Here is a 903,723-nt window from a genome sequence, read left to right as displayed (position 1 = left end):
CCCACGCTGCAGGCCGGCAAGCCGGCGATCCTGCGCCGCGCGCTCGGCAGCAAGGCGATCCGCATGGTGTATTCGGACGTCCCCGGCGAGCGGGTCAAGGTCGAGGACACCCCGGCCGCGCTGCGCAACACCTTCTCCATCAGCGACGAAGACGTGCACGAGCTGGCCCGGCAGGCACTGACCATCGAGAAGCACTATGGCCGCCCGATGGACATCGAGTGGGCCAAGGACGGGGTCAGCGGCAAGCTGTTCATCGTCCAGGCACGCCCGGAAACGGTGAAATCGCGCAGCCACGCCACCCAGATCGAGCGCTTCGCGCTGACCGAGAAAGGCGGCAAGGTACTGGCCGAAGGCCGTGCGGTCGGCGCCAAGATCGGTGCCGGCGTGGCGCGCGTGGTCAAGACCCTGGACGACATGAACCGCGTGCAGCCGGGCGACGTGCTGATCGCCGACATGACCGACCCCGACTGGGAGCCGGTGATGAAGCGCGCCTCGGCCATCGTCACCAACCGCGGTGGCCGCACCTGCCACGCGGCGATCATCGCCCGCGAGCTGGGCGTGCCGGCCGTGGTCGGCTCGGGCAACGCCACCCAGGTGATCGAGGACGGCCAGCTGATCACCGTCAGCTGCGCCGAGGGCGATACCGGCTTCATCTACGAGGGCAAGCTGGGCTTCGAGCGCGCGACCACCGACCTGGGCAACATGCCGCCGGCGCCGCTGAAGATCATGATGAACGTGGCCAACCCGGAACGCGCCTTCGATTTCGGCCAGCTGCCGAACGCCGGCATCGGCCTGGCCCGCCTGGAAATGATCATCGCCAGCCACATCGGTGTGCACCCGAACGCGCTGCTGGAATACGACCGCCAGGACGCGGCAACGAAGAACAAGATCGACGAGAAGATCGCCGGCTACAAGGACCCGGTGAGCTTCTACGTGGACCGCCTGGCCGAGGGCATCGCCACCCTCACCGCCTCGGTCGCGCCGAACCCGGTGATCGTGCGCCTGTCGGACTTCAAGTCCAACGAGTACGCCAACCTGATCGGCGGCAGCAACTACGAGCCGCATGAAGAGAACCCGATGATCGGCTTCCGCGGCGCCAGCCGCTATGTCGACCCGAGCTTTTCGGCCGCGTTCGCCCTGGAGTGCCAGGCCGTGCTGCGCGTGCGCAACGAAATGGGCCTGGACAACCTGTGGGTGATGATCCCGTTCGTGCGTACCCTGGAGGAAGGCCGCAAGGTGGTCGAGGTCCTGGCGCAGAACGGCCTGAAGCAGGGCGAGAACGGGCTGAAGATCATCATGATGTGCGAGGTGCCGTCCAACGCGCTGCTCGCCGATGAGTTCCTGGAGATCTTCGACGGCTTCTCGATCGGCTCGAACGACCTGACCCAGCTGTCGCTCGGCCTGGACCGCGATTCCTCCATCGTCGCCCACCTGTTCGACGAGCGGAACCCGGCGGTCAAGAAGCTGCTGTCGATGGCGATCAAGGCCGCGCGTGCCAAGGGCAAGTATGTCGGCATCTGCGGCCAGGGCCCGTCCGACCATCCGGACCTGGCCGAATGGCTGATGCAGGAAGGCATCGAGTCGGTGTCGCTGAACCCGGACACCGTGGTCGATACCTGGCTGCGGCTGGCCAAGAGCAAGGCCGCCTCCTGAGCCGCGCCCGCCGGGCGACCGCCTGATCCATGACAGGCCCCGGGAAACCGGGGCCTGTTTTTTTACGGCTTCTCGCCGCCCCGCCGTGCTCTGCGCCGCCGCTCTTGCCGCCGCCGAATTGCCGCCGCGGATGGCAGATGAAAACAGCGCCCCGATGCGGGGCGCTGCCTGAAGCGTACGGTTGTGGGAAGCGGACGCCTTCCCGCGGGGAACTCAGCGGCGGGCGGCCGCGGCATCCACCGCGGCGGTCTGCGTCACCACCTGGCCGTCGATCACCGGCAGGCGGTCGCTGGCCGGCTTGTCATCCATCCGCACCTTCTTTTCCTGGCCGTTGAAACGGTAGGTGACGTCATAGCCGACGGTGCGGCTGGCATTGCCCAGGGCGATGCGGCTGCCCGGCTGCTTGTCCATGCGCATGCTGCCGGTGCTGCCGTCGGCCTTGCGGTAGGTGACGTTGTAGCCGGTGACCCGCGACGATTCCGACGCGGTCTGCTCGGTATGGCACTGGCGCTCGGTACGCTGCACCACGCGGCCGCCGACATGGCGCTTGTCGATCTGGTTGCCGATCACGCCACCGGCCACGGCGCCGGCCGCGGTCGCCGCCTTGCGCCCGTCGCCCTTGCCCACCTGGTTGCCCAGCAGGCCGCCGATGACCGCGCCGGCCACGGTGCCGCCGACGTTGCCATCGCGCTCGGGCAGGCGCTCCTGCACCACCACGTCCTCGCACACCTCGCGCGGCACCGTGGTGGTGGAGGTTTCGCGGACCGGCTCGCTGCCGATGACCGTGGCGTAGGCCGGTTCGCTGCGGGTCACCGGCTCGACCTTGAGCACGTCGGCGTACTCCAGCATGCCCTGCTGCGGCGCCAGCGCGTTGCCGGCCGCGGCGTCGTCGGCCAGCGGCGTGTTGTCCAGTACCGGCGCCTGGCCCGGCGCCAGCGGTACGGCCTTGTCACGGGTGCTCATGAACGCCGCCGTGGCGATGCCTCCCACCAGCAGGGCACCGGCAGCCACCAGAACAGTAGTCGTGTTGCTCTTCATCGTCTGCTCCCAGCGGGTCGTCCGCCTGTTGACCTGCGCGCAATTCCAGCACGATAAACCTGAACGAAGGCATCGCACGGACCCGCCCGCTCGTGAAATGCCGGCCGGCTGTCGCAATATTGCACCTGCCGTCCCCGCCCCGCCGCCAAGGATCCCCCCATGTCCAGTCCCCTGCTGCTGCCCTTCATGGAATGGGCGCGCAAGTTGCGCTACCCGACGCTGTTCAAGATCACGGCCGGCCTGTTCGTGCTGAGCCTGCTGCTGCCTGACCCGGTGCCCTTCATCGACGAGATCCTGTTCGGCCTGGGCACTCTGCTGCTGGCCAACTGGAAGCGGCGCAAGAACCCGGTTGCCGCCGTCGAGCCGCCCGCGCTGCCGCGCAAGCGCTGAACCATGCAGTTGGTGGACAGCCATTGCCACCTAGACGCCCCGGCGTTCGATGGCGACCGTGACGCGGTGCTGGCGCGCGCCGGTGCCGCCGGCGTGGCGGCGATGGTGGTGCCGGCGGTCACCGCGGCGGGCTGGCCCGGGTTGCGCCAGGCCTGCGCCGCCAACCCCGCACTGCATCCGGCCTACGGCCTGCACCCGATGTTCCTGGCCGAGCATCGCCCGCCGCATCTGGATGCGCTGCGCGCCTGGGTGGAGCGCGAGGCACCCTGTGCCATCGGCGAGTGCGGACTCGACTTCTTCGTCGAAGGCCTGGACCCCGACACCCAGCGCCAGTACTTCCACGCGCAGCTGCAGCTGGCGCGGGAGGCCGGGCTGCCGGTGATCGTGCATGCCCGCCGTGCCACCGAGGAAGTGATCCACACCCTGCGCCGCGTGGGCAGCCTGCGCGGGGTCGTCCACAGTTTCTCGGGCAGCCCGGAACAGGCGCGGCAACTGTGGGATCTGGGCTTCCTGATCGGCCTGGGTGGGCCGCTCACCTACCCGCGCGCCAACCGCCTGCGCACGCTGGTGGCGACCATGCCGCTGGAGTTCCTGCTGCTGGAAACCGACGCGCCCGACCAGCCCGATGCCGCCATCCGCGGCCAGCGCAACGAACCGGCGCGGTTGCCCGCCGTGGCCGCGGCCGTCGCCGGCCTGCGCGGGCAAACGGTGGAGGAGATCGCCGCGCGCACCAGCGAGAACGCGCGGCGCCTGTTCAAGCTGCCGCCTGCATGATCCGCGGCGCCGGCGACCGTGAAAGCGGCGCGGGCCGATGACGGTTGCCGTGCCACGGCGTGATCAGGCCTTCGGCTTGAGCAGCATTTCCAGGGCCTTGCCGACCGCGGCGAAAGCGAACGCGCCGGTGATGTGGGTCGCCGCGCCAAGGCCGGCACCGCAATCGAGCTTCAGCGCCGCGTCGGCGCCCAGGTTGGGGCGCAGCCCGCAGACGCTGCCATCGGCCTGCGGGTATTTCACGTTCTCCAGCGAGTACACCGCCGGTACGCCGAAATAACGCTGCGGGTTCTTGGGGAAGTTGAATTCGCCGCGCAGCTTCTTGCGGATCAGCGCCAGCATCGCGTCGTGCTCGGTGCGCGACACGTCGCGCACCCGTACCAGGGTCGGGTCGGTGCGGCCGCCCGCCGCGCCCACCGTGATCAACGGCAGCTTGCGGCGCCGGCACCAGGCGATGGCCTCCACCTTCACCCGGAAGCTGTCACAGGCGTCGATGACCAGGTCGAAACCGCGATCCAGCAGCTCGGCCATGTTGGCTGCGGTCAGGAACGCCTCCACCGGTTCGATGCTGGCATCGGGGTTGATCGCACGGCAGCGCTCGGCCATCGCCACCGCCTTGTTGCGCCCGTACTGGCCGGCCATCGCCGGCAGCTGCCGGTTGGTGTTGGACACGCAGATGTCGTCTGCGTCGATCAGGGTCAGGTGGCCGACCGCCGAACGCACCAGCGCCTCCACCACCCAGGACCCGACGCCGCCCATGCCGATCACCGCCACCCGGCTGGCGGACAGCCGTTCGATGGCGCCGGCGCCATACAGCCGGTCGATGCCGGCGAAACGTTCGCGCAGTTGTGCTTTCATCCGCGCATTCTAAACGTGGCCGCAAACGTGCCGTGCGTCGTACCATCGGTGCATTCCCCAAGGAGCCCGGGCCCATGACCGAACCCAGCCGCACCCAGTCCAACGCATCCCGCTACCTGTTCGTGCTGATCGCCGGCCTGCTGATCGGCGGGGTCGCCACCGTGATGGCGATGCGGGCCATCCAGGCGCGGCAGGATCCGTTCCCGCACAGCCTGATGAATGTCATGGCACGCCAGTCCCAGCTGCTGGGCGACAGCCGCAAGCAGAACCGCTGCACGATCAACGACTCGACCCCGCGCCTGCAGACCCTGCGCCTGCTGACCAACGACCTGGACCTGGCCTTCCCCGGCCTGCGCGACGATGCGCGCTTCCAGCAGCATGCAAGCCGCTTCCGCGCGACCTTGAACGACGCCCTGGCCGCGCCCCCGGCCGACTGCACCGCACTGGCCGCGGTCACTGAACAGCTTGGAAACGACTGCAAGGCCTGCCACCAGGATTTCAGGTGATTCGACCCGGGTTTCACGCGTGGTTGGCTCGCCATTCACGCGTGAAAAGGGAGGATTCACCGTGCCGGGTATGGCCATACCCGCTACCCATCTGGCAAGGAGAATCACCATGAAGATCCAGTTGATCGCTGCGGGCGCCATCGCCAGCTTGGCCCTGGCCGGCTGCGCGACCTCCCCGGGCTATGGCGGCAGCTATGGCGGTGGCTACAACAATGGCGGCTACAACAACGGCGGTTACAACACCACCCGCTGCGCCGATTGCGGCATCGTCACCCGCATCGACACGGTGGCCTCGGGCCGCACCGCACCCTCGGCCACCGGCGCCATCCTCGGCGGCATCGTCGGCGCCGTGGCCGGCCATGAAATCTCCAGCCACACCGGCGGCAGCAAGGGCAACCAGAACATCTCCGCGGCGGCCGGCGCGGCGGCCGGTGCGCTGGCCGGCAACAAGATCCAGCAGAACGTCACCGGCAATTCCTACGACATCCAGGTGCGGATGGACGACGGCCGGGTGATCGTGGTCAACCAGAAGGACCTGGGCGGCATCCGCGAGAACACCTACGTGCGCGTGGTCAACGGCCGCGTGGTGCTGCGCTGAGCCCGGCCCACCCGCATGGAGCGCACGGAAAAGGCCCGCATCCGCGGGCCTTTTCCTTTCTGCGGTACCGCGTGTGGTATCAGACCGGCTGCACGGCGTCAGCCTGCAGGCCCTTCTGCCCCTGCACCACGGTGAAGGTGACCTTCTGGCCTTCCTTCAGGCTCTTGAAGCCCTGGGTCTGGATGGCGCGGAAGTGCACAAACACGTCTTCGCCATTCTCGCGGCTGATGAAGCCGAAGCCCTTGGCGTCATTGAACCACTTGACAATGCCGGTTTCGCGATCGGACATCTCGACTGACTCCCTGTTGCTCTCTCGTTTGATGGATACGCCCCGGAAGGCGGCTGACTGCAAGGAGGAAGCGAGGTGCAACGATGCAGCAAATCATGCGATCTACCCATCAGGCCACGATTCACGGTGACCTTGCCAAGCTCAGCGGCTGAAACTTAACCCGACCATAACCAAAAATCAATCGGGGAAAGACAATCTTGTCAACCCCTTTTGGTCCTCCCCCGGAACCCGCATGGACTATTCATTCATATTGTATCTGCTAGCGGCCGTGCTCGTGCTCGTCGGCCTGGCCGGCGTGATCCTGCCCGCACTGCCCGGGCTGCCGCTGGTTTTCGCCGGCCTGCTGGTGGCGGCCTGGGCCGACGGATTTGCCCACGTCGGCTGGCTGCCGCTGGTGGTGCTGGGCGCCCTGACCGCACTGTCCATCGTGATCGACGTACTCGCCACCACCCTGGGGGCGCAACGGCTCGGCGCCAGCCGGCTGGCGCTGGCCGGGTCGGTGCTGGGCACCATCGTCGGGCTGTTTTTCATGCCGGTCGGGCTGTTCGCCGGCCCCTTCGTGGGCGCCCTGCTCGGCGAATACCTGCATGGCCGCCGGCTGGGCCAGGCTGCCCGGGTGGGCCTGGGCACCTGGCTGGGCATCGTGCTGGGCGTCGCGCTCAAGCTCGGGCTGGCGGTGGCCATGCTCGGGGTATTCGCCGTCGCCTGGTTCGTCTGAACCGCGGGTACGGCACCCGTGACTCCCGCTGCACACGGGGATGACCGACAATCCCCCTGGATCACGCCCTGGCCGCAGGGCGCCTGCCCTTTGTACCGATGGACCGTTCCCGCATGCACATCTCCCGCGCCCGCCCCGCCCTGCTGCTGGCCCTGTCGGGCTGCTCCGCCGCTGTCCTGGCGCAGGAGTCGATCACCACGCCCGCTTCGCCGCAGGCCTGCTTCGCCCTGGATTCGGACGCTGCCCGCCTGAGCTGCTACGACAGCGCGCTCGGCCGCACCCCGGCCGATACCCGTGCCGCGGACGCCGCGGCCAGCGCCGCGCAGCAGACGCTCAAGGAGGCCAAGGCCAGCGCCCGCGAGGCCGAGCAGCCGCTGCCACGACGCAACGAGCTGTTCGCCCATGACGACCTGGCCTCGGCCGTGGCCAACGCCGGCCGGGGGTCGATGCTGGACAGCCGCTGGGAGCTGGCGAAGGACTCCAAGCTCGGCCTGTTCCAGCTGCGCGCCTACAAGCCGGTGTACCTGCTGCCCGCGTTCTGGAGCAGCAAGCCGAACCGGTTGCCGCACTCGCCCAACCCGGCCAACACCGCGACCGAGGCCGAGGACCTGGACGCCACCGAACTGAAGTTCCAGCTCAGCTTCAAGACCAAGGTCGCCGAGAACCTGTTCGGCGACAACGGCGACATCTGGGTCGGCTATACCCAGAGTTCGCGCTGGCAGGCCTACAACAGCGAGATCTCGCGCCCGTTCCGCGAGACCAACTACGAGCCCGAGGCCATGCTGGTGTTCCGCAACGGCTATTCGCTGTTCGGCTGGAACGGGCGCATGACCGGCATCAGCCTCAACCACCAGTCCAATGGCCGCAGCGACCCGCTGTCGCGCAGCTGGAACCGGGTGATCCTGAACGTCGGCCTGGACCGTGACAACTGGGCGATCATGCTGCGGCCGTGGTATCGCATCCCGGAGAACGGCCGCGACGACAACAATCCGGACATCGAGGATTACATCGGCCGCGGCGACGCCACCGTGGTCTACAACCGCAACGGCCACGAGTTCTCGGTGACCGCGCGCCATTCGCTGCGCGGCGGCGACCGCTCGCACGGTTCGGTGCAGCTGGACTACGGATTCCCGCTCAGCCGGCTGCTGCGCGGCCACGTCCAGGTGTTCGACGGCTATGGCGAAAGCATGATCGACTACAACCACCGCGCCACCTATGTCGGCGTCGGCGTCTCGCTGTTGGAATGGTTTTGAAGGCAATGAAAGCAACGATCTGGCACAACAACCGCTGTTCGAATTCGCGCGGCGCGCTGGCCCTGCTGCAGCAGGCCGGCGCCGACATCGAGGTCATCGACTACCTGGCCACGCCGCCCGACCCGGCCACCCTGCGCCAACTGCTCGATGAGATGGGCATCCCCGCGCGCGCGCTGCTGCGCAGCAAGGAGCCCGCCTATGCCGAACTGGGGCTGGCCGACCGGCTCGACGACGAGGCGGCGCTGGTCGAGGCGATGGCGATGCACCCGGCGCTGATCAACCGGCCGATCGTGCGCACGCCCAAGGGCACCGCGCTGTGCCGCCCGCCGGAGACGGTGCGCACGCTGCTGTAGTCCTCGCGGGCACGCGCCGGCACCGGCGCAGGCCTCCGCGGCGGCGGGCAATGTCGCCGCCGCCGGCCGCCAGCGCGCGCCCTGCACCCGGCAGGGCCGGACTTGTGGCCCTTCGCCGGGTACAGGCAGAATCGCGCGGCCCCTCGACAGGAAGTCCGCGCATGGCCCGACCGCACCGCTCCTTCTTCGCCCACGCGTCCGCGCTGCTGGGGCTGCTGAGCCTGATGGCGGTGGCCTGCTTCCACTTTCCCGAACTGCTGACCAGCCGCGAGTTCCGCGCTGTCTACAACGAACAGTTCGCCCGCCATCTGCTGCTGGTCGGCCTGGCCGCCGCGTTCGTGCTGGGCACGCTGGCCATCCTGCGCGACCGCAACAAGCGCATCGCCACGATCGGCGTCGGCAGCGCGACCCTCGCGGTGCTGCTGGGCGGCACCAACGTGCAGTTCGACGCGATCGGACAGACCCCTTATTCGCTGGGACTGGACTGGTTCGTGCTGTCGCTGTTCTTCTCGGCGCTGGTGTTCGTGCCGTTGGAGCGTTACCTGGGCAAGCGCATGCTGTCGCCGCTGCGCCCGGGCTGGCGCACCGACGTGGCCTATTTCTTCATGAGCCACGTGCTGGTGCAGTTCATCCTGATCCTGGTCACCGCCTCCACCTCCACCCTCGCCGGGCTGGCCGCGTTCCCGGCGCTGAAGGCGGCGATCCAGTCGCTGCCGGTCTGGGCACAGTTCCTGATCGCGGTGTTCGTGGCCGACATGGCGCAGGCGCTGCTGCACCGCGCGTACCACAACATCCCGTGGCTATGGCGCTTCCACGCCGTGCACCATTCCAGCCGGCACATGGACTGGCTGGCCGGCTCGCGCATCCATATCGTCGAGATCGTGATGACCCGCAGCGCGGTGCTGCTGCCACTGCTGGTGCTGGGCTTCTCGACCCCGGCGGTGAACGCCTACGTGATCCTGGTCGGGCTGCAGGCGGTGCTGGCCCATGCCAACCTCGGGCTCCGCTTCGGCTGGCTGGAATATCTGGTGGTGCTGCCGCGCTATCACCACTGGCACCACGCCCGGCAGCGGGAGTACGTGGACGTGAACTACGCCATCCACCTGCCGCTGGTGGACATGCTGATGGGCACCTTCAAGCTGCCGCGCGACCCGGCGCAGTGGCCGCAGGAGTACGGCGTGATGAAACTGGAAACGGTGCCCAAGGGCATCGTGCGCCAGCACCTGATGCCATTCCAGGGCGGTCGCAAATTCGACGATTACGTGGATTGAGCCGCTCCCGGGCAGGCCCGTGCCCGGGAGCGCGCCCGCATGGGCGGGCAACGGCCGCGGCGCGGGTTCAGGTCCAGTCGCTGATGCCCTCGCGGCGGTAGACCTCGGCCAGCGCGGGGCGGTCCTTCATCCGCCGCGCATGCGCGGCCAGCACCGGCCAGGCGTCGCTCGGGCACGGCATGTTGCGCGACCAGCGCATCAGCATGGTCATCATGAAGTCCACCACCGAAAGCTGCGCGCCGAGCATGTACGGCCCCTCGTCCTGCAGGTGATCGGCCACCTGCTGCCAGGCCGCCTCCAGCTGCACCCGGGCACGCCCCTTCACCGCGTCGATGTTGCCCTCGCCGGCCGGTTCATGCGGATAGAACCACGCCCGGTAGGCCGGCATCAGGGTGTAGACGCAGAAGCACATCCAGCGGTAGTACGCGCCGCGCGCCGCGGTGCCGGGAGCCGGCGCCAGGCCCGCCTGCGGGTGCAGGTCGGCCAGGTGCATGGCGATGGCGGCCGACTCGGTCAGCACCTGGCCATCGATCAGCAGCGTCGGCACCCGGCCGGCCGGATTGATCGCCAGGTAACCGGGCGACTTCTGCTCGCGCCGCTCGAAATCGAGCTGGTGCAGCTCGTGCTCGATGCCCAGTTCGATCAACAACCAGTGCACCACCAGCGAAGCGGTACTTTGCGATCCATACAGGACGACGGACATGCGGCTCTCCCTGGCAGTGGTGCGCCATCTTAGCGTCGCCGCGGCCGCCGCGCCGCGACTGCCTCCCGCCCGCCCAGGCCCGCCGTGGCGGGGTGGCCGCTCAGTTGCAGCCAGCCATGCAGCTGTTCAGCCGCTCGCCGCAGACCGCGGCCGCCGAGCGGTTCTGGCAGAACGCCTGCGAGGTCTGGCAGGCGCCACGCAGTTCGGGGTTGGTGATCGTGTCGCACTGGTTGTCGCGGCTGGCCTGGCCGCAATCGCCGTAGCCGCGTGGATTGGCGTTGCAGCGCTGATAGGCGCTCTGGCAGTGGTTCACGCATGCGGCCGGGTCGTCGCGCGGTGGATCGCGCCACCCGCCGTCACTGGAGCACCCCGCCATCAGCAGGGTGACGCCCATCCGCACCGCCCACAGCCCTTTACGCATGTCTGCACGCCTCAAAGAGAAACGGCCCGAGCATACGCCCGGGCCGCTTCGAAGACACCGCCGGGGCGGCCGCGCCTTACTCCACAACCACCGGGATCTTGCCGATGCGGGCCTGCCATTCGCGCGGGCCGGTGGTGTGCACCGACTCGCCGGTGGAATCGACCGCCACCGTCACCGGCATGTCCTGCACGGTGAACTCGTAGATCGCCTCCATGCCCAGGTCGGCGAACCCGACCACCTTCGAGGCCTTGATCGCCTTGGACACCAGGTAGGCCGAGCCGCCGACCGCCATCAGGTACGCCGACTTGTTGTCACGGATCGCGTCGATCGCGGCCGGGCCGCGCTCGGCCTTGCCGACCATGCCCAGCAGGCCGGTCTGCTCCAGGATCTGGCGGGTGAACTTGTCCATGCGGGTCGCCGTGGTCGGGCCGGCCGGGCCCACCACCTCGTCGCGCACCGGATCGACCGGGCCGACGTAGTAGATGAAGCGGCCCTTCAGGTCCACCGGCAGCGGCTCGCCCCTGTTGAGCATGTCGACCATGCGCTTGTGCGCGGCGTCGCGGCCGGTCAGCAGCTTGCCGTTGAGCAGCAGGGTCTGGCCCGGCTTCCAGCTGGCCACTTCTTCCGGGGTGATGGTGTCCAGGTCGACGCGGGTGCCCTTGGAGGCGTCGTAGGTGATCTGCGGCCAGTCTTCCAGCGACGGCGGATCCAGCATCACCGGGCCGCTGCCGTCCAGGGTGAAGTGCGCGTGGCGGGTGGCGGCGCAGTTGGGGATCATCGCCACCGGCAGGTTGGCGGCGTGGGTCGGGTAGTCCTTGACCTTGATGTCCAGCACCGTGGTCAGGCCGCCCAGGCCCTGCGCGCCAATGCCCAGCGCGTTGACCTTGTCGTACAGCTCCAGGCGCAGCTCCTCGGCACGGTTGGACGGGCCGCGGGCCTTGAGCTCGTTGATGTCGATCGGCTCCATCAGCGCCTCCTTGGCCAGCAGCATCGCCTTCTCGGCGGTGCCGCCGATGCCGATGCCGAGCATGCCCGGCGGACACCAGCCCGCGCCCATGGTCGGCACGGTCTTGAGCACCCAGTCGACGATGGAATCGGACGGGTTGAGCATGGCGAACTTGCTCTTGGCCTCCGAACCGCCGCCCTTGGCCGCGACGATCACCTCCACGGTGTCACCGGGCACGACCTTGACGTTGACCACGCCCGGGGTGTTGTCCTTCGTATTGGTGCGCTTGCCGGCCGGGTCGGCCAGCACCGAGGCGCGCAGCTTGTTGTCCGGGTAGGCGTAGGCGCGGCGGATGCCCTCGTTGGCCATGTCCTCCACACCCATGGTGGCGTCGTCCCAGCGCACGTTCATGCCGATTTCCAGGAACACGGTGACGATGCCGGTGTCCTGGCAGATCGGGCGGTGGCCCTCGGCGCACATGCGCGAGTTGATCAGGATCTGCGCCATCGCCTCCTTCGCCGCCGGCGACTCCTCGCGCTCGTAGGCCGCGGCAAGGTTCTTGATGTAGTCGACCGGGTGGTAGTACGAGATGTACTGCAGCGCGTCGGCGATGGACTGGATGAGGTCTTCCTGCTTGATCGATGTCACGGCTTGCTCGAGGCTGGCGGGGGGAGTTAGCCACGCATTTTACCCCCTGCCATCCATGGCGGGCGCCCTGCGGGCCATGGCGGCTCTGCAACGCACCGTCCGCGGCTGCCTGCCGGCCGGTGAGGCACAGTAGCCGCTCCCGCTGTCACGCCGGCGCGCGCTGCCGCGTCCTTCCCGCATGGACATGACCGACACCTTCCAGCACCACCGCCCGCGCCTGCTGGCGCTGGCCTACCGCCTGCTCGGCAGCCGCGCCGACGCCGAGGACGTGGTCCAGGACGCCTGGCTGCGCTGGGCCGGGGCCGATACCACCGCCATCGCTGATCCGCAGGCCTGGCTGGTCACCGCCACCACCCGGCTCGGCCTGGACCGGCTGCGCGCGGCCACGCGCCAGCGCCTGGACTACGTGGGGCCCTGGCTTCCCGAACCGCTGCACATCGCCGCCGACCTTCCACCCGCACCCGATCCCGTCCAGGTCCACGCCCTGGCCGAGGACGTGTCGCTGGCCTTCCTGGCCCTGCTCGAGCAGCTCGGCCCGGAGGAGCGCGCTGCCTTTCTGCTCAAGGAGGCGTTCGACCACGACTATGCGGTCATCGCCGGCCTGCTCGGCCACAGCGAAGCCAACTGCCGCCAGTTGGTGCACCGCGCGCGCAGGCGCCTGCAGGAAGGGCGGCCGCGCTTCTGCGCCGATGCCGGCCAGCACCGGCGGCTGCTGGCGCGGTTCATGGAGGCCTCGCAGCAGGGCGACAACGCCGCCATCCAGGCCCTGCTGCACGCCAACGCGCAGCTGATCTCCGACGGCGGCGGGGTGGTCACCGCGGCGATCCGGCCGCTGCTCGGCGCCGAGCGCATCGGCCAGCTGTTCTGGGCCATCGCACGCCGCGGCGGCACCCATCCGGCGCGGCTGGGCAGCGTCAACGGCGAGCCGGCGATCCTGCGTTTCGAGGGCGACCACCTGCATTCGGTCACCACCATCGTGGTCGATGGCGACCGCATCGCGCGCATCTACAGCGTGCTCAACCCGCACAAACTGCGCGCCCTTGTCACGGCCGGCGACGCTGACGCGTCCTTGCAATGAAGGCGGCCACTGCCGGCTGCCAACTGGAACCCCTCACGATGAGCAGCACTTCCCCCCGCGTTCCCTACACCCGCCTGGCCGCCGATGCGTTCAAAGCCCTGCTGGCGACCAGCCAGGCCGTGCACTCGGCGTCGCTGGAGCACGACCTGCTGGAACTGGTGTTCCTGCGCGTCTCGCAGATCAACGGCTGCGGCTACTGCATGGACATGCACGCCACCTCGCTGCGCAAGGCCGGGATCGAGCCGCGCAAGCTGGACACCCTGCCGGCCTGGCACGAAAGCCGCTTCTTCGACGAACGCGAGCGCGCCGCGCTGGGCTGGGCCGAAGCCCTGACCCGCCTGCCCGACGGCGCACCGTCGCAGGCCGCGTTCGACGCGCTGGCGCCGCATTTCGACGCCAAGGGCATCAGCGACCTGAGCATGGCCGTGGCCGTCATCAATGCCTGGAACCGTCTCGGCGCCGGCCTGCTGCCGCCGCTGCCCTGACCGGCCCCGGCCGCTTCCCGCGGAGGGGCGGCGCTTCCGTCCGCGCCCCTGCCGATGGCCGCCGCCGGCGGCAGGCCGCACAATACCGCCGCATGGGAACCCTGGTACTGATCCTCGACCTCATCGGCACCTTCGTCTTCGCCCTGTCCGGGGCGACGATGGGGGTACGCCGGCGGCTGGACATCTTCGGCGTGCTGGTGCTGTCATTCGCTGCTGCATTGGCCGGTGGCATCACCCGTGACCTGCTGATCGGCGCCACCCCGGTGGCGGCGATCAGCGACTGGCGCTACCCGGCCATCACCCTGGCCGCTGGCATCGTGACCTTTTTCTGGGCGCCGCTGATCGAACGCCTGCAGTACCCGGTGCGCATGTTCGACGCGATGGGCCTGGCGCTGTTCGCGGTGGCCGGCACGCAGAAGGCGCTGGCCTTCGGCATCGCCCCGCCGATGGCCGCGGCGCTGGGCATGCTCACCGGCATCGGCGGCGGCATCGCCCGCGACGTGCTGCTGGCGCAGGTGCCGCTGGTGCTGCAGGCCGAGCTGTACGCCGTGGCCGCGCTGGCCGGCGCCGCGGTGGTGGCGCTCGGCTACTGGCTCGGGCTGGCGCCGCTGCCGTGCGCGCTGGCCGGCGCCGGGCTGTGCTTCGGGCTGCGGATGATGGCCATGCACTATGGCTGGCACCTGCCGGTGGCGCTGCAGTCCTCCGACCCGCCGCCACCGGAAGGCCCGCGCCGCTGAGGTGACGGGGCACTCACGCCGCCTGCGCCATGGTGGAACCCCCTTCCCGCAGGAGACGGCCATGGCCGCGGAACGTTCCGATACGCTGATCGGTGACGAAGTAGTGCGCACGCTGGGCGCCGAGGGCCGTTTCTCGCAGGTGCTGGTACAGGTCAGCGAGGGCCACGTCACGCTCTCCGGCGACGTGCCCGACGCGGCGACCAGGCGCCAGGTGGAAGCCACGGTGGCGGCGATCGACGGCGTCCGCGGCGTGCGCAGCCACCTCAACATCGACAGCGGCAGCCATTCCTTCGGCCCGCGCGGCCGTGCGGTGCGCGACGACCCGGGCGGCGATGGTGCCGCGCACGGCGGCGCCACCGGCCAGGACGGGAACGGCTGAACCCCGGCGGCAACGGTTAACCTGAGCCGGCCCCCTCGCACGAGCCCCGCATGCCGCACGCGCCGTCCGTTTCCGCCACCGGCAAACGCCCCAGCTTCCGCGAGCGCATGAACGCCATGCGCAACCTGCCGCCGTTCCTGCGGCAGGTATGGCAGACCAGCCCGGGGTTGACCCTGGTCAGCCTGTGCCTGCGCCTGCTGCGCGCGCTGCTGCCGGTGGCGATGCTGTACGTGGGCAAGCTGATCATCGACGAGGCGGTACGCCTGGCAGGCGCCGGTGCCATGCCGCCACTGGGCGAGGCGCTGGCCAGCGGCCACCTGGACACGCTGCTGGAGCTGCTGGCACTGGAGCTGGGCATCGCCATCGCCTCGGACCTGCTGGGGCGGGTGGTCAGCTATGCCGACACCCTGCTGTCGGAGCTGTTCACCAACGCCACCAGCGTGCGCCTGATGGAGCACGCCGCCGAACTGGACCTGGAGGATTTCGAGGACCCGGAGCTGCAGGACAAGCTCGACCGCGCCCGGCGCCAGACCATGGGCCGCATGAACCTGATGAGCCAGTTGCTCGGGCAGGCGCAGGACATGGTCACCGTGATCAGCTTCGCCGCCGGCCTGGTCGCCTATGCGCCGTGGCTGATCGCCCTGCTGGCGCTGGCGCTGGTGCCGGCGTTCCTGGGCGAGTCGCACTTCAACACGCTGGGCTATTCGCTCAACTACAGCTGGACCCCGGAGCGGCGCCAGCTCGACTACCTGCGCCAGGTCGGCGCCAGCGTGGAAACCGCCAAGGAGGTGAAGATCTTCAACCTCCACCGGTTCCTGATCGACCGCTACAAACTGCTGGCCGGGCGCTTCTACCAGGCCAACCGCAGGCTGGCGCGCAAGCGTGCGCTCTGGGGCACGGTGCTGGCGGCGCTGGGCACGCTGGGCTACTACGCCGCCTATGCCTACATCGCCTGGCGCACGATCCGCGGCGATTTCAGCATCGGCGACCTGACCTTCCTGTCCGGCAGTTTCCTGCGCCTGCGGCAGCTGCTGGAAGGCCTGTTGACCGGCTTTTCGCAGGTCGCCGGGCAGGCGCTGTACCTGGACGACCTGTTCTCGTTCTTCGCCATCGAGCCGGAGATCCGCTCGCGCCCGGATGCGCTGCCGGTGCCGCGCCCGATCCGCCAGGGATTCGTATTCGAGAACGTGGGCTTCCGCTATCCCGATGCCGAGCGCTGGGCGGTGCGGCATCTCGATTTCCAGCTCAGGGCCGGCGAGGTGATCGCGCTGGTCGGCGAGAACGGCGCCGGCAAGACCACCCTGGTCAAGCTGCTGGCACGGCTCTACGACCCGGACGAAGGCCGCATCCTGCTCGACGGGCGCGACCTGCGCGACTACGACCTGGACGACCTGCGCGCCAACATGGGGGTGATATTCCAGGATTTCGTGCGCTACCACCTGACGGCTGGCGAGAACATCGGCGTCGGCCAGGTCGATGCGATGCCGGACACGGCGCGCATCCGCGACGCCGCGCAGCGGGCGCTGGCCGACGAGGTGATCGATGCCCTGCCCGAAGGGTATGGGCAGCTGATCGGCCGCCGCTTCAAGAACGGCGTAGACCTGTCCGGCGGCCAATGGCAGAAGATCGCCATCGCCCGCGCCTACATGCGCGACGCGCAGGTGATGATCCTGGACGAACCCACCGCGGCACTGGACGCGCGTGCCGAGTTCGAGGTGTTCCAGCGCTTCAAGGAACTGTCCGAACAGCGCACCGCGGTGCTGATCTCGCACCGTTTTTCCTCCGTGCGCATGGCCGACCGGATCCTGGTGCTGGCCGACGGCCGCATCGAGGCCAGCGGCACCCATGCCGAACTGATGGCCCAGGGCGGGCGCTACGCCGAACTGTTCGAGCTGCAGGCCGCCGGTTACCGCTGAGCGCGCGCAGCGCGCCGGCGCCCCGGCCTTGCCGGCAGCAGCGGCCCCGCCGGTAGGGGCGACAAACGGTCGCATTACGGCCGCCCGGAGGCGGTTTGCTAGAATGCGCAGGTTTACATCCCCCCGAAGAATCCCGGCATGTCTTCCGCTTACGGCACCGAAACGGTGCTTGAAGTCCGTCATTGGACGGACGCCTACTTCAGCTTTTCCACCACCCGTGACAATGGCTTCCGCTTCGAGAACGGCCAGTTCGTGATGATCGGCCTGGAAAACGAGGGCGGCCGGCCGTTGATGCGCGCCTACTCCATCGCCAGCGCCAACTGGGAAGAGCAGCTGCACTTCTTCAGCATCAAGGTGCAGGACGGCCCGCTCACCTCGCGGCTGCAGCACCTCAAGCCCGGCGACACCATCCTGGTTGGCAAGAAGCCCACCGGCACCCTGCTGATCTCCGACCTGCACCCCGGCAAGCACCTGTACCTGCTGGGTACCGGCACCGGCCTGGCGCCGTGGCTGAGCATCGTCAAGGACCCGGAGACCTACGAGCGCTTCGAGAAGGTCATCGTCTGCCACGGCGTGCGTTACGAGCGCGACCTGGCCTACCGCGAGTACTTCGAGAAGGCGTTGTTCGAGGACGAGATCCTCGGCGACATCGTCCGCGACAAACTGCTGTACTACCCGGCGGTCACGCGCGAGCCGTTCCGCAACCAGGGCCGCCTGACCACGCTGATCGAAACCGGCGAGATGCCGCGCACGCTGGGCCTGCCGGCGTTCGACCCGGCCAATGACCGCTTCATGATCTGCGGCAGCCCGCAGATGCTGGCCGACCTGCGCACGGTGCTGGACGCACGCGGCTTCGAGGTCTCGCCGCGGATCGGTTCGCCGGGGCACTACGTGTTCGAGCGCGCGTTCGTCGAAAAGTGAGGCTGTGGGGAATTCACCGACAGCCGGCGCCTGGCCGGCGCCTTAGCGGCGTGTCGGTGGTTCAACGTAGCGGGCGGATCACGCGGATCCGCCCGTTCCTGTTACAGGACACCCGGCAGGTAACAGCCGCCGGCGACGCGACCCCGGCCTGAGCGGCCGGCGGCTCAGCCCAGCGCCGCCCGGATATCGCCTTCCAGCGACTCCGGGCGCGCGGTGGGCGCATAGCGGGCGATCACCCGGCCGTCGCGCCCGACCAGGAACTTGCTGAAATTCCACTTGATCGCGGCGATTCCCAGCGCGCCGCGCTTCTCGCGCTGCAGCCAGCGCCACAGCGGGTGCGCGCCGGCGCCGTTGACCTGCAGTTTGGCCGACATCGGGAAGCTGACCCCGTAATCGAGACTGCAGAACGCCTGGATCGCGGCCGCGTCGCCCGGCTCCTGGTGGCCGAACTGGTCGCAGGGGCAGCCCAGCACCACCAGCCCCTGCGCCGCGTACTGGCGCCACAGCCGCTCCAGCCCCGCGTACTGCGGGGTGAAGCCGCAGCGCGAGGCGGTATTGACCACCAGCAGCACCTTGCCGGCGTAGGCCGACAGCGGCAACGGCGTGCCGTCCAGGGCGGTGAGTTCGAAATCGGTGGCAACGGTCACGGCAGGCTCCAGGCGGAGCTCCAGCGTACGCCATTCGCCGGCATGGCTTTGCAGCAGCAGGCGTTCCGCCGCAACCCTGCCATTCGACACACCCGCCGGCGGGGCCGCCGGGTTACCCTGAAGGTTCAGCATTTTCCGGAGTTTCCGACCTTGAACACCCGTCTTGCCCTCGCCCTGGCCGTGTCCCTGGGCGTCGCCGTGCCGGCCTACAGCCTGGCCGCGAACGCCGCCACCGGGCAAACCGCCCAGCAGGCCAACCCGTTCTTCGCCGAGAGTCCGCTGCCCCTGCACTACCCGCAGTTCGACAAGATCAAGGACGCCGATTTCGCCCCCGCCTTCGACGCCGGCATGAAGCAGCAGCTCGAGGAAGTGGAGGCCATCGCCAACAACCCGGCGCCGCCGACCTTCGACAACACCCTGATCGCGCTGGAAAAGAGCGGCGCCATCCTCGACCGCGCCACCACCGTGTTCTTCTCGCTGATCGGCGCCGACACCAATGACGCGCGCAAGCAGCTGCAGGCCGACTACTCGGCCCGCTTCGCCGCCCACAGCGACGCGATCAACCTCAACGGCAAGCTGTTCGCACGCATCGAAACCCTCTACAACAACCGCGCCAAGCTGGGCCTGGACGCCGAAGGCCTGCGCCTGGTCGAGAAGTACCACGACAACTTCGTGCGTGCCGGCGCCAAGCTGTCCGACGCGGACAAGGCCAAGCTCAAGGACATGAACGCCGAGCTGGCGCGGCTGGGCACCAAGTTCAGCCAGAACGTGCTGGCCGAGGTCAACGCCTCCTACATCGTGGTCGACGATGCCAGTCAGCTCGATGGCCTGTCGGCCGAGCAGATCGCCGCCGCCGCCGAAGCCGCCAAGGCGCGCAAGCTCGACGGCAAGTACGTCATCGCCCTGCTCAACACCACCGGGCAGCCGGCGCTGACCAACCTGACCAACCGCGACCTGCGCCGCCGCATCTACGAGGCGTCGGTGTCGCGCGGCAGCAAGGGCGGCGAATACGACAACACCGCGCTGGTCTCGCGGATCATGACCCTGCGCGCGCAGAAGGCCGCGCTGATGGGCTTCGCCAACTACGCCGCCTATGGCCTGGGCAACCAGACCGCCAAGACCCCGGAGGCGGTCAACGCCATGCTCGGCCAGCTGGCCCCGGCCGCCGTGGCCAACGCCAAGCGCGAAGCCGCCGACCTGCAGGCGATGATCGACGCCGAGCAGAAGGCCGCCGGCAAGCCGGGCTTCGAGCTGCAGCCGTGGGACTGGGCTTTCTACAGCGAGAAGGTGCGCCAGGCCAAGTACAACTTCGACGAATCCCAGCTCAAGCCCTATTTCGAGCTGAAGAACGTGCTGGAGAACGGCGTGTTCTTCGCCGCCGGCAAGGAGTTCGGGCTGAGCTTCAAGCAGCGCACCGACCTGCCGGTGTACCACGACGACGTCACCGTCTATGACGTGTTCGACGCCGACGGCAGCCAGCTGGCGATCTTCATCTTCGATCCGTACGCGCGCGAGTCCAAGCGCGGCGGTGCGTGGATGAACGCCTACGTGTCGCAGTCGGGCCTGACCGGCAACAAGCCGGTGGTGGCCAACCACCTGAACATCCCCAAGCCGCCGGCCGGCAAGCCCACGCTGCTGACCTGGGACGAGGTGACCACCACGTTCCATGAGTTCGGCCACGCCCTGCACGGCATGTTCTCCAACGTGAAGTACCCCTACTTCTCGGGCACCGCGGTGCCGCGCGACTTCGTCGAGTTCCCGTCGCAGGTGAACGAGATGTGGGCCGACGAACCGACCATCCTGGCCAACTACGCCAAGCACTACCAGAACGGCTCGGCGATGCCGCAGGCGCTGCTGGACAAGGTGATCGCCGCGTCCAAGTTCAACCAGGGCTTCGCCACCACCGAGTACCTCGGCGCGGCCATGCTGGACCAGAGCTGGCACCAGATCGGCGTCGACCAGGTCCCGGCCCCGCAGGACGTGGTCAAGTTCGAGCACGAGGCGCTGGTCAAGGACGGCATCTACTACGCGCCGGTGCCGCCGCGCTACCGCACCACGTACTTCAGCCACATCATGGGCGGCTATTCGGCCGGCTACTACGCCTACATCTGGTCCGAGGTGCTCGACGCCAACACCCAGAAGTGGTTCCGCGACAACGGCGGCCTGTCGCGCGCCAACGGCGACCATTTCCGCAAGACCCTGCTGTCGCGCGGTGGCAGCGTCGATGCGATGGAACTGTTCCGCAACTTCGCCGGCCACGAGCCGCAGATCGGGCCGCTGCTGGAGAAGCGTGGCCTGACCGGCGCCGAAGGCAAGTAAGCCCTCCGGCCGCGGTCCGCGCAAAGCCGCCCGGTTCGCCGGGCGGCTTTGTTTTTGCCGCGCCGCTGGCACGCCGATGACCGCGGCGGCGGGGTATGCGCCGGGGGCGGCTAGCGCGGGGCGACGTACCCGCCCGCCACCCCGCGCGGCGACAGCACCAGCTGCCACAGCTGCGCATGGCGGGTCCGGAAGCTCGCCATCGAGGCCGCCAGGTAGAAGCGCCACATGCGCCGGAAACGCTCGTCATAGCGCGGATCGAGCTGCTCCCACGCCGCCTCCACGTTGTCCCGCCATGCCTGCAGCGTGCGGTCGTAGTCGGTGCCGAAGTTGTGCCAGTCCTCGAGCACGAACAGCCCTTCCATCGCCGCGGTGATCTGCGCGGCCGAGGGCAGCATCGAGTTGGGAAAGATGTAGCGCGCGATCCACGGGTCGGTGCGCTCGCGGCTGACATTGCTGCCGATGCTGTGCAGCAGGAACAGCCCGTCCTCGCGCAGGCAGCGCCGCGCCACCTCGAAGTAGCCGCGGTAGTTCTTGACCCCGACATGCTCGAACATGCCCACCGACAGGATCGCGTCGAACGGTTCGTCCAGCTCGTGGTAGTCCTGCAGGCGGATCTCCAGCGGCAGGCCGGCGCACAGTCCGCGGGCGAACTCGGCCTGTTCCCGGGAGATGGTGATGCCCACGCCTTCCACGCCATGGTGCTGCGCAGCGTACTTCAGCGCTTCGCCCCAGCCGCAGCCGATGTCAAGCACGCGCATCCCGGGGCGCAGGCCGAGCTTGCGGCAGATCAGGTCGAGCTTGGCCGCCTGCGCGTCATCGAGGTTGCCGGCGTCGCGCCAGTAGCCGCAGCTGTAGACCAGGCGCTTGCCGAGCATGGCCCGGTACAGGTCGTTGCCGAGGTCGTAGTGGCGCTTGCCGACCTCATAGCTGCCCTGCCCGGCCTGCAGGTTGAACAGCCGTGCCTTGAGCGCGTCCCAGACCTCGCCGCCACCATGCACGCGCTCGTCCAGCCGCGCCTCCAGCAGGTGGGCCAGGAACGCGTCGAGCGAACGCGCCTGCCACCAGCCGTCCATGTAGCTCTCGCCCAGGCCCAGCGAGCCGTCGGCCAGCACCCGCGCGTGGAAGCGCGGGTCGAGGATGTCGATGTCCTGCGGGCGTCCCCCGCCGGGGGTGATGCCCGCCTCGTGCAGCAGTGCCTCGACGCGTCGTTGCAGCCCTGCATCCATCGCTGGCCTCCACGGTTCAGGGGTGTGCGAACAGCTCCCGGTAACCGGCGGCCACGTGCGGCAACAGCACGGACGCCGGAACGTCCACGGTCTGGGTGCCGTCCGAGTATGGACCGACCTGGTAGGGAGGGAACACGAAGCGCAGCGCGGCGATGCGCCCGGCGGCGTCCATCACCGGTTCGAACTGCGCGAAGTTGGCGGCATCGGCGGTGGTGCCCTGGTCGATCATCTTGGACAGGTTGCGAACCTGCGCCTGCTGCTCTTCCGGGGTCATGTCCTCGCCCTGGGCGCGGACCATCGCCTGCTCCAGCAGCTTGTCGCGGGTGTAGTCGCTGACCGCCTGCCAGCCCCTGGGCGAATCGACCAGCGCCTGCGCGGTCAGCAGTTCCTGCCGTTCCGGCAGCCAGACGAAGCGCGCCACCAGCGGCTGCCCGTGCGCGCCGCCGGTATAGCTGCTGCCTTCGGCCGACACCGCCACCACCTTCGGGGTGTTCACGGCCATGTCGAAGGCCAGCGACAGTTCGTAAGGCGCGGTAGGGGTGTCGTTGCCAAGCTCGTCCACCGCCTTGAGCAGCTCGGACCGGGCATGTTCGGCATAGTCGGACAGGGCCTTGGCAAGACCGGGGTAGGCGTTGGCGGCAGGCGGGTAGCTGATGCCCAGCACGTAGCGGGCATTGGTGTCGATCACGTCATGCAGCTCCACCGCCACCGGCGCGGCATCGGCAGGTGCCTCCGCCACCGGCGCCGCGTCCGGCGCGGCCACCGGTGCCTGCGCCTCGTGTTTCCCGCATCCTGCCATCGCCAGTGCGATCAATGCCGCCGCACAGGCTCCCTGTCCCGACCTTTTCATGTCCTTTCCCTTGTGGATGGATCGCGCGGCTCCACCCGGAGCCGCGTCCGCCGCGGATTATCCCAGCAGGTCCGCATATTCTCCATGACGCTGCATGAAGGCCACCGCATAGCTGCACTCGGGGATCACCTTGAGGCCGGCCGCGCGCGCATGCGCCAGTGCCGCCCGGGTCAACCACGCGGCGATGCCGCGGCCGCCGATGGCGCCGGGCACGCCGGTATGGGTGATCACCATCGCGTCGCCGCGCCGCAGGTAATCGAGCACCGCCGGGTGGCCGTCCACGACCACGCTGAAGCGGTGCGCGGCGGCATCGTGCGCCACCGGTGGAAGCGCGGTGTCATCATGGCTCATGGCAGGGCTCGCCGGACGGGGTAGCCCATTGTGCCGCGGTCACGCGCCGGTGTGACGTGAAAAGCGCGGCGCACCGCCGCGGGACGTCACTTTTCGACCGGCCACCGGGCGCCCAGCGGCCGGTCGCCCTTCGCCACGGCGGGCGGAGCGGCTGGCACGCGGTTTGCTGCGGGACATGGACGTTTTTCCGCTCGCCGTCCCATGCCCGTACCGTTCGACGCTTCGCACCCGCTGCCCCCCGACGACCCCGATGCACTGCTGCTTGAAGGCCTGTTCCAACTGGCTTTCAACGGCGAGACCCAGGGCTGGGAGTTCAAGAAGATCGACGAGGAAGTGCACGCCCGCCTGCTGGCGGCCTACGCCACCTAGTACGGCCGGCCGCGACCGGTGCTGGCCACGGCCCCGCCTGGGCCCTGTCCCGGTGACGGCGCGCCGCACCGTCCCGGGCCGGTGGCGTGCGTCAGCGCCCGAAGCGCGGGTTCATCAGCTGCTCCAGGAACACCTGCAGCACCTGCGGTTCCATGAACAGCATGAACATCACCCCGAACGCGGCACCGGCCAGGTGCGCGCTGTGGTTGACGTTGTCGTTGCCGCGCTTGTCCATCCAGATGCTGTAACCGACGTAGAACACCCCGTAGAGGATCGCCGGCGCCGGAATGAAGAACACGAAGATCAGCGACCACGGGGAAATCAGGATGAAGGCGAACAGCACCGCCGACACCGCGCCGGACGCGCCCAGGCTCAGGTAGTTCGGGTTCTTCTGGTTCTTCAGGTAGCTGGGCAGGATCGAGACCACCAGCGCCGCCACGTAGAACAGCGGGTAGGTCCACCAGTTGCCGGTGACGCGCAGCATGATCTGTTCGATCAGCCGCCCGAAGAAGAACAGCGTGACCATGTTGAACAGCAGGTGGGCGAAATCGGCATGGATGAAGCCGTAGGTCACCAGCCGGTCGTACTGGCGATGGCGGTCCACCGCCGGCGGCCACAGGATCAGCCGGTCGGCGAGCTTGCGGTTGCTGAAGGCCAGCCACGAGACCAGGCTGGTGACGGCGATCAGCAACAGGGTTATCGGTCCTTGCATGGTCAGGCTGCCCGGTAGTTGTCGACCATCCTGTAGCGGCGCGCGTACAGGCCGAACGCCAGGGCCGCGACGAACGCGAAGCCGGCGAAGAAGAACATCAGGAACGCCGCCTCGCTCAACCCGGTGCCGGCGATGCGCGCGGTCACCGTGTCGTTGCGCACCGCCGCGTTGGACAGCAGCACCCACAGGTTGCCGATGGTGGTGGTCAGGTTCCAGAAGCTCATGACCACGCCCTTCATCGACGCCGGGGCCTGGCTGTAGGCGAACTCCAGGCCGGTGGCCGACACCAGCACCTCGCCGAAGGTCAGCAGCGCATAGGGCAGGATCTGCCAGAAGATGGACAACGCGTCGCCGCCGTCCATCGCCACCTGCAGGCCGCCCACCACCACCCAGGCCAGGCCGCTGAAGGCGATGCCGGCGGTCATGCGCCGCAGCGCGGTCGGCTCGAAGCCGAAGCGGCGCAGCATCGGGTACAGCACCAGGTTGTTGAACGGAATCAGGATCATCACCAGCAGCGGGTTGATCGCCTGCATCTGCGAGGCGGTGAACCAAGCCGGCATGGTCATCTGCTGGCCCTGCAGCACCCAGGTCGAGGCCTTCTGGTCGAACAGCGAGAAGAACGGCGTGGTCAGGGCGAAGATCACCAGCACCTTGAGCACCGAGCGCACGCCTTCCACCGCGCTGTCCGGATGCGCGCCGCGGGCGCGGTCCAGCTGCAGCATGGTGCCGCCGCCGATGCCGGCCAGCAGTGCCACCAGCGCCAGGCACAGGTAGATCACCACGCCCAGCCCGCCTTCATGCAGCCCGCCCAGGGTCAGCGCCGCCAGCACCAGCGCCCACAGTGCCAGCGCGATGCCGGCCAGCGCCACCAGCAGCCCGGCATTGCCCTGCCCCGGTGCGCGCGCCAGCAGCGCGGTACGCACCACGTTGGCGAACGAATGCGGGTCCTTCGGCGGCAACGGCACCAGCACGTAGCGCCTGCGCCCCAGCCAGAACACGAACGTGGCGATGAACATCAGGATGCCGGGGATGCCGAACGCCCACTGCGGCCCCAGGTTCTTCAGCGCCAGCGGGATCAGCAGCGAGGCGAACAGCGAACCGAAGTTGATGATCCAGTAGAAGGCATCGAAGACGATCTTGGCCAGGTGCTTGTTGCCCTGGTCGAACTGGTCGCCCATGAACGAGGCCACCAGCGGCTTGATGCCACCGGCACCGAACGCGATCAGGCCCAGGCCGAGGAAAAAGCCCTCGCGGCTGTTCTCGAACAGCGCCAGGCACAGGTGGCCGGCGCAGTAGACCAGGCTGAACCAGAGGATGGTGCGGTACTTGCCGAAGAAGCGGTCGGCCAGCCAGCCACCGAGCAGCGGGAAGAAATACACGCCGATCATGAAGCTGTGCATGATGTCCTTGGCCTCGCCGGCACGGCCGTCGGCGGTCAACTCCTGCAGCAGCAGCGAGGTGATCAGGAACTGCACCAGGATGTTGCGCATCCCGTAGAAGCTGAAGCGCTCGCAGGCTTCATTGCCGATGATGTAGGGAATCTGGCGGGGCATGCCGGCCTTGCCGGCGGGGGCTGCTGCCACGTCGTTGCTCGTCATCTGTAAGGCGATCCTGCGAATGCAAAGGGAGCAAGGGTAACGCAAGCGGCCGCCCGCGCGCCCGCGGCAGCGCACGACGACGCGCCTGCACGGGCCCTCGACAGCGCCGCGCGCTAGCATGGCCGCCAGTCCGTACTGGTCGTCGCAATGAAGCACTGGGGCTGTCTGGCGCTGCTCGCCTTGTCTTTCGCCGTGGCCGCCGAGCCCGCCCCGCCGGTGCTGCGGATCGCCAGCCTGCGGCTGCCCCAGGACAGCGCGCAGTGGGAGCGCCAGCGCGGGCGGATCCTGGACCTGCTGGCGGACCTGCGCGCGGACGTGATCGCGGTGCAGGACGTGCGGCAGTCGCCGGGCGCACCCAACGCCGCCTGCTGGCTGGCCACCCGGCTCAGCTACAGCTGCGACTTCATCACCGCCGACCCGCCCAGCCATGCGCAGCGCCGCGGCAGCGCGCTGCTGGCCGGACTGGACGTGATCGAGGACGGGCTGACCCTGCTGCATGGCCCGGGGCAGCTGACCGCCGCTGGCATGCAGCGTGCGCGGCTGCAGCGGCAGGCGGTCAATATCTACGTCGCGCGCATCGCCCCGGAGGGCAACGACCCGGAGGTGCGGGCACGGCAGGCGGCGGACCTGCTCGCCTGGATCGGCGCGACCGACGCGGACCAGCCATCGCTGGTCGTGGGCGAGTTTTCGGCGCCCACCGACGAACTGGTCCGGCAACTGCCGGGCTTCCAGCCGGCACGGCGGAACCCCTCGGCGCGGCAGCCGGCCGCCGCCGGCACGTCCGGGGGCCGCCCGCATGGCCTGGACGTGCTCTACCAGGTGCGCAGCTTCGCCGACGTGGCCCAGCAGGCAGTGGCGCTGGCACCCACCGGCGAGGAACCGGCGCCGCTGGTGCTGGGGGTGATGACCACCCTGCGCCTGATCGGCGAAACGCCGGCCGATCCACCGGCGCCGTGAACGGCGAAGCCGGACGTTTCCGCCCGGCTTCGTTCGTCACCCATGCGCGGGACGGGGACCTGCCCCGCCCGCGTCGATCACCGCGACCGGTCAGGCCACGGCTTCCTCGTAGCGGCGTTCCACTTCCTTCCAGTTGATCAGGCTGTAGAAGGTCTCGATGAACTCGGCGCGGCGGTTCTGGAACTTCAGGTAGTAGGCGTGTTCCCACACGTCGATGGTCAGCACCGGGGTACGGCCCTCCATCAGCGGGCTTTCCTGGTTACCGGTCTTCTCCACCACCAGCTTCTTGTCGGCGGTCACGCTCAGCCACGCCCAACCCGAACCGAACTGGGTCAGCGCGGCCTTGGTGAAGGCCTCCTTGAACTTGTCGAAACCGCCGAGCTGCTCGTCGATCGCCTTGCCCAGCGCGCCACCCGGGGTGCCACCGGCGTTCGGGCCGATCACGTCCCAGAACAGCGAGTGGTTGCCGTGGCCGCCGCCCTGGTTGCGGACGCCCTGCTGCAGGTTCTCCGGCAGGGTCTTGACCTTGCGCAGCAGGTCGTCGATGGGCAGGTCGGCGTACTCGGTGCCCTCGACCAGCGCATTGAGGTTGTTGACGTAGGTCTGGTGGTGCTTGGAGTAGTGGATCTCCACCGTGGCCGCATCCATGTACGGTTCCAGCGCGTCGTAAGCGTAGGGCAGCTTGGGCAGGGTGTAGGCCATGAGGATTCTCCTTGGGTGTGATGCCTGGGTTCGGGGGCCCGGCGCATGCCGGGCAGTGCACCGGCAATGGTAGGCAGGAAGCGGCAACTTACCAAGGTCGATGTAAAGGAAACTTCGTCCTGCCGTGGGTACAAACCTCACGCGCGCCGCGAAATCCGCGTGTTCCACGCGCCGGCACGGCACAGCGCCCGCCATCGCCGGCCGATGGCCCGCGTTCAAGAAAAACCGCGCGCAGGCGCGATAATCGCCCTTTGCTCGCGACACAGGCCCCGCTCCATGCGCAAACCGTTGCTTCTGCTCACCGCCGTGGTCGTGCTGGTGGCCGGCCTGTGGGCCATGCGCACGCTGCAGCAGCCACCGCACCCGCAGTTCGCGCCGGCGCTGGGCCAGGCCGTTGCGCCGGAGCGCGCTGGCGAGCCGCGCCGGTCCGGCGCGGGCGACGCGCTGCCGGTCTTCCTGCCACCGGAGGCACACGACACCATCGCGCTGATCCTGCGCGGCGGCCCGTTCCCGCACCGCCAGGACGGCAGCGTGTTCGGCAACCGCGAACGGCGCCTGCCGCAGCGCCCGCGCGGCTACTACCGCGAGTACACCGTGCGCACGCCCGACCTCGGCCACCGCGGCGCGCGGCGGATCGTCACCGGCGGCGATCCGCCCGACGTCTGGTACTACACCGACGACCACTACGAGACCTTCCGTGATTTCCAGGTCCCGGCCAACGGAGGCGCGCAATGAGCGACAGCGGATTCGACATGGGCCTGGAGGACGTGGGCCAGGCCGGGGTCTATGGCGTGGCCCACGGCGATCTCGGCGGGCTGGCGGCGGCCGCGCGCGATGCCGGGCTCAAGGTGCTGCGCGTGGACCTGGAATCATGCACCGACAAGCGCACCCTGCTGCTGCGCATCGGCACCCAGCTGGATTTCCCGGCGGGCCGCGGCCGCAACTGGGATGCGCTGTCCGATGCGCTGCGCGACCTGTCCTGGCTGCCGGCCAGGGGCTATGCGCTGTTGTTCGGCGATGCCGGCGACCTGCGCGACGCCAGCCCGGCGGATTTCGACACGCTGCTGGATGTCCTCTCCGAAGCCGCGGCCAGCTGGGCCGCGGACAACGTGCCGTTCTGGGCGTTCTTCGAGTTGCCGCACGGTGGCGAAGCCGCGGCAACGGACGACCTCTGAGCCGGCGCCGTCAGCCCGGCGGCCGCGCGGGGCCCTTGAGCTCGATCACGTTGCCGTCCGGATCACTGAAATACAGCGACAGTCCGTCGCCCTCGGCGCCGAAGTTGACCTCCGCCGCGGCCGGCACGGCGACCCCATGGCGCCCCAGGTGGGCGACGATGCCCGCCTCGTCGAAGGGTTCGACCCGCAGGCACAGGTGATCCACGTTGCGCGCGCCCTGCCCCGGCGCGGCACCGCCACGGGCGCCCAGGGCGCCGTCCACGCTGACCAGGTCGATCATCGACGCGCCGGCGCGCAGGTGTACCAGGCCCAGGTGCGCGCGCCGCCTGACCACCTCGCAGCCGAGCACGGCCTGGTAGAAGGCGATGCTGCGCGACAGGTCGCGCACGCGGAACACCACATGGTCGATGCGCTGCACCGAAAACGGCATTTACATCGCATGCTCCATGCAGAAACCCGGGAAGCGGGGTCGATGACCGGCGCCTGTGCGCGGCGATTGTCACACGGCCGCACCCGCGGTTGGCGCGGCGCTGGAGGAACGCCGCGGTGGTGCGCCCACCCGTGCGCACCGCCGGCCGGGCGGCAGCCAGGCTCAGCCGTCGAGTTCTTCCCAGCGCGCGTAGGCCGCGTCCAGTTCCGCCTGCACCCGGGCCAACTGCTGGGTGTGCGCGCTGACCTCGGTGCTGGAACGGGTGTAGAACGCCGGGTCGTTCATCGCGCCGGTCAGGCCTTCCACGTCGCGCTCCAGCTGTTCGATCTTCGCCGGCAGCTGTTCCAGTTCGCGCGCGTCCTTGAAACTGAGCTTGCGCCTGGCCGGCGCCGGCTCGGCAGCGGCCGCAGGCGTGGTCGCCGGCTTCGCGGCCGGTACCGCCGTGGCCGAGGCCCTGGCCACGGCCATGCCGCTCTGCGCCGGCGCCGGGCGCTGGCGCAGCGAGTCGGTATAGCCGCCGACGTAATCGCCGACCCTGCCCTCGCCTTCCAGCACCAGGGTGGAGGTGACCACGTTGTCAAGGAAATCGCGGTCGTGGCTGACCAGCAGCAGGGTGCCGGTGTAATCGCCCAGCAGCTCCTCCAGCAGCTCCAGGGTCTCCACGTCCAGGTCGTTGGTCGGTTCGTCCATCACCAGCAGGTTGGACGGCTGCGCGAACAGCTTGGCCAGCAGCAGGCGGTTGCGCTCGCCGCCGGACAGGCGGGTGATCGGCGCCCGCGCTCGCTCGGGGGTAAACAGGAAGTCCTGCAGGTAGGCGTGCACGTGCTTGCGCTTGCCGTTGAGGTCGATGAAGTCCGCGCCCTCGGCCACGTTCTCGATCGCGCTCCAGTCCTCGCGCAGGGTGGCGCGGTACTGGTCGAAATAGGCGATCTGCAGGTTGGTGCCCTGGCGCACCTCGCCGGCGTCCGGCTGCAGTTCGCCCAGCAGCAGCTTGAGCAGGGTGGTCTTGCCGCTGCCGTTGGGGCCGATCAGGCCGATGCGGTCGCCGCGCAGGATCGTGGTCGAGAAATCCCTGATCATCACCCGCTCGCCGAACGCGAAGCTGACGTCCCTGACGTCGATGACCTTCTTGCCGGAATTCTCGCCCGAGGCCGCTTCCAGGCGGACATTGCCGCCCAGCTCGCGGCGCTGGCTGCGTTCCACGCGCATGGCCTTGAGCCGGCGCACGCGGCCTTCGTCACGGGTGCGGCGCGCCTTGATGCCCTGCCGGATCCACACTTCCTCCTGCGCCAGCAGCTTGTCGAAGCGTGCGTTCTCCTGCGCCTGCGCGTTGAGCCGTTCCTCGCGGCGGCGCGCGTAGTTGTCCCAGTCGCCCGGCCAGCTGGTCACCTGGCCGCGGTCGATCTCGACGATGCGGGTTGCCAGCGCACGCAGGAAGCGGCGGTCATGGGTGACGAACACCACGCAGCCGTTCCAGCCCTTGAGGAAGCCTTCCAGCCAGTCGATGGCCTCGATGTCCAGGTGGTTGGTCGGCTCGTCCAGCAGCAGTACGTCGGGCCCGGCGACCAGCGCGCGCGCCAGCAGCACGCGGCGTTTCATGCCGCCGGACAGGCGCCCGAACTCGGCATCGCCGTCCAGCTCCAGCTTGGTCAGGGTTTCGGACACGCGCTGGTCCAGCGCCCAGCCATCGGCGGCGTCGATCCTGGCCTGCACCTTGCCCATGGCATCGCCATCGAACACATCGGCATGGCTCAGCCGGTGGAACTCGGCCAGCCAGTGGCCGAGTTCACCCAGGCCATCGGCGACCACGTCGAACACGCTGCCGGCGGCGCCATGCGGTACCTCCTGCTCCAGGCGGGTGACGCGCACGCCCTGCTGGACGCGCACTTCGCCGTCGTCCGGCTTCAGTTCGCCGGCCATCAGCTTCATCAAGGTGGATTTGCCGGCGCCGTTGCGGCCGATCAGGGCGATGCGCTCGCCACTTTCGATCGACAGTTCGGCTTTCTCCAGCAACAACGGGCCGCCGACGCTGTAGTCGACGTTCTGCAGGGTGATCAAAGGCATGCGCGCATTGTACGGGAGCCGCGCTCAGGCGTCGGCGAACGTGCCCGGATCCAGCGCCAGCAGCCGCCGCAGGCTGGCCGCCACCGGCCTGCCCGGGTGCCGCAGCACCCACAGCTGCCGCCGCAGCGGCGGTAACGGCGTGGCCAGCACGTGCAGCCGGCCCAGCGCGATCAGATCGGCCACCGCGTGCCGCGACAGGCAGGCCAGGCCCAGCCCGGCGACGGCGCCCTGCTTGATCGCCTCGGTACCGCCGAGCTGCAGTACCTCGGCGAACCGGTGCAGGTGCGGCAGCAGCGCCTGCTCGGCCGCCTCGCGGGTGCCCGAGCCCGGCTCGCGCAGCAACCAGCAGGCGCCGCGCAGCCGCGCCATGTCCGCACCGGCCCGCAGTGCCGCCGCCTGCGGGTGGCGATCGCCGAACACGATTACCAGTTCGTCCTCGCGCCAGGGCGCCACGTCCAGCCCCGGCTCGTGGCACGGGCCCTCGATCAGGCCGATGTCCACCTCCAGGCGCTGCACCGCAGCGGCGACTTCGCGGGTATTGCCGATCACCAGGTCGACCCGGGCCTGGTCGTTGCGCTCGCGCAGGTCGGCGATGCGCGACGGCATCAGGTAGTTGCCGATGGTAGTGCTGGCGCCGACCCGCCAGCGCACCGGCGCGGCGGCCTCCCCGGCCCGGCCGTAGCGGCGCTCGATATCGTCCACGGCCGCCAGCAGCGCCCGTGCCTCGGGCAGCAGCGCACGGCCGTGGCCGTTGAGCACCAGCCGGCGTCCGACGCGGTCGAACACGGCCAGCCCGAGCAGGCTCTCCAGCTCGCCCAGGGCCGCACTCACCGCCGACTGTGACAGGCCGATGGCCTCGCCCGCAGCAGCGGTGGTGCCGGTTTCGGCGACGGCGGAGAAAATCTGCAGCTGGCGCAGGGAGAGATGCATTAACTACCCAAAATATCGTTTATCCATACGAATATTATCTGTTTTACAGATTATTAGCGTGGCGGCAGGATGGGCCATCTCCTCATAACCGTCCGTCATGAACACCGCCCTCCAGGGCCACGCCCCGGCCCGCCCACGTCGCCTCCCCGGCCTGCTGTTGACCGCCGCCATCGCCATGCTTTCCCTGTGGCTGGGTACCCTGCCGTGGCTGCAGGCCCATGGCATCAGTGCGCTGACGCTGGCGATCCTGCTCGGTATCGCCCTGGGCAACACCGCCTACGGCAGGCTGGCGCCGCGCACGGCGGCAGGCGTGGGCTTCTCCAAGGCGACCCTGCTGCGCGCCGGCATCGTCCTCTACGGCCTGCGCCTGACCGTGCAGGACATCGGCCAGGTCGGCGTCGCCGGGGTGCTGATCGACGCGCTGGTGTTGTGCTCCACCTTCGCCCTGGCGTGGTGGCTGGGCACCCGCGTGCTCGGGCTGGAGCGCAACACCGCGCTGCTGATCGGCGCCGGCAGCTCCATCTGCGGCGCCGCGGCGGTGATGGCCGCCGAGCCGGTGGTCAAGGGCCGCGCCGAGCAGGTTGCCATCGCCGTGGCCACGGTGGTCGTGTTCGGCACCCTGGCGATGTTCCTGTACCCGCTGCTGTACCAGTGGGGCCTGCATGCCGGCTGGATGCCGCTGGACGAGACCGGCTACGGCGTATTCACCGGCTCCACCGTGCATGAGGTGGCCCAGGTGGTCGCCGCCGGCCGCGCGGTCAGCCAGCCGGCCGCCGACGCGGCGGTCATCGCCAAGATGGTGCGGGTGATGATGCTGGCGCCGTTCCTGGTGGGCCTGTCGGCACTGCTGGCGCGCGGCCGCCGCGACCGCCAGGGCCCGCGCTCCAGGATCGCCGTGCCCTGGTTCGCGTTCGGCTTCATCGCCATGGTCGGCTTCAACTCGCTGCAGCTGCTGCCCGCCGGGCTGGTCGCCGCCCTGGTCGAGCTGGACACCGCGCTGCTGGCGATGGCGATGGCCGCGCTGGGCCTGACCACCCATGTCTCGGCCCTGCGCCAGGCCGGTCCGCGGCCGATGCTGCTGGCCGCGCTGCTGGCCGCCTGGCTGCTCGGCGGCGGCCTGCTGATCAACCTCGCGGTACGTGCGCTGTCCTGAATCGGGCGCGCCGCGGCGGCCGCCGGGGCGGCACGGCCCGCCGGCATCTGCGAAAATACGGCATGACCGATTTCTCCTCGTTGCCGCTGATCCCGGCCCTCGCACCCGGCATCGACGCGCTGGGCTATACCGCCATGACCCCGGTGCAGGCACAGAGCCTACCGCCCATCCTGGACGGGCGCGACGTGATCGCCCAGGCTCCCACCGGCAGCGGCAAGACCGCCGCCTTCGGCCTGGGCCTGCTGAACCGGCTCGACCCGGCCACCCTGCGTACCCAGGCGCTGGTGCTGTGCCCTACCCGCGAACTGGCCGACCAGGTCGGCCGGCAGCTGCGCAAACTGGCCACCGGCATCCCCAACCTCAAGCTGCTGGTACTGACCGGCGGCGTGCCGCTGGGCCCGCAGCTGACGTCGCTGGAGGCGCACGACCCGCAGGTGGTGGTGGGCACGCCCGGCCGCGTGCAGGAACTGGCGCGCAAGCGCGCGCTCAACCTCGGCCAGGTGCGCACGTTCGTGCTCGACGAAGCCGACCGCATGCTCGACATGGGCTTCGAGGAGCCCATCCGCGAGATCGCCGGGCGCACCCACAAGGAGCGGCAGAGCCTGCTGTTCTCGGCCACGTTCCCCGACGCCATCCGCGAACTGGCGCGCGCCCTGCTCGATGACCCGGTGGAAGTCACCATCGACGGCCAGCAGGAAGCCCCGGCGATCCAGCACCTGTTCTTCGAGGTCGAGCCGACGCACCGGCAGAAGGCGCTGGCCGGGCTGCTGCTCAGGTACACGCCCGAATCGGCGGTGGTGTTCTGCAACACCCGCAAGGACGTGGACGAGGTGGCCAATTCACTGCGCCAGTTCGGCTTCTCGGCGCTGGCCCTGCATGGCGACATGGAACAGCGCGACCGCGACGAGGTCCTGCTGCAGTTCGCCAACCGCAGCTGCAACGTGCTGGTCGCCAGCGACGTGGCCGCGCGCGGCCTGGACGTGGAAGAGCTGGCCGCGGTGGTCAACTACGAAATGCCCAGCGACCTGGACACCTACCGCCACCGCGTCGGCCGCACCGCCCGCGCCGGCCGCCGCGGCCTGGCGCTGAGCCTGGTCGCCGGCCGCGAGCGCCACCGCGCCGAAGCACTGGAAGCCGACCAGGGCAGCGCGCTGGACTGGCAGAAGACCCCGCTGGCCACCGCGCGCCCGGCACAGCTGCCGCAGGCGGCGATGACCACGCTGCGGATCGATGGCGGCAAGACCGACAAGCTGCGCGCCGGGGACATCCTCGGCGCGCTCACCGGCGATGCCGGGCTGTCGGCCAAGGCCATCGGCAAGATCGACATCTTCCCCACCCGCTCCTACGTGGCCATCGCCCGCGAGCAGGCCGGCAAGGCGGTGGCACGGCTGGAAGCGGGCAAGATCAAGGGCAGGCGCTTCCGCGTGCGCAAGCTGTAAGCCAGAACACGATCCTGCCCCTCCAGCGGACCCGGCTGGCATGAGGCCGCAGGTGCGGGGCTTGCCCCGCACGGAACCTGCCGGTGGAGCCTCGGTGCGGGGCAAGCCCCGCACCTGCCGACGCCTCACCACGAAGCCGCGTTCAATACACCAGCGTGGCCTGCAGCGGCAGCCCTGCCGGCCAGCGCGGGCGGCCGCCCAGCCCGTCCAGTTCCACCAGCACCGCCGCCCCCAGCACCTCGGCCTCCAGCCGCCGCGCCAGCAGCAGCGCCGCGGCCAGCGTACCGCCTGTGGCGAGCACGTCGTCGATCAGCAGCACCCGGGTGCCGGGGGCGATGGCACCGGCGCAGACCTCGATGCGGTCGCTGCCGTACTCCAGCGCGTACTCCTGGGCCAGGGTGGCGCCGGGCAGCTTGCCCGGCTTGCGCACCGGCACGAAGCCGGCGCCCAGTTCCAGCGCCAGCGCGGCGCCGAGGATGAAGCCGCGCGCCTCCACCCCCAGCACCGCCTGCACGCCGGCCGCGCGCCAGGGCTCGGCCATCGCCGCGATCGCCGCGCGGAAGCCATCGGCATCGGCCAGCAGCGGGGTGATGTCCTTGAAGCGGATACCGGGCCGCGGGAAGTCGGCCACGTCGCGGATCGTGCTGGACCAGTCGGGATAGGGGTTCGTCATCGGGTCATTCGGAAGGGAAGGAATCAGGAACTGCACGACAGCATGGCGCAGCCGGCGCGCGTACGCGCCCAGTCCGGACGCCGCCGGGCGAACGCTTCGCGGCCGGGCTGTTCGTCGCCGGGACGCTGCATCACCTCCAGCAGTTCGTCGATGCCGCCGCTGTCGCCCTGCTCGGCGCGGTCGATGGCCTGCTGCACCAGCCAGTTGCGCGGTACGTATTTTGGATTGGCCACCTGCATGACCCGGCGCCGCGCGGCGGCATCCAGCCCGGCCTCGCGCACGCGCGCGGCGTGGCACTGCAGCCAGTCCAGCAGGTCCGGCATCACTCGCTCGCGGCGCGCGGGCGAATAGAACGCACCCTCCAGCGCCGCCACGTCCGGTCGCTGCGGGTCGACGTCGAGCAGCGCCCGGAACGCCAGGGTCATGTCCATCTCGCCGGCGTGCAGCAGTGCCTGGAACCGGGCCATCAGCGCCTCGTCGCCCTCGCGGTAGTCACCCAGGCCGAGCTTGGCGACCAGATGGCCGCGGGCTTCGGCCGCGTAGCGCGCCTGGAACGCATCCAGCCCCGCCTGCAGCGGCGCCGCCTCCGCGAACAGCGGCGACAGCGCCTGCGCCAGCCGCACCAGGTTCCAGTACGCCACCTGCATCTGCGCGCCGAAACGGTAGCGGCGGCCCTGCGCGTCGGTGGTGTTCGGCGTCCAGTCCGGGTCGTAATCCTCGATCCAGCCATACGGGCCGTAGTCCAGGGTCAGGCCCAGCACCGACATGTTGTCGGTGTTCATCACCCCGTGCACGAAGCCCACCCGCATCCACTGCGCCACCAGCACTGCGGTGCGCGTGCAGATCCCGGCGAACCAGTCGGCATGGCGCGAGGGGCCGGGCGGCAACTGCGGAAAGTCGCGGTCGATGCAGAAATCCACCAGCTGCCGCAGCAGCGCCCGGTCGCCGCGTGCCGCCGGCAGCTCGAAGCTGCCGAAGCGCAGGAACGAAGGCGCCACCCGGCACACCACCGCGCCCGGCTCGCCGCGCGGATGGCCGTCGTAGAACATGTCGCGGACCACCGTCTCGCCGGTGGCGACCAGACTCAGCGCACGCGTGGTCGGCACGCCCAGGTGGTGCATGGCCTCCGAACACAGGAATTCTCGGATCGACGAGCGCAGCACCGCGCGGCCGTCCGCGCCGCGCGAATAGGGCGTTGGCCCGGCCCCCTTCAGCTGCAGCTCCCAGCGCCGGCCATCGGCCAGCAGCTCGCCGAGCGAAATGGCGCGGCCATCGCCCAGTTGCCCGGCCCAGTGCCCGAACTGGTGGCCGCCGTAATTCGCCGCCCATGGCTGCATGCCGGGGTACAACGCATTGCCGGCGAACACCGCGGCGAACTCCGGCGCCTGCACGGCCGCGCGGTCGAAACCCAGCATCGCCGGCACCTCCGGCGCATGCGCCAGCAGGCGCGGCGCCGCCACCGGAGTGGGCATGACCTGCGACCAGGCCGCGCCCGGCACCTCGCGCCGGCGCGATCCGGTTTCGGCGTCGCCGGGCAGTTCGCGCAGGAAACGGTTGTCGAAATGCAGCACCGGGGTAGTCATCGGTAGCAGATGGGGGCTGGGCCCGAGGTCACAAGCACGGCGGCGATGGCAGCCCGGTTTCCGGCACCCCGGCCGAAGGCCCCGGAGAGGCCGCCGTGCAGGGCGGGCGCAAAAACCGGCGGGAGCGCTGGCGCCATAAACAAAAACGCCGGAAGCTTTCGCTTCCGGCGTCGTGGCGACCTTGCGGTTGCGGGGGCTGGATTACAGCGCCTGCACCTGGTCAGCCTGCATGCCCTTCTGGCCCTGCACGGCGACGAAGGTCACCTTCTGGCCTTCCTGCAGCGACTTGAAGCCGGTGCCCTGGATGGCACGGAAGTGCACGAACAGGTCGGGGCCGCTTTCCGGGGTGATGAAACCAAAACCCTTGGCATCGTTGAACCACTTCACCGTGCCGGTCTGACGCTCAGACATTACAAACTCCTGGAACTATTGATTGGAAATCGCAGCCACCGGGGATCGGGGCCGAGACTGAGTTGCAGGCGTTGGTAAAACGGAACGATGAGCGGATCGGTGAGATCAGCTGCATCAGGCCACGATTCACGGTGACCCTTGCAAGCACAGTGGGGCGAAAGATACGCGGCTTTCCAGCAAAAAGCGACAAATACCGCATTCATCCGCACCGAAACCCCACCTCCCGGCAACAATCCCGCTAAATTCATTGGCTTGGCGCCCCGCATCGGGCGGCACCGGCCCGCCCCGGGCCCGCGCAGCGGCTAGACTGCGCGCCATGGAATCCACCCTTGCCGCCCCCTCCCCCCGCATCTGGGTGGACGCCGACGCCTGCCCGGCGGTCATCCGCGACATCCTGTACCGCGCCGCCGAGCGCACCCGGATCGAGGTGATCCTGGTCGCCAACCGCTGGCTGCAGACGCCCTCCTCGCGTTTCATCCGCGCCATGCAGGTCGCCGGTGGCCCGGACGTGGCTGACGACGCCATCGCCGAACGCGTGGCCGCCGGCGACCTGGTCGTCACCCAGGACATTCCGCTGGCCGCACGGGTGCTGGCCAGGGGCGCGGCCGCCGTGGACCCGCGCGGCGTGCCGTTCAGCCCCGACAGCATCGCCCAGCGCCTGTCGATACGCGATTTCATGGCCGAACTGCGCGGCGCGGGCGTGCAGACCGGCGGCCCGCCCAGCCTGCACGCGCGCGACCGCCAGGCCTTCGCCGCGCGCCTGGACCAGTGGCTGGCGCGGCAGCGCTGAAGCGCGGCCCGCCGCGGCTGCGCCCGCGCAGTAGAATGGCGGTCTTTGCCCCGTGATCCCATGGCCCTTACCGCCACCATCCGCAAGGCCGAGCTGCAGATCAGCGACATGGACCGCGGCTACTACGCGACCCACCACCTGACCCTGGCCCAGCACCCCTCCGAGACCGACGAGCGCCTGATGGTGCGCCTGCTCGCCTTCGCGCTGAACGCCGATGACCGCCTGGAGTTCGGCCGCGGACTTAGCACCGACGACGAACCGGACCTGTGGCAGCACGACTACACCGGCGACATCCTGCAGTGGATCGACCTGGGCCACCCCGACGAGTCGCGGGTGCGCAAGGCGTGCAACCGCAGCCGCCAGGTGCAGGTGATCAACTACGGCGGCAACGCCTCGGACATCTGGTGGCAGAAGCAGGGCAAGGGCCTGGCCCGCTTCGGCAACCTCTCGGTGGTGGACCTGGACGCCGGCTTCGTCGAGCGCTGGGGCCAGCAGATCCAGCGGGCGATGCGCTGGAGCGTGCTGATCCAGGACGGCGAGCTGCAGATCCTCAACGACCAGGTCCAGCTCGACGTCACCCCCGCCTGGCGCAAGCGCGCGGCGGCTTGAGTGGCGCGCTTGCGATGAGCCAGGGCATGGCTGCCCAGCACTGCGACGTGCTGGTGATCGGCGCCGGCGCGGCCGGCCTGATGTGCGCGCTTACCGCCGGCCAGCGCGGCCGCGTGGTGCAGGTGATCGACCACGCCAACAAGCCGGGCAAGAAGATCCTGATGTCCGGCGGTGGGCGCTGCAATTTCACCAACACCGGCACCACCGCCGCCAACTTCATTTCGGCCAACCCGCATTTCTGCAAATCGGCGCTGGCCCGCTACACCCCGGCCGATTTCATCGCCATGGTCGAGCGCCACCGCATCGCCTGGCACGAAAAGGAGCTGGGGCAGCTGTTCTGCGACATCTCCTCCAAGCTGATCGTGCGCATGCTGCTGGACGAATGCCAGCAGGCCGCGGTGCGGATCCGCACCGACTGCGCGGTGGAGGGCATCGAGCGTGGCGCCGACGGCTTCCGCGTGCGCACCGGCCACGGCCTGTTCCACTGCGCGTCGCTGGTGATCGCCAGCGGCGGCCTGTCCATTCCCAGCATGGGCGCCAGTGGCTTCGGCTACGAGGTCGCGCGCCAGTTCGGCCACGCGGTGCTGCCCACCCGCGCCGGGCTGGTGCCGCTGACCCTCAGCGGCAGGCACCAGGAACGGCTGGCCGACCTCAGCGGCGTGGCGCTGCCGGTGGAGGCGCGCTGCAACGGGCAGGCGTTCCGCAACTTCATGCTGCTCACCCACCGCGGGGTCAGCGGCCCGGCGATCCTGCAGATTTCCTCCTACTGGCAGCCCGGTGACGACCTGCGCCTGGACCTGCTGCCGGGCCATGACGCACTGCAATGGCTGCGCGGCATGAAACGCGAGCGCGGCGCCTCCGAACTGCGCACGGTACTGGCCGAGGTCATGCCCAAGCGGATGGCGCAGCGCCTGTGCGAGCACTGGCTGCCGGACCGGCCGGTGCGCCAGCTCGACGAGCCGCAGTTGAAACAGGCGGCGGCATTGCTGGCCGATTTCCCGCTGGTGGCCAGCGGCACCGAGGGCTACCGCACCGCGGAAGTGACCCTGGGCGGCGTGGACACGCGCCAGGTGTCGTCCTCCACCCTCGAATCGCGGCAGGTGCCGGGGCTGTATTTCGTCGGCGAGGTGCTGGACGTGACCGGGTGGCTGGGGGGCTACAACTTCCAGTGGGCCTGGGCCTCCGGGCACGCGGCCGGCCAGGCGGCCTGAGCCCGGCACAGGAACCGCGTCACAGGCAAGCGATCAGCGCATGGACGGCACCGCGGCCATGTTGTATTAAACCCGGTCAGAGGGGAGTCCTGAATGCAGAACGGCAAAGAATCAACCCTGCGCCTGCTGATCGTCGATGACAGCGCCGAGAACGCAGAGGCGATCGTCAGCACCTTGCGCAACAGCGGCATCGCCGTCCGCCCATACCGGCCGCAGGCACCGGCGGAACTGGCGGACATCGTGTCCAGCCAGGCCATCGACCTGGTGCTGTGCGCGCCGTCGCAGGTGATCCCGCAGCTGCTGCTCAGCCAGCAGATCGCCGCCAGCGGCAAGGACATCCCGGTGATCGCGCTGGCCGAGCAGGTGGACGAGCAGACGCTGGTGGAATCGGGTGCCAATGGCATCCGCGCCATTGCCCTGCGCCACCGGCCCGAGCACCTGCTGGCCGTGGTGCGCGACGAATGGACCGACCTGCAGGCCCGCCGCGGCCTGCGCCGCATCGAGGCGCAGATGCGCGAGACCGAGCGCCGCTGCGACGCGCTGATCGCCTCTTCGCGCGACCCCATCGCCTACATCCACGAAGGCATGCACATCCGCGCCAACGAGGCGTACCTGGAGATGTTCGGCTACGACGCGTTCGAGGACGTGGAAGGCATTTCGCTGCTGGACATGGTCGCGCCGCAGCATGTGGAGGATTTCAAGCAGCTGCTCAAGGCGCTGGGCAAGGGCGAGCCGCCGCCGCCGCAGTACGAGGTGCACGCGCGCAACCAGGATGGCGAGAGCTTCCCGGCGACGATGGAGTTCACCGCCGCCACCTACGAGGGCGAGTCGTGCTTCCAGGTGGTGTTCCGCCGCCGCGAGGAGTTCGACCCCGAACTGGCGCGCGAGGTCGAGGCGCTGCGCCAGCGCGACCAGGTCACCGGCCTGCTCAACCGCCCGACCTTCATGGTGCACCTGGAAAACGCCGTGGCCCAGGTCAGCCGCAGCGACGGCCAGTACGGCTTCCTGCTGGTGGAGCCGGACCACTACGCGCGGCTGCTGCCCGACATCGGGCTGGACTCGGCCGACGCACTGGTTGCCGCGCTCGGCCAGCATCTGGCCGCAACGCTCGGCGACGGCCTGTCGCTGGCGCGTTTCGGCGAGCACAGCTTCGCCATCCTCGCCCAGGGCGACTACGCGCACACCATGGGGCTGGCCGAACGCGTGCGCAGCGCCTTCGCCTCGCATGTGTTCAGCATCGGCGCACGCTCGGCGACGGTCACCGTCAGCATCGGCGGCGTGCAGGTCGGCGAAAAGATCGCCAGCGTCGGCCAGGTGCTGGCCCGCGCCAGCGACTGCACCCGCACCGCGACCGAACTGGGCGGCAACACGGTCAAGGTGTTCGACCCGGGGGCCGCCGACCGCGTCGAGGAAGAACGCATCCAGCGCTGGGTGGAGCTGATGCGCGGCGCGCTCGAGGGCGAGGGCTTCCAGCTGCGCTTCCGCCCGGTCATCAACCTCATGGGCGAGGCGATCCAGCTGTACGACACCTCGCTGCAGTTGCGCAACAACAACGAGATGGTGGGGCCTTCGACCTTCCTGCCGATCGCCGAGGACCAGGGCCTGCTGGCGCCGATCAACCGCTGGGTGGTCGGCCAGGCGATCCGTGCGCTGGGCGAGCGCCAGCGCGCCGGCCATCGCACCTGCATGATGGTGCGGATCACGCCCGAATCGTTCTCCGATCCGCAGCTGCTGGCGGTGATCCGCGACGGCCTGCAGGCCGAGGGCGTGTCCGGCGACCAGCTGTGGCTGCAGGTCCCCGAGGCCAAGGTGTTCACCCACCTGCGCAATGCCCAGCAGTTCCTGGCCGCGGCCTCGGCGCTGGGCTGCAAGGTCGGGCTGGAGCAGTTCGGTTCCGGGCTCGATTCGTTCCAGTTGCTGGCCCACTTCCAGCCGGGTTTCCTCAAGCTGGACAGCAGCTTCACCGCGGACCCGGCACTGGCCCGCGAGCAACTGCCCAAGATCCAGGAAATCACCACGCGCGCGCAGTCGCAGGACATCCGCACCATCGCCGAGTTCGTCTCCGATGCGGCGACGATGAGCCTGCTGTTCACCTCCGGCGTGGATTACGTGCAGGGCGACTTCGTCGGCCCCGCCGGCCCGGAGATGAACTTCGAGTTCAACGCGTAAGACCGTGCCGGCCAGCGCCGGCCCGCGTCACATGCGAATGCGAAAAGGCCGGCGTGGACGCCGGCCTTTTGCGTATCAGGTCAGGTCGACCAGATTCTCGATCTTCACGTCCGGGTTGACGTCGGCGTCATAGTCCACGCCGTCGATGCCGAAACCGAACAGGCGCAGGAAGTCGGCCTTGTAGCCGGCCAGGTCGCTGATCTCGTACAGGTTCTCGTTGGTCACCTGCGGCCACAGTTCGACCACCCTGCCCTGCACCTCCGGCGCCATTTCCTTGTAGTCGGCGCGCAGGCGGCCCTCCTCGTCCACCAGCGCGACGCTGCGGCCCTTGCCGTCGACCAGGTCGCGGCGGATGTGGTCGACGGCGTTGGCGCCGCCCTGCGGCCCGTTGTAGAGAATGTCGTACAGGGTGTCGAGCTGCTCGATGCAGCCTTCGTGGGTGCCCTCGTCCTTCATCACCTTGAACAGCAGCGACAGGTACAGCGGCATGGTCGGGATCGCCGAGCTGGCCTGGGTGACCACCGCCTTGAGCACCGACACGCGGGCGTCGCCACCGATGCCCTGCAGGCGGGCGCGGATGTCCTTGACCTTGGCGTCCAGGTCCTTCTTGGCGGCGCCGATGGAGCCGTTCCAGTAGATCGCCTGGGTGATTTCCTCGCCGACGTAGGTGAACGCGGTGGTGGTCGCGCCCGGTGCCAGCACCCCGGCTTCCAGCAGCGCGTCGATCCACATCTGCCAGTCTTCGCCGCCCATCACCTGCACGGTGCCGGCGATTTCCTCGGCGCTGGCCGGCTGCAGGGTGGTCTCGGTCAGCACTTCCTTGTCGGTATCCAGGCCGCGCAGCGTGATCGGCGCGCCGATCGGCTTGAGCGTGGAGCTGATCACCTCGCCGGTCTTCGGGTGCTTGCGGCGCGGCGATGCCAGGCTGTAGACCACCTGGTCGACCTGGCCCAGGTCGGCCTTGATGATCTCGATGACCTTGGCCTTGACCTCGTCGGAGAATGCATCGCCGTTGACGCTGCGCGCGTAAAGGCCGGCCTGGTGCGCGTACTTCTCGAACGCGGCCGAGTTGTACCACCCCGCCGTGCCCGGCTTGCTTTCGCTGCCCGGACGCTCGAAGAACACGCCCAGCGTGGCGGCGCCGCTGCCGAAGGCGGCCTTGATGCGCGCGGCCAGGCCGTAGCCGGTGGACGCACCGATCACCAGCACCTTCTTCGGGCCATGGGCGAGCCTGGGCTGCGCCTTGATGTAGTCGATCTGTTCCTTGACCGCCGCGTCGCAGCCGGCCGGATGGGTGGTGACGCAGATGAAGCCGCGCACACGCGGTTTGATGACCATGGAAACCTCGGTTGGATACGGGAAAACAGCGCCGCGGCACACGCCGGGCAGGCGCCGAACCGCGAGGATCGTAGTGTGCGCCCGCAGCGAAAACAACCGACGCCACCGCATGGAACCGGCACCTCGGCGGCGTCATCGCGGGCAGGCCGCAAACGGAAAGAGCCGCGCGGTGCGCGGCTCTTTCGCGGTCGGGAGGTGGCGGGCCTTACGGGCGGCGCGCCAGTTCCTCGACGTCCTTGGCCTTGGGCAGCAGGTCCTGCTTGGAGACCTTGAACGGCCCGATGCTGAGCAGCGGGACGGCCACGATGACCGACGACACCACCACGATCACCGCGCCGACCATGTGGGTCTCGGCCAGGCCTTCCATCGACTCGCCACCGTACAGGTACAGCGCCAGCGCCGACAGGAAGAACAGCACCGCGGTGATCACCGTGCGCGACAGCGTCTGGTTGATCGAGCGGTTCAGCACTTCCAGCGGCTCCACGCGCAGGCTGCGGAAGTTCTCGCGCACGCGGTCGAACACCACGATGATGTCGTTGATGGCAAAGCCCATCACCGACAGCATGCCGGCCAGCACGGTCAGGTCGAACTCGCGGCCGAGCAGCGACATGTAGGCCACGGTCAGGATCAGGTCGAAGAACGCGGTGATGCTGGCCACCATCGCGAACTTCCACTCGAAGCGCGCGGCGATGTAGATCAGGAAGCCGATCACCATGAACAGCGTCGCGTAGATGCCGTTCATCACCAGGTCCTTGCCGACCTGCGGGCCGACGAACTCGCCCGGCTGCGCGGTAGCGGCGTTGCCGGGCAGGCTGATCGCGGCGCGGACCTTCTCGGCGACCTTCTGCGCGGCGTCGGCGGCGTTGTTGTGCTCGCCATCGGGCGGCAGGCGGATCATCAGGTCGTTGCCGCCGCCCACGCTCTGCACCTGGGCGTTCTCGAAGCCGGCCGCGGCCAGGCGCTCGCGCACCGCTTCGGCGTCGACGCTCTTCTCGAAGTGGGTACGCACCACCGTGCCGCCGGTGAACTCCAGCGCGTAGTTGAAGCCCTTGAAGCCGATGATCGCCAGCGACACCAGCAGCAGCACCACCATCAACGCGAGCACCGGCCTGCGGTGGCGCATGAAGTCGATGTTGGTGTCGTTCGGGACGATGTGGAGCGGGAATAGTTTCATGCAGGGATTTTCCTTAAAAAACCCGCACACGCATGTGCGGGCTTTCGCGAAGGGATTCGCGTCAGATCGCCACGGACTGGAGCTTGTTGCGACGGCCGTAGATCAGCACCGCCAGCGCACGCGACACGGTGATCGCGGTGAACATCGAGGCGAAGATGCCGATGATCATGGTCAGCGCGAAGCCCTTCAGCGGACCGGTGCCGAACGCATACAGCGCCACGCCCACGATCAGGCCGGTGAGGTTGGCGTCGAGGATGGTGCCCGAGGCCTTCTCGTAACCGGCGGCGATGGCGGCCTTGCCCGGCATGCCCAGCCGCAGTTCCTCGCGGATGCGCTCGTTGATCAGCACGTTGGCGTCCACCGACAGGCCGACCGACAGCGCCAGGCCGGCGAAGCCCGGCAGGGTCATGGTCGCGCCGAACAGCGACATCACCGCCACCACGATCAGCAGGTTGAACAGCAGCGCCACCGAGGTGATCGCGCCGAACATGCGGTAGTAGATGGTGAAGAACACCAGGGTGAACACGAACGAGAACACCACCGCCTTGACGCCGCGGGCCACGTTCTCCGCGCCCAGGCTGGGGCCGATCACGTATTCCTCGACGAAGTCCATCGGCGCGGCCAGCGAACCGGCGCGCAGCAGCTTGGCCAGGCTGTCGGCCTCGGTCTTCTCCAGGCCGGTGGTGATGAAGTTCTTGCCCAGCGGGCTGTTGATGTTGGCCACGGAAATGACTTCTTCCTTGACCCGGAAGCTGCGCACTTCCTTGCCATCGACCATGGTCACCTGCGGAATGCGCTCGGTGTAGACCACGGCCATCGGCTTGTTCACGTTGACGCTGGTGACGTCGAACATGCGCTGGCCGCCGACGCTGTTGAGCGTGACCGCGACCGCCGGCAGGCCGTTCTGGTCGGTGGAGACCTCGGCCTTGACCATCTGGTCACCGGTGACGATGGTGCGCTTGTTCAGCAGCACCGGCATGCCACGGCGGTCGCGGTACAGGCGCGCTTCCGGCGGGATGCGGCCGCTGGTCATGGCGTCCTGCGCGTTGCCGTCCACCACCAGGCGATACTCCAGGGTGGCGGTGGCGCCGATCATGCGCTTGGCTTCTGCGGTGTCCTGCACGCCCGGCAGCTCGACCACGATGCGGTCGTCGCCCTGGCGCTGGATGATCGGCTCGGCCACGCCCAGCTCGTTGACGCGGTTGCGCAGGGTGGTCAGGTTCTGCTCGATGGCGCCGGAGGCGATCTGCAGCATCTCGGCCTGCGGCACGGTCACGGTGATGCGCTCGCCGCTGCCGGAGTAGGTCAGGGTCGGCTGCGCCTTGACCAGCGCGGCACGGGCCTTGTCGGCGTCGGCGGCATTGGCCAGTGTCACCTGGATGTCGCTCTCGCCGCGGCGCTCGACCGCGCGGTAGCCCACGCGGCTGTCGCGCAGCGTGGTGCGGATGTCCTCGGCGAACGCGTCGAAGCGCTTGTCCACCGCGGCCTTCTTGTCCACCTGCAGGGCGAAGTGCACGCCACCGACCAGGTCCAGGCCCAGCACCATCGGCTTGCCGCCGAGCCCGGCCAGCCAGTCCGGCACGGTCGAGGCCAGGTTCAGGGCGACGGTGTAGTTCTCGCCGGCCGTCTCGCGCAGCACGTCGTTGGCGCGGGTCTGGGCATCGAGCGAACCGAGGCGGACGATCAGGCTCTCGCCTTCCTTCTCCACCGACTTGGGCGTGACCCCGGCCTCGCCCAGCGCCGCGCTGACGCGCTGCTTGAGGGCATCGTCGATCTGCCCGCCGCGGTTGGCGGTGATCTGCACGGACGGGTCCTTCTGGTACACGTTGGGCAGCGCATACAGCGCGCTGACCGCCAGGACGACCAGGATCAGGAAGTACTTCCAGCGTGGGAATTCAAGCATTGCGGGTTCCTGCGCGACGCCGGTCCCGGCGCCGCGTCATGACGGAAGGGAAACTCGGGCTCAGGCCGCGGACTTCAGCGTGCCCTTGGGCAGCACGTTGCCGATGGCGCCCTTCTGCACGCGGATGCGGACGTTGTCGGCCACTTCGACGGTGATGAAGTTGTCGCCGATGTCGGTCACCACGCCGGCGATGCCGCCGTTGGTCAGCACCTCGTCGCCCCTGGCGATCTTCTCCAGCATCGCCTTGTGTTCCTTCTGGCGCTTCATCTGCGGGCGGATCATCAGGAAGTACATGACCGCGATCAGGGCGATCGGCAGCAGGAAAGTGCCCATGCCCGGGGCGGCCGGGGCGGCCTGGGCGACGGGAAGCAGGATAGCCATCGGGTTCATCGTGTGTCCTTAACTGTCGGGCGGTGCCTGCCGGGGCCGGCGCCGCGGAACGGATTCAAGCGTGGAAGTATGCCATAGAGGCGGGCCGGTCCAATTGCAAGGCGGGGCCTGCCGCTGACTGCCGCACGGCCCTACTCCCGGGCGCCCGTGTCGTGCCTGTCCGCCCGCCCTGCCCCTGCCTACCGCCTGCCGGCGCGGCCCGGCCCGGCGGCCACCCTGCTGTGGGGGCAGGAAAAACGCTACAGCGCCGGCGCGAGCGCCCCGCGCGCCGCATAGAAGGACTCGCGGAAGGCCAGGAAGGTTCCCGCCTCGATGGCCGCGCGCATGTCGGCCATCAGCTTCTCGTAGTAATAGAGGTTGTGCAGGGTACCGAGCATCGGCGCCAGCATCTCGTTGCAGCGGTCCAGGTGGCGCAGGTAGGCGCGGGTGTAGCCGCTGCTGCAGGCATGGCAGCCGCAGCCCGGCTCGATGGTGTCCATGTCGCGCTCGTAGCGGGCGTTGCGGATGCGCACCGTGCCGGTCGAGGTGAAGTAATGGCCGTTGCGCGCGTTGCGGGTCGGCATCACGCAGTCGAACATGTCCACGCCGCGGGCCACGCCCTCGACCAGGTCTTCGGGGCGGCCCACGCCCATCAGGTAGCGCGGGCGGTCGGCCGGCAGGATCGGGTGCATGTGCTCGAGCATGGCGTTGCGCTCGTGCTCGGGCTCGCCCACCGCCAGCCCGCCGATGGCATAGCCGTCGAAGCCGATCTGCTGCAGGCCTTCGGCCGAGCGGCTGCGCAGGTCGGGGTGCACGCCGCCCTGGACGATGCCGAACAGCGCCGCGTCGTTGCCCAGCGCGTCATGCGCATCGCGCGAGCGCCGCGCCCAGCGCAGGCTCAGTTCCATCGAGCGCCGCGCCACGTCCTCGGTGGCCGGGTACGGGGTGCATTCGTCGAAGATCATCACCACGTCCGAATCGAGCACCTTCTGGATCTTCATGCTCTCCTCCGGCCCCAGGAACACGCGGGCGCCATCGGTCGGCGAGGCGAAAGTGACGCCCTGCTCGGTGATCTTGCGGCGGTGCGCCAGCGAGAACACCTGGAAGCCGCCCGAGTCGGTCAGGATCGGTCCGTTCCAGCGGCAGAAGCCGTGCAGGCCGCCATGGTCGCCGATCACCTCCAGGCCCGGGCGCAGGTACAGGTGGAAGGTGTTGCCGAGGATGATCTCGGCGCCGAGCGCGCGGATCTGCTCGGGCAGCACGCCCTTCACCGAGCCGTAGGTGCCCACCGGCATGAACGCCGGGGTCTGCACGGTGCCGCGCGGGAAGCAAAGCTGGCCGCGGCGCGCGTTGCCGTCGGTGGCCTGGAGCGTGAACTGCAGTCTGGACATGGGTGTGCTTCGGTCGGTCTGCCGTCCATTGTCGCGGATCGGCGACGCTGGCGCAGGAAAGGCGGGATCAGGCATCGGGCTGCGGGAACAGCAGCATCGCGTCGCCGTAGCTGAAGAACCGGTAACGGCTGGCGATGGCGTGGGCGTAGGCGTCGAACACCCGCTGCCTGCCGGCGAACGCCGAGATCATCATCAACAGGGTGCTTTCGGGCAGGTGGAAGTTGGTGACCATCGCGTCCACGCTGCGGATGCGGTAGCCCGGGGTGATGAAGATCTGGGTTTCGCCGGCGAACGGCTGCAGCTCGCCCTCGCGCATCGCACTCTCCAGCGCCCGCACCACGGTGGTGCCGACCCCGATCACGCGACCGCCGGCGGCGCGGGTCCGCCGCACCTGCTGCACCAGCCCGGCACCGACATTGAGCCATTCGCGATGCATCACGTGTTGCGACAGGTCGTCCACCCGCACCGGCTGGAAGGTGCCGGCGCCCACGTGCAGGGTGATATGGCCGAACGCCACGCCGCGCGCACGCAGCCGCTGCAGCAGGGCGTCGTCGAAATGCAGGCCGGCGGTGGGCGCCGCCACCGCGCCAACCTCGCGCGCGAACACGGTCTGGTAGCGCTCGCGGTCGTCGGCGCCCGGCTCGCGCTGGATGTACGGCGGCAGCGGCAGCCGGCCGGCGTGCGCCAGCCAGGCTTCGAGCGGCTCGGGCAGGTCGAAGCGCAGCAGGTAGAACTCGCCGTCGCGGCCGAGCACCTCGGCCTCGCCACCGGCGTCGAGCTGGATGCGGCTGCCGGGCTTGGGCGACTTGCTGGCGCCGACCTGGGCACGGGCCTGCTGGCCACCGAGCAGGCGCTCGATCAGTATCTCCACCCGGCCACCGCTGGCCTTGTGTCCGAACAGCCGCGCCGGGATCACCCGGGTATCGTTGAACACCAGCAGGTCGCCGGGCTGCAGCAGCTCGGGCAGGTCGCGCACGTGGCGGTCGTCGTAGGCGGCCGGCGCCGGCGGCACCACCAGCAGGCGGCTGGCGGAGCGCTCGGCCAGCGGCGCCTGGGCGATCAGTTCCTCGGGCAGGTCGTAGTGGAAATCGGACTTCTTCAAGGCCGGAACATCGAACGGGGGAGCCGGCCATTGTACCGGGCGCGCGCCGCATACCCGCAGGTGCGGGGCTTGCCCCGCACCTGCGTGGACGCCCCGACTGCGTCAGCGCTCGAACTTGGTCGACAGGATGATGGCGCTGGTGGTGCGCTCGACCCCGTCGATCACGCCGATGGCGTCGGTGACCACGTCCATCTCGCCGACCCCGCCCACCACCACCATCGCCACCAGGTCATGGGCACCGCTGACCGAATGCAGGCTGCGCACCTCGGCGATCTCGCGCAGCGCCTTGACCACCGCCGGCATCTTGCGCGGCGACACGGTGATCAGCACGTGCGCGCGTACCTGGCCCTGCTCGTAATCCTCGTGGGTACGCACCGTGTAGCCGGCGATCACCCCCTGCTGCTCGAGCCGGTCGATGCGGCTCTGCACGGTGGTGCGCGACAGCCCGAGCCGGCGCGCGATCTGCGCGGTGGATGCGCGCGCGTCCTCGCGCAGCACGGACAACAGGCGTTCGTCGGCGGGGGAAATCTTCACATCGCGGCCCGGTTTCGTCGATTCGACGAAATTAACCCGATTTTCGACGGAATGACAGCTGCCATATGACCAGAATCTCCAGATAATGGCTATACAAGACCTTTCTGGAGATGAGCATGACCGTACTCGGCCCCCTCGCCGCGCTCCGCGCGCACGCCGGCGCCCGCCTGACCACGGGGCTGGACGATGCCGCCGTCGAACGCCTGGCCGCCGCCCATCCCGACCTGGTCGCGGCGATCGCCGCGGCTGCCAGCGAATACGCCCGCATCAAGGACGAGGCGGCCGACCTGCTGGACCTGGACGAGAAGGACCAGATCGCCGCGATGCAGTCCGGGTTCGTCAATTTCTACGCCGATGACGCGGTGGTGCCGTACATCGCGCTGGCCGCCTGCGGCCCGTGGGTGGTCTCGCTCAAGGGCGCGGTGCTGTACGACGCCGGCGGCTACGGCATGCTCGGCTTCGGCCACACCCCGCCCGAGGTGCTGGCCGCCGCGGCCAAGCCGCAGGTGATGGCCAACATCATGACCCCGAGCCTGTCCCAGCGCCGCTTCGTGCAGGCGCTGCGCAAGGAGATCGGCCACACCCGCGGCGGCTGCCCGTTCTCGCACTTCATGTGCCTGAACTCCGGCTCCGAGGCGGTCGGCCTGGCCGCGCGCATCGCCGACATCAATGCCAAGCTGCAGACCGACCCGGGCGCGCCGCACGCCGGCGCCACGATCAAGCGCGTGGTCATCAAGGGCAGCTTCCACGGCCGCACCGACCGCCCGGCGCTGTATTCGGACTCGACCCGCAAGACCTACGACCGCTTCCTGGCCAGCTACCGCGGCGAGGACAGCGTGATCGCGATCGCCCCGTACGACGAGGCGGCGCTGCGCAAGGTGTTCGACGACGCCAAGGCCCACAACTGGTTCATCGAAGCGGTGTTCCTGGAGCCGGTGATGGGTGAAGGCGACCCGGGCCGCGCGGTGCCGGTGAGCTTCTACAAGCTGGCCCGCGAACTGACCCGCGCCCACGGCAGCCTGTTGCTGATCGACTCGATCCAGGCCGCGCTGCGTGCCCACGGCACCCTGTCCTTCGTCGATTACCCGGGTTACGAGACCCTGGACCCGCCGGACATGGAGACCTACTCCAAGGCCCTGAACGGCGCGCAGTTCCCGCTGTCGGTGCTGGCCGTCACCGAACACGCCGCGCACCTGTACCGCAAGGGCGTGTATGGCAACACCATGACCACCAACCCGCGCGCGCTGGACGTGGCCTGCGCCACCCTGGCCCGGCTGACCCCGGAGGTACGCCGCAACATCCGCGAACGCGGCGAACAGGCGGTGCGCAAGCTCGAGGCGCTCAAGGCCAGGCTGGGCGGGCTGATCACCAAGGTCCAGGGCACCGGGCTGCTGTTCTCCTGCGAACTGGCCCCGCAGTTCAAGTGCTATGGCGCCAACTCCACCGAGGAATGGCTGCGCATGCACGGCGTCAACGTGATCCATGGCGGCGAGAACTCGCTGCGCTTCACCCCGCATTTCGGCATGGACGAAGCCGAGCTGGACCTGTTGGTGGACATGGTCGGCCGCGCCCTGGCCGAAGGCCCGCGCCGCGAGCAGGCCGACGCGGCCTGATTGCCGCAAGGGATGGAGAACGGAAAGAGGCGGCCACCTGGCCGCCTTTTTCCATATGGGGAAGGCCCATGCGGGGCGAGCCCCGCATCTACGGAAGCGCGAAGGCTGCAAGAGCCCACCCGTAGGTGCCGGGCTTGCCCGGCACGGCGCTCGGCCGACAAGACCTGCACGCCCCAGGCAGATGACAGACGGAAAGCGGAAAGAGGCGGCCACCTGGCCGCCTCTTTCCATATGGGGAAGGCCCATGCGGGGCGAGCCCCGCATCTACGAAAACGCGAAGGCTGCTGGAACCCACCCGTAGGTGCCGGGCTTGCCCGGCACGGCGCTCGGCCGGCAAGGCTTCATGCAGGCAAGCCGCGCATTTGCCGGGCGAGTCAACGCGCTTCGACCACCGCGACCGACGGTGCGGTGGCCGAGGCCTGGCCCCAGCCGCCGAGCGCCTTGTACACCGCCACCACGCTGACGTTGACCCCGGCCTCGGCGTCGGCCAGCGCATCGTCGGCCGCCAACTGGCTGCGCTGCGCGTCGAGCAGCGCCAGGAAATCGGCCGAGCCCTCGCGGTAACGGACCTGCGCCAGCGCCTGCGCGCGACGCGCGGCCTGGGCCTGTTCGGCCACGATCAGCAGTCGCGCCTGCTGCCTGGCGTAGCGTGCCAGCGCGTTCTCGGCATCCTCCAGCGCCAGCAGCACGGTCTTCTCGTACTCGGCCGCCGCGCCGTCGGCCTGGGCGCGGCTGGCGCGCAGCCGCGCGCGCACGCTGCCGACGTCGAACGCGCTCCAGCGCAGCGATGGCGCCAGCGACCAGGCCTTGTTGGCGCCATTGACCAGGCCGCCGGCATCGCCGCCGAGGAAACCAACGAAGCCGGTCAGCGACAGCCGCGGAAACAGGTCGGCGGTGGCCACGCCGACCCGCGCGGTGGCCGCGGCCAGGCGGCGCTCGGCGGCGCGCACGTCGGCGCGCCGCTGCAGCAGCACGGTGGTATCGCCCAGCGGCAGCGGGCGGGCGAACGCCTGGACCGGGCGCGGCTGCAACAGCGTATCCAGGGTGCCGGGGCGCTGCCCCAGCAGCACCGCCAGCCGGTGCCGTGACTGGGTCTGCGCCAGTTCCAGCAGTGGGATGTCGGCCTCGATCGCCTTCAGCCGCGCACGGCTGCTCTGCACGTCGAGTTCGCTGCCCGCGCCCAGGGTCCAGCGGGTCTCGGTCAGCGCCTGAGTGTCGCGCAGGTTGACCAGGGTCTGTTCGGCCACCGCGATGCGCCTCTGCGTACCGCGCAGCTCGAAGTAATTGCGCGCGACCTCGGCGGCCACCAGCACCTGTGCGTCGACCAGGTTGGCCCACTCCGCGTCCAGGTCGGCCCGCGCCGCTTCGGCGGCGCGGCGCTGACGTCCGAACAGGTCAAGCTCCCAGCCGGCATCGAAACCAAGCTGGTACTGCTCGCCGGACACGCGTGCGCCGCCCTGCGCCGGATCCGGTTGCCGATGGCGTTCCTGGCTGGCGGCCGCGGTGACGTGCGGCGCCTGGTCGAGCCGGCGCTCGACGAACACCGCCCGCGCCTGCTGCACGCGCGCCAGTGCCAGCGTGAGGTCGAGGTTGTCGGACAACGCCGCATGCATCAGCTGGGCGAGCACCGGATCATCGAACTGCGCCCACCAGCCCGCCACCGGCGACTGCGCGCTGTATACCGGTGCAGCGGCGCCGCGCAGCACCACCGGCGGCTGCGCCGGGGCGTGGTAATCCTGGCCGACACTGACGCAGCCGGCCAGCAGCAGGCCGGACAGCGCCGCGGCCAGTGCCGCCCTCACCATGGCAGCACCTGCCCGAGATGGGTGAAGCTGCCGCTCGGCCCGTCCGCGCCGAGCAGCGCCATCTGCACGCTGGAGCGCGCGCCGTCGGCGACGTCGATCTCGCCCTCGCCCGCGTTCATGTCGGTCCGCACGTAGCCCGGGTGCACGGTGTTGACCTTGATCGGCGTGCCGCGCAGCTCGTACGCCAGCGACAGGGTCCAGTTGTTCACCGCCGCCTTGGACGCGTTGTAGGCCGGCACCTTGAAGTCGTAGATGGGCGAGCCGGGATCGGCATGCAGCGCCTGCGAGCCGAGGATGCTCGACACGTTGACGATGCGCCCGGCCGTCGAGCGCCGCAGCAGCGGCAGGAACGCCTGGGTGACGGCCACCAGCGCATGCACGTTGGTGTCGAAGGTCCGGCGCCAGGTATCGAGCGGCTGCGCCGACGGTGGCAGCGACGGGTCTTCCAGCAGCACGCCGGCGTTGTTGACCAGGATGTCGAGCCGGCCGTGGTGCCGTTCGACCTCGCGCACCGCCGCGTCGATGCTGGCGGCATCGGTGACGTCCAGCTGCAGCGCCTCCACCGGCAGCCCTTCGGCCTGCAGTTGCAGTGCCAGCGCCTGCGCGGTGTCGCGCTGGCGGCCGGCGAGCAGCGTATGCACGCCGGCGCGGGCCAGCTGGCGCACCGTTTCCAGGCCGATGCCGCGGGTGGCGCCGGTGACCAGCGCGATCTTGTTGTGTTGGGTAGTCATGGATGCATGTCTCGGTTGGATGGGCCGTCGCCCGAGGATGTCAGGCGACGGCCGAAGGTCGGGTCAGTGGTGCAGGGTCGGTTCGCCATGCCGCACCAGCTGGCCGCCGCCGTTGCGGGTGACGAAGGTGCGCAGCGCGACGTAGAACACCGGGGTCAGGAACAGGCCGAACAGGGTCACCCCCAGCATGCCGGCGAACACGGTGATGCCGGTGACCGAGCGCACCTCGGCGCCCGCGCCATGCGACAGCACCAGCGGCACGGTGCCGGCGATGAAGGCGATGGAGGTCATCACGATCGGGCGCAGGCGCAGGCGGCACGCCTCCAGCGCGGCGTCGACGATGCGCTTGCCGCCCATTTCCAGCTCGCGGGCGAATTCGACGATCAGGATCGCGTTCTTGCACGCCAGGCCCATCAGCACCACCAGCCCGACCTGCACGAACACGTTGTTGTCGCCACCGCTCAGCCATACCCCGAACAGTGCCGACAGCAGCGTCATCGGCACGATCAGGATCACCGCCAGCGGCAGCGACCAGCTCTCGTACAGCGCGGCCAGCACCAGGAATGCGAGCAGGATCGCCACCGGGAACACGATGAAGGCGGCCTTGCCCTGGGTGGCCTGCTGGTAGCTCAGGTCGGTCCATTCGGTGGTCATGCCCACCGGCAGCACCTTGCCGGCGATCTCGGTCAGTCGGTTCATCGCCTCGGCCGAGGACAGCACGCGCGGGTCGGCCTCGCCGGCCAGGTCGGCGGCCGGGTAGCCGTTGAAGCGCAGCACCGGATCGGGGCCGTAGGTTTCCTTGATGGTCACCATCGAACCGATCGGCACCATCTCGCCACGGTCGTTGCGGGTACGCAGCCGGGCGATATCCTCCACGCTCTCGCGGAACGGGCCGTCGGCCTGGGCGATCACCTGCCAGGTGCGGCCGAACTGGTTGAAGTCGTTGACGTAGGCCGAGCCCAGGTAGGTCTGCAGGGTGTCGAACAGTTCGGTCAGCTGCACGCCCTGCGCCTTGGCCTTGACCCGGTCCACCTCCGCGTCCAGCTGCGGCACGTTGGCCTGGTAGCTGGTGATCGGGAAGGCCATGCCCGGGGTCTGCGCCACCGCGCCCTGCATCGCCTGCACCGCGTTCTGCAGCGCGCCGTAGCCCAGGTTGCCGCGGTCCTCGATGAACATCTGGTAGCCGTTGCCATTGCCCAGGCCCAGGATCGGCGGCGGCATCATCGAAAACGCGAAGCCTTCCTGCAGGCCGGCGATCTTCTGATTGATCTCGGCATTGATCTGCGCGGCGCTGCGGCCGTTGCGTTCGTTGAACGGCTTGAGCGGGATGAAGGCCACGCCGGTATTGGGGGTATTGGTGAACTGCAGCGCGTTCAGGCCCGGGAACGAGATGGTGTGGGCCACGCCGTCGGTTTCCTGGGCGACCTTCGCCACCTTGCGCAGCATGGCATCGGTACGCGCGATCGACGCGCCTTCCGGCAGCTTCACCCCGGCGATCAGGTACAGCTTGTCCTGGGTCGGGATGAAGCCCGGCGGCACCAGCTTGAAGATCACGCCGGTACCGACCAGCAGGATCGCGTAGACCACGAACACCGCGCCACGGCGGCCGAGGATGCGGGCCACGCCCCGCTCGTATTTCTCCGAGCTGGACCTGAAGAAGCGGTTGAACGGGCGGAACACCCAGCCGAACAGGCGTTCGATCAACCGGCTCGGGCCATCCTTCGGCGCGCCGTGGGGCTTGAGCAGCCGCGCGGCCAGGGCCGGCGACAGGGTCAGCGAATTGATCGCCGAGATCACCGTGGAAATGGCGATGGTCACCGCGAACTGCTTGTAGAACTGGCCGGTGACGCCGGACAGGAACGCCATCGGCACGAATACCGCGCACAGCACCAGGGCGATGGCGATGATCGGCCCGGACACTTCCTTCATCGCCTGGTGCGCGGCGGCGGTGGGCGACAGGCCCTCCTCGATGTTGCGCTCGACGTTCTCCACCACCACGATCGCGTCGTCGACCACGATGCCGATCGCCAGCACCAGGCCGAACAGGCTCAGCGTGTTGATCGAGAAGCCCAGCAGGTACAGCGCAGCGAACGTGCCCACTACCGACACCGGCACCGCGATCAGCGGGATGATCGAAGCGCGCCAGGTCTGCAGGAACAGGATCACCACCAGCACCACCAGCGCGATCGCCTCCAGCAGCGTGGACACCACCGCCTTGATCGAATCGCGCACGAAAATGGTGGTGTCGTACACCGCCTCGTACTTCACGTCGGCCGGAAAGGTCTTCTGCATGGCGTCCATGCTGGCGATGACCTGGTCGCGGATCTCCAGTGCGTTGGCGCCGGGCGCCTGGAAGATGCCGATGCCCACCGCGTTCTTGCCGTCCAGCTGCGAACGCAGGGTGTAGTCGCCGGCGCCCAGCTCCAGGCGGGCGACGTCGGACAGGCGCACGATCTCGCCGTCGCCGCCGCTCTTGAGCACGATGTCGCCGAACTCCTGCTCGCTCTTCAGCCGGCCCTGGGCGTTGATCAGGGTCAGGAAGCGGCTGTCCGGCAGCGGTTCGGCGCCGAGCTGGCCGGCCGAAACCTGCACGTTCTGTTCGCGCATCGCGCGCACCACGTCACTGGCGGTCAGGCCGCGCGAGGCCACCTTGCCCGGGTCCAGCCAGGCGCGCATGGCGTAGTCGCCGCCGCCGAAGACCTGCGCGTCGCCCACGCCGGGGATGCGCGCCAGCGCGTCCTTGACGTGCAGGCGCGCGTAGTTGCGCAGGTACAGGGTGTCGTACTTGCCGCCCGGCGAGGTCAGGTGCACCACCATCAGGAAGGTCGGCGACTGCTTCTGCGTGGTCACGCCCTGCCGGCGCACGTCCTCGGGCAGGCGCGCCTGCGCCTGCGCCACGCGGTTCTGCACCTTCACCGCGGCCGCATCCGGGTCGGTGCCCGGGCGGAAGGTGACGGTCATCTGCAGCACGCCATCCGAGCCGGCCACCGACTTCAGGTACATCATGCCCTCGACGCCGTTGATCGCCTCCTCCAGCGGGGTAGCGACGGTCTCGGCGATGACCTTGGGGTTGGCGCCCGGGTAGACCGTGCGCACCACCACCGACGGCGGCACCACTTCCGGGTATTCGCCGACCGGCAGGATCGGGATCGCGATCAGGCCGGCGGCGAAGATCACGATCGACAGCACCGCCGCGAAGATCGGCCTGTCGATGAAGAAACGGGAAAAATCCATCTGCGGAATCCTTGCAATGGCCGGGCGCCGGCATGCAGCCCGCCTGCCCCCGCCCATGCGGGCGAAGGCCAGGCGGCCGGCCGCCGGGCCGGCGTCAGGTTGAAACGGGGGTCAGTTCAGCGCGGTGGCGTCATGGCCCACGCCGGGCGCCGGCGTGGGCTGCATCGCCACTGCCCTGGCCTGCACCGGCATGCCTGGCATGAACACCTTCTGCACGCCATCGACGATCACCTTGTCGCCCGGCGCCAGCCCGGCCTCGACGATGCGCAGGCCCTCCGCGCTGCGCCCCAGCTGGACATCGCGGCGCTGCGCCTTGCCCTCCTTGTCGACCACGTACACGTACTTGCGGTCCTGGTCGGTCAGCACCGCCCGGTCGTCGATCAGCATGGCCTCGAACGCACCGCTGCCGAGCAGCCGCACGCGCGCGAACAAGCCCGGGGTGAACTGGCGGTCGCGGTTGTCCAGCAGCGCGCGCACGCGGATGGTGCCGGTGCTGCGGGTGACCTGGTTGTCGAGGAAATCCACCTTGCCCGCATGCGGGAAGCCCGCCTCGCCGCTCAGCGCCACCTTCACCGGCAGCGCCTGGTCGCGCTCGCTCGGACGCTCGCCACTGCGCGCCATCCGCGCGTAGCGCAGGAACGTGCCCTCGTCGGCGTCGAAGTACACGTGCACGGTGTCCAGCGACACCAGGGTGGTCAGCACGCTGGCGCTGTCGCCGGCGGTGACCAGGTTGCCGACGGTGACCATGGCGCGGCCGGCGCGGCCATCGATCGGCGCGCGCACCTTGGTGAACTCCAGGTTGAGGCGCGCCGCGTCCACCGCGGCCTGCGCCGCCTGCACCGCGGCGCCGGCCTGCTCGGCGGCGGCACGGCGTTGCTCGGCGGTCTCCGCGGCAATGGCCTGCTGCTCGGCCAGGCGGCGCGCGCGCTCGGACTCGCTGCGCGCCAACGCGGCCTGGGTGCGGGCGCGGGCGAGCTCGGCGCGGGCGCGGTCGTACTCGGCCTGGTAGCTGCGCGCGTCGATGGTGAACAGCACGTCGCCCTTCTTCACTTCCTGGCCTTCGGTGTAGTTGACCCTGTCGATGTAGCCGGACACGCGCGGGCGCAGTTCCACGCTCTGCACCGCTTCCACGCGGCCGCTGAATTCATCCCACTGGCTGACCTGCCTGACCAGCACCGGCGCCGCGCTGACTTCCGGCGCCGGCGGCGCACCGGCTTGCTGGGCGTGGCCGCCGCTGCACGCGGCGAGAACGGCGATGGCCAGCGCCGTCATGCCCGCCAGGGCAATGCGTCGCGGGGTCCGGGAGGGGCTGGAGATACCTTTCATGTCATGCATCCTGGAGGGGGAAGAGGGGCCGCTGGGTGGCAGGGAACGGGGCCGTTGCCGGGTGCGCGGGACAGTGTGCGCAGGCGCTGCTGACAGCGGCTGTCAGCAGCCGCCGATGGCGGCGCGGGAAACCCGGGGTGGCACGCGGCCTGCGCGCACGCACCCGGTTGCCGCCCATGCCGCCGCTCGTCAGCGGCATTTCCACTGTCCCGCTCACGGAAATTTTTCTCCCACTGGCGGGACAAACAGCCTTGCCAGGCGCCTGGCCAGCCGTCGCCGCAGCGGGTGCGGCGGTGCGACGGACGCCGCCGCGGGCACCGCGCGCAGCGCAGCGAAGTGCAGTGGATTCGAGCCGTTGTGCCGCCGCGGGCGGCGGTCGGCGGCGGCGAACGCCGGTACGCGGCGCGTTGGCCGGAAAGGAGAAAGGTGGCGCAGGCGCATGGCTGCCGGTCCGTTCGATGCGGAGGCGGCCACGTTACGCCCCTAATCCATACTTGATTAGTACGGATTGAAGGGAATAATCGTCCCGTCGCCGGCACAATCCCGTTGCCGCAGGAGCCCACCCCATGGCCCACGATCTCAACGACACCCTGATCTTCGTCAAGGTGGTCGAACAGGGCAGCTTCACCGCCGCCGCGCGCCTGTTGGGGCAACCCAAGACCACCGTCAGCCGCAAGGTGCAGGAGCTGGAAGAGCGGCTCGGCGCGCGCCTGCTGCACCGGACCACGCGCCGCCTCGGCCTGACCGAGGCCGGCACGGTCTACTACGAACACTGCCAGCGCATCGCGCGCGAGCTGGAACAGGCGCAGAGCGCGGTCAGCCAGTTGCAGTCCGGGCCGCGCGGCTGGCTGCGCTTCACCGTGCCGTACGCGGTCGGGGTCAACTGGATCGCCCCCCTGCTCGGCCAGTTCCAGGCGCAGTACCCGGAAATCCGCGTGGACATGCACCTGGGCAACGAGATGCTCGACCTGATCTCCGGCGAGACCGACCTGGCGCTGCGCGTCGGCCCGCTGCCCGACTCCAACCTGATCGCGCGCAAGCTCGGCAGCCTGCGCACCCAGGTATTCGCCAGCCCCGCCTACCTCCGGCGCCACGGCGAACCGCGGCATCCGGACGAACTGCAGCATCACCGCACGCTGGCGCTGCGCAAGCACCAGCAGGGCCAGAACAACCGTTTCGTCTGGTCGTTGGCCGAAGATGGCGGGCAGATGCGCGAGTTCCCGGTCAATCCGCTGATGGTGGCCAACGACACCGCCGCGTTGAATTCGATGCTGGTCGGTGGCGAAGGGCTGATGCTCAGCAGCGACGTGATGGCCAAGCCATTCATCGAGTCGGGCATGCTGCGCCGGGTACTGGCCGGGTGGACCGGCCCGGACTACGACTTCAGCGCGGTGTTCGCCGGCGGCGGCATGGTCTCGCCCAAGGTGCGCGCCTTCGTCGACTTCCTGGTGGAAAAGCTCAACCTCGACGCCAACTACATGCTGCTGCAGTGCCCCAACGCCAAGCACCTGGTCGAGCGCGAGCCGGCGTACTGCCAGCGCGGCCTGGAAGTGCCCGAGCTGCGTGTGCTGGAGGCGCTCAGCGCCTGAGCCGCGCACGCGTCGCGGGACGGAAACGGAAACGGCGGCCGATGGCCGCCGTTGTTGCCTGCGCCAATTGGCATCAGTTGCCGCGGCCGTAGGGCCACAGCGGCACCACCTGCACTTCCCTGCAGCCGTCGTAGCGGCTGCAGCTGCCGAAGTAACCGGGGCCGGAGTAGCGCTGGCGCGCATCGCGGTTGTACGGGCTGTTGTAGAAATCCGGGCGGTACAGATGGCCGGCGCCGTGGTAACGCAGCGGTGTCCGCGGCGCCGCGAACGGCTGCACGGCGGCGCTCGCCACGGCCGCGCCGTCGCCACCGGTCACATAGCCTTCCTGCGGGTCGTAGCGGACCATGCGGTAGTAAATGGTCTCCCCGTCCTGCCGGCGCGTGCGCAGCGCCTGCATCGCGCCGTCGGCGTACACGTACGGGCGGCCGTTCTCGAACACGACCTCGGAAGGATTGACCTGCTCCTCCTCCAGCGGTGGCTGCTGCGCCAGCGCGCTCCCCGCCATGGCCGCCAGCAGCAGCGCTGTCCCTGTCACGATCCTGATCCTGCCTGCGCGCATGTCGTTCCTCCCTGGTGGTTGCGCCGCGCCACTGCGGTGTGGGCGGGCCGGGCCAAGTATAGGCAGCGCGGGCGGCAGCCACACCCGCCCGAACACGGAAAGCCGACGCCGTTCGCCGCGCGGCCGTGCGCCCGTTCCCGACCCGCGCAGGCCCCAGCCAACCCGGCGAAGCCCCCCCGGCAGCCAGCGCGAAATAAATGACGCAAACGGCGCCGGTTCCGTGATTGCTCCCGTATGGGCGATGCATCCGCCCCTTTCCCCCGAACCGGAGTCCAGCGTGAACCACGATCCCTATGCCGCCCCCGCTGCCCCCGCCGCCCCCATCGCCGTCGCCGTCGCCAGCACCAGCGCCGTCGACATCGACACACTGGAAGTATCCGAGCGCTGGAAGCGCTATTTCGCGGGCATCCAGCGGTGTCCGGCAAGGCGGACGGGCCGGCCAGCCGCGCCTGCGGGGTCTATCTGCCGTAACGCTGCATCGCCTCGCTGATCAGCACCCGGGCGTCGGCGGCGTTGCCCCAGCCGTTGAGCTGCACCGGGTTGCGACCGGTCGGCAGGTCCTTGTAGACCCGGAAGAACGCCTCGATGCGCTGGCGCTCGACCTCCGGCAGATCCGCCAGGTCGCGGATGCTGGCGTAGGTCGGGTCGACCTTGTCGGTTGGCACGCCGATGATCTTCTCGTCGTGCTCGCCGCCATCAATCATCTTCAGGTAACCGATCGGCCGGAAGCGCACGATCACGCCGGGATGCAGCGGCTCGCGGGTCAGCACCAGCGCATCTAGCGGATCGTTGTCACCGGCCAGCGTGCGCGGCATCGAGCCGTAGTTGGCCGGATAGGCCACCGGCATCGACTGGAAGCGATCCACGTGGACCAGGCCGTCTTCCTTGATCTCGTACTTGGTGAAGCTGCCGGCCGGGATCTCCACCGCCAGGTTGGCCTCCTGCGGGGCCTGCGCCGGCTGTGCGGCCAGGAACGGATGCAGCACGGCATCGGTGGCGGCCGCTGCGCTGGCCAGCAGCAGGGACGCGCCGATGGCGGCCAGCGGAACGATGCGGCGGTGTCTGGTCATCGGTGCGTCCTCATTCCCAGCAGCGGTCGGCGCGGCCCTTGGCGGTCTGCGCGCGCGGGCAGTCGCGGGGGGCGATGCGCCCTTCGACAAGCTCCCGGAGTTCCTTGCGCCCCTCGGCATCGCGGCGCAGCTCGAAAGCGTCGTACAGGCGCCCGGTCACGGTGCGCGCTTCGTAGCGGAGGCGCCGGGGGTCGATGTCCAGCACCTGGAACAGCTGGGTGTCCTCGGCCACCGGGGCCATGGTCCTGCGCGCTTCGTCGGAGAGCCGGTACTGCTTCGGCCCGGTCACGGACACCACGTACTGCGGCGTTGCCGCCTGCCCTTCGCCACGGCGGCCATAGGTGTGGTCATGGCCCTGCAGCACCAGGTCCACCTTGTGGCGATGCACCACCGGCAACAGCACCTCGCGAAGCGCGGTGTTCTCGCGCCCCTCGCGCGGCGAGTAGAACGGCTGGTGCAGCAGCACGATGGTCCACGGCTGCGGGTTGCCGGCCAGCACCTGGTCCAGCCACTGCGCCTGCGCCGTGGCCGTGCCGAGGTCGAGTGCCGAGGTACCATCGACCACGGCCACGCGCGCGCCCTGTGCATCGAACCAGTAGCTGGTCTGCCGTGCGGCGGTGGCGCCATTGCCCGGCAGCGCGAAGGTCACTGGCCAGTGCCGGCCCAGCACGCGCCGCTCCTGCGGGGTGTCCTCGAATTCCTCGAAGTACTCATGGTTGCCGATCGCCGGGGCCACCAGCGTTTCCTGCGCCAACCAGCCGGTGGCGGCAAACCACTCGCCCCATTCGCTGTCGTCCATGTTGTCGCCGCCGCTGACCAGATCACCGGCGAACAGGCTCATGCGCGCCTGCGGCGCAGCCTTCTGCGCGGCACGCACCACGCGGCTGACATGGCTGACGTTCTTGTTCTGGGTATCACCGAAGTACAGCAGGGTCAGCGGCTGGTCGGCGCCGGCCAGCGTGCGCAGCTGGTTCCAGGCGCTCCAGCTGCCATTGCCCTGCACGCGGTAGACGTACAGGGTGTCCGGCTGCAGGCCACCGATGTCGGCACGATGGTGGTGCGACAGCCCGTTCTCGGTCTGTAGTGCGCGCGTCGTCGCACGCACCTGGCGGATGCCCTCGATGGCCGGCGAATCTGCGGCCAGCGCGATCTCCAGCAGTGGCGCCTGCACGCTGCCATCGGTACGCCAGGCCACCGCAAAACCGTGACTGGGATCCGCCGAGGGCGAGGCGACGATACGGTCCGGCACCGATGTCGCTGCATAGTGGCGGCTACCCTCCGGCACCTGGGTATTCGGTTCGGCCGCCGCGAACGACAGCGACGGCAGCGCCAGCAGCAGGCCCAGCGCCACCGTACGCATCACACACTGCCCGCTCATGCGCCACACTCCAGCGGCAGCGCGAGCTGCCTGGCGATGCTCTCCCAGTCGAAGGCCACCACGCCCTGGTCGTCATGCACCGCATACAACGCACCGTGCGGGAAGCGCGCGCTGGGCTGCTGCATCATCCAGATGCCATCGGTGTTGGCCACGGTGTTGCCCTGGAACGCGCCGACCGGCTTCAGCGTGTGCCGGTCGAACAAGTGGAACACGCTGCGTTGCTTGCCCTGCTCGGTGGTGATCCACCAGCCGTCCTTGCCGCAGGTGCGCAGGGTCACGCCTTCGGCCTGGGCCTTGAACACGTCGCGGCCGAAGGTGGTGCCGGTGAAGCGTCCGGCCAGGGTGTAGACCTTGAACTCGCTGGCGTAGCTCTCGTCCTCTTCGGCAATCAGCAGGCGGTCGTTCCCGGGGTCGCCCCAGATCGACTCGACCACGCGCAGCGCTCCCGCCTCGGTGGTATCGCCGATACTGGCCACCAGCTTCGCGTCGACCTTCTCACCATTGCGGGTCACCTGATACTGGCGCACGCGCTTGTCCAGCTCAGCCAGCGGCGGCAGGATGTCACGCCCCTGCGCATCCTCGCCGTTGTCCCAGGAGTCGGTGACGTAGACGCTGTAGCCATCGGCGCGGCGGTCCACCCACAGCCCGTACGGCTTGCGCAGGTCGTCCGCAGCGAACGTCGCCAGCGGCGTGAAGTCCGGCAGGCCCAGCACCTGCACGCGGTGATTGTCGCGCTCCACGATCCACAGCAGGTCGTCGGTCACCGCGATGCCGTTTGGGCGGTCGAACTGCCCCGGTGCGGTGCCGCTGCTGCCGACGTCACGCAGGTGCTGCCCGGTGCTGCCGTCGTAGACCACCAGCTTGTCGGTGGCCTTGGCGGTAGCGATCAGCCACAGCCGGCCATCCGGCGCGCGCCAGGCCGCGGGCGAATCGATGTTGTCGGCCGGCGTCATCGGTGACAGGAAGGCTTCGGCGATGGTGGTCACCACGCGCTCGCCGCTGGCGGCCGGCGCGACCGCTCCCGCGACCGGATCGTTGCCGGTGGCCGGCGTACAGCCGGCGACCAGCGTGGCCGCCAGCGCGGCGGCCAGGACAATGACGCTACGCCCCATCACAGTGCCACCTTCAGGCCCAGCGCATAGGTACGGCCGTACTCTTCCATCTGCAGCGTGCGCGAACGCGCGCCCTGGTACAGCTCCAGCGGCTTGTCCAGCAGGTTCTGCGCTTCGAAGTACATGCTCACCCGCGGGCTGAACCGGTAGTCCAGCGAGAAGTCGAGCTGGGTATGCGGCGCCACGTAGATATCGAAGGCACCGCCCTTGCCGATGCTGTCCAGGTATTGGCTGCGGTACACCGCCGCCAGGCGCGTGCTTACACCGTATTTTTCATAGCCGATGTGCGCGCTGTAGACATGCTTGGAGGCGCGCGGCAGGGTGAAGTCCTCGCCCTCGCGATCCTTGATGCCGGCATCGAATTTGGTGTCCAGCCAGGTGCCACTGGCACCGACCAGCAGGCCATCCAGGCCTGCCGGCAGGAACGCCAGTTGCTGCTGCCAGTTGAACTCAGCGCCCCGCACGGTGGCTTTGTCGCCGTTGATCGGCTGGGTCACGTCGAAGCCGCCATGGGCCGGATCGTTGCTGCGCACGGTTTCCACGATGTAGCCATCGATCGACTTGTGGAACAGGCCGAGCGAAACGATGCCGGTGCTGCCGATGTATTTCTCCACCGACAGGTCGATGTTGTTCGACTCGTACGGATCCAGTTCCGGGTTGCCCAGGCGCACTTCCTCGTCGCCGCGGCTGTAACCCACGCGCGGGGAAATGTCGCCGAAGGACGGGCGCGAGACGGTCTTGTTGGCCGAGGCGCGCAGCACCCAGTCATCGGCCGCGTCGTAGCGCAGGTGCAGGCCCGGCAGCACGTTGGTGTAGCTGCTGCTGGCCACGCGCGGGGTGACGGTGAAGCTGCGGCCGTTGGCCGCCACGTCGACCTGGTTGCCGACCGCCCTGAAGCGGGTGTTCTCCACGCGCACGCCGCCGATGATGCGCAGCGCGCCCATGTCCCAGGTACCCATGGCGTAGCTGGCGAAGATGTCCTCGCTGGCCACGTAGTCCTCTTCCAGCGAGGTCATCGCGTTGTCGCCCACATCCTGCGGGCGGGCGCCGTACTGGCCGCCGTTGGCCGCCCAGTAGTCGCGCATCGCATCCGAATCCATGCCATCGCCCATGTTGCTGTGGCGGTGGTCGGGCGAGCCGGTGGTCCAGTCCGACAGCGCCACCTTTGGGCCGACGCGCAGCTCGCGCTCATCGACATTCACATCGCGGTCGCGCCAGCGGCCCAGCAGGCCGAATTTGATGGCGCTGCTGTCGCCATCGAAGCGCACGTTGACCTGTGCGCTGTGCTCCTTGTCGTTGACCTGCTTGGGCGAGATCACGAAACGATCGAAGGCGTAGTTGCCGTTGTCCAGCCACTGCGGGTTGTCGAAGCTGTAGGCCGGCAGGCGGCCGCGCTGGTCCAGCGTGCCGTTGAAATCGGCGCCATCCAGCTTGAAACGCACCTCCATTTCATCGTTCACCCGCTCTTCGGTACGGGTATAGCCGACCTTGTAATCGACCACCGCGTTGGTCAGCCGGTTCTCGCCACCCAGGCTGGCCGCGAAGGTGTTCTCCTTCTTGGTGCGGTAGCGCATGCGCTTGTCGATGGCATCGCCCGGCATGTCGTCCAGGCGGTACTGGTCGGCACCGGTGCTGACCATGTCCGCGTCGTCGAAGTTGAAGATCACGCGCTGCCGGGTCTCGGCATCGTCGAACTGGCTGTACAGCGTGCGCAGGTAGTACCTGTTGTCCTCGTCCGGGCGCCAGTCGAGGTTGAGGTTGGCACCGATGCGCTTGCGCTCGATCTCGTACTTGCGGTGCTGCAGGTTGATCGCAGTCACGTCACCGGGGGCGGCATCGTCCTCGCCGTCGTACTCCACTTCGGTGTTGTCCGACTCGAACTTCCGCTTCTGGTAGTTCACGCCCAGTGCCACGCCGAAGGTATCGTTGAACACCTCGCTGTAGTTGAAGGCGGCCTTGGGACTGGTCTGGCCGGACAGCTGCTGGTGGCTGCCCTCGATCTTGCCGCGCAGGCTGCGACCGTCACGGTCGAAGGCCGACGCCGATTCCACCAGCACGGCGCCACCGATGGCATCACCGGGCATGTCCGGGGTCGGCGACTTGACCACGCGCAGGCGCTCGGTGGAGTCGGAGGGAATCACGTCCAGCGGCGCCGCGCGGCTGGAATCTTCCGGGGTACCCACGGCGATGCCATCCACGCTGACGCTGTTGAGGTTGGCATCCAGGCCACGGATGACCACGAATCGGCCCTCGCCCTGGTCGCGGGTCACGCTGACGCCGGGCAGGCGCTGCAGCGATTCGGCCACGTTCTTGTCCGGGTACTGGCCCAGGGCATCGGAGGACACCGCGTCCTCGATGGCATCGCTGCTGCGCTTGAGATCGACCGCGCGGACCTGCGATTCGAGCTGGGCGCGCACTTCGACGCGGTCCAGGTCGATCGCGTCGGCCGTCGCGGTGCCGGCAGCGGCGAGCGCCGGCTGTGCGGCCGCCTGCCGGGGTGCCGTGGCGCCCATCGCCAGGGTCAGGGTGATGGCAACGGCCAACGGAGTCTTGATATGCACTGGTGAGCCCCATTCCTGTTAAGAATGGGTCTGCACGGTATGTCCGTAAAATTGCATGGCCGTGACACGCGTGCGGTTTCCCCGGCCCGGCTTGGGGTTCGGCCCGGCGATCCGGCAGAATGATGGCCTCCCTCTTTGCACGCCCGACCATGAAGATCGTCGAAGTACGCCACCCGCTGGTCCAGCACAAGATCGGCCTGATGCGCCAGGCCTCGCTCAGCACCAAGGAGTTCCGCGAGCTGACCGACGAGCTGGGCAGCCTGCTCGCCTACGAGGCCACCGCCGACCTGGAAACCGAGCCCTGCACGATGGACGGCTGGGCCGGCCCGGTCACGGTGCAGCGCATCGCCGGCGCCAAGATCACCCTGGTGCCGATCCTGCGCGCCGGGCTGGGCATGCTCAACGGCGTGCTGTCACTGATCCCGGCCGCGCGCGTCAGCGTGGTCGGCCTGCAGCGCGACGAGGAAACCCTGCAGCCGGTGCCCTACTTCGAGCGCCTCACCGGGCGCCTGGAGGAACGCGACGCGCTGATTCTGGACCCGATGCTGGCCACCGGCGGCACCCTCATCGCCACCATCGACATGCTCAAGCGCGCCGGCGCCCGCCGCATCAAGGGCATTTTCCTGGTGGCCGCGCCCGAAGGCCTGCGCGCGGTCGAAGCGGCCCACCCGGACGTGGAGATCTACACCGCGGCCATCGACGAGCGGCTCAACGACAAGGGCTACATCCTGCCCGGCCTGGGCGATGCGGGCGACCGCATTTTCGGCACCCGGGTGCATTAAAAAAACTACATCGCGGCTTCACGACGGCTTGCTCCCCGGCGGGCGGATGCTTGCGCCCGTCACCCACCCCGGAGCCGCGCCATGTACCGTCCCGCCCTGCTTGCCTGCCTGCTGTTGGCCACCGCCGTGCCGTTCGTGGCCGGCGCCGGCACGCCCACCCCGCAACAACAGCGCATGGCCGAATGCGCGGCCAAGAACAAGGGCCTCAAGGGCGATGCCTACAAGGATGCCCAGCGCACCTGCCTCAGCGGCCATCCCGCCGCCGCCACGGCGGCGGTGACCCCGCAGCAGCGCATGACCCGGTGCAATGCCGATGCCTCGGCCAAACACCTGAGCGGGGATGCCCGCAAGACCTTCATGAGCGACTGCCTGCGCAGCCACTGACGACGGATGGGGGTCGGCGGATCGTCGCCCGTCGTCGACGCCCCGGCACCGGCGCGCGTCAGCGACGTATCCGCTGTTCGCCCGCCGCGGCCGGCGCCTCGAGCAGTTGCCGCGCCCGCGGGTCGCCCAGCAGTTCGGCCTGCAGGAAGGCGGTACCCAGTTGCCGGGCGCGCTCGAACAGCGCTTCCGGCTCGCCGCCGATGAGGTTGTGCCCGCCGCCGGCCAGTACCACCGCCTGCCTGTCGCCGGCCGGCACGGTCTGCACCGGGTACAGGTGGTCGGCCGGGTCGGTGACGAAACCCGGCACGAGGTCCTCGTCACCGGTTACCAGCAGCAGCGGAACCGCCAGCGTCGCATAGGCATCGGGCCCGATCAGCCCCGGGATCCGGCCCGGCGAGGAGTAGCCCAGCACCGCCACCACTCCGGGATCGCGCAGCGGCCCGAGCCCGGCCAGGGCCCCGCCCTGCACCGCCGAGATCAGCGTGCCAAGACTGTGCCCGGCCGCCGCCACCGGCAGGCCCGGCCAACGCGCACGCGCATAGGCGCTGGTCGCGCGCATGTCGGCCAGGCGCTCGCCGAAGCCCTGCTGCAGCGAGAACTTTTCCCGTTCCGGATACCGGACCGAATCCACGTGCAGCGGCGCCAGCACCACGAAGCCGGCATCGGCCCAGGTCTGCAGCAGGCGCTCGTAGCGCTCCGGCCAGGCGCCATGCCCGCTGGAGAACAACACCACGCCGCGCGCCTGCGCCGGTTCCCAGATGGCCAGCGTGGTGGCGCGTCCGGGCGACACCTGCAGCGGCACCTTGGCGCTGGGCGCGGCGAAGGCGTGCTGGGCAAGGGCCAGCGACGCCAGCGCCAGGGCGAACACCCTCCGCAGGAAAGAGCGCCTGTGCATGGCGCACGGCGAGCCCTTTCGGGAAGTTCCGCTCTGGAAAACCGTCGTCTCGTTGTTCTTCATGCCAGATCCCGCGTTGGAAGACGGGACCAGTGTCCGCGATGCGCCCGCGGCCGGCAGGAGCCGGCAGTCACCCGTGCGGGGTGCCGGAAGTCACTTCTTCATGCGGCCAGCGAACGCGCGCGCAGTTCGGCGACTTCGTGGGCGACGCCGAACCGGCCCTTCTCGTCGCGCGTCACCTGCGCCATCGCGCACTGCGGGTCGTGGGTGAAGAACAGGTGCACGTTGCGGGCGAGCTTGTCCTCGAGGAAGGCGCGCTTCTCGTCGATCAGCAGTTCCGCGTTGCGGTCGTAGCCCATGGTGATCGGCACGTGCACCCAGGAGCGGCCCGGGATCAGGTCCGCACAGAACACCAGGCCGCCATGCGGCTGGCCGTCGATGCGCTCGGGGCCGACGATTTCGGCCAGCATCAGCCCCGGCGTATGCCCGTCGCTGAAGCTGAAACGCACCGACTCGCCCAGCGCCTGCGAATGTGCGCCGGAGACGATCTCCAGGCGTCCGCTGGCTTCCAGCAGCCCCGGCAGTTCCGGGATGAAACTGGCACGGTCGCGCGGATGCGGGTACCGCGCCCGCTCCCAATGGGTGGCACCGACCACGAAGGTCGCGTTGGGGAACAGCAGTTCCGGCGCGCGGCCTTCCGACCAGGGCGCCAGCAGGCCACCGGCGTGGTCGAAATGCAGGTGGCTGAGCACCACCACGTCGATGTCCTCGTGCTCGAAGCCGGCTTCGCGCAGCGAGTCGATCAGGACATGCCGCGGTTCCTGCACGCCATAGCGTTCGCGCAGCTTCGGCTCGAAGAACGCGCCGATGCCGGTTTCGAACAGCACCGTCTTGCCCCCCAGCGGGCTGGCCAGCAACGCGCGGCAGGCCAGCTCGATGCGGTTCAGGTCATCGGCCGGCGACCATTTTTCCCACACGGCCTTGGGCGCGTTGCCGAACATCGCGCCACCGTCCAGCTTCTGGCTGTTGCCACGGATCGACCATAGTTTCATATGAAAAATTCTACCGCCGCCGCGTTAAATATTCGCAAGGCGGGGCGCGCCCGCGCGCCACCCGCGGAGGCCGCTTCCCGGGGCCCCCGCGGGCGGCTCAGCGATACACCGGGTGCGCCCGGCACAAGGCCACCACCTGCTCGCGGACGCGCGCGCCGACCCGGGCCTGCGTGCCCTCGCCCAGCGCGTCGAGCACGTCGCACAGCCAGCCGGCCAGCTGCGTGCATTCGGCCACGCCGAAGCCGCGCGTGGTCAGCGCCGGGGTGCCGATGCGCAGGCCCGATGTGACCGACGGCGGGCGCGGATCGCCCGGCACCGTGTTCTTGTTGGCGGTGATGCCGGCCGCGTCCAGTGCCGCGTCGGCGTCCTTGCCGGTATAGCGGCGGTCGCGCAGGTCGATCAGCATCAGGTGGTTGTCGGTACCACCGGACACGATCCGGTAGCCGCGCTGCTGGATCGCCGCCGCCATCGCCCGCGCGTTGGCCAGTACCTGCCGCTGGTAGGCCCTGAACTCCGGCCGCAGGGCCTCCTTGAAGGCCACCGCCTTGGCCGCGATCACGTGCATCAGCGGGCCGCCCTGCACCCCGGGAAACACCGCCGAGTCGAGCTTGCGGTAGAAATCGGCACCCTGCCCATGGGCCAGGATCAGGCCGCCACGCGGGCCGCGCAGGGTCTTGTGCGTGGTGCTGGTGACCACGTGCGCATGCGGCAGCGGGTCCGGATACTCGCCCGCCGCGACCAGCCCGGCCACGTGCGCCATGTCCACCCAGAACAAGGCGCCGACGCGGTCGGCGATGGCCCGCATGCGCGCCCAGTCCTTGTGCCGCGAGTAGGCCGAGAAGCCACCGATCAGCAGCCGCGGCCGCGTCTCCAGCGCGATGCGCTCCATCGCGTCGTAGTCGACCAGCCCGGTCTGCGGATCCACCCCGTACGCCACGATGCGGTAATGCCGGCCGGAGAAGTTGGACGGATTGCCATGGGTCAGGTGCCCGCCCTGCGCCAGGTTCATGCCCATCACCGTATCGCCCGGGCTGGCCAGGGCCAGGAACACCGCGGCGTTGGCCTGCGCCCCGGCATGCGGCTGCACGTTGGCGTAGTCGCAGCCGAACAGCTGCCGCGCGCGTTCGATCGCCAGGCGCTCGGCCACATCCACGTTGCCGCAGCCGCTGTAGTAGCGGCGCCCGGGATAGCCCTCGGCGTACTTGTTGGTGAACACCGAATCCTGCACCGCGCGCACCCGCGGGCTGGCGTAGTTCTCCGAGGCGATCAGTTCGACATGGTCCTCCTGCCGGCATTCCTCGGCGTGGATGGCCGCGGCCAGTTCGGGATCGAAATCGGCAAGGCGCGACGATGGGTCATGCATGGGGGCGACTCCTGGGTGTGGATCGGGGCCGGGCCGGTAGGCCCGGCGGGGATTGGCAAACGTGTGGCTCACGGGCCGGCGGCCGGCCAGTAATGGTTGTCGGGCGTATCGCGCGCGCCGAAGATGGCCTGGCCGACGCGCACCACCGTGGCGCCTTCCTCGATGGCGATCTCGAAGTCGCCGGACATGCCCATCGACAGCTCGTCCAGGCCGATGCCGTCCGGCGCCTGCGGGCGCAGGCGGTCGCGCAGTTCGCGCAGGCGCACGAAGCACGCGCGCACCCGCGCCGCGTCCTCGGAGAACAGCGCCAGGGTCATCAGCCCGCGCACGCGCAGATGCGTGAAGCGCGGCAATGCGGCGATGAAACCAGCCACGTCGGCCGGCGCCAGCCCGTACTTGCTGTCCTCGCCGGAGGTGTTGACCTGCACGAACACGTCCAGCCGGCGGCCTTCCACCTGCAGGCGGTGGTCCAGGGTCTGCGCCAGGCGCAGGCTGTCCAGTGCCTGGAACTCGCTGGCGAAACGCGCGACCAGCTTGGCCTTGTTGGTCTGCAGGTGGCCGATCACCGACCAGCGCAGGTCGCCCAGGTCCTGCATCGCCTCCCACTTGTGGTGCGCCTCCTGCACCTTGTTCTCGCCCAGCAGGCGGCAGCCCGCGGCGTAGGCCAGGCGCAGGCTCGCCTCTGGCTTGGTCTTGCTCACCGGCAGCAGGCGCACGCTGGCCGGGTCGCGGCCGGCACGCTGGCAGGCGGCGGCGATGCGCGCCTGCACCGCGGCCAGGTTGCGGCGGACATCATCGACCGTGAGCGCCTGCGGGTAGCGGCCATGGCGGTCGTGCGAAGTCGGGGTGGCCGGGTTCATGGACGGGTTGCTCCGGCGTCGGTGACCGATGCCGGGCGCCCGTCCGACAGCCGGCCGTTGAGCAGCAGGTGCGCCAGCAAGCCGATCACCAGCCCCCAGAATGCGCCGCCGATACCGAACACGGTGATGTTGGCGGCCGCCGCCAGGAAGGTGATCAGCGCCGCTTCGCGGGTGCGCGCATCGGCTACCGCCGTGGCCAGGCTGCCGCCCAGGGTGCCCAGCAGGGCCAGCCCCGCCAGTGTGGTGATGAAGGTCGCCGGCAGCGCCAGGAACACCGCCGCCAGGGTTACCCCGAACACACCGACGAGGATGTAGAACACACCGGCGGCGATGCCGGCGATCCAGCGCCGGGACGGATCCTCGTGCGCCTCGGGTCCGGTGCAGATCGCCGCCGTGATCGCGGCGATGTTGAAGGCATGGGAACCGAACGGCGCCATCAGCAGCGAGCCGAGCCCGGTCGCGGTGACGATGGGATCGGCGGGTGTGCGGAAGCCGTCGTTGCGCAGCACCAGCATGCCCGGCATGTACTGCCCGGTCAGGGTGATCAGGAACAGCGGCAGCGCCACGCCCAGCAGCGCATTGACCGTGAACACCGGCATCGTGAATACCGGCGCGGCCAGGCGCAGCTCCAGCCCGTGCAGGTCGAGGCGCCCCTGCACCAGCAGCAGGCCCAGCCCCGCCAGCAGGATGCCGACCACCGCATAGCGCGCGCTCACCCGCCGGAGCACCACGTAGGCCAGGATCAGCGCCCCGGCCAACAGCGGGTCGACGTCCAGCCCCGCGAACGCCTTGATCCCGAACTGCAGCAGGATGCCCGCCAGCAGGCCGGCGGCCACGCCCGGCGGCACCCGCCGGATCACCCGTTCAAACCGCCCGGACAGGCCGAGCACGACGAAACCCGCCGCCGACAGCACGAACGCCCCGACCGCTTCGGCCCACGGCGTGGTCGCCAGCGCGGTAACCAGGAACGCGGCGGCCGGCGTCGACCACGCGGTGATGACCGGCGCACGGTAGCGCCAGCTCAGCAGCAGCCCGGTCAGGCCCACGCCGATGGACACCGACCAGACCCATGAGGCGGTCAGCTGCGGCCCGAGGCCGGCCACCTTGGCCGCCTGGAACACCAGAATGAAGGTGCCGCCGTAATTGACGATGACCGACACCAGCCCGGCCAGGACCGGGTGCGGCAGGTCGCGCAGGCGCAGCGCGGGAACAGGGACCGATGGCATGGGCGGATGCGGGCTCCAGACAGTTGACGGGGCGATCCCGGGGCTGTTTTATAGCCGCGCAATGGACTGATTTACCCATCCACTTTTATCGCTTGATACCTGCCAATTGTTCCGTCATGCCCAGCTCGAATCGGTAAAGGCCTGGCTGGTCGACCCGGCGCATGCCGGCCTGCCGCTGCACGCACGCATCCAGCGTGCCCTGCGCCAGCTGATCCTCGAGGGCGCGATCGACGTGGGCCGGCCATTGCCGGCGTCGCGCGCGCTGGCCCACTCGCTCGGGGTTTCCCGCGACACGGTGGAGGCCGCCTATGGCCAGTTGCATGCCGAGGGTTTCATCGAACGCCGCGTGGGCAGCGGCAGCTTCGTGTCAGAGCGCATGCGGCGGCGGCGCAGCGCGGCGCGCCGGGCCGGCCCGGCACCGCTGGCCGCCGCGCTGAGCCGGCGTGGCGCGGCGTTGTTCCGCGACGGCGGGGTGCGCGACTTCCTTGCCCCGCGCGCGTTCGCGCCCGGCCTGCCCGAGACCCGCCATTTCCCGCTGCAGACCTGGGAGCGGCTGCAACGGCAGGTGCTCAGGCAACACGGCAGCGCCGCCCTGCTGCACAGTCCGCCGCAGGGCATGGAAGCGTTGCGCCAGGCCATCGCCGACTACGTCAACCTCGAACGCGGCGCCCGCGCCACGCCCGGGCGCGTGCTGGTGCTGACCAGCTCGCAACAGGCGCTGGCGCTGTGCGCCAGCGTGCTGCTCGACGCCGGCGACCGCATGTTCATCGAGGACCCGGCCTACCATGGCGCGCGGCGCGCGTTCGAGGCCGCCGGCCTGGACTGCGTGCCGGTGCCGGTGGACGCCGACGGCATGCGCGTGGAACGGCTGCACGACGCGGCGCCGGCGCGGGCGGTGTTCCTGACCCCCTCGCACCAGTTCCCGACCGGCGCCACGCTGGCGCTGGACCGGCGCCTGGCCGTGATCGAGTGGGCGCGGCGGCACGGCGCCTGGATCATCGAGGACGACTACGACAGCGAGTTCCACTACGCCGGCAAACCCACCGCCTGCGTGCAGGGACTGGACCCGCACGAGCGCACGATCTACATCGGCACCTTCACCAAGTCGCTGTTCCCGGGCCTGCGCATCGGCTACATGCTGCTGCCGCCGGCGCTGGTGGAACCGATGACCGTGGCGCGCACGCTGCTGGACGGGCACAGCGCACCGGTTCCGCAGCTGACCCTGGCGCGCTTCATCGAAGGCGGCCATTTCGGCGCCCACGTGCGCGCCATGCGCCAGCTCTACGGCGAGCGGCGCGACCTGCTGGCGCGGCTGGTACGGCGCCATCTGGGCGGTTACCTGCAGCCACGGGTGCCGGCCGGCGGCATGCAGATGCCCTGCCTGCTCACCCGCGACATCGCCGAGGCCCGCGCCGTGGACGCCGCACGGCGTGCGGGCATCGACCTGCTGGGGCTGGGCGGGCTTTACGCAGGGGAAGCGGACCAGGCCGGCTTCCTGATGGGTTTCGCCGCGCATGCGCCGGACGAACTGGAAGCGGCGGTACGCGGGCTGGCCAGCGTGCTGCGCAACCTCGAGCGCTGAGCGCGCGGCGGCCCCGAAAACGCGGAACCCCGCCATGCGGCGGGGTTCGGTGTGGCATCCGGATGCGTGGGCGGCTCAGTCGCCCTTGCCCATCCTGCGCACCTCGGCGCTGCCGACCGGGTTGCGCGGGTCGCTGCCACCGCTGAGGGTGTTGCTGCGGCGGTTCCATTCCACCGTCTGCAGGTTGCCCCACACGTGGCTGGAACCACGCCCGCCGTCGGCGCTGTCGCCGGGCAGGTCGACCTTGTGGCCCATGGCCTGCAGCTGCCGCGCCACGTCCGGGGTGAACGCGCCGCTCTCGGCCGAGATCTCGTCCGGCAGCCACTGGTGGTGGTAGCGCGGCAGCGCGGCGACCTGCTGCGCGTCCAGCCCGGCGTCGTAGCCGAGGATGCCCAGCAGCACCATGGTGATGATGCGGCTGCCGCCCGGGGTGCCGATCACGATCACCTTCTCGCCGTTCTCCATGAAGGTCGGCGTCATCGAACTGAGCATGCGCTTGCCCGGCTTCGGCGCGTTGGCCTCGTAGCCCATCACGCCGAACGCGTTGGGCGTACCCGGCTTGAGCGCGAAATCGTCCATCTCGTTGTTCAGCAGCACGCCGGTGCCGGCCGGGATGAAGCCCGAGCCGTACAGCAGGTTGACCGTCTGGGTGCCGCCGACGCGGTTGCCTTCGCTGTCGATGATCGAGAAATGGGTGGTCTCGTCATCCTCCAGCGGGGTCGGGTTGCCCGACAGCAGGTCGCTCGGGGTGGCCTTGTCCGGGTGGATGGTGGCGCGCAGGCCCTGGGCGTAGTCGCGGCTGGTGAGCACCTTCTGCGGGATCTGCACGAAATCCGGGTCGCCGAGGAAGAAGGTGCGGTCGCGGTAGGCGCGGCGCATGGCCTCGACCACCAGGTGGGTGCGGTGCGCCTCGTCCAGGGCGGCCAGGTCCCAGCCTTCCAGGATCTGCAGCATCGACGCCAGCGCGATGCCCCCGGAGGACGGCGGCGGTGCGGTGGTGATCTTCCAGCCGCGGTAGTCGAACACGATCGGTTCGCGCGCCTTGACCGTGTAGCCGGCCAGCTCGGCGGCGGTCCATTGGCCGCCGGCCTTCTTCACCCCGGCCAGCAGCTTGTTCGCGGTCTCGCCGCGGTAGAAGCCATCGAAGCCCCTGGCGGCCAGCAGCCGCAGGGTATGCGCCAGTTCCGGCTGCTTGAAGATGTCGCCCTCGGCGATGGGACGACCGTTGCGCAGGTACACCTCACGGGTGCCGGGATAGCGCTCCATCACCTCGCGCCGCGCGGCATAGCCACGCGCCATGCGCGCGTACACCGGGAAGCCTTCGCTGGCCACGCGGATCGCCGGTGCCAGCGATTCGGACAGCGGCAGCCGGCCGTGTTCGCGCGCGACCTGCACCAGCAGCGCCGGCAAACCGGGGATGCCGGCCGACCACGGGCCGTTGACCGAGCGGTCGCGGTCCAGCTCGCCGTTGCCGTCCAGGAAGCGCTCCGGCGTGGCCGACGCCGGCGAGGTCTCGCGCGCGTCGAGCATCACGTCCTTGCCGGTGCGCGCGTCGTGCAGCATGAACAAGCCACCGCCGCCCAGGCCGGAACTGATCGGCTCGACCACCGCCAGCGTGGATGACACCGCCACCGCGGCGTCGAACGCATTGCCGCCCTTGGCCAGGATCTCCATGCCGGCCTTGGTCGCCAGTTCGTGGCCGCTGGCGATCGCCGCGCCGTCGGGGTGCGCGGCCAGCGCCTGCGGCGGCGTCGGTGCCGCCCACGCCGCCGGTGCCAGCACCAGCGCAAACAACAGGAAGGAACGCGCGAAACGTTTCATGCCGAGGGGGTCTCCGGTTCGTACAGTTCGGGGTGGTCGCGCTGCAGCGCATGCAGCTTGGCCAGCAGCTGGTCGTGGGTTTCGGGAATGTCCGGATCCGGGTCGATGCATTCGACCGGACACACCACCACGCATTGCGGCTCATCGAAATGGCCGACGCATTCGGTGCAACGGGCCGGATCGATCACGTAGATCGTCTCGCCCATCGAAATGGCCTTGTTCGGGCAGGCTGGCTCGCAGACGTCGCAGTTGACGCAGAGCTCATTGATTTTCAGAGACATGGAACGGCTCCATGCCCGCGCCTGCCGGCGGCAGGCCGGCGGCGCGCGGCGCCACCGGCTCGATGCGGCCCGCTTCCGGGCCGGCAGCGGCCGGACATGCGCAAGGCATGCCCGGCCGGGCACGGGTCACTTGGCTTCAACGAAGATGTAATCGGCGCCGGTCGGCTGCACGATGGTCTGCACGCGGGCGTTGTCGGCGGCATCGCCGATGTACACCACGCGCACGCCCTTCATGGAATCGGCCTGCACGCCCTTGAACGCGGTCTCGATCAGGTCGGCCATCTTCGACGAGGCCGACGAACCGAAGGCCAGCATGTTGCCCGGGGACACGCCGCGGCCGATGGCGGCGGTGGCGCTTTCGACCTGGCGCTCGTACTTGGCGGCGAACTCCGGGTCGGACTCCGGCACCAGGTAGTACAGGTACGGGTTGTTGGTGATGTTGCCCATGTTCTGCACGGCCACGGCCTGCAGGTACTTGCGCCAGCCGGCATCGTCGTCCTTGGCCGGGGCCACCAGCGCCTGCTGCGCCTCGGCGGCCGGTGCGGCCTCTTCCTTCTTGCAGGCGGTGAAGCCCAGCACCAGCGAAGCGGCCAGCATCACGCGCATCGTGTTCTTCATGGATCGTCTCCCTCTATTGGATTCGTTACGGCTGTTGGGATGGGTCAGGCGCCAGCGCGGGATTCGCGGGCCCTGCGCAGCGCTTCGAGCACCGTGGCCGGCACGAAACCGGACACGTCGCCTCCCAGCCGGGCGATTTCGCGCACCAGCGAGGAAGAAATGAAGCTGTGCTGTTCGGACGGGGTCAGGAACAGGGTCTCGACCTCCGGGATCAGGTGGCGGTTCATGCTCGCCATCTGGAATTCATATTCGAAATCGGACACCGCGCGCAGGCCGCGCAGCAGCACCCCGGCATGCACCGAGCGCACGAAATGCGCCAGCAGGGTGTCGAAACCGACCACCTCGACGTTGTCATGGCGGGCCAGCGCCTCGCGCGCCAGCTCCACGCGCAGCGCCAGCGGCAGCGTCGGCCCCTTGGACGGGCTCTGCGCCACGCCGACCACGATCTTCTCGAACAGCGGCGCGGCCCGGTGCACCAGGTCGATGTGACCATTGGTGATCGGGTCGAACGTGCCCGGATAGACGGCAATGCGCGGGTTGGACGGGGTCATGCGGACGGAGTCGCGTTCAGGTCACCGCGGAGTGTAGCAGCGGTGCGAACGTACAGGGCATAGCCGACATCGCGGGTGGCGCCCTCGCGGTGCAGGCGCCAGCCCGCGGGCGGAAGCGGCGCCGCGGCCGCGGGCGCCTCCACGTACAGCCACGCATCCGCGGCCAGGTGCCGCGGCAGCCGCTCGAACACCTGCGCCCACAGGCCGGCGGCGAACGGCGGATCCATGAACACGATGTCGGCCTGCATCGGCGCGGCGGTTTCCAGCCAGCGCAGCGCATCGCCGGCGGCGACCTGCACCTGCGCAGCGGCGCCCAGCCGCTCGACCACGCCGCGCAGCGCCGCGGCCAGCGCCGGGTCGCGTTCCACCAGCTGCGCCGAAGCGGCCCCGCGCGACACCGCCTCGAGCCCCAGCGCGCCGCTGCCGGCGAACAGGTCCAGTACGCGCGCACCGGGCAGTTTGGGCATCAGCCAGTTGAACAGGGTTTCGCGCACGCGGTCGCTGGTCGGGCGCAGGCCGTCCAGCGACGGCACCTGCAGCCGCGTATTGCGCCAGCGGCCGCCGATGATGCGCACCTGCCCGTCCCCGCCATGCGCGGGACGGCGGGAGGCCGGAGCGGGAGATCGCGGGGAACGGGGCATGCGAATGGCGGCGGAAACGGGCCCGCATGATAAGCCGAACCCGCCCTCTTCCCGCGCCCGCGGACTTGAAATCCGCCGCCCGGCCCACATCCGTGAGGCCATCGGCCGCCCGCGCGCGGCCAGGCAACCATGGAGCGAACCCGACGATGACCGCCGAAGCCCACAAGGAAACCCGCGGTTTCCAGACCGAGGTGAAGCAGCTGCTGCACCTGATGATCCACTCGCTGTACTCGAACAAGGAAATCTTCCTGCGCGAGCTGGTCTCCAATGCCGCCGATGCCGCCGACAAGCTGCGTTTCGAGGCGTTGACCCGGCCGGAGCTGCTGGAAGGCGACGGCGCGCTGCGCATCCGCATCGAGGCCGACCCGGCCGCGCGCACCCTGACCATCGACGACAACGGCATCGGCCTGAGCCGCGACGAAGCCGTGGCGCACCTGGGCACCATCGCCAAGTCGGGCACCGCCGACTTCCTGAAGAACCTGTCCGGCGACCAGAAGAAGGACGCCAACCTGATCGGCCAGTTCGGCGTAGGTTTCTATTCGGCCTTCATCGTCGCCGACCAGGTCGACGTCTACAGCCGCCGCGCCGGGCTGCCGGCCAGCGAGGGCGTGCACTGGTCCTCGCGCGGCGAAGGCGAGTTCGAGGTCGCCACCATCGACAAGCCCGAGCGCGGCACCCGCATAGTGCTGCACCTGAAGGACGGCGAGGAAGGCTTCGCCGATGGCTGGAAGCTGCGCAGCCTGGTCAAGAAGTACTCCGACCACATCGGCCTGCCGATCGAAATGCACAAGCAGGCCACTGGCGACGAGGCGCCGGCGGCGGCGGAGTGGGAAGCGGTCAACAAGGCCAACGCGCTGTGGACCCGGCCCAAGTCCGAGGTCAGCGACGCCGAGTACCAGGAGTTCTACAAGCACATCGCCCATGACTTCACCGACCCGCTGGCGTGGAGCCACAACCGGGTCGAGGGCAAGCTGGAATACACCTCGCTGCTGTACACCCCCGGCCGCGCGCCGTTCGACCTGTACCACCGCGACGCCGCCAAGGGCCTGAAGCTGTACGTGCAGCGCGTCTTCATCATGGACCAGGCCGAGCAGTTCCTGCCGCTGTACCTGCGCTTCATCAAGGGCGTGGTCGACTCCAGCGACCTGCCGCTGAACGTTTCGCGCGAGATCCTGCAGTCCGGGCCGGTGATCGACTCGATGAAGTCGGCGCTGACCAGGCGCGCACTGGACATGCTGGAGAAGCTGGCCAAGGACGCTCCCGCCGATTACCAGCGCTTCTGGAAGGAATTCGGCCAGGTGCTGAAGGAAGGCCCCGCCGAGGACTTCAACAACCGCGAGAAGATCGCCGGGCTGCTGCGCTTCGCCTCCACCCATGGCAGCGACGGCGCGCAGGACGTGGCGCTGGCCGACTACGTCGGCCGCATGGTCCAGGGCCAGGACAAGATCTACTACCTCACCGGCGAGAGCTACCTGCAGGTCAAGGACAGTCCGCACCTGGAGGTGTTCCGCAAGAAGGGCATCGAGGTGCTGTTGATGACCGACCGCATCGACGAGTGGCTGATGAACTACCTGCACGAATTCGACGGCAAGTCGTTCGTGGACGTGGCCCGTGGTGACCTGGACCTGGGCACGCTGGACTCGGAGGAAGAGAAGAAGGCGCAGGAGGAAGCCGCCAAGGCCAAGGAAGGGCTGGCCACGCGCATCAAGACCGCGCTGGGCGAGGACGTGGCCGAGGTGCGCGTCTCCCACCGCCTGACCGATTCGCCGGCGATCCTGGCCATCGGCGAGCAGGACCTGGGCCTGCAGATGCGGCAGATCCTGGAAGCCAGCGGGCAGAAGGTGCCCGAGAGCAGGCCGGTGTTCGAGTTCAACCCGGCGCACCCGCTGATCGAGAAGCTGGACGCCGAGCCGGACATGGACCGCTTCAACGATCTGGCGCGGGTGCTGTTCGACCAGGCCGCACTGGCCGCCGGCGACGGCCTGAAGGACCCGGCCGCTTACGTGCGCCGGCTCAACAAGCTGCTGCTGGAACTGTCGGCCTGAGGCCAGGCGCCCCCTCCGCGGCGGAGGGGGCCGGTCGTGGCAGGGCGTCCATCCGCGCCCTGCCCGCGGGCGTGACGCCGGCCGCGCCACCCCACGCGGCGCAAGCCGGGTGGTCAGGCGAACGCGTCGAACAGCGTCCCCAGCATTTCGCTGTTGCGCCGGATCACCACCGCGTTGGCGGCAAAGGCCACTTCATAGGTCCTGGCCGCCAGCAGGTCGGCGGCCAGGTCCGGCGCCCCCTCGCCCGCGGACACCCGCGCGCTGGCGCCGCCACCGGCAAGGGTCTGCACCGCCAGCACCTGCCGCGGCCCCACCGGCTGCACCGGTTGCACGGCGATGTTCTGCGCCGCCACGCGCACGCCCATCACGGCCACGCGCATGCCGGAGGCGGCAATCGAGGGAATCGCGTTCATGCCTTGTCATCGGCCTGCCAGGCGCCGACTTTAGCCCGTTTTCCGCCGCTGCGGACCGGCCGCCGCCAGCGCCGGTGGTAGCATGTGGCCCTGCCCCGGTTTTTCTCATCCATGCTCAGTTTTTTCCGTCGCAAGAAGCCGCAGGACGCCCCCGCGGTCGGCAAGCCCCCGCAATTCAGCGCCGAGGAGCTGGCCTCCGCCCTGCCCGCGCCGGCCGAACAGCCCGCGCCGGCGGCCGACCCCGCCGACGCGGCGCCCGCCGCTGACCCGGCGCCGGCCCTGGACCCCGTTGCGCCCGCGCCCGCCATCACCGCGCCCGCGCCTGTCGCTGACAGCACCGCACCCTCCGCGGCGGCCGGGACCGCTGCAGCGACGACGGCCGTGGATGCCACCGACGCGGGCCTGATCCCGGCCAACGCCGCCCCGGCCGCCCCGGCGGGCAAGCCCGGCTGGCGTGACCGCCTGCGCAACAGCGCCTTCGCCCGCAGCTTTGGCGGCCTGTTCTCGCGCAACCCGCGGCTGGACGACGACCTGCTCGACGAGATCGAGACCGCGCTGCTGACCGCCGACGTCGGCGTGCCGGCCACCACCGCGCTGGTCGAAGACCTGCGCCGGCGCATGAAATCGCGCGAGTTCGCCGACGCCAACGCGCTGCTCGCCGCGCTGCGCGCCGACCTGATCGCGCTGCTGCAGCCCGTGGCCCGGCCACTGGTCATCGACCGCGACGCCAGGCCGTTCGTGATCCTCACCGTGGGCGTCAACGGCGTTGGCAAGACCACCACCATCGGCAAGCTGGCCAAGCGCTTCAAGGACGAGGGCCACAGCCTGATGCTGGCCGCCGGCGATACCTTCCGCGCCGCCGCGGTAGCGCAGTTGCAGGTGTGGGGCGAGCGCAACGGCGTGGCGGTGATCGCCCAGGGCCAGAACGCCGACGCGGCATCGGTGGCGTTCGACGCACTGCAGGCCGGCAAGGCCCGCGGCACCAGCGTGCTGATCGCCGACACCGCCGGCCGCCTGCACACCCAGGCCGGGCTGATGAACGAGCTGAGCAAGATCCGCCGCGTACTGGGCAAGATCGACCCCAGCGCGCCGCATGAGGTGCTGATGGTGATCGACGGCACCACCGGCCAGAACGCGCTGAACCAGTTGCGCCAGTTCCACGCCGCCGCCGGCGTCACCGGGCTGGTGGTGACCAAGCTCGACGGCACCGCCAAGGGTGGCGTGGTGTTCGCGCTGGCGCGCGAGTTCGGCATTCCGATCCGCTTCGCCGGCATCGGCGAGCGCCCGGAAGACCTGCGCGTATTCGACCCGGAAGCCTTCGTCGATGCACTGCTGCCGGAGGCGCTGGGCAACTGATGGCCCGCGCAGGAGCGGCGTCGGGCATCGTGGCCGGCGCCACCGATGCAACTCCCGGCACGGGTGCGGGTGCGCGCATGCGCCCGTCCACCGATGCCTTTTCCCCGCGCCTGCTCGACTGGTTCGACCGCCACGGCCGCCATGACCTGCCCTGGCAGCATCCGCGCACGCCCTACCGGGTGTGGCTGTCGGAAATCATGCTGCAGCAGACCCAGGTGGCCACGGTCATCCCGTATTTCCAGCGCTTCGTGCAGTCGTTCCCGTCCCTGCCCGAGCTCGCGGCGGCGGACGACGACGCGGTGATGGCGCACTGGGCCGGGCTGGGCTACTACGCCCGCGCCCGCAACCTGCACGCCGCGGCCCGGCGCTGCGTGGAGCTGCATGGCGGCGACCTGCCGCGCGATCCGCAAGCGCTGCTGGCGCTGCCCGGCATCGGCCGCAGCACCGCCGGCGCCATCCTCAGCCAGGCCTGGAACGACCCGTTTCCCATCCTCGACGGCAACGTCAAACGCGTGCTCACCCGTTACCACGGCATCGCCGGCCACCCCGGCCTGCCCGCCGTCGAAAAGCAGTTGTGGGTACTGGCCGCGCAGCACGTGGCGCAGGTGCCGCCGGGACGCATGGCCGACTGGACCCAGGCGCAGATGGACTTCGGCGCCACCCTGTGCAGCCGCGCCAACCCCGCCTGCAGCCTGTGCCCGGTGCGGGATGGCTGCGCGGCACATGCCCAGGGACAGGTGGATTCACTGCCGACGCCAAAGCCCGGCAAGGTGTTGCCCGAGCGCGAGGCCAGCGCGCTGCTGCTGGAGGACAGCCAGGGCCGCATCCTGTTGTGCAAGCGGCCGCCCACCGGCATCTGGGCCTCGTTGTGGACGCTGCCGCAGGCCGACACCGATGCCGCGCTGCGCGCCTGGTTCGCCAGCCACATCGACGGCGACTACGACGCCGCCGACGAGCTGCCGCTGATCGTCCATACCTTCAGCCACTACCGGCTGCACCTGCAGCCGCTGCACCTGCGCAGGGTCGCCCTGCGCCCGCGCGTGGGCGACAATGCCGACCTGCGCTGGGTCGCCCGCGCCGAGCTGCCCTCGCTGGGGCTGCCGGCGCCCATCCGCAAGCTGCTCGACCGCCACTGAGGCGGCCCGCTCCACCGACAGGAACCCCGCATGCCACGCTCCGTCTTCTGCCAGTACGAACAACGCGAAACCGAAGGCCTGGACTTCGTGCCCTACCCCGGCGAACTGGGCCAGCGCATCTTCGCCAACGTCGGCAAGCAGGCCTGGGCGGCGTGGCTGGCGCACCAGACCATGCTGATCAACGAGAACCGGCTGTCGCCACGCGACCCGAAGCACCGCGCGTTCCTGGAGGAAGAGCTGGTCAAGTTCCTGTTCGGCGGCGGCGCGGAAAAGCCCGCCGGCTACGTCGCCCCGGACGCCCCCTGATACTGCCCGAGGGGGCTGCTGCCAGCCCCCTCGCTGTTGCCACGGCCGGCTCAGTCGCGGGACGGGTCCTCGGCGCGCGCCTCGATCTTGGCCTCGCGCAGCTCCCTCTCCGACGTGCGCAGCGCCTTCACGTCGAGCGGCTGGATGGTATCGATCCGGCACGGCATGCGCGTCAGGCCCGGGCCACCGCCGAGCACGATGACGCGGTCGAACTTGGCCGACACCCGGCCCATCATGTTGGTGACGCTGATCGCCGGGGCATAGGACAGGTCCATGCACGGACCGCTCAGGTTCAACAGCCAGGCCTCGTTGGGCTTGGTCCATACCGCCAGCGCGCTGTCACCGAGCTCGGTCCAGCCGTTGAGCGACCCGAAGTACTGGAAATCCTTCACCGGCGCGCCGGCATGGGCGCGGTACAGCTGCAGCCGCTCGCTGCTGGACAGCTTGCCGGTGGTGGCGCAGCCGGCCAGCGCGGCGACGGCGAACAAGACCATTGCCAGACGTTTCATGACACACCTCCTGTTCGGGAATACCTTCGCCATCTTGCACCGCAGCCGGTGACGCGCAAGCGAGCCGACGCGGCCTGTTCAGCCGGCGGCCGGATCAGGCGGCCCGCCCCGCCGCCGGAGGGGGGGGGCGAGCGGGATGGGCCTCAGACCTCGCTGTGCGCCAGCGGATGGAGCCGCGCCTGGCGCAGTTCGAGTACCCGGTCCAGGCGCCGCGCCAGGCCGCGGTCATGGGTGACCAGGACCAGGCTGGTGCGCTGGGCACGGTTCAATTCCAGCATCAGGTCGAACACCGTGGCCGCGGTCTTGTCGTCCAGGTTGCCGGTGGGCTCGTCGCCGAGCACGCAGGCGGGCCGGTTCACCAGGGCCCGCGCCACCGCCGCGCGCTGGCGTTCGCCGCCGGACAGCTCGCCGGGCTTGTGCTCCAGCCGGTGCCCCAGCCCGACCGATTCCAGCAGTGCACGCGCGCGCTGCTGGGCATCGGCAATATCGGCACCGCCGAGCACCACCGGCATCATCACGTTCTCCAGCGCGGTGAACTCCGGCAGCAGGTGGTGGAACTGGTAGACGAAGCCCAGCGAAGTGTTGCGCAGGCGCCCGCGCTGCGCGTCGGACAGGGCCGACATGCGCTGGCCGGCCACGTACACCTCGCCGGCGGTCGGCACGTCGAGCCCGCCGAGCAGGTGCAGCAGGGTGCTCTTGCCGGCGCCGGAGGCACCGACGATGGCCACCGTCTCGCCCGGCGCCACGTCCAGTTCGAGCCCGTCGAACACCGGCGTGCGCATGCGCCCTTCGGCGTAGGTCTTGGCCAGCCCCTCGGCACGTATCACCGATTCCATGGTCGCGTTCTCATTCATAGCGCAGCGCCTCCGCCGGCTGGGTGCGCGCCGCGCGCCAGGCCGGGTACAGCGTTGCCAGGAAACTCATCAGCAGCGCCACCGCGGTGATCACCACGATGTCGCCGGTCTGCATGTCGGTTGGCAGGCCGGTGATGTAGTACACGTCCTCGGGCAGCAGCTTGATGTCGAAGGTCGATTCGATCAGGCCGAGGATGCGCTCCAGGTTGAGCGTCAGGGTGATGCCGCCGATCACGCCGGCCACCGTGCCCATCAGCCCGATCAGGCTGCCCTGCACCATGAACACCTGCATCACCCCGCGCGGGGTCAGCCCCAGCGTGCGCAGGATCGCGATGTCGGCCTGCTTGTCGGTCACCAGCATCACCTGCGAGGACACCAGGTTGAACGCGCCCATCGCCACGATCAGCGACAGCAGGATGCCCATCACCGTTTTTTCCATGCGCAGCGAGTGGTAGAGGTTGGCGTTCTCCTGGGTCCAGTCGCTGACCCGGTACATGCCCTCCAGGTTCAGCGCCAGGTCGCGCGCCACGGTATAGGCCTGGTCCATGTCGTGCAGCTTCAGGCGCACGCCGGTGACCCCGTCCACCCGCAGCACCCGTTCCAGGTCCTGCATGTTGACGAACGCCACGCCGCGGTCGATCTCGTTGGAGCCGGCCTCGAAGATGCCGCTGACCTTGAAGCGCTTGGTCCGCGCCATCGCCCCGACCGGGGTGCCCTGGATCTCGGCCAGCGTCGCCACCACGCTGTCGCCCACGTCCACGCCCAGCCACAACGCCAGCTCCTTGCCGAGCAGGATGTTGAACCCGCCCGGCTGCAGGCTGTCCAGCGCGCCCTTCTGCATCTTTTCGCCCAGCACCGATACCTTCGGTTCGAGCGCCGGGTCCACGCCCTGCACGATCGCGCCCTGCACCCGCGGGCCGGCCAGCATGCCCTGGATCTCGATGTAGGGCGCGGCACCGGCCACGCGCGGGTCGCGGCTGGCCACGTCCACCGCGTGCTGCCAGTTGCGCATCGGCGCGCCATCGGCGCTGACCGTGGCGTGGGCGGACATCTGCAGCAGACGGTCGCGGATTTCCTTCTGGAAACCGCTCATCACCGCCAGCGTGGTGATCAGCACGGTGACCCCGAGCGCGATGCCGAGGATCGAGGCCATGGAGATGAAGGAGATGAAGCCGTTGCGGCGCTTGGCCCGCAGATAGCGCAATCCGATTGCGACGGGTAAGGGTCTGAACATGCGCGTGTGCCGATGGAGTGGCGCCATGTTGCCATTCCCGCCGGCTAACGGGAAACGGCATGGGCGCGCACGGCCAGTCGCAGTTCACGTCGACCGGCGCGGGGCAGCGTGTCCGGCCAGAACAGCAGCTGCCCGCGTCGCCCGCCACTGCGCCAGCGCAGCACCAGCAGCGGGCCGCGCTCGAGCAGCTCAAGCGCCTGGACCGCGCCGCCATCGACCTCGGCCACAGCCGGCGCGGGCGGCACCCGCAGCCGCCGCACCGGCTGGCGCAGCCCGCGCCGCGCCATGCCCAGCCCGTGGCCTACGGCCAGCAGCGCTGCCGGCCATGCAACGGCCCGCGCGAGCCCGCAGTTCAACAGCGCGATGGCGCCCAGCAGGCCCAGCAGGCACATCGCGCCGGCCTGCCAGCGCGAGGGCCGCCACTCACAGCGGAAGGGTGCGGATATAGTCCAGCAGGGCCGCCTGCTGCGCATCGGGACAGGCCTCGTAGCCCATGGACCAGCGCCACAGTTTGTCGTCTTCGGTTTCCAGCAGCTGCAGGAAAACAGCGCGCTCGGCTGTCGGCGCCTGCCCCCAGCGCTGGTCGAGATAGCGCCCGAACAGCTGGTCCAGCTCGCGCATGCCGCGTCGGCATCGCCAGCGCAGCTTCTTCAGTTCGATCTCGTCTTCAGGGCTCATCGCTCACCTGCCGATGCCACGGCCGGACCGTGGCGTAAACGAAGACGGCACCGGCCCGAGGGACCGGTGCCGCCATGGCCGCGATGCGCGGGGCATCGCGCGGGCCGGCGCATCAGGCGCGGCGCGCCATCATCAACTTCTTGATCTCGGCGATCGCCAGCGCCGGGTTCAGCCCCTTCGGGCAGGTCCGGGCGCAGTTCATGATGGTGTGGCAACGGTACAGCTTGAACGGATCCTCCAGATCGTCCAGCCGCGCACCGGTGTCCTCGTCGCGCGAATCGATGATCCAGCGGTAGGCCTGCAGCAGGATCGCCGGGCCCAGGTAGCGCTCGCCGTTCCACCAGTAGCTCGGGCAGCTGGTCGAGCAGCAGGCGCACAGGATGCACTCGTACAGGCCGTCGAGCTTCTTGCGGTCTTCCGGCGACTGCAGCCGCTCGCGGTCCGACGGCGCCGGGGTCTGGGTGCGGATCCACGGCTTGATCGACGCGTACTGCGCGTAGAAGTGGGTCAGGTCCGGCACCAGGTCCTTGACCACGTCCATGTGCGGCAGCGGGTAGATCGGCACCTCGGCCTTGGTGCAGTCGGCGATGGCGCGGGTGCAGGCCAGCGTGTTGGTGCCGTCGATGTTCATCGCGCACGAACCGCAGATGCCCTCGCGGCAGGACCGGCGGAAGGTCAGGGTCGGATCGATCTCGTTCTTGATCTTGATCAGCGCGTCCAGGACCATCGGGCCGCACGCGTCGAGGTCGACCTCGTAGGTGTCGGTACGCGGGTTCTGGTCGTCGTCCGGACTCCAGCGGTAGATCTTGAAGGTGCGCACGTTCTTGCCGCCGCTCTTGGCGGGGAAGTGCTTGCCCTGGGTGATCCGGGAGTTCTTCGGGAGTGCAAATTCAGCCATGTTCGTAGGTTCCCCGGATCAGTAGACGCGCGGCTTCGGCGGCACGACGGCGACGTCGTCGGTGAGCGTGTACATGTGCACCGGACGGTAATCGAAGCTGCACTTGCCCTTCTCGTCGACGGTGACCAGCGTATGCTTCATCCAGTTGGCGTCGTCGCGCTCCGGATAGTCCTCGTGCGCGTGCGCGCCGCGGCTTTCCTTGCGCTGCTCGGCCGAATTGATGGTGGCCACGGCGTTGAGCAGCAGGTTGTTGAGCTCGTAGGTTTCGATCAGGTCCGAGTTCCAGACCAGCGAGCGGTCGGAAACCTTGACGTCCTGGAACGAATCGAACACCTCGGCCATCTTCGCGCAGCCTTCGGCCAGCGTCTTGCTGGTGCGGAACACCGCGGCGTCGGCCTGCATCGTGCGCTGCATGCGGTCGCGGATCACGGCGGTCGGGGTGTCGCCATTGGCGTGGCGCAGCTTGTCCAGCAGGCCCAGCGCCTTGTCGCAGGCATCCGAACCCAGGGTCTTGTGCGGCGCGCCCGGCTTGATCGTCTCGGCGCAGCGGTTGGCCACCGCGCGGCCGAACACCACCAGGTCCAGCAGCGAGTTGGAGCCCAGGCGGTTGGCGCCGTGCACCGACACGCAGGCCGCCTCGCCGATGGCGTACAGGCCCGGCACCACCGCATCCGGGTTGTCGCCGACCTTGCGCACCACTTCGCCGTGGTAGTTGGTCGGGATGCCACCCATGTTGTAGTGCACGGTCGGGATCACCGGGATCGGCTGCTTGTGCACGTCGACGCCGGCGAAGATCCGCGCGCTCTCGGCGATGCCCGGCAGCTTCTCGTCGATCACGCCCGGGCCCAGGTGGGTCAGGTCGAGCAGGATGTGGTCCTTGTGCTCGCCGACGCCGCGGCCTTCGCGGATCTCGATGGTCATCGAACGGCTGACCACGTCGCGCGAGGCCAGGTCCTTGTAATGCGGTGCGTAGCGCTCCATGAAGCGCTCGCCGCTGCTGTTGCGCAGGATGCCGCCTTCGCCGCGCACGCCCTCGGTGATCAGGCAGCCGGCGCCGTAGATGCCGGTCGGGTGGAACTGCACGAACTCCATGTCCTGCAGCGGCAGCCCGGCACGGGCCACCAGGCCGCCGCCGTCACCGGTACAGGTGTGCGCCGAGGTGGCGCTGAAATAGGCGCGGCCGTAGCCGCCGGTGGCCAGCACCACGCCATGGGCGCGGAACAGGTGCAGGGTGCCCTCGGCCATGTCCAGCGCGAGCACGCCGCGGCACACGCCCTCTTCGTCGAAGATCAGGTCGAGCGCGAAGTACTCGATCATGAAGCGCGCGTTGTGCGCCAGCGACTGCTGGTACAGGGTGTGCAGCATGGCGTGGCCGGTACGGTCGGCGGCGGCGCAGGTGCGCTGCGCGGACGGGCCTTCGCCGTACTTGGTGGTCATGCCGCCGAACGGGCGCTGGTAGATCTTGCCGTCCTCGGTGCGGCTGAACGGAACGCCGTAGTGTTCCAGCTCGATGATCGCCGGGATCGCCTCGCGCACCATGTACTCGATCGCATCCTGGTCGCCCAGCCAGTCCGAGCCCTTGATGGTGTCGTAGAAGTGGTAGCGCCAGTCGTCCTCGCCCATGTTGCCCAGCGCGGCGGAAATGCCACCCTGCGCCGCCACGGTGTGCGAGCGGGTCGGGAAGACCTTGGTGATGCACACGGTCTGCAGGCCCTTCTGGGCCAGGCCGAAGGTCGCGCGCAGGCCGGCGCCGCCGGCGCCGACGACCACCATGTCGACCTTGTGTTCAGTGATGTTGTAAGCGGACATGTATCAGTTCCCAAGCGCGACGCGGGCGACCGCGAAGATGCTGACGATCGCGCCGAGCACGGCGACGAACTTGACCGAGGTCTGCAGGGCCAGGGCCAGCAGCGAATTGTGGATGTAGTCTTCGAGCACGACCTGCAGGCCGAGCTGGGCGTGCCAGAACATGGCCACCAGGAAGCCGACCAGGGCGATCGCGTTCCACGGCTTGGCCACGGCGGTGACGGCGGTGACGTAGTCGGCGCCGATCAGGCTCAGCACGAAGCACAGGAACCACAGGGTCAGTGCCACCAGCGCGGTGGCGGTCAGGCGCTGGTGGATGAAGTGCATGGTGCCGGACTTGGCGCTGCCGAGGCCGCGCGCGTTCTTCAGCGGGGTGCGGAAATTGTTCATGCGGCGCCTCCGAAGCAGACGTAGGCCCAGACCAGCGCGGTGATGACCAGCGAGCCGATCACCGACAGCCAGCTGCTGCGGATGAAGGTCGGCTTACTGTAGCCGATGGCGAAGTCCTGGACGATGTGGCGGATGCCATTGCACAGGTGATAGGCGAAGCACCAGGTCCAGCCGAACAGGATCACCTTGCCGTACCAGGCGCTGGCATGGGTGGTGAAGCAGTTCCAGGACTCGGGGCCCATCATCAGGGCGAGCAGGCCGCCGGCAATGATCAGGGCTCCGACGGACAGAACGATGCCGGTGGCTCGATGCAGGATCGAGGTGGCCATCTGGATCTGCCAGCGATACACCTGCAGGTGCGGAGAAAGGGGGCGGGGTCTGTTCGCCATTCGCTGACTCGTTATCTCGGCTGGGCGGCGGATGCCGCGTTGGCTGACGCTGCTCAGAAATCGATGCAGCGACCGTTTTTCTCCCAATCGCCGTAACGCACCGGATCAAGTCCGCCGCGTCCGCCGATTTCCTGCGGTACCGTTCCGGCATCGGCAAGCGGCTGCTTCTCCGGTTCCGGCGGGGCTGGGGTTCCGTCCTCGGGAGTGGGGGTTGTTTGGCCTATCATGGTCGGTCTCGCAACGCACAAATTTTAGTCCCCGTTCACGTGTCTGACAACCTCGCCCCCCTCTTCAGCGGTACGCGCGCACTGCGTCGGCCCCAGGTGCTGGCCCTTTCCGGCCCGGACGCGGTCGCCTTCGCCCAGGCCCAGTTCGCCAACGACGTACCGTCGCTGGCCGACGGCCACTGGCACTGGAATGCGTGGCTGACCGCCAAGGGCCGCGTCCTGGCGGTGTTCCAGCTGCTGCGGCTCGATGCCGGACAACTGCTGCTGCTCTGCCACGACGGCGGCGTCCAGGCCATGGCCGAACAGCTGCGGCGCTTCGTATTCAGGCGCAAGGTCACCCTTGCCCACGCCGATGCCTTCGCCGTCGAAGCCGCGTTCCAGGCGCCTGCCCGCGCCCATGGCGCCGCATTCGCCCACCTCGACGGTGGCGCCATCGAACTGGACCTGGGGACCGCGGCCCACCCGCGCACCCTGCGCCTGATGCCGGCGGGCACCGCCGCGTACGTCGATGCCGCGGAGCTGGCCTGGCGCCAGTGGGACCTGCGCTTCGGGCTGCCACGGCTGGAGGCCTCGCAGCAGGAACAGTGGACGCCGCAGCAACTGGGGCTGGACCGGCTTGCGGCCTACAGCGTGAAGAAGGGCTGCTACCCGGGCCAGGAAATCGTGGCGCGCACCCATTTCCTGGGCAAGGCCAAGCGCTCGCTGGCCCTGCTGCATGGCGACCTCGCCAGCACGCCCGGCGACGCGGTGACCCAGGCGGGCGCGACCATCGGCACCGTCGCCAGCAGCGCCGGCACGCTGGCACTGGCGGTGCTGCCGCTGGACCTGCCGGCGGGCGGCCTGGAGGTGGCGGGCGCGGCGGTCGAGCGCCTGGAGCTGCTCGACGGCCTGGCGCGCTGATCAGGCCGCCTGCGCCGCGTCCAGGCGCAGGCCGCTGTCCACGTCGAAGAAATGCAGCGCCGCCGGAACGACGGCCACGTCGATCCGCGCGCCCGCGGCGGGCAGCACCTGCGGCGGTACCCGCATCACCAGCGGCCGGCCGGCATGGCGCAGGTTGACGAACATTTCGTTGCCGACCGGCTCGATGCCATCGATCAGCGCCGGGAAGGCCGCGTCGCCGCCGCCCGGCTGCAGGTGCTCCGGGCGCACGCCGACCACCACTTCGCGTCCGGACCAGGCAGCCGGCACCGGTGCGTGACCGAGTGGAATGCGACCATCCTGGCCCATGTCCAGCGCCACGTCCCCGCCCGCCAGCGCCTGCAACCGCCCCTTGAGCGTGTTCATGGCCGGGCTGCCGAGGAAGCCGGCGACGAACAGGTTGGCCGGGCGCTGGTACAGCGCCATCGGCGTGTCGATCTGCTGGACCATGCCGTCGTTGAGCACCACGATGCGCTGGCCCAGGGTCATCGCCTCGACCTGGTCGTGGGTGACGTAGATCATCGTGGTGCCAAGCTTGCGGTGCAGCTGCGCGATCTCGGTGCGCACCGAGTGGCGCAGCTTGGCATCGAGATTGGACAACGGCTCGTCCAGCAGGAACACCGCCGGCTCGCGCACCAGCGCCCGCCCCAGCGCCACGCGCTGGCGCTGCCCGCCGGACATCGCCCGCGGCAGCTTGTCCAGCATTCCGCCCAGGCCCAGCATGTCGGCCGCCCCCTGCACCCGGCGCGCGATCTCGGCCTTGTCGTGCCCGCGCAGCTTCAGCCCGAAGGCGAGGTTTTCGGCCACGGTCATGTGCGGGTACAACGCGTAGTTCTGGAACACCATGGCGATGTCGCGGTCCTTGGGCGCGACGTCGTTGACCACGCGCCCGCCGATGGACAACGTGCCGGCGCTGATCTCCTCCAGCCCCGCGACCATCCGCAACAAGGTCGATTTGCCGCAGCCCGACGGCCCCACCAGCACCATCAGCTCGCCGTCGGCGATGTCGAAACTGGCCCCATGCACGGCGACCTGGCCGTTGTCGTAGACCTTGCGCACTCCGTCGAACCGCACGTCCGCCATCGCCTGCCTCATTCAGTCCGGCCGCGCCCACGGCGACCGGCGAAGTGGATGGCGACGCGCGTCGCCAATGCGGCCGGGACGACCGCGTTCGAATACGAATACAGTGGAAACATTCTGCCACGCAAGCATTCTCCCATGGCACCATCCATGGTTCGCGGCGGCGCTGGCGGATGCCCGCACCGGCCGGTTTCGACACCCGCGGACCGCTCCCCCTCCCAGCGCGCTCGCCGCACCCACCCGGACACGGCGCAGGGGCGGCCGACGGCTGCGGGACCCCCACTGGAACAGCAACCAGAACATAGCGAAGGGCGATTGACAACGATGTCACCAGAACACGAAACTCGAGCCATGCACGACACCCTCCTCCTGTTCGGTGCCACAGGCGACCTGGCCCAGCGCTATCTGTTCCCTTCCCTGCTGCGGCTGCTCGGCGATGGCCTGCTCCCCGAGGATTTCCGGGTGCGCGCGATGGCGCTCTCGCCGCACGACACCGACAAGTTCCGCGACATCCTGCGGCCACGCCTGGAACAGGCCCTGCCGCAGGCCAGCCAGGACGACATCAACAACCTGCTGCGGCGCATCGACTACCGCTCGGTCGACCTGCGCGACCCCGGCTCGATCGCCGACGCGGTGCGCGAGTTCAACGACCGCCACTGCGTCAGCTACCTGTCGATCCCGCCCGGGCTGTACATCTCCACCTGCGAGGGCCTGGCCCTGGGCGGCGCGCTGTCCGCGCCGCACCGGCTGATGCTGGAGAAGCCGATCGGCTCGGACAGCGACAGCGCCGAGCAGATCCTGCGGTCGATCGGCGCGCTGATCGACGAGGACCGGGTGTTCCGCATCGACCATTACCTGGGCAAGGCCGCGGTGCAGAACCTGATGGCGCTGCGCTTCGGCAACACCCTGCTGGAAGCGGTGTGGAACCGCAATTACATCGAATCGGTACACATCATGGTGGCCGAGAGCGACGGCGTCGACGGCCGCGACTCGTACTACTCGCGCTCCGGCGCGATGCGCGACATGGTGCAGAGCCACATCCTGCAGCTGCTGTGCCTGGTGGCCATGGAACCGCCGGCCTCGCTGGAAGCGGACCGGATCCGCGACGAGAAGGTCAAGGTGCTGCGCGCACTGCGTCCGCTCGACGCCCGCCATGCCGCCAAGGACAGCGTGCGCGGCCGCTACACCGCCGGCACCATCAATGGCCAGCCGGCACAGGCCTACCAGCCGCCGGAAGGCAGCGAGGCCGAGACCTTCGTCGGCGTCACCGCGCATATCGACAACTGGCGCTGGGCCGGTGTGCCGTTCCACCTGGTCACTGGCAAGCGACTGCCCGAACGCACCACCCGCATCGAGGTCAACCTCAAGCCGGTCACCCACTGGCTGTTCGAACGCCCCGACCGCCGCCATGCCCAGCCCAACCGGCTGACCTTCCAGCTGCAGCCGCAGGAGAACATCCAGCTGGGGCTGATGAGTTCGCTGGCGGGCCCGGAATGGGGCGCGCTGGAACTGCAGCCGCTGGAGCTGGAACTGTCCGTACCCACCGGCCTGCATCGCCGCATCGCCTACGAGCGCCTGTTCCTGGATGCCTTCAACGGCAACCACGCGCTGTTCGTGCGCGATGACGAAGTGCGCGCGGCGTGGGCCTGGATCGACAGCGTCGCCGACGCCTGGAAGGCCGCCGACCTGCCGATGGAGCCGTATCCGGCCGGCAGCTGGGGCCCGGCGCAGGCGCACCTGTTCCTGCCCGCGGCGATCGTCGCCGACAACCGCGCGGACGACGCGCTGTGAGCGGCCCGGCCGGACACGTGCTGGTCGCCGACATCGGCGGCACCAACGCGCGCTTCGCGCTGGCCGACACCTCCACCGCCGCCCCGCTGGACCCGGGCAGCATCGGCGAATACCCGGTGGCGCGTTTCGCGTCGCTGGCCGATGCCGCTGCCTGCTACCTGCGCGAGCGCGGTGCCCGGGCCCACAGCGGGGTGTTCGCCGTGGCCGGGCGGGTGGACGGCGACGAGGCGCGCATCACCAACCATCCATGGGTGATCTCGCGCTCGCGCACCGCCGCGCAACTGGGCCTGTCGCGGCTGCACCTGATCAACGACTTCGTCGCCCAGGCGATGTCGGTGGCGCTGCTGCAACCGGCCGACGTGGTCCAGACCGGCGGTGCCCCCTGGCAGCCGGCCGCGCCGTCGCAGCCACGCAACTACTGCGTGATCGGCCCCGGCACCGGCCTGGGGGTGGGCGGGCTGGTGGTCCGTGATGGCCGCTATTACCCGCTGGCGACCGAGGGCGGCCATGCCAGTTTCGCGCCGACCACCCCCGAGCAGATCCGCATCCTGCAGATCCTGGGCCAGCAGTTCGGGCGCGTCTCCAACGAGCGGTTGATCTGCGGCCCCGGCCTGGTCAACCTGCACCGCGCGCTGAGCGAGATCGCCGGCCAGGACCCGGGCCAGCCGCAGCCGGCGCAGGTCAGCGAGCGCGCCGCCGCCGGCGACCCGGTCGCCATGCGCGCGATCGAGGTGTTCATGGACATCTTCGGCGCGGTCGCCGGCGACGCGGTACTGGTCCAGGGCGCCTGGGACGGCGTGTTCCTCACCGGCGGCCTGGTGCCGCGGCTGCTCGAGTCCCTGCGCCATTCCGGCTTCCGCAGCCATTTCGAGAACAAGGGGCGTTTCAGCGCGATCCTGTCGCAGGTACCGTCGCTGGCCATCGTCCACCCCTGCCCGGGCCTGCTCGGCGCGGCCGCGTACGCGCTGGACCTGGAGCAGGCCCCATACGGAGCACCCGCATGAGCGCACTCGCCGAACGCCTCACCCTGGTCCGCCACTCCGACGAGGAGGCCTGGATCGAGAACGTCGCCCGCGAGATGGCGGCGATCCTCGGCCACGAGATCGGCCAGCGCGGCCGCGCGCGCATGCTGCTGTCCGGCGGCACCACGCCGGCCCCGGTCTACGAACTGCTGGCCGAGCAGCCGCTGGAATGGGCGCGGGTGGAAGTGGGCCTGGCGGACGAGCGCTGGCTGTCGCCGCAGGACCGCGACAGCAACGCCTGGCTGGTGCGCCACAGCTTCCTCAACCTCGCAGAGGGCGCGCATTTCGACCCCCTGGTGCGGGTGGGCAAATCGCTGGCCGAATGCGTCCATGACGCCAACCTGCAGGCCGAGTACTCGCAGCCGGCCTGCCTGGTCGTGCTGGGCATGGGCAACGATGGCCACACCGCCTCGCTGTTCCCGGGCTCGCGCGACCTCGAACGCGCCCTGCAGGGCAGCAAGCCGTATGCGGCGCTGGACGCCAGCGGTTGCCCGGTCGCCCGCGACTGGCACCTGCGCATCACCCTGACCCCGCGCGGGCTGGCGTCCGTCGGCAACCGCCTGCTGTTGCTGCGCGGCAAGCAGAAGCTCGAGGTACTGGAGGCGGCGCTCGCCTCGGGAGACGTGCATCGCTATCCGGTGCTGGCCGCCATCGACGCGCCCGGCCCGAAGCTGCGCGTGCACTGGTGCGGGTGAAGGCGAACCGGGAAAGAACCGGCGGGCGTGCGGGATCACGCGCCCTGCCGCGTGCCGGGGCGATGATCCGGCATGGGCCGCGCCCTCCACTTTCCGCCTTCCGCAGCCTCCTCCCTCCCGCTTCCCCCTCCCCCTTTCCCTGCGTGTAAAAGCCATGAGCCTGCATCCGAAAATCCACGCCATCACCGAACGCATCCGCCAGCGCAGCGCGCCGTCGCGCGCGGCGTACCTGGCGGGCATCGAGGCCGCGCTGCGCTCGGGCCCGTTCCGCTCGCGCCTGAGCTGCGGCAACCTCGCCCATGCCTTCGCCGCCTGCGGCCCGACCGACAAGGGCCGGCTGCGCGGCGACGTGACCCCCAACCTGGGCATCATCACCGCCTACAACGACATGCTGTCGGCGCACCAGCCGTTCGAGCACTACCCGCAGCTGATCCGCGACGCCGCGCGCGAACTCGGCGCCACCGCGCAGGTCGCCGGCGGCGTACCGGCGATGTGCGACGGCGTCACCCAGGGCCGCGGCGGCATGGAACTGTCCCTGTTCTCGCGCGACGTCATCGCCCAGGCCACCGCCGTCGGCCTGAGCCACGACATGTTCGACACCACCGTGCACCTGGGCGTGTGCGACAAAATCGTCCCGGGCCTGCTGATCGGCGCGCTGGCGTTCGGCCACCTACCGGCGGTGTTCGTGCCGGCCGGGCCGATGACGCCGGGCATCCCCAACAAGAAGAAGGCCGAAGTGCGCGAGCGCTATGCCGCCGGCGAAGCGACCCGCGAGGAACTGCTGCAGGCCGAGGCCGACTCCTATCACGCGCCGGGCACCTGCACGTTCTACGGCACCGCCAATTCCAACCAGGTGCTGCTCGAGGCGATGGGCGTGCAGTTGCCGGGCGCCTCGTTCGTCAACCCGGAACTGCCGCTGCGCGATGCGCTGACCCGTGCCGCCACCGCCCGCGCGCTGGAGATCTGCGCGCTCGGCAGCGATTTCCGGCCGCTGGGGCGGCTGATCGACGAGCGCGCCATCGTCAACGCCATCGTCGCGCTGATGGCCACCGGCGGCTCCACCAACCACACCATCCATTGGATCGCGGTGGCGCGCGCGGCCGGCATCGTGCTGACCTGGGACGACATGGACCAGCTGTCGCAGATCGTGCCGCTGCTGGCGCGCGTCTACCCCAATGGCGAGGCCGACGTGAACCGCTTCGCCGCGGCTGGCGGGCCGGCCTTCGTGTTCCGCGAACTGATGGACGCCGGGCTGATGCATGACGACCTGCCGACCATCGCCGAAGGCGGGATGCGCGCCTATGCGCAGGAACCGCGGCTGATCGACGGCAAGGTCGTCTACGCGCCGGCCGTCGCGCACAGCGCCGATACCGAGGTGGTACGCGCGGCCGCCGCGCCGTTCGAGGCCCAGGGCGGGCTGCGCCTGCTGCGCGGCAACATCGGCCGTTCGCTGATCAAGCTGTCGGCGGTGAAGCCGCAGTACCGCACGATCGAGGCGCCGGCGGTGGTGGTGGACGCGCCGCAGGCACTGAACAAGCTGCATGCCGCCGGCGCCCTGCCGCAGGATTTCGTGGCCGTGGTGCGCTACCAGGGACCGCGCGCCAACGGCATGCCGGAGCTGCATTCGCTGGCGCCGCTGCTGGGGCTGCTGCAGAACCAGGGCCGGCGCGTTGCGCTGGTCACCGACGGGCGCCTGTCCGGCGCCTCGGGCAAGATTCCCGCCGCCATCCACGTCACCCCCGAAGCCGCCCGCGGCGGCCCGATCGCGCGCATCCGCGAAGGCGACATCATCCGCCTGGATGGCGAGGCCGGCATCCTGGAAGTACGGGTGGACCCAGCCGAATGGGCGGCGCGCCCGCTTGCCGCCAACACCGCACCGGCCGGCCACGACCTGGGCCGCAACCTGTTCGCGATGAACCGCAGCGTGGTCGGCCCGGCCGACCAGGGCGCCGTTTCCATTTCCTGCGGCCCGGCACGCGCCGACGGCAGCGTGTGGGAGTACGACGCCGAGTACGAACTGGGCCACGATGCCGCCGCGGCTGCCGCCCCGCACGAAGCCAAGGACGCCTGACCCCCACGGGACGCGCCGCGTCCCGCCCCACCGGAACCCGCCATGACCATCGCCCAGCACCAGGACCGCGCCGAACACCTGCTCACCGCCGCCGGCATCCTGCCCGTCGTCACCGTCCACACCCTCGACCAGGCGCGCGCGGTCAGCGCCGCACTGCTCGAAGGCGGCCTGCCCGCCATCGAGCTGACCCTGCGCACGCCGGTGGCGATGGACGCGCTGTCCATGCTCAAGCGCGAGTTGCCCGACGTGGTGGTCGGCGCCGGCACCGTGCTGACCGTCGAGCAGATGCGCCAGGCCATCGACGTCGGCGCCGACTTCCTGGTGACCCCGGGCACGCCGGCGCACATGGCCGATGCGCTGGCCAGGGCGCCGCTGCCGGTGGTCCCGGGCGCGGCCTCGCCCACCGAACTGCTGGCGCTGCTGGCGCGCGGCTTCCGCGTCTGCAAGCTGTTCCCGGCCACCGCCGTGGGCGGGCTGGCGATGATCAAGGGCGTGGCCGGGCCGATGCCCGAACTGAAGCTGTGCCCCACCGGCGGCATCACCGAGGCCACCGCGGCCGACTACCTCGGCCAGAAGAACGTGGTCTGCATCGGCGGCTCGTGGATGGTGCAGGACGCCTGGATCCGCAGCGGGCAGTGGGACGCGGTGAGGAAATCGGCCGCGGCCGCCGCCGCCATCGTGCGCGCGGTCCGCGCCGGCTGAGCGCACGCCGCGGCGCCGGCCGACGCACGGCACCCGCCCGCTTCGTTGCGGCGGGCCTGCGTGCCTGCACGATGCCGCGCGCATCCGTCCGGCCTTGGCGCGGGCAACACAGGGTTGCGGTCATGATGGCGCACGACCTTTCCCCGGAGCCGAGTGATCGATGGACGAAACCACCCCGCGCATGCGCAACCTCTTCCTCCAGCTGGGCCTGGACGCCGGCGAACTGGCCATCGCCGGGTTCATCCGCGACCACCAGCTGCCGCTGGAAACCGGCATCGGCGAAGCGCCCTTCTGGAACGCGGGGCAGCGCCAGTTCCTGCGCGAGAAGCTTGCCAGCGACGATGCCTGGGCGATCGTGGTCGACCAGTTGAACGAGGCGCTGCACGAGGACGCGAGCCGCGCCCGCAACCCCGGCTGAGCGACGGCGCCCCGGCCACGCCGTCGCCAGCCAGCGCTGGCGGCGGCCTCAGCGCCGGCCGCGCTCGCTGCGCCGCAGGTCGGCGGGGATCTCGATCTCGACTTTCGCGGGCAACGCGGTGATCCGCAGTTCGGTCCCCGACCACGCCGCCGGTTCGCCGTTGATCCGGGCCGCGCCCGGCTCGCCCGCGTAGGGCCACGGCAGCACCAGCCCGCCGCCGGGCAGGCGCAGGCCGTCGGCGACCTTCAGGGTCAGCTGCCGCTCGTCGCGCACCAGCGAATAACGCAGCGGGCCATGCGCGGTGCGCAGGCCCTCGATGGCGACGCCCTTGCCCGCCAGCCAGGGCGCCGGCACGCCGGCGGCCAGCACGATGGCGTCGTCGATCTCGCGTTCGTACGCGAACATGTCCAGCGCTGAACGCACGAAATCCGATGCGACCCAGGCATGCGGCAGGTCGCCGACGAAGAACGGCGTGCGCGGCGTCGAGGACACCACCTCGGCCCACTGGTTCCAGGCCGGCGGCGCGCGGTCGCGGAAGAAGAACTCGCTGGCCTCCCAGGCCCGCTCGCGCCAGCCCAGGCGCACGAACGCGCCGACGTTGCGCCATTCGTACGGGGTGTAGTCCTTCCACGGGCGCTTGCCGTCGCGGCGCTCGACGAACTGCTGCCAGTAGCGCTCGAACGTGTTGTCCAGCGCCGGTTGCGGCAGCCGGCCCTGCTCGCCGCCCGGGGCCAGCGCGATGGTGGTCGAGGTGGCGTCGAAATCGCCCAGCTCCACCGAGCCCGGCAGGTAGTCGATGCGGTGCGCGGCCATGCTCGCGCGCAGCGACGCGTCCAGGTCCTGGCGGAACTGGTCGCGCGAAGCGGCCATCGCCTCGGCCTCGGTGGCCAGGCCCAGCGCCATGGCCATGTCGGCCGCGTCCTTGTACCCGCGCAGCGCCCAGAAATCGTCCCAGTACGAATGCACCGGCTTGGCCGAATAGCCCTCGTGGCTGATCGAGGCCGGCATCATCCCGTAGAACCCCGGGTGGCGCGCGCGGTTGTCCTCGCTGCACTCGCTCAGCCGCAGGTCTTCCATGTAGCCCCACGCGGCCAGCACGTGCGGCCACATGCGCTGCAGGAACTGCATGTCGCCGGTGTGGCGCCAGTACCCGGCGATGGCATGGATCAGCTCGCCGTGGCTGTCGTTCTCCGGCACCGGGTCGCTGCCGCGCGCGTCCACGCAGCACGGCACCATGCCGCTGTCGAACTGGTACGGCGCATACCATTCCAGGTATTGCCGCACCGCGTCCTCGCGACCCAGCCGCAGCAGCCCTTCGGAGATCATCGCGCCGTCGCGGATCCAGCTGCGCGCATACGAACGCGTGCCCGGCTGCAGGCTCGGCCCGACCCGCGAGATCAGCATGTGCGCCAGCGCGGTGCGCAGGGTGTCGGCCAGCGGCTGGCCGGCCTCGGGCAACTGCAGCCGCACCTGGTCCAGCGTCTGCCGCCACATCGCCGCGACCTGCTGCTGCGCCTTGTCCGCATCGAAACGGCCGGGCATCGACCAGGCGCCGGTCTGCGGCAGCACCAGCGCGACCTCGCGGCTCTGCCCCGGTTCCAGCTTCCAGGTGTAGAGCATCGCGCCGGACGCCAGCCCGGTCGGGTCGCTGACTTCGCGCGTGCCCGGCAGGGTGCGGTCGGCCAGGTGGGTGACGTCGAGCTTGCTGTCGAACGCACTGGCGAAACCGGCATCGGGCGGTGTCATCGCGAACACCCGCGGCTGGCCGTTGACCGCCACCTGCGCGCCCTGGACCGCCAGGCGCTCGATCCGGCTCACGCCACCGACGGTATTGAGGAACTGGCTGGGCGGGTTGACCTGGAACGGCCGTACCGCGAGCGCCAGCCGGTACTCGTGCGCCACCTTGTCCGGGTTGTGCAGGCGGTAGCGCGCCACCAGCTGCGCCTGCCCGGGCCGGCCCTGGACGAAGCCGGTCACCTGCAGGCCAAACCGGTCGTGCTTCCATTCCACCGAGGGAATCGGCAGGTAGCCATCCTGCAGGCGCTGGCTGGCGCTGACGTCGGCCCAGCCCAGCACCTTGCCATCGAGCACCACGAACGGCTCGATGCTGAAACCGGCGCGCACCGCCTCCAGGGTGCCGTCCTCGCCCATCAACGCCTGCTCGCTGCCGCCGTCCAGGCCCAGCAGGGTCCAGTACGGCTGTTCGCCGGAAAAGCCGCGCGGCAGCGACCCGCGCGGCAGGTCGCGCGCGACCGAGCGGACGAAGTCATTGGGCGTGGCGGCGAACGCCAGCGGCTTCAGGCTGATGTCGCGGATGCCGTAGCGCCAGCTGGGGCCGTCGATGAGGTCGAAACGCAGGTAGCGTGCCTCGGTCTCGGGCAACGCCAGCCAGTCGCGGCCGCCACCGCCGGCGCTCACCTCGCGCAGCCTGTGCCAGTCGCGCCCGTCGACCGAGGCCTGCACCACGTAGCGCGACGCCTCCAGCCCCGGCACCCACTGGATCACCGCGCCGCCGAACTCGCGCACCTTGCCCAGGTCCAGGCTGACGGTCTGCTGCTTGACCCCGCCGCTGATCCATACCGTGTCCGGCCGGCCGTCGGCGATGCGCTGCTGCAGCGCGGTCGCGGTATCAGCGATGACGCTGGCGGTCAGCGCCGAGCCGTCCTCCTTTGGCAGCGGCTGCAGCGTGAGCTGGTCGAAGCACACCGTGCCCTTGCCGCCCACCTTGCTGTAAATGGTGAACTCCACCGCGGCGCTGCGCCGCAGGACCGGGTCCTGGCCCGGCCCCCAGGCCTTGTCGATGTGGCGCTTGCGGTAGCTCACCCGGGTCCAGTCCTTGGGGAAGCGGTAGCCGCTGCGGTTGACCCACCACACGTTGTCGCCGCTGGCGTCGATCAGCTTGAACTGCAGGTCGTTGGCCGGCGAGTCGCCACGCAGGCCGAAGCTCACCTGGTAGTTGTCCGGCCAGGTGACATCCAGCCGGCGACGGATGCCGGCGTAGCCGGAGACCTCGTGGAAGTCGTAGTCCAGGCACAGCGCGCGGCCGCCATTGCCGTTCACCGGCCGCAGCGAACCGCTGACCTGCGGCGAGGTGATCAGCTGCCAGGCACCGATATCGTCGAACTTCGCCAGCACCCGGTTGCCGCCCTCGGCCGCGCCGCCGTTGCCGGCCAGGGTCACGGTGCAGAACAGCAGGAGGGCAAGGAACCTTCTCATCGCGGTGGATCTCGGTACGGGGGCGGCGGCCATGGTGTGATTTTCCCAGAACTGGAAGCGGGTGCAGACCCTGCTGCGGCGTCGGGCCGTCCGCCCCGCGCGGCCGGGGCACGGCCCGGCATCCGCCGACGCGCCGGACACGCCGTGGCAGGCGCGCCCGCTCACCCCTTCACGCTGCCCAGCAGCAGCCCCTGGATGTAGTAACGCTGCAGCAGCAGGAACAGCGCCAGCACCGGCACCACGGTGACCACCGCGCCGGCCATCATCATTTCCACGTCCATGATGTGCTCGCGCGAAAGCGAGGCCAACGCCACCGGCAGGGTGTAGTGCTCCTGGTCGGTGAGCACGATCAACGGCCACATGAAGTCGTTCCATGCGCCCATGAAGGTGAAGATCGCCAGCGTCACCAGCACCGGCTTGAGCATGGGCAGCACGATCTGGAAGAAGATGCGGGCCTCGCTGGCGCCGTCGATGCGCGCCGCCTCCAGCAGCTCGTCGGGGATCGAGCGTGCGTACTGCCGCACCAGGAAGATGCCGAACACGCTGGCCAGCGCCGGCACCACCACCCCGCCCCAGGTATTGACCAGCCCCAGCTGCTTCATCAGCAGGAACAGCGGCAGCATCGCCACCTGCGCCGGGATCACCAGCGCCGCCAGCAGCGCCTGGAACACCCGCTCGCGGCCGGCAAAGCGCAGCTTGGCGAAGGCATAACCGGCCAGGGTGTTGAACAGCAGCGAGCCCACGGTGATGCCCGCCGACATGCCCAGGCTGTTGAGAAAGTTGCCGGCCATGCCGGTGCGCGCGAACAGCTGCCGGTAGTTGTCGATGGTGGCCTGCGCCGGCAGCAGCGGCGGCGGGAACTGCGAGGCCTGCCCGCTGGGCATGAACGACACCGACACCATCCACGCCAGCGGCGCCAGGCTGACGAAGGCCAGCAGCAGCAGGGCTGCATTGACCCACGCGCCCCAGGCACGCGATTGGCCGATTTCGCGACTCATACCAGCTCCCTGCGCCTGCCGTAGCGCAACATCAGCGTGGTCACGCCCAGGATGATCAGGAACAGCAGGAACGCAACGGCCGAAGCACGCCCCAGGTTCCACCACTTGAAGCCTTCCTCGAACATGTAATACAGCACGCTCACCGTGCTCTGCAGCGGATCGCCGCGGGTCATCACGTAGGGCTCGGCGAACAGCTGGAAATAGCCCGAGACGGTGATCACCCCGACCACCAGCAGCACCGGCCCGAGCATGGGCAGGGTGATGTGCAGGAACTGCTTCCAGCGCGAGGCGCCGTCGATCCGCGCGGCCTCGTACAGGTCGCGCGGGATGGCCTGCAGCCCGGCCAGGAAGATCACCATGTTGTAGCCGAAGTTCTTCCACACCGCGAACAGGATGATGGTCGGCATCGCCCAGTGCGGATCGCCGAGCCAGTCCACCGGGTTGACGCCGACCTGCCCCAGCGCCCAGTTCACCAACCCGTAGCGGGTGTGGAACAGGTAGCGCCAGATCACCGCCACCGCCACCAGGGTGGTCACCACCGGCGCGAACAGCGCGGTGCGGAACAGCGCCTTGAAGCGCGCCACCGGCGCATTGAGCAGCATCGCCGCGCCCAGCGACAGGGCGATCGACAACGGCACGCCGAGCACCACGAAATACGCGGTGTTGCCCAGCGACTTCCAGAACATCGGCGTGCGCAGCAGGTCCAGGTAGTTGTGCAGGCCGACGAAGCGCAGGTTGTGCGGGTCGGCCAGCGCGTACAGGTCGAAATCGGTCAGGCTCAGCGCCAGCGCCGACAGCACCGGCAGCCCGAAGAACACGCCGATCACGATCAGCGCCGGCGCGGCGAACACCCAGCCGGCGAGCGTGCCCCGCTTCATCGCGCGGCCTCCTGCGTCGCCTGCTGCTGGATGATCCAGCGGCGCTTGGCGAGGATCTCGTCCACCCGCGCATCCAGCCGCCTGACCGCGGCGTCCTGGTCCAACCCGCCGCGTACCACCTGCTCGCTGACGATGCGCATTTCCTGGGCGATGCGCTCCCACTCCAGCACCTTGGGCGTGGGCCTGACCCGCTCCAGCTGCTGGCCGAACGCGGCCGCCAGCGGGTCCTCGTGCAGCGATGCCTGCCGCCACACGCTGCGCCGCGGCGGCAGGTCGCCGATGAGGGCGTGGAACCGCTGCTGCACCGCCGGTCGCGACAGGAACTCGATCAGTTTCCATGCCGCCTGCTTGTGCGGCGACGACTGCATCACCACCAGGCTGGTGCCACCGGCGATGCCGCCGCCCGGGCCATGCGGACCCGGCAGCGGCGCGGTGCCCCACTCGCCCTCCAGCGAGGCCGGCTGACGTTGCCGGAACTCGCGGATGTTCCAGGGCCCGGACAGGTAGAACACGGTGAAGCCGCGGAAGAACTCGTCCCACACATTGGAGATCTGGGTCTCGGACATCTTCGGCGCCAAGCCCTGCTCGAACATGTTGGCGTAGAAGCCCAGCGCGCGGCGGAACCCGGGACTTGCGAAATTGCCGCGGGTGTCGTGGTCGCGCAGCAGCGGATCGTCCTGCTGCAGCGCCAGCGACAGCTGCGGCTCGAACTCGTTGAGCGGCATCAGCACCGGGTAGCGGCCGGGCCCGAGCACCTGCTTCAGCGCCTGGTTCATGCGCTCCCACTCGGCCCAGTCGCGCGGCGGGTGGTCATAGCCTGCCTTGCGCAGCAGGTCCTTGCGGTAGAACAGCAGCCGCGTATCCACGTACCAGGGGATGCCGACCAGCCGGCCCTCGACCACGTTGGTGTCCCAGATGCCCGGGAAATAGTCCGCCGGCACGACCTCCCGCGAAGCGTCCACGTAGGGCTGCAGCGGGGTCAGCGCACCGAGGGTGGCGAACTCGGGTATCCAGGTATTGCCGAGCTGGCAGATGTCCGGCAGGCCATCGGCGGCGTAGGCCGTCAGCAGCTTTTCGTGCGCCGCGGTCCAGGGGATGTTCTGCACCTCGACGCGGATGCCGGGGTTCTCGGCCTCGAACTCGCGGACCAGCTCGCCGACCACTTCGGCTTCGCGCCCCATCGCCCAGAAACGCAGGGTGATGCCCTGCTGCGGCCGCGCGCAGGCGGCCAGCAGGACCAGGCACAACAGCACGGGCAGGCGCAGCGTCACCGGCCCGACCTATTGCGGCCGAGGCGCGGGCTTGCCCGCCGCTTTCTGCTCCTGCGCGGCGGCGGCGCGCGACTCGGCAATGCCCACCGCGCGCGCGGCGGCAGCCTTGTCGTCCTTCTGCAGCGGCTGCCACTCCTCCCCTTCCGGCAGCAGCCAGCCACCGGCAAAGCCGGCGCTCTCCAGGCCCTTGCGGATATAGGGGTTCTTCTTCATCACGTTCCAGACGAACTCGTCGCGGTAGTTGGCGATGCCCGCCAGGATCGGCCCCTGGTCGATGGCGATGTAATCGCTGGCCACCCAGCCGCGATCCGGAATCAGGCGCCCGGTCTTGAGCGGGATGTCGTAGTCGAAACTGGGGTTGAACGAGTCCAGGAAGCCGTAGCTGGAGTACAGGTAGTCACCGTAGCGCCGGTGCATTTCCTGGGTGGCGGGAATCACCACTTCCGGCGCGAACGGCAGCGAGGAGATCGCCGCCGACGGCACGATGGTGCCGTCGTCGAAATTCTCGCGCAGGCCGGCACCGCGCGCGGAATAATGGCGGAACTGGCGCTGCTCGCCCTTGTATTCCTGGGTGGTGTTCTGCGGCCCGTCGCCGGCGGTCAGCCCCCACACGTTCTCGCCATAGTCCTTCCACTGCATCGGGTTGGCGATGGCGTACTCGCGCTGGGCCAGCGTGGCGCGGCGGCTGTTGAGGAAGTAGTCGATGCCGCGCTCGCGCATGTAGGCGTCCTGGATGTCGCGGAAGTCGATCCAGACGTGGCTGTACTGGTGGCCGAACAGCGGCCCGAACGACAGGTACTCCTGCCCCTGGAACACGCCCCAGTCGTTGTCGTAGGTGCGCGTCCACACGGTCCACGCATCAGGCTCGACCGGATGCGTCGGCGAGCCCAGCGCCAGCACGTAGAGCATCATCGCCTCGTTGTAGCCCATCCAGTCGTGCTGGATGAAACCGCTCTCGGGGAACCAGCCCATCGACACCAGCGGCTTGTTACGCTGCAGCCACTGCCAGTCCACGCGGCGGTAGAGCGTATCGGCGATCCTGCGGATCTCCTTCTCGCGCGCGTCGTCGCCATCGTAGTAGGACTGCGCGAACAGCACGCCCATCAACAGCAGCGCGGTATCCACGCTGGACAGCTCCACCCAGCTGTCGTAGCGGCGGCCGTCGTGCATGTCCAGGAAGTGGTAATAAAAGCCCTTGTAGCCGGCCTTGCCGGTGCGCTGCGGGCCGGTGGGCACGTCGCGCAGGAAGCGCAGCGTGGTCAGGGTGCGGTCCACCGCCTGGGTACGGCTGACCCAGCCCTTCTCGATGCCGATCGGATAGGCGGTCAGGGCGAAGCCGACCGAAGCGATGCTGGCGAACGGACGCGACGGATAGCGGTCCGGGGTGAGCCCGTTGCGCTCGTTGGTGGTGTCCCAGAAGAACTGGAAGGTGCGCCGTTCGATGTCGTCGAACAGCGGCGGAAGTTCGGGTTTCATCGGCCGCGGCGGCAGGTCCGCTTCGATCAGGATCACCTGGGGCACCACTTTCGGTGTCGGCTCGGGCGCCTTGCCGCACCCGGCCACCAGGCCCAGCGCGAGCCCGGCGGCGGTGCACAGCAACAGCTTGGTGGTACGCGGGATGCTCAAGACGCTTTCCGTTGGGGGAACCAGGGGGTGGGCCGTGGCCGGTGGCTGGCCCGGCCGCCGTTGCCGGCCGCCGGGCGCAGCGGCTTACCAGTCCAGGCCGAAGGACAGCTTGAAGGTACGGGTGGCGTACTGGTCCCAGCTGTTGATCACACCGGTGTTCCAGTTGATGCCGTACCCACCCCAGTTGGTCCAGTTGAACACGTTGATCACGTCGGCACGGACCTTGAGCTTCAGGTCGGTGCCGGTGTCCCAGGTCTTGGTCAGCGACATGTCGAACTGCTTGAAGCCATAGGTGCCGTCCGGCTCCCAGCTGCGGGGTCGCTCATAGCCGCTGGTGCCATCGATGTCCCAGCGCTTGACCTTGCTGGCCAGGGTCAGCTTGCCGGCCACGCTCATGCCCCAGGGCAGGTCGGTGAAGCCGCTGACCACCAGGCGGTGGCGCGGGGTCCAGGCACCGTCGTACCAGCCGCCACCGGGGAAGTACCAGCCGTATACCGGATCTTTCTCGTGGATGTTCTGCTTGGCGTCGGTGAAGGTATAGGCGAAGTTGAGGTTCCACGGGCTCTCGGCCGTGTAAGGCTTGTCGGCACTGAGCAGCAACGCGTTGCTGCGTGACTGGAAACCGTTGGTGGCCAGGATCAGCCCACCCAGCCCCGGCAGCCCGCCGCCGCTCCACGGACTACCCGATGCGTTGTAGTAACTGCCATCGCCGCGGCGGTTGCCACGCATGATCAGCAGGCCATCCTTGTAACGGATGTGCTGCAGGGTAGCCGAGGTATTCCAGTCATGGCCCATAACGGCGAACGTGTTGCGGATGCCCAGGCTGATCTGGTCCGAATACGGGGTCTTCAGGTCGTTGTCGAACATCCATACTTCGCGGCCGGCCTGGGACGAATTGGCCAGCGACATCAGGTATTCGCGATCGAGCAGCTGCGGGTTCCAGGCCAGGCAGTTGGATGCGGCCGGGTCGCAGGCATGGCCCGGCGAGTTGATCATGAACTCGCGGGTCGGGAATGTGGCCTTGGTCAGCTCCAGCTGCAGGTAATCGAACAGGTTGCGGTCGTAGGAGCGGCCGATGCCGCCGAACAGCACGTGGCGCTCGTCGCCGCTGAGGTCATACGAGAACCCGATGCGCGGCTGGATGGCGTTCTTGAACGCCTTGCGGTTGTTGCCGGTGCTGATGAAACGGTTGATGTCGATGCCGCCCAGCGCCAGCGTCTGCGCATAGGTCTGGCCCACCGCGGCGCCGGCCTGCGGATCCTGGGTATTGAGCGAGGCCAGCACGTCGGCGCTGGTCGCGTAGTCCAGGTAGGAGGGGGTTTTCTCGTAGTCCCAGCGCAGGCCGAGGTTCAGGATCAGGCGATCGGTGACGTCCCAGTCATCCTGGATGTAGAGGCCGAACTGCTTGTTCTTCGAGGTGACCGTACCGCCGCTCGTGCCGATGGCCGGGCTGCCGAAGCGCACGAAGTACGGCACCATGCCGCCCTGGTTGATGTCGTAGTAGAACTGCGGGTTGTACGGCTGCTGCTCGGTGGTCTCCAGATCCACCTGCTTGTACTTGATGCCGAACTTGACGGTATGGCCTTCCCAGCCGAAGAACGTGGTGTCGTTCTGCAACGACCAGCCCTTCTGCCCCTTGTTCTGCAGACCACCGTTACCGGCGCCGATGCGGAAGATCTGCCGGCCGTCGTTGGACGAGCCGTCGGTGAGCACCATGCCGTTGCCGTAGTTGGCCGGCTCCATGCTCCAGAACGCCTTCTCGTAGGTCAGGTGGGCGTCGTTGAGCCAGTTGCTGTTGGAGAACTGCCAGTGCAGGTCGTAGCGGTCCTCGTTGACGCCGACGTCGGTGCCGTAGCTGCGCGCGCTCTGCCCGCCGACATTGCTGATGTCGCTTTCCTCGCGACGCTTGTAGCTCAGGTCGACCAGGTTCTCGTCGTTGATCGACCAGTCGAGTTTGCCGAAGTACAGGTCTTCCTTGAACGGCGTGCTGGCCGCGCCCAGCTGGTCGCGCCAGGCCTGCGGCAGGTCCGCGGCGGTGCGTCCCTCGCCCGGGGTCAGGTCCTGCGGGGCGTTGTATTCCTTGGCCTCGTAGGTGACGAAGAAGTGCGCCTTGTCCTTGACGATCGGGCCCCCGAACGCCGCGCCATACTGCTTTTCGCCCGAACGGGTCTTGCCGGCGCCGTTCTTCTCGCTCTCCCGCGGCTCGCGCCAGTTCTGGTTGGTGTAATCCCAGAAGAACGAGCCGGAGAAATCGTTGGTGCCCGACCGGGTCGCCGCGGTCACCGCCGCCGAACTGATCTGGTCGTACTCGGCCTTGTAGTTGGAGGTGATGACCTTGTACTCGCCGATCGCCAGCTGCGGGAACGGGTTGCCGCGGCTGGAATCCTGGCCGGTCAGGCCGCCCTGGGTGACGTAGTTCTTCTGGCCGATGCCGTCGATGTAGACATTGACGTTGTTGGCGCTCTGCACGCCGCCGCGCAGCTTGGTGGAGCCGTTGGCCGGGTTCTGCTCGAAGCTCATGCCCGGCACGGTGTCGGCGAAGGCCAGGAAGTTGCGCGTGGTCTGGGGCAGGGCCTGGATCTGCTGGGGGGTGATGTAGGTCGCGATCTCCGACGTCATCGTCTCCACCGGCGCCTGCGCCGTCACCTGCACCGCGTCCAGCGTGGTGGCGTTGCCGCCGGCCGTCTCGGCCACGCCGCCGACGCCGAGGTTGACGGTCGCCGTCTGTCCGACCTGCACGGTGATGTTCTGGCTGCTGGTCTTGCCGCCGGCGGCGACGTCCACCCGGTAGGTGCCCGGCGGCAGGCCGGCCAGCGAATAACTGCCGGTGGCGCTGCTCTGCACGCTGCGGCTCAGGCCGGTGGCCAGGTTGGTCGCGGTCACCTGCGCCTGCCCGGCCGGGGCCGAATCGGCCATCACCTGGCCACGGATGGTGGCACCGGTGCTCTGCGCGAACGCCGGCGCGGCGCCCAGCAGGAGGCAGCTGGCCAGCGCGCAGCTGAGCAGCCTGCGGGCGGGGTACGTGTTGCGGTTGGCGGAATGGTTCATGGGGCTCTCCGGGTGCGGCAGCGCGGCTGCCATTCGGTTCGTTTTGGTGACCTTGCCGGGGATTCCGGCACATGGGCGGTGGATCAGGGAAGCTCTCGTCGGGACGTCGAATCACGCACGATCAGGGTGGGTACGAGCGTCGTTCCAGCGCCCCCTTCCGACGCGTCGTCGCGCTCCATCAGGTGCAGCAGGTGCGATGTCGCCCGCCCCCCGAGGTCGGCGATGCTGACCTGCATCGTGGTCAAGGACGGGTGAACGAAACGTGCCAGCGGGATATCGTCGAACCCGGCCAGCGCGACCTGTTGCGGCACGCGGACGCCGGCCTGGCTGAAGGCGTACAGGCAACCCAGCGCCATCATGTCGTTCGCCGCGAACACCGCATCGGGCAGGTGCGCTTCGCGCAGCAGCGCCTTTCCGGCCGCGTACCCGGACGCCTCGTCGAAACCGCCGGCCAGCACGCGGCCTTCGGCGGGCGCGCCGGCCGCGGCCATCGCGTCCTGGAAGCCGCGCAGGCGCTCGCGGGCATCATGGTTGCCGTCGGGACCGGCGATGAAGGCGATGCGGCGGTGCCCGGCCTCCAGCAGATAGCGGGTCATGGCCAGGGCGCCGGCATGGTCGTCGATGCCGAAGGCCGGGTACTGGCCATCCGCCACCGGGGTGTTGATCAGGACGGTGGGCAGTGCCGGCGGCAGGTTGTCCATCAGGAAACCCGCGTCTGCCGCATAGGGCGACATGACCAGCAGGCCGTCGACGCGGCCGCGCATGGCCTGCAGCGCGACGCCCTGCTGTTCCTGGTCGCCGTGGTAGCTGGAGACCAGCAGGTGCCAGCGGTGCATGCGCGCGACCCCGTCGATGCCACGCATCAGTTCGGAAAAGAACTCGCCGTGCAGGTCGGGCAGCACCAGGCCGATGGTCTGCGTGCTGCGGCTGCTCAGGCTGCGCGCGGCGGCATGCGGGGCGTAGCGGAGCCGGCGGGCGACTTCCAGCACCTGCTTGCGCACCGGCTCGGCGACGTTCTCGTGACCGTTGAGGGCACGCGACACGGTGGCGACGGAGACCTTCGCCTCACGGGCAACATCCTTGATGGTGATCGCCTGCTTCGCCACCGCCATACCCTCCGCAGACAGGGGTCGCGGCGACTGTAAGCGTTTCCATGTCGATTTGTAAACAATTTGTTACAGGCGAGGCCGGCGCCGGGTACGCCTTGCCCCGCGCGGCCGCGACCGGAAGCGCGCAGGGCGCGCGGCCCGGTCCGCGGCCGGGATCAGGCGCCGGCCTCGGCCGGGGTCCGCGCCTGGATCGACAGCGCGTGGATATCGGTCTGCATCATGTCGCCAAGTGCCGCGTAAACCGCCCTATGGCGCGCCAGTGGCGCCTTTCCGGCGAATGCCGGGCTGACGATCAGCACATTGAAGTGACCGCGCCCGTCGCGCGCGCCGGCATGGCCGGCGTGGCGGTGGCTGTCGTCCTCCACTTCCAGCCGGCTGGGTGCGAAGGCGGCCTCCAGGGCGGCGCGGATCCGCTCGACCCGGGTCACGGCAACACCTTGCGGAACGGCCGCACGTCGACCCGCTGGTAGACACCGGCGGCCACGTAGGGGTCGGCGTCGGCCCAGGCGCGGGCCGCGTCCAGGTCGTCGAAGCTGGCGATCACCACGCTGCCGCTGAAACCGGCCGCGCCCGGGTCCTCGGCGTCGATCGCCGGACAGGGGCCGGCCAGCAGCAGCCGCCCCTGCGCCTGCAGTGCCTGCAGCCGCGCCAGGTGCGCCGCCCGCGCGGCCAGGCGCGCGCCCAGCACATCCTGCCCGTCGTAGCCTTCGATCACATACCACACGGCTCGCCGCTCCTTGTCCGCTGAATGATGGCCGGCAAGTCTAGCGCCTGGACGCTGGACACCGCCCGGCCGGGGCGATTACTCTTTACGCCATTGCACGCAGCCGGCCTGTAACGGCCCGGAGCGGCGGCAGGCAAGGCCACCGCCGTCCGACCGATCCGCGATTCCTTCCCGGACTGTGTAGACGACCTCCTCGCGATGACGTTGCCGCATGACAGCGCGGCATGTCGCGTTGTTGATGTGCACGCACGCCGGACAGGCGCGCATGGCTTTCAATCCAGAAGGCAGGACCCTGTCCCGGGCGGGAACCCGGAACGTAAAGGCTCGCAACACCCGATGTCGCCCTGATGACTTCAGAACTCGCGCACGCCGCGAACCCGCCAGCGCCGCCCACCATTCCGCAGCAGCAGGAAATGCCGCTGGCGGTGGTGCATGGGCAGCCGGTCCTGCAGATCCCGCAGGACCTGTACATCCCGCCAGATGCGCTGGAAGTCATCCTCGACGCCTTCGAGGGCCCGCTGGACCTGCTGCTGTACCTGATCCGCCGGCAGAACCTGGACATCCTGGACATCCCGGTCGCCGAGATCACCCGGCAGTACGTCGAGTACATCAACGTCATGCAGGAGCTGCGCTTCGAGCTGGCGGCCGAGTACCTGGTGATGGCCGCGATGCTGGCCGAGATCAAGTCGCGCATGCTGCTGCCGCGCCCGCCCAGCGACGAAGGCGAGGAAGCCGACCCGCGCGCCGAGCTGGTGCGCCGGCTGCAGGAGTACGAGCGCTTCAAGCAGGCCGCCGAGGACATCGACGCCCTGCCCCGGCAGGACCGCGACACCACCCCGGCGCATGCCTTCGTGCCGGACCGGACCACGGTCAAGGTACCGCCGCCGGTGGACCTGAAGGAAATGCTGCTGGCGCTGCACGACGTGCTCAAGCGCGCCGAGCTGTTCAGCGGCCACGCGATCAAGCGCGAGGCACTGAGCGTGCGCCAGCGCATGGGCGATGTGCTGGAACAGCTCGAGGACGGCAGGTTCTACCGCTTCGAGACGCTGTTCACCGCCGAGGAAGGCAAGCTCGGCGTGCTGGTCACCTTCCTGGCGCTGCTGGAACTGGCCAAGGAACAGCTGCTGGACATCGTCCAGGAAGCGCCGCTGGCGCCGATCTACGTGAAATCGCTGGCCGCCGGCAACACCAACGCGCCGCTGCAGTTCTCCAGCGAATTCGACGATGGCGACTTCAACGACGCCGACTCCCCCAACGCCTGAGCCCGATTCCCGCCCCATGGATCAACCGCTGATCAACCGCATCGTCGAAGGCGCGCTGCTGGCCTCCAGCCAGCCGCTGACCCTGGCGCAGCTGCAGGAGCTGTTCCCCGAGGATCAGCCGGCGCCGCCGGGCAGCGTCGAACGCGCGCTGGAGCTGCTGCGCGAAGACTGCCAGGGGCGCGGGGTGGAGCTGGTCGAGGTCGCCTCCGGCTTCCGTTACCAGATCACCCGCGAGGTGCACGGCTGGGTCTCGCGGCTGTGGACCGAACGCAAGACCCGCTACACCCGCGCCACCCTGGAGACCCTGGCCCTGATCGCCTACCGCCAGCCGATCACCCGCGGCGAGATCGAGCAGGTGCGTGGCGTGGCGGTGAGCAGCAACATCATCCAGGCGCTGGAAGAGCGCGAATGGATCCGCGTGGTCGGCCACCGCGACGTGCCCGGCAAGCCGGCGCTGTTCGGCACCACCCGCGCGTTCCTGGACTACTTCGGCCTCAAGCGCCTGGACGAACTGCCGCCGCTGTCCGAACTGCGCGACATCGGCGAGCTGGAGCCGCAGCTGCCGCTGGGCGACGACGGCCAGCTGGCCGCGCCGCTCGCCGCCACGGCCAGCCCCGCAGCGGACGACGCTGCCGGGCGCGACGACACCGACACCGCGGCCGCCCCTGAGGACGGGGATGCCGCACCCGACACCGCCCCCACGGGCGAACCCGACGCCGCGCCGGGAGAGCGCGCGGCGGAAGTGGAAGACACCGGAAACAACGCCGTCGCGACGACGACCGTGGCTGTTGACGAAGCCGATCCCGAACCTGAGGCCGACGAAGAAAACGCCGGCCGGAGCCAAACAGAATGAGTGACACCCCCCGCAAGCCGTCGTTGAACAAGCTCTCGCTCAAGCGCGAAGCCGCTGTCGAGCAGCCCCGGCTGGAAGAACGCCTGCACAAGGTCCTGGCCCAGGCCGGCCTCGGCTCGCGCCGCGCGCTGGAACAGCGCATCGCCGACGGCCTGGTCAAGGTCAACGGCGAGACCGCGCAGACCGGCATGTCGGTCAAGAGCGGCGACAAGATCGACCTCGACGGCCGCAGCTTCGTCGCCAGCGCGCTGACCGACCCGTCGCGCGTGCTGGTCTACAACAAGCCCGAAGGCGAAGTGACCACCCGCGAGGATCCCGAAGGCCGCCCGACCGTGTTCGAGTCGCTGCCGCCGCTCAAGGGCGCGCGCTGGATCGCCATTGGCCGCCTGGACATCAACACCACCGGCCTGCTGCTGCTCACCACCGACGGCGAACTGGCCAACGCCATGATGCACCCGTCGTTCGAGGTTGAGCGCGAGTACGTGGTGCGCGTGCGTGCCCCGGAAGGCCAGGAAAAGGTGCCGGACAACGTCGTCGACCGCCTCGCCCGCGGCGTCGCGCTGGAAGACGGCCCGGCCAAGTTCGACGAGATCGAACGCATCGGCGGCACCGACTCGCACGACTGGTTCCGGGTGGTGGTCAAGGAAGGCCGCAACCGCGAGGTGCGCCGCCTGTGGGAATCGCAGGGCTGTCAGGTCAGCCGCCTCAAGCGCACCCGCTACGGCAAGGTCGAACTGCCGCGCGAGCTGCTGCGCGGGCAGTCGGTGGAACTGCCCCAGGCCCAGGTCGAGGCGCTGCGCGCCGAACTGAAGCTGGAAGAAGGCGCGCCCTCGGCGCTGACCCTGCAGCCGGTGATCGGCCAGCGCAAGGCGGCCAAGACCACCGTGCGCGTGCGCGAAGGCGGCCGCGGCAATGCCTACGTCAACGGCCACAACACCGCCGACGAAGGCCGCGAACTGCGCCGCTTCGACACCCTGCGCGAAGACCGCGGCCGTGGCCGCGGCGGCAAGGGCGGCGGCTTCAAGGGCGGCCTGACCGTCAGCGGCGAAGCGGCGGCCAAGCAGTCGCAGAAGCCGTTCAAGCAGCGCAAGCCCAAGGGCGACCGCAGCCTGCCGGAAGGCAACCCCGCCGCGTTCCGCACCTGGTACGTGCCCGAAGGCGTGAGCACCGGGCCCAGCGGCCACCGCAACGCCGGTCCGTCCGGCAGCCGCGGTCCCGGCCGTGGCCCGGCCGGCGACGGCCAGGGCCGCCCCTACGGCAAGCCGCGCCCGGGTGCCGGCGGCGCCGCGCGCAGCGGCAGTGGCCAGGGACGTCCGCAGGGCGGCGGCCAGGGCGCCGGCCAGAGCCAGGGCCAAGGCCAGCGCAAGCATCCCTACGGCCATCCGGGCAATGCCCCGAGCTTCCCGTCCGACCACGCCACCCCGGGCTTCAGCCCGTACGGCGCGCGTCCGGCCGGCAACCGTCCTTCCGGCGCACCGCGCGGCGGCAACCGTCCCGGCGGCAGTGGCCGTCCGGCGGGCCGCCCGGGCGGCGGCCGCCCCGGTGGTGGTCGTCCCGGCGGCGGCGGTCGCGGACCGCGCGGCGGCTGAGGCGCAGGCCGGCCGTCACGGCCCGCCTGCCCGTGCATGACATGAACGCCCGGCCCAGCGCCGGGCGTTCTGCTTTACGGTTCCCCGCTCCACCCTGAACCGGCCATGCGAAATTTACCCAAAATGGGAAATTTGGGATATTTTCAGCTTATCCCTTCGCTGGACAGCCCCCATGGATCTGACCCTGAACCTGCCCGATCTGGAAAAGACGCCCGCCAGCGACGTCAAGGCCAAAGGCTGGCCCGAACTGATGCGCAAGGTGCTCAGGAACGGCGCGGTGGTCGTCACCAATCACAATCATCCACAGGCGGTGGTGGTCTCAGCCGAGGAGTACCAGCGCCTGGTTGACCAGGCCAACGGCCGTTCCGCCGCGGCGCAGCGCGCACAGTCGCTGCAGGCCCTCCAGGCCGAGTTCGACGCCCACCTGGCGACGCTGCAGGCGGGCAGCCTGGCAAACGCCCTGGCCCGCCCCGCCCGCCGCGGACGCACGATCGTCCTGGGCAAGTCGTCGTAAGCGATGGCGAAGATCCTGGTGCTTGCCGGCGTCAATGGCGCAGGCAAGAGTTCGCTGCTGGGGGCGATGCTGGCAGAGGATGGCGCGGTCTGGTTCAACCCGGACGCATTTACCCGCCGGCTGGTCGAATGCGGCTGGCCGCAGGATGAGGCCAATGCGACCGCCTGGCAGGAAGGCGTACGCCGGCTGCGCGCAGCCATGGCCAACGACGTCGATTACGCCTTTGAGACCACGCTGGGCGCGAACACCATCCCTGCCCTGTTGCGCGAAGCCTGTGCGCGGCAGCACGAGGTCAGCCTCTGGTTCTGCGGGCTGGAAAGCATCGAACTGCACCTGCAGCGCGTCGCTGGACGCGTCGCCAACGGCGGCCACGACATACCCGAAGGCAAGATCCGCCAGCGCTTCGACAGTTCGCGGTTGAACCTGATCGCGCTGTTGCCGCACCTCACCGCCTTGCATCTCTACGACAACAGCCGGGCGGCCGACGCCGATGGCAGGGTCGAGCCGCTGCTGGTACTGGAAGTGGAACGCGGACGGATTCTCTGCCCCGCGACGCGGGAGGAATTCACCCAGGTACCCGGATGGGCCAAGCCCATCGTGTGGGCAGCGCTGAAGGCGTTCCCGGTGACCACGGAGAACTGAACCCGATGCCCGGCAGGCGACCGGGCATCGGGCAGCGGAAATTCAGCGCCGTTCGATCACGAACTTGCCGAAACCCACGCCCAGGTCCCAGCCACGACCGGTTCCGGCCAGGGCCAGCGAGATGTCGCCCTTGGTCACTACCTGGGCGTTGCTGGAACGGGATGCGCCGGCATGGACCTCGGCCCCGCCGTAGGTGCCGATCAGGTCGTTGACGCTGTAGGCACCGGTGAACCTGCCGCGGCCATCGCTGACCGTGGACTTGCCGACCGTCAGGCCGCCCCCCTTGGCGCTGATCTTCACCGGGATGCTGGCGCCGTTGTCGCAGGTGATGGTGCCGGTGCCGGTGGCGGTCTTGTAGAAGATCGACCAGCCGGACAGGTTGAAACGCAGTTCGCAGTCGATGTTGCCGGCCGCGTGGGCGGACGGTGCGACAACCGCAGCCGCCAGCAGCAGGGCTCCCGCCAGGATCTTCATGGTTCGCTCTCCACTCGCAAGGGGACGCGGCGAGCCTAGCAGCGCGCACGCGTCCGCAGACAGGTAACGGCCGCGCCATCCGGCCGGCGTTCAGCGTCGCCCCGGGTCAGCCCAGGGTGAAGGCATCGGCGTCCAGCATCGCCGGGAACCGCTCGCGGTGCTCGGCCAGTGCCTGCGCCGAGACCACGGTGGTCACCACCTGCTCGCGCTCGCGGATTTCCACCTGCGGCTGGCCGAGGAAGTCGATCACCGCACTGTCGCCGGCGTAATGCAGGCCGTTGCCGTCCACGCCCACGCGGTTGACCACCGCCACGTAGCACAGGTTCTCGATCGCCCGCGCGCGCGCCAGCGTGCGCCAGGCATGGGCGCGCGCCGACGGCCAGTTGGCGACGAAGATCTGCAGGTCGAAATCCATCTGCCCGGGGCGCTCGACGTCGAAACGGTTGCGGCAGAACACCGGGAAACGCAGGTCGTAGCAGATCTGCGGATTGATCCGCCAGCCCTTCAGCTCCACGCACAGGCGCTCGCGCCCGGCCGCATAGCGTTTGTGCTCGCCGGCATAGCGGAACAGGTGGCGCTTGTCGTAATGCCACAGCCCGCCATCGGGCGTGGCCCACAGCAGGCGGTTGAAGACCCCGCCATCGACGCGCAACTGCACGCTGCCGGTGACCACCGCGCCCAGCGCGCGCGCCTGTTCGCGGATCCAGGCCACGGTCGGGCCGTCCATGTCCTCGGCCTTGTCGATGGCGTCGTTGGAGAAGCCGCTGGTGAAGGTCTCCGGCAGGATCACCAGGTCGGTGCTGCCGGCCAGCGGCGCCAGCAGCGCGCCGTAATGCGCGCGATTGCCCGCCGGGTCGTGCCAGCGGGTGTCGCCCTGCACGAGGGAAATGCGGAGGTCATTCATCGGTATCACCGTCATAAGGCACGAAACAGATGTCGTAGCCGAAAGGATTTTCGCGCGGCGGTTGGTCCGGCGGCGTCTCGTGGATTTCAACCCGCCCCGCCATCTCGAAGCCGATCCTGCCGCTGGTGAAACGGCGCAGGTCCGCGGCGGTGTCGGCATCCGTTGCCCATCCCTTCATCGCCATCACCGCCGGCCCAGGACGGCATCAAAGCCGTCCCCAAGTGCGCCGGCAACGCCATCGGCGATGAGCGCGTAGTGCTGGAATGGCATGGCGGCGCGCCCGTAGCGCAACGTCAGTTTCCAGTCGTTGCCGGGCGCTTCGTCCGTCACAGTTTCACCAGGCGCTCGATCGCCGCATCCAGCGTGGCGTCGTTCTTGGCGAAGCACAGCCGCACCAGGCGCTGCCCGGCCGGCGCGGTTTCGTAGAACGGCGACAGCGGGATGGCGGTGACGCCCTTGTCGATGGTCAGCCACCTCACGAACTCGTGGTCCGGCAGGTCGCTGATGGCCGAATAATCCACCAGCTGGAAGTAACCGCCCGGGACCGGCAGCGGCTGCAGCCGCGTGGTCAGCAGCTGTTCGCGGAAGCGGTCGCGCTTGGCCTGGTAGAACGCGCCCAGTTCCAGGTGGTGCTCCGGTTCGTCGCGGATCATCGCCGCAAAGCCGTACTGCGCCGGGCCGTAGGTAGTGAAGGTGTTGTACTGGTGCACCTTGCGGAACTCGGCGCTCAGCGCCGGCGGGGCGATGGCGTAGCCGATCTTCCAGCCGGTGCAGTGGTAGGTCTTGCCGAAGCTGGAGATCACGAAGGCGCGCTCGCGCAGCTCCGGGTAGCGCAGCGCCGATTCGTGACGGGCGCCGTCGTAGACGATGTGTTCGTAGACCTCGTCGGAGATCAGGTAGATGCCGGTGCCGCGCAGCACGTCGGCCAGCGCCTGCATGTCGGCGGCCGAGAGCATCGCGCCGGACGGGTTGTGCGGCGTGTTGACCATCAGCATCCGCGTCCTGGGGGTGATCGCCGCGCGCACCTTGTCCCAGTCCACGGCGAAGGTGCGCGGGTCCAGCGCCACATGCACCGCGCGCGCGCCGGCCAGGTCGATGGCCGGCTCGTAGCAGTCGTAGGCCGGGTCGAGCACGATGACCTCGTCGCCGGCGCGCACCACCGCATGGATGGCATTGAAAATCGCCTCGGTGCCGCCGGAGGTCACCGTGATCTCGGTATCCGGATCGACCTGCGCGCCGTAGCAGTCCAATGCCTTCTGCGCGATGGCCTGGCGCAGCGGCGCCACGCCGGTCATCGGCGCGTACTGGTTCAGGCCCTCGCGCATGGCACGGGCGGTCTCGTCGATCAGCCGCTGCGGCGCCGGGAAGTCCGGGAAGCCCTGGCCCAGGTTGACCGCGCCGTGCTCGGCGGCCAGCTGCGACATCACGGTGAAGATGGTGGTGCCCACCTTGGGCAGCTTGGTCTGCGGTTGCATCGATGCGTCGGCGTCGGGGAAGGGAAACGACGAGTTTACGCAATGCCGGCGGCGACGGCCGCCCTCGCCCGCGCTGCGGCACCGGCGGCAATGCCTATAATGTCGCGCCCGATGCGCCAGCCTGGCTGCGCTCCCACCCAAGGACGGAAGCGCCCGATCCGATGACCGCGACCCTGAACACCCCGCCGCTGCTCGACGCGCGCGGACTGCGCTTCACCCGCAACGACGACCCGGTGTTCGGGCCCCTGGACCTGCACGTGGATGCCGGCGAGGCGCTGCTGGTACAGGGCGGCAACGGCGCCGGCAAGACCACCCTGCTGCGCGTGCTCGCCGGGCTGCTGCGCGCCGACGACGGCACGATCCAGATCGACGGCCGCACCGCCGGCGCCGGCGACCGCTCGCGCTACATCGCCTACCTGGGCCACCTGCCCGCGCTCAAGCAGGACCTGGGCACGCTGGAGAACCTGCACGTGCTGTGCGGCCTGCAGGGCCGCCGGGTGCGGCAGATGCCCGGCAACGCCCTGGCCATCGTCGGCCTGGCCGGCTACGAGGACACCCTGGTGCGGCAGCTGTCGGCCGGCCAGAAGAAGCGCCTGTCGCTGGCCCGGCTGTGGCTGTCGCCGGCACCGGTATGGCTGCTGGACGAGCCCTACGCCAATCTCGACCTGGACGGCATCAACCTGGTCAACCGCATGATTTCCGCGCACCTGCGCAGCGGCGGCGCCGCACTGGTCACCACCCACGGCGCCTATGCCGCGCCACCGGTGCGCAACCGCACGCTCACCCTCGGCCCTGCCGCGGTGGAGGCCACCGCATGAGCCTGCCCGGACCGCAGCCCACCCTGCTCGACGCCGCCCGGGCGCTGCTCGCCCGCGACCTGAAACTGCTGTGGCGGCGTCGCGGCGACGCCGCGCAGCCGATTCTGTTCGCGCTGCTGGTGGTGGCGCTGTTCGCCCTGGCCCTGGGCGGCAATCCGGAGTTGCTGCAGCGGGTGGCCGCGGCCGTGCTGTGGCTGTCGGTGCTGCTGGCCGGGCTGCTGTCGCTGGACACCCTGTTCCGTGGCGATGCCGAGGACGGATCGCTGGAACAGTGGCTGCTGTCGCCGGTGCCGTTGCCATGGCTGGTCGCGGTGCGGGTGTTCTCGCACTGGCTGACCACCGCCTTCCCGCTGGTGCTGGTCAGTCCGCTGCTGGCCGAACTGATGCAGCTGCCACGCGCGCAGCTGCCGGTACTGGTGGCGTCGCTGGCGCTGGGCACGCCACTGCTGAGCCTGCTCGGCGCGGTGGTCGCCGCGCTCACCGTGGGCATGCGCCGCTCCGGCATCCTGCTGGCGCTGCTGGTGCTGCCGCTGTACGTGCCGGTGCTGGTGTTCGGCGCCGGCGCGGTGGCGGCGGCGGCACAGGGCTTCGATGCCAGCGGCGCGCTGCTGCTGCTCGGTGCGGGCCTGGTGGTGAGCCTGCTGCTGGCGCCGCTGACCGCCGCGGCCGCGATCCGCATCGCCAGCTCCTGAGCAGCGCAGGCGCTATCCTTGGCGCCGGGCTCCACCCGCACCCCCGCATGCGCCAGCCACCGCCCCCGCCCCCGGAAAAACCCACGCTTCCACCACGCCCGGCAGTGGAGCTGCAACGTCGCGGCGAACGGCGCGTGGAGCGGTTTCTGGACGTCGCCATCGAAGTATTCAACGAGAAGGGCTACCAGGACGCGCGCCTGGCGGACATCGTCAAGCGCGCCGGCGGTTCGCTGTCCACGTTGTACCGCGCCTTCGGCGACAAGGAAGGCCTGGTCCACGCGCTGATGGAGCGCAGCATCCGTGACTTCGGCAAGGAGGTGGAGGACCTGCTGGATTCGCCGTTGCCACCCGGGCAGGCGCTGGAGGAAGCGGCCTGCCACATGGTCGAGGAGATCCTCAGTCCCGCGCGCATCGCCTGCCACCGCATCATCACCGCAGAAGGCATCAGCCAACCGGCCCTGCGCGACTGGTTCCGCGCCCATGGCATCCAGCCGATGGAACGGCTGTTGAGCCAGTATTTCGCCCGCGAAGCGCGCGCCGGGCGCCTGCGCATCGAGGACCCGGACATGGCCGCCGACCACTTCTACATGCTGGTCTTCGGCGGGCTGATCATCCAGTCCGTCAGCGGCTGGGTCGACGCCACCCATCTGCCGCGGATCCAGGCCCGTACCCGCTCGGCGGTACGGTTGTTCCTGCAGGGCGCCCTCCCCCGTTCCTGAACGTCGGCTTGCTGCGTTGCAGCTTGACCTGAACGCCTGCTTTCTCAAAATCGCACCGTAATCGCAATTACGCTGTTGCCATCCCCCTTGGCAGGGGCAACAAGGAGAAGAACGTGCGGTTCTATCTCGCATCCGTATTGCTGCTTGCCGCCGCGTTGCTGGTTTCCGCGGCGTGGCTGGCCCCGGTCCAGGCCGGCGCCCCGGCACAGGCGGTCAAGCTCCCCGAGACCCGCTTCGCCTCCTCCGTTTCCGGGCATGGCTTCAACGCCCCGCCCGGCTTCGCCGACGCGGTGCCCGCGCGCAACACGGCGCACCCCGAGGCCAAGCCGGTCGGCGAACAGGTCTGCACGGCCTGCCATGCCAAGGAGAGCGACAACTTCGCGCACACCGCGCATGCGCTGGGCATGCAGGTGGCGCTGGCCGCCAATCCGGCCACCGCCACCTGCGAGGCCTGCCATGGCCCAGGCTCGGTGCATGCGGCCAACCCGACCGCCAAGGGCGCGATCATCGCCTTCACCCACGAGGGCGGCACGCCCGTGGCCAACCAGACCGAAAGCTGCCTGGGCTGCCATTCCGGCGGCCCGCGCGACACATGGCTGGGCTCGATCCACCAGCGCAACGAGCTGTCGTGCAGCGACTGCCACAATCCCATGCAGAAATTCTCCGCCGAAGGCCTGACTGCCAAGCAGTCGGTGAGCGAGACCTGCGCCACCTGCCACAAGGACATCCGCCAGCAGTTCAACCGCCGCTCGCACATGCCGCTGCCGGAAGGCCAGATCAGCTGCGTGGACTGCCACAATCCGCACGGCACGCTCAACGCCACCCTGCTCAAGACCGACACGGTCAACGAGACCTGCTACCAGTGCCACGCCGAAAAACGCGGGCCGTTCCTGTTCGAACACGCGCCGGTGCGCGAGAGCTGCCTCAACTGCCACCAGGTGCATGGTTCCAACCAGCACGCCCTGCTGGTCGCTCCGATCCCGATGCTGTGCCAGCAGTGCCATTCGCACACCCGCCACCCCAATGACCTGCAGACGGCGTTGTCGCTCGGCAATGGCGTGACACCGGACGAACGCCTGATGGGCCGCGGCTGCATCACCTGCCACGCGCAGGTCCACGGCTCCAATCACCCCTCCGGCCCACGCCTGCACAAGTAACGGGAGGACGCCATGCACATGTGGAAACGCCCCCATGCCTGCCGCTGGCCGCTGCTGCCCCTCGTCCTGCTGGCCGCGCTGGCACGGGCACAGGACAGTGGCGCCGGCATCGACCTGCAGTTCGGCAACTGGCTGGACCCGTCCGGCCGCGTCGGTTGGCGCGGCTGCGACCCGGACGGCACCAGCTGGCTGACGGCGACCCCCAAGCGCACGCCAACCGGCTTCCTGTATGGCTGCAACCCGCAGGTGCCGGCGTTGAAGCCGGCCGGCGACGGTGGCTGGCAGTGGTCGGGCGACGTCGCACTGGGCTACCTGCACGTCAGCGGCGACACCGCCAATACCAACTGGCGGCGGTTCCGCAACCCGGACGACGGTCTGCTGCTGCAGGCCGACTTCAGCCTGCGCCGCGCCAGCGACGGCCGTTATGCCGACCTGCGCCTGAGCCGGCTGGACCGGGACAACCAGTATTACCGCGCGTTGTTCGGCCAGGCCGGGCGCTACCGGGTGCAGGCCTTCATGCGCAGCTCGCCCAACGTGCTCAGTGGCAACGCGCGCTCGATCTGGGACGGCGTGGGCAGCGACCGGCTCACGCTCAAGCCGGGGCTCGCCGCGGCCGGCAGCAGTCCGGCGCAGGTCGCGGCCGTTTCCGCCGCGCAGCCGCCGATCACCCTGGCCGTGGTGCGCGACAAACAGGGCGTCAGCATCAACTACCTGCTCAATCCGCGCTGGACCACCTATGCGAGCCTCACCCACGAGGAGCGCAAGGGTGCGCGCCCGTTCGGCGGCCCGTTCTTCTTCAACTACCCGTTCGCCAACAACGGCGGCATCTACGAGATCCCGCGCCCGATCGACGACAGCACGCTCAACTTCAGCGGCGGCTTCCGCTTCGTCGGCAACCTGTGGCGCAGCGAGTTCAGCTACACCGGCTCGCTGTTCCGCCATGCCCAGCGCAGTTTCAGTTACGCGGTGCCGTTCGCGGTCGGCTCGGTGGCCGGGGCCAATTCGCCCCCGCTGTACCAGGGCTCGTTCGCCTACGAGCCCGACAACGACTACCACCGGCTTGGCGCCAGCGTGAGCCGCCGGCTGCCGGCGTGGAAGGGCGATTTCACCCTCGCCGCGTCGTTGAGCACGATGCGCCAGAACGACCGCCTGTTGCCACCGATGGATTGCCAGGGGCAGTTCGGCCAGGACCTGGCGCCGCCGTTCCTGGCCAATTGCGCCGACTGGAACACCACCGCCGCGCTGTCGCGCGACCGCGCCGACATGGCGATCAACAACCAGAAGCTCGACGCGCGCCTGGTGCTGCAGCCGCTGGACGGCCTGACCTGGCGCAGCACCGCGCGCTACCTGCGCGAGGACTACGCCGGCACCTACTGGTCGTACAACCCACTGACCGACCAGTGGGGCTACATCGCCGAGAACGGCGCGCAGGGCTCAGTGGTGCCCGGCGAGATGGGCCTATGGGACCCCGGCGCCAACCGCTCGGTGCTCACCCGCATCCGCAACCTGCCGCTGGACAAGGAAACCCGCGAGCTCTCCACCGGCCTGGACTGGCGCCCGTCGCCACGCAACACGCTCGGCGCCACCTACACCTTCACCTGGATCGAGCGTGCGCACCGCGAGGTCGCCACCACCCGCGACAACATGCTCAGGCTGAGCTGGAACAACCGCACCGCCGACTGGCTCACCCTGCGCGCCAACTACAGCTGGCTGGACCGCGGTGGCAGCCGCTACTACTACGACCCGTACGAGTTCACTTTCTCCAGTTCGCTGCCGGGCTTCGTCGAACCCACCGGGGGCCTGCCGCCGCACACGGTCGCGGCGCTGCGCAAATACGACATCGCCTCGCGTACCCAGCACAAGCTGGACCTGATGGCGACCTTCATCCTGCCGCGCGACATGACCGTCTACGTCTCCGCGCGCGCGGACCGCAACCACTACGATGCACGGATCGGGCGGCAGAAGCTGGACAGCTATGCCACCAGCGTGCAGTGGGAATGGCAGCCGGACCCGGACACCACCGCCAGCGCCTGGTACGGCCACGACCGCTCCGAGCTGGTATTCGCCAATGTCAACGATGCCGTCGGCAGCGACCCGCAGCTCGGCGGCCCCACCTATCCCGAGGCCAACCGCTGGTGGATGGACGATACCCAGCGCAACCACTATGCCGGGCTGAACCTCAGCCGCCGGCTCGGCCGCGCCAGCCTGGACCTGGCCTGGAACTGGACGTCCTCGCGCGGGCGCACCGGCTACCGCATGAATTCGCCCGGCGCGCTCACCGTGCCGGCCAACGCGGCGCTGGCCAGCGGCAGCTACCCGGTGATGGTCTACCGGGTCAACTCGCTCACCGCCGGGCTGTCGATGCCGCTGGGCCAGCGCGTGCGGCTGCGCGTGTTCGACACCTGGGAGCGCGGCAACCTCTCGGACTGGCACTACTTCGGCTTCGAGGACACGCTGGTCTACGACCACCGCGTGTACGTCGATGGCGGCCCGTCGAGTTACCGCGTCAACCTGCTGGGAATGATGCTGGAGGTGGCGCTATGAAATGCCCCCTGCTCCCGCTGGTGCTTGCCGGCGGCCTGGCCGGCCTGGCCCCTGTCGCCAGCGGCGCGGACGGCGACGCGCCTGCGGCCACCCTGCATCCGCGCTACCTCGACCTGCGCGCGGTCCCGCGCATCAGTGGCGACGCGGCCGCCGGCAAGCGGAAATCGCAGGTCTGCGGCGCCTGCCACGGCGACGACGGCGGCGGCACCGCGCCGCCGTTCCCCAATATCGGCGGGCAGCGCGCCGACTTCGCCTACTGGCAACTGGTCGAGCTGAAGCGCGGGCGCCATCTGTCACCGATGACGCCCCTGGTCAGTACCCTCGACGACCAGGACATGCGCGACCTGGCGGCCTATTACGCCAGCCTGCCGCTGCCCGCGGCGCGGGCCGGCACCGGCGACACGCCCGCCGAACCGGTGGACGCCGCGCTGCTCGAACGCGGCCGGGCGCTCTATCTGCACGGTGATGCCGCCAAGGGCATCCCCCCGTGCCAGGGCTGCCACGGCGCCGATGCCCGCGGCATGCGCGATGCCGATGTCGCCGACCGCAACGGGCGCACGCCGTACGCCACCTTCCCGGTCCTGCGCGGCCAGCAGGCGGCCTACCTGCAGAGCAAGCTGGCTGAATACCGCGAAGGCGACCTGCACGACTCCACCAGCGACTTCATCATGGGCGGCATCGGCCGGCGGCTGGACGCGGACAGCATCCAGGCCGTCTCGTCCTGGCTTTCCAGCCTGGGTGAGGACTGAGCATGCACGATGCGGCGCAGGCCGCCCCCCCCCCCTGCGACATCACGTCGCTTGTCAACCCGAAACGCCGGCGACAGCATGGCCGGCCATCCGCCCGTAGCGGCGGCCCCTCCCCGTAGACAGGAGCTTTGACGATGTTCCGCAAACTGATCCTCGCTTCCACCCTGGCCCTCGGCGCCGCCGGTGCCGCCCAGGCCGCCGGCAGCTGCTCGGTGAACCTGGAAGGCAACGACGCCATGCGCTACAACATGGCCAACATCGACGTGCCCAAGAGCTGCGCCAGTTTCACCGTCAACCTCAAGCACACCGGCAAAATGGCCAAGAACGTGATGGGCCACAACGTGGTCGTCGCCAAGACCGCCGACATGGCCGGCATCGACGCCGACGGCATCAAGGCCGGGCTGGCCGCCGACTACATCAAGGCCGGGGACACCCGGGTCATCGCCCACAGCAAGGTGGTCGGCGGCGGCGAAAGCACCTCGTTCAGCATTCCGGTGACCAAGCTCACCGCGGCCGGCGCGCCGCTGTCGTTCTTCTGCAGCTTCCCCGGCCACGCGGCGCTGATGAAGGGCACGCTCACCCTGAAGTGACCGCCACGGCGCGGGCTGGCCGTGCCAACTGCGCCGTCTTGGGCTAATCTTCACGAGCCGCCGGGCGCACGTGCTTCGCGGTGCCCGGCAACGGGGTGGATGGGGTCCACCCCGCCATCGTTTTCCTCGACGAGCGAGCGGATGTTCAAAGGTTTGCCAGGTTGGTTCCATCGGCTGGGGTCCCCTGCCTATTTCGACGCTTTCGCCGCCCGTTGGTCGCCATGGTGTTACGTGGCCTCGCTGCCGTTGTTCGCCTTCGGCCTGTGGCAGGCGCTGGCGGTGGTGCCGGCCGACTACCAGCAGGGCGACAGCTTCCGCATCCTCTATATCCACGTGCCCTCGGCCTGGATGAGCCTGTTCGTGTTCGGGCTGATGGCGCTCTACAGCACCATCGCCCTGGTCTGGCGGGTCAAGCTGTGCGAGATCCTGGCCATGGCCTGCGCGCCGATCGGCGCCGCCTTCACCCTCATCACCCTGCTCACCGGCAGCATCTGGGGCAAGCCGATGTGGGGCACCTGGTGGGACTGGGACCCGCGCCTGACCACCGAGCTGATCCTGCTGTTCCTGTACCTGGGGGTGATGGGCCTGTACGGCGCCATCGACGACCGCCGCGCCGCCGCGCGCGCCGCCGGACTGCTGTCCATCGTCGGCGTGGTGCTGCTGCCGGTCATCCGCTATTCGGTGGTGTGGTGGAACTCGCTGCACCAGGGCCAGACCATCCGCATGTTCGGCGAATCCAGCATGGACGGCAGCATGATCCTGCCGCTGTGGCTGATGGTGCTGGCCACCAAGTTCTGGTTCGCCGGCTCGCTGCTGGCCCGCGCCCGTGCCGACAACCTGCGCCGCGAGGCCGGCAAGGCCTGGGTACGCGAGCGCGTGGAGAAACTGACATGACCTATTTCCAGTACGTCGCCCTGGCCTACGCGGTGTTCTTCGTGGTCCTGGCCTGGGACTTCGCCATCCCGCGCCTGCAGGTGCGGCGGCAGCTGCGCGAGGTACGCAACCGCCTGGCGCGCGCCAGCCGCACTGCCGCGGCCGCCGCGTCCGGCGACCAGGAACTGAGCCGATGAGTCCGGTCCAACGCCGCCGCCTGCTGCTGGTGCTGCTGGTGCTTGCCGTGGCCGGCATCGCCGCCGCGCTGGTGGCCACCGCCCTGCAGCGCAATATCGCCTACCTGTACACCCCGGCCGAGGTGAAGGCCGGCAAGGTCGCGCCCGACGCCCGCTTCCGGCTCGGCGGCATGGTCGCCAAGGGCTCGTTCCAGCGCGCCCCGGGCGCACTGCTGGCGCGCTTCGAGGTGACCGACGGCGACGCGCAGCTGCCGGTGACCTACGACAAGATCCTGCCGGACCTGTTCCGCGAGGGCCAGGCGGTGGTCGCCACCGGGCGCATGGCCAGCGGCGTGTTCGTGGCCGAGGAGGTCCTGGCCAAGCACGACGAGACCTACATGCCCAAGGAACTGGCCGACAAGATGGGCGTGGCCCACGACAAGCACCAGGTCCCGGCCACGGCCACCCCGGCGGAGTCGCGCTGAGTGCTCGCCGAGATCGGACAGGTCCTGCTGATCCTCGCGCTGCTGGCGGCACTGCTGCAGAGCGTCCTGCCGCTGGTCGGCGCGCAGCGCGGCATCGCCCCGTTCGTCGCCATCGCCCGCCCCGCCGCCCTGCTGCAGCTGACCGCGGTGCTGGGCGCGTTCGTGGTGCTGACCCTGGCCTTCGTGCGCCAGGATTTCTCGCTGCGCTACGTGGCCGAGAACTCCAATTCGCTGCTGCCGGTGATCTACCGTTATTCGGCGGTGTGGGGCGCGCACGAAGGCTCGCTGCTGCTGTGGACCCTGGTGCTGGCGCTGTGGACCGCGGCGGTGGCCGGGTTCTCGCGGCGCCTGCCGCCGGTGGTGATGGCGCGGGTGCTGGCGGTGATGGGCCTGATCAGCGTGGGCTTCCTGGCCTTCCTGCTGTTCACCTCCAACCCGTTCGAGCGGCTGCTGCCGGCGCCGGTCGAGGGCCGCGACCTGAACCCGCTGCTGCAGGACCCCGGCCTGATCATCCACCCGCCGATGCTCTACCTGGGCTATGTCGGGTTCGCGGTACCGTTCGCCTTCGCCGTCGCCGCCCTGCTCGACGGCCACATCGACGTGCGCTGGCTGCGCTGGACCCGGCCGTGGACCAACGTGGCCTGGGCCTTCCTCACCCTGGGCATCGCCCTGGGCAGCTGGTGGGCGTACTACGAACTGGGCTGGGGCGGCTGGTGGTTCTGGGACCCGGTGGAGAACGCCAGCTTCATGCCCTGGCTGGCCGGCGCGGCGCTGCTGCATTCGCAGGCCGCCACGGAAAAGCGCGGCGTGTTCATCGGCTGGACCCTGCTGCTGGCCATCACCGCGTTCGCACTGTCGCTGCTCGGCACCTTCCTGGTGCGTTCGGGCGTGCTCACCAGCGTGCACTCGTTCGCCGCCGACCCCGCGCGCGGCCTGTTCATCCTGGTGTTCCTGGCGCTGGTGATCGGCGGCGCGCTGCTGCTCTACGCGCTGCGGGCCCCGGCCATGGGCGGCCCGGCCGATCCGCGCCGCGCCTACGCGCTCAATTCGCGCGAAGGCCTGCTGCTGGCCAACAACCTGCTGCTCAGCTGCGCCTGCGCCATGGTGCTGCTGGGCACGCTGTATCCGTTGCTGGCCGACGCGCTGGACCTGGGCAAGGTCTCGGTGGGACCGCCCTACTTCGGCACGCTGTTCCTGCTGCTGATGGCGCCGCTGGTGCTGCTGCTGCCGTTCGGCCCGCTGACCCGCTGGCAGCGCGAGCAGGGGCTGCGGCCGCTTGCGCTGCTGGCGCCCTGGGCGGTGCTGGCGCTGCTGCTGGGCGTGGTGGGCTGGTTCATGGCACCGCAGGGCAAGCTCAAGACCGCCGCCGGCATCGCCGCCGCGGCGTGGGTGGCGGCCGGCACCGGGTACGTGCTGTGGCAGCGCCTGCGCGGTGGCGGACGCCCCAACGCCGAAACCTGGGGCATGCTGATCGCCCATGCCGGCATCGCCGTGTTCCTGGTCGGCGCGCTGCTGGTGGAGGCGCTGAGCATCCAGCATGAGGTGGCACTGGCGCCGGGCGGCACGGTCGAGGCCGGCGGCTACCGCCTGGCATTCGAGGGCGTGGATGCCAGCGACGGCCCCAATTACCACTCCGACCGCGGCCACGTGCGTGTGTTCCGCGGCGACCGCGAGGTCGCGCTGCTGCACCCGGAAAAACGCATGTACGCCAGCGGCGGCATGCCGATGACCGAGGCCGGCATCCATCCGGCGCTGGGCGGCGATGTGTATGTTGCGCTCGGCGAGTCGCTGGGCGATGGTGCCTGGGCGGTCCGCGTGCAGGTCAAGCCCTTCGTCCGCTGGATCTGGCTGGGCGCGCTGCTGATGGCCCTGGGCGGCTTCGTCACCGCCGTCGACCGCCGCTTCCGCCGGCTGCCCGAGAAACCCTGATGTCCGACACGCCTTCCAATCCGAATCCCCACCGCCTGCCACCGGTCGCGCTGATCATCGGCGCGCTGTTCTTCCTCGGCCTGGTCGGGCTGATGCTCTATGGCGTCAGCCGTTCCGACCGGCCCGACCGCGACAGCCTGCCGTCGGCGCTGATCGGCAAGCCGGCACCGGATTTCTCGCTGCCGGTGCTGCACGACCCGACCGTCAAGGTCAGCGGCCACGACCTGCGCGGCGCGCCGTACCTGCTCAACGTGTGGGGCAGCTGGTGCCCGACCTGCCGTGACGAACACCCGATCCTCACCCGCTTCGCCGAGACCAAGCGCGTGCGCGTGATCGGCTACAACTGGAAGGACGCGCCCGCCGACGCCCTGCGCTGGCTGGAGCAGCTGGGCAACCCCTACATGGTGGTGTTGGCCGACGAGGAAGGCCGCACCGCGCTGGACTGGGGTATCGCCGCCGCGCCGGAAACCTTCCTGGTGGACGGCAGCGGCATCGTGCGCTGGAAGTACAGCGGCGCCATCACCCAGGACGTACTCGACCGGCAGCTGATCCCGGCGCTGGAGAAGATCGAGGCCGGGGCTGGCGGGAAGCGCGCGCGATGACGCGGCTGGCGGCCATGCTGCTGGCGCTGTGCCTGCCGTGGCTGGCGATGGCGCAGCCGATGGGCGACCCGGCCCCGCTGCAGTACCGCGACCGCGCCGAGGAGGCGCGCTTCCACGCGCTGGCCGCCGAGCTGCGCTGCGTGCAGTGCCAGAACCAGTCGCTGGCCGACTCCAACGCGCAGATCGCCCACGACCTGCGCCGCGAAGTGCTGAACCTGATGCGCGAAGGCCGCAGCGATGCGCAGATCAAGCAGTTCCTGGTCGAGCGCTACGGCGAATTCGTGCTCTATCGCCCGCGCATGGAAGGCAGCACCCTGCTGTTGTGGCTGGGCCCGGGCGTGTTGCTGCTGGCTGGCGCGGGGCTGCTCTACGCGCATGTGAAGCGGCGCGGCCGCGCCCTGCCCGCGCCTGCGGCCGACGATGCGAACCAGGACGAACGCGAATGGTGAAAGCGGTATTTCTGTCGCTGGCCGCACTGCTGGCCGCCGTCGCCGGCGGCGCCATGCTGTGGCCGCTGCTGCGCGCCGGCAAGCGCGCGATCTGGGGCACCCTGGCCGGCGCCATGGCGGTGGCCACCGTGGGCCTGTACCTGTGGCTGGGCACACCGGCGGCGCTGCAGGCGCCGGATACCGCGCCACCGCAGACCCTCGAGCAGGCGGTCGCCCAGTTGCGCACGGTGCTGGAAGCGCACCCCGAGCGCGCCGAAGGCTGGGTCCTGCTGGCACGTTCGGAGCTCGAACTCGGGCGCGTGGCCGAGGCCGCCGCCTCGTTCGAGCGCGCGTTGAAGCTGGATCCCGACCAGCCGGAACTGCTGGTCGAAGCCGCGCAGGCGCGCGCCCGCGCGCATCCGAAGATGCTGTTCGACGACACCGGCGTGGCATGGCTGCAACGTGCCCGCAAGGTGGCGCCGGACAACCAGCGCGCGCTCTGGCTGACCGGCATCGTGCAGCGCCAGCGTGGCGAGAACGAAGCCGCCGTGCGCACCTGGGAAAGCCTGCTGCCGCGGCTGGATCCCAACGCCGCCGCCGCGTTGCGCGAACAGATCGACGCCGCCCGCGCCGACGCCGGCATGCCGCCGTCGACGCCCGCCGCGGCCAGCGGTGCCGCCGGCGCCCATGCGATCACCGTCGAGGTCACGCTGTCGCCGTCGCTGCAGGCCCGCGCCGCCACCGGCAAGGACACCGTGTTCGTCATCGCCCGGGTCCCCGGTGGCCCGCCGATGCCGGTCGCGGTCGAGCGGCATCCGGCGCAGGCCGGGCCGCTCACCGTCACCCTGGACGACGCCGACAGCCCGATGCCCACGCAGAAGCTTTCCGCGCTGGGCGAGGTCGAGGTGTTCGCGCGGCTGTCCGCCAGCGGCACCGCGATGCGCCAGGACGGTGACGTGGAGTCGCTACCGGTCAGGGTCGCCCTGCCCGCGAGCGGACCGCTGCGGATCACGCTCGGCCAACCGTGACCCGGCCGCAGGCGCGCAGGCCGTGAACCAGAACGAGATCACGCGACTGTTCGACCAGCAGGCAGCCGGCTACGACGCGCAGTGGGCCAGGACCCACCCGATCCGCGACTGCCTGCACCTGCTGCTGGATTCGGCCTTCGCCGCACTGCCCGCGGATGCCCGCATCCTCTGTGTCGGGGCCGGTACCGGCGCGGAACTGCTGCATTTGGCCCGCAACCACCCCGGCTGGCAGTTCACCGCGGTGGAACCGTCCGGCGCGATGCTCGCCCTGTGCCGCCAGGCCGCCGCGAGGGAGAACCTGTCGGCGCGCTGCCACTTCCATGAAGGCTACCTGGAATCGCTGCCCGACAGCGGCCGCTTCGACGCGGCCACCTGCTTCCTGGTCTCCCAGTTCATTCTCGATACGACGCTCCGCACCGGCTTCTTCCGGGAAATCGCGCACCGGCTCGCGCCGGGCGCAATCCTCGCCAGCTCCGACCTGGCCGCGGACGTGCAGTCGCCCCCCTACGACGTGCTCCTGCGCGCGTGGATGAACATGATGGCCGCGGCCGAGGTTTCCGCCGACGCCATGCAACGCATGCGCGATGCCTATGCCCGGGACGTCGGGATACTGCCGCCGGGGCAGATCGCCGCGCTCATCGCCGCGGGTGGTTTCCAGCCCCCGGTGCGGTTCTTCCAGGCCGGGCTGATCCACGGCTGGCTGTCCAGGCGCGACGATCACGCCGGCTGAGCCCGGCCCGCGCCGGCAGCCGACGCCCCGCGGCGCCCGCCCTGTCGTTCCGGCTGCTGGCGCCGCCCCGTGGCGGTTGCAGCGGCGGCATTACCCACGGCCGTGGTAACCACGGCTCATGCCCTGATAACGCCGGGGCATCGCCTGCCATCCCCGTATCGGCGCACGGCCGGTAGAATCGGCCGATGACCGAGTTCATCCCCGAAGGCAGCCGCTTCCACGCTCTGGCCTCGCCGTTCCCGATGAAGCGCGGCGGCCAGTTGCACGGCGCGCGCATCGCCTACGAAACCTGGGGCACGCTGGCCGCCGATGCCGGCAACGCCATCCTGATCGTCACCGGGCTGTCGCCCGATGCCCACGCCGCCAGCCATCCCGGCAACCCCGCGCCCGGCTGGTGGGAGCCCATGCTCGGCCCCGGCAAGCCGATCGATACCGGACGCTGGTTCGTGGTCTGCGTCAACTCGCTGGGCAGCTGCAAGGGCTCCACCGGCCCGGCGTCGCTGGACCCGGCGACCGGCCGGCCCTACCGGCTGTCGTTCCCGGAGTTGTCGGTGGAGGACATCGCCAACGCCGCGGCCGAGGTGGTGCGCGCGCTCGGGATCCAACAGCTGGCCTGCCTGGTCGGCAACTCGATGGGCGGCATGACCGCACTGGCGCTGCTGCTGCAGCATCCGGGCATCGCCCGCACCCACATCAACATTTCCGGCAGCGCGCAGGCGCTGCCCTTCTCCATCGCCATCCGCTCGCTGCAGCGCGAGGCCATCCGCCTGGACCCGGCCTGGAACGGCGGCGATTACGACGACGCCCATTACCCGGAATCGGGCATGCGCATGGCGCGCAAGCTGGGCGTCATCACCTACCGCTCGGCGCTGGAATGGGACGGGCGTTTCGGCCGGGTGCGGCTGGATTCGGAGCAGGGCGACGACGATCCGTTCGGCCTCGAGTTCCAGGTGGAAAGCTACCTCGAAGGCCACGCGCGCCGCTTCGTGCGCCGTTTCGACCCCAACTGCTACCTGTACCTGGGCCGCGCGATGGACTGGTTCGACCTGGCCGAGTACGGCGCCGGCGACGTCATGGCCGGGCTGGCGAAGATCCACGTGCAGCGCGCACTGGCCATCGGTGCCAACACCGACATCCTGTTTCCGGTCGAGCAGCAGCAGCAGATCGCCGACGGCCTGCGCGCCGGTGGCGCCGACGCCCAGTTCATCGGCATGGACTCGCCGCAGGGCCATGATGCGTTCCTCGTGGACTACGACCGCTACGGCCCAGCCGTGCGCGGTTTCCTGGACACCCTGCGCGGTTCCTGACCCACGCTGCGGCGTGGCAGGTCCCTACACCCTGCCGGCGCCGCGCCCGATCCAACCATCCCCTGCGCCGCGCGCACGCTGTTACTCCAGTCATTCCTGGAGCCAGCATGCGCCGCCTGTGGACCCTGCTGCTGTACCTGTTGCTGCTGCCCCGCACCGAGGCAGCGGCGGTACCTTCACCGATGCTGGCCAGCCAGTGGCGCGACGGGCCGGACGTCTCCCGCTACTGGGTCAGCGAGAAGCTCGACGGCGTCCGCGCGCGCTGGGACGGGCACGCCTTGTGGACCCGCGCCGGCCACCGCATCGACGCCCCGGACGGATTCACCCGCGGCTGGCCGCCGCAGCCCCTGGACGGCGAGCTGTGGGCAGGGCGCGGCCGCTTCGAACACGCCAGCAGCAGCGTGCGCCGCTATCCGCCCGACGCGGATGACTGGCGAAGCCTGCGGCTGATGGTCTTCGACCTGCCCGGGCACGGCGGCACCTTCAGCCAGCGCCTGGCGGCGCTGCGCGCCCTCGTCGAAGAGGCCGCCTCGCCGACCCTGGCGCTCGTCCCGCAACAGCGCATCGCCGATACCGGCACGCTGCATCGCCATCTGACCGCCATCGTGGCGGCCGGCGGCGAAGGGCTGATGCTGCATCACCAGGACAACCACTACATCGCTGGCCGCAGTAGCGGCCTGCTCAAGCTCAAATCCTGGAACGACGCCGACGCGCGGGTGGTCGCGCACCTGCCCGGCAAGGGCAAGTACGCCGGCCTGCTCGGCGCGCTGCTGGTGGAGCGCGCCGACGGCGCCCGCTTCCGCATCGGCAGCGGCTTCAAGGATGCCCAGCGCATGGCGCCGCCGGCGATCGGCAGCCTGGTCACCTACCGCTACAACGGCTTGACCCGCAACGGCCTGCCGCGCTTCGCGCGCTTCCTGCGCGTACGCGAACCCGCCGCCGCCAGCACCGCGCCCCACGACCGGCGGCCGCCACTTCCGCCCCCCACGGTCGACGGCACGCGCTATCGATGACCGCAACCAGGTCCCCGCATGCGCAGGGCGCCGGTCATCACCCCCGCGCGGCGTGCCGCGCAAGACCGCCACGGCATGCCCCGGAGCGAGATATCACGCGCGCCCCGCGGCGCGCCGGCGGTACTGGCCGGCGCGATCCCTGCGCCGGCCTCAGCCCTGCGCCCCGCCGTCCACGGGCAACAGGCGCCCGCGCTGCAACCGGTACTGGCGGTGCACTACCCCGTCGGGCAGATGCCCGTGGGTGATCATCAGCAGGCTGCGCGGGCCCAGGGCGGCCGCCATGTCGACCAGCAGCGCGTCGGCGGTATCCACGTCCAGGCCTTCGGTCGGCTCGTCCAGCACCATCAACGGCGCGTCGCGCAGCAGCGCACGCGCCAACGCCAGGCGCCGCGCCTGGCCCGCGGACAGGTTGGCGGCGTTCTCGCCGACCCACGCCGCCAACCCGCCCTGGCGGCGCGCCCAGTCGCCCAGCCGTACCTGTTCGAGCACCGCCCACAGCCGTGCGTCGTCGGCCAGCGGCTGGCCCAGCCGCAGGTTGTCGGCGATGCTGCCGGCGAACACCGGCGCGCCCTGCGGCAGCCAGGCGACATGCCGATGCCAATCGGCCTGGGCGACGTCGCGCAGGTCGACCCCGCCCCAGCGCACCGCGCCCGCCTGCGGATCCCACAGGCGCAGCAACAGCGCCGACAACGTGGTCTTGCCGCAACCGCTGTCACCACCGATGGCGATGCGTTCGCCGGGCCGCAGTTGCAGGTCGATGCCATCGAGCAGGCGCCGGGACTCGCCAGGCCAGGCGAACACCACCTGCTCGAACGACAGCGTGGCCGGCGGTGCCGGCAGCGGGCGCGGCCGCGCCGGGTCGGATACCGAGGACGGCTGGTCGACGATGGCCTGCAGCCGTCCGGCCGATACGCGCGCCGACTGCAGCGCCTGCCAGGCCAGCCCGCAGCCGGCGGCGACTTCCAGCAGTGCCACGGTCAGGAACACCAGCGTGGCGGCCAGCGGCGCCGTCACCTTGCCGTCCTGGAAGGCGGAAAGCGCCAGCCACAGCATCGCCAGCAGGCCCAGCCCGGCGCAGGCCGAATGCAGCATGTTGCCGGCGATCAGCCGGCCGCGGCGGCGGTGGTCGTCGCCGCCAAGCTGGCGCGCGGCGGCGTCGACGCGCGCGCACCAGGCGTCGCGCGCCTCCAGCGCGGCGAGGTCGGCCGCGCCCTCCAGGCCTTCGTAGGCGAGCGTACGCAGCCGCGCACGATGCCGCGCGCGCGCGGCCTCACCGGCATCGCCGCGGCGCACGGCCAGCAACGGCACGCCGATGCCGACCAGCAGCGACAGCAGCAGCAACAGCGCGGCCGCGGGCCAATGGATGCTGGCGGCCACGGCGATGCAGGCCAGCGCGATGCCGGCCAGCGCCAGCAGCGGCCCCACCGCCCGCACCAGCAGGCCATCCACTTCGCCGATGTCGGACATCAACCGCGCCAGCAGTTCGCCGGTGCGCGTGCCCCCCAGGCGCGCCGGCGCCAGCGGCAACGCGCGCCGGAAGAACCAGACCCGCAGGTCGCGGGCGATGCGCAGGGTCGCGTCGTGGCCGACCAGCTTCTCGAAGTAACGCGAGACGATGCGCACGAAGGTCAATGCGCGGATCCCCGCCGACGGCGAGAAGAAGTTGAAGGTGGCGCCGGCGCCCAGCGCCCCGGCCAGCGCCGCGGCGGTCAGGAACCCGCCGGACAGCCCCAGCAGGCCGACGCCGGCCAGCATCGTCACCAGCAGCAGCATCACCGCCAGCAGCAGGCGGCCGCGATGCCGGGCGAACACCGCGCGCAGGGAATCGCCGCCGCTCATGCGCGCACCGCCTCATCCAGCCGCACCACCCGATCGGCCCATTGCATCGCCGCTGCGCTGTGGGTGGCCATCAGCACCGCGCGGCCACGGGTGAAGCAGGCCAGCGACTGCAGCAGGTCGGCCTCGGTTCGCGGATCCAGGAAAGCGGTGGGCTCGTCCAGCAGCAGCAGGTCGGGATCACGCAGCAGCAGCCGCGCCAGCCCGATGCGGCGGGCCTCGCCGCCGGACAGGCCGAAACCGCGCTCGCCGATCACCGTATCCAGCCCCTGCGGCAACTGTGCGGCGAAGCGCATCACCTGCGCGGCCTCGGCCACCGCGCGCAGCCGCGCGTCGCTGGCGCCCGGGTCGGCCAGGCGCAGGTTGTCGGCGATGGAACCGTGGAACAGGTACGGGCGCTGCCCGGCGTAACCCACGCGCGCGCCGTCGCGCAGCACGATGCGCCCCCCGCGCGGCGGCAGCCAGCCCGCCAGCGCCTCCAGCACGGTGCTCTTGCCGCTGCCGCTGGGCCCGACCAGCGCCAGGCGCTGCCCGCCATCGATGTCCAGCGAGAAATCCGCCACCACGTCGTGACCCGCGCCGATGGGACGCAGCACCAGCGACGACGCGACCAGCAGCGGCGCCCGCGCCTGTGCCGGCTCCGGCACCCGCGCGGGCGGCGCGGGCACGCTGGCGTCCGCCGCCGTCGGGTCGCCGCCGTCGAGCAGGCGCTCGACCTCGGTGGCGGCCGCCAGCGCGTTGGCGCGGTCATGGTAATGCGCGGCCAACCGCCGCAGCGGCGCATAGAACTCCGGCGCCAGCAGCAGGCAGAACACGCCCGCGCCCAGCGTCGGCACCGTGGCATGCAGCGACAGCATCCCCAGGTAGCTCAGCCCCAGGTACAGCGCCACCATCGCCACGCTCACCGAGGCGAAGAACTCGAGCACGGTGGATGACAGGAAGGCGATGCGCAGCACCTTCATCGTGCGCACGCGCACGCCCTCGGCCGCGGTGGCGATGCCGGCCAGCTCGTCCTCGCCGCGCCCATACAGGCGCAACAGGCCAAGCCCCTTGATGCGGTCGGCGAAGTGCCCGCCCATGCGCGCCAGCTCCTGCAGCTGCTCGCGGCCGGCGGCTTCGGCGCCCAGCCCCACCAGCATCATGAACACCGGCACCAACGGCCCGGTGCACAGCAGGATCAGCGCCACCGTCCAGTCGACCCAGGCCACGGCCGCCACGATCAGCAGCGGCACCACCATCACTTCGGCCCGGACCGGCTGGAACCCGGCGTAGTAGCCCTCGATGGCATCGCCATGGGCGAGCAGCAGCTCGCCCAGCTCGCCGCTGCGCTGGCGCCGCAGCCACAGCGGCCCGCGGCCGAGCAGGCGCCGGTAGACCTGCTCGCGCAACGCCAGCCGCGCGGCGTCGGCCACTTCGCCGGCCGCTTTCTGCGCCAGCCCGCCCAGCGCGCTGCGCAGCAGCAGGACCAGCGCCAGCGCGGCGAACACCTGCGCAAGCGATGCCAGCGGACGGTGTTCGACCAGCACGGCCTGGATCAGCCAGGCGATCGCCCCGGCCTGCGCCACCAGCAGGGCGCCGGACAGGCAGGCGGCCAGCGCCGCGACCCGCTGCTGCCCGCGCGCCGCGCCGGCCAGCGCGGTCAGCCATTGCTGGTGCCGGCGGCGCCGTTGGCGGGCGGCGTCGGCCGGGGGGGAAACTTCACTCAAGACGGGCAACCTGCAGGAGGGAATCGATTCGCCGGAACGTGCATGATCGCATCCGCGCGCGCGGCACGTTCACCGCTGCGACGCCATGTCGCATTGATCCAGGTCAAGGGCGGGATCACCATTCATTATTGAAAATTCACGACCACTCCCCCTTCACTCCCCCATGATGCACGCAATCCGCAAGGTAGCCAGGCCATGATCGATACGACCGTCGTAGAACTGTCGCGGCTGCAGTTCGCGCTCACCGCGATGTACCACTTCCTCTTCGTCCCGCTCACGCTGGGGCTTTCGTTCCTGATCGCGATCATGGAAAGCGTCTATGTCATGACCGGCAAGGACGTCTGGCGCCGGATGACGCTGTTCTGGGGCGTGCTGTTCGGCATCAACTTCGCCATGGGCGTGGGTACCGGCATCGTGATGGAGTTCCAGTTCGGCATGAACTGGTCCTACTACAGCCATTACGTGGGCGACATCTTCGGTGCGCCGCTGGCCATCGAAGGGTTGATGGCGTTCTTCCTGGAAGCCACCTTCATCGGCCTGTTCTTCTTCGGCTGGGGTCGCCTGAGCAGGGTCCAGCACCTGACCGTGACCTGGCTGATGGCACTGGGCACCAACCTGTCGGCGCTGTGGATCCTGATCGCCAACGGCTGGATGCAGAACCCGGTCGGGGCGGTGTTCAACCCCGAAACCATGCGCATGGAAGTCGTGGACTTCATGGCGGTGCTGTTCAACCCGGTGGCGCAGGCCAAGTTCGTGCACACGGTGTCGGCCGGCTACGTCACCGGCGCGGTGTTCGTCATGTCGATCAGCGCCTTCTACCTGCTGCGCAACCGCCACCATGACGTCGCCCGCCGCTCGTTCGCGGTGGCCGCCGCGTTCGGCCTGCTGTCCTCGCTGTCGGTGGTGGTGCTCGGCGACGAGAGCGGCTATGCCGCCAACGAGCACCAGAAGATGAAGCTGGCCGCCATCGAGGCGATGTGGGAGACCGAGCGCGCCCCGGCCGACTTCACCGCGTTCGGCATTCCCAACCAGCAGACCCACCAGAACGACTACGCGATCAAGATTCCCTACCTGATGGGGCTGATCGCCACCCGCTCGCTGGACCAGCCGATCCCCGGCATCCTGGAGCTGGTCGAGCGCGCCGAACACCGCATCCGCGGCGGCCAGCTGGCCTACGGCGCGCTGGAACGCATCCGCGCCAACAAGAACGACCGCGAGGCGCGGGAAATGTTCGACCGGCACTGGCAGGACCTGGGCCATGGCCTGCTGCTCAAGCGCTACCGCGACGACATCCTCAACGCCACGCCGCAGGAAATCTCGCAGGCGGCCATGGATACCGTGCCGCGGGTCCTGCCGCTGTTCTGGACGTTCCGGGTGATGGCCGGCCTGGGCTTCTACCTGATCGCCTTCTTCGCGGTGGCGTTCTACTACTCCTGCCGCCACAACTTCCAGGACAAGCGCACCTTCCTGAAGATCGCGCTGTGGACGTTGCCGGCACCGTGGATCGCGATCGAATGCGGCTGGTTCATCGCCGAGTACGGGCGGCAGCCGTGGGCGGTGGAAGGCGTGCTGCCCACCTTCTACGCCGCCTCGGGCCTGGCCCTGCACCAGATCGTGCTGACCCTGGCCGGGTTCGTGGCCCTGTATACGGTACTGATGATCATCGAGATCAAGCTGATGCTGAAGGCCATCCGCAAGGGCCCGGGCGACGCCCTGCCCGCGCCGCAGCCGTCCGTTTCCCACCATGCCGCCGGCCAGGCCTGAGGCAGGAGCACACTCATGGATTTCATTCTTCTGGACTACACCACGCTGCGCGTGATCTGGTGGCTGCTGCTGGGCGTGCTGCTGGTCGGTTTCGCGGTGATGGACGGTTTCGACCTGGGCGTGGGCACGCTGCTGCCGTTCGTGGCCAGGACCGACGAGGAACGCCGGCTGGTGATCAACACGGTCGGCCCGGTATGGGAAGGCAACCAGGTGTGGCTGATCCTGGGCGGCGGCGCGATCTTCGCCGCGTGGCCGCCGCTGTACGCGGTCAGCTTCTCCGGCTTCTACCTGGCGATGTTCGTGATCCTGTTCGCACTGATCCTGCGCCCGGTCGGCTTCAAGTACCGCGGCAAGCTGCAGAGCCAGGCATGGCGCGACAACTGGGACCGCGCGCTGTTCATCGGCGGCTTCGTGCCGGCGCTGATCATGGGCGTGGCCGTGGGCAACGTGCTGCTCGGCGTGCCGTTCCACTTCGACGACAGCCAGCGCGTGTTCTACACCGGCAGCTTCTTCGGCCTGCTGACCCCGTTCGCCCTGCTGGCCGGCCTGCTCAGCGTGGCCATGCTGGTCGCCCACGGCGCGTCGATGCTGGTGCTCAAGACCGACGGCCCGGTGGCCGAACGCTCCGCGCGCCTGGGCAGCATCGCCGCGTTGGTCAGCTTCGCGCTGTTCGCCGCCGGCGGCGCGTGGGTGGCGCTGGGCCTGCCCGGCTATGCGATCACCTCGCCGCTGGTCACCGACGGCGCCAGCAACCCGCTGCTCAAGAGCGTGGAGATCACCGCCGCCGGTGGCTGGCTGCACAATTACTCCAGCATGCCGGCCACGCTGCTCGCGCCGGCGGCCGGCCTGCTCGGCGCGCTCGCCGCGGCGGTGTTGCTGCGCAGGCGTCGCGGTGGACTTGCGTTCATCGCCTCGGGTACGTCGATCGCCGGCATCATCCTCACCGTGGGCTTCGCGGCCTTCCCGTTCCTGCTGCCGTCCTCCAGCCAGCCCGGCTCCAGCCTGGTTGCCTGGGATGCCTCGTCCAGCCACCTGACCCTGTGGATCATGCTGCTGGCCACGGTGCTGCTGCTGCCCATCGTCATCGCCTACACCATCTGGGTGTACCGCGTGCTCAAGGGCAAGACCACGCTGCAGGAAATGGGCGACAACCCCAACGCCTACTGACAACGACACACCAAGGAGTTCCCCCATGTGGTATTTCGCCTGGATTCTCGGCGTCGGCCTGGCCTCCACCGCCGCCATCCTCAACGGCATGTGGTTCGAAGCCCGCGAACAGCGCAGGATCGAAGAAAAGCGATAGGAAAACACGCCCGCGGTATTGCAAGAATGCGTGCCGGGGAGTATCTTTCCGCCTCCTTCGCGGGGTGTAGCTCAGTCTGGTAGAGCGCTACGTTCGGGACGTAGAGGTCGCAGGTTCGAATCCTGTCTCCCCGACCAAAGGTCGAAACACGCAAGCCCGGCCGACGGCAACGTCGGCCGGGCTTTTTCGTGGGCCAAGCACCGCCGCCGGGCACGGTGCCGGACGCCTGGCGACAGCCCCGCGGCGGCAATGAAAACAGTTGCACGCACCCTGCCTCGCCGCTATCATAGGCGGCTCCTTCGGGGTGTAGCTCAGTCTGGTAGAGCGCTACGTTCGGGACGTAGAGGTCGCAGGTTCGAATCCTGTCTCCCCGACCAGTTCGACAGAAGCCGGCCTTGTGCCGGCTTTCGTCTTTTCGCCCTTGCGAACCCGCCGCGCCATCGCGCGGCGACGCCGGGAATCACTCCCGGCGGTTCCTTTCGTCATTCCGCGGACCGCGCGGTCGCGTCCTGTCCGCGCCGGAGCCACGCAATGTCCAATCCCGCGTCCACGGCACCACGGCCTTCGCTGCTGAAGGGCCGCCTGCTCGCCTTCGCCGCCATCATCCTGGTGGCGGCCAACCTGCGCAGCGCGGTCACTTCGCTGACGCCACTGCTGGACCGCCTGGGCCACCTGTTCGATTTCGGCAGCACCATGACCGGGGTGCTCGGCATGATGCCCACGGCCGCGTTCGCCGCGTTCGCCCTGGGCACGCCGCGCCTGATCCGCCGGATCGGACTGGAACGCACCGCGGTACTGACCATGCTGCTGGCCACCGCCGGCCTGCTGCTGCGCGCCAGCGCCGGCGGCGTCGGCATGTTGCTGGCCGGCTCGGCGGTGGCACTGGCCGGCATGGGCATCGGCAACGTGGTGGTGCCGCCGCTGGTCAAGCGTTACTTCGCCGACCGCGTCGGCACCTTGAGCACGCTCTACATCACCGTGCTGCAGGCCGGCACGATGGTCCCCGCACTGCTCGCGGTGCCGGTGGCCGACCGTTTCGACTGGCGCGTCTCGCTGGGCATGTGGTCGCTGCTGTCGCTGGCCGCGCTGTTGCCCTGGGTGTTGCTGGCGCGGCGCACGCCGCGGCCCCGGCGCACCGCGGACGCCGCCGTGGCGCACGCACCGGGACGGGTGTGGAAGACCCCGCTGGGCTGGGGCATGGCACTGATGTTCGGCATGACGTCGCTGGGTACCTATTCGCTGTTCACCTGGCTGCCCAAGGTGATGGTCGGGGCCGGCGCGAGCGAGGCCTTTGGCGGGGTCATGGTCGCGCTGTATTCGGCCATCGGCCTGCTGCCGTCGCTGCTGGTGCCGGCGCTGGCGGTGCGCATGCGCAATCCGTTCCCGATCGCGATGCTGGTGGTCGGCCTCAATGCCGTCGCCTTCGCCGGCCTGCTGTGGGCGCCAATGCAGGCACCGTGGCTGTGGGTGGTGATCGCCGGACTGGGCCCGTCGACGTTCCCGCTGGGGCTGACCCTGATCAACCTGCGCACGCGCACCCCCGCCGGCTCGGCCGCGTTGTCGGGCTTCATGCAGGGCGTGGGCTACAGCCTGGCCTGCCTCGGGCCACTGCTGTTCGGCTGGCTGCATGGCCTCAGCGGCGGCTGGGCCGGGTCGTTCGCCTTCCTGATGCTGTGTTCACTGGTGCTGCTGGTCGCGGCATGGTTCGCGTGCAAGCCACAGCAGCTCGAGGACCATTGGAGCTAGGAACCGGTTGGGGGAACAGGGAACGGGAGGACGCAGAAGCAGGGACGGACCCTGCCTCGTTCCTGGCTGCGCCTCACGGGTTCCTGGCTTTCATCCCCTGACCTGGCCGTCGCCACGCACCACGAAACGCTCCACGGTAAGTGCCTCCAGGCCCATCGGGCCGTAGGCGTGCAGGCGCGTGGTGGAGATGCCGATTTCCGCGCCCAGCCCCAGTTCGCCGCCGTCGGAGAAGCGCGACGAAGCGTTGACCATCACCACCGCCGAGCGCAGGGCGTGCACGAAGGCGTCGGCGTGGGCCAGGTCGCCGGTGGCGATGACTTCGGTGTGGTCGGAAGTATGCCGGCGGACATGGGCGATCGCCGCATCCAGCGAATCGACCACCCGTATCGCCAGGATCAGGTCCAGGTACTCGGCCGCGTAGTCGGCCTCGTCCGCCGGCGCCACGCCGGCGACCAGCGCGCGGGTGGCGGCATCGCCGCGCAGTTCGACCCCGCGTGTGCGCAGCGCGTCGGCCGCCAGCGGCAGGAAGCGCGGCGCGATGTCGGCATGCACCAGCAGGGTCTCCAGCGAATTGCACGCCGCCGGACGCGATACCTTGCCGTCGACCAGCAGGCCCAGCGCCAGTTGCAGGTCGGCGCTGTCGTCCACGTACAGGTGGCACACGCCCTTGTAGTGCTTGATCACCGGTACCCGCGCATGTTCGGCGACGAAGCGGATCAGGCCCTCGCCACCGCGCGGGATCGCCAGGTCGACGATGTCGTTGAGCTGCAGCAGTTCCAGCATGGTCTCGCGGCGCAGGTCCTCCACCAGGGTCAGCGCGGCATCGGGTACCCCGGCCCCGCGCAGCGCACGCTTGAGCGCGGCGGCGATCGCGGTATTGGAATGGATCGCCTCCGAGCCGCCGCGCAGGATCACGCCGTTGCCGGCCTTGATGCACAGCGCCGCGGCGTCGGCGGTCACGTTCGGGCGCGCCTCGTAGATCATCGCGATCACCCCCAGCGGCACGCGCACCTTCTGCACGCGGATGCCGTTGGGCCGCGTGTCGTCGCGGGTCACCTGGCCGACCGGATCCGGCAGCGCGGCAACCTCGCGCAGGGCGTTGGCCACGCCGGCCAGGCGCTGCCGGTCCAGGGCGAGCCGGTCGAGCATCGCCGTGCCCACGCCCTTGTCGCGCGCGGCCTGCAGGTCGCGCGCATTGGCGGCGAGGATGGCGCCGGCATCGGCATCGAGCGCATCGGCCATCGACGCCAGCAGTGCGCACCGTGCATCGCTGGAAAGGCGCGCCAGCACCTGCGAGGCGTCGCGGCACTGCTCGGCGAGGGTCTTGATGTCGGTCATGCGTACTGCTCCCGGGAGGATGCGGACCGGTGCCGGCTGCCGCGGGCGTAGGCCGGCGCGGTCATGGCAGCAGCACCAGGTCGTCGCGGTGGATCACGTTGTCGCCATAGGTGTAGCCGAGGATGGCCTCGATCTCGCGGGTGTGGCGGCGGCCGATGCGGCGCAGGTCCAGTGCCGAGTACTGGCTGATGCCACGCGCCACGCAGGACGCACCGCCCTCGCCGTCCACCCGTACTTCGATCATGTCGCCGCGGCGGAACTCGCCCAGCGCATCGACCACGCCGCCGGGCAGCAGCGAGGCGCCGTTCTCGCGCAGCGCACGCGCCGCACCCGCGTCGACCAGGATCGCCCCCGGCTCGACCGGCGCATGCCGCAGCCAGTACTTGCGCGCGGCGATACGCGAGCGCCCCGCGTGCAGCCGGGTGCCGCGCAGCCGGCCCTGCGCGAGGCCGCGTACCACCTCGCCACTGCGGCCGTTGAACAGGAAGGTATCGATGCCGGCGGCGCCGGCCTTGGCCGCGGCCTGCAGCTTGGTCAACATGCCGCCGGTGCCGACCGCGCTGCCGCTGCCGCCGGCCATCGCCATCACCGCGGCGTTCAGCTCGGCGACCTCGTCGATTGGCCGCGCCTGCGGGTCGCGGCGCGGATCGGCGGTATAAAGCCCGTCGATATCGGTGGCGATGAACAGCGCGTCGGCATCGACCAGCGCGGCGACGATGGCCGCCAGGTTGTCGTTGTCGCCCAGCTTCAGCTCGTCCACCGAAACGGTGTCGTTCTCGTTGACCACCGGCAACGCGCCCAGCGCCAGCAGCTCGTTGAGGGTGGCGCGCGCGTTGAGGTAGCGGCGGCGGTTGCGCAGGTCGTCGTGGGTGAGCAGCACCTGCGCCACCGGGCGCTCGAAGAAGCGTTGCCACAGGGCGATCAGCTGCGCCTGGCCGAGCGCGGCAAGCGCCTGCCGCGCGGCCATGGTCGCGCCGGCCTCGGCCACCTTCGGCACGATCGCGCGGCCGGCGGCGACCGCGCCCGAGGAGACGATCACCACCTCGCGGCCGGCCACCAGGTTGGCCGAGACGAACTGCGCCAGCCCCAGCGCGAAGCGCGGGGTCAGGCCGCCGCCATCGGCGGCCAGCAGACTGCTGCCGACCTTGAGCACCGCGCGCCGCCACGGCGGCAGCGGCTGCTCGGCGAACGGCGAAGGCGCGGTGTCGTTCATGGGCTCAACGCGTGTTCCATTCATGGACGGTCAGGTCCGAGCAGTCCTGCAGGACCAGCGGATCGGTGGCGACGATGGCACGTGCCTGCGCCAGGTCGTCGACGTTGCACAACACGTAGGCGCCGCCGCTGCCGTCGCCGAAGCCGCCGGTCAGGTGCAGCCGCCCCTGCGCGCGCAGCGCATCGAGGAACGCCTTGTGCGGTTCGATCACGCCCGCGTCGAACGTCGGCTTGCGCAGGGCCATCACCAGGTACAGCTTCACGTTTTTCTCCATGACACGAAGTCCTGTCGCGGATGTTGCACTGCCGCGCGGCAGATGTGGGGGATGCTTTCGTTTCCAACCAACCGGCAATCGCACGTGGATGCGGGGCCTGCCCCGCATGCGGCCTTCCCGGCCAAACCCCGTGCCGGGCGAGCCCGGCACCTACGCGGCACCTGTAGATGCGGGGCTTGCCCCGCATGCGGCTCTCCCGGCCAAGCCCCGTGCCGGGCGAGCCCGGCACCTACACGACACCTGTAGATGCGGGGCTTGCCCCGCATGCGGCCCTACCGGCGATGCCCCGTGCCGGGCGAGCCCGGCACCTACACGGCACCTGTGGATGCGGGGCTTGCCCCGCATGCGGCCCTACCGGCCAAGCCCCGTGCCGGGCGAGCCCGGCACCTACACGGCACCCTGTGGGTGCGGGGCTTGCCCCGCATGCGGCCTTCCCGGCCAAACCCCGTGCCGGGCAAGCCCGGCACCTGCGCGGCACCTGTAGATGCGGGGCTTGCCCCGCATGCGGCCTTCCCGGCCAGGCCCCGTGCCGGGCAAGCTCGGCACCTACGGTTGCAATGCCGCCCAGCGCGCCTGCAGTTCGTCCAGCCGCAGGTCGGCGGCCGCGCCCGGCGACACCCGCGCGGCAAGGCTGCCTTCGGGCGTGCGCCCCTGCCCGGCCGTGTCCGCCGCCGCGGCCGCGGCCTTGTAGGCGTCACGGAACGGTACGCCGGCCAGTGCCGCCTCGACCGCCACGTCGGTGGCATACATGCCCGAATCGATGGCGGCGCGGATGTTGTAGTCGCGCCAGTCCAGGTTGGACAACAGTGCCGGCAGCAGCTCCAGCGCCTGCAGCCCGCGGCCGAAGCCATGGAAGATCGCGCCCTTGGACGCCTGCAGGTCGCGGTGGTAGCCCGACGGCAGCGACAGCAGCTGCTCGATCTCGGTACGCGCGGCGGCGACGCTGGCGTGGGTGGCGCGCATCAGCTCGATCACGTCCGGGTTGCGCTTGTTGGGCATGATCGAACTGCCGGTGGTGTACTGCGCCGGCAACGCCACGAAGGCGAACTCGCCGGTGGTGAACAGCGACAGGTCCCAGGCGATGCGGCGCAGGTCCAGCGTCGCCCCGCCCAGCGCTTCCAGCGCGGCCAGCTCGAACTTGCCGCGCGACAGCTGCGCGTAGATCGGGCTGACCTGCATGCGCGCGAACCCCAGTGCATGCGTGGTGTGCTCGCGGTCCAGCGGCAGGTTGACGCCGTAACCGGCCGCGGTGCCCAGCGGATTGCAGTCGAGCAACCGGCGTGTATCGGCCGCGCGCACCGCGTTGTCGATGAAGGCCTCGGCCCAGCCCGCCCACCACATGCCGGCCGAGGACACCACGGCGCGCTGGATGTGGGTGTAACCGGGCAGCGGCTGCTGCTGTTCGGCGACGGCGCGGTCCAGCGCCACTTTCGCCACCTCGCGACTGATCTCCGCCACCCGTGCCAGCTTTTCCTTGAGCCACAGCCGGGTGGCGACCAGGATCTGGTCGTTGCGGCTGCGGCCGGTGTGGATCTTGCGCCCGGCATCGCCCAGGCGCTCGGTCAGGCGCGCCTCGATCGCCGAATGGCAATCCTCGTACTGCTCATCCAGCACGAACGCACCACTGCGGAAATCCTCGGCCAGCAGCGCCAGTTCGCGCTTGAGCGCGGCCAGCTCGTCGGCCGACAGGATGCCGATGTGCTGCAGGCCTTCGGCATGCGCGGTGCTTGCCTGGATGTCGTGCAGGAAGAACTCGCGGTCCAGGATCACGTCGTCGCCGGCGAGGAAGGCCTGGATCTTCGCGTCCACCGCGACGCCGGGTTTCTGCCACAACAGGTTGGTCATCGGAAATCTCTCGGAATGGGCGTGGGATGGGTCAATGCGGGATCGCGGCCAGCTCGGGCAGGCCCAACGCGAGGTTGAGGTTCTGCAGCGCCTGCGTCGCCGCGCCCTTGAGCAGGTTGTCCAGGGTCGCCACCACCACCACGCGCTTGTTGCCCGGGGCCAGGGTGAAGCCGCCGATCTGCACGCCATGGCGGCCGGCGATGCGACTGACCCATGGCGCGTCGTCCACCACCTCCACCAGCGGCTCGCCGGCATAACGCTGCCGGTAAAGCGCCATCACCTGTTCGCGCGTGAGCGGCTGCTGCAGCCACAGGTTGACGGTCATGGTGATGCCGCGGAAGTGCGGGGCGACGTGCGGCATGAACTCCACCGGCACGCCAAGCCGGGTGGAGACCTCGCGCTCGTGCACGTGGTTGGTCAGCGCGTACGGCATCAGGTTGTCGCGCAGCAGCTCGGTGTTGTTCTTGTCCGAGGGCGTGGTACCGGCACCGGAATACCCCGACACGCCGAAACAGGCCGGCGGCCCGGCCAGCTGCGACAACAGCGGCGTGATCGCCAGCTGCATGGCGGTGGCGTAGCAGCCCGGGTTGCTGATGCGCTTCTGCCCGGCGTACGTATCGCGGGTCAGCTCCGGCAGGCCGTAATACCAGGCATTGTCGAAGCGGTAGTCGGCCGAGAGATCCACGATCACCGTCTCAGGCCGGGCGGCATCCAGCGCGGCCACGAAGGGCCCGGCCTTGCCATTGGGCAGGGCCAGGATCACCGCATCGGCGCCCTTGGCGGCCACCGCCTGCGGGTCGAGGCTCTCGTAGCGCAGTTCGCCGCGGTAGCCGTCGTTGTGATCGGCCACGCGCTGGCCGTCCAGCTCGCGCGAGGAAACGAAGGCCAGTTCGATCCGCGGGTGCGCGGCGATCAGCCGGATCAGCTCGGCGCCGGTATGGCCGCGGGCACCGACGATGCCCAGCGAGAATTTGCTGTCGGTCATGAATGCGAATCCAGTAGGGACCGCAGATGGCGGCGTACCGCCGGCCATTCGCTGTCGAGGATGGAGAACACCACGGTGTCGCGCGGCGTGCCGTCGGCGTGGCGCTTGTGGTTGCGCAGCACCCCGTCCTGCTTCGCGCCGAGCCGGGCAATGGCGGTACGCGAGGCGTGGTTGAACCAGCTGGTCTCGAAGCCGACGCCGATGCAGCCCAGCGCCTCGAAGGCATGGCGCAGCAACAGCAGCTTGGCTTCGGTGTTCACGCCGGTGCGCTGCACCCGGCGGTGGTACCAGGTGTAGCCGATGTTCAGCCGCGGTACCCCGGCGTCCAGCGCGTAACAGCGGGTGCAGCCGACCACTTCGCCGCGGCTGTCGCGGACCGCGAACGGCAGCGCCTCGCCCCGTGCCTGCGCGTCCAGCGCCGCCGCGACGTAGTGCTCCACCGCCTCCGGCGCCGGCACGTTGGCGTACCACAGGCGCGACAGCTCGCCCCCGCCCAGCGCCTGCCGCAGCGCGGGCACGTGTTCAATGCGCAGCGGTTCCAGCGCGACATGCGTGCCGCGCAGCTCCGGCACGCTGTTCCAGCAGGCGTTGGCCGTGGCCCCGGTCATGGCGTCATCCCTGCAGGCTGGCCTTGCGCCGGCCGCAGTGCTCGACGAAGCCGCGGATGCGGTCGAAGTCGCTGGCGCCGAACCAGAACACCTTCCAGTGGTCGAGCTTGTAGCAGCCGTCGGACTCGGCGTAGTAGAAGTGGTTGACCGGGTTGCCGTTGCGCGAGCGCCAGAACAGCTGCGGGGTTTCCTCCAGCATCACGTTCCATACCGCGCGTCCCAGGCCTTCGCCCTGCGCGTCGTCGAGCACGGCGAACTTGTCCAGGTACACGCCCTCGGCCTCGTCGGTGAGGATCACCGCGGTACGGTAGTTCTCGCTGACATAGGCGCGCAGCAGCCGGGTCTTCTCGAAATAGTCGGGTACCAGCCTGCGACCGAAGCTGGACTCGATCAGCGCCTTCAGCCGCGCGGTGTCCAGCTGCTCCCAGGACGTGGCCTTGAGCACCTTCTCGCCGCGCCGGACCAGGGTGCCGGAGCCCTTGTGGGTGAACAGCTCCTTGGCCAGGTCGGCCGGGCGCGTGATCGAGACCGAGGATTCCTCCGGCAGCCTGTCCAGCAGGTCCTTGATCTGTTCGATCTTGACCTTCATGCCACCGTGCAGCCACGGCTGCTGGATCAGGTGCTCGTACTCGGTGGACAGGTTGATCGAATCGATCAGCCTGCCATCGGCATCGAGCAGGCCGCCGGTGCCGGTGAGGAAGATGATCTTGTACGGCTGCAGCTCCTGCACCAGTTCGTTGGCGGCGAAGTCGGCATTGACGTTGAGGATCTGCCCGCTCGGGGTCTCGCCCAGCGAGGTGATGACCGGGATCGAGCCGGCGCGCAGGCTGGCCTCGATCGGCGCCAGGTTGACCCGCTTCACCTCGCCGACCAGCCCGTAGGTGTCGCGGTCCAGGTACTCGGCCTCGAACACGCCGCCGGTGATGGAGGTGGCGCGGGCGCCGTTCTGCTGCAGTGCCTCGACCAGCTGCAGGTTGGACTGCTGGAACACCTTGCGCACGATCGCCAGCGCTTCGGGGGTGGTCACGCGCAGGCCGTTGACGGTGTGCTTCTCGATGCCGGCGGCCGCCAGCTCGGCATCGAGCTGCGGGCCGGCGCCGTGCAGCACGATCGGGGTCAGCCCGACTTCCTGCAGGAACGACAGCGAGGACGTCAGCGCCTCCAGGTCGTCGCGCAGCACCGCGCCGCCGACCTTGACCACGGCGAAGCGCTTGGCGTCCAGCTGCGAGAAGCGCTTGAGGTACTGGCTGATCTCCTTCGCGCTGGCCATGCTCGAGAGCAGGCGCACGATGGTCTGGCGGGTCTGGCGGTGGGGTTGCATGGTGGGCAGTTCGTCTGTCTTGAGAGATGGAACGCGGCGATCAGGCGCCGCGCTGCAGGATGGCGAGGACCGAACCGGCGTAGCGCTGCAGCTGCTCCAGCGTTACGAACTCGTCGGCGGTGTGGGCCTGGGCGATGTCGCCGGGGCCGTAGACCATCGTGGTGTAGCCGGCGGCCGAGAACAGCGAGGCCTCGGTCCAGAAATCGACCGCGTTGCCGATCGGCAGGCCCAGCTCCTCGGCGATGTCGCGCGCGGCCAGGCGGCGTTCCTCGGCGCGGGCGATGTCGCCGGACGGCAGGCTCGGACCGCGGAAGGTCTCCTCGAAGTGCGCGGCCGCCGGCTCGGCGAAAGCGGCGAAGGTGGCCAGCAGCTGGTCGATATCCATCGACGGCAGCGGGCGGAAGCCGAAGCGCAGCTCGGCCTCGGGCGCGATCATGTTGGCCTTGATGCCGCCTTCGACGCGGCCGATGTTGAAGCGCAGCCCGGTCAGCCCGCCGAAGCGGGCATGCGCCAGCGACTGCACATGGTCCAGCGCGCGGCCGCCCCAGCGCATGGCCTGGTGCAGCGCGCTGGCCGCGGCGTCCTGCTGGCCGGAGGCATGGCCGGCGCGGCCGCTGAACTTCATCAGCACCGAACTAATGCCACGGTGCGCCAGCACCGCCTCGCCCAGGGTCGGCTCGGCCACCAGCACCGCCTCATACGGGATGCCACGGGCCAGGAAGGCCGCGATGCAGCGCGGGTCGTTGGCTTCCTCGTCCGAGGAGAACAGGAAGGCCGCATCGCCGTCGCTGAGGTTGGCGGCCGCCACCAGCGCGGCCGCGGCGCCCTTGATGTCGCATACGCCGAGGCCGACCACGCGGTCGTCCAGGCGCCGCATCACGTGCGGATCGGCACTCCAGTGCGGCGAATCCGGCACCGTGTCCAGGTGCACATTGAACAGGTATCTGGGCGTGCCACGCACCGCGTACAGGCTGACCGCGCCCGCGCCGTGGTCGGTCACCTCCACCTGGAACCCGGGCAGGTTCGCGCGCAGGTAATCGAAAATGCCGCCGGTGGTGATCGCGCGCGGCGGGTTGCGGGTGTCGAAGGACACCAGCTTTTCCAGGTGCGCCAGGGTGTTGTCGAGCAGGTCGGTCATCGGAATGGAAGTAGAGGTGGGAGCCGGTGGTATGCCCACCGGTCAGGTGGCGGCGCTGACGATTTCCATCAGCCGTTCGGGCCTGGCCGGCGCGACGAAGCCGTAGCGCGCGTACAGGCCATGCGCGTCGAGCGTCGCCAGCATGAAGCGGCGCAGTCCCTGCAGCTGCGGATGGGCCACGACCGCGTCCATCAGCTGCACGGCATGCCCGCGCCCGCGATGCGCCGGCAGGACGAACACGTCGGCCAGGTAGGCGAACGTGGCCGCGTCGGTGATGACCCGCGCGAACGCCACCTGCCCGGCGCCATCAAGGTAGCCGCCGAAGCACAGCGAGCCGGCGATCGCACGCTCCACCGTTTCCCTCGCAACGCCGGGGCTCCAGTAGGCCCCGGTCGAGAGGAAGCGGTGGATCAGGGGAACGTCGAGTTCCCCCTTGTCGGTGCTGATGCGCAGCCCACCCATGCCGTCGCGCTCAGCCGTGGTTGACCTGTGCGTACAGCGTGGAGCTCATGCCGAACAGCTTGATGAAACCCTCGGCCTCCTCCACGCCCCAGTCGGCCGACTGCGCGTACGTCGCGCCCTTGGCGTTGAGGATGTGCGGCGAGCGCACCGCCACCGCATCGACGCGGGCGCCACGGGTCTCCAGCACCACTTCGCCGTTGACCTTGCCCTGCGAGGACCGCAGGAACGCCTCCAGGTCGGCCTTCAGCGGGTCGTGGTAGAAGCCTTCGTAGACCAGCTCCACCCACTTGCGCGCCACGTCCGGCTTGAAGCGGTTCTGCTGCTTGGTCAGCACCGCGTCTTCCAGCGCGCGGTGCGCGGCCAGCAGCGCGGTCAGGCCCGGCGCCTCGAACACGATCCGGCCCTTCAGCCCGATCACGGTGTCGCCGGTGTACACCCCGCGGCCGACGCCGTACGGGGCGAACAGCCTGTTGAGCCTGGCCAGGATCTGCTCGCCCGGCAGCGCCTTGCCGTCCAGTTCCACCGCTTCGCCATGGACGAACTTCAGGGTCACGGTCAGCGGCTCGATCGGCCACGCGCTGCGCGGCGCGCACCAGCCGCGCGCGCCCTCGCCCGGCGCCTCCCACTTGTCGATCTCGCCGCCGGACATGGTCACGCCCAGCAGGTTCTCGTTGATGGTGTAGGCCTTCTGCTTGGCACGCACGCCGAAGCCACGCTCTTCCAGGTAGGCCTGCTCGTAGGCACGGGTCTGGGTGTGCTCCTTCTGGATCTCGCGGATCGGGGCGAGGATGCGGTAATCGCCCTGCGCCTTGACCGCCAGGTCGAAGCGCACCTGGTCGTTGCCCATGCCGGTGCAGCCGTGGGCGATGGCGTTGGTGCCCAGCTCGGCGGCGCGCGCGAGGGCGGCATCGACGATCAGGTAACGGTCGGACACCAGCAGCGGGTACTGGCCCTGGTAGCCCTCGCCGGCCCACACGAACGGCTTGACGAAGCCTGCCCAGATCGCCGGGCCACCATCGACGGTGACGTGGCTGGCCACGCCCAGTTCGGCGGCGCGCTTCTCGATCGTCTCGCGCTCTTCGGCGTCCACGCCGCCGGTGTCGGCGAACACGGTGTGCACGTTCCAGCCGCGCTCCTTCAGGTAGGGCACGCAGAAGCTGGTGTCCAGGCCGCCGGAGAAGGCCAGGACGATGTCGCGGGATTCGTTGGGAGTAGTCATGTGCGGATCTCGTGGGGCGACGCGTGGGCCGCCGTTGTTGAATCGGGGGGAAGGGAAAGCGGCGGGACGGATCAGCGGACCAGCGCGGCCATGATCGCCTTCTGCACGTGCAGGCGGTTCTCGGCCTCGTCGATGGCGATGCACTGCGGCGAATCCATCACCGCGTCGGTGGCCTTGACGTTGCGGCGCAGCGGCAGGCAATGGCTGAACACGCCGTTGTTGGTGAGCGCCATCTTGGCCTCGTCGACGATGAAGTGCCTGTACTGGTCGCGGATGGGCTTTTCCGGCGCCCAGTTGCCGAAGTACGGCAGTGCGCCCCAGCTCTTGGCATAGACCACGTCGGCACCGCGGTAGGCGCTTTCGATGTCATGGCTGACGCGCAGCGAGCCACCGCTCTCGGCCACGTTCTGCGCGGCCCAGCCCATGTAGCGCTCGTCGAGGATGTACTGCTCGTTGGGGCACAGCAGGGTCACGTCCATGCCCAGGCGGGTGGCGATGGTCAACGCCGAGTTGGCCACCGCGGTGTTCAGCGGCTTGGGATGGTAGGTCCAGGTCAGCACGTACTTCTTGCCGCGCAGGTCGCTGGTGCCGAAGTGCTCCTGCAGCGCCAGCGCATGCGCCAGTTCCTGGCAGGGATGGGTGATGGTCTCCATGTTGATGACCGGCACCGGCGAGTACTTCGCGAACGCCTTGAGCACGATGTCCTGGCGGTCGTACTGCCAGTCCACGAACTTCGGGAAGGCGCGCACGCCGATGAGGTCGACGTAGCGCCCCAGCACCTTCGCCACTTCGGCGATGTGCTCTTCGGTGTCGCCATCCATCACCGTGCCCAGGTCGAACTCGATCGGCCACGCGTCCTTGCCCGGCTGCAGCACGATGGCATGGCCGCCGAGCTGGAACGCGCCCAGCTCGAAGCTGGTGCGGGTACGCATGGACGGGTTGAAGAACACCAGCGCGATGGACCTGCCCTTCAGGTCGTCGCCCAGCTTGTTGCGCTTGAACAGGGCCGCCTGGGTCAGCAGCGCGTCGAGTTCGGCGCGGCTCCAGTCCTGGGTGTTCAAGAAGTGCTTCACAGACATCGATCCATCCTTTGCTGGTGCGGGGGACCACCGTTGCCGGCGGCAGGATGCGCGGACGCGCGGCTCATTGCAGTTGAAACTTTCGTGGAGCAGAAACGAAAAAACCCAGCCGGGGGCTGGGTTTTCCGAACAGACAGCACAAGGCTCCGGTTTACCCAGCGAATATGTGGGGTTCCGGTCGGCGGGCACGCGAAGTCATGCCGGAGGCCATCCGGGCGGTGCTGGTTTCGTGCTGGAAGCTGTTCGCCTTCATCGTCGCGCATGGTCGCACGCGTTCCGGCACCACGCAAGTGCCGCGATGCAACAATCAGGGGTTCGCCGGCCCCTGCTCCAGGCCCTCGCCCAGCTCGGGGGTGATCGACACCCGCAGCTTCAGGCGGTTGCCCGGATCCTCGGGCAGGCGCGAGCGGAACTTGACGCCCTTGTAGACGTAATCCACGTCATAGGCGATGGGCCGGCGGAACTCGCGACCGACCTCGATGATCCGGCATTCGGGGGTGAGCAGCGCGCCATTGTTGCCGGCGCCCACGGTACGCACCTCCCTCTCGGTCTCGTCCTCGCCGTCCTGGTGGCTGAAAATGCCCTTGACCGAATCCCAGAAACGACGGAACCCGCCCTTCTGCTCCTCGCCCTTGACCTCCACCGGCGCCAGCGTCAGCGTGGACACCGGCTCGCAGTGTTCCTCGGTGCGGGTGGCGCGCAGGGTCTGGAACACCGGCTCGACGTTCAATACCTGCGCATAGTCGTAGCGCACGTTCTCGACGATCACCACGCGGTTGCGCAGGTCGGTGTTCTGGGCCGCGGCCGGCATGGCGGACGCGGCCAGCAGGCAGGCCATGGACAGCGACACGGGAGCGCGCTTCATCGACACGTCAACGGGGATGGATGAGGGATGACCACCGATATAGTGTAGGCGCGGCAGGGGATGGAGGCTGAACATTACCCGTCCATCGCGCCGCTGCCCAGCCCGGGCGTGCCCGCCCGGCCCCGGCCCGCTAGAATTGCCGGCTCTGTTTTCGCTCCCACGGCACGCCCATGGCCCTGCACCTGTACAACACCCTGACCCGGCAGCTGGAGCGGTTCGCCCCGCTGGACCCGGCCGCCCCGACCATGTACGTGTGCGGCCCGACCGTCTACAACTACGTGCACATCGGCAACGCCCGCGGCCCGGTGGTGTTCGGGGTGCTCGCGGCCCTGCTGCGGCGCCGTTTCGGCGGCCTGCGCTACGCCCGCAACATCACCGATGTCGACGACAAGATCAACGCCGCGGCGCGCGACCAGGGCGTGCAGATCGCGACCATCACCGACCGCTTCGCCGCCGCCTACCGCGAGGACATGGCCGCCCTGGGCGTGGCGCCGCCGGACATCGAGCCGGAAGCCACCGCCCACATCCCGCAGATCATCGCCATGATCGAGCGGCTGATCGAAGCCGGGCACGCCTATGCCGCCGAGGGCCACGTGCTGTTCGCGGTCGCCACCTTCGACGGCTACGGCAGACTGTCGCGGCGCGACCCGGACGAAATGCTGGCCGGCGCCCGCGTCGAAGTGGCCCCGTACAAGCGCGACGCCGGCGACTTCGTGCTGTGGAAGCCGTCCAGCGACGACCTGCCCGGCTGGGAATCGCCATGGGGCCGCGGCCGCCCGGGCTGGCACATCGAATGTTCGGCGATGGCCGCCGCCCACCTGGGCGACACCATCGACATCCACGCCGGCGGCGTGGACCTGCAGTTCCCGCACCACGAAAACGAGATCGCGCAGAGCGAATGCGCCCACGGCGGCCGCACCTTCGCCCGCTTCTGGCTGCACAACGGCATGCTCAACTTCGGCGGCGCCAAGATGAGCAAGTCGCTGGGCAACATCGAGCGGGTGCACGACCTGGTGCGCCAGCATCCGCCCGAGGCGCTGCGCTATGCGCTGCTGTCGGCTCACTACCGGCAGCCGCTGGACTGGTCCGACGCGCTGATCGAGCAGTCCGTGCGCACCCTGGACCGGCTGTACGGCACCCTGCGCGACCTGGCCGATGTCGACGCCACGGCCGTGATTCCGGCCGCAGTCGAGGCGGCGCTGGACGACGACCTCAACACGCCGCTGGCACTGGCCGAGGTGGCGCGCATCGCCAGCGAGGCACGCAAGGCGGAAGGCGCGGTCGAGAAGGCGCGCCTGAAGGGCGAACTGCTCGGCGCTGGGCTGGCGCTGGGGCTGCTGCAGCAGGCGCCGGCGGCCTGGTTCGGGCGCGGCGCGGACGCCGGCGACGATGCCCGCATCCAGGCCCTGATCGACGCACGCATCGCCGCCAAGCAGGCGCGCGATTTCGCCCGCGCCGATGCCATCCGTGACCAGCTGGCCGCCGAGAACATCGTCCTGGAGGACACGCCGCAGGGCGTGCGCTGGAAGCGTGGCTGAGCCGTTGCCGTGAGCCGGGGCCGGGACAGGCGCACACCGCTCCCTGCCCTGGCCCGCGTCCTTCTTCCCCCCTCGTCCTACCCTTCCTCCCGCCGTGGAAAGGGCCCATGGCAGGAACCCTGATGACCGACTCCCCCTTCCCGCTCGAAGCCACCGCCGCCGAAGCACAGGCCGCGATCGCCGACGAATTCTCCTTCTTCGCTGACTGGTCCGAGCGCTACCAGTACCTGATCGACCTCGGCCGCAAGCTGCCCCCCTTCCCGGAGGCGTGGAAGACCGAGGAACACCGGCTGCACGGCTGCCAGTCGATGGTGTGGATCGTGCCCGAAGGCAACGCCGACCGGCTGGTATTCCACGCGGTCAGCGACTCGGCCATCGTTTCCGGGTTGATCTATCTGGCGCTGCGCGTCTACTCCGGCCGCCCGGCGGCCGAGATCCTGGCCACCGAGCCGGACTACGTGGCCGCCATCGGCCTGGCCCGGCACCTGTCGCCGACCCGCAGCAACGGGCTGGCGGCGATGCTCTCCTTCATCCGCGACACCGCGCGGTCGCAAGCGCAGTGACCACCGGCAGTTCCGATGCCGGCCTGGGCGCGCTGCTGCGCCAGGCCGGCTTCGTGCACCTGCTGGCCTACCGCATCACCGCGATGCTGTCCTACCAGATCGTCGCGGTCACGGTGGGCTGGCATATCTACGAGATCACCCGCAACCCGTTCTCGCTGGGCCTGGTCGGGCTGGCCGAAGTGCTGCCCTATTTCTGCGTGGCGCCGTTCGCCGGCTACCTGGTGGACCATCTGCCACGGCGCCGCCTGGGCATGGCGGCCAGTCTCGGGCTGGTGGCCACCGCGGCCATCCTCTGCGCGGTCGCGCTGGGCGCAGTGCCATTCCAGGGCACGTGGCCGATCTACCTGGCCATCGCCCTGACCGGCATGGTCCGCGCCTTCCTGTCGCCGGTCTACAACGCGCTGTTCGCGCGCGTCCTGGCGCGCGATCAGTACGCGCGTGGCGCCGGCTTCGGCAGCGTGGTGTTCCAGGCCGGCATGGTGCTCGGCCCGGCGCTGGGCGGCGTGCTGGTCGGCTGGGGCGGCAAAGGGCTGGCCTACGCCGTGGCCGCGGCGATGGCAGTGCTGGCCATGGCCGCATTGGCCCTGCTGCGGGTGCAGGAAGCGCCGCCGCCGGCCACCCGCGCGCCGATCTTCGCCAGCATCGCCGAAGGCGCACGCTTCGTGCTGTCCACCCCGGTGATGCTCGGCGCGATGGCGCTGGACATGTTCTCGGTGCTGCTGGGCGGCGTGGTGGCGATGCTGCCGGCCTTCATCCAGGAAATCCTGCACTACGGGCCGGAAGGGCTTGGCATCCTGCGCGCGGCGCCGGCGCTGGGATCGGTCTGCGTGGGCCTGTGGCTGGCCCGCCATCCGCTGCACCGCAACGCCGGCCGCGTGCTGCTGTACGCGGTGGCCGGCTTCGGCCTGTGCGTGATCGGCTTCGGCCTGTCGCGCAGCTTCTGGCTGTCGGCGGCGATCCTGCTGTTCTACGGTGCGTTCGACGGCGTGTCGGTGGTGGTGCGCTCGACCATCCTGCAGCTGGCCACGCCGGATGAGATGCGCGGGCGGGTATCGTCGATCAACGGCATCTTCATCAGTTCGTCCAATGAACTGGGCGCGTTCTACGCCGGCACCATGGCGCGGCTGCTGGGACTGGTGCCGGCGGTGGTGGTGGGTGGCTGCGCGGTGTTGGGCGTGGCGGGCCTCACCGCCTGGAAGAACCCGACGCTGCGGCGGTTGAACCTGCGCGACCTGCAATAGCCCGGGGCGGCGACGTGAGCACGCGCGACTGCCGCGCGCCGCCGCGGCGTACGCGCCGGCAACCGCCCACCTGCGGCGCGCGCGGACAGGGCAAACAAAAAGCCCCGCACGCGGCGGGGCTTTTTGTTGACGGCGGGGGGACCGGGAATCAGTCGCCCTGCTGCTTCTGCATGTGCTCCCAGCGTTCCTGGGCATCGATGGTGCGCTCGGCGGTGAGACGTGCTTCCAGGCGCTCCAGGCCGATTTCCTCGCCGGTGTCCACGCAGTAACCGTAGTCGCCCGACTCCAGCCGCTTGAGCGTGCTGTCGATCTTGCCGATCAGCTTGCGGTAGCGGTCGCGGGTACGCAGTTCCAGCGAATTCTCGGTCTCGCGGGTGGCCCGTTCGGCCTCGTCGCCGATGTCGCGTACTTCCTCGCGCAGGTTCTCGATGGTCTGCTTGGATTCCTCCACCAGGTCGGCGCGCCAGTCCTGCAGGCGCTGGCGGAAGTACTCCTGCTGCAGCGGGCTCATGTATTCCTCGTCCGCCGAAGGCTTGTAGCCTGCCGGCAGGATCGGCCGGCCGGTCGCCTCGTCGGTCTTGTACTCGACCACTTTGTGCTTGCTGCGCGGGGCCGGGGCGGCCGAGCGTGCGGTGACGGCAACGGCGACCTTGCCGACCGGACGGACGGCGGCGGGTGCGGCGGATTTGACGGCGGTCTTTGCGGGGGATTTCGAAACAGGCACGGGATTCTTGGATTGCGGGGCCTTGGCTGCCGGAGCCGGTGCCTTGGCCACCGGCGCGGGGGCCGGGGCGGGTACCGTCTTGGCGACTGCGGCCGGGACAGGCTTGGCCGGCACCGGCTTGGCAGCCGGCTTCGGTACGGACTTCACGATGGGTTTGCTGACCGGGGACTTGGAGGCCTTGGCCGCGGTCTTGGCGGGGGTCTTGCCGGGCACCGGCTTGGCGGGCTGGGCAGCCTTGGCCAACGGGGCTGCCGCCTTCCTAGCCGGAGCCTTGCTGGCAGCCACCTTCTTCGCCGGGGCCTTGCTGGCGGCCACCTTCTTGCTGGCGGCCACCTTCTTGGCGGGGGCTTTCTTGACCACGGCCTTTTTGACCGTGACCTTCTTGGCGGGCGCTGCCTGCTTGGCCGGGGCCTTCTTGGCCACCACCTTCTTGGCAGGCGCCTTCTTCGCAGCCGGCTTGGCGGTCTTGGCGGCCGGTTTCTTGACTACCGGCTTGGACGCCGCCTTCTTGACTGCAGGTTTGGCGGTTTTCTTGGCGACCTTGACGGCCTTTTTTGCAGGTTTTTTAGCAGCCACGAAACGCTCTTCCTTGTTTCCCCCGGGGCCCGGGAAAGCGGGCCTTTATAGCCTACCCGACCAGCAGCGGCAACCGCGCCGACCGCCCCGACATGAACGGATGCCCGAGCCGCCCGGGAGCGCCACCGGCGGCATCGCCGGACCCTCCCGCGCGGTTCGGAACGTGACCGGGCACGAGCGGCGTACCCGGTGGGCGCCAGGTGCTGGAGCCTGCCTGCCACCTGTCCGGCATCGTGCGACAAATCCTTGGGCAATGCCAGCTGGCTTATCATCGCGGGGTGATCGGCCGACTCCTCATTGCCCTGCTGCGCTTCTACAAGCGCTTCATCAGCCCCCTGCTGGGGCCGCGCTGCCGCTTTGTCCCCAGCTGCTCCGAATATTCGATGGACGCGATCCGCCTGCACGGCCCGCTGCGGGGCTGCTGGCTTACGCTGCGCCGGCTGGGCCGCTGCCATCCGCTGCACCCGGGCGGCTTCGACCCGGTCCCGGACAAGGCCCATTCCCCCTCTTGCCGCTGCACAGGAAAACACTGACATGTCCTCCACGCTCATCACCAATGCCCGCATGGTCAACGAAGGCCGCACCTTCGACGGCGACCTGCGCATCGAGGACGGCCGCATCGCCCGGATCGGCAGCGGGCTGGCGCCACGCGCCGGCGAGGAAGTGGTCGATGCCGGCGGCCGCTGGCTGCTGCCGGGCATGATCGATGACCAGGTGCATTTCCGCGAACCGGGCCTGACCCACAAGGGCGACATCGCCAGTGAATCGGCGGCGGCGGTGGCCGGTGGCCTCACCAGCTTCATGGACATGCCCAACACCAACCCGCCGACGCTGGATTCGACCATCCTGGAAGCCAAGTACGAGCTCGCGCGCGGCCGCGCCTGGGCCAACTACGGCTTCTACCACGGCGCCAGCAACGACAACCTCGAAGCGATCCGCGCGCTCGACCCGAAGAAGGCCCCCGGGGTGAAGGTGTTCATGGGCGCCTCCACCGGCAACATGCTGGTCGACGACCCGGAAACGCTGGACGCGATCTTCCGCGACTGCCCCACGCCGATCATCACGCACTGCGAAGACACGCCGATGATCGACGCCAACATGAAGGCGTTCCAGGAGAAGTACGGCGAGGCGCTGACCGCGGAGATGCACCCGGACATCCGCTCGCGCGAGGCCTGCATCAAGTCGACCCGGCTGGCGATGTCGCTGGCGCGAAAGCACGGTACCCGCCTGCACGTGCTGCACATTTCCACCGCCGACGAGCTGGCGCTGTTCGAGAAGGGCCCGCTGGTCCGCGCCGACGGCAGCCGCAAGCAGATCACCGCCGAGACCTGCGTGCACTTCCTGCACTTCGCCCGCCCGGATTACGCGACCAAGGGCAACCTGATCAAGTGCAACCCGGCGATCAAGGACGTGGCCGACCGCGAGGCGATCATCGCCGCGCTGGCCGACGATGTACTCGACGTGCTGGCCACCGACCACGCCCCGCACACCTGGGAAGAGAAGCAGAAGCCCTACGCGCAGGCGCCGTCGGGCCTGCCGCTGGTGCAGTACGCGCTGGTCGCCGCGCTGGAGCGGGTGCACGAAGGCAAGCTGACCCGCGAGCAGGTGGTGCAGAAATTCGCCCATGCCCCGGCGCAGTTGTTCGACGTGGAAGAACGCGGCTTCCTGCGCGAGGGCTATTTCGCCGACCTGGTGCTGGTGGAGGACGTGCCGTTCACGGTCAGGCGCGAGGACGTGCTGTCCAAGTGCGGCTGGTCGCCATTCGAAGGCACCACTTTCCGTTCGCGCATCGCCTCCACCTGGGTCAATGGCCAGCGCGTGTGGGATGGCCGCAGGCTGGTGGGCCAGCCCGCCGGCCAGCGCATGACCTACGCCCGCTGATGCGTCGCTCGCTCCTGTGGGGCGCGCTGCTGCTCGCCGCGCCGCTGTCCCCTGCCCCGCCCGCGCTGGCCCAGGACGGCATCGCCGACCTGGTCGACAACCGCGTGGTGTTCCCGGCCAGCGCCTCGCAGGGCGCGCTGGTGATCGGCAAGGTGCCGGCCGGCAGCACGGTCCGCTACGCCGGCCGCGACCTGCGGGTCAGTGGCTACGGCAGCGTGGTGTTCGGCATCGGCCGCGACGAGAAGGGTCCGCTGCAGGTGCAGGTGCAGCGCCCGGATGGGGGCAGCGAAACCGCGGCGATCGCGGTGACGCCGCGCGACTGGCCGCTGGAACGGGTCAACGGCGTGCCGCCGAAGACGGTGAACCCGCCGCCGGCCATCGCCGAGCGCATTGCCCGCGAACAGGCCCGGGTCACCGAGGCGCGCCAGCGCGACGACGACCGCACCGATTTCACCCAGACCTTCCAGTGGCCGCTGCAGGGGCGCATCAGCGGCCGCTTCGGCAACGCCCGCATTTACAACGGCCAGCCCGGCGCCGGGCACTCGGGCATGGATATCGCCGCGCCGACCGGCACTCCGGTGAAGGCACCGGCCGCGGGCATCGTCACCTTCGCCGACCCGGACCTGTACCTGACCGGCGGCACCCTGGTGCTGGACCACGGGTTCGGCATCAGCTCCAACTTCCTGCACCTGTCGCGCATCGACGTGAAGGTCGGCGAGCGCATCGCGCAGGGCCAGGTGATCGCCGCGGTCGGCGCCACCGGGCGCGCGACCGGGCCGCACCTGCATTGGGGAATGAACTGGTTCGACACCCGCATCGACCCGCTGCTGGTGCTCGAGCGCGGCAAGTAGCCGTCCGCGCCCGGTTTCTCGTACCCCGCCATTCCCGTCACCCGAAGCGGTGCCCAGGCGTGGCGAACAGCCGCCGCGTTACTCCCGGGTCCGGGCCCGGGACCGCGCTGCCGGTAGGTCCGGGCCCCGTGCGGCCGCGCCGTCGGGGCCGTGTCGGGTCCATGTCGGGGCCGTGTCCTCACCACGGCTGGGCGCCTGGCAGGATGATGGCGGCAACCCGAGCCCACTGCCCCGAGGAATCTGCATGCACGCCAACGGCCCCCGACTTCGCGAACTGCGCATCGCCCGCCAGTGGTCGCAGGAACAACTGGCCGCGCTGAGTGGCCTGAACCTGCGCACCATCCAGCGCCTGGAATCGGGCGCGAAGATCTCCACCGAATCGCTGCGGGCGCTGGCCGCGGTGTTCGAAGTAGCGCCGGCGAGCCTGCTGCTGGGCGAGCCCGCGCCCAGCCAGCCGGCACTGCAGGCGATGCGCGAAGGCGTCCTGCGTGGGCTGGAGTTCAACGGCACCACGCCCCGCGCGGATTTCTGGTGGTTCGCACTGGCCGTGGCCATGCTGCTGGCCTTCGCCCGATTACTTGCCGAGGCTGTCGGCCCGCTGCCGCTGCAGCTGGCTGCGCTGCTGGTGCTGTTGCCGTGGCTGGCGGCCTGCACGCGGCGGCTACGCGACGCCGGCTTCAATCCCTGGTGGCAGCTGATCAGCCTGGCGCCGGTGGCCGGCATCCTGGTGCTGCTCTACCTGCTCACCTATCCGACCCGGGCACCGGCGCCACTTGCGGCGCCGCCGGCCTGAGAGCGCCGCTTCCGGCGAGGGTTGTCGGACGGCGAGCAGGCGCACGGGCAATCGACGGGCATCGCCCCCCCCCGGACGCCCCGGCAGGTCAGCCGCGCGCCGCCCACCAGCCACGCCACAGCAGCGCCGCCGGGCGCGGCTGGTAGGCGCCGCCACGGATGCGGGCCTGCAGGCGCCCGCGCGCCAGCGCGGCATACAGCCGGCGCGGTCGCGGCCCGGCGACCCGCGCCGGCCAGTGCGCCAGCAACGCCTGCTGCCAAGCGGCTTCGCCGCCCGCGGCAGCGGGCACCGCGGCCGCGCCCAGGTCCTGCACCCGCTGCGCCAGCAGTTGGGTCAGCACCGCATCGCCGGCGGCGGGCTGCAGCGGCGCATCGAACACCGCCGCCTCCACCGCCGCCACCGCAGCGGCGAAGCGCTGCAGCGCACCCCGCGCCTGCGCCGGGTCGGCCATGCATTCACGGGCCTCGACCAGGTCCGGCAAGGCCTCGGCCAGTTGCGCCCAGGGCGCCCGCACCGGTTCCAGCACCCGCCCCAGCGGATGCCGCGAGCGCTGCCCGGCCCAGCTGCGCAGTTCCTCGCCCCACCAGCCGAGCTTGGCATTGGCCGGCAACGGATCGCCGGCGATGTTGAGCATGTCGTCGAATTCCTGCAGCAGCGCGAACCACGCCAGCGTGCGGCGATGCAGCTCCGGTGCGACGAAACGGTCGACCAGCGACCATTCGGGCCAGCGCTCGCGCCACTTGTCCAGGAAACCGTCCAGCGAATCAGATCCAGTCATGCGCCTATTGTAAGAACCTGTCCGGGCGCCGTCTGCGGCTTTGCACGGGCGCCGCACGGCAGGCTGCGCATCAGGCCGTGGCCGGCCGCCGGCGTGTTCCCGGCGAACGCGCGCCACGCGCCCGCACCGCGGGCGTGGCGCTGGTGCCACGCACGAAGGCCGCCGCCAGCTGCAGCGCTTCGTCGCCTTCCCGGTTGCCGCGCAGGGCACGCATCAACCGGGCCGGTGTGGCCCCGGTCCAGCCGACCAGCTCGCGGGTGGCGTGCGCCTGGTCGCTGTAACCGTGGCGCGCGGCCGCCGCGGCAATGTCCGCGTCCTCGGCATCCAGCGTGCGCAGCAGGGCCTGCAGCCGGCGCACGCGGGCGTATTCCTTCGGCGTCATGCCGACCGCGGCGAGGAACCGCGGCTGCAGGGTCCGCAGGCTGACTCCCAGCCGCTGCGCCAGTTCGGCGATGCGCAGGTCGCCATCGGCCGCGTCGAGCAGGGCAACGGCGCGCACGATGAGCGTATCGGGCACGAACCTGGCCGCCCGTTCCCGCAGCAGCCGCCACAACGGTTGCGGCGACTGCGCGGCGACGTAGCCGCGCGCGGCCCCGGCGAAGCGCGCGGCGAACGCGGGATCGAGGGTGAACAGGTCGGGGGCCTGGTCACGCAACCCGGGCAGGCGCGCGCCGGCCACCAGCGCACTGCTCGCCGGCGTCAGCCGCACGCCGATGCAGAACACCGCACCGGCCGCCTGCAGCCGCACCGGGCCGCGCTGCTGGGCGGCAAAACAGAACGGCTGGTCGGCGCAGACCTGCCCGTCCGCGCCGTGGAAACGCAGCGGCACGCCCAGTTCGGCCAGCAGTTCGCAGCAGCCGTCCGGGTAGATCACCCGCACTTCGCCGTCCGGGGCGTCGTCGCGCAGCACCCACAGGCAGCGCACGTGGCGCCGCAGGTCGGGCGGCGGCGGGTACTCGCGGTAGTCCATGCGCCATCGAACCCGGTGCTGCGCGTTTTTACAAGCGTGGCCGCCGCGGCCCGGCTAGCCTGCGGCCATCCATCGAGGAGGCGGGAACATGGCAAAGGCGGCAATCGTGCTGGGGGTGGGCATGGCATTGGCGGGCGGGACCGCCGTGGCCGGCGAGTTCGACTGGCTCGCAGGCCAATGGTGCGGCGGCAGCGCGGAACGGAAGATCGAGGAGGCCTGGCTGCCGGAAGCCGGCGGTGCACTGCTGGGCATGTCGCGCACGCTGCGCGGCGGCGCCACCGAATCGTTCGAATTCATGCGCCTGGTGCCTGCCGGCAGCGATGCGGGTTTCCATGTCCAGCCCAATGGCGTGGCGCCCACGGTGTTTGCCATCGCCGGCCACGGCGAGGGCTGGGTGGTGTTCGCGAACCCCGGACACGACTTCCCCCGCCGCATCGAGTACCGGCGCGACGGCACCGGGTTGCAGGCCTCCATCTCCGGACCGGGGCCAGATGGCAAGAGGCTGGAAATCCCGTTCGCGTACCGCCGCTGCGGCGGTTGAGGCGCCAGGCGCCGCGGCTTCAGCGCAGGCCGCGCGGCCACGGCCAGGCGGCCGGCTCCAGCAGCGCGGCCGGGGTCGGCGCCATCACGTCGGCCTGCCACAGCGCCGGGTCGTCGCCGTCCGGGCGGTAGCCCCACAGCGCGGCGACCGAGGGCATCGCGGCCGCCGATGCGGCCTGGATGTCGCGCGCGTCGTCGCCGACGTAGACGCAGTGCGGCGGCGCCCACCCGATCCGCTGCGCCGCCACCTGCAGCGGCAGCGGGTGCGGCTTGCGTTCGGCCAGGGTGTCGCCACCGATGAGTACCGCGCAGCGCTGTTCCCAGCCCAGCTGCGGCAGGATCAGCCGCGCCAGGTATTCGGGCTTGTTGGTGACGATGCCCCAGCGGCTGCCCGCCTGCTCCAGCGCATGCAACATGCTGGCGACGCCGTCGAACAGCCGCGCGTGGCGGCCGATCAGGGACTGGTAGACGTCCAGGAACTCGGGCACCAGCGCTTGTCGTTCGCTTTCGGCCATCTGCGGGAAGGCCACCGCCAGCATCGCCCGCGAGCCCTTGGACACCACCGGGCGCAGGCACTCGGCGGCCAGCGCCTGCATGCCGCGCGCCTGGCGCATGGCATTGGCGGTGACCACGAAATCCGGCGCGGTGTCGAGCAGGGTGCCGTCCAGGTCGAACAGCACCACCGGCGGGAACGCGGGCACGGTCAGGCCTGCTCGGGCTTGACCGCGAAGGCCAGGTAGTTGATGTCGGTGCGCCGGCTCAGGCGTGCGCGGTTGCGCCACGGCTCGTAGGCCATGCCGCTGACGTCCTGCAGCTGCAGCCCGGACTGGCGCAGCCAGGCGCCCAGCTCGGCCGGCTTGATGAATTCCTGGTAGTGGTGGGTGCCGCGCGGCAGCAGCCGGGCGATGTACTCGGCGCCGACCACCGCCACCGCGAACGCGGCCGGGGTGCGGTTGATCGTGGACAGGAACAGCTTGCCGCCGGGACGCAGCAGGCGCTGGCAGGCGGCGATGATCGCGCCCGGGTCCGGCACGTGCTCGAGCATCTCCATGCAGGTCACCACGTCGAACGCTCCGGCCTGCTCGGCGGCCAGGTCCTCGGCCGCCTGCACCCGGTAATCGACCTGCACCCCGGATTCCAGCCCGTGCAGGCGCGCGACCTTCACCAGCTCCGGCGCCAGGTCGATGGCGGTGACCTGCGCGCCCTCCTTCGCCAGCGCTTCGCTGAGCAGGCCGCCGCCGCAGCCGATGTCGAGCACCCGCGCGCCGCGCAGCGTGGCGCGCTCGGCCACGTACCGCAGCCGCACCGGGTTGAGCGCGTGCAGCGGCTTCTGCGGGCCGTCGGCGTCCCACCAGCGGTTGGCCAGCGCGGCGAACTTGTCCAGCTCGGCCTGATCGAAATTGTTGGACGTCGGTGCTGCGGTCATGTCGGAATCCTCGTAGAGCCGCCGCGCTCAGGCGCGGCTGGAACGGATGCGGTCGCGCCACTGGCGGGCATTGGCGGTGATCGCCGCCACGTCCATGCCGACCAGTTCACGCTGCACCAGCTTGGGCTGGCCGGCGATCCACACGTCGCTGACCTGGTGACGGCCGGCGGCGTAGACCAGCTGCGACAGCACGTGGTGCAGCGGCTGGGTCTCCAGCGCCGACAGGTCCACGCACGCCAGGTCGGCCTGCTTGCCGACCTCGATCGAGCCGATCCTGTCACCGAACCCCAGCGCGCGCGCGCCGCCCAGGGTGGCCGCGCGCAGCGTGGTGGCCGCGTCCAGCGCGGTGGCGTCGTTGGCCACGGCCTTGGCCAGGATCGCCGCGGTGCGGTTCTCGCTGAACATGTCCAGGTCGTTGTTGCTGGCGCAGCCGTCGGTGCCGATGGCCAGGTTCACCCCCGCGCGCACCAGCGCGCAGGCCGGGCAGAAGCCCGAAGCGAGCTTCAGGTTCGATTCCGGGCAGTGCACCACGTGCACGCCGCGCTCGGCGCACAGGTGGATCTCGGCGTCGGTGAGCTGGGTCATGTGCACCGCGATCAGGCGGTCGTTGACCAGCCCCAGCCGGTCCAGTCGCGCCAGCGGGCGCTGGCCATGCAGTTTCAGCGAATCGCTGATTTCCTGCGCGGTCTCGTGGGTATGCAGGTGCACCGGGATGTCGAGCTGGTCGGACAGCATCCGCACCCGCTCGAAATTGGCGTCGTTGACCGTGTACGGCGCGTGCGGCGCGAACGCGGTGCCGATCAGCGGATCACCGCGCCACTGGTCGTGCAGTTCGCCGGCGCGGGCGAAGTATTCGTCGTCGCTCTTCGCCCAGGCGCTGGGGAAATCGATGATCACCGCGCCGACCAGCGCGCGGAAGCCGTGCTTCTTGTACACGGCGGCCTGCACGTCGGCGAAGAAGTAGTTCTCGTTGGCGCAGGTGGTGCCGCCGCGCAGCATCTCGGCGATGGCCAACGTGGTGCCGTCGGCGACGAACTCCGGGCCGATCACCGCGGCCTCCACCGGCCAGATGTGCTCGCGCAGCCAGGTCATCAGCGGCAGGTCGTCGGCGATCCCGCGCAGCAGGGTCATCGGGTTGTGGGTGTGGGCGTTGACCAGCCCCGGGATCAGCGCTGCCTGCGGCCGCGACACCACCTCGGCGGGCTGGAAGCGCGCGCGTGCCTCGGCGCGCGGCAGCACCGCCACGATCCGGCCACCGCTCACCGCCACCGCATGGTCTTCCAGCACCACCGCATGCGGCTCGACCGGTACCACGTAGCCGGCTTCGATCAGGAGGTCGCAGCGGGACGCCGCGGTTTCATGGATTGTCATTGCAAAGCTTCCTTCCGGGACCGGGCCTGCGGCGCGCGCTCAATCGCCACGGGCGAGGATGCGCCGGCGGGCGAGCATGGACAGCGGGAAAATCAGCGCGAACACCAGCGCCGCCCATTTCCCCGGGACGAACACGCCCAGCGGGATGGCGCAGGAAAAAACCAGCAGCGGGATCAGCCCGCGCACCAGCAGCAGGCGGGCCTGCGCCGGGCCGAGCCGGGCATGCAGGTCCTCCTGTGCCACCACCGTGCGCCGCAGCAGCCAGGAAAACAGCGAAATGCCGGTGAGCACCAGCGCGTAGACCACGAAATGTTCGGACACCTGGCGGGTCGCGAACGGCATCAGCACGACGAAGAACAGCTGCAGCAGGGCCAGCCACACCAGCCTGGCATTGACCCATCGCACGTGTTTCCAGGTGAGCATGTGCCCGACCCAGAACAGCCCGGTCACGAAGAAGCTGATGACATAGGCCAGCAGCACGCTGAAGGTCTCGCCCCAGGCCTGGTCGGCGCCCACCCGTTCGATCAGTTCGCTGCCCGGCAGGCGCAGTTCGATCGCCAGCAGGGTGATGACGATGGCGAACACCGCATCGCAGAAGTTCACCACCCGCTCATGCGGAAACCGGTCCTCGCGGACCGGTTCCTCGACAGCCTGCTCGACGCCGGCGGGTTCGCGCATGGGCTTACTTGACGCGCGCGGAGTATTCGCCGGAGCGGGTATCGACGCGGATCACCTCGTCCTGGCCGACGAACAGCGGCACGCGCACCACCGCACCGGTCTCCAGGGTGGCCGGCTTGCCGCCGCCGCCGGAGGTATCGCCGCGCACGCCCGGGTCGGTCTCGGTGATCTTCAGTTCGACGAAGTTCGGCGGCTGCACCGCGATCGGCTCGCCGTTCCACAGGGTCACCACGCAGGATTCCTCGCCCTTGAGCCACTTCTCGGCGCCGCCCATGCCGGCCTTGGTCGCCTGCACCTGCTCGAAGGTTTCCGGGTCCATGAAATGCCAGTACTCGCCGTCGCTGTACATGTAGTTCATGTCGGTGTCGACGACGTCGGCCGCATCCAGCGAGTCGGTCGACTTCATGGTGATTTCCTGGGTACGGCCGTCCTTGATCAGGCGGTACTTCACGCGGGTGAACGCCTGGCCCTTGCCCGGCTTGACGTACTCGGTGTCGATGATGACAGCCGGTTGGTTGTTGACCAGGATTTTCATCCCGTTCTTCACGTCGTTCATGCCGTAGCTGGCCATGCTGGAACTCCTGATAAGTGGCAAAACCGGCGCGCGCCTGGCGGCCGGATTAGAATGGAACGCCCGCCATCGAAGGCGGGCATCTGTTTTTCTGGTCGCCCATGATAACCGCAGCCCTCGCCCCCGCTCCACAGGAATCCCCCGCCCCCCTGCCGGCCGGCCGCTGGCAGGCGCTCTGGCGGCAGGCGATCCGCGACCCGGCCGAACTGCTGGCCGGGCTCGGGCTGGACCCCGCCGACCTGGGCGTGTCGGCGCAGGCGCTGGCGCAGTTCCCGCTGCGGGTGCCGCGCGGCTTCGCCGCGCGCATGCGCCGCGGCGACCCGGCCGACCCGCTGCTGCGCCAGGTGCTGCCGGTCGACGCCGAGATGCGGGTGGTCCCCGGGTTCAGCTTCGACGCGGTCGGCGACGGCGCGGCCAAGAAGGCCACCGGGGTCATCCAGAAATACCGCGGGCGCGCCCTGCTGGTGGCCACCGGCAGCTGCGCGATCAACTGCCGCTATTGTTTCCGCCGCCATTTCGACTATGCGGGCGAAAACGCCGCCCGCGGCGGCTGGGAAGCGGCGCTGGCGGCCATTGCCGCCGACCCGACGATCGACGAAGTGATCCTGTCCGGCGGCGACCCGCTGTCGCTGGCCACCGCCAAGCTGGCGGAGCTGACCACGGCGCTGGCGGCGATCCCCCACATCCGCCGCCTGCGCATCCACAGCCGGCTGCCGGTGGTGCTGCCCGAACGCGTGGACGATGAACTGGTGCAGTGGCTGGCCGGCCTGCCCTGGCCGCTGGCCTTCGTGATCCATGCCAACCACGCCAACGAATTCGACGCCGGCGTCGATGCCGCGCTCGCCCGCCTGCGCGGCGCCGGCGCGCAGCTGCTCAACCAGGCGGTGCTGCTGCGCGGGGTCAACGACGACCTGGATGCACTGGCCGCGCTGAGCGAGCGCAGCTTCGCCGCCGGCGTGCTGCCCTATTACCTGCATCAGCTGGACCGGGTGCAGGGCGTGGCCCATTTCGAGGTCGACGACGCCCGCGCGCTGGAACTGCACGCCGCGCTGCGGGCGCGCCTGTCCGGCTACCTGGTGCCGAAACTGGTGCGCGAGATCGCCGGCGACAGCGGCAAGCGGCCGCTACACGCCGGGTAACGGCGGGTTCGCCCCCGCCCGGGGCTTTATCGGTACGTCCGCGTGTGGGGCAAGCCCCACACCTACGTGGGTGGGTCGCCGGCAATATGCACGAGGCCGCCACCTACGTCGTGGGGGCGGGGCTCGCCCCGTCCAGGGGCCTTACCGGTACGTCCCCGTGTGGGGCAAGCCCCACACCTACGTGGGTGGATCGCCGGCAATATGCACGAGGCCGCCACCTACGTCGTGGGGGCGGGGCTCGCCCCGCCCGGAGCTTTCTCGGTATGTCCCGGTGTGGGGCAAGCCCCACACCTACGTGTGGCGCGACGGCCGATGTATCAGGCCGCCGGGCTCGGCGCGGCGTCCAGCAGCCGCACCAGGTCGTCCGAGTCCAGCGGACGCGCCAGCCAGTAGCCCTGTACCAGGTCGCATCCGCGCTCGTTGAGCAGCTCGAACTGGGCCTGGTGCTCGATGCCTTCGGCGACCACGGTGATGCCCAGCGCGTGGGCCATGGCGATGATCGCGCTGGTCAGGGCCAGGTCGTCCGGGTCGCGCTGCAGGTCGGCGACGAAGCTCTTGTCGATCTTGACCCCGTCCACCGGCACCTGGCGCAGGTGGCTCAGCCCGGAGAAGCCGGTACCGAAGTCGTCCAGCCACACCTTGACCCCGGTGCGGTGCAGCTTCTCCAGCAGCGAGGCGGCCAGCATCTCGTCGCCGATCACCGCGGTTTCGGTCAGCTCCAGGTGCAGGCGCGAGGCGGCCAGCCCGGAGACATGCAGGCACTGCTCCACCGCCGCGGCCAGGTCGCCGCTGCGCAGTTGCCGCGGCGATACGTTGACCGAGACGAACAACTCCTCGCCGGCGCCGTTGCACGGCCACTGCCGCGCCCGCAGGCACGCGGCATGCAGCACCTTGGGCCCCAGCGTCTGGATCAGCCCGCTCTGCTCGGCGATGTCGATGAACATTGACGGCGGGATCGCGCCCAGCACCGGGTGCTGCCAGCGCAGCAGCGCCTCCACGCCGATCAGCATGCGGTCGGCGGTGCGGAAGATCGGCTGGTAGACCAGGTGCAGTTCGCCCCGCTCCCAGGCGCCGCGCAGCTCCTGCTCCAGGTGCAGGCGCCGCTCGACCGCATGGTCCAGCGCGCGGCTGTAGTAGCGGAAGCAGCTCTTGCCGGCCAGCTTGGCCTGGTACATGGCGATGTCGCCGTTCTTGAGCAGCCCGGTGGCGTCGGTGGCGTCCTCCGGGAACAGGGTGATGCCGATGGAGCTGCCCAGGAATATCTCCCGCCCCTGCACCTGCAGCGGCGAGCTCAGGTCGGCCACCAACCGCTTGGCCAGGGACGTGGCCATGTTCTCCACCCGGCCCGCCTCGTTGCCGATCAGGATCACGAACTCGTCGCCGCCGAATCGCGCCAGCAGCGCATCGTCGCCACCATCCTGCTGCACCGCCGCGGCGATGCGCTGGGCGAACTGCAGCAGCGCCTCGTCGCCGGCCTCGTGGCCGAGGGTGTCGTTGACCCGCTTGAACTCGTCGATGTCGATGAACAGCAGCGCCAGCCCCTGGCCCGAGGCCCGCGCGCCCAGCAGCCGGTGGTCCAGCGCCTCGCGGAACGCCAGGCGGTTGGTCAGGCCGGTGAGCGAGTCGGTATAGGCCATCTGCCGCACTTCGCGGTCGTGGCGGGCGATGCTCTGGCCCATCCGCCCGAAGGTGCGCAGCAGTTCGCCGATCTCGTCGCCGCGGCGGGTGTCCTGCTGCTCGATCTGGTAGTCGCCCGCCTCGATCCGGCGCGCGGTCGCGCCGAGCCAGCGCACCGGCTGCACCAGCGTGCGCTGCACGTACAGCGCCACCAGGCACGCCAGCCCGACCAGCGCCACCATCATCAGCACCACCCAGGCAAGCTGGCGGCGGTTGGCCAGCCCCATGCGCTGCTCCAGCGCGGCCTTGGCCTCGGCCTCCTGCGCCCGTACCGGCGCCAGATCCATGCCCAGCCGCAGCCCGCCGATGCGCTGCTCGCCGATGCGCAGCGGCAGGTCCACCTCCAGCACCATCGGCGACTCCTGCATCCGCAGCTGCTGGGCGTTGATCGCGCCCTGCGCCAGCGGGTCCTGCATCTGCCGGCCGTAGCCGGCGACCTCGACCGAGCCGTCGTGGATCAGCCGGCCCTCGGCGTCATGCACCAGCACGTAGCTGACCGACTTCTGGCTGGCGGTACTGCGCACCAGCGCGCCGATCGCGTCCAGGTCGGAGAAGTACAGTGGGTTGACCAGTGCGTCGGCCAGCGAGGTCGCCAGCGACGTCCCCTGCTCACGCACGCTGTCGTCGAACACCTGGCTGACCACGCTGCTGCTGGCCTGCAGCAGCTCGCGCTGGGCCGCCGCCTGCCGCGCCAACAGCACCGCGACGATCGCGATCACCACCAGCACCGCAGCGGCGGCCACGCACAGGAAGCGGGCCTGAAGCCCGAAGCGCGGCCGCTTCATTCGACCTCCATGCGTACCCGCGCCAGGCCGGCGCGCAAGCGGTCGAGCGCGCGCTGGCTGGCCGGGTCCAGGCGGTGGAACGCCGAGGTACCGAAGAACTTGCGCAGTGCCGGGCCGGCCGCCGGGTCGCTGCTGGCCTCCAGCAGCACTTCCTGCAACCGCCTGCGCACCGCCGGATCCATGCCCGGCCGCACCATTTCCACCGCGCGCGGCACGTCCTGGGTCTCGTACAGCACGCGCATGTCGCGCCGGAACACCGCCGGCACCCGGCGCTCGTCGAGCCAGTCAACATTGCTGACCACCCCGGCATCGACCACGCGCTTGTGCACGAAGGTGGAGATGTTCAGCTCCGACCGCGCGAACACGTAGCCCACGGTGTCGGCGGTGGGGGTGTCCTGCGGGGTCAGCAGGATTTCCGGACGCACCCCGTGGGCCAGCAGCTCCATCACCGGCACCAGGTAGGAACTGGTGGACCACGCGCTCTGCATCGCCAGCGAGCGCCCCTTCAGTTCGTCCAGGGTGTTGATCGGGCTGTCGCGGCGGACGAAGAACACACTATGGTAGGCGGCCACGCCGCCGCGCTCGGTCAGCAGCAGCGGCTCGGCGCCGCTGCGCTGGCGCAGCGCCATGGCGGTCCCGGACGTCTCCGTCACCCAGTCCACCCGCCCCCGCCGCAGGTAACTGGCCATCTGCTGCATGTCCTTGGCCATCAGGATGCGGCCCTCGACGATCCCCACGTCGCGCATCCTTGGAATCACGTAGTCCAGCAGGGGCTTGAGCTGTTCGTAATGCGACTTCGGATCATCGCTCAGACGCCCCAGCACCAGCACCGAACGCTCGGCTGCCGCGGCCATGGCGGGCACCGCCACGGACAACACCAGCGCGGCTCCCCAGAGCCATCTTGAAACACGCAAACCGGCGCTCCCCCAAGAGTGTGCGCACAGACTATCCGAAAAAAACCCGAATGACGGATGTCTCAGTTCTGGCGCTCGTTGGCCAGCCGCGCCATGCGCTGGGCGTCGGACAATATGCCGCGCAGCAGCCGGACCTCCTGCTCGGACAGGTCGGCCTTCATGAACAGGCGGCGCAGCTTGCGCATGGCCGATTCCGGGGCACGGCCCTTGTGGAAATCGATCTGGTCCAGGGTATCGCCGAGCTGCCCGAACAACCCCTCCAGCTGGGCGTGGCTGGCCGGTGCCTCGCCGTACCCCGGCTCCGGCGGCGGGGCGGCCTGCCCTTCCAGCTGCGCCATGCGCACCTCGTAGGCCAGTACCTGGACCGCCGCGGCCAGGTTCAAGGAGCTGAACTCCGGATCGGAGGGGATGTGCACGGCGGCGTGGCACAGCTGCAGTTCGTCGTTACTCAGGCCGGTACGCTCGCGCCCGAACACGAATGCCACCTCCGCCGGTTCGGCCGCCCGCGCCACGGCGCGCTGGCCGGCCACCTCCGGCAGCAGCTCCTCCAACTGCACCCGGCGCGCGCGCGCGGTGCAGCCCAGCACCAGCCGGCAATCGGCCACCGCGTCGGCCAGGGTGGCGAACACCGGGGCATCGCCCAGTACGTCCTCGGCGCCGGCCGAGCGGCGGAAAGCGACCTCGTCCAGCGGCTGCTCCGGGGCCACCAGCACCAGCCGCGACAGCCCCATGGTCTTCATCGCCCGCGCCGCCGCGCCGATGTTGCCGGGATGCTGGGTGCCGACGAGGACGAAACGGATACGGGCGGAAGCGGACATGGCGAAAAAAGTCAGGAGCGGGACAGCCGCAGATGGTAAACTGCGCGGCCGGCCCGTGCGCCGGGACCGCTCTTTTCCTCCGCCAGTCCGACCCATTCGCCTTCACGGGAGCCCTTCGCCATGCAGAAACCCGCCGTCACCGTCATGGTCAAGGCCGCACGCCTCGCCGGCAACGTCCTGTTGCGCAACATCAACAAGCTCGAAGCGCTGAACGTGGTGCAGAAGGGCCGGATGGACTACGCCAGCGAAGTCGATGGTGACGCCGAGAAGGTGATCGTCAAGGAACTCAAGCGCGCCTACCCGGACTACGGCATCTATGGCGAGGAAGGCGGCCTGCAGGGCAACGGCCGGCAGATGTGGGTCATCGACCCGCTGGACGGCACCAGCAACTACCTGCGCGGCTTCCCCCACTACTGCGTGTCGATCGCCCTGGTCGAGAATGGCGAACCCACCGACGCGGTGATCTTCGACCCGCTGCGCAACGAACTGTTCACCGCCTCCAAGGGCGCCGGCGCGGTGCTCAACGACCGCCGCATCCGCGTGGCCGAGCGCAAGGACCTCGACGGCACCATGATCCACACCGGCTTCGCCCCGCGCGAGCGCGCCCGTGCCGGCAGCCAGCTCAAGACCGTGGATACCCTGCTGGTGCAGGCCGAGGACATCCGCCGTACCGGTTCGGCGGCGCTGGACCTGGCCTACGTGGCCTGCGGCCGCGCCGACGCCTACTTCGAGGCCGGGGTGAAGGCATGGGACATCGCCGCCGGCGTGCTGCTGGTGCGCGAGGCCGGCGGCAAGGTCTGCAATTACCGCGGCGCCACCCTGGCGCGCATGGACGACAAGGGCCCGGAAACCCAGCAGGTGGTGGCCGGCAACCTGAAGGTGTGCGAGGCGCTGCAGAAGGTGATCGTCAACACCGGCCACGCCGCCGAGTTCGATCCGAAGTTCTGATCCGCCTCTCCCGCGATCCCGGACGGCGCCCGCGAGGGCGCCGTTTCTGTTTCTGGCGTGACGCCCGCCGCGGCAGCCGCGAACTGGCGGCCCGCGCGGCTGCGCCCCCATTCAATGTCACCAGATGAAGGCTTTGGCTTTGGCTTTGGCTTTGGCTGTTGCTGGTGCTTTTGCTTTTGACTTACGGGTCCCCTTCCGCAGCGACGGAGCCGGCGGGAAAAACCCGAAGGGCGACGCGCATGGACGCGTGTCGTTTTTCGACGAGACATGGATGTCTCGTCGAAAAATCCCGCCGGCGCAGTGGACCCAGCCCGCGCAGCGAGCTGGGCGCGTAGGCAGGGCGTGCTTTCTTTGGGCCACGTTTCTTTGCACGAGCAAAGAAGAGCTCTTCAACAGCCGAATGGCTGGTCAAGGTGGCTCGCGCCCCGAAGGGGAGCGAAAGCCTTTGATCCTGTTCCCGCCCTTGCTCTGGCTTTCCCTGGACGTCTGTACCAACGCGATAGTCAAAGGGGCCAAGCCAGAGGCCAAGCATGAAAGCGGAAGCTTGAAAGCAGAGCTTTCGCCCCTGCTTCGCAGGAGCGAGTTACTTCTCTTTGCTCGTGCAAAGAGAAGTAACCAAGAGAAAGCACGCCCCTGCCTCCGCGCCCTCCGTACCTGCGGCACTCCGGGTCCACTCCGCCGCCGGGATTTTTCTACGCGACATCCCTGTCGCGTAGAAAAACGACGCACATCCCTGTGCGCCGCCCTTCGGGTTTTTCCCGTCGGCTCCGTCGCTGCGGAAGGGGATCTGAAGTCAAAAGCTCAGGAGCCAAGGCACAAGCGAGAGCGAGAGCGAGAGCGGAAACGCTGCTCCAATGAAAAACGCCCGGCATCCGCCGGGCGTCCTTGGGCTACCGCGGGTTGTCGAACCGGTTACGCCACCGTCGACGAGCGCAGCGCGGCGATGCGCTCCTCCAGCGGCGGATGACTCAGGAACAGCTTCTTCGCCGTCGACCCGGCGATGCCGAACGCCGCGATCTGGGTCGGCAGCGTGCTCTGGCCGTGGTTGAGCTTCAACCGCTCCAGCGCGGCGATCATCTTCTGGCGGCCGGCCAGGCTGGCGCCACCGGCGTCGGCGCGGAACTCGCGGCGGCGCGAGAACCACATCGCGATCATCGTCGCGAACAGGCCGAACACCATCTCCAGCACGAACACGATGATGTAGTAGGCGAAACCACGGCCGCCGTCGCGGTTGCCCGACAGCGCGCTGTCGATGATGCCGCCGACCACGCGCGCCAGCACGATCACGAAGGTGTTGAGCACGCCCTGCAGCAGCGCCATGGTGATCATGTCGCCGTTGGCGACGTGCGCGATCTCATGCCCCAGCACCGCTTCGGCCTCGTCCTCGCTCATGTTGTGCAGCAGGCCGGTGGACACCGCCACCAGCGCGTTGTTGCGGTTGGCGCCGGTAGCGAAGGCGTTGATCTCGGGGCCGTCGTACACCGCCACTTCCGGCATGCCGATGCCGGCCGCCTTGGCCTGGCGCGCCACGGTGTCCAGCAGCCAGCGCTCGGTCGCGTTGCGCGGCTCGGCGATCACCACCGCGCCGGTGCCGCGCTTGGCCATGAACTTGGACAGCAGCAGGGAGATGATGGAGCCGCCGAAGCCGAAGATCGCGGCCATGACCAGCAGGCCGCTCATCTGCGCCGGGTTGACGCGCAGCACCGACATCACGATGCCTGCGAGGACCAGCACGGCCAGGTTGGTCAACAGGAACAGGCCAATACGGGTAAACATGCGGAAGGATCCGGTTGGGGTTGGATGAACGCGCTAAATCTGCGGTGCGGACAGGTTGAATTCAAGCGCGATTCTGACCGACGATTCAGCTTCGATGTACACCTCCCCCTACCGCGGCCGCTTCGCCCCCTCGCCCACCGGGCCCCTGCACCTGGGGTCGCTGCTGGCCGCCTTCGGCAGCTGGCTGCTGGCGCGGCAGGCCGGCGGCCGCTGGCTGGTGCGCATCGAGGACGTGGACCCGCCACGCGAGGTGGCCGGCGCCGCCGCATCGCAGCTGGCGACGCTGGCCGCGTTCGGCCTGCAGCCGGACGAACCGGTGCAGTACCAGAGCCGCCGCCACGGCCTTTACCGCGCCGCCCTCGAACGCCTGCTGGCCGATGGCAAAGCCTTCCCCTGCCACTGCAGCCGCAGCGACCTGGGCGGCCAGCAGGGCGTCCATCGCCACTGTGTCGCCGGCCGCCAGCGGCCGCACCCGGCGATCCGCCTGCGGGTGGCCGACGACAGCCTCGTCGGCTTCGATGACGCGCTCCAGGGGCGCTTCGAACAATGGGTGGATCGCACGGTCGGCGATGTCGTGCTGCTGCGTGCGGACGGTTGCTGGGCCTACCAGCTGGCGGTGGTGGTGGACGACGCCGCGCAGGGCATCACCGACGTGGTGCGCGGCGCCGACCTGCTCGACTCCACGCCGCGCCAGATCCTGCTGCAACGGGCGCTGGGCCTGCCCACGCCGCGCTACCTGCACCTGCCGCTGCTGCTCGACGCGCACGGCGCCAAGCTGTCCAAGTCGCTGGCCGCGCGGCCGGTGGAGGCCGCCGACCCGGTGCCGACGCTGCGCTGGCTGTGGGCCGCGCTCGGCCAGGAGCCCGCCGAACTGGCGGGCATCGACGCGCTGCCGGCGCTGCTGCAGCGCGCGGTGGCCGCGTTCCAGCCGGGCCGGCTGCGCCGCGATCCCATCCCCGCCTCGCCGCCGTTGCCGTGAGCGCGCCCGGTTCACATAGAATCGAAGGTTCCCCAGCGCCTGCGCCTGGAGCGCACCCCATGACGACATCCCGTATTGCACTGGTCACCGGCGGCACCGGCGGTATCGGCACCGCGATCTGCCAGCGCCTGGCCGACCAGGGCCATCGTGTCGCCACCAATTTCCGCAACGCCGACAAGGCCGCGCTATGGCAGGAGCGGATGCGCGCCCGCGGCTACGACATCGCCCTGTTCCGCGGCGACGTCTCCAGCCCCGACGGCGGCCGCGAACTGGTGCAGGCGGTCGAGGCCGGCATGGGACCGGTGGAGATCCTGGTCAACAACGCCGGCATTACCCGCGACACCACCTTCCACCGCATGAGCGCGGAGCAGTGGCACGAGGTGATCAACACCAACCTCAACTCGGTGTTCAACGTGACCCGCCCGGTCATCGAAGGCATGCGCCGGCGTGGCTGGGGCCGGGTGATCCAGATCAGCTCGATCAACGGCCTCAAGGGCCAGTACGGCCAGGCCAACTACGCCGCGGCCAAGGCCGGCATGCACGGTTTCACCATCTCCCTGGCACGCGAGAACGCCGGCTTCGGCATCACCGTCAACACCATTTCCCCGGGCTATGTCGCCACCGACATGGTGATGGCGGTGCCGGAGGAAGTACGCGCCAAGATCATTGCCGACATTCCCACCGGGCGCCTCGGCAAGCCCGAGGAGATCGCCTACGCGGTGGCCTTCCTGGTGGCCGAGGAAGCCGCCTGGATCACCGGCTCCAACCTGGACATCAACGGCGGCCACCACATGGGCTGGTGAGCCCGCCGCGCCCGCCACGGCGCGGCCGGCGGCTTATGCTGCGCAGCATCGCAGCGATGCTGCACGCCGCCGCGCCCCCTTCCCCGGGGCATGCCCCCCTGTACTTTTGGCGGTTGCAAGGCCTGTTGCACTGCGCCATGCTGCGCCCCTACCGTGAAGGAAGAGTGACTGCTTAATGGCTGCGACCCGCATCATCAAGAAGTATCCCAACCGGCGGCTCTACGACACCGAGATCTCCAGCTACATCACCATCGAGGACGTCCGCCAGCTGATCCTGGACGGGGAGGACTTCGAGGTCCGCGACGCCAAGAGCGGCGAGGACCTGACCCGCTCGGTGCTGCTGCAGATCATTGCCGACAAGGAGCAGGACGGCGTGCCGATGCTGTCCACCCAGCTGCTGAGCCAGTTGATCCGTTTCTACGGCGATTCGCTGCAGGGCTTCATGGGCAACTACCTGGAGCGCAGCATGCAGGTGTTCCTGGACCAGCAGCAGCAGTTCCGCCAGCAGATGGGCAACCTGCTCGGGCAGACGCCGTGGGCGATGATGAACCAGCTCACCGAGCGCAACCTGGAGCTGTGGCAGGAATTCCAGCGCAGCATGGGCGCCGGCTTCGGCCGCCCGCCGGCTGCCGGCGGCAAGACCCCCGGGCCGCCGCCCGCGCCACCGCCGGCCGGCAAGACCCGCGGCAACCGCTGAAAGCACGAAGGCCGACGCAAGCGTCGGCCTTCGCATTTGGGTGGCCGCGGCCGCACCCCCTGCCTGGCAGCGCGCGCCTCAGTTGCGGCTGCGGGCCGCTTGCGCCGTTGCCGCCGGAGCACGCCGCGCCGGATGCGTGGACGGGGTGCAGGCCGAACAGATCCGCTCGACCCTGTAGCCGCGCGCGCGCAGCTTCTCGACCACGCCGTCGCTGCCGAGCAGGTGCAGCGCGCCGACCACCACCAGGGTCGCGCCCGGCCCGGCCTGCAGGCGCTCCTGCAGCGGCGCCAGCCAGGCATCGTTGCGCTCGGTGTTGATGCGCCGGTACAGCGCCGGATAGTCGCGTTTCATCTGCGCGGCCATGTCGCGCCACAGGGTCACGTCATCGCCACGCCGCCAGGCGTCGTGCAGGCGCCGGCTCTGTTCGTCGCCCTTGTCCACCTGCTCCAGCGCCTCGCGCAGCAGCTGCCGCTGCTCCTCGCCACTCATGCCGTCGAGCATGGCGATCTGCGCCGCCGCGCTTTCCAGCCCCTGCGCCGGCTTGCCGGCGGTGGCCGCGCGCGCCATCAGGTGCCGGTCCAGCCCCGCCTGCGCATCCAGCCCCTGCCGTGCCATCTGCCCCAGGCTGATGGTCAGCCCGACGAACCAGGGCTTGAGCCCGGCCAGGCGATCGATCGGCAGCCCGTTGGCGGCGGCGTAGTCCTGCAGCCGCCGCCAGGTATCGGCATCCAGTTCGTCCTTGAGCAGGCGGCCATCGCGGCGCAGTGCGGCCTGCGCCATCTGCGTGGCCAGCGCCGGCGAGTTCATTTCTTCCGGCGCCAGTTCGAACAGCAGCTGGCTCGACGCGTCGAAGGCCGCGTCCACGTCCGCCGACAGCGGGTAATCGTCGGCCCTGAGCAGGTGGAACGAGCCCAGCAGGTAGAGTTCGGCGCCCCTGGGGCCGCTCGCCTTCCACAACAGCGGCACCGGCGGTGCCTTGGCCGGGGTGGCGGCCGCCGGCGCCTGCCGCGCCAGCGACGGCGCCGGCGCGCCCAGCAGCATCACCGATCCCAGCAGCAGCGCCGCGGCGCGGGCCATCCATTTCATGTCGCGTGTTCCTGTGCGGGTTTGACGTAGGTTTTCTCGCCGGCCTCGACCGGCAGGTCCAGCCGGTTCTCCGGCGGCGGCAACGGGCAGGTGGCGAACGGGGTGAACGCGCACGGCGGGTTGTAGGCGCGGTTGAAATCGATCACCACCTGGCTGTCGCCGTCGGGCGCATCCAGGTCGATGTAGCGGCCGGCGGCATAGCTGCCGTGGCCGCTGGTGCGGTCGGCGAAGATCACGAACAGCGCCCCGCCCGGCTCGCCCAGCGCCTGCAGCCGCCAGGTGCGGCCATCGCGCTCGAACTCGATGGCGCCGGCATTGGGCTGTTCGGTGGTCAGGCCGGTGATGTCGACCACCGGCAGGGTCTTGCCGGCGGCGTGCGGCACGAAGCGCGCGGTGATGCGCCAGGACGCATCGGCCGGCCAGTACTCCAGGCTGCCGAAACCGGTGCGGGCCGGAGCGTCGGCGTGCCGCACCCGCAACGCGTGGCGCGGCCCGCGATGGATCAGGCTCAGCGTGCCCTTGCCACCGTCGAAGGTGATCGTGGTGGGGCTGGGCGCGTCGTCGGCATGGAACGGGATGCGGCCTTTCACCGGCTTGCCGTCGACCTGTACCGCGACGCCGCGCTCGGGCGTGAACCAGTAGCGCCCCGCCTCGTGCGTCACCATGCCCAGCCGCGGCGGCCCCATCGCCAGGCGGATGCCGCTGGTGCTGCCGCTGCCGATGTAGTGGGCCTTCAGTTCCAGCCAGTGCAGGCCGACCAGGCTGGTCCAGCCATCGGGCTGCAGCAGTTCGGCCTGGCGCTGTTCGCGCCAGATGTCGTTGTTCATCAGGAACGCCGGATCGAAGCGCGGCGCGTCGGGAGCCGGCGCCGGCCGGTCGCCGCCACCGCAACCGGCCATCGCCACCAGCAGCAGCGCCATGCCCGCCCATCGTTTCATCGTCAACGCCCCCGCAGGAACCAGCGGTCGATCTCCGCCAGCGAAAAGCGCGCCCAGGTCGGGCGGCCGTGGTTGCATTGCCCGGAGCGCTCGGTGGCTTCCATGTCGCGCAGCAGGGCATTCATTTCCGGAACCGTCAGCCGCCGGTTGGCGCGCACCGCGCCGTGGCAGGCCATGGTCGAAAGCAGTTCATCGCGCGCGCTGGCCACGCGCCGGCTCTGGCCGTGTTCGCGCAGGTCGGTGAGCACGTCGCGCAGCAGCCCTTCCGGTTCGGCGTTGGCCAGCAGCGCCGGAATGCTGCGCACGTGCAGCGAACCGGGGCCGGAGCGGGTCACCTCGAAGCCGAGTTCGGCCAGCGTCGCCGCCTCGCGCTCGGCGGTGTCGGCATCGCGTTCGCCCACCGCCAGGGTGATCGGCACCAGCAGCGGCTGCGCATGCAGGCCGATGCCATCGTGCGCGGTCTTCAGGCGCTCGTAGCCGATGCGCTCGTGCGCGGCATGCATGTCCACCACGATCAGGCCGTCGGCGTTCTCGGCCAGGATGTAGATGCCATGCAGCTGCGCGATGGCGTAGCCCAACGGCGGCACGCCGCTGTCGGCGGCGGTCGCCGGCAGCCCCGAAGTGCCGCCGGCAGGCGTACCCGGCGGCGTGGCATCGGCCGGCGTCGCATACAGCGCGGCATAGGCCGACGGCGCCTCGGCCACCTGCAGTCCCAACGGCGACTGCCGCGGTGCCCAGCCGCCACCACCACCGGCGCCGCCCGACGGCCGCGACAGCAGATAGCCGGCGGCCTGCCCGCCCGCCGCCTGCGGCGGCAGGGCCGGTGCAGCCGCCAGCCCGGTCGCCGGCTCCAGGCCCGCGCGGGTTTCGGCCAGCGCATCCTTGAGCATGCGGTAGACGAAATCATGGATCAGCCGCGCATCGCGGAAACGCACTTCGTGCTTGGCCGGATGCACGTTGACGTCCACCCGCGCCGGGTCCAGTTCCAGGAACAGCACGTAGGCCGGCTGGCGGCCGTGGTAGAGCACGTCGCCGTAAGCCATCTTCACCGCATGCGCGACGCTGCGGTCGCGTACCGAGCGGCCATTGACGTACAGGTACTGCTGGTCGGCGCTGGCGCGCGAATACTGCGGCTGCGCGATCCACCCGTGCAGGCGCAGGCCGGCCGCGCTGTGGTCCACGCGCAGCGATTGCCGCGCGAAGTCCTCGCCCAGGGTTTCGCCCAGGCGCGCATCGGAGTACAGGTCGCCGGGCTTGTAGCGGCGCGACGGCTTGCCGTTGTGCGACACCCGCAGTTCCACGTCCGGACGCGCCAGCGCCAGTGAACGCAGCCATTCCTCGATATGGCCCAGTTCGGTGCGCTCGGCACGCAGGAACTTGCGCCGCGCCGGCACGTTGTAGAACAGCTCGCGCACTTCCACGGTGGTGCCCGGCGCATGCGCACGCGGCGTGACTTCACCGATCTTGCCGCCCTCGATCTGCAGCGCGGCGCCGTGTTCGTCCTGCGGCTGGCGCGACGCCAGGGTGAAGCGGCTGACCGAGGCGATCGACGGCAGCGCCTCGCCGCGGAAGCCCAGCGTGGCGACCGACTCCAGGTCGTCGAGCGAGGCGATCTTGCTGGTGGCATGGCGCGACACCGCCAGCGGCAACTGCGCCGCGGCGATGCCGCCGCCATTGTCGCGGATGCGGATCAGGCGCACGCCGCCTTCCTCGAGGTCGATGTCGACACGGGTGGCGCCGGCATCGAGTGCGTTCTCGACCAGTTCCTTGACCACCGACGCGGGGCGCTCGACCACTTCGCCGGCGGCGATCTGGTTGATCAGTATCTCGGGGAGCGGACGGATGGTGCTCATGCTGCGCGTTCCGGGAAACCAGCGGGGCGCAGCAGGGGAATGAAATCGCTATCTCGCATCGCTAGATGATAGCCGCCCCGCCGCCGTGTGTAGCAGCCAGTCGCCGCTCAGCCCGCCAGTGGCGGCACTGCGCCCGGGGCACGGTAGGTGCGGGGCGATGACAGGTACGAACCGAATGACTGCAGCCGCCGGACAGGATGCGCGGCGCTGGCGCGCGCCGCGCTTACTTGCTGCCGCCGGCCACGGTGCCCGCGGCGGCTTCCATCTCGGCCTGCGCGCGCGCGGCGAACAGCGTGCCCGGCGGCGGCTGCCGGCTGAAATAGGTGTGCACGCCGTCGAGCACGGCACCGGCGACGCGGCGCTGGTAGGCCGGGTCGGTAAGGCGGCGCTCCTCGTCCGGGTTGGAGATGAAGGCGGTTTCCACCAGCATCGCCGGCATGTCCGAGGTGCGCAGCACCGCGAAGTTCGCCCGTTCCAGATTGGGCTTGTGGTTGTTGCCGATCCGCTTCAGCCCACCCAGCACGTGGCTGGCGGCATCTTCGGAGGCCTTCATGTTGCCGCTCTGGGCCAGGTCCAGCAGCACGTTGGCCAGGGTGCCCTCGGTCCGCTGCAGGCTGACGCCGCCGATCAGGTCGGCCGCGTTTTCCTTGTCCGCCAGCCAGCGCGCGCGCTGCGAGGACGCGCCCTTGGTGGAAAGCACGTACACCGACGAGCCGGTGGCGGCGCGGTTCTCCGCCGCGTCGGCATGGATCGAAATGAAAATGTCGGCCTTGGCCGCACGCGCGCGCTGGGCACGCTGCGGCAGCGGGATGAACACGTCGGTGTCGCGGGTCAGGTAGGCGCGCAGGCCGGGCGTGGCATTGACCTGCCGCGCCAGCTCACGCGCCACCGCCAGGGTGACGTCCTTCTCGCGCTTGCCGGTCGGGCCGATCGCCCCCGGGTCCTGGCCGCCATGGCCGGGATCGATGGCGACCACCAGCGTGCGCATGCCCGGCTGCATGCGGATGCGCGAAGCATCGCTGGGCATGACCGGACGCGGGGCCGGCTGTTCGTCGGCCGGTACCGGTGCAGGCGCGGGTGCCGGGGTCGGCGCAGTCGCCGAGGCGACCACGGCCGGCGCGGTCGCCTGTCCGTTGAGGATGGCAGCCGGCGAAGGCGTGTTCGTGGTGGCCACCGCCGTCGTGGTGGGCACAGGGGTGTTGACGACGGCAGCCGGCGGGGCAGGCGCGGCGGACGCCTGCTGCACCACCGCCGCGGTCAGTGCCGCCGTGGCACGGGCGGCCTCGCGGCGCGCCTCGGCGCTGCCGGGCTGCGCCGGCAGCGGGGGCGCGGACGCATTCGCCGCCACCGGCCGGGTACTGGCGCCGCTGGTCTCGCCGGGCCATTCGATCAGCAGCCGCGACTCGGCGCCCTGCCCCTGCAGCTGCGGCTTGAACGCCACCACCGACTCGGCCAGGTCGAACACCACCCGGAACGTGCCCGGCGCCGGGGTCCCGGTGCGCACGGCGGTGACGACACCGGCGGCGGCGGGCAACTTGAGCCCGCGCACGGCGGTCGAATCCGGGAAATCCACCACCAGGCGGTTCGGCCCGGCCAGCGACAGGGTCTTGTAGCTGCCACCGCCGGCCAGCTGGATCTCGGCACGGGTACCGGTGCTCCCGGCCTGCACGGCGACGCTGCGGATCTCACCCGCCCACGCCGAAGCGCCAGCCAGGCAGAGTCCGGCGACACAGGCAGACAGGGCGATCAGGCGGCTTCCCTTGAGCATGGGCGGATTCAATCACCGGAATTGCGTAATTGCAACACCTTTTCCCTTAATAATCCGCAACCTGCCACACTTTCCTTCCATCAGGCGGCAGGAAACCCCTGCAAGTGGCCCGATTGCCCCAGGCGCGACAGCCATGCCTGGCCGGCCGGGGAGCAGGCCTGCAGCCGCGCCCGGCGGCCCGCACCGTGCATGTCCAGCGCCACCCGCAGGTCCAGGGGCGGCAGTGCCGCGCCGCCCCGCTCCGGCCATTCGACCAGCCACAGGTCGGCCTCGGCCTCGTCCAGGCCCAGGAAATCCAGTTCGCCGGCATCGGCGATCCGGTACAGGTCCAGGTGCCAGGCCTCGCCGGCCGGCAGCGGGTAACGTTCGACCAGGGTATAGGTGGGGCTGCGGATCGCCCCCTGCACGCCGAGCGCCCGCAGCAGCGCGCGCGCCAAGGTCGATTTGCCGGCACCCAGGTCGCCGTGCAGGTGGACCACCGCCGGCGTCGGCCGGGTCGCCGCCAGGGCCGCGCCCAGCTGGTCGGTGGCCGCGGCATCGGGAAGGAACAGTTCGATCATGGCCGTCATTATGGATTGGCACGGGCGCGCAGGTGCGGCAGCAGGTCACGCGGCAGGAGTCCGCGCTGGCCCTCCGCGGCCGCCGCGTCACCGGCCAGCCCATGCAGCAGCGCGCCGGTGCTGGCTGCGTCCAATGGCGACAGGCCCTGCGCCAGCAGCGCGGCGACCACCCCGGTCAGCAGGTCGCCCATGCCGCCCACCGCCATGCCCGGATTGCCCGCCGCGATCACCCGCGGCCGCTGCCCCGGCGCGGCGACCACGGTGCCCGCGCCCTTGAGCACGACCACCGCCGAAAACCGTTCTGCCAGCGCCTGTGCCGCGGCGAAACGGTCGCGCTGGATGGCGGCGGCGTCGACCCCAAGCAGGCGCGCCGCCTCTCCCGGGTGCGGCGTGAGCACCGCTGTGGGCAGCGCTCGCGGCTGCTGCGCCAGCAGGTTCAGCGCGTCGGCATCCACCACCAGCGGCCTGCCGCCGTCCACCGCCGCCAGCCACAGCCGGCGCCCCCACTCGTCCTGGCCGAGCCCGGGCCCGAGTGCGACGACACCGGCACGCGCCAGCAGCGGCGCCAGGTCGAATGCGTCCTCCACCGCATGCACCATCGCTTCCGGGCAACGTGCCAGCAGCGGCGCCACGTGCGCCGCGCGGGTAGCCGCGCTGGCCAGCCCCGCACCGCTGCGCAGCGCAGCCTCGACGCACAGCATCAGCGCGCCACCGCTGCCATGGTTGCCACCGACGCACAGGACGTGGCCGGACTCGCCCTTGTGGGTGTTGAGGCGCCGCGGCGGCAACTGCGCCGGCAGCCGCGCCGCGCTCCAGCGCGATGCGGCCGGCGCCACGCCGTCGAACGCCTGCGCGGGAACATCCAGCGCATCCAGCAGCCGCTGCCCGGCGTACTCCAGCGCGGCGCCGGTGTGCAGGCCACGGTGCGGCACGATGAACTGCAGCACGCGCGCGGCATGGATCGCCGCGCCCGGCACCGCGCCACTGTCGGCGTCGACGCCGCTGGGCACGTCCAGCGCCAGCACCGGCGCGGCGGCGGCGTTGACCGCGGCGATCAGCCGCGCGGCCTCCGCATCGGGCGCACGGTCCAGGCCGATGCCGAACAGCGCGTCGACCACCAGGTCGGCATCGCGCAGGCAATCGGCGGCAAGCTCCACCCGGCCGCCAACGGCCAGGTAGTCGGTACAGGCACGCTGCGCCAGCGGGGTGCGTGGCGCGTGCCCGGGCAGGTGCAGCACGCACACCGCGCGCCCGGACTGGCGCGCAAGCCGCGCCAGCACATAGCCGTCGCCGCCGTTGTTGCCCGGGCCGCACACCACCACGATGCGCCGCGCCTGCGGCCAGTACTGCAGCGCGCACTGCCAGGCGGCCTGGCCGGCGCGCTGCATCAACAGGTAGCCGTCGCCACCGAGCGCGGCGGTGGCCTGCGCGTCGATGCGGCGCGCGGCGGCGGTATCGAACAGTCCATCGGGCTGGCTCATGCCCGCGATTCTATACTTGCGCCATGCCTGGAGCCGTTGCCACCGCCGACATGGCGCAGCTGTCGCTGCGCATCCGCCAGCTCGCGCGCGAGGCCGGCTTCCAGCGCTGCGGCATCAGTGGCGTCGACCTGGGCGAGGACGAGGCGCACCTGGCCGACTGGCTGGGCAAGGGCCTGTACGGGACCATGGAATGGATGGCGCGACACGGCGCGATGCGCGCGCGGCCGCAGGAGCTGTTGCCGGGCACGGTGCGGGTGATCTCGGTGGGGCTGGACTATGGCCACAAGGACGATGCCGCGGCCTGGGCCACCCTGGACGACGCCGAGCGCGCCTACGTCGCGCGTTACGCGCTGGGCCGCGATTACCACAAGCTCATGCGCAACCGCCTGCAGAAGCTGGCCGGGCGCATCGCCACCGAGATCGGCCCCTTCGGGTACCGCGTGTTCGTCGATTCGGCGCCGGTGCTCGAACGCGCGCTGGCGCGCAACGCCGGGCTGGGCTGGATCGGCAAGCACACCTGCCTGATCGACAAGGACGGCGGCTCGTGGTTCTTCCTCGGCGAGATCTACATCGACCTGCCGTTGCCGGTGGACGCCCCGGCCAGCGCGCACTGCGGCAGCTGCACGCGCTGCATCGACATCTGCCCGACCGCGGCGATCATCGCCCCGCACCGGCTCGACGCACGCCGCTGCATTTCCTACCTGACCATCGAGCACGAGGGCGCCATCCCGCTGGAAATGCGCCCACTGATGGGCAACCGCATCTACGGCTGCGACGACTGCCAGCTGGTGTGCCCCTGGAACAAGTTCGCGCGGCGCACCGACGAGCCGGACTTCCGCGCGCGCAACGACCTGGACACGGCGACCCTGCCGGAGCTGTTCGCATGGGACGAAGACGAGTTCCTGCGCCGCACCGAGGGCAGCCCGATCCGCCGCAGCGGCCACGAACGCTGGCTGCGCAACATCGCCGTGGCGCTGGGCAACGCGGCGCCCTCGCCTGCCGCGCGGCAGGCGCTGCTCAGCCGCCTGGACCACCCGTCCGAACTGGTGCGCGAACATGTCGCCTGGGCGCTGCGGCGCCACGATCCGCGGCAGTATCCCGGCTAGCGGCGCAGGCACCGGCCCCGGCGACATTGGCTTTAGCGCCCGCGCGCGGGAACAATAGCGTCCCGTTCCCCCGCGCCTGCCATGGACAACGTCCTCAGCCCCAGCCAGCTCAACACGCTCGCCCGCGACCTGCTCGAGGGCGCGTTCCCGCTGGTGTGGGTGGAAGGCGAACTCGGCAATGTCAGCCGCCCCGCATCCGGGCACCTGTACTTCACCCTGAAGGACGCACGCGCGCAGGTGCGCGCGGCGATGTTCAGGCCCAAGAGCCAGTGGCTGAAGTTCGTCCCGCGCGAGGGCCTGCGCGTGCTGGCGCGCGGCCGCCTGACCCTGTACGAGGCGCGCGGCGAGTACCAGCTGGTGCTGGACCACATGGAGGAAGCCGGCGAAGGCGCGCTGCGCCGGGCGTTCGAGGCGCTGCGGGCGCGGCTGCAGGGCGAAGGTCTGTTCGACCCGGCACGCAAGCGGCCGCTGCCGGCGCATGTACGCCGCCTGGCGGTGATCACCTCGCCCAGCGGCGCGGCGGTGCGCGACGTGCTCAGCGTGCTGGCGCGGCGCTTCCCGCTGCTCGAGGTGGAACTGCTGCCGACCTTGGTGCAGGGCGAGGCCGCGGCCGCGCAGATCACCGCGCTGCTGCGTCGTGCCGACGCCAGCGGCCGCTACGACGCGATCCTGCTGACCCGCGGCGGTGGTTCGCTGGAAGACCTGTGGGCGTTCAACGACGAACAACTGGCACGGGCCATCGCCGCCAGCACCACGCCGGTGGTCTCCGCGGTCGGCCACGAGACCGATTTCAGCCTGTCCGATTTCGCCGCCGACCTGCGCGCGCCGACGCCGTCGGTGGCCGCCGAGCTGCTGGTGCCGGACCGGCGCGACCTGGATGCGCGCCTGCGCAACCTGCAGCGGCGGCTGGCACAGCTGCAGGCGCACGCGCTGGGCCAGGCGATGCAGCGCGCCGACCGCGCCGCGCTGCGGCTGCAGGCACAGGGCCCGCAGGCACGGCTGGCGCTGCTGCGCCAGCGCCAGGAGGCGATGCATGCGCGGCTGCGCGCGGCGTGGCAGCGGCAGCTGGAACAGCGCCGCGCGCGGCTGGCGCATGGCCACTCGGTACTACGCGCGGTGCAGCCCGCGCAGCGGCTGGCGCTGTTGCGGCGGCGCCTGGACGCGCTCGCTCCGCGCGCGCAGGCGGCCATGGCCCGGCACCTGCAGCGCGATGCCCTGCACCTGCGCGGCATCGCCCGGTCGCTGGAAGCGGTGAGCCCACTGGCCACCGTGGCGCGCGGTTACGCGATCCTCACCCACGCCGACGACGGCGCGCTGGTCCGCTCCACCGCACAGGTGCGTGAAGGCGAGGCACTGCGCGCGCGCGTGGGCGACGGCGTGGTGGACGTACGGGTCGTTGCCACGGAGCAGACCCCGTAGATGCGGGGCTCGCCCCACAGGGGCCTTGCCGATGAAGCCGGCATCGACGAGCAGGCAGCCGACGCAGCCATGCAGATGCCCGCATGAGCGTCGGCGACGGCGTGGTTGACGTGCGGGTCGTTGCCACCGAGCAGATCCGGTAGATGCGGGGCTCGCCCCGCATGGGCCTTGCCGATGAAGCCCGGTGCCGGGCAAGCCCGGCATCGACGAGCAGACAGCCGACGCAACCATGCAGATGCCCGCATGAGCGTCGGCGACGGCGTGGTGGACGTGCGGGTCGTTGCCGCCGAGCAGACCCCGTAGATGCGCGGCTCGCCCCGCAGGGGCCTTACCGGTGAAGCCGCAGGACAGGCAGGGGCCGCTCAGCGCGCCTGCGCGCTTTCGCAGAACCGCTGGCGGTATTCCATCGCCTTGGGCATCAACGCCTGCAGGTTCTGGATCCGGGTGCCGGGATTGGGATGGGTCGAGGCGAACTCCGGCGGCGCCTGGCCGCCACTGGCCGCGCCCATGCGCTCCCACAGCGGCACCGCTTCCTGCGGGTTGAAGCAGGCCGCGGCGGCCAGCATCAGCCCGACTTCGTCGGCCTGGGTTTCGTGGCTGCGCGCGTACGGCAGCAGGTAGCCGTAGCCGAACGCCGACATCAGCATCTGTTGCTGCTGCGCGTCCATGCCACCGGCGGCACCGGCCATCTGCCCGATCTCGGTCAGCTTCTGCTGGGCCATGCGCTGCGCGCCATGGCGCAGCAGCGCGTGGGCGATCTCATGGCCCATCACCACCGCCATCGCATCGGCGTTGCGTGCCACCGGCACCAGCCCGGTATAGACCGCCATCTTGCCGCCCGGCAGGCAGAACGCATTGGCCTGGTCGGACTGCAGCACGTTCACTTCCCAGTCGAACGAGCGCGAGAAGTGGTTCGGCGGCTGGCCGTGCTCGGTGGCCAGCGCGGTCTCCACCGCGTCGACCTTGGCGATCAGGCGCTGGGCGATCTCGCGGATCTGCCGCGCCACCTGCGTATTGGGATCGACCGGCCGCTCCTGCGCCATGATCTGCTGGTAGGCCTGCAGGCCCAGCGCCTTCTCGCCCTCGGCGTCGAGCGTCTTGTCGATCAGCACCTTCTCGCCGGTATACGGGTCCACGGTGCGGTTGCCGAAGTAGTAGCAGCCGCCATAGACCGCGAAGCCGATCAGGATCAGCCAGCGCAGGCCGCCGCCGATGCCGCGCCGGCGCGGGTTGCCTTGGTTGCCCAGCGGATCCTGTCGCATTGCATGTCTCCATCGTCTGGAAGGGGCCGAGCGCGAAAGCGGGCCGGCCCGGACAGCACACCCCGGCGCCGACCGCAGCATGCCTGAAACACGCCGCCACGGTAACCGGACAAGACCATCGCACTGGTCACGGTGATGAACAGGCGAAATCGCTGCAGGCGGCCAACGCCACGGGGCTGCGGGAGAACGGCGGCGCCGGGCGGCACGACCCGGCAGCCAACCCAACGTGCCCGCATACCCAGCACCGCCGCGAACAACAGGCGGCCCGCGCCAGGCCGGGAAACCGCCGGGGCGGCCAGCCGCCGGGCGAAGCCCCCCCCCGCCCCGCGAGCCGCGGCTTTCGCGCCGGGAATCAACGTGGCACCGCCCGCCGTCCCGCGTGCGCCGCTTCAGATGCCGCGCACCAGGCGGAAGCCGATGCGCGCGCTGGTCACGTCCGAATCCTGCGACAGCCGCCACGCCGCGCGGGTCTGCTCCGGCGCGTTGGCCCAGTTGCCGCCGCGGACCACGCGCTGGCGGCAACCCGGGTTGTACCAGGCGGCGCCATCCGGCGGCGCACGCCGGTAGCTGGCGTGCCAGCAGTCGGCGACCCATTCGCTGAGGTTGCCGGCCATGTCGTGCAGGCCCCAGGGGTTGGCGCGGAAACTGGCCGCCGGTGCCTCACCCCAGTAGCCGTCGCCGTACCCGAGGAACGCGTTCTTCCAGTGGCGGCCGCTGGGCGACACATCCAGGCTGCCGGTGAAGTTGCCACTGCCCTCCGGCGGCACCCCGGCGTCGCCCCAGGGATAACGGCCGGTGGTGCCGGCGCGCAGCGCGTATTCGAACTCGGCTTCGCTCGGCAGCCGGTAGTGGCGGCCGGTCTGCGCCGACAGCCAGGCCGCGTACGCCTCGGCGTCGCGCACGCTGACATGCATGACCGGGTTGTCCGGCGGTGCCTTGGCGCCGTTGTAGCCGGCCTGCCAGTCGGCGCCGTTGCGGCGGACGAAATTGCCGCTGCGCTCGTCGTAGACGATCGAATGCCCGCGCCGGGTCGCACGCGGGCGCGCCTTGGTCGCCGCCACGAAGCGGCCGAACTCGGCCACGGTAACCTCGGTGATGGACATGGCGAAGCCACGGTCGAAGCGCACGTAATGCTGCGGGCGTTCGGCATCGCTGGCGCCCGGCTCGGCATAGCCGGCGCCCATCTGGAAGCCGCCGTGCGGCACCACGATCATCTGCGGGCCGCGCCCGCCGTCCTGCAGGGCGTCGCTGAACACCTGGCCGGGGCGGAAACTGCCGTAATGGGCGACCAGGTCGATGCGCTGCCGCAGCACCGCCACCGCCGCGTCGCCGGGCGCAGCGATCCGCAGCGCCTGTTCGAGCTTCTCGCGCGCCGCCTTCAGCCCGCTGGGCGTGGTCAGGTCGCGCAGGCCGCCGTCGCGCAGTGCGGCCAGCTGGGCCATGCGCATCGCCTCGATCCGCACCCGCGCGTCGGCCACGGTGGGCGCGTCCTCACGGATGCGCGAAGCGCGTTGCAGCCACTCCAGCGCCTCATTGAAATCGGCATGCGCGGCGGCGTCCTCCGCCTGGCGGATCAATCCGCTCTCGACCGCGGCCAGGCCCTGGCGGGCACGGCGGTTGCCGGGGTCCAGTTCCAGTACCTGGGCAAAGGCGCCGGCGGCCAGCGCCGGGCTGCCCGTGCGCAGCGCCTCTTCGCCCGAGCGGTTCAATGCCAGCAGGCGCCGCGCCACCTGCACGCGCTGCTGCAGTTCGCGCTCCGCCTTGCCTTCCGGGGCCAGGTGCGCGAGCACCGCGGCCTGGGTGGCCGCACTGGCCAGCGCCCGGCGCTGGTCGTCCGGCTGTTCCAGCAGCGCGCGGGCCGAAGCCAGCAGGCGCGCGCGGGCCTTGTCCAGGCCGCGCCGCGCCTCGCGCTGCTGCGGCTGCAGCGCCAGCACCGCCAGGTACAGGGGGATGGCATCGTCCGCTTCCTGGTACAGCCGGCCCTCGGCCAATGCCGCGCCCGCGCGCTTGAGCGCGTCGCGCACCCCTTCCGGCTGCAGCTCCACCGGTGGCGGTGTCCACACCGGCAGCGGCAGCGTGGCCGGATCCGGCGCGGCCGCCAGGGGCAGCGCCTCCGCCGCGACCGCGGGCACCGGCTCGGCCTCGACCGGCTGTGGCGCGGTGGCCGCAGCCGGCTCCTGCCTGCAGGCGGCGCACGCCAGCGCGACGGACAGGGCCAGGCAGGCCAACGGGCCGGTTGTACGCAAACTTCCTCCCATACAGGCTCTGCGCGCTCGGGTGCGCTGCGACGTTAGGCTATTCTCGCCTGCCTGGGCAAACCCTGCAGTTGATGGATTGAACGTGGCTCACTGGATCAGACACCCCGCCGAACTTGAAGAACGCCTTCGCCAGCGCCCCGACCGCATCGGCCTGGACACCGAATTCATCCGCGAACGCACCTACTGGCCGCAGCTGGCGCTGGTGCAGATGGCGGTGGGCGATGAGATCCTGCTGATCGACCCGCTGGTACCTGGCATGACCCAGGCCCTGCGTCCGTGGCTGGAGGACGACTCCATCCTCAAGATCATGCACAGCGCCAGCGAGGACCTGGTGGCATTCAAGTGCGCCTGCGGCGTCCTGCCGCGGCCACTGTTCGATACCCAGATCGGCGCCGCGCTGGCCGGCATCGGCGGTGGCATGGGCTACCAGAAGCTGGTCGCGCAGGTCACCGGCGTGGTCCTGCCCAAGGGCGAGACCCGTTCTGACTGGATGCGCCGGCCGCTGTCCGACGCCCAGCTCGAGTACGCCGCCGACGACGTGGAGTACCTGTTCGCGCTGCACGACGCGATCGACGCGCGGCTGCGCGAACTCGGCCGTCGCGAGTGGCTGCAGGACGACGCCCGGCGCCTGCTGGCGTCGGTCGAACACGACGAAGGCGAGCGCTGGCCGCACCTGTCGATGCGCGCGGCGCAGTTCCTCGAGGCCGACGCGCAGCGCCGCCTGCTGCGCCTGTTGCGCTGGCGCGACCAGCAGGCCCGGCAAAGTGACCGGCCGCGCAGCTGGATCCTGGACAACGAACTGGCCACGTTGCTGGCACGCACGCCGCCGGCCGACTACGACGCGCTGCTGCGCCTGTTCGAGCGCTTCCCGAAGGCCCCGCGCAAGCTGGCCCAGGCCGTGTGGCAGGCGCTGCAGACGCCGCTGGCCGACGAGGACCAGGCACCACAGGCGCTGGCCGCCAGCGACGGCAACAAGGCCGCGCTCAAGCGCCTGCAGGACGCGGTGGCCCGCCGTAGCGCCGAGCTCGGCCTGCCCGACGGCCTGCTGGCCTCGCGACGCCACCTGGAAGCGCTGCTGGAAAGCGGCGACTGGCCCGCCGCGCTCGGCGGCTGGCGCCGCGACCAGTTGCAGGCGCTGTTGCTGCCCCTCTTGGCGGCGGCGCCGGCATCGCGTTAGAATTCACCGGCGATGTGGAGCAGTCACATGGCGGACGGGGTCCCTGCCCCCTCCAGCGCACTGCATCCACCAGGAAGTACGGGGCCATAGCTCAGCTGGGAGAGCGCGTCGTTCGCAATGACGAGGTCGGGAGTTCGATCCTCCCTGGCTCCACCAAAACAAAAACCCCGGGTATCCCCCGGGGTTTTTTCTTGCCTGGCGACCGGTGCGGCCCGGCGGCGCTGCCGCTCAGTTCCCCGGCACGTACACTTCCACCCGGTTGCGGCCGCCGCGCTTGGCTGCGTAGAGCATGTCATCGGCGTTCTTGAACACGGTGCCGACGTCGGCGTTGCTCTCCGGCCAGGCGGCCACGCCCAGCGAGACCGTGACCCGGTCGACCGGCGCCATGTTGGCCCGCTCGATCTGCAGCCGGAGCCGCTCGGCGACCTGCGCGGCACTGGCCACCGAGGCGCCCGGCAGCAGCAGCACGAACTCCTCGCCGCCCACGCGGCAGGGCGTGTCGTCCACCCGCGAGATGTCCTGCATGTGCATGGACAGCTGTTTCAGCACCAGGTCGCCGACATCGTGGCCCCAGGTGTCGTTGACCCGCTTGAAGTGGTCGATGTCCAGCGACACCACCGCGAACGGCGTGCCGCGCTCCTGCAGCTCCTGCACCCGCGCCTGCAGATGGCGGCGGTTGCCCAACCCGGTCAACGGGTCGGTGTTCACGTCCTCGCGCAGCTTGCTGATGCTCTTCTGGAACAGGCCGATGCCCAGCAGCATGGCCTTTTTCAGCTCGCGCGATTCGAAATACCAGGAGCGCACCGAACGGATGCGCTGCGGGGTGCCGGGCTGGTCCATGTCGCGCGCGCCGTCGGCCAGCATGCGCAGCGGGTGGGCGATGATGCGCGCGCACCACCACAGCAACAGCATGGTGGCGACGGCCAGCGGCAGCGTCTTGACGAACACCGTGCGCATCAGCGAGGCCAATGGCGCCAGGGTGACGTCGCGCGGGCGTTGTGCGATCACGCCCCAGCCGGTCGCCGCGACCGGCGCGTAGCCGGCCAACATGGTCGTGCCCTTGCTGTTGACGAGGGTGGCCGTGCCGCTGCCGCCGCGGGTCACCTCGTCGACCGCGGCGTTGCCGGTCACCACCTTGCCGATGCGGTCGGGATCGGGGTGGTAGATGATCCGCCGCTCGCCGTCGACCACGTACAGGTAGGAACCATCGCGGTAGAAATGCTGGCCAAGCAGCCGGTCGAGGATGTTTTCCTTCTGCAGGTGGATGGCGCCACCGATCGCGCCGAGGAAGCCGCCGCGCGGGTCGCGGATCGGGCTGACCATGAGCACGATGAAATTGCCGGCTGCCGACAGATAGGGCTTGCTGATCAGCGGCTGGCGCGACCGGATCGATTCACGGACCGCGGCGCTGGCGAGGGTCTTGCCCTGCAGCTGCAGCGTTTCCGGCGAGGTCGCTAGCACCTTGCCGGCATCGTCGAAGATGACGATGGAATTGAAGCTCTTGCTCATCAGCCGCAGGCGGGCGGCTTCCTTGTCGAGCCGGTCGGCATCGTCCATCTGCCCGGCCAGCAACTGGGCGGTGTAATCCAGCTGCAGCTGCGCGGACTGGACGAAGTCGTCGGTGCTCTTGGCGAGCTTGGTCGCGTACGCCAGGTTGCTTTCAAGGGTGCTGTCGATCAGCTGCTGTCGCTGCACCTGGTAGCTGGCATGCAGCGTCTTGGCGAACGGCAGGAAAGCACCCAGCAGGGCCAGGGCCAGTATCAGCTTGCGCAGGTCCATCGCCGTCGTTGCCCTCCCGCGCCGGGATGCCCGATCCACCGGACCGTCGCCTGCAGTGACGGTTCCGGCGCCGCATGCCGCCGCTTTCGCACAACCGGCGGCCATGCGTACAAAAAAAAAAGACCTGCATTACTGCAGGCCTTTCGTATTCGTGGTGGTGTAGTCCCCTACTAGAGAGAACCTTCCTGCCTCACCGGCGAGGACACCGTAGGCGAGATTATATACGATGCGGAGGTCCGGGTGAACTTTGGCTGTCTCCGCGCATTTCCGACCTTCGATAGCTTGCGCTGCCACGGTCAGCGCCCGAGGGTCTTGACCTTCAGATGGCGGCATGAATAGCGCTGCTGCCCCCAGGACACGGCAAAGGTTTCGGAAACCTCGTACCAGTTGCCGCCTGGATGACCGCCGCCGTGGTTCTCCCCCATACAGGAGCATTCGCAGTGAAAGCCCTCAGCGTTCCAGCATGCCGGAGCGCATTTCTGGTGCTCCCGGTACAACTGGATCACGTAGACCTCTTGGTGTCGCCTCAGCGCAAGTTTGATCACGCTGTCGAACCACGCCGTCGGAATTTCCCAGGCCTTGAACTGCGCACACCAATCGGGCTTCAAGCGTCGGCCGTCCCGCAGCCACTCCATGTTCCCTTCGGCAAACGGAATGCGCGCCAAGACCGGGAGGGGCTTATTGCGCTTGAAGATGACCGGGATTTTTCCCTGACGCCAGAGATCCTTCAGTTGCGAGTCGCTCAGATCCTGTGACATGAGGGACTCGACTCCCTGGCTCAGCGCTGCTTGTTGGCTTGGGACAGGACCGAGGCCGCCAGTTCTTTCGTCTCTTTGGCGTATCGGTCGCTGGCCAAAACGCGTGCGGCCTTGTCTTCCATCTGGGCACCAGTCTGTTTGTCGCCGCTGCGCTGAGACAGTGCCGAGGCGGCCAGACTCTTAGCCACTTGCGACGAACTGCTGCTTTGCAGCGTTTCCGACGCCAGCCGACCAATTCGTGAGGACGTCTGCTTTGTGTTCTTGGACATCGCTGTTCCTTTCACATCAGGATTTGGAGACGGGCCGGAATGGCACCACCTTATTGCCTTGGGCTGGTTGGTCATCAACCTGCTTCTGGGTTGCTTTCAGCCGCGCAAACTCCACGACATTGGTTTTGCCCTGGAAGTAGCCTTCGGGCAATCCGGCGAGTGCTTCCACGTCGCCCGCAGCCAGTCCGATGTGCCTCGGGATGGCTTCTAAGGGCATGACCTTCTCTTCGACCAACAGATCAATGGTGCGACGAAGCAGGCGTGGCTGCTCTGGTCGACGATCCTCGTCTCCGGGTTCCGATTTCGCACCCCACCGAGCAGAGCGACGCTTGAAAAGCATCAGAGCACCATCTTCATCCAGCATCTCAAGTGCCTTGAGCCGCATGATGATCGCCGCCGCCGACGCGCCCCAACGGCGCTTCAGCAGCAACAAGTCATCCAGAGTCGGTGGCACACGAACTTCGCTGGCGAACGTTTCGGCGGGCAGCAAAAATGCGCCTGCAAAGCGGTGTGCCTGTTGCTCCATCAGTTTGTGGCGGGCGTTGTCAGTCGTGCGCTGAATGTGACGATGCAGAACAAGATGTCCGATTTCGTGGGCAAGGTCGAAGCGACTGCGGTAACCATTGTCCTTGTCGGCGGACAGGAGGATCAACGGTCGGCCCAATACCTCGCTCCAAGCCGACAGTCCTTCAATCTGGGCAACGCCGGTTTCTTCCCGAACGAGGATGACCCCAGCGCCTTCCACGGCCAGTGCCAAGTCTTGAATCGCCGAGCGACCCAAACGCCACAGATCCCGGCATTCGCAGGCAGCCTTCTCGATGTCCTCGTTAGTGATCTGCTCCGGCTCGGTGTAATCACGAGAGGGCAAATTGACATCGGGGTAGTCAACGTACTCCATCAGGGCAGCCGCCACGTCCTGGGCCCACTCAAGGCGGGCCTCCAGCATGGCTCGTGCAGCGACGTGCGCTGACGCGTTGCTGCGAAAAAGCGGCAACGACAACTTCGCCCCGGGCGCACGCGTAAACCATTCCGGCGTGACGTTGACCACGCCAGCAAGGCGTTCAAGCGCGTCACGCTCGGGCGCTTGCGTTCCTGCGCGCCACTTACTGACGGTCGCCGGAGACACGTCGACCATTGAGGCCAGCTGGACTTGAGTCAGACGACGGGCCGCAAGAATTTGGCTAAGTCGATCTTTCTGAAATCCTTGTACACCACCCCTGCTCATGATCCTGTTCCGTCTTTGTCTTGTTGTTTGCCAATGTTCTTCTTCAGCTTCGGCACAGCCAAATCGTCCTGGCCCGCTGTCGGCTGCTGGTCGTAGCGCTTGATGAATGCGTCAATGGGTTCCCGGAAAAGCCAGCCTTGCATGTGGCGATCTGGAACCGCGATTTCGATGGAGACGGGTGTGTCCGGCTGGCTGTGCAGCGATCCTGCAAAGCAGGCCACGACGAACACAACCGCTTGGGATGGCTCCACGTAGCCTGAAAAGAGTCCGGGTTGAACCAGTGGTTCGATGGCTGCGTTCGCCAGGGACATCTGTTTTCGGGTTTCGCTACGCCGCCCGCTGTTCCAGACCCCATACTTGGTGTTGAACCGTGCCAAGGTGAAGATCCCAGACCGGCCTGTGACGATCTGATTGCCGCGTAGCGGTGAGGGAGATGCGTCTGCAACGGCGAGAGCGCGATGGAAGGACTCGTTCATATGGAAGTGGCGCAACTGCCCCACCACGCTGGGCAAGTGCCCGTCGTCCATCCCTCGCGCTGCAGCATAGGCACGTTGAGCGCCGACCAGCTTGGCTTCTTCGAGGCCCATGACAAGCTCGCGCGGGATATTCCTCACAAGCAGGTCATGGATCGTTTCTTGGTTCGGCTGGGCCATTGGCAACTCCGTCATCGGATTTCGTTCAAGCGGATTCTATCATAAAATAATTTCGCTTAAAAGGTTTTCGTGTAGGAGATGCTGCGATTGAGGCGATAACACCCCCGATTTGTAGCGCGCCCAGCGCATCGTCTGCCAGCAGCGATACCGGGAGAACGTGGGCTAAATGTTTCGTTTTATCTCCCAGAAGTTGCATTCGACGAAATAACGGAACATACTCCACCCATGCTCTCCAGTACCCACAATCAACGCGTCCTCGATCTGGCCAGCCAGAAGGGGCTACTGCGCGCCAGCGATCTGGACGCCATCAGTGCGCCTCGGGTCGTTCTGACGCGCCTGACCGCTGCGGGTCTACTAGAGAAGGTGGGGCGTGGCCTGTACCGTCTGCCGGATGCACAGGTTTCGGAATTCGAGAGCCTTGGCACCATCGCCACCAAGGTACCTCAAGCGGTGTTCTGCCTGCTTACGGCGCTGCAGTTTCATGAGCTGACCACGCAGCTGCCGCGTCAGATCTGGATCGCCATGCCTCGGGGCAGCCACCCGCCCCGGGTCGACTACCCGCCCGTCAAGATGGTGCAGTTCACGGGTGATGCCTACTCGGCAGGGATTGAGGAAGTCGAACGCGACGGTGTCAGGCTTCGGGTGTACGGCGTGGCCAAGACCGTGGCGGACTGCTTCAAGCACCGCAACAAGATCGGGCTGGATGTGGCGCTGGAGGCGCTGAAGGACGCTCGGGCGCGCAGCAAGGCATCCGTCGACGACATCTGGCGTTTCGCCAAGATATGCCGCGTTGCCAATGTGATGCGCCCCTATCTGGAGAGCGTTGGATGAGTACTGCCACCCCAAATGTCGCGGCATCCGTCCGTGCGCGTCTGCTCAATGTCGCCAAGGCGCAAGGCGTCGATTTCAACCAGGTGCTGGTGCGCTTCGCCTTGGAGCGCATCCTCTATCGGCTGACCCAGTCGCCGCACGCGGACCGTTTTCTGCTCAAGGGTGCGCTGCTGTTCACGCTCTGGTACGACATGCCACACCGGGCCACACGCGACGCCGATCTGTTGGGTTTCGGTGCCAGTGATCTGGAGTCAGTGGCCCAAGTATTCCGGGACATCGCAGCTGTACCGGTCGACGACGGTATCGTGTTCGACCCAGCCTCGGTCACAGTCGAGGAGATCCGCAAGGAAGCTGGCTACGGCGGCGTTCGCGTGATGATTGCAGGCGATCTGGCCAGAGCACGTTGCAAGACCCAAATCGATGTCGGCTTCGGCGACGCCGTCACCCCGGCGCCTGTTGATTCGGTCTACCCAGTACTGCTGGAGGAAATGCCCGCACCACGGTTGCGGGCCTACCCAACGTACACCGTCATCGCGGAAAAGCTCCACGCCATCGCATTGCTGGGCATGACCAACAGCCGCCTGAAGGACTACTTCGATCTGTCGGTGCTGTTGGAACGAGAAACTCTGGACACTGATCTGCTGGCCCAAGCGATCAAGGCCACATTCGAAAGACGGGGCATGGCGGTTCCTGATGCGCTGCCAGTCGGACTGACGGACGAGTTTGCGCACGACGCTTCGCGCCAGGCGCTGTGGCTGGCATTTCTCAAGAAGAACGAACTTCCGCCAGAACCCTTGGCCGCCATCGTTGGCCGCTTGAGCGTGGCATTGGCACCCGCGTTGAACACCGTCGCTCGTTGAATATCCCTTCATAGGGCAGCCGCTTCGCGCCCTTCGCCACGGTCAGTGGCGGTCTCCATACGGACTTTGCATGGAGACCACGATGACTACTCGACTTTGCGCACACTGCGGCCACCCCTTCGAACCCCGCCCACAGGTTCCCGACCAAGCGTTCTGCTCCGCCCCTGAATGCCAGCGGGCTCGCAAGCGCGACTGGCAGCGGGCAAAACTCCAATCCGATCCTGACTACCGCATCAATCAGCAGGCGGCCCAACGCGCGTGGTCACAGCGCAATCACGACTATTGGCGCAATCACCGAGACGAACAACAGGCCAATGGCGATCAAGGGGAACAACCTACCGCCGCCCATCGGCAGGCAGTCATCGATCCTGTAAAGATGGACGTGTCAGCGCTGCCTTCCGGTATCTACCGGATCACAAGACGTCCGGAGTTTCCCAATGGAACACCGGGCTCTTGGGTAGTTGAAATCACGCTGCTGTGCGAAACCTGCGAATGCAAGATGGATGCGTCAAGAGATGACTTGATCGACACCCAGGGAATCCAGCCTTAACTTCAAGCCCAAATGGGCTCTCGATCATCCTGGATGGCAACAATTTCAACCATGTGCATTCCGGCCGCGCAGTGCAGGTCACGGTTATGCCAATGAGGTGAAAGGCAGGCCCGAGAGCAAGTTCACACAACATAAAGTGATCGGGTCTATGCAGGCAGAAGAGTTCTCCATTCCGGGGGCGGATCAGCCACCGACATTTCGGGCCGCCGAGTACGTGCGGATGTCGACCGAGCACCAGCAGTATTCGACGGAAAACCAAGCCGACAAAATCCGCGAGTACGCGGCTCGGCGCAACATCGAAATCGTTCGCACCTATGCCGACGAGGGCAAGAGCGGCTTGCGCATCGATGGGCGGCGGGCGCTGCAGCAGCTGATCAAGGACGTCGAGGCAGGCATCGCGGACTTCCAGATCATTCTCGTCTACGACGTCAGCCGCTGGGGCCGGTTCCAGGATGCCGATGAGAGCGCCTATTACGAGTACATCTGCCGTCGCGCCGGAATCCAGGTCGCGTACTGCGCAGAGCAGTTCGAAAACGACGGCTCGCCTGTGTCGACCATCGTCAAGGGCGTCAAGCGCGCGATGGCTGGCGAGTACAGCCGCGAGTTGTCGGCCAAGGTATTCGCCGGGCAGTGCCGCCTGATTGAGTTGGGTTTCCGCCAGGGTGGCCCGGCTGGCTATGGGCTGCGACGTGTGCTGATCGATCAGTCCGGCACGCTCAAAGGTGAATTGGCCCGCGGCGAGCACAAGAGCCTGCAAACCGACCGCGTCATTCTTCAGCCGGGACCGGATGATGAGGTCGCCGTGGTCAACCAGATCTACCGCTGGTTTGTCACTGACAACCTGACGGAGCTAGACATCGCCGAACGGCTGAACGCACAAGGTACGCGTACTGACCTTGGGCGGGATTGGACGCGAGCGACCATCCGCGAGGTGCTGTCCAACGAGAAATACATCGGCAACAACATCTACAACCGTCGGTCTTTCAAGCTCAAGAAGCACAGGGTGGTTAACAGCCCCGACATGTGGATCAAGAAGGAAGGTGCGTTCGAGGGCATCGTGCCGCCGGAGCTCTTCTACACGGCGCAGGGCATCTTGCGCGCAAGGGCACATCGCTACAGCGACGAGGAGTTGATCGAGAAGCTGCGCAATCTGTACCAGCGCCACGGGTACCTCTCCGGCCTGATCATCGATGAGGCAGATGGCATGCCGTCTGCGGCGGCCTATGCACATCGATTCGGCAGTTTGGTTCGCGCCTACCAGGCGGTGGGCTTCACTCCGGATCGCGACTACCAGTATCTGGAGGTGAATCAGTTTCTGCGCAGACTGCATCCAGAGATCGTCAGCCAGACCGAACGCATGATTGCCGAGGTGGGCGGCAACGTCGAACGTGACCCGGCCACCGACCTTCTCACCGTGAATCGCGAGTTCACCGTTTCACTGGTGCTGGCGCGGTGCCAATTGCTCGACAACGGGCGACGACGATGGAAGGTGCGCTTCGACACCAGCCTTGCGCCCGACATCACGGTGGCCGTGCGGCTGGACGACAGCAACCAGGCTGCCTTCGACTACTACCTGCTGCCGCGACTGGACTTCGGCCAGGCACGCATCCATTTGGCCGACCACAACGGCATCGAGTTTGAGTGCTATCGCTTCGACAGCCTGGACTACCTCTACGGCATGGCGCGGCGCATCCGCATACGGAGGGCCGCATGAGTCAAGACAAAGAACATCGGCATTCGGAGTTACGGATGATTCCGCTCAACCGGATTGAGGTTCTCAACCCCCGCGAGCGCAACAGCCGGGTCTTCGAGCAGATCGTCGGCAACATCCAGAACATTGGCCTGAAAAAGCCAATCATCGTGACGCCGCGTCCAGGGAGCAATGGCGAGCACTATCTCCTCATCTGCGGCGAGGGGCGGTTCAAAGCCTTCAAGACGCTCGGGCATCAAGAGATCCCGGCAATGGTGATTAACGTCGATGACGAATCGGCCTTCATCATGAGCCTCACCGAGAACATCGCCCGACGAAAGTTCAGCCCGTTGGAATTGCTGTCCGGCATCGAGCAGCTGCGGGATCAGGGCTATGACAAGAAATCCATTGCCCAAAAGACAGGCCTGAGTCCGGAGTACGTGCAGGGCATCCTGCAGTTGCTGCAGAACGGTGAACAGCGATTGCTGATGGCCGTCGGCAGCGGGCGCATCCCTCTCAACGCGGCGATCACCATCGCTGGCGCGGGCAGCGACGAGAAAGCCATTCAAGCCGCATTGCAAGATGCCTACGAAACCGGAAAGCTGCGTGGCAGCCAGTTGATCCAAGCCCGTCGTGTGATCGAACGTCGCCGCACCCAAGGCAAGTCCATCGGCGGCAGGATGACCTCCCGCAAGCCCAATGAGGATGTCACCACGTCCAGCCTGGTGAGGAACTACCAGCGTGAAGTCGAGCGACAAAAGCTGCTGGTCAGGAAAGCAGAGACCGCTCAACGCAACTTGCTGTTCATTGTAGGGGCCCTGCGCCAACTGCTGGCCGACGAGAATTTCACCACCCTGCTGCGCGCGGAGGGGCTGGACACACTGCCCCAGTATCTGGCGGAGCGGGTTTGGACTCGAGGGAGCGGCGCATGAGCAAACCGCCCCTGGGCTTCGTTCCGGAGCCATTGGTTCTCCCCCTCTCGTCCATCCTGCCCTCGCGTAAGACGCCAGAAGGCTTGCTTGCCTCACGGAAATTCAAGCAGATCACGGCATCTATCGAGGCGGTCGGGCTGATTGAACCCCTGTCGGTGGGAAAGCCCAACCGCGAGGGGCAGCACATCTTGCTGGACGGGCACACACGGCTGGTGGCGCTGAAGCAGCTGGGCTTCGACAAGGCACCGTGCCTCGTGGCCAACGACGACGAGAGCTACACCTACAACAACCGGATCAATCGCCTCTCCAGCATTCAGGAGCACCTCATGATCCGTCGCGCTGTCGAACGGGGTGTCACCCCGGAAAAGCTGGCGAAGGCCTTGGACGTGGACATCAGCCACATCATCAAGAAGCTAAACCTGCTGGAAGGCATCTGCCCGGAGGCCGCCGAGTTACTGCGCGACCAGACGTTTTCGGCAAACCTTGGTGCGGTCCTGCGTAAGCTCAAGCCGACGCGTCAGGTTGAGTGCGTCGAACTGATGGTCAGTGCCAACAACATCACGGTCGCCTATGCCCAGGCCTTGGTTGCGGCGACACCCAGCAACTTGCTCGTCGGCGAGGCCAAGCCCAAGAAGATGACCGGCGTCAGCGCCGACCAGATGGCCAAGATGGAGAGGGAGATGGGCAACCTCCAAGAGCAGTTCAAGCTTGCCGAGCAAACCTACGGTCAGGACATCCTCAACCTGGTGCTAGCCAAGGGCTATCTCGCCAAGTTGATGGCGAACGAAGCCATCTTGCGTCACCTGACCAGGAACCACCCCGACTTGCTGAACGAGTTCGACAGCATCGTCCGCATGGTGGCGCTGGACAAATAAGCGGCGCGCTATCGGCCCAGTGAGCGAAATCTTTCCCATAGGAAGGTCGTGACGGCGTCCACGCAGGCGGCCACGGTTCTTTAACAAACTGGATGCATCAGGGTCATTGCCCCCAAAACGGAGTTTCTGCTTCCCTCCGTGATCAAGGGCGGTGACCGACAGGCTTGCCGCTGGCCTGCCCACGCGCATCGGGGCCTGCGACTGGGCGAACAGCGGCTCCAATTCTGATTTCTGACTAGTGCCACGGCTGCAACACCATAGTACGGAATCATTTTCTTCCTCTGGTCTAGTGCCCACACCTATGGGAGAATTGGCAACTCTTGGCAATCTTTACTCATCATCGGCAAAGGCGAGACGATGGCAGACCCGGAAGGTGAAATCCTGACCCTGGACGAGGTGGCCGCCTACTTGAAGGCAGGCAAGCGCACCGTTTACCGCCTCGCGGCCGAAGGCAAACTTCCCGCTTTCAAGCTCGGCGGTACTTGGCGGTTCCGTCGCAGCGACCTGGATGAGTGGATTGCCGCCAATCTGACAAACAAGGATTCGGGGGCAAGCAACTGATGGAACTGATCGACAACATCAGCCGGTTGCTTGGCGATGATCTCAAGCAGACCCTCCGGCCAGGCGCGCGCCTGAAGGTCGCGGCCTCGTGCTTTTCGATGTACGCCTTCGAGGCGCTGAAAACCGAGCTAGAAAAGATCGACGAGCTGGATTTCATCTTCACCTCGCCCACCTTTGTTGCCAACGAGGTCACCGACAAGATTCGCAAAGAGCGAAAGGAATTCCACATTCCCAAGCTTGACCGGGAGCGCAGCCTCTACGGCAGCGAGTTTGAAATCCAACTGCGCAACAAGCTCACCCAGCGGGCGGTGGCCAAGGAGTGCGCCGAGTGGATACGGCGCAAGGCTAACTTCAAGAGCAACCGCACCAAAGCGCCGATGCAGCAGTTCGCCTGCGTGCAGGCTGGAGGTGCCGACACGGCTTACATGCCCCTACACGGGTTCACTGCTGTCGACCTCGGGTATCAGCAAGGTAACGCGGTATCCAACCTCGTCAACAAGATGGACGAGGCACCCTTTGCCGCCACCTACCTGAGCCTGTTCGATCAGATCTGGAACGACCCCGAAAAGCTGGAGGACGTGACAGCGCAGATTTGCGAGCACATCGCCTCGGTCTACCAAGAGAACGCACCCGAGAGCATCTACTTTCTGATGCTCTACAACATCTTCAACGAGTTCCTAGACGACATCGACGAAGACGTCCTGCCCAACGACCGCACGGGCTACCAGGACACCCTGATCTGGAACAAGCTCTTCAACTACCAGAAGGATGCCGCCACCGGGATCATTAACAAGCTGGAAACCTACAGCGGCTGCATCCTTGCCGACAGCGTAGGCTTGGGCAAGACCTTCACAGCACTGGCCGTCATCAAGTATTACGAGTTGCGAAACCGGTCAGTGCTGGTGCTCTGCCCCAAGAAGCTGGCGGACAACTGGCTGAACTACAACCGCAACCTCAAGACCAACATCTTCGCCCGCGACCGGTTCAACTACGACGTCCTCTGCCACACGGATCTGTCCCGCACCAGCGGCGAGTCCTTCGGTACACCGCTGAACCGCATCAACTGGGGCAACTACGACCTCGTCGTCATCGACGAGTCGCACAACTTCCGCAACAACGACGCCTACAAGGAAAAGGAAACCCGCTACCAGAAGCTGATGCGCAAGGTGATCCAGGAAGGGGTCAAGACCAAGGTGCTGATGTTGTCGGCCACACCAGTCAACAACCGCTTTACCGACTTGCGCAACCAACTGGCCCTGGCCTACGAAGGCAACTCCGAAAACCTCACAAAAAAGCTGCGCACGGACAGAAGTGTCGAGGAGATTTTCCGAGGCGCACAAGCAGCCTTCAATGCGTGGTCCAAGCTACCTCCGGAAGAACGTACCGCGCGTGCGATCCTCGACTCGTTGGACTTCGACTTCTTCGAGCTGCTCGACAGCGTCACCATTGCACGCTCGCGCAAGCACATCCAGACCTTCTACGACACCAAGGACATCGGTCAATTTCCGGAGCGCCGCAAACCGCTGTCGTTTCACTGCCCGTTGACCGAGCGGTCGGACGTGTTGGGCTTCAACGAAATTTTCGAGCAACTCTCCCTGCTAAAGCTGGCCGTGTATGCGCCCATCAGCTACATCCTACCCAGCCGTCTGAAGAAATACGAGGAGATCTACGACACCAAGGTCGGCGGCAAGGGCACGCTGCGCCAAGCCGACCGCGAAAAGAGCCTGCAGGCACTGATGACGGTCAACCTGCTCAAACGGCTTGAAAGCTCGGTGCAATCGTTCAGGCTCACGCTGCAATCACTACGGGCCAACAACGAAGCCACCCTCGCCAAGATCGCCGCGTTCAATCAATCCGGCGGCGCGGTCACGGTGGGCGACCTCACGGAAGTGCTGGAAGGGCTGGATGCAGAGGAGGATGAGCTGCCCATGCCCGTCGACGAGGGCGGCGAGATCGGCAGCAAGATCAAGATCAGCCTCGCCGACATGGACTTGCCGTCCTGGGAGCACGAACTGAAGGTGGACTTGCAGGTCATCGACGCCTTGCTGGCTTCGATGAACAAGATCACGCCGCAGGACGACGCCAAGTTGCAGCACCTCAAGGCACAACTGCTCGGCAAGATTGCAAAACCAATCAACCCCGGCAACAGAAAGGTGCTGATCTTCACCGCCTTTGCCGACACAGCTGATTACCTGTACGCCAACCTTGCGCCGGAGCTACTGGCTACGCTCGCCATCCACACCGCAAAGGTCACCGGCAAGGGTGCGCCGCAGTCCACCATCAAGAGCAAAACTCAGAAGCGCAGCTATGACTTTCAGGAACTGCTCACCCTGTTCTCCCCTCGCTCTAAAGAGAAGGCAGTGGTACTGCCGGACGAGCCGCACGAGGTGGATCTGCTGATCGGCACCGATTGCATCTCCGAAGGCCAGAACCTGCAGGACTGCGACTACCTGATCAACTACGACATCCACTGGAACCCAGTACGCATCATCCAGCGCTTTGGCCGGGTTGATCGCATCGGCTCGCCCAATAGCAGCATCCAGCTGGTTAACTACTGGCCCGACATTTCGCTCGACGAGTACATCAACCTCAAAGAGCGCGTCGAGAGCCGAATGATGATCGCTGACGTGACCGCCACAGGTGACGACAACGTGTTGTCTGCGCAGGCCAACGACGTGTCGTACCGCAAGGAACAACTTCGTCGCCTGCAGGAGGAAGTCATCGAGCTGGAGGATTTGAAGACTGGTGTCTCCATCACCGACCTGGGCCTCAACGACTTCCGCATGGATTTGCTCAACTACGTCAAAGCCCACGGCGAATTGAGCAATGTGCCCAACGGGATGCACGCCGTGGTTCCCTCCAGACCGGAGATGGGCCTGCGGCCGGGCGCGATCTTCACGCTGCGCAATCGGAACGCCGGGATCAACCTCAACCAGCACAACCGCCTGCATCCGTACTACCTCGTCTACATTAACCGCGAGGGCGAGGTCATTCATGACCATACCGAGGTTAAGCGCCTACTCGATCTGGTTCGTACCTGCTGCAAGGGTCAGGACAAACCCATCGTCGACGTGTGCCAGCGCTTCAATCGGGAAACTGAAGATGGCCGCCGGATGCAGCCCTACTCCGATCTGTTGGGCAAGTCCATCCGTTCGATGATCGAGGTAAAGGAAGAAAAGGATTTGGATAGCCTGTTCAGCGGTGGCAAGACCACGGCACTGACAGACACCATCTCCGGTCTGGACGACTTCGAACTCATCAGCTTCCTCGTGATTCAGGAGGCTGGATGAGTCAAGGAGCGATTACACAAAACCCAGTGCTGATTGCCTACCCCAAACAAGCAGCTTTCGGGCGCGTTCTACCCAAGAACAAAATATATGAGCACAGCGGGGCCAACACCCGGCTAAAGGAGCTGTTCGTCGAGCAGGTCGAGCAGATCGTCTGGCAGTACAAGCTCGCCCCAGAGACGATCAACCTGCCTGCACGGCCCGGTGTGCCGGAAATCCAGATTTTCAGCATCCAACTCAAGTCCACAGAACTGCATGAAGATGTGCTGCGCTGCATTGACGGCGCGGTTCAGTTCCCGATCCTGTTCGAGCTGAACCAGGGCCAGGGCAATCAGGCGAAAACGCGGGTGGCGGCGGCGTTCAAGCGCCCGAGCGAAGCCGATGCCAGTCGCTGGGTGCTGTCCGGCTACTTCTCCACCGACTGGATACCTGCAGCCACTGCTCGCACAGCCATGCCGTTGGCCCTCGACATGGCTCACCTGTACTCCGCCCTGCTGCAAGGCCTAATGCCGCTGCCAGCACGCCCGCAGGAGGCGTTGCCCGACTGGATCGCTCGTGTCGAACTGGCGGCTGCAAAGCGCCGCGAAGTCGAGAAGACCCAGGCAAAGCTGGCCAAGGAAAAGCAATTCAACCGCAAAGTCGAGATCAACGCGACTTTGCGGCAACTGAAAACCGAGCTTGAACAATTGAGTTGCTGAACTCTGAAATCAAAGCACAGCGACCAGAGGAATGAACATGGACAAACTAAAAATGCACTCACCCAATCTCACGCAAGACAACATTGCACGTATTCGCGATCTGTTTCCGAGTTGCGTGACCGAGGCCAAAGGTGAAGACGGTGGCGTGAAGCTGGCGGTGGATTTTGACCAGCTTCGACAGGAACTAGCCGATTCGATTGTTGAGGGCCCGCAAGAACGCTACCACCTTAATTGGCCGGGCAAGCGCGAGGCTCTGCTCACGGCCAATGCACCGATTGCAAAGACGCTTCGTCCAGTACGCACGAAAAAGAATTCAAAAGGCGAACAAACTGAAGAGAGTGTCAATTTCGACACTACCAAAAACCTTTTTATCGAGGGCGATAATCTCGACGCGCTGAAGCTACTTCAGGAAACTTATCTTGGCAGAATCAAGATGGTCTATATCGATCCGCCATATAACACGGGGAACGATTTTGTTTACGCCGACGACTTTGCAGACGAAGTCTCTGAGTTCTTTCTCCGATCAAATCAAGTGGATAGCAAAGGAAACCGCTTGACAGCCAACCCGGAAACAAGCGGGCGCTTTCACTCGGACTGGTTGTCCATGATGTATTCGAGGCTAAAGTTGTCGCGCAACTTACTGCGAGATGATGGACTCATCGTAATTCATATCGATGAGAACGAATACCCCAACCTGGAGAAGCTTCTGGCCGAAATCTATGGCGAGAAAAATAATCTCGGAACGATTGTATGGGATAAAAGAAATCCAAAAGGCGATGCCACCGGAGTCGCGCAACAGCATGAACTAATTTGTATTTACTGCAAAGATCGAGAATTCTTTAAGGAGGCCTGCGATTTCCAGCGGCCAAAAGAGAACGCCGGGAAAATGCTTGCAAAGGCCAAGCAGATTCTTGGAAAAGAAGGTGGAGTCACTGAAAAGGCGAGGAAAGAATACAAGGACTGGGTAAATCAGCAAGATCTCACCGGAGGCGAAAAGGCATATAACCAAATCGATGACAACGGCGACGTCTTCCGTCCTGTATCGATGGCGTGGCCAAATAAGAAAAAGGCCCCAGAAGATTACTTCATCCCGCTAATTCATCCGGTAACAGGGAAGGAGTGCCCTGTTCCAGAGCGGGGGTGGCGTAACCCTCCTGCAACAATGCAAGAGCTCCTGAAGGCTGGATTGATTATTTTTGGCTCAGACGAGAAGACGCAGCCAACGAGAAAATATCGGCTGAAAGATAATTTATTTGAAAACATCCCTTCGCTGCTTTACTACGGTGGCAGTGATGACGCCTTGCTTGCTGACCTCAATATTCCTTTTGATACACCAAAACCGGTTCAAGTAGCAAAGAGACTAATTCAATCAATTTGCAAGAATGACGATATATTGATCGACTTCTTCGCTGGCTCGTGCACGGCGGCGCATGCACTTATGCTTTTGAATGCAGAAGATGGGGCAAATCGCCGTTTCATAATGGTTCAATTGTCCGAGGAGTGTGACGAGAAATCCGAGGCTAGAAAACTTGGATACTCAGTAGTTTCTGAGATTGGAAAAAATCGCATTCGGAGAGCAGCAAAAAAAATTCGAGAAGAATTCTCGGAAACCTTGCCTACGAGAAATACGGATCTTGACTTAGGTTTCCGCGTACTTAAAGTCGATACATCGAACATGGCTGACGTCTACTACGCTCCCGATGCGCTGGACAAAGCCAATCTCGACTTGTTTGTTGACAATATCAAGCCTGACCGCACGGCGGAAGACTTGCTGTTCCAGGTGATGATGGACTGGGGCGTTGATCTTGCGCTGCCGATTGCCAGGAAGTCCATTCAGGGCAAGGATGTGTTTTTTGTCGATGACAACGCACTGGCCGCCTGCTTTGACGCACACGGCGGCGTAGACGAAGCCTTCGTGAAGGAACTTGCCAAGAGCCAGCCGCTGCGAGTGGTGTTCCGCGATGCTGGCTTCAAGGACAGCGCCATCAAGATCAACGTGGAGCAGATCTTCAAGCTTCTGTCACCTGCCACCGAAGTGAAGTGCATTTGAGGAGGCTGCGATGAAGCTGAAATTCAAGACGCAGACCTACCAGACAGCGGCCGTGCAAGCAGTAATCGACTGCTTTAAGGGACAGGTTCCGCATCACGGAGGCGTTCGCTACCGGCTCGATCCCGGCAGCCAGAAAGCAGCCCCAGCAGGCCCGCAAGGAGCGCTCGCGCTGGAAGCCGCTTCGCATGAAACCGCCGCGGAAAAGGAAGCGGCATTCCGCAACGCCGACTTCACTTTGTCGGACACGGCGCTGCTCGAAAACATCAGAGCCGTGCAGCAGGGCCAGAACCTGCCGGTGTCGGACGCAATGGTCAAGACCAAAGTGGCTAAGGTTAATCTCGACATCGAGATGGAAACGGGCACTGGCAAAACCTATTGCTACATCAAAACCATCTTTGAGTTGAACAAGCAGTATGGATGGAGCAAGTTCATCATTGTCGTGCCCAGCATCGCCATCCGTGAAGGCGTTGCCAAGTCGCTGCAGATCACCTCGGAACACTTCCTTGAGACGTATCAGAAGAAGGCACGCTTCTTTATCTACAACTCAAAGCAGCTCCACCACCTGGAGAGTTTCTCGTCGGATGCAGGCATCAACGTGATGGTGATCAACGTGCAGGCCTTTGCCGCACGAGGAGCCGACAATCGCCGCATTTATGACGTCCTCGATGACTTCCAGTCGCGCAAACCCATCGACGTGATTAGCGCCAACCGCCCAATCCTTATCCTGGATGAGCCTCAGAAGATGGAAGGCGTGGCGACGCTCAAGTCATTGGAAGAGTTCAAGGCGTTGATGGTGTTGCGCTACTCGGCCACGCATAAGACCACGCACAACAAGATTCACCGCCTCGATGCGCTAGATGCCTACAACCAGAGACTGGTGAAGAAGATCGCGGTACGCGGCATCGCGGTGAAAGGGTTGGCGGGCACGGCGGGCTATCTGTACCTGCAGTCCATCGAAATATCGAGCAAGAAGCCACCCGAGGCGCGGGTCGAATTCGAGCAGAAGTTGGCGGGCGGGAACATCAAGCGCGTGGTGAGGAAGCTCGCCAAAGGCGACAACCTGTTCGATTTGTCGAACGGGCTCGATCAGTACCGAGATGGCTTTGTCGTTGCCGATATCAATGCCAACTCCGACACACTTATTTTCACCAATGGGGCCGAACTCATCGTTGGGGATGCGACCGGTGATGTGACTGAGGCTGCGCTGCGCCGTATTCAAATCCGCGAGGCCATCAAGGCGCACTTCGACAAGGAACAAGCGCTATTCCAACAGGGCGTGAAGGTACTCACGCTGTACTTCATCGACGAAGTGGTCAAGTACCGCGACTATAGTGCGCCGGACGAGAAAGGCGATTACGCCCGCATCTTCGAGGAAGAGTATCAGCTCTATCTCAACGAGATGCTGGATCTCGATGAGACGCCGTACGTCAAATACCTAAAAGGCATTTCTGTCGAAAAGACACACAGCGGCTATTTCTCCATCGACAAGAAGAGCAAACGACTGGCTGACCCCACGGTCGCTGCGCGTGGCGAGAATGCTGGACTTTCCGATGACGTGGATGCCTACGACCTGATCTTGAAAGACAAGGAGCGGCTGCTGTCATTCTCCGAACCGGTGCGCTTCATTTTCTCCCACTCGGCACTGCGCGAAGGCTGGGACAACCCGAACGTCTTCGTGATTTGCGCTCTAAAGCACAGTGACAACACTATTTCCCGCCGTCAGGAGGTGGGGCGTGGCTTGCGGCTGTCTGTCAACCAAAGCGGTGACCGGATGGATCACCCAGCCACGGTACACGATGTGAACGTGCTGACCGTGGTAGCCAGCGAGAGTTACAAGGACTTTGTCGCGGCGCTGCAGAAGGATATCAGCGAGTCGCTGTCGGCGCGCCCGCGCGTAGCGGACGAGGCCTACTTCACCGGCAAGGTGCTGAAGACGGAGTCTGGCGATGTCGCAATCACACCGCAGCTCGCTAAGCAGATCTACAAGTACCTGCTCAAGCACGACTACACCGACGACGCTGATCGCATCACCAGCACTTACCACGGGGCTAGGAAGGACGGTGCGCTAGCTGCGTTGCCCCCCGAGTTGGCACCGCACGCTGATCAGGTCTTCAAGCTGATCGACAGCGTTTTCAGCGAGAGCCAGTTGCCCGAAATTGGCGACGACCGCAAGCCCAAGAAGAACCCACTCAACGCAAACTTCGAGAAGCAGGAGTTCACAGAACTTTGGAATCGGATCAACCGCAAGGCGGCATACAGCGTCGACTTCGACTCCGACGAATTGGTGCAGAAAGCGGTCAAGACACTCAACGACAAAGATGCTGGGCTTCGTGTGACCCCGTTGCAGTACACCATCCAGCACGGTGAGCAGGCAGCCGCCGTGACCTACGATGGAATTAAGGGTGGCACTGCATTCGAATTGAAGGACTCTGAAACGGAGAATAACCACGTATCAATCCATTCAGCGGTCAAGTACGACCTGATCGGTAAGCTTTCCGAAGGTACCCAACTGACACGGCGCACGGTCACCGACATTCTGAAGGGACTTAACGCGGCCATATTCGCGCAGTTCAAGACCAACCCGGAGAGCTTCATCGCTGAGGCGATTCGTCTGATCAACGAGCAGAAGGCTACCGTCATCATCGAGCATCTGACCTACGACCCAGTCGAAGACAAGTTCGACCTTGACATCTTCACCGCCGGGCAAACCAAGCAGGACTTCAGTAACGCGGTCAAGACACCCAAGCGCCATATCTATGACTTCGTGTTGCCTGACTCCGGCTCGAAGCCCGAGCGCGAATTTGCCGAAGCGCTGGAGGCCAGCGCTGAAGTCGTTGTGTACGCTAAGTTGCCACGTGGTTTTCTGATACCAACACCGGTTGGTGACTACAACCCAGACTGGGCTATCTCATTCAAGGAAGGATCGGTGAAGCACATCTACTTCGTGGCTGAAACCAAGGGATCGATGTCGTCGATGGATCTGCGCGAAATAGAGAAAACCAAGATCAAATGCGCTCGCAAGTTCTTCGATGAAATGAACCGTCGCTTTGCTCCCGAGAACGTTAAGTACGACGTAGTAGATAGCTTTGGCCGACTGATGGAAGTAGTTCGGCAATAAATGCTGTCTGCTTAGTGGAGGGTTGGCGCAATCTAGCCTTGCGCCAACCAGTCAATAAATTCCGGCCAAAAAATCACTGTAGTTAAATTGTCCAATCCTCACGGGTGAGTTAGTGGTCACATAGGAAAATAACGCAAACCGAGATGCATCATCATTGAATACAGGCTTGGTTTGTCTTACGTTATACGCGAGAGTCATCCTCATCGCCGACTGATTACATACAGCCAGAAGCAAATTAAAATTCACGTAATCAACAGGATAGGGATTCCATTCCTGCAGAGGAGAAAAAGACCGTTTCAGTTCGATAGCCTCAATTGGCTCCCCGTCAGTGCTCAATCGAATAAGGTCAATGTCAGTCACTTTGATGGAGCCCAGGCTGCTCCGCTGCCAGTTATGGTAAGCACTACTTGTGGCGTCGTTGACGCTTTTTCCGCAGGCTCCGCTTTTGACCGGTAGACCTATTTTCTGGAACTCATCTTTAAGCTGATCTAAAGTGAGCTCACAAGGTTGTTGTCCTGGCCTGCCAAAGCCGACTTTATCAATGGAGTTTGCTCCGTCGTCAAATTTGACAAAAAATAGGGGAATGCCAGATTTTGAGGATATCTTCTTTGCTGTTTGAATGACATCCTTCTGAAGAGACCACGAATTTCCGAATGCCAAAACAAGAGCCCTTGGGGTGGCAGACTGATCGCCGTAAATAAGCATCCATGCATTACCTGACACCCATACAAACGGATGGCTTTGCTCTGCGCTTAGTGCGTTGTATACGGCATTGGTTTTGTAGTAACTCATTCCATCCCCTGCATAGCAGACGCCTAGGTTTGGCGTTTAATAATTTCTGAGCGTCATTAGCTGACTGACAAAATGACGCAAACCTATTCCGTTCTGAAGCTTTTAGATCTCGAAATAGTCACTTGTGCATTTATCTTTTTGGGTTCTGCTTCTTAAGGCCCCAATAAGTCCACCCATTCGTTGCAGACCCAGATAAAGCTTGTGCTGCAGCCGAAAGTGATGGGTAGACTTGTCCTTCAATGCGCAATTCGATCAAGCCATTCTTCTTGTCGACAGAAAGCACTTCGGCGACTACCTGGCCAGATTTCTTTCTGAACTTGTGGGTGAGCCTGTCACCTGCTTTGGGCCATTTTTTGTCTTGTTCCATGATCTACTTTGCCTTTCTTGCTGCAGCACAGCGTAGATCTTAATGCTGATTGTGTTTTCGAGCTACAAATCTGAGCAGCCCAAACTGCCGACCATAAGTTTCGGAAGAGCGTTCGTCGGCTGTCGTTCCACTAGTTGTTGGTTTCCAATAAGCACCGCACCTCGTGTTGACGCCGCAACACTAGCCCCGGCAGCACCCTTCCACCGCCATAAACCCACCGGCGCAGCTCTGTCGCTGCGGCAGTCCAGTCGCGCTGATTTATGCGGCGCCGCAGCGTCGACATCTGCAACCTCCCCGCGCCGAGGTTGAACGTGAAGTCCACGATGGCCGCGAGCCTCCCCTCGGGCTCAGTGGCTAGCACAGGGCAGTAGCGCAGCGTCGCCACCAGTGCAGTCTGCAGATCCCGCGCAAGATAGACCTCCGCTTCCGCCTCTGTGATCGGAGGGTGCTTGGGATCGCAGAGATGACCGTACCCAATCGTCCAGAAACCGGCTGGGCAGATGTAGGGAACGGCCGCGATCTCGATTCCACGCTTCACCCTGCGCTCGAATCCCTCAAAGCGCTTGGCCAGTTCGATGGCTGCTTGGGGTACCTCGATCACGGCCGCACCCGATCAAACACGCGCCCGAGGAACCAGAAGTTGAGCACCCCGGCCCATAGCGCCTGATCGGCCTCCGTCCAGGCATGCAGTATGGCGGTGCCCCAGCCAGCGCCAGCATTCACCGCTGCCGCAAATGCTGCCGTCTTGGCGGCGCAGTACAGAGCCATGAACCAGTAGGTGATGACAGGGCGCACACTGATCGACAACGCATCGGCCCAGCGAACCCCGGTTTTCTCGCCCTGAGTGCGAACGGCTTCGCGCAAGGTTTCGATGGCACCGACATTCCACGCGGCATCGGCACCCGCGCCAATTTCCGACATTCGCTGCGCGCCGCGAATCTTCTCGAACTCCAGCGCCTTGTCCTGCATCGCCAGTTCATGGCCGCGCTCGCCTTTGCGGTCGAGCCATTTGAGTATTTCAGGTGCGAGACGGAATGCCCCGCCGAGGAGGCCACCAAGCAGTGTCTCGATCATTGCGGGCCTCCCATCAGTTTCAACTTGATGGCTGCGCCAACGAGCAGTGCGGCCAGGATGCCGGTGGTGATGACCTTGACGGTGGTCTGCCAGGCCGTGCGTCGGGCATCACGCCAGGCTTCCAGCAGGTCGCGTAGTTCGCGGATGTCGCGTGCGGCGTGGCCGTTTTCCAGGCCAAGGTGGGTCAGGACACGCTCGGCTCCGCGTTCAGCGGCGCGGTCCAGCAGTTCGTCAAAGTCCTCGCGGCGCAAGAGGAGCATGTTCTCGACGAGAGCAGGCTGTTGTTGTTCGGGTTCGGTCATTGCGGTCTCCAGAAATGCGAAACCCGCCTCGTGGGCGGGTTTCTGGTGGGTACGAAGATGGGAAATCAGATGGCGATGCCTGCGCTCCAGCCGGTGGACTTGTAGGCCGAGAGCTTGGCCTCGTCCTCGATGTAGCAAAGCCAGCCGATCTTGGGCGTGTGGTACTCCCAGGTATCAGCGATGCGCACGGCGAGCTGGTTGGTCTTGCCTGCCCACACGCCCGTGGCGGCGGCAGGAATGAGGTAGCGGTCGCCGTTGGCGGGACTGGCCGGTGGCGTGGTCAGGTCGCGGTCTTTCACGGACAGGCCGACCACCGCGCCGAGCCGCTTGAGGTTGGCGTCCATGCCGGTGTCCCAGCCGCTCTCGCCAAGCGTCCAGCCATAGTTGAGTCCAAGGTTCGGGTCAGTTGATGACATGGTCTATCTCCAGAGATTCGATGCTTGGCGAATGCGCCGGACTGCTTCCGGGTCGCCGGTGCGATGACTTTGCTGCGGGTGCTGCCGCCAGTGACGCCCGACGATGGGCAGGTACAGCACGCCGCCACGCTTGGCCACGAGCAGGGTCAGTAGCCAGTCGGCAAAGTTGTTGAGGTCGGCGGTTTCCTTGAGTACGGCTTCCACGGCGGAGCGCCGCATCACGATCAGGCCGTGAACGTGGCTGGCGCTGTTGGCGTGCTGCCAACGGCTGTAGGCCAGACGCCGCACGGCAATGTCCTGGCCGTTTTCGTCGGTCAGTGCCTCGTCGGTGTAGGCCATCACGGCCTGCGGGCAGGCATCCAGCGCGTCGGCCAGTTGTGTGAAGGCGCTGGTTTCGTACAAATCGTCGGGATCGACAAAGGACACCAGCGGCAGCGTGCCTTGTGCATAGCCTGCCGCGCGTGCCTCACCGATACGGCCCGGAATGCCGGGCAAAACGTGCAAACTGATCGGTGCTTCCTCGAGGCTGGCGATGCAGGCCTCACGCCATTCGGCAGGCTCGTTCAGGGTGAGCAGATGAACATCGATGCGCGGCTCCATCACACACCTCCCCAATACTGTCCCCAGCGCAGGCCGAAGCCCGCGCGATCCATGACCCGCACCTGCGGCTGCCAGCTACTCAAACCATCGCGCTCGGCACTGATCTCCACCGTGATGCGGTCACCCAGCGCAGCGGCATCCAGCGCGGCCACTGCTGCCGTCCAGATAAAGGTTGTGCCGAGCAGTCCCGTTTCGGTGTGCGCCTGCACGCCATTGCGATTGCGGATGCGTAGCGTGTAGGTCACGCCCAGTTCCGACCCGATGTCGCCCTCGTCTTGCTGCACGAGATAGGCGGTCTGCTGCGTGCGGTCGCGATGCGCCCACGCGACGGTGAGATCACCGGCCACCACGGCAGGCTCGGTCTGGCCATTGAGGCGGATACGACCGGGTGGATACGGCAAAGCCTGCCGACCGGCCAGCACCATCGGCTGCCCATTGGCAGCCAACACAGGATCGCCCTGATCGGTCGACGTGCGAGGAATCGCGCCCACGAACACCGATTCGCCCGGGGCGCGCTCCGCACCTTCGGATGCCAGCCATTCGCCGACACCGATCAAACGAGTCCCCGAGGCATGTGCTTGGGGTGTGGTATCGAGCACGCCACGTGCGAGATCGATGGTCGCGTTGGCAGCATCGAAGGCCAGGACGGCAACGGCCTCTGCAATCGCCCCACTGGCATCCACCAGATAGGCGTAGTCGCCCTCGGCCAGTCTCTCCGGCTGGCTGATGGCAGTCACCGGCACGCCGATGGCATCGACCTCGCTGGCAGGCAAGGCCACATCAAGCGTCAGCAGTGGTGCGTAGTCTTCGCCCACCACGGCAGTGAGGTCGCCGCCTGAAGCGCCGGTAGCCAGTTGCCAATTCAACTGCCCGCTGCCACCGGCGGCGGCCAGCGCACCGAGATAGGTGTCCGTATCGGTCAGGTAGGCCAGATCTGCACGCGACAAACGCCTGGCCAGTTCCCAATACGGCACCTCGACGGCCAGCACCACGGCAGGCGGCAAAGGTTCGATGGTCGGCTCCTCGACGTGCGTTGGCGGGGGCGACAGCACGGTGTTGCTCATCCCGAACACGTCTTCCATGGCTTCGATGCGCCACTCGGCCGCCCCCAAGGTGCCGGTGTCGATGCCGGTGACGCGCACCACCATCTGATCCACACCCAAGCGCGGCCAGTTCAGCAGAAATACATCCCCCGGCAGCGGCGCACGCTCCAGCGTGTCGCGTGCCACCGTCAGACTCATCCGGGCCAAGGGTGAACCCAAGGCACGCAGGTCACGCAAGGCCAGCCGCGCGGCCAGTGGCCCGTAGTTGACGCCCGGGTAGTCGCGGCGTTGATTGATCACGCCGCCTTGCAACTGGATGGCGGCCAGGTTCTCGACCGTAACGGCAGCATCACCGCCGGTCTGCCAGTCGGTGTAGACCACGGTCAGTTCATTGGGTAGCTCGCCCCACTGGGCACGTTCGAAGCGTTCCAGCCGCACGATTTCGTCAGGCCCCAACTGCGGTAGGCTGTCGATCCAATAGTCGTCGCGCAGCAGCTTGAGCTCAAACGTGCCTTGCTCCGGGTCGGTGTAGAGGATGCCGCCAATGTGGTCGATGACCTGGCCGATGAAGCTCTCGATGGGCTGCTGGCGCGTCCAGATCAGATTTAGGCCGAAGCCCTCGCTCGACAGGGCCCACGCTGCGTTCCAGAAACTCCAACCGATGGTGCTCTGCGGATAGCCCATGCCCCAATGCGGATCGGTGAGGCACTGCACCAGGATGTGCGCCGGGTTCATGCCGACGCTGATTTCCCGGCCTTCGTCCTCATCCCAGGTGCGGACTTCAGCGTTCCACTCCATCCACGGCGCATCGAACCAACCCGCCGTGAAGCGACGCACCCGTACCGCCCATGGCTTGATGTAAGGGTTGTTGGCCGCAAACAGGATCTTGCGCGCCACCAAGGACAGCACGCCTCGGAATGCCGGAATGGCTGGCCCAAGGCGACTCATCAGATAGTCGTTACGTCCTTGCCCGGCATGACCAGAAAGCACATCGATGGTGCCGACCACGCCGCCTTCGCGCTCGTCGCCGCCAAACAGGGTTGGCTTGTTGATGCTCAGGCTGGTCAGCCCGTGGCCGGTGGACAGCGGCGCGCGGTCGGCATCACCCCACGCGGTACGGTCGCCCATCTGGATTTCCTGCACGGCATCGACGGGCCCCTGGCACAAGGCCAGATGCAGCCCCATCCGGTAGCGGTAGCCAACGGTTTGCGATTTGCTGCTGCCACCCATCAGCCTTGCTCCCGCTGGCTGGATTGATTGCGGGCGTGCTCGACCACACGTTGGGCCATTGCATCGCCGGTGGCCAGCAAGGTTTCGGCGTCACAGCCTTCACGCAGGAAAGCGCGGAAATCCAGGTCGTGACGCGCAAACCACGTACGCGTGCCGTTCACGCACAGGCCCACGGCGCGCACGTGATCGATGGTGATAACGGTCTGAGTGGTCATTTCTTGCCACCTTTCTTCTTGATCGGATCGGCTTCGAGATCGCCATACCAGACGACGTTGGAGCCGCGCAGCAGCACGGTGCCGAACACGACCGGGATCGGTCGGCCTTCTTCTGCGGTGGGGGCATCGACGTCAGACAGGGACGCCGGTTTGGGTTCGGGCGGTTTCGGCGCGAGCGCGACCGAAACCAGCGCCGCCACTACGATGACGACGAGGTACCACATGCCGATTTCTCCAGGGATTCAGAACACGCCCGTCGAGAACGGGTTTTTGCTCGGGATGGCGGGAAAGCCGCCGTAGTTGTCGAGGTTGCCGAAGCGCGACTCGCACGTTGCCGTGCTGTGGTCGCAGCCGACCGTCAGCAGCACCTCGGTGCCGACTTCAATGGCCACGGGATAGAGCAACTCCACGCCGCCACCGTAGTCATTGAGGATCATGTGGCGGGCACCTTCCGGGGTTTGCAGCCAGCCACCGGCCAAGCCACCACTGACGCTGCCGGGCGTGCCACCGTCGAGATCGACGTTGCGGCCATTGCTGTTGCTCACAAAGGCGCTGGCAGAAATCGGTGAGGCACCACAGGCAGCCGAATACAGCACATGGGAACACTTGCGGCTGTAGAGCCGCCGCAACCCGATGCGCTTGAGACTGACTTGCGCCGACTCGCAGCGAACGCGAGCCACATCGTCAGCAACTTCGACGCCCAACACTCGGCCCATCCAGCGCGTGCCAGAGATCCACCAGTAGTCGCCCCAGGTATCGCGCCGTCCGATGCGCAGGGTGATCGAGGTGGTGTCGCCGGTCAGCGAGTTGGCGAGCAGGTGGCGCACCAAATCACAGTTCGGCGGCAGTTTCAGATCTAAGCCAACCTTCGCAGCTTCAGCACCCAGCGCCAGTTCGTTGCGTTCCAAGGCCAGGCTCTTGTAAAGATTGCCGTCGAGATAAACGTCGAATTCGTGCGGCGTCAGATAGAACTGCGCGCTGTTGCTGGCGAAGGCGTATAGCTCGACTTCCAGCAATGGGTTCTGGCTCATCGTGCTTACTCTCCCTCGTAGGTTTGACGGTCATTTCCGCGCGGTTCGGGCAACTGGCGCGCGGTCAAGGTGATCTCCAGCAGCGTCGGGCTGTGCCAGTACAGATCGATGGCGTCGTGGTCGAGGCGGCAGCGCACGAGGCGAATGACGCGGCTGCCTGCGGGCACCCAGTCGTCGAGACCCGAGCGCAGCACCAGCACACCGCCTTGATCCAGATGGCAGGTCGCCGTCAGGGCGTACTGTCGATAGCCGTCTGGGTGCACGATCAAGGAGGCGGCGGGGCGATGCCAGAACGCGGAGATGTCTTTGCCATCCACGCGCAGGAAGCCATTTTCGGGATCGGCTTCGACGTTCACCCACAGGATCGGAGCCAAGCCATCGGGCAGCCAGAAGGCCTCCAGACGGCCTTGGGTGCGCCACAACCGCGCCCGCCAGATCTCGATTTCATCGAGTGAGCTGGCCAGATAGCGCCGCTGCAAAGTTGTCGTCGCCCACGGATCGTCCCGGCGCGCCCACGGATCTGCAGGCGAGAAGTCTTGGCGGGTGATCGTGGCCGCCGCGGCTGCTGTCGGATCGTCACGCCAGTTGCCATCTGGCCAGACCGGGATCTCGTCGAGCCATGGGTCATCGAGAACATCCTGGTCGGGCAGTGGCGCAGGTTGGATCTGTGTGGGGATGTTGCCGCCGACCATGCCAGGTACCCACTGCGTGAGATCCGCCGGATCGATGGCCTTGCCCCACACCAAGGGCATGATGGTGCTGCCCACGGCTGCGGCGCGTGCCAACGGTTCCATCAGCCACAGCAGAGCGCTTTCCACATCGCTGAGTTGGGCGATCTGCCATCCATCGGCGGCGATGATCAGCACCCAACGGCCATTGCTCTCTGTCTCCTGCCAGCCCTGCACTCCGTCGTAGGTCAGATGCACATTGGCCGAGAGTGGCCCGAACTGTCGCCCATCAGCTTCGGTCACATTGAGTGCCAGTGCGCCACGTTCGCAGGACTCGGTCAGGTGAACCGCGTACTGCGGCAGCGGCCACAGAGCCATTTGACCAAGATGATCGGCCAGCCAGTCGGCCACCAGGGCATCGGTCTGCCGGGCGTTGCCCACCTTGTAGGTGAGCCAGCGCCGAGGAACGCGTCGGCGTGCCTGACGGGATTCGTTGCCACTGGCCAGCCGTGTGACGCTGGTCTGCCACTCCAGCCGTTCCACAAGGGGCTCCATCCAATCATGACGGAAGGCAAACACGCCGCGTTGCGCATCCGGCCAAGGCTGGTCGCCGAAGGCATCCATACCGGTGGCGACGATGGCGCTTGAGGCCGTATCCCGGCGCAACACTTCGACCAGAAAGATCGGCGCATCGATGGGTGGCCAGGGGCCCGCCAAGGATTCCGCCAGCAGGCTGGCCGTCAGATTGGGCGGCAGCGGAGCGACAGCTGTTTCCGGCGTGAAGCTGGCTGCGCTCGCCCCGAAGGTGGCGCGCGAGAGCACTTCACCCTGGAAGGCGGGCAGTTCGCTCCCCGGCCTCGGCTTGCTAGAAACCTCCGCAATGTCTTGAACGACGACACGCTCCGTCATGCCGACTCCAGGCCGAACTCAGCGGCATTGAAGGCGGCCTCCGTCCACTGCACGTTGCCGTTCGGATTGCGCTCGAACAGCGTGCTCTGCCACGCCAGTTGCTCCTGCAGGACGATGTCGGTGCTGACGGCGCTCTGCGCGCCACTGACCACGAGTCCTTTGACCTTGCCCAGCCCCGCGTCGGTCTTGCGCGCCAGCATGGTCAGTTGCACACCGTAGATGGCGGGCGTGGCCATTACCGGCAGCGGCTCGACATCGAAGGACTGGCGCAGCCCCACGTTGGGCGCACTGATCGCTGTGGCTTCATCCTCGTCGCTGACGGCTTCCCAGGCAGCAGTGCCGACCGGACTGGGAGTCCACTGGTTCAGGCTGCCATCGGCCTGCGCTTGCAGAGCATCGACGCGCACATCGCCCAAGAAGGCGTTGTTGATCGTGCCGGTGGTGTCAGCGATGTAGAAGTCGTCGACGTCGATGGTCAGCGGGCACGACTGGCCCGGAACCGCACCTACGAATGCCGTGAGCAACTGGCCGCCGCCCTGAGTGGTGTTCTGCGCCGTCATCTGGATGGCCAGGATGCCGTTGATGCGCACCGACAGCACACCGTTGCTGGTGCCTTGCGTGACCTGCAGTTCGATGTAGTGCCAACCGCGTGCGGGAGCGCTCGCCACCGACACAGAGATCAGCTGGTCATAGCCATACTGCCAGCGATAGAGCTTGAGCCGACCGTCCTCGCCGATCTTGACGAGGTGTGCGACCTGCGAATTGGCATCGCGCACGCCAAGCAGCAAAGGTTCGGTGTAGGTGTTCTGGTACGACACCACGCGAATCGCCGCACCGACGATCAGACTGGTCTTGGTGGCATCAAGGTTCTTGACGTAACCGCCGCCCGAACCCTCTGGCAGACGCAGGGCATAAGAAGATGGACGGCGACCATTGATGCGCGTGGCCTGCGGTGACAGATACGCCGCCTTGCCGCGTGCCAGCCACGGATCGCCAAAGCTGTCCACGGCCTGCGGGTCGTAGTGATCGAAGCCGTCGATGAACAGTAGTGCCATTGGACTTTCCCCTGAAAATTCAGCCTTGCAGCGCCGCACGGATGGCCCGTGCATTGCGCCCGATGATGTTGACGATGACTTTTTCTCCGGCAGGCGACTGCAGATGGTCGTGGGTGACTCCCGGATCGACCGCATTGACGATGCGTACTGCCTGACTAACCTGCGGCTGCGCGGGCGGCACTTTCACCTCCGGTACCAGACCGCCCGCTGCGAAGGCCAGTTCGCCACCCTTGAAACGTGGGCCGGCCGACAAGCCGTTGAGCGAGTCGAGGAAGGCCACGCCGACTTGGCGCACGGCGGCCGCCCGCACCACGTACTCGCCTGCGGACAGACGCGCCGGGATCGAATCCGAGGTGGCGCTGCCCGGCCCGGAGACAAGGCCGCCTCCCGCGAACTTCTTGATTCCACCCAAGAGCGCCATCACAGCGGCGACCATGGCTACCATCGCGGCCACCGCGAGTGCCGGGCCAACGTAGGGAATGGAAGCCTGCGACGCCGCCGCCCCAGCTCCCGCCTTGGCCGCATCCATCGACACCACGGCGGTGGTTTCGGTGGTCTTTTGGGCGACCTTGGCGGCGCTGGCCGCCGCATCGACGGTCTGCTCCTGCTGGATGAAACCGAGCTTGAGCGCCAGCATCCGAGCCTGCATGGCGATCCACTGCTGAAACGGCTGGATCACGATCTGCTGCAGGAAGGCATCGGCCACCTGCTGAAAGATGCTCGCCAAGGCACTGCGCCAGGTCTGCGCGCCGGTGATCATCCCGTTGAGCGCACCACCAAAGCTCTCGCCGATGCGATTCCACAGCGGGGCCATTTCATCGACGGTGAGCTTGGTGCGATCCAGCTCGTTGCGCCACGCTTGCACGCGAATCACCGCATCCGGCCCGATGGCCTGCGCAGCTTGCTGCATGGTCGGCAACAGGCGCTCCATCTCGGTGGCTGATTGCTGTTGCAAGGCCACGATCTGCTGACGCGCCTGCGCTTCGGTTAGCAGCCCAGCCTGCTGCTGGGTCTGAATGGCCTCCTGCGCATTACGCAGACGCTCAGTGACTTGTCGCCACTGAGCTTCAAGCGCAGCCAGATTGGCCTGTGCAGTCTTCACATTGATCAGCCGATCAACGAGCGACACGCCGTCGGCATCGCTTTCTGCCGCCAGTCGCGCCCGTAGATCGCGGTAGCTGCGCTCAATGGCTGCTTGCCGGTCGGCATCCGTGGCGGTGCCGGTGATCTGGGCCAGTTCCTCACGCGCCTGCGCCAAGGCATCGGCCAGCTCACGCTCGGCTTGCGCTGCCTTGCGCGCATTGGCCTGCTCGATGTCCGTGCGCCGGTTGTTGAGCGTGATCAGGTCGGCTTCCGCCTTGGCGACCTCGGCCTTGGCTTTCAGTCGGTCGTTTTCCGATTTGCCCGTGGCGGCGACTTGCTGACTGCGGGCCAGCTCCTGCTGCTTGCGGGCAATCTCGGCATCGACCTCGCGCTGCTCTAGGGCAGTTTTCTGCGTGTAGTAATCGCGCACCGATACCAGACGGTCTTCGAGCGCAGCATCCAGCGCAGTTTGTTGCCGGTTCAGACCGTCCTTGAGCAGCGCGAACTCGGCGTCCAGCTGCGCTTTCATCAGCGTGGTCTGCGCGCCGGTCGTGTCCTGCGCTGGCTTGACGGCTTTGGGCTTGGTCAGGCGCTGAAGCAGTTCCGGATCGGCCTGGATCTTGGGTGCCTTGACCTCGATGGGCTTGGGGTCGAACAGGCTGTCACGAAAGGATGCCAGTTCATCCAGCCGTTTGACCAGATTGCCCTTGAGGTCGGCAATGATGGCCTTGGCCCCATCGGTATTGCCTTTGAGGGCTTCGACCGCCGCCGCCACACCGGCACCAATGGCCTCGCCCAAAGCGACGAAGGCCTTGCCAACGGTGGCGGCACCCAGTGCCAAGGTCTTGAGCACTAGCACCACGCCATCCAGGATCGCGCGCAGTGTGCCGCCTTGCTTGGCCGACTCGACCATGCCACCGGCCATATCGTTCAGGGCGGGCAGCAAGGACGCGATGATCTGGTTGCCGATGCTGGTGGTGGCCAGTTTCAGCTTGTCGAGGGCATCGTTGAAGTTGCCCGCCTGCGCCGCCGTTTCGCTGCTCATCTGCACGCCGAGCGCCTGCATCTCGGCAGCCAACTCGTTGATGCCGTCGCGCCCCTGATTCAGGAACGGGATCAGCTCGGCTCCCGACTTGCCGAACAGTTGCACTGCCAGCGCGGTTTTTTTCGCGCCGTCGGGCATGGCTTTGAAGCGTTCGGCCAGATCGAGCAGTACCTGATCGGTGGCACGCAGGGTGCCGTCCTGGCTCTTGAACTCGACACCGACGGCGGAGAATCCGCGAGCGGCATCTTCCGATCCGGTCGCAGCTTCCAGCATCGTGGTGGAGAGCTTGCGCAGACCCTTCTCGAACGATTCGCCCGAAACACCGGACTGCTCGGCTGCCGGTTTCCACACCGACAGGGTCTCGACGCTGACACCGACACGCTGCGACATCTCGTCCAGCGCGTCGCCAGTGTCGATGGCCGATTTCACCATCGCGGCCAGTCCCGCCACCGAAACTGCCACGCCGAGGTTGGCCAGCACGCCATTGACGCTCTTGGCCGTATCTGTGAGGCCACCCAGACCCCGCTTGATCGAGTCGAAGGCGGTCTTGGTCTGGTCGACGGCACTGATCAAGATTTGGGCACGATTGCTTGCCATCAGACTTTGTCCAGTTCTTGTTGAATCGCCCGCGCCAAGGCTGGCAAAGCACGCTGCACCCCACCCGCCAGATTCAGCCGCCGCTTGAGATCGACGCGCTTGACCAGTACGGCGATGGGAATCTCCTGACCGCGCTTGATCTGTTTCGCACCAGTACGACCGCGCTCGGCACGCTTGAAGCGGCCCAGCTGCCCGGCGTTCTCTTTGATGTTCTCGGCCATCAGCAGCACGCGACCGTTCTTCTCGATGAAGAAGGCATTGCCCGAACGCATCAGGCCGTCGATGACCGCCTTGAAGCGTTTGGGGCCGATGCGACCGGGCAGCAGCGGGATCAGCAGGTTGCCGCTCACCGTGCCGCCTTTTTCATGCAGACCGAGCCAAGGTATCTTGCTGCCCACCAGCAAGGCGGGCAGCTGCTCTGGCTTCTTGTCGAACACCTTCACGCCCATCGAGGAGATGAAACTGTTGCGCTTGACGGTGAAGGCACTGCGCATCTCGGATCGCGCCGCATCACGCACTTCACGCCCGCCCGATTGCATGCCCTTGGCGACAGCGGTGTGGATGGCGCGACGCCGCTCGGTGCTCCACGCCGCCAACTGGCGCGGGTCCAGCAAGCCGGTGGTGGTGAGCGAGAGACGCATGGGTCAGTCCTTGAGCAGATCGCGTTGCAGTTGTTCGATGCCACGCTTCTCGCCCTGGGCTGCCACCGCATGAATGCCGAGCAGCTGGGCAAGTTGCTGCCGTTCAATCTGTCCGTCGGCATCCAGAAAGGCTTGCGCCTGAGTGAGCGTGTAGGCCATCACGTCGCCAAGCCGGTGCCCGGCGCGGATCAGGCGGGCGACCGCACTGTCCCAGCTGAGATCGTCAGTGAGCGCAACGTCGGCGCGAGTCGCTGGGCCACGCCCTGAATCGCCGGGACGACGTGCGCCACGAAAAAATCCGCGTTCACCTCGAACACGGCGGCGGCCAGTTGTACGGCGTCCTCCAGCGACAGGTCGTTGATCCACGCGCGTTCACGCCGGGTGGTGATCGCCAGCAAATCCAACACGGCATCGCCGTGCCGTCCCAGCAGCGCCATCCAGTCCGGATCACTGGTGATTTCCTCGGCCAGCGGGCGCACCACGGCCAGCAGCCGTGGCAACTCACCCAGCCGGATCGGCGTCAGTTCCAGCGCGGTACCGGACAGCGTCACGACCACAGGCTCAGGGGGGAAGGTCTTGAAGCCGTCCATCACAGCAGCACCAGACGTCCGAACTGACCGAGATCACCACCGGCTGGCTTGGTCAGATCCGCCAGTACCTGGCCCGACAGCTCAAACTTCAGCAGTTCGTCCGTGATGATCGAGAGTTCCTTCGCCGGGTTGATGGCCACGCGGTAGAGGTCGATCACCACCTCGCGGTTGCCGTCGGCGGTGTTGAGCCCCTCAAAGCGAATCCAGCGCTCGGGCAAGGGCTGGGTGAACATCGCTGTGCTCTGCGCCGCGCCATAGGCGTAATCGACGGTGAACGGCTCGGTGTACGGGCCGCCCGACGTGGCATCGAGCACCACCAGTGAACCGTGCTTGGCATTGACGCTGTACTGGCTGGCCGGGAGCGTCTTGGGCGTGGCATCCGAGTCTTGGATCTGCACGGCGGACACGTTTTGCATGGCCAACGGATACAGACTGCCCGGCGTGACCGGGTTGGGCAGTAGTTCGCCAGTCACCGTACCGGGGGTGATCGTGGTCGTGGTGCCATAGAGCGCGAGCGCCAAGTTGGTGGCGATCAGCTCTTCCAACGTGCAGGCGAACTCGCCTTTCTTGGTCTTAATGAGTTGCAGGTCGGTCAAGCGCTGACCCGACTGTGCTTCCTGGTGCTCGATGGTGTCTACCGACAGCGACACCTTCAGCTCGGGCACGTTGCCAACGAAGGTCAGCCCAGCAGGGTTGCCGAGTTCATCACGTGCGCCGATGTAGACGCGGCCTTGTCCGGAAAAGTAAGCCATGGTCAGTCTCCTTGGGTGGTGGTGCCGGACGTGGCATCACGGCGGGCGGGTTTGGAATCAGTGGCGGGGGTGGCCGCTTTGGCCGTGCCTTGTGCGATCAGCCAACGGGCACTGGCGTCATTCAGGTCAATGCGATCGCCCACGGCGAGGCGCTTGCCTGCGTGGGTGTGGGGTTTAATCAGTTCGATTTGCATGGGTTCATCCTGTTTGGGTGAGGTCGATAGCGTGGGTGCGGTAACGGATCTCGTAACGGGCGGGCAGCGCGACGGCCCCGGCGTCGGCGTCGTCGAACTCCCATTCGCAGTCGATCTCGCGCACGGCGATGGCCAGACCGCCCAGATTCGGTTCGGCGAGCATTGCCGCGTGGGCCGCGACCAGCGCCTGGTCGGCGACGTCGAAGGCATCCGCACCGCGTGCCACCACGGAAAGCCGGACGATCAGCAGCCGGTCGACCAGGTGGTTGGCGTGGGCGGTGATGCTGTCGCCATCGACGAACAGCAGCAGCGCTGGACTGGCCTCGCGGGTGACCGGTACGGCAGGCATGCGTAGCACCGGTGTCGGGGCAATCGCAGATGCCAGGCGCGTGACGATCTCCCGCAAGACGCGCTCGCGGACGGAGTTCATGGGGAGTTCCTCAGAGTTGGGAGAGCGAGGCGCGACGCTCGGAGCCGTCGCCGATGGCGCGCACGTCGCGCACCTGATAGGTGTTGCCTGCCACCTCGACCGTGTCCCCGGCAGCCAGCGTCAGCCAGGACGCCGGGTAGTCGATCTGGTAGTCCCGCGACAGCGCAAAACCATCCAGCACGGTTTCGTCCGGAGCACGGAAGGCGCAGTGGACTGTGGTGCCCGCCACCGTGACGGCGGTCAGCAGTCCTGAACTGCGGGCTGCCTCGTACAACGTCGCGACATCCATCAGGCAGCAACGAGCTTGATCAGCACGCCAGGGCGATGGCACATCGGCAGCGGGTTGCTCTGCGTGTGCAGATCGGTGCCCCGGTCGAACTTGCGTGGCTCCTGCTTGGCATACAGCGGCTGGCCGATGGTGTTCACGGTCTCGTTGAAGTCCGCTGGCGCGAAGTAGGTCGCGAAGGTATCCACCGTGCCGACCGGGAAGGCATGGGCTTCCCCTGCGGCAATGAAGCGGCGCGACCCCAGCGTGCCGTCGGCCTGCACAAAGGAAGCCTGGCCACGGTATTCCTCGAAGGTGATGCCGCTGTAGCTAAAGCCCGAGCGCATGTCGTTGATCAGCACTGCGCCCTGCTGCCAGTTCTGGTAGGCGGTCTTGACCTCCTTGTGGGTGGTCAGTGCCCGGAAGAACTCGGTCGAGCACAGCACATGCACGCCGGTCGAGAACTCGCCAGTGAGCCCATCTTCCATGAGGCCCAGCAACTCGAGGCAGGCAGTCTTGATTTGCCCGTTGTCGGCCGCCGTCGAAAACTCGAAGGACACCGATTGCGCAGTGATGTCGAACTCGTCGAACAGATCGACGAGCTCACTGCCATCAGCGTCGAGGATCTTGCCTTTGAGCGCACCCATGCGCAGATGCTCCAGAGTGATCGCGTGCTTGTTGCGCATGGTCTCCAGATGGCGGGCCATGACACCGCCGATGGCTTCCATTTCGGTTTCGGAACCGAAGGCGCGCAGTCCTTGCACTTCCTCGGGCAGCACCACGTCGTCGTGGGGGATGTGCGGGATCACGAAGGAGCGCAGGTTGCGCTTGCCACGTTCTCCCACTGTGCCGGGCGAACCGGGCGCGCGGGTGGGCAGCAGGTTCAGACGACCGGCGTACTCCTCAACGAGGATCTGCCGGGTGCGCACCGGCTTGGCCGGGAACAGGTTGAGTTGCTCCAGCCGCCCATAGCGGTTGGGCAGGAGGTTGATGGCGGCCGTCAGGCTTGCCATCGAGAAACCGGGGTTTTCAAAAGGGTTCTGCATTTGGGATCTCCAGAAATGACGAAACCCGCCAGCGGCGGGTTTTGGGGGGAGTGAAACGGAGCGTTGGAAGTGGGTCAGGCGCTATCGCGGGCCAGGACTCCACGTTCCGCGAGTTGCTTGATGGCAGCCACTTTGTGCGCAGTGCTGATGCCGGTCGGCCAGATCAATGCGCCGCGCGCGACGATGGCGTGGCGGGCGATCAGGATCGCGTCCTCACGGTCAATCAGCGTCGCATCGACGTCATTTCCGAGCACGCCAACGGCGGTTTCCGTGCCGTCCGAGGCGCTCGGGTCAAGGGCCTTGAGCTTGGCGGTAGCCGTTTCGCGGCCCACCACGGTACCCAGCGACAGGTTCTGCGCGGCCGCAACGGTGTCCTGGTCACGCGAGTAGAGATTCGGCGCTTCGTACTTCAACAGGTCGCCGAGATTCTTGGGTTGAGAGACAGTGGGCATGGCTTACTCCTTGGCGGTGAGTTTCTTGACGGCAGCGACCACCGGACTGTTTTCAGGGTGCTGGCTGGTTCCTGCCTCGGCGGTGATACGCGAGGCGATTTCGGGTTGGTCGGCACGGGCGTCGAGCAAGGCGCGGCGCACCTGCGCTTCCGAGACGCCTGCCGCGAGGAATTCCGCCGTGCGTTGGGATTGGCCCGCGATCAGGCACATCTCTGCAATGGCCTGAGCTTGGCCGCGCCCGCTGGCGAAGGACTGCGCCAGTGCGGCTTGGGCGGCAGGCGTCGATTGCGGATCGCTGTCGGTCTGCGACTGGTCGCCCTGTGGGTCGGTCTCGGCCGGATCGCTCGGGTTTTCGTGGTCGTCTTTGGGGTCGGTCATGGTGTTCTCCAGGGTGAAAGGTTTGCTTCGGGGCGGGTTTGAAATGGATTGAGTGGACAGGCTTCGCGGCGAGGCGCGGGCCACGCCAGGCTGCGCCAACCGCTGCTTGGCAGCCAACGCGTCGGTGAACTCGGTCATCACCGCATCAAACGGCATCACCGCGTCGGCGAGGCCCGCTGCCACCGCCTGCTCGCCATAGAACAGCCCCGCCTCGGTGGCGCGCACGGCATCCGGATCGATTCCGCGCATCTGTCCGACCTGATTCACGAAGATGTCGTACAGGCGATCCACCTCAGTCTGCAACGCGGTGGTGGCCTGGGGGGTGAGTGGCTCGTGCGGGGAGAAATCGTTCTTGTGACTGCCCGCGAAGACAGCGGTGTAGTTCAGGCCGTCCTTGGCGTCCTTCACCGACTGGTCGACGTGCAGCGCGATCACGCCAATCGACCCGACGCCAGCGGTCTGCGACAGCGTCAGGCGCTGGCAGGCAGCCGCGATGGCAAAAGCCGCCGAGTACGCGGCATCGTTGGCGTGCGCCCAGATCGGCTTGATGGTGCTGGCAGCGCGGATGCGCTCGGCCAACTCAAACACACCCGAGGCCTCGCCGCCGGGCGAGTCCAGATCGAGCAGGATGCCCGCCACCTGTGGGTCGGCCAGCGCGGCGTCCAGTCGGGCTTCGATCTCGCCGTAGGACATCAGGCCAGAGGCGGCTTCGATACCCATCGAACGTCTGACCAGCGTGCCGACCACCGGGATGACGGCAATGCCAGCCTGAGCCGATGTGGCGTTCTGGCGCGGCATGGGCAGCGGCATCGCCATGTCCAGATCCGGCAAGCCGATGCGGGAACCCAGCACGGAGAGGATCACGTCGAGTTTGGGTCGCGCAATAAGGAGCGGCGTCCCGTAGAGGCGGGACGCCAGATGAACGAGTTGCATGTCAGTTGTCCTGTTGGTCTTGCGGCACGGCCACCGTGGCGGCCGCATTTATGTGAGCACCCGATGCCGATGGTTGGGGCGCTTTGTCGTGGCGCGGGTCGGAGTCAAAGACCAGACCGAGCTCATCGGCACGCTGGTTGTCGGCGGCGATCTCGCGGTCGATGTCCTCGGCGTCGTAGCCAAAGGCCGAGATGGCTTCCGAGCGAGACAGCAGCCCGGCGCGAATGGCGGTCAGCATCGCGTCGAATTCCTTCTTGGGATCGACCCACTGCCAACCCTGTGGAATCCATTTGGCCGCGAAGTAGTCGCGCTTCTTCTCTGTGAACTGCGGCAGCGCCAGTGCGCCTTCAAGTAGCGCCTGCTCCATCCAGGCACGCCAGATCGGGCGGCACAGCTGGTGGACGATCACGCCGTGCTGGATGGCCTCACAGCGGCGGCGAAACTCCAGCAGCCCGGCCCGGATCGACGAGTAGTTCACTTGCGTCAGATCGCCGGTCAGCATCTCGTAGGTGATGCCCATCGCCGCTGCCACCGCCCGGAACTGCATGCGCAGGAATTCAGCGTAGCTCGCGCCAACGTCGGCAGGCTGACTGAACTTCACGTCCTCGCCGGGCTCCAGGATCTGCATCGTGCCCGGCTCCAGCCCGGCCAATGCCGCTCCGCTGGCATCCGGCAAGCCTTCACCCATCAGGTTGTCCTCGGGGGACAGGCGCGTGATGAAGCCCGCGAACATCGCGGCGGTTTTCTTGCGCACGAGCTCGGCGTCGTCGTACTGGTCGAGTTCGTTGAGCTTGACCAGTGCGCGCGCCAGCCACGGTTCGCCCCGGATCTGTCCGGGTCGCAAGGGACGAAACAGGTGGATGATTTCGTTAGCCGGGACACGCACTGTGTCGAGACCGCCTACCACGCCACCAGTGCCCGACATCGGAGCCAGTGAGCCATCACCCGGGTGTGAGCGATACAGGTGGTAAGCCACCCGCCGTCCGAGCTTGTCGAATTCGATGCCCGCACGGATCACATTTCCCGAAGCCAATTCCTGATTCAGCGTGGCTGGCAGGTGTTCGGGTTCGAGCAACTGCAGTTGCAGGCCCACCGGCAGGCCATCCTCCGGGCGGCGATAGCGCAGCCGCACCAGGCATTCCCCGCCTTCGAGCATGGCGCGACAGGCCAAGGCCTGCAGTCCGTAGAAATCGGTCAGTCCGGCGGCATCGGCCTCCTCGCACCAGTCCCACCACAGGCTATGAATGGCTTCTCGCAGGGGCTGATCGGCCAGCATGCTCTGCGGCTTGATGCCGGTGCCAATGGCGTTCGAGACAAAGGCTTCAACGCCTGCCGCTGCCCAGGCATTGCGCCGTACAAGATCGCGGCTCTTGGCGCGCAATTCGTTCTGGGTGAACGCCAGTGCTGCGACTGCGCCTGGATTGCCGACCTGCCACGCCAATGCGCGACGGCCGCCACCGATACCGTCATAGAACGGGGTGCCGCCAAGCAGACTCATGCCGACGCGTCTACGCATTCGGTCAAACCATTGCATGTTCAGAACCCTTTGCCGGTGGTGACCCGGATCTGGCGTGGCGCACCGGGCCACAGCCCGGTATCCACGGCCTGCTCGAAGAGGTCGCGCTTGACCGCCCCAATGGCGGCCTGGAGTTCATCGACGCTGCGGTACTCGACGGTCTTGTCGCCAAAGGTCACGCGCTTTTCGCCCTTGACCAGCGCCGCTTCCAGTGCGTCGAGGTGTGCTTGTGTGTAGGCCATCAACGGAACACCGTAAGGTTGATTTCGGAGGAGTCGTCGAACGATGCGGACGTGGTGGCGCAACTGACGTCGACGTACTGGGCTGTCTTCTGGTCGGTGCTGGATCGCACGATGGCAATGCGCTGCGTGCCGCTGTTGGTGCTGCTGCGGGCAAGCGCCGTCCAGCAATAGTTGGCGTCGGGCATGGCAACGGCGAAGGTCACGCGGTAGCGGCCCGCCGCCGTCCGGGTCACGCTGGCCACGTTGTGCGATGCGCGCACGACGACCTGCGTGCCGACATAGCCGAAACACACCCACGCCCGGGCCACGCCGGGGTGAGTGGCGTCGATCTTGGTCTTGACCTCGAGCCCGACACGACTGGCCAGCGCACTGATGCGCGATGCGAGGCTCATCAGACCAGCGCACCCACAAAGACCGCGACGAAGTCAGTCTCGGTGTTGCCGACATCACTGGCCGCGACGGCACCGATGTTGCTGCGTGCCTGAAGTTGCTCGGCCACGGTCAGCGACTGCGCCGCATCGAAGCGCACACGGTTGTTGACGGCGGCGAGCAGCGCATCCAGGCCACTGGTGCCGTTCTGCAGCAGTTGCTGGATTTCCACCAGCGTGTCGTAGGCGGCATCGGCACCGCCCAAGATTTCGGTCTTGAGCGCATCGAGCAGCGAGACGATCTTGTTGGACGAGTACGTGGTCGTGGCCGCGACGTGCGCATCGTCGATCACCGCCGACGACACCACGGCGGCTTTCAGTTCGTTGATGGCCGCGACCAGATTTGACTTGTCGGTGGTGGTGAGGTTGGCCAGGTTGCCTGCCTTGGCGCGGACGTCGTTGAATTCCTGCGCGACGCGGATGACCAGGCTTTCGATACGGGTAGCAAGACTCATGTTTTCTCCTTGAGGTGTCAGGACAGCCAGCGGCTTTTGATCACGCGCCGACCGGTGTTACGGTTGCCAGAAACAGCGAGGCCACCGCGTTGGGTGGCCTCGTTGATCGATTCGGTAGGTGTTTCAAGGGCTGGCGGACTGGCCAGCCCCAGTTGTCGCTCCAATTCCCGCCAGTGACGTTCCTCGAAGCGATCCAGACCCGCCGCCGATGCAGCCGCGCGGGCGTAGACGTAGCAGTCGAGCGCCTCATTGCGCTCACGCATCTTTTGCCACTCACGCACAGGGAAGCCGTTGCGGTCGCGGCGGGTGATCAGTTGTTCCGCGCAGAGTTGCTGGATGAACTCAGCGTCGATCTTGGGCAGATGGACGAACCCGGCCGGGAACACCGTGGTCAATCCGTCCTCGCCAACATCTGCGCTCTTGCGCAGGTTGTTGTAGAACTCGAGCTTGGCGATGCTGACCGCCACCGTGTACACCTTGATGCCCCGGCGCAGCTTCTTGCCACCCTGCGAGACATCGATGGCGGTCGGCGTGCCGATCAAGGCTGCACCGCGAGGCACCCCCTTGACCGCCATCACACGCGAATCGCGGCAGGCCCTCACAAAGGCGTAGGCCTCCTGCGTGGCAAACCCGGTATCCAAGGCAAAGCGCACCAGCGGCATCGCCGCGCCCGAGGCATGTGTCCATGTTTCGGCCAGCATTTCAGCGAGGCTCTTCCACACCGCGTCGCGGGCGGTGTCACCCATCAGCACGCGGTGCTCAACCAGCCAGGACTCCTTACCGCGCCCAAAGGCCCAGACCGACGCCTCGATGCGATCTTTCTGCACGTCGGCCGCGCCGACCAAGAGCAGACCACCTTGCGGCACCGTACCGACGCGGTAGTCCTCGCGGCGTTCGACCAGTCGTTGCCAGTCCGGCGCTTCGCCTTCCTCGACCCAGGTTTCGCCTAGCTCGGTGTTCTTGAAGGTCTTGATGGCGGCGGCCGATCCCGACTCTTTACTGACGGCGGCTTCCCACGCAGCGGCGATCTCCCGCCACGAACGCCAGCCCACCGGGCTGTACAGCGACGACAGGTGGAAGCCTGCCGTCTTACCCGCGCCATCTGTGATCATCGCGCGCCACTCGCCGTGCTCCAGCATCCACGTCTTGTGGTGCTCGGCAATGGCGGTGTCACATGACTCGCAGATGTAGGCGGCGGTCTCCGGTTGCCCTTTGTCCCAACGCAGCTGCTCGAAACGCAGCCACTGACGGTGGGAGCAATGCGGACACGGCACAAAGTAGCGACGTTGGTCACTGGCCTCGTACTCGCGCTCGATAGCCGATGCCCCTGAGATCGTCGGCGTCGAGACGATGAAGATCTTGCGCCGCGCGAACGTGCGTGTACGGGCTTCGGCCAGCGAGATCGCATCGCCTTCACCCTCGACGTCCAACGGATAGCCGTCGACCTCGTCGAGGAACAGATACCGCACCGGCATCGAGCGCAGCCCGACGGCGCTGTTGGCCCCGGTCATCACCAGCACGCCACCCCGGAACTCCTTGGCCAGGATGGTGTTGCCGGAATCCCGGCTGCGCGCCGGTGCAATCAGTTCAGCCAGTGCGGACGACTCCTCGATCAGCGGATCGATCCGCTGCTTGGAGTTGCGCTTGGCCATCTCCACTGTCGGCCACACCGCCATCATTGGCCCGGGTGCGTGATGGATCACATAGCCGATCCAGTTCGATCCCATCTCGGTCGCGCCAAGCTGTGCCGCCTTCATGAACACCACGCGCTCGACCGGCGAGGTCGGCGACAGGCAGTCCATGATTGCTTTCAGGTACGGCGTGCGACTGGTACGCCAGCGCCCGGGTTCGGCAGATGCCTTGCTGGAGAGCATCCGATGGCGATCCGACCATTCGGACACGGTGAGCAGCGGGTCGGGAGTCAGTCCTTCGCGCCACGCGCGTTCAATCTCGGCAGCGCCTTCGTAGTCCATGTACATCAATCCACCCTCGGGCGCATCTCGCCCAGTTCCTGCAGGTGCTCACGCACCGCCGCCTCCAAGGAGATGTGCATCGTGTGAGGATCGACGCCGAGCTTGGCTGCCATCTGTGCCGAGATGCGTGCGGGCCAGTTGAGCCAGGCATCGCGTTCGGATCGCGCCAGCTTGAAGACATGGGCGATGGCCTGCGGCCGATCCACCAGCTCGCCCTTGAGTCGGGCCAGACGCACCTTGTTGGTTTGCGCCTTGACCACTTCGTTGACCGTCCGCGCTTGCAACAAGGACGTGCCACCTGCTGCGGATGTTGCCAATGAGGCTGCTTGCCCGTCTCCTGTGGCCCCGCTGGATTCCTGGACGGCGACCTTGACCGCGCGGGTGGCCGTGCCATTGCGCGGTGCATCGGAATTGCGCGCCCACTCGCGGTCGACGCGCTCGGCATCAATCGTTCCGTCTGCCTCTGGCGTGATCCGCCCAGCAGCGATGGCCTTGCGCACCGCTGCATCGGACACCCCTCGGTGGCGTGCGTAGGCACGAATCGAAATACCCATATTTCCCCTTCGGGGCACCTTCAATCATTTGTTCGTCATTCCTTCGGATTGAGCTTGGCTTCCATCTGGAACAGCGCGTTCATACGTTCGTCATCAACACCATGAAAGGACACGGACATGAGCAAGCTCGAACAACTCCTGACCCAGATCGCGCAAAACAAGCTGGGCATCGAAACCCTGGAAACCCGCCGCTCGGACAGCCTCGATTTCCACGATGTAGCGGTCTGGTGCCTACGCGATGCGCTTGAAGCCGCCTTCAACGCGGGTCTCGAGCAGGGGCGCAATGCCAACCCGTCAGACAAGGCCAACACCTGATTGCGAAGCGAAGAAGCCAAGCAGAAAGCGCTTGGCTTCACTTGAGAACAGCGCGTTCATCACATCACCGTCCACCACATCGAAGGAGCAAAACATGACCACCACCCAACTGACCCCTGCCCAGCACGCGATCCTGGCCCACGCGGTTGAACACACCAGCGGCAAGATCGACTGGTTCCCCGACAACATCAAAGGCGGCGCACGCAAGAAGGTGCTCGACGGACTTTTCAACCGCGCACTGATCACCACCGACGGCACCGACTGGTTTGTCGCAGCGGAGGGCTACGACGCCCTGGGCATTCCGCGTCCCGACGGGAACAGGAAGGGCATCGGTCAGTTCGAAGCCAATCTCGACCGGATCATCGCCAACGCTGAAGGCGCGCCTGCGGCCGCGAGCGATCCCGAACTGGAAGCTGCCGTAACCGCCGCCGAAGCCACGTGGGTCAAGCCGCGCACTCGCGAGAACAGCAAGCAAGCCGAAGTGATCCGGATGCTGCAACGCCCCGAGGGCGCAACCATCGGCCAGATCTGCACCGCCACCGGTTGGCAGGCGCACACGGTGCGCGGCACCTTCGCCGGGGCCTTCAAGAAAAAGCTCGGCCTGACCATCGTCTCGGACAAGCCGCAGGGTGGCGAGCGGATCTACCGCATCGCCTGAAAGCGAGCACAGCGAGTTTCGGCGAAGCCAAAAAGATGGCGAGAGGAGCCATGAATAGCTTGGCTTCTCTCCCCACCAGCGCGTTCATACAGGTGTCGTGATTGACGACGCCACACCAGGAGAACCGCCATGAGCACCATGACCATCACCATCGAACGCACCCCACGCACTCTGCAGTTCGCAGGCCAAAGCCTCCAGGTCGAAGAGTTGAGCATCCGCCTGCCGTTTGCACGCAAACCTGCCGACCTCGGCGAACTGGGCGGTTGCGACCAGCACAAGGTCTACGTCACCGAGACCAAGGAGTTCACCCCTGCCGAATTCGACGCCTTTGGGCGCAGCCTGCTGGTGTCACGCGACTGGCTGCGTGGCAAGGGTGGCGGCACTGGCGACGGCTACCTCTGCGTCGAGGTCACTGCTCCCGGACGCCCTTACCTCTACGTCAATCCCGAGGGCGGTGATTACGCCCGCTACGTAGCCAGTCTCGGGTAAGCGAAATTGATCGAGAAAGAAGCCAGGAACAGCTTGGCTTCTCAATCGAACAGCGCGTTACTACAGGTGTCGCAACGATCAACCCGGAGAAGACACCATGACCACCAACCAGATCCCCACCACCCAGAACGAAGCCTGGGGTTTTTGGGGCACGATGAACGAACACGCCAGCGCCGCATGGCCCCTGGCCATGAACGCCATTTCGGACGCCACCCACCAGCCCCTCGAATCGGTGCGGACCTTCCTCGACAGTCGCCACGGACGCCACTTTGCCGACGACGTCCAGAACGGCTTGTACCAAGGCCAAGCCTTGCAGGATGCGATCAAGGCCGCCACCCAACGTTGGATGGGCTGGACGATTGGCCGCCAGACCAGCAAGCAGTACGGCATCCCGCGCGGCCTGCCTTACCTGACAGGCTTTGTGATCCACTGCGAAATCTGCGAAGAGATGGCTGCCTAATGACAACGCCCGCCACCGAACGGGAGCAGGCGCTGCGTTGGCTGATTGCCAACCGGCGTCCAGACGTCTCCATCGAGCAGGCTGTGCGCGTCATGTGCATGGCACTGCCGCGCGATCTCACTACCCTGCAAATCCTGCGGCGCATCGCCGAGGAAGAAGAGGCCAAGCAGCCTGGCCAGCCATTCAACTGGCGCACACTTCCTGGTCTGCTGCCTCGCGGATGGCCGTCTGGCCGGTGAAGTCCTCCCACCGGCGCACGATCACATCCACGTACTTCGGATCGAGTTCGATCAGTCGCGCGACGCGACCTGATTTTTGGGCCGCAATCAACGTTGTGCCAGAACCACCGAACGGATCGAGCACCACGTTACCCGGGCGGCTCGAATTGCGGATGGCTCGCTCAACCAGCTCCACTGGCTTCATCGTCGGATGCAGATCGTTCTTCTGCGGCTTCTTGATAGCCCACACATCGCCCTGATCGCGGTCACCACACCAGTGGCGTTGCGCACCCTCGGGCCATCCGTACAAGATCGGTTCGTACTGGCGCTGGTAGTCGGCACGGCCCAGCGTGAAGGTGTTCTTGGCCCAGATGATGAACGTCGACCACTTACCACCGGCGGCGCGAAAGGCGGCCTGCAGCACATCCAGCTCGCTGGATGACATCGCCACATAGATGCCGCCCCGGCAGTTCGCCACGGTGGGCGTCAATGCTGCCAACAGGAAGTCGTAGAAGCCATCGCCCAAGTTGTCATTGAGGATCGCGCGATCCTTGCCGCGCATCTTGTCCTTGGCGCTGTTGGCGTAGTTCACGTTGTACGGCGGGTCGGTGAAGACCATGTCTGCCACGTCGCCTTGCATCAGCCGGGCATAGCTCTCTGCCACAGTCGAGTCGCCGCACAGCAGGCGGTGCTGGCCCATGATCCAGACATCGCCCGGGCGCGATATTGGAATTTCGCCAACCTCCGGTACCGCATCCTCATCGGTCTGTCCCTTATTGTCCGGCTCGTCGCCCGCGATCAGTTCGGCCAGCGCGTCGGCGTCGAAGCCGGTGATGTCCAGATCGAAACCTTCGAGTTGCAAGGCTTCCAGTTCGATCCGGAGCATCGCATCGTCCCAGCCCGCGTTCTCCGCGATGCGGTTGTCTGCGATGACCAAGGCGCGGCGCTGGGTCGGGCTCAGGTGATCCAGTACGACCACGGGCACGATCTCAAGCCCAAGTTTTTGCGCAGCGGCCAAGCGTCCATGCCCAGCGACGATGATGCCGTCACTGCCTGCAAGGATCGGATTGGTGAAACCAAACTCGGCAATCGATGCGGCGATCTGCGCCACCTGATCATCCGAGTGCGTCCGCGCATTGCGGGCATAGGGCAGCAGTTTGGCTGTCGGCCACTGCTCGATCTTGTCGGCCAGCCAGTTCATGCCGCCACCTCCATTTCGCGTTCAGTGGCGATCTCCTCGAAAGATTGGCCGGTGGCGATGAGCGTGACCGGCACGCCGGGGTGGTTTTGCTGAAAGCGCTTGATGGCCACGTCCACGTACTCCGGCGCAATCTCGACGCTGCGACAAATGCGGCCAGTGCGCTGCGCGGCCAGCATCGTCGTGCCACTGCCGCCGAACGGCTCGAACACGATGTCTCCGGCGTCGGTGTAGGACTCGATGGCGAACTCCGGCAACGCCACCGGGAAGACGGCGGGGTGATCAATGTCCTGACCGATCTTGCCCTTGTGGCGCATCACGCGAATCACCGAGTCGGGGATTCGGGTGTCCTGCGTCGGCTGACCCTTGTGCGTCCAGCCGCCGACCTCGCCATCCTTACCGCGCATCGCCGTGGACGACCCGTCAGCGCGCAGGTGCGATTCCTGGCCTGCGTGCTTGCAAGGAACAATCTTGTTGGGTTTGCGGGTGCTGCGATTGAAGTGGAAAACAAACTCGAAGCTGGGAGCCAATCGGCCCTGCCAGTCGCCGGGCATGCCTGGCCCCTGATCCCAGACGTACCACGCGAAGCGCCGCCACCCTAGCTGACGCATCCAGGACAGCCAGCCGTCCCAATAGGGGATGACTTCGTTGTCGCGGTGGATCAGCCCAAGATTGACCAGCACCTGTCCGTCGTCCGCCATCGGCAGATGTGCGAACACACCGCGCATCAGGACATCCCAATCGGCAATGCCGCCGGAGGTGTAGTCGCGCTGGTTGCCATACGGTGGCGAGGTGAAGCAAAGCTGCGCGGTGTCACCCTGCATCAGCGTGGCGACCACGGCTGGGTCGGTGGCGTCGCCACAGATCAACCTGTGCGAGCCGATGGCCCAGACATCTCCCTCGCGCGACACCGCCACCACTGGCGTGTCAGGTACGTTATCGGTCGTATCGGGTTCATCGGCGTCTACACCATCCTGCGCCGCAGGTTCTGCTTCGGTGGGCGTGGCATCTGCCAGCAGCGCATCGATCTCGATGTTTTCGAAGCCGGTCAGCGCCAGTTCGAAACCCGCTTCGGAAAGCTCCGCCAGTTCGAGCGCCAACATCTCCTCATCCCAGCCAGCGTCAAGCGCCAGCCGGTTGTCGGCGATGACCAAGGCGCGCTTTTGCGCGGTGGTGAGATGGGCCAGTTCGATCACCGGCACCTGATCCAGCCCCAGCTTGCGTGCAGCAGCCAAACGACCGTGGCCCGCGATGATGCCGTTGTCGCCATCAACCAGGACCGGGTTCGTCCAGCCATATTCGACGATGCTGGCGGCGATCTTGGTGATCTGCGCATCGGAATGTGTGCGCGGATTGCGGGCGTAGGGAATCAGCGCCCCGACCTTGCGGTACTCGACGTTGAGCGTATTCAAAGAGGGTGTCCTGAAAATAGAAAACCCGCCGACGACAACCGTGGGCGGGTTTTGGGGTTGGTGTGAGCTGACGGGGTGCGAACTGCGAACCGTGCGAACCTTGGTTCGCACCCTGACGCTAAAAAAGCGCCGCGCTGTCGCCCCCCGCATTGGCTTTTGGCCGGGAAGGACCCGTTGATTTCTGGTCTGCTTCCTCTGCCGTCACCTCTGTCCAGACGATAGATGAATACTACGCAAGATCAGGTCGTTTTGTTGCAGGGGTAAAAACCGCTTATTGCCGCGTGATGGCGCACATCCCCGACCATACGCGCCAAATCACGCCAAAACCCTACGCGACCACCACACCATTGAGTTGATCTGCGACCGTCTGCAATGCCCGCTGCCAATGCCGCCATGCCGTCGTGCGGTCGCAGGCAAAGCGGATCGTGATATCCCGCCAGCCATAGCGCTTCGCGCGCATCCATACGAGATGACGTTGCTCGATGGTGAGCCACTGCACCCAGCGCATAACCTCCAGCATTCGTTCAATTGCCTCTGGACTCGGCGGAAAGGATCGGTACACCCTCTCGTCCGCTGCAAAGGTCTCCCATTCGCTTCGGACAATGGCGGGCCAGCAGTTGAAGTAACCCTGCACTCGAACAGGAGGCAACCGTCGACTGGTGCTTGCGGCCTCTTCAAACCGAGCAGCAACGTCCTCGATAGTCCACTTAGTCATTGCGTCGCCCTCCGTAGAGCCGGTCACCGATGCGTCGCACGATCTCGCGCTCGATGAAGTCCAGACGTTCGTCGGATGCGTTGACCACCAGGATGTGTTGGTCACGCCAGCCACGTTCCTTGATCGCATCCAGATCCGTGGCCTGAGGTTGCAGACGACCGAGGGGGCAGCGGTATTGGGGTGTCGGCACCTTCATGTCACACCTCCTGCGTCTCGACAGCCCAGTGCAGCAAGGCCAGGGCGTCGGCTTCGTTGTCGTCGACTGGGGTGTGACCACGCAGGCGGACGGACGCGATCATGTCGTCCTTGCCCGCGTTGCCCTTGCCGGTCGTGTGCTTCTTGATCGTGCCGACCGGAACACCCTGGTAAGGGATGTTGTGATGCTCACACCACGCGGTCAGGTGTCCCATGAAGCCACCGTAGGCGTGCGCCGCATCAACGCCAGCGTGCCGTCGAACCTCCTCGAAGAACACCGCGTTGATGTGGTTGCTGGCCGAGAGCAATTCGTTGAGCCAGCGTTTGAAACGAAGGAAACGCATGCCGCCCCCTTCAAATCGCTGCGGCTTGAAGTGCTCCGTGCCGCTGGTGATAGTGCCGTCCAGGTGCAGCAAAGCCCACCCGGTGTGTGTGCCCAGATCAAGGGCCAAGATTGTCGTGTTCATCGTCGTGCTCCAGTTCGGGGGCGAGTGACGGAAGCGACGGGTTCATTGGAAAACAGCCTTTACGTGCGCGCACGCGTAGCGCGTCAATCAGGAAACCCGTCAAATCCGTCACTCGCCCGGATTGCTCAGTCATCTCGGTAGGGGTAGCCATGGCTGTACGGCTTGGGCCTGAGGGCAATGCCCGTGATCCCACGTGCGCCCCCGGTCAGCCGACACTTCTCGAACTTGCGGGCAGCCATCAGTTCGGAGAAGCGCTTGACCGAGCCCACGTACTCACCCGCGCGCTCAGCCCATTCACGCCAGTCGGCGAACAATTCGGAAACGCCTTCGCGGTGGGTCTTGGCCAGCAGGCAACGCTCCTCGATCCACTGCCCGAGCGCGTCTTCGGCCTCGAAATACTCCTCGGTCGCCGACACCACACTGGCGGGCGGCTTCAGTCCTTGTCGTTGCCAAAGGCTGCAGCCCTCGACTGCCCACGCCAGAATGCCGTCCCGCTCCTTGAGCAGCTTTTCGGTCAGCCTGCCGTCACGCCGTTCGGGCGGGATCGTCACCGTGAACGGGATCAGGTGAAGCCGCCGCTTCATCGCCTCATCCACGTTGCGGATCGATGGCTTGTGGTTGCCTGCGATCACCAACTTGAACTGCGGCACGTACTCGAAGAAGTCCTGGCGCATGAAACGCGCGGAAACCTTGTCGCCACCGGTGATGGCCTTGACCTTGGATTCATTCCAGCGCCGCCCCTGTTCGGTTTCGATGGATGACACAAAGCGTGCGCCGCGCAGGCCCGCCAGATCGGTCGGATGCCGGTCGGTGCGAGCCTCCATGAACGTGTCCATCGGCGCGTTGGCCGCGTAGTCGCCCAAGATGGTGGTCAGGACGTTGACGAACACCGACTTACCGTTCGCGCCGGTCCCGTATAGGAAGAACAGCGCATGCTCGCTGGTCACGCCCGTCAGGCAGTAGCCGACCATCAGTTGCAGGTAGGCAATCAGTTCAGCGTCGCCGCCTGTGACGTCGGCCAGGAATGCGCGCCACGTCGGACTGTCGCCCTGCGGTGTGGCCGTGGTCACCTTGGTCATCCGATCATCGCGCCGGTGCGGTCGCATGCGGCCCGTACGCAGATCAACCACGCCGCCTGGTGTGTTGAGCGCCCAGACGTCGGCATCCCACTCCTCGGCGGTGGAAGTGTGCTTGGGATCGGAGCGTGCGATTTTCTCGACGGACGAGATCGTGGCGGAGCTGGCCAGCTTGCCTTTTAGCCGAGGGCTGTCCGCCTTGAGTGACGCCATCCGGCAGATGCCGCGTGCGAGGTGAGACACGTAGAGCACCTGATCCGGATTCCAGCGCACTCCGGTCCAGACCAGCCATTTGCCCCAAAGCGCGCAGTAGCGCCAGTCCTCGCCATAGCGGCGTGTGAAGGCCGAGGACAAGCCGTCCTCCGTAGCCCAGTCGACACCGGTCAGCAGATCCGGTGGTGGCGTCTCCTCGACCGAGCGCATCACCGGCATCCGCTCGCCGACAGCGAGGAAGCCTCCCACATCAAAGCCTTCCGGAATGGCGTCAGCCGCATCCCAGCCTTCCGGCTTGTCATCGGGAGGCACCAGGATGGCGACCGTTGTCGCACCCGCGTTCAGGATTGCTTGCGATGCACGGTCAGCGTAATCCCAGCCCGGCGCGTCCCGGTCAGGCCAGATCAGCACGGATTTGCCCGCCAGCGGCGACCAGTCGGTCTTGTCGACGGGAGCATTTGCGCCATGCATGGCCGTGGTTGCCACCACGCCGATGGCGATCAGGGCCTGCGCACACTTCTCGCCCTCGACCAGCACAACGTGACCAGCGGCAGCCAGCCCCGGCTGGTTGTACAGCGGGCGCGGATCGGGCGGAGTCATCTTGCGCCGCTTGGCATCCCACGGCCGGAACTCCTTCTTGCGCCCGGGTGGGTCGTAGCGGTACACGACCGCAATCAGTTTGCCGGTGGCATCGAAGTAGTCCCACTTTGCCGTGGCCGGGCCGAGATCATCAACCGGAGCTTCCTTCTTGGCGCGGCGTACCGGCACTGATCGCGAACGACCGAGCAGATCAGCAGCCTCGTCGAGCACCCGGGGAAAGTCGGTGTGGACGTTGGCCCCGAGGTAGGCGGCGATCAAGGCAAAGATGTCACCGCCATCACCCGTGGCACGATCCGTCCAGAGACCAGCCTTCTCGCCTTCGAGTACCACCTCGAGGCTGTCGCCCGGGCTGCCCAGGATGTCCCCGATCAAAAACTTGCCACGACGCTTCTTTCCTGCCGGAAACATCGTGGTCAGGACTGATTCCATGCGTGCGATCAGTTCAGTGCGAATCTCGTCCCGCTCGCTGTCATTGACGTTGCGCTGGCGCGTTTCTCCTGGTGGTGATGTGTCATTGAAATCAAGCATCGGCACCACCCTCGTGTGACGTCTGCTGCGCGGCGATCCAGGCTTCCAGCTCGTTGGGTTTGAAGCGAACCAATTTGCCGACGCGGTAATGCGGAATGCGACGCTCCTGTCGTTCCTTGGCTTGTGAGAGCCAATACGACGGCAGGTTGAACATCAGTGCAGCCTGGCGCACGTCGATCAGCTGCTCGCCAAGTACGTGATTCAAACTCGAGGTATTCATGCTTGTGTCCTCCAGCAGCGGTCTTGCCACGCGCACATTCGGCATTCAAAGTGGGTCGAGTCATGGAAGGCGCGCGGCAGAAGGTCGCCCGCCTCGGTCGCCGTGATGACCTTGACCGCCCGATCCGACATGCGTTGGGCCAGTGCTGCGTCAAAGGGCACGAGCTCGGTGTAGATCTCCATCGTGTCGGCGTTGAGTGCCGTGAAGATCGCCGGGTGCTCGTGCAGTTCGAGATAGGCTTGGTAGATCGCCACTTGCGCGGCGTAGACGGGCTTGGAGAGAGTCAGGCCCTTCTTGTCCAGATCGCTCCAGGACTTGTTGCCGAGACACTTACATTCCCAGAGCGCGGGATAGGCGAAGCCCTCGGGGCCGCCGACGATGACGCCGTCGATGTGGCCCTGCAGGCGGCCATCGGCCACCGAGAAACCGAACTGCTCGCCGTCGGCCTTGCGGGTGCGCAGGTCAAAGCCCGCGTCCCGGAGCCACGCGACCATGCAGTCCTCCATGACGTGACCGCGTTCGAAGATCCGCAGCATTCGGCCCGGGGTGTCACGCCCGTGGTCGATGGGTGCCTTGGCGTACTCGAACTGCAGCGCTCGCTCGCAGGCCACTCCGAGGCGCGAGGCCCCGAGGTACTGGCGCTCGGACTGGCGGGCGCGAGCCTGCTGCAGGCCCGTGTCCACCAGGGTGGTAACCTGACCCGAGATGCTCGATGAGGAGTTGAAGTCGATCATGGCTTCTTCCCCTTCGGCTCTTCCCAGGGCAGGTCGTCCTCCAGATCCGCGAACGGGTTGGCCAGAGGGTCGGGCGCAGGCGTCATGCCGCGTACCGGTGGGTACTTGCTCGCCTCGTGGTGCGTGACCATTGCCTCGGTGTAGCAAGTGACGATGGCGTCGATCACTTGCAGCGCCTCGGCTTCGGAGTAGTCGCCCAGCGGCTTGGTGAAGCCAATCTCGCCCGCAGCCTCGCCGAAGGCCTTGAGGCACTTCTTCATCGCGGCCAGTTCGACATCAGACGGATCGATCATGGCGACCTCCTTGCTGTCGATGCGACCTTCCTTGACCCGCAACCAGTTGCCGTACAGCGCGTGAAACGCGTTTTGGCAACGTTGCGAGCAAAATACCCAGTCGATGGGATAGCGCCGGGGATTGCCGACACCGTGACGGTTGTCGGTGTGGCCGAATCCCCGGGCCTGTCGTTTGCAGACCCAGCATTTCATCGGCCTCCCTCACTGCGCCCACGACGGCTTGCCGGTCACGGGTGCGCGTTGCTGTGCCTGTGCCTGATACGCAGGCGCAGCCGCCTGCGCCGGAGCGCCGGAATGTCCACTGCCTGGAGCCTTGGGCGGCACGCCCATCAGTTTTGCGTATTCGGGGTGATCGGGTTCGACGGCGATCTTGACCACGTTCCGGTCTTGGCCCTTGCCATCCTTCTCAATGTCCACGCGCGCCAGAAACTCCAGGCCATCCAGTTCATGAAAGCCCTGGATGCGGCGCGCGGCGGCGGCCTGCGGGCTGTTGTCCTGGGGGTGGACGTTGCGGGCGCTGTTGAGCGCGGCGCGGATGAAACTGCGCCCCATCTGGCCCCAGGTCGGCCCCTTCTTGGAGTGCAGGCCGATGTTGCTCCACATCTTGCGCTTGGCATGGTCGCCAGCCGTGACCACGAATTCAGCGGCGAGATAGATGGAGCCGGTTTCGAAGGACTCGGTGGCGTAGCCGCCGCCCCAGCCTTGTCCCGGATCGTCATAGCCACCGGGCTTGATGGTCATACGCACTGGCACGACAGCGCCCTTGGGGATCAGGTCAAAGCCCGACTGTTGGGGATCGGCATCTTGGAAATCAAAATAGCTGGACGACATGGCGATTACTCCTTGGATTCGGTGGTGTTTTCAGTAGTGGGGGTGCCGGTGCTAACGGGCATGGGCAATGGCGACAGGCCTGCACACTTGGCGATCAGTGCGCCGAGATGCGGCGGCTCCAGCAGGTCGAGGCGGCCGCTGCGGTCTTTGGCAGGAAAGCCGTAGGGATTGACGGTGTGCGTGATGAAGGCTCGGTAGGCACTGCCGTCGTCGGCCTTGATCTCGGCCAGCGTCACGACCTCATCGACGATGCCTGGCAGCTCCAGACTGGTCTTGCTGCCTTCGATCTGCGGCACGAACACCTTGCGGTTGTAGTCATCGAGACGTTCGTCAAGGATGGCGACGAACACCACGTTCTTGCCGCGTGCGTGCTGCAGATGTGTCAGTGCGCCGATCATTTCCTGGCCAAGCAGGCCATATGCGGCGCGCAGATCGGGTTTGCCGCTACGGTCGCTGGTGGCACCGGGTTGCGTCTTGCACCATGCGAAGCACTGCCGGGACAGCTGCGTGATCGAGTCGAGAAAGAAGGTCTGGTAGCGGTCGAGCTGCGTCGGGTTACCAAATTTCTCGATGACGTGGTCGTAATGCGCCTGCGAAAACGCGCTCTCCGGCGGCAGTGACCTGTCCGGGCCTGCGAGGAACACGAAAAAGTCGCGGCTTTCCGGCCACGAGGCCGGGCGGATGGTGTCGCCTGGCCAGTCGGCCACGGCGAGATCGCCCGCCTCGATATCGAGGAACAAGGTGGTGGCAGGGTCGAGGTCTTTGAGCCGGGTGGTCTTGCCGATGCCGGATTTGCCCAGCATCAGCAACTTCACACCTTTGCGCTCGGCCAAGCGCTGCTGTGCGGAAATGATCGGGAGGGACATCACGCCACCTCCTTCAGTTGTTCCGCGACCGCCGGATTCCAGAGGATCTGGTAGCCGCTGTGGCCGTTGCGCGAGTACGGCATGGCTTCGGCCCATGCTTCACCGGCCTCGGTCAGTTCCCACTCGTCTCGGTCGTTGCGGAACTGAAGGCCGCCGGATGCCAGCAACTGGTTCGTGGCCTTGGCTGAGCGACTCAGCAATTTGCCAAGCTGTGTGGCGTTGAGCGAGCAGATCGGCTCGTTGGCGGCAGGCAAAGCGCGGCGCAGCACCTCCGTGGTCAGGCCGGTGTTTTCCTGAATGCAGGTCAACGTGGCAGCCATTGCAATGCCGGTCTTGACACCCGGTACCTTGGCGACCGCTTCGCCGATCAGCAGGATGGCGGTGACGCGATCTTGGGTCGGCGCGGGCAAGGCAGCCATCGTGGTGGCGGCGGAATACGCGCCTGTCTTGCGGATTGCAGGCAGCACTTCACCGGTGATCCAGCGCTTGAAGCGCTTGGCGGCATCCTTGGTGCTACCGAGGATCAGGGCGTAAAGCCCCGACTCGTTGACGTGGTTTTGGCGTTGACGGCCACCCGCCGTAAGGGTCTCCAATTTCTGGAGATCCTCGGCATCGACGTGGGACTTGATCGCCTGAGACGGATTGCCCATCTCCAGGGCGTCGCAGACATCGGTGGCGTTGAACCACGGCAGACCGAGTTCATCGACCTGGACGCGCACGGCGTGCGCTTCGAACTGGAAGGGAATGATCGCGCTCATGATCAGCCCTCCCACGACACGTCGGCGATACGGTCGACTCCACGCGCGGCACGTTTGCGCACCTCGGTGTGGAGTTCTTCCAGCGCGGTGCGGCGGCGGCCGAGCGCCAGCGATTCCGCGTTGGCTGTCTGGATGGCAAAAGCCAGCTCGTCCACAGTGGCGACATCAAGCGGGACAACGACGTCCTGACCGTCCGCGCGGCGATACCGGATTTCGTCAGGGAGGTGTTCGCCGTAGATGGACGGCAGCTGTTGACGCAGCGAGGCGATGAGATTGGTGCTCATGGTCATTACTCCGAATCGATGGAAAGGGTGAAAGACGGCTTGCCGGAATCCACGGTGCGAGCAGCGGCGAACTGCTGTTGCAAAGCAGGCGGCCAGTTCGTGAAGCGGGATTCGGAGACGGACAACTTGATGTCGAGGTAACCCTCGACCTTCTCGCCTGAGGCGACGATGCGTTCAGCGATCTCAGCCAGTTGCTTCTGATCCCAGCTGACCTTCTTGGGCAGCTCGAACTTCAGGTGCAGCGGGCCATCGCTGATGTGTGCGGTGCCGAAGTCACGGCCGGATTCGCGCAGCGCGGTGCGTGCCTGCTCGCCGTAGCACTGATCCAGTGCCGCATCGAACTTGGTGCGCGCCTTCTTCAGCCAGTCGATGGCTGCATCGAGGTTCTTGTCGATCTCGTGTTTCTGCGCTGGCGGCAATGCGGCCAGTTGGCTGACCGACATCTCGGCGATGTCGGCAGGGAAGATGGTGATGTCATTCATCGCATCTCTCCTCAAACCGCCGCGCGTTCGGATGTCGAGTCGTGCAGCGCTTCGCGCTCAAACTCGAGGATCGCGTCGACCGGGTAGCCGACACGCTTGGACAGCTTCAGGTAGCGTGGACCGCGACCCTCACTGCGCCAGCGCTGCAAAGTCTTGGGGCTAACGCCCCAGCGTTGCGCGAGCTCGTTTTCGTTGAGCACGCGGCGATCACCGGGTGACATGGTGTTGATCGCCTGCTGTGGCGACCGGGGGATACCGCTGGTTGGTGTCTGCATGGAATGCTCCTGTGACGTTGTTGAGTAACAGGTGTCATTCCAAACTTCGGGTGGCGAACCTTTAAGGGACGCAATGGCGAACCACGACGGAACTCCAGGTTCGCCAATGGCCCAGTGCAGAAAAGCAAACGGCGAGCACATGGCTCGCCGTCATCGGATGTGTCTGGAAGCAGATCAGGCGTCGGAGAAACCGAGCAATCGACGCTGCGCAGCCCAATCGCGCGGCAGTTGCTCTTGGCGGCCACGCAAGGTGTGCAGATTCAGGTGGCGTGGCTGACGTCCTTCGAATATCGCCTCCACGATATCGGGGGCCAACATGGTCATGCGCAGGACCTCGGCAGCCCAGCCCGGTTCCACTTTGAAGGCGTGCGCCAAGTCCGTTGTCGTGGAGTAGGTGCCATCGTCGATCAAGCGCTTCCAGTAAAAGGCCTTGCCCAGCGTTTTGATCATCGGCACATCGAAGCCACCGATTCGGTCCGCGATCTCGGGGGCTGGCGGTATCAGCAGCTTCCGGTTCTGGCGGCGCTTGATCGTCAGTGGCACCAAGGTAACCCGCTGCCCCTCGCTGACATAACTGCGCGCCTCGGCTCCAATCTCGATGCGGACGGCGCGCTGGCGCTGGTGGGTCGTGGCATTCATGCCAAAGCCTCCTCGACACGCTCTTGGGACTCTTCGATCAAGGGATGCGTGCTGATGTCCGCACCGAATCCGATCCAACCGTCCTCTCGCCAAACGATATCCAGGCCGTGCCCGTGTAGTTGCACGCGTTCGATCAACAGCCGTGTGATCCGTTGCTGCTCGGCAGGGAACAGTTGCGACCACACGTCACCGATGCGCTGCATGGCGACCACCACCCGTGCCTCGTCCAGTGTCGCCCCCGCCGGATGCTGCTGGCAGGATCTCCACACTGCGATCAGCATTTGCGGCGATGAGAGCGCAGCATGGATTTGCGCCAACACGGCATCTTCGATCTCGGCGGCTGGCAGGTGGCCCACGTCCGGCGTATGCGGAGCCAGGCTGGCACCGGCGTTGCGCCGCTTGTGCAGGTAAGGCACGTAGTAGCGGTACTGCCGACCATTTTTCTTTTTTACGAAGGAGTGCAACATGCGTTGGCCATCCGGTGCAAACAGAAGTCCCGCCAGCAGTGCCGGATGCTTGGCTCGGTGTTCGCGCGGAGCCTGCTTTCGCCTCTCAATGAAGGCGTGTGCCGCGTCCCACAATTCTTGAGAAATGATGGGGTCGTGCTGGGCCGAGTACCACGTCTCGTGATTGCAGATTTCACCGAGGTAAATGCGGTTACGCAGCAAGGTAAAGAGGTACTGCTGATCGATGCTGCGCCCCAATCGCTCCCGGCCGGACTGGGTGACCCATGCCTTGGTGGTATGCCCTTCGATATCCAGTTCGCGGACGAGTCGCGCAGCCGAGCCATGCTCGGCGTAGCGGCGGAAGATGTCACGTACCAGCGCAGCTTCACGGTCGTTGATAACGAGCTTGCGTTCGACCACGTCGTATCCGAGGGGCGGGACTCCGCCCATCCACATGCCTTTGGCCTTGCTGGCGGCGATCTTGTCGCGGATGCGTTCGCCGGTGACTTCGCGTTCGAACTGCGCGAATGACAAAAGGATGTTGAGCGTCAATCGCCCCATCGATGTGGTGGTGTTGAACTGCTGCGTGACCGCGACAAAGGAGACGCCGTTGCGGTCGAAAACCTCGACCAGCTTTGCGAAGTCCGGCAGGCTGCGCGTGAGGCGGTCGATTTTGTAGACGACCACGGTATCGATCTTCCCCGCCTCGATGTCGATCATCAGTCGGCGCAACCCTGGCCGTTCCATGTTGCCGCCCGAGTAGCCGCCGTCGTCGTATCCGTCGTCGACGGCTATCCAGCCCTCATGCCGTTGGCTTGCAATGAAGGCCAAGCCTGCATCACGCTGTGCCTCGAGGCTGTTGTATTCCTGATCGAGGCCTTCGTCAGTGGACTTACGGGTGTAGACGGCGCAGCGCTTCTTTGGCGTGACTGCGGGAATCTGGTTTCGACGTACTGAGCTCATGCCGCCCCCTTCTTCGAAGCTGGTGCCTTCAAGCCAAAGAACACCGGGCCTGACCAATGGCTGCCTGTGATGCGCTTGGCCACAGCGGACAGGCTCTTGAAGCGTTGCCCCTGGTACTCGAAATCATTCGATCCGCGCACCAGCACACGATGTTCAATGTCGTCGTAGATGCGTGTCAGGACGGTACCGTGCAGTAGGCGTTGGCTATCGCCGCGTAGTTGCTTGGGCAAGATGCCGGTTTCGCCAACCTCCTCAAGCTTCTTGCGCAGTGACGGTTTCAAACCGCCAAACGCGCGCTCTTGCATCCGGTAGGCCAGGCGACTTTCCAACCAGACCCGATGGTGGTGATTCGGCCGTTCATCGAAATGGTCGTCCCAGAGAGCCCAAAGATCATCCATCGAAAGATGGGGAATAGCCGCGACGCGGGCGGCGACTGAGGCGGGCGTTGGTGAGGTTGCGTGTGCTGTCATGGGCGAACTCCGTTGTTGTGATCGGGGTTCGCATTCACGCGCTGTTGGCCGGGGAAGCCAAGGCAAACCTGCTCGCTGTTTTTGGGGATGTCGCGCGATTGGCGGACACGGAGGCGCAGTAGCGCGGCAGCCAATAGATCAGCGATTTCTTGATGCCCGTGCCGTGGCCGGTCGGGTGATGTGCAAATGGAGATAGGTTCGATTTCTGTCATGGCAAGCGTTCCGATGGAAAACGCTGCTCATGCTAGAAACCAAGGGCACTTCGCGTAACGTGATTTAGCGTGAGTGCGCGGGTTTTGCGCTATGTCTCTTTGGGCCTATACCAAGCCGCGCGCTGGCCATTCACTTCCCGATACCGAAGCTCGAAAAGGCGGGATTCGTGCACGACCTGCCGCCAACTGCTGCACCCATACTTGGCCGGAAGTTGATCAGGATACCTTTCTGCAATCCATCGTCCAGCAGTGGCGACCGGTGTCCACTCGTCGACAGCCAACTGATCTGCCGCTTCACGCAATGTGCGAACAATTCCGGCTGCGGGCCAATCCACCGAGCCATCCGGCGCTATGCCGTTGATCACCAGATCGCGGAAGGCATCGGACTGGGCAAACTCCGCCGCCAGACGACGGGCCTGATCCATGTGCTCCGCCCAGCCTCGCAGTTGCTCAAAGTGTTGGTCGACGCGACTGTAGGCCGCCACCAAGGACTCTTGCGCACCACGGCATCCGTCCAGACTCCAAAGGTCGTGCTGGTCGATAAAGTGGTGCACCAGGTTGTTCCGCAGCAGAACGAGTTCCTTCAGATCGTTTTGCGTCGTATCGAAATCCTCGGCAGACATCCGCAAGCTCATCTTCATCTTGAACGAGATGATGTTGTCGGGCGCATCTGGTTCGGCGACATCGTCTTGGTCGCCGCTGGTGACATACGTTCCGAGCAGCGTGCCAACCAACGTACCCAGAGTTTTGTTTGCGGCATCCGCAACGCGCTCCGCCTGGTTCGATTCGAGGGGTGATCCTGACGCGGAGATTTCGTGGTGGGCCACGATGGCCTTCATCAATTGTTCGTACTGCTGCAGACGCAAGAGACAACGGCCCAGCATTCGTTGCACCTCGCGTTGCAAGGTCTGCAGTTCTTCATCTATGGGTTGGATCGGCAAGCCTGTCATCGAGGGACTCACCGTACTGGCAATTGCCCGTTCGAGACGAACTGATCGAAGCTGTCAAAGCTCTCGCCGTCTTGCCAAGACCGATCCCATGACCGTGGTTCAGCACTTTCCAGTAGCAGAAGGGTCAGGACGCGATCTCCTGTGGTGTAGCTGTGCTTGAACTCGCGCAACTTCATGTGTGGTGCCTCCTCCGGGCACCAGATCGCGGCAGACATCTCCGTGCCATCCCACTCCTGCTCAACGGTGGAATCAGCAGCCAGGGTGCCGGGTAATGGTTCCTGCGGATCGTCAGTGCGCCGAATGCGGGCGCGCGTCTTGACCGCGCTGCTGCTGCGCCATTCGTACTTCACGAAACCGTTGTCCCAATAGACAAGGATTGCCCGCTGCGTGGTGAATTTGATGAACCGAATGCACAGCGCCTCGAACGACACCTGGAACCGTTTGGCAAGGGCGCTCAGGACATGCAAGTCGATGCGCTGGTTCGAGATCCACTCGCGCAGTAAGTCGCCAGGCATCAGCAGGTTGCTGGCAAAGTCGTCCGCCTCACGTTCGATGAGACGGATAGTGTCAGCGCCAGAGTACACGCTTTCCTTGTCGCAGTTGAAGCTTTGCCGCTGATCGCGGTGGAGAATAAAGTGGCCCAGTTCGTGAGCGATGGTGAAACGCTGGCGCTCGGGGTTTGCCTTGCCGTTATAGAAGATGCCCCACTCAGCGGTATCGTGTGGGTTGCGCACCAGCATGCCTTCGCAGCTATTGATGTCCAGCACCATCGGGGCTTTGATCTCCCGCACCCCTTTGCCGTAAGGCGTCTCTGGAAGCATTTGCCGGACGACTTCCAGATCCACGGCATCCGGCATGCCGTCGGCGTGCCACGCCCGCAACCATCTCAAGACGGTGCTGGCTGCGATGGAACCGGTTAGGGGCTGGGATGAGCTCAATTGTCAGACCGCCTTAGTTCTTGTCAGGGAACATGATTTTGAGTGCCTGACGGTAGCGATCCTTCTCCTCGTCCGTCATTCCAGCGTACTCGCGGAAGAAGGCTACATCTTCTGGACTGGCCTGAGGCACCTGTTCAAGGGGCTCGCCCATGATGTCCTCCATCGTCACGCCCAGCACCCTGGCCAAGGCCTGGACCCGTTCAGCAGAGGGGCGCTGGCCGTCCTTCATTTCCAGTTCCCATATGTACGCCTTGGTACAGCCGACTTCGTCGGCGACCTGTTGCAAGGTCAATTTCTTTGCCTCGCGTAAGCGTCGCAGGCGTGCTCCGAACGCTGAAGCCATAGCGATGCTCCTGTAGGGAAAAACAGTCAGTTAACAAAAACAAGACCGCCAGTATAGCCGTGAGATACAAATGAGGTCTAGATGTGCCGCTTTGATTGACAAGCGGAAATCTGAGGTTCAGAATCGCGCTTGTATCTCGCTACTTTACTTATTCGAGGTTCGTGTTCAGTAACCTAGTCGCTGGCCAGTGCAGTCCGTACATCGGTCGCAGACCTTCGACGCCGATCCAGAAAGGACGATCAAGATGAAGAAGACCTTTGTCGACGTGATGCTCGAGCTGCCGGTGGACGCCACGCTGCGCGACTTCCTGACCACCCACAGCCTGCCTGTGCCCGATGGCTTTGCCTGGGATGACACACCGGAGACCAGCCAGTTTCTGGTCGAAGCGGTCAAAGTCTGGCCCGACATTGCTGCCCGCGACCGGATGACGGCCAACCTCATGGCCAGCGTTCAGTTGGGCGATGCGGCAGGTAAGCAGGCGATGTTTGAGGCGGCCGTGGCCGAAGGTGCTGCGCTTGCGGGTTTGGCGCTGTGCGCAAGTGACATCCACCGTTCCTTCTGGCTCTACGTCCACCACCCGGCACTGTTCGAGCGTGCCTATGACTTCAGCTTTTGGGAGCAGCATGGGCAACAGACGCAGCAATACGATCTCGGCTTGAAGCGCCAGCCGAACGGTTCGGATGCCAATCTGACTGCGTTGCGTCACGCCATCTCTGCCTTCTACAAGCGTGAACTGCAATGTGGTGACGGCAGCGTGGCGCACTTGGTCGAGCGTAGCCCGGGCGTGTTCCTGCTGTCGGTCCATGTCAAGGACATGGCGATGCTGCGTCTGGAGTTCGAGGGCGCAACCCTGAAGCGCCGGGTCGGCAACCCAAACATCCACATGGTGCTGGAGTACGCCAAGTCCACCGGCGTGGTGCGCACGCTGGTGCGCGGCGGAGCAAAGTACCAACAGATGTTGGTCGAGGCCTTCGCGGAGCATGTGCTGGGCGTGAAAGCGAGCGCTCACAAAATCAAGTCGCCGACGCTGGATTTGTCGATGCTGCGCACCGGATTCGATGTGCCGGAGGCCTTTGAGGACGGCTTCTCGATGGTTCAGTTGAAGGCACTCACCCTGCTCAGCCCTGACACGGCGCTGAAGATCGAATGCACGGCGATGCAATCCAGCCAGCAACGCTCGGTGCACGATTTGCTGAAGGAGAAGCTGCCGGGCCCGCTGGAGGGGCAGTGGGCGGTGACTGCGGCACAGGTAAATCTCTACTACCCACCCGAGCCGGGCAGGACTCGCCCCAAGGTGGTCACCATCGAAGTGACCAGCAAAGGGCGGCTGAACCTGCACAAGTTCGACGCCAAGATGCAGGCGCAACTGGAGGGTTATCTGGTCGCGGTGGGCATCTTGCAGAAGGGCCAGACACTCAGTGCCCAGGAATTGCCGCCAGAGACCGACGCGGTCAGTTCATCATCGGCCTTCGAGGACTGACCAATGGCGACGCACGATGCCTGGGTCCTGGTTTGCCGCCTGTTCGCAGGCGGCACGCCGGTGCTGCGGGCCACGCTCTCGCCACGCGAGGTATCTGCTTTGTCTGTGCTCGGCAAAGCCGTCAGGCCAACAGTGGTGGATCAATCTTTTGTGCTCTGCCCCCACTGTCAGCAGCATCGGGCACAGGTCTGGGGCGATGGACGAGGCGGTCGGATCTGCCGGTGCCCGGAGTGTGGCCAGGTTCCTGTCGAGGCAATCGACGGTGCGGCGTTGGCCCTGGATGAAGACTGGCTGCGGCAGAAAATGCGCCTCGCGCTCGACATCGAGAGCCGCGACGACATCGATGACTTGGGCGACGGTGTTTGGCGGCTCGGTAACGCACGCAGCTCTCCGGTCGTGCTGGCCCGAGAGCTGACGAGAGTGCTGCATGAGCCGTCCTTGCTGGATCGTGTTCGGGTGGCGGGAAGCAACATCCGGGTAATCACCCCCAGGCCGCGCACGACCCGTGGATCGCCCTTCGGCTCCGGTGTGGAATGGCTGGCGCTGGAAGAACGATTCACGTTCTATGGCGGCGGGATCTCGTTCATCCCATCGGCACCGTCTGCAGCGCCAGTAGTGGCCGATCCAGCCGCACCTGTGAACGGGCCATTCTCGGCCGACTTCAAGTGGGCAACGCTGCCGGATGTGCAGTCCACACCAATCCGATTCACCCAAGGTCAGGCCAAGGTGTTCGAAGCGCTCTGGTCGTTCAAGGGGGCCGAGGTGGACGGCGAAAGGATCATGCAGCGCGCTGGCCAGAAGAGCGACAAGCCGATTGACCTGTTCAAGATCAAGTCGAAGGACAAGGGCAAGCCGGAGCATGAGGCTCGACTGGCAGCCTACGGGGCACTCGTCGTCACACAGCAACGCGCTGGACTGTATGCGATGCCGTGTTCGGCAACTGGAAAGGGGGCGAACGTCATGACATGAATTCAGCACCGAAGCGCCTGGCTCGCGCCGACTTCAAGAGCCTGACTTTTTCATTTTTTGGAGAGATTGAAATGAGCGGAAAGAACCAATGGGTCGTACCCATCAACGGCGGTGATCAGTGGGGTGTGCGGGGAGAAGGCAACGACCGCCTCACATCCATCCATGGCACGCAGCAACAGGCGATTGACCGTGCGCGGGGCATCGCCATCAACCAGCAGAGCGAAATGCTCATCCAAGGGCGGAACGGCCAGATCCGTGAGCGCAACAGCTACGGTGACGATCCGTTCCCGCCCAAGGGTTGACGTGGAGGCTGGCCTCGCGGGTTTGCCGTTCTGCTTTGCTCGTGCAAACCCGCGAGCCAACCATTCCCGTCGGCGCACGCATAAGTGGTTGACGAACAACGCCGTCTGCGTGTGCCACGGCGAAGAAGTTAGCGCCGATTTCGAGAGAAGATAGGGCGGAACGGAGGGCAACCGGGGATGTTCCTGCCAGACCACAGGACCCGGGTCGCACACGCAGAATGTGCGGGAACCCCGCGTGGCACGCGGGAAGCACAAATGAAAACGCCCAACTGAGAACAGTTGGGCGCTGAATTTTGGTGGCCGGGGAGGGAATCGAACCCCCGACACGGGGATTTTCAATCCCCTGCTCTACCAACTGAGCTACCCGGCCACTTTGTTTTCGCGACGTTCCCGCCGGCGAGGACGCGCATGATACGGAGGTCTTGCTGTTTCGGCAAGCGTTATCGGCAAGTTTTTTTCGATGCCGGCAACACGGCGGACCGAGCGCGGCCATCCGCGCATGGCCGCATGCGTTCGCGGCCGATGCCCTGGCATGACACGCATCGGCCGCGCGGCATGCGCCCCAACAAAACCTTTACTTCGCCGCGCCCGGCTTTGCATAGCCTGCACTCCATCCCGGGAGGCCAGAAACCATGCACCCTCGCCTGCTGTTGTCGTTGCCGCTGTCGTTGCTGCTCGCCTGCACCGCACAGGCGGCGGCGCCGGTGGAATCGGTCGGACGTTTCGAGCTGGACCGTTACGCCGGCCAGTGGCACGAGATCGCGCACCTGCCGGTGTCGTTCCAGAAGAAGTGCGTGGCCGACATCACCGCCAGCTACCGGCTGCGCGCCGATGGCCGGATCAGCGTGCTCAACCGCTGCCGCACCGGCGATGGCGGCATGATCGAAGCCGAGGGGGTCGCGCGCCCGGTCAGCGGCCACCCGGGGCGCCTGCAGGTTCGCTTCGCCCCCGACTGGCTGTCGTGGTTGCCGTGGGCGTGGGCCGACTACTGGGTGATCGCGCTGGATCCGGATTACCAGTGGGCGATGGTCGGCGAACCCGGGCGCAGATACCTGTGGATTCTGTCGCGCACGCCGTCGATGGACGCCGCCCTGCTCGAGCGGCTCAAGCGCCAGGCCGCCGACATGGGCTACGACCTGGCGCCACTGAAGGTGATGGCGCCGGTCGACTGAGCGCTCGCGCTCATGGCGCGCCGGGCCCGCGCCGGTAATCCAGCGGCGGCGCGTCGCGCTGCAGCAGCGGCACGTAGCGGAAGTCCGCGCCGCGGCGCCGGCTGAATTCCTCCCTGGCCCTGCCGACGATGTCCGGCGACTGGAACAGCCGCACCGCCGCCAGCGCCAGCGCCTTGGCTGCATTGAGCGCGCCCTTGGCGCCCAGCGGGGCACCCGACGCGGCCACCGCCTGCCAGCTGTGCGCCGGCGTGCCCGGCACCCAGGTGGCGGTGCCCAGGCCGGCGGTCGGGACGTTCCAGCTGACGTCGCCGACATCGGTCGATGCGCTGCCGGCCAGGTCCGCGCGATAGGGCTGCAGCTGCATCGCCACCGCCAGCGGCGGCCGCCGCTCCAGGCTCTGTTGCAGCGCTTCGGCGAAGGCCTGCTCGGCGGCGTCGTAGCGCACGCCGCCGACCTGCTCCAGCGCCGCCTGCATCACCTGGCCCAGGGTGTCGTTGGGCAGCAGCGAGAACACCCCGCCGGTCTGCTCGAACTCGACCGTGGTACCGGTGCCCATGGCCGCGCCGTCGGCGGCCCTGCGCAGGCGCGCAAACACCTCGCGCACCACCGCCGGATCGACATGGCGCACGTAGTAGTAGGCCTCGGCGAAATCCGGCACCACGTTCGGCGCGCTGCCGCCGTTGCTGATCACGTAGTGGATGCGGGTGCCGTCGGGCACGTGTTCGCGCATCAGGTTGGCCATGTGGTTGAACGCCTCGACCGCGTCGAGCGCGGAGCGTCCGCGGTCCGGCGCGATGGCCGCGTGCGCGGCGACGCCGTGGAAGCGGAACTTGCCGCTGATGTTGGCCAGGCTGGTGCCCTGCGCGGCCGAGTTCTCGGCCGCCGGATGCCAGTGCAGCACCACGTCCACATCGTCGAACAGCCCGGCGCGGGTCATGTAGACCTTGCCGGAGCCGCCCTCTTCGGCCGGCGTGCCGTACAGGCGTACTTGGCCCGGCGTGCCGCTGGCCTGCAGCCATTGCGCGATGGCGCGCGCGGCGCCCACCGACGCCGCGCCGAACAGGTTGTGGCCGCAGGCCTGGCCCGCGTCCTGGCCGTCGATCGGCATGCGCACCGGCCCGGCCGCCTGCGCCATGCCCGGCAGCGCGTCCATCTCGGCCAGCAGCGCGATCACCGGTCCGCTGCCGCGCGTGCCGTACGAGGCGACGAACGCGGTCGGCATGCCGGCCACGCCGGCTTCGATGCGGAAGCCGGCCTGGTGCAGTTCCTGCTGCAACAGGCGCGAGGAGCGCTCTTCCAGGTAGCCCAGCTCGGGCTGCCGCCACAGCGCCTGGGCGACCTGCGCCTGGCGTGGTGCATAGGCGTCCAACGCCGCCAGCACCCCGGGCTCGGCCCCCCAGGCCACGCCGGCCGCGCAGGCCACCAGCCCGGCGCCCAGCCGGATCCCGAACCGCGCCCGCCGCATGTCCATCGCCCGCACCCTCAGTAGAAGCCCACGTTGTCGATCTCGAACCACACCTTGCAGCCGGCCTCGCCGCCGGCAGAGAACACCAGCTGCTGGACGTCGTCGCCCTGCCATGCGGCCACCGGGCCCTTGCCGCGGTAGGGCGGCTGTCCCTGCAGCGCGGAGAACGGGATCTCCACGGTGCGCCACTGCGGCGCGGCCTGGACCGGGGCGATGAAACGGCGGTCGCCCAGTGCCCGCACCTCCAGCCGCAGCGCCGGCGTGCCGCCGCGTACGTCGAAGCGGATGCTGCGGTAGCCGCGCAGGTCCACCGGCGCGACCGAACCGCGGCTCAGCGGCAGGATCGCCGCGGCATAGGCGTTGGGCTTGATGGACAGCCGCGCCTGGACCGACAGCGCGTGGCCGCCGCTCTCGCGGGCGACGGTCTCGCTGACCTGCAGCGTGCGGTCGTTGCCACCATCGGCCTCGTCGATGCGCAGCGTATCCAGCGCGGTGCGCCCGTCGGCGCGCTCGAAGTCGTCGACCAGCGGCGCCACCGCCTGCGCCGGCAGCGCCAGCGCGCGGTTGCCGGCCGGCAACACCGTGCCCGGCCCGTGCACCTGGCGGCCGGCGACGTAGACCCGCTGGGTGTTGCGGATATCGGCGATGCGCTCCCAGGGCCGCCCCTTCACCAGCAGCAGGTCGGCACGCTTGCCGACCTCGACGGTGCCGCGGTCGTCCACGCCCAGCGCGCGGGCGCTGTTGGCGGTGCCGGCGACCAGCGCCTCGGCCGGGGTCAGCCCGGCGTCGACCAGCAGCTCCAGTTCACGCAGGGTCGAGGCCCCGTGCGGCGTGCCGGTCATGCCGGCGTCGGTGCCGACCACCACCGGGATGCCGGCATCGTGCAGCGTCTTCACGTTGCGCAGGGCATCGGCGAAATTGCGCTCGCGCTGCCGCAGCACCTCCGGGCGGGTACCGGCGGCACCGCTGCCATCCACGCGCGCGGGCAGGTACACCGCCAGCGACGGCGCGTAGGCGGTGCCATGCTCACGCATCAGCTGCACCAGTTCGGCGTCCACGGGCATGTCCTGCACGCTGTGCGCGATCACGTCCACGCCGGCGCGCGCGGCGACCTTGCCGCGTTTGACCATCACCGTGTGCGAGAACACCTTCAGCCCGTGCCGGTGCGCCTCGTCCACCAGCGCGGCCAGGGTCTCCTCGTCCATGCTGCTGTTGTCGGCAGCGTTGGAATAGCGCCAACCGTCGGTGAAGGCCTTGATGAAGTCCGGCTTGTAGGCCGCCACCGCACGCACGCCGGCGCGCGCGGCCTCCGGCGAATTCACCCAGCGGGTGGTGTTCTCGTCGCCCCAGTCGGCACCGTGGCCGAGCGGCGTGCTCATGCGCGCGGCGAATTTCACGTCAGGCGCGGCGATGTCGGCCAGCCAGGCGCGGCGCGGCGCATAGGCCTCGGGCGGCTCGTGGAAATCGCTGACGGTGGTGACGCCGGCGGCCATGTACAGGTTGGCGATCTGCGGCAGCTCGGCCGGGCGCGCATTGGGCGTCCAGTGGGTGTGCAGGTCGAACAGCCCCGGCAGCAGCGCCTGGCCACGGGCGTCGATCACCCGCGCACCGCGGGGCGCGGCCAGGGCCTGGCCGGCACCGGCGACCGCCGCGATGCGGCCGTCCAGCACCAGCACGCTGCCCGGATACGCGGGGCGCCCGGTGCCATCGAACACCATGGCATCGCGGATCAGCAGCGCCGTATCGGCGGACGTGGCGGCCACGCTGGCCTGCCCGGAGGACAGCAGCAACGCGGTGAGCAGGGCGAGCGCGCGGGCGCGGCGGGGAGTGATGTTCATGTATTCAATCCAGAGTCATTGCATGGAATGCGCCGCCTGCGGCGCGCTCTGCGGGGTGCGCAGGCGCACCACCTTGCCCTGCTGTTCGACCACCAGCCCCAGGCTCAGGGCGACGCTGCGGGCGAAGCCCAGCGGGTCGCTGGCCGAGTACAGGCCGACGATGCGGCGGCTGCCGACCAGCGGATCGTCGATGACGATGCGGGTGTCGCTGTAGCGCAGGAACTGCGCCGCCGCCGCCGACAGGGTGTCGCCGTTGAACGACAGCATGCCCTCGCGCCAGGCCAGCTGCTGCTCCAGGTCTTCCGCAGGCACGGCCTCGATGCGGATGCCGTGGCTGCGGTTGGCCAGCGCGCGGTAGTTGGCCAGCAGGCGCGCCGGCGCCACCGCGCCCTGGGTGTCGGCCACGTCCACCACCCCTTCGCGCACCAGCACCTCGACACCGCCGCTGCGACGCTCGGTGAGGCTGACCGCGAAACTGGTGCCGACCGCGGTCACGTCGGTTTCCTGCGCACGCACCACGAACGGGCGGCCGGGGTTCTTGGCCACGTCGAACAGCGCCTCGCCCTGCAGCAGGGTGATGCTGCGGCGCGCGTCGTCGTAGCGCACGCGTACCTGCGAATCCGAGTCCAGGGTGATCGCCGAACCGTCCTCCAGCGGCACCCGCAGGATTTCGCCGCGGCGCGTGGCGTAGTACTCGGCATCATCCTGCTGGCGGTGCACGCCGATCACCAGCAGGCTCAGTGCCGCGGCCATGCCGGCCGCCCAGCGCAGCACCCGCCGCGACCGCCGGAAACGCGGCGGCACGGGAGCCGCGGCGATCGCGGCCGTGCCATTGGACAGCGCGCGCGCACGTGCGGTGCGCGCCAGCACCGCATGCGCCCGCGCATAGGCGCCGAAGTGACGCACATCGGCCTGCAGCCAGGCATCGCGCGCGACCGCGTCGGCGGCCGTCAGCGGGGCCCGGTCCTCGCGCGCGACCCAGGCCGCGGCGATATCGTCGATGCTGTGCTCATCGCGTGCGCGCATGGCGTGTTCCTCCTGCCGCAGGCCGTTCCCTGCCCTCGTCCGCGTCTTTCCCGTCACGCTTCATCGAATCCATCAATACCCGGATTCCCTTGCAGATGTGTTTCTCCACGGTGTTCTCGCTGATCTGCATCCGCTGGGCGATCTCGCGCTGCGAGTACCCCTCGATCCGGCGCAGGACGAAGGCCTGCCGGCACTTGTCCGGCAGGCTGTCGATCAACGCGCCGATCCGCGCCAGTTCCTGCCGCGAGGACGCGGTCCGCTCCGGGCACGCCTCCTCGCCGCCGATGGCCACCCGCTCGATCTCGGCCACGGCCTCGATCGACACCACCTGCGCACGCCGCAGCTGCTGCAGCACCACCGACTGCGCCACCGAGTACACGTAGGCGCGCGGCTGGCGTACGTGGGACACGTCCGCCAGCGCCGCCAGGATGGCGTAGGTCTCCTGGATCACGTCATCCACGTCCTGGCGCACCGGCAGTCGCCGCTGCAGCCAGTCGCGCAGCGCCGGCTCGCACGGCAGCACGTGCTCGGCGAGCCACAACGCACGCGCCGCGCCCAGTGCCGCGCTCATCGCCGCACCCCCGCGGTGCCCGGCGCGTGCCGGGCGCTTTCACGGACAACGTCTGGAATCATCAGAACGCCTTGGTCACGTTGACGTACCAGTAGCGCGGATACGCCTGGTACACCGCCGAGGAATAGCCGAACGCGTCGCTGGACACCGGCGGCCGCTTGTCGGCCAGGTTGTTGGCGCCGACCTTCAGCGACAGCCCGTCCATCCAGCCGTCGCCGCGGAAGTCGTACTTGACGAAGGCATTGGCCAGGGTCTGCGACTTCACCGTCCATGGCGTGCCGTCGGCCAGCACCAGGCCGTTCTCGACGAACGCACTGCTGTAGCGCGCGCTGGCGCCGACCGACAGCTGCTGGTAACGCCAGGTGAGGGTGCCGGACCACTTCCACTGCGGATTGCCGCCGTTGCCGATCAGGTTGCCGCCGCCGGTGACCCGGATCGACGGATCGACCAGGCCGCTGCCCTTGGCGTCTTCCAGCGCCTGCAGCGCCGGCGAGCGCTGGCGGTAGAACTCGATCAGGCGGGTGCCGTTGAGCGACACGTCGAAACGACCGGCGCGGGTTTCCGGCGAGGCCCAGCTGAAGCTGTAATCCACGCCGCGCACGGTCTGCGGTTCAAGGTTGACGTACTGGTCCTTGACGTACAGCACCTTGCCCGCGGCCTCCAGGCCGGTACCGGCGTAGCGCGCGATGTCGTCGGCGGTGGGGTCGGCGCGCACCACGTCGGCGTTGCTGCCGCCCTGCTGGCGCAGCACGTAGTCCAGGATCAGCGCGTTGCCCTCGCCGAACAGGCCGATGATGCCTTCCTGCGCGTACTTGTAGTAATCCACCGCGAAGGTGAAGCGGCCGAAGTCCTCGGGAATGAACTGCGGCTGGAACACGATGCCGGCGCTGGTGTTGGTCGAGGTTTCCGGCTTCAGGTCCGGGTTGCCCGAACGGCGCGCGGTGGTCGAGGCGGTGTAGCCCTTGCAGGCCGCCATCGAGGCCTGCGCGCCGCTGCGCACGTCGGCCAGGCACTGGACCCAGTCGGTGCGGTTGTTGGAGCGGCTGACCATGGTGGCGTTGACCTGCTCCAGGTTGGGCGCGCGGAAGCCCTTGGCCCAGGACGAGCGCACGGTCAGGCCGTCGATGATCTGCCAGCCCAGCGCCAGCTTCGGCTTGGCCACGCTGCCGAAGTCGTTGTAGCGCTCGGCGCGGCCGGCCACCTGCAGGTCCAGCGAACGCACCAGCGGGATGTCCATCCCCGGCGCGACCAGCGGCACCGAGAACTCGGCGAACACACCGGCGACGGTGCGCGACCCGTAGGTGTCCGGGGTCGGGCTGACGCCATACATGTCGCTCGGGTACTGGACCCCGGTGATCGCGTCGGTGAAGGTCAACGAACCGTCGACGTGGGCGTCGCGGTCGTCGCGCTGGGTCTCATGGCGCACCTCCATGCCGGCCGCCATGCCGACGTCGCCGGCCCAGGTGCGGAACAGGTCCGGGCGCGAAGCCTTGACGTCCCACAGGTACAGTTCGGTCTCGCTCTGGCGCTTGGCCTTGTAGAAGAACCGGTCGAGCTTGCTCCAGTCGTTGCAGCCGCCGCAGAACGGGTTGTAGGCCGCCGCGGTCGAATCGGCCAGCGCCTGCTGGAACAGGGTCATGCTCACCGCGTCCTGGGTGTCCTCGACCCTGGCCTTGGAGTACAGCGCCGCGCTTTCCCAGTCGAAACCGAAGTGGTAGCCGCGCAGGCCGGCCAGCGCGCGCACCTGGGTGTTCTTGACCTCGATCCGGGTCGGGCGCTCGAAGCGGTAGCTGGTGATCGTCACCGGCAGGCCGTTGGGACCGATGTTCAGGCCCTGCAGCCGGTTCGGGTTGAGCGTGCCGTCGGGCAGGTACATCGCGCCGAACGGGTTCCAGTAGTTGCTGGCGGCGACCGTCATCGGCAGCGAGGAAATGGTGTTCACGCCATTCTGCAGGCTGTAGGCGCGCGAGTCGTACAGGCCGGCCTCGCTGAACAGCGAGATGCCGTTCTCGAAATCATGCTTGCCGGTGGCGAACAGGTTGATGCGGCGCACGTCCGGCGCGATCGACACCGGGTACAACGACTGGTGGTTGTCGCGCAGGTTGGCGTCGGCACCCGAGGTGGCCTTGCTGCCGGACTGCACGCACAGGCCTTCGCCGAGGGTCGCGGCGCAGTTGCCGTTGCTGGTCGGCTTGACGTGGAAGGCGCCGGCGGCGGTGGTCAACCACTTGCCGTTCTGCGACACGCGCGCGCCATTGGCGGTGAAATTGCCCCACGGACTGTTGGTGTTGCGGTTGTCCACCCCGGCCAGGCCTGCGTACGGGGTACCGGCGAAGTCGTCGATGCGGTTGCCGCTGCGGGTCCAGTCCTGGTCCAGCGAATTCAGGCCGGTGGTGTTGTAGTAATTGAAGGCCACGGTGACGTTGGAGCGCAGGTCCTGCGAATTGCGGCCCCACATGCCGTTGACCGACACATCGCTCAGGTGGGTGCCCTCGCCCACGCCCTTCTGCACGCTCAGCGTGCCGCCGTCCATGTCGTCGCGCAGCACGTTGTTGACCACGCCGGCCACCGCGTCGGTGCCGTAGATCGCGGCGGCGCCGTCCAGCAGCACCTCGACCCGGCGCAGGTTGGCCACCGGCACGGTGTTGGCGTTGTAGGTCAGCACCGGCACCAGGTTGCCGTCGGCCTGGCTAGTCGGGTGCACCACGGTGCGGCGGCCGTTGATCAGCAGCAGCGTGTTGCCCACGCCGAGCCCGCGCAGGTTGACCGAGGCGATGTCGCCGCGTGCGTAGTTGGAGCTGTTGCCGCCGTTGGTGCCGCTGAAGGAGACATTGCCCATCTGCGGGATGGAGCGGTACAGGTCGTCGCCGGAGACCGCGCCGGTGGCTTCGATCTGCTCGGCCTGCAGCGTCGCCACCGGCAGGATCGCCGCCGACTTGCTGCCCTTGATCTGGCTGCCGACCACGGTGACCTGGTCCAGCGTATTGACCGGGCCGCTGGCCGGCGCCGGCTGCGGCGCCGGGGCCACCGGTTCGGGTTCGGCGGCCTGCGCCACCGCCAGCCCGCCCAGGCCACCGAGCGAGGCCAGCATCGGCGCGGCGGCGCGCAGGGTGATCGTACGGCCGTCGTCCGAGGCGATGGCCAGCCCGGTGCCATTGAGCAGGCGGTTCAACGCCTGCCGCGGGTCCATCTGCCCCTTCAGCTGCCCGACCTCGATCCGCCCCTCGTCGCCCATGGCGGCCGGCGCGATGATCTGCAGGCCCGCCTGGCGGGCGAATTCAGGCAGCACTTCCTCGATGCGACCGCCTTCGATATCGAACTGCGGCGGTGCGGCGAGCGCCGGCATGGCCACGCACAGCGCCGCGGCGGTCAGGCCGCCACGGATGGCGCTGGCCAGCGGCAACAACTTGAATGAACGCATTGATGAACCCCTCTCCGGTATATGCGAATGCGGCGACGTTGTCCGTCTCCTCACCTGCCTAGATGAGCCTGCGCGGAAGTTCCGCCATCGGCCGCACCTTCGCCCCCCGGCCATGCCCGCCATACGGCGTAGTATCCTTTGGCCAACCCCTCCGGATCCCGAGGACCGAGCAGTATGCGTTTTCGCCCACAGTACGTCCTGACCGCAGTTCTCAGCCTCGCCCTGGCCGCGTGCGGCGGCGGCATGGTGAAGCGGGTTTCCGAACCCGCCGCCGGCATCCAGCAGCTCACCGTCGCCAACGACGGCAGCTGGGAAGTCGAGCTGCGGCTGCGCAACTACAGTTCGATGCCGATGCGCTTCGACGACGTCGCCCTGCGGATCAAGGTCGGTGACCAGGCCGCCGGCACCCTGGCCGCCACCCCGGGGCTGTCGATCGGCCCGGAATCGGCCGACGTGATCAAGGTCCGCCTGCAGCCGGCCTCGCCGGCGCGCATCGTCGTGGCCGACGCCCTGGCCGGCGGCCGCTCGCTGTTCTACGAGCTGGAGGGCACGGTCAAGGCCACCCCGGAAGAAAAAAAGCAGCGCAGCTTCGAGGTGAGCGCACGCAACACCCTGAACCAGGCGCCGGGCCTGCCCGGCGTGCTGCGCTGATCCGCCTCCCCTTTCCGTTTCATCCGAGATCGCACCGATGAGCAACTACAAGGCACCCGTTACCGACCTCCGCTTCGCCCTGCACGACGTGCTCAAGGCCGAGTCTCTGTTCGCCGCGATGGGCCACGCCGACGCCAGCGCCGACGTCATCGACGCCGTGCTGGAGGAAGCCGGCCGCTTCAGCGCCAGCGTGCTGGCGCCGCTCAACGCAGTGGGCGACCAGAACGGCTGCACGCTGGACAAGGCCACCGGCGAGGTCACCACCGCGCCCGGTTTCAAGGAAGCGTACGCGCAGTTCGTCGACGGCGGCTGGACCGGCCTGACCGCCGCGCCGGAGTTCGGCGGCCAGGGCATGCCCGAAACCCTGGGCATGGCGCTGAGCGAGATGGTGTCCTCGGCCAACCTGGCCTGGAGCCTGTTCCCGATGCTGTCGCACGGCGCGGTCGAGGCACTCAAGCACTACGGCGAGGACTGGCAGAAGGAAGCCTTCCTGAAGCCGCTGGTGGCCGGCAACTGGACCGGCACCATGTGCCTGACCGAGCCGCATGCCGGCACCGACCTGGGCCTGCTCAAGACCCGCGCCGAGCCCAACGCCGATGGCAGCCATGCCATCACCGGCACCAAGATCTTCATCACCGCCGGCGAGCACGACCTGAGCGAGAACATCGTCCACCTGGTGCTGGCCAAGCTGCCCGACGCCCCGCCCGGGCCGAAGGGCATCTCGCTGTTCGTCACCCCCAAGTACAAGGTCGGCCGCGACGGCACGATGGGCGAGCGCAATGCCCTGCGCTGCGGCGCGCTGGAACACAAGATGGGCATCCACGGCTCGTCCACCTGCGTGATGAACTTCGACGGCGCCCAGGGCTACCTCGTGGGCCAGCCGCACAAGGGCCTGCAGGCGATGTTCGTGATGATGAACTCCGCCCGCCTCGGCGTCGGCATCCAGGGCCTGGCGCAGTCCGAGCGCGCCTACCAGGGCGCCCTGGCCTACGCCCGCGAGCGCCTGCAGTCGCGCGCGCCGAAGGGCGCGCAGCTGGCCGACAAGCCGGCCGACCCGATCATCGCCCAGCCGGACGTGCGGCGCATGCTGCTGTCGATCAAGGCGCTGACCGAAGGCGGGCGGCTGCTGGCCGCCCACGCCTACACCCAGCTCGACGCCGCGCAGAGCGCCGGCGACGCACAGGTGCGCGCCGATGCCGAGACCCTGGTCAGTTTCCTCACGCCCATCGTCAAGGCCTGCCTGACCGAGTGGAGCATCGAGTGCACCTACAACGCCCAGCAGTGCTTCGGCGGCCACGGCTATATCGCCGAACACGGCATCGAGCAACTGGCCCGCGACGCCCGCATCACCACCCTGTACGAAGGCACCACCGGCATCCAGGCGCTGGACCTGATCGGGCGCAAGACCGCCCTGTCGCAGGGCGCGGGGCTGAAACTGTTCCTGGCCGAGATCCAGGCGTTCATCGCTGCCAACGGCGACAATCCCGCCGTCGCCGAATTCCTGCCGGTGCTCGGCGCCCGGGCCAACGAATGGGGCACGCTGACCCGCAGCGTCCTGCAGCGCGCTGCGGCCAATCCCGAGGAGCTGGGCGCGGCCAGCTGGGACTATCTGTTCTACAGCGGCTACGTCGCCCTGGCCTACTGGTGGGCGCGCGCGGTAGCCGCGGCGCAGGCATCGGCCCACCCCGACGCCTTCAAGCAGGCCAAGCTGGAAACCGCGCGCTTCTACTACGCGCGCATCCTGCCGCGCACCCTGGCCCATGCCGCCAGCATGGAAAGCGGTGCCGCGCCGCTGATGGCCATGGACGCCGCGCGCTTCGGCGAGTGAGCCCGGCCCGGCCGCCATCGTCGATGGCGGCCGGGTTTACACAAATTGTCACGCTTCGTGTATAAGCTGTTTTCCCGATGGAGACAGACACTACACCGCGTGGTCTGATCGATACCGGAGTCGCCGCATCCGCTCCGGACGTGGAGTTTTCGCTCCCGCCCTCCCTGCACCGCCTTGGTTCCGTGCGCCTGCTGTCGCTGGACGCGCACGGCCGCGTGCTCGACTGGATCAACTGGCAGGAAGCGTCCTGCCTCTACGCGCGCGGCGCGGTGGCCTGGACCCTGGGCGACCCCTGCCTGCATGTGCACGGCGCCATCAACCGCGCCAGCGGCCTGCGCAGCGGCCTGGACCTGCACCCGATCATCGCCTCGCGCGGCCATGCCCGTTCGCGCGCCATCGACCCGACCCCCAACCTCACCAACACCGCGCTGTTCGCCCGCGACGCGCAGCTGTGCCTGTACTGCGGCCAGCAGTTCAGCCGCCCGCACCTGACCCGCGACCACGTGATGCCGCTGTCCAAGGGTGGCCGCGACATCTGGGAGAACGTGGTCAGCGCCTGCTTCCAGTGCAATTCGCGCAAGAGCAACCGCACCCCGCAGCAGGCCAACATGCCGCTGTTGGCGGTGCCGTACCGGCCGAGCTGGATCGAGCACCTGATCCTGTCCAACCGCAACATCCTGGCCGACCAGATGGCATTCCTGCAGGCACAGCTGCCCAAGAAGGCCCCGCGCCGCAGCGCCTGAGCCGGCGCGGTGCCGGTGCGCGACTGCCGGGCACGCCCATCGTGCGGGCATTCATCGACGCGTTCGCCCGCCCGCGACGCGCGCCAGCGTCCGTTCACCCGCGCCGCGCCCGAGGGCGTTGCCGCTGGCAGAGGCGCCCCGGGCAGGCACCGCGACGCAGCGCCGGCGCCTTGCGCTCTGACTGATGCACGGCCCGCGTGTCGCGCGGGCATACATGGACGCGCGATCCCACCCGCGCATGTCACGACTGCACCCAGTTCCCGGCCGACCCGACGCCGTTGCCGCAGGCCCGGGCAGGCACCGAACGCATGCCCCCATCGCGGTCCCGGCGCCTGAACCGGCCACCACCTGCGCACCCCGGCGTGCCTTCACCAGGCCCAAGCACCCAGCGGACGCGCATCGGGCGAGCGCCGCCACGGCGCAAGCTGAACCCCACCCGCACTCCTGCCGCGGAAGCCGTCATCGGCGGCCCACGCCACCGGTGGTTTGCTTGCCCCACCCCGGAATGGGGGCGAAAATACCGGTCCAGCTGAAACGCGAAGAACATGATCGACTCCGTCCGCTATCCGCGCCTGTCGCGCATCCAGACCCCGCACGATCTGCGCACGTTCGAGGAAACCGAACTGACCGCGGTCGCCGGCGAGCTGCGCGATTACCTGATCGAATCCGTGGGCCGGAGCGGCGGCCACTTCGCCGCCGGGCTGGGCGTGATCGAACTCACCGTCGCCCTGCACTACCTCTACGACACCCCGGTCGACCAGCTGGTGTGGGACGTCGGCCACCAGACCTACCCGCACAAGATCCTGACCGGCCGCCGCGACACCATCCACACGGTCAAGCAGAAGGACGGCGTGGCGCCGTTCCCCAAGCGCGAGGAAAGCGAGTACGACGCGTTCGGCGTCGGCCATTCCTCGACCTCGATCTCGGCGGCGCTGGGCATGGCCATCGCGCGCCAGCGCCAGGGCGACGAGCGCCGCATGGTGGCGGTGATCGGCGACGGCGCGATGACCGCGGGCATGGCGTTCGAGGCGCTGGCGCATGCCGGCGGCATGGACGAGGAGCCCAATATCCTGGTCATCCTCAACGACAACAACATGTCCATCTCCGAGGCGGTGGGCGGGCTGACCAAGATGCTCGGCCGCGCCACCGCCAGCCGCACCCTCAACGCGCTGCGCGAGGGCGGCAAGAAGATCCTCGGCGACAAGCGCCACAGCCCGCCGGCGCGCTTCGTCAAGCGCTGGGAGGAACAGTGGAAGGGCATGTTCGTGCCGTCCACCGCGTTCGAGCAGATGGGCTTCCACTACACCGGCCCGATCGACGGCCACGACCTGCCGCTGCTGCTGTCCACCCTCAAGACCCTCAAGGGCAAGAAGGGGCCGCACCTGCTGCACATCATGACCACCAAGGGCAAGGGCTACGAGCCGGCCGAGGGCGACCAGATCGGCTATCACGCCGTCGGCCCGTTCGACCCGAGCAAGGGCCTGCCGGCCAAGAGCGCGCCGAAGAAGCCGACCTACACCGACGTGTTCGGCGACTGGCTGTGCGATGCCGCCGCCGCCGAGCCGCAGCTGATGGGCATCACCCCGGCCATGCGCGAGGGCTCGGGCCTGGTACGTTTCAGCAGGGAGTACCCGCAGCGCTACTTCGACGTGGCCATCGCCGAGCAGCACGCGGTGACCCTGGCCGCGGGCATGGCCACCCAGGGCGCAAAGCCGGTGGTGGCGATCTATTCCACCTTCCTGCAGCGCGCCTACGACCAGCTGGTGCACGACGTCGCCATCCAGGACCTGGACGTGCTGTTCGCCATCGACCGCGCCGGCGTGGTCGGCCCGGACGGCGCCACCCATGCCGGCAACCTGGACCTGAGTTTCCTGCGCTGCGTGCCGAACATGCTGGTGATGGCGCCGGCCGACGAGGCCGAGTGCCGGCAGATGCTCAGCACCGGCCTGCAGTACCGTGGACCGGCGGCGGTGCGCTACCCGCGTGGCACCGGCCCGGGGGTCGCGCCCGGCGTGGATCTGTCCACCCTGCCGATCGGCAAGGCGCAGCTGCGCGCACAGGGCCAGCGCCTGGCCATCCTGGCCTTCGGCTCCACCGTCGCGGCCGCCGAGCAGGTGGGACGCGAACTGGGCCTGAGCGTGGTCAACATGCGCTTCGTCAAACCGCTGGACCGCGCCCTGCTACTCGACCTCGCCCGCACCCACCAGGGCTTCGTCACCGTCGAGGACAACGTGGTCGCCGGCGGTGCCGGCTCGGGCGTGTCCGAACTGCTCAACGCCGAGGCCGTGGTGCTGCCGGTGCTGCACCTGGGCCTGCCGGACAGCTTCCAGCACCATGCCAGCCGCGAAGACCTGCTGGCCGAAGCCGGCATCGATGCGGCCGGCATCCGCGACGCTATCCTGCGGCGCTGGCCGGACGTGCGCGGCACCACCGCGCCGCTGAGCGTAGCCGGCTGACTGACGGCCTCTGGATGCGTGCACCCGTTGCCTTGCCGGCAGCGGGACGACCCGGTGCATGCGCAGGTGGCGGGCCCCCGGCGTTCCGTCGCGGCCCTCCACGGGTGCACAGGCACCGCCGTTTCCCGTGTTTCCCGACTGCCTCCTGCCGGCGCGAGTACCGGCCTGGCGCCAAGCACACCGCGAATAGGCCCGGCCATCAGGATGATGGCCGGGCCTGGGCTGCATGCGCGCTGGCGCAACGCCGCGGCTTACTCTTCTTCGTCGTTGCCCTGGCCCGGCGCCTTGCGCTGCTGGCCCTGGTCCTGCTGCCCGGGTTGCTGTTTCTGGTTGGGGTTGTCCGGGTTCTGCTGCCCGACGTTCTGCTTCGGGTTCTGGTCGCGCTGCTGGGTCATGACGGTCTCCTGATTGCCGCGGCCGGTTGCCGTGGTGGGACGAGCATCCCGCCGGCACCGTTGGCACGTTGTGCGCGGCCGTCAACACCAGGATCACGACGCTGACTGTCGCCGCGGGCGCAATCGCGGAGCGCGCGCGGCACTGAAACCACCGCCACTCACGTTCGTCGGGACGCATCCAGCGGGCGCTTCAGCGCATGCGCGGGCAACAGGCGCCGCGCGGCGCCACAAGGGCCGCCTGGCGCCGCCCGCGCGCGATCCTGTGCGCCGTGGATGACGGCGGCACACGCGCCCGGCGCCGGCACGGCAAATGGCACTGATCGCGAGCTGCCGACCGCGCGCGCCACCGGCGCACACTTCCGGCACCCGGCGCGCTGCGCAATCCAGAAAAAGAAAAAGCCCTGAATCATCAGGGCTTCAAATGGAGGCCTGGGTCGGAATCGAACCGGCGTACGCGGATTTGCAATCCGCTGCATAACCACTCTGCTACCAGGCCACAATCTTGTCGATCGTACAGGAAGAAAAACCTCTTCCCGATATGAAAAAACCCCGCTCGCGGGGCCTTTTCGTAATCTGGAGCGGGAAACGAGACTCGAACTCGCGACCTCAACCTTGGCAAGGTTGCGCTCTACCAACTGAGCTATTCCCGCTTGGGAGCCGTGCATTCTACAGACTTCGTAGGAATTGCGCCAGCCTTTTTAACAACTTTCTTCACGCTTCCGGGAAGCTTTCCGGCTTCCCCGCATACCGCCTGCAATCAGCTGATCGCGTCGATATACATGAGGTGAATTCCCTGATTCAGCTCCGTTGAAAACCCGGAAGCTTCATCGATCTGGAGCGGGAAACGAGACTCGAACTCGCGACCTCAACCTTGGCAAGGTTGCGCTCTACCAACTGAGCTATTCCCGCTTGGGAGGCGAAATTCTACATGCAATCGCCTACCTGTCAACAGCCCTGTTTCATCTTTTTTTCGACTGCGAGCGCGCGGCGATTTCGTCCTCGCGCAGGCTCGGCCAGGCCGCGCGCAGGTACTGCACGGCGGACACCAGCGTGAGCAGCGCGGCGATCGCCAGCATCCAGTCGCCGATGTGGAATATCGGCCCGCCCAGCCAGATGTCGGTCACCGGCGTGTTGGGCGATACCGAGTACAGCAGGCACAGCAGCGCGATCATCTGCGCGGTGGTCTTGATCTTGCCGATCATCGCCACCCGCACCTTGGCGCGCTGGCCGATCTCGGCCATCCACTCGCGCAGCGCGGATACCGCGATCTCGCGACCGACGATCACCGCGGCCCAGAACGCCATCCATGCGGTCGGGTGGCCCTGCACGATCAGGAACAGCGCCACGGCCACCATCAGCTTGTCGGCCACCGGGTCGAGGAAGGCGCCGAACGCCGAATGCATCTGGTAGCGGCGCGCGACCCAGCCATCGAGCCAGTCGGTGATCGCCGCCAGGCCGAACACCGCGGCCGACGCGAAGTTCGTCCACGTGTACGGCAGGTAGAACACCAGCACCAGCACCGGGATCATCACGATCCGCAGCAACGTCAGCCAGGTGGGTACGGTCAGGGTCATTACAGCTTTACTCCGCTGCCGGATCCGGGATCGACAGTCCGTGAAGGTTAGCGTAGATGCGCGTTGCAAGGGCGGCATTGATGCCTTCCACGCGCGCGATCTCGGCTTCGCCGGCCGCTTTCAGCCCGGCCAGTCCACCGAAATGCTTGAGCAGGCTGGCGCGGCGCCGCGGGCCGATGCCGGGAATATCCTCCAGCCGACTGGTCATGCGCGCCTTCTGCCGGCGTCCACGGTGCCCGGTGATCGCGAAACGGTGCGCTTCGTCACGCACCTGCTGGATGAACTGCAGCGCCGGCGACGCCGCGCCCGGGCGGATCTCGCGCCCGTCGGGCAACACCAGCGCCTCGTGGCCCGCGCGGCGCTCGACGCCCTTGGCGACCCCCAGCAGCAGCACGCCCTCGACCCCCAGGTCGGCCAGCGCGGCCTGCGCCTGCGCGAGCTGCCCGGCGCCACCATCGATCAGCAGCACGTCCGGCAAGGCCGGCAGGTCGCCACTGCGCGACGCGGCGCGGGAACGCCCGCCATCGCTGGCATCGGCGTCCGGCGCCGCCATCTCCGCGGCCTCCAGCGCGCGCCGGAAGCGGCGGTCGATGGCCTGGCGCATCGCCGCGTAATCGTCGCCGGGCTCGATGCCGCTGATGTTGTAGCGCCGGTACTGCGCGCGCACCGGGCCGGCCGCGTCGAACACCACGCACGACGCCACCGTGGCCTCGCCCATGGTGTGGCTGATGTCGAAACACTCCACGCGCCGGACCGGTTCGGCCAGGCCCAGCATCTGCCGCAACGCCTCGCTGCGCGCATGCTGCGCACCACGGCTGTCGAGCTCGCTGACCAGGCTGATCTGCGCGTTGCGGCTGGCGAGTTCGACATAGCCGGCACGCTCGCCGCGCACGTTCCATTTCAGAACCACCTTGCGCTCGGCGGCGCTGGCCAGTGCCGCCTCGATCATCCCGGCGTCGGGAATCTCGCGGTCCAGCAGCACTTCCGGTGGTGGCGCGTGCTCGGCGTAGTACTGCGACACGAATGCGCCCAGCACCTCCTCGGCGCTGTCCTCGCCGTTGGTGCGCGGGAAGAACGCGCGCGTGCCGAGGTTGCGGCCATCGCGGAAGGCCAGCAGCAGCACGCACGCGCTGGCGCCCTGCATCGCGCAGGCCAGCACGTCCAGGTCGGCGGCGCGGCCGTCCACGTACTGCCGGTTCTGCATGCTGCGCAGCGAGGCGACCAGGTCGCGCAGGCGCGCGGCGCGCTCGAACTCCAGGGCGTCGCTGGCCTGCTGCATCGCCTGCACCAGTTCATCGGCCAGCTGGTCGCTGCGGCCTTCGAGGAACAACGCCGCGCGGCGTACCGATTCGTCGTACTCCGCCTGCGCCACCAGCTCCACGCACGGCGCGCTGCAGCGGCCTATCTGGTACTGCAGGCAGGGCCGCGAGCGGTTGCGGAACACGCTGTCCTCGCAGCTGCGCAGCTTGAACAGCTTGTGCATCAGGTTCAGCGTCTCGCGCACCGCACCCACGCCCGGATAAGGCCCGTAATAGCGTCCCGGCACCGAGCGCGGACCGCGATGCAGGGCGATGCGCGGCCACTGCTCGCGGGTGAGCAGCACCTGCGGATAGGTCTTGTCGTCGCGCAGGGAGACGTTGTAGCGCGGTGCCAGCGACTTGATCAGCTGGTTCTCGAGCAGCAGCGCCTCGGCCTCGGTGCGGGTGACGGTCACGTCCATCCGCGCCACCTGCGCAAGCATCATCATGATGCGCCGGCTCTTCGGCGAGCCGTTGAAATAGCTGCCCACGCGCTTGCGCAGCGCGCCGGCCTTGCCCACGTACAACAGCGTGTCGTCGGCCGCGTACATGCGGTACACGCCCGGCGCGGTGCTCAGCGCCGCCGCGTACGCCCGGCCGTCGAACCCGCTTGTCACCGTGCCGCTCATTCCTCGATCGGCACGTGGCCCAGTTCGCCGCTGACCGGGTCGAACCGCAGGATCGCATGGGCATCGGTCTCGGCGATCCACACCGCGCCGGCGGCCACTGCCAGCGCGGCCGGGCCGTGCAGGCGCCGCGGCAGGTTGACGGTGGTCAGGTCACCGCCCCCCAGGCGCAGCATGCGCAGGCAGCCGTTGCCGGCGTCGGCGATCCACAGCAGCGGCGATTCGCTGCCCATCGCGATGGCCTGCGGATACTGCAGGTGCGCGCGGGCGCGCGGTCCGTCGGTATTGCCGAACTCCCACGGCCCCTGCCCCACCAGGGTCTGCACCACGTCGCCGCGCAGCTGCACCGAGCGGATCGCCGACCCCAGCGCGTCGCAGACATACAGCACCTGCTGCACCGCCACCACGCCGCAGGGCTGGGCGAACGCGGCCAGATGCCCACCGCCGTCGCGCACTTCCAGCGCACCGGCGCCGGCGCGCCAGCGCAGCGCGCGGATGCCCAGGTCGTAGCTCCAGATGTGGTTGTCACCGGCCATGGCGATATGCAGCTGGTTGTCGGCGATGGCGATGTCCAGCGGGTGGCTCAGCGGACTGTCCCAGGGCTGCGCCAGCACGCCGGCCACCGGATCGCCGGCGCGGCCGGTGCCGCACAGGGTGTCGACCTGCCCGCTCGGCAGGTGGATGCGGCGCACGGCATGGTTGCCGGTATCGGCGACGTAGAGCATCTCGCGCTCGAGCGCCAACCCATGCGGCCGGTTGAACGCCGCCTCGGCTGCCGGCCCGTTGACCAGGTCCGCGCTGCCGACGCCGAACTGGCGCAGCACGCGCCCGCCATGGGTGCATTCGAGGATGCGGTGGTGGCCGGTATCGGCGACATAGAGCCGGTCGGCGCTGGCCGCCAGGCCAGCGGGGAAGCGCAGTGGCAGGCGTGGTTCCACGTTGGTTTCCGCAACCGCGCGCAGGTCCTCGTCGGCAGGCCGCGCCAGTCCTTCGCACAGCGCGTTGAGGCTGCGCTCCAGGTCGCCGGCGGCGCCCACCAGGCGCTCGCGTTCCTGGCCCTGGGCATCGATCAGCAGCAGCGTCGGCCATGCCTCGATGCCGAAACGGCGCCATGTTTCCCACTGCGCGTCGAGCAGGATCGGTGCGCCGACGCCATGCCGGCGCAGCAGCTTCAGCGCCGGCTGCGGCTCACGTTCGAAATCGAAGCGCGGCACCTGCACCACCAGCAGTTGCACGCGCCCGGGGTTGCGCGCCTGCCACTGCAGCACCTCGAGCAGCCGCTGCACGCACCAGACCGAGGCGGCGTTGACGAAGGCCAGCACCAACGGGCGGCCGGCGTGGTCCTGCAACGTGGACGGCGCCGCATTGAGCCAGATGCCGGACTTGGGAATATCCATCGCAGGCTGAGCGTTCATGGGCCGATTATGCCGGAGTCGGGCACGGCCGACAGGCGCCTGACCACCGCCTCGGCCGCCGCCTCCAGCAGCGCCCAGCTGTGCTCGAAATCCGCCTCGCCGCCGTAATAGGGATCGGGTACCGCGCTGGCGCTGGTGACCCCGGCCCAGGGCAGCAGCAAGGCGGCCCTGGCGCGCGCCTGCGGCGGCGCCAGCGCCCGGGCCTGCTCCAGGTTGTCCGGGTCCGCGCACAGGATGTGGTCGAAACGGAGGAAGTCGGCGGGCTGCAGCTGGCGCGCGCGCAGCCCGGAGATGTCCACCCCGTGGCGGCGCGCGCAGGCCACCGCCCGCGGATCCGGCGCCTTGCCGCGGTGCCAGCCGGCGGTCCCCGCCGAGTCCACCTCGACCCGCCCGGCCAGCGGCGAACGCGCGATCCGCGCGCGCAGGGCGCCCTCGCCCATCGGCGAGCGGCAGATGTTGCCCAGGCACACCACCAGCAGCTTCAACGCGCGCCCTCCAGCCGTGCGACGGCACGCGCCAGGTCTTCCGGGGTATCGATGCCCGGCGGGAACGGCTCCGGCGACAGCGCCACGGCGATACGGAAGCCCGCCTCCAGCACCCGCAGCTGTTCCAGCGACTCGATCTGCTCCAGTGTTCCCGGTGGCATCGCCGCGAACTGCTGCAGGAAGCCGGCGCGGTAGCCGTAGATGCCGATATGGCGCAGCCATTGCGCCTGCGGCAACTGCGCGGTCGAGCGGGCGAAGGCGTCGCGGTGCCAGGGAATGGGCGCGCGGCTGAAGTACAGCGCATCGCCCCGCGCGTTGCGCACCAGCTTGACCACGTTGGGGTCGAACAGGGTCGCGGCGTCCTCCACCGGCGTGGCCAGGGTCGCCATCGGCGCCTCGCTGGCCGCCAGCGTCGCCGCCACCGCGCGGATGCCGGCCGCCGGCGCGAACGGCTCGTCGCCCTGCAGGTTGACCACGATGGCCTGCTCGTCCCAGCCGGCGCGGCGCGCGCATTCGGCCAGCCGGTCCGTGCCCGAAGCATGGTCATCGCGGGTCATCGCCACGCGGATGCCGTCCAGGCCATCGAGCGCGTCGGCGATCCGCCGGTCGTCGGTGGCCACCCACACTTCGCGCGCGCCGGCGTCCAGGGCGCGCCGCGCCACGTGCACGACCATCGGCTGCCCGGCCAGCAGGGCCAGCGGCTTGCCGGGCAGGCGGGTGGACGCATGGCGCGCCGGGATCGCCACGACGAATTCAGGAACCACGTTCATCTGTACTCCTTGCCCGCTCCGGGCTGCACTGGATGGCCCCGCACGGCGCGACGCGCATGCCCGCGCGGGGACGGAGATCGCCGCTGAGGATAAGGGTTGCCACCGCCGCGGCGTACGCCCGCATGGCCAGGCTTCGACCGGGTTCGCATTTGCCGCGCACGCCAGCCCTGCCCGCCGGCGGCCTGCACCGGCGCCGCCGCGCGCGGCGCACGCATCACGCCCGCGCCAGCTTGCCCAGGCGGTCCAGCAGCGCGACCCAGAACGCCGCGGGCAGTTCGGCCTGCAACGGCACCGCATAGTGCCAGTCGGTGGCGAACGCCTTGCACTTCACCGCGTCCTTCTCGGTCATCAGCACCGGCAGCTCGCTGCCGAAGGACAGGTCCGATGCCTGGTAGCGGTGGTGGTCGGCGAACGCATGCGGCACCACGCCGATGCCGCGGGTGCGCAGCATCTGGAAGAAGCGCTGCGGATGGGCGATGCCGGCCACGGCATGCACCCGCTGCCCGGCGAAACCCTGCAGCGAACGCTCGCGCCCGCCACGCAGCGGGCGGGCGCTGTCGATGCGCAGGCGCATCGTCCATTCACCGAACCCGGCGCCCGGCTGGACCTCACCGGCATCGCTGGCCTGGCCCAGGTTGACCACCCGGAAATCGCAGTCGCGCGCCCGCGCCACCGGTTCACGCAGCGGGCCGGCCGGCATCAGCAGGCCGTTGCCGTAGCGCCGCTGCGCATCGACCACTTCGATCTCGATGTCGCGCGCCAGCCGGTAGTGCTGCAGGCCGTCGTCGCAGACCACCACGTCGCAGCCGGCCTCGAGCAGCGCCCGCGCCGCGGCGACGCGATCCCGGTCCACGCGTACCGGCACGCCCGTCTTCCAGGCGATCAGCAGCGGCTCGTCGCCGGCCAGTTCCGGCGCCAGTTCCGGGGTGATCCAGCGGGCGCTGCCGGCGTCGTCGCGGCCGTAACCGCGGCTGGCCACGCCCGGCTTCCAGCCCGCCTCGCGCAGGCGCTCGACCAGTGCGATGGTCAGCGGCGTCTTGCCGGTGCCGCCGGCGGTGATGTTGCCGACCACGATCACCGGCACCGGCACCTGGCGGCCGCGCAGCCAGCCGCGGCGGTATAGCCCGCGGCGCAGGCCGGCAACCGCGGCGTACAGCGGCGCCAGCAGGCGGGCCGTCCACGGCACCGGGGCGCCGTCATACCACCATGGCGGCGTCTGCGTTCCCTTGCCGGCCATCAGACCTGCCTTTCCCGGAACTGCATCCGGTAGAGGTGTTCGTACAGCCCGCCCAGCGCCAGCAGCTCCTGGTGGGTGCCGCGCTCGACGATCCGCCCCTGGTCCATCACCAGCACCTGGTCGGCGTGTTCGATGGTGGAAAGGCGGTGCGCGATCACCAGCGTGGTGCGGTCGGGCATCAACCGCTGCAGCGCATCCTGCACCAGCCGTTCGGACTCGTTGTCCAGTGCCGCGGTGGCCTCGTCCAGGATCAGGATCGGCGCATCCTTGAGCATGGCGCGGGCGATCGCCAGGCGCTGGCGCTGGCCGCCGGACAGGCGCCCGCCCTTGGCGCCGACCTGGGCATCCACGCCCTGCGGCAGCTGGTCGACGAATTCGCGCGCGTTGGCGCCGGCGATGGCCTGTTCCAGCTGCTCGGCGCTGCGGCCCTGCAGTTCGCCGTAGGCGATGTTCTGGGCGATGCTGCCATCGAACAGCACAACCTGCTGCCCGACCAGCGCGATCTGCCGGCGCAGGTCGGCCAGGCGGTACTCCTGCACGGGATGTCCATCGAGCAGGATCTGCCCGGACTCGGGCTCGTAGAAACGCGGAATCAACTTGATCAGGGTCGACTTGCCGCTGCCCGAGCGGCCGACGATCGCCGTCACGGTACCGGGACGGGCGACGAAACTGACGCCCTCCATCGCCGGCCGGGCCTGGCCCGGGTAGCGCGCGGTGACGTCGCGGAATTCCAGCAGGCCCTCGGCCCGCTGCAGCCCGCGCGTGCCCGCGTCCGGCTCATCCTGGGCATCGAGCACCACGAACAGGCGCTGCGCCGAGGCGATGCCGCGCTGGGTCATGTTCTGCACGTTGGTCAGCTGCTTGAGCGCGGGGATGATCGTCATCATCGCCAGCATCATCGACACGAAGTTGCCCACCGACAGGCGCCCGGCGGCGGCCTCGTGGCCGGCGATCAGCAGCAGCGACGCCAGGCCGACCGCACCGATCAACTGCACCATCGCCGAGGAGATGCTGCGCGTGGCTTCCACCTTCATCGCCAGCTTCAGGTTGGTGTCGGCCAGGCCGCCGTAGCGCGCCAGCTCGCTGCGCTGCGCACCGTAGATCTTCACCTCCTGGTGGCTGGACAGGGTCTGGTCCGCGGCCTGCAGCAGTTCCGCGCCACTTTCCTGGATGCGGTGGCTGATGCGCCGGTAGCGCTTGGCCACCTTGTTCATCACCCACGCCAGCGGCGGCGCCAGCACGAAGATCGCCAGCGTCACCTGCCAGCTGTACCACAGCATCGCCGCCAGCGAGACCAGCACCTGCAGGGATTGCTGCAGCACCACCTTCATGGCGTCGACCGCGGCCTGCGCCACCTGGTCGCTGTCCGAGCCGAGCCGCACCAGCATCGACGGCACCGGCTCGGTATCGAACTGCAGTCCGGGCAGGTGCAGGTATTTGTCCAGCACCCGCACGCGCAGGTCGCGGGCGATGCTGCGCGCGGCCCTGCCCATGCCGATGTCGGTCAGGTAACCGGCGATGCCGCGCAGCAAGAACAGGCCGATGATGGCCAGCGGCATCCACCCGTTGATGTCCTTCGGATTCACCAGGTTGTTGGTGATGGGGCTCATCAGCATGAGGAAGCCACCACCGGCCGCGGCCTCGATCAGCATGCCCAGTGCGGCCATCATCAGCAGCCCGCGGTAGGGCTGCGCGAACCCCAACAGGCGCCGGTAGGTCTGCCAGGGTGTTTCGCTGAGGCTCATCGCTGCACCTCCGGTGCCGTGGCGATGGCGATGCGGCGGAAGCCGAGCTGCCCCAGGGCGTCCTGCACGGTGACCACCGCCTGGTACGGCGTGCGCGCGTCGGCACGCAGCAGCACGGTCTGCCCGCGGTCATCGCCGGCGACCTGGACGATGGTCCGCTTCACCGATTCCACGTCGGTGCGCAGCACCTCGCGGTCGTTGATGAAATAACGGCCATCGGCATTGACCAGCACGCTGAGCGAGCGCGGCGGCTCGGCATTGCGCTGGTCGCTGGCGGTCGGCAGCTGCACCTGCAGGGTGGAGCGTGCGTCGAAGGTGGTGGTGACCACGAAGAAGATGATCAGCACCAGGATCACGTCGATCAGCGGCACCAGATCGATATGCGGCTCTTCCTGGGCCCGGTCGTTGCGGATGCGCATGCGGGGTCAGGCCTTGGCCACTGCCGCTGCCTGCGCGGCCGGCTTGGCCGCGGCCATCACCGCAGGGCGGCCGTCCAGGGTATCCAGCAGCGCGCCGGCTTCGTGTTCCATCTCGATCACGTAACCGTCCACGCGCGCGCGGAAATAGCGGTGGAACATCAGCGCGGGGATGGCCACGATCATGCCGGTGGCGGTGCACACCAGGGCCTTGCCGATACCGCCGGCCAGCTGGTTCACGTCGCCCACGCCATGGTCGAGGATGCCCAGGAACATCTGGATCATGCCGATCACCGTGCCGAGCAGGCCAAGCAGCGGGCCGGCCGATGCGATGGTACCCAGCGCGTTGAGGTAACGCCCCATCCGGTGCACCAGGTGGCGGCCGGTGTCCTCGATGCGCTCGCGGATCTGGTCGCGCGGGCGGTTGCGGGCTTCCAGCGCCGCGGCCAGCAGCGCGCCCAGCGGCGAGTTCGCGCGCAGCGATTCGATGTGGGAAGCGTCCAGCTTGCCGCGCGCGGCCCAGTTGCGCACCTCCTGCCCCAGCCCCGGCGGCAGCACCTCGTTACGCCGCAGGCTCCAGAAGCGCTCCAGGACAATCGCCAAAGCCAGTACGCCCAACAGCAGCAGCGGCACCATCGGCCAACCGCCGGCCTTGACCAGTTCCCACACGTTTCAACCCTCCGGCACGACAGCCGTCTTTTCATCCGCCGATAGGATAACAGCCGCCCGCGCCCGCCCAGCAGCATCCCACAGGCGACGACGCCACGGCCGGCGCTCGCGCACCTGCAGGCCCTGCGCCCCCAGCCAGACCCTGACCGCGCCGCTCGCCGGCGTCGCCAGCACCTCGGCCCCCGCCCCCCGCCAGCGCTCGACCACCTCCGCCCGCGGATGGCCGAAACGGTTGCCGTGCCCGGCCGACAGCAGCACCAGGCGCGCCCCGGTGGCCGCCACGAATCCCGGCCGGGACGAGCCGGCGCTGCCATGGTGCGGGGCCACGACCACCTCGGCCCGCAGCGCCGGGCGCTGCCGACGCACCAGGCCGGCCTCGATGACCTCGCCGATATCCCCTGCCAGCAGCATCGCGCCATGAGCGGAACGTATCCGCAGCACGCAACTGGATTCGTTGCGCAGGTAGGGAAAGCCGGCAGGCGGATGCAGGTATTCGAACTGCACGCCATCCCACTGCCAGCGCAGGCCGGCGACGCAATCACGTGACGGTATCGACGGCTGCATGCCCGGCGGCGCATGCCAGGCCATGACCGGTAGCGCCGCGCGGACGGCGGCGATGCCGCCGGCGTGATCGTTGTCGCCATGGCTGACGACCACCGCATCGAGCCGCCCCACGCCCAGGGCGCGCAGCGCCGGCACCACCACCCGCGCGCCGGCGTCGAAACCGTCGCGCACCGCCGGCCCGGCGTCATAGAGCAGGCGGTGGCCGCGGGTACGCACCAGCACCGACAGCCCCTGGCCGACGTCGAGCAGCACCAGCTCGACCTCGCCATGCCGCGGAAGCTCACGCCCCGGCCACAGCAGCGGCAACCACAGCAGCAGTGCCAGTGATTTGCCCGGGATCGCACGCGGCAGCAGCAGCCAGCCCGCGCCGGCCAGCGCGAGCGGCAGCGCGGGACCGGCCGCCTCCGGCAGCCACCACAGGGCGAAGCGGCTGCCCCCCAGCCACGACAGCGCGGACCAGCTCAGCTCGAAGCACCAGGCCGAGGCGCGCCACGGCCCGCTGCCGGCCCCCGCCAGCAGCGCCTCCAGCCCCGTCCCCAACAGTGCCAACGGCACCACCACCAGACTCCACCACGGGATCGCCAGCAGATTCGCCAGCGGGCCGGCAAGCGAGGCCTGGTCGAACAGCACCGCGGTCAGCGGCAACAGCCCTATCGTTGCCACCGACTGCGCGGACAGGAAGCCACCCAGCCAGTGCATGCGTTCCGGAAGGCACCAGGCCAGCCAGGCCACGCCGGCGAAGCTCAGCCAGAACCCGGCGGTCAGCATCGCCAGCGGATCCCAGCCGAGCACCAGCAGCGCGGCGAGCGCCAGCGCACCGAAAACGCTGGCCGGGCGGCGCCACAGCCTGGCCAGTGCCACCACCGCCACCATCAGCACCGTGCGCACCGTGGGCAGGGCGAAACCGGCCACGGCCGCGTAGCCGACGGCCCCGGCCACCGCGGCGAGGGCCGCGGCATGGGAACGCGGGCAATACCGCCCCAGCCAGGGAAGCAACCACCAGGCCGCGGAGGCGGCCAGGGCGACGAAGCCGGCGACCATGCCGACGTGGAAGCCTGAAATCGCGATCAGGTGGGTCAGGCCGGTGGCGCGCAGCATGTGCCAATCGCCCTCGTCCAGCGCCCGGGTATCGCCCACGGCCAGGGCCCGTACGTAGCGCGAGGCCGGGGTTTCGATGGCGGCGTCGATCCGCCCGGCGATGCGTTCGCGCCAGGCATCGATCCCACGCGGGGGCGCCAGTCGCCGCCCGCTGCCGCTCACCACCAGCCCGGTAGCGGCGATCCGCCGCGCCAATGCATTGCGCTCGGCGTCGAACCCGCCGGGGTTGGCGAGCCCGCGGGGGGCCCGCACCCGCACCTGGAACCGCCAGCGGGCGCCGGCCTGCAGCGCCAACCGGGGGCCCGGTTGGGTGCTCCCGAAATCGTCGTACCAGGCCAACTGCAGCAGCCGTCCGCGCAGTGCGTCAGGCTGGGCCGCGTCGCCATCGACCCGGAACCGGAAGCGCGTCCGCCTGGACTCCACTTCCGGCAGCGACGCCACGGTGCCGGCGACGGACACCACGCTGCGCTCCAGCGCCGGCGGCAACTGCGCCTGCAGCGCCCAGCCGGCCTGCAGCGCCGCCCAGCCGGCCCCTGCCAGCAACGCCCCACAGCACGGTGCACGGCCCGCCGCCCAGAGTGCCAGCCCGGCCAGCAGCACGCTCCAGCGCACCCCGGGCGGCGGCAACCCCGGCATCCACAGCACCATGCCGACGCCGGCCAGGAAGCAGGCCGCGGCAGCCTTGCCCAAGCGCGGGCAAGCCCGCGTACCGGTGGCAGGGCGCAGCGCCCGAATCCAGTCGCGGCGTCGCTTGCACACGGCCCACCCCCCCTTCCGCCAGCCCGCCCCCATGCTGCCCGGGCGATGGCGCGCCCGCCGTAGGCCGGTCACGCATCCACGATGCAGGAAATGCCGTGCCGTGGCTTGGGCCAGCCCGCAGCGCCGGCCCTGCAGGAGAACGCCGCCGCGGAAACCACGCAAAAGAAAAGCGGGCCAGAGGCCCGCTTTTCCGGATGCAGCACAGGTACCCGGGCTTATTCGGCCGGGGTGCCCTCGCCTTCCTCGACGGCCTTCATCGACAGGCGGATGCGGCCCTGCTTGTCCACTTCCAGCACCTTGACCTTGACCACGTCGCCTTCCTTCAGCTTGTCGCCGACCTTCTCCACGCGCTCGCTGGAAATCTGCGAGACGTGCACCAGGCCGTCCTTGCCCGGCAGGATGGTGACGAACGCACCGAAGTCCATGATCTTGGCGACCTTGCCTTCGTAGATGCGGCCCGGCTCGACGTCCGAGGTGATCTGCTCGATGCGGCGCTTGGCTTCCTGCGCGGCGGCGTTGTTCACCGAGGCGATGGTGATGGTGCCGTCGTCCTGGATGTCGATCTGGGTGCCGGTTTCCTTGGTGATCGCCTGGATCACCGAACCGCCCTTGCCGATCACTTCGCGGATCTTGTCCGGGTGGATCTTGATGGTCAGCAGGCGCGGCGCGTAATCGCTCAGCTCCTCGCGCGGCGCGGTCAGCGCCTTGGCCATCTCGCCGAGGATGTGCAGGCGGCCGGCCTTGGCCTGCTCCAGCGCCTGCTTCATGATCTCTTCGGTGATGCCTTCGATCTTGATGTCCATCTGCAGCGCGGACACGCCTTCGGAGGTACCGGCGACCTTGAAGTCCATGTCGCCCAGGTGGTCTTCGTCACCCAGGATGTCGCTCAGCACGACGAAACGGTCGTCTTCCTTCACCAGGCCCATGGCGATACCCGCCACCGGCGCCTTGACCGGCACGCCGGCATCCATCAGCGCCAGCGAGGAGCCGCACACCGAGGCCATCGACGAGGAACCATTGGATTCGGTGATCTCCGACACCACGCGGATGGTGTACGGGAATTCCTCGATGGTCGGCATCACCGCCAGCACGCCGCGCTTGGCCAGGCGGCCGTGGCCGATCTCGCGACGCTTCGGCGCGCCGAAACGGCCGCACTCACCCACCGAGTACGGCGGGAAGTTGTAATGGAACAGGAAGTTTTCCTTGTACTCGCCGGAGACGGCATCGATGATCTGGCCGTCGCGGGCGGTGCCCAGGGTGGTGACCACGATGGCCTGGGTCTCGCCGCGGGTGAACAGCGCCGAACCGTGGGTACGCGGCAGCACGCCGGCCTTGACGGTGATCGGGCGCACGGTGTCCAGGGCACGGCCGTCGATGCGGACCTTGGTGTCCAGCACCGAATCACGCATGGTGCGGTACTCGAGCTCGCCGAACTCCTTGGCCAGTTCGGCCGGGTTCCAGCCCTCGGCGGCGACGCGGCCGGCCAGCTGCTCGGTCACGTCCTTCTTGATCGCGGCGATGGCGTCGCGGCGCTGCAGCTTGTCGCGCACCTGGAAGGCGTCGGCCAGCTTGCCGCCGATGGCTTCCTTCAGCGCCGAGATCAGCGCCTCGTTCTTGGCCGGGGCGACCCAGTCGCTCGGCTTCGTGCCGGCTTCGACGGTCAGTTCGTTGATCGCGTTGATGACCTTCTGCATCTCGCGGTGGCCGAAGGTCACCGCGCCCAGCATCACGTCCTCGGACAGCAGCGCGGCCTCGGACTCGACCATCAGCACGGCGTTGGCGGTACCGGCAACGACCAGTTCCAGCTGCGATTCCTTCAGCTCCGACACGGTCGGGTTGAGGATGTACTCGCCGTTCTTGTAGCCGACCTTGGCGGCGCCGATCGGGCCCTTGAACGGGGTGCCGGCCAGTGCCAGCGCCGCCGAGGCGCCGATCAGGGCCGGGATGTCACCGTCCACTTCCGGGTTCAGCGACATCACCGTGGCGATGATCTGCACTTCGTTCTTGTAGTCTTCCGGGAACAGCGGGCGGATCGGACGGTCGATCAGGCGCGAGATCAGCGTTTCCTTCTCCGTGGCGCGGCCTTCGCGCTTGAAGAAGCCACCCGGGATGCGGCCACCGGCGTAGAACTTTTCCTGGTAATCAACGGTCAGCGGGAAGAAGTCCTGGCCTTCGCGCGCGCTCTTGGCGGCGACGGCAGTGACCAGCAGCACGGTGTCGTCCATCTTGACGATGACGGCGCCGCTGGCCTGGCGGGCGACTTCGCCGGTCTCAAGCGTGACGGTGTGCTTGCCGTACTGGAAGGTTTTGGTGATTTTTGCCACGGAGGGTGTCCTTGGGGATGCTGTCTGCGAATGGACCGTCGGCGACCCTTGTCACCGGCGGGCGGCCGGAGTTCCGGCCCTGGAGATGTTGCTGAACTGCAAAAACAAAACCGCGGCGCATCGCTGCGCCGCGGGGGGATTGTTGCTTAGCGACGCAGGCCAAGCTTTTCGATCAGGCCCTTGTAGCGCTCGACGTCCTTCTTCTTCAGGTAGTCGAGCAGGCTGCGGCGGCGGTTGACCAGCTGCAGCAGGCCGCGGCGGCTGTGGTGGTCCTTCTTGTGGACCTTGAAGTGTTCGGTCAGCTGCTCGATGCGGGCGGTCAGCAGGGCCACCTGGACTTCCGGCGAACCGGTGTCGTTGGCGCCGCGCTTGTTGTCTTCAATAACTTTCTGGGTGTCGATCGACATGATTGTTTTCTCTGGATGCGTGGCCGGCAGGAACGTGCTGATGACGCACCGCGCAGCTCGCCGTTTAAGGAAGGCGGCCCGCCGACGGCGGACCGGTGCCCGGCAAAGGGCCGCAGAATTGTAACGATCCGCGCCTGCGGCCACAAGGCGCAACCTGTATCGGCGCCCCTGCCGGGCGCGACGGGTCAGAGGTTGAAACGGCGTTGCGGCGCCAGCATGCCGGCCGCATCCACCTGCCCCAGCCCCAGGGCCTTGCCGTCGTCGGCGAACACCGCCACCTGTCCGCGCGGCCACGCCGGATCCCGCAGGCGCTGGCCCATGCAGAAGCGCTGCGCACGCGGGGCATCCAGCTCGACCCGGCCGAAATGGCCCAGCCCCGCCTCCAGCGGCAGCAGCCATTCCAACAGCGCCGCGTCGTCACCGGCTTCGGCCAGCTCGCGCAGCGCGTCCAGGCCGATCATGCGCGGCGCCAGGAACGGCTCCACCCACAGCCGCCGCAGTGCGGTGATGTGGGCGCCGCAGCCCAACGCTTCGCCCAGGTCACGGGCGATGCTGCGGATATAGGTGCCCGAACCGCAGGTCACCCGCAGCCGCAGCCATTCAGGTTGCTGGTCCAGGACCTCGATCGCCTGCACGTGGACCTCGCGTTCGGGCGCTTCGATGGCCTCGCCGCGGCGCGCCTTCACATACAGCGGCTCGCCGCCCTGCTTCAGCGCCGAGTAGATCGGGGCGCGCTGGCGGATGTGCCCGATCAGCGGCGCCAGCGCCTGGCGCAGCGCCTGCGGGTCGAGCGCCGGGACCGGACGCTGCCGCAACACCGCACCGTCGGCATCGTCGGTATCGGTGGTCGTGCCCAGCGCGATCTGCGCGTCATAGGCCTTGGCCGAGCCCAGCAGCAGGCCGGCGATCTTGGTCGCCTCGCCGAAGCACAACGGCAGCAGCCCGGTGGCCAGCGGGTCGAGACTGCCGGTATGCCCGCCCTTCTCGGTACGGAACAGCCGCCGTGCCACCTGCAGCGCGATGTTGGAGCTCATGCCGGCAGGCTTGTCGAGCAGGACGATGCCATCCAGGCGGCGGAATTGGATACGGGGACGCATTAGTTCTGCCTCGGTCTGCCTTGTTGCTGCGGTTGCAGTGGCCTTGCGGCCTTGGATCTTGGGGCGTCCTTCCGCAGCAGCCCAGCCGCGGACAAACCCGCTGGCCGGCACGCAGGGATGGCGCCGGTTCTGGAAGAGACACGGATGTCCCGGCGGGCAATCCCATTTGGCGCAGCGGCCCGTGGCGCGCAACACGCCGGGCGCGCTGGCAGGGCGTGCTTGCCAGCCAGCAATGGCAGAGCACCGCTCTGGACCCTCTGTCTCTGCACTGGCGAAGAAAAGCTACCCGCTCCTTGCGCGTGAACGGAACCAGCCGCTTGCGCCATGGGCTGCCGCGGCCGCGAAACACGGCGGTCCGCCCCCCGCCCGCCTCGCTCGCATCCATCCCTCGGAGGACACTTACCGCCGGGAGAAGACACACGCTCGAACGCTCAGGCCTTCTCGCCTTCCTCGCCATCGGTGCCGGGCTGCGCCGACTGCACATCCGGCAGGTCGCGCAGCAGGTTGTCGATGCGTTCGCCGCGGTCCACCGAATCGTCGTAATGGAAATGCAGCTCGGGCACGTGGCGCAGCTTCATCGCCCGGGCCAGGCCCATGCGCAGCTCGCCGGCCAGTTCGCGCAGGCCCTTGACCGCCTCGACCGAACGCTCCGGCATCAGCGCGGTGACGAACACCTTGGCATGGGCCATGTCGCGGGTGACCTCCACGTCCGAGACACTGACCGATGGCAGGCCATGCTCGCGCACGGCGGCATGCACCAGCGTGCCCAGATCACGGCGGATCTGCGCGGAAACTCGGTCGGTACGGTGGAAAGTCTTGGGCACGGAATCTCGCTCGTCTGGTTGTTGCGGGGAAAACGCGGCCGGCCCGCGTCGCGCGGGCCGGCCGGTACGGCGTCATTACAGGGTGCGCGGCACTTCGATGCGCTCGAAGCACTCGATCTGGTCGCCCGCCTTGACGTCGTTGTAGGCCTTCACGCCGATACCGCACTCGGTACCGTTGCGGACCTCGTCCACGTTCTCCTTGAAGCGGCGCAGCGATTCCAGTTCGCCCTCGAACACCACCACGCTGTCGCGCAGCACGCGGATCGGCTTGTTCCGCTTGACCACGCCCTCGACCACCATGCAGCCGGCGACCGCGCCGAACTTGGAGCTGCGGAACACGTCGCGGACCTCGGCGATACCGATGATCTCTTCGCGGATTTCCACGCCCAGCAGGCCCGAAGCCACCTGCTTCACCTGGTCGATCACGTCATAGATGATCGAGAAGTAGCGCAGGTCGACGCCGTTGGATTCGATGATGCGACGGGCCGAAGCGTCCGCACGCACGTTGAAGCCGATGACCGTGGCCTTGGAGGCCACCGCCGAGTTGGCGTCCGATTCGGTGATGCCGCCCACGCCGGAGTGGATCACGTTGATCCGGATCTCGTCGTTGGACAGCCCCACCAGCGACTGGCTCAGCGCCTGCACCGAACCCTGGACGTCGGCCTTGATCAGCAGGTTCAGCACCTGCTGGCCTTCGCCCTTGCCCATCTGCGCCATGATGTCTTCCATGCGGCTGCCGGCACTGGCGACCAGGCGCGACTCGCGACGCTTGGTCTCACGCTGCTGCGCCACGTCCTTGGCCAGGCGCTCGTCGTCGACGACCACGAAGTCGTCGCCGGCATCCGGCACGCCGGACAGGCCCAGCACCTGCACCGGGATCGACGGACCGGCCTCGGCCACCTGGCGGCCGGTCTCGTCGAACAGCGCACGCACGCGGCCGTACTGGATGCCGCACACCAGGTAGTCGCCCTTCTTGAGCTGACCCTGCTGCACCAGCACCGTCGCGACCGGGCCACGGCCCTTGTCCAGCGAGGATTCGATGACCACGCCGCTGGCGCGGCCTTCGGCCACGGCCTTCAGCTCCAGCACTTCGGCCTGCAGCGAAATCGCATCCAGCAGGTCGTCGATACCCTGGCCGGTCTTGGCCGAGATCTCCACCATCTGGGTGTCGCCACCGAAGTCCTCGGCCACGACCTGCTCGGCGAGCAGTTCGTTCTTGACCCGCATCGGATCGGCGTACGACTTGTCGATCTTGTTGATCGCCACCACGATCGGCGCGTTGGCCGCGCGGGCGTGCTGGATGGCTTCGCGGGTCTGCGGCATGACGCCGTCGTCGGCCGCCACCACCACCACCACCACGTCGGTCAGCTGCGCACCGCGGGCACGCATCGAGGTGAACGCGGCATGGCCGGGGGTGTCGAGGAAGCTGATGACGCCCTTGGGCGTTTCCACGTGGTACGCGCCGATGTGCTGGGTGATGCCGCCGGCTTCGCCGTTGGCGACCTTGGTGCGGCGGATGTAATCCAGCAGCGAGGTCTTGCCGTGGTCGACGTGGCCCATGATGGTGACCACCGGCGGACGCGGCACGGCGTCGCCCTGGTCGGCATCGGTGATGGCCAGCAGCGCGTCCTCGGCATCGTTGTTGCCGGCACGTACCGCCTTGTGCCCGAGCTCCTCGGTCACCAGCGCCGCGGTGTCATGGTCGATGGACTGGGTGATGGTGGCCATCACGCCCATCTTGAACAGCGCCTTGACCACCTCGCCACCCTTCAGCGCGAGCTTCTGCGCCAGGTCGGCCACGGTGATGGTGTCGCCGATGGCGACCTCGCGCACGACCGGCGCGGTCGGACGCTCGAAGCCATGGTTGCCACCACCGCCGCGCGACTGCTCGGCGCCACGGCGGCCCTGCGGCGCGCGCGCGCCCGGACGGCCGCGGGAATTGCTGTTGTTGCCGCCGCGGCGCGCGCGGTCGGACGGCGACAGGTGCAGCTGGCCGCCGAAGCGGTTGCCGCCATTGTCGTCGGACGACTGCGGGCCACGCGCCTTGCTGCCCGGCTTGGCATGCGCGGCGCGATCGTCGCGCACGGCGTGCGGACGGCTCGGCGAAGGCGCATGGCGCACGTTCTTCACCACCGGCTCGTCATCCTCGTCCTCGGCGGCGCGCGGCGGCGCCTTGGCGGCCTGCGCGGCCTCCTCGGCGGCCTTGCGCTCGGCCTCGGCACGCAGTCGCTCGGCCTCTTCGGCCGCCTTCTGCTGGGCGATCTGCTCGGCGCGCGCGCGGTCCTTCTCGGCGAGCATGCGCTGCTCCTCGAGATTGCGCTGGCGCGACTCCTCGAGCTTGCGCAGGATCTCGGCGCGCTCGGCATCCGCATCCATCGGCGCGCCGGCGGCCGGCTTGACGTAGGTACGCTTCTGGCGCACCTCGACGTTGACCGTGGTCTTGCTGCGGCCGGCGTTGACGGTCACTTCCTGCTGCGTACGGCGGCTCAGGGTGATCTTCTTCGGCGCGGCGTCAGCCTCGTCGGCGACCTGCTCGTCCTTGCCGTGGGAACGGCGAAGGAAACCGAGCAGCTTCACTTTCTCGGCGCTGGTCACGACCTGGTCGGGACCGCTGAACTTCATGCCGGCCTGGGCCAGCTGTTCCAGCAGTTTCTCCACCGGCGTGTTGACCAGTTGGGCGAGCTTGCGGATGGTGGTTTGCTGCGACATTCGGATCCTATGATCTTGTTGGCGCCCCCTCGATACGGACGAAGGCAGCGCGGAGTCTACGCCCTGAGCGGCTCAGGGCCCTGTTCATCGCTGGCTCATTCGCCGCGCTCCAGACGGGCGATCTCCTCGGCGCGGGCTGCCAGGACCAGCGCCGCGGCGCGCTCCAGGTCCATGCCCTCGATGCCGAACTCCAGGACTTCGTCGGCCGCCAGGTCCGACAGGTCCTCGCTGGTGCGCACGCCGTTCCCGGCCAGCGCATAGGCCGTGGCCTCGTCCATGCCCGGCAGCGCCAGCAGGTCCGCCGCCGGCACGCCTTCCTCGGCGCCCTCTTCCACCGCCAGCGCCTCGTTGAGCAGTGCGTCGCGGGCACGGGCGCGCAGTTCCTCGACGATGTCCTCGTCGAAGCCCTCCACCGCCAGCAGCTCGCCGATCGGCACGTAGGCGATTTCCTCGACGGTGCTGAAGCCCTCGCTGACCAGGATGCCGGCGATTTCCTCGTCCACTTCCAGCTTGTCCATGAACAGCTGGCGGGCGACGGCCTGCTCGGCCTCCGACTTGGCGGCGACCTGGTCCTGGGTCATGACGTTGAGCTGCCAGCCGGTCAGGCGGCTGGCCAGGCGCACGTTCTGGCCGCCCTTGCCGATCGCCTGGGCCAGGCGCTCTTCGGCCACGGCCAGGTCCATCGAGTGCTTTTCCTCATCGACGATGATGGACTGCACCTCGGCCGGCGCCATCGCGTTGATGACGAAATTAGCCGGGTTCTCGTTCCACAGCACGATGTCCACGCGCTCGCCGTTGAGCTCGTTGCTCACCGCCTGCACGCGCGAACCGCGCATGCCGATGCAGGCGCCGATCGGATCGGTGCGGCTGTCGTGGGCGATGACCGCGATCTTGGCGCGGTCACCCGGGTCGCGGGCGCAGGCCTTGATCTCGACCAGCCCCTGGCCGACTTCCGGCACTTCCAGCTTGAACAGCTCGATCATGAACTCGGGGGCGGCGCGGCTGATGAACAGCTGCGGGCCGCGCGGCTCCGAACGCACCTCGGCCAGGTAACCGCGCACGCGGTCGCCGGCGCGCAGCACGTCGCGCGGAATGCCCTTGTCCTTGGGGATGAACGCCTCGGCGTTGCCGCCCAGGTCGACGTAGATGTTGCCGCGCTCGGCACGCTTGACCACGCCGGTCACCAGCTCGCCGACACGGTCCTTCCACGCGTCCACGACCTGCTGGCGCTCGGCCTCGCGCACGCGCTGCACGATCACCTGCTTGGCGGCCTGCGCGGCGATGCGCCCGAAGTCCGGGTTCTCGATCTGCTCCTCGATATAGTCGCCGACCTCGACGCCGTCGGCCTCCTCGATCGCGTCCATCAGGCGGATCTGGCGGTCCGGCGACTCCATCACCACGTCGTCGGCCACGACTTCCCAGCGGCGGAAAGTCTCGTAGCTGCCGTCCTTGTGGTCGATCGAAACGCGCGCGAGCACGTCCTGGTCCACATAGCGCTTCTTGGCCGCGGAGGCGAGCGCCGCCTCGATCGCATCGAAGATCACTTCGCGCGGCACGCCTTTCTCATTGGCGACCGCGTCGACTACCAGCAGAAGTTCCTTGCTCATCGGCTTACTCCGCGCGCGGCTTGCGGGCCGCGGTTTCGTTATTGGATTTGTTCCTGGCCGCGCTCCCCTGCCTGGGGGCCGGGCCGGTCGGTTTGGTCGGAGCCAGGCCAAGCGCGGCCCAGTCCGGAATGATGCGCGCCTTGTCGATATTGTCGAAAGCCGCCACGAACGGCTTGCCATCGACCACGAAGGTCACGGTGCCGGCATCGGCATCCACCGCGGCGATCTCGCCCTGCAGGCGGCGCCGGTTCTCCTGCGGCAGCTTCAGCCCGACCTTGGCCGACTCGCCCAGGTGGCGCTCGAACTGCTCCAGGGTGAACAGCGGCCGGTCCACGCCCGGGGAAGACACCTCCAGCGTGTAGTTGCCGCTGATCGGATCCTCGACGTCCAGCTGCGCGGAGACCTCGCGGCTCACCCGCTCGCAGTCGTCGATGTTGACCACACGTTCGGGCTGCTCGGCCAGCGGCACGTCGATGTACAGACGCAGCGTGGCGCCGCCCGGCGCCGGCAGATACTCGGCGCCCAGCAGATCCAGGCCCAACGCCTGCACGGTGGGACCCAGCAGATTCGCGATTTCAGTAGCCTTGTCGCTCACAGCCTGCCTTGATTTGGGTAATGGGAAACGGGAAGAACCGGCCGGACTTTTCGTTTTGCGGAAACAACAAAGGGCCCGACTGGGCCCTTTGTCCGGTATGAATCCGGTGACTGGATTCCGGTTGCAGGAACGGAAGCAATCGTTCCTGCGAGCCCAGATTCAGCCTTCCACAACAGATGTTGAAGAAGGCCGGAACTGGTAGCGGGGGCAGGATTTGAACCTGCGACCTTCGGGTTATGAGCCCGACGAGCTGCCAGACTGCTCCACCCCGCAGCAGAAGCGGAATTATGAAGTAATTGGACCGTTACCGCAAGTCTTTTTTACTTCATTGTTTCAGGGAATCCGGGGATTCCGCTGAAACCCGGAACGCTCCACGTTCCGGCTGACCATCCTGCGATGGCCTGGCGATACCGGCTTGCTGGCACCGCCCTCAACTCAGTGCGCGCATATTACATGAATCGCGCCGTTTTGTATCGCTTTTTATGACAAATGAGCAAATGCGTTGCGCATCCAGGCCAGCAGCGGCCCCAGCGCAACCGGCAGCACCAGCAGCGCCACGCAGTTCACGCCCAGCACGATGCCCAGCAGACGGTCATTGTTGCGCGGCAGCGGCTCGCCCACCGGCTCGTCGAAGTACATGACCTTGACCACGCGCAGGTAGTAGAAGCAGCCCACCACCGCGCTGATCACGCCCAGGATCACCAGCCACAGCAGGCCACCGTTGACCGCCGCGCCCAGCACCGCCAGCTTGGCCCAGAAGCCCAGGAACGGCGGGATGCCGGCCAGCGAGAACATGGCGCACAGCATGAGCCCGGCCATCCACGGATTGCGCGCATTCAGGCCCTTGAAGTCGTCGATGCTCTCGGCCTCGAAGCCCGAGCGCGACAGCGCGACGATCACGCCGAAAGCGGCGGTGGACATGATCGCGTAGGCCACGGCGTAGAACATCGCCGACGAATAGCCGGCGGCGCCGCCGCCGGCCACGCCCATCAGCAGGAAGCCGATGTGCGAGACCGTCGAATAGGCCAGCATGCGCTTGAGGTTGACCTGGGCGATGGCCATCAGGTTACCCACCACCAGCGACAGCGCGGCAAGGCCGGCGAGCACGTACTGCAGCTCGCTCGACAACGGGCCGACGCCGGCTTCGAGCAGGCGATAGGCCATGCCGAACGCCGCCAGCTTCGGGGCCGAACTGATGAACAGGGCGATCGGCGCCGGCGCACCCTGGTAGACGTCCGGCAGCCACATGTGGAACGGCGCGGCACCCAGCTTGAAGGCGACGCCGGCGACCATGAACACCGCGCCGGTCAGCAGCAGCACACGCTCGTCCGACTGGGTGGCGGCGGCATGGATCACGTCCAGGTGCAGCGAACCGGTGGCGCCATACACCAGCGACATGCCGTACAGCAGCAGGCCAGAGGCCAGCGAGCCGAGCACGATGTACTTCATGCCCGCTTCGGCGGCCAGCTTGTTGTCGCGGTTGCTGGCCACCAGCGCATAGGAACACAGCGCCAGCAGCTCCAGGCCCAGATAGACCATCAGCAGGCTGCCGGCGGAGACCAGCAGCATCATGCCCGCGGTGGCGAACAGCACCAGCACCGCGATCTCGCCCTGGTACAGGTTGCGCTCGCGCAGGTAGCTCCAGCCATAGATCAGGGTCAGGCCGCTGACCAGCACCACCACCGTCTTCATGACGTCGGCGGCGTTGTCGCGGATGAACATGCCATGGAACACCTCGCCCTGCCCGCCCACGCCGCCAAGCAGCATGGCGAAAGCAACGGCAAGGATGGCGACCGACAGGAAGTGGGTCCAGACCTTGTGGCGGTTGCTGATGAACAGGTCGAGGATCAGCAGGGCGAAGGCCCCGCCGATCACCACCAGTTCTGGCAGCAACGGCGGGAGGTCGGCGGCGGTCAACGGCAGTAGCGTCGGCGTTGTCATCATCAAATCCTGGAATCAATACTCTCGACGGGGCCGCTTACAGCAGCTTGCTCGATGCGATCTGCATCGCCAGCTTGGCGATGGAGGGCTCCATCAGTTCGGTCAGCGGACGCGGATACACGCCAAGCGCCAGCGTACCGACCGCGAACACGCCCAGCACCAGCCATTCGCGCCCGTTGATGTCCTTCATCTCGGCCACGTGGGCGTTGCCCACCTCGCCGAAGAACACGCGCTTGTACAGCCACAGCGAATACGCCGCGCCGATGATCAGCGTGGTGGCCGCAGCCAGCGCCACCAGCGGCTCCCACTGGAAGCTGGCCAGCACCACCATGAACTCGCCGACGAAACCACTGGTGCCCGGCAGGCCGGAGTTGGCCATGAAGAACAGCAGCGCGAATGCAGCGAACCACGGCATCACGTTGGCCACGCCGCCGTAGTCGGCGATGCGACGGGTGTGCAGGCGGTCGTAGAGCACGCCGATGCAGGAGAACATCGCGCCGGACACGAAGCCGTGCGAGACCATCTGCACCATCGCACCCTGCAGGCCGAGGCGGGCGGCATCGGCGTTGCCGGCCTCGCGCACCAGCCACAGCGCGGTGAACGTACCCAGGGTCACGAAGCCCATGTGCGCGACCGAGGAATAGGCCACCAGCTTCTTCATGTCGTCCTGCACCAGCGCCACCAGGCCGACGTAGATCACCGCCACCAGCGACAGCGCGATCACCAGCCAGGCCCACTCGTGGCTGGCATCGGGCACGATCGGCAGGTTGAAGCGCAGGAAGCCGTAGCCACCGATCTTCAGCGCGATCGCCGCAAGGATCACCGAACCGGCGGTCGGCGCTTCCACGTGGGCGTCCGGCAGCCAGGTGTGCACCGGGAACATCGGCACCTTGACCGCGAAGGCGATCAGGAACGCGAAGAACACCCAGGTCTGCTCCCTGGCCGACAGCTGCAGCTGGTACAGGTCGGCCAGCTGGAAGCTGCCGCCCTTGATGTACAGGTAGATCAGCGCCACCAGCATCAACACCGAGCCGAGGAAGGTGTAGAGGAAGAACTTCAGCGCGGCATAGATGCGGCGCGGGCCACCCCAGACACCGATGATCAGGAACATCGGGATCAGCATGGCTTCGAAGAACACGTAGAACAGCATCGCGTCGGTGGCGGCGAAGATGCCCACCGTCACGCCTTCCAGGATCAGGAAGGCGGCCACGTACTGGTTGACGCGCTTGTCGATCACGCCCCAGGCGCCGACCAGCGCCAGCACGCCCACCAGGGTGGTCAGCAGCACCAGCGCGATGGCGATGCCGTCCACCGCCAGGTTGTAGCCGATGCCGTAGGCGGGAATCCACGGATGCTGCTCGACGAACTGCATCACCTCGGCGGCGGTGCGGTCATAGCCGGTGAGCAGGCCGAGGCTCAACAGGAAGGTGAGCAGTGCCACCGCCAGGGACGCCCAACGGGCAGCCTGGGCGTTGCGCACGGCAAGAATCAACGCACCGCCGAGGATCGGCAGCCAGATGAGGATACTGAGTAGGGGCCAGTTCGACACGTCTTCTTATTCCGTACAGGTCAACGCGAGAAATGCATCAGCAGGCCCAGCAGGGCGATCAGGCCGATGATCATCACGAAGGCGTAGTGGTAGAGGAAACCGGATTGGGTGCGGCGCAGCAGGTTGGCGGCAAGCTCGACCACGCGGGCCGCGCCGTTGACCACACCATCCACCACGTTGCTGTCCACGGCACGGGCGGCCTTGCCAAGCTTGACGCTGCCACCGGCGAAACCATCGATCCACAGCTTGTCGAAGCCGTACTTGTTCTCCAGCACCGATACCACCGGCGCCAGGGCCTTGCGGGACTTGCCTGCCAGCTCGGGCTTCCAGATGTAGAACACCCAAGCCAGGATGAAACCGGCCACCGTCAGCCAGAACGCCGGCATCATCATGCCGTGCAGGGCGTAGGCCACCGAACCGTGCCAGAACTCCCTGCCCACCGCGGCGATGGTGTCGCGCGCCGGATCGTAGAAATCGACGATGCCGGTGAAGAACGACAGGGTCTGGCCGGGGATCCCGGTGGCGGCGGCGTGGCCGTCCCAGCCGGTACCGAACAGCATCGGGCCGATGGTGAAGAAGCCGATCAGGATGGACGGGATCGCCAGCAGGATCAGCGGCAGGGTCACCACCCACGGCGACTCGTGCGGCTCGTGCGCGCCGTGGCCATGCGCGTCGCCATGGTGGTGGGCGTCGTGGCCGTGGTCGTCGTGCGCGTCACGGAAGCGTTCCTTGCCGAAGAAGGTCAGGAACAGCAGGCGGAAGCTGTAGAAGCTGGTGACGATCACGCCGCCCAGCACCGCCCAGTAGCCGTAGGTCGCCACCCAGTTGTCCGAGGTGTGGGCATGCAGCGCGGCCGCCTCGATGATGGTGTCCTTCGAGTAGAAGCCGGCGAAGAACGGCGTGCCCACCAGCGCCAGGGTGCCGATCCACATGGTGATGTGGGTGATGGGCATGTACTTGCGCAGGCCGCCCATCTTCATCATGTTCTGCTCGTGGTGCATGCCGATGATGACCGAGCCGGCGCCCAGGAACAGCAGCGCCTTGAAGAAGGCGTGGGTCATCAGGTGGAACACCGCGCCCGAATAGGCCGACACACCCATGGCGACGGTCATGTAGCCCAGCTGCGACAGCGTCGAGTAGGCGACCACGCGCTTGATGTCGTTCTGCACGATGCCGATCAGGCCGGTGAAGAAGGCCGTGGTGGCACCGATGAACAGCACGAAGTTCAGCGCGGTCTGCGACAGCTCGAACAGCGGCGACATGCGGGTCACCATGAAGATGCCGGCGGTGACCATGGTCGCGGCATGGATCAGCGCCGAGATCGGGGTCGGGCCTTCCATCGAATCGGGCAGCCACACGTGCAGCGGCACCTGCGCCGACTTGCCCATCGCACCGATGAACAGGCAGATGCAGATCAGGGTGGCGATCGACCAGATCACCGGCTCGCTCAGCACCTGCACCGGATGGCCGAACAGGTTGATCGAACCCGACCACACCTGGATCAGCGCGTTGGGGTCGTTCAGCAGCGGCGCATTGGCGAACACGGTGGCGTAGTCCAGGGTGCCGAACACCCACAGCACGCCGGCGATGCCGAGCAGGAAGCCGAAGTCGCCCACGCGGTTGACCAGGAACGCCTTCATGTTGGCGAAGATCGCGCTGGGCTTCTTGAAGTAGAAGCCGATCAGCAGGTACGACACCAGGCCCACCGCTTCCCAGCCGAAGAACAGCTGCAGGAAGTTGTTGCTCATCACCAGGGTGAGCATCGAGAAGGTGAACAGCGAGATGTAGCTGAAGAAGCGCTGGTAGCCATCGTCATCGGCCATGTAGCCGATCGAGTAGATGTGCACCAGCAGCGACACGAAGGTCACCACCACCATCATCATCGCGGTCAGGCGGTCGACCATGAAACCGACATGCGCGGTGTACTGGCCGACTTCGAAGAAGGTGTAGATGTTCTGGTTGAACGGCTGCGCACCGCCCCACAGCAGCTGGTACAGGGTATGCAGCGACAGTGCGCAGCTGACCGCCACGCCCAGGATGGTGGCGTACTGGGCGCCCTTGCGCCCCACCTGGCGACCGAACAGGCCGGCGATGATGCTGCCGAACAGCGGTGCGAGCACCACCGCGATCAACAGACTCTTGGAGAGAGTGATTTCCATCTGTGGGTCAGCCCTTCAACGAATCGACTTCGCCAACGTTGATGGTGTGGCGGGTACGGAACAGGGTCACCAGGATCGCGAGGCCGATGGCGGCTTCCGCCGCGGCCACGGTCAGGATGAAGAACACGAACAGCTGGCCGGCGGTGTCGCCGAGCTGCCGCGAGAAGGCGACGAAGTTGATGTTCACCGACAGCAGCATCAACTCGATCGACATCAGCAGCACGATGATGTTCTTGCGGTTGAGGAAGATGCCGGCGACGGAGATGCAGAACATCACCGCGCCGAGCGCGAGCATGTGGCCCAGGGAAATCATGGCTTGGCCTCCTCGCCGCCTTCGTTGTGCAGGGTATCGGTCAGCGGCACCGGCTTCTCGGCCGCCATCTTCACGATGCGCAGGCGGTCGCTGGCGCGGACACGGGTCTGCTCCGAGGGATTCTGCGTCTTCACGCCGGTGCGGCGGCGCAGGGTCAGCATCACCGCGGCGATCACCGCCACGGTCAGGATCACCGCGGCGAACTCGAACGGCAGCAGGTACTCGGTGAACAGGCTGCGCGCCAGCCAGGTGATGTTGGAGCTGTCGGCGGCCGCGGCGGCGGCGTTGTCCGCCGGGAACGGGGCGGCCGCACGGGCCTTGATGCCGATCAGGGTCAGCATCTGCAGCAGCATCACCACCGCCACCACCAGCCCGACCGGCAGGTAGCGTACCCAGCCCTCGCGCAGGCTGTCGGTTTCGACGTCCAGCATCATCACCACGAACAGGAACAGCACCATCACCGCGCCGACGTACACCAGCACCAGGGTAACGCCGAGGAACTCGGCGCCGACCAGCAGCCAGACGCAGGCGACGGAGAAGAAGGTCAGGATCAGGCACAGCACGGCATACACCGGGTTGCGCACGCTGATCACCGACAGGGCCGACAGCCCCGCCACGACCGAGAAGAACCAGAAGGCGATATTTACCCAATCCATCTTTCGGTCCTCAGCGGAAGGCGGCGTCGGCGGCGCGGCGTTCGGCGATCTCGGCTTCCAGCCGATCACCGATGGCCAGCAGCTGCGGCTTGGTGACGATGTTCTCGCCACGGTTCTCGAAGTGGTACTCGAGGATGTGGGTTTCCACGATCGAATCCACCGGGCAGCTCTCCTCGCAGAAACCGCAGAAGATGCACTTGAACAGGTCGATCTCGTAACGCGTGGTGCGGCGGGTACCGTCCTCGCGCTTGGCCGAGTCGATGGTGATGGCCAGCGCCGGGCACACCGCTTCGCACAGCTTGCAGGCGATGCAGCGTTCCTCGCCGTTCGGGTAACGGCGCAGCGCGTGCAGGCCGCGGAAACGCGGCGACTGCGGGAACTTCTCCATCGGATACAGCACGGTGTACTTGGGCTTGAACGCGTACTTCAGCGTCAGCCACATGCCGGAGACGAGCTCCAGCAGCAGCAGGCTCTTGAAATAGTGGGTGATCTTTTTCATGAATCAAACGCCTCTCTGGATCACGCCGTAGAACACGAGCAGTGCGGTCACCGCGATCCACGCGATGGTCAACGGGATGAACACCTTCCAGCCCAGACGCATGATCTGGTCGTAGCGGAAGCGCGGGAACGTGGCGCGGAACCAGATGTAGGAACTGGCGAAGAAGAACACCTTGGCCAGCAGCCACGGCCAGCCACCGTTCCAGATCCAGTCGACCCACGGCGACACGTCCGCCGTGACCCAGCCCTGGATCGGGCTCAGCCAGCCGCCCAGGAAGAAGATCGAGATCAGGAAGCTGATCAGGATCATGTTGGCGTACTCGGCCAGGAAGAACAGCGCGAACGCACCGCCGGAATATTCGACCATGTGGCCGGCGACGATTTCCGACTCGCCTTCCACCACGTCGAACGGGGCGCGGTTGGTCTCGGCCACGCCGGACACCCAGTACACGACGAACAGCGGCAGCAGCGGCAGCAGGAACCAGTCGAACAGGCCCGAGCTGCCCTTCTGCGCCAGCACGATCTCGGTCAGGTTCAGGCTGCCGGCGGCGATCATCACCCCGACCAGCGCGAAGCCCATGGCGATCTCGTAGCTGACCATCTGCGCGGCCGAACGCATCGCGCCGAGGAAGGCGTACTTGGAGTTGGACGCCCAGCCGGCCAGGATCACGCCGTAGATGCCCAGCGAGGTCATCGCCAGCAGGTACAGCAGGCCGACGTTGGCGTTGGACAGCACCAGCTTGTAGTCGAACGGCACCACCGACCAGGCGGCGAACGATGGCGCCAGCACGATCAGCGGCGCCAGCACGTACATCGCCTTGTGCGCGTTGGCCGGGCGCACGATTTCCTTGAACAGCAGCTTGGTGACGTCGGCGAAGGCCTGCAGCAGGCCACCGAGGCCGACGTACATCGGCCCGTGGCGGACGTGCATCCAGCCGATCAGTTTGCGCTCCCACAACACGTAGAACGCCACCGACACGATGATCGGCATGGCGATCACCAGGATCTTCAGCACCGTCCACAGCACGATGCCGATGTCGCCCAGCGCCAGCAACCACTGGTGCAGCGGATCGACCGCGTTCAACAGCAACTCGTTCATGCAGCCACCACCGTTACCCGAGCGGCGCCCAGCGGCGCGGTGGCGCCGTGGCCCGATTCAATCCAGACCGCACCGGCGGCGACGCGCGCGTCGACCACGACCGGCAGGGTCGCCTTGCCGGCATCGGTGCCGACCTTGGCCATCTGCCCTTCCACCAGCTGCAGGCGCGCGGCGTCATCGCTGTTGAGCACGATGCGCGGCGCGTTGTTCAGCGGGTGCTCCTGCAGCGCCGCGGCGCGGCGGACCACCGCGTCGGTGCGGTAGATCGCGGCGGTCGACGCCACTTCCAGGCCCTCGCCCGCCACCTGCGGCTGCGCGGACGCGGCCACCTTCACCTGCACCGGCTGCAGGCCGGCACGCAGGCCTGCCAGGTCGGTGAAGCCGAAACCGGCCAGCTGCAGATCGCCGCCCAGGGCGCGCAGCACGCGCCAGCCCTCGCGGGCCTCGCCCGGCAGCTTGCCGCCGGCACGGGCCTGCTGCTCGCGGCCATCGAGGTTGGTCAGGGTCGCGTCGATTTCCGGCAGCGCGCCGATCGGCAGGATCACGTCGGCCACGTCGCGGGTCGAAGCGCAGGCGAACTGGCTGAACGCCACCACCCCGGCAGCGGCCAGCGCCTTGCGCGCGGCGGCGCTGTCGGCGAAGTCCAGGCCCGGCTCGATGCCGTACAGCACGTACGCCTTGCGCGGCTGCGCCAGCATCGTGGCGACGTCCTTGCCGGCCGGCAACACGCCGGCGCGGGACAGGCCGACGGCATTGGCGCCCTGCGGGATGCGGCACAGCCGGGCGCCGGTGGCGGCGGCGAATTCGCGCGCGGCGGCACGGATCGCGGCGGCCTGCGGATGGTTCTCGGCGATGCCACCGACGATCAGCACGGTGTTGCCACCGCCCTGCACCGCCGCGCGCAGCTCGGCACTGGCCAGCGCGTCGGCGAACTTCGACGGGGCGACGATCTGCTTGCCGGCCAGGGTGAACGCGAAGTCGAAGTCGACCGGGTTGATCGCGAACACCTGCGCGCCATGCTTGGTCTGCGCCTTGCGCAGGCGTGCGTGCAGCAGCGGCAGCTCGTGGCGGATGTTGCTGCCCAGCAGCACGATGCGGTCGGCGCCTTCGATCTCGGCCAGCGTGGCGCCGAACACTTCGGCGGACGCGGCGTCGGAGAAGTCGCGGTTGTCGATGCGGTGGTCGATGTTGGTGCAGCCCAGGCCGGCGGCCAGGCGGGCCAGCAGCGCGCCCTCCTCGTTGGAGGTCGACGGGTGCACCAGCACGCCGAGGTCGTCGCCACGGTTGCCGTCCAGGATCTCGCGGGCGGCGGCCAGACCTTCGGCCCAGCTCACTTCCTTCCACTCGCCGTTGACCTTCTGCAGCGGCTTGAGCGCGCGGTCGGCGGCGTACAGGCCCTGGTGCGAATAACGGTCGCGGTCGGACAGCCAGCACTCGTTGACCAGTTCGTTGTCACGCGGCACCGCGCGCAGCACTTCGCCGCGACGCACGTGCAGGAACAGGTTCGAGCCCATCGCGTCGTGGTAGCCGAGCGATTCGCGCGCGGTCAGTTCCCACGGGCGGGCGCGGAACTGGAACACCTTGTTGGTCAGCGCGCCCACCGGGCACACGTCGATCACGTTGCCGGACAGCTCGGTGGTCAGCGGCTTGCCGTCATAGGTGCCGATCTGCAGGTTCTCGCCACGGTACATGCCGCCCAGCTCGTAGGTGCCGGCGATTTCCGCGGTGAAGCGCACGCAGCGGGTGCACTGGATGCAGCGGGTCATCTCGGTGGCGACCAGCGGGCCCATGTCCTCGTCGGCCACCACGCGCTTGCGCTCGTTGAAGCGGCTGACCGAGCGGCCATAGCCCAGCGACACGTCCTGCAGCTCGCACTCGCCGCCCTGGTCGCAGATCGGGCAGTCCAGCGGGTGGTTGATCAGCAGGAACTCCATGACCGAACGCTGGTACTTGAGCGCCTTCTCGTTGCGGGTCTGGATCTTCATGCCATCCATGACCGGCGTGGCACATGCCGGCGACGGCTTGGGCGACTTCTCGACGTCGACCAGGCACATGCGGCAGTTGGCCGCGATCGGCAGCTTCTCGTGGTAGCAGAAGCGCGGGATCGGGATGCCGGCCTTGTCGGCGGCCTGGATGATCATCGACCCCTTGGGCGCGAACAGCGTCTGCCCATCGATCTCGATGGTGACGTGCCCTTCCGGCACCACCGGCGCCTCGCTCGGATTTACAGGTTGCGCGCTCATGCGGCAGCAGCCTCCACCTTCTTGCCGTCAACCATCGAATGACCGTTGACGATGTAGTACTCGAATTCGTCCCAGAACTGGCGCAGGAACCCCTGGATCGGCCATGCCGCCGCTTCGCCGAAGGCGCAGATGGTGTGGCCTTCGATCTGCCCGGCGACGGTGCGCAGCTGGTGCAGGTCTTCCATCGTGGCCTTGCCGGCGACGATGCGCTCCAGCACGCGGTGCATCCAGCCGGTGCCCTCGCGGCACGGGGTGCACTGGCCGCAGGATTCCTTGTGGAAGAACTGGCTGATGCGGCAGGCGAACTTGACGCAGCACACGCTGTCGTCCAGCACCACGATGGCACCGGAGCCCAGGCCCGAGCCCAGCGCGCGGATGGTGTCGTAGTCCATCGGCAGGCCCTTGAGCTGCTCGGCGGTCAGCACCGGCATCGACACGCCGCCCGGAATCGCGCCCTTCAGCTTGCGGCCCGGGCGCAGGCCACCGGCCATTTCCAGCAGTTCGTCGAAGGTGGTGCCCAGCGGCACCTCGAAGTTGCCGCCCTTCTGCACGCAGCCGGACACCGAGAAGCACTTGGGGCCGCCGTTGGCGGTCTTGCTCAGGCCCTTGAACCACTCCGGGCCGTTGCGGATGATCGCCGGCACCGAGCCGTAGGTCTCGGTGTTGTTGATCGTCGACGGCTTGCCGTACAGGCCGAAGTTGGCCGGGAACGGCGGCTTGTAGCGCGGCTGGCCCTTCTTGCCTTCCAGCGACTCCATCAGCGCGGTCTCTTCGCCGCAGATGTAGGCGCCGGCGCCCAGCGCCGCGTAGATGTCGATGTCCACGCCGCTGCCCAGCACGTTCTTGCCCAGCCAGCCATGCTTGTAGGCATCGGCCAGGGCCTGCTCGAAGTGCTCGAACGGCTCGTGGTGGAACTCGCCGCGCAGGTAGTTGTAGCCCACGGTCGAGCCGGTGGCGTAACAGGCGATGGCCATGCCCTCCACCACCGAGTGCGGGTTGTAGCGCAGGATGTCGCGGTCCTTGCAGGTGCCCGGCTCGGACTCGTCCGAGTTGCACAGGATGTACTTCTGCGGCGCGTCCTTGGGCATGAACGACCACTTCAGGCCGGTCGGGAAGCCCGCGCCGCCACGGCCGCGCAGGCCGGACTGCTTGACCATCTCGATCACGTCGGCCGGCGCGATCTTCTCTTCGAGGATCTTGCGCAGCGCGGCGTAACCACCGGTCTTGAGGTAGTTTTCGTACGACCACGGGGTGTCGTAGTGCAGCGTGGTGTAGACCACGTTGTGCGGAAGCGGCGCCGGACCGACCGGGCCCCTGGATTCGTGGTGTGCCATGCCTTACTCCAGCCCGTCCAGCAGCGCGTCGACCTGGTCCAGCGTCAGGCGCTCGTGGTAGTGACCGTTGATGACCATCATCGGCGCGCCCGCGCAGCCGGCCAGGCACTCTTCCTCGCGCTTGAGGTAGACGCGGCCGTCCGGGGTCGATTCGCCGTGCTTGATGCCCAGCTTCTTCTCGCAATGGCGCACGATGTCCTCGGCGCCATTGAGCCAGCAGCTGATGTTGGTGCAGATGGCGACATTGTTGCGGCCGACCTTCTGGGTTTCGAACATCGAATAGAAGGTGGCGACCTCGTAGGCCCACACGAACGGCAGGTCCAGGTACTTGGCCACCGCGGCGATCAGTTCGTCGCTCAGCCAGCCCTGGTTCTGCTCCTGCGCGGCGTGCAGGCCCTGCAGCACCGCCGAGCGCTTGCGCTCCGGCGGGAACTTCGTCAGCCAGTGATCGATGTGAGCACGGGTCTTGTCGCTCAACACCACCATCGGGTCGACGTCGCGCGCCGCCTCGAAATTACCTGTCGCCTTCATCGGCCGACCTCAACCAATAGCAGATCCTGGGAAACCGGTGCCTGCAGCAGCATGGCCGCGCTGGCACCGGGCGTTGTGCGCTTGCCCGGCATTACCGGTCGACCTCGCCGAACACGAGGTCGTAGGTGCCGATCATCGCCACCACGTCGGCCAGCATGTGGCCGCGCACGATCGAGTCGATCGAGGACAGGTGGGCGAAGCCCGGCGCACGCAGGTGCACGCGGAACGGCTTGTTGGCGCCGTCGGAGACCAGGTAGCAGCCGAACTCGCCCTTGGGCGCCTCGACCGCGGCGTAGGTCTCGCCGGCCGGCACGCAGTAGCCTTCGCTGAACAGCTTGAAGTGGTGGATCAGCGCTTCCATGTCGTCCTTCATCTCCGCACGCGACGGAGGGGCGACCTTGAAATTGCGGACCATGACCGGGCCGGGGTTGGCCTTCAGCCAGCGCACGCACTGCTGGATGATCCGGTTGGACTGGCGCATCTCGGCGACGCGGACCAGGTAACGGTCGTAGCAGTCGCCGTTGGTGCCCAGCGGGATGTCGAAATCGACCGCGTCGTACTTGGCGTACGGCTGCTTCTTGCGCAGGTCCCAGGCGATGCCCGAGCCGCGCAGCATGGCGCCGGTCATGCCCCACGCCAGCGCGTGCTCCGGGCTGACCACGCCGATGCCGACGGTGCGCTGCTTCCAGATGCGGTTGTCGGTGAGCAGGGTCTCGTACTCGTCGACGCGCTTGGGGAACTCGTTGGTGAAGTTCTCCAGGAAGTCCAGCAGCGAGCCTTCGCGGGCCGCGTTCAGGCGCTTGAGCGCATTGCCCTTGTGCCAGCGCGATTCCTTGTACTTCGGCATCGTGTCCGGCAGGTCGCGGTAGACGCCGCCCGGACGGTAGTAGGCCGCGTGCATGCGCGCACCGGACACCGCCTCGTAGCAGTCCATCAGCTCCTCGCGCTCGCGGAACGCATACAGCATCACCGCCATCGCACCGAGGTCGAGCCCGTTCGAACCCAGCCACATCAGGTGGTTGAGGATGCGGGTGATCTCGTCGAACATCGTGCGGATGTACTGCGCGCGTTCCGGCACCTCGATACCCGCCAGGGTCTCGATCGCACGCACGTAGGCGTGCTCGTTGCACATCATCGAGCAGTAGTCCAGGCGATCCATGTAGCCGATCGACTGGTTGAACGGCTTGGACTCGGCCAGCTTCTCGGTGGCGCGATGCAGCAGGCCCACGTGCGGGTCGGCGCGCATGATGGTCTCGCCGTCCATCTCCAGGATCAGGCGCAGCACGCCATGCGCGGCCGGATGCTGCGGGCCGAAGTTCATGGTGTAGTTGCGGATCTCCTGCCGGGCTTCGGCGGGATTGCTGGCAAAGGCCCCGGTGGCCTGGTGGAACTCGCTCACTTGCTTGCCTCCGTCTGCGCGCGCTCGCCTTCGGCGGTCTGGAAGCGGGCGTCGTCGCGGATCACGCGCGGCACGCCCACGCGCGGTTCGACCGAAGTCACCGGCTCGTAGACCACGCGCTTCTTTTCTTCGTCGTAACGCACTTCGACGTTGCCGATCAGCGGGAAATCCTTGCGGAACGGATGGCCGACGAAACCGTAGTCGGTCAGGATGCGGCGCAGGTCCGGGTGGCCTTCGAAGATCACCCCGTACAGGTCGAACGCCTCGCGCTCGAACCAGTTCAGGCCCGGCCATACGCTGGTCAGCGACGCGACCACCGGCAGCGCCTCGTCCGGGGCGAAGCAGCGCATGCGCAGCAGCTGGTTGTGCTGGTAGGAACGCAGCTGCACGACCACGGCGAAGCGCTGCTTCGGCAGCGCGTCGGGCTGCGCGCCATTGGCGGTTTCGTGGCTGGGGAACTCACCCCAGGCGAAGCGGCCGGCACTCTTGCCTTCGACGCCACGACTGAAGCCGTGCGAGGAAACGTCGGACGTATCCCACTCGTCGCTGCCGTAGCCGAGATAGTCGACGCCGCACAGGTCGGTGGCGTGCTCGAAGCCGAACTCGTCGCGCAGGGCGACGGCCACGGCATGCCAGTCGGCCGACGGAACCTCCAGCGTCACTTCGCCGCGCGGTTCGACCACGGAGACCTGCGCACCGGCGAAACGCGCGCGAAGTCGGTCGATGAGTGAAGGTGCTTGCTGGGCCATGGGGGCTGGCGTGCTCTTGACTTGAAAGGGAATCAGCGGGCGATGGTCTGGGTGCGCCAGATCTTCTTCTGCAGCTGCAGGATGCCGTACACCAGCGCCTCGGCGGTCGGCGGGCAGCCCGGGACGTACACGTCCACCGGCACCACGCGGTCGCAGCCACGCACCACCGCGTACGAGTAGTGGTAGTAGCCACCGCCGTTGGCGCAGCTGCCCATCGAGATGACCCACTTCGGGTCGGGCATCTGGTCATAGACCTTGCGCAGCGCCGGGGCCATCTTGTTGACCAGGGTGCCGGCGACGATCATCACGTCGGACTGGCGCGGCGACGGGCGGAACACCACGCCATAGCGGTCCAGGTCCAGGCGCGAGGCGCCGGCGTGCATCATCTCGACCGCGCAGCAGGCCAGGCCGAAGGTCATCGGCCACATCGAGCCGGTGCGCGCCCAGTTCAGCAGGGCGTCGACGCTGGTGGTGACGTAGCCCTTCTCGAGCAGCGGATTGTCGCCTTCGGGCCGGAGGATGTCGTCAACCCGCCCTTCCGGGATGGGGTTGTTCATCAGGCCATCGAGAGTCTGAATCACTCCCATTCCAGCGCTCCCTTCTTCCACACGTAGATAAAGCCGAGGAACAGCATGCCCACGAACAGGCCCATGGTGACGAGCGAGCGGGCGCCCAGCTCCATGAACACCTGGGTCCAGGGCACGATGAAGATGATTTCCAGGTCAAAGACGATGAACTGGATGGCGATGAGGTAGTAGCGCACGTCGAACTTCATGCGCGCGTTCTCGAACGCCTCGAAGCCGCACTCGTACGGCGACAGTTTCTGCTCGTCGGGGCTGCGGGGGCCAAGGAAACGACCGATCAGCATCAGGGCGACGCCGATGCCGGTGGCGACGATCAGAAACAGCAGGGACGGCAAATATTCGGCCAGCACAGCGATTCTCTCTTGCCTCTGCCCGGGCACCTGCAGGCGCCCGCGCATGGGGATTGACGGGACTTGCCTCGGCGGGAGCTGCCGCATCCCGCATACCCGCATAACAAACTCATGGTGCCCAAGAGGGGACTCGAACCCCTACGACTTGCGTCGCTACCACCTCAAGGTAGTGCGTCTACCAATTCCGCCACCTGGGCTTACTTACGTCAGCGCACCGGCTCTGCAGTGCGGCGCGTATTGTAACCGTCTTCAGTCTTTATGCGAGCCCTCGGCGGGCTTTTCTTCGCTCTGCGCCGGATTATTTGCCGCAGGCGCCGCCTGCGGCACTTCGCCCGCGGCCGCGGCCTGCGGAACGGACTGCAGCTCGCCCGCCGGGGCGGCCGGCGCCTGGGCCTGGGACATGACGCCCAGCCCCTGCTCGGCCGGGCGCGCGCCATGGCTGGCGTACCAGGCCATGAACAGGCTGATGCCGAAGAACACCACGGCCAGCCACTTGGTGGACTTGGACAGGAAGTTGGACGCGCCACGGGCGCCGAACACCGTACCCGAAGCACCGGCGCCGAAGCCCGAGCCCGCCGCCGCGCCGGAGCCGCGCTGCATCAGGATCAGCGCGATCATCGCGACCGCCACCAGCACATAGACCACATTGAGGATCAACATCAGCATTTGAAATCCGTCCCGGACAGTTCCACCGTTAGCGACCGGCTGCCGCCCTCGCGATGGCCAGGAAATCTGCCGCCACCAGCGAAGCGCCGCCTACCAGCCCGCCATCGACGTCAGGCTGTGAGAACAGCTCTGCAGCATTGTCGGGCTTCACGCTGCCGCCATACAGGATCGGCAGCGAATCAGCGATTCTAGCATCGCGCCCGGCGACTTCGCCACGGATGAAGGCGTGCACGGCCTGCGCCTGCTCCGGACTGGCGGTACGGCCGGTGCCGATGGCCCAGACCGGCTCATACGCCACCACCGCCCCGGCGAAGGCATCGACCCCGGCCAGCTCCAGCACCGGTGCCAGCTGCGCGGCGATGACCTGCTCGGTCTGCCCGGCTTCGCGCTGCTCCAGCGTCTCACCGACGCACAAGACCGGCACCAGGCCGGCATGCACCGCGGCCACGAACTTGCGCGCGACCAGCGCGCTGCTTTCATGATGGTACTGGCGACGCTCGGAGTGGCCGACCAGGCCGTACCTGGCCCCCACGTCCACCAGCATCGCGGCCGAGACCTCGCCGGTGTAGGCGCCCTTCTCGTTGCTGCTGACGTCCTGCGAGCCGAAGGCCAGCGCGGTGCCCTCGAAGTCCTCGACCAGATCCCCCAGGTAGGGCAGCGGCGGCAGGATCACCAGCTCGACCCCCTGCAGCGGCAGGCCGGCAGCCACCTGCCCCACCAGTTCGGTGGCGAATTGACGGCTGCCATGCAGCTTCCAGTTACCGGCAACGATGGTGCGGCGCATTCAGGAGCGACTCCAAGGTGAAAAGTGGGCGAAGGATAGCCCACTCCGGACAGCCGCAGGACAACCGGCGGACAATACGGGACACCCGCCACGGCACCGCCCGCCGCGCGCCGCGCGCAGGCGGCATGACGGCGAAGGCCGCCTCGCGGCGGCCTTCGTTGCTTACTTCAGCTTGATCTCGCGCAGGCGCTCCTCGAGGAAGCCATGGGCGGTGATCGCCTCCGGGTACCGGCTCGGGTTGTCCGCGGTGATGCACGAGGGCAGCACGTCGATCAGGAAATCCGGGTTCGGGTGCAGGAAGAACGGCACCGAGTAACGCGGCTGGCGGGCCAGCTCGCCCGGGGGGTTGACCACGCGGTGGATGGTCGACGGGTACACATGGTTGGTCAGGCGCTGCAGCATGTCGCCGATGTTGACCACGATGGTGTCCGCATCGGACGTGAACGGCACCCACTCGCCATCGTGCGACTGCACTTCCAGCCCCGCGGCGCTGGCGCCGACCAGCAGGGTGATGAAATTGATGTCGCCGTGGGCGCCGGCACGCACGTTCGGGATGTCGTCGGTGGTGATCGGCGGGTAGTGGATCGGACGCAGGATCGAGTTGCCGTTGTTGGTCTTGTCGGCGAAGAAATCATGCGGCAGCCCGATGTGCAGGGCCAGCGCCGACAACACGCGCGACCCCAGGTTGTCCAGCGCCTGGTACAGGCCATAGCCGCGCTCGCGGAACCCGGGCACCTCACTGGGCCACAGGTTCGGCGGCATCACCTCGCGGTACGGCGAGTCGTCGGGGATTTCCCGGCCGATGTGCCAGAACTCCTTCAGGTCGAAGTGCTTGGAGCCCTTGGCGGTCTCCACGCCGAACGGGGTGTAGCCGCGGGCGCCGCCGCCGCCGGCCACGTGGTACTTGCGCTTGACCTCTTCGGGCAGGGCGAAGAACGCCTTGAAGGCATCGTAGGCCGCGTCGATGTCGGCCTGCGGGATGCCGTGGTTGCGGATGCCCGCGAACCCCCACTGGCGATAGGCCGCACCCAGCTCGGCCACGAAGGCCTCGCGGTCGCTGTCGAAGCGGGTGATGTCGAGGGTTGGGATCTTGCTCACAGCGGTTCCTGGCTTGTCATGGATATCCGGGCCGGCAGCACCCTGTCGCCCGTCTGAATATTGTGACAGATCGCCCTTGTGGCCGGTCGCTGACACATTGATACAAAAGGATACAATTCGAGCGCCCGCGGCGGGCGCCGGACCGGCACCCCGCCCCGGTCCCTTCCCCACCCCGTGGCCTGCATGGAACCCGCCCCGCTGACGGACCGCCCGCTGAAGATCCTGCATACCGAAGCCGCGCGCGGCATGGGTGGCCAGGAGATCTACCTGCTGCGCCACCTGCTGGCCATGCGCGCGCGTGGACACGACATGTCCCTGCTGTGCCAGCCCGGCGCGCGCCTGGCCGAGGCCGCGCGCGACCACGGCTTCGTCGTGCACACGCTGGAGATGGGCGGGCTGCCGCGGCTGCTGCGGGGCATCCCCGCGGTACGCCACCTGGTGCGCACGCACCGCTATGACGTGGTCAACGTCACCAGCCGCCGCGATGCGCTGATCGCCGCCGCCGGGGCACGCCTGGCGGGCGCTCCGCTGGTGGTGCGCTCGCGCCACCTGATGAGCCCGGTGCACTCGCTGCTGACCTACACCTGGCTGCCGCAGCGGGTCATCACCGTCAGCCAGTTCGTCAAGCGCCTGCTGCAGGAACGCGGCATCGCCCCGGGGCGGATCGGCGTGGTGCCGCCGATGGCGCAATCGCCGCTGCCCAGCGGCGATGAACCGCCGGCGCGCTCCTGGGCGGAGCTGCGGCAACTGCGCGCCGAGATCCGCGCCGGACTGGGTTTCGGCGAGGACGACGTCGTGGTCGGGTGCGTGGCGGTGCTGCGCGAGCCCAAGGGCCACCTCGACCTGCTCGACGCGATCGCGCCGCTGTGCCGGGCGGACCCGAAACTGCACCTGCTGATCGTCGGCGACGGCGAGCCGGTCATGGCCCGGCTTAAGGCCATGCGCGCGCAGTACGGCATCGAGAGCCAGGTGCACCTGCCCGGCTACCGCGCCGACGCGGCGCGACTGATGGCCGGCTTCGACGTGTTCGCCCTGCCCAGCCACAAGGAGGCCGCCGGGACCGTGTTCCTGGAGGCCGCCCAGGCCGGCGTGCCGATCGTCGCCACGCGCGTGGGCGGCATTCCGGAAATGGTGGTCGAGCAGGCCAATGCTATTCTCGTCGCGCCCGGGGATCCGGCCGCGTTGACCGCCGCGCTGCGTACGCTGGCGGCCTGCGGCGAACTCCGCCAGGCGATGGGCCGCGCCGGCCTGGACTGGATCCGCGGCGAACACCGCTTCACGGCGGCGGGGCATTGCGAAGCCACCGAACACCTTTACCACCAGTGGCTCGAGGAATTGGGACATGGCCCACGCCAAGTCGGTACCGGTGCTGATGCACCACCACGTCAGCCCGTCGCCGGGCATGATCACCGTCTCACCGGAAAACTTTGAAAGCCAGATCGCCTGGCTGGCCGCCGACGGCTGGACCTCGCTGACCATGCAGCAGTACGCCGGCTTCCTGGCCGGCGCGCCGGTGCCGCGCAAATCCATCCTCATCACCTTCGACGACGGCTACCTGGACAACTGGGTCTACGCCCACCCTGTCCTGCAGAAGTACGGCATGCACGCGGTCGTGTTCCTGGTCACCGGCTGGATGGGCCAGGGCGAGGTACGCCCGCACGCGGGCCAAGCCGGCATGGCGCTGCCGTCCACGCCGGACCACCGCGGCTGCGAGGACGCGATCTTCCGCCTGGACCGCGCCGACGAGGTGATGATGCGCTGGAGCGAAGCACGCGCGGCCATCGCCGCCGGCACCTTCGAGATGCACTGCCATACCCATACGCATACCCGCTGGCTGCGCATGGAAATCAGCCGCGAGGCGAAGTGCGCGGGCATCCGCGAGGACCTGGTGCGCGCACGCGATGAACTGCGCAGGGAACTGGGCGAGGCCTCCGACACCCTGTGCTGGCCCTATGGCGATTTCGACGAGGACTACGTGCGGATCGCGCGCGAACTCGGCTTCCGCTACCTGCATACCACCCATCCGTTCGGCCGCAACCTGGTGGGCGGGGACCCGGAGCACATCTACCGTTTCGCCATCCGCAACCGGCCGGCGAAGTGGCTGCGCAAGCGCATCGCCAGCAGCTACCACCCGTTGATCGCGCCGCTGTTCAACCGCTTCAAGGCGCAGCGCCGGGGCATGGTCGCCGGGCCGTGACCGGCGCCGGGCGCCCGGCACCGCCGCGGGGCAGCGCATGCCGCCGGCACGCCAGGCTGCCTTCAGGGATGGCGGGAAGACAAAGCAAAACGCCCCGGGATCCGGGGCGTTTGGTCATGCCGCGGCGGCCTTGACCGCGTCGGCCAGGCGCTCAAGCGTGGCCTGCATCAGCCCGGCGTCGTCGGCCTCCACCGTCACCCGCACCACCGGCTCGGTGCCGGACGGACGCAGAAACGCGCGTCCGCGCCCGACGATCGCGACCTGCGCGCCGGCCAGTGCCGCGGCCACCGCGGGTGAGCGGACGATCTCCTTGGCGGACATGCCCTGCCCGACCCGGACATTGATGGTCTGCTGCGGCACCCGGCTGAGCCCGGCCAGCGCCTGCTGCAGGGTGATGCCGCGGCGCCGGAGCACCTCCAGCACCTGCAGCGCGCTGATGATGCCGTCGCCGGTGGTGGCCCGGTCCAGGCACAGCAGGTGGCCCGAGGCTTCGCCGCCGAGCACGCCATGGTGTTCCAGCAGCGCCTTGTGCACGTAGCGGTCGCCGACGTCGGCGCGCAGGAAACCGATGCCGGCCTGCGCCAGCGCCTGCTCGAACCCGTAGTTGGTCATCAGCGTGCCCACCACCGGCCCGTGCAGGCGGCCACTGGCCTTCCAGTCCAGCGCCAGCAGGTACAGCAGGTCGTCGCCATCGTGCACCACGCCATCGCTGTCCACGAACAGCAGGCGGTCGCCATCGCCGTCGAAGGCGATGCCCAGGTGGGCCCCGCTGGCGCGCACCCGGGCGGCCAGCGCCTGCGGGTACATCGAGCCGACCCCGTCGTTGATGTTCACGCCGTTGGGCTCGACGCCCATCGCCTCGACGCTGGCACCCAGTTCGCGCAGCACCAGCGGCGCCACCTGGTAGGTCGCGCCATTGGCGCAATCGACCACGATGCGCATGCCCTGCAGGTCGAAGTCGCGCGGCACCGAATTCTTGCAGGCCTCGACATAGCGGCCGATCGCATCGCGCGTGCGCACCGCCTTACCCAGGTGTTCGGACGCCACGGTCGCGAACGGCTGCTCAAGCGCGGCCTCGATCGACAGCTCGGTGGCGTCGTCGAGCTTCTCGCCCTGCGCGGAGAAGAACTTGATGCCGTTGTCGTGGTGCGGGTTGTGCGAGGCGGAGATGACGATGCCACCGTCGGCGCGCAGCGAGCGGGTCAGGTGCGCCACCGCCGGGGTCGGCATCGGCCCCATCAGCTGCACGTGCACCCCGGCCGCCACCAGCCCGGCCTCCAGCGCGGCCTCGAACATGTAGTTGGAGATGCGCGTGTCCTTGCCGATCACCACCAGCGGCTTGCGGCCGGCGACGCGCGCCTGGGTGGCGCGCACCAGCGCCTGGCCGTAGGCATTGCCCAGGCGCAGCACGAAATCGGCGGAAATCGCGCCTTCACCGACCCGGCCGCGGATGCCGTCGGTGCCGAAATACCTGCGCGCCACCATCAGGCGGCGGCCACGTCGTCGGCCGGGCGCTCGCGGCGCATCAGCATCGCCAGCAGGTCGGCCAGGCGCTCGCGCATCTCGCGGCGGTCGCAGATCTGGTCGATGGCGCCGTGCTCGAGCAGGAACTCGGAACGCTGGAAGCCTTCGGGCAGCTTCTCGCGCACGGTCTGCTCGATCACCCGCGGGCCGGCGAAGCCGATCAGCGCCTGCGGCTCGGCGATGTTGATGTCGCCCAGCATCGCGAACGAGGCGGACACGCCACCGGTGGTGGGATGGGTCAGCACCGAGATGTACGGCAGGCCGGCTTCGCGCAGCTTGCCCAGCGCGGCCGAAGTCTTGGCCATCTGCATCAGCGAGAACAGGCCTTCCTGCATGCGCGCGCCGCCGCTGGCGGAGAAGCACACGAACGGCGCGCCGATTTCCAGGGCGGTCTCGGCCGCCAGTGCGAAGCGCTCGCCGACCACCGAGCCCATCGAGCCGCCCATGAAGGCAAAATCGAACGAGGCCGCGACCAGCGGGTGTCCCTTCACGGTGCCGCGCATCGCCACCAGCGCGTCGTACTCGCCGGTGTTCTTCTGCGAGGCCTTGATGCGTTCGGCGTACTTCTTCTGGTCCTTGAACTTGAGCAGGTCGGTCGGCCCGAGGCGCGCGGCGATCTCGGTGGTGCTGTCGGCATCGAACAGCGACGCCAGGCGGGCCCGGGCGCGGATCGCCATGTGGTGGCCGCACTTGGGGCAGACCTCCAGGTTCTCCTCCAGCTCCGGCCGGTACAGGGCGGCACCGCAACTGCTGCACTTTTCCCAAAGCCCCTCGGGGACGCTGCGTTTCCGGTTGGGCGTGTTGTCGGTGCGGATGCCCGAAGGCATCAATTTGCTGAGCCAGCTCATGCGGGATGACGGTTCCGTTCTAGGCGGCCCGGGGGCCGCGACAGGGCCGACAGTCTAGCGCGCGGCGGCAAACCGACGGTAGCGTACAGAGCCCGGGCCGGCAGCATCGCGCGGAAACGCGATGGCACCCCGCCCTGCCCGATCGACCTCCCTCCCGGGTCGTCCCGCCGGCCAGCCGCGGGACGCGCCGGCGTCCGCCGCGGACAGGTCCGCGCGGGCCTAGGGGCGGGCGCCGCCCAGGGGCGCTGGCACCGCGCCCGTCAGGCCGCTGCCCGGTGCGTCGTGCGCCCCCAGCCAGCGCCGCCGCACGGCGCGGTCGCAGGGGTCCGAATAGAACCGCGCCAGCAGCGCCCCGAGCGCCCAGCACAGGCCCAGCAACGGCAGGTACCACCAGAACCCGGAACGGATATCGCTGCCACCGTGGCGGTACAGCGCCACCAGACCGAACACCACGAACATGTGGGTCAGGTAGATTTCGTAGCTGAGCCGGCCGCAGGCACGCAGCCAGCCCAGTCCGCGCATCGGCGCGCCCGTACCGCCGCCGTGCAGGCCGGCAATGAGCATCGCCGCCGACCCGGTCAGCACCAGCATGTAGCCGTTGCCGAGCGACGCCCACAGCTCGCGCCCATACAGCGGCACCGCCAACAGGCCCAGCACGCCCGCCACGCGCAGCAGCCGCGCGGTCCGCGGCGGTGGCGGCCAGCGCTCGATGAGCAACGCGGCCAGCACGCCGGTGGCGATGGCCGCCATTCCCGGCAGATAGGCCTTCTCCTGCCATATCGCGTTGCCCGCCAGGGCGGCGCGGGTGAACGGCAGCGACAGCGCCGCCAGCGCCAGCAGCACGAGCAGCGGCGTGCGCCGGCGCAGCAGCAGGCACAGCAGCGGGAAGCCCAGGTAGAACACTTCCTCGATCGACAGCGACCACAGCACGTCCCAGCCACCGGGCAACCAGCCGGTGCGGCCCTCGTACCAGTTCAGGTGCAGGCCCAGGGCCGAGAACAGCGCGCCGCCCAGCGACTGGCCTTCGCCGTCGATCACGTAGGACGGCACGCCGGCCAGGTGCAGCACACTCAACACCGCCAGCAGCAGCAACAGGCACGGCAGGATGCGCGCGGCACGGCGCACGTAGAAGGCGCGCAGGTCGATGGACGACAGCGCGCCCCAGCGCCGCAACGAATGCGACGCGATCAGGAAGCCGGACACGACGAAGAACACGAAGACCGCCTCGTAGCCGTTGTAGCTCAGCGCGTCGAGCACGCGCCGCGGCAGCACGTCGCCCAGTGCGGTATCGCGCAACGGGATGCGCAGCGCCAGGTGGTGCAGCACCACCATCACGATCGAGACACCACGCAAGGCGTCGATGCCGGGGTTGCGGCCACCGGCCTGCATCATTGAACCGTTCAAGCGCCATCCTGCGGACCCGGGCCGGTCCGCATTATCCATGCCCGGCACCCGCGCGTGGCGGGTGCGTCGCTCAGGCGTCCAGCGCCTGCCGCAGCGGCGCCAGGAAAGCGCCGGCGCCGTGCACCGCCGCTTCCACGGCGTCGGCTGAGGCCATCGCCGCGACCAGCGCGCTGCCCACCACCACGCCATCGGCATCGGCCGCCATCGCCGCCGCGCTGGCGGCGTCCTTGATCCCGAACCCCGCCACCACCGGCACCTTCGAGCGGCTGCGCAGCAGCCGCAGGCGTTCGCCGGCGGCGGCACTGTCCAACCGCTCCGAAGCGCCGGTGACGCCGGCGAAACTGACGTAGTAAAGGTAGCCCTGCGCGGCGTCGCACAGGCCATCGAGCCGCGCCTGGCTGCTGGTCGGCGAGGCCAGCAGGATCAGCGCCAGCCCGGCGGCGCTGAACGCGGCGCGGATCTCGGCGGCTTCTTCCGGCGGCAGGTCGACCAGCAGCACGCCGTCGACGCCGGCCTCCACCGCCTCGCTGGCGAACCGGGCGGCACCGCGGATTTCCACCGGGTTGAGATAGCCCATCAGCACCACCGGAGTGAGCGCGTCCTGCATGCGGAACCGGGCCACGCTGTCGAGCACGTAACGGCGGCCGGCACCGCGCGCCAGCGCGCGCTCGGAACTGCGCTGGATCGTCGGGCCGTCGGCCATCGGGTCGGAAAACGGCACGCCCAGCTCGATCACGTCGGCGCCGGCGGCGACCAGCGCGTGCATCACCGGCACGGTGGCTTCCAGCGAAGGATCACCGGCGGTGATGAACGGGATCAACACCTTGCGCCCGGAGGCGCGCAGGCGGGCAAAGCACGCGTCGATACGGTTCACGGTCATCTCAGGCACATCCTTCAATCAGTTCCACCGCATCCGGCCGGCCCCAGTAGATCGAGGTCACCACGCCGTCGAGGGTTTCCAGGCGCAGCGCCAGGTCGGCCTGCGCGTCGGTCCAGGTCAGGTAGTCGCCGTTGGGCGATACGTAGGCGTGCGGGCTGACCACGACGCCGGCCGGCAGGCGCTTCTTCGCCTCGGCCACGTCCATGCCCACCCACAGCCCGAACGGCACGACGGGCGCACCCGCCGGCCGCGTGTGCACGCGCACTCCCGGGTCGCCTTCGCCATCCACGTCGAAACGCACGATGTGGTCGGCGATCACCATCATCGACATGCCTTCGGGCAGCGAGCCGCGGTCGTAGTACTCGCAGTCGCCCTCCATCGCCTCGCGCATGCCGGCCGCTACGAAGGCCGCGTCGCCCGGCGCCTTGCCGAACGCGGCGCCGATCCGCAGGTCGCCCACGGCGGCCAGCTGCGCCGCTGCATCCCTCGCTTCCGGTGCGGCGGCCGGTGCGGGTGCGGCGGGCGCGGCGGTCGGTGCCGGCGTGGCCGCGGGCGGCGCCGGCGTGCACGCCGCCAGCGCCAGCGCGAGGCAGGCCAGCGCGACGCCGCGCATGACCGGCGCGCGCGGCGCCTGCCTGCCGTCGGTGGCGGATCGGATCAGGCGCGGCGCACAGGCGATGCGCGGGCACTGCGGGCAGCACGTGGCGGACCCGCGCTGGGCGCAGCGGGCGCGTGGGCAGGCACTCACAGCGACAGCCCTTCGCGCGCGGCGATGGTATGCACGTCCTTGTCGCCGCGGCCGGACAGATTGCACAGCACCAGCGCGTCCTTCGGCAGGTCGCGCGCCAGCTTGATCGCCTGCGCCACCGCGTGGCTGGATTCCAGCGCCGGCAGGATGCCCTCGGTGCGGGTCAGGCGGTGGAATGCCGCCAGCGCCTCGTCGTCGGTGATGCCCACGTACTGCGCGCGGCCGCTGTCGGCCAGGAACGCATGCTCGGGGCCGACGCCCGGGTAATCCAGGCCGGCGGAGATGGAATGAGTCTCGGTGATCTGGCCGTCGTCGTCGCACAGCACGTAGGTGCGGTTGCCATGCAGCACGCCGGGGCGACCGGCCGAGATGGAAGCCGCGTGACGCCCGCTGGCGATGCCGTCGCCGGCCGCCTCGGCGCCGTAGATCTTCACCCCGCGGTCGTTGAGGAAGGCATGGAACAGGCCGATCGCGTTGGAGCCGCCGCCGACGCAGGCGGTGATCGCATCGGGCAGGCGGCCGTAGTCTTCCAGCATCTGCGCGCGCGCCTCGCGGCCGACGATGGCGTTGAAGTCGCGCACCATGCGCGGATACGGGTCCGGGCCGGCGACGGTGCCGATGATGTAGAAGGTGTCGCGCACGTTGGTCACCCAGTCGCGCATCGCCTCGTTGAGCGCGTCCTTGAGCGTGGCCGAGCCGCTGCTCACCGGCACCACCGTGGCGCCCAGCAGCTTCATCCGGTAGACGTTGATCTTCTGCCGCTCGATGTCGGTGGCGCCCATGTAGACCACGCACTCCAGGCCCAGGCGCGCAGCCACGGTGGCACTGGCCACGCCATGCTGGCCGGCACCGGTCTCGGCGATGATGCGGGTCTTGCCCATGCGCGCGGCCAGCAGCGCCTGGCCGATGGTGTTGTTCACCTTGTGCGCGCCGGTATGGTTGAGGTCTTCGCGCTTGAGCAGGATCTGCGCGCCGCCGACATCACGGCTCAGGCGCTCGGCGTGGTAGATCGGGCTGGGCCGGCCGACGTAGTGCTTCAGGTCCTTGTCATAGGCGGCGATGAACGCCGGATCGACCCGCGCCTGGTCGTAGGCGGCAGCCAGCTCCTGCAGCGGCCCGACCAGGGTCTCGGCGACGAAACTGCCGCCGTAGCGGCCGAAATGCCCGTGGGCGTCGGGGAAGGCATGGAAATCGGGGATGGGTGCAGCGGTCATGGCATCACGCGGGGCGGGACAGGCCTGCACCGTAGCGCACGCGCGCGTCCGTGAAAATCGATATATGCGCTGTAATGTGTTAGAAAAACTCACATGAAAAAACAACCGGGCAGCTGTTCTTCTTGGCAACACCGCCCGCAGGGTGGCGCGGGGCCGGCTTTTGCTCCTGCAAAACCGGCATTCCCGCCATCCAGGGCGGTCTGGGGTGCGCCATGAAAGAACGGCAGGACAGCCGTTATTCACGGCGAAGCCGCCCGCAGGGTGGCGCACAGGGATGTGCGCCATGAAAGACGATCACGCCCTGCCCTCGCTCAACGCCTTGCGCGCCTTCGAGGCCGCTGCCCGGCTGCGCAGCGTCAGCCTTGCCGCCGACGAACTGCACGTGACCCATGGCGCGGTCAGCCGCCAGGTGCGGGCCCTGGAGGAGGAACTGGGAGTGGCGCTGATCGAACGCGACGGCCGCGGCATCCGCCCCACCGCCGCCGGCAGGCGCCTGCAGGAAGCCACCTCCGGGGCGTTCTCGCAGCTGCGCGACTGCGTGGCCGCACTGCGCCGTGGCAAACGCAACGACGCCTTCGTGCTCGGCTGCCCGGGCAGCGTGCTGGCGCGCTGGATGATCCCGCGCCTGCAGCAGCTGCAGCGCGACCTGCCGGGCCTGACCCTGCACCTGGCCGCGCAGGACGGCGATTTCGCGCCACGGCTGGCCGGACTGGATGCCGCCCTGCTGCTCGGCCAGGCGCCGTGGCCGGCCGGGTGGAGCGTGCATGGCCTGGGCAGCGAGCGCATCGGCCCGGTGTTCAGCCCGTCCATGCATGGCGCGCAGCGGCTCGTGCACCAGCCGCCGGAGGCGCTGCTCGAGCACGCGCTGCTGCACACCCGTTCGCGGCCCCAGGCCTGGCCCACCTGGGCCACGCTCAACGACTTGGACCCTGCGGCGCTGCGCCAGGGCACTGGCTTCGAACACCTGTACTACCTGCTTGAAGCGGCGGTCGCCGGACTCGGCATCGCCATCGCCCCCGAGCCGCTGGTGGCCGACGACCTGGTCAATGGCCGCCTGGTCGCGCCGTGGGGGTTCGTCGACACCGAGGGACAGTGGGCGCTGTGCACTGCCGGCGGCGACCGGCACCCGCGGGTCGACGCGCTGGCGGACTGGCTGCGGCGGCAACTGGCCGCGTAGGCGGGCACCGCGCGGGCGCCGCGGCAGGCCCGCGTTTACGCGGGCACGTCGTGCAGGTCCGCGCGGCGCACTTCCTCGACGAAACGGCGCATGCGCTCGCCATCCTTGATGCCCGGCGCCGACTCGATGCCGCTGGAGACATCCACCCCCCACGGCTGCACCGTGGTGATCGCGTCGAACACATTGTCCGGGCGGATGCCGCCGGCCAGCAGGAACGGCCGGTGCAGGCCGGCCGGCACCTGCGACCAGTCGAACGCCACGCCGCTGCCGCCACTGCCGCCCGGCGCGTGGCTGTCCAGCAGGAAACCGGCCGCATGCGGGTGGGACTGCTGCAGCCCGCGCGCGGTGACGGCCTGGGCGCCGCCCATCGCCACCGCCTTCAGGTACGGCATGTTGAAGGCGCGGCAGAAGGTGTCGTCCTCGTCGCCGTGGAACTGCAGCAGGCTGGGCCGCACCGTGCGCATCACCTCGCGCACTTCCTCGCGGCTGTTGTCGCGGAACAGCGCCACCACGTCGACCATCGGCGAGATCGCCTGGCGCATGGCGCGGGCTTCGACCGGCGCCACCCGGCGCGTGCTGCCACGGGCGAACACGAAGCCGATGGCGTCCACGCCCAACTCGCTGGCCAGGCGGATGTCGCCGGCGCGGGTCATGCCACAGAACTTGATGCGGGTGCGGAACTGCGTGCGGGTCATAGCGTCACCTCGGCCGGCAATTGCCACTGGTCAGGATACAGCGGGCCCACGAACACCAGCCCCTGCGGCGGCGCGGTCGGCCCGGCCTGCGTGCGGTCGCGCAGCGCCAACAGCTCGCCGATCCACGATTCGGGCTGCTCGCCGGCACCAACCAGCAGCAGCGAGCCGACGATGTTGCGCACCATGTGGTGCAGGAAGGCGTTGGCCTGCACCTGCACCTCGACCACCTCGCCCTGGCGCACGACCGAGATCGCCTGCAGTTCGCGGCGGGCATGCAGCGCCTGGCACTGCACGCTGCGGAACGAACTGAAGTCGTTCTCGCCCAGCAATGCCTGCGCCGCGCGGTGCATCGCACCGGCGTCCAGCGGGCGCCGCTCCCAGCTCAGCGTCTGCCGGTACAGCGCCGGCCGCACCTGGCGGTTGAGCAGGCGATAGCGGTAGCGCCGCGCACGCGCGGAGAAACGCGCATGGAAATCGTCGGCCACCGGCACGCACCAGCGCACGCACACCGACGGCGGCAACCGCGTGGTCGTGCCCAGCACCCAGCCGCGCGGCGTGCGCGCCACGTCGCTGTCGAAATGCACCACCTGGCATTCGCCGTGCACGCCGGCGTCGGTACGCCCGGCGCAGACCACGCCCACCGGGGCATCGGCCACCGAGGACAGGGCCGCCTGCAGCGTGGCCTGCACGCTGGCGCAGCCGCTCTCACCCAGCTGCTGCCAGCCCTTGAAATCGCTGCCGTCGTATTCCACGCCCAGCGCATAGCGCATCGTCAAACTTCTCCTGTCGCCAGCCGCGGCCGGGGCTGGAATCCCCGGCGGGCGCCTGTTCAATCCGCGTCGCGCTGGGACCACACCGCCAGCTCGTTGCCGCCGGGCTCGATGAACTGGAAACGGCGGCCACCGGGAAAGGTGAATTCGGATCTGCTCAGCCGCCCGCCATGCGCCAGTACCGCCGCCTGCAACGGCGACAACTGGGTGGCGTGCAACACCACCAGGGGCGCACCGGCGGCGCTGGTCACCGGTTCGCCGCGGAAAAAGCCGCCCTGCAGGCCGCCATCGTCGAACGCGGTGTAGTCCGGGCCGTAATCCTCGAAACTCCAGCCGAACACCGCTTCGAAAAAGCGCCGGCTCGCCGCGGGATCGCGCGAGGCGAACTCCACGTAGTCGATGCGCCGCTCATGCTTCACCGCCGCCTGTTGTCCGCTCATCGCAGCCGTCCCAGTAGTTCCATTGCTTCGGCACGCGCCTGCACGTCCTCGCCCGCCGCCACCTCGTTCAGCAGCGTGCGCGCGGTTTCCGCATCGCCCAGGTCCAGATAGGCGATCGCCAGTTCGAGCCGTTCGCGCCCGGCCGGGGCCGGATTGAGCGGCGCCAGGCTGGCCATGTCGGCGGCCGGCCAGGTGTCGGTGTCCTGTGCGGCGGGTTCCGCCGGTGCGCCCTCAGCGCCCGGCACCGGTGCCGCGTCGGGCGACAGCACCGGTGCCTGTCGCGGCGGACGCGATGCGGGGGTGCCAGCGGATGGCCTCGACCAGAACGGCACGGCTTCGGCTTCGGCTTCGGCCTCGGCCTCGGCCTCGAGCTCGACTTCGACAACGGGCGCATGTTCCTGCATGGCAGGCAGGTCCCGGGCCGCGGCCTGCGCCTCCACCGCGGGCATTGCCGCGGCCAGCGCGGACAACTCCATAGCGGCAGCATGGCCGGCGCCCGGCGCCGGCGGCAGCGGTGAAGGCCGGCGCCGGCGCGACAGCCACCAGCCCGCCGCGGCCACTACCAGCAGCAACACCCCCAACCACGCCCATGGCGCCGTACCTGCCGGCTCCTTCTTCCCGACCTCGGCCAGGCGCTGCTGCGCCGCGGCCAGGTTGCTGTCCTTCATCGCGATCAGCGACTGCTGCTGTGCCTGCAGCTTCTCCAGCTCGGCCACGCGCTCGCGCAGTTCCTGCAATTCCGCATCGCGCGTGGCGAGGTCTTCCCTGGCCTGCCGCAGTTGTTCGTTCGCCGCCATGTCGCCCTCGCCACCGGCCTCGAGCCCGGTCGTCGTTCCTGCCGCCTGTTGCGCACCGGCCACTGCCGGCGCGATTTCCAGCCGCGCATCGTTTGCTGCCGCCGGCGCCGGCGCCGTCGCCGGCCTGGCCACGCTGGCCGCCGCACCGGCCAGCGCAGGCTGCGGAATCGGCGCACGCGCCTGGCGCCACTGCGCGACATGCTCGCGCACCAGCACGCGCGCGGCGGCGCTGTCGATGCGTTGCAGCTCGCCGCTTTCCGGCACGCGCAGCACGGCCCCCTGGCGGAGCAGGTTGACGTTGCCGCGGATGAACGCCTCGGGGTTGGCGCGCAGCAGCGCGACCATCGCCTGGTCCAGGGAAACGCCGTTGTCACGGGCCAGCTGGCCGGCGATGCCCGACAGGGTCTGGCCGCTGCGTACCGGCGCCAGGGTGCCATCCGGCGTCGGCGCCTGCGCCACGGGCGCCGGACGCGGCGCAGCGGCCGGGGCGACCGCGGCCGTGGCCGGCGCGGGCTTCGGCGTTGCGGTTGGCATGGGTGCCGATGCCGGCAAAGGTGCCGGCTCGCGCACGATCAGGTTGGACGGGGCCGCCGCCGGCGCCTCGATCACCGGCTCGGCGACCGCGGTGGCGGCCTCCGGCGCGGCGACCAGCGCGGAGTATTCGCGCACCAGCCGCCCCTGCCCCCAGTCGACCTCGATCAGGAAGCTCAGCGCCGGCACCTGTACCGGCGTCGCGCTGGTCACCCGGACCACCGCCCGCCCCTGCGCATCCTGGGCGAACTGGAACTGCAGTTCGCCGACCAGCCCCTCCGGGCGCGACAGGCCGACGCGCTCGAAGGTCGCCGCCGACGCCAGCCCCACCGTGGCGCGCTCCAGCTCGCCCGGGTCGCTGGAGATCACCGGAATCTCGGCCACCAGCGGCTGCCCCGGCCTGGACAGGACGCGGATGTTGCCCAGGCCGAGGGCAAGCGCGGCGCTGCTGTACAGCCCCAGCGCGAGCACCAGCATGCCTTGTATCGAGCGCGTCGCGCCCCTGCCCCTTGGTTTCATGCCGGCAAATATACCGGCACAGCCGGGTTCCGAATACCGCGGGGACGACACCCCGCGCGGCGCGCTGGCGTCCCACGGTCTGCTGCGCAAACCGCGGGCCCCGTCTCTCGCTCCCCCCCCGCCTTCGGCGCGCCCCCTGACGCAGGGAGCTGTGTTCCAGATGCGATCCGAGGGTTGCGGTACAGCGGACCCGGCGTTGTGCCGGCCTGGTCTCTCAGCCGCCGTTGGCGACCAGCTCGGCCAGCTGCACCGCGTTGAGCGCGGCGCCCTTGCGGATGTTGTCGGCCACCACCCACAGGTTCAGCCCACGCGGGTGCGAAAGATCCTCGCGGATACGACCCACGTAGACCGGGTCGGTGCCCGAGGCATGGGTGACCGGGGTCGGGTAACCACCGGCCCGGCGCTCGTCGACCACCTTCACCCCGGGCGCGGCGGCCAGCAGTTCGCGCGCCTGCTCGACGCTGATCTTCCTGCGGGTTTCGATGTTCACCGCCTCGGAGTGGCCATAGAACACCGGCACCCGCACCGCCGTGGGGTTCACCTGGATGCTGTCGTCGCCGAGGATCTTGCGGGTCTCCCACACCAGCTTCATCTCTTCCTTGGTGAAGCCGTTGTCCAGGAACTCGTCGATATGCGGGATCAGGTTGAAGGCGATCTGCACCGGGAACTTGGCCGGCTCGATCTCCTGGAACCCGAGCAGCTGCGCGGTCTGCTTGCCCAGCTCCTCCATGCCGGTCTGGCCGGCGCCGGACACGGACTGGTAGGTGGCCACGTTGATGCGCTCGATGCCGTACTCGCGGTGGATCGGCGCCAGCACCGGCATCAGCTGCATGGTCGAGCAGTTGGGGTTGGCGATGATGCCGCGCGGGCGGTTCTTCGCCGCTTCCGGGTTGACCTCGGACACCACCAGCGGCACGTCGTCGTCGTAGCGGAAGCAGGACGAATTGTCGATGACGACCGCGCCGGCGGCGGCGAACTTCGGCGCGTATTCCCTGGAAATGCCGCCACCGGCGGAGAACAGGGCGATCTCGACGCCGGTCGGATCGAACGTGGCCAGGTCCTGGATGGTGACCTTTCCACCGTTGAACTCGACCTGCTGGCCGGCCGAGCGCTCGGAGGCGAGCAGGCTCAGCGTGCCCACCGGGAAACCGCGCTCGGCGAGGATGGCCAACATGGTCTGGCCGACCGCGCCGGTGGCGCCGACGACGGCTATATGGAAACGACGGGCTTCATTGCTCATGGGGGGTGTACTCGAAAAATGGGGAGGGGGAACACACGTCGAGCCAGGTTCGGGGAACCTCCGGCGACAGCCGCGGAGGCTCCCTATCGTTTGTTGATGTCGATCCTGCCGCCGGCATCGCCCACGCCGGCGGCGCCGGCCAGCAGCCCGGCATTGACCACGTTGGCCGGGCGCCCGGCGTGCGCGCCCAGGCCAAGGCCGGCGAGCAGGTTGTCCAGCGCCCGCTGCACCATCGCCCGGCGCGTGGCCAGCGAGGCGCTGCCGATATGCGGGGTCAGTACGATGTTGCGCAGCGCCAGCAGTTCCGGACGCACGTCGGGCTCGTTCTCGTACACGTCCAGCGCGGCCGCGGCCAGGCGGCCATGGGCCAGCGCGTCGGCCAGCGCGAGCTCGTCGACCAGACCGCCGCGGGCGATGTTCACCAGGGTGGCGGTGGGTTTCATCCTCGCCAGCGCGGCGGCGTCGATGAGGTGGTGGTTCTGCGCGCTGTAGGGCAGCGCCAGCAGCAGGTGGTCGACGCGGCCCAGCAGTTCCTCGAAGCCAACGTAGCGCGCACCGGCCGCCTGCTCCACGTCCGCGGGCAGGCGCGTGCGGTTGTGGTACAGCACCGTCATGCCGAAGCCGTGGTGGCCACGGCGGGCGATGGCCTGGCCGATGCGGCCCATGCCGACGATGCCCAGGGTGCTGCCGTGCAGGTCGGCGCCGAGCATGGTGGTGAACGACCACTGCCCCCAGTGGCCATCGCGCAGCCAGCGGTCGGACTCGACGATGCGCCGCGCCGCGGCCATCAGCAGCGCGAAACCGAGATCGGCGGTGGTCTCGGTGAGCACGTCGGGGGTGTTGGTGGCGATGATGCCGGCCGCGCCCAACGCCGCGATGTCCAGGTTGTTGTAGCCGACGCCGACGTTGGCGATGACCTTCAGCGACCGGGCAGCGGCGATCTCGGCCGCGCCGATGCGCTCGTTGAGCGTGACCAGGGCGCCATCGACCCCGGCCAGGCGCGCGGCCAGCGCCGCACTGTCATGGGCGGTGATGGCCGTCGTGGCGTCCACGTCGCAGTACGCGGCCAGCTGCGCGACGGTGTCGTCGAACAGCGGCTGCGCCACCCAGACGCGGGGCCGCCGCTCAGCCATCGAGGCTGCCGGGGATGCGCGGCGCCATCGTGCCCACGTCGCCGCACTGCGCGCGGTGGCGCAGCGCCTGGTCCATCAGCACCAGCGCCAGCATCGCCTCGGCGATGGGGGTGGCGCGGATGCCGACGCAGGGGTCGTGGCGGCCGGTGGTGACCACGTCCACCGCATTGCCGTGCACGTCCACCGTGGCGCCCGGCAGGCGCAGGCTGGAAGTCGGCTTGAGCACCATCGAGGCGACGATCTGCTGGCCGGTGGCGATGCCGCCGAGGATGCCGCCGGCATGGTTGGACTGGAAGCCGTCCGGCGTGATCAGGTCGCGGTGTTCGGTGCCCTTCTGCGCGGCGCTGGCAAAACCGTCGCCGATCTCCACGCCCTTGACCGCGTTGATGCTCATCAATGCCGCGGCGATCTCACCGTCGAGCTTGCCGTAGATCGGCTCGCCCCAGCCCGGCGGCACGCCGTCGGCGACCACGTTGACCCGCGCGCCGACCGAATCGCCGGACTTGCGCAGCGCGTCCATGTACGCCTCCAGCGCCGGCACCTGGGCGGCGTCGGGCCAGAAGAACGGGTTGTCCTCCACCGCGTTCCAGTCGAAGCCCGTCGGCGTGATCCCGCCCAGCTGCGACAACCAGCCGCGCACGGTCACCCCGTGGCGCTGCAGCAGCCATTTCTTGGCGATCACCCCGGCGGCCACGCGCATGGTGGTCTCGCGCGCCGAGGAGCGGCCGCCGCCGCGCGGGTCGCGGATGCCGTACTTCTGCCAGTAGCTGTAGTCGGCATGGCCCGGGCGGAACTGCGCGGCGATATTGCTGTAGTCCTTGCTGCGCTGGTCGGTGTTGCGGATCAGCAGCGCGATCGGGGTACCGGTGGTGCGGCCTTCATACACCCCGGACAGGATCTCCACCTCGTCGGCCTCGCGCCGCGCCGAGGTGTGCCGGCTCCTGCCGGTGGCGCGGCGCTGCAGGTCGTGGGTGAACTCCTCCGGCGCGATCTCCAGCCCCGGCGGGCAACCATCGATCACGCAGCCGATCGCCGGCCCGTGCGACTCGCCGAAGGTGGTGACCGTCAGCAGCTTGCCGAAGGCGTTGGAACTCATCGCTGCGCCGCCAGCTCGGCGATGCGCGCGTGGTGCGCGCGCAGCTCGGCGGCCTCGACCGCGAAGATGCCCATCTGCCCGACCTTGAACTCGATCCAGGACATGAACACTTCCGGCAGCAGCTTGACCAGGTGCTGCTCCGAATCCCCCACCTCGCAGATCAGCAGGCCGTCCTCGCTCAGGTGGTCCGGGGCGTCGCGCAGGATCTTCAGCACCAGGTCCAGGCCGTCGTCGCCGGCGCGCAGCGCCAGTTCCGGCTCGTGCGCGTACTCGCGCGGCAGCGCATCGGTCTCGTCGTTGGTGACGTAGGGCGGGTTGGTGACGATCAGGTCGTAGACCCGGCCCTGCAGGCCGGCGAACAGGTCACTTTTGACCAGTTCGACGTTGTGCGCGAGCAGGCGCTCCTTGTTCTCGGCCGCCAGCGACAGCGCGGCGTCGTTGATGTCGCTGCCGTCCACCTGCCAGTTCGGGTAATAGTGGCCCATGGCGATGGCGATGCAGCCCGAACCGGTGCACAGGTCCAGCGCGCGGGTGACCTCGCGCCCGGCCAGCCACGGTTCGAAACCATTGAGAATCAGCTCGGCGATCGGCGAGCGCGGCACCAGCGCGCGCGCGTCGCTCTTGAAGCTCAGCCCGGCGAACCACGCCTCGCCGGTCAGGTAGGCGGCGGGCACGCGCTCGGCGATGCGGCGCTCGAACAGCGCCAGCACCTGCTGCTTCTCCTCGGCCAGCAGCCGCGCCTGGCCGTAGGCCGGGCCCAGGTCCGGCGGCAGGTGCAGGGTATGCAGCACCAGGCTGGTGGCCTCGTCCAGCGCATTGTCGTAGCTGTGCCCGAAGGTCAGGCCCGCGGCATTGAAACGGCTGGCGCCGTAGCGGATCAGGTCGATGATCGTGTGGAGTTCGGCGGCCGCCTGGGCTGTCATGGCAATACGGGGGGCAAGAGTGGTCTGCGATTATAGGCGTGCACCCGGTATATTGAGCGCCCGGTTGCAGCCGAAACTGCGGCGATGTCCCGGCATCGGGCCGCAACGCCCCGGCAAGCAGCCGCCAGCGCGCACGGCCACCGCCCCCGCAGACCCGCGCCCCGCCCTGGCGGGGCCGCCACCACCCCTACGGAGAAACGGTCCATGTTCAACCGCAATACCGGCATCGTCCTGGCCATCGCGCTGGCGGCAGGGCTGGGCCTGTTGCTGGCGCAGAAGGTATTCGGCCCGGCCGGCAACGGCGGCCACCAGGCCGGCTCGATCATTTTCTACCCCACGCCACGGCCGCTGCCCGATTTCAGCCTCAGCCAGTCCGACGGTACCCGCCTGATTCCCGGTGAGCTGCGCGGGCACTGGACTCTGGTGTTCCTGGGCTTCACCTCCTGCCCGGACGTGTGCCCGACCACCCTGTCCGAACTGGCCCTGGCGCAGAAGCAGTGGGAGCGCATTCCCGAAAGCCTGCGCCCGCGCGTGGTATTCGTGTCGGTCGATCCCGAGCGCGACACCCCGGCACGGCTGGGCGAATACGCCCATGCCTTCCACAAGGACACCCTGGCCGCCACCGCCGACGTACCGTCGCTGGAGCGCTTCGCCACGCCGCTGGGCCTGGTGTTCCAGAAGGCCCCGGGAAAGAACTACAAGACCAACCCGAACGACTACAGCATGGACCACTCGGCCAGCATCGCGGTGCTCGACCCCGAGGGCCGGCTGGCCGGGCTGATGCGCCCGCCGTTCGACCCGAAGCTGATCGCCAGCGACCTGACCAAGCTCACCGGAACCACCGCACCATGAGTCTGTTGACCACGCTCACCCATGCCCTGCCCCATCGCCTGCTGTCGTCGATGGCGCGCTCGCTGGCCTATTCGCGCAGCCCGCGCGTGTCGCGCTGGCTGATCGACACGGTGACCCGGAAGTTCGACGTCAACCTGGCTGAGGCGGCCGACCCGGACCCGCGCAGCTATCCCAGCTTCAATGCCTTCTTCACCCGCGCGCTGGCCCCCGGCGCGCGCGTGGCCGATGCCGACCCGCGTGCGCTGCTGATGCCGGCCGACGGGCGCATCAGCCAGCTTGGCGCGATCGAGGACGGTCGCATCTTCCAGGCCAAGGGCCAGTCGTTCACCGCCGCCGAACTGCTCGGCGACGCCAGCGCTGCCGAACCCTTCGCCAACGGCCTGTTCGCCACCGTGTACCTGTCGCCGCGCGACTACCACCGCGTGCACATGCCCTGGACCGGCACCCTGCGCGAAACCGTGCACGTGCCCGGGCGCCTGTTCAGCGTCGGCCCGGCCGCGGTGGCCCACGTGCCACGCCTGTTCGCCCGCAACGAGCGGCTGGTGTGCCACTTCGACACCGACTTCGGCCCGATGGTGCAGGTGATGGTCGGCGCGCTGCTGGTCAGCGGCGTGGAAACGGTCTGGAGCGGCGAGGAAATCCCCGCCTACGGCGACCGCATCACCCGCAAGGACTGGCGCGGCAAGGGGATCACGCTGGAACGGTTCGCGGAGATGGCCCGTTTCAACTACGGCTCCACCGTGATCGTGCTGCTGCCGCCGGGCGTGGCGCGGTTCGATCCCGCACTGAAAGCCGAAAGCCCGGTGCGGCTGGGGCAGGCACTGGCACGGTTGACGTAATGGCCTGTTCCGGCGCGGCCACATCGCGACGCGTGGCGACGCGCCCACCCCGCTGGCGCCCTGGCGTCAGTGAGGCGCGGCCCGCTTCAACCATGGCTCCACCGTGATCGTGCTGCCGTCGCCGGGCGTGGCGCGGTTCGATCCCGCGCTGAAAGCCGAAAGCCCGGTGCGGCTGGGGCAGGCGCTGGCGCGGTTGAAGTGACATCTCCCCAGGCGGACGACGCGCCGCCAGCGGAAACCGCCAGCACAATGACGAAACAGGAGCGACTCACGTCGCTCCTGTTTCGTTTCCCATGCAAGTCCATCGCAAACGACTCACCACTCCGGTTCGCGCTCCGGCAGCAGCGCGCGGATCACCGCGCCGTCGGCGCCTGCGGCCAGCTTCTCGGCCTCGGCGATGGGAATGTCCACGTCGATCAGCCAGCCCTCCTCGTCGGCCTGCTCGCTGCGGATGACCTCGAGCTGGTGCAGCCGCGAGCGCAGCCGGCCAGCGCCCGGCGGCAGGCGCACGCGGCCGGTGACGTGCTGCAGGCCCAGGCGCTTGCCCAGCACCGACTGCAACAGCTCCAGGCCGCGGCCGTCGCGCGCGGAGATCCACACCCGCTCACGGCGCGCCTCGTCCGGCACGCCGTCCTGCGCGTCGTGGCGCACCTCGGCACCCTCGATGCGGTCGATCTTGTTGAACACCAGCAGTTGCGGCAGCTCACCCGCGCCCACCGCCTCCAGCACTTCGTCCACCTGGGCGATGCGTTCCTCGCGCAGCGGATCGGCGGCGTCCACCAGATGCAGCAGGAAATCGGCCTCGCGTGCTTCACTCAGGGTCGAGCGGAACGCCGCCACGAGTTCGTGCGGCAGGTCGCGGACGAACCCCACGGTGTCGGCCAGCATCGCGTTGCCGCCGGGCAGCGCGATACGCCGCACGGTCGGGTCGAGCGTGGCGAACAGCTGGTCGGCGGCGTAGGCGCCGGCACCGGTCAGCGCATTGAACAGGGTCGACTTGCCGGCATTGGTGTAGCCCACCAGGGCCACGCGCGGCATTTCGCTGCGCACGCGTGCGCGGCGCATCTGGGTGCGCTGCACCTCGACTTTTTCAAGGCGCTTCTGCAACTGCTCCACCCGCTTCTGCAGCAGGCGGCGGTCGGTTTCCAGCTGGGTTTCGCCGGGGCCGCGCAGGCCGATGGAACCGCCGCGCTGGCGCTCCAGGTGGGTCCAGCCGCGCACCAGGCGCGTGGCCAGGTGGCGCAGCTGCGCCAGTTCCACCTGCAGCTTGCCTTCGTGGCTGTGCGCGCGCTGGGCGAAAATGTCCAGGATCAGCCCGGTGCGGTCGATCACGCGCCGCTCCAGGAACCGCTCCAGGTTGCGTTCCTGCACCGGGGTCAAGGCATGGTTGACCAGCACCAGGTCGGCACCGGTGGCGTCGGCCATGGCCTTGACCTCGTCCAGCTTGCCGCTGCCGATCAGGGTGGAGGGATTGGGGCGGTCGATGCGCGCGGTCACGGTGGCCGCGATACTGGCACCGGCCGAGCGGGCCAGGTCGGTGAACTCTTCCAGCACATCCTCTTCCAGCCGCCCTGCGTGCGGCTGGATCAACAGCGCGTGTTCGCCTCGTTTGGAGCGGTCAAACACGCGCCACGTCCTGCTTATTCGTTGTCGTCATCGCCTGCCTGACTGCTGTCGGCCGATTGCACGTAGCCGCCGCCCGGCCCCACGCGCACGTTGCGCGCCGGCACCACGGTGGAAATGGCGTGCTTGTAGACCATCTGGCTGACCGTATTGCGCAGCAGCACCACGAACTGGTCGAACGACTCGATCGTGCCCTGCAGCTTGATGCCATTGACCAGGTAGACCGAAACCGGCACGCGCTCGCGGCGCAGTGCGTTCAGGAACGGGTCCTGCAAGGATTGCCCCTTGGACATCTTCAACTCCTCATTATTGTTCTTATCGACCCGGGCCATGCGGCTTCCCCTGCCTGCCCGGAACCGGGATGTTACACCGCCCGGCGCGCTTCATCGCCCCAAAAACAGGGAAACCGCGCCCTGCAGGCGGCCGTCGTCGGTGGCCGGATCGAACCAGCGCGCATCCAGTTCGCCGCGCAGCCAGGTCAGCTGGCGCTTGGCCAGCTGGCGGGTGGCGAAGATCGCCTTGTCGCGGAAGCCGGCGGCCGTGTCCTGCCCGTCCAGGAACTGCCAGGCCTGGCGGTAACCCACCGCGCGGATCGCCGGCAGGTCGAACGGCGCCGCCACCCCGGCCATCTGCGGCAACGCGCGCAGGCGCCGCACCTCGTCGAGGAAACCGGCCGCGAGCATCAGGTCGAAGCGGCGCTCGATGCGGGCGTGCAGCAGCGCACGCTCGGCCGGTGCCAGCACCAGCTTGAGCACGCGCGCCGGCAGCCGGGCCACACCGGGCTGTGCCTGCCAGTGGCTGATCGGCTTGCCGGTGAGCCGGTACACCTCCAGCGCACGCTGGATGCGCTGCGGGTCGGTCGCGTGGATGCGCCGGGCCGCGGCCGGATCGACCCGGGCCAGCTGCGCATGCAGCGCCGGCCAGCCCAGGGCGTCGGCGTCGGCGGCGATCTGCGCGCGCAGCGCCGGGTCGGCTTCGGGCATCGGCGACAACCCCTGCAGCAGCGCCCGGAAGTACAGCCCGGTGCCGCCGGCCAGGATCGGCAGCCGGCCGCGCGCGACGATGTCGCGTACCGCGGCGGCGGCATCGGCGGCGAACTCGGCCGCCGAGTAGCTCTGCCAGGGGTCGCGCAGGTCCAGCAGGTGATGGGGAATGCCGGCACGCTCGGCCTGGTCGGGCTTGGCCGCGCCGATCTCCAGGCCGCGGTACACCAGCGCCGAATCGACGCTGACGATCTCGCCACCGTGGCGCCGGGCCAGTTCGATCGCCGCGGCGGTCTTGCCCGACGCGGTGGGGCCCATCAGCGCGATCGCCAGCGGCCGCGTGTCGACCGCCATCAGTCCTCGTCCGGCCAGCGCGGCGGCGGCGCACGCTCGCTGCGCCCGGCCGGTACCGCATCGAGCGCGGCCAGTACCTTGAGCGCGTCGACCGTGGCCGCGACATCGTGCACGCGCACGAGGCGCGCACCGCGCTGCACCGCCAGCAGGTGCGCGGCGACCGAGCCGGCCACGCGTTCGGCGGCGACGGCGCGGCCGGTGACGTCGCCGATGCAGCGCTTGCGCGACAGCCCGGCCAGCAACGGCACGCCCAGCGCCAGAAGTTTTTCCTGCGCGGCCAGCAGTGCGAAATTCTGCGTGGTGTCCTTGTTGAAGCCGTACCCGGGATCAACCACCAGCCGGTTGCGGGCGATGCCGGCCATCTCCGCGGCGAACAGCCGCTCGGCCAGGAAACGCTGCACGTCGCCGGCGACATCGTCGCTGGCCCATGCCACCCCGGCATCGTACGGGCCGCCCACCGCATGCATCAGCACCACCGCCGCGCCCGCGTCGGCCACCGCTTCCAGCGCGCCCGGCTGGCGCAGCGCCTGCACGTCGTTGACCATGCCGGCGCCGGCCGCCAGCGCCGCGCGCATCACGTCGGGCTTGAAGGTATCGACGCTGACCGGCACGGGCGTGCGCGCCACCAGTGCCTCGATCACCGGCACCACGCGCTCGATCTCCTGCTGCGCCGACACCTGTTCGGCGCCGGGCCGGGTGGACTCGCCGCCGATGTCGAGGACATCCGCGCCCTGCTCGACCAGCGCCAGCGCGTGGGCGACGGCCGCCTCGGCACTGAAATGCCGGCCGCCGTCGGAGAACGAATCCGGGGTGACGTTGACAATGCCCATCACCCGCGGACGGTCCAGCCGCAGCGGCCGCCCGGCACAATCCAGCACAGGTGCGATATCGAACATCAGCGCCGGCTCCTGGCCCGGACCACGCTGCCGAGCACGCTGAGCGCCACGCCCAGCACGATGCCGATGAAGATGCCCGCCAGGTAATGGCCGGTCTTCACCCCGAAGGCGACGCCGGCCACGGTGGCGATCACCATTTCCGGGATGTGGGTGGACGTCTTGGGAGAAGGTTCGTTCATGCTGCGAAGGGTAGCGGAGGATGGGAGGAAAATACCCCGGTCGTCATCCGACCGGCCGTGGCAGCGACCGATGCGCCCCCAGGGCGGGGGGCCGCGGTACACCCGCGCCAGGCCGGGCATAAAAGCAACGGGCCGGGAAAACCCGGCCCGTCGTGCGTGCATGGCAACGGCGGTGGCTCAGTGCTGGCCGGCCGGGTCGGTGATCGGCGCCACCGGGCGCTCGTCGCCGCCCTTGTCGCCGTCGGACGGGTCGCTCTTGCCCTTGTCCACCCAGCCGGCCGGCGGCGAAGGCTTGCGGCCTTCCATGATCGCCTTGACCTGCTCGGCGTCGATGGTTTCCCAGTCCAGCAGCGCCGCGGTCATCGCTTCGACGATGTCGCGCTTCTCTTCCAGGATGCGGCGCGCCACGTTGTACTGCTCGTCGAGGATGCGGCGGATTTCCGCGTCCACCTTCTGCTGGGTGGCCTCGGAAATGGTCTTGCTGTGCATGCCGTAGCCGGCTTCCTCGTCGGCATAGACCATGGTGCCGAGCACGTCGGACATGCCGTACTTGGTGACCATGCCACGGGCCAGCTTGGTGGCGCGCTCGAAGTCGTTGGAGGCGCCGGTGGACATCTCGCCGACGAAGATCTCCTCGGCGATGCGGCCGCCGAACAGGATCGCCAGCTCTTCCAGCATGCGGTCCTTGTACTTGCTGATGTGGTCGTGCTCGGGCAGCTGCCAGGTCACGCCCAGCGCCCAGCCGCGCGGCATGATGGTGACCTTGTGCACCGGGTCGGCCTTGGGCAGCGACATGGCGACCACCGCGTGGCCCGACTCGTGGTAGGCGGTGTTGCGGCGCTCGTCCTCGCGCATGACCATGCTGCGGCGCTCCGGACCCATGTAGATCTTGTCCTTGGCGTCCTCGAAGTCCTGCATGCTCACTTCCTGCTTGCCGCGGCGCGCGGCGAACAGGGCGCCCTCGTTGACCAGGTTGGCCAGGTCGGCGCCGGAGAAGCCCGGGGTGCCGCGCGCCAGCACTTCCGGCTTGACGTCGTCGGCGGCCGGCACCTTGCGCAGGTGCACGCGCAGGATCTGCTCGCGGCCCTTGATGTCGGGCAGGCCGACCATGACCTGGCGGTCGAAGCGGCCCGGGCGCAGCAGCGCTTTGTCGAGCACGTCCGGGCGGTTGGTGGCGGCGATCACGATCACGCCCTCGCCGCCCTCGAAGCCGTCCATCTCGACCAGCATCTGGTTCAGGGTCTGCTCGCGCTCGTCATGGCCACCGCCCATGCCGGAGCCACGATGGCGGCCGACCGCGTCGATCTCGTCGATGAAGATGATGCACGGGGCATGCTTCTTGGCCTGCTCGAACATGTCGCGCACGCGGCTGGCGCCGACGCCGACGAACATCTCGACGAAGTCCGAGCCGGAAATGCTGAAGAACGGCACCTTGGCCTCGCCGGCGATGGCGCGCGCCAGCAGGGTCTTGCCGGTGCCGGGCGGGCCGACCATCAGCACGCCGCGCGGGATCTTGCCGCCGAGTTTGGTGAACTTGGACGGGTCACGCAGGAAGTCGACCAGTTCGCCGACCTCTTCCTTGGCCTCGTCGCAACCGGCCACGTCGGCGAAGGTCACCTTGATCTGGTCCTCGCCCTGCAGCTTGGCGCGCGACTTGCCGAAGGACATCGCGCCCTTGGCGCCGCCGCCACCGCCCTGCATCTGCCGCATCATGAAGATCCAGAAGCCGATCAGCAGCAGCACCGGCAGGAACTGCAGCAGGATCGACCAGAAGCTCGGGCCGCTGGCCGGCTTCATGCGCACGATGTCGACCTTCTTGGTGTAGAGCTGGTCGATCAGCTTCTCGTCGCGCGGCGCGTACAGCGAACCCTCGCTGCCGTCGCTGCGCTTGAAGCGGATGGCATTGGTGGTCAGGGTGGTGTCGTCGGTGAACTCCACCGACTTGATCCGGCCCGCGTCCACTTCCTGCAGGAACTGGGTGTAGTTGCTGGCATCGCTGGCCACGGGCGTGCCGCCGCGCGGGGCGAAGCTCTGGAACACCACCATCAGCACGACGGCGACAACCACCCATAGCAGGAGGTTCTTGGTCAGGTCGTTCATCCTCATCGGCTCCGGTGTTCCTCTAATTTCTGACGCGATTCGTATGGTGTCGAGCTTACTTGATCTGCGTGCGCTTGCCCTGCCCGAGCGCATAGACCTCGGGCGAGCGCTTGCGCGAGGCTTCCGGCTTGCGGATCACGACCTTGTCGTAACGGCGGCGCATTTCCCGCACGTAGTCGTCAAAGCCGACGCCCTGGAACAGCTTGATCAGGAACGCCCCACCCGGCTTGAGATGGTGATCGGCGAAATCCATCGCCAGCTCCGCCAGGTGCATCATCCGCGGCTGGTCCACCGCATCCATGCCACTCTTATTGGGGGCCATATCCGACAGGACAAGGTCTACTGGCTGGCCGCCAAGCATGGCCTCGAACTGGGATAGGACGGTTTCTTCCCTGAAGTCACCATGAAGGAACTCCACGCCGGCCAGCGGCGGCATCTCCAGGATGTCCAGCGCCAGTACGCGGCCGCTGTCGCCCAGCTGTCTCCGCACCTGCTGCGACCAGCCGCCCGGCGCGGCGCCGAGGTCGACCACCACCATGTTCGGCTTCAGCAGCCGGTCGCGCTGGAGCAGCTCCTCCAGCTTGTAGGCGGCGCGCGAGCGCATGCCCTCGGCCTGCGCCTTCTTAACGAAGGGGTCGGAGAAATGCTCCTTCAACCAGCGTTGACTGCTCTTGCTGCGGGACATCGGAATGCGGCCTGTAGGGGTGGTCATGATACCCTGAACCCCCTTGATAACCCGTAATCACTGCATGTCCATCGTTCTCACCCCGGCCCAGAACCGATTCCTGCGCGGCATGGCCCACGATCTGAAAGCACTGCTGCAGATCGGCGGCAAGGGGGTCACCCCCGCCTTCCTGGCGGAACTGGACGAGGTGCTGGAACGCCATGAACTGATCAAGGTGAAGATCGCCGCCGAGGACCGCGAGGCGCGCGAGGCGATGGTCGCCGAGCTGGTCCAGGCCAGCGGCGGCGCGCTGGTCCAGCGCATCGGCCATGTCGCCGTCCTGTACCGCCCGGCCCGGGAAAAGCGCCAGATCGTGCTGCCCCGCGGCTGACCCGCCGAGAAGCCAAGATGCAACTGAGCCGCGAACTGCCCGACTACATCTATGCCCTGCGCTCGGCCGACGGCCGCCAGGCCCGGGTCAACGACCAGACGCTGGCACGCAGCTTCATCCTGTCCCCCGACCGCCTGATCGAAGACTGGGCGGTGAGCGCGGTCGGCCAGCTGAGCGTGGCCGACCTGGCGCCCGCGCTGGAACAGAACCCGGCCGTGTTCATCCTCGGCACGGGCGAGCGCCAGGTGTTTCCGCCGGTGGAGGTCATGGCCGCCTGCCTGACCCGCGGCATCGGCATCGAAGTGATGAACAACGCCTCGGCCGCGCGTACCTTCAACGTGCTGGCCGGCGAAAACCGCCGCGTGGTCGCGGCCTTCATCCTGGAGTGACGCCTGGCGTCACGCGGCCTGGGACTGCTCGCGTACGCACCTTCCTGTTTTCTCATGCGGGGCAAGCCCCGCATCTACAGGCCGGCGTTCAGCGCAATGGCTCGCCCTTGAGCCAGCAGACGAACAACAGCGCCACGACCACGCCCGCATTGCAGGCGACGAAGCGGGCCGGAGCAGCGGCCGGCGGAAAGATCACGAAACCGGCCACCAGCAGCGCGGCCGCACTGGCATAGGCGAGCCATCCCTGCCACGCCAGCGGCCAGCCCCAGCCCCATCCATGCTCCTTGGCGGCGAACCAGTAACGCGATTTGCCCATGCGCTTCTCCATCACCCGGCACCCGACCGACGCAAATATCCCTGACCGCGGCGCGGCCCGGGGCCGCTGGCCGCGGAATCCGCCCTGACACCGGCGGCAGGCGGCGTTTCGGCCGGATGCCGCGCCCTGCGCTGCAACAGCCCGGACAGGAGCGGGCCTGCCCCGGCCAAAGCGTCAACAGTGCGCAGCGCGGCGCCGGCCACGCATCCTGCCACCGCTGACGGCGCGGGTCGAACGCCGCCAGCACGACATGCAACGGAAGCAGGGCGGAACACGGGTGCTTCATGCCGCCGGCCAACGCACCCCGGTTCCTCCGCGTGCCGTCATGGAGCCGCCTGCGGCAACCCGCATTCGGCCGGCTACTTCTGCGGCAGGTACTGCAGCGGATCCACCGGCTTGCCGTTGTAGCGGATCTCGAAGTGCAGCATGTCGCGCGAGGTGCCGGTGCGGCCCATTTCCGCGATCTGGTCGCCGGCCTTGACGTTCTGCCCCTCGTTGACCAGGCGCTTGCGGTTGTGGCCGTAGGCCGACAGCCACTGCTCGTTGTGCTTGATGATGATCAGCTCGCCGTAGCCGACCAGGCCGGCACCGGAATAGACCACCACGCCCGGGCCGGCCGCGCGTACCGGCTGGCCGCTGCTGCCGGCGATGTCGATGCCCTGCTTGGTGGTCTCGCCGGCGACGAAGCGGCCGACCAGCACGCCGTCGGCCGGCCAGCGCCAGCCGATGCCGCTGTTGGCCGGCGCCGGCGTCGCCGCGGGCGGCGGCGCCGATGGCCGCGTGGCAGTCGCACTGCCGCTGCCGGCCGCCGGGCGCGTGGCGGTGGCGCCGCCCGGATACAACCGCAGCGTCTGCCCCGGGTAGATCGCGTTGGGATTGGACAGGCCATTCCACGCCGCCAGGTCGCCCGGGGTGATGTTGTGGATGCGCGCCAGCGCGTACAGCGTGTCGCCCCGGCGCACCACCGCGGTCTGGCCCGGCTTGGGCACGGATGTGCGCGGCGTGGCCGCGGCCCGGGACGCGCTGCTGCCGGAAGGCTTGACCACCGTGGCGGTACCGCAGCCCGCCGCCATCGCCACCAGCAGCAGTACCGCCATGCCGGCGACCGCCCTGGAAGCGCCCTTGATCCCTACCTCTGCATTCATGCGAATTTCGCCCTCCATACCAGCCAGCCCACCAGGCCGGCGACCAGCGCGGTCGCGATCCAGCCCAGCGGTTCGATCCAGCGCCGCAGCGCATCGGCCGCGCGCGCGCCGCCGAAGCGGATCACCGCCGCCAGCACGTATACGCGCTTGCCGCGCCCGACCAGCATGCTCAACACGTACTGTGGCAGCGGCACCCCGACGATACCGGACGCCCAGGTGAACACCTTCATCGGGATCGGCATGAAGCCGCCCAGCACCAGGAAGGTGAACACCGCCCACGGCGATTCGACCATCTTCGCCTGCAGCGTGGCGATGCCCGACTCGATGGCCGGCAGCATGCCCAGCGCGGCGAACAGCGGCTTGATCGCCTCGAACGCATAGTGGCCCAGCGCATAGCCGACCATCGCCCCGACCATCGAGCCGGCCAGGCTCAGGGTGGCGAAGCGCCAGCCCTTGCGCGGCTGCGCCACGCACATCGGCATCAGCATCACTTCCGGCATCACCGGGAAAATGATGGCCTCGATGAAGCTCAGCACGGTCAGGTAGGTGGGCGCGCGCTTGTGGCTGGCCCAGTACAGCGCGCGGTCGTACAGCGGCCCGAATATCTTCATCGTCGCGGGTTTCCCGTGTCAGTCCAGCAGGCCCGAGAGCAACGGCACGAAGCTGACCGGCGCCAGTTCCTCCTGCACGATGCCGTCCGCCTGGCGGGTAAGTTGCAGCAGCACCTGCCCGCCGGGGCCGCCGACCGGCGCCACCAGGCGGCCACCCACGGCCAGCTGTTCGATCAATGCGTCCACCAGCGCCGGTGCCGCGGCGGTGACGACGATGGCGTCGTAGGGGCCGTGCTCGGGCCAGCCGATGCGGCCGTCGTCATGCTTGCTGCGGACGTTCATGCCCAGTTGGCGCAGGCGCTTGCGGGCCTGGCGCAGCAGGTCGCCGATCCGCTCGACGGTGAACACCTCCAGCCCGACCGCGGCCAGGATCGCCGCCTGGTAACCCGAGCCGGTACCCACTTCCAGTACCGTCCTGGGCGCCACCTGCAGCACCGCCTCGGTCATGCGCGCCACCACCCAGGGCTGGGAGATGGTCTGGCCGTGGCCGATCGGCAATGCGGTGTCCTCGTAGGCGCGCGAGGCCAGCGCCTCGTCGATGAACAGGTGCCGCGGCACCACCCGCACCGCGTTGAGCACGCGTTCGTCGCCGATGCCCACCTCGCGCAGGCGATCGACCAGGCGGTCGCGCACCCGCTGCGAGGTCATGCCGCTGCCGACCGCCTCCGGGGACAGGCGCAGGCGTGGCGTCATGCCGGGCGCTCCAGCGTCGCCGACAACCCGCCCACCCAGCTGGCCACCTTTTCCAGCGCCTCGTAGCGGGTCAGGTCGACCTGGATCGGGGTGATCGAGATATGGCCGGTGCGCACCGCATGGAAATCGGTACCGGGGCCGGCATCCTGCTCGGAACCGGCCGGACCTATCCAGTACACGGTATTGCCGCGCGGATCGGTGGCCGGGATGCAGGCCTCGGCGCGGTGGCGGTTGCCCAGCCGGGTGACCTCGAACCCGCGGATCTCGTCCCACGGCAGGTCCGGCACGTTGACATTGAGGATGGTGTCGGCGGGCAGCGGGTCGGCCTTCAGCCGCGCCACGATCTCGATGGCCGCGCGCGCGGCGCTGAGGAAATTCCTCGCCTCGTGGCGCTGGGTCACCAGCGACACCGCCACCGACGGCAGGCCGAGGAAGCGCCCTTCCATCGCCGCGGACACGGTCCCGGAATAGATCACGTCGTCGCCGAGGTTGGCGGCGTTGTTGATGCCCGAGACCACGATGTCCGGCTCGTGTTCCAGCATGCCGGTCAGCGCCAGGTGCACGCAGTCGGTCGGCGTTCCGCTGACCGCGCAGGTGTAGTGGTCGATCCGGCGCAGCCGCACCGGCTGGTCCAGGGTAAGGGAATTGCTGGCGCCGGAGCGGTCGCGGTCCGGCGCCACCACGGTGACCTCGTGGCCGGCATTGCGCAGCTCCTCGGCGAGCATCCTGATGCCGGGGGCGTCCACGCCGTCGTCGTTGCTTACAAGTACGCGCATTGAAGACCTGAATCGCTGAATCCATGACGGCGCTCCCGCAGCCCCGCCGTCTACCGCCATCCCCGCCGGCGTGCTGCACGCCGGCCGGCATGGCCCGATCCGGCATGATACCGGAATGCGCCCACCGCCTTCCCGTGACGCTCTCCCCATTGCCGCAGCCGTTACGCTATGCACATGTCGCACCCAGAAGACGAAGACGACGGCGCCCTGTTCCGCTCGGCGATCGGCGAGGTAACGCCACTGCGCAAGGTGGATGCGCCGGCGATCAGCCGGCCACGGCCGAAGCCGCGCGCGCGCATGGCCGAGCAGGACGAGGCCCAGGCGCTGGGCGAGTTCGCCCGGCTGCTGCATTCCACCGCGCCATTGGAAGCCGGCGACGTGGCCAGCTACCGCCGCGACACCCTGCCGGCGCGCATGTTCCAGCGGCTCAGGCGCGGCCAGTACTCGGTGCAGGACGAACTGGACCTGCACGGCGCCAGCGTCGCCCAGGCCGAGCACCTGCTGCGCGAGTTCCTGCTGGAGGCGCACGCGCACGACCACGGCTGCGTGCGCATCATCCACGGCAAGGGCCTGCAGTCCGATGGCGGCGCGCCGGTACTCAAGAACCTGGTGGACCGTCTGCTGCGCCAGCGCAACGACGTGCTCGCGTTCCACTCCGCGCCGCCGGCGCAGGGCGGCACCGGCGCGGTGCTGGTGCTGCTGGCGCGGCGCTGAGCGGCGCCAGCCCGCCAGCGATCCATCGCGCGCCGGCGGCAGTCGCGGCGCGGCCGCCAGGCGCAATGCGTCCGCCTCCCGCCAGGCGATGCGCCACGGCCCCTTCTCCTTCCGCGGGCGCGCGTAGCGGCTGCGCGCGCGCCGCCCCGCACGCCGGGAGGCGCCACGCGGAGAACCTCCGGCTTACGCGGGGGCGACGGTATCGGCGCGGCTGGCGTCGGCCACGGGTCCCAGTTCATGCAGCACCGCGGTGGCGTAGCACCCTGGCGGCAACGCGAAGGCAAGCTCCAGTACGTCGTCCTGCAGCCAGGCATGGCGCATCAGCGCCGGCCGCAGCCGCAGCGCGCGGCGCTCCTGCTTGAGGCCGGCCTGCTCCAGGCCGGCGCGCAGCGCCAGCGCCTGCTCATCGGCCAGCGCGGCCTGCTCCAGGGCCAGCGCGGCACCGGCGGTGCGCAGCTCACCCGCGCCCCACAACGGCCCGCTGGGGTGGATGTCGAACCGCGCCAGGCGTTCGGCCAGCGCCTCGCTCATCGGCTCGGGACCGAACACCGAACGACTGCCGTCGAGCATCCACACCTCGCCGTCCAGCGCAGCGTCCCAGTTGCCCTGCTCCACCCGCGCGGTGAGCACCCGGTTGAACAGGGCCGAGCGCGCCGCCGACAGCAGCATGGAGCGCTGGTCCTTGCGCACCCGGCGGCCGCCGAACATCGCCAGCGCCGCCGGCACGTTGCCACCATCGCGACCGAAGCGCTGTTCGCCGAACCAGTTGGGCAGGCCGCGCGTGGCGATGGCCTGCAGCCGCTGCTCGATCGCGTCCCGCCCGCCCTGCACCCCGCGCAGCACCAGGGTGAAGCGGTTGCCGGCCAGCGCACCGCGCTGCAGCTTGCGGTTGTGCCAGGTGGAGGCGAGCACATGCACCTCGTCCGATTCCAGCAGCGCCAGGTCCGGCGCGACCCGCCTGGGCAGGTGCACGCTGAAACGCTGCGTGGTCACCGCATGCCGGTCCTTCTGCCCGGCGTAGCTGACGCCCATTTCCGGCACCCCGGCCCACTGCGCCAGCTGCCTGGCCACGGCCACGGTGTTGGCGCCGCGCTTGCGGATGTCCAGCAACAGGTGCTCGCCCTCGCCGCTCGCCTCGAAGGCAGGCAGTTCATCGACCTGGAAGTCCTCGGGCACGCTGCGCATCGACGCGCTCAATACCGGGGCGCCATAGGCAAGGGGAAGATCCATCATGTCGGTCCTGAACAATGGCCCGGCCTGCCCGCCGCGGGCGCGCCGGTGATGGCGGGCCTGCCGGGGCAACCCGTGCGGAGGGCGGCGCTGCTGCCGGCGCAGCGCCGGGCGACGCCCGGTCGCGGCCGGCGACACGCCTGCGGAATGGGAATCATGCGGGAAGCAGCAGCACCACCGCCTGCGCGGCGATGCCTTCCTCGCGGCCGGTAAAACCCAGCTTCTCGCTGGTGGTGGCCTTGATGCTGACCCGGTCCGGCGCCACGCCCAGCAGCTGCGCCACCGTTTCGCGCATCGCAGTCGCATGCGGGCCGACCTTGGGCCGCTCGCAGATCACGGTGATGTCGGTGTTGCCCACCTGCCACCCGCGCGCGCGCAGCAGGCCGTTGCAGTGGCGCACGAAATCACTGCTGTCCGCGCCCTTCCAGCGGTCGTCGCTGGGCGGGAAGTGCTGGCCGATGTCGCCCAGCGCCAGTGCCCCCAGCATGGCGTCGCACAGGGCATGCAGGATCACGTCGCCGTCGCTGTGGGCGAGCACCCCGCAACGGTGCGGCACGCGCACGCCGCCCAGCATGACGTGGTCGCCTTCGCCGAAGGCGTGCACGTCATAGCCCTGGCCGATGCGGATGGGGGGGAAAGCAGAAGGATTCATGGCGTCGGATCAGGTTGTGGTTCAGGCCCGCGCGGGCGGCGCCGGACGGGCGTCAGCCACGCCGCGACAGCTCGAACTCGAAGCGGGCCAGGTCGGCCGGGGTGGTGACCTTGAAGTTGCACTCGTCGCCTTCGACCAGCAGCGGCCGCGCGCCCTGGCGCTCCATGGCCATGGCCTCGTCGGTCACCTCGACACCGGCGCCGGTCGCTTCCAGCAGCGCGCGGGTCAACTGGTGGCGGCGGAACAGCTGCGGCGTGAGCGCGCGCCACAACCGCTCGCGCGGCTCGGTGCGGTCGATGCCGCCATCGTCGCCGGCACGCTTGAGGGTGTCGCGCACCGGGGCAGCGAGGATCGCGCCGACCGGATCGGCGCGCCCCACCTCCAGCAGCCGGCCCAGGTCGGCGGCCGGCAGGTTCGGGCGCGCGGCGTCGTGCACCAGCACGAAGTCGTCGGCACGCACGCTTTCCGGCAGCGCCTGCAACCCGGCCAGCACCGAGGCAGCGCGGGTATCGCCGCCGGTGCAGGTCAGCACCGACTTGCCGGCGAAGTCATTCCAGCCCGGCCAGTCGGCATCGTGCTCGGCGATGGCCACCATCACCCCGGCCACGCCGGGGTGCGCCAGCAGCGCCGCCAGCGTATGCGCGAGCAGCGGTTCGCCGGCGGCGAGCAGGTACTGCTTGGGCACCGGGCCACCGAAGCGGGTGCCGCGACCGGCAGCCGGCACCACCGCCCACACCTGGGTGGTCATGGCACGACCTCCTGGGTGGCGGCGTCGTGCGCGCCGGGCTGGGCCACGCCCGGCCGCGCCACCGGGGCGTCCTCGACCACGCGGTAGAACTTCTCGCCGGGCTTGATCATGCCCAGCTCGCTGCGTGCTCGCTCCTCGATGGCGGCCTCGCCTTCCTTGAGATCCTTGACCTCGGCGGCGAGCGCATCGTTGCGCTGCTGCAGGCCCTCGTTGTCGCGCTTCTGGTTGGCGACCTGGGCCTCGAGCATCATCACCTCGCCCGAATTGCCCGGCCCGAACCAGAAGCGGTACTGCAGCAGCGCCAGCAGTACCGCGAGCACCAGCAGCAGCCAGCGCCAGTCACGCATCGGCGTCAGCGCTTGAGCGAGACGAACGCGTCACGCCCGGCGTAGCGCGCGTTGCCACCGAGGGCTTCCTCGATGCGCAGCAACTGGTTGTACTTGGCCACGCGGTCGCTGCGGCACAGCGAGCCGGTCTTGATCTGGGTGGCGGTGGTGGCCACGGCGATGTCGGCGATGGTGGTGTCCTCGGTTTCGCCGGAGCGGTGCGAGACGATCGCCGCGTAATGCGCCTTGTCAGCCATGGCGATCGCCTCCAGGGTCTCGCTCAGGGTGCCGATCTGGTTGACCTTGATCAGGATGGCGTTGGCGGTGCCCGACTCGATGCCCTCGGCGAAGATCTTCGGGTTGGTGACGAACAGGTCGTCGCCGACCAGCTGCACCTTGCCGCCGATGCGCTGGGTCAGCAGCTTCCAGCCGGCCCAGTCGTTCTCGGCCAGGCCGTCCTCGATGGTGATGATCGGGTACTGCGTGGTCCAGTCGGCCAGGAAATCGACGAACTGCTCGGAGGTCAGGCGCTTGTTCTCGCCGACCAGGTTGTACTTGCCGTTCTCGTAGAACTCGCTGGAAGCCACGTCCAGGCCCAGCAGGATGTCCTCGCCGGCGGTGTAGCCGGCCTTGCCGATGGCTTCCAGGATGGTGTCCAGTGCCTCGACGTTGCTGCGGAAGTCCGGCGCGAAGCCGCCTTCGTCGCCCACTGCCGTGCTCAGGCCGTGGCCCTTGAGCACCGACTTCAGCGCATGGAAGATCTCGGTGCCGGCGCGCAGCGATTCACCGAACGAGGTGAAGCCGACCGGCAGCACCATGAACTCCTGGAAGTCGACGTTGTTGTCGGCGTGCGCGCCGCCGTTGATGATGTTCATCATCGGCACCGGCAGCGACGGCGTGGCGCCGGTCTTGCCGGCCAGGTACTGCCACAGCGCCTGCTTGTTGGAGGCGGCGGCGGCGTGCGCGGCGGCCATGGAAACGCCCAGCAGCGCGTTGGCGCCCAGGCGGCCCTTGTTCTCGGTGCCGTCCAGGTCGATCAGGCGGCGGTCCAGCCCGGCCTGGTCCTGCGCATCGAAATCCTTCAGCGCCGCGGCGATCGGGCCGTTGACGTTGGCCACCGCATCGCGCACGCCCTTGCCCAGGTAGCGGGTCTTGTCGCCATCGCGCAGTTCCACCGCCTCCTTGGTGCCGGTCGAAGCACCCGAGGGCACGGCGGCACGACCGAACGAGCCGTCGGCCAGGGTGACTTCGGCTTCCAGCGTGGGGTTGCCACGGCTGTCGAGGATTTCACGGGCGTGGATCTTGGCGATAGTGGTCATGGTCTGGGGGATGGACTCGTTTGGGTAGGTCTGGGAATGGGAAACCGGCCGCAGTTTAAACGAAGCCGGGGCCGGCGCGGCGCGATGCTTGCGGCTGAAAACGCAGGCACGCCGGCAGGCCCTGAAACGATGATGGCCCGCATCGAGCGGGCCATCCGTCGCCTCACACGATGGACTCGAGGAACCCGTGCTTCTTGGTGATCGAATCCAGCGCCAGCAGTGTTTCCAGCAGCGCTTCCATCTTGTCCAGCGGCCACGCGTTGGGGCCGTCGGACAGCGCCTTGGACGGATCGGGATGGGTCTCGGCGAACAACCCGGCCACGCCCACCGCCACCGCCGCGCGCGCCAGCACCGGCACGAACTCGCGCTGTCCGCCGGAACTGCTGCCCTGCCCGCCCGGCAGCTGCACCGAATGGGTGGCGTCGAACACCACCGGGCAGCCGGTGTCGCGCATCACGCTCAGCGAGCGCATGTCGCTGACCAGGTTGTTGTAGCCGAAGCTGGCGCCGCGCTCGCAGACCATGATGTCGTTGTTGCCGGTGGAGCGCGCCTTTTCCACCACCGGCTTCATGTCCCACGGCGACAGGAACTGGCCCTTCTTGATGTTCACCGGCTTGCCGGCGCTGCACACCTTCCTGATGAAATCGGTCTGCCGCACCAGGAATGCCGGGGTCTGCAGCACGTCGACGACCGAGGCCACCTCGTCCATCGGCGTGTACTCGTGCACGTCGGTCAGCACCGGCACGCCGATCTGCTTCTTCACCTCGGCCAGCACCTTCAGGCCCTCTTCCAGCCCCGGGCCGCGGAAGCTGGTGCCGGAGGTGCGGTTGGCCTTGTCGAAGCTGGACTTGAAGATGAAGTTCATCCCCAGCTTGCCGGTGATTTCCTTGAGCTTGCCGGCGGTATCGAGCTGCAGCTGCATCGACTCGATCACGCACGGGCCGGCGATCAGGAACAGCGGCTGGTCCAGGCCGACTTCGAATCCGCAGAGCTTCATTCAACTACCTCGTGTTTGTAGCCCCTCTCCCGACGGGAAAGGGGTTGGATGAGGGGCCGTGGGCAGGCCCTTGCGGATCCGGGAATCCAGGCCTGCGCCGGCCTCCCGCCCGCCCCTACGGTGCCCCCTCCCCCGCGGGAGAAGGCGGAAACGAGCGTCAGGCCCGCGCTTCCTTCAACAGCTTGCCGCCGGCCTTCTTCTCGCGCGCGGCGCGGATGAAACCAATGAACAGCGGGTGCCCGCTGCGCGGCGTGGACAGGAACTCCGGGTGCGCCTGGCAGGCCAGGAACCACGGATGCACGTCGCGCGGCAGCTCCACCACTTCCACCAGGGTGTCGTCCATCGACTTGCCGGAGATCACCAGCCCGGCGTCCTCCAGCTGGGTGCGGTAGCGGTTGTTGAACTCGTAGCGGTGGCGGTGGCGCTCGGCCACCACGTCCTTGCCGTACAGCTCGCGCGCCAGCGTGCCCGGCTTCAGCCGCTGCTCCTGCAGGCCCAGGCGCATGGTGCCGCCCAGGTCAGACTTCTCGTCGCGCTTCTCGACCTCGCCGCTGGCGGTGCGCCATTCGGTGATCAGGCCGATCACCGGGTTCGGCGACTGGCGGTCGTTCTCGGTGCTGTTGGCGCCGTCCAGACCGGCCACGTGGCGGGCATAGTCGACCACCGCCGCCTGCATGCCGTAGCAGATGCCGAAGTACGGCAGCTTGTGCTCGCGGGCATACCTGGAGGTCAGCACCTTGCCCTCGAAGCCGCGGTCGCCGAAGCCGCCCGGCACCAGGATGCCGTCCACGCCCTCGAGCGCGACCATGCCGCCTTCTTCCAGGTCCTGCGCTTCCAGCCACTTGAGGTTGACCCGGGTGCGCTGGCGCAGGCCGCCGTGCTTGAGCGCCTCGCCGACCGACTTGTAGGCGTCCTGGTGGTCCACGTACTTGCCGACCACGGCGATGGTCACCTCGTCCAGCGGGTGCAGGGCCGCATCCAGCACCGCCTCCCACTCGGACAGGTCGGCCGGGCCGGCCTTGTCGGCAAGCTTGAGCTGGTTGACCACGATCTCGTCCAGGCCCTGCGCGTGCAGCCCCATCGGCACGCGGTACAGCACGTCCACGTCCGGCACGCTGATCACCGCGCGCTCGGAGACGTTGGTGAACAGCGAGATCTTGCGCCGCTCCGAATCCGGGATGGCCTGCTCGGAGCGGCACAGCAGCACGTCGGGCTGGATGCCGATCGAACGCAGTTCCTTGACCGAGTGCTGGGTAGGCTTGGTCTTCAGTTCGCCGGCGGCGCCGATGTACGGCACCAGCGTCAGGTGCATGAACAGCGCCTTCTCCGGGCCGCGCTCGGTGCGCACCTGGCGGATCGCCTCCAGGAACGGCAGCGACTCGATGTCGCCGACGGTGCCGCCGATCTCCACCAGCGCCACGTCGTAGCCCTCGGTGGCCTCGTCGATGCAGCGGCGGATCTCGTCGGTGATGTGCGGGATCACCTGCACGGTCGCACCGAGGTAGTCGCCGCGGCGCTCCTTGCGGATCACGTTCTCGTAGATGCGCCCGGTGGTCACCGAGTTCTTGCGGCTCAGCCGGGTATGGACGAAGCGCTCGTAGTGGCCCAGGTCCAGGTCGGTCTCGGCACCGTCATCGGTGACATAGACCTCGCCGTGCTGGAAGGGACTCATGGTGCCCGGATCGACGTTGATGTACGGATCCAGCTTCATCATCGTGACCTTCAGGCCACGCGCCTCGAGGATCGAGGCCAGCGACGCGGCGGCAATGCCCTTGCCAAGCGAGGACACCACGCCGCCGGTAACGAAAATAAGGGGGGTCATGGCTCACTTGCCTCCCGGAAAGCCCTAGTTTAAAGGTTGTCGCGCGAACACCCAAGCACCGGATGCGGCGACCGCGGAAAATCCTGCCCGCGACGCGCCGGCCTTGCGGCCCGGCCGCCACGGGGCGGTAACAAAAAAAGACGCCCCGGCCTGCGCCGGGGCGTCCACGTTCATCGGGAAACCCGCGTCAGCGACGCTTGCGGGCTTCTTCCTCTTCCTCTTCGCGCGGGGCCGGCTGCTCGCCCCGGGCCTTTTCCTGGGCGGCGGCGGCGGCGCGGCGCTTGGCCTTCTGCTCGGCCTCGCTCTGCGCCTTGTCGGCGGCGGCCTGGGCGGCCTCGCCCGTCTTGGCCTTGTCCACGCTCTGCGCCATCACCAGCGGCACCGCCACGACGGCGGCGGCAGCCACGGCCAGAACCAGCAATTTCGACGATTTCATTGTCATCCTCCGGAGTCTCCGCCGATTCAGGGGGATCGGCTGCGTACGTTCCAGGGCGCACAGGATACCGCCCCGCGCCTCTCCCCGCACTGAACACCGGCGTGCAAATTTCCCCGGCAGACCGCAAACTTGCCCGTCGCATCAGCGCCTTATCGAGATACATGAACGCCCGCTACAACGCCGCCGACATCGAAGTCCTCTCCGGCCTGGACCCGGTCAAACGCCGCCCCGGCATGTACACCGACACCGCGCGCCCGAACCACCTGGCGCAGGAAGTCATCGACAATTCGGTGGACGAGGCGCTGGCCGGGCACGCGAAGACCGTGGAGGTCGTGCTGTTCAAGGACGGCAGCTGCGAGGTGAGCGACGACGGCCGCGGCATGCCGGTCGACATCCACCCGGAGGAGAAGATCCCCGGCGTCGAACTGATCCTGACCCGGCTGCACGCCGGCGGCAAGTTCAGCAACCGCAACTACACCTTCTCCGGCGGCCTGCACGGCGTCGGCGTGTCGGTGGTCAATGCGCTGTCCACGCTGGTGGAGATCCACATCAGGCGCGAAGGCAGCGAGCACCGCATCAGCTTCCGCGACGGCGACCGTGCCAGCCCGCTGGAAGTGGTCGGCTCCGTCGGCCGCAGGAACACCGGCACCCGGCTGCGTTTCTGGCCGGACCCGAAGTATTTCGACACCCCGAAGTTCAACGTGCGCGCGCTGCGCCACCTGCTGCGCGCCAAGGCGGTGCTGTGCCCGGGCCTGACCGTCCGGCTGACCGACGAGGCGACCGGCGAGACCGAGACCTGGCATTACGAGGACGGCCTGCGCGACTACCTCAAGGCCGAGCTGGGCGAACGCGAGATGCTGCCTGCCGACCTGTTCGTCGGCGTCCTGAAGAAGGAAACCGAGGCGGTGGACTGGGCCGTGGCCTGGCTGCCGGAAGGCGAACTGGTGCAGGAAAGCTACGTCAACCTGATCCCGACCGCCCAGCACGGCACCCATGTCAACGGCCTGCGCACCGGCCTGACCGAGGCGCTGCGCGAGTTCTGCGATTTCCGCAACCTGCTGCCGCGCGGGGTCAAGCTGGCGCCGGAAGACGTGTGGGACCGGGTGTCGTTCGTGCTCTCGCTGAAGATGACCGATCCGCAGTTCAGCGGCCAGACCAAGGAACGCCTGTCCTCGCGCCAGGCCGCCGGCTTCGTCGAGGGCGCCGCCCACGATGCCTTCAGCCTGGCCCTGAACCAGAACGTGGAGATCGGCGAGAAGATCGCGCAGATCGCCATCGAGCGCGCCAGCGCGCGGCTGAAGACCGAGAAGCTGGTGGTCCGCAAGAAGGTCACCCAGGGCCCGGCGCTGCCCGGCAAGCTGGCCGACTGCATCAGCCAGGACCTGTCGCGCACCGAGCTGTTCCTGGTGGAAGGCGACTCGGCCGGCGGCAGCGCCAAGCAGGCCCGCGACAAGGATTTCCAGGCGATCCTGCCGCTGCGCGGCAAGATCCTCAACACCTGGGAAGTGGCCTCGGGCAGCGTGCTGGCCTCGGAGGAAGTGCACAACCTGGCCGTGGCCATCGGCTGCGACCCGGGCAAGGACGACCTGTCCGGCCTGCGCTACGGCAAGGTGGTGATCCTGGCCGACGCCGACTCCGACGGCCTGCACATCGCCACCCTGCTGACCGCGCTGTTCCTGAAGCACTTCCCGGCGCTGGTCGCCGCCGGCCACGTGTTCGTGGCGATGCCGCCGCTGTTCCGCGTGGACGTGGGCAAGCAGGTGTTCTACGCGCTGGACGAGGAAGAGAAGCGCTCGCTGCTGGAAAAGGTCGAGCGCGAGAAGATCCGCGGCCAGGTCAGCGTCACCCGCTTCAAGGGCCTGGGCGAGATGAACCCGCAGCAGCTGCGCGAATCCACCATCCACCCCGATACCCGCCGCCTGGTGCAGCTGACCGTGGACGACGAGGAGCAGACCCGCTCGCTGATGGACATGCTGCTGGCCAAGAAGCGCGCCGGCGACCGCAAGGGCTGGCTGGAAAGCAAGGGCGACCTCGCCTCCCTGGAGGTCTAACCCGGCACTGCGCCCGTGCCCGCCCAGGCGACCGATGCCATGGGCGCAGCGCGCGGCGGACGCGAGTAGGCCTGCCACGCACGGTGCGTGGCCGCCGTCGCGCCGCGGATGCGCGCAGCAGCCGCGCACCGGCATCGCTCCGTGCCCGGGATTGCCCATCCGGGCCGGCGCCGCATGGCTTTGGGCACATTTGCCACTCCCGCCACGGGCCTAGGATCGTGCGTTTCCCGATCCCCAGGTCATCCGCATGAAACACCTGCTGTACGTGGCCGCGCTCGGCGCCGGCCTGCTGTTCGCCGCGCCCGCGCCGGCCAGGCCCGCCGCCGACGCCGGCGACGACAAGGCCGCATCGACCGCGCCGGCACCGTTGCCGGCCGATGCCTCGGTCCGCCAGAGCATGCGCCTGGAAGGCCGCACCCTGGACTACACCGCCACCGTCGGCTCGCTGCCGGTGCGCGATGCGCAGGGCAAGACCATTGGCGAGGTGGTGTTCACCGCCTACACCGTGCCCGGCAAGGACCGCCCGGTCACCTTCGCGCTCAATGGCGGCCCCGGCGCCTCGTCGGTGTACCTGAACCTGGGCGCGGTGGGGCCGAAGGTGGTGGCGTTCGGCAGCGAGGGCGACAGCGCCTCGGCGCCGGCCACGCTGCGCGACAACCCCGGCACCTGGCTGGATTTCACCGACCTGGTGTTCATCGACCCGGTCGGCACCGGCTTCAGCCGCTCGCGGATTCCCGACGAGGAAGCGAAGAAGCAGTTCTTCAACCCGTCCGCCGACATCGAGTACCTGTCGCGGGTGGTCTACGACTGGCTGCTGAAGAACCAGCGCATGACCTCGCGCAAGTACCTGGCCGGCGAAAGCTATGGCGGCTACCGCGGCCCGCGCATCACCCACTACCTGCAGACCCGGCTGGGGGTGGCGATGAACGGACTGGTGCTGGTCTCGCCCTACCTGAGCCCGACCCTGGAGGACAACAGCGACGTCTCGCCGATGGCCTGGATCCAGACACTGCCGTCGATCGCCGCCGCGCACCTGGAGCGCCAGGGCCGGCTCACCGATGCGGCGATGCGCGAGGTGGTCGAGTACGCCCGCAGCGACTACGCCAGCGCGCTGATGAAGGGCCGCTCCGACCCGCAGGCGACCGAGGCCATGCTGCGCCGGGTCACCGAGCTGACCGGCCTGGATCCGGTGTTCGTGCGCCGCGCCGGCGGCCGCCTGGAAACCCAGTCCTACCTGCGCGAGGTGTTCCGCGACAAGGGCACGCTGGGCAGCCGCTACGATTCCAACGTCACCGCCTTCGACCCCTTCCCCACCGATCCCGAGCAGCGTGCCAACGACCCGCTGCTGGACAGCATCATCGCCCCGACCACCACCGCCATGGTGGACTTCGTCACCCGCGTGGTCGGCTGGAAGGTGGATGCGCGCTACCACGCGCTGAGCTACGAGGTGAACCGCCAGTGGGACCGCAATGGCGACCTGCGTGCCGGCGCGGTCACCCAGCTGCGCCAGGCGGTGGCCATCGACCCGCGCCTGCAGGTGCTGATCGCGCATGGCTGGAACGACCTGTCGTGCCCGTTCATGGGTTCGATCCTGACCGTGGACCAGATGCCGGCCATGGGCAGCGACCCGCAACGCGTGCAGGTGCGCAGCTATCCGGGCGGGCACATGTTCTACAGCCGCGCCGACAGCCAGGCCGCGTTCCGCCGCGACGTGCGCGCCATGTACCAACGCAACTGACGCCCACGCCGGCGCACAACGAAAGGCCCGCCGGGAAGGCGGGCCTTTCTGCATGCAGCGGCCAACGGGCCGGCGGTCGGCTCGACGGGCTCAGTTCCAGCCGGCGAGCTCGAACAGCTTCAGGATCAGGTAGGCGCAGCCGCCGGCCGCCGGGATGGTCAGGATCCAGGCCCAGATGATGCGCTCGATCACCCCGATGCGCAGCGACTTCGGGTTCTTGGCGAAGCCAACGCCCATGATCGCGGTGGAGATGCTGTGGGTGGTCGAGACCGGCATGCCGAAGTGCGCGGCCAGGGTCAGGATGGTGGCCGAGCTGGTCTCCGCGGCGAAGCCGTGGATCGGGTGCAGCTTGACCATCTTGTGGCCCAGGGTCTTGATGATCTTCCAGCCGCCCGAGGCGGTACCGGCGGCCATCACCACCGCGCAGGTGAGCACGATCCACATGGCAATGCCATCGCCGGCATGCGCGTCCGGGTGCATGAACGCCAGCCACGACGGCAGGTTGTCCAGCGCGCCGGTGGCCTCGGCGCCGATCAGGGTCATGGCGATGATGCCCATGGTCTTCTGCGCGTCGTTGTGGCCATGGGCGAAGCCCATGTAAGCGGCCGAGACGATCTGCGCCTTGCCGAAGAACGCATTGACCCAGCGCGGACGCGCCAGCCGCCGCAGCACGCCACCGGCCCGCGCCATGCCGGCGATGATCGCCCACAGCAGGCACATCACCACGATGCCGAGCAGGAAGCCGGCGATCGGCGAGGTGATCATCGGCACGAACACCTTCCACAGCAGGCCCTTGTTCTGCGCCCAGTTGCCGAGGTTCTGCGACCAGATCAGCGCGTCCCAGTTGTTGTGCGCGGCGGCCAGGCCGGCGCCGCACAGGCCGCCGATCAGCGCGTGCGAGGACGAGGACGGCAGCCCTTTCCACCAGGTGATCAGGTTCCAGACGATGCCGCCGAGCAGCGCGCACAGGATCACCTGCGGGGTGACCTCGACCACGCTGGTGTTGAGCAGGCCGTTGGCGATGGTCAGCGCCACCGCGGTGCCGGTCAGCGCGCCGATCAGGTTCATGCCCGCGGCCAGCATCACCGCCCAGCCGGGCGAGAGCACTTTGGTGGCCACCACGGTGGCGATGGAGTTGGCGGTGTCGTGGAAGCCATTGATGAACTCGAACACGAGCGCCGCCAGGATCACGACGAGGACAAGGGTCAGCATCGCAGCTGCCCCCTCGGGTCAAGCGGGAAGTCCCGCCGCGCCGTGGCGGGACGGGGGGTGTGGAAGCGCGGCTCGCGGGCATCGGCACAGCCGACGCCCCCGCTTCCGAAGCCGGAAATGCACGGGATCCGCATCATGGCGATCACGAGTTCTTCAACACGATCTGGTAGACCACCACCCCGGCCTCGCGGCAGCGGTCGATGGCTTTTTCCAGGATCTCGAAGAATTCCTTGAGCAGGAACATCTGCAGGTTGTCCAGGCGCCCGGAATAGATTTCCCGGTACAGCTCGAGCATCAGCCGGTCGGCCTCGTTCTCCAGCGCGCGCAGCTTCTCGTTCATCGCCGTCATGCGGTCGATGTTCATGTGGCGCAGGTCCTTGACCATGTCCACCACCACCCCGGCGGCCTGCTCCAGCATCGCCGCGCGCGGGGCGAAATCGATGTGCGCCAGGTGCTGGGTGGCCAGCGCATAGCGGTCGGCGAACTTCTCGATCTGCTTGGGAATCTTGTACAGCGCCGAGCCCAGCGCCTCGATGTCCTCGCGCTCGATCGGGGTCATGAAGCTGTCCACCAGCGCCTGGCTGATCTTGTCCGAGGCCGCGCGCTCGCGCAGGCGCGCCAGCTTGAATGCATCCAGGGCGGGCTCGCGGTCGGCTTCGCGCATCATCGCGTGCAGCGCCTTGGCGCTGTCGGCGGCGGCCTGGGCGGCCTCGTCGAGATAGGTGTAGAACTGCTTGCCGGAGCCGAAAATGGTCTGCAATGAAAACATTGGAAATGCCTGTCCGCCGTCGCGGAAGGGACGGCACCGGGGCGAATTATGACGGCTGGATGACGTCTCGGGTATTCCCGGCCGGTTCCCGCCCACGAAAATGAACAGGCGGTTGCCGGCACCGCATGCCGGTTTGCTAAGATGCGCCGGCGCCCTCCGCGGGCGCACCCTATGGACGACGACCCTTACCCCCCGCCGCAGCGCCCGGGCACGCCCCTGAGCCCCTGCCGCCACCGCAAGCACCCTCCCTCCCTGCCAACGACCCGGGGAGCGACCCGTGTTTGAACTGATCCTCATCGTTTTCGCCCTGATCCTGCTCAACGGCTTCTTCGCCATGTCCGAGATGTCGGTCATGACCTCGCGCAAGAGCCGGCTCAAGCAGATGTCCGCCACCAGCAAGCGCGCAGAGCGCGCCCTGGCGCTGGCCGAGAAGCCCGAGAACTTCCTGTCCACCGTGCAGATCGGCATCACCGTGATCGGCGTGCTGACCGGCTTCCTCGGTGGCGAAGCGCTGGGCGAAGCCATCGCCGCCTGGATCCAGGGGCTGATGCCGGGCTTCGACTACGCCGGCGCGGTCGGCAAGGCGCTGGCGGTCACCCTGATCACCTTCGTCACGCTGATCTTCGGCGAATTGGTGCCCAAGCGGCTGGCGCTGACCCGTTCGGAGGACATCGCCGGGCTGGTCGCGGTGCCGATGGGCTGGCTGGCCACGCTGGCTTTCCCGTTCGTGTGGCTGCTGTCGCGCACCACCCGGCTGGTGCTGCGCCTGCTGGGGCTGGGCAACACCGATTCGGCGTCGGTGACCGAAGAAGAGATCCGCATGTTGGTGGCCGAAAGCCACGAGGCCGGGGTGATCGACATCCACGAGCGCGACATGATGAACCGGGTCATGCGCCTGGGCGACCGCACCGCCGACAGCCTGATGACCCCGCGCAACCGCATCGCCTGGCTGGATACCAACGCCGATGTCGAGAAGAACCTGGAGACCATGCACGAGCATGCGTTCTCGCGTTACCCGGTGTACCGCGGCAACGACCAGGACATCGCCGGCATCCTCGAGGTCAAGTCGCTGGTCACGCGCCGCCTGCAGGGCGACACCCATGCGCTGTTCGAGAACCTGCGCGAGACGCTCTATGTCTCCGAATCCACCCATGCGATGAAGCTGCTGGAGATCTTCCGCGAGGAGCACCAGTCGATGGCGCTGGTGGTGGACGAGTACGGCGAGATCCAGGGGCTGGTGACCATCAGCGACCTGATGGGCGCGGTGGTCGGCCGCCTGCAGGCGCCGGAGAACACCGACGAGGACGCTCTGGTGGTCACCCGCGAGGACGGTTCGCTGCTGGTGGACGGTTCGCTGCCGGTGGACGACCTGCGCGAGCTGATGGGCGGGGTCGAGCTGCCCGATGCCGAGGAAGGCGACTACTACACCCTGGCCGGCATGTGCATGCACTTCTTCGGCCGCATCCCGCACGCCAGCGAGTACTTCGACTGGGCCGGCTGGCGCATCGAGATCGTCGATCTGGACGGTGCCCGCATCGACAAGCTGCTGCTGCGCCGGCTGCCGGAAGAAGACGAAGATGACACCACCGGCTGAGCCGCAGGACGGCGGGCCAGGCGCCGGCCCGGCCGCGGCGGGCGGCTACCGCAACGAGGGCATCCGCACCCTGCTGTCGATGTTCGAGCACGGCGACCCCGGGGAACAGCAGCCCCTGGGCAGGATCCTGCAGGGCCTGCAGGAAAGCGCGTTCGGCGTGTTCCTGTTCGTCGCCATCCTGCCGGCGTTCATTCCGGTGCCCGGCATCGGCGGCGCGGTCAGCGGCCCGCTGGTGCTGCTGATCGGCCTGCAGATGATGGCCGGCCTGGCGCGGCCCTGGGTGCCCGGGTTCATCGCCCGGCGCGGGCCCAGGCGCGGCACCATGCATCGCTTCCTGGGCCGCATCGATCGCCCGCTGCGGCGCCTGGACCGGATGCTCAAGCCGCGCCTGCCAGCCCTGGTGGGGCCGCTTCCGGCGCGGGTGTTCACGGGGCTGCTGCTGGTCATGACCGGGGTGCTGCTGTCGCTGCCGATCCCGCTGACCAACTATCTGTTCGGCTTCCAGCTGCTGCTGTTCGCGCTGGCGCTGATCGAGCGCGATGGCGCGCTGATGCTGTTCAACTGGGTCGCGGCGCTCGCCGCCGGCCTGTTCTTCGGTCTCGGCTCGGGGCAACTGGTCGGCCACACCGTCGAACTGTTCCAGCGCTGGACCAGCTGAGCCCTGCCGCGCGGGCCGTCCCGGGCGCCGCACGCGGCGCCCGCAACCACCGCGGTCCCGGCCGACGGCTCAGTGCCGCGCCTGCCAGGCCTGCATCGCCAGTTCGAACGAGCGCAGCCGCGCGGCATGGTCGAAGATGTTGGCGGTGAGCATCATTTCGTCGGGCCGATGGCGCGCGGCAAAGGCCGCCAGCCCCTCGCCCACCTGCTGCGGGTCGCCGAGCACGGTGCAGGCCAGCGCCCGCTCCACCCCGGCCTTCTCGTGCGGCTCCCAGAACGCCTCGATGTCGTCCACCGGCGGCGGGATCCGTCCCGGACGGCCGCGCCGCAGGTTGACGAAGCTCTGCTGCTGGGTCGTGAACAGCCGCCGGGACTCGGCCTCCGACGCGCTGGCCACCACGTTCAGCGCCAGGATCGCCCAGGGCGCCTGCAAGCGGGCGGACGGGCGGAAATCGCGGCGGTACAGCGCCACGGCCTCGTCCATCGCGTCCGGGGCGAAATGCGAGGCGAACGCGAACGGCAGGCCCATCGCCGCCGCCAGCCGCGCGCTGAACAGGCTGGAGCCCAGCAGCCACACCGGCACGTCGATGCCCGCGCCCGGCACCGCCTGCACGCCCTGCCCCGGCTGCACCGGTTCGAAGTAATGCAGCAGCTCGGCCACGTCCTGCGGGAACTGGTCGGCGCTGTCGAAGTAGCGGCGCAGCGCGCGGGCGGTGGCCTGGTCGGTACCCGGCGCGCGGCCCAGTCCCAGGTCGATGCGCCCCGGATACAGCGAAGCCAGGGTGCCGAACTGTTCGGCCACCTGCAGCGGCGAGTGGTTGGGCAGCATGATGCCGCCGGCGCCGACGCGGATGGTCGAGGTGCCGCCGGCAACGTGCCCGATCAGCACCGAGGTGGCCGCACTGGCGATGCCCGGCATATTGTGGTGCTCGGCCAGCCAGTAGCGGCGATAGCCCCAGCGCTCGGCATGGCGCGCGAGGTCGAGCATGTTGGCGAACGCCTGGCCCGGCGTGGCGCCTTCGCAGACGGGGGCGAGGTCGAGGACGGAAAGGGGAATCATGCGGCGGCTTCCGGCAGGTGGTCCCTGCAACATGGGGCGCGCGGGGCGGTTTCCCATCCCTGCGCGCGGCGCCGGCGACCGAACACTGTTTTCCGGCCCGTCGCACGCGCGCACGCAGCGGCCGGGAGCCTCGGCGGGCAGGCCGCATGCGGGGCGGGCCCGCGCCTACGGGGTGGCTTCGTCCACCAGCGGCTGCAGCTGCGGGTCCAGCGCCACGCGCTCGTCGAACACGAAGCAGCGGCCTTCGTAGCCCTCGCCGCCCACTTCCTCGAAATACCCCAGGATGCCGCCGTCCAGCTGCAGCACGTTGTCCATGCCGTCATTGCGCATCCACAGCGCGGCTTTCTCGCAGCGGATGCCGCCGGTGCAGAAACTGACCACGGTGGCGTCGGCCAGGTCGGCGCGGTGCGGCGCCAGTGCCGCCGGCAGGTCGGTGAAACGGGCGATGGGCAGGGTCAGGGCGCCGGCGAAGGTGCCGTGCGCGAACTCCTGCGCGTTGCGGGTGTCGAGCATCACCACGCGCCTGCCTTCATCGTCATGGCCCTGCCGCAGCCAGCGCCGCAGCGTGGCCGGGGCCACGGACGGCGCGCGCGGGTAATCCAGCGGCTGGCCGTCGTCGCGGCGGAAGCTGATGATCTCCGGCTTGACCTTGGCCTTGAGCCGCGCGAACGGCTGCATGCGGCTGTAGCTGTACTTGACCCGCATGGCGGCAAAGCGCGGGTCGGCCTTCAGCGCGGCGTAGAACGCGTCGATGCCGTCGCAGTCGCCGGCCAGGAACAGGTTGAGGCCCTCGTCCGCCACCAGGATCGTCCCGCGCAGTGCGCGTGCCTGCGCCCGCTCCAGCAGGGTGGCGGCCAGGGCGTCCGCATCGGCGATGGAAACGAAGTGGTAGGCGGCGGTATTGACGATCATCGGCATATTTTACGGCGCACGCGGGCGTCAGCCACGCAGCAGCATGAACGGCAGCAGCACCAGCGCGGCAGCGGCCAGCATGCCCAGCAGCACCGCGACCACGTACAGCGGCCGCCGCCGCAGCAGCGAGCCGAAGGTCTCGGCGGTGCCGTCGCGCAGCGCGGCCTCGCGCTCGGCGCGCACGCGCCGCGCACGCGCGGCCTGGTAGCCGTCCATCAATTCCTTCGCGCGTGCGTGGTCCTGCCGGTCACGCAGCCACAGCCCGCCACTGGAAATGCCCCAGGGGCTGGGTTCGGTGCGGTACCAGGCAATACCGTGACGGTCGAGCAGTTCGCAGACCTCGCGGCTCTCGTCGTCGTCGACATTGCGCAGATTGAGCAGCAGTTTGGCCATCGCGCCATGATACCCGCTGGCGATGCGCTACCCTTGCGCGCCGTGGCCCTGGCGCCCCCTTGCCGCACGCGCCCGTGCGAGCGCGGGGGCGGTGCCGCAGCCCCCTGCCCCGGCCTGCCGCGCATCCCGCGCGGCCGCCTTCAACCTGGAGTCCCCCATGCGTCGCCTGTTCGTGCCGTTGCTGTTGTCCCTGCTTGCCGCCGGTTGCACCCCGCCCGGGCCGCCGCCCGGGGGCAGCATCGCCGCCTTCGAGCGCATCGACACGGTGCCGGGCAGCGGCGCCGAAGCGGTACCGGGGACCCGGGTCACCGTGCACTACACCGGCTGGATCTACGACGAGCGCCGCGCCGACAAGCATGGCGACAAGTTCGACAGCTCGCTCGACCGCGGCGAACCGTTCACCTTCGATCTCGGCGAGAAGCAGGTCATCCGCGGCTGGGACGAAGGCGTGGCCGGGATGAAGGTCGGCGGCAAGCGCACGCTGATGATTCCGGCGGACTACGGCTACGGCAACCGCCGTGCCGGCCCGATCGCGCCGGGTTCCTCGCTGGTGTTCGATGTCGAACTGCTCGATGTCCAGCCCCGCTGATCCGGCCGGCGCCGGCAAGCGGGTGGCGGTGGTCGGCGGCGGCCCCGCCGGGCTGTTCGCCGCCGAACGCCTGCGCGCGGCCGGCCTGTCGGTCGACCTGTACGAGGCCAAGGGTTCGCCCGGGCGCAAGTTCCTGATCGCCGGCAAGGGCGGACTGAACCTCACCCATTCCGAACCGCGCCCGCAGTTCGACCAGCGCTACCGCGAGCGCCAAGCGGACGTCGCCGGCTGGTTGGACGGCTTCGATGCCGAGGCGCTGCGCGGGTGGGCGCGTGGCCTGGGCGTGGACACCTATGTCGGCAGTTCCGGGCGGGTGTTCCCGCTCGACCGCAAGGCCGCGCCGCTGCTGCGCGGCTGGGTGCGGCGGCTGAAGGAACAGGGTGTGCGCTTCCACGTGCAGCATCGCTGGCTGGGCTGGAACGACGATGGCGCACTGCGCATGCAGACCAGCGACGGCGACGTCGCCGTGAGCGTCGACGCCACCGTGCTGGCGCTGGGCGGCGGCAGCTGGCCCGAACTCGGTTCCGATGGCGCCTGGGTGGACACGCTGCGCGCGCGCGGCGTGGACGTGGCGCCGCTGCAGGCGGCCAACTGCGGCTTCGACATCGACTGGAGCGGACATTTCCGCCAGCGCCATGCCGGCAGCCCGCTCAAGCCGGTCATCGCGCACTGGCGCGACCTGCACGGCGACCCCCGGCAGCTGCAGGGCGAATGCGTCGCCAGCGAGTACGGCATCGAAGGCAGCCTGGTCTATGCCATCGCCGCCGACCTGCGCGAGACGATCAACCGCGATGGCCATGCGCTGCTGGAACTGGACCTGGTGCCGGGCCGCGACGCGGCGCGCCTGCATGCCGAGCTGTCGCGCCCGCGCAGGGGGCGCAGCTTCGGCGAGCACCTGCGGCGCACCACGGGCATCGACGCCGCCAAGGCCGCACTGGTGTTCGAACGGCTCGGCAAGGACGCCGGCAACGACCCTGACGCCGTGGCACGCACGCTCAAGCGCCTGCCGCTGCGCCTGCTGCGGCCGCGGCCGATGGCCGAAGCCATCAGCAGCGCCGGCGGCGTATGCCTGGAGGCGACGAACGCGGGACTGATGCTGCAGGCGCTGCCCGGGGTGTTCTGCGCCGGCGAGATGCTGGACTGGGAAGCACCGACCGGTGGTTACCTGCTCACCGCGTGCTATGCCAGCGCCCTGCGCGCGGCAGACGGCGTAATCGCCTGGCTACGCTAAGCACATTTCCGCAGGTACGCAGCCTGCTCCGCACGCCACTACGGTCGAGGCAGGACATGCAGCACCGCCTGCCCCGCCCTCAGTGCAGCTTGGTCCCGCGCAGCGCCGCGATCCGTGCCGGCGGGTCGAACGAATCGCTGCGCGCGTCCGCCCAGTATTCGCGGAACACCGCATGCCCCGGCACGCGGTCGAGCAGTTCGCCCGGCGACAGGTAGCGGTACAGGGTCGCCATCGAGCGGATCTCGATCGGCGACACCCGCCGCAGGATGTGCTCGGGGCCCAGTTCCGACGGGTCGTTCAGGCCGGCCGCGCCCAGCAGGTCGCGCAGCGCACGCAGGGTGTTCTCGTGGAAATTGCGTACCCGCTCGGCCTTGTCGGTCGGGTCCAGGTGGCGCCAGCGGCTGGGGTCCTGGGTGGCGATGCCGGTGGGACACTTGTCGTTGTGGCAGCTCAACGATTGGATGCAGCCCAGCGCGAACATGAAGCCACGCCCGGCGTTGCACCAGTCCGCGCCCAGCGCGATGGTCCGCGCGATGTCGAAGGCGCTGGTCACTTTGCCGGCCGCGCCGATGCGGATGCGGTCGCGCAGGTCCAGGCCCACCAGCGTGTTGTGCACCAGGATCAGCGCCTCGTTCATCGGTACGCCGACATGGTCGATGAACTCCGCCGGCGATGCGCCGGTGCCGCCCTCGGCACCGTCGACCACGATGAAGTCGGGCAGCAACCCGGTCTCGTGCATGGCCTTGGCGATGCCGAACCATTCCCATGGATGGCCGATGGCCAGCTTGAAGCCGGTCGGCTTGCCGCCGGACAGCTCGCGCAGGCGCGCGACGAACTGCAGCAGTTCCACCGGGGTGGAGAACGCCGAGTGCCGCGACGGCGACACGCAGTCCACGCCCATCGGCACGCCACGGGTCACTGAGATCTCGGCACTGACCTTGGCCGCGGGCAGCACCCCGCCGTGGCCGGGCTTGGCGCCCTGCGACAGCTTGATCTCGATCATCTTGACCTGGTCGTGGTTGGCGTTCTCGACGAAGCGCTCCTCGCTGAAACGGCCGTGTTCGTCACGGCACCCGAAGTAACCGGAGCCGATCTCCCACACCAGGTCGCCGCCGTTCTCGCGGTGGTAGGGCGAAATCGAGCCTTCGCCGGTGTCATGGTAGAAGCCGCCCATCTTCGCGCCCTTGTTCAGCGCGCGGATGGCGTTGGCCGACAACGAACCGAAGCTCATCGCCGAGATGTTGAACACGCTGGCCGAATACGGCCGCGCGCAGCCGGCGCCGATCACCACGCGGAAGTCATGGTGCGGAATGCTGGTGGGCGCCATCGAGTGGTTGATCCACTCGTAGTCCACCGCATAGGTACTGCGCAGCGTACCGAACGGCACCACGTCCATCACGTTGCGCGCACGCTGGTAGACCAGCTGCCGCTGCTGGCGCGAGAACGGCACGTCCTCCAGGTCGCTCTGCACGAAGTACTGGCGGATTTCCGGGCCGATGGATTCGAAGCCGTAACGGAAGTGCGCCAGCACCGGGTAATTGCGCCGCAGCACGCTGCGCCGCTGCAGCACGTCCCAGGTGCCGAGCAGCGCCATCGCGCCGAACAGGCCCACGCCCCAGTACCAAGCGGGCCAGTGTTGCGCCAGCGCCAGCGATACCGGCAGCAGGACCAGCGCCAGTACGTAAACCAGATAACGGTGCATGGCCGTCCTCGTGACCGGGGATGGCGGATTCTACAACCGGTCGTCCACCACGTGCCGCGGCCACGCCGACTTGACGTCGTACACCACCATGTCGACCACGCCCAGCGCGCGAATACGCGCGGCATCGAGTTCGCGGAACTGGCGGTGCGCCACCGCGAGCACCACCGCGTCGTACTGGCCGTGCGCAGGAGCGTCGACCAGCTTCAGGCCGGACTCGCGTTCGGCCTCGTCCGCGTCGGCCCATGGATCGAACGCATCCACCCGTGCGCCCTGCCCGGCCAGCAGGCGCGCCAGGTCCAGCGCCCGGCTGTTGCGCAGGTCCGGGCAGTCCTCCTTGAACGTCACGCCCAGCACCAGCACCCGCGCCCCGCGCAGTGCCTTGCCCTTGCCGGCTAGCAGCGCGTCCACCCGCGCCACCACGTGTGCGACCACCCGGTTGTTGACCTGGCGCGCGGTGTGGATCAGGTCCGGGTGGTAACCCACGCTCTCGGACTTGTGCAGCAGGTAATACGGGTCCACGCCGATGCAGTGGCCGCCGACCATGCCCGGCCGGAACGGCAGGAAGTTCCACTTGGTGCCGGCCGCTTCCAGCACGTCCAGCGTATCGATGCCGAGCCGGTCGAAGATCAGGGCCAGTTCGTTGACCAGGGCGATGTTGACGTCGCGCTGGATGTTCTCCACCACCTTGGCCGCTTCGGCCACGCGCAGCGAGGGCGCGCGCCAGGTGCCGGCGGCGATGATGCGCCGGTACAGCGCGTCCACCACCTCGGCCGCTTCCGGCGTGGAGCCGGAGGTGATCTTGCGGATGTCCGGCAGGCGCCGCTGGCGGTCGCCCGGATTGATCCGCTCCGGGCTGTAGCCGCACCAGAAATCCTGGTTGAAGCGCAGGCCCGAGCCCTGCTCCAGCAACGGCACGCAGACTTCCTCGGTGGTACCGGGGTAGACCGTGGATTCGTAGATCACCAGGTCGCCGCGCTTGAGCACCCCCGCGATCAGCTGGCTGGCGCCGCGCAACGGCTCCAGGTCGGGCTGCTCCCAGGCATCGATGGGCGTGGGCACGGTGACGATGAACACGTTGCACCGGGCCAGTTCGGCGGCGTCGGCGCAATAGCGCAGGCAGGTGGCCGCCGCCAGTTCGGCGGCATCCAGCTCCAGCGTGCGGTCATGGCCCTGGCGGAGTTCGGCCACGCGCGCGGCGTCGATATCGTAGCCAAGCGTGTCCAGCGTCCGCCCGAACTCGACCGCCAGCGGCAGGCCGACATAGCCCAGGCCAATGACGGCGATGCGCGGCGCACTGGCTGCGGAAATGTCGGCGCTCATCCCATCCCTCGAGGTTGCATGGCTGGTGCCCGGAGCCGGAATCGAACCGGCATGGGGTTGCCCCCGGCGGATTTTAAGTCCGATGCGTCTACCAGTTTCGCCATCCGGGCATCGCGATAGCGTGCCTGATCGAGCCGCGCTTGTGAATCCGATGCCGCCGCGCGGGTGGTCCGCGCCATCGCGGCAGGGCTGCCGCGGCCGATCCCGCCGCGGGCGTGGCCGTCGCACGCCAGCCGCGCGCCGCGGCCGCGTTCAGATCGCCCGCGAATAGCGCGCCGGCTGCTGCGGCGCCTGCAGGTAACGGTCGAAGCACATGGCGATCAGGCGCAGCAGCGGCCGCCCCTGCCGGGTCGCGGCGACGACGCCGTCGTGGTACCGCGCCAGCCCGTCGGCGGCCAGGCGCTGCAGCGCCGCCAGTTCACTGGCGAAGTACTGCTCGAAATCAATGCCGTGGCGCGCCGCCAGGGCGTGACCATCCACGCGCCCATGGCACATCAGCTGCTGGATCAGCTCGGCGCGCAGTACATCGTCGGCATCCAGCTCCAGCCCGCGCCACACCGGCAGCCCGCCGGCATCGATCCGCGCCTCCCAGTCCTTCAGGTCGCGCGGGTTCTGGCTGTAGCTGTTGTCGATCCGGCTGATGGCGCTGACCCCCAGGCCCAGCAGGTCGGTCTCGGCATGGGTGGTGTAACCCATGAAATTGCGGTGCAGGCTGCCGGCGCGTTGCGCGCGTGACAGGTCTTCTTCCGGCAGCGCGAAATGGTCCATGCCGATGTACTGGTAGCCGGCGGCCGAGAGCCGCTCCACCGCCAGCCCCAGCAGCGCCAGCTTGCGTTCGGCGTCGGGCAGGTCCGCATCGACGATCTGCCGCTGCGCCTTGAACAGGTGCGGCATGTGCGCGTAGCCGTAGATCGCCAGCCGGTCCGGGCGCACCGCCAGCACGGTTTGCAGCGTGCGCGCGAAGCCTTCCAGGGTCTGCTTCGGCAGGCCGTAGATCAGGTCGACGTTGACCGAGCGCAGGCCATGGCGGCGGCAGGCGTCGATGATCGCCAGCGTTTCGTCCACCCCCTGCACGCGGTTGATCGCCTGCTGCACCGCCGGGTCGAAGTCCTGCACGCCGAGGCTGGCGCGGTTGAAGCCCAGTTGCGCCAGCACGGCGATGTCGTCCGGACTGACCGAGCGCGGGTCCAGTTCGATGGAGAAATCGCGGCCGGCATCACTGCTGAAGCGGAAGCGCTGGCGCAGCCCCTCGACCAGGCGCGACAGCTGTTCCGGCTCGAGGAAGTTCGGGGTGCCGCCGCCGAAGTGCAGCTGGGTGACCTCGCGCCCGGCCGCGAACAGCGGCGCCACCCGGTCCGCCTCGGTCAGCACGCGGCCCACGTACGGTGCGCCCTTGTCGCGGTCGCGGCTGATGACCCGGTTGCAGCCGCAGTAAAAGCACGGACTGGTGCAGTACGGCACGTGCACGTACAGCGACAGCGGCCGCGCCGATGCATTGCTGCGCGCGATCGCCTCGCGGAACTGCCCGGTGCCGTAGCCGTCGTGGAAGTGCGGCGCGGTGGGATAGGAGGTATAGCGCGGCCCCGGACGATCATGGCGGCGCAGGATATCCGGGTCGAAGGTCCAGCCCAGCGGCTCGGGAAATGCGGTGGTCGTGTCCATGCGGCGCAGCATGCGCCGTGTCACCGGCTGACGCTTTGAGCCAGATCAATGGGGCATGAGTGAGTGAAGAGGAGTGAGAAATGAGAGAAGGCAGAGCCATCATCTCCGCGCAGGCAGAGATCGCTCTTGATCCCTCTCACTACTCACTCCTCTTCACTTACTCCCCGCTACTGCCCAGCACCTGCAGCGTCGGCCAGCGCGACATCTGGAAGCGGCGCCAGAAATTGCCGGCGATGCGCTCGGCGGCATCGTCGGCCAGCCGTTGCATCGGCACGTTGCCCAGCTCGGCCGTGGTCTGCCGGAACAGCTGCAGCCAACGCGCGAACAGCTCCTCGCGCAGCTCGTCGACCACCATGTGCTTCTGCATCGGCGCGCCCTGGAAACGGCGGGTGCCACGCAGCAGCGCCGACCAGAAATCGACCAGGTGCCGCATGTGCGCCTCCCAGTCGTGGACATGGGCCTCGAACACCGGGCCCAGCAGATCGTCCTGGCGCACCCGGCCGTAGAACGCGCGCACCAGGCGGTCGATCTCTTCCTCGCTGCACAGATCCGCTGCCGGTTGCGGCACGCGCCCATCGTTCATCGCTGCAGAACTCCTCGCCTGGCGGCCATTGTGCTGAACGGCTTCCGGGCACGGCTTGATCCAGATCAAGGCTGCCCGGCGCCGGGCTGCCTAGGCTGACGGCATCTCCACCCCCGCCTTTGGCGCCGCGCCGGCGAAGCGGCGAACGCCGATTGTACGCCCGCCAGGCCCCGCGTCCGATGTCACCATGATCGACCCCGACACCTCGCCCCCTCCGCGCCCCTCCCCGGTACAGAAGCTGGGCGCGGTGCTGTGGCCGAGCTTTTTCGTCGCGGTGGTCGCATCGGTGCTGTTCTTCGCCTTCTTCGACCCGCTGGAGCTGCAGCGCATCGGCTTCCCGGACCGCGTGATCAGCCGTGGCCTCGGCTATACCGCCGGCTTTTTCCTGGCGTGGCTGGGTACGTTCAGCGCCTGCAGCGTGACCGCCCTGCTGCTGCGCCCGCCCGCGGGCGATGACGAGCTGCCGCTGGAATGAACAGCGTCCAGCGCCCCGGCTACTCCGCCGCCGTGCACCCGGCCGCGCCCGCGCGCGGGGCACCGGTGCAACGGCGCCATGTCGCGCAATGGGTGGTACTGGCGCTGATGCTGGGCCTGTTCTACGGCATGCCGTGGCTGCGCTGGCACGATGCGCCGCTGCTGCTGTTCGACGTCGAGGCCCGCCGCATCCACTTCTTCGGCCTGGGCCTGCGTACCGACGCCGTCGTGCCGCTGCTGTGGCTGGCACTGGCCGGGCTGGCCGCGCTGTGCCTGGTCACCAGCCTGTATGGCCGGCTGTGGTGCGCGTATGCCTGCCCGCAGACCGTGCTGACCCGCCTGCACCGCGCACTGCGGCGCGTCACCGCGCTCAACGGATGGGCCGGCGCACGCGCCGAAGCGGTGCTGCGGCATACGCTGTGGGCCGCGGTATCGCTGTGGACCGGCATTACCTTCGTCGGCTATTTCTCGCCGATCGGCGAACTTGTCAGTGGCCTGCCCGCCTTCGCGATCGGCGGCTGGAAGGCATTCTGGATCGCCTTCTACGCTGCGGCCACCTGGGCCAACGTACTGTTCCTGCACGAACAGGTCTGCACCTACCTGTGCCCGTATGGCCGCGTGCAGCCGTGGCTGACCGACGCCTTCACCCCTTCGATCCATTACGACGCGCGGCGCGGCGAACCGCGCGGCGCGCGTCCCGCCGGCGGCGGCAGCGTGATGCAGCGCGCGCGCGGCCTGCTGGATCCGGTAACCGCGCGCGATTACGTGTTCCGCGCCGCGCACCCGGCCAGCGCCGGCCCGCGCGCGACCTTCAGCGACGTCCATCTGGGCGACTGCACCGACTGTGACGCCTGCGTCCGCGCCTGCCCGATCGGGCTGGACATCCGCAATGGCCGCAACGACTCATGCATCGAATGCAATGCCTGCACCGACGCCTGTGACGGCACCATGGCCCGCAATGGTTTCCCCGCCGGGCTCATCCTGCGCGCCAGCATTGCCCGCATCGAACAGCGCCCCGCCGCCCCTTTCCGCGCCCGCCCGCTGCTGTTCGGCGCGTTGACGGTGCTGTTCCTGGTGCTGGCGGTCACCGGGCTGCTGGCGGCCAGCTGACGCCGCGCCGGGTCAGGGCGTCTCCACTTCATACCCACGCGCCTGCAACCGGGCCAGGTAGCCATCGGCCGCCAGCAGGCTGTCGACCGGCAACATCGCGAAGGTTTCGTTGTTCCGGCGCAGCGCGTCCTCGGCGATCGTCATCCAGTGCCGGTATCCACGCTCGCGCAGGTCGCCATAACCCCGGTTGCGGGCGAACCCGGAATCGGCCACGGCGCGCAGGCAGGCACCGTCGGCGTCTTCCAGCGGCAGCTGGCGCAATGCCTCGATGTCGCCGACCGCCCAGGCATTGGCGCGTTCCACCAGCCGTGGCAGGTCGCGCTCGACCGACACCAGCTTGCGCTCGAAGCAGGCCAGGTCATCGAAACCGCCGGCGCGGAACTCGCGGATGGCCGCCTTCGGGTCGTCGATCTCGAACTTCAGCGTCGTCGAGGTCGGCTTGATGCCGGCGGCCTTGGCCGCCTTCTGCACCACCGGCCAGATCACCGGCTTCTGCCCCAGCCCGGCCGACTTGATCGCTGCCGCGTACAGTTCGTTGGCGGCGATCATCGGCCGCTTGCGCTCGACGCCACCGTCGCGCCCCAGGTAGCGGCGCTTCTGCGCCTGCCAGCGGGCATGCAGCGCCGGCGGCAGCACATCCTCCAGCGTCGCGCCATCCTCGTTGCGCATCGCCTTCCACGCGGCGGGCGCCAACGCCAGCATGCCGAAGAAGCCGACGTCGGCATTGAACGACAGCGACGGTGACAGCAGTACCTGCTGCGAACGCGCGATGATCGCTTCCACCTCGCCCGACTGCCACTGGATCCGGTCGGGCAGCGGCGACGCGGTGCCCAGGATCCACAACACGTGGTCGTCCTTGCTGACCTTCCACAACCCCGGCCCGGGCTGCACGCCGTGCACCACCAAAGTGTCCAGGTCGCGGATCGGTGCGGTGGCCGGCGCGCTGCCAGGCTCCGCGGACTGCGCGGCATGCACGGGCGGCAGCGAAAACAGCCACAGCCCCACCAGCACACTCCATCGGGCAACGCGCATGTCCGTTCCTGGCCTCCGGGAAAGGCGCGACCTTAGCCGGTTCCATGCACCCGCGCGTTAAGCCGGCGGGCGCTGGCGCCCGGCCCGGCACGAGCGCGTTGCGACGTACGTCCAGCCGCCGGCAGGCGCGCTCAGGGCACCGCGCGTGCGCGCGGTGATGGCGCGGCGCGTCGTACACCGCGGGCCACGCGCACGAACGGGCCGTGGCTGGCGACGCAGCGGCGCGCCACACGACCGCTTGCGGTCGAGCCGGCCGGCACATGTGCTACCAGGCAGCGTGCATCGTGTGTCGCCCCACGGAGATGCACTGGAGGGCACAACGAAAAACGGCCTGCACTGTGAAGTGCAAGCCGTTGATCCACAAACAGTAATTGGTCGGGACGGCCGGATTCGAACCGACGACCCTCTGCCCCCCAGGCAGATGCGCTACCAGGCTGCGCTACGCCCCGATCGTTACTGCATGCCGCCACCGTGGTGGCGAGCCGGCGATTATACGCGTATTGCCGCCGAAGCGGTCAACGTCGCAGCAGTTGCAGCACTTCCTCCAGCTCCATGCGCACCTGGCGGATGATCTGGTTGCTCAGTGCCGACTCCTGCCGCGCGCCCTCGCCTTCCAGGCGCAGGCGGGCACCGCCGATGGTGTAGCCCTGTTCGTACAGCAGGCCGCGGATCTGCCGCACCATCAGCACGTCATGGCGCTGGTAGTAGCGGCGGTTGCCGCGGCGCTTGGCCGGCTCCAGGCTGGGAAACTCGGTTTCCCAGTAGCGCAGCACGTGCGGCTTGACGTCACACAGCTCGCTCACCTCACCGATGGTGAAGTAGCGCTTGGCCGGAATCGGCGGAAGTTCGCGGTTACTGCCCGGATCCAGCATATGCCTCCACCCGCTCCTTGAGCTTCTGGCCCGGACGGAAGGTGACCACCGTGCGGGCGGAAATCGGAATCTCCTCCCCGGTCTTGGGATTGCGGCCCGGGCGCTGGTTCTTGCGCCGCAGGTCGAAATTACCGAAGCCGGACAGCTTCACCTGGCGTCCCTGTTCCAATGCATCGCGCAGCACGTCGAAGAACGCATCGACGAACTCCTTGGCCTCGCGCTTGTTCAAGCCGACCTCGTCGAACAACCGGTCGGCCATCTCCGCCTTGGTCAATGCCATGCCTGTTCCCTGCTACCTGTGCTTCAACCCCGGATCCTGGCGCCGTGTTCACGCTCGACGGCGGCCACCACGGAGGCGACCACGGCGTCCACGTCGCGGTCCGTCAGAGTGCGCGAGGTGTCCTGCAAAATCAAGCCCATAGCCAGACTCTTGAATCCGGGTTCGACGCCCTGGCCGACATAGCGGTCGAACAGCACCACCTCCCGCAGCAGGCTGCCCGCGGCTTGGCGGATGGTCGACGACAGCGCCTCCCACTCGACTGCTTCGGCCGCTACCACCGCCAGGTCGCGGCGCACCGCCGGGAACCGCGACAGCTCGCCGGCGCGCGGCAGCGCACGCGCCGCCAGCGGCTCCAGGTCCAGTTCGAACGCCAGCACCTCGACGTCGATCTCCATCGCCGCGGCCAGGCGCGGGTGCAGCTGGCCGATCCAGCCGATGCGGCGGCCGTCGCGGTAGACGTCGGCCGATCGCGCCGGGTGCGCGAACGGGTGCTGCGCGACCCGGAACTCGAGGCGTGCACCGGCAGCGGCCGCCAGCGATTCCAGGTCGCCCTTGAGGTCGTGGAAATCCACCTTGCGCGCCTTCTCGCCCCACTGCAGCGCCGCGGCGTCGCCGCAGACCGCGGCGGCGACGCGCACGGTCTCGCGCGGTGCCTGCCCGGCGTCGCCGGACTGCTGCGCGAACACGCGCCCCAGCTCGAACAGGCGTACGCGGCCGGCCTGGCGCGCGACATTGCGACCCAGCGTGGCCACCAGGCCCGGCAGCAGCATCGGCCGCATCACCGCCAGCTCCGCCGACAGCGGATTGGCCAGCGCCACGCGGCCGTCCCGCAGCGACCAATTGTCCAGCAGCTGTGCATCGACGAAGGCGTAGTTGATGGTTTCCAGCATGTCGCGCGCCAGCAGCTGGCGACGCACGCTCAGCTCGTCCAGGCGGGTTTCGCTGGGCATGGCGATGCGCGCCGCGCCGGCGGGCAGCGTGGTCGGGATCTGCTCATAGCCGTGGATGCGCGCAAGCTCCTCGATCAGGTCCTCCTCGATGGCGATATCGAAGCGCCGGCTCGGCGCGGTGACGCTCCAGCCGTCGGCTGCTGGCGCCACCCCCATGCCCAGCGCGCGCAGGATGCGCTCGACCTCGGCATCATCGATGCGGATACCCAGCACCCGCGCGATGCGCTCGCGGCGCAGCAGGATCGTGGCTGCCACCGGCAGGTCGGCTTCGCGCACCGCCTCGGTGACCGGCGCCGGCACGCCACCGGCCAGGTCCAGCACCAGGCGGGTGGCGTATTCGATCGCGATGCGCGGCAGCTGCGGATCGACGCCGCGCTCGAAACGGTGCCCGGCATCGGTGTGCAGGCCCAGCTTGCGGCCGCGGCCCATGATTGCCGCCGGGGCGAAGTGCGCGGCCTCGAGGAACACGTTGCCGGTGGCGTCGGTGACCCGGGTATCGAAGCCGCCCATCATTCCGGCCAGGCCGACCGGGCGGTCGGCATCGGTGATCACCAGGAAGCTGTCGTCCAGGGTCGCGTCACGGCCATCGAGCAGCTTCAGGGTTTCGCCGGCGCGCGAGCGGCGCACGCCGATGCCGCCCTTGAGCGTATCCAGATCGTAGGCATGCATCGGCTGGCCCAGCTCCAGCATCACGTACTGGGTGATGTCCACCAGCAGCGACACCGGGCGCACGCCACTGCGGCGCAGGCGCTCGGCCATCCACGAAGGCGTGGCCGCGCGCGCATCGACGCCTTCGATCACGCGGCCCAGATAGCGCGGCGCCTCGGCGCCGGCCTGCAGCGTGATGGCCAGCTCGCGCGTGGCCTGCGCCGGCACCGCGTCGGCGGTGAACGGCTTCACTTCGCTGCGGGTGGCGGCGGCGACGTCGAAGGCGATGCCACGCACGCTGAAGCAGTCGGCGCGGTTCGGCGTGAGCTTGATCTCGATGCTGGCATCGGGCAGGCCGAGGTAGTCGACCAGCGCCGCACCCACCGGCGCGTCATCCGGCAGCTCCAGCAGCCCGGAGGCGTCGCTGTCCAGGCCCAGCTCCCTGGCCGAGCACAGCATGCCGTTGGATTCCACGCCACGCAGCTTGGCCGGCTTGATCCGGAGTTCGCCGATCTGCGCGCCGACCAGGGCCAGCGGCGCGACCAGGCCCGGGCGCGCGTTCGGCGCACCGCAGACGATCTGCAGCAGTTCGCCCTGGCCCGCATCGACCTTGCACACCTGCAGGCGGTCGGCCTCCGGATGGCGCACCGCCTCGACGATGCGTGCCACCACCACGTGGTCCAGGCCCTGGCCCAACGCCGTCACTTCCTCGACCTCCAGGCCGATGGCGGTCAGCACCGCGCTCAGCGCGTCGCGCGAGGCGTCGGTGGGGACATGGCTGCGCAGCCAGTTTTCGGAGAATTTCATCGTTGCTCGATCCGTTGTGCGGGCCATCGCCCGCCGTGTATGCCTGTGGGAACCTGCTGCCGCGCCTCAGGCGAACTGGCGCAGGAAACGCACGTCGTTGTCGAAGAACGCGCGCAGGTCGTTCACGCCATAGCGCAGCATCGCGAAGCGCTCCACGCCCAGCCCGAAGGCGAAGCCGGTGTAGCGCTCCGGATCGATGCCGCAGTTGCGCAGCACGTTCGGGTGCACCATGCCGCAGCCCAGCACTTCCAGCCAGCGGGTGCTGCCGTCGGGCTGCTGCCAGGCGATGTCCACTTCCGCGCCGGGCTCCACGAACGGGAAATAGCTGGGGCGGAAGCGCATTTCGAAATCGCGCTCGAAGAACGCGCGCACGAACTCGCTCAGCGTGCCCTTGAGGTCGGCGAAGGTGGAATGCTCGTCCACCAGCAGGCCCTCGACCTGGTGGAACATCGGCGAGTGGGTCTGGTCGCTGTCGCTGCGGTAGACCTTGCCGGCGGCGATCATGCGCAGCGGCGGGCGGTGGTCGCCCATGTAGCGCACCTGCACCCCGGAGGTGTGCGTGCGCAGCAGGCGGCCGTCGCCGAAGTAGAAGGTATCGTGCATGGCGCGCGCCGGGTGGTGCGGCGGGAAGTTCAGCGCCTCGAAGTTGTGCCAGTCGTCCTCGATCTCCGGGCCTTCGGAGAGTTCGTAGCCCAGCCGGCCGAAGATCCCGGTGATGCGCTCCAGGGTGCGCGTGACCGGATGCAGGCCACCGCGCCCGCCATCGCGCCCCGGCAGGGTGACATCGATGCGCTCGGAGGCCAGGCGCGCGTCCAGCGCCGCGTTCTCCAGCAGCGCCTTGCGCTCGCCCAGCGCCGCCGACACCGCGTCGCGCGCCCGGTTGATCGCCTCGCCCGCCGCCTTGCGTTCGTCGGCCGGCAATGCACCCAGCTGCTTGAGCTGCGCGGTGATGCTGCCGCTCTTGCCCAGCAGGGCGACACGCAGGTTTTCCAGGGTTTCCGGATTCTGCGCCGCGGCCACGTCGGCCAGCGCCTGGGCGGTCAGGGATTGGATGTCACTCATGGATCGACGGATCTCGGATGGTCGCCTCACGCGTTCCGCACCGGGGGACATCCCGGAGCTCCCGGCCCTCTCCCGGCGGAAGAAGACTGAGGTGAGGGCACGAGCGCATCCTAGCGTAGTCGGATTGCCCGGACGCCGACGCCGGATTGCATTCCAATCCGGCGCGGCGACGCGTTCAACCCCGCGACTGCCGCGGGCTCCTGCGGCGCGCCCTCATCCGCCCCTCGGGGCGCCTCCTCCCACGGGAGAAGGGAACGGCCAAGCTGGAAAAAGAAATGGGGAAGGACTTGCGCCCTTCCCCATGCATTGCCTCATTCACCACCGCCGCGGGTGGACCGCGCCGGCAGGAGAAGGACTTATGCCGCCAGCGCGCTCTTGGCCTTCTCGGCCAGCGCGGCAAAACCCGCCGCGTCGTGCACGGCGATGTCCGCCAGCACCTTGCGGTCCAGGGTGATGCCGGCCTTGAGCAGGCCGTTCATGAAACGGCTGTAGCTCATGCCGTTGATGCGGGCAGCCGCATTGATGCGGGTGATCCACAGCGAACGGAAATTGCGCTTCTTCTGCTTGCGGCCGATGTAGGCGTACTGCTGCGCCTTGATGACCGCCTGCTTGGCGACGCGGAAAACCTTGCGGCGGGCATTGTAGTAGCCCTTCGCCTGGCTGATGATCTTCTTGTGGCGGCGGCGCGCCTGCACACCACGCTTAACTCGTGCCATGGTTCAGTTCCTCAGAGGTAGGGCAGCATGCGGTCCAGACGGCCTGCGTCTTCCGCGCGGACGTGGTTCGTCTGACGCAGGTTACGCTTCCGCTTGGTCGCCTTCTTGGTGAGGATGTGGCTACGGTTGGCGTGGCCAGCCTTGTACTTGCCGGAAGCGGTCTTGCGGAAACGCTTGGCCGCCGCCCGGTTGGTCTTGATCTTGGGCATTGCTATGTCCTTGATGGTCTCTTTTTACTGGCCGGGCGGTGGTCTGGACCACGCTTTCCATCCTTGCCCTTGCCTGCTTGAAGCCCGCGCTCCCGATGGAGGCAGGCAGGTCCTGTTGGGTGCTGCAAACAACAAACCCGGCGAACCGGGCCGCCCATTATGCCCCGGAGCCGGCGCACATGCAATCGCAGGCGACCGAGGACCCAGGCACATGAACGCGGGACGGGAAACCGGGATTACCCCCTCCCCATCCACCGGCACGGCGGCGGCCAGGCCGCGGCGCCGTTACTTCTTCTTCGGCGCGATCATCATGACCATCTGCCGGCCTTCCAGGCGCGGGCGCGATTCGATCACGATGTCCTCGCCCAGGTCCGCCTCGATGCGGCCGGCCATTTCGCGACCCAGTTCCTGGTGGCTCATTTCACGGCCACGGAAGCGGATGTTGACCTTGACCTTGTCGCCTTCCTCGAGGAAACCGCGCATCTTGCGCAGCTTGATCTGGTAGTCGCCCTCGTCCGTGACCGGACGGAACTTGACTTCCTTGATCTCGACCTGGCGGCTCTTCTTCTTGGCCTCGTTGGCCTTTTTCTGCTGCTCGAACTTGAACTTGCCGAAGTCCATGATCTTGCAGACCGGCGGATCGGCCTGCGGCTGGATCTCGACCAGGTCCAGGCCCTCATCCTCGGCCATCGACAGCGCTTCGTCGCGCGTCAACACGCCGATCATCTCACCGTCGCTGCCGATCACGCGCACGCGCGGCACGCGGATTTCGTGGTTGCGACGATTCTGCTTGTTGTCAGGGGTACTGATATTGCAATCTCCGGATGGAATCGAACCGGCCCCGGCGGAGCGTCCGCGGGGACCGGGGCTGGATGCTTACTGCCTGTGTTCCGCCTGCAGGCGTTCGATGAAGGCCTGGAGCGACATGCTGCCCAGATCCTCGCCCGAACGGGTGCGTACCGCCACCGCGCCGTTCTCCTTCTCGCGGTCGCCGACCACCAGCAGATACGGCACACGCTGCAGCGTATGCTCGCGAATCTTATAGCCGATCTTCTCGTTCCGCAAATCGGCGGTGACCCGGAACCCTTGCTCCGCAAGGGTTTTGCGAACCTGCTGAACGTATTCAGCCTGGGCGTCGGTGATGTTCGCCACCACCACCTGCACCGGCGCCAGCCAGGTCGGGAACGCACCGGCATGGTGCTCGATGAGGATGCCGATGAAGCGCTCCATCGAGCCCACGATGGCCCGGTGCAGCATCACCGGGTGCCGTTTCTGGCTGTTTTCGTCGACGTATTCGGCACCGAGGCGGCCCGGCATCATGAAGTCCACCTGCATGGTGCCCAGCTGCCAGGTCCGGCCGATGGCGTCCTTCAGGTGATACTCGATCTTCGGGCCGTAGAAGGCACCCTCGCCCGGCAGTTCCTGCCACTCCACGCCACAGCTGGACAGCGCCGAACGCAGGGCGTCTTCGGCCTTGTCCCAGGTGGCGTCGTCACCCAGGCGCGATTCCGGGCGCAGCGCGATCTTGATCTGGATGTCCTCGAAGCCGAAATCGGCATAAACCTTCAGTGCCTGGGCGTGGAACGCGCGGACCTCGGACTCCACCTGCTCCTCGGTGCAGAACACGTGGCCGTCGTCCTGGGTGAAGCCGCGCACGCGCAGGATGCCGTGCAGCGCGCCGGACGGCTCGTTGCGGTGGCAGGCGCCGAACTCGCCGTAGCGGATCGGCAGGTCGCGGTAGCTGTGCAGGCCCTGGTTGAACACCTGGATGTGACCCGGGCAGTTCATCGGCTTGACCGCGTAGGTGCGCTTCTCCGACTCGGTGAAGAACATGTTGTCCTGGTAGTTGTCCCAGTGGCCGGACTTCTTCCACAGGCTCACGTCCAGGATCTGCGGGCAGCGCACCTCACCGTATCCGCTGCTGCGGTAGACGCGACGCACGTACTGCTCGACCACCTGCCACAGCGCCCAGCCCTTCGGGTGCCAGAAAACCAAGCCCGGCGCCTCTTCCTGCAGGTGGAACAGCTCCTGCTGCCTGCCGATGCGGCGGTGGTCGCGCATCTCGGCTTCCTCGATGCGCTTGATGTAGGCCTCGAGCTGCTTCTTGTCGGCCCAGGCCGTGCCGTAGATGCGCTGCAGCTGCTCGTTCTTGGCGTCGCCGCGCCAGTAGGCGCCGGAGATGCGGGTCAGCTTGAACGCCTTGAGGAAGCGCGTGTTGGGCACGTGCGGGCCGCGGCACATGTCCACGTATTCCTGGTGGTAGTACATGCCCATGGCCTGGATGTCGGCGGGCATGTCCTCGATCAGGCGCAGCTTGTAGTCCTCGCCGCGGGCCCTGAAGATCTCGACGACTTCCGCGCGCGGCGTCATCTTCTTGATCACGTCATAGTCCTGCGCGATCAGCTCGCCCATGCGCTTCTCGATCGCAGCCATGTCCTCGGGCGTGAACGGGCGCTCGGAATAGATGTCGTAATAGAAGCCCTCGGCGATGACCGGGCCGATCACCATCTTCACGTCCGGGTACAGCTGCTTGACCGCGTGGCCGACCAGGTGCGCGCAGGAGTGGCGGATGATCTCCACGCCCTCCTCGTCCTTGGCGGTAATGATGCGCAGCGCGGCGTCGTGGTCGATGACGTCGCTGGCATCGACCAGCACGCCGTCGACCGCGCCGGCGATGGTGGCCTTGGCCAGGCCGGCGCCGATGGACTGGGCCACGTCCATGACGCTGACCGGATTTTCGAACTGACGGATGCTGCCGTCGGGGAGAGTGATGTTGATCATGGCTTCACCTGGGTGGGGGCCCGCCGGTCGCGGCGGATCGCGGAGCACGCGATGCGGGAACGCGCCTGCGGAAAACCGGGGCAATAAAAAAGCGCCACGAAGGCGCCTGCTGCAGGGCCGTGGCGGAATCTGGCGTCAGGAGTCGGTAGTGCTCATGTCGCACGCTCGGCCGGCGTTTCCGCGGGCCACCTTTTCCGGAAGGAGGTCGGGCACGATGGTAAACCAATCGCGGCCATTTCGCCTCATCCCGCTCACCCGCGCGCAACGGCGCCGGCAGGACGCCACACGCCCTCGCGACGAGCAGCAGGAGAACCGGGCAAGGCAGGCCGGGAGACCGGCTGCCGGCGCACCACGCGAGCGGACGACGGCCACAAAAAACCCGGCATCTGCCGGGTCATTGATCCACCCCTTACCGGAGTGGTGGGCGGTACAGGGTTCGAACCTGTGACCCCTACCATGTCAAGGTAGTGCTCTACCGCTGAGCTAACCGCCCTTCGCGTCGCAATCAATTGCTTGCTGCGAGGGCGCGTATCTTATGCCAGCGATGCGGGGAGAGCAACAGGTTTCCGGAAAAATTTTCACATCGCCCTGCCCGCGCCGTTTTCCGCAGCCGCCGCGCCATGGCAGCGCCGCATCCGCTCACCCCAGGCTCGCTTCCTTCAAGCGGCGGATCTGGTCGCGCACCCGCGCCGCGTCCTCGAACTCCAGGTCGCGCGCGTGCTGGTACATCTGCTGCTCCAGCACCTTGATGCGGGCCGCCGCCTGGGCTGGATCGAGCGCCCCGTACTCGGCGTCCGGCTCGGCCACGCGGCGGGCCTTGCCCTTGCCACCGGACTTGGCCGCCCCCTCCTCGTGCGCGCCCTCGAGGATGTCGGTGATCGGCCGCGCCACCGACCTGGGCACGATGCCGTGCGCCTCGTTGTGCTCCACCTGCTTCTGGCGGCGACGGTCGGTCTCGTCGATCGCCGCCTGCATCGAGCGGGTGATCCTGTCGGCATAGAGGATCGCCTTGCCGCGCAGGTTGCGGGCGGCGCGGCCGATGGTCTGGATCAGCGAGCCGGTCGAACGCAGGAAGCCCTCCTTGTCCGCGTCCAGGATCGCCACCAGCGAGACTTCCGGCATGTCCAGGCCTTCGCGCAGCAGGTTGATGCCGACCAGCACGTCGAACTTGCCCAGGCGCAGGTCGCGGATGATCTCCACCCGCTCCACCGTATCCACGTCCGAGTGCAGGTAGCGCACGCGGATGCCGTGCTCACCCAGGTACTCGGTGAGGTTCTCGGCCATGCGCTTGGTCAGGGTGGTGACCAGCACGCGGTCGCCCATGCGGATGCGCTCGTGGCACTCGGACATCAGGTCGTCGACCTGGGTGGCCACAGGCCGGATCTCGACCTGCGGGTCGACCAGACCGGTCGGGCGCACCACCAGCTCGGTGATCTCGTCGCCGGATTCACGCAGCTCGTAGGGCCCGGGGGTGGCCGATACATAGATGCTGCGCGGCGAGCGCGCCTCCCACTCCTCGAACCGCAGCGGGCGGTTGTCCAGCGCCGACGGCAGGCGGAAGCCGAACTCCACCAGCGTCTCCTTGCGCGAACGGTCGCCCTTGTACATCGCGCCGATCTGCGGAATGGTCACGTGCGATTCGTCGATCACCAGCAACGCGTCCGGCGGCAGGTAGTCGAACAGGGTCGGCGGCGGCTCGCCGGCGGCCTTGCCGGTCAGGTGCCGGGAGTAGTTCTCGATGCCGCTGCAGTAGCCGACCTCGGCCATCATCTCCAGGTCGAACTGGGTGCGCTGCGCCAGGCGCTGCGCCTCGACCAGCTTGTTCTGCGCATACAGCTGCTCCAGCCGCTCCTTCAGCTCGAGCTTGATCGTCTCGATCGCCGCCAGCACCCGTTCACGGGTGGTGGCGTAATGGGTCTTGGGATAGATCGTGTAGCGCTGCATCCGGCGCAGGCCTTCCCCGGTGAGCGGGTCGAACATGCTCAGCTGCTCGACCTCGCCGTCGAACAGCTCGATGCGCACCGCCTCGCTGTCCGATTCGGCGGGGAACACGTCGATGACCTCGCCACGCACGCGGAAGGTACCGCGCTGCAGCTCGTACTCGTTGCGGGTGTACTGCAGCTGGGTCAGGTGGTTGATGAGGTCGCGCTGGTCGATGCGCTCGCCCTTGGACAGGATCAGCCGCAGCGACAGGTAGTCCTCGGGCGCGCCGAGGCCGTAGATCGCCGACACCGTTGCCACCACCAGCGCATCGGGCCGCGACAGCAGGGTCTTGGTGGCGGCGAGCCGCATCTGCTCGATATGCTCGTTGATCGAGCTGTCCTTCTCGATGAAGGTGTCCGAGGCCGGCACGTAGGCTTCGGGCTGGTAGTAGTCGTAGTAGCTGACGAAGTACTCGACCGCGTTGTGCGGGAAGAACGACTTGAACTCGCCGTACAGCTGCGCCGCCAGCGTCTTGTTCGGCGCCATCACCAGGGTCGGCCGCTGGATCTGCTGCACCACGTTGGCGATGGTGTAGGTCTTGCCCGAGCCGGTCACGCCCAGCAGGGTCTGCTTGGCGATGCCCGCCTCGAAGTTGGCGACGAGCCTGGCGATGGCGGCCGGCTGGTCGCCTGCCGGCGAATAGGGCGATACGAGCTGGAAGCGGTCGGACATGGCGGCGCCGGCGGTATGGACCGCCAAGTATAGCCAGCGCACGGATGACGGCCGGCTGAGGATGTTTCCCATGCCAGCTGGCCCCTGCGGCCGATTCCCGACATCGTCGCCACCATCCAGTCTGGCTGCAGGCGCGCCGCGCGCCGCTCCATGGGAAAGCCGGACATGGCCTGGACGCCCCTCATCCCACCCCCTGCCCCATCGCGCCCGCACCCGCACCCGCGGGGCATGAGCCTGGTGGAAATGCTGGTCGGCGCCTTCATCCTGGCGACCCTTGCCCTCATCGCCTTGCCGTCCATGGACGGCCTGATCGAACGGCAACGCACCCGCGCGGCGACCTACGCGCTGCTCAACAACCTCGCCCTGGCCCGCCTCACCGCGGTCAGCAGGCGCAGCACCGCCGCGCTCTGCCCCTCCACGGATGGCATCACCTGTGCGCGCTCGACCGACTGGAGCAGTGGCTGGCTGTTGTTCCTCGATCGCGACGGCAACCGCCAGCCCGATACCCCGGGCGACATCGTGCGGCAGGACATTCCCCCGGCGTCGCACCACCTGCGGGTGGTCAGCTCCGCCGGACGCAGGCAGGTCCGCTACCTGCCCGACGGCCGCAGCGCCGGCAGCAACCTGACGTTTTCGCTCTGCAATGCCAAAGGGCAGTTGCTGGCAGCGGTCATCGTCAACAACGCCGGCCGCGCACGAAGCGAACGCCCGAAGACGCCGCGGGCCTGTCCAGGCTGAAGCGTGCTCCGCCGAAAGCGGCCCGATACGGGCACCGGGGACTTGCATGCCCCTGCGGCGCTGCGTAGAATGCGCCTCCCCGCCCGAATAGCTCAGCCGGTTAGAGCACTTGACTGTTAATCAGGGGGTCGTTGGTTCGAGTCCAACTTCGGGCGCCAGATAAATAAAAAAGCCTGCGATCACTCGCAGGCTTTTTTATTTATCTGGCCGACTTCCCTGTCGGCCCACACTCCCCCGCACGTGCCACGCTGCCGGATTACCAGCAGCCAGGGCTGCTGGGGGATTTCACGCCCAGCTGGTTGATGCTCAACGTCCCGCACGAATCACCCGACTGGGCGCCCTTCGGGGCGGCGGACACTGTGTATGTCCGTGCCTGGACCTGCCTTTGCAGGCTGTAGTAACGCAGCGCGTCGCTATCGCACGAAGCGGTCAACGCGGCGATATTCGGTGCAGCCGCGTAGCTCAGGTCGGTCGTGTATACGCGCTCCAGCCTCTGCGCCACCGCCGCCGCACATGCCGCACCGGCCGCCCGGCGCGTCTTGCGCACGTGGTTGTTGTAGCTGGGCAGCACGATGCTGGCCAGTATCGCCAGTATCGCCACCACCACCATCAATTCGATCAGGCTGAAGCCGGATTCCCGGGCATATCGTTCACTCTTCATTCTCAATCTCCCTTCAGGTCGCGCCACGACACCCGCTCCCAACGCGGTGGTTTAACCGGCAGGGCCTGGATCTCACCATTGCTGCCCGCCACCAGCATGACGCCACGCATCACGTTCGGCAGGGTAGGCATGCCCACGCCTGCATCAACCGAGCCGACCGGCAGGCCACTTACCGTATCGTCGGTGCCCGCGTTTTTGTCCAGATCGAAATACGAGCTGGCGGCGCTGGTGCCGGTGAAGGCATCCAGCGCATTGACGTAACCGCGACCATCGGCGTCACAGGCATTGCCGGTGGGTATCATGCTGGCGGTGATCAGGTAGGTGGAAACCACCTGGGCATCCTGCACGATCCGCTCCCCCGCATCGGGCAGGTCGATATACCAGCCCTTGGAGCTGATGGGCAGGCTGGTCCTGCCTTCGAAGGCGCGCACCGGGTACCCACTCGATGTGCCCGACGTCACCTGGACGGTGCGCCGGGTCAGGTCGGAACGACTGACTGCAGCGCCCGAGTCGATGAAACCGTACATGCTCTGCACGCTGACGTTGCTGGAATCCGCGTCTTCGGTGGTGAGGTAGCGGCCGGTACCGAAGAATATCCAGCGCTTGTTGGTCCACGGGTGCGTCGCGACAGTGACGCCGGCACTGATCGGCTGCGCCTTGCCGGTCGCGTCCTGGGCCGTGAACAGCCGGGTCGCGGTCCAGGCAGCAGACGAGGTATCGGTCAGGTCGAACTTCCACACGTTGCCGAGCATGTCACCGGCATACACGTACGCCAGGGTCTTGCCATCGGGACCATAGACGCCGGTCGGCGCGGAAAGGCCGTTGGGCGCGGCTGACGAACCCGCGCCGGTGTCGATCTCGCGGATGACGGCGCCGGTCTGCGCGTTCATCACCACGAGCACGGCACGGTCGTGACTGCTGTTGACGCCATTGCCGAAAACCACCGCCGCAGCGCTTGTGCCCTGGACATTGGACAGGATGGGCCTGCCCAGCACCTGGCCCATGTTGCCACCGGGGGTGTCCTGACGTTCCCACAGAGCCACGCTCGTCGCGGTGGCCGACGCCGGTGCGGATACATCAAGCGCAAAGAGGCCCTTGCCTCCCCTGCCCAGGCTGCCCACCAGAATGTTCTTGTTGGGCGTCAACGCGCGCTCGGTGACGACCACCGGACCATCAACGAAGAACTTGTGCGAATAATCACCCCGGCTCAGGGTGGCGAGCTGGGTGAAATTGATGATGCGGGGCACATAGGCGAACAGCTCCTGGCCGCTGGTGCCATCGAAAGCATGCAGCATGCCGTCGTTGGCGCCCACGTACAGGGTATTCGTCTCCGGGACGTAGAACGGGGAGGAGCCGACGATGTCACCCAACACGGTACTGGGCCGGTTGCGCAGCAGGCCACCATTGCGCTCCTCTCGACTGGTGTCTCCCTTGATGTATGCGGCGTTGTCCGCCCCGGTCACCGCGTAGTCGGCCGGCCCACCCACGCGGGCCAATGCCGTCTGCTGACTGGCCGTGGGAAAAGTCGCACCTGCATCCGTCGTGGTGGAAGTAAATACCTTGCGGGCCGCCAGCGACGGGATGCTGGACGTCCAGCCCGCACCGAGGCCATCACGCGTTACCGGCTGCCCCTTCACGGTGCCGGTCCAGGTGCCGGAGACGTAGCTGGCGCTGAACACCCTGGAGCCTGCATTGAGCGATGCGGAGTTGGTGGCGACGTTGGAGAACGACCCGGTGCGCTGGGCGATCGCCGCAAGCGCCTTGCCCAGGCCGGCGGTGAACTCGGACGGGCTGGACGCGGACACGAACTGGCCATGGCCGTTGACCGCGGCGTGCAGCAGATCGTCGATGCGTCGTGCGTTGTCCGTGCCCGGGTTGGAGGTATCCGGGTCCGGCCAGGCCGGGTTGGCGGGTACGCTCTCAACACTGGACCAGCCCATGGTGGTCTTCAGGCCGATGGAGATACCGAACGTGACCATGTGCTGCCAGAACGCGGGATCGGCGTCGGTCGTCGGCACATTGTTGTTGTCCGGCCGGGTCGTGTTCCCCATGTAGTCTTCGGTGCGCAAGTCCGTCCTCCAGTACCTCATCGCCACGTCGGCCAGGGTCCTGGAATAGCTGTCGCTGAACGGCGCGGCCGGCGTGTAGGTATAGGTCTTGCCCTTTGGCCCCTTGATCGTGCTGCCACTGGTGCCGTCGGCGTTGCCGCTGTCGACCGTGGAGTTGTTCCAGTACCCGTCGGTGGTCAGGATCGCGAAGTTCTGCCGGCAGGAAAGCTGGTCGCTGCCCGCCTCCGGGCCATACGGACCGCTCGAATCGGAGCGGCTGAAGTAGGTGCCGGCGTCGTCCAGCGCCTGCTGCAGTGGCGTGCCGCTCTGGGCGCCGGCGGCGAACAGGCGGTTGTACCAGGTGGAACGGGAGGTGGTGTTGGTGCTGCCGGCCACGCTGGGATCGGCCACGTTGTTGACGAAGCGCCCGTCGTTGCCATCGCGGACCGGGATGTCGAACGTGTTGCGCCCCCAGATGGTGCGGAACCCGACGCGCACCTTGCTGTTCAAGGGGCTGAAGGCTTCGGCGGCACCAGCCTTGGCCGCCTTGGTGCGGGTGCGGTGATAGGAATACCACGTGGCGAAGTTGGCCTTCTCGTCCGCCACCGTATTAGATGAGCTGGTGCGCGATGCAGGCAGCCCATCGGTACAGTCAACCCAGCCGTAACCGCTATTCTGACCATCACAACTGTTAGTGGTGTAGCGCTGAGCAGAAATCTGGTAGCTGGCGTCATTCTTTGTGGCGCGCTGTACGCTTACCTTATATTGACCTGCGACAGCGCTTGGTACTCGGCAGAATCCGGAACTATTGGGCGATGAAACGCCCGTGCACACAGTGTTGCCAGAGGGATCATAAACCCAGTAATCAATGGTCTGGGAATTTTTGGAGCTGGTATTGCCAATGGTGATCTCGAGCACCACGCCAGCAGCTATGGAGGCCAGCCGGTTGTCGACGACCGTGTTGTTGGAAAGGGTGCCGGTGGCCGTATTGCTGCCCCCCACCTGTACCGTCTGCCTGGCGGTGGTCACCACCGCGCCATAGACGCCACGCCGGATCCCCCCGTTGCCGGGCAGGATCTGGTAGCGGTAGTAATTGGACACGCTGGAGAGATAGGACGCACTGGTATTGGCGGTGTTCTGCGGCACGTAGAACGTCTGGATGTTGGCCGACAGATCCTTCGAACCGCCATTGGTCCCGGCGCCGGAATGCGTCACCACGAGGCCATCGCTGTAGACACCCGTATAGCTCATGCCGCCCGTCAGCCGATTGCCATCGGCATCCATCCACGGCTTGTAGGTCACCGCCGGGTTGTAATACAGCGTGTTGGTCGCATAGCTCTGCATGTACAACTTGGAGTTGTCCAGCGTCTCGCTGGTGACGCTGGTACCCGTGGACACACCGTCGGCATCGGGCCGGCTGCTGAACGAGCCAGGGCCAGTGATCTGGGTGACATCCTGATTGTTCATGTTGCGCCAGGCCATCGACCCCGAGTCATCCAGGATGAACAGGATGTTGGGGGCGACGCGCGCCGCCGTGGTCAGCGGGTCATCGGGAATTACGATGCCGGCGTTGACCGGCAGGGCCAGCATGCTGGCCAGGAACGCGGCAGGACCCGCCCACCACTGGCGCACGGCCGGCTGCGACGTCCCATGCTTGAAATGCTTGCGCTTCATGATCATTGCCCCGGCGATGGAGTACGACTGGCGACAGTGGCCTGCAGCAGTACATCCGCCCGCCCGGCGGAACGACTGCGTGCGGTGATACGGAAAAGCGGGCTCTTGCAGTCCGGCGGCAGCGGGATGCTGTCGCAGTTCCCCTTGTAGCCGGGGCCGACGCCCAGGTACTCGATCCAGTACTGCGGCGGCGCAGCCAGCCGGGTGTCGTATGTGCCCGCGGGCAGGTTCGCCCAGACCGGGCTGGCGCCGGTCGGACAGACGCTGGTGCCGGTGCAATCGGCAGCGGCCGGGATCGTTCCCGCCTCCCAGGCGGAATTTCCGGCCAGCACGACGTCCTGCGCATAGCGCAAGGCCGTTTCGGCGCCCTGGAAGGCGAGGCTGCGGTCGCGCATGTTGGCGCTCATGCGCTCCTGCATGGCCGAACTGCGCAGGATCGCGATACCCAGCACCGAAAGTATCAGCAGCAATATCATCACCACCAGCAAGGTGATGCCCTGCTGCGCCCGGCTCGCCGCCAGGCCGGGGCCGCCCGCGCCGATGGAAGGACTCATAGCGTACGACTCCGGAGACTGAAGATATTGGAGGAATTGCGGGTCAGCGCACTGCCATCCACGTCACGCCCTTTGAGCACCATGTCCGCACGCACACTGATCACGGAGGACCAGTCGGCGGGCGTGGCCGTATAGCTGGTGCCCCCTTGCTGCAGGTACGAGAAGGCGATCGACTGCACGCCATCGGTGACTTCCTCAGCGGCACCGCCGAAGCGCGAGACGTAGAGCGAATTGCCACCACGACCATTGGCGGCCACGAACCAGCGCGCGCTGCGCAACCGCCCCACCACCACGGACGAGGGTGGCGCGTATCGGTCATTGCCCGGGTTGTAGCCGCCCGGCAGCGCGGCGAACCCGAGGGTGCTGCTGCTGACGCTCGTGGCCTGCACCACGAAGCTCTTGCGCGCGTTGCACAGCAGCAGCCAGTCGCCCACCTTGAACTTGTCCGTGGCATCGGACACCTGCGTTGAATCCAGGGTGACCGAGGTGGCGGTGGAAGCGGTGACCTTGTAGGCCGCATCCTCGCCCGAGACCACGGTCAACTGGGTGGCGTTACCGGTAATCGGAGTGTCGCGGAACGCGTTGGACTGGGCGCCGGAGGTTTCCACAACCGAGGCCGTGGAACACGCCGAACCGCCGGCCGAGCGGATGTCCTGCGACATCACCTCGAAGGCAACCCGCGCGCTCTCCTGGATGCGGTTCAGCCCTTCATTGGCACGGTACGAGTTCTGATTGGACTGGAACACGACGAATGCCGCACCCAGCACCAGCAACCCCAGCACCAGCGCGATCATCAGTTCGATCAGGCTGAAGCCGCCCGAATGCCGGCGACCCGCACGGTAAGCAAAGCGGCTCATATGCGCACCTCGGTGGCCACCTGGCGGGTACTGCTGCCGCCGGCGCGCTGGTCGTCCCACTGCACCGTGATCCGGAAACGATTATTGCCCAGCGCCTCGATCCTGCCGCAGGTGCTGCTATCGCCGACCGTGCCGATGGTGCGCTTGAGCGCGTTGATCCAGGCCGCCAGATCGTTCTGTGCCAGGCTTCCGCCGGACCCTGCGGTACAGGTCATGGCCATCGCATAGTTGCCCGCATTGAGCCGGTTGGCGCGCATCGCCTCGGCGATCGACGTGGTCTGCATGACCGCCTGGCTGCTCTCCAGCGAGCCCTGCCCGCCGCGCAGCGCGAGTGCCTGCATCGCGGCGATGCCGAGCAGGCCGACGCCGAGGATCAGCACCGAGATCATGACTTCCAGCAGGCTGACGCCACGCTGCTGGCGGGGAAACCGCCGCCCTGGCGATCGGCGTGGACCGTGGACCGGACCGCGAACAGCGCTGTTCATGGACATGCTCCAGCTCCGTTATGCTTGCTGGTGGTGACTCCGCCGCCGACCATCATGGTCACGACGCGCTGGTTGTCGCCGACGCTGCTGACCGGCAGGCAGACCGTCATGCTGGCCTGCGCATCGAGCAGGCCCGTCGGGCGGAAACGGATGCCGGCGGCCGGCCCGGCGACCTGCATGCCGCCCGTGACCGACGAATCGCGGATCACCTCGTCGCTGCCACTGGTAGTGTCGCGACCGGTCACGATCCACCGGCTCCAGTCGGTCGTGTTGGCGCAGCTCGTACCATTGTCGCTGCCGCATACCGTGACCGCCGCATTGCGGCGGATGGCCTCCGAACGCGCCAACTGCAGGGCGGTGACCAGCTCGGTGGATGCGGCGCTGAGGCGATTGGCGGCGATCAGCCCCTGCATGGCAGGCACGGCGATCGCGGCGATGATCGCCAGCACGGCGACCGTCACCATCAGTTCGATCAAGGTGAACCCCGCCCCTGCCGATGGCCGCGGAGTTCCAGCATCCCGTCGCGACATGACACTCCCCATGATTGTCCGGCCCGACAGTAAGCCCTGCAAGCGCTCCGTTCCATACAAAGGCGACGAGCGGACCGATCACGGGCGCCAGCGGTAGCCCGCGCTGGCTATGATCTCGGTTCCCCGCCCAGGCTGGTGCCGTGCCGCATCCCCATCGCCCGATCGACATCCTGCTCAGCCCCTCGACCTTGATCGCGGTGGTCCTCGCCGGCGAGGCACTGGCCGCGCTGCTTGCCCTGTCGCCGGCACCGGTGGACGACCGGCTGGTGCTGTTCGGGCTGGCATCGCTGGGCATCCAGTGGGCGACCCTCGGCACCCTGGCCCTGGTCCACCTGCTTCGCCCGGTGCTGGGCCGGCTCGGTCCCCAGCCGCTGGCATGGGCCTGCCTGGGCGTGCTGCTGGTCACCACCCTGTTGATGGCACTGGCCGCCTGGACGCTGATGAGCTTCCGCCACGTCGAGGGGGATCACGAAGGCGCCCTGTTCGTGCTGCGCGCGCTGGCATTGGCGCTGGTCGCCGGGCTGCTGGTATTGCTTGCATTCCAGAACCACTGGCGCGTCCGGCAACTGGCGTTGCGAGCAAAACAGGCGGAACTGGAGGCCCTGCAGGCGCGCATCCATCCGCACTTCCTGTTCAACACGCTCAATACCGGGGCCGCGCTCGTGCATCAGCAACCGCAGAAGGCCGAGCAGCTGCTGCTGGACCTGGCCGATCTGTTCCGCGCGGCCCTGACCGACTCGCGCCAGGTCCCGCTGCGCGAGGAGCTGGAACTGGCCCGTCGCTACATCGCCATCGAGCAGCTGCGCTTCGGCGCGCGGATGCAGGTGGAATGGGCGTTGCCGGACGCGCTGCCCGACCTGCAGGTGCCGATCCTGTCGATCCAGCCGCTGGTGGAGAACGCCATCCACCATGGCGTGGAACCCTCCGCCGGGCCGTGCAGGCTGCGGATCGCCATCCAGGCCGAAGCCGGGGGCGCCAGGATCACGGTCAGCAATGACCTGCCCGCCGCCACGAGCAGCATCCACCGCGGCCACAGCGTGGGGTTGCAGGCGTTGCGCGCGCGGGTGCAGATGATGGGCGGCGACGTCCACACGGAGATCGCCGACCGGCGCTACCTGGCCTCGTTGCGGGTACCGGCCGGCTGAGTGCGGGCAGCGGGCCGGCAGCGGTGGCGGACCAGGCCCGATGCCCAGCGGCATCGGGCCCGTGCCACAGCGGCGCGCCGGCTCAGGTCACGACCTGGTAGCAGGGGTGATACTCGCCGGAGATCTTCATGCGGCGCTGTTCGACGAAGGCGCGCAGCAGCTCGTCCAGCGCCTGCATCATGTCCGGATCGCCGTGGATCTTGAACGGACCGAAGCGTTCGATCCGCTGCATGCTGTCCTCCTTGACGTTGCCGGCAACGATGCCGGAGAACGCGCGCCGCAGATCCGCCGCCAGTTCGGGCGCGGGGCGGCCGTGGTGCAGGTCCAGCGCGGCCATCGCCTCGTGCGTCGGCACGAACGGCTGCTGGTACTCGTGCGGAATCTCCACCGACCAGTTGAAGAAGAACGAATCCTTGTGCGCCAGGCGGTACTCGCGCACCCGCTTGATGCCCTGGGTCATGCGCCGCGACACCGCGACCGGGTCGCCGACGATGATCTCGTAGCGGCTGGCGGCCTCTTCGCCGAGGGTCATGCGTATGAACCGGTCGATCTGCTCGAAGTACGGCGCGGCAATGGTCGGGCCGCTGAGGATCAGCGGGAACGGCAGCGCCTTGTTCTCCTCGCGCAGCAGGATGCCCAGCAGGTACAGGATCTCCTCGGCGGTGCCGACGCCGCCCGGGAACACGATGATGCCGTGGCCCATGCGCACGAACGCCTCCAGGCGCTTCTCGATGTCCGGCATGATCACCAGGTGGTTGACGATCGGGTTCGGCGACTCGGCGGCGATGATGCCCGGCTCGGTGATGCCGATGTAGCGGGTATTGGTCCTGCGCTGCTTGGCATGGGCGATCGTCGCGCCCTTCATCGGCCCCTTCATCGCACCTGGGCCGCAGCCGGTGCAGATGTCCAGCCCGCGCAGCCCCAGCTCGTAGCCGACCTGCTTGGTGTACAGGTACTCGTCACGGGAAATCGAGTGACCGCCCCAGCACACCACCAGGTTCGGTTCGCTCGGCTGCAGGATGCGGGCGTTGCGCAGCACGCCGAACACCGCGTTGGTGATGCCCTCGGATGTCTCCAGGTCCGAGGCATACTCCGGCCCCAGCTCGATGGCCATGTAGGCCAGGTCGCGCACCACCGAGAACAGCAGCTCGGCGATGCCGCGGATGATCTCGCCGTCGACGAACGCCATCGCCGGCGCATTGGTGAGGTCGATGCGGACGCCGCGGTCCTGCTGCGCCACCTGGATGTCGAAATCGGGGTACAGGTCGCGCGCCGCACGCGGGTCGTCCGACGCGCTGCCGCTGGTGAGCACCGCCAGCGCGCAGCGCCGCAGCAGCTCGTGCATGCCGCCGCTGGATGCATCGCGCAGGCGCGCGACCTCCGCCCGCGACAACACGTCCAGACCGCCGCGCGGGTAGATCCGCGCATCCTGCACCGGCAGCGCCCGCGCCACCGCTTCTTTCGTCATTTCCATCGTCGGTTCCGTCTTCACAGTTGGTCGAATGTAGCGCTGCCCCCATGAAAAGGAAAACGGCCGGGTTGCCCCGGCCGTTCTCGGTTTACACCATCAACCAGACCTATCAGAACTGGTAGCGGAAGCCTACCTGCAGCGACCACTGCGACACGCCCATATTGAAGCCGTCGGCGTCCGAGTTGGCCGGGGTCGGCGCATCGGTGTACAGCTTGTCGTACACGTACTTGCCGTCAACCATGCCGGCCAGGTTGGCCACGCGTGCGTTCGCATAGAAGCCATAGTCGTAGATGCGACCCCACTTCTTGTTCAGCATGTTGCCGACGTTCTGGATGTCCACCCACAGTTCCGACTTGTGGCCCTTCATGAAGCCAGGCAGCTGCTGCGACAGGCGGATGTCGAAGGTATTGATCCAGCCGGTACGGAAGCCGTTGGCCGGCGCATAGGTACCGGCATACTTGGCCAACTGCGGGTTGTCCGCCAACCAAGCGAAGAATTGCTCCTCGAGCTTCGGGTCGGCCTTGAATTTGCCAGCCGTGTCAAAGCTGCCGAACAGCACGTCGCCCGGTCCCTTGGGCACGTAGAACAGGTCATTGGAAGTGCGGCCGTCACCGTTCGCATCGCCGTTGTAGATGTAGCTGTACGGGCGGCCGCTGCGACCTTCGTACACCAGGCCGACGCGGGTCTCGTAGTCACCGAAGAACTTATGCTTCCAGTCCAGCGAGCCGGAGATGCGGTCCTTGATCTCGTAGCGCGACGTCGTCTCGGTATTCGAGTTGACGTCAAAAGAATACTGATTGCCCCAGCCCGAGCTGGCCGTGGAACTGGTCAGCGATCCCACTTCAGTCGCGTCGGTATAGGTATAGCCCAGGCTCCAGGACCAGTCACTGCTCTCGCTGAACGGCTTGCTCAGCGACACAGTGAACTGGTTGGTACGCCCCTTGTCGGTGTTGTCGATCAGGTAGACGTCGCTGTACTTCGTGTTGCGATTGGCGCGATTGTCCGCGGTAGTCCAAGCACCGTTGACGCTCTTGGCCGGGTTCCAGTACATGTCGCGGCCATCCGGCCCAATGAAGGACGGCACGAGCTCGCCATCGACCACCTTGCCGATGTTCAGGGACTTGTAGTACAGGCCATCCTTGACCTTGGTGACCAACAGTTCTGCCGAGGCCACGATGCCATACCACGGCAGTTCATGGTCGAACGCCAGATTGGCCTTGTAAAGCGACGGCAGCTTGAAATCCTTGCCGACGAAGCTCACGCCTTGTGCTGCCGGGATCGCACTCGGCACCGGCTGCTTGCTGCCATCCGGGCTGAAGGGCAGCGGCGGCGTGGTGGGATTGGTGTTGGTGATGTTGTACGAATCGTAGTTGAAGCCGGTGTTGGAATAGCTGTTGCTGATCCACACCTGCGGCGCATCGCCCTGGAAAAGGCCAACGCCACCACGCAGCTGCGTCGGGCGATCCGAGTCGAAGGTGTAGTTGAAGCCAACACGCGGCTGAATCAGGAAGCCGCCACCGAAGATATTGCTGTTGTCATAACCAAAATAAGCTTCGGCCGGTGCGTTGTACTGCGGCGCCGGGCTGACCTTCGGGCGGTCGCCACGCAGACCCAGGGTCAGCGTCAGGTTATTGTTGACGTACCAGGTGTCCTGCACGAACAGACCAAGATTGCTGTTCTTGTAGTTGGCGGCGATCGAACCCGGGGTTCGTTCCTTGTTGTACTGGTAGTTCGCCCAGTTGCCATTGGCGAAGTTGTCCAGGCCGAAGAACGTGTACACGCCCCAGCTGCTGCGACCGAACAGGTTGTAGATGTCGTTGTCGCTGTAGTCGACGCCGAACTTCAGCGTGTGGTCACCAAGGATGTAGGTGCCGGCACCGTAGTAGTTCCAGGTCTTGGTCTGCAGGATGTTGCCCTGCGAGTTCAGTTCGGTACCCATGTACAACACGTCGCCGGACGGGCGGGCCTGGGTGCCGTCAAAGTAGATGGCAATGCTCGGCGCATTGGTCGGCACCACACGCACGGAGGAGAAATCGCGGTACGAGACCTTGAACTCAGTGGAGAAGTTATCACTCCAGTCGCTGAACAGTTGGCCGACATAGCTCTCGACCGTCTTGTTCTGCTGATACCAGTATGAGCTCAGCGAAGCCTGGCTCGAGTTGCCCATGCCGTTGATGCGCAGCTTGCTCTGATCCAGCTTGCTGTAGCGGATGCTGGCGCGGTGATCGTCGTTGATGTTCCAGTCGATCTTCAGCGCATACTCTTCCAGTTCGGTATCACCGTTGCTGGACAGGCCACCGGCATCGATACCGTACTTGTCCTTGGCGATCTGCCGTGCCTTCTCGACCTCTGCCATGCCGTACTTGGCACCAGCCTTGCCCAGCACGCTGCTGCCGATGTCCGCACCCGGGGCCGCCTGCTTGAACTTCTCGTAGTTAGCAAAGAAGAACAGCTTGTCCTGGACAATCGGGCCGCCGAAGGTGGCACCGTAGGTTTCTTCCTTGTTGAAGCCGTTGAACTTCTTGCCGTCCGGGTTGTTGCCGAACCAGTCGCCATCACGATAGGTGCCGTACACCGAACCGTGGAATTCGTTGGTACCGGACTTGGTCACGGCATTGACGGTCGCACCGGCAGCGCTGGCAATGGAGACATCGTAGTTGGACAGGTTGATGTCCAGCGCTTCGATCGCTTCCATCGACACCGGCTGGCGCCGGGTGGTCATGTTGTTGCCTTCCAGGCCGAAGGTATCGCTGGCCGACACACCGTCGATGTTGATCGAGTTGTAGCGCGGGTTCAGGCCACCGGCCGAGATCGCGCCCGAAGCGCGGTCGACGAATGCCACGCGCGGATCGAGGCGCATGTAGTCCTGGATGTTGCCGCCGATTGACGGCAGCGCCTCCATCTCAACCTTGCTCAGGTTGGTGCCGGCGCCGGTCTTGGTAGCGCTGAACACCTGCGAACCACCCGCAACTGCCATGACCTGCACGGCTGCCAGGTTGGTCGCAGCCAGATCGCCGGTCAGCGTGGCATTGACGGTGCCGGTCTGGTTCACGCCCAGATAGACACCATCTTCGGTCTTGGTGCCTTCGCCCGGCTTGGTGATGGTGATGGTATACGGACCGCCAACGCGCAGACCCCGGGCGTTGTAGCGGCCAGCCGCATCAGTGGTCACACGGCTGACCGTACCCGACTCGACGTGGGTGATGGTGACTTCAGCGCCGTTCACCGGCTGGCCGCCGGAGGTAACGACCTGGCCGCCGACGCCGGCGGAGGTGCTCTGTGCGAAAGCCGGCGCGGCCGCGAGAGCGGCAACGAGACCAAGGGCAAGCTTGGACATCCGGATGCGAGGGTGGTTCATTCTGGGTAGCCTCGATACGAGTTGGCGATTGGGAAAAAACGCGATCCATCAGCCCCGGGGCCACCGGGCGCCTGATCGGCTTGAATCTGGGGGTACCTTCCGCGGCGGTTACATGCGCAACGGTTAAGATAAGGTTAACACGGTAAGCGCCAAATATGACCGCAGCAAGACAGCCATCTTGCATTGCAGCAAATGCGACACAATCGAATCAAAGACTTACGGTATGGACGCCAGGTAGGTGGCGACACCGTCTAGCAACATCTGCACGGAAATGGCGACGAGCAGCATGCCCATGAGGCGCTCCAGCGCGGTCAGCGCCCGCGCCCCGAGCAGCTTGTAGAGCAGCGTCGCCGACATCAGGATCGCCGCCGTGGCGCCCCACGCCAGCAGCAGTGCCAGGCTCCATTCACCGAGCCGGTCAGGCTCGTTGCTGCCCATCAGCATGACCGCCGCCATGCCCGACGGCCCGGCCACCAGCGGGATCGCCATCGGCACGATGAACGGCTCGCCATCCGGCACCGCCCCCATCAGCCCTTCCGGCCGCGGGAAGATCATGCGGATGCCGATCAGGAACAGCACGATGCCACCGGCGATGGCCACCGACTCCTGGCGCAGGTGCATCAGCTCCAGCGCGTACTTGCCGCCCCACAGGAAGGCCATCAGCACGGCCAGCGCGATCAGCAGCTCGCGCACCAGGACCACGCGCTGGCGGCGGGGCGCCAGCGGCTTGAGCAGGCTGAGGAACACCGGGATGTTGCCCAGCGGATCCAGGATCAGGAACAGCAGCAGCGCGGCGGAGAGGATCGTCACCCGCGCAGTTCCAGCACCTTGCCGCGCCAGGCCGCGCCATCGGCGGCCAGCAGCTGTACGCAGGCATCGGCGCAGGCCGCCGGGTCGACCGGCGCGTAGTCGGTTTCGTGGGTGAAGGCGCGCGCCCGCAGCGGCGTGCGCATCGGCCGCGGCTGCAGGCCGCTGACCCGCACCGGACCGCTGCGCAGTTCGTGGTGCAGGGTATCGAGCAGGCCACGCAGGCCATACTGGGCCACGCCATAGCCGCCCCAGTAGGCCTGGCCGACCCGCTGCTGATCGTCCAGGGCGAACACCACCGCCGCATCCTCGCGCTGGCGCAGCAGCGGCAGGCAGGCCTGGGTGAGCCAGGCGCGGGCGGTGAGATTGACATGGATGGCGCGCGCGAATGCCGCCGGGTCCGCGAGCGCGAAGGGCGTGAGCCCGGCGAAATCGGCCGCACAGTGCAGCAGGCCATCGAGCCGGCCGACCTCCGACTCCAGCCGCGTGGCCAGTTCGGCATAGTCGTCCGGCGAGGCGCCCTCCATGTCCAGCGGATACAACAACGGCTCGGGACCGAGCTGCGCGGCGCTGTCGTAGACGCGGTTGAGCTTGGCGACCTTGCGCCCGAGCAGGACCACGGTGGCGCCGGCTGCGGCGCAGGCCCGCGACGCCGCCGCACCGAGGCCGCCGGCGGCACCGGCAACCAGCACGACGCGCCCGTCCAGGCGCGAACCCGGGACCGGCGCGTTGCCGGCGTCGATCGATTGCGCGCTCATGCCTGGCCCGCCTCGGCGACGATGCGCTTGAGCTCGCCCGACTCCAGCAGTTCCAGGATGATGTCGCAGCCGCCGATCAGTTCGCCATGCATGAAGAACTGCGGAAACGTCGGCCAGTTGGAATAGCGCGGCAGGTTGGCGCGCACTTCGGGCAGCTCGAGCACGTTGACGGTGCGCAGGTTGACCGCGCCCGCCGCCAGCAGCGCCTGTACGGCCCGGCTGGAGAACCCGCACATCGGATACTGCGGCGTCCCTTTCATGAACAGGACGAGGGGATGCTGCTCCACCTCCGCCTGGATTTGCTCCATCACCGCCATTGCAATCTCCCAGCTGCTGCGAAGGAACGGCCTGTCCGGTCGGATAGACTCTTCCCCCGTGGCTGCCGATTGTAAGCCGAGCCAGCCGGCTGCCGGCGCCCCAGACCGAAAAGAAACGGACCATGCCCGTCGAACTGCCCGACCTGCCCTATCCCCGCGACGCCCTGCAGCCGCATCTCACCGCGGCGACCCTGGACCTGCACCACGGCCACCACCAGCGCGCCGAGATCGAAGCCGTCAACGCCCGCATCGCCGGCACCGAACTGGAGGGCCTGGCACTGGAGGAGATCGTCCGCGCCAGCCAGGGCAGCCTGTTCGAAGCCGCCGCGCAGGCCTGGAACCACGCTTTCTACTGGCAGTGCCTGCACCCGCGGGCCGGCGGCGAGCCGCACGGCGCGCTGGCCGACCTGATCGCCCGCCAGTTCGGCGACACCCAGAAACTGCGCGAGGAATTCAACCGCGCGGCACTGGCCCTGGCCGGTTCCGGCTGGGCGTGGCTGGTACAGCATCCGGACGGCCGCCTGGCCATCGTCACCACCCGCAACGCCAACACGCCGCTGACCGGCGACAGCACGCCCCTGCTGGGCTGCGACCTGTGGGAGCATGCCTATTACACCGACTTCCAGGACGACCGCGGGCGCTACCTGCAGGCGTTCTGGAAGCTGGTGAACTGGGATTTCGTCGGCGCCCGGCTGCGCTGAGCGCGCCGGCGGGCCTGCGCGGGCGTCACCGCCCGCGACCGACCCGGCCGCGGCCCGGGCCGCCTCAGCCGTGGGCGTCCACCGCGTCCAGCACCCGCGCCGAGAACACCAGCGCGGCACCGGCATTGAGCGCGACCGCCACGCCCAGCGCCTCGGCGATCTCCTCGCGGCTCGCGCCCTGTTTCAGCGCCGCGTCGACATGGGTGGTGATGCAGCCGTCGCAGCGGGTCGTCACCGCCACCGCCAGGGCGATCAGCTCGCGGGTCCGGGCATCCAGGTGCGCGGTCTGCGCGCCGGCACCGCTCAGCGTCATGTAGCCCTTGAGCGTATCGGGCGAGAGCTTGCCCAGCTCGCCGATACGCCCCTTCAGCTCGCGACGGTATGCATTCCAGTCCAGCATGGCGGCCACTCCGAGGGAAGGAGCCGCCACGCTACCACCCGGCCGGTCGCGGCGGTGCGCATGGGAGCGCACCGCCACGCCGTGGATCCCGGCGCTGGCGCGGTCAGCGGCCGCGCAGCGCGCGCACCACCGGTTCGACCTGCGCCGGCCGGGCAAGCGCCTGCCCCACCCGCTCCAGCGCGTCGGCCAATGCCGCGGCATCGTCGTCGCGCAGGTTGGCATGGCCCACCTTGCGGCCTTCGCGCGGCTGCTTGCCGTAGTCGTGCCAGTGGCCGGCGGGCTCGGCGAGTACCGCACGCGCATCCGGCATCCGGCCGAGCCAGTTGAGCATGCAGGCGTGGCCCAGCACCCGGGTGTCGCCCAGCGGCAGGCCCAGCACCGCGCGCAGATGGTTCTCGAACTGCGAGGTTTCCGCGCCGTCACTGGTCCAGTGGCCGGAGTTGTGCACGCGCGGTGCCATCTCGTTGGCCAGCAGCTCGTCGCCGCGGCAGAACAGTTCGAGCGCGAACACGCCGACGTAGTCGAGCCGCTCGGCCACCCGGCGCGCATAGCCGATGGCCGCTTCGTGCTGGGCCGCGCCCGCGGGGGCCGGCGCCAGGCTCGCCGACAGCACGCCATCGACATGCCAGTTGCCGGTCAGCGGCCAGGCGCGGAACTCGCCATCGCGGCCACGCACGGCCACCACGCTGACCTCGCGGTCGAAGGCGACGAAGCCCTCCAGGATCAGGCCGGTCGTGTCCACCTGGGCGCCCAGCGCCTGCCAGGCGGCATCGATGTCGGCCTCGCCGCGGATGCGGAACTGGCCCTTGCCGTCGTACCCGAGCCGGCGCGTCTTGAGGATGCAGGGCATGCCGAACTCGGCGGCCTTCGCCGCCAGCTCGTCGCGGCTGCGGATATCGGCGAACGGCGGCAGCGGAATGCCCAGCTCCTGGAACAGGGATTTCTCGCTGAGCCGGTCCTGCGCCACCGCCAGCGCGGCGGGGTTGGGAAACACCGGCCTGCGCTCGGCCAGCCAGCGCGCGCTGGCGGCCGGCACGTTCTCGAAATCGAAGGTGACCACGTCCACCCGTGCGGCGAACTCGGCCAGCGCGGCGGTGTCGTCGAACGCCCCCACCTGCAGCGGCGCCAGCTGCCCGGCGCAGGCGTCGGCGGCGGGATCGAACACCACGAAGCGCAGGCCGAGCGGCGCACCGGCCAGGACCATCATGCGGGCCAGCTGCCCGCCGCCGAGGATGCCGACCGTGGTCATTGGCGCGGATCGTCGGCGGCCATCACGTCGGCGGTCTGGCGCGCGCGGAATGCCTCCAGCGCCTGGCCGATGGCCGGTTGCGCCGGCGCCAGCATCGCCGCCGCGAACAGCGCCGCGTTCGACGCGCCGGCATTGCCGATGGCGAATGTCGCCACCGGGATCCCGGCCGGCATCTGCACGATCGACAGCAGCGAATCCATGCCGTTCAGTGCCTTGGACTGCACCGGAACGCCGAGCACCGGCACCGCGGTCTTGGCCGCGATCATCCCCGGCAGGTGGGCGGCGCCGCCGGCGCCGGCGATGATCGCGCGCAGCCCGCGCGGGCCGGCCTGTTCGGCATAGGTGAACAGCACGTCCGGCGTGCGATGCGCCGAAACCACCTTCACTTCATAGGGCACACCCAGCGCGTCGAGCTTCTGGGCCGCGTGCTGCATGGTTTCCCAGTCGGAACGGGAACCCATCACGATGCCGACGAGCGGCGCGGAGGAATTGGGGGTCATTGGCCGTCACCTGCTGCAAAGACGTATTCTAGCCATCTTCCACGCAAGACCACGACCCGATGGACCGCAAACTGCTCGACCTGCTCGTCTCGCCCGACACCCGCCAGCCGCTGGCCCTGCTGGACAGTGCCGGACTGGAAGCGCTGAACCGCGCCATCGCCGCCGGCGGCGTCAGCCGCGCCGACGGCAGCGCGCAGGCAGAACCGCTGCGCGAGGCGCTGGTCACCCGCGACCGCAGGCAGGTGTTCCGGGTCGAGGACGGCATCCCGGTGCTGCTGCCCGAGGAGGCCATCGCCACCGCGCAGATCGACGGTTTCCCGGGCAAGTGATGCTGCCGCAGCCGCCGGCCGCTCCGCCGCAGGAGCAGATCGACGCCGACGTCGCCCGCGCCCTGGCCGAGGACATCGGCAGCGGCGACGTCACCGCCGCGCTGCTGCCCGATACCGCCGACTGCGCCTACCTGCTGTGCAAGCAGGACGCGGTGATCGCCGGCCGCCCCTGGTTCGACGCCACCCACCGCGCGCTCGATCCGCAGGTCAGGATCGACTGGCGGGTGCGGGAGGGCGAGCAGGTCGCCGCCGGCACCGTGCTGGCCACGCTGCAGGGCCGCAGCCGCGCCCTGGTCAGCGCCGAGCGCACGTCGCTGAATTTCATGCAGACGCTGTCGGCCACCGCCACCACCACCGCGCGCCATGTCGCGGCCGTGGCCGGCACCGGGACACGCATCCTCGACACCCGCAAGACCCTGCCCGGCCTGCGCCTGGCGCAGAAGTACGCGGTGCGCTGCGGCGGCGGCGACAACCACCGCATCGGCCTGTTCGACATGGTGATGCTGAAGGAGAACCACATCCGCGCCGCCGGCTCGTTGACCGCCGCGGTACGCGCCGCGCGCGCGCAGCAACCGGCGCTGCCGCTGGTGGTCGAGGTGGAGGACCTGGCGCAGCTGGAAGAGGCGCTGGCCGCCGGTTGCGACCGCATCCTGATCGACGACTTCAGCCCGGCCATGCGCCGCGATGCGGTACGCATCGCCGCCAGCCAGGCGCCCGCGAAGCGCATTCCACTGGAGGTTTCCGGCAGCGTCGGCCTGGACGGGCTGCGCGCGATCGCCGAGGACGGGGTCGACTATGTTTCCATCGGTGGACTGACCAAGCATGTGCAGGCGATCGACCTGTCGCTGAAGCTGGGCCCACCGCCGCGCTGATTTCACGGCACCGCCACGCTCGGCTCTGCAAGGCTCGCATGCATGCCCGAAGGAAACCCGCCGTGGCCCACCGCTTCCTGCTCTGCTGTGCGCTGTCATTGCCCGCCCTGCCAGCCGCGGCGGTGGAAGTCTGTGACATCCCGCCGCGCTATGGCGTGGGCGAAACCGCCAAGGCGGTCATCCGCGCCGCGTGCGACGAACACCGTCTCTGGTACCGCCCTTTCATCGATCGCGACGGGCGCATCGCCAGCCTCGCCATCACCGAGGCCGAGAGCGGCAGCCTGGCCGACGATGGCCTGGTCGCGTGGCAGCGGGTGGCCGGCTACTGGCGCGAGAGCGGCACGCTGTCGCCGATGGCCGCCCTGCCCGGCGCCCGCAGTTGCATGGCACTGCCCGGCGAGCGCACCACCGATAACGATTGCCGTGCGTTCCTGGTCGACAATCCCTGGTCGGGCGCGTTCGTTTCCTGGGTAATGACGCGTGCCGGCGTGCCGGGCTTCGCCCGCTCGCCCCGGCATATCGACTACATCCGTGCCGCCCGCCGCGGTGGCGCCGCCGCCCGGCCCTACCGGCTCACCGATCCGATGCAGGAAAAACCGGCGCCCGGCGACCTGCTGTGCTTCCTGCGCGAACGCAGCAGGCCGCTCAGCTACGCGGGCCTGGCGCAGGCCCTGGACGGCGGCGGCGCCGACCGCTGGAAGTCGCACTGCGAAGTGGTCGTGGCCGCCAATGCCGGCGGCGACCAGACCCTGTACCTGGTAGGCGGCAACGTCGCCAACACGGTGGTGATGCGCAAGCTGCCGCTGGACCGGACCGGACGCCTGCTCATGCCGGCGCCGGCCGACCCGCAGCCGTTGACGCTGGAGCCCGCGTGCTCGCCCGGCCGCGAGGAGGAGTGCGACTTCAACCGCCAGGACTGGGCGGCACTGCTGAAGCTGGTGGAAGCACCGGCACCGACGCCGGTGGATGCGGCGGCCAGCGAGCGCTGAACAGCCCGGCGCACGCCCGGCTCCGCGCCGCGATCGTCGCCTGGCACGCGCCACCCATCGCATCGGGCGTGGTTCCGCTTTTGCGCGCGGCCGCCTAAAGTGGCGCCATGCCTACCTTGTTGATCCTGATGATCCTCGGCGCCATCGGCTATGCCTTCTGGGATGCGTCCCGGGCCGCGGCCGAACGCGCGACCGAACTCGGCCGCAACGCCTGCCAGGCGGCGGACGTGCAGTGGCTGGACCAGAGCGTGCATGCCACCGGGCTGCGGCTGTGCCGGCTGCCCAGCGGCTGGCTGGGCTTCGAGCGCAGTTTCCGCTTCGATTATTCCTACGATGGCGTCGAGCGCCATAGCGGGCGCATGGTGCTGCGCGGCAGGCAGCTGGTGTCCTTCGTCGGCCCGGCCAGCGCCCGGGTCAGCATGCTGCAGCCGCGCGACGAGGCGGAGGACATCTGACGCCGGCACGCGGCGCGATCCGCACTGCCATGCAAACGAAACCGCCGCCTGGCGGCGGCGGTGGGTTCATTTCACGACCCGCAGGAACGGGCGCTTGCCCGAGGGCTGCGGCGGATCCGGTGGCGTGGGCGGCGGCGTATCGTCGTCGTGCGGTTCCGGCCCATCATTGCCCGGAATGTCATCGGGCAAAGCCATGCCCTGCCCGGTTTCGCGCGCATACACCGCCAGCACCGCGGCGATCGGCACGTTCACCGGGAAGCTGACGCCGGAAAAACGCGCGGTGAAACTCACCGCATCGTTGTCGATGTGCAGCCGCATCACCGCGCGCTCGGCGATGTTCAGCACGACCCGCTCGTCCTTTACGGCGCTGGCCGGCACCTGCACGCCGGGCACGCCGGCGTCGACCATGATGTGCGGGGTCATGCCGTTGTCGTTGATCCACTCCACCAGCGCCCGCAACAGGTAGGGGCGATGGCTGCTCATGCGGAAAGATTCTTCACTCATGGGGCAAGTGTACGCGGCATCGGGTGCCGTCACCGCCCTGCGGCGGTGATCGATAAGTCTGCATACAGCAGATGCGTCAGGCCGGCAGGTCGCGCAGCTTCTTTTCCTGTTCGGTGAGGCTGCGGATGAAACCCGGGTTGCGGAAGATGCGGTTGCCGTAGTCCTCGATGGCCTTGCCGTCCTTGGGCAGCGCGATGCCCAGTGCCTCGAGCCGCCAGATGATCGGCGCCATCGCGCAGTCGGCAAGGCTCATTTCCGGATTGAGGAAGAACTTGGATGCCTTGAACAACGGCACCGACTGCGCCACCAGCTCCTTCAGCCGCTTGCGGGCGGCTTCGGCCTGGCTCTTGTTGCCCAGCTGGATCGCCTGCACCTGGGGCACCCAGTCGTGCTCGATGCGCAACATCGCCAGGCGCAGGCGCGCCCGCGACAACGGGTCCACCGGCATCAGCGGTGGATGCGGGTAGCGCTCGTCCAGGTATTCGCTGACCACCGAGGCCGCATAGAGCACCAGCTCGCGCTCGACCAAGGTCGGCACCGAATGGTAGGGATTGAGGTCGATGAGGTCTTCCGGCGGATTCTGTGGATCGACCGGGACCAGATCGTAGGTGACGCCCTTCGCGGCCAGTACCAGCCGCACCCGATGGCACAAGACATCGTCATTGGCCGAGAACAACGTCAGGGTATTTCGCATGCGCACACTCGCCGCCATCAAGGGCTCTCCAAGGGCCGGCATCCGCCAGCCTTACGGCGCCGCGGGCCCAGCGCCCGCGGTCGCCACCTTCCCTGAGTGTGCAGTCAGCCGGTGCCGATGCCAAGTGCCGGGGAACCTGCCCCCGCACCGGTCCGGGACCCACCCTCACGTCAATGCACGTCGGTCCAGTACTCGTTCTTGAGCAGGTAAGCCAGGAAGGAGAGCAGCGCCAGGAACAGCACCACCCACACGCCCAGGCTCTGGCGCTTGAGTGCGGCCGGCTCGCCCGCGTACTCCAGGAAATTGGTGATGTCGCGCACGGTCTGGTCGTACTCCTGCGGCGTCACCTTGCCCGGACTGGTCACCACCAACCGCTCCGGGTGCCGCTCGCCGGCCGCGTCGGGCTCGCCGAACTCGGCGTGCTGCAGGCCCTGCAGCTCCCACAGCGGGTTGGGCATGGAGGCGTTCGGGAACAGCTTGTTGTTCCAGCCCAGCGGCCGCGACTCGTCCAGGTAGAACGACTTGAGATAGGTGTAGACCCAATCGCTCTGGCGCACGCGTGCGATCAGGCTCAGGTCCGGCGGCATCTTGCCGAACCACTTCTCGCCCTGCGCCTTGGTCATGGCGACATGGATCTGCTCACCGAACTTGGCACCGGTGAAATTCAGGTTGTCCATGACCTGCTGCTCGGTCAGGCCAAGGTCCGACGCCATGCGCGAGTAACGCAGGTACTTCAGCGAATGGCAGCCCGAGCAGTAGTTCATGTAGGCCTGCGCACCACGCTGCAGCGATGCCTGGTCGGACAGGTCGTTGCCGGCCTGCTGCAGCGCGCCTTCGGTGGCGGCGAAGGTAGTGGCCGAGAACAGGAGCGCGGCAGCGGCCGATGCCAGCAAGGCAATCCATTTCTTAGTCATGCGTCGTCACCCGCTCCGGCACCGGCTTGGTCTTGTCCAGCTTGGTCCACACTGGCATGGTCAGGAAGAAGAGGAAGTAATACGCGGTCAGGAAACGGCCGATGATGGTCTCCACCGGGTCGGTACCCGGGCCCGCGCCGATCTTGCCCAGCCACACGAAGCTGATGGCGAAGCCGAACAGCAGCAGCTTGGACAGCAGGCCGCGGTAGCGGTAGGACTTGACCTTGGCGCGGTCCAGCCACGGCACCAGGAACAGGATCGCGATGGCACCGAACATCACCAGCACGCCGCTGAGCTTGTGCGGGATCACCCGCAGCATCGCGTAGTACGGCGTGTAGTACCACACCGGCTTGATGTGCGCCGGGGTCACCAGGCTGTTGGCCTCGGTGAAGTTGTCGTGCTCGAGGAACCAGCCGCCGAACGCCGGGGCGAAGAAGATGATGAAGGCGGCGATGACCATCATCGCGAACACGTAGAAGGTGTCCTTCACCGTGTAGTACGGATGGAACGGCACGCCATCGGCCGGCGCGGTCGGCGACCAGCGGTTGCCCTTCGGGCCCTTCTTGATCTCCACGCCGTCGGGATTGTTGGAGCCCACCTCGTGCAGCGCCCCCAGGTGCAGCACCACCAGCAGCAGCAGCACCAGCGGCACCGCGATCACGTGCAGGGCGAAGAAGCGGTTCAAGGTGGCGTCGGACGGCAGGTAGTCGCCCATGATCCACTCGGTCAGGCCGTTGCCGATCACCGGGATCGCGCCGAACAGCGAGATGATGACCTTCGCGCCCCAGAACGACATCTGGCCCCACGGCAGCACGTAGCCCATGAAGGCTTCGGCCATCAGCGCCAGGTAGATCAGCATGCCCAGGATCCAGACCAGCTCACGCGGCTTCTTGTAGGAGCCGTACATCAGCCCGCGGAACATGTGCAGGTAGACGACGATGAAGAACAGCGAGGCGCCGGTGCTGTGCATGTAGCGGATCAGCCAGCCCCACTCCACGTCGCGCATGATGTACTCGACCGAGGCAAAGGCTTCCGCCGCGCTGGTCTTGTAATGCATGGTGAGGAAGATGCCGGTGACGATCTGGTTGATCAGCACCACCATCGACAGCACGCCGAAGATGTACCAGATGTTGAAGTTCTTCGGCGCGTAGTACTCGGACATGTGCTTCCGGTACATCGGCATCAGCGCCGGGGCGCGGTCGTTGACCCAGCCCATCACGCCATTGGCGGCGCGGACGAGGATGTTGTCAGCCATGATTACGCCGCCCCCTTCGGATCGACGCCGATGACGATGGTGTTGTCGTCGGCGTAGTGGTGTGGTGGCACGACCAGGTTGGTCGGCGCCGGCACGCCCTGGAACACGCGTCCGGCCATGTCGAAGCGCGACTTGTGGCAGGGGCAGAAGTAGCCACCCTTCCATTCCGGGTCATACGGCTCGGGCTTGATCTCGGCGGCCATTTCCGGCGAGCAGCCCAGGTGGGTGCACAGGCCGACCAGCACCGAGATTTCCGGCTTGATCGAGCGCAGCTCCGGGTTGGCCTTGCGCACATAATCCGGCTGCTGGTCCGCATTCTCGGACTTGGGGTCGCGCAGGCGGCCATCGAGCGTCGGCAACGCCTCGAGCACCGCCTTGGAGCGCTTGACGATCCAGATCGGCTGGCCTCGCCACTCCAGGACCAGGCGCTGCCCCTCCTGCAACGCGCTGATGTCGGCATTCACCGGTGCGCCGGCCAGCTGGGCCTTGGCACTGGGATTCCATGACTTGATGAAAGGAACTGCTGCGAAACCTGCCCCGACTGCGCCGACCACGGCGGTGGTCGCGGTCAGGAAGCGCCGGCGTCCGGCATTGACTGGATCGTTTACCCCATCGTTGGCCATCCGGCCCTCCGATATTGATTAGGTGGCTTGCGGCTGCCTGCGACCGGTGGAACCGGACCGCTCAGAATCGAATCTCCCCCGAGTTTAGCTGAACGCTCAGCGGCCGCACAACGCGATGAAACACGAGTCCATGACTTTTGTCACGCGCTCCTGGAATAAAAAAAGAACAGCACTCATTGGCGCGAACCCAGCTCGCCACGGTAGCGGTCGGCCAACTGCGCCACGCGCTTTACGTAATACTGGGTTTCGTTGTAGGGCGGCACGCCCCCGTGCCGATCCACCGCGCCCTCGCCGGCGTTGTAACCGGCCGCGGCCAGCGTCAGGTCACCGTTGAAGCGGCGCAGCAGCCATGACAGGTAGCGCACGCCGCCGCGGATGTTCTGGCTGGCGTCGTAGGCATCGCTCACGCCGAAGCGGCGCGCGGTGGCCGGCATCAGCTGCATCAGCCCCTGCGCGCCGGCGCGGCTCAAGGCAGTGGGATTGAACGCCGACTCGGCATGGATCACCGCGCGCACCACCGCTTCCTCGACCCCGAACTCGCGCGCCGCGGCGGCGATTTCGGCGCGATAGGCCTGGGTGTTGAGCCGCACCGTGCCGAAGTTGACGCCGGGATTGGCGCCGCAGGCATAGCAGCGCTCGATGTAGCTGTAGCGGATGGTGCGTACTTCGCCCAGGCTGGCGACCTGCGCCGGACGGGCGCTGGTGTAGTGGCGCACGCCGTCCTTCATGTAGGTATAGACCTGCCCGCTGACCACCCGCTGCGCGCGGCTGACGGGCGCCGGCGCTGGCGCCGGTGTGGCGGGCGCGGCGCTGGCGGTCACCGTGGTGGGCGCGGGGCGGTCCGCGGTGGCGGCGCCCCCGGCACTGGCCGCGGGCGCGGCGGCCGGTGGCCGGCTGGCCGGCCGGGCCGACGGCCGGTAGCTGCCGACCACGCTGCAGCTGGCTCCGCGGATGCGCTTGCTGACGTAGTTGGAGACGCCATCGGCGCCGAGGCACTTGTACAGGGTACCGGCACTGGCCGGCATAGCCGTCAGCGCGGCGATCAATACCCCAGCAATCCCCAGTCCGGTCTTCATTGCGGGCGGAAGTGTCCCAGTTTCGCGCCCGGAATGCCAACTGCCGGCCGCCGCCGGTACGCCCGGTACCGGCAACCCCGGTACAATCGCCCCCCGCCGCGGCGCCAGCGCCGCCTGCCCGCCCACCCGTCTGGAATAAGCGCCATGCCCGGGACGCCCGCCTCCCCCCTGCCGAACACGGCGGTTTCCGCCGTGTCTTCCGTCGACATGAACACCCCCGAATTGATCCCCCTGCCCGGTGCCCGCGGTGCGGCCGCCGGCACGCCGGCGCGCGGCAAGCTCTACATCAAGACCCACGGTTGCCAGATGAACGAGTACGACTCGGCCAAGATGGCCGACGTGCTGGCGCAGGCCGAGGGCCTGGAGCTGACCGACAACCCCGAGGAGGCGGACGTGGTGCTGGTCAATACCTGTTCCATCCGCGAGAAGGCGCAGGAGAAGGTGTTCAGCCAGCTCGGCCGCTGGAAGGAACTCAAGGCCGGCGGCCGTGACGTGATCATCGGCGTCGGTGGCTGCGTGGCGTCGCAGGAGGGCGAGGCCATCGTCAAGCGCGCGCCGTACGTGGACCTGGTGTTCGGCCCGCAGACCCTGCACCGGCTGCCGGAGCTGATCCGTGCCCGCCGCGAGCAGAACCGCCCGCAGGTGGACATCAGCTTCCCCGAGATCGAAAAGTTCGACCGCCTGCCCGAGCCGCGCGCCGAAGGCCCTTCGGCGTTCGTGTCGATCATGGAAGGCTGTTCCAAGTACTGCTCGTTCTGCGTGGTGCCCTATACCCGCGGCACCGAGGTCAGCCGCCCGTTCGAGGACGTGGTGGTGGAGTGCGCGCAGCTGGCCGCGCAGGGCGTGCGCGAGATCAACCTGCTCGGCCAGAACGTCAATGCCTACCGGGGCCCGTACGGCGACGGCGAGATCGCCGACCTCGGCCTGCTGATCCGCACCATCGCCGAGATCGACGGCATCGGCCGCATCCGCTTCACCACCTCGCACCCGCTGGAGTTCAGCGACTCGCTGGTGGACGCCTACCGCGACGTGCCCAAGCTGGCCAATTACCTGCACCTGCCGGTACAGGCCGGCAGCGACCGCGTGCTCAGCGCCATGAAGCGCGGTTACACCGCGCTCGAGTTCAAGGCCAAGATCCGCAAGCTGCGCGCGGTACGCCCGGACATCTCGATCAGTTCGGATTTCATCGTCGGCTTTCCCGGCGAGACCGAGGCCGACTTCGAGAAGACCATGAAGCTGATCGAGGACGTGGGCTTCGACCAGAGCTTCTCCTTCATCTACTCGCGCCGCCCCGGCACCCCGGCCGCCGACCTGGAGGACACCACCCCCGAGGCGGAGAAGCACGCGCGCCTGTCGCGCCTGCAGGCGCACATCAACGCATATGCCGCCGGCATCTCCAGGAACATGGTCGGCAGCGTGCAGACCGTGCTGGTGGAGGGCACCTCGCGCAAGGACGACAACGAGCTGACCGGCAAGACCGAGAACATGCGCTCGGTCAATTTCCCGGGCCCGAAGCGGCTGATCGGCCAGTTCGTGGACGTGGTCATCACCGAGGCGCTGACCAACTCGCTGCGCGGACGCATCGTCACCCCGGACTGAGCCGCAGCCGGTTGCCACCCCGGGCTGCCGGTGCGCGCGGCCGCTGGCCAGTTCCTGGCCAGCCCGTGCGCCGTCTTGTGCGGCAACGGCCGCCGCGGCTTATCCACATGTTCGCCCGGGCCTCATCCACATCCGCTGTGGACAACCCCGCGCCACGTGGACAGATTTTCACCACCACCGGCAACCGCTTGCCACGCAAGGCGCGCGCGCAGCTATCCACAGGTTCATCGCGCGCGCATCCACACCCACGGTGGACAACCGCGCCGCATGCTCAGTCCAGCCGCTTGCGGAAGCGCAGGATCGCGCCTGCCATCATCACCGCACTGAAGACCAGCAGCGCCAGCGCATCGGGCCACAGCTCCCACAGGCTGGCGCCACGCAGCATCACCCCGCGCACCAGGCGCAGGAAATGGGTCAGCGGCAGCAGCTCCACCAGCCATTGCACCGGACGCGGCATGCCCGCGAACGGGAACATGAAGCCGGACAGCAGGATCGATGGCAGGAACAGGAAGAAGGTCATCTGCATCGCCTGGAACTGCGACTGCGCGCGGGTCGATATCAGCAGCCCCAGCGCCAGGTTGGCGACGATCAGCAGGCTGGCGGCGATGAACACATGCCACAGGCTGCCCCCAATGGGCACGTGGAAGCACCACGCGCCCAGTGCAAGCACCATGCTGGTCTGCACCAGCCCGACCACCACGTAGGGAACGACCTTGCCGACCATCAGCTCGGCGCTGGTCAGCGGCGTGGCGATCAGCAGTTCCATGTTGCCGCGTTCGCGTTCGCGCACGATCGCCACCGCGGTGAACAGCACCATGGTCATGGTCAGGATCACGCCCACCAGCCCCGGTACGATGTTGGTCGCCGAACTGCGCTGCGGGTTGTAGAAGGCGACCACGCTGACCGGGGTCGGCGCGAGCGGGTCGAACGCCATGCCGTCCAGCGGCATCCGCGCCAGCTGCGCGGCCGCGCTCTGCACCGCGTTGTCGCTGCCGTCGACCAGGATCTGCAGCGCTTCGCGGCCTTCGGCGCGGCGGCGCTCGTAGTCGGGCGGGATGACGATGCCGATGCTGATCTCGCCGCGGCGCATCGCGTCCACCAGTTGCTGCGGCGTCGCCACCTCCAGCGCCGGCGCCACCACGCCACTGGCCACGATGTCACGCGCCAGCATCCGCGAGGCCGAGGTACGGGCCTGGTCGGCGATGCCCGCGGACAGATCGCGCAGGTTGGTGTTGATGGCGTAGCCGAACAGCAGCAGCTGCATCACCGGGATGCCGATGATCATCGCCAGGGTGATGCGGTCGCGCCGCATCTGCCGCAGCTCCTTGCGCATCACCCCCAGCAGGCGGCGCAGCTTCATGCCTCGTCCCGGGCGGCAGCCGGCCGCTGGCGGGTCGCGGCGACGAACACGTCTTCCAGGCTGGCGGGCTGGGGCTGCATGCGCGCGGCGATGCCCGCCGCCTGCAGCGCTTCGGCCAGTGGCGCCTGCGCGGCACCGGGATCCAGCAGCACGCGCAGGCGGTTGCCGATCTGCGCCACGCTGGCCACGCCGGCGCAGGCCGCCAGCACCCGCGCGGCCTGCCGCGGCGGATCGGCGTCGACCACGAGCGTGCGCCCGGCCAGCCGCGCGGTGAGCTCGGCCGGGGTGCCGTCGGCCACCAGCACGCCACGGTCGAGGATGGCGATGCGGTGGCAGCGCTCGGCCTCGTCCATGTAATGGGTGGAGACCAGCAGGGTGGTGCCAGCATCGGCCAGCTCGAACAGCTTTTCCCAGAAATCGCGGCGCGATTCCGGGTCCACCGCGCTGGTGGGTTCGTCCAGGAACAGCAGTTCCGGTTGGTGGATGACCGCCGCGGCCAGCGCCAGGCGCTGTTTCTGGCCACCGCTCAGGGTACCGGCCAGCTGCTTCTGCCGGTCCTGGAAACGGTATTGCTCGACCAGCGTATCGATGCGCCGCCGCGCCTGCGCTCCCGGCAGGTCGTGCACGGCCGCCATGAACTCCAGGTTCTCGCGCACGCCCAGGTCGTCGAACAGCGAGAACTTCTGCGTCATGTAGCCGATGCGGCTGCGCAGCGCCTCGGCCTGCGCGGGAATGCGCAGGCCCAGCACCTCGATCTCGCCGGCGCTGGGCGTGAGCAGGCCGCACAGCATGCGGATGGTGGTGGACTTGCCCGAACCGTTCGGGCCCAGGAAGCCGTACACCTGCCGGCGCGGCACGTCCAGGTCGATGCCGTCCACCGCCCGCAGCGCGCCGAAGCGCCGGCTCAGGCCGCGCGCGCGGATCGCGACGCCGGCGCCGTCCATCAGCGCGCGCCCACCGCGGCGTCGGCCAGCACCCGTACCGGGGCCCCCACCGGCAGCGCCGCCGCGTCGCTGCCCAGGCTGATCTCAGCCAGGTAACTCAGGCGCTCGGCGTCCTGCCCGGTCAGCGCGAAGTACGGGGTGAACACCGGGTCGCTGCGGATCATGCGCACCCGGCCGGCGAACACCGGACCGGCCGGCTGCAGTTGCACCCGCAGCGGATCGCCTACCTGCAGCCGGTTGCGCAGCGCCTGCGGCAGGTAGACGCGCGCGTAAGGCGCCTCTCCCACCAGCAGCACCGCCAGCGGCGCGCCCGCCGCCGGCTGGTCGCCGAGCTTGTAGGGAAGGCTGTCGACGCGGCCGGCACGCGGGGCCACCAGGGTCAGCTTGTCCAGCAGCAGCGATTGCGTCGCGGCCGTGGCCTGGGCCGCCGCCAGTGCGGCCTCGCCCTGCGCCAGTTGCTCGCTGCGGCTGCCGTGCAGGCGTTCGTCCAGCGCCGCCGCGGCCTGCCGCACCTGCGCCTGTGCGCTGCGCGCGGCGGCCAGCGCGCGATCCAGCTCCGCCGGCGCCACCAACTGGCGCTGCGCCAGGGGCCGCAGTCGCGCAAGGTACGCCTGCGCTTGGCGCGCCTGCGCCTGCGCGGCGGCCAGCGCCGCGCGGGCCTGATCGATGTCTTCGCTGCGCGGGCCATGGCGCAGTTCCAGCAGTGCGGCGTCGCTCTGTTGCACCCGCGCCTGCAGCGCATCCAGCTGCGCCCGGGTCTGCGCCGGTTCCAGCTGCAGCAGCGGCGCCCCGGCGGCGACCCGTTGGCCTTCGCGCACATCCAGGCGCACGATGCGCTCGGACACCGGCGCCGGCACCGTCACCCGGTCCCATTCCAGCGTGCCCAGCGCCTGCGGCGCCTGCTGCGAACAGCCCGCCAGCGCCAGCACCAACAGCCATGCCACGGGGTTGCCCCGGTCATTCATGTTCCGGCTCCAGAACGCGCGTCAACACCGCCATCGCATGCCGCTGCACCGCATCGGCCCCCAGCTCCCCGGCGCCGAACAGCTGCTGCCAGATCGGCGCACTGGCCAGCGGGAACATCGTCAGCCCCACCATCGACACCACCAGCAGCCGCGGATCCAGCGCCGGGGCGAGCCGCCCGGCCTGTTGCGCGGCGCTCAACCGCTGCATCAGCAGGCGCGGCAGCAACGGCCCGGCCTGCTCCAGCATCATCCCGCGCAGGGCACCACCTTCGCAGAGGATTTCCCTTACCCACAGCGTCGGCAACCACGGATTGGCCGCCACCGCGCGGGTGATGCCGGCGACGAAGGCGGCCACCATCGCCGCCACGTCGTCGCCCGCCCCGCCCACCCCGGCATGGACCTCGGCCATCACCGGCCACAGCCGTTCGGCCACCACCGCCTGGCGCAGTTGCAGCTTGTCGCCGAAGTAATAGTGGAGCAGCGCCGGCGTCACGCCGGCGCGACGGGCGATGTCGCGCAGCGAGGTGGCGCCGATGCCCTGCGCGACGAAACAGGCCAGCGCCGCGTCCAGCAGCCGTTCCCGCAGGTCGACGGCATCGGCGCCGGGCCGCCGCCCCGGTGCGCGCCGGCGCGGCGTGCGCGCAGGCGCGGCGGGCTTGGCGGTAGCGGTGGGTGTCGTGGACCGGGAACGTTTCATCGCCACATTTAATTCAACGAACAATTAAATTTCAATGATGATCCGGTGCGGTCCTCCCGGTCGGTCACCTTCGCGCCACACCCCCCAGCCATCGGAAAGCCCGCCACCGCCCCGGACAGCGCGCGGACCGGAAGTGAGAAGATGCCCACCCTCGCCCCGGCGGCATTGATACCGGGCGCTCCGGCACCATTTCTGGACCCATGACTGCGACCATCCACCACGATTTCACCCTCGACCCGGCCGACAACGAGCGGCTGGCCAACCTCGCCGGCCCGTTCGACGAGAACCTGCGCCAGATCGAGCTGCGCCTGGGCGTGCAGATCGCCAACCGTGGCAACGTGTTCCGCGTCAGCGGCCCGGGCAAGGCCGCCGGCGAAGCCGAGCGCCTGCTCAAGGCGCTCTACGACGAGGCCGCCGGCACCACCCTGGACAGCCACGCCATCCACCTGCTGCTGAGCCGCGCCAATGTCGAACAGGTGGCCGAGCACGCCTATGAGGCGCAGGACGTGGCGATCAAGGTCAAGCGCGGCACCGTGCGCGGCCGCGGCCAGAACCAGTCGCGCTACCTGCACCAGATCGCCACCCACGACATCAACTTCGGCATCGGCCCGGCCGGCACCGGCAAGACCTTCCTGGCGGTGGCCATGGCGGTGGAGGCGCTGAACGAATCGCGCGTGCAGCGGCTGATCCTGGTGCGCCCGGCGGTGGAGGCCGGCGAGAAGCTGGGCTTCCTGCCCGGCGACCTCACCCAGAAGGTCGACCCCTACCTGCGCCCGCTGTACGACGCGCTGTACGAGATGCTGGGCGTGGAAAAGGTCGCCAAGCTGCTGGAGAAGAACGTCATCGAGATCGCGCCGCTGGCGTACATGCGCGGGCGCACGCTCAACGACGCCTTCGTGATCCTGGACGAAGCCCAGAACACCACCATCGAGCAGATGAAGATGTTCCTGACCCGGCTGGGCTTCGGCTCGACCGCGGTGGTCACCGGCGACCTCACCCAGACCGACCTGCCCAAGCACGTCAAATCCGGGCTGCGCGACGCCATCGAGGTGCTGCGCGACGTCGAGGGCGTGAGCTTCACCTTCTTCGAATCGCGCGACGTGGTCCGCCACCCGCTGGTGGCGCGCATCGTCAGCGCCTACGACCGCCGCGACCTGCAGCGGGTCAACCCCGCGGCCGGGTAACGGCCAGCATGCCCGGCACCGACCCGCACGGGAGGTGCCATGGCCCTTCCGCGTGCGTTGTCACCGGGGGGGCTGTTGGCCGTTGCCACCGGAAGGCCCCCGGCGATGCGTACACCTGCCTGCCAAGCGGCTGCGACGGTCGCGCCCGGGCGGGCCGGCGATTTCGAGCGCGAAGGAAGCCGCTTCAACCTGCAACGGGAACATGCGCGCGCGGGATTCCGCCATGCGCTGCAGAATCACCCGCAGGTCCGCGTCGACATGCAGGTCGATCCGGCCCGATGGCGCAGGCCGCCGCGACCGGGGGCGGCATGGCAAGCCTTCCGCCAGCACCTACGACGGTGACCGGCACGCAGGGCAGCCAACGCGGTTGCGCGGACTGCGGTGCGGCCCCGCTTCCGCGCCGCAGCCGGAGACGGGCGACACGCCACTCGCCGCACCATCGACCCGGCGGTGCTCACGGCCAAGGCCGAGGCCGGGCAACCCGCTGGGCACAAACCGCAGCTGGGCATGCGCCTGCCGCCGCCGGACTGGCTGCCGGATTCCTACGGCTACCGGTTCTACAAGCAGTTCAATTGATTCACGCTGCGCGCCTCGGCCGCGCAGGCGCGTATTCGGCCGGGTGAATCCAACGTGCTGGCCGACCCGGCCGCGCGCGCGGGCCCCGGCGTTGCAGGTCGCCAACGACCACGCCGACGACACCCTGCATGACTCCACCGTGGCGGCGCCGGAAGCGCCACACCGGGGCACCGGATCACCGCGCTGCCGGAGAAGCCGGCATCGTCGACCGGTGCGACAGCGCCGCGTGCGCGGGAATCGCCCTCGACGCGGCCCCGTGGAAGTCGCGGTGAAACGGCATGCGCGCGATACTGTGCGTCTCCGCACTGCCTGATCGCTGGAACCTGCCATGACCAAGGGCCCCGTCCGTCTCGATGTCGCCGTCAGCTACGCCCTGCCCCGCGCCGGGTTGCCGGCCGCGGTGAGTTTCCGGCGCTGGGTCGCCGCGGCACTGGAGGGGCGGATCCGCGAGGCCGACCTGGCGATCCGCCTGGTCGATGCCCGCGAAGGCCGCTCGCTGAACCGCCACTACCGCGGCAAGGATTACGCCACTAACGTGCTCAGCTTTCCGGCCGAGATTCCCGAAGGACTGCCCAAGGGCGTCAAGTTCCCGCTGCTCGGCGACCTGGTGATCTGCGCGCCGGTGGTGGCGCGCGAAGCCGGTGAGCAGCGCAAGGCGCTCAACGCGCACTACGCGCACCTGACCGTGCACGGCGTACTGCACCTGCTCGGCTGGGACCACGAGGACGACAAGGAAGCCGAGGCGATGGAACAGCTCGAGCGCGAGATCCTGGCCGAGCTGGGCATCGCCGACCCCTACGCCGGCGAGCGCTGACCGCCACCCCCCGGGTTGAAACCGGCGGCGATCCATCATTCAATCGCGTCAGCCACCGCCACGGAGTCATTCAGGATGAACGACCACACGCAGGCCCCGCTTCCATCCGCTCCACGCCATCGCATCGGGCAGGTCGTGCGCCTGCTGTCCGCCACGGTGTTCCTGGTGTCGTTCGTGGCCACCTGTTATCTGTCGCTGCTTGCGCCTGTCATCGGTCCGCGCACGATTCCCGACACATGGGCGCTGGCCGTGGTGGTAGTGGCGCTGTTGACGGCGCCGCTGGGCTGGCGCGCGATCGCCCGCCTGTTCACCGGGCGCCCGGTGGCAACGCTGCGGTTCTTCCGTGCATCGCCGCTGACGCTGGGCCTGGCGTTCGCGCTGGCGGCGGCGTACTTCGCCCTGGCTCCGCGGCTCGATGCGGCCCAGGCGGCATTCACCCTTTCCATCAACACGGCGCTGGTCCTGCAGGCGATCGGCGCGGCGGCAACGCTGCTGGCGCTGTGCACGCTGCTGGCGGTTCCGCTGATCCTGCTGGGGCGCCTGCTGGGTTGGGGCGGCGGCTGGCTGTGGCGGCGGATGAGCGCGCACTGATAACGTGGGGGCCCCTGCGACCCCCCTGCCCCTCGTGCCCACGATCCGCCCGCTGCCACTGCTGCTCGCCGCCGCGCTGCCGGCCACCGCATCCGCCGCCCCGGCCATCGACCTGCCCGCCCTGATCGAGTGCCGCCAGAGCGTGAGCGAGTTCGTCGCGCTGGCGCCGATCGCCGCCGATCCGCTCAAGGCGGTGGCCCTGGGCTGGCGGCCGCTGCCGCAGAGCAACCTGTTCATGAACGAGTACATGCTGAACACGCCGGTGACCGTGTTCGGACATACGTCCGACCATATCGCCATGGCCGGCTCCAGCATCATGGCGATCCTCGACCTGGCCGATCCGCGGCCGCTGGCCACGGCGCTGGAGCTGGAAACCGGCTACGACGCCGACGGCAAGTTCATGGCCGGCCGCGAACTGGTCAGCCGCGACGTCAACGACGCCAGCACCGGCGAGGCGCTGATCGAGTCGGTGATCCTGAGCGTGTCCAACGTCAAATCGCACCCTGGGAAGACCTTGGCCGGCTGCACCTACAGCCTGGATCTGCCGGCCGAGAACGAGCTGCCGGCCCCCGCCGCGGGCGCCAAGGCGGACACGCCGCCGGGCTGAGCGGGCGCGCGCGGACATCCTGCTAGACTTTCCGCACCGCCCGGTCCGCCGGGTGCCCTGAACGAAGAGATGTCCGAAGACGACAGTAGTACCCCCCCGGAGCTGGGCGAAAAGAAGCGCGGCTGGCTTGAACGCCTGAGCGCGGCCTTCTCCGGCGAACCCCATACCCGCGACGAACTGGTGGCCGTGCTGCAGACGGCCGAGCAGGACGGCCTGATCGCCGCCGACACCCTGCGCATGATGGAAGGCGCCATCGCGGTGGCCGAGCTGACCGTCGGCGACGTGATGATCCCGCGCTCGCAGATGGTGTCCCTTCCGGTCGAGCAGCCGTTCCTGGAACTGATGAAGCAGGTGGTCGAGTCCGGCCATTCGCGCTTCCCCGTGCACGGCGAGAACAAGGACGACGTGCTCGGCATCCTGCTGGCCAAGGACCTGCTGCGCGGCGTCGTCGCCGACAACAGCCACGCCAGCATCCGCGAGCTGCTGCGCCCGGCGGTGCTGATCCCCGAGTCCAAGAAGCTCAACGTGCTGCTCAAGGAGTTCCGGCTCTCGCGCAACCACATGGCGATCGTGGTGGACGAGTACGGCGGCGTCGCCGGGCTGGTCACCATCGAGGACGTGCTGGAGCAGATCGTCGGCCAGATCGACGACGAGCATGACGAGGCCGAGGACCACACCGCGCAGATCGCCATCCAGGCCGACGGCCGCTACGTGGTCGACGCGCTGACCGCGATCGAGGACTTCAACGAACGCTTCGGCGCGGGGTTCTCCGACGACGACTACGACACCATCGGCGGGCTGGTCACCGAGGCCATCGGCCACCTGCCCGAGATCGGCGACGAACTCACCCTGGACCGTTTCGTGTTCCGGGTGGCGCGCGCCAACGCGCGGCGGGTGCAGGCCTTCCACGTCAGCGTGCTGCCGCCCGACCCGCAGGACGACGCTTGATCGCCGCGGGTCTTTTCCGGCGGCCGCGTCCCGCCCTGCCGCTCGCGCGCCTGCTGGCGTGCGCACTGCTCTGGCTGCTGGTGGCCGGCGTGGCATCGGCCGCAGCCGCGCCCGCCGCCGATGCCGCGGGCAGCGCGCCGCGCATCGGCGTGGTGACGATGCAGCCGGGCGAGGTGTTCTTCGAGCGCTTCGGCCACGACGCGCTGGTGGTCGCCGAGCCCGGCGGCGGCCCGGCCATTTCCTACAATTTCGGTTTCTTCGACCCGTCCGAGCCGGACTTCATCGGCAACTTCGTGCGCGGGCGGATGATGTACTACCTGGTCGCACTGCCGCTGGACGAGGACCTGGCGCAGTACCGCGACGCCGGGCGCGGCGCCTCCATCCAGTGGCTGGACCTGCCGCCGCAGCAGGCGCGGGCGCTGGCCGACGACCTGGCCGAGCGCTCCCGCCCGGAGAACGCGCGCTACCGCTACGACTACTTCACCGCCAACTGCTCGACGATGGTGCGCGACGCGCTCGACCGCGCCATGGGCGGCGGCCTGCGGTCGCAGCTGGCCGGGCGTTCGCGCGGCAACACCTACCGCAGCGAAGCGGTGCGGCTGGCCTCGCCGTCGCCGTGGATGTGGCTGGGCTTCGACCTGGGCCTGGGCCCATGGGCCGACCAGCCACTGTCGCGCTGGCAGGAGGCGTTCGTGCCGATGCGCCTGGCCGACGGCCTGCGCGAGGCCCGCAACAGCCAGGGACGCCCGCTGGTGCAGGCCGAACAGGAACTGCTGCCGCAACGGCTGGCGCCCGAACCGGGCGAGCATGACCGCGCCTGGTGGCCGTGGCTGCTGACCGGGCTGGTCCTGGCCGGCGGGATCTTCGCCGCGCGCGGCCACCGGCGCGTGCTCGGCGGCGTCGCGCTGCCGTTCTGGCTGTTCTGCGGCGTGGCCGGGGTACTGCTGGCCTACCTGTGGGGCGCCAGCGAACACCGCGCCGCCTGGGGCAACCGCAACCTGCTGCTGCTCAATCCGCTGGCGCTGGCCCTGCTGCCGGGCGCCTGGCAACTGCTGCGCGGGCGCCTGCCGGGCCGCGCGTTCGGCGCGCTGCTGTGGACGCTGGCCGGCATCGCCGCGCTGTCGCTGCCGCTGCATTGGCTGTCGCTGCAGGCCCAGTTCAACATGCAGTGGATCGTGCTGCTGCTGCCGGTCCACCTGGCGCTGGCCCTGGTGCTGGGCCGGCGCGGCTTGGCGCCTGTGCCGGGCTGAGGCACGATGCAGCCCATGGACCTCGGTATTTCCCCCATGGCGGCGGCCAACCCGCCCTGCGTCATCAACTGCACCTGGTACGGCGAGGACGGCACGCTGCGCAACCTGGCGCTGGATTCGATCAGCGACGTGCTCGAAGCCAGCAGCCGCGGCTTCGTCTGGGTCGGCCTGTACGAACCCGACGACGCGGTGCTGGACAAGGTGCAGGCCGAGTTCGGGCTGCACGACCTGGCCATCGAGGACACGCGCAAGGCGCACCAGCGGCCCAAGGTGGAGACCTACGGCGACTCGCTGTTCGTGGTGGTGCACACCGCGCAGGTGGTCGAGGAGCGCATCCGCTATGGCGAGACCCATGCCTTCCTCGGCCCGCGCTACCTGGTGACCGTGCGCCATGGCGCCTCGCTGTCGTACGCGCCGGTACGCGCGCGGCTGGAGCGCGAGCACGACCTGGTGGCCCGGGGGCCGTCGTTCTGCCTGTATGCGGTGCTCGACGCGGTGGTGGACAACTACCTGCCGATCACCGACAGCTTCGGCGATACGCTGGATTCGCTGGAGAAGGACATCTTCGCCGAGAACTACCGGCGCCGCACCGTCATCCGCCTGTACGACCTCAAGCGCGAACTCAACAAGATGCGGCTGGCGGTCACCCCGCTGCAGGACGCGCTGTCGCAGCTGCAGCGCAATCCGGCGCAGCTGCTCAACGACGAGGCACGGCTGTACCTGCGCGACGTGCAGGACCATGCCGCGCGGGTCAACGACGCCATCGACACCCTGCGCGAGATGCTCGGCACCGCGCTGAGCGTGAACCTGTCGCTGGTCACCCTGGCGCAGGGCGAGACCGTCAAGCGGCTCGGCGCGTGGGCGGCACTGCTGGCCGCGCCGACCCTGATCACCAGCTGGTACGGCATGAACTTCACCCACATGCCGGAGCTGGCCGGACGCTTCGCCTACCCGCTGCTGGTGCTGCTGGTCGGCGCCGTCTGCGCGGTGCTGTACCGGCTGTTCAAGCGCTCGGGCTGGCTGTAGGCCCGGGCCGCCCGCGGCCCTTCCCATCCTTCATTGCCCTGCGGGGAACAGCATGCGCGACGACACCCTTTCCGACCACCGCCGCCGGCGTTTCCTGCGCGGCTCGCTGGCTGCCGGCGCGGTGGCCCTGCCACTGCTGGGCCAGTCCGGCGGCGCGCTGGCCGCCGATGGCCAGGGCGATGCGCCGACGCTGCCCGCGTCGATCCGCGCGCTGCAGCCGGTGGCGCAGCGGGTGGTACCGATCAGCGTCGACGAGCGCGTGCAGCGCCTGGCACGCGCGCAGGCGCTGATGGACCAGCAGCGGATCGACGCGGTGTTCATCGGCGCCGGCACTTCGCTGGCCTATTTCACCGGCATGCACTGGTGGAACAGCGAGCGCCTGACCGGGGTGATCCTGCCGCGCACCGGCGAGCCGGTCTATGTGACCCCGGCGTTCGAGCGCAGCCGCACGCTGGAGCAGATCAAACTCGGCAGCGACGTACGCGGCTGGCAGGAAGACGAGGACCCCTACGCGCTGGTCGCGCAGGTGCTGCGCGGTTTCGGCGCCGCCAGCGGCACGGTCGGCATCGAGGAAACGGTGCCGTTCTTCCGCAGCCGCGGGATCATGAACGCCCTGCCCCATGCCACGTTCGTGGATGCCTGGCCGGTCACCGCCGGCTGCCGGCGCATCAAGAGCGCGGCCGAACTGGCGCTGATGCGGCTGGCCAACCAGACCACCCTGGCGGTGTACGAAGCGGTGTGGAAGGCGCTGGCGCCGGGCATGACCGGGGACGACATCGCCGCGCTGGTGACCCTGGCGTATGCGCGCACCGGCCTGCGCGGCAGCGCCGACGTCAACATCGGCCCCGCCGCCGCCTCGCCGCACGGCTCGGATGCACCGCAGCGGCTGACCGAGGGCACGCCGGTCATCTTCGACGGCGGCTGCCGGGCCGACGGCTACACCAGCGACATCACCCGCACCGTGGTGCTGGGCAAGCCCGGCGATGACGTCCGCCGCGTGTTCGACGTGGTGCTCAAGGCGCAGACCAGCGCGCTGCGGGCAGCGCGCCCCGGGGTGGCGATGGAAGCGCTGGACGCGGCCGCGCGCAGGGGCATCGTCGATGCCGGCTACGGGCCGGACTACACCTACTTCAGCCACCGCCTCGGCCACGGCATCGGCATGGACATGCACGAGTGGGATTACCTGGTCCGCGGCAACACCCGCCTGCTCGAACCCGGCATGACCTTCAGCAACGAACCCGGGATCTACCTGCCCGGCAGGTTCGGCGTGCGCCTGGAGGACATCCTGCACATCACCGCCGACGGCGCCGAACTGCTGACCCCGCAGAGCCCGTCGATCGACCAGCCGTTCGGTTGAACCGTAGAGGCGGGGCTTGCCCCGCATGCGGCTTCACCGGGAAGCCCCCTGTACGGGGCAAGCCCCGTACCTACGCCACGTAGACGGTCTTGATGTTGGTGAACTCGCGGATGCCGTGCTCGGCCAGTTCGCGGCCGAAACCCGAGCGCTTGGTGCCGCCGAACGGCAGCCGCGCGTCGCTCCTGACCACGGCATTGACGAACGCCGCGCCGCACTGCAGCTGCGCGGCGACCCGCTCGCCGCGCGCGGCATCGCCGCTCCACACGCTGCCGCCGAGCCCGAACGCGGTGTCGTTGGCCACCCGCACCGCCTCGGCTTCGTCCTTGACCCGCAGGATCGCCGCCACCGGCCCGAACAGCTCCTCCTCGTAGGCCGGCATGCCCGGCGCGACGTGGTCGAGGATCGACGCCGGGTAGCCGGCATGGGTACCGGCCAGCGGCTCGCAGCCCAGCAACGCCCGGGCGCCCTGGTCGATGCTCTGGCGCACCTGCCGGTGCAGGCCGTCGCGCAGGTCGGCGCGCGCCAGCGGCGCCAGCGTGGTGGCCTCGTCCTGCGGGTCGCCGTACACCCGTGCCTTCGCCGCCTCGACGAAACGCTGCACGAAGCCATCGGCGATGGCATCCACCAGCACGAAGCGCTTGGCGGCGATGCAGGTCTGCCCGGCATTGTCGAAGCGCGACTTCACCGCCGCGGCGACGGCGGCGTCGAGGTCGGCGTCGTCCAGCACCACGAAGGCGTCGCTGCCGCCCAGCTCCATCACGCACTTCTTCAACTGGTCGCCGGCGTTGGCGGCGATCGAGCGCCCGGCGCGCTCGCTGCCGGTCAGGGTGACCGCCTTGACCCGGCCATCGCGCAGCACGGCGGCCGCCTGCTCGTTGTCGATGTGCAGCACGCCGAACACCCCGGCCGGCATGCCGGCATCGGCCAGCACCGCGGCGATCAGGTCGGCGCAGCCGGGCACGTTGCTGGCGTGCTTGAGCAGCGCCACGTTGCCGGCCATCAGCGACGGCGCCAAGAAGCGGAACACCTGCCATATCGGGAAATTCCATGGCATCACCGCCAGCACGCAGCCGATCGGCGGGTACACCACGTAACTGCGCTGCGCCTCGGTCGCGATCGGCTGCGGGCTGAGGTAAGCGGCGGCGTGGTCGGCGTAGTACTCGCAGGCCGCCGCGCTCTTCTCGATCTCGGCCAGCGCCTCGCCGCGCAGCTTGCCCATTTCCCGGGTCATCGCGTGCTGGATCTCGTCGCGGCGCGCGCGCAGCGCCGCGGCCACCTGGCGCAGCAGCGCGCCGCGCTGCGCCAGCGGCAGGCCCGACCACGCCGGGAACGCCGCCTGCGCGGCGGCCAGCCGCTGTTCGACGGCGACGGCGCTCATCAGCTCGACCGTGCGCACAACGCGGCCGTCGAAGGGGTTGAGGGTCTGGTACGAAGTCATTGCGCTGCACCTGCATCCAACGAAGGCCCGCAGGATAGCGCCGGTGACGTTGCGTTCGCGTTGACGGGTTTGGTGCCGAGCAAGCCGGCGCTTACGGCGCAGGGCCGCCGCAGGCACCGCGGATGCGGGGCTGGCCCGCATGGCCGTCGAGGCGGCTCAACCGTTGTCCTGCAGCGCCAGCTGCATGTCGCGCTGGCGCCGCCGGTCGGCGCGGGCGGAGATCCACCAGCCGAGGACCGCCACGGTCGACACCGCCAGCACCAGCAGCGTGGCCAGCGCGTTGATCTTGGGGCTCACGCCCATGCGCACCGAGGCGAAGATCTTCATCGGCAGCGTGGTCGAGCTGGGCCCGGCGACGAAGCTGGCGATCACCACGTCGTCCAGCGACAGGGTGAAGGCCAGCAGCCAGCCGGACAGCAGCGCCGGGGCGATGATCGGCAGGGTGATCAGGAAGAACACCTTGAGCCGGTTGGCGCCCAGGTCCATGGCCGCCTCCTCCAGCGAGCGGTCCAGCTCCTGCAGGCGCGAGGACACCACCACGGTCACGAACGACAGGGTGAAGGTGACGTGCGCGATCCAGATCGCCACCACGCCCTTGGACGGCAGCCCGAACAGGCCGCCCATCGACACCAGCATCAGCAGGATCGACAGGCCGATGATCACCTCCGGCATCACCAGCGGCGCGGTCACCAGCGCGCCGAACACGGTCTTGCCGGGGAAGCGGCGGAAGCGGGTCATCGCCATCGCCGCCATGGTGCCGAGCACCATCGACGCGCTCGCGGTCCAGAACGCGACCTTGACGCTGACCCAGGCCGCGTCCAGCAGCTGCCGGTCGCGCAGCAGCTCGTCGTACCACTGCGTGGAAAAGCCCGCCCACACCGTCGCCAGCCGCGAGGCGTTGAACGAGTACAGCATCAGCAGCAGGATCGGCAGGTACAGGAAGGCGAAGCCGAGCAGCAGCACGCCCCAGCCCAGCCAGCGATGGCCACGGACGCCGTTCATGCCAGCTTCCCTTCCAGCGTGCGTTGCTGGGAGCGGTTGAAGATGAGGATCGGGACCAGCAGCAGGAGCAGCATCACGATCGCCACCGCCGAGGCCAGCGGCCAGTCGCGGTTGTTGAAGAATTCGCCCCACAGCACGCGGCCGATCATCAGCGTGTCCGGCCCGCCGAGCATTTCCGGGATGACGAATTCGCCCACCGCCGGGATCATCACCAGCATGCAGCCGGCGACGATGCCGCTGCGCGACAGCGGCAGGGTGATGCGCATGAACGCCTGCCATGGCCTGGCGCCAAGGTCGTAGGCCGCCTCCAGCAGGCGGTGGTCGAGCTTGACCAGGTTGGCGTACAGCGGCAGCACCATGAACGGCAGGTAGCAGTAGACGATGCCGATATAGGCCGCCAGCGGCGTGTACAGGATCTGCAGCGGCTGGTCGATCAGGCCCATGCCCAGCAGCGTGCGGTTGACCAGGCCGTTGCTGTCGAGGATGCCGATCCAGGCATAGACGCGGATCAGGAACGAGGTCCACGACGGCAGCACCACCAGCATCATCGCGATATTGCGCGCCGACGGCGACAGGCGCGAAATGACGTAGGCCATCGGGTAGCCGATCAGCAGGGTGAACACGGTGGCGATGACCGCGATCCGGATCGAACTGAGGTAGGCGACCACGTACTGGCTGTCGGCGAACAGCTGGGTGTAGTTGCCCAGGTTGAGGTTGACGGTGAAGGCGTTGTCCACGTACGCCACGATGGACGTATACGGCGGCATCGCCACCGCCATCTTCGCGAACGAGATCTTCATCACGATCAGGAACGGGATCGCGAAGAACAGCAGCAGCCACAGGTAGGGCACGCCGATCACGCCGGCGCGGACGCCCGGCAGCCAGCGCCGCCAACCGCCAGGGTTCGGCCCGCGCGCGCTCATGAGGTCAGCACCACGCCGTCGTTGTCGTCCCAGCTCACCCAGACCTCGTCGTTCCAGGTGATGCCGTCGCTGTCCCAGCGCTTCATGTTGGCGAAGTTGGACAGGATCTTGGCGCCGCTGGGCAGGCGCACGTGGTAGACCGAGTGGCTGCCGAAGTAGGCGATGTCCTCGACCACCCCGAACGCCTTGTTGGTGTCGCCGGCGGGCTCGTCCTTGGCGATGTGCACCTTTTCCGGGCGCAGCGCGAACGCCACCGGCTGCCCTTCATAACCGGTGATTCCGTGGCCGACGTAGATCGGCGCCGGGAAGTCGGCGGTGCGCACGGTGACGTACTCGGGCAGGTCCTCGTCGATCACGCCCTCGAACAGGTTGACCGAGCCGATGAAGCCGGCGACGAAGCGGTTGGCCGGCTGCTCGTAGATGTCGTCCGGCTTGCCGATCTGCTGGATCCAGCCCTGGTCCATCACCGCGATGCGGGTGGCCATGGTCATGGCCTCTTCCTGGTCGTGGGTGACCATCACGCAGGTCACGCCGAGCTGTTCGATGATGTTGACCAGCTCCAGCTGCATCTTCGAGCGCAGCTTTTTGTCCAGCGCGCCCATCGGCTCGTCCAGCAGCAGCAGCTTGGGGCTCTTGGCCAGCGAGCGCGCCAGTGCCACGCGCTGCTGCTGGCCGCCGGAGAGCTGGTGCGGCTTGCGCTTGCCCAGCTTCTGCAGCTGCACCAGTTCCAGCATCTCGCCGACGCGGCGGGCGATGGCGTCGCGGGCCATGCCGTCCTGCTTCAGGCCGAAGGCGATGTTCTGCTCCACGGTCATGTGCGGGAACAGCGCGTAGGACTGGAACATCATGTTGATCGGCCGCTCGTAGGGCGGCAGCGCGTTGATCTCCTGGCCGTCGAGCAGGATCCGGCCGCGGGTCGGGGTCTCGAAGCCGGCCAGGCAGCGCAGCAGCGTGGACTTGCCGCTGCCCGAGCCGCCCAGCAGCGCGAAGATCTCGCCCTTGCGCACGTCCAGGTTGACGTCGTCGACGGCGACGAAGCCATCGAACTCCTTGCGCAGGTCGCGGATGGACAGGTAGCCGGGCTCGCTGTTCAGGGCGATGGCGTCGGGCCGGATGTCGGGCTTGGCATCAACGGGCATGAAGGGTTCCGGGAACGGGCGGGACGGACGGGCGCGCGTAGTGTAGTGCTGGCGTTTTGCCGGCGACACCCTGCCGTTCCACGCAGGAATGCCCTGTTCGACGCTGTATGGACCGGGTGGCGCGCCAGAAATGCCGGCCGAAGGAGAAGCCCCCCTTGGAGTCCAAGGGGGGCGCGCCATAGGCGCGGGGGATGTGGATGAAGATGCGCCGGGGCCCAAGGTTTGCCTTGCAAACCTTGGGGAACTACGCGAATGCGTGGTTCAGCGCCCGGTCTTGATCTCGGTCCAGAGCCGGGTATAGAGCTTGTCCACTTCCGGTGGATTGATCGCGTAGGTGAACATCTTCGCCGCCACGTCCTGTGGCGGATAGATGGTGCGGTCCTCGCGGATCGCCGCGTCCACCAGCGGCGTGGCCGGCTTCACCGGGTTGGCGTAGTGGGTGACGTTGGTGTTGTTGGCGGCCACCTGCGGCTCGAGCAGGTAGTTGATGAACGCATAGGCGTTCTGCGGGTGCTTGGCGTCCTTCGGGATGGCCAGCATGTCGAACCACTGCGGCGCGCCTTCCTTCGGGATCGAATAGGCCACTTCCACGCCGTTGCCGGCCTCCTCGGCGCGGTCGCGGGCCTGGATGATGTCGCCCGACCAGCCCACCACCAAGCAGGTGCTGCCATTGGCCAGCGAACCGACGTACTGGCTGGAGTGGAAGTTCTGCACGTACGGGCGGATGCTCTTGAGCAGGTCCGCGGCCTTCTGGATGGTGGCCGGGTCGGTGCTGTGCGGGTCTTGGCCCAGGTAGTGCAGCGCGATCGGGATCATGTCCGCCGGGGTGTCGAGAAGGGTGACCCCGCAATCCTTCATCCTGGCGATGTTCTCCGGCTTGAACACCAGGTCCCAGCTGCCGGCGATGTCGGTGCTGCCGCCGAAGCGCTCCTTGAGCTTGGCCACGTTGTAGCCGATGCCGGTGGTGCCCATCATGTACGGCACGCCGTACTTGTTCTCCGGGTCCTGGCCGGCGATGCGCGCCATCACCTCCGGGTCGAGGTTGGCCAGGTTCGGGATCTTGCTCTTGTCCAGCGGCAGGAACACGCCGGCCTGGATCTGGCGGCCGAAGAAGTTCAGCGTCGGCACCACGATGTCGTAGCCGCTGTCGCCGGTCAGCAGCTTGGTCTCGACCATCTCGTCGCTGTCGAACACGTCGTAGGTGACCTTGATGCCGGTCGCCTTCTCGAAGTTCGGGATGGTGTCCTCGGCGATGTAATCCGAGTAGTTGTAGACGTTGAGGACCTTGGCCTCGCCGCCAGCGTCGGCGGTCGGGGCGCCCTGCTCCTTGCCACCACAGGCGGCAAGCAGGGACAGGGCGACGCCAGCGGTCAGGATGCGCAGATTCATGGGTTGTCCAGTGTGATCCGGGAGGGGCCGGCTGAACCGGCGTGGCCGGCCATTGTCCCACGAAGCACCGGCCGGGGCGACGCCGCCCGCCCCCGCCCGCCCCCGCCTTCCCCCCCCCCCGGAGCGCCGGCTGCGGCCGCCGCGCGTTCACACGTTGAGCAGCAGGAATTCGCGCTCCCAGGAGCTGATGACGCGGAAGAAGGTCTCGTATTCCTTGCGCTTGACCGACACATAGGCCCGGCAGAAGCGGGGGCCGAGCAGCGCCTGCAGCGGCGCGCAGCCTTCCAGCCCGTCCAGCGCCTCGCCCAGCGAGCGCGGCAGCGCATAGCCCGGCGCCTTGGCATTGCCGGCCACCGGCGCGGTCGGGGTGAGCTTCTCGCGGATGCCGAGCAGGCCGCAGGCCAGGGTCGCGGCGATCGCCAGGTAGGGGTTGGCGTCGGAGCCGGCGAAGCGGCTTTCCACGCGGCTGTTCTCCAGGCTGTCGATCGGCACCCGCAGCCCGCAGGTGCGGTTGTCGAAGCCCCATTCCACGTTGCTCGGCGACACCTCGCCGAACACCAGGCGGCGGTAGGAGTTCACGTTCGGGGCGAAGAACGCCATCGCCATCGGCACGTACTTCTGCAGCCCGGCCAGGTACTGCATGAACAGTGCGCTGTACTCGCCCTCGCCTTCGCCGGCGAACACATTGGCGCCGTCACGGGTGCGCAGCAGGCTCTGGTGGATGTGCATGGCGCTGCCCGGCTCGTTCTCCATCGGCTTGGCCAGGAAAGTGGCGTACACGCCGTGGCGCAGCGCCGCCTCGCGCATGGTGCGCTTGAACAGGAACACCTGGTCGGCCAGCGCCATGGCGTCGGCGTGGGTGAAGTTCACCTCCAGCTGCGCCGCGCCGGATTCGTGGATCAGCGTGTCCACGTCCAGCTGCATCGCGTCGCAGTAGTCGTACATCAGGTCGAGGATCGGGTCGAATTCATTGACCGCGTCGATCGAATACGACTGGCGCGCGGTTTCCGGGCGCCCGGAGCGGCCGGCGGGCGGCAGCAGCGGAAAGTCCGGGTCGGTGTTCTTCTGCACCAGGAAGAACTCCACCTCCGGCGCGACGATCGGCTTGAGCCCCAGTTCCTCGTAGGCGGCCAGCACCCGCCGCAGCACGTTGCGCGGCGCCAGCTCGTGCGGCTGCCCGCTGCGGGTGTAGCAGTCATGGATGACCTGCGCGGTCGGGTCGGTCGCCCACGGCACCATGCGCACCGTGTCCGGGTCCGGGCGCAGCACCATGTCCGAATCGGCCGGCGCCACCAGTTCGTAGTAGTCGTCGGGCGAGTCGCCGGTGACGGTGGTGGCGAAGATGCCCTCGGGCAGGCGCGTGCCGTAGTCGTGCGAGAACTTGTCGGCCGGGATGATCTTGCCGCGCGCATTGCCGGTGATGTCCGGCACCAGGCATTCGACCTCGGTGATGTTGCGCTGCTTGAGCCAGCGCAGCAGGGTGCTGTCTTCCTGCACGGCGGCGGGCTTGCGGGGGCGGGAACGGGGACGGGAGCTCATGACGGTTCGGCTTCGGTGGCATGACAGGCGCCCGCCACCGGTATGCAGGCCCTGCCCCGGTGGACAGGCGTGCTGGCACGCTACTGCCGCCCCGGCGTTTAGGCAACCGCCCGCCACCGTGCCCGGGGCAGCCCGGACACGTAGACTGCACTGCCCGCCCGCTTCGATGCGCCCGATGCCCGACGCCGCCGCCCGGCCCGACTATCCGCCCAGCTGGTATGCGGCGAGCCTGCCGCCGCTGCCGCCGCGCGCGCCGCTGCGTGGCCACGCGCGCGCCGACGTGGCGGTACTGGGCGCCGGCTACACCGGGCTGACCGCCGCCCTGGCGCTGGCCGAGAAGGGTTACCGGGTGAGCGTCCTGGAGGCCGAGCGGGTCGGCTGGGGCGCCTCCGGCCGCAATGGCGGGCAGGCGCTGGTGGGCTACGGCTGCGACGCGCAGACGCTGGAATCGCTGCTCGGCGAGCGCGATGCGCGGCTGCTGTTCGAGTTCTCGCGCGAGGGCCTGCACCGGCTCAGGCAGCGCATCGCGCGCCACGGCATCGACTGCGACTGGCGCGATGGCCATGCCAGCGTGCCGATCCGCCGCCGCCAGGAACGGGCGCTGCGCGCGGACATGGACACCCTCGCACGGCGCTACGATTACCCGCTGCAATGGTGGGACCGCGCGCAGTTGCGCCAGGTGCTGGCCAGCGACCGCTACCGCGGCGCGCTGTACGACCCGGGCAGCGGCCACCTGCACCCGTTGGCGTATGCGCAGGGGCTGGCGCGCGCGGCCGAGGCGGCCGGTGCCACGCTGCACGAACATTCGCCGGTGCAGCGCCTGCAACGTGGTGCGCGCCCGGTCCTGCAGACCGCGCAGGGCAGGCTCGAGGCCGACTTCGTGGTGCTGGCCGGCAACGCCTGGCTGCAGGGCATCGCCCCGGAACTGGAGACCCGGATGATGCCGGTCGGCACCTACATCGGCGCGACCACGCCGCTCGGCGCCGAACGCGCGCGTGCGCTGATCGGCAACGACATGGCCGTGGCCGACGTGAACTGGGCGCTGGACTATTTCCGCCTCAGCCGCGACCACCGGCTGCTGTTCGGCGGCCAGGCCAGCTATTCGGCGCTGCCGCCGCCGGGCCTGCGCGGGGTGATGACCCGGCGCATGCGCGCGGTGTTCCCGCAGCTGGCCGACGTGGAGCTGGAGTACGTCTGGGGCGGCTACATCGACATCACCCGCAACCGCGCCCCGCACTGGGGCCGGCTCGGGCCGAACATCTATTTCGCGCAGGGCTTTTCCGGCCACGGCGTGGCCAGCAGCGGCCTGGCCGGCGATGTCATCGCCGAGGCCATCGCCGGCCAGGCCCAGCGGCTGGACGTATTCGAACGGATCGCGCACCACCGCTTTCCCGGCGGCAGCGCCCTGCGCCGCCCGCTGCTGGTGGCGGCGATGGCCTGGTACAAGCTGCGCGACCTGCTGTGGTGAATCGCCGGCCGCATGCGGTCGGGCCGTGTCCCGCGCCCGGCGCTGCGCTCAGGCGTCGTTGTCCCCGGCGTCGTGCCACAGCTCGTGCGCGTCGACGCGGATGCGCAGGGCCGCCTCCAGTGCATTGGCACGGGCCTCGGCTTCGGCCAGCGCGCTGTCCTGTTCCTGGCGCTGCGCGGCGATCAGTTCGGCGATCCCGGCTTCGCCCAGCGCATAGGCGCGGCGGACCTTGCCGGTGCTGGCGCGCACCGCCTCCAGCGCCTGCCAGCTGTCGCGCCACAGCCGCCAGGCGGCATCGGCCTGGCGCACGGTCTGCTCGGCCTCGCGCTGGATCAGCCGACGCATGCCCTCGGCCACGGCGCTGCCGGCCTCGGCACTGGCGCGTTGCGCATCGGCATTGGCCGAACGCAGCGCGCCGCCGAACGGAATGCTGACCACCACTCCGAGCGAACGTTCCTCGCCGCCGCGCTCGTCCAGCCAGCGCAGGGCCACGCTGAGATCCGGGCGGCGCTCGGCGCGGGCGCGCAGGGCCGCGCGCTCCAGCCGTTCGGCCTCGCGCTCGGCGGCGCCGATCTCATGGCTGCGGCTGACGATGTGGTCGATGTGGCGTTGCGCGCCGGTGTCGTCGGCGACCGGCTCGGGCAGCGCCGGCGCACGTTCGGGCAGCGGGATCGAGGGGAACGTGGTGCGCAGGGCGATGCGCGCGGCCTCGCAGCGCGCCGCCGCCGCGGTCGCCTGCGCGCGGACCTGCGCCGCCGCGGCCTGCGCGCTGTCGAGGTCGCGCCGGGCGGCATCGCCGGCAGCGACGCGGCGGGCGATGGCATCGCGGTCGCGCTGCACCAGCGCCAGCTGCGCCTGCGCCTGGGCCACCCCGGCTTCGGCCCGCAACCATTCCATCCATTGCGCCAGCAGCAGGCGCGCGGCCTGGTGCTCGGCGTCGGCCAGCTGCAGGCCGGCGACCTCGCGCCCCAGCCGGCCGATCTCGCGGTCCAGCCGTGCCTTGCCCGGCAGCCGCACGCCGCGGCTGAGCTGGGCTTCGTATTCGCGATAGTCCAGGCCGCCCTGCACGCGCCGCTGCTGCGACATCAGGCTCAGGGTGGGTTCGTGCGGCCCGGCGGCCAGCCCGCGCGCCTCGGCCTCGGCGCGGCTGGCGCGCGCGGCGGCCGCCTGCACGTCCGGGTGCACGGCGATGGCCTGCAGGACCAGCGGCTCGGGCGGCAGGTAGGCGGCATCGGGCGCGGCCAGCGCCAGGCCGGGGGCGGCCAGCCACGCGGCCAGCGCCAGGGTCAGCCGCAGCGGCTTCATGCCAGCCTCCCGAAGCGTTCGACGATCTCGCTCCACCAGCGGATGTCGGCACCGGGCAGGCGCTGGCGCAGTCCGTCCAGCACCTCGTCCACGCGCTCGGCCGGCAGCACCAGCCAGGCCAGGTCGCGGGCGACGCGGCCACGTACGCGCTCGCGCACGCTGGCGGTATCGAAGCTGCTGCCATGGCCTTCGCCGTGCAGCGTGGTGAAACCGGGCAGGTCGGGCATGTCGAGCAGCGCGGCGATCACCGCGTCCTCCAGTACGGGGGAGAAAACCAGGTTCAGGCGACGCAGTTCCATCAACGGGCTCCGAAGCGGCGGAACAGGACCGGCAGCAGCAACAGCGTCAGTGCGGTCGAACTGACCAGCCCGCCGATCACCACGATCGCCAGCGGGCGCTGGATCTCCGAGCCGGGGCCGCTGGCGAACAGCAGTGGCACCAGCCCCAGGCCGGTGATGCTGGCGGTCATCAGCACCGGGCGCAGGCGCCGCCGCGCGCCTTCGCGCACCACGCTCGCCATGGCCATGCCGGTGGCGGACAACTGGTTGAAGTGCTCGACCAGCACCAGCCCGTTGAGCACCGCGATGCCGAGCAGGGCGATGAAGCCGATCGAGGCCGGCACCGACAGGTATTGGCCGGTCAGCCACAGCGCGAGCACGCCGCCGACCATCGCGAACGGCACGTTGCCCAGCACCAGCAGCGCCTGCCGCATCGAACCGAAGGTGGAGAACAGCACCAGGAAGATCAGGCCGATGGCCACCGGCACCACCATGCCCAGGCGCGCAGCGGCGCGCTGCTGGTTCTCGAACTGGCCGCCCCAGACGATGCGGTAGCCTTCGGGCAACGGCACCTCGCCGGCGACCCGGGCACGCGCCTCCTCGACGAAGCCGACCAGGTCGCGGCCGTCGACGTTGGCCTGTACCAGGGCGAAGCGCGAGCCGTTCTCGCGGCGCACCGCCACCGGGCCGGTGCTGCGCTCGATCTGCGCCAGCGCCGACAACGGCACCTCGCCGGTGCCATCGCCGCGCGCCAGCAGCAGCCGCTCGAAGCGCGCCGGATCCTGCTGCACGCCGGCATCCCCGCGCACCAGCACCGGGATGCGCCGGTCTGGTGCGATCACCGTGCCGGCCGGCAGACCTTCGATCTGCGCGCGCAGTTCGTCCTGCACGTCGGCCACGGCCAGGCCGGCGCGGCCGGCGGCCTGGGCATCGATCTGCAGGCGCAGGTATTCCACGCCTTCGGCGGTCTGCGCCAGCACGTCCTGCGCGCCGGCCACGTCCTGCAGCACCTGCGCGATGCGCGTGCCGAGCTGGTTGACGGTGGCCAGCTCCGGCCCGAACACCTTGACCGCGACGTCGCCACGGCTGCCGGTGAGCATCTCGCTGACCCGCATCTCGATCGGCTGGGTGAAGCCGTAGTCGATGCCGGGGAAATCCTCCAGCACGGTGCGGATCTGGTCGGCCAGCCATTCCTTGTCCGGCCTGCGCCACTGCGCCTTGGGCTTGAGCTCCAGGAACACGTCGCTCTCGTTCAGGCCCATCGGGTCCAGGCCCAGTTCGTCCGAGCCCACCCGCGCGATCACGTGCAGGATCTCCGGCACCCGCGCCTTGAGCGCCCGTTCCACCGCCAGGTCCTGTTCGACGCTGCTTTCGATGCCGATCGACGGCAGTTTGGCCAGCTGCACCAGCAGGTCGCCCTCGTCCATGGTCGGCAGGAAGGTCTTGCCGACCCCGAACCACGCCGCCACGCCCAGCAGCAAGGCCGCGCCGGCGCCGATCGCCACGCGCCGCGGCCGCGCCAGCGCACCGTCGAGCAGCGGCATGTACAGGGCGTCGAGCCTGCGCATCAGCCACGGCTCGGCGTGGGCGCGTTCGCGCAGCAGCAGCGACGCCAGCACCGGGATCACCGTCAGCGACAGCAGCAGCGAGCCGGCCAGCGCGAACACGATGGTCAGCGCCACCGGGCCGAACAGCTTGCCCTCCAGGCCTTCCAGCGCCAGCAGCGGCAGGAACACCAGGCAGATGATGAGAATGCCCGAGGCCACCGGCGCGGCCACTTCGCGCACCGCCGCGAACACCCGGTGCAGGCGCGGCAGGCCCGCGCCGGACGCAGCCGGGTCGAGCCGGCTGACAGTGTTCTCCACCACCACCACCGCCGCATCGACCAGCATGCCGATGGCGATCGCCAGCCCGCCCAGGCTCATCAGGTTCGCGCTCATGCCGAACGCGCGCATCATCAGGAAGGTGAGCAGCGCCGCGAACGGCAGGGTCAGCGCCACCACCAGCGCCGCGCGCAGCTCGCCCAGGAACAGCAGCAGCAGCACCACCACCAGCACGGTGGCCTCGAGCAGGGCCTTGGTCACGGTGCCGACCGCGCGGTCGATCAGCGCGCTGCGGTCGTAGAACGGCTCCACCCGCACCCCGGCCGGCAACTGCGGCGCCAGTTCGGCCAGGCGCGCGCGCACCGCGCCGACCACCGCGCCGGCATCGGCGCCGCGCAGGCCGACCACGATGCCCTGCACCGCCTCGCCCTGGCCGTCGCGGGTGACCGCGCCATAGCGGGTCATTCCGGCCATGCGCACCTGGGCCACATCGCCGACCCGCAGGGGGATGCCGTCCTGCACCCGCAACACGATGTTGCGCAGGTCCTCCAGCCCGCGCACCGCGCCCTCGGCGCGGACCACCAGCGCTTCCCCGCCGTCGCCGAGGCGGCCGGAGCCGTCGTTGCGGTTGTTGCGCTCCAGCGCGTCGGCCAGGTCGCGGAAATGCAGGCCGGCGGCCGACAGCGCGGCGCGGTCGGGCACCACCACGTAGCTGCTCACCTCGCCACCGAGCGCGTTCACGTCGGCCACGCCGGGGATGGTGCGCAGCGCCGGGCGGATCACCCAGTCCAGCAGCGCGCGGCGCTCGGCCAGCGGCAGGTCGCCGCCCTCGATGGTGAACATGAAAAGATCGGACAGCGGCGTGGCGATCGGCGCCAGCCCGCCGCCGACGCCGTCCGGCAGCGCGACGTTGCCGAAGCGCTCGGCGACCTGCTGCCGCGCCCAGTAGATGTCGGTGCCTTCGGCGAAGTCCAGGGTGATGTCGGCGATGGCGTACTTGGCGGTGGAGCGCAGCATGGTGCCGTTGGGCAGGCCGAGCAGCTCCAGCTCCAGCGGCGCGACGACGCGGCTCTCCACTTCCTCCGGGGTCATCCCCGGCGCCTTCAGGATCAGCTTGACCTGGGTCGGCGCGATGTCCGGGTAGGCATCCACCGGCAGTTCCAGGAACGCCAGCGCGCCGGCCAGCGCCAGCCCCGCGGCGGCTACCAGCACCAGCACCCGCTGGGTCAGGGAGAATTCGACCAGGCGTCCGAGCATCGGCTTACTCCCCGGCCGCCAGCAGCGCCTTCAATGCGCTGGTACCGGCCACCGCCACCGCGCTACCGGCCGCGAGCGGCCCGCGCACCACCACCTGGGTCGCCGATTCGCCCAGCACTTCGACGGTCACCACCCGGTAGCCGCCCTGCGTGGCGGCGAACACCACGCTGTCGCGGCCCACCCGTGCCAACGCACCGCGCGGCAGCGCCAGCGCTCCCTGCGGTGCCGGCAGTTCCAGCGTCACCGCCACCGGCTGGCCCGGCACCAGTGCGCTGGCGGCCGCGAAGCGCGCGCGCACCGGCACGGTCTGGCTGGCGCCATCGACCGCGCTGCCCACGGCGGTGATCCGGCCGCGCGCGTCGGTGCCGTCGATGCGCGCCACCTGCCCGGCCGCCAGGCGCATGCGTGCTGCCACCGGCGCGCGGATGGCCACGTCCAGCTGCGCGGTATCGGCCACCACGAACGCGGCGGCCATGGCCTCCAGCGCCTGCCCCGGCGCCACCTTGCGCTCGAGCACGCGCCCGGCCAGCGGCGCGCGCAGTTCGTATTCGCCCGGCAGCCCGCCCCTGGCCGCCGGCGCCAGCGCCAGCGCCCGCGCGAACTGCGCCTGGGTGGCCCCGGTCTGCTCCTGCAGCGCGCGGCTGCTCTCGGCACGCGCGGCGGGCACGATGCCCTCGGCCAGCAGCTCGGCATCGCGCCGCGCCTGCCGCGCCGCCAGGCGTGCTTCGCTGGCCGCGCGCCCGGCGTCGGCCTCGAGCATCATCCGTTCGCGGCTCTGCACCCGCGCCAGCGGCGCACCCACCGCGACCTGGCTGCCCTCGACCGCCAGCACCCGGGTCACCGTACCGGCGTACGGCGCGGTCACCACCGCGCTGCGCTCCAGCGCCGGCTCCACCGTCGCCGGCAGGTGTTCCAGCGGAATGCCGGTGGCCGCGACCGCCGCCGCGTTGCGCACGCCCAGCGCGCGCGCCTGCTCGGCCGGCAGGCGGATCGCCGCCGGCGCCGCGGCAGCCACCGCGGTGCAACTGGCCAGCAGCAGCGCCAGGCCGAACGGCAGCGCCGGAAGGAAACGGGGACGGCAGGACATCGAACAACCTCGACGTGGGGTACGGGGTGCCGGGAGTCTGCCGGGCGTGGCTTTGGAAACGCTTAAGGCGCTCGAGTGCGAAGCAGTTGCGTTTGCGTCCCGCTGCCGGCATCCGGCGGGTTGCCGCCGGCGGCGTGCCTGCACACGGCGGCACCGCCCCCGTGCACGCCGGTTGCGAGCGCCGGGCCAGTGGCTGCCGTGCACGATGGAGCGGCCGTGCTGGGTCGCACCGGCACGGCCGTGGCGACCGCGGTCAGGCCTCCGGCAGCGCCGGGAACGGGCCCAGGCGGGCGACCAGTTCGCCCGCTTCGAGGCGGAACTGCAGGTCCAGCGCCAGTATCCGCGCCAGGGTCCGCGCCAGGGCCAGGCCGAGGCCGCCGTGGGTGTCGGGCGCATGCTCCGGGCGCTTGCGCCAGAAGCGCTCGCCCAGCCGCGGCAGGTCGCTGTCGTGCAGATCGGGCGCGGGATTGTGGACCTCGAGCCAGGCGCCCTCCGCCAGCACCCGCACCCCGGCCACGATGCGGCTGCCGGGCGGGGCGTATTCGGCGGCGTTCTGCAGCAGGTTGGCGACGATGCGCTCGAGCAGCGCGACGTCGCTCGACGTCCACCACTCCACCGCGCCATCGAGCTGGATGCGCGCGCCCGCGGACGTGGCCCGCGCCAATACCTGGCGCTGCTGCTCGAGCAGCGCGCGCAGGTCCAGCGGCTCCGGCTGCGGCTCGGCCTGGCCGGACTCGTAGCGCGACAACGCCAGCAGGCCATCGACGCTGCGCTGCATGCGCTCCACCGCCGCCAGCGATATCGCCAGCGCCGCCGCCGCGCGACCGGGGTCGCCGCCGCGCAGCGCCAGCTCGGCGCTGGTGCGGATCTCGGCCAGCGGCGTGCGCAGTTCGTGGGCGACGTCGCGCGCGAACCGGCGTTCGCGTTCCAGCGCGTCGTAGAGGCGGCCGAACGCGCTGTCCAGCGCCGCGGCCAGCGGCGCCAGCTCGGTCGGCAGCGTCGCGTCGAGCAGCGGCACCTGCGCGGTTTCCGGCGACAGCGACCCCACCCGGCCGCCCAGCCGCAGCAGCGGCCGCAGGCCACGGTTGACCACCACGATCGCCAGCGCCGCCGCGCCCAGCGCCGCCAGCAGGCTGACCAGCAGCAGCGACAGGTGGATGCGCCGTTCCAGCAGGTCCACGTCGGTGCGTTCAATGGCGACGGTGAGCAGCGCCGCGCGCGGGTCGCCGGCCGGGCCCGGGGCCACCTGCTGTGCCACCGCGCGGCCGCGGTGGCCGTCGGGAAGCACCAGGTCGTAATACAACGGCTCGGCGGCGGGCAGCCGCGGCGGGCGCGCCAGTGCCTGCGCGCCGCTGGAGGACGAGCGCGCGAGCACCGCGCCGGTGCGGTCCCAGATGGTGTAAAAATCGGTATGCCCGTGCTCGCGGAACTCGGGCATCAGCGCATCCACCGGGGTACCGCTGGCAAGCATGGCGCCGACCGCGCGCGCGCGGTCGAGCAGCTGCGCGTCCAGCCGCGCGTACAGGTGGTGGTCCAGCACCTGGTCCAGCAGCAGGAACAGCACCACCAGCAGGCTGCCCAGCCCGCCGACCAGCGCCACGATCAGGCGCCGCCGGATCGACCTCAGCCAGCGCCGCTCAGACGACCACATAGCCGAACCCGCGGCGGGTCTCGATCAGGCCATCGACGCCGGCACGCGCGAGCTTGGCGCGCAGGGTGCTGACCAGTACCTCGATCACCTTGTCCGAGGCGGTGCTGCTGCCGGCATACAGCCGCTCGAACAGGCCGCCGCGGGTATGCACGCGGCCGCGCTCGCGCAGCAGCAGTTCCAGCAGCGCGTACTCCTTGGGCGACAGCGCGATCGCCCCGTGCGGACCGGTCACCAGGCAGGTCGCGGTATCCACGCTCAGCGCGCCGGCGACCAGCCGCGGCGACGCGTCGTCGAAGCGGCGCCGCGCCAGCGCCTTCAGCCGCGCCAGCAGTTCGTCGATGGCGAAGGGCTTGACCAGGTAGTCGTCGGCGCCGCGGTTGAGCGCCTCGACCCGGTCGCTGACCTGGTCGCGCGCGGACAGCACCAGCACGCGGGTGGCGCGCCGCTGCGCGCGCAGGCCGTCGAGCACCCCCAGCCCGTCGATGCCCGGCAGCGCCAGGTCCAGCACCATCAGGTCATAGTCGTAATGCGCCAGGAACCCCAGCGCCTGGCTGCCATCGGCGGCGGCGTCGACCGCGTGGCCCTCCGCGGCCAGGGCGATGGCCAGGCTCTCGCGCAGGGCGGTGGAATCCTCGACAAGCAACAACCGCATGGGGCAGACGACATCACCGGAGACCGCGGCATCATGCCCTGTCCGTCCGGCCAATGCACCGCGGGCCGGTCATGCCGCCGTCGCCGGCGCCGGGCTAAAGTCCGCCGCACGCCGGCCGCTAACTGCTTGCGACGACCCGCCACCGGATTCCCCCACCCATGACAGTGTCGCCGCCGGCCGGCTTCGACAGCCGACCGATCACCCCGCTGCCACAGCGCATCCTGCTGGTCGAGAACTCGCGTACGTTCACCACGATGCTGCGCGAGGCCATCGAACAGCGCCTGGAGCTGCCGGTGAGCGTTGCGTCCTCGCTGGCCGAGGCCGGTGCCCTGCTCGACGCCGAGGACGACTGGTTCCTGGTGCTGACCGGGCTGGTGCTTGCCGACGGCGACCGCGACGGCGTGGTGGCCTACTTCGTCGAACGCGGGCTGCCGACCATCGTGGTCAGCAGCGTCTACGACGAAGACCTGCGCCGGCGGGTGCTGCAGCAGGACATCATCGACTACGTCCTGAAGAACACGCCCGGCAGCCTGGATTACCTGGTGTGGCTGGTGCAGCGGCTGGAGCGCAACCGCCGCATCTCGGCGCTGGTGGTGGACGACTCGCCGTCGGCGCGCGGCTACGCCGCCTCGCTGCTGGCCATGTACGGCTACCGCGTCGCCCAGGCCGGCGACGGCCCGGCCGCGCTGCAGGCGCTGGAAGCGGACCCGGCGATCCGCCTGGCCATCGTCGACCAGGAAATGCCGGGGATGGACGGGGTCGAGCTGACCCGCCGGCTGCGCGCCCTGCGCGCGCGTGACCGGGTGGCGGTGATCGGCATCTCCGGCAACTCCGACCCGTCGCTGATCCCGCGCTTCCTGAAGAACGGCGCCAACGACTTCCTGCGCAAACCCTTCTCGCGCGAGGAGTTCTTCTGCCGGGTGTCGCAGAACGTCGACCAGCTGGAGCTGATCGGCACCCTGCAGGACCTGGCCACCCGCGACTTCCTCACCGGCCTGCCCAACCGCCGCAGCTTCCTGGAGCGCAGCCAGCGCCAGCTGGAGCGGCGCGCCGCCGATGCCGGCAGCGTGGCGGTGGCGATGGTCGACATCGACCATTTCAAGCACATCAACGACAGCCTCGGCCACGAGGCCGGCGACCAGGCGCTGCGCGCGGTGGCCGGGGTCCTGCACGCCCACACCCGGCCGCAGGACCTGAGCGCCCGTTTCGGCGGCGAGGAGTTCTGCCTGCTGGTCACCGTGGAGGACGAGGACGCCTGCGCGCGCCATTTCGAACAGCTGCGCGCGGCCGTGGCCGCGCTGGAGCTGACCCTGGGCGGCAGCACGCTGCGCATGACCGTGAGCATCGGCGTGTGCCGCATGCCGGCGCACAGCTGCACGCTGCACGCGCTGATCGCCGAGGCCGACCGCCAGCTCTACCTGGCCAAGGCCGGCGGCCGCAACCGCGTGCACGGCATTACCCTGGACGAAACCGCCTGCGTGCTTTGATCCAGATCAACGCAGCGCGCCGCCGCCCTGCCTAGAGTGCGCCCGACAGCATCTACTTGGAGAAGCGGCGGTGGCACTTTTGGTCTGGCAGGACGATCTCAACACGGGCGTGGAGGTCATCGACCACCAGCACATGCGCATCGTGGAGATGCTCAACCACCTGCACGTGACCCAGAAGAGCATGGAGCGCGTCGCCGTGGGCGAGGTGATCGACGAGCTGATCGACTACACCCTGTCGCACTTCGCCTTCGAGGAAGAGCTCATGGAGGAGGCGGGCTACCCGTTCTGCGCCGCGCACAAGCGCGTGCACGAGGTGTTCATCAAGCGCGTCTCCGAGTACCGCATGCGTTTCGAGTCGGGCGAGGACATCACCGACGACCTGCGCAACATGCTCTCGCGCTGGCTGTTCAACCACATCCGCGGCGACGACAAGGCCTACGCCGAGCACGTCAAGCGCCACCTCAACAAGTTCGCCCGCGAACACGAGGAAGGCGGCTGGCTCGGGCGCACGCTCAAGCGCCTGTTCCGCTGAGCGCAGCGCACGCCTGCCGGCGCCGCGCGGCGCATGGCGGCGGTTCGTGCACCATGGAACCGCCGGGAGCGATGCCCGGCACCCGGCCATGAACGGCCGATGGCCGCCAGGGATGTCGGCCCCCCTTGCCCGCCACGCGCGGCACGGATCAGCGCCGCGGCGCGGCGCGGCGCTGGATCGCCCATAACGCCAGCGCGGTGGCCAGCGCGGTGGCGCACAGGTAACCGCCGACCGCACCGACCCCGAACTTCCCGGCCAGCCAGGTCGCCGCGTAGGGCGCCGGCGCGGCGCCGAGGATGCCGGCCAGGTTGAACGACAGCGAGGCGCCGGTATAACGCACCTGCACCGGATACAGGCTGGCCAGCATGGTGCCGCAGGGGCCGTAGGTCAGGCCCATCAGGAACAGCCCCAGCGACAGGAAGCCCAGCACCTGCCACGGGTGCGCGGCCTGGAACAGCGGCTGGAACAGCAGCCCGAACACGAAGATCGCCAGGGTCGCCCACAGCATCGTGCGGATCGTGCCGTGGCGGTCGCCGTGCAGCGCCGCCAGCGGGATGCCCGCGGCGAAGAACAGGATGCCGACCATCTGCAGCAGCAGGAACTGCTCGCGCGTATAGCCCAGCGCCGAGGTGCCGTAGCCCAGGGTGAACACCGTCATCAGGTAGAACAGCACGAAGGTCGCGAACGCCGCCAGGGTCCCGGCCACCAGCGCGAAGCCATGGCCGGCGACCACCTCGCGCATCGGCAGCCGCACCCGCTGCCCGTGCGCGACCGCGCGGCGGAAATCCGGGGTCTCGTGGATGTTCAGGCGCACCCACAGGCCGACGATCACCAGCAGCGCACTGGCCAGGAACGGCACGCGCCAGCCCCAGGCCAGGAACGCGGCATCGTCCAGCAGCCGGCCCAGCAGCAGGAAGATGCCGGCCGACATCAGGAAGCCCAGCGGCGCGCCCAGTTGCGGGAACATGCCGTACCAGGCGCGCTTGCCCGGCGGCGCGTTCTCGGTGGCCAGCAGCACCGCCCCGCCCCATTCGCCGCCCAGGCCCAGGCCCTGGCCGAAGCGGCACAGCGCCAGCAGCGCCGGCGCCAGCAGGCCGATATCGGCATGGGTGGGCAACAGGCCGATGGCGACCGTGGACAGGCCCATGGTCAGCAGCGCCGCCACCAGCGTGGCCTTGCGGCCGATGCGGTCGCCGTAGTGGCCGAACAGTGCCGAACCCACCGGCCGCGCGATGAAGGCCACCGCGAAGGTCGCCAGCGACTGCAGCAGCGCCGCGTTGGCGCTGCTCTCGGGAAAGAACAGCGTGGGAAACACCAGCACCGCCGCGGTGGCATAGATGTAGAAATCGAAGAACTCGATGGTGGTGCCGACCAGACTGGCGGCGAGCACGCGGCGCGGGGAATTGGCGGGAGTCGCGATCGAGGGCATGGGCGCCAGGGCGGGGAGATGTCCGCGCAGTCTGCCACGCCGCGGGCAGCCACTGCCGGCCGCCGACGGCGACACGCCAGCGCGTCCACCGCCCCCTGCATCGCCCCGTCCCGGCCTGCCCGGCACGCTGCCCGGCGCTGCGCGAAGCGACCCACCGCGGTCCGCCGGCACGTTGCCCCGGGCCCGGCCACGACGGCGTGCGTTCACGCCCGCGCGACGTCCCCGCAACGGGAATTGAACGCGGCCTTGGCGCGCCCTCCACCGCGGTTAACCGCGGCGCAGCGGCGAGCCGCGCCACGCTGCCGGTTCACGGTCGCATGCACGGGCGCTCGGCTAGGTTCGGCCGTGCGCATATCGACGCGCCGAAACGACAGGAGCAGCCATGAACGATCGACCGCTACAGACCGCCCTCCTCGCCGCCGCGCTGGCGCTGGCCGGGTCCGGCGCCGCCCACGCGCAGGACGCGCTCACCGCGCCGCAGGTACGCGCGCAGCTGGAGGCGCAGGGCTATACCAAGGTCAAGGACCTGGAGTTCAAGGACGGCATGTGGAAGGCCGATGCCACCAGCGCCAACGGCAAGCACGTGGATGTGCGCCTGGATCCGCGTACTGGCAAGGTGTACCCGGACAAGGCGGTGTCGCCGCTGGGCGAGGCCGATATCCGCGCCCAGCTGGCCACCGCCGGTTACAGCGGGGTGCATGACGTCAAGCTCGACGATGGCCTGTGGCAGGCCAAGGGCACGACCGCCGCGGGCGAGAAGGTGAAGGTGCGGCTGGATCCGGCGACGGGTGAAGTGATCGCACTGGAAAAGGACTGACCGCCGCCATGCCGGGCGCATGACGCAGCGGTGGCCGCCGCGGGCCGGCCCAGACGACGGGCCCGCGGCGTGCCTGGATCGCGTCAGGCCAGCACGCCGGCCTCGCGCAGCGCCGCTTCCACCCGCGGCTGGTTGCCCGGCTCCAGTTCGGTCATCGGCAGGCGCAGGGTGCCGCCGCACAGGCCCAGCCGCTGCATCGCCCACTTCACCGGGATCGGGTTGGCCTCGACGAACAGCTGCCGGTGCAGCGGCAGCAGCCGCCGCTGGATCGCCATCGCCGCCGGCACCTGCCCGGCCAGCGCGGCCACGCAGAGCTCGTGCATCAGCCGTGGCGCCACGTTGGCGGTCACGCTCACGTTGCCATGCCCACCGCACAGCATCAGCGCCACCGCGGTGGCATCGTCGCCCGAGTACACCGCGAACCCGTCCGGCACGTCGCGGATCAGCCACTGCGCGCGCTCCAGGTTGCCGGTGGCTTCCTTGATGCCGATCACCCCCGGCACCTGCGCCAGCCGCAGCACGGTGTCGTGCTGCAGGTCGGCGACACTGCGGCCGGGCACGTTGTAGAGCACGATCGGCAGGTCACCGGTGGCCTCGGCGATGGCGCGGAAATGGCGGTACTGCCCTTCCTGCCCCGGCTTGTTGTAGTACGGCACCACCTGCAGCTGGCTGTCGGCGCCGACGTGGCGCGCGTACTGCGCCAGCGCGATGGCCTCGGCGGTGGAATTGCCGCCGCAGCCGGCCATCACCGGCACCCGCCCGGCCGCCTGCTCCACCGCCACGCGGATGATCTCGCAATGCTCTTCCACGGTGACCGTCGGCGACTCGCCGGTGGTGCCGACCACGCCGATGCAGTCGGTGCCCTCGGCCACGTGCCAGTCCACCAGCCGGCGCAGCGCCGGGTAATCCACGCTGCCGTCTTCGTGCATGGGCGTGACGAGCGCGACGATGCTGCCGCGCAGGGGGACGTGGGAGGAGGTCATCGCGGTATCCGGGGGCGTCGGGGAGAAGGAACCGTCGATTCTAATCGTGAAGCCGGGCACGCGGCCCTGTCCGTCCGGTGCCGCGCACGTTGGTTTCAACCCCAACCAGATCGCGCGGGCACTCCCGCGCCGGCAGGTGCCGCCGGCGGCCAGCGCGCGCCGTCGCCCGCCGCGGCGACCGGCTCGGCGGACACGGCGACCACGCACGGCAGCGGGCGGCTCAGGCGCCGGCCACCGCCGGATGCAGCCGCGCCCACAGCACGATCATCGCCAGCGCCAGGAGCACCCAGGCCGCGGTGGCCACGCCCAGCGTGACCGCCAGCGGCCAGCGCACGCTGCCGAAGTAGACCGCCACCAGGTAGCCGGCATAGGGAAACAGCGACCACAGCCCGAACAGGGCGGTCTTCTGCAGGTCGGCACCGGTGCGCTGGCTGCCGACGATGTAGTGCGCGATCAGCGCGAACGTCGGGAACAGCGGCACCAGGCCGGCGATGAAGAAGCTCTTCGACCTGGCCAGCAGCGCGATGGCCAGTACCGCCAGCGCGCCCAGCAGGGATTTCAGGAACAGGGGAATCATGAGCGGCGCGTTGCGTTTCGAGGGGAGCGGCTGCGTGCGGCGTGGACTAGCGGGCCGCCAGCACCAGCGCCAGCGCGACGGCGGCCGGCAGCGCCTGCACGAACAGGATGGCGCGGCTGGCGGTGGCGGCGCCGTACAGGCCGGCCACCAGCACGCAGGACAGGAAGAACGTGCGCACGCCGTATCCGGCCGCGTCCAGCGCCAGGGCATAGACCAGGCCGGCGGCCAGGAAGCCGTTGTAGAGCCCCTGGTTCGCCGCCAGCACCCGCGTCTGTTCGGCGAACTCACGGCTCAGGCCAAAGGCCCTGCGCCCCGCCGGCCGCGTCCACAGGAACATCTCCAGCACAAGGATGCCGGCATGGATCAGCGCGACCAGGGCGGTCGCGATATCGGCAATGAGCAGCATGACCGCCTCGTCCAGTCGCGGCAGGCGAGCATGCGCGACTTCCCGCAGGCCGGCAAGCACGGCGGCCGCGGCGTCCCCGGCCTCACTTACAATGCCGCCCCCCTGTTCCACCGGCATGCGCATGGACATCATCGTCAACGAAGAACTCAAGGCCTACATCGATCCGCTGACCGCGGACGAGCATGACGCGCTGGAGCGCAGCCTGCTGGCCGAGGGCTGCCGCGACGCGCTGGTGCTGTGGGGCAACGTGCTGGTCGACGGCCACAACCGCTACGGCATCTGCCGCAAGCACGGCATCCCGTTCCAGACGGTGCAGAACACCCGTTTCCAGTCGATGCAGGACGTGCACCTGTGGATGATCGAGCAGCACCTGGGGCGGCGCAGCGTGTCCGATTTCCAGCGCGGCGTGCTGGCCCTGCGCAAGCGTGCGATCGTCGAGGCCCGGCACCGCGCCGAGCAGGAACAGCTGCGCCGCGAGAGCGAGGGCGAGGCGCCGCTGGCGGCGGCCACCGACGGCCCGGCCGATGCCGACCTGCCGCCGTGGGAGCCGGCGCCGAAGCTGTCCAGGGCCGAACTCGCCCGCGAAGCCAAGCTCAGCGCCAGCCAGGTGACGCTGATCGAGAAGATCAGCGCGCAGGCCGCGCAGGAGGTGATCGAGGCGGTGAAGGCCGGCGAGATCTCGCTCAGCGCCGCGGCGGTGGTCGCCAGCCTGCCGGAGGAGGAACAGCGCTTGGCCGCGCAGGGCGGCAAGAGCCAGCTGAAGGAAGCCGCGCGGCGGGTGCGCGAGTCGCGCCGCAAGCCGCGGCCGGCGGCGGCGGAGGACGCCGCGCAGCCGCCACGGGACCTGCCCGCGCAGGCCAGTGGCGACGCCGGCGAAGTGGAAGCGCTGCGCCAGCGCGTGGCCTCGCTGACGGCCGAGAACCAGGCGCTGCGCATGGAGCTCGAGGCACTGCGCGCGCGCCTGGCCGGTGCCGCGCCAGCGGACGCCGCGGAGGCCTGACCGGCCGCGCCCCGGCGCACCGCGCACTGCCGCCAGGGCGCAGGCGGCGCGCGCCGGTCCTGCGCGCACGACGCCGCGCGATTGCAAGACGGCCGGGCGGGCGGTCACCATGCGCCCGTCCCCACAGGAGTCGGCCATGGCCTCGGCATCCCCGGAACTGGAACAGTTCGTCCGCGACGCCTTGATGCGCGGCCATGACCGCGAACAGGTGCGGCAGGCGCTGCTCGCCGCCGGCTGGAGCGCCGAACAGATACGCGACGTGCTCGACGGCTGGGCCGAGGTGGACTTCGCGCTGCCGGTGCCGCGCCCGCGCGCTTCGCTGTCGGCGCGCGAAGCGTTCCTCTACCTGGTGCTGTTCAGCACCCTGTATTTCTTCGCCTGGAACCTGGGCAGCCTGCTGTTCGCCCTGCTCGAGCACGCCCTGCCCGACCCGGCCGACGCGCAGTGGCAGGTGGCGCGGCTGACCGGTTCGATCCGCTGGTCGATCTCGGCGCTGGTCATCGCCTTCCCGGTGTTCGCCCTGCTCGCCCGCCACCTTGCCCACGACGTGGCGCGCAATCCGATCAAGCGGCTGTCGCCGGTCCGCCGCTGGCTGACCTACCTGACCCTGTTCGTCGCCGCCAGCGTGCTCATCGGCGACCTGACCACGCTGGTGTTCAACCTGCTCGGCGGCGAACTGAGCCTGCGCTTCGTGCTCAAGGTCGCGGTGGTGGCGGCGATCGCCGGCACCGTATTCGGCCACTACCTGCGCGACCTGCGCCGCGAGGAAGTCGCCGACGGCGGCCACGCCGGCTCCGGTCGCGGCGTGCTGTGGGCGACCGGCATCGCCACGGCGCTGGCGGTCGCTGCCGGCGTATGGACCATGGATTCGCCGATGCAGCAGCGGCAGCTGCGGCTGGACGAAGCCCGCATCGGCGATCTGCAGACCCTGGAGTCGGCCATCGCCGCATGGCGCGGCGAACACGACGCGCTGCCGCCGGACATGGATGCGCTGGCCGCGCAGCCGGGCGTGAACCTGCCGCGGCGCGATCCGGCCGGCGGCGCGGATTACCGCTACCGCCGCATCGACGATAGCCACTACGAACTGTGCGCGGACTTCGCCACCGACAGTGGCCAGCGCCGCGCGCGCTGGCGCCTGCCGCAGGCCGGGCAATGGGCGCATCCGGCCGGACCGCACTGTTTCCGCCGCCGCGCGGGCGACAAGGATTGAGCGTGGCGCCGGCCGATCCGCGCCGCGCCCAGTTGCGCCGGCTCAAGCTGTACGCGCTGGCGATGCTGCTGGCGATGCTGGCCGGCTTCGTGCTCAGCCACCTCAACGGCGAACACGGCGCCTGGGCGTGGGTGGGCGCGTTCTGCGAGGCGGCCATGGTCGGCGCATTGGCCGACTGGTTCGCGGTGGTGGCGCTGTTCCGGCGCCCGCTGAACCTGCCCATCCCGCATACCGCCATCATTCCGCGCAGCAAGGCGCGCATCGCCGACAGCCTGGCGCTGTTCGTGCGCGACCACTTCCTCGAGCCCGAGGCCCTGCTGGTCAAGCTCAGGGTGTTCGACCCGGCCACCCGCCTGGGCCACTGGCTGGCGCAGCCGCCGCAGGCGCGGATGCTGGCCGGCATGGCCCGCGGCTGGGCGCTGCAGGCACTGGACCTGCTGGATGAATCGGCCGTGCGCCGGGCCATCCAGGGCTTCGTGGTCGAACAGCTGCGGCAGTGGAACGCCGCGGCCACCGCCGGCGACCTGCTCGGCCTGCTGACCGCCGACGACCGCCACCAGCGGGTGCTGGACGAGGGCCTGACCCGCATTGCCGGCTGGCTCGACAGCGAGACCGTGCGCCAGCGTGCCTCGGCGCTGATCGTGCGCTACATCCGCAAGGAATGGCCGAAGCTGGCCAGCACCGTGGACTGGGTCAAGCCGATCGACGAGATCGGTGATTCGCTCGCCGGGCGCATGGCCCGCGCCGGGCTGGACGAATTGCAGGCGATCCTGTCCGAACCCGCGCATCCGCTGCGCCAGGACTACGCACGCTGGCTGGGCGGCTACCTGCAGCGGTTGCGCGAGGACCCCGCGCTGGCCGCGCGGGTGGACGCGCTCAAGCAGCAACTGATCGACCACCCGGCCGTGCAGGATTACGTGCAGGGCCTGTGGCAGCGCATCCACCAGCAGCTGCGCGATGACCTGTCGCGCGAGGATTCGGTGCTGGCCGCGCACCTGGAACGCAACCTCGGCAAGCTCGGCGCCAGCATCGGCCGCGACCCGGCGCTGCGCGACGCGCTCAACCAGCACATGCTGGCCGGCGCCGAGCGGCTCACCACGCGGCTGCGCAGCGGCGTGACCACGCACATCGCGCAGACGCTCAAGGCCTGGGACGAGCGCAAGCTGGTCGAGCAACTGGAGCTGAGCGTGGGCCGCGACCTGCAGTACATCCGCTTCAACGGCACCCTGGTCGGCGGCCTGATCGGCCTGCTGCTGCATGCGCTGACCGTCTGGCTGCGCTTCTGATCGCGGCCCGAGCCGCTGCGGCCGTGCCCGGGCGCAGCGTGCAACCGCTTGCCCGATTAATTGAGAATGGTTATCGTTAATACGTAGGCAGTACGCCCAGCCCTGCGCGGCGCGATGCATCGCATCCCCCGCCGCCCGCCCCGTGTACCCCCCAACCAAACCGATGCGGCGCGACGCTTCCTGCGTCGTGCCGTGCATGTGGGCCGGCTACGGGAGAGGCGACGTGCAGCGCACGGTCACGCGGGGCGTGGCGCGCTGCCATGGGCGATTCCGCGGGTCGGCCCTCCCACCGCCCACCAGGAATCCACGATGCAGTCCCCACGCTTGCTCCCGCCGCCACGGCCCACACTGCTGGCCCTCGCCCTGAGCGCCACCCTGTCCGCGCCCGCCGCACTGGCCCAGACCGCGCCGGGCGACGCCACCACGCTCGATGCGGTCAAGGTCGTGGCCGAAGCCGACGACGCGTACACGGTGCGACACGCGCGCACCGCGACCCGGCTCGACCTGTCGCTGCGCCACACCCCGCAGTCGGTCACCGTGCTGACCCGCCAGCAGCTGGACGACATGGGCCTGCACGCGATGTCCGACGTGATGGGCCAGGTGACCGGCGTGCACGTCTCGGTGACCGACAGCGAGCGCATCAACTACGTCTCGCGCGGCTACAACATCAGCAACTTCCAGGTCGACGGCATGCTCAACACCTTCAGCGGCTACATCAAGACCAACAACGACAGCGCCCTCTACGAGCGCATCGAGGTGGTCCGCGGCGCCACCGGCCTGACCACCGGCGCCGGTGATCCGTCGGGCACCATCAACTACGTGCGCAAACGCCCCACCGACCAGTTCGCGATGAGCGCCAGCGTGACGGCCGGGCGCTGGGGCAACCAGCGCCTGGAGGCCGACATCGGCGGCCCGCTCGCGCTGGACGGCCGCGTCCGCGCGCGCATGGTCGCGGCCAGGCAGCAGAGCGATTCGTTCCGCGACGTGTACCGGCTGGACAAGGACGTGTTCTACGGCATCGTCGAGGCCGACCTCACCAGCAGCACCCTGCTCGAGGCCGGCTACGAATACCAGTCGCCGGAGACCTCCGGCGTGACCTGGGGCGTGGTGCCGTACTGGGGCGTGGACGGCCAGCCGGCCAACCTGCCGCGTTCGACCAACCTGTCGGCGCGCTGGAGCCAGTGGCCGATCGTGGAGAAGACCGCGTTCGCGCGGCTGGAGCAGAGCCTGGGCCACGACTGGTCGGCCAGGGCCAGCTATACCCGCTCCCGGCGCGATACGCAGGGCGAAGTCTGGTACGGCGCCGCCGGCTATCCACGCCCGGACGGCAGCGGCGTGCGGGCCTACGTGGGCGTGTTCGGCGAGCGCGGCGACATGCAGGTGCTGGACCTCAACGCCGGCGGCCCGTTCCGCCTGTTCGGGCGCGAACACGAACTGGTGGTCGGCGTCGGCCAGTCGCTGCGCAAGGGCGAAGTGCCGGCGACCGACTACGCCTATCCCGACGGCTACGACCAGGTCGCCGACTGGCGCCACTGGGACGGCAACGTCGCGCCGCTGCGCGTCACCCGCCCCGGCTGGCTGGCCGCGCAGGACGAACTGAAGCAGCGCGCCGCCTACCTGGCCACGCGCCTGCAGCTGGCCGACCCGCTGCTGGCGGTGCTGGGCGCGCGCTACGGCAGCTGGGAGACGCGCAGCTGGAACTACACCCGCGACAGCGCCGGCAAGCTGCTCGGCACCCGCCGCGGCGGCTACCGGCCCGACGATTCGCTGACCCCGTACGCGGGCCTGGTGTATGACCTCGGCGCGCACTTCAGCGCCTATGCCAGCTACACCGACATCTTCCAGCCGCAGAACTACCGCGACAAGGACAACCGTTATCTGAAGCCGGTGGTGGGCGACATGTGGGAGGCCGGCCTCAAGGGCGAATTCTTCGATGGCCTGCTGAACGCCTCCGCGGCGCTGTTCAGGGGCGCGAAGGACAACGTCGCCGAGCTGGACGATTCGGTGCCTGAAGGCTCGCTGCCCGACGGCGCCAGCGCCTACCGTTCCACCGGCAAGGGCAACCGGGTCAAGGGCTGGGAAGTCGAAGCCCAGGGCCGCCTGGGCGAGCGCTGGAACCTGTCGGCCGGCTATGCCCACACCACCGTGCGCAACCAGCAGGGCGTGCGCCAGAACACCACCACGCCGGTGGACACCTTCCGCCTCAATGCCAGCTGGCGTCCCGACGGCGCCTGGAGCCGGCTGTCGCTGGGCGGCGGCGCGACCTGGCAGAGCGCGATCTGGCGCATGAGCAACCGCCCGGCCGCCGACTACGCGACCAGCGGCAGGACCTACCGGTCGCCGATCACCCAGGACGCGTACTTCCTGCTCAACGCCTTCGCCAGCTACCGTTTCAACGACAACCTCTCCGCGCAACTGAACATCAGCAACCTGCTGGACAGGAAGTACTACAACAACGTCGGCTTCTACGACGGCGTGTACTGGGGCGAGCCACGCAACGTGCGCCTGACCCTGCGCTGGAAGCTGTAAGCCCTCCAGGGAAACGCTGCCGGATGCAGCGCCGGCCATGGATGGCCACCTTCCGCCGCGCGCAGCGCGCGGCGCCCGTCCGATCCGATACCGCAGACTCCGTGGACAACCCGACACACATGCCCCACCCGTGGCACCGCCGGCTCGGTGCCTTCCTCGCCCGCCCCTGGCCGGGCGTGTTGTCGCGCACGCTGGCGGCGATCCTCGGCGGCTACGCCCTGGCCGCCGCGTCGGCCGCATTCCTCGCCGTGGCGCTGCCGATGGCGCGCAGCCAGGCGGTGCTGACCGGCATGCTGCTGGCCATCGTGGTGTACGCCTGCGCCGCGTTGTGGGCCTTCGCCAGCGGCAGCGCGCTGCGCGCCTGGGCCGGCATCGCCACCCCCGCCCTCCTGCTCTGGCTGGGCGTGCAGTGGCTGGGAGCGCCGGCATGAAGCAGGGGTTCCGCCAGTCGATGGCCTGGCTGCACACCTGGACCGGGTTGCTGGTGGGCTGGGTGCTGCTGCTGATCTTCATGGCCGGCACCGCCAGCTACTACCGCGAGGAGATCAGCCGCTGGATGCGCCCGGAGCTGCCGCGCAACACGGTCGACGCCGACCAGGCCGCGGCCAATGCGCTCGCCTTCCTGCGCGAACGGGCGCCGCACGCCGAGAGCTGGAACGTAAGCCTGCCCGACCCGCGCAACCCGGCCATGCGCACGTTCTGGCGCAACCCCGAGTCGATGGCCCCGCCGCCGGCCGACGGCGGGGAACGACGCCGCCGCGGCGGGCGCTTCGGCGACGCCACCCTGGACCCCAACACCGGGCGCGAGGTGAGCGCGCGCGACACCCGCGGCGGCGACTTCTTCTACCGCCTGCACTTCGACCTGCACTACCTGCCGGTGCTATGGGCGCGCTGGATCGTCGGCTTCTGCGCGATGTTCATGCTGGTGGCCATCGTCACCGGCGTCATCACCCACAAGAAGATCTTCCGGGACTTCTTCACCTTCCGCCCGGGAAAAGGCCTGCGCTCGTGGCTGGATTTCCACAACGTCAGCGCGGTGATGGCGCTGCCCTACCACGCGATGATCACCTATACCGGCATCGTGACGCTGATGTTCCTGTACCTGCCGTGGGGCGTGAAGGCGGCTTACCCGGACGACGAGGACGCGTTCTTCAACGACGCCTTCGCGCGCCTGGCCGAGGTCCAGGGGCCGGCAGCGGGCCGCGCGGCGCCGCTGCCGATCCAGCAGCTGCTGGACAGCGCGCGGCGGCACTGGAATGGGGCGCAGATCGCCGGCTTCGTGGTGCACCGCCCCGGCGCCGCCAACGCGGTGGTCGACATCCAGCAGCGCGACGGCCGGCGGTTGAGCATCGACACGCCGTCGCTGCGCTACGACGCGGTCAGTGGCGCGCTGCTCGGCGCCAGCCCGGATGCCGGTGGCGCCACCCGCACCCGCGGGGTGTTGTACGGCCTGCACCTGGCCCGCTTCGCCGAGCCCGGCCTGCGCGCGCTGTTCTTCCTGTCCGGGCTGGCCGGTTGCCTGATGGTGGCCAGCGGCGTGGTGCTGTGGGCGGTCAAGGAGCGGCCGAAGCATGCCAGGGCCGGCAAGACCGGCGTCGGCCTGCGCCTGGTCGATGCGCTCAACATCGGCACGGTGGCCGGCCTGCCCATCGCCTTCGCCGCCTACTTCTGGGGCAACCGCCTGCTGCCGCTGCAGCTGGCCGGGCGCCCGGCGGCCGAGGCCGACGTGTTCTTCTGCGCCTGGGGCGCGGCGCTGCTGGCCGCCCTGGCGTGGCCGCGGCGGGCGATGTGGGCCGCGCAGCTGTACCTGGGCGCGGCCGCGTTCGCGCTGCTGCCGCTGCTCAACGCGCTGACCACCCGGACCCACCTGGTCGCGGCCATCGCCGACGGCGACTGGGCGCTGGCCGGCTTCGACCTGGCCATGATCGGCTTCGGCGCGATGCTGGCGTGCTGCGCCTGGCGCGTGCAGCACTGGCAACCACCGCCCAGCGCGGCGCAAAGGAAACGCCGGCAGCACGGCGCCGGCGAGGAGGCCCGCGCATGATGGCGCTTGCCCTGGGGCTGTCGTTTTCGGCGTTCGCCACGCTGTCGCTGGCCATGGAAAAACACCAGCAGGACCTGTACGGCAAGGCTGCCGCCAGCCCGGCGCGCAGGCGGCTGTGGCGCGGGCTGGGCTGGGCGGTGCTGGCGCTGGGTACCGGCCTGTGCGTACGCGCGCACGGCTGGGCGCTGGGGCCGGTCATCTGGCTCGGCGCGCTGACCGCCGCCGGACTGGTGCTGGCGCTCGCGCTGCATCCATACCGGCCGCGCTGGGTGGTGCCGCTGGCGTGGACGCTGCCGCTCGCCGGACTGCTGGTCGCGCTTAGCTGACGGCGGCGGCGCATGCGCCGCGACGCCGGGTGACGGGCGCTGCCCCGTTCCCGGATCGACCCTCCGGGAACGGCACCCGCCGCGCTTACGGCACCGCCGCGGTGACGACGATCTCGATCTTCCACGCCGGGTTGGCGAGCTTGGCCTGCACGGTGGCGCGCGCCGGCGTGGCGCCTTCCGGCACCCACTTGTCCCAGGCCTGGTTCATGCCGGCGAAATCGGCCATGTCGGCCAGGAAGATTTCCGCGCGCAGGATGTGGTGCTTGTCGGTCGGCGCCAGCCGCAGCAGGTCGTCGATGGCTTTCAGCACCTGTTCGGTCTGGCCGACGATGTCGGCGCTGGTGTCTTCGGGCACCTGCCCGGCGAGGTAGGCCACGCCGTGGTGGATGGTCATTTCCGACATGCGCGGACCGGTATCGAAACGTTCGATCATGGGCTTTCCCGTGGGTGGATGTGGGCCCATTGTGCCCGCAACCGATGGTTTCAGCGGAGACGGGGCAGCCGCCACAACTGCACGGCGGCCAGCGCCAGCCAGCCGAGCACCAGCGCGATCACCGCCTTCTGCCCCAGCCCGCGCGGCGTGTCGCGCCAGAGCACGTGCAGCCACAGCCCGGCGAAGGCCAGCCACGCCCATCCCCACGCCAGCGGATAGGCACCACGCCAGCGGCGGTCGCGACCGAAGCACCAGGCCTGCAGCAGCATCGCCGTGGTGACGCACAGGAATGCGGTCTGCGCGGCCAGCGCATGCACCAGCGGCGCCAGCGCCGGCGCGTGCTGCGGCAGCCAGCTGTCGCCCACGGCCACCGTGGCCAGGCCGGTGCCGGCCGCGCAGAACAGGGCCAGCGGCAGTCCGCGCCGCGCCGGTCCGCGCAAGCGCAGGTGCAGTGCGATGGCGAGCGCCACGATCGCCGCGGCCAGCACGCAGTAGGCGCTGCGCAGCCACGGCGCGTACGGGCCGTGCAGGTACAGGCTGAGCGTGGCACGCGTCCAGTCCAGGTCGGTACGCGCCACCTGCAGCCAGGTCGCGACAACGGCGAACAGCAGCAGCGCGGCCAGCACCGGCAGCGCGGCCAGGCGCGCGGGATCGCGATGTGGACGGTGGCGGCCGGCGGCCACGGCCTGTTCCTTGCGCAGGGGCGGGACACCAGCTTAGCCGCGCCGCCAGCCGTCCGCCCGCTGAAGGCCACGCGCCCACTTGCCAGCACCGTCACGCCATGCCGATAGTCTCTGCACTCCCGCGCCTGCATGGCGCCCTGCCCGTTGCCGCGCATGGCCGACCCCGCCGTAACCACCGCTCCCCCGACCGCCGGCTGGCGCCGGTTCGCCGCCGTCGCCGTGACCCTGGCGATCATGGGCATGGCCCTGCATGCGCTGGCCGGTGAGTTCAGCGAGCACGGCTACCGGCAGATCCGCGGCGCCATGCATGCGCTGTCGTGGTCGCAGCTGGGGCTGGCGCTGCTGCTGGGCATGGCCAGTTACGCCTGCCTGATCGGGTTCGATGCGATCGGGCTGCGCCGCGCCAACCGGCGCCTGCCGCCGGGCCGGGTGGCGATCACCGCCTTCCTCGCGCATGCCGCCGGGCAGACCCTGGGCTTCGCCGCGCTCACCGGCGGCGCGATCCGGGTGCGCAGCTATGGCAGCGCCGGGTTGGGACTGGCCGAGATCGGCCAGGTGGTGCTGATGAGCACCCTGGGCTTCGTGTTCGGCGCCTGGGTGCTGCTGGGCCTGGCGTTGTGGCTGGAGCCGGGCGCGGCGGCATTGGCGCTGCCGCTGGACGCGTCGGCGGTGCGCCTGCTGGGCATCGCCCTGCTGCTCGGCTTCGCTGCGATGTGGCTGCTGGTCGGCGCCGACGGCCGCAGCATCGGCTGGCGCCGGCACCGGGTATGGATACCGGACCGGCGCACGGTGCTGGAGGTCACCGCACTGAGCCTGGTGGAACTGGGCCTGGCGTCGGCCGCGTTCTACGTGCTGCTGCCGGCGCAGGATGGCGTGGGCTACATCGGCTTTGTCGGGTTGTACCTGGTGGCGGTGGTCGCCGGGCTGGTCTCCACGGTGCCGGCCGGGCTGGGCGTGTTCGAGTGGAGCCTGCTCAAGCTGCTGCCGCAGCTGGCGCCGGCGGCGATCCTGGCCGCGGCGGTGGCCTACCGCGTCACCTATTACCTGGTGCCGCTGTTCCTCTCCACCCTGCTGGCCGGGCTGGCCGCCGTCCGCCGGCCGCTGCGCAGCGGCGCCAGCACCGCCTGGAACGTCCTGCGCCCCTGGCTGCCGCAGGTGATCGCGCTGGCGGTGTTCGCGGTCGGTGCGCTGCTGGTGATCGACGGCACCCTGCCGGCGCCGCGGCATCGCGCATTGCATGCGCCGCTGCCGATCGTGGAGACCTCGCACCTGCTGGGCAGCCTCGGCGGCGTGCTGCTGTTGCTGATCGGCCAGGGGCTGCAGCGGCGCAGCCATGCGGCGTGGCTGATCGCGTTGGCAGTGAGCGTGCTGTTGCCGATTCCGGCCTGGCTGCGCGGCGGCCATGCGCTGGTGGCGCTGACCCTGCCGCTGGTGGCGGTGGCGCTGTGGGCCGCACGGCGCGAGTTCTACCGCCAGGGCGCGCTGCTCGACGAGGCCTGGTCGTGGCCGTGGCTGCGCAACGTGGCGCTGGTGCTGGTGGCCACGGTGTGGCTGCTGTTCTTCGTCTACAGCCACGTCGAGTACCAGAACGAGCTGTGGTGGCAGTTCGCCACGTCCGGCAACGCGCCACGCGCGCTGCGCGCGCTGCTGCTGGTCAGCATCGTGGTGATCGTGTTCGGGGTGGCGCGGCTGCTGCACAGCACCCGCGCGCCGTTGCCGCTACCCGACGCCGCGCAGCTCGAGCAGCTGCGGCCGCTGCTGGCGCAGGCGCACGACACCCAGGCCTGCCTGGCGATGACCGGCGACAAGGCGATCCTGCGCAGCGACGACGGCAATGGCTTCGTGATGATGCAGCGCTACGGCGGCTCGCTGGTGTCGATGGGCGACCCGGTCGGCCCGCCGGACACCGCGCGCATGCTGATCTGGAAATTCCGCGAGGAAGCCGACCGGCTCGGCCTGCGCCCGGTGTTCTACCAGACCGGGGACCAGCACTGGCAGACCTACCTCGACCTGGGCCTGACCCTGGTCAAGCTCGGCGAGGAAGCGATGGTGTCGCTGGCCGGCTTCAGCCTGGAAGGCAGCGCGCGCGCGGAACTGCGCCAGGCGTGGAACAAGGGCCGCCGCAGCGGCCTGGCGTTCCGGGTGGTGCCGGCCGCGGATGTCGCGCCGCTGTTGCCGGCGCTGGAGGCGATCTCCGACGCCTGGCTGGAGGAGAAGGCCGGCGACGAGAAGGGGTTCTCGCTGGGCAGCTTCGACCCCGACTACCTGTGCCGCTTCCCACTGGCCCTGGTCGAGGCCGAGGGCCGGATCGTGGCGTTCGCCAACCTGTGGCAGGCGCCGCTCGCGCGCGAGTTGTCGGTGGACCTGATGCGGCACGCCGCCGACGCTCCCAAGGGCACCATGGACTTTCTGTTCATCGAACTGTTCCTGTGGGGCGCGGCCAACGGCCATACCCGTTTCTCGCTGGGCATGGCACCGCTGACGGGGCTGGCCGAACACCGCCTGGCCGGGCGCTGGAACCGCTTCGCCAACCTGGTCGCGCGCCACGGCGAGCGCTTCTATGGCTTCGGCGGCCTGCGCCGCTTCAAGTCCAAGTTCGCGCCGGAATGGCGCCCGCGCTACCTGGCCGCGCCGGGCGGCATGCACCTGCCCGCCGCGCTGCTGGACGTGACCCGGCTCATTTCGCTGGATCCGCGCCGGCAGTCGAACTGAGCCCACGCAGCCGCTGCAGGATCACCCGCGCCAGCCCGGCATAATCGCCCTGGAAATGATGGTCGCCGGGCAGGCGCACGACCTGCGCCGACCCGGCCGGCAGCCGCGGGCACAGCGCATCGTCGTCGTCCTGGCCGTAGACGCAGACGGTGCGTGCCGCCGGCAGCCGACGCATCTCCGGGGCGATCGGCAGCCCGTCGCCATCGCCGCCCAGCCAGTTGCTGACGTGGAACTCGTAGTCGGCGTGCGTGCCCACCGACAGCAACGCGGTCATCGCCAGCATCGAGGCGGTATCGGCGGACAGCCGGTTGATCGCCGCCGGCAGCACGTCGGCGCCCTGCGAGAAGCCGAGCAGCAGCAGCTTCGGGCGCTGCCACTGCCGCGCGTAATGGCGGGCAATGCGGTCCAGGTCGGCGGCGAAGCCGGCCGGCGTGCGCGCACTCCAGAAATAGCGCAGCGAATCCACGCCCACCACCGGGATGCCGGCCTGCGCCAGCGCGCCGGCGACCTCCTTGTCCAGCCCGGCCCAGCCACCGTCGCCGGACACGAACACGGCAAAGGTGTCGCCATTGCCGGCGGCCGGCACTTCGACCAGCGGCAGGCCGTCCAGCTCATGTGGCACCGGCGGCAGGCTCACCCCGCGCTGCGCGCCCAGTACCCGCGCCGCGGCAACCTCGCCGGGCAGCGCGCTGCCGGCGGCAGTGCGCTGAAAGCGCCGCGCCAGCGGCACCGCCCGCGCGAAGGCCTCGACCTCGCCCGCCGGACAGCGCGGGGCGTGCCCCGGCACGGCCTCCAGCCACGGGAAGCCCAGCGCCACCGGCAGCAGCGTGCCACCGTGGATACCGTCGCCGCAGATCATCCGCGCATCGCCCAGGCGCGGGCAGAAATCCTCGGTAAGCAGGCCGGCGAACACGTCCGGGCCGGACTGCGCGGACACCGCGTAGGCCAGCGCGGCCCCGGCGCCATCGCCGCCCAGGATCGGCAGGTGGTAAGTCGGCACCCGCAGATAGGCCTGCACATAGCGCGAGAAGTTCTCCACGTCGCCGGCGGAGAACCCGCAGCTGCCGCCTTCCTTCGCCAGCACCCCGGCCAGGTGGCGGGTATCGACGTCTACCACCAGCGCGCCATCGCGGCGCAGCGCCTGCAGCCGTACCTGCCGCGGCGCGGCGTCGCCGTCACCGGCGAACCAGACCACCACCCGCTGCACCGGTCCATCGGGCAACAGCACCGGCACCCGTTCGAAACGGCCATGGCTGACCGGCTCCAGCGCCAGTGCCGGCGCCGCCAGCAGGCCCGACGCCATCACCACCACCAGAGCGAGCGACGCATGTGCCATGAGAGCTTCCTTGACCAGGGAAACGGCAAGCCTACGCCTGCCAATGCGGGAACGGGGTGGAAACGCGGTGTCAGTCCTGCGCGTCCGGATGCCGCAGCTTCCACGCCGCCAGCGCCTGCCGGTAGCGCGCCAGTTCGTCGGCATACAGGTCCAGCACGCACAGCGGACAGCCGCTGCCGCAGCATTCGTTGGGCCCCGGCTCCTCCGGCGGCGTGGGCCGCGGGTCCGGGTCGGGCGTGGGGATGGGAATCGGGTTCATCGCTTCGGCCGGTGTGGCCGTCGTCAAAACAGGATGGAGCAATTCTAGGCCATGGGTTCCGGCGCGGCGCGGCGTGGGCTGTGGCTGTGGCTGTGGCTGTGGCTGTGGCTGTGGCTATGGCTGTGGCTGTGGCTGCCGTTGCTGTTGCCGTTGCTGTTGCTGTTGCTGTTGCTGTTGCTCGTGATCTTGCACTGCTTTTGACTTCCGGGTCCCCTTCCGCAGCGACGGAGCCGGCGGGAATAACCCGAAGGGCGACGTGCAGGGATGCACGTCGTTTTTCGACGAGACAAGGATGTCTCGTCGAAAAATCCCGCCGGCGGAGTGAACCCGGCGCGCGTAGCGCGACGGGCGCGGAGGCAGGGCGTGTTTCTTTGGGCCACCTTTCTTTGCACGAGCAAAGAAAGGTGGCTCGCGCCCCGAAGGGGAGCGAAAGCTTCTGCTCCTGCTCCTGCTCCAGCCTTTGCTTGGCCTCTCAAACCGACAGGAGCGAAGGCCAAGGTGATAGCCAAGAAGTTCAATGGGCTTGGGGCAAGTATGAAAGCGGAAGCTTGAAAGCAGAGCTTTCGCCCCTGCTTCGCAGGAGCGAGTTACTTCTCTTTGCTCGTGCAAAGAGAAGTAACCAAGAGAAACACGCCCCTGCCTCCGCGCCCTCCGTGCCGTCGGCACTCCGGGTCCACTCCGCCGGAGGGATTTTTCTACGCGACCCAGCTGCGATGCAGCTGGGGCCGGGGCAGTCGCCTCACGGCGCCAGCCCGCTCACCGGGGCGAAGCAGTGCTTCGCCTATTTCCGGTTCGCCCCTGTCGCGTCGAAAAACGACGTGCATCCATGCACGTCGCCCTTCGGGTTATTCCCACCGGCTCCGTCGCTGCGGAAGGGGACCCTGAAAGTCAAAAGCAATGAGCAACAGCCAAAGCCAAAGCCAAAGCAGGCCTCAGCCCGTCACCCGCCGCAGAGTCTCCCGCGCCTGCACGTCATACCGCGCATGGAAGAAATCGCTGAAGAAAATGCGTGGCTGCGCCAGCAGCCCTTTCAGGAAACGCCGGCGGTTGAGCCGGAACAGGAAACCCGGCACCTTGTCCCGGTACTCCTCGGCGATGCCACGGTCATAGGCATCCAACACGCCTCAGCCCGTCACCCGCCGCAGATTCTCGCGCGCCTGCGCGTCATACCGCGCATGGAAGAAATCACTGAAGAAAATGCGCGGCTGCGCCAGCACCCCCTTCAGGAAACGCCGACGATTGAGCCGGAACAGGAAACCCGGCACCTTGCCCCGGTACTCCTCGGCAATGCCACGGTCATAGGCATCGAACACGTCCGGCGGCGCGCCAAGAATGGCCATGTCGCTGTCCAGGAACAGCGCCGCGTCCGCGTCCAGCTCATCGCCACGTACCTGGCCGTGGCGCGCGGTGAGCGCGATCAGCGCCGCCACCCGCTCCGCATCCACGCCGGCATCGGGCAGCCAGCGCGCGATCGCGGCCCGCGCCATCGCCGCCGAGCGCGCTTCGTTGTCGCCGCGCCCGGCCTCGTACACCGCATCGTGGTACAGCATCGCCAGCGCCACCTCGCGCGGCTGCCGCCAGCCCGGGCCGGCGGCGACGTCGCGATGGTGGTGCAGCAACGCCTGCACGTGGCCAAGGTTGTGGTACGCACGCGGGGGCTGCGCGTGCGCGGCTTCGATCTCGGCCAGTTGGCCTGCCGGCAGCGGCATCGGAATCAGGTCCATGCGCCATTCTAGGCAACGGCCGCGGCGGCGGCGACGCCGGTTGCGGGCCTCACGCCAACGCGTGCCCTGCCCGCGCCCTGCTGGCCGGCACCGCGCGGCGGCGGCGCCCGGCGACGGCCCTCAGCCCAGCGTCCAGCGCCCTTCCAGCTGATAGCGGGTCTGCCCGAGGAAGCTGCGGATCAGCACGAACTCACGCACCAGCCAGCGCATCGGCTGCACCGGCTGCACCGGCAGGCGCCGCTTGTCGTAGAGCAGGGTCAGGTGCGGCGTGAACCCCGGATCGGGGCGGCTGCCGATGGCCTGCAGGCAGCGCGCCAGCTCCTGGTGCAGGCCCTGCAGCAGGTCGGCACCATGCGCGCTGCGCAGCACGAACGGATGCTGGCGGCCACCGGCAAAGCTGCCGACTTCATCGAAGCACACCTCGAATTCCGGCATCCGCACCCGCGCCGCGGCCTGCTGCACCTTGGCCAGCAGGCTCGGCGGCAGACCGGCGTAATCGCCCAGGTGATGCAGGGTGACATGCAGCCGCTCGCGCGCCAGCGGCCGTCCGTCCAGGCCGTGTTCGGCACGCAGTCCCTCGGCCAGTTCGGCGATGCGCCAGGCGGTGGCCGGGTCCGGCATCACCGCGAAGAACAGGCGCTCGGTGGGGATGTCGCTGCCGAGACCCAGCGACAGTTGCGCCTCGGCGGAGGGAATGAACTTCGTCATGGTCGAATGGAAACGCCGGCCGGCGGAGCGCGCCGGGGTACGGCGGCCGGCCTGGTCTGGGGCGCGGATACTAGCAGACCCGGCGCGGTGCCGGGCCGTGCGCCGCCGCTGCCCGCAACGCGCATGGCGAAAATATGACCAGCCGCGTGCGACGCCGACGGCACAAGGGCTGCCGCGAGTTATCCACATCTTTGCCAAGCCCCGGTCCACACCTTCTGTGGATGCCGCGCCAGGCGGCGGCGACAGGCTTACACTGGTGCCGCCGCCGCAACCCACCGGGGTCGCCATGATCGCCTGGAGTGCTTTCGCCCTGCTCGCCGCCATCAGCGTCGCCCCGCCGGACGCGGCGGACGCGCGGCTGGCGCCACCGACGCCCGAACAGATCATGGCCATTCCTCCCGCGCTGGAACAACGGGTGCGCGAGGAGGTCATCGCGCCCAGCCGCTCGCCGGAACAGCGCCTGCAGCGGCTGATGGAACTGGTCTTCCAGCCCCGCGCGCCGGCCGCGGCGGAGGCCCCGGATGCAGCGCTGCGGTACGACACCGCCGCGACCCTGACCGTCGCCGAGGCCTGGCGCCAGCGCCGCGCCAATTGCCTTTCCTTCACCCTGCTGTTCATGGCCCTGGCGCGCGAAGCGGGTATCGAGGCCGACGTCCAGGAGGTCGGACGGGTCGTCACCTGGTACCAGGAGCAGGGCGTGGTCTACAACGCGGGGCACGTCAACGTCGGGCTGCGCGTGAATGGTCGCCGCGGCACCCTGGACCTGGACCAGGACGTGCTGTACGACCGTCGTGGCCCGCGCCCGGTTTCCGACCAGCACGCACTGGCCCATTTCTACAACAACCGCGGTGCCGAGCTGCTGGCCGAGGGGCAGGTCGCGGCGGCCCGCGAGCATTTCCGGGTGGCGCTGCAGCAGGAGGCGCGCTTCGCGCCGGCATGGAACAACCTGGGCGTGCTGGAAACCCGCGCGGGCGACACCGCCGCCGCGGCGGCCGCGTTCGACCGGGCCCTGGCCATCGACCCCGACCTGCCCTCCACGCTCGCCAACGCCAGCGCGCTGTACCTGCGGATCGGCGACAACGCGCGTGCCGCGCGGCTGGACGCGCGGCTGCGGCGCGAACACGAGCGCGACCCGTTCTACCAGTTCATCCAGGGCGTGGAAGCCGAACGCCGTGCCGATTACGCCGCCGCCATCCACTACTACCGGCATGCGGTGCGGCTGTATGGCAGCGCGCACCAGTTCCACTTCGGGCTGGCGCGCGCCTACTCGCTCAGCGGCGACGACCGCCGCGCGGTGCGCGAACTGGAGCGGGCCCGCGAGCTGGGCAGCTCCGACCACCTGCGTGCGATCTACCAGGCCAAACTGGAGGCGCTGCGCCGGCTCACCGCCCGGCACGCCGGGCATTGACGCGCCCGGCGGCCGCCACGCGCGGGCTCAGGCCTTGCGCAGGAAGCAAGTCTTGAGCACCAGGCCCTTGATCTTGTCCGAGTTGCCTTCGATGTGCTCGGCGTCGTCCTCGACCAGGCGGATGTTGCGGATCACCGTGCCCTGCTTGAGCGGGATCGACGAACCCTTGACCTTCAGGTCCTTGATGACGGTGACGGTGTCGCCGGCGACCAGTACGTTGCCGTTGCTGTCGCGCACCACCAGCGCCGCTTCGCCCGCCTCGCCCGGGGTCCATTCGTGGCCGCAATCGGCGCAGATCCACAGCGCGCCGTCGGGATAGACGTTCTGCGACGAACACTGCGGGCAGGAAGAAACGGGCATGGCGACTCCAGACGATGACGTTGCAAGCCCGCTATTGTAGCCGCCCGCCCCGGGTTCGCCGGGGCGGGCCTGGCGGGGATGCTCAGCGCGCGCCGAGGTCCACCCGCACATTGCCCGAATGCGAGGTGATGGAGATGTCGCCGTCGCCGCCGCCGAGGCGCGCGTCCAGGCTGCTTCCCGGACCGTAGCGCGGGTGCTCGACCTGGCCCACGTCCGAGCGGATGGCGCCGCTGAAGCTGCTGACCTTCAGCTGCGCGGAGGTGCGCGCCGGCAGCGCCAGCGCGATCGGCGCGCTCACCGTCTGCAGGCTGATGCGCCCGCCCGGCTGCAACCCGGCGCTGCGCACGCCGAGCCCGCCGGACACGGTTTCGGCGTCGAGCCGCTGCACCGCCGACAGGTCCAGGTCGACCGGCCCGGACACCGAGTTGGCCGCCACCTCGCCGCCGCTGCCACCGCTGGCGTTGATCGCGCCGCTGACCGTGCGCAGCTCCAGCCGCGGGGTACGCAGCTGCGAGCGGATCGCGCCGCTGACGGTATTGAGCGTGGCCTGCCCGGCCTGCCCGCGCACGGTGATGCCGCCGCTGACGGTGTTGGCCTGCAACCTGCGCAGATCGACATCGGCCACGTCCAGCGTGGCGCTGACGGTACCGGCCTGCAGTTCGCTGCCGCGCGGCACCCGCAGTTCCAGCACCGCGCCCCGGCTGTTGCGGCTGTTGCGCGGGTACACCACCTTCAGCTGCACGCGGTTGGCGCTGTTCTGGACCTCCAGGCGCTGGCCTTCGCCCAGGGTGCCGGTCAGCTGCACCTCGTTGCGGTCCCAGCCGCGCACGTTCACCGAGCCGGCGATGTTGCTGATCTCCACCCGCCCGCCGCTGGACAGTGGGTGGTGTTCGTTGACCGGCGTCTGCGCCAGCGCCGGTGCCAGGGGGGCCAGCAGCACGACGGCGGCCAGCAGGTGTCGCAGGGAAACATTCACGGGGATTCTCCTTCAGGTGGAAAGACCGGCGCCATCCAGGCCCTGCCGGGTAAGTTCAAGCCGCAGCGCGTAGGTGCGCCGCAGCTGGCCGAGCAGGAACCCGGCATCGGGGCTCTGCGCGATCGCCGAGCGGATGCTGCCGGCGCTGGCATCGAGCTCGTGCAGCGCCGGCGCGAGTTCGGCCGGCACGCTGTCCTGCGGGATCGCCGCCAGTGCCTGGCGATAGGTCGCGGCCAGCGCGTCGGCCTGCGCCGCCAGCGACGATGCCTGCGTCATCCGTGTCGCCTGGGTGGCCTGCGGCGGGGACCCGGCCCACCAGCGGCCGGTGCCCAGCAATGCCAGCGCCGCCACCGCGGCGGCCGCGGCGACGGAGGTCCAGCGCCGATGGCGCGGGCGCGGGCGTGAGCGCGGGGTCACCGCGGCGGGCCGCTCGCGTGGCGCCTCGTGCAGCCGTGCGGCGATGTGCTGCCAGGCCGCGGCCGGCGGCACGCGCTCGCTGGGAAGCCGGCGCAGGCGCGCGGCCAGGTCATCGTGGTCGTGGTCGTGGTCGTGGTCGTGGTCGTGGTCGGAATCGTGTTCGTTCATTGTGTTTCTCCCAGGCGTGCGCGCAACAACCCGCGCGCACGATGCAGCTGTGCCTTGGAACTGCCGACGGCCATCTGCAGTTCCTCGGCGATTTCGTGGTGCTTCCAGCCCTCGATGTCGTGCAGTACCAGCACCGCACGGGCGCGGGGCGGCAGCGTTTCCAGCGCGCGCTCCAGGTCCAGCCCGGTGGCCTGGCAACGACTGGACGCCGGCATCCGCGCCAGCAGGTCCATGCCCTCCTCGCCGATATCCAGCGCCTCGAACGCGGCGCTGGCGCGCAGTTCCATCAGCGCCGTGTTCACCGCCATGCGGTGCAGCCAGGTGCCCAGCGCGCTCTCGAAACGGAACTGCGGCAACGTGCGCCAGGCCTGGATGAAGGTCTCCTGCAGCGCGTCGTCGGCACGCGCCGCGTTGCCGCCACACAGCCGCCACAGCAGCGCATACAGGCGCGGGGCGTGGCGGCGGTAGATGCGCTCGTAGGCGTGGCGGTCGCCACCGGCGGCGGCACGCGCCAGCGCGGCATCGTCGGCGGCCTGCGGGAAAGGAGCGGTGACGGTCACGGTGGCGTCGAGCATATCCGTTGGATGCGGCGGCCAGCGGAAAGGTTTAAAGCCGGCGGCGATCTTTTTGCCGGGGCGGCGCAGCGGCCACGCCGATATGGGCTGACAAGGCCGCGCCGGCTGGCCGACAATCCCGCCTCGCCCCCCGCCTGCCAACCATGTCCCTGTCCACCGCTGCCCGCACCGACGCCGGCGCCGCGCCCCGTCGGCAAGCCCACCGCGGCCGCTGGCGCCCGGCGTGCGCGGTACGCACGGCGGCCCCGCGCCGGCCCGTGCCCGGGCCGTGGCGCGGCAGTACCGGCGGCATGGCCACGCACCGCTTACCCGAACGTTGCAACGCAGCTGCCCGCGAGCGGGCGCGGCGCCGCAAGGAGACAACCCGATGAAGAACTACCTGCCCGAATGGATGCATGGATGGATCAACCTGCTCGACACCGCGCTGGTGGTCATCCTGATCCTGCTGGTGGCGTGGCTGCTGCGCCTGCTCACCCGGCGCCTGCTGGCGCGCCTGGGCATGCACTACACACTGCCGCCGCAGGTGGAAACCGCCGCCCGGCGGCTGTCCAACTTCGTGATCGGCAGCGCCGCGCTGGTGGCCATCCTCGACCAGCTCGGGGTATCGCCGACCATTTTGTGGACCGCGTTCACCGGTTTCGCCGCGGTCGGCGCGGTGGCGTTCTTCGCCGCCTGGAGCGTGCTGTCCAACATCTTCTGCGCGCTGCTGATCTTCACCACCCGGCCGTTCCGCCTCGGCGACCGCATCGAACTGCTGGAGAACGGCGAGAGGCCCGGGCTGAAGGGCCAGGTGATCGACATCAACCTGATCTACACCACGCTGCAGGAGATCGGCGGCCCGGCCGAGGGCACGCTGATGCAGATACCCAACAGCCTGTTCTTCCAGCGCGGACTGCGCCGCTGGATGGCCGCCGCCACGCAGGCGCAGGCGATCCAGGGCGACGGCTGAGTCTCTGCCGAAGGCAGCAGCATCCCCGGCTGCCTGCGCCCATCGCGTACCACAGCGTTCCGTCCGCGTACGGCCGCTGCGTGCGAAAATTCCGCCCGCAGCACCGCAGCAGAGCCGCCCCCCACCGGCTCCCTTTCCGCAATGTCCCGCTCTCCCCTCTCCCCGTGCTCCGCTCCCGCTGCGGACGCCGCCTCGCCCGTTGCCGTCGTCCGCAGCGACCGCCAGCGCTGGCTGGGCGTGGTCGCGCTGGCGATGGCCGCCTTCGTGTTCAACACCAGCGAATTCGTTCCGGTCGGGCTGCTGAGCGACATCGGCGGCAGTTTCGGCATGCCCATCGAGCATGTCGGGCTGATGCTCACCGCCTACGCCTGGGTGGTCGCGCTGGCGTCGCTGCCCGGCATGCTGCTCACCCGCGATGTCGACCGCCGCCGCCTGCTGCTGGGCGTGTTCGCGCTGTTCGTGGCCAGTCACCTGCTGTCGGCACTGGCCTGGAGTTTCGGCGTGTTGATGCTCAGCCGCATCGGCATTGCCCTGGCACACGCGGTGTTCTGGGCGATCACCGCCTCGCTGGCGGTGCGCATCGCGCCGGCGGACAAGCGCCCGCAGGCGCTGGGGCTGCTGGCCACGGGCACCTCGGTGGCGATGGTGCTGGGCATCCCGCTGGGCCGGGTCATCGGCGAACTGCTGGGCTGGCGCATCACCTTCCTGGCCATCGGCGGTGTCGCCCTGCTGGCGATGGCGGTGCTGGCGCGGCTGCTGCCGCCGCTGCCCAGCCAGAACAGCGGGTCGGTCCGCAGCCTGCCGCTGCTGCTGCGCCGGCCGGCGCTGCTGGCGCTGTACCTGCTGGTGATGGTGGTGGTGGCGGCGCAGTTCACCGGCTACAGCTACATCGAACCGTTCGTGCAGCAGGTCGGCGGCTTCGACACGCACGTGACCACCTGGGTGCTGCTGCTGTTCGGCGGCACGGGCCTGTTCGGCAGCGTGCTGTTCGCGCGCCTGGGCACCCGCTGGCCGCGTGGCTTCCTGCTCGCCGCCGTCGGCACCCTGGCGCTGTGCCTGCTGGGCCTGCGCCCGGCCACCGGCGGCGCGTGGATGCTCTACGCACTGGCCTCGGTGTGGGGCGTGGCGATGATCTGTTTCGCGTTGTCGATGCAGTCCAAGGTGCTGCGGCTGGCGGCCGACGCCACCGACGTGGCGATGGCGCTGTTCTCGGGCATCTTCAACATCGGCATCGGCGCCGGCGCGCTGATCGGCAGCCAGGTCGGGCTGCGCCTGGGCATGCAGCACATCGGCCTGGTCGGCGGGCTGGTCGCCGTCGCCGGCGGCGTGTGGTGGCTGTTCGCGATGCAGCGCTGGGCCACCGGCTTCAGCGCCGGCGGCAGTGACCACTGACCTCAGCGCAGCTGGCTGTCCTTGCTGCCACGGCGGTTGTAGCCGCTGTGCGCCGACTCCTCCGCGTCCAGCGCCTGCTGGCAGGCCACGCACAGGCGTACGCCGGGAATGGCCCTGCGCCGCGCCTCGGGAATCGGCGCATCGCATTCCTCGCAGCGCTCCAGCCCCGGCCCGCTGGGCAGGCGGCTGCGGGCACGCTTGATGGCGTCCTCGACAGTGGCGTCGATCTGATCCTGAACGGCGGTATCTCCCGCCCAACCGGTGGCCATGGCTGGCTGCTCCGTAGTGACCGGGGGCCAGCCTAGCGCAAACGCCTGTACCCCGGGCCAACGCGCCGCCGCGGTGTCACCACACCAGGTCGTCGGGCACCACGAACTGCGCGTAATAGGCGTCGTCCTCGGCGTTGCCGCTGGACGCCGGCGCGTCGCCGGGCTGGCCGTGGTCGAGCACGATCAGGCTGGCGTCGCGCTCGCGCACCTTCTCGGCGGCCAGCCGTGGCAGCAGCTCGAAGCCCTCGCCGTGGCGCGCGATCACCAGGGTGCCGGCGGCCAGCTGCTTGCGCAGCGCCTCGTCCACCAGCAGGGTGCGGATCGCGGCGCCATCGCTGAAGCGGTACTCCAGCTCGCCGCGGCGCGGTACCCGGCGGTCGGCGATGATCTGCCGCGCCTGCGCGCGCAGTTCCTCGGCGCGGCGCTGGGCGTTGCGCTCGGCAGCCAGCAGGCGGTCGCGCTCGGCCTTTTCCGCACGCACGCGCTCGGCCTCGCGCTGGCTGTCGCTGGGGCCGGCGGGCGCCCCCTTGGCGTGCCGCGCCTTGTTCTGCTCGCGCGCGACCTGGGCCACCTGCGATTTCTTCACCAGGCCGGCCTTGAGCAGTTGCTCCTGCAGGGGATTCGCCTTTGCCATCTTCGTACTACGTGATCGGAACGATGCTGCATGATACCGACCCGTCCCCGCCCGCGCCTGCCGATGCAGCCCCTGACCTACCTCGCCGGCTACCCCGAACACCTGCAGCAGCACGCCCGCGCGCTGCTGGCGCAGGGAGCCCTGGGCGAGGCCGTGCGCCGCCGCTACCCGGAGCCGCACGCGGTGCGCAGCGACCGCCAGCTCTACGACTACGTGCAGGCGCTGAAGGAGCGCCACCTGCGCCAGTCGGTGCCGCTGGGCAAGGTGCTGTACGACGGCAAGCTGCAGGTACTCAAGCATGCACTGGGACTGCACACGGCGGTGTCGCGCAACCACGGCGGCCGGCTCAGGGCCAGCCGCGAGATCCGCATCGCCAGCGTGTTCCGCGATGCCCCGGCGCCGTTCCTGCGCATGATCGTGGTACACGAGCTGGCGCACCTGAAGGAGGCCGAGCACAACAAGGCCTTCTACCAGCTGTGCCTGCACATGGAACCGGACTACCACCAGCTGGAATTCGACCTGCGCCTGTACCTGACCGCGCTGGAGCACGAAACCGCCAGCTCTCCTGACGTCCCGTAAGGCGGGGGCTTGCCCCGCATGCCGCCTCGCCGGGAAAGCCTCGTGCCGGGCAAGCCCGGCACCTACGGTCGTCACGGCGCTACACTCCCCGCCTGCCGTACTGTCCGCCCCCATGACCAGCCCGATCCGCCTCGACAAGCGCCTCGCCGCGCAGCTGAACTGTTCCCGCGCCCAGGCCCGGCACTACATCGAGGGTGGCTGGGTCCGCGTCGACGGGGTGGTGGTGGAGGCGCCGCAGGCGATGGTGGGCGCGCAGACCGTCACCCTCACCGCCGGCGCCAGCAGCGAGCCGGCCGAACCGGCGACGCTGCTGCTGAACAAGCCCGCCGGCTGCACAACCGAAGAAATGTCCGCGCTGCTGCGCGAGGACGCGCGCTTCGCCGACGATGCGTCCGGCATCCGCCTGCTGCACCGCCACTTCCTGCGCCTGGAAACGCCGATGCCGCTGGACGACGATGCCTGCGGGCTGGTGGTGCTCACCCAGGACTGGCGTGTGCGCCGCCACCTGCTCGAGACCGGCGCGACGCTGGAACAGGAATTCATGGTGGACGTGGACGGCGAAGGCAGCCCCTGGGCGCTGCCGCGGCTGACCCACGGCCTGGAGTACCAGGGCCGCGCACTGCCCGCCTGCAAGGTCAGCTGGCAGAGCGAGCAGCGCCTGCGCTTCGCGATCAAGGACGTGCGGCCGGGCCAGCTGCAGCACATGTGCGCCGCGGTCGGCCTGCGCGCCACCCGGGTGCGGCGGCTGCGTATCGGCCGCATCGGCCTGAGCCGGATGCCGGACGGGCAGTGGCGCTATCTCGGCTCCGGCCAGCGCTTCTGAGCAAAGCCCTTCCGTAGGTGCAGGGCTTGCCCTGCACGCACTTACGCCAGCAAGCGCAGCACAGCCGCCGCCACCGCACCCACCAGCACCACCCCCAGGAACGGCAGCCGCAGCGCCAGGGCCAGCGCGGCCACCAACAGCGCGCCGATGCGCGCGTCCAGCACCACGCCCTGCCCGGCGGACACCGCGTTCATCGTGGTCAGCGACGCCAGCAGGCCGATGGTCAGCGCACCGGTCACGCGGGTCATGCGCGGCGACTGCATCCAGCGCACCGGCACCAGATAGCCGCAGAACTTGATCGCCCAGGCCGCCAGGCTGGCCAGCAGCACCCAACCCCACAGCGTCACCGGGCGTCTCCCGCATCGTGGCCGGGCGCCACGTCCGGCTCCAGCCCTTCATCGGCCGGCCCGCGCCCGAACCCGCCCCACAGCGCGGCAACCGCAGCCGCCAGCAGGATCGGCACGCCCGGTGGCGCCCACGGCAGCGCCAGCACCGTGACCAGCGCGCAGGCCACGGCGATGGCCACCGCTTCGCGCGCGCGCAGGCGCGGCCACAGCAGCCCCAGGAAGGCCGCCACCGCGGCGCCGTCCAGCCCCCAGCGGCGCGGGTCGCCCAGTGCATCGCCGAGCAGCGCGCCCAGCAGGGTGCACAGGTTCCACAGCACGTATACGCCGACACCGGCGACCCAGAACCCGCGGCGCTGCTCGGCCGGCGCGTCCTGGCCGGCGGCGGTGGCCGCCGATTCGTCGATGGTGACCTGCGCCGCCAGCGGGCGCAGCCAGCCGCGCGGCCGCAGCAGGTGGTTGATCTGCGCGCCGTACACCGCGTTGCGGATGCCCAGCAGGGTGGCCGCGCTAAACGCGGCCGGGCCGCCGCCACCGGCACCGATCACGCCGATGAAGGCGAACTGCGAGCCGCCGGTGAACATCAGCAGGCTGAGCGCCGCGGTCTGGCCGACGCTGAAGCCCGATGCCACCGCCAGTGCCCCGAAGGAAATGCCGTACAGGCCGGTGGCCACGGCGATGGACAGGCCGATGCGGACCGCGGGGGTGAGGCGCGGCGCCATGTTCAGCCGCGCCCGCGTGCCTGTTCGGCGGCGGCCACGAACACCACGTCGGTGGAGGAGTTGAGCGCGGTCTCGGCCGAGTCCTGCACCACGCCGACGATGAAGCCCACCGCCACCACCTGCATCGCCACGTCGTTGGAGATGCCGAACAGGCCGCAGGCCAGCGGGATCAGCAGCAGCGAGCCGCCCGGCACGCCGGAGGCACCGCAGGCACCGATCGCCGCCACCACGCTCAGCAGCAGCGCGGTGGGCAGGTCCACGGCGATGCCCAGGGTGTTGACCGCCGCCAGCGTCAGCACCGAGATGGTGATCGCCGCGCCGGCCATGTTGATGGTCGCGCCCAGCGGGATCGCCACCGAATAGGTCTCCTCGTGCAGGCCCAGCTTGCGGCACAGCTCCATGTTGACCGGGATGTTGGCCGCCGAGGAGCGGGTGAAGAACGCGGTGATGCCGCTCTCGCGCAGGCACCGCAGCACCAGCGGGTACGGGTTGCGGCGGGTGGTCAGCGCCACGATCAGCGGGTTGCCGACGAAGGCCATGAACAGCATCGCCCCCACCAGCACGCACAGCACGTGCAGGTAGACCTTCAGCGCGCCGAGACCGGATTCGGCCAGCAGCGAGGCGACGATGCCGAACACGCCCAGCGGCGCCAGACGGATCACCATGCGCACGATCCAGGTGATCGCGGCGGACAGATCGCCGACCAGCGCGCGCGTGCCGGCGCCGGCATGGCGCAGCGCCAGCCCCAGGCCGATGGCCCAGGCCAGCAGGCCGATGTAGTTGGCGCGGGCCAGCGCGTTGACCGGGTTGTCCACCACCTGCATCAGCAGGGCGCGCAGCACCTCGCCGATGCCCCCCGGCGCGCTCAGCCCGGCGTCGGTGGGGGCCTTCAGCAGCAGTGTGCTGGGAAACAGGTAACTGGCCAGCACGCCGACCAGCGCCGCGGCCAGGGTGCCGGCCACGTACAGCAGCAGGATCGTGCGGATGTGGGTCTTCTGCCCCTGCTGGTGGTTGGCGATGGAGGCCGTCACCAGGACCAGCACCAGCACCGGGGCGACCGCCTTGAGCGCGGCCACGAACACCGTGCCGAGCAGGCCGGCGGCGTGCGCGCCCTGCGGCCAGGCCAGCGCCAGCACGATGCCGGCGAGCAGGCCGATGATGATCTGGACCACCAGGCTGGGGGCACGGAAGGAACGGGAACGGTTGCGCATCGGCGGGCTCGGGCAGGGCAAAGCGCGATTCTCGCCCAGACCCCGCCGCGCCCACACCCCCGGAACGTCATGGCCGACGCACCGGCATCACCCGGACACCGCTAGGATGCGCCCATGGAACCTTCCCCTTCCCGCGGCAGGCGCCTGCTGCGCCTGTGCGGCCGCATCCTTGCCGCGCTCCTGCTGCTGGTCGCCAGCGGCCTGCTGCTGGGCGACTGGCTCACCCCGCGCGCCGTCGGCGAGCCCTCCACGGCGCTGCCGCCACGCGCCGGGCAGACCGCGCTGGACCGCGCGCTCGAGCCGCAGCTGGCCGCACACCCGGGCCGCAGCGGCGCGGCCTACCTGGTCGACGGCCTGGAAGCCTTCGCCGCGCGCTCGGTGGTCACCCGCCAGGCCGGCCGCAGCCTCGACCTGCAGTACTACATATGGCACGACGACATGGTCGGCCACCTGCTGGTGAACGACGTATACGCCGCGGCCGCGCGCGGGGTGCGCGTGCGGCTGCTGCTGGACGACATGAACGCCAAGGGGCTGGATGCGCAGCTGCTGGCGCTCGACGCGCACCCGCGCATCGAAGTGCGCCTGTACAACCCGTTCCGCAACCGCGAGGGCCTGTGGCGGCTGGTGGAGATGGTGCAGCGGGTCTTCAGCATCAACCACCGCATGCACAACAAGGCCTGGATCGCCGACGGCCGCGTGGCCATCGTCGGCGGCCGCAACATCGGCGCCGAGTACTTCGATGCCCGCGAGGACGTCAATTTCCGCGACCTGGACCTGCTGCTCGCCGGCCCGGCCGCCGGCGAGGCCAGCGCCATCTTCGACGCATTCTGGAACAGCCCCGCCGCCGTACCGATCGCCGCCCTCGCCGCGCATTCGGAGCGCCAGCTCGACCAGCTGGTTTCCCGCGCGGCGCTGGACGCGCGCCGGGAAGAGGCGCTGCCCTACCTGCAACGGCTGCGCGAGCGGCTGGCCGGCCCCTATGTCGGCGGGCGCCTGCCGCTGCACTGGACCGGGCGCCTCCAGGTCCATTCCGACCCGCCGCTCAAGCACCGTGACAACGACCGCGGCGACTGGCTGGTGACGCGCCTGGGCCAGGAACTGGGGCAGGCGCGGCACAAGACCCTGCTGATATCGCCCTATTTCGTCCCCGGCGACAGCGGCACCGGTGAACTGCTGCGGCAGCTGGCCGACGGCGTGCAGGTGGGCATCGTCACCAATTCGCTGGCGGCCAATGACGTGGCCGCGGTGCACAGCGGCTACATGCACTACCGGCTGCCGCTGCTGCGCGGCGGCGCCAACGTGTACGAACTCAAATCACGCGGCAGCGACAGCGGCCGCGGCTCGGCCTTCGGCAGCAGCGGCGCCAGCCTGCACACCAAGGCCATCGTCGTCGACGACCGGCGCGGCTTCGTCGGCTCGTTCAACCTGGACCCGCGCTCGGCTTACCTCAATACCGAAATGGGCGTGCTGTTCGACGATCCGGTGCTGGCCGCACAGCTGCGCGAGGAATACCTGCGCCTGTCCGGCGCCGAGCTGAGCTACTACCTGTATCTGGACAGCGACGGGAACCTGCGCTGGCTGGACCGCGCGCGGACGCCACCGGCCGACTACGTCGCCGAACCGGACACCACCTGGCTGCAGCGCGCCACCGCCCGGGTGATCAGTTGGCTGCCGCTGGAATCACAACTGTGATGCCGCGCCGCGAGGCGCGGCTCAGCCCTCGCCCGGCGCGTCCGGGCTGACCCGCTTCCACAGCCAGCCACCGACATGGCCGGGAACGCAGGCGGACAGCGTCTCCAGTGCCTGCGCTTCCTCCAGCAGTCCTTCGCGGCACAGCATCGACAACGCCGCGGCCAGTTCGCCGACCTCCAGCGAACGCGCCAATGGCGTCGATGGCGCGCCCTGCCCGCCGGCCTCCAGCGCCGCGGCAACATCGGCGGAAAGCTGCCATGCGCGCGCGATCCGCGCCGCCAGCAGCGGGGTGCAGCGTTCCAGCAGCGACAGCAGCAGGGCCGGCGACGGCGCCAGCGTCTGCCGGCGCGAATAGGCGTCGGCGGTGGCGCGCACCACCATCACCATCGCCAGCCCGCGCAGCAGGCCGGCCAGCTGCGCGGAGAAGCCGTCTTCGCGCTCCACGCTGCGGGCATGGTCGGCCGCGGCCAGCGACATGCGCAGGGTGTAATCCCACACCCGCTGCGAGAACCGGCCGCCATCGCCGTCGGGAGGGTTCATCACCGGCTGCACCAGCGCCGCGGAAATGATCTGGCGGATGCCTTCGTTGCCGACCACGGTCACCGCCCGCTCGATGCTGCGTACTTCCTGTTGCTGGAAGCGGTACAGGGCGCTGTTGGCGATGCGCAGCAGGTTCACCGTCAGCAACGGGTCACTGCCGATGATGCGGCCGATGGAACGCGCCGAGGCGGTGCTGTCGTTGACGCTCTGGATCAGCTGCGGCAGCAGGTGCGGGCGCCGCGGGATGTAGCGTTGCGACAGGTCCGCGCGCTCCAGCACCGCCATCACCGTATCGGCGATCTGGCGGTGCTCGGCCGCAGCGGGCGGCTCCGCCGCGTCGTCTTCGATGCCGAGCGCGGCGCGCAGGAACTGCCGGCGCATCCGCGGCAGCAGCGTCGGGTCCATTGCCGGGGCGGCAGCGTGGTCGGCATCGGCGGCCTCGGGGACGAAGCTCCAGGCCGCCTGCGGACGCCGCCGGCCGAACCACCAGGCCGCGCCCACGCCGGCCAGCAGTGCGGCCAGCAGCGCCGGGACGATCACCGGTTGCATGGCTGGTACCCTGGGCGGGCGGGAGCTGAAGGCCGCATGCCGCGCCCCGTTACCTGTCGGCTTTTTCCAGGCGGATGCCGAGCGGACCGCCCAGCGAACCGTCTTCGTTGATGGTGAAATTCAGCGACGCGCCCTTCTGCGGCAACGCCACCTTCAAGGTATCGCCCTCGCGCACGTAGGTGGTTTCCTGGGAGATGCCCATCGCCTCGATGGTGACCGTGCCGCCGGGCGTGAAGCTGTACCGGGTGACGCCCATCGCATCGGCATAGACGCCCTTGATCCCCTGGCTGCAGGCCGACAGCAGGCACAGCACGGCGATGACGGGCAGGTACTTCTTCATTGCTTCCCCCGGAGGTAATGGCGCGGCCATCCACGGCCGCCGCATGCGGATTGATTCTGCCACAGGCCGGCGCCGGCCAAGCCGCCGATCGTCAGTCGTCTGCGCCCGCCGGTGCGCCGCTGGCGAGCGCGGCCTGCGGCAACGGCGCGCGCACGAAGCGCGCCGACAACCGCAGCGCATAGACCAGGCCGGCGAGCAGCGCCAGGCCGGCGCCGCTGGCGAACGCGGCGGCCAGCCCGAAGCGGGCGGCGACCAGGCCGGCCAGCACCATGCCGGCGCCGATGCCCACGTCCAGCGCGCAGAAATAGGTGGCCACCGCGGTGCCGCGGCGGGCATGGCCGCCGAGATTGACCATCATCGTCTGGTAGGCCGGGTAGACCACGCCGAAGCCGAAGCCGGCCAGCAGCCCGGACAGGTAGTACGTCGCCGGTGCGGCCGCATACGCCATCAGCCCGAGCCCGGCGACGATCGCCAGGCTGCCGCCGTTGGTCGCCAGCACCACCCGGCCGCCGTCGATCAGGCGCCCGGAAAAGCCGCGCGAGATCATCATGCCCACCGCCATCAGGGTGAAGAAGATGCCGGTATTGCCCGCGCCCAACTGTTTGCCGTGGAGCGCGGCAAAGGCCAGCAGCATGCCGTAGCCCAGGCCGATCACGGCCAGGTTCAATGCCAGCGGGAGGCCGCGTACCAGCAGGAAACGATCCAGCGACAACACCGCCGCGGCACCGTCGCGCCGCTTGCGCGGCGCATGCACCCGCGACGCCACCAGCAGGCCAGCGATGCCGGCGGCCACCGCCGCCTCGAAGATCACCTGGAACGGATGGTGGTCCATCAGCCACAACCCGGCCATCGGCCCCAGCGCCATCGCCAGGCTGCTCATCAACCCGAACAGGCCGATGCCCTCGCCGCGGCGCGCCGACGGGATGATGTCGATGGCCTGGGTGTTGGCCGCGGTGCTCATCACCGCGAAGGTCACGCCGATGCCCAGCCGCACCAGCACGAACACCAGCACGGTGTGCGCCAGCAGGTAGCCGGAGGTGAACAGCACGTAGGCCGCCAGCGCCAGCAGGTAGGCGTGCTTGGCGTTGAAGCGATCGACGATGAAGCCGGAGAACGGCCGCACCAGCAGCGCGGCGATCACGTAGCTGGACAACACCAGCCCCACCGTGGCCTCGCCGATCCGCAGCTGCTCCACGAGATGGAACGGCAGCGTCGGCATCAGCACGTAGAACGACATGCCCATCAGGAAGTTGGCGATGCACGCCAACACGAACCCCGGGGTCCACAGCGCGGGCCGCGGCTGGCTCATGCGCCGCCGCGAGGTGCGCGCCCCGGTAGTGCACTGGCGCCCGCGCGGATGCGCCTGGGCAACGCCCGCGCCATCAACCGACGCCGCGCAGCGCCAGGGTCAGCGCCAGCACGCTCAGGATCACCGCGATCGTGCCGTCCAGCACCCGCCAGGTGCCGGGCTTGTGGAACAGCGGCGTCAGCAGGCGCGCGCCCAGGCCCTGCGCGGTCAGCCACAGCGCGCTGGCGGTGACCACGCCGGCGGCGAACGCCATGCGCGCGTGGCCGAAGTTGTCGGCGATCGAACCGATCACCACCATGTCCAGCCAGAAATGCGGGTTGATCACCGAGAACCCGGCCGCGGCCATCATCGCCGCCCGGCGCGAGGATTGCGCGCTGTCGTCCAGCTGCATGCCGCCACCGCCGGCCACGGCCCGCCGCGCCGACTGCAGCGCATACCAGACCAGGAAGGCGACGCCGCCCCACAGCAGCACGGTCGTCAGCCACGGCAACTGGCTGGTGAGCGTGCGCAGGCCCGCCACGCTGGCGAAGATGAAGGCCGCGTCGATGGCGAAGCAGGTGGCGATCACCGGGATCACGTGCTGGCGCAGGATGCCCTGGCGCAGGATGAAGGCGCTCTGCGCGCCGACCACAGCGAAAAGACCGATGCCGGTACCGGCACCGCTGAGCCAGGCGGCGCTGGTGGCCTGGGCGGTTACGACGGAAAACATGGGGGGAAACTGCCTGTCTGCGGGTGGGGAGGACACACCGGGGATGTGTCGACGGCGGCGATTGTCGCAGTGCAGCATCCAGAAGTGGAGCTAAACTTCTTAAACCCTCATTAGCAGAACTTAATCATGCGCATCGACCATGCCCAGTTGCGGGCGCTGGCGGCGGTGATCCGCGAAGGCAGCTTCGAGCGCGCCGCGCTGGCGTTGAACGTCACCGCCTCGGCGGTATCGCAGCGGATCAAGGCGCTGGAGGAGCGGGTCGGCAAGCTGCTGGTCCGGCGCACCACGCCCACCGAGGCCACCGCCGAGGGCCAGGTGCTGGTGCGCCTGGCCGAGCAGACCGCGCTGCTGGAGCGCGATGCGTTCGAGCGCATCGGCCTGTCAGACGCCGACCTGCCACGCGCCAGCATCCCGGTGGCGGTGAACCACGACAGCATGGAAACCTGGTTTCCCGAGGCCGCGCTGGCGTTCGCCCGGCTCGGCAGCACCACCCTGGACCTGCATACCGAGGACCAGGACCACACCGCCGCGCTGTTGCGCCAGGGCGCGGTGCTGGGCGCGGTCACCACCCTGTCCGAGCCGGTGCAGGGCTGCCAGATCCACGCGCTGGGCAGCATGCGCTACGCCGCCACCTGCACCCCCGAGTTCCATGCGCGGCACTTCCCCAGGGGCGTCACCGCGCAGGCGCTGGCGCAGGCCCCGGTACTGGTGTTCAACCGCAAGGACGACCTGCAGGCGCGCTATGCCCAGCGCCTGACCGGCTCGCAGCAACCGCTGCAGGCGCCGACCTGGTGGATCCCCTCCACCCGCGCCTTCGTCCATGCCAACCTCGGCGGCCTGGGCTGGACCATGAACCCGCTGCCGCTGGTTCGCCGCCACCTGGACAGCGGGCGCCTGGTCTACGTCAAGGCGCGCGCCTGGGAGGACATCCCGCTGTACTGGCAGCACTGGAAGGGCGAAGTCGCGTCGATGGCGCTGCTCACCCGCGCCGTGCTGCAGGCGTCCTCCACCCTGATCCGCAGGCGCCGCTAGCGCCGCTGCGCGCGTGCCCGGGCCCGCCGCCGCGCAGCGGTGCCGGGCAGGCCGGTCCTGGGCGCGGGTCAAGCCAGCGCGTACTCCAGCCCGCCGCGCACCGCGGCCACCTGGGCGTCGTCGCACTGCACGGGCGTGGCGCGCGGGCTGTCGGGGTAGACCTCGGTGGTGGTGGTGTAGCGCGCGTCGGTGATGCCCGCGCACAGGCCCAGTGCCCTGTACGGGTACTCGATCACCCCGTGCGCGACCACCGGCGAGCCGATGATCCGCCCCTGCGCGTCCGCCGGCGCGATGTGGGTGACCGCGGCTACCGCGGCGATCACCGCCTGCTGGAACGCCGGTTGCGGGTTGAGCGCGTCGGCACACAGGTAGAAGCCGTCGGGGACGCTGTCCGCCTCGAACGGCTTGCCATCGCGCGCGGCCAGCGCCGGGCGGAACTCGCCTTCGTCGCTGTCGGTGGTCTCGTGCAGGTCGATGTGCATCACGAAGCGCCCCGCCAGCGGCTGCACCAGTGCCATCAGCGCCGCCGACTCGGGCGCCGGGCTGGCGGCGGTGAAGTTGCGGTTGGGGTCCAGCGCCAGCGCGTTCCAGCGCTGGATGCGCTCATAGCCCCACGGGCTCACGCAGGGCGCGACCAGCAGGTTGCAGCGGCCGGCGTAGTCGGCGCCGTGCCGCTCGACGAACTTCAGCGCGCCCAGCACGCCGCTGGTTTCGTAGCCGTGCACGCCACCGGTCACCAGCGCCACCGGCAGCGCGTCGTCCCAGCCGCGGCTGCGGATCGCCAGCAGCGGATAGCGGCCGGAGGGATAGTCCAGTTCGCCGTATCCGGCCACGTCGAAGCGGTCGCGCAGCGCGTCGATCCGGGCCAGCACGTCGTCGGCATAGCTGCGCTGCACGCGCTGCCGCGCCAGCCATTGCGCCCTTTCCGCCGCGCCCCAGGCCTGGCCGGGGGTCCCGATGGGATAAAAAGCGGTGGTCATGGCGGCTCCTGGTGATGACGGACAGGCGCGCACTCTACACCGCCCGGCGCGGCGGCGAGGCCACGCCGGCGCCGGTCACCCCGGGCGGGCGGGGTCGGCAAGCAGGCCGGCGATGTCCGCGTCCTTCTGCTGCCACAGCCCGTTCATCCACTGCTGGAAGCGTGCGCGGAAAGCGCGGTCGCCCTGGTAATCGCCGGCAACCAGATCGGCCGGGATCGGCCGCTGTCGCACCAGCACCTTCACTTCCGGGACGCGGTTGGCCATCAGGTCCAGCATCGACGGGATGCCGCCGGGGTAGACGATGGTGACGTCCAGCAGCGCATGCAGGCCCTGCCCCATCGCATCGAGCACGAAGGCCACGCCACCGGACTTGGGCTTGAGCAGGTGCCGGAACGGCGAGCCCTGGCCGTCGTGCTTGGCACGGGTGAAGCGGGTGCCTTCGACGAAGTTCATCACCGCCACCGGGATGTCGCGGAAGCGCGCGCAGGCGCGCCGCGTCGCCTCCATGTCGCGCCGGCCCAGCTCCGGGTTGCGGGCGATCTGCTTGCGGCTGTAGCGGCCCATGAACGGGAAATCCAGCGCCCACCACGCCAGCCCCAGCACCGGCACCCAGAACAGCGAGCGCTTGAGGAAGAAGCGCAGCAGCGGAATGCGCCGGTTGAACACCTTCTGCAGCACCAGGATGTCCACCCAGCTCTGGTGGTTGGCCAGCACCAGGTAGTGGCCGTCGCGCGCCAGCGTGGCCGGGACGTCGACCGTGAAGCGGGTGCGGGTGAACGCCTGCATCATCGCGCTGTTCACCCCGATCCAGCTCTCGGCCAGCCCGGTCAGCAGCGGGTTGCAGGCGCGGCGCACCGCGGCCAGCGGCAGCAACGCCTTGAACAGCGCCACCGCGAACAGCGGCAGGCAGTGCAGCAGGGTGTTGAGCGCGATCAGCAGCAGGATCGGGACGATGCGGAACCATTTCATGGGGGACTATCTCGCGCGGTTCGGGCCGGGGCCGCCATCCAAAAGCGGCACAGGGTAGCAAACGCCGCGGGCGGTGGCCGACGCCCGCCGGTCTTCCGCCGGCCCCGCATGGCGGCGCGATAATCCCCTTCCCGCCCCTGCCCCGCCGTCCCCGCATGCCCCCGACGCTGCCGCCCCCGGGCGAGATCCTCGACCTGTTGCCCGACGTGGTGTGCGTGGTCGACCCGCAAGGCCATTACCTGGCGGTCAACGCCGCCTTCGAGCGGCTGATCGGCTATCGCCCCGAGGAGGTGCTGGGGCGGCGCATGACCGAACTCATCCACCCGGATGACCACGCCACCACCGCGCAGGCGGTGCAGCGGGTGATGGAGGGCCGGCCGCTGCCGCACTTCCGCAACCGCTACGTCCGCCGCGACGGCGGGCTGGTGGACATGCAGTGGTCGGCCAGGTGGCTGCCCGACTACGGCGTGCGCATCGCCGTGGGCCACCCGGTCACCGAACTGCGCGACCTGGAGCGGCGGCTGGAGTTCATGGCCGCGCACGACCCGCTCACCCGGCTGCCCAACCGCCACCGGCTGCGCGAGGAACTGGACCGGCTGCTGGCCGACGGCACCCGGCCGCTGGCCGTGCTGTACCTGGACCTGGACGGCTTCAAGGCGATCAACGACCGCCATGGCCACGCGCTGGGCGACCAGGTGCTGCGCGAGACCGCCGCTGGCCTGCGCCAGGCGCTGCGCCACGGCGACTTCATCGCCCGCGTCGGCGGCGACGAGTTCGTGGCGCTGCTGCCGGACTGCGGTCACGCGGACGACGCCCGCGCGGTGGCCGGCATGCTGCAGGCGGCGCTGGACCAACGCCAGGCGCAGCCGTCGTTCGCGCGCATCGGCGTCAGCATCGGCGTGGCCTGCTGCCCGGCCGACGGCCGCGACGCGGAAACCCTGCTGCGCCACGCCGATGCCGACATGTACGCGGCCAAGCACGGCCGCGGGCGGGCCGCCGGTGCCTGAGCCGCGGGGCCGGCACGGGCCTCTGCTACCCTATCGCGATGAACCAAACCGCTGACCGCCCGGCCACCGCTCCTGTTTTCACGCCGATGGCGCAACGCTTCCGCGGCTTCCTGCCGGTGGTGGTGGACGTGGAGACCGGCGGCTTCGACTGGAACCGGCACGCGCTGCTGGAAATCGCCGCCATTCCGCTGGACATGGACGAGAACGGCCTGCTGCGGCCCGGCCAGACCAGTTGCGCGCACGTGGTGCCGGCCGAAAGCACCGAGATCGACCCCAAGTCGCTCGAGGTCACCGGCATCGTGCTGGACCACCCGTTCCGCCTGGCCAAGCCCGAGCGCGAGGCACTGGAACACGTGTTCGCGCCGGTGCGCGCGGCGCTGAAGAAGCATGGCTGCCAGCGCGCGATCCTGGTCGGGCACAACGCCCACTTCGACCTGAACTTCCTCAATGCCGCGGTTGCCCGCAGCGGCCACAAGCGCAATCCATTCCACCCGTTCAGCGTGTTCGACACGGTGACCTTGGCCGGCGTGGCCTACGGCCAGACCGTGCTGGCGCGGGCGCTGCAGGCCGCCGGTTTCGAGTGGGATGCCAGCCAGGCGCACAGCGCGGTGTACGACACCGAGCAGACCGCGCGCCTGTTCTGCCAGATCGTCAACGGCTTCCGCAGCCAGGAACAGGGAACCGGCAACGGGTAACGGCGGAAACCGGCGCGGCGCGGCTGCCCGCACGCGTTCCCGGTTCCCGTCCCCCCCGTTGCCGGGGTCGTCACCCCAGGCAGATCCGGTCGCGGCCGTCGCTCTTGGCCTGGTACAGGGCCTTGTCGGCGCGCTGGAACAACAGCAGCGGGGTGCGGTCGCCGGCCGCCAGCTGCACCAGCCCGGCACTGAACGTCACCCGCAGGCCCTCGATCCCGGCCCAGTTGCGCTGCGCATGGAACAGCCCCTGCAGGCGCGTGCACACCCCTTGCGCCTCCTCCAGCGGGGTGTCGTTGAGCAGCAGCGCGAATTCCTCGCCGCCCAGCCGCGCCGGCAGGTCGGAATCCCGGCAACTGGCGGCCAGCAGCCGCGCCACCTCGCACAGCACCTGGTCGCCGACACTGTGCGACCAGCTGTCGTTGACGGTCTTGAAATGGTCGATGTCCAGCACCAGCAGGCTCAGCGGGTGGCCGCTGCGCTGGGAACGGGCGAAATCGCGCGCCAGCGCCTCGTCGAAGGCACGGCGGTTGGGCAGGCCGGTCAACGGGTCCTCGTGGGCCTGGCGCTCGAACGCCACGGCCTGCTGGCGCAGGCGCTCGGCCAGCGCGGTCTTCTCCTGGTTGGCCGCCAGCAGGCGCTCGGCCTGCAACTGCAGGTCGGCGGTGCGCTCGGCAACCTGGCGCGCCAGCCGCATGTTGCTGGTCTTGTAGCGGTGGATCAGGTACCGGTACAGCGCCACCAGCGCCAGCAGCAGCGCGATGCCGGCCGCGGCCTGCACGCTGCGGCGCTGCCACGGCAACGGCTCGACGGTGAACTTCCAGGCCGCCTCGCTTTCGCTCCAGCGGCCGCCCGGGTGCATCGCCGAGACATGCAGGGTGTAGTCGCCCGGCGGCAGCCCCATGAACTCGACGCTGCGCTGGTTGCCGCGCTCGATCCAGTCGTGGTCCAGCCCTTCCAGCCGGGTGCGGTAACGGATCCGGTCGGACATCAGGTAGCTCAGGCCGACGTAACCCACCGTCAGCCGGCGCCCGCCGGGCACGGCGGTGACGCCGTGCGCCTGCCAATGCAGCGGCACCCCGTCCAGCTGCACGCTTTCCACCACCACCGGCGGCGGCAACCGTTCGCGGAAGCGCTGCAGCCGCAACGGGTCGACCATGCTCAGGCCGCCGGCGGTGGCCACCCAGTAGGTGCCGTCGGCGCGCAGTACCGCGGACGGCCCGGTGCTGCCGTTGGCCTGGGCGTTGTACATGCCGTCGATCTCGTTGTAGCGCTCGACCTCGATCCGCGGGCTGCGGCCATCGGCCACCGCGTCCAGCGCCGCCATCGTGGTGCGCAGGATGCCGCGGTTGCTGCTGATCCAGACATTGCCCAGGCGGTCGGGCACCATTTCGAACACGGTGTCCACCGGCATGCCCTGTTCCAGCCCCACCCGCGCCAGGCGGCCGTCGCGGTAGCGGTACAGGCCGCGGTCGGAGGTGGCCCACATGGCGTCGCCGACCGGGGTGAAGCCGAAGATGCTGCGGCCACCGCCGAGCCCGTCCACGTCCAGCCGCTGCACGGTATTCCCGCGCAGCACGCGGATGCCTTCGATGGTGCCTATCCACAGGCCGTCCTCGGTGTGGCGCAGCGCGGTCACCAGCCCGCCCGGCAACCCGGCCACCGTGGGCACCTGCACGCCGTCGGCGCCCAGCCGCACCACGCCGCGCTGGGTGCCGGCCCAGATGCCGTCGCCATCGCGGTCGGCGGCCATCACCCGCACGTTGCCTGCCGCCAGGCCGTCGGCGGTGCCGTAATGGCGGCTGCGGCCCTCGCGGTCGATGCGGTAGATGCCGTCGCCGAAAGTGCCGACCCACGTCGCGCCATCGCGGCTCTGGATCACGCTCAACACCGACGGCGCCTTGCCGACGCTGTTGCGCAGCGGCACCGGCACGATGCGGCCGTCGCGCTCCATCCGGTCCAGGCCGGCGGCACCACCGATCCACAGGCGTCGCTGGTCGTCCTCGATCACCGCGCGCACGTAGTCCCCGCTCAGCCCATCGCGGGTGGTGTAGCTGCTGAACAGGGTTTCGCGCAGCCGGTACAGGCCACCGTTGCCGCCCACCCAGATGCTGCCTTCGGCATCCTCCATCAGGCTGGTGATGCGCCCGTTCTGCATCTGCCGGCTGTCCGGCAGGCGCTCCACGCCATGGCTGCCGATGCGGAACAGCCCCTGGTTCTCGGTGCCCAGCCACAGGTCGCCGTGGCGGTCCTGCAGCATCGCGGTGGTGTGCGAAACCCCGGGCAGCACGTGCACCCGGCGCGCGCCGCCCGGGTGCATCCGGTACAGCGCGCCATCGGTGACGATCCACACCGCGCCGTCCGGCGCGCGGTAGGGCCAGGCCGGGCCCGGCGGCAGGTCCAGCGCGGCCGGCGCGTTGCCCAGCACGCCATCGTCGCCGCGCAGCTTCAGGCCATCCATGGTGCCGACCCAGACCCGGTCCTGGTCATCCACGGCCAGCCAGTTGGACAACGTCATGTTCACCGGCGCGCCCGGCGCCGGCGGCTCGTAGACCACGCGTCCGTCGGGAGCCAGGTAGCCCAGCCCGCGGCCCTCGTAGAGCAGCCACAGCCGGCCCTTGCTGTCCTTCTGCATCGCCTGGATCAGCACCTTCGGCGCCGGCGGGTGCTGCGGCCACTGCCGCCAGCGCCCGTCGAGCGTGCGCCGCAGGACGTTGCCGCGTGAATCGGTCACCCACAGCGCGCCATCGCGATCCACGTACAGCGCACCGATGCCGTTGTCGAGCAGCCCGGGCCGGGTGCTGCGGTCATAGAGGTCGAAATCGAGCCCGTTGTAGCGCGCCACCCCTTCCCAGGTGGCGAACCACAGGTGTCCTTCCGGCGTCTGCGCGATGCCGCGCAGCGAGTTGTGCGGCAGGCCGTTGCGCGAGGTCCACATGTCCACCGCGTAATCGCGCAGCGGCGGCGTGTGTTCGGCCGCGGCCGCGCCCCCGGCCACCAGCAGCAGGCACAGCCAAAGCCGCATGAGGCGCCGGACCCAGCGACCGCCGCGCATGCGGCCGGGACGCGATTGGCGGCGTCGCTCAAACGACGGGGCCGGGCGGTCGAGCGGTGCGGACGGCTGCGGCAACGTCATGTGCACGGACAGGGAGAGAGTGCGCACATGGTAGGGGGATTGCCGGCCCCATGCAGCCCCCGCCCCACCGGAACCGGCCAGCGACGCCGGCCGGCGCGTTGCCGCTCAGCCGCGGCGGGCGGGCGCCGCGGCGGACGCCGGCCAGGTGACCACCGCTTCCAGGCCACCGTCGGGATGGTTGCGCAGCACCAGGGTGGCGCCGTTCTTCTCGGCCAGCGTGCGGGCGATGGTCAGGCCCAGGCCGACACCGCCGGTCTCGCGCGAACGCGAGGTCTCCAGGCGCAGGAACGGGGTGAACACCGCCTCCAGTTCGTCCGCCGCCAGGCCCGGGCCGTGGTCGCGGATGCACACCTGGACCTGGCCGTCGCGCGCCTGCGCGCGGATGGACGCCGAGTGCCCGTACTTGACGGCATTGTCCACCAGGTTGGAGAACAGCCGGTGCATGGCCAGCGGGCGCACCCGCAGCACGGCGCCACAGCCCTGCTCGAACTCGACCGGGTGCCCGGCGTCGGCCGCGTCCCCGGCCACGCTCTGCAACAGCGAATCCAGGTCCAGCACCACGCGCTGCTCGGCGCTTTCGGCGCTGCGGGCCAGTTCCAGCCCCTCGCGCACCAGCGCCTGCATCGCCGCCAGGTCGGCGATCAGCCGTTCGCGCAGCGGTTCGTCGGCCACGTTCTCCAGCCGCAGCCGCAGCCGGGTGAGCGGCGTCTGCAGGTCGTGGGTGATGGCCGCGAGCATCTGCGTGCGCTCGCCGATATGCCGCTGCAGGCGCTGCTGCATGGCGTTGAAGGCTTCGGCCGCGCGCCGCACCTCCTGCGGCCCGGTCACCGGCAATGGATCGCGCTGCAGGTCCTGGCCCAGCTCGGTGGCGGCGTCGGCGAGCCGCTGCAGCGGCGAACTGGCGATGCGCGCCACCACGTAGGCGAGCACGGCGATGGCCAGCGACAGCAGCGACAGGAACAGCGGATCGAAGGCGAAGATGCGGATGCGCGCCGTCGCCGGGTACTGCAATGTCAGCCGCAGCGGGGTGCCATCGCCCAGGGTCAGCTCCACCAGCCGGCAGCGCGGCGGCACCACCGCCGGATAGCGCTTGCGCAGGTGGTGCGGGATGCGCGTGCGCTGCGGCAGCAGCTCCGGCAGCGGTGGCAGGCAGGCGCGGAAGCCGGTGACATACACCCGCGCATCGGCCACCGGCCCCTCGCGGTCGTCCAGGACCGCCATCAGCGCCACGTCCTGCTTGCCGGCATGGACCTCGCCGCGGGCCGGATGCACGCTCGCGCCGCCGGTTTCCAGCAGCCGCGCGCGCAGCTCGGGGTTGCTCTCAAGCAGGGCCACGAAGCCCTGCAGGCGATCGGCCATGCGCATCAGGTTCTGCTGCTCGAACTCCTGGCGGCGGTGCGCCTCGGCCAGCAGGGTGGCGCCGATCGCCGCAGACAGCATGCCGACCAGCAGGATGACGAACAGCCGCCCCGTCATCGAGGCCAGGAACCGCCGCAGCCGGGCCATCATGCCAGCGTCACCACGCCGGCGAACACATAGCCCTCGCTGCGCACGGTCCTGATCAGGCTGCCGGCGCTGCCGAGCTTCTGGCGCAGGCGGCTGACCTGCAGGTCGATGGCGCGGTCCTGGGCCTCATGGCTGCGGCCGCCGCCCAGCGCGGCCAGCTGCTCGCGCGAGAGCACCTTGTTGGCATGGCCGACGAATACCCGCAGCAGGCGGAACTCGGCGCCGGACAGCATCACCACGCGCCCGGCCGGATCCACCAGGTGGCGCCGCTCCAGGTCGAACAGCCAGTCGGCGAACGTCGCCCGGCGCATCGCCAACGGCTCCAGGTTGGCCGGCAGCGCCTCGGTCCGGCGCAGCACGTTGCGGATCCGCGCCAGCAGTTCGCGCGGCTCGAACGGCTTGGCCAGGTAGTCGTCGGCGCCCATTTCCAGCCCAAGCACGCGGTCGATCGGCTCGGCGCGGGCGGTGAGCATGATCACCGGGGTGCTGGCGCGCGCGCGCAGCTCGCGGCACAACGCCAGCCCGTCCTCGCGCGGCAGGTTGAGGTCGAGCACGACCAGGTCGATGGCTTCGCGCGCCAGCGCGTGGCGCATGCCGGCGCCATCGGCGGCGGTGCTCACCGTATAGCCGGCGCGGCCGAGCTGCTCGGCCAGCAGTCCGCGGATGTCGCTGTCGTCGTCGACCACCAGCAGGCGGTGCATGGGGCGGTGTTCCTTGGTGGGATGCGCAATGCTAACCGAGCCGGACGCGCATCCCGTGCGGCCCCGGCGAGCGGGCGACGCCGCCGCTGCGCACGCCTCAGCGCGTGTCGGCGGCGTCGCCCCAGCCCAGGTCCGGCTCGGGGTAGTAGTGGACGCCCAGCGCGTCCAGGTGCGCGCGCAGCCCTGCCATGCGCCGCACGAACCCCGGATAGCCGCGCCGCGTGGCCGGGCTCCATGCCACCTCGGCCACGGCCGCCAGGCGTGGCCACAGGCGCGCATCGGCGGCGGCGTCGGTATGCACGAACTCGCTCCACAGCGCCGCTTCCACGCCCACCGCGGTCCGGTAAGGGGTCGGGTCGAAGGCATAGACCCGGGCCAGCGGCACGCCCTCGGCGCGGCACCAGTCGGCGCCGGGCTGGCCGGCACGGTTGCCGTGGTCGATGTACAGGTAGGAGCACGGCGACAGGATCAAGCGGTGGCCGCGGGCGACCGCGGCCTCGATGGCATAGCCGTCGTTCCACAGCTGCACCAGCGCGGTGGGCTTCATCGCGGCCACCGATCCTTCCTCCCAGACCACCGGAGTACGCCCCATCGCGTCCACCATCGCCGCGGTGCGGGCGACGAAATCGGCGTACAGCGGGTGCCTGATCTCATCGCCGCCGATGTGGATTTCATTGGACGGAAAGATCGCCGCCACCTCCTCCAGCACGTCGCGCACGAAGGGATACACCACCTCGGGCTTGTCCAGGCACAACACGCTGAAGCCCACTTCCACGCCGGCGTAGGTGCCGCGGTTGGCCACGTCGTCGCAGGCCAGCGCGTTGTACGAGGCCAGCGCCGCCTGCACGTGCCCGGGCATGTCGATCTCCGGCACCAGGGTGACGCCGCGCGCCTGCGCGTACGCCACCAGGTGCCTGAGCTGCGCCTGGGTGTAGTAACCAGCGCGCCCGCCCTGCACCGCGCTGGCGCCGCCGATTTCCGCCAGCCGGGGATAGCGCTTGATCTCGATCCGCCAGCCCTGGTCGTCGGTCAGGTGCAGGTGCAGCCGGTTCAATTTGAACAGGGCCATGCGGTCGATGTGCCTTTCCAGGTAATCAACCGGCAGGAAACTGCGCGCCACGTCCAGCGACAGCCCGCGCCAGCGGTAGGCGGGCACGTCGGTGATCGCCAGCCGCGGCAGCCGGTAATCCGTGCCGGCGCGCGCCGGCAGCAGCTGCCGCAGGGTCTGCACCGCATGCAGCAGCCCGGCATCGGTGCGCGCGCTCAGATGGATCGCATCGTCCACCAGCAGCCGGTAGCCCTCCTCGCCCAGTGCCGGGTCGTCGACCCGCTGCAGCCGCAGCGGCGTGCCCGCGTCCGCGCTGGCGATGTGCAGCGCCGCCAGCAGTTCGTCCAGCGCACGCCGGGCCATGGGCGCGGCACCCGCGTCCTCCACGACCACCGCCGAGGAAATCCGCAGCACGCCGGGAGCGGTCTGGATGGCGCCCGGCAGCGGCACGATGTGCGCCACCGGCGTCGGTTCCATGGCCACCGTCGGCCGCCGGTGCGCGCAACCGGCCAGCACCGCCAGCGCCATGCAGGACAGCACGATCCCGGGCCTGAACTGCAGTCTCATCGGGTCCTCCCCTGCCGGCGGTCGAGCAGCGGCAGTCTGCCGGCGCCGCGGCGGCGCCCCGGCGGGCGGGCGCGATGCCCGCCCGGCCCGGCGTGGTCAGTCGCCGCCCTTGACGATGCGCCCGTCCTTGACGATCACCGCGAAGCGGCGCGCCGGATCGGCGATCACCTGCAGGTCCTCCAGCGGATTGCCCTCGACCAGCAGCAGGTCCGCCAGCGCGCCTTCCTCGACCACCCCCAGGCGCCCCGGATAGGGGCTGCGCAGGCCGGACAGCGCCAGCAGTTCGGCGTTGTCGTGGGTGACCATGCGCAGGATCTCCGCCGGGGTGAACCACTCCCGCAGGCCGAGGATGAAAGCGTTCTGCTCGACATTGAGCGCCGGCTCGAACAGGAAGTCGGTGCCCCACGCCATGCGCACCCCGGCGCGCTTGGCCATGGCCCACATGCGCGCCTGCCCGTCGATCACCGGCTTGCGCTTCTCGCGGCGCAGCGGATCCATGTTCTCGGTGCTCGCGCGCAGGGTCTGGCTGGACAGCCACACGCCACGGCGCGCCATCAGCCGCAGCGTGTCCTCGTCCAGCATTTGCCCGTGTTCGATGCTCTTCACCCCGGCTTCGATGGCGCGGCGCACCGCACGCACGGTATAGGCATGCACGGTGACGTAGGTGCCCCAGTCCTCGGCGGCCTCGACCGCGGCGCGCATCTCGTCGAGCGTGTACTGGGTGACGTCCACCGGGTCGTAGGCCGAGGACGTGCCGCCGCCGGCCATCAGCTTGATCTGGCTGGCGCCCCGGCGCAGGTTCTCGCGCACCGCGGTGAGTACCTCGTCGCGGCCGTCGGCGATGAAGGTGGCGCCCATTTCCTCGGCCAGCGCCGGCTTGCCGAAGAAGCGCCGCGAGCGCTCGTGCGGCAGGCGCATGTCGCCATGCCCGGCGGTCTGGCTGATGGTGGCGCCGGACGGCCAGATGCGCGGGCCGCGCGCATGGCCGGCGTCGATCGCCGCCTTCAGTTCGAAGATCGGCCCGCCGACGTCGCGCACGCTGGTGAAGCCACGCAGCAGGGTGCGTTCGGATTCGGCCGCCACCCGCGCGGCCAGCTGGTCCGGCGTGTCCGCCAGGGCCAGCATGTCCGCCTGCGAGAGCGCGGTGAACGTGCTGTGCCAGTGCGCGTCGATCAGCCCCGGCATCAGCGTGCGGCCGCGGCCTTCGATCACCGTGGCCGTGGCCGCCGGTGTCGCCGCCGCGCCGATCGCGGCGATATGCCGGCCGCGCACCAGCACGTCGGTGGGCGCGCCCAGCGTGCCGCGCACGGTGTCCAGCACCCGGACCCCGCGGAACAGCAGTTCGCTTTCCTCCGCCGCGGCCTGCGCGGACACGGGGGCGGCCAGCAGCAGCGCCCACGACAACGACAGCGTTCGCATCAGCCAGACCATGGACATGACGTTTCTCCCTGTGGCATGCCGGTACCGCCAGCCGGCGGCCGCGCCAGTATAGGCGGCGGCCGCGACGGCATCGCCATGGCGGCCGCGCGCAGGCAGCCGCCGGCGCCGCTCAGCCCCCGGCGAACACCGGTTCCAGCAGGCGGAAGGTACCGGCGTCGGCATCCATATCCACGCGGCCGCCGACCGGCACGATGAACTGTTCGCGGATGTGGCCGATCATCGCCCCGCGGAAGGCCGGGATCTTCAGCGGCGCGATGTAGTCGGCGAACAGCTGGTCCAGGGTCAGCGAGCCATAGCCGTCGCCGGGCGTGCAGCCGGTGCATTCGCCGAAGATGAAGCCGGCGATCCGGTCCAGCGCGCCCATCAGCTTCAGCGTGCTGAGCATGCGGTCGATGCGGTACGGCGCTTCGTCCACGTCTTCCAGAAACAGGATCTTGCCGTTGAAATCGGGCAGGTACGGCGAACCGGCCAGCGCGGTCAGTACGGTCAGGTTGCCGCCCACCAGCTCGCCGCGCGCGGTGCCGCCGGTGATGGTGCGGGTGCGGTTCCTGCGCGGCACCAGTTCGTCGTCGGTATCGACGCTGTTGCGGTACTGCATCAGTTCGCGCTTGAAGAACAGGCGCTCGAACTGGTCCACGTTGAACCGGTTCCAGCTGCCCGAGCCGATCGGGCCGTGGAAGGTCACCAGCCCGGTCCTGGCCTGGATCGCGCAATGCAGCGCGGTGATGTCCGAGTAGCCGAGCAGCACCTTGGGATTGGCGCGGATGGCGGCATAGTCCAGCAGCGGCAGCAGCCGCGCCGCACCGGAGCCGCCGCGCACGCAGACGATGGCCTTGACCTGGCGGTCGGCGAACATGGCGTTCAGGTCGCCGGCGCGCTCGGCATCGGTACCGGCCAGGTGCCCATGCCGCGCATCGTAATGGGCGCCGGTCTTGACCTTGAAGCCCAGCGCTTCCATCGCCTCGCGCGCCAGCTGCAGGCTGAGCGGGTCGCTGCTGGCCGCCGACGGGCTGACCAGCGCCACCGTATCGCCCTTCTCCAGCGGCAGCGGCAGCAACCGCCCGCCACGTTGCGCCGCCAGCACGCTGCCCGTGCCCATCAGCGGCAACAGCGCCCCCGCCAATGCCGTACCACCAAGGAATCGCCGCCTGTCCATGCCACCGCCTGTCTGCAGAAAGTGCGGCCGAGGGTAGCAACGGGCCCGCCTGCCCGACAGTGCGCCGCCGGCTTCATGCACAGCCGCGTGCGCGCAGCGGAAACACGCCTGGCGCAAGGCACCCGGCGCGTTTCATGCAGCGCTTGTCGCGGCGCATCCATAACCACGCGGCATGGGTGGCATACGAACTGTCATGCCCCGCCAGCAAAGGCACCACGCCTGCCCGCCGGGCGCTCAGTGTCCCGGCACCGGAGAAAGCGCCACGCAAGGCGCCGTCCGACGGCAACGCCGGCCGGTGCCGCTGCACGGCACGCCGGTCATGAAGCGATGCACACGCCCAGCGAGCGGCTCTTGGCGCGGTACATGGCCGCATCGGCGGTGCGCAGGTAGTCATCGATCGTCTTCAGCCCGGACTGGCTGCTGACCAGGCCGATGCTGGCGCTGCTGCTCACCGTATGCGGGCCGATCAGGTACGGCACCTCCAGCGCCGCGACGATCTGCCGCGCACGCTCGGCCGCTTCGCCGGGATCGATCGATTCGAGCAGCAGGTTGAACTCGTCGCCACTCATGCGCGCGACCAGGTCGGCGTTGCGCACGCACGATTCAAGACGCCGCGCCACCTGCTGCAGCAACTGGTCGCCGACATGGTGGCCCAGGCTGTCATTGACCGCCTTGAACCGGTTGAGGTCCAGCAGCAGCACCGCGAACATGGTGGTGCCACCACGCGCCGGCCCGTCGGCCCCGGCCGCGGATTCGCCGCGGTGCACGGCGATGGCATGCGCCAGGCGGGCCCGGAACAACGGCCGGCCCGGCAGGTTGGTGAGCGCGTCGTAGGAGCTGCCGCGTTCGGCCAGGTCGCTGAGCGAGCCGGCCATGCGCACGGCAACGCCGTCGTCGAACTGGGCCACGCCGCGCCAGTTCACCCACACCAGCCGCCCGGAACCATGGAAGGCGCGGAAATCCACCGAGAAATTCGGGCTGTTCCCCGACAGGTGGCGGCGGTAGGCCAGCTGCACGCGCGCACGGTCGTCGGGGTCGATGAGCTGCTGCAGGAAGTGCCAGCCACCGTGATGCACCGGCTCGCCGTCGTCCATCCCCACGATCCGGCGGAAGCGCTCGGACACGTGCATGACATCGCTGCGCAGGTCCCAGTCCCAGATGCCGTCATTGGAGCCAAGGGTGGCCAGCGCATAACGGTTGTCCGAGCGCAGCAGCTCCAGCTCGGTATGCTTCTGGCGGGTCACGTCGATCATCAGCCCGATCATGCGGTTCGGCCGCCCCGGCTCGACCACCGCCCGGCACAGGTCGCGCACCCACACCACCTTGCCGCACTTGGCGATCAGCCGGTAGCTCATCTCGTAGGCGTAGCTGTGCGTGGCGTTGTACGCGGCCTCGTCGATGACCAGCGCCTCGGCCAGGTCGTCGGGATGCACGCGCGAGCGCCAGAAGCCCGGATCGGCGCGCCATTCCTCCACCGTGTAGCCGAACAGCCGCTCCACCTGCGGGCTGAGGAAGGTATTGCCCACCCCGCGCTCGGCCTCCCAGACCACGCCGTCGATGGTTTCCAGCAACCGCAGGAAGCGCTGGCGGACTTCCACCAGCACCTGCTCGGTGACCTCGGTGACCTCGATCAGCACGCCCTGGCGGCTGAGCACCCGCTCGGCCTCGTCGGTCTCCGGCTGCAGCTGCAGCCGCACCCAGCGGTAATCCCCGTCAGCGAACCGCAACCGGAACACCGGCATGCCCGAGCGCAGGGTGCCGGTGTCGTCGGGGTGCACGAACTCCAGCAACGAGCGGCCCAGCGCCGCTTCCAGCGGGTGCCCGGTGAGCGTGTGCCAGGCCGGATTGAGGTAGGTGATCGCCCACAGCGCATCGGTCTGCACCACCGCCTCGGGCAGCAGGTGCAGCAGGCTTGCGGAGGGCGTGGGCACGGCGGACATGGGGCTCCATGGTCACCGAGCGCTTTGCCCACGTCCAGCGCCGTTGCCGCGGCACCAGCAGACGCGTGGCGCGGCTACCGCAATCGCGCCGTTCTCGCGCTGCGCCGCCGGCCACTGCTCCCTGCCGTCAATGCGCGCGCCCACCGGCATGCGCCGACCGGCGCCGGACGGCTCAGGTCCCGCGGTACAGGGCGCAGAGCTTGTTGCCGTCCGGATCGCGCACATAGGCCACGTGCATGGCGCCGAGCGATCCCTGGCGCAGGCCCGGGGCTTCCTCGATCGAAGCGCCGCCGTGGGCCACCGCCACATCGTGGAACTGCCGCACCTGCTCGGGCGAGCTGCACCTGAAGCCCACCGTGCCGCCATTGGCGGCGCTGGCCGGTTCGCCGTTGATGGGCTGGGTGACGCAGAACATGCCGCCATCGTGCGGGTAGAACAGGCGCACATGCCCGCTGCCGGCCACGTTGCGCAGCGGCCTGCCAACACCGAGCACGCCCAGCACCGCATCGTAGAAATGCCTGGAGCGCTCGATATCGTTGGATCCCACCATCACGTGACTGAACATGCCGCAGCTCCTGGAGAAGGCCTGGCGCGCGGCCAGGCAGGGTCGCAGAGTGTGGCAGCTGCGCGCCCGCCGCGGTGCCCGGATGCGGGCGCCTCGGCCCGGTACATCGCCCGGGTTTCCTATACTCCGGGCGGGTGCCGGCAGGCCGGCAAGGAGAAGACCGCATGATCCGCAGCCTGGCGTTGCTCTGCCTGCTCTGGCTGGCCGGCGGTGTTCCGGCCGCGGGCGCGCAGGGGCGCATCGTGACCGCGACCCTGCCTTCGCAGGCGCTGCTGGGCAACCGCATCGGCGACAGCGTGGACCGGCCGATAACCGTCTACCTGCCGCCCAGCTATGACAAGGCCCCCTCCCGGCGCTATCCGGTGCTCTACCTGCTGCACGGCGCCACCTCGGTGCCGGCGGAGTGGCTGGACGGCACCTACCAGGGCATGGACCTGCGCGCCGCGCTGGACCAACAGGCGGCGCAGGGGGAATTCCTGGTGGTCATGCCGATGGCCGACAACCGCTTCGGCGGCAGCTTCTACGTGGACTCGCCGGCGTTCGGGCACTGGGACACGTTCGTGGCGCGCGAGCTGGTGGATTTCATCGACCGCCGCTTCCGCACCCTGCCCCTGCGCCGATACCGTGGCCTGGCGGGGCATTCCATGGGCGGCTTCGGCGCGTTGTCGGTGGCGGGCCGCCATCCGGGCGTATTCGGCCACGTGTATGCGGCCAGCCCCTGCTGCCTGGCGCTGGTCGGCGACCTGGCCCGGGACGGCGAACGCTGGCAACGGCCGCTGGGCGGCTGGCTGCGCGCCATGGCGATGGCATTCGACCCCGACCCGCGCGGTGCCAGCGAGGATGCCGCGCCGCCACTGCCGTTCGCCCCGGGAGCCGATGGCAGCATGCACGCCGTACCCACGGTGATGGCCCGGTGGCAGCGCGAGCTGCCGCTGGCGCGCCTGGCCCGCGACCCGGCGCCCTACCGGCAGCTGTGCAGCCTGGCGCTGGATGCCGGCCGCCAGGACCAGATACGCAGCGTGCCGCTGGGCGCGGCCGCATTCGCCGCCGCGCTCACCCGCGGCGGCGTGCCGCATGCCTTCACCCTGTACGACGGCGACCACGTGGACCACGTGCGCGATCGCTTCGAGCAGCACCTGCTGCCCTTCTTCGCCCGGGCATTCGCGCGCGCCGGAACCCGGCGCGGCAGATGCCGGTGAAACGGGGCCGGCGCCGAACCACGCGTCCCCCGACCGCAACAGCGCCTGATTGACGCTGTGCGCCTGCCGTGGGCGCCCCGCACGCCGCAGCGCACAGACAGTCCCGCGTCGGCACGCCAGCGTGCCGGGCGCCCGCTGCTGCCCCGGGTGGGATCGGGGGCGGCACCCAGGCACCATCGCGGCCCTGGATGCCTCGACGGCTTACATGTTCCGCCGGTACTCCCCGCCCACGTCGTACAGCGCGTGGCTGATCTGGCCGAGGCTGTGGGTCTTGACCGCCTCGATCAACGCCGCGAACACATTGCGGCGCTCGCGCGCGGTGTTCTGCAGGTAGGCCAGGCCGTGGCCATCGTGGACACCGGCGTCGCTGCAGGCGCTGCCAGCCACCTCGTGGCTGTGCGAGGTCTCGCCGGCAGGGGCCAGGGCATTGCGGTTGCGCTGCCAGTTGCGCACGTTCTCGATCTGCTGCCCCTTCTCCTCCTCGGTCGAACGGATCAGCTCGATCTCGGTCGCCACTTCGCCGGCATGCTCCTTCGGCAGGAACATGTTGACGCCGACCAGCGGCAGGCTGCCATCGTGCTTCTTGTGCTCGTAGTACAGGCTCTCTTCCTGGATCTTGCCGCGCTGGTACATGGTGTCCATCGCGCCGAGCACGCCGCCGCGTTCGCTGATCGCCTCGAATTCCTTGTAGACCGCTTCCTCGACGATGTCGGTGAGCTTGTCGACGATGAAGCTGCCCTGCCACGGGTTCTCGCAGAAGTTCAGCCCCAACTCCTTGTTGATGATCATCTGGATCGCCACCGCGCGGCGCACGCTTTCCTCGGTGGGCGTGGTGATGGCCTCGTCGTAGGCGTTGGTGTGCAGGCTGTTGCAGTTGTCGAACAGGGCGTACAGCGCCTGCAGCGTGGTGCGGATGTCGTTGAACTGGATCTCCTGCGCGTGCAGCGAACGGCCCGAGGTCTGGATGTGGTACTTCATCATCTGGCTGCGCTCGTTGGCGCCGTAGCGCTCACGCATCGCGCGCGCCCAGATGCGCCGGGCGACACGGCCGATGACGGTGTATTCCGGGTCCATGCCGTTGGAGAAGAAGAACGACAGGTTGGGCGCGAAGTCGTCGATCTTCATCCCGCGCGCCAGGTAATACTCGACGATGGTGAAGCCGTTGGACAGGGTGAAGGCCAGCTGGCTGATCGGGTTCGCGCCGGCCTCGGCGATGTGGTAGCCGGAGATCGACACCGAGTAGAAGTTGCGCACGCCGTGGTCGACGAAATACTGCTGGATGTCGCCCATCATGCGCAGCGCGAACTCGGTGGAGAAGATGCAGGTGTTCTGCGCCTGGTCTTCCTTGAGGATGTCGGCCTGCACCGTGCCGCGCACCGTGGACAGCGTCTCGGCCTTGATCCGCGCGTAGGTGTCGGCGTCCACCAGCTGGTCGCCGGTGACGCCGAGCAGGCCCAGGCCGAGGCCGTTGTTGGTCGGCGGCAGCTCGCCGTGGTACTGCGGGCGGGCACGACCTTCGAACATCGCCGCGATCTTCTTCTCGGCCTCGGCCCAGCGCGCCGGGTCGGCCTTCAGGTACTTCTCCACCTGCTGGTCGATGGCGGTGTTCATGAACATCGCCAGGATCATCGGCGCCGGGCCGTTGATGGTCATCGACACCGAGGTGGTCGGCGCGCACAGGTCGAAGCCGGAATACAGCTTCTTCATGTCGTCCAGGGTGGGGATGTTGACCCCGGAGTTGCCGATCTTGCCGTAGATGTCCGGGCGCGGCGCCGGGTCCTCGCCGTACAGGGTCACGCTGTCGAAGGCGGTGGACAGGCGCGCGGCCGGCTGACCGACGCTCAGGTAATGGAAGCGGCGGTTGGTGCGCTCGGGGGTGCCCTCGCCGGCGAACATGCGGATCGGGTCCTCGCCGCTGCGGCGGTACGGGTACACGCCGCCGGTGTACGGGTAGGAACCGGGCAGGTTCTCCTTCTGCAGGAACACCAGCAGTTCGCCCCAGCTGCGGTAAGTGGGCGCGGCGATCTTGGGAATCTGCTGGTGGCTCAGCGACTCGCGGTAGTTCTCCACGCGGATGGTCTTGCCGCGCACCTGGTATTCGTTGACCTCGTCGGTGATCGACTTCAGCCGCGCCGGCCATTCGCGCAGCAGGCGCAGGGCTTCCGAATCCAGCGACTGCACCGCGTCGTTGTAGCGCTGGCGCAGGGTGCGCAGGCTGGTGTCGGCGGCCGCGTCGGTCAGGGCGTCGGCCGGGTACAGGTCCAGCGCCGCCGGCAGCGCGGCGTCGTCCAGTTCCTTCAGCGCCTGCCAGCAGCCCTGGGCGCGCTCGGCCACTTCGGCCTGCGATTCGATGCGGGCATTGATGGCGCGGCCCTGTTCGGCGATCTCGGCCAGGTAACGCACCCGGCTGCCGGGAATCAGCACGGTCGCGCGCGGCTCCTTCAGCGTGGTGTCGATGGCCGGCATCCAGTCGCAGCCGCCCTGCGCGGCGGCCTCCGCGTTCCCGGCGCCGCGCTTGTCGCGCAGCAGCCGGCACAGGTTGGCGAACATCCAGCTGATGCCCGGGTCGTTGAACTGCGAGGCGATGGTCGGGTACACCGGCACGTCCTCGTCCTTCATCGCGAACGCCACGCGGTTGCGCTTCCACTGCTTGCGCACGTCGCGCAGCGCGTCCTCGGCGCCGCGCTTGTCGAACTTGTTGAGCACCACCAGCTCGGCATAGTCGAGCATGTCGATCTTTTCCAGCTGGCTGGGCGCGCCGAAGTCGCTGGTCATCACGTACATCGGGAAATCGACCAGATCGACGATCTCCGAGTCGCTCTGGCCGATGCCGGCGGTCTCGACGATCACCAGGTCGTAGGCCAGCGACTTGAGGAAACCGATGCAGTCGCGCAGCACGGTATTGATCGCCGCGTGCTGGCGGCGCGTGGCCATCGAACGCATGTACACGCGCGGGCTGCGCAGCGAGTTCATGCGGATGCGGTCGCCCAGCAGCGCGCCACCGGTGCGGCGGCGGGTCGGGTCGACCGAGACCACCGCGATGCGCATCTGCGGGAAGCTGGCCAGGAAGCGGTTGAGCAGTTCGTCGGTGACGCTGGACTTGCCGGCGCCACCGGTACCGGTGATGCCGATGACCGGGGTCCTGCCGCCGGCCAGCTGCCACTGCCGGCGCAGGTGCGCCAGCTCCGCGTCGCCGAAGGCGCCGTCCTCCAGCCGCGACAGCATGCGGCCGATGGCGATCTCGTCGCCGATGCCGGGCACGCTGGCGTCGTCCGCCGCCGGTGCCGTGTCGCGGGCGTCGCCGGCGCGCCGGACCACGTCCTCGATCATCTCCACCAGCCCCATCTTCATGCCGTCATTGGGGTGGTAGATGCGCTCCACGCCGTAGGCCTGCAGTTCGCGGATCTCCTCCGGGGTGATGGTGCCGCCGCCGCCACCGAACACGCGGATGTGGCCGGCGCCGCGCTCGCGCAGCATGTCCACCATGTACTTGAAGTACTCGACATGGCCGCCCTGGTAGGACGACAGCGCGATGGCGTCGGCGTCTTCCTGCAGCGCCGCGCGGACCACGTCTTCCACCGAGCGGTTGTGGCCCAGGTGGATCACTTCCGCGCCCTGCGCCTGGATCAGCCGGCGCATGATGTTGATGGCCGCGTCATGGCCGTCGAACAGGCTGGCGGCGGTGACGAAACGCAGCGGGCTGGTTTCCGTCTGCGTCTGCGGGAGGTGGGGGGCGGGAGTACTCATGGGCCGTGCGACATCTCGGTTTCTGTTGAAACCGATGATAGAGCCGCGCGCCGCGCAGGTCAGGTTGCAGCGCAGCGTGACCCGGCCGCCGTACCGCCCCGCCCCCGGCGGCGCCCGCCCCCTCGCGGCTGGCGGCAGCCTGAACATGCGCGGACCGCCGAATGCTTTAGAATGGCCGCCCGCGACCCGTCACCGCCACGACGAAGTCGCATTTTTGTTTTCTGGCCCACCAGTTGTCTGCAGGATCACGGACGTTGTCGCAGTAACGCCCATCGGAGCTTCCATGCTTTTCGAAACCCTCGCCACTTCCGGCCATGAACAGGTCGTGTTCTGCCACAACCGCGATGCCGGCCTGAAAGCGATCATCGCCATCCACAACACCACCCTGGGCCCTGCCCTGGGCGGGGTGCGCATGCGTCCCTACGCCAACAGCGACGACGCCCTGCGCGACGTGCTGCGGCTGAGCCGCACCATGACCTACAAGAACGCGCTGGCCGGGCTCAACGTGGGCGGCGGCAAGGCGGTGATCATCGGCGACCCGCGCACCGACAAGAGCGAGGTGCTGTTCCGCGCCTTCGGCCGCCAGGTCGAAGCGCTGGGCGGGCGCTACATCACCGCCGAGGACGTCGGCAGCGACGTCAACGACATGGAGCAGATCTACCTGGAGACCGGCTATGTCACCGGCGTGCACCAGGTCCATGGCGGCTCCGGCGACCCGGCCCCGTTCACCGCCTACGGTGCGCTGCAGGCGCTGATGGCCTCGATCAACCGCAAGTTCGGCCACGAGGAAGTGGGCAAGGTCAGCATCGCCGTGCAGGGCCTGGGCCACATCGGCATGGAACTGGTGAAGCTGCTGCGCGAGCGCGGCGCCAAGCTCTACGTGACCGACCTGGACCCGGTGCTGGTGCAGCGCGCGGTCACCGAGTACGGCTGCGAGGCGATCAAGCCCGATGCCATCTACGACGTCGCCGCCGACGTGTTCGCGCCCTGCGCGATGGAAGGCGCCATCGGCATGGAGGAGCTGGACCGGCTCAAGGCCAAGGTCATCTGCGGCACCGCCAACAACCAGCTGGCCAGCCATGCGGTGGGCGACGAACTGCATCGGCGCGGGGTGCTGTGGGCACCGGATTACGCGGTAAACGCCGGCGGCGTGATGAACGTGTCGCTGGAGATCGACGGCTACAACCGCGAGCGCGCCATGCGCCTGATCCGCAGCATCTACCACAACCTCGGCCGCATCTTCGACGCGTCCGAACGCGACGGGATCTCGCCGCAGCGTGCGGCCGACCGCATCGCCGAGGCCCGCATCGAAGCCATCGGCAAGCTGAAGATGCCGCTGGGCCGCGCCACTCCGCGCATGAGCCGCCTGCGCGGCGAATAGCCACCGCACCCGGCCGGCACAAAAAAAGGCGGGCGACCCGGTCGCCCGCCTTTTGCATGTCCGCCGCCGCTGGCTCAGAACCCGCGCATGAACCGCAGCGACAGCTGCCGGTTGTCGCCGCGTCCGCCCAGGCGCTGGTCGTAGCCCAGCGACAGCTGCGCATCGCGCGCGACCCAGGCATCGAGCGACACGCCGAACAATCCGGCGGCGCGCGCGGGCTGCAGGCCATACAGCGGCGCCCAGGCATCGATACCGGTGAAGCGTGCCTGCAGCGGCCCGGCGCCGGCGGACAGCGCCTGCTGCCACTCGGCGTAGCCGCCCAGCTGCAGCCCGCGCCAGCGGTAGTCGGCGCGCAGGCCGGCCAGGCCGCGCACCTGGCTGGCCTGCCAGCCGCCGGCGCTCAGGCCGAACCCGTAGCCGCCCTGTTCCTGGAACGCGTCGCTGTCGATGCGGGCGTAGTCGGCGCCCAGGTACGGGGTGAACGCGCCCCGTCCCAGCTCGAAGCGGTAACCGGCCTCGGCGCTGCCGGACAGGAAGCGGCCGGCGTAACGCGCCATCACCCCGGCACGTTCGCCGCCCAGCAGCAGGCCGCGATCCAGCTCGCGCTGGTAGCCACCCACACCGAGCTGCCCGAGCGCGTATGCCTGGCCCCACTGGCGCCCGGCATAGAACCGGGCCTGGGTCTGGCGGTCGCGGCCGCGGTCACCGGCCTCGCCGCCGGCCAGCTGCGCCTGCACCTGCCCGAATGCGAAGCCCACCCGGGCATCGCCCATGCCGGTCTCGCGGCCCAGCATCCAGCCGCCCAGGCGGTAGTCGCCGCCGGCAAGGCCGCCCTGGCCGCCCTCCCCCAGCGAACGCGACCAGGCCCCGTCGGCGCGGCTGCCGCCCTCGCCGAACTGGGTGGACAAGGCCCGCCGGTTCATGTCGATGCTGTCGAAGGTCATCGCCAGCGCCAGCGCATGCGCCTGGCCGGTGAGGCTGCGCAGGCTCGCGCCCAGCCCGTCGAAGCCGCCACCGCCACGCTGCAGGGCGCTGGCACCGGCCGCAAACGCACCTGACTGCAGGGTCACATCGCCATCGAGCAGTTCGAAGGCCTGCTCCACCCGCTGCGCCGCGGCCATTGCCGCGGCATCCGCGCCCGCCACCCGCGCGGCCGCGGTCACGTTGACCCGCTGCAGGTCCAGCCAGGCATTGTGGCTGTCATAACCGTAGCCGGCCTGCAGCAGTGCAACGCCGGCATTCTGGGTGGCGGCAGGGGCCGCGTCGAACTGGCCGCTGACACCGCCATCGGCGCGGATCAGGCCCTGCCGCGTGCCGTCCTGTGGCACGTAACCAGGCACCACCCCGTTGATCAGCACCCCGCCGCCCTGCAGGGTTGCGCTGCCGGTGACCTGCAGCGCATTGACGCCCAGCGCGATCAGCAGGCGGGAACCGCTGCGCTGCAGGTAATCGCCGTCGATGATGCTGCTGTTGCCACCGCCAAGCATCACGATGCTGGCACCGTTGTCGACATTGCCGGTCACCCGGGTGGCACCGCCCAGGAACTGCAGGGCTGCCTGCGTCGGATCGGACCGCGGCACGAGGGTGACGCTGGAGCGTATCGAGGCGCCATCGCGCAGGGCCAGCGTGCCCTGTTCGATGCGGGTGGCGCCGCCGTAGGTATTGGCACCAGCCAGGGTCAGCGCCCCTGCGCCGCGCTTGACCAGCCCGCCGGCGCCGCTGATGTCATTGCTCCAGACCGATCCCAGCCCCAACTGGTTGACGTCCACCGTCACGTCGCCCCAGTCGAACCGGGCCGGGCCCTTCACCGCCTTGCCGACGTTGAGCAGGCCATAGCCGAACACCGCATCCGGGCCGGGATCGCCCAGGTCGGTGGCGGTGCCCAGCAGGGTCTGCCGCACCAGGTTGTTGTCGAAATACGGGAACGCCTGCCACACCAGCGCCGCCGCGCCCGATACCAGCGGCGCGGCGTAGGAGGTGCCGCTGCCGTAGTAGTAGGACAGGTTCGACGCCGTGGCGCTGGGCCCCACGAAGGCGGACGTGCCCGGCGCCACCAGGCAGTAGTTGCGGGCCACGCCGCAGGCGTTGGAGTAATCGGCCAGGCGCCCCGGGTTGGCCGTGTCCAGCGCCGCCACCGCCAGCCAGCCACGCTCCAGGTCGGCCGCCGGGCGCGAGCCATTCTCGCCCGGCTGGCTGGGCAGCGCGGCCATGTCGCTGGGATTGCCGCGCGATTCGTTGCCGGTGGCGAACACCACCAGCCCGTCGTTGCCGGCGATGAACGGGCGGTACTCGGCGGCGATCTGCGCCGTCACCGTCGGCCGCGTCCAGTACAGCCCGCCCCAGGAGTTGTTCATGATGCGCACGCCGGCGCGGATCAGGTCGTCATGGACGCCGCCCATGCCCAGGCCACCGGTGACCTCGTTGCCCTGCCCGGAGCCATCGTCCTTGGGCCGCTCGTCGTTGATGATGCGCGCCGAGACAATCTGCGCGCCCGGCGCGATGCCCCCGGGCCATTGCCCGGTGGCCGCACCGGCGGCCAGCTGCGCCACCGTGGTGCCATGACCGACCACGTCGTCCACCGCCAGGTTGTTGCGGCGCGGATCCACGTAGCTGAAATTGGCCACCACCCGCCCGGCCAGCGTGGGATGGTTGCGCATCACGCCCGAATCGACCACGCCGATGCGGACGCCGGCACCGGTGAAGCCGGCGGCCTGCGCGGCGCGGGCGTTGGTCAGCGCCAGATGCGCGTCCATCGCCGGCTGCGGCGTGGTCGAAGTGGGCGGCGGCGAGGTCGGCGGCGGACTGGGCGGCGGTGGCGGGGTCGATTTGCTGCCACCGCCGCCGCCGCAGGCGGCCAGCGCCAGTGCCATCGAAGCGGCCAGTGCGGTGTGGCCCCTGAACGTGCTGCGCATGCCCTCTCCCCCATGACTGGCCGGACACCGGTATCCCTGCGGACGGGGCCACCGGCCGGCCATGCGGTGGCTCACCTTCTATACTGCAACGACAAACCGCTGTCTGCCGGGATGTGCCGTTGGTCCAATGGGCACCCCGCCGGCGGCTTTCGATAATCGTTGCAGGATACAACCGAGACCGCACATGTCCGACATCGTCATCGCCGCCGCAAAGCGCACCGCCATCGGCTCCTTCCTCGGCCAGTTCAACGGCGTCCCCACCCCGACCCTCGGCGCCACCGCGATCCGCGCGGCCATGGAGCAGTCCGGCGTTGCCGCCGCCGATGTGTCCGAAGTGATCATGGGCTGCGTACTGCCGGCCAACCTCGGCCAGGCGCCGGCGCGCCAGGCATCGCTCGCCGCCGGCCTGCCGGCCAGCACCGGCTGCACCACGCTCAACAAGGTGTGCGGCTCGGGCATGAAAGCGATCATGCTGGGCCATGACCTGATCAAGGCCGGCTCGGCCAGCATCGTCGTCGCCGGCGGCATGGAGTCCATGTCCAACGCGCCGCACATGATCCCGAACTCGCGCACCGGCAACCGCTACGGCAACTTCCAGGCGGTGGACCACATGGCCTGGGACGGCCTGACCAACCCCTACGACGGCCAGGCCATGGGCGTGTTCGCCGAAGGCACCGTCTCCAGGTTCGGCTTCACCCGCGAGGAGCAGGACGCCTACGCCATCGAATCGGTCAAGCGCGCGCAGGCCGCGCAGGCCACCGGCGCGTTCAAGGACGAGATCGTCGCGGTGAAGGTGGCCACCCGCAAGGGCGAGGTCGAGGTCGACCAGGACGAACAGCCGGGCAGGTCCGACATCGCCAAGATCCCGACCCTGAAGCCGGCCTTCAAGAAGGACGGCAGCGTCACCGCGGCCAGTTCCTCCAGCATCTCCGACGGTGCCGCCGCGGTGGTGCTGATGGACGCCGGCGACGCCGCGCGCCGCGGGGTGCAGCCGCTGGCCCGCATCGTCGCCCACGCCACCTACGCGCAGGAGCCGGAGTGGTTCACCACCGCGCCGATCGGTGCGGTCAGGCAGGTGCTGGACAAGGCCGGCTGGCAGGTCGGCGACGTGGATCTGTTCGAGATCAACGAAGCCTTCGCGGTGGTGGCGATGGCGCCGATCCGCGAACTCGGCATCCCGCATGACAAGCTCAACGTCAACGGCGGCGCCTGCGCGCTGGGCCATCCGATCGGCGCTTCGGGCGCGCGCCTGGTGGTCACGCTGATCCACGCCTTGCGCAGCCGTGGCCTCAAGCGTGGCGTCGCCTCCCTCTGCATCGGCGGCGGCGAAGCAACGGCCATCGCCATCGAATTGATTTGATTGGACTTAATGCCTTTTTTACAAAAATGAATGCGCGGTCGCTTGACAGCCCAAACGGGCTTGTCATCATGTTTAAGGCGCGCAATGGCGCGTTGCCTAATCTAACGACGAGGATTCACACAATGAGCATCAACAAGCTGCTGATCGCGATGGCCCTGGGCCTGGCCCTGGCCGCCTGCTCGAAGCAGGAAGCTGCCCAGGACGCCGCTGCTTCGGCCAACGAAGCCGCCACCGACGCCCAGGCCGCCGCTGACCAGGCTGCTGCCGCCGGCGCCGAAACCGCCGACGCCGCCCAGGCTGCTGCCGACACCGCCGCCACCGCTGCTGACGCCGCTGGTGACGCCGCTGCCGCCGCTGCCGGCGCCGCCACCGACGCCGCTGCCGGCGCCGCTGCCGACACCGCCAAGGCTGCTGAAGACGTGGCCGACAAGGCCAAGGACGCTGCCGAAGAAGCCAAGAAGTAATAACTTCTGCTTCGACGCAAGTCGGAAAAGCCGCTGGTTCGCCAGCGGCTTTTTTTTGCCTTCTCCCGCCTGTCCCCCGCGGCCGCAGGGGCCAGTCGCGCGCGCCACCCAGCCGCGGATCGTCCAGGGCGCCGATGGCCGGCGCAGCCGGCGGTGCCGGGTCGGCGTTGACGCAATCTGAATCCGCGTCCGCCTACGCTGCGCGCGTCGTCCCCCAAACCCAGGAGAACGCGATGAAGCTGTTTGTACCGCTGCTGGCCGGCAGCCTGATGCTGGCCCTGTCCGCCTGCAACGACCCCAATGCCGAACAGGCCAAGCGCGATGCCGAAGCCGCGGCCGACCACGCCGCCGATGCCGCGCGCAACGCCGGTGAATCGGCGGCCGACGCCGCCCGCAGCGCTGCCGACCGTGCCGCCGACGCCACCCGCGAGGCCGCCGCCAAGTCGGAGCATGCGCTGGACCGCGCGGCCAACGCCACCAGTGCCGCGGCCGAAGATGCGTCGGTGGCCGCCAAGGAGGCCGCGGCCGATGCCAGCGCCGCCACCGCCAACGCCGCGCAGAAGGTCGCCGACGAAGCGCACGACGCGGCCGAGAAGGCGCGCCAGAAGGCGGACGACGCCAAGCACTGATCGTCCCCACCCCATCGCGCAGCCGTCCCCGGCGGGCGGCTGCGCGATCCCTGCGACGGCGGCGACGCCGTCCAGCGACCTGTCCGGCGCCGTGGATGCCGGTTGCCGAGGCCAGCGCGCTCAGGCTGCCGGCACGGCCCGCTCCAGGATGTCCGCGAACGCCACCGACGCCTCCAGCATGCCGTAGGCGGGCGGCGGCGGCGACGCCAGCCGCGCGGCCACGAACAGGCCCGCCACCGGGCTGCCGGCCCGCAGCAGCGTGGCCGCCTGCAGCAGCAGCGCCAGCGAAGCGGCCACGCGCCGTGCCGCGGCTTCGGCCACCGTTGCCCCGTCCAGCAAGGGCGGCAAGGCCTCCAGCGCCGCGTCGTAAGCCGCCTCGCGCCCACGCGCCTGCTCCAGTTCGCGCAGCAGCGCGTGCCGCGACTGCGGTTCGCGTGACAGCGCGCGCAGCACGTCCAGGCATTGCACGTTGCCGCTGCCTTCCCAGATCGAATTGAGCGGCGCCTGCCGGTACAGCCGCGGCAGCATCGACTCCTCGATGTAGCCTGCACCGCCCAGGCATTCCTGCGCCTCGTTGACGAAGCCCGCCGCGCGCCGGCAGACCCAGAATTTGCCGAGGGCCGTGGCGACGCGTGCTAACGCCGCTTCGGCGGGATCGCGCGCGGCCGCATCCACCGCGCGCGCGACCCGCAGCGCCAGCGCGGTGGAGGCCTCCGATTCCAGCGCCAGGTCGGCCAGCACGTTGGCCATCAGCGGCTGCTCGACCAGGCGCCGGCCGAAGGCGCGGCGGTGCCGTGCATGGTGCAGCGCCTGGGCAAGCGCCATGCGCATTTCCGCGGCCGCGCCGAGCATGCAGTCCAGCCGCGTCAGCATCACCATCTCGATGATGGTCGCCACGCCGCACCCTTCGGCGCCGATGCGCCTTGCCCACGCGCCGCAGAACTCGACCTCGCTCGAGGCGTTGGCCCAGTCGCCGAGCTTGTCCTTCAGCCGCATCAGCCGGAAGCCGTTGCGCGCACCGTCGGGCAGGCGCCGCGGCATCAGCAAGCAGCTCAATCCGCCCGGCGCCTGCGCCAGCACCAGCCAGCCGTCGGACATGGGCGCGGACAGGAACCACTTGTGCCCGACCAGCGAGTACTCGCCCTCGCCGGCCAGCGGCGTCGCGCAGGTGCGGTTGCTGCGCACGTCCGAGCCGCCCTGCTTCTCGGTCATGCCCATGCCTACGGTGATGCCGGGCTTCTGCGCGATGGGCAGGTCGCGCGGGTCGTAGTGCGGCGCGGCGGCTTTGGCCGCCCACTCGGCCAGCGCCGGTTCGCGGCGCAGCACCGGCACCGCGGCATGGGTCATGGTCAACGGGCAGCTGCTGCCCGCCTCCGCCTGGTGGTGCAGGAAGCTCAACGCGGCGCGCGCGACGTGCGCGCCCGGTTGCGGCTGCCGCCACGACAGCCCGGCCACGCCGTGCGCCTTGGCCGCGTCCATCAAGCGGTGCCAGGCGGGGTGGAAATCCACGGCGTCGATGCGCTGGCCCTGCGCGTCATGGGTGCGCAGCAGCGGCCGGTTGCGGTTGGCGTCGAAGCCGAGCCGGTACAGTTCGCCGCCAGCCAGCGCGCCGTAGTCGTCCAGCGCCGTGGCGAACGCGCCGCCGCCTTCGCGTGCGACCGCCTCGCGCAGCACCCGGTCGTCGCGCCACAGGTTGCATTCGGGAAACGGCGGCGGCTGGTTGAATACCACGTGGGTTTCGAACGGCGCTGCTTCGGTGTTCATGGCCGGCCCCTGCGCACGGGAGGATGCCGTCCATTCTGCCGCACGCCGGTACCGCGCCGTGCGGCGCCGGGCGGCCGGCTCAGCCGCCGGTGGCCAGCGCCTGTACGAACCCGGGCGCCAGCGGCAACGTGCCGAACACCCCCTGCTGGGTGCCGCTGAGCACGCGCAGCATGTGCCCGCGCCCGCCCGGCATGCGCCCCAGCGGCCCGAACAGGAGATCGCGCGCATGCGCGATCCAGTCGCGGTCGGACTGGAACAGCGGCGTCAGCCAGCGGCTCCAGAACTGGTACAGGCGCACATGCGCCTGGCGGGTTGCCTGGTAATGCGCCAATGCCGCATCGAGGTCGGGCTGCCCGCGCAGTGCATCACGCAGGGCCAGGGCGTCGAGCAGCGCCATGTTCACGCCCTGCCCGAGCTGCGGGCTCATCGAATGCGCGGCGTCGCCGGCCAGCACCAGGCGGCCGCGGTACCAGCGGTCCAGCACCGCGTCGCGGTAGCTGGCCCGCGCCAGCTGCGACGGCATGCCGATGTCCTGCATCCGCAGCCGTGCCTCCGGCCACAGCTGCGCGATCTCGTCGAGCCAGGGCGCGAGCCCGGCCCGCTCCCAGGCCTCGAAGCCATCGCCCGGCAGGCTCCAGAAGAAACTCAGCCGCGGCACCGCGTCGCCGGGGCGCGTGCCCACCGGCAACAGGCCGATCATCCGCCGCGCGGCCACGTAGCGCTGCCGCAGTTCGTCGACGAACGGCCAGTCGCCGGCGGGCAGCAGGCACCACAGCGCGCCCCACGGGTACGGGCGGTCCAGCCGCGTGCCGCGCACCTGCGCGCGCAACGCCGACGCCGCGCCGTCGGTGGCGACCACCAGGTCGAAGGGGCCGTGCCACTGCCCGTGCTGGTCGCGTACCCGGCGCAGGCCGTCGTCGATGGCGCCGATGCAGCAGTCCACGTGCAGTGCGTCGCCAGGCTCCCATGCCGCGTCCAGCAGCGAGAACAGCGCCCCGCGCTGCATGCCCACCCCGTGCAGGCGCGCATCCAGCCCGGCATAGCGCATGTCCATCACCGCGCGCCCGCACGGGGTCTCGCCGTACAGGCGGCGTACCGCCGCGCCATGGGCCAGCACCTGCGGCAACAGGCCCATCCGCCACAGCACCTGCAGCCCGCTGGGCTGCAGCAGGAAGCCGGCGCCCACCGGCCCGGGCCGCGGCGCGCGTTCGAATACCTGCACGCGGTGGCCGTCGCGCGACAGCAGCACGGCCAGCGACTGGCCGGCGGTGCCGTAACCGACGATGGCGATATCCAATGACCTGTTCATTGCGTTTCCCGGAGGCGGCCGGCTAAAAAAAAACCCCGCCTCGGCGGGGTTTTTCCGGCACAGCCGAGTGGATCACTCGACCGGCGTGATATTGGAAGCCTGGGCGCCCTTCGGGCCCTGGGTCACGTCATAGCTGACGCGCTGTCCTTCCTGCAGGCTGCGGAAACCCTTGGAATTGATCGCGGAGAAGTGCGCGAAGACATCGGCGCTGCCGTCCTCCGGTGAGATGAAGCCAAATCCCTTGGCGTCGTTGAACCACTTGACGGTACCGTTCGGCATGGTGATGCGAGACCTTGTTCGATGAATGGATTGATGCACGCTGAATGAAGCGCGCTCGCGGAGTATGCAAAGCTTGGGCCGCGATGACAATCACCCCCGGGCCAGCTCCCCCACCAGCGCGGGCAGCCCAGCCGAGGCGGCGGCGACGTTGGCCAGTACTTCTTCCATGGTGATCTCGGCCGCGTCACCGCAGCCCGCCGCCCAGTTGGCGACGATGGCCAGGCAGGCGTAATCCAGCCCCAGCTCGCGTGCCAGCCCGGCCTCCGGCATGCCGGTCATGCCGACCAGGTCGCAGCCGTCGCGGCGCATCCGCGCGATTTCGGCGATGGTCTCCAGGCGCGGGCCCTGGGTGGCGCCATAGCAGCCGCCGTCATGCACCGCGACGCCGCGCGCACGTGCCGCGGCCAGCACCTGCGCGCGCAGCGCAGGCGTATAGGGATGGCCGAAATCCACGTGCAGCACCTCGCTGCCCTCCTCCTCGCACAGCGTGGAAACGCGGCCCCAGGTGTAGTCGATCAGCTGGTCCGGGCAGGCCAGCACGCGCGGACCGAAATCGCCGGTGATGCCACCGACCGTGTTCAGGGCGAGCACGCGGGTGGCGCCCAGCTGCTTCAACGCGGCCAGGTTGGCGCGGTAGTTGACCTTGTGCGGCGGGATCGAATGCCCTTCGCCATGGCGGGCGAGAAACGCCACCCGACGGCCATCCAGCCGTCCGACCCGCACCGGGCCCGACGGCGCACCGTAGCGGGTCGGGACCTCATGGGCCTGGACATCGTCCAGCGCGGCGAGCTTGTAGACACCGGTGCCGCCGATCACGGCCAGTGCGATATCGTCCATCGTGGTTTCCTGGTTTCTGTTCGCAGTCGGGGGCGACACGGGGCGTGGCCCCGTCATCGTAGCGGCCGCGCGCCGGCGCCCACCAGCGCGCCGCGGCCCGGGACACCGCCGGCAACCCGGCCGCTGCGGGTCGGCGCGCGTTGCGCGGGAGGCGGCAGCGCGATCACGCGGACCGGCTACCCGGCCGTTACTGCTTCATCGCGTAGATCGCCGGCAGCGAGCGCAGCGATTCGCTCACGTCCATGCCGAAACCGAAGACGAAACGGTCCGGCAGCTCGATGCCCGCGTAGTCGGCCTTGACGCCGTCCAGGCAGCGGTCGTGCTTCTTGACCGTCAGCACCGCGATGCGGACATCGGTGGCGCCCTGTTCCAGGCACCAGTCGCGCACGCCCTGCAGGGTGAACCCCTCGTCGAGGATGTCATCCACCAGCAGCACGCGGCGGCCGAACAGCGAGGACACCGGGCGGTGCTTCCAGACCAGCTCGCCACCGCTCTCGCCGTGGTAGCGCGAGGCCTGCATGTAGTCGAACTGCGCATCCTGGCCGCGCGCGCCCAGTTCCAGCGCAAGCTGGCCGGCGAACGGCAGCGCGCCATTCATGATCGACAGGAACACCGGCACCTCGCCCTTGTAATCGCGCGCGATGGCGTCGGCGATGCCGGCGATGGCCTGGTCGATGGCGGGACGATCGACCAGCAGGTCGGCCTGGGCCACGGCTTGTGCAAGAGTGAGTTTGGACATCAGGCGGTTCTTCCAAGAGTTTCGAGCAGACGGGTTCGGGTATCGCCGTGGCGGGCATCGGCCAGCAGGCCGCCCCAGCCCATGGCACCGTGGGCGATCAGGCCCAGCAGCGCGGCGGTGTTGAGGCTGCGGCCGGCCACGGCCTGCAGCGATTCTTCAACCAGCTCCGGGTGGCAGACCAGCACCACGTCGCAGCCGGCATCCAGGTGGGCTTCGACCCGGGCCTTGACCCCACCGGCGGCGGACGAGGCCGCCATGCCGATGTCGTCGGAGAACACCACGCCGCGGAAGCCCATCTGTCCGCGCAGGATCTGGTTGATCCAGCGCGGCGAGTAGCCGGCCGGTTCCGGCGCCACCTGCGGGTAGATGACGTGGGCCATCATCACCGCATCGGCGCCGGCGTCGATGCCGGCGCGGAACGGTAGCAGATCCTCCGCTTCCAGCGCGTGCAGCGGGCGCGGGTCGATGGCGGTGTCGTGGTGGGTGTCCTCGCGCACCGTGCCGTGGCCCGGGAAGTGCTTGAGCGTGGCGGCCATGCCGGCCGCGTGCATGCCGCGCACATAGGCCTGGGCCAGCGCCGCCACGACCTGTGGGTCCCCGGCGAAGGCGCGGTTGCCGATGGCCAGGTTGCCGCGCCCCAGGTCCACCACCGGGGCGAAGCTCAGGTCCAGCCCGGTCGCGCGGATCTCGCTGGCCATCAGCCAGGCATGCTGCTCGGCCAGCGCCAGCGCGGCGTCCGGGTCGGTGGCGTGCAGCCGGCCAAAGCCGTCCAGCGGCGGCAGTTCGGTGAAGCCGGCGTGGAAGCGCTGCACGCGGCCGCCTTCCTGGTCCACCGCCACCAGCAGCGGACGCGCGGTGGCGGCACGGATCGCAGCGGTCAGCTCGACCACCTGGTCGCGCGAAGCGAAATTGCGCTTGAACAGCACCACGCCGGCCACGGCGTCATGCTGCAGCCAGTCGCGTTCCCGTGCGGTCAGTGTGGTGCCGGCGACGCCGATCAGAAGCATGTGCGGATTCCCATACGGCCAAGCCCGGCATTGTCGCAGATGGCGCCCGCCGCGTCAGACGCTGCAGCCGTCCGCGCCGCAGCCCGGTTCATGGTTCCCGGCCACCGGCGCCGGCGCCAGCTCGGCGGCCACCTTCTCCAGCACCTGCATGAACACCTCCGGCGGTTGCGCGCCCTGCACCGCGTAGCGGCCGTTGATGACGAAGGTCGGCACCGACTGGATGCCCAGCGCCTGCGCCTGTCCCAGCCCGGCACGGACCTCGGCCAGGCCTTCGTCCGAGGCCAGCAGGGCCTCGACGCGCGCGGCCGGAATGCCGCCGGCGGCCGCGGCCTCCGCCAGCACCTGCGGGTCGGCCAGGTTGCGGCCCTGCTCGAAATGGGCGCGGAACAGCGCCTCGCCGACCGCGTCCTGCTCGCCCTCGCGCCCGGCCAGCCACAGCAGGCGGTGCGCCGGCAGCGTGGTCACCCGGACCTGGCCGCGGTCGAAATCCATCGGCAGGCCTTCGGCGCGGGCGGTGGACTGGGTCTGCGCCAGCATCTGCGCGGTACGCTCGGCGCCGCCGAACTTGGCCGCGTAGGCCTCGCGCAGCGGTACCGGCGTGGCGTCGGCGCCGGGGTCGAGCAGGAACGGATGCCAGCGCACCTCCACCGGCGGCGCCTTGTCGCCCATCAGCGCCAGCGCGCGCTGGAAGCGGTGCTTGCCGATCCAGCACCAGGGGCAGACCACGTCGGACCAGATGTCGATGCGCATGGGGGTTCCTTCTGTTCTCCCGGGGGCTCAGCCGCGCTCGGCGGCGCTCCAACGGGTGTAGGGGTGCGAGGCCAGGGCGAGATTGTAGTAGCGCGGCGCGTCGGTCACTTCGGCACCGGCCCAGTCCGGCTTGTCGAATGGCTGGTCGGCGCTTTCCAGCTCCACCTCGGCCACCACCAGCCCGGCGTTGTCGCCGAGGAACTCGTCCACTTCCCACAGCAGGCCGGCGTGCCTGACCAGGTGGCGGCGCTTGTCGACCAGGCCACCGACGCACAGCGCCAGCAGTTCGCGGGCCTCGTCCACCGGCACCGGGTAGTCGAACTCCTGGCGGGTATGGCCCAGCTCGCGCGATTTGATGTTCAGGTACGCCGCATCGCCCTGGATGCGCACCCGCACCGACGCCTTCTGCGCGCCGCTGTCCATCGCCGCCATGTCATTGATGTAGCCCTGCGCCATCGGGATGACGGCATGCGCGGCAGCGCGCCAGCCGTCGCCGGTGACCAGGAATTTGCGTTCGATCTCGATACCCATCACAACCTCGTTGGTGCGCGTTTCCCGCATGACCCCGCGCGTCGCTGCGCGTGCGATTCGTTGATGCCGAAGCAGCGCACGTCCGTGCGCGCGGATTCAACCGGTGCCAATCCCCCGCAGGAGCGGCTGCACATGCCTGTGCGCGGATTTCATTTGTGCGATTCCTTCGCAGGAGCAGCGCACATCCCTGTGCGCGGATATCATTTTTTCTTCTCGAACACCGCGATGCTTTCCACGTGCGCGGTGTGCGGGAACATGTCCATCGCGCCGGCCGAGACCAGGGTGAAGCCCTGTTCGTTGACCAGGTAACCGGCATCGCGCGCCAGCGAACCGGGGTGGCAGCTGACGTAGACGATGCGCTTGAACTGCTTGAGCGGCAGCTGCTGCAGCACGTCGATCGCGCCCGAGCGCGGCGGGTCGAGCAGCAGCTTGTCGAAGCCCTGCCGCATCCACGGCGCGGCGCGCTGGTCCTGGGTGAGGTCGGCGGCAAAGAACTGCGCGTTGTCCAGGCCGTTGCGCTGCGCGTTCTCCCTCGCCCGCGCCACCAGCCCGGCCTCGCCCTCCACGCCCACCACCTCGCGCACGGTGCGCGCCAGCGGCAAGGTGAAATTGCCCAGGCCGCAGAACAGGTCGAGCACGCGCTCGTCCGGCTGTGCGTCCAGCAGGGCCAGCGCATGCGCGATCATCTGCTGGTTGAGCTTGGCGTTGACCTGGATGAAGTCCAGCGGACGGAACGCCAGCTCCACGTCCCACTGCGGCAGCACGAAGGACAGCGGCACGCCGTCGGCCGGCCACAAGGGATGCACCGACTCCAGCCCGCCGGGCTGCAGGTAGATGGCGAAGCCATGCTGCTGGCCGAACGCCTGCCAGGCCTGGCGGTCCGCGTCGGACAGCGGCTGCAGGTGGCGCACGGTCAGGGCGATGGCGGCATCGCCGCCGATGAACTCGATCTGCGGAATGTCGCGCTTGCCGTCCAGGCCCTCGATGAAGGCCGACAGTGCCGCCACCCGGGTACCGATCTCGGGAATCACGGTCAGGCACTGCGACAGGTCGGCGACGAAGCGCGGGTCCTGCTCGCGGAAGCCCACCAGGGTCTTGTCCTTCTTCTCGACCCGGCGCACCGAGAACCGGCCCTTGCGCCGGTACCCCCAGTTGTCGCCGACCAGCGGCGGCAGCACCGTGCCCGGGCTGACATGGCCGATGCGGGTCAGGTTGTCCATCAGCACCTGCTGCTTGGCCACGATCTGCTGGCCCTCGTCCAGGTGCTGCAGCACGCAGCCGGCGCAGACGCCGAAATGCGGGCAGCGGGGCTGCACCCGGTGCGGCGAGGCCGTGAGCACCTCCACGGTCCGCGCCTCGTCGAAATGGCGGCTCTTGCCGGTCTGTTCGGCCATCACCGTCTCGCCAGGCAGCGCACCGGCCACGAAGGTCACCTTGCCGCCCTCGCCTTCACGGCGGGCAACGCCGCGTCCGTCATGGCTGAGGTCGAGGATGTCGGTCTGGAACGGGGTCTTGTCGATGCGGGATCTGGATCGGGCCACGTGGCGAAAGGCTGCGGGTTGCGGGGCGCCATTGTCGCAGATGCACATCGGCCTGACTTCCGCCGCTTGCGCGGCACGGCCACATCGCCAATGATGCCGGGCACGGCTGACATGGAGGCAGCATATGAATACGCACGCCCAGGGGCATCCACCGCGCCTGCTGCTGGTCGAGGACGACGCGACCAGCCAGGGCTTTTTCCGCGCCGCGCTGGAAGCGTTGCCGGCCACGGTCGACATCGCCGGCTCGGTCGCGCAGGCATTGCGGATGGGCAGCGCCGTCCGCCACGACCTGTGGCTGGTGGACGTCCATCTCCCCGATGGCAGCGGCCACGCGCTGCTGCGGCAGCTGCGCGCGCTGCACCCGCAGGTGCCCGCGCTGGCGCACACCGCCGACAATGGCGCGGACATCCGGCGGTCGCTGCACGAGGCCGGTTTCAAGCGGGTACTGGTCAAGCCGATGACCCGCGCCGAACTGCAGGCCGCGGTGCGTGAGGGCCTCGGCCAGGCCACCGCCGGCGAGGCCCCGGCCAGCGAGGATGCGGCCGCGCCCGACTGGGACGAAGGCGCGGCGCTGAGCGCGCTCAATGGCCAGCAGGCGCATGTCGTGGCGTTGCGCGAATTGTTCCTGTCCGAATTGCCGGTGGCCCGCGACGCGGTGTCGGTGGCGCTGCGGCAGCATGACGATGGCGCCCTCCGCCGGCAGCTGCACCGGCTGCAGGCCAGCTGCGGTTTCGTCGGTGCCTCGCGGCTCGGCCGCGCGGTGCGGCAACTGCACCAGGCGCCGGAGTCGGACATGGCGCGGCGCCAGTTCGATGCGGCCGTGAGTGCGCTACTGCATTGAAGCCAGGAGTGAGTGAAGAGGAGTGAGGAGTGAGAAGAAGCAAGAGCGATCTCCGCCTTCGTGGAGATGACGGCTTTTGCTCCTGCCTTTTCTCACTCCTCACTCCTCACTCCTCTTCACTCACTCCTGCCTTTCAAATCCCCCAGCATTTCCCAGGACTTGAGCCCGCGCCCCCCCAGGTGGTGCAGCAGCACCGCGCGCATCTGCGGCCGCAGGCTGGCGAGGTCGGCCGCCGCCGGCGGCTGGTCCGCGGCCAGTGCCAGCAGCGCCGCGCCGGTGGCCAGGCCCCGGCGTTCGCTGGCGTTGCGCTCGCTGAGCAGCCGCAGCGGCCCCTCCTGCGGGTCCAGCCGGTAGCGGGCCGCCGGATCGATGGGCTGCCCGTCCGCGGTGCAGGTCCAGTCGAAACCGAACCCCAGCGCCTCGAGCAGGTCGCGCTCGAAACACCGCAGCGCCCACGCCAGCCCCGCCGCGTCGGCCAGCCGGCCGCGGACCTGGCCATAGGCATGGTGCAGCTCGGGCAAGGGGTCGTGGCGCGGCGCCAGCCGCAGCACCAGTTCGTTGACGTAGAAGGCGGCCAGCATCGCCTGCCCATGCAGCCGCGGTGCCGCGTCCTGGCTCTCGGCGCGCCGCAGCTGCGCCAGTTCGCCGCGCATCACCGCATCCAGGCGGATCGACTGCAACGGCTGCAGCGCGGCGCGCAGGAGCTGCTTTTTCGGGCCATGCACGCCACGCGCCAGCAGGCCGATGCGGCCATGCCCGCGGGTCAGCGCCTCGACCAACAGGCTGGTTTCGCGCCAGGGGCGCGCATGCAGCACGTAAGCGGGTTCGTCGTCGATGCGCATGCGCTGGAGCCGGGAGTGGGAGGCAGGGGTCGGGGGATGCAACCGTGCCGCGTCCGCAGTCTGGCAGAGCGCCGGCCACCTGCCACCCGCAGGCCGGGGCACGACAGGGCGGAGCCGACTACGCGCGCCCTCATTCCTGGCCGCCCGCCCCCGTTACCGGCCTCACTCGTAACCGAACGCCTTGAGCGCGGCCTCGTCGTCGGACCAGCCTTCGCGTACGCGCACCCAGGTTTCCAGGAACACCTTGGCGCCGAACAGGCGCTCCATCTGCAGGCGGGCCTTGGCGCCGATTTCCTTCAGCCGCGCGCCGCCCTTGCCGATCACGATGGCCTTCTGGCCCTCGCGCTCGACCCAGATCACCGCGCCGATGCGCAGCAGGTTGCCGTCCTCGGCGAAGCGTTCGATCTCCACCGTGGTCGCATACGGCAACTCCTCGCCGAGCTGGCGCATCAACTGCTCGCGCACCAGTTCGCCGGCCAGGAAGCGCTGGCTGCGGTCGGTGATCTCGTCCTCGCCGAACATCGGCGGGGCCTCCGGCAGCAGTTTGAGCACGTCGCGCACCAGTGCTTCCAGGCCATTGCGCTTCTGCGCCGAGATCGGGTGCACGCCGGCGAAGTCGCGGCCTTCGGTGATTTCCTGCAGGAACGGCAGCAGCGCGCCCTTGTCCTTCAGCCGGTCGACCTTGTTGACCACCAGCAGCACCGGGATGCCGGCGTCGCGCAGCACGTTGAAGGCCAGCGTGTCCTCCTCGTCCCAGCGCCCGGCCTCGATCACCAGCAGGCCGGCGTCCACGCCTTCCAGCGACCCGCGCGCGGCGCGGTTCATCACCCGGTTCATCGCCCGCTTCTGCTGGCGGTGCAGCCCGGGGGTGTCGACCAGCACCAGCTGCCCCTCGGGGAAGGTGGCGATGCCCAGCAGGCGGTGGCGGGTGGTCTGCGGCCGGTTGGAGACGATGCTGACCTTGGCGCCCACCAGGGCGTTGGTGAGGGTCGATTTGCCGACATTGGGGCGGCCGATGACGGCGACGCTGCCACAGCGGTGGGAGGAGGTGTCGTTCACTTGGAATCCAGTTGCTCGATCGCGGCCGCAGCCGCCTGTTGTTCGGCCAGCCGCCGGGAGCTGCCCTCGCCCGCGGTGGTCACATCCGGGTCGGTCAGGCGGCAGCGTACCCGGAAATGCCGGGCATGGTCATCGCCGGTTTCCGATACCAGTTCATACACCGGCAGCGGCTTCTGCCGCGCCTGCAGCCATTCCTGCAGCCGGGTCTTGGGGTCTTTCTCGGGCTTGCCGACCGGCACCGCGGCCATCGGTGCCTCGAACCAGGGCAACACCCGCGCACGGCAGGCCTCGAACCCGGCATCCAGGTAGATCGCCGCCACCACCGCCTCGAAGGCGTCGGCCAGGATCGAATCGCGGCGGTGGCCACCGGATTTCATCTCGCCGGGGCCCAGGGTCAGGCGCTCGCCCAGGTCCAGGGTACGCGCCATGGCCGCCAGTGCGGCTTCGCACACCAGCGCCGCCCGCGCCCGGGTCAACGCGCCTTCGTCGGCCTTGGGCCAGCGCGCGAACAGCGCCTCGGCCACGATCAGGTTGACGATGCTGTCGCCGAGGAACTCCAGGCGCTCGTTGTGCGGCGCGCCCGCGCTGCGATGGGTCAGGGCCTGCCGCAGCAGGCCCGGATCCCGGAACGGGTGGCCGATGCGGTCACCCCGCGTCACCGTCCTACTCACCGTGCGAGGTCAGGTCCTGGGAGTTCTCGAAGCGGCCGACGATGTCGAGGTTGCCGACCAGTGGGCGGCGCACTTCATAACTCACGTTCATGCGCACGCCACCGTCGATGCGGTCGAACTTGATGTTGTCGCGCTTGACGCTGTCCGAGTAGTTCATGTCCATGCGCTTGAAGAACAGCTCCTGCGCCTTGGCCGGATCCGACGTGCCCGGCTCCTTGGCCAGGGCCTTCATCGAGGTCTTTACCGCGTAGAACTCCTGGTACATCGGGAACAGCTTCATGCCCACGTAGAGCGCGAAACCGACCACGGCCAGCACCATCAGGAACGACGTCAGCGTCATGCCGCCTTGCTTGCGATTCATAGCATTCTCCCCCGGTTTGCGCCTAGGTTACTGGATGCCCGAGCCGATCCGCGACGGCTCGAAGCCGTCCTTGCAGAACCAGCCGCTGCAGTTGAGCCAGATCAGGAACGCCTTGCCGCGCAGGTTCTGCTCCGGCAGGAAGCCCCAGAAACGGCCGTCGTCGCTGTTGTCGCGGTTGTCGCCCATGACCAGGTACTGGCCCTGCGGCACCTGCCAGTCGCCCTGGCCGGCCGGATTGGCGCGGCCCAGATACTCCAGCACGGTGTGCGGACGGCCCGGCAATGCCTCGCTGAGCAGGGTGGCGCCATTCATTTCGGCACCGCGGCCCTTGCCCACGTACTCGCCCTTGATCTCGTAGGCCAGCGGCTGCCCGTTGATCGACAGGGTGTCGCCATGGAAGCCGATGCGGTCGCCCGGCAGACCGATGACGCGCTTGATGAAATTCTCGCCGCGCTGCGGGTCGCCGGGCATGTCCGGGTGGCCGGGGAACTGGAACACCACCACGTCGCCGCGCTTGGGCTCGCCGGTCGGGATCACCTTGGTGTTGGTGATCGGCAGGCGGATGCCGTAGGCGAACTTGTTGACCAGGATGAAGTCGCCGATCAGCAGGTTGGGCATCATCGAGCTGGACGGGATCTTGTACGGCTCGGCGATGAAGCTGCGCAGCACCAGCACCACCGCCAGCACCGGGAAGAACGCGCGCGAGTAATCGACGAGCGCCGGTTCCTCGCTGTCCAGCAGGCCGCCCTTGGTCGCGCGGCGCTTGGCCAGGAACAGTTTGTCCAGCAGCAGGACCAGGCCCGATCCCAGGGTCAGCACCACCAGGGCGATTTCAAACCATTTCATTCCAGAGTCCTTGAGTGCGGGGACCGGGGGCCGGAGGCCCCTGGCCGCTTACTTGTTGTCCATCTGCAGCACGGCCAGGAAGGCTTCCTGCGGGATCTCCACGCGGCCGACCTGCTTCATGCGCTTCTTGCCTTCCTTCTGCTTCTCCAGCAGCTTCTTCTTGCGCGAAACGTCGCCACCATAGCACTTGGCCAGCACGTTCTTGCGCATCGCCTTGACCGTGGTGCGGGCGATGATCTGCGAGCCGACGGCGGCCTGGATGGCGACGTCGAACATCTGCCGCGGGATCAGGTCCTTCATCTTCTCGCACAGCTCGCGGCCGCGGCGGTCGGCATGGCTGCGGTGCACGATCAGCGACAGCGCGTCGACCTTGTCGCCGTTGATCAGCACGTCCACGCGCACGAACGGACCGGCCTCGAAGCGCACGAAGTGGTAGTCCAGCGACGCATAGCCGCGGCTGACCGACTTGAGCTTGTCGAAGAAGTCCAGCACCACCTCGGCCATCGGCAGTTCGTAGCTGATCTGCACCTGGCTGCCCAGGTAATTGATGCCGATCTGGGTGCCGCGCTTCTCTTCGCACAGCTTGATGATGTTGCCGATGTACTCCTCGGGGGTGAGCACGTTGGCGCGGATGATCGGCTCGCGGATCTCCTCGACCTGGTTGACCGGGGGCAGCTTGGCCGGGTTGTCCATCATCACGATGGAGCCGTCGCTCTTGAGCACCTCGTAGACCACGGTCGGCGCGGTGCTGATCAGGTCCAGGTCGTACTCGCGCTCCAGGCGCTCCTGCACGATCTCCATGTGCAGCATGCCGAGGAAGCCGCAGCGGAAGCCGAAGCCCATCGCCTCGGAGCTTTCCGGCTCGAAGCGCAGCGCGGCGTCGTTCAGGCGCAGCTTGTCCAGCGCCTCGCGCAGGTCCGGGTAGTCCTCGGCGTCGACCGGGAACAGGCCGGCGAACACGCGCGGCTGCATTTCCTGGAAGCCGGGCAGCGGCGCCGGCGCCGGGTCGGCGGCCAGGGTCAGGGTGTCGCCGACCGGCGCGCCGTGCACGTCCTTGATCGACGCGGTGATCCAGCCCACCTCGCCGGCCGACAGCTTGCCGGTGACCTTGCGCTTGGGCGTGAACACGCCCACCGCGTCGACCTGGTGGTTGCGGCCGGTGGACATCACCAGCAGCTTGTCGCCGGTCTTGACCTCGCCCTGCATCACCCGCACCAGCGAGACCACGCCCAGGTAGTTGTCGAACCAGGAGTCGATGATCAGCGCCTGCAGCTTGTCGGTATCGCGCGGGGCCGGCGGCGGGATGCGGTGGACGATGGCCTCCAGCACCTCTTCCACGTTCAGCCCGGTCTTGGCCGATACCGGCACCGCGTCGGTGGCGTCGATGCCGATCACCGCCTCGATTTCGGCCTTGGCGCGCTCGGTGTCGGCGGTGGGCAGGTCGATCTTGTTCAGCACCGGCACCACTTCCAGGCCCATCTCCACCGCGGTATAGCAGTTGGCCACGGACTGGGCTTCCACGCCCTGCGCCGCGTCCACCACCAGCAGCGCGCCCTCGCAGGCGGCCAGCGAACGGCTGACCTCATAGGAGAAGTCGACGTGGCCGGGGGTGTCGATGAAGTTCAGGTAGTAGGTTTCGCCGTTGCGCGCGGTGTACGGCAACGACACCGACTGCGCCTTGATGGTGATGCCACGCTCGCGCTCGATCGGGTTGTTGTCCAGGACCTGCGCTTCCATCTCGCGCGCGGTCAGGCCGCCGCAGATCTGGATGATGCGGTCGGCCAGGGTGGACTTGCCATGGTCGACGTGGGCGATGATGGAGAAATTGCGGATGTTCCGCATCGAATCGGCAGACATAAGGTGGCGGCGGCGCGTCGCGTCGTCAGGATAACGCGGCATTATCGCACGGCCGGCGGGCAGCCCGCACAGGGCGGCCGCCGCAACGGCAGGGGCCGCCCGGAGGCGGCCCCTGCGTACAGCTTGATGAAGAGCGGGTTCAGCCGCCGGCACGGACCGCGACGAAGGCGCTGTTGCCGCCCGCGCGCACCAGCAGCATCACCACGTCGCCCTTCTTGTAGCCGGCCAGCTCGCGGTTGAGCGCGGCCACGCTGCCGACCGGGGTACGCCCGACCTGCAGCACCACCATGCCCGGCGCCAGCCGTGCCTCGCGCGCGGCCTGGCTGTTCACGGCGGTGATGCGCACGCCCTCGCCGGCATCCAGGCCCAGCTGGCGGCGCTCGGCGGCGGTCAGGTCGGCCACTTCCAGCCCCAGCAGCGCGTTGGCACCGGCCTGCGGCTTGTCCTCGCCGGCCGTGGCCGGGGCATTGGCCGTGCGCGCGGCGTCCTCGGCCAGTTCGGTCAGGGTCACGGTGATCTCGCGCGGCTTGCCGTCGCGCAGGATGCCCAGCCGCACCTTGCTGCCCGGCGGCATGGCGCCGATCAGCGGCGGCAGGTCGCTGGAGGCGGCGATCTCGGTGCCGTTGACCGAGCGGATGACGTCACCCAGCTGCACACCGGCCTTCGCCGCAGCCGAGTCCTCGACCATCTGGTTGACCAGCGCGCCACGGCTGTCCGGCAGCTTGAAGCCCTGCGCGATGTCGGCGGTCACCGCGCCAACCATCACGCCCAGCTGGCCGCGGCTGACCTTGCCGGTCTTCTTGATCTGCTCCACCGCGCTCATCGCCAGGTCGATCGGGATGGCGAAGCTGATGCCCATGTAGCCGCCGGAGGCGGAGAAGATCTGCGAGTTGATGCCGACCACCTCGCCGCGGGTGTTGAGCAGCGGGCCGCCGGAGTTGCCCTGGTTGATCGCCACGTCGGTCTGGATGAACGGCACGTAGCGCTGTTCGGCGTAGGGGTTGCTGCGGCCGGTGGCGCTGACGATGCCGGCGGTCACCGAGTGATCCAGGCCGAACGGCGAGCCGATCGCCACCACCCACTGGCCGGGCTTGAGCGTGTTGGAATCGCCCACGCGCACGGTCGGCAGGCCCTTGGCGTCGATCTTCAGCAGCGCCACGTCGTACTGCTGGTCGCTGCCGACGACCTTGGCGTCGAACTCGCGGCGGTCGCTGAGCTTGACCTTGACCGTCTCGGCGCCGTCGATCACGTGGTGGTTGGTGAGCACGTAGCCGTCGGCGGAAATGATGAAGCCCGAGCCCATGCCGCGGCCGCGCGGCCCGTCCTCAGGCGCCTCGCGCGGCATCTGGAAATCCGGCCCGAAGAAGCGCCGGAAGAATTCCGGCATCTGGTCCATGTCCGGTCGTCCTCCGCCAGCCATGCGCGGCCCGCGCCGCGCGCCGATGACGGTCTCGACGTTGACCACGCCGGGCCCGACCCGGTCCACCAGCTGGGTGAAGTCGGGCAGGCCGCTGACCAGCTGCGGGGCCGGCGTGGCCGGGCGCGCGGCGACCGCCTGTTCGGCGGGGGCGGTGGGGGCATTGCTCTGGGCACAGGCGACCAGCGGCAGGGTCATTGCCAGCAGGCCGAACAGCCGCGTGGGGATACGGTGGGTCATCAGACTCGAGCCTCCGATTGGAAAATGAAGAAACACGCTCCGCCCGGCAGTGGCCGCCAGACGGGGAAATCCCGGGAAACGGTACCCGCCGCACAGCGCCGCGGGCACCTGGACAAACGCCGGCTCAGGGCCGCGCCGGCTGCGCGTCCGGCTGCGCCGGCGCCCCCTGCGGGGGCAGGCGCGGCTCGAACGGGTAGAAGGTCGCACCGCCTTCGGCAGACGCGCTGGCATTCAGGGCATTGCCCGACGACAGCGCCGGCGCCAGGCTCGAGCGCGGCCATGGCCGCGCCTGCAGCACGCTGCCGGGGTCGGCGAACGGGTCATGGCGCACGACCGGCAGCGGCGCCTGCACGGCCACCGCGCGTGCCGGCTCGGCCTGCCGCGCGGCGACGCCGCGTGCCACCTGCTGGTTGCGGGTGGCGCTGCCGCGGCGTGCGGCGGCATCTGCCCGCCGCAGTGCGACGGCGGCCACGGCGGGCGCCGCGGCGGCCAGCCCGGCTTCGGCATCGGAGGCCGTGGCCGGGTCGGCATCGGCGACGACGGGGGTCGCCGGGACCTGCGCCGCGGTGGCGATCACGGTTTCGGGCACGCCCGGCGCCGGCAGCTGTCCGCGCGCCATGAACAGCGCCACGGCCGCGACCGACGCGGCCAGGGCAGCACCGCCGCCCCAGCGCCGCCAGCCCGCGCGACGCGACGGGCGCACGGAGGCCGTGCCCCCCTGCTCCGCGTCGGCGGCGATCGCCGCACGGATCCGGCGGTCGAACCCGGCCGGTGCCGGCGCGCAGGCCTGGCCGCGCAGTACGTCGCCCAACAGCTGCCAGCGTTCCTGGCAGCCGGACAACTCGTCGTCGTGCTCGAGTCGGCGCAGCAGGAAGCGCGCCTCGTCGGTGGCCAGCTCGCCATCGACCAGCGCCGACAGCTGCTGCCGGTAGTGCAGTTCGAATTTGTCGGCGGCATTGCCCGCCGCCGCATCGACGCGGCCGGAAACATTCATGCGCGGCTCCTCTCGCGGGTGGCGCTGGCGGTGTCCAGCAGGGGACGCAACTGCGCGTCGATGGCTTCGCGGGCACGGAATATCCGCGAGCGCACGGTGCCGATCGGGCACCCCATTTTCTGTGCGATTTCCTCGTAGCTCATGCCTTCCACCTCTCGCAACGTGATGGCCGAACGCAGCTCCTCGGGGAGCGCGTCGACCGCCTTCATCACGGTCTGTTCCAGTTCCTGCCGCATCAGTTCGCGCTCGGGCGTGTCGGTGTCGCGCAGGCGCGCGCCGGCGTCGAACTGTTCGGCATCGCCGATCTCGACGTCGTCGGTGGGCGGGCGCCGGTTGTGCGCGGCAAGGTAGTTCTTGGCGGTATTCACTGCGATTCGATGCAACCAGGTATAGAACTGGGCGTCGCCACGGAAATTCCCGATCGCGCGATAGGCGCGGACGAAAGTGTCCTGGGCCACGTCCTGACATTCACTCCAGTCGGCGATGTAGCGCCCGATCAGCGCGACGATGCGGTGCTGGTACTTGCGCACCAGGACATCGAACGCCGCGCTCTCGCCGCGCTGCACGCGCCGGACCAGCTCCAGATCCAGCTCCTGCGGTGTTTCAACCTCGGCCATGCGGGGCCGCACTCCTGTCAGCCCAACCGACGTCGGGCAATGAGACCGCCTGGGGCGGAAAAAGTTCAGCGTCCCGTCCCCGGAGCGCCGCGCCGTCCTTCAGAGCATGTTTACCTTGCGGCCGCCAGGCCCGGGCCGGCGCGCACTGCGCCCGAGCATAGCGGCTGCCCTGCGCGCGCCGCCGTGACGCGCGCGAACGGGATGTAGACATGCTGCAACCCGCGTTCGGATAGCCTGTCGCTGGCGACCGGCCGGCGCGAACGCGCCTGCCTCCCCAGCATTGGGATTTGACGCCGGGGAAACAACCTCTGGATCATAGCGATCTTCTCCATACACAACCGGATGGAACGTCCCATGCTTTCAGGTTTCGATGGGCTCCGCTTCACTCACTGGCAGGCCGAAATCCGCGACGACGGCGTCGTCGTGCTGGCCCTGGACCGCCGCGACAGTCCGGTCAACGCGATGTCCCAGGACGTGCTGCTGGAACTGGGCGACATCGTCGAACGGCTGGCGATCGACCCGCCCAGGGGGGTGGTGATCCGCTCGGCCAAGGCCGCCGGCTTCATTGCCGGGGCGGACCTGAAGGAGTTCCAGGAGTTCGACCGCCGCGGCACCGTCAATGACGCCATCCGCCGCGGCCAGTCCACCTACCAGAAGCTGGCCGAGCTGCCCTGCCCCACCGTGGCCGCGATCCACGGCCACTGCCTGGGCGGCGGCACCGAGCTGGCCCTGGCCTGCCGCTACCGCGTGGCCTCCAGCGATCCATCCACCCGCATCGGCCTGCCCGAGACCCAGCTGGGCATCTTCCCGGGCTGGGGCGGCAGCGCGCGCCTGCCGCGCCTGGTCGGCGCACCGGCGGCGATGGACATGATGCTGACTGGACGCACCCTGTCGGCGTCGGCCGCCCGTGGCATCGGCCTGGTCGACAAGGTCGCCGCCCCGGCGGTACTGGTCGACGCGGCGGTCGCGCTGCTGCAGTCAGGCGTGACCCGGCCGTTCAGGCAACGCGCCACCGCCTGGGCCACCAATACCTGGCTGGCGCGCAGGATCCTGGCCCCGCAGATGGCCAGGCAGGTCGCGCGCAAGGCCAGGAAGGAGCATTACCCGGCGCCGTACGCGCTGATCTCGACCTGGGAACGCAGCGGCGGCAGCGGCATCCAGGCGCGGCTGGACGCCGAGCGCCGCGCGGTGGTCAAGCTGGCCGGCGGCCCGACCGCGCGCAACCTGATCCGCATCTTCTTCCTGACCGAACGGCTCAAGGCCCTGGGCGGCAAGGAATCGGACATCCGCCACGTGCACGTGGTCGGCGCCGGGGTGATGGGCGGCGACATCGCCGCGTGGGCGGCCTACAAGGGGTTCGACGTGACCCTGCAGGACCGCGAACAGCGCTTCATCGACCCGGCCATGGCCCGTGCCCAGGTGCTGTTCGAGAAAAAGGTGAAGGACCCGGCCAGGCGCGCGGATGTCGCCGCCCGGTTGAAGGCCGATCTGGCCGGCGACGGCGTGGCCCAGGCCGACCTGGTGATCGAGGCGATCATCGAGAACCCGGAAGCCAAGCGCGCGCTGTACCAGGCGCTGGAGCCGCGGCTGAAGCCCGACGCGCTGCTGACCACCAACACCTCCTCGATCCCGCTGGACGAACTGCGCGAACACATCGCGCAGCCGGCCCGGTTCGCTGGCCTGCACTACTTCAACCCGGTGGCGCAGATGCCGCTGGTGGAGATCATCCACCACGACCGCATGGCGCCGCAGACCGGACAGCGGCTGGCCGCGTTCTGCAAGGCGCTGGGCAAGTTCCCGGTGCCGGTGGCCGGCACCCCAGGGTTCCTGGTCAACCGGGTGCTGTTCCCGTACATGCTGGAAGCGGCCACCGCCTATGCCGAAGGCATCCCCGGCCCGGTGATCGACCGCGCCGCGGTGAAGTTCGGCATGCCGATGGGCCCGATCGAACTGCTCGACACCGTCGGCCTGGACGTGGCCGCCAGTGTCGGCCGCGAGCTGGCGCCGTTCCTGGGCCTGCAGATCCCGGCCGCGCTGGCGTCCGTGGACGCCGGCAAGCGCGGCAAGAAGGACGGCCAGGGCATCTACAAATGGGAGAACGGGCGCGCGGTGAAGCCGGAGGTGGCCAAGGACTACCAGGCGCCGTCGGACCTGGAGGACCGCCTGATCCTGCCGCTGCTCAACGAGGCGGTCGCCTGCCTGCACGACGGCGTGGTCGCCGATGCCGACCTGCTCGATGCCGGGGTGATCTTCGGCACCGGCTTCGCGCCGTTCCGCGGTGGCCCGATCCAGCACATCCGCGCCACCGGCGCCGACGCTCTGGTGGAAAAACTCAGGACCCTGCAGGCCCGCCACGGCGACCGTTTCGCGCCGCGCCCGGGCTGGGACATGCCGGTACTGCGCACGCCCGTGGCCTGACCGCTGGCGGCGGTCGCCCTCCCCGGGCCGCGCCATGCCCCCGGGGGGCGCCGCTTTTGCGCTTTTGCTTTTTTGCTCCTTTGCTCCCTCATGCGTTCGCCGCGGCTTCCGCGGCGTCGACCGCGCATCCGGGGGAAGCACGCCGAACGCGCCGATGCCGGCCACCGCCGGCTTGATTGACCCAGATCAAGGAAATCCGGCGCGTCTGGACCGACCCTATGCGCGTCGCCCGGCACACGCCTGCGCCGGGCCGTGACGGTCAGGCCGCACGCTGCGTCCACGCATATCCCACAGGAGCAACACCCATGAAAACCTCGCGCCGTCTTCTCCTCGCCCTGGCCCTCGTCGGTGCCGCGGGCGCGGCCCAGGCTGCCGGCAACTGCACCGTTTCGCTCAAGGGCAACGACGCGATGCAGTTCGATCTCAAGGAAGCCACCGTCTCGGCCGGCTGCGCCACGATCACCCTCGAACTGACCCACACCGGCAAGCTCCCGGCCACCGCCATGGGCCACAACGTGGTCGTCTCCACCACCGCCGACATGGCCGGCGTCAACCGTGACGCGATCCGCGCCGGCGTGGCCAACAACTACGTGCCGGCCAAGGACGCCCGCGTGATCGCCCACACCAGCCTGATCGGCGGCGGCCAGAAGACCCAGGTGCGCTTCCCGGGCAACAAGCTCACCGCCGGCGGCGACTACAGCTTCTACTGCTCGTTCCCCGGCCACTCGGCCATGATGAAGGGCAAGCTGGTCGTAACCCGCTGATTCCGCTGCACCTGGACCGAGGCCCGGGCGACCCTGTCGCCCGGGCCTCCGTCATATACTGTTCAGGATGGCATCCACGGGGAAGGATCCATGGATGGCCGCAACCGCCCGGGACACGGATTGATTCAAGTCAATGCCCGGAGTGCTCCACACGGGGGATGATTTTCCCCGTTCAGACCGAGGATCAGGCCGCATGCAAAGCGTGCAGGGGACGTATAACGACAAGGTGGTGCGCCAGTTCGCGGTGATGACCGTGGTCTGGGGCATCGTGGGGATGCTGGTGGGCGTGATCATCGCCGCCCAGCTTTACTGGCCGACGCTCGGCGAAGGCATACCGTGGCTGGGCTACGGGCGGCTGCGACCGCTGCACACCAATGCGGTGATCTTCGCCTTCGGTGGCTGCGCGCTGTTCGCCACCAGCCTGCACGTGGTGCAGCGTACCTGCCACGTCCGGCTGATATCGGACAAGCTGGCGGCCTTCGTGTTCTGGGGCTGGCAGCTGGTGATCGTGGCCGCGGCCATCACCCTGCCACTGGGTTACACCCAGGGCAAGGAATACGCCGAGCTGGAATGGCCGATCGACATCCTGATCGCCGCGGTGTGGGTGGCCTACGCGGTGCTGTTCATCGGCACCATCGCCAAGCGCCGGGTCAAGCACATCTACGTGGCGAACTGGTTCTACGCCAGCTTCATCATCGCCATCGCGCTGCTGCACATCGTCAACAACATCTCCATGCCGGCCGGCGCGACCAAGTCCTACTCGGTCTACAGCGGCGCGGTGGACGCGATGGTGCAGTGGTGGTACGGCCATAACGCGGTGGGATTCTTCCTGACCGCCGGCTTCCTGGGAATGATGTACTACTTCGTGCCCAAGCAGGCCGGCCGCCCGGTGTACTCCTACCGGCTGTCGATCGTGCACTTCTGGGCGCTGATCGCGGTCTACATGTGGGCCGGCCCGCACCACCTGCAGTACACGGCCCTGCCCGACTGGGCGCAGTCGCTGGGCATGGTGTTCTCGCTGATCCTGCTGGCCCCGTCGTGGGGTGGCGCGATCAACGGCGTGCTGACCCTGTCCGGCGTGTGGCACAAGCTGCGCACCGACCCGATCCTGAAGTTCCTGATCGTGGCCGTGTCGTTCTACATGATCGCCACCTTCGAAGGCCCGATGATGTCGATCAAGACGGTCAACTCGCTGTCCCACTACACCGACTGGACCGTGGGCCACGTCCACGCCGGCGCGCTGGGCTGGGTGGCGATGATCTCGATCGGCTCGATCTACGCGCTGATGCCCAAGCTGCTGGGCCGCGAGCAGATGTATTCGGTCAAGGCCATCGACACGCACTTCTGGCTGCACACCATCGGCGTGGTGCTGTACATCGCCTCGATGTGGATCGCCGGCGTGATGCAGGGCCTGATGTGGCGCGCGACCAATGACGACGGCACCCTGACCTACACCTTCGTCGAATCGCTGACGTTCACCTATCCGTACTACCTGATCCGCCTCGGCGGCGGCCTGGTGGTGCTGAGCGGCATGTGCCTGATGGCCTGGAACGTCTGGCGTACCTGGCGTACCGCCCCCGCGATCGAACCGCAGCCGCTGCTGCCCGTCGACGCCTCCGAAGTGCGTGCCTGAGGAGGAAGGAACCCCATGAGCGAGAACAAGAATCCCCACGAGAAAGTCGAGAAGAACGTCGGCCTGATGGCGGTGCTGATCGCGGTCGCCGTGTCGTTCGGCGGCCTGGCCGAGATCGTGCCGCTGATGTTCCAGGCCGAGGCGATCAAGCCGCTGGAGGGCGTCGAGCCCTACCCGGCGCTGGAACTGGCCGGCCGTGACGTCTACGTCCGCGAGGGCTGCTACAACTGCCATTCGCAGATGGTGCGCACCCTGCGCTTCGAGACCGAGCGCTACGGCCACTACTCGCTGGCCGGCGAATCGGTCTACGACCGCCCCTTCCAGTGGGGCAGCAAGCGCACCGGCCCGGACCTGGCGCGTGTCGGCGGCCGTTATTCCGACGCCTGGCACCGCGTGCACCTGATCAATCCGCGCGACGTGGTGCCGGAGTCGAACATGCCCAGCTTCCCGTGGCTGGAGAAGAACCAGGTCGACGGCGCCACCGTGGCCCGGCACATGAGCGCGCTCAAGGCGCTGGGCGACCCGTACAGCGACGAGCAGATCGCCAGCGCCGCCGAGGACGTCAAGGGCAAGACCGAGCTGGACGCGGTCGTGGCCTACCTGCAGGGACTGGGCCGGCATGCGCCGCGGGGAGGCCAGCCATGATCTCCGGCATCGTGACCGCGCTGCTGCTGGTGCTGTTCGTCGGCGGCTGGATCTGGGCCTGGAGCCCGAAGCGCAAGCGTGAGTTCGAGGATGCGGCACGCCTGCCGCTGGAAGATGACAACGTGCAATACGGCAACGGGGGAGAGCGCGGATGATGAGCATGGGATGGACGTGGTACGTCATCGCCCTGGTTGCGCTGAACATCCTGGGCTGCGTGTGGCTGCTGTGGTGGACCGCACGCCGCCGCCCGGGCGACCCGAAGCCCGAGGACACGCTGCACACCTGGGACGGTGACATCACCGAGTACAACAAGCCGCTGCCGCGCTGGTGGATCAACCTGTTCTACCTGACCATCTTCTTCAGCATCGGCTACCTGTTCTGGTACGGCGGGCTGGGCAACATCCCCGGTTACAGCGGCTGGACCTCCAAGGGCGAGCACGCCAAGGAGAAGGCCATCGAGGACGCCAAGCTCGAGCAGACCTTCAAGCCGTATGCCGGCAAGCCGATCGACCAGCTGGCCAGGGATCCCAAGGCGCTGGCGCTGGGCCGCTCGATCTTCGGCAACACCTGCGCCACCTGCCACGGCTCCTCGGGCCAGGGTGCCATCGGCTACCCGAACCTGACCGACGACATCTGGCACTGGGGCGGCTCGCCCGAGCGCATCCTGGAAACGGTGCTGGACGGCCGCGAAGGCATCATGCCCGAGTGGGGCACCGTGCTCACCGGCATGGGCGGCCCGGAGGCGATCGACTACACCATCGCCTACGTGCGCACCCTGTCGGCCCCGGAGACCCTGCAGAACAACTACATGGCCGCCCGCGGCAAGAAGCTCTACGAGGGCGTCTGCGTGGCCTGCCATGGGGTCGACGGCAAGGGCAACCAGGACATCGGCGCGCCGGACCTGACCGACAACTACTGGCTCTACGGCAACAGCCGCGAAAGCCTGTACAAGACGATCACCGAAGGCCGCCACGGCAGCATGCCGGCGCACCGCGAACTGCTCGGCGAGACCCGGGTCCGGCTGGTCGCTGCCTATGTCTGGTCGTTGTCGCATAATCAGGCGGACACCCCGGCAGGCACGAGCGCAAAGTGACCGACTTCAGCGAGCCACGCTTCGACCACCCCCCACGTCCGCTGGCCCAGCGCGTGGGGGCCATCGCCTGGCCCAGCTTCTTTGCCGCCGGCGTGGCGACGATGGTGTTCTTCGCCTTCGTCGACCCGCTGACGCTGCGCGACATGACCTTCCCCGACCTGCCCATTTCACGCGAGCTCGGCTATACGCTGGGCTTCGCCATGTTCTGGCTGGCCACCGCGTCCTCCAGCCTGTTCACCTGGATCCTGCTGCGGCCCGCCAGCCGCTTCAACCGCGCCCTGCCGCCGGATCGCTGAGCGGCGGCTGCGACAATCCGTCGCTTCCTTGCCTCCGTTACGGCCCGATACTGAGCGCTCCCGCGCAGCAACACGCCCCGCAGACCCCATGACCGCTTACCGCCCGTTCCCGCTCCCTCCCCCGCCAGCCCGCATGGAACGCACGCCATGAGCAAGCGCATTCCGCTGGATGTCGTGGACGAACAGGGCAATTCGTTCTACGTCAGCGAGCGCAAGGTCTACCCGCGCGATGTCTCGGGCCGCTTCAACCGCCTGCGGGTGGCCGCGGTGGTGTGGCTGCTGGGCATGTACTACGTGTTCCCGTGGCTGTCGTGGGACGGCCGCCAGGCGGTGCTGTTCGACCTGCCCGCGCGCAAGTTCTACATCTTCGGGCTGGTGTTCTGGCCGCAGGACTTCCTGTTCCTGGCGCTGCTGCTGATCATCGCGGCCATGACCCTGTTCTTCTCGACCGCGCTGTCCGGCCGGCTGTGGTGCGGCTATGCCTGCCCGCAGACGGTGTGGACCGAGACCTTCCTGTGGATGGAGCGCTGGACCGAGGGCGACCGCCCGCGGCGGATGAAACTCGACGCCGGCCCGTGGAACCGCGAAAAGGTGCTGCGCAAGGGCAGCAAGCACCTGCTGTGGCTGCTGTTCGCGCTGTGGACCGGCTTCACCTTCGTCGGCTTCTTCACCCCGATCAAGGACCTGGGCGCACGCCTGCTGCCGTTCGAATGGGGCGGCTGGGAGACCTTCTGGGTACTGTTCTACGCGCTGGCCACCTGGGGCAACGCCGGCGTCCTGCGCGAGCAGGTGTGCAAGTACATGTGCCCGTATGCGCGCTTCCAGAGCGCGATGTTCGACCGCAACACGCTGCTGATCGCCTACGACCCGATGCGCGGCGAACCGCGCGGCCCGCGCAAGCGCGGCCTCGGCAGCGTGCTGGAGCGCGCACGCGGCCTGCTGATCCCGTCGGTCGCCTATGACTACGTGTTCCGTGCCGGCCGCCATCCGTCCGCCGCCACCCAGGCCGCCCACGCCAAGGGCACGATCACCTGGGACGGCGACCTGGCCGAAGTCGCGCCGCTGCCGAAATTCGCGCCCGAGGAACTGGGCGACTGCATCGACTGCACCATCTGCGTGCAGGTCTGCCCGACCGGCATCGACATCCGCAACGGCCTGCAGTACGAATGCATCGCCTGCGGCGCCTGCATCGACGCCTGCGACGAAGTCATGGACAAGATGGGCTACCCGCATGGCCTGATCCGCTACTCCACGCAGAACGCCATCGACGGCAAGCCGACCCGCGTGCTGCGCCCGCGCATCTTCGTCTACGGCCTGCTGCTGCTGGGCCTGTGCAGCGCCTGGGTGTGGGGCGTGGGCCACCGCAGCGAGCTGATCGCCGAAGTGCTGCGCGACCGCAATGCGCTGTACCGGCAGTCCGCCGACGGCACTATCGCCAACGACTACACGCTCAAGCTGATCAACAAGAGCCAGGAGACGCGGCGTTACCGCATTACCCTGGAGCCTGCCGACGCCGGCCTGCGCCTGCAGGGCCAGACCGAGGTCCAGGCCGGCCCCGAGCAGGTGCTGCCGGTGGCACTGAACGTGGTCGCCGACGGCCAGGTCAGCGGCCGCCGCGCGCTGCGCTTCGTGGTCGAGCGCGAGGGGGGCGACGAGAAGCGCGTCGTCGAAAGCAGTTTCTTTGGTCCGGTGCAATGAACGAACGTCCGAAATCCCCCTGGCGGGTCCCCGTGTTCTGGCTGGTGGTCGGCCTGCCGCTGCTGTCGATCGTGGCCGGTGTCGGACTGGTGATCGTTGCCGTGCGTTCCGGCGGCGCCGATGTCGTGTCCGACCCGGTACAGCGCGTGTCGCAGATCCAGACCACCGACCTGGGGCCGGATGAAGCGGCCGCCAAGCTGGGCCTGAGCGCGGTGCTGCGGGTCGAGGACGGCGTGGTCGAAGTGCTGCCGGCCACCGGCAGGTTCGCCAGCGCGGCGGCGCTGCAGCTGGTGCTGGAACACCCCACCCGGCAGTCCGACGACCTGCGCCTGGAACTGCTGCCGCAGGGCCCGGGCTGGCGCGTCGAGCAGGCGGTGGACGGCGAGCACGACTGGGTCGTGCAGCTGCGCGACGCCGACGGCCGCTGGCGCCTGCACGGCCGGCTGCCGAAACAGCAGCACGCCGCACGCCTGTCCCCCTCGCTGGGCGGGGCACACTGAGCCCGGACGTGATCGCCGATCCGGCGCGGTCGCCCGCCGTCATGGCGGCCACCGGCACCTGCCACCACTGCGGCGAAGCACTGCCGGCCCAGCCCCACATGGCGGCGCTGGGCGGCGGCACGCACGCGTTCTGCTGCCATGGCTGCGCCGCCGCCGCCGAGTGGATCGCCAGCGCCGACCTGGACGGGTACTACCGCCTGCGCAGCGCCAATGCCGCGCGCGTCGGCGAGGACCTGCCCGACCTTGCGGTCTGGGACCGCGCCGACGTGCAGGCCGAGCACAGCCGCCCGGTCGACGGCGGCCGCGAGATCACCCTGCTCACCGACGGCATGCGCTGCGCGGCCTGCGCGTGGCTGATCGATCGCGCGCTGGCGCGCGAGCCGGGCGTGATCGACTGCGGCGCCAACGCCGTCACCGGCCGCATCCGCATCGCCTGGGACCCGGCGCGGACCGCGCTGTCGGCGCCGCTGCGGCGGCTGGCGATGCTCGGCTACCGCCCGTACCTGGCCGGCAGCGAGGCCGCCGAGCGGCAGCGCACCCGCGAACGCCGGCGCTGGCTGCTGCGGCTGGGCATCGCCGGCCTGGGCATGCTGCAGGCGATGATGCTGGCCGAGGCGCTGTACCTGGACTTCAACAGCACCATGCCGGTGCCCACCCGCGATTTCTTCCGCTGGCTGACGTTCCTGCTGTGCACGCCGGTGGTGTTCTATTCCGGCTGGCCGTTCCTGTCCGGGGCGATGCGCGAACTGCGCGAACGCCGCCTGGGCATGGATGTGCTGATCGCCAGCTCGACCCTGCTCGCCTACTTCGCCAGCCTGTTCGAGACCCTCCGCGGCGGCCCGCATGTCTGGTACGACGCGGCGGTGATGTTCGTGTTCCTGCTGCTGGCCGCGCGCATGCTGGAGCAGCGCGCGCGCGCGGTGGCCAGCGCCCAGGTCGACGCGCTGGCCCGCGCGCGCCCGGCGTTCGCCACCCGCGAGCGCGCCGACGGCCAGCGCGAGGCGGTACCGCTGGCGGCACTGAGCGTCGGCGACGTGGCCTGCGTGGCCGCCGGCGAGGCGGTGCCGGCCGACGGCGTGCTGCTCGGCGGCGACGGCGACGAGGCCTGGTTCGAGGAAGCGCTGTTGACCGGCGAATCCGAACCCGTACGCAAGCAACCCGGCGAGCCGGTCTATGCCGGCACCGTATGCCGCGAGCGTCCGGCGCGGCTGCGCGTCACCCTCACCGGCACCGCCACCCGCCTGTCGCAGCTGGCGCGGCTGGTCGAACAGGCGCAGGCGCACCGGCCGGCGCTGGCGCGGCTGGCCGACCGCATCGGCAGCCGCTTCGTGCTGGCGCTGCTGCCGGTGGCGCTGGTCGTGTTCGCCGGCTGGTGGCACTACCAGCCCGAACGCGCGCTGGAAGTCACCCTCGCCCTGCTGGTGATCAGCTGCCCCTGCGCGCTGTCGCTGTCGGTGCCGGCGGCGCTGGCCACCGCGCATGGCGCGCTGGCGCGCATCGGCCTGCTGGCGGTACGCGCGGACGCGATGGATACGCTGGCACGCGCCACCGACATCGTGTTCGACAAGACCGGCACGCTCAGCGACGGCCGCCCGGTGCTGGCCGCCACCCAGGTGCTGGATGCGTCGCTGGATGCGGCCGCCGCGCTGGATATCGCCGCCGCGCTGGAGCGCGACAGCGGCCACCCGCTGGCCGCCGCCTTCACCCGCGGCAATGCCGCCGCGCTGCCCGCCACGCAGGTCCAGGCGGTTCCCGGGCGCGGCGTGCAGGGCACGGTCGATGGCCGCCACTGGCGCCTGGGCCGGGCCGATTTCGCCGCCGCGCAGCCTGACGACGGTGCGCTGTGGCTCGGCGACGGCCAACGCGCCGTTGCCCGCTTCGTGCTGGAAGAACGCGCCCGCGACGACGCCGCGCAGGCGCTCGCCGCGCTGCGCGCGCAGGGCCTGCGCGTGCACCTGGCCAGCGGCGACGGCGAAGCGGCGGTGCGGCGCATGGCCGCGGCGCTGGGGCTGGACGATGCCCACGCGCGGCAGTCGCCGGAGGACAAGCTGGCGCTGGTGCGGCGCCTGCAGGCCGAAGGCCGGGTGGTGGCGATGGTCGGCGACGGCCTCAACGACGCGCCGGTGCTGGCGGGCGCCGACGTTTCCATCGCCATGGGCGAAGGCGCGTCGCTGGCGCACCGCGCCGCCGACCTGGTCACCACCGGCGGCGGCCTGCGCCGGATTCCGGCCGCGGTCACCCTGGCGCGTGCCACCCAGCGCATCATCCGCCAGAATCTGGCCTGGGCCACCGGCTACAACCTGCTGGCGCTGCCGCTGGCCGCGGCCGGCTGGGTCACGCCGTGGCTGGCGGCGCTGGGCATGGCGCTGTCGTCGCTGATCGTCACCCTCAACGCGCTGCGCCTGGCGCGGCTCAAGACCCCCACGGAGGCACCCTGATGGCCATCCTGCTGATGTTGATCCCGATCAGCCTGGTGCTGCTGGGCGCGGCCGTGGGCGCCTTTGTCTGGGCGGTCAAGCGCGGCCAGTTCGATGACCTCGACACCCCCGCGCTGGACATCCTGGAAGACAACGACCGCCCCGCGCCGCCCCCGGCCCAGGCGGGCGACGACCGCCGCGGCAGCGCGGACCCGGCCCGCGAAGACTGACCGTGTTGCCACTGGACATCCCGGTCCTGACCGCCGCGTTCGTCGCCGGCCTGCTCGGCGGGCTGCACTGCGCGGTGATGTGTGGCGGCATCGCCACCGGCTTCCCGGCGATGGCCCCGGGCCGTGCCCTGGGCGTGGCCTGGCAGGCCAATCTCGGCCGCGTCAGCGGCTACACCGTGGCCGGCGCGCTGGCCGGCGGACTGGGCGGCGGCATCCTGCGGCTGGCACGCAGCGACACCCTGGCGCTGGGCGTGCGCGTCGCCGCCGGCCTCGCCCTGGTGCTGCTGGCGCTGCGCCTGCTCGGTCGCGGCGGCCGCCTGGACCTGCTGGCCCGTCCCGGCCAGCAGCTGTGGCAATGGCTGCGGCCCCTGCACCAGCACCTGCTGCCGGCGGACCGCGCCTGGCGCCGCCTGGCGCTGGGTGCGCTGTGGGGCTGGATGCCGTGCGGCCTGAGCCTGAGCCTGCTGAGCGTGGCCTGGCTGCAGGCCAACGCACTGGGCGGCGCGCTGGTGATGGCGGTATTCGGCCTGGCCACCCTGCCGGTGATGGTGCCGCTGACCTGGTCCGGCGCGCGCATCGGCCGTGGGCTGCAACGCCCGGGCCTGCGCATGGCGCTGGCCGGTTTCATCCTCGCCGCCGGTCTGCTGACCATCGCCGCCCCATGGCTGATGCAGGTACCGGCCCTGCATGGCGTACTCAGCGCGCTGGGCTGCATGCCCCGGCATTGACGACTTGCCGGATGGCCCCACCGGCACCTGCGCGGAGATGCGGGCTTGTCCCGCATGGGGCTTTTTCCGTTGGGGCAACAGCGTGCGAGGCAAGCCTCGCACCTACCGCGTCAATGCAGGCGGTGGTTGGATGCTGTCGATGATCGGTGGTCGGGACCTCGTACGATCCGCGCACGGCGCAGGCAGGCGCCCACCTGCGTAGATGCGGGGCTTGCCCCGCATGGGCCTTTCCGTTGTGGCAACAGCGTACGAGGCAAGCCGCGCACCTACCGTGGCAAGGCCGGCGGTGGTGACCGCGCTGATCAATCCCCTGCCGGACCGCCGGCCCTGGCCATGAACGAGGGCAGCCGGCCCCTCAGCGCGACATGGCCGAACAGGCATACGGCATACAGGGCGCCGAGCAGGGACACCGGCAGCCAGTAATCGAACGGGATGCGGCCGATGGCGACCTGATGCACCCGATACGCCATCGCCGCCATGCCCATCAGCGCCAGCGCGGCACAGAGCGAACGCAGCACGAGGCGCGAATCGACGATTTCCTGCGCGGTTTTCATGCATGGCCTCCGCTGCCCGGTGTCCTGCCGCGAGGATACGCCGTTTCCGGCCAGCCGCCGGCAACGCCGCTCAATGCCCGTGATCGTGGCCGTCGTGGTCGCCATCGGCGTGCGCGCCCTGCCGCGCGTGCACGGCGCAGGCATCGCCACAATGGTCGGCCTCCACCTGCAGGGTCACGTGGTCGATGCCGAAGCGCTCGTGCAGCATGGCGGCTAGGGTGCGCCGCAGCGTGTCCGCGTCCTGGCCGGTGGCCGCCGTCACCACGTGCGCGGTCAACGCCGGCGTGCTCGAGCCCAGCGCCCAGACATGCAGGTCGTGGATGTCGGTGACGCCGGCATGGCCGCGCAGCGCCTGCTCGACCTCGGCCAGCGCGATGCCCTTGGGCACGCCTTCGAGCAGCACGTTCAGCGCGTCGCGCAGCAGCACCCAGGTGCGCGGCAGCACCCACAGGCCGATCAGCACGGCGAGGATCGGGTCGACCAGGGTCCAGCCGGTGAAGCGGATGATCAGCGCGGCGATGATCACCGCCACCGAGCCGAGCATGTCGCTCCACACTTCCAGGTAGGCGCCCTTGACGTTCAGGCTCTCGCCGCTGCCGGCGCTGAGCAGGCGCATGGCGATCAGGTTGACCAGCAGGCCGAAGCCGGCCACCCACAGCATGCCGGTGGAGGCGATGGGCTGCGGCGCGCGGAAGCGGCCCACGGCCTCCCACAGGATGTACAGGCCGACCGCGAACAGCAGGCCGCCGTTGGCCAGCGCGCCCAGCGCTTCCAGCCGCGCGTAGCCATAGGTGCGGCGCGCATCGGCCGGGCGCCGGCTGAGCCGCACCGCGGTCAGCGCGATCACCAGCGCCAGCGCGTCGGTGGCCATGTGCGCGGCATCGGACAACAGCGCCAGGCTGTTGGTCATGAACGCACCGACCACCTCCACCACCAGGTAGGACGAGGTCAGCGCCAGCGCCCACCACAGGGGCTTTTCGTGGCTTATCTCGCTGGGGACGTGGTTGTGGTCGTGGCTCATGGCGGGCTCCGTGCAGGACCCCGCCAGCTTAGTCAGCCCGGCGCGGCGGAGACTATTACATCGCCGCCGGCCTCCATGGCGCGGTGCCCGCGGGCGCCGCGATCAGCGCGGCCCCAGCACCGCCTGCAGGTCATCGCCCTGCGGCAGGCCCGAGCGCGTCTGCACGCTGCCGTCGGCGTCCTTGAACACGATGCCCGGCGTGCCCTGGAACCCGAGCTCCAGCATCGCCAGTTCGTTGTCGCGCAGCTTGGCCTCGATCGCGGCCGGCACCTTGGCCACGCCCTTGATCCCGCCGCGGGAAAAGTCGCGTTCGTTCTGCTGCAGCGCCTGCTCCGGCGACGCCGCGCCGAGGATCGCCGCGGCCTTGTTGGCGCTGTCCTCGCGGATCACGCCCACCAGGATCTGCCGGATCTGCACCTTGCCCGATTCCACCCACGGCCGCGCCGCTTCCCAGAAGCGGTTGCAGTACGGGCAGTTGGGGTCGCTGAAGGCGTACACGATGCGCGGCGCGTCGGCCTTGCCGTCGGCCACCCAGTGGCTGGCCTCGACCCGCTGCCACAGCTTGGCGCCCATCGGCCCGGACACCAGCGCCTTGAGCTTGGCCGCACCGACGTCCTCGCCCTTGGCATTGACCAGGGTGCCGATGATCGCATGCTGCCCGTCGCTGGGCACGTACACCGCCAACGGCCGCTGCCCGGCGACGCCGGCGTAGCCGGTCAATCCCACCGGCGTATCGAACGTGCCCATGAACTCCACGCCCTGCCCGCGCAGGGTCTTGACCACCTCCGGCTCGGCGGCGGGGGTGCCTGCAGGCGGGGATGCCTGTGGCGTGGCACCGCCGTCGCGGGCACAGGCAACCGGCGCCAGCAATGTGGCCGAGAGCAGGAACAGGAGCGGACGGGAACGGGTCATCGCATATCTCATGGAAGGAATCGGGAAGTCATTGCAGCTCGCGCAGGCGCGCCTCCAGCGTGGCCCGCGACAGTTCGCCCATGTGCGCGCGGCGCAGCCGGCCATCGGCGTCGAAGAACAGCGTGGTCGGCAGCGCGCGCGCGCCGGTCAGGCGCATCAGCTCCGACTCCGGATCCAGCAGGATGTTCCCCGGCGCCAGCATTTCGGCGCGCAGGTAGTCGGCCACCTCGCCGGCGTCCTCGCCCTGGTTGGCGAACACGAAGGCCACCTGCGGATGCTCCGCCTGCGCGCGCGCCAGGGTCGGCATCTCACGCCGGCACGGGCCGCACCAGCTCGCCCACAGGTTGATCACCAGCGGTCTGCCGGCATGCGTGGACAGCGGCACCGCGGCGCCCTGCATGTCGGTGAGCACGATGTCGGGCAGGACGATGGTGGAGCGCTGCACCGCGAACAGCGCCATGCCGCCGACCAGCCAGAACACGGCGCCCGCGGCCAACCCGAGCAGCACCGGCCTGCGTGGCGCCTGGCGCCGGGTGCGCCACAGCGCGTACACCGCGGCCACGACCACGCCGGCCCACACCGAGTACCCGCCATCGCCCAGGCGGATGATCGACAGCGGCTGCGGCAGGTAGTCCGTGGCATGCCACAGCACATGCGCCACGCGCGCGCCCAGCACCCCGAGCAGGAACGCGTCGAGCACCACCGCGCCGGCGCGGCGGCGTCCGCCATCGGTGGCGCTGGCGACGCCACGCGCGAACAACCAGGCGATCAGGGCCGCGACCAGGCCCAGCACCGCCATCAGCGGAAACGGCCCGGCGCTGATCACGGACATGGCGCGCCTCCGAGCGGCGGGCAAAGCTGAACGGGGACGAGCCGGATCATGTGCAGCGGCTGCGGACGCGCCGGCGGAAAAACAGGGGCAAAAGCGCTGGACGACACGTTGGCATGGACCGTTGCGGATAAGCCCTCAAACAGTAGCCGCTACGGCCGATAATGTCTCTTCGCCCCCGACACGTCCCCCCGCCATCGCCATGCCCAACACCGCTCCTGCCCGCGCCGACCACGACGACAACAGCCTTGCCGCGGACTGGCGCAGGAACCTGGTCGAGGCCGGCCCCGAAGCCACGCAGGTGCTGGCGGCGCTGGCGGAAACCGACGCGGCGGCGATGGCGGTGCATTTCTACCAGGTGATGATGGGCGACCCGCGCGCCTCGCGCCTGCTGTCGCACGAGCAGGTGCGCACGCGCCTGCAGCCGGCGATGCAACGCTGGGTGAACGGCCTGCTGCGCGCCACGCCGGACGACGTCGAGGGGCTGATCGCCGCGCAGCGGGTGATCGGCGACGTGCATGCCCGCGTCGGCATCCCGGTGGACCTGGTGACGCGCGGCACCCGCGTGCTCAAGCAGCGCCTGTTCCAGTCCATCGCCGCACTGGCCGGCCATGGCCAGGTCGCGCACGCGGCCGTGGCCAGCCTCACCGCCTCGTTCGACATCGCGCTGGAAGGCATGACCCTGGCTTATTCCAACGCGCGCGAACGCTCCTCGCGTACCGATGCCGCCTACCGCCTGTTCTCGCTGGTGCAGAACGTCGGCACCGAGCGCGAGCGCCAGCGCGCGCTGCTGCTGGACTGGGAAAACACCCTGCTCTACGCCCTGGCGAGCCAGTGCGACACCGCCGGCTTCCCGTCGCTGGCCGGCTCGGAGTTCGGGCTGTGGTTCACCCACAAGGGCGTGCCCAGCTTTGGCGAAAGCGCCGAAACCCGGCAGATCTGCGAACTCATCGGCGAGATCGACAACGCCCTGCAGCAGACCCTGCACGGCGAGAACGATGCGCGCGTGCGCGCCATCCAGCTGCAGGACATCCGCAGCCGCGTCAGCCAGGTCCGCAGCCTGCTGGGCATGCTGTTCGAACGCATCGGCGAACTCGACGCCGGCTGCGACACGCTGACCAACCTGCTCAACCGGCGCTTCCTGCCCACCGTGCTGCGCCGCGAAATCGAACTGGCGGCCAAATCGCAGAGCAGCTTCGCGGTGCTGCTGCTGGACCTGGACCACTTCAAGGCGATCAATGACGAACACGGCCACGAAGTGGGCGACCGCGCGCTGCAGCACGTGGCCACCATCCTCGGCCAGTTCACCCGCGGCAGCGACTACGTGTTCCGCTACGGCGGCGAGGAATTCGTGGTGGTGCTGGTGGCGGTGGACGAGCCGCAGGCGCTGGTGATCGCCAACAGCCTGTGCCGGCGCGTGGCCGAGTCGCCGGTGGCGCTGGCCAATGGCGATGCGCTGGCGATCACCACCAGCATCGGCGTGGCCGTGCATGACGGCCACCCGGACTACGAGCGGGTCATGGCCCGTGCCGACGCGGCGATGTACCAGGCCAAGAAGCGCGGCCGCAACCGCGTGGTGCTGGCCGACGGCTCGCTGCCGGAAGCGCCGGGACGGATCGCGCTGCAGCGCGGCTGAGCGGACGCGGGCCAGCGCACCGGGCACGTGGCATGATCGGGCTGCCACCGCCTCAGGAAAGCCCGATGCCGACTTGCCGCCCGTCGTTCCGCCGCCTGCTCCTGGCCTGCTGGGTGCTGCTCGCCAGCACCGCCGCGCTGGCCGCCCCGCCGCTGGCCGAGCCCGCGCATGTCGATGCCGACGGTCCCTACGTGTTCCGGGAAAACGGCCATCTGCGCGCCCGCTGGATCTGCGACGACGCGGTGCAGGAGCAGGTATGGGACGACGCGCAGGCGACGGTTGCGGCACGCTGCGGCTATCCGCACCCGGTCGCGGTGGCGCCGCCGCTGCCGGTGGCCACGGCGGTACTGCCGCAGGCCGCACGCATCGTCGCGGTGTCCGACATCCACGGCCAGTACGGCCTGCTGGTGAAGCTGCTGCGCGCCCACGGCGTCATCGACGAACAGGACCGCTGGACCCTGGGCCGCGACACGCTGGTGATCGCCGGCGACGTGTTCGACCGCGGGCCGCAGGTCACCGACGTGTTCTGGCTGCTGTACGGCCTGCAGCAGCAGGCCACCGCGGCCGGCGGTGCGGTGCATTTCGTGCTCGGCAACCACGAGACCATGGTGCTGTACGACGACCTGCGCTACGTCAACCCCAAGTACCTGCGCAGCGCGCGGCTGCTCGGTCGCAGCTACCCGCAGCTGTACGGCGCCGATTCGGTGATCGGGCAGTGGCTGCGCACCCGCCCGGTGCTGCTGCGGGTCGGCGACACGCTGTTCCTGCACGGCGGCATCTCGCCCGAGGCGCTGCAGCTGGCCCTGGACCCGGCCGCCACCAATGCCGCCTACCAGGCATCGCTCGGGCGCCCCAAGGCGGAGGTCAAGGCCGATCCGGCCACCGCGCCGCTGTACGACGGCAAGACCAGCCCGATCTGGTACCGCGGCTACTTCGACGGCCGCCTGGATACCGCCGGCGTGCAGGCCCTGCTCGAGCGGCTGGGGCTGGAGCGCATCGTCGTCGGCCATACCTCGATGGCGCACGTGAGCACCTTCCACGGCGGCCGCGTCATCGCCATCGACAGCAGCATCAAGAACGGCGACAACGGCGAACTGCTGTTCATCGAAAACGGCAAGCTCAGCCGCGGCCTGCTCGACGGCACCCGGGCACCGCTGGCCGAGGGGACGCCCGACGCGGACGGCTGAGCCGCCGCACGGCGCCTCGCGCCGCCCTCGCCGCACTATGCGGCTGGCCGGCGCGCGCCGCACGCGCCGTCCTGCCGCGCCGGTCCTGCCCGCGCCGCCCATGAACGCGCGGTCGCCGCGTGACTGGCGTTCCAGAAACGGCCGCCTCCGCGCAGGTTTCACGCCCCCGTCATGAAACCCGCGCCAGCCTGACCAAGCGGGGCGTCGCCGGACATCGGGAATCGCCGGGGCGCCCGCCACGACCGACAGAAGCCGCGCACGGGCAAGCGCCCGGCGCGACGTGGTGTTTGCAGAGCTTGGGACAGGCGATGAAACCACGCGCACTTGCGATGCTGCCGTTGTTGCTGGCCCCGGGAACCGCGCTCGCGCAGGACTCGGTCAGCGCACTGCGGCAGGAAATCAGCCAGGCCCAGGCGCACCTGCAGGCCCTGACCGCGCGCCTGGACGCGCTGGAACGCCAGCAGGGCCACGCGTCGCCCGACACTCCAGCGGCAACCGGCGCGCAGGCCACGACACCCCCGGCACCCGCACCGGCAGCGCCCGCCAGCGCACGGACTGCGGTGGCCGCGGCGTCCATCCTCCCGCCCCGCGATTCGGTCGCCGACCCGTCCACCGCGGCATCGCGCCCGGACAGCGCGGCCTCGCCCACCGACCCGGAACTCAAGGGCTTCTTCGCCATCCCCGGCACCCAGACCCGGATCCGCCTCGGCGGCTATGCCAAGCTCGACGCCATCGCCGACAACCATGCAGCCGGCGACAACGAGCAGTTCATTCCCTCGTCCATCCCGGTCGGCGGCCCGCACCGGGATGTCGCGCATTTCGGCATGCACGCCAAGCAGACCCGTTTCAGCTTCGAGGCGCGCCGGCCGACCACCCATGGCGCGCTGCGCTTCTACCTTGAGAACGACTTCTTCGGCAGCAGCGATGGCTACCAGTTCCGTCTGCGGCATGCCTACGGGCAGCTGGGCAACACCTACGCCGGTTACGGCTACGCCACGTTCATGGATGCCGATTCGCTGCCCGACACGCTGGATTTCGCCGGCCCCGGCGCCGCCGGCTACCTGCTGGTGGCCGGCATCCACCACAGTTTCGCACTGGGCAAGGGCAACACGCTGACCCTGGCCGCCGAGGACCCCGATTCGCAGCTGGCCGCTGCCGGCGATGCCGACATCAGCACCGAACGCCTGCCCGACATCAGCCTGGTGGCGCGCATGGAGCGCGAGTGGGGCCACCTGCAGTTGGGAGCGGTCGCCCGCAGCCTGGGCTACGACGGTGATGGACGCGCCGACCGGACCTTCGGCGGCGGATTGCAGCTCAGCGGCTCCTACACCGTGGCCGAACGCGACCTGCTGCTGTTCGGGCTGATCGGCGGCAAGGGTATCGCCCGCTATACCGCCGACCTCACCGGCTCGGGGCTGGACGCGGCGATCGATGCCGACGGCCGGCTCAGGGCGTTGCCGCTGCACGGCGGCTTCTTCGGCTACACCCACTACTGGTCGGACATGTGGCGCTCGAACCTGGTCTACGGCCGCCTGTACCTGGGCGATGCCGGGGCGCTGGCCGGCGACGCCTTCCGCCGCAGCCAGTACGCCGCATTGAACCTGATCTGGAGCCCGGCGCCGTCGTGGACGATGGGCATGGAAGTGCTCTACGGCCAGCAGCGGCTGCAGGACGGCCGCAGCGCCGACACCCTGCGCGTGCAGGGCAGCCTGCAGTACAGCTTCATCAAATAGCCCGCGCCCGCGCGGGCGCCAGCACCGTTTCCACTGGAGTCACACCGGCATACCCGTTGAAAGGAGAACCCCATGGCAGGCCAGAAGAAGATCGGCGTGGTTGGAGCAACCTTCCTGGTTGCCGGCAACATGATGGGCTCGGGTGTGTTCCTGCTGCCCTCCAGCCTGGCCAAGATCGGCACCGCCTCGATCTGGGGCTGGCTGATCACCACCGCCGGCGCGCTGCTGCTGGCGTTCGTGTTCGCCAAGCTCGGCAAGCTCGCGCCCAAGGCCGGCGGCCCCTACGCCTATGCGCGCGACTGGTTCGGCCCGTACATGGGCTTCCAGACCAACACCATCTACTGGTTCGCCAACTGGATCGGCAACGTGGCCATCCCGATCGCGGCGGTGGGCTACTTCAGCTATTTCTTCCCGATCCTGTCCGAGCCGCTGCCGCGCTGCATCGCGGTGCTGCTGCTGGTGTGGGCGCTGAGCCTGGCCAACGTCGTCGGCCCGGCCTTCGTCAGCCGCGTGCAGACGGTCACCACCAGCTTCGCGCTGGTGCCGATCCTGGGCATCGCGGTGTTCGGCTGGTTCTTCTTCGACCCGGCCATCTTCAGGGGCGCCTACAACGTCTCGGGCCAGTCCAACTTCGGCGCGGTGTCCAGCGCTGCGGCACTGACCCTGTGGGCGTTCATCGGCGTGGAATCGGCCTCGGTGACCGCCGGCGTGGTCGAGAACCCGGAGAAGAACGTCGCCCGCGCCACCCTGGCCGGCGTGTTCCTGGCCGCCATCGCCTACATCGCCAGTTCCTCGGTGATCATGGGCATGGTGCCGAACGCGCAGCTGCAGGTCTCCGACGCGCCGTTCGCGCTGGCGGCGGCCAATGCGGTCGGCGGCTGGGGCGGCGCGCTGGTGAGCCTGTGCGCGTTCCTGGGCGCGGCCGGCTCGCTGGGCGGGTGGATCCTGCTGACCGCGCAGAGCGCCAAGGCGGCCTCGGACGACGGCCTGTTCCCCGGCGTGTTCAGCCGCACCAACCAGGATGACGTGCCGGTCAAGGGGGTGCTGATCGTCGCGGTGCTGATGACCGTGGCGGTGTTGATCACCTCCACCTCGAAGACCGCATCGGCACAGTTCGACGTCATCACCTCCGCCGCCGTGGTGCTGACCCTGCTGCCCTACATCTACTCCTGCGTGGCCTGCTACTTCGTGGTGGAGCGCTCGCACACGCTGGTGCACACCGGCGCGTTCTGGGTACTGACCAGCATCACCGTGGTCTATTGCCTGTGGGCGATCTTCGGCTCGTCCGGCGCGATCGTGCAGTACGCCTTCCTGTTCGTGCTGTTCATCACCGTCTTCTATCCGTTCTTCAGCGAAGAGCGTCGCAGGCAGCGGCTTGCCCGGCTCACCCCCGCCGGCGCCCCGCGTGCCGGGTCGAACTGAATCCCCCCGCCCGGCTGCACAAGGAAACCGCCATGTACTTCAAATCCCTGGACTATCCCATCGTCATCATCGACGCGGACTATGACTCGCCGCGCATCAACGGCATCCTGATCCGCGCCCTGGCCGACGAGCTGCGCCACAACGACCAGCGCGTGCTGTGCGGGCTGACCCTGGACGACGCGCGCGCCGGCGCCCGCACCTACGTGGCCGCTTCGGCGGTGCTGATTTCCATCGATGGCACCGAGGAAAACGACGAGCAGTTCCAGCAGCTGCTGGCGTTCCTGCGCGAACAGAGCAAGCGCCGCGCCGACCTGCCGGTGTTCCTGTACGGCGACCGCCGCACCATCGAGAAAGTGCCGAGCAAGCTGCTCAAGTTCGTGCACGGCTACATCTTCCTGTTCGAGGACACCAAGAGCTTCATCGCCCGCCAGGTGATGCGCGCGGCCGAGGACTACATGGCCCGGCTGCTGCCGCCGTTCTTCAAGGCGCTGATCCACCATGCCGCCGAGTCCAACTACTCCTGGCATACCCCGGGCCACGCCGGCGGCGTGGCCTTCACTAAATCGCCGGTGGGCCGTGCGCTGCACCAGTTCTACGGCGAGAACACGCTGCGCAGCGACCTGTCGATCTCGGTGCCGGAGCTGGGCTCGCTGCTGGACCACACCGGCCCGATCCGCGCGGCCGAGGCCGAGGCCGCGCGCAACTTCGGCGCCGACCACACCTTCTTCGTCACCAACGGCACCTCCACCGCCAACAAGATCGTCTGGCACGGCACCGTGGCCCGCGGCGACATCGTGTTCGTGGACCGCAACTGCCACAAATCGCTGCTGCACTCGCTGATCATGACCGGCGGCATTCCGGTGTACTTCACCCCCAGCCGCAACGCCCACGGCATCATCGGGCCGATCAGCCTGGAGCAGTTCTCCGGCGAGGCGATGCAGCGGATGATCCAGGCCAACCCGCTGGCCAGCAAGGTCGCCCGCCCCGGCGCCCGGCCGCGCATCGCGGTGGTCACCAACTCCACCTATGACGGGCTCTGTTACAACGCGGAGAAGATCGCCGACAACCTCGGCACCGCGGTCGACTTCCTGCACTTCGACGAAGCCTGGTATGGCTACGCCGCGTTCCACCCGTTCTACGAGAACCACTACGGCATGGCCAAGGGCAAGCCGCGCGAGCAGGACGCGATCATCTTCACCACCCAGTCCACGCACAAGCTGCTGGCCGCGTTCTCGCAGGCATCGATGATCCACGTGCGCAATGCCGCCACCCGCGCGCTGGATGCGGAGCGGTTCAACGAATCGTTCATGATGCACACCTCCACCAGCCCGCACTACGGGATCATCGCCTCCTGCGATGTCGCCTCGAAGATGATGGAAGGCGAAGCCGGCCGCTCGCTGGTGCAGGAGATGCACGACGAGGCGGTGGCGTTCCGCCGTGCGATGCTGCATGTCAGCCGCGACCTCGGTCGCGACGACTGGTGGTTCAAGGTGTGGCAACCCGATGGCGTGGAACGTGCGCTTGCGCGCGAGGACGCCGCCCGGCCGATGGCCACCTCGCGCCCGGACTGGTACCTGCGCCCCGACGCGCACTGGCATGGCTTCGACAACCTGGCCGACGACTACGTGCTGATCGACCCGGTCAAGGTCACCCTGCTCACCCCGGGGCTGTCCATGGACGGCGAGATGGGCCGGCGCGGCATCCCCGCCGCGGTGCTGAGCAAGTTCCTGTGGACCCGCGGCATCACCGTGGAGAAGACCAACCTGTACTCGGTGCTGTTCCTGTTCTCGATGGGCGTCACCAAGGGCAAGTGGAGCACGCTGGTCACCGAGCTGCTGGCGTTCAAGGACCTGTACGACGCCAATGCGCCGCTGGCCCAGGCGCTGCCGGGCCTGGCCCGGGAACATCCGGCCGCCTACGCCGACTGGGGCCTGCGCGACCTGTGCGAGGCGCTGCACGACTTCAACCGCGAGTTCCGCGTGGCCGAGGTCATGCGCGAGATGTACGTGGACCTGCCCGAGCCGGTCATGACCCCGGCGCAGGCGTACGACCACCTGGTGCGCGGCGAGATCGAGCGGGTCGACATCGACCACATCAGCGGCCGCGTCGCCGGCACCATGCTGGTGCCGTATCCGCCGGGCATCCCGACCATCATGCCCGGCGAGCGCTTCGGTGCGCAGGACGAGCCGATCATCCAGTCGCTGCGCATCGCCCGCGAGCAGAACGCGCGCTTCCCCGGCTTCGAGTCCGACGTGCACGGCCTGATCATCGATGACAGCGGCGCGCAGCCCGGCTATAAGGTGGAGGTATTGAAACTGTGAGCCCGGCATGCGGTCGGGTGCGCCGCAACCGCCAGCCGACAGCCCGATGACCGGTACCCGACAGGAACAACGCGTACTGCAGCGCTCGATCGCGGCCACCGTGCTGGTCGCCGCGATCGGTTTTTTCGGCGGCCTGCTGGCGCGCTCGCAGGCGATCCTGTTCGACGGCGTCTACAGCCTGGTCGACGTCGCCCTCACCCTGGTCGCGCTGGCGGTGCTGCGGCTGATGGCCAGCGAGCAGAGCCCGCGCTTCCAGTACGGGTTCTGGCACCTGGAGCCGATGGTCGAGGCGCTGGGCGGGGCGATCCTCAGCCTCGCCTGCATCTACGCGCTGGCCAACGCCGTCATCGGCTTTAGCGATGGCGGCCATGAGCCCCGGCTCGGCCCCGGCCTGGCCTGGGCCGCGCTGCTGGCCGCGGTCGACCTGGTCATGGCGCTGTGGATCGGCCGCCATGCGCGCCGGCTGCAGTCCGGGCTGCTGGCGCTCGACGCCCGCGCCTGGCTGCTGACCGGGCTGATGAGCCTGGCGGTGGTCCTGTCGTTCCTGATCGCCCTGGCCCTGCGCGGCGGCGCGCATGCGCACTGGATCCCCTACATCGACCCGCTGGTGCTGGCCGGCATCAGCCTGGCGGCGCTGCCGGTGCCGCTGCGCGCGGCGTGGAAGGCCGCGCGCGAGGTACTGCAGGTGGCCCCGGACGACCTGGACCGGCAGGTACGCGAGGTCATGCGGGCGTTCGTCGCCGAACACGGCTTCGAGGGCTTCACCAGCCACGTCGCCAAGATCGGCCGGATGCAGTTCATCGAGATCCATGTGCTCACCCGGCCCGATGCGCGGCTGGGCAGCATCGGCGATGTCGACCGCCTGCGCGATGGCATCGCCGAACGCCTGGATGCGCGTTCGGGCCGTTTCTGGCTGACCATCGACTTCACCTCCGACCCGGCCTGGACCTGAGCGTCTCCCTCGCGGCCGGCGGCGGGCGCCTGCCCGGCAGATGCGCGCAGGACTTCCGGGAGGCGCCGGGCGTGACCGGCGCGGTCAAGCCGCGGATGCGTGCCGCGCGCGCTGGCCGCGACATCGGCGCCGGTACCGGCGCACCGCGATTCGTGCTGCCCATGCCCAGCCACTACAATGGCCGCAGCCCCTGTCCGGCTATCGAAGTGGAATGCGCGTGACCGAGAAAAAGCCCGAACACACCCCGTTGATGAAGCAGTTCTTCGCAGCCAAGGCCGATTACCCGGACCTGCTGCTGTTCTTCCGGATGGGCGATTTCTACGAGCTGTTCTATGACGACGCGCGCAAGGCCGCGCGGCTGCTGGACATCACCCTGACCCAGCGCGGCAGCTCCGGCGGCGCGCCGATCCCGATGGCCGGGGTGCCGGTACATGCCTACGAGGGCTACCTGGCACGGCTGGTGGCGCTGGGCGAGTCGGTGGCGATCTGCGAGCAGATCGGCGACCCGGCGCTGGCCAAGGGCCTGGTCGAACGCAAGGTGGTGCGCATCGTCACCCCCGGCACGGTCACCGACGAAGCCCTGCTGGACGAACGCCGCGACACCCTGCTGATGGCGCTGTCGCGCAGCAAGCAGGGCTACGGCCTGGCCTGGGCCGACCTGGCCGGCGGCCGCTTCCTGGTCAACGAGGTCGAGACCGAGGACGCGCTGGAAGCGGAGCTGGCACGGCTGGAGCCGGCCGAGCTGCTGGTGCCGGACGAGGAGAACTGGCCGGAATTCCTGCGCCAGCGCAGTGGCGTGCGGCGCCGCGCGCCGTGGCTGTTCGACGCCGACAGCGGCCGCCGGCAGCTGCTGGCCTTCTTCAAGCTGCACGACCTTTCCGGCTTCGGCATTGACGACAAGCCGCGCGCCACCGCCGCCGCCGGCGCGCTGCTCGGCTATGTCGAGGAAACCCAGAAGCAGCGGCTGCCGCACCTGACCTCGATCGCGGTGGAAACCGCCGGCGAGGCGATCGCGATGAATGCCGCCACCCGCCGCCACCTGGAGCTGGACACGCGCGTGGACGGCGACACCCGCAACACCCTGCTGGGCGTGCTCGACAGTACGGTGACGCCGATGGGCGGGCGCCTGCTGCGACGCTGGCTGCACCGCCCGCTGCGCCTGCGCGAGGTGCTGCAGCAGCGCCACCACGCGGTGGCGACGTTGATCGACCGCGGCGTCGATGCCGACCTGCGCGAGTCGTTCCGCGCGCTTGGCGACATCGAGCGCATCCTCACCCGCATGGCGCTGCGCTCGGCGCGCCCGCGCGATTTCTCCACCCTGCGCGACGGCCTGGGCATGCTGCCGGCGATCGCCACGCAGCTGCAGGCGCTGGATTCGCCGCGCCTGCAGCAACTGCGCGCCGAGCTCGGCTCGCATGACGACAGCGCGCAGCTGCTGGCCGGCGCCATCGCCACGCAACCGCCGCTCAAGCTGTCCGACGGCGGGGTGATCGCCGAGGGCTTCGATGCCGAACTGGACGAACTGCGGCGACTGTCCACCCACGCCGACCAGTTCCTGATCGACCTGGAGCTGCGCGAGCGCGAGAGCAGCGGCATCCCGACCCTGAAGGTCGGCTACAACCGGGTGCACGGCTACTACATCGAGATCAGCAAGGGCCAGGCCGACAAGGCGCCGGTGCACTACACCCGGCGGCAGACCCTGGCCAACGCCGAGCGCTACATCACCGAGGAACTCAAGAACTTCGAGGACAAGGTGCTGTCGGCGCGCGAGCGCTCGCTGTCGCGCGAGAAATTGTTGTACGAAGGCCTGCTGGACAGCATCGGCGAGCGCCTGGAACCGCTCCGGCGCTGCGCCGCCGCGCTGAGCGAACTGGACGTGCTGGCCTGCTTCGCCGAGCGCGCGCAGGCGCAGGACTGGGCGCGACCGGAACTGGACACCGCGCCGTGCCTGAAGATCGAGCGCGGCCGCCACCCGGTGGTGGAAGCGGTGCGCGAGGCGCCGTTCGAGCCCAACGACCTGGACCTGCACCCACAGCGGCGCATGCTGGTCATCACCGGCCCGAACATGGGCGGCAAATCGACCTACATGCGGCAGAACGCACTGATCGTGCTGCTGGCCCACATCGGCAGCTTCGTGCCGGCCAGCCGCGCGGTGATCGGCCCGATCGACCGCATCCTCACCCGCATCGGTGCCGGCGACGACCTGGCCAAGGGCCAGTCGACCTTCATGGTGGAAATGGCCGAGACCAGTTACATCCTGCACCACGCCACCGCGCATTCGCTGGTGCTGATGGACGAGATCGGCCGCGGCACCTCCACCTACGACGGCCTGGCCCTGGCCGACGCGGTCGCGCGCCACCTGGCCCACGTCAACCGCTGCTACACCCTGTTCGCCACCCACTACTTCGAACTGACCGCGCTGGCCGATGAAACCCACGAGGGCGGCCCCAGTGGTATCGCCAACGTGCACCTGGACGCGGTGGAACATCACGATAAAAGCGGCGGCGAGACACTGGTGTTCATGCACGCGGTCAAGGACGGCCCGGCCAACCGCAGCTTCGGCCTGCAGGTGGCGGCGCTGGCCGGGTTGCCGCGCGCCACCGTGGCGCAGGCGCGGCGCCGCCTGGCCGAGCTGGAACAGCGTGGCGGCGAGACCCACGCGGCGCAGATGGCGCCACAGGCGCTGGACGCGCCGCAGCAGTTCGGCCTGTTCGCGCCGGTGTCCTCGGCGGCGCTGGAGGCATTGCAGGCGATCGATCCGGACGAGCTGACGCCGAAGCAGGCGCTGGAGGCGCTGTACCGGATGAAATCGCTGCTGTGAGCGCACGCCCGCAGATCGCACGCACCTGCAATTGCGGTTGCGATTGCGGTTGCGGTTGCGGTTGCGGTTGCGGTTGCGGTTGCGGTTGCGGTTGCGGTTGCGGTTGCCGGTGATTTTGCTCTTGCCCTTCGCTTCTGAATCACCCCGGCCGTAGAGCGAGCCGAGCACCGCAGCGTGACGAGGGGCGAAGAGGCGCACGTGTCTGAGCGTAGCGAGTTGTGCGCCGTCCCCTCGGCACGCGAGGAGCACAGGGGACCGATGCGGCGCAGCCGCATCGGATCGCGGCCCGGCCCGTGCTTTCTCTTGGTTACTTCTCTTTGCACGAGCAAAGAGAAGTAACTCGCTCCTGCGAAGCAGGGGCGAAAGCTCTGCTTTCAAGCTTCCGCTTCATGCTTGACCTCTGCCTTGCGCTTAGCCTTGGGCTCTATCCTTTCCTCTGGCACTGGCTTGGCCTCTTCGCTTTGACACACGCCTCCAAGAGAAGCCAGAGCAAGGGCAGAAACAGGATCAAAGGCTTTCGCTCCCCTTGGGTGCGCGAGCCACCTTGACCAGCCATCCGGCTGTTGAAAAACGCATCTTTGCTCGTGCAAGGAAACGTGGCCCAAAGAGGCGCTTTTCAACAGCCGAATGGCTGGTCAACACGCCCCTGTCTACGCGCCCGACGCGCTGCACGCGCCAGGTCCACTCCGCCGGCGGGATTTTTCGACGAGACCCAGCTGCAATGCAGCTGGGGCCGGGGCAGTCGCCTCACGGCGCCAGCCCGCTCACCGGGGCGAAGCAGTGCTTCGCCTATTTCCGGTTCGCCCCTGTCTCGTCGAAAAACGGCGTGCGTCCCTGCACGCCGCCCTTCGGGTTTTTCCCGCCGGCTCCGTCGCTGCGGAAGGGGGCCCTGAAAGCAAAAACCAACAGCAACAGCAACGGCAACGGTGGGCAGCGTGCCGCACTCAGGCACTCTCCGCCCGTTCCGCCACCAGCGCATCGTCGCGCGCATTGGCCCGCTGCGCCGCCGGCCGCTGCAGATGCGCGGCCGCATACGCCTCGAACACCGGCCGCGATTCCAGCTCGCCGATACGCATGTAGTAGCCAAGCAACGCCGCCATGTACAGATCGGCGACGCTGAACCGGTCACCCACCAGATACCGCCTGCCCGCCAGCGCGCCTTCCACGGTGCGCATCAGGTCGGCCTCGTTGCCATAACCGGCCTCCCTCGCCGGCGCCAGCGCGCCGTGCCGGCGCGCGGTGATGAACGACTCCAGCGGACCGGCGGCGAACAGCACCCAGCGATAGCACGCACCGCGCGCCGCGGTGCCGGGCGGCGGCAGCAGCGCCTTTTCCGGCACCAGGTCGGCCAGGTGCAGGCAGATGGCCGCGTTCTCGGTCACCACGGTGTCGTCGTGGCGCAGCGCGGGCACCTTGCCCATCGGGTTGATCGCCAGGTACGCCGGCGCCTTCATCGTGGTGCCGTAATCGAGGATGACCTCCTCGTAGGGCAGGCCGGCCTCTTCCAGCATCCAGCGCGCGATGCGGCCGCGGGAGAACGGATGGGTGTAGAAGGTCAGCGTGGTCATGGCGGGCTCCGGTACGGGAAGGAGCCGGCAGTGTGCGCGGGGCCTGCTGACAGCCGCTGTCAGCAGTCAGCCGCCAGTGCCTGGCGCTGCCGCCGCTGCTCGCCCCAGCGCTTGAGCAGGCGGTGCCGCTGCTCCGGGTAGCACTGGCCGGTGTCGTGCAGGGCCAGCACGCGGTCGGCGCGGAAATGGCGGAAGTCGCCGCGCATCTCGCACCAGGCCGCCAACAGCCGGACCTCGGCCAGGAAGGCCATCGCGAACGGCCAGATCACCCGCTCGCTGGCGCGGTCTTCGGCATCGCGGTAATGGATGCGCACCGCATGCCCGGCGCGGATCGCGCGGCGCAGCGCCGGCAACCAGGGTTCGGGCTCGGTCGGGTGCCACTGCGGCGCGTACAGGCCGCTGGTTTCGACCTGCAGGCGCAGGTTCTCCGGCAGCACCCCGGTCACCCGGTCCAGCGCGGCGCCGGCGGCAACGGCCAGGTCCGGATCGGCATGCGAAGCCACCCAGCGCACGCCCAGCACGATCGCCTCCAGTTCCTCTGCCGAGAACATCATCGGCGGCAGCAGGAATCCGCCCCGCAGCTGGTAGCCGACGCCGGGGTCGCCGCCGATGTCCGCGCCCTGCCCGCGCAGCGCGTCGATGTCACGGTACAGCGTACGCAGGCTCACCCCCAGGTACTCGGCCAGGTGCGCGCCGCGCACCGGCTTGCGCCGCCGCCGCAGTTCGTCCAGCAGGTGCAGCAGGCGGGTGGCGCGTTCGCTCATGCGGGACAATCCAGGGCGGTCCGGGGGCAGGCGCAGTCTGGCAGATGCCGGCCACCGCCGACATCCGGCACCGGCCGGGCCACCTTGCGCGGCGCCGGCATTGCGCCCACATTGCCGGCATCGGCATCCGCCGCGGAGGGCTTCCATGTCGCTGCTGCTGTATGGCCACCCGTTCTCCTCGTACACCCAGAAGGTGCTCATCGCCCTGTACGAGAACGCCACCGCGTTCGAGTTCCGCATGCTCGGCCCGGATGCGCCGCTCAACGCGGCCGAATGGCTGCAGCGCTGGCCGCTGCGCAGGTTCCCGCTGCTGGTGGACGACGGGCGCAGCGTGGTGGAGAGCAGCATCATCATCGAATACCTGCAGCAGCGGCACCGCGGACCGGTGCCGCTGCTGCCGGACGATGCCGGCGCCGCGCTGGAGGTGCGCTTCCTCGACCGCTTCTTCGACCTGCACGTGATGAGCCCTGTGCAGCACGCGGTCGGCGGCGCGCTCAGCGGCGACGCCGGCAAGGCCGGCGATGCCCTGGCCAACGCGGTGGAACGGCTGGAGCTGGCCTACGGCTGGCTCGAGGACACGCTGGCCGGCAGGCCGTGGGCGACCGGGGCGGACTTCACCCTGGCCGACTGCGCCGCCGCGCCGGCGCTGTTCTATGCCGACTGGACCCACCGCATCGACGCCCGCTACCCGGTGCTGCGCGACTACCGGGCGCGGCTGCTCGCCCGCCCTTCGTTCGCCCGCGCGGTCGCCGCGGCGCGGCCCTATCGCGCGCTGTTCCCGCTGGGCGCGCCGGACCGCGACTGAGCGCAGGCGGCGGGCTCGACCGGTCTGCAACGCCATAGGCCGAACCTATGGTTCCGAGCGGATCATTCGATTTTTCATTTCACCGTCCCGTCGCTATCGTCGTCGCACGATGTTCCCCGATGCCAGCCAGGAGCCCGCCATGAGCAGCAACGACAGCAAACCCACCTGCCCGTACCATGCCGCGCCCACGCCGGCGCAGGCCGCGCAGTCGCAGCGCGACACCAGTACCACCCCGGCCCAGAAGCACGGCGACGCGCCGACCACGCCGATGACCACGGCGTTCGGCGCACCGGTGGTGGACAACCAGAACAGCCGCACCGCCGGGCCGCGCGGACCGCTGCTGATGGAAGACGTGTGGCTGCTGGAGAAGCTGGCCAACCTCAACCGCGAAGTGATCCCCGAGCGGCGCATGCACGCCAAGGGTTCCGGCGCGTTCGGCACCTTCACCGTCACCCACGACATCACCCGCTATACCCGCGCCAGGCTCTTCTCCGAGGTCGGCAAGAAGACGGAGATGTTCGCCCGCTTCACCACCGTGGCCGGCGAACGCGGCGCGGCCGATGCCGAGCGCGACATCCGCGGCTTCGCGCTGAAGTTCTACACCGAGGAAGGCAACTGGGACCTAGTGGGCAACAACACCCCGGTGTTCTTCCTGCGCGACCCGCGCAAGTTCGCCGACCTCAACAAGGCGGTCAAGCGCGACCCGCACACCAACCTGCGCAGCGCGCGCAACAACTGGGATTTCTGGACCCTGCTGCCGGAGGCGCTGCTGCAAGTCACCGTGGTGATGAGCGACCGCGGCATCCCGCGCACGTTCCGCCACATGCACGGCTTCGGCTCGCATACCTACAGCTTCACCAACGCCGACGGCGAGCGCTTCTGGGTGAAGTTCCACTTCCACAGCCAGCAGGGCATCGAAGCGCTGACCGACGCGCAGGCGCAGGTGCTGGTCGGGCACGACCGCGAAAGCCACGGCCGCGACCTGTTCCAGGCGATCGAGCGCGGCGACTTCCCCCGGTGGAAGCTGTTCGTGCAGGTCATGCCGGAGCTGGAGGCCGAGACCTACCGCATCCACCCGTTCGACCTGACCAAGGTGTGGCCCAAGAGCGACTACCCGCTGATCGAGGTGGGCGAGTTCGAGCTCAACCGCAACCCGGCGAACTGGTACCAGGACGTGGAGCAGTCGGCGTTCGCGCCGAGCAACCTGGTGCCGGGCATCGGTCCTTCGCCGGACAAGATGCTGCAGGCGCGGCTGTTCGCCTATTCCGACGCGCAGCGCTACCGGCTGGGCGTCAACCACCACCAGATCCCGGTGAACGCGGCGCGCTGCCCGGTACACAGCAACCACCGCGACGGTGCCATGCGGGTGGACGGCAACTACGGCGGGTTGCCGCACTACGAGCCCAACAGCTACGGCCAGTGGCAGGAGCAGCCGCAGTACCGCGAGCCGCCGCTGCGCATCCGCGGCGATGCCGACTTCTGGAACTTCCGCGAGGACGACAGCGACTATTTCAGCCAGCCCGGCGCGCTGTTCCGCAGCTACGACGACGCGCAGAAGCAGCGCCTGTTCGACAACACCGCGCGCGCCCTGGGCGACGCCCCGGACTTCATCAAGCAGCGCCACGTGGACAACTGCAGCAAGGCCGACCCGGCCTATGGCGCCGGCGTCGCGGCGGCACTGAAGAAGCTGGCGGAGGCGGGGCCGGCCGACCCGTTCGCGCCGGCACAGCCGGAAGCGACGTTCCCCAGGGCCACGCCGGGCGCGGAAGACATCACGCTGTGACGCCCTTGGCCCCGCCCTGCGCGGCGGGGCCGCGGACACCTGCAAGCGGCGCCTGCGCCCCCACGCGGAGCGGGCGATTGCCGCCCCACCGCCCGCTCCCCGCCAGGGCGGACATGCCGGCGCCGCGCCGGCCGAGACCGGCGCCGGGGTGGCGCTGCGCTGGCGGTCCGCGCCCCCGCCGCATGGCCGCCGGGCGCGCACCGCACCGGCGTACCGGCCGCATCCAGCGCGCCCCACTGCCGCGTGCCCCGTGTGCCGGCGGCCGCGCATGGCGTCCGCCGGCGCTACCATGGCCGGGCATACCCACCGCAAGGATCCGCCCGATGAGCCTTACCGACGAGCTTCTTTCCCAATTGCAGGGCGCGCCGCTGCAACAGGTCTCCCAGCAGTTGGGACTGGACAGCCGACAGGCCGCCGGCGCGGTCAGCGCGGCACTGCCGCTGCTGCTGGGCGCCCTGGGCAACAACGCCGCGCGGCCGCAGGGTGCCGAGGCGCTGTTCGGCGCGCTGCAGGACAACCACAGCGGCCTGGACATCGGCGGCGTGCTCGGCGCGGTGCTGGGCGGCGGCAGCAGCCCGGCCACCAACGGCGCGGGCATCCTCGGCCACATCTTCGGCGGCAACCAGGGCCGCGCCGAGGCCGGGCTGGCGCAGGCCACCGGCCTGGGCGGCGAGCGCGCCGGGCAACTGCTCCGGATCCTGGCACCGGTGGTGATGGCCTACCTGGCCCAGCGCCTGTCCGCGGCCGACCAGGTCGACGCCGGTGGCCTGGGCCGCCTGCTTGGCGAGGAAAGACAACAGGTGGTGCAGCAGGGCGGTGTCGCCGGCGGCCTGCTCGGCAGCCTGCTCGACCAGGACGGCGATGGCCAGCTCGGCGTATCCGACCTGATCCGGCTTGGCAGCGGCCTGCTCGGCAGCGGCAAGCGCTGAGCCGGCGCCCACGCGGTCTGAACGGCACCCGCTGGCGGCGGGGAGCGGCCCCGCCCGTGCCGCAGGCGGCCGTTGCCACGCGCCGCCAGGGCGCGGCCGCGCCTACAGCGCGTCGATGTCGCCCAGCGCGCGGATCAGCCGCCGCGCGCGTTTGTCCGGCTTGTGTTCCGGGGGCAGGTAGCCGTCGCGGGCGGCGGCGCGCTGCAGCCGCTGTTCCTCGCGCGCCCTGCGCGAGGCCTCGGTCTCCTGGTACAGCGCCTGCGCCACCGGTGCCGGCCCGCGCGTGTCGCTGAGACCGCGCACGCCGATCTCGAAAACCTCATCGCCGCGCTGCACGCGCAGGGCGTCGCCGACGCGGACCGCACGCGAGGATTTCGGGCGCTGCCCGTCCACCTCGACCTTGCCGGTCTCCACCGCGTGCTTGGCCAGGCTGCGGGTCTTGAAGAAACGCGCGGCCCACAGCCACACGTCCAGGCGGATGGTCGCCGGTACCTGTTGCGTTTCAGTCATGCTTTTTCTTGAAGTCCACGTCCATCGTCTCGCTGCGCGACGAACCGATGGTCCAGTTCAGGCCCTCGTCGGGGTTGCAGCGCCGGCTGCGCATCGATGGCGCGGCCCCCCTGGGCACCGGCTCGGCGGGCCCGGCGCCGACCAGGCAGTCGGCATGGTCGGACGGGCGCACGCCGGCGTCCATCAGGCGCTCGCTGTTGGCGCAGCCCGACAGGGCCAGCACCGCCATTGCGCCGCACAGCTGTCTGCGCACTCCCGTTCCTCCACTGGACATACCCGGGCGCCATCGTAGCGAGACCTGCGGCCACCGTCACACCGGCAATGCTAGTGTCCGCATTCAGTCGCCGACCGCCGCCCATGACCGCCCCCGCCCCTGCCGCCCGCTCGCTGACCGAAGGCCCCATCGGGCGCAACCTGCTGCTGTTCGCCCTGCCGATCCTGGCGGGCAACATCGCCCAGTCGCTCAACGGCTCGGTCAACGCGATCTGGGTCGGCCGGTTCCTCGGCGAAGCGGCGCTGACCGCCACGGCCAACGCCAACAACATCATGTTCTTCCTGATCGGCTCGGTGTTCGGCATCGGCATGGCCGCCACCATCCTGATCGGCCAGGCGATGGGCGCGCGCGACGTGGTCCAGGCACGGCGGGTGATGGGCACCAGCGCCACCTTCTTCATCGGCATTTCAGTGCTGATCGCCATCGCCGGCTGGTTCATGGTGCATCCGCTGCTGCGCGCGATGGGTACCCCGGCCGCGTCGCTGCCGCTGGCCGAGGCCTACCTGCGGATCATCTTCCTGGCCACGCCGACGCTGTACGCCTTCGCCTTCCTCAGCGCGGCGCTGCGCGGTGCCGGCGACTCGCGCACGCCGTTCCGCTTCCTGCTGCTGTCGGTGGCGCTGGACATCGCGCTCAACCCGCTGCTGATCTTCGGCATCGGCCCGTTCCCGCGGCTGGGCATCGCCGGTGCGGCGTGGGCCACGCTGCTGGCGCAGTCGCTGTCGCTGCTCGGCCTGCTGGCCTACATGCGCCAGCGCGGCCATGTGCTGTGGCTGGGGCGCAAGGACCTGGGGCTGCTGCGCATCGACCTGGCGATCCTGCGCGCACTGGTGGTCAAGGGCGTGCCGATGGGCCTGCAGATGGTGCTGATCTCGCTGTCGATGATCATGCTGATGACCATGGTCAACGATTACGGCACCGATACCGCCGCCGCCTATGGCGCGTCGCTGCAGTTGTGGACCTACGTGCAGATGCCGGCGATGGCGATCGGCGCGGCATGCTCGTCCATGGCCGCGCAGAACGTGGGCGCCGGCCACTGGAACCGGGTCCGCGGCACCGCGCGCAAGGGCGTGCTGTACAACTTCGTGCTCACCGGGGTGCTGATCCTGCCGCTGGTCCTGCTGGACCGGCACTCGCTGGCCCTGTTCCTGCCCGACGGCAGCCAGGCGCTGGCGGTCGCGCGGCACCTGAACCACATCGCGGTGTGGTCGTTCCTGTTCTTCGGCGTGAGCTTCGTGATTTCCGGCGTGGTCCGCTCCACCGGTGCGGTGATGGCCCCGCTGCTGATCCTGGCCGCCGCGCTGTGGGGCGTGCGCGTGCCGTTTGCCGAACTGCTGCAGCCTTACTGGGGCGCCGATGCGATCTGGTGGAGCTTCCCGGTCAGTTCGCTGGTCTCGATGCTGCTGTCGCTGGCCTACTACCGCTGGGGCGGCTGGCGCAGGGCCAGGATGCTGGCGCCGCCGGCGCATGCCGGGGAACTGGCGACGCCGGCCGAAGTGCCGGCGTGCCCGCCCTCGCCGGTGGCCGACGCCGATGCGGAAACCGCCACCCGCTGAGAACCGGCAGGCGGCAGGACCCCACTTCAGTGCGCGAAGGGCCTGCACGCAGGCCCTTCGCATTGCCGGCACACCCAGGTGCGGGGTATCAGGGCAAAGCCCCCTCGCGTACCGGGGTGCGCTGCTGCGGGCTCAATAGCGCCCGTCGAACGCGAAGATCGGCTTGCGCTGGCGCCACAGGCCGCCGGTGAAATCCGGGAACTCCAGGGTCTGGAAGCCGTTGCCGATGGACTGCTCGGACAGCGGCGTGATCGCGCTCCAGGTCACCGCGTCGAAGATGTCGATCGGCATCGGCGCCTGCGCCTTGAGCGCCTCGACGAAGGCGTGGATCACGAACCAGTCCATGCCGCCGTGGCCGGCGCCGGCGGCGGTATCGGCATGGTGCTTCCACAGCGGGTGCTCGTACTGGTCCTGGTAGGCCTTGAAGTCCTCCCACTCGTGCGGCGGGCTGCGGCCCTCGATATGGATGCCGTGGTTGAGATCCATCCACAGGCCCTTGGTGCCCTGCACGCGGAAGCCCAGCGAGTACGGACGCGGCAGCGACGTGTCGTGCTGCAGCAGGATGGTCTCGCCGTTGGCGCAGGCCAGGGTGGTGGTGACGATGTCGCCGAGCTTGAACTGCACCCGGGTGCTCGGATGCGTGGTGCCGCCACTCCTGGCCACGGTGTATTCGTGCAGCCCGCGCGCCTTGCTGGCGAAGGCATTGATGTGGGTGAAGCGGTTGCCGCGGTTGATGCCGGTGTACATCGCGCAGGGGCCGATGCCATGGCTCGGGTACAGCTCGCCGTTGCGGGTGACCGAGTGTTCGGTGCGCCAGCGCGCCTCGGACCAGCCCTTGGGCCCGAACTCGACCCCGCTGCCGTAGGGATGGTCGGGATTGCCGTCGTTGAACTTCACCCCGCGCAGGTCATGCTGGTAGCCGCCCTGCAGGTGCACCAGCTCGCCGAACAGGCCTTCGCGCACCATCTGCAGCGCCGCCATCACGTCGCGGCGGTAGCACACGTTCTCCAGCAGCATGTACGGGGTGCCGGTCTGCAGCTGGGTGTTGAGCACGTCCCAGTGGTCCTGCAGGGTGATGCCGGCCACCACTTCGCAGCCCACCGCGACCCTGGCCTGCATCGCCGCGATCGCCATCGGCGCGTGCAGTTCCCATGGCGTGGCGATGATCACCCCGTCCAGGCCACGCTGCTCCAGCAGGCGTTTCCAGGCGTTGGCATCGCCATCGGCGCCGTAGGTCCGCGGCACCGGCTTGCCGGCCCTGGTTGCCATGGCGGTGGCGCGGCCGAGCATGATCGGCTCGATGTCGCACAGCGCCACCATGTCCACGTCGTCACGGCGCAGCAGTTCCTTGAGCAGCACCTGGCCGCGCATGCCGGTGCCGATCATGCCCAGCCGCAGCCTGCGTCCGCGCGCCCAGGCCGGGGTCTCCGGCAACAGGCTGGTGGCGGCCAGCGCGGCGCCGGCCAGGATGAATTCCCTGCGTTTCATTGCATGTCCTCTTTGGCTTGGAATCACGCCCGTGGCGGCCGCCATGGCACGCCCCGGGCGGGCGAAGCAGGCGTGCTCCCCTTCATGCCATGCACGCAGGGGAGCACGCAACGGTGCGGCATCAGAACCGGTAGGTGGCGGTCACGCTGTAGATGCGGCCGAAGTTGTTGGTGTAGCCCGGGAAGTTCATCCAGTCGTTCGGGTCGTAGAACGGCAGGCGGTTGAACAGGTTCTTCACCGTCACACCCACGCTCAGCTTCTCGACCGGCCGCCAGTTCACGCTCAGGTTGGCCGTCCACCACGACGGCGCGCCCTCGCACTGGCTGGGCGACACGTCGACGTAGCTGCCGGTGCAGGTTTCGGCGTTGTTGTCTTCCGCGTCGATGCGGTCATACGCCCACTTGGTGCCGCCGACATAGTTGATGTAGAAGCCGGTGTCCCAGTTGCCGTAGGTCCAGTTGGTGTTGAACGTGGCGCGCAGCCGCGGGTTGTTGTAGTAGCCGACGAAGTTGCCGTAGTACCAGCCGTCGGCATCATCGGCGTTGTACATGTTGCGGTTGGTGATGGTCGCGGCCACGCCGACGTTCAGCCGGCCCCACTCGCCCAGCTCGAAGCGGCCGCGGGCGTCCACGTCCAGGCCGTCGACCAGGGTGCGACCGCGGTTCTTGTACTGGCCGATCACGCTGGCCACGTTGCCGGTGCTGTAGCCCGGCAGGGTCGCCGGACAGGCCACGCCGCTGGCCGGGTCGGCGCACATGCGGGCCAGCGCGGCCAGGTTGGCCAGGTCGGTCTCGGTGATCGGGAAGCGGGTCATCGCGCTGATTTCTTCCGGCTTGCTGTAGTCCGGCGCGACGATCTCGTTGCGGCGGTACACGAACCAGTAGTCGGCCGACAGCGACAGCCAGTCGGTCGGCTCGAGCACGAAGCCGACGGTGGCGATCTTGGCCTTCTCCGGCTTCAGGTCCGGGTTGGGCTGGGTCATGCGCGCCACATTGCGGCTGCAGTCGCTGTTCCACAGGCTGTTGCCCAGGTCCTTGTCGACGCCGCGCGCGGACTGGCGCAGCAGGCCGGCGATGGCATTGGTCTCGGCGCAGCGGGTCTCGTCGCGGTAGCCGCCGATCTGCGCGTACACGCCGCCGCTGCCGGACTCGGCCAGGCTGGGCGCGCGGAAGCCTTCGGAATAGGTACCGCGCAGCATCAGCTGCGGCAGCGCCTGGTACTTCAGGCCGATCTTCGGCGCCAGGTTGGCGCTGAAGCCCGGGTACTTGTCCACGCGCAGCGCGGCGTCCAGCTCCAGCTTGTCGGTGATCGGCGCCACCGCTTCGGAGAACAGCGCGTAGGTGTTGCGCTTGCCGTCGAACCACGAGCCGCCCTGCTGGGTGATCAGGCCGTTGGCGGCGTCCGGGTTGCCGGGGGTATAGAAGGTCTCGCGGGTGGCGTTGAAGCCGAACGCGGCGCGCACTTCGCCGGCCGGCAGGTTGAACAGCGGGCCTTCGATCTTGCCGTCCAGGGTATGCAGCCGCGTCCACGACTGGATGTCGAAGGTCGGGAATGCCTCGCGGATCAGCGCGGCATTGGCTTCGCTCAGCTCGCCGAACTTGTAGGCCGGGTGGTCGGAAATGATCACCCGGCCGGTGCCCGGGTCGACCGTGTACGGGCCGAAGGCCTTCTCGAAGCCGCGCAGGTTGACGTTGGTGGTCTGGTAGGTGACCGAATGCGAGCCGGCGGTGGCGAAGGCGGTTTCCCAGTTCCAGTCGCCGATGCTGCCGCGCAGGCCGGCCACCGCGCGGTAGCTCTTGTCGGTATTGCGCTGGCCGAAGTGGTTGCCGCCCACGTCCTGCAGCAGGTAGCCCAGGCCGACCACGCCGCCCATCAGCGCCTTCAGCTCGGGGCTGGCGTGGTTGTACTCGTTGTTCGGGCCCAGGAACGGATACAGGAACTGGTTGACCGTGTTGCCGGTATTGCGCGAGAACCAGCTCTGCGGGTTGCCGGTGGTGGTGCCGTAGGCGCGCGGGGTGCCGCCATTGGCGCGCAGGTCGATGTCGGTATAGGTGACCTCGGCGAACGCCTCGGTGGCATCGTTCACCACGAAGTGGCCGTTGACGTAGGCGGTGACCCGGCGGGAGTCGGCGCCGCCGTTGATCTGGCGGTTCATCCAGGTCTGCCAGATGCAGCGGGTGCCGCTGCTCACCTGCAGCACGTTCTTGCAGCCCGGCGCGGCCTCGTCCACGCGCGCCTTGGTGACCGGGTCGAAGGCGAAGTAGTACCCCGGGTTGAACACCCCCGGCGCACTGCCCGTGCCCAGCCGCAGGTTCTTGATGTAGTCCGGATTGTTGACGTAGAACTGGGCCGGGTTCTTGTCGTACCACTCGCTGTCGGGGATGCCGTCGCGCTCGTACAGGTTGACGCTGGCGTAGACGTTGTAGCGGTCGCGGGACAGGTCGCCGAAGCCACCGGTGATGCTGGCCTGCTTCTCGCCGTAGGAGTCGAAGCGCGGCGCGGTGTCCCAGGTGCCACTGACCTCCAGGCCCTGGTAGCTGCGCTTGGTGATGACGTTGATCACGCCGGCCACCGCATCGGTGCCGTACACCGCCGAGGCGCCGTCGGTCAGCACTTCCATGCGTTCGATCGCGGCCGCGGGAATGGCGTCGATGTTCACGAACTGGGTCTGGAAGCCCGACGGCGCGCCGTAGTACGACAGCCGACGGCCATTGAGCAGCACCAGCGTGCCCTGCGGGCCGAGGCCGCGCAGGTTGGCCTGCGAGGCGCCGTCGGAACCGGTGAACAGCGACTTGGAATCGACCTGGGCCGGGCGCGCGGCCGGCAGGTTGTCCAGCACCTGCAGCAGGGTGCGGGCGCCCATGTTCTGGATGTCCTGCTTGCTGATCACCTGTACCGGCGAGGCGGTTTCCACGTCGGTGCGGCGGATGTTGGAACCGGTGACCTCGACGCGGGCCAGTTCGGTGGTCTTTTCCTTTTCCTTGTCCTTGCCGGCATCCTGCGCGAGGGCCGGCGCGGCGATGGCGATCAGGGCGCTGGCCACGGCCAGCGACAGCGGCGTGGACAGGCAACGGGTGGGATTGCGGCGGGCTGGCAACATCGGGGTTCTCTCCTGGCGGTGACGCACGGAACAGCGGATGGCGGGCATGGCGATCCCGTTCCACGGCCGCGACGGCCGTGGGCGGTGTGTTGGGGGAGCAGCGGTGTTACGCGGGGGTCATGGGGCGACGAGTTCGGCGGAGTCGCCCTCCTCGCCGATCAGCACGGCATTGGCCCAGTTGCCACAGACCTGGGTGGGTTGGCTGCCCTGCGCACCCAGCGTGCGCAGGCTCAGCGCGGACAGGCCGCGGATGTCCAGCTCCGGCTTGACCACGCCGGGCGCCTTCACCAGGCCACTGTCGTAGAGCAGGCGGCCATCGCCCCAGACCTGGAACTGCAGGCCGCCGGCGGCGCGGCAGGCATCGTCGATGCCGAGGTCGGCGCGCAGCAGCTGCCAGTGGCCGGTGAGTGCCAGGTCGATGCGGCTGTCGGCACCCACGCCCAGCCCGCTGCGGAACTGCAGGCCGTTCATGCGCATGCCGGCATCGCCGCGGAACGCGCGGTCGGCCCGCACCTGGCCGGCCAGCGCGGCCGGCAGCGGCAGCCGGGAGAGGTATTGCTGCCGTGCCGGCCGCTCCGGTCGGCGTTGCTCGAGGATGCGGAAAGTGGACAGTGCGATCGGACCGACGTCGCGCGGCCGCAGCGCATCGACGGCGCGTGCCGTGGCGCCCTGCGCGGCGCTGACCATCGGGTCGCTGGCCGCGGCACCGTCGCCGTCCGGGTTCTGCACGCCCAGCACGCGGAAGCGCAGCAGACGGCCGGCATGGGCCGGGAAATCGATGCGCTGCAGGCCTTCTTTCAGCGGCAGGCGGCCGCGTGCGACCGGCTCGCCCCATTCGCCGTTGCTGTCGGCCAGGTAGACCTCGTAGTCGCGTACCTGGCCGTGCTTCCAGTGCTGGTCGTTGCGCGGCGCCAGTTCGATGCCGTCGATCATCCTGCGCTCGCCGAAGCCGATCACCCATTCGTGGGCGCCGGTGCGGATGGCCTGGTTGCGCACGGTGCGGAACCAGGTGGCCGGATCGTCGTCGAAGGCGTTCTCCAGCGGGTAGCCGTTTTCCTCGGCCGGGCGGTTGACCACCAGCAGGCTGTCCGGCGGCAGCGCCCGACCCTGTTCCGGGGCGGCCGGGAACGCGTCGTCGGCTGCCGCGGCGGCCACCGGGAAGTCCAGCTGCAGCTGCAGCGGCTGGCGGATGTCCACCGCCGCGGTGCGCACGTGCAGGGTGCCGCGGCGCTCGCCGGCGTCGAAGTACCAGCCTTCGCCGGCCGCATCGAAAGCGGTGGCATCGGCGAGCGCGGGCAGCGCGCGGCCGTCCAGCCGCACCGCGGCCGGTGCCTGCCGGTTGAGCACGCGCAGGCCGTAGCGGCGCTGCGCCAGCTGGCCGCGGTATTCGCCCTGCACCGCCTCGATGCGCACCTGCACCGGGCCACTGCCCTGCGCCGGCGCCTGCACGCGGATCTGCTGGGTGCTCGATTCGCCCTGCTGGTAGCGGCGCGTGTTGCCGTCGTCCTCGTACAGGGTGTACTGAGAATCGCCCTGCGGATACAGGTCGAAGGTCACCTCATCCAGCGGCTTCTCGCCGTCGAACAGCATGGCCGGGTACATCGGCAGGATCGCGCCGGCGCGCACGAACACCGGCAGCGTCGCCAGGTCCACCTGGCGGTCGAGCTGGCGGCCGTCGGCGCCGGCCTGCACGCGGCGGCCGTCCCAGTAGTCGATCCAGCCGCCGGCCGGCAGGTGGATGTCGCGGCGCCAGCCACGGCTGGCGGCCTGGCTGCGGTACACCGGCGCCACCAGCAGGTCGCGGCCGAGCAGGAACTGGTACTTGTAGGTTTCGTCGCGCGCGTGCGGATCGCGTGGGTAGTCCCACATCAGCCCGCGCACCGGCGGCGCGCCGGTCTGCGCGGCCTCGTGCACCAGCCCGTACATGTACGGGGTCAGGCGCATCTTCAGCTTGAGGTAGTCGCGGTTGATCGAGCGATAGGGTTCGTCGAACCACCACGGGTGCTTGCGCGCGTTGGACGACCAGCCCGACATGCCCATCAGCACCGGGGTGAACGCCTTCCACTGCAGGTCGCGGGTGAAGGTCTCGGCGCTGCCGCCGAAGATCGCGTCGACGTCGCCGCTGGCGTAGGCCATGCCGGACAGGCCCGAGCCGACCAGGGTCGGCACATGCCAGCGGATGTAGTCCCAGCTGCTGCTCTGGTCGCCGGTCCAGGCCACGGCGTAGCGCTGGATCCCGGCCCAGCCCATCACCGTCCACAGGAACGGGCGCGAGTCGGAATTGTCGAGGATGCCGTTGAACGCCTGGCGGTTGGCGTCCATCGCGAACTGGTAGCCCTGGCCGGTCCAGGCCACGTCCAGCTTCTGCACGCGGCTGCCGGCCTTGCCCACTTCCCAGGCGATCTTGTCCACCCCGTTCTCGGTCCACAGGCCGGTCCTGAAGCCGTACTTCGCCAGCCCCTGCACGGTCTCGGGCAGTTGTTTGTAGCCGCAGCCGTAACCGTCGTTGGGCAGGATCCAGCCGCCGGGCATGTCGTGCTCGCGGTACTGCCTGGCGACGCTGTCGACCACGTCCGGCGTGGTCCCGGTGGGGCCATCGCTCCAGCCTTCGGGCACGCTGCCGGGCTTCTTGACGTTGTCGCCGTCGTTGTAGCAGTCGGCATCGCCGTAGGACAGCGCCCAGCGCGCGACCATGTTCGGGCGGCCGGTCAGCTGCGTGTAGCGCTCGATCAGCCGCGGCAGGTCGGCGCCGACGAAGTAGTAGGCGTCGAAGCGGTCCTCGCGGTGCAGCAGCGTGGCCTGGTCGGGCTGGCGCAGGTCGTAGCTGCCATCGCTCCAGGTGTTGCGCAGCATGCCCCAGCCGCGCGAGCTGAGCAGCATCGGCGCCGGACTGGGGCGGTCGCCCTCCTCCCAGCCGCCGGAATAGGAAATCTCCAGCTCGCGGCCCTTGAACTGGAAGCGGCCGTTCTGCTGGCCGCCGCCGAAGAACGCCTCGTCGGCCTGCGAGGACAGCACCTGCACGCTCTGCGCGGCATCCAGGTCCAGCGGCTGCACTTCCTGCCACAGGGCGGTGGGCCGGCCAGCGTCCAGCCGCTCCAGGCGCAGCCGCAGCGGCTGCCGCTGCACGTGCAGCACCAGGGCATCGGTGCGCACGCGGATTTCCTGCGCGTCCTGTTCCAGTTGCGCCTGCACGCCGGCCGTGGGCTGCGGCAGCACGATGGGCGCGGCCTTGTCGCCGGCACCACTCAGCCTGCCCTTGCGCCCGGCCTGCACGCGGACGATATCGGCGGCCGGCAGTTCGATGCGCACGCGCGTGCCGGTGTCGGTGAGCAGGTCCCAGCCACGCACGCCGTCGCGGCCATCGCCGGCGCTGACCGCGCGCAGGTTGCCCACCGGCTCAGCCTGCGCCGGCAGCGCCGGCAGCAGCAGGACGGAAAGCAGCGCCACCGGCAGTGGCAGACGTCGTACGCGGTTGTGCACCCTTGCTCCCCAGGCCCGATCGGGCATCCGATGACGTTGCGCCGACTCTAGGGCAGCAATTCGAAAGATGTCAACAAAATGAAAGCAAAAGATAAGAATTTTTTGATAAATCGAAAGTTTGTGCAAAGCAGCACTTTCTTTATCGGCATTCACCTGCCGTATCGCGGCAACGAAAGATAGGGCGCACAGAACTTTCGTTCGGCGTCATGACCCGCACAGGCTCGTGCGCCGAAAGTTATCTTTCCTTTTTCTTTCGATGTTTGACATTTCGAAAGAAAAAGCAGATCGTGCGCTGGCCCAACAGGAACCAAGAATGGACGCCACCCTGCTTACCGATCTATCCGCCTGGCAGCGCCTGGGCGGAGCCGATACCGCCGCCGAAATCGCCCAGCAGCCGGCGTTGTGGGACGCCCTGGCCGCAGACCTGGGGCGCGACCGCGAACGCCTGCAGGCGTTCCTCGGCCAGCGCCTGTCCGACCCGGCGCAGCGCGTGCTGTTCACCGGCGCCGGCAGCTCTGGCTTCATCGCCGAGATGGTCGCCGACCACATCAACGCGCAGTGGCCGGCGGACGTGCGCGCGGTGCATACCACCAGCCTGCTGACCCATCCGGCGCTGTATCTGCAGCGCGAACGCCCGACCCTGCTGGTGTCCTTCGGGCGCAGCGGCTCGAGCCCGGAAAGCGTGGCCGCGGTCGAGCGCGTGCGTGCCGACGTGGACGATGCCTGTTTCCTGGATATCACCTGCAATGCGGACGGCGAACTGGCGCGGCGTGGCGCCGGCCGCGCCGACACCTGCACCCTGCTGATGCCGGCGGCCAGCTGCGACCGCGCCTTCGCCATGACCAGCAGCCTGAGCTGCATGCTGCTGGCGGCGCTGGCGGTGTTCGAGCGCGCCCCATGGAACGAACGCGGCGCGCGCATCGGCCAGGTCGCCGCGCTGGCGCGGCAGGGCCTGCGCGCATGGGACGCGCCGGTGGCCGCGCTCGCCACGCAGCCGTTCGAGCGGGTGATCTACCTGGCCAGCGGCCCGCTGGAGGCACTGGCGCGCGAAGCCGCGCTGAAGGTGCTGGAGCTCACCGCCGGCCGCGTGCTGGCGATGGCCAACACCCCGCTGGGCTTCCGCCATGGCCCCAAATCCACCCTCGACCCGCGCACCCTGGTGGTGATGCTGCGCAGCGTGCAACCGCTGGCGCGCCGCTACGAGCAGGACCTGCTGGAAGAACTGCGCGGCGACGGCGTGGCCGGCAGGGTGCTGTCGCTCGGCCCGCATTCGGACATCGGCGCCGGCGACGACTTCACCCTGCAGGTGCCGGCGCTGGCCGATGCCTGGCTGGCGCCGGCGTGGCTGCCGTTCGCCCAGCTCTACGCGCTGCGCCGCTCGGCCGCGCTGGGGCTGACGCCGGACAACCCGTTCCCCGACGGCACCGTCAACCGCGTGGTCAAGGGCGTCACCATCCACCATGGCTGAGTCCATCGCCAACGCCTGCTACGGCATCGATATCGGCGGCACCAAGATCGAACTGGTGGCGTGCGATGCGGCGCTGCAGGTGGCCTGGCGCAAGCGCATCGCCACCCCGCAGGGCGACTATGCCGGCTTCCTGCTGGCCGTCCAGCAACTGGTCGCCGATGCCGATGCGGCACTGGGCCGGGGCGCACGGGCCATCGGCATCGCCCTGCCCGGGGTGCGCGAGCGCGCCAGCGGCCGTCAGCTCAGTGCCAACGTACCGGCCCTCACCGGCCAGTACGTCGCCCGCGACCTGCAGGCGCTGCTGCAGCGTCCCCTGCATTTCGGCAATGACCTGCAGTGCTTCGCACTGTCCGAAGCGCATGGCGGGGCCGCCGATGGCTACCCCAGCATGTTCGGCGCGATCCTCGGCACCGGTGCCGGCGGCGGCTACTGCGTGCAGGGCCGGCTGATCGGCGGCTTCAACGGCCTGGCCGGCGAATGGGGCCACTGGAGCGTGCCCGCCAACCTGCTGCAGCGCCACGGCCTGCCGCTGCTCGACTGCGGCTGCGGCCTGCGCGGCTGCGTGGAGCGCTATGTCTCCGGCAGCGGCGTGGCGATGATCGAGCGCCACCTCGGCGGCAGCGCCGGCAACGCCAGCGACGTCATCGCCCTGGCCGCGGCCGGCGACGCGCGCGCGCGGCAGGCGCTGGACATCCACCGCGACCTGCTCGGTCACAGCCTGGCGGCGCTGGTACTGGCGCTGGACCCGCATGTGATCGTGCTCGGCGGCGGCCTGTCGCAGTACGCGCCGCTGTACCAGCAGCTGCCGGCGGCGATCGCCGCGCACCTTTTCGCCGGCGTGCAGGTGCCGCCGATCGTGCCGCCCCGCTTCGGCGATGCCGGTGGCGCGCGTGGCGCCGCCCTGCTCGCCTGCCAGCCCACTTTTTCCTGACCCCGGGAGTTGGTACATGTCCCCGCTGCAATCCCTGCTCGCCGCGCATCGCGCCGGCCACAACGTCGGCCTGTACAGCGTCTGCTGCAGCCATGAACAGGTGCTGCGCGCGGCGCTGGACGTGGCCGCGCGCCACGCCACCGTGCTGCTGGTCGAAGCCACCTCCAACCAGGTCGACCAGTTCGGCGGCTACACCGGCATGACCCCGGCGCAGTACCGCGATTACGTGTGCGCGCTGGCCGATGGGGAAGGCTTCCCGCGCGAGCGGTTGATCCTGGGCGGTGACCACCTCGGCCCGAATGCCTGGCAGAAGCGCCCGGCCGCCGAAGCGATGACCCATGCGCGCGTGCTGATCGAAGCCTACGTCGCCGCCGGCTTCCACAAGATCCACCTCGATTGCAGCATGTCCTGCGCCGACGATCCGGTGCCGCTGCCGGACGCCATCGTCGCCGCGCGCTCGGCCGAGCTGGCCGCCATCGCCGAGCGCACCGCCGCCGAACACGGCCTGCCGCCGCCGGTCTACGTGATCGGCACAGAGGTGCCGGTTCCCGGTGGCGAAGCCTCGCTGGCCGGGGGCCTGCAGGTGACCACGCCGGCCGCGGCCGCGCAGACGCTGGAAATCCACCGCCAGGCGTTCGACACCCCGCACCTGCGCGACGCCTGGCAGCGGGTGATCGCGATGGTGGTGCAGCCGGGCGTGGACTTCGACCACAGCAGTGTGCACGACTACGACCCGGCCGCCGCGGACGCGCTGGCCGCGTTCCTGGAGCGGCAGCCGCGCATCGTGTTCGAGGCGCACTCCACCGACTACCAGCGCGAGAGCGGCCTGCACGCGCTGGTGCGCGACCATTTCGCCATCCTCAAGGTCGGCCCGGCCGCGACCTTCGCCTACCGCGAGGCGCTGTTCGCGCTGGCGGCGATCGAAGCCGAGCTGCTGCCGGCGGCGCAATGCTCGCGGCTGCCGCAGGTGCTGGAAGAGGTAATGACCGCGCAGCCCCGGCACTGGCAGGCGCACTACCACGGCGACGCGGACACGCTGCGGCGGCTGCGCGCGTTCGCCTTCAGCGACCGCTGCCGCTACTACTGGGGCGAGCCGGCGCTGCGCGAGGCGGTACGCACGCTGTTCGCCAACCTGGAGCGGCACGCGCCGCCGCTGCCACTGCTCAGCCAATACCTGCCGGAGCAGTTCCGCGCGGTGCGCGAGGGCAGCCTGGCGAACACGCCCGACGCGCTGGTGCGGCACCGCATCGGCCTGTGCCTGGACGCGTACGCGCGCGCCTGCGCCGCCAACAGCGCCGGCCCGCGCAGGCACAACGCAAGTTCCGCCCCGGCAAACCTTGCGAACGGCTAAGCTCGCCCTTTCCCGGAGAAAGCACGCAATGGCCATGCGCAACACCCGCTCCCGCCGCCAGCAGATCCTGCAGCAACTGATCGAGCAGGGCTCGGTGCAGGTCGCCGAACTGGTCGCGCGCTACGCAGTGTCGGCAGTGACCATCCGTACCGACCTGGGCCATTTCGAGGAGCAGGGCCTGGCCACCCGCACCCATGGCGGCGCCACCCTGGTGCGCACCCCGCCCGAGGAACAGGACATCCACGAAAAGGATGCGCTGAACCTGCCGCTCAAGGAGTCCATCGGCGCGCGCGCCGCGCAGCTGGTGCAGCCCGGCGACAACATCATCATCGACTCCGGCTCGACCACCATGACCCTGGCCCGCCACCTGCGCGGGCACCGCGACGTGACGGTGATGACCAACGGCCTGAACATCGCCTGGGAGCTGGCCAACGCCACCGGCGTCAACGTGCTGCTCACCGGCGGCCAGCTGCGCAAGCAGTCGCTGTCGCTGCAGGGCAGCCAGGCCGAGGCCAGCCTCAACCCCTACAGCTTCGACACCCTGTTCCTCGGCGTGGACGGGCTGGACCTGCAGTTCGGGCTGACCACCCACGACGAGGCCGAGGCACGCCTGAACCACCGCATGGTCGAGCGCGCGCGGCGCATCGTGGTGCTGACCGACGCCTCCAAGTTCGGCCGCGTCAGCCTGCACCGCATCGCCTACCTGGACCAGATCCACGTGGTGATCACCGACGCCGGCATCGACGAGGCCACCCGTGAGGGGCTGCAGCGCCGCGGCATCGAGGTCGTGGTCGCCGAAGCGGCGGCATAGGCCGGAACCGGACGGCCCCCGCAACCCGGTACTCACCCGGATCGGCAACGCGCGGCTGCGCGCCGCAGGCGTGGCCCAGAACCCGGGCGGCGCACGCGGGAACCCGTCGTGCCGCAACCCCCTCCCCGGCGGCGCGGCGGCAACCGCACCGCCCCGCGCGTTACGCGAAACACGAGCGGCAGACATGCCGTGCGGCTTCGCCGTGCCCTCATCCGGGCACCTGCACCCGCAACCGCAAGCAACCGGCGTCTCCACGCCCGAGGCGCCGCAGCGCAGGTGCGCCGTCGTTGGATGCCGCACTTCCCCCGCGTGGAAGGCGCAAACGCAAACGGCCGCCCGGAGGCGGCCGTTGCGCGACGGCGGGCACGCGGCCCGCGCGGCGGGAATTACTCGGCGGACTTGGCGGCCTGGCGGGCAGCCTTGGCCTGCGCAGCGGCGGCCAGGTCTTCCTTGATGCGGGCGGCCTTGCCTTCCAGGCCACGCAGGTAGTACAGCTTGCCGGCACGGACCTTGCCGCGGCGCTTGACTTCGACCGAGTCGATCAGCGCGCTGTGGGTCTGGAACACGCGCTCGACGCCGTAGCCGTGCGAGATCTTGCGCACGGTGAACGAGGAGTTCAGGCCGGCGTTCTTGGTGCCGATCACGACGCCTTCGTAGGCCTGCACGCGCTCGCGGTTGCCTTCCTTGACCTTGACGTTGACGACAACGGTGTCGCCCTGGCTGAACTTCGGCAGTTCGCGGGTGATCTGGGCGGATTCGAAGTCCGCGACGATGGATTTGTTCAGCTTGCTCATGATTGCACCGATGTATTCGGGTGGACGTGTCGTTTCGACAACTTGGGCTGATGCAGTCGCCGGATTGCGCTGCACGATTGTTGTTCTGGCGGTCCGCAGGGCCCGGGGGCCATGGGAATCCGCAATTCTAGCCTATGCGCCGCCGCCGGCGCCAGTGGGGGCATCACCTTCGCCGGCGAGGGCCTGCCGCGCCTCGTCCAGCAGCCTGCGGTCGGCCTTGCCCAGGCGGGCCTCGTCCAGCAGGTCGGGACGGCGCAGGGCGGTGCGCAGCAGCGACTGCTGCCGGCGCCAGCGCGCGATCGCGGCATGGTTGCCCGAGCGCAGCACCTCCGGCACGTCGCCCAGCGCGTGACTGGCCGGCTGGCTGTAGTGCGGGCAGTCCAGCAGGCCGTCGCCCTCGAAACTGTCCTGGACCGCGGATTCGGCGTCGTTCAGCGCCCCCTCCTGCAGCCGGGTCACCGCGTCGATGATGACCGCCGCGCCCAGCTCGCCGCCGGACAGCACGTAGTCGCCCAGGGAGATTTCCTCGTCCACCTCGGCGGCCAGGAAGCGCTCGTCCACGCCCTCGTAGCGGCCGCACAGCAGGATCATCCGCGGCAGCGCCGCCAGTTCACGCACCCGGGCCTGGGTCAGCGGCCGGCCCTGCGGGCTCAGGTAGATCAGCGGCGCCGGGGCCGGGTCGGCGGCACGGGCGGCGGCCAGCGCCGCGCGCAGCGGCTCGATCAGCATCACCATCCCCGGGCCGCCGCCGAACGGGCGGTCGTCCACGCGGCGGTAGTTGCCCTCGGCATGGTCGCGCGGGTTCCAGCCGTGCAGGTCGAGCAGGCCGCGCTCCCGGGCGCGGCCGACCACGCCCAGCGCGGCCGACTGCGCGATGAACTCCGGGAACAGGGTGATGACGTCGATGCGCACCGGGCTCAGAACTCCGGGTCCCAGTCGACCACGATCAGGTTGGCGTCGAAGTCGACCGACTTGACGAAGTCGTCCATCACGAACGGCACCATGCGCTCGCGGTCGCCACGCACCACCAGCACGTCGTTGGCGCCGGTATTGAACAGGTGCGAGGCGCGGCCCAGGCTGACGCCGTCCACGGTCCGCACGTCCAGGCCTTCCAGGTCGACCCAGTAATACTCGTCCGGCTTCGGCGGCGGCAGCGCGCTGCGCGGGATATGGATCTCGGTGCCGCGCATGGCCTCGACCACGTTGCGGTCGTCCACCCCGGGGAAGGTCGCCACCAGCGTCTTGCCGGCCTCGCGGCCACGCACGCCGGAGATCTGCGACTCCTGCCCCGAGGGGCTGCGCAGGATCCAGGGCTGATAGTTGAAGATGGCCAGCCGCGGCTCGGTCCAGGACTCGAGCTTGAGCTCGCCGCGCACACCAAAAGCGCCGGTCACCCTGCCCAGCAGGATCCGGCGCTCGGAATCTTTCTTCATAAAGCAGTCGGGCCGCGCTTGCGCGCGGCCCGCCAGGATCAGGCCGCTGCGGCCTGGGCCTTGGTCGCTTCCTTGTACAGGTTGCGAACCTTGTCGGTCAGCTGGGCGCCGTTGGCGACCCACTTGTCGACCGCGGCGATGTCCAGCACCACGCGCTGCTCGGCGCCCTGGGCGACCGGGTTGTAGTAGCCGACGCGCTCGATGTTGCGGCCGTCGCGGGCGCTACGGACGTCGGTGACGATGATGTGGTAGAACGGACGCTTCTTGGCGCCGCCGCGGGTCAGTCGAATCTTGACCATGGTGGTTTTTCCTTTGTAGCCCAGTCGCCAGGATGGCGCGGTAAGCCGGCGATTATAGCCGCGCCCCCGGCCCATTCCAAGCCCGCCCCCTGCCCTGCCTGAACGGGCCGGTTCAGAGCGGCCGCCAGGATTCCTGCGCCAGCGCCTGCCGCAGCCGTTCCAGCAATGCCGCCGACTCCGCGAACCGGCAGTCGCCGACGCGCGCCAGCGGCCACAGCCCGGTGGCGTTGCAGGCCACGGCCCCGGAGAAGCCCGGCAGGGCCTCCAGCGGCACCTCGCGCCACGCCTGCGCCCGCCCCAGCCGTTGCAGTCCGGCCACCAGCAGTTGTTCGGCGGTGCCGCGCAGCGCTGCCGCCTGCGGCCACACCACCTCTTCGCCAGCCAGGAAGGCGATGTTCCAGGTACTGCCCTCGCTGACCCGCCCGGCCGCATCGACGAACAGCGCATCGTCGAAGCCCTGGCGCATGGCCAGGCGCCGCTGCCGGAACAACGGGAAGGTGCCGACGTGCTTGAGCTGCGGCGAGTCGCGCTGGTAGCGCACCGGCAGCACCGCGCGGGCGTCGGCGGGCACCGTGGCCGGCGCCGCGACGCTTGCCAGCACGTCCACCGGCACCGCCCGCAACGGCTGGCGGAAGTCGAACGCGCGCGAGAACACGGTGATGCGCAGCGAGGCGTCCGTCATGCCGCTGCGTTGCAGCGCCTGGCGCAGCCAGCCCAGCAGGCGCGCTTCGTCCAGTTCGGCGTCGAACAGTTCGCGCGTGCCCTGCTGCAGGCGCCGCAGGTGCAGCGCCCAGCCCTGGACCGCGCCGTCGCGCACCTGCAGCGAAGTGAAATGCCCATAGTTGACCAGGGCCGCGTCGAGCAGCCCGGCATCGACCGGTTGGCCATTGCAGGACACGGCCGTCACAGCAGCGCCTGCGCCTGCTGCCACATCCCCTGCACCAAGCCGGCGGCGGGGCCGCGCCGCGCCATCCACGCCGACTGCCCGGCCCAGGCCTGCATCGCGTCCAGGCGGTCGTCGGCCTGGGCCTGCCGGCGCATGCCGGCGGTGAGCCCGCGCTGCACCGGGTACGGCCGCGGCGGTGGCGCATCGGCGGCCTCGGCAGCGCGCACGTAGGCGGTGTCCAGCGCGCGGCCCAGGCGGCCGCTGAAAGCGCGGGTGGCGCGGGTATGTTCCGGTTCCGCCCCGGGCAGCGCCTGTTTCCAGGCCTCGGCGATCGTGGATTCGTCGGCGGCCAGCAACGCCGTGCCCACCTGCACCGCGCTGGCGCCCAGCAGCAGCGCCGCGGCCACGCCGCGACCGTCGCCGATGCCGCCCGCCGCGATCACCGGCACCTCGAGCCGGTCGGCCAGGCGCGGCAGCAGCGCGAACAGGCCGCTCATCTGTGCCTCGGCGCGCGCGTCCACGAACGCGCCGCGGTGGCCACCGGCCTCCATCCCCTGCGCGACCACCGCGTCGGCGCCGGCGGCCTGCGCCTGCAACGCCTCGTCCAGCGTGGTGGCACAGGCCAACCAGGCAATGCCGGCGGCCTTCAGCCTTGCGGCCTGCGCGGCGGAGAACACGCCCATGATGGTCGAGGCCACCGCCGGCCGCGCCGCGACCAGGGCGTCGAACTGCGCGTCGAAATCGGCCGGGCCGGCATCGCCGGCGCTGGCCGGCACCGCCGGCCCCCAGCGCTCGAGGAAGGCGCGGGTCGCGGCCTCGGCGGCGGCATCGCGCACCGGCGCCGGGTCCGGCACCCAGACGTTGACCTGGGCCGGGCCGCGCGACTGCCGGCGGAAGTCGTCCATCCACTGCCCGATCTGTTCCGGCGTGGACAGCACCGCGCCCATCGCGCCCATGCCGCCGGCATTGGCCACGGCGGCGGACAGGGCCACCGGGCAGCTGCCGGCCATCGGCGCCAGCAGCACCGGCAGTTCGAGGCCGAAACGCCGGCAGAAACGCTCGGTGCGTTGACGGATGTCCGGGTTCATGCCGCACTCCAACCGGGAGCCGCCATCATCGCCGAGCCGTGCGGCGCCGCCAACGGTGGCCCGCCCGACGGCGACGCGATGGCGGGTGCCGGGTTCGGCCGCACCCGCGCAAGCGCCGCCACCGGCGCCTGCGCGGCTCAGCGGAACGGCAGCCCGCCCTTGCCGCCCATCGCGCCGAGCATGCCCTTCATGTTGCGCAGCATGCCCTTCATGCCGCCGCCGGACAGCTTGCCCATCATCTTTTCCATCTGCATGTACTGCTTCATCAGCTTGTTGACGTCGGCCGGCTGGGTGCCGGAGCCGCGGGCGATGCGGGCGCGGCGCGAGCCGTTGAGCAGGCCCGGGTTGCGCCGCTCCTTCTTGGTCATCGAGTTGATGATGGCGATCATGCGCGGCACTTCCTTGCTCTGCTGCACCTGCTGCTTGAGGTGCTCGGGGATCTGCCCCAGCCCCGGCAGCTTGTCCATCAGCCCGCCGATGCCGCCCATGTTCTGCATCTGTTCGAGCTGGTCGCGCATGTCGTTGAGGTCGAACTTCTTGCCCTTGGCGACCTTCTCGGCCAGCTTCTGCGCCTTGTCCTTGTCGACCTGCTGCTCGACCTGCTCCACCAGCGACAGCACGTCGCCCATATCCAGGATGCGGCTGGCCACGCGCTCGGGATGGAACACGTCCAGGCCATCGACCTTTTCGCCGGTGCCGGTGAACTTGATCGGCTTGCCGGTGATGTAGCGCACGCTCAGCGCGGCGCCGCCGCGGGCGTCGCCGTCGGTCTTGGTCAGCACCACGCCGGTCAGCGGCAGCGCCTCGCCGAACGCCTTGGCGGTGTTGGCCGCGTCCTGGCCGGTCATCGAATCGACCACGAACAGGGTTTCGGCCGGGTTGACCGCCGCGTGCAGGGCCTTGATCTCGGCCATCATCGCTTCGTCGATGGCCAGGCGGCCGGCGGTATCGACCAGCAGCACGTCGACGAACGACCTGCGGGCGTCGTCGATGGCCGCGCGCACGATGTCCACCGGCTTCTGTGCGGCCGACGACGGGAAGAACAGCACGCCGACCTGCTCGGCCAGCGTCTTCAGCTGCTCGATCGCGGCCGGGCGGTAGACGTCGGCCGAGACCACCATCACCTTCTTCTTGCGCTTTTCCTTCAGGTGCTTGGCGAGCTTGCCGACCGTGGTGGTCTTGCCCGCGCCCTGCAGGCCGGCCATCAGGATGATCGCCGGCGCCGGTACATTGAGGTTCAGGTCGGTGGCCTGCGAGCCCATCACCGCGGTGAGTTCGTCGCGCACGACCTTGATCAGCGCCTGGCCCGGGGTCAGCGACTTGAGCACCTCCTGGCCGACCGCGCGCACCTTGATCTTCTCGATCAGCGCCTGCACCACCGGCAGCGCGACATCGGCCTCCAGCAGCGCGATGCGCACCTCGCGGGTCGCCTCGCGGATGTTCTCCTCGGTCAGGCGGCCACGGCCGCGCAGGCGCTCGATGGTGCCGGAAAGGCGCTGGGTCAGGGACTCGAACATGCGGTGCAACCTGCGGGAACGTTGGCAAAGAAGCTAAATTATAGCGGCCGCCGGCGCTTGCCGCCGCCCTGGCGCCGCGCGCATCGCCAGCGGCGGGCGCGTGTGCGAAACTGTGGCGATGACAATCGTTCTCATCGCGACCGCGCTCTACCTGCTGTCCACCGGCCTGCTCGTCCATGGCCTGGCCGCCGAACGCGCCAGCGGCTCGCGCAGCTGGCTGTGGCCGGCGTCCGCGGCGGTGGTGCTGCACGCCAGCTACCACCTGCTGGTGGCGATGCGCACCAGTGGCGGGCCGGACATGCATTTCTTCGCCGCACTGTCGCTGGTGGCGCTGGGCATGGCCTCGCTTACCACCGTGGTGGGCGCGCGCGGGCGCATGGCGGCGCTGGGGGTACTGGTGTTCCCGATGGCCGCGCTGTTGCTGCTGGCCTACCACGGCTATGGCCATGAACCGAGCCGGGTGCTGGGCTGGCGCCTGGCCACCCACGCCTGGCTGGCGCTGCTGGCCTACGCGACGCTGAGCATCGCCGCGCTGCTGGCGATCATGCTGTGGCTGCAGGAACGGGCGCTGCGCCGGCGTGATTTCCGGCCGTGGCTGCGCGCCCTGCCGCCGTTGAACGACCTGGAAACGCTGCTGTTCCGCACCATCACCGTCGGTTTCTGCCTGCTGACCCTGACCCTGGTCACCGGGGTGCTGTTCGTGGACGACCTGCTGGCGCAGAAGCTGGTGCACAAGACCGTGCTCAGCGTGCTGTCGTGGCTGGTGTTCGGCACGCTGATGATCGGCCGCCGCCGGCATGGCTGGCGCGGGGTGAAGGCGGTGCACTGGACGCTCAGCGCGATGGTGCTGCTGTTGCTGGCCTTCTTCGGCAGCCAGTTCGTGATCGAACTGGTGTTCGGGCACGCGCGCTGACCCACGCCCCGGCGCCGCGCCGGCGACTCAGGGAAACGGCCGCACCAGCAGCGCGCGCAGGGATTGCCCGCGATCGGTGATCAGGTCTTCGGCCCGCCAGCAGCCATCGGCCTGGCGGCGCATCACCAACCGCGCCAGGCGCGGCTCGCCCCATACCGCAAAACGCACTTCCACCGTTCCGGCTGCCGGCGACCGCGCCACCCACTGGTAGCCGGGTCCGGCATCCACCTCGCCATCCTGCCCGTCCAGCCACGGGTCATGGTCGAGCCGGCAGATGCCCTGCTCGCGCTGCTGGCAATCGCGCTCGGCCGCGATCAGCCGTGCGAATCCCGGGGCCAGCAGGGCATCGGGCGTGTCGAGGAAGCGCGCGGACGTCCCGGCCTGGAACAACGCCCGCGCCACCGCCAGCGGCGCCGCGCAGGCGGGTGCGGCCTGCGCCACCGGCGCCAGCAGCAGCCCCAGCAACCCGACGCCGGTCATGGCCCGGGCCATGTGCATCGATGCCCTGTCCCGGCGGCGCATCACCGATCCAGCGCGCGCCACTCAGGCCGCCTCGATCGCTTCGGCCAGGCGCTCGACCGCGATCACTTCCATGCCCTTCACCGACCCGGCCTTGGGCGCATTGGCACGGGGCACGATGGCGCGCTTGAAACCATGCGTGGCCGCCTCGCGCAGGCGCTCCTCGCCGTTGGGCACCGGCCGGATCTCGCCGGACAGGCCGACCTCGCCGAAAGCGATGGTCTTGTCCGCCAGCGGCTGGTCGCGCAGCGACGACAGCACCGCCAGCAGCACCGGCAGGTCGACCGCGGTCTCCTGCACGCGGATGCCGCCGACCACGTTGATGAACACGTCCTGGTCGCCGACCATCACCCCGCCATGGCGGTGCAGCACCGCCAGCAGCATCGCCAGCCGGTTCTGCTCCAGCCCCACCGCGACCCGGCGCGGGTTGGACAGCGGCGAGGAATCGACCAGCGCCTGGACCTCCACCAGCAGCGGCCGGGTGCCCTCGCGGGTGACCATCACGCAGCTGCCGGGCTGGCGGGTGCTGCCGCCGGACAGGAAGATCGCCGAGGGGTTGGGCACTTCCTTCAGGCCCTTCTCGCCCATGGCGAACACGCCCAGTTCGTTGACCGCGCCGAAGCGGTTCTTGAACGCGCGCAGCACGCGGAAGCGACTGCCGCTTTCGCCCTCGAAATACAGCACCGCGTCGACCATGTGCTCCAGCACCCGCGGGCCGGCGATGCCGCCCTCCTTGGTGACATGGCCGACCAGGAACACCGCGGTGCCGGTCTCCTTGGCGAAGCGCACCAGCCGCGCGGCGCTCTCGCGCACCTGGCTGACCGAGCCGGGCGCGGCGGTGAGCGTCTCGGTCCACAGGGTCTGCACCGAGTCGGCAACGATCAGCTTCGGGCGCGCCGCGGCGGCATGCTGCAGGATCAGTTCGATGCCGGTCTCGGCCAATGCGTCCAGGCCGTCCAGCGGCAGGTCCAGGCGCACCGCGCGCCCGGCCACCTGCGCCAGCGATTCCTCGCCGGTCACGTACAGCACCGGCAGGGTGCCGGCCATTTTCGCCAGCGCCTGCAGCAACAGGGTCGACTTGCCGATGCCCGGGTCGCCGCCGACCAGCACCACCGCGCCCTCGACCAGGCCGCCGCCCAGCACCCGGTCGAACTCGCCGATGCCGGTGGACACCCGCGCGTGCTCGCTCTGGCGCACGTCCTTGAGCGCGGTGATCTTCGGCGATTCGACCTTGCCGGCCCAGCCGCCACGACGCGCGGCCGGCGCCTTCACCGCGGCCGCGCTCTCCAGCACGACCTCGCCGAGCACGTTCCAGGCGCCGCATTCGGTGCACTGGCCCTGCCACTTGCTGTATTCGGCGCCGCATTCGCTGCAGACATAGGCGGTGCGGTTCTTCGCCATCGGGGGTCCTCGAGTGGATGCGCGCACAGGATACCCGCCGGCCGTCGCAGCCGATGCGACCGGCACGACTAAAGAAGCACGGCGGCATGCCGTTGTCTGGTGCATTCTTTGGCCACGAATCGGCGGACGCTGCGCGCATGGTTGGCACCTACAACCCGACCCTGGTGGTCATTTCGCTGCTGGTCGCCATCCTGGCTTCGTACACGGCCCTGGACATGGCCGGGCGCCTGGCCACGGCCAGCGGCCGCAGCCTGCATGGCTGGATGGCCGGCGGCGCCCTGGCCATGGGCCTGGGCATCTGGTCGATGCACTTCATCGCCATGCTGGCCTTCCACCTGCCGATCCCGGTCGGCTACGACCTGGCCATCACCCTGTATTCGATGGCCGCGTCGGTGGGGGCGTCGGCCTATGCCCTGTGGCTGGCGTCGCGGCCGCAGCTGCCGTGGCCGCGGCTGCTGGCCGGCGCCGTGCTGATGGGCAGCGGCATCGCCGCCATGCATTACCTGGGCATGGCGGCGATGCGCATGCAGCCGGGCATCGACTACGACCCGCTGTGGTTCAGCGCGTCGATCCTGGTCGCCATCGGCGCCTCGGGCGCGGCGCTGTGGATCGCCCTGCGCCTGCGCCGCGAAGGCCGCCACACGCGGCCGCTGCGGCTGGCCGCTTCGCTGGTGATGGGGCTGGCGATCGTCGGCATGCACTACACCGGGATGGCCGCTGCCGACTTCCCGCCCGGCAGCATCTGCGGCGCGGTGGTCGACGGCGGGCTGGAGACCCGCTGGCTGGCGGTGCTGGTGGTGGTCACCACCCTGGGCATCATCGGCATCACCCTGATCGCCTCGCTGTTCGACAAGCGCCTGCACCGGCGTACCGGCAGCCTGGCCGACTCGCTGGCGCGCGCCAACCAGGAACTGGTGGAGGCGGCGCTGCACGACCCGCTGACCCGGCTGCCCAACCGCATGCTGCTGCAGGACCGCATCGAGCAGGCGATCGAGAAGGCGCAGCGGCGCGGCACCGCGGTGGCGGTGGTGTTCTGCGACCTGGACGGGTTCAAGCTGGTCAACGATGCCTACGGCCACCAGTTCGGCGACCGCCTGCTGGTGCGCATGGCCGAGCGCGTGCGCGGGCTGCTGCGGCCGCAGGACACCCTGGCGCGGCTGGGCGGCGACGAGTTCGTCGTGGTGCTGGACGTGGAGACCACCGACGACGCGGTGGTGGTGGCCGAGCGCATCACCGCGGCCGTGGCCGAGCCGTTCGTGATCGAGGCGGCCGAACTGCAGCTCAGCGCCAGCCTCGGCATCGCCCTGTACCCGGACGATGCCACCAGCGAGCGCGAACTGATGGCGCACGCCGACGCGGCGATGTATCACACCAAGCAGTCGGGCCGGAACGGCTACACCTTCTTCACCCCCGCCATGCAGGCCAGCGCCAGCCGCCGCCTGCGCCTGCTGCAGGACCTGCGCCGCGCGCTCGCCCGCGACGAACTGGTGCTGCATTACCAGCCCAAGTTCCCGGCCAGCGGCCACCCGGTGATCGGCGCCGAGGCACTGCTGCGCTGGCAGCACCCCGAACTGGGCCTGCTCGGCCCGGACACCTTCATCCCGATCGCCGAGCGCAGCGGGCTGATCCTGCCGATCGGCGACTGGGTGCTCGACTGCGCCTGCGCGCAGCTGCGCGCGTGGCACGATGCCGGCCACGGTGGCTGGTCGATGGCGGTGAACCTGTCGCCGCTGCAGTTCGCCTCGCCGGGGCTGGTGGAGACGGTGCGCGACACGCTCCAGCGCCATGCGCTGGCCCCCGGCCACCTGACCCTGGAGGTGACCGAGACCACGGCGATGAGGGACGTGGAGGACAGCCTGCAACGGCTCAACACGCTGACCGCGATGGGCGTGAAGATCGCCATCGACGATTTCGGCACCGGCTATTCCAGCCTGCTGTACCTCAAGCGCATGCCGGCCACGGAGTTGAAGATCGACCGCGCCTTCGTGCGCGACCTGGAGCACAACACCGAGGACGCGGCCATCGTGTCCTCGATCGTCGCGCTGGGCCGCTCGCTGCAGCTGCAGGTGGTGGCCGAGGGCGTGGAGACCGAGGCCCAGCGCGACTTCCTCGACCAGCTGGGCTGCGACCTGCTGCAGGGTTACCACCTCGGCCGGCCGATGGACCCGGAGACGTTCCTGCGCCAGGCCGGCTGAGCGCGCGGGTCGTCCACGGCGCGGGCCCGGCGCCGCGGCCCGCCTTCCACGCACGCCCGGGTCGGGGTGCCGCCCCCGCGAGCCGCACAGGCCGCGAACGGCTGCCGCACTGCGCGCGCAGCGCGGCGCGGGCGTCCGCCACCCGGCAAAGGAAAAGGCCGCCCCGGGGGGCGGCCTTTTTCGGTCACGGCGTCGTCAGGCGTCAGTGCATCATGTGGTAGTTCATGTTCCACATGACCCACAGCGTGCCGGCGACGATGATGCCGATCACCACCACGGTGAACAGGCCGGCGTTGACGTTCCAGCGCGCGGCCGAGGAGCGGTCCAGGTGCAGGAAGAACACCAGGTGGACCAGCAGCTGCAGCAGGCCGGAGACCAGGATCACCATCGCCGTGGCGAAGGTCGAGGACAGGCCGCCGCTCATCACCACCCAGAACGGGATGATGGTCAGGATGGCCGCCAGCACGAAGCCGATCAGGTAGGACTTGACGCTGCCGTGGCTCTCGCCGCCGGCACCGTGGGCGTGGTTGTCATGTGCGGACATCAGAGGGCTCCCGACAGGTAGACGACAGAGAACACGCCGATCCAGACCAGGTCCAGGAAGTGCCAGAACAGGCTCAGGCACGCCATGCGGGTCTTGTTGGTCTGGGTCAGGCCGTTGCGCTTGAGCTGGATGAACATCACCAGCAGCCACAGCAGGCCGGCGCTGACGTGCAGGCCGTGGGTACCGACCAGGGCGAAGAACGCCGACAGGAAGGCGCTGTGGTCCGGGCCGTAGCCCTGGTGCACCAGGTGGTTGAACTCCCAGATTTCCATGGCCATGAAGCCGGCACCCAGCAGCCAGGTGATGACCAGCCAGGTGAACATCAGGCCGACCTTCTTCTGGTGCATGGCGATCATGCCCAGGCCGAAGGTCAGCGACGAGATCAGCAGCAGCGCGGTCTCGCCGGCCACGAACTTCAGGTCGAACAGCTCCTTGGCGCCCGGGCCGCCGTTGGTACCGCCGGCCAGCACCACGTAGGTGACGAACAGCGAGGCGAAGATGAGCAGGTCGCTCATCAGGTACACCCAGAAACCGAAGATGGTCTTCTCGCCGGTGTCGTGGTGGTGCTCGTGGTCGTGGCCATGGTCCGCCGCGTGCGCGGCGTGGCCATGGTTCAGCGTGTGGGCGGTCGTGCTCATGCCTTCACCTCGGTCTTCACCAGCCCCTGCGCTTCCAGGTGGCGGCGATGTTCGTTTTCGATGCGTTCCACTTCGGCGGCCGGCACCCAGTAATCCACGTCGTTGTCGAACGTGCGGTAGATGAAGGTGCCGATCATGCCGACCAGGCCGACGATGGCCAGCCACCAGATGTGCCAGATCATCGCGAAGCCGAACACCAGGCTGAAGGCGCCGATCACCACGCCGGTGCCGGTGTTGCGCGGCATGTGGATGTCGCTGTAGCGGGCCGGCTTCGGCCAGGCTTCGCCACGCTGCTTGCGCTCCCAGAAGTCATCCAGTTCCTCGCCCTTGGGCAGCACGGCGAAGTTGTAGAACTGCACCGGCGAAGCGGTTTCCCACTCCAGCGTGCGCGCATCCCACGGGTCGCCGGTCAGGTCCACGTTCTTCTTGCGGTCGCGGATGGACACGATGATCTGGATGACCTGGCACAGGATGCCGGCGCCGATGATGAACGCACCGATCGCGGCGACCACGAAGTACGGCTGGTAGTCGGCGTTCGGATAGCTCTGCAGGCGGCGGGTGACGCCCATGAAGCCCAGCACGTACAGCGGCATGAAGGCCACGTAGAAGCCGATGAACCAGCACCAGAACGCGCGCTTGCCCCAGGTCTCGTCCAGCTTGAAGCCGAACATCTTCGGGAACCAGTAGGTGATGCCGGCGAACATGCCGAACACCACGCCGCCGATGATCACGTTGTGGAAGTGGGCGATCAGGAACAGCGAGTTGTGCAGCACGAAGTCGATGGCCGGGATCGCCAGCATCACGCCGGTCATGCCGCCGATGACGAAAGTGACCATGAAGCCGATGGTCCACAGCACCGGCGAGGTGAAGTGCACGCGGCCGCGGTACATCGTGAACAGCCAGTTGAAGATCTTCACGCCGGTCGGGATCGAGATGATCATCGTCGTGATGCCGAAGAAGGCATTGACGTTGGCGCCCGAACCCATGGTGAAGAAGTGGTGCAGCCACACGATGAACGACAGCACGCCGATGCAGGCGGTGGCGTAGACCATGCCCTTGTAGCCGAACAGGGTCTTGCGCGAGAAGGTGGCGATGACTTCGGAGAACACGCCGAACGCCGGCAGCACCAGGATGTAGACCTCGGGGTGGCCCCAGATCCAGATCAGGTTGATGTACAGCATGGCGTTGCCGCCACCGTCGTTGGTGAAGAAGTGCATGCCCAGGTAGCGGTCCAGGGTCAGCAGCACCAGGGTGACGGTCAGCACCGGGAACGCGGCGATGATCAGCACGTTGGTCACCAGCGCGGTCCAGCTGAACACCGGCATGTGCATCAGCTTCATGCCCGGGGTGCGCATCTTGAGGATGGTGATGAAGAAGTTGATGCCGCTCAGCGTGGTACCCAGGCCGGAGACCTGCAGGCCCCAGATGTAGTAATCCACGCCGACGCCGGGACTGTATTCCTTGCCCGACAGGGGCGGGAACGCCAGCCAGCCGGTCTGCGCAAACTCACCCACGCCCAGCGAGATCATCACCAGGCCCGCGCCGGCCACGAACAGCCAGAAGCTGAGCGAGTTCAGGAACGGGAAGGCGACGTCGCGCGCGCCGATCTGCAGCGGCACGACCAGGTTCATCAGGCCGGTGATCAGCGGCATCGCCACGAAGAAGATCATGATCACGCCGTGGGCGGTGAAGATCTGGTCGTAGTGATGCGGTGGCAGGTAGCCCTCGGCGCCGCCGGCGGCGACGGCCTGCTGCAGGCGCATCATGATCGCGTCGGCGAAGCCGCGCAGCATCATGATGAAGGCGACGATCAGGTACATCGCGCCGATCTTCTTGTGGTCCACCGAGGTGAACCACTCGTTCCACAGGTAGCCCCACAGCCTGGCGCGGGTGATCAGGCCCAGCACCAGCAGGCCGATCAGCCCGGCGGCACCGAGCGTGACCATGATGATCGGCTCGTGGTACGGGACCGCTTCGATAGTCAGTTTGCCCAGCATTGTCATTCTCCCGAGGCGCCGTGCCCGGCGTGGGCGGCGTGCTCGTCAGCGTTGTGTCCAGCGGCATCGGCAGCGTTCGGCCGGCTGTCGCCCGCGTCGTGGCCCTCGTGGCCCTCATGGCCCGCGTGCGCAGCGGCGTCATGCGGCGCGGCCGCAGAGTCGTGCTTCTTCATGCCGAAGTGGTGGTTGTCGCCCATGTGGCGGGCCAGGATCCAGTCGAACAGGCCGGCTTCGGTGCGGCCGTAATAGGTCACCGGATACCAGTCATGGTTCTTCTCGGCGCCCAGGTCGGTGAACGCGGCCTTGTCCAGCAGCCTGTCGCTGGCGCGGACCTTGTCCAGCCAGGCGCGGTACTGCTCCTCGCTCACCGCATGCGCGGTGAAATGCATCTTGTTGAAGCCCGAGCCGCTGTAATGCGAGGCCATGCCCTCGAACGCACCGGCCTCGTTGGCGATCAGGTGCAGCTTGGTCTGCATGCCCGCCATCGAATAGACCATGCTGCCCAGGCTGGGGATGAAGAACGCGCTCATCACCGTGTCGGAGGTGATCTTCAGGTTCAGCGGCGCATCGACCGGGAAGGTCAGCTCGTTGACCACGGCCACCTTCTCTTCCGGGTAGACGAACAGCCACTTCCAGTCCATCGAGATCGCCTCGACCACCACCGGGGCGCGCTCGGATTCGATCGGCCGGTACGGGTCCAGCGCATGCGAGGACCGCCAGGTCAGCACCGCCAGCACCAGCACGATCATGCACGGGATCGACCACACCACCACTTCGATGGCGGTGGAATGCGACCACTTGGGCTCGTAGCGGGCCTTGGTATTGGACGCGCGGTACTTCCACGCGAACGCCAGGGTCATCACGATCACGGGGACGACGACCAGCAGCATCAGCACCGTGGCGGTGATCAGCAGGGTCTTCTCGTCCTGGCCGATCTGGCCTTTGGGGTTGAGGATGGCCGCGTCGCAGCCCGCCAACAGCGCGGACAGGACAAGCAGCATGCCCGGACGCAGGCTGCGTCCAAGTGATTTCAACGGAATCATCGGTCGATCCAATTGCGAGGGGGGGCCTGGTCCGGCACTCCCTTGCACGCTTGCGCGAAACGACCACCCGGTGATGGACCACCGGGGAAAACGTATACGGGACTGCCGGATTCAGCGCGGCAATTCTAGGCTTCGCCCATCACTTTAGAAAGGCATTGACAATGATCCAGCGCAGCTGGAGCCCGATTCAGCATGCGACATGTTGTCGCACCCGCGCGCAGGGCGCGGATTCATGCCGCCTCCCGGTGGCCGGCGCCGGCCACCGGGGGGGCTTGCGGGGTCAGAAGCGGTAACCGACGCCCAGCATGACGCCGTTCACGGTCTGGCCGTCGCGGCGCTCGCCGACGTAGTCGAACATCACCGACAGGCGTTCGCTGGCGCGGCTGCTGACGCCCAGGTTCCACGACAGCAGCTGCTCGCCCACGGCCTGGCTGGCCGCACCGAAGGTCAGGTCCGGCGCCGCGGCGAAGGCCGAGGTGAAGCGGGCCTGCGAATCGCCCAGCTCCTGCTGCCACAGCACCCGCGCGTGCGGGGTGATGCGCTCGCCGTTGCTGCCATGGAAGCTCTTGAACAGCTGCAGGCCGGCGCCGACGCGCAGGCTCTCCAGGCTGCCGCTGCGGCCGCTCAGCGCGCCCACGGCCTGGCCTTCGTCGAAGCGGGCGTTGGACAGGCGGGTGTAGTCGACCACCGGCAGCAGCGGCTGCACCACGGTGCCGCCGGCGGTGGTGAACGACAGCCCGTGCTCCACGCGCGCCGACAGCGCGTCGCTGTCGTACTTGGCGCGCAGCGGGGCGTCCAGGCCGGCGATGCCGGCAATGCCGCGGCGGGTGTCGTGGCGCAGGTCGGTATAGCGCACCGAGGCGGTCACGTAGCCCTTGGCATAGGCCGCGTCCAGGTAGCCGCCGATGTCCAGGGCACGCACGTCGCCGTGGAAATCCGAACCATCGCGGCCCTTGGCCGACATGTCGGCCGCGGCCACGCTCACGCCCAGCGCCACCTTGTCGTCGGCCACCCGAGTGTCGGCGCCGACCACGATGCCGCCGATGTTCTGCTTCATCCCGGCAACGTCGCCCTGCGCCTTGATCCGGCCCTGGGTGCTGAAGCCGCGGCCCCAGATACCGACGCCACGACGGCTGTCGCCGCCCTGCATGCCGCCCTCGCCTTCGCCATTGGCGGCCGGCTCGACCAGGTGCATGGCCAGCTGGCTGAACAGGCTGCTGCTGCCCATGCCCGGCTGCGCCGACGCCGCCTGCGCCGCACGCGCGGCCAGGCCATCGGCATCGCCACCGTTGCTGCGCATGTCGAACTGGTGGCGCTGGATGACGTTGCCGATGCTGTCGACCAGCGCGGCGTCGGCCAGCTGCAGGGTGGCGTGCGCGTCGCCGCGCAGCGCACCGGCCTGCTGCCGGATCACGTCGCGGTCGGAGAACTGCAGCGCGCCCAGCAGCGGCTTCATGCCGGCGCGACCGCTGTTGGCGGCCGCGGCCAGCGCGCGGCCCAGGCCATCGCCGGACTGGGTGTTGGCGAACAGCCCGGTCTGCTCGAAGCCGGTGTTGGCGGTCAGCCACAGGCCATCGGCGCTCTGGTGCACGTTGAAGCTCAGCAGCGAGTTGGCGCGCGGGCGGAACACCTCGCCGTCGACGATGCTGGCGCTGTACGCGTCATCGCCCAGGCGCGCGACCTGCTGGAAGCCCTTGTAGGCCCCGGCCATGTAGATCGGGCCGTCGATCAGCTCGCGGGTGTAGTCGGCGCCATAGAAGCCCTCGGCCACGTTCAGCGCCAGCTGCGCGCCCGGTGCCACGACCAGCGCGCCCTCGTTCATGCCACCGTCGAAGAACCCGCCCACGCGCAGGCGGCCCGCGGTCGCGCCGCCGGCCTCGGTCACGTCGAAGGCCACCAGCGAGCCCGGCTGGATGTTGACGTAGCCATGGGTGGTGAGGTCGCCGCCACGCGGCATCAGCAGGCCATTGACGACCACGCGGCTGAAGCCGTCCTCGCGCCACGACGGCCCGGTGATGCCGAGCATGGCGTCCGAGTCGATGGTCGCCGAACCGATGTCGCCATGGCCGACCAGCGCGCCGGCGCGCTGCACGCGCAGCTCGGTGGTGCGTAGGGCACCGCCCTCCAGTGCGATCGTGCCGTTCTCCACGCGCATCAGGTCGGCGCCGGTGGTGGCCGCGGTCCGCCATACCGCACCGTTGCCGATGCTGATCACGCCGGCCGAGTCGGCCAGGGCCGAGGCATCGAGCTGGTCAAGCCGCAGCTTGGAGCCCAGCAGCGCCTGGATCCCCGGATCGCTCAGGTAATCCTGGAGCGAGAACTGGCCGATGCCGTTGGGGCCGTTCTGCGCCAGGTTGTAGATCGTGACGGCCAGGTTGATGTAGGTGGTGCCGTAATCGGCGTCGGTCCAGCGGGCGAAATCGTCGTCCACCAGCGCCTGCAGCAGCCGGCCGGTACGCAGGTAGCCGGGATTGATGTCGCCGGTCACGTTGGACGTCACCCGCAGGGTGTCGCCCGGGTTGCGGTAGTCGGCCGAGGTCATGATGTTGTTGTTGAACATGTCCTGGCCGGGGAAGGTCTCTTCCGCGCGGCCGGTACCGTCCGGATCGAAGCTGACCGAGTCGCCGTTGGTGCGCGCCGGGTCGGCGAACACCAGCAGGCCGTTGGGCTGGGTCACCTCGAACAGCGCCTTGTACAGCAGCCCCTCGTCCATGCCGCCGCCGTAGTTGCCGGTGTAGATGCCGAACATGCGCGGCGACGGCCCGTAGGTCACGCGGCCGCCGGAGCTGGCGGCGTGGATCTGCACCGAGTCCACTTCGGTCGGCAGGTCGCCGGCCATGTAACGCTCGACGCCACCGGACTGCATGATCGAGCAGGAAGAGATGCAGCGGCCGGAAACGATGGTGTTCAGGCCGGCGGTGCGGATCACCGCCTGCAGCCATTCGCCGCTGATCAGCGCGCCGCCGTTGGACGTGCGCAGCACCACCTCGCGGAACGGCCGCCCTTCGGCCTCGGCCTTGGCCAGCATCGCCGGCAGCGCCACGATGTCGGCCAGGGTGACGTCGCCGCTCAGGAAGATGCGGTCACCGTTGACGTGGACCGTCATCGCGCTCGCGTCGCCGGCCACACCGACAGCGGCGGTGGCCAGCAGTCCGGACAGCGCCATACTCAATACCGATCGTTTCATTCGCACTTCTCTCTCCATGGTTGCAGCGGTATTCCCGCTCATCCCGCGCCTGCGGGACCCCAGCAGAACGCGACGAGGCACCCATTACCCCCAGCCGCCCGGTCCGCCGGACATGAACACGTTCATCAAGGCGCCCGGAATTCCCCCGGGCTGCCCACCGGCGCCGCGCTGCGTACACTCTCCGCCATCTTCCGCATCGGATCCCCCGACTGTCCGCTTCCCGTGCCCCGGTCGATGGTGCCGCCCCCGCCGGCGATGGCTTTGCGCTGTTTCTGCGCGAACAGCGCGAGCCGCTGCGCGCCTTCCTGCGCGCGCGCGGCGCCGGCGAGGAGGACGCCGAGGACATCGTGCAGGACTGCATGGAGCGGCTGATCCGTTACCGCGGGCATCCACACACGGAGTTGAAGCTGCTGCTGTACCGGATCGCGCGCAACCGCCTGGCCGACCGTGGCCGTTCGCCGCTCGCCGCGCCACACCTGCCACTGGCCGAACAGGACCTGCCGACCGAGGCGCCGTTCGCCACGCCGGGGCCGCTGCGCCAGGCCGAATCCGGGCAGATGCTCAATGCGCTGCGCCAGGCGCTGCTGAAACTGCCCGAGCGCTGCCGCGAGGTCTACCTGCTCAACCGCATCACCGGCATGAGCTACAGCCAGATCGCGCGCCACCGCGGCATCACCGCCAAGACCGTGGAAAAGCATGTCGCGCGGGCCCTGCAGGGGCTGCGCCGGGAACTGGGTGCCGACGCGTTCGGCATGGGCGGGGATGAATGAGCGGGCGCGATGCAGCGGCCGGCGACGCGCTGTTCGCGCGCGCCGCGGCCTGGGTGGCACGGCTGGATGCCGCCGACTGCACGCGCGCCGAACGCGCGGCGTTCGAGGAGTGGCTGGCGGCCGATCCGGCGCGCGTACACGCCTGGGCCGAGGCCGAACGGCTGCACGCGCGCGCGGCCACGCTGCGCGATGACCCCTGGCTGCGCGCCGGCGCGCGCGCCGTGGTCCGGCGCCCTCTCTACCGGCGCCCGCTGTTCGGGCTGGCCGCGGCCGCGGCGCTGTGCCTGGCGGTGGGAACCGCCTGGGTACTGGCCACCGACGGCAGCCCCACCCCGCACACCTACGTCAACAGCGGCCTGGCCCCGCAACGCCAGGTGCTCGGCGACGGCAGCGTCGTGGTGCTCGATGCCCGCACCACCCTGACCGCCCGGTTCGGCTGGCGCAGGCGCGGCATCGAACTGCAGCAGGGCCGGATGCAACTGCAGGTGGCGGCGTCGTCCCGACCGATGCGGGTGCAGGCGGGCAACAGCGTGCTGCGCGATATCGGCACCACCTTCCAGGTCGAGCTGCTGGACGATGGACGCATCGACATCGCCCTGCTCGACGGCGCCCTGGAGGTCGACAGCCACGGTGCCCAGGGCATGCACGCGGCGCTGCGCCCGGGGCAGCAGCTGCGGGTGCTGCGCTCGGGCCGGATCGAGCCGGCCCGCGCGCTTGTGCAGCCACAGGCCGAGGCCTGGCCGCAGGGCCGGCTGCTGTTCGACGCCACGCCGTTGCCGGTGGTGATCGCGCGGATGAACCGCTACACCACCACGCCGCTGGTCATTGGCGATCCGGCACTGGCGCCGCTGGCCGTGAGCGGCAGCTTCGCCGCCGGCGACCAGGCCGCGCTGCTGTCCGCGCTGGAACTGGGCTGGTCGGTCAGCGCGCGCACGCGCGCCGACGGTGCGCTCGAGCTGCGCGGCGAGCGCTGAACCGCGCAATGGGTACGCTGATCGACCGTCTGCGCCCGACCCTGTTGTACCTGGCGTTGCTGGCCGTGTCGCCGGCCATGGCCGCGCCGGCGGGCGAGAAGGTGGAGTACCGGGTCGCGCGCGGTCCATTGGTGCAGGCCCTGCGCGAATGGTCGCGACAGGGTGACACCCCGCTGCTGTTCGACGCCCGCGAACTGGCCGGGCTGGACAGCGTCGGGGTCGAGGGCACGCTGCCGCCAGTGGCCGCACTGGAACACCTGCTGCAGGGACTGCCGGTCAGGCTGGCGCGCTCGCCGGCGGGCATCTTCACCGTACGCCGCCAGCAGGCAGCGCCCCGCCCCGTCCCCAAACCCACCGCTGCGCCTGCGGCGGCGGCCGCGCCAGTGGTGACGGCGCCGGAGGTCGAGCTGGCGCCGCTGCACGTCACCGGCAGCCGCCTGCCGCGCACCTCGCTGCAGACCACGATGAACGTGGAGGTGATCGAGCGCGACGACATTCGACGCAGTGGCTACGGCTCGCTGTTCGACCTGCTGCGCCACCTGCCCGGCATGAACGGGCGGCCGCCGGTGGAAGGCGCGCGCGATGGCGATTCGCCCTACCTGCCCGGCGGCGCCGCGGCGGCCACCAGCCTGGACGGGATGGGGCCGCGCGCCACCCTGTTCCTGGTCAACGGCAGGCGCCTGCCGCGCTACCCCATGGTGTCGCTGCAGCAGGGCGCCCTCACCGACCTGGGCGGCCTGCCGCTGAGCTTTGTCGAACGCATCGAACTGGTGCGCGGCGGCGCCTCGGCCATCTACGGTGCCGATGCCATGGCCGGCGTGGTCAACATCGTGCTGCGCGACCACGCCGATGGCCCGGAGGCCATGCTGCAGACCGGCACCAGCAACCAGGGCGACGGCGCCCAGTACCGGGTGCAGGCCGCCACCGGCAATGGCGCTGCCGGCGACGACTGGTTCCTCGGCATCGACCTGCAACGGACCGACCATGTCGCCGGCGACCGCCGTGGCTGGCACCGCGAACGGCAGCGCTATCCGATCGGCCTGCTGACCCGCGACGGGTATTACCTGCCGGCCTACCTGTGCCCGTCGGGCATGCGCGAGGACAGCGGCTGCTGGTACGACAGTTCGCGCCCGCGCTCGCTGCAGCCCGCCGCCTCCACCGCCGCCGCCTACGGCCATTGGCGGCACGACGCGGGCAACGGCCTGCACGCCCATGCCGAACTGCGCGCCAGCCTTGCCCGCCAGCGCTACGAACTGGGGCCGACGGCGGCGGCCCTGCGCCTGGCCGACGGCAGCCTGATCAACCATGTGTTCCAGGAAGGCGGCAGCGTGCGCCCGGCGGTCCGCAGCCTCGAACTGGACCTTGCCGCCGGCATCGGCCGCGACCGCGGCGATGGCGGCTGGGAAGCCGGGCTGGGCCGGCAGCGCAGCGAAACCACGCTCTCGACCGAGGGCGCGGTGCGCACCGCGCGGTTGTTCGATGCCATGGCAGACGGCTACATCCCGGGCTTCACCGCGCTGGACCCGGCCCTGCGCGCGCAGTTGTTCCCGCGCAGCCGCAACCGCGGCCGCACCGACCAGTGGCTGGCGTGGTGGGGCGTGCGCCACGCCCTGGGCACGCTGGCAGGCGGTACCGCGCAACTGGCGACGGGCATCGACCTGCGGCACGAAACCTGGACCTCGCGCCCGGACCGGCTGCTCGAGGACGGCGAACTGGCGCTGGGCCTGCCCACCGACCGCCGGCGCCTTTCCAGCCAGAGCAACGCCGGCTACGTCGAACTGGGCCTGCCGCTGGCCGAGCCACTGCGCCTGGACCTGGCCGCAAGGCTGGACCACGACGCCGGCGAATTCTCGTTCTCGCCGCGCGCCGGGCTGCGCTGGAACCCCTCGCCGGCGTGGTCGCTGCTGTTCTCGGGCGGCCGCGGCTACCGCGCGCCGAGCCTGTTCGAACGACGCCGCCCACCGGGCTACTTCGGCGCCGAAGCCGTGCCGTGGTCGCCCACGCTGCCAGCCTGCGCGCACCCCGTCGATGGCGCCTGCCTGGTGGACGTGCAGGTGGTGGAGAACACCGGCGTGCGCGCCGAAACCTCGCGCAACCAGAGCCTGGGCGCCATCTGGAGCCCAACGCCCGCACTCAGCCTGTCGCTCACCCACAACCGCGTCGAACTGCGCAACGAGATCCTGGCGCTGCGCCCGGCCGATGCCGGCTGGAACGCGGATACCTGGTTGCTCGACGAGCGCGGCCGGTTGCAGTCGCTGCGCCTGTATTTCGACAACATCGGGCGCACCGTGTCGCGCAACTGGGTGCTGCACGGCGACTACCTGCGCAGCTCCGCCGCCGGCCAGTGGCGCCTGTCACTGGACGCGGTCCACCAGCAGACGCTGCGCCGTCGCGAGCGCGCCGGCAACCGCTGGATCGACCTGCGTGGCCACGCCACCCCGGGCACGGCGGCCAATGCCTCACTGCACTGGCAGGGCGCGCGCTGGGGCAGTGCACTGCATGCGCGCTATGCCGGCAGCACCCGCGCCTGGCCGGCCGCAGGCAGCTGCCCGGCGGCGCAGCGCGGCAACAACCAGTGCAGCAACCCGTCGCAGCTGCGCTGGAACCTGCACCTGGATCGCCGCATCGGCACGCGCATGACCGCGGCGCTGGACGTCCTCAACCTGCTCGACACCCAGCCGGTGAACTACCTGCCCGGCAACGGCGGCCTGTCCGCCGGCCTGGACGATCCGCTGGGGCGCTATTTCCAGCTCACCCTGCAGTTCCACTGACCGCCGCCGGCCGGCACGCGCGGCAAAACAAAAGGCCAGGCGCGGACGCCTGGCCTCTGGTTCGATGCTGGTGCCGGAAACAGGAGTCGAACCTGCGACCTACGCATTACGAATGCGCCGCTCTACCAACTGAGCTATTCCGGCGGAGCCGCGAATTGTAGGGGCTGGCCGGCGATGTGGTCAATCGACCAGACGCAGGCGCAGTTCCTTGGGCAGCGCGAACACCATCGACTCCGGCTCGCCGGCCAGCTCGGCGACGCCGCCGGCACCGAGTTCGCGCAGGCGTTCGATCACACCGTCGACCAGCACCTGCGGCGCCGAGGCGCCGGCGGTCAGGCCGACGCGCTGCTTGCCGGCCACCCACTGCGGGTCGATCTCGTGCGCGCCGTCGATCAGGTACGACTCCACGCCCTCGCGGCGGGCCAGTTCGGCCAGGCGGTTGGAGTTGGAACTGTTCGGCGAACCGACCACCAGCACCAGGTCGCACTGCTGCGCCAGTTCGCGCACCGCGTCCTGGCGGTTCTGCGTGGCGTAGCAGATGTCGTCGTTCTTCGGCCCCTGGATGGCGGGGAACTTGGCCCGCAGCGCGGCGATCACGCTGCGGGTGTCGTCCACCGACAGCGTGGTCTGGGTGGTGTAGGCAAGGTTCTCGGGCTGGCCAACGACCAGCGCGGCCACGTCGTCCTCGTCTTCGACCAGGTAGATCGCACCGGCCCCGGCTTCATTGCGCCACTGCCCCATCGTGCCCTCGACCTCGGGATGGCCCTCGTGGCCGATCAGCACCACGTCGCGGCCGGCGCGGCAATGCCGCGCGACCTCGAAATGCACCTTGGTCACCAGCGGACAGGTCGCGTCGAACACCTTGAGCCCGCGCCGGTCGGCCTCGTCGCGCACCGCCTGCGACACGCCGTGGGCGCTGAAGATCACCGTGTTGCCGTCCGGCACCTCGTGCAGCTCCTCGACGAAGATCGCGCCGCGCTGCTTCAGGTCGTCGACCACGAAGCGGTTGTGCACGACTTCGTGGCGCACGTAGATGGGGGCGCCCAGCGTCTCGATCGCGCGCTTGACGATCTCGATGGCGCGGTCGACGCCGGCGCAGAAGCCGCGGGGGTTGGCAAGCAATACGTCCATGCGGCGATTCTAACGGCGGCAACGGGAAACAAGGGGAACCGGAGCGAAACCGCGCCGCGTCATTGCCCGCTCCCGGCGCCCTGTTCGCGCTTCTTCCCGTCGAACAGCCCGGACAGGGCGATGCCGATGGCGCCGGCCACGATCGCCGAATCGGCGATGTTGAACGACGGCCAGTAGTGGTCGCCGACATACCACTGGATGAAGTCCACCACGTGGCCATGGAGCTGGCGGTCGATGACGTTGCCGATGGCACCGCCGATCACCAGCGCGTACGGCAGCGCCGCGCGCCAGTTGCCGCGCGCGGTGCGCGACAGCCAGAACGCCATCAGGCCGCTGATGGCCACCGCCAGCGCGGTGAAGAACCACAGCTGCCAGCCGCCGGCGTCGCTGAGGAAGCTGAATGCCGCGCCGGTGTTGTAGGTGCGGTACCAGTTCCAGAAGCCGTCGATCACCGGCACCGGCGTGAATTCGGGCAGGCTGGCCAGCACCCAGGCCTTGCTCCACTGGTCCAGGCCGATGACCGCTGCCGACACCAGCAGCCAGATCAATGCGTTGGGTTTGACAGCCTTTGCTTGCATGTAATGCGCCTGTAGTGGAGTGGCATGGGACGGAGGCGGCGCCATCGCGCGGCCTCCGTCCCGGGTAACGCCCGGGTCAGAACCAGCGGCGGTCTTCGCCGGCGCCGTCGATGTTGCCGACGCAGCGGCCGCACAGCTCCGGGTGGTCGGCGTTGGCGCCGACGTCGCCGCGATGGTGCCAGCAGCGCACGCACTTGGCCTTCTCGGTCGGCTGGGCGCTGACGAACACCTCGTCGGTGGTCGCCGGGCGCACGCTCACGTCGCCGCTGATGAACAGGAAACGCAGCTCATCGGCCAGCGGCTGCCAGAGCACCGCCTGCTCCTGGCTGGCGGCCACGGTGATCTCCGCTTCCAGCGCGGCACCGATGGCGCCATTGGCGCGCATCGGCTCCAGCACCTTGGCCACCTGCTCGCGCAGCGCCAGCAACTGCTCGAAGTCGGCGGCCGACAGCTGCGCGTCGGCCGGCAGCGGCGCCAGGCCGTCGTACCAGGTGGTGAACAGCACGTTGCCGGCATGCTCGCCCGGCAGGTAGCCCCACAGCTCGTCGGCGGTGAAGGTCAGGATCGGCGCGACCCAGCGCACGAACGCCTCGGCGATGCGGTACATCGCGCTCTGCGCCGAACGGCGCCCGCGCGAATCGGCCGGCATCGTGTACAGGCGGTCCTTGGTCACGTCCAGGTACAGCGAGCCCAGGTCCACGCTGCAGAAATTCAGCAGCAGCTGCACGATCTCGGCCATGTTGTAGCTGGCGTAGGCGGCCTTGATCTTCTCCTGCAGCTCGAACGCGCGGTGCACGATCCAGCGGTCCAGCGCCACCATGTCCTCGAGCGGGCGCAGGTGCCGCGACGGATCGAAGCCGTCCAGGTTGCCTAGCAGGAAGCGCGCGGTGTTGCGCAGGCGCCGGTAGGCGTCGGCATTGCGCTTGAGGATCTCCTGCGACAGCGACATCTCGTTGCTGTAGTCGGCCGAGGCGATCCACAGGCGCAGGATGTCCGCGCCCAGCGTGCGCATGATTTCCTGCGGCTCGATGCCGTTGCCCAGCGACTTGGACATCTTGCGGCCGTGCTCGTCCACGGTGAAACCATGGGTCAGGCACTGCCTGTACGGCGCCGCCTTGTCGATGGCCACGCCGGTCAGCAGCGAGGACTGGAACCAGCCGCGGTGCTGGTCCGAGCCTTCCAGGTACAGGTCGGCCGGCTTGCCGAAACCGCGCGCCAGCAGCACCCCTTCATGGGTGACGCCCGAGTCGAACCAGACGTCGAGGATGTCGGTGACCTTCTCGTACTGCGCGGCCTCGTCGCCGAGCAGCTCGGCCGGGTCCAGCGAGTACCACACGTCGATGCCGCCGTCCTGCACGCGGTCGGCCACCTGCTGCATCAGTTCGACCGTGCGCGGGTGCGGCTGCCCGGTCTCGCGGTGGGTGAACAGCGCGATCGGCACGCCCCAGGTGCGCTGGCGGCTGATGCACCAGTCCGGACGGCCATCGACCATGCTGGCGATGCGCGCCTTGCCCCAGCCGGGGAACCAGCCGACGTTGTCGATGGCGGCCATGGCATCGGCGCGCAGCCCGGCCTTGTCCATCGAGATGAACCACTGCGGGGTGGCACGGAACACCACCGGCGTCTTGTGGCGCCAGCAGTGCGGGTAGCTGTGCTGGATCTCGGCGAACGCCAGCAGCGCGCCGTTGCCGCGCAGCACGTCGACGATCAGCGGCTGCGCCTTCCACAGGTGCACGCCGGCCAGTTCGACGTCGCCGGCCGGCGGCGTGGACGGCAGGTAGACGCCACGGCCATCGACCGGATTGATCTGGGCGGCGGTGTACGCATCCATCACCCCGTACTGCTGGCTGACCGCGAAGTCCTCCTGGCCGTGGCCGGGCGCGGTGTGCACCGCACCGGTACCGTCGGTATCGGAGACATGTTCGCCGTTGAGCAGCGGCAGGTCGCGCCCGGCGTAGAACGGGTGGGCCAGCAGCTGGTTCTCCAGCGCCGCGCCCCTGGCATGGCCGTGCACGACCACCTCGGCCACGCCGTAGCGGGCCAGCGAACGCTCGGCCAGCGCCGCGGCCAGCACCAGCCAGCGCGGCCGGCCGTCGTGGGCCGGGCCTTCGACCAGCGCGTACTCGATGTCCGCGCCCAGCGACACCGCCAGCGAGGCCGGCAGGGTCCACGGGGTGGTGGTCCAGATCGGCACCGCCACCTCCACCCCGGCCGGCAGCGCGACGCCGAAACGGGCGGCGAGCTGCTGCGGATCGCGCGCGGTGTAGGCCACGTCGATCGCCGGCGAGGTCTTGTCCTGGTATTCGATCTCGGCCTCGGCCAGCGCCGAGCCGCAATCGAAGCACCAGTGCACCGGCTTGGCGCCGCGCACCAGGTGGCCGTTGGCGACGATCTTGGCCAGCGCGCGGATCTCGTTGGCCTCGAAATCGAAGCTCAGCGTCTTGTACGGGTTGTCCCAGTCGCCGATCACGCCCAGGCGCTTGAAGTCGGCGCGCTGCAGGTTGATCTGCTCCTCGGCGTACTCGCGGCACTTCTGCCGGAACTGCCCGGCATCGAGCTTGGTACCGACCTTGCCCCACTTCTTCTCGACCGCGATCTCGATCGGCAGGCCATGGCAATCCCAGCCCGGCACGTAGGGCGCGTCGTAGCCGTCCAGGTAGCGCGACTTGACGATGATGTCCTTGAGGATCTTGTTGACCGCGTGGCCGAGGTGGATCTGGCCGTTGGCGTACGGCGGGCCGTCGTGCAGCACGAACAGCGGCCGGCCCTTGGCGTTTTCGCGCAACTGCGCGTAGATGCCCTGCTCTTCCCAACGCGCCAGGATGCCCGGCTCGCGCTTGGGCAGGTCGCCGCGCATCGGGAATTCCGTCGCCGGCAGGTGGAGGGTAGCTTTGTAGTCTTGGGTCACGGGTACTTACCCTTGCGCGGCGGTTATTGAAGAGTCCGCACAGGGATGTGCGGGCTGTTGCGGGGGACTCGCATTTCCGGCGTCCGCACAGGGATGTGCGGGCTGTTGCGAGGGACTCGCATGTTCGTTGAGGAGGGTGCGCGCCTGTTCGGCATCGCGGTGCATCTGCGCGGTCAACGCCGGCAGATCGTTGAACTTCTCTTCGTCACGCAGCTTGGCGACGAACTCGACCTCGATGTGGCGGCCGTACAGGTCGCCCTGGAAATCGAACAGGTGGGCTTCCAGCAGCGGCTCCACGCCCTGCACGGTCGGGCGCGTGCCGAAGCTCGACACCGACGGCCACGGTTGCTCGAAGACGCCGTGCACCCAGGTAGCGTAGATCCCTGAAAGTGCGGGCGTCCGCGGGAAACGCAAGTTGGCGGTCGGGAAGCCCAGGGTGCGTCCGAGCTGCTGCCCGCGCACCACCCGGCCGCCGATCGTGTACGGGCGGCCCAGCAGGTCGGCGGCCTGCCCGAATTCACCGGCCACCAGCAGTTCGCGGATGCGGGTGCTGGAAATGCGCTCGCCGTTCAGGTGCACCGGCGCGATCTCGCCGGCGGCGAAGCCCAGCTCGGCGCCCATGGCCTGCAGCAGCGCCAGGTCGCCGCCGCGGCGATGGCCGAAGTGGAACTTCGGGCCGATCCAGACCTCGCGTGCGCCCAGCCGACGCACCAGCATGCCGCGCACGAAATCCTCGGCGGTGATGGCCGCCATCTTCGCGTCGAAGCGCAGCAGGCCGACGCTGTCGATGCCCAGCCCGCGCAGCGTGGCCACCTTGTCGCGGGCCAGCATCAGCCGCGGCGGCGGGGTGTCGCGGGCGAAGAACTCGCGCGGCAGCGGCTCGAAGGCCAGCGCCACCGCCGGCACGCCGAGCGCGCGCGCGCGCTCGACCGCGTGGCGCACCAGCACCCGGTGGCCCCTGTGCAGGCCATCGAAGGCACCGATGCAGACCACGCTTCCCTGCGGGAACAACACCCCGCCCTCGACGTCTCTAAACAGCCTGCTCATTCAAACCCGGATCCGGCCCTGGCGGGCCGGCGCTTTGCCATGTGTAGCCGGGAAGTATAGCGGCGGCGCGGGCACGGCCGCCTCACTGCCCGCGCAGGTCGCGCGGGCGGAAGCCCATGGCGAGCATCGCCAGCAGGTAGGTCAGGCCGCCGCCGCCCACCAGCAGCGCCAGGCTGCCGATGCGCTGCCACTTGTCCATGCCGCCGAAGCCGGGCAGCCAATGCAGCAGCCCCAGCAGCACCGCGCTCATGGCCGCGCACGCCACGACCAGACGCAGCACGTAGCCGCCCCAGCCCGGGCGGCGCTGGTAAACCCCGGTCCTGCCCAGCCAGTACCACAGCAGTGCCAGGTTCAGGTAGCTGGACAATGCGCTGGCGATGCCCAGCGCCAGGTGCAGGCCCGGTTGCGCCGCCAGCGCCGCCATCACGCCCTGCGCCTTCAGTGCCTCGGGCACCATCACCTGGTACAGCACCGCCAGCAGGACGAAGTTGAACACCATGTTGGCCACCAGCGCGGCCACGCCGGCGCGCACCGGGGTCCTGGTGTCCTGGCGCGAATAGAACGCCGGCAGCACCACCTTCAGCAGCGCGAACGCCGGCAGGCCGAAGCTCAGCCCGTAGACCGACAACGCGGTCATGCGGGTATCGAAATCGGTGAATTCTCGGTACTGGAACAGGGTGGCGATCAGCGGCTGGGCCAGCAGCAGCAGGCCGAGCATGGACGGCACCGCGATCAGCAGGGTCATGCGCAGGCCCCAGTCCAGCGCGTTGGAGAAGCCCTCGCCATCGGTCTTGACGTGGTGCCGGGCCAGCGCCGGCAGGATCACCGTGCCCAGCGCCACCCCGAACACCCCCAGCGGCAGCTCCAGGAAGCGGTCGGCCAGCGACAGCCAGGACTGCGAACCGTCGCTGAGCCGGGCCGCGATCACCGTGTCCAGCATCAGGTTGATCTGCGCCACCGACGAGCCGAACAGGGTCGGCACCATCAGGGTCAGCACCTTGCGCACGTCGGGATGGTTCCAGCCCCAACGCGGCAGGGTCAGCAGGTTGATGCCCTTCAACGACGGCAGCTGGAACAACAGCTGCAGCACGCCGGCCACCAGCACCGCCCAGCCCAGGGCCAGGATCGGCACCTCCAGCCGCGGCGCCAGCCACAGCGCGCCGGCGATCATGCACAGGTTGAGGATCACCGGGGTCAGCGCCGGCATCGCGAACTTCTGGAAGCTGTTCAACGCCCCGCCGGCCAGCGCGGTCAGCGACACGAACAGCAGGAACGGGAAGGTCAGCCGCAGCAGGTCCACCAGCAGGCCGTACTTGACCGGGTCGGCGGCGTCGGCATCGGCGAACAGCCAGGCGACCTGCGGGGTGAAGATCAGGCCCAGCGCGGTCAGCACCAGCAGCACCCCGCCCAGGGTGCCGGACACCCGCGCCATCAGTTCGCGCAGGTCGGCGTGCGGACGGGTCTCCTTCACTTCGGTGAACACCGGCACGAAGGCGGTGGCGAACGAACCCTCGGCAAACAGCCGGCGCAGGAAGTTGGGCACGCGGAACGCCACCCAGAACGCGTCGGTGGTGGCATTGGCACCGAAGGTGATGGAAATCGCCTGGTCGCGGACCAGGCCCAGCACCCGCGAGATCATCGTCATGCTGCTGAACGACAGCAGCCCCCGCAACATGCGCGGTGAACTCACCCACGGCCCCCTTGACAACTTGACTTGACGTTCATTCGGCCAACCATCATACTTGCGTGCTTGCTGTTCCCACCATACCGATTTTCAGGAAACCACCACCGTGGCCAATATCAAGTCCGCCAAGAAGCGCGCCAAGCAGACCGTTGTGCGCAACGCGCGTAACACGGCTCAGCGTTCGATGCTGCGCACCGCCGTCAAGAAGGTGATCAAGGCTCTGGATGCCAATGACGCCGCCGGCGCCGAGGCTGCCTTTGCTGTCGCCCAGCCGATCCTCGACCGTTTCAGCGCCCGTGGCCTGATCCACAAGAACAAGGCCGCCCGTCACAAGAGCCGCCTGACCGCCCGCATCAAGGCCCTCAAGGCCGCCTGATCGGCGCGATCACCGGGAGCCGCCCGGCTCCCGACGCGAAAAGCCCGGCTCCGGCCGGGTTTTTTGTGTCCGCCATCCAGCGGGCCATCGACAGGCGATGCCGGAAACCGCTCCCGGCGGTTTCCTTGTGCCCGCCATCCGGTAACGACGACCCTCCGGACCATCGACAGGCAATGCCGGGAACCGCTCCAGGCAGCTTCCCTGTGCCTGCCTTCCATCGCCGACCCGCTGCGGGCCATGGCGACAGGGCATGTCGAAAGCCGCTCCCGGCGGCTTCCGGGCACTGCCCCTCCACCGATCACCAGCCGGGCCGCCGACCGAAGACCTGGGAAGCCCCTCCCCCTGCGGATTTCTGCCGCCCGGCGCCGCGAGGCATCCGGCAGCTGCCGTCACGGCATGGGCGGAGCCCATCGGAAAAGGGCATCGCGGCCGCAACCGCGCCCCACGAGCGGGCGCCGCGGGCGCGGACAGGAACGAAAAACCCGACCGCGGCCGGGTTTTTCGCGTGTTCCGGGGCGAACGCCGCCTCTCAGCCCTGCGCTTCGCGCGCCTCGGCCTCGAGCAGCTTCTGCTGGTCGAAGAAGGCCATGATGTCCTTCATGATCGGCCAGGTGCCCTCGCGGCCCAGCGCCGAGACCAGATACCACGGACCGGTCCAGCCCAGCTCCTTGACCACCTGCTCGGCCGCGGCCCGCGCCTCGTCCTCGAACATCAGGTCGGCCTTGTTCAGCACCAGCCAGCGCGGCTTCTCCAGCAGCGCCGGGTCGTGCTTGCCCAGCTCGCGCTCGATCGCGCGCACCTGCTCGACCGGGGAAACGCCTTCCACGCCCCCCTCCATCGGCGAGATGTCGACCAGGTGCAGCAGCAACCGGGTGCGCTGCAGGTGGCGCAGGAACTGCGCGCCCAGCCCGGCGCCATCGGCCGCACCCTCGATCAGGCCGGGGATATCGGCGATCACGAAGCTGCGGTAGTTCTCCACCTTGACCACGCCCAGGTTCGGGTACAGCGTGGTGAACGGGTAGTCGGCCACCTTCGGCGTCGCCGCCGAGACCGCGCGGATCAGGGTGCTCTTGCCGGCATTGGGAAAGCCCAGCAGGCCGACGTCGGCCAGCAGCTTCAGCTCCAGCTTGAGCAGGCGCTGCTCGCCCTCCTCGCCCGGCAGCGCCTGGCGCGGCGCACGGTTGGTGGAGCTCTTGAAGTGCATGTTGCCCAGGCCGCCCTTGCCGCCCTTGGCCACCAGCAGGCGGTCGCCATGGCGGGTCATGTCGCCGATCACCTCGTCGGTGTCGACATTGATGACCACGGTGCCGACCGGCACGGTGATGACCAGGTCTTCGCCGCCCTTGCCGTAGGCCTGGCGGCCCATGCCGTTCTCGCCGCGCTGCGCCTTGAAGATGCGCTCGTGGCGGAAGTCGACCAGGGTGTTCAGGTTTTCGTCGGCGCGCAGCCAGACGCTGCCGCCGTCGCCGCCGTCGCCACCGTCCGGCCCGCCAAGCGGAATGAACTTCTCGCGGCGGAAACCGACGCAGCCATTGCCGCCGTTGCCGGCGATTACAGAGATTTCGGCTTCATCAACGAGTTTCATCTTGGTATCGCAAGGTTCTCAGAATTACTTCGGCCCGCAGCACCGGCGCGTCCTGCGCCGCGCCGGCGGCGCGGTACAGGCGCACGATGCGGCGGGGGTTGCCCCGCCCGTCGGGCAGGAAATAGTGATTGGAGACGCGGTATTGCGCACCTTCTAGCAGCTCCGCGTCGTCCAGTGGACGCCCCTGCGCATCGCGCGCCAGGACCTGGCGGCGCTTGCGCACGGGGGCGCCATCGGGCGCGACGCTGGTGGACTCTTCCAGCTCGACCCGGTTGGACGCGCCAAGGGTCAGGGTTCTTTCAAAGTCCTCGCGACCTTCGATGCCCGGACGCTGGCCTTTATAGCGCAGGGTGCGCGTGGCGCCAGCATAGCGGACCGTGCCCTCGCCCATCGGCCAGTCCGGCTGCCCGCTGCCCTGAGGCGCCCGCAGCCAGATCCGCACCGCGGCCGGCGGCGCGGGCCCGTCCTCGCCGTACGCCATGTGGACTTCCCAGCCGCGACTCCCGTCCCAGCTGAATACCGTGGTGCGCAGCCAGCCGTCGGCATCGAAATCGCCACGGGCACTGCTGCGCTCCACGCCCCCGGCGCCGGGCGCCGGCCGCCAGCCCTGCGGATCGGCCAACAACGCCGGCAACTGCGGCGAACCCGGCGGAAGGGCCAGGGTATCAGCCTGCAGCGATGCCAGCGGCCCGGTCACGGCCAGGGTGTCACGGTCGCTGGGAATGTCGGCCGCGCATCCCGCGCAGGCCAGCAGGCCGCACAGCAGGGCCACAGCCCGGTAACGGATCACCTTCCCTGCCTCCTGCCATGCGCGGCCCGCGGGATCACCTGCAAACGAGAAGCCCCGCCGAAGCGGGGCTTTCGTCGGCGGCGCCCACGCCGTGGCCCGGGCGCCTGCACGTGCGGAAGATCAGGCTTCCGCGACGACGCTGACGGTGCGGCGCTTCTTCGGGCCCTTCACCGTGAACTCGACCTTGCCGTCGACCAGCGCGAACAGCGTGTGGTCACGGCCCAGGCCGACGCCGGCGCCCGGGTGGAACTGGGTGCCGCGCTGACGCACGATGATGTTGCCGGCTTCGATGGCCTGGCCGCCGAAGATCTTGACGCCCAGGTACTTCGGGTTGGAGTCGCGGCCGTTGCGCGAGGAGCCTACGCCCTTTTTATGTGCCATGACGGATTCTCCTTGGATTAGCCGGCGATGCCGGTGATTTCGATTTCGGTGTAGTACTGGCGATGGCCCTGGCGCTTCATGTGGTGCTTGCGCCGGCGGAACTTGATGATCTTCACCTTGTCGGCGCGGCCGTGGGCCACGACCTTGGCGGTCACCGAAGCGCCCTTCAGGGCATCGCCGATCTTGATGCCGTCGGCGTCGCCGAGCATCAGGACGGTGTCGAACTTGATCTCGCTGCCGGCTTCGGCTTCGAGCTTCTCAACGCGGAGGGTCTCACCCTGCGCGACGCGGTACTGCTTGCCGCCAGTTACCAGGACTGCATACATGGGATGTCTCTTCTGTAGTTATTCTTGGGATCTGCCCACCATCGAGGGCGGACAGAAGCGGGATTTTACCGGCACCAAGCCGCCCGGGTCAAGTCGCCCCCGGGGCGGAAAACCCGTGCCTGAACAACGGCCTGCACCCGGCCCGGGCGCAGGCGTGCGCGCTGGCAATTCCGGCAATTGCCCCCAAATCCCAAGCTCGCTAGGCTGATCGACTGCCGTCAGCTGCATCCCCTGCCCCCACCGCGCCCGGTTTCCGCCGCGCGGCCCAGAACGGACCTCCCATGGCGATGGATTTCATCCGCATCCGCGGCGCGCGGACGCACAACCTCAAGAACATCGACCTCGACCTGCCCCGCGACAAGCTGATCGTGATCACCGGCCTGTCCGGCTCGGGCAAGTCGTCGCTGGCGTTCGACACCATCTACGCCGAGGGCCAGCGCCGCTACGTCGAGTCGCTGTCGGCCTACGCGCGGCAGTTCCTGAGCGTGATGGAGAAGCCCGACCTGGACCACATCGAGGGCCTGTCGCCGGCGATCTCGATCGAGCAGAAGTCCACCAGCCACAACCCGCGCTCGACCGTGGGCACCATCACCGAGATCTACGACTACCTGCGCCTGCTCTACGCCCGCGTCGGCAGCCCGCGCTGCCCCGACCACGGCTACCCGCTGGAAGCGCAGACCGTCAGCCAGATGGTCGACCAGGTGCTGGCGCTGGACCCGGAACAGCGCTACATGCTGCTGGCACCGGTGATCCGCGAGCGCAAGGGCGAGCACGTACAGGTGTTCGACCAGCTGCGCGCGCAGGGCTTCGTGCGCGTGCGCGTGGACGGAGAACTGCACGAGATCGACGCGGTGCCGCCGCTGGCGCTGCGCCAGAAGCACACCATCGAGGCGGTGATCGACCGCTTCCGCCCGCGCGAGGACCTCAAGCAGCGCCTGGCCGAGAGCTTCGAGACCGCGCTCAAGCTGGGCGACGGCATGGCCACCGTGCAGTCGCTGGACGACGCACAGGCGCCGCCGCAGCTGTTCTCGTCCAAGTACTCCTGCCCGGTCTGCGACTACGCGCTGCCGGAGCTGGAGCCGCGCCTGTTCTCGTTCAACTCGCCGGTCGGCGCCTGCCCCGGCTGCGACGGCCTGGGCATGGCCGAGTTCTTCGACCCGGCGCGCGTGGTGGTGCACCCGGAGCTGTCGCTGGCCGCCGGCGCGGTGCGCGGCTGGGACCGCCGCAACGCCTACTATTTCCAGCTGATCGCCTCGCTCGCCAAGCACTACCGGTTCGATGTCGACGCGCCGTGGCAGTCGCTGCCCGCGGACGTGCGCCAGGCCGTGCTGTACGGCAGCGGCGAGGACCAGATCACCTTCACCTACTTCACCGAGAACGGCGGCCGCAGCCAGCGCAAGCACCGCTTCGAGGGCATCATCCCCAACCTGGAGCGCCGCTACCGCGAGACCGAATCGCCGGCGGTGCGCGAGGAACTGGCCAAGTTCATCAGCGAACGGCCCTGCCCCGAGTGCGGCGGCGCGCGCCTGAACAAGGCCGCGCGCAACGTGTTCGTCGCCGACCGTCCGCTGCCGGAACTGGCGGTGCTGCCGATCGACGAGGCCAAGCGCTTCTTCGGCGAACTCAGCCTGCCGGGCTGGCGCGGCGAGATCGCCGCCAAGATCGTCAAGGAGATCAGCGAGCGGCTCGGCTTCCTGGTCGATGTCGGCCTGGACTACCTCACCCTGGAGCGCAAGGCCGACACGCTGTCCGGCGGCGAGGCGCAGCGCATCCGCCTGGCCTCGCAGATCGGCGCCGGCCTGGTCGGGGTGATGTACGTGCTCGACGAGCCGTCCATCGGCCTGCACCAGCGCGACAACGAGCGCCTGCTCGGCACCCTCACCCGGCTGCGCGACCTCGGCAACACGGTGATCGTGGTCGAGCATGACGAGGACGCCATCCGCCTGGCCGACCACGTGGTGGACATCGGTCCCGGCGCCGGCGTGCACGGCGGCGAGGTGGTCGGCGAAGGCCGGCTGGAGGACATCCTGGCCGCGCCGCGCTCGCTGACCGGCCAGTACCTGTCGGGCAAGCGCTCGATCGAGATCCCGGCGCGGCGCCACAGGCCCAACCCGAAGATGACGCTGCACCTGCGCGGGGCCAGCGGCAACAACCTCAAGGGCGTGGACCTGGACATCCCGGCCGGGCTGCTGACCTGCATCACCGGCGTGTCCGGCTCGGGCAAGTCCACCCTGATCAACGACACCCTGTTCTCGCTGGCGGCCAACGAGATCAACGGCGCCTCGCACCCGGTCGCGCCGTACCGCGAGGTCGAGGGCCTGGACCTGTTCGACAAGGTGGTGGACATCGACCAGTCGCCGATCGGCCGCACCCCGCGCTCGAACCCGGCCACCTACACCGGCCTGTTCACCCCGCTGCGCGAACTGTACGCCCAGGTGCCGGAAGCGCGCGCGCGCGGCTATTCGCCGGGGCGCTTCAGCTTCAACGTGCGCGGCGGGCGCTGCGAGGCCTGCCAGGGCGACGGCCTGATCAAGGTGGAGATGCACTTCCTGCCGGACGTGTACGTGCCCTGCGACGTCTGCCACGGCAAGCGCTACAACCGCGAGACGCTGGAGATCCTGTACAAGGGCTACAACATCAACGACGTGCTGGAAATGACCGTCGAGGATGCGCTGAAGCTGTTCGAGCCGGTGCCGGCCATCGCCCGCAAGCTGGAAACCCTGGTCGACGTGGGCCTGAGCTACATCAAGCTGGGGCAGAGCGCGACCACGTTGTCCGGTGGCGAGGCGCAGCGCGTGAAGCTGTCCAAGGAACTGTCGCGGCGCGATACCGGCCGCACCCTGTACATCCTCGACGAGCCGACCACCGGCCTGCACTTCCACGATATCGAGGCACTGCTGGGGGTGCTGCACAAGCTGCGCGACGAAGGCAACACGGTGGTGGTGATCGAGCACAACCTGGACGTGATCAAGACCGCGGACTGGATCGTCGACCTCGGCCCCGAGGGCGGCCACCGCGGCGGCACCGTGCTGGTCACCGGCACGCCGGAAGACGTCGCGGCCTGCCCGCAGTCGTACACCGGCCAGTTCCTGGCCAAGCTGCTGCCCTCCACCGGCGCGCGCCCGGAGCAGCCCGCGGCCGTGGCCAACAAGCCCGACGCGCGGCCGCCGCGCAAGGAAAAGCCCGCAAAGAAGGCGGCCGCGAAGAAATCCGCCACCAGCAAGAAGAAGGTTTCGTGATGAGCACCGCACACAAGCAGCTGGCCCGCGTGCCGATCAGCGTGCGCTGGCGCGACATGGACTCGATGGGCCACGTCAACAACGCCAAGTACGTCTCCTACCTGGAAGAGGCGCGCGTGCGCTGGATGCTGGGCGTGGAAGGCGTGTCGATGAACGACCGCATCGCCCCGGTGGTGGCCAACACCAACATCAACTACCGGCTGCCGATCGTGTGGCCCGACGACATCGTGGTCGAGCTGTTCGTCGAGCGCCTCGGCAACAGCAGCGTGACCATCGGCCACCGCATCGTCGACCAGAAGGACCCGGGCAAGCTGTACTCCGACGGCAACGTGGTGGTGGTGTGGATGGACACCCAGACCGGCCGCAGCGCGCCACTGCCCGAGGCCGTGCGCGCGGCGTCGAGCTGAGCCATGGCCGCTGCCGGCGGCAGCGAAGGACCGCCGGAACACGAAGGGGCCGCGATGCGGCCCCTTGTCGTTTCCGCCAGCGGTGCGTGGCGTCAGTCTTCCAGCAGCGGCTTGCGCGGCATCTTCTCTTCGCGCATGGCGGCGTTGTAGGCGAACGCGGCGACGATCGCCGCGGCCTGCTTCAGGTCTTCCGGCTCGGCGTGGTCCCAGGTATCCAGGTTGCTGTGGTGGACGTTGCTGAAGTAGTCCAGCCGGTCCTGGATGAACTGGAAGCCCGGCAGGCCGACCCGGTCGAAGCTGATGTGGTCGGTGCTGCCGGTGTTGCGGCTGGCCACGGTGGCGGCGCCGACGTCGTTGAACGGCTTCAGCCAGGCCTCGAAAATCGGCATCGCGGCGATGTTCTCCTGCGCATAGATGCCACGGAAGCGGCCCGAGCCGTTGTCCATGTTGAAGTACACCGAGAACTTGTCGTAGTCGCGCAGCTTCTGCAGCGGACCGGTCGGCTCGCGCAGCGAGGCCGGCAGCGCCTTCTGCGCCGGGTCGGTGGGCTCGGGGTAATGCGCGAAGTGCCTGGCCACGTAGGCCTGCGAGCCAATCAGGCCCTGCTCCTCGCCGCTCCACAGCGCCACGCGGATGGTGCGCCGGGGCTTGGCGCCCACCGCCTTGAGGATGCGCATGGCCTCCATCATCACCGCGACGCCGGCGGCGTTGTCGGCCGCGCCGGTGCCGGTGTGCCAGGAGTCCATGTGCGCACCCAGCATCACGATCTCGTCGGCCTTGCTGGTGCCGCGGATCTCGGCGATGGTGTTGTGGCCCGGCTGGTCGGTCTCGTCGGTGAAACGCGCATCGACGTTGACCCGCAGCTTCACCGGCTGCTTGCGCTCCAGCGCGCGCGCCAGCTGGTTGTAGTGCTCGGCGATCATCGCCAGCTCGGGGATGCCCACCGGTTCGCCGGCCTTGCGCGAACCGCCGCCACCGACGCGGATGATGCCGTTGTCCCAGCCGCTGATGCTGATCGACGCCAGCGCGCCCTCCGCGGCGAAGAAGGCATTGGTCGCACGCACCAGTTCCTGGCGTTCGGCGTACTCCTTGACCCGCTTGGCGCGGTCCTTGTCCGCGGATTTGGGAATGGTGAACTCCTGCAGCCCCTCCAGCGAGGTGGCGTCGTGCCGGTGCGAGTCGGCCTCGGTGCCGCGCTTGTACTCGCGCGCGTCGCCCAGCAGCAGGATCTTGCCGCGCAGCGTGCCCTTGTATTTTTCCAGGTCGGCCAGCTTCTTGATGTCGACCTTGACCACTTCGCCTTCGACGGTGCCGTTGGTGCCCGGCGTCCAGGCCTTGGGCAGCGCATACAGCTGGGTCAGGCGTGGCTCCAGCATCTCCACGCTGGCCGACTCGAACTCCCAGCCGCGGCCGAAGTCGTCGAAGGCCTCGTCATGCGCGCTGGTCAGCCCCCATTCGCCGAACTTCTGCCGGGTCCAGGCATTGGCCCGGGTCATGGCCGGCGAGTTGGTCAGGCGCGGGCCGATGCTTTCGGTGAGATAGGAAAAGGTATCCATGACCTGCGAACGGTGGAACGCTTCCTGGCGGATCTTGCCCACCATGTCCAGATCGACCTGTTCGGCCGCGCCCGCGCCACCAGCGAACGCCAGCCCCATGCCCAGTACCAGCAAGCACCGCTTGATCATCATTTCCCCCGGCCCGCGGCCGATCACGACAAAGGCCCGAGTCTAGCCAGCGCCGCCGGCGGCCGAGCCGGCCAATGGTCATGGTCGCGCATGGGCAGCGGCGCGTTGCCGCCGCAGCGGGCCTGCGCAGCGCCGGCGCGGGCTCAGCCCGGCGACACCACGGCGCATTGCAGCGCCGCTCGCCACTGCCCCGGCCAGTCGCGGTCGTTGGCCACCTGCGCCTGCGCGCGGCTGGCCTGGAAGGCGGCAAAATCCAGTTCCGCGACCGTCCAGGGCTGGCCGTCAGCGGTGCGCGCCAGCATGCCGTCGTCGGGGAAGCCGCGGTCCATCGGCGCATACACCGCCGCTTCGCCGGTATTGACGTCCAGCGCCGGACTCCAGCCGGCCTCGCCCGCGGTCACCGACTGCGCCACGAACATGCGGTTCTCCAATGCCCGCGCCAGGCAGCCCACGCGCACGCGGGTGGCGCCGGCCTCGGTGTCGGTGCAACTGGGCACCACCAGCAGCCGCGCACCCGCCTCGTACTGCGCGCGCACCGGCAGCGGGAACTCGCTGTCGTAACAGACCGCCACGCCGGCGCGGATGCCGTCGATCTCGAACACCTTCAGTACGTCGCCGCCGTCGATCAGCCCGGTGGCCTGCTCGAAGCCGGTCAGCTGCAGCTTGTCCTGCCACAGGTGCGTGCCCTGCGGCGTCAGCCAGTCGCAGCGGTTGCGGTAGCGGCCATGACCGGTGTCGAGCAGGAACGTGCCGGCGACCACGTGCATGTCCAGGTCGCGGGCGAGGCCGGCGAACAGCTGCAGCCAGGGTTGCCGGTAACGCTGGATCGCCGCCAGCGACGCCGCCAGGTCGCGCTGGATGCCCGCGTCGAAGGTGGCCGCCAGTTCCAGCGACAGGTATTCGGGCAGCACCGCGATGCGCGCGCCGGCCGCGGCGGCGGCCTCCAGTTCCTGGCGCTGGCGCGCGGCGAAGGCGTCGAAACCGGCCGGAGCGCCGATCCGGTAACGGGCAACGGCGATCTTCATGCGGCCGGCTCCAAGGCACGGGTCCAGACAGTGAGCGCGTGCGACAGCTCGCCGCGACCGACCTCGTCCCAGCACAGGTGCAGGGTCATGCCCGGCTGCCGCGCATAGCCGCGCCTGCGCCAGAACCCGTCGTTGTCGCGGTGGCCGGCAGGCCGGCGCGGGTCGTCATGGTCACGGTCCACCGCGCAGAACGCGGTCATCGCGAAGCGCCCGAGCGCGCGCGCATGCGCCTCGCGGGCGTCGAAGAAGGCATGGCCGATGCCACGCCCGCGCCAGGCCGGCAGCAGCACCGACTCGCCGAAATAGAACACCTGCGCCGGATCGATGCCGGCCGCCTCGAACGGCGCGCGGAACGCCGGGCCGTCATCGAGCAACGGCAGGCCGGTGGAGGCGCCCACCACCTCATCGCCGGCCCGCGCCACCACGCACACCGCATCCGGCGTGGCCGCATAGGCGGCCAGGTAGTCGCGCTCGTAGTCCAGGCTGCCCCGGTACAGATACGGCCAGTCCTTGAATACCCGGATGCGCAGGCGCGCCACGTCGTCGAGTACCGGCAGCAGGTCGGTGCCGCGCAGGGCGGCGATGGAGGGAGAGGCGTCCATGGCGGAATTCTAGCGCCGCGCGTTTGCCGCGCAGCAGCGCCTCAACCGCAGCCGACCAGGGCACCGCCATCCCCGTCGGAGACAAGGCATCCGCCGCGGCCATCGCGCCTGAACCGGTAGACCGTGGGGCAAAGCACGCTCGTGCGCCACAGGGTCCGGCGTTCTTCCGGCGCGAGCAGCCGTGGCATCGCCAGGCTGACATCCCATGACGCCGAGCACCGGGATGCCACCGGCACGATGACGATCAAAGCGAGCCCCATCGCGGGCAACGCCGACAACACCACGCCGACGGCCGGAACCCTCCTGTACCCCGCCTCGATGGCCACCGCCACGCCGGCCAGCAGCGGCAGCGCGACGATCGCGAGCAGTGCCAGTGCATGATGGAAACGCATCGCGCCCCCGTTCCAGCTTCAGTAGCCGCGTGCGCACCGGGCCGCTCCCGGTTCGCGCCACAACAGCCACACCCGCCGGTGCACGGCATCGCACACCACCACCTGGCGTTCCCGCAGCACCGCCCTGAAGCGCAGGCCACGACGACCCAGCGCCTGCCAGCGGCCTGCGCCGTCCAGCGCGGGCAGGCCTGCGGCGCCGCGCTGGCGGATCCGCTCGACCAGCGTTGCGTCCAGTTGCAGGCACAGGCAGCCGTGGCGCGGGGCCGTCCCCAGTCCCAGTGCCGCCAGCGGCGAAGCGGCCCAGCCAGCGCCCTGCTCCACCCGCAGCACCGCTGCCGCCAGCCCCGGCGGCAGCCCTTGCCGCAGCCGCCGGAGCAACCGTGTGCTCAACCGCATCGGGTTCACCGCAGACCGCCGCCGAGGTCGTACCAGTCCACCTTGCGGGTCAGCCACATGATCGCCGCGAGGATCCCGAACAGCAGCAGCGAGCCCATCAGCAGCGCATTGTTCTCCGACGCCAGCAGCAGGTACAGGACCCCGTACAGCAGGGTCAGCAGGGTGGCAAAGCCCAGCCCGTGCCGCCAGCTGCGCAACACCCCGCTGAGGTAGAAACCCTGCAGGCCGATGCACGCCAGCGCCGACACCAGGTACGCCTGCCAGAAGACGATGTGCTCGGACAGGCTCAGCAGCAGCAGGAAGAAGATCGCCAGCGCCAGCCCGACCAGCAGGTATTGCAGCGGATGGATCCGCAGCCGCCTGATCAGCTCGAACAGGGCGAAACCGACGAAGGTCAGCAGCACGAACAGGATGCCGTACTTGCTGGCGCGGTCGACCTGCGTGTACACGTCGACCGGGTCCACCAGCGCCACCTCCAGCGCCTCGACCGCGCCGCCATCGCTGCGCAGGTCGCGGCGCAGCTGTTCCTGCGCGGCCGAGGCCAGCGAGGACACCGCCCAGTCGGCCTTGAACCCGGCATCGTCGATGTGGCGCTCGTTGGGCGCGAAGCTGCCGCCGAACAGCGGATGCGGCCAGGTCGAGGCCAGCGACACGCGGGTGTCGTCGCCCACCGGCACCACCGACAGCGAGCGGGTGCCGTCGAGCACGAACTCCAGCTCCACCCTGCGGCCCTCGGCCAGGGTGCCCTGTTGCGGCTGGCCCAGCGGCGACAGCATGGCGTGCAGCCCCTTGGACGCGCCCTCCAGCGCCAGCGAACCGGCGTGCAGCGGCAGCGCGCGCCCGTCCACCCGCAGGTTGGGCGTACCCACCAGGCCGCGCACGTCGGCGATGCCCAGCGCCAGGTAGGGCCGGCCGTAGACGCGGCCCGGCACGGCGGCATAGGCGGCATCGGCGAACTCGGCCTGCACCCGCGCGTGCCAGCTGTACACCGGCACCCGGAACAGGCCCACCCGGCGCTCGTCCGGGCGCAGCTCGCCCTGTATCCGCAACTGCCGCGGCATCTGCAGGTCATAGCCGTGCTCGGTCCGCAGCTCGCTCTTGAGCACGCCCGCCTCGACCACCTCGACCTCGCGCTGCTGGGTCCACGGCAGTACCCGCACCGGGCCGATCAGCGACTGCGCCCCGGCGCGGCTCTGCGCCACCCGTTCGATGGCCTGGTCGCGGTAACGCTCGCGCTCGGCGATGGTGCCGCGGATCAGCAGCAGGGGAATCAGCAGCAGCAACGCCAGCCCGCCGACCACGGCGAAGCGCAACAGCAGTTTCAGGGAAGTCATGGCCCGTCCTCGTGTGGAAACGGGCACAGCGTGGCCGCCCCGGATGGGCGCGGTTTGTGGCGAATTTGAAGTGGAGGTGAAGCCGCTGGCGGTGAGCGCCGCGCAGCGGCGGCAGCGGCCGGTTGCGGACACCTGCCGCAACATAGTATGAATCCGCGCTGTCCCGCCGCCCGGCACTCTCTGGCTGCGCCGCCATTCCCCGAAGGAACCCTACGTGCTGCATGCCAGGTCGCGTACGTCGCTGATCCACCGGCTGTCCCTGAGCATCTGGGGCCTGTTCCTCGCCCTCCTCGTGCTGCTCTGCGCATTCGGCTACCTGGCCATGCGGGTAATCACCGACCGGGTGGTGCCGATGGTCGCGCAGCGCAGCGTCGACCTGCGCGCCCGGGCCAGCGAAGGCCAGTTCCTGCAGGCCGAACAGAGCGTGCAGCGGCTGCAGCGGGAACTGCTGTGGCGGCTGGACCACGCCGACCGGCAGGCCGCGCTGGCCCGCTTCGACACCCTGTTCGCGCGCAGCCCCGACGGCCTGTGGCGGCTGCAGCCCGGGCAGGTGGACCCGGAGCGCGCGCCCACCCTGTACCTGCACCAGCCCGCGCACGGCCTGGACGCTTCGGCGCGCCTGCGCGCGGTGGTCGCCTACGACCTGCTGCGCGAACAGGGCCCGGCGCTGGTGCCGCCGTTCTTCTCGGTCTACATGGACTTCGTCGAGGACGGGCTGATGGTCTATGCGCATGGCATGGACTGGGGCAGCAACGCCGACGCCAGCGCCACCAACGCCGGCTACCCGACCATGCAGGGCTCGGACCCGCGACGCAACCCGCAGCGCAGGGTGTTCTGGACGCCGGTCTACCTGGACCGGCAGGCCAATACCTGGATGGTGTCGGTGATCAAGCCGCTGGACTGGGAGGGGCGCTGGGTCGGCACGCTCGGCCACGATGTGCTTGTGCAGAGCCTGATCGACCACGCCACCGACCACGACAGCGCGGGCGTGCAGCTGGTCATGGCCGCCGACGGCGCGCTCATCGCGCACCCGCAGTTCAGCCGCCGCATCGCCGCCGCCGACGGGCAACTGAAGCTGTCCGCGCTCGACGACCCGCTGCTGGCCCAGGTGCACGGGATGATCGCCCATGGCCGCGGCGACCACGGCGTGGGCCGCTCCCCGGACGGCAGCCACTGGGTCGCATGGTCCAGGATCCACGGCCCCGGCTGGTACCAAGTGTTCCTGCTGCCGCAGGCACGGGTGGACCACGTGTTGATGTGGGGCCTGCTGGCGGTGTCCGCGTTCGGCATCCTCGGCCTGCTGCCGGCGATGTGGCTGCTGCGGCGGCGGGTCGGCCTGCTGTTCGGGGCCCCGCTCACCCGCCTGACCCAGGCGGTGGACGAGCTCAGCCAGGGCCGCGAACCCAGGCCGATCGCGATGCAGGGCAACGACGAGCTGGGGCACCTGGCCGACGCGTTCGACGACATGGTCGAGGAACTGGTGCAGCAGCGCGCCCTGCAGTTCGCGCACGCCCAGGCGCTGCAGACCGAGATCGACGAACGCCGCCAGTTCATGACCCGGCTGGAGGAGGAGCGCGCGCGCCTGCTGGCGCTGCTCGGCGCGATGAACCTGGGGATCCTGTTCGTCAGCCACGAGAACCGCGCCACCTACTGCAACGCCGCGTTCCTGGCCATGTGGGATTTCCCCGAAGGCATCACCGTGGTCGGCAACACCACCGACCAGTGGCTGGAAGCGTCGCAGCGGCTGATGATCGACCCGCTGGAGTTCCGCCGGCACATGGACGAGGCCAAGGTCTCGCCCGAACTGCACAAGCGGCTGGAAATCCGCCTGCACGACGGCCGCATCGTCATGCACGACGCCTACCCGGTGCGCGACGCGCAGGAACACTTCCTCGGCCGGCTGTGGGTGCAGGAGGACATCACCCACGAGCGCCAGACCGCCGAACAGCTGGTACGGCTGGCCCAGCATGACCCGTTGACCAGCCTGTACAACCGGCGCCGCTTCGAGGACGAGCTGGCGCGCTTCTTCCACGCCGCCGAACGCATCCCCAGCCAGGCCGCGCTGCTGTTCTTCGACCTGGACGAGTTCAAGTACATCAACGACACCTTCGGCCACCGCGCCGGCGATTCGGTGCTGAACCGCATGGCGGTCGAGATCCGTACCCTGGTGCGCAGCGGCGAGACCCTGTTCCGGCTCGGCGGCGACGAGTTCGCGGTACTGATGCCGCATGCGAGCCTGGACGACGCCCAGCACCTGGCCGAACGCATCGTGGCGCGGATCTCGCAGACGCCGCTGCGCCTGCACGAACACACCGTGCGCCTGACCACCAGCCTGGGCATCGCCCACTTCCCCACCCACGCCGACAATGCCGAGGACCTGGTCGCCCATGCCGACGCGGCGATGTACCAGGCCAAGCACACCGGCAAGAACCGCTGGAACGTCTACCGCCCCGACCGCGACAGTTCGCGCGAGATGGCCACCCGCCTGGCATGGAACGACCGCATCGCGCGCGCGCTGGAGCACGACCTGCTGCGCCTGCATTTCCAGGGCGTGCACCACGCCGCCGACGGCCGCCTGGCGCACCTGGAGGCGCTGATCCGGATGGAGGACGAGGCCAACCCCGGCCAGCTCATCATGCCCGCGCAGTTCATCGAACCCGCCGAGAAGAGCGGCAAGATCCTGCAGATCGACCGCTGGGTGATCGGCCGCAGCATCGAACTGCTGGCCAGCCACCCGAACCTGCCGGCCATCGCCGTCAATATTTCCGGGCGCTCGTTCGACGACCCCGAGCTGCCGGCATGGATCGGCGGCCAGTTGCGCCAGCGGCAGGTCGCGCCGCGGCGGCTGCTGGTGGAACTGACCGAAACCTCGGCGGTCTCGGACATGGGCGACGCGGCGCGCTTCATCGCCGCCCTGCGCGACACCGGCTGCCCGATCTGCCTGGACGACTTCGGCACCGGGTTTTCCTCGTTCGCCTACCTCAAGAACCTGCAGGCCGACGTGCTCAAGATCGATGGCATGTTCATCCGCGACCTGCCCAGCGAGCGCGACAACCAGGTGTTCGTGCGCGCCATCATCGAAGTGGCGCACGGCATGGGCAAGCTGACCGTGGCCGAGTTCGTCGAGGACGAGGCGACGCTGCAGATGCTGCGCGCGCTGGGCGTGGACATGGTGCAGGGCTACCACCTGGACCGGCCGCGCGCCGACCATCCGGTCTTCGCCGACCGCCCTGCGCCGGAACCTGCTCCGCTGGGCGATGACGCATCACCGCCGGCGTAGCTGCGGGGCTTGCCCCGCATGAAGCTTTCCCGGCGCAGCCCCGTGCCGGGCAAGCCCGGCACCTACGTCATTGGCAACCACAGGCTCGCCTCCGCACCGCCCTCCACGCGGTTGCGCAGGTACGCGTGGCCGCCGTGCAGGCGCGCGACTTCGGCCACGAACGGCAGGCCCAGCCCGGAACTGCGCTGGCCGCTGCCGGGGCGGGCCAGCGAATAGAAGCGCTCGAACACCCGTTCCAGCGCGTAGTCCGGCACCCCGGGCCCCTGGTCGGACAGCGCCACCTCCCAGCCGCCCTGCGCGGCCGCCAGCCGCAGCCCGATCCGCCCGCCTTCCGGCGAGAACGCGATGGCGTTGTCCAGCAGGTTGTCCAGCGCCTGCCGCAGCAGGAACGCATCGCCCTGCACGCTGGCGTGCGCGGGCAGTTCGCAGTGCAGCGCCAGGCGGGCGGCCTGCAGGCGCGGCGCCGCGTCCTCGGCGAGCTGCCGGCACAGCGCCGACAGGTCCACCGCGCTGCGCCGCTGCAGCCAGCCGTGCTGTTCCACCTCGGCCAGCCGCAGCAGCTGGTCGATGGTCTCGGTCAGGCGCCGCTCCTGCTGCGCGATGTTGGCGGCGAAACGCTGGCGGTCGGCCTCGGGCAGCGGTTCCTGCAACAGCTCGGCGGCACCGCGGATCGCCGCCAGCGGGCTCTTCATCTCGTGCGTGAGCGACTGCACGTACTGCTCGACATAGGCCTTGCCCTCGAGCTTGCGGCGCATGGTCTCCAGCGCCTGGCCGAGGTCGCCGATCTCGTCGCCGCGCGGCCTCGGCGGCGGCACCGGTTCGCCGGCGCTGACCGCCTTCGCATAGCGGCTCAGGCTGCCGATGCCGCGCGCCAGCCACCAGGTCATCAACAGCCCGATCAGCGCCGCCGAGCCGATCAGCCACGCGCCGCGCGCGACGATGGCGCGCTGGCTGGCAGTGATGAACGGATCGATGCTGTCATTGGGCTGGGCCAGGGTCAGTACCCCGATCAGGGTGCGGCCATCGTCCGGATCGTAGACCGGCGCGGCCACGTGCATGACGGTGCTGTCGGCGTCGCCCGGGGTCCCCGGGCTCGAGCGCGCGCCGTACTGGCCGCGCAGGGTGCGGTAGACATCGTTCCAGCGCGAGTTGTCGCGGCCCACGTCCTGCCCGCGCGAGTCGTAGACGACGATGCCGCGGGCATCGGTCACGGTGACCCGGTAGTCGATGCTGCGCTTGGGGAACCGCCACACCATCGCCCGCGGGTCGCGCCGCTGCGCGGTCGCCATGTGCGCGGCGAAGCGGCCGTCGGCGATGTGCCCGGCCTTCAGGTCCGGCGCGGCCATCACCGCCAGCACGTTGGCCGAGTCGACCAGGGTGGACTCCATCGCCTGGCGCACGCCCGGCTTGACCTCGTCGACGAACACCCGCATCACGAAGAACGCGGCGATGCCGACGATCAGGAAGAAACCGAGGAAGAGTTTCAGGCCCAGGCGCATTTATCGCCGCCTTCGTTTCTGGAGCAAAGGCTTTTTGTCCCCTTCGGCGAGCGAGTTGGTTCTCTTTGCTCGTGCGAAGAGAAGCAACCAACAGAAAGCACGCCCCTGCCTCCGCGCCCGCTGCGCAAGCGCATCGGGTCCACTCCGCCGGCGGGATTTTCCTACACGGCATCCCTGTCGCGTGGAAAAACGACGTGCATCCATGCACGTCGCCCTTCGGGTTTTTCCCGCCGGCTCCGTCGCTGCGGAAGGGGATTCTGAAAGGCAAGAGCAGCCGACGCCATTCCGCCGCTCTTGGCCGCCAGCGTCCAGGATTGCCATCCGGCCGGTGCCGCGACTGTGCTTTTGCTCCTGGATGCTGACGTCCCATGGCCGTAAAGCGGGCCGAGTACCGCCGCGACCCGAGGAGTGGACATGCGCACACATCTGAATGAAGCGCGCGGTGCGTCGTCTCCCTGGCCCGCGAGGAGCACGGGGAACCGATGCGGCTTGATCGCATCGGCTCGCGTCCGGCCCGTGCTTTGCCCTGGCGGCTTCCCTTTGCACGGGCAAAGAGAAACAGCCCGCGCTCCGAAGGGCGGCGAAAGCCTTGGATCTTCCGCAGTCAGACATCCAGCGCATATCCCACGCCCCGGTGCGTGCGGATCGGATCGTCCTGCGCCCCCGCCGCGCGCAGCTTGGCGCGCAGGGTCTTCACGTGCGTATCCACCGTGCGGTCGGCGCTGTCGCTGGCATGGTCCCAGCCGCGCTCCATCAGCTGCGCGCGGCTGAGGATCGCCCCCGGCCGCTGCAGCAGCGCCGCCAACAGCGCGTATTCGTAGCGGGTCAGGTCCAGCGGCACGTCGCGGTAGCGCACCCGCCGACCCTCGCGGTCGATCGCGAACACCCCCTGCCGCACCCAGCCGGGCTCGGCGTCCGCGGCCAGCGGCTGCGCCGGCCGCCGCAGCCGCGCGCGCACCCGCGCCACCAGTTCGCGCGGCGAGAACGGCTTGCCGACGTAGTCGTCGGCGCCCAGCTCCAGCCCCAGCACCCGGTCGAACTCGTCGTTGCGCGCGGTGAGGAAGATCACCGGCACCTGGCTGAACGTGCGCAGCTGGCGGCAGACCTCGAAGCCGCCCAGGTCGGGCAGGCCCACGTCCAGTACCACCACGTCGATGCCGCCGGCGCGCACCCGCTCCAGCGCCAGCCGTCCCAGCGCGCAGTGCTCGGCCGCGTGGCCCTCGCTGCGCAGCGCATACAGGACGGTATCGGCGATGGCGGCCTCGTCTTCGACGACGAGCACCCGGGCAGGCTGTTCGGACATGGCGCCAGCATAGCCGCCCCGGGGCGGCGCCCGTACACTGCACCGATGAACTACCGCCACGCCTTCCATGCCGGCAACCATGCCGACGTGCTCAAGCACATCGTCCTGCTCGCCCTGATCGATGCGCTCAAGCGCAAGGACGCGCCGTTCTTCGTGCTCGACACCCATGCCGGCCGCGGCCGTTACCTGTTGTCGGCCGAGGAAAGCCGCAAGACCGCCGAGGCCGACGTCGGCATCAGCCGGCTGATGGCCGCGCCGGCCCTGCCGGAAGTGGTCGAGCGTTACCTGCGCGCGATCCAGGCCAACAACCCGGTGGGTGGCCTGGTCGCCTACCCCGGCTCGCCGCTGCTGGCCGCCCAGGCCCTGCGCGAACAGGACCGGCTGGCCGCCTGCGAGCTGCAGCCGGAGGAAGCCGCGGCGCTGAGGGAGCTGTTCGCGCGCGACCGCCGCGTGCAGGTGCTGGCCGGCAACGGCTACGACAGCATCCGCGCCCTGCTGCCGCCCAAAGCCGGCGCCACGAAGATCGGCCGCGCGCTGGTGCTGATCGACCCGCCCTACGAGGCGCAGGACGCCGAATACCCGCAGATCATCGCCACCGTGCGCGAGATCCTGGCGCGCATGCCGCAGGCGCAGTGCGCGGTGTGGTACCCGATCAAGCAGCGCCGCAGCCTGCTGCCGTTCTTCCGCAAGGCCGCCGCGCTGCCGGCGAAATCGGCGCTGGTGGCCGAACTGATGGTGCGCCCGGACGATTCGCCGCTGCGCCTGAACGGCAGCGGCATGCTGCTGCTCAATCCGCCCTGGCAGTTCGACCAGGCGTTGGCGCCGGCCTTGCCGGTGCTGCAGCGCGAACTGGGCGAAGCCGGCGCCTCGACCCGGCTGGAATGGATAAAAATCGGCGATTGAGCCGGGCCAGCGCGCGACGGCGGTGGCCGCGGCGGACCTGCCGGCATGGCGCGTGGCCCCTGGGCGGCCCCGCTCGCCACGGTTGAATCACGTTCACAGAACCTCACGCCACAGGTGCAAGAATCGGTGGACTCTGGAGGAACCGCAGTCATGGCTACCCGCAACCGCATGCCCCCGTGGCATGAAAACTTCAAGGCACCCAGCGGCCGGGAACTGCTCATCCGTCCCATCCGCCCCGAGGACGGTGCCCCGCTGCAGGGCGCATTCGCGCTGTTCGGGCCGGAGGAAGTCCGCGACCGATTCCTGCAGGCCGTTGACGTGCTGTCGGACGAAACCGCCCAGCGCCTGACCCATCCCAATCCCAAGACCGAAATCTCGCTGGTCGCGGCCGAGCCGCTGCCGCCGGGTGAGGCCGTGGTCGGCGCGGTGGCCCGCGCCTCGATCATCCCCGGCACCCGCGACGCCGAGTACGCCATCCTCGTCAGCCGCTTCCTGGCCGGCCAGGGCCTGGGCCGGCAATTGATGCGCAAGCTGGTCAAGTGGGCGCGCGGCAAGTACCTGGACCGCATGTACGGCGATATCGCCCAGGACAACGAACCGATGCTGCAGCTGGCCGCCTCGCTGGGCTTCAAGCAGGTACCGCACCCGTCCGGCACCCCGGGCCTGGTGCGGATGGTGCTGGAGCTGGCCAACTGAGGGCCAGGAGTGAGTGAAGAGGAGTGAGGAGTGAGAAAAAGCAGGGGCAAGTGAAGATGAGTGAGTAGTGAGAAGGGGCAACGGCAACGGCCAAAGCCGGGGTTGAAAGCCAAAGCCGTCATTCCCGCGAAGGCGGAAATCGCTCTTGCTTCCCGCTCCTGCCTCTTCTCGCTCCTTCTCGCTCACTCCCGCTCTTCAGCCACCTGTGGGGCAAGAGCGAGCTCTGCCTTCGCGGAGATGACGGCTTTTGCCCCTGCTTTTTCTCACTCCTCACTCCTCTCCACTCACTCCTATAAAATCAGCGACGTCATGTCGCTCCCCACCTCCTATCCCGTTCCGCCGCTGCCCCGCGCGGGCCAGCTCCGCGCCTGGTGGCGCGCCCCCGCATCGACCAGCGCGCTGGCCTGGCACGTGGCCCGTGCCGCGCAGGCGCATGGCAAGCCGCTGTTGCTGGTCACCCGCGACAACCACGGCGCGCACCAGGCCGTGGCCGACCTGCAGACCCTGCTGGGCGACGACGCCACGCTGCCGGTGGTGCCGTTCCCGGACTGGGAAACCCTGCCCTACGACCAGTTCAGCCCGCACCCGGACATCATTTCCCAGCGCCTGGCCGCGCTGCACCGGCTGCCGGGGCTCACCCATGGCATCGTGGTGGTGCCGGTGCAGACCCTGCTGCAGCGGCTGGCGCCGCTGAGCTACATCGTGGGCGGCAGCTTCGACCTGCGGGTCGGCCAGCGCCTGGACATGGACGCGGAAAAGCGCCGCCTGGAGAGCGCGGGCTACCGCAACGTGCCGCAGGTGATGGATCCGGGCGATTTCGCCGTGCGCGGCGGCCTGCTCGACGTCTACCCGATGGGCGCCGACGCGCCGCTGCGGATCGAGCTGCTGGACGAGGACATCGACTCGATCCGCGAATTCGACCCCGAATCGCAGCGTTCGCTGGACAAGGTCGCAGCGGTGAAGATGCTGCCCGGCCGCGAAGTGCCGATGGACGAGGCCAGCCTGGCGAAGGTGCTGGCCACGCTGCGCGAGCGCTTCGACGTGGACACCCGCCGCAGCCCGCTCTACCAGGACCTCAAGGCCGGCGTGCTGCCGTCGGGCATCGAATACTTCCTGCCGCTGTTCTTCGAGCGCACCGCCACCCTGTTCGATTACCTGCCCAGCGGCTTCCTGACCGTGGTCGCGCCCGGCGTGGGCGAGGCCGCCGACGCGTTCTGGGCGCAGACCGGCAGCCGCTACGAGCAGCGCCGCCACGACATCGAACGGCCGCTGCTGCCGCCGGAGGAGATCTACCAGTCGCCGGACAGCCTGCGCGAGCAGTTCAACCGGCAGCCGCGGGTGGACGTGTGGCCGGCCGACCACCCGCGCATCGCCGAGGCGCAGGCGCTGGGCGACCAGCCGCTGCCGCCGCTGCCGGTGGCGGCCAAGGACGCCCCCGCCGGCCAGGCGCTGAAGTCCTTCCTCGAGCACTACCCCGGCCGGGTGCTGGTGGCGGCCGACTCGCCGGGCCGCCGCGAGGCGCTGCTGGAAGTGCTGCAGGCCGCCGACCTGCGGCCGCCGGTGGTGCCCGGGCTGCCGGCGTTCCTGGCCGCCGACACGCCGCGCTTCGCGATCACCGTGGCGCCGCTGGACGACGGCTTCGCCCTGGCCGAGCCACCGCTGGCGGTGCTCACCGAGCGCCAGCTGTTCCCCGAGCGCGCCGGCCAGCCGCGCCGCAGCCGCCGCGCCGGGCGCGAGCCGGAGGCGATCATCCGCGACCTCGGCGAACTGACCGAGGGCGCGCCCATCGTCCATGAGGACCATGGCGTCGGCCGCTACCGCGGGCTGATCGCGATGGACGTGGGCGGCATGCCCGGCGAATTCCTGGAGATCGAGTACGCCAAGGGCGACCGCCTGTACGTGCCGGTCGCGCAGCTGCATCTGATCAGCCGCTACTCCGGCGCCTCGCCGGAAACCGCGCCGCTGCATTCGCTCGGCGGCGAGCAGTGGGCCAAGGCCAAGCGCAAGGCCGCCGAGAAGGTGCGCGACGTCGCCGCCGAGCTGCTGGAGATCCAGGCCCGGCGCCAGGCCCGCGCCGGCCTGGCGCTGGACATCGACCGCGCCATGTACGAGCCGTTCGCCGCCGGCTTCCCGTTCGAGGAAACCCCGGACCAGCTGGCCGCGATCGAGGCCACCCTGCGCGACCTGCAGTCGTCGCAGCCGATGGACCGCGTGGTCTGCGGCGACGTCGGCTTCGGCAAGACCGAGGTGGCCGTACGCGCCGCCTTCGCCGCCGCCAGCGGCGGCAAGCAGGTGGCGGTGCTGGTGCCCACCACGCTGCTGGCCGAACAGCACTACCGCAATTTCCGCGACCGCTTCGCCGATTACCCGCTCAAGGTCGAAGTGCTGTCGCGCTTCAAGAGCACCAAGGAGATCAAGGCCGAGCTGGACAAGGTGGCCGACGGCAGCATCGACGTGATCGTCGGCACCCACCGGCTGCTGCAGCCGGACGTGAAGTTCAAGGACCTGGGCCTGGTCATCGTCGACGAGGAACAGCGCTTCGGCGTGCGCCAGAAAGAAGCGCTCAAGGCGATGCGCGCCAACGTGCACCTGCTCACGCTCACCGCCACGCCGATCCCGCGCACGCTGAACATGGCCATGGCCGGACTGCGCGACCTGTCGATCATCGCCACCCCGCCGCCGAACCGGCTGGCGGTGCAGACCTTCGTCACCCAATGGGACAACGCGCAGCTGCGCGAGGCGTTCCAGCGCGAACTGTCGCGCGGCGGCCAGCTGTACTTCCTGCACAACGACGTGGAGAGCATGGGACGGATGCAGCGCGAGCTGTCCGAGCTGGTGCCCGAAGCGCGCATCGGCATGGCCCACGGGCAGATGCCCGAGCGCGAGCTGGAAAAGGTGATGCTGGATTTCCAGAAGCAGCGCTTCAACGTGCTGCTGGCCAGCACCATCATCGAGTCGGGCATCGACATCCCCAACGCCAACACCATCATCATCAACCGCGCCGACCGCTTCGGCCTTGCCCAGCTGCACCAGCTGCGTGGCCGCGTCGGCCGCTCGCACCACCGCGCCTACGCGTACCTGGTGGTACCGGACAAGCGCTCGATCACCCCCGACGCGCAGAAACGGCTGGACGCCATCGCCTCGATGGACGAGCTCGGCGCCGGCTTCACCCTGGCCACCCACGATCTGGAGATCCGCGGCGCCGGCGAGCTGCTCGGCGAGGACCAGAGCGGGCAGATGGCCGAAGTCGGTTTCAGCCTCTACACCGAACTGCTGGAACGCGCGGTGCGTTCGATCCGCTCCGGCAAGCTGCCCGACCTGGACGCCGGCGAGGAAGTGCGCGGTGCCGAGGTCGAGCTGCACGTGCCGGCGTTGATCCCGGAGGATTACCTGCCCGACGTGCATACCCGCCTGACCCTGTACAAGCGCATTTCCAGCGCGCGCGACAGCGCCGCTCTGCGCGAACTGCAGGTGGAGATGATCGACCGCTTCGGCCTGCTGCCGGATGCGGTCAAGCACCTGTTCGCCATTGCCGAGCTCAAGCTGCAGGCCAATGCGCTGGGCATCCGCAAGCTGGAACTGGGCGAGAACGGCGGCCGCATCGTGTTCGAGGCCAAGCCCGACATCGACCCGATGGCGGTGATCCAGCTGATCCAGAAGCAGCCCAGGCTCTACCAGATGGATGGCCCGGACAAGCTGCGCATCCGCCACCCGTTGCCGGAAGGCGCGGACCGCTTCAACGCCGCCCGCGCGCTGCTGGCCACCCTGCGCCCGGCGTGAGCGGATGAGAGGTTTGCCAGGAACGGGGGCGGCGAGGACAATAGCCGCCCTCCTCCCGGCCAGGCCGTTTTCCCACTGCGGTGCGGCGCTCCATGTCTTCGACCTTCTCGGCCCCGGGCCTGTCCATTCCCCTTGAAAACGACAGCTGCGGCATCTCCGTGCTGGCCGCCGCGCTGGACGAGCGCGACAGCTACACCGACCAGCACTGCGACCGGGTTTCGCTGCTCGCCCATGGCCTGGGCGAACGCTGCGGCCTGTCCGGCGCGCAGCTGGAGCAACTGGCGCTGGCGGCGCGCTTCCACGACGTCGGCAAGATCGGCATCCGCGACGACGTGCTGCTGCATCCGGGCCGCCTGGACGAGCCGCGGATGGAGAAGATGCGCACCCATCCCGAGCGCGGCGCGCGCCTGTTCGCGGCCACCGGCCGCGACGACGCCGCCGCCGTGGCGCGGCTGATCCTGCACCACCACGAAGCCTGGGACGGCAGCGGCTATCCGCACGGCCTGCAGGGCGAGGAAATCCCGCTGGAGGCGCGCATCCTGACCATCGCCGACGGCTACGACGCGCTGACCTCGCGCCGTCCCTACCGGGGCCCGATGCACACCGACGACGCGCTGGCCATCCTCAACCGCGAGAAGAACCGGCTGGTCGACGCGCGCCTGCTCGGCGAGTTCCGTGGCCTGCTGCGCGCCCGCGCGCACACGCGCCCGGCCGGCTGACTGGCCGGGCCGGCGCGCTCACAGCACCGGCGACATCATCGCCACCGCGTTCTGCACCAGCCGCGTGGCGAAGGACCAGCGCTGGACCTGCTCCACGGTCACCTGCACCGACACCGACAGGTAGCGCTGCTGGCGCTGGCGGATCGCCGCGGTCACCCGCGGGTCGGCGACCAGCAGGCTGTTCTCGAAATTCAGCTCCAGGCTGCGCCGGTCCATGTTGGCCGAGCCGACCAGGCTGACCTGTCCGTCGACGGTCATGGATTTGGCATGCAGCAGGCCGAGCGGGTACTCGTGGAGCTCGACCCCGCTGCGCAGCAGGTCGCCGTAGGTGCTGCGGCTGGCCTGCCCGACCAGCCACGAGTCGTTGCGCCGCGGCAGCACCAGCGTGGTGCGCACGCCACGCCGCGGCGCCGCGCAGATCGCGCGCAGGATCGACTCGTCGGGCACGAAGTACGGCGTGGTGATCACCAGCTCGTGCCGCGCCGCGTAGATGCAGGCCACGTACACGTCGGCCATGACGTTGTGGCGCGCGACCGGCCCGGTCTCGAAGGCCATCGCCACGCAGCCGTCGTCGTGCCACGCCGGGGCCGCCGCCGCGGCGTAGCCATCCAGCCCGGCTTCGCCGCTTTCCGGGATCCAGCCGCTGAGGAACAGGAACTGGAGTTGCGCCACCACCGGCCCCTGGCAGCGCAGCAGCAGGTCGATCCACGGCGCCTGCGCCGGCTTTATCCGGAACTCGGGATCGGCAAGGTTCTGGCTGCCGCAGTAGCCGATGCGGTTGTCGATGACCACGATCTTGCGGTGGTCGCGCAGGTCCATGCGGCTGAACGCCACGTGCTGCAGGCGATGGATGTCGTCCAGCGTCTTGAGCTGCCGGACCCCGGCCTGGGCCAGTTGTTGCCAGCGCGGCCCGTCGATGAAGGCGCGCGAACCCAGCGCGTCGACCATCACCCGGCACGCCACCCCGCGCCGTGCGGCGGCGGCCACCGCGTCGGCCAGGCGGCCGCCGGCGCCGTCGTCGAGCCAGATGTAGACGGCGATGTGCACGCTCTCGCGGGCCTGTTCGATATCGGCGACCAGCGCGTCCAGCGCGCGGCGGCAATCGCGCTCGGGCGCATCGGCCGGGCTGTCCTCCTCGCCCAGCAGCTCCACCCGGTTGCCGCCCACCGCCGGCAGGCCGTTGATGGTGCGCGCCAGTTCCAGCAGCGGCACCGCGCCGTCCACCACCGCAACCGCTGCGGGTGGCGGGGCCAGGGCCGCGGCCGCCGTCATCCGCCGCAGCACCTGTTCCACCCGGCGGAACCGCGCGCGGCCGATGCTGGTCTCGCCCAGCAGCAGGTAGGCAAGCATCCCCACCCCGGGGGCGAGCATCACCACCGCCACCCAGGCCGCGCGCGAGGCCGGGGTGCGGTTGGCGCGGGTCAGCGCACGCGCGGCGACCAGCAGGTGCGCGGCGAATGCCAGCGCGGCGATTGTCCACTGCAGCGGCGCGTGCGCCCCGCCTGCTTCCGGCACCATGCGTGCCTCCCGTTGATCGATGATCCGCCATCCCGTGGCGTGGCCGATCAATACCACGACCGACCGCGGCCGGCATCTCCGCGGCAGCGCCGCAGCGGCGGCCCCGGTGACCGGCTGCATGCCGCACAATACGCGCCACGGTGAGCGCGGCCGGCCGACCGGCCCTGCGGCTCGCCGCGCGGGATCGCCAGGGAGAGCAATGGATAACCTGCTGTGGTTGACCCTGTGGCTGCCGCCACTGCCGGCTTTGGCGGGCGCTGGCAGGGGGGGCCGTACCGGCGCGTTTCACCGGGCATTGGGCCGGAAGCCCCGACGCGTGCGCGTCGGACGCGGACAAGCCTGCCCTGCGTATCGCGCCCCGCCCCCTCGCCTGCCGGGAAAGCGACGGTCCGACAAAGGCCGTCGTGGTCCGCGGCGACACCGGGCTGGCGCTGAGCGCCGGGCTGTCCGGCGAGGGTGCGACCTGGCGCGCCGGCGCGGGCTTCCAGCGTTCCGCGGACCGGCGCCGGCGCGTCGCCACCCGCACCGGCCAGCAATGCGTGCGCTACCGCTACCGGTGTGGCGCACCGGCGCGCGCGCCGTCCCACCGCCCCTCCATGCCGGCAACGCCCAGCCGCATGGCACATTCCCCACGTCAGGAGACACCGTGAAGTTCCTCTACCTGCTTCTGTGCATCGCCGGCACGGCATTGCCGCTGTCGCAGTTCGTTCCGTGGCTGTCCGCGCATGGCCTCGACCTGCCGCTGCTGGTGCAGCAGGCCACCTCCGGCCGCATCGCCGCCTTTGCCTGGGCGGACGTGCTGGTCTCGGGCATCGCCGTGGCCGTGCTGGTGGTCGCCGAAGGCCGCAGGCTGGCGATGCCGCGGCTGTGGCTGCCGCTGTCGTGCCTGCTGGTCGGCCCGTCGCTGGCGTTGCCGCTGTTCCTGTATCTGCGCGAACGGCATCGCGCGGCGGCGCCGCTTCGCCGGGCGCACTGAGTCGCCCGCGACGGACGCCAGCGCGGGCCGCAGGCCGGCGCTGCGGCCACCGTCGGCAGGACACCGCCATCGCCGCAGCGGGCCCGCCACGCGGGCGTACGCGGCAGCAGGCGCCAGAACGCAAAGGCCCGGCATGCGCCGGGCCCTGCGTCGGTTGCCAGCCGGACTACCGGCGGTTTACCAGATGACCACGCGCTTGTCGTCGCCACGCACCATCGCATCACCCGCCTTGCACTGGAACGCCGCGGCGAAGGACGGCATGTTCGACGGCGCGCCGTTGGCGCGGAAGTTGGCCGGTGCGTGCGGATCGGTGTTCAGGCGCACGCGCAGCTCGCCCTCGGTGAAGTTGCGGCGCCACACCGTGGCCCAGTTCATGAAGAAACGCTGGTCCTGGCTGTAGCCGTCGACGGCCACGTTCTTCGACGGGTCTTCCTTGAGCGCCATCTGCAGCGCGTCGTAGGCCACGGTCAGGCCACCGAGGTCGCCGATGTTCTCGCCCAGGGTCAGCTTGCCCTTCACGTTCACCCCGGGCAGCGCCTCGTAGCCATCGAACTGCGCGACCAGCTGGTCGGTGCGGCCGTTGAAGGCGCTGCGGTCGGCGTCGGTCCACCAGTTGTCGAAGTTGCCGTTGGCGGCGAACTGGCTGCCCGAGTCGTCGTAGCCGTGCATCATTTCGTGGCCGATCACCGCGCCGATGCCGCCGTAGTTCAGCGCCGGGTCCGCCTTGGCGTCGAAGAACGGCGGCTGCAGGATCGCGGCCGGGAACACGATCTCGTTCTTGGTCGCGTTGTAGTAGGCGTTGACCGTCTGCGGGGTCATGCCCCACTCGGTCTTGTCCACCGGCTTGCCGATCTTGTCCAGCATGTAGCGGTAGTTGAACGCGCGCGCGGCCTGCATGTTGCCCAGGTAACTGTCGCCGCGGGTGGCCAGGCCCGACCAGTCACGCCACTTGTCCGGATAGCCGATCTTGGGGGTGAAGCTGGCCCACTTCTCCAGCGCCTTCTTCCTGGTTTCCTCGCCCATCCACGGCAGGGTCTCCAGGCGCGCCTTGAGCGCGGCCGACAGGTTCTCCACCAGGTGCTGCATGGCCACCTTGGACTCGGCCGGGAACACCGCGTCCACGTACAGCTGGCCGAGCGCCTCGCCCATCGCGCCGTTGACCGACTCCAGCACGCGCTTCCAGCGCGGCTGCATCTCCTGCTGGCCGCGCAGGGTCTTGCTGAAGAAATCGAAATTGGCCTGCTCGAAGGCCTTGCTCAGGTACGGCGCCGCGTTGTCCACGGTGTGGAAGCGCAGGTAGGCCTGCCAGGTGCTGGCCGGCACCTCGGCCAGCATCTTGTCGAGCTCGGCGAAGAAGCCCGGCTGCGCCAGCGAGAACTTGTCCTTGGCCGGCACCTTCAGGGTGTCGAACAGCGCGGTCCAGCTGAAGTTCGGCGTCTGCCGGTCGGCGTCGGCGGCACTGACCGGGTTGTAGCGCTTGGCCGGGTCGCGCAGTTCGATGCGCGACAGCGACGCCTTGGCCAGCCGGGTTTCGAACGCCATGACCGCCTGGGCCTGTTCCTTGGCCTGCGCGGCCTCCACGCCCGACAGCACCAGCATCCGTTCGATGTAGGCGACATAGGCCTCGCGGATCCCGGCCTGCGATTCGTCGAAGTAGTAGCCCTTTTCCGGCAGGCCCAGGCCGCCCTGGCCGACATAGGCGATGACATTGCCCGAGTCCTTGAAGTCCGGGCTGGCATACAGCGAGAACAGGAAACCCTGGCCCTGGGCGTAGGCCTGGCGCAGGTAGCCGGCGATGGCGGCGCTGTCGTTGAGCGCGGCGATCTTGTCCAGCTCCGGCTGCAGCGGGGTGATGCCGGCGGCCTCGATCGCGGCCTCGTCCGAGCCGGTCTTCCAGATGTCGCCGATCTGCGCCTGCACGGTGCCGGCCTTGGCGTTGGCCGCGGCGGCCTGCTGCACCAGCGCGTGCTGCACCTCCAGCGAGCGCTCGCGCAGGATCTCGAAGCTGCCCCAGGTCACCTGGTCGCCCGGCACCGGGTTGGCCTTGAGCCACTTGCCGTTGACGAAGCCATTGAGGTCGGCGCAGGCCGACACCGCCGGGTCCAGGTCGGCGACGTTGAACGCCACCGACGGGGTCTTGATCTGCGACAGGTCGAACGCCGGCTTGGCGGCCGCGTCGGCGGCGGGCGGTGCGGCGTCGCTGTTGCCGCCGCAGGCGGCCAGCGAGGCGGCGATGGCGACGGTCAGGGACAACGGGACGAGCTTGGAAAGGGTCATGCGGATCTCCGGCCTTGCAGGGAACGCCGCGCCTGCGCGCGGCCAATCCGCGAGCGTAGGCGATGGCGCCCGCCCGCGGATAGGCCGAAGGTCATGCCGCGCCGATGCGCGGCTCAGCCGCGACGCGCGGCCTCGATCGCGGCGATGTCGATCCTGCGCATGCCCATCATCGCCTCGAACGCGCGCCTGGCCGCGGCCGGGTCGGGATCGCTGATGGCGGCGGTCAGCGCGCGCGGCGTGATCTGCCAGGACAGGCCCCACCTGTCGCGGCACCAGCCGCAGGCACTCTCCTGCCCGCCATTGCCGACGATCGCGTTCCACAGGCGGTCGGTTTCGGCCTGGTCGTCGGTAGCAACCTGGAACGAGAACGCCTCGCTGTGACGGAACGCAGGGCCGCCGTTGAGGCCCAGGCACGGGATGCCGAGCACCGTGAACTCGACCGTGAGCACATCGCCCTGGCGGCCGGCGGGGTAATCGGCGGGCGCGCGATGCACGGCACCCACGCGGCTGTCGGGAAACGTCGCCGCATAAAACGTGGCGGCATCCAGGGCGGTACCGTCGTACCACAGGCAGATCGTGTTCTTGCCGGTCATCGCGCTGCTCCTCGTCGGGAAAGGCCTGCCGGCCGGGCAACGCGCACGCGCCACCGCACCGGCCAGGTGGAGCCTAGCGCAGCATCACGCGTCCTGCCGTCATGGTCCGGCGAGCCGACGCGGGCAGTACCCCGGGACCCTTCGCAACCGGCAACCCGCACATCGCGCGGCCCCGGGGCCGGCGTGGCTCAGCCGTACCGCACCAGCGCGCCCAGTTCGCGCTCCAGCAGCGCCGGATCGGCGGCATTGAGTTCGATCAGGCGGCGCAGCGCGGTGATGCTGTCCAGGTCGATCTCGTCGCAGCGCAGGCCGACATGGCGCCCTTCCACGTGCACCACGGTGGCCTGCATGCGGATCGGCGTGTCCTGCGACAGTTCTACCTGCAGCTGGCAGCGCTCGTGCAGCCGGCAGTCGCCACCGGGTTCGGTCTCGAACAACGCCCCCTTGAGCGACACATCGTGCACCTGCCCGCCATGGATGCTGCCATCGGCGCGCACCAGCCAGGCCGGGGAATGGAAGGGTGCGCGCCAGAAGTGGCGCCGTTCCGTGGACGTGTTCATGCGCTCCCCCGTGCGTTGGATGGAACAACCGGCCGCAGCATAGCCCGGGCGCCCGGTCTTTCCACAAACCGTTGATCGGAAAGGGCTGTCGTGGATCCGGCGTGTGGCTGTCGTGGCCGGCCGCCACGACGCTGCGGCAGTGTGCCCGCTGCTTTGGCAGCATGGATGCGGTCACATGGACCAGGAGCCGATGAAGATCGACAGCAACCGGATCAGGACACTGCGCGAGGCGCGCGGCTGGTCGCAGGAGCATCTGGCGGCCGTGGCCGGGCTGAGCCCGCGCACCGTGCAGCGGCTGGAAGCCGGGGGCAGGGCCGCGCACGAATCGCGGATGGCGGTGGCTGCCGCGCTGGCTGTGGAACCGGAACGATTGCTCGAAGCCGACACGCCGCCGCACGCAGCGTCCGCTTCAATGCAGAACCCGGATCACCTTGAAAAGATCATTCCCTGGGCAATGCTCTTTCTGCTGGCATTGGCCTGGTTCGGCTACGGCGTCGGCAAGGATCTCGCCCTGCGCGACAACGCGCGCTGCGCCGACGATCCCGTCCAGTGCACACGCTGAGCCGCCTCGCGACCGCACCCGTCCCGTATCGGTACTGAAGGTGCATCGCTGGGCAGTGGGGGCGTCGGGTAACCGGCAGCGGCGGGGACACAAACGAGAACACCCGGCCGCAGCCGGGTGTCTCGATGCTTCAAGCAAGCCGGGGCTACTTCGCCTTGCCCTGGTTGGCCACCGCCTCGGCCGCCTTCTTGGCCGCTTCCGGGTCGCCCAGGTAGCGGAACGACTGCACGCCCAGGTCATCGTTCAGTTCGAACAGCAGCGGGATGCCGGTGGGAATGTTGAGCTCGAGGATCTCCTCGCGGCTGACATTGTTGAGGTACTTGTACAGCGCGCGCAGCGAGTTGCCGTGGGCGGTGACCAGCACGGTCCTGCCGTCCTTCAGCTGCGGGGCGATGGCATCGTGCCAGTACGGCAGCACCCGCTCCAGGGTGGTGGCCAGCGATTCGGTACCCGGCAGCGCATTGCGGTCCAGGCCGGCGTAGCGGCGGTCGTGGATCGGGTGGCCCGGGTCTTCCAGGTCCATCGGCGGCGGCGGGATGTCGTAGGAACGGCGCCACACCTTGACCTGTTCCTCGCCGTGTTTCGCGGCGGTCTCGGCCTTGTCCAGGCCCTGCAGGCCGCCGTAGTGGCGCTCGTTGAGACGCCAGGACTTGTTCACCGGCAGCCAGTCCTGGCCCAGCTCGGCCAGTGCCCCCTGCAGGGTGTGGATGGCGCGCTTGAGCACCGAGGTGTGGGCGACGTCGAACTGCAGCCCTTCCTCCTTCATCAGCCGGCCGGCGGCGGCGGCTTCGCGGCGGCCCTGCTCGGTCAGGTCCACGTCCACCCAGCCGGTGAAGCGGTTGTCGAGGTTCCACTGGCTCTGGCCATGGCGCAACAGCACGAGTTTGCGGGTCACTGCGAAAGTCTCCGGTCGGGGGAAGGCAACGCGCTGATTGTAGCCGCATCGCTCCCAGCGCCCCGCCCCGCCTGCACTGCACCGACACGGCGCGCATGGCAGGCTTGCCGCATGCGCTTCCAGCCCCCCGCCGACATCGCCCCCGCCGCCCTGGCCGCGCTGCGCCGCCAGCAGGTCGAACTGGCCGCGCAGGTGCGGCTGGACGACCGCCTGTCGGCACTGCCGTCGCGCGTGGCCGGGGTGGACAGCGGCTTCGAGGACGAGGGCCGCACCACCCGTTCGGTGGCGGTGCGGGTCGATGGCGGCAGCCTGCAGCCGCTCGAATCGACCCTGGCGCGGCTGCCCACCGCCCTGCCCTACATCCCCGGCCTGCTCAGCTTCCGCGAGCTGCCGGCGGTGCTGCAGGCGCTGGCGCAACTGCGCGAAGCGCCGGAGCTGGTGCTGGTCGACGGCCACGGCATCGCCCACCCGCGCGGGCTCGGCATCGCCGCGCACCTGGGGGTGCTGACCGGCCTGCCCAGCATCGGCGTGGGCAAAAGCCGGCTGGTCGGCGAATACAGCGAACCCGGTCCGCAGCGGGGCGACCATGCGCCGCTGTCGCACAAGGGCCGCCAGGTCGGCTGGGTGCTGCGCAGCAAGCCGCGCTGCAACCCGCTGTTCATCTCCCCGGGCAACCACGTCTCGGTGGAGGCCTGCCTGCCGCTGGTGCTGGCCTGCCTCACCCGCTACCGGCTGCCCGAACCCACCCGCCTGGCCGACCGCCTGGCCTCGCGCCGCGACCGCGGCGCGGCCTGAGCCCACCGCGGCAACGGTCCGTTACGGTCCCGCCGCCGACAACCGCGTGCGGCGCATGCCATCCTGCCCGTCCCCGTACCGGAGCCCGCCCATGACCACGATCATCAGCCCCCGCGTCCATGACCTCGGCGGTTTCCAGGTGCGCCGCGCCGTGCCCACGCTGCAGGCGCGCAGCGTCGGGCCGTTCGTGTTCGTCGACCACATGGGCCCGGCGGTGTTCGCGCCCGGCCAGGGCATCGACGTGCGCCCGCATCCGCATATCGGCCTGGCGACGGTCACCTTCCTGTGGTCCGGGGCCATCGGCCACCGCGACACGCTCGGTTCGGAGCAGGTCATCCGCCCCGGCGACGTCAACTGGATGACCGCCGGCCGCGGCATCGCCCATTCCGAACGCACGCCGCCGCCCGAGCGCGCGCACGACCACCCGCTGCACGGCATGCAGACCTGGGTGGCGTTGCCCAAGGAACACGAGGAAACCGCGCCTGAGTTCCATCACTTCAGCGCGGCGCAGCTGCCGCAGCAGCACCGCGACGGCGCCTGGCTGCGGGTGATCGCCGGCCGCGCCTACGGCGAGGAATCGCCGGTGCGGGTGTTCGCCGACACCCTCAATGTCGCCATCGACCTGGAACCGGGCGCGGAGATCGACCTGGACGCTTCGCACGTGGAACGCGCGCTCTACGTGCTGGAGGGCCAGGCCCAGCTCGACGGCGTGGATATCCCGGTGCAGCACCTGGTGATCCCGGAGCCGGGCGCGCGCGGGCGCCTGCGCGCCAGGACCCCGCTCAAGGCGATGCTGATGGGCGGCGAGCCGCTCGACGGCCCGCGCCACCTGTGGTGGAACTTCGTTTCCAGCTCGAAGGAACGCATCGAACAGGCCAAGGACGACTGGCGCGAGGGCCGCTTCGGCACCATCCCCGGCGACGACAAGGAGTTCATCCCGCTGCCGGGCTGAGGGCCGGGTTAACGCTTTGGATACGCCGCCCCGCCGGTTCTTGGGTATGTTCGCGGTGCCCATTCCGGGTCATTGCGGGGGAGCGGACGATGAGCATGGGGAAACGACTGGCGGCCGAGTTCCTCGGCACCTTCTGGCTGGTGCTGGGCGGCTGCGGCAGCGCGGTGCTGGCGGCCAAGTTCGGCGGTGACGGCAATCCACTGGGGATTGGTTTCCATGGCGTGGCGCTGGCGTTCGGCCTGACCGTGCTGACCGGCGCGTATGCGTTCGGGCACGTCTCCGGCGCGCACTTCAATCCGGCGGTCAGCCTCGGCCTGTGGGCCGGGGGCCGTTTCGCCGGCAAGGACCTGGTGCCCTACATGGTCGCCCAGGTGCTGGGCGGCCTGCTGGCGGCCTTCATCCTGCTGCAGATCGCGCAGGGCCAGGCCGGGTTCGCCATTGACGGCACCCAGGCCGGCGCCTTCGCCAGCAACGGCTACGGCAGCCTGTCGCCGGGCGGCTACGGCGTGGCCGCCGCGTTCCTGTGCGAGGTGGTGATGACCGCCATGTTCCTGGTGGTGATCATGGGCGCCACCCACGGCAAGGCGCCGGCGGGCTTCGCGCCGATCGCCATCGGCCTGGCGCTGACCCTGATCCACCTGATCAGCATCCCGGTCACCAATACCTCGGTGAACCCGGCGCGCTCCACCGCCGTGGCGGTGTTCGCCGGGCCCGGGGCGATCGGCCAGCTGTGGCTGTTCTGGGTGGCGCCGCTGCTCGGGGCGCTGATCGGCGGCCTGGCCTACAAGTGGGTGGGCAGCGACACGCGCTGACGCCGCCCGCGGCCTGCACCGGCGACGGCCCCCGCGCGGGGCCGTCGTCGTGTCGGCCAGCGGCCGGTTTGCGGCGCCCGGCGTTTTTGTAATACCGTGGAAACACACTTGGCGCGCAACGGGGACGCGCGCATCGGGCAGGGGCAACAGCGCCCGCGGGTGTATCCGATTGCAGACAGACAACATTGCCGCCGCGCCCGCGGTGGCCGGCGTCCGGGGGACAACGCATGCTCAAACACGCTCGTATCGTTGCTTGCGCGCTGCTGCTGGCCGGCAGCGCCGCTGTTTCCGCCCAGCAGGCCGGGCAATGCCCGCTGCTGCCGTCCGGCAGCGGCCTGCAGTGGCAGGAGCAGGCGCAGAGCGATTTCATCGTCTGCAAGGCCACCACCGGCGATGGCCGCACGGTACTGAACGTGATGCTGACCGGGCGCGACCCGGGGCTGAGCCTGGTGCGTGCGCTGCGCGCCGAAAAGGGCCGTTTCGCCGGCGAGGAACTGTACTGGTACCGGCTGGACATGGGCGGGCGCGACATGCCCGGGCTGGAGACGCGGCGCATCACCGCGGTCAAGCTCGACCGCAACCGCTACGCGCAGATCTGGATCGACGCCGGCGACGCCGCCGAGCTCGCCAGCCTGCAGCAGTTGACCGGCAGCCTCGGCGACGCCACGGCCAACTTCGCCGGCAAGTAACGCCCCGCCGGCGCGGTCCCGGCGGTCATGCCGGGCCGCGCGCGGCGCTCAGAAGCGCCCTTCCTGGTAGTCGATGAAGGCCTGCATCAACTGCTCGCGGGTGTTCATCACGAACGGCCCGTGGCGCGCCACCGGTTCGCGCAGCGGGCGCCCGGCCACCACGATCAGGCGCGCACCGTCGGTGCCGGCGCGCAGGCGCAGCCCGCGACCGCCGCCGAGCACCGCCAGCTCGTGCCGCGCCACTTCGCGCGCGGCCTCGCCGTCGCCCAGGGTCAGCCCGCCCTCGAACACGTAGGCGAAGGCGTTGTGCCCGTCCGGCAGGTCGTAGGCCCAGTCACGCCCCGGCGCCAGCTCCACGTCCAGATACAGCGGATCGGTGGCCGGCTGCACGATCGGGCCATGCACCTCGCCCACCTGCCCGGCGATCACCTTGACCGTGACGCCCTCGGCCGGTGCCACCTGCGGAATGCGGTCCGGGGCGAACTCCTGGTACTTCGGCTCGGTCATCTTGTCGCGCGCGGGCAGGTTCACCCATAGCTGGAAACCGCGCATGCGCCCGGATTCCTGCTCGGGCATTTCCGAATGCACCAGGCCGCGGCCGGCGGTCATCCACTGCACGCTGCCGGGCGTGAGCAGGCCTTCGTTGCCGTGGTTGTCGCGATGGCGCATGCGCCCGTCGAGCATGTAGGTAACGGTCTCGAAGCCGCGGTGCGGGTGCTCCGGAAAGCCGGCGATATAGTCCTCCGGGCGGTCGGTGCCGAACTCGTCGAGCATCAGGAACGGGTCCAGATCGGGCAGCGCCGGGGTGCCGATCACCCGGGTCAGGCGCACGCCGGCACCGTCGGAGGTGGGCATCCCGCGGATGCTGCGCAGCACCCGCGCGAGGTTGTGGTCGCTCATGGTCAAGCCTCCCTTGTGATCTCCCGACAATGGGCGCCGGCCATGGCCGCGCCAATCGCCATCTCCGCAACCGATTGTTCCAGCACCGGCGTCGGTGTCGCGTTGCCGGGCGATCCCACCCCGGCGGCCGCGCCGGCTAAGACCAAAGTCGCACGCCGCCGGGGCGCCGGAGCGTTGACCCCCGGCCGCGGCGGGAGGACTCTTGCAACGGTCTTCCCGCGAGGTGACTCGATGAAAGGTTTCTCCAAGGCCGGCTGGGCGCTGCTGTCCCTGATCGGCGCATTCTGCCTGGGTGTCGTGGCGCTGCGCCGCGGCGAACACATCAACGCATTGTGGATCGTGGCCGCGGCGGTGTCGCTGTACCTGGTCGCGTTCCGCTACTACGGGCTGTTCATCGCCAACAAGGTGCTGGGCGTGGACCCGACCCGCGCCACCCCGGCGGTGATCCACAACGACGGCCTGGATTACGTGCCGACCAACAAGCACGTGCTGTTCGGCCACCACTTCGCCGCGATCGCCGGCGCCGGCCCGCTGGTGGGCCCGGTGCTCGCCGCGCAGATGGGCTACCTGCCGGGCACGCTGTGGCTGATCGCCGGCGTGGTGCTGGCCGGCGCGGTGCAGGATTTCATGATCCTGTTCATCTCCAGCCGCCGCAATGGCCGTTCGCTCGGTGACCTGGTGCGCGAGGAAATGGGGCCGGTGCCCGGCACCATCGCCCTGTTCGGCGTGTTCATGATCATGATCATCATCCTCGCGGTGCTGGCGATGATCGTGGTCAAGGCGCTGGCCGACAGCCCCTGGGGCATGTTCACGGTCATGGCCACGATGCCCATCGCCATCCTGATGGGGCTGTACATGCGCTACATCCGCCCGGGCAAGATCGGCGAGATCTCCCTCGTCGGCCTGGTCCTGCTGCTGGCGGCGATCTGGTACGGCGGCAAGGTCGCCGCCGACCCGGTGCTGGGGCCGATGTTCACCTTCACCGGCGTGCAGATCACCTGGATGCTGATCGGCTATGGTTTCGTCGCCGCGGTGTTGCCGGTGTGGCTGCTGCTGGCGCCGCGCGACTACCTGTCCACCTTCCTCAAGATCGGCACCATCGTCGGCCTGGCGATCGGCATCCTGATCGTGATGCCGGAACTGAAGATGCCGGCGCTGACCCAGTTCACCGACGGCAGCGGCCCGGTATGGAAGGGCGGCATGTTCCCGTTCCTGTTCATCACCATCGCCTGCGGTGCGGTGTCCGGCTTCCATGCGCTGATTTCCTCCGGCACCACGCCCAAGCTGCTGGCCAACGAAGGCCACGCCGCCTACATCGGCTACGGCGGCATGCTGATGGAATCGTTCGTGGCGATCATGGCGATGGTCGCGGCCTCGATCATCGAGCCGGGCATCTACTTCGCCATGAACAGCCCGGCGGCGGTGATCGGCACCGATGTGGCCAACGCCGCGCAGGTGGTCAGCAGCTGGGGCTTCACCATCTCGCCCGAACAGTTGACCGCCACCGCCGCCGAGATCGGCGAGAACACCATCCTCTCGCGCGCCGGCGGTGCGCCGACCCTGGCGGTGGGCATCGCCCAGATCCTGCACGCGGTGCTGCCGGGCGACGGCATGATGGCGTTCTGGTACCACTTCGCGATCCTGTTCGAAGCGCTGTTCATCCTCACCGCGGTGGACGCCGGCACCCGCTCGGGCCGCTTCATGCTGCAGGACCTGCTGGGCAACTTCGTGCCGGCGCTGCGCCGCACCGACTCGTGGGTGGCCAGCTTCATCGCCACCGGCGGCTGCGTCGCGCTGTGGGGCTACTTCCTGTACCAGGGCGTGACCGACCCGCTGGGCGGCATCAACATGCTGTGGCCGCTGTTCGGCATCGCCAACCAGATGCTGGCCGGCGTCGCGCTGATGCTGTGCGCGGTGGTGCTGTTCAAGGCCAAGAAGGAAAAGTACGCCTGGGTGCCGATCATCCCGGCGATCTGGCTGCTGGTGTGCACCACCGCCGCCGGCTTCATCAAGATCTTCTCCGCCGAGCCGGCGGTGGGCTTCCTGGCGCAGGCGCACAAGTACCGAGACGCCATCGCCGCCGGCAACCTGCTGCCGCCGTCCAAGGACTTCGGGCAGATGCAGCAGGTGATGGTCAACAACTACATCAACGCCGGCCTCACCGCGCTGTTCCTGTTCGTGGTGTTCGCGGTGCTGGTGTATTCGGTCAGGACCATCGCCGCCGCGCGCCGCTCGCCGGTGCGCACCGACCATGAAACGCCGTACGTGGCACTGAAGCCGCACGAGGTGGACCTGTAATGGGCACCGCGCTGGTCCCGGCCGGCCAGCACCAGGCGTTCCGCCGCACCTGGCGGCGCCTGGTGCAGACCGCGCGCCTGTGCTGCGGCGTGCCGGACTACGACAACTACGTGCGGCACATGCGCGAGAAACACCCCGAGCGCGAGGTCATGGACTACAAAACCTTCTTCCGCGAGCGCCAGGAAGCGCGCTTCGGCGGCGGCAAGGGCTTCCGCTGCTGCTGAAGCCGCGGTGCCGGGCCCGGAAGAACGAAGGCCGCCGTGAGGCGGCCTTCGTCATGCCCGGGGTGGCAGCGCCGGATACTAAGTGATGGGCGTCAGGCGCCGGCCATCCACTTGAGCATCAAGCCGGTGATGTAGGCCAGCACCGTGCCGGTGGCATAGCCCACCGTACCCAGCAGCACGCCCACCGGCGCCAGGCTGGGATGGAACGCCGCCGCCACCACCGGTGCCGACGCGGCCGCGCCGACATTGCCCTGCGAACCGATGGCCAGGAAGAACATCGGCGCCTTGAGCAGGCGCCCGACCACGTACAGCAGCAGCACGTGGGTGCCCATCCAGATCACCCCCAGCAGGAACAGCCACGGCCGTTCCAGCAGCGACAGCAGGTCCATCTGCATGCCGATGCAGGCGATCAGGAAGTACAGGAACAGGGTGCCGATCCGCGAGGCGCCGACCGCTTCCAGTTCGCGCGCGCGGGTGAAGCTCAGCGCCAGGCCGGCGAAGGTGGACAGCATCACCACCCACACGAACTGGTTGTCCAGCGACGCCTGCCTGGCGAAGCTGAGGTTGGCCGAACACCACGCCGCCAGCGGCGCGGCCAGCGCATGCGCCGCGCCCACCACGCCCAGGCCGACGCCGACGATGATCATCAGGTCGGTCAGGGTGGGAATCCGCGCGCTGCGGGCCTGGTAGTCGGCGATGCGCCGCTTCATGTCGTCGATGGCCGAGGTATCGGCGCCGTTGCGCGCATCGATGGACTGGGCTCGCCCGGCCAGCCAGATCAGCGCCGGCATCAGCAGGATGCTGGCGCAGACCACGTCCACCACCGCGAACTGGCCGAAGGTGGTGGCATCGACATTGAAGGTCTCGCGCATCGCGGCCATGTTGGCGCCGCCGCCGATCCAGCTGCCGGCCAGCGCGGCCATGCCGGCCCAGGTATCCCCGGCCACGGTGGGCGGGTGGATCAGCTTCATCGCCTGGAAGGAAACCAGCGCGCCCAGCATGATGCCCACGGTGCCGGTGACGAACATCACCAGCAGCTTCGGGCCGAGCCGGGCGATGCCCTTCAGGTCGATCGACAGGGTCAGCAGCACCAGTGCCGCCGGCAGCAGCACGTCGCGGGCGATCGGGTTGTAGAGCTTGGTGCCATGGCCGTCGATCAGGCCGGCGGTGTTGTAGATCGCCGGCACGAAGTAGCACAGCAGCAGGCCGGGCACCCAGGTGAAGACTTTGCGCCAGAACGGGGTCGGCCCGCTGGCCAGCCAGAAGATCAGCGCCAGGGTCGCGGCGATGAGTCCCAGTCCGACGATGTCGTTGCTGATGAGGGCGGGGGTGCTTTCGGTCGGCATACGGCCTGTTCCTGTCGATCGAAGGGAAACAAAAACGCCACGTTGATGACGTGGCGTGGGGGAGCGAAGCCTAGCATGCCGGCGGTGGCCTTGGGCCCGGCGGCGGGAGGCCCTGCCTGCCGCCGCGCGGGGCGATGCCGGTGCGGGCGCCACCACGCGGTGGCGGGGAACCGGGCCAAGCGCTCAGCCCGCTCCCGCCATCGCGCGCAGGGTGATGCCGACCACGTAGGCCGCGCCGGTACCCACCGCGTAGCCCAGGGTGCCGAGCAGCACGCCCACCGGGGCCAGCGCCGGATGGAACGCCGAGGCCAGCACCGGCGCCGAGGCCGGGCCGCCGATGTTGCTCTGCGAGGCGATGGCGAAATAGAAGAACGGCACCCGCAGCAGCTTGCCGGCCAGCCACAGCAGCACGATGTGCACGCCGATCCACAGCACGCCCAGGGCGAACAGCCACGGCTTCTCCAGCAGCGCCAGCAGGTCCATCTGCATGCCGATGCAGGCGATCAGGAAGTACAGAAACATCGAGCCCCACTTGGAGGCGCCCACGCCTTCGAGCTCGCGCGCGCGGGTGAAGCTCAGGCCCAGGCCGATGAGCGTGGCCAGCAGCACCACCCAGACGAACGGCTTGTCCAGGCTCACCGAGGCCGACCAGCCGACATGCGCCGCGAACCAGGCCGACAGCGGCCCGGCCACCGCGTGCGAGATCGCCACCGCGCCGAACGCCACGCCCGCCATCACCATCAGGTCGCCCAGCGCGGGAATCCGCGCGTGTTGCGCCTGGTAGCTGGCGACGCGGTCGCGCAGGTCGTCCAGGGCGGTGGTGTCCGCGCCGCTGCGCCGGTCCAGCGCCGGGGCGCGCGAGGCGAAGAAGATCAGCACCGCCATCCACACGTAGCCGACGCCGACGTCGACCACCGCGAACTGGCCGAAGGTGGTCGCGTCGACCTCGAAGATCTCCTTCATCGCCAGCATGTTGGCGCCGCCGCCGATCCAGCTGCCGGCCAGCGCGGCCATGCCGCCCCAGGTGCTGCCGGCCACCGTCTCGGGATGGACCACGCCCATCAGCCAGAACGCCACCAGCGCGCCGAGCATGATGCTCAGCACCGCCGCCACGTACATGGCCAGCATCTTCCAGCCCAGGCCGAGGATGCCCTTCAGGTCGATGGACAGCGTGAGCAGCACCAGCGCCGCCGGCAGGAACACGTCGCGCGCGATCGGGTTGTAGAGCCGGGTGGTCTCGCCGTCGATCAGCCCGAAGGTGTTGTAGACCCCGGGAATGAAGTAGCACAGCAGCAGCGCCGGCACGACGCCGTAGAACTTCCTGAGCAGCCGGTTGCTGCTGGTCGATGTCCAGAAAATCGCGCCCAGCGTGGCGGCGATCAGGCCGAACACGATGATGTCGTTGCTGATGAGTGCGCCGGATGCGGCTGCCGTCATCGTCTGTTCCCCTGGTTGCATGAGCGGGGCAACGCCCCTGCCCGATCAAGAAAGCCTGCAGCGCGGCCGCTCCGTGCAGGAGACAGGGATTGCGCAGGACCCATCACCACGGCGACTCCCTCGCCCCCATCCCGCGCGTCCACGCGCCGGGCACCACGTCACTTCACCGCCGGACCGGCGGCGTGTCCCGCCCGGGCGTCACCCCGGCGCGGGTTGCCGCGGGCGATGGCCGCGCACTGCCGCGCATGCCCGGCATGCCCAGCCAACGGGCCTTGGGCGAATCGGGCCGGCGCCGCGGGCGGGCGGGTGCGGCGTGCCGGCACCCGGCCCCCCATCGCCGGCGGCCCGGCAACCGCGGCATGCGCGGCGGATGCCTGAGGCTGGGAGAGGCCGCGCCACTTTCCCCGCGGCCCGGCCACGGGCGAGCGCGTGCCGGCGCGCCCGGGTGGCGGCCCCCGGAACAAAAGGGCGCGCCGATGGCGCGCCCCTCCCCGCACGGGGTCATTGCCCGATGTGCTGCTTCAGCCAGGCGTTGACCGTGTCGTGCCACTGCACGCTGTTGTGCGGCTTGAGCACCCAGTGGTTCTCGTCCGGGAAGTACAGGAACCTGGATTCGATGCCCTTGCGCTGCAGCGCGGTGAAGGTGGCCAGGCCCTGCTCCACCGGGATGCGGTAATCCAGCTGGCCCTGCACCACCAGCATCGGCTTGCGCCAGTTGGCGACGTGGTTGACCGGGTTGAACTTCTCGTAGTTCTGCGGGACGTCGTACGGGGTGCCGCCCTGCTCCCACTCGGTGAACCACAGCTCCTCGGTGGCATAGCCCATCGCGCGCTGGTCGAACACGCCGTCATGGTTGACCAGGCACTTCCACGGCTCGTTCCAGTTGCCGGCGATCCAGTTGACCATGAAGCCGCCGTAGCTGGCGCCCAGCGCACACGCCTTGTCGCCGTCGAGGAAGCCGTACTTCTGCTGCGCCGCGGCCCAGCCCTTCTGCAGGTCTTCCAGCGGGCGGTCGCCCCAGTGCTGGCTGATCGCGTCGGTGAACGCCTGGCCATAGCCGGTGGAGCCATGGAAATCGATCATCACCACCGCATAGCCCTGGCCGGCGTAAGTCTGCGGGTTCCAGCGGTAGCTCCAGCCGTTGCCGAAGCTGCCCTGCGGGCCACCGTGGATCAGGAACGCGACCGGGTACTTGCGGCCGGCCTGGTAGTCGTGCGGCTTGACCACGTAGCCGTGCACGGTCTCGTCGTTCCAGCCCTTGAACGAGAACTGCTCGAAATCACCGAAAGCCACCTCCGGCAGCATCTCGCCGGCGCTGGGGGTGATCGCGCGCAGCGGCGCGCCGGCAGCGGGGGTGCCGGTGAACACCTGGTCGCCGCTCTTGAGCGAGTTGCGGGTGAAGGCCAGCGTCTGCCCGGCCACGTCGAAGGACGAAATGCTGCCCTCGCCGACCACCTTGCTGACCGCGCCATCGGCCACCTGCACCGCGAACAGCGGGTGCTCGCCCATGTCCTGCGCGGTGGTGTACAGGGTAGCGCCATCGGCCGACAGGGTGATGCCGTCGGCCGAGCGGTCCCACTGCGGGGCGATCTCGCGGGTCTTGCCGCTGGCCAGGTCCAGCGCCATCAAGCCGAAGCGGTCGGCTTCGAAGCCCGGGCGCTTCATCGCGCGGTAGTACAGGGTCTTGCCGTCGGCGCTGAACACCGGGCCGGCGTCCCACGCCGGGTTGGCGGCGGTCAGGTTGACCGGTGCGGCCTTGCCGCTGGCGTCGAGCTTGTACAGGTCGAAGTTGGTCGACCACGGCTCCTGCCGGCCCTGCACGCGGATGCTGGCGACCACCGAGGTTCCATCCGGCGACCACACGAAGTCCTCGTTGCCGCCGAACGGCTTGGACGGCGCGTCGCCGGCCAGGCCGGCACTGATCGCCGTGGCGGTCTTGCCCGCGGCCGCGCCGGCGGCCGGCAGCGGCGCCACGAACAGGGTGTTGCGGCGGCCGTCGGCCCAGGTATCCCAGTGGCGCACGAACATGCTGTCGAACACGACGCCGCTGCTCCTGGATTGTTCGCGCTGCTTGAGCCGGGTGGCGGTGCAGGCCAGGTCCGAAGCGCACTCCTGGAACGCGCCGGCGCTGAACAGCACGCGGTCGCCCTGCGGCGAGACCCGGTAGCTGTCCACGTCCAGTGCGAAGTCGGTCAGCTGGCGCGGCGCGCCGCCGGCCACCGGCATCGCGTACAGCTGCTGGCTGCCGTTCTTGGCGCTGAGGAAGTACACGGTGCGGCCATCGGCCGACAGTGCGGCCGAGTTGACGTTCCAGCCCTCCGGCGAGAGCCGCTTCGGCGGTGCCAGGTCGCGGGTGCGCAGGTCGCGGATCCACAGGCTGCTGCTGGCCTTCAGGTCGGCGTCGACCACGCGCTTGGCGAAGATCACCTGCGCGCCATCGGCGGTGAGCAGCGGCGCGGACACGCGGTCCAGCTTCACCATGTCGCGGACTTCGAAGCCGCGGGCGCTGGCCAGCGAGGGCAGCGCGGCAAGCAGGCACAACGGCAACAGGGCGTGACGGAGCTTCATGGGATTCTCCCGGAACAAGGCAGGCAAACCATGGATGGTAGGCGCGGCCGGGCGTCGCGCGCAAAGGCTTGAAGTCATGCCTGGCCCCCCGCAACGACAAGGCCCCGCCGGAGCGGGGCCTTGCGCGGTGGATCATCGCCCGGGTGCGGACATCAGCCCTTGGCCGGCGTCGCCTGCTCGCCCTTGCGGCCGACCCGGTACAGCAGCCAGCCGACCAGGAACAGCACCGCCAGGCCCACCCACTGCGCCGCGGCGCCGAGGCTTAGCGGCAGCGCCAGCACGTCCGGGTTCTGGGTGATCACGATCGGCAGGGCGATGGCGATGCCCATCAGCGCCTCGCCGGTGATCAGGCCGGCGGAGAACAGCACGCCGGGGCGATGCACGCGGTCCAGCGCCTCTTCGTCGTCGGCGCGCACCTTGTGGAAGCGCGCGACCAGGTGGGCCAGCAGGCCGCCGAGGAAGATCGGCACCATCAGCTCCAGCGGCAGGTAGATGCCGATGGCCGCGGCCAGCACCGGCACGCGGAAGCGCTTGCCGGTCTTCTTCAGCCAGCCGTCGATGGCGATCACCACCGCGCCGATCACGCCGCCGATGATGATCATGGTCCAGGGCAGGTCGCCGCCGAACAGGCCCTTGGCGACCGAGGCCATCAGGTTGGCCTGCGGCGCCGGCAGCGTCTTGGAGCCGATGCCATAGGCCTCCTGCAGCAGGTTCAGCACCGGCGCCATGATCAGCGCGCAGGAGAACGCGCCGATGCCCAGCATCAGCTGCTGCTTCCACGGCGTGGCACCGACCAGGTAACCGGTCTTGAGGTCCTGCAGGTTGTCGCCGCCGACCGCGGCCGCGCAGCACACCACCGCGCCGATCATGATCGCCGCCACCGCGCCCAGCGGCGCGCCGCCGACCTGCACCTTGCCGTCGTCGCCCAGCAGCATCAGCAGCACCACCGAGGCGAACAGGATGGTGGCGATGGTGATGCCCGAGACCGGGTTGTTGGACGAGCCCACCAGGCCGGCCAGGTAGCCGGACACCGAGACGAACAGGAAGCCGGCCACGATCATGATGATCGTCATCGGCACGCTGACCAGCCACTGGCCGACGATGGCCTGGTACAGCGCCAGCAGCGGCAGCACGAACAGCACCAGCGCCACCAGCATCCACTTCATCGGCAGGTCGCGCTCGGTCTCGGCCAGCGGCACCGCGCCGGCACTCTTGCGCGCGGCGGCGAAGCCGCTCTTGATCCCGGCCAGCAGCGACTTGCGCAGCGAGAACAGCGTCCACACCCCGCCCACCAGCATCGCGCCGACGCCGAGGAAGCGGATCTTGGACGACCAGATGGCGAACGCCGCATCGGCCGCCGGCGCGCCGGCGATGCCGGCGGCCAGTTGCGGATCACTGCCCAGGAACAGCGCGTGGTACAGCGGGATGGCGATGTGCCAGGACAGGATCGCGCCGGACAGCACCACGATGCCGACATTGAGGCCGACGATGTAGCCCACGCCCAGCAGCGCCGGCGACAGCCCGGTGCCGAGGTAGCCGATCACCTTGTTGTTGGCGAAGTAGCCGGCGACCGCCCAGCTGTCGGGAATCACCTTCAGGCCATTGGCCGCGGCCAGCTTGACCACGCCGCCGATGGCGGCCGACAGGCCGAGGATCTTCAGCCCCGGCCCGGGGTTCTCGCCGGCCTTGAGCACTTCGGCCGCGGCCTTGCCTTCGGGGAACGGCAGCGGTTCCTCGACGATCATCGAGCGCCGCAGCGGCACCGAGAACAGCACGCCGAGCAGGCCGCCGAGGCCGGCGATGCCCAGCACCCACCAGTATTTGAAGTCGGGCCAGTAGCCCATCAGGATCAGCGCCGGGATGGTGAAGATCACGCCCGCGGCGATCGACGAACCGGCCGAGGCGCCGGTCTGGACGATGTTGTTCTCGAGGATGGTGCCGCCGCCGAGCAGGCGCAGCACGCCCATCGAGACGACCGCGGCGGGAATGGCCGTGGCCACGGTCAGGCCCGCGAACAGGCCCAGGTAGGCGTTGGCGGCGGACAGCACCACCGCCAGCACGATGGCCAGGACCACCGCGCGGAAGGTGAGCTGCGGGGGTGCAGCATTGTTCATGGAAATTTCCGGCTGGCAAAAAACGTTGCCACGCTAACGTCCGCTTAACGGCAAGTCCAGCCGTACCGCAGCATGCGCGACGTGCCATGCGGCCTGTCGCACCCCGGCACCGGGCCACGGCGACACCCGCATCCGCGTCCGCCCGGCGGCCGGGCCAGCACATGCGCCGGCGGGCACCGCCGGGCCCGTCCCGCGCACGGCTCCTATACTTGCCGCCGACTCCGCAGCCGGCGCCCCGATGCACGCAATCCCCGCCTCCCCGTCCAGCGACTTCCTCGGCCACCCCAAGGGGGTCTACGTCTGCTTCTTCACCGAAATGTGGGAGCGCTTTTCGTTCTACGGGATGAAGGCGCTGCTGCTGCTGTACCTGACCAAGTACCACCTGTTCGGCGACAAGGCCGGGCTGGACCTGCTGGGCGCCTACGGCGGGCTGGTGTACTGCGTGCCGGTGTTCGGCGGCCTGCTCGCCGACCGCTGGCTGGGCATGCGCAAGGCGGTGGTGTTCGGCGGCATCCTGCTGGTGCTCGGCCACCTGGGCATGGCCTTCGAGGGCCACGCCGCGCACCGCGTCGGCGGCGAGGTGGTGCGCGACGACGCCGCGCTGGGCGCGACCTACCTGTCGCTGGCACTGATCGTGATGGGCGTGGGCTTCCTCAAGCCCAACATCTCCACCATCGTCGGCAAGCTGTACCCGGACAACGACCCACGCCGCGATTCGGGCTTCTCGCTGTTCTACGCCGGCATCAACCTCGGCGCGCTGTTCGCCTCGCTGGTCTGCGGCTTCCTCGGCGAGGCCTACGGCTGGAAATACGGCTTCGGTGCCGCCGGCATCGGCATGCTGGTCGGCCTGGCCATGTTCCTGTGGGGGCAGAAATACCTGCAGGGCCACGCCGAGCCGCCACGGCCGCAGGCGCTGCGCGAGCGGGTGGCCGGACTGCCGCGCGAATGGCTGATCTACGCCGTCGCCATCGCCGGGGTGGTGCCGGTGGCGGCGCTGATGTGGGCCGCGGCCAACGGCGCCTTCGCCCTGGGCGGCGAGATCAGCCTGGCGCTGATGCTGATGGTCGTGGTGCTGGGCGGCGTGCTGCTGTGGTTCGCCTGGTTCACCGGTACCCGCTGCACCCCGGTGCAGCGCCAGCAGATGATCGCGCTGATGGCGCTGATCTTCATGGCACTGGTGTTCTTCACCCTGTACGAACAGACCTACGGTTCGTGGGTCACCTTCACCGACCGCCTGCTGAGCAAGGACCTGGTGCCGTCGCTGGTGATCCGCGACGGCACCCCGCTGCCGTGGTCGATCGCTTCGCTGCTGCTGGCGCCACTGGGTTTCGTGGTCGCCGCGCGCCTGTCCGAACGCACCCCCGGCTCGGGCGCGCCGCGCCTGCTGTTCACCATGATCGTCGCGGCGATGCTGGTGCTGCTGCTGCGCGACTGCCTGGTGCTGCCGCAGACCGCCGGTTCGCTGACCTACCTGGGCGCGCTGTTCCTGGTGCTGCTGGCGCCACTGTTCGCCGCGTTGTGGGCGTGGCTGGACCGGCGCGGGCTGGATCCGTCCAAGCCGGTGAAATCCTCGTTCGGGCTGCTGTTCGGGGCGCTGTCGTTCGTGCCGCTGGCACTGGCCGCGCAGCAGGTCGGTGCCAGCGGGCAGATGGCCAGCGTGTGGTGGCTGGTACTGGCCTACCTGGTCCTGGAGATCGGCGAGATGTGCCTGTCGCCGGTGGGACTGTCGGCCGTCACCCAACTGGCGGCCCCGCGCGTGGTCAGCCTGATGATGGGCACCTGGTTCCTGGCCACCGCCTTTTCCGAAACCCTGGCCGCACTGTTCGGCAAGCTCGCCGCCATCGACGTGCCCGAAGGCGAAGTGATGGACATCGCGCAGGCCGCGGCCCGCTACGAACACCTGTTCTGGCTGCTGATGTGGATCGGCCTGGGCTGCGCCGTGCTCGCCCTGCTCGCCGCGCCGCTGCTGAAGCGGATGATGCACGGGGTGCGCTGAGGGCGCGCCCTGGCCGGAACCCCAACGGCGCCAGTCGGCGCCGCTGGGGTCATGGCGGGCATGCGCCCCCTACTTCGCGGTGTCGCCCCCCAGGTGCCGCGACAGGAACGACGCACCTTCACCTTCCCTGCCCCTCCCTGATCGCCTCGTCCATGGAGGCCGATTCTCGCCACGCGGCAAGCCCATGTGCACGGGAGCGGCCGCCTGCGCGGCTCAGAAATCGACGTCCAGATTCACGTACACCGCGCGCCCCTGGATGCCGTAGATGTTCTGGTAGAACGGATACCAGGTCATGCTCGTGTCCCGGGGCCCGTAGCGGTCGAACAGGTTGGTCACGTCCACGCCCAGGCGCACGTTGCCGGTGATCTTCTTCGACAGGCTGGCGTTCCACTGCACGTAGGACCGCAGCTGCGCGCTGGCCTGGTAGTTCACCCGCGCGCCGTTGCGGTAACCATAGACGCTGGCCGACCATTCGCCGCGGTTCCAGCCCAGCGTCCAGTTGCTGCGCGAGCGGAAAGCCAGCGGCTGGTTGCCGCAGCTGTAGGTGGCCGAATAGGAGCAGCCCATGTAGTCCTGCCACGGGTCGCCGGCGGCGACCTGCACGTCGTAGCCCAGCGTGCGGCTGTAGCCGGCGTTCAGGCTGAAGTCGCCGAACCTGCCCCCGCTCCAGGCGTAATTCAGGCTCGCGTCCACGCCCTTGGTACGCACGCCCGCCTGGTTGATGGCGTCCAGGAAGTACCCGGTCACCTTGCCCGCCGCGTCGCGCTGCACATAGGCCAGGTACACCGCGCAGGCACCGGAATTGGGATCGACCGGCGTGCCATCCACGCGCTTGCCGAGCAGGCAGCTGGCGTTCTCGCTCATCAGCGTGGCGGTATCCAGGTACTGGCTCTTGCCCTTGAGCGTGATCTCCCAGTAGTCGGCACTGAGCGACAGCCGGTCGGTCACGTCCCAGACGATGCCCAGGCCGTTGGAGGTGGCGGTTTCCTCATGCAGTCGGCGGTTGTTTCCGCCTTCCACGTACCAGGCACTTTCGTGGTGGTCGGCCCCGCACTGGGCGAGCCCGGCCGTCGTGGTCAGGTCCAGGCCGTCGCGGCGGCACAGGTAGTAATTGGTGATGTAGTCGTCATAGTTGGTCACCGGCTCGCCGTAGAGCCACATGATGTTGGGCGCCATGAAGCTGGTCTGCCGGCTGGCGCGCAGCAGCAGGTTGTCGAACGGCCGCCATTCGAGGCTGGCCTGCCAGGTGATCGCGTCGCCGACGTCGGAGATGTCGTCGTACGTGTCCCAGCGCCCGGCCACGTTGGCGACCACACGCTGCAGCAGCGGGATGCGGAACTCGACGCCGGCACCGTAGCGGTCGCGTGGCCCGCCACCGGACACGCCGGTGTGGTTGAAGGTCCTGTCGGCGCCTGTATACGTCCCGAGGCTGCGTCGATCCGGACGCAGTTCGTACTTCGAATGCGAGGCCTCGAACACCGAGGCCATCTCCACGTCGCCGGCCGGCAGCGCGAACAGCGCACCGTCGAGGACGAACTGCGCCTGCAGGGTCTGCGACAGGTTGCGGTTGCGGATGGTATCCACCATCGACGCGTATTGTTGCGGGTTGATGGGCCCGAACAGCACCGACGGATCGATGCGGTACAGCGGCGCACCATCGACCTCGCCCAGCGCCTCGCCGAACAGGTAGCGGTGCACGCGGTCGGTCATCAGCTGCTTCCAGCTGCTCTTCATCTCGTCGCGCGACAGGCTGACGCTGGCGTCCCAGTCCAAGCGCGCGCCCAAGGTGCCGCGCACGCCGGCGTTGGCGCTGATCGTGGTCTCGTCCCACACCCGCATCGGCGCGCCGCCGATGTCGTTGGGGTCGAGCGCGCGCCAGTACTCGAACTGGCCGATGTCCACATCATGCGCGCTGCCGGCGTTATACAGGTACATGCTGGTGCGGTGCGCGGCCTCGCTGCGCGAGCGCTGCACCAGCAGCTGCCCATACCCTTCCAGCGCGTCGTTGAAACGGAAATGGCCGGACACGTAAGCCGAGGTCTTGTCGTGCTTGTTGGCCAGGGTGTCGCCGTCGTAGTAGTTGGCGTTGCCACAGGCATACGGCCGCGCAGCGCTGGCCGAGCCGTACATCGGGAAGTAGTTGCGCCCGAGGCTGCGGCAGGTGTGCTCCAGCGCCGCGGTGGCCGTCGCCGGATCGACATCGCCGGCGTAGAGCAGCCGCCCGTCGCTGCCGAGCCAGTAGTAATCGTTGTAACCGGCGTCCATCAGCGCCGTGTCCAGGCCGAAGGTGGGGCGGTTGCTGCCCGCATTGCCCGGCGCGTTCATGCCGGTGCGGATGATGTTGCCGCGCTGCCAGGAGAAGATCGGCTCGCGGTTCAGCTGTTCGAACGCATAGGTGACGCTGCCGCGGTCCCATGCCTTGCCGCCACTGAACTGGAACTGCCCGATATCGCCGCCGCCACGCGTGGTGGTGCCGCCGCGCACGCGCAGGTGGTTTCCTTCCCAGTTGTCGCGGGTGACGATGTTGACCACGCCGGCGACGGCATCGTAACCGTAGATGGCCGACGCGCCGCCGTTGAGGACTTCGATGCGCTCCACCACCACCGCGGGAATGCTGCCGACGCTGACGCCGGTGGAGGCGGCGCCGGAGCTGGCCGCGTACTCGGTCATGCGCTTGCCGTTGAGCAGGATCAGCTGGTAACCGACACCCAGCCCGCGCAGATTGAGGAACGCGGCATCGGGCTGGGTGGAGCTGGCGTTGAACTCGCCGCCGACCACGTCGCCGTTGAACTGGGTCAGCGTCTGCAGCGTCTCGGCCACGGTGCTGTAGCCCTGCTTGCGGATGTCCTCGCTGGTGATCACCACCACCGGCGATGGCCCTTCGACCGCGGTGCGCTTGATCCGCGAGCCGGTGACCTCGACCTTGTCCAGGGTGCGCGCGACATCGCCCGCATCGACCTGTCCGCTGGCCGCGTCCGGTGCCGCCTGCTGCGCATGCGCGGCGCTGGCGGCCAGTGCCGCGGCCGGCACCGCCAGGCCCATGAAGACCGCGACTGCAAGGCGGCGATGCTGCGGTTGTTGCGGGCGTTTGGACATCATGGTTCGTCTCCCCGTTGCTCGGCGTGGTTCGGCTGGAAGGCACTGCGGCGATGGCGATCTGTCGCGAAGGACGGCGTTGTCCCTTTTCCGGGCGCGACGGCGGGCTCCGGCGCTGCGCATCGCAACACCGGAATAAGCGGCACCAGGCCCGGGCACGTTCCGGTCGTATGGCGGCCCTGCGGGCACGCTTCCCCGGAACATGACGGCGATCCTAGGCGCGTCGCCCGCGGTCACGCATCGGGAGAAACCCCGATTGTTCGCATGCCGTGGCGGCGTCCGCCGGCGTGGTACCGGCGCGTTCGAGGCGACGACGAAACCGCTTTGAAAATGACGCCTGCGCAGTGGCTCCAGGCGCGCGTGTATGCGGTATCGTTGCCGCGGTCGACGCAGGCCGCGACAGCACGCGCGCCGTCGCTGCACTTTGCGTCTGGCCATGCCGATCGCATCCGCGGACATCGCCGCGCATGACCGACACCACCTTCTCGAACAGACCGGGGAAAAGATGAAGATCCAGGCACCACGCATGGCCGTTCTTGCACTCGCACTGGTTTCCGTCGGCATCGCGCCGGCGCTGCGCGCCGCGCCCGGCGCCGGCGACCGGCCCGGTTGTGGCGCGCCGCCGGCATCGGCCAGCGCGCAGGCCAGGCGCGATGCGTTCGACGCAGCGATGCGCGCGCATGGCATTCCCGGCGCACAGTTGATCCATACCCGCGACGGCATCTCCGAGGCGTACTGCCATGGCGTGCTCGACGCCCGCGCGGCGGCCACGGTCGGCGACGACACCGTGTTCCAGGCTGCCTCGTTGTCCAAGGTCGTCGCCGCCTACATCGCGCTGCGTCTGGTCGACGCCGGACAGCTGGACCTCGACAAGCCGCTGTGGGACTACTGGCAATCGCCCAGGACCCGGGACAACCCGTTGGCGCGGCGGATCACCACGCGCATGGTGCTCGACCACACCAGCGGCCTGCCCAACTGGCAGATATCGCCGTCGAACCCGGCGATCGACCACACGCCGCTGCAAAGCAAGTTCGCACCGGGCGGGCACTATGCTTACTCCGGCGAAGGCTTCTACCTGCTGCAGCGCACGCTTGAGCACCTCACCGGCAGCAGCTGGAATGCGCTGGCCGCGCGCGAAGTGTTCTCGCGGTTCGACATGCCCAGCAGCAGCTACCTTACCGACCCGGCCCTGCACGCGCGCAACGCCAATGGCCACGCAGGGAATGGCAGCGCCGAACCCGAGCGCATATTCGCCTGGGAGAACACCGCCTGGACGCTGGTCACCAACGCCCATGACTACGACAACTTCATCCAGCGGGCGTTGTACCGCGGCGAAGGCCTGCGCCCGGACACGCATGCGTTGATGTTCGCGCCGTCCAGCGATGCCGACGACCCGGCGGCGCCCAGCCCGGCCGATGCGTTCATCACCTGGGGCCTGGGCGTCGGACTGCAGGACGCCGATGGCCGGCGCCTGGCCTGGCACTGGGGCGACAACCCCGGCTTCAAGGCGTTCTTCATGCTCGACCCGGCCAGCGGTGAAAGCCTGGTGCTGTTCACCAACAGCGAGAACGGACCGGCCGCCTACAAGCAGGTGCTGCGCACGTTCATGGGGCCGGGCAGCTACCCGGCGGTCGACTGGTCCAGCGCGCAGGATTGAGGCGGCATTGAGGCGGCACGGCAAAGGCCGGTTGCGGGCATGCCGCAACCGGCGCGGTCGTCGCGGTCACCCCGCGCTCAGCCCCATACCGCCGGTTGTGGCATCGACATGCGGCCCTGCTGGTACACGATGCCGCCCGGCCAGTCCTCGGCCTGCAGCCAGGGGCCATCCAGGTCGCAGACCTCACACAGCTGCGCCAGCACCATGCCCGGCGCGACCGATACCGAGCCGCCCAGCATGCAGCCGACCATCAGCCGGAACCCGGCCGCGCGCGCGGCGCTGGCCAGTTCCAGCGCGGCGGTGAGGCCCCCGGTCTTGTCCAGCTTGATGTTGACGAACTGGTAGCGTCCGGCCAGCGCGGGCAGATCCTCGCGCGTCGACAGCGCCTCGTCGGCGCAGACCGGGATCGCGCCGTCGTAGCCCAGCAGCCCGTCACTGTCGGCCACCGCGACCGGCTGTTCGAGCAGGTCCACCGCGAATGGCTGCAGCGCCGGCACGTAGGCCCGCAGTTCCTCCACGCTCCACGACTGGTTGGCATCGACGATCAGCCGCGCCCGCGGCGCGCCGCGGCGCACCGCGGCCACCGCATCCACCGGCGAGCCCTTGCCGACCTTGACCTTGAGCCAGGGATAAGCGGCATGCGCCCGCGCGGCGGCCTCGTAGGCGGCGATGTCGCGGATGCCGATGGTCACCGCGCTGTCGACCGGCCGCCAATGGGCGATGCCGGCCCGGGTCCAGGCCGGCACCCCGCTTTGCCTGGCCTCCAGGTCCCACAGCGCGGCGTCCAGCGCATGCCGGGCGCCGCCGGCCGGCAGCAGCCGCAGCAGCGCGTGGCGGTCGCAGCCGCGCTCCAGTGCCGGGCGCACCTGTTCGATCTGCGCGAGCATGCTTTCCGGGGTCTCGCCGTGATAGCCGACGCCACCGGCCTCGCCGCGGCCGACCCGGCCGTCCTCGTGCAGCTCGACGATGACCACGCGCGCCTCGCTGCGCACGCCGCGGGCGATCGCGAACGGCTCCCTCAGTTTCCAGGCATGCGGCCTGGCATGCAGCGTGCGCATGGCCATGCCCTCAACCCATGATCGAGGCGAGCACCCGGTCCAGGTCGCTGCGCATCGGGTCGAAAGCGGGCACGCCCAGCTCGCGCTCGGCACGCGCCAGGGCCTCCTGCGCAGCGGCGGCATCCAGCGCCGAGGTATTCAGGCTCACCCCGACCAGGCGCGCAGCGGGGTTGGTCAGGCGCGCGGCCTGCAGGTACAGGTCGCGCGCCACCGCCAGCCCCGGCACCGGGTAGTCCGGCCAGCTGACCAGGTGCGTGCGCAGCGGGTCGTGGCACAGCACCAGGCCGTCGGCCTGCGAACCGTGCAGCAGGCCCAGGGTCACCCCGGCATAGGCCGGGTGGAACAGCGAGCCCTGGCCTTCGATCAGGTCCCAGTGGTCGGGCGCGGCGTCGGGCGAAATGCACTCGGCCGCGCCGGCGATGAAATCGGCGATCACCGCGTCCACCGCGATGCCGGCGCCGGCGATCATGATGCCGGTCTGGCCGGTGGCGCGGAAATCGGCATCGATGCCCTGCCCGCGCATCGCCCGCGCCAGCGCCAGCGCGGTGTATTTCTTGCCCAGCGCGCAGTCGGTACCGACCATGGCCACGCGCTTGCCGCTGCGCCGCTTGCCGGTGGCGCGCGGCAGGTTGTCCGGCGGCCGGCGCACGTCCACCAGGCGCACGCCCGAACGCAGCGCCGCCTGTGCCAGGCCGGGCACCGATTCCAGCGGCGTGTGCAGGCCGCTGACGATGTCCAGGCCCGCCTCCACCGCGGCGATCAACAGCGGGCTCCAATGCGCGGGAATGCGCCCGCCGACCGGGGTCACGCCGATCACCAGCGAGCGTGCGCCGGCCGCGGCCGCGGCGGCCGGGTCCAGCTCCGCCAGGCCGAGGTCGATGGTGCCGCCGGGCAACCGCGTCTGGCCGATGCAGTCCGGTGCGCTCCAGTCGCGCAGGCCGAAGGCGGTCTTGGCCTTCAGCGGGTTGGTTTCCTCGCCCAGGAACAACAGGTAGGGCATGTGCAGGATCACCCTGCCGGCGGCCGCGCTCATGGCCTGGCCTCGCTTCCCACCTGTTGCCGTTCGTTCGTGTAATGCATGGTCGCCACCTTTGCCCGGGCTGGAACTGATCGTCGCCATTCGACCATACCGGGGAACGCCCCGAATCGGGAAAAACCCGCATATTCCCGGCCAGCTGCCACGGCCGGCCGCGGCCGGTGCGCGGCGCTTGCCAGCGCTACGGGCCACTGCTACATAGCCACGATGCCGCGCGCCGCCCGCGCCCTTCCGGAGACGCCATGCTGATGCTCGATGCCCCACCCTGCGCGCGCGCCGATGGCCTGGCGTCCGCGCGCGCGGCGCTGGTGAAGGCGCTGGACATGGCGTCGCTGTGGCAGGCGTGCGCGACACTGATCAACGCCGCCCTGCCGTGCCATTCGTGCAGCCTGCTGTTCGACATCGACGGCTACCAGCCGCTGCAGGGCCGGCATCACCTGGCCACCGCCGGCGACGACGGGGCGCGCCTGGTGACCAGCCTGGAAGTCGCCGCGCCCTACCTGGACGCCAATCCGCGGATCCGCTGGTACACGTTCTCGCAGATCGCCTCGCAGGACGCGCTGGCGCCGGAGCGGCTCAAGGCGCAGAACCCGGCGCCGGGCTGGCGCGAGTTCATCCACCTGGCGTTCTGGGACGGCACCCGGCTGGAAGCGGTACTGAGCATCCGCATCCTCACCGCCCATACCGAGCTGTCCGACGCCGAGCTGGCGTTCCTGGCCGAGCTGTATCCGTTGCTGGACGCCAGCCTGCAGCGGGTGCGCATGCTCGAATCCGACCGGCTGCGGCACAAGGCCGTGGAGGACCTGCTGTACGCGCTGCCGCTGGCCGCGTTGCTGGTGGACGGCAACCTGGTGCCGTCGTACATGTCGCGCGAGGCCAAGCGCATCTGCCGGCGCTGGAGCACCGATACGGAACGCGACGGTTGCCTGCCGCGTGCGATCGAACTGCCGCTGCGGCGCTGGATGGAGGGCGCCGCCGGCACGGCGGCGGCAGCCGGCCAGCGCGCCACTTTCACCGTGGCGCATCCGCAGCGCCCGACGCAGTCCCTGCGCGTGGAGATCAGTTCGGCGCCCGGCAATTCACTCCGCCACGCCCAGCACCTGCTGATCCTGGCTGCCGATGGCGAGGGCGACGACGCTGGTGACGCCGCTTCCGCGCGCAGCCTGCCCCTGCTCACGTGCCTGTCGCCGAGCGAGCGCAAGGTCGCCGGGCTGGTTGCCTCGGGGCTGCGCAACGACGCCATCGCCGAGCGCCTGTGCCGTTCGCGCAAGACCATCGAATCGCAGATCAGCTCGATCTTCCGCAAGTTGAACGTGAGCAACCGCACGCAGTTGGCGCGGCTGCTGAACTGAGCCGCCGACGCATGCGGCCATTCGAGCCGCGGCCGACGGACTGAACAACCCGCGCCCGGACCGGGCGCACTCCGCGCGCGCCCGGCGCATGGCGCGATCACCACCCCCGACCGGCCTCGACGGACCCGGCGCGCGCGGTGCGCATCGCCGGACCACCGGCGCCGTGCCGGCGGCGGGATGACGCCATTCAACGGGCAGGCAGGGCTGTCTGGTCAGCGTGGCCGCGGTGGCGGCGGCACCGTCGCGACCACCCGCCGCCGCATGCTGCGGCGGGCCCCGGTGCATGCTTCAGCGCGGCGCCGCTGCCGCCTGCGCGCGTCGTACCGCTTCCAGCACCGGCGCCAGCGGCAGCGCCGCGGCGGTGCCGCGGTGCCCGTGCACGGTGTGCGCGCGGAACAGCGAGTTGACGATGGCTTCCTCGGTCGCCTCGGCGGCGGCCTGGAACAGCGGCGACATGGCTTCGCCGGCCACGCTGCGCGCCGGCTGCGCCGCCACCTCCGGGTCGCGCAGGTTCTCGCTGGCGGTCGAGAACGCGATGACGTAATCGCCCGAGCCGTTGGACATGACCGAGCCGGTGCGCGCCAGCCCGACCAGCGCCCGCTTCGCCAGCCGCTGCAGCTGCGCCGCGTCCAGCGGGGCATCGGTGGCCACCACCATCATGATGCTGCCGTCGCCGGTGCTCGGCGGCGGCACCGCGACGCTGCGCGCATGCGCCGCCGGATCCGGCAGCACCTTCCACACCGGCACCCCGGCGATGGTGAGTTCGCCGCCGAAATTGCTCTGCACCAGCACCCCGACCGTGTAGCCGCCATCGGCCGCGGGCAGCCGCCGCGAACTGGTGCCGATGCCACCCTTCCAGCCGAACGCGACCGTGCCGGCGCCGGCGCCGACATCGCCCTCCTCGACCTCGGTACGCGACACCGTGGTCAGCGCGCGCTCCACCAGCGCCGGGGTCAGCGGGCGCGCGCGGATGTCGCTGAGGTAACCATCGTTGGTTTCGCCCACCACCGGGTTGATCGAGCGCACCTGCTCCATGCCCGGCTGGCGCAGCAGCCAGTCCACCGCCGCGTCGGCGACCTTCCAGGTGCTCAGCGTGCCGGTCAGCAGGATCGGGGTTTCCAGTTCGCCCAGTTCCTGCACCTGGGTGATGCCGGCCAGCTTGCCGTAGCCGTTGCCGACCACGATCGCCGCCGGCACCCGCTGCCGGTACGGGTTGCCGGCGTGCGGCAGGATCGCGGTGACCCCGGTATGCAGGCGCGTGCCCTCGCGCAGCGTGGCATGGCCGACCCCGACCCCGGCCACGTCGGTGATCGCGTTGCGCGGCCCGACCGGCAGCGTGCCGATCACCACGCCCGCCTCGCGCGCACGCGGCCGCTGTTCGGCGGCGGGCGTGGCGGATGTGGCGCCGGCGGCGGCCAGGGCGAGCAGCAGGAGGGACCAGCGCTTCATCATTCGACTATCTCCAGCAGGACACGGGGACATGGCGGCACGGTACAGCAAGCCCTGCGGCTGCGGTCACGCGTCCCGGCCGCGGCCCGCTCCGGCGGCCACGACGCCTGTGATGCTGGCGCTGGAACGGGGCCGGCGCATCGGGGGAAATCCCCATTCTGGGCGCGGCGGCGCGCGCCCCGGGCCACGGCCTGGGCTGCGCCTCAGTGCGCGGCCGGTCGTTCGTACCAGCCCCGCGACCGGTTGACGATGTGGACCACCGACAGCATCACCGGCACCTCGACCAGCACGCCGACCACTGTTGCCAGCGCCGCCCCCGAATGCACGCCAAACACGCTCACCGCGGTGGCCACCGCCAGTTCGAAGAAGTTGCTGGCGCCGATCAGCGCCGACGGACCGGCCACGCAATGGGCCACGCCCAGCTTGCGGTTCAGCAGGTACGCCAGCCCCGAATTGAAGTAGACCTGGATCAGGATGGGCACCGCCAGCATCGCGATGACCAGCGGCTGCGCCAGGATCTGCCGGCCCTGGAAGCCGAACAGCAGCACCAGCATCAGCAGCAGCGCCGCCAGTGACAGCGGGCCGAGCCGGGCCAGCCAGCGGTCGAGCCGGGCCTGTCCGCCCTTGCGCATCCCCCAGGCACGCAGGCACGTGGCGATGATCACCGGCACCACGATGTACAGCCCCACGGAGATGGCCAGCGTGGCCCATGGCACGGTGATCGAGGAAATGCCGAGCAACAGCGCGACCAGCGGCGCGAACGCCACCACCATGATCGCGTCGTTCAAGGCCACCTGGCTGAGGGTGAACGCCGCGTCGCCGCGGCACAGGTTGCTCCACACGAACACCATCGCGGTGCATGGCGCGGCCGCCAGCAGGATCAGGCCGGCGATGTAGGAATCCACCTGGTCGGCCGGCAACCACGGTCCGAACACGTGGCGCAGGAACAACCAGCCCAGCAGGGCCATCGAAAACGGCTTCACCGCCCAGTTGATGAACAGCGTGGTGCCGATGCCGCGCCAGTGCCGGCCGACCTGGCGCAGCGCGCCGAAATCCACCTTCATCAGCATGGGCACGATCATCACCCAGATGAGCGCGGCCACCGGCAGGTTCACCTGCGCCCATTCGATGCTGCCCAGGCGCACGAAAACGGAAGGCAACTGGTGGCCCAGCAACGTGCCCACCACGATGCAGAGCGCCACCCACAGGGTCAGGTAGCGCTCAAAGAAGCCCATGCGTGGCGCCGCGTCACTCACCGGCGCCGTCCCCGGCGCCGATCGCGCCGATGCCGTCGAGCGCGGCCTGGAGCCCGGCACGGTCGTGCCAAAGCGCAGCCGGAAGTGCGAGCAAGGCCTTCAGCCGGGCCTGGATGACACGATGGGCCTGCTTGAACGCGGCACGCTTGTGGTCATCGCTGCCATCGGCCGCTGCCGGGTCGGGCAACCCCCAATGGGTGCGCAGGAAATCGCCGAAGACCACCGGACAGGTCTCCGCCGCGGCCGCGTCGCACACGGTCACCACCAGGTCCATGCGCGGCGCGTCCGCCATGGTGAATTCGTCCCAGGACTTGCTGCGCAGCCCGGCAGTGGAAATTCCCTCGGCCCGCAGCTGGGCCAGCGCGAACGGGTTCACCGTGCCAGTGGGCCGGCTGCCGGCGCTGAATGCCATGAAACGGTCCCCGGCCCACGCCCGCAGCGTGGCTTCGGCCAGGACGCTGCGGGCACTGTTGCCGGTACACAGGAAAAGCACGTTGTGGGTCATGGGCGGGGGTGTCGTGTGGGGAAAGACAGGGCGCGGCAGTGACCGGCCGCGCGCTCAGCAGGCGCAGGCGGGCGCGTTCGCCGGCGCGCATGCGGCACCGGGCGAACCGGCACAGCAGTTATGGGTGAGGTACTGGATCAGGCCGTTCATCGCCTGGAAGTTGGCGCGGTAGCAGACGTATCGGCCCTGGCTTTCGCTCACCACCAGGCCGGCAAGCACCAGTTCCTTCAGGTGGAAGGACAACGTTGCACCGGGAACACCCAGCGCCTCGCCGATGTCGCCGGCCACGCGTCCGTCGGGGCCGGCCTCGACCAGCAGACGGAAGGCCGCCAGCCGGGTCGCATGTCCCAGCGCGGTCAGGGTAGCGATTGCACCATTCGTTTCCATTTTTCTAGAATAATCGAATGATTAAGCCCGAACAATCCTCCTTCGACCTCCCCACCCATCTGGATACCGGCCTGCTTCCCGCGCCCATGCACCAACCCGCGGGTTCCGACGACCGGCATCGGCCCCGCATCCTGTTGCTGTACGGCTCGCTGCGGCCGCAGTCGTTCAGCCGCAAGCTGGCACGGGAAGCCGAGCGCATCCTGCAGTACCTCGGTGCCGAGACCCGGGTGTTCGATCCGCACGACCTGCCCATGCTGGACAGCGTGGACCGGCAGCATCCGAAGGTGCAGCAACTGCGCGAGTGGTCGCAGTGGTCCGAAGGCCAGGTCTGGGTGTCGCCCGAGCGCCACGGCACCGTCACCGGCGTGTTCAAGAACCAGATCGACTGGCTGCCACTGGAAGACGGCAGCGTGCGGCCGACCCAGGGCAATACCCTGGCGGTGATGCAGGTCAGCGGCGGCTCGCAGTCGTTCAACGTGGTCAACACCCTGCGCGTGCTGGGCCGCTGGATGCGCATGCTCACCATCCCCAACCAGTCCTCGGTGGCCAAGGCCTGGCAGGAGTTCGACGACGACGGCCGCATGAAGCCCTCGCCGTACTACGACCGGGTGGTGGACGTGATGGAGGAACTGATGAAGTTCACCCTGCTGGTGCGCGGCCACGGCGAGCATCTGGTGGACCGCTACAGCGAGCGCAAGGGCGCGGAGCAGGCGCGACGCATCGCGCGGGCGGCCGCGGTGACGGAATGACGGAATGACGCCGCGCTCCGGCGGCACGCCGACCGCCCCCCGCGTATCGCGCCGCGCCGCAGCGCACGGCACAGGGCAGGTGAAAAAGAAAAAGCCCTCGGCAGCGAGGGCTTTTCCAGGAGTACCAGGCGATCTACCGCCGCGGCATCAGAACGGAATGTCGTCGTCGGCGAAGTCGTCCATCGGCGGCGGGGCCGGCTGCTGCGCGGGCGCCTGCCGCTGCGGGCGCTGGCCGTAACCGCCGCCGCCCTGGTCCTGGTTGCCATAGCCACCGCCCTGCGGGCGCGGGGCCGACTGGCGCTGCGGGCGTTCACCGCCGCCGTAACCGCCACCACCGCCGCCACCCTCGCCACGGCCGCCGAGCATCTGCATCTCGTTGGCGACGATGTCGGTGGTGTACTTCTCCACGCCGTCCTGCCCGGTGAACTTGTCGTAGCGGATCTCGCCTTCGACGTAGACCTGCGAGCCCTTGCGCAGGTACTCGCCGGCGATCTCGCCGAGCTTGCCGAAGAACACCACGCGGTGCCATTCGGTGCGTTCCTGGTTGTTGCCGTCGCGGTCCTTGCGCACGCTGGTGGTGGCCAGGCTGATGCGGGTCACGGCCATGCCGCTCTGGGTGTACTTCACGTCCGGGTCGTTGCCGAGGTTGCCGACCAGGATGACTTTGTTGATGCCGCGGGCCATGGGATTCGCTCTTTGCGTTGTGTGCCGGGGTATGTGCCGGCTGCAGCCGGCATCCGTGGGTCCCGGTGCAGGTGCCGGGACGGAACGGGACATGGGATGGTAGCAACCCATCCCGTTCCCGCCCACCCTGCCGGCTCAGCCGGCGTCGTGCACCGACAGGCTGGCGAGGTAGTTGCCTACATCGGCGGGCCATTGCCGGAAGTGCATGGCAAGGGCGGCGGTGTCGCCCGCGAACAGCGCGCGGCTGGCCTCCTCGAAGCCTGGCAGGTCCCCGGCCAGCACCCGCATCGCCTGGTACTGCGCCTCGCGGCGCTGGCGCAGGTCGCCCGCCCCCTCGTCCTCCCGGCGCGCCTGCTCGACCAGCCGGCGCAGGGCCGCCGAGGCCCCGCCGGGCTGCGCCGCCAGCCATTCCCAGTGGCGCGGCAGCAGGGTGACTTCGCGCGCCACCACGCCCAGCCGCGGGCGCCCGCGCTCCCTGGGCAGGGGTTTTCCGCTCCCGTCCGCAACCGCGAAGCGCACGGGCAGCCGTTCCAGCACCTGCGCGGCATCGCCGCGCAGGTCCAGGTCCACGCTCTGCCCGGTGCGGTCGTCCAGCACCAGCAGCGGGCGCCCGTGCGCACCAGTGCCCGCGCGCGCGGCAGCCTCCCGCGCCACGTCGCGCAGCGCGCCGCGGACCAGCAGCCGGCTGCCGTCGAACAGGGCGTGGGGCGCCTTCAGGGGATCGTTCATGCAACGGCTCCATATTTGACCCGGGTAATATTGCCATTTCATTTTTACCCGGGCAATATCAGACCTCCCGCCAGACCCCAGCCCCCATGGACAAGCACCAGCGCCGGCAGCAGATCGCCGACTACAAACGCCGCGCGCCCCGCAGCGGCATCTACCACGTGCGCTGCACCGCCAGCGGCGAAAGCTGGGCCGGACCGGCCAACGACCTGTCCACCATCGGCAACCGGCTGTTGTTCACCCTGCGCCTGGGCAACCACCCGCACCGGCGCCTGCAGCAGGCCTGGAACCTGCACGGCGCCGAAGCGTTCCAGTGGCACGACGCGCACGTGCTGGAACACGACCCCGACCTGCACGACTTCGAACGCGCGCGGCGGCTGCAGGACGCGTTGGCCGAGGTCTGCCGGCGGACCGGCGCCACGGCGCTGCGTTGATCCGTGGCGGCGGCACGGTTGCCGCCGCCACGTGGCATGATGGCCGGCACCTTCACCTTGCCGGTCATGATGGTCATCAAGGGCAAAGCCACGTCACTGGATATCGCGCACATGGCCGGCGTTTCGCAACCGACCGTGTCGCGCGCCCTGCGCGGCAGCCCGATGGTCAACGCCGACACCCGCCGGCGCATCCTGGAGATCGCCCGCCAGCTCAACTACAAGGTGGACAAGAACGCGTCCAGCCTGCGCTGCCAGCAGTCCGGCACGCTGGCACTGCTGTTCTTCGAGGACCCGACCCCGGACGACTCGCTGATCAACCCGTTCTTCCACTCGATGCTGGGCTCGATCACCCGCGCCTGCGCGTTGAAGGGACAGGACCTGCTGGTGTCGTTCCAGCAGCTGTCCAGCGACTGGCACGCCGATTTCGAGGACAGCAACAAGGCCGACGGCATCATCCTGCTCGGCTATGGCGACTACCACCAATCGGTCGAACGGCTGCGGCGCCTGGTCGAACAGGGCACCCATTTCGTGCGCTGGGGCGCGGCCCTGCCCGGCCAGCCCGGGGTATCGGTGGGCAGCGACAACTTCCAGGGCGGCTTCGACATCACCGCGCACCTGCTCGACCAGGGCCGGCGCCGCATCGCCTTCCTCGGCCACGCCTCCAGCCATTACCCGGAATTCCAGGAACGCTACCGCGGCCATGCGCAGGCGCTGCGCGCGCGCGGCCTGGAACCGGAGCCGGGCCTGCAGCACGACGCCATCACCACCGAAGAGTCCGGCCACGCCGCCTGCGCCGCGCTGCTGGCCGGCGGGCAGCGTTTCGACGCGGTGTGCGCGGCCAGCGACCTGATCGCCATCGGCGCACTGCGCGCGCTGCGCGAGCACGGCCTGCGCATACCGCAGGACGTGGCGGTCACCGGCTTCGACGACATTCCGCTGGCGGCCTCGGTATCGCCGGCGCTGACCACGGTGCAGCAGGACACCAAGCTGGCCGGGCACCTGCTGGTGGAGAAGCTGCTGGCGCTGATCGCCGGCGCGCCGGTGGACAGCCAGAGCATCGCGGTCAGGCTGGCGGTGCGCGAATCCTCGCGCATGTAGCTGCGGGCCTTGCCGCGCAGGGCGCTTTCCCGCTGACGCCCGAGGCGGGGCCAGCCCCACATGCATGGGGTCAGCCGAAATCCCGCAGCAGTTCGCCCACGCCCGATGGCGCCACTTCGAAGCCCAGCGGCGTGCCCGGGTTCACCACCACGCCGTAGCCGCCCGGCACCCGGCGCAGCACGTCCAGCATCAGCCAGCGCAGCGTGTGCGGCGCCTGCTGGGTATGGATGCCGACCCGCGCCATGTCGGTGAACACCGCCACGTGCAGCACGCCCTGCTTGTCGAACAGCAGCGGATCGAAGCCGCTGCCATCGGGGGTGACCAGGCTGCCGGTGAGCAGCACCACCTCCGAGGCGACGAACGCCTGCATGAACGCCCTGATCGGCAACGTCCCGTCCATGGCGGCCTTGAGCAGCGTTTCGAGCGGGTTCTGCGGGGCAAGCGTGTCCATGGCGTGCGGCATCGGAGGGGCCGGGGATTGTACCGCCGCGGCGCCATCGACCAGGGCGTGCGCGCCGGCGCGCGCGACATCCCTGCGCACGGTGTCAGCGCGCCAGGCGTGCGTCGCGTGCGGCCTGGTCGGCCATCGCCGCGTCCAGCCGCGCCTGCAGTGCCGGCTGTCGCACCTCGGCGTCGAGCACGAACACCTTGACCCCGTGCGCCGTCACCGTCGCCCGCAGCACGTCGCGCACCGCCTGGGTGCCACCCTCGAGTGCGTCACGCCAGGTGCCGGCCTGCAGATAGCGGCGCACTTCGAAGGCCTGCGCGGTGTCGCCCTTGTTGAGCAGCACCAGTGCGGTCTGCGCGGTGCCGCCGTGCTGCAGCACGCGGTAGAACACCGCCTGGTCGCCCTGCAGGCGTTCGTTGACCTGCAGGCCGCGCTGCAGCGCCGGGGTGGCCTGGCGCAGGCGCGCGATGCGCTGCAGCGGGGCGAAGATGGGACTGCGCGGCGCCGCGTCGATGCGCTCCTGGCCGAAGTAGGCGCGGTTGCCGGCATGTTCGGCGCGGCCGCGCATGAAACCGGTTTCCGAGCCGTAGTAGAGCACCGGGATGCCACGCGCGGTGAACAGCCAGTTGTGCGCGTCGATGAAACCGGCATCGCTGGCGTCCAGCCGCGCCATGTCGTGGTTGTCGTAGAACGTCATCAGCGCGTACGGGTTGGCATACGGGCCGCCGTCCAGATGCAGCGGTCCGGCCAGCGCTTCGTAGCCCTGGCCTTCCCTGCCGAACACCGCCGCCAGCGCGCCGCGCAGCGGGAAATCGAGCACGCTGACGTTGGCGTTGGCCGGCCAGGTGTGTTCGGCGATGCGCGCGGCGTCGTAGTCGAAGGCCTCGCCGAACATGAACATGCCCGGGTGCGCGGCGCGGATGCGCTGCACGAACGCATGCCACCACCGGTGCGGCAGCCAGCCGATGGTGTCGATGCGCAGCGCGTCCACGCCCTGCGCGGTCCACTGCAGGTAGGCGCCGACCAGGTAGTCCATCACCGCCGGGTTGTCCTGGTTGAAATCGGACAGCTCGGCCAGGTTGCCGTCGAAGATCGACCCCTTTTCGCCGTCGACCGGGCCGATGGCGTTGTAGAAGGCATGCAGCGGATTGTGCTTCGGGTCCAGTTGCGGCGGCGGCAGGTTCTGGTGGTCGGCAATCAGCTTTCCGTCCCGGTCGAAGATCTGGCCGAACTGCGGCTGCCGCACCGGCATGGTCCAGGCCGGCGAGCCGTGGTTGCCGACGATGTCCAGCACCACCTTCAGGCCGGCATCGTGCAGGCCGCGGGTGAGGCCGGAAAAATCCAGGTCCGCGCTGGGCAGGTGTTCGTCCAGCCGGTAGAAATTGATGCCCCAGTAGCCGTGGTAGCCGGTCTTGCCACGGTCGGTCAGGCTGCTGTTGCAGGTGACCGGGCGGCTGCCGGTGAACGCCTGGTCGGGGTTGTCGACGATCGGCGTGATCCACACCGCGCCGAAGCCGAGGTTGCGGATGTACCGCGCATTGTCGAGCACGCCGCGGAAATCGCCGCCGAGGTAGCCGATGTTGCCGTCGATACCGTCCGCGCAATGCACCGGGATGTCGAAGGTCGGGTGCGCGCCGCCCTGCTCGCGCTGGTCGTTGGCCGGGTCGCCATTGACGAAGCGGTCGGTGACCACGAAGTACACCGCGTCGCCGGCGAACGGCTCGGTGGTGCCGACGTAGTCCGGGCGCGGCGCGGCCGCGGCACCGCCGGCCAGCAGGGCAAGGGAAAGCGCCGGCGCCAGGCCGGCCATCGACAGACGCACGCGCATCACACCACCTCCGGACGGGACGGCACCCGCAGCACGCACAGGCCGGCCACGAACAGGCTGCAGCCGCCCAGCACCAGCACGTGCATCGGCATGCCGCCCAGCCAGGTGCGCAGGGCGAAGCCGAGCGCGCTGGCGGCCACCAGCTGCGGGATCACGATGAAGAAATTGAAGATACCCATGTACACGCCCATCTTCGACGCCGGCACGCTGTCGGACAGCAGCGCGTACGGCAGCGACAGGATCGAGGCCCAGGCGAAGCCGACCCCGACCATCGACAGCAGCAGCCACTTCGGGTCGCCGATGAACATCAGCGACACCAGCCCGGCGCCGCCCAGCCACAGGTTGAGCAGGTGGCTCCAGCGCAGGCCCAGCACCCGCACCATGGCCGGGATGGCCAGCGCCGCCAGCGCGGCGAAGCCGTTGTAGGCGCCGAACAGCACGCCGACCCAGTTGGCGCCTTCGTTGTAGGCGGCCGACTGCGGATCGGTGGAACCGAAATGGGTGCCGGCCACCGCCGCGGTGGTGTAGATCCACATCGCGAACAGCGCGAACCACGAGAAGAACTGCACCCACGCCAGCCGCCGCATGGTGGCCGGCATCGCGCGCAGGTCGCCGACGATGGCCGCCAGCATGTGGGTGCCGGGCAGCAGCCGCGCCAGCGCCAGCAGCACGCCGTAGGCGATGCACAGGCCGGCCAGCACGTACAGCATGCGGTCGCCCTGGCGCCAGCCGATCAACAGCGCGAGCGCGGTACCGAGCAGCAGCCACGTGGCGACCTGCGCCCATGGCGGCGCGCCGCCGGGCGCGGCCACCCGGTGCGCGGCGGGCGGCTCGGCATCGTCGAACGCGGCCAGCTCCGCCGGCGGGTACTCGCGGGTACTGAACACCGTCCACGCGATCGCCGCCAGCAGCACCACCGCACCGAAGTAGAACGCATAGCGCACCGTGTCCGGCACCTCGCCCGGCGCGGCGGTGTTGGCTACGCCCCAGCGCGCCAGCAGATACGGCAGCAGACTGGCGATGATCGCGCCGACGCCGATGAAGAAGCTCTGCATCGCATAGCCGGCCGGGCGCTGGCGCGGCGCCAGCTGGTCACCGACGAAGGCGCGGAACGGCTCCATCGACACGTTGATCGAGGCATCCAGCACCCACAGCGTGCCGGCGGCGATCCACAGCGTCGGCGAATTCGGCATCACCAGCAGCGCCAGCGTGGTCAACACCGCACCGAGCATGAAGAACGGCCGCCGCCGGCCCCAGCGCGTCCAGGTGCGGTCGGACAGGTAGCCCACCACCGGCTGCACCAGCAGGCCGGTCAGCGGCGCGGCGATCCACAGCCCCGGCACCGCCTCCATCGACGCACCCAGCGTCTCGAAGATGCGGCTGGCATTGGCGTTCTGCAGCGCGAAGCCGAACTGGATGCCGAGGAACCCGAAACACATGTTCCAGATCTGCCAGAACGACAGCTGCGGTTTGCTTTTCATCAAGCGCTTCCCCCCTCCGGGAATCACGGATGCGATGTACGCCGCCACGGCGGCCGGGCCATGGTAGAGGCCACCCGCGCGATGCGCACCGCCGGTGCATACGTATTCAATGCCGCTGCCGCCGATGACGCTGTGCACCAACTGGAATAGTGGTGGCACCTGCCTGCCGCCCCCGTGCTCCGGAGCCGATACCCGTCATGGTCCTGCCACGCCCCTGCCCGTTCCCGCACCGCATCACCCTCGCCTTGCTCCTGCTGCTGGCCTGCCTGCCCGTCGCCCGGGCGGCGGACCTGGCGCGCATCGCCTCGCCCGGCGACGTGCTCGCCGTCGTCCTTGAAGCGCAGCACGAAGGACGCATCGCCTACCGGGTGGAACGCCGGGGCCAGGCGGTGATCGCCCCGTCGCGGCTGGGCTTCCTGCTCGGCGACGGGCGCCTGGAACGCAACCTCGAACTGGTCGGGCAGTCGCGCCGCAGTTTCGACGAGACCTGGGAGCAGCCGTGGGGCGAGCGCCGCCTGACCCGCAACCACTACAACGAACTGCGCGCCCGCTTCGCCGAGAAGCCGGTGGACGCGGCCCTTCCCGGGCGCCGTTTCGACGTGGTGTTCCGCGTCTACGACGACGGCGTCGGCTTCCGCTACGAGTTCCCGCGGCAGGCGGCGATGGGCGAGGCGCGCATCCGCGCCGAGCTGACCGAGTTCGCGCTCGCCCGCGCCGCGAGCGCCTGGTGGATCCCGGCGTTCGAATGGAACCGCGAGGAATACCTGTACCGCCACACCCCGCTGCGCGAGATCGGCACCGCGCAGACTCCGCTGACCCTGCGCGATGACAGCGGCCTGCATGTGGCCATCCACGAGGCCGCGCTGCTGGACTACGCGGGCATGAACCTGGCCCGCGGCGACGGCGACGTGCTGCGCGCCGCGCTTACCCCCGGCAGTGGCGACGCGGCGGTGGTGCGCGCGCTGCCGTTCAGTACGCCGTGGCGCACGATCCAGGTCGGCGAGCGCGCCGGCGACCTGGCCGAATCCAGCCTGGTGCTCAACCTCAACGAGCCCAATGCCATCGGCGACGTGAGCTGGTTCACGCCGGCCAAGTACGTCGGCGTGTGGTGGTCGCTGCACCTGGAGACCGAGACCTGGGCCACCGGCCCCCGGCACGGCGCCACCACCGCCAACACCCGGCGCTACATCGACTTCGCCGCCGCCAACGGTTTCCGCGGGGTGCTGGTGGAAGGCTGGAACCCCGGCTGGGACGGCAACTGGTTCGCCAACGGCTGGGGCTTCGACTTCACCCGTGCCACCGCCGATTTCGACCTGCCGGGGCTGGCCAGCTACGCCGCCGGCAAGGGCGTGCACCTGGTCGGCCACCATGAGACCGCCTGCGCGGTCAGCCATTACGAGCGGCAGTTGCCGGCCGCGCTCGACCTGTACGCGCGCAACGGCGTGAAGGTGGTCAAGACCGGTTACGTCTGCGACGCCGGCGACATCCAGCGCCAGGACCACGCCGGTGGCCCGGTGGTGCGCGAGTGGCACGAGGGCCAGTGGATGAGCAACCACCACCTGCGCGTGGTCCAGCAGGCGGCGCGGCGGCACATCGCGGTCAACGCGCACGAACCGATCAAGGACACCGGCCTGCGCCGCACCTGGCCCAACTGGGTCTCGCGCGAGGGCGCGCGCGGCATGGAGTACAACGCCTGGGGCGCGCCGCCGAACCCGCCGGAACACGAAGCCACGCTGGTGTTCACGCGCATGCTGGCCGGGCCGATGGACTTCACCCCGGGCATCGTCAGCCTGAAGGGCCGCAACGGCCTGCCGCTGCGCAGCACCCTGGCCAAGCAGCTGGCGCTGTACGTGGTGCTGTACAGCCCGATCCAGATGGTGGCCGACCTGCCCGAACACTACGCGCAGCATCCCGATGCCTTCCAGTTCATCCGCGACGTGGCGGTGGACTGGGAGCAGAGCCGGGTGCTGGACGGCGAGGTCGGGCAGTTCGCGACCATCGCGCGCAAGGCGCGCGGCAGCGGCGAGTGGTTCCTGGGCAGCGTCGGCGACGACCGGCCGCGCGAACTGGATACACCGTTGTCGTTCCTGGAGCCGGGCCGCCGCTACCGCGCCGAGATCTACCGCGATGGCGACGGCGCCAACTGGCGCGACCAGCCCTTCGCCTTCGCCCGCGAGACCCGGGAGGTCGGCAGCGGCGACCGCATCGTGCTGAAGCTCGCACCCGGCGGCGGCGCCGCGATCCGCTTCGTGCCGCTGGATTGATTGCGCCGTGGGTGCGGTGCCTGCGCCGCATGGCTGTTCGGCCGCCTCATGCTGGGCACGCGCGGCATCTCCTACCGCGACTGCGCATGGCCGACGGCGCCTCGTGGCGCCGTTGCCATCGTTGTCATGCGCAATCCCGGCGGACGCGCCGCTTGTCGGCGCATTGAATACGTATGCAGGCCGATTCCACGACGTTGCCCGCTGATTACCATGCATGGCAGTCGCAACCCGAGCGCATCGCAACGGCGACGAACGCCCGCAAACCGCTCCGGTGCAGGCACCGAACAACCAAACGACATCACCTGGGAGAGGGGAGAATGTTGAACACCAAGCGCAACCTGTTGAGCGTGGCGCTCGCGTCCGCGCTGGCGCTGCAGGCCAGTGGCGCCTACGCGCAGAGCACCGCCGACGACGGCCAGAAGAAAGCCGACGCCGTGAACCTGGACACGGTCACCGTCACCGGCATCCGCCGTGGCATCGAGAGCGCGATCTCGGTCAAGCGCGATGCCACCTCGATCGTCGAAGCGGTCTCGGCCGAGGACATCGGCAAGCTGCCGGACGTGAGCATCGCCGAATCGATCGCCCGCCTGCCCGGCCTGGCCGCGCAGCGCGTGGCCGGCCGCGCCCAGGTGATCAGCGTGCGCGGACTGTCGCCCGACTTCGCCACCACCCTGCTCAACGGCCGCGAGATGGTCAGCACCGGTGATAACCGCAGCGTGGAATTCGACCAGTATCCGTCCGAGCTGATCAGCGGCGTGACCGTGTACAAGACCCCCGACGCCGGCCTGGTCGGCCAGGGCCTGTCCGGCACCCTGGACATGCAGACCGTGCGCCCGCTCAGCTATGGCGACCGGGTGATCGCCGTCAGCGGCCGCTACCAGAAGAACTCGCTGGGCGAAGCCGCCGGCGTCGACCCCTACGGCAACCGCTTCAACGTCAGCTTCGTGGACAAGTTCGCCGACGACACCGTCGGCCTGGCCATCGGCTACTCGCACTCGGACATGCCCAAGCAGGAGAACCAGGTCGGCCTGTACGAGCCATGGCAGGCACTGGGCGGCAACGACTGGCGCCCCGGCGTTCCCGCCGGCACGTTCTACTCCGACGGCATCAAGGCGCTGCGCCGCACCGGCAACGCCAAGCGCGACGGCGTGATGGCCACCGTGCAGTTCCGCCCCAACAACGCCTGGACCAGCACGCTCGATGCGTTCTACACCAAGGCCAAGGAATACGACACCGCCAACCAGCTGGAAATCCACCTGGGTGGCTACAACGGTGGCTACGACCCGCTGTACCTGACCGACGTGGTGACCCGCGACGGCAGCTTCGTCAGCGGCGTGGCGCACAACGTCTACCCGCTGGTGCGCGGCATGTACAACTACCGCGAGGACAGCATCAAGGCTTTCGGCTGGAACAACGAATTCACCTTCGGCGAGGTGCGCCTGGTCGCGGACGTCAGCTGGTCCAAGGCGGTGCGCGACGAGACCAACCTGGAGAACAACCTGCAGCTGCTGCCGGCTCCACAGCTGGATTCGGTGCGCCTGGATTTCGCCGGCGGCAACTTCCCGCGGTTCACCCCGGGGCGGGATTATTCCGATGCCAGCAAGCTGTTCCTGACCAACACCATCTACGGCTCGGGCTACGGCAAGACCCCGCACGTGGATGACGAACTGAAGGGCTTCAAGCTGGCCGTGAACGTCCCGGCACCGGAAGGCTTCAGCTGGTTCAGCGACATCGACGTCGGCCTCAACTACGCCGACCGCAGCAAGGACAAGACCCAGGCCGAAGGCAACATCAACCTGGGCGCGCAGGGCATCACCAGCATCGCCGCCGACCTGCAGTACGCGCCGGTCGACCTGGGCTTCGCCGGCGCCGGCCGCATCCCGGCCTGGAACGTCCCGGCCGCGGTCGCCAGGTACATGGTGTTCAAGCCCACTACCACCGAGAGCTACCTGATTCCCAAGCAGTGGACGGTGGACGAGGAGATCGCCACGCTGTTCCTGCGCGCCAACATCAGCACCCAGATCGGCTCGATCCCGGTGCGCGGCAACATCGGCATCCAGGGCCAGCGCGTGGACCAGTCCTCGCACTCCAACTACTGGGACGGTTCGCAGCCGGTCGGCAACCGGGTGATCCCGATCAGCGAAGGCAGCAAGTACTTCAAGTTCCTGCCGAGCATGAACCTGGCGTTCGAACTGCCGGCCGAGAACACCGTGCGCTTCGCCCTGGCCCGCCAGGCCGCGCGCCCACGGGTGGACGAGATGCGTGCATCGATGGAGTTCGGCGTGGACACCAACACCGGCAGGCCCGGCGCCAGCGGCGGCAATCCGCGGCTGGACCCGTGGCTGGCCAATGCGGTGGACCTGTCGTGGGAGAAGTACTTCGGCAACAAGGCCTACGTGGCCGCCGCGGTGTTCTACAAGGACCTGAAGACCTACATCTACACCGAGAAGCGCGATGGCTACGACTTCACCCAACAGGTCGATGCCTGGCTGGAAGCCAACGCCATTTCGCTGCCGCCCGGCGTCGTCGTCGACAAGACCGGCACCTACACCGCGCCGTTCAACGGCAGTGGTGGCAGCCTGCGCGGCATGGAACTGACCGCCTCGCTGCCGCTGGACCTGTTCGCCGACGCGCTGCGCGGCTTCGGCGTGGTCGCCAGCGCCAGCTTCAACGACAGCAGCATCACCATCCCGCCGGATCCGGGCGCCGTCTCCAGCGTCGGCAGCGCCCCGATCATGCTGCCGGGCCTGTCCAAGCGCGTGTACAACTTCACCGCCTACTACGAGAACGACGGTTTCGAAGTACGCCTGAACCAGCGCAAGCGCTCGGACTTCATCGGCGAGATCGGCAACTTCAACGGCAACCGCACCCTGCGCTACGTCAAGGGCGAGAACGTGCTGGACGCGCAGCTGGGCTACAGCTTCGGCAGCGACACGATGTTCAGCGGGTTGAGCCTGTACCTGCAGGCCAGCAACCTGACCAACTCCAGGTACGAAACCTATGCCGGCAGCAAGGATCGTCCACTGGAGACCGTGGAATGGGGCCGCAGCTACCAGATCGGGGTGAACTACAAGTTCTGAGCCATCGGTTTCAGCCGCACACCGGACCCGCTGCCCCGGCAGCGGGTTTTTTCATGCGCGCGGCCGGCGCCCCGGCCACCATCCCGGCGCTCGAGGCCGCCCCGCGGCCGCCCGCGGCTGCACCCGCGACGCCCCACCCTGGCAACGGCCGGAGGGGTCACGCCGCGTCCCTGTCCGGTGGCGCTGGCAACCGGTCGTCGCATCGCGATGTGGTCGACACCGTACTGTTTCCCACGGGCCGATGACGCCCGCGGCCGGGGACGTGCCGGCACGCCGCCCATGCGCGAGGGCATCGCGGTCCATCGGCACCGGGACGCGCGTTGCACGCCGCAGCGGGCCAGCGCCCCGCCATGGTTCCTCGCCGCTCCGCGGCGCCGGAGCGCATGCGGCGCACGATGGCCGGTGCCGGGCGGCACACACTGCGTTGCGCGCGCAGGCGACGCACAACGCAGCAGGGGCGGAGATCGCTCTCCGCCCCTGCAGGCCGCGTCGCGGGTTGCAACGCTCAGCCGCGCCGTGCGCAGTACACCGCGTGCGCGGGCAACAGCAGTTCGCCGGCCTCGGCGCGTCCTGCATCCGGGCCGGGCATCGCCAGCGGCTGCCACGAGCCAGCGGGCAGCGGGTGCCGCACCGGCGCCGCCGACAGGTTGAAGGCCAGCAGCAGCGTCTGCCCATCCCGCGTGCGCTCGAACATCAGCACCGGCTCGGCGCTGTCGAGGAAGCGGATCGCACCGCCGGTCAGCGCCGGCTGGGCATGACGCCAGGCCAGGAACGCGCGGAACGCATTGAGCACCGAATCGGGCGCGGCCTCCTGCGCCTGCACCGACAACGCGCGGTGCTCGGCCGGGATCGGCAGCCATGGCCTGGCCGTGCTGAAGCCGGCCAGCTCGCCGCCGGTCCACGGCATCGGCGTACGGCAGCCGTCGCGGCCCTTGAAGTTCGGCCAGAAGGTGATGCCATAGGGGTCGCGCAATGCCTCGAACGGCACGTCGGCCTCGCCCAGGCCCAGTTCCTCGCCCTGGTAGATGCACACCGAGCCGCGCAGCGAGCACACCAGCGCGACCAGCATCCTGGCCATCGCCGGGTCGGCCGGGTGGCCCCCCCAGCGGGTCACCGCGCGCTGCACGTCGTGGTTGGACACCGCCCAGCACGGCCAGCCGTCGCGCATGGTCGCCTCCAGCTTCTCCACCGTGGCGCGGATGTAGCCGGCACTGTAGTCGTCCACCAGCAGCTCGAAGCTGTAGCCCATGTGCAGGCGGCCCGGCGCGGTGTACTCGGCGGTGGTCGCCAGCGAATCCTCCGAGGAAATCTCGCCCAGCGCCACCGCGCCCGGGTACTGGTCCAGCAGCGCGCGCAGGCGCTCGAGGAAGCCGACGTTCTCCGGCCGGGTGTTGTTGTAGTAGTGGTACTGGAAGGCGTACGGGTTGTCCGGGCTGAAGCCGCGGCCCACGCGCTCGCTCTCCGGCTTGGCCGGGTTGTCGCGCAGCTGCGCGTCGTGGAAACAGAAATTGATCGAATCCAGGCGGAAGCCGTCGACGCCGCGGTCCAGCCAGAACTTCACGTAGTCCAGCGTGGCCTGCTGCACCGCCGGGTTGTGGAAATTCAGGTCCGGCTGCGACGACAGGAAGTTGTGCAGGTAGTACTGGCGCCGGCGCGGCTCCCACTTCCAGGCCACCCCGCCGAAGATCGACAGCCAGTTGTTGGGCGGGGTGCCGTCCTCGCGCGCATCGGCCCACACGTACCAGTCGGCCCTGGGGTTGTCGCGGCTCTGCCGGCTCTCGCGGAACCACGGGTGCTGGTCGGAGGTGTGGCTGAACACCTGGTCGATCATCACCTTCAGGCCCAGCGCATGCGCCCTGGCCAGCAGCCGGTCGAAGTCGTCCAGCGTGCCGAACAGCGGGTCGACGTCGCGCTGGTCGGCGATGTCGTAGCCGAAATCGGCCATCGGCGAGCGGAAGAACGGCGATACCCAGATCGCATCCACGCCCAGCGAGGCGATGTAGTCGAGCCGGTCGATGATGCCCGGCAGGTCACCGACGCCATCGCCGTTGGTGTCCAGGAAGCTGCGCGGATAGATCTGGTAGATGACGGCGCCCCGCCACCAGGGAGTGTTCGACATCGAGCGCCCCTCCGGGCTTGTGCGTGCCCGCGGCCGGGCATGGATGAACCACGCCAGCTTAGCGGCGGCACCGGAGCCATGGCGCGCAGTGCATACGTATTCACGCGCGTGCCGGCGGCGGCGCCCGGTCACCGGCGGCACCGCCTATAATCGCCCCACGCCCCCCGACGCCATCGCATGAGCATCGCCGAAGACCTCCGCCCCGCGCTGGGCCTGCCCGCCATCCAGACCCTCGCCGCCCCGGACATGGCCGCCGTCGATGCCCTGATCCGCCACCGCCTGGCGTCCGATGTGGTGCTGATCAACCAGATCGCCGACCACATCATTTCCGCCGGCGGCAAGCGCCTGCGGCCGATGCTGGTGATGCTGGCCGGGCATGCCGCCGGCGGCGCCGGGCCCGAGCACCACCAGCTGGCGGCGATCATCGAGTTCATCCACACCTCGACCCTGCTGCACGACGACGTGGTCGACGAGTCGGACCTGCGCCGTGGCCGCAGCACCGCCAACGCGCTGTGGGGCAACGCGCCCAGCGTGCTGGTCGGCGACTTCCTGTATTCGCGCAGCTTCCAGCTGATGGTCGAGCTGGACCGCATGCCGGTCATGCGCATCCTGGCCGATACCACCAACCGCATCGCCGAAGGCGAGGTGCTGCAGCTGCTGCATGTCCACAACCCGGATACCGACGAAGCGGCCTACCTGCGGGTGATCGAGCGCAAGACCGCGGTGCTGTTCGCCGCCGGTACCCGCCTGGGCGCGCTGGCCAGCGGTGCCGGCGAGGCGGTGCAGCGGCAGCTGTACGACTACGGCATGGCGCTGGGCTATGCGTTCCAGATCGCCGACGACGTGCTGGATTACTCGGCCAACGCCGAGGAACTGGGCAAGAACCTGGGCGACGACCTGGCCGAGGGCAAGGCCACGCTGCCGCTGATCCATGCCATGGCGCATTCGGACGCGGCCGTGCGCGAGCGCCTGCGCGCGATCGTGCAGGAGGGCGATGCCGACGCCATGCCCGAGGTGCTGGCCGCCATCCGCGCCACCGGCGGCCTGGAATACAGCCGCCAGCGCGCGGTCGAGTACGCCGACGCCGCAGAGCGCGCGCTCGATGGCCTGCCCGAGAGCGATGCCGTCGCCGCCCTGCGCGGCCTGGCCCGCTACGCGGTCGAACGCCGCCACTGAGCCGATGACGTCCGCGCGGCATTTCAACGACGAGGAGCGCGCCGCGCTGCTGGCGGTGAAGGGCGTCGGCGCCACCGTGGTGGCACGGCTGGAACAACTGGGTTTCCACACCCTGCGGCAACTGGCGCAGGCCGAGCCCGGCGACATCGTCGGCCAGGCCGCGGCGATGCTGGGCAGCAGCTGCTGGCGCAACAGCCCGCAGGCGCGCGCGGCGATCGCCGGCGCCATCGCGGCCGCACGCAGCCACGCCCCCCGGTCCTAGGCGGCCGCGCGGCTGCAGGCCGGCGACCGCCAGCGGCAGGCGCGATGCGTTGCCGGTTCCGGGCGCGGCATCCGCCCCCACCTGCAACGGAAGCCGCGCCCGCGCCGGCCCCGGCGCTCAATCGCCCAGGCGCTCTTCCAGGAAGACGTCCATCATCTTCCACGCGCGCCTGGCCGCGCGCGGGTCGTACACGCAGCCCGGCGGGCTGTTGGCGTCGGCCTCGGCGAAGCAGTGCACCGCACCGCTGAAATTGACGAACTGCCAGTCGGCGCCGGCGGCATCCATTTCCGCGCCGAACGCGGCGATATCGCCGGCCGTCACCCCGCGGTCGGCGGCGCCGTTGAGCACCAGCATCGGCACCTTGCCGCTGCCGGCGGCGGCCGGGCTGGGGGTGGACAGGCCGCCGTGCAGGCTCACCACGCCCGCCAGCGGCATGCCCGCACGCGCCATTTCCAGCACCGTGCTGCCGCCAAAGCAGAAGCCCACCGCGGCGATGCGCGAGGCGTCCAGCGGCGCCTTGCCGGCCTGGGCCTTGAGCGCGTCCAGCGCGGCGCGGGCGCGCGCACGCAACAGCCCGCGGTTTTCGCGCAGCGGCCTGGAGGCCGCGGCGGCTTCGGCGTCGTCCTTCGGCCGCACCGCGCTGCCGTAGACGTCGGCCACCAGTACCACATAGTCGTCGCCGGCGATGCGCCCGGCCTTCTCGATCGCCGATGCGTTCACCCCGCGCCAGTTCGGCACCATCACCACGCCCGGGCGACGCGCGTCGCCGTCGTCATCGAAGACCAGCACGCCGCTGTAGCGGGCGCCGTCCAGCTGCCACTCCACCGGCCGCTGCTGCATCTTCGCCAGCGCCGGCAGTGCCGCCGACGCACACGCCACCAGCAACGCCACCTGCCACTTGCGCACGGTTCGCATGGGAGTCACTCCGTCCGGGGAATGCGGCGAGTCTATGCCTGATGCGGCATGAACGGCGCGTGCCGCCCCCTTTGCCCTGTACTCCGGCCTCCCCGGGGGCGGGGCTCGCCGCGCAAGGCGCCACTCAGCGAAAGCACGGGCCCGGCCCACGCCCATGGGCCGGCACCCGGCAACCCCGACCGCCCGGATACGCGCCGTCAGCCGACCCCCAGCCCCGGGATCGCGCTGATGCTGTCCGGGTCGAAGCCGGCCAGTTCGGCGAAGTGGCGGCCGCGCGCCACGTAGTCGCGGTAGGCCCCGAAGCTCGGCGCGCCCGGCGACAGCAGCACCACCCCGCCCTGCTCCCCGAGCGCGGCCCGCGCCAGCGCGACCGCGTGCGGCAGGTCGGCGGCGGCATGCAGGCCGAAGCGGCCTTCGCCGGCCAGCGGCTGCAGCAGCGCATGAATGCGCGGCCCGTTGCCGCCCATGGTGATGATTTCCAGCGGCGCATGGTCGCGCATGTGCGCGGCGAAGTCGTGCCAGTCCAGGCCGCGGTCGTGGCCACCGACCAGCAATGCGATGCGCTGCCCGGCGAAGCAGTCCAGCGCCGCCAGCGAGGCATGCGGCGTGGTGCTGATCGAGTCGTTGACCCAGCGCAGGCCGTCGCGCTCGCCCAGCAGCTGCAGGCGGTTGGGCAGCGGGCGGAAGCCGCGCACCGCCGGCGCCAGCGCCACCGCGTCCAGCCCCAGCGCCTCCAGCGCCGCCAGCACCGCGCACAGGTTGCCGCGGTTGTGGCGGCCCGGCAGCGGCGTGTCGGAGGTATCGAAGACCGGCTGCGCGCCGCGGTGCACCACCTCGCCGACCATGTGCCAGCCTTCGGCCTGGTTGAACCACACCACCTGGCTGTGCGGCAGCTGCAGCGCGCGCAGGTGCGGATCGGCGGCGTTGAGTACCGCCACCCGCGGGTGGCCACCGGTCACCAGCGACAGCTTGTCGTCGATGTAGCGCTGCTCGCTGCCGTGCCAGTCCAGGTGCTCGGGAAACAGGTTGAGCACGATGGCCACGTCCGGCCGCGTACCGCTGCGCGCGACCTCGCCGGTCTGGTAGCTGGACAGTTCCACCGCCCAGTACGCCGGCGCCGGTTGCGGGTCGAGCACTTCCAGCAGCGGCAGGCCGATGTTGCCGGCCAGCCCGGTGCGGTGCCCGGCCGCGCGCAGCAGGTGCGCCAGCAGCGAGGTGGTGGTGCTCTTGCCCTTGGTGCCGGTCACGCACACGGTGTCCGGCAGCGTGCCGTCGGCGCGCGCGTGCTCGCTGAACCACAGCGAGGTGCCGCCGATGAACTGCGTGCCACTTGCCGCGGCGGCCAATGCCTCGGGCCGGTACGGGCTGATCCCGGGCGATTTCACCACCACGTCGAAGCCTGCCAGCGCCTCGCCGCTGACCGCGCTTCGCACCTGCAGCGCACCGGCGGTTTCGGCGCGCGCGGCCGCGGCTTCGGCCTCGGGGCAGAACAGTGTCAACGCCAGGCCGGGCAGCCGTTCGCGCAGCGCGTGGAAGGCGGCGCGGCCCTCGCGGCCCCAGCCCCACAGCGCGACGCGCTGCCCCTCAAGCTGCGAAATCCGCACGCAGGCGCTCCCACAGGCCGGCGGGGATGCGGTGCTCGCCGTCGATCACCAGCAGCGGCTCGATCTTCAGTTCGTCGGCCGCCAGGGTCGGCTGGATCACCTGGGCGAACCGCTTGACCAGCACGTCTTCCTTCCATTCCGGGCGCGCGGCCAGGGCCGCCATCGCCGCGCGCGACTCCCTGCCTTCGCCCACGCACTCGAACGGCTTGTGGTCCTGGAATTCCAGCAGCGCGTCGAAGCCGCCGGCCTGGTCGCCGTCGTCGAGCAGGTTGCGGCCGAAGATGCGCACCAACCGGGTCTTGGGCATGAACGGCGCCAGCGCCAGGAACACGAAGTGGCACTTCGGGCAGACCCCGCACCAGCGGTTCACCGGGCGCTCGCCGAGGATGTGGAAATTGCGGTTGCAGCTGGAGAAATGCGCGTCGTAGTAGTCGGTCCTGGCGAACTGCCGCGCCACCGCCAGCTCGGACAGCGGCCGCAGCAGCGAGTAGTAATGCAGGTCGGCGGCGACGTGCCGCTGCACGTGTTCGCCGAACGCCTTCTCGAACGCCCAGCCCTTGGACCACTGGTGATTGACCTCGCCGGTGCCGGCGATCTGGCTGCCGTAGCTGGCCGAGCGCTCGTTGGAGAACACCACCTGGTCCACGCCCTGCACCAGCGCCGCCAGCAGCATGATCGCCGAGTTCACCGCGGTCACCGGAATGTGGCCGTTCCACGCGCCCTGGCGGTTGAGTTCGAACAGCTCCGGCGCCAGCGCGCGGCCGATGTTGAGCATCGGCAGGCCGGTGCGCTCGGCGCAGGCGCGGATCAGCTGCGAGCCGCCGATCCAGGTGACGGTCGCGGCCACGCCGGCGTGGCGCAGCGCCTCGATGCTGACCAGCGAATCCTTGCCGCCGCCGATGGCGACCAGGGCGTGTTCGCGCAGGCCCAGCGGCTGCGCCGCCGGTTCGGCCTGCGCCTCCACCGGCAACCGGAAGCGGCCACGCAGGTTCAGCCCGTTGCGGTAGGCGAACTCGCCCAGGCCGTTGAGGTAGACCGTTTCCACCAGCGCCGCGGTCGCGGCGTCGATGGCGTAGCTGTCGATGGCCACCTGCGCCGGCACCGCCGCCTTGTAGTAACTCACCCCGGCGACCAGGTGCAGCAGCCGCAGCGCGCGCTGCACCGCCGCCGCACGCGCCGGGTCCAGGTGGAACGGCGCGCCCGGCACGGTGACGGTCTCGGTCATCTCCGGGCCGTCGTCGAAGGCGTACACCAGCCGCGCCACGCCGGTGTCCGCGGCGAACTCGCAGCGGACGAAACGGAAGCGGGAAACCTGGTCTTTGTCGAAAGCTGTCATGGCGTATCCGGAATCAAGCGGGGTGCCGCGCGCGGTGCTGCGTGGGCGCGGCGGAACGAGGGGGCAAGGGCGGCGCGGAGGTCAGGACGCATCGTCGATGATGTCCTCGCACGGCAGCGCGCGCTGGTTGTAGCGGCTGGCCATGCTGAAGCCGTAGGCGCCGGCGTCGGCGATCAGCATGACGTCGCCGGGGGCGGTGGTGGACGGCAGCTTCACCCGCTGCGCGAACACGTCGCTGGATTCGCAGATCGGCCCGACCACGCTGAAGTCGAGGTCGCGCGCGTCTTCCAGCCGCGACAGGTTGGCGATGTCGTGCCAGGCGTCGTACAGCGCCGGGCGCAGCAGCGCGTTCATGCCGGCGTCCAGGCCGACCCGGCGCACGCCATCCTTTTCCACCACCTGGGTGGCATGGGCCAGCAGCACGCCGGCCTCGGCGACCAGGAAGCGGCCCGGCTCGACCGCCAGCTGGAACGCCGGGTGCACCGCCTTGACCGCGGCCAGGCCGGCGGCCCAGGCGTCCAGGTCGAACGGTTCGTCGTCGTCGCTGTACGGCACCGGCAGGCCACCGCCGATGTCGAGGATCTCCACGCTGCCGATGCGGCGCGCGAAGCCGGCCAGCTCGTCCACCACCTGCTGCCAGTGGCCGCTGCTCTCCACGCCGCTGCCCAGGTGGGCGTGGATGCCGGTGACGCGCACGCCGAGGCCGCGCGCCACGTCCATGAATTCGTCCACCCGCTGCGCCGACAGGCCGAACTTGGCCTCCTTGCCACCGGTATTGACCTTGCGGTGGTGGCCGTCGCCATGGCCCAGGTCGATCCGCAGCCACAGCGTGCGGTCGCCGAACACCTCCGGCCAGCGCCGCAGCAGCTCGACGTTGTCCACGGTGACGTTGACCCCGCGCGCCAGCGCCGCGGCGTACTCGCCGATCGGGGCGAAACTGGGGGTGAACAGCACCCGCGCCGGCGCCAGCTCCGGCAACACCTCGAACACGTGCTCGACCTCGCCCAGCGAAACGCACTCCAGGCCGAAGCCTTCGTCGGCCAGCGCGCGCAGGATGGCCGGGTGCGGGTTGGCCTTGATCGCGTAGTAGCGGCGGTCCAGCGCCGCCACCGCCTGCAGCTGGCGCGCGCGCGCGCGCACCGTGGGCAGGTGGTACACGTAGCGCGGCGTGCCCTGCGCGGCCAGTTCCAGCAGCTGCCCGCGCGCGCGCGGCGCGCGCCACCACGGCGTCGGCCGCGGGCGCACGCTGCCGGTGATCTCGCGCCAGCGCGGGCCGAACACCTGCTCCTCGTAGACCGGCATGGCGCCGCTGTCGATCAGTTCATCGTGCAGGATCGGCAACAGCCCGTCGGCGTCGGCCTCGTCGATCACGAAGGTCAGGTTCAGGTCGTTGGACGACTGCGAGATCATGTGCACGCGCTCCTTGCCGAACGTGGCCCACACGTCCGAGAGCTTGTACAGCAGCGAGCGCATGCCGCGGCCGACCAGGGTGATGGCCGCGCACGGCACGATCACCTTGACCTTGCAGATCCGCGACAGGTCGGCCGACAGCGCGGCCAGCACGTCGGTGCTGACCAGGTTCTCGGACGGATCCAGCGAGACGGTGACGTTGGTCTCGGCCGAGCCGATCAGGTCCACCGACAGGCCATGCCGGCGGAACAGGTCGAACACGTCGGCGAGGAAGCCGACCTGCTGCCACATGCCGATGCCTTCCATCGACACCAGCACGATGCCGTTGCGGCGGCTGATCGCCTTGACCCCCGGCACCGGCTCGGCGCTGCCGTCGATGCTGGTGCCGGGCATGTGCGGGCGCTCGGTATCCAGGATCGCCATCGGCACCCCGGCGTCGCGGCACGGCTTGATCGAGCGCGGGTGCAGCACCTTGGCGCCGGTGGTGGCGATTTCCTGCGCCTCGTAATAATCCAGCCGGGTGAGCAGGCGCGCGTCGGGCACGTCCTTCGGGTTGGCGCTGAACATGCCCGGCACGTCGGTCCAGATCTCCACCCGGCTGGCGCCCAGCAGCGCGCCGAAGTACGCGGCCGAGGTATCCGAGCCGCCGCGGCCGAGGATCGCGGTGCCGCCGTCGCCGTGGCGGGAAATGAAGCCCTGGGTGATCAGCATGCGCGTGGGCTGCGCCGCGAAGCGCTGGCGGAACCCGGCGTCGCCCTGCCACTGGCAGTTCACCGACAGCCGCTGCGACCAGGCGCTCTGGTTGGGCGCCGGCGGCTGCGCATGCAGCCAGTCGCGCGCGTCCATCCAGCCGAAATCCAGGCCGTTGCCGCGCAGGTAGGCCGCGCCGATGGTGGAGGACAGCAGTTCGCCCTGGCCCAGCACCTCGGCCTGCCAGTCCAGCGGGCGGTGGGCCGCGCGCGGGTCGTCGAGCAGCGCCTGCAGTGCCGCCAGCCGCGCGGCCAGCACCTCCTGGCCCAGCTCCAGCTCGGCCAGGAACGCGTTGTGGCGCGCGACCAGCGCGACGACCCGCTCGCGGCTGTCGGCGGCGCCGTCGGCGATCGCGGTCAGCTCATTGGTCACGCCCGACAGCGCGGACACCACCACCAGCACGCGGCCACCGGTCTCGTCCGCACGTTTTTTCGCCAGTTCCCCGATCGTGTTCCAACGATGACGACGCGACACCGAGGTGCCACCGAACTTGAGGACGATCCAGCGATCGACGAGGGGGGAAGAGGACATTGGCGTGGGGGTTCACGGTGGGGAAAGACCCGACAGGCGGGCGGAACCGTCGATTCTATAGCCATGCCCCGCCCCGCGCCGCCGCCGGTTGCGGGCGACCGCGTTGCGCCGGTGGCCACGGCGGCGCGCGCGGAGGGCGTCCGGGCTCGCGATGCCGGCGCGCGCGGCCTATGCTGGCCGGCCCCCGCCTGGACCCCTGCCATGACCGCACGCCGCTATCTGCAACTGGACGTCTTCGCCGCGCGCCCGGGCGCCGGCAACCCGCTGGGCGTCGTGCTCGATGCCGACGGCCTGGACGATGCCGCCATGCAGGCCATCGCCGCCTGGCTGAACCTGTCCGAGACGGTGTTCTTCCTGCCGCCCGACGCCGGCGCCGGTTACCGCATCCGCATCTTCACCCCGAGGATGGAGCTGCCCTTCGCCGGCCACCCCAGCGTGGGCGCGGCCTGGGCCGCGCTGGAGCATGGCCTGGCGACGGCCGACGACCACGGCCGGCTGCTGCAGCAGTGCGCCGCCGGCCTGCTGCCGGTGCGGGTGCAGGGCAGTAGCCGTTTCCGCCTGCTGCACGTGCGCAGCCCGCGCGCGGAACAGCGCGACGCGGCCACGCCCGCGCTGCCGCCGGGGCTGGCCGCACTGGCACACCCGGGCGTGGCGCCGGCGCTGTGGAACAACGGCCCGGACTGGTGGCTGCTGGAGGCCGGCGACGAAGCCGCGCTGCGCCGCTACCGGCCGGAACTGGCGGCCATCGCCGCCCTGCCCGGCAACGGCAAGCTCGCCGTGTTCGCCGCCGCGGCGCGGCCCGACGTCGGCTACCAGTACGTGGTGCGCGCCTTCGCCCCCGGCGTCGGCATCGACGAAGACCCGGTGACCGGCAGCGCCAACGCACTGGTCGCCGCGCACCTGCTGGCCCAGGGCCGGCTCACGCCCGGGCAGCACTACCGCGCCAGCCAGGGCCGCGAGCGCGGCCGCAACGGCGAGGTCCATGTGCAGGTGGACGACGAGGGCCATGTCTGGATCGGCGGCGAGGTGCAGCCGGTCATCGGCGGCCACCTCGACTGGTAACCGCCGCCCCCCTGCCCGCAGGTGCGCACTTGCGTGCGCGGGAACCTTCCCGGTGAGGCCGATCGCGCGCCACGCCGCGCCTGCGGATATCTCCCCTACCCCACGGAATCCCCATGACTACCCGCCGCTTCCTGCAACTGGACGTCTTCGCCCCGCGCCCCGGCACCGGCAACCCGCTGGCCGTGGTGCTCGACGCCGACGGCCTGGACGATACTGCCATGCAGGCCATCGCCCGCTGGACCCGCCTTCCCGAGACCACCTTCGTATTCCCGCCCACCACGCCGGGCAGCAGCTACCGCATCCGCATGTTCGCGCCACAGAAGGAAGTGCCGTTCGCCGGCCACCCCAGCGTCGGCAGCGCGCATGCGGTGCTGGAATGCGGCCTGGCCACGCCGGTCGACGGCCTGCTGGTGCAGGACGGCATCGCCGGGCAGCTGCCGCTGCGGGTGGACACGATCGACGGCGTCCGCCGCATCGCCATCCGCACCCCGCGCGCATCGGTGGCGGAGATCGTGGACGCCGCCGATGCGCGGCTGCGCCCGGCCATCGCCGGCTGGGCGCTGGGCGCGCTGCCGCCGGTGCTGATGGACGGCGGCCGCCGCTGGTGGCTGCTGGAACTGGCCGACGAGGCCGCCCTGCGCGCCCTCGCCCCCGACTGGGACGCCATCGCCACCCTGGCCGAGGCCAGCGGCGCGATGGGCGTGTTCGCCTACGCCCGCAGCCATGGCCAGGCGCACGACCTGGCGGTGCGCGCCTTCGTCGGCAACGGCCGCCGCTTCGAGGACGCCGCCTCCGGCGCCGCCAATGCGGTGCTCGCCGCGTGGCTGGACGAACGCGGCGCGCTGCCCGGCCACGGCGGCCGCTACAGCGTCAGCCAGGGCCGCGAGGTCGGCCACGACGCACTGCTGGAACTGCGCATCGACGCGCACGGCGACGTGTGGTCCGGCGGCCAGGTGCAGACGGTGATCCGCGGAACCATCGACTGGTAGCGCGGTCGTACCGACAGTCCAAGGAGAGGTCGTCCGCATGCGTCGATGGATGCTGGCGTTGTCGCTGCTGTTGGCCGGCATGCAGATGCCTGCCGGTGCCACGCAACCGGCAGCGCCGCAGCGCGTGCTGTTCGTCGGCAACAGCCTGACCTATGTCGGCAACCTGCCGGCCACGTTCGCCGCACTGGCCAATGCCAACGGGCAGCACATGCACGCCGCGATGCTCGTGCAGGGCGGCGCCACGCTCGAACAGCGGGTGGCCGACGGCAGCGTGCTGCGGGCGCTGGCCCGCTACCGGCCGGCGGTGCTAGTGCTGCAGGAACGCGGCGGCGAGCTGCTCTGTGGCGCCGGCGAGGATGCCTGCCGGGCGTCGCGGGAGGCGGTGCAGGCACTGGCCGTGGCGGGCCGCCAGGCCGGCGCACGGGTGTTGCTGCTGGGCAGCTACCAGCCCCATCCCCGCGCGTCGGCGGCGATTGTCCAGGCCGAACGCGCCGCCGCCACGCAGGCCGGCATCGGCTACGTGGAGATTTCCGAAAGCCTGCGCCGGCTCTCCACCGGTGCCGGCACGCTCGCCTGGTACGACGCCGACGGCATGCATCCCGGGCCGGCACTGACGCTGCTCGATGCGGTGCAGCTGTACCGGGCGCTGTTCGACACGCACCCCGTGCGGGGTTTCACGGTCGCGGCGCCGATCTACGGCGCCAGCAGCGGATTGCGCGCCGAACTGCGCGATGCCGATGCGCCGGCGCCACGGCCGCAGACAGCGCAGGGCATCGGCTACGACGACGCGATGATCGGACAACTCAATGCGCTGCTGGATGCCGGCGGCAACCGGCCCCGGTAGGTGCGGGGCTCACCGCGCCTGGCGCCTTCCCGGCAGGGCCCGTGCGGGTAGTTCAGCGCGAAGCGCGCAGCGCCTGCTGTTCGACCAGGGTGAGCGCGACGTTGTCGCGCAGGTAGGCCGGCTGCACCCGTTCGGGGGCGATGCCCTCGCCGCGGGCGAAGGCCGGCACGGCGAGCTTCAACACGTCCGATGCGCGCGGCAGCGCCTGCGCATCGACCGACAACAGCCGCGCCTGCAGGCGCGTGGCCAGCAGCCCCTCGGCGGCGGCGAAACCGGTGCCGACCCCGGCCCAGCGGCTGCCATCGTCGGGCAGCTGCAGCGCTTCCGGGGCAATCACCACTTCCGCGCCCTGTTCGTCCCACAGGCCATCGCCACGGCGCACGCAGCGCGCGGCGTAGACCTCGCCCATGCGCGCATCGATGCTGGCCAGCACGTGGCTGGCGTCGGCGGGCGCCTGCATCGCCAGCACCTGCAACGTGGACACCGGCAGCAGCGGCCGGTCCAGCGCCAGGGCGATGCCCTGGGCGATGGCGATGGCCAGGCGCACGCCGGTGAACGCGCCGGGGCCGCGGCCCAGGGCGATGGCGTCCAGCTGCGCGCGGGCGATGCCGGCTTCGGCCAGCAGCTGTTCCGCCCACGGCAGGGTCAGTTCCGCATGCCGGCGCGGCGCGATCTCGAAGCGTTCCAGTACCTGCCCGTCCACATGCAGGGCGACGGAACAGGCTTCGGTGGCGGTTTCCAGGGCGAGCAGCTTCATGGGGTCACATCGGGATCGGGAAGGGGCGGCATGGCGGTTTCCATGCCCGGCGCGTCGGCATCGGGCTGCCATTGTCGCGCAAAGAACGCCTGCACATCGGCCAGTTCGCGGGTGCGGCGGAACGGCGGCAGCGAATCCAGGAACACGCGCCCGTAGCCGCGGCTGAGCAGGCGCGGGTCGCACAGCACCAGCACGCCGCGGTCGCTCTCGCTGCGGATCAGCCGGCCCACGCCCTGCTTGAGCGCGATCACCGCCTGCGGCAGCTGTTCGTCGCGGAACGGGTTGCCACCGGTGCGGCGGATCGCGTCCAGCCGCGCCTCGTATACCGGGTCGTCCGGCGCGGCGAAGGGCAGCTTGTCGATCACCACCACGCTCAGCGCGTCGCCGGCCACGTCCACGCCTTCGCGGAAACTGGCCGAGCCCAGCAGCACGCCGTTGCCCGATTCGCGGAAACGCTGCAGCAGGCTGGCGCGGGGCGCCTCGCCCTGCACGAACAGCGGCCACGGCCCGCCGCGCAGCGCATCGGCGGCCTCGCGCAGCGCGCGGTGCGAGGCGAACAGCAGGAACGCACGCCCCTGCGAAGCCTCCAGCACCGGGCGCAGGGTGGCGATCAGCGCGGCACCGAAGCCGCGCGCGGCCGGATCGGGCAGCTGCGGCGGCAGGTAGCACAGCGCCTGCACCGGCCAGTCGAACGGGCTGGGCTGGACCAGGGTGTGCGGGTCGTCCAGCCCCAGGCGCGCGGCCAGGTGGCCGAAGTCGCCATCGACGGTCAGCGTGGCCGAGGTGAACACCCAGGCCGCGTGCGAGCGCAGGCGGTGTTCGCGCAGCGGCCCGGATACGTCCAGCGGGGTGCGCTGGCAGCGGAAACCGCGCGGCGTCAGCTCGTACCAGAGCACGTCGTTGCCGGCGGCGCCGATGTCGGCGTCATCGCTTTCGAAATCGGGCAGCGGCGCATCCTCGCCCAGCCAGCGCGCCAGCCGCGCCGCGCCTTCGAGCGCGCGTGCATGGCACGCGTCCAGCCCCGGCGACGCCTCGCGCACGCCGGCCAGCGCATCGCGCAACCCGGCCAGCGCCGTGGCCAGCACGTCGAAGCCCTCGGCCACCGCCGGCACCGCCAGCGCACGCCACTGGGTGCCGCGCGGCGGCAACGGCTCCATCGCCGCGCGCAGTTGCCGCAATGCCATTTCCAGCGCCGCCACCGGCGGCTGCAGCACCGGCTGCGCGCCGGCCACGCCGCGGCATTCGGCCAGGCAGTCGCGCGCCAGCTCCTGCCACGGGCGCATGCCGAAGCCTTCGCCGAAGAACCCGGCCGCCAGTTCCGGCAGCTGGTGCGCCTCGTCGATCACGAACGCCTGCGCGCCCGGCAGGATCTCGCCGAAACCTTCCTGCTTGAGCGCCAGGTCGGCCAGCAGCAGGTGGTGGTTGACCACCACCAGGTCGGCCTCCTGCGCGCGCTGCCGCGCCTGCACCACGAAGCACTCGCTCCAGAACGGGCAGTCGCTGCCCAGGCAGTTGTCGACGGTGGACGTGACCATCGGCAGCAGCGGCGAGTCGTCGGCCAGCCCGTCGAGTTCGGCCACGTCGCCGAACTGCGTGCGCCCGGCCCAGGCGACGATGCGCTGGAACTGCGCGGCCTGTTCGGGCGAGGCCAGGCGCGGTTCCCCGCGCGCCTGGTCCAGCCGGTAGCGGCACAGGTAGTTGGCGCGGCCCTTGAGCAGCGCGCTGCGGTGGCCGACGCCGAGCGCGGCGCGCACCCGTGGCAGGTCGCGGTGGTAGAGCTGGTCCTGCAGCGCGCGGGTGCCGGTGCTGACGATGGTCTTCAGCCCGGACAGCAGCGCCGGCACCAGGTAGGCAAAGGTCTTGCCGGTGCCGGTGCCGGCCTCGGCCAGCAGTACGTCGCGCTGCTGGAAGGCATCGGCGATGGCCTCGGCCAGGCGCAGTTGCGCCGCGCGCGGGGTGAAGGCGTCGAGCTGCCGCGCGAGCGCGCCGTCGGCGCTGAGGGCTTCACGGCTGGCGGTTCTAAGCATCGGAGGTCCGGGGCCGGAGGCCAGGAATCAGCGGGAAGCCGGCGCCCACGGGCCGCAGGCCTGCGATCCCCGGCCCCTCAATAGCGGATGATCCCCGGCACGGTGCAGGCTTCGATCTGCGCATGCGCCGACGCGGCGTTTTCCTTCTCCACGCGCGCCAGGTGCGTCTGCTCGATGGTGGCCCAGTGGCGGCGGCACAGCGGCCCGGTGCGCGAGCCCAGCGCGAGCGCCTTGCGCGCCAGCGTCTCGGCGCGCGCCCAGTCGCCCTGCAGCAGCGCGATCTCGGCGCGTTCCTGCAGGATCGCCGGGTCGTCCTCGACCAGCAGCAGGGCCTGGTTCAGCGCATCGGCGGCACCGGCCAGGTCGCCGGCCCCGCGGCGTTCACCGGCGATCTGGCGCAGGTCGTCCACCTGCGGGTCGCGCAGCGGCTGCACGGTCACTTCCTTGTCGTCGGCGCCGGCGGCAGCCTGTACCGCGGCCATGCGCTGGGCAGGCGTGGTGGTATCGACCGGGGGCGGCGGCGGGGGTGGCGTGCTGGTGCAGGCGGCCAGGGCCAGGGAGGCGGCCAGGACGGCCAGTGCGCGGTGGATCGGGAGCGTGTGGTTCATGCCGCCATTATCGCGCAGGCGCGTCTGAAGGCGTGCTTGACGCCGCGGCCGGTTCCTTGCGGTCCAGCCCGAACCAGCTGCGCCAGCCCCCGCCTTCCTGGGTCTCCTCTTCCGGCACCGCCTGCGGCGCGCACGGCGCGTAGGCCGGGGCGAAGCCGGCCACGAACGGCAGCCGGCGTGCGCCCGGGCAGCCTTCGTCGGTGCTGTTGGTGCCTTCGGCGGCCACGTACTGCCAGTCCAGGCCCTTGCTGTTCACCCGCAGCGGCCGGCTCGGCAGGTTGCGGAAGATGCCCGACCACACCCGCATCGCGCCGGTGGCGCCGAACAGGCCGGCCTGCTCGTTCTGGTCGTTGCCCATCCACACCACCGCCAGGTGGTCGCCGGTGTAGCCGGCGTACCAGCTGTCGCGGCCGTCGTTGGTGGTGCCGGTCTTGCCGGCCGGCTGCAGCCGGCCGAGGCCGTCGGCGTTGAGCCCGGAGGCGGTACCGCTGGACACCACCTGCTGCAGCGCCACGCTGATCAGGTTGGCGGCGATGGAATCGCCCTCCTGGGCCGGCGCCGGGCTCTTGTCGTAACGCTTGAGCAGCGTGCCCTGCGCGTCGACCACCCCGCGCACGGCGTGCAGCGGCTGGATCTCGCCGCCGGAGGCCAGGAACTGGTACAGCTGCGCCATGCCGTAGGGGCTCTGGTCGGTGGAGCCCAGGATCACTGCCGGGTTGGCTTCGGCCTTGAGCCCGGCCAGGACGTGGATCAGCTGGGTGATGCGCTCGGGCCCGACCTGCATGCCGACCCGCACCGTGGCTTGGTTATAGGAGCGGGCCAGCGCGTCGATCAGGCGCACCGTGCCGTGGCTGCGGTTGTCGGCGTTGCCCGGGGTCCAGTTGCGCCCGCGGCTGAGCTGCACGGTCACCGGGGTGTCCTCGACCCAGGTCGCCAGCGACCAGCGGTCCGGCTGCGCCAGCGCCAGCAGGTACACGAACGGCTTGAGCAGCGAACCGACCGGCCGCTGCGCGTCGATGGCGCGGTTGAAGCCCGGCTCGGCGACATCGCGGCTGCCGACCACCGCCAGCACGTCGCCGTTGTGCACGTCGGTCAGCACCAGCCCCGCCTGCAGCTCGGGGCGGCGCTTGTTCTCCAGCGACTTGACCGTATGCGCCACCGCGCCTTCGGCGTAGGCCTGGGCCGAGGGCGACATGCCGGTGAGGACGTTGAGGCCCGCGCCCTGCAGGGTGCTTTCCGGGTAGTCATGGCCAAGCTGGCGGCGCACCAGGTCGATATAGGCCGGGAAGCGGTTGGCCGCCGCCAGCCCCGGCACCTTCGGCACCCCCAGCGGCGCCTTCAGCGCGCGCTGGTACTCGGCCGCGTCGATCAGGTCGTTCTCGTGCAGCTTGCCCAGCACGAAGTTGCGGCGGTCCAGCGCGCGCTCGGGGTTGCGCCGCGGATCGTAGTAGGACGGCCCCTTCACCAGCCCGATCAGCAGCGCCACCTGCTCGGTGGTCAGCGAATTCAGATCGCGCCCGAACCAGAACTCGGCGCCCGACGCCACGCCGTGGATCGCCTGGCTGCCGCGCTGCCCCAGGTAGACCTGGTTGAGGTAGGCCTCCAGGATCACCTGCTTGTCGTAGCGCGCTTCCATGATCAGCGCGTACAGCACCTCGTTGAACTTGCGGGTGAGGGTCTGTTCCTTGCCGATGCCGAGCAGGCCGCTGCGCGCCAGCTGCTGGGTCAGCGTGCTGGCGCCCTGGCGCACCTTGCCGCCGGAGCGCACCGTCACCCAGACCGCGCGCACGATGCCGCTCAGGTCGATGCCGTGGTGGCTGTTGAAATCCTTGTCCTCCACCGCCTGCAGGCCGGTGACCAGCAGCTCCGGCGCTTCGGCGATGCGCACCAGCCGCCGTTCCTCCTGCTTCTGCCCGTAGAGGGTGGCGATGCGCGCCGGGTCCAGCCGCGCGGCCTTGAGCGGCTTGCGCTGCGCGGCATCGCGCAGCGAGGCGACCTGGCCACCGGAGATCACCACGTCGATCCGGCGCGGCGCCACGCGCCCGTCGACATCGACATAGCCACGGCTGGAAATGGTGAACCGGCCGTCCTGCAGCCGGTAAGTGCCCGGGCTCTGGCCGATGCCGTCATCGCGATAGGCCGACGCCGCCAGCTCGGTCTTGAGCGTGCCGGCGTTCATCGCCACGCCCGGCGCCAGCACCAGCGGCCTGGCATAGACCCGGGTCGGGATCTGCCAGCGCAGCTCGCCGAAGCGCTGGGTCACCTGCGAGTTCAGGTACAGCGTATACGGGATCAGGAAACCGAGGCCAAGGGCGGCGGCGGCCAGGCCCCAGGTGATCAACCGGTTGCGCCAGGGCGTGCCCGGCTCGTCGGTATCGTCGTCCAGTTCGTCGGTATCGTAGCGTCGCGGCACGGGGATGCGAGAATGTAGGTTCAGGCGAGTCTAACGCAGCCTCGCGCCACCGCACCGCTGCCGGCCCCCACCTGCTTAAGCTGGAGTTGCAACCGAATGTCGATGTCCCCGGCCGATGCGCGCTACCACCTCGCCCGCATCGTCGGCCTGATCCGCCGCGGCCTGGCCAGCCTGCGCACCCGCGGCTGGCGCACCACCCTGCAGCGCGTCGGCGTGCGCCTGCGGCGGCAGCCGCCACCGCGGCGCGCGCCGTTGTACGCGCCGGCCGCGGCCGCCTTCGCGCCATTCGCCGTGCCCAGCAGCGCCGAGCCGCTGGCCAACATCGTGATCCCGGTCTACAACCATGCCGCGCATACCCTGGCGTGCCTGCGCGCACTGGCCGCGCATCCGCCGGCGGCGGCCTGCGAGATCCTGGTGGTCGACGACGGCAGCAGCGACGAGACCGCTGGCTGGATGGCGCGGATCGACGGCCTGCGCTACCACCGCCGCGCGGAGAACGGTGGCTTCATCGCCGCCTGCAACGACGGCCTGCGGTTGGCCCGCGGCCAGTACGTGGTGCTGCTGAACAATGACACCGTGCCGCAACCGGGCTGGCTGGACGCCCTGCTCGACACCTTCGTGCAGATTCCGCAGGCCGGCCTGGTCGGTGCCCAGTTGCTGTATCCGGATGGTCGCCTGCAGGAATCGGGCGGCGTGGTGTTCGACGACGGCAGTTGCTGGAGCTACGGTCGTTTCGAATCGCCGGAGGACCCGCGCTACGCCAGCCTGCGCGACGCCGATTACTGTTCCGGCGCGGCGCTGGCCATTCCGCGTGCGCTGCTGGCGCGGTTCGGCGGGCTGGATGCGCGCTATGCGCCGGCCTACTACGAGGACACCGACCTGGCGTTCAAGGTGCGCGCCGCCGGCCACCGCGTGCTGGTGCAGCCGGCCAGCCGCGTGGTGCACGACGAAGGCACCAGCAACGGCACCGACACCGGCAGCGGGGTCAAGGCCTGGCAGGTGCGCAACCAGCAGGTGTTCGCCGACGCCTGGCGCACCGCGCTGGCGCGGCAGCTGCCGGCGGGCAGCGTGCCGGGCCCGGCGCTGCTGCACCGGGGCCAGCGCCAGGTGCTGATCATCGACGAAGCGGTGCCGCGCCCGGACCGCGATTCGGCCTCGCTGCGCCAGTTCAACCTGATCCGCATGCTGCTGGCCGGCGGCGCCCACGTGGTGTTCCTGCCGACCCGCGGCGAACACGGCGGCGCCGCCACCCACGCCCTGCAGGCGCTGGGCGTGGAGGTCTGGCACGCGCCGTGGCTGGACGGCGTCGGCGCGTGGCTGCGCACGCATGGCCAGCGCTTCCAGGTGGTGCTGCTGGTGCGCCACCACGTCGCCAGCCAATGCCTGCCGCTGCTGCGGCGCCATGCGCCGCAGGCGCGCACCGTGTTCGACACCGTCGACCTGCACTACCTGCGCGAACGCCGCGGCGCCGAGCTCAGCGGCGACCCGCGGCTGGCGCGCAGTGCCGAGCGCACCCGGGCCAGCGAGCTGGCGGTGATGGCCGCGACCGACGTCACCCTGCTGGTCAGCGCCGCCGAGAAGGCGCAGCTGGCGGTCGATGCCCCCGGCGTGCGGGTCGAGCTGCTGTCCAACCTGCACGAGGTCGCCGGCCAGGGGCTGGACTGGGCGCAGCGGCAGGGGCTGGTGTTCGTCGGCGGCTTCAACCACCCGCCGAACCTGGATGCGATGCAGTGGTTCATCGGCGAGGTGTTCCCGCTGATCCGGCAACGCCTGCCGGGCATCGACTTCCACTGCATCGGTGCCGACGTACCCGACAGCCTGCGCGCGCTGGCGGCCACGCAGCCCGGCGTGCAGGTGCATGGCTACGTGCCCGACGTGGTGCCGTGGATGGCCGGTGGCCGGGTCGCGGTGGCCCCGCTGCGCTTCGGCGCCGGGGTCAAGGGCAAGATCAACCTGAGCATGGCCCACGGCCAGCCGGTGGTGGCCACCGGCTGCGCCGCCGAGGGCATGCACCTGCGCGACGGCGAGGACGTGCTGGTCGCCGACGGCGCCGCGGCGTTCGCCGACGCGGTGGTGCGGCTGCACGACGACGAAGCCCTGTGGCGGCGGCTGTCCGGCAACGGCCTGGACAACATTGCCCGGCATTTCTCGATGGACGCCGCGCGCGACGTGGTGACGCGGGTGTTCCTGGACTAACGCCGGGCGTTGCCCAGCCGTTCGGCGAAGGCCGGCAGCTCCGGGGTCGCCGGGTCCAGCGCGCGCGCCTGGTCCAGCGCACGGCCGGCGAAGGCCACGTCGCCGGCGCCCAGCCGTTCGCTGCCGACCGCCAGCCAGCGCTGCGCCAGCCGCCGCCGCGCCGCGGGCAACCGCGGATCGCCCGGCGCCAGCGCCTGCCAGGCATCCAGGCAGGTGCGCGCCGCCTGCAGGCGGTTGCCCTGCAGGTGGTGCTCCATGCAGTCGCGGGCGGCGGGCAGGATGCGGGCACCGGCCTGCTTCACCCGCGCGTCGCCGGGGGCCAGCGCCTGCGCGGCCTTGAAACGGTCGTAGGCACTGGCGCCGGGCGGCAGCAGCCACTGCCCCTGCGCCGCCGCGGCGTCCATTTGCGCCAGCAGTGCGCGTACCCGGCGCTCGCGCTCGGCGGCCGGCATCCGCGTCTCCAGCGCCCGGTGCGCGCCCTGCGCACGCTGCAGCGCCTGCTCGGCGGCGGCCACGTCGGCACTGCCCGGCGCCCATGCACGCGCCTGCTCCAGCGCCTGCCGCGCCTGCTCGAAATGGAAGTCGCCGGCCAGCCGCACGGCCTCGCCGGCCCAGGCCCGCGCGACCTGCTGCAATCCGCGGCGCGCCACCGGGTCGTCACCGAGCGCGAGCACCCGGCTGTATCCGTCCGCGGCCTGGCGCAGGCGCCCCCGCGCCAGGTCGCGCGCGGCCTGGCCGCGGCGCCGCTCCAGCGCGGTGTTCAGCGCGGCGCGGGCCGCGGGCAGTTCGGCGTGCCCCGGGTCGTAGCCTTCCACCCGCCGCAGCAGGCCGGCCGTCGCCTGGATATCGTCCCGCCGCGCCGCGTCGAGCGCCGCGGCCAGCAGGTCGGACAGCGCGTCGTCGCGCCCCTGCAGCGCCTGCAGGTGATCCGGGCGTACCGCCAGCACCCGCTGGTACAACGGCAGCGCGCTGTCGGCGCCCTGGTCCAGCCGTCCCTGCGCCTGTGCCGCCTCGGCGCGGCGCAGCAGGTCGTCGACGCGCTCGGGTTCCCGCGCCTGGCGCTGCAGGTGCGCAGCGATGGCGTCGAGCTCCCCCTGCGGCACCTGCAGCTGCCGCGCCAGCGCCAGCGCCGCGCGGGTGGCGGGCACATCGCCGGCGGCCAGCTGCCGCCGCGCCTGTTCCAGCGCCGCGCGCCCGGTATCGGCCAGCGCGTCGCGCACGTCGCCGCGGTCCGGATCCAGCGCCGCGGCGGCTTCGAACAGTTCGCGCGCGCCGCTGCCATCGGCCGCGGACAGATGGCCCTGGCGCAGCGCGCGGTGGCCGTCGTCGAGCAGGCGCTGGATCTTGGTCTCCGGCCACAACAGGTTCGCCAGCGGCTGCCGGAACACGCTCAGCAGCACCGCCAGCAGCAGCACCCCGATGGCGATCGAGCGCCACGCGCGCGGGCTGTCCCAGCCACGCGCCACCCACCAGCGCGCGTACAGGTGCACGCGCCCGACGAGCGGCGACAGCCATCCTGGCAGGCGGGAACGGGTCTTGTGCATGCGGCCAGCCTAGCAGCCCGCGATGACGCCGCCGGCAACGCCGGGCTCAGCCCATGCGTCGCGCTTCGTCCACGCCCGGCAGCGCGTCGAGCTTGCCCAGCAGGGTGGACAGCTGGCCGTAGTCGCTCACCTTCAGCCGCAGCCGCAGCTGCATGCGGCCGCTGTCGCGCAGCGGATCGCTGTTGATGTTGAGCACGTAGGCATCCTCCTGCGCGATCAGGTTGGTGATGTCCTTGAGCAGCCAGCGCCGGTCCATGGCACGGACCATCACGTCCACCTCGTACCCCGCGCCGGCGCGGCCCCACTCCACCGGCAGCACGCGCTCGGGGTGCGCGGCCGACAGCCGCGCCAGCGCCGGGCAATCGGCACGGTGCACGGTGACCCCGCGGGTCCGGGTGAGGTAACCGGCGATCGGCTCGCCGGCCACCGGCTGGCAGCAGCGCGCCAGCTGCACCAGCAGGTTGCCCACGCCCTGCACGGTGAAGTCGGAGCGGCCGATGCCGTCGCGGCGCGCGGTCGGCCGCGGCAGCGCCGGGGTGGCCGGCGCGGGCTGGTTCTTCTCCTTCTCCGCCTCCAGCAGCGCGCGGCTGACCTGGCTGGGGCCGGTGTCGCCAAGCGCGACCTGGATGTACAGGTCGTCGACGCTGTCGGCGTGGAAACGCCGGGCGGCGAGCATCAGGTCGGCCTGCTGCAGGCCCAGCCGCTTGAGCTCGCGGTCCAGCAGTTCGCGCCCGGCCTGCACGTTGCGCGCGCGGTCGAGCTTGTGGAACCAGGTGCGTACCTTCTCGCGCGAACGGTTGCTGGCCAGGAAGCCGTTGGCCGGCAGCAGCCAGTCGCGGCGCGGGTCGGCGTCGCGCGCGGTCATGATCTCGACCCGGTCGCCGCTGCGCAGGCGGTAGGTCAGCGGCACGATGCGGCCGTTGACCTTGGCGCCGCGGCAACGGTGCCCGACCATGGTGTGCACGTGGTAGGCGAAGTCCAGCGGCGTGGCGCCGGCCGGCAGGTCCATCACCTCGCCCTTGGGGCTGAGCGCGTAGACCCGGTCCTCGATCAGCTCGGCATCCAGCGCGCCGGCCAGGTCCTCCGGATTGGCCGCATCCTGCGCCTGCTCCAGCAACTGCCGCATCCAGGTGATCTTGCGGTCGAACGCCTTCTCCGCGCCCTTGCCGCCTTCCTTGTACTTCCAGTGCGCGGCCACGCCCAGTTCGGCCTGCGCATGCATTTCATGGGTGCGGATCTGCACTTCCACGGTGCGCCCTTCCGGGCCGATCACCGCGGTGTGCAGCGAGCGGTAGTCGTTGGCCTTGGGCCGGGCGATGTAGTCGTCGAACTCGCTGGGGATCGGCGTCCACAACGCGTGCACCACGCCCAGCGCGGCGTAGCAGGCAGCCACGTCGTCCACCATGACCCGCACCGCGCGCAGGTCGTAGAGCTGCTCGAAGGCCAGCTTCTTCTTCTGCATCTTCCGCCAGATGCTGTAGATGTGCTTGGGCCGGCCGCTGACCTCGGCGCGGATGCCGTGCTCGCCCAGCGCCGCGGACAGGCGGCGCTTGACCGCTTCGACGTAGCGCTCGCGCGCCAGCCGGGTTTCGTCCACCTCGCGCGCGATGTGGCGGTACGTATCCGGCTCCAGGAAGCGGAACGCCAGGTCTTCCAGTTCCCATTTCAACTGCCAGATGCCCAGGCGGTTGGCCAGCGGCGCGTGGATGTCGCGGGTCAGCTGCGCCAGCGCGCGGCGCTGCTCCTCCGGGCTGCGGTCGGCCGCGCGCATACAGGCCAGTTGCCGCGCCAGCAGCACCGGCACCACGCGCAGGTCGTGGACGATGGACAGCAGCAGGCGGCGCAGGCCTTCACTGTTGCGGCCGGCCTCGCGCCCGGCGTGCAGCGCCCACACCTGGTCGGCGGCATCCTGCCCATCGAGCAGCCCGCGCACCGCGGCCGCCGCGTTGCCCAGCGGCAGCTCCGCCAGGCGCGCGCGCAGGCCCGGCAGATCGAACAGCAGCGCGGCGGCGATCACCGCCTCGTCGGCGGACAGCAGGGCCAGCGCATCGAGCGTGTCGGCCAGCACCGGCCACGGCAACCGCGGTTGGGTGTCGGTCCCGGGCTGCCGCCAGGCGCCCAGCAGCGCCTCCCGCAACGGATCGGAAAGGGCGCCGCAGGACGGGCGGTGCAGCAGGGCATCCAGGCCGGAGAGGGAAGAACGGTTCACAGCGGTTGATGGCGGGCGGATGCGCCTACACTAGCGCCCAACCATCCACGGGAACAATCGCCCATGCAGCCGTCGCGCCTTTGCCTCCTGCTCACCACCACCCTGCTGCTCGCACCGGCGTTCGCCGTGCACGCGCAGCGCGTCGTCGAAGGCGACCTGCAGCAGCAGATGTCCGCCGCCGAGTTCAAGGCCGCCGGCCTGGAAAAGCTCTCGCCCGAGGAGCTGGCCGCGCTCAACGCCTGGCTGCAGGGCAAGGTGCGCAATGCCACCGCCACCGCGCTGGAGCAGGCGCGCGAGGAAGGCCGCCAGGAAGTGATCGTGAAGAACCGCGGCTTCTTCGACTTCGGCTCCAGCGAGCCGATCAAGGCCACGCTGGTGGGCGAGTTCAGCGGCTTCGGCAAGGGCCGCCAGTACACCCTGGACAATGGCCAGGTCTGGGAACAGACCGACGATGCGCGGGCCGCCGGCGTCCGCAAGCAGGCGCCGGCGGTGCAGATCACCCCGGGGCTGATGGGGGTGTGGTACCTGCAGATCGACGGGCTCAATACCCGCGCCAAGGTGCGCCGCACCAAGTAACCTGTGCCCGTTCCCGCGCCCGCCTGGCGGGCGTTCCCGCGCCGCGCACCGCGGCGCCCGCCCTGCCCTGGTCCGCCATGCCCTTCCTGCCCGCCACGCTGTTGCTCCTGCTGCTGTTCCTGCTGCCGGCCAGTGCGTCGGCCCAGGTCTACAAGTGCAAGGGGAAATCCGGGGAAACCGCTTATTCCGAGCATCCCTGCGACGCCAACGCGCAGCCGATGAAGCTGCGCAGCGAGCGCCTGCCGGCGCCGGTGGCGCTACCGCCGCCCCCGGCGGAGGCAGGCGAGCCGGAGCAATCGCCGCTGCGCGAGAGCGGCAGCCCGCCGCCAGCGCCGGCGGAACAGGACCGCAGCGCCGAACGCGGGTGCATCGCCACGGCGACCGCGTCGATCTACGGCCCCTCCAACGACCGCGTGGCGACCTACCAGCAGCAGATGGCGATGCTCGGCGAGCAGCTGGACAACGCCGCCGACGCCAAGCGCAGCCAGGCCCTGCAGGCGCGCATGGACAACCTGCGCCGCGCGATCAGCCGCGAGCATGCCTACGCCCACGACCAGGTCAACGCCGCACGCCGGCGCTGCGTGGAGCAGTACCGCCCCACGCCCTAGCGGCGGGCCTTGCCCGCACCGCCGTTGCGGTGACGCCGCCTGCCGGGCGAGCCCCGCCGGCGGCGCGGGTCAGCCGCGCAGCGCGGCGACCCGCTGCGCCAGCTTCTTCGGCGAGATGCCGGAACGGAAGCCCAGTTCCTGGGCGAACAGCGATACCCGCAGTTCCTCGATGTCCCAGCGCAGCGCCGACCACTCCGGCCGCGCCGCCAGCCCCTGCGCCCGCGCCTCCTCCAATGCGTCGACGAAGGGCTTGAGCTCGAGCATGCGCGCCTGGTCGCGGGGTGGGTCGCGCTTGGCGCGTTCGCTGCGCAGGATCATCGCCTTCAGGTAACGCGGGAACTGCGCCAGCGCGTCGGCGGGGGTCTGCCGCAGGAAGCCGGCATGCACCAGCGACGCCAGCTGCCGTTCCATGTCGTCGAGGTTGCCGCGCGCCCAGCCCATCAACGGCGCCTCCAGCAGCGGTTTGAGCTCGCCCACCAGGCCGAGGATCGTCTCGGCCAGGCGCAACCGCTCCATCGCTTCGCCGAACAGGCGCTTGCCGGCATCGGCACGGCGCAGCTCGAACGCCTCCGCCGAGCGGATTTCGCCCAGGCCATCGGCCAGCACCGCGTTCATGGCCGCATCGACCAGGTCGCCGCGCAGCCTTTCCTGCGATTCGATGGCCGCATACAGCAGCCCGGTCTTGGGCGATACCGGCAGCTGCTTGCGGGCCTGCTTGACCTTGTCGGCCAGGGCGATCTCCAGCAGCCGCCGCACCCCACCCGGATGCGCCAGCCGCGCGGCGTTGCGGTCGGCGAAGATGCGCAGCGCCGCCGTCTCGCCGGTATCGACCAGCGCCGGGTACGCCGGCACGCCGGCTTCGCCGGGCACCTGCTCGGGAATGACGCCGGCCGGGAATTCGCGCAGCCCCTCGGCCGCCAGCGCCTTGCCGGCGCGCGCCGCGAACGCCTGCCCGGCGCGCTCGCCGAAGCGTGCGCGCAGCGCATCGAGATCGCGCGACATCGCCAGCAGCCGGCCCTCGCCATCGGCCAGGCGCAGGTTCATGCGCAGGTGCGGCTCCAGCGCGGCCTCGTCGAAATCGGTGGCCGCCACCACCGCGCCGGTGGCTTTGGACAGGAACCGCGCCAGTTCGCCGCGGATGTCGTCGGCCGAGGGCTGCGGCCAGGCTTCGAAGAAGGCGCGGCCGAAGTCCGGCGCCGGCACGTAGTTGCGGCGCATCGCCTTGGGCAGGCTGCGGATCAGCGCCGCGGCCTTGTCGGCGACGAACCCCGGCGCCAGCCACGACAGCCGCGCCGGGTCCAGCGCGTTGAGCAGGTGCAGCGGCACGTCCAGGGTGACGCCGTCGTCCGCCGCGCTGGGCTCGAAGCGGTAATGCATCGCCAGCCGTGCGTCGCCCAGCGCGAAATATTTCGGATAGCGCTCCTGCTCGCTGCCTTCGCCCGGCAGCAGGTCGGCCAGCGACCAGCGCAGCGTGCGCTGCTGCGCGGGCGGCAGTGCCTTCCACCAGGCATCCAGCCCATTGGCCGAATGGATCTCGGCCGGGACCCGGTCCAGGTACCAGCGCGCCTGCCAGTCCTCGTCGGCGACGATGCCGGCGCGGCGCAGCTTGGCCTCTTCCTCGCGCGCCTGCTCCAGCACCTTGAGGTTGTCGGCGACGAAGCCGGCACGGGTGTTGATCTCGCCGGTGACCAGCGCCTGGCGCACGAAGATGTCGTGCGCTTCGCCGGGGTTGATGCGGCCGTAATGCACCGGCTTGCGCGGCGCCAGCACCAGCCCGAACAGGCTGATCTGCTCGGCCGCCAGCACCTGGCCCTGGGCACGCGACCAGTGCGGATCGAAATGCTTGCGCGCCAGCAGGTGCGGCAGTTCGGCGATGGCCCAGTCCGGCTCGATGGCGGCGTTGGTCAGGCCCCACACGCGCTGGGTATCGAGCAGGGTCGCGCTCAGCACCCACGGCGGCGGCCGCTTGGCCAGCGCCGAGCCGGGGAACAGGTGGAAGCGGCGCTGGCGCGGCGCCTGGAAGTCGCCCTTCTCGGTGCGGTGGCCGATCTGCGTCGGCAGCCCGGCGAGGATCGCCCGGTGCAGCGCCTGGTAGGCCGCGGCCCGCACCTTCTCCGGCACCAGGGCGGAACCGGGCTCGGAGTCGGTTTTTGCCTTGCCTGGCCGGGCGGCGGCGCCGGCCCCGGGGACATCCGGCGCAGCCACCGATTTCGCCGGCTTCGCGCCTTCGCGTGCCAGCCGCGCCGCCTTGTGCAGTTCGCCGCGCGTGGCCTTGCGCCTGGCGTCGCCATCGCCGCCTGCCGGCAGCGCGGCCGGCGCGGCAAGCAGCGCCTTGCCGAAGACGCCGTCGCTGCCGCTTTCCCACCCGAGTTCTTCGCACAGCAGGCGCAGCTGACGGTGCAGTTCGCGCCATTCGCGCATGCGCAGGAAGCCAAGGAAATGCCGGCCGCACCAGTCGCGCAGTTTGGATTGGGTCAGGTCTTCGTGCGCGGCCCGGTAGCCTTCCCACAGGCGCAGGATGCCGAGGAATTCCGAACGCGGGTCGGCGAAGGCCGCATGCGCGTTGTCGGCGGCCTCGCGCGCTTCCGGCGGCCGTTCGCGCGGGTCCTGGATGCCCAGGAACGAGGCGATCACCAGCATCTCGTGCAGGCAGCCGGCCTGCTGCGCGGCCACCAGCATGCGCGCCAGCTTCACGTCCACCGGCAACCGCGCCATCTGCCGGCCGATGGCGGTGAGCCTGCGCTCGCCGTCGATCGCGCCCAGCTCGGCCAGCTGCTGCCAGCCGTCGGCGACCGCGCGTTCGTCCGGCGGCTCGAGGAACGGGAAATCCTCGATCCGCCCCAGGCCCAGCTGCAGCATGCGCAGGATCACCCCGGCCAGCGAGGAACGGCGGATCTCCGGATCGGTGAATTCCGGGCGCGCCTGGAAATCGGCCTCGGCGTACAGGCGGTAGCACACGCCCTCGGCGATGCGCCCGCAGCGGCCCTTGCGCTGGTTGGCGCTGGCCTGCGACACCGGTTCGATGTGCAGCCGGTCCAGCTTCTGCCGCGGACTGTAGCGCTTGACCCGGGCGTAGCCGGGATCGACCACGTAGCGGATGCGCGGCACCGTCAGCGAGGTCTCGGCGACGTTGGTGGTGAGCACCAGGCGCCGCTTCGGCCCCGGGTTGAACACCCGGTCCTGGTCCTTGGCCGAGAGCCGCGCATACAGCGGCAGCACCTCGGTCTCGCGGTACTTGCGCCGTTCCAGCGCCTGGTGCGCGTCGCGGATCTCGCGCTCGCCGGGCAGGAACACCAGCACATCGCCGCGCGGATCCAGGCGGGTGATCTCGTCCACCGCCGCGACGATCGCCTCGTTGACCGACACCGGGTCCGCGTCGGCATCATCGCCGCGGCCGCGCCCGCCCCTGCCCTCGGCGACCGGCGCCGGCCGCGCCTGGTCCAGCGGCCGGTAGCGCACCTCCACCGGGTAGGTGCGGCCCTCGACGCTGACCACCGGCGCATCGTCGAAATGACGCGAGAAGCGCTCGGTGTCGATGGTGGCCGAGGTCACCACCAGCTTCAGGTCCGGGCGCCGGCGCAGCAGCTGCTTGAGGTAACCGAGCAGGAAGTCGATGTTGAGGCTGCGCTCGTGCGCCTCGTCGATGATCAGCGTGTCGTAGCGCGACAGCCAGCGGTCCGAGGCGATCTCGGCCAGCAGGATGCCGTCGGTCATGAACTTGATGCGGCTGTCCTCGCCGACCTTGTCGGTGAAGCGCACCTGGTAGCCGACCACCGTGCCCAGTTCGCTGCCCAGCTCCTCGGCCACGCGCGTGGCCACCGCGCGCGCGGCGATGCGCCGCGGCTGGGTGCAGCCGATCATCCCGGCCTCGCCGCGCCCGGCGGCCAGGCACAGCTTGGGCAGCTGGGTGGTCTTGCCCGAACCGGTCTCGCCGGCGATCACCACCACCTGGTGGTCGCGGATCAACGCGGTGATGCGCTCGGCTTCACGCGCGATCGGCAGCGCGTCGTCCATGCTGATCGCAAGCGGCCGCGCCGCGCGCTGCCGACGCTGCTCCCGGGACTGCTCCAGCAGCCCGCGGAACGCCGCCTCGGCGGCGGCATCGGCCGGCCGCCCCTGCCAGCGTGACCACAGCCCGAGCAGGCGCCCGCGGTCGCGGCTCATCGCCCCGTCGATGGCTGTACGGGCTTGGCGCAGGCGCGCGGCAGTGTCCTTTTCGATAGCGCTCATCAATCGTTCAACGAGAAAACGTGAAATACCGGTATGGTCCCGATGGCGCTATTGTGAAGCCATTCAACCCGACAAGGAGCAACGCGTCATGGCCAAGGCCAAGAACAGCAGCAAACCCGACGCCGGCAAGAAGCAGCTGGCCGCCTCCGCGCCCTCGGCGCCGGGCATCGATATCGGGATCAAGGATGCCGATCGCAAGAAGGTCGCCGATGGGCTGTCGCACTTCCTCGCCGATGCCTACACGCTGTACCTGAAGACCCACAACTTCCACTGGAACGTCACCGGGTCGATGTTCAATTCGCTGCACACCATGTTCGAGGCGCAGTACACCGAGCAGTGGACGGCACTGGACGAGATCGCCGAACGCATCCGCGCACTGGGCTTCAACGCCCCCGGCTCGTACCGCGAATTCGTCGCCCTGACCTCCATCGCCGAGGAACCGGGGCTGACCGACAGCGCCGACTGGCGCGAAATGGTGCGCCAGCTGGTGCAGGGCAACGAGGCGGTGTGCCGCACCGCGCGCAAGGTGCTGGAACAGGCGGAGAAGGCCGGCGACGCGCCCAGCGAAGACCTGCTGACCCAGCGCCTGCAGACCCACGAGAAGTACGCCTGGATGCTGCGCTCGCTGCTGCAGTAAACCTTCGGGCGTTTGCCCTGCGGTTTTCCAGGGTTGCGCCGCGCGCAACCCTGGACCCTGCTTCACCTGCCTGCCAGATCCCCCCGCCTTCGGCGCGCCCCCTTTACTAAAGGGGGCTCTTCTCCAGAAGGATGGATGCGTGGCTGCTGACCTTCGGGCGTTTGCCCTGCGGTTTTCCAGGGTTGCGCCGCGCGCAACCCTGGACCCTGCTTCACCTGCCTGCCAGATCCCCCCGCCTTCGGCGCGCCCCCTTTACTAAAGGGGGCTCTTCTCCAGAAGGATGGATGCGTGGCTGCTGACCTTCGGGCGTTCGCCCTGCGGTTTTCCGGGGTTGCGCGCGGCGCAACTCTGGACCCTGCTTCACCTGCCTGCCGGATCTCCCCGCCTTCGGCGCGCCCCCTTTACTCAAGGGGGCTGCTCTCCAGAGGGATCGTGTGTGGTTGCAGTAAACCTTCAGCGTTTGCCCTGGTCTTTCAGGGTTGCGCGCGGCGCAACCCTGGACCCTGCTTCACCTGCCTGCCGGATCCCCCCGCCTTCGGCGCGCCCCCTTTACTCAAGGGGGCTGTTCTCCAGAGGGATCGTGTGCATCGTTGCAGTAGACCTTCGGCGTTTGCCCTGCGGTCTTGCAGGGTTGCGCGCGGCGGAACCCGGGAGCCTGCCTCACCTGCCCGCCACGCCCATGCCCAGCGGCCTGCGCAGGATCGGTGGGCACGCGGGAGGGGCGGGATCCAGCGGCCGCGCGCACTGCGGGCCGGTCCGCGGCCTGCGGTCCTGTGCGGAACAGAACCATGCCCTCGGCTTTCCCGACGCGTGGACGGGACGGCGGCGGACGGGCGGGCTTGACCGGGCAGTTATCCTAGGCGGCATGTCTTCCCCCGCCCATGAACTGCTGAAGCGCGTCTTCGGCTACGACGCCTTCCGCGGCAACCAGCAGGCCATCGTCGAACACGTCACCGCCGGCAACGACGCCCTGGTGCTGATGCCCACCGGTGGCGGCAAGTCGCTGTGCTACCAGGTGCCGGCGCTGTTGCGCGAGGGCTGCGGCATCGTGGTGTCGCCGCTGATCGCGCTGATGCAGGACCAGGTGGAGGCGCTGCGCCAGCTCGGTGTGCGCGCCGAGTTCCTCAACTCCACGCTTGACGCGGAGACCGCCGGCCGGGTCGAGCGCGAACTGCTGGCCGGCACCCTGGACCTGCTCTACGTGGCGCCGGAGCGGCTGCTGACCGGGCGCTTCCTGTCGCTGCTCGAACGCAGTCGCATCGCCCTGTTCGCGATCGACGAGGCGCACTGCGTGTCGCAGTGGGGCCACGATTTCCGTCCCGAGTACCGGCAACTCACGGTGCTGCACGAGCGTTGGCCGCAGGTGCCGCGCATCGCCCTGACCGCCACCGCCGACCCGCCGACCCAGCGCGAGATCGCCGAGCGCCTGGACCTGGCCCAGGCCGAGCACTTCATCAGCTCCTTCGACCGCCCCAACATCCGCTACACGGTAGTGCAGAAGGACAACGCCCGGCGCCAGCTGCTGGCGTTCCTGCGCGGCCACCGCGGCGAGGCCGGCATCGTCTACTGCATGTCGCGGCGCAAGGTCGAGGAAACCGCCGACATGCTGCGCGGCGAGGGCCTGGACGCGCTGCCCTACCACGCCGGCCTGCCGGCCGAGGTACGCGCGGCCAACCAGCGCCGCTTCCTGCGCGAGGACGGGATCGTGATGTGCGCCACCATCGCCTTCGGCATGGGCATCGACAAGCCGGACGTGCGCTTCGTGGCGCATACCGACCTGCCCAAGTCGATGGAAGGCTACTACCAGGAGACCGGCCGCGCCGGCCGTGACGGCGAGCCGGCCGAGGCCTGGCTGTGCTACGGGCTGGGCGACGTGGTGCTGCTCAAGCAGATGATCGAACAGGGCGAGGCCAGCGAGGAACGCAAGCAGCTCGAGCGCGCCAAGCTCGACCACCTGCTCGGCTACTGCGAATCCATGCAGTGCCGCCGCCAGGTGCTGCTGGCCGGCTTCGGCGAGACCTACGTGCCTGTCGGCACGCCCAAGGGCGTGCCGGGCCAGCCCTGCGGCAACTGCGACAACTGCCTGTCGCCGCCGGCCGCCTGGGACGCCACCATCCCCGCGCAGAAGGCGCTGAGCTGCGTGTATCGCAGCGGCCAGCGCTTCGGCGTCGGCCACCTGATCGACATCCTGCGCGGCAGCGACAGCGAACGCATCCGCCAGCTGGGCCACGACCAGCTCAGCACCTTCGGCATCGGCAGCGACCTGGACGCGCGCACCTGGCGGGGGGTGTTCCGGCAACTGGTCGCCGCCAGCCTGCTGGAGGTGGACCCGGAGGCGCATGGCGGGCTGCGTCTGACCGACGCCAGCCGCGACGTGCTCAAGGGCCGCCGCCAGGTGATGATGCGCCGCGAACCGCCTGCCGCCCGCGGCGAACGCGACCGCAGCAGCACCCCGCGCACCGGCGTGGCGGTGCAGCCGGAGGACCTGGCGCTGTTCAACGCACTGCGCGGCCTGCGCGCCGAACTGGCGCGCGAACAGAACGTGCCGGCCTTCGTCATCTTCCACGACAGCACCCTGCGCAACATCGCCGAACAGCGCCCGACCAGCCTCGATGCACTGGGCCGGGTCGGTGGCATCGGCGGCAGCAAGCTGGCGCGCTACGGGCAGCGGCTGGTGGAGATCGTGCGCGAGCAGGGTTAGCCCGCGCGCCCCCGCCCGCCGCGGGCCAGCAGCAGCAGCCCGTCGAGCCGGCGCCGCGCGGGGGCGTCATCGACCTGCAGCCGCTCGATGGTCGGCAGCGCCTGCAGCAGCGCTTCCAGTGCCGGCTGCCGGTGACCGAGGCGCAGCAGGGTTTCGGCCAGGTCGATGCGGCAGGTCGCGGTCTCCAGCTTGCCGTCGCCATGCAGCGAACGCGCATGCTCCAGCGCGGTGCGGCGCAGTGCCAGCGCCGCCGCGCCCTCGCCGCTGCGCTCGGCCAGGTCCGCGCGGATGCGCAGCAGGCGCAGCTGCTGGGTCGCCGGTATCCGCGCCCCCAGTTGCCGCAGCAACACCTGCGCCTGGGCGGTGTCATCCTGGCGGATGTGCCAGTCGATGCGGTTGAGCCGGGCCTCGATCCGCCCCGGCGCGTCCGCCGGCAGCGCCGCGTCCAGGCCGGCGTCGGCATGCAGCAGCAGCGTGCCCGCTTCCTGCATGCGCGCCTGGCGCATCAGCAGCGCGCCCAACCCCGACTCGGCGCGCAGGCTGGTGGGCGATTGCGCGCCCAGCCGCTCGCGGCGGATCGCCAGGGCCTGCCGGTACAACTGTTCGGCCTGGGCCAGGTCGCCGCGCAGTTCCTGCAGGTCCCCGTAGTTGAACAGCCCCATCGAGTATTCCACCGAGCCGGTGCCGTCGATGAGCCCGCTCAGATGCTGCCGCAGCTGGTACTGCCGCTCCGCGGCGGCGTAATCGCCCCAGTCGCGGTACAGATCGGCAAGCCCGTCGTGCTGCATCAGCACGAAGCTGCTTTCCGGCCCGTACAGCTCCTGCGCGTGGCGCAGGCCCGCCTGCAGCAGCGGCAACGCCTGGGCGAAACGCCCCTGCTCGCGCAGGATCTGCGCCAGCCGCATTTCCGCGGCCAGCGCCATGCTGGTGCGGCGCGGCGGGCTGCCGCCAAGCACCTGGCGCAGCTCGCGCTCGGCCGAGGCCAGCCGCCCCCAGCGCAGGTACATCAGGCCCTTGTTGTAGGACAGCGCCAGCTTCTCGCTGGCGACGCCGGAGTGCGGCAGCTTCGCGTACAGCTCCATTGCGGTGTCGAAGGCGGCCTCGGCACGGTCGAACTGCTGCTGGTTCACCAGCGCCATGCCGCGCGCACCATGCAGCCGGGCCCGGGTGGCCATGGCCGCGCTCGACGGCAACAGCGCCAGGCCGCGCTCGGCCAGCGCCTGGCCCAACGCACCGTTGCCGCCCTGGGTCTTCTGCAGCGACAACTCCACCAGTACCGCCGCCGCATCCGCCGGGCGGTTCACCCGCGGGTCGATGAAGCCGTCGTAGGCCTGCTGCAGCAGCACGTCGGCCTGCCGCGGCACCCCGGAGTTGCGGTACGCCGTCCCCAGCACCGCGCGCATCCGGGCCAGTTGCGCCGGCGCGTCGGCCAGGTCCTGGGAGACGCGCAGCGCCGCCTTGTCCAGCAGTTGCCGCGCGGACAGTTCCTGCTGTCCGCGCTCGGTGCGCAGGTACGGATCGGCGGTCTCGAACACGCCCACCATGAAGTCGCCCACCTGGTGGGCGATGGCGGCCTCCTCTTCGGCGTGCCGGCGCGCCTGCACCAGCCCGGCCACGAAGATCAGCGCCAACGACAGCGCGCCCGCGGCGGCCGCCAGCCCCCGTCCATTGCGCTGCACGCCGCGCACCAGCCGGTACAGGCGCCCGGACTGCCGCGCGGCCACCGGCCGCCGCTCCAGATAGCGCGTCACGTCGGCCATCAGCGTTTCCACCGAGCGGTAGCGCGCGGCGACATCGCGGGCGCACGCCCGCGCGGCGATGGCGTCGAGGTCGCCGCGCAGCGCACGGCGCCAGCGCAGGCCCGGTGGCGCATTGGCCGAGGGCAGGATCACCGGCGCCTCGCCGAGCTGCAGCGCCTGCGCGCAGCGGCGCGTGGACAGCAGTTCCACCAGCAGCACGCCGAGGCTGTAGACATCGCTGGCCACGCCCACCGGCTCGCCGTTCACCAGCTCCGGGCTGGCATAGCCCGGGGTGCAGTAACCGGCCTCGCCACGCTCGCGCGCGTCGTTGAGTACCCGGGCCAGGCCGAAATCGAGCAGTACCGGCCTGCCGTCGGGCCGCACCAGCACGTTGCCCGGCTTGAGGTCGCAGTGCAGTACCAGGCGCTCATGCGCCGAGCGCACGACCGCGCAGACATCCAGGAACAGCCGCAGCCGCGCCGCGAGCCCGAGCGCATGGGTGGCGCAGTGGCGGTCCAGCGGCAGGCCCTCGATGTATTCCATCACCAGGTAGGGATAGCCATCGGGCGTGGTGCCACCATCGTAGAGCCGGGCCACGTCGGGCAGGTTCAACCCGGCCAGCACCTGGCGCTCGGCCTGCAGCCGCTCCACCTCGCCCGCGCCCGGCATGCCGTGCAGCAGCTTGATCGCAACCGTGCGCCGATACACGCCGTCGTCGCGTTCGGCCTTGAACACGGTACCCATGCCGCCGCCGGCGATGCGCGCGGTCAGCCGCCACGGTCCCAGCCGCTGGCCCACCGCCAGCTCCGGGGTCAGTGCGCGCGCCAGCGCGGCATCCAGCCGGCTGCTGATCCGGCTCAGGCCCTGGGTCTGCGCATGCAGCAGCTGCAGCACGTCCTCGGCCAGGGCGGGATCACCGCAGTGCTGCTGTACCTGCTGCCGCCACTGCGTGCGTGGCAGGTCGCAGACGGCATCGAACAGCTCGCGGGTCTGGCGCCAGCGCGCCGCCTCCTCCGCGGTGGACATCAGGCCAGCTGTCGGTTGAGCCAGGCCCTGGCGAAACGCAGGTCGCGGTCCACGGTGGGTGCCGAAACCCCCATCACCATGGCGATCTCATCGCGGCTCATGCCGCCGAAATAGGTCAACTCGACCATGCTCGCCGCGCGCGGCTCGAGTTCGGCCAGCTGGCTCAGGGCCTGGTGCAGCGCCATCACGTCGTAGGCATCGCCGTCGTCGTTGGGGACGTCGCTGGCGTGGGACAGGGTCAGCTGGACAAGATTCCCGCCACGCTTGTCGGCGGCCCGCGCGCGCAGGTGGTCCACCAGTACCGAGCGCATCTTCAGCGCCGCCACGGCGATGAAATGGGCGCGGTCCTTGAAATCCACTTCCGAACCCAGCAGCCGCAGCAGCGACTCGTTGACCAGCGCTGCCGGTTGCAGGGTGCCGCCGGTATCGTTGAACAGCCGGTTGCGGGCGACCACCATCAGGTCCGAATACAGGGCTTCGAACAACTGCTCGCGCGCCTGCGCGTCGCCTCCTTGCCAGCGATGCAGGAGTTGCGTGATCTGGGTACTCAAGCGTCCCCCACTGCTACCGTGAAACCGACCAAGCCCATGGTAGGACCGGCGCCCGCCACTGCGACCTGGCACAGTTCACAGAAACCGCGTACCGCCCACTGCAAGAACGCAGTCCCGCACGGCGGGACCGTTGTCTGATCATGGTGGGCCGTGAAGGATTCGAACCTTCGACCAAAAGATTAAAAGTCTTCTGCTCTACCGACTGAGCTAACGGCCCAAACAAAGACCCGGCATGGCGCCGGGGTGGGCATTCTAGCGCAAGATGCCTGAAAACAGAATGCGCGAGCGGACGTTGCGCAGCGCCGGCGGCCGGCATGACGCCGGCCGCGTCGCGCCGCGGGGACGCTCAGGCGTAGTGGGTCGGATCGGGCAGGCCGGCGGCGGCGAAACCGTCCGCGCGCAGCCGGCAGGCGTCGCAATGACCACAGGCGCGTCCCTGCGCGTCGGCGCGGTAGCAGGACACCGTCAACCCGAAATCCACGCCCAGGCGTGCGCCTTCGCTGGCGATCTGCGCCTTGCTCAGGTACTGCAGCGGCGCGTGGACGCGGATGCCCGCGCCTTCCACCCCGGCCTTGGTCGCCAGGTTGGCCAGCGCCTGGAAGGCGGCGACGAACGCGGGGCGGCAATCCGGGTAGCCGGAGTAATCGACCGCGTTGACGCCGCAGAAGATGTCGTTGGCGCCCAGCACCTCGGCCCAGCCCAGCGCAAGCGAAAGCATGATGGTGTTGCGCGCGGGCACGTAGGTGACCGGGATGCCCTCGCCACCGGCGTCGGGCACGTCGATGTCGTCGGTCAGGGCCGAGCCGCCGATGCTGCGCAGGTCGACATCCACCACCTTGTGCGCGGCCACGCCCAGCGCCTGCGCCACGCGCGCGGCGGCATCCAGCTCGGAGGTATGGCGCTGGCCGTACCGCACGCTGAGCGCATGCACGGTGAAGCCCTGTTCCTGGGCCATGGCGACGACGGCGGCCGAATCCATGCCGCCGGAAAGAAGCACGACTGCCTTCTTCATGGAGTGATAGTCCGGTTGGGGGGAAGGAACGCCAGCACGCTGTCCCGCGCCGGTACGCAAGTGGGAACGAAGCGCGCGGCTACCTGCCCGGCTCGTCGTTCCAGAGGATCTTGTGCAGCTGCATCTGGAAGCGCACCGGCAGGCGGTCGGCGACGATCCAGTCGGCCAGCTCGCGCGCGCCGAGCCGGTCCTTGCAGGGCGAGAACAGCACCATGCAGCGCTCGTGTAGGCGCTGCGCGGCAACCATGTCCCGGGCCCAGTCGTAGTCGGCGCGGTCGCACAGCACGAACTTGAGCTGGTCGCGCGCGGTCAGCAGCGGCAGGTTCTCCAGCCGGTTGCGCGGCATCTCGCCCGACCCGGGCGTCTTCAGATCGATCACGCGCGACACCCGCGGATCGACGCCGCCGATGTCCAGCGCGCCCGAGGTCTCCAGCGAAACCTCCAGGCCGGCGTCGCACAGCGCGCGCAGCAGCACCAGGCAGCGCTTCTGCGCCAACGGCTCGCCGCCGGTCACGCAGACATGGCGCACGCCGTGGCCGCGCACCTCGGCGACGATGTCGTCGATATCGCGCCACTGCCCGCCGTGGAAGGCGTATTCGGTATCGCAGTAGCCGCAGCGCAGCGGGCAGCCGGTCAGGCGCACGAACACGGTCGGCCAGCCGGCGGTGTCGGCCTCGCCCTGCAGGGACAGGAAGATCTCGGTGATCTTCAGCCGCGGCAGCGGCGACTGCACGATCTCGCTGGGCGTGGCGGCGGCGCTGGAAAGGGAAACGGCGGTCATGGCGGGAACTTCTGGAGGGGCGGATGGCGTCGGCCATGCCGTAAACGACGGCAGCCGGGCATGGCCCGGCTCCCTGGAAACACTGCCGCCCGGACTCAGCGGATCTGCTGGCCGAGCCGGATCGACTGCAGGCGGTCCTGCGCGGTGCGCGCCGCATCGCTGCCCGGGAACCGGGTCACGACCTGCGCCAGCGTCTGCTCGGCCTTGGCCGCATCACCCTGGCCGAACTGCGACAGGCCCAGCTTCAACAGGCCGCCGGCGGCCTTGTCATGGGTCGGATAGCGCGCGACCAGGTCGCGGAACTGCGCCTCGGCCAGCTGGAAATTGCGGGTGGCGTAGTAACTCTCGCCCAGCCAGTACAGCGCATTGGGGGCGTAGACGCCACTGGGATACTGCTCCAGGAACCCCTGGAAAAGACGCGCCGATTCGTCGTATCGGCCAGCCTTGAGCGCGTCGAAAGCCACGTTGTAGGCGCTGCGCTCGTCACCGGCCGCGGCCACCGCGCCGGCATCACCCCGCACGGTGGGCGGCTTTTCCGCCGCCGTCGGGTTGCCCGCTGAAGGCGTCGGCGCAACCGGCGCCGGCGCGGCACCGCCTTCCAACCGGTTCAGGCGCCCGTCCAGGTCCAGGTACTGGTCCCGGCTGCGCTGCTTGAGCTGTTCATTCTCGTGCTGGAGCTGCTCGACCGTTGCCTGCAGCGCCTGCATCCCGCTGCGCAACTGCTGCAGCTGGTTGAGCATGTCGGTGTTGGCCTGGTTGTTCTGGACCTGCTGCTCGAGTGCGCCGACGCGGTCGGCCAGGCTCTGCCGCTGCGCATGAGCGGGTGCGGCAGCCACGAGGGCTGCCGCAACCACGAGCATCATCGCCTTGATGCCGGTACGCATCGATTACTGCGCGGTGTAGACGATTTCGACGCGACGGTTCTGCGACCAGCAGGACTCGGCCGACTCGGTGCAGACCGGACGCTCTTCGCCGTAGGACACGACGGTCAGCTGCGAAGCCGAACCACCGTTGGCCTGCAGCGCCGAGTTCACGGCATTGCCACGACGCTCGCCCAGGGCCTGGTTGTAGGCGCGGCTGCCGCGCTCGTCGGTGTGGCCCTGCAGGGTGATGCGCGAGGACGGACGGTCACGCAGGTACTTGGCATGGCAGGCCATGATGGCCTGGAACTCGGACTTCACTTCTTCCTTGTCGAAGTCGAAGTAGACCACGCGCTGGCGCAGGCAGGCGTCGGTGTCCAGGTCGCCCGGGCCATACAGGCCGGAGGTCGACGGACCGGTCGACGGGGTGGTCGGGGTGGTGTCGACCGGCGGCTGGGCCGGCTGTTCCTTCACCTTCTTCGAGCAGCCGGCCAGCGCGGCAACCGACAGAAGCGAAACAAGCAGAACGCGAGTGGACTTGTTCATGGCGATACCTAAAGGCTCCTGAGCCAATGATGGGGTTTAATGCGGATGGGATATTAACATTTTATCAACGCGCGGTGCGGTACGGACCCCATGCGGGCTCGCGCACATCACCGTCCGCCAGGACCAGGCGCTGGCGGACCCGCGCGTCGGCCGAAACGGCATACAGCACTCCACGACCACCCTCGCGGGCGGCATACAACACCATGCTCGCGTTCGGCGCGAAGCTGGGCGATTCGTCCAGCGAGCCCGGCGACAGCGTGCTCCAGCGCGGCGAACCCAGGCTGCTGTCCATCAGCGCGATCCGGTAGCTGTTGCCGCTGCCCTGTGCCATGGCCAGCTTCTTGCCGTCATAGGACACGGACACCTTGGCGTTGTAATTGCCCTGGAAGGTCACGCGGCTGGCGCTGCCGCCGGACGCCGGCACCTGGTAGATCTGCGGGCGGCCACCGCGGTCGGAGGTGAAATAGATGGTGTTGCCGTCGGCGCTCCAGGTCGGTTCGGTGTCGATGGCGAAGTGGTTGGTCAGCTGGGTCAGCTGCTTGCTGCCCAGGTCCATCACGTAGATCTCCGGGTTGCCGCTGCGCGACAGGGTCAGCGCCAGGCGGCGGCCGTCCGGCGAGAACGCCGGTGCGCTGTTGATGCCGCGGAAGCTGGCGACCAGGTCGCGCGCGCCGGTGGAGATGTTCTGGACGTAGATGGCCGAGTTGCCGCGCTCGAAGCTGACATAGGCCAGGCGGTTGCCGTCTGGGCTCCACGACGGCGACAGCAGCGGCTCGGCCGAGCGCACGATGGTCTGCGGGTTGTAGCCGTCGGCATCAGCCACCATCAGCGCATAGCGCATGGCGTCGCCGCGGCCGCTGGCGGTGACGTAGGCGATGCGGGTCCAGAAGGCGCCGCGCACGCCGGTGATCTTCTCGTAGATGGCGTCGGCCATCTGGTGGGCGACGTCGCGCATCGCGTTGGAGCGGGCGGTCATCGCCAGGCCGAGCATGCGCTCGCCCTTGGCCACGTCGAACAGCTCGTACTCGACGCGGTAGGCGCCCGCGCCGGCGTCGAGCACGCGGCCGACGACCAGGTAGTCCTGCTTGAGCGCGCGCCAGGTCGGGTATTGCACCTCGCTGCCGCGGGTCGGGCGCTGCACGATCTGCGCCTCGGGCAGGGTGCGGAACTGGCCGGAACGGTCCAGGTCCGAGCGCACCACCGCGGCGACATCGGTGGCCGGCGCCGCGGCGCTGCCCTGGTACGGCATCGGCACCACGGTGATCGGCAGGGCCGACGCGTTGCCGCCGATGATGTCGATCTCCAGCCCCCGTTGCTGTGCCATCGCCACCAGGGGCAACAACAGTACGGTCAGGGCGGCCAGCCAGCGAAGCGGTTTCTTCATGGGGTGCTCAACGATGGATGAACAGGGGGGAAAGGGATAGCAGCAGGCGGATGAACATTTTCGCAATCGTGAACGAAAATCCCGTGAAATCCATCCCCGTCGATGGGCAAGCGCGCCGCCAAGGGTGCCGGGGGCCGCGTGAAGCCCCCGCGATTCAGCGGTCCTGCGCCTCGAACGTGAAGTTCAGCGTGCGCTGGAACACCGACTCGAAACCGCGGTACGGCAGCGGCTGGGCGCGCAGCACCGCGGCCTCCACCGAACGCCGGCCGGCGTCGTCATAGGGGCAACCGGCGGCGAACTGCACGTCGACCACCTCGCCGCCGGGCAGCTGGCGGATGGTCAGCCGGCAGCGCTGGCCGCGCGGGATCGTGTCCGGGCGCACCCACTGGTTGAGCACCGCCTGCTGGATCGCCGCGGCGTACTTGGCGGTCAGGTCGGTGCTGGTGCCACCCTGCCCCGGCGACGCCTGCGGCGTGCCGCTGGCCGGCGAGGCGCTGGACGCGGCCGCCTGCGCGCGGGCGCGGGCATCGGCCACCTGGCGCTGGCGCTGCTCGGCCAGCTTGAGCTCGCGCTCGGCCTGCTCGCGCTTGCGGCGGATCTCGGCGATCTTCTGCTGGCGCTCCTGCTCGGCCTTGGCCTCGTTGGCCTTGCGCTGTTCCTCGGCCAGTTTCTTCTGGCGGTCGGCTTCTTCCTGCTGTTTGGCCAGCCGCAGCTTCTGCTCGGCCTCCTCCACGCGCTTGCGCTCGGTCAGGTCGATCTGCTCCTGGCGGCGCTTGGCTTCCTGCTCCTGGCGGGCCTTCTCCTGGGAGATGGCCAGCGCACTGACCCGCTCCTGGTCGACGGTGTCCGGCTGCGCGATGCGCTCCTGGGCATTGTGCTGCTGCGGGGTGGGCGCGTCCTGCGGCCGCGGCTCGGGGATCGGCTGCGGCGGCGGGACGGTGTCTTCCGGGACCGGCTGGGGCTGCGCGTCCGGCGCCGGCTCGGGCGGCGGCGGCAGTTTCTCCGACGCGCGCAGGGCGCTGCGCGCGGCCGCGGCTTCGGCCGCCGACAGCTGCAGGCTGGCCTCCACCACCGGGTCGCCGGCGGCGGCCTCGGTGCTGCGCGACGGCGACCACACCCAGGCGATGATGAACACCAGCGCGACCAGCACGTGCACCAGCAACGCCAGTACGACGGGCATGCCCCATTCGTTGCCGGGGTCGCGCGGCGGCGGCAGAGCGTCAGCGTGCATCGGTCGCCAGGCCCACCTTCTCGATCTTCGCCGCCTTGATCACGTCCATCGCCGCGACGACCTTCTCATAGGCCACCGCGCGGTCGGCCGCGACGATCACGCGCAGGCCCTTGTCCTGCGCGGCCATCGCGCCGAGCTGCGCCTGCAGCGTGGCCGCGTCGATGCGCTCGGGGCTCTTGGCATCGGGCAGCTTCAGGCTGAGCTGGCCATCGCCCAGCACCGAGACGATGACCGGGTCCTGCTTGCCTTCCAGCGCCTTGGCGTTGGAGGTGGGCAGGTCGACCTCGAAACTGAGCGTCAACAGCGGCGCGGTCACCATGAAGATGATCAGCAGCACCAGCATCACGTCGATGTACGGCACGACGTTGATCTCGGATTTGAGCTTGCGGCGCTTGCGCCGGGAAATGCCGGAAATCATGGGCGGTTCCTGTGCGGGCGGGTGCGCGTGGCGCGCATCATTCGTCGGCGCCGGACTGGCGCTGCAGGATCGAGCTGAACTCCTCGGCGAAGGTCTCGTAGCGCACCGACAGCCGTTCCACGCGGGTGGTGAAGCGGTTGTAGGCCCAGGTCGCCGGGATCGCCACGAACAGGCCGATGGCGGTGGCGAACAGCGCCTCGGAAATGCCCGGCGCGACCGAGGCGATGCCGGCCTGCTCGCCGCTGCTGATCATGTCGTGCATGGTCACCATGATGCCGAACACGGTACCGACCAGGCCCACGTAGGGGGCGTTGGAGCCGATATTGGCCAGCAGCTCGAGATTGCGCTCCAGGCCGTCGACCTCGCGGGCGAAGGTGGTGCGCATGGCGCGCTGGGTGCCTTCCAGCTGGGTACGGCTGTCCAGCCCGCGGCGGCCGTTCAGGCGGCTGTACTCGCGGAAGCCGGACTCGAAGATCGCCTCCAGCCCGTCCACCGAGCGGTTGCGGTCGGCGGCCGCGGCATACAGCTTGGCCAGGTCGGCGCCGGACCAGAACCGGTTCTCGAAGTCGTCGGCGGCGCGGTCGGCGGCCTTGAACACGCGCGCCTTGCGGAAAATGATCACCCAGCTGATGAACGAGCCGGCCAGCAGCAGCAGCACGATCAGCTTGACCGGGATGCTGGCCTTGAGCATCAGGTCCAGGTAGTTGATGCCGCCATGGCTGGCGCCGGCCACGGTCTGCGCCGCGGCGGCGCTGACATCCGCCGGCAGCGCCTCGGTCACGGTGGCCTGCAGGGCCAGAAGCAAAGCGATCATCCGATGTTCCTCAGTCTTGCGCGTGTTGGGTTTCGAATTGTTTGAGCGTGGCGTACAGCGTGTCGTCCATGGCCTGCGGGCGGAAATCGCGGGCGCCGACCGCGGCCAGCCGCACCTGCGCGGTCACCAGCGGCTGGCCGTCGCGCAGCACCGCCTGGCGCATCACCAGGCTGGCGCGGCGGCACTGCAGCAGTTCCACCGTGGTTTCCAGTGCGTCGTCCAGCCGCGCCGGCCTGAGGAAATCCAGGGCCATCGCGCGGACCACGAACACCTGCCCGTCGCCGCTGCGCATGGCTTCCTGGCCATAGCCCATCGCCCGCATCCACTCGGTGCGCGCACGTTCCATGAAGGCCACGTAGCGCGCGTGGTAGACCACGCCGCCGGCGTCGGTATCTTCCCAGTAGATGCGTGTCGGCCAACTGAACCGGGACTCACTCATCGTCCGGCTGTTCCACGAACAGGTCGGCCGGCGCCGTGCGCGGTTTCAGGCCCATGTGCCGGTAGGCCTTGTGGGTGGCCATGCGGCCGCGCGCGGTACGCACCAGGAAGCCCTGCTGGATCAGGTAGGGCTCGACCACGTCCTCGAGCGTGCCGCGTTCCTCGGACAGCGCCGCGGCCAGCGATTCGATGCCGACCGGGCCACCGTCGAAGTACTCCACGAGGGTGCGCAGCAGGCGCCGGTCCAGCTCGTCGAAACCTTCCGGGTCGACCTTGAGCATCTGCATCGCCGCCTGCGCCACGGCCTGGTCGATATGGCCGCCGGCCTTGACCTGGGCATAGTCGCGCACGCGCCGCAGCAGCCGGTTGGCGATACGCGGGGTGCCGCGCGAGCGGCGCGCGATCTCGCCGGCGCCCTCCGCGCTGCAGTCGATGCCGAGGATCGTCGCCGAGCGGCGCACGATGCGGGTCAGCTCATCGGCCGAGTAGAACTCCAGCCGCTGCACGATGCCGAAGCGGTCGCGCAGCGGCGCGGTCAGCAGGCCGGCACGGGTGGTGGCGCCGATCAGGGTGAACGGCGGCAGGTCGAGCTTGATCGAGCGCGCGGCCGGGCCCTCGCCGATCATGATGTCGATCTGGAAGTCCTCCATCGCCGGGTACAGCACTTCCTCGACCACCGGCGACAGGCGGTGGATCTCGTCCACGAACAGCACGTCGTACGGCTGCAGGTTGGTCAGCAGCGCGGCCAGGTCGCCGCCCTTCTCGATCACCGGGCCGGACGTCACCCGCAGCCCCACCCCCAGCTCGTTGGCGATCACGTGGCTCAGGGTGGTCTTGCCCAGCCCCGGGGGGCCGAAGATCAGCACGTGGTCCAGCGCCTCGCGGCGCGACTTGGCCGCCTGGATGTAGATGTCCAGCTGTTCGCGCACCGGCGCCTGGCCGAGGTAGTCGGCCAGGCGGCGCGGGCGGATGCTGGCGTCGGCGGCGTCGTCCTCGCGGGTGGCGCCGGCGGCGATGATGCGGTTGTCGGTCATGGGGACCAGGGGCCGGAGGCCGGAGGCCGGGAAAAGGCGGACAAGCGTTCGGGCATGTTCATCAACGGCGATTGTAGGCACAAGCGGCCAGGACTGCCCGTGTTTTCCGGGCCCTGGCCGCAGGCCGCGCGCCCATCAGATCTCCACCTGCGCGCCCAGTTCCACCAGCCGGTTGCCGGGGATGCGGAAGAAGTTGCTGGCCGGGGCGGCGTTGCGGTGCATGAAGGCGAACAGCTTGTCGCGCCATACCGGCATGCCGCGGTTGGCGGTGGCGACGATGGTCTCGCGGCTGGCGAAGAAGGTCGTGTCCATCGGGTCGAAGTAGACCCCGCCGTGGTCGCACGAGCGCATCAGCGCCAACGGCACGTCCGGTGTCTCCATGAAGCCGAAACGGACCTGGATGCGGTAGAACTCGTCGCCGACCGGCTCGATCTTCAGCCGCTGGCCGGCCGCCGCGTACGGCACCGGCAGGGTCTCCACGTGCAGGAACACGTTGCGCTCGTGCAGCACCTTGTTGTGCTTGAGGTTGTGCATCAGCGCGTGCGGCACCACGGTCGGGTCGGCGGTCAGGAACACCGCCGTGCCCGGCACCCGAACCGGCGGCGCCAGCATCAGCCCGGGCAGGAAGCTGTCGATGCGGATGCCGTCCTTGCGTACCTCGTCGCGCAGCAGTTCGCGGCCGCGGCGCCAGGTGCGCATCATGGTGAACAGCGCGATGCCCAGCACCACCGGGAACCAGGCGCCCTGCATCAGCTTGGCGCCATTGGCGACGACGAAGCCCAGGTCGATGACGAAGAACACCGCGCACAGCGCGACGATGCCATGGCGCGCGCGCGGCCACAGGGTGCGCGCCACCAGCGCCAGCAGCAGGGTGTCGATCAGCATCGTCCCGGAGACCGAGATGCCGTAGGCCACGGCCAGGTTGCTGGAGCTGCGGAACGCCAGCACCAGCCCGAATACCATCAGCGCCAGCCCCCAGTTGATGCCGGGGATGTAGATCTGGCCGATGGTGTCGTGCGAGGTATGCAGGATGCGCATGCGCGGGATGTAACCCAGCTGCATGGCCTGGCGCGCGACCGAGAACGCGCCGGTGATCACCGACTGGCTGGCGATCACCGCGGCCATGGTCGCCAGGATGATCATCGGGTACAGCGCCCACTCCGGCACCGCCTCGAAGAACGGGTTGGCCACCGCGTCCGGCCGCTGCAGCACCAGCGCGCCCTGCCCCAGGTAGTTCAGCATCAGGCACGGCAGCACGAAGAAATACCAGGCGTGGCGGATCGGCGGCGCGCCGAAGTGGCCCATGTCCGCATACAGCGCCTCGCCACCGGTCACCGCCAGCACCACCGCGCCGAGGATGAACACGCCGTGCCAGCCGTGCTCCAGGAAGAAGCGCACCGCCCACCACGGATTGAACGCCTTGAGCACTTCGGGCGCGGCGATCACGTTCCAGATGCCGACCGCGGCCAGCGCCAGGAACCAGGTCAGCATCACCGGGCCGAACACCTTGCCCACCTTCTCGGTGCCGAAGCGCTGCGCGGCGAACAGGACGGCCAGCACCACAAGGGCGATCGGCACCACGAACCGGCCAAGCCCCGGCGCGGCCACCTCCAGGCCCTCGACCGCGCCCAGCACCGAGATCGCCGGGGTGATCACGCCGTCGCCGAAGAACAGCGAGGCACCGAAGATGCCGAGGATGCCGACCACGTAGGCCGAGCGCGAGCCGTTGCGCAGGGTGCGCTGGGCCAGCGCCATCAGCGCCATGATGCCGCCCTCGCCATCGTTGTCGGCGCGCATGATGATGGTCACGTACTTGAGCGTGACCACCATGATCAGCGCCCAGAACGCCAGCGACAGCACGCCCAGCACGGTGTCGTGGTCGCTGCTGAGCCCGTAGTGCGGCGAGAACGCCTCCTTGAGCGTGTACAGCGGGCTGGTGCCGATGTCGCCGAACACGACGCCGATGGCGCCGACGATCAGCGCCAGGCCGGCGGCGGTGCCGGGCTTGCCGGGGTGGCCCGGGGTGGCGGGCTGGGAAGCAGCGTGGGACATGGTGGTTTCGGTCGCCCGGTAATGAAGGGGAGTGGGGTCAGCGCAGCGCCGATTGCAGCGCCTTGCGGATCACCATGGCGACATCGTCGCCGTCGGTTGCCGCGTCGCGCGCCATCTTCGCCGCCTCGGCCGGCTTGTAGCCCAGCTGCTGCAGGGCCACGGTCGCCTCGGACACCGGGTCGGTGGCCAGCGGCCCGGCCACCGGCGCACCGCCACCAGCAAAGTCGGCGGCCTTGTCGCGCAGTTCCACGATCATGCGCTCGGCGGTCTTCTTGCCGATGCCGGGAATGCGGGTCAGCGCGGTGATGTCACCGGCCTGGATCAGCCGGCCGAACTCATCCACGCTGGCACCGGACAGCACCGCCAGCGCGATCTTCGCGCCGATGCCGGTGACCTTCTGCACGTCGCGGAACAGGCGCCGCTCGCCCTCGCGCAGGAAGCCGTACAGCGACACGCTGTCCTCCTTCTGCGCGTAGTGGGTGAACAGCACCACCTCGCGGCCGATGTCGGGCAGGTCGTAGAAGGTGCTCATCGGCGCCTCCAGCTCATAGCCGACGCCGCCCACGTCGATCACCAGCCACGGCGGGGCCTTGTGCGCCAGGATGCCACGCAGGCGACCGATCACGGCAACGCCCTCCGCGAACCGGGGGCCCGGGGCCGGAGCCCGCGGCATGCACCAGCATGGCCAACAAAAACCGTCATTTGCGACTCCAGGCAGAGCGCACGTCCACGCCCAGCCGTCCGGCCGTGGCGCGCACGTGCGCATGGGTGATGGCCACGGCCAGCGCGTCGGCGGCGTCGGCCTGCAACCTGCCCTGCAGGCCCAGCATCAACCCCACCATGTGCTGCACCTGCTGTTTCTCGGCACCGCCGCGGCCCACCACCGCCAGCTTGATCTCGGTGGCAGCGTACTCGCTGACCGGCAGGTCGCGCAGCACCACCGCGCACAGCGCCGCGCCGCGCGCCTGGCCGAGCTTGAGCGCCGAATCGGCGTTCTTGGCCATGAACACCCTTTCGATGGCCACTTCCTGTGGCCGGTACTCGTCGATCAGCGCATGCACCCCGTGCACCAGCCGCTTCAGGCGCTGGGCGAAATCGGCCGCGCCCAGCAGTACCAGCGGCTGGTGGTGGACATGGCGCGCGCGGCCGCCGGCATCGATTTCGATGATGCCGATGCCGGTGCGCTGCGAGCCGGGGTCGATGCCGAGGATGCGGGTCATTGCCATGGCGGCCGGAAGGAGGAAACGGCGGCCATCTTCGCCGGCCGCCGTCTCACGTGACGGGACGCGGGCGCGCCGTCAGGCCCGCTCCAGCCCGGCCTGGTCGACGTTGGAGTACACGTCCTGCACGTCGTCCAGGTCCTCGAGCATGTCCAGCAGCTTCTTCACCTGCAGCGCGGTATCGCCGGCCACGGCGATGTCGTTGTCGGCGCGGAAGGTGATCTCGGCGTGGTCGGGCGCCAGCCCGGCCGCCTCCATCGCCGCCTTCACCTGCTGGAAATTCTCCGGCGCGGTGACCACGTCGATCGAGCCGTCGTCCGGGTACACGACGATATCGTCGGCGCCAGCGTCGATGGCCGCCTCGGTGATGCGGCTTTCAAACGCGGCTGCATCGCCGGCGTCCGGCGCGTAGGTCAGCACGCCCAGGCGCTTGAACATGAACGCCACCGAGCCTTCGGTGCCCATGTTGCCGCCGCACTTGGAAAACGCATGGCGCACGTCGGCCACGGTGCGGACGCGGTTGTCGGTGAGGCAGTCGACGATGACCGCCACGCCGCCCGGGGCGTAGCCCTCGTAGCGTACTTCCTCGTACTCGACGCCTTCCAGCTCGCCGGTGGACTTCTTGATGGCGCGTTCGATCACGTCCTTGGACATGTTCGCGGCCAGGCCCTTGTCCATGGCCACGCGCAGCCGCGGGTTGTTGTTGGGGTCGCCTCCACCGCCGCGCGCGGCCACGCCGATCTCGCGGATGATCTTGGTGAAAATCTTGCCGCGCTTCGCGTCCGACGCGTTCTTGCGGGCTTCGATGGAGGGACCTCTACCCATGGGGATCTACCGTACATCTGTAGGGAACAAGAGGCGGATTCTACCCGATCCCCGCAGGCCGCCCCGTCAGGCCGCCCGCTGCCCGGCGGCCGCGCCGAAGCGCCCATGGCGCAGGAACGCGGCGACCAGCGCCGCCACCTGCGGCGACAGCACCAGCCCGCTGTGGCTCGCCGCCACCACGCAGTGGTCGGCCAGGCCCGGCAGGCGGGTTTCGGCCAGCGCCACGGTGCCGTCGGAATCGCCGTGCAGCGCGCCCATCAGCGCCCCCAGCCCATGCGGCACGCTGCCGGCCACCAGCCCGACCTGCGCCCGCCCGTGCCAGGCCGGCAGGCCGTGCTGCAACAGGCCGCCGCTGCGTCCCAGCGCCACCGCCCAGCCATGCCCGGCCAGCGCCCGCGCGGTTTCGCTGCCACACAGCGGCGAGCCCACGCAGACCACCCGCGGCACGTCCAGTTCGGGCGCCCGGCGCAGCGCTTCGAGTGCGACCAGCCCGCCGAGGCTGTGGCCGACCAGCGACACCGGGCCCTGCCCGCGCAACCGCTCGATCAGCGACGGCACCGCCACGTCGGGCCCGCCGAACACGCTGGGATAGCCGAACACGCCAACCTGGAACCCGCGCGCGCGCAGCCGCCAGGCCAGCGGCCCCACCCACGCCCGCGCGTTCCAGATGCCGTGCAGCACGATCACGCGGGACTTGTCTGCGGACACGGTACTCATGCCGCCAGTGTCCCGCATCGCTGCGGCGGACGTCATCACCCCGCATCGACGCATGGTGCGCGGAACACCCCGGCACGGGGCGCTCCGCGCACGGCGCCGCCTCAGTGCAGCCGGTACTCGAACTGCACCGCCACCTCCCGGCCCACCGGGCTGTAGACCTCGTAGAAGTACGGGAAGCTGCTGTTGGTCTCGTCGTGCGGGTGCAGGCTGTTGAACACGTTGTTGACGTACAGCTTCAGCGCCGCCTTGTCGGTGATCTGCCGGCCGACGTTGGCATTCCACAGGAAGTGCACGCCGGTGCGGCCTACTCCGCCGTACTTGGGCAGGCTGCCGTAGCGGGTACCGAACACGCCGGCCGACCAGTCGCCCAGCCGCCAGTCCACGCCGGTGGTGATGCGGCTGCGGAAATCCAGGTTGTCCGGGTCGTCGCGCCAGTCCTCCTGGACCGGGTCGGTGGCCTGCACCTGGCGTTCGGATGCCAGCGTGTGCGACCAGTTCAGGCGCAGGTTGTAGCGCCCCAGCCGCGCCGTCTGCAGGCGCCAGTTGACCCCGGCGTCGATGCCGGCCACGCGCCGGTACGACTGGTTGATCGGCAGCGAGCGGATCTCGGTGACGCGGCCGATCGCCTGGCCCTCCTCCGGGGTGCGCGTGACCAGGCTGGTGATCAGCTGGCAGTAGCCCGAGTCGGCGGCGAAGTCGAAGGGCCGGCCGTTGAGCTTGCGCCCGGTGCGGCAACCGGCCTCGCCCTCGAGGATGGCGGCGTTGGAAAGACGCTCGAGCGCGCCGTTCAACTCGATGTTCCAGTAGTCGGCGTTGACCGACAGGCCGTCGGCGATGTCCCACACGAAGCCGGCGCTCCACGACTTGCCGGTTTCTTCCTCCAGGGCCGGATCACCGCGGGTGACCGAGAACATGGAATAGCTGTAGCCCGAGCATCCCGGGTTGGCGCCGCCGGCGATGCAGCGCCACGGATCGACGCTGTTGCCGTAACTGCCGCTGCCCTCGCTGAACACCCAGTGCATGTCCGGCGCCTTGAAGCTGGTGGCGTGGCTGGCGCGCACCAGCAACGCGTCGAACGGGCGCCACTCCAGCCCGGCATTCCAGGTCTTGGCGTCGTTGACGTCGGTGATGTCGTCGTACTTGTCGAAGCGGCCGGCCAGGCTCGCCTTCAGCGTGTCCACGATGGGGATGCTGAACTCGACGCCGGCGGCGTAGCGGTCGCGCTCGCCACCGCCGTTGGTCCCGGTCAGGTTGTACAGCTGCACCACGCCGGGCTGCACCCGTGGGTCGCTGTCCAGGTCGTAGCCCTGGCGGCTGGCCTCCAGCACGACCGCCATCCCCAGCGGCCCCGCCGGCAGCGGGAACAGGTCGCCGGTGAGCACGAAGCTGCCGGTGCTCACCCACGACCGGGCCTCGTAGCGGGCCAGGGTGGAAATCGAGGCATATTCGTCCGGTGTCAGCGGTCGCAGCCAGCGCTCCAGGTTCAGCTGGTGGATCGGCACGCCCTTGGACGTGGTGCCCAGTTGCGGGCCGAAGAAGAAGTCGTTGACCAGGTTGCCGACCATGCGCCGGCGGGTGCGCTCGAAGTCGTACTCGGCGCGGCTCAGGGTGGCGTCCCAGTCGAAGCGTTCGGCCAGGCGCCCGCGCAGGCCGATGGCCAGGTCCACCGAACGCTCCTTGTAGTGCTGGTTCATCGCCGCCACGCCGCCCAGGTCCACCGGCGACAGATAACGGGTCGGCGCGATCACGCTGCCGAACCGCGGATCGTAGAAGTCACCACGGCGCCCCACGCCGTCGGTGTGCGGCCCGGTGATGCTCTCGAAGCCGCCCAGCGATTCGGCCCTGGAATCCCACACCTGCAGCGACGCCCAGCCCTGCAGCGCGCTGTTGAAATCGTAGGTGCCGAACACATAGGCGGCGGCCTCCTCCTTGCCCTTGCTCAGGTGCACGTAGCGCTCGTCGTTCCAGCTGCCGCACGCGTTGCCCAGCGTCTGCACGTTGCCACTGCTGATGCGGCGGTAGGTCCAGTCGAGGAACTCGCCGCCCCACTTCTGGCAGGTTCCGTCCGGCAGCGCGATCAGCGGGTTGCTGCTGCTGGTGCCACCGCGGCGGATGCGCAGCATGGACGTCGGCTCGGGGCCGATGCGCGGATCCGCCGCCGGATTCCGGCGCAGGTCCCAATCGTCGCGCTGGAAGCCATAGAGCAGCTCCTGTTCGTAGTACTGCAATGCGTAGGTCACGCTCCAGTCGTCGCCGCTGCGACCACCGGTCCACTGCAGGTCGGCGCGATCGCGGCCGCCCATCGTGCTGGTACCGCCGCGCAGCTTGAAGACGTCGCCCTCGTAGCCCCGCTTGAGCACCACGTTGACCACGCCGGACACGGCATCGGCACCGTAGATGGCGGATGCGCCGCCGGCCAGCACCTCGATGCGCTCGACCGCGCCGGAAGGGATGTTGCCGAAGTTCTGGAAGTTGCTGCGGCCACCGTAGGGAAACGGATAGTCGGCGGCACGACGGCCATCGATCAGCAACAGCGAGCGTCCCGGCCCGAGGCCGCGCAGGTTGAGCGGGTGCGCGTTGGCGGAAAAGCCCCCGGACAGCTCCGTCTCCACCGCGCCGCCGGCCATGACCAGGGTTTCCAGCGCCTCGAACACGGTGGCGTGGCCTTCGTTCTCGATCTGCTGGGCCGAGATCACCATCACCGGCGAAGGGCCTTCCACCTCGGCGCGCTTGATCCGCGAGCCGGTGACCTGCACCGCCGCCAGTTCCTGGGTGTCGGCGGGCTTGGCCGCCGCGGCCGCCGCGGCCGGCGGCCACGGCCGCGGCGGCGCGGCGGGTGCCGGCGCGCGCACGAGCGTGATCACGCCCCCGCGGGTGCTGCGGTGGACCAGCCCGGTCCCGGCCAGCAACCGGTCCAGTGCCTGCTGCACGGTGTACTGGCCGCTCAGCGCCGGCGCGGTGTGGCCGCGGACCAGGTCCGGCGGCACCATGATCTGCACGCCGGCGGTTTCGGCCAGGCGGTTGAGCGCGTCGCCCAGCGGCTGGCTGGCGACGGCGAACTGGTGCGTGGCCGCCGGCTGCGCGAAGGAGGCCGGCGCCATGCCCAGCAGCGAGAGGCCCAGTGCCGTGGCCAGCGCGCTGGCGACGATGGTGCGGCCGGGGCGGTTCGACGCCCGTGCGGTATTTCTCATCTATGGTTTCCCCCAAGCGATGTCGGATGGCGGCCTGTGCCAGGCTCCCCTCTCCGCAGACGCAGCGCGATGCGCATACCTCACCCGGCCACCGCACGGTTGCGCGGGTGCCGCGCCAGCGCTTACCGTCGGCGGGTCATCCGCCCGGGGTTCCTTCGCGATGCCGCCGTTCACCGCAGACCAGGTACTGGCCATGCGCTGGGAGCCGGACCATGTCCGCCACTTCCGTCCCATGCTGCTGCGCTACTTCCGCCGCCATCTGCAGCACGATGCCGATGCCGAGGACCTGGCGCAGGAGGCGCTGATCCGCCTGGCGCGCTCGCCGACGCGGGTGGACAACGCCGAGGCCTACGTGCTGCGCATCGCCTCCAACCTGCTGCGCGACCGCTTCCGCCGCGACCGCAGCCACCACGCCGGGCAGCACGAGCCACTCGATGCCACCGTGCACGAGCTGCCCAGTGAGGAGCCGGCCGGGTATCACGTCTACGCAGGCAGGGAGCGGCTGCAGCAGTTCCTGTCGGCGCTGGACGAACTGCCACCGCGCTGCCGCGAGGTATTCCTGCTGCAGCGCTACGAAGGCATGACCTATGCCGCCATCGCGCTGCAACTGCAGGTGAGCGTGAGCGCGGTGGAAAAACACATGATGCGCGCACTGCTGCACCTGCAGTCGCGACTGGCGGACACATGAGCAGACCGGACACTTCCGCCCACGACGGCAGCAACCTCGTGGAGCAACAGGCGACCGCCTGGTTCGTCCGCATGCGTGCCGACGACGCCAGCGAGCGCGACCGCCAGGCCTGGCAGCAATGGCTGCACGCCGACCCGGTGCACCGCAGCGCGTATGGCCGCATCGAGGCGTTGTGGTCGTCGCTGGGCGAGTTCGCCACCGCACCCGAGCTCGCGGTGCGGATGCCGCGCCCGCGCATGGCCGCGCGCCGCGCGCCGCGCCGGCGGCGCTGGCCGGTCGCCGCGGCAGCGGCGCTGGTGCTGGCCTGCGCCGCCGGCCTGGCGGCCCTGCTGCTGCCGCCGCGCGCTGTCGAAAGCAGCTACCGCACCGCCATCGGCGAGCGCCGTTCGCTGCAGCTCGAGGACGGCACCCGCGTGGACCTGGACGCGGACACGCGGGTGCAGGTGCGCTATGACCCGCGCGGTCGTTCGGTGCGGCTGGACGGTGGCCGCGCGTTTTTCCGCGTGGCACGCGACAGCGAACGCCCGTTCGTGGTGCAGACGGCCGCCGGCAGCGTGCGCGCACTGGGCACCCAGTTCGAGGTCTCGCGGCTCGGCGCGGCCGCCGACGTGACCCTGTACGAGGGCAGCGTCGAGTTGCGTGGAGGCGACGGCGCCGCGCACCCGGCCACGCGGCTGGGCGTGCTGGTCCCGGGACAGCGCGCGCGCATGGCCGCGCAGCGCCTGCAGGTGACGGACGCGGCGGTGGCGGCGGGCTCGGCGCCGGGCTGGCTGTCCGGGCGGCTGGTGTTCAACGACACGCCGCTGCCGGAAGCGGTGGCCGAGTTCGGCCGCTACAGCTTCAAACCGGTGCTGCTGGCCGATCCGGGACTGGCGTCCTACCGCGTCAGCGGCGTGTTCCGCGGCGAGGACGTGGAGGGTTTCATCCAGGCGCTGGGCGAGGTCTACGGCATTCCCGAACACCACACCGCCGACGGCGCGCATGTGCTCGGCAAGGCCCGCTGAGCGGGCACCGGGCTACGGGATCACGCGCCGGGCGCGGGACGGCGCAGGATGAACTCGCGGTCGCGGGTGCGGCCGACCGGGAAGTCGTACTCGCCGACCTTGTCGAAGCCGTGGCGGGCGTAGAAGCGCTGCGCACCGAAGTTCTCCGACCACACCCCGATCCACAGCGTGCGCGGGCCGGCGCCCAGCAGCCATTGCTCGGCCGCCGCGAACAGCTTGCCGCCCCAGCCGCCGCCCTGGTGGCCGCGGAGCACGTACAAACGCTTGAGCTCGCCGTCGCCGGGACGGGCATCGGCATGTGGCAGGCCGCAGGGGCCGGCGAAGGCGAAGCCGACCGGTTCGCCGCCCACCTCCAGCAGCCAGGCGGCGTAATCGCCCGACTGCAGCTGGCGGCGCTGCAGCTCCGGCGGATAGGCGTTGGCCAGGTAATCGGCCAGGTCCTGCGGCGGGTACAGGTGGCCGAACGTCTCCACGAAGGTACGCTCGGCCAGCGCGCACAGCACGCCGGCGTCGTCGGGCGATGCGCGACGGATGACGCCGGCCATCGGCCGCTCAGCCCTTGGCCGGCTGCGGACGCACCTGCACGTGCACTTCGGCCAGCTGCGCGTCGGCGATCGGCGACGGCGCGTCGGTCATCAGGCACTGCGCGCCGGTGGTCTTCGGGAACGGGATCACGTCGCGGATCGACTCGGTGCCGGCCATCAGCGCGGCGATGCGGTCGATGCCGAAAGCGATGCCACCGTGCGGCGGCGCGCCGTAGTTCAGCGCGTCCAGCAGGAAGCCGAACTTGGCGCGCGCTTCCTCGGCGCCGATGCCGAGCAGTTCGAACACCGCGCTCTGCATCTCCGGGCGGTGGATGCGGATCGAACCGCCGCCGATCTCGTTGCCGTTGAGCACCATGTCGTAGCCGCGCGACACCGCGGTGCGGGCATTGGCGCGCAGGTCGGCGACGTCGTCCACCGCCGGCGCGGTGAAGGGGTGATGCAGGGCGACGTAGCGCTGCTCCTCGTCATCCCATTCGAACATCGGGAAATCGGTGACCCACAGCGGGCGCCAGCCCTCGGCGACCCTGCCGAAGTCCTTGCCGGCCTTCAGCCGCAGCGCGCCCATGAAGTCGGACACCTTGTTGTAGCCACCGGCGCCGAAGAACACGATGTCGCCGTTGCCGGCGCCGACATGCTTGAGCAGCGCGGCGAAGGCGTCATCGCTGAAGAACTTCTGGATCGGCGAGCTGACCTCGCCGTTGTCGGCGATCTTGATGTAGGCCAGGCCCTTGGCGCCGTACTTGGCGGCGTGCGCGGCGTACTCGTCGATCTGCTTGCGGCTCAGCGCTGCGCCGCCGGGGATGCGCAGCGCGGCCACGCGGCCGTCGGCGTCGTTGGCCGCGGCGGTGAACACCGCGAACCCGCTGTCCTTGACCAGCGCGGCCACGTCGACCAGTTCCAGGTCGATGCGCAGGTCCGGCTTGTCCGAGCCGTAGCGGCGCATCGCCTCGGCCCAGGTCATGCGCGGGAACTGCGCGTCGAGCTCGACGTCGACCACTTCCTTGAAGATCGAACGGATCATGTCCTCGACGAAGTCCTGCACGTCGCGCTCGCGCACGAAGGCGAACTCCATGTCCAGCTGGGTGAATTCCAGCTGGCGGTCGGCGCGCAGCGCTTCGTCGCGGAAGCAGCGCGCGATCTGGTAGTAGCGGTCGAAGCCGGCCACCATCAGGATCTGCTTGAACAGCTGCGGGCTCTGCGGCAGCGCGTAGAACTCGCCCGGGTGCATGCGTGCCGGCACCAGGAAGTCGCGCGCGCCTTCCGGGGTGGCCTTGGTCAGGATCGGGGTCTCGATGTCCTGGAAGCCGCGCGCGTCCAGGTGCCGGCGCAGCGCCTGCACCAGCTTGATGCGGGTGCGCTGCATGCGCTGCATCTCCGGACGGCGCAGATCCAGGTAGCGGTACTTCAGGCGGGTGTCCTCGCCCGGGTTCTCGTGGGCGTGGAACGGCAGCGGCGCGGCCTTGTTGAGCACGGTGATGCGGCTGGCGATCACTTCCACCCTGCCAGTGCGCATCTTGTCGTTGACCGCGTGGCGGGCACGCACGACGCCTTCGACCTGCAGCACGTCTTCGTAGCCCAGCGATGCGGCCACCGCGAACACCTCGGCGTTGTCGATCTCCACCGTCACCTGCACGATGCCCTCGTGGTCGCGCAGATCGATGAAGCACACGCCGCCCTGGTTGCGGGCAACGTCGGTCCAGCCGGCAAGGGTCACGGTTTGGCCGATCAGGGTCTCGTCGACCAGGCCGCAGAAGTGGGTACGCATGGAAAGCTCCGCAGGGGAATACCGGCGCGGGAGGGTGCCGGCGAGCCGGCTATTTTGCGGCCGGCCGGCGAGCGGAGCAAATCCGCGCCGCAGTCACGCCCGCTTAAGCCAGACTCTTCCTATAGTTCGCCCATCCAAACCTGAACAGGGACGCCGCCATGAACCGCCCGCTGCTGCTCGCCGGACTCACCGCCCTCCTGCCGGGTGCCCTGCTCGCCCCCGGCGCCGCCGCGCAATCGCCCTATGGCAACGGCCCGGGCACCGTGGCGGCGGTGCGCTGCGAGAGCATCAACAACCGCCAGCAGGTCTGCAATACGGGCTGGCGCGACGCCATCATCGTGCGCCAGCTGTCCAGCACCCGCTGCATCGAGGGGCAGAACTGGGGCAGCCGCGACGGCACGGTATGGGTCGGCAATGGCTGCCGCGCCGACTTCGGCCCGGGCCGCGGTGGCTGGAGCAACGGCGGCGGCAACGGCAACTGGGGCGGCAACGGCGACACCATCCGCTGCGAGAGCAACGACAACCGCCAGCGCGTGTGCAACACCGGCTGGCGCGGCGCGGTGCTGGTGCGCCAGCTGTCCAATACCCAGTGCGTGGAAGGCCGCAACTGGGGCAGCGGCAACGGCAGCGTGTGGGTCGACAATGGCTGCCGCGCCGAGTTCGCCGAAGGCCGTGGCGGCAACTGGGGTGGCGGCTGGGGCGGTGGCAATGCCGGCAACGGCCAGACCATCCGCTGCGAGAGCAACGACAACCGCCAGCGGGTGTGCAACACCGGCTGGCGCGGCGCGGTGCTGGTGCGCCAGCTGTCCAATACCCAGTGCGTGGAAGGCCGCAACTGGGGCAGCGGCAACGGCAGCGTGTGGGTCGACAATGGCTGCCGCGCCGAGTTCGCCGAAGGCCGTGGCGGCAACTGGGGTGGCGGCTGGGGCGGTGGCAATGCCGGCAACGGCCAGACCATCCGCTGCGAGAGCAACGACAACCGCCAGCGCGTGTGCCGCACCGACTGGCGCCGCGCCACGCTGGTGCGGCAGTTGTCAAAGTCGCAGTGCATCGAAGGCCACAGCTGGGGCAGCAGCAATGGCGCGGTGTGGGTCAGCGACGGCTGCCGCGCCGAGTTCGCCGAGGGCCGCGGTGGCGGCTGGGGCGGTGGCAACGGTGGCAACTGGGGCGGCTCCAACTACAGCATCGAGTGCAGCAGCGAGGACAACCGCATGCGTTCCTGCGCCTGGGAGCGTCGCCAGGGCCGTCCGGTACTGATCCAGCAGCTGTCCCGGACCCAGTGCGTGGAAGGCCGCAACTGGGGCTACAACGGCAACAGCGTTTGGGTGAACGGCGGCTGCCGCGCGCGCTTCGGCGCACGCTGAGGGCCGCCATCGGATCGGAACGAAGGGCGCCGGTCAGGCGCCCTTTTCCGTGGCGGCGGCCGCGGCGCCCCACGGTGGCGGCGGCGCCGGCAGCGGCCGGGTGAGGTCGAACTCGACCTGGAACAGGCGCCCGTCCGGCCGCGAAAGTTCATACAGGAAGCGCCGCCCCGGCTCGATTTCCATCGCCCAGGTGTTGCGCAGCGACCCGGCCAGGCCCTCGCGCCCGAACAGCGCCACGGACGCGGCGTCCACCGGGAACGCCTGCCGCAGCGCGGTACCCGGCTCACGGGTATCGCCGCCGTAGAGGGTGACCTTGTCCGGGCTGCCATCGGCATGGCGGTGGTCGTGCTTGAGCCGCAGGCGATCGCCGACGCGGGTCAGCACCCAGGTCCGCGACCGGTCCTCACCGACATGGAACGGCACCCGCAGCTCCTGCGCCGGTGCGTCGCACCCGCGCACGTGCATCACCAGGGCCTGGCCTTCGAAGGGATCGGGCGTGGCGCTTGCCGGCCGGTTGGCCACCACGCGGCCGGCGAACGCCTGCCCGCAATGCTGCGCCAGCGCAGCCAGGAACCCGGCGGCGCCGGTGTCGGCGGCGGGCGCGGCCGACGCCGCCATCGACGCGACCGGGACGAGCAACAGCGGCAGCAGGGCTGCAGGAAAAGAGCGCTTCATGCCCCGACCCTAGCCGTTGCCTCCGGCGGCGGCAAGCCGTGGCGGCCGCCCGGCGCGGCGGCGGGGCGCGCGGCAACGTTCGGGCGGCGGCGATCCGGCGGGCCGTCGCCGGCCTGATGCCCCCCTTGCGCACCATCGTCGCGGGAATCCGCGGCCCCCGGGCAACCGTGTCGGCGCGTTGCCCGGACCCGACCTCTCCCCCCTTCGGGTCGGGCGTACCTTCCTGTGCATGGTGTTGCCTTCGCGGGAATGGAAACCGCGGCGGGCGGGATCAGCATCCTTCCCCGGCCAGCGGGGAACGACCATGAAACCTCACGCCCGGCCGGAGGGCGGCCGCGCGCCGTCGATCAGCACCGGCCGGTCGGTGCCTGCCGGCGGCGGCGCGGGTGGCTGCCCCGCCACGTCGGCATCGTGCGCGATGTCCTTGCCCAGCGGATCCACGCTCAGCGGCGCGCGCAGCACCAGCGACGGCAGCAGCGTGTTCAACGCCGCATACAGCAGCAGCGCGCCGTACAGCACCGCCGGGGCGTCGAAGCGTTCGCGCATGATGCCGGCCAGCACCAGGGTGAAGATCAGGGTCGGCGACAACGCCAGCGACACCCGCAGGCTGGACATGAAGCTCTCGCCGAACAGCACCCGCCGCTGCAGCCAGACCACCGCGATGCGCAGCGGCAGCACCACCAGGGTGATCACCACGCCCAGCCCCAGCGCCTCGAAGCTGAGCGCGTCGCCGGGCACCTTGGTGCCGGCATTGAAGAAGTAGAACGGGACGAAGAAGGAGGCGAACAGGCGCAGCGCGTGCAGGTTCTCGTGCGAGGCCAGCAGTGGCATGCGCTGCTGCAGCAGGCGCGCGACCAGCCCGGCGATGAAGGCGCCCACCAGGTAGTACACGCCCAGCGAATAGGTGATGTAGGCCGCGAGCAGGCCGACCATCACCAGCAGCGAGAACTCCGAGCCCGGTGCATGCGGCGCCACCCAGCGGCCGAGGCCGACGAACAGCAGCGGCAGGCCGACCATCATCGCCAGCAGCACCAAGCTGGACAGCGCCATGTGCGCGGGATCGCCGGCCTGCAGCACCACGAACAGCGCCGCCAGCGCCAGCAGTTCACCGGCGATGGCCTTGCTGCTCACCCAGAACCGTTCCGCCTCGTCCAGCCCCAGGCGCGCGAGCGAATCCATGATGAAGCCGGTCGATGGCGTCAGCAGCGCCAGCGCCAGCAACCCCGCCGCCTGCCACTGCAGGCCGCCGTAGCGCCAGCCCAGCCAGGCCACCCCGGCCAGGGTCAGGCTGCGGATCAGCAGGTGTACCAGCAAAGGCCACATGCCGCGCCGCAGGTCCTTCAGGTCCACCTCGAGGCCGGCGAACAGGAACAGCGAGGAAATGCCCAGCGTGGCCAGCAGCCCCACCACCGGGTCGTGCGCGCCATCGCCCAGCCACAGCATCACGCCGATGCCGAACACCAGGCAGGTCAGCGGCGCCGGTACGCAGAAGCGCTGCAGTGCGCGCGGAATCACCAGCAGCGCGAAGATCAACAACAGGTAGACCAGCTCGCGGCTCATGCGCCCGGTTTCCTTTCCCCAACTGGCGCACAGGGTACACGCGGCGCTGACGCCGGCACACCGCCACGGCTCATCCCAGGTACGTGGCCGCCTGTTCGCCGACCCGGCGCACGATGGCGTCGCGCCCCGCGTCGTCCAGCACCGAACCCTGCAGGAAAACCGCCAGCACCCAGGGGCTACCACCACGCAGCGGCCACAGCACGGCGATGTCGTTGCTGGTGTCGCGGCCGTTGCTGCCGGTCTTGTCGCCCACCCGCCAGCCCGCCGGCAGCCCCGCGCGCAGGCGCGCGTCGCCGGTCTGGTTGTCGATCAGCCAATCGGCCAGTTGCCGGCGCGACGCCGCGTCCAGCGCGTGCCCGAATACGAAACGCTGCAGGTTGCCGGCCATGGCCGCCGGGCTGGTGGTGTCGCGCGGGTCGTCGGCGGCGAAGCGGTTGGCGTCGGGCTCGTAACGCGCGGCGATGGTCACCGCGTCGCCCTGCGCGCGCAGGAACGCGGTCAACCCGGCCGGTCCGTCGACCAGCGGCAACAGCAGGTTGGCGGCGGCGTTGTCGCTGGTGGTCAGCGTCGCCCGGCACAGGTCGCGCACGCCCAGGTCCTTGTCGACATGGCGCGCGCTCACCGGCGAATGGGCGAGCAGGTCCGAGGCCCGCACCGGTACCCGCCGGTCCAGCGACAGACGGCCCTGCGCGGCCCGGTGCAGGACCGCGGCGACCAGCAGGAACTTGAAGGTGCTGCACATCGGGAAACGCTCGTCCATGCGCTGGCCGAAGCGGGCCCCGCTGGCCGGATGCCACAGGCACACGCCCAGGCGCCCGCCGCTTTCGGCCTCCAGTGCGTCGAAGCCGGGCGTCGCGGGGCTGCGCGCCACTGCCCTGGCGGTGCGTGCCAGTACGGGGCCGGCGACGATCCCGGCAAGGGCGGCGCCGGCGAGGGCGATGAACGGGCGGCGGGCGATCATGCGGTGCTCCCTGCGGGGTGGCCGCGATTATGGAAAGCCGCGCGTGTCGCCCACCAGCACGAAAAACCATCGGCAGCCATCAGGTTTATTTGTGGCGACGCCAGAAATTCCGGCCTTCCGTGCGGGAATAATGGGGCCACCCATCACCCACTTTCATGGCTCAGGCATGATCCGCCCCCAGCTGCCGCTCAACGCCCTGCGCGCCTTCGAGGCGGCCGCGCGCCACCTCAACTTCACCCGCGCGGCGCTGGAGCTGTGCGTCAGCCAGGCCGCGCTGAGCCACCAGATCCGCACCCTGGAAGACCGCCTGCAGGTCACGCTGTTCCACCGGTTGCCACGCGGGGTGGCGCTCACCGACGAGGGCGCGGCGCTGCAGCCGGTGCTCACCGAGGCGTTCGACCGCATCGCCATCGCCCTGGACCGCTTCGCCGGCGGCCGTTTCCGCGAAGTACTCACGGTGGGCGTGGTCGGCACCTTCGCCACCGGCTGGCTGCTGCCGCGGCTGGGCGATTTCGAGGCCGCGCACCCGGATATCGAACTGCGCCTGCAGACCCACAACAACCGCATCGACCTGGCCGGCGAAGGGCTGGACCTGGCGATCCGCTTCGGCAACGGCGACTGGCAGGGCCAGGCCTGCACGCCGATCCTCGATGCGCCGTTCGCGCCGGTCTGCGCGCCCACGCTGGCGCGGCGCCTGCGACAGCCGCGCGACCTGGCGGGGGTGCCGTTGCTGCGCTCCTACCGCAACGACGAATGGCCGTGCTGGCTGCAGGCCGCGGGGGTGGCCGGGGTGGAAGCGCGCGGACCGGTGTTCGATTCCTCGCTGGCCCTGGCCAGCGCCGCCGCGGCGGGTGCCGGGGTGGCGCTGCTGCCGCTGCGCATGTTCGAGCAGGACCTGGCCGATGGGCGCCTGCTGCAGCCCTTCGCGCAGGCCCTGTCGCTGGGCCGTTACTGGCTCACGCGGCTGCGCTCGCGCGAAGAACGCGAGCCACTGCGGCGCTTCCGCCAGTGGCTGCAGGCGCAGGGCCAGGCATAGCGGCCGACCCGGTGGCCGACCGCGGCGCCTAGTCGAGCAGTTCCATCCACGCCGCTTCGGCCTGCTCCAGCTGCTGCGCGAGCACCTCGCGCTCGCTGCCGAGCCGGCCCATCTTCGCCGCATCGGCGTAGTTGCCCGGGTCGGCCAGCTGGCGGTCGATATCGGCCAGCGCCGCGCTCAGCTGCTCGACCTTCTTCTCGGCCGCCTCCAGCTTGTGCGGGTTGACCGGCTTCTTTGCCTGCACCGGCGGCGCGGCCGCCGGCGCAGGCGCCGGTTCGGCCGGCTTTGCGCCCTTGTCGGCGCGGTCGGCCTTGCTGCGCGCGCCCTGCGCGCTGGCGCGGGTGCGCAGCCACGCGGCGTACTCGTCGAGGTCGCCGGCGAACGGCTCGACCACGCCGTCGGCCACGCGCCAGAAGGTGTCGCAGACTAGGCCGATCAGGTGGCGGTCGTGCGAGACCATGACGATGGCGCCCTCGAACACGCTCAGCGCCTCGGCCAGCGCCTCGCGCATTTCAAGATCGAGGTGGTTGGTCGGCTCGTCGAGCAGCAGCACGTTGGGCTGCTGCCAGGCGATCAGCGCCAGCGCCAGACGTGCGCGCTCGCCGCCGGAGAAACCGTCCACCGGCTCGAACGCGCGGTCGCCGGGGAAGTTCCACTTGCCGAGGAAGTCGCGGAAGTTCTGGTTGACGCCGTCCGGGTCGATCTCGCGGAAGTGGTCCATCGGCGTGGCGCCCTCGCGCAGCGACTCCACCGTGTGCTGGGCGAAGTAGCCGATCTTCATGTCCGGGTGCGCGCTGCGCTCGCCGGCCAGCGGCGGCAGGTCGCCCACCAGGGTCTTGACCAGGGTGGTCTTGCCGGCGCCGTTCGGGCCGAGCAGGCCCACGCGCTGGCCCGCCTCCAGGCCGAAGCCGACATCCTTCAGGATCACCGCGTCCTGGCCGTAGCCGGCCGCGACGTGGTTCAGGCGGATCAGCGAGAAGGGCAGCTTGGCCGGCTCGGAGAACTCGATGCGGAATTCGCGCTCGGCGCGCACCGCCTCGGTACCGGTCATCTTGGCCAGGCGCTTCATCCGGCTCTGCGCCTGGGTGGCCTTGCTGGCCTGCGCCTTGAAGCGGTCGATGAAGCTCTGCAGGTGGGCGCGCTCGGCCTGTTCCTTTTCGTGCGCGATCTGCTGCTGGCGCAGGTGTTCGGCGCGCTGGCGCTCGAAATCGGTGTAACCGCCGGTGTACAGCCGCGCGCTGCCGCCGTGCAGGTGCAGGGTGTGGGTGGCGACGTTGTCGAGGAATTCGCGGTCGTGCGAGATCAGCAGCAGCGTGCCCGGGTACTTGAGCAGCCACTGTTCCAGCCAGTACACCGCGTCCAGGTCGAGGTGGTTGGTGGGTTCGTCGAGCAGCAGCAGGTCGCTGGGCATCATCAGCGCGCGCGCCAGGTTCAGGCGCGCGCGCCAGCCGCCGGAGAACGCCGCCACCGGGCGGGCGTGGGTCTCGGCCGGGAAGCCCAGGCCATGCAGCAGCCTGCCGGCGCGCGCCTCGGCGTCGTACGCGCCCAGCTCGGCCATCTTCTGGTGCGCGTCGGCGACCGCTTCCCAGTCCTCGCGCGCGGTCGCCGCGGCTTCCTCGGCCAGCACCGCGGCCACCACGTCGTCGCCGCCGAGCACGAAGTCGATGGCGCGGTCGGGCAGCGCCGGGGTTTCCTGGGCCACGTCGGCGATGCGGATCTTCCCCGGCAGCGACACGTCCCCCTTGTCGGCTTCCAGCTCGCCGCGCACCGCGGCGAACAGGCTGGACTTGCCGGCGCCGTTGCGCCCCACCACGCCCACGCGGTAGCCGGCATGCAGGGTGAGGTCGACGTTGGACAACAGCAGGCGCTCGCCCCGGCGCAGGGCGAAATTACGAAGGGAAATCATGAGGGGGTCCGTTATAACGAAACGGAATGTGCACCTAAGCAACATTCCTGCGACGCGATTCTAGCGTTAACGAATACTTGACTGACGCTTCCCGCGCACGGATCACCCCGCGGGTCGCCCTCCCCCGCCACCGCCCGCGCCGCGCATTCCGGTCGAAATGCTTTCAAAAGCAACGATATAGGCAGGCGCCGCGGCATTTGACACAACGTAAAAATTCCATTAATCCATGATGGCGCACCGCACCACCCCCACCGTGACGGACCTTCCGTCGCCGCAGGTGCCGCCCCTTCATACCGGAGCTGCAAACAGATGAACCGCAAGTCCAGTACGCTCGCCGTTGCCGTCGCCATCGCCCTCGGCCTCCCGGTTGCCCCCGCCTTCGCCCAGTCCGGCGCGCAGACGCTCGACACCGTGATCGTCACCGGCACCCGCGTGGCCGACCGCACCGTGGCCGAATCGCAGTCGCCGATCGACATCATCACCCCCGAGGTCCTGCAGGCCACCGGCTCGACCGAGCTGGCCACCGCGCTGTCGCGCGCCCTGCCCTCGCTCAACTTCCCGCGCCCGGCGCTGACCGACGGCACCAGCGGCGTGCGTCCGGCGCAGCTGCGCGGGCTGTCGCCGGACCAGGTGCTGATCCTGGTCAACGGCAAGCGCCGGCACCTGTCCGGCCAGCTCAACGTCAACGGCAGCATGGGCCGCGGCTCCTCGGCCGTGGACCTGAACACCATCCCGGTGGCGGCGATCGAGCGCGTGGAAGTGCTGCGCGACGGCGCCTCGGCCCAGTACGGCTCGGACGCCATCGCCGGGGTGGTCAACATCGTGCTCAAGGGCGCCGGCAAGGGCGGCAGCCTGGCGCTGGACCTGGGCCAGTACTCGGCCGGCGACGGTACCCAGTACCAGCTCTCCGGCGATACCGGCGTCAGCTTCGCCGACGGCCGCGGCACGGTGCATTTCGCCGGCCAGCTCTCGCACCAGGACCGCACCAACCGCGCCGGCCCGTTCAACGCCTACGGCCTGCCGGGCAACCCGACGCCGAACACCGGCAACTACCCGGGCGTGGGCGTGAAGGCGTTCGTGGTCGGCGACCCGGAAGTGGACACCCGCGCCGTGTCGGCCAATGCCGGCTTCGACTTCAGCGACAGCCTGCATGGCTACGCCACGGCCATCGCCAGCAACCGCGACATCACCTCGTTCGCGTTCTACCGCTCGCGCAACCACAACGCCGCGACCAAGCTGCTCTACCCGGACGGCTTCGTCCCGGAGATCAACCAGTACCTCAAGGACCGTTCGCTGGTCGCCGGCCTGAAGGGCAGCAGCGAAGGCGGGCTCAACTGGGACGTGAGCTACAACTACGGCTACAGCCGCATCGATTTCGCCACCGACAACACGATGAACTACGCGCTGGGCGCCACCAGCCCCACCCGCTTCCGTGACGGCGCGCTGGAATACACCCACAACATCGTCAATGCCGATTTCTCGCAGGCGCTGGACTGGGGCCTGGCCTACCCGGTGACGCTGTCCTTCGGCGCCGAGTACCGGCAGGAGAAGTGGAACCAGTCGCCGGGCGAACCGAACTCCTATTTCGGCAGCGGCGCGCAGGGTTTCGGCGGCTTCACCCCGATCAACGCGGTGCACGCCGACCGCCACAACTACGCGCTGTACGCCGGCCTCGAAGCCGACCTGACCGACAGGCTGTCGGCCGGCGCCACCGTGCGCTACGAGGACTACTCGGATTTCGGCAGCAAGACCTCGGGCAAGCTGTCGGCCCGCTATGCGTTCAGCGACACCGTGGCGCTGCGCGCCACCGTTTCCAACGGCTTCCGCGCACCGTCGCTGGCGCAGCAGAGCTACCAGGTCATCACCAGCAACTACTCCAACGGCGTGTTCGTCGAGTCGGGCACCTTCCCGGCCACCAGCGTCGTGGCGCAGGCGCTGGGTTCCAGGCCGCTGCAGGCGGAAACCTCCACCTCCTACAGCCTGGGCCTGGTGCTGCAGCCGGCCGAGCGCCTGTACCTGACCGTCGATGCGTTCCAGATCGACATCGACGACCGCATCCTGCTGTCGTCCACCATCAACACCAACCCGGCGACCAACGCCCTGCTGACCTCGCTGGGGATCAACAACGTCACCGCCTTCCGCTACTTCAACAACGCCGCCAATACCCGCACCCGCGGCGTGGACGTGGTCGGCAGCTACAACATCCCGCTGGCCGCCAGCGCCCTGGACCTGACCGCCAGCTACAGCTACAACACCACCGAGGTGAAGCGGCTGGCGCCATCGCCGGCCGTGCTGACCGGGCTGGGCCTGACCACGCCGCTGGTGGGCCGCGACGAGATCGGCCGGCTGGAGGACGCCTTCCCGCGTGACAAGGCCATCGTCGGCGGCACCTGGAGCGCGGACCGCTGGAGCGTGGGCCTCAACGCCACCCGCTATGGCCGCTTCACCGTGCGCCAGACCAACCCGGCGTTCGACCAGAGCTACGACCCGCAGTGGGTGCTGGACGTGTCGGCCAGCTTCAAGCCGAGCGCGCAGTGGACGCTGACCGTGGGCGCGGACAACGTGCTCGATTCGCACCCGGACAAGGTCAACCCCGCGTTCACCAGCGTCAACGCCTGGGGCCAGATGCCGTACAGCAACTACGCGCCGGCCGGCTTCAACGGCGCCTATGTCTACGGCCGCATCGGCTACAAGTGGTAAGCGGCGCGCGCGCCTGAGGCGTCGGCAAATGCCCCGGGAAACCGGGGCATTTGCTTTTCCGCGCGCGACACCGTGTTTTCCGCGCGGTTTCCTTGTCTGCGCCGGAGGCACCCGTAGAATCGTCCCACCCCCCCTGCCTGCGAGTTCCGATGCACCATGACACCGCCCTGATCAACATGATCGCCATCGGCCTGGGCCTGGCCTTCGTGCTTGGCGCCCTGGCCAACCGGCTGCGGCTGTCGCCGCTGGTGGGCTATCTGGTCGCGGGGGTGGTGGTCGGGCCGTTCACGCCGGGCTTCGTCGCCGACCAGGCGCTGGCCAACCAGCTGGCCGAGATCGGGGTGATGCTGCTGATGTTCGGCGTCGGCCTGCATTTCTCGCTCAAGGACCTGATGGCGGTGAAGGCCATCGCCATTCCCGGCGCCATCGGCCAGATCGCGGTGGCCACGGTACTCGGCTGGGGCGTGGCCACGCTGATGGGCTGGCCGCCGCTGCACGGGGTGATCTTCGGCTTCTCGCTGGCCACCGCCTCGACCGTGGTGCTGTTGCGGGCCATGGAGGAACGCCGCCTGCTGGAGACCACCCGCGGCAAGATCGCGGTGGGCTGGCTGATCGTCGAGGACCTGGCCTGCGTGCTGGCGCTGGTGATGATGCCGGTGATCGCCGGGGTGTTCGGCCCCGAGGCGCAGGGCCGCAGCCACAGCCTCGGCAGCGTGCTGGCGTCGATCGGCTGGACCTTCGTGCAACTGGGCCTGTTCGTGGCGGTGATGCTGCTGGTCGGGCGCCGGGTGATCCCGTGGGTGCTGGAGCGCATCGCCGGTACCGGTTCGCGCGAACTGTTCACCCTGGCGGTGCTGGCCATCGCGCTGGGCGTGGCATTCGGCGCGGCCGCGCTGTTCGGGGTGTCGTTCGCGCTGGGCGCGTTCTTCGCCGGCATGATGCTCAACGAGTCCGAGCTGAGCCACAAGGCGGCGCACGATTCGCTGCCGCTGCGCGATGCGTTCGCGGTGCTGTTCTTCGTCTCGGTGGGCATGCTGTTCGACCCGATGATCGTGGTCGAGCACCCGTGGCAGGTGCTGGCCACGGTGGCGATCATCATGTTCGGCAAGTCGGCCGCGGCGTTCTTCATCGTGCGCGCGTTCGGCCATTCCAAGGCCACCGCGCTGACCATTTCCGCGTCGCTGGCACAGATCGGCGAGTTCGCCTTCATCATCGCCGGGCTTGGCGTCGCGCTGAAGATCCTGCCCGGCACCGGGCAGTCGCTGGTGCTGGCCGGCGCGCTGGTGTCGATCATGCTCAACCCGCTGGTGTTCGGCCTGCTCGACCGCTGGCAGGCGCGGCACAAGGAAGCCCTGCCGGTGCCGGAAGCACCGGACATCCCGCCCGGGCCGTCGCTGGACCTGCACGACCACGCCATCGTCATCGGCTATGGCCGGGTCGGCAGCACCCTGGCGCAGGTCCTGCGCGACCGCGGCGTGCCGGTGCTGGTGATCGACGACAACCGCGACCATGTCGAGCGCGCGCACGCCGCCGGCATTCCCGGCATCCGCGGCAGCGCCGCCGCCGACCTGGTGCTGGCCGAAGCCCATCCGGAACGCGCCAGCATCGCCATCCTCGCCATCCCGCAGCCGCTGGAGGCCGGCGAAGCGCTGGCCAAGCTGCGCGCGATCAACCCCAACCTGACCCTGCTGGCGCGCGCGCACAGCGATGCCGAGGTCAAGCACCTGCTCGAGCACGGCGCCGACGGCACGGTGCTGGCCGAGCGCGAGCTGGCGCACTCGCTGGCGGAAATGGTCATGGCTACGCCGCCGTACCGGGCGCTGCGCGTGGGCGCCACCGCCCACTGACGGCCCCGCGCCGCCGGGAGCGCTCAGGCCGCGCCAGCGACGGCGCCGGGAAGGCGCGCCAGGTAATCGCCCAGCCGTTCGATCGCCTGGCGCACCTTGGCCGGCTGGGTCTGCCGGTGCGGGGTCACCGCCCACACCGGCAGCGCAGGGATGTCCCAGTCGGGCAGCAGCCGCAGCAGCCGGCCGTCGGCCAGCAGCGGCATGACGTCCAGGCTGGTCAGCACCGCCACGCCCAGTCCGGACACGCACAGTTGGCGCACCGCCGGCTGGTTGTGGCTGACCAGGCGCGGATGCGCCGGCACCTGCCGCTCCTGGCCGGAGGCGCGGTGCCGCCACGCCAGCCCGGGCACCTGGGCCAGGCCCAGCCATTCGCTGGCCGGCACCTGCAGCGGGTCGGCCGGCGGGCCATGCCGCCGCAGCCAGTCCGGTGCGGCGCAGGCCCAGCGCTGCAGGGTCCCCAGCGGCTGCGCCATCCAGTCGCTGTCCGGCAACCGGCCGAAGCGCAGCGCCAGGTCGATGCGGGCCTGCACCAGGTCGGTCCAGCCATCCTCGAAATGCAGGTGCAGCCGCAGCTGCGGGTGGTCGCGCAGCCACGCCCCCAGTGCCGGCCCGACATGGTCGGCCATGCCCAGCGGCGCGGACAGGCGCAGTTCGCCGCTGGGCGCATGGCGCGCCGCCGACAGCTCGGCCGCGGCCTCGCCGGCGGCATCCAGCAGGCGCGCGCAGGCCGCGTAGTAGCGGCCGCCGACGTCGGTCAGCGACAGCTGCCGGGTCGAACGGTGCAGCAGCGCCACGCCGGCCTCCTGTTCGAGCGCGCGCACCTGCTGGCTGATCGCCGACGTGCTCATGCCCAGCGCCCGCGCCGCGGCGCTCATCGAGCCGTGCCGGACCACCTGCGCGAACAGCGCCATGCGCCTGAGATTCTCCACTGCCCCTCCTGCCGCCGCGCCATCGTGAAGCGCGGCTTCAAGGTGATTGTGGGCCCCGGGGACTGCCGCCGCCACCACGCCGGGAGGACACTGTGGGCCTGCCATCCACACGAGGAATCGCCATGAACGTCGCCCTGATCGGTGCCACCGGCTTCGTCGGCCGCGCCCTGCTCGAGGAACTGCTGGCGCGTGGCCACGCGGTCACCGCGCTGGCCCGCCACCCGGAAAAACTCGCCGCGCGCGACCACCTGCGCGTGGTCCGTGCCGACGTGCAGGACCCCGCGCAGGTGCAGGCCGCGGTGGCCGGCAGCGACGCGGTGCTCAGCGCCTACAACGCCGGCTGGGACAACCCGGACATCTACCACGACTTCATGCAGGGCTCGCGCGCGATCGTCGCCGGCACCAAGGCCGCCGGGGTCAAGCGCTACCTGGTGGTGGGCGGCGCCGGCAGCCTGTACACCGCCGACGGCGTGCAGCTGGTGGACACGCCGGATTTCCCGCCGGCGTTCCATGATGGCGCCCGCGCCGCGCGCGACGCGCTGGAGGACCTGAAGGGCGAATCCGCACTGGACTGGACCTTCCTCAGCCCGCCGGTGGGCTTCCACGCCGGTGGCCCGACCGCGCGCACCGGCCGCTACCGCACCGGCAGCGACACCCCGCTGATGGCCGCCGACGGCCCCGGCACCATCAGCCCGGCCGACCTGGCCGTGGCCGTGGTCGACGAACTGGAGCAGCCGCGGCACCTGCGCCAGCGCTTCACCATCGCCTGGTAAGGCCGCCCGCGCGATGCACGGCGGCGCGGCAACGCCGCCGGTGGGCCCGGCGCGCTTCGGCACCGCCGGAGCCCGCGCGGATCACCGCGCTCAGGCCTGCGCCAGCGCCTGTTCCAGGTCGGCCAGCAGGTCGTCGATGTGCTCGATGCCGACCGACAGCCGCACCGTGTCCAGCGTCACCCCGGCCTTTTCCAGCTCGGCCGCGTCGAGCTGGCGGTGGGTGGTGGAGGCCGGGTGCGTGGCCAGCGACTTGGCGTCGCCCAGGTTGACCAGCCGGGTGAACAGCAGCAGCGCGTCGAGGAACCGCGCGCCGGCCTCGCGGCCGCCCGGCAGGCCGAAGGTCAGCACCCCCGAGCCGTGGCCGCGCAGGTACTTGCGCACCAGCGCGTGCTCGGGGTGGTCGGGCAGCGCCGCGTAGTTCACCCACGCCACCTTCGGGTGCCGCTGCAGGAAGGCCGCGACCGCCAGCGTGTTGCTGTTGATCCGGTCCATGCGCAGCGCCAGGGTCTCGATGCCCTGCAGGATCTGGAAGGCGTTGAACGGCGAGATCGCCGCGCCGGTGTTGCGCAGCGGCACCACGCGCGCGCGGCCGATGTAGGCGGCCGGCCCCAGCGCCTCGGTGTAGACCACGCCGTGATAGCTCACGTCCGGCGTGTTCAGGCGCGGGAACCGTTGCTTGTGTTCGGCCCAGGGAAAACGCCCCGAATCGACGATCGCCCCGCCCAGGCTGGTGCCATGCCCGCCCAGGTACTTGGTCAGCGAATGCACCACGATGTCGGCGCCGAAATCGAACGGGCGCAGCAGGTACGGCGTGGCCACGGTGTTGTCGACGATCAGCGGCACGCCGTGCGCATGCGCGATCGCGGCGATGGCCTCGATGTCGGTGATGTTGCCGCGCGGGTTGCCGATGGACTCGACGAACACCGCCTTGGTGCGCTCATCGATCAGCGCCGCGAACGCCTGCGGATCGCGGTAGTCGGCGAAACGGGTCTGGATGCCGAACTGCGGCAGCGTGTGCGCGAACAGGTTGTAGGTACCGCCATACAGCGCGCTGGAGGCCAGGATGTTGTCGCCGGCCTCGGCGATGGTCTGGATCGCGTAGGTGATGGCCGCCTGCCCGGACGCCAGTGCCAGCGCGCCGACGCCGCCTTCGAGCGCGGCGATGCGCTGCTCCAGCACGTCGGTGGTGGGGTTCATGATCCGGGTGTAGATGTTGCCCTGCACCTTGAGGTCGAACAGGTCGGCACCGTGCTGGGTGTCGTCGAAGGCATAGGCCACGGTCTGGTAGATCGGCACCGCCACCGCGCGGGTGGTCGGGTCGGGACGGTAGCCGCCGTGCACGGCGATGGTTTCGGGCTTCCAGTTCGGCGCGGACATCACAGGCTCGATGCAGGGGTGGCCCATGACCATAGCCGAGCCGCTGCCGGCCATGGCCGCTGGTTGCAACGGTTACTGCTGATCCGTGGTGATCAGCCGGTAACCCGGATGCATGAGCGGGTATCCCGTGGCGCACGCCGGCGCCCGGCCAACGCCGGTTTTACCCCGCCGTCCGCATGCCGCACACTGCGGACTCACAGATGCGGGAGTCTGCGATGCGCTCCATGTCCGTTCCGATGCCGCTGCGCGCGGTCCATGCCATCGGCCTGCTGTCGTTGTGCGCGCTGGCGCACGCCGGCCAGATCCGCGTGCAGTTGCCCGCGGACGCCACGGCCGGCGCGTCCGGCCGGCTGCTGCTGTACGCCGAGCCGGCCGCAACCGCCGAAGCACGCGCCAGGGACGGCAAGGTGCCTGCGGTCGAGGCCAGCCTGTTCGCCGGCACCCACGCCACCGTCGCGGGCATGGACATTGCCCGCATCGCGCCCGGCCAGGCGCTGCCGGTGGACACCGAAACCCTGGCCTGGCCGGCGCCGTTCCCGCAGCTGGCCGATGGCACGTACTACGTGCAGGCGGTGCTCGATACCCAACGCGACAACAACTACGCCGGCCGCGGCCACGACGACCTGCTGAGCGCCCCGACCCGGGTGGTGCTGGGCAGGGAGGCCGCCACCGTCACGCTGCTGCTGGACCAGCGGGAAGCCGCCGCCGGCGACCCCTGGGAACTGTCCGGACGCCTTCCCGAGGCCGTCCGCCAGGCGGCGCCCGCGGCCAGGGCCGCCACCCGGGAGATCGATTTCACCAGCCCGGCGCTGAGCGCATTCTGGGGCCGGCCGATCCACATGCGTGGCTGGGCGGTGCTGCCGCCCGGCTACGATGCCGCCGCGCAGGCGCGCTATCCGGCGGTCTATTACACCCATGGCTTCACCGGCAACCAGCGCAAGCTGGTAGGCACCGCGGCCAGCGTCTACCAGGGCATGCTCGCCGGCGAACTGCCGCCGATGATCCTGGTGCTGCTGGATCAATCCAGCGCGACCGGCACCCACGAATTCGCCGATTCGGTCAACAACGGCCCCTGGGGCCAGGCCCTGACCGGGGAGCTGATCCCACAGCTGGAGCGCGACTACCGGATGGACGGCAACGCCTCCGGGCGCTTTCTCAACGGCCATTCCTCCGGCGGCTGGGCCGCGCTGTGGCTGCAGGTGCGTTACCCGGCGCTGTTCGGCGGCGCCTGGGCCACCGCGCCCGATTCCAGCGATTTCCACGACTTCAGCGGCATCGACCTGTACGCGGCCGGTGCCAACGTCTACCGCCGTGCCGACGGCCAGCCCTGGCCCCTGGTGCGCAACCAGGGCAAGGTGGTGGCCAGCTTCCAGCAGTTCGCGCAACTGGAGGAAGTGACCGGCCCGGTGGGTGGCCAGCTGGCCTCGTTCGAGTGGGTGTTCTCGCCACGTGGCGCCGACGGCCGGCCGATGCCGATGTTCGACCGCGGCACCGGCCGGGTCGACCCGCAGGTGGTGGCGTACTGGCGCGAGCACTACGACATCGCGGCGCGGATCCGCCGCGACTGGCCGCGGCTGGAACCCGACCTGGACGGCAAGCTGCACGTCTATGTGGGTACCGCCGACAACTTCTACCTGGACGGTGCCGCGCGGCGGCTGAAGGCGGCGCTGGACGGGGTGGGCGCCCGCTCGGATTTCCGCTTCGTGCCGGATCGCACCCACTTCGACCTGTATGCCGACGGCGACGACCGCCAGGCACTGCTCAAGGACATCGCCTGGCAGATGTACGCACTGGCGCGGCCGGGCGCGAAGCGCCCCACGGCACCCGCACCTGCACCTGCACCTGCACCGGCGCCGGCCGGAGCCGGAGCCGCGGTCACTCCGTAACGCCGTAACGCCGTAACGCCCTCGCAGCGTGCCGGCACCGGAACGAAGAAGGCGGCCATGGGCCGCCTTCTTCGCCTGCTCGATGGCGGGCCGCAGCCCGCCCGCGCTCACTTCACGAACGCCAACCGGCCACCCTCGGCATCCACCTTCACCGTATCGCCGTTGACGAACCTGCCGGACAGGATCTCCTGCGCCAGCGGGTTCTCGATCTGCTGCTGGATCGCGCGCTTGAGCGGTCGCGCGCCGTACACCGGGTCGAAACCGACATTGCCCAGCAACTCGTAGGCCTTGTCCGACAACTCGATGCGGATGCCACGCTCGCCCAGCCGCTTCTCCAGGCCGCGCATCTGGATCCGCGCGATCTGCTTGATCTGCTGCTTGTCCAGCGGGTGGAACACGACGATGTCGTCCAGCCGGTTGATGAACTCCGGGCGGAAGTGCGCCTGCACCACGCCCATCACCGCCGCCTTCATCTGCAGGTACGCCTCCGGCGAATCGTCCGCGCTCAACTCCTGGATCTGGTGCGAGCCCAGGTTGGAGGTCATCACGATGACGGTGTTGCGGAAGTCCACGGTGCGGCCCTGGCCGTCGGTCAGGCGGCCGTCGTCGAGCACCTGCAGCAGGATGTTGAACACATCCGGGTGCGCCTTCTCCACCTCGTCCAGCAGGATCACGCTGTACGGGCGGCGGCGCACCGCTTCAGTGAGATAGCCGCCTTCCTCGTAGCCGACGTAGCCCGGGGGCGCGCCGATCAGGCGGGCCACGGAGTGCTTCTCCATGAACTCGCTCATGTCGATGCGCACCATCGCGTCGGACGAATCGAACAGGAAATCGGCCAGCGCCTTGGTCAGCTCGGTCTTGCCCACGCCGGTGGGGCCCAGGAACAGGAACGAGCCGCTGGGGCGGTTCGGGTCGGACAGCCCAGCGCGCGAACGCCGCACCGCATCGGCGACCACGCGGATCGCCTCTTCCTGGCCGACCACGCGGTTGTGCAGCATCTCCTCCATGCGCAGCAGCTTGTCGCGCTCGCCCTCGAGCATCTTGCTGACCGGGATGCCGGTCCAGCGCGAGACCACCTCGGCGATCTCCTCGTCGGTCACCCGGTCCTGCACCAGCTTGAAATCCTTGCGTTCGACTTCCTGCGCCGCCGCCAGCTGCTTTTCCAGGTTGGGCAGCAGCCCGTACTGGATCTCGCTCATGCGCGCGAAATCCTGGCGGCGCTGCGCCGCTTCCAGCTCCAGCCGCGCCTGCTCGATCTGCTCCTTGATCTTGGTGGTGCCCTGCAGCGCGGCCTTCTCCGACTTCCAGATCTCGTTGAGATCGGAGAACTCGCGCTCCAGCCCGTCGATATCCGCTTCCAGGTCGGCCAGGCGCTTCTGCGACGCCTCGTCCTTCTCCTTCTTCAGCATCTCGCGCTGGATCTTGAGCTGGATCAGGCGGCGCTCGAGGCGGTCCAGCTCCTCCGGCTTGGAATCGATCTCCATGCGGATGCGCGAGGCGGCCTCGTCCATCAGGTCGATGGCCTTGTCCGGCAGCTGGCGGTCGGTGATGTAGCGGTTGGACAGCGTGGCCGCGGCGACGATCGCCGGGTCGGTGATCTCCACCCCATGGTGCACGGCGTAGCGCTCCTTCAGCCCGCGCAGGATGGCGATGGTGTCCTCCACCGTCGGCTCGCCGACGAACACCTTCTGGAAGCGGCGCTCCAGCGCGGCGTCCTTCTCGATGTACTGGCGGTATTCGTCCAGCGTGGTCGCGCCGATGCAGTGCAGCTCGCCGCGCGCCAGCGCCGGCTTGAGCATGTTGCCTGCGTCCATGGCGCCGTCGGCCTTGCCGGCGCCGACCATGGTGTGCAGTTCGTCGATGAACAGGATGATCTGGCCCTCGTTCTTGGCCAGGTCGTTGAGCACGCCCTTCAGGCGCTCCTCGAACTCGCCGCGGAACTTGGCGCCGGCGATCAGCGCGCCCATGTCCAGCGACAGCACGCGCTTGCCGCGCAGGCCCTCGGGCACCTCGTCGTTGACGATGCGCTGGGCCAGGCCCTCGACGATGGCGGTCTTGCCCACGCCGGGTTCGCCGATCAGCACCGGGTTGTTCTTGGTCCGGCGCTGCAGCACCTGGATGGTGCGGCGGATCTCCTCGTCGCGGCCGATCACCGGGTCGAGCTTGCCGCTCTCGGCGCGCGCGGTCAGGTCGATGGTGTACTTCTCCAGTGCCTGGCGCTGCTCCTCGGCGTTCTCGCTCTGCACGGTCTCGCCGCCGCGCAGCTTGTCGATCGCCGCTTCCAGCTTCTTGCGGTCGGCACCGGCCGCGCGCAGCGCCATGCCGGCCGCGCCGCCGTCGTCGGTGGCGGCCAACAGGAACCATTCACTGGCGATGAACTGGTCGTTGTGCTGCTGGGCCAGCTTGTCGGTGGCGTTGAGCAGGCGGCTCAGGTCGTTGCCCATCGACAGGTTGCCGGCCTGGCCGGACACCTTGGGCAGCGCGTCCAGCGCCTCGCCCAGGCGCTCGCGCAGCAGCGGCACGTTGACCCCGGCCTGGGCCAGCAGCGGCCGGCTGCTGCCCCCGGCCTGGTCGAGCAGCGCGGCCAGCACGTGCACCGGTTCGATGATGTTGTGGTCGCGGCCCACGGCCAGCGACTGCGCATCGGCCAGGGCTTTCTGGAAGTTGGAGGTGAGCTTGTCCATCCGCATGGTGGTCATCCCGAATCAGGGGCCGGCGTCGCCGGCGATACTCGTTCAGATGCGGTTGCGGCGGTGTGATTCAAGCCCGCCCCCCGGAGCCCGTTCAGCCGCGGCCGCCCCGCCCCGGCAGTATCCCCGGGACGCCGCGGCCACGCCTTGATCGGGCGCAATCAGCCCGGCCCACCGCGTGTCAGCGCACGCCGGATCGCGCGCAGCTGGTGCTTCACCGCGCGTGCCTGGTCCGCCTCCAGGCGCAACAGCGCCTTCTGTCCGATCGAGCGCGCCTGCAGCTGCGGATCGACGAACCGGTAGCGGCCGCGCGCGTCGCGCTCCAGCAGCGGCGGCCGCGCCGGCTCGGGCGTCAGCAGCAGGTGGTCGATCACCGCCACCACGCGGTCGTTGAACTGGCCGCCGGGATGGCCCAGCTCGCGGTACGCCTGCTGCACCAGCGGATACAGGCGCATGTAGGCCGCCGCCAGCGCATCGGCGTCGACCGCGGTGAAGGCCGCCACGTACGGCGCATAACGGGCGGCGTTGGCGCCGGCCACGGTGATGCCCGACGCCGCGTCGCCTTCGACCTGCAGGTCGCCCGGCAGCGGACGCAGCGCCAGCGCGCTGGCCGGCACCCGGGCCTGGTCGAGATTGTCGATGTGGGTGACCAGCCGCTGCAGCCGGTGGTCGGGCAGCAGCAGCGCCAGCACCGGCGCCGGGAACAGCGCGGCGAGGTCTTCGCGCACCCGCGCATCGCTGTCCGCCAGCGACGGCAGTGCCGCATCGATGGCCGCATCGCGCGGCAGCGGGTATCGCGCCGGTGCCGCGCTCGCGCCCGCTGCCGCCGCTGGCGTCTGCGGCGTCTCCGGCGGCACGCTGCGCTCGCCGCCGGCGGCCGTCGCCAGCGCGCGCGGCGGGGCAGCCGGCATGGCCGTGCGCAGCTCATCGCGGAACAGCCACCACCCCGCGCCGCCCAGCACCAGCACGCCGGCCACGGCCCAGGGCCATACCGCTTTCCTGTCCTGCATCGGGAACCACCTCCGTCGTTGCGATCACCCAGGGTGTGACCCGGGCGATCGCGCGGGGTTCCCCCGCCGGCTCAGCCGGGCCGCGGTGGCCGCTGCAGCGACAGCAGCGCCAGCACCGCCGCCAGCGCCACGTAAGCGCCGGCGAACTGCCAGCTGATGCTGCGCTGCAGCCCCTGCAGTGCCCACGGCAGGTACACCCCGCCGCGCGGGTCCACCGAGTGGATCAGGCCGAACAGGGTCAGCAGCGCGGCGACCAGCAGCAGGACCGACGCGCGCCGCGGACGCTGTTCGATCATCGCCACCACCGTGGCGATCCACAGCATCGCGGTGATGATGAAGCCGTTGCCGAGGGTGAAGATCACCGCCAGCTCCGGCAGCCCGTGGCCGTCGAGCGTGGTGGTCAGCTCGGCCAGCCGCTCCGGCGCGATCCAGCCCGGTGCCTTGATCGCCAGCAGGTACGCCACCGAGGGCAGGAAGCCGAGCACCATCGCCGCGGCATGCCGCTTCGGCGTGGCCTCGAACGCCTGGGTGGTGATGTCGATGGCCACGTACACGATGATCGGCGCCAGCACCGCCAGCGGCAGCCACTGCACCAGGCCGGAAATCACCCCGAGCATGCCGCCGATGCCGACGAACAGTCCGGTCAGCAGGGTGTAGCCGCTGCGCGCGCCCATGTGCTTGTAGGCCGGCTGGCCGATGTAGGGCGTGGTCTGGGCGACGCCGCCGCAGCACCCGGCCACCAGCGTGGCCACCGCTTCCACCAGCAGGATGTCGCGGGTGCGGTAGTCGTCGCCGGCCGCGCGCGCGCTTTCGGACACGTTGATGCCGCCAACCACCATCAGCAGCCCGAACGGCAGCAGCAGCGGCAGGTAGTCCAGCGCCGCCGGCAGGCCGTCGATGAAGCCCAGCGTCGGCAGCGGCAGCACCACCTGCGGTGGCGTCCACTGCGGCAGGGCGAAGCCCGGCGCGCCCAGCCCCGCCAGTCCCAGCCCGTAGTACAGCGCGGTACCGACCACGAACGCCACCAGCACCCCGGGCGCGCGTACCGGCAGCCGCCCCTTGGCGACCAGCACGTACAACAGCAGCCCCAGGGTGACGAAGCCGGCCACCGGCGAGCGCAGCGCTTCCAGCAGCGGCAGCAGGCCCATCAGCACCAGCGCGATGCCGGCGATGGAGCCCAGCAGCGCGGCCCGCGGCAGCGCGCGGGTCACCGCCTCGCCGAAAAACGACAGCACCAGCTTGAGCAGGCCCATGATCACCAGCGCCGCCATGCCCAACTGCCAGGTGGCGATCGCCGCGGCCTGCGGGTCCATGCCCTGCTGGCGGAAGCCGGCGAACGCCGGCCCCAGCACCAGCAGCGCCATGCCGATGCTGGTCGGGGCATCCAGCCCCAGCGGCATCGCGGTGACGTCGTCGCGGCCCGTGCGCGCGGCCAAGCGCCGCGCCATCAGCGTGTACAGCAGGTTGCCCACCAGCACGCCGAAGGCGGTGCCCGGGAACATGCGCCCGAACACCACCTCGGCGGGGAACTGGAAGATGCCCACCAGCGCCATGGCGATGAAACCGAGGATGGACAGGTTGTCGACCACCAGGCCGAAGAAGCCGTTGAGGTCGCCGGCGACGAACCAGCGTGGGCGCGGGGCAGCGGGAAGGGAAGCCATGCGGGAACCGGGAGGAAGGAAGGGAAAACCATCGCCGGGGCGCGGGCGCCACGCCCTGCCCCGGCGCGCGTTGCTCAGAACGAGACGTCCACCGCCTGGCGCGCCCACAACACCGACTGGTGATGGGTGGCCTGCTTCCAGGCCAGGCGGATCGCCTCGATGTCATTGCGGCGCTGCGGCGTGTCCTCGTGCAGCACCACCAGCACCTTGGTGCGCAGGCGCTCGGGCCCGGCGGCGCCACGGAACAGCCACTGGCCGTAGGCGTCGAACACGGTCAGGCCGTCGGGGAAGCGCGGGGTCACCTCGCGGTCGAGGAACGCCCGCCACTGCGCGTCGCTGATGGCGTCGGTCTGTTCGCGGCGGGAGTCGCCGTCCTCGCGGCCGACGCCGAAATACAGCTCGCTGCGCACCCAGTGCGCGCCCTCGGCCGGGCGCGCGGCGTCGCCGTGCAGCGCGGCGGTGGCCGCCGGCGGGTCGGCGAGAGCGGCGGCGGTGGCAACCCCGCCCAGGCACAGCAGCAGCGGGAACAGCAAAGCGGACGACTTCATGGATAACCTCTGGAAGGAGCCTGCAAGGATGGCGTGGCCGTCGCTGCAGCGGCATATCACGTTTACGGATGAGCTGATGCCACGCGGGGCTTGCACCGGGCGCCGGCATCACGCGAAGATAACATATCGCTCCATCCGGATGAATGTAACAAAGCATCCGAAACCCCTTCCCCACATCACCCCGGAGTTTCCCCCATGGCCCGTATTTCCCCGGCACCGCTCGGCCTGGCCGTCGTGCTGGCACTGTCCTCGCCCGCCTACGCCCAGGACGCGTCCGCCCCGGCGACCACGCTCGACACCGTGATCGTCACCGGCACCCGCGCCAGCGACCGCACCGTCCTGGAATCCACCTCGCCGGTGGACGTGCTCACCGCCGAGGACATCCGCAAGGCCGGCGTGGTCAATGGCGAACTCGGCAGCGCGCTGCAGGCGCTGCTGCCGTCGTTCAACTTCCCGCGGCAGTCCAACTCCGGCGGTGCCGACCACGTGCGCGCGGCGCAGCTGCGCGGGCTGTCGCCGGACCAGGTGCTGGTGCTGGTCAACGGCAAGCGCCGCCACAACTCGGCGCTGGTCAACACCGACAGCAAGATCGGCAAGGGCACCACGCCGGTGGACTTCAACGCCATCCCGGTCAGCGCGATCAAGCGCATCGAAGTCCTGCGCGACGGCGCCGGCGCGCTGTACGGCTCCGATGCCGTGGCCGGGGTGATCAACGTGATCCTCGACGATGCCCCGCAGGGCGGCGCCATCGAGGCCAGCTTCGGTGCGCACCACACCGACCTCAAGCCGATCGGCCGCACCCTCACCGATGGCCAGACGAGCTATTTCAGCGCCAAGGTCGGCACCGTGCTGAGCGACCAGGGCGGCTTCCTGCGCGTGGGCCTGGAGCTGAAGAACCGCGAGGCCACCAACCGCGCCGGCTTCGACCAGATCCCGCCGTGGGAGGCGCAGACCCCGGACAACCTGGCCCTGGCCGGCAAGCGCAACTACGCCCTGGGCGACGGTGCCAGCAAGGACCTCAATGCCTGGTTCAACACCGAAATCCCGTTCGGCGCCACCTCCAAGGCCTATGCGTTCGGCACCTACAACCAGCGCGATACCGAAGGCGCCAATTACTTCCGCTACCCGGACGGCGAAGCCAACTGGAAGCAGCTGTATCCCAACGGCTACCGCCCGGTTTCCGAAGGCGAGAACCTGGACCTGCAGCTGGTCGCCGGCGCGCGCGGCCAGTGGGGCGACTGGAACTACGACGCCAGCCTCGACCACGGCCGCAACGAATTCACCTACCGCCTGCGCGATTCGCTCAACGCCTCGCTCGGCCCGGCCAGCCCCACCCGCTTCAAGACGGGCGACTACGCGTTCGAGCAGACCGTGGCCAACCTCGATGTCGGTCGCATCTTCGTGCGCGCCGACGACAGCCACAGCCTCGGCTTCGGCGTGGAAGCGCGCCACGAACGCTACGAGACCGGCGCCGGCGACCCGGCCAGCTATGCGGCCGGCGCGTACACCGATCGCCCCACCGGCTCGCAGGCCGGCGGCGGCCTGACCCCACAGGACGAGGCCCACCTCACCCGCGACGTGTTCAGCGCCTATGGCAGCCTGTCCTCGACCTTCGGCGAGAAGTTCTCCACCGACCTCGCCGCGCGCTACGAGCATTACCAGGACTTCGGCGGCGAGCTCACCGGCAAGCTCGGCGCACGTTACGCGTTCGCACCGGCGTTCGCGCTGCGCGGCGCCATCTCCAACAACTTCCACGCGCCGTCGCTGAGCCAGACCGGCTTCGAATCCACCTCCACCGGCTACACCGCCGGCGGCCAGCTGGTGCAGGGCCGGCTGCTGTCGGTGAACAACCCGATCGCGCGCGCACTGGGTGCCCGCGACCTGAAGCCGGAGAAGTCGATCAACTACAGCCTTGGTTTCACCAGCCAGATCGGCAGCCACCTGGACCTGTCGCTGGACCTGTTCCAGATCGACATCGATGACCGCATCGCGCTGTCGGAGAGCATCACCGGCGACGCACTCACCGATTTCGTGCAGCAGCGCTTCGGCGTGAGCGGGCTGCAGAGCGCGCACTACTTCGTCAATGCCGCCGATACCCGCACCCGCGGCGCCGAGTTCGTCGCCAACTGGCGGCAGACGCTGGGCGGCGGCGACCTGCTGCTCACCGGCACCTGGAGTTACGCCAGGACCGAGCTGAAGAACGTGCTGGCCACGCCGCCGCAGCTGCTGGCGCTGGACCCGGACTACGTGCTGTTCGGCGTGGAGGAAAGCAATACGCTCACCGACGCGGCGCCGCGCACCCGCGCGCAGCTGGCGGCGAGCTGGGCCGACGCGCGCTGGTCGCTGGGCAGCCGCCTGAGCCGCCATGGCAGCGCGCGACGCGTGTTCGATTTCGGTGGCGGCTATGTGCCGACCCAGACCTATGGCGCGGAATGGCAGCTCGATGCGGAAGTGGAATACCGCGTCACCGCGAAGTGGAGCGTGGCCGTCGGTGGGCAGAACCTGACCGACAACTACCCGGACCGCTCCAACGACGACATCCACTACTTCGGCAACCTGCCCTACGACGTGTTGTCGCCGATCGGCAGCAACGGCGCGTACTGGTACGGGCGCGTGCGCTACGCGTTCTGACCCGGCGGCTGGAAGCCGGGCCAGTGCCCGGTTTCCAGCATCCGCCTTCATGCGCCCGCGGCGGAACGATAACTTTCCTCTCACGTGCCGCGTGGCATGGTAGGGAAATGGTCAAAGCGTCCATCAGCCCGCCCCCCGCGCTGGATCCCGCTTGTGCCCTGTTCCTTGACGTGGACGGCACGCTGGTCGGGTTCGCGGCACAACCCGAAGATGTCCGCCTGCCACCACAGGTGCGCGACTGGATAGCCCGTATCGGCGAACGCCTCGGTGGCGCCCTGGCGCTGGTCAGCGGACGCCCGCTGGCACAGCTTGACCAGTTGTTCGCGCCACTGCGCTTGCCCGCCGCGGGCCTGCATGGCGCGCAATTGCGCCGCACCGACGACGACGCGCCGGCAGACGCCGACCCCGCCCACTGGCTGCATGACCTGCATGTGCAGGCAATGCGCCTGGCGCACGCGCACCCCGGCGTACGCGTGGAAGCCAAGGGCCAGGCCCTGGCGCTGCATTGGCGCAATGCACCGGATGCCGCAGCCGCGGTCGAAGCCTTCGCGCGCGCGCAGTTGCCGCGGCTGCCCGGCGTCCGCCTGCAACCGGGCAACCATGTGGTCGAACTGGTGTCCGCCAGCCACGACAAGGGCACGGCGGTGAGCACGCTGATGCGCGCACCGCCCTTCGCCGGGCGCCGCCCGGTGTTCGTCGGCGACGACCTCACCGACGAGTACGGCTTCGCCGCGGCGACACGGCTCGGCGGCTACGGAATCCTGGTCGGCGACCGCTCGCCCAGCCAGGCGCGCCATGCCCTGCCGGATGTGGCCGCGATGCACGCGTGGCTGCGCGCGGGCGCGGCCTGATGCCACACCGCGGTGCCGGGCCATCGATCCGGACGCGGTCGCACCCCGGGGACGGCACGGCCGCCCCACCAGCAAGGAGGAAGCGATGCTTCAAGCCAATCTCGAGATGGGCGTCATCGGCAATGGCAGTTTCGGTGCCCTGATCGACCGCCATGCGCGCGTGGTATGGAGTTGCCTGCCCGCGTTCGATGGCGACCCGGCGTTCTGCGCGCTGTTGTCGCCGCGCGAACATGACGGCGGCGACTTCGCCATCGAGCTGGAGGATTATGCCGGCAGCGAGCAGCACTACATCACCAACACCGCGATCCTGCGCACGGTGCTGCGCGACAGCCACGGTGGCCAGGTGGAGGTGATCGACTTCGCGCCGCGCTGGCGCCGCCACGACCGCTTCTACCGGCCGCCGAGCCTGGTACGCCGCATCCGCCCGCTGTCGGGCAACCCGCGCATCCGGGTAGTGGCGCGGCCGCTGGCCAACTGGGGCGCGCGCGTGCCCGACTGCACCTGGGGCAGCAACCACCTGCGCTGGCTGCTGCCCGGCTTCACCCTGCGCCTGACCACCGACGTACCGGTGCGTTTCATCCGCGACGCGCTGCCGTTCGTGCTCGCCCACCCCATGGAGCTGGTGCTGGGCGTGGACGAACCGCTGGACCGCGCGCTTGCCAGCTACGCGCAGGACGCGCAGCAGCGCACCGAAGATTACTGGCGCGAATGGACCCGCTACCTGTCCATTCCGCTGGAATGGCAGGACGCGGTGATCCGCAGCGCCATCACCCTGAAGCTGTGCCAGTACGAGGACAGCGGCGCGATCATCGCGGCGATGACCACCTCCATCCCCGAGGCCCCGGGCAGCGCCCGCAACTGGGATTACCGCTACTGCTGGCTGCGCGACGCCGCGTTCGTGGTGCGCGCGCTCAACCGGCTGGGCGCCACCCGGTCGATGGAGGATTTCCTGCGCTACATCTTCAACCTGGCCACCACCGACGGCAGCCTGCAGCCGCTGTACGGCATCGGCCTGGAGGAACGGCTCGACGAGCATGAAGTGCCGTCGCTGGCGGGGTACCGTGGCATGGGCCCGGTGCGGCGCGGCAACCTGGCCTGGCTGCAGCGGCAGCACGATGTCTACGGCTCCGTGGTGCTGGCTTCGACCCAGCTGTTCTTCGACCAGCGCCTGAAGGACCCGGGCGACGCGCACACCTTCGCCCGGCTCGAACCGCTGGGCGAACGCGCCTATGCCCTGCACGACGTGCCCGACGCCGGGCTGTGGGAGTTCCGCGGGCGCACCGCGGTGCATACCTATACCGCCGCGATGTGCTGGGCGGCCTGCGACCGCCTGGCCAAGATCGCCACGCGCCTGGCGCTCGGCGAGCGTGCCGCGCTGTGGCGCGAGCGCGCCGACCACATCCACCAGCGGGTGCTGGAGCGCGGCTGGAACCCACGGCTGGGCCACTTCACCGACACCTTCGATGGCAGCCACCTGGACGCGTCGTTGCTGCTGCTGGCCGACATCGGCTTCATCGACGCGGGCGACCCGCGCTACGTCGCCACGGTGGAGGCCATCGGCCACGGCCTGCGTCGCGGCGACGCGCTGTTCCGCTATATCGCCCCGGATGACTTCGGCGCGCCCGAGACCAGCTTCACCATCTGTACGTTCTGGTACATCGATGCGCTGGCCGCGATCGGCCGCATGGACGAGGCCCGCGTCCTGTTCGAAAGCGTGCTGGCACGGCGCAACCACCTCGGGCTGCTGTCCGAGGACCTGGCGTTCAGCGATGGCGAGCAGTGGGGCAACTTCCCGCAGACCTATTCGCACGTGGGCCTGATCACCGCCGCGATGCGGCTGTCGCGCAGCTGGCAGGAGGCCTCGTGAGCCGCCTGGTGGTGGTCTCCAACCGGGTCGCGCTGCCCGGCGAAAGCCGCGCCGGCGGGCTCGCCGTGGGGCTGCTGGCGGCATTGAAGGAACGCGGCGGGCTGTGGTTCGGCTGGAGCGGGCGCGCCGTGTCCGGCCCCAGCGGGGAACTGCACGAACACAGCGACGGCGCCATCCGCTATGCCACCCTGGACCTGTCCAGGGCCGACCTGGACAGCTACTACAACGGCTTCTCCAACCGCGCGCTGTGGCCACTGCTGCACTTCCGCCTGGATTTGGTGGATTACGACCGCAGCAAGCGCGAAGGCTACTGGCGGGTCAACACGCTGTTCGCCGACCGGCTCGCGCCACTGCTGCGCGACGACGACACGGTGTGGATCCACGACTACCACTTGATCCCGCTGGCGGCGCTGCTGCGCGAACGCGGCATCGGTTGCCGCATCGGCTTCTTCCTGCACGTGCCGGTGCCGTCGGCCGACCTGGTGCAGGCGCTGCCCGAGCATCGTTCGCTGTTCTCGGCGCTGTACGCCTGCGACCTGCTCGGCTTCCAGACCCGGCGCGACGTGGACCGCTTCCGCTCCTGGGCGCGCCTGTTCGGCGGTGGCAGCGCCATCGACAGCGGGCATATCCGGTCGCCCGACGGGCGCCGCGTGCGCATCGCCGCGTTCCCGATCGGCATCGATACCGAGCACATCGCCCGGCAGGCACGGGTGGCTACCGGCAACAGCGCGGTGCGCGCGCTGCGGCACAGCCTGCAGGAACGCAAACTGGCCATCGGCGTGGACCGGCTGGACTACTCCAAGGGGCTGCCCGAACGCTTCCATGGCTTCGAGCGCTACCTGACCCGCTACCCGCAGCAGAAGGGCAGCATGACCTTCCTGCAGATCGCGCCGGTCTCGCGCGGCAGCGTGGCCGAGTACCGTTCGCTGCGCAGCGAACTGGAGCGGCTGGCCGGGCACATCAACGGTGGCCACGCCGAGGCCGACTGGACCCCGTTGCGCTACGTCAACCAGAACTACGCCCACAGCACCCTGACCGGGTTCTACCGCGAGGCCGCGGTGGGACTGGTGACGCCGCTGCGCGACGGCATGAACCTGGTGGCCAAGGAGTACGTGGCGTCACAGGACCCGGACGATCCCGGCGTGCTGGTGCTGTCGCTGCTGGCCGGCGCCGCCGACGAACTGAAGCAGGCGCTGCTGGTCAATCCGCACGACCTGGACGGCGTCGCCGACGCCATCGCCACCGCAGCCAACATGCCGCGCGGCGAACGCATCGAGCGCTGGCAGGCAATGATGCAGCACCTGCGCGAGCACGACATCAACCGCTGGCGGCGCGACTACCTGCAGGCGCTGGAAGGCGACTGAGAGAGCCCCATGCGGGGCAAGCCCCGCATCTACGTCCGCGCTGCGTTGTCCCGGATGAACCACGCGCCTGCGGCGTTGTCCCGGCCGAACCCGCGAACGCGCCATCCCGGCCTGCCTGCAAACGCACGATTCCCCGTAGGTGCGGGGCTCGCCCCGCACAGAGCTTCACCGGGAAAACCCCGTGCGGGGCAAGCCCCGCATCTACGCCCGCACAGGCTTCTCAATCCAGGAAACGCGCCGCCTGCGCCGGGGTAGGCAGGTAGCAGGCGTCGTGGCGCCCGAACCAGCGGTAGCGGTTGCGCGCCAGCCAGCGGTAACCGCGGTCGCGCAGCGGACGGGGCAGCAGGCGCGCCAGCCGGGCCAGCTGCCAGATGCCGCCCAGGCCGGCCAGCACGCGCACGATGGCGTCGGTATCGGTATACGCGCGGCCCTGCTCGACCAGCAGGAACGACAGCGGGTCATCCGGATCCAGGCCATGGGCGCGCATCAACCGGCGCCCGTGCGCGCCCTGCATCGCCGCGAACCGATAGCGGCCGTGGCGGTCGAAACGCAGCAGGAAGCGCACCCAGCGACTGCACAGCGCGCAGACGCCATCGAACACGATCACCGGCGCAGGGCCGGAGGCGGAGTCGGACGTCCCTTTACCCATCGCCGCGGCCTCCGCCGATGCGGCCGCTGACGGGAACGTCCGGTTCTGCCTCCCGGTTCCCGATCGGCAACAGCCAGCCCTCGTAGCGGATCAGCGGCCCGAGCAGCGGCATCGCCACGTCCACCAGGAACGTGTAGCGGTCGCCATCGACGCGTTCGCGGCAACGCACCTGGGCGAACCAGGCGGCCGGCAACGGTACGCTGCCAAACGCCCAGGCCCGCTCGACCCGCCAGTGGATTTCGCCATCCACGGCCGCCAGCGCGAAACGGAAGCGTACCGCGCCCAGGCGCTCGAACAGGCGGCCCTGGCGCGACCACAGCCGCGAGGCCATGCGCGCGTCGCCGAAACGGCGGTTCCAGCGCTCGCCGGCGCCCTCGGCCACGAACTCGACCGTCACCGGCACCGCGTCCGCCGCCGCGGGCAGCCGTGCCAGCCACGCGCAGGGCGCGACCAGCCAATGGTCGCCGCGGCGCACGCAGGCCTGGCCGCGCCAGCGCTGCCGGCCCTGCACCGAATGCAATGCCTGCAGGGTCGGCGGCAGCCGGGCGAACGCGGCGGCGCCGAGCACCCGCGCGAACAGCGGCGCGGTCACCGTGCCATCCACACCAGCGTGGCCATGCGTCCGCTGCGACGATCGCGGCGGTGCGAGAACCAGCGCGCGGAATCGGCGATGGTGCACTGGTCGCCGCCATGGATCGCCGCCGGGTCCATGCCGGCGGCCTGCAGCCGTTGCCGTGCCAGCGCGTACAGATCCACCCGCCAGTGCCCGGGCCGGGTGCCGGTGAAGGCCGCTTCGGCAGCGGCCGCATGTGCCAGGAAGGCGTCGCGCACGTCGGCGCCGATCTCGTAGTGCGCCGGCCCGGCGGCGGGGCCGAGCCAGGCGATGACCTCCGACGCCGGCGCCCGCATGGCCGCGAGCGTTGCCTCCAGCATGCCGTCGGCGAGCCCGCGCCACCCGGCGTGCGCGGCGGCTACCTCGCCGCCGTCGCGGGCGGCGAACACCACCGGCAGGCAGTCGGCGGTGAGGATCGCCAGCACCACCCCCGGCACCGCGGTCACCGCGGCATCGGCGACGGGTTCGGCGTCCACGCCCTGCGCCACCGGCGGTGCGTCGAAGCGCAGCACGCCGGTGCCGTGCACCTGGCGCAGCCAGTGCGGCGCCGAAGGCAGGCCCGCCAGCCGCTGCAGTTCATCGCGGTTGCGCTGCACCTGCTGTGGGTCGTCGCCTTCGGCCGAGCTGCGGTTGCCCAGGTTGAAACGGTCGAATGGCGGCAGCGAGCCGCCCGCGCCATGACGCAGCGTGGTGAACGCCCGCACCCCGGGGGGCGCGGGCCAGTCCGCCGCCAGCAGCGGCAACGCGGCGGCCATGATTCAGCGCCGCTCGCGTTCGGCGAACAGGACGCTGTCCTCGCGCAGCGCCTTCATCAGCGCCAGCATGTCGGCCGGCACCGGCGCGCTGTTGCGGATCGCCTCGCCGGTGATCGGGTGCATGAATTCCAGCGTCTCGGCGTGCAGCGCCTGGCGCCTGAAGCCGCGCAGCTGCGCGACCAGTTCGTCGGTGGCGCCCTTGGGCAGCTTCAGCGCGCCGCCGTACAGCGGGTCGCCGATGATCGGGTGCTTCAGGTGCGCCATGTGCACGCGGATCTGGTGGGTGCGGCCGGTTTCCAGGCGGCATTCCAGCGCGGTGTGGGCGCGGAAGCGTTCGCGCAGGCGGTAATGGGTGACGGCGTCGCGGCCATCCTCGCGCACGGCCATGCGCAGGCGGTCGCGCGGGTGGCGGTCGATCGGCGCGTCGGCGGTGCCGCCGGACACCAGCGCGCCGCTCACCACGGCCAGGTACTGGCGGTGCACTTCGCGCGCGGACAACTGCTCCACCAGCGCGGTCTGCGCCTGCAGGGTGCGGGCCACGACCATCACCCCGCTGGTGTCCTTGTCCAGCCGGTGGACCACGCCGGCGCGCGGCACCGACGCCAGCGCCGGGTCGCGGAACAGCAGCGCGTTGACCAGGGTGCCGGTGGGGTTGCCGGCTCCCGGGTGGACCACCAGCCCGGCCGGCTTGTCGATCACGAAGACGTGCTCGTCCTCGTACAGCACCGACAGCGGGATGTCCTCGGGCAGGGCGTTGGTCTCGGTGTCCAGCGTCGCATTCAGGGTGGCCAGCTCGCCGCCCCGCACCGGATCGCGCGGGCGCGCCGGGACGCCGTCCAGCAGCACTGCCCCGGACTTGATCCATTCGCTCAGGCGGGAACGGGAGAATTCGGGGAACAGCTCGGCCAGCACGGCGTCGAAACGGCGGCCGGCGGCGGCGTCGGGCACCCGCGCCTGGCGGGAAGGAAGGGAAGCGTTGTCGGACATGGCAGGGGTATCGGCGGAATTCGGGGGGTCCCGGCGACAGGAGTCAGTCGCAGGACAGGCCACTAGGCTATCATCGCCCCTTCGTATTCCTGCCGCGTCCCGCCCCGACCCATGATCCGACGCTCCCCGCTGCTGTCCGCTCCCGTCCGCATCACCGCCCTGCTGCTGGTCCTGGTCTTCGCCGCCACCGGCTGCCACCGCGGCGCAAAGGGCAAGAACGCCGACGAGGGCATGCCGGTCGAGAGGCTCTACGAAAAGAGCCACAAGCTGATGGAAGGCGGCAACTGGTCCGGCGCCGAGGCCAGCTTCCGGCGGCTGATCGCCCAGTACCCGTATGGCCCGTACACCGAGCAGGCGATGATCGAAAGCGCCTACGCCCAGTACAAGGCCGGCAAGAACGACGACGCGGTGTCCAGCATCGACCGCTTCATCCGCACCTACCCGACCCACCGCAACATCGCCTACCTGTACTACCTGCGCGGGCTGGCCAACGGCAACAGCGACACCGTGTTCCTGCGCCGGGTGTGGTCGCTGGACTCCAGCCGTCGCGACCTTTCCACGCCGCGCCAGGCCTACGCCGACTTCAACATCGTCACCGAGCGCTACCCCAACAGCCGCTACGCCGCCGACGCGCGCCAGCGCATGATCGAGCTGCGCGACGTGTTCGCCCAGCACGAGATGGACAACGCCCTGTACTACGCCCGCCGCGGCGCCTGGGTCTCGGCCGCCGGTCGCGCCACCTATCTGCTGGAAACCTACCCGCAGAGCGCCTTCCAGAACGACGCGGTGGCGCTGCTCGGCGAGTCCTACGTCCACCTGGGCAACAAGACCCTGGCCGACGACGCCCGGCGCGTGCTCGAGCTCAACGAGCCCGGCCACCCGTGGCTGCAGGGCGAGTGGCCGAAGTACCCGTGGATCGCGCGCAAGCTCAACCCGTTCGCCGGCGAGAAATCCGCCGCCACCGGCCAGCGCAACGCGCGGATGAACCGCAAGTAATCCGCGCCGGCCACAGCCCGGTCGCACGTACGACGCCCCGCAAGGGGCGTTTTGCGTTCATGGGAAGGGCAAAGCCCCGCCCCGGCGGCCACGACAGTCCCGGGCGCACAGGCAGTCAGGGGCACGCCGGGCACCGGCGCGGTGCCCGGTTGCAGGGTCGGGAAAGCGGCCGGGACAGCCCCGGCATCTGCGCCACGGGTGCCCGGGCGCGGCCGGCACGGGCGGCGGCGGGTGCCCCGCGCAGCGTTCGCGGGGCGGCGCCAGGCCTGGGCGGGCACGCCGCGTCGCGGCGCAGTGCGCCGCGACCGGGCGGTTACGGCTTGGCGGCGGCCGCGTCGTCGGCCTTGAACACGGTCCGGCAGTCGCGGCGGAATTCCTCGCCGGTGCGGCGCCAGGCGAAGCTGCGGCAGTGGCGGTTACCCTCCTGGGTATCGGCCACCTTCACCGCGTAGAACGCCTGGAAGAACTCGTCGCGGCTGACCTGGCCGTCGCCGTTCCAGTCCATCTGCTCCTTCTCCACGCCACGGGTGATGGCGATGCCGGCGTACCAGGCCCAGCCCAGCCAGCCCAGCGCCAGCAGCACCAGTACCAGCAGCGCGCGGCGGCGCGGAGTGAATCGGCCGCGCAGGATCATGACACGCGCCGGATGCGGGCACCGAGCGCACCGAGCTTTTCCTCGATGTTCTCGTAGCCGCGGTCCAGGTGGTAGATGCGGTCGATGGTGGTATCGCCATCGGCCACCAGCCCGGCCAGGATCAGGCTGGCCGACGCGCGCAGGTCGGTGGCCATCACCGGCGCCCCGCTGAGCCGTTCGACACCGCGGCAGATGGCGGTATGGCCCTCGACCTGGATGTCCGCGCCCAGGCGCAGCAGCTCGTTGACGTGCATGAAACGGTTTTCGAAGATCGTCTCGTTGACCACGCCCACGCCGTCGGCGATGCAGTTGAGCGCCATGAACTGCGCCTGCATGTCGGTCGGGAACGCCGGATACGGCGCGGTGGTCAGGTTGACCGCCTTCGGCCGTCGGCCGTGCATGTCCAGGGTGATGGTGTCCTGCGTGGTCTCGATCGTCGCGCCGGCCTCGGCCAGCTTGGCCAGCACCGCGTCGAGCGTGTCCGGGCGGGCGTTGCGCATCACCACGCGGCCGCCGGTCATTGCCGCGGCGACCAGGAAGGTGCCGGTCTCGATGCGGTCCGGCAGCACCGCGTGGCGGCCGCCGGCCAGGCGCTCGACGCCCTCGATCACCAGCCGCGCGGTGCCCAGCCCTTCGATCTTCGCGCCCAGCGCGATGAGGCAGTGCGCCAGGTCGGTGACTTCCGGCTCCATCGCCGCGTTTTCCAGCACGGTGGTGCCTTCGGCCAGCACCGCGGCCATCAGCACGTTCTCGGTGCCGGTGACGCTGACCATGTCGAAGGTGAAGCGACCGCCCTTCAGGCGCTCCGCGCGCGCCTTGATGAAGCCGTTCTCCACGGTGATTTCCGCGCCCAGCGCCTGCAGGCCCTTGATGTGCTGGTCCACCGGGCGCGAGCCGATCGCGCAGCCGCCGGGCAACGACACTTCCGCCGCGCCGTACTTGGCCAGCAGCGGGCCGAGCACCAGGATCGAGGCGCGCATGGTCTTGACCAGCTCGTACGGCGCCACGTGCTGGTTGACGCTGCGCGGGTCGACCACGATCGCGCTGCCGCGCGACAGGGTGCCCTGGTCGATGGTGACCTTGGCGCCCAGTTCGCCGAGCAGCTTCACCGTGGTGATCACGTCGTGCAGGTGCGGCACGTTGGTGATCTCCACCGGCGCATCGGCCAGCAGGGTCGCGCAGAGGATCGGCAGGACGGCGTTCTTGGCGCCGGAGACATTGACTTCACCGTTCAGCGCATTGCCGCCGGTGACCACGATTTTCGCCATGTGTGTGAGGCCAGTAGGTTGGAGGGGGCCGGCTCAGCCGGCTTCGCCGGGGGTGACGGTTTTCAGGGCCAGCGCGTGGATCGCGCCGCCCATCAGCTCGCCCAGCGTCGCATAGACCATGCGGTGGCGGGCCAGCGGCAGCTTGCCGGCGAAGGCCTCGCAGACCACGGTGGCCTCGAAGTGCACGCCGTCCTCGCCACTCACCTGGGCGCGGGCGCCCGGCAGGCCGGCTTCGATCAGGTTCTGGATGGTCTCGGCGTCCAAGTCGCTTTCCTAATAAAATGAACGCCCATTCTACTCCCCGAGTGGCGCCCGCATGGCTGCTTCCCCCCTTTCGCCGGACTCGCTGCACGACGCCGACCTGATCGCCAGCGGCCGCCGCGTGTTCGAGATCGAACGCGCCGAACTGGAACGGGTCGGCGGCCGCATCGGCGACGCGTTCGCGGCCGCCTGCCGGCTGATCCTCGGCTCGCGCGGCCGCGTGGTGGCCACCGGCATGGGCAAATCCGGGCACATCGCGCGCAAGATCGCCGCCACCCTGGCCTCCACCGGCACCCCCGCGTTCTACGTGCACCCGGGCGAGGCCGGGCATGGCGACCTGGGCATGATCACCGCCGACGACGTGGTGCTGGCGCTGTCCTACTCCGGCGAATCGGACGAGGTGCTGATGCTGCTGCCGGTGCTCAAGCGCCAGGGCAACCCGCTGATCGCCATGACCGGCCGCCCGCAGTCCAGCCTGGCCAGCGCCGCCGACATCCACCTGGACGTGAACGTGGACCACGAGGCCTGCCCGCTGGCGCTGGCGCCGACCTCCAGCACCACCACCTCGCTGGCCATGGGCGACGCCCTGGCCGTGGCCCTGCTGGACGCGCGCGGCTTCACCGCCGACGACTTCGCCCGCTCGCACCCGGCCGGCAGCCTCGGCCGGCGCCTGCTGCTGCACATCACCGACGTGATGCACGGCGGTGCCGACCTGCCCAGCGTGCGCGAGGACGCCAGTCTCAGCGAAGCGCTGGTGGAGATGAGCCGCAAGCGCCTGGGCATGACCGCCGTGGTCGACGCGCATGGCCGCCTGGTCGGGCTGTTCACCGACGGCGACCTGCGCCGCGCGCTGGACACCGACCTGGACGTGCGCACCGCCGGCATCGCCCAGGTGATGACCCGCGCGCCGCGCACCATCGGCGCCGACCAGCTGGCGGTGGAGGCAGCGCGCATGCTGGAGCAGTACCAGATCAACGGCCTGATCGTCGTCGACGGCGAAGGCCGCGCCGTCGGCGCCCTGAACATTCATGACCTGTTGCGGGCAAAAGTGGTTTAAAAGCCCGCACAATCACGCTTCCGGGCCCGATGGCCCGCCCCCGCCGCAACGGATCGCCCGCACCATGTCCTGGTCTCCCCTCGCCCACTTTCCCGCCGAGCTGCATGCCGTCGCCGCCACCATCCGGCTGGCGTGCTTCGACGTGGACGGGACCCTGACCGACGGGCGCCTGTACTACGACCACGCCGGCAACGAGAGCAAGGCGTTCTTCGTGCAGGACGGGCTGGGCCTGAAACTGCTGCAGAAGCACGGCATCCACCCGGTGCTGATCACCGCGCGCAACAGCCTGTCGGCGCAGCGCCGCGGCGCCGACCTGGGCATCGACACCCAGATCGCGGTCGGCGACAAGCTGGCCAGCGTGCGCGCGCTGTGCGAGCGCTTCGGCATCGGCCTGGCGCAAGTGGCGTTCATGGGCGACGACCTGCCGGACCTGGCCCCGCTGTGCGCGGTCGGGCTGGCGGTGGCGCCGGCCAACGCGCACCCGCTGATCGCCGGGCGCGTGCACTGGCAGACCCGCGCCGAGGGCGGCCGCGGCGCCGCGCGCGAGCTGTGTGACGTGCTGCTGGCGCTGCAGGGCCGGCTGGACGCGGTCGTGGCGGAGTACGCGCGATGAACTGGCGCATGCTCATCGGCACCGGCCTGCTGCTGGCGGCACTGGCCAGCGGCTGGTCGGCCTGGCGGCACCGCGCGACCCTGGCGCCGGCCGGCGCCTCGCAGGTCCGTGCCGATTACGTGCTGGGCGATTTCGAGATCGTCACCCTGGACAAGGACGGCAAGGAGGCAGCCACGCTGCGCGCGCCGTCCATGGAGCGCAATGCGTCCGACCAGACCTCGGTCATCGCGCGGCCGCTGTTCCTGCTGCCCGACGCCGAGGGCCGGCACTGGCAGCTGCGCGCCGACACCGGCTGGGTCAGCGCCAAGGGCGACGAACTGCGCCTGCGCGGCAACGTCGCCGGCGACAGCCCCGAGCAGGGCGGCACCCCGCCGACGACCTTCCGCACCACCGCGCTGGACGTGTTCCCCGAACGCAGCCTGGCCCGTACCGCCGAGCCCGTCACCATGGCCCGCCCGGGCCTGCGGCAGAGCGGCGTCGGCTTCGAGGCCGACCTGAAATCCCGGCAGTATTCCCTTCTTTCCCAGGTCAAGACCCGTTATGAACCCAATGCTGCCCGCCAGGCTCGCTAAGCTCGCGCCGGCCGTCCTGCTCGCCGCCACGCTCGTTCCCGGCGTGGCCACGGCCAGGGAATCGGACCGCAACCAGCCCATGGACATCGTCGCCGACAACAGCGGCGGCAACCTGGCCGGCGGCAACGGCAAGTACCGTTTCAGCGGCAACGTGGTCATCGTCCAGGGCACGCTGGAGATCCATGCCGACACCGCCGACGTGATCCAGAAGAACGGCGAGACCGAACGCGTCGTGCTTACCGGCAAGCAGGCCACGCTCAAGCAGCAGATGGACGACGGCACCTGGATGAACGCCCGCGCCGACAACATGGACTACAACGTCAACAGCGAGGTGATCGTGCTGACCGGCAACTACAAGGTCGACTCCGAGCGGGGTTCCAACGCCGGCCAGCGCATGGTCTACAACACCCGCAGCGGCGACATGCAGAGCGGCGGCGACGGCACCCGCGTGCGCACCGTGATCCAGCCCAAGAACAAGGCGCCGGCCGCGGCGGGAGAGAAGAAGTAATGCTCGTCGCCGAAGGCCTGCGCAAGCGCTACAAAAACCGCGAGGTCGTGCGCGAGTTCGGCCTGTCGCTGGATGCCGGCGAGGTGGTCGGCCTGCTCGGCCCCAACGGCGCCGGCAAGACCACCTGCTTCTACATGATCGTTGGCCTGGTCGAGAGCGACGCCGGCCGCATCGTGCTGGACGGCCGCGACATCACCGGCGAGCCGATGTACGCGCGAGCCAGGCTGGGGGTCGGCTACCTGCCGCAGGAGCCGTCGGTGTTCCGCAAGCTCAGCGTGGCCGACAACATCCGCCTGGTGCTGGAACTGCGCGAGGACCTGGACGCCGACGGCCGCGAACGCGAACTGTCGGCGCTGCTGGACGAACTGCAGATCAGCCACGTCGCCGACCAGGCCGGCGCCAGCCTGTCCGGCGGCGAACGCCGCCGCTGCGAGATCGCCCGCGCGCTGGCCGCCAAGCCGCGCCTGATCCTGCTCGACGAACCGTTCGCCGGCGTCGACCCGATCTCGGTCGGCGAGATCCAGCGCATCGTCACCCACCTCAAGCAGCGCGGCATCGGCGTGCTGATCACCGACCACAACGTCCGCGAGACCTTGGGAATCTGCGACCGCGCGTATATCCTCAACGAGGGCAGCGTGCTGGCGCAGGGCGCACCGGAAGCGCTGCTGTCCAACCCCGACGTCCGCCGTGTCTACCTTGGAGACAGCTTCACGCTCTGATCCAGCCGCGGCAGGCCGTTTCCCCTTCTGCCTGGAACCGGGATGAAAGCACGGCTGCAGACATCGCTGGGACAGCAGCTGGTCATGACGCCGCAGCTGCGCCAGGCCATCCGCCTGCTGCAGATGTCCAGCACCGAGCTGGAGCTGGAACTGGCCGGGGCGGTGGAGAGCAACCCGCTGCTGGAATGGGCCGACGAAGCCGCGCCCGGCGAGCCGGGCCCCGACCCGGGCTCCGAACCGGGGGACGCCAGCGCCGCGGCCGATGCCGGCGACGGCCACGCCGACGCGGGCATGGACTGGCCCGGCGAGGGCGAGCAGTGGAGCGGCGGCCAGGGCGGCTCGTTCGATGACGACGACAGCGATGCCCGCGACCGCGTCGCCGGGGCCGACACCCTCGCCGACCACCTGCTGTGGCAGCTGCACCTGTCCCACCTGAGCGCACGCGACCGCGCCATCGGCGTCGCCCTGGTCGATGCGCTGGACGAGGACGGTTACCTGCGCGAACCGCTTCTGTCCATCGCCCAGACGCTGCGCCCGGACATCGCCGCCGGCGAGGACGAGATCCTCACCATGCTGCACCGGATCCAGCGCTTCGACCCGCCCGGCGTCGGCGCCCGTACCCTGGGCGAATGCCTGGGGCTGCAGCTCGACGCCCTGCCCGCCGCCACCCCGGGCCTGGGCCTGGCCCGGCAGATCGCCGCGGGGCCGCTGGAACGCCTGCCGCGGGCCGGCATTCCCGGTATCGCCGCCGAACTGCGGCAACCGGCCGAGGCCGTCGAGCAGGCCGTGCAGCTGCTGCGCACGCTGGACCCGCGCCCGGGCCGGCAGCTGGGCGAAGTGTCCGCGGACGCCTATGTGGTGCCCGACTGCGTGGTCTGGCGCCAGCGCGGCGTGTGGAAGGCCGCCCTCACCGGCCATGCCGGCCCGCGGGTGGTGATCCACCGTGGCTACGAGCAGCTGATCCGCCGCTGCGGCGACGCCGACGCCAGCTACCTGCGCGGCCAGCTGCAGGAAGCGCGCTGGCTGCTCAAGGGCCTGGAGGCGCGCGGCGAGACCCTGCTGCGCGTGGTCAACAGCCTGCTGCGGCACCAGGCCGGGTTCCTGGAGTTCGGCGCGCAGGCGCTGCGGCCACTGACCCTGCGCGAGATCGCCGCGGAGCTGGAGCTGCACGAATCCACCATCTCCCGCGCCATCGCCGGCAAGCACGTGCGCACGCCGCGCGGCACCCTGCCGCTGCGCGCGTTCTTCGCCTCGGGCATCGACACCGACGGCGGCGGCGAGGCCTCCAGCACCGCGATCCAGTCGATGATCCGGCGCCTGATCGAGGCCGAAAACCCGCGCAAGCCGCTTTCTGACGCCAAGCTGGCCGACATGCTCAAGGGCAGCGGAATACCGGTGGCGCGCCGCACCGTGGCGAAGTATCGTGAAGCCATGAACATCTCCGCCTCCCACGAACGCGTACGCCTTGTCTGAAACGTTCGCGGCCGGCGGCAGGGTTCATTGGCAACCGAAGAACCACAGGAGGCATCCGATGCGTATCGAAACGTTTGGCAAAGACGTGGAAGTCACCCCCGCCCTGAAGGAGTACGTGGAGACCAAGCTGCAACGGCTGGGCAAGCACTTCGACCAGCACTGTGAAGTCAGGGTGACCCTGTCGCTGCAGAAGAACGAGCACCATGTCGATGCCAGCGCCAATCTCCCCGGCCAGACCCTGCACGCCGAGGCCGGCGGACAGACCATGTACGCGGCGATCGACGTGCTGGCCGACAAGCTCGACCGGCTGGTGATCAAGCACAAGGAAAAGCATCTGCCCCACGCCTCCCATGCACTGCGCGACAATGGCTGACATCCGTCACCGTCCGTTGCAGTCATGCCCCTGAATGACCTGATGGCGGCCGTGAGTACCCGGGTACTCGCGGCCGCCGACCGCGACAGCGCCCTGCGCGCCGCCGCCGGCCTGCTCGCCTGCCGCGAAGCCGGCGCCGAGAGCATCTTCCGCAGCCTGTGCGACCGCGAGAACGTCGGCAGTACCGCCATCGGCCACGGCATCGCCATCCCGCATGGCCGCTCCCCCACCCTGCAACACCCGCGCGGCGCCTTCCTGCGGCTGCTGCAACCCATCGATTTCGGCGGCGCCGAACCGGTCGACCTGGTGTTCGCCATGGCGGTGCCCGAGCACTACACCCACCAGCACCTGATGCTGCTGTCCGAGCTGGCGGAGATCTTCTCCGACGCCCACGTCCGCGACGCCCTGCGCGCGGCCAACGACGGCAGCGCGCTGAAGCAGATCCTCGACCATCCGCAGCGGATCCGTCCCTCATGAACACCCGCATCACCGCCCGCGAACTGTTCGACCAGCAGCGCGAGAAACTGGACCTGCGCTGGGCCGCGGGCCAGGCCGGCGGCAACCGCGAGCTGGATGCCGGCGACACCGTCGCGCGGCGCCCGTCGCTGGCCGGCTACCTCAACACCATCTACCCGAACAAGGTGCAGATCCTCGGCACCGAGGAGCTGGCCTGGCTGGACTCGCTGGATTCGCGCCAGCGCTGGGAAGTGATCGAGCGCATCATCCAGGCGCGGCCGCTGGCGCTGGTCATCACCAAGAGCCACGGCTGCCCAGAGGACCTGCGCGCGGCCGCCGACGAATCGCAGACCCCGCTGTGGGTGTCGCCGCGGCGCGGCCACGAACTGCTCAATCACCTGTCCTACCACCTGGCACGCACGCTGGCGCCGCGGATCATCCTGCATGGCGTATTCATGGAGATTTACTCGATCGGCGTGCTGATCACCGGCGAGGCCGGCTCGGGCAAGAGCGAGCTGGCCCTGGAACTGCTCAGCCGCGGCCACCGGCTGGTGGCCGACGATGCCCCCGAGTTCACCCAGATCGCCCCGGACGTGCTCGACGGCACCTGCCCCGAGCTGCTGCAGGACCTGCTGGAGGTGCGCGGCCTGGGCGTGCTCAACGTGCGCCAGATGTTCGGTGACACATCTGTAAAGAAGAACAAGTACCTTCGGCTGATCGTGCACCTGACCAAACCGATGACCGAACCCGGCAGCTACGGCTACGAACGCCTGACCGGCGACTCCGGCAAGCGCCACGTGCTCGACCTGGACGTGCCGCTGATCACCCTGCCGGTGATGCCCGGGCGCAACCTGGCGGTGCTGACCGAGGCGGCCACGCGCCTGCACATCCTGCGCACCAAGGGCATCGACCCGGCGGCGATGTTCATCGCCCGCCACAGCAACCTGCTGGAGCAACGCATCCCATGAACGCCACGCCGGCCCCGGTGCTGGTCATCGTCAGCGGCCTGTCCGGTTCGGGCAAGTCGGTGGCGCTGAAGACCTTCGAGGACCTGGACTACTACTGTTCGGACAACATCCCGGTCAACCTGCTGCCGGAGTTCGTGCGTGGGGTGCTCGGCGAACGCACCGACGACCGGCCGCGGCGCCTGGCGCTGGGCATCGACGTGCGCGGCCGCAGCGACCTGAGCCAGCTTGCCAGCTGGCGGCAGCGGGCGCGCGACCATGACATCGATGCCACCCTGCTGTTCTTCGAGGCCGACGACGACACCCTGCTGGCGCGCTTCGCCGACACCCGGCGGCGGCATCCGCTGAGCCAGCTCGGCCTGTCCCTGCCCGAGGCGATCGTGCGCGAGCGCGAACTGACCGCGCCGCTGCGCCGCGAGGCCAACGCGGTGATCGACACCAGCCGGCTCAACGTGCACCAGCTGCGGCGCAAGCTGATCACCGAATACGCGCTCGGCCACGGCAGCGGCCTGTCGCTGCTGTTCGAGTCCTTCGCCTACAAGCGCGGAGTGCCGGCCGAGGCCGATTTCGTGTTCGACGCGCGGGTACTGCCCAACCCGCACTGGGACCCGGAACTGCGCTCGCTGAGCGGCCGCGACCGCGAGGTCCGCGAGTACCTGGACGCGCAGCCGGAAGTGGTGCGCTACGCGGCCCAGCTCGAGGACCTGCTCGACACCTGGCTGCCCAGGCTGGGCAATGACACCCGCAGTTACGTGACCGTGGCCTTCGGTTGTACCGGCGGCAAGCACCGCTCGGTGTACCTGGCCGAGCGCCTGGCCCGGCATGCGCGCGCGCAGGGCTGGCCGGACGTGGCCACCTTCCACCGCGAACAGGACTGAATGGTGCGCGCAAAGCGCGATCCAGGCGCTATCGCGGACTGCATCCGACCTGTTAACGTTCAGTAATGACCTGCGGCATCCTTCTCGTGACCCATCCCGGCGTCGGCTCTTCCCTGCTGGAAGTGGCCACCCGTCTGCTGCGCCAGCTGCCACTCAATGCCGAGGCCTTCGAGGTTCCGTTCGACGCGGACCTGGACGCGCAGCTGCCACTGGCCTCGGCGGCCATGCGCCGGGTGGAAGGCGAGGACGGCGTGCTGGTGCTGACCGACCTGTACGGGGCCAGCCCCAGCAACCTGGCGGCGCGGCTGGCGCGGCTGGGCACGCCGGTGCGGCGGGTATCGGCACTGAGCCTGCCGATGCTGCTGCGGGTGATGAACTATCCGGAACAGGGACTGGACCAACTGCCCGCCACCGCCGCGGCGGGCGCCCGAAATGGAGCCATCATCGACGATGCTTGAACGCGAACTCACCGTATCCAACCGCCTGGGCCTGCATGCCCGCGCGACCGCCAAGCTGGTGCAGCTGCTGTCCGGCTTCCGCGCCAATGCCACGCTGGTGGCCAAGGGCCGCGAGGTCAACGCCAAGAGCATCATGGGCGTGATGCTGCTGGCCGCCGGCCAGGGCACGCCGGTCACGGTGCGGGTACAGGGCGAGGACGAGGCCGACGCCATGGCGGCGGTCGTGGATCTGTTCGAGCGCCGTTTCGACGAGGACAGCTGATGGCGGCGGCGGACGCGGCGTCGGTTCCTGCCCGCACCACGCCGGGAGGCGTGGCGGCATGACCGCGCTGCGCCTGCATGGCCATGGCGCATCGCGCGGCAGCGCGCTTGGCCGCGCCCGCGTACGCCTGCCGCATGCGCAGGACGTCACCGAAAAGCGCATCCCCGCCAGCGCGGTCGACGCCGAACTGCAGCGCCTGCACCAGGCCATCGAGTCGGCCCGCGCCGAGATGCGCGAACTGCGCCAGCGCCTGCAGGGCGCGCTGCCGGCCGAGGTCGGCGAGTTCCTCGATCTGCACGCCATGCTGCTGGATGATCCGGAGCTGCTGCTGGCGCTGGACGAACGCATCCGCAGCCAGCGCTACAGCGCGGCCTATGCGCTGCGCCTGCAGCGCGACACCCTGGCGCAGGTGTTCGAGGGCATGGAGGACGACTACCTGCGCAGCCGCCTAGATGACCTGGACCACGTCATCGGCCGCATCAACGCCTTCCTGCACAAGCGCCCGGCCGGCATGAAGGGCCTGGCCGGCGAAATCCTGGTGTGCGAGAACGTCGCCCCCTCGGAGCTGGCGCAACTGCAGTCGCAGGGCGTGGTCGGCATCGTCACCAGTGCCGGCAGCCCGCTGTCGCACAGCGCCATCCTCGCCCGCAGCCTGCACCTGCCGCTGGTGGTCGGCGCCAGCGGCGTGCTGAACCGGATCAACGACGGCGACGTGCTGATCCTGGACGGCGGCAGCGGCGAGGTGGTGCTGGAGCCGGCCGCCGACGACCTGCGCCAGTACCGCCAGCGCCTGCGCGAACTGGCGCGCGAACAGCGCGAGCTCGGCCACCTGCGCTCCAAGCCCAGCCGCACCGTGGACGGGGTGGACATCACCCTGCTGGCCAACGCCGAATCGCGCGAGGACGTGGCCCACGCGCACGCCCTGGGCGCGCATGGGCTGGGCCTGTACCGCACCGAATTCCTGTTCCTGCAGCGCAACGGCCTGCCCGACGAGGAAGAACAGTTCCACCATTACCGCGACGCCGTGCTCGGCATGAGCGGGCGGCCGGTGACCATCCGCATCCTCGACCTGGGCGCGGACAAGGCCGATCGCAGCGGGCTGGTGCTGGGCCGCGAGGACAACCCGGCGCTGGGCCTGCGCGGCATCCGCCTGCTGCTGGCGAATCCCAGGGTCGCCGACACCCAGCTGCGCGCGCTGCTGCGTGCCTCCGGCTACGGGCCGGTGCGCGTGCTGGTACCGATGGTCAGCACCCGCGAGGAAATCCTCGCGCTCAAGCGGCGCATGACCCGGCAGGCGGCGGCGCTGCGCGAGGAAGGCCACGTGCTGGCCGAGCACGTGCCGGTCGGCGCGATGATCGAGGTGCCGGCCGCGGCCATCGCCCTGCCGACCTTCATCGACCAGGTCGATTTCCTGTCCGTCGGCACCAACGACCTGGTGCAGTACCTGTTGGCGGCCGACCGCAACAACGAAGCGGTGGGCGAGCTGTATTCGCCGCTGCATCCGGCGGTGCTGCAGCTGCTGGCACAGGTGATCGGCACCGCGCGCGCGCACGGCACGCCGCTGGCGGTCTGCGGCGAGATCGCCGGCGACCCGCGCATGACGCCGCTGCTGCTGGCCCTGGGCCTGACCGAATTCAGCCTGCACCCGGCGACGCTGCTGGAAGTACGCCGGGCGATCCGCGACTGCGACCATGGCCAGCTACGCGCACGCGCCGGCAAGCTGCTGCAGGCGCGCGACCGCCGCGGCATCGAGCGCTGGCTCGCCGGCAGCTGCCCGCCCTGAGCGCCGGCGCCCGGGCACCACGCACCGGCGCGGAGGGTGTGCACCGAAACACCGGCGCGTGATAATGACGCGCCCAACACCTTCCCTGCCGCATCCTGCATCGCGGCCCTCCCGTTCCCGGAGTCCCGATGGCCGAAGCCGTACGCCACGACAAGACCGCGCGCCAGCTGCGCATGCTTTCCGACGCGCTGGACAGTGGCCGGCTGGGGCCGGTGCGACGGCTGGTCAACACGCTGGCGCCGGCGGAGATCGGCAACCTGCTCGAATCGCTGCCGCCGGGCAAGCGCGAGGTGGTGTGGGGCCTGGTCGACCAGGAAGACGACGGCGAGGTACTGGTCCACGTCGGCGAGGAAGTGCGCGAAAGCCTGCTGGCCGACATGGACCCGGACGAGATCATCGCCGCGGTCGAAGACCTGGACATCGACGACCTGGCCGATCTGGTCGAGGACCTGCCCGACACGGTCATCGACGAAGTGCTCAAGTCGATGGACCGCGAAAACCGCGAGCGGCTGGAGCAGGTGCTGTCCTATCCGGAGGACACCGCCGGGCGCCTGATGAACCCGGACGTGGTCACCGTGCGCGCCGACGTCAACATCGACGTGGTGCTGCGCTACCTGCGCCTGCGCGGCGAACTGCCCGACCACACCGACTACCTGTACGTGGTCAGCCGCCGCCACCAGTACCTGGGCCGGGTGTCGCTGGCCTCGCTGGTCACCCACGAGGACAGCACCCCGATCAACCGCCTGGTCGACGACGAGCAGCCGGCGATCGACGTGGGCGAGAGCGCCGACGAGGTCGCGCGGCAATTCTCCGACCACGACTGGGTGTCGGCGCCGGTGGTGGACGACAACAACATCCTGATCGGGCGCATCACCATCGACGACGTGGTGGACATCATCCGCGCCCAGGCCGAGCACCAGGCGCTGGGCGCCGCCGGCCTGGACGAGGACGAGGACCTGTTCAGCCCGGTCTGGCGCGCCATGCGGCGGCGCCTGGTGTGGCTGTTCGTCAACCTGTGCACCGCGTTCGTCGCCGCCAACGTGGTCGGCCAGTTCGAAGGCACCATCGACAAGCTGGTGGCGCTGGCGGTGCTGATGCCGATGGTCGCCGGCCTCGGCGGCAACGCCGGCACCCAGGTGCTGGCGCTGATGGTGCGCGGCCTGGCGCTGGGCCAGGTGGGCGCCTCCAACGTGAAGGCGCTGCTGTGGAAGGAACTGCGCGTGGCCCTGCTCAACGGCCTGCTGATGGGCGCGGTGCTGGGGCTGATCGTGCTGGTCTGGTTCCACAACCCCGGGTTGTCGCTGGTGATCTTCATCGCCCTGACCTGCAACCTGCTGCTGGCGGCGTCGGCCGGCGTGCTGATCCCGATGACGCTCAAGCGGCTGGGGTTCGACCCGGCGCTGGCCAGCGGCATCTTCCTGACCGCCATCACCGACTCGATGGGTTTCTTCACCTTCCTCGGACTGGCGACCCTGGTACTGCTGCGCTGAGCACGGCGCGCCCGAACCGTCGCCGGTCCGGCGACGGATGCTGCCGTGCGCTCAGAAGCTGGCGCGCACGCCCAGGCGGTAGAAGCGCACGTCCTCGTAGAACTCGGCTTCACCCACCAGTCCCCATTCCGGGGTGAAGCGGTACTGCAGGCCGACATTGCCGACCATCGAATGGTCGACCAGCAGGTTGTCGTCCACCCGCAGGTAACCGGCCTTGGCCCACAGCTCCAGGTTGCGTACCGGCCGGGCGCGGATGCCCAGCATCAGCTTGCCGGCATACAGGTGATCGCGGCCGCTGAAACCGTCCTGCGGGTAGTCCCCGTCGCGGTAGTCCAGCCTTGCGCCCAGCCGCAGCAGCGACAGTTCGCTGACGAAATCGGCGCGCGGGGACAGGGAGAGGCTCGTGCCAAGGCCGATCTCGGCCTGGTCGATGGCGACCTCCAGCTGCTGGACGCCCATGTTCCAGTCCCTGGAAACCCGGTCGTAGCCACCGAAGACGTAGAGACCGTCAGTTACCGCCACCGAGCCGCGCGCGTAGCCGCCATTGCCGTGCTCGCCGGCGTCGTACAGGTCCACGTCGAGCCGGGCCACGCCGGCCTCGATCCAGGTATAGCCCGGCCCTTCGATCTTCTCACGCCTAACGAGGGGCGCCTGCGACGCAGGCTGGGGTATGGCGGGTCGCGCGGCGTCAGCCTGCGTGGCGGTTTCGCCGCCGCCGGCCTGCGCGGCCGCCTGCGCCGCCTTCTGCCGCTCCCACCACGGCGCGCGCTGCGCCTGCGCGTCCTGCATTCCGGCCATCGCCACCAGCACGGCGGCCCCGGCGCAGGCGGCCCTGATTTCCTTCTTCATGCGTTCACTTCCTGTGTGAATTGATGCCCGGACGGGCGCCGCGATTCTAGCCGAAGCCACGCCTCTGGCCACGGCCTTGGCGACGGACGGCGGCGCCCGCCGGCTATCATGCGGGCGACACGCCGGACACTTCGCCATGACCACCACCATTACCGATTACTACCAGCCCGGCTGGCGCGAACACGACCACGCCTGCCCCGCCTGCGGATGGCAGGGCGGTTCCTGGCAGATGGAGCTGGAACTGCACGACGAGCAGAGCGAGTACGCCTGTCCGCAATGCGAGTTCCCGCTGCTGGTGGTGCTGCACCCGGACCTGGCGCAGGTCCAGGCCGCCGCCGCGGCCGGTAATGCCGAGGCCGGCGAACAGCTGGCCATCCTCGCCAGCGTGCCACGCCGCCGATGATGCGCCGCACCGGGCAGCAGGCCGCCAGCGCCGCTACGATGGCCACACCCCCGGCGCGGAGCGTCCCATGGCCTTGCCCCGTCTGCATCACCTGCCCCTGCTCGTGCTGATGGCCGTGCTCGGCGGCTGTGCCGCGCTCCCCGCGAGCGACGAAGGGCGGTTCGTCGCCCGCAGCATCGAGTTCGATGGCGTGCGCATACCCTACCAGGTGTTCGTGCCCGCGACGTCCGCGCGCGCGCCCGGCGCGCTGCCGGTGGTGCTGTTCCTGCACGGCTCGGGCGAGCGCGGCGACGACGGCAGGCGCCAGACCGAAGCCGGGCTGGGGCCCTACCTGCGTGCCCATGCGGCGGACTTCCCGGCGCTGGTGGTGCTGCCGCAGGTGGCCAGGGGCGGGGAATGGAGCGGGCGCAACGCGCGCCTGGCGGTCGCCGCGCTGGATGCGGCGATGCGCGAGTTCGACGCCGATCCGCGGCGCCAGTACCTGACCGGCATGTCGATGGGCGGCTACGGCAGCTGGAACATCGCCCTGGCCGACCCGGGGCGCTTCGCCGCGCTGGTGCCGGTGTGCGGCGCGGTGCGCCCTCCGCGCGCCGAACGGCCGGGCCTGCGGGTGGAGGCCGTCGCCGCGGAATCCGACCCCTACCAGGCCATGGCCCTGCGCCTGAAGGACACGCCGGTCTGGATCTTCCACGGCGCGCGCGACGACGTGGTGCGCCCGGACGACGACCGCCGGCTGCATGCCGCCTTCCAGGCGGTCGCTGCCCGCGACGCGCGTTACACCGAATACCCGCAAGGCAACCACAACGCCTGGGACGCCACCTACGCCGACCCGGCGATGTGGCGCTGGCTGTTCGCGCAGGAACGCTGACGCCGCCAGTGCGCCGGCGCGGCGCCGGCGTCACGGCCGGGCTCAGCCCAGCAGCGTTTCCAGCACCGCCATGCGCACGGCCACGCCGTTGGCGACCTGGCGCAATACCCACGACTGCGGGCCGTCGGCCACTTCGTCGGTGACTTCCACGCCGCGGTTGATCGGGCCCGGATGCAGCACCGCCGCGTCGCTGGCGGCGCGCCGCAGGCGCGCGGCGGTGAGGCCGTACTCGGCGTGGTACTGCTCCAGCGACGGCACCAGGCCTTCTTCCATGCGCTCGCGCTGCAGGCGCAGCATCATCAGCGCGTCGGCGCCTTCGAGCATGGCGTCGAAATCCTGCCCGACCACGCAGCCGCGCAGCGTGTCTGCGTCCGGCAACAGCGACTGCGGGCCGCAGACGCGGATTTCACCGACGCCCAGCGTGCGCAGCGCATGCAGGTCGGTGCGCGCCACGCGCGAGTGCTTCACGTCGCCGACGATCAGCACCTTCAGTTTCGAGAAGTCCGGGCCCTTGGCCTGGCGCAGGGTCAGCATGTCCAGCAGGCCCTGGGTCGGGTGCGCGCTGCGGCCGTCACCGGCGTTGATCAGCGCGGTGCCCTCGCCCGCGGCGGCAGCCAGCTCGGCCACCGCGCCGTCGTCGGGGTGGCGTACCACGAAGCCGCGCACGCCCATCGCTTCCAGGTTGCGCAGCGTGTCGCAGGCGGTCTCGCCCTTGCGCGTGGACGAGGTGGACGCGTCGAAATTCAGCACGTCCGCGCCCAGCCGCTGCGCGGCCAGCTGGAACGAACTGCGGGTGCGGGTGGACGGTTCGAAGAACAGCGTGCACACCGCGGTGCCGGCCAGCACCCCGCGCTTGTTGCCGACACGGCCCACCGCCGCGTCGCGGATCTGCCCGGCGCGGTCCAGCAGCTGCAGCAGGTGTTCGCGCGGCAGGCCCTCCAGGGTCAGCAGGTGGCGCAGGCGTCCGTCGGCATCGAGTTGGGAGGCGGTCATGGCAGGTCTTGGGGGTCAGGAAACGGGGGTGGCGTCGCCGGGGGCGGACAGCCAGCGTTCGATGATGACCGCGGCGGCAACCGCGTCCAGGTTGGCGGCGTCGCGACGGCGCTTGCGGCCCTCGGCGCGGTCGGCGGCGAAACGCCGCGCCGCTTCCACCGAGCTGGAACGTTCGTCCACCAGCAGCACGGGGACCTGGTAGCGCTGCCGCAGTTGCCGGGCGAAGGCCTGCGCGCGCTTGCGGTTGGGCTGGTCGTCGCCGTCCAGGGTCAGCGGGTCGCCGACGATCAGGCCGTGCGGGCGCCACTCGCGCTGCAGCCGGTCGAGCGCGGCCCAGTCGGGGCCGTCGCCGCGCACCTCGACCACCGCCAGCGCACGCGCGCCGACGCTGAAGGCACTGCCGATGGCCACGCCGATGCGGCGCGAGCCGACGTCGAACCCCAGCACCGTGCTGTCGGGCGAAAGCGGCGCCGGATCAGGCATGGCCGCTGTACCCGGCCAGGCGGAACAGGTCCACGCCGATGCGCGAGGCGGCCAGCTGCCAGCGCTCGTCCAGCGGCGCCTCGAACAGCACCACCGGGTCGGCCGGCACGGTCAGCCAGCTGTCCTCGGCCAGTTCCTGCTCCAGCTGCCCGGCGCCCCAGCCGGCGCAGCCCAGGGTGACCAGCGCGTTGCGCGGGCCGTCGCCCCGGGCCATGGCTTCGAGGATGTCGCGCGAGGTGGTCAGGTACAGGCCCTGGCCCACGGCCAGGCTGGAATCCCAGTCGCGTGCATCGTCGTGGATGACGAAGCCGCGCCCGGTATGCACCGGGCCGCCATTGAGCACCGGCAGCGCGCGCAGGCGCTCGTCGCCGGTGTCGATCTCCATCTGCGAGAGCACTTCGCCCAGGGTGTATTCCGAAGGCTGGTTGACCACCACGCCCATGGCGCCGTTGTCGTCGTGCTGGCAGATCAGCGCGACGCTGCGCGCGAATCCCGAATCGGTCAGCGAGGGCAAGGCGACCAGCAGGTGATTGGCCAGATTGTCGAAATGCGTGGACATGGCCGCATTCTACCGTCAGCCACGCAGCCGCGCCCGGCGCGCACGCGCCGCCCATGCCCGGTACCGGCCCACCGCGTCGAAGCCGCGGCGCGGCGCGCGCCTCCATGCGCGGCCGCGGCCGCACCAGCAGCGCGCCTATACTGGCCCGCCCTGGGTCCATCACCGCCCATGAGCGCCTATTGCGATATCGCGCCCGGTCATCCGGTCCACGCCCATTACCACGCCCGCGAATACGGATTCCCGCAGCGTGCGGAGCAGGAACTGTTCGAGCGCCTGCTGCTGGAGATCAACCAGGCCGGGCTGAGCTGGGAAACCATCCTGCGCAAGCGCGAGGGCTTCCGCCGCGCCTACCACGGCTTCGACGTGGATGCCGTGGCCGCCTACGGCGAAGCCGACATCGCCCGCCTGCTGGGTGACGCCGGCATCATCCGCAACCGGCTCAAGGTCCTGGCCGCCATCCACAACGCCGGGGTGATCCGCGGCCTGCGCGATTCGCACGGCGGCTTCGCGCAGTGGCTGGACGCGCACCACCCGCGGCCCAAAGCCGACTGGGTGAAGCTGTTCAAGAAGACGTTCCGCTTCACCGGCGGCGAGATCACCGGCGAGTTCCTGATGAGCCTGGGCTACTTGCCCGGCGCGCACCGCGATGATTGCCCGGTGATGGCCGACATCCGCGCGGCGGCGCCACCGTGGCTGGGCGGCGCCGGCGGCTGATCGCGCGCGGCACCGGCCGGCGCCGCTGCAGCGGCGCGCCAGGCCCCGCTGCGGGTGCCTGGCGCCAACCTGCGGGCAGGGTCAGTAGCGACCGCTCAGGTTCACGAACCAGCCCTTGTGGTCGTAGTCGAAGTCGGTCAGGTCGTCGCTGAACTCGGTGAAGTTGTAACCGGCGCCGATGCGGAAGTTCCCGCTCAGGTCGCGGTCCACGCCCACCAGGAAGCCCTGCCGGGTGCCCCCGTCCTTGACCTGCAGCTGGCGGTATTCGCCCAGCGCATGCCATTGCGCGCGCAGTTCGTAGCGCGCCTGGAGGGCACCGAAGGTGGTGGCCGAATCCAGCCACGTACCGCCGCCGCGGCCCATGCGCACTTCGCCTTCGCGGCGGGCCAGCTTGCCGGCGAATTCCCAGTGCTGGTCGTGGCGGTAGACGCCCTCGAACGAAACGATCTGCGAACGCTGGTCGTACTGCGCGCCGCCCAGCTGGCCCATCGACGCCAGGTCGTAGAGGTAGGTGTAGCGGCCGAACAGGCCCCAGCGGGTGCTGTTCCACGGGCGGTAGGCGAAGCCGAAGTTGCCTTCGACGAAACGGGCGCCCTCGGCCGGATCCAGCCGGTCGTCGGTATCGGCGTAGTTGAAGCGCGCGGCGATGCGCCAACTGTCGTTGATGCGGTGGGTCATGCGGGTGGTGCTGACCCACTGCTCGCGGCGCTCGGCACCGCTGTCGCGGCGCCATTCCAGCTTGCTCTGCCAATCGGTATCGGGCGAGGTGCGGCCGCCGGAAATGCTGGCCGCGCGCCGCTCGACCACGCCGCCACCGGTGCTTTCCAGTTCGCCGTTGGACAGGGTGAAACCGGTGTTCCAGCCCTGCGCCGGGTAAAAGTCCATGCCGAAGGTATGCGCCAGCCCGGCCTCGCCACGCTCCTTCAGGAACTGGCTTTCGTTGAACACGTTGACCTGGCTGGACACCCGCCAGCGCTGCCCCAGGGTCCAGCCGTTCTGCCCGCCCGGATTGAACAGCGGGTCGCGTTCGGTGGTGTCGGCCGAATAGGTGTAGCCACCGTAGAAGGCGTGTTCCGGGCTGATGCGGTACTCGGCATTGACGGTGGCGGCGTTGCCACGGTCGCCGTCGGTCACTTCCGCGCCCACCGACGAGTTGTTGCCGAACAGGTGCTTGGCACCGAGGGTCAGGGCATCGTTGTCGGCATACTTGCCACCGTCATCGTCCACGGTCAGCTGGGCCACGCCGTACAGCTCCATCGTGGCGCCGAAGCGGTGCAGGTACTTGACCGCCGCCAGCGTGCCGATGGCATCGAGGTAGCTGCCCTGCTGGTCGACCCGGCGCAGTTCGGCGCTCAGGGTTCCCGCCTCGCTGGCCTGCCACTGCAGCGTGGCCTGGGCCTGGGCCAGGGTATCGGCACCGCGCTCGGCGCGGGTGTAGCGGGTGTACAGGCCCAGGTCCGGGGTGAACTGGCCCAGCAGCTCGGCACCGTACTCGGTCACCGGCAGGCCCGTGTCGTAGCGGGACACCGAATAGCCGGCGTCGGTCTGGCGCCACCATGCTCCGGCGGCCCAGTCCTGTTCGGTCCAGCCCAGCTCCCTGAAATTGGCGCGGGCTTCCAGCGAGCGGGCATCGCCCTTGCGGTTCAACGCGGTGTCGTTCTGCTGGATGAAGCTCAGGCCGCCGTTGTCGGAGAAGAACGCCGGCACGCCGAAGGATTCGGTATGCGCGTACTCGGCCTTCAGGTAGGTGCCCTTGCCGGCCTGCAGGGTGAGGTCGGCGCCCTTGAGCGTGTAGTCCTCGCCGGCCCGGCTCTCGTCGACCCAGGTCGCGCCGAGGCCGACGTGGTCGCCGATCCAGTGCTTGCCGCGGAAGCCCACGGTCACGCCGTCCGCATCGAAGCCGGCCGGCACCCACTCGTAGTCCACCAGCAGGCGCTGTTCGAAGCCGTCCAGCGGCGCATCGCGGGTCAGGGTCGGGCTGTTGTCGCGGGTGATCTGCGCCAACGGGCGGGTCAGCAGGAGGCGGCCCTGCAGTTCGTCGATCTCGTAGTCGGCCCCGCGCTGCAGCACCACCCGGTTCTCGGTACGGCCGCTGCTGCGGTCGCGGATCTCCAGGGTCACCACGTCCGAACCCGGCAGCAGGTCGGTATGCCGCAGGTAGTACAGGCTGCCACCAGTGCCGATGAATTCACTGTGGCCCGGCGCGGTTTCGGCCTGCGAACCGAACACGCGCAGTTCGCTGCCGGCATCGCCCCAGCGGTTGCTGTCGTTCGAGCGCCAGTTGAGCGCCGCGCCATACAGCGCGCGCTGGTACTGGCCGAACTCGGTCCCGGTCAGGCCGGTGGCGTAGTTGCCCCACAGCGCCTGGTTCTTGTCCCAGTCCATGCGCAGGTAGAACCGGCCCATCGTGTCCACGTCGCGACGGGTGTTGGAATCGTCGCCGTAGACCGGGTAGTACAGGTCCGGATCGAGGCGGCGGAAGATGTCCTGCGGGTCGGCCTTGCCGAAACCGTTGAACAGCCGGTCCAGGTCGCGCTCGGTGGTATCGGCCTGCGCGGTCACCAGGTAGCGGCCGCGCAGCTTGGCCTTGCCGTAGAACGCCAGGCGGCCGTCGCTGATGACATCGTCCCGGTAGTTGGCGTCGCCGCGGAACGGCTCGTTGGAACCGCTGACCTTGTTCTGCGCGATGGTCACGTCGGCCAGCGCGACGCCGAAGAAGTAGCGACCGGTGACGTCCACGTCCAGGTGGTGGGCAGGACCGCCCTCGCCGCCCACGCCGATGTCGAAGCGGTGCGTGCCGACCGGCATCAGGTACTCGGCGACGAACTTGCGCTCCAGGTCCACCGGATAGCTTTGGCCGTTGATGCTCAGCGCCATGCCCGTGGGGATGTTGCGGCCCTGGATGCGGATGCGCGAACCGTACAGCGGGATGTTCTGCTGGCGCAGGCCGCTGCCGGCGAAGACATCGTCGATCAGGCTCTGGGTCTGCGCCTGCTCGGCGCTCAGGGCATTGCCCAGCCGCTTCTCGGTGCTGTTGCGCAGCGCATTGGCGCCGCGCTCGGCATCTTCCGGCGACACCAGCTGCAGCACGCGCGGCGAGGTCTCGTCGAACTGGCCGTTGGCGCCGGTGGCACGCAACACGTAGACCAGCTCATCGCCCTTGCGGAAGCGGTACTTGCCCGGCAACGCGCCGTCCCACTCGCCATGGCTGACCGCCGCCACGTCCAGCGGCACGCTCGCCAGCGGCTCGATCAGGTCGGCATCGCTGGCGCGGTACAGGCGCACCTCCATGCGTTCGATGAAGGCCGGATAGTTGCCACGCGCATAGAACTGCACCGGCTTGAGCAGGCGCTCGCCGTCGAAGGCCACCATCGACGGCGCCGATACCGACAGCTCCGGTGACCCCAGGGTCGGATCCTCGGTCGCCCACACCACCCCGCCACCGGGCAGGTCGATGGAGTACTTGCCCATCGCCACCGCCCGGCCCTGCGGTTCGGCCGACACCTCGACCCGGCGATCGGGCTGCAGGGCGTCGGACGACGAACCGGCATGGGTGCCCCGGGTCACCGGCGCGGCATGGCTGCGCGTGCGCAGCTGGAACAACAGGCCGTCGTCGCCGGTGCAGGCGTCCGCGCCGCAGTCCAGCGCCGCAGGCGCCGGTTCCGGCGCGCCCGCGCGGGGTTCGGCCGGCTCGGCGGATGCGACGCCGTCCGGCGTCGCCGCGGCCGTGGCCAGCGGGGTGGTCGCGCCGGCCAGCAGGCACAGCAGGGTGTAGTCCAGCACCTTCATCTTCATACGCTTGTCCATGACCGGCCCCTTACTTGCGCACGCCAGCCGGCACCGCCGGCACGTCCGCGATGTCCACCCGCAGCCTGCTTCGCGCTTCGGCGCCCAGGCGTTTGCCCAATGCATCGGACACCGCCCTGGCGCGCGCCAGGCCCAGCGCCGTGTTGTAGGCGTCGGAACCGCGCATATCGGCGTGGCCGACGATGGAGACGCGGCCGCTGCCCAGCCGTTCCAGCGCGGCGGCCACCGTGTCCAGCAACGCGTCGAAGCCCGGCCGGATGGCGGATTTGCCGGTATCGAACAGCAGCGTGCCCAGCAGCACGCCCTGGCCGTCGATGCCGGCCACCAGCGGCGCGGTGTCGCCCACCTTGGCCCGTGCAACCACGCGCAAGGTCCTGGCCGTGGCCTCGTCGAGCTGCGCCAGCAGGGCGGCCTTGACCGCCGCCGCGCGTTCGAACGCCAGCGCTTCGTTGCTGGCCTCGGCCTGGATCACCACCTCCATGCCCGGGTGCTCGCGCACCTTCGCGGCCATGGCTTCCACCGCCGGCTGGTAGCGCGGCTGTACCTGGGCGCTGCCGGGCGCGAAGAACACTTCGCCCATTTCCATCTCCACCTGGCGCGCGCCGCCCTCGACCGCACGTTCCGGCAGCTTCACGCCCCAGTCGAAGCGGACCGGCATGCCGGGGGTGACCCGGCGCAGCAGCGGATTGTCGGTGGTGAACGCCGCGCCGGTCGGCAGGGTGGACGGATCGACCTTCAGGATGAAGTTGCGACCGCGCTCCCACGCGCCACCGGGAATGCCGGCCAGGTGGTAGCGGCCGTACTGGTCGGTTTCGACCAGCAGCCCTTCCACCGACGCGATGCGCACGCCGGGAATGCCGCGCTCGTCGATGCCGGCATTGCCGATCACGTAGTCGACCACGTAGTCGTCCGCACCGCGGGCGATGCGCCGCTCCACGGTCGGTGCCGCCGCGTTCATGCCCTTGGCCGCCTCGCCGTCGCGATGGACCGTGGTCACGCCCGCGCGGTCCATGCGCACGCTCACGCCCTGGTCGCTGGTCAGCACGAAGTCGTCGCTGAAATCCAGTGCCCGCAGGCGCTGGCGGACCACCACCTGGCGCGCATCGGCGGGATCGGCTTCGGACTGGCGTCCGCCGATCGCGCCCACGACGATGCCATGCAGCAGCGGTGCGCTGGCATCGGCCTGCGGCTGCATGCCGTCGCCACGATCCAGCGTGGTGGAATGGGCCACGTACGCATCCGGCGCGAACCCGCCCTGCACGGTGACGCCGGTCAGCGCGGCACTGTCCTGCCAGCCATCGCCATCGCGGTCGTTGAACACCGTGCCGAACACCAGGCTGTCGTCCAGCAGCGGATCGCCCGCCAGGGTCACCTCGGCGGTGGCCACGTTGGACAGCGGTTCGCCCTCCAGCGAGCGCGCCTGCGCCTGGTTGACCAGGGTCCCGGCGCGTACGCCCGCACCCACCCGCATCAGGTACACCAGCCGCGCCTTGCCGCCGGCGCGCACGTCCAGCCCGTCGAAGCGCAGCGGGTGCTGGCCGGCCACAGTGGCGGCATTGTCGCCATCCTCGACCCGCAGCGAACCTTCCACGTAGCTGAAGCCCGCCGGCGGGGTGTCGATGACGCTGCCCGCCACCAGGCCGACATTGCCGCTGTTCTCGACGGTCAGCGTGTAGCGCACCAGGTCGCCCAGGCGCACCTCGCGCATGCCGGCAACCTTGCTCACCCGCAGCTGCACCTGGCCGGCGACGACCACGGTCACGGTGGCGGTAACGCAGTTGCCCGGGTTCAGCACCTCGCAGATCGTGTACGGGTAGGTGTACGTGCCGGTCGGGATCGCGGTACCGATGCGGATGGTGCCGTCAGGGTTCATCTTCAGGCCCGGGTGCGACGGCACGCCGGGGACCACGGTGACCTCGCCGGGACGGATCGGGCGCCCGCCGAGCGTGTGCTTTTCCAGCACGCTCGGGGTGGTGCCGCCGCCATCGCCGGACAGCGGTTCGCCGCTGTCGCCCACCGGCTCGATCGCCGGCGCGGTGACCGTCACCGTCACGCCTGCATCGGCGCAGTTGCCCGGATGCAGCACCTCGCAGATGCGGTAACCGATGGTGTAGGTACCCGCCGGCGTTGCCGGCGGCACGCTGACCTCGCCGGTGGCCGGATCCAACACCGGCACCGGGCCGCCCTTGGGCGAGGTGGCCGGCGCGGTCACGCGGCCGGTGATCTTTGCCGGGTCGACCGGTGCCCCGTCGAGGGTGTCATTGTCGTAGGCATTGCCCAGCGAAGGCGCGCCGGTGCTGCCATCGGTTGCCGGCGGCAGGTCATCCACCGCGACGATCACCCGCAACGCCACCACCACCGTCACCGTGGCGGTGTCGCACACCGTCGCGTTGGGCGCGGCCAGGCACACCCGGTAGGAGTAGGTGGTGGTGCCGGCGAAACCGGGGGCGGGAACGAAGGTGATCGCGCCGGTTGCCGGGTCGACGCTCACGGTGCCGTCCGCCGAGGTCGCGGTCAGCGTCACGCTGGCCGGATCGATCGCGCCGCCGACATGGGTGTCGTTGTCCAGCACCGGGGTGGTCACCGGCATGCCGGCCTTGGTCGTGGCGCCATCGTCATTGGCGCGGATGGACACCACCGGGGTGCTGAGGGTCGTGGTGCAGCGCGGGTCGCCGGTGCCGGCCGGGCACAACGGGCCGCCGGCCTGCGCGGTGTTGCGGACCATGCCGGCGTCGGCGTCGGCCTGGGTGACGGTGTAGGTGCCGACCAGCTGGCAGGCCGCGCCCGGGGCCACGCTGGCGCAGACGATGCTGCGCGGCGTGATCAGGGCATCGCTGAGCTCCACGTTGGCCAGGGTCGCGTTGCTCCGGTTGGTGAGCGTCACCGTGTAGGTCAGCACGTCGCCCACGGCCGCATCGCCGCCGCTGCTGTCCGCGGTCACGGCCTTGCTCAGCTCCTGGTCCAGCGCATGGGTGATCGGCGTGCTGGTGGTGCTGCTGCCGGTGACCGCCGTCGGCGCCACGCCGGGCGCGGGCGCGGGCGGCAGGCCACGGGCAGTGGCGCTGTTGACCAGCACGCCGGCATCCACGTTCATCTGGGTCAGCGCGTACAGGCGCGGGCCGCAGGTCATCGAGGCGCCCACGGCCAGCGTGCTGCCCGGACAGGCGACCGGGCCGCCCAGCAGCGGGTCGTTCAACGTGATGCCGCTCAGCGCCACGTTGCCGGCATTGGTCAGCACGAAGCTGTAGGTCAGGGTTTCGCCAGCGGCGTAGCCGGTCGGCACGCTTGCGCTCTTGACCAGGTCCAGCACCGGGTTCTGCGCGATCAGCGCGGTGGTGACCGCGGCACTGGCGCAGGGCGTGCCCGCCGGGCATGCCGGGTCGCCAGCGCCCGCCACGCGGGCGCTGTTCACCGCATTGCTGCCATGGAGGATCGGCGACACGTTGATCGTGATCGTCGCCGTGGCGTTGATCGCGAGACTGGCGCGGGGCACGGTGCAGGTCACCGTCTGGCCGCTGACGGTACAGCCGGTGGCGCTGTTGATCAGCAGGCCCGCCGGCACCTCGTCGGTGACCGTGGCGTCCGCGGTCGCATCGGCCGTGCCGGTGTTGCTCACGGTGATGACGTAGTCGAACGGCACGCCCACGATCGCGCTCGCCGGGCCGCTCTTGGTGATCGCCAGTGCCGGCGCGGTGATCGTGGTGGTCGTGGTATTGCTGTCGCACGGCGCCAGCGCGGTGCAGAGCGGATCGCCGCCGCCGCTGACCCGCGCGGTGTTGCCGACGCTGCTGGCCGCGGCCGCCGTCGGGGTGACGTTGATGGTGAAGTCCACCGGGGTGGCGGCCGTCAGCCCCGCCGCGACCGTACAGGTCACGGTCTGTCCGGCGATCCCGCAGCCCGGGGCGGCGTTGATGGTCAGCCCCGCCGGCACGTCATCCACGACCGTGGCCACGGCCGTCGTGTCCGCCGTGCCGGTGTTGCTGACGGTGAGGGTGTAGTCGAACGCCACGCCGACCACCGCGGTCGCCACCGAGGCGCGCTTGGCAATGGCCAGCGCCGGCGTGGTGATGGTGGTCGTCACCGCGTTGCTGGCGCAGCCGGCGGTGCAGTCGGGATCGCCGCCGCCGCTCACGCTGGCCGTGTTGCTCACGCTGCCTGCGGCCGCGGCCATCGGCGTCACCGGGATCACGTAGGTCGCGGTGTTGCCGGGCGCCACGTTGGACAGGCCGGCGGCGATCGTGCAGGCCACGGTCTGGCTGCCGGCCGGGTCGAGCACGCAGCCGGTCGGCAGGCTGCCGATCGCCAGGCCCGTCGGGATCACGTCGGTCACCGTCGCGGCGGCGGTCGTGGCCCCGGTACCGGTATTGGTCACGGTGAGGGTGTAGTCGAACGCCGTGCCAACCACCGCCGTCGCCACCGAGGCGCTCTTGCTGATGGCCAGGTCCGGGCGGTTGCCGACCGTCACGACCACCGTGTTGCTGCGGCAGGGGGTCGCCACCGGGCACGCGGTATCGCCGCCGCCACTCACGGTCGCGGTATTGCTGGTGCTGCCGGTGGCGGCCGCCGTGGCGGTGACGCTGATGGTGCGGGTCACCGTGTCGGCGGGCGCGAGCGAGGCAATGGTGCAGGACACCACCTGCAGGTTCTGCGCGCAGCCGGCGGGCAGCGATGCGGGCACGACCGTCAGCCCGTTGGGGATCGAATCGCTCACCTGGACCGCGGCGGTGGTAGCCACGGCGCCGGTGTTGCGCACCTCGATGACATAGTCGAACGTCGCGCCCACCGCCGCGCTGGCTACCGAGGCGCTCTTGCTGACCGCCAGCACCGGGCTGGGGAACTCGACGCGGAACGCGCAGTCCGCCGTTACCGACCCCGTCGTGTAGGTGTACTTGCCGCCGGCCGGGCCGCTCTGGGTGACCGCACAGGTATCGGAAACGACGGTGGGCGCGCTGCCGGCCACGTTGGGCGTGACCGTGAAGGTGCCGGTCGTCCCTTCCTCCACCGAAGGTTCACCGGTCCAGGTGCCGCCGATGACGGTGGGCGATACCACCCAGGCACGCGCGAAGACGGCGGTGACGCTGCGGTCGGCCGAGCCCATGTTCACGTGGCACTCGCTGCCGTTGACCGCCACGCAGTCGCCGGCCGCATCCCACTGCTTGAAGATGCTGCCGGCGCCGGCGACGGCGGTCAGGTAGGCGTCTTCGTCCTGGCCCAGCCGCTGCTGGCTGCAGGCCGCCGCGGGCACCGACGCCACCGGGCAGGCCAGCGCGGCCGGCACGGCATCGACCCGGCCCGAGCCCGTGCCGGCGGTATTCACGGTCAGGGTGTACTGGTCCGCGCTGACCGGGGTGCTCAGGCCGGCGGAGTCGTTGGCGGAGACGCTGTCGGTCATGCCCGACGGCGGCGTCACCGCAACCACGGTGACGACCGGCGCACCGGCCACCACGGCATTGAGCTGGGTGATCGTATAGACCAGGCTCTGCCCCACCGGCAGGTTGCCGGTGGTATCCAGCGGCCCGCTGCCGCTGGCCGCGCCGCAGCTGGCCGTACCCGGCGCGCTGCAGGTCCAGGCGGCCGCGGCGGTGTTGGCCACGCCGCTCAGCGTGGTCTGGCGGATGAGCGCGCCGGCCACGTCGACCGGGCCGTGGTTGGTCACCGTCACTTCGTAGGTGACCGCGTCACCCACCAGGTAGGACGGCACGTTGCCGTTGCTGATCGCGATGCCCAGGTCCACCAGCGCCGTCGCGCCGCCGGCGATGCGGGTCTTCACCAGCGGTCCGATGAACGGACTGACGGTGTTGGCGCGGACGTCGTAGTCGCCATTGTTGATGACCGCACCGCTGCCCGAGGTCGCGGCGTCGGCCGGTACCGTGAAGGTGACCGGGAAACTGCCGCCGGCGCCGTTCACCAGGTCGCCCACCGGACAATCGATGTAGTCCGCGCGCGGCGGGATGCCATCGTGGATGCCGGTGCAGGTGTTGGGGTAGCTGCCGGGAACGAAGGCCAGGTACTTGCCGTCCGCGGTGACCGGCGCGGCCAGGCGCACCATCGAGCCCAGCGCATACACGCCGCTGTTGTTGATGTAGTTGTAGGTATAGGTGACCTGTTCGCCGGGCTTGGTGGTGGACGGCCCCGACGCGGCCACGCTCAGGCCCGGCATCTTCGAGCCGAACACGTCCATGTAGACCTGCGCGGTGTGATCGGCGGCGCCTGGCTGGCAGTTGGAGACGAACACCTTCAGCACCACCACGTCACCCGGATCCAGGCGGCCGTTGCCGGGGGCGATGTCGAAGCCCTGCCAGTTGGTGGAGCGGTAGTTGCCGACCCGGGTCCACGGGATGCCGGCCTGTCCGGCGAAGTTGAACGTCTGGAAAAGCTGGGTGTCGCCCTTGGTCTTGTTGACCACTTCCACGAAGAAGAACGGCTGTTGCACCGCGGTATGCCCGGCGTCGTAGAGCACGGGCGCCATCGCGAAGCGGATATGCACCTTGCCGTCCACGGGGTCGACATCGGCCAGCGTCATCGTGGCCTGCTGCTCGATCGAGGTGGCCTTCCTCGCCTGCCCGTCGTTGCCGCCGACCAGGGCCGATGCGGTTCCCGAGAACGGGAACCGCAGGATGCCGTTGGTATTGGCCGCGGTACCCGGCGAGGTGAGGATCTGCGCGCGGTAGCCGCTGCCATTGCCGCCGGTGGTCGTGGCCCCGGTGGCTACCAGCCCCAGTTGCGCGGAAGTGGTCGGCGCATCCGTGGCCAGGACATTCGGGCGGTTGTAATCGCGCAGCGTCCAGTCGGAAAAGCTGCCGGTCTCGAAACCGCCGTTCCTGATCTGCGCCTGCACCGCGGGCGCCAGCGCCAGCAGCGAGAACAGGCCCAGTGCCGCCAGTGCCGCGCCGATGCGCGGCCGCCAGTGCAGGACACCGGCGCGCCGGCTTTGCAGGCCGCCTGCCTCGCGCAGGGTGGGTGCGGTGGTGTCGAAGGGGTGAGCTGAAGCCTTCATGGGCGGTACCCGTGATTCGAATGCGGCATGTAGATTTGGAAGAGCGGCCACCCGGTGGCCGCGGCTCGCGGTGCCCGCGGGACGCGGGGCCGGAACAGGCGGGGTCATTCAGTGGGCATGGCCCTGGACGCGCGCGGCATCGTCGGCCACGTTCACCGTGATGCCGTTGGGCAGGCGCATGTCGCCGGCGCGCTGCCCGGCACCGCAGGGCCCGAGCCAGCGCCCCTGGAACCGCACCGGGCCGACGTTGTTCTGCGGTGCCTGCGGGAAGCGGACGCTGAAGGTGCCGGCATAGACCGACCGCAGGTCGCCCCACAGTTCCATGCGTCCCTGCACAGGGCTCTGGTGGGTGCTGCAGGTCGTGGCGATCTCATGGCCGCCGCCCTGCCCGCTGCGCCGGGTGACCTGGGTACGGCTGCAGTTCTCGTGCGCCGGCAACAGTGCCAGCAGCATGACCGGCTCGACGGCGGCGCTGGTGCATTGGCGCACCGTCACCTCGGGCTGCATCGCGCTCCCCGGACCCTGCGCCGCGTGCGCGGCCAGGGTCACTTCCCACAGTCCCGGCTTGCGGGCCGGCAGGGTCGCCCCGGCGGCGGGCGAAGCGCCCCCGGCAACCGGTGCGGCGGACACCACGCACGGCAGCAGGAGCAGCAGCAGACTGGCCACCCTGGGCCAGCGGCGCGCCAGGCGCGGCAACGGCATGCCCGGCAGGCACGCGAACGCGGCCCGGGCAGCATCTTCAAGCACTTGAACCATCCAGCCCCCATCTGCAAAGCACTGCCCTGTGCCCCATCCGCCGCCGGGAGGGGATGACATCCCTACCCGCGCACGCATCCACCGTCGCCGCCATTCAGCAGCAACGCGTTGCATGTAAGACAGAAGCCCCCTGATCTGGAATTGGGCCGCAGACCGCAGAACAATTCCCACACGGGTCACATTTTCACGTTTACTTCACAAAATTACAACAACTGCTTACGGACCCGGCCCCCACTCCGCAGACGGCGCCGCGGCCGCTGCCGGCGGCGCCGCGGGCCGGGCAGCGAGGGCATGCAGCGCGCATGCGTCCACCGCGGACGGGCACGCACGGGCGCGGGCGACAGTCCCGGGAAGGTCACTGCAGACAGGTGCCCGCGGGCGGCGCCACGCGGACGGATGCGGCGCATTGCGCCGGGGTGGCAAAAAGCCAGGGAGCGGCCGCGCCTGCACGGCGGGCCCGCGCCCTGCCCGTGCGGGCAGGGCGGTCAAGCGGGCGATCGCTCAGCGCGTACCCGCGATCTCCACGCCATCGAGCCCCTGCGACAGGGTCTTGGCATCGCCGCCCTGCGAGAGCTTGATGCGCAGGCGTACTTCGTTCTGCGAGTCGGCGTAGCGCAGCGCGTCGTCGTAGCTGATCTCGCCGGCCTGGTACAGCTCGAACAGGCTCTGGTCGAAGGTCTTCATGCCCAGCTGCACCGATTCCTTCATCACTTCCTTGAGCTTGTGGATCTCGCCGTCGCGGATGTAGTCCTGCACCAGCGGCGTGCCCAGCAGGATCTCCATCGCCACCCGGCGCCCCTTGCCATCGGGCGTCGGCACCAGCTGCTGCGCGACCACGCCCTTGAGGTTGAGCGACAGGTCCATCAGCAGCTGGCTGCGGCGGTCCTCGGGGAAGAAGTTGATGATGCGGTCCATCGCCTGGTTGGCGTTGTTGGCATGCAGCGTCGCCAGCACCAGGTGGCCGGTCTCGGCGAAGGCGATGGCATGGTCCATGCCCTCGCGGGTGCGGACCTCGCCGATCATGATCACGTCCGGCGCCTGGCGCAGGGTGTTCTTCAGCGCCGCGTCCCAGCTGTCGGTATCGATGCCGACCTCGCGCTGGGTGATGATGCAGCCCTCGTGCTTGTGCACGAACTCGATCGGGTCCTCGATGGTGATGATGTGCCCGGTCGAGTTCTGGTTGCGGTAGCCGATCATCGCCGCCAGCGAGGTCGACTTGCCGGTACCGGTGGCGCCGACGAACAGGATGATGCCGCGCTTGGTCATCGCCAGCGTCTTGATCACCGGCGGCAGGTTCAGCTCTTCCACCGTCGGGATCCGCGTCTCGATCCGGCGCAGCACCATGCCCACCTGGTTGCGCTGGTAGAAACAGCTGACGCGGAAGCGGCCCACGCCGGACAGGCCGATGGCGAAGTTGCACTCGTGGGTCTTCTCGAACTCCTCGCGCTGCGCCGGCGTCATCACGTTGAGCACCATGTCGCGGCTCTGCTGCGGGGTCAGCGGCGTCTGCGTGATCGGGCTGATCCGGCCGTGCACCTTCATCGACGGCGGCATGCCGGCGGTGATGAACAGGTCCGACGCCTTCTGGTGCGCCATCAGCTTGAGGAATGAAGTGAAATCAATGGTGCTCATAACGGGCTCCTGTGGAACCTTGATCTGCAGGCCGGCGCCGGCGCCCTCCCCCGGGGCCGACGGCATTGCCGGTACCGACTGTACGCCTTGCGCGGCGCAACGGCGACGCGGCGTGCCGCGCCGTCACCTTGCGCCTTATTCGAACAGGCGCCGGTCCTTGGCGTATTCACGGGCCTGGTTGCGGGTGATCAGGCTGCGCTTGACCAGGTCCTGCAGGTTCTGGTCGAGGGTCTGCATGCCCGCCTGCTGGCCGGTCTGGATGGCCGAGTACATCTGCGCGACCTTGTCCTCGCGGATCAGGTTGCGGATCGCCGGGGTGGCCACCATGATCTCGTGCGAGGCGATGCGGCCGCCGCCGACCTTCTTCAGCAGCGCCTGCGAGATCACCGCGCGCAGCGATTCGGACAGCATCGAGCGCACCATCGGCTTCTCGCCGGCCGGGAACACGTCGATGATGCGGTCGATGGTCTTGGCCGCCGAACTGGTATGCAGGGTACCGAACACCAGGTGGCCGGTCTCCGCGGCGGTCAGCGCCAGGCGGATGGTTTCCAGGTCACGCAGTTCGCCCACCAGGATGTAGTCCGGGTCCTCGCGCAGCGCCGAACGCAGCGCCTCGTTGAAGCCGTGGGTGTCGCGGTGCACTTCGCGCTGGTTGATCAGGCACTTCTGCGGGGTGTGCACGAATTCGATCGGATCCTCGACGGTGAGGATGTGGCCGTACTCGTTCTTGTTGATGTGGTCCACCATCGCCGCCAGCGTGGTCGACTTGCCCGAACCGGTCGGGCCGGTAACCAGGATCAGCCCCTGCGGCTGCTCGATCAGCTGCCGGAACACCGGCGGGCACGCCAGGTCTTCCAGGGTCAGCACTTCCGAGGGAATGGTACGGAACACCGCGCCGGCACCGCGGTTCTGGTTGAACGCGTTGACGCGGAAGCGTGCCAGCGAGGGAATCTCGAAGGAGAAGTCGACCTCGAGGAACTCCTCGTAGTCGCGGCGCTGCTTGTCCGACATGATGTCGTACACCAGCGCGTGGACCTGCTTGTGGTCCAGTGCCGGGATGTTGATGCGGCGCACGTCGCCGTCGACGCGGATCATCGGTGGCAGGCCGGCGGACAGGTGCAGGTCCGAGGCCTTGTTCTTGACCGAGAACGCCAGAAGTTCAGCGATGTCCATGCGCTGTGTTTCCCCAAGGTTGCGGATGGCTGGAAGGTGTTTCCCCTGCCGTCCAGTATAGCCCTCCGGCGTAAGAGGTCGATCCATGGCGGCCGATTGCAGGCAGCGCGTCACAGCCGCCGCCGCGACCGCCGACGCCGGGCCGCCCGGCCCGGGTGCGGCCGCCGCCCGGGCACCCCGCGCCGCGTGGCTGGCTACACTGTGCGCCCGGGCGCTGCCATGTGGTGGCGGCCGGTGAGACCCGCCCCCGATCGTTACGAGGCCTGCATGAGCGGCAACCACCCGACGTCTTCCCTTCCCACCGGCATCAGCTTCGTCGGCGGCGGCAACATGGCCCGCAGCCTGATCGCGGGCGTGGCCCGGGCCGGCGTGCCGGCCGCCGCGATCGAGGTGGTGGAACCCCAGGACGCCCTGCGCCAGGCGCTGCAGCGCGAGCATGGGGTGCGCACCGCCGCCGCCGTCGCCTCGGCGGCGCTGGACGGCCAGGTGGTGGTGCTGGCGGTCAAGCCGCAGGTCATGGCCGCGGTGTGCACCGAACTGGCGCCACGGCTGCGCGCCGGCACCCTGGTGGTGTCGATCGCCGCCGGCATCCCCCTGGCCGCCCTGCGCGGGTGGCTGGGAGACGCCGCGGTGCTGGTGCGCGCCATGCCCAACACCCCGGCGCTGCTGGGCGCCGGCATGACCGGGCTGTACGCCGGCGCCGAGGTCGGCGATGCCGAACGCCAGCTCGCCCAGGCCATCCTCGCCGGGGCCGGGCAGATCCGCTGGATCGAACGCGAGGCGCTGATGGATGCGGTCACCGCCGTGTCCGGCAGTGGCCCGGCCTATGTGTTCGCGCTCGCCGAAGCGATGGAGGACGCGGCCCGCGCGCAGGGGCTGGCCGATGACGCCGCGCGGCAGATGGTGGTGCAGACCATCCTCGGCGCGGCGCGCATGCTCGCCGAGGGCGGGCAGAGCCCCGCATCCCTGCGCCAGGCCGTCACCTCGCCCAACGGCACCACCCAGGCCGCGCTGGAAACCCTGGCCGGCGGCGGCTTCCACGCGCTGGTGGGCGACGCGGTGGCCGCGGCGGCGCGGCGCGGTCGGGAGCTGGCCGGGGCCGGCTGACACCGGCCACCCGCCGGCGGCACGGCCGCGGCGCATCACCGCGGACCGCTCGGCCCGCTGGCGCCGACGGCCGCCGCCCGCCGGCGCGGGACCGCTCAGCGGGCGGTGCCGCCGTCGTGCAGGCGCAGGTCCTGGCGCAGGATGCGGCGCACCTCGAGCACCGCTTCCGGGGTTTCCTGCACGCTGTGCCCGGACAGGATCACCTTTTCCGACAACGCCCCGTCCAGGTGCGCGCTCCAGTACGGCACCAGCCCGTCGTCGGATGCCTCCAGCGGCACGTCCGCCTTGCGTCGGGCGATGACCGAGTGGTACTTCAGCCCCGGCGCCATCGGCAGCGCGGACGAAGCGCTGATGAACGGGTCGCTCGCCTTGAGGTTGTCGATGCTGTTGCCGACGCGCGGCGGCTTGGACGTGTCCGCGGACGGCCCGCCATCCTGCATGGCCAGGAATACGTCCTCGAACTTGCCCAGGATGGTCAGTGGCAGCCGCACCAGCTTGCCGATCAGCCGCCCCAGCCGGTTGCCGGCGATATCGGTGCCACGGTGCGGCGAGGCGATGAAGATCGCGCGGCCGACATCGGGCTGGGGTGAGAAGCGCGCCAGCGGCCGCAGCCGGGCCTCCACCCGGCGCAGGCGCTCGCCGCGCAGGTTGAAGCGCTCCACCGCACCGTTCCACAGCGTGTCGCCCGACTCGCTGAGCATCAGCCGCGCGATCACCCCCCCCATGCTGTGGCCGATGAACACCATGTCGTGGCTGGCCGCGGCGGTGCGCCCCGGGTCGAAGTGGTCCAGGGTGCGGTTGAACGCGTTGCTGATGGTGTAGCGGTTCAACGCGATCGGCGCATTGGTCGGGTAGTAGACCGACCAGATCTGGTAGTGCCGGCGCATTTCCGGATCGCCCATGATCTCGTTGGCCAGGTTCACCCATGCCTCCGGGCTGCTGGCCAGGCCATGCAGCATGAAGATGATGCGGCGGTCCGGATCGTACGGCTGCATCAGGTAGATATGCGGTTCGCGGATACCTTCGCCCCGGCCGAACAGGGTGCGCAGCGACTCGGTGGCGAACCCGGACTGCGCCATCCACAGCCCGTAGGCAGCAGTGAAATTGGCCGCCAGCGGAACCTCCTGGCCCTCCAGGCGGAAGCTGCTGGTGGTGTCCGGCGACCACGCCTCCAGGCGGATCTCGCGCGTGGCCAGCACCTCGTCCAGGGTGCCGCCGCCGAAACGCAGCAGCGCGGTGGCGTTGATCGCCGGCATCTCGCTGAACACCGGTGCCGCGACCGGGCCGGCGCCGTCCACCGGAACCGCCAGTGGCGGCGCCTCCATCACCACCACCAGTTCGGCACCGAAGCCATCGCGACGGTAGGTGCTGCGCAGGCCGGCGAAGCTCAGCGACGCGGCCGGCACCAGCTGCCGGGGGACGCCATTGAGCCGCAGCCGGTCGAAATCGGCGCGGATCGTCCAGCGGTCCACCTGCACCGGGCTGCGGTAATCGGCGCCCTCCAGCGCGCGGGCGCGGGTCTGCTGGAACACCACCGCGGCGGTCTGTTCGGCGGCGTAGTTGTAGTAGTCGCGCACCTGGGTGAGCCGGTCCTCCAGCGCGCGCTCGGCCGGCGTCCGCCCGCTGAAGAACAGGTACGCATAGGCATAGCGCGCGGTTTCCAGCCAGGCGTCGAGCGCGGCGTCGGACAGCGTGGCCGCTTCGCCCGCCCTGGCCTTGGGCGTCAGCGCCAGCGCCTGCTGCATCCACAGCTCGGCCAGCGTGGACAGGCGCTGCTCGGTCTGCAGCCCATCGGTGGTGGCCACCGTCTGCCGGCAGGCGGGCAGATCCCGCGCGCATTGCGCGGCGGTCAGGCCGATCACGCTCAGCGCTTCCTGTGACAGCGCGCTCAACCGGCCGCTGTTGAGGATGTCGTCGCGCTTGAGCATCGTGTAGTCGGCCGGCGTGACCGGCTTGACCTTCACCATCGCGCAGCCACTGCACAGCAGCATCGCCGCGGCGAACAGCGGGAACAGCCAGCGGCGCATGCGCGCCTGCAGCCCGTGCGTCATGGAACATGTTCCTCGGCGATGCCGGGGACGCCTTCGCGGATCCGGCGGGAAAAATCGGCCGCGTCGCCCGCCTCGCGGGCGCGCAGGGTGATGCGGCCGCGCGCGCGCAGCGTCGCGTAGGGCACGCCCGGGGTCAGCCCGCCCACGTCGGCGGCATATTCGGCCAGGTAACCCGAGAGCAGCAGCCGGTAGTCCAGCGGCAGCGTCGGCACCACCCGCCGCATCAGCTCGTACACGATGGTGGTGCAGTTGCTGGTCAGCGAGTTGTAGAACACCGGGGTCCGCTGCAGCGCCTGCGCCAGCGCCACGTAATCGCGCAGCAGCGCGCGCATCGCGTCCGGGTCCAGGCCGTGCAGGCGGTAGAGATAGACGTCCTCGCCGCGCACGCTGGTACGCACCTGCACGATATCGCGCTCGTCGGCGGCCACCAGCACCGCCTCGAAGCGGCGGAAGAAGCCGCCCAGCGCCGAGAACGATTCGCCGCGCTCCTTGCGGATCTCCAGCGAGAACACCAGTTGCCGGCCATCGGCGAAGCCGAACGAGACCAGCGTGTGCGCGATCGCCGGCCCCATCCAGTAGGACAGGATCAGGTCGACCGAACGCACCTGCGCCAGGTCGTACTCGCGCCGCTCCCAACGGATGTCGTAGTCGTCCTCTGTGCGCCAGTGGAAATCGCGCACGTTGTCCAGCAGCAGGCGCCCGCCCTCGATCCGCGCACGCAGCGGCTGCGCGACGTCGTCGGCCCACGCCCGGTCCTGCCGCGGCTGGATCGTCGTCCACCAGCCGAGCAGCAGCACCAGCCCCGCGGCGAACACCGCCAGCGGCCACCAACGCCGCGCGGGGGCGAAGCTGGCACGCAGCGCCCAGCCCCAGGGAACGCACCAGGCCGCGACGGCCACGCCCCGTGCCAGCGCACCGCCGGGGAACTGGAACCACAGCGCCAGCGCGCCCCATGCGCCTGCCACCAGGCAGGCGAGCGCCAGCCCGGCCGCTCCCAGCGCGTGCAATGCCCGGCCCGCGGCCGTCGCCCTACCTGTGGCCACCCACGCCCCCATGCCCGCAACGCCTTGCGCACCGCCGGGCCGTCCCTTCGTCCGCCGCCACGATCGCTCCATCCTGTTCCATCCTCCGGCGGCGCAACGATAGCGTGCGGGCCGCGCAAAGCCGAGTGAAACATGTGCCCGCAACGGCAACGCGACTGGCACCGCGGCGCATGCGTGGCACCGGCGGCCGGCGGCAATCGACGCCCGGTGGCGGCGGCCCGGGTGCGCCGCGTGGTCCGTCGCGGTGGCTGCGGGCGCGGAGGCTGTAACCAGACTGCAACCGCGGCGACGGCATGATCCCGCCCTTGCATGCGCGGTGCCGGGGCCGGGGAAGAACGCTTGTCGCTTTCAATTGAAGAGACCGGGGCCGTCGATGCCCTGCTCGACGACGGCGCAAGGACACGCTGGTTCGTGCGCCACATCCTGCCGCACGAGCCGGCGCTGCGGGCCTGGCTCGGGCGCCGCCACGGCGCCGGCTTCGATGTCGACGACATCGTGCAGGAAAGCTACGCGCTGCTGGCCGAGCGCACGCGGCTGGACGACATCCTCAATCCACGCGCCTATCTGTTCCAGGTCGCGCAGTCGCTGGTGATACGCAACCTGCGCCGCGCGCGGATCGTGTCGATCCAGGCGATGGAGGACTTCGGCCACGTCGAATTCGCCGACGCCGCCGCCACCCCGGAAGAGCGCGCCATCGACCGCGACGAACTGCGGCAGCTGGCGCAGGCCATCGCCGCGATGCCCGGCCAGACCCGCGAAGCGTTCGTGCTGCGTCGGGTGCACGACCTGCCGCAGCGGGAAATCGCCCGGCGCATGCGGCTGTCCGAAAGCACGGTGGAAAAACACATCTCACGTGGCATCCGCTGGCTCGGCGACTGGATCAGCGCCGGCCTGGCCCATGCCCCTTCCCCTTCCACGCAACATGCGGACACGAGATCGCCCCATGGACGGACCCGAAAGCAGCGCTGAGATCGCACGGGCCGCCGCGGCCTGGGTGGCACGCATGGACCGGGCGCCGCTGGACGCGGCCGACCAGCAGCGGCTGCGGCTGTGGCTGGCGGGCGATATCCGCCGCCGCGGCGCGCTGGTACGCGCGCAGGCGCTGTGGCAGCAGGCCCACGCTGCCGGCAACACGCTGCACCGCGCGCACCTGCAGGCCGCCACCAGCGCCACCGCCACGGCGCCCGCCCGCCACCGCCGCGGCGATGGCCGCTACCGTGCACTGCTGCGCTGGTCCGGCGCGGTGGCCGCCTCGCTGGTGCTGGCCGCGCTGTTGTTCGTCAGCGTCCCGGTACCCACCGCCTATGCCACCGCCAAGGGCGAGATGCGCCGGGTACCGCTGGCCGGTGGCTCCACGCTCACCCTCAACACCCAGAGCCGGGTCAGCATCCACGACGACGACGGCCGCCTGCGGGTGGAGGTCGAGTGCGGCGAAGTGTTCTTCGAGGCCGCGGCCAATGCCACGCCATTGCGGGTGGAGGTCGATGGCCGCCGCTTCGACGCGGGCACGGCGGCGTTCGCCGTGCGCCGGCTGGCCGGCCAGCCGGCGCAGATCGTGGTGCAGACCGGCTGGCTCGATGCGGTGGACAACGGCGCGGTGCGCGCCGGCATCGGCGCCAACATGCGGCTGTCGCTCCCGGCCGGGCGCGCGGCGGCCGCGCCCACGCCGCTGTCGGCCACCGACCTGCAGCAGGAGCTGGCATGGCGCGACGGCAAGATCGCCTTCCGCGGCGAGTCGCTGGCGGACGCGGCGCACAGCTTCTCGCGCTACAGCGACGTGCGCATCGTCATCGCCGACCCGGACCTCGCGGGTGAACCCATTACCGGCCTGTTCGCCGCCAGCAACCCGGTCGGCTTCGCGCGTGCCGCGGCCGCGGTGTTCGGGGCGCAGGCCCATCAACGCGACGGCGTGGTCGTGCTCAGCCGGCGGCCGTGACCGATGCCGGCGCCTGCCGCCGCGCCGGCACGCCCATGAATTTTTCGTGACAGATGGAGGAAGCACCCGGTGCCGCAGCTCTATGGAGGGACCCCGTCGGGCACCCCCACACCAAGAGCAGCGAAATGATCCAACCGAAGAAGCTCCTACTGGCCAGCGCCGTGGTATTGGCACTGGCGTCCACGCCCCAGGCGATGGCGCAGCAGCGCCACTTCAACGTACCGGCGCAGCCGGCGGCGCATGCGATCCCCGAGTTCGCCAGCCAGGCCGGCGTGCAGATCGTGGCGCCCGCCGGCTCACTGAAGGACATCCACACGCCGGCCATCCGCGGCGAAATGGATGCCCGCGATGCGCTGCGCAGACTGCTGCAGGGCACCGGACTGGAGATCCGTTCGGACGACGGCGGCATCATCACCCTGCGCAGGAAGCAGGCCGCCGGCGGCACGCCCGCACAGGGCACCGGCTACATCACCGGCAGTGTGTTCGACCCGGCCACCGGTGGCTTCCTGCGCAATGCCGCGGTGCGCATCACCAGCGCCGCCGGCACCCGCACGGTGTACTCGGGCGAGCGTGGCGAGTTCGCGCTGGCCGATGTGCCGGCCGGCGAAGTCACCATCAGCGTCAGCTACGCCGGCTTCGGCGACGTCGAGAAGACCGTGCGACTGGACGACGACGGCCGCGAACGGGTGGACATCGAGCTCTACAGCACGCTCGCCGGGCGCGGCGATGGCGCCGACACCACCCTGGACACGCTGCAGGTGGTCGGCGCGCGCGAAGGCGACGCCCGCGCGATCATGGAACAGCGCGCGTCGATGAACATCACCAACACGCTCTCGGCCGACAGCTACGGCGAGATCATCGACGGCAACCCGGGCGAGTTCCTGAAGAACATGCCGGGCGTGGACTTCGACGTCACCGCCGACGACGTGCCGCGCAACATCTCGCTGCACGGCCTGCCGCAGCAGTACACCGGGGTGACCATCAACGGCGTCAAGCTGGCCGGCGTGGATGCCAACGACGGCGCCGCCGCCTCGCGCACCTTCAGTTTCGAGCAATCGGCCCTGACCGGCGTCGATTCGATCACCGTCTACACCACCAGCGGCGCCGACATGGACGCCAACGCCCCGGCCGGCACCATCGACATCCGCACCCGCAAGGCGTTCGACGGCAAGGGCCGGCGCATCACCGTCGATGTCAGCGGCGCCACCCACGCCGCGCTGTGGGACAAGTACCGCAGCGGCCCGCGCGAGGGCGGCTACGACCGCAGGTTCCTGCCCGGTTTCAAGGCCAGCTACGCCGACGTGTTCCTCGACGGGCGCCTGGGCGTCGCCGCCGGCATCAGCAACAGCACCAGCCTGGTCGAGCATGTGCAGACCACCGCCAACCGCAACTACATTCCCACCGCGGCGAGCCCGGAGCCGTATGCGGTCACCTCGATCGTCGGCACCAACTACGAACGCGAGTACAACCGCCGGGCCGCCTCGCTCGGCGTGGATTTCAAGGCCACCGACCAGCTGATCCTGTCGCTGATGGCCTCGGCCAGCCGCGGCGACATCGAAGCGGCGCAGCCCGCGCCCACGTTCACCACCAATGCGCGCTCGCGCGGCGTCCAGGGCGACCCCGCGCTGGATTTCACCACCCGCTCCACCGCCACCGCCACCACCCTGAGCACGGCCAGCACCTACAACTACAAGTTCGGCCACAGCCGCAACCTGATCCCGAGCTTCGAGTGGAGCACCGAGAAGTTCCGCCTGGCCGGCAACCTGTTCTACTCCAACTCCGACAGCCAGTACGACTCCACCCGCAAGGGCCAGGTGCAGACCTTCAACCCGGTCACCTCGACCGGCAACTTCAGCGCCTCGCGCAGCAGCCAGTACGCGCAGGACTGGAACATCGTCCAGACCAGCGGACCGGACTGGAGCCTGCCCTCGAGCTACACCTTCAGCGGCCCGGCGACGGTCACCACCCGCAGCGGCAAGACCGCCGAGGCGCGCAACAGCGGCGGCAGCCTGGACCTGAGCATCTTCCAGGACATCGGCAGCGTGCCGGTGACCTGGAAGACCGGGCTGAAGCTGTCCACCACCCGCTACGCCTACGAGAACACCTCCGCCGCGCACAAGTGGACCTACACCGGGCCGATGGGCAAGGCCGAACTGCTCGAACACATCCGCAGCGACAACGTGTTCACCTTCGGCCGCGGCGGCATGACCGTGACCACGTTGAACGGCGGCAGCCTGTACATGCCCAGCCTGACCAGGCTGTACCAGATGATGCAGGCCAACCCGGAACAATGGAGCAACACGCTGACCGCGGCGAACTGGTACGACGCCCATATCGCCAACTCGCGCCGGCTGGACGAGCAGATCGGTTCGGCCTACGTCATGGCGACGGCCGATTTCAGCGCCCACCTCAAGGGCCAGTTCGGCGTGCGCTGGGAGCAGACCCGCAACACCGCCCATGAGTTCGACCCGCTCAGCGCGCAGGACGTGGCGGCCGCCGGCCATGCCGTGGACGCCGGCAGCGGCCGCGCCACCACCATCGAGGGACTGAAGTACCAGTACCTGACCCGCGACCGGATCGAGCGCCGCAGCCGCTACGACGACTTCTTCCCCAGCGCCTCGCTGAAATACTCCTTCGACAACGGCCTGGACCTGATCGCCGGCTACAACCGCGCCATCCAGCGCCCGGACGTGGGCGTGATCGCCGGGGTGTGGTCGGTGGCCGAGACCGAGGACGGCACCGTGGTGACCGCGCCCAACGTCAACCTCAAGCCGGAGTACTCGGACAACTTCGCGCTGCGCGCGGTGAAGTACTGGGAACCGGTGGGCCTGGTCGCGCTGAACTACTACCACAACCGCATCCGCAACGGCATCGTCGCCCGCAACCTGTCCGCGCAGGAGTTCGGCTACAGCGGCGACCAGTATGCCGACGCCACCTTCAGCACGTCGGCCAACCAGTCCGACCGCGCCATCAGCGTCGATGCCTGGCAGCTGGAGTTCAACCATGCCATGGACTACCTGCCCGGCGTGCTGCGTGGCCTGACCGTGCGCGGCGCGTACATGTACGCCAATCCGTCCGAGCCGCTGCCGCGGGTGGCCTCGCAGGTGGCGCAGTTCGGCGTCGGCTGGAAGTACGGGCGCGTGCGGCTGAGCCTCAACAGCGTCTATTCCAACGAGAAGGACCGTGGCCAGACCGGCAACATCGCCACCCCGGGCGGGACCATCACCCAGTCGCAGCCGTTCATTCCCTACGCCGAGGTCAACCTGTCGGGCAGCTACACCTTCATCCGCAAGACCCGCGACAACGTTCTGGGGCTGGAGGCGTTCTTCTCGGTGAACAACCTGCTCAGGCGCCATCGCGGCACCTGGTACGCCAACGACGAGATCTGGCCCGGCAGCAGCGGCCACCACAGCCAGATCGACATCTACAGCGGGCAGAAGGCATCGATCGGCATCCGCGCCCGCTTCTGAGCGGGCCGTCCACATCCCTCCGGCGCGCGCACCGCGCGGTGCGCCGCCTCCTGCACATCGAGGATGACCATGCGCACGTTTCCCGAACTCAGCCGCCGCAGGTTCCTGCTCGGCGCCAGCTCGCTGGCCCTGTTCGCCGGCCTGGCGCCGGCATGCGGCGTACGCGCCGCACCGCCGCTCGACGGCTACCCCTTCACCCTCGGCGTCGCCGCCGGCGACCCCTGGCCGGACGGCTTCGTGATCTGGACCCGGCTCGCGCCCAGGCCGCTGCACGAGCACGGCGGCATGCCGATGGTCGCGGTGCCGGTGAAGTGGCAGGTGGCCGAGGACGCGCACTTCGCGCGCGTCGTGCAGAGCGGCGAGTACCTGGCACGGCCCGAACTCGGCCACAGCGTGCACGTGGAAGTGGCCGGGCTGCAGCCGGCACGTCCGTACTGGTACCGCTTCATGATCGACGGCGGCGACGCCAGCGCCACCGGCAGCGCACGCACCGCGCCGCGCGCCGGCGCCATCCCGCAGCGCCTGCGCATCGCCGTGGCCGGCTGCCAGGCCTACTTCCATGGCTGGTTCGATGCCTACCGCCATCTCGGCGAGGAACCCGAGCTCGACGCCCTGTTCCACTACGGCGACTACATCTACGAAGGCAGCGAAGCGGCGTCGCGCAAGGCCGGGTACGCGATCCGCGACGCGGCCGGCAACCCGGTCGAGCGGCTGCACCATGGCGACGAGCTGTACACCCTGGACGACTACCGCCGCCGCTACGCGCAGTACAAGAGCGATACCGACCTGCAGGCCGCGCATGCCGCCGTCGCCTTCATCTGCTCGTTCGACGACCACGAAGTGGACAACGACTGGAACGGCCCCTGGGACCAGGACCGCACCCCGCCGGAACTGTTCGCGCTGCGCAGGCTGCACGCGATGCAGGCCTGGTACGAGAACTCGCCGGTACGCCGCGCGCAGCTGCCGCGTGCCGATGGCGGCACCGCGTATTTCCGGCGGCTGGACTACGGCAACCTGCTGCGCATGCACGTACTGGACACGCGCAGCCACCGCAGCAACCAGATCTGCCCGAATCCCAGGTCGCTGGCCAAATGCCGCTTCGAGCAGGGCCAGGACTCGAGCATCCTCGGCGCGGAACAGGAAGCCTGGCTTCATGCAGGCCTGGGCGGCGGCAGCCGCTGGAACCTCATCGCCCAGCAGGTATGGGTGATGCCGCTGCAGGGACGCGACCCCGACGGCCGCCTGCATGGCGCGTACGAGGACAAATGGGACGGCTTCCCGGATTCGCGGCGACGCCTGCTCCAGGGCATCCACGACCGCAAGCTCGGCAACGTGGTCATCGCCACCGGCGATGCGCACATGAATGCCGTGGCCGAAGTGCCGCTGCGCGACGACGAGCGCGACGGTCCCGCGGTGGCGACCGAGTTCCTCGCCACTTCGATCTCGTCCAATGGCGACGGCGCCGTCGATTCGCCGAGCGTGCGCCGCTTCGACCAGGCCGACAACCCGTTCCTGAAGCTGATCGACAACCTGCGCGGTTACCACGTCCACGAGATCAGCGCCACGCAATGGCGCACCGATATCAGGGTGATGGACCAGGTGCAGCGCAAGGGCGGGCGGATCTCCACCCGCGCCAGCTTCATCGTCGAACCGCACGTGCCCAAGCTGCACCGCGCATGACACCCGCGCCGGTACTTCCACGTCCACTTCCGCATCGGCATTTCCGCGGCTGCCCGTCGGCCGCGCTCCCGCCTACACGCCCATGAACACACGCATCCTGTTGCTTGCCTTGCCGGCGCTGGCCGCCAGCGCCTTCGCACGGCCACCGGAAATCGGCCAGCCGCTGCCGCCATGGCGCGACGGCGAACTGGACATCCACCACATCAACACCGGGCGCGGCGACGCCCTGTTCTTCATCCTTCCCGACGGCACCACCCTGCTGGAGGACGCCAGCGGCAAGACGGTCGAAGCGCCGCCGTTCTCGCTGCCGAGCCGGCCCGATGCCTCGCGCCCGCCGGGGGAATGGGTCGCGCGCTACGTCCAGCGGATGCTGCCGTCCGGCCACGGCGGCATCGACTACGCGCTGCTCTCGCATTTCCATGGCGACCACATGGGCGCGATCACCGCCGACTCCCCGCTCGCCGCCAACGGCGCCTACCGGCTCAGCGGCATCACCCAGGTCGCCGAATCCGTGCCGATCGCCACGATCTTGGATCGCGGCTGGCCGCACTACGACTTCCCGGCGCCGATCCGCAACGCCACGCTCGACAACTACCGCCGGTTCCTCGACTGGCAGATCCGGCACCGCGGCCTGAAAGTTGAACGCTTCGCACCCGGCCGCAACGACCAGATCGCCCTGCTGCATGCGGCCGGCAACTACCCGGGCTTCGAGATCCGCAACCTGTATGGCAACGGCCGTGTCTGGACTGGCCAGGGCAACGCCACCCGCGACCTGTTCCCGCCGCTGCATACCCTGGGCAAGGACCAGCAGCCGATCGAGAACATCCTCAGCAGTGCCTTCGTCATCCGCTATGGCAGGTTCGATTATTTCAGCGGCGGTGACCTCAGCGACGAGCGCGTCGCCCTCCCCGATGGCGACGGTGCGTGGCAACAGGTGGAACGGCCTGTGGCCGAAGCCGCCGGCCCGGTCGATGCGATGAAGGCCAACCACCACGGCAGCTGGGACGCCAACAGCGCCGCGTTCCTGGCGGCGCTGCGCCCGCGGGTGATCGTGGTGACCGCGCGCGCCGAAGGCCACCCGGCGGTAAACACCTGGCACCGGCTCACCTCGAAGGCGCTGTGGCCCGGTGAGCGCGACATCTTCGTCACCCACGTGTCCGAGGCCACCGCGCGCACCACCTACGGCATCGAGCGGCAGGCGCGCAGCACCCAGGGCCACGTGGTGATCCGCACCGCTCCCGGCGGCGACAGCTACCGCGTGTTCGTGCTCGATGACGGCGACGAGCGGATGCGGGTCAAGGCGGTGTTCGGCCCCTACCCCGCGCAGTAAGCGCAACCGGGCGCATCGCGCAACCCGCGGTGCAGCCCGGACGGCGGGCGATCCAGACCACGGAAGGCAAAACGCAAAAGACCGGCCTGGGGCCGGTCTTCATGCGTTGCAACAGTGTCTTGGTGGGCGGTGCAGGGTTCGAACCTGCGACCCTTGCCGTGTGAAGGCAATGCTCTACCGCTGAGCTAACCGCCCGTGTTGCGAGCCGCTCATTATAGGGGGAATCGCGAAGACGTCAACGGATCGATGCAACTTTTTTGCAGGCCCGGCCCGGCACCGCGACGGGCCCGCCAAGGCGGCCTGGCGCGTGCATCCTGCCCCTGCGGGGCGCCGGCGGCGCCCACGCCACCTACATGGTGTGGGTCGGCTTGTCCGAGCCGGCGGTGCCGGCCAGCAGGGTCTCGATGCGGCCGCGGATGGCCTCGCCGTCGGCACCGTCGGCCAGCTGCACGCCGATACCCGCCTGGCGGTTGCCCTGCGCGCCCAGCGGCGTGACCCAGACCACCTTGCCGGCGACCGGCAGGCGCTCGCTGGAGTCGGGCAGGGTCAGCAGCACGAACACCTCGTCGCCGAGGAAATAGCGCTTGGGCGTGGGCACGAACACGCCGCCGTTCTTCACGAACGGCATGTAGGCGCTGTACAGCGCGGCCTTGTCCTTGACCGCCAGGGAAAGAATGCCCTGGCGCGCGTTCGTCGCACTCATCGGTTGTTTCCTTTGGATGGCGGCGGGTTGGCCGCGGCCCAGCCCAGCAGCAGCTCCACCATCGCCAGATCGGCGCGCACCGTGGTGCGCAGCAGGTCGCGGGTGCGGTTGGCGGCATCGAACCAGGCGGCCAGCTTGTGCAATCGGCCCGGATCGGTCAAGCCGTCCGTGGCCCGGCGCAGGGCCAGGTCGGCGGCATGCCGCAGGCGCAGGTCGGCGTGTTCGTCACCGCTCCAGCGCTGGGCCAGCTCCACCGCGCCGACGCGCCCGCCGGCGAGCCTGTCCAGTTCCTCGGCCACCTGCCGGCGCAGCGCCATGCCCTCGCCCTGCAGCCAGCGGTCGGCCAGCCCGGGATGGCCGCGCGCGGCGTCGAGCGCTTCGCGCGCGGCGCCTTCGGCATGCCCCTGGCGCTGCAGCCAGGCCAGCGCTTCCTCGCGCGGCGGCAGCCGGAACTCCAGCCGCTGGCAACGGCTGCGGATGGTCTGCGGCAAGCGCGCGGGGTCGGCGCTGACCAGCCACAGGTAACGGCCGGGCGCGGGCTCTTCCAGGGTCTTGAGCAGCGCGTTGCAGGCGGCACGGTTGATCGCATCGGCCGGGTCGACGATCACCACCTGGGCCGCGCCGTACTGCGGCGTCAGCGCCAGCTTCTGCGAGATCTCGCGCACCTGCTCGATCACGATCTCGGTACGCAGCTTGTCGCCGGTCTTGTTGGGGATGAAGGACACCACCTGCAGGTCCGGGTGGGTACCGGCGGCGATCAGCTGCGCGTTGCGCGCGCGTCCGGCCGCGTCCATGCCGGTATCCAGCACGTGGCGGGCCAGCGCCATCGCCACCGCGCGCTTGCCCATGCCGGCCGGCCCGCACAGCAGCAGGCCATGGCCGAGGCGGCCGGCGTCCAGCGCCGCCACGGTCTGGTCATGGGCGCGCTGCTGCCAGGGGGCGAAAACGTCGCTCACTGCTGCGCCTCCGCCGCGCGGTTGTCGCGCAGTTGGCGCAGGTAGCGCGCGACGGCCGCGTTGTGTTCGGCGTAGGTCGCCGAGAACACGTGCGCACCGCTGCCGTCGCCGACCGCCACGAAATACAGCGCGTCGCCCGGCGCCGGGCGCGCGGCCGCGGCCAGCGCATCCTTGCCGGGCATGGCGATGGGCGTGGGCGGCAGGCCGGCACGGGTATAGGTGTTGTACGGCGTGTCGGTGGTCAGGTGGACCTTGCGGATGTTGCCGTCATAGGCACTGCCGATGCCGTAGATCACGGTCGGGTCGGTCTGCAGGCGCATGCCCATTTTCAGGCGGCGCGCGAACACCCCGGCGATCTGCGGCCGCTCGGCGGCCAGGCCGGTTTCCTTCTCGACGATCGAGGCCAGGGTCAACAGTTCGTAGGGCGAGGCCAGCGGCAGGTCGTCGCTGCGCGCGGCCCAGGCCGCGGCCAGTTCCTTTTCCATCGCCGCATGGGCGCGCCTGAGCACGTCCAGGTCGCTGTCGCCGCGCTGGTAGACATAGGTCTCCGGCAGGAACCGGCCTTCCGGGTGCTGGTCGGGAAAGCCCAGGCGGCGCATCAGCTCGGCATCGTCCAGCGCATCGGTTTCGTGCAGCAGCGGCTCGGCCCGCCGCAGCGCGGCGCGCAGCTGGCGGATATTCCAGCCCTCGACGAGGGTCACGCGGTGCTGCAGCACCCTGCCCTGGCGCATGCGCAGCAGCAGTTCGCGCGGGGTGAGCGTGGCGTCCAACGCGTACTCGCCCACCTTGAGCTTGCCGGCGGCGTCGAGCTGGCGTGCCAGCAACTGCCACTGGTAATCGCGGCCTTCGCCGATGCCGGCCTGGCGCAGCTTGCCGAGCACGGCATTGAGCCCATCGCCGCGGGCGACCACCACGCTGTCCTGGCTCGGCGTGAGCCGCACCTCGGCGAACTGCACCTGCCGGTAGTAGAACCAGCCGCCGATGCCGACGACGATGCCGGCCAGCGTCAGCAGCAGCATCAGCACCGTCAGCAGACAGCCGCGTTTGCCAAGCCCCATGGATTACCTCGAAGTCCGATCCTGCCGCGCAGGATACCGCGCGCCGCGTCGCGGCCGCCAAGCAATCGCCCGGCGCCGCTGCCGGCGTTGACGGCCCGGCGGGCTTCCCGCCATGACGGTGGCCGCGGCGCTACAGCGCGCGCAGCAGGCCGCGCGCCTTGGCGCGGGTCTCGTCCAGTTCGCGCGACGGGTCGGAATCGACCACGATGCCGGCGCCGGTGCGGAAGCGCACGGTGTCGCCCTGCACCTCGGCGGTACGGATCAGGATGTTCAGGTCCATGTCGCCATCGCGGTTGAGCCAGCCGAACGCGCCGGTGTAGGCGCCCCGCGCGGTCTGCTCCAGCTCGGCGATGATTTCCATGCAGCGCACCTTGGGGCAGCCGGTGATGGTGCCGCCGGGGAAGGTCGCGGCGATCACCTGCCCCGGGCTCACCTCCGGGCGCAGCCGCGCGCGCACGTTGCTGACGATGTGGTGCACGTGGGCGTAGCTCTCGACCGTCATCAGCTCGTCCACCTCGACGCTGCCCGGCGCCGCGATGCGGCCCAGGTCGTTGCGCTCCAGGTCGATCAGCATCACGTGCTCGGCGCGCTCCTTGGGGTGGCCGACCAGTTCGCGGATGCGCGCGGCATCGTCGTCGCCGTCGAAGCGAGGGCGGGTGCCGGCGATCGGCCGGGTCTGCACCACGTCGCCGTGCACCGACACCAGCCGCTCCGGCGAGGAACTGACCACCGCGCGCCCGGCCGCAGCGAACAGCCCGGCGAACGGCGCCGGATTGGCCTGGCGCAGGCGCGCGTACAGCGCCGCCGGCGCCAGCGGCCGCGCGAAGCGCGCCTGCCAGCGGCGCGAGAGATTGACCTGGAAAACATCGCCGGCGTGCAGGTAATCGATCACCCGGCGGACACCGTCGATGAACTGCGCGTCGGCGTCTTCGTCCAGTGCCAGCGGCGGCTGCCAGGCCGGCGGCTCCGGCAGTTGCCGCGCCGCGTGCAGGTCCTGGCGCAGCTGCGCGAACACGGCGTCGCGGCCGTCCTCGGCCAGCGCCATGCAGCGCCCGCTGTCACGGTCGCGCAGCACCGCCGCCGGGCAGCGCAGGGCCAGCGCGGCGGGCAGGCCGTCGGCGCGCGCCGGCAGCCGCAATACCGGTTCGATCTGCCCGGCCAGTTCGTAATCGAGCAGCAGCGCCCAGCCACCCCGGAACGGAACCGCCGCAGCGTCCGGATCGCGCGCGATGCGCAGCGCCTGCCAGTCGCGGTCCAGCGCGTCCAGGAAGCCGCCTTCGACCGGGGTACCGTCTTCGCGCCGCACCGTGCCATCGGCATCGAGCCGCAGTTGGCCGCCATCGGCGACCAGCAGCAGGTCCCAGCGGCCCTGGCGGCCGGCGGCGGTGGATTCGAGCAGCAGCGGGTAGCGCTGTGGGGACAGCCGATGCAGCGCCAGCAGGTCGGTGTCGGCGTGCAGGGGGAAAAGATGCATCGGTGGCCCGGAGATCAGGAGGGCGGCGCCTGCGCCCGGCGGGGGAAGATTCCCTGCGGCGCGGGTGCGGGAACCGCGCCGCCGGTGCGGGTGGACCCGGGCATGACCCGGTGCGCCCGCGCGCCGCCCCCTCTCCCGGCAGGGAGAGGGCGCAGCAGACGGCGGCTCAGACGCGCTTGAACACCAGCGTGCCGTTGGTACCGCCGAAGCCGAAGCCGTTGGACATCACCACGTCGACCTTGGCCTGGCGCGCGACATTGGGCACGTAGTCCAGGTCGCAGCCTTCGCCCGGCTCGTCCAGGTTGATGGTCGGCGGGATCACGTTGTCGCGCAGCGCCAGCACCGAGAAGATCGCTTCCACACCGCCGGCGGCGCCGAGCAGGTGGCCGGTCATCGACTTGGTGGAGCTGACCATCATCCGGTAGGCGTGGTCGCCGAAGGCGGTCTTCATCGCCATGGTCTCGCCCACGTCGCCCAGCGGCGTCGAGGTGCCGTGCGCGTTGAGGTAACCGACCTGCTCCGGGGTGACGCCGGCGTCCTTCATCGCCGCGACCATGCAGCGCGCGGCGCCTTCGCCGTTCTCGCTCGGTGCGGTCATGTGGTACGCGTCGGAGCTGGCGCCGAAACCGGCCAGCTCGCAGTAGATCTTCGCGCCGCGCGCCTTGGCGTGCTCGTACTCCTCGAGGATCAGGATGCCGGCGCCGTCGCCCAGCACGAAGCCGTCGCGGTCCTTGTCCCACGGCCGCGAGGCGCGGGCCGGGTCATCGTTGCGGGTGGACATGGCCTTCATCGCGCAGAAGCCGCCCACGGCGGTCGGCGAGGAGCCGCGCTCGGCGCCGCCGACCACCATCACGTCCGCGTCGCCGTACTGGATCATGCGCATCGCGGTGCCGATGGAGTGATTGGACGTGGCGCAGGCCGAAACCGCCGAGAACGATGGCCCCTTCAGGCCGGCGATGATGCTCAGCTGCCCCGGCAGCATGTTGATGATGGTCTTGGGCACATAGAAGGGCGAGATCTTCTTGCCCTCGTGGAACTCGATGGTCTGTTCCTCGATGCCGAGCAGGCCGCCGATGCCGGCGCCGATGATGGCACCGACCCGCTCGGCGTTGGCTTCGGTGATCTCCAGGCCCGAATCGTGCAGGGCCATGAACGAGGCACCGAGGCCGTAATGGATGAACGGGTCCATCTTCTTGGCGTCCTTGCCGCTGACCCGGTACTTGCCGAACTGTTCGTTGTCGGCGGTGATGTCGAACTCCTTGACCTCACCTGCGATCTTGGTGGTGAAGCGTTCCAGGTAGGCGTCGGCGATGTGGGTCAGCGGACCGATGCCGGAACGGCCTTCGATGATGCCCTGCCAGCTGCTGGCCAGATCATTGCCCAGGGGCGAGACCATGCCCAGGCCGGTAACGACGACGCGACGCTTCATTGCGGTTTCTCCTGACCCGGTGCTCGATGCGGGTATGACGCGGGGGACGCGGATGCACATGGCCGTTCACGGCCGGATTCCAGATTGCGTGGCGCGCCGCTAGCGCGGCGTCCACGCCCACCGGACGGGCCGCTGCGCGGCCGGCGCCCGAATGGGATGGGGCCGCTGTCGCGGCCCCATGGGCTTGCCGTGCGCGGCATGCGGACGTGCCGCCGCCGCGCATCAGCCGCCGGTCATCAGGCCTTGACGTGGGCCTTGATGTAATCGATGGCGGCCTGCACGGTGCTGATCTTCTCGGCTTCTTCGTCCGGGATCTCGCACTCGAACTCTTCTTCCAGCGCCATCACCAGTTCGACGGTGTCCAGCGAGTCAGCGCCCAGGTCATCGACGAACGATGCGCTGTTGGTGACTTCCTCTTCCTTGACGCCAAGCTGTTCGACGACGATTTTCTTGACGCGTTCTTCGATGGTGCTCATTGGATATCGCTCCAGATGGAGTAGTGGTTCAAAAGGCGCCATCGGAAGCGATGGCCGTGGGATAGTGTAGTGGAAAGCGCCGGAGCCTTGCATTCTGGCAAAATGCCACGGCGATCAACCACTTGGGCGCATTCCATGCGCCGCACGCTTACGGCATGTACATGCCGCCGTTCACGTGGAGGGTTTCGCCGGTGATGTAGCTGGCGGACGGGCCGGCCAGGAACGCCACCGCACGGGCGATGTCCGCCGGCTCGCCGAGGCGGCCCAGCGCGATCTGGCCGAGCATCGCGGTCTTGGCGTCCTCGGGCAGGTCCTTGGTCATGTCGGTATCGATGAAGCCCGGCGCGACCACGTTCACGGTCACCCCGCGGCTGCCGATTTCCTTGGCCAGCGACTTGGAGAACGCGATGATGCCGGCCTTGGCCGCGGCGTAGTTGGCCTGGCCGGCATTGCCGGTCACGCCGATCACCGAGGCGATGTTGATGATGCGGCCCTTGCGCGCCTTCATCATGCCGCGCATCACCGCCTTGGAGGTGCGGTACACGCTGGTCAGGTTGGTGTCCAGGATCGCCTGCCAGTCCTCGTCCTTCATCCGCATCAGCAGGTTGTCGCGGGTGATGCCGGCGTTGTTGACCAGGATGCTGATGGCGCCGAATTCCTTGCCGACCGCATCGATCAGCGCGTCGACCGCGCCAGGCTCGGTGACGTTCAGCGCGCGGCCGTGGCCGCCCTGCGCGGCCAGGCGCGCGCCGATCGCGGCGGCGCCGGATTCGGTGGTGGCGGTGCCGATGACGGTGGCGCCCTGCGCGGCCAGTTCGTCGGCGATGGCCGCGCCGATGCCACGGCTGGCGCCGGTGACGAGCGCGATTTCACCCTGCAATGGCTTGCTCATGCGGTTTCCTCTTGGTGCGCCGCAGGTTGCGGCTGCAGGTCGGGGCCGGGCGCGGACGCCGGCCGTATCGTAGGGGTCAGGCGGCCCACTCTTCCAGCGCGCCGGCGAAATCGGCCGGGGTGGCGAGCGAACGGCCATCGATGCTCTTGTCGATGCGCTTGACCAGGCCGGTCAGCACCTTGCCCGGGCCGCATTCGGCCACGCGGGTCACGCCGCGCGCGGCCAGCGCCTGCACGCAACCGGTCCACTGCACCGGCAGGTAGAGCTGGCGCACCAGCGCGTCGCGGATGGCGTCCACGCCCGCATGGGCCTGGGCATCGACGTTCTGCACCACCGGCAGCGACGGCGTGCGCCAGTCCAGCCCGGCCATCGCCTCGGCCAGGCGGTTGGCGGCCTCGCGCATCAGCGGCGTGTGCGAGGGCACGCTCACGGCCAGCTTGACCGCCTTGCGCACGCCCTTTTCCGCCAGCAACGCCAGCGCGCGATCGACCGCCGCGGCGTCGCCGCCGATCACGATCTGGCCCGGGGAATTGAAATTGGCCGGCACCACCACCTGGCTGCCGCTGGCCTGTTCGCAGATTTCCTGCACCAGCGCGTCCTCGGCGCCGAGCACCGCGGCCATGGCGCCGACGCCGGTTGGCGCGGCCTCCTGCATCAGCTGGCCGCGCAGCCGCACCAGGTGCGCGCCATCGCGCAGCGACAGCGCGCCGGCCGCGACCAGCGCGGTGTACTCGCCCAGGCTGTGCCCGGCCAGCACGGCCGGCAGGGCACCGTTGTTCGCCCCCCACAGCCGCCACACCGCGATGCCCGCGGCCAGCAGCGCCGGCTGGGTGTACTCGGTGCGGTTGAGCTGCTCTTCCGGGCCGCCCTGCGACAGCGCCCACAGATCCACGCCGGCGCCTTCGGAGGCTTCGGCGAAGGTATCGCGGACCTGCGGGTGCAGTTCGGCCAGTTCGGCCAGCATGCCCAGCGACTGGGAGCCCTGGCCGGGGAATACGAAAGCGAGTCGGGAGTCAGTCACGCGGTCATCTGCTGCATGAATCGAAGCGGCGCATCATAAGCGTGAATGCCCCCGCCCGTCTGTACTGGCGCGTATGCAGCCCGCTGGCGGCCGGCTCAGGTCAGCAGCGCCAGCAGGTCCAGTTCACCGTCGGCAAGCCAGTCCAGCGACAACGCCGCCAGTGCCACGCAGCCAAAGGTGGTGGCCGCATGCACGACCAGGATGGCGTGCGCCAGCGCCCGTCCCGACCTGCCCGCGCGCCGCAGCACGCGGGCCAGCCGCCGCAGCCGGCCGGTAACGTCGTGGGCATGGGCGACCACCGGCCGCTCCGCCGTTTCCATGGCACCGGCCAGCAGCGCCTTGAGCACCTGCGGGCGGTCCTCGTAGTACCGGGCCACGCCGTAGCCGAACATCAGCCAGTCGCGCGCCTGCGCCTGCTCCAGCTCCATGACCTCCAGCGGATCTTCCTCGAAATCGATGAAGCCCACGCGGTTGCCGTCCCAGGTCATGTTGCGCGGCAGCGGCTGGCCGAAATAGGCGCCGCCGCGGTGGGCTTCGGCGATGGCGTCGACGGCGGCCGCCACCAGGCGGTCGCGCGCGGCGGCGTCGGCTTCGCGCAGGCAGGCGTTGAACGAGGCCCCGGTGTGCTCCAGCACCAGCGCGGCGCGACCGTGGCCGATGACCTCGGGGACATTGACGCCCTGCGCCTTGAGCTCGACCAGGCGCCGGGCCTCGACGGCGCGCGCCTGCGCGCCGCCACGGTGCGGCGGCGGCCGCAGCGCATCGAGCCGGAAACGACGGGCAACGAAATTCAGCAGCCCCAGGGCCACTGCCCGGCTGCCTTCACCATAATGCTTGAGCCATGCGCGCTGCCCTTCGATGAGAATGGGTTCAGCCATGACGGTACCTCCCGGAAACGGCGGCCCGCGGGGCCGCACCGGGAGCCTCATGCTCCCGGCCAATCCGGCATATCAATAGCGCAGCAGCGCCGAACCCCAGGTGAAGCCACCGCCGAAGGCTTCCAGCAGCAGCAGCTGGCCGCGCGCGACCTTGCCGGAGCGGATCGCGTGGTCCAGCGCCAGCGGCACCGAGCCGGCCGAGGTATTGCCATGCTTGTCCACGGTCACCACCACTTGGTCCATCGACATCTCCAGGCGCTTGGCCGTGGCTTCGATGATGCGCAGGTTGGCCTGGTGCGGGATCAGCCAGTCCAGGTCGGACCTGTCCAGGCCGTTGGCCTGCAGGGTTTCATCAACCACCGAGTCCAGCGCCTTGACGGCGTACTTGAACACGTCGTTGCCCTTCATCGTCAGCTTGCCGGGCTTGTCCAGGCCGGTCGACACGCCGGCCGGGTGCCACAGCAGTTCCTTCTTGCTGCCATCGGCATGCAGATGGGTGCTGAGGATGCCGGTTTCCTCGTCGGCCTTGAGCACGACGGCACCGGCACCATCGCCGAACAGCACGCAGGTGGTGCGGTCGTTCCAGTCGACGATGCGGGTCAGGGTTTCCGCGCCGATCACCAGCACATGCCGGGCATCGCCACTGCGGATGAATTTGTCGGCCACGCTCAGGGCGAACAGGAAGCCCGAACATGCCGCGTTGACGTCGAACGCCGCCGCGCCGGCCGCGCCGAGGCGCGCCTGGATCAGGCAGGCGGTGGACGGGAAGATCAGGTCCGGCGTGGTGGTGCCCACGACGATCATGTCCAGCTGCGACGGCTCGATGCCGGCCGCTTCCAGCGCGCGCAGCGCGGCGTTGTAGCCGAGGTCGCCCGTGGTCTGTCCGTCGGCGGCGACGTGCCGCTCGCGGATACCGGTTCGCGACTGGATCCACTCGTCACTGGTGTCGACGATCTTGGCCAGATCATCATTGGTCAACACCTTCTCGGGCAAATAACTACCGGTGCCCGCGATCCTCGAGTAGATCCGCTTGCTCATGCTGGTTCCTGTTGCGCGGGTCCGCCATGTGGCGGGCCCGGAAGAAATCGGTGCGGGGGCCGCCACCTCGCGGTGGCGGCCCGACGCGGATCAATCTTCTTCGACGACCGAGGTCTTGGTCGTGATCACCTTCTTGCCGCGGTAGAAACCGTCAGCGGTGATGTGGTGACGCAGGTGCACTTCGCCGGTGGTCGGGTCGGTGGACAGCTGCTTGGCGCTCAGCGAGTCGTGCGAACGGCGCTGGCCGCGGCGGGACGGGGTAACACGGGATTTCTGCACAGCCATGGGATTGCTCCAAACTCGGTTCGTTCGTTTCGTCGTTGCAGTGCGCGTGATGCGAGCATCCGGCACTGGTTTTACTTTCGCCGCAGCCGCCGACGACAACCGGCTGCTATTGTTTCTTCAGCGCCGCCAACGCCGCGAACGGATTGGCCTTGCCCAGTTCCTCGGTGGTCGCGGAGAAGTCGCGCTCGACCGCTTCGCTTCCCGGCGCCACCGGCACCACCGGCACCGCCATCACCAGCTCGTCTTCCACCAGGTCCAGCGGCCGCAGGTTGCCGTCTTCCGGCACCAGCAGCGCTTCGTAATCCGGCGGAAGCGCCTGTTCCTCGTCCTCGTCGCGTACCAGGCCCAGCCGCTGCACCAGGTGCACCGGCAACAGGAAACGCTGCATGCTGCGCTGGCACACCAGCGGCAGCGCGGCATCGATGGTCAGCTCGACATAGGCGACCCGCAGGATCTCGTCGCGGCCGAATTCCAGCGCATAACTGCACTCTCCCTCGGCATCGGCGACCAGCCCCTGCAGGCGTGCCAGTGCGGACAACGACACCCGGCCTTCGAAGCGCCTGCGCGCTGCGACCATCCGCCAAGCATCCAGCAATTCGGGCACGTTCGCGGACATAAGCTGCAGAATGTTAAGGACAGGCCTGCCGGCTGTCAAATCCATCGTGCCGGCATTGCCACCACGGCGGCCGCGCCGCAGACTCGGCGCCGCTTTCACCCCGGTATTGTCGCATGCCTGCCCTGATCCTCGCCTCCACTTCCCGCTACCGGGCCGACCTGCTATCGCGGCTGCGGCTCCCGTTCAGCTGCGTGGCGCCGGCGGTGGACGAGACGCCGCTGGCGGCCGAACCGCCGCGGCAACTGGCCACCCGGCTCGCGCGGGCGAAAGCCGCCGCGGTGGCCGCTGCGCACCCCGGCGCGTGGGTCATCGGCTCGGACCAGGTTGCGGAACTGGACGGTGCGCCGCTCGGCAAGCCGGGCACCGGCGAAGCCGCCCGCGCGCAGCTGGCCGCGATGTCCGGCCGCCAGGTGCTGTTCCATACCGCGGTCTGCGTGAGTGATGGCGAGCGCCACCTGCAGGCGGTCGACCTGACCCGGGTCGACTTCCGCCCCCTGCACGCGGACGAGATCGAACGCTATGTCGACGCGGAGCTGCCGCTGGACTGCGCCGGCAGCTTCAAGTGCGAGGGGCTGGGCATCACCCTGTTCGAGGCCATCCATTCGCAGGACCCGACCGCACTGGTCGGCCTGCCGCTGATCGGCCTGTTCAGGCTGCTGCGCGAAGCCGGCCTGGCGCTGCCCTGAACCCGTCTCAGCGCGCCAGCCCGACCCGGCACCACTGGTACGGGTAACGGCCCTGGCCGATGCGGCTGTCCAGGGTCACGCACGATCCTTCATCCAGCAGCAGCCCGTAGCCGGCCAGTTGCTGGCGTGCCTGGCCCCGTGCCTGTACCGAGGCATCCACCGGTTCCTGGCTGGCGCCGCGACGCGGCCCGAGGCGGCACTGCCCCGGGTCGGGCACCTCCACCTCCGCGCGCAATCCCCGCGCCTTGCCGGTCAGCCAGCGCAGGCGGTCGCAGCCACGCCCCGCGGTCAGGCCGAAAACCTGCGCCCAGCGGTTCAGGCGTGCCCAGCGCGCCCCATCCTGGCGCTGCGCGGCAGGCAGCATCGCGAAGCGCTGTTCCCGCGCCTCCACCATGGCGGCCAGTCGTGCGCGGTAGGCGGCAGACTCGGGGAAATTGGTCGCCACTCCCACATAGCGCGCCTGGCCGGGCAACCACGGCACGCGCCAGGCCTGCGGATCGCCGCCCACCAGCAGCACCACGCTGCGCTCCGGCGCCGGCATCGGCGGCGCCTCCACGCTGAAGCCCTGGCGCGCCCAACGTTCGTGCCCCCACGTGTTCCAGCCCAGCAGCGAGGCCACCGCCACCACGCCGATGGCCCAGCCGCCCACCCTGGCCGCGCGTCCACCCGGCAGCAGGCGCTGGCACAGGAACCACAGCACCAGCGGCGCCAGCAGTTCCAGCACGACCAGGTAGCGGTGGATGCTGAACAGGCCCTGCCAGAGCACATAGCCGGTGCCGAAGAACACCAGCACGCCCCGCATCGCCGGTGCGAACGCCGGTGGCGCCAGGGTCCCGCGCGCGAAGCGGCGCAACAGCAGCGCCAGGGTCGCCAGGTACAGCAACGGCCAGACCAGCTGCAGCAGCCGGATCTCGCTCACCCGCAGCGGATCGACCGCGAACTGCAGCGGCCAGGTCAGGTGTTCCCAGGCGCCGCGCGGCAGCCAGCGCACATCGGCCACCGATATCGGCGCGGCCAGCGGCCCCTGGAACAGCGCGTTGAACTGCGGGAACAGCGGGTTGCCGAATGCCTGCCAGACCCGCAGGTACCACCCGCCGGCCAGTGCCGCGGCCACCACCAGCGCAGCCAGGGTCAGCACGCCCGCGCCGGCCAGCCGGCGCCACCATGGGCCGCCCGCGCACACCGCCGCCACCCCCAGCGCCACGGCGTAGATGGCGTTGGTCAGCTTGAGCGCCACGGCGACGCCGAGCACCGCGCCCGCCACCGTCCAGGCCAGCAGCTCGGCGCGGCGCGCGCCGTCGGCCTGGCGTCGTTGCGCCAGCAGCACCATGTACAGCGCCGCGGTCACGAACAGCGCGGTGGTGTTGTCGGCCATGCTGCCGCCGAACTCGGACAGGAAGGCGCTGGTACACAGCCCCGCCACTGCCAGCAGCGGCGCCAGCCGGGCCCGTCGCGGCTGCCCGCGCAGCGCGAGCCAGGCGATACCGGCAACCGGCAGGAACACCAGGCCATGCAGCGCCCCCAGCGCGAACCCCGCCAGCGGTGCCGGCAACCGCGCCATCAGCAGGTAATGGAACACATCCAGCAACGGGCTGAAGTAGCTCTGCATCTGCGCGGGCGCCAGGTCCTGCAGCAGCCGGCCATGCAGCAACGCATAACCGTTGTAGAGGTGATAGTTGCGCAGGTCCCAGTTGGCGTCCTGCCCCAGCAGCAGCGAGACGATGCCGCCGGCCAGCATGATCGCCGCGGTGGCGCGGACCACGTTGCCGGGCGTATCGAAGGCGAACCAGCGTTCCAGCACGGCGGCGAGGCGGCGCAGCGGCGCGCGGATCCGTCGCGCGCCAGACACGCGGACGGCGCTCATTGCCCGTCCCCGCCGGCCCGCGCCGGCGCCGCTACGGCCAGGTAGGCCATGTGCTTGGCTTCGATGCGGCCACGGGTCACCGTGTCCAGGATCAGCCCGCAGGCCAGCAGCAGGAAACCCATCAGCGCCAGCGCCGCGCACAGGACAGCGGTCGGGAAGCGCGGCACCAGCCCGGTCTCCAGGTACGTCACCAGCAGCGGCACCGCCAGTACCACCGAGAGCACCATGCTGGCGATGCCGCCGATGGAGAAGAACAACAGCGGCCGCTCGCTCTTGAACAGCTTGGCGATGGTGCGCAGGATCCGCCAGCCGTCGCGCCAGGTACTGAGCTTGCTCTCCGAGCCCTCCGGGCGCACGCCGTAGGCGGTATCCACCTCGGCCACCGGCATCCGCAACTGCAGCGCATGCACGGCCAGTTCCGTTTCGATCTCGAAGCCACGCGCATGGGCCGCGAACGAGCGCACGTAGCGCCGCGAGAACACCCGGTAACCGGACAGCATGTCGTCGAAACTGTTGCCGAACAGGATGCCCGCGCAACGGGTCAGCAGCACGTTGCCGATGCGATGGCCCGGGCGATACGCCGCTTTTTCCTGGTCACGGCGCGCGCCCACCACCATGTCCAGGCCGTCGTCGAGCAGCCGCCGCACCAGCCGTGGCGCGGCCGCCGCTTCGTAGGTGTCGTCGCCATCGACGAGCACGTAGACATCGGCATCGATGTCCGCGAATCCACGCCGCACCACGTTGCCCTTGCCCTGCAGCGGCACCTCGATCACCCGCGCACCCGCCGCCCGCGCCACCCCGGCGGTGCCGTCGCGGGAGTTGTTGTCCAGCACGATGATGTCCGCCCCGGGCAGGTGGCGGGCGAAATCGCCGACCACTCTGGCGACGGTGGCTGCCTCGTTGTAACAGGGCACGAGGACGGCGATGCGGGTTCTATCCATGAATATCGGTACCAGCGACAAGGAACAGGCAAACGGGGGTGGCAGCGGAAGCGGCCGCGAGAACAGGTCAGCGCGCGACCCGGAAGGGCTGCTCCCACCAGTCCTCGACGCTGCCGTCGGTGCCGTGCAGGCGCAGGCCGAGCCAGTGGCGGCCGGGCGGCAGTGCGCGGACATCCAGGCGCGCGCGGAAGCCGACGCGGGGATGATGGGGATCGGTGGAGATCTTCCAGAAGCCGGTCACGTCGTTCTCCAGCCCGTAATCGGCCCGCGCCGCGACCTCGCCGTCGACCAGTATCTCCACCGCCGCCAGGCCCACGCCGTCCTTGAAGGCCCAGCCGGACACCTCCAGCGCGTCGCGCGCCTGCGCCCCGGGCAGCGGCGCATCGACCCAGGCCATCGCCGGGGTGACGCAGGGGCCGGACGGCTTCGTCGCGGGCAGCCGGAACAGCAGGAAGCGCTGGTAGCCATGATCGGTTGACACGACCCGCGGCGGCGGCAGCGGCCCCACCAGGGCGCACACCTGGTGGTAGCGCGCCAGCAGGTCGCGGTAGCGCTGGTCACCGGGCGCCAGCACCAGCAACCGCGGGCCGCTGCGGTGCTCTTCCCCGATCAGCCCCCACAGCGCCAGCTGCGCGGTACGCCCGTGCTTGTCGTTGAGCGGATGCGGCAACACATGGATGGACGCGTCATCGCGGAGGAATCCCAGCTCGGCACCGACCTTGAAGCTGCCGGCCAGCACCCGGGTGCCTTCCGGCATGGCCGCCAGCTCCTCGCGCACCGCGTCGGCCAGCGGCTGCCAGCCGGCGAAATTGCGTGGGTAGAACTTGTTGCCGGCAAGCTGCGCGCGCAGTGCCGGCGAGGCCGCGGTCAGGTAGTAGCCGAACGCACAGGCCGCGCCCAGCAGCACCAGCGCCCAGGCGAGCCGGCGCCAGCCGCGGCGCCAGCGGCCCAGGACCAGCGGCACCACCACCAGCAGGGCGAAATAGCCCGGCAGCGGCCAGTGGAAGCTGATGCGCTCGACGTCGGTGAAGAACCCGAGCAGGAAGATCGCGAGCGTGGAAACGCCGCCGACCAGCGCGAAATAGCGCCATTGCACGCGGTGCTGGTGGCCGGCGGGCTGCGGGCGCAGGCCGGAGACGCACGCCTGCCACAGCGCGACGCACAGCAGCGGCGTCACCAGCAGCGGCTGGATGACGAGGAACCACAGCCCACTGGCCTGGAAGGCCCACGGGTGGCGCTCGACCAGCTGGAACTTCAGGCCGGCATCCTGGTTGTCCATGTTCCAGGACAGCAGCGGCAGCCAAGCGACGATGCCGACCGTCAGCGCCATCCACACCCGCGCGTCGCGCAGCGTGCGCCGGCCCTCCGGCAACAGCAGCAGCGCGATGAAGCCGACCGCGATCACCCCGATGAAGCGATAGTGGCTCAACGCGCCCAGCACCAGGCCGGCGGCCAGCATCAGCGCACCGCCGGCATCGACGCTGCGCAGCAGGCGGGCGCCGGCCGCCAGGCACAGCAGGGCCGCGAACGCCATGGGCACGTCCGGCACCGCGAGGATGCCGAGCGTCGCCGAAAGCGGCATCAACAGCGTCAGCGACCCGGCCTGCCAGCCCACCCGCGCACCGAACCAGCGCGTCGATACCCGCACCACCATCCACGGCAGCAGCGCCCCCATCAGCAGAAATGGCAGGCGGATGCCGAACGCATGGTGGCCGGCCAGTTCGCCGCCGAGCCGGGTCATCCAGGCGGTCAGCCCGGGCAGGTCCGAGTAGGCGGCCGCCAGGTGCCGCCCCTCCTGCCAGTAGAACGCCTCGTCGACGAACAATGGCAGGCGCGCCGCCACGATCGCCTTCAGCACCGTGACCGTCACCCAAAGTACGACGAACGCATTGCGCGCACGCTGACCCACCTGCATTGGCGCTTAAACTCCCTTCGACCCCTGATCCGAGACGACCATGGCTCCGTTGCCGTCACCAAGAATGCTAACCGATGTCGCCTTCCAGGCCCTGCAGCAGGCGCAGCAGCAGGTCAACGCGCTGCTGCTGGGCAAGACCGCCGAGGTCAGGCTGGCATTCGTCGCGCTGCTGTCCGGCGGCCACCTGCTGATCGAGGACCTGCCCGGACTGGGCAAGACCACCCTCGCCCACGCCATGGCATCGACCCTGGGCCTGCAGTTCCAGCGCGTGCAGTTCACCTCCGACCTGCTGCCCGCCGACGTGCTGGGAGTGTCCATCTACGAGGCGGAGAGCCGCGGCTTCCGGTTCCATCCGGGGCCGGTGTTCAGCAACGTGCTGCTGGCCGACGAGATCAACCGCGCGCCGCCGCGCACGCAGAGCGCGCTGCTGGAGGCGATGGCCGAGCAGCAGGTGACCATCGACGGCACCACGCATGCGCTGCCCGATCCGTTCTTCGTGATCGCCACGCAGAACCCGGTGGACATGTCCGGCACGTTCCCGCTGCCGGACTCGCAGCTGGACCGCTTCCTGCTGCGGCTCACCCTCGGCTATCCCGATGCCGGGGCCGAGCGTGCCCTGCTGGCCGGCGCCAGCCGCCGCGACATGATCGCGCAGACGCTGCCCAGCCTTGCCGAACAGGACATCCGCGACCTGCGCCTGGCGGTCGAGCAGGTACATGCCAGCGATGCGCTGGTCGACTACGTGCAGCGCCTGCTGGCGCGCAGCCGGCAGCAGCCCGGGGTTCGTGTGGGACTGTCGCCGCGCGCCGGCATCGCCCTGCTGCGCGCGTCCAGGGCGCATGCGCTGCTGGCCGGCCGCGACCATGTGCTGCCCGATGACGTGCAGGCGCTGTTCGTCGCCGTGGCCGGGCACCGGCTGGTCGCCGAGGCGGAGGCGTCCTCCGGCACCGCGCTGGCCAGCACCATCCTGCACGGCGTGCAGGTCGACTGAGATGCGGACCTGGTTGCACGCCCGCCTGCAGGCCCTGCAGCGGCTCGCGCGCCCACGCCGGCCCGAGTCGCTGCCGGTCACGCTCGACCGCCACCGCATCTACGTGCTGCCGACCGGCTTCGGGCTGTTCCTGGCCGCGCTGCTGGCGGTGATGCTGCTGGGCGCGCTGAACTACAACAACAATCCGGCGCTGCTGCTGGCACTGCTGCTTGCGGCCACCGCGCTGGCCAGCGCGCTGCAGGCGCACCTGCAGTTGGCCGGGCTGCGCGTGGACGCGGTCTCGGCCGAGCCGGTGGCGGCCGGGCAGCCGCTGCGGCTGCGGCTGGCACTGGCCCGCGACGACCGCCGCCCGCGCCGCGGACTGCGGGCATCCAGCGGCGCGGCCTTCGCCTTCGCGGACCTTGCCGGCAGCGATCGCACGGAAGTCGACCTGTGGTTGCCCACCGCGCGCCGCGGCTGGCTGCAGCTGCAGCGGATCCAGCTCGCCACTACCCAGCCACTGGGGCTGGTCCGTGCCTGGAGCTGGATCTGGCCGGCGCCACCAGTACTGGTCTACCCCGCCCCGGAACACCCCGCGCCGCCGTTGCCCGACAGCGGCGACGCCTCCACCCGCACCCGCCCGCATCCGCTCGGCGACGAATTGCAGCAGTTGCGGCCTTATCGCCAGGGCGATGCGCGCCGTGCGATCGCCTGGAAACACTCCGCCCGCCGCGACACCCTGCTGGTGCGCGAGTACGAACGCCCGGCCGGCACCGAACTGCTGCTGGACTGGCAAGCGCTCGGCCCGCTGCCGTACGAACGCCGCATCGCGCGCCTGGCGCGCTGGGTGGACGATGCCGAACGCGAAGGCCGCCGCTACCGCCTGCTGTTGCCTGGCCAGCCCCCGCTGGGGCCGGCCACCGGCGACGCCCACCGCCACCAGTGCCTGCGTGCGCTGGCACTGATGCCCGACGCATGAACAAGCCGACGGACCGCCACTTCCCACGACAACATGGCGCGCACGCCGGCGCGCGCGCAGGTGTGCCATGACCGGGCGCGCCCGTTTGCCCCCCTTGAACCCGACCGCGCGCAACGCGGCACTGCTGACCACCGCGCTGGCCCTGCTGCCGCTGCTGCTGCAGTTGCCGGGCGTGCTGGCCGCGGTGTTCGCCGGCACCGCGCTGCTGGTGGCGCTGCTGGCCTGGCGCCGCCCGCTGCCGCTGCCGCTGCGCCTGTTGCTGGTCGCCACCATGCTGCTCGCGATCTACTGGCAGATGGGCGCATCGCCGGGGCGCGACACCGGTTGCGCGCTGCTGGCGGCGATGCTGGCGATCAAGTCCAGCGAACTGCGCAGCCTGCGTGACGCACGCAGCCTGCTGGGCTTCGCGCTGTTCGCGCCGTTTGCCGCCTTCCTGCTCGACCAGGGCCCGACCACCCTGCTGCTTTCGCTGGCGGCGGTCGCCAGCGCCCTGCTCGGGCTGCAACACCTGGCCGACGCCGAGACCGGGGCGGCGGCACAGCCGACCATGCTGCAGTTGCGGACCGTCGGCCGGCTGCTGGCGGTCGCGCTGCCGCTGGCACTGGCCGGGTTCTGGCTGTTGCCGCGGCTGCCGACACCGCTGTGGGGCATCCCCGAACGGGCGGTGGCGCGCCCGGGGTTGTCGGACACCATGGCGCCCGGGCAATGGCTGGACCTGATGGCCGACGACAGCCCCGCACTGCGCGCGCAGTTCATTGGCGCCGCGCCCCCGCCCGAACAGCGGTACTGGCGGGGCCCGGTGCTCACCCGCTTCGACGGGCGCACCTGGACGCGGCTGGAAAGCCAGCGCCGGCGCCCGCCACCACCGGTTGCCGGCGCCGCCCCGCAGTGGGACTACCAGATCGAGTACGAAGCCACCGAACGGCGCGAACTGGTGGCGCTGGACCTGCCGCTGGCCGCACCCGACGAAACCTGGCTGGACGCCGACTACACCCTGGTGAGCACCCGGCCGCTGGCCACGCTGACCCGCTGGCACCTGCGTTCGGCGGCGCCGGTGCGCTTCCAGCAGGTGCTGCCGCCGGAGCTGCGCGCGCAGGCGCTGCAACTGCCGCGCGGCTTCAATCCACGCACGCTGGCGCTGGCCCGGCAGTGGCGCCAGGAGGCCGGCAATGACGATGCCGCCATCGTCCGCCGCGCGATGCAGTGGATCCGCCGCGACTTCAGCTACACCCTGAGCACGCCGCTGCCCGGCCGCCACGGCGCCGACGAGTTCCTGTTCGACTGGAAGGCGGGCTTCTGCGAGCACTTCAGTTCCGCCTTCGTGGTGCTGATGCGTGGCGCCGGCATCCCCGCGCGGGTCGTCACCGGCTACGCCGGCGGCACCCGCAACCGCTACGGCGACTACTGGCTGGTACGCAGGATGGACGCGCACGCCTGGGCCGAGGTGTGGCTGCCACAGCGCGGCTGGACCCGCGTCGACCCGACCGCGGCAGTCGCCCCGGAGCGTATCCGCGACACCCTGGAGGACCGCCTGGCGCGCGGCGACTCCGCCGGCGGCGGACTGGACATGGGAACGCGCTGGCTGCAGCTCGCGCAGGCCGGCGATTGGCTGCGCCGCAGCTGGAACGGCCTGGTGCTGTCCTTCGACGCGCGCCGCCAGCAGCGGCTGCTCAGCCCGTTCGGCATCGAGCGACTGGAACCAGCGCAGCTGGTCGGGCTGCTCGCCGCCTTCGCGCTTGTCGCCGTCGCCGCCATGGCCTGGCTGCTGGCGCGCGGCGAGCGCGAGCGTGATCCGCTGCTGCGCGCCTGGCGCCGGCTGGACCGCCGCTACGCCCGCCTCGGCCTCGGCCGGCAGGCGCACGAAACCGCCGGCGCCTGGGCCGCGCGCGTGGACGCCGTGCGGCCCGGCAGCGGGCTGGTACTGCTCAGCCAGCGTTTCAGCGATGCGCGCTACGCTGGCGCCTCGTCGGACCTGGCTTCATTATTGCGTGACCTGCACAGGCACCGCCCCCAACCCGGATTACCGACCGGAGCACGAACATGAAGACCCGCATCCTCATTGCCATCGCCGCCAGCCTGACCCTGGCCGCCTGTGCCACCGCGCCCAAGCCGCTGCAGGGACAGTTCAGCACGGTGTCCCCGCGTGACAGCGTCGCGCAGAAGCAGACCGGCACGCCGGTGCGCTGGGGTGGCCGCATCATCGAGACCATTCCCGGTCAGGGCGAAACCTGTTTCCAGATGATCGCCCGCCCGCTCAACGGCAATGGCCGCCCGAGCACCACCTCCGCCGACGCCAGCGATGGCCGCTTCCTCGCCTGCCGCGCCGGCTTCTACGACCCGGCGGTGTTCGAGCCCGGCCGCGACGTGACCTTCATCGGCCGCATCGACGGCTACCAGACCACCAAGATCGGCGAATACGACTACCCGCTGCCGAAGATCGCCGCCGACGTGGTGTATCTGTGGCCGGTGCAGCGCGAAGTCGAAGTGGTGCCGGCCTACCCGTACGGTCCGTGGGGACCGGCCTGGGGCCCCGGCTGGGGCTGGGGTTGGCGCGGCGGCTGGTGGTAAGCCCGGCGTCCGCAACACACTTTAAACGCCGCCTTCGGGCGGCGTTTGCCGTTGTGGCCGCAGGGCTCACTCCGGCCTGCGGAGCGTCCAGTCGCCGTGGCGCGCGCCGGGCTGCAGCGCCCAGCCCGGCGCCAGCGTCAGCACCCAGCCCTCGCCTTCCCAGCCGGCCGCCGTCTGCCGCACCCCGGCGTGGGCCACCGACAGCCGCTTCCAGTCGGTGGACAACAGCCCATCGCCGCGCACCTCCAGCACGCCCCAGGCGGCCGCGGCGCGGATCACGCCATACACCGCGCCCTGCGGCGGCAACGGCGTCACCCGGTTCGGATCGAAACTGAAACTGGCACCGTTGACCGGCACGGCCAGCACCGGGCCGTCGACCAGGCGCGCGCGCAGGGCAGCCACCACGCCGGCCTGGTGCCGCGCGCGGGCCTGCTCGGCGGCCGCCACCTCGGCCAGGCCATGGCGCGCGCCCGCACGCCGGAAGGCGGCATCGCCGGCATCGGCCTGCATGCCCAGCGCGGCCGCGAGCAGCCCTGGCAGGCCGTCCTGCCGGTTCCAGCGACTGCGCCAGCCCGGCGCGGCACCGTCCAGCAGGACACCATAGGCCGGCCCGGTGTAGTAGGCGAAGGAACGGGCGTAGGCCGTCACCGCGTCGCCGCGGCGCAGATGCGTGGCGAGCCGGGCCTGCAGCGCGTCGTCCTGCGCGAGGATGCGCCCGGTGTACTCGGCGATGCCCTCGTGGCGCTCCATCGCATCCTCGGCGGCAGCCGCCTGCGGGAACCGCGCGTGGCGCCAGGCGCGGAAGGTCATCGCGTCGGCAATGGCCTGCCGCTGCTGCTCCGCGCCGGTTGCCTCCAGCGCCGCCGCCAGCGCACGCAGCTCCAGCCGCAGCGCCGTGCGTCCCTGCTCGGTCTCCAGCTGGTCCTGGTCGGCGTGGGTCGCGGCCAGCCCGATTCCGGCCTGGATGCGGTGCCAGGCCTCGTGCATGAGCAGGATCGAGCGGGCCGCCGGGTCTTCGGGCAGCGGCAGCATCAACATGGTCCAGGTGCGCCCGTTCCAGCCCACGGCGGTATTGGCGACCGGGACGTTGTCGGGCAGGCGGCCACGGAACACCGGGCCGTCGCGTTCCAGTGCGGTATCGGCCCCGTCCATGCTGGCAACCAACTGGCGGCTGGCCGGATCGACCAGCAGCACCGGCCCGCACAGGCTCACCCCCCAGGCCTTGCCGTCATCGGCCGCGCACAACTGCTGCATGCGCTGGAAGACCGCGCCCGCCGCCGATGCGTCCGGCAGCGCCTGCGCGAACCCCACCGACGGCAGCGCCAGCAGCAACAGGCCGATGCACCGGCGGAGGCGACCGCACACGGCCCGCATCGCCGGGTGCCGCGGATGCCGGCTCATGCCGCGCCGAAATGCCCCAGCGGCGCGCCGGCCAGCAGGTGCAGGTGGATATGGAACACCGTCTGCCCGGCATCCTCGCGGCAGTTCATGACAATGCGGTAGCCGTTCTGCGCGAAACCTTCCCGACGCGCGTACTCGGCGGCGGCCAGCGCCAACTTGCCGACCAGGTGCGCCTGCGCCGGCTGCAGGTCGTCCAGGGTGGGGATGACCTCGTTCTTGGGAATGAACAGGACATGCACCGGCGCCTGCGGGGCGATGTCCTTGAAGCCCAGCACCTCGTCGTCTTCGTAGACGATGCTGGCGGGAATTTCGCGGCGGATGATCTTGCCGAAAATCGTATCGGTCATGCGGCGGCTCACTGGCGTTGAACGGCCTACAGCTTACCGCCCCGCCGTGGCCTATTCGCCGATTTCGCTGCGGCTGCCAAAGGCGTGCGAGAGCGTGCCGCGGTCCACGTATTCCAGCTCGCCGCCCAGCGGCAGGCCCTGCGCCAGCCGGCTCGGCCGCACCTTGTGGCGGCGCGCCAGCTGCGCCAGGTAATGCGCGGTGGCTTCGCCCTCGACGGTGGAATTGGTGGCGATGATCAGTTCCACCACTTCGCCCTGCGCCAGCCGCGCCTCCAACTGGTCCAGGCCGAGTTCGCGCGGGCCGATGCCGTCCAGCGGCGACAGCCGCCCCTGCAGCACGTAGTACAGGCCGCGGTAGCTGGTGGCGTGCTCGATGGCCAGGCGGTCGGCCGGCGACTCCACCACGCACAGCGTCTCCCGCTCGCGGCTGGCGCTGGCGCACAGCGGGCACACCTCGGCCTCGCTGAAATCGCGGCACTGCGCGCAGTGCCCGATCCGCTCGATCGCCTCGCCCAGCACCTGCGACAGCCGCAGGCCGCCATCGCGCGCGCGCTCGAGCACGTGGTAGGCCATGCGCTGCGCACTCTTCTGGCCGACGCCGGGCAGCACCCGGAAGGCCTCGATCAGTTGTTCCAGCAGCGGCAGGCTCATCGCATCGGGCTCATGGTCGAAACGAACGCGCGAAGCCCGGGGGCTTCGCGACGTGGGCAGTACGGGTGGCCGGGCGCGGCCGGCACAGCGTGATCAGAACGGCAGCTTCATCCCCGGCGGCAGCTTCATGCCGGCCGTGGCCGAGCCCATGCGCGCCTGCGACTCGGCATCGATCTTGTTGGAGGCGTCATTGAACGCCGCGGCGATCAGGTCCTCGACCATCTCCTGGTCGGACAGCACCGACGGATCGATGCGCACCTTGCGGCACTCCTTGCTGCCGGTCAGGGTCACGCTGACCATGCCGCCACCCGCACTGCCGGTGACTTCCAGCTTGGCCAGTTCTTCCTGGGCCTTCTGCAGGTTCTCCTGCATCTTCTGGGCCTGTTGCATCAGTTGGGCGATATTGCCGCGCATGGTTTCCTACTCTTCAAGGGGACGGATGGAATCGGGCACGACCCGGGCGCCCTGCGCGAGCAGGTGCTGCACCTGGGGGTCGGCCATGAAAACGGCCTCGGCCGCATTCTGTCGCTCGCCGCGCTGGCGGTCGGCGCGCTCGTGCAGGGTTTCGGCCGGCGCGTTGCCGGTCTCGATCACGATCTTCGGCGCGTTGCCCAGGGCCTGCGCCAGGGTCTGCGCCAGCGCGCCCAGCGAACGTTCGGACTGCAGGTATTCGAAGCCCGGCAGCAGCGCCAGCCGCAGCACGCCGTTGTGGTAACCGACGAACGCGGCGTTGGCGGCGAGCTCGCGCGAGGGCCCGGACAGGCCGCTGGTGGCGACCAGGTCCAGCCACTGTTCCGCGTTGTCCAGCGCGCGCGCCGGTTCGCCTGCCGCGGCCGTTGCCGGCGCCGCAGGGCGCGCGGCCGGCGCGATGGCGATGCCCTCGGCGCGGAATGGCGACGGTGGCGCCTGGCGTGGCGCCGGCGGCATGGAATCGGCCACCTCGTGGTGCGCCTGCGCCGCGGCGGTTTCCTCCATCCATGGCGGCAGGTCGTCGTCCGCGCGCGCCTGCACCGGGTTGGCGGCCGGCGCCGGGGAAAGCGACGACGCATCGGCCTGCGGCGCGCGCGCCGCCAGCGGCACCACGTCTTCGCGCTTCGGGGTCGCGTGGGCGGGAACGGGGTCGGCGACCGGCACAGCCGCCACCGGCTGCGCCGCCGGTGCAGCGACGGCAGCCGCGGTCACGGCAGGCGTGGAACCGCCAGCCGACGACGACACCGCCCCGGTCCCCGGACCTTCGCCTTCCGGCACCGCCGGCACCGCACCGGCCGGGCGGAACGCCAGCATGCGCAGCACGGTCATTTCGAAACCGGCGCGCGGGCTCGGCGCCAGGTGCAGGTCGCGGCGGCCGCCCAGTGCCATCTGGTACCACAGCTGCACCACCTCCGGGCGCAGCCGCGCGGCGAACGCCACCGCGTCGATGCCGTCACCGGGCACCGGCGCGCCCGGCACCAGCTGCTGTACCTGGATGCGATGCAGGGCTTCGGCCAGCGCGTCGAGCACGCCGCTCCAGTCCGGCGAGAAATCGGCCAGGGTCGCCACGACCTGCAGCAGGCGCGCGCCGTCGCCCGCCGCCAGCGCGTCGAGCATCGCCGCCACCTGGGTGCGGTCGACGGTACCGAGCATCGCCCGCACCACGTCGTCGCGCAGCGCGCCGCCGGCATAGGCGATGGCCTGGTCGAGCAGCGACAGGCCATCGCGCAGCGAACCGTCGGCGCCGCGCGCCAGCTGGGTGATCGCGCCATCCTCGAACTCGATCTGCTCGGCACCCAGGATGCGCGTCATCTGCCCGCGGATCTGCTCCTCGTCCAGGCGCTTGAGGTTGAACTGCAGGCAGCGCGACAGCACGGTGACCGGCAGCTTCTGCGGGTCGGTGGTGGCCAGCAGGAACTTCACGTGCTCCGGTGGTTCCTCCAGCGTCTTCAGCAGCGCGTTGAACGCCGCCTTGGACAGCATGTGCACTTCGTCGATCAGATAGACCTTGTACTTGCCGCGCGACGGCATGTACTGCGCGTTCTCGATCACCTCGCGCACGTCGTCCACGCCGGTGTTGGACGCGGCGTCGATCTCCAGCAGGTCGATGTAGCGGCCGGCGTCGATGTCCAGGCAGGCCGGGCACTGGCCGCACGGGTCGGCGCTGGTGCCATGCTCGCAGTTCAGCGATTTGGCGAAGATGCGCGCGATGGTGGTCTTGCCGACGCCGCGGGTGCCGGTGAACAGGAAGGCATGGTGGACGCGGCCGCTGTCCAGCGCATTGCTCAACGCGCGGACCACGTGTTCCTGGCCCACCAGCTCGGCGAAACGCTTCGGGCGCCACTTGCGGGCGAGGACGAGATAGGACATCAGGCAACCGTCTTCATCTGAACCCACATTGTGCCACGCCCCCGCTCCGCCGGCCCGCCCCGGACAGGGACGCGGCGGCGGCCGCTGAATGGATGGGCCGCGCCCGGCGCCGGGACGCGCACAGGCCGCCAACGGCCGGGGAACAGCGCCGGTCGCCGGCGGCCCGCCCCGTGCCGGCATGATGGATCGGCCGCGGTGCCGCGGCACCGGCGCCACCCCGCCGGGCGCGCGCGATGGCCCGGCGCGCGCCGCCGCACATTCGACTTGTGGCCGCAGCGCCGGCCCTATAGAATCTGCGCCCCTGCAGCGCCTTCGGGAAGCGGCAGGTCACGGAGAGGTGTCCGAGTGGTTGAAGGAGCACGCCTGGAAAGTGTGTAAGCGTCTAAACCGCGCTTCGGGGGTTCGAATCCCCCTCTCTCCGCCAGATTCATGCGTCCGGTCTTGATCCGGAACAGTTAACCCGGGCCGCGCGATGCGCGGCCCGCGTCTATGGTGGCCCCGTCGGCCCCTCGCGACGCTAGGTCGAAAATCCCGCCAGGGCCGGAAGGCAGCAACGGTATCGATCGACGCGGGCGCCGAGGTCAGCCGGCGGGGCCGCCACCTTTTTGGGCACCCGGCGCGCCCTTGCTCACGCCTGTGCATACCTGAGCCGGCGCATGCCGCGCGGAGCAGGATTCCTATGCTGCCCGATGGCGGTTCATGCGAGCATGCGGCCGCCGGCGATGCCGGCAGGCAACCCGGTTCAGCCCTGGAACGGCAGCGCCCGCGGCGCGGTGGGTTCGGCCAGTACCAGGCATTCGCCGGGATCGGCCACGCGGTGGCCGCGCGCGCGCAGCGCCTGGCCATCGGCCGCGCTGGCGTAGTGGTACAGCACCATGCGCGCCTGCAGTTCCGCCGGGTACTCGCGCTCCAGGTCGTCCACGCCGGTATGCGACGGATTGCCATGCAGGCCGCAGTCGTGGGCGACCAGTTCGCCGTCATCGGCATGGCGGGCCAGCATCTCCGGGATCGGCCGGGTATCGCCGGTCCAGACCAGCGCGCCCTGCAGGCGCAGGCCCCAGGCGGTCTCCGGCCAGTGATGGCGTACCGGGAACACCTCCAGGCGCATGCCGTCATGCCAGAACGCCTCGCCGACCACCACCAGCTGGAACGCATCCCAGAAATTGGCGCCGCCTTCGGCGAGCACGTTGGGGTAATCGCCGACGCGCCGGTGCAGCAGCGGCACCAGCGGCGCCGGCACGTACAGCCGCACCCGCCCGCGTCGCCCCAGATTGAAGTACGCATCGACGAACAGCCGCTCGAAGCCGGCGACGTGGTCCAGGTGCACGTGGGTGACGAACAGCGCATCGGGCATCGCGCCATAGCGGGCCCGGTAGGCGGTCAGCCCTTCGCCGCCGCAGTCGATGGTCAACCACGGCCGGGCGTCGCGCTCGATCACCGCCATCGGCGAGCCGAGTTCCACCGCCGAGGCATTGCCGACCCCGAGGAAGCGCAGCGACCACTCCATCACACGCCCCGGTTCCAGGCCAGGTCGTAGGCGCGGCGCAGGCGCGCGAAGTCCTTTTCCACGTCCTCGCGGCTGCGCTCGCCGCGCAGCTTGAGCAGCGAGCGCAACAGGCGCTTGAGGTTGCGCTCGCGCCAGCGCGTGGCGGGAATGCGCAGCACGCCGCGGTCGAAATCGATCAGCCAGCCATGGCCACCGGCATCGAACAGGATGTTGTGCGCGTTGAGGTCGGCGTGATCCAGCCCGGCGCGATGGAAGCGCGCGACCAGGCGCCCGGCTTCCTCCCAGGGCGCGCCACGCCCGGCCACCAGCGCGCGGTCGGCCAGCGAGCGCACGCCATCGAGCCGCTCCATCAGGATCGCCGCGCGGTAGCTGGCGCCCTGGCGCATGTAGAACGCCGCCAGCGGCCGCGGCACCGGCAGTTTCAGCGCGATCAGCTTCCGCATCAGGCGGAATTCGGCAAAGCTGCGGGTACGGTCGGCGCCCTGCCACAGGTAACGATCGCGGCTGAGCCGGGCGGCGACGCCGCCGCGCAGGTAGTGGCGCAGCACGCAGTGGCCGAACGCGGCGTCCACGAACCATGCCCCACCGCGCCCGCCCTCGCCTACCGGGCGCGCCCGCCCACCCCAGTGCGCAGGCGAAAACAAGCTGGTTTCGGCTTGCCGCAGGTGTTGGCGGTCGAACAGAATGGCACCATAGCCGCGGCCTTCGCGGCAAGGCGTCAGCGCTTCAGTGGCGTCGAAAGCGACCATTCACCGCGAGTCTAACAACACCATGCCTCCAGCGTCCTCCCCCCTGTGCCTCCTGCGGCTGTCCGCGCTCGGGGACGTGACCCACGTGGTCCCGCTGGTACGGACGCTGCAGCAGGCCCGGCTGGGGGTGGAACTGCACTGGGTGATCGACAAGGCCGGACACCGGTTGCTGGAGGGCCTGCCCGGCGTGGCGTTCCATGTCTACGACAAGAAATCCGGGCTGGCCGGCATGCGCGCGCTGCGGCGCGAGCTGCCCGCCACCGGTTTCGCTGCGCTGCTGCAGATGCAGGTCGCCTTCCGCGCCAACGTGCTGTCGGCCTTCATCCCCGCCCGGCGCCGCATCGGCTACGACCGCGCGCGCTCCAAGGACCTGCACGGGCTGTTCATCAACGAACGCATTCCCGACCGCCCCGGCATCCACGTGCTTGATGCGATCGGCAGCTTCTGCGAGCCGCTGGGGCTGAAGCAGACCGCGGTGAGCTGGGACCTGGCCACGCCCGCCGACGCCCACGACTGGGCGCGCGCGCAGTGGGATGACGACGGCCGCCCGGTGCTGATGATTTCGCCCTGCTCCAGCCATGTGCGCCGCAACTGGCATGCCGACCGTTACGCGGCGCTTGCCGACCATGCCGCCGCGCGCGGCTGGCGGGTGGTGCTGTGCGGCGGCCGCAGCGAGCTGGAACGGCACACCGCCGACGCGATCCTGGCGGCGATGCGCGCGCCGGCGCTGGATCTGGTCGGCCGCGACACCCTCAAGCAGTTGCCGGCGCTGCTGGCCCGCGCCAGGCTGCTGGTGACGCCGGATTCGGGGCCCATGCACATCGCCAACGCGGTCGGCACCAAGGTGCTGGGCCTGCATGCGGCCAGCAACCCGGCGCGCAGCGGCCCGTACTCGGACCGGCGCTACTGCGTGGACCGCTACGACGATGCGGCGCGGCGCTTCCTGCGCAGGCCCGCCGCCGACCTGAAATGGGGCACGAAGATCGAGTTCGACGGGGTCATGGACCTGGTCACCGTGGACGATGCCATCGCCGCGTTCGAGCGCTACGTCGCCGACCACGCGGGCTGAGGCCCGCCGCGGCGCGCAGGCTCAGCGCGCGCGGTAGTCCGCGTAGGACTTCTCTTCCACGTACCCCGAACCCAGGGCCAGGTTGATCGCCTTCTTGATCCGCGCGCGCTCGTCGTTCTGGAAGTACACGCTGCGCGCCAGATCGACGAACCCCGCGTCGAACGCCTGCGCCTTGTCCTTGAGCCGGATATCGTCCTCGATGTCCCACAGCCGCTCGTTGACCGCCTTCAGTTCGGCGCGCAGGCCCTCGATATCGCGGCTCGCCGCCGGGTGTGCGCTCCAGGTGCGCTCCAGCGCGGCCAGTTCGTTGCGCACGTTCGCCAGTTTGCCCGCATCGCTCATGCGCTCGGATTTGATCTGCAGGATCGAGATCTTGTCGAGCAGTTCGCCGAAGGAGACGGGCACCAGGATTTCGGACATGACGGATACCGGGGAAGCGGAGGAAGCAGTGTAGCGGCCGGCGCCGCCGCGCGTGGTGCCGCGCTGGCGGCCGGAAACGAAAACGGCCCCGTCGGGGGCCGTTTCCAGATCTGGCGGGAAGGGGGGGATTCGAACCCCCGATACGCTATTAACGTATGCCTGATTTCGAGTCAGGTACATTCAACCACTCTGCCACCTTCCCGGTGGTTCCCGGCGTACCGGGCTGCGAATGATACGAGGCCTTGGCAGCGCGGACAAGCTGTTTTTTCATCATGCGCGGGTGAGGCTGCCCGCCGGGGCCCCGCCGCCGCATCCGCTGCCCGGCCGGCGCGCGGGCGGCTCTTGCCGTGTACCGGTGCGGACGCGATGATGAAAAGCCTCTCCGCTGAAACGGCCCGCCGCGGGCGCCCATGATCGAATTCGGACACCTCAGCCACGTCGGCCTGCGCCGCCAGCTCAACGAGGACACCTATTACGGCGACGGCGAACTGGGGTTGTGGCTGGTCGCCGACGGCATGGGCGGCCATGCCTGCGGCGAAGTCGCCAGCGCGCTGGCGCGCGAGGCCATCGTACGCGAGGTACGCGGCGGCACCCCGCTGCCGCAGGCGATCCGCATCGCCGACGAGGAGATCATCCGCGCCTCGCGCCGGCGCAACGACAGCCTGCCCATGGGCACCACCGTGGTCGCCGCGCGGGTGCAGGGCCACCGCTTCGAGGTTGCCTGGGTGGGCGACAGCCGCGCCTACCTGTGGCGGGACGGCAAACTGGCCCAGCTGAGCCAGGACCACAGCTACGTGCAGGAACTGATCGCCCAGGGCTCGCTGACCGTCGAGCAGGCCCGCGCCCACCCGCACCGCAACGTGGTCACCCAGGCACTGGGCGTGACCGATCCGGCCCACCTCAACGTCGCCACCATGACCGGCGAACTGCGCCCGGGCATGCAGCTGCTGCTGTGCAGTGACGGCCTGACCGAGGAAGTGGACGACCGCAGCCTGGCGCAGACCCTGGCGCAGGCCGACTGCAGCGCCCAGGAATGCGTGGACACGCTGGTGGCCGCGGCGCTGGACGGCGGCGGTTCGGACAACATCACCGCACTGCTGGTCCGCTGCCACTGAGCAGTGCCCGTCGGCGCGCGGGCGTCGTCGCCCCGCGTTACGCGCCGGCCGCTTCCTCCGGCCTGGCGCCATCCCACCACGCATGCCCGGCCTTCTTGCGCAGGCGCTCCAGGCGCACCTGGTGTGCCTGGAGCTCGGAGGCCGTGGCCACCACCACCGGACGCGGCAGCAGCGCCGCGGCATCGAAGGCCTGCAGCATGCCCGTCGCGCCGCGGACCTCGGACTCGGGCAGGCCGAAGCCGATCTCCTCCTGCCCCGAGGTCAATGCGATGTAGACGTCGGCCAGGATCTGCGCATCGAGCAGGCCGCCATGCAGGTGCCGGTGCGAGTTGTCCACGCCCAGGCGCTTGCACAACGCGTCGAGCGAGTTGCGCTGGCCGGGGAAGCGCTCGCGCGCCATCGCCAGCGTATCGGTGACCGTCACCCGCTCGGCAAGCGGCCCCCGGCCCAGCAACGCCATCTCGTTCTCGAGGAAGCCCATGTCGAAGGCGGCGTTGTGGATGATCAGCTCGGCGCCGTCGACATAGGCCAGGAACTCGTCCACGACCTCCTCGAAGCGCGGCTTGTCGGCCAGGAACTCCAGGCTCAGGCCGGTGACTTCCTGGGCGCCGGCCTCGAACTCGCAGTCGGGCTTGAGGTAACGATGGAAATTGTTGCCACTGGGCCGGCGCTCGAGCAGTTCGACGCAGCCGATCTCGACCACGCGGTTGCCCTTCTTCCACTCCAGTCCGGTGGTTTCGGTATCAAGGACGATCTGGCGCATGGCCCACCTCAATTGCTTGCGGCGCCGTCGCGCACGCGGATTGCGGCATCGCGGGCCAGCTGGTCCACGCGTTCGTTGTCCGGATCGCCATTGTGGCCCTTCACCCAGCGCCATTCGATCTGGTGGCGCTGGGTGGCCGCGTGCAGGCGTTCCCACAGGTCGCGGTTCTTCACCGGGTCGCCGCCGGCGGTCTTCCAGTGCCGCCGCACCCAGCCCGGCATCCATTCGGTGATGCCCTGGCGCACGTACTGCGAATCGGTCTGCAGCATGATGGCGCACGGCTCGTTGAGCGCCTCCAGCCCGGCGATGGCGGCCATCAGCTCCATCCGGTTGTTGGTGGTATGGGCCTCGCCACCGGACAGCTCGCGCTCATGCGCCTTGTAACGCAGCAGCGCCGCCCAGCCACCCGGGCCCGGATTGCCGAGGCAGGCACCGTCGGTATGTATCTCGATTGATTTCATGTCTTTCCGTTGTATGAAGCGTCAGGTCGCCACCGGCCCGCCCCAGCCCACCGGGCGGGCGGCTTCGGGGCCGATGAAGGCCGCCGCACGCTTCTCGAATTCCAGCACGCAGACCGCCCGCAACGCCGGCAACGCCTTGCCGGCGGCCGGCCCGGCCTCGTTCCACAGCGGCCCGAAATGGCGCACCGAGCGGATCCGCAGCCCCTCGCGCCGCAGCCGCGACTGGCAACGCGTGGCCGACGGCGGGCGGGCGCCCTGCCATTGCCAGCGGGCGCGGTAGGGGCTGTAGCGGTTGAGCAGGGTCATCCACAGCCGGCCGCCGGGCATCAGCACCCGCGCGCATTCGGCCAACAGCGGCTCCAGGTCCACCGCGGCCACATGCTGCAGGATGATCGCGTTGACCGCTTCGGAGGGCAGCGGCAACGGCAGGGCGCAGGACACATCGCCGCTCCAGCCGTGCCCATCGGCGGTCCGGTGCAGGCGCACCCCGCGCCCGATCGGCGCCTCCGCCGGCAGCCAGGTCGCGCAGGGCGCCAGCCACAGCCACGGCTGCGCGGGAAACCCGCTGACCTGCTCGAGCAGATGGCGCTGTTCGGCGGCCCGCATCGCCGCCGCTCCAGCCTTCTCAAACCAGGCCGAGACTGCAGCTTGACGGGGGAACGGGGCGGCAGGCATGGTCCAATTCTATGCGACTGACCGCCCTGCCTGCATTCCAGGACAACTACATCTGGGCGCTGCAGGCGCCTGACGGCAACACGCTGGTCGTCGATCCGGGCCAGGCGCGGCCGGTCCTGGAGGCGGCCGACCGGGGCCTGCGGCCAGCCGCCGTGCTGCTTACCCACCACCATGACGACCATATCGGCGGCGTGGCGGAACTGCGGCGACACTGGCCGGGCCTGCCGGTCTTCGCCCCCGAAGATGAACGCATCCCCCTGGAATGTGAACGCGTCGGCGGGGGCGACCGGGTAGAATCAGGCGGTTTCGCGCTCTCGGTGCTGTCCGTACCCGGCCACACCCGGAGCCATATCGCCTTCCATGGCCACGGACACCTGTTCTGTGGCGACACGTTGTTCAGCCTCGGCTGTGGACGCATGTTCGAAGGTACGCCCGCCCAGATGCTGGCCTCGCTACGGCGGCTGGCGGCACTGTCGGCGCAGACGCGGGTCTGCTGCGGGCATGAGTACACGCTGGGCAATGCCGTGTTCGCGCGGCATGTCGATCCCACCAACGCGGCATTGCACCGCCGCCAACAGGAAGCCATGGACATGCGCAGCCGCTCCCGCCCCACCGTTCCCTCGCTGCTGGCCAGCGAACTGGAATGCAACCCCTTCCTGCGCACGCATGCCGAACCCGTGCGCCAGGCCATCGCCGCGCGGCTGGGCCGCGCGCCGCTGGACGAAGTGGAAGTGTTCGCCGAATTACGGCGCTGGAAAGACGGTTTCCGCGCGTGAGGCGGCACGGCCTGTCCCTGGCGCTGGGGCTGCTGCTCGGCGCGGGTGCCGGCGTCACCGCCGGCGCGCAGTCGCTGCCGGCCACCGCCGGCCTGACCCAGAACATCGCCTCGCTGGCGGCCTTGCCGGCCGACCCGGCCGCACTGCCGGCGCCGCTCACCCGCAATGGCCACCAGATATTCGCCAGCTTCCGCGAGGGCCTGGCGATGTCGCAATGCGACGCGGACGCCACCAGCCCGCGCTGGCGCAAGCAGTTCGCACACGCGCCATCGCGCCTGGGCAACGTCGAGGACGATGCCCTGCCCCTGTTCGGCTACGTGGTGGATGAGCTGCGCGCGGCCGGCCTGCCCACCGAGTTCGCGCTGATCCCCTTCGTGGAAAGCGGTTACCGGCCGGGCGCGCGCAACGCCAGCGGCCCCGCCGGCCTGTGGCAGTTCATCGCCACCACCGCGCGCAACCACCGGGTACCCATGGAAAGCGGGTATGACGGCCGGCTGTCGGCGGTGGATTCGACCCGCGCCGCGGTGCGTTACCTGAAAACCCTCTATGGCATGTTCGGCGGCGACTGGCAGTTGGCCGTGATGGCATACAACGCAGGCGAGTACCGCATCCTGCAGGCGCTGCGCCGCGGCGGCATGAACGCGCAGAACGCGCGGCCGGCCGAACTGCCGGGCCTGTCGCCGATCACCCATGCCTATGTCGAGAAGCTGCATGCCCTGGCCTGCGTGCTGGAGCAGGCGGAAAAGGAGCCGGAGCTGATGGCGGCCCTGGACCGTCCGGTACCGGTGCTGCGCGGGCACGCGCTGCCCGCCGGCACCACCCTGGCCGACTGGTCGGCCCGCAATGCGCTGGACCCGGCGCGCGTGGCCCGGCTCAACCCGGCGGTCACCGGCAAGCGTGCCGGCACCCGGGTGCTGGCGCCGGCGCTGCCGGACATGGTCCTGGGCAGCGAAAGCCAGCTCGCGGCAGCTCCCCTGCCACCGACGGCGTTGCCGGCACCGGCCAGCGTCGATGTCGCCAGCACCGCCGTGGCCAGCGCGGGCACCGCCGCCGCGGGACGCCGGCACACGGTCCGCAGTGGTGAATCGGCCTGGACGATCGCGCGGCGGTACGGCATCCCGGTCAAGACTCTGCTTTCGCGCAACAACCTGGACGCCAATGCGATCCTCAAGCCCGGGATGGTGCTGCGCTTCGAGGAAACCCGCTGACACGCTGCCGTCCTCGCCAATGACAGGAACGAGAAAGCCCGGCGCTACGCCGGGCTTTCTGTTTCAGCGGAGCCGCGGGGCGTTGTCAGCAGCGCCCCGCGCGTCCCGGGTTCAGAGCTGGGATTCCTGCACCTGCACCTTGAAGCGCTTGCGCAGGCCATCGACGAACGCCTTGGCCGCCGCCGCGCCGTCGATCTGGCTCAGCTGCTGCTTCAGCATCGCCAGCTGCGGCTCCGGCACTTCCTTGAGGTCGCCCGGGGTGACCTTGGTCACCGCGAAGACCGCATAACGCCCGTCGTCCAGCTCCACCTTGCCATAGCTGGGCTTGCCCTCGGACGGCGGCACCACGCTGAACACCGCCCGGTTGGCGGCAGCCGTCGGCATCGGCGCCGAGCGCGGCAGGCCCGGCATCGGCAGCAACTGCAGCTTCTCGCCCTCGGCCAGCGCCTGCAGCGTCTTCCCCGCCTGCAGCTTGGCCAGCAGCGCATCGGCCGCCTTCTTCGCCGCTTCCTCGGTACGATGCGCGCGCACCGCGGCGATCACCTTCTCGCGCGCCTGCGCCAGCGGGATGGCCTGCTCGGGCGTATGTGCGGTCACGCGGATCATCACGTTGTGGTTCGGCCCCAGTTCGATCGGGTCGCTGACCGTGCCGTCCTCCTTCAGCGCGTCGGAGAAGGCCGCGCGCAGCACCGCCGGGTTGGCGGCGATGCCGCTGGCGGTGGCGCGGGTGAACGGGCCCAGGGTCTGCACCGGCAGGCCCACTTCCTTGGCTGCCGACTCAAGCACGGTCGGGTTCTTGTAGACCAGGTCCACCAGGCGGCCACCGAGTTCGTTGAACGCGCGCTCGGTATCGGCCTGCAGCTGTTCGGCCGCCAGCTGGTCGCGCACCTCCTCGAACGGACGTCCTTCGCCGCCCTTGACCTCGCGCAGCTTCAGCACGTGGTAACCAAACTCGGTCTTCACCGGGCCACTGATCTCACCCGGCTGCATCGCGAACAGCGCATCCTCGAACGGCTTGACCATCACGCCGTGTTCGACCCAGCCCAGGTCGCCGCCTTCGGCCTTGGAACCCGGATCGTCCGAGTTGGCCTTGGCCAGCGCGGCGAAGTCGGCGCCCGGCTGCCTGGCCTCGGCGGCCAGCTTGGCGGCCTTGGCTTCGGCGGCCTTCTGCGCGGCGGCGTCGCTGCCGGCGCTGATCAGGATGTGCGAGGCCAGTCGCTGCTCCGGCTTGACGAAGCGGGCCTTCTCTTCCTCATAGCGGCGGCGCAGGGCCGCCTCGTCCGCGGGCGTGGCGGCCGGCATGCGCGCGGCGTCCAGCTCGACGTACTCGATGGACACGCTCTCGGGCTGCATGAAGTCGCGGGTATGGGTTTCGTACCACTGCTTGATCTGCGCGTCGTCCACCGCCGCGGTGTCGGCCTCCGGCGCGGGCAGCATGGCGAACTCCACGTCGCGCGTCTCGCCCAGCAGCTTCAGCAGGCGCTCGCTCTCGCCCTTGGTGGCGAAGCCCGACTGCGCCAGCGCGGTCGGGATGATCGACTGCTGCAGGCTGGTGCGCACCACCTGGTCGAACATCGCCGGGGTGCGCGGCGGCTGGCTCTGCGCCAGCACCAGGCGGTACTGCTCGGGGTCGAACTTGCCATCGCGCTGGAACTGCGGGATCGCGGCGATGTAATTGCGCACCGCCTCGTCGCCGATGACGATCCGCGCGTCTTCGGCGGCCAGCCGCACCACCTGCTCGTCGATCAGCTGGTCGAGCACGGCCAGCTTGTTCTCGGTGGTCTCGAACTCGCGCGGATCGAAGTTGTCACCCTGCTGCTGGCGGGCCTCCATGCGCGCCTGCTCGAAGCGCGTGCGGAAATCCTCGACGCTGATCTCATGGTGGTTCCACAGGAACGACATCGGCCACCACGACGGTGCCGAGCGCCACCACGACGGCGGTGCCGATACCTTGGCGACGTTCTGCGCACCGACACCGCCCAGATAGCTGTTGTCGATCACGAACAGGAACGGAATCATCAGCAGCCCCAGGATCACGGTCACGATCCAGCCCGAGGTCTTGTCGCGGAGTTTCTGCAGCATGGGAAAATCAAGGCCTGATTGGCGAGCCGGGCAGTGTAACCCGCTTCCCGCCTGACTCCCAACCGGCGCCCCGTGCGCTGCCGCGGCCCAAGCCCGCGGCACTGCGCGGCGTCGACGCCGTGAGCGCGGCCCCGGCCTGGCAGGGCCAAAAAAAAGCCCCGGGCTTCTGCCCGGGGCTTCGAATCAATGGCGGAGCGGACGGGACTCGAACCCGCGACCTCCGGCGTGACAGGCCAGCATTCTAACCAGCTGAACTACCGCTCCGCATGTTGCAACCTGCTACCGGCCGACATCGCGACCGGGGTGCCACTGCATGCAGTGGCGGGTGGAACTGGCGGAGCGGACGGGACTCGAACCCGCGACCTCCGGCGTGACAGGCCAGCATTCTAACCAGCTGAACTACCGCTCCGCACTTGATTGTTCGCCTCCAGCGCCACCCCGGAAGGTGGAGAGAAAGCAAGGCCCCCGATCGCTCAGGGGCCTTCTTGAAACTGGCGGAGCGGACGGGACTCGAACCCGCGACCTCCGGCGTGACAGGCCAGCATTCTAACCAGCTGAACTACCGCTCCACTTTCAATACTGCTCGACGGTGCTTTTACGTGGTGGGTGCTGAGGGTTTCGAACCCCCGACCCTCTCCTTGTAAGGGAGACGCTCTACCACTGAGCTAAGCACCCCCGGTGAGCCGCTTAGTTTACAGCGTCCTTCAGGGCTTTACCAGCCTTGAAGGCAGGATTTTTCGAAGCGGCGATCTTGATGGTGTCGCCGGTCTTCGGGTTGCGACCGGTGCGCTCGGCGCGCTCGCGGACCTGGAAGGTACCGAAACCCACCAGCGTCACGGCATCGCCCTTCTTCAGCGCCTTGGTGATCTCGGCGACGACGGCATCGACCGCACGGCCGGCTTCGGCCTTGGAGAGGTCAGCAGCAGCGGCAACGCCGTCGATCAATTCGGTCTTGTTCATTATGTAATAACTCCCTATGCGGCAATCCGCGGAATAGATTGGATGGGTCGTCGCCATCGCAGTGGCGGCGGCCGTAAGATCCTGCAAACACGTCGCCCGCTCATCGAGCGGGCGCGTGAGTCGCACTTTTATACCAGCGCCCCCCTACCCACGCAAGCCGAAAAGCCAATAACGACGCGGGTTTCAAGGGATTTTGCGTTCATCATCAGTGCTTGACGCGCGCGGCCGGAGCTGCCTTCGCCCGCCCCCGCACCGCCACCCGCTGGCCGTTCTTGCGCGCCTTCTTCGGTGCCAGCGGCGCCTCCAGCGCGATGTCCAGCACCTCATCGATCCACTTCACCGGGATGATGTCCAGGTCGCGGGTGACGTTGGCCGGGATGTCGGCCAGATCCTTGCGGTTCTCCTCCGGGATGATCACGGTGCGGATGCCGCCGCGCAGCGCTGCCAGCAGCTTCTCCTTCAGACCGCCGATGGCGGTGACGCGACCACGCAGGGTGATCTCGCCGGTCATGGCGACATCGGCCTTGACCGGGACCCGGGTCAGGGTCGACACCAGCGAGGTGACCATGGCGATGCCGGCACTGGGGCCATCCTTGGGGGTGGCGCCATCGGGCACGTGCAGGTGCACGTCGTGCTTCTGCAGGAAGTCCACGTCGATGCCCAGCGCCTGCGCGCGGGCGCGCACCACCGACAGCGCCGCCGTCGCCGACTCCTTCATCACGTTGCCCAGCTGGCCGGTCAGCGTCACCGCGCCCTTGCCCGGGATCAGCGTCGATTCGATCTGCAGCAGGTCGCCGCCGACCTCGGTCCAGGCCAGGCCGGTGACCAGGCCCACTTCGTTCTCTTCCTCGGCACGGCCGAAGTCGAAGCGGCGCACACCCAGATACCTGTCCAGGTTGGCGGCATCGACCACCACCAGCGCCTTGGGCTTCTTCGTGGCTTTCCTGGCCGCCTTCCTGGCCGACTGCGGGCCGGCGAGCGCGATCTCCTTGACCACCTTGCGGCAGATCTTGGCGATTTCGCGCTCGAGGTTGCGCACGCCGGACTCGCGCGTGTAGTAGCGCACGATGTCGCGGATCGCGCCCTCCTCGATGGCCAGCTCCTCCGGCTGCAGGCCATTGGCCTTGAGCTGCTTGGGCACCAGGTAGCGGGTGGCGATGTTGAGCTTCTCGTCCTCGGTATAGCCCGGGATGCGGATCACTTCCATGCGGTCCAGCAGCGGGCCGGGGATGTTGAGCGAGTTGGAGGTCGCCACGAACATCACCTCGGACAGGTCCAGGTCCACTTCAAGGTAGTGGTCGTTGAACGCGTTGTTCTGCTCCGGGTCGAGCACTTCCAGCAGCGCCGAGGACGGGTCGCCGCGGAAGTCCATCGACATCTTGTCGATCTCGTCGAGCACGAACAGCGGATTCTTGCTGCCGACCTTGTTGAGGTTCTGCACGATGCGGCCCGGCATCGAGCCGACGTAGGTGCGGCGATGGCCGCGGATCTCGGCCTCGTCGCGCACGCCGCCCAGGCTCATGCGCACGAACTTGCGGTTGGTGGCCTTGGCGATGGACTGGCCCAGCGAGGTCTTGCCCACGCCCGGCGGCCCGACCAGGCACAGGATCGGGCCCTTCATCTGCTTCACCCGCGACTGCACCGCCAGGTATTCGAGGATGCGGTCCTTGACCTTGTCCAGGCCGTAATGATCGGCATCGAGCGTGTCCTGGGCGACCTTGAGGTCCTTGCGCACCTTGGTGCGCTTCTTCCACGGCACGCCCAGCAGCCACTCCAGGTAGTTGCGCACGACCGCGGCCTCGGCCGACATCGGCGACATCTGCTTGAGCTTGTTGAGCTCGTTCTTCGCCTTGGCCTCGACCGCCTTGGGCATGCCGGCCTCGGCGATCTTGCGCGCCAGTTCGTCCAGTTCGCCCGGCGCGTCGTCCAGGTCGCCCAGCTCCTTCTGGATGGCCTTCATCTGCTCGTTGAGGTAGTACTCGCGCTGGCTCTTCTCCATCTGCGACTTGACCCGCCCGCGGATGCGCTTCTCCAGCTGCTGCACGTCTATCTCGCCGTCGACCAGGCCGACCAGCATTTCCAGCCGGTCGCCGACCTGCAGCGTCTCCAGCAGCTTCTGCTTGTCGGCCAGGCGCACGCCGATGTGGGCGGCGATGGTGTCGGCCAGGCGCGACGGCTCCTCGATGCCGTTCAGGGTCTGCAGCAGCTCCGGCGGCAGCTTGCGGTTGGTCTTGACATACTGCTCGAACAGCGACATCAGCGAACGCGCGATGGCCTCGATCTCGCGCGGCTCGCGTGCCTCGTCCGATTCCAGTTCGGTGCCGGCGCCCTGCAGCGCGCCATCCTGCTCGCGGATCCTGTCCACGGCGACCCGCGCCAGGCCCTCGACCAGCACCTTGATGGTGCCGTCGGGCAGCTTCAGCAGTTGCAGCACCTGCGCCAGGGTACCGACGGTGTACAGGTCGGCGGCGGTGGGGTCGTCGGTCTCGGCCGACTTCTGCGCGACCAGCAGGATGCGCTTGTCCGCTTCCATCGCCCGCTCCAGCGCCTGCATGGACTTGTCGCGCCCGACGAACAGCGGGATGACCATGTGCGGGAACACCACCACGTCGCGCAGCGGCAGGACCGGCAGGTCGAGGACTTCGGTTTGGGACTGGGCCATGGGGGGCTCCACTTGGATTCGGGGGTGGCCATGAAAAAAGCCGATGGCCCCGTTATGGGGCCATCGGCGAGGTGATGCAAGTGGCGTCGGGGAAGCACCTGAACCGGGCTTCATCCCGCCCGGACAGGAGGCTCGAACAGCCTATTCAGTCACCGGACGCGGCCTTGGCCGGCGGCGTCTGGTAGATCACGTACGGCTCGGACTTGTGCTCGATGACCGATTCGTCCACCACCACCTTGCTCACGTTCTCCTGCGACGGCAGGTCGTACATGGTGTCCAGCAGCACCGACTCGACGATGGTGCGCAGGCCGCGCGCGCCGGTCTTGCGCTTGAGCGCCTTCTTGGCGATGGCCGAAAGCGCGTCCGGACGGAACTCAAGCTCGACGTTCTCCATCTCGAACAGCTTCTTGAACTGCTTGGTGATGGCGTTCTTCGGTTCGGTCAGGATCCTGACCAGCGCCGCTTCGTCCAGCTCCTCCAGGGTCGCCACCACCGGCAGGCGGCCGACGAACTCGGGGATCAGGCCGAACTTGATCAGGTCCTCGGGCTCGACCTCGGCCAGCACCTTGCCCACTTCCTGCTTGCGCTCGCTGCTCTTGACCTTGGCACCGAAGCCGATGCCGCCGGCCTCGCTGGAGCGCTGCTGGATCACCTTGTCCAGCCCGGCGAACGCGCCGCCGCAGATGAACAGGATGTTCTTGGTGTCCACCTGCAGGAATTCCTGCTGCGGGTGCTTGCGCCCGCCCTGCGGCGGCACGCTGGCCACGGTGCCTTCGATCAGCTTCAGCAGGGCCTGCTGCACGCCTTCGCCGGACACGTCGCGGGTGATCGACGGGTTCTCGCTCTTGCGCGAGATCTTGTCGATCTCGTCGATGTAGACGATGCCCTGCTGCGCCTTCTCGACGTCGTAGTCGCACTTCTGCAGCAGCTTCTGGATGATGTTCTCCACGTCCTCGCCGACATAGCCGGCTTCGGTGAGCGTGGTCGCATCGGCCATGGTGAACGGCACGTTGAGCAGCCGCGCCAGCGTCTCGGCCAGCAGGGTCTTGCCCGAGCCGGTCGGGCCGACCAGCAGGATGTTGGACTTGGACAGCTCGACGTCGTCGCTCTTCTGACGGCTCTCGATGCGCTTGTAATGGTTGTACACGGCCACCGCCAGCGTGCGCTTGGCGCGGTTCTGGCCGATCACGTACTGGTCCAGGACCTCGAGGATCTCGCGCGGCTTGGGCAGCGAACTGCGCGCCGACTGCGCCTTTTCCTCAAGTTCCTCGCGGATGATGTCGTTGCACAGCTCCACGCATTCATCGCAGATGAACACGCTCGGACCCGCGATCAGCTTGCGTACTTCATGCTGACTCTTGCCGCAGAACGAGCAGTAAAGGATCTTGCCGCTGTCTCCGGAACGACCTTGCCGGTCTTCGCTCATGCTTCGCTTACCCAGTTGCTCCCCCCGTGAACAGGGGGTTCGATTTCGAGAATAGCACAGGGCCGGATGGACGCCAGTCCACTTCCGACCCTGCAGAAAACGCCGTGTTTTCGGCTACTTGCGCCGGTCACGCCGGCTGGATCGACTCGTCGGGACGCCGCTCCAGGACCTGGTCCACCAGACCATAGGCCTGGGCATCGGCGGCGCTCTTGAAGTTGTCGCGCTCGGTGTCGCGCGCGATGGTCTCCAGCGACTGCCCGGTGTGCTTGGCCAGCACCTCGTTCAGGCGCGCGCGCAGGGTCAGGATCTCGCGGGCGTGGATGTCGATGTCGGTGGCCTGGCCCTGGAAGCCGCCCAGCGGCTGGTGGATCATCACCCGCGAATTGGGCAGCGCGAAGCGCTTGCCGGGCGCGCCCGCCGCCAGCAGCAGCGCGCCCATCGAGGCGGCCTGGCCGACGCAGATGGTGCTCACGTCCGGCTTGATGTACTGCATGGTGTCGTAGATCGCCATGCCGGCGGTGACCACGCCACCGGGCGAGTTGATGTAGATGCTGATGTCCTTTTCCGGGTTCTCCGCTTCCAGGAACAGCAGCTGCGCCACCACCAGGTTCGCCATGTGGTCGTCGATCGGGCCGACCAGGAAGATCAGGCGCTCCTTCAGCAGGCGCGAATAGATGTCATAGGCGCGCTCGCCGCGGCTGGTCTGTTCGACCACCATGGGAACCAGGTTCAGGGCTTTGGCTCGGTTGTCCATTACGTGGGGCACCTAATCTTGACGGGGAAACATCACCCCGCGCCGGGGCGCGGGGCGGGTGGAGCGACCGCCTTACGGGCGGATCGCTTCCTGGAACGTCAGCACCTGCTCGGTGTGCTGGGCACGCTCGGCGATCCAGTCGATGACCTGCTCTTCCATCACGCGGTTCTGCAGGCCACTCATCAGCTGGGGGTCGTTGCGGTACATCTCAATGACCTGCTCGGGCTCTTCGTAGGTCGAGGCGATCAGGCGCATGGTTTCGTTCAGGCGCTTCGGGTCCAGGCGCAGGTCGTTGCGGCGTGCGACTTCGCCGACCAGCAGGCCGACCAGCACGCGCTTGGAGGCGGCGTCCTTGAAACCCTCGTGGGCGTCGGCCGGCACCTGGCCCGGGTTGCCGCCCTGGCGGCGGATCGCGTCGATCTGCTGGGCCAGCATGGCGCGGGCTTCGTTCTCGACCAGGCGCGGCGGCAGCTCGACCGAGGCGTAGGCGGCGATCAGCTGCTCGCCCACTTCGCGGCGCAGGCGGTTCATCAGCGCGCCCTTGAGCTCGCGCTCCAGGTTGGCGCGGATGTCGGCGCGGAACTGCGCCAGCTCACCGTTCTTCACGCCGAAGCTCTTGATGAAGGCCGCATCGACCTCCGGCACCATCGGCTCGGACACCTCGGTGGCCTTGACCGTGACCTTGACGTTCTTGCCGGCCAGCGCCGGAACGCGCCAGTCGGCCGGGAACGCGACGTCCAGGGTCTTTTCCTCGCCCTTGGCCAGGCCGACCAGGCCCTGCTCGATCTGCTCGAACATCATGCCCTGGCCGATGATGATGGTGCCCTGCTCGGCGCCTTCGGCCGGCAGGCGTTCGTCACCGGCCTGCGACCAGGTTTCCAGCGCCACCAGGTCGCCTTCCTGCGCGCCACGCGCGACCGCCTTCCAGGTGCGGCGCTGCTGGCGCAGGTTCTCGATCATCTGGTCGATGTCGGCGTCGGTGACTTCTGCGCTGTGGCGCACCACGGTCAGCTTGGTCACGTCGACATCGCCGAAGTCCGGCACCAGCTCGACGGTGGCGACGAAATCGAACTCGCCCTCGCCGGCCTTGTCGATGCGCGGGGTGCCGGCAATGCGCAGCTCATGCTCGCGCAGCGCGGCGTCGAAGGTCTCGCGCAGCAGGCCGTCCATCGCTTCGGCGCGCACCTGCTGGCCAAAACGCTGCTCGACCACCTTGGCCGGCACCTTGCCCGGACGGAAGCCCTTGATGCGCACGGTGCGCGCGATCTCGCCGAGCCGGCCACTGATGTGGCTCTGCAGGCGCTCCTCCGGCAGGGAGAAGGTCAGGCGGCGTTCCAGGTTGCCGGTGGATTCGATCGAAGCTTGCATGTGGACTCCTGCCACCGGTGGCGCCCTGGCCCCCGGTACGATGTGGAAGATGAACGGTTTCCGACGGACATGATTCCGCCGCAGCCCTGTAGTTTCGCCGATTCCGGCTGGCGCTTCCAGCCTGCCCCCGGACAGGCGCGCCCGGGGAACATCCGGCCGACACACGGATGGTGCGAAAGGGGGGACTCGAACCCCCACGCCTTGCGGCACTGGAACCTAAATCCAGGGCGTCTACCAATTCCGCCACTTTCGCGTCCGGCCGGCATTGTTGCAGACCTGCGGGCAAAAAGAACGCCGGAGGCGCGCCTTCCGCGGCATGCGATCGCGCCGATGCCACCGGCATCCGCGGCATCGGCCAGCCGGGGACACCGGCGCGCTCCGGCCATGCCTGCCACCAGGCAGAGAAAAGGGCACCCGCCGGAGCGGGTGCCCTTGTCTGGTGGGCTGTCAAGGATTCGAACCTTGGACCTATTGATTAAGAGTCAACTGCTCTACCAACTGAGCTAACAGCCCTGAAACATGGGTGTGCGCAGTCGCCTGCGACACCGGATTCCTGCGGCGAAGCGCAGGCTCCCCACTCTGGAGGAAAACAGCCACCGGGCTGTGCCAGGTGGCTGTCTGTGTTGGTGGGCCGTCAAGGATTCGAACCTTGGACCAATTGATTAAGAGTCAACTGCTCTACCAACTGAGCTAACGGCCCTGAAAATCAGGGGGCAAATGATACCTGCACCCTTCAGTTCCTTCAACCCCGGAACGCATGTTCCGGCGTCTTTCTGTTCAATGGGGTGGCTGAGGGGATTCGAACCCCCGACCACTGGAATCACAATCCAGTACTCTAACCAACTGAGCTACAGCCACCACTGAAAACTACAACCCACCGCTTGCGCCGATTGGCGCGCCCGACAGGAATCGAACCTGTAACCGCCGGCTTAGAAGGCCGGTGCTCTATCCAGTTGAGCTACGGGCGCTCTGACCGGATCGTCGCACTCCAACACGCGCTGGTCGCGTCGGATGGTCGGGGTAGAGGGATTCGAACCCCCGACATCCTGCTCCCAAAGCAGGCGCGCTACCAGACTGCGCTATACCCCGGCGGTGAATCTCCCGAGGTTCCCCCCGAAAGGTCGGCTATTGTCGGGAGTGCGGAGCGGTCTGTCAACGGCGGATTTCATCGTGGCGGCAGTTGGTTATGCTGCCGGCATCCATACACGCCCCAGGAGCCCCACGTGCGCAGCGGCAACCCAGCCCTCTCCAATTCCACCTTCCTCGACCCCGGCAGCGGCGCGGTGGTCTCGCGCGGCGCCGGGGCGATGACCCTCAACGGCACCGTCAACAAGACCGGCCTGCTGTTGCTGCTGGCGGTGATCACCGCGGCCTTCGCCTGGAACCAGGCGCTGACCGATACCGGCGAGCTCGCCAGCGGCGCGCGCCTGTACCTGTGGGGCGGCCTGATCGGCGGCTTCGTGCTGGCCATGGTCACCATCTTCAAGAAGCAGTGGGCGCCGGTCAGCGCGCCGCTCTATGCGCTGGCGGAGGGCCTGTTCCTGGGCACCATTTCGGCACTCTACGAGGCACGCTTCCAGGGCATCGTGTTCCAGGCGGTCCTGCTGACCTTCGGCACCCTGTTCGCGCTGCTGTTCGCCTACCGCAGCGGGCTGATCAAGGCCACCGAGAACTTCAAGCTCGGCGTGGTCGCGGCCACCGGCGGCATCGCCCTGGTGTACCTGGCCACGATCGTACTGGGCTTGTTCAACATCCAGATCCCCTACATCCACCAGTCCGGCCTGATCGGCATCGGCTTCAGCCTGTTCGTGGTGGTGATCGCCGCCCTGAACCTGGTGCTGGATTTCGACTTCATCGAGAGCGGCGTGGAAGCCGGCGCACCGAAGTACATGGAGTGGTACGGCGCGTTCGGGCTGATGGTGACGCTGGTGTGGCTGTACATCGAGTTCCTGCGCCTGCTGTCCAAGCTGCAGTCGCGCAACTGACCGCACCGCCACCGCGCGCGGCCGGCAGCAACGCCGCTGCCGGCCGATCAACCGGCCGACAGGCCAGCGCGCTCGCGACGGGCATGGCAGCCGATGAAAGAAGAAGGGCGCCAGCGGCGCCCTTCTTTCCATCCACAACCGCGCGCGCCTTACAGCCGGCTGGCGATGGCCCGGGCGAAGTCCATGGTGCCGCCGGTGCCGCCGAGGTCGCCGGTCAGCGAATCCTTGGCTTCCATGGTGGCGACGATGGCCTTGCGCAGGCGCTCGGCGTTCTGCGGCTGGCCAACGTGGTCCAGCATCTGCGCGGCGCCCAGCAGCAGCGCGCACGGGTTGGCGATGCCCTTGCCGGCGATATCCGGCGCGGTACCGTGGACGGCTTCGAAAATGGCCGCGCTCTCGCCGATGTTGGCGCCCGGGGCCAGGCCCAGGCCGCCGACCAGGCCGGCGCACAGGTCGGAGATGATGTCGCCGAACAGGTTGGTGGTGACGATCACGTCGAACTGCTCGGGGCGCATCACCAACTGCATGCAGGCGTTGTCCACGATCATTTCCTGGAACTCGATTTCCGGGTACTTCGCGGCCACTTCGCGGGCGACGTTCAGGAACAGGCCCGAGGTCGACTTGATGATGTTGGCCTTGTGCACGGCGGTGACCTTCTTGCGGCCGGTGCTGCGGGCCAGCTCGAAGGCGTAGCGCACGATGCGCTCGGAACCCTTGCGGGTGATGCGGGTTCCGGAGAACGCGGTCTCGCCGTCAGCCGAGACTTCCTGGCCTTCGGACAGGTAGGCGCCTTCGGTGTTCTCGCGCACGGTGATCAGGTCGACGTTCTCGTAGCGCGACTTGGTGTTCGGGAACGAGATCGCCGGGCGCACGTTCGCGTACAGGTCGAACTGGCGGCGCAGGGCCACGTTGATCGAGCTGAAGCCACCGCCGACCGGGGTGGTCAGCGGGCTCTTCAGCGCGACCTTGTTCTTCTTGATCGATTCCAGCGTGCTGGCCGGGATCAGCTCACCGTGCTTTTCCAGCGCGGCCAGGCCGGCATCGGCGAACTCGTAGGACAGCCCCGCGCCGAGCTTGTCGAGCACGAACAGGGTGGCGTCCATGATTTCCGGGCCGATGCCATCGCCGCGGATGACGGTGATTGTCTGCGTCATGATTTGGGTTCCGAACTGGGAGGGGGAGCGTGCGCCGGCCGGCAGCCCGGGATCAGGCGCATCCAAAAGTTTCAACTGTCAATTATGCCTGATCCGCCCGCCCCGCCCCAACTGGACCAAGGTCGCAGGTTCAGCCGTGGTCGTGGCCGGCCGGCGCCTCCGCGGCCCCGGACTCCAGCAGGTCCAGGAAGTCCACCGCGCGCCGCAGGTGCGGGATCACGATCGAACCGCCGACCACCAGGCCCACCGAGAAGGTCTCGAAGAACTCCTCGCGGCTCACCCCGGCGTCCTTGCACTGGGCCACGTGGTAGCTGATGCAGTCGTCGCAGCGCAGCACCAGCGAGGCCACCAGACCCAGCAGTTCCTTGGTTTTCACGTCCAGCGCGCCGGCCTGGTAGGTCTGCGTGTCCAGCGCGAAGAAGCGCCGCACCACCTGGTTGGGCTCGGCCAGGATGCGCTGGTTCATGCGCTGGCGGAACGCGGTGAATTCGGCCACGCGGTCCTTGTCGGCGCCGCTCATGCACCCTCCCCCGCCAGCAGCGGCTCGAGCCGGCCGGCACGGTGCAGCGCCATCATGTCGTCATAGCCACCCACATGGACCTCGCCGACGAAGATCTGCGGCACGCTGGTGCGGCGGGTCAATGCCATCATCTTCTCGCGCTCGGCCGGGTCCAGGTCGATGCGCACCTCGTTCCAGGTGCGGCCCTTGCTCTTGAGGAAATTCTTGGCGGCCACGCAGTACGGGCACACGGCGGTGGAGTAGATGGTGATCTCGGGGGTCTGGCTGCTCACGGGAAACTCCGCGCGGTAAATGTTGTCCCTATATGGTAGCGGCGCGCCGGATCACACCGTCCAACGCTGGAACACTGCGGGTTAACCTGTGCTTCACACCCGTGCCCCGCTTCCCCGTCATTCTCGGCCCAGTCGCCCCGGAGCCCCACGCTTGCGAACCCTGCTGCTCGCCACCGCCGTCACCCTGGCCCTGGCCACGCCCCTGTCCCGGGCCCAGGACAGCAAGCTGCCGGACATCGGCTCGTCCGCCGGCGAACTGCTCACCCCGGCGCGGCAGGCCGAATACGGCGGCATGATGCTGCGCGAACTGCGCAATTACGGTTACCTGGTGGATGACCCGCTGGTCGACGACTGGCTGCAGGCCATGGGCACCCGGCTCGGCTCCAACAGCGCCCAGCCGCAGCAGAAGTTCACCTTCTTCATGCTCAAGGACCGGCAGATCAACGCCTTTGCCACCCTCGGCGGCTACATCGGCATGAATGCCGGCCTGGTGCTGACCGCCGAGCGCGAGGACGAAGTGGCCGCGGTGCTGTCGCACGAGATCTCGCACGTCACCCAGCAGCACGTGCTGCGCAGCGTCGAAAAGGCGCAGCGCGATCAGATCCCGATCCTGCTGGGCATGCTCGCGGCGGTGATCGCGGCGCAGCAGGCCGGCGGCAACTCCTCCGGCGACGCGACGATGGCCGCGATCAGCTCGGGCATGGGCCTGATGCAGCAGCTGCAGATCAACTTCACCCGCTCCAACGAATCGGAGGCCGACCGGCTCGGCATCCGCACGCTGGCGCGCAGCGGCTACGACGTCGATGCGATGGCCGGCTTCTTCGAGCGGATGTCCGCGGCGATGCGCGGCAACGAGGGCGGCTACTCGACGCCCGACTTCCTGCGCACCCACCCGGTGACCATCACCCGCATCAGCGAAGCCAAGGCCCGCGCCGAGCAGATGAAGAAGGACACGGTGCTGCTGACCACCTCCACCCCCGACGGGGTGCGCCAGGAACGGGTGAACCCGGCCGACCCGGTCCCGGACCCCGCCAAGGCCAGCGGCAACCCGCTGCTGCCGGGGTCGATACAGCTGTCGCTGCCGTCGATCGGACTGCCGCGCGGCGCCAGCGGCCAGTTCGACTGGGCCCGCGAACGCCTGCGCGTGCTCAGCGCCCCGACCCCATCCGAGCTGGTGCGCGAGTACCAGGACCTGCGCCGCAGCCAGAAGGACGGGCTGAGCGACGCGCAGCGCTATGGCGTGGCCATCGCCCAGCTGCGCGATGGCACCGGCGCGCTGCAGCAGGCCCTGCAGGAGCTGCAGCAACTGCAGTCCGTGCACCCCGACAACCTGTGGGTGAATCTGGCGCTGGGCGAGGCCGAGTCGCGCAACGGCCGCCACGCCGATGCCAACCGCCGCTTCGAGGCCTTGCTGCAGAAGCTGCCGCAGAGCCGGCCGGTGGCGCTGACCTACGCCCAGGTGCTCAACGAGCAGGGCGGCATGGAGGCCGGCAAGCGCGCCCAGGCCATGCTGCGCCCGCTGCTGGCCCGCGCCGGCGACGACCCGGTGTTCCAGCGCACGTTCGCCCGCGCCTGCGAGCTGGCCGGCGACAATGCCCGCGCCAGCGAAGCCTATGCCGAGGCCGCCTACCTGAACGGTCGCCCGGAACAGGCCCTGCTGCAGTTCCAGGCGCTGCTCAAGCAGCCCGGCCTGGACTATGTCAGCCGCGCCCGGGTGGACGCGCGGATCGAGGCGATCATGCCCACCGTGCTGGAAATGCGCCGGCTGGGCATGCGCGACCCGGACATGCAGCGCCGCTGACGCCCCGGCCGGCGTTGTCACAAACCGGTCATCAAACCGTAGTCTACTGGGCACATCCGGTCCGATGGGCTTCATGGTAGGCAAGACGTGCAGAAACGCATCCTTATCGTCGATGACGAACCGGCGATCCGCGACATGGTCGCGTTCGCGCTGCGCAAGGGGGAATACGAGCCGGTGCATGCCGGGGACGCGCTGGAGGCGCAGACCGCCATCGCCGACCGCGTGCCCGACATGATCCTGCTGGACTGGATGCTGCCCGGCACCAGCGGGCTGGAGCTGGCCCGCCGCTGGCGCAAGGAGGCGCTGACCCGCGACGTGCCGATCATCATGCTTACCGCGCGTGGCGAGGAAAACGACCGTGTCGGCGGGCTGGAGGCCGGCGTGGACGATTACGTGGTCAAGCCGTTCTCGGCGCGCGAGCTGCTGGCGCGCATCCGCGCGGTGATGCGCCGCACCCGCGACGACGATGAAGACGGCAGCGTGGCGATCGGCCCGATCCGCATCGACGGCGCCGCGCACCGGGTGTTCGCCGGCGACGCGCCGGTCTCGATCGGCCCCACCGAGTACCGCCTGCTGCATTTCTTCATGACCCATCCCGAGCGCGTCTACACCCGCTCGCAGCTGCTGGACCACGTGTGGGGCGGCAGCGTCTACGTGGAAGAGCGCACCATCGACGTGCACATCCGCCGCCTGCGCAAGACCCTGGAACCGTTCGGCGCCGAGAACATGGTGCAGACCGTGCGCGGTGCCGGCTACCGCTTCTCCGCCTCGGTCTGAGCGCGGCGCCGCGGCCGGCGCCCGCGCTTCCTGCTATAACCGGTCGCAGTGCCCAAGGTTCCACCCGCATCACCCGAGAGCGCAATGCCCCGCCAATTCCGATCCGCCTGGTTGAAGACGCTGGCCACCCTGGCCGCGCTGCTGTTGTCGGCCCTGCTGATCGGCGCCCTGCTCGGGCATCCCGCGTGGGTGCTGGCGCTGGCCGCGCTCGGGATCCTCGCCTGGCATTACTGGCGGTTGCGCCAGGTGCTGCTGCGCCTGACCGCGCGCCAGCGCTGGGAAACCGCCCGCGGCACCGGCGTATGGAACGAGCTTGACCGCCTGCTGTACCGCAACCAGCAGGAAATGCGCGTGCGCAAGCGGCGCCTGATCGACATGCTGCGCAGCTACCGCGCGGCCGCCGCGGCGCTGCCCGACGCGGTGGTGGTGGTGGACCGCAACACCCAGCGCGTGCAGTGGTTCAACGAGGCGGCCACCACGCTGCTGGGCCTGCAGCATCCGGCCGACATGGACGCGCCGCTGGTGGAGCGCCTGCAGCCGCTGCCGCTGGCGCACTGGCTGGCCGGCGGGCGCAACGCCGAACCCATCCTGGACGCCAATTCGCCGGTCGATCCGGGCATCCGCCTGCACCTGCGGCTGATTCCGTACTCGGACCACCACTGGCTGCTGGTGGCGCGCGACGTGACCAAGCTGCTGCACCTGGAGCAGGTGCGCCGCGACTTCGTCGCCAACGTCTCGCACGAGCTGCGCACGCCGCTGACGGTGGTGCACGGTTACCTGGACATGATGGACCCGGAGGATTTCCCCGACACCGGGCCGATGCTGGCGGAGATGCGCAAGCAGTCCCAGCGCATGGCGCAGCTGGTGGAAGACCTGCTCACCCTGTCGCGGCTGGAATCGCAGCAGCAGACCGAGCTGGAAACCGTGGCGATGACCTCGATGCTCGCCTCGCTGCGGCGCGAAGCCGAGGCCCACAGCCAGGGCCGCCACACGATCACCATCGAGGACAGCGCCGGGGTCGACCTGGCCGGCTCCAACAAGGAGCTGCACAGCGCGTTCTCCAACCTGGTCACCAACGCGGTGCGCTACACCCCGGCCGGCGGCCGCATCACCCTGACCTTCGCCCGCGAGGGCGACGGCGCGGTGCTGGCGGTGACCGACACCGGCTACGGCATCCCGGCCAACCACCTGCCGCGCCTGACCGAACGCTTCTACCGCGTGTCCAGCAGCCGTTCGCGCGAGAGCGGCGGCACCGGCCTGGGCCTGTCCATCGTCAAGCACATCCTCGGCCTGCACCAGGCGCGGCTGGAGATCCGCAGCGAAGTCGGCCAGGGCAGTACCTTCGCCTGCCATTTCGACGCCGAACACGTCCGCCCGCGCACCGCCCTCCCCTCGCCACCGTCCACGGAAGACTCCCCGGCATGAACGCTCCCGTCCCGTCCCCCGTTGCCGCGGCCCCGGGCAATGACCCGCTGCGCGACCCGGCGCTGTACATCAACCGCGAGCTGTCGCAGCTGGACTTCAACTTCCGGGTGCTGGCCCAGGCCATGGACGAACAGGTGCCATTGCTGGAGCGGCTGCGCTTCCTGTGCATTTCCTGCACCAACCTGGACGAGTTCTTCGAGATCCGTGCCGCGGCGGTGCGCCACGCGCAGGAGTTCGGCCTGCCGCCGGCGCCGGACGGGATGAGCCCGCAGGAAATCCTGAGCGCCATCCACGACCGCGCCGCCGAACTGGTGGAACAGCAGTACCGCTGCTGGAACGAGGTGCTGCGCCCGGCGCTGCAGGACGCGGGTATCGGCATCCTCTCGCCGTCGACCTGGACCGCGCGCCAGCGCCGCTGGCTGCGTGCCTACTTCCGCAACGAGATCATGCCGGTGCTCTCGCCGTTGGGGCTGGATCCGTCGCATCCATTCCCGAAGATCCTCAACAAGTCGCTGAACATCGTCGTCGTGCTCAAGGGCACCGACGCCTTCGGCCGCGCCGGCCACCTGGCGCTGGTGCGCGCGCCGCGCTCGCTGCCACGCATCATCCAGCTGCCCAAGTCGCTGGGCGGCACCCAGAACTTCGTGCTGCTCTCGGCGGTGCTGTCCACCTTCGTCAACGAACTGTTCCCGGGCATGGACGTACGCGGTGCCTACCAGTTCCGGGTCACCCGCAACTCCGAGCTGGTGGTGGACGAGGAGGAAGTGGAAAACCTGGCGCTGGCGCTGCGCGACGAGCTGGTCGACCGCGGCTACCGCCCGGCGGTGCGGCTGGAGATCGCCCATGACTGCCCGCGGCCGATCGTGCAGACCCTGCTGCAGAACTTCGGCCTGTCCGAGAACGCCGCCTACCGCATCGACGGCTCGGTCAACCTCAACCGCGTCATCCAGGTCTACGACCTGGTGCAGCGGCCGGAGCTGAAGTACCCGCCGATGACCCCGCGCGTGCTCAAGACGTCCGAGGGCATCTTCGAGGCGGTGGCGCGCGAGGACGTGCTGCTGCACCACCCGTTCGACTCGTTCAGTACCGTGCTGGAGCTGATCCGCGAAGCCGCGGTGGACCCCAACGTGCTGGCGATCAAGCAGACCCTGTACCGCACCGGCAAGGATTCGGGGATCGTCGAGGCGCTGATCCAGGCCGCGCGCAACGGCAAGGACGTGACCGTGGTGGTCGAGCTGCGCGCGCGTTTCGACGAAGAGGCCAACCTCGGCCTGGCCGATCGCCTGCAGGACGCCGGCGTGCAGGTGGTCTACGGCGTGGTCGGCTACAAGACCCACGCCAAGATGCTGCTGATCGTGCGCCGCGAAGGGCGCAAGCTGCGCCGCTACGTGCACCTGGGCACCGGCAATTACCACAGCGGCACCGCGCGCGCCTATACCGACCTGAGCCTGATCACCGCCGATCCGGACATCGGCAACGACGTGCACCAGCTGTTCCAGCAGCTGTCCGGGCTGGCCTCGAAGATGAAGCTGGAATGCCTGCTGCAGTCGCCGTTCACCCTGCACGCCGGCCTGCTGCAGCGGATCGAGCGCGAGACCCGGCTGGCGCTGGACGGCAAGCCGGGGCGGATCATCGCCAAGATGAACGCGCTCAACGAGCCACAGGTGATCCGCGCCCTGTACGCGGCGTCGCAGGCCGGCGTGCAGATCGACCTGATCGTGCGCGGTGCCTGCACCCTGCGCCCCGGCGTGGAGGGCGTCTCCGACAACATCCGGGTGCGCTCGATCGTCGGCCGCTTCCTGGAGCACAGCCGCGTCTACTGGTTCGGCAACAACGGCGCGCCCGAGCTGTACTGCGCCAGCGCCGACTGGCTGGAACGCAACCTGCTGCGGCGCGTGGAGACCTGCTTCCCGATCCTGGACAGCGACCTGGCCCGGCGGATCTACCGCGAGGTGCTGCAGAACTACCTGGACGACAACCTCAACGCCTGGGAACTGCAGGCCGACGGCCGCTACCGCAAGTGCGTGCCGCAGCCCGGACAGCCGCCGCACTCGGCGCAGCAGGCATTGCTGGAAGCGCTGTAACGCTGCCGCCGCGACCGCGCATGGCCGCCCGCGTGGGCCCGGCCGTGCGCCGGGCAGCCCGCCGTGCGCGGCGGGCATGCCGGTGCGGCCCTGGCGCCGGTTCACGGTTTCGCGCACGGGGTGACACGCGCCCCCGGCCATCCACTACCATTCCGCCATGCCCCAGTCCTCCCCGACCTTTCCCCCGCTGCAGGACGGCGACCTGCTGGCCGCCATCGACCTGGGCTCCAACAGCTTCCACATGGTCATCGCCCGCTACCTGCTCGGCCAGCTGCGGGTGGTCGACCGCCTGCGCGAGACCGTGCGCATGGCCGACGGCCTCGACGGCAAGGGGGGATTGTCGGCCGAGGCGCGGCAACGCGCGCTCGAATGCCTGGCCCGTTTCGGCCAGCGCATCCGCAACATCCCGCCGTACCGGGTGCGCGCGCTGGCCACCAACACCGTGCGCCAGCTGCGCTCGCCGCTGTCGTTCCTGATGCCGGCCGAGACCGCGCTGGGCCACGCCATCGAAGTGGTCAACGGCCGCGAGGAGGCGCGCCTGATCTACCTGGGCGTGGCCCATGCGCAGCCGCCCAAGCCGGGCCAGCGGCGGCTGGTGATCGACATCGGTGGCGGCTCCACCGAATTCATCATCGGCAGCGGCATGCAGCCGCTGGAACGCGAAAGCCTGCAGGCCGGCTGCATCGCCAGCACCCGGCGCTTCTTCCCCGGCGGCAAGCTGAGCAAGAAGCGCTGGAAGGACGCACTGACCGAGATCAGCGCCGAGTTCCAGCCGTTCGCCGCCAAGTACCGGGCGCTGGGCTGGGACGAGGCACTGGGTTCGTCCGGCACCCACAAGGCGATCAGCGAGATCTGCGCGGCGATGAAGCTGAGCAAGGGCGCGATCACCGCCCAGGCCCTGCCGCAGCTGCGCGACGAGCTGCTGCGCGCACGGCACATCGACGACATCAACCTGCCCACCCTGTCCAGCGAGCGGCGGCCGATCATCGCCGGCGGCGTGCTGGTGCTCGAGGCCGCCTTCCAGTCGCTGGGCCTGCAGAAGCTGCTGGTCAGCAAGGCGGCGATGCGCGAGGGCATCCTCTACGACATCATGGGCCGCGCCGGCGACAACGACCCGCGCGACGAATCGGTGGCGGCGCTGACCCGCCGCTACGACATCGATGCCGCCCAGGCGCTCCGCGTGGAAGCGACCGCCCAGCGCCTGTTCGAGCAGGTCGCCGAAAGCTGGAAACTGGACTCGGACGACGCCCGCATGCTGGGCTGGGCCGCGCGCCTGCACGAACTGGGGCTGATGATCGCCCACAGCGGCTACCACACCCACGGCAGCTACGTGATCGAGCACTCGGACATCGCCGGCTTCTCGCGCCAGGAGCAGCAGATGCTGGCGGCGCTGATCCGCACCCACCGCCGCGGCGTGCCCAAGACCGCTTTCGACGCCCTGCCCGACCGCCTGCTGCTGCCGGCCCGCCGCACCGCCGCGCTGCTGCGGCTGGCGGTGCTGCTGCACCGCTCGCACGAGGACGACCCGATTCCGACGCTGGACCTGAGCGTGGACGGCAACACCCTGTCGCTGGTGCTGGACAAGGCCTTCATCGACGCCCGCCCGCTGCTGCGCGCCGACCTGGTCGGCGAGGCCGAGGGCATGGCCGGCCTGGGCATCGCATTCCGGCCGTTCGTCGCCTGAATCCCCTGGTGCATGCCGGGCCCGCCCCGCATGCGGCTGCGGGGCATGCAGGGGCGCGGCCCGGCGCCGCTGCCCCGGGCGCTGTCATGCCAGCGACGCACGCCGGTCATATCGCTGCCACCCCTTCTCCCCATGCTGCGGCAAACGGGAGGAGCCATGCGCTACGCCATCGTCACCGAGACCTATCCGCCGGAGGTCAACGGCGTCGCCCTGACCGTACAGGGCCTGGAGCGCGGCCTGCGCGCCCGCGGCAACGACGTCGACGTCGTGCGTCCGCGCCAGTCGCAGGACCTGGCGCAGGCGCATGAGCTGCTGGTGCGTGGCATGGCGCTGCCGCGCTACCCTGGCCTGCGCTTCGGGCTGCCGGTGCCGCGCCTGCTGGCCCGGCACTGGCTCCGGCAGCGGCCGGACGCGGTCTACATCGCCACCGAGGGCCCGCTGGGCTGGTCGGCGCTGCGCGCCGCGCGGCGGCTCGGCATCCCGGTCGCCACCGGCCTGCATACCCGCTTCGACACGTATCTGCCCGACTACGGTGCGGCCTGGCTGCAGCCCGTTGCCCTGGGCTGGATGCGCCGTTTCCACAACCAGGGCGATGCCACCCTGGTCCCCACCCGCGAACTGCAGGACTTCCTGCAGGGCCACGGCTTCCATCACCCACGGCTGCTGGCGCGTGCGGTGGACGCGTCGCAGTTCTCGCCACAGCAGCGCGACACCGCGCTGCGCCAGGCCTGGGGGCTGGATGCGCGCGGGCTGGCGGTGATCCACGTCGGCCGCATCGCCGCGGAGAAGAACCTCGGCCTGGCGATCCAGGCGTTCCGCCGGATCCAGCGGCTGCGCCCGGATGCGCGCTTCGTCTGGGTGGGCGACGGGCCACTGCGCGAGCGCATCGCCCAGGACAACCCCGATTTCATCTTCTGCGGGATCCAGCGCGGCCAGGCGCTTGCCCGCCACTTCGCCAGCGGCGACCTGTTCCTGTTCCCGAGCCGCAGCGAGACCTTCGGCAACGTGACCCTGGAGGCCATGGCCAGCGGCGTGGCCACGGTCGCCTTCGACTATGGCGCCGCGCGCGAACATCTGCAGAGCGGGTACAGCGGCGTGGCCGTGGACAACGACGACAGCTTCATCAACGCCGCAATTAACCTGGCCGGCGACCCGGCCCTTCGCGCGTCGCTCGGCGGCAACGCCAGCCGGTCGATGCAGCGGCTGCATCCGGACCACGTGGTCGCCGAATTCGAGGCATTGCTGCACGAACTGTCGCAACGGAGACGTGCCCATGCCCTTGCTGCCGCCTGACGGCCTGCTCGCCCGCGAAACCCGCTGGTGCCGGCGCGCCAACCACTACTGCCGCCATCGCCGCATCCGCACCCTGTTCGCGATCATCAGCCGCCTCGGCGATGGCGTGTTCTGGTACGTGCTGATGGGCGCACTGGTACTGGCCGACGGCATGGACGGCCTGCGCGCATCCGCGCACATGGCCGCCACCGGCGTGGTCGCGCTGACCCTGTACAAGGCGCTCAAACGCTGGACCCGCCGCCCGCGCCCGTTCGCGGCCGACCTGCGCATCCGCGCCTGGGTGGCGCCGCTGGACGAGTACAGTTTTCCCTCCGGGCATACCCTGCACGCGGTGTCGTTCAGCGTGGTCGCGCTGGCCTACTACCCGTGGCTGGCGCCGTTGCTGCTGCCGTTCACCGCCGGCGTGGCGCTGTCGCGGGTCGTGCTCGGCCTGCATTACCCCAGCGACGTGCTGGCCGCCACCGGCATCGCCCTGCTGCTGGGCGGCGCGTCGCTGCAGCTGATGCCGCTGCCGTTCTGAGCGGCGGCCGCCGGCCGGCCGCCGTGCCCGCGCAGCGGCGCCCACCGGCCGCCGCGCGGCCATCGGGAGCGCGCCGGCGTTGCCCTACAATGGCGGCCATGACCACGCTGTTCATTTCCGACCTACACCTGGACCCGAGCCGTCCGGCGATCACCGCATTGTTCCTGGAGTTCCTGCGCGGCCAGGCGCGGCAGGCCGAGGCGCTGTACATCCTCGGTGACCTGTTCGAGGCCTGGATCGGCGACGACACCCCTTCTGCTGCCGCCGATGCGGTCGCCACCGCGCTGCGCGAACTGGCCGACGCCGGGGTGCCGGTGTTCTTCATCCGTGGCAACCGTGACTTCCTGGTCGGCGCGGACTATGCCCGCCGCGCCGGCATGCGCATCCTGCCCGACCCGTGCGTGGTTACGCTGTACGGCCGGCCGGTGCTGCTGCAGCACGGCGACCTGCTGTGTACCGACGACACCGCCTACCAGGCGTTCCGCGCGCAGACCCGCGACCCGGCGTTCATCGCCCAGTTCCTGGCGCAACCGCTGGAAGCACGCATCGCCTTCGCGCAGAAGGCACGCGCCGCCAGCCAGGCGCGCCAGTCGGAAATGAAGCAAGGCGACCGCGCGCAGTTCGAGACCGTCACCGACGTGGCACCGGGCGAAGTCGCCGCCACGTTCCGCCGTTACGGGGTGGACACGATGATCCATGGCCACACCCATCGTCCGGCCGTGCACAGCGTGCAGGTGGACGATGCCACCTGTACCCGCATCGTGCTCGGCGACTGGTACGAGCAGGGCTCGGTGCTGCAGGTGGATGCCAGCGGCTACCGGCTGCAGGCACTGACCCCGTAGCTCAATACCGGGTCCGGCCACTGGAAAGTACTACCGTCGGCGGACCCTGCGGATCAGAAGAGGCGCGTGGTGGCAACGGAGCCGGCCCCGAAACGGCAGCACGCTTACCGGGGCGCGGGCGGCGACGCGGGGTCGAACGCACAGCCTTGCTGCGTCTTGCCATCCAGCCGCCACGACACGCTGAACGGATACGCCATGTCGGACATGCCGTCCGAACAGGGCGCGCGGCGCACGTCCAGCCGGAACGGCACGCCACCGTCCTTGCCCGCCAGGTGCAGGCCATCGGCATCGAGGCGACGCGTGGCCTGCAGCCGGCGCGGCGCGTCCATCGTTTCCGGCGTGGTGTAGGTCAACGCTTCGCCCTCCACCTTCACGCTCCAGAACGGCTCGACGCCGGCCGCCTGCAGGCGGGCCGGGAACGCCGCCGCATCCGGCCCATCCTGCGTGACAGCAGCTTCGTGCGCGGGCGCACCGGCGTCGGGGACGGCGGGGCTGCAGGCCGACAACAGAGTCATCGGCAACGCCAGCAACAGGGGGCGGAAGACAGGCATGCGCGGCTCCATGGGGTGCGACAAGTGAGCGGTATCGTCGCATGCACCAGGTAAACGCAATGCGATCCACGCGGCCGCGGAAGCCGGCCGCGCGATTGCGTCACCCGGCCTGTTCGACCAGGTCCGCAAGCTCGTCGGCATCGAAACCGGCCAGCAGCCGGGCTTCGAGATTGAATGGGCCGTGCAGGTAACCGCCGGCGTATTCGTGCAGCAGCTGCTTGAACCGCGCGCGCGGTTCCACCCCGGCACGCGCGCAGTACCAGCGGTACCAGCGAGAACCGGCGGCGACATGCGCTACTTCCTCGCGCAGGATCACTTCCAGCACGTCGGCGGTGGCGTCGTCGCCGAGCGAGCGCAGCCGGGTGATCATCGCCGGGGTCACGTCCAGCCCGCGCGCCTCCAGTACGCGCGGCACCAGCGCCATGCGCGCCAGTCCGTCATGCGCGGTTTTCTCGCACATTTCCCACAGGCCGTTGTGCGCGGGGAAGTCGGCGTAGTCGTGGCCGTGCGCCAGCAGTCGCTCGCGCAGCAGCAGGAAGTGGCGCGCTTCGTCGTCGGCGCAGCTCACCCAATCGGCATGGAAACTGCCCGGCAGGCCGCGGAAGCGGTACACCGCATCCCACGCCAGGTCGATGGCATTGAGTTCGATATGGGCGATGGCATGGATGAAGGCCGCACGCCCCTCCACGCTGCCGAAGCCGCGACGCGGCAGGTCGCGCGGGTGCACCAGCACCAGGCGCGCGGGGCGGCCGGGCATGCGGATCGGCGCCGGCACGGGCGCGTCCGCCGGCAGCTTCAGCGTACCGGCGCGGAACAAGCTGGCGCAGTGCCGGGTCAGCGCCACCTTGCGCAGCGGATCGGCCTCGGCCAGGCACAGCTGCGCGGCGTGCAGCAGGTCATCCACCGCCGGCATGCCGCCGGCTTGCGCGGCCGCCGCCTGCATGGCTCAGGCGCGGCGCTTGTTCTTGGCTTCGTCCGAGCGCAGCTGCTGGATGCGCTCGAAGTAACCCGGCTCGATGCCGGTGACGTAGTGGCCGTTGAAGCAGGACGAATCGAACGCCTTCAGCTCCGGATTGCCCTCGCGCACCGCCGCTTCCAGGTCCTCGAGGTCCTGGTAGACCAGCCAGTCGCAGCCCAGGTGCTTCTCGATGTCCTCGACGCTGCGCTCGTGCGCCACCAGTTCCTCGGCGGCCGGCATGTCGATGCCGTAGATGTTGGGGTGGCGCACCGGCGGCGCGGCGCTGGCCAGGTACACCTTGCGCGCGCCGGCGTCGCGCGCCATCTGCACGATCTGCTGGCTGGTGGTGCCGCGCACGATCGAGTCGTCCACCAGCAGCACCACGCGGTTGCGGAACTCCAGGTGGATCGGATTGAGCTTGCGGCGCACCGACTTCACCCGCTCGCCCTGCCCCGGCATGATGAAGGTGCGGCCGACGTAGCGGTTCTTGACGAAGCCCTCGCGGTACTTCACGCCAAGCACGTTGGAGATTTCCAGCGCCGCGTCGCGCGAGGTGTCCGGGATCGGGATGATGGTGTCGATGTCGTGGTCCGGGCGCAGGCGCAGGATCTTCTCGCCCAGCTTCTGGCCCATGCGCATGCGCGCCTTGTGCACCGAGACGTTGTCGATCATCGAGTCCGGGCGCGCGAAGTACACGTACTCGAAGATGCAGGGCGTCTGCTGGGTGGTGGTGGCGCAGACCTCGGCGAACAGTTCGCCGCGCTCGGTGATCACCACCGCCTCGCCCGGGGCGACGTCGCGCACGCGCTCGAAGCCGAGCACGTCCAGCGCCACCGATTCGGAGGCAACAATGTACTCCTCGCCCTCGGCATGGCTGCGCCTGCCCAGCACCAGCGGGCGGATGCCGTGCGGGTCGCGGAACGCCACCAGGCCCAGGCCCAGCACCACGCTGACCACCGCGTAGCCGCCCTTGCAGCGGCGGTGCACGCCGGCCACGGCGCGGATCGCCGCCTCCGGGGTGAGCATGCGCTGCGCGTCCAGCTCGTAGGCGAACACGTTCAGCAGCACTTCGCTGTCCGAGTCGGTGTTGATGTTGCGGCGGTCGGCCTCGAACACCTGCTGGCGCAGCGCCTCGGTGTTGATCAGGTTGCCGTTGTGCGCCAGGGCGATGCCGTACGGCGAGTTGACGTAGAACGGCTGCGCCTCGTCGGTGCCTTCCGAACCGGCGGTCGGGTAGCGCACGTGGGCGATGCCGATGCGGCCCTGCAGCAGCGCCATGCGCCGCTCGTCGAACACGTCGCGCACCAGCCCGTTGCCCTTTTCCACCCGCAGCCGGGTGCCGTGCGCGGTGGCGATGCCGGCCGCATCCTGGCCGCGGTGCTGGAGGACGGTCAGGCCGTCATAGAGCTGCCCGGCGACGTTCTGGTTGCCGACGATTCCGACGATGCCACACATGTTGCGCGATCTCCGCTGGGCCGTGGCCCGGTTAACGTGAAGGGGGCCGTGCCTGGCCCGATGGCCCGGCCCGCGCCGGACCGGGGTGATCCGGGCGCACCTGCGCCGGATCGATGTTGGAAGGCCACGCCTTCGCCGGGTCCTGGCGGCTGCTTCCGGTCGCGGCCGGCCGGGCGTCATCCGCCCGTTCCGGCATCGCTTGCGGCAGTCCGCTGCCCGCTTCATGTTCGCTGAGTCCGGCATTATCGCCTGCCAGCACCGCCTTGCCCAAGTCCAGCAGCGGATGCTCCGGCACGGCCGGCAGTTCCGGCAGCCGCGCGCGCAGCCAGTCGGCCGGCGGGTGCAGCCACGACGCCAGTTGCGAACGCCGCCAGGGCTCGCCGTCGGCCACGGGGGTGAAGCCCAGCACCAGCACCGCCAGCACCGCCAGCAGCACCCCGCGCACCAGCCCCAGGCCGAAACCGAACAGGCGGTCCGGGGCCTTCAGCAGCACGGTGGAATCAACCACCCCGCGCAGCAGCAGGCCGATGGCCGAAACGGCCAGCAGTACGCCGAAGAAGGCAATGGCGTAGCCGGCGGCATATTGGCCCGCGGTCGGCGTCGCGCCGCCGCTGAGCAGCACGCTGGCGTCATGGCCGAAACGGAACGCGGCCCAGCCGGCCAGCAGCCAGCCGAGCACGCCGAACACGGTGGCCAGCAGGCCGCGCATCAGCCCGAACAGGGCCGATACCACGATCAACCCCAGCAGCAGCAGGTCGATCACCGGTTGCCCCGACCGGGCATCAGGCCGCTCGCCGCATCAGGGGTGCGGGCGGACCATGCCGGCGATGCCGACCTTGGCCGCGACCTGCGCCTTGAGCTGTTCGGCCTCGGCCCGGTTGGCCACCGGGCCGACGCGGACGCGGTTGAGCACGCCGTTGTCGGTGCGCACCTGTTCGACGAAGGCGCTGAAGCCGGCGGCGCGCACCTTGTCGCGCAACGCATTGGCGTCGGCCGGCTTGCCGAACGCACCCAGCTGCACGGCGAAGCCGACGCTGCTCGCGGCCGGCGCGGTGGGAGTGGCAGTGGCGGCCGGCTTCGGCGCGGCGGGCTTGGGCGCTTCAGGCTTGAGCGCTTCAGGCTTGGGCGCAGCGGGCTTGGGTTCGTTGCGGGGATCGAGCCGCGGCGCGGCGGCCACCGGCCTGGCGGGCTCGGCAGGCAGGGCCTCGGACCGCACCGCCGGGGCGGCCGCAGCCGCGGCCGGAGCCGCAGCCGGGGTAGCCGGGGCGGCGGCTGGCGCCGCGGGCTCCTTGTCGGCGTCGAGCACCACCACCTGCGCGTTCACGTCGCCGCGGACCTTGCCCGCCTCCAGCCGGACCAGCTCGGCCTGCGCGCGGTCGGCATACGGGCCGATGCGCACCCGCCAGGCCGGGCGCCCGTTGATGGTGTCCTGCTGGCGGAAGCCCGGCAGGTTGGATTTTTTCAGGTGGGCGATCACCGCATCGGCATCGGCTTCGGTGGCGTAGGCACCGAAATTCACCGCGTAATTGCCGGCCGCCGCGCTCGGCGGCAGCACGCCGCTGGCGGGGTCCGCCGCCGGGGACGCGGCCTCGGCGACCGGTTGCGCGGCGGGCATGCCGGTGGCGCCAGCGGCGCTCGGCGCGACCAGCGGCAGCTCGCGGGTTTCGAACTGGCCGTCGGCCGGCGCATCGGGGGCGCGCAGCGGTACGTCCTGCACGCCGCTGTCCGGTGCCGGGCCCTTGACCAGCATGGGCAGGAAGATCACGGCCAGGGCCACCAGCACGATGGCGCCAATCAATCGCTGTTTCAGGGGAGTATCCACGGCAAGGCGTATGGGCGGCAGGGCGGAATGTCCGGCGATTATATGCGCGGCCGGCGACGGCCACGGCCGCGCCAGCTGAACGGAGCGCAGTGCGCGTCAGCGCACGGGCAGCGGCTGGGCGGTGGATGTCACGGCGCGCGCGACGCCTGCCTGCAGCCGTGGCAACGCTTCTGCCACGGTGTGGAACGACCCGAACACCAGCACCCGGTCGCCACGGCGGGCCTGTTCCAGCGCCGCGGCCAGCGCCTGGCCGACGTCCGCGAAGGTGGCGGCGCCGGCCGCTGCGGTGCCGGCCAGGCGCTCGCGCAGTTGCGCGGCCCCCTGGCCGCGGGCGCCCTCCAGTCCGGCCAGGTACCAGCGGTCGATGCGCGCCTGCAGCGCGGCGACCACGCCCGCGGCGTCCTTGTCGGCCAGCGCCGCGTATACCGCCAGGGTGCGTCCGCTGGCCGGGCGTGCCTGCAGCGCGGTGCCGAGGGCGGCGGCGGCCTGCGGGTTGTGGCCGACATCGACCAGCACTTCCACGCCATCGCGCTCGAAGCGCTGCAGGCGCCCGGCGACCTGCGCCGCGGCCACGCCGCGCGCCCAGGCGGCGCGCGGCACCGGGCGATCCAGCGCGCGCAGCGCGGCGATGGCGGCGGCCGCATTGGCCCGCTGCACCGGCGCCCACAACGCCGGCTGCGGCAGTTCGATGCGAAAGGAGACATCGCGCCAGCGCCAGGTGTCGGCGTCCACCGCCTCGGCGAAGAAGTCGCTGCCGAACCGGATCGCGTTGGCGCCCAGCACGTAGGCGCGACGCAGCACGCTGGACGGCGGGTCGATCTCGCCCAGGATCAGCGGCTTCCAGCCGCGGATGATGCCGGCCTTCTCCGCGCCGATGGCCTCGCGGTCGCTGCCCAGCCAGTCGGCATGGTCGATGTCCACGGTGGTGATCACCGCCACGTCGGCATCGACGATGTTGACCGCGTCCAGGCGCCCGCCCAGCCCCACTTCCAGCACCGCCAGGTCCAGCCCGGCGCGCGCGAACGCCCACAACGCGCACAGCGTGCCGTACTCGAAGTAGGTCAGCGCGGTGTCGCCCCGCGCATCCTCCACGGCGTTGAAGCCGGCCACCAGGGTGGCGTCGTCGACGTCGGCGCCGTCGATGCGCACGCGCTCGTTGTAGGCCAGCAGGTGCGGCGAGGTGTAGGCACCCACCGTCCAGCCAGCGGCGCGGGCGATGGCCTCGATGAAGGCCACCGTCGAGCCCTTGCCGTTGGTGCCGCCGACCACGATGCAGCGCTGCGCCGGCCGCTGCAGGCCCATGCGCGCGGCCACCTCGCGCACCCGTTCCAGCCCCATCGCGATGGGCTGCGGATGCTGTCGGTCGATATGGGCGAGCCACTGTTCGAGCGTGGCGGGACGTGCGGAGGACATGCGGGATTCTCGGTGGCACGCGCCGGCGCACGGTGCGGCGGCGCGGATGGGGCGCACATGATACAGCCGCGCCACGGCGCGCCCGGCCGTCGCGCCTAGGGCGTGGCCACTGCGACCGCCTGTGGCCGCTGCCGGCCACGGCTGGCGCGCAGCGTGGCCAGCGACTGGCGACAGGCATCCAGGTCGCTGCCACACAGCACGCTGGTGACCACGAACCGGTGGCGGCCATCGCTGACCAGGCGGTTGCGCACCATCATCGCGCCTTCCAGCTGGAACAGGCTCAGGCCTTCTTCGTCGTGCAGCCAGAAGTTGGCCTGCCCGCCATAGCGGCGGAACAGCGCCAGCGGGCCGATCGTGGCGACCGCCTCGGGAATCGCCAGGAAACCGATCGGGTACGGATCGGCGATGTAGCCCGGCAGCATGCCGTCGGCATCCAGTGCAGGCATCGGCACGCGGCCGCCGCGGCGCTCGTCGAAGAACGGGTCGCGCAGGCGCCTGCCGGCCTGCGCCGGGATTTCCTCGGGCAGCGGTTCGAACGCGAACGGCAGACGGTAGCGCGGCTGGCCCCGGTATTCCGGCGGCACGGTCCAGGCACGGGCCGCCGCCAGCGCCGCCGCGTCCAGTACCGCCACGCCGGAACCCTGTTCGACCCGTGCGGCGTCTACCCGCCCGCAGGCATCGGTGTCGATGATCACGTTGATCACGTAGCCGAGCAGGCGCCACAGTTCCGGCGGCGGGTAGTGCGGCGCGCGGTTGGCCGCCGCTGGAAACGGCGGGCAGCCCTCGACCGGTTGCGCCAGTGCCGGCAACGGCGACAACGCCAGCAGGGCCGCGGCCAGCCAGCAGGGCGGTACCCGCAGGCGCGCCATCACAACGCCCGGTGCTTGGCCTCGCCGAAGAACGGGGTGTGGTGCGCGCAATCGTTCAGGCGCACCACTTCCAGGTGTTCCACGTCCGGCCCTTCCAGCAGGTTCAGCGTGGTCGGTGCCTGGCGGAAGGTCCACAGCTTGCCGATCGGCAGGCCCAGCACCTTGCACAGGATCACGCGGTTGACCGCGTCGTGCGCGACCACCAGCAGGGTGTCATCCGCGCCCAGGCCCTCGGCGGCGCGCGCCAGGCCACGCCAACTGCGGTCCAGCACCTGGCGCAGCGATTCGCCACCGGGCATCAGCACGGTATCGGGTTCCTCGCGCCAGGCGCGCAGGCGCGCCGGGTCCTTGTCGTTGATCTCGCTGGCCAGCAGGCCCTCCCACTCGCCGTGGGCGATTTCCTGCAGGTCCGCATCGGTCTGCAGCATCGATGCGCGGGCGCTGCCCAGCGCGGCCCGCGCGGTGCTCTGCGCGCGCGACAGCGGCGACGCCACCGCGCGGGTGATCTCGATCGACTGCAGGCGCTCGCCCAGTGCCCTGGCCTGCGCCTCGCCTACCGGCGAAAGCGGGATGTCGATCTGGCCCTGGTAGCGGCCTTCGGCGTTCCACGGCGTTTCGCCGTGGCGGGCAAGCAGGATGCGCATGCAGTTGGGAGTCCATGGCGAGGGGGCCCGCATCATAGCCTGTCGCCGTGGTGCCGCAGGCGTCGGTTGCCTGCGATACGAAATCCCCGGCGAACGCTTGGCCGCCAGCCGGGCAGGCGCCGCCCAGCGTGTCTGCGGGCGGCCCGCAGGCGTTACCATGACGGCCCCCGATCCGCTGCACGGTGTCACGTCCACATGAGGGCCAGCAGCTCCCACGCCCGCACGGTGGCATGAGCAGCGCTTCGTCTACCCCGTCACCGCCCGCGGTGCGCTGGAACGAACGCGTGCAGCCGTGGGCCGCCGCCCTGGCCAGCGCACTGCTGCACCTGCTGGTGCTGCTGCTCCTGCTGCATTCCACGCCGCCGGTGGTGACCACGCCGCAGGGCACCGCCGGCGGCGGCCGGGTCAAGGTGGATTTCGTCGGCGAGGCTCCGCCCTCCCCGACCCCTGCCCGCCAGCCGCCGGGGCCGAAGCAGGACGACGCGCGCAAGAAGCCGGCCAGGCCCACCGCCCGCCGCCAGGCCGACGCCCGCAAGCCGGTACCGGAAGCCCGCTACATCGAACCCCCGGCCGAACCGGCCCCGGCGCAGACCCGCAGCGACGAACCGCCGGCGCCGGAGCCGGCACAGGCATCGGCCGCCAGCCCGCCCGAGGGCATGCAGCGCCGGTCGCAGGCCTGGACCGGGCGCCCGCCGGGCTGGCTGCCCCGGGAAACCTCGCCCGACGATGGCCGCGCTTCCGGGCCGGTCAACCGCAATGGCTACCGCAACGACGTGGCCGCCGGCGAGCCGGCCATGGAAGTGGGCGGCTACCAGATCATCTATGACCTGCTGGGCGAAGCGCGGCTGCGCACCTGGATGGAACAGGGCATGAAGGAGCTCTCCATCCCCCTGCCCGGCACCACCTACCTGATGGTCTGCCCGGCCGAAGTCGCGCTCAGGCGCGGCTCCAGCAAATGCCGCCTGCTGCCGCCCGACGCACCGGAACTGCAGTCCATCGGCGACGCGCGCCAGGTGGTCACGGTGATGTACGTGTACCGGCGCGGCGAGCTGGTCTGGCGTGGACCGGGACCGTACCGCTGAAGCGGCTGCGGCTGCGGCCGCGGCTGCGGCTCGGTACGCTCCCGCAACACACCCGGGGATGCGGGGCTCGCCCCGCGCGACCACCGCGGAAGGCCCGGTGTGGGGCAAGCCCCACACCTACGTACCGCCAACGGATTGCCTGCACGGTTGCGGCGACGGTGCCGACCGGCCGGAACCGCCCTCGCAACATCCCGCGTGGAGGCGGGGCTCACCCCCCACGACCACCGTGGAAGTCCGGTGTGGGGCAAGCCCCACCCCCACGCGCCGCCGAAGGATTGCCTGCGCGGTTGCGGCGACGGGACAGACCGGACTGAACGGCCTTCGCAATATCGCCTGTAGATGCGGGGCTTGCCCCGCATGACCGCCGTGAAAGGCCCAGTGTGGGGCAAGCCCCACACCTACGTACCGCCAACGGATTGCCTGCGCGGTTGCGGCGACGGTGCCGAGCTGCCGGAACCGCCCTCGCAACATCCCGCGCGGATGCGGGACTCGCCCCGCGCGACCACCGTGGAAGGCCCGGTGTGGGGCAAGCCCCACGCCCATGCGCCGCCGAGGGATTGCCTGCGCGGTTGCGGCGACGGTGCCGACCGGACTGAACCGCCCTCGCAACATCCCGCGCGGATACGGGACTCGCCCCGCGCGACCACCGTGGAAGGCCGGTGTGGGGCAAGCCACACACCTACGTGCCGCCAACGGATTGCCTGCGCGGTTGCGGCGATGGTGCCGACTGGACTGAACGGCCTTCGCAATATCGCCCGTAGATACGGGGCTTGCCCCGCATGACCGCCATCCCCGCATGACCGCCACCCCGCGGGCCCGTCGAGGGGCCGGGAGTCGCCGCGGATGGCGGCAAAGAAAACCCCGGGCGGTTTCCCGCCCGGGGTCTTCGATCAAACGCGGAACGCGGCTTACTTCGAGGCCGCTTCCAGCTCCTTCAGCAGCTGCGGCGCCGGCGCCACTTCCTGCATGATCCAGCGCATGTAGCGCTGGTCCACCGAGATCATGCGGGTCATCACCGGGTCGAACACCCAGTTGCTGGCCACCGATTCCCAGATGCCGTCGAACGCCAGCCCGACCAGGCGGCCATGCGCGTCCAGCACCGGCGAACCGGAGTTGCCGCCGGTGATGTCCAGGTCGGACAGGAAGTCCACCGGCACGCTGCCCAGGCGCTCGTCTTCCAGGCCGCCGTAGCGCTTGGCCTTGACCGCATCGAGCAGCGCCTTCGGCGAGTCGAACGGATCGACGCCGGTTTCCTTGGCGGCGACACCTTCGATGGTGGTGAACGGCTGCTGCACCTTGCCGTCCAGGCCGGTGTAGCCCTTCACGTTGCCGAAAGTGATGCGCAGCGACAGGTTGGCATCGGGGTAGACGAACCCGCCCTGGCTCTTCTTGTAGTCGGCGATGGCCTGAAGGAACAGCGGACGCGCCACCAGCTCCTCGCCGCGCTTGACCTTGTTCTGGTGCTCGATCTGCAGCAGCGCCGGCATCACCGCCACCGCGTACTGGATGGCCGGATCGGTGCTGGCCTCGAACGCGGCCTTGTCGGCGTTGAACCACTTCATGCGCTCGGCCAGGTCGCCCAGGCGCGAACCGTCCAGGCGGGCCAGCGCGGCGTCCACGGCGGCGGCATCGCTGCCGCCCAGCCAGGTGTCGAAGGCCGGCACGCGCTGGTCGGCCGGCAGCGCCACGTAGCGCTGCAGCCAGTACTGCTGGAACTGCCGGTCCATCGCCGCCACGTAGCGGCGGTCCATCTGCTTCAGGCCGCCCTCGATGGCCGGCAGGTCGCGTTCCTGGTAGCCCTCCTCGCGCTGCGCGTCCGGCTTGGCCTTCTCGATCGCCAGCCGGTACAGGCGCACCGCGGTGCCCAGGGTGCCGGTGCGGTTGAACATGGCCAGGGTGACGTCACGCTGCTGGGTGCTGCGCGCCTGGGTGCCCAGCGCCTGCAGCTGCGCATACGCATCGAGCGCCGGCTTGCCGGCGGCGCCCTGCGCGCGCAGCCATTCCAGCACCGCGGCCTCTTCCTTCTGCTTGTGCGCCAGCACGTTGTTGCGCTTGAAGCCGTCCAGCTGGCCGTCGTAGTTCTTGCTGGTGTTGTTCCAGCCGGCCATGCTGGCGGCGTACTTCACCGCAATGTCCTTGTTGTCCTTGCTGGCGGCTTCGACCAGCGCGATCTGGTCCTTGTACGCCTTGGCGATGGTCGGGTAGGTCCAGTTGGCGGTGTTCTCGAACTCACTGACCAGCGCATAGCGGTCGGTGCGGCCCGGGTAGCCGGCCACCATCACGAAATCGCCTTCGCCCAGCGGCTGGTTGGCCAGCTTCAGCCAGTGCTTGGGCTGGTACGGCACGTTGTCGGCCGAGAACGCGGCCGGCTTGCCGTCCTTGCCCACGTAGGCGCGGTAGAACGCGAAATCACCGGTGTGGCGCGGCCACATCCAGTTGTCGACGTCGCCGCCGAACTTGCCCACGCTGCCCGGGGGCGCGTACGCCAGGCGCACGTCCTTGATCTCCAGGTTCTTGAACAGCCGGTAGGTGTTGCCGCCGGAGAAGCTGTACAGCGTGCAGCTGTAGCTGTCGTCGGCCTCGCACTCGGCCACCAGCTTCTTCTCCAGCGCCTCCAGCGCTTCGGTGCGCTTGAGCGGGTCGTTGCCGGCGCCGGCAATGGCGGCCTTGGCCTGGGCGGTGACGTCGGTGATGTCGTCCAGCACGTAGATGCGCGCGTTGGGGCCGGCGCTCAGCTCATCCTTGAACGCGGCCGCGCTGAAGCCGTCCTTGATCAGGTTCTTCTCGGCGGTGGAGTTGAGCTGGATGGAGCCGTAGGCGCAGTGGTGGTTGGTCGCCACCAGGCCCTGCGGCGAGACGAAGCTGGCGGTGCAGCCGCCCAGCGCCACCACCGCGCCCATCGGGTCGCCGGTCAGGTTACTGAGCTGCAGCGGGTCCAGCTTCAGCCCGGCCTTCATCAGCGGCCCGGCGATCTGCGGCAGCTGCTGCGGCACCCACATGCCTTCGGCGGCACTGGCCGCCTGCGCCAGGCCAAGCCCGGCCACCACGGAAAAAGCGAGAAGATTCAGACGCATGAAGCGGACCCCGAAGAATGGAAAGCCCGATTGTAGCGGGTGAAACCGTTGCCGTAGCGCCGCCTCCCGCTACGGAGGGCGGCGGCCGCACGCATATAATCGGCACTCTTTCCCACTGCGGTTTCCCGGCAATGACACAGAACACGATGCGCGCGCTGGTCAAGCGCGAGGCCACCAAGGGCATCTGGATGGAAGAGGTGCCGGTGCCGGTGCCCGGCCCCAACGAGGTGCTGATCAAGCTGGAGAAGACCGCCATCTGCGGCACCGACCTGCACATCTACCTGTGGGACGAGTGGAGCCAGCGCACCATCAAGCCGGGCCTGACCATCGGCCACGAGTTCGTCGGCCGCATCGCCGCGATCGGTCCCGGCGTGACCGGCTACGAGATCGGCCAGCGGGTGTCGGCCGAAGGCCACATCGTCTGCGGCCACTGCCGCAACTGCCGCGGCGGCCGCCCGCACCTGTGCCCCAACACCGTGGGCATCGGCGTCAACGTCAACGGCGCCTTCGCCGAATACATGGTGATGCCGGCCAGCAACCTGTGGCCGATCCCGGACCAGATCCCGTCCGAGCTGGCCGCGTTCTTCGACCCCTACGGCAACGCCGCGCACTGCGCGCTGGAGTTCGACGTGATCGGCGAGGACGTGCTGATCACCGGCGCCGGCCCGATCGGCATCATCGCCGCCGGCATCTGCAAGCACATCGGCGCGCGCAACGTGGTGGTCACCGACGTCAACGATTTCCGCCTGAAGCTGGCCGCCGACATGGGCGCCACCCGCGTGGTCAACGTCGCCAACCAGTCGCTGAAGGACGTGATGGCCGACCTGCACATGGAAGGTTTCGACGTGGGCCTGGAGATGAGCGGCAACCCGCGCGCGTTCAACGACATGCTCGACTGCATGTACCACGGCGGCAAGATCGCCATGCTCGGCATCATGCCCAAGGGCGCCGGCTGCGACTGGGACAAGATCATCTTCAAGGGCCTGACCGTGCAGGGCATCTACGGCCGCAAGATGTACGAGACCTGGTACAAGATGACCCAGCTGGTGCTGTCCGGCTTCCCGCTGGGCAAGGTGCTCACCCACCAGCTGCCGGTGGACCGCTTCCAGGAAGGCTTCGAGCTGATGGAACAGGGCAAGGCCGGCAAGGTCGTGCTGAGCTGGAACTGAGACGCGGCTGCCGGGCCCGCCCGGCGCCCGCGCAGGAATGAGAAAGGCGCCTTGCGGCGCCTTTCTCTTTGCTCGCGCCGCTGTGCTCAGCGCGCGATCTTGACCGCCAGCACCACGCGGTTGTCGGCCAGCTTGCCGAAGTTGTCGCGGCCCTTGCCGTCGGTGCCGTAGTAGCCCAGCGAGACGTTGGCGATGCCGAAGCTGCGGCCCACGCCCACGCCCCAGTCGGTGTAATCCTGGGCCACGTCGCTGTCGTTGAACACGCTGCGGCCGACGTTGGCGTTGAGGCTGAAATCGTTGGGCAGCGCCCACTCGCCGCCAAGGCCGTAATACCAGCCGGTGGTGCTGCTGCCCCACACGTCGTTGGTGTAGCTGACGTTGACCTTCCAGTGCTCGGCGATGGTGGTGGTGGTGACCAGCTCGTTGTAGGCCATCTCGCTGGCACCCGGGTAGGTGTAGCGGTTGAGCATCAGGTCGACGTTGACCGCGTCGCTGACGTCGAAGCCGTAGCCGACGAAGTAGTCCACCTCGACGTCGGGGCTGCCCTCGCCGAAATCCACGCCCGAGGCGAAGCTGCCGACATACAGGCCGCTGGACGTGGTCCAGGTGACGCTGCCCTGCACGGTCGGCTTCTCGTCGGTCTGCGAGGCGCCGCGGAACAGGTAATCCGACACCGCGGCGACTTCCCAGCTCAGGGGCGAGGCGTCTTCGGCAGAGGCAGTGAACGGCAGGGACAGCAGGGCAGCACAGGCAACGGCTGCAACACGCTTGCAGGGGATCATGCGGGTCTCCGGGTGGGGTGGGCGCCGCCGCGGCGCACAATTTACAAATTCTTAACCAAAATGATCCCGGACGCCAGCGTTTCGTGGCGCCGCCACCCCGCGCCCCGCCAACGCGCGGCGCCCTACCCCGCGTCCGCCGCGAACACCCCGTGGCGCCGCGCCGCCAGCGCGACCACCTGCCCGGCGGCGTAGGCCGGCGCGTCCGGCGGCAGTTCGACCTCCACGTCCACCGCGGCCGTGCGCAGCCGCGCCCGCAACCGCGCCCGGGCGCCACTGCGCTGCACCGACAGCACGGTCCCCGTCCAGTCGCCGGCATCGCCGACGCGCATGTCCTCCGGGCGCACGTACACCTCCAGCGCGGCGGCCTCGGGCAGGCCGGCAGGCCGCGGCCAGCGCGCGCCCGCCACCTCCAGCGCCTCGCCGTCGGTGCGCGCCGGCAGGCGGTTGGCTTCGCCGACGAAGCCGTACACGAACGGCGACTGCGGCCGGTCGTAGACCTCGCCCGGGCTGCCGACCTGTTCGATGCGGCCATGGTTGAGGATCGCCACCCGGTCGGCCAGTTCCAGCGCTTCTTCCTGGTCATGGGTGACGAACACCGTGGTCAGCCCGGTGCGGTCGTGCAGTTCGCGCAGCCAGCGGCGCAGGTCGCGGCGCACCTGCGCGTCCAGCGCCCCGAACGGCTCGTCCAGCAGCAGCACACGCGGCTCGATCGCCAGCGCGCGCGCCAGCGCCACGCGCTGGCGCTGGCCGCCGGACAGCTGGGTCGGATAGCGCCCGCCCAGGCCCTCGAGCTGCACCAGCGCCAGCAATTCGTCGACGCGGGCGTCGATGCGCGCCTTCGGCCAGCGCCGCGCACCGCGCCGCACTTCCAGGCCGAAAGCGATGTTGGCGCGCACGTCCATGTGCCGGAACAGCGCGTAGTGCTGGAACACGAAGCCGGCGCGGCGCGCCTGCACGCTCAGCGCGGTGGCGTCCTCGCCCTCGAACAGGATCCGCCCCTGGTCCGGGTGTTCCAGCCCGGCGAGCGCGCGCAGCAGGGTGGTCTTGCCCGAACCGGAGGGCCCGAGCAGCGCCAGCAGTTCGCCGCTGCGGATATCGAGGTTGACGCCGTCGAGCGCGGCGAAGGCACCAAAACGCTTGCCCAGTTGCTGGATGCGGATGTTCATCGATTCACCTCAGTGGCGATGCGCGGCGGCCAGCGACTGGCCGTGGCGCCATTCCAGGAAAGTCTTCAGCGCCAGCGTCAGCAGTGCGCTGGCGGCCAGCAGCGAGGCGCAGGCGAACGCGGCGCTGTAGGCGTATTCGTTGTAGAGGATCTCCACGTGCAGCGGCAGTGTGTTGGTGCGCCCGCGGATGTGCCCGGACACCACCGACACCGCGCCGAACTCGCCCATCGCCCGCGCACTGCACAGCAATACCCCGTACAGCAGGCCCCAGCGGATGTTGGGCAGGGTCACCTTCCAGAACATCTGCCAGGCATTGGCCCCCAGGGTGAGCGCGGCCAGTTCCTCGTCGCTGCCCTGCTGCTCCATGAGCGGCATCAGTTCGCGGGCGATGAACGGGAAGGTGACGAAGGTGGTCGCCAGCACGATGCCGGGGATCGCGAAGACGATGCGCGGCAGCTGCAGCAGCACCTCGCCCACCACCGGCAGGTGCAGGCGCAGCCCGTCCTCGATCAGCGGCCACAGCCAGCCATTGCGGCCGAACAGCAGGACGAACACCAGTCCGGCGACCACCGGCGACACCGAGAACGGCAGGTCGATCAGGGTCACCAGCCAGCGCTTGCCGGGGAAGCGGTGCTTGCTCACCACCCAGGCCGCGGCCACGCCGAACACGAGATTGAGCGGGATCACGATCGCGGTGACCAGCAACGTCAGCCGCACCGCCGACAGTGCGTCGGCGTCGCTCACCGCGCTCCACGCCGCCTGCATGCCGCCGCGCAGTGCTTCGGCGAACACCAGCAGCAGCGGCAACAGCAGGAACGACAGCAGAAATCCGAGCGCGCCGAGCACCAGCAACGCCTGCACCCAGCCCGGCTCGGTGGTGACCCGGCGCGGCGCGGGCGCCGTGGCTTCATGCATGGCCTGCACCGGCAGCGGCGACACCCATTCGTTCACCGGGCGCCCCGGCGCTGCAGGCGGCCTTGCACGATGTTGACCAGCAGCAGCAGCGCGAAGGACAGCAGCAGCATCGCCGCGGCGATGGCGGTGGCGCCGGCGTAGTCGAATTCCTCCAGGCGGATGGTGATCAGCAGCGGTGCGATCTCGGTGGCGTTGGGCAGGTTGCCGGCGATGAAGATCACCGAGCCGTACTCGCCCACCCCGCGCGCGAACGCCAGCGCAAAGCCGGTCAGCATCGCCGGCCACAGCGCCGGCACGACCACCCGCGCCAGGGTCTGCCAGCGGCTGGCGCCCAGGGTTGCCGCCGCTTCCTCGAGTTCAGGCTCGGCTTCGGCCAGCACCGGCTGCACGATGCGCACCACGAACGGCAGGCCGACGAACACCAGGGCGACCACGATGCCCAGCGGCGTGTAGGCGATCTTCAGGCCGAGCGGCTCCAGCCAGCGCCCGACCCAGCCCTGTCCGCCATACAGCGCGGTGAGCGCGATGCCGGCCACCGCGGTGGGCAGCGCGAACGGCAGGTCGATCAAGGCATCGAACAGGCGCCGGCCCGGGAAGCGGTAGCGCACGAACACCCAGGCCACCCAGGTGCCCATCAGCGTGTTGAACGCGGCCGCGGCGAAGGCGGTGCCGAAGCTCAGGCGCAGCGCCGACAGCACGCGCGGCTCGCTCCATATCCGCCAGATGCCGTCCACGCCCAGTCCGGCGGCGCGCAGGAATACCCCGGCCAGCGGGACCAGCACGATCAGCCCCAGCCAGAACAGGGTGATGCCCATGCCCAGGCCAAACCCGGGCAGCACCCGCGGGGGGCGCCGTGGCGGCGCCAGTGCGGCGGCGTTCGCGGCCACCGCTTACTTGCCCGCCTGGATCTGGTCGAACAGGCCGCCGTCGGCGAAGTGCTCGGCCTGCGCCTTTTCCCAGGAACCGAACACCTCGCGGAGGGTGACCAGCCGCACCTGCGGGAACCGCGCGATGTCGGCCGGGTCGGCGTACTGCGGATTGCGCGGGCGGTAATAGTGGCGGGCGGCGATGCGCTGCCCTTCGGGCGAGTACAGGTAGTTCAGGTAGGCCTGCGCCACCTCGCGGGTGCCATGCCGGTCGACGTTGCGGTCCACCAGCGCCACCGGGGGCTCGGCCAGGATCGACTGCCGCGGCACCACGATCTCGAACTTGTCCGGGCCCAGCTCTTCCTGCGCCAGGAATGCCTCGTTCTCCCAGGCCAGCAGCACATCGCCGATGCCGCGCTGCACGAAGGTGGTGGTGGCGCCACGCGCGCCGGTATCCAGCACCGGTACGTTGCGGAACAGCGCGCGCATGTAGTTGAGGATGCGCGCGCGGTCGCCGTTGAAAATGTGCTCGGCGTACGCCCAGGCGGCCAGGTAGTTCCAGCGCGCGCCGCCGGACGTCTTGGGATTGGGCGTCACCACCGAAACTCCGGCGCGCAGCAGGTCCGGCCAGTCGCGAATCGCCTTGGGGTTGCCCTTGCGCACCAGGAACACGATGGTCGAGGTGTACGGCGCGCTGTTGTCCGGCAGCCGCGACTGCCAGTTGGCCGGCAGCAGCCGCGACTTCTGCGCGATCGCATCCACGTCGTAGGCCAGCGCCAGCGTCACCACGTCGGCCTCGATGCCATCGATCACCGCGCGCGCCTGCTTGCCCGAACCGCCATGCGAGGTTTCGATGCTGACGTTGTCGCCCCTGGTTTCCTTCCAGTGCCTGGCGAACGCGGCGTTGAAGTCGCGGTACAGCTCGCGGGTGGGGTCGTAGGAGACATTGAGCAGTTGCAAGTCGCGGGCAAGCACGGCGCCGGACGCGAAGGCCAGCGCGAAAGCCACCGCGGCCGCGCCGATACGGGGAAGGAAGGACTGCTTCACGAGGGCTCTCCGTCAGAAGGAAACTTGCAGGCGCGAGAAAACGGCTTTTTCGTCGGCCAGCCTCTGGGCGCCGGCAACGGCACCGAAGCGGCTGTGCAGGTAGTTGGTGGCGAGCCTGAGGTTCGCGGTGAGGTACCAGTTCGCGCCCACCGTCCACGACCGGATGCGCGCAGCCGAGGCCGCCGGATCGGCATAGAACGGGAACGCCGCCCCGTCGGCTTGCAGCTCGCCGTAGCGCGCGGTGAGTTCGAACGCCCCGTGCCCACCGTTGACGCCGAACGGGTGCGACGGCGTCACTCCGCGGTAGCCGGCGTCCTCGCCGGTCAGGACGTAGCTGGCCGTCGCCTGCCAGGCGCGGTGTTCCAGGGCGGTGCGACGCGCGTCGCGGGCCACTTCCTGGCGCGAGACGATGTACTCGGCCTGCAGGCCGAAGCCGTTGCGGTAGAACCAGCCCTGCGGCGACCAGCGCAGCGTGTCGCCGTCGGCGGCCACCGTGCTGCGGTAGCTGAAGAAGGTCGCCTGGCCCGGGGTGCGGTAGCGCGGCAGGAAGCTGCTGCCAACGCCATGTTTCTGCCCGGCACTCGCGCCCAGGCCAATGCCCAGCCCCGCCCACGCGCTGTCGCTGCCCTTGAGCGGCTCGAAGAACACGCGGCCGGCGATCTCGAAATCATCGTCGGGGTTGCTGCTCGTCGCGTCGCGGCCATCGACCGCGCCGTTGAACACGCCCAGCGCGTAGCTGAACCTGCCCGCGGCCAGCTCGCCCTGCAGCTGCACGCCCAAGTCGCGGTTCGGCGCAAGCTCGCTGGGCAGCGCGCGCTCGACGTCCACCAGGGCCGCCGAGGACTGCAGGCGCTCCAGCCCCACCGGCGAGGTGAACTTGCCCACGCGCAGCGCATGGGCCGGATTGAAGCGCAGGTCGACATAGGCATCGACGATGGTCGCGCTGTCGCCGGCGAACTCCGGGGTGAAGCGGTAGGCGACCCGCTTGCCCAGCGAACCCTCCAGCGTGGGCCGGGCGGTGCGCAGCAGGAAGCTGTCGTTCTGGTTGCCATCGCCGACGAACACGCGCGCGTCGCCCTGCAGCAGGCCGCGCAGCTTGAGCTCGTAGTGGCCGTCGCCGGACCGGAACGCGGCGCCCTTCGGGTCGACGGTGATCTGCGGCGCGGCCCGGGCGGCGGCCACCCGCTCTTCCTCCTGCAGCTCCAGGCGGCGCTCGAGGATGCGCAGGCGCTGGTCCAGCCCGGCCAGGTCGACACCTTCGACGGCTGCCACGCCGGGCACGCCAGCCAGGCGTTCCAGCCGTTCCAGGCGCTGCTGCAGTTGTTCCACGGTGGGCTGCTGCGCCTGCGCCGATGCCGCCACCCCGCACAGCGCCACGGCCAGGCTGAGGGACAACAGCTTCCTGGTCGGCGCGGTGGACGGGAGCGGGGGGGCGGTCATCGGTGGCTCCTGGAAGGCAGGGGGGGAGCGTCGATGCTGCGGGCGCACACGCACACGGAGAAATGACTTCGGCCGTGGCGCTTATAGCCATTCCCCATGAAACCGGCGGCGGCAACGCCAGGCCGCTAGAATCGTCACTCCCTCCACCGCAAAACCCTGCCATGACCGCCAACGCGCACACTTCCCCGCTCACCCGGCACTACGCCGAGGAACTGGACGCCATCCGCGCGCAGGGGTTGTTCAAATCCGAACGCATCATCACCAGCCCGCAGTCGGCTGAGATCACCCTGGACGATGGCCGCAGCGTGCTCAATTTCTGCGCCAACAACTACCTGGGCCTGGCCGACCACCCGGCGCTGATCCAGGCCGCCAAGGACGCGCTGGACAGCCATGGCTTCGGCATGGCCTCGGTGCGCTTCATCTGCGGCACCCAGGACCTGCACAAGCAGCTGGAAAAGCAGATCGCCGAGTTCTTCGGCAAGGACGACACCATCCTCTACGCCGCCTGCTTCGACGCCAACGGCGGCCTGTTCGAGCCGCTGCTCGGCGAGAACGACGCCATCATTTCCGATGCACTCAACCATGCGTCGATCATCGACGGCGTGCGCCTGTGCAAGGCCAAGCGCTTCCGCTACGCCAACTGCGACATGGCCGACCTGGAAGCACAGCTGCAGGCCGCCGATGCCGCCGGCTGCAGGACCAAGCTGATCACCACCGACGGCGTGTTCTCGATGGACGGCTTCATCGCCCCGCTGGACGAGATCACCGCGCTGGCCAAGAAGTACAACGCGCTGGTGCACATCGACGAATGCCACGCCACCGGCTTCCTCGGCGCCACTGGCCGCGGCTCGGCCGAGGTCAAGGGCGTGCTGGACAAGATCGACATCATCACCGGCACCCTGGGCAAGGCCATGGGCGGCGCGCTGGGCGGCTTCACCTGCGCCAGCGCCGAAGTGATCGAGCTGCTGCGCCAGCGCTCGCGCCCGTACCTGTTCTCCAACTCGCTGCCGCCGCACGTGGTCGCCGCCGGCATCAAGGCCTTCGACATGCTCGACAAGGCCGACGACCTGCGCCGCAGGCTGGCCGAAAACACCGCCTACTTCCGCGAGAAGATGAGCGCCGCCGGCTTCGACGTGAAGCCCGGCGTGCACCCGATCAGCCCGGTGATGCTGTACGACGCACCGCTGGCGCAGAAGTTCGCCGAGCGCCTGCTGGAAGAAGGCATCTATGCGATCGGCTTCTTCTTCCCGGTGGTGCCCAAGGGCCAGGCGCGCATCCGCACGCAGATGAGCGCCGCGCACAGCCGCGAGCACCTGGACCGCGCCATCGACGCCTTCACCCGCATCGGCCGGGAACTGGGCGTCATCAAGGGCTGAGCGGGCCCCCAACGAGAACAGGCGCCTCAGGGCGCCTGTTTCTCTTTACGACATTGGCGGCAGGCCGTGGCGGCCGCCGCGCTACCGCTTCGCTGCCGGCGCGGCCGGCGCCGCCTCGGGCTTGGCCGCCGCGCCCCCACGGGCGACGCGGATGCCGTTGGCCTTCATCCAGGCATCGAACTGGTCGGCGCTCATGTTCTTGCCCGCCTGCTGCATCAGGAAGCGGTAGTTGCCCAGCGCGTCCTTCTCCGCCATCGGCGCTTCCACCGTCACCGTGACCGGCTTTTCCGCGGGCGCCGCCGCCACCGGCTTGCCCGACGACGCACAACCGGCCAGAACCACGGCCGCGGCCGCTCCAAGTGACGACACCGCGATGCGGTTGAAAGCTGACATGGTTGCGCGACCTCGCTGGAGAACAGGCCTACAGCCTAACCCTGTACTTTAGGAAATCAAGCTATTTGCATGAAATACATGAAGAATTTCATGAATTGGCAGGCGCCTGGACTGAATGCGGAGCCAACTGTTTCAGTTCCGCCTCGTCCAGCACCCGCCACTGCCCCTTGGCCAGCTCGCCCAGCCGGACCGGCCCGATCGCCACCCGCACCAGGCGCAGCACGTCGAACCCCAATGCCTGCAGCAGGCGCCGGATGTGCCGGTTGCGGCCCTCGTCCAGCACGATCTCCAGCCACGCGTTGCGCTCGCCCTGGCGCAGCAGCACGACCGAATGCGCGGCCAGGTGTTCACCCGCGTCGTCGATGCCAGCGCGCATGCACGCCAGCTGCGCCGCATCGGGCACGCCATCGACCTGCACGCGATAGGTTTTCAACGGACCGGTCGCCGGGTCGGTCAGCCGGGCGGCCCATTCCGGGTCGTTGCTGAAGAACAGCAGGCCTTCGCTGGCCTTGTCCAGGCGCCCCACCGGTGCCAGCCACGGCAGGCCCGCGCCCTCGAAACAACGGTACACGGTGTCCCTGCCCTGCTCGTCGCGGACGCTGGTGACCAGGCCGCGCGGCTTGTTCAAGGCCAGGTACAGGCGTTGCGCCGCCACGATGGGCTGGCCGTCCAGGGTCACCCGCTGCCGCCCGGGGACCACGGGGAACTCGGGGTCGCGCACGACCCGGCCGTCCACGCCAACCCGGCCGGCCAGCACGCGCCGCGCGGCCTCGGCACGCGAACACACGCCCGCCTTCGACAGCACCCGCGCCAGGCCATGCCTCGGCGTGCCCGGGGGCGCCCCGTTCCTGGCGGCGGTGCCGGAGGGCACAACAAAATGCCCGCCCTGTCTGGCAGGGCGGGCATCACGGGAATTCCTGCGCGGCATCCGGGCGCCCGGCTTACTTGACCTCGGCCGCCGCCTTGGCTTCGGCCGCGCCTTCGGCCGCCGGCGTCGCCGCCTTGACCACGCGCACGCCGCGGGCCTTCATCCACGCATCGAACTCGTCCGCGGTCATGCGCTTGCCGTTCTGGCTCATGTCGAACCGCCACGGCGTGTTGTCGTACTGCGTCTGCGGCTTGTAGGCCGCCGGATCGTTGGGGTTGATCGCCGGGCGCGCCGGCATCGCGCTGGCGACGTTGTTGCAGCTTTCCACGCGCAGGCGCATCAGTACGCGGTCCAGCGACTGCTCGCCGCTGGCGTTGGGCGCCAGCACGCCCGAGGGCATGCCCAGCTGGCCCGGACGGGCATACAGCTCCATGGCGACCGGCTCGATCACCGTGGCCGGCAACGGCGGCGGCACGATGGCACTGGCCGAGCAATCGACGGCTGCGTGGGCGGCGGGAACGAGGACCAGGGCCAGGGCGCCGGCCAGTGCGATACGCAGCATCGGTATTTCCATCCGTACAGGGAACGCCGCGAGTGTAGGCATGCCCCGCGGGGCTTTCAACCTTCATTTCCGGGTTCACGGCAGGCGTGTGCGCGCGTCGCGCGGGCATCCGCCCGGATTCCCGGGAACGCGTAAAAACAAGGCCCGGCTTTCGCCGGGCCCTGTTTCGAATCAACCGATACGTCCGATCAGTTCTGGACGTTCAGCTCGGTGCGACGGTTCTTGGCGCGACCTTCCGGGTTGTCCGAACCATCCGGGTTGGTGTTCGGCGCAATCGGGCGGCTCTCGCCGTAGCCGATCGGGCCCACCAGACGCGAAGCGGCAACGCCGTGGCCGGTCAGGTAGTCGTACACGGCCTTGGCGCGACGCTCGGACAGCTTCTGGTTGTAGGCGTCGGTACCCTTCGAGTCGGTGTGACCGGCGACTTCAACGCGCAGTTCCGGGTAACGCTTCAGGATCTCGCTGGCCTCGCTCAGGATGGCGACGGCATCCGGACGCAGGGTCGACTTGTCGAAGTCGAAGTTCACGCCCTTCAGGTCGATCGACACCGGCACCGGGCAGCCGTCCGGACCCACGATCTGGCCGGCCTGCGAGTTCGGGCACTTGTCGTCGCAGTTGTTGACGCCGTCACCGTCGTCGTCCAGGTCGGCGCAGCTCGGCGCAACCGGAGCCGGCGGCGGCGGAGCCACGGCGGCAACCGGGGCCGGGCCCAGCGGAATCACGACGCCGACCGAAGCCAGCACGTCGCCGAACCAGTCGTTGTCATGGCCGGCCAGGCGCGGGTTCACGCTCTGGTCGTCGAAATCAGCGCGGTAGGCGACTTCGGCACGCACGGCGACGCGCTTGTCGAAGGTGGTCTGCAGACCGGCACCGATCTTGGCGGCCAGGTTGCCGTCCTTGCGCTGCGCCGGCGAGTTCACCGAATTGACGACGTACTCTTCCTCAGCCTTCTGATAGCCCAGGCCGAACAGCAGGTACGGGTTCCAGCCGCGGCCGTCCTGGATGAAGTGGCGACGCAGGTCCAGCGAAGCGCCGTACTGCGACCAGTTCAGGTCCTGGTTCTTGTCGAAGTTCGGGTTCTGGTAGTTCAGCTCGCCGTCCAGCGACCAGTTCGGGCTGATGAACTTGCCCAGGCCCAGGGTCACGAACGGAGCATCGTTGGTCCCACGGTCGTTGTCCTGGAAGTTGAAGCCGGCCGAACCGGTCAGATACCAGCGGTCATCGAATTCCTGGGCCGACGCAGCCTGGGCAAATGCCAGACCGCCCAGCAGTGCGGCGGTAAGGATCTTCTTGTTCATGAATACAACTCCTTGTTTCGGGGGTATGAAACCGGTAATGGCATGTCCAGCACAGCGATTTCGTTCGTCGCGTCCGAAAGATGGCCGTTTCCGCACGCCAACGCGGTGCACATTATGCGCTGGGCCGTGAAGACGACGTTAACAGCTGCGTAACAAATGGCAGGGCCCCCGGACTTCGGATGGCCACCGGGCCTCACCCTATACAGCTTGGTAAAAACGCACAAGATCCCAGCCCGGACAGGCATTGCGGGGTTTCCGACCACCGCGCGCAGGCGCGCCGGGCCGGCAGCGGGACAACGGCCGCGACGGCAGATGCCGTCGTCCTGACCTGAACGGTCCCTTTGTATCATGGCCGCAGCCCCCCACCGAACGGAACTTCCGCCATGAAAGCTGTTGGCCTGAGCCGCTACCTGCCGATCGAGGACCCCCGCGCGCTGGAAGACGTCGAGCTGCCGGCGCCCGCCGCGCCGCAGGGGCAGGACCTGCTGGTGGAAGTGCGGGCGGTATCGGTCAACCCGGTCGACACCAAGCTGCGGCGTTCGGGCACGGGTGAGGAAACGCCGCCGCGCATCCTCGGTTTCGATGCGGCCGGCACCGTGCTGGCCGTCGGCCCCGCGGTGACCGCGTTCGCGGTGGGCGACGAGGTGTACTACGCCGGCGACGTCACCCGCCAGGGCTGCAACGCGCAGCGGCAACTGGTGGACGAGCGGCTGGTCGCGCGCAAGCCGCGCACGCTGGATTTCGCCGAAGCCGCGGCGCTGCCACTGACCACGCTCACGGCCTGGGAACTGCTGTTCCAGCGCATGCCCTACCAGCTCGACGGGCGGCGCAACATCGGCCGGATCCTGTTGATCATCGGTGGCGCCGGCGGCGTCGGGTCGATGGCGATCCAGCTTGGCCGCCATGCCGGATTCACGGTGGTGGCGACCGCCTCGCGCGAGGAAAGCCGCGCCTGGTGCCGGGCGCTGGGTGCCGAACACGTCATCGACCATCGCCAGCCACTGGCGCCGCAGCTGCAGGCGCTGGGCATCAGCCAGGTGGACGCCGCGCTGAACCTGGCCGACACCGACCGCTACTGGCAGGTGCTCGGTGAACTGCTGGCGCCCCAGGGCCATGTTGGGCTGATCGTGGAGCCCGCTGGCGAGCTGCGCATCGGCGACCCGTACAAGGCCAAGTGCATCGGCATCCACTGGGAGTTCATGTTCGCGCGGGCGCGCTTCCGCACCGCCGACATGATCGAACAGCACCGCATCCTCACCCGCGCGGCCAGCCTGATCGATGCCGGCGAACTGCGCACCACCGTCAGCGCGCGCCTGGGCGCGGTCAACGCGGCCAACCTGCGCCAGGCGCACCGGTTGCTGGAGTCGGGCAGCACCCTGGGCAAGCTGGTGCTCGAAGGCTGGGACTGAGCAGCCGCGCGCGGCATGCCCGCGCCGTGGGTGCAACGGGTGGCCGATGGCGGTGCCTGCCGCACCTGTGCGCCTGCTGGGGTCGCGGCGGTCCGCTGTCCCGTCCGTGGCCGCTGACAACGGCTATACGCGGCCAGGCACGACGACCGCGGGGCTGATGTCCGCATCCGCATGCGGATAGCGCCGGCCGCGCAATCGCGGCCTCGGCGACTTCGGCGGATTCGGCTCCTGCGCGGCACGCCGGCCGGTGGACGGGGCGCCGGCAACCCGCGCCGAGGGCACGTACCCGGGCCCGTGCCACGCCATGCGGCGCGCCCGCCGCCGCCCCGGGATGCCACGCTGCGCGGGGTTGTCCGAGCCGCGTGGCCATCGCATGCGTGCCGGCCACGCCCGCCCACCCCTTGCCGCAGACCGGGTTTCGGGGCAGGCTGACGCGATCCGTACGCAAGCGTATCCATCATGACGCCAGCCACCGACACCGCCTATCCCCATCTGTTCGCGCCACTGGACCTGGGCTTCGCCCGGCTGCGCAACCGCATCCTGATGGGCTCGATGCATACCGGCCTCGAGGACCATGTCCGCGACTTTCCGAAGCTGGCGGCCTATTTCGGCGAACGCGCCGCCGGCGGTGCGGCACTGCTGGTCACCGGCGGCTTCTCGCCGAACATCGCCGGCTGGCTGGCACCGTTCGGCAGCAAGCTGTCCTGGCCCTGGGAAGTGGGCCGGCACAGGCAGGTCACCGCGGCCGTGCACGGCCACGGCGCCCATATCTGCCTGCAGCTGCTGCACGCCGGCCGCTATGCCTACCACCCGCTGCAGGTGGCACCGTCGAAGCTGAAGGCGCCGATCAACCCGTTCACCCCCCGCGCATTGTCGGCGCGGGGCGTCGAGCGCCAGATCGCCAGCTACGCCCGCGCCGCGCGGCTGGCGCGCGAGGCCGGCTACGACGGCGTCGAGGTCATGGGCTCGGAGGGCTACCTGATCAACGAGTTCATCGCCCCGCGCACCAACCGGCGCAACGACGCCTGGGGAGGCGATGCCGCCCGGCGCATGCGCTTCGCGGTGGAGATCGTGCGCCGCATCCGCGAGGCCTGCGGCCCGGATTTCATCATCATCTACCGGCTGTCGCTGCTGGACCTGGTGGAGGACGGCAGCAACTGGGAGGAGATCCTGCAGCAGGCCCGGGCGATCGAAGCGGCCGGCGCGACCCTGATCAACTCCGGCATCGGCTGGCACGAGGCGCGCGTGCCCACCATCGCCACCTCGGTGCCGCGCGCCGCCTTCGCCGGCGTCACCGCCAAACTGCGCCCGCACGTGAACGTGCCGGTGATCGCGGTCAACCGCATCAACATGCCCGACGTCGCCGAACGGGTGCTGGCCGACGGCCAGGCCGACATGGTGTCGCTGGCGCGGCCACTGCTGGCCGACCCGCAGTGGCCGGCCAAGGCCCGCGCCGGCAGGCCGGAGACCATCAATACCTGCATCGCCTGCAACCAGGCCTGCCTGGACCACATCTTCGTCAACAAGCGCGCGACCTGCCTGGTCAACCCGCGCGCCGCGCACGAGACCGAACTGGTCTACCGCCCGGCCGCCGTCGCCAAGCGCGTGGCGGTGGTCGGCGCGGGTCCGGCGGGCCTGGCCTGCGCCACCGTCGCCGCGGAGCGTGGCCACGCCGTCACCCTGTTCGACGCGGCCGATGAGATCGGCGGCCAGTTCAACGTGGCCAAGCGCATCCCCGGCAAGGAGGAGTTCCACGAGACCCTGCGCTATTTCCGCCACCGGCTGGCCGATACCGGCGTGGACGTGCGCCTGGGCACGCGCGCCGACGCGCCGATGCTGGCCGGCTACGACGCGGTCGTGGTCGCGACCGGCATCTCGCCGCGCAAGGTGGACTTCCCCGGTGCCGACCACCCGATGGTGGTCAGCTACCTGGATGTGCTGCAGGGCCGGGTCAGGGCGGCGGACAAGGTGGCCATCATCGGCGCCGGCGGCATCGGCTTCGACGTCGGTGAATTCCTGGTACAGGAAGGACCGTCGCCGTCGCTGGACAAGGCCCGCTGGATGGCCGAATGGGGCGTGGACCCGAGTTTCGAAAGCCGCGGCGCGCTGTCCACGCCGCAACCCGAGGCACCGGCACGCCAGGTGTGGCTGCTGCAGCGCAGCCCCGGCAAGCCCGGCGCCCGCCTGGGCAAGACCACCGGCTGGATCCACCGCGCCACGCTCAAGGCCAAGGGCGTGCGGATGCTGGGCGGCGTGGAGTACCTGGGCGTGGACGACCGCGGCCTGCGCATCCGCGTCGACGGTGCCGAACGGTTGCTGGAGGTCGGCACCGTGGTGGTCTGCGCGGGGCAGGAGCCGATGCGCGCACTGGCCGATGCGTTGCGCGCCGCGGGCGTGGCCGCCCATGTGATCGGTGGTGCCGATGTGGCCGCCGAGCTGGATGCCAAGCGCGCCATCGACCAGGGCAGCCGCCTGGCCGCCGCGCTCTAGGCCCGCCGCCGCATTCGCGCCCGCCGGGCTTGGCCGCAGCGGGCCGCGCGCATCCACCACCGCCATCGCTGCGCGCCCTGCCCGGGGCATGCGT

Annotated in this window: 812 protein-coding genes, 28 tRNA genes, 1 other RNA gene and 7 pseudogenes (1 of these 848 cut by a window edge); 301 read left to right on the top strand and 547 right to left on the bottom strand. The window is 69.5% G+C overall.

All coding sequences use genetic code 11. The features are described from left to right. Window positions 1–1,653, top strand: partial view of a phosphoenolpyruvate synthase gene (gene ppsA / locus ACJ7VY_RS08045; RefSeq protein ID WP_409476739.1) — the 3' portion only. It extends 726 nt beyond the left edge of the window; only the last 1,653 of its 2,379 coding nucleotides appear in the window; its start codon lies beyond the left edge, outside the window; it ends in the stop codon at window positions 1,651–1,653. Between the two features lie 213 nt (window positions 1,654–1,866). Here ppsA and ACJ7VY_RS08040 read toward each other — a convergent pair whose 3' ends face one another. Then, the gene (locus ACJ7VY_RS08040; RefSeq protein WP_104938750.1) at window positions 1,867–2,691 is read right to left on the bottom strand and encodes a glycine zipper 2TM domain-containing protein; all 825 of its coding nucleotides are present in this window, start codon (window positions 2,689–2,691) and stop codon (window positions 1,867–1,869) included. 159 nt (window positions 2,692–2,850) lie between these two features. On the opposite strand from ACJ7VY_RS08040, the gene ACJ7VY_RS08035 reads away from it, so the two are divergent. After that, on the top strand, window positions 2,851–3,081 hold the full coding sequence (locus ACJ7VY_RS08035) for a DUF6116 family protein (RefSeq protein WP_161614403.1): 231 nt from the start codon (window positions 2,851–2,853) through the stop codon (window positions 3,079–3,081). A gap of 3 nt (window positions 3,082–3,084) precedes the next feature. Then, on the top strand, window positions 3,085–3,855 hold the full coding sequence (locus ACJ7VY_RS08030; RefSeq protein ID WP_409476738.1) for a TatD family hydrolase: 771 nt from the start codon (window positions 3,085–3,087) through the stop codon (window positions 3,853–3,855). A 63-nt stretch (window positions 3,856–3,918) separates the two neighbouring features. On the opposite strand, the gene ACJ7VY_RS08025 is transcribed toward ACJ7VY_RS08030, so the two are convergent. Continuing rightward, entirely contained in the window at window positions 3,919–4,710 is a 792-nt protein-coding gene (locus tag ACJ7VY_RS08025; RefSeq protein ID WP_409476737.1) for a ThiF family adenylyltransferase, read from the bottom strand. 74 nt (window positions 4,711–4,784) lie between these two features. Here ACJ7VY_RS08025 and ACJ7VY_RS08020 point away from each other — a divergent pair, with 74 nt between their 5' ends. Both ACJ7VY_RS08020 and ACJ7VY_RS08015 read left to right on the top strand, forming a co-directional pair. Further along, window positions 4,785–5,216 (top strand): cytochrome c, encoded by a 432-nt coding sequence (locus ACJ7VY_RS08020; RefSeq protein WP_161614401.1) that lies wholly within the window; start codon window positions 4,785–4,787, stop codon window positions 5,214–5,216. Between the two features lie 109 nt (window positions 5,217–5,325). Beyond that, window positions 5,326–5,814 (top strand): glycine zipper 2TM domain-containing protein, encoded by a 489-nt coding sequence (locus ACJ7VY_RS08015; protein ID WP_104938746.1) that lies wholly within the window; start codon window positions 5,326–5,328, stop codon window positions 5,812–5,814. A 79-nt stretch (window positions 5,815–5,893) separates the two neighbouring features. Here the strand turns inward: ACJ7VY_RS08015 and ACJ7VY_RS08010 are convergent, their stop codons facing one another. Continuing rightward, window positions 5,894–6,103 (bottom strand): cold-shock protein, encoded by a 210-nt coding sequence (locus tag ACJ7VY_RS08010; RefSeq protein WP_054665365.1) that lies wholly within the window; start codon window positions 6,101–6,103, stop codon window positions 5,894–5,896. A gap of 232 nt (window positions 6,104–6,335) precedes the next feature. On the opposite strand from ACJ7VY_RS08010, the gene ACJ7VY_RS08005 reads away from it, so the two are divergent. From ACJ7VY_RS08005 to ACJ7VY_RS07990, 4 genes and pseudogenes are all read left to right on the top strand, one after another. Next, complete coding sequence (locus ACJ7VY_RS08005; protein WP_161614400.1) at window positions 6,336–6,821, top strand: DUF456 domain-containing protein; 486 nt, start codon at window positions 6,336–6,338, stop codon at window positions 6,819–6,821. A 416-nt stretch (window positions 6,822–7,237) separates the two neighbouring features. Further along, a pseudogene (locus tag ACJ7VY_RS08000) lies at window positions 7,238–8,074 on the top strand (phospholipase A); the annotation flags it as partial. Between the two features lie 5 nt (window positions 8,075–8,079). Continuing rightward, window positions 8,080–8,427 (top strand): arsenate reductase (glutaredoxin), encoded by a 348-nt coding sequence (arsC, locus tag ACJ7VY_RS07995; RefSeq protein WP_104938745.1) that lies wholly within the window; start codon window positions 8,080–8,082, stop codon window positions 8,425–8,427. Between the two features lie 161 nt (window positions 8,428–8,588). Continuing rightward, window positions 8,589–9,698 carry a sterol desaturase family protein gene (locus ACJ7VY_RS07990; protein ID WP_161614399.1) on the top strand — a complete coding sequence of 370 codons (1,110 nt, stop codon included), beginning with the start codon at window positions 8,589–8,591 and terminating at the stop codon, window positions 9,696–9,698. A 67-nt stretch (window positions 9,699–9,765) separates the two neighbouring features. Here the strand turns inward: ACJ7VY_RS07990 and ACJ7VY_RS07985 are convergent, their stop codons facing one another. The 3 genes from ACJ7VY_RS07985 to ACJ7VY_RS07975 all read right to left on the bottom strand — a co-directional run bounded on the left by ACJ7VY_RS07985 (window position 9,766) and on the right by ACJ7VY_RS07975 (window position 12,416). After that, window positions 9,766–10,401 (bottom strand): glutathione S-transferase family protein, encoded by a 636-nt coding sequence (locus tag ACJ7VY_RS07985; protein ID WP_104938743.1) that lies wholly within the window; start codon window positions 10,399–10,401, stop codon window positions 9,766–9,768. A 100-nt stretch (window positions 10,402–10,501) separates the two neighbouring features. Beyond that, window positions 10,502–10,822: a hypothetical protein gene (locus ACJ7VY_RS07980; RefSeq protein WP_409476736.1), complete on the bottom strand. Its 321-nt coding sequence runs from the start codon at window positions 10,820–10,822 to the stop codon at window positions 10,502–10,504. Between the two features lie 76 nt (window positions 10,823–10,898). Then, window positions 10,899–12,416, bottom strand: coding sequence for a fumarate hydratase (locus tag ACJ7VY_RS07975; protein ID WP_161614397.1), 1,518 nt, complete (start codon window positions 12,414–12,416; stop codon window positions 10,899–10,901). A gap of 178 nt (window positions 12,417–12,594) precedes the next feature. Between ACJ7VY_RS07975 and sigJ the strand changes: the two genes are divergently transcribed. The 6 genes from sigJ (at window position 12,595) to ACJ7VY_RS07945 (ending at window position 17,932) form a co-directional block, all read left to right on the top strand. Beyond that, entirely contained in the window at window positions 12,595–13,494 is a 900-nt protein-coding gene (sigJ, locus tag ACJ7VY_RS07970) for an RNA polymerase sigma factor SigJ (protein WP_409476735.1), read from the top strand. 38 nt (window positions 13,495–13,532) lie between these two features. Further along, window positions 13,533–13,979 (top strand): carboxymuconolactone decarboxylase family protein, encoded by a 447-nt coding sequence (locus tag ACJ7VY_RS07965; RefSeq protein ID WP_240212727.1) that lies wholly within the window; start codon window positions 13,533–13,535, stop codon window positions 13,977–13,979. Window positions 13,980–14,071: 92 nt separating this feature from the next. After that, complete coding sequence (locus tag ACJ7VY_RS07960; protein ID WP_104938739.1) at window positions 14,072–14,716, top strand: trimeric intracellular cation channel family protein; 645 nt, start codon at window positions 14,072–14,074, stop codon at window positions 14,714–14,716. A gap of 61 nt (window positions 14,717–14,777) precedes the next feature. Then, a complete protein-coding gene (locus ACJ7VY_RS07955) occupies window positions 14,778–15,095 on the top strand; it encodes a BON domain-containing protein (protein WP_158681842.1) in 318 nt (105 codons plus the stop codon). Between the two features lie 50 nt (window positions 15,096–15,145). Further along, window positions 15,146–17,011, top strand: coding sequence for an ABC transporter ATP-binding protein (locus ACJ7VY_RS07950; protein ID WP_409476734.1), 1,866 nt, complete (start codon window positions 15,146–15,148; stop codon window positions 17,009–17,011). Window positions 17,012–17,149: 138 nt separating this feature from the next. Then, window positions 17,150–17,932, top strand: coding sequence for a ferredoxin--NADP reductase (locus tag ACJ7VY_RS07945; protein ID WP_161614391.1), 783 nt, complete (start codon window positions 17,150–17,152; stop codon window positions 17,930–17,932). 164 nt (window positions 17,933–18,096) lie between these two features. Here ACJ7VY_RS07945 and ACJ7VY_RS07940 read toward each other — a convergent pair whose 3' ends face one another. Beyond that, window positions 18,097–18,579, bottom strand: a complete 483-nt coding sequence (locus ACJ7VY_RS07940) for a glutathione peroxidase (protein WP_293758081.1) — start codon at window positions 18,577–18,579, stop codon at window positions 18,097–18,099. A gap of 150 nt (window positions 18,580–18,729) precedes the next feature. On the opposite strand from ACJ7VY_RS07940, the gene ACJ7VY_RS07935 reads away from it, so the two are divergent. Then, a complete protein-coding gene (locus ACJ7VY_RS07935; protein WP_409476733.1) occupies window positions 18,730–20,898 on the top strand; it encodes a M3 family metallopeptidase in 2,169 nt (722 codons plus the stop codon). 110 nt (window positions 20,899–21,008) lie between these two features. On the opposite strand, the gene cfa is transcribed toward ACJ7VY_RS07935, so the two are convergent. The 3 genes from cfa to ACJ7VY_RS07920 are packed head-to-tail and all read right to left on the bottom strand — an operon-like array spanning window position 21,009 to window position 23,325. Further along, on the bottom strand, window positions 21,009–22,124 hold the full coding sequence (gene cfa / locus ACJ7VY_RS07930; protein WP_161614387.1) for a cyclopropane fatty acyl phospholipid synthase: 1,116 nt from the start codon (window positions 22,122–22,124) through the stop codon (window positions 21,009–21,011). A 16-nt stretch (window positions 22,125–22,140) separates the two neighbouring features. After that, window positions 22,141–22,974 carry a DUF3298 and DUF4163 domain-containing protein gene (locus ACJ7VY_RS07925; protein WP_104938731.1) on the bottom strand — a complete coding sequence of 278 codons (834 nt, stop codon included), beginning with the start codon at window positions 22,972–22,974 and terminating at the stop codon, window positions 22,141–22,143. Between the two features lie 57 nt (window positions 22,975–23,031). Beyond that, window positions 23,032–23,325, bottom strand: coding sequence for a GNAT family N-acetyltransferase (locus ACJ7VY_RS07920; RefSeq protein WP_312346638.1), 294 nt, complete (start codon window positions 23,323–23,325; stop codon window positions 23,032–23,034). 201 nt (window positions 23,326–23,526) lie between these two features. On the opposite strand from ACJ7VY_RS07920, the gene ACJ7VY_RS07915 reads away from it, so the two are divergent. Further along, the gene (locus ACJ7VY_RS07915; protein WP_312346636.1) at window positions 23,527–23,694 is read left to right on the top strand and encodes a hypothetical protein; all 168 of its coding nucleotides are present in this window, start codon (window positions 23,527–23,529) and stop codon (window positions 23,692–23,694) included. A gap of 91 nt (window positions 23,695–23,785) precedes the next feature. Here the strand turns inward: ACJ7VY_RS07915 and ACJ7VY_RS07910 are convergent, their stop codons facing one another. Together ACJ7VY_RS07910 and ACJ7VY_RS07905 are read right to left on the bottom strand one after the other, a co-directional pair. Further along, complete coding sequence (locus ACJ7VY_RS07910; RefSeq protein WP_104938730.1) at window positions 23,786–24,406, bottom strand: rhomboid family intramembrane serine protease; 621 nt, start codon at window positions 24,404–24,406, stop codon at window positions 23,786–23,788. A 2-nt stretch (window positions 24,407–24,408) separates the two neighbouring features. Then, window positions 24,409–26,004, bottom strand: a complete 1,596-nt coding sequence (locus ACJ7VY_RS07905; RefSeq protein WP_409476732.1) for an oligopeptide:H+ symporter — start codon at window positions 26,002–26,004, stop codon at window positions 24,409–24,411. Window positions 26,005–26,151: 147 nt separating this feature from the next. On the opposite strand from ACJ7VY_RS07905, the gene ACJ7VY_RS07900 reads away from it, so the two are divergent. After that, a complete protein-coding gene (locus tag ACJ7VY_RS07900; protein ID WP_409476731.1) occupies window positions 26,152–26,961 on the top strand; it encodes an endonuclease/exonuclease/phosphatase family protein in 810 nt (269 codons plus the stop codon). A gap of 90 nt (window positions 26,962–27,051) precedes the next feature. Here the strand turns inward: ACJ7VY_RS07900 and ACJ7VY_RS07895 are convergent, their stop codons facing one another. Continuing rightward, window positions 27,052–27,663 (bottom strand): superoxide dismutase, encoded by a 612-nt coding sequence (locus ACJ7VY_RS07895; RefSeq protein WP_161614384.1) that lies wholly within the window; start codon window positions 27,661–27,663, stop codon window positions 27,052–27,054. 276 nt (window positions 27,664–27,939) lie between these two features. On the opposite strand from ACJ7VY_RS07895, the gene ACJ7VY_RS07890 reads away from it, so the two are divergent. Further along, window positions 27,940–28,398, top strand: coding sequence for a ribonuclease domain-containing protein (locus ACJ7VY_RS07890; RefSeq protein WP_409476730.1), 459 nt, complete (start codon window positions 27,940–27,942; stop codon window positions 28,396–28,398). Next, a complete protein-coding gene (locus ACJ7VY_RS07885; RefSeq protein ID WP_104938726.1) occupies window positions 28,395–28,838 on the top strand; it encodes a barstar family protein in 444 nt (147 codons plus the stop codon). The genes ACJ7VY_RS07890 and ACJ7VY_RS07885 overlap by 4 nt, the downstream gene beginning before the upstream one ends. A 10-nt stretch (window positions 28,839–28,848) precedes the next feature. Here ACJ7VY_RS07885 and ACJ7VY_RS07880 read toward each other — a convergent pair whose 3' ends face one another. The 3 genes from ACJ7VY_RS07880 to ACJ7VY_RS07870 all read right to left on the bottom strand — a co-directional run bounded on the left by ACJ7VY_RS07880 (window position 28,849) and on the right by ACJ7VY_RS07870 (window position 32,262). Next, window positions 28,849–29,268 (bottom strand): VOC family protein, encoded by a 420-nt coding sequence (locus tag ACJ7VY_RS07880; RefSeq protein WP_409476729.1) that lies wholly within the window; start codon window positions 29,266–29,268, stop codon window positions 28,849–28,851. 162 nt (window positions 29,269–29,430) lie between these two features. Continuing rightward, complete coding sequence (locus tag ACJ7VY_RS07875; RefSeq protein WP_409476728.1) at window positions 29,431–31,332, bottom strand: ATP-binding cassette domain-containing protein; 1,902 nt, start codon at window positions 31,330–31,332, stop codon at window positions 29,431–29,433. A gap of 24 nt (window positions 31,333–31,356) precedes the next feature. Continuing rightward, window positions 31,357–32,262: a LysR family transcriptional regulator gene (locus tag ACJ7VY_RS07870; RefSeq protein WP_409476727.1), complete on the bottom strand. Its 906-nt coding sequence runs from the start codon at window positions 32,260–32,262 to the stop codon at window positions 31,357–31,359. 97 nt (window positions 32,263–32,359) lie between these two features. Between ACJ7VY_RS07870 and ACJ7VY_RS07865 the strand changes: the two genes are divergently transcribed. Further along, a complete protein-coding gene (locus ACJ7VY_RS07865) occupies window positions 32,360–33,415 on the top strand; it encodes a YeiH family protein (protein ID WP_409476726.1) in 1,056 nt (351 codons plus the stop codon). Window positions 33,416–33,477: 62 nt separating this feature from the next. Further along, a complete protein-coding gene (gene dbpA, locus ACJ7VY_RS07860; RefSeq protein WP_409476725.1) occupies window positions 33,478–34,854 on the top strand; it encodes an ATP-dependent RNA helicase DbpA in 1,377 nt (458 codons plus the stop codon). A gap of 142 nt (window positions 34,855–34,996) precedes the next feature. On the opposite strand, the gene ACJ7VY_RS07855 is transcribed toward dbpA, so the two are convergent. The 3 genes from ACJ7VY_RS07855 to ACJ7VY_RS07845 all read right to left on the bottom strand — a co-directional run bounded on the left by ACJ7VY_RS07855 (window position 34,997) and on the right by ACJ7VY_RS07845 (window position 37,521). Continuing rightward, window positions 34,997–35,527 (bottom strand): adenine phosphoribosyltransferase, encoded by a 531-nt coding sequence (locus ACJ7VY_RS07855; protein WP_161614376.1) that lies wholly within the window; start codon window positions 35,525–35,527, stop codon window positions 34,997–34,999. Between the two features lie 23 nt (window positions 35,528–35,550). Then, window positions 35,551–37,110, bottom strand: a complete 1,560-nt coding sequence (locus tag ACJ7VY_RS07850) for a protein adenylyltransferase SelO (RefSeq protein ID WP_409476724.1) — start codon at window positions 37,108–37,110, stop codon at window positions 35,551–35,553. 201 nt (window positions 37,111–37,311) lie between these two features. Beyond that, the gene (locus tag ACJ7VY_RS07845; protein ID WP_054665293.1) at window positions 37,312–37,521 is read right to left on the bottom strand and encodes a cold-shock protein; all 210 of its coding nucleotides are present in this window, start codon (window positions 37,519–37,521) and stop codon (window positions 37,312–37,314) included. A gap of 316 nt (window positions 37,522–37,837) precedes the next feature. Here ACJ7VY_RS07845 and ACJ7VY_RS07840 point away from each other — a divergent pair, with 316 nt between their 5' ends. The 4 genes from ACJ7VY_RS07840 (at window position 37,838) to ACJ7VY_RS07825 (ending at window position 42,300) form a co-directional block, all read left to right on the top strand. Beyond that, the gene (locus ACJ7VY_RS07840) at window positions 37,838–38,311 is read left to right on the top strand and encodes a YaiI/YqxD family protein (protein ID WP_313231744.1); all 474 of its coding nucleotides are present in this window, start codon (window positions 37,838–37,840) and stop codon (window positions 38,309–38,311) included. Window positions 38,312–38,371: 60 nt separating this feature from the next. Then, a complete protein-coding gene (locus tag ACJ7VY_RS07835; protein WP_104938722.1) occupies window positions 38,372–38,920 on the top strand; it encodes a YaeQ family protein in 549 nt (182 codons plus the stop codon). A gap of 26 nt (window positions 38,921–38,946) precedes the next feature. Continuing rightward, entirely contained in the window at window positions 38,947–40,131 is a 1,185-nt protein-coding gene (locus ACJ7VY_RS07830; RefSeq protein ID WP_409476723.1) for an NAD(P)/FAD-dependent oxidoreductase, read from the top strand. A gap of 93 nt (window positions 40,132–40,224) precedes the next feature. Next, complete coding sequence (locus tag ACJ7VY_RS07825) at window positions 40,225–42,300, top strand: EAL domain-containing protein (RefSeq protein ID WP_409476722.1); 2,076 nt, start codon at window positions 40,225–40,227, stop codon at window positions 42,298–42,300. Window positions 42,301–42,375: 75 nt separating this feature from the next. Here ACJ7VY_RS07825 and fabV read toward each other — a convergent pair whose 3' ends face one another. The 7 genes from fabV to ACJ7VY_RS07790 all read right to left on the bottom strand — a co-directional run bounded on the left by fabV (window position 42,376) and on the right by ACJ7VY_RS07790 (window position 50,111). After that, window positions 42,376–43,638: an enoyl-ACP reductase FabV gene (gene fabV / locus ACJ7VY_RS07820; RefSeq protein ID WP_409476721.1), complete on the bottom strand. Its 1,263-nt coding sequence runs from the start codon at window positions 43,636–43,638 to the stop codon at window positions 42,376–42,378. A gap of 205 nt (window positions 43,639–43,843) precedes the next feature. Continuing rightward, complete coding sequence (gene secF / locus ACJ7VY_RS07815; protein WP_104938719.1) at window positions 43,844–44,812, bottom strand: protein translocase subunit SecF; 969 nt, start codon at window positions 44,810–44,812, stop codon at window positions 43,844–43,846. A gap of 61 nt (window positions 44,813–44,873) precedes the next feature. Further along, window positions 44,874–46,715: a protein translocase subunit SecD gene (gene secD / locus ACJ7VY_RS07810; protein ID WP_104938718.1), complete on the bottom strand. Its 1,842-nt coding sequence runs from the start codon at window positions 46,713–46,715 to the stop codon at window positions 44,874–44,876. A 60-nt stretch (window positions 46,716–46,775) separates the two neighbouring features. After that, window positions 46,776–47,105, bottom strand: coding sequence for a preprotein translocase subunit YajC (gene yajC, locus ACJ7VY_RS07805; RefSeq protein WP_104938717.1), 330 nt, complete (start codon window positions 47,103–47,105; stop codon window positions 46,776–46,778). Between the two features lie 239 nt (window positions 47,106–47,344). Continuing rightward, the gene (gene tgt, locus ACJ7VY_RS07800) at window positions 47,345–48,475 is read right to left on the bottom strand and encodes a tRNA guanosine(34) transglycosylase Tgt (RefSeq protein WP_104938716.1); all 1,131 of its coding nucleotides are present in this window, start codon (window positions 48,473–48,475) and stop codon (window positions 47,345–47,347) included. Window positions 48,476–48,542: 67 nt separating this feature from the next. Beyond that, entirely contained in the window at window positions 48,543–49,577 is a 1,035-nt protein-coding gene (gene queA / locus ACJ7VY_RS07795; RefSeq protein ID WP_104938715.1) for a tRNA preQ1(34) S-adenosylmethionine ribosyltransferase-isomerase QueA, read from the bottom strand. A gap of 102 nt (window positions 49,578–49,679) precedes the next feature. Further along, window positions 49,680–50,111, bottom strand: coding sequence for an Lrp/AsnC family transcriptional regulator (locus ACJ7VY_RS07790; RefSeq protein ID WP_054665268.1), 432 nt, complete (start codon window positions 50,109–50,111; stop codon window positions 49,680–49,682). A gap of 116 nt (window positions 50,112–50,227) precedes the next feature. On the opposite strand from ACJ7VY_RS07790, the gene ACJ7VY_RS07785 reads away from it, so the two are divergent. Then, on the top strand, window positions 50,228–51,724 hold the full coding sequence (locus ACJ7VY_RS07785; protein ID WP_293758026.1) for an aminotransferase class III-fold pyridoxal phosphate-dependent enzyme: 1,497 nt from the start codon (window positions 50,228–50,230) through the stop codon (window positions 51,722–51,724). 374 nt (window positions 51,725–52,098) lie between these two features. Here ACJ7VY_RS07785 and ACJ7VY_RS07780 read toward each other — a convergent pair whose 3' ends face one another. The 4 genes from ACJ7VY_RS07780 to ACJ7VY_RS07765 form a co-directional block, all read right to left on the bottom strand. Further along, complete coding sequence (locus ACJ7VY_RS07780; protein ID WP_409476720.1) at window positions 52,099–53,529, bottom strand: efflux transporter outer membrane subunit; 1,431 nt, start codon at window positions 53,527–53,529, stop codon at window positions 52,099–52,101. After that, complete coding sequence (locus tag ACJ7VY_RS07775) at window positions 53,523–54,260, bottom strand: SDR family oxidoreductase (protein ID WP_293758022.1); 738 nt, start codon at window positions 54,258–54,260, stop codon at window positions 53,523–53,525. Before ACJ7VY_RS07775 ends, ACJ7VY_RS07780 begins: the two co-directional genes overlap by 7 nt. Before the next feature lie 63 nt (window positions 54,261–54,323). Next, a complete protein-coding gene (locus tag ACJ7VY_RS07770; RefSeq protein WP_409476719.1) occupies window positions 54,324–57,494 on the bottom strand; it encodes an efflux RND transporter permease subunit in 3,171 nt (1,056 codons plus the stop codon). 111 nt (window positions 57,495–57,605) lie between these two features. Further along, window positions 57,606–58,766, bottom strand: a complete 1,161-nt coding sequence (locus tag ACJ7VY_RS07765; RefSeq protein WP_409476797.1) for an efflux RND transporter periplasmic adaptor subunit — start codon at window positions 58,764–58,766, stop codon at window positions 57,606–57,608. Window positions 58,767–59,386: 620 nt separating this feature from the next. Here ACJ7VY_RS07765 and ACJ7VY_RS07760 point away from each other — a divergent pair. Continuing rightward, the gene (locus ACJ7VY_RS07760) at window positions 59,387–60,409 is read left to right on the top strand and encodes a LysR family transcriptional regulator (protein ID WP_409476718.1); all 1,023 of its coding nucleotides are present in this window, start codon (window positions 59,387–59,389) and stop codon (window positions 60,407–60,409) included. Between the two features lie 73 nt (window positions 60,410–60,482). On the opposite strand, the gene ACJ7VY_RS07755 is transcribed toward ACJ7VY_RS07760, so the two are convergent. The 5 genes from ACJ7VY_RS07755 to ACJ7VY_RS07735 all read right to left on the bottom strand — a co-directional run bounded on the left by ACJ7VY_RS07755 (window position 60,483) and on the right by ACJ7VY_RS07735 (window position 67,041). Then, the gene (locus ACJ7VY_RS07755) at window positions 60,483–60,968 is read right to left on the bottom strand and encodes a hypothetical protein (protein ID WP_409476717.1); all 486 of its coding nucleotides are present in this window, start codon (window positions 60,966–60,968) and stop codon (window positions 60,483–60,485) included. Between the two features lie 458 nt (window positions 60,969–61,426). Next, a complete protein-coding gene (locus tag ACJ7VY_RS07750) occupies window positions 61,427–62,038 on the bottom strand; it encodes an inorganic diphosphatase (protein ID WP_313255542.1) in 612 nt (203 codons plus the stop codon). 10 nt (window positions 62,039–62,048) lie between these two features. After that, complete coding sequence (locus tag ACJ7VY_RS07745) at window positions 62,049–63,398, bottom strand: metallophosphoesterase family protein (protein ID WP_313255642.1); 1,350 nt, start codon at window positions 63,396–63,398, stop codon at window positions 62,049–62,051. A 14-nt stretch (window positions 63,399–63,412) separates the two neighbouring features. Continuing rightward, window positions 63,413–64,528: a phytase gene (locus ACJ7VY_RS07740; RefSeq protein ID WP_313255544.1), complete on the bottom strand. Its 1,116-nt coding sequence runs from the start codon at window positions 64,526–64,528 to the stop codon at window positions 63,413–63,415. After that, window positions 64,528–67,041 (bottom strand): TonB-dependent receptor, encoded by a 2,514-nt coding sequence (locus ACJ7VY_RS07735; protein ID WP_409476796.1) that lies wholly within the window; start codon window positions 67,039–67,041, stop codon window positions 64,528–64,530. The genes ACJ7VY_RS07740 and ACJ7VY_RS07735 overlap by 1 nt, the downstream gene beginning before the upstream one ends. 197 nt (window positions 67,042–67,238) lie before the next feature. Between ACJ7VY_RS07735 and upp the strand changes: the two genes are divergently transcribed. Both upp and ACJ7VY_RS07725 read left to right on the top strand, forming a co-directional pair. After that, window positions 67,239–67,871: a uracil phosphoribosyltransferase gene (gene upp, locus ACJ7VY_RS07730; protein ID WP_104938697.1), complete on the top strand. Its 633-nt coding sequence runs from the start codon at window positions 67,239–67,241 to the stop codon at window positions 67,869–67,871. A gap of 96 nt (window positions 67,872–67,967) precedes the next feature. Beyond that, window positions 67,968–68,255, top strand: coding sequence for a PsiF family protein (locus tag ACJ7VY_RS07725; protein ID WP_409476795.1), 288 nt, complete (start codon window positions 67,968–67,970; stop codon window positions 68,253–68,255). Between the two features lie 58 nt (window positions 68,256–68,313). Here the strand turns inward: ACJ7VY_RS07725 and ACJ7VY_RS07720 are convergent, their stop codons facing one another. The 5 genes from ACJ7VY_RS07720 to ACJ7VY_RS07700 form a co-directional block, all read right to left on the bottom strand. Further along, window positions 68,314–69,150, bottom strand: coding sequence for a serine aminopeptidase domain-containing protein (locus tag ACJ7VY_RS07720; RefSeq protein ID WP_313255548.1), 837 nt, complete (start codon window positions 69,148–69,150; stop codon window positions 68,314–68,316). A 161-nt stretch (window positions 69,151–69,311) separates the two neighbouring features. Then, entirely contained in the window at window positions 69,312–70,202 is an 891-nt protein-coding gene (locus ACJ7VY_RS07715) for an MBL fold metallo-hydrolase (RefSeq protein ID WP_313255550.1), read from the bottom strand. A 97-nt stretch (window positions 70,203–70,299) separates the two neighbouring features. After that, window positions 70,300–71,565, bottom strand: coding sequence for a serine hydroxymethyltransferase (gene glyA, locus ACJ7VY_RS07710; protein ID WP_313255552.1), 1,266 nt, complete (start codon window positions 71,563–71,565; stop codon window positions 70,300–70,302). Between the two features lie 68 nt (window positions 71,566–71,633). Further along, on the bottom strand, window positions 71,634–72,425 hold the full coding sequence (locus tag ACJ7VY_RS07705) for a YggS family pyridoxal phosphate-dependent enzyme (protein ID WP_409476716.1): 792 nt from the start codon (window positions 72,423–72,425) through the stop codon (window positions 71,634–71,636). Beyond that, window positions 72,422–73,651 (bottom strand): benzoate/H(+) symporter BenE family transporter, encoded by a 1,230-nt coding sequence (locus ACJ7VY_RS07700; protein ID WP_409476715.1) that lies wholly within the window; start codon window positions 73,649–73,651, stop codon window positions 72,422–72,424. Before ACJ7VY_RS07700 ends, ACJ7VY_RS07705 begins: the two co-directional genes overlap by 4 nt. Before the next feature lie 106 nt (window positions 73,652–73,757). On the opposite strand from ACJ7VY_RS07700, the gene ACJ7VY_RS07695 reads away from it, so the two are divergent. After that, entirely contained in the window at window positions 73,758–75,233 is a 1,476-nt protein-coding gene (locus ACJ7VY_RS07695) for a PLP-dependent aminotransferase family protein (RefSeq protein WP_409476714.1), read from the top strand. 75 nt (window positions 75,234–75,308) lie between these two features. Here the strand turns inward: ACJ7VY_RS07695 and ggt are convergent, their stop codons facing one another. From ggt to rsmD, 5 genes are all read right to left on the bottom strand, one after another. Further along, the gene (ggt, locus tag ACJ7VY_RS07690) at window positions 75,309–77,054 is read right to left on the bottom strand and encodes a gamma-glutamyltransferase (protein WP_313255558.1); all 1,746 of its coding nucleotides are present in this window, start codon (window positions 77,052–77,054) and stop codon (window positions 75,309–75,311) included. Beyond that, complete coding sequence (locus tag ACJ7VY_RS07685) at window positions 77,051–77,335, bottom strand: YfhL family 4Fe-4S dicluster ferredoxin (RefSeq protein ID WP_104938690.1); 285 nt, start codon at window positions 77,333–77,335, stop codon at window positions 77,051–77,053. The genes ggt and ACJ7VY_RS07685 overlap by 4 nt, the downstream gene beginning before the upstream one ends. Window positions 77,336–77,461: 126 nt before the next feature. Next, on the bottom strand, window positions 77,462–77,953 hold the full coding sequence (locus ACJ7VY_RS07680) for a hypothetical protein (RefSeq protein WP_104938689.1): 492 nt from the start codon (window positions 77,951–77,953) through the stop codon (window positions 77,462–77,464). 44 nt (window positions 77,954–77,997) lie between these two features. Continuing rightward, a complete protein-coding gene (gene coaD / locus ACJ7VY_RS07675) occupies window positions 77,998–78,504 on the bottom strand; it encodes a pantetheine-phosphate adenylyltransferase (RefSeq protein ID WP_104938688.1) in 507 nt (168 codons plus the stop codon). Continuing rightward, window positions 78,501–79,145, bottom strand: a complete 645-nt coding sequence (gene rsmD, locus ACJ7VY_RS07670) for a 16S rRNA (guanine(966)-N(2))-methyltransferase RsmD (RefSeq protein ID WP_313255560.1) — start codon at window positions 79,143–79,145, stop codon at window positions 78,501–78,503. The genes coaD and rsmD overlap by 4 nt, the downstream gene beginning before the upstream one ends. 146 nt (window positions 79,146–79,291) lie before the next feature. On the opposite strand from rsmD, the gene htpG reads away from it, so the two are divergent. Next, window positions 79,292–81,190: a molecular chaperone HtpG gene (htpG, locus tag ACJ7VY_RS07665; protein WP_161614348.1), complete on the top strand. Its 1,899-nt coding sequence runs from the start codon at window positions 79,292–79,294 to the stop codon at window positions 81,188–81,190. Window positions 81,191–81,303: 113 nt separating this feature from the next. Here the strand turns inward: htpG and ACJ7VY_RS07660 are convergent, their stop codons facing one another. Beyond that, window positions 81,304–81,603: a hypothetical protein gene (locus tag ACJ7VY_RS07660; protein ID WP_104938685.1), complete on the bottom strand. Its 300-nt coding sequence runs from the start codon at window positions 81,601–81,603 to the stop codon at window positions 81,304–81,306. A 111-nt stretch (window positions 81,604–81,714) separates the two neighbouring features. Between ACJ7VY_RS07660 and ftsY the strand changes: the two genes are divergently transcribed. The 3 genes from ftsY (at window position 81,715) to ACJ7VY_RS07645 (ending at window position 84,401) form a co-directional block, all read left to right on the top strand. Next, window positions 81,715–82,959, top strand: a complete 1,245-nt coding sequence (gene ftsY, locus ACJ7VY_RS07655; RefSeq protein ID WP_104938684.1) for a signal recognition particle-docking protein FtsY — start codon at window positions 81,715–81,717, stop codon at window positions 82,957–82,959. A gap of 77 nt (window positions 82,960–83,036) precedes the next feature. Further along, window positions 83,037–84,095 carry an A/G-specific adenine glycosylase gene (mutY, locus tag ACJ7VY_RS07650; protein WP_409476713.1) on the top strand — a complete coding sequence of 353 codons (1,059 nt, stop codon included), beginning with the start codon at window positions 83,037–83,039 and terminating at the stop codon, window positions 84,093–84,095. A 30-nt stretch (window positions 84,096–84,125) separates the two neighbouring features. Continuing rightward, window positions 84,126–84,401, top strand: coding sequence for an oxidative damage protection protein (locus ACJ7VY_RS07645; protein ID WP_161615142.1), 276 nt, complete (start codon window positions 84,126–84,128; stop codon window positions 84,399–84,401). Between the two features lie 50 nt (window positions 84,402–84,451). Here the strand turns inward: ACJ7VY_RS07645 and ACJ7VY_RS07640 are convergent, their stop codons facing one another. The 10 genes from ACJ7VY_RS07640 to ACJ7VY_RS07595 form a co-directional block, all read right to left on the bottom strand. Beyond that, window positions 84,452–84,910 carry a DUF6491 family protein gene (locus tag ACJ7VY_RS07640; protein WP_313255565.1) on the bottom strand — a complete coding sequence of 153 codons (459 nt, stop codon included), beginning with the start codon at window positions 84,908–84,910 and terminating at the stop codon, window positions 84,452–84,454. A 143-nt stretch (window positions 84,911–85,053) separates the two neighbouring features. Then, window positions 85,054–85,764: a lipoprotein-releasing ABC transporter ATP-binding protein LolD gene (gene lolD / locus ACJ7VY_RS07635; protein ID WP_313249163.1), complete on the bottom strand. Its 711-nt coding sequence runs from the start codon at window positions 85,762–85,764 to the stop codon at window positions 85,054–85,056. Continuing rightward, entirely contained in the window at window positions 85,757–86,998 is a 1,242-nt protein-coding gene (locus ACJ7VY_RS07630) for a lipoprotein-releasing ABC transporter permease subunit (protein WP_161615145.1), read from the bottom strand. Before ACJ7VY_RS07630 ends, lolD begins: the two co-directional genes overlap by 8 nt. A gap of 44 nt (window positions 86,999–87,042) precedes the next feature. Then, on the bottom strand, window positions 87,043–87,471 hold the full coding sequence (locus ACJ7VY_RS07625) for a hypothetical protein (protein WP_409476712.1): 429 nt from the start codon (window positions 87,469–87,471) through the stop codon (window positions 87,043–87,045). After that, complete coding sequence (locus ACJ7VY_RS07620; protein WP_104938677.1) at window positions 87,422–87,676, bottom strand: succinate dehydrogenase assembly factor 2; 255 nt, start codon at window positions 87,674–87,676, stop codon at window positions 87,422–87,424. The genes ACJ7VY_RS07625 and ACJ7VY_RS07620 overlap by 50 nt, the downstream gene beginning before the upstream one ends. 112 nt (window positions 87,677–87,788) lie before the next feature. Next, window positions 87,789–88,574, bottom strand: a complete 786-nt coding sequence (locus tag ACJ7VY_RS07615) for a succinate dehydrogenase iron-sulfur subunit (RefSeq protein WP_104938676.1) — start codon at window positions 88,572–88,574, stop codon at window positions 87,789–87,791. Between the two features lie 18 nt (window positions 88,575–88,592). Then, the gene (sdhA, locus tag ACJ7VY_RS07610; RefSeq protein ID WP_104938675.1) at window positions 88,593–90,383 is read right to left on the bottom strand and encodes a succinate dehydrogenase flavoprotein subunit; all 1,791 of its coding nucleotides are present in this window, start codon (window positions 90,381–90,383) and stop codon (window positions 88,593–88,595) included. Window positions 90,384–90,386: 3 nt separating this feature from the next. Next, complete coding sequence (gene sdhD, locus ACJ7VY_RS07605) at window positions 90,387–90,770, bottom strand: succinate dehydrogenase, hydrophobic membrane anchor protein (RefSeq protein ID WP_104938674.1); 384 nt, start codon at window positions 90,768–90,770, stop codon at window positions 90,387–90,389. Beyond that, entirely contained in the window at window positions 90,767–91,159 is a 393-nt protein-coding gene (gene sdhC / locus ACJ7VY_RS07600) for a succinate dehydrogenase, cytochrome b556 subunit (RefSeq protein WP_054665183.1), read from the bottom strand. Before sdhC ends, sdhD begins: the two co-directional genes overlap by 4 nt. Window positions 91,160–91,212: 53 nt before the next feature. Further along, window positions 91,213–91,386, bottom strand: coding sequence for a DUF1674 domain-containing protein (locus ACJ7VY_RS07595; protein WP_104938673.1), 174 nt, complete (start codon window positions 91,384–91,386; stop codon window positions 91,213–91,215). Window positions 91,387–91,425: 39 nt separating this feature from the next. Between ACJ7VY_RS07595 and ACJ7VY_RS07590 the strand changes: the two genes are divergently transcribed. Further along, entirely contained in the window at window positions 91,426–92,286 is an 861-nt protein-coding gene (locus ACJ7VY_RS07590) for a YgfZ/GcvT domain-containing protein (RefSeq protein WP_409476711.1), read from the top strand. On the opposite strand, the gene ACJ7VY_RS07585 is transcribed toward ACJ7VY_RS07590, so the two are convergent. Then, the gene (locus tag ACJ7VY_RS07585; protein WP_313255575.1) at window positions 92,287–93,387 is read right to left on the bottom strand and encodes a sn-glycerol-3-phosphate ABC transporter ATP-binding protein UgpC; all 1,101 of its coding nucleotides are present in this window, start codon (window positions 93,385–93,387) and stop codon (window positions 92,287–92,289) included. A 348-nt stretch (window positions 93,388–93,735) separates the two neighbouring features. Between ACJ7VY_RS07585 and zwf the strand changes: the two genes are divergently transcribed. From zwf to ACJ7VY_RS07555, 6 genes are all read left to right on the top strand, one after another. Then, complete coding sequence (zwf, locus tag ACJ7VY_RS07580) at window positions 93,736–95,175, top strand: glucose-6-phosphate dehydrogenase (RefSeq protein ID WP_104938671.1); 1,440 nt, start codon at window positions 93,736–93,738, stop codon at window positions 95,173–95,175. Then, entirely contained in the window at window positions 95,172–96,179 is a 1,008-nt protein-coding gene (gene glk, locus ACJ7VY_RS07575; protein WP_409476710.1) for a glucokinase, read from the top strand. Before zwf ends, glk begins: the two co-directional genes overlap by 4 nt. Beyond that, window positions 96,176–96,892: a 6-phosphogluconolactonase gene (locus ACJ7VY_RS07570; protein WP_409476709.1), complete on the top strand. Its 717-nt coding sequence runs from the start codon at window positions 96,176–96,178 to the stop codon at window positions 96,890–96,892. Before glk ends, ACJ7VY_RS07570 begins: the two co-directional genes overlap by 4 nt. Before the next feature lie 154 nt (window positions 96,893–97,046). Continuing rightward, window positions 97,047–98,963, top strand: coding sequence for a phosphogluconate dehydratase (gene edd / locus ACJ7VY_RS07565; protein WP_161615150.1), 1,917 nt, complete (start codon window positions 97,047–97,049; stop codon window positions 98,961–98,963). Window positions 98,964–99,005: 42 nt separating this feature from the next. Next, the gene (gene eda, locus ACJ7VY_RS07560; protein ID WP_104938669.1) at window positions 99,006–99,665 is read left to right on the top strand and encodes a bifunctional 4-hydroxy-2-oxoglutarate aldolase/2-dehydro-3-deoxy-phosphogluconate aldolase; all 660 of its coding nucleotides are present in this window, start codon (window positions 99,006–99,008) and stop codon (window positions 99,663–99,665) included. A gap of 160 nt (window positions 99,666–99,825) precedes the next feature. After that, window positions 99,826–100,083, top strand: a complete 258-nt coding sequence (locus ACJ7VY_RS07555; protein WP_293763423.1) for a DUF2789 family protein — start codon at window positions 99,826–99,828, stop codon at window positions 100,081–100,083. Window positions 100,084–100,131: 48 nt separating this feature from the next. Here ACJ7VY_RS07555 and ACJ7VY_RS07550 read toward each other — a convergent pair whose 3' ends face one another. The 9 genes from ACJ7VY_RS07550 to ACJ7VY_RS07510 all read right to left on the bottom strand — a co-directional run bounded on the left by ACJ7VY_RS07550 (window position 100,132) and on the right by ACJ7VY_RS07510 (window position 112,953). After that, on the bottom strand, window positions 100,132–103,299 hold the full coding sequence (locus tag ACJ7VY_RS07550) for a discoidin domain-containing protein (protein WP_409476708.1): 3,168 nt from the start codon (window positions 103,297–103,299) through the stop codon (window positions 100,132–100,134). Between the two features lie 161 nt (window positions 103,300–103,460). Continuing rightward, window positions 103,461–104,297, bottom strand: a complete 837-nt coding sequence (locus ACJ7VY_RS07545; RefSeq protein WP_104938666.1) for a carbohydrate ABC transporter permease — start codon at window positions 104,295–104,297, stop codon at window positions 103,461–103,463. Continuing rightward, complete coding sequence (locus tag ACJ7VY_RS07540) at window positions 104,294–105,175, bottom strand: carbohydrate ABC transporter permease (RefSeq protein ID WP_161615154.1); 882 nt, start codon at window positions 105,173–105,175, stop codon at window positions 104,294–104,296. The genes ACJ7VY_RS07545 and ACJ7VY_RS07540 overlap by 4 nt, the downstream gene beginning before the upstream one ends. Continuing rightward, window positions 105,172–106,440 carry a sugar ABC transporter substrate-binding protein gene (locus tag ACJ7VY_RS07535; RefSeq protein ID WP_409476794.1) on the bottom strand — a complete coding sequence of 423 codons (1,269 nt, stop codon included), beginning with the start codon at window positions 106,438–106,440 and terminating at the stop codon, window positions 105,172–105,174. Before ACJ7VY_RS07535 ends, ACJ7VY_RS07540 begins: the two co-directional genes overlap by 4 nt. Before the next feature lie 15 nt (window positions 106,441–106,455). Beyond that, window positions 106,456–108,072 (bottom strand): glucoamylase family protein, encoded by a 1,617-nt coding sequence (locus ACJ7VY_RS07530; protein WP_409476707.1) that lies wholly within the window; start codon window positions 108,070–108,072, stop codon window positions 106,456–106,458. 84 nt (window positions 108,073–108,156) lie between these two features. Further along, the gene (locus tag ACJ7VY_RS07525; protein WP_313231665.1) at window positions 108,157–111,120 is read right to left on the bottom strand and encodes a TonB-dependent receptor domain-containing protein; all 2,964 of its coding nucleotides are present in this window, start codon (window positions 111,118–111,120) and stop codon (window positions 108,157–108,159) included. An 83-nt stretch (window positions 111,121–111,203) separates the two neighbouring features. After that, a complete protein-coding gene (locus tag ACJ7VY_RS07520; protein ID WP_240212799.1) occupies window positions 111,204–112,226 on the bottom strand; it encodes a LacI family DNA-binding transcriptional regulator in 1,023 nt (340 codons plus the stop codon). A gap of 158 nt (window positions 112,227–112,384) precedes the next feature. Next, complete coding sequence (locus ACJ7VY_RS07515) at window positions 112,385–112,657, bottom strand: BolA family protein (protein WP_104938660.1); 273 nt, start codon at window positions 112,655–112,657, stop codon at window positions 112,385–112,387. Next, window positions 112,654–112,953 (bottom strand): YciI family protein, encoded by a 300-nt coding sequence (locus ACJ7VY_RS07510; protein ID WP_104938659.1) that lies wholly within the window; start codon window positions 112,951–112,953, stop codon window positions 112,654–112,656. Before ACJ7VY_RS07510 ends, ACJ7VY_RS07515 begins: the two co-directional genes overlap by 4 nt. A 347-nt stretch (window positions 112,954–113,300) precedes the next feature. Here ACJ7VY_RS07510 and ACJ7VY_RS07505 point away from each other — a divergent pair, with 347 nt between their 5' ends. The 5 genes from ACJ7VY_RS07505 (at window position 113,301) to ACJ7VY_RS07485 (ending at window position 117,813) form a co-directional block, all read left to right on the top strand. After that, window positions 113,301–114,215, top strand: a complete 915-nt coding sequence (locus ACJ7VY_RS07505) for a segregation and condensation protein A (RefSeq protein ID WP_104938658.1) — start codon at window positions 113,301–113,303, stop codon at window positions 114,213–114,215. 16 nt (window positions 114,216–114,231) lie between these two features. Next, complete coding sequence (gene scpB / locus ACJ7VY_RS07500) at window positions 114,232–115,068, top strand: SMC-Scp complex subunit ScpB (protein ID WP_409476706.1); 837 nt, start codon at window positions 114,232–114,234, stop codon at window positions 115,066–115,068. Further along, a complete protein-coding gene (locus tag ACJ7VY_RS07495; RefSeq protein WP_409476705.1) occupies window positions 115,065–116,657 on the top strand; it encodes a pseudouridine synthase in 1,593 nt (530 codons plus the stop codon). The genes scpB and ACJ7VY_RS07495 overlap by 4 nt, the downstream gene beginning before the upstream one ends. Window positions 116,658–116,829: 172 nt before the next feature. Continuing rightward, entirely contained in the window at window positions 116,830–117,171 is a 342-nt protein-coding gene (locus ACJ7VY_RS07490) for a type II toxin-antitoxin system prevent-host-death family antitoxin (protein WP_409476704.1), read from the top strand. 3 nt (window positions 117,172–117,174) lie between these two features. Then, complete coding sequence (locus ACJ7VY_RS07485) at window positions 117,175–117,813, top strand: hypothetical protein (protein ID WP_321990351.1); 639 nt, start codon at window positions 117,175–117,177, stop codon at window positions 117,811–117,813. A 42-nt stretch (window positions 117,814–117,855) separates the two neighbouring features. Here ACJ7VY_RS07485 and ACJ7VY_RS07480 read toward each other — a convergent pair whose 3' ends face one another. The 5 genes from ACJ7VY_RS07480 to ACJ7VY_RS07460 all read right to left on the bottom strand — a co-directional run bounded on the left by ACJ7VY_RS07480 (window position 117,856) and on the right by ACJ7VY_RS07460 (window position 120,666). After that, window positions 117,856–118,287, bottom strand: a complete 432-nt coding sequence (locus tag ACJ7VY_RS07480) for a hypothetical protein (RefSeq protein ID WP_104938654.1) — start codon at window positions 118,285–118,287, stop codon at window positions 117,856–117,858. A gap of 106 nt (window positions 118,288–118,393) precedes the next feature. Continuing rightward, a complete protein-coding gene (locus ACJ7VY_RS07475; protein ID WP_409476703.1) occupies window positions 118,394–119,191 on the bottom strand; it encodes an amidohydrolase in 798 nt (265 codons plus the stop codon). Then, on the bottom strand, window positions 119,184–119,369 hold the full coding sequence (locus ACJ7VY_RS07470; RefSeq protein WP_409476702.1) for a hypothetical protein: 186 nt from the start codon (window positions 119,367–119,369) through the stop codon (window positions 119,184–119,186). Before ACJ7VY_RS07470 ends, ACJ7VY_RS07475 begins: the two co-directional genes overlap by 8 nt. 5 nt (window positions 119,370–119,374) lie before the next feature. Beyond that, window positions 119,375–119,521, bottom strand: a complete 147-nt coding sequence (locus tag ACJ7VY_RS07465; RefSeq protein ID WP_409476701.1) for a hypothetical protein — start codon at window positions 119,519–119,521, stop codon at window positions 119,375–119,377. Next, entirely contained in the window at window positions 119,518–120,666 is a 1,149-nt protein-coding gene (locus ACJ7VY_RS07460; protein ID WP_240212668.1) for a pyridoxal phosphate-dependent aminotransferase, read from the bottom strand. Before ACJ7VY_RS07460 ends, ACJ7VY_RS07465 begins: the two co-directional genes overlap by 4 nt. 161 nt (window positions 120,667–120,827) lie before the next feature. Here ACJ7VY_RS07460 and ccmA point away from each other — a divergent pair, with 161 nt between their 5' ends. From ccmA to ACJ7VY_RS07375, 17 genes are all read left to right on the top strand, one after another. After that, window positions 120,828–121,484 (top strand): heme ABC exporter ATP-binding protein CcmA, encoded by a 657-nt coding sequence (gene ccmA, locus ACJ7VY_RS07455; RefSeq protein WP_409476700.1) that lies wholly within the window; start codon window positions 120,828–120,830, stop codon window positions 121,482–121,484. Then, a complete protein-coding gene (ccmB, locus tag ACJ7VY_RS07450) occupies window positions 121,481–122,176 on the top strand; it encodes a heme exporter protein CcmB (protein WP_104938649.1) in 696 nt (231 codons plus the stop codon). The genes ccmA and ccmB overlap by 4 nt, the downstream gene beginning before the upstream one ends. A 134-nt stretch (window positions 122,177–122,310) precedes the next feature. Further along, complete coding sequence (locus tag ACJ7VY_RS07445; RefSeq protein WP_233996334.1) at window positions 122,311–122,895, top strand: TetR/AcrR family transcriptional regulator; 585 nt, start codon at window positions 122,311–122,313, stop codon at window positions 122,893–122,895. A gap of 113 nt (window positions 122,896–123,008) precedes the next feature. Beyond that, complete coding sequence (locus ACJ7VY_RS07440) at window positions 123,009–124,052, top strand: DmsE family decaheme c-type cytochrome (RefSeq protein WP_312346532.1); 1,044 nt, start codon at window positions 123,009–123,011, stop codon at window positions 124,050–124,052. 18 nt (window positions 124,053–124,070) lie between these two features. Then, complete coding sequence (locus ACJ7VY_RS07435; protein WP_409476699.1) at window positions 124,071–126,596, top strand: MtrB/PioB family outer membrane beta-barrel protein; 2,526 nt, start codon at window positions 124,071–124,073, stop codon at window positions 126,594–126,596. After that, window positions 126,593–127,345: a c-type cytochrome gene (locus ACJ7VY_RS07430; protein ID WP_313255595.1), complete on the top strand. Its 753-nt coding sequence runs from the start codon at window positions 126,593–126,595 to the stop codon at window positions 127,343–127,345. Before ACJ7VY_RS07435 ends, ACJ7VY_RS07430 begins: the two co-directional genes overlap by 4 nt. A 134-nt stretch (window positions 127,346–127,479) precedes the next feature. Beyond that, window positions 127,480–127,935, top strand: coding sequence for an azurin (gene azu / locus ACJ7VY_RS07425; protein WP_409476698.1), 456 nt, complete (start codon window positions 127,480–127,482; stop codon window positions 127,933–127,935). A gap of 141 nt (window positions 127,936–128,076) precedes the next feature. Continuing rightward, complete coding sequence (gene ccmC, locus ACJ7VY_RS07420) at window positions 128,077–128,829, top strand: heme ABC transporter permease CcmC (protein WP_104938643.1); 753 nt, start codon at window positions 128,077–128,079, stop codon at window positions 128,827–128,829. After that, a complete protein-coding gene (gene ccmD / locus ACJ7VY_RS07415; RefSeq protein WP_312346527.1) occupies window positions 128,826–129,005 on the top strand; it encodes a heme exporter protein CcmD in 180 nt (59 codons plus the stop codon). Before ccmC ends, ccmD begins: the two co-directional genes overlap by 4 nt. Next, window positions 129,002–129,469, top strand: a complete 468-nt coding sequence (gene ccmE, locus ACJ7VY_RS07410) for a cytochrome c maturation protein CcmE (protein ID WP_313255597.1) — start codon at window positions 129,002–129,004, stop codon at window positions 129,467–129,469. Before ccmD ends, ccmE begins: the two co-directional genes overlap by 4 nt. Beyond that, entirely contained in the window at window positions 129,470–131,398 is a 1,929-nt protein-coding gene (locus ACJ7VY_RS07405) for a heme lyase CcmF/NrfE family subunit (RefSeq protein ID WP_240212661.1), read from the top strand. It abuts the gene before it with no gap. After that, window positions 131,398–132,000 carry a DsbE family thiol:disulfide interchange protein gene (locus ACJ7VY_RS07400; protein ID WP_104938639.1) on the top strand — a complete coding sequence of 201 codons (603 nt, stop codon included), beginning with the start codon at window positions 131,398–131,400 and terminating at the stop codon, window positions 131,998–132,000. The genes ACJ7VY_RS07405 and ACJ7VY_RS07400 overlap by 1 nt, the downstream gene beginning before the upstream one ends. Continuing rightward, the gene (locus ACJ7VY_RS07395) at window positions 131,997–132,449 is read left to right on the top strand and encodes a cytochrome c-type biogenesis protein (protein ID WP_293763358.1); all 453 of its coding nucleotides are present in this window, start codon (window positions 131,997–131,999) and stop codon (window positions 132,447–132,449) included. Before ACJ7VY_RS07400 ends, ACJ7VY_RS07395 begins: the two co-directional genes overlap by 4 nt. After that, entirely contained in the window at window positions 132,443–133,456 is a 1,014-nt protein-coding gene (locus ACJ7VY_RS07390; protein ID WP_409476697.1) for a tetratricopeptide repeat protein, read from the top strand. The genes ACJ7VY_RS07395 and ACJ7VY_RS07390 overlap by 7 nt, the downstream gene beginning before the upstream one ends. Window positions 133,457–133,478: 22 nt before the next feature. After that, on the top strand, window positions 133,479–134,186 hold the full coding sequence (locus ACJ7VY_RS07385; RefSeq protein WP_409476696.1) for a class I SAM-dependent methyltransferase: 708 nt from the start codon (window positions 133,479–133,481) through the stop codon (window positions 134,184–134,186). 185 nt (window positions 134,187–134,371) lie between these two features. After that, window positions 134,372–135,493 (top strand): homoserine O-acetyltransferase, encoded by a 1,122-nt coding sequence (locus ACJ7VY_RS07380; protein WP_313231632.1) that lies wholly within the window; start codon window positions 134,372–134,374, stop codon window positions 135,491–135,493. A gap of 107 nt (window positions 135,494–135,600) precedes the next feature. After that, window positions 135,601–136,506, top strand: a complete 906-nt coding sequence (locus ACJ7VY_RS07375) for a DNA ligase (protein WP_409476695.1) — start codon at window positions 135,601–135,603, stop codon at window positions 136,504–136,506. A 150-nt stretch (window positions 136,507–136,656) separates the two neighbouring features. Here ACJ7VY_RS07375 and cydC read toward each other — a convergent pair whose 3' ends face one another. Beyond that, on the bottom strand, window positions 136,657–138,345 hold the full coding sequence (cydC, locus tag ACJ7VY_RS07370; protein WP_409476694.1) for a thiol reductant ABC exporter subunit CydC: 1,689 nt from the start codon (window positions 138,343–138,345) through the stop codon (window positions 136,657–136,659). Beyond that, window positions 138,342–140,048: a thiol reductant ABC exporter subunit CydD gene (gene cydD, locus ACJ7VY_RS07365; protein ID WP_409476693.1), complete on the bottom strand. Its 1,707-nt coding sequence runs from the start codon at window positions 140,046–140,048 to the stop codon at window positions 138,342–138,344. Before cydD ends, cydC begins: the two co-directional genes overlap by 4 nt. Before the next feature lie 195 nt (window positions 140,049–140,243). Between cydD and ACJ7VY_RS07360 the strand changes: the two genes are divergently transcribed. From ACJ7VY_RS07360 to ACJ7VY_RS07335, 6 genes are all read left to right on the top strand, one after another. Beyond that, window positions 140,244–141,812, top strand: a complete 1,569-nt coding sequence (locus tag ACJ7VY_RS07360; protein ID WP_161614792.1) for a cytochrome ubiquinol oxidase subunit I — start codon at window positions 140,244–140,246, stop codon at window positions 141,810–141,812. 15 nt (window positions 141,813–141,827) lie between these two features. Beyond that, complete coding sequence (gene cydB, locus ACJ7VY_RS07355) at window positions 141,828–142,979, top strand: cytochrome d ubiquinol oxidase subunit II (protein WP_161614791.1); 1,152 nt, start codon at window positions 141,828–141,830, stop codon at window positions 142,977–142,979. Between the two features lie 25 nt (window positions 142,980–143,004). After that, window positions 143,005–143,115, top strand: coding sequence for a cytochrome bd-I oxidase subunit CydX (gene cydX / locus ACJ7VY_RS07350; RefSeq protein WP_104938631.1), 111 nt, complete (start codon window positions 143,005–143,007; stop codon window positions 143,113–143,115). Window positions 143,116–143,175: 60 nt separating this feature from the next. Continuing rightward, a tRNA-Pro gene (locus tag ACJ7VY_RS07345) sits at window positions 143,176–143,252 on the top strand. A gap of 163 nt (window positions 143,253–143,415) precedes the next feature. Beyond that, a tRNA-Pro gene (locus tag ACJ7VY_RS07340) sits at window positions 143,416–143,492 on the top strand. 154 nt (window positions 143,493–143,646) lie between these two features. Next, a complete protein-coding gene (locus ACJ7VY_RS07335; protein ID WP_409476692.1) occupies window positions 143,647–144,861 on the top strand; it encodes a CynX/NimT family MFS transporter in 1,215 nt (404 codons plus the stop codon). 90 nt (window positions 144,862–144,951) lie between these two features. Here the strand turns inward: ACJ7VY_RS07335 and ACJ7VY_RS07330 are convergent, their stop codons facing one another. The 12 genes from ACJ7VY_RS07330 to ACJ7VY_RS07275 form a co-directional block, all read right to left on the bottom strand. Further along, window positions 144,952–146,199 (bottom strand): glutamate-5-semialdehyde dehydrogenase, encoded by a 1,248-nt coding sequence (locus ACJ7VY_RS07330; protein WP_409476691.1) that lies wholly within the window; start codon window positions 146,197–146,199, stop codon window positions 144,952–144,954. A gap of 61 nt (window positions 146,200–146,260) precedes the next feature. Next, window positions 146,261–147,412: a glutamate 5-kinase gene (gene proB / locus ACJ7VY_RS07325; RefSeq protein ID WP_409476690.1), complete on the bottom strand. Its 1,152-nt coding sequence runs from the start codon at window positions 147,410–147,412 to the stop codon at window positions 146,261–146,263. Between the two features lie 4 nt (window positions 147,413–147,416). Beyond that, window positions 147,417–147,686 (bottom strand): YciI family protein, encoded by a 270-nt coding sequence (locus ACJ7VY_RS07320; protein WP_409476689.1) that lies wholly within the window; start codon window positions 147,684–147,686, stop codon window positions 147,417–147,419. Window positions 147,687–148,232: 546 nt separating this feature from the next. Beyond that, a complete protein-coding gene (gene argH, locus ACJ7VY_RS07315) occupies window positions 148,233–149,531 on the bottom strand; it encodes an argininosuccinate lyase (protein WP_409476688.1) in 1,299 nt (432 codons plus the stop codon). A 31-nt stretch (window positions 149,532–149,562) separates the two neighbouring features. Then, window positions 149,563–150,516, bottom strand: a complete 954-nt coding sequence (gene argC, locus ACJ7VY_RS07310; RefSeq protein ID WP_161614786.1) for an N-acetyl-gamma-glutamyl-phosphate reductase — start codon at window positions 150,514–150,516, stop codon at window positions 149,563–149,565. Continuing rightward, window positions 150,513–151,124, bottom strand: coding sequence for a GNAT family N-acetyltransferase (locus tag ACJ7VY_RS07305; RefSeq protein ID WP_409476687.1), 612 nt, complete (start codon window positions 151,122–151,124; stop codon window positions 150,513–150,515). Before ACJ7VY_RS07305 ends, argC begins: the two co-directional genes overlap by 4 nt. A gap of 4 nt (window positions 151,125–151,128) precedes the next feature. Next, complete coding sequence (locus ACJ7VY_RS07300; protein ID WP_104938625.1) at window positions 151,129–152,445, bottom strand: acetylglutamate kinase; 1,317 nt, start codon at window positions 152,443–152,445, stop codon at window positions 151,129–151,131. Between the two features lie 40 nt (window positions 152,446–152,485). Further along, window positions 152,486–153,583 (bottom strand): acetylornithine deacetylase, encoded by a 1,098-nt coding sequence (locus tag ACJ7VY_RS07295; RefSeq protein WP_240212645.1) that lies wholly within the window; start codon window positions 153,581–153,583, stop codon window positions 152,486–152,488. 42 nt (window positions 153,584–153,625) lie between these two features. Further along, window positions 153,626–154,045 (bottom strand): GNAT family N-acetyltransferase, encoded by a 420-nt coding sequence (locus ACJ7VY_RS07290; RefSeq protein ID WP_104938623.1) that lies wholly within the window; start codon window positions 154,043–154,045, stop codon window positions 153,626–153,628. A gap of 10 nt (window positions 154,046–154,055) precedes the next feature. Further along, complete coding sequence (locus ACJ7VY_RS07285; protein ID WP_409476686.1) at window positions 154,056–155,264, bottom strand: argininosuccinate synthase; 1,209 nt, start codon at window positions 155,262–155,264, stop codon at window positions 154,056–154,058. 71 nt (window positions 155,265–155,335) lie between these two features. After that, window positions 155,336–156,343 carry an N-acetylornithine carbamoyltransferase gene (locus ACJ7VY_RS07280; protein ID WP_104938621.1) on the bottom strand — a complete coding sequence of 336 codons (1,008 nt, stop codon included), beginning with the start codon at window positions 156,341–156,343 and terminating at the stop codon, window positions 155,336–155,338. Window positions 156,344–156,650: 307 nt separating this feature from the next. Continuing rightward, the gene (locus tag ACJ7VY_RS07275) at window positions 156,651–157,208 is read right to left on the bottom strand and encodes a hypothetical protein (protein ID WP_161614781.1); all 558 of its coding nucleotides are present in this window, start codon (window positions 157,206–157,208) and stop codon (window positions 156,651–156,653) included. A gap of 170 nt (window positions 157,209–157,378) precedes the next feature. Here ACJ7VY_RS07275 and cysS point away from each other — a divergent pair, with 170 nt between their 5' ends. The 3 genes from cysS (at window position 157,379) to ACJ7VY_RS07260 (ending at window position 160,550) form a co-directional block, all read left to right on the top strand. After that, window positions 157,379–158,746: a cysteine--tRNA ligase gene (gene cysS / locus ACJ7VY_RS07270; RefSeq protein ID WP_313233061.1), complete on the top strand. Its 1,368-nt coding sequence runs from the start codon at window positions 157,379–157,381 to the stop codon at window positions 158,744–158,746. Window positions 158,747–158,868: 122 nt separating this feature from the next. Continuing rightward, on the top strand, window positions 158,869–159,309 hold the full coding sequence (locus ACJ7VY_RS07265) for a SufE family protein (RefSeq protein ID WP_240212641.1): 441 nt from the start codon (window positions 158,869–158,871) through the stop codon (window positions 159,307–159,309). Then, window positions 159,306–160,550 carry an MFS transporter gene (locus tag ACJ7VY_RS07260; RefSeq protein WP_409476685.1) on the top strand — a complete coding sequence of 415 codons (1,245 nt, stop codon included), beginning with the start codon at window positions 159,306–159,308 and terminating at the stop codon, window positions 160,548–160,550. Before ACJ7VY_RS07265 ends, ACJ7VY_RS07260 begins: the two co-directional genes overlap by 4 nt. Window positions 160,551–160,698: 148 nt before the next feature. Here the strand turns inward: ACJ7VY_RS07260 and dksA are convergent, their stop codons facing one another. Next, on the bottom strand, window positions 160,699–161,850 hold the full coding sequence (gene dksA, locus ACJ7VY_RS07255; protein WP_313233058.1) for an RNA polymerase-binding protein DksA: 1,152 nt from the start codon (window positions 161,848–161,850) through the stop codon (window positions 160,699–160,701). Between the two features lie 260 nt (window positions 161,851–162,110). On the opposite strand from dksA, the gene yidD reads away from it, so the two are divergent. The 4 genes from yidD (at window position 162,111) to ACJ7VY_RS07235 (ending at window position 165,375) form a co-directional block, all read left to right on the top strand. Then, a complete protein-coding gene (gene yidD / locus ACJ7VY_RS07250) occupies window positions 162,111–162,383 on the top strand; it encodes a membrane protein insertion efficiency factor YidD (protein ID WP_312346819.1) in 273 nt (90 codons plus the stop codon). 1 nt (window position 162,384) lies between these two features. Then, the gene (locus tag ACJ7VY_RS07245; protein ID WP_313233056.1) at window positions 162,385–163,731 is read left to right on the top strand and encodes a dihydroorotase; all 1,347 of its coding nucleotides are present in this window, start codon (window positions 162,385–162,387) and stop codon (window positions 163,729–163,731) included. After that, window positions 163,731–164,582 (top strand): peptidoglycan DD-metalloendopeptidase family protein, encoded by an 852-nt coding sequence (locus ACJ7VY_RS07240; protein WP_313233055.1) that lies wholly within the window; start codon window positions 163,731–163,733, stop codon window positions 164,580–164,582. Before ACJ7VY_RS07245 ends, ACJ7VY_RS07240 begins: the two co-directional genes overlap by 1 nt. A gap of 244 nt (window positions 164,583–164,826) precedes the next feature. Beyond that, window positions 164,827–165,375: a DUF805 domain-containing protein gene (locus ACJ7VY_RS07235; protein ID WP_161614775.1), complete on the top strand. Its 549-nt coding sequence runs from the start codon at window positions 164,827–164,829 to the stop codon at window positions 165,373–165,375. Window positions 165,376–165,463: 88 nt separating this feature from the next. Here ACJ7VY_RS07235 and ACJ7VY_RS07230 read toward each other — a convergent pair whose 3' ends face one another. Next, entirely contained in the window at window positions 165,464–166,153 is a 690-nt protein-coding gene (locus ACJ7VY_RS07230) for a phytoene/squalene synthase family protein (protein ID WP_409476684.1), read from the bottom strand. Between the two features lie 70 nt (window positions 166,154–166,223). Next, window positions 166,224–167,123, bottom strand: a complete 900-nt coding sequence (locus tag ACJ7VY_RS07225; protein WP_409476683.1) for a helix-turn-helix domain-containing protein — start codon at window positions 167,121–167,123, stop codon at window positions 166,224–166,226. Between the two features lie 121 nt (window positions 167,124–167,244). On the opposite strand from ACJ7VY_RS07225, the gene ACJ7VY_RS07220 reads away from it, so the two are divergent. Continuing rightward, entirely contained in the window at window positions 167,245–167,664 is a 420-nt protein-coding gene (locus ACJ7VY_RS07220; RefSeq protein WP_237723549.1) for a DUF6265 family protein, read from the top strand. A 19-nt stretch (window positions 167,665–167,683) separates the two neighbouring features. On the opposite strand, the gene ACJ7VY_RS07215 is transcribed toward ACJ7VY_RS07220, so the two are convergent. Genes ACJ7VY_RS07215 through efp form a run of 5 tightly spaced genes read right to left on the bottom strand, consistent with a single transcriptional unit; the run spans window position 167,684 to window position 171,709 of the window. Next, window positions 167,684–168,370 carry a phosphoglycolate phosphatase gene (locus ACJ7VY_RS07215; RefSeq protein ID WP_409476793.1) on the bottom strand — a complete coding sequence of 229 codons (687 nt, stop codon included), beginning with the start codon at window positions 168,368–168,370 and terminating at the stop codon, window positions 167,684–167,686. Then, the gene (gene ubiG / locus ACJ7VY_RS07210; protein ID WP_104938610.1) at window positions 168,367–169,089 is read right to left on the bottom strand and encodes a bifunctional 2-polyprenyl-6-hydroxyphenol methylase/3-demethylubiquinol 3-O-methyltransferase UbiG; all 723 of its coding nucleotides are present in this window, start codon (window positions 169,087–169,089) and stop codon (window positions 168,367–168,369) included. Before ubiG ends, ACJ7VY_RS07215 begins: the two co-directional genes overlap by 4 nt. 27 nt (window positions 169,090–169,116) lie before the next feature. Next, entirely contained in the window at window positions 169,117–170,460 is a 1,344-nt protein-coding gene (locus ACJ7VY_RS07205) for a TRZ/ATZ family hydrolase (protein ID WP_161614766.1), read from the bottom strand. 39 nt (window positions 170,461–170,499) lie between these two features. Next, window positions 170,500–171,138: a TMEM175 family protein gene (locus ACJ7VY_RS07200; protein ID WP_409476682.1), complete on the bottom strand. Its 639-nt coding sequence runs from the start codon at window positions 171,136–171,138 to the stop codon at window positions 170,500–170,502. A gap of 4 nt (window positions 171,139–171,142) precedes the next feature. After that, on the bottom strand, window positions 171,143–171,709 hold the full coding sequence (efp, locus tag ACJ7VY_RS07195) for an elongation factor P (RefSeq protein WP_054665025.1): 567 nt from the start codon (window positions 171,707–171,709) through the stop codon (window positions 171,143–171,145). Window positions 171,710–171,810: 101 nt separating this feature from the next. Between efp and epmB the strand changes: the two genes are divergently transcribed. Further along, window positions 171,811–172,848: an EF-P beta-lysylation protein EpmB gene (gene epmB / locus ACJ7VY_RS07190; protein WP_409476681.1), complete on the top strand. Its 1,038-nt coding sequence runs from the start codon at window positions 171,811–171,813 to the stop codon at window positions 172,846–172,848. A gap of 317 nt (window positions 172,849–173,165) precedes the next feature. Here the strand turns inward: epmB and ACJ7VY_RS07185 are convergent, their stop codons facing one another. The 3 genes from ACJ7VY_RS07185 to ACJ7VY_RS07175 form a co-directional block, all read right to left on the bottom strand. Next, window positions 173,166–175,310 (bottom strand): putative bifunctional diguanylate cyclase/phosphodiesterase, encoded by a 2,145-nt coding sequence (locus ACJ7VY_RS07185; protein WP_409476680.1) that lies wholly within the window; start codon window positions 175,308–175,310, stop codon window positions 173,166–173,168. Then, window positions 175,307–176,164 (bottom strand): phosphate/phosphite/phosphonate ABC transporter substrate-binding protein, encoded by an 858-nt coding sequence (locus tag ACJ7VY_RS07180; protein WP_312346481.1) that lies wholly within the window; start codon window positions 176,162–176,164, stop codon window positions 175,307–175,309. Before ACJ7VY_RS07180 ends, ACJ7VY_RS07185 begins: the two co-directional genes overlap by 4 nt. 122 nt (window positions 176,165–176,286) lie before the next feature. After that, window positions 176,287–177,042 (bottom strand): RNA methyltransferase, encoded by a 756-nt coding sequence (locus ACJ7VY_RS07175; protein WP_409476679.1) that lies wholly within the window; start codon window positions 177,040–177,042, stop codon window positions 176,287–176,289. 120 nt (window positions 177,043–177,162) lie between these two features. Here ACJ7VY_RS07175 and ACJ7VY_RS07170 point away from each other — a divergent pair, with 120 nt between their 5' ends. After that, window positions 177,163–177,990 carry an inositol monophosphatase family protein gene (locus ACJ7VY_RS07170; protein ID WP_409476678.1) on the top strand — a complete coding sequence of 276 codons (828 nt, stop codon included), beginning with the start codon at window positions 177,163–177,165 and terminating at the stop codon, window positions 177,988–177,990. Window positions 177,991–178,902: 912 nt separating this feature from the next. Here ACJ7VY_RS07170 and htpX read toward each other — a convergent pair. Further along, window positions 178,903–179,766, bottom strand: coding sequence for a protease HtpX (gene htpX, locus ACJ7VY_RS07165; RefSeq protein WP_409476677.1), 864 nt, complete (start codon window positions 179,764–179,766; stop codon window positions 178,903–178,905). A gap of 94 nt (window positions 179,767–179,860) precedes the next feature. Between htpX and gluQRS the strand changes: the two genes are divergently transcribed. The 3 genes from gluQRS (at window position 179,861) to phaR (ending at window position 182,245) form a co-directional block, all read left to right on the top strand. Beyond that, the gene (gene gluQRS, locus ACJ7VY_RS07160; RefSeq protein WP_409476676.1) at window positions 179,861–180,745 is read left to right on the top strand and encodes a tRNA glutamyl-Q(34) synthetase GluQRS; all 885 of its coding nucleotides are present in this window, start codon (window positions 179,861–179,863) and stop codon (window positions 180,743–180,745) included. A gap of 59 nt (window positions 180,746–180,804) precedes the next feature. Further along, complete coding sequence (locus tag ACJ7VY_RS07155) at window positions 180,805–181,548, top strand: beta-ketoacyl-ACP reductase (protein ID WP_104938602.1); 744 nt, start codon at window positions 180,805–180,807, stop codon at window positions 181,546–181,548. 175 nt (window positions 181,549–181,723) lie between these two features. Continuing rightward, window positions 181,724–182,245, top strand: a complete 522-nt coding sequence (phaR, locus tag ACJ7VY_RS07150; protein ID WP_409476675.1) for a polyhydroxyalkanoate synthesis repressor PhaR — start codon at window positions 181,724–181,726, stop codon at window positions 182,243–182,245. A 78-nt stretch (window positions 182,246–182,323) separates the two neighbouring features. On the opposite strand, the gene ACJ7VY_RS07145 is transcribed toward phaR, so the two are convergent. From ACJ7VY_RS07145 to ACJ7VY_RS07120, 6 genes are all read right to left on the bottom strand, one after another. Beyond that, on the bottom strand, window positions 182,324–183,331 hold the full coding sequence (locus tag ACJ7VY_RS07145) for a TraB/GumN family protein (protein WP_409476674.1): 1,008 nt from the start codon (window positions 183,329–183,331) through the stop codon (window positions 182,324–182,326). Then, window positions 183,328–184,269, bottom strand: coding sequence for a DUF1684 domain-containing protein (locus ACJ7VY_RS07140; RefSeq protein WP_409476673.1), 942 nt, complete (start codon window positions 184,267–184,269; stop codon window positions 183,328–183,330). Before ACJ7VY_RS07140 ends, ACJ7VY_RS07145 begins: the two co-directional genes overlap by 4 nt. A 2-nt stretch (window positions 184,270–184,271) precedes the next feature. Then, window positions 184,272–186,122 carry a DNA mismatch repair endonuclease MutL gene (gene mutL, locus ACJ7VY_RS07135; protein ID WP_409476672.1) on the bottom strand — a complete coding sequence of 617 codons (1,851 nt, stop codon included), beginning with the start codon at window positions 186,120–186,122 and terminating at the stop codon, window positions 184,272–184,274. A 223-nt stretch (window positions 186,123–186,345) separates the two neighbouring features. Then, window positions 186,346–187,890 carry an N-acetylmuramoyl-L-alanine amidase gene (locus tag ACJ7VY_RS07130; RefSeq protein ID WP_409476671.1) on the bottom strand — a complete coding sequence of 515 codons (1,545 nt, stop codon included), beginning with the start codon at window positions 187,888–187,890 and terminating at the stop codon, window positions 186,346–186,348. A gap of 80 nt (window positions 187,891–187,970) precedes the next feature. Continuing rightward, window positions 187,971–188,450 carry a tRNA (adenosine(37)-N6)-threonylcarbamoyltransferase complex ATPase subunit type 1 TsaE gene (tsaE, locus tag ACJ7VY_RS07125; protein ID WP_409476670.1) on the bottom strand — a complete coding sequence of 160 codons (480 nt, stop codon included), beginning with the start codon at window positions 188,448–188,450 and terminating at the stop codon, window positions 187,971–187,973. A gap of 8 nt (window positions 188,451–188,458) precedes the next feature. Next, on the bottom strand, window positions 188,459–189,931 hold the full coding sequence (locus ACJ7VY_RS07120) for an NAD(P)H-hydrate dehydratase (protein ID WP_409476669.1): 1,473 nt from the start codon (window positions 189,929–189,931) through the stop codon (window positions 188,459–188,461). A 23-nt stretch (window positions 189,932–189,954) separates the two neighbouring features. Between ACJ7VY_RS07120 and queG the strand changes: the two genes are divergently transcribed. Beyond that, entirely contained in the window at window positions 189,955–191,037 is a 1,083-nt protein-coding gene (queG, locus tag ACJ7VY_RS07115) for a tRNA epoxyqueuosine(34) reductase QueG (RefSeq protein WP_409476668.1), read from the top strand. An 81-nt stretch (window positions 191,038–191,118) separates the two neighbouring features. Then, window positions 191,119–192,456, top strand: a complete 1,338-nt coding sequence (gene xseA, locus ACJ7VY_RS07110; protein ID WP_409476667.1) for an exodeoxyribonuclease VII large subunit — start codon at window positions 191,119–191,121, stop codon at window positions 192,454–192,456. A 362-nt stretch (window positions 192,457–192,818) separates the two neighbouring features. Here xseA and ACJ7VY_RS07105 read toward each other — a convergent pair whose 3' ends face one another. Both ACJ7VY_RS07105 and ACJ7VY_RS07100 read right to left on the bottom strand, forming a co-directional pair. After that, window positions 192,819–193,718, bottom strand: coding sequence for a M48 family metallopeptidase (locus ACJ7VY_RS07105; RefSeq protein WP_409476666.1), 900 nt, complete (start codon window positions 193,716–193,718; stop codon window positions 192,819–192,821). A gap of 389 nt (window positions 193,719–194,107) precedes the next feature. Beyond that, window positions 194,108–195,964 (bottom strand): formylglycine-generating enzyme family protein, encoded by a 1,857-nt coding sequence (locus tag ACJ7VY_RS07100; RefSeq protein WP_409476665.1) that lies wholly within the window; start codon window positions 195,962–195,964, stop codon window positions 194,108–194,110. A 94-nt stretch (window positions 195,965–196,058) separates the two neighbouring features. Between ACJ7VY_RS07100 and rnd the strand changes: the two genes are divergently transcribed. Continuing rightward, window positions 196,059–197,153 carry a ribonuclease D gene (rnd, locus tag ACJ7VY_RS07095; protein WP_409476664.1) on the top strand — a complete coding sequence of 365 codons (1,095 nt, stop codon included), beginning with the start codon at window positions 196,059–196,061 and terminating at the stop codon, window positions 197,151–197,153. Window positions 197,154–197,233: 80 nt separating this feature from the next. Then, window positions 197,234–197,309: transfer RNA gene (locus tag ACJ7VY_RS07090), tRNA-Ala, on the top strand. Between the two features lie 72 nt (window positions 197,310–197,381). Here the strand turns inward: ACJ7VY_RS07090 and ACJ7VY_RS07085 are convergent. From ACJ7VY_RS07085 to ACJ7VY_RS07065, 5 genes are all read right to left on the bottom strand, one after another. Beyond that, window positions 197,382–198,932: a sensor domain-containing diguanylate cyclase gene (locus ACJ7VY_RS07085; RefSeq protein WP_313233017.1), complete on the bottom strand. Its 1,551-nt coding sequence runs from the start codon at window positions 198,930–198,932 to the stop codon at window positions 197,382–197,384. A gap of 296 nt (window positions 198,933–199,228) precedes the next feature. After that, window positions 199,229–199,690, bottom strand: coding sequence for a hypothetical protein (locus ACJ7VY_RS07080; RefSeq protein WP_409476663.1), 462 nt, complete (start codon window positions 199,688–199,690; stop codon window positions 199,229–199,231). 20 nt (window positions 199,691–199,710) lie between these two features. Then, the gene (locus tag ACJ7VY_RS07075; RefSeq protein WP_020200504.1) at window positions 199,711–199,959 is read right to left on the bottom strand and encodes a hypothetical protein; all 249 of its coding nucleotides are present in this window, start codon (window positions 199,957–199,959) and stop codon (window positions 199,711–199,713) included. Window positions 199,960–199,975: 16 nt separating this feature from the next. Next, window positions 199,976–201,184 carry an XRE family transcriptional regulator gene (locus tag ACJ7VY_RS07070; RefSeq protein WP_409476662.1) on the bottom strand — a complete coding sequence of 403 codons (1,209 nt, stop codon included), beginning with the start codon at window positions 201,182–201,184 and terminating at the stop codon, window positions 199,976–199,978. Next, a complete protein-coding gene (locus ACJ7VY_RS07065) occupies window positions 201,181–201,837 on the bottom strand; it encodes a hypothetical protein (RefSeq protein ID WP_046432185.1) in 657 nt (218 codons plus the stop codon). The genes ACJ7VY_RS07070 and ACJ7VY_RS07065 overlap by 4 nt, the downstream gene beginning before the upstream one ends. A gap of 225 nt (window positions 201,838–202,062) precedes the next feature. Between ACJ7VY_RS07065 and ACJ7VY_RS07060 the strand changes: the two genes are divergently transcribed. The 11 genes from ACJ7VY_RS07060 to ACJ7VY_RS07010 all read left to right on the top strand — a co-directional run bounded on the left by ACJ7VY_RS07060 (window position 202,063) and on the right by ACJ7VY_RS07010 (window position 217,289). Next, on the top strand, window positions 202,063–202,668 hold the full coding sequence (locus tag ACJ7VY_RS07060) for a type IV toxin-antitoxin system AbiEi family antitoxin domain-containing protein (RefSeq protein ID WP_062794306.1): 606 nt from the start codon (window positions 202,063–202,065) through the stop codon (window positions 202,666–202,668). Then, complete coding sequence (locus ACJ7VY_RS07055) at window positions 202,665–203,528, top strand: nucleotidyl transferase AbiEii/AbiGii toxin family protein (RefSeq protein ID WP_409476661.1); 864 nt, start codon at window positions 202,665–202,667, stop codon at window positions 203,526–203,528. Before ACJ7VY_RS07060 ends, ACJ7VY_RS07055 begins: the two co-directional genes overlap by 4 nt. Before the next feature lie 82 nt (window positions 203,529–203,610). Then, window positions 203,611–204,078 carry a hypothetical protein gene (locus tag ACJ7VY_RS07050; protein WP_409476660.1) on the top strand — a complete coding sequence of 156 codons (468 nt, stop codon included), beginning with the start codon at window positions 203,611–203,613 and terminating at the stop codon, window positions 204,076–204,078. 148 nt (window positions 204,079–204,226) lie between these two features. After that, window positions 204,227–205,792, top strand: coding sequence for a recombinase family protein (locus ACJ7VY_RS07045; protein ID WP_409476659.1), 1,566 nt, complete (start codon window positions 204,227–204,229; stop codon window positions 205,790–205,792). Next, entirely contained in the window at window positions 205,789–206,700 is a 912-nt protein-coding gene (locus ACJ7VY_RS07040) for a ParB/RepB/Spo0J family partition protein (protein ID WP_409476658.1), read from the top strand. Before ACJ7VY_RS07045 ends, ACJ7VY_RS07040 begins: the two co-directional genes overlap by 4 nt. Beyond that, window positions 206,697–207,575, top strand: a complete 879-nt coding sequence (locus tag ACJ7VY_RS07035; RefSeq protein WP_409476657.1) for a plasmid partitioning protein RepB C-terminal domain-containing protein — start codon at window positions 206,697–206,699, stop codon at window positions 207,573–207,575. The genes ACJ7VY_RS07040 and ACJ7VY_RS07035 overlap by 4 nt, the downstream gene beginning before the upstream one ends. A 357-nt stretch (window positions 207,576–207,932) precedes the next feature. Continuing rightward, complete coding sequence (mads1, locus tag ACJ7VY_RS07030; protein WP_105761352.1) at window positions 207,933–208,136, top strand: methylation-associated defense system helix-turn-helix domain-containing protein MAD1; 204 nt, start codon at window positions 207,933–207,935, stop codon at window positions 208,134–208,136. Then, a complete protein-coding gene (locus ACJ7VY_RS07025) occupies window positions 208,136–211,426 on the top strand; it encodes a helicase-related protein (RefSeq protein ID WP_409476656.1) in 3,291 nt (1,096 codons plus the stop codon). Before mads1 ends, ACJ7VY_RS07025 begins: the two co-directional genes overlap by 1 nt. Beyond that, the gene (locus tag ACJ7VY_RS07020) at window positions 211,423–212,121 is read left to right on the top strand and encodes a DUF4391 domain-containing protein (RefSeq protein WP_409476655.1); all 699 of its coding nucleotides are present in this window, start codon (window positions 211,423–211,425) and stop codon (window positions 212,119–212,121) included. Before ACJ7VY_RS07025 ends, ACJ7VY_RS07020 begins: the two co-directional genes overlap by 4 nt. A 37-nt stretch (window positions 212,122–212,158) precedes the next feature. Further along, the gene (locus ACJ7VY_RS07015; RefSeq protein WP_409476654.1) at window positions 212,159–214,171 is read left to right on the top strand and encodes a site-specific DNA-methyltransferase; all 2,013 of its coding nucleotides are present in this window, start codon (window positions 212,159–212,161) and stop codon (window positions 214,169–214,171) included. 10 nt (window positions 214,172–214,181) lie between these two features. Beyond that, complete coding sequence (locus ACJ7VY_RS07010; protein WP_409476653.1) at window positions 214,182–217,289, top strand: type III restriction-modification system endonuclease; 3,108 nt, start codon at window positions 214,182–214,184, stop codon at window positions 217,287–217,289. 51 nt (window positions 217,290–217,340) lie between these two features. Here the strand turns inward: ACJ7VY_RS07010 and ACJ7VY_RS07005 are convergent, their stop codons facing one another. The 30 genes from ACJ7VY_RS07005 to ACJ7VY_RS06860 form a co-directional block, all read right to left on the bottom strand. After that, complete coding sequence (locus tag ACJ7VY_RS07005) at window positions 217,341–218,081, bottom strand: hypothetical protein (RefSeq protein WP_409476652.1); 741 nt, start codon at window positions 218,079–218,081, stop codon at window positions 217,341–217,343. Window positions 218,082–218,211: 130 nt separating this feature from the next. Further along, the gene (locus tag ACJ7VY_RS07000) at window positions 218,212–218,448 is read right to left on the bottom strand and encodes a hypothetical protein (protein ID WP_409476651.1); all 237 of its coding nucleotides are present in this window, start codon (window positions 218,446–218,448) and stop codon (window positions 218,212–218,214) included. A 130-nt stretch (window positions 218,449–218,578) separates the two neighbouring features. Next, window positions 218,579–219,049 (bottom strand): lysozyme, encoded by a 471-nt coding sequence (locus tag ACJ7VY_RS06995; RefSeq protein WP_409476650.1) that lies wholly within the window; start codon window positions 219,047–219,049, stop codon window positions 218,579–218,581. Continuing rightward, window positions 219,046–219,522 (bottom strand): hypothetical protein, encoded by a 477-nt coding sequence (locus ACJ7VY_RS06990; protein WP_409476649.1) that lies wholly within the window; start codon window positions 219,520–219,522, stop codon window positions 219,046–219,048. Before ACJ7VY_RS06990 ends, ACJ7VY_RS06995 begins: the two co-directional genes overlap by 4 nt. Continuing rightward, window positions 219,519–219,824, bottom strand: coding sequence for a DUF6127 family protein (locus ACJ7VY_RS06985; protein ID WP_020200523.1), 306 nt, complete (start codon window positions 219,822–219,824; stop codon window positions 219,519–219,521). Before ACJ7VY_RS06985 ends, ACJ7VY_RS06990 begins: the two co-directional genes overlap by 4 nt. Before the next feature lie 65 nt (window positions 219,825–219,889). Beyond that, entirely contained in the window at window positions 219,890–220,240 is a 351-nt protein-coding gene (locus tag ACJ7VY_RS06980) for a DUF2793 domain-containing protein (RefSeq protein ID WP_409476648.1), read from the bottom strand. Window positions 220,241–220,243: 3 nt separating this feature from the next. Then, window positions 220,244–220,840 carry a hypothetical protein gene (locus tag ACJ7VY_RS06975; RefSeq protein WP_409476647.1) on the bottom strand — a complete coding sequence of 199 codons (597 nt, stop codon included), beginning with the start codon at window positions 220,838–220,840 and terminating at the stop codon, window positions 220,244–220,246. Then, window positions 220,840–223,113 (bottom strand): phage tail protein, encoded by a 2,274-nt coding sequence (locus tag ACJ7VY_RS06970; RefSeq protein WP_409476646.1) that lies wholly within the window; start codon window positions 223,111–223,113, stop codon window positions 220,840–220,842. Before ACJ7VY_RS06970 ends, ACJ7VY_RS06975 begins: the two co-directional genes overlap by 1 nt. Then, window positions 223,113–223,328 (bottom strand): hypothetical protein, encoded by a 216-nt coding sequence (locus ACJ7VY_RS06965; protein WP_172622980.1) that lies wholly within the window; start codon window positions 223,326–223,328, stop codon window positions 223,113–223,115. The genes ACJ7VY_RS06970 and ACJ7VY_RS06965 overlap by 1 nt, the downstream gene beginning before the upstream one ends. Next, window positions 223,325–223,552: a hypothetical protein gene (locus tag ACJ7VY_RS06960; protein WP_009521704.1), complete on the bottom strand. Its 228-nt coding sequence runs from the start codon at window positions 223,550–223,552 to the stop codon at window positions 223,325–223,327. The genes ACJ7VY_RS06965 and ACJ7VY_RS06960 overlap by 4 nt, the downstream gene beginning before the upstream one ends. An 18-nt stretch (window positions 223,553–223,570) precedes the next feature. Next, window positions 223,571–224,359: a DUF2163 domain-containing protein gene (locus ACJ7VY_RS06955; protein WP_409476645.1), complete on the bottom strand. Its 789-nt coding sequence runs from the start codon at window positions 224,357–224,359 to the stop codon at window positions 223,571–223,573. A 5-nt stretch (window positions 224,360–224,364) separates the two neighbouring features. Then, window positions 224,365–225,936, bottom strand: a complete 1,572-nt coding sequence (locus tag ACJ7VY_RS06950) for a hypothetical protein (RefSeq protein ID WP_409476644.1) — start codon at window positions 225,934–225,936, stop codon at window positions 224,365–224,367. After that, the gene (locus ACJ7VY_RS06945) at window positions 225,933–226,991 is read right to left on the bottom strand and encodes a hypothetical protein (protein ID WP_409476643.1); all 1,059 of its coding nucleotides are present in this window, start codon (window positions 226,989–226,991) and stop codon (window positions 225,933–225,935) included. Before ACJ7VY_RS06945 ends, ACJ7VY_RS06950 begins: the two co-directional genes overlap by 4 nt. 19 nt (window positions 226,992–227,010) lie before the next feature. Further along, on the bottom strand, window positions 227,011–229,716 hold the full coding sequence (locus ACJ7VY_RS06940; RefSeq protein ID WP_409476642.1) for a phage tail protein: 2,706 nt from the start codon (window positions 229,714–229,716) through the stop codon (window positions 227,011–227,013). Beyond that, on the bottom strand, window positions 229,716–230,357 hold the full coding sequence (locus ACJ7VY_RS06935) for a DUF6441 family protein (protein WP_197579690.1): 642 nt from the start codon (window positions 230,355–230,357) through the stop codon (window positions 229,716–229,718). The genes ACJ7VY_RS06940 and ACJ7VY_RS06935 overlap by 1 nt, the downstream gene beginning before the upstream one ends. A gap of 3 nt (window positions 230,358–230,360) precedes the next feature. Then, a complete protein-coding gene (locus ACJ7VY_RS06930; protein ID WP_009521710.1) occupies window positions 230,361–230,516 on the bottom strand; it encodes a hypothetical protein in 156 nt (51 codons plus the stop codon). Window positions 230,517–230,545: 29 nt separating this feature from the next. Beyond that, window positions 230,546–230,947, bottom strand: coding sequence for a hypothetical protein (locus ACJ7VY_RS06925; RefSeq protein WP_409476641.1), 402 nt, complete (start codon window positions 230,945–230,947; stop codon window positions 230,546–230,548). Beyond that, window positions 230,947–231,699 (bottom strand): hypothetical protein, encoded by a 753-nt coding sequence (locus ACJ7VY_RS06920; RefSeq protein WP_409476640.1) that lies wholly within the window; start codon window positions 231,697–231,699, stop codon window positions 230,947–230,949. Before ACJ7VY_RS06920 ends, ACJ7VY_RS06925 begins: the two co-directional genes overlap by 1 nt. A gap of 2 nt (window positions 231,700–231,701) precedes the next feature. Next, window positions 231,702–231,893: a hypothetical protein gene (locus ACJ7VY_RS06915; protein WP_409476639.1), complete on the bottom strand. Its 192-nt coding sequence runs from the start codon at window positions 231,891–231,893 to the stop codon at window positions 231,702–231,704. A 4-nt stretch (window positions 231,894–231,897) separates the two neighbouring features. Further along, entirely contained in the window at window positions 231,898–232,323 is a 426-nt protein-coding gene (locus ACJ7VY_RS06910; RefSeq protein WP_409476638.1) for a hypothetical protein, read from the bottom strand. 10 nt (window positions 232,324–232,333) lie between these two features. Further along, on the bottom strand, window positions 232,334–232,612 hold the full coding sequence (locus tag ACJ7VY_RS06905) for a hypothetical protein (protein ID WP_409476637.1): 279 nt from the start codon (window positions 232,610–232,612) through the stop codon (window positions 232,334–232,336). Beyond that, a complete protein-coding gene (locus ACJ7VY_RS06900; protein ID WP_409476636.1) occupies window positions 232,612–233,634 on the bottom strand; it encodes a major capsid protein in 1,023 nt (340 codons plus the stop codon). The genes ACJ7VY_RS06905 and ACJ7VY_RS06900 overlap by 1 nt, the downstream gene beginning before the upstream one ends. 74 nt (window positions 233,635–233,708) lie before the next feature. Continuing rightward, entirely contained in the window at window positions 233,709–234,086 is a 378-nt protein-coding gene (locus ACJ7VY_RS06895; protein ID WP_409476635.1) for a head decoration protein, read from the bottom strand. 3 nt (window positions 234,087–234,089) lie between these two features. Next, window positions 234,090–235,397 (bottom strand): S49 family peptidase, encoded by a 1,308-nt coding sequence (locus ACJ7VY_RS06890; RefSeq protein ID WP_409476634.1) that lies wholly within the window; start codon window positions 235,395–235,397, stop codon window positions 234,090–234,092. 1 nt (window position 235,398) lies between these two features. Further along, window positions 235,399–236,895 (bottom strand): phage portal protein, encoded by a 1,497-nt coding sequence (locus tag ACJ7VY_RS06885; RefSeq protein ID WP_409476633.1) that lies wholly within the window; start codon window positions 236,893–236,895, stop codon window positions 235,399–235,401. A 38-nt stretch (window positions 236,896–236,933) separates the two neighbouring features. After that, window positions 236,934–237,155, bottom strand: a complete 222-nt coding sequence (locus tag ACJ7VY_RS06880; protein ID WP_263125899.1) for a phage head-tail joining protein — start codon at window positions 237,153–237,155, stop codon at window positions 236,934–236,936. Further along, on the bottom strand, window positions 237,155–237,547 hold the full coding sequence (locus ACJ7VY_RS06875; RefSeq protein ID WP_239901144.1) for a hypothetical protein: 393 nt from the start codon (window positions 237,545–237,547) through the stop codon (window positions 237,155–237,157). The genes ACJ7VY_RS06880 and ACJ7VY_RS06875 overlap by 1 nt, the downstream gene beginning before the upstream one ends. Next, window positions 237,547–238,038: a hypothetical protein gene (locus tag ACJ7VY_RS06870; protein ID WP_409476632.1), complete on the bottom strand. Its 492-nt coding sequence runs from the start codon at window positions 238,036–238,038 to the stop codon at window positions 237,547–237,549. The genes ACJ7VY_RS06875 and ACJ7VY_RS06870 overlap by 1 nt, the downstream gene beginning before the upstream one ends. Before the next feature lie 17 nt (window positions 238,039–238,055). Continuing rightward, the gene (locus ACJ7VY_RS06865; protein WP_239901145.1) at window positions 238,056–240,011 is read right to left on the bottom strand and encodes a phage terminase large subunit family protein; all 1,956 of its coding nucleotides are present in this window, start codon (window positions 240,009–240,011) and stop codon (window positions 238,056–238,058) included. A 5-nt stretch (window positions 240,012–240,016) separates the two neighbouring features. Beyond that, window positions 240,017–240,565 carry an elements of external origin gene (locus tag ACJ7VY_RS06860; protein WP_409476631.1) on the bottom strand — a complete coding sequence of 183 codons (549 nt, stop codon included), beginning with the start codon at window positions 240,563–240,565 and terminating at the stop codon, window positions 240,017–240,019. Between the two features lie 117 nt (window positions 240,566–240,682). On the opposite strand from ACJ7VY_RS06860, the gene ACJ7VY_RS06855 reads away from it, so the two are divergent. The 4 genes from ACJ7VY_RS06855 (at window position 240,683) to ACJ7VY_RS06840 (ending at window position 242,487) form a co-directional block, all read left to right on the top strand. Further along, window positions 240,683–240,880, top strand: a complete 198-nt coding sequence (locus tag ACJ7VY_RS06855) for a DUF6900 domain-containing protein (protein ID WP_055451284.1) — start codon at window positions 240,683–240,685, stop codon at window positions 240,878–240,880. A gap of 94 nt (window positions 240,881–240,974) precedes the next feature. Further along, window positions 240,975–241,538, top strand: a complete 564-nt coding sequence (locus tag ACJ7VY_RS06850; protein ID WP_409476630.1) for a DUF3489 domain-containing protein — start codon at window positions 240,975–240,977, stop codon at window positions 241,536–241,538. Window positions 241,539–241,667: 129 nt separating this feature from the next. Further along, the gene (locus tag ACJ7VY_RS06845) at window positions 241,668–242,027 is read left to right on the top strand and encodes a hypothetical protein (protein WP_409476629.1); all 360 of its coding nucleotides are present in this window, start codon (window positions 241,668–241,670) and stop codon (window positions 242,025–242,027) included. Window positions 242,028–242,124: 97 nt separating this feature from the next. After that, entirely contained in the window at window positions 242,125–242,487 is a 363-nt protein-coding gene (locus ACJ7VY_RS06840; protein WP_409476628.1) for a hypothetical protein, read from the top strand. A 183-nt stretch (window positions 242,488–242,670) separates the two neighbouring features. On the opposite strand, the gene ACJ7VY_RS06835 is transcribed toward ACJ7VY_RS06840, so the two are convergent. The 21 genes from ACJ7VY_RS06835 to ACJ7VY_RS06735 all read right to left on the bottom strand — a co-directional run bounded on the left by ACJ7VY_RS06835 (window position 242,671) and on the right by ACJ7VY_RS06735 (window position 258,813). After that, entirely contained in the window at window positions 242,671–243,906 is a 1,236-nt protein-coding gene (locus tag ACJ7VY_RS06835) for a site-specific DNA-methyltransferase (RefSeq protein ID WP_409476627.1), read from the bottom strand. Beyond that, window positions 243,903–245,315, bottom strand: coding sequence for a site-specific DNA-methyltransferase (locus tag ACJ7VY_RS06830; protein ID WP_409476626.1), 1,413 nt, complete (start codon window positions 245,313–245,315; stop codon window positions 243,903–243,905). Before ACJ7VY_RS06830 ends, ACJ7VY_RS06835 begins: the two co-directional genes overlap by 4 nt. 328 nt (window positions 245,316–245,643) lie before the next feature. Continuing rightward, window positions 245,644–246,030, bottom strand: coding sequence for a DUF6362 family protein (locus ACJ7VY_RS06825; RefSeq protein ID WP_088862016.1), 387 nt, complete (start codon window positions 246,028–246,030; stop codon window positions 245,644–245,646). Further along, the gene (locus ACJ7VY_RS06820; protein ID WP_020200558.1) at window positions 246,023–246,226 is read right to left on the bottom strand and encodes a hypothetical protein; all 204 of its coding nucleotides are present in this window, start codon (window positions 246,224–246,226) and stop codon (window positions 246,023–246,025) included. Before ACJ7VY_RS06820 ends, ACJ7VY_RS06825 begins: the two co-directional genes overlap by 8 nt. 1 nt (window position 246,227) lies before the next feature. Continuing rightward, window positions 246,228–246,692 carry a crossover junction endodeoxyribonuclease RuvC gene (locus ACJ7VY_RS06815; RefSeq protein ID WP_088861525.1) on the bottom strand — a complete coding sequence of 155 codons (465 nt, stop codon included), beginning with the start codon at window positions 246,690–246,692 and terminating at the stop codon, window positions 246,228–246,230. Window positions 246,693–246,817: 125 nt separating this feature from the next. Further along, a complete protein-coding gene (locus tag ACJ7VY_RS06810) occupies window positions 246,818–249,109 on the bottom strand; it encodes a phage/plasmid primase, P4 family (RefSeq protein WP_409476625.1) in 2,292 nt (763 codons plus the stop codon). Then, window positions 249,102–249,329 (bottom strand): helix-turn-helix domain-containing protein, encoded by a 228-nt coding sequence (locus ACJ7VY_RS06805; protein WP_239884610.1) that lies wholly within the window; start codon window positions 249,327–249,329, stop codon window positions 249,102–249,104. The genes ACJ7VY_RS06810 and ACJ7VY_RS06805 overlap by 8 nt, the downstream gene beginning before the upstream one ends. Next, window positions 249,326–250,063: a hypothetical protein gene (locus ACJ7VY_RS06800; RefSeq protein WP_263125911.1), complete on the bottom strand. Its 738-nt coding sequence runs from the start codon at window positions 250,061–250,063 to the stop codon at window positions 249,326–249,328. The genes ACJ7VY_RS06805 and ACJ7VY_RS06800 overlap by 4 nt, the downstream gene beginning before the upstream one ends. Continuing rightward, window positions 250,060–250,548, bottom strand: a complete 489-nt coding sequence (locus ACJ7VY_RS06795) for a DUF6511 domain-containing protein (RefSeq protein ID WP_409476624.1) — start codon at window positions 250,546–250,548, stop codon at window positions 250,060–250,062. The genes ACJ7VY_RS06800 and ACJ7VY_RS06795 overlap by 4 nt, the downstream gene beginning before the upstream one ends. Window positions 250,549–250,557: 9 nt before the next feature. Then, window positions 250,558–251,187, bottom strand: coding sequence for a hypothetical protein (locus ACJ7VY_RS06790; protein ID WP_409476623.1), 630 nt, complete (start codon window positions 251,185–251,187; stop codon window positions 250,558–250,560). A 5-nt stretch (window positions 251,188–251,192) separates the two neighbouring features. Continuing rightward, a complete protein-coding gene (locus ACJ7VY_RS06785) occupies window positions 251,193–252,053 on the bottom strand; it encodes an ATP-binding protein (protein ID WP_409476622.1) in 861 nt (286 codons plus the stop codon). Beyond that, on the bottom strand, window positions 252,053–252,811 hold the full coding sequence (locus ACJ7VY_RS06780) for a Bro-N domain-containing protein (RefSeq protein ID WP_029043087.1): 759 nt from the start codon (window positions 252,809–252,811) through the stop codon (window positions 252,053–252,055). Before ACJ7VY_RS06780 ends, ACJ7VY_RS06785 begins: the two co-directional genes overlap by 1 nt. Before the next feature lie 2 nt (window positions 252,812–252,813). Beyond that, window positions 252,814–253,095, bottom strand: a complete 282-nt coding sequence (locus ACJ7VY_RS06775) for a hypothetical protein (protein ID WP_198848035.1) — start codon at window positions 253,093–253,095, stop codon at window positions 252,814–252,816. Between the two features lie 5 nt (window positions 253,096–253,100). Further along, on the bottom strand, window positions 253,101–253,577 hold the full coding sequence (locus ACJ7VY_RS06770; protein WP_020200568.1) for a hypothetical protein: 477 nt from the start codon (window positions 253,575–253,577) through the stop codon (window positions 253,101–253,103). An 11-nt stretch (window positions 253,578–253,588) separates the two neighbouring features. Then, window positions 253,589–253,852 (bottom strand): helix-turn-helix transcriptional regulator, encoded by a 264-nt coding sequence (locus ACJ7VY_RS06765; RefSeq protein WP_020200569.1) that lies wholly within the window; start codon window positions 253,850–253,852, stop codon window positions 253,589–253,591. Between the two features lie 174 nt (window positions 253,853–254,026). Next, window positions 254,027–254,491, bottom strand: coding sequence for a hypothetical protein (locus ACJ7VY_RS06760; RefSeq protein WP_024541971.1), 465 nt, complete (start codon window positions 254,489–254,491; stop codon window positions 254,027–254,029). Then, on the bottom strand, window positions 254,488–255,900 hold the full coding sequence (locus ACJ7VY_RS06755; RefSeq protein ID WP_409476621.1) for a recombinase family protein: 1,413 nt from the start codon (window positions 255,898–255,900) through the stop codon (window positions 254,488–254,490). The genes ACJ7VY_RS06760 and ACJ7VY_RS06755 overlap by 4 nt, the downstream gene beginning before the upstream one ends. Beyond that, the gene (locus ACJ7VY_RS06750; protein WP_409476620.1) at window positions 255,897–256,370 is read right to left on the bottom strand and encodes a DUF2924 domain-containing protein; all 474 of its coding nucleotides are present in this window, start codon (window positions 256,368–256,370) and stop codon (window positions 255,897–255,899) included. The genes ACJ7VY_RS06755 and ACJ7VY_RS06750 overlap by 4 nt, the downstream gene beginning before the upstream one ends. A gap of 301 nt (window positions 256,371–256,671) precedes the next feature. Next, window positions 256,672–257,532 carry an OST-HTH/LOTUS domain-containing protein gene (locus tag ACJ7VY_RS06745; protein WP_409476619.1) on the bottom strand — a complete coding sequence of 287 codons (861 nt, stop codon included), beginning with the start codon at window positions 257,530–257,532 and terminating at the stop codon, window positions 256,672–256,674. Between the two features lie 8 nt (window positions 257,533–257,540). After that, window positions 257,541–258,470, bottom strand: a complete 930-nt coding sequence (locus ACJ7VY_RS06740; RefSeq protein ID WP_409476618.1) for an ImmA/IrrE family metallo-endopeptidase — start codon at window positions 258,468–258,470, stop codon at window positions 257,541–257,543. 13 nt (window positions 258,471–258,483) lie between these two features. Beyond that, complete coding sequence (locus ACJ7VY_RS06735) at window positions 258,484–258,813, bottom strand: helix-turn-helix domain-containing protein (protein ID WP_409476617.1); 330 nt, start codon at window positions 258,811–258,813, stop codon at window positions 258,484–258,486. A 244-nt stretch (window positions 258,814–259,057) separates the two neighbouring features. On the opposite strand from ACJ7VY_RS06735, the gene ACJ7VY_RS06730 reads away from it, so the two are divergent. Genes ACJ7VY_RS06730 through ACJ7VY_RS06720 form a run of 3 tightly spaced genes read left to right on the top strand, consistent with a single transcriptional unit; the run spans window position 259,058 to window position 261,564 of the window. Then, complete coding sequence (locus ACJ7VY_RS06730; RefSeq protein ID WP_409476616.1) at window positions 259,058–260,293, top strand: hypothetical protein; 1,236 nt, start codon at window positions 259,058–259,060, stop codon at window positions 260,291–260,293. A 3-nt stretch (window positions 260,294–260,296) separates the two neighbouring features. After that, the gene (locus tag ACJ7VY_RS06725) at window positions 260,297–261,262 is read left to right on the top strand and encodes a hypothetical protein (protein ID WP_409476615.1); all 966 of its coding nucleotides are present in this window, start codon (window positions 260,297–260,299) and stop codon (window positions 261,260–261,262) included. Then, window positions 261,259–261,564, top strand: a complete 306-nt coding sequence (locus tag ACJ7VY_RS06720) for a DUF2188 domain-containing protein (protein ID WP_409476614.1) — start codon at window positions 261,259–261,261, stop codon at window positions 261,562–261,564. Before ACJ7VY_RS06725 ends, ACJ7VY_RS06720 begins: the two co-directional genes overlap by 4 nt. Window positions 261,565–261,858: 294 nt before the next feature. On the opposite strand, the gene ACJ7VY_RS06715 is transcribed toward ACJ7VY_RS06720, so the two are convergent. Then, a tRNA-Phe gene (locus tag ACJ7VY_RS06715) sits at window positions 261,859–261,934 on the bottom strand. 262 nt (window positions 261,935–262,196) lie between these two features. Between ACJ7VY_RS06715 and ACJ7VY_RS06710 the strand changes: the two genes are divergently transcribed. Next, the gene (locus ACJ7VY_RS06710) at window positions 262,197–262,736 is read left to right on the top strand and encodes a lipocalin family protein (RefSeq protein ID WP_104938591.1); all 540 of its coding nucleotides are present in this window, start codon (window positions 262,197–262,199) and stop codon (window positions 262,734–262,736) included. Between the two features lie 10 nt (window positions 262,737–262,746). Here the strand turns inward: ACJ7VY_RS06710 and ACJ7VY_RS06705 are convergent, their stop codons facing one another. The 5 genes from ACJ7VY_RS06705 to ACJ7VY_RS06685 form a co-directional block, all read right to left on the bottom strand. Continuing rightward, window positions 262,747–264,207, bottom strand: a complete 1,461-nt coding sequence (locus ACJ7VY_RS06705) for an amidohydrolase (protein ID WP_409476613.1) — start codon at window positions 264,205–264,207, stop codon at window positions 262,747–262,749. Between the two features lie 11 nt (window positions 264,208–264,218). Continuing rightward, window positions 264,219–266,039, bottom strand: a complete 1,821-nt coding sequence (locus tag ACJ7VY_RS06700) for an amidohydrolase family protein (protein ID WP_409476612.1) — start codon at window positions 266,037–266,039, stop codon at window positions 264,219–264,221. Between the two features lie 15 nt (window positions 266,040–266,054). Then, a complete protein-coding gene (locus ACJ7VY_RS06695) occupies window positions 266,055–267,065 on the bottom strand; it encodes a FecR family protein (RefSeq protein WP_409476611.1) in 1,011 nt (336 codons plus the stop codon). Continuing rightward, on the bottom strand, window positions 267,049–267,636 hold the full coding sequence (locus tag ACJ7VY_RS06690) for an RNA polymerase sigma factor (protein WP_104938589.1): 588 nt from the start codon (window positions 267,634–267,636) through the stop codon (window positions 267,049–267,051). Before ACJ7VY_RS06690 ends, ACJ7VY_RS06695 begins: the two co-directional genes overlap by 17 nt. Window positions 267,637–267,697: 61 nt before the next feature. After that, on the bottom strand, window positions 267,698–271,057 hold the full coding sequence (locus ACJ7VY_RS06685) for a TonB-dependent receptor (RefSeq protein ID WP_409476610.1): 3,360 nt from the start codon (window positions 271,055–271,057) through the stop codon (window positions 267,698–267,700). A gap of 174 nt (window positions 271,058–271,231) precedes the next feature. On the opposite strand from ACJ7VY_RS06685, the gene ACJ7VY_RS06680 reads away from it, so the two are divergent. From ACJ7VY_RS06680 to dxs, 4 genes are all read left to right on the top strand, one after another. Further along, window positions 271,232–271,708 carry an LEA type 2 family protein gene (locus ACJ7VY_RS06680; RefSeq protein WP_104938588.1) on the top strand — a complete coding sequence of 159 codons (477 nt, stop codon included), beginning with the start codon at window positions 271,232–271,234 and terminating at the stop codon, window positions 271,706–271,708. A 37-nt stretch (window positions 271,709–271,745) separates the two neighbouring features. Continuing rightward, window positions 271,746–273,536, top strand: coding sequence for an acyl-CoA dehydrogenase C-terminal domain-containing protein (locus tag ACJ7VY_RS06675; protein ID WP_409476609.1), 1,791 nt, complete (start codon window positions 271,746–271,748; stop codon window positions 273,534–273,536). Window positions 273,537–273,613: 77 nt separating this feature from the next. Continuing rightward, the gene (locus ACJ7VY_RS06670) at window positions 273,614–274,279 is read left to right on the top strand and encodes an HNH endonuclease (RefSeq protein WP_161614748.1); all 666 of its coding nucleotides are present in this window, start codon (window positions 273,614–273,616) and stop codon (window positions 274,277–274,279) included. A 545-nt stretch (window positions 274,280–274,824) separates the two neighbouring features. Continuing rightward, window positions 274,825–276,735, top strand: a complete 1,911-nt coding sequence (dxs, locus tag ACJ7VY_RS06665) for a 1-deoxy-D-xylulose-5-phosphate synthase (RefSeq protein WP_409476608.1) — start codon at window positions 274,825–274,827, stop codon at window positions 276,733–276,735. 251 nt (window positions 276,736–276,986) lie between these two features. On the opposite strand, the gene ACJ7VY_RS06660 is transcribed toward dxs, so the two are convergent. From ACJ7VY_RS06660 to ACJ7VY_RS06460, 41 genes and pseudogenes are all read right to left on the bottom strand, one after another. After that, window positions 276,987–277,130 carry a hypothetical protein gene (locus ACJ7VY_RS06660; RefSeq protein WP_158681832.1) on the bottom strand — a complete coding sequence of 48 codons (144 nt, stop codon included), beginning with the start codon at window positions 277,128–277,130 and terminating at the stop codon, window positions 276,987–276,989. A gap of 422 nt (window positions 277,131–277,552) precedes the next feature. After that, a tRNA-Cys gene (locus tag ACJ7VY_RS06655) sits at window positions 277,553–277,626 on the bottom strand. A gap of 78 nt (window positions 277,627–277,704) precedes the next feature. Beyond that, window positions 277,705–277,780: transfer RNA gene (locus ACJ7VY_RS06650), tRNA-Gly, on the bottom strand. A 183-nt stretch (window positions 277,781–277,963) separates the two neighbouring features. After that, a tRNA-Gly gene (locus ACJ7VY_RS06645) sits at window positions 277,964–278,039 on the bottom strand. A 50-nt stretch (window positions 278,040–278,089) separates the two neighbouring features. Next, window positions 278,090–278,704, bottom strand: coding sequence for a CDP-diacylglycerol--glycerol-3-phosphate 3-phosphatidyltransferase (gene pgsA / locus ACJ7VY_RS06640; RefSeq protein WP_104938586.1), 615 nt, complete (start codon window positions 278,702–278,704; stop codon window positions 278,090–278,092). Between the two features lie 7 nt (window positions 278,705–278,711). Continuing rightward, window positions 278,712–280,631: an excinuclease ABC subunit UvrC gene (gene uvrC / locus ACJ7VY_RS06635; RefSeq protein ID WP_240211436.1), complete on the bottom strand. Its 1,920-nt coding sequence runs from the start codon at window positions 280,629–280,631 to the stop codon at window positions 278,712–278,714. Then, complete coding sequence (locus tag ACJ7VY_RS06630; RefSeq protein ID WP_409476607.1) at window positions 280,628–282,043, bottom strand: hypothetical protein; 1,416 nt, start codon at window positions 282,041–282,043, stop codon at window positions 280,628–280,630. Before ACJ7VY_RS06630 ends, uvrC begins: the two co-directional genes overlap by 4 nt. Next, window positions 282,040–282,528: a low molecular weight protein-tyrosine-phosphatase gene (locus tag ACJ7VY_RS06625; RefSeq protein ID WP_409476606.1), complete on the bottom strand. Its 489-nt coding sequence runs from the start codon at window positions 282,526–282,528 to the stop codon at window positions 282,040–282,042. The genes ACJ7VY_RS06630 and ACJ7VY_RS06625 overlap by 4 nt, the downstream gene beginning before the upstream one ends. After that, window positions 282,525–283,298 carry a 3-deoxy-manno-octulosonate cytidylyltransferase gene (kdsB, locus tag ACJ7VY_RS06620; RefSeq protein ID WP_409476605.1) on the bottom strand — a complete coding sequence of 258 codons (774 nt, stop codon included), beginning with the start codon at window positions 283,296–283,298 and terminating at the stop codon, window positions 282,525–282,527. Before kdsB ends, ACJ7VY_RS06625 begins: the two co-directional genes overlap by 4 nt. A gap of 214 nt (window positions 283,299–283,512) precedes the next feature. After that, window positions 283,513–284,535, bottom strand: a complete 1,023-nt coding sequence (gene lpxK / locus ACJ7VY_RS06615; protein ID WP_409476604.1) for a tetraacyldisaccharide 4'-kinase — start codon at window positions 284,533–284,535, stop codon at window positions 283,513–283,515. Then, window positions 284,535–286,280: a lipid A export permease/ATP-binding protein MsbA gene (gene msbA / locus ACJ7VY_RS06610; protein WP_409476603.1), complete on the bottom strand. Its 1,746-nt coding sequence runs from the start codon at window positions 286,278–286,280 to the stop codon at window positions 284,535–284,537. The genes lpxK and msbA overlap by 1 nt, the downstream gene beginning before the upstream one ends. Further along, a complete protein-coding gene (locus tag ACJ7VY_RS06605; RefSeq protein WP_054664904.1) occupies window positions 286,277–286,699 on the bottom strand; it encodes an ExbD/TolR family protein in 423 nt (140 codons plus the stop codon). The genes msbA and ACJ7VY_RS06605 overlap by 4 nt, the downstream gene beginning before the upstream one ends. Window positions 286,700–286,705: 6 nt before the next feature. Further along, window positions 286,706–287,365 carry a MotA/TolQ/ExbB proton channel family protein gene (locus ACJ7VY_RS06600; protein ID WP_161613137.1) on the bottom strand — a complete coding sequence of 220 codons (660 nt, stop codon included), beginning with the start codon at window positions 287,363–287,365 and terminating at the stop codon, window positions 286,706–286,708. Next, window positions 287,259–289,675: pseudogene (locus tag ACJ7VY_RS06595) on the bottom strand (ComEC/Rec2 family competence protein). Before ACJ7VY_RS06595 ends, ACJ7VY_RS06600 begins: the two are co-directional and overlap by 107 nt. Before the next feature lie 326 nt (window positions 289,676–290,001). After that, the gene (gene pnp, locus ACJ7VY_RS06590) at window positions 290,002–292,110 is read right to left on the bottom strand and encodes a polyribonucleotide nucleotidyltransferase (RefSeq protein ID WP_104938578.1); all 2,109 of its coding nucleotides are present in this window, start codon (window positions 292,108–292,110) and stop codon (window positions 290,002–290,004) included. A 146-nt stretch (window positions 292,111–292,256) separates the two neighbouring features. Continuing rightward, window positions 292,257–292,517 (bottom strand): 30S ribosomal protein S15, encoded by a 261-nt coding sequence (rpsO, locus tag ACJ7VY_RS06585; RefSeq protein ID WP_104938577.1) that lies wholly within the window; start codon window positions 292,515–292,517, stop codon window positions 292,257–292,259. A gap of 185 nt (window positions 292,518–292,702) precedes the next feature. Next, a complete protein-coding gene (gene truB, locus ACJ7VY_RS06580; RefSeq protein WP_409476602.1) occupies window positions 292,703–293,614 on the bottom strand; it encodes a tRNA pseudouridine(55) synthase TruB in 912 nt (303 codons plus the stop codon). Between the two features lie 431 nt (window positions 293,615–294,045). Then, window positions 294,046–294,438 carry a 30S ribosome-binding factor RbfA gene (rbfA, locus tag ACJ7VY_RS06575; protein WP_104938575.1) on the bottom strand — a complete coding sequence of 131 codons (393 nt, stop codon included), beginning with the start codon at window positions 294,436–294,438 and terminating at the stop codon, window positions 294,046–294,048. Between the two features lie 75 nt (window positions 294,439–294,513). After that, window positions 294,514–296,442 (bottom strand): annotated as a pseudogene (gene infB, locus ACJ7VY_RS06570) (translation initiation factor IF-2); the annotation flags it as partial. Between the two features lie 170 nt (window positions 296,443–296,612). Then, window positions 296,613–297,147, bottom strand: a pseudogene (locus tag ACJ7VY_RS06565) (IF-2-associated domain-containing protein); the annotation flags it as partial. 95 nt (window positions 297,148–297,242) lie between these two features. Beyond that, entirely contained in the window at window positions 297,243–298,754 is a 1,512-nt protein-coding gene (gene nusA / locus ACJ7VY_RS06560; RefSeq protein ID WP_161613139.1) for a transcription termination factor NusA, read from the bottom strand. Between the two features lie 4 nt (window positions 298,755–298,758). Continuing rightward, on the bottom strand, window positions 298,759–299,349 hold the full coding sequence (gene rimP, locus ACJ7VY_RS06555) for a ribosome maturation factor RimP (protein WP_054664883.1): 591 nt from the start codon (window positions 299,347–299,349) through the stop codon (window positions 298,759–298,761). Window positions 299,350–299,545: 196 nt separating this feature from the next. Beyond that, a tRNA-Met gene (locus ACJ7VY_RS06550) sits at window positions 299,546–299,622 on the bottom strand. 207 nt (window positions 299,623–299,829) lie between these two features. Then, the gene (gene nuoN, locus ACJ7VY_RS06545) at window positions 299,830–301,290 is read right to left on the bottom strand and encodes an NADH-quinone oxidoreductase subunit NuoN (protein WP_104940172.1); all 1,461 of its coding nucleotides are present in this window, start codon (window positions 301,288–301,290) and stop codon (window positions 299,830–299,832) included. Between the two features lie 37 nt (window positions 301,291–301,327). Then, the gene (locus ACJ7VY_RS06540) at window positions 301,328–302,839 is read right to left on the bottom strand and encodes an NADH-quinone oxidoreductase subunit M (protein WP_104938573.1); all 1,512 of its coding nucleotides are present in this window, start codon (window positions 302,837–302,839) and stop codon (window positions 301,328–301,330) included. Between the two features lie 20 nt (window positions 302,840–302,859). Further along, entirely contained in the window at window positions 302,860–304,998 is a 2,139-nt protein-coding gene (nuoL, locus tag ACJ7VY_RS06535; protein WP_409476601.1) for an NADH-quinone oxidoreductase subunit L, read from the bottom strand. 7 nt (window positions 304,999–305,005) lie between these two features. Beyond that, window positions 305,006–305,311 (bottom strand): NADH-quinone oxidoreductase subunit NuoK, encoded by a 306-nt coding sequence (gene nuoK / locus ACJ7VY_RS06530; RefSeq protein WP_054664875.1) that lies wholly within the window; start codon window positions 305,309–305,311, stop codon window positions 305,006–305,008. Beyond that, entirely contained in the window at window positions 305,308–305,967 is a 660-nt protein-coding gene (locus tag ACJ7VY_RS06525) for an NADH-quinone oxidoreductase subunit J (protein ID WP_104938571.1), read from the bottom strand. Before ACJ7VY_RS06525 ends, nuoK begins: the two co-directional genes overlap by 4 nt. A gap of 10 nt (window positions 305,968–305,977) precedes the next feature. Then, the gene (gene nuoI, locus ACJ7VY_RS06520; protein ID WP_054664867.1) at window positions 305,978–306,466 is read right to left on the bottom strand and encodes an NADH-quinone oxidoreductase subunit NuoI; all 489 of its coding nucleotides are present in this window, start codon (window positions 306,464–306,466) and stop codon (window positions 305,978–305,980) included. Between the two features lie 3 nt (window positions 306,467–306,469). Next, window positions 306,470–307,564, bottom strand: coding sequence for an NADH-quinone oxidoreductase subunit NuoH (nuoH, locus tag ACJ7VY_RS06515; RefSeq protein ID WP_161613140.1), 1,095 nt, complete (start codon window positions 307,562–307,564; stop codon window positions 306,470–306,472). Beyond that, window positions 307,561–309,807 carry an NADH-quinone oxidoreductase subunit NuoG gene (nuoG, locus tag ACJ7VY_RS06510; protein WP_409476600.1) on the bottom strand — a complete coding sequence of 749 codons (2,247 nt, stop codon included), beginning with the start codon at window positions 309,805–309,807 and terminating at the stop codon, window positions 307,561–307,563. Before nuoG ends, nuoH begins: the two co-directional genes overlap by 4 nt. Continuing rightward, window positions 309,804–311,141, bottom strand: coding sequence for an NADH-quinone oxidoreductase subunit NuoF (gene nuoF, locus ACJ7VY_RS06505; RefSeq protein ID WP_104938568.1), 1,338 nt, complete (start codon window positions 311,139–311,141; stop codon window positions 309,804–309,806). The genes nuoG and nuoF overlap by 4 nt, the downstream gene beginning before the upstream one ends. Before the next feature lie 3 nt (window positions 311,142–311,144). After that, on the bottom strand, window positions 311,145–311,672 hold the full coding sequence (nuoE, locus tag ACJ7VY_RS06500; protein WP_104938567.1) for an NADH-quinone oxidoreductase subunit NuoE: 528 nt from the start codon (window positions 311,670–311,672) through the stop codon (window positions 311,145–311,147). A gap of 91 nt (window positions 311,673–311,763) precedes the next feature. Then, window positions 311,764–313,071 (bottom strand): NADH-quinone oxidoreductase subunit D, encoded by a 1,308-nt coding sequence (locus tag ACJ7VY_RS06495; protein ID WP_104938566.1) that lies wholly within the window; start codon window positions 313,069–313,071, stop codon window positions 311,764–311,766. Then, window positions 313,068–313,820: an NADH-quinone oxidoreductase subunit C gene (locus ACJ7VY_RS06490; RefSeq protein WP_161613144.1), complete on the bottom strand. Its 753-nt coding sequence runs from the start codon at window positions 313,818–313,820 to the stop codon at window positions 313,068–313,070. The genes ACJ7VY_RS06495 and ACJ7VY_RS06490 overlap by 4 nt, the downstream gene beginning before the upstream one ends. A gap of 32 nt (window positions 313,821–313,852) precedes the next feature. After that, window positions 313,853–314,407, bottom strand: coding sequence for a NuoB/complex I 20 kDa subunit family protein (locus ACJ7VY_RS06485; protein ID WP_054664850.1), 555 nt, complete (start codon window positions 314,405–314,407; stop codon window positions 313,853–313,855). Next, a complete protein-coding gene (locus ACJ7VY_RS06480; RefSeq protein WP_054664847.1) occupies window positions 314,398–314,754 on the bottom strand; it encodes an NADH-quinone oxidoreductase subunit A in 357 nt (118 codons plus the stop codon). The genes ACJ7VY_RS06485 and ACJ7VY_RS06480 overlap by 10 nt, the downstream gene beginning before the upstream one ends. Before the next feature lie 112 nt (window positions 314,755–314,866). Continuing rightward, window positions 314,867–314,951, bottom strand: a tRNA-Leu gene (locus ACJ7VY_RS06475). A gap of 52 nt (window positions 314,952–315,003) precedes the next feature. After that, window positions 315,004–315,420, bottom strand: coding sequence for a preprotein translocase subunit SecG (gene secG / locus ACJ7VY_RS06470; protein ID WP_313249054.1), 417 nt, complete (start codon window positions 315,418–315,420; stop codon window positions 315,004–315,006). Between the two features lie 28 nt (window positions 315,421–315,448). Next, window positions 315,449–316,204 carry a triose-phosphate isomerase gene (gene tpiA / locus ACJ7VY_RS06465; RefSeq protein WP_313249052.1) on the bottom strand — a complete coding sequence of 252 codons (756 nt, stop codon included), beginning with the start codon at window positions 316,202–316,204 and terminating at the stop codon, window positions 315,449–315,451. 162 nt (window positions 316,205–316,366) lie between these two features. Then, a complete protein-coding gene (locus tag ACJ7VY_RS06460) occupies window positions 316,367–317,302 on the bottom strand; it encodes an isopenicillin N synthase family dioxygenase (protein WP_409476599.1) in 936 nt (311 codons plus the stop codon). Window positions 317,303–317,485: 183 nt separating this feature from the next. Here ACJ7VY_RS06460 and ACJ7VY_RS06455 point away from each other — a divergent pair, with 183 nt between their 5' ends. After that, entirely contained in the window at window positions 317,486–318,733 is a 1,248-nt protein-coding gene (locus ACJ7VY_RS06455; RefSeq protein ID WP_240211444.1) for a glycosyltransferase family 4 protein, read from the top strand. Next, a complete protein-coding gene (locus tag ACJ7VY_RS06450) occupies window positions 318,645–319,499 on the top strand; it encodes a polysaccharide deacetylase family protein (protein WP_240211445.1) in 855 nt (284 codons plus the stop codon). Before ACJ7VY_RS06455 ends, ACJ7VY_RS06450 begins: the two co-directional genes overlap by 89 nt. Before the next feature lie 114 nt (window positions 319,500–319,613). Here the strand turns inward: ACJ7VY_RS06450 and glmM are convergent, their stop codons facing one another. The 6 genes from glmM to trpB all read right to left on the bottom strand — a co-directional run bounded on the left by glmM (window position 319,614) and on the right by trpB (window position 326,117). Continuing rightward, window positions 319,614–320,984, bottom strand: a complete 1,371-nt coding sequence (gene glmM, locus ACJ7VY_RS06445; protein ID WP_161613147.1) for a phosphoglucosamine mutase — start codon at window positions 320,982–320,984, stop codon at window positions 319,614–319,616. After that, on the bottom strand, window positions 320,984–321,871 hold the full coding sequence (gene accD / locus ACJ7VY_RS06440) for an acetyl-CoA carboxylase, carboxyltransferase subunit beta (protein WP_409476598.1): 888 nt from the start codon (window positions 321,869–321,871) through the stop codon (window positions 320,984–320,986). Before accD ends, glmM begins: the two co-directional genes overlap by 1 nt. Before the next feature lie 219 nt (window positions 321,872–322,090). Then, a complete protein-coding gene (locus tag ACJ7VY_RS06435) occupies window positions 322,091–323,275 on the bottom strand; it encodes an acyltransferase family protein (RefSeq protein WP_409476597.1) in 1,185 nt (394 codons plus the stop codon). 70 nt (window positions 323,276–323,345) lie between these two features. Continuing rightward, window positions 323,346–324,149, bottom strand: a complete 804-nt coding sequence (trpA, locus tag ACJ7VY_RS06430; protein ID WP_409476792.1) for a tryptophan synthase subunit alpha — start codon at window positions 324,147–324,149, stop codon at window positions 323,346–323,348. Between the two features lie 7 nt (window positions 324,150–324,156). After that, window positions 324,157–324,768 carry a hypothetical protein gene (locus ACJ7VY_RS06425; protein WP_409476596.1) on the bottom strand — a complete coding sequence of 204 codons (612 nt, stop codon included), beginning with the start codon at window positions 324,766–324,768 and terminating at the stop codon, window positions 324,157–324,159. A gap of 131 nt (window positions 324,769–324,899) precedes the next feature. Further along, window positions 324,900–326,117 carry a tryptophan synthase subunit beta gene (gene trpB, locus ACJ7VY_RS06420; RefSeq protein WP_104938557.1) on the bottom strand — a complete coding sequence of 406 codons (1,218 nt, stop codon included), beginning with the start codon at window positions 326,115–326,117 and terminating at the stop codon, window positions 324,900–324,902. Between the two features lie 283 nt (window positions 326,118–326,400). Between trpB and ACJ7VY_RS06415 the strand changes: the two genes are divergently transcribed. After that, on the top strand, window positions 326,401–327,294 hold the full coding sequence (locus ACJ7VY_RS06415) for a LysR family transcriptional regulator (RefSeq protein WP_104938556.1): 894 nt from the start codon (window positions 326,401–326,403) through the stop codon (window positions 327,292–327,294). Window positions 327,295–327,329: 35 nt separating this feature from the next. Here the strand turns inward: ACJ7VY_RS06415 and ACJ7VY_RS06410 are convergent, their stop codons facing one another. The 8 genes from ACJ7VY_RS06410 to prmB all read right to left on the bottom strand — a co-directional run bounded on the left by ACJ7VY_RS06410 (window position 327,330) and on the right by prmB (window position 335,438). Continuing rightward, window positions 327,330–327,989: a phosphoribosylanthranilate isomerase gene (locus ACJ7VY_RS06410; RefSeq protein WP_409476595.1), complete on the bottom strand. Its 660-nt coding sequence runs from the start codon at window positions 327,987–327,989 to the stop codon at window positions 327,330–327,332. Then, on the bottom strand, window positions 327,986–328,759 hold the full coding sequence (truA, locus tag ACJ7VY_RS06405; RefSeq protein WP_104938555.1) for a tRNA pseudouridine(38-40) synthase TruA: 774 nt from the start codon (window positions 328,757–328,759) through the stop codon (window positions 327,986–327,988). Before truA ends, ACJ7VY_RS06410 begins: the two co-directional genes overlap by 4 nt. A 59-nt stretch (window positions 328,760–328,818) precedes the next feature. Then, on the bottom strand, window positions 328,819–329,199 hold the full coding sequence (locus tag ACJ7VY_RS06400) for a VOC family protein (RefSeq protein WP_293759230.1): 381 nt from the start codon (window positions 329,197–329,199) through the stop codon (window positions 328,819–328,821). Next, window positions 329,196–331,046, bottom strand: a complete 1,851-nt coding sequence (locus tag ACJ7VY_RS06395) for a FimV/HubP family polar landmark protein (protein ID WP_409476594.1) — start codon at window positions 331,044–331,046, stop codon at window positions 329,196–329,198. The genes ACJ7VY_RS06400 and ACJ7VY_RS06395 overlap by 4 nt, the downstream gene beginning before the upstream one ends. A 214-nt stretch (window positions 331,047–331,260) precedes the next feature. Further along, window positions 331,261–332,286, bottom strand: coding sequence for an aspartate-semialdehyde dehydrogenase (locus ACJ7VY_RS06390; RefSeq protein ID WP_409476593.1), 1,026 nt, complete (start codon window positions 332,284–332,286; stop codon window positions 331,261–331,263). 83 nt (window positions 332,287–332,369) lie between these two features. After that, a complete protein-coding gene (locus ACJ7VY_RS06385; protein ID WP_409476592.1) occupies window positions 332,370–333,419 on the bottom strand; it encodes a 2-hydroxyacid dehydrogenase in 1,050 nt (349 codons plus the stop codon). Then, complete coding sequence (gene aroC, locus ACJ7VY_RS06380; RefSeq protein WP_312343796.1) at window positions 333,412–334,515, bottom strand: chorismate synthase; 1,104 nt, start codon at window positions 334,513–334,515, stop codon at window positions 333,412–333,414. Before aroC ends, ACJ7VY_RS06385 begins: the two co-directional genes overlap by 8 nt. Then, window positions 334,512–335,438 carry a 50S ribosomal protein L3 N(5)-glutamine methyltransferase gene (prmB, locus tag ACJ7VY_RS06375; RefSeq protein ID WP_104938550.1) on the bottom strand — a complete coding sequence of 309 codons (927 nt, stop codon included), beginning with the start codon at window positions 335,436–335,438 and terminating at the stop codon, window positions 334,512–334,514. The genes aroC and prmB overlap by 4 nt, the downstream gene beginning before the upstream one ends. 204 nt (window positions 335,439–335,642) lie before the next feature. Between prmB and ACJ7VY_RS06370 the strand changes: the two genes are divergently transcribed. From ACJ7VY_RS06370 to ACJ7VY_RS06360, 3 genes and pseudogenes are all read left to right on the top strand, one after another. Further along, entirely contained in the window at window positions 335,643–336,290 is a 648-nt protein-coding gene (locus ACJ7VY_RS06370) for an SCO family protein (RefSeq protein WP_054664799.1), read from the top strand. Then, a complete protein-coding gene (gene asd, locus ACJ7VY_RS06365) occupies window positions 336,287–337,129 on the top strand; it encodes an archaetidylserine decarboxylase (protein WP_409476591.1) in 843 nt (280 codons plus the stop codon). Before ACJ7VY_RS06370 ends, asd begins: the two co-directional genes overlap by 4 nt. A gap of 79 nt (window positions 337,130–337,208) precedes the next feature. Continuing rightward, window positions 337,209–337,331, top strand: a pseudogene (locus ACJ7VY_RS06360) (phosphatidylserine decarboxylase); the annotation flags it as partial. 113 nt (window positions 337,332–337,444) lie between these two features. On the opposite strand, the gene hflX reads toward ACJ7VY_RS06360, so the two are convergent. The 7 genes from hflX to rlmE form a co-directional block, all read right to left on the bottom strand. Continuing rightward, window positions 337,445–338,755, bottom strand: a complete 1,311-nt coding sequence (gene hflX, locus ACJ7VY_RS06355; RefSeq protein WP_409476590.1) for a ribosome rescue GTPase HflX — start codon at window positions 338,753–338,755, stop codon at window positions 337,445–337,447. A gap of 14 nt (window positions 338,756–338,769) precedes the next feature. Continuing rightward, window positions 338,770–339,045: an RNA chaperone Hfq gene (gene hfq, locus ACJ7VY_RS06350; RefSeq protein ID WP_104940170.1), complete on the bottom strand. Its 276-nt coding sequence runs from the start codon at window positions 339,043–339,045 to the stop codon at window positions 338,770–338,772. A gap of 90 nt (window positions 339,046–339,135) precedes the next feature. Beyond that, on the bottom strand, window positions 339,136–340,089 hold the full coding sequence (gene miaA, locus ACJ7VY_RS06345; RefSeq protein WP_409476589.1) for a tRNA (adenosine(37)-N6)-dimethylallyltransferase MiaA: 954 nt from the start codon (window positions 340,087–340,089) through the stop codon (window positions 339,136–339,138). Next, window positions 340,089–340,985, bottom strand: a complete 897-nt coding sequence (gene folP / locus ACJ7VY_RS06340; RefSeq protein ID WP_409476588.1) for a dihydropteroate synthase — start codon at window positions 340,983–340,985, stop codon at window positions 340,089–340,091. Before folP ends, miaA begins: the two co-directional genes overlap by 1 nt. Continuing rightward, the gene (locus ACJ7VY_RS06335) at window positions 340,985–341,164 is read right to left on the bottom strand and encodes a hypothetical protein (RefSeq protein WP_240211457.1); all 180 of its coding nucleotides are present in this window, start codon (window positions 341,162–341,164) and stop codon (window positions 340,985–340,987) included. Before ACJ7VY_RS06335 ends, folP begins: the two co-directional genes overlap by 1 nt. Window positions 341,165–341,341: 177 nt before the next feature. Then, window positions 341,342–343,264 carry an ATP-dependent zinc metalloprotease FtsH gene (gene ftsH, locus ACJ7VY_RS06330; protein WP_104938545.1) on the bottom strand — a complete coding sequence of 641 codons (1,923 nt, stop codon included), beginning with the start codon at window positions 343,262–343,264 and terminating at the stop codon, window positions 341,342–341,344. 55 nt (window positions 343,265–343,319) lie between these two features. Further along, on the bottom strand, window positions 343,320–343,949 hold the full coding sequence (gene rlmE, locus ACJ7VY_RS06325; protein ID WP_380609894.1) for a 23S rRNA (uridine(2552)-2'-O)-methyltransferase RlmE: 630 nt from the start codon (window positions 343,947–343,949) through the stop codon (window positions 343,320–343,322). 64 nt (window positions 343,950–344,013) lie between these two features. On the opposite strand from rlmE, the gene yhbY reads away from it, so the two are divergent. Both yhbY and ACJ7VY_RS06315 read left to right on the top strand, forming a co-directional pair. Then, on the top strand, window positions 344,014–344,319 hold the full coding sequence (gene yhbY, locus ACJ7VY_RS06320; protein WP_056932407.1) for a ribosome assembly RNA-binding protein YhbY: 306 nt from the start codon (window positions 344,014–344,016) through the stop codon (window positions 344,317–344,319). A gap of 17 nt (window positions 344,320–344,336) precedes the next feature. Continuing rightward, complete coding sequence (locus ACJ7VY_RS06315) at window positions 344,337–344,708, top strand: Mth938-like domain-containing protein (protein ID WP_104938544.1); 372 nt, start codon at window positions 344,337–344,339, stop codon at window positions 344,706–344,708. Window positions 344,709–344,796: 88 nt separating this feature from the next. Here the strand turns inward: ACJ7VY_RS06315 and ACJ7VY_RS06310 are convergent, their stop codons facing one another. The 5 genes from ACJ7VY_RS06310 to surE all read right to left on the bottom strand — a co-directional run bounded on the left by ACJ7VY_RS06310 (window position 344,797) and on the right by surE (window position 348,249). After that, entirely contained in the window at window positions 344,797–345,024 is a 228-nt protein-coding gene (locus tag ACJ7VY_RS06310; RefSeq protein WP_104938543.1) for a hypothetical protein, read from the bottom strand. 359 nt (window positions 345,025–345,383) lie between these two features. Continuing rightward, entirely contained in the window at window positions 345,384–346,187 is an 804-nt protein-coding gene (locus ACJ7VY_RS06305; RefSeq protein WP_409476587.1) for a peptidoglycan DD-metalloendopeptidase family protein, read from the bottom strand. After that, on the bottom strand, window positions 346,166–346,780 hold the full coding sequence (locus ACJ7VY_RS06300; protein ID WP_104938541.1) for a YqaA family protein: 615 nt from the start codon (window positions 346,778–346,780) through the stop codon (window positions 346,166–346,168). Before ACJ7VY_RS06300 ends, ACJ7VY_RS06305 begins: the two co-directional genes overlap by 22 nt. An 18-nt stretch (window positions 346,781–346,798) precedes the next feature. Continuing rightward, the gene (locus ACJ7VY_RS06295) at window positions 346,799–347,473 is read right to left on the bottom strand and encodes a protein-L-isoaspartate(D-aspartate) O-methyltransferase (protein ID WP_240211460.1); all 675 of its coding nucleotides are present in this window, start codon (window positions 347,471–347,473) and stop codon (window positions 346,799–346,801) included. Continuing rightward, a complete protein-coding gene (gene surE / locus ACJ7VY_RS06290; RefSeq protein ID WP_104938539.1) occupies window positions 347,470–348,249 on the bottom strand; it encodes a 5'/3'-nucleotidase SurE in 780 nt (259 codons plus the stop codon). Before surE ends, ACJ7VY_RS06295 begins: the two co-directional genes overlap by 4 nt. Window positions 348,250–348,423: 174 nt before the next feature. Between surE and ACJ7VY_RS06285 the strand changes: the two genes are divergently transcribed. Next, window positions 348,424–348,963: a Smr/MutS family protein gene (locus tag ACJ7VY_RS06285; protein WP_409476586.1), complete on the top strand. Its 540-nt coding sequence runs from the start codon at window positions 348,424–348,426 to the stop codon at window positions 348,961–348,963. A 183-nt stretch (window positions 348,964–349,146) separates the two neighbouring features. On the opposite strand, the gene truD is transcribed toward ACJ7VY_RS06285, so the two are convergent. From truD to ACJ7VY_RS06245, 8 genes are all read right to left on the bottom strand, one after another. Continuing rightward, window positions 349,147–350,196, bottom strand: a complete 1,050-nt coding sequence (gene truD, locus ACJ7VY_RS06280; protein ID WP_409476585.1) for a tRNA pseudouridine(13) synthase TruD — start codon at window positions 350,194–350,196, stop codon at window positions 349,147–349,149. A gap of 151 nt (window positions 350,197–350,347) precedes the next feature. Then, window positions 350,348–350,845, bottom strand: a complete 498-nt coding sequence (ispF, locus tag ACJ7VY_RS06275; RefSeq protein ID WP_240211463.1) for a 2-C-methyl-D-erythritol 2,4-cyclodiphosphate synthase — start codon at window positions 350,843–350,845, stop codon at window positions 350,348–350,350. A 52-nt stretch (window positions 350,846–350,897) separates the two neighbouring features. After that, complete coding sequence (gene ispD, locus ACJ7VY_RS06270) at window positions 350,898–351,593, bottom strand: 2-C-methyl-D-erythritol 4-phosphate cytidylyltransferase (RefSeq protein ID WP_409476584.1); 696 nt, start codon at window positions 351,591–351,593, stop codon at window positions 350,898–350,900. Beyond that, complete coding sequence (gene ftsB, locus ACJ7VY_RS06265) at window positions 351,590–351,940, bottom strand: cell division protein FtsB (RefSeq protein ID WP_104938534.1); 351 nt, start codon at window positions 351,938–351,940, stop codon at window positions 351,590–351,592. The genes ispD and ftsB overlap by 4 nt, the downstream gene beginning before the upstream one ends. Window positions 351,941–351,945: 5 nt before the next feature. Continuing rightward, entirely contained in the window at window positions 351,946–353,238 is a 1,293-nt protein-coding gene (gene eno, locus ACJ7VY_RS06260) for a phosphopyruvate hydratase (protein ID WP_161613163.1), read from the bottom strand. A gap of 163 nt (window positions 353,239–353,401) precedes the next feature. Beyond that, entirely contained in the window at window positions 353,402–354,235 is an 834-nt protein-coding gene (gene kdsA / locus ACJ7VY_RS06255) for a 3-deoxy-8-phosphooctulonate synthase (protein WP_409476583.1), read from the bottom strand. A gap of 157 nt (window positions 354,236–354,392) precedes the next feature. Further along, on the bottom strand, window positions 354,393–356,057 hold the full coding sequence (locus ACJ7VY_RS06250) for a CTP synthase (RefSeq protein ID WP_409476582.1): 1,665 nt from the start codon (window positions 356,055–356,057) through the stop codon (window positions 354,393–354,395). Window positions 356,058–356,244: 187 nt separating this feature from the next. Further along, entirely contained in the window at window positions 356,245–356,493 is a 249-nt protein-coding gene (locus ACJ7VY_RS06245; RefSeq protein WP_104938530.1) for a hypothetical protein, read from the bottom strand. Between the two features lie 161 nt (window positions 356,494–356,654). On the opposite strand from ACJ7VY_RS06245, the gene parE reads away from it, so the two are divergent. Together parE and ACJ7VY_RS06235 are read left to right on the top strand one after the other, a co-directional pair. After that, entirely contained in the window at window positions 356,655–358,544 is a 1,890-nt protein-coding gene (gene parE, locus ACJ7VY_RS06240) for a DNA topoisomerase IV subunit B (protein WP_104938529.1), read from the top strand. Window positions 358,545–358,791: 247 nt separating this feature from the next. Continuing rightward, entirely contained in the window at window positions 358,792–360,282 is a 1,491-nt protein-coding gene (locus ACJ7VY_RS06235) for a S10 family peptidase (protein WP_313232924.1), read from the top strand. A gap of 90 nt (window positions 360,283–360,372) precedes the next feature. Here the strand turns inward: ACJ7VY_RS06235 and ACJ7VY_RS06230 are convergent, their stop codons facing one another. Next, a complete protein-coding gene (locus ACJ7VY_RS06230; protein WP_104938527.1) occupies window positions 360,373–361,494 on the bottom strand; it encodes an inorganic phosphate transporter in 1,122 nt (373 codons plus the stop codon). A 142-nt stretch (window positions 361,495–361,636) separates the two neighbouring features. Next, on the bottom strand, window positions 361,637–362,263 hold the full coding sequence (locus ACJ7VY_RS06225; protein ID WP_054664724.1) for a DUF47 domain-containing protein: 627 nt from the start codon (window positions 362,261–362,263) through the stop codon (window positions 361,637–361,639). Between the two features lie 334 nt (window positions 362,264–362,597). On the opposite strand from ACJ7VY_RS06225, the gene ACJ7VY_RS06220 reads away from it, so the two are divergent. Continuing rightward, window positions 362,598–363,857, top strand: coding sequence for a hemolysin family protein (locus tag ACJ7VY_RS06220; RefSeq protein WP_233996363.1), 1,260 nt, complete (start codon window positions 362,598–362,600; stop codon window positions 363,855–363,857). After that, complete coding sequence (locus ACJ7VY_RS06215) at window positions 363,841–364,515, top strand: exopolysaccharide biosynthesis protein (RefSeq protein ID WP_409476581.1); 675 nt, start codon at window positions 363,841–363,843, stop codon at window positions 364,513–364,515. Before ACJ7VY_RS06220 ends, ACJ7VY_RS06215 begins: the two co-directional genes overlap by 17 nt. A 69-nt stretch (window positions 364,516–364,584) precedes the next feature. On the opposite strand, the gene ACJ7VY_RS06210 is transcribed toward ACJ7VY_RS06215, so the two are convergent. The 3 genes from ACJ7VY_RS06210 to ACJ7VY_RS06200 form a co-directional block, all read right to left on the bottom strand. Continuing rightward, on the bottom strand, window positions 364,585–365,574 hold the full coding sequence (locus ACJ7VY_RS06210) for an LLM class flavin-dependent oxidoreductase (protein ID WP_313256118.1): 990 nt from the start codon (window positions 365,572–365,574) through the stop codon (window positions 364,585–364,587). Window positions 365,575–365,739: 165 nt separating this feature from the next. After that, window positions 365,740–366,486 carry a sulfurtransferase gene (locus ACJ7VY_RS06205; RefSeq protein ID WP_409476580.1) on the bottom strand — a complete coding sequence of 249 codons (747 nt, stop codon included), beginning with the start codon at window positions 366,484–366,486 and terminating at the stop codon, window positions 365,740–365,742. A 27-nt stretch (window positions 366,487–366,513) separates the two neighbouring features. Then, window positions 366,514–366,879: a DUF6164 family protein gene (locus ACJ7VY_RS06200; protein ID WP_313256114.1), complete on the bottom strand. Its 366-nt coding sequence runs from the start codon at window positions 366,877–366,879 to the stop codon at window positions 366,514–366,516. A 157-nt stretch (window positions 366,880–367,036) separates the two neighbouring features. Between ACJ7VY_RS06200 and ACJ7VY_RS06195 the strand changes: the two genes are divergently transcribed. Next, the gene (locus tag ACJ7VY_RS06195; protein WP_104938523.1) at window positions 367,037–367,468 is read left to right on the top strand and encodes an FKBP-type peptidyl-prolyl cis-trans isomerase; all 432 of its coding nucleotides are present in this window, start codon (window positions 367,037–367,039) and stop codon (window positions 367,466–367,468) included. Next, on the top strand, window positions 367,452–368,699 hold the full coding sequence (locus ACJ7VY_RS06190; protein WP_409476579.1) for a TIGR03862 family flavoprotein: 1,248 nt from the start codon (window positions 367,452–367,454) through the stop codon (window positions 368,697–368,699). The genes ACJ7VY_RS06195 and ACJ7VY_RS06190 overlap by 17 nt, the downstream gene beginning before the upstream one ends. Before the next feature lie 79 nt (window positions 368,700–368,778). Here ACJ7VY_RS06190 and ACJ7VY_RS06185 read toward each other — a convergent pair whose 3' ends face one another. From ACJ7VY_RS06185 to ACJ7VY_RS06165, 5 genes are all read right to left on the bottom strand, one after another. Beyond that, complete coding sequence (locus ACJ7VY_RS06185; protein WP_104938521.1) at window positions 368,779–370,401, bottom strand: FMN-binding glutamate synthase family protein; 1,623 nt, start codon at window positions 370,399–370,401, stop codon at window positions 368,779–368,781. A gap of 30 nt (window positions 370,402–370,431) precedes the next feature. Continuing rightward, window positions 370,432–371,721: a nucleotide sugar dehydrogenase gene (locus ACJ7VY_RS06180; protein WP_409476578.1), complete on the bottom strand. Its 1,290-nt coding sequence runs from the start codon at window positions 371,719–371,721 to the stop codon at window positions 370,432–370,434. Window positions 371,722–371,744: 23 nt separating this feature from the next. Beyond that, window positions 371,745–371,831: transfer RNA gene (locus ACJ7VY_RS06175), tRNA-Leu, on the bottom strand. Window positions 371,832–371,973: 142 nt separating this feature from the next. Further along, window positions 371,974–373,383 (bottom strand): oxygen-independent coproporphyrinogen III oxidase, encoded by a 1,410-nt coding sequence (gene hemN / locus ACJ7VY_RS06170; protein ID WP_409476577.1) that lies wholly within the window; start codon window positions 373,381–373,383, stop codon window positions 371,974–371,976. Between the two features lie 157 nt (window positions 373,384–373,540). Then, window positions 373,541–373,966 carry a group III truncated hemoglobin gene (locus ACJ7VY_RS06165; RefSeq protein WP_409476576.1) on the bottom strand — a complete coding sequence of 142 codons (426 nt, stop codon included), beginning with the start codon at window positions 373,964–373,966 and terminating at the stop codon, window positions 373,541–373,543. 187 nt (window positions 373,967–374,153) lie between these two features. On the opposite strand from ACJ7VY_RS06165, the gene ACJ7VY_RS06160 reads away from it, so the two are divergent. After that, complete coding sequence (locus ACJ7VY_RS06160; RefSeq protein WP_313247356.1) at window positions 374,154–374,441, top strand: hypothetical protein; 288 nt, start codon at window positions 374,154–374,156, stop codon at window positions 374,439–374,441. Then, complete coding sequence (locus tag ACJ7VY_RS06155; RefSeq protein ID WP_409476575.1) at window positions 374,438–375,550, top strand: 4Fe-4S dicluster domain-containing protein; 1,113 nt, start codon at window positions 374,438–374,440, stop codon at window positions 375,548–375,550. The genes ACJ7VY_RS06160 and ACJ7VY_RS06155 overlap by 4 nt, the downstream gene beginning before the upstream one ends. 12 nt (window positions 375,551–375,562) lie before the next feature. Here the strand turns inward: ACJ7VY_RS06155 and ACJ7VY_RS06150 are convergent, their stop codons facing one another. The 12 genes from ACJ7VY_RS06150 to uvrB all read right to left on the bottom strand — a co-directional run bounded on the left by ACJ7VY_RS06150 (window position 375,563) and on the right by uvrB (window position 387,562). Further along, window positions 375,563–376,582 carry a TraB/GumN family protein gene (locus ACJ7VY_RS06150; RefSeq protein WP_313247358.1) on the bottom strand — a complete coding sequence of 340 codons (1,020 nt, stop codon included), beginning with the start codon at window positions 376,580–376,582 and terminating at the stop codon, window positions 375,563–375,565. A 372-nt stretch (window positions 376,583–376,954) separates the two neighbouring features. Beyond that, window positions 376,955–377,031 (bottom strand) — tRNA-Pro (locus ACJ7VY_RS06145). 66 nt (window positions 377,032–377,097) lie between these two features. Continuing rightward, entirely contained in the window at window positions 377,098–377,454 is a 357-nt protein-coding gene (locus ACJ7VY_RS06140; RefSeq protein WP_054664690.1) for a MerR family transcriptional regulator, read from the bottom strand. Next, a complete protein-coding gene (locus ACJ7VY_RS06135; protein ID WP_054657702.1) occupies window positions 377,435–377,734 on the bottom strand; it encodes an integration host factor subunit alpha in 300 nt (99 codons plus the stop codon). Before ACJ7VY_RS06135 ends, ACJ7VY_RS06140 begins: the two co-directional genes overlap by 20 nt. Before the next feature lie 23 nt (window positions 377,735–377,757). Further along, complete coding sequence (pheT, locus tag ACJ7VY_RS06130; protein WP_409476574.1) at window positions 377,758–380,139, bottom strand: phenylalanine--tRNA ligase subunit beta; 2,382 nt, start codon at window positions 380,137–380,139, stop codon at window positions 377,758–377,760. 66 nt (window positions 380,140–380,205) lie between these two features. Further along, on the bottom strand, window positions 380,206–381,201 hold the full coding sequence (locus ACJ7VY_RS06125; RefSeq protein WP_104938514.1) for a phenylalanine--tRNA ligase subunit alpha: 996 nt from the start codon (window positions 381,199–381,201) through the stop codon (window positions 380,206–380,208). Window positions 381,202–381,557: 356 nt separating this feature from the next. Further along, on the bottom strand, window positions 381,558–381,917 hold the full coding sequence (gene rplT, locus ACJ7VY_RS06120) for a 50S ribosomal protein L20 (protein WP_054664681.1): 360 nt from the start codon (window positions 381,915–381,917) through the stop codon (window positions 381,558–381,560). A gap of 11 nt (window positions 381,918–381,928) precedes the next feature. Further along, window positions 381,929–382,126, bottom strand: a complete 198-nt coding sequence (rpmI, locus tag ACJ7VY_RS06115; protein ID WP_010342861.1) for a 50S ribosomal protein L35 — start codon at window positions 382,124–382,126, stop codon at window positions 381,929–381,931. Between the two features lie 285 nt (window positions 382,127–382,411). Then, on the bottom strand, window positions 382,412–382,936 hold the full coding sequence (gene infC, locus ACJ7VY_RS06110; protein ID WP_225546736.1) for a translation initiation factor IF-3: 525 nt from the start codon (window positions 382,934–382,936) through the stop codon (window positions 382,412–382,414). Window positions 382,937–383,002: 66 nt separating this feature from the next. Continuing rightward, window positions 383,003–384,907: a threonine--tRNA ligase gene (thrS, locus tag ACJ7VY_RS06105; protein ID WP_104938513.1), complete on the bottom strand. Its 1,905-nt coding sequence runs from the start codon at window positions 384,905–384,907 to the stop codon at window positions 383,003–383,005. Between the two features lie 418 nt (window positions 384,908–385,325). Next, window positions 385,326–385,400 (bottom strand) — tRNA-Val (locus ACJ7VY_RS06100). Between the two features lie 146 nt (window positions 385,401–385,546). Then, the gene (uvrB, locus tag ACJ7VY_RS06095) at window positions 385,547–387,562 is read right to left on the bottom strand and encodes an excinuclease ABC subunit UvrB (RefSeq protein ID WP_409476573.1); all 2,016 of its coding nucleotides are present in this window, start codon (window positions 387,560–387,562) and stop codon (window positions 385,547–385,549) included. A 228-nt stretch (window positions 387,563–387,790) separates the two neighbouring features. On the opposite strand from uvrB, the gene ACJ7VY_RS06090 reads away from it, so the two are divergent. Then, window positions 387,791–388,300, top strand: coding sequence for a GspH/FimT family pseudopilin (locus tag ACJ7VY_RS06090; RefSeq protein WP_313232883.1), 510 nt, complete (start codon window positions 387,791–387,793; stop codon window positions 388,298–388,300). A gap of 81 nt (window positions 388,301–388,381) precedes the next feature. After that, window positions 388,382–388,458: transfer RNA gene (locus ACJ7VY_RS06085), tRNA-Asn, on the top strand. 98 nt (window positions 388,459–388,556) lie between these two features. Here ACJ7VY_RS06085 and ACJ7VY_RS06080 read toward each other — a convergent pair. The 6 genes from ACJ7VY_RS06080 to ACJ7VY_RS06055 are packed head-to-tail and all read right to left on the bottom strand — an operon-like array spanning window position 388,557 to window position 395,055. Next, the gene (locus tag ACJ7VY_RS06080; RefSeq protein ID WP_409476572.1) at window positions 388,557–388,961 is read right to left on the bottom strand and encodes a type IV pilin protein; all 405 of its coding nucleotides are present in this window, start codon (window positions 388,959–388,961) and stop codon (window positions 388,557–388,559) included. Between the two features lie 2 nt (window positions 388,962–388,963). Then, on the bottom strand, window positions 388,964–392,683 hold the full coding sequence (locus ACJ7VY_RS06075) for a pilus assembly protein (protein WP_409476571.1): 3,720 nt from the start codon (window positions 392,681–392,683) through the stop codon (window positions 388,964–388,966). A gap of 2 nt (window positions 392,684–392,685) precedes the next feature. Beyond that, window positions 392,686–393,237, bottom strand: a complete 552-nt coding sequence (locus ACJ7VY_RS06070; RefSeq protein ID WP_409476570.1) for a PilX N-terminal domain-containing pilus assembly protein — start codon at window positions 393,235–393,237, stop codon at window positions 392,686–392,688. After that, window positions 393,234–394,094: a PilW family protein gene (locus ACJ7VY_RS06065; RefSeq protein WP_161613180.1), complete on the bottom strand. Its 861-nt coding sequence runs from the start codon at window positions 394,092–394,094 to the stop codon at window positions 393,234–393,236. The genes ACJ7VY_RS06070 and ACJ7VY_RS06065 overlap by 4 nt, the downstream gene beginning before the upstream one ends. Further along, the gene (locus ACJ7VY_RS06060) at window positions 394,091–394,585 is read right to left on the bottom strand and encodes a prepilin-type N-terminal cleavage/methylation domain-containing protein (RefSeq protein ID WP_409476569.1); all 495 of its coding nucleotides are present in this window, start codon (window positions 394,583–394,585) and stop codon (window positions 394,091–394,093) included. The genes ACJ7VY_RS06065 and ACJ7VY_RS06060 overlap by 4 nt, the downstream gene beginning before the upstream one ends. Then, complete coding sequence (locus tag ACJ7VY_RS06055; RefSeq protein ID WP_409476568.1) at window positions 394,576–395,055, bottom strand: GspH/FimT family pseudopilin; 480 nt, start codon at window positions 395,053–395,055, stop codon at window positions 394,576–394,578. The genes ACJ7VY_RS06060 and ACJ7VY_RS06055 overlap by 10 nt, the downstream gene beginning before the upstream one ends. 194 nt (window positions 395,056–395,249) lie before the next feature. Here ACJ7VY_RS06055 and ACJ7VY_RS06050 point away from each other — a divergent pair, with 194 nt between their 5' ends. Next, window positions 395,250–396,254 (top strand): sensor histidine kinase, encoded by a 1,005-nt coding sequence (locus tag ACJ7VY_RS06050; RefSeq protein ID WP_293759015.1) that lies wholly within the window; start codon window positions 395,250–395,252, stop codon window positions 396,252–396,254. 82 nt (window positions 396,255–396,336) lie between these two features. Here the strand turns inward: ACJ7VY_RS06050 and ppnN are convergent, their stop codons facing one another. The 5 genes from ppnN to grxD all read right to left on the bottom strand — a co-directional run bounded on the left by ppnN (window position 396,337) and on the right by grxD (window position 402,965). After that, a complete protein-coding gene (gene ppnN, locus ACJ7VY_RS06045) occupies window positions 396,337–397,722 on the bottom strand; it encodes a nucleotide 5'-monophosphate nucleosidase PpnN (protein WP_409476791.1) in 1,386 nt (461 codons plus the stop codon). A 112-nt stretch (window positions 397,723–397,834) separates the two neighbouring features. Beyond that, window positions 397,835–401,062 (bottom strand): carboxypeptidase regulatory-like domain-containing protein, encoded by a 3,228-nt coding sequence (locus ACJ7VY_RS06040; RefSeq protein ID WP_409476790.1) that lies wholly within the window; start codon window positions 401,060–401,062, stop codon window positions 397,835–397,837. Between the two features lie 237 nt (window positions 401,063–401,299). Beyond that, entirely contained in the window at window positions 401,300–401,893 is a 594-nt protein-coding gene (locus ACJ7VY_RS06035; protein ID WP_104938501.1) for a YhgN family NAAT transporter, read from the bottom strand. After that, on the bottom strand, window positions 401,890–402,648 hold the full coding sequence (locus ACJ7VY_RS06030) for an SDR family NAD(P)-dependent oxidoreductase (RefSeq protein ID WP_409476567.1): 759 nt from the start codon (window positions 402,646–402,648) through the stop codon (window positions 401,890–401,892). Before ACJ7VY_RS06030 ends, ACJ7VY_RS06035 begins: the two co-directional genes overlap by 4 nt. Further along, complete coding sequence (gene grxD, locus ACJ7VY_RS06025) at window positions 402,645–402,965, bottom strand: Grx4 family monothiol glutaredoxin (RefSeq protein ID WP_104938499.1); 321 nt, start codon at window positions 402,963–402,965, stop codon at window positions 402,645–402,647. Before grxD ends, ACJ7VY_RS06030 begins: the two co-directional genes overlap by 4 nt. Before the next feature lie 122 nt (window positions 402,966–403,087). Between grxD and ACJ7VY_RS06020 the strand changes: the two genes are divergently transcribed. After that, complete coding sequence (locus tag ACJ7VY_RS06020) at window positions 403,088–403,666, top strand: superoxide dismutase (protein WP_240211487.1); 579 nt, start codon at window positions 403,088–403,090, stop codon at window positions 403,664–403,666. A 64-nt stretch (window positions 403,667–403,730) separates the two neighbouring features. Here ACJ7VY_RS06020 and ACJ7VY_RS06015 read toward each other — a convergent pair whose 3' ends face one another. From ACJ7VY_RS06015 to purE, 3 genes are all read right to left on the bottom strand, one after another. Continuing rightward, window positions 403,731–404,066 carry a carboxymuconolactone decarboxylase family protein gene (locus ACJ7VY_RS06015; RefSeq protein WP_104938497.1) on the bottom strand — a complete coding sequence of 112 codons (336 nt, stop codon included), beginning with the start codon at window positions 404,064–404,066 and terminating at the stop codon, window positions 403,731–403,733. A gap of 103 nt (window positions 404,067–404,169) precedes the next feature. Further along, a complete protein-coding gene (locus tag ACJ7VY_RS06010) occupies window positions 404,170–405,315 on the bottom strand; it encodes a 5-(carboxyamino)imidazole ribonucleotide synthase (protein WP_409476566.1) in 1,146 nt (381 codons plus the stop codon). Then, window positions 405,312–405,815, bottom strand: a complete 504-nt coding sequence (gene purE / locus ACJ7VY_RS06005; protein WP_104938495.1) for a 5-(carboxyamino)imidazole ribonucleotide mutase — start codon at window positions 405,813–405,815, stop codon at window positions 405,312–405,314. Before purE ends, ACJ7VY_RS06010 begins: the two co-directional genes overlap by 4 nt. Before the next feature lie 59 nt (window positions 405,816–405,874). Between purE and ACJ7VY_RS06000 the strand changes: the two genes are divergently transcribed. From ACJ7VY_RS06000 to ACJ7VY_RS05985, 4 genes are all read left to right on the top strand, one after another. After that, the gene (locus ACJ7VY_RS06000) at window positions 405,875–406,144 is read left to right on the top strand and encodes a Trm112 family protein (RefSeq protein ID WP_161613186.1); all 270 of its coding nucleotides are present in this window, start codon (window positions 405,875–405,877) and stop codon (window positions 406,142–406,144) included. Further along, window positions 406,144–407,016 carry a carboxylating nicotinate-nucleotide diphosphorylase gene (gene nadC, locus ACJ7VY_RS05995; RefSeq protein WP_313247370.1) on the top strand — a complete coding sequence of 291 codons (873 nt, stop codon included), beginning with the start codon at window positions 406,144–406,146 and terminating at the stop codon, window positions 407,014–407,016. Before ACJ7VY_RS06000 ends, nadC begins: the two co-directional genes overlap by 1 nt. Before the next feature lie 38 nt (window positions 407,017–407,054). Next, on the top strand, window positions 407,055–408,005 hold the full coding sequence (locus tag ACJ7VY_RS05990; RefSeq protein ID WP_409476565.1) for a DUF2272 domain-containing protein: 951 nt from the start codon (window positions 407,055–407,057) through the stop codon (window positions 408,003–408,005). Window positions 408,006–408,112: 107 nt separating this feature from the next. After that, window positions 408,113–408,460: a DUF3301 domain-containing protein gene (locus ACJ7VY_RS05985; protein ID WP_104938491.1), complete on the top strand. Its 348-nt coding sequence runs from the start codon at window positions 408,113–408,115 to the stop codon at window positions 408,458–408,460. 66 nt (window positions 408,461–408,526) lie between these two features. On the opposite strand, the gene ACJ7VY_RS05980 is transcribed toward ACJ7VY_RS05985, so the two are convergent. The 6 genes from ACJ7VY_RS05980 to ACJ7VY_RS05955 form a co-directional block, all read right to left on the bottom strand. Continuing rightward, a complete protein-coding gene (locus ACJ7VY_RS05980; protein ID WP_161613188.1) occupies window positions 408,527–408,964 on the bottom strand; it encodes a ClpXP protease specificity-enhancing factor in 438 nt (145 codons plus the stop codon). A 76-nt stretch (window positions 408,965–409,040) separates the two neighbouring features. Continuing rightward, entirely contained in the window at window positions 409,041–409,676 is a 636-nt protein-coding gene (locus tag ACJ7VY_RS05975) for a glutathione S-transferase N-terminal domain-containing protein (RefSeq protein WP_161613196.1), read from the bottom strand. A gap of 152 nt (window positions 409,677–409,828) precedes the next feature. Continuing rightward, window positions 409,829–410,572, bottom strand: a complete 744-nt coding sequence (locus ACJ7VY_RS05970) for a cytochrome c1 (RefSeq protein ID WP_104938488.1) — start codon at window positions 410,570–410,572, stop codon at window positions 409,829–409,831. Continuing rightward, entirely contained in the window at window positions 410,565–411,827 is a 1,263-nt protein-coding gene (locus ACJ7VY_RS05965) for a cytochrome b (protein ID WP_409476564.1), read from the bottom strand. Before ACJ7VY_RS05965 ends, ACJ7VY_RS05970 begins: the two co-directional genes overlap by 8 nt. Window positions 411,828–411,829: 2 nt before the next feature. After that, the gene (gene petA, locus ACJ7VY_RS05960) at window positions 411,830–412,450 is read right to left on the bottom strand and encodes a ubiquinol-cytochrome c reductase iron-sulfur subunit (protein ID WP_104938486.1); all 621 of its coding nucleotides are present in this window, start codon (window positions 412,448–412,450) and stop codon (window positions 411,830–411,832) included. Window positions 412,451–412,623: 173 nt separating this feature from the next. Continuing rightward, the gene (locus ACJ7VY_RS05955; RefSeq protein ID WP_409476563.1) at window positions 412,624–413,526 is read right to left on the bottom strand and encodes a lytic transglycosylase domain-containing protein; all 903 of its coding nucleotides are present in this window, start codon (window positions 413,524–413,526) and stop codon (window positions 412,624–412,626) included. Window positions 413,527–413,694: 168 nt separating this feature from the next. On the opposite strand from ACJ7VY_RS05955, the gene miaB reads away from it, so the two are divergent. Further along, on the top strand, window positions 413,695–415,125 hold the full coding sequence (gene miaB / locus ACJ7VY_RS05950) for a tRNA (N6-isopentenyl adenosine(37)-C2)-methylthiotransferase MiaB (RefSeq protein ID WP_409476789.1): 1,431 nt from the start codon (window positions 413,695–413,697) through the stop codon (window positions 415,123–415,125). A gap of 271 nt (window positions 415,126–415,396) precedes the next feature. Here the strand turns inward: miaB and ACJ7VY_RS05945 are convergent, their stop codons facing one another. The 4 genes from ACJ7VY_RS05945 to ACJ7VY_RS05930 are packed head-to-tail and all read right to left on the bottom strand — an operon-like array spanning window position 415,397 to window position 419,091. Continuing rightward, on the bottom strand, window positions 415,397–416,485 hold the full coding sequence (locus ACJ7VY_RS05945; RefSeq protein ID WP_409476562.1) for an ABC transporter permease: 1,089 nt from the start codon (window positions 416,483–416,485) through the stop codon (window positions 415,397–415,399). Further along, window positions 416,482–417,408, bottom strand: a complete 927-nt coding sequence (locus ACJ7VY_RS05940; protein ID WP_293757775.1) for an ABC transporter ATP-binding protein — start codon at window positions 417,406–417,408, stop codon at window positions 416,482–416,484. Before ACJ7VY_RS05940 ends, ACJ7VY_RS05945 begins: the two co-directional genes overlap by 4 nt. Window positions 417,409–417,428: 20 nt before the next feature. Continuing rightward, window positions 417,429–418,394, bottom strand: a complete 966-nt coding sequence (locus ACJ7VY_RS05935) for an HlyD family secretion protein (RefSeq protein ID WP_409476561.1) — start codon at window positions 418,392–418,394, stop codon at window positions 417,429–417,431. Then, window positions 418,387–419,091 carry a TetR/AcrR family transcriptional regulator gene (locus tag ACJ7VY_RS05930; RefSeq protein WP_409476560.1) on the bottom strand — a complete coding sequence of 235 codons (705 nt, stop codon included), beginning with the start codon at window positions 419,089–419,091 and terminating at the stop codon, window positions 418,387–418,389. The genes ACJ7VY_RS05935 and ACJ7VY_RS05930 overlap by 8 nt, the downstream gene beginning before the upstream one ends. Window positions 419,092–419,291: 200 nt before the next feature. On the opposite strand from ACJ7VY_RS05930, the gene ACJ7VY_RS05925 reads away from it, so the two are divergent. From ACJ7VY_RS05925 to ACJ7VY_RS05885, 9 genes are all read left to right on the top strand, one after another. Further along, complete coding sequence (locus tag ACJ7VY_RS05925) at window positions 419,292–420,275, top strand: PhoH family protein (RefSeq protein ID WP_313232848.1); 984 nt, start codon at window positions 419,292–419,294, stop codon at window positions 420,273–420,275. Between the two features lie 450 nt (window positions 420,276–420,725). After that, window positions 420,726–420,851, top strand: coding sequence for a hypothetical protein (locus tag ACJ7VY_RS05920; RefSeq protein WP_409476559.1), 126 nt, complete (start codon window positions 420,726–420,728; stop codon window positions 420,849–420,851). Between the two features lie 328 nt (window positions 420,852–421,179). Then, a complete protein-coding gene (ybeY, locus tag ACJ7VY_RS05915) occupies window positions 421,180–421,665 on the top strand; it encodes an rRNA maturation RNase YbeY (protein WP_054664592.1) in 486 nt (161 codons plus the stop codon). Between the two features lie 75 nt (window positions 421,666–421,740). After that, a complete protein-coding gene (locus ACJ7VY_RS05910; protein WP_409476558.1) occupies window positions 421,741–422,256 on the top strand; it encodes a hypothetical protein in 516 nt (171 codons plus the stop codon). A gap of 34 nt (window positions 422,257–422,290) precedes the next feature. After that, entirely contained in the window at window positions 422,291–422,863 is a 573-nt protein-coding gene (locus ACJ7VY_RS05905; protein ID WP_240211498.1) for a hypothetical protein, read from the top strand. A 69-nt stretch (window positions 422,864–422,932) separates the two neighbouring features. Further along, complete coding sequence (locus ACJ7VY_RS05900) at window positions 422,933–423,811, top strand: HlyC/CorC family transporter (protein WP_409476557.1); 879 nt, start codon at window positions 422,933–422,935, stop codon at window positions 423,809–423,811. Continuing rightward, window positions 423,808–425,061: a DUF4105 domain-containing protein gene (locus tag ACJ7VY_RS05895; protein WP_409476556.1), complete on the top strand. Its 1,254-nt coding sequence runs from the start codon at window positions 423,808–423,810 to the stop codon at window positions 425,059–425,061. Before ACJ7VY_RS05900 ends, ACJ7VY_RS05895 begins: the two co-directional genes overlap by 4 nt. Window positions 425,062–425,076: 15 nt before the next feature. Then, the gene (locus tag ACJ7VY_RS05890) at window positions 425,077–426,087 is read left to right on the top strand and encodes a magnesium and cobalt transport protein CorA (protein WP_233996323.1); all 1,011 of its coding nucleotides are present in this window, start codon (window positions 425,077–425,079) and stop codon (window positions 426,085–426,087) included. Between the two features lie 52 nt (window positions 426,088–426,139). Beyond that, window positions 426,140–427,444: a M24 family metallopeptidase gene (locus tag ACJ7VY_RS05885; RefSeq protein ID WP_409476555.1), complete on the top strand. Its 1,305-nt coding sequence runs from the start codon at window positions 426,140–426,142 to the stop codon at window positions 427,442–427,444. A 70-nt stretch (window positions 427,445–427,514) separates the two neighbouring features. Here the strand turns inward: ACJ7VY_RS05885 and ACJ7VY_RS05880 are convergent, their stop codons facing one another. The 6 genes from ACJ7VY_RS05880 to ACJ7VY_RS05855 all read right to left on the bottom strand — a co-directional run bounded on the left by ACJ7VY_RS05880 (window position 427,515) and on the right by ACJ7VY_RS05855 (window position 434,874). Further along, the gene (locus ACJ7VY_RS05880; RefSeq protein ID WP_313232834.1) at window positions 427,515–428,882 is read right to left on the bottom strand and encodes an NAD-dependent succinate-semialdehyde dehydrogenase; all 1,368 of its coding nucleotides are present in this window, start codon (window positions 428,880–428,882) and stop codon (window positions 427,515–427,517) included. A gap of 156 nt (window positions 428,883–429,038) precedes the next feature. Beyond that, on the bottom strand, window positions 429,039–429,884 hold the full coding sequence (locus ACJ7VY_RS05875) for an ABC transporter permease subunit (protein ID WP_409476554.1): 846 nt from the start codon (window positions 429,882–429,884) through the stop codon (window positions 429,039–429,041). Further along, window positions 429,881–430,807 carry an ABC transporter permease subunit gene (locus tag ACJ7VY_RS05870; protein WP_240211502.1) on the bottom strand — a complete coding sequence of 309 codons (927 nt, stop codon included), beginning with the start codon at window positions 430,805–430,807 and terminating at the stop codon, window positions 429,881–429,883. Before ACJ7VY_RS05870 ends, ACJ7VY_RS05875 begins: the two co-directional genes overlap by 4 nt. Further along, on the bottom strand, window positions 430,804–431,946 hold the full coding sequence (locus ACJ7VY_RS05865; RefSeq protein ID WP_056932098.1) for an ABC transporter ATP-binding protein: 1,143 nt from the start codon (window positions 431,944–431,946) through the stop codon (window positions 430,804–430,806). Before ACJ7VY_RS05865 ends, ACJ7VY_RS05870 begins: the two co-directional genes overlap by 4 nt. Window positions 431,947–432,207: 261 nt before the next feature. Then, window positions 432,208–433,335, bottom strand: coding sequence for a polyamine ABC transporter substrate-binding protein (locus ACJ7VY_RS05860; protein WP_104938471.1), 1,128 nt, complete (start codon window positions 433,333–433,335; stop codon window positions 432,208–432,210). A 147-nt stretch (window positions 433,336–433,482) separates the two neighbouring features. After that, window positions 433,483–434,874 (bottom strand): glutamine synthetase family protein, encoded by a 1,392-nt coding sequence (locus tag ACJ7VY_RS05855; RefSeq protein ID WP_161615428.1) that lies wholly within the window; start codon window positions 434,872–434,874, stop codon window positions 433,483–433,485. A gap of 175 nt (window positions 434,875–435,049) precedes the next feature. Here ACJ7VY_RS05855 and ACJ7VY_RS05850 point away from each other — a divergent pair, with 175 nt between their 5' ends. Then, on the top strand, window positions 435,050–436,342 hold the full coding sequence (locus tag ACJ7VY_RS05850) for an FAD-binding oxidoreductase (RefSeq protein WP_313254712.1): 1,293 nt from the start codon (window positions 435,050–435,052) through the stop codon (window positions 436,340–436,342). 48 nt (window positions 436,343–436,390) lie between these two features. Here ACJ7VY_RS05850 and ACJ7VY_RS05845 read toward each other — a convergent pair whose 3' ends face one another. From ACJ7VY_RS05845 to ACJ7VY_RS05820, 6 genes are all read right to left on the bottom strand, one after another. Continuing rightward, entirely contained in the window at window positions 436,391–437,647 is a 1,257-nt protein-coding gene (locus ACJ7VY_RS05845) for a TolC family protein (RefSeq protein ID WP_409476553.1), read from the bottom strand. Continuing rightward, window positions 437,644–437,946: a DUF3240 family protein gene (locus ACJ7VY_RS05840; protein WP_104938468.1), complete on the bottom strand. Its 303-nt coding sequence runs from the start codon at window positions 437,944–437,946 to the stop codon at window positions 437,644–437,646. The genes ACJ7VY_RS05845 and ACJ7VY_RS05840 overlap by 4 nt, the downstream gene beginning before the upstream one ends. Then, window positions 437,946–441,005 (bottom strand): efflux RND transporter permease subunit, encoded by a 3,060-nt coding sequence (locus ACJ7VY_RS05835; protein WP_409476552.1) that lies wholly within the window; start codon window positions 441,003–441,005, stop codon window positions 437,946–437,948. The genes ACJ7VY_RS05840 and ACJ7VY_RS05835 overlap by 1 nt, the downstream gene beginning before the upstream one ends. 4 nt (window positions 441,006–441,009) lie before the next feature. Next, window positions 441,010–442,092 carry an efflux RND transporter periplasmic adaptor subunit gene (locus ACJ7VY_RS05830; protein WP_409476551.1) on the bottom strand — a complete coding sequence of 361 codons (1,083 nt, stop codon included), beginning with the start codon at window positions 442,090–442,092 and terminating at the stop codon, window positions 441,010–441,012. A gap of 253 nt (window positions 442,093–442,345) precedes the next feature. Further along, window positions 442,346–443,743, bottom strand: a complete 1,398-nt coding sequence (locus ACJ7VY_RS05825) for a sensor histidine kinase (RefSeq protein ID WP_409476550.1) — start codon at window positions 443,741–443,743, stop codon at window positions 442,346–442,348. Beyond that, window positions 443,730–444,395, bottom strand: a complete 666-nt coding sequence (locus tag ACJ7VY_RS05820; protein WP_104938464.1) for a response regulator transcription factor — start codon at window positions 444,393–444,395, stop codon at window positions 443,730–443,732. The genes ACJ7VY_RS05825 and ACJ7VY_RS05820 overlap by 14 nt, the downstream gene beginning before the upstream one ends. 158 nt (window positions 444,396–444,553) lie before the next feature. Here ACJ7VY_RS05820 and ACJ7VY_RS05815 point away from each other — a divergent pair, with 158 nt between their 5' ends. Continuing rightward, window positions 444,554–445,882: a sensor domain-containing diguanylate cyclase gene (locus ACJ7VY_RS05815; RefSeq protein ID WP_104938463.1), complete on the top strand. Its 1,329-nt coding sequence runs from the start codon at window positions 444,554–444,556 to the stop codon at window positions 445,880–445,882. Between the two features lie 70 nt (window positions 445,883–445,952). Beyond that, window positions 445,953–446,414, top strand: a complete 462-nt coding sequence (locus ACJ7VY_RS05810) for a bacteriohemerythrin (RefSeq protein WP_054664537.1) — start codon at window positions 445,953–445,955, stop codon at window positions 446,412–446,414. Window positions 446,415–446,562: 148 nt separating this feature from the next. On the opposite strand, the gene ACJ7VY_RS05805 is transcribed toward ACJ7VY_RS05810, so the two are convergent. After that, on the bottom strand, window positions 446,563–447,843 hold the full coding sequence (locus tag ACJ7VY_RS05805; protein ID WP_312344006.1) for an MFS transporter: 1,281 nt from the start codon (window positions 447,841–447,843) through the stop codon (window positions 446,563–446,565). Window positions 447,844–448,225: 382 nt separating this feature from the next. On the opposite strand from ACJ7VY_RS05805, the gene ACJ7VY_RS05800 reads away from it, so the two are divergent. Then, window positions 448,226–448,660, top strand: coding sequence for a PepSY domain-containing protein (locus ACJ7VY_RS05800; protein ID WP_313232819.1), 435 nt, complete (start codon window positions 448,226–448,228; stop codon window positions 448,658–448,660). 83 nt (window positions 448,661–448,743) lie between these two features. On the opposite strand, the gene dapA is transcribed toward ACJ7VY_RS05800, so the two are convergent. The 3 genes from dapA to ACJ7VY_RS05785 form a co-directional block, all read right to left on the bottom strand. Continuing rightward, entirely contained in the window at window positions 448,744–449,643 is a 900-nt protein-coding gene (gene dapA, locus ACJ7VY_RS05795) for a 4-hydroxy-tetrahydrodipicolinate synthase (protein ID WP_409476549.1), read from the bottom strand. Window positions 449,644–449,863: 220 nt separating this feature from the next. After that, a complete protein-coding gene (locus ACJ7VY_RS05790; protein WP_104938458.1) occupies window positions 449,864–450,220 on the bottom strand; it encodes a GlpM family protein in 357 nt (118 codons plus the stop codon). A gap of 46 nt (window positions 450,221–450,266) precedes the next feature. Further along, on the bottom strand, window positions 450,267–450,626 hold the full coding sequence (locus ACJ7VY_RS05785; RefSeq protein ID WP_409476788.1) for a DUF1304 domain-containing protein: 360 nt from the start codon (window positions 450,624–450,626) through the stop codon (window positions 450,267–450,269). A 121-nt stretch (window positions 450,627–450,747) separates the two neighbouring features. Between ACJ7VY_RS05785 and ACJ7VY_RS05780 the strand changes: the two genes are divergently transcribed. The 7 genes from ACJ7VY_RS05780 (at window position 450,748) to ACJ7VY_RS05750 (ending at window position 459,021) form a co-directional block, all read left to right on the top strand. Then, on the top strand, window positions 450,748–451,626 hold the full coding sequence (locus ACJ7VY_RS05780) for a plasmid replication/partition related protein (protein WP_409476548.1): 879 nt from the start codon (window positions 450,748–450,750) through the stop codon (window positions 451,624–451,626). Between the two features lie 136 nt (window positions 451,627–451,762). After that, window positions 451,763–452,836 (top strand): DUF5671 domain-containing protein, encoded by a 1,074-nt coding sequence (locus ACJ7VY_RS05775; RefSeq protein ID WP_409476547.1) that lies wholly within the window; start codon window positions 451,763–451,765, stop codon window positions 452,834–452,836. Between the two features lie 2 nt (window positions 452,837–452,838). Then, window positions 452,839–454,122, top strand: a complete 1,284-nt coding sequence (locus ACJ7VY_RS05770; protein ID WP_409476546.1) for a DUF445 domain-containing protein — start codon at window positions 452,839–452,841, stop codon at window positions 454,120–454,122. Between the two features lie 309 nt (window positions 454,123–454,431). After that, on the top strand, window positions 454,432–456,651 hold the full coding sequence (locus ACJ7VY_RS05765) for a TonB-dependent siderophore receptor (RefSeq protein ID WP_409476545.1): 2,220 nt from the start codon (window positions 454,432–454,434) through the stop codon (window positions 456,649–456,651). 119 nt (window positions 456,652–456,770) lie between these two features. Further along, on the top strand, window positions 456,771–457,082 hold the full coding sequence (locus ACJ7VY_RS05760; RefSeq protein ID WP_409476544.1) for a DUF3649 domain-containing protein: 312 nt from the start codon (window positions 456,771–456,773) through the stop codon (window positions 457,080–457,082). Further along, window positions 457,079–458,695: a PepSY-associated TM helix domain-containing protein gene (locus ACJ7VY_RS05755; protein ID WP_321990224.1), complete on the top strand. Its 1,617-nt coding sequence runs from the start codon at window positions 457,079–457,081 to the stop codon at window positions 458,693–458,695. The genes ACJ7VY_RS05760 and ACJ7VY_RS05755 overlap by 4 nt, the downstream gene beginning before the upstream one ends. Beyond that, window positions 458,692–459,021, top strand: a complete 330-nt coding sequence (locus ACJ7VY_RS05750) for a DUF3325 domain-containing protein (RefSeq protein WP_409476543.1) — start codon at window positions 458,692–458,694, stop codon at window positions 459,019–459,021. The genes ACJ7VY_RS05755 and ACJ7VY_RS05750 overlap by 4 nt, the downstream gene beginning before the upstream one ends. Before the next feature lie 85 nt (window positions 459,022–459,106). Here ACJ7VY_RS05750 and ACJ7VY_RS05745 read toward each other — a convergent pair whose 3' ends face one another. Then, window positions 459,107–459,454, bottom strand: a complete 348-nt coding sequence (locus tag ACJ7VY_RS05745) for a RidA family protein (protein ID WP_104938452.1) — start codon at window positions 459,452–459,454, stop codon at window positions 459,107–459,109. Window positions 459,455–459,504: 50 nt separating this feature from the next. Beyond that, entirely contained in the window at window positions 459,505–460,137 is a 633-nt protein-coding gene (locus ACJ7VY_RS05740) for a DUF998 domain-containing protein (protein ID WP_293756754.1), read from the bottom strand. 153 nt (window positions 460,138–460,290) lie between these two features. On the opposite strand from ACJ7VY_RS05740, the gene mprF reads away from it, so the two are divergent. After that, a complete protein-coding gene (mprF, locus tag ACJ7VY_RS05735; protein ID WP_409476542.1) occupies window positions 460,291–462,849 on the top strand; it encodes a bifunctional lysylphosphatidylglycerol flippase/synthetase MprF in 2,559 nt (852 codons plus the stop codon). On the opposite strand, the gene ACJ7VY_RS05730 is transcribed toward mprF, so the two are convergent. Together ACJ7VY_RS05730 and ACJ7VY_RS05725 are read right to left on the bottom strand one after the other, a co-directional pair. Then, complete coding sequence (locus ACJ7VY_RS05730; protein WP_409476541.1) at window positions 462,815–464,185, bottom strand: virulence factor family protein; 1,371 nt, start codon at window positions 464,183–464,185, stop codon at window positions 462,815–462,817. The two genes, mprF and ACJ7VY_RS05730, sit on opposite strands and share 35 nt — an antisense overlap. 70 nt (window positions 464,186–464,255) lie before the next feature. Further along, window positions 464,256–464,444: an oxidoreductase-like domain-containing protein gene (locus tag ACJ7VY_RS05725; protein ID WP_056932246.1), complete on the bottom strand. Its 189-nt coding sequence runs from the start codon at window positions 464,442–464,444 to the stop codon at window positions 464,256–464,258. Between the two features lie 51 nt (window positions 464,445–464,495). Here ACJ7VY_RS05725 and ACJ7VY_RS05720 point away from each other — a divergent pair, with 51 nt between their 5' ends. Further along, window positions 464,496–464,645, top strand: coding sequence for a hypothetical protein (locus ACJ7VY_RS05720; protein ID WP_409476540.1), 150 nt, complete (start codon window positions 464,496–464,498; stop codon window positions 464,643–464,645). Between the two features lie 731 nt (window positions 464,646–465,376). Here ACJ7VY_RS05720 and ACJ7VY_RS05715 read toward each other — a convergent pair. From ACJ7VY_RS05715 to thpR, 3 genes and pseudogenes are all read right to left on the bottom strand, one after another. Then, window positions 465,377–465,565, bottom strand: a pseudogene (locus ACJ7VY_RS05715) (hypothetical protein); the annotation flags it as partial. A gap of 3 nt (window positions 465,566–465,568) precedes the next feature. Continuing rightward, on the bottom strand, window positions 465,569–466,168 hold the full coding sequence (locus ACJ7VY_RS05710) for a hypothetical protein (protein WP_161615568.1): 600 nt from the start codon (window positions 466,166–466,168) through the stop codon (window positions 465,569–465,571). Window positions 466,169–466,288: 120 nt separating this feature from the next. Then, complete coding sequence (thpR, locus tag ACJ7VY_RS05705) at window positions 466,289–466,876, bottom strand: RNA 2',3'-cyclic phosphodiesterase (protein WP_104938449.1); 588 nt, start codon at window positions 466,874–466,876, stop codon at window positions 466,289–466,291. A gap of 286 nt (window positions 466,877–467,162) precedes the next feature. Between thpR and ACJ7VY_RS05700 the strand changes: the two genes are divergently transcribed. Beyond that, complete coding sequence (locus tag ACJ7VY_RS05700) at window positions 467,163–468,284, top strand: tetratricopeptide repeat protein (RefSeq protein WP_409476539.1); 1,122 nt, start codon at window positions 467,163–467,165, stop codon at window positions 468,282–468,284. A 27-nt stretch (window positions 468,285–468,311) separates the two neighbouring features. On the opposite strand, the gene ACJ7VY_RS05695 is transcribed toward ACJ7VY_RS05700, so the two are convergent. The 4 genes from ACJ7VY_RS05695 to ACJ7VY_RS05680 all read right to left on the bottom strand — a co-directional run bounded on the left by ACJ7VY_RS05695 (window position 468,312) and on the right by ACJ7VY_RS05680 (window position 470,780). After that, window positions 468,312–468,644: a zinc ribbon domain-containing protein YjdM gene (locus tag ACJ7VY_RS05695; protein ID WP_104938448.1), complete on the bottom strand. Its 333-nt coding sequence runs from the start codon at window positions 468,642–468,644 to the stop codon at window positions 468,312–468,314. 82 nt (window positions 468,645–468,726) lie between these two features. Next, window positions 468,727–469,620: a DUF4097 family beta strand repeat-containing protein gene (locus tag ACJ7VY_RS05690; protein ID WP_409476538.1), complete on the bottom strand. Its 894-nt coding sequence runs from the start codon at window positions 469,618–469,620 to the stop codon at window positions 468,727–468,729. Window positions 469,621–469,632: 12 nt separating this feature from the next. Next, window positions 469,633–470,205, bottom strand: coding sequence for a hypothetical protein (locus ACJ7VY_RS05685; RefSeq protein ID WP_409476537.1), 573 nt, complete (start codon window positions 470,203–470,205; stop codon window positions 469,633–469,635). After that, the gene (locus ACJ7VY_RS05680; RefSeq protein WP_409476536.1) at window positions 470,202–470,780 is read right to left on the bottom strand and encodes an RNA polymerase sigma factor; all 579 of its coding nucleotides are present in this window, start codon (window positions 470,778–470,780) and stop codon (window positions 470,202–470,204) included. The genes ACJ7VY_RS05685 and ACJ7VY_RS05680 overlap by 4 nt, the downstream gene beginning before the upstream one ends. Before the next feature lie 367 nt (window positions 470,781–471,147). Here ACJ7VY_RS05680 and ACJ7VY_RS05675 point away from each other — a divergent pair, with 367 nt between their 5' ends. Together ACJ7VY_RS05675 and ACJ7VY_RS05670 are read left to right on the top strand one after the other, a co-directional pair. Further along, complete coding sequence (locus ACJ7VY_RS05675; protein WP_409476535.1) at window positions 471,148–471,729, top strand: mechanosensitive ion channel domain-containing protein; 582 nt, start codon at window positions 471,148–471,150, stop codon at window positions 471,727–471,729. Between the two features lie 141 nt (window positions 471,730–471,870). Then, complete coding sequence (locus ACJ7VY_RS05670; RefSeq protein WP_409476534.1) at window positions 471,871–473,121, top strand: sugar transporter; 1,251 nt, start codon at window positions 471,871–471,873, stop codon at window positions 473,119–473,121. A 2-nt stretch (window positions 473,122–473,123) separates the two neighbouring features. On the opposite strand, the gene ACJ7VY_RS05665 is transcribed toward ACJ7VY_RS05670, so the two are convergent. Both ACJ7VY_RS05665 and ACJ7VY_RS05660 read right to left on the bottom strand, forming a co-directional pair. Beyond that, window positions 473,124–473,390, bottom strand: a complete 267-nt coding sequence (locus ACJ7VY_RS05665; protein ID WP_104938444.1) for a DksA/TraR family C4-type zinc finger protein — start codon at window positions 473,388–473,390, stop codon at window positions 473,124–473,126. Between the two features lie 76 nt (window positions 473,391–473,466). Continuing rightward, window positions 473,467–474,024 carry a DUF2058 domain-containing protein gene (locus tag ACJ7VY_RS05660; RefSeq protein ID WP_104938443.1) on the bottom strand — a complete coding sequence of 186 codons (558 nt, stop codon included), beginning with the start codon at window positions 474,022–474,024 and terminating at the stop codon, window positions 473,467–473,469. Between the two features lie 63 nt (window positions 474,025–474,087). On the opposite strand from ACJ7VY_RS05660, the gene ACJ7VY_RS05655 reads away from it, so the two are divergent. Beyond that, window positions 474,088–474,603: a M48 family metallopeptidase gene (locus ACJ7VY_RS05655; RefSeq protein ID WP_312344610.1), complete on the top strand. Its 516-nt coding sequence runs from the start codon at window positions 474,088–474,090 to the stop codon at window positions 474,601–474,603. A gap of 112 nt (window positions 474,604–474,715) precedes the next feature. Beyond that, window positions 474,716–475,426: an rRNA pseudouridine synthase gene (locus ACJ7VY_RS05650; RefSeq protein WP_409476533.1), complete on the top strand. Its 711-nt coding sequence runs from the start codon at window positions 474,716–474,718 to the stop codon at window positions 475,424–475,426. A 41-nt stretch (window positions 475,427–475,467) separates the two neighbouring features. Here ACJ7VY_RS05650 and ACJ7VY_RS05645 read toward each other — a convergent pair whose 3' ends face one another. From ACJ7VY_RS05645 to sstT, 3 genes are read right to left on the bottom strand one after another with little or no spacing between them, the layout of a single operon-like run. Continuing rightward, window positions 475,468–475,773: an AzlD domain-containing protein gene (locus ACJ7VY_RS05645; protein WP_409476532.1), complete on the bottom strand. Its 306-nt coding sequence runs from the start codon at window positions 475,771–475,773 to the stop codon at window positions 475,468–475,470. Further along, window positions 475,770–476,492 carry an AzlC family ABC transporter permease gene (locus ACJ7VY_RS05640; protein ID WP_104938440.1) on the bottom strand — a complete coding sequence of 241 codons (723 nt, stop codon included), beginning with the start codon at window positions 476,490–476,492 and terminating at the stop codon, window positions 475,770–475,772. Before ACJ7VY_RS05640 ends, ACJ7VY_RS05645 begins: the two co-directional genes overlap by 4 nt. A gap of 2 nt (window positions 476,493–476,494) precedes the next feature. Continuing rightward, entirely contained in the window at window positions 476,495–477,703 is a 1,209-nt protein-coding gene (gene sstT, locus ACJ7VY_RS05635; RefSeq protein ID WP_240211536.1) for a serine/threonine transporter SstT, read from the bottom strand. A gap of 114 nt (window positions 477,704–477,817) precedes the next feature. Here sstT and ACJ7VY_RS05630 point away from each other — a divergent pair, with 114 nt between their 5' ends. Beyond that, complete coding sequence (locus ACJ7VY_RS05630; RefSeq protein WP_409476531.1) at window positions 477,818–479,395, top strand: phospholipase D family protein; 1,578 nt, start codon at window positions 477,818–477,820, stop codon at window positions 479,393–479,395. Between the two features lie 21 nt (window positions 479,396–479,416). Here the strand turns inward: ACJ7VY_RS05630 and ACJ7VY_RS05625 are convergent, their stop codons facing one another. From ACJ7VY_RS05625 to ACJ7VY_RS05610, 4 genes are all read right to left on the bottom strand, one after another. Continuing rightward, window positions 479,417–480,484 (bottom strand): HDOD domain-containing protein, encoded by a 1,068-nt coding sequence (locus ACJ7VY_RS05625; RefSeq protein ID WP_409476530.1) that lies wholly within the window; start codon window positions 480,482–480,484, stop codon window positions 479,417–479,419. Between the two features lie 49 nt (window positions 480,485–480,533). Then, complete coding sequence (locus tag ACJ7VY_RS05620; RefSeq protein WP_054664458.1) at window positions 480,534–480,824, bottom strand: hypothetical protein; 291 nt, start codon at window positions 480,822–480,824, stop codon at window positions 480,534–480,536. Window positions 480,825–480,915: 91 nt separating this feature from the next. Then, on the bottom strand, window positions 480,916–482,133 hold the full coding sequence (locus ACJ7VY_RS05615; RefSeq protein WP_409476529.1) for an MFS transporter: 1,218 nt from the start codon (window positions 482,131–482,133) through the stop codon (window positions 480,916–480,918). A 73-nt stretch (window positions 482,134–482,206) separates the two neighbouring features. Further along, a complete protein-coding gene (locus tag ACJ7VY_RS05610; protein ID WP_161614678.1) occupies window positions 482,207–482,842 on the bottom strand; it encodes a LysE/ArgO family amino acid transporter in 636 nt (211 codons plus the stop codon). Between the two features lie 126 nt (window positions 482,843–482,968). On the opposite strand from ACJ7VY_RS05610, the gene ACJ7VY_RS05605 reads away from it, so the two are divergent. After that, on the top strand, window positions 482,969–483,874 hold the full coding sequence (locus ACJ7VY_RS05605; protein WP_409476528.1) for a LysR family transcriptional regulator ArgP: 906 nt from the start codon (window positions 482,969–482,971) through the stop codon (window positions 483,872–483,874). A 68-nt stretch (window positions 483,875–483,942) separates the two neighbouring features. Here ACJ7VY_RS05605 and ACJ7VY_RS05600 read toward each other — a convergent pair whose 3' ends face one another. Together ACJ7VY_RS05600 and ACJ7VY_RS05595 are read right to left on the bottom strand one after the other, a co-directional pair. Then, window positions 483,943–484,854 (bottom strand): M14 family metallocarboxypeptidase, encoded by a 912-nt coding sequence (locus ACJ7VY_RS05600; RefSeq protein ID WP_409476527.1) that lies wholly within the window; start codon window positions 484,852–484,854, stop codon window positions 483,943–483,945. A 75-nt stretch (window positions 484,855–484,929) separates the two neighbouring features. Then, window positions 484,930–485,823, bottom strand: coding sequence for an acyltransferase (locus ACJ7VY_RS05595; RefSeq protein ID WP_161614680.1), 894 nt, complete (start codon window positions 485,821–485,823; stop codon window positions 484,930–484,932). A 155-nt stretch (window positions 485,824–485,978) separates the two neighbouring features. Here ACJ7VY_RS05595 and ACJ7VY_RS05590 point away from each other — a divergent pair, with 155 nt between their 5' ends. Together ACJ7VY_RS05590 and rnt are read left to right on the top strand one after the other, a co-directional pair. Continuing rightward, window positions 485,979–486,830 carry a sensor domain-containing diguanylate cyclase gene (locus ACJ7VY_RS05590; RefSeq protein WP_293756818.1) on the top strand — a complete coding sequence of 284 codons (852 nt, stop codon included), beginning with the start codon at window positions 485,979–485,981 and terminating at the stop codon, window positions 486,828–486,830. Between the two features lie 38 nt (window positions 486,831–486,868). Beyond that, complete coding sequence (rnt, locus tag ACJ7VY_RS05585; RefSeq protein ID WP_409476526.1) at window positions 486,869–487,525, top strand: ribonuclease T; 657 nt, start codon at window positions 486,869–486,871, stop codon at window positions 487,523–487,525. 70 nt (window positions 487,526–487,595) lie between these two features. On the opposite strand, the gene ACJ7VY_RS05580 is transcribed toward rnt, so the two are convergent. From ACJ7VY_RS05580 to ACJ7VY_RS05545, 8 genes are all read right to left on the bottom strand, one after another. Beyond that, on the bottom strand, window positions 487,596–490,547 hold the full coding sequence (locus ACJ7VY_RS05580; protein WP_409476525.1) for a diguanylate cyclase: 2,952 nt from the start codon (window positions 490,545–490,547) through the stop codon (window positions 487,596–487,598). A 216-nt stretch (window positions 490,548–490,763) separates the two neighbouring features. Beyond that, on the bottom strand, window positions 490,764–492,164 hold the full coding sequence (locus ACJ7VY_RS05575; protein WP_409476787.1) for an ATP-binding protein: 1,401 nt from the start codon (window positions 492,162–492,164) through the stop codon (window positions 490,764–490,766). Next, window positions 492,164–492,865 (bottom strand): response regulator, encoded by a 702-nt coding sequence (locus ACJ7VY_RS05570; RefSeq protein ID WP_104938431.1) that lies wholly within the window; start codon window positions 492,863–492,865, stop codon window positions 492,164–492,166. Before ACJ7VY_RS05570 ends, ACJ7VY_RS05575 begins: the two co-directional genes overlap by 1 nt. A gap of 97 nt (window positions 492,866–492,962) precedes the next feature. Next, window positions 492,963–494,480: a beta-N-acetylhexosaminidase gene (locus ACJ7VY_RS05565; protein ID WP_161614685.1), complete on the bottom strand. Its 1,518-nt coding sequence runs from the start codon at window positions 494,478–494,480 to the stop codon at window positions 492,963–492,965. Between the two features lie 96 nt (window positions 494,481–494,576). Then, complete coding sequence (locus tag ACJ7VY_RS05560; protein ID WP_161614686.1) at window positions 494,577–495,917, bottom strand: metal-dependent hydrolase family protein; 1,341 nt, start codon at window positions 495,915–495,917, stop codon at window positions 494,577–494,579. A 112-nt stretch (window positions 495,918–496,029) separates the two neighbouring features. After that, window positions 496,030–497,076, bottom strand: coding sequence for an LD-carboxypeptidase (locus tag ACJ7VY_RS05555; protein ID WP_409476524.1), 1,047 nt, complete (start codon window positions 497,074–497,076; stop codon window positions 496,030–496,032). A 317-nt stretch (window positions 497,077–497,393) separates the two neighbouring features. Then, window positions 497,394–499,016, bottom strand: coding sequence for a sensor domain-containing diguanylate cyclase (locus ACJ7VY_RS05550; RefSeq protein ID WP_161614687.1), 1,623 nt, complete (start codon window positions 499,014–499,016; stop codon window positions 497,394–497,396). Window positions 499,017–499,188: 172 nt separating this feature from the next. After that, window positions 499,189–499,581, bottom strand: coding sequence for a VOC family protein (locus ACJ7VY_RS05545; RefSeq protein WP_161614688.1), 393 nt, complete (start codon window positions 499,579–499,581; stop codon window positions 499,189–499,191). Between the two features lie 164 nt (window positions 499,582–499,745). On the opposite strand from ACJ7VY_RS05545, the gene ACJ7VY_RS05540 reads away from it, so the two are divergent. Then, window positions 499,746–500,780 carry an alpha/beta hydrolase gene (locus ACJ7VY_RS05540; protein WP_161614689.1) on the top strand — a complete coding sequence of 345 codons (1,035 nt, stop codon included), beginning with the start codon at window positions 499,746–499,748 and terminating at the stop codon, window positions 500,778–500,780. Between the two features lie 201 nt (window positions 500,781–500,981). Here the strand turns inward: ACJ7VY_RS05540 and ACJ7VY_RS05535 are convergent, their stop codons facing one another. Then, on the bottom strand, window positions 500,982–504,527 hold the full coding sequence (locus ACJ7VY_RS05535) for a methylmalonyl-CoA mutase family protein (RefSeq protein ID WP_409476523.1): 3,546 nt from the start codon (window positions 504,525–504,527) through the stop codon (window positions 500,982–500,984). 283 nt (window positions 504,528–504,810) lie between these two features. On the opposite strand from ACJ7VY_RS05535, the gene ACJ7VY_RS05530 reads away from it, so the two are divergent. Next, on the top strand, window positions 504,811–505,908 hold the full coding sequence (locus tag ACJ7VY_RS05530; protein ID WP_104938427.1) for a Glu/Leu/Phe/Val dehydrogenase dimerization domain-containing protein: 1,098 nt from the start codon (window positions 504,811–504,813) through the stop codon (window positions 505,906–505,908). Window positions 505,909–505,982: 74 nt separating this feature from the next. Here ACJ7VY_RS05530 and ACJ7VY_RS05525 read toward each other — a convergent pair whose 3' ends face one another. Further along, window positions 505,983–508,820 carry a S8 family serine peptidase gene (locus ACJ7VY_RS05525; protein WP_312344105.1) on the bottom strand — a complete coding sequence of 946 codons (2,838 nt, stop codon included), beginning with the start codon at window positions 508,818–508,820 and terminating at the stop codon, window positions 505,983–505,985. A gap of 184 nt (window positions 508,821–509,004) precedes the next feature. Here ACJ7VY_RS05525 and ACJ7VY_RS05520 point away from each other — a divergent pair, with 184 nt between their 5' ends. From ACJ7VY_RS05520 to ACJ7VY_RS05510, 3 genes are all read left to right on the top strand, one after another. Next, a complete protein-coding gene (locus ACJ7VY_RS05520) occupies window positions 509,005–510,180 on the top strand; it encodes a thiolase family protein (protein WP_409476522.1) in 1,176 nt (391 codons plus the stop codon). 122 nt (window positions 510,181–510,302) lie between these two features. Next, on the top strand, window positions 510,303–510,644 hold the full coding sequence (locus ACJ7VY_RS05515; RefSeq protein WP_054664409.1) for a hypothetical protein: 342 nt from the start codon (window positions 510,303–510,305) through the stop codon (window positions 510,642–510,644). Between the two features lie 233 nt (window positions 510,645–510,877). Then, window positions 510,878–511,273: a hypothetical protein gene (locus ACJ7VY_RS05510; protein WP_409476521.1), complete on the top strand. Its 396-nt coding sequence runs from the start codon at window positions 510,878–510,880 to the stop codon at window positions 511,271–511,273. A 120-nt stretch (window positions 511,274–511,393) separates the two neighbouring features. On the opposite strand, the gene ACJ7VY_RS05505 is transcribed toward ACJ7VY_RS05510, so the two are convergent. The 9 genes from ACJ7VY_RS05505 to rlmD all read right to left on the bottom strand — a co-directional run bounded on the left by ACJ7VY_RS05505 (window position 511,394) and on the right by rlmD (window position 520,030). After that, the gene (locus tag ACJ7VY_RS05505) at window positions 511,394–513,037 is read right to left on the bottom strand and encodes an acyl-CoA dehydrogenase family protein (RefSeq protein ID WP_409476520.1); all 1,644 of its coding nucleotides are present in this window, start codon (window positions 513,035–513,037) and stop codon (window positions 511,394–511,396) included. 79 nt (window positions 513,038–513,116) lie between these two features. Continuing rightward, window positions 513,117–514,346, bottom strand: coding sequence for an NAD(P)/FAD-dependent oxidoreductase (locus ACJ7VY_RS05500; RefSeq protein WP_312344117.1), 1,230 nt, complete (start codon window positions 514,344–514,346; stop codon window positions 513,117–513,119). A gap of 72 nt (window positions 514,347–514,418) precedes the next feature. Next, window positions 514,419–514,625 carry a cold-shock protein gene (locus ACJ7VY_RS05495; RefSeq protein ID WP_003488188.1) on the bottom strand — a complete coding sequence of 69 codons (207 nt, stop codon included), beginning with the start codon at window positions 514,623–514,625 and terminating at the stop codon, window positions 514,419–514,421. Between the two features lie 90 nt (window positions 514,626–514,715). Further along, window positions 514,716–515,462 carry an S-methyl-5'-thioinosine phosphorylase gene (locus tag ACJ7VY_RS05490; RefSeq protein ID WP_104938422.1) on the bottom strand — a complete coding sequence of 249 codons (747 nt, stop codon included), beginning with the start codon at window positions 515,460–515,462 and terminating at the stop codon, window positions 514,716–514,718. A 187-nt stretch (window positions 515,463–515,649) separates the two neighbouring features. After that, window positions 515,650–516,201 (bottom strand): hypoxanthine-guanine phosphoribosyltransferase, encoded by a 552-nt coding sequence (locus ACJ7VY_RS05485; RefSeq protein ID WP_104938421.1) that lies wholly within the window; start codon window positions 516,199–516,201, stop codon window positions 515,650–515,652. Next, window positions 516,201–517,208, bottom strand: coding sequence for a beta-N-acetylhexosaminidase (nagZ, locus tag ACJ7VY_RS05480; RefSeq protein ID WP_104938420.1), 1,008 nt, complete (start codon window positions 517,206–517,208; stop codon window positions 516,201–516,203). The genes ACJ7VY_RS05485 and nagZ overlap by 1 nt, the downstream gene beginning before the upstream one ends. A 54-nt stretch (window positions 517,209–517,262) precedes the next feature. Further along, window positions 517,263–517,958, bottom strand: coding sequence for a DsbA family oxidoreductase (locus ACJ7VY_RS05475; RefSeq protein ID WP_312344122.1), 696 nt, complete (start codon window positions 517,956–517,958; stop codon window positions 517,263–517,265). Window positions 517,959–517,985: 27 nt separating this feature from the next. Then, window positions 517,986–518,489 carry a CYTH domain-containing protein gene (locus ACJ7VY_RS05470; protein WP_161614698.1) on the bottom strand — a complete coding sequence of 168 codons (504 nt, stop codon included), beginning with the start codon at window positions 518,487–518,489 and terminating at the stop codon, window positions 517,986–517,988. A gap of 200 nt (window positions 518,490–518,689) precedes the next feature. Next, complete coding sequence (rlmD, locus tag ACJ7VY_RS05465) at window positions 518,690–520,030, bottom strand: 23S rRNA (uracil(1939)-C(5))-methyltransferase RlmD (RefSeq protein WP_312344125.1); 1,341 nt, start codon at window positions 520,028–520,030, stop codon at window positions 518,690–518,692. Between the two features lie 124 nt (window positions 520,031–520,154). Between rlmD and ACJ7VY_RS05460 the strand changes: the two genes are divergently transcribed. Beyond that, entirely contained in the window at window positions 520,155–520,871 is a 717-nt protein-coding gene (locus tag ACJ7VY_RS05460) for a response regulator (protein ID WP_312344127.1), read from the top strand. A gap of 116 nt (window positions 520,872–520,987) precedes the next feature. On the opposite strand, the gene ACJ7VY_RS05455 is transcribed toward ACJ7VY_RS05460, so the two are convergent. The 9 genes from ACJ7VY_RS05455 to rpoE all read right to left on the bottom strand — a co-directional run bounded on the left by ACJ7VY_RS05455 (window position 520,988) and on the right by rpoE (window position 529,775). Next, a complete protein-coding gene (locus tag ACJ7VY_RS05455; protein WP_161614701.1) occupies window positions 520,988–521,713 on the bottom strand; it encodes a DNA repair protein RecO in 726 nt (241 codons plus the stop codon). 162 nt (window positions 521,714–521,875) lie between these two features. Next, a complete protein-coding gene (gene era, locus ACJ7VY_RS05450) occupies window positions 521,876–522,772 on the bottom strand; it encodes a GTPase Era (protein ID WP_104938415.1) in 897 nt (298 codons plus the stop codon). Beyond that, the gene (rnc, locus tag ACJ7VY_RS05445) at window positions 522,769–523,443 is read right to left on the bottom strand and encodes a ribonuclease III (RefSeq protein ID WP_104938414.1); all 675 of its coding nucleotides are present in this window, start codon (window positions 523,441–523,443) and stop codon (window positions 522,769–522,771) included. Before rnc ends, era begins: the two co-directional genes overlap by 4 nt. Then, window positions 523,436–523,804, bottom strand: coding sequence for a DUF4845 domain-containing protein (locus ACJ7VY_RS05440; protein ID WP_104938413.1), 369 nt, complete (start codon window positions 523,802–523,804; stop codon window positions 523,436–523,438). Before ACJ7VY_RS05440 ends, rnc begins: the two co-directional genes overlap by 8 nt. A 27-nt stretch (window positions 523,805–523,831) precedes the next feature. Next, window positions 523,832–524,650: a signal peptidase I gene (gene lepB / locus ACJ7VY_RS05435; RefSeq protein WP_321990191.1), complete on the bottom strand. Its 819-nt coding sequence runs from the start codon at window positions 524,648–524,650 to the stop codon at window positions 523,832–523,834. A gap of 48 nt (window positions 524,651–524,698) precedes the next feature. Further along, a complete protein-coding gene (gene lepA / locus ACJ7VY_RS05430) occupies window positions 524,699–526,492 on the bottom strand; it encodes a translation elongation factor 4 (protein ID WP_161614703.1) in 1,794 nt (597 codons plus the stop codon). A 154-nt stretch (window positions 526,493–526,646) separates the two neighbouring features. Next, a complete protein-coding gene (locus ACJ7VY_RS05425) occupies window positions 526,647–528,164 on the bottom strand; it encodes a DegQ family serine endoprotease (RefSeq protein WP_312344136.1) in 1,518 nt (505 codons plus the stop codon). A gap of 124 nt (window positions 528,165–528,288) precedes the next feature. Continuing rightward, window positions 528,289–529,158 carry a sigma-E factor negative regulatory protein gene (locus ACJ7VY_RS05420; RefSeq protein ID WP_313229718.1) on the bottom strand — a complete coding sequence of 290 codons (870 nt, stop codon included), beginning with the start codon at window positions 529,156–529,158 and terminating at the stop codon, window positions 528,289–528,291. After that, window positions 529,155–529,775, bottom strand: coding sequence for an RNA polymerase sigma factor RpoE (gene rpoE, locus ACJ7VY_RS05415; RefSeq protein ID WP_104938409.1), 621 nt, complete (start codon window positions 529,773–529,775; stop codon window positions 529,155–529,157). The genes ACJ7VY_RS05420 and rpoE overlap by 4 nt, the downstream gene beginning before the upstream one ends. A gap of 354 nt (window positions 529,776–530,129) precedes the next feature. On the opposite strand from rpoE, the gene ACJ7VY_RS05410 reads away from it, so the two are divergent. From ACJ7VY_RS05410 to ACJ7VY_RS05355, 12 genes are all read left to right on the top strand, one after another. Further along, window positions 530,130–532,193: a 3-hydroxyacyl-CoA dehydrogenase NAD-binding domain-containing protein gene (locus ACJ7VY_RS05410; protein WP_293765618.1), complete on the top strand. Its 2,064-nt coding sequence runs from the start codon at window positions 530,130–530,132 to the stop codon at window positions 532,191–532,193. 305 nt (window positions 532,194–532,498) lie between these two features. Next, the gene (azu, locus tag ACJ7VY_RS05405) at window positions 532,499–532,957 is read left to right on the top strand and encodes an azurin (protein ID WP_161613854.1); all 459 of its coding nucleotides are present in this window, start codon (window positions 532,499–532,501) and stop codon (window positions 532,955–532,957) included. A 193-nt stretch (window positions 532,958–533,150) separates the two neighbouring features. Then, complete coding sequence (ccoN, locus tag ACJ7VY_RS05400) at window positions 533,151–534,590, top strand: cytochrome-c oxidase, cbb3-type subunit I (protein ID WP_409476519.1); 1,440 nt, start codon at window positions 533,151–533,153, stop codon at window positions 534,588–534,590. A gap of 15 nt (window positions 534,591–534,605) precedes the next feature. Then, the gene (ccoO, locus tag ACJ7VY_RS05395; RefSeq protein WP_104938404.1) at window positions 534,606–535,235 is read left to right on the top strand and encodes a cytochrome-c oxidase, cbb3-type subunit II; all 630 of its coding nucleotides are present in this window, start codon (window positions 534,606–534,608) and stop codon (window positions 535,233–535,235) included. Then, window positions 535,232–535,390 carry a cbb3-type cytochrome oxidase subunit 3 gene (locus ACJ7VY_RS05390; protein WP_082393911.1) on the top strand — a complete coding sequence of 53 codons (159 nt, stop codon included), beginning with the start codon at window positions 535,232–535,234 and terminating at the stop codon, window positions 535,388–535,390. The genes ccoO and ACJ7VY_RS05390 overlap by 4 nt, the downstream gene beginning before the upstream one ends. A gap of 5 nt (window positions 535,391–535,395) precedes the next feature. Further along, window positions 535,396–536,328, top strand: coding sequence for a cytochrome-c oxidase, cbb3-type subunit III (gene ccoP, locus ACJ7VY_RS05385; RefSeq protein ID WP_293765621.1), 933 nt, complete (start codon window positions 535,396–535,398; stop codon window positions 536,326–536,328). Next, window positions 536,325–536,624: a hypothetical protein gene (locus tag ACJ7VY_RS05380; RefSeq protein WP_161613855.1), complete on the top strand. Its 300-nt coding sequence runs from the start codon at window positions 536,325–536,327 to the stop codon at window positions 536,622–536,624. The genes ccoP and ACJ7VY_RS05380 overlap by 4 nt, the downstream gene beginning before the upstream one ends. A gap of 147 nt (window positions 536,625–536,771) precedes the next feature. Next, on the top strand, window positions 536,772–538,322 hold the full coding sequence (locus ACJ7VY_RS05375) for a 4Fe-4S dicluster domain-containing protein (RefSeq protein ID WP_240211566.1): 1,551 nt from the start codon (window positions 536,772–536,774) through the stop codon (window positions 538,320–538,322). Further along, on the top strand, window positions 538,319–538,822 hold the full coding sequence (locus tag ACJ7VY_RS05370; RefSeq protein ID WP_240211567.1) for a FixH family protein: 504 nt from the start codon (window positions 538,319–538,321) through the stop codon (window positions 538,820–538,822). The genes ACJ7VY_RS05375 and ACJ7VY_RS05370 overlap by 4 nt, the downstream gene beginning before the upstream one ends. An 8-nt stretch (window positions 538,823–538,830) precedes the next feature. Further along, complete coding sequence (locus ACJ7VY_RS05365) at window positions 538,831–541,260, top strand: heavy metal translocating P-type ATPase (RefSeq protein ID WP_312344160.1); 2,430 nt, start codon at window positions 538,831–538,833, stop codon at window positions 541,258–541,260. Beyond that, window positions 541,260–541,469, top strand: a complete 210-nt coding sequence (gene ccoS / locus ACJ7VY_RS05360) for a cbb3-type cytochrome oxidase assembly protein CcoS (protein WP_161613858.1) — start codon at window positions 541,260–541,262, stop codon at window positions 541,467–541,469. Before ACJ7VY_RS05365 ends, ccoS begins: the two co-directional genes overlap by 1 nt. A 2-nt stretch (window positions 541,470–541,471) precedes the next feature. Next, the gene (locus ACJ7VY_RS05355) at window positions 541,472–542,197 is read left to right on the top strand and encodes a sulfite exporter TauE/SafE family protein (protein WP_312344164.1); all 726 of its coding nucleotides are present in this window, start codon (window positions 541,472–541,474) and stop codon (window positions 542,195–542,197) included. Window positions 542,198–542,499: 302 nt separating this feature from the next. Here ACJ7VY_RS05355 and ACJ7VY_RS05350 read toward each other — a convergent pair whose 3' ends face one another. From ACJ7VY_RS05350 to ACJ7VY_RS05335, 4 genes are all read right to left on the bottom strand, one after another. After that, on the bottom strand, window positions 542,500–542,751 hold the full coding sequence (locus ACJ7VY_RS05350) for a hypothetical protein (protein ID WP_293765630.1): 252 nt from the start codon (window positions 542,749–542,751) through the stop codon (window positions 542,500–542,502). Between the two features lie 70 nt (window positions 542,752–542,821). Continuing rightward, window positions 542,822–543,772: a cation diffusion facilitator family transporter gene (locus ACJ7VY_RS05345; RefSeq protein ID WP_409476518.1), complete on the bottom strand. Its 951-nt coding sequence runs from the start codon at window positions 543,770–543,772 to the stop codon at window positions 542,822–542,824. Window positions 543,773–543,874: 102 nt separating this feature from the next. Next, on the bottom strand, window positions 543,875–544,684 hold the full coding sequence (gene dsbG / locus ACJ7VY_RS05340; protein WP_409476517.1) for a thiol:disulfide interchange protein DsbG: 810 nt from the start codon (window positions 544,682–544,684) through the stop codon (window positions 543,875–543,877). Window positions 544,685–544,712: 28 nt separating this feature from the next. Next, the gene (locus ACJ7VY_RS05335; RefSeq protein ID WP_104938395.1) at window positions 544,713–545,516 is read right to left on the bottom strand and encodes a prolipoprotein diacylglyceryl transferase family protein; all 804 of its coding nucleotides are present in this window, start codon (window positions 545,514–545,516) and stop codon (window positions 544,713–544,715) included. Window positions 545,517–545,715: 199 nt separating this feature from the next. On the opposite strand from ACJ7VY_RS05335, the gene ACJ7VY_RS05330 reads away from it, so the two are divergent. The 7 genes from ACJ7VY_RS05330 to mutS all read left to right on the top strand — a co-directional run bounded on the left by ACJ7VY_RS05330 (window position 545,716) and on the right by mutS (window position 557,585). Next, window positions 545,716–547,149 carry a sensor domain-containing diguanylate cyclase gene (locus ACJ7VY_RS05330; RefSeq protein ID WP_104938394.1) on the top strand — a complete coding sequence of 478 codons (1,434 nt, stop codon included), beginning with the start codon at window positions 545,716–545,718 and terminating at the stop codon, window positions 547,147–547,149. A 65-nt stretch (window positions 547,150–547,214) separates the two neighbouring features. Continuing rightward, complete coding sequence (locus tag ACJ7VY_RS05325) at window positions 547,215–548,336, top strand: metallophosphoesterase (RefSeq protein WP_409476516.1); 1,122 nt, start codon at window positions 547,215–547,217, stop codon at window positions 548,334–548,336. A gap of 308 nt (window positions 548,337–548,644) precedes the next feature. After that, complete coding sequence (locus ACJ7VY_RS05320; RefSeq protein ID WP_409476515.1) at window positions 548,645–550,069, top strand: DcaP family trimeric outer membrane transporter; 1,425 nt, start codon at window positions 548,645–548,647, stop codon at window positions 550,067–550,069. 72 nt (window positions 550,070–550,141) lie between these two features. Further along, window positions 550,142–551,491, top strand: coding sequence for an arginine/agmatine antiporter (gene adiC, locus ACJ7VY_RS05315; protein WP_104938391.1), 1,350 nt, complete (start codon window positions 550,142–550,144; stop codon window positions 551,489–551,491). Window positions 551,492–551,523: 32 nt separating this feature from the next. Further along, window positions 551,524–553,812 (top strand): Orn/Lys/Arg decarboxylase N-terminal domain-containing protein, encoded by a 2,289-nt coding sequence (locus ACJ7VY_RS05310; protein WP_409476514.1) that lies wholly within the window; start codon window positions 551,524–551,526, stop codon window positions 553,810–553,812. A gap of 46 nt (window positions 553,813–553,858) precedes the next feature. Beyond that, window positions 553,859–554,764, top strand: a complete 906-nt coding sequence (locus ACJ7VY_RS05305; RefSeq protein WP_293765639.1) for a cation diffusion facilitator family transporter — start codon at window positions 553,859–553,861, stop codon at window positions 554,762–554,764. Between the two features lie 250 nt (window positions 554,765–555,014). Further along, the gene (gene mutS / locus ACJ7VY_RS05300; RefSeq protein ID WP_409476786.1) at window positions 555,015–557,585 is read left to right on the top strand and encodes a DNA mismatch repair protein MutS; all 2,571 of its coding nucleotides are present in this window, start codon (window positions 555,015–555,017) and stop codon (window positions 557,583–557,585) included. 944 nt (window positions 557,586–558,529) lie between these two features. Here mutS and ACJ7VY_RS05295 read toward each other — a convergent pair. Both ACJ7VY_RS05295 and ACJ7VY_RS05290 read right to left on the bottom strand, forming a co-directional pair. Then, window positions 558,530–559,153 (bottom strand): glutathione S-transferase family protein, encoded by a 624-nt coding sequence (locus ACJ7VY_RS05295; protein WP_104938388.1) that lies wholly within the window; start codon window positions 559,151–559,153, stop codon window positions 558,530–558,532. A gap of 59 nt (window positions 559,154–559,212) precedes the next feature. Continuing rightward, window positions 559,213–559,917, bottom strand: a complete 705-nt coding sequence (locus ACJ7VY_RS05290) for a YafY family protein (RefSeq protein ID WP_312344182.1) — start codon at window positions 559,915–559,917, stop codon at window positions 559,213–559,215. Window positions 559,918–560,062: 145 nt separating this feature from the next. Between ACJ7VY_RS05290 and ACJ7VY_RS05285 the strand changes: the two genes are divergently transcribed. From ACJ7VY_RS05285 to ACJ7VY_RS05275, 3 genes are all read left to right on the top strand, one after another. Next, window positions 560,063–560,722, top strand: coding sequence for a glutathione S-transferase family protein (locus ACJ7VY_RS05285; RefSeq protein WP_313247463.1), 660 nt, complete (start codon window positions 560,063–560,065; stop codon window positions 560,720–560,722). A gap of 268 nt (window positions 560,723–560,990) precedes the next feature. After that, window positions 560,991–562,505: a catalase gene (locus ACJ7VY_RS05280; RefSeq protein WP_312344624.1), complete on the top strand. Its 1,515-nt coding sequence runs from the start codon at window positions 560,991–560,993 to the stop codon at window positions 562,503–562,505. 323 nt (window positions 562,506–562,828) lie between these two features. Then, window positions 562,829–563,434, top strand: coding sequence for a DUF937 domain-containing protein (locus ACJ7VY_RS05275; RefSeq protein WP_161614149.1), 606 nt, complete (start codon window positions 562,829–562,831; stop codon window positions 563,432–563,434). Window positions 563,435–563,536: 102 nt separating this feature from the next. Here ACJ7VY_RS05275 and ACJ7VY_RS05270 read toward each other — a convergent pair whose 3' ends face one another. Both ACJ7VY_RS05270 and ACJ7VY_RS05265 read right to left on the bottom strand, forming a co-directional pair. After that, window positions 563,537–563,944, bottom strand: a complete 408-nt coding sequence (locus ACJ7VY_RS05270) for an RNA-binding S4 domain-containing protein (protein ID WP_104938384.1) — start codon at window positions 563,942–563,944, stop codon at window positions 563,537–563,539. Continuing rightward, complete coding sequence (locus tag ACJ7VY_RS05265; RefSeq protein WP_158681826.1) at window positions 563,937–564,197, bottom strand: hypothetical protein; 261 nt, start codon at window positions 564,195–564,197, stop codon at window positions 563,937–563,939. Before ACJ7VY_RS05265 ends, ACJ7VY_RS05270 begins: the two co-directional genes overlap by 8 nt. Before the next feature lie 104 nt (window positions 564,198–564,301). On the opposite strand from ACJ7VY_RS05265, the gene ACJ7VY_RS05260 reads away from it, so the two are divergent. Beyond that, a complete protein-coding gene (locus ACJ7VY_RS05260) occupies window positions 564,302–565,774 on the top strand; it encodes an MATE family efflux transporter (protein ID WP_409476513.1) in 1,473 nt (490 codons plus the stop codon). A gap of 132 nt (window positions 565,775–565,906) precedes the next feature. Here the strand turns inward: ACJ7VY_RS05260 and ACJ7VY_RS05255 are convergent, their stop codons facing one another. The 3 genes from ACJ7VY_RS05255 to ACJ7VY_RS05245 all read right to left on the bottom strand — a co-directional run bounded on the left by ACJ7VY_RS05255 (window position 565,907) and on the right by ACJ7VY_RS05245 (window position 573,842). Further along, window positions 565,907–567,262, bottom strand: a complete 1,356-nt coding sequence (locus ACJ7VY_RS05255) for a Gfo/Idh/MocA family protein (RefSeq protein ID WP_409476512.1) — start codon at window positions 567,260–567,262, stop codon at window positions 565,907–565,909. 121 nt (window positions 567,263–567,383) lie between these two features. Beyond that, window positions 567,384–570,362 (bottom strand): TonB-dependent receptor plug domain-containing protein, encoded by a 2,979-nt coding sequence (locus ACJ7VY_RS05250; protein ID WP_409476511.1) that lies wholly within the window; start codon window positions 570,360–570,362, stop codon window positions 567,384–567,386. A 117-nt stretch (window positions 570,363–570,479) separates the two neighbouring features. Further along, a complete protein-coding gene (locus ACJ7VY_RS05245) occupies window positions 570,480–573,842 on the bottom strand; it encodes a TIM-barrel domain-containing protein (RefSeq protein ID WP_409476510.1) in 3,363 nt (1,120 codons plus the stop codon). Between the two features lie 313 nt (window positions 573,843–574,155). Between ACJ7VY_RS05245 and ACJ7VY_RS05240 the strand changes: the two genes are divergently transcribed. The 4 genes from ACJ7VY_RS05240 to ACJ7VY_RS05225 are packed head-to-tail and all read left to right on the top strand — an operon-like array spanning window position 574,156 to window position 578,403. After that, window positions 574,156–575,310, top strand: a complete 1,155-nt coding sequence (locus tag ACJ7VY_RS05240; RefSeq protein WP_104938379.1) for an SIS domain-containing protein — start codon at window positions 574,156–574,158, stop codon at window positions 575,308–575,310. Beyond that, window positions 575,303–576,241, top strand: a complete 939-nt coding sequence (locus ACJ7VY_RS05235; RefSeq protein WP_313229494.1) for an ROK family protein — start codon at window positions 575,303–575,305, stop codon at window positions 576,239–576,241. Before ACJ7VY_RS05240 ends, ACJ7VY_RS05235 begins: the two co-directional genes overlap by 8 nt. 16 nt (window positions 576,242–576,257) lie before the next feature. Further along, window positions 576,258–577,592 (top strand): D-tagatose-bisphosphate aldolase, class II, non-catalytic subunit, encoded by a 1,335-nt coding sequence (locus ACJ7VY_RS05230; protein WP_240211587.1) that lies wholly within the window; start codon window positions 576,258–576,260, stop codon window positions 577,590–577,592. 34 nt (window positions 577,593–577,626) lie between these two features. Beyond that, window positions 577,627–578,403 carry a DeoR family transcriptional regulator gene (locus ACJ7VY_RS05225; protein WP_409476509.1) on the top strand — a complete coding sequence of 259 codons (777 nt, stop codon included), beginning with the start codon at window positions 577,627–577,629 and terminating at the stop codon, window positions 578,401–578,403. 386 nt (window positions 578,404–578,789) lie between these two features. On the opposite strand, the gene rplS is transcribed toward ACJ7VY_RS05225, so the two are convergent. From rplS to ffh, 7 genes are all read right to left on the bottom strand, one after another. Then, window positions 578,790–579,197 (bottom strand): 50S ribosomal protein L19, encoded by a 408-nt coding sequence (gene rplS / locus ACJ7VY_RS05220; protein ID WP_054664251.1) that lies wholly within the window; start codon window positions 579,195–579,197, stop codon window positions 578,790–578,792. A gap of 132 nt (window positions 579,198–579,329) precedes the next feature. After that, a complete protein-coding gene (gene trmD, locus ACJ7VY_RS05215) occupies window positions 579,330–580,109 on the bottom strand; it encodes a tRNA (guanosine(37)-N1)-methyltransferase TrmD (protein WP_104938376.1) in 780 nt (259 codons plus the stop codon). A gap of 5 nt (window positions 580,110–580,114) precedes the next feature. Beyond that, on the bottom strand, window positions 580,115–580,630 hold the full coding sequence (gene rimM / locus ACJ7VY_RS05210; protein ID WP_104938375.1) for a ribosome maturation factor RimM: 516 nt from the start codon (window positions 580,628–580,630) through the stop codon (window positions 580,115–580,117). A gap of 38 nt (window positions 580,631–580,668) precedes the next feature. Beyond that, window positions 580,669–580,929 (bottom strand): 30S ribosomal protein S16, encoded by a 261-nt coding sequence (rpsP, locus tag ACJ7VY_RS05205; RefSeq protein WP_054664242.1) that lies wholly within the window; start codon window positions 580,927–580,929, stop codon window positions 580,669–580,671. A 112-nt stretch (window positions 580,930–581,041) separates the two neighbouring features. Next, window positions 581,042–581,836 carry an aminotransferase class IV family protein gene (locus ACJ7VY_RS05200; RefSeq protein WP_409476508.1) on the bottom strand — a complete coding sequence of 265 codons (795 nt, stop codon included), beginning with the start codon at window positions 581,834–581,836 and terminating at the stop codon, window positions 581,042–581,044. Next, window positions 581,833–582,903, bottom strand: coding sequence for an NAD(P)H-dependent flavin oxidoreductase (locus ACJ7VY_RS05195; protein WP_409476507.1), 1,071 nt, complete (start codon window positions 582,901–582,903; stop codon window positions 581,833–581,835). The genes ACJ7VY_RS05200 and ACJ7VY_RS05195 overlap by 4 nt, the downstream gene beginning before the upstream one ends. Before the next feature lie 137 nt (window positions 582,904–583,040). After that, window positions 583,041–584,420 carry a signal recognition particle protein gene (gene ffh / locus ACJ7VY_RS05190; RefSeq protein ID WP_409476506.1) on the bottom strand — a complete coding sequence of 460 codons (1,380 nt, stop codon included), beginning with the start codon at window positions 584,418–584,420 and terminating at the stop codon, window positions 583,041–583,043. Window positions 584,421–584,538: 118 nt separating this feature from the next. Between ffh and ACJ7VY_RS05185 the strand changes: the two genes are divergently transcribed. Next, window positions 584,539–585,333, top strand: coding sequence for an inner membrane protein YpjD (locus ACJ7VY_RS05185; protein ID WP_409476505.1), 795 nt, complete (start codon window positions 584,539–584,541; stop codon window positions 585,331–585,333). 27 nt (window positions 585,334–585,360) lie between these two features. Here ACJ7VY_RS05185 and ACJ7VY_RS05180 read toward each other — a convergent pair whose 3' ends face one another. Both ACJ7VY_RS05180 and radA read right to left on the bottom strand, forming a co-directional pair. Beyond that, window positions 585,361–585,825 carry a hypothetical protein gene (locus ACJ7VY_RS05180; protein WP_409476504.1) on the bottom strand — a complete coding sequence of 155 codons (465 nt, stop codon included), beginning with the start codon at window positions 585,823–585,825 and terminating at the stop codon, window positions 585,361–585,363. A 51-nt stretch (window positions 585,826–585,876) separates the two neighbouring features. Next, complete coding sequence (radA, locus tag ACJ7VY_RS05175; protein ID WP_104938370.1) at window positions 585,877–587,253, bottom strand: DNA repair protein RadA; 1,377 nt, start codon at window positions 587,251–587,253, stop codon at window positions 585,877–585,879. Window positions 587,254–587,390: 137 nt separating this feature from the next. Between radA and ACJ7VY_RS05170 the strand changes: the two genes are divergently transcribed. Then, the gene (locus ACJ7VY_RS05170; RefSeq protein WP_409476503.1) at window positions 587,391–589,448 is read left to right on the top strand and encodes a putative bifunctional diguanylate cyclase/phosphodiesterase; all 2,058 of its coding nucleotides are present in this window, start codon (window positions 587,391–587,393) and stop codon (window positions 589,446–589,448) included. 202 nt (window positions 589,449–589,650) lie between these two features. On the opposite strand, the gene cyoD is transcribed toward ACJ7VY_RS05170, so the two are convergent. From cyoD to ACJ7VY_RS05140, 6 genes are all read right to left on the bottom strand, one after another. After that, window positions 589,651–589,992, bottom strand: a complete 342-nt coding sequence (gene cyoD / locus ACJ7VY_RS05165; protein ID WP_054664221.1) for a cytochrome o ubiquinol oxidase subunit IV — start codon at window positions 589,990–589,992, stop codon at window positions 589,651–589,653. Next, window positions 589,992–590,630, bottom strand: coding sequence for a cytochrome o ubiquinol oxidase subunit III (cyoC, locus tag ACJ7VY_RS05160; protein WP_054664219.1), 639 nt, complete (start codon window positions 590,628–590,630; stop codon window positions 589,992–589,994). Before cyoC ends, cyoD begins: the two co-directional genes overlap by 1 nt. Further along, window positions 590,627–592,627, bottom strand: a complete 2,001-nt coding sequence (gene cyoB / locus ACJ7VY_RS05155; RefSeq protein WP_104938368.1) for a cytochrome o ubiquinol oxidase subunit I — start codon at window positions 592,625–592,627, stop codon at window positions 590,627–590,629. The genes cyoC and cyoB overlap by 4 nt, the downstream gene beginning before the upstream one ends. A 2-nt stretch (window positions 592,628–592,629) precedes the next feature. Continuing rightward, window positions 592,630–593,670 carry a ubiquinol oxidase subunit II gene (cyoA, locus tag ACJ7VY_RS05150; protein ID WP_409476502.1) on the bottom strand — a complete coding sequence of 347 codons (1,041 nt, stop codon included), beginning with the start codon at window positions 593,668–593,670 and terminating at the stop codon, window positions 592,630–592,632. 280 nt (window positions 593,671–593,950) lie between these two features. Continuing rightward, window positions 593,951–596,857, bottom strand: coding sequence for an autotransporter domain-containing protein (locus tag ACJ7VY_RS05145; protein ID WP_409476501.1), 2,907 nt, complete (start codon window positions 596,855–596,857; stop codon window positions 593,951–593,953). A gap of 125 nt (window positions 596,858–596,982) precedes the next feature. Beyond that, on the bottom strand, window positions 596,983–597,246 hold the full coding sequence (locus tag ACJ7VY_RS05140; protein WP_409476500.1) for a hypothetical protein: 264 nt from the start codon (window positions 597,244–597,246) through the stop codon (window positions 596,983–596,985). Here ACJ7VY_RS05140 and ACJ7VY_RS05135 point away from each other — a divergent pair. From ACJ7VY_RS05135 to ACJ7VY_RS05125, 3 genes are read left to right on the top strand one after another with little or no spacing between them, the layout of a single operon-like run. Beyond that, a complete protein-coding gene (locus tag ACJ7VY_RS05135; RefSeq protein ID WP_409476785.1) occupies window positions 597,130–597,627 on the top strand; it encodes an RNA polymerase sigma factor in 498 nt (165 codons plus the stop codon). The two genes, ACJ7VY_RS05140 and ACJ7VY_RS05135, sit on opposite strands and share 117 nt — an antisense overlap. Continuing rightward, the gene (locus tag ACJ7VY_RS05130) at window positions 597,624–598,601 is read left to right on the top strand and encodes a FecR family protein (RefSeq protein WP_409476499.1); all 978 of its coding nucleotides are present in this window, start codon (window positions 597,624–597,626) and stop codon (window positions 598,599–598,601) included. The genes ACJ7VY_RS05135 and ACJ7VY_RS05130 overlap by 4 nt, the downstream gene beginning before the upstream one ends. Before the next feature lie 8 nt (window positions 598,602–598,609). Beyond that, window positions 598,610–601,372: a TonB-dependent receptor plug domain-containing protein gene (locus tag ACJ7VY_RS05125; RefSeq protein WP_409476498.1), complete on the top strand. Its 2,763-nt coding sequence runs from the start codon at window positions 598,610–598,612 to the stop codon at window positions 601,370–601,372. A gap of 68 nt (window positions 601,373–601,440) precedes the next feature. Here the strand turns inward: ACJ7VY_RS05125 and ACJ7VY_RS05120 are convergent. From ACJ7VY_RS05120 to murJ, 6 genes are all read right to left on the bottom strand, one after another. Then, window positions 601,441–601,516, bottom strand: a tRNA-Thr gene (locus ACJ7VY_RS05120). A gap of 36 nt (window positions 601,517–601,552) precedes the next feature. Beyond that, the gene (gene ispH, locus ACJ7VY_RS05115; protein WP_161614130.1) at window positions 601,553–602,503 is read right to left on the bottom strand and encodes a 4-hydroxy-3-methylbut-2-enyl diphosphate reductase; all 951 of its coding nucleotides are present in this window, start codon (window positions 602,501–602,503) and stop codon (window positions 601,553–601,555) included. A gap of 59 nt (window positions 602,504–602,562) precedes the next feature. Continuing rightward, complete coding sequence (lspA, locus tag ACJ7VY_RS05110) at window positions 602,563–603,081, bottom strand: signal peptidase II (protein WP_240211598.1); 519 nt, start codon at window positions 603,079–603,081, stop codon at window positions 602,563–602,565. A gap of 76 nt (window positions 603,082–603,157) precedes the next feature. Next, a complete protein-coding gene (gene ileS, locus ACJ7VY_RS05105) occupies window positions 603,158–605,989 on the bottom strand; it encodes an isoleucine--tRNA ligase (protein ID WP_409476497.1) in 2,832 nt (943 codons plus the stop codon). 6 nt (window positions 605,990–605,995) lie between these two features. Continuing rightward, window positions 605,996–607,036 carry a bifunctional riboflavin kinase/FAD synthetase gene (locus ACJ7VY_RS05100; RefSeq protein ID WP_293764475.1) on the bottom strand — a complete coding sequence of 347 codons (1,041 nt, stop codon included), beginning with the start codon at window positions 607,034–607,036 and terminating at the stop codon, window positions 605,996–605,998. Between the two features lie 82 nt (window positions 607,037–607,118). After that, window positions 607,119–608,711, bottom strand: a complete 1,593-nt coding sequence (gene murJ, locus ACJ7VY_RS05095) for a murein biosynthesis integral membrane protein MurJ (RefSeq protein ID WP_409476784.1) — start codon at window positions 608,709–608,711, stop codon at window positions 607,119–607,121. A gap of 115 nt (window positions 608,712–608,826) precedes the next feature. Here murJ and rpsT point away from each other — a divergent pair, with 115 nt between their 5' ends. Next, window positions 608,827–609,096 carry a 30S ribosomal protein S20 gene (gene rpsT / locus ACJ7VY_RS05090; RefSeq protein ID WP_054664179.1) on the top strand — a complete coding sequence of 90 codons (270 nt, stop codon included), beginning with the start codon at window positions 608,827–608,829 and terminating at the stop codon, window positions 609,094–609,096. A 529-nt stretch (window positions 609,097–609,625) separates the two neighbouring features. Here the strand turns inward: rpsT and obgE are convergent. The 4 genes from obgE to rplU form a co-directional block, all read right to left on the bottom strand. Then, the gene (gene obgE / locus ACJ7VY_RS05085) at window positions 609,626–610,681 is read right to left on the bottom strand and encodes a GTPase ObgE (protein ID WP_161614127.1); all 1,056 of its coding nucleotides are present in this window, start codon (window positions 610,679–610,681) and stop codon (window positions 609,626–609,628) included. After that, window positions 610,668–611,471, bottom strand: a complete 804-nt coding sequence (locus ACJ7VY_RS05080) for a hypothetical protein (RefSeq protein WP_409476496.1) — start codon at window positions 611,469–611,471, stop codon at window positions 610,668–610,670. Before ACJ7VY_RS05080 ends, obgE begins: the two co-directional genes overlap by 14 nt. A 120-nt stretch (window positions 611,472–611,591) precedes the next feature. Further along, window positions 611,592–611,852: a 50S ribosomal protein L27 gene (gene rpmA, locus ACJ7VY_RS05075; RefSeq protein WP_104938357.1), complete on the bottom strand. Its 261-nt coding sequence runs from the start codon at window positions 611,850–611,852 to the stop codon at window positions 611,592–611,594. Window positions 611,853–611,869: 17 nt separating this feature from the next. After that, window positions 611,870–612,178, bottom strand: a complete 309-nt coding sequence (rplU, locus tag ACJ7VY_RS05070; protein ID WP_054664165.1) for a 50S ribosomal protein L21 — start codon at window positions 612,176–612,178, stop codon at window positions 611,870–611,872. Window positions 612,179–612,459: 281 nt separating this feature from the next. Here rplU and uvrA point away from each other — a divergent pair, with 281 nt between their 5' ends. Beyond that, window positions 612,460–615,417, top strand: coding sequence for an excinuclease ABC subunit UvrA (gene uvrA / locus ACJ7VY_RS05065; RefSeq protein ID WP_409476495.1), 2,958 nt, complete (start codon window positions 612,460–612,462; stop codon window positions 615,415–615,417). Then, window positions 615,417–615,824 (top strand): acyl-CoA thioesterase, encoded by a 408-nt coding sequence (locus ACJ7VY_RS05060; protein WP_104938356.1) that lies wholly within the window; start codon window positions 615,417–615,419, stop codon window positions 615,822–615,824. Before uvrA ends, ACJ7VY_RS05060 begins: the two co-directional genes overlap by 1 nt. 92 nt (window positions 615,825–615,916) lie before the next feature. Here ACJ7VY_RS05060 and ACJ7VY_RS05055 read toward each other — a convergent pair whose 3' ends face one another. The 6 genes from ACJ7VY_RS05055 to creD form a co-directional block, all read right to left on the bottom strand. After that, a complete protein-coding gene (locus tag ACJ7VY_RS05055; RefSeq protein ID WP_104940147.1) occupies window positions 615,917–617,509 on the bottom strand; it encodes a M20/M25/M40 family metallo-hydrolase in 1,593 nt (530 codons plus the stop codon). Between the two features lie 143 nt (window positions 617,510–617,652). Beyond that, the gene (locus tag ACJ7VY_RS05050) at window positions 617,653–618,534 is read right to left on the bottom strand and encodes a carbon-nitrogen hydrolase family protein (RefSeq protein ID WP_409476494.1); all 882 of its coding nucleotides are present in this window, start codon (window positions 618,532–618,534) and stop codon (window positions 617,653–617,655) included. Further along, the gene (locus tag ACJ7VY_RS05045) at window positions 618,531–619,136 is read right to left on the bottom strand and encodes a GNAT family N-acetyltransferase (protein WP_409476493.1); all 606 of its coding nucleotides are present in this window, start codon (window positions 619,134–619,136) and stop codon (window positions 618,531–618,533) included. Before ACJ7VY_RS05045 ends, ACJ7VY_RS05050 begins: the two co-directional genes overlap by 4 nt. Before the next feature lie 41 nt (window positions 619,137–619,177). Continuing rightward, a complete protein-coding gene (locus ACJ7VY_RS05040) occupies window positions 619,178–619,528 on the bottom strand; it encodes a hypothetical protein (protein WP_409476492.1) in 351 nt (116 codons plus the stop codon). An 18-nt stretch (window positions 619,529–619,546) separates the two neighbouring features. After that, window positions 619,547–619,924: a hypothetical protein gene (locus ACJ7VY_RS05035; RefSeq protein ID WP_409476491.1), complete on the bottom strand. Its 378-nt coding sequence runs from the start codon at window positions 619,922–619,924 to the stop codon at window positions 619,547–619,549. A 5-nt stretch (window positions 619,925–619,929) separates the two neighbouring features. Beyond that, entirely contained in the window at window positions 619,930–621,258 is a 1,329-nt protein-coding gene (gene creD / locus ACJ7VY_RS05030) for a cell envelope integrity protein CreD (protein WP_409476490.1), read from the bottom strand. Between the two features lie 214 nt (window positions 621,259–621,472). Between creD and ACJ7VY_RS05025 the strand changes: the two genes are divergently transcribed. Beyond that, entirely contained in the window at window positions 621,473–624,538 is a 3,066-nt protein-coding gene (locus ACJ7VY_RS05025; protein ID WP_409476489.1) for an EAL domain-containing protein, read from the top strand. A gap of 62 nt (window positions 624,539–624,600) precedes the next feature. Here the strand turns inward: ACJ7VY_RS05025 and creC are convergent, their stop codons facing one another. After that, entirely contained in the window at window positions 624,601–626,037 is a 1,437-nt protein-coding gene (creC, locus tag ACJ7VY_RS05020) for a two-component system sensor histidine kinase CreC (RefSeq protein WP_409476488.1), read from the bottom strand. A 604-nt stretch (window positions 626,038–626,641) separates the two neighbouring features. Continuing rightward, on the bottom strand, window positions 626,642–627,340 hold the full coding sequence (gene creB, locus ACJ7VY_RS05015) for a two-component system response regulator CreB (RefSeq protein WP_104938348.1): 699 nt from the start codon (window positions 627,338–627,340) through the stop codon (window positions 626,642–626,644). A 45-nt stretch (window positions 627,341–627,385) separates the two neighbouring features. On the opposite strand from creB, the gene ACJ7VY_RS05010 reads away from it, so the two are divergent. The 4 genes from ACJ7VY_RS05010 (at window position 627,386) to ACJ7VY_RS04995 (ending at window position 633,438) form a co-directional block, all read left to right on the top strand. Then, window positions 627,386–628,243 (top strand): 23S rRNA (adenine(2030)-N(6))-methyltransferase RlmJ, encoded by an 858-nt coding sequence (locus tag ACJ7VY_RS05010; protein WP_409476487.1) that lies wholly within the window; start codon window positions 627,386–627,388, stop codon window positions 628,241–628,243. A 150-nt stretch (window positions 628,244–628,393) separates the two neighbouring features. After that, window positions 628,394–628,939, top strand: a complete 546-nt coding sequence (locus tag ACJ7VY_RS05005; protein ID WP_104938346.1) for a GNAT family N-acetyltransferase — start codon at window positions 628,394–628,396, stop codon at window positions 628,937–628,939. 309 nt (window positions 628,940–629,248) lie between these two features. Further along, window positions 629,249–632,719, top strand: coding sequence for a transcription-repair coupling factor (mfd, locus tag ACJ7VY_RS05000; protein WP_409476486.1), 3,471 nt, complete (start codon window positions 629,249–629,251; stop codon window positions 632,717–632,719). A 92-nt stretch (window positions 632,720–632,811) separates the two neighbouring features. Further along, the gene (locus ACJ7VY_RS04995; RefSeq protein ID WP_409476485.1) at window positions 632,812–633,438 is read left to right on the top strand and encodes an HD-GYP domain-containing protein; all 627 of its coding nucleotides are present in this window, start codon (window positions 632,812–632,814) and stop codon (window positions 633,436–633,438) included. Between the two features lie 18 nt (window positions 633,439–633,456). On the opposite strand, the gene ACJ7VY_RS04990 is transcribed toward ACJ7VY_RS04995, so the two are convergent. Beyond that, a complete protein-coding gene (locus tag ACJ7VY_RS04990) occupies window positions 633,457–634,956 on the bottom strand; it encodes a phospholipase D-like domain-containing protein (RefSeq protein ID WP_409476484.1) in 1,500 nt (499 codons plus the stop codon). A 646-nt stretch (window positions 634,957–635,602) separates the two neighbouring features. Here ACJ7VY_RS04990 and ACJ7VY_RS04985 point away from each other — a divergent pair. Next, on the top strand, window positions 635,603–635,932 hold the full coding sequence (locus ACJ7VY_RS04985) for a DUF2834 domain-containing protein (RefSeq protein WP_104938342.1): 330 nt from the start codon (window positions 635,603–635,605) through the stop codon (window positions 635,930–635,932). Window positions 635,933–636,109: 177 nt separating this feature from the next. Here the strand turns inward: ACJ7VY_RS04985 and ACJ7VY_RS04980 are convergent, their stop codons facing one another. The 3 genes from ACJ7VY_RS04980 to ACJ7VY_RS04970 all read right to left on the bottom strand — a co-directional run bounded on the left by ACJ7VY_RS04980 (window position 636,110) and on the right by ACJ7VY_RS04970 (window position 639,362). After that, window positions 636,110–638,209 (bottom strand): M13 family metallopeptidase, encoded by a 2,100-nt coding sequence (locus tag ACJ7VY_RS04980; RefSeq protein WP_240211612.1) that lies wholly within the window; start codon window positions 638,207–638,209, stop codon window positions 636,110–636,112. Window positions 638,210–638,322: 113 nt separating this feature from the next. Next, a complete protein-coding gene (locus tag ACJ7VY_RS04975) occupies window positions 638,323–638,802 on the bottom strand; it encodes a VOC family protein (RefSeq protein ID WP_104938341.1) in 480 nt (159 codons plus the stop codon). 188 nt (window positions 638,803–638,990) lie between these two features. Further along, window positions 638,991–639,362, bottom strand: coding sequence for a PilZ domain-containing protein (locus ACJ7VY_RS04970; protein WP_313247491.1), 372 nt, complete (start codon window positions 639,360–639,362; stop codon window positions 638,991–638,993). A gap of 175 nt (window positions 639,363–639,537) precedes the next feature. Here ACJ7VY_RS04970 and ACJ7VY_RS04965 point away from each other — a divergent pair, with 175 nt between their 5' ends. Continuing rightward, window positions 639,538–639,924, top strand: coding sequence for a helix-turn-helix domain-containing protein (locus tag ACJ7VY_RS04965; protein WP_409476483.1), 387 nt, complete (start codon window positions 639,538–639,540; stop codon window positions 639,922–639,924). A gap of 145 nt (window positions 639,925–640,069) precedes the next feature. Here the strand turns inward: ACJ7VY_RS04965 and gpmA are convergent, their stop codons facing one another. Further along, window positions 640,070–640,819 (bottom strand): 2,3-diphosphoglycerate-dependent phosphoglycerate mutase, encoded by a 750-nt coding sequence (gpmA, locus tag ACJ7VY_RS04960; RefSeq protein WP_293764408.1) that lies wholly within the window; start codon window positions 640,817–640,819, stop codon window positions 640,070–640,072. On the opposite strand from gpmA, the gene nfi reads away from it, so the two are divergent. The 4 genes from nfi (at window position 640,790) to ACJ7VY_RS04940 (ending at window position 644,067) form a co-directional block, all read left to right on the top strand. After that, window positions 640,790–641,614: a deoxyribonuclease V gene (gene nfi, locus ACJ7VY_RS04955; RefSeq protein ID WP_409476482.1), complete on the top strand. Its 825-nt coding sequence runs from the start codon at window positions 640,790–640,792 to the stop codon at window positions 641,612–641,614. The genes gpmA and nfi overlap by 30 nt on opposite strands. 91 nt (window positions 641,615–641,705) lie before the next feature. Continuing rightward, window positions 641,706–642,566 carry a pirin family protein gene (locus ACJ7VY_RS04950; protein WP_161614111.1) on the top strand — a complete coding sequence of 287 codons (861 nt, stop codon included), beginning with the start codon at window positions 641,706–641,708 and terminating at the stop codon, window positions 642,564–642,566. An 89-nt stretch (window positions 642,567–642,655) separates the two neighbouring features. Next, the gene (aqpZ, locus tag ACJ7VY_RS04945) at window positions 642,656–643,378 is read left to right on the top strand and encodes an aquaporin Z (RefSeq protein WP_293764403.1); all 723 of its coding nucleotides are present in this window, start codon (window positions 642,656–642,658) and stop codon (window positions 643,376–643,378) included. 227 nt (window positions 643,379–643,605) lie between these two features. Continuing rightward, entirely contained in the window at window positions 643,606–644,067 is a 462-nt protein-coding gene (locus ACJ7VY_RS04940; RefSeq protein WP_104938336.1) for a hypothetical protein, read from the top strand. A gap of 48 nt (window positions 644,068–644,115) precedes the next feature. Here ACJ7VY_RS04940 and ACJ7VY_RS04935 read toward each other — a convergent pair whose 3' ends face one another. Continuing rightward, window positions 644,116–644,967: a pirin family protein gene (locus ACJ7VY_RS04935; protein WP_104938335.1), complete on the bottom strand. Its 852-nt coding sequence runs from the start codon at window positions 644,965–644,967 to the stop codon at window positions 644,116–644,118. Between the two features lie 231 nt (window positions 644,968–645,198). On the opposite strand from ACJ7VY_RS04935, the gene ACJ7VY_RS04930 reads away from it, so the two are divergent. Both ACJ7VY_RS04930 and ACJ7VY_RS04925 read left to right on the top strand, forming a co-directional pair. Further along, window positions 645,199–647,265, top strand: a complete 2,067-nt coding sequence (locus ACJ7VY_RS04930) for a carbon starvation CstA family protein (RefSeq protein WP_293764396.1) — start codon at window positions 645,199–645,201, stop codon at window positions 647,263–647,265. Continuing rightward, on the top strand, window positions 647,265–647,489 hold the full coding sequence (locus ACJ7VY_RS04925) for a YbdD/YjiX family protein (RefSeq protein WP_054664081.1): 225 nt from the start codon (window positions 647,265–647,267) through the stop codon (window positions 647,487–647,489). Before ACJ7VY_RS04930 ends, ACJ7VY_RS04925 begins: the two co-directional genes overlap by 1 nt. A gap of 92 nt (window positions 647,490–647,581) precedes the next feature. Here the strand turns inward: ACJ7VY_RS04925 and ACJ7VY_RS04920 are convergent, their stop codons facing one another. From ACJ7VY_RS04920 to ACJ7VY_RS04905, 4 genes are all read right to left on the bottom strand, one after another. After that, window positions 647,582–648,835: a DUF819 domain-containing protein gene (locus ACJ7VY_RS04920; RefSeq protein ID WP_104938333.1), complete on the bottom strand. Its 1,254-nt coding sequence runs from the start codon at window positions 648,833–648,835 to the stop codon at window positions 647,582–647,584. Window positions 648,836–649,018: 183 nt separating this feature from the next. After that, the gene (locus tag ACJ7VY_RS04915; protein WP_104938332.1) at window positions 649,019–650,272 is read right to left on the bottom strand and encodes a DUF819 domain-containing protein; all 1,254 of its coding nucleotides are present in this window, start codon (window positions 650,270–650,272) and stop codon (window positions 649,019–649,021) included. Window positions 650,273–650,773: 501 nt separating this feature from the next. Continuing rightward, window positions 650,774–652,918, bottom strand: coding sequence for a prolyl oligopeptidase family serine peptidase (locus ACJ7VY_RS04910; RefSeq protein WP_409476481.1), 2,145 nt, complete (start codon window positions 652,916–652,918; stop codon window positions 650,774–650,776). Window positions 652,919–652,992: 74 nt separating this feature from the next. Beyond that, window positions 652,993–654,954, bottom strand: a complete 1,962-nt coding sequence (locus tag ACJ7VY_RS04905; RefSeq protein ID WP_104938331.1) for an OPT family oligopeptide transporter — start codon at window positions 654,952–654,954, stop codon at window positions 652,993–652,995. A 238-nt stretch (window positions 654,955–655,192) separates the two neighbouring features. On the opposite strand from ACJ7VY_RS04905, the gene ACJ7VY_RS04900 reads away from it, so the two are divergent. After that, entirely contained in the window at window positions 655,193–656,950 is a 1,758-nt protein-coding gene (locus ACJ7VY_RS04900) for a peptide MFS transporter (protein ID WP_409476480.1), read from the top strand. Window positions 656,951–657,163: 213 nt separating this feature from the next. Here ACJ7VY_RS04900 and ACJ7VY_RS04895 read toward each other — a convergent pair whose 3' ends face one another. Further along, the gene (locus ACJ7VY_RS04895; RefSeq protein ID WP_409476479.1) at window positions 657,164–660,049 is read right to left on the bottom strand and encodes a TonB-dependent receptor plug domain-containing protein; all 2,886 of its coding nucleotides are present in this window, start codon (window positions 660,047–660,049) and stop codon (window positions 657,164–657,166) included. Window positions 660,050–660,572: 523 nt separating this feature from the next. Between ACJ7VY_RS04895 and ACJ7VY_RS04890 the strand changes: the two genes are divergently transcribed. Then, window positions 660,573–661,703 (top strand): serine hydrolase domain-containing protein, encoded by a 1,131-nt coding sequence (locus ACJ7VY_RS04890; RefSeq protein ID WP_409476478.1) that lies wholly within the window; start codon window positions 660,573–660,575, stop codon window positions 661,701–661,703. 77 nt (window positions 661,704–661,780) lie between these two features. On the opposite strand, the gene dgcA is transcribed toward ACJ7VY_RS04890, so the two are convergent. Together dgcA and ACJ7VY_RS04880 are read right to left on the bottom strand one after the other, a co-directional pair. Further along, entirely contained in the window at window positions 661,781–662,767 is a 987-nt protein-coding gene (gene dgcA / locus ACJ7VY_RS04885; RefSeq protein WP_161614103.1) for an N-acetyl-D-Glu racemase DgcA, read from the bottom strand. 4 nt (window positions 662,768–662,771) lie between these two features. Beyond that, window positions 662,772–663,794, bottom strand: a complete 1,023-nt coding sequence (locus tag ACJ7VY_RS04880) for a DUF1611 domain-containing protein (protein ID WP_161614102.1) — start codon at window positions 663,792–663,794, stop codon at window positions 662,772–662,774. Between the two features lie 245 nt (window positions 663,795–664,039). Between ACJ7VY_RS04880 and ACJ7VY_RS04875 the strand changes: the two genes are divergently transcribed. Then, window positions 664,040–665,149 (top strand): helix-turn-helix transcriptional regulator, encoded by a 1,110-nt coding sequence (locus ACJ7VY_RS04875; RefSeq protein WP_409476477.1) that lies wholly within the window; start codon window positions 664,040–664,042, stop codon window positions 665,147–665,149. Window positions 665,150–665,437: 288 nt separating this feature from the next. Here ACJ7VY_RS04875 and ACJ7VY_RS04870 read toward each other — a convergent pair whose 3' ends face one another. The 4 genes from ACJ7VY_RS04870 to ACJ7VY_RS04855 form a co-directional block, all read right to left on the bottom strand. After that, window positions 665,438–666,598, bottom strand: a complete 1,161-nt coding sequence (locus tag ACJ7VY_RS04870; protein ID WP_409476476.1) for a P1 family peptidase — start codon at window positions 666,596–666,598, stop codon at window positions 665,438–665,440. A gap of 203 nt (window positions 666,599–666,801) precedes the next feature. Next, entirely contained in the window at window positions 666,802–667,833 is a 1,032-nt protein-coding gene (gene arsB / locus ACJ7VY_RS04865) for an ACR3 family arsenite efflux transporter (protein ID WP_409476475.1), read from the bottom strand. A 13-nt stretch (window positions 667,834–667,846) separates the two neighbouring features. Beyond that, window positions 667,847–668,359 carry an arsenate reductase ArsC gene (locus tag ACJ7VY_RS04860; RefSeq protein WP_409476474.1) on the bottom strand — a complete coding sequence of 171 codons (513 nt, stop codon included), beginning with the start codon at window positions 668,357–668,359 and terminating at the stop codon, window positions 667,847–667,849. Between the two features lie 54 nt (window positions 668,360–668,413). After that, the gene (locus ACJ7VY_RS04855) at window positions 668,414–668,746 is read right to left on the bottom strand and encodes an ArsR/SmtB family transcription factor (protein WP_409476473.1); all 333 of its coding nucleotides are present in this window, start codon (window positions 668,744–668,746) and stop codon (window positions 668,414–668,416) included. A gap of 17 nt (window positions 668,747–668,763) precedes the next feature. Here ACJ7VY_RS04855 and arsH point away from each other — a divergent pair, with 17 nt between their 5' ends. After that, a complete protein-coding gene (gene arsH / locus ACJ7VY_RS04850) occupies window positions 668,764–669,495 on the top strand; it encodes an arsenical resistance protein ArsH (protein ID WP_409476472.1) in 732 nt (243 codons plus the stop codon). A 147-nt stretch (window positions 669,496–669,642) separates the two neighbouring features. Here the strand turns inward: arsH and ACJ7VY_RS04845 are convergent, their stop codons facing one another. Together ACJ7VY_RS04845 and ACJ7VY_RS04840 are read right to left on the bottom strand one after the other, a co-directional pair. Beyond that, window positions 669,643–670,179 (bottom strand): single-stranded DNA-binding protein, encoded by a 537-nt coding sequence (locus ACJ7VY_RS04845; protein ID WP_104938320.1) that lies wholly within the window; start codon window positions 670,177–670,179, stop codon window positions 669,643–669,645. Between the two features lie 135 nt (window positions 670,180–670,314). Beyond that, window positions 670,315–670,908: a DUF2239 family protein gene (locus ACJ7VY_RS04840; RefSeq protein WP_409476471.1), complete on the bottom strand. Its 594-nt coding sequence runs from the start codon at window positions 670,906–670,908 to the stop codon at window positions 670,315–670,317. An 86-nt stretch (window positions 670,909–670,994) separates the two neighbouring features. Here ACJ7VY_RS04840 and ACJ7VY_RS04835 point away from each other — a divergent pair, with 86 nt between their 5' ends. Together ACJ7VY_RS04835 and ACJ7VY_RS04830 are read left to right on the top strand one after the other, a co-directional pair. Further along, the gene (locus tag ACJ7VY_RS04835; RefSeq protein ID WP_409476470.1) at window positions 670,995–671,339 is read left to right on the top strand and encodes a GIY-YIG nuclease family protein; all 345 of its coding nucleotides are present in this window, start codon (window positions 670,995–670,997) and stop codon (window positions 671,337–671,339) included. A gap of 69 nt (window positions 671,340–671,408) precedes the next feature. After that, a complete protein-coding gene (locus ACJ7VY_RS04830) occupies window positions 671,409–672,437 on the top strand; it encodes a LacI family DNA-binding transcriptional regulator (RefSeq protein WP_161615060.1) in 1,029 nt (342 codons plus the stop codon). Window positions 672,438–672,507: 70 nt separating this feature from the next. Here ACJ7VY_RS04830 and ACJ7VY_RS04825 read toward each other — a convergent pair whose 3' ends face one another. From ACJ7VY_RS04825 to ACJ7VY_RS04815, 3 genes are all read right to left on the bottom strand, one after another. After that, entirely contained in the window at window positions 672,508–672,888 is a 381-nt protein-coding gene (locus ACJ7VY_RS04825) for an SseB family protein (RefSeq protein ID WP_104940142.1), read from the bottom strand. 94 nt (window positions 672,889–672,982) lie between these two features. After that, complete coding sequence (locus ACJ7VY_RS04820; protein ID WP_409476469.1) at window positions 672,983–674,713, bottom strand: alpha-amylase family glycosyl hydrolase; 1,731 nt, start codon at window positions 674,711–674,713, stop codon at window positions 672,983–672,985. Beyond that, window positions 674,713–676,194 (bottom strand): MFS transporter, encoded by a 1,482-nt coding sequence (locus tag ACJ7VY_RS04815; protein ID WP_104940141.1) that lies wholly within the window; start codon window positions 676,192–676,194, stop codon window positions 674,713–674,715. The genes ACJ7VY_RS04820 and ACJ7VY_RS04815 overlap by 1 nt, the downstream gene beginning before the upstream one ends. Before the next feature lie 197 nt (window positions 676,195–676,391). Here ACJ7VY_RS04815 and ACJ7VY_RS04810 point away from each other — a divergent pair, with 197 nt between their 5' ends. Beyond that, entirely contained in the window at window positions 676,392–678,458 is a 2,067-nt protein-coding gene (locus ACJ7VY_RS04810) for a glycoside hydrolase family 97 protein (RefSeq protein WP_409476468.1), read from the top strand. A 317-nt stretch (window positions 678,459–678,775) separates the two neighbouring features. Further along, on the top strand, window positions 678,776–681,538 hold the full coding sequence (locus ACJ7VY_RS04805; RefSeq protein ID WP_409476467.1) for a TonB-dependent receptor: 2,763 nt from the start codon (window positions 678,776–678,778) through the stop codon (window positions 681,536–681,538). A gap of 505 nt (window positions 681,539–682,043) precedes the next feature. Here the strand turns inward: ACJ7VY_RS04805 and ACJ7VY_RS04800 are convergent. After that, window positions 682,044–683,657 carry an alpha glucosidase gene (locus tag ACJ7VY_RS04800; RefSeq protein WP_313229346.1) on the bottom strand — a complete coding sequence of 538 codons (1,614 nt, stop codon included), beginning with the start codon at window positions 683,655–683,657 and terminating at the stop codon, window positions 682,044–682,046. A 177-nt stretch (window positions 683,658–683,834) separates the two neighbouring features. On the opposite strand from ACJ7VY_RS04800, the gene ACJ7VY_RS04795 reads away from it, so the two are divergent. Together ACJ7VY_RS04795 and ACJ7VY_RS04790 are read left to right on the top strand one after the other, a co-directional pair. Continuing rightward, complete coding sequence (locus ACJ7VY_RS04795; RefSeq protein ID WP_409476466.1) at window positions 683,835–684,833, top strand: polyprenyl synthetase family protein; 999 nt, start codon at window positions 683,835–683,837, stop codon at window positions 684,831–684,833. 4 nt (window positions 684,834–684,837) lie between these two features. Beyond that, entirely contained in the window at window positions 684,838–685,095 is a 258-nt protein-coding gene (locus ACJ7VY_RS04790; RefSeq protein WP_104938313.1) for a Pathogenicity locus, read from the top strand. Window positions 685,096–685,212: 117 nt separating this feature from the next. Here ACJ7VY_RS04790 and ACJ7VY_RS04785 read toward each other — a convergent pair whose 3' ends face one another. The 4 genes from ACJ7VY_RS04785 to ACJ7VY_RS04770 all read right to left on the bottom strand — a co-directional run bounded on the left by ACJ7VY_RS04785 (window position 685,213) and on the right by ACJ7VY_RS04770 (window position 691,641). Continuing rightward, window positions 685,213–686,010, bottom strand: a complete 798-nt coding sequence (locus tag ACJ7VY_RS04785) for a dienelactone hydrolase family protein (RefSeq protein ID WP_409476465.1) — start codon at window positions 686,008–686,010, stop codon at window positions 685,213–685,215. Window positions 686,011–686,207: 197 nt separating this feature from the next. Then, the gene (murD, locus tag ACJ7VY_RS04780) at window positions 686,208–687,614 is read right to left on the bottom strand and encodes a UDP-N-acetylmuramoyl-L-alanine--D-glutamate ligase (RefSeq protein WP_409476464.1); all 1,407 of its coding nucleotides are present in this window, start codon (window positions 687,612–687,614) and stop codon (window positions 686,208–686,210) included. Further along, window positions 687,595–688,950: a UDP-N-acetyl-alpha-D-muramoyl-L-alanyl-L-glutamate epimerase gene (murL, locus tag ACJ7VY_RS04775; protein ID WP_409476463.1), complete on the bottom strand. Its 1,356-nt coding sequence runs from the start codon at window positions 688,948–688,950 to the stop codon at window positions 687,595–687,597. Before murL ends, murD begins: the two co-directional genes overlap by 20 nt. An 81-nt stretch (window positions 688,951–689,031) precedes the next feature. Next, on the bottom strand, window positions 689,032–691,641 hold the full coding sequence (locus tag ACJ7VY_RS04770; RefSeq protein WP_409476462.1) for a bifunctional aspartate kinase/diaminopimelate decarboxylase: 2,610 nt from the start codon (window positions 691,639–691,641) through the stop codon (window positions 689,032–689,034). Window positions 691,642–691,842: 201 nt separating this feature from the next. On the opposite strand from ACJ7VY_RS04770, the gene ACJ7VY_RS04765 reads away from it, so the two are divergent. The 3 genes from ACJ7VY_RS04765 to ACJ7VY_RS04755 all read left to right on the top strand — a co-directional run bounded on the left by ACJ7VY_RS04765 (window position 691,843) and on the right by ACJ7VY_RS04755 (window position 694,536). After that, window positions 691,843–692,703 (top strand): PhzF family phenazine biosynthesis protein, encoded by an 861-nt coding sequence (locus ACJ7VY_RS04765; RefSeq protein ID WP_409476461.1) that lies wholly within the window; start codon window positions 691,843–691,845, stop codon window positions 692,701–692,703. Window positions 692,704–692,816: 113 nt separating this feature from the next. Continuing rightward, complete coding sequence (locus tag ACJ7VY_RS04760; protein WP_293762555.1) at window positions 692,817–693,692, top strand: PhzF family phenazine biosynthesis protein; 876 nt, start codon at window positions 692,817–692,819, stop codon at window positions 693,690–693,692. Window positions 693,693–693,729: 37 nt separating this feature from the next. Then, window positions 693,730–694,536: a hypothetical protein gene (locus tag ACJ7VY_RS04755; RefSeq protein WP_409476460.1), complete on the top strand. Its 807-nt coding sequence runs from the start codon at window positions 693,730–693,732 to the stop codon at window positions 694,534–694,536. A 52-nt stretch (window positions 694,537–694,588) separates the two neighbouring features. On the opposite strand, the gene tsaB is transcribed toward ACJ7VY_RS04755, so the two are convergent. From tsaB to mrcB, 4 genes are all read right to left on the bottom strand, one after another. Next, window positions 694,589–695,293 carry a tRNA (adenosine(37)-N6)-threonylcarbamoyltransferase complex dimerization subunit type 1 TsaB gene (gene tsaB, locus ACJ7VY_RS04750; protein WP_409476459.1) on the bottom strand — a complete coding sequence of 235 codons (705 nt, stop codon included), beginning with the start codon at window positions 695,291–695,293 and terminating at the stop codon, window positions 694,589–694,591. Continuing rightward, complete coding sequence (locus ACJ7VY_RS04745) at window positions 695,290–697,320, bottom strand: ATP-dependent DNA helicase (RefSeq protein ID WP_409476458.1); 2,031 nt, start codon at window positions 697,318–697,320, stop codon at window positions 695,290–695,292. Before ACJ7VY_RS04745 ends, tsaB begins: the two co-directional genes overlap by 4 nt. Before the next feature lie 77 nt (window positions 697,321–697,397). Next, window positions 697,398–697,928: a hypothetical protein gene (locus tag ACJ7VY_RS04740; protein WP_313229326.1), complete on the bottom strand. Its 531-nt coding sequence runs from the start codon at window positions 697,926–697,928 to the stop codon at window positions 697,398–697,400. Between the two features lie 7 nt (window positions 697,929–697,935). After that, window positions 697,936–700,341: a penicillin-binding protein 1B gene (gene mrcB / locus ACJ7VY_RS04735; protein ID WP_409476457.1), complete on the bottom strand. Its 2,406-nt coding sequence runs from the start codon at window positions 700,339–700,341 to the stop codon at window positions 697,936–697,938. Window positions 700,342–700,437: 96 nt separating this feature from the next. Here mrcB and ACJ7VY_RS04730 point away from each other — a divergent pair, with 96 nt between their 5' ends. Beyond that, a complete protein-coding gene (locus ACJ7VY_RS04730; RefSeq protein ID WP_409476456.1) occupies window positions 700,438–702,537 on the top strand; it encodes a glycosyltransferase in 2,100 nt (699 codons plus the stop codon). On the opposite strand, the gene ACJ7VY_RS04725 is transcribed toward ACJ7VY_RS04730, so the two are convergent. Together ACJ7VY_RS04725 and ACJ7VY_RS04720 are read right to left on the bottom strand one after the other, a co-directional pair. Further along, window positions 702,534–704,081, bottom strand: coding sequence for a hypothetical protein (locus ACJ7VY_RS04725; protein ID WP_409476455.1), 1,548 nt, complete (start codon window positions 704,079–704,081; stop codon window positions 702,534–702,536). The two genes, ACJ7VY_RS04730 and ACJ7VY_RS04725, sit on opposite strands and share 4 nt — an antisense overlap. 46 nt (window positions 704,082–704,127) lie before the next feature. After that, a complete protein-coding gene (locus ACJ7VY_RS04720; RefSeq protein ID WP_161615268.1) occupies window positions 704,128–706,290 on the bottom strand; it encodes a RelA/SpoT family protein in 2,163 nt (720 codons plus the stop codon). A 63-nt stretch (window positions 706,291–706,353) separates the two neighbouring features. Here ACJ7VY_RS04720 and ACJ7VY_RS04715 point away from each other — a divergent pair, with 63 nt between their 5' ends. After that, complete coding sequence (locus tag ACJ7VY_RS04715) at window positions 706,354–706,866, top strand: hypothetical protein (protein ID WP_161615269.1); 513 nt, start codon at window positions 706,354–706,356, stop codon at window positions 706,864–706,866. Between the two features lie 77 nt (window positions 706,867–706,943). Then, window positions 706,944–707,474, top strand: coding sequence for a DUF4124 domain-containing protein (locus tag ACJ7VY_RS04710; RefSeq protein ID WP_409476454.1), 531 nt, complete (start codon window positions 706,944–706,946; stop codon window positions 707,472–707,474). A 69-nt stretch (window positions 707,475–707,543) separates the two neighbouring features. Here ACJ7VY_RS04710 and hrpA read toward each other — a convergent pair whose 3' ends face one another. Further along, window positions 707,544–711,704: an ATP-dependent RNA helicase HrpA gene (gene hrpA / locus ACJ7VY_RS04705; RefSeq protein WP_409476453.1), complete on the bottom strand. Its 4,161-nt coding sequence runs from the start codon at window positions 711,702–711,704 to the stop codon at window positions 707,544–707,546. Window positions 711,705–711,792: 88 nt separating this feature from the next. Here hrpA and ACJ7VY_RS04700 point away from each other — a divergent pair, with 88 nt between their 5' ends. Further along, window positions 711,793–712,341, top strand: coding sequence for a Dps family protein (locus tag ACJ7VY_RS04700; RefSeq protein ID WP_104938296.1), 549 nt, complete (start codon window positions 711,793–711,795; stop codon window positions 712,339–712,341). Window positions 712,342–713,206: 865 nt separating this feature from the next. Continuing rightward, a complete protein-coding gene (gene recQ / locus ACJ7VY_RS04695; RefSeq protein WP_161615271.1) occupies window positions 713,207–715,042 on the top strand; it encodes a DNA helicase RecQ in 1,836 nt (611 codons plus the stop codon). On the opposite strand, the gene ACJ7VY_RS04690 is transcribed toward recQ, so the two are convergent. From ACJ7VY_RS04690 to ACJ7VY_RS04600, 19 genes are all read right to left on the bottom strand, one after another. Continuing rightward, window positions 715,039–717,807, bottom strand: a complete 2,769-nt coding sequence (locus ACJ7VY_RS04690; protein WP_409476452.1) for a protein kinase domain-containing protein — start codon at window positions 717,805–717,807, stop codon at window positions 715,039–715,041. The genes recQ and ACJ7VY_RS04690 overlap by 4 nt on opposite strands. Beyond that, window positions 717,807–718,358: an ECF-type sigma factor gene (locus ACJ7VY_RS04685; protein ID WP_409476451.1), complete on the bottom strand. Its 552-nt coding sequence runs from the start codon at window positions 718,356–718,358 to the stop codon at window positions 717,807–717,809. The genes ACJ7VY_RS04690 and ACJ7VY_RS04685 overlap by 1 nt, the downstream gene beginning before the upstream one ends. A gap of 141 nt (window positions 718,359–718,499) precedes the next feature. Beyond that, window positions 718,500–718,575 (bottom strand) — tRNA-Lys (locus tag ACJ7VY_RS04680). Between the two features lie 129 nt (window positions 718,576–718,704). After that, a complete protein-coding gene (queC, locus tag ACJ7VY_RS04675) occupies window positions 718,705–719,370 on the bottom strand; it encodes a 7-cyano-7-deazaguanine synthase QueC (RefSeq protein ID WP_104938292.1) in 666 nt (221 codons plus the stop codon). A gap of 79 nt (window positions 719,371–719,449) precedes the next feature. Further along, the gene (queE, locus tag ACJ7VY_RS04670; RefSeq protein WP_312344422.1) at window positions 719,450–720,151 is read right to left on the bottom strand and encodes a 7-carboxy-7-deazaguanine synthase QueE; all 702 of its coding nucleotides are present in this window, start codon (window positions 720,149–720,151) and stop codon (window positions 719,450–719,452) included. Window positions 720,152–720,246: 95 nt separating this feature from the next. After that, complete coding sequence (gene ybgF / locus ACJ7VY_RS04665; protein WP_293762525.1) at window positions 720,247–721,035, bottom strand: tol-pal system protein YbgF; 789 nt, start codon at window positions 721,033–721,035, stop codon at window positions 720,247–720,249. A 3-nt stretch (window positions 721,036–721,038) separates the two neighbouring features. Further along, window positions 721,039–721,557 carry a peptidoglycan-associated lipoprotein Pal gene (pal, locus tag ACJ7VY_RS04660; RefSeq protein ID WP_054663937.1) on the bottom strand — a complete coding sequence of 173 codons (519 nt, stop codon included), beginning with the start codon at window positions 721,555–721,557 and terminating at the stop codon, window positions 721,039–721,041. Window positions 721,558–721,621: 64 nt separating this feature from the next. After that, window positions 721,622–722,941, bottom strand: coding sequence for a Tol-Pal system beta propeller repeat protein TolB (gene tolB, locus ACJ7VY_RS04655; RefSeq protein WP_104938289.1), 1,320 nt, complete (start codon window positions 722,939–722,941; stop codon window positions 721,622–721,624). A gap of 154 nt (window positions 722,942–723,095) precedes the next feature. Further along, window positions 723,096–724,172 (bottom strand): cell envelope integrity protein TolA, encoded by a 1,077-nt coding sequence (gene tolA, locus ACJ7VY_RS04650; protein ID WP_104938288.1) that lies wholly within the window; start codon window positions 724,170–724,172, stop codon window positions 723,096–723,098. Then, window positions 724,162–724,590 (bottom strand): protein TolR, encoded by a 429-nt coding sequence (tolR, locus tag ACJ7VY_RS04645; RefSeq protein WP_240211650.1) that lies wholly within the window; start codon window positions 724,588–724,590, stop codon window positions 724,162–724,164. The genes tolA and tolR overlap by 11 nt, the downstream gene beginning before the upstream one ends. Before the next feature lie 37 nt (window positions 724,591–724,627). Further along, a complete protein-coding gene (gene tolQ / locus ACJ7VY_RS04640) occupies window positions 724,628–725,404 on the bottom strand; it encodes a protein TolQ (RefSeq protein WP_104938286.1) in 777 nt (258 codons plus the stop codon). 10 nt (window positions 725,405–725,414) lie between these two features. Then, window positions 725,415–725,843 (bottom strand): tol-pal system-associated acyl-CoA thioesterase, encoded by a 429-nt coding sequence (gene ybgC / locus ACJ7VY_RS04635; RefSeq protein ID WP_104938285.1) that lies wholly within the window; start codon window positions 725,841–725,843, stop codon window positions 725,415–725,417. Next, a complete protein-coding gene (gene ruvB / locus ACJ7VY_RS04630) occupies window positions 725,836–726,876 on the bottom strand; it encodes a Holliday junction branch migration DNA helicase RuvB (protein WP_161615278.1) in 1,041 nt (346 codons plus the stop codon). Before ruvB ends, ybgC begins: the two co-directional genes overlap by 8 nt. 135 nt (window positions 726,877–727,011) lie before the next feature. Beyond that, window positions 727,012–728,928: a potassium transporter Kup gene (locus ACJ7VY_RS04625; protein ID WP_312344436.1), complete on the bottom strand. Its 1,917-nt coding sequence runs from the start codon at window positions 728,926–728,928 to the stop codon at window positions 727,012–727,014. 37 nt (window positions 728,929–728,965) lie between these two features. Then, on the bottom strand, window positions 728,966–729,553 hold the full coding sequence (gene ruvA, locus ACJ7VY_RS04620; RefSeq protein ID WP_104938283.1) for a Holliday junction branch migration protein RuvA: 588 nt from the start codon (window positions 729,551–729,553) through the stop codon (window positions 728,966–728,968). Between the two features lie 73 nt (window positions 729,554–729,626). Next, entirely contained in the window at window positions 729,627–730,148 is a 522-nt protein-coding gene (ruvC, locus tag ACJ7VY_RS04615; protein ID WP_104938282.1) for a crossover junction endodeoxyribonuclease RuvC, read from the bottom strand. A 78-nt stretch (window positions 730,149–730,226) separates the two neighbouring features. Further along, entirely contained in the window at window positions 730,227–730,973 is a 747-nt protein-coding gene (locus tag ACJ7VY_RS04610; protein WP_409476450.1) for a YebC/PmpR family DNA-binding transcriptional regulator, read from the bottom strand. A 66-nt stretch (window positions 730,974–731,039) separates the two neighbouring features. Then, complete coding sequence (locus tag ACJ7VY_RS04605; protein ID WP_312344441.1) at window positions 731,040–731,690, bottom strand: alpha/beta hydrolase; 651 nt, start codon at window positions 731,688–731,690, stop codon at window positions 731,040–731,042. 101 nt (window positions 731,691–731,791) lie between these two features. Continuing rightward, the gene (locus ACJ7VY_RS04600) at window positions 731,792–734,881 is read right to left on the bottom strand and encodes a TonB-dependent receptor domain-containing protein (protein WP_409476449.1); all 3,090 of its coding nucleotides are present in this window, start codon (window positions 734,879–734,881) and stop codon (window positions 731,792–731,794) included. 160 nt (window positions 734,882–735,041) lie between these two features. Here ACJ7VY_RS04600 and ACJ7VY_RS04595 point away from each other — a divergent pair, with 160 nt between their 5' ends. Together ACJ7VY_RS04595 and ACJ7VY_RS04590 are read left to right on the top strand one after the other, a co-directional pair. Continuing rightward, the gene (locus tag ACJ7VY_RS04595; RefSeq protein WP_161615672.1) at window positions 735,042–735,569 is read left to right on the top strand and encodes an RNA polymerase sigma factor; all 528 of its coding nucleotides are present in this window, start codon (window positions 735,042–735,044) and stop codon (window positions 735,567–735,569) included. Next, on the top strand, window positions 735,566–736,573 hold the full coding sequence (locus ACJ7VY_RS04590) for a FecR family protein (RefSeq protein ID WP_409476448.1): 1,008 nt from the start codon (window positions 735,566–735,568) through the stop codon (window positions 736,571–736,573). Before ACJ7VY_RS04595 ends, ACJ7VY_RS04590 begins: the two co-directional genes overlap by 4 nt. A 20-nt stretch (window positions 736,574–736,593) precedes the next feature. Here the strand turns inward: ACJ7VY_RS04590 and ACJ7VY_RS04585 are convergent, their stop codons facing one another. Together ACJ7VY_RS04585 and aspS are read right to left on the bottom strand one after the other, a co-directional pair. After that, window positions 736,594–737,118, bottom strand: a complete 525-nt coding sequence (locus ACJ7VY_RS04585) for a GNAT family N-acetyltransferase (RefSeq protein ID WP_409476447.1) — start codon at window positions 737,116–737,118, stop codon at window positions 736,594–736,596. A gap of 7 nt (window positions 737,119–737,125) precedes the next feature. Beyond that, window positions 737,126–738,883, bottom strand: coding sequence for an aspartate--tRNA ligase (aspS, locus tag ACJ7VY_RS04580; protein ID WP_409476446.1), 1,758 nt, complete (start codon window positions 738,881–738,883; stop codon window positions 737,126–737,128). A 158-nt stretch (window positions 738,884–739,041) separates the two neighbouring features. Here aspS and ACJ7VY_RS04575 point away from each other — a divergent pair. Together ACJ7VY_RS04575 and ACJ7VY_RS04570 are read left to right on the top strand one after the other, a co-directional pair. Next, window positions 739,042–739,272, top strand: a pseudogene (locus tag ACJ7VY_RS04575) (DUF3011 domain-containing protein); the annotation flags it as partial. A gap of 144 nt (window positions 739,273–739,416) precedes the next feature. Continuing rightward, entirely contained in the window at window positions 739,417–740,247 is an 831-nt protein-coding gene (locus tag ACJ7VY_RS04570) for a DUF3011 domain-containing protein (RefSeq protein ID WP_321990465.1), read from the top strand. Window positions 740,248–740,280: 33 nt separating this feature from the next. On the opposite strand, the gene ACJ7VY_RS04565 is transcribed toward ACJ7VY_RS04570, so the two are convergent. The 3 genes from ACJ7VY_RS04565 to bla form a co-directional block, all read right to left on the bottom strand. Further along, entirely contained in the window at window positions 740,281–740,922 is a 642-nt protein-coding gene (locus tag ACJ7VY_RS04565) for a hypothetical protein (protein WP_409476445.1), read from the bottom strand. A 312-nt stretch (window positions 740,923–741,234) separates the two neighbouring features. Continuing rightward, entirely contained in the window at window positions 741,235–742,482 is a 1,248-nt protein-coding gene (locus ACJ7VY_RS04560; protein WP_409476444.1) for a cation:proton antiporter, read from the bottom strand. 70 nt (window positions 742,483–742,552) lie between these two features. Next, the gene (gene bla / locus ACJ7VY_RS04555) at window positions 742,553–743,443 is read right to left on the bottom strand and encodes a class A beta-lactamase (protein ID WP_409476443.1); all 891 of its coding nucleotides are present in this window, start codon (window positions 743,441–743,443) and stop codon (window positions 742,553–742,555) included. Between the two features lie 166 nt (window positions 743,444–743,609). Here bla and ACJ7VY_RS04550 point away from each other — a divergent pair, with 166 nt between their 5' ends. Continuing rightward, window positions 743,610–744,479, top strand: a complete 870-nt coding sequence (locus ACJ7VY_RS04550; RefSeq protein WP_409476442.1) for a LysR substrate-binding domain-containing protein — start codon at window positions 743,610–743,612, stop codon at window positions 744,477–744,479. 28 nt (window positions 744,480–744,507) lie between these two features. Here ACJ7VY_RS04550 and ACJ7VY_RS04545 read toward each other — a convergent pair whose 3' ends face one another. Beyond that, window positions 744,508–746,385 carry an ABC-F family ATP-binding cassette domain-containing protein gene (locus ACJ7VY_RS04545; RefSeq protein ID WP_409476441.1) on the bottom strand — a complete coding sequence of 626 codons (1,878 nt, stop codon included), beginning with the start codon at window positions 746,383–746,385 and terminating at the stop codon, window positions 744,508–744,510. Between the two features lie 309 nt (window positions 746,386–746,694). Here ACJ7VY_RS04545 and ACJ7VY_RS04540 point away from each other — a divergent pair, with 309 nt between their 5' ends. Beyond that, a complete protein-coding gene (locus tag ACJ7VY_RS04540) occupies window positions 746,695–749,085 on the top strand; it encodes a TonB-dependent receptor plug domain-containing protein (protein ID WP_409476440.1) in 2,391 nt (796 codons plus the stop codon). 149 nt (window positions 749,086–749,234) lie between these two features. Continuing rightward, window positions 749,235–750,932, top strand: a complete 1,698-nt coding sequence (ybaL, locus tag ACJ7VY_RS04535) for a YbaL family putative K(+) efflux transporter (protein ID WP_313254371.1) — start codon at window positions 749,235–749,237, stop codon at window positions 750,930–750,932. 23 nt (window positions 750,933–750,955) lie between these two features. Here the strand turns inward: ybaL and ACJ7VY_RS04530 are convergent, their stop codons facing one another. Beyond that, the gene (locus ACJ7VY_RS04530; RefSeq protein WP_161614717.1) at window positions 750,956–751,861 is read right to left on the bottom strand and encodes a LysR family transcriptional regulator; all 906 of its coding nucleotides are present in this window, start codon (window positions 751,859–751,861) and stop codon (window positions 750,956–750,958) included. 122 nt (window positions 751,862–751,983) lie between these two features. On the opposite strand from ACJ7VY_RS04530, the gene ACJ7VY_RS04525 reads away from it, so the two are divergent. Then, a complete protein-coding gene (locus ACJ7VY_RS04525) occupies window positions 751,984–752,634 on the top strand; it encodes an NAD(P)-dependent oxidoreductase (RefSeq protein WP_161614718.1) in 651 nt (216 codons plus the stop codon). A 90-nt stretch (window positions 752,635–752,724) separates the two neighbouring features. On the opposite strand, the gene ACJ7VY_RS04520 is transcribed toward ACJ7VY_RS04525, so the two are convergent. Further along, the gene (locus ACJ7VY_RS04520) at window positions 752,725–754,011 is read right to left on the bottom strand and encodes an O-acetylhomoserine aminocarboxypropyltransferase/cysteine synthase family protein (RefSeq protein WP_409476439.1); all 1,287 of its coding nucleotides are present in this window, start codon (window positions 754,009–754,011) and stop codon (window positions 752,725–752,727) included. Between the two features lie 224 nt (window positions 754,012–754,235). Between ACJ7VY_RS04520 and ACJ7VY_RS04515 the strand changes: the two genes are divergently transcribed. After that, window positions 754,236–755,897: an alpha/beta hydrolase gene (locus ACJ7VY_RS04515; RefSeq protein ID WP_313254366.1), complete on the top strand. Its 1,662-nt coding sequence runs from the start codon at window positions 754,236–754,238 to the stop codon at window positions 755,895–755,897. 107 nt (window positions 755,898–756,004) lie between these two features. On the opposite strand, the gene clpB is transcribed toward ACJ7VY_RS04515, so the two are convergent. From clpB to ACJ7VY_RS04495, 4 genes are all read right to left on the bottom strand, one after another. Next, on the bottom strand, window positions 756,005–758,587 hold the full coding sequence (gene clpB, locus ACJ7VY_RS04510) for an ATP-dependent chaperone ClpB (protein WP_409476783.1): 2,583 nt from the start codon (window positions 758,585–758,587) through the stop codon (window positions 756,005–756,007). Between the two features lie 161 nt (window positions 758,588–758,748). Beyond that, window positions 758,749–759,597 carry a DUF3014 domain-containing protein gene (locus tag ACJ7VY_RS04505; RefSeq protein WP_313229228.1) on the bottom strand — a complete coding sequence of 283 codons (849 nt, stop codon included), beginning with the start codon at window positions 759,595–759,597 and terminating at the stop codon, window positions 758,749–758,751. Window positions 759,598–759,668: 71 nt separating this feature from the next. Continuing rightward, window positions 759,669–761,258: a hypothetical protein gene (locus tag ACJ7VY_RS04500; protein ID WP_313247533.1), complete on the bottom strand. Its 1,590-nt coding sequence runs from the start codon at window positions 761,256–761,258 to the stop codon at window positions 759,669–759,671. 74 nt (window positions 761,259–761,332) lie between these two features. Next, window positions 761,333–761,806 (bottom strand): DUF3574 domain-containing protein, encoded by a 474-nt coding sequence (locus ACJ7VY_RS04495; protein WP_313229224.1) that lies wholly within the window; start codon window positions 761,804–761,806, stop codon window positions 761,333–761,335. A gap of 195 nt (window positions 761,807–762,001) precedes the next feature. On the opposite strand from ACJ7VY_RS04495, the gene ACJ7VY_RS04490 reads away from it, so the two are divergent. From ACJ7VY_RS04490 to otsA, 4 genes are all read left to right on the top strand, one after another. Continuing rightward, entirely contained in the window at window positions 762,002–764,437 is a 2,436-nt protein-coding gene (locus ACJ7VY_RS04490; protein ID WP_104938257.1) for a TonB-dependent receptor plug domain-containing protein, read from the top strand. A 107-nt stretch (window positions 764,438–764,544) separates the two neighbouring features. Then, entirely contained in the window at window positions 764,545–765,288 is a 744-nt protein-coding gene (gene otsB / locus ACJ7VY_RS04485; protein WP_312344645.1) for a trehalose-phosphatase, read from the top strand. An 85-nt stretch (window positions 765,289–765,373) separates the two neighbouring features. Then, complete coding sequence (locus ACJ7VY_RS04480; protein ID WP_312344484.1) at window positions 765,374–767,155, top strand: glycoside hydrolase family 15 protein; 1,782 nt, start codon at window positions 765,374–765,376, stop codon at window positions 767,153–767,155. Continuing rightward, window positions 767,152–768,519, top strand: coding sequence for an alpha,alpha-trehalose-phosphate synthase (UDP-forming) (gene otsA, locus ACJ7VY_RS04475; protein ID WP_312344486.1), 1,368 nt, complete (start codon window positions 767,152–767,154; stop codon window positions 768,517–768,519). Before ACJ7VY_RS04480 ends, otsA begins: the two co-directional genes overlap by 4 nt. A 220-nt stretch (window positions 768,520–768,739) precedes the next feature. Here otsA and ACJ7VY_RS04470 read toward each other — a convergent pair whose 3' ends face one another. Genes ACJ7VY_RS04470 through rluD form a run of 4 tightly spaced genes read right to left on the bottom strand, consistent with a single transcriptional unit; the run spans window position 768,740 to window position 771,523 of the window. After that, complete coding sequence (locus ACJ7VY_RS04470; protein ID WP_312344488.1) at window positions 768,740–769,168, bottom strand: thiol-disulfide oxidoreductase DCC family protein; 429 nt, start codon at window positions 769,166–769,168, stop codon at window positions 768,740–768,742. Beyond that, a complete protein-coding gene (locus tag ACJ7VY_RS04465; RefSeq protein ID WP_409476438.1) occupies window positions 769,161–769,760 on the bottom strand; it encodes a DUF4166 domain-containing protein in 600 nt (199 codons plus the stop codon). The genes ACJ7VY_RS04470 and ACJ7VY_RS04465 overlap by 8 nt, the downstream gene beginning before the upstream one ends. Then, entirely contained in the window at window positions 769,757–770,536 is a 780-nt protein-coding gene (pgeF, locus tag ACJ7VY_RS04460) for a peptidoglycan editing factor PgeF (protein ID WP_313247537.1), read from the bottom strand. The genes ACJ7VY_RS04465 and pgeF overlap by 4 nt, the downstream gene beginning before the upstream one ends. A gap of 3 nt (window positions 770,537–770,539) precedes the next feature. Continuing rightward, a complete protein-coding gene (rluD, locus tag ACJ7VY_RS04455; protein ID WP_240211676.1) occupies window positions 770,540–771,523 on the bottom strand; it encodes a 23S rRNA pseudouridine(1911/1915/1917) synthase RluD in 984 nt (327 codons plus the stop codon). 111 nt (window positions 771,524–771,634) lie between these two features. Here rluD and ACJ7VY_RS04450 point away from each other — a divergent pair, with 111 nt between their 5' ends. Further along, entirely contained in the window at window positions 771,635–772,519 is an 885-nt protein-coding gene (locus tag ACJ7VY_RS04450) for an outer membrane protein assembly factor BamD (protein ID WP_161614730.1), read from the top strand. A gap of 313 nt (window positions 772,520–772,832) precedes the next feature. On the opposite strand, the gene ACJ7VY_RS04445 is transcribed toward ACJ7VY_RS04450, so the two are convergent. The 3 genes from ACJ7VY_RS04445 to ACJ7VY_RS04435 are packed head-to-tail and all read right to left on the bottom strand — an operon-like array spanning window position 772,833 to window position 774,685. Next, on the bottom strand, window positions 772,833–773,153 hold the full coding sequence (locus ACJ7VY_RS04445) for an EF-hand domain-containing protein (protein WP_240211677.1): 321 nt from the start codon (window positions 773,151–773,153) through the stop codon (window positions 772,833–772,835). Next, entirely contained in the window at window positions 773,150–774,421 is a 1,272-nt protein-coding gene (murA, locus tag ACJ7VY_RS04440) for a UDP-N-acetylglucosamine 1-carboxyvinyltransferase (protein ID WP_104938249.1), read from the bottom strand. Before murA ends, ACJ7VY_RS04445 begins: the two co-directional genes overlap by 4 nt. 33 nt (window positions 774,422–774,454) lie before the next feature. Beyond that, a complete protein-coding gene (locus ACJ7VY_RS04435; RefSeq protein ID WP_104938248.1) occupies window positions 774,455–774,685 on the bottom strand; it encodes a BolA family protein in 231 nt (76 codons plus the stop codon). 52 nt (window positions 774,686–774,737) lie between these two features. Between ACJ7VY_RS04435 and ACJ7VY_RS04430 the strand changes: the two genes are divergently transcribed. The 14 genes from ACJ7VY_RS04430 to mgtE all read left to right on the top strand — a co-directional run bounded on the left by ACJ7VY_RS04430 (window position 774,738) and on the right by mgtE (window position 786,289). After that, window positions 774,738–775,739, top strand: a complete 1,002-nt coding sequence (locus tag ACJ7VY_RS04430) for a KpsF/GutQ family sugar-phosphate isomerase (protein WP_161614732.1) — start codon at window positions 774,738–774,740, stop codon at window positions 775,737–775,739. 64 nt (window positions 775,740–775,803) lie between these two features. Further along, on the top strand, window positions 775,804–776,352 hold the full coding sequence (locus ACJ7VY_RS04425) for a KdsC family phosphatase (protein WP_240211678.1): 549 nt from the start codon (window positions 775,804–775,806) through the stop codon (window positions 776,350–776,352). Beyond that, window positions 776,349–776,924, top strand: a complete 576-nt coding sequence (gene lptC / locus ACJ7VY_RS04420; protein ID WP_240211679.1) for an LPS export ABC transporter periplasmic protein LptC — start codon at window positions 776,349–776,351, stop codon at window positions 776,922–776,924. Before ACJ7VY_RS04425 ends, lptC begins: the two co-directional genes overlap by 4 nt. Further along, window positions 776,893–777,432 carry a lipopolysaccharide transport periplasmic protein LptA gene (gene lptA / locus ACJ7VY_RS04415; protein WP_104938244.1) on the top strand — a complete coding sequence of 180 codons (540 nt, stop codon included), beginning with the start codon at window positions 776,893–776,895 and terminating at the stop codon, window positions 777,430–777,432. The genes lptC and lptA overlap by 32 nt, the downstream gene beginning before the upstream one ends. Beyond that, a complete protein-coding gene (lptB, locus tag ACJ7VY_RS04410; protein WP_104938243.1) occupies window positions 777,432–778,151 on the top strand; it encodes an LPS export ABC transporter ATP-binding protein in 720 nt (239 codons plus the stop codon). The genes lptA and lptB overlap by 1 nt, the downstream gene beginning before the upstream one ends. Before the next feature lie 42 nt (window positions 778,152–778,193). Beyond that, entirely contained in the window at window positions 778,194–779,624 is a 1,431-nt protein-coding gene (locus ACJ7VY_RS04405) for an RNA polymerase factor sigma-54 (protein ID WP_409476437.1), read from the top strand. 58 nt (window positions 779,625–779,682) lie between these two features. Further along, window positions 779,683–779,997, top strand: a complete 315-nt coding sequence (gene hpf / locus ACJ7VY_RS04400) for a ribosome hibernation-promoting factor, HPF/YfiA family (protein WP_054663771.1) — start codon at window positions 779,683–779,685, stop codon at window positions 779,995–779,997. Between the two features lie 24 nt (window positions 779,998–780,021). After that, window positions 780,022–780,474: a PTS sugar transporter subunit IIA gene (locus tag ACJ7VY_RS04395; protein ID WP_104938241.1), complete on the top strand. Its 453-nt coding sequence runs from the start codon at window positions 780,022–780,024 to the stop codon at window positions 780,472–780,474. Then, on the top strand, window positions 780,471–781,421 hold the full coding sequence (hprK, locus tag ACJ7VY_RS04390) for an HPr(Ser) kinase/phosphatase (protein WP_161614735.1): 951 nt from the start codon (window positions 780,471–780,473) through the stop codon (window positions 781,419–781,421). The genes ACJ7VY_RS04395 and hprK overlap by 4 nt, the downstream gene beginning before the upstream one ends. Continuing rightward, complete coding sequence (gene rapZ, locus ACJ7VY_RS04385) at window positions 781,418–782,296, top strand: RNase adapter RapZ (RefSeq protein ID WP_161614736.1); 879 nt, start codon at window positions 781,418–781,420, stop codon at window positions 782,294–782,296. Before hprK ends, rapZ begins: the two co-directional genes overlap by 4 nt. Before the next feature lie 65 nt (window positions 782,297–782,361). Further along, a complete protein-coding gene (locus tag ACJ7VY_RS04380) occupies window positions 782,362–782,754 on the top strand; it encodes a PTS sugar transporter subunit IIA (RefSeq protein WP_104938239.1) in 393 nt (130 codons plus the stop codon). Then, window positions 782,747–783,016 carry an HPr family phosphocarrier protein gene (locus ACJ7VY_RS04375; RefSeq protein ID WP_054663755.1) on the top strand — a complete coding sequence of 90 codons (270 nt, stop codon included), beginning with the start codon at window positions 782,747–782,749 and terminating at the stop codon, window positions 783,014–783,016. Before ACJ7VY_RS04380 ends, ACJ7VY_RS04375 begins: the two co-directional genes overlap by 8 nt. A 58-nt stretch (window positions 783,017–783,074) precedes the next feature. Further along, the gene (gene ptsP, locus ACJ7VY_RS04370; protein WP_313229185.1) at window positions 783,075–784,799 is read left to right on the top strand and encodes a phosphoenolpyruvate--protein phosphotransferase; all 1,725 of its coding nucleotides are present in this window, start codon (window positions 783,075–783,077) and stop codon (window positions 784,797–784,799) included. A gap of 128 nt (window positions 784,800–784,927) precedes the next feature. Beyond that, window positions 784,928–786,289 carry a magnesium transporter gene (mgtE, locus tag ACJ7VY_RS04365; protein WP_054663749.1) on the top strand — a complete coding sequence of 454 codons (1,362 nt, stop codon included), beginning with the start codon at window positions 784,928–784,930 and terminating at the stop codon, window positions 786,287–786,289. Between the two features lie 51 nt (window positions 786,290–786,340). Here mgtE and ACJ7VY_RS04360 read toward each other — a convergent pair whose 3' ends face one another. Next, window positions 786,341–787,138 (bottom strand): hypothetical protein, encoded by a 798-nt coding sequence (locus ACJ7VY_RS04360; RefSeq protein ID WP_409476436.1) that lies wholly within the window; start codon window positions 787,136–787,138, stop codon window positions 786,341–786,343. Between the two features lie 136 nt (window positions 787,139–787,274). On the opposite strand from ACJ7VY_RS04360, the gene ACJ7VY_RS04355 reads away from it, so the two are divergent. Together ACJ7VY_RS04355 and ACJ7VY_RS04350 are read left to right on the top strand one after the other, a co-directional pair. Next, complete coding sequence (locus ACJ7VY_RS04355) at window positions 787,275–787,541, top strand: hypothetical protein (protein ID WP_409476435.1); 267 nt, start codon at window positions 787,275–787,277, stop codon at window positions 787,539–787,541. 67 nt (window positions 787,542–787,608) lie between these two features. Then, window positions 787,609–788,409, top strand: coding sequence for an alpha/beta hydrolase-fold protein (locus ACJ7VY_RS04350; RefSeq protein WP_409476434.1), 801 nt, complete (start codon window positions 787,609–787,611; stop codon window positions 788,407–788,409). Window positions 788,410–788,451: 42 nt separating this feature from the next. Here the strand turns inward: ACJ7VY_RS04350 and ACJ7VY_RS04345 are convergent, their stop codons facing one another. From ACJ7VY_RS04345 to ACJ7VY_RS04335, 3 genes are read right to left on the bottom strand one after another with little or no spacing between them, the layout of a single operon-like run. After that, window positions 788,452–789,402 (bottom strand): aspartate carbamoyltransferase catalytic subunit, encoded by a 951-nt coding sequence (locus ACJ7VY_RS04345; RefSeq protein WP_104938233.1) that lies wholly within the window; start codon window positions 789,400–789,402, stop codon window positions 788,452–788,454. A 15-nt stretch (window positions 789,403–789,417) separates the two neighbouring features. Continuing rightward, window positions 789,418–789,885: a Holliday junction resolvase RuvX gene (ruvX, locus tag ACJ7VY_RS04340; protein ID WP_409476433.1), complete on the bottom strand. Its 468-nt coding sequence runs from the start codon at window positions 789,883–789,885 to the stop codon at window positions 789,418–789,420. Continuing rightward, entirely contained in the window at window positions 789,878–790,444 is a 567-nt protein-coding gene (locus ACJ7VY_RS04335) for a YqgE/AlgH family protein (RefSeq protein ID WP_104938231.1), read from the bottom strand. The genes ruvX and ACJ7VY_RS04335 overlap by 8 nt, the downstream gene beginning before the upstream one ends. 168 nt (window positions 790,445–790,612) lie before the next feature. On the opposite strand from ACJ7VY_RS04335, the gene ACJ7VY_RS04330 reads away from it, so the two are divergent. Then, window positions 790,613–791,158: a DNA-3-methyladenine glycosylase I gene (locus ACJ7VY_RS04330; protein WP_104938230.1), complete on the top strand. Its 546-nt coding sequence runs from the start codon at window positions 790,613–790,615 to the stop codon at window positions 791,156–791,158. Between the two features lie 81 nt (window positions 791,159–791,239). Here the strand turns inward: ACJ7VY_RS04330 and ACJ7VY_RS04325 are convergent, their stop codons facing one another. The 5 genes from ACJ7VY_RS04325 to ACJ7VY_RS04305 form a co-directional block, all read right to left on the bottom strand. Next, a complete protein-coding gene (locus ACJ7VY_RS04325) occupies window positions 791,240–794,965 on the bottom strand; it encodes a hypothetical protein (RefSeq protein ID WP_409476432.1) in 3,726 nt (1,241 codons plus the stop codon). Between the two features lie 10 nt (window positions 794,966–794,975). After that, on the bottom strand, window positions 794,976–801,962 hold the full coding sequence (locus ACJ7VY_RS04320; protein WP_409476431.1) for an OmpA family protein: 6,987 nt from the start codon (window positions 801,960–801,962) through the stop codon (window positions 794,976–794,978). 108 nt (window positions 801,963–802,070) lie between these two features. Beyond that, window positions 802,071–802,709 carry a DUF3617 domain-containing protein gene (locus ACJ7VY_RS04315; protein WP_240211687.1) on the bottom strand — a complete coding sequence of 213 codons (639 nt, stop codon included), beginning with the start codon at window positions 802,707–802,709 and terminating at the stop codon, window positions 802,071–802,073. Between the two features lie 510 nt (window positions 802,710–803,219). Next, window positions 803,220–804,350: a PilT/PilU family type 4a pilus ATPase gene (locus ACJ7VY_RS04310; RefSeq protein ID WP_104938227.1), complete on the bottom strand. Its 1,131-nt coding sequence runs from the start codon at window positions 804,348–804,350 to the stop codon at window positions 803,220–803,222. A gap of 135 nt (window positions 804,351–804,485) precedes the next feature. After that, window positions 804,486–805,523, bottom strand: coding sequence for a type IV pilus twitching motility protein PilT (locus ACJ7VY_RS04305; RefSeq protein ID WP_104938226.1), 1,038 nt, complete (start codon window positions 805,521–805,523; stop codon window positions 804,486–804,488). Between the two features lie 267 nt (window positions 805,524–805,790). Between ACJ7VY_RS04305 and proC the strand changes: the two genes are divergently transcribed. Further along, complete coding sequence (gene proC / locus ACJ7VY_RS04300) at window positions 805,791–806,630, top strand: pyrroline-5-carboxylate reductase (RefSeq protein ID WP_409476430.1); 840 nt, start codon at window positions 805,791–805,793, stop codon at window positions 806,628–806,630. Window positions 806,631–806,725: 95 nt separating this feature from the next. Here proC and ACJ7VY_RS04295 read toward each other — a convergent pair whose 3' ends face one another. Together ACJ7VY_RS04295 and ACJ7VY_RS04290 are read right to left on the bottom strand one after the other, a co-directional pair. Further along, window positions 806,726–808,681 carry an esterase/lipase family protein gene (locus ACJ7VY_RS04295; RefSeq protein ID WP_104938224.1) on the bottom strand — a complete coding sequence of 652 codons (1,956 nt, stop codon included), beginning with the start codon at window positions 808,679–808,681 and terminating at the stop codon, window positions 806,726–806,728. Then, window positions 808,678–809,736, bottom strand: a complete 1,059-nt coding sequence (locus tag ACJ7VY_RS04290) for a DUF4105 domain-containing protein (RefSeq protein ID WP_409476429.1) — start codon at window positions 809,734–809,736, stop codon at window positions 808,678–808,680. The genes ACJ7VY_RS04295 and ACJ7VY_RS04290 overlap by 4 nt, the downstream gene beginning before the upstream one ends. 327 nt (window positions 809,737–810,063) lie before the next feature. On the opposite strand from ACJ7VY_RS04290, the gene ACJ7VY_RS04285 reads away from it, so the two are divergent. The 5 genes from ACJ7VY_RS04285 (at window position 810,064) to ACJ7VY_RS04265 (ending at window position 818,140) form a co-directional block, all read left to right on the top strand. Then, window positions 810,064–810,693, top strand: a complete 630-nt coding sequence (locus tag ACJ7VY_RS04285) for an RNA polymerase sigma factor (protein ID WP_313229162.1) — start codon at window positions 810,064–810,066, stop codon at window positions 810,691–810,693. After that, window positions 810,668–811,660, top strand: a complete 993-nt coding sequence (locus ACJ7VY_RS04280) for a FecR domain-containing protein (protein ID WP_313229160.1) — start codon at window positions 810,668–810,670, stop codon at window positions 811,658–811,660. Before ACJ7VY_RS04285 ends, ACJ7VY_RS04280 begins: the two co-directional genes overlap by 26 nt. A gap of 125 nt (window positions 811,661–811,785) precedes the next feature. Further along, window positions 811,786–815,130: a TonB-dependent receptor domain-containing protein gene (locus ACJ7VY_RS04275; RefSeq protein WP_409476428.1), complete on the top strand. Its 3,345-nt coding sequence runs from the start codon at window positions 811,786–811,788 to the stop codon at window positions 815,128–815,130. Window positions 815,131–815,199: 69 nt separating this feature from the next. After that, window positions 815,200–816,810, top strand: a complete 1,611-nt coding sequence (locus ACJ7VY_RS04270) for an alkaline phosphatase D family protein (RefSeq protein ID WP_409476427.1) — start codon at window positions 815,200–815,202, stop codon at window positions 816,808–816,810. A gap of 82 nt (window positions 816,811–816,892) precedes the next feature. Then, a complete protein-coding gene (locus tag ACJ7VY_RS04265; protein ID WP_409476426.1) occupies window positions 816,893–818,140 on the top strand; it encodes a ComEC/Rec2 family competence protein in 1,248 nt (415 codons plus the stop codon). Between the two features lie 120 nt (window positions 818,141–818,260). Here the strand turns inward: ACJ7VY_RS04265 and ACJ7VY_RS04260 are convergent. From ACJ7VY_RS04260 to ACJ7VY_RS04200, 13 genes are all read right to left on the bottom strand, one after another. Further along, a tRNA-Val gene (locus tag ACJ7VY_RS04260) sits at window positions 818,261–818,335 on the bottom strand. A 154-nt stretch (window positions 818,336–818,489) separates the two neighbouring features. Next, on the bottom strand, window positions 818,490–818,843 hold the full coding sequence (locus tag ACJ7VY_RS04255) for a PilZ domain-containing protein (RefSeq protein ID WP_104938219.1): 354 nt from the start codon (window positions 818,841–818,843) through the stop codon (window positions 818,490–818,492). Continuing rightward, entirely contained in the window at window positions 818,840–819,799 is a 960-nt protein-coding gene (locus tag ACJ7VY_RS04250) for a DNA polymerase III subunit delta' (protein WP_104938218.1), read from the bottom strand. Before ACJ7VY_RS04250 ends, ACJ7VY_RS04255 begins: the two co-directional genes overlap by 4 nt. Then, window positions 819,796–820,857: an endolytic transglycosylase MltG gene (gene mltG, locus ACJ7VY_RS04245; RefSeq protein ID WP_409476425.1), complete on the bottom strand. Its 1,062-nt coding sequence runs from the start codon at window positions 820,855–820,857 to the stop codon at window positions 819,796–819,798. Before mltG ends, ACJ7VY_RS04250 begins: the two co-directional genes overlap by 4 nt. A gap of 130 nt (window positions 820,858–820,987) precedes the next feature. Further along, window positions 820,988–822,331 carry an aminodeoxychorismate synthase component I gene (locus ACJ7VY_RS04240; RefSeq protein ID WP_409476424.1) on the bottom strand — a complete coding sequence of 448 codons (1,344 nt, stop codon included), beginning with the start codon at window positions 822,329–822,331 and terminating at the stop codon, window positions 820,988–820,990. 166 nt (window positions 822,332–822,497) lie between these two features. Further along, entirely contained in the window at window positions 822,498–823,760 is a 1,263-nt protein-coding gene (fabF, locus tag ACJ7VY_RS04235) for a beta-ketoacyl-ACP synthase II (RefSeq protein WP_161615073.1), read from the bottom strand. A gap of 236 nt (window positions 823,761–823,996) precedes the next feature. Continuing rightward, window positions 823,997–824,236: an acyl carrier protein gene (acpP, locus tag ACJ7VY_RS04230; RefSeq protein ID WP_005415509.1), complete on the bottom strand. Its 240-nt coding sequence runs from the start codon at window positions 824,234–824,236 to the stop codon at window positions 823,997–823,999. A gap of 148 nt (window positions 824,237–824,384) precedes the next feature. Continuing rightward, window positions 824,385–825,128, bottom strand: a complete 744-nt coding sequence (gene fabG / locus ACJ7VY_RS04225) for a 3-oxoacyl-ACP reductase FabG (RefSeq protein WP_104938214.1) — start codon at window positions 825,126–825,128, stop codon at window positions 824,385–824,387. 76 nt (window positions 825,129–825,204) lie between these two features. Continuing rightward, the gene (gene fabD / locus ACJ7VY_RS04220; protein WP_409476423.1) at window positions 825,205–826,149 is read right to left on the bottom strand and encodes an ACP S-malonyltransferase; all 945 of its coding nucleotides are present in this window, start codon (window positions 826,147–826,149) and stop codon (window positions 825,205–825,207) included. Window positions 826,150–826,244: 95 nt separating this feature from the next. After that, a complete protein-coding gene (locus ACJ7VY_RS04215; protein WP_409476422.1) occupies window positions 826,245–827,027 on the bottom strand; it encodes a serine/threonine protein phosphatase in 783 nt (260 codons plus the stop codon). A 72-nt stretch (window positions 827,028–827,099) separates the two neighbouring features. Next, complete coding sequence (locus ACJ7VY_RS04210) at window positions 827,100–828,065, bottom strand: beta-ketoacyl-ACP synthase III (RefSeq protein ID WP_409476421.1); 966 nt, start codon at window positions 828,063–828,065, stop codon at window positions 827,100–827,102. Between the two features lie 90 nt (window positions 828,066–828,155). Beyond that, a complete protein-coding gene (gene rpmF / locus ACJ7VY_RS04205; protein WP_054663666.1) occupies window positions 828,156–828,350 on the bottom strand; it encodes a 50S ribosomal protein L32 in 195 nt (64 codons plus the stop codon). Between the two features lie 106 nt (window positions 828,351–828,456). Continuing rightward, entirely contained in the window at window positions 828,457–828,966 is a 510-nt protein-coding gene (locus ACJ7VY_RS04200; RefSeq protein ID WP_104938210.1) for a YceD family protein, read from the bottom strand. A gap of 113 nt (window positions 828,967–829,079) precedes the next feature. On the opposite strand from ACJ7VY_RS04200, the gene ACJ7VY_RS04195 reads away from it, so the two are divergent. Then, window positions 829,080–829,652: a Maf family protein gene (locus tag ACJ7VY_RS04195; protein WP_409476420.1), complete on the top strand. Its 573-nt coding sequence runs from the start codon at window positions 829,080–829,082 to the stop codon at window positions 829,650–829,652. Between the two features lie 7 nt (window positions 829,653–829,659). Here ACJ7VY_RS04195 and ACJ7VY_RS04190 read toward each other — a convergent pair whose 3' ends face one another. From ACJ7VY_RS04190 to ACJ7VY_RS04180, 3 genes are all read right to left on the bottom strand, one after another. Further along, window positions 829,660–831,516, bottom strand: a complete 1,857-nt coding sequence (locus ACJ7VY_RS04190; protein ID WP_409476419.1) for a hypothetical protein — start codon at window positions 831,514–831,516, stop codon at window positions 829,660–829,662. Next, window positions 831,513–832,457: a glycosyltransferase family 2 protein gene (locus ACJ7VY_RS04185; RefSeq protein WP_313229134.1), complete on the bottom strand. Its 945-nt coding sequence runs from the start codon at window positions 832,455–832,457 to the stop codon at window positions 831,513–831,515. Before ACJ7VY_RS04185 ends, ACJ7VY_RS04190 begins: the two co-directional genes overlap by 4 nt. Before the next feature lie 67 nt (window positions 832,458–832,524). Then, entirely contained in the window at window positions 832,525–834,372 is a 1,848-nt protein-coding gene (locus ACJ7VY_RS04180; protein WP_409476418.1) for an ArnT family glycosyltransferase, read from the bottom strand. Window positions 834,373–834,412: 40 nt separating this feature from the next. Here ACJ7VY_RS04180 and ACJ7VY_RS04175 point away from each other — a divergent pair, with 40 nt between their 5' ends. The 4 genes from ACJ7VY_RS04175 (at window position 834,413) to ACJ7VY_RS04160 (ending at window position 838,889) form a co-directional block, all read left to right on the top strand. Beyond that, window positions 834,413–835,363: an AAA family ATPase gene (locus tag ACJ7VY_RS04175; RefSeq protein WP_104938206.1), complete on the top strand. Its 951-nt coding sequence runs from the start codon at window positions 834,413–834,415 to the stop codon at window positions 835,361–835,363. Window position 835,364: 1 nt separating this feature from the next. Continuing rightward, window positions 835,365–836,321 (top strand): DUF58 domain-containing protein, encoded by a 957-nt coding sequence (locus ACJ7VY_RS04170; protein WP_409476417.1) that lies wholly within the window; start codon window positions 835,365–835,367, stop codon window positions 836,319–836,321. Between the two features lie 67 nt (window positions 836,322–836,388). After that, on the top strand, window positions 836,389–838,365 hold the full coding sequence (locus tag ACJ7VY_RS04165) for a DUF3488 and DUF4129 domain-containing transglutaminase family protein (RefSeq protein WP_409476416.1): 1,977 nt from the start codon (window positions 836,389–836,391) through the stop codon (window positions 838,363–838,365). Then, window positions 838,362–838,889 (top strand): Slp family lipoprotein, encoded by a 528-nt coding sequence (locus tag ACJ7VY_RS04160; protein WP_104938204.1) that lies wholly within the window; start codon window positions 838,362–838,364, stop codon window positions 838,887–838,889. The genes ACJ7VY_RS04165 and ACJ7VY_RS04160 overlap by 4 nt, the downstream gene beginning before the upstream one ends. Before the next feature lie 66 nt (window positions 838,890–838,955). On the opposite strand, the gene ACJ7VY_RS04155 is transcribed toward ACJ7VY_RS04160, so the two are convergent. The 5 genes from ACJ7VY_RS04155 to dnaX all read right to left on the bottom strand — a co-directional run bounded on the left by ACJ7VY_RS04155 (window position 838,956) and on the right by dnaX (window position 843,628). Next, window positions 838,956–840,254 (bottom strand): hypothetical protein, encoded by a 1,299-nt coding sequence (locus tag ACJ7VY_RS04155; RefSeq protein ID WP_409476415.1) that lies wholly within the window; start codon window positions 840,252–840,254, stop codon window positions 838,956–838,958. Between the two features lie 32 nt (window positions 840,255–840,286). Continuing rightward, window positions 840,287–840,637, bottom strand: a complete 351-nt coding sequence (locus ACJ7VY_RS04150) for a histidine triad nucleotide-binding protein (RefSeq protein WP_104938202.1) — start codon at window positions 840,635–840,637, stop codon at window positions 840,287–840,289. Window positions 840,638–840,688: 51 nt separating this feature from the next. After that, window positions 840,689–841,288, bottom strand: a complete 600-nt coding sequence (recR, locus tag ACJ7VY_RS04145) for a recombination mediator RecR (RefSeq protein WP_104938201.1) — start codon at window positions 841,286–841,288, stop codon at window positions 840,689–840,691. Window positions 841,289–841,381: 93 nt separating this feature from the next. Continuing rightward, complete coding sequence (locus tag ACJ7VY_RS04140) at window positions 841,382–841,702, bottom strand: YbaB/EbfC family nucleoid-associated protein (protein ID WP_104938200.1); 321 nt, start codon at window positions 841,700–841,702, stop codon at window positions 841,382–841,384. A 6-nt stretch (window positions 841,703–841,708) separates the two neighbouring features. Further along, window positions 841,709–843,628 carry a DNA polymerase III subunit gamma/tau gene (gene dnaX / locus ACJ7VY_RS04135; protein WP_409476414.1) on the bottom strand — a complete coding sequence of 640 codons (1,920 nt, stop codon included), beginning with the start codon at window positions 843,626–843,628 and terminating at the stop codon, window positions 841,709–841,711. Between the two features lie 331 nt (window positions 843,629–843,959). Between dnaX and ACJ7VY_RS04130 the strand changes: the two genes are divergently transcribed. Beyond that, window positions 843,960–844,052: transfer RNA gene (locus ACJ7VY_RS04130), tRNA-Ser, on the top strand. 74 nt (window positions 844,053–844,126) lie between these two features. Next, window positions 844,127–844,223: signal recognition particle sRNA small type (gene ffs, locus ACJ7VY_RS04125), an RNA gene on the top strand. A 147-nt stretch (window positions 844,224–844,370) separates the two neighbouring features. Here ffs and ACJ7VY_RS04120 read toward each other — a convergent pair. Together ACJ7VY_RS04120 and ACJ7VY_RS04115 are read right to left on the bottom strand one after the other, a co-directional pair. Further along, window positions 844,371–845,135, bottom strand: a complete 765-nt coding sequence (locus tag ACJ7VY_RS04120) for an MBL fold metallo-hydrolase (protein ID WP_409476413.1) — start codon at window positions 845,133–845,135, stop codon at window positions 844,371–844,373. Continuing rightward, entirely contained in the window at window positions 845,135–845,884 is a 750-nt protein-coding gene (locus tag ACJ7VY_RS04115; protein WP_104938197.1) for a 3-deoxy-D-manno-octulosonic acid kinase, read from the bottom strand. Before ACJ7VY_RS04115 ends, ACJ7VY_RS04120 begins: the two co-directional genes overlap by 1 nt. A 22-nt stretch (window positions 845,885–845,906) precedes the next feature. Here ACJ7VY_RS04115 and ACJ7VY_RS04110 point away from each other — a divergent pair, with 22 nt between their 5' ends. After that, the gene (locus ACJ7VY_RS04110) at window positions 845,907–846,953 is read left to right on the top strand and encodes a glycosyltransferase family 9 protein (RefSeq protein WP_409476412.1); all 1,047 of its coding nucleotides are present in this window, start codon (window positions 845,907–845,909) and stop codon (window positions 846,951–846,953) included. Between the two features lie 21 nt (window positions 846,954–846,974). Here ACJ7VY_RS04110 and ACJ7VY_RS04105 read toward each other — a convergent pair whose 3' ends face one another. Both ACJ7VY_RS04105 and ACJ7VY_RS04100 read right to left on the bottom strand, forming a co-directional pair. Beyond that, window positions 846,975–847,373 carry a DUF6165 family protein gene (locus tag ACJ7VY_RS04105; RefSeq protein WP_161614832.1) on the bottom strand — a complete coding sequence of 133 codons (399 nt, stop codon included), beginning with the start codon at window positions 847,371–847,373 and terminating at the stop codon, window positions 846,975–846,977. 111 nt (window positions 847,374–847,484) lie between these two features. Next, window positions 847,485–847,575, bottom strand: a tRNA-Ser gene (locus ACJ7VY_RS04100). A gap of 208 nt (window positions 847,576–847,783) precedes the next feature. Between ACJ7VY_RS04100 and ACJ7VY_RS04095 the strand changes: the two genes are divergently transcribed. Next, entirely contained in the window at window positions 847,784–848,488 is a 705-nt protein-coding gene (locus tag ACJ7VY_RS04095; RefSeq protein ID WP_293764688.1) for a PP2C family protein-serine/threonine phosphatase, read from the top strand. 37 nt (window positions 848,489–848,525) lie between these two features. On the opposite strand, the gene dnaQ is transcribed toward ACJ7VY_RS04095, so the two are convergent. From dnaQ to ACJ7VY_RS04080, 3 genes are read right to left on the bottom strand one after another with little or no spacing between them, the layout of a single operon-like run. Continuing rightward, complete coding sequence (gene dnaQ, locus ACJ7VY_RS04090) at window positions 848,526–849,251, bottom strand: DNA polymerase III subunit epsilon (RefSeq protein WP_293764691.1); 726 nt, start codon at window positions 849,249–849,251, stop codon at window positions 848,526–848,528. Window positions 849,252–849,259: 8 nt separating this feature from the next. Beyond that, entirely contained in the window at window positions 849,260–849,712 is a 453-nt protein-coding gene (rnhA, locus tag ACJ7VY_RS04085) for a ribonuclease HI (RefSeq protein ID WP_313247570.1), read from the bottom strand. A 21-nt stretch (window positions 849,713–849,733) separates the two neighbouring features. Beyond that, window positions 849,734–850,318 (bottom strand): class I SAM-dependent methyltransferase, encoded by a 585-nt coding sequence (locus ACJ7VY_RS04080; RefSeq protein WP_161614831.1) that lies wholly within the window; start codon window positions 850,316–850,318, stop codon window positions 849,734–849,736. A gap of 80 nt (window positions 850,319–850,398) precedes the next feature. On the opposite strand from ACJ7VY_RS04080, the gene gloB reads away from it, so the two are divergent. Then, window positions 850,399–851,163, top strand: coding sequence for a hydroxyacylglutathione hydrolase (gene gloB, locus ACJ7VY_RS04075; RefSeq protein ID WP_409476411.1), 765 nt, complete (start codon window positions 850,399–850,401; stop codon window positions 851,161–851,163). Continuing rightward, window positions 851,160–852,371: a lytic transglycosylase domain-containing protein gene (locus ACJ7VY_RS04070; protein WP_104938191.1), complete on the top strand. Its 1,212-nt coding sequence runs from the start codon at window positions 851,160–851,162 to the stop codon at window positions 852,369–852,371. Before gloB ends, ACJ7VY_RS04070 begins: the two co-directional genes overlap by 4 nt. 111 nt (window positions 852,372–852,482) lie before the next feature. On the opposite strand, the gene ACJ7VY_RS04065 is transcribed toward ACJ7VY_RS04070, so the two are convergent. From ACJ7VY_RS04065 to ACJ7VY_RS03990, 16 genes are all read right to left on the bottom strand, one after another. Then, window positions 852,483–854,453, bottom strand: coding sequence for a peptidyl-prolyl cis-trans isomerase (locus ACJ7VY_RS04065; RefSeq protein ID WP_409476410.1), 1,971 nt, complete (start codon window positions 854,451–854,453; stop codon window positions 852,483–852,485). A 187-nt stretch (window positions 854,454–854,640) separates the two neighbouring features. Further along, window positions 854,641–854,717: transfer RNA gene (locus ACJ7VY_RS04060), tRNA-Asp, on the bottom strand. 68 nt (window positions 854,718–854,785) lie between these two features. Further along, window positions 854,786–854,862 (bottom strand) — tRNA-Asp (locus ACJ7VY_RS04055). Window positions 854,863–854,945: 83 nt separating this feature from the next. Then, window positions 854,946–855,022: transfer RNA gene (locus ACJ7VY_RS04050), tRNA-Asp, on the bottom strand. A 31-nt stretch (window positions 855,023–855,053) separates the two neighbouring features. Next, window positions 855,054–855,128 (bottom strand) — tRNA-Val (locus tag ACJ7VY_RS04045). Between the two features lie 12 nt (window positions 855,129–855,140). Next, complete coding sequence (locus ACJ7VY_RS04040) at window positions 855,141–855,413, bottom strand: HU family DNA-binding protein (RefSeq protein ID WP_054663508.1); 273 nt, start codon at window positions 855,411–855,413, stop codon at window positions 855,141–855,143. 205 nt (window positions 855,414–855,618) lie between these two features. Continuing rightward, window positions 855,619–858,075 (bottom strand): endopeptidase La, encoded by a 2,457-nt coding sequence (gene lon / locus ACJ7VY_RS04035; protein ID WP_409476409.1) that lies wholly within the window; start codon window positions 858,073–858,075, stop codon window positions 855,619–855,621. A 145-nt stretch (window positions 858,076–858,220) separates the two neighbouring features. Further along, window positions 858,221–859,501: an ATP-dependent Clp protease ATP-binding subunit ClpX gene (gene clpX, locus ACJ7VY_RS04030; protein ID WP_104938188.1), complete on the bottom strand. Its 1,281-nt coding sequence runs from the start codon at window positions 859,499–859,501 to the stop codon at window positions 858,221–858,223. 127 nt (window positions 859,502–859,628) lie between these two features. Continuing rightward, window positions 859,629–860,255 carry an ATP-dependent Clp endopeptidase proteolytic subunit ClpP gene (clpP, locus tag ACJ7VY_RS04025; protein ID WP_104938187.1) on the bottom strand — a complete coding sequence of 209 codons (627 nt, stop codon included), beginning with the start codon at window positions 860,253–860,255 and terminating at the stop codon, window positions 859,629–859,631. A 72-nt stretch (window positions 860,256–860,327) separates the two neighbouring features. Continuing rightward, window positions 860,328–861,623, bottom strand: a complete 1,296-nt coding sequence (tig, locus tag ACJ7VY_RS04020; protein ID WP_409476408.1) for a trigger factor — start codon at window positions 861,621–861,623, stop codon at window positions 860,328–860,330. A 168-nt stretch (window positions 861,624–861,791) separates the two neighbouring features. Continuing rightward, window positions 861,792–861,876, bottom strand: a tRNA-Leu gene (locus ACJ7VY_RS04015). A 184-nt stretch (window positions 861,877–862,060) separates the two neighbouring features. After that, a tRNA-Lys gene (locus tag ACJ7VY_RS04010) sits at window positions 862,061–862,136 on the bottom strand. 111 nt (window positions 862,137–862,247) lie between these two features. After that, window positions 862,248–862,323, bottom strand: a tRNA-Lys gene (locus tag ACJ7VY_RS04005). An 81-nt stretch (window positions 862,324–862,404) separates the two neighbouring features. Next, window positions 862,405–862,481, bottom strand: a tRNA-His gene (locus ACJ7VY_RS04000). A 33-nt stretch (window positions 862,482–862,514) separates the two neighbouring features. Continuing rightward, window positions 862,515–862,591: transfer RNA gene (locus ACJ7VY_RS03995), tRNA-Arg, on the bottom strand. A gap of 44 nt (window positions 862,592–862,635) precedes the next feature. Next, window positions 862,636–862,712 (bottom strand) — tRNA-Pro (locus ACJ7VY_RS03990). Between the two features lie 134 nt (window positions 862,713–862,846). Between ACJ7VY_RS03990 and ACJ7VY_RS03985 the strand changes: the two genes are divergently transcribed. Continuing rightward, window positions 862,847–863,608, top strand: a complete 762-nt coding sequence (locus ACJ7VY_RS03985; protein ID WP_409476407.1) for a Bax inhibitor-1/YccA family protein — start codon at window positions 862,847–862,849, stop codon at window positions 863,606–863,608. A 149-nt stretch (window positions 863,609–863,757) separates the two neighbouring features. Here the strand turns inward: ACJ7VY_RS03985 and ACJ7VY_RS03980 are convergent, their stop codons facing one another. From ACJ7VY_RS03980 to grxC, 3 genes are all read right to left on the bottom strand, one after another. Next, on the bottom strand, window positions 863,758–864,762 hold the full coding sequence (locus ACJ7VY_RS03980; protein ID WP_161614824.1) for an isocitrate dehydrogenase: 1,005 nt from the start codon (window positions 864,760–864,762) through the stop codon (window positions 863,758–863,760). 130 nt (window positions 864,763–864,892) lie between these two features. Then, window positions 864,893–865,282: a carboxymuconolactone decarboxylase family protein gene (locus ACJ7VY_RS03975; protein ID WP_409476406.1), complete on the bottom strand. Its 390-nt coding sequence runs from the start codon at window positions 865,280–865,282 to the stop codon at window positions 864,893–864,895. Beyond that, complete coding sequence (gene grxC, locus ACJ7VY_RS03970; protein ID WP_104938182.1) at window positions 865,279–865,554, bottom strand: glutaredoxin 3; 276 nt, start codon at window positions 865,552–865,554, stop codon at window positions 865,279–865,281. The genes ACJ7VY_RS03975 and grxC overlap by 4 nt, the downstream gene beginning before the upstream one ends. Before the next feature lie 88 nt (window positions 865,555–865,642). Here grxC and ACJ7VY_RS03965 point away from each other — a divergent pair, with 88 nt between their 5' ends. The 8 genes from ACJ7VY_RS03965 (at window position 865,643) to lpxH (ending at window position 875,980) form a co-directional block, all read left to right on the top strand. Further along, a complete protein-coding gene (locus ACJ7VY_RS03965; protein WP_409476405.1) occupies window positions 865,643–867,355 on the top strand; it encodes a M48 family metalloprotease in 1,713 nt (570 codons plus the stop codon). An 87-nt stretch (window positions 867,356–867,442) separates the two neighbouring features. Beyond that, entirely contained in the window at window positions 867,443–868,132 is a 690-nt protein-coding gene (gene phoB, locus ACJ7VY_RS03960) for a phosphate regulon transcriptional regulator PhoB (RefSeq protein WP_054663482.1), read from the top strand. Between the two features lie 84 nt (window positions 868,133–868,216). Then, window positions 868,217–869,557 (top strand): phosphate regulon sensor histidine kinase PhoR, encoded by a 1,341-nt coding sequence (gene phoR, locus ACJ7VY_RS03955; protein ID WP_409476404.1) that lies wholly within the window; start codon window positions 868,217–868,219, stop codon window positions 869,555–869,557. Continuing rightward, window positions 869,554–871,641 (top strand): polyphosphate kinase 1, encoded by a 2,088-nt coding sequence (ppk1, locus tag ACJ7VY_RS03950; RefSeq protein ID WP_409476403.1) that lies wholly within the window; start codon window positions 869,554–869,556, stop codon window positions 871,639–871,641. The genes phoR and ppk1 overlap by 4 nt, the downstream gene beginning before the upstream one ends. Before the next feature lie 157 nt (window positions 871,642–871,798). Further along, complete coding sequence (gene ppx / locus ACJ7VY_RS03945; protein WP_313247578.1) at window positions 871,799–873,325, top strand: exopolyphosphatase; 1,527 nt, start codon at window positions 871,799–871,801, stop codon at window positions 873,323–873,325. Window positions 873,326–873,481: 156 nt separating this feature from the next. Continuing rightward, window positions 873,482–874,618 carry a glycosyltransferase family 4 protein gene (locus tag ACJ7VY_RS03940; protein WP_409476402.1) on the top strand — a complete coding sequence of 379 codons (1,137 nt, stop codon included), beginning with the start codon at window positions 873,482–873,484 and terminating at the stop codon, window positions 874,616–874,618. Next, window positions 874,599–875,138, top strand: coding sequence for a phosphatase PAP2 family protein (locus ACJ7VY_RS03935; RefSeq protein WP_240211744.1), 540 nt, complete (start codon window positions 874,599–874,601; stop codon window positions 875,136–875,138). The genes ACJ7VY_RS03940 and ACJ7VY_RS03935 overlap by 20 nt, the downstream gene beginning before the upstream one ends. Before the next feature lie 98 nt (window positions 875,139–875,236). Next, complete coding sequence (lpxH, locus tag ACJ7VY_RS03930; RefSeq protein WP_409476401.1) at window positions 875,237–875,980, top strand: UDP-2,3-diacylglucosamine diphosphatase; 744 nt, start codon at window positions 875,237–875,239, stop codon at window positions 875,978–875,980. A gap of 104 nt (window positions 875,981–876,084) precedes the next feature. Here the strand turns inward: lpxH and ACJ7VY_RS03925 are convergent, their stop codons facing one another. The 8 genes from ACJ7VY_RS03925 to ACJ7VY_RS03890 all read right to left on the bottom strand — a co-directional run bounded on the left by ACJ7VY_RS03925 (window position 876,085) and on the right by ACJ7VY_RS03890 (window position 883,692). After that, the gene (locus ACJ7VY_RS03925) at window positions 876,085–876,531 is read right to left on the bottom strand and encodes a COG3650 family protein (protein WP_409476400.1); all 447 of its coding nucleotides are present in this window, start codon (window positions 876,529–876,531) and stop codon (window positions 876,085–876,087) included. 100 nt (window positions 876,532–876,631) lie between these two features. Further along, a complete protein-coding gene (locus ACJ7VY_RS03920; protein ID WP_409476399.1) occupies window positions 876,632–877,444 on the bottom strand; it encodes a ferritin-like domain-containing protein in 813 nt (270 codons plus the stop codon). Window positions 877,445–877,477: 33 nt separating this feature from the next. Next, window positions 877,478–878,944 (bottom strand): amidophosphoribosyltransferase, encoded by a 1,467-nt coding sequence (gene purF / locus ACJ7VY_RS03915; RefSeq protein ID WP_409476398.1) that lies wholly within the window; start codon window positions 878,942–878,944, stop codon window positions 877,478–877,480. A gap of 31 nt (window positions 878,945–878,975) precedes the next feature. Next, window positions 878,976–879,707, bottom strand: coding sequence for a CvpA family protein (locus ACJ7VY_RS03910; RefSeq protein WP_321990030.1), 732 nt, complete (start codon window positions 879,705–879,707; stop codon window positions 878,976–878,978). Window positions 879,708–879,743: 36 nt separating this feature from the next. Further along, a complete protein-coding gene (locus ACJ7VY_RS03905; RefSeq protein ID WP_312348108.1) occupies window positions 879,744–880,766 on the bottom strand; it encodes an SPOR domain-containing protein in 1,023 nt (340 codons plus the stop codon). Window positions 880,767–880,862: 96 nt separating this feature from the next. Beyond that, complete coding sequence (gene folC, locus ACJ7VY_RS03900) at window positions 880,863–882,179, bottom strand: bifunctional tetrahydrofolate synthase/dihydrofolate synthase (RefSeq protein WP_409476397.1); 1,317 nt, start codon at window positions 882,177–882,179, stop codon at window positions 880,863–880,865. A gap of 95 nt (window positions 882,180–882,274) precedes the next feature. Next, entirely contained in the window at window positions 882,275–883,048 is a 774-nt protein-coding gene (locus ACJ7VY_RS03895) for a TonB family protein (protein WP_409476396.1), read from the bottom strand. Next, the gene (locus ACJ7VY_RS03890; protein WP_104938170.1) at window positions 883,048–883,692 is read right to left on the bottom strand and encodes a histidine phosphatase family protein; all 645 of its coding nucleotides are present in this window, start codon (window positions 883,690–883,692) and stop codon (window positions 883,048–883,050) included. Before ACJ7VY_RS03890 ends, ACJ7VY_RS03895 begins: the two co-directional genes overlap by 1 nt. Window positions 883,693–883,922: 230 nt before the next feature. Between ACJ7VY_RS03890 and ACJ7VY_RS03885 the strand changes: the two genes are divergently transcribed. Then, window positions 883,923–884,774 (top strand): type II toxin-antitoxin system RelE/ParE family toxin, encoded by an 852-nt coding sequence (locus ACJ7VY_RS03885; RefSeq protein ID WP_321990026.1) that lies wholly within the window; start codon window positions 883,923–883,925, stop codon window positions 884,772–884,774. Between the two features lie 908 nt (window positions 884,775–885,682). Here ACJ7VY_RS03885 and ACJ7VY_RS03880 read toward each other — a convergent pair. Continuing rightward, window positions 885,683–887,848 carry a S46 family peptidase gene (locus ACJ7VY_RS03880; RefSeq protein ID WP_409476395.1) on the bottom strand — a complete coding sequence of 722 codons (2,166 nt, stop codon included), beginning with the start codon at window positions 887,846–887,848 and terminating at the stop codon, window positions 885,683–885,685. A gap of 146 nt (window positions 887,849–887,994) precedes the next feature. Here ACJ7VY_RS03880 and tdh point away from each other — a divergent pair, with 146 nt between their 5' ends. Next, window positions 887,995–889,017, top strand: a complete 1,023-nt coding sequence (gene tdh, locus ACJ7VY_RS03875; RefSeq protein WP_104938167.1) for an L-threonine 3-dehydrogenase — start codon at window positions 887,995–887,997, stop codon at window positions 889,015–889,017. An 86-nt stretch (window positions 889,018–889,103) separates the two neighbouring features. Here tdh and ACJ7VY_RS03870 read toward each other — a convergent pair whose 3' ends face one another. From ACJ7VY_RS03870 to ACJ7VY_RS03845, 6 genes are all read right to left on the bottom strand, one after another. Beyond that, window positions 889,104–889,799 (bottom strand): TorF family putative porin, encoded by a 696-nt coding sequence (locus ACJ7VY_RS03870; RefSeq protein ID WP_240211757.1) that lies wholly within the window; start codon window positions 889,797–889,799, stop codon window positions 889,104–889,106. A gap of 122 nt (window positions 889,800–889,921) precedes the next feature. Next, on the bottom strand, window positions 889,922–890,965 hold the full coding sequence (locus ACJ7VY_RS03865; protein WP_161615232.1) for a sulfate/molybdate ABC transporter ATP-binding protein: 1,044 nt from the start codon (window positions 890,963–890,965) through the stop codon (window positions 889,922–889,924). A 9-nt stretch (window positions 890,966–890,974) separates the two neighbouring features. Continuing rightward, entirely contained in the window at window positions 890,975–891,916 is a 942-nt protein-coding gene (cysW, locus tag ACJ7VY_RS03860; RefSeq protein ID WP_409476394.1) for a sulfate ABC transporter permease subunit CysW, read from the bottom strand. Continuing rightward, window positions 891,913–892,695: a sulfate ABC transporter permease subunit CysT gene (gene cysT / locus ACJ7VY_RS03855; protein WP_237723603.1), complete on the bottom strand. Its 783-nt coding sequence runs from the start codon at window positions 892,693–892,695 to the stop codon at window positions 891,913–891,915. Before cysT ends, cysW begins: the two co-directional genes overlap by 4 nt. A gap of 75 nt (window positions 892,696–892,770) precedes the next feature. Beyond that, entirely contained in the window at window positions 892,771–893,793 is a 1,023-nt protein-coding gene (locus ACJ7VY_RS03850; RefSeq protein ID WP_409476393.1) for a sulfate ABC transporter substrate-binding protein, read from the bottom strand. 12 nt (window positions 893,794–893,805) lie between these two features. Next, a complete protein-coding gene (locus ACJ7VY_RS03845; protein WP_409476392.1) occupies window positions 893,806–895,233 on the bottom strand; it encodes an OprO/OprP family phosphate-selective porin in 1,428 nt (475 codons plus the stop codon). Between the two features lie 161 nt (window positions 895,234–895,394). Here ACJ7VY_RS03845 and kbl point away from each other — a divergent pair, with 161 nt between their 5' ends. Then, entirely contained in the window at window positions 895,395–896,609 is a 1,215-nt protein-coding gene (gene kbl, locus ACJ7VY_RS03840; RefSeq protein WP_409476391.1) for a glycine C-acetyltransferase, read from the top strand. 81 nt (window positions 896,610–896,690) lie between these two features. On the opposite strand, the gene ACJ7VY_RS03835 is transcribed toward kbl, so the two are convergent. From ACJ7VY_RS03835 to ACJ7VY_RS03820, 4 genes are all read right to left on the bottom strand, one after another. Continuing rightward, window positions 896,691–897,002: a hypothetical protein gene (locus tag ACJ7VY_RS03835; RefSeq protein ID WP_104938162.1), complete on the bottom strand. Its 312-nt coding sequence runs from the start codon at window positions 897,000–897,002 to the stop codon at window positions 896,691–896,693. An 88-nt stretch (window positions 897,003–897,090) separates the two neighbouring features. Continuing rightward, window positions 897,091–897,930 (bottom strand): pseudouridine synthase, encoded by an 840-nt coding sequence (locus ACJ7VY_RS03830; protein WP_409476390.1) that lies wholly within the window; start codon window positions 897,928–897,930, stop codon window positions 897,091–897,093. A gap of 13 nt (window positions 897,931–897,943) precedes the next feature. Continuing rightward, the gene (locus tag ACJ7VY_RS03825; protein WP_104940126.1) at window positions 897,944–898,432 is read right to left on the bottom strand and encodes a hypothetical protein; all 489 of its coding nucleotides are present in this window, start codon (window positions 898,430–898,432) and stop codon (window positions 897,944–897,946) included. 188 nt (window positions 898,433–898,620) lie between these two features. After that, on the bottom strand, window positions 898,621–899,730 hold the full coding sequence (locus ACJ7VY_RS03820; RefSeq protein WP_161615228.1) for an OmpA family protein: 1,110 nt from the start codon (window positions 899,728–899,730) through the stop codon (window positions 898,621–898,623). 383 nt (window positions 899,731–900,113) lie between these two features. On the opposite strand from ACJ7VY_RS03820, the gene ACJ7VY_RS03815 reads away from it, so the two are divergent. Together ACJ7VY_RS03815 and ACJ7VY_RS03810 are read left to right on the top strand one after the other, a co-directional pair. Continuing rightward, entirely contained in the window at window positions 900,114–901,139 is a 1,026-nt protein-coding gene (locus tag ACJ7VY_RS03815; protein ID WP_293764769.1) for a zinc-binding alcohol dehydrogenase family protein, read from the top strand. A gap of 459 nt (window positions 901,140–901,598) precedes the next feature. Beyond that, window positions 901,599–903,629, top strand: a complete 2,031-nt coding sequence (locus ACJ7VY_RS03810; RefSeq protein ID WP_409476389.1) for an FAD-dependent oxidoreductase — start codon at window positions 901,599–901,601, stop codon at window positions 903,627–903,629. Window positions 903,630–903,723: the final 94 nt, after the last annotated feature.

This window comes from Stenotrophomonas sp. Y-13, assembly GCF_046267925.1.
In the GTDB taxonomy this organism is placed as follows: domain Bacteria; phylum Pseudomonadota; class Gammaproteobacteria; order Xanthomonadales; family Xanthomonadaceae; genus Stenotrophomonas; species Stenotrophomonas acidaminiphila_A.
The sequence above is the reverse complement of the archived record's forward strand: the minus strand, read 5'-3'. Positions and strand labels throughout refer to the sequence as shown.

Coding starts and splice junctions, on each gene's coding strand:
- secG (WP_313249054.1), bottom strand. CDS start 315,420: ATGCTGATGTTGATCCTCAATGTGGTCTATGTGCTGGTGGCGGTCGCG.
- ACJ7VY_RS07825 (WP_409476722.1), top strand. CDS start 40,225: ATGCAGAACGGCAAAGAATCAACCCTGCGCCTGCTGATCGTCGATGAC.
- ccoO (WP_104938404.1), top strand. CDS start 534,606: ATGAGCGAGAACAAGAATCCCCACGAGAAAGTCGAGAAGAACGTCGGC.
- ACJ7VY_RS07380 (WP_313231632.1), top strand. CDS start 134,372: ATGACCGAGTTCATCCCCGAAGGCAGCCGCTTCCACGCTCTGGCCTCG.
- upp (WP_104938697.1), top strand. CDS start 67,239: ATGAAGATCGTCGAAGTACGCCACCCGCTGGTCCAGCACAAGATCGGC.
- ACJ7VY_RS06700 (WP_409476612.1), bottom strand. CDS start 266,039: ATGAACATCACTCCCCGCCGCGCCCGCGCGCTCGCCCTGCTCACCGCG.
- ACJ7VY_RS03815 (WP_293764769.1), top strand. CDS start 900,114: ATGAAAGCTGTTGGCCTGAGCCGCTACCTGCCGATCGAGGACCCCCGC.
- ACJ7VY_RS07065 (WP_046432185.1), bottom strand. CDS start 201,837: ATGGCCCAGCCGAACCAAGAAACGATCCATGACCTGCTTGTGAGGAAT.
- ACJ7VY_RS07105 (WP_409476666.1), bottom strand. CDS start 193,718: ATGCGACAGGATCCGCTGGGCAACCAAGGCAACCCGCGCCGGCGCGGC.
- ACJ7VY_RS03870 (WP_240211757.1), bottom strand. CDS start 889,799: ATGATCCCCTGCAAGCGTGTTGCAGCCGTTGCCTGTGCTGCCCTGCTG.
- ACJ7VY_RS07235 (WP_161614775.1), top strand. CDS start 164,827: ATGCACGCCAACGGCCCCCGACTTCGCGAACTGCGCATCGCCCGCCAG.
- ACJ7VY_RS05570 (WP_104938431.1), bottom strand. CDS start 492,865: ATGCACCGCCTGCTGGTGGTCGACGACGACAGCGACATCCGCGGACTG.
- murJ (WP_409476784.1), bottom strand. CDS start 608,711: ATGTTGCGGGGGCTGCTGTCGTTCAGCAGCATGACGATGATCTCGCGG.
- ACJ7VY_RS07915 (WP_312346636.1), top strand. CDS start 23,527: ATGCCCGTACCGTTCGACGCTTCGCACCCGCTGCCCCCCGACGACCCC.
- ACJ7VY_RS06180 (WP_409476578.1), bottom strand. CDS start 371,721: ATGAGCGCCGACATTTCCGCAGCCAGTGCGCCGCGCATCGCCGTCATT.
- ACJ7VY_RS06485 (WP_054664850.1), bottom strand. CDS start 314,407: ATGGGAGTGATTCAGACTCTCGATGGCCTGATGAACAACCCCATCCCG.
- ACJ7VY_RS06000 (WP_161613186.1), top strand. CDS start 405,875: ATGGACCGCAAACTGCTCGACCTGCTCGTCTCGCCCGACACCCGCCAG.
- rluD (WP_240211676.1), bottom strand. CDS start 771,523: ATGTCCGACAACGCTTCCCTTCCTTCCCGCCAGGCGCGGGTGCCCGAC.
- ACJ7VY_RS04265 (WP_409476426.1), top strand. CDS start 816,893: ATGAACACACGCATCCTGTTGCTTGCCTTGCCGGCGCTGGCCGCCAGC.
- ACJ7VY_RS07640 (WP_313255565.1), bottom strand. CDS start 84,910: ATGAAACGTCTGGCAATGGTCTTGTTCGCCGTCGCCGCGCTGGCCGGC.
- ACJ7VY_RS07550 (WP_409476708.1), bottom strand. CDS start 103,299: ATGAGAAGGTTCCTTGCCCTCCTGCTGTTCTGCACCGTGACCCTGGCC.
- ACJ7VY_RS05285 (WP_313247463.1), top strand. CDS start 560,063: ATGTCGCTGCTGCTGTATGGCCACCCGTTCTCCTCGTACACCCAGAAG.
- mutL (WP_409476672.1), bottom strand. CDS start 186,122: ATGAGCACCATCCGTCCGCTCCCCGAGATACTGATCAACCAGATCGCC.
- ACJ7VY_RS06155 (WP_409476575.1), top strand. CDS start 374,438: ATGAACAGCGTCCAGCGCCCCGGCTACTCCGCCGCCGTGCACCCGGCC.
- nuoE (WP_104938567.1), bottom strand. CDS start 311,672: ATGAAGGCGACAGGTAATTTCGAGGCGGCGCGCGACGTCGACCCGATG.
- ACJ7VY_RS06070 (WP_409476570.1), bottom strand. CDS start 393,237: ATGAGTCCTTCCATCGGCGCGGGCGGCCCCGGCCTGGCGGCGAGCCGG.
- ispH (WP_161614130.1), bottom strand. CDS start 602,503: ATGGACGTATTGCTTGCCAACCCCCGCGGCTTCTGCGCCGGCGTCGAC.
- ACJ7VY_RS06820 (WP_020200558.1), bottom strand. CDS start 246,226: ATGAAGGTGCCGACACCCCAATACCGCTGCCCCCTCGGTCGTCTGCAA.
- ACJ7VY_RS05500 (WP_312344117.1), bottom strand. CDS start 514,346: ATGAACAGGTCATTGGATATCGCCATCGTCGGTTACGGCACCGCCGGC.
- ACJ7VY_RS04970 (WP_313247491.1), bottom strand. CDS start 639,362: ATGAACACGTCCACGGAACGGCGCCACTTCTGGCGCGCACCCTTCCAT.
- ACJ7VY_RS04140 (WP_104938200.1), bottom strand. CDS start 841,702: ATGCGCGGCAATATCGCCCAACTGATGCAACAGGCCCAGAAGATGCAG.
- ACJ7VY_RS05270 (WP_104938384.1), bottom strand. CDS start 563,944: ATGACTGAAACGCAACAGGTACCGGCGACCATCCGCCTGGACGTGTGG.
- ACJ7VY_RS04795 (WP_409476466.1), top strand. CDS start 683,835: ATGAGCATCGCCGAAGACCTCCGCCCCGCGCTGGGCCTGCCCGCCATC.
- ACJ7VY_RS06135 (WP_054657702.1), bottom strand. CDS start 377,734: ATGGCATTGACCAAGGCGGAGATGGCCGACCGGTTGTTCGACGAGGTC.
- ppx (WP_313247578.1), top strand. CDS start 871,799: ATGCCCCAGTCCTCCCCGACCTTTCCCCCGCTGCAGGACGGCGACCTG.
- zwf (WP_104938671.1), top strand. CDS start 93,736: ATGCACGACACCCTCCTCCTGTTCGGTGCCACAGGCGACCTGGCCCAG.
- ACJ7VY_RS05865 (WP_056932098.1), bottom strand. CDS start 431,946: ATGCCCGTTGATGCCAAGCCCGACATCCGGCCCGACGCCATCGCCCTG.
- ACJ7VY_RS06705 (WP_409476613.1), bottom strand. CDS start 264,207: ATGGACATGCGGCGGGCGCGGTTCGGGATCCGGCTGGGCGCCGGGCTG.
- ACJ7VY_RS06395 (WP_409476594.1), bottom strand. CDS start 331,046: ATGAAACCAAGGGGCAGGGGCGCGACGCGCTCGATACAAGGCATGCTG.
- ACJ7VY_RS04335 (WP_104938231.1), bottom strand. CDS start 790,444: ATGTCCACGCATTTCGACAATCTGGCCAATCACCTGCTGGTCGCCTTG.
- ACJ7VY_RS05240 (WP_104938379.1), top strand. CDS start 574,156: ATGGACGCCACCCTGCTTACCGATCTATCCGCCTGGCAGCGCCTGGGC.
- dnaX (WP_409476414.1), bottom strand. CDS start 843,628: ATGTCCTATCTCGTCCTCGCCCGCAAGTGGCGCCCGAAGCGTTTCGCC.
- ACJ7VY_RS07070 (WP_409476662.1), bottom strand. CDS start 201,184: ATGAGCAGGGGTGGTGTACAAGGATTTCAGAAAGATCGACTTAGCCAA.
- creB (WP_104938348.1), bottom strand. CDS start 627,340: ATGTCCGAACAGCCTGCCCGGGTGCTCGTCGTCGAAGACGAGGCCGCC.
- ACJ7VY_RS04975 (WP_104938341.1), bottom strand. CDS start 638,802: ATGACCGGCAAGAACACGATCTGCCTGTGGTACGACGGTACCGCCCTG.
- ACJ7VY_RS04165 (WP_409476416.1), top strand. CDS start 836,389: ATGACCGGGCGCGCCCGTTTGCCCCCCTTGAACCCGACCGCGCGCAAC.
- ACJ7VY_RS06980 (WP_409476648.1), bottom strand. CDS start 220,240: ATGTCATCAACTGACCCGAACCTTGGACTCAACTATGGCTGGACGCTT.
- phoR (WP_409476404.1), top strand. CDS start 868,217: ATGCCCCGCCAATTCCGATCCGCCTGGTTGAAGACGCTGGCCACCCTG.
- ACJ7VY_RS06915 (WP_409476639.1), bottom strand. CDS start 231,893: ATGCAAATCGAACTGATTAAACCCCACACCCACGCAGGCAAGCGCCTC.
- ACJ7VY_RS05180 (WP_409476504.1), bottom strand. CDS start 585,825: ATGGCCCGGGCCATGACCGGCGTCGGGTTGCTGGGGCTGCTGCTGGCG.
- ACJ7VY_RS07965 (WP_240212727.1), top strand. CDS start 13,533: ATGAGCAGCACTTCCCCCCGCGTTCCCTACACCCGCCTGGCCGCCGAT.
- ACJ7VY_RS04905 (WP_104938331.1), bottom strand. CDS start 654,954: ATGAACAATGCTGCACCCCCGCAGCTCACCTTCCGCGCGGTGGTCCTG.
- purE (WP_104938495.1), bottom strand. CDS start 405,815: ATGACCCCCAATTCCTCCGCGCCGCTCGTCGGCATCGTGATGGGTTCC.
- ACJ7VY_RS06030 (WP_409476567.1), bottom strand. CDS start 402,648: ATGAGCGCGCAATCGATCGACGCCGGCAACGCGCCGGTCCCGGGTTCG.
- ACJ7VY_RS05195 (WP_409476507.1), bottom strand. CDS start 582,903: ATGAACCCGGACATCCGTCAACGCACCGAGCGTTTCTGCCGGCGTTTC.
- ACJ7VY_RS07035 (WP_409476657.1), top strand. CDS start 206,697: ATGAGCAAACCGCCCCTGGGCTTCGTTCCGGAGCCATTGGTTCTCCCC.
- ACJ7VY_RS07140 (WP_409476673.1), bottom strand. CDS start 184,269: ATGAAACGATGGGCGGGCATGGCGCTGCTGCTGGTGGCGATGGCCGGT.
- ACJ7VY_RS06215 (WP_409476581.1), top strand. CDS start 363,841: ATGACACCACCGGCTGAGCCGCAGGACGGCGGGCCAGGCGCCGGCCCG.
- ACJ7VY_RS06455 (WP_240211444.1), top strand. CDS start 317,486: ATGGAACCCGCCCCGCTGACGGACCGCCCGCTGAAGATCCTGCATACC.
- edd (WP_161615150.1), top strand. CDS start 97,047: ATGAGCCTGCATCCGAAAATCCACGCCATCACCGAACGCATCCGCCAG.
- ACJ7VY_RS07505 (WP_104938658.1), top strand. CDS start 113,301: ATGACTTCAGAACTCGCGCACGCCGCGAACCCGCCAGCGCCGCCCACC.
- ACJ7VY_RS04790 (WP_104938313.1), top strand. CDS start 684,838: ATGACGTCCGCGCGGCATTTCAACGACGAGGAGCGCGCCGCGCTGCTG.
- murA (WP_104938249.1), bottom strand. CDS start 774,421: ATGGCGAAAATCGTGGTCACCGGCGGCAATGCGCTGAACGGTGAAGTC.
- ACJ7VY_RS05820 (WP_104938464.1), bottom strand. CDS start 444,395: ATGCGGTTGTTGCTTGTCGAGGATTCCACCGCCCTGCGCGAGAGCCTG.
- tsaE (WP_409476670.1), bottom strand. CDS start 188,450: ATGATCGAACTGTTCCTTCCCGATGCCGCGGCCACCGACCAGCTGGGC.
- ACJ7VY_RS05530 (WP_104938427.1), top strand. CDS start 504,811: ATGCTTTTCGAAACCCTCGCCACTTCCGGCCATGAACAGGTCGTGTTC.
- eno (WP_161613163.1), bottom strand. CDS start 353,238: ATGACCACTATCGCCAAGATCCACGCCCGTGAAATCCTCGACAGCCGT.
- cyoC (WP_054664219.1), bottom strand. CDS start 590,630: ATGAGCACGACCGCCCACACGCTGAACCATGGCCACGCCGCGCACGCG.
- ACJ7VY_RS05660 (WP_104938443.1), bottom strand. CDS start 474,024: ATGGCAAAGGCGAATCCCCTGCAGGAGCAACTGCTCAAGGCCGGCCTG.
- nuoL (WP_409476601.1), bottom strand. CDS start 304,998: ATGGAAATCACTCTCTCCAAGAGTCTGTTGATCGCGGTGGTGCTCGCA.
- ACJ7VY_RS05600 (WP_409476527.1), bottom strand. CDS start 484,854: ATGACCACCGCTTTTTATCCCATCGGGACCCCCGGCCAGGCCTGGGGC.
- ACJ7VY_RS07525 (WP_313231665.1), bottom strand. CDS start 111,120: ATGAACCATTCCGCCAACCGCAACACGTACCCCGCCCGCAGGCTGCTC.
- ACJ7VY_RS06745 (WP_409476619.1), bottom strand. CDS start 257,532: ATGACAGGCTTGCCGATCCAACCCATAGATGAAGAACTGCAGACCTTG.
- arsB (WP_409476475.1), bottom strand. CDS start 667,833: ATGGGCTTCTTTGAGCGCTACCTGACCCTGTGGGTGGCGCTCTGCATC.
- ACJ7VY_RS07985 (WP_104938743.1), bottom strand. CDS start 10,401: ATGTCCGTCGTCCTGTATGGATCGCAAAGTACCGCTTCGCTGGTGGTG.
- ACJ7VY_RS06755 (WP_409476621.1), bottom strand. CDS start 255,900: ATGAGCTCAGTACGTCGAAACCAGATTCCCGCAGTCACGCCAAAGAAG.
- ACJ7VY_RS06660 (WP_158681832.1), bottom strand. CDS start 277,130: ATGACCCAGCAGCGCGACCAGAACCCGAAGCAGAACGTCGGGCAGCAG.
- yajC (WP_104938717.1), bottom strand. CDS start 47,105: ATGAACCCGATGGCTATCCTGCTTCCCGTCGCCCAGGCCGCCCCGGCC.
- ACJ7VY_RS06525 (WP_104938571.1), bottom strand. CDS start 305,967: ATGGATTGGGTAAATATCGCCTTCTGGTTCTTCTCGGTCGTGGCGGGG.
- ACJ7VY_RS07200 (WP_409476682.1), bottom strand. CDS start 171,138: ATGCGCGAACCCGCCGGCGTCGAGCAGGCTGTCGAGGAACCGGTCCGC.
- ACJ7VY_RS05970 (WP_104938488.1), bottom strand. CDS start 410,572: ATGACTAAGAAATGGATTGCCTTGCTGGCATCGGCCGCTGCCGCGCTC.
- ACJ7VY_RS03845 (WP_409476392.1), bottom strand. CDS start 895,233: ATGACCGCCCCCCCGCTCCCGTCCACCGCGCCGACCAGGAAGCTGTTG.
- otsB (WP_312344645.1), top strand. CDS start 764,545: ATGGTCAAAGCGTCCATCAGCCCGCCCCCCGCGCTGGATCCCGCTTGT.
- ACJ7VY_RS04810 (WP_409476468.1), top strand. CDS start 676,392: ATGGTCCTGCCACGCCCCTGCCCGTTCCCGCACCGCATCACCCTCGCC.
- ACJ7VY_RS05615 (WP_409476529.1), bottom strand. CDS start 482,133: ATGAGCCAGCCGCGGCCCGCGCTGTGGACCCCGGGGTTCGTGTTGGCG.
- ACJ7VY_RS06750 (WP_409476620.1), bottom strand. CDS start 256,370: ATGACAGCACACGCAACCTCACCAACGCCCGCCTCAGTCGCCGCCCGC.
- ACJ7VY_RS05900 (WP_409476557.1), top strand. CDS start 422,933: ATGTCCGAAGACGACAGTAGTACCCCCCCGGAGCTGGGCGAAAAGAAG.
- ACJ7VY_RS06185 (WP_104938521.1), bottom strand. CDS start 370,401: ATGCACCGTTATCTGGTTTACGTACTGGCGCTGGTCCTGCTGCCGGTA.
- ACJ7VY_RS04740 (WP_313229326.1), bottom strand. CDS start 697,928: ATGAACCACACGCTCCCGATCCACCGCGCACTGGCCGTCCTGGCCGCC.
- ACJ7VY_RS06225 (WP_054664724.1), bottom strand. CDS start 362,263: ATGTTTTCATTGCAGACCATTTTCGGCTCCGGCAAGCAGTTCTACACC.
- tdh (WP_104938167.1), top strand. CDS start 887,995: ATGCGCGCGCTGGTCAAGCGCGAGGCCACCAAGGGCATCTGGATGGAA.
- ACJ7VY_RS04840 (WP_409476471.1), bottom strand. CDS start 670,908: ATGAACGATCCCCTGAAGGCGCCCCACGCCCTGTTCGACGGCAGCCGG.
- ACJ7VY_RS03865 (WP_161615232.1), bottom strand. CDS start 890,965: ATGAACATCCGCATCCAGCAACTGGGCAAGCGTTTTGGTGCCTTCGCC.
- ACJ7VY_RS06710 (WP_104938591.1), top strand. CDS start 262,197: ATGCACCCTCGCCTGCTGTTGTCGTTGCCGCTGTCGTTGCTGCTCGCC.
- ACJ7VY_RS05925 (WP_313232848.1), top strand. CDS start 419,292: ATGACTGCGACCATCCACCACGATTTCACCCTCGACCCGGCCGACAAC.
- aspS (WP_409476446.1), bottom strand. CDS start 738,883: ATGCGTACCCACTTCTGCGGCCTGGTCGACGAGACCCTGATCGGCCAA.
- ACJ7VY_RS06415 (WP_104938556.1), top strand. CDS start 326,401: ATGAAAGACGATCACGCCCTGCCCTCGCTCAACGCCTTGCGCGCCTTC.
- murL (WP_409476463.1), bottom strand. CDS start 688,950: ATGACAGCTTTCGACAAAGACCAGGTTTCCCGCTTCCGTTTCGTCCGC.
- ACJ7VY_RS06150 (WP_313247358.1), bottom strand. CDS start 376,582: ATGCGCGTTGCCCGATGGAGTGTGCTGGTGGGGCTGTGGCTGTTTTCG.
- ACJ7VY_RS07300 (WP_104938625.1), bottom strand. CDS start 152,445: ATGCAACCCCACCGCCAGACCCGCCAGACCATCGTGCGCCTGCTCTCG.
- ACJ7VY_RS03940 (WP_409476402.1), top strand. CDS start 873,482: ATGCGCTACGCCATCGTCACCGAGACCTATCCGCCGGAGGTCAACGGC.
- ACJ7VY_RS05605 (WP_409476528.1), top strand. CDS start 482,969: ATGCGCATCGACCATGCCCAGTTGCGGGCGCTGGCGGCGGTGATCCGC.
- ACJ7VY_RS07540 (WP_161615154.1), bottom strand. CDS start 105,175: ATGAAGCGGGGCACGCTCGCCGGCTGGGTGTTCGCCGCGCCGGCGCTG.
- purF (WP_409476398.1), bottom strand. CDS start 878,944: ATGTGTGGCATCGTCGGAATCGTCGGCAACCAGAACGTCGCCGGGCAG.
- ACJ7VY_RS07685 (WP_104938690.1), bottom strand. CDS start 77,335: ATGTCTCTGAAAATCAATGAGCTCTGCGTCAACTGCGACGTCTGCGAG.
- ftsB (WP_104938534.1), bottom strand. CDS start 351,940: ATGCGTGACTGGCGCTGGCTGCTGCTGGTGCTCGCGGTACTGCTGGCG.
- ACJ7VY_RS06985 (WP_020200523.1), bottom strand. CDS start 219,824: ATGACCGAACCCGAACAACAACAGCCTGCTCTCGTCGAGAACATGCTC.
- ACJ7VY_RS04565 (WP_409476445.1), bottom strand. CDS start 740,922: ATGAAGCGCTCTTTTCCTGCAGCCCTGCTGCCGCTGTTGCTCGTCCCG.
- ACJ7VY_RS04445 (WP_240211677.1), bottom strand. CDS start 773,153: ATGATCCTGCGCGGCCGATTCACTCCGCGCCGCCGCGCGCTGCTGGTA.
- ACJ7VY_RS05515 (WP_054664409.1), top strand. CDS start 510,303: ATGAGCATCAACAAGCTGCTGATCGCGATGGCCCTGGGCCTGGCCCTG.
- ACJ7VY_RS07990 (WP_161614399.1), top strand. CDS start 8,589: ATGGCCCGACCGCACCGCTCCTTCTTCGCCCACGCGTCCGCGCTGCTG.
- ACJ7VY_RS06840 (WP_409476628.1), top strand. CDS start 242,125: ATGACCACCAACCAGATCCCCACCACCCAGAACGAAGCCTGGGGTTTT.
- kbl (WP_409476391.1), top strand. CDS start 895,395: ATGACCGCCAACGCGCACACTTCCCCGCTCACCCGGCACTACGCCGAG.
- ACJ7VY_RS07945 (WP_161614391.1), top strand. CDS start 17,150: ATGTCTTCCGCTTACGGCACCGAAACGGTGCTTGAAGTCCGTCATTGG.
- ACJ7VY_RS07390 (WP_409476697.1), top strand. CDS start 132,443: ATGGTGAAAGCGGTATTTCTGTCGCTGGCCGCACTGCTGGCCGCCGTC.
- pheT (WP_409476574.1), bottom strand. CDS start 380,139: ATGAAATTCTCCGAAAACTGGCTGCGCAGCCATGTCCCCACCGACGCC.
- ACJ7VY_RS06490 (WP_161613144.1), bottom strand. CDS start 313,820: ATGGCCCAGCAAGCACCTTCACTCATCGACCGACTTCGCGCGCGTTTC.
- ACJ7VY_RS05695 (WP_104938448.1), bottom strand. CDS start 468,644: ATGCCCGTTTCTTCCTGCCCGCAGTGTTCGTCGCAGAACGTCTATCCC.
- ccoN (WP_409476519.1), top strand. CDS start 533,151: ATGCAAAGCGTGCAGGGGACGTATAACGACAAGGTGGTGCGCCAGTTC.
- ACJ7VY_RS04980 (WP_240211612.1), bottom strand. CDS start 638,209: ATGACCCTTTCCAAGCTCGTCCCGTTGTCCCTGACCGTCGCCATCGCC.
- ACJ7VY_RS05535 (WP_409476523.1), bottom strand. CDS start 504,527: ATGAGTACTCCCGCCCCCCACCTCCCGCAGACGCAGACGGAAACCAGC.
- cyoB (WP_104938368.1), bottom strand. CDS start 592,627: ATGCTGGGCAAACTGACTATCGAAGCGGTCCCGTACCACGAGCCGATC.
- arsC (WP_104938745.1), top strand. CDS start 8,080: ATGAAAGCAACGATCTGGCACAACAACCGCTGTTCGAATTCGCGCGGC.
- ACJ7VY_RS04830 (WP_161615060.1), top strand. CDS start 671,409: ATGGTCATCAAGGGCAAAGCCACGTCACTGGATATCGCGCACATGGCC.
- ACJ7VY_RS05555 (WP_409476524.1), bottom strand. CDS start 497,076: ATGGACAGGCGGCGATTCCTTGGTGGTACGGCATTGGCGGGGGCGCTG.
- ybeY (WP_054664592.1), top strand. CDS start 421,180: ATGACCAAGGGCCCCGTCCGTCTCGATGTCGCCGTCAGCTACGCCCTG.
- ACJ7VY_RS04700 (WP_104938296.1), top strand. CDS start 711,793: ATGGCCAAGGCCAAGAACAGCAGCAAACCCGACGCCGGCAAGAAGCAG.
- ACJ7VY_RS04330 (WP_104938230.1), top strand. CDS start 790,613: ATGAGCGCCTATTGCGATATCGCGCCCGGTCATCCGGTCCACGCCCAT.
- ACJ7VY_RS04880 (WP_161614102.1), bottom strand. CDS start 663,794: ATGAGCGCGGCCGCCGGCAGGGTGATCCTGCACATGCCCTACCTGTTG.
- lspA (WP_240211598.1), bottom strand. CDS start 603,081: ATGCAAGCAAAGGCTGTCAAACCCAACGCATTGATCTGGCTGCTGGTG.
- ACJ7VY_RS04305 (WP_104938226.1), bottom strand. CDS start 805,523: ATGGACATCGCTGAACTTCTGGCGTTCTCGGTCAAGAACAAGGCCTCG.
- ACJ7VY_RS05670 (WP_409476534.1), top strand. CDS start 471,871: ATGTCCCGCTCTCCCCTCTCCCCGTGCTCCGCTCCCGCTGCGGACGCC.
- ACJ7VY_RS08005 (WP_161614400.1), top strand. CDS start 6,336: ATGGACTATTCATTCATATTGTATCTGCTAGCGGCCGTGCTCGTGCTC.
- ACJ7VY_RS05250 (WP_409476511.1), bottom strand. CDS start 570,362: ATGTTGCCAGCCCGCCGCAATCCCACCCGTTGCCTGTCCACGCCGCTG.
- ACJ7VY_RS04515 (WP_313254366.1), top strand. CDS start 754,236: ATGTCCGTTCCGATGCCGCTGCGCGCGGTCCATGCCATCGGCCTGCTG.
- ACJ7VY_RS04690 (WP_409476452.1), bottom strand. CDS start 717,807: ATGTCCACCGCGGAGGAGGCGGCGCGCTGGCGCCAGACCCGCGAGCTG.
- yhbY (WP_056932407.1), top strand. CDS start 344,014: ATGTCCATCGTTCTCACCCCGGCCCAGAACCGATTCCTGCGCGGCATG.
- ybgC (WP_104938285.1), bottom strand. CDS start 725,843: ATGAGTGAGTCCCGGTTCAGTTGGCCGACACGCATCTACTGGGAAGAT.
- ubiG (WP_104938610.1), bottom strand. CDS start 169,089: ATGACCGCAGCACCGACGTCCAACAATTTCGATCAGGCCGAGCTGGAC.
- ACJ7VY_RS05225 (WP_409476509.1), top strand. CDS start 577,627: ATGCGCAACACCCGCTCCCGCCGCCAGCAGATCCTGCAGCAACTGATC.
- ACJ7VY_RS05260 (WP_409476513.1), top strand. CDS start 564,302: ATGACCGCCCCCGCCCCTGCCGCCCGCTCGCTGACCGAAGGCCCCATC.
- ACJ7VY_RS05460 (WP_312344127.1), top strand. CDS start 520,155: ATGAATACGCACGCCCAGGGGCATCCACCGCGCCTGCTGCTGGTCGAG.
- ACJ7VY_RS05685 (WP_409476537.1), bottom strand. CDS start 470,205: ATGAACGAACACGATTCCGACCACGACCACGACCACGACCACGACCAC.
- ACJ7VY_RS05325 (WP_409476516.1), top strand. CDS start 547,215: ATGCCGACTTGCCGCCCGTCGTTCCGCCGCCTGCTCCTGGCCTGCTGG.
- ACJ7VY_RS06865 (WP_239901145.1), bottom strand. CDS start 240,011: ATGGACTACGAAGGCGCTGCCGAGATTGAACGCGCGTGGCGCGAAGGA.
- ppnN (WP_409476791.1), bottom strand. CDS start 397,722: ATGACGAAAGAAGCGGTGGCGCGGGCGCTGCCGGTGCAGGATGCGCGG.
- ACJ7VY_RS07470 (WP_409476702.1), bottom strand. CDS start 119,369: ATGAAGGGATGGGCAACGGATGCCGACACCGCCGCGGACCTGCGCCGT.
- ACJ7VY_RS06230 (WP_104938527.1), bottom strand. CDS start 361,494: ATGCTGACCCTTGTCCTCGTCGTGATCCTGGCGGCGCTCGTGTTCGAG.
- ACJ7VY_RS04965 (WP_409476483.1), top strand. CDS start 639,538: ATGGACCAGGAGCCGATGAAGATCGACAGCAACCGGATCAGGACACTG.
- ACJ7VY_RS07170 (WP_409476678.1), top strand. CDS start 177,163: ATGCAGAAACCCGCCGTCACCGTCATGGTCAAGGCCGCACGCCTCGCC.
- ACJ7VY_RS08010 (WP_054665365.1), bottom strand. CDS start 6,103: ATGTCCGATCGCGAAACCGGCATTGTCAAGTGGTTCAATGACGCCAAG.
- ACJ7VY_RS07570 (WP_409476709.1), top strand. CDS start 96,176: ATGAGCGCACTCGCCGAACGCCTCACCCTGGTCCGCCACTCCGACGAG.
- ACJ7VY_RS06205 (WP_409476580.1), bottom strand. CDS start 366,486: ATGATCGTCAATACCGCCGCCTACCACTTCGTTTCCATCGCCGATGCG.
- ACJ7VY_RS04190 (WP_409476419.1), bottom strand. CDS start 831,516: ATGAGCGCCGTCCGCGTGTCTGGCGCGCGACGGATCCGCGCGCCGCTG.
- ACJ7VY_RS05980 (WP_161613188.1), bottom strand. CDS start 408,964: ATGAGTGAAGAATCTTTCCGCATGAGCAGCCATCGCCCCTACCTGTTG.
- ACJ7VY_RS04395 (WP_104938241.1), top strand. CDS start 780,022: ATGCCCCTGAATGACCTGATGGCGGCCGTGAGTACCCGGGTACTCGCG.
- ACJ7VY_RS04730 (WP_409476456.1), top strand. CDS start 700,438: ATGTCGATGTCCCCGGCCGATGCGCGCTACCACCTCGCCCGCATCGTC.
- ACJ7VY_RS03920 (WP_409476399.1), bottom strand. CDS start 877,444: ATGCCGGCGGTGGATGACCTGCTGCACGCCGCGCAGCTGTGCCTGGCC.
- ACJ7VY_RS05490 (WP_104938422.1), bottom strand. CDS start 515,462: ATGGACGATATCGCACTGGCCGTGATCGGCGGCACCGGTGTCTACAAG.
- rnt (WP_409476526.1), top strand. CDS start 486,869: ATGAACCAAACCGCTGACCGCCCGGCCACCGCTCCTGTTTTCACGCCG.
- dgcA (WP_161614103.1), bottom strand. CDS start 662,767: ATGGCCATGCGCACGCTGCATGCCAGGCCGCATGCCTGGAAACTGAGG.
- ACJ7VY_RS06970 (WP_409476646.1), bottom strand. CDS start 223,113: ATGGGTGGCAGCAGCAAATCGCAAACCGTTGGCTACCGCTACCGGATG.
- ACJ7VY_RS07045 (WP_409476659.1), top strand. CDS start 204,227: ATGCAGGCAGAAGAGTTCTCCATTCCGGGGGCGGATCAGCCACCGACA.
- ACJ7VY_RS07855 (WP_161614376.1), bottom strand. CDS start 35,527: ATGACGAACCCCTATCCCGACTGGTCCAGCACGATCCGCGACGTGGCC.
- ACJ7VY_RS06200 (WP_313256114.1), bottom strand. CDS start 366,879: ATGGCCAAACTGCTGCTCAATCTGCGCAATGTCGACGACGACGAGAGC.
- rplU (WP_054664165.1), bottom strand. CDS start 612,178: ATGTATGCAGTCCTGGTAACTGGCGGCAAGCAGTACCGCGTCGCGCAG.
- asd (WP_409476591.1), top strand. CDS start 336,287: ATGAGTCTGTTGACCACGCTCACCCATGCCCTGCCCCATCGCCTGCTG.
- ACJ7VY_RS07775 (WP_293758022.1), bottom strand. CDS start 54,260: ATGACTACCCAACACAACAAGATCGCGCTGGTCACCGGCGCCACCCGC.
- ACJ7VY_RS05345 (WP_409476518.1), bottom strand. CDS start 543,772: ATGAGCCACGACCACAACCACGTCCCCAGCGAGATAAGCCACGAAAAG.
- ACJ7VY_RS07830 (WP_409476723.1), top strand. CDS start 38,947: ATGGCTGCCCAGCACTGCGACGTGCTGGTGATCGGCGCCGGCGCGGCC.
- ACJ7VY_RS04800 (WP_313229346.1), bottom strand. CDS start 683,657: ATGTCGAACACTCCCTGGTGGCGGGGCGCCGTCATCTACCAGATCTAT.
- ftsH (WP_104938545.1), bottom strand. CDS start 343,264: ATGAACGACCTGACCAAGAACCTCCTGCTATGGGTGGTTGTCGCCGTC.
- ACJ7VY_RS05375 (WP_240211566.1), top strand. CDS start 536,772: ATGAGCAAGCGCATTCCGCTGGATGTCGTGGACGAACAGGGCAATTCG.
- ACJ7VY_RS05720 (WP_409476540.1), top strand. CDS start 464,496: ATGGGTTCCGGCGCGGCGCGGCGTGGGCTGTGGCTGTGGCTGTGGCTG.
- ACJ7VY_RS04375 (WP_054663755.1), top strand. CDS start 782,747: ATGCTTGAACGCGAACTCACCGTATCCAACCGCCTGGGCCTGCATGCC.
- ACJ7VY_RS05745 (WP_104938452.1), bottom strand. CDS start 459,454: ATGATCGAACGTTTCGATACCGGTCCGCGCATGTCGGAAATGACCATC.
- queC (WP_104938292.1), bottom strand. CDS start 719,370: ATGAAGAAGGCAGTCGTGCTTCTTTCCGGCGGCATGGATTCGGCCGCC.
- ACJ7VY_RS04600 (WP_409476449.1), bottom strand. CDS start 734,881: ATGAGAAATACCGCACGGGCGTCGAACCGCCCCGGCCGCACCATCGTC.
- ptsP (WP_313229185.1), top strand. CDS start 783,075: ATGACCGCGCTGCGCCTGCATGGCCATGGCGCATCGCGCGGCAGCGCG.
- ACJ7VY_RS07475 (WP_409476703.1), bottom strand. CDS start 119,191: ATGAATGACCTCCGCATTTCCCTCGTGCAGGGCGACACCCGCTGGCAC.
- ccmC (WP_104938643.1), top strand. CDS start 128,077: ATGTTCAAAGGTTTGCCAGGTTGGTTCCATCGGCTGGGGTCCCCTGCC.
- ccmA (WP_409476700.1), top strand. CDS start 120,828: ATGACCGCGACCCTGAACACCCCGCCGCTGCTCGACGCGCGCGGACTG.
- dsbG (WP_409476517.1), bottom strand. CDS start 544,684: ATGACCCGTTCCCGTCCGCTCCTGTTCCTGCTCTCGGCCACATTGCTG.
- ACJ7VY_RS04520 (WP_409476439.1), bottom strand. CDS start 754,011: ATGTCCGCGCCGAACTGGAAGCCCGAAACCATCGCCGTGCACGGCGGC.
- ACJ7VY_RS07755 (WP_409476717.1), bottom strand. CDS start 60,968: ATGCGCGCAGGCAGGATCAGGATCGTGACAGGGACAGCGCTGCTGCTG.
- ACJ7VY_RS07760 (WP_409476718.1), top strand. CDS start 59,387: ATGGCCCACGATCTCAACGACACCCTGATCTTCGTCAAGGTGGTCGAA.
- sdhD (WP_104938674.1), bottom strand. CDS start 90,770: ATGAACAATTTCCGCACCCCGCTGAAGAACGCGCGCGGCCTCGGCAGC.
- ACJ7VY_RS07055 (WP_409476661.1), top strand. CDS start 202,665: ATGAGTACTGCCACCCCAAATGTCGCGGCATCCGTCCGTGCGCGTCTG.
- ACJ7VY_RS07740 (WP_313255544.1), bottom strand. CDS start 64,528: ATGGGGCGTAGCGTCATTGTCCTGGCCGCCGCGCTGGCGGCCACGCTG.
- ACJ7VY_RS03935 (WP_240211744.1), top strand. CDS start 874,599: ATGCCCTTGCTGCCGCCTGACGGCCTGCTCGCCCGCGAAACCCGCTGG.
- ACJ7VY_RS05010 (WP_409476487.1), top strand. CDS start 627,386: ATGAACTACCGCCACGCCTTCCATGCCGGCAACCATGCCGACGTGCTC.
- ACJ7VY_RS04610 (WP_409476450.1), bottom strand. CDS start 730,973: ATGGGTAGAGGTCCCTCCATCGAAGCCCGCAAGAACGCGTCGGACGCG.
- ACJ7VY_RS05470 (WP_161614698.1), bottom strand. CDS start 518,489: ATGGGTATCGAGATCGAACGCAAATTCCTGGTCACCGGCGACGGCTGG.
- creD (WP_409476490.1), bottom strand. CDS start 621,258: ATGACTTCCCTGAAACTGCTGTTGCGCTTCGCCGTGGTCGGCGGGCTG.
- ACJ7VY_RS07660 (WP_104938685.1), bottom strand. CDS start 81,603: ATGAACGCGATTCCCTCGATTGCCGCCTCCGGCATGCGCGTGGCCGTG.
- ACJ7VY_RS05335 (WP_104938395.1), bottom strand. CDS start 545,516: ATGTCCGTGATCAGCGCCGGGCCGTTTCCGCTGATGGCGGTGCTGGGC.
- ACJ7VY_RS05370 (WP_240211567.1), top strand. CDS start 538,319: ATGAACGAACGTCCGAAATCCCCCTGGCGGGTCCCCGTGTTCTGGCTG.
- ACJ7VY_RS04360 (WP_409476436.1), bottom strand. CDS start 787,138: ATGAAGAAGGAAATCAGGGCCGCCTGCGCCGGGGCCGCCGTGCTGGTG.
- ACJ7VY_RS04930 (WP_293764396.1), top strand. CDS start 645,199: ATGAAAGGTTTCTCCAAGGCCGGCTGGGCGCTGCTGTCCCTGATCGGC.
- ACJ7VY_RS05760 (WP_409476544.1), top strand. CDS start 456,771: ATGCCCCACCCGTGGCACCGCCGGCTCGGTGCCTTCCTCGCCCGCCCC.
- petA (WP_104938486.1), bottom strand. CDS start 412,450: ATGGCCAACGATGGGGTAAACGATCCAGTCAATGCCGGACGCCGGCGC.
- ACJ7VY_RS07020 (WP_409476655.1), top strand. CDS start 211,423: ATGAGTCAAGGAGCGATTACACAAAACCCAGTGCTGATTGCCTACCCC.
- ACJ7VY_RS07085 (WP_313233017.1), bottom strand. CDS start 198,932: ATGGACCTGCGCAAGCTGATACTGGCCCTGGCCCTGCTGGGTGCTTTC.
- nuoN (WP_104940172.1), bottom strand. CDS start 301,290: ATGACAACGCCGACGCTACTGCCGTTGACCGCCGCCGACCTCCCGCCG.
- ACJ7VY_RS05880 (WP_313232834.1), bottom strand. CDS start 428,882: ATGACTTCGTACCAGACCCTCAACCCCTTCGACGGCCGCGTTGTGCGC.
- thpR (WP_104938449.1), bottom strand. CDS start 466,876: ATGACGAAGTTCATTCCCTCCGCCGAGGCGCAACTGTCGCTGGGTCTC.
- ACJ7VY_RS04590 (WP_409476448.1), top strand. CDS start 735,566: ATGAGCAGACCGGACACTTCCGCCCACGACGGCAGCAACCTCGTGGAG.
- ruvC (WP_104938282.1), bottom strand. CDS start 730,148: ATGACCCGCATCCTCGGCATCGACCCCGGCTCGCAGCGCACCGGCATC.
- ACJ7VY_RS07290 (WP_104938623.1), bottom strand. CDS start 154,045: ATGGGTGGGCTGCGCATCAGCACCGACAAGGGGGAACTCGACGTTCCC.
- ACJ7VY_RS08030 (WP_409476738.1), top strand. CDS start 3,085: ATGCAGTTGGTGGACAGCCATTGCCACCTAGACGCCCCGGCGTTCGAT.
- ACJ7VY_RS07155 (WP_104938602.1), top strand. CDS start 180,805: ATGACGACATCCCGTATTGCACTGGTCACCGGCGGCACCGGCGGTATC.
- ACJ7VY_RS07545 (WP_104938666.1), bottom strand. CDS start 104,297: ATGAGTCGCGAAATCGGCCAATCGCGTGCCTGGGGCGCGTGGGTCAAT.
- ACJ7VY_RS06810 (WP_409476625.1), bottom strand. CDS start 249,109: ATGCTTGATTTCAATGACACATCACCACCAGGAGAAACGCGCCAGCGC.
- ACJ7VY_RS07375 (WP_409476695.1), top strand. CDS start 135,601: ATGCGCCGCCTGTGGACCCTGCTGCTGTACCTGTTGCTGCTGCCCCGC.
- ACJ7VY_RS06835 (WP_409476627.1), bottom strand. CDS start 243,906: ATGAACTGGCTGGCCGACAAGATCGAGCAGTGGCCGACAGCCAAACTG.
- tolA (WP_104938288.1), bottom strand. CDS start 724,172: ATGCACGCTGACGCTCTGCCGCCGCCGCGCGACCCCGGCAACGAATGG.
- ACJ7VY_RS06630 (WP_409476607.1), bottom strand. CDS start 282,043: ATGAACGCTCAGCCTGCGATGGATATTCCCAAGTCCGGCATCTGGCTC.
- ACJ7VY_RS04585 (WP_409476447.1), bottom strand. CDS start 737,118: ATGGCCGGCGTCATCCGTCGCGCATCGCCCGACGACGCCGGCGTGCTG.
- ACJ7VY_RS04160 (WP_104938204.1), top strand. CDS start 838,362: ATGAAGACCCGCATCCTCATTGCCATCGCCGCCAGCCTGACCCTGGCC.
- obgE (WP_161614127.1), bottom strand. CDS start 610,681: ATGAAACTCGTTGATGAAGCCGAAATCTCTGTAATCGCCGGCAACGGC.
- bla (WP_409476443.1), bottom strand. CDS start 743,443: ATGATCGCCCGCCGCCCGTTCATCGCCCTCGCCGGCGCCGCCCTTGCC.
- ACJ7VY_RS04290 (WP_409476429.1), bottom strand. CDS start 809,736: ATGGGGGCGTGGGTGGCCACAGGTAGGGCGACGGCCGCGGGCCGGGCA.
- ACJ7VY_RS07435 (WP_409476699.1), top strand. CDS start 124,071: ATGTGGAAACGCCCCCATGCCTGCCGCTGGCCGCTGCTGCCCCTCGTC.
- ACJ7VY_RS04550 (WP_409476442.1), top strand. CDS start 743,610: ATGATCCGCCCCCAGCTGCCGCTCAACGCCCTGCGCGCCTTCGAGGCG.
- ACJ7VY_RS07145 (WP_409476674.1), bottom strand. CDS start 183,331: ATGAAATGGATGGCCCGCGCCGCGGCGCTGCTGCTGGGATCGGTGATG.
- miaA (WP_409476589.1), bottom strand. CDS start 340,089: ATGGCGGTCGACACGCGGCCGCTGGCGATCGCGCTGATGGGCCCCACC.
- ACJ7VY_RS06015 (WP_104938497.1), bottom strand. CDS start 404,066: ATGCTGGACTGGAATGCATACCGTCGCGAGCTGAAGGGGCGTATCGGC.
- ACJ7VY_RS04900 (WP_409476480.1), top strand. CDS start 655,193: ATGCACGCAATCCCCGCCTCCCCGTCCAGCGACTTCCTCGGCCACCCC.
- ACJ7VY_RS04540 (WP_409476440.1), top strand. CDS start 746,695: ATGAACCGCAAGTCCAGTACGCTCGCCGTTGCCGTCGCCATCGCCCTC.
- ACJ7VY_RS06720 (WP_409476614.1), top strand. CDS start 261,259: ATGAATTCAGCACCGAAGCGCCTGGCTCGCGCCGACTTCAAGAGCCTG.
- ACJ7VY_RS07925 (WP_104938731.1), bottom strand. CDS start 22,974: ATGAAAAGGTCGGGACAGGGAGCCTGTGCGGCGGCATTGATCGCACTG.
- cyoD (WP_054664221.1), bottom strand. CDS start 589,992: ATGTCCGCACATGACAACCACGCCCACGGTGCCGGCGGCGAGAGCCAC.
- ACJ7VY_RS07005 (WP_409476652.1), bottom strand. CDS start 218,081: ATGAGTTACTACAAAACCAATGCCGTATACAACGCACTAAGCGCAGAG.
- lptB (WP_104938243.1), top strand. CDS start 777,432: ATGCTCGTCGCCGAAGGCCTGCGCAAGCGCTACAAAAACCGCGAGGTC.
- ACJ7VY_RS07490 (WP_409476704.1), top strand. CDS start 116,830: ATGGATCTGACCCTGAACCTGCCCGATCTGGAAAAGACGCCCGCCAGC.
- proC (WP_409476430.1), top strand. CDS start 805,791: ATGAGCGGCAACCACCCGACGTCTTCCCTTCCCACCGGCATCAGCTTC.
- hprK (WP_161614735.1), top strand. CDS start 780,471: ATGAACACCCGCATCACCGCCCGCGAACTGTTCGACCAGCAGCGCGAG.
- ACJ7VY_RS06305 (WP_409476587.1), bottom strand. CDS start 346,187: ATGGAGGGCGAAATTCGCATGAATGCAGAGGTAGGGATCAAGGGCGCT.
- clpB (WP_409476783.1), bottom strand. CDS start 758,587: ATGCGGATGGACAAGCTCACCTCCAACTTCCAGAAAGCCCTGGCCGAT.
- rlmE (WP_380609894.1), bottom strand. CDS start 343,949: ATGTCCCGCAGCAAGAGCAGTCAACGCTGGTTGAAGGAGCATTTCTCC.
- ACJ7VY_RS04350 (WP_409476434.1), top strand. CDS start 787,609: ATGGCCTTGCCCCGTCTGCATCACCTGCCCCTGCTCGTGCTGATGGCC.
- ACJ7VY_RS05860 (WP_104938471.1), bottom strand. CDS start 433,335: ATGAATCTGCGCATCCTGACCGCTGGCGTCGCCCTGTCCCTGCTTGCC.
- ACJ7VY_RS07780 (WP_409476720.1), bottom strand. CDS start 53,529: ATGGTGAGGGCGGCACTGGCCGCGGCGCTGTCCGGCCTGCTGCTGGCC.
- glyA (WP_313255552.1), bottom strand. CDS start 71,565: ATGCATGACCCATCGTCGCGCCTTGCCGATTTCGATCCCGAACTGGCC.
- ACJ7VY_RS06925 (WP_409476641.1), bottom strand. CDS start 230,947: ATGGACGGCTTCAAGACCTTCCCCCCTGAGCCTGTGGTCGTGACGCTG.
- ACJ7VY_RS04040 (WP_054663508.1), bottom strand. CDS start 855,413: ATGAACAAGACCGAATTGATCGACGGCGTTGCCGCTGCTGCTGACCTC.
- ACJ7VY_RS04295 (WP_104938224.1), bottom strand. CDS start 808,681: ATGACGCACGGGCTGCAGGCGCGCATGCGCCGCTGGCTGTTCCCGCTG.
- ACJ7VY_RS07865 (WP_409476726.1), top strand. CDS start 32,360: ATGAACACCGCCCTCCAGGGCCACGCCCCGGCCCGCCCACGTCGCCTC.
- ACJ7VY_RS07875 (WP_409476728.1), bottom strand. CDS start 31,332: ATGCCTTTGATCACCCTGCAGAACGTCGACTACAGCGTCGGCGGCCCG.
- ACJ7VY_RS04915 (WP_104938332.1), bottom strand. CDS start 650,272: ATGACGGCAGCCGCATCCGGCGCACTCATCAGCAACGACATCATCGTG.
- gloB (WP_409476411.1), top strand. CDS start 850,399: ATGCGACTGACCGCCCTGCCTGCATTCCAGGACAACTACATCTGGGCG.
- ACJ7VY_RS05945 (WP_409476562.1), bottom strand. CDS start 416,485: ATGAAGCTGCGCCGCCTGCTGGGGGTGATGCGCAAGGAGCTGCGGCAG.
- ACJ7VY_RS04170 (WP_409476417.1), top strand. CDS start 835,365: ATGCGGACCTGGTTGCACGCCCGCCTGCAGGCCCTGCAGCGGCTCGCG.
- ACJ7VY_RS07850 (WP_409476724.1), bottom strand. CDS start 37,110: ATGACTACCCCGGTGCTGCATTTCGACAACCGTTTCCTGCGCGAACTG.
- nuoG (WP_409476600.1), bottom strand. CDS start 309,807: ATGAGCGCGCAACCTGTAAATCCGAGCGAGGCGCCGGTGGTGCCGGAA.
- ACJ7VY_RS05540 (WP_161614689.1), top strand. CDS start 499,746: ATGATCCGCAGCCTGGCGTTGCTCTGCCTGCTCTGGCTGGCCGGCGGT.
- ACJ7VY_RS07335 (WP_409476692.1), top strand. CDS start 143,647: ATGTCCAATCCCGCGTCCACGGCACCACGGCCTTCGCTGCTGAAGGGC.
- ACJ7VY_RS04545 (WP_409476441.1), bottom strand. CDS start 746,385: ATGATTTCCCTTCGTAATTTCGCCCTGCGCCGGGGCGAGCGCCTGCTG.
- ACJ7VY_RS06195 (WP_104938523.1), top strand. CDS start 367,037: ATGCGTCGCCTGTTCGTGCCGTTGCTGTTGTCCCTGCTTGCCGCCGGT.
- ACJ7VY_RS05725 (WP_056932246.1), bottom strand. CDS start 464,444: ATGAACCCGATTCCCATCCCCACGCCCGACCCGGACCCGCGGCCCACG.
- ACJ7VY_RS04920 (WP_104938333.1), bottom strand. CDS start 648,835: ATGCCGACCGAAAGCACCCCCGCCCTCATCAGCAACGACATCGTCGGA.
- rsmD (WP_313255560.1), bottom strand. CDS start 79,145: ATGCCCCGTTCCCCGCGATCTCCCGCTCCGGCCTCCCGCCGTCCCGCG.
- ACJ7VY_RS08040 (WP_104938750.1), bottom strand. CDS start 2,691: ATGAAGAGCAACACGACTACTGTTCTGGTGGCTGCCGGTGCCCTGCTG.
- lepA (WP_161614703.1), bottom strand. CDS start 526,492: ATGCGGAACATCCGCAATTTCTCCATCATCGCCCACGTCGACCATGGC.
- recR (WP_104938201.1), bottom strand. CDS start 841,288: ATGAGCCTGCCGCTGCTGGAACAACTGATCGAGGCCTTCCGGGTGCTG.
- rimM (WP_104938375.1), bottom strand. CDS start 580,630: ATGAAGAAAGATTCCGAGCGCCGGATCCTGCTGGGCAGGGTGACCGGC.
- ACJ7VY_RS06385 (WP_409476592.1), bottom strand. CDS start 333,419: ATGGCTGAGCGGCGGCCCCGCGTCTGGGTGGCGCAGCCGCTGTTCGAC.
- ACJ7VY_RS07240 (WP_313233055.1), top strand. CDS start 163,731: ATGCGTCGCTCGCTCCTGTGGGGCGCGCTGCTGCTCGCCGCGCCGCTG.
- parE (WP_104938529.1), top strand. CDS start 356,655: ATGAACGCCCGCTACAACGCCGCCGACATCGAAGTCCTCTCCGGCCTG.
- ACJ7VY_RS04380 (WP_104938239.1), top strand. CDS start 782,362: ATGACCTGCGGCATCCTTCTCGTGACCCATCCCGGCGTCGGCTCTTCC.
- ACJ7VY_RS06965 (WP_172622980.1), bottom strand. CDS start 223,328: ATGACCACTCAGACCGTTATCACCATCGATCACGTGCGCGCCGTGGGC.
- ACJ7VY_RS05675 (WP_409476535.1), top strand. CDS start 471,148: ATGAAGAACTACCTGCCCGAATGGATGCATGGATGGATCAACCTGCTC.
- ACJ7VY_RS04065 (WP_409476410.1), bottom strand. CDS start 854,453: ATGCTGCAGAAACTCCGCGACAAGACCTCGGGCTGGATCGTGACCGTG.
- ACJ7VY_RS06125 (WP_104938514.1), bottom strand. CDS start 381,201: ATGAGTGACATCCAATCCCTGACCGCCCAGGCGCTGGCCGACGTGGCC.
- ACJ7VY_RS04835 (WP_409476470.1), top strand. CDS start 670,995: ATGGACAAGCACCAGCGCCGGCAGCAGATCGCCGACTACAAACGCCGC.
- ACJ7VY_RS07960 (WP_104938739.1), top strand. CDS start 14,072: ATGGGAACCCTGGTACTGATCCTCGACCTCATCGGCACCTTCGTCTTC.
- trpB (WP_104938557.1), bottom strand. CDS start 326,117: ATGACCGCTGCACCCATCCCCGATTTCCATGCCTTCCCCGACGCCCAC.
- ACJ7VY_RS06780 (WP_029043087.1), bottom strand. CDS start 252,811: ATGAGCGCGATCATTCCCTTCCAGTTCGAAGCGCACGCCGTGCGCGTC.
- ACJ7VY_RS03885 (WP_321990026.1), top strand. CDS start 883,923: ATGAGCAGCGCTTCGTCTACCCCGTCACCGCCCGCGGTGCGCTGGAAC.
- ACJ7VY_RS07220 (WP_237723549.1), top strand. CDS start 167,245: ATGGCATTGGCGGGCGGGACCGCCGTGGCCGGCGAGTTCGACTGGCTC.
- ACJ7VY_RS05125 (WP_409476498.1), top strand. CDS start 598,610: ATGGGTACGCTGATCGACCGTCTGCGCCCGACCCTGTTGTACCTGGCG.
- tolR (WP_240211650.1), bottom strand. CDS start 724,590: ATGATTTCCGGCATTTCCCGGCGCAAGCGCCGCAAGCTCAAATCCGAG.
- argC (WP_161614786.1), bottom strand. CDS start 150,516: ATGACCGACAGCAAATTCTCGCTGGGCATCGTCGGTGCCCGCGGCCAT.
- htpG (WP_161614348.1), top strand. CDS start 79,292: ATGACCGCCGAAGCCCACAAGGAAACCCGCGGTTTCCAGACCGAGGTG.
- ACJ7VY_RS04080 (WP_161614831.1), bottom strand. CDS start 850,318: ATGCGGGCCGCCGAACAGCGCCATCTGCTCGAGCAGGTCAGCGGGTTT.
- ACJ7VY_RS06890 (WP_409476634.1), bottom strand. CDS start 235,397: ATGCAACTCGTTCATCTGGCGTCCCGCCTCTACGGGACGCCGCTCCTT.
- glmM (WP_161613147.1), bottom strand. CDS start 320,984: ATGGTGGCGCGCAGGTATTTCGGCACCGACGGCATCCGCGGCCGGGTC.
- creC (WP_409476488.1), bottom strand. CDS start 626,037: ATGCGCCTGGGCCTGAAACTCTTCCTCGGTTTCTTCCTGATCGTCGGC.
- rpsO (WP_104938577.1), bottom strand. CDS start 292,517: ATGTCGATCGACACCCAGAAAGTTATTGAAGACAACAAGCGCGGCGCC.
- ACJ7VY_RS04325 (WP_409476432.1), bottom strand. CDS start 794,965: ATGGACAAGCGTATGAAGATGAAGGTGCTGGACTACACCCTGCTGTGC.
- ACJ7VY_RS03975 (WP_409476406.1), bottom strand. CDS start 865,282: ATGAGCGGCGCCGACAAGGACCGCGTGGCCGAATTCACCGCGTTCCGC.
- ybgF (WP_293762525.1), bottom strand. CDS start 721,035: ATGCGTACCGGCATCAAGGCGATGATGCTCGTGGTTGCGGCAGCCCTC.
- ACJ7VY_RS05040 (WP_409476492.1), bottom strand. CDS start 619,528: ATGCGTTTCCATCATGCACTGGCACTGCTCGCGATCGTCGCGCTGCCG.
- ftsY (WP_104938684.1), top strand. CDS start 81,715: ATGCTCAGTTTTTTCCGTCGCAAGAAGCCGCAGGACGCCCCCGCGGTC.
- ACJ7VY_RS06945 (WP_409476643.1), bottom strand. CDS start 226,991: ATGGCACTACTGTTCATCGACGGCTTCGATCACTACGACCCGCAGGCC.
- ACJ7VY_RS07625 (WP_409476712.1), bottom strand. CDS start 87,471: ATGCGCAGCAGGCGGCCCTGCTGGACTATATCCGCACCCTTCCGCTGT.
- ACJ7VY_RS04355 (WP_409476435.1), top strand. CDS start 787,275: ATGACCACCACCATTACCGATTACTACCAGCCCGGCTGGCGCGAACAC.
- ruvX (WP_409476433.1), bottom strand. CDS start 789,885: ATGCCTGATCCGGCGCCGCTTTCGCCCGACAGCACGGTGCTGGGGTTC.
- ACJ7VY_RS06020 (WP_240211487.1), top strand. CDS start 403,088: ATGCCCGTCGAACTGCCCGACCTGCCCTATCCCCGCGACGCCCTGCAG.
- ACJ7VY_RS07175 (WP_409476679.1), bottom strand. CDS start 177,042: ATGTCCGCTTCCGCCCGTATCCGTTTCGTCCTCGTCGGCACCCAGCAT.
- acpP (WP_005415509.1), bottom strand. CDS start 824,236: ATGAGCACCATCGAAGAACGCGTCAAGAAAATCGTCGTCGAACAGCTT.
- ACJ7VY_RS08015 (WP_104938746.1), top strand. CDS start 5,326: ATGAAGATCCAGTTGATCGCTGCGGGCGCCATCGCCAGCTTGGCCCTG.
- scpB (WP_409476706.1), top strand. CDS start 114,232: ATGGATCAACCGCTGATCAACCGCATCGTCGAAGGCGCGCTGCTGGCC.
- ACJ7VY_RS04280 (WP_313229160.1), top strand. CDS start 810,668: ATGGACGGACCCGAAAGCAGCGCTGAGATCGCACGGGCCGCCGCGGCC.
- ACJ7VY_RS06765 (WP_020200569.1), bottom strand. CDS start 253,852: ATGCAGACACCAACCAGCGGTATCCCCCGGTCGCCACAGCAGGCGATC.
- ACJ7VY_RS05520 (WP_409476522.1), top strand. CDS start 509,005: ATGTCCGACATCGTCATCGCCGCCGCAAAGCGCACCGCCATCGGCTCC.
- ACJ7VY_RS07480 (WP_104938654.1), bottom strand. CDS start 118,287: ATGAAGATCCTGGCGGGAGCCCTGCTGCTGGCGGCTGCGGTTGTCGCA.
- ACJ7VY_RS05680 (WP_409476536.1), bottom strand. CDS start 470,780: ATGCTCGACGCCACCGTGACCGTCACCGCTCCTTTCCCGCAGGCCGCC.
- ACJ7VY_RS07905 (WP_409476732.1), bottom strand. CDS start 26,004: ATGACGAGCAACGACGTGGCAGCAGCCCCCGCCGGCAAGGCCGGCATG.
- ACJ7VY_RS04940 (WP_104938336.1), top strand. CDS start 643,606: ATGCTCAAACACGCTCGTATCGTTGCTTGCGCGCTGCTGCTGGCCGGC.
- lon (WP_409476409.1), bottom strand. CDS start 858,075: ATGGCCCAGTCCCAAACCGAAGTCCTCGACCTGCCGGTCCTGCCGCTG.
- azu (WP_409476698.1), top strand. CDS start 127,480: ATGTTCCGCAAACTGATCCTCGCTTCCACCCTGGCCCTCGGCGCCGCC.
- nfi (WP_409476482.1), top strand. CDS start 640,790: ATGGCGCAACAGCACGAGTTTGCGGGTCACTGCGAAAGTCTCCGGTCG.
- ACJ7VY_RS07765 (WP_409476797.1), bottom strand. CDS start 58,766: ATGACGGCGCTGGCCATCGCCGTTCTCGCCGCGTGCAGCGGCGGCCAC.
- ACJ7VY_RS05640 (WP_104938440.1), bottom strand. CDS start 476,492: ATGGCGCCGCGCCTCACCCCCGCGGTCCGCATCGGCCTGTCCATCGCC.
- ACJ7VY_RS04855 (WP_409476473.1), bottom strand. CDS start 668,746: ATGGAAACGAATGGTGCAATCGCTACCCTGACCGCGCTGGGACATGCG.
- ACJ7VY_RS05425 (WP_312344136.1), bottom strand. CDS start 528,164: ATGACCCACCGTATCCCCACGCGGCTGTTCGGCCTGCTGGCAATGACC.
- ACJ7VY_RS07840 (WP_313231744.1), top strand. CDS start 37,838: ATGGAATCCACCCTTGCCGCCCCCTCCCCCCGCATCTGGGTGGACGCC.
- ACJ7VY_RS06885 (WP_409476633.1), bottom strand. CDS start 236,895: ATGAGTCTGCTTGGCGGCACCCCGTTCTATGACGGTATCGGTGGCGGC.
- lolD (WP_313249163.1), bottom strand. CDS start 85,764: ATGAATGAGAACGCGACCATGGAATCGGTGATACGTGCCGAGGGGCTG.
- ACJ7VY_RS05665 (WP_104938444.1), bottom strand. CDS start 473,390: ATGGCCACCGGTTGGGCGGGAGATACCGCCGTTCAGGATCAGATCGAC.
- ACJ7VY_RS04470 (WP_312344488.1), bottom strand. CDS start 769,168: ATGGGTAAAGGGACGTCCGACTCCGCCTCCGGCCCTGCGCCGGTGATC.
- azu (WP_161613854.1), top strand. CDS start 532,499: ATGAAAACCTCGCGCCGTCTTCTCCTCGCCCTGGCCCTCGTCGGTGCC.
- ACJ7VY_RS06680 (WP_104938588.1), top strand. CDS start 271,232: ATGCGTTTTCGCCCACAGTACGTCCTGACCGCAGTTCTCAGCCTCGCC.
- ACJ7VY_RS04785 (WP_409476465.1), bottom strand. CDS start 686,010: ATGCGAACCGTGCGCAAGTGGCAGGTGGCGTTGCTGGTGGCGTGTGCG.
- ACJ7VY_RS04990 (WP_409476484.1), bottom strand. CDS start 634,956: ATGGTGCCGGAAGCAGGCGGGGCGCACGCGCCGCTGCAGTGGACAATC.
- ACJ7VY_RS05610 (WP_161614678.1), bottom strand. CDS start 482,842: ATGTTTTCCGTCGTAACCGCCCAGGCCACCAGCGCCGCCTGGCTCAGC.
- ACJ7VY_RS07720 (WP_313255548.1), bottom strand. CDS start 69,150: ATGCACAGGCGCTCTTTCCTGCGGAGGGTGTTCGCCCTGGCGCTGGCG.
- tolQ (WP_104938286.1), bottom strand. CDS start 725,404: ATGATCGCTTTGCTTCTGGCCCTGCAGGCCACCGTGACCGAGGCGCTG.
- ACJ7VY_RS05780 (WP_409476548.1), top strand. CDS start 450,748: ATGGACATCATCGTCAACGAAGAACTCAAGGCCTACATCGATCCGCTG.
- truA (WP_104938555.1), bottom strand. CDS start 328,759: ATGCGCTATGCGCTGGGCGTGGAATACGACGGCAGCGATTTCAAGGGC.
- ACJ7VY_RS05510 (WP_409476521.1), top strand. CDS start 510,878: ATGAAGCTGTTTGTACCGCTGCTGGCCGGCAGCCTGATGCTGGCCCTG.
- ACJ7VY_RS07920 (WP_312346638.1), bottom strand. CDS start 23,325: ATGAGCCATGATGACACCGCGCTTCCACCGGTGGCGCACGATGCCGCC.
- ACJ7VY_RS04995 (WP_409476485.1), top strand. CDS start 632,812: ATGTCTTCGACCTTCTCGGCCCCGGGCCTGTCCATTCCCCTTGAAAAC.
- ACJ7VY_RS06690 (WP_104938589.1), bottom strand. CDS start 267,636: ATGAGCGCGGCACTGGGCGCGGCGCGTGCGTTGTGGCTCGCCGAGCAC.
- ACJ7VY_RS06895 (WP_409476635.1), bottom strand. CDS start 234,086: ATGCCCACTGTCTCTCAACCCAAGAATCTCGGCGACCTGTTGAAGTAC.
- ACJ7VY_RS05295 (WP_104938388.1), bottom strand. CDS start 559,153: ATGACCACGCTGACCTTCTACACCCATCCGTTCTCCCGCGGCCGCATC.
- ACJ7VY_RS05455 (WP_161614701.1), bottom strand. CDS start 521,713: ATGCGCATCGACGACGAACCCGCTTACGTGCTGCATGCGCGCCCCTGG.
- cfa (WP_161614387.1), bottom strand. CDS start 22,124: ATGGATGCAGGGCTGCAACGACGCGTCGAGGCACTGCTGCACGAGGCG.
- ACJ7VY_RS06675 (WP_409476609.1), top strand. CDS start 271,746: ATGAGCAACTACAAGGCACCCGTTACCGACCTCCGCTTCGCCCTGCAC.
- ACJ7VY_RS04710 (WP_409476454.1), top strand. CDS start 706,944: ATGCCCTTCCTGCCCGCCACGCTGTTGCTCCTGCTGCTGTTCCTGCTG.
- secD (WP_104938718.1), bottom strand. CDS start 46,715: ATGCTTGAATTCCCACGCTGGAAGTACTTCCTGATCCTGGTCGTCCTG.
- ACJ7VY_RS07360 (WP_161614792.1), top strand. CDS start 140,244: ATGATCGATACGACCGTCGTAGAACTGTCGCGGCTGCAGTTCGCGCTC.
- ACJ7VY_RS05575 (WP_409476787.1), bottom strand. CDS start 492,164: ATGGCCCGGCTGCGGCGGTTCCTGGCCTCGATGACGGGGCGGCTGTTC.
- hemN (WP_409476577.1), bottom strand. CDS start 373,383: ATGGACACGACCACCGCATTTCCCGAGCCGCTGGGCTGGACCTTCGAC.
- lepB (WP_321990191.1), bottom strand. CDS start 524,650: ATGAAATGGTTTGAAATCGCCCTGGTGGTGCTGACCCTGGGATCGGGC.
- ACJ7VY_RS06760 (WP_024541971.1), bottom strand. CDS start 254,491: ATGAATGCCACGACCCACCAGCGCCAGCGCGCCGTCCGCATCGAGATT.
- ACJ7VY_RS05185 (WP_409476505.1), top strand. CDS start 584,539: ATGACAATCGTTCTCATCGCGACCGCGCTCTACCTGCTGTCCACCGGC.
- rpsP (WP_054664242.1), bottom strand. CDS start 580,929: ATGGTCAAGATTCGACTGACCCGCGGCGGCGCCAAGAAGCGTCCGTTC.
- ACJ7VY_RS05845 (WP_409476553.1), bottom strand. CDS start 437,647: ATGAAGCCGCTGCGGCTGACCCTGGCGCTGGCCGCGTGGCTGGCCGCC.
- surE (WP_104938539.1), bottom strand. CDS start 348,249: ATGCGCGTACTTGTAAGCAACGACGACGGCGTGGACGCCCCCGGCATC.
- ACJ7VY_RS07745 (WP_313255642.1), bottom strand. CDS start 63,398: ATGCGTACGGTGGCGCTGGGCCTGCTGCTGGCGCTGCCGTCGCTGTCG.
- ACJ7VY_RS07845 (WP_054665293.1), bottom strand. CDS start 37,521: ATGTCTGAGCGTCAGACCGGCACGGTGAAGTGGTTCAACGATGCCAAG.
- ACJ7VY_RS04185 (WP_313229134.1), bottom strand. CDS start 832,457: ATGGATAGAACCCGCATCGCCGTCCTCGTGCCCTGTTACAACGAGGCA.
- nagZ (WP_104938420.1), bottom strand. CDS start 517,208: ATGCTTCTGATCGGCGTCGCCGGCACCACACTGACCGCACGGGAACGC.
- ACJ7VY_RS06940 (WP_409476642.1), bottom strand. CDS start 229,716: ATGGCAAGCAATCGTGCCCAAATCTTGATCAGTGCCGTCGACCAGACC.
- ACJ7VY_RS06910 (WP_409476638.1), bottom strand. CDS start 232,323: ATGAACTCCGTCCGCGAGCGCGTCTTGCGGGAGATCGTCACGCGCCTG.
- mutY (WP_409476713.1), top strand. CDS start 83,037: ATGCGCCCGTCCACCGATGCCTTTTCCCCGCGCCTGCTCGACTGGTTC.
- ACJ7VY_RS06855 (WP_055451284.1), top strand. CDS start 240,683: ATGAGCAAGCTCGAACAACTCCTGACCCAGATCGCGCAAAACAAGCTG.
- ACJ7VY_RS05005 (WP_104938346.1), top strand. CDS start 628,394: ATGGCTACCCGCAACCGCATGCCCCCGTGGCATGAAAACTTCAAGGCA.
- ACJ7VY_RS05505 (WP_409476520.1), bottom strand. CDS start 513,037: ATGAACACCGAAGCAGCGCCGTTCGAAACCCACGTGGTATTCAACCAG.
- msbA (WP_409476603.1), bottom strand. CDS start 286,280: ATGAGCCTCAGCGAAACACCCTGGCAGACCTACCGGCGCCTGTTGGGG.
- rpmA (WP_104938357.1), bottom strand. CDS start 611,852: ATGGCACATAAAAAGGGCGTAGGCTCCTCGCGCAACGGCCGCGACTCC.
- ACJ7VY_RS07225 (WP_409476683.1), bottom strand. CDS start 167,123: ATGGACTACCGCGAGTACCCGCCGCCGCCCGACCTGCGGCGCCACGTG.
- ACJ7VY_RS05730 (WP_409476541.1), bottom strand. CDS start 464,185: ATGGCACATGCGTCGCTCGCTCTGGTGGTGGTGATGGCGTCGGGCCTG.
- mfd (WP_409476486.1), top strand. CDS start 629,249: ATGTCGCTCCCCACCTCCTATCCCGTTCCGCCGCTGCCCCGCGCGGGC.
- ACJ7VY_RS06815 (WP_088861525.1), bottom strand. CDS start 246,692: ATGAACACGACAATCTTGGCCCTTGATCTGGGCACACACACCGGGTGG.
- ACJ7VY_RS05145 (WP_409476501.1), bottom strand. CDS start 596,857: ATGAAACGATCGGTATTGAGTATGGCGCTGTCCGGACTGCTGGCCACC.
- ACJ7VY_RS07980 (WP_409476736.1), bottom strand. CDS start 10,822: ATGCGTAAAGGGCTGTGGGCGGTGCGGATGGGCGTCACCCTGCTGATG.
- ACJ7VY_RS05800 (WP_313232819.1), top strand. CDS start 448,226: ATGAACGATCGACCGCTACAGACCGCCCTCCTCGCCGCCGCGCTGGCG.
- ACJ7VY_RS07900 (WP_409476731.1), top strand. CDS start 26,152: ATGAAGCACTGGGGCTGTCTGGCGCTGCTCGCCTTGTCTTTCGCCGTG.
- mltG (WP_409476425.1), bottom strand. CDS start 820,857: ATGGGGCTTGGCAAACGCGGCTGTCTGCTGACGGTGCTGATGCTGCTG.
- accD (WP_409476598.1), bottom strand. CDS start 321,871: ATGAGCTGGCTCAGCAAATTGATGCCTTCGGGCATCCGCACCGACAAC.
- efp (WP_054665025.1), bottom strand. CDS start 171,709: ATGGCCAGCTACGGCATGAACGACGTGAAGAACGGGATGAAAATCCTG.
- rplT (WP_054664681.1), bottom strand. CDS start 381,917: ATGGCACGAGTTAAGCGTGGTGTGCAGGCGCGCCGCCGCCACAAGAAG.
- ACJ7VY_RS07615 (WP_104938676.1), bottom strand. CDS start 88,574: ATGGCTGAATTTGCACTCCCGAAGAACTCCCGGATCACCCAGGGCAAG.
- ACJ7VY_RS03895 (WP_409476396.1), bottom strand. CDS start 883,048: ATGGCGCGCCTGCGGGTACCGCCCTGCTGGCTGGCCGCGGCCCTGCTG.
- ACJ7VY_RS05785 (WP_409476788.1), bottom strand. CDS start 450,626: ATGCTGCTCATTGCCGATATCGCGACCGCCCTGGTCGCGCTGATCCAT.
- ACJ7VY_RS05835 (WP_409476552.1), bottom strand. CDS start 441,005: ATGCTCGGACGCCTGGTCGAATTCTCCCTGACCCAGCGGGTGCTGGTG.
- adiC (WP_104938391.1), top strand. CDS start 550,142: ATGGCAGGCCAGAAGAAGATCGGCGTGGTTGGAGCAACCTTCCTGGTT.
- ACJ7VY_RS07275 (WP_161614781.1), bottom strand. CDS start 157,208: ATGAAGCGCGCTCCCGTGTCGCTGTCCATGGCCTGCCTGCTGGCCGCG.
- ACJ7VY_RS07630 (WP_161615145.1), bottom strand. CDS start 86,998: ATGTTCAGACCCTTACCCGTCGCAATCGGATTGCGCTATCTGCGGGCC.
- ACJ7VY_RS07280 (WP_104938621.1), bottom strand. CDS start 156,343: ATGTCTGTGAAGCACTTCTTGAACACCCAGGACTGGAGCCGCGCCGAA.
- sstT (WP_240211536.1), bottom strand. CDS start 477,703: ATGCGCAACCGTTCCCGTTCCTTCCGTGCCCCCAGCCTGGTGGTCCAG.
- ACJ7VY_RS05985 (WP_104938491.1), top strand. CDS start 408,113: ATGCCTACCTTGTTGATCCTGATGATCCTCGGCGCCATCGGCTATGCC.
- folP (WP_409476588.1), bottom strand. CDS start 340,985: ATGTTCGATATCGCACCTGTGCTGGATTGTGCCGGGCGGCCGCTGCGG.
- ACJ7VY_RS06695 (WP_409476611.1), bottom strand. CDS start 267,065: ATGCGCGCACGCGATGAGCACAGCATCGACGATATCGCCGCGGCCTGG.
- ACJ7VY_RS06315 (WP_104938544.1), top strand. CDS start 344,337: ATGCAACTGAGCCGCGAACTGCCCGACTACATCTATGCCCTGCGCTCG.
- ACJ7VY_RS07750 (WP_313255542.1), bottom strand. CDS start 62,038: ATGACCAGACACCGCCGCATCGTTCCGCTGGCCGCCATCGGCGCGTCC.
- mgtE (WP_054663749.1), top strand. CDS start 784,928: ATGGCCGAAGCCGTACGCCACGACAAGACCGCGCGCCAGCTGCGCATG.
- ACJ7VY_RS05035 (WP_409476491.1), bottom strand. CDS start 619,924: ATGCGGTTGAGCACACGGTTGCTCCGGCGGCTGCGGCAAGGGCTGCCG.
- ACJ7VY_RS05100 (WP_293764475.1), bottom strand. CDS start 607,036: ATGAGCAGGCTGTTTAGAGACGTCGAGGGCGGGGTGTTGTTCCCGCAG.
- ACJ7VY_RS06800 (WP_263125911.1), bottom strand. CDS start 250,063: ATGATCGACTTCAACTCCTCATCGAGCATCTCGGGTCAGGTTACCACC.
- cydC (WP_409476694.1), bottom strand. CDS start 138,345: ATGAGCGGCGGCGATTCCCTGCGCGCGGTGTTCGCCCGGCATCGCGGC.
- ACJ7VY_RS07265 (WP_240212641.1), top strand. CDS start 158,869: ATGACCGACTCCCCCTTCCCGCTCGAAGCCACCGCCGCCGAAGCACAG.
- ACJ7VY_RS04770 (WP_409476462.1), bottom strand. CDS start 691,641: ATGTCCTCTTCCCCCCTCGTCGATCGCTGGATCGTCCTCAAGTTCGGT.
- cysS (WP_313233061.1), top strand. CDS start 157,379: ATGGCCCTGCACCTGTACAACACCCTGACCCGGCAGCTGGAGCGGTTC.
- ACJ7VY_RS06790 (WP_409476623.1), bottom strand. CDS start 251,187: ATGTCGTCCAGCTATTTTGATTTCCAAGATGCCGATCCCCAACAGTCG.
- ACJ7VY_RS05130 (WP_409476499.1), top strand. CDS start 597,624: ATGAGCGGGCGCGATGCAGCGGCCGGCGACGCGCTGTTCGCGCGCGCC.
- hfq (WP_104940170.1), bottom strand. CDS start 339,045: ATGTCCAAGGGGCAATCCTTGCAGGACCCGTTCCTGAACGCACTGCGC.
- ACJ7VY_RS06295 (WP_240211460.1), bottom strand. CDS start 347,473: ATGACGCCACGCCTGCGCCTGTCCCCGGAGGCGGTCGGCAGCGGCATG.
- ACJ7VY_RS06935 (WP_197579690.1), bottom strand. CDS start 230,357: ATGCGTCTCTCGCTCACCACCACCGGCTTGCTGGACCCGCGCCAGTTG.
- ACJ7VY_RS04345 (WP_104938233.1), bottom strand. CDS start 789,402: ATGACCGCCTCCCAACTCGATGCCGACGGACGCCTGCGCCACCTGCTG.
- mutS (WP_409476786.1), top strand. CDS start 555,015: ATGAAGCAGTTCTTCGCAGCCAAGGCCGATTACCCGGACCTGCTGCTG.
- tpiA (WP_313249052.1), bottom strand. CDS start 316,204: ATGCGCCGCACCATCGTTGCCGGTAACTGGAAGCTGCATGGCAGCCGT.
- fabF (WP_161615073.1), bottom strand. CDS start 823,760: ATGAAGCGTCGCGTCGTCGTTACCGGCCTGGGCATGGTCTCGCCCCTG.
- ACJ7VY_RS06670 (WP_161614748.1), top strand. CDS start 273,614: ATGGAGACAGACACTACACCGCGTGGTCTGATCGATACCGGAGTCGCC.
- ACJ7VY_RS05855 (WP_161615428.1), bottom strand. CDS start 434,874: ATGAGCTCCCGTCCCCGTTCCCGCCCCCGCAAGCCCGCCGCCGTGCAG.
- ACJ7VY_RS07075 (WP_020200504.1), bottom strand. CDS start 199,959: ATGTCCAAGAACACAAAGCAGACGTCCTCACGAATTGGTCGGCTGGCG.
- ACJ7VY_RS05975 (WP_161613196.1), bottom strand. CDS start 409,676: ATGGCGGCGAGTGTGCGCATGCGAAATACCCTGACGTTGTTCTCGGCC.
- ACJ7VY_RS07770 (WP_409476719.1), bottom strand. CDS start 57,494: ATGGATTTTTCCCGTTTCTTCATCGACAGGCCGATCTTCGCGGCGGTG.
- ACJ7VY_RS05280 (WP_312344624.1), top strand. CDS start 560,991: ATGACCACGGCGTTCGGCGCACCGGTGGTGGACAACCAGAACAGCCGC.
- ACJ7VY_RS04805 (WP_409476467.1), top strand. CDS start 678,776: ATGTTGAACACCAAGCGCAACCTGTTGAGCGTGGCGCTCGCGTCCGCG.
- rpmI (WP_010342861.1), bottom strand. CDS start 382,126: ATGCCCAAGATCAAGACCAACCGGGCGGCGGCCAAGCGTTTCCGCAAG.
- cysT (WP_237723603.1), bottom strand. CDS start 892,695: ATGGGCATCACCCTGTTCTGGCTGGGGCTGATCGTGCTGGTCCCGCTG.
- ACJ7VY_RS03925 (WP_409476400.1), bottom strand. CDS start 876,531: ATGCCTGTCTTCCGCCCCCTGTTGCTGGCGTTGCCGATGACTCTGTTG.
- ACJ7VY_RS07050 (WP_409476660.1), top strand. CDS start 203,611: ATGACTACTCGACTTTGCGCACACTGCGGCCACCCCTTCGAACCCCGC.
- fabG (WP_104938214.1), bottom strand. CDS start 825,128: ATGAGCAAGCCATTGCAGGGTGAAATCGCGCTCGTCACCGGCGCCAGC.
- ACJ7VY_RS06140 (WP_054664690.1), bottom strand. CDS start 377,454: ATGCTGGATCCGGGCAGTAACCGCGAACTTCCGCCGATTCCGGCCAAG.
- ACJ7VY_RS04820 (WP_409476469.1), bottom strand. CDS start 674,713: ATGCGCGTGCGTCTGTCGATGGCCGGCCTGGCGCCGGCGCTTTCCCTT.
- ACJ7VY_RS05050 (WP_409476494.1), bottom strand. CDS start 618,534: ATGAAGATCGCCGTTGCCCGTTACCGGATCGGCGCTCCGGCCGGTTTC.
- ACJ7VY_RS06845 (WP_409476629.1), top strand. CDS start 241,668: ATGAGCACCATGACCATCACCATCGAACGCACCCCACGCACTCTGCAG.
- pgeF (WP_313247537.1), bottom strand. CDS start 770,536: ATGGCCGCCGCGTTGCCGCTGCTGGCGGCGGACTGGCCCGCGCCCCCC.
- coaD (WP_104938688.1), bottom strand. CDS start 78,504: ATGACCCCGTCCAACCCGCGCATTGCCGTCTATCCGGGCACGTTCGAC.
- ACJ7VY_RS04525 (WP_161614718.1), top strand. CDS start 751,984: ATGAACGTCGCCCTGATCGGTGCCACCGGCTTCGTCGGCCGCGCCCTG.
- ccmD (WP_312346527.1), top strand. CDS start 128,826: ATGACCTATTTCCAGTACGTCGCCCTGGCCTACGCGGTGTTCTTCGTG.
- ccoS (WP_161613858.1), top strand. CDS start 541,260: ATGGCCATCCTGCTGATGTTGATCCCGATCAGCCTGGTGCTGCTGGGC.
- ACJ7VY_RS08025 (WP_409476737.1), bottom strand. CDS start 4,710: ATGAAAGCACAACTGCGCGAACGTTTCGCCGGCATCGACCGGCTGTAT.
- ACJ7VY_RS06975 (WP_409476647.1), bottom strand. CDS start 220,840: ATGGAGCCGCGCATCGATGTTCATCTGCTCACCCTGAACGAGCCTGCC.
- epmB (WP_409476681.1), top strand. CDS start 171,811: ATGATAACCGCAGCCCTCGCCCCCGCTCCACAGGAATCCCCCGCCCCC.
- ACJ7VY_RS07025 (WP_409476656.1), top strand. CDS start 208,136: ATGGAACTGATCGACAACATCAGCCGGTTGCTTGGCGATGATCTCAAG.
- ccmE (WP_313255597.1), top strand. CDS start 129,002: ATGAGTCCGGTCCAACGCCGCCGCCTGCTGCTGGTGCTGCTGGTGCTT.
- ACJ7VY_RS07080 (WP_409476663.1), bottom strand. CDS start 199,690: ATGTCACAGGATCTGAGCGACTCGCAACTGAAGGATCTCTGGCGTCAG.
- ACJ7VY_RS06870 (WP_409476632.1), bottom strand. CDS start 238,038: ATGAGTCTTGCTACCCGTATCGAAAGCCTGGTCATCCGCGTCGCGCAG.
- ACJ7VY_RS07305 (WP_409476687.1), bottom strand. CDS start 151,124: ATGACCGGGGCCACGGCCAACGCCTGCTGGAACAGCGTGCCGGAGCTG.
- ACJ7VY_RS08035 (WP_161614403.1), top strand. CDS start 2,851: ATGTCCAGTCCCCTGCTGCTGCCCTTCATGGAATGGGCGCGCAAGTTG.
- ACJ7VY_RS05390 (WP_082393911.1), top strand. CDS start 535,232: ATGATCTCCGGCATCGTGACCGCGCTGCTGCTGGTGCTGTTCGTCGGC.
- ACJ7VY_RS06860 (WP_409476631.1), bottom strand. CDS start 240,565: ATGGGTATTTCGATTCGTGCCTACGCACGCCACCGAGGGGTGTCCGAT.
- ACJ7VY_RS04430 (WP_161614732.1), top strand. CDS start 774,738: ATGGCTGCTTCCCCCCTTTCGCCGGACTCGCTGCACGACGCCGACCTG.
- ACJ7VY_RS04870 (WP_409476476.1), bottom strand. CDS start 666,598: ATGAAGCGCTGGTCCCTCCTGCTGCTCGCCCTGGCCGCCGCCGGCGCC.
- ACJ7VY_RS04755 (WP_409476460.1), top strand. CDS start 693,730: ATGCGTCGATGGATGCTGGCGTTGTCGCTGCTGTTGGCCGGCATGCAG.
- fabV (WP_409476721.1), bottom strand. CDS start 43,638: ATGGTCATCAAACCGCGTGTGCGCGGCTTCATCTGCGTCACCACCCAT.
- ACJ7VY_RS07785 (WP_293758026.1), top strand. CDS start 50,228: ATGACCGTACTCGGCCCCCTCGCCGCGCTCCGCGCGCACGCCGGCGCC.
- ACJ7VY_RS04935 (WP_104938335.1), bottom strand. CDS start 644,967: ATGAGCGACCACAACCTCGCGCGGGTGCTGCGCAGCATCCGCGGGATG.
- ACJ7VY_RS04240 (WP_409476424.1), bottom strand. CDS start 822,331: ATGCATCTTTTCCCCCTGCACGCCGACACCGACCTGCTGGCGCTGCAT.
- rnhA (WP_313247570.1), bottom strand. CDS start 849,712: ATGAAATCAATCGAGATACATACCGACGGTGCCTGCCTCGGCAATCCG.
- ACJ7VY_RS07130 (WP_409476671.1), bottom strand. CDS start 187,890: ATGCTCAAGGGAAGCCGCCTGATCGCCCTGTCTGCCTGTGTCGCCGGA.
- dapA (WP_409476549.1), bottom strand. CDS start 449,643: ATGACCTCCTCCCACGTCCCCCTGCGCGGCAGCATCGTCGCGCTCGTC.
- ACJ7VY_RS06410 (WP_409476595.1), bottom strand. CDS start 327,989: ATGACCCGCACGCAGTTCCGCACCCGCATCAAGTTCTGTGGCATGACC.
- sigJ (WP_409476735.1), top strand. CDS start 12,595: ATGGACATGACCGACACCTTCCAGCACCACCGCCCGCGCCTGCTGGCG.
- ACJ7VY_RS07700 (WP_409476715.1), bottom strand. CDS start 73,651: ATGCCATCGGTCCCTGTTCCCGCGCTGCGCCTGCGCGACCTGCCGCAC.
- nuoH (WP_161613140.1), bottom strand. CDS start 307,564: ATGAACGAGTTGCTGTTGAACGCGGTCGATCCGCTGCACCAGTGGTTG.
- ACJ7VY_RS05875 (WP_409476554.1), bottom strand. CDS start 429,884: ATGAACGGCGTCCGTGGCCATCGCTGGCTGGGCTGGGGCGTGCTGCTG.
- ACJ7VY_RS08020 (WP_161614401.1), top strand. CDS start 4,785: ATGACCGAACCCAGCCGCACCCAGTCCAACGCATCCCGCTACCTGTTC.
- dnaQ (WP_293764691.1), bottom strand. CDS start 849,251: ATGCGCCAGATCGTCCTTGATACCGAAACCACCGGACTGGAGTGGAAG.
- tig (WP_409476408.1), bottom strand. CDS start 861,623: ATGCAAGCTTCGATCGAATCCACCGGCAACCTGGAACGCCGCCTGACC.
- ACJ7VY_RS07585 (WP_313255575.1), bottom strand. CDS start 93,387: ATGGCGGACGTGCGGTTCGACGGAGTGCGCAAGGTCTACGACAACGGC.
- ACJ7VY_RS06160 (WP_313247356.1), top strand. CDS start 374,154: ATGATCGACCCCGACACCTCGCCCCCTCCGCGCCCCTCCCCGGTACAG.
- ACJ7VY_RS05045 (WP_409476493.1), bottom strand. CDS start 619,136: ATGGACGCCTCTCCCTCCATCGCCGCCCTGCGCGGCACCGACCTGCTG.
- ACJ7VY_RS05410 (WP_293765618.1), top strand. CDS start 530,130: ATGCTTTCAGGTTTCGATGGGCTCCGCTTCACTCACTGGCAGGCCGAA.
- ACJ7VY_RS06210 (WP_313256118.1), bottom strand. CDS start 365,574: ATGATTCCCCTTTCCGTCCTCGACCTCGCCCCCGTCTGCGAAGGCGCC.
- ACJ7VY_RS07285 (WP_409476686.1), bottom strand. CDS start 155,264: ATGACTACTCCCAACGAATCCCGCGACATCGTCCTGGCCTTCTCCGGC.
- ACJ7VY_RS06285 (WP_409476586.1), top strand. CDS start 348,424: ATGTCGCACCCAGAAGACGAAGACGACGGCGCCCTGTTCCGCTCGGCG.
- ACJ7VY_RS05710 (WP_161615568.1), bottom strand. CDS start 466,168: ATGGACCTGATTCCGATGCCGCTGCCGGCAGGCCAACTGGCCGAGATC.
- ACJ7VY_RS05840 (WP_104938468.1), bottom strand. CDS start 437,946: ATGGAACTGCGTCGCCTGAACCTGGTTTTCTCCCCCGTACTGGAGGAC.
- ACJ7VY_RS05765 (WP_409476545.1), top strand. CDS start 454,432: ATGCAGTCCCCACGCTTGCTCCCGCCGCCACGGCCCACACTGCTGGCC.
- truB (WP_409476602.1), bottom strand. CDS start 293,614: ATGCGTCCCCGTATCCAATTCCGCCGCCTGGATGGCATCGTCCTGCTC.
- lptA (WP_104938244.1), top strand. CDS start 776,893: ATGAACCCAATGCTGCCCGCCAGGCTCGCTAAGCTCGCGCCGGCCGTC.
- gluQRS (WP_409476676.1), top strand. CDS start 179,861: ATGTACACCTCCCCCTACCGCGGCCGCTTCGCCCCCTCGCCCACCGGG.
- ACJ7VY_RS06990 (WP_409476649.1), bottom strand. CDS start 219,522: ATGATCGAGACACTGCTTGGTGGCCTCCTCGGCGGGGCATTCCGTCTC.
- ACJ7VY_RS07000 (WP_409476651.1), bottom strand. CDS start 218,448: ATGGAACAAGACAAAAAATGGCCCAAAGCAGGTGACAGGCTCACCCAC.
- ACJ7VY_RS04110 (WP_409476412.1), top strand. CDS start 845,907: ATGCCTCCAGCGTCCTCCCCCCTGTGCCTCCTGCGGCTGTCCGCGCTC.
- clpX (WP_104938188.1), bottom strand. CDS start 859,501: ATGAGCGAAGACCGGCAAGGTCGTTCCGGAGACAGCGGCAAGATCCTT.
- ACJ7VY_RS05170 (WP_409476503.1), top strand. CDS start 587,391: ATGGTTGGCACCTACAACCCGACCCTGGTGGTCATTTCGCTGCTGGTC.
- ACJ7VY_RS06165 (WP_409476576.1), bottom strand. CDS start 373,966: ATGAACGATGGGCGCGTGCCGCAACCGGCAGCGGATCTGTGCAGCGAG.
- ACJ7VY_RS05755 (WP_321990224.1), top strand. CDS start 457,079: ATGAAGCAGGGGTTCCGCCAGTCGATGGCCTGGCTGCACACCTGGACC.
- ACJ7VY_RS05790 (WP_104938458.1), bottom strand. CDS start 450,220: ATGATTCCCCTGTTCCTGAAATCCCTGCTGGGCGCGCTGGCGGTACTG.
- ACJ7VY_RS07010 (WP_409476653.1), top strand. CDS start 214,182: ATGAAGCTGAAATTCAAGACGCAGACCTACCAGACAGCGGCCGTGCAA.
- ACJ7VY_RS07040 (WP_409476658.1), top strand. CDS start 205,789: ATGAGTCAAGACAAAGAACATCGGCATTCGGAGTTACGGATGATTCCG.
- cyoA (WP_409476502.1), bottom strand. CDS start 593,670: ATGATTCCGTTGAAATCACTTGGACGCAGCCTGCGTCCGGGCATGCTG.
- sdhC (WP_054665183.1), bottom strand. CDS start 91,159: ATGGCGAACAGACCCCGCCCCCTTTCTCCGCACCTGCAGGTGTATCGC.
- ACJ7VY_RS05560 (WP_161614686.1), bottom strand. CDS start 495,917: ATGTCCATGGTCTGGCTGATGCGAACGCTGTCGTTGTCGTGGGCGCTG.
- ACJ7VY_RS05655 (WP_312344610.1), top strand. CDS start 474,088: ATGCAGCCCCTGACCTACCTCGCCGGCTACCCCGAACACCTGCAGCAG.
- ACJ7VY_RS06775 (WP_198848035.1), bottom strand. CDS start 253,095: ATGAGCACCAATCTCATCGCCTCGCTGCGTCAACAGCTGCCGTCCATC.
- ACJ7VY_RS07885 (WP_104938726.1), top strand. CDS start 28,395: ATGAGCGACAGCGGATTCGACATGGGCCTGGAGGACGTGGGCCAGGCC.
- ACJ7VY_RS06060 (WP_409476569.1), bottom strand. CDS start 394,585: ATGTCCATGAACAGCGCTGTTCGCGGTCCGGTCCACGGTCCACGCCGA.
- ACJ7VY_RS04210 (WP_409476421.1), bottom strand. CDS start 828,065: ATGAGCAAGCGGATCTACTCGAGGATCGCGGGCACCGGTAGTTATTTG.
- ACJ7VY_RS05565 (WP_161614685.1), bottom strand. CDS start 494,480: ATGAGACTGCAGTTCAGGCCCGGGATCGTGCTGTCCTGCATGGCGCTG.
- lpxK (WP_409476604.1), bottom strand. CDS start 284,535: ATGGCCGGCAAGGGAACGCAGACGCCGCCATGGTGGTATGACGGCGCC.
- ACJ7VY_RS06425 (WP_409476596.1), bottom strand. CDS start 324,768: ATGCGCGGCGTCGCGCTGGCCTGCCTCGCGCTGGCGCTGGCGGCGTGC.
- ACJ7VY_RS07950 (WP_409476734.1), top strand. CDS start 15,146: ATGCCGCACGCGCCGTCCGTTTCCGCCACCGGCAAACGCCCCAGCTTC.
- hpf (WP_054663771.1), top strand. CDS start 779,683: ATGCGTATCGAAACGTTTGGCAAAGACGTGGAAGTCACCCCCGCCCTG.
- ACJ7VY_RS07015 (WP_409476654.1), top strand. CDS start 212,159: ATGGACAAACTAAAAATGCACTCACCCAATCTCACGCAAGACAACATT.
- ACJ7VY_RS05060 (WP_104938356.1), top strand. CDS start 615,417: ATGAGCACCGCACACAAGCAGCTGGCCCGCGTGCCGATCAGCGTGCGC.
- ACJ7VY_RS06960 (WP_009521704.1), bottom strand. CDS start 223,552: ATGTGGTACCTCGTCGTCATCGTAGTGGCGGCGCTGGTTTCGGTCGCG.
- ACJ7VY_RS04175 (WP_104938206.1), top strand. CDS start 834,413: ATGGCTCCGTTGCCGTCACCAAGAATGCTAACCGATGTCGCCTTCCAG.
- ACJ7VY_RS07060 (WP_062794306.1), top strand. CDS start 202,063: ATGCTCTCCAGTACCCACAATCAACGCGTCCTCGATCTGGCCAGCCAG.
- ACJ7VY_RS03980 (WP_161614824.1), bottom strand. CDS start 864,762: ATGACGCAGACAATCACCGTCATCCGCGGCGATGGCATCGGCCCGGAA.
- ACJ7VY_RS04760 (WP_293762555.1), top strand. CDS start 692,817: ATGACTACCCGCCGCTTCCTGCAACTGGACGTCTTCGCCCCGCGCCCC.
- ACJ7VY_RS05485 (WP_104938421.1), bottom strand. CDS start 516,201: ATGTCCAAACTCACTCTTGCACAAGCCGTGGCCCAGGCCGACCTGCTG.
- ACJ7VY_RS06875 (WP_239901144.1), bottom strand. CDS start 237,547: ATGAGCCTCGCATCGCGCATCAGTGCGCTGGCCAGTCGTGTCGGGCTC.
- ACJ7VY_RS04215 (WP_409476422.1), bottom strand. CDS start 827,027: ATGGCTGAACCCATTCTCATCGAAGGGCAGCGCGCATGGCTCAAGCAT.
- ACJ7VY_RS06190 (WP_409476579.1), top strand. CDS start 367,452: ATGTCCAGCCCCGCTGATCCGGCCGGCGCCGGCAAGCGGGTGGCGGTG.
- nuoI (WP_054664867.1), bottom strand. CDS start 306,466: ATGAAAAAGATCACCCACTATTTCAAGAGCCTGCTGCTGCTGGAGCTC.
- ACJ7VY_RS04925 (WP_054664081.1), top strand. CDS start 647,265: ATGGGCACCGCGCTGGTCCCGGCCGGCCAGCACCAGGCGTTCCGCCGC.
- ybaL (WP_313254371.1), top strand. CDS start 749,235: ATGCACCATGACACCGCCCTGATCAACATGATCGCCATCGGCCTGGGC.
- ACJ7VY_RS06080 (WP_409476572.1), bottom strand. CDS start 388,961: ATGAAGAGTGAACGATATGCCCGGGAATCCGGCTTCAGCCTGATCGAA.
- tgt (WP_104938716.1), bottom strand. CDS start 48,475: ATGTCCAGACTGCAGTTCACGCTCCAGGCCACCGACGGCAACGCGCGC.
- proB (WP_409476690.1), bottom strand. CDS start 147,412: ATGAACGACACCGCGCCTTCGCCGTTCGCCGAGCAGCCGCTGCCGCCG.
- ACJ7VY_RS07680 (WP_104938689.1), bottom strand. CDS start 77,953: ATGAAGAACACGATGCGCGTGATGCTGGCCGCTTCGCTGGTGCTGGGC.
- ACJ7VY_RS05885 (WP_409476555.1), top strand. CDS start 426,140: ATGCGCGACGACACCCTTTCCGACCACCGCCGCCGGCGTTTCCTGCGC.
- ACJ7VY_RS05910 (WP_409476558.1), top strand. CDS start 421,741: ATGAACGACCACACGCAGGCCCCGCTTCCATCCGCTCCACGCCATCGC.
- ACJ7VY_RS05890 (WP_233996323.1), top strand. CDS start 425,077: ATGGACCTCGGTATTTCCCCCATGGCGGCGGCCAACCCGCCCTGCGTC.
- queG (WP_409476668.1), top strand. CDS start 189,955: ATGCCTGGAGCCGTTGCCACCGCCGACATGGCGCAGCTGTCGCTGCGC.
- ACJ7VY_RS07330 (WP_409476691.1), bottom strand. CDS start 146,199: ATGACCGACATCAAGACCCTCGCCGAGCAGTGCCGCGACGCCTCGCAG.
- ACJ7VY_RS05955 (WP_409476563.1), bottom strand. CDS start 413,526: ATGAAGACCGGACTGGGGATTGCTGGGGTATTGATCGCCGCGCTGACG.
- aroC (WP_312343796.1), bottom strand. CDS start 334,515: ATGAGTTCCAACGCCTTCGGCAAGCTGCTGACGGTCACCACCTTCGGC.
- ACJ7VY_RS04860 (WP_409476474.1), bottom strand. CDS start 668,359: ATGACCCACAACGTGCTTTTCCTGTGTACCGGCAACAGTGCCCGCAGC.
- ACJ7VY_RS05310 (WP_409476514.1), top strand. CDS start 551,524: ATGTACTTCAAATCCCTGGACTATCCCATCGTCATCATCGACGCGGAC.
- recQ (WP_161615271.1), top strand. CDS start 713,207: ATGTCTTCCCCCGCCCATGAACTGCTGAAGCGCGTCTTCGGCTACGAC.
- ACJ7VY_RS05475 (WP_312344122.1), bottom strand. CDS start 517,958: ATGCGCATCGACATCTGGTCCGACGTGGTCTGCCCCTGGTGCTGGATC.
- ACJ7VY_RS04095 (WP_293764688.1), top strand. CDS start 847,784: ATGATCGAATTCGGACACCTCAGCCACGTCGGCCTGCGCCGCCAGCTC.
- ACJ7VY_RS07205 (WP_161614766.1), bottom strand. CDS start 170,460: ATGACAATCCATGAAACCGCGGCGTCCCGCTGCGACCTCCTGATCGAA.
- ACJ7VY_RS07645 (WP_161615142.1), top strand. CDS start 84,126: ATGCCACGCTCCGTCTTCTGCCAGTACGAACAACGCGAAACCGAAGGC.
- ACJ7VY_RS06090 (WP_313232883.1), top strand. CDS start 387,791: ATGAGCCTGGTGGAAATGCTGGTCGGCGCCTTCATCCTGGCGACCCTT.
- ACJ7VY_RS06785 (WP_409476622.1), bottom strand. CDS start 252,053: ATGTCCCTCCCGATCATTTCCGCACAGCAGCGCTTGGCCGAGCGCAAA.
- ACJ7VY_RS04450 (WP_161614730.1), top strand. CDS start 771,635: ATGATCCGACGCTCCCCGCTGCTGTCCGCTCCCGTCCGCATCACCGCC.
- ACJ7VY_RS06795 (WP_409476624.1), bottom strand. CDS start 250,548: ATGAAATGCTGGGTCTGCAAACGACAGGCCCGGGGATTCGGCCACACC.
- ACJ7VY_RS05420 (WP_313229718.1), bottom strand. CDS start 529,158: ATGAATGTTTCCGGCCGCGTCGATGCGGCGGCGGGCAATGCCGCCGAC.
- thrS (WP_104938513.1), bottom strand. CDS start 384,907: ATGATCAACATCACTCTCCCCGACGGCAGCATCCGTCAGTTCGAAAAT.
- folC (WP_409476397.1), bottom strand. CDS start 882,179: ATGTCCTCCGCACGTCCCGCCACGCTCGAACAGTGGCTCGCCCATATC.
- ACJ7VY_RS04500 (WP_313247533.1), bottom strand. CDS start 761,258: ATGGCTTCCCTTCCCGCTGCCCCGCGCCCACGCTGGTTCGTCGCCGGC.
- xseA (WP_409476667.1), top strand. CDS start 191,119: ATGGACAACGTCCTCAGCCCCAGCCAGCTCAACACGCTCGCCCGCGAC.
- ACJ7VY_RS06300 (WP_104938541.1), bottom strand. CDS start 346,780: ATGAAGATATTCGGGCCGCTGTACGACCGCGCGCTGTACTGGGCCAGC.
- ACJ7VY_RS05870 (WP_240211502.1), bottom strand. CDS start 430,807: ATGAGCGCGCGCGGGCCGAACCCTGGCGGTTGGCGGCGCTGGCTGCCG.
- ggt (WP_313255558.1), bottom strand. CDS start 77,054: ATGAAACGTTTCGCGCGTTCCTTCCTGTTGTTTGCGCTGGTGCTGGCA.
- hrpA (WP_409476453.1), bottom strand. CDS start 711,704: ATGAGCGCTATCGAAAAGGACACTGCCGCGCGCCTGCGCCAAGCCCGT.
- ACJ7VY_RS04105 (WP_161614832.1), bottom strand. CDS start 847,373: ATGTCCGAAATCCTGGTGCCCGTCTCCTTCGGCGAACTGCTCGACAAG.
- phaR (WP_409476675.1), top strand. CDS start 181,724: ATGGCTGCGACCCGCATCATCAAGAAGTATCCCAACCGGCGGCTCTAC.
- kdsB (WP_409476605.1), bottom strand. CDS start 283,298: ATGAACGTGGTTCCTGAATTCGTCGTGGCGATCCCGGCGCGCCATGCG.
- ACJ7VY_RS04910 (WP_409476481.1), bottom strand. CDS start 652,918: ATGACTTCAAGCCTTTGCGCGCGACGCCCGGCCGCGCCTACCATCCAT.
- ACJ7VY_RS04480 (WP_312344484.1), top strand. CDS start 765,374: ATGCTTCAAGCCAATCTCGAGATGGGCGTCATCGGCAATGGCAGTTTC.
- ACJ7VY_RS07320 (WP_409476689.1), bottom strand. CDS start 147,686: ATGGAGAAAAACGTGAAGCTGTACCTGGTGATGGCCCTGCGCAAGCCG.
- ACJ7VY_RS05275 (WP_161614149.1), top strand. CDS start 562,829: ATGAGCCTTACCGACGAGCTTCTTTCCCAATTGCAGGGCGCGCCGCTG.
- nuoF (WP_104938568.1), bottom strand. CDS start 311,141: ATGGCACACCACGAATCCAGGGGCCCGGTCGGTCCGGCGCCGCTTCCG.
- ACJ7VY_RS05625 (WP_409476530.1), bottom strand. CDS start 480,484: ATGCAACCGGTGATCGTCCCGGCGCTGCTGGCCGCACTGCTGGCCGGC.
- clpP (WP_104938187.1), bottom strand. CDS start 860,255: ATGGACAACCGAGCCAAAGCCCTGAACCTGGTTCCCATGGTGGTCGAA.
- ACJ7VY_RS06250 (WP_409476582.1), bottom strand. CDS start 356,057: ATGACCCCCCTTATTTTCGTTACCGGCGGCGTGGTGTCCTCGCTTGGC.
- ACJ7VY_RS06920 (WP_409476640.1), bottom strand. CDS start 231,699: ATGGCTTACTTTTCCGGACAAGGCCGCGTCTACATCGGCGCACGTGAT.
- ACJ7VY_RS05830 (WP_409476551.1), bottom strand. CDS start 442,092: ATGTCCTGCCGTCCCCGTTTCCTTCCGGCGCTGCCGTTCGGCCTGGCG.
- ACJ7VY_RS05595 (WP_161614680.1), bottom strand. CDS start 485,823: ATGAAATGGTTCCGCATCGTCCCGATCCTGCTGCTGATCGCGCTCAAC.
- ACJ7VY_RS04605 (WP_312344441.1), bottom strand. CDS start 731,690: ATGAGTACCGTGTCCGCAGACAAGTCCCGCGTGATCGTGCTGCACGGC.
- ACJ7VY_RS05990 (WP_409476565.1), top strand. CDS start 407,055: ATGCATGCCCGAAGGAAACCCGCCGTGGCCCACCGCTTCCTGCTCTGC.
- ACJ7VY_RS05850 (WP_313254712.1), top strand. CDS start 435,050: ATGCCCGACGCCGCCGCCCGGCCCGACTATCCGCCCAGCTGGTATGCG.
- nadC (WP_313247370.1), top strand. CDS start 406,144: ATGCTGCCGCAGCCGCCGGCCGCTCCGCCGCAGGAGCAGATCGACGCC.
- ACJ7VY_RS05750 (WP_409476543.1), top strand. CDS start 458,692: ATGATGGCGCTTGCCCTGGGGCTGTCGTTTTCGGCGTTCGCCACGCTG.
- ACJ7VY_RS05545 (WP_161614688.1), bottom strand. CDS start 499,581: ATGTTCAGTCACGTGATGGTGGGATCCAACGATATCGAGCGCTCCAGG.
- ACJ7VY_RS05775 (WP_409476547.1), top strand. CDS start 451,763: ATGGCCTCGGCATCCCCGGAACTGGAACAGTTCGTCCGCGACGCCTTG.
- ACJ7VY_RS04490 (WP_104938257.1), top strand. CDS start 762,002: ATGGCCCGTATTTCCCCGGCACCGCTCGGCCTGGCCGTCGTGCTGGCA.
- ACJ7VY_RS07890 (WP_409476730.1), top strand. CDS start 27,940: ATGCGCAAACCGTTGCTTCTGCTCACCGCCGTGGTCGTGCTGGTGGCC.
- ACJ7VY_RS04310 (WP_104938227.1), bottom strand. CDS start 804,350: ATGAGCACCATTGATTTCACTTCATTCCTCAAGCTGATGGCGCACCAG.
- aqpZ (WP_293764403.1), top strand. CDS start 642,656: ATGAGCATGGGGAAACGACTGGCGGCCGAGTTCCTCGGCACCTTCTGG.
- ACJ7VY_RS07835 (WP_104938722.1), top strand. CDS start 38,372: ATGGCCCTTACCGCCACCATCCGCAAGGCCGAGCTGCAGATCAGCGAC.
- ACJ7VY_RS06220 (WP_233996363.1), top strand. CDS start 362,598: ATGTCCGAGATGTCGGTCATGACCTCGCGCAAGAGCCGGCTCAAGCAG.
- grxD (WP_104938499.1), bottom strand. CDS start 402,965: ATGGCGGTGATGGAGCAAATCCAGGCGGAGGTGGAGCAGCATCCCCTC.
- ACJ7VY_RS05525 (WP_312344105.1), bottom strand. CDS start 508,820: ATGCGCAGCACGTTCAGGGGCCACACCGCACTGGCCGCTTCGATGGCA.
- ACJ7VY_RS06805 (WP_239884610.1), bottom strand. CDS start 249,329: ATGAATACCTCGAGTTTGAATCACGTACTTGGCGAGCAGCTGATCGAC.
- prmB (WP_104938550.1), bottom strand. CDS start 335,438: ATGACAGCCCAGGCGGCCGCCGAACTCCACACGATCATCGACCTGATC.
- ispF (WP_240211463.1), bottom strand. CDS start 350,845: ATGAATCCTTCTGCTTTCCCCCCCATCCGCATCGGCCAGGGCTATGAC.
- truD (WP_409476585.1), bottom strand. CDS start 350,196: ATGATGGATCTTCCCCTTGCCTATGGCGCCCCGGTATTGAGCGCGTCG.
- ACJ7VY_RS06905 (WP_409476637.1), bottom strand. CDS start 232,612: ATGGATGTCGCGACGTTGTACGAGGCAGCCCGCAGTTCAGGACTGCTG.
- ACJ7VY_RS05935 (WP_409476561.1), bottom strand. CDS start 418,394: ATGAATGACCGGGGCAACCCCGTGGCATGGCTGTTGGTGCTGGCGCTG.
- ACJ7VY_RS04625 (WP_312344436.1), bottom strand. CDS start 728,928: ATGTCCCACGCTGCTTCCCAGCCCGCCACCCCGGGCCACCCCGGCAAG.
- ACJ7VY_RS04320 (WP_409476431.1), bottom strand. CDS start 801,962: ATGAAGGCTTCAGCTCACCCCTTCGACACCACCGCACCCACCCTGCGC.
- ACJ7VY_RS04405 (WP_409476437.1), top strand. CDS start 778,194: ATGAAAGCACGGCTGCAGACATCGCTGGGACAGCAGCTGGTCATGACG.
- ACJ7VY_RS04825 (WP_104940142.1), bottom strand. CDS start 672,888: ATGGACACGCTTGCCCCGCAGAACCCGCTCGAAACGCTGCTCAAGGCC.
- ACJ7VY_RS04255 (WP_104938219.1), bottom strand. CDS start 818,843: ATGAGTGCGACGAACGCGCGCCAGGGCATTCTTTCCCTGGCGGTCAAG.
- ACJ7VY_RS03810 (WP_409476389.1), top strand. CDS start 901,599: ATGACGCCAGCCACCGACACCGCCTATCCCCATCTGTTCGCGCCACTG.
- ruvB (WP_161615278.1), bottom strand. CDS start 726,876: ATGACCGACAACCGCATCATCGCCGCCGGCGCCACCCGCGAGGACGAC.
- ACJ7VY_RS05550 (WP_161614687.1), bottom strand. CDS start 499,016: ATGTCCGCCGTGCCCACGCCCTCCGCAAGCCTGCTGCACCTGCTGCCC.
- ACJ7VY_RS06850 (WP_409476630.1), top strand. CDS start 240,975: ATGACCACCACCCAACTGACCCCTGCCCAGCACGCGATCCTGGCCCAC.
- ACJ7VY_RS03820 (WP_161615228.1), bottom strand. CDS start 899,730: ATGAACAAGAAGATCCTTACCGCCGCACTGCTGGGCGGTCTGGCATTT.
- ACJ7VY_RS07245 (WP_313233056.1), top strand. CDS start 162,385: ATGTCCTCCACGCTCATCACCAATGCCCGCATGGTCAACGAAGGCCGC.
- sdhA (WP_104938675.1), bottom strand. CDS start 90,383: ATGTCCGCTTACAACATCACTGAACACAAGGTCGACATGGTGGTCGTC.
- ACJ7VY_RS07395 (WP_293763358.1), top strand. CDS start 131,997: ATGACGCGGCTGGCGGCCATGCTGCTGGCGCTGTGCCTGCCGTGGCTG.
- kdsA (WP_409476583.1), bottom strand. CDS start 354,235: ATGAAGCTCTGCGGATTCGAAGTCGGCCTGGACCAGCCGCTGTTCCTG.
- ACJ7VY_RS05700 (WP_409476539.1), top strand. CDS start 467,163: ATGATCGCCTGGAGTGCTTTCGCCCTGCTCGCCGCCATCAGCGTCGCC.
- ACJ7VY_RS06235 (WP_313232924.1), top strand. CDS start 358,792: ATGAAACACCTGCTGTACGTGGCCGCGCTCGGCGCCGGCCTGCTGTTC.
- ACJ7VY_RS07910 (WP_104938730.1), bottom strand. CDS start 24,406: ATGCAAGGACCGATAACCCTGTTGCTGATCGCCGTCACCAGCCTGGTC.
- ACJ7VY_RS04895 (WP_409476479.1), bottom strand. CDS start 660,049: ATGATGTCCAAACGCCCGCAACAACCGCAGCATCGCCGCCTTGCAGTC.
- ACJ7VY_RS07230 (WP_409476684.1), bottom strand. CDS start 166,153: ATGACTGGATCTGATTCGCTGGACGGTTTCCTGGACAAGTGGCGCGAG.
- ACJ7VY_RS06605 (WP_054664904.1), bottom strand. CDS start 286,699: ATGCGCATCCGCAACGACCGGGCCCAGGAAGAGCCGCATATCGATCTG.
- ACJ7VY_RS07735 (WP_409476796.1), bottom strand. CDS start 67,041: ATGGGCGCCACGGCACCCCGGCAGGCGGCCGCACAGCCGGCGCTCGCC.
- ACJ7VY_RS05630 (WP_409476531.1), top strand. CDS start 477,818: ATGGAACCTTCCCCTTCCCGCGGCAGGCGCCTGCTGCGCCTGTGCGGC.
- ACJ7VY_RS03835 (WP_104938162.1), bottom strand. CDS start 897,002: ATGTCAGCTTTCAACCGCATCGCGGTGTCGTCACTTGGAGCGGCCGCG.
- ACJ7VY_RS05290 (WP_312344182.1), bottom strand. CDS start 559,917: ATGAGCGAACGCGCCACCCGCCTGCTGCACCTGCTGGACGAACTGCGG.
- uvrA (WP_409476495.1), top strand. CDS start 612,460: ATGGCGATGGATTTCATCCGCATCCGCGGCGCGCGGACGCACAACCTC.
- tolB (WP_104938289.1), bottom strand. CDS start 722,941: ATGAAGAAACCGCTTCGCTGGCTGGCCGCCCTGACCGTACTGTTGTTG.
- ACJ7VY_RS04890 (WP_409476478.1), top strand. CDS start 660,573: ATGGCCGTTCTTGCACTCGCACTGGTTTCCGTCGGCATCGCGCCGGCG.
- ACJ7VY_RS04875 (WP_409476477.1), top strand. CDS start 664,040: ATGCTGATGCTCGATGCCCCACCCTGCGCGCGCGCCGATGGCCTGGCG.
- ACJ7VY_RS04270 (WP_409476427.1), top strand. CDS start 815,200: ATGCGCACGTTTCCCGAACTCAGCCGCCGCAGGTTCCTGCTCGGCGCC.
- ACJ7VY_RS04560 (WP_409476444.1), bottom strand. CDS start 742,482: ATGAGCCGCGAGCTGGTCTACCTGTTGTTGATCTTCGCGCTGCTGGTG.
- ACJ7VY_RS05620 (WP_054664458.1), bottom strand. CDS start 480,824: ATGAAGAAGTACCTGCCCGTCATCGCCGTGCTGTGCCTGCTGTCGGCC.
- ACJ7VY_RS07880 (WP_409476729.1), bottom strand. CDS start 29,268: ATGCCGTTTTCGGTGCAGCGCATCGACCATGTGGTGTTCCGCGTGCGC.
- ACJ7VY_RS05350 (WP_293765630.1), bottom strand. CDS start 542,751: ATGAAAACCGCGCAGGAAATCGTCGATTCGCGCCTCGTGCTGCGTTCG.
- tsaB (WP_409476459.1), bottom strand. CDS start 695,293: ATGAAGCTGCTCGCCCTGGAAACCGCCACCGAAGCCTGTTCCGTCGCC.
- ACJ7VY_RS05815 (WP_104938463.1), top strand. CDS start 444,554: ATGACAGTGTCGCCGCCGGCCGGCTTCGACAGCCGACCGATCACCCCG.
- ACJ7VY_RS03830 (WP_409476390.1), bottom strand. CDS start 897,930: ATGCCGCGCAGGAATTCCCGTGATGCCCGCCCTGCCAGACAGGGCGGG.
- cydX (WP_104938631.1), top strand. CDS start 143,005: ATGTGGTATTTCGCCTGGATTCTCGGCGTCGGCCTGGCCTCCACCGCC.
- ACJ7VY_RS05650 (WP_409476533.1), top strand. CDS start 474,716: ATGACCAGCCCGATCCGCCTCGACAAGCGCCTCGCCGCGCAGCTGAAC.
- radA (WP_104938370.1), bottom strand. CDS start 587,253: ATGGCGAAGAACCGCACCGCCTATGTCTGCAGCGAATGCGGCGCCGAA.
- ACJ7VY_RS06730 (WP_409476616.1), top strand. CDS start 259,058: ATGAAGAAGACCTTTGTCGACGTGATGCTCGAGCTGCCGGTGGACGCC.
- ACJ7VY_RS06685 (WP_409476610.1), bottom strand. CDS start 271,057: ATGCGTTCATTCAAGTTGTTGCCGCTGGCCAGCGCCATCCGTGGCGGC.
- ACJ7VY_RS05805 (WP_312344006.1), bottom strand. CDS start 447,843: ATGCCCTCGATCGCGACTCCCGCCAATTCCCCGCGCCGCGTGCTCGCC.
- ACJ7VY_RS05825 (WP_409476550.1), bottom strand. CDS start 443,743: ATGTGGTCGTCTGAGCGGCGCTGGCTGAGGTCGATCCGGCGGCGCCTG.
- ACJ7VY_RS05440 (WP_104938413.1), bottom strand. CDS start 523,804: ATGAATCGCAAGCAAGGCGGCATGACGCTGACGTCGTTCCTGATGGTG.
- ACJ7VY_RS07460 (WP_240212668.1), bottom strand. CDS start 120,666: ATGCAACCGCAGACCAAGCTGCCCAAGGTGGGCACCACCATCTTCACC.
- ACJ7VY_RS04275 (WP_409476428.1), top strand. CDS start 811,786: ATGATCCAACCGAAGAAGCTCCTACTGGCCAGCGCCGTGGTATTGGCA.
- ACJ7VY_RS04115 (WP_104938197.1), bottom strand. CDS start 845,884: ATGGTCGCTTTCGACGCCACTGAAGCGCTGACGCCTTGCCGCGAAGGC.
- ffh (WP_409476506.1), bottom strand. CDS start 584,420: ATGTTCGAGTCCCTGACCCAGCGCCTTTCCGGCACCATCGAGCGCCTG.
- ACJ7VY_RS07485 (WP_321990351.1), top strand. CDS start 117,175: ATGGCGAAGATCCTGGTGCTTGCCGGCGTCAATGGCGCAGGCAAGAGT.
- ACJ7VY_RS07620 (WP_104938677.1), bottom strand. CDS start 87,676: ATGAGCCCTGAAGACGAGATCGAACTGAAGAAGCTGCGCTGGCGATGC.
- ACJ7VY_RS07555 (WP_293763423.1), top strand. CDS start 99,826: ATGGACGAAACCACCCCGCGCATGCGCAACCTCTTCCTCCAGCTGGGC.
- ACJ7VY_RS05320 (WP_409476515.1), top strand. CDS start 548,645: ATGAAACCACGCGCACTTGCGATGCTGCCGTTGTTGCTGGCCCCGGGA.
- lptC (WP_240211679.1), top strand. CDS start 776,349: ATGAACTGGCGCATGCTCATCGGCACCGGCCTGCTGCTGGCGGCACTG.
- ACJ7VY_RS06950 (WP_409476644.1), bottom strand. CDS start 225,936: ATGACGGAGCGTGTCGTCGTTCAAGACATTGCGGAGGTTTCTAGCAAG.
- ACJ7VY_RS06370 (WP_054664799.1), top strand. CDS start 335,643: ATGTTCAACCGCAATACCGGCATCGTCCTGGCCATCGCGCTGGCGGCA.
- ACJ7VY_RS04595 (WP_161615672.1), top strand. CDS start 735,042: ATGCCGCCGTTCACCGCAGACCAGGTACTGGCCATGCGCTGGGAGCCG.
- uvrC (WP_240211436.1), bottom strand. CDS start 280,631: ATGAGCGGCACGGTGACAAGCGGGTTCGACGGCCGGGCGTACGCGGCG.
- uvrB (WP_409476573.1), bottom strand. CDS start 387,562: ATGTCCGACCGCTTCCAGCTCGTATCGCCCTATTCGCCGGCAGGCGAC.
- rapZ (WP_161614736.1), top strand. CDS start 781,418: ATGAACGCCACGCCGGCCCCGGTGCTGGTCATCGTCAGCGGCCTGTCC.
- ACJ7VY_RS03825 (WP_104940126.1), bottom strand. CDS start 898,432: ATGCTGCGTATCGCACTGGCCGGCGCCCTGGCCCTGGTCCTCGTTCCC.
- ACJ7VY_RS07595 (WP_104938673.1), bottom strand. CDS start 91,386: ATGATAGGCCAAACAACCCCCACTCCCGAGGACGGAACCCCAGCCCCG.
- ACJ7VY_RS05495 (WP_003488188.1), bottom strand. CDS start 514,625: ATGCCGAACGGTACCGTCAAGTGGTTCAACGACGCCAAGGGATTTGGC.
- ACJ7VY_RS06930 (WP_009521710.1), bottom strand. CDS start 230,516: ATGGCCTACACGCTCACTCAGGCGCAAGCCTTTCTGGATGCCGACGGA.
- ACJ7VY_RS07430 (WP_313255595.1), top strand. CDS start 126,593: ATGAAATGCCCCCTGCTCCCGCTGGTGCTTGCCGGCGGCCTGGCCGGC.
- ACJ7VY_RS06390 (WP_409476593.1), bottom strand. CDS start 332,286: ATGAGCAATGAAGCCCGTCGTTTCCATATAGCCGTCGTCGGCGCCACC.
- ACJ7VY_RS04815 (WP_104940141.1), bottom strand. CDS start 676,194: ATGAAAAGCAAACCGCAGCTGTCGTTCTGGCAGATCTGGAACATGTGT.
- ACJ7VY_RS06955 (WP_409476645.1), bottom strand. CDS start 224,359: ATGAGCCAGAACCCATTGCTGGAAGTCGAGCTATACGCCTTCGCCAGC.
- ACJ7VY_RS07185 (WP_409476680.1), bottom strand. CDS start 175,310: ATGAAGCGGCCGCGCTTCGGGCTTCAGGCCCGCTTCCTGTGCGTGGCC.
- ccmB (WP_104938649.1), top strand. CDS start 121,481: ATGAGCCTGCCCGGACCGCAGCCCACCCTGCTCGACGCCGCCCGGGCG.
- ACJ7VY_RS05235 (WP_313229494.1), top strand. CDS start 575,303: ATGGCTGAGTCCATCGCCAACGCCTGCTACGGCATCGATATCGGCGGC.
- ACJ7VY_RS06010 (WP_409476566.1), bottom strand. CDS start 405,315: ATGACCACGGTCGGCATCCTCGGCGGCGGGCAGCTGGCCCGCATGATG.
- ACJ7VY_RS07120 (WP_409476669.1), bottom strand. CDS start 189,931: ATGAGCCAGCCCGATGGACTGTTCGATACCGCCGCCGCGCGCCGCATC.
- dxs (WP_409476608.1), top strand. CDS start 274,825: ATGATCGACTCCGTCCGCTATCCGCGCCTGTCGCGCATCCAGACCCCG.
- ACJ7VY_RS05255 (WP_409476512.1), bottom strand. CDS start 567,262: ATGAAACGCAGGGAATTCATCCTGGCCGGCGCCGCGCTGGCCGCCACC.
- ACJ7VY_RS03880 (WP_409476395.1), bottom strand. CDS start 887,848: ATGCGTCTGAATCTTCTCGCTTTTTCCGTGGTGGCCGGGCTTGGCCTG.
- ACJ7VY_RS06900 (WP_409476636.1), bottom strand. CDS start 233,634: ATGCAGAACCCTTTTGAAAACCCCGGTTTCTCGATGGCAAGCCTGACG.
- ppk1 (WP_409476403.1), top strand. CDS start 869,554: ATGAACGCTCCCGTCCCGTCCCCCGTTGCCGCGGCCCCGGGCAATGAC.
- ACJ7VY_RS07955 (WP_158681842.1), top strand. CDS start 14,778: ATGGCCGCGGAACGTTCCGATACGCTGATCGGTGACGAAGTAGTGCGC.
- ACJ7VY_RS06450 (WP_240211445.1), top strand. CDS start 318,645: ATGGCCCACGCCAAGTCGGTACCGGTGCTGATGCACCACCACGTCAGC.
- ACJ7VY_RS07705 (WP_409476716.1), bottom strand. CDS start 72,425: ATGAACCCGGCCACCCCGACTTCGCACGACCGCCATGGCCGCTACCCG.
- nuoK (WP_054664875.1), bottom strand. CDS start 305,311: ATGATTTCCCTGGGCCACATGCTCGCGCTCGGCGCGGTGATGTTCTGC.
- nusA (WP_161613139.1), bottom strand. CDS start 298,754: ATGAGCAAGGAACTTCTGCTGGTAGTCGACGCGGTCGCCAATGAGAAA.
- ACJ7VY_RS07180 (WP_312346481.1), bottom strand. CDS start 176,164: ATGGCCGCGGCAGCCGAGCGTTCGGTGCTGGTGCTGGGGCGTCTGAGC.
- ACJ7VY_RS07895 (WP_161614384.1), bottom strand. CDS start 27,663: ATGGCCTACACCCTGCCCAAGCTGCCCTACGCTTACGACGCGCTGGAA.
- ccoP (WP_293765621.1), top strand. CDS start 535,396: ATGGGATGGACGTGGTACGTCATCGCCCTGGTTGCGCTGAACATCCTG.
- ACJ7VY_RS06335 (WP_240211457.1), bottom strand. CDS start 341,164: ATGAACGAACCTTCTCCCAAGACGTCCACCCACATCCCGGAAATGGTG.
- ACJ7VY_RS04950 (WP_161614111.1), top strand. CDS start 641,706: ATGACCACGATCATCAGCCCCCGCGTCCATGACCTCGGCGGTTTCCAG.
- ACJ7VY_RS05965 (WP_409476564.1), bottom strand. CDS start 411,827: ATGGCTGACAACATCCTCGTCCGCGCCGCCAATGGCGTGATGGGCTGG.
- ACJ7VY_RS06725 (WP_409476615.1), top strand. CDS start 260,297: ATGGCGACGCACGATGCCTGGGTCCTGGTTTGCCGCCTGTTCGCAGGC.
- rplS (WP_054664251.1), bottom strand. CDS start 579,197: ATGAGCAAGCTGAACAAATCCATCGTCGCGGACTTCGAATCCGCCCAG.
- htpX (WP_409476677.1), bottom strand. CDS start 179,766: ATGTTTACCCGTATTGGCCTGTTCCTGTTGACCAACCTGGCCGTGCTG.
- ACJ7VY_RS04150 (WP_104938202.1), bottom strand. CDS start 840,637: ATGACCGATACGATTTTCGGCAAGATCATCCGCCGCGAAATTCCCGCC.
- ACJ7VY_RS07715 (WP_313255550.1), bottom strand. CDS start 70,202: ATGAAACTATGGTCGATCCGTGGCAACAGCCAGAAGCTGGACGGTGGC.
- ACJ7VY_RS05055 (WP_104940147.1), bottom strand. CDS start 617,509: ATGATCAAGCGGTGCTTGCTGGTACTGGGCATGGGGCTGGCGTTCGCT.
- ACJ7VY_RS06825 (WP_088862016.1), bottom strand. CDS start 246,030: ATGACTAAGTGGACTATCGAGGACGTTGCTGCTCGGTTTGAAGAGGCC.
- ACJ7VY_RS07295 (WP_240212645.1), bottom strand. CDS start 153,583: ATGACCGACCTGCTCGACAACACCCTGGCGCACCTGGAAAAGCTGGTG.
- secF (WP_104938719.1), bottom strand. CDS start 44,812: ATGAAACTATTCCCGCTCCACATCGTCCCGAACGACACCAACATCGAC.
- ACJ7VY_RS04495 (WP_313229224.1), bottom strand. CDS start 761,806: ATGAAGTCGTCCGCTTTGCTGTTCCCGCTGCTGCTGTGCCTGGGCGGG.
- ACJ7VY_RS05230 (WP_240211587.1), top strand. CDS start 576,258: ATGTCCCCGCTGCAATCCCTGCTCGCCGCGCATCGCGCCGGCCACAAC.
- ACJ7VY_RS06770 (WP_020200568.1), bottom strand. CDS start 253,577: ATGAATGACATCACCATCTTCCCTGCCGACATCGCCGAGATGTCGGTC.
- ACJ7VY_RS04715 (WP_161615269.1), top strand. CDS start 706,354: ATGCAGCCGTCGCGCCTTTGCCTCCTGCTCACCACCACCCTGCTGCTC.
- ACJ7VY_RS04505 (WP_313229228.1), bottom strand. CDS start 759,597: ATGCAGGACAGGAAAGCGGTATGGCCCTGGGCCGTGGCCGGCGTGCTG.
- ACJ7VY_RS04845 (WP_104938320.1), bottom strand. CDS start 670,179: ATGGCCCGCGGCATCAACAAAGTCATCCTGGTCGGCAACCTCGGCAAC.
- ACJ7VY_RS05590 (WP_293756818.1), top strand. CDS start 485,979: ATGCCCCCGACGCTGCCGCCCCCGGGCGAGATCCTCGACCTGTTGCCC.
- cydB (WP_161614791.1), top strand. CDS start 141,828: ATGGATTTCATTCTTCTGGACTACACCACGCTGCGCGTGATCTGGTGG.
- ACJ7VY_RS05305 (WP_293765639.1), top strand. CDS start 553,859: ATGACCGGTACCCGACAGGAACAACGCGTACTGCAGCGCTCGATCGCG.
- ACJ7VY_RS04725 (WP_409476455.1), bottom strand. CDS start 704,081: ATGCACAAGACCCGTTCCCGCCTGCCAGGATGGCTGTCGCCGCTCGTC.
- mprF (WP_409476542.1), top strand. CDS start 460,291: ATGGCCGACCCCGCCGTAACCACCGCTCCCCCGACCGCCGGCTGGCGC.
- ACJ7VY_RS06400 (WP_293759230.1), bottom strand. CDS start 329,199: ATGAGCGGACAACAGGCGGCGGTGAAGCATGAGCGGCGCATCGACTAC.
- ACJ7VY_RS04425 (WP_240211678.1), top strand. CDS start 775,804: ATGTCCTGGTCTCCCCTCGCCCACTTTCCCGCCGAGCTGCATGCCGTC.
- ACJ7VY_RS05930 (WP_409476560.1), bottom strand. CDS start 419,091: ATGAAACGTTCCCGGTCCACGACACCCACCGCTACCGCCAAGCCCGCC.
- ACJ7VY_RS06245 (WP_104938530.1), bottom strand. CDS start 356,493: ATGAAATCGTCGAAATTGCTGGTTCTGGCCGTGGCTGCCGCCGCCGTC.
- ACJ7VY_RS06075 (WP_409476571.1), bottom strand. CDS start 392,683: ATGAAGCGCAAGCATTTCAAGCATGGGACGTCGCAGCCGGCCGTGCGC.
- ACJ7VY_RS04745 (WP_409476458.1), bottom strand. CDS start 697,320: ATGCTTAGAACCGCCAGCCGTGAAGCCCTCAGCGCCGACGGCGCGCTC.
- pgsA (WP_104938586.1), bottom strand. CDS start 278,704: ATGACCCTGACCGTACCCACCTGGCTGACGTTGCTGCGGATCGTGATG.
- ACJ7VY_RS04200 (WP_104938210.1), bottom strand. CDS start 828,966: ATGTCCGCGAACGTGCCCGAATTGCTGGATGCTTGGCGGATGGTCGCA.
- ACJ7VY_RS06735 (WP_409476617.1), bottom strand. CDS start 258,813: ATGGCTTCAGCGTTCGGAGCACGCCTGCGACGCTTACGCGAGGCAAAG.
- ACJ7VY_RS05580 (WP_409476525.1), bottom strand. CDS start 490,547: ATGCGGCTTTGGCTGTGCCTGCTGCTGGTGGCCGGGGGCGCGGCCGCG.
- ACJ7VY_RS06040 (WP_409476790.1), bottom strand. CDS start 401,062: ATGTCCAAGCTTGCCCTTGGTCTCGTTGCCGCTCTCGCGGCCGCGCCG.
- mads1 (WP_105761352.1), top strand. CDS start 207,933: ATGGCAGACCCGGAAGGTGAAATCCTGACCCTGGACGAGGTGGCCGCC.
- ACJ7VY_RS05330 (WP_104938394.1), top strand. CDS start 545,716: ATGCCCAACACCGCTCCTGCCCGCGCCGACCACGACGACAACAGCCTT.
- argH (WP_409476688.1), bottom strand. CDS start 149,531: ATGACCAACCTGTTGTGGCAGAAACCCGGCGTCGCGGTGGACGCGAAG.
- arsH (WP_409476472.1), top strand. CDS start 668,764: ATGATTAAGCCCGAACAATCCTCCTTCGACCTCCCCACCCATCTGGAT.
- pal (WP_054663937.1), bottom strand. CDS start 721,557: ATGAACAAGTCCACTCGCGTTCTGCTTGTTTCGCTTCTGTCGGTTGCC.
- ACJ7VY_RS06880 (WP_263125899.1), bottom strand. CDS start 237,155: ATGGCCTACACACAAGCACACCTCGACGCACTGGAAGCGGCGCTGGTC.
- ACJ7VY_RS07400 (WP_104938639.1), top strand. CDS start 131,398: ATGTCCGACACGCCTTCCAATCCGAATCCCCACCGCCTGCCACCGGTC.
- rpmF (WP_054663666.1), bottom strand. CDS start 828,350: ATGGCTGTGCAGAAATCCCGTGTTACCCCGTCCCGCCGCGGCCAGCGC.
- ACJ7VY_RS05140 (WP_409476500.1), bottom strand. CDS start 597,246: ATGCCCGCGGTAACGGATCAGCCGCTCCATGCAGTCCTGCACGATGTC.
- ACJ7VY_RS04765 (WP_409476461.1), top strand. CDS start 691,843: ATGACCGCACGCCGCTATCTGCAACTGGACGTCTTCGCCGCGCGCCCG.
- ACJ7VY_RS07870 (WP_409476727.1), bottom strand. CDS start 32,262: ATGCATCTCTCCCTGCGCCAGCTGCAGATTTTCTCCGCCGTCGCCGAA.
- lpxH (WP_409476401.1), top strand. CDS start 875,237: ATGACCACGCTGTTCATTTCCGACCTACACCTGGACCCGAGCCGTCCG.
- ACJ7VY_RS06065 (WP_161613180.1), bottom strand. CDS start 394,094: ATGAGCCGCTTTGCTTACCGTGCGGGTCGCCGGCATTCGGGCGGCTTC.
- eda (WP_104938669.1), top strand. CDS start 99,006: ATGACCATCGCCCAGCACCAGGACCGCGCCGAACACCTGCTCACCGCC.
- ACJ7VY_RS06310 (WP_104938543.1), bottom strand. CDS start 345,024: ATGGGCAAATCGCGTTACTGGTTCGCCGCCAAGGAGCATGGATGGGGC.
- ACJ7VY_RS04195 (WP_409476420.1), top strand. CDS start 829,080: ATGCCTGCCCTGATCCTCGCCTCCACTTCCCGCTACCGGGCCGACCTG.
- ACJ7VY_RS04180 (WP_409476418.1), bottom strand. CDS start 834,372: ATGCAGGTGGGTCAGCGTGCGCGCAATGCGTTCGTCGTACTTTGGGTG.
- ACJ7VY_RS04120 (WP_409476413.1), bottom strand. CDS start 845,135: ATGGAGTGGTCGCTGCGCTTCCTCGGGGTCGGCAATGCCTCGGCGGTG.
- ACJ7VY_RS03890 (WP_104938170.1), bottom strand. CDS start 883,692: ATGCGCATCCTGCTTGCCCGCCACGGCGAAACGCCGTGGAACGCCGAA.
- dbpA (WP_409476725.1), top strand. CDS start 33,478: ATGACCGATTTCTCCTCGTTGCCGCTGATCCCGGCCCTCGCACCCGGC.
- ispD (WP_409476584.1), bottom strand. CDS start 351,593: ATGACCACCCAGGTGTGGGCGGTGGTGCCGGCTGCCGGTCGCGGCACC.
- ACJ7VY_RS07495 (WP_409476705.1), top strand. CDS start 115,065: ATGAGTGACACCCCCCGCAAGCCGTCGTTGAACAAGCTCTCGCTCAAG.
- queE (WP_312344422.1), bottom strand. CDS start 720,151: ATGACCGCCGTTTCCCTTTCCAGCGCCGCCGCCACGCCCAGCGAGATC.
- rpoE (WP_104938409.1), bottom strand. CDS start 529,775: ATGGCCGAGGTTGAAACACCGCAGGAGCTGGATCTGGAGCTGGTCCGG.